This is a genomic window from Pantoea sp. JV6, assembly GCF_025910055.1.
Lineage (GTDB): Bacteria > Pseudomonadota > Gammaproteobacteria > Enterobacterales > Enterobacteriaceae > Pantoea > Pantoea agglomerans.
Genome location: NZ_JAPCIM010000012.1, coordinates 1 through 784092, shown reverse-complemented (window position 1 = coordinate 784092; position 784092 = coordinate 1). Strand labels below are relative to the sequence as shown.

Below are 784092 nucleotides of genomic sequence, written 5' to 3'. Positions count from 1 at the left end.
AAACAGGAACACACGGCCATCAGCCCGTTGCTGACAGCTGTGAAAGAATCGGTGGAGCGGTAGTTCAGTTGGTTAGAATACCTGCCTGTCACGCAGGGGGTCGCGGGTTCGAGCCCCGTCCGTTCCGCCACTTAATTGGAAAGCCCTGACTTAACGGTCAGGGCTTTTTCCATTGCAGAAAATTCAACACGGAAAAATACACCGCGCTGATTCTCTTCGATCTCCCGGATCATTTTAACGATCGCTAATTCTTTGAATCTGAAGCGATAATCGCGCAATCGATCCCACACCTTCCAAATTGTGTGCGGGCAGACCCCGATCAGGCCTGCCCCTGTAGACTTCAGGTACGCCACGGCTGGTCAGCTGTCCACTCACTCAGAAAATCGATAAAAGCGCGCACACGCTGGCTTACGCCAATATCACTGTAGTAAACAGCATGGAAGGGCATCTCGACCGGCAGACGCTGATCGGCCAACACTTCCACCAGTTTTCCCTCAGCAACTTCACGATCGATCATATAGTCCGACAGGCAGGCAATACCATTACCGGTAAGACAGAGCTGCTTAATCGTCTCTCCGCTGTTAGAGGAGATAGCCCAGCTAATATCATAGAGTTCGCCGCTTTCACGGGAGACGGGCCAGCGATTGAGTCGTGGGGAATCATCAAAGCCGAGACAGTGGTGGTTATCCAGCTCAGCCACCGTTTGCGGTGTCCCATGCTCACGGAGATAGGCGGGTGAAGCAACCATCTTGCGAAAGCTCCTGAACAGCAGCCGGGCGCGCAGCGTTGAGTCGGTGAGATTGCCGGCGCGAATGGCGATATCCACTTTCCGCTCAATCAGATTGATAAAACTCTCTGAGGAGATCAAAGAAAGAGTCACGTCAGGATAGCGCAGACGAAAGGGTTTAATCATCGGCATCAGCAAATGCAGAATGACCGGCGTCGCGGCATCAACGCGCAGTAGTCCTTTAGGCGCCTGTAAACTCTCGATCAAATCGCTTTCTGCCGTGGTCATCTCCTGCAAAAAACGTTGAACATGGCGAAAATAGCGTTCGCCCTCCTGCGTAAGCGCCAGCTGCCGTGTTGTGCGGGTCAGCAGGGCAATACCCAGCTTGCTCTCCAGCTTTTTAACTGTCCTGCTGACGGCAGAGTTAGCCATCTTCAGCTGTTCAGCAGCGCGACTGAAACTTCCACTTTCTACTACGCTGACAAACACTTTTAGTTCATCAGAAGATGCCTTCATTCTTCCTCCCTGCAGTCACATGGCCATTAAGCCAGTTTATGACTGATAATGCTGTTATAACCAGTACAGGAGCCGTTAACGATGACATCGGGGATGTCACCGCCTGATCTGCCTCGTTTTGCTTAGCGAACGTAAAAGGGCTGCTTTATTCTGGAAAAGGTGATGAATTCTGACATTCACCTGCATCCATTGAAACCCCGGTCTAAAATCCCTATAACAGACAGGTGTTAACTGTATTTTGAATCATCAGCCAGGCGGGAAAGTGCGCAAAAAAACTTATGCAATGCGATATGTAGCAGGACAACCAGTGGAACAGATCTTTCCACCTGGCGCGATGCTCCATCTCGGTCAGGCACTGCCACCCGGCGCCCCCTTGCCCGCGCACCCAAACCTCAAAGTTCTGGTGTGGAACATCTTTAAGCAGCAACGCGCAGACTGGATGTCGGTACTGGAAGGATTTGGTAAAGATGCGCACCTGGTATTACTGCAGGAAGCGCAGACCACACCAGAACTGGTGGAGTTTGCCACCAGTAATTATCTTGCTGCCGATCAGGTACCTGCCTTTGTGCTGCCTCAGCATCCCTCTGGGGTGATGACGCTCGCCTCTGCGCACCCGGTCTATTGCTGCCCGCTGCGTGAGCGTGAGCCTCTGCTGAGGCTGTCAAAATCGGCACTGGTCACGGCGTATCCGCTGCCCACGGGGGAAATGCTGATGGTCGTGAACATCCATGCGGTAAATTTCAGCCTGGGCGTCGACGTCTACAGTAAACAGCTGGGGCCAATCGGGGAGCAGATCATGCATCACCAGGGGCCGGTGATTATGGCCGGGGATTTCAATGCCTGGAGCCGTCAGCGTATCAATGCCCTCTACCGTTTTGCACAGCGAATGAAGCTGGAAGAGGTCATGTTTACTGCCGATCACCGCCGTAAAGCCTTTGGTCGCCCGCTGGATTTCGTCTTCTATCGCGATCTCAGGGTGAGTGAGGCATCCGTACTGGTGACGCGCGCGTCCGACCATAACCCCTTACTGGTGGAGTTCAGTTCAGGAAGCTAGTCCGGTGCATTAAGCGAGCCTGTAGAAGGAGGAGGGAAGTCCGGCAGATGAGTAAACGGTGGCGGATGAATAAAAGAAAAAGGCTGACAAATGTCAGCCTTTTCAACGTATCAGGTATCAGGTGTTGCGTTATTATTCACAAACAGCGTTAAGTTATCGCCGGGTTGAATATCTTTCGCACTGTCCAGCACACTGTTCCAGCGCATCACGTCTTTGATGTTAACGCCGTGATGACGGGCAATACTGTCAAGAGAATCACCCTTACGAACACGATAGGTGATGCTGTTGCCGTTATCAGCCAGTCGGGTGCCATTCGAACCAATGGTCAGAGTCTGACCCGGTCGGATATCAGCACCGCGCAGGTTGTTATCCTGCTTCAGTGTCGAGACGCTAACGCCAAGTTTTGAGGCGATACCAGAGAGCGTATCACCCCGTCGCACTTTGTACCCGCCACTCGCACTGGCTTTCGCAAGCTGAGTAGGTTGTACCGCTGCGATGTCACCGGAAGCCAGTGAGTTACGCAGTTTCGCGACGTTCGACTTCGGCACCATAATATAGTGTGGGCCGTTTGGCGCTGTTGCACCGCCTTTGTAACCGGTATTGAAGCTCTTCAGTTTCGTGAGCGACATACCCGCCATTTCGGCAGCCTGCGTCAGCTGTATCTGCTGACCCACTTCCACTCGCGCCAGAGCACGACTTTCATTAGGTGTCGGCAGTTTGATACCGTAACGCTTGTTATTTTTGAGCAGTTCACTCAGAGCTAACATTTTAGGCACATACACGGTCGTTTCGCGTGGCAGCGATAAATGCCAGAAGTCAGTCGGCTTACCGCGCGCCTTGTTCTGCTTTATCGCTTTGAGTACACGTCCTTCACCACTGTTGTACGCTGCGATGGTTAATAACCAGTCGCCGTCAAACATGGTGTTAAGACGCTGCATCATATCCAGCGCAACTTTCGTGGATGCGACCACATCGCGTCGCCCATCGTAATACTGGTTCTGTTTCAAACCATAGTTTCGACCTGTTGCAGCAACAATCTGCCAGATACCAGCGGCATTGGCGGATGAAGTTGCCCGGGGGTCAAAAGCGCTCTCCACTATGGGTAGCAGTACCAGTTCCATCGGCATTTTACGTTTCTGTATCTGCTCGACTATCCAGTACATGTACGGCTCTGCCCGTAATGTTACATCGTGGAGATAGCTCTTATTTTTTAAAAATTTACTTTTTTGTTCGCGGATTGCCGGGTTTTCCGGAATCCCCATCTTCAACTCGTCACTAATGAAACTCCAGAGATCTGCGTCTGCTGCGAGGCCAGTTCCATCTTCCTGCCATCGCGGCGACAAAAACTCGTCTCCGTACTTTCCATTTTCACCTTGACCAGCTGAAGACAGACTCTGTGCATGCTGTACCGGGATATTGGCATCGTTCCTGGACGCCTGACATCCTACCAGCAAGACTGAGGCGAGTAAGATCGCTTTAGCCTTCATGTGTGTGTCAATAGTTCGCTTAAAAGACGAGCAACTATACGTGACGACTTTTCACAACACAACCCGAAAAATCAAAAAGCGTCTTTCTTCTCGCGTAGAACGGCAAATGAACGCCATACGGGTTCATCAGTAACGTTAACGTTTAATGCCCTTTGTAAATCAACGTCTTGCGTGCGAAGAAATAAATTTATTGTCCGTTCGTGCGCCAGTTTTGTGGGCAAACTAATGCCATTTTCAGCGCGTAAGTCCTTAATTTTCTGATATTCGGCCGTTATTTGTGGGTCATGGGGCAGAATAGCCGCAGCAAACTTCAGATTGGATAAAGTATATTCATGTGCGCAGCAGACTAATGTCTCACCTGGAAGCTGGTTAAGTTTTTGAAAGGAATCATACATCTGCTCTGCCGTGCCCTCAAAAAGGCGTCCGCAGCCGCCCGAAAAGAGTGTGTCACCACAGAAAAGATAAGGTGAGCTGTAATATGAGATATGTCCTAAAGTGTGACCAGGGGTGTGGATTACCTCAAACGTCAGGCCCAGTACCGTGACCTTATCGCCTTCGCTGACTATGGTTCTGGCTCCTTTAGCCGCAGTTTCCTGGGGACCATAGACCTCAAGCTGAGGGAAATGCTCGCACAGTGTTTTCACTCCGCCCGTGTGGTCGTTATGGTGGTGAGTCAGCAGAATAGCGACCGGCTGCCAGCCGTTGGAGGCCATTTTTTCTAACACCGGTTGGGCTTCGCCGGGATCGACAATCAGGCATTTACCGTCATCATCAGTCAGCGTCCAGATGTAGTTGTCCTGCAACGCAGGAATACTGGTAAGATTCATCATCACCTCTCGCAGGTCGTAGGAAAAGGAAGAGCGTAAAGCATGAAGCCCGCTAAATCACGCCAGATTCTGAACGCACCGCTGTCATGGCGCGATATGCCGTGGGGAGATTATTTCCGCGACGCGCTAACGCAGCAGCTTCAGCCTTACCTTGGAAAGCTTTATGGCTTTCATATGCTTAAGCTTGGCAACCTCAGCGCAGAAATCAACACCGAAAACTGTGCTATTTCACATCAGGTCAATGTTGGCAGGGAAGGTGAGCTGTTACAGGTGCTGGCTGACCCGATGCAACTGCCGTTTGAGTCGAAGTCGATCGATGCCTGTTTGCTGGCCCATACGCTCGCCTGGAGCCAGGATCCTCACCGGGTGTTACGTGAAGTAGATAGGGTGTTAATTGATGATGGCTGGATGATTATCAGCGGCTTCAATCCATTCAGCCTGCTCGGCGTGAGTAAGATGGTGCCGGGCCTGAACCGCAAAGCCCCCTGGAGCGGACGGATGTTCAGCCAGGTGCGGTTAGTCGACTGGCTGGGACTGTTGAATTATGAGGTAGTCTATCGCACCCGCTTTCAGGTGCTGCCGTGGCATCGGCAGGGCGGAAAACTGATCAGCGCCCACTTACCGGCGCTGGGCTGTCTGAATATTGTGGTGGCACGTAAACGCACCTTCCCGCTGCTGCCGACCCGGGCTAAGAAGAGTATGAGCACCAGCAAGATCCGCCAGACGGTCAATGCCACACGCCAGTTCCGGCAGGCAGAGGATCAGGATTCGGTTTTATAACCGATATCCTCAAAAGCGGGATTTTCAGCCGCGCTGCGGGCCAGCACGTCGCAGCGCTCATTTTCCGGATGTCCGGCATGGCCTTTAACCCACTCCCACTGAATCTTATGGGTGCTGAGTGCTAAGTCGAGACGCTGCCAGAGATCGACATTCTTCACCGGCTTTTTGTCGGCGGTTTTCCAGCCACGCTTTTTCCAGTTATGGATCCAGCTGGTAATTCCCTGACGCACATACTGACTGTCGGTACTGAGCACCACATCGCACGGCTGGGTCAGCGCTTCCAGTGAGACAATCGCCGCCATCAGCTCCATCCGGTTATTGGTGGTAAGGTGATAGCCCGCGCTGAAGGTTTTCTCATGCTGACCGTAGCGTAAAATCGCCCCATAACCGCCGGGACCGGGATTTCCAAGACAGGATCCATCGGTGAATATTTCTACCTGTTTGCGCATCTCTGGTAGACTTCCTCTCAAAAACGCTAAGTCTGACATAAAACGGGTCTTATGAGCACTGCAAATAACCGCCAGATCGTTCTCGATACTGAAACCACCGGCATGAACATGATCGGGGTACATTATGAGGGGCACCGCATCATTGAGATTGGTGCGGTAGAGGTGATTAACCGTCGCCTGACCGGTAACAATTTCCATATGTATCTTAAGCCCGATCGGCTGGTCGATCCCGAAGCCTTTGGCGTACACGGCATTGCCGATGAGTTCCTGGCCGACAAGCCTGCCTTCAGCGAGATTGTCGATGAGTTTCTCGACTACATTCGCGGTGCTGAATTAGTGATCCATAACGCCCCGTTTGATATCGGCTTTATGGACTACGAGTTTGCAAAGCTGAACCGCGGCATTGAGAAAACCGAAACCTTCTGCAAAATCACCGACAGTCTGGCGCTGGCGCGCCGTATGTTTCCCGGCAAGCGCAACAGCCTTGATGCGCTTTGCTCGCGTTACGAAATAGACAACAGCAAACGAACCCTGCACGGCGCACTGCTCGATGCCGAGATTCTGGCTGAAGTCTTCCTGACGATGACCGGCGGACAGACTTCACTCTCCTTTTTATCGGAAAGTGAAAGCGCCCGACAGGCGCAGGGAGAGAGCATCCAGCGCATCGTGCGTCCCACCTCTGCACTGCGAGTGGTCACGGCCAGCGATGAAGAAGTGGTTGCCCATGAGTCACGTCTGGATCTGGTGATGAAAAAGGGTGGCAGCTGCCTGTGGCGCGGCTGAATTACGCATTTTTGTGGATAAAATCAACGGCAAGCTGAAAAAAACAGCAAACGATTTGTTCGCCTGGAAAAAGCGTTGACGTCGCAACAGGCTGCCATTACTATGCGCCTCGTTCCCGACGGGGAACAAAGCGCGGAGCGGTAGTTCAGTTGGTTAGAATACCTGCCTGTCACGCAGGGGGTCGCGGGTTCGAGCCCCGTCCGTTCCGCCAATCTCTTTAAAAAAGCCGATTCAGAAATGAATCGGCTTTTTGCTGTCTGCTATTCAGCGGCGGCCTGGTTCTTCTGCTGCATCACCTCGCCTTGCCAGCGGGCACCATCCTCCGCCTCACGATCTTCACGGGCAATAAAGCGATAGCAGCCTGCCGCCAGACCGGCACCAATAAACCAGCTGAAGTTCGCCACCTGATGCAGGGAAGGGATAAAGCTAATCACCAGGCAAATCGCCACCGATGGCAGCAGTGCGCCAATCGCTTTAGGGTTAAAGCCACCGCGATACCAGTAACGGCCTGCTGGCGTATCGTTAAAAAGATCGTCGACCGAGATACGTCCACGTTTAATCAGATAGAAATCGGTCAGCAGAATCCCGAACAGCGGCCCGATAAACGATCCCAGCACATCCAGCGTATAGTGAATCAGCTCAGGAGACTGGAACAGATTCCACGGCGTTAACAGCACCGACCCCACCGCAGCGATCATCCCGCCGGTACGGAAACTGATTTTCTGCGGTGAGCAGTTAGAGAAGTCAAAAGCGGGTGAGACGAAGTTCGCCACGATATTGATACCGATGGTGGCGGTAATCATGGTCAGCAATCCAATCGCGACCGCCAGATCGTTGCCGACCATGCTTACGGTTTCGATGGGATCGGTAATCATTTTGCCAAACAGCGACTGGGTGCCCGACACAATCACTACCGTCACCACCGAGAACAGCAGAAAGTTAAACGGCAGTCCCCAGCGGTTGCCGCGACGGATCTCTGACATGCTTTTGCCGTAGCGTGAGAAGTCACCGAAGTTCAGCAGCGGCCCGGAGAAGTAAGAGACCACCAGCGCCGTCGCCGTAATCATCTGCCACGTCTGCTCGCCTGCGGTAAGCGATTTGCTGGCGAGGGTAAACGAGATCCCATCGAAGCCGGTCTTGTATACAATCCAGCCCGCCAGCGCCACCATCACCACATAGACTGCCGGTCCGGCGACATCAATAAATCGTTTGATGGCGTTCATGCCATGCCAGAACACCATCGCCTGTAGTAACCACATAATGCCGAAGCAGCACCAGCCCAGCAGCGACAGACCAAGCCAGTGCGGCACGGTCATCGACGTCAGCGACGGCGCGAACTTCAGCAGCACCAGCATCAGCGCATTCGCCGCCAGATAGGTCTGGATGCCATACCAGGCGAACGCGATCAGGCCGCGTATCACCGCCGGGATATTGGCACCAAACACCCCAAACGCCTGACGGCAGATCACCGCATAGGGGACGCCCGCCATCTGGCTCGGTTTCGCCACCAGATTCGCACAGATCTGCACGATGCAGATCCCCGCTAACAGGCAGAGCAGCACCTGCCAGCTGGCTAATCCCAGCGTGAAGAAGCTGGCGGCCACCACATAGCCGCCCATGCTGTGCACATCCGACATCCAGAAAGAAAAAATGTTGTACCACGACCAGTTCTGATCGCGAGTCGGTGCCAGGTCGTCGTTACAGAGTCGTGGGCTGTAACGGGCGTTGGCTTCAGAGGCCGTACTGGCCACCGTTGATTGATTTGGCATGAAACCTGCTCCTCTACCCGAGAGTGGAATGAATAATCTGGTAAAGCGGTATTGCAGGATCCAGGCCAGATCTCTTTTCTTGTATACAATATTTATTTTTCACGTATACGATATGTGGCGTACAGCAAGCAACCGGAGCGGGTAATGACGAGTAAAACAGGACAGCGAGACGCCACCAGGCTGCAGGATAAAGATGAAGGGATTTACCAGGCATTGATGAACGCCATTGTTGAGCATCAGCTGCCGCCGGGCAGTAAATTGCCGGAAGAGGCGCTTTCCGGGGTCTTCGGTGTGAGCCGCACCGGCATCCGCAAAGTGCTGCAACGCCTCGCGGCGGTGCAAATGGTCACCCTGACGCCCAAGCGTGGTGCGCAGGTCTCAACACCCGGCGTTGAAGAGGCGCGGGATATCTTCTCAACCCGCAGTTTAATGGAGTGCGCTAATCTGCCAGCGGTCCTGGCCCATCTGCAGCCCCCGCATCTGGTGGCGCTGGAGCAGCTCATCGCGCAGGAGAACCAGGCGCACGCCGATCATGATGGGCCGGCAGCCATCCGGCTGTCAGCGGCCTTTCATATTCAGTTGCAGGCGATCTCCGGGAATCAGGTGCTCACCGGCATGGTGACCAGTCTGACGCAGCGATCATCGCTGGTGATCGCCGCCTATGGCGCACCCTGGCAGCGTGGCTGCCGCTGTGACGATCATGCGAATCTGCTTCAGTTACTGCGCGCGCGTGCGCTGCAGCCGCTGACGCAGGCGCTACAGCATCACTTCGAGCACATCGTCTCCAGCCTGCACTTTGAGCGCAGCGGGGAAACGCTGCCCGACTTTTCCCGACTGTTTGCCGCAGGCTCTGGAGCTGCCTCATGAGCCTGATTCAGGTTATTAACCCTAATACCAGCCTGGCGATGACCGAAACTATCGGTCAGGCCGCGCGTGCGGTCGCCGCACCGGGCACCGAAATTCTGGCTGTTTCACCGTCGCAGGGCGTGCCTTCCATTGAAGGGCACTTCGATGAGGCGATCGCCGCCATCGGCGTACTGGAGCAGATTAAACTGGGCAGAGCGCAGGGCGTCAGCGGCCACGTCATTGCCTGCTTTGGCGATCCGGGTTTGCTGGCGGCACGCGAACTGGCCAGCGGACCGGTGATCGGCATCGCGGAAGCGGCGATGCATACCGCCACGCTGCTGGCGACGCGTTTCTCCATTGTCACCACGCTGCCGCGCACCCTGGTGATTGCGCGTCATCTGCTGCAGCAGTATGGCTTTACCCATCACTGTGCCGCGCTGCATGCCATCGATCTGCCGGTACTGGCGCTGGAGGATGGCAGCGGCCTGGCGCAGGAAAAAGTGCGGCAGCGCTGCATTCAGGCGAAGCGGGAAGATGGCAGCGGGGCGATTGTGCTGGGCTGTGGCGGGATGGCGACGCTGGCCGGGGAGCTGACCCGGGAGCTGGGACTGCCGGTAATCGATGGCGTCAGCGCGGCGGTGAAGATGGTGGAGTCGCTGGTGGCGCTTGGTTTTGGCACCAGCAAACATGGTGATCTGGCCTGGCCTTTGCAGAAACCTCTCTCAGGTGCGTTTCAGCATCTAAACTAACGGAACTTTCCCGAATCAAAACAGGTGGAGTGATGACTGACGCTGCAGAGAAGAAAGAGTACAGCTTTAACAAAAACTATCCGCGCGATTTAATCGGTTATGGCGCTCATCCGCCGCACGCCGCCTGGCCCAACAACGCCCGTGTGGCGGTGCAGTTTGTTCTGAACTACGAAGAGGGCGCAGAAAACAGCGTGCTGCACGGCGACACCGGCTCAGAGCAGTTCCTCTCCGACATCATCGGGGCAGCGAGCTATCCCGATCGCCACATGTCGATGGAGTCGCTGTATGAATACGGCTCACGCGCCGGTTTCTGGCGTATCCACAACGAATTCCAGAAACGCGGTCTGCCGTTAACGGTTTTCGGCGTGGCGATGGCGCTGGCGCGTCATCCGGAAGTCGTCGAGGCGATTAAACAGGCTGACTACGATGTGGTCAGTCACGGCTGGCGCTGGATCCACTATCAGGGCATGGATGCAAAAACCGAACGCCAGCATATGCAGCAGGCGGTCGATGTGCTGGTTGATCTGTTTGGTAAAGCGCCGACCGGCTGGTACACCGGCCGCGACAGCCCGAATACCCGGCGGCTGGTGGTGGAGCAGGGCGGTTTTAGCTATGACAGTGACTACTACGGCGACGATCTGCCTTTCTGGACCCAGGTCACCTGTCAGGATGGAACGGTTAAACCGCACCTGATTATCCCCTATACCCTGGAGTGCAATGACATGCGCTTTGCCTCGCCGCAGGGATTTAATACCGCGGAACAGTTCTTTACCTATCTGCGCGACAGCTTCGATGTGCTGTATGAAGAGGGCGAAACCGCACCGAAGATGATGTCGATCGGTATGCATTGCCGCCTGCTGGGTCGTCCTGGCAAATTCCGCGCGCTGCAGAATTTTCTCGATCACATCCAGCAGCATGAGGATGTCTGGATCTGCACCCGTCAGCAGATCGCTGACCACTGGATCAACACGCACCCGGCACCTTAAGCCGGTTCCGGCGCTCGCCCCGCGTTGATCGGGCGAAGCGCCGGACGATGTCAGCTCATCAGGCTGACCTGCGCCGCCACGATGCACCAGCCGTGGGGCATACGTACCCAGGTCTGCTGCTGACGGCCAATTTTATCGCTGCCGGTGCGGGTAAATTCGGTGCTGCAAACCGCATAATCCTCGCCAAAGGTGGTGATCACGGTGTTTCGCAGCGTCCGGTTCAGCCCGGCTGAAGGACGCGCGGCGCGGAAGGCACGAATCTCATCAATGCCATACAGATTCTCACCCGCGCCGAGGCGCACGGTTCGCGGGTCGTGCCAGAACAACGCATCCAGTTCGGCCACGTCATTGCTGACCAGCGCCTGCTCGTAGCGGTAAAACTGCGCCGTCACCTCGGTGACGACCTGCGGTAAATTAATCTCTCTGTTCATCAGGCTCCAGCCATATTGATTTGCGGTATCGTAATGCCGCGTTGTTCCAGTGCCCAGGCGGCACGTAACACCGCCTCTTCATTAAATGGACGGGCGATAAGCTGTAATCCAATCGGCAGACCGCTTCGGGTCGCCAGCGGCACGGTACAGACCGGCAATCCCAGGAAGGAGATCGGCTGCGTCAGCATACCCATGCTCGCCTTAGCGGGCAGCGATTCCCCCTGAATCGACAGGGTCTGCTGACCGATGGTGATCGCGCTGCAGGGTGTCGCCGGCGCTATCAGCACATCAAACCGATCAAAAAGCGGCAACACCTGCTGCTGGAAATGGCGGCGGAAACGCTGCGCCTGCACGTACCAGGCACCTGGCATCATGGCACCGGCCAGCAGACGCTCGCGTGAATTAGGTTCAAACTGCTCAGGCGTCTGGCGCAGGGCGGGCAGATAGTGATTGCCGCCTTCTGCCGCGGTCATGATAAACGCCGCCGAGCGTGCCAGCTCAGCGTCCGGCATCAGCACCTCTTCCTGTGCATCAAGTGCTGCCGCGACCACCGCGACGGCAGCGCGGGCATCCTCATCGCACCAGCGGGCAAAAAAGCCACCCAGTACGCCGCAGCGCAAGCCTTCGCTGCCCTGTGACAGCCCCGGTAGCGTCGCGGCCAGCGGGCGATCGGCCTGAAACGCATCGGTGTGGTCTGCGCCCTGCAACAGATCATATACCAGCGCCAGGTCTTCAACCCGCCGCGCCAGAGGACCGATGTGATCGAGGCTGGCAACAAACGGATGGCTGCCGCTGCGTGACAACCGGCCAAAGGTCGGCTTAAGACCAAAAATACCGCACAGCGACGCGGGCACCCGAATGGAACCGTTGGTGTCGGTGCCCAGCGAAAAGTGGACCAGACCGGCGGCCACGGCAGCCGCCGAACCGCCTGACGAGCCGCCAGCCACACGGCTGAGATCGCGCGGATTGTGCGTCGCGCCGTAGTGGCTGTTTTCGGTGGTAAAACCATACGCGTAGGCATCCATGTTCAGCATGCCCGACAGCAGCGCACCAGAGCGACGCAGTTTATCGACGGCAAACGCATCTGCACGTGCCGCCGGCCGGTCGCTGAACAGGCTGGCACCGGCCAGGGTAGTGTGCCTCGCCACATCAAACAGGTTTTTTACCGCATACGGGATGCCCGCCAGCGGTGGCAGGGTTTCGCCGCGCTGCCGCTGCGCATCAATCGCACTGGCTTCTTTTAACATGCGGGGCCCGGTCACTTCCGTCCAGGCATTCAGCGCCGGATTATGCTGCTCAACCGCCTGCAGCGTGCGCTTTGCCACTTCCAGCGCACTGATTTCACCCTGCTGAATCGCCCGTTGCAGGGTCTGAATCGAAACGTCACCTAATCTCATGCCTGGTATACTCCTGCCACTTCAAGCCGGTCATCCAGCGGAAACGTCATCAGCGGCGCGGCCATCTCCGCGATACGCGACAGCTGGATCAGCAGTTCAGCGCGGCGGGCGTCATCCAGTTCCAGTTGCAGTATCTGCTCCATATGGCCGATGTAGCTGGCCCAGTCGTGTTGATTCATGATTCGCTCCTGTTAAAAACCGGCGGCGCTGCCGTTACTGCGTGGATCGCTTGCGCCCTCAAACATGCCGTTGCTGTGGCGCACAATGGCGCCCGCATGGCCCACGGATTCGCTGAAGTCCGGCAGCAGCTCCACCTCATGTCCCCACAGACGCAGCATCAATACCGTTTCGTCGTCAAAACGACCTTCCAGTTTCAGCGAGTCTGATGATTGCCCCCAGGTCCGGCCCAGCAGCCAGCGCGGCGCACTGACCGCCTGTTGTAACGGCAAGCCCTGAATCACATGGCGGGTAAAAATCGCCGCCTGAGTCTGCGGCTGTCCATCCCCACCCATCGCGCCATACACCAGCGTCCGGCCATCTTTCAGCCGTGCGGCGGCGGGATTCAGGGTATGAAACGGTTGCTTACCGGGTGCCAGGGCCAGCAGATGGTCAGGATCGAGGCTGAAAGCGGCACCGCGGTTCTGCCAGGTGATACCCGTGCCGGGCAGCACCACACCACTGCCAAATTCGTGATAAATGCTCTGAATAAAGGAGACGGCCAGGCCGCTGCTGTCCATCACGCCCATCCAGACCGTATCGCCCGGCCCGCGTCCGTTTCCCCATGCCGCCGCCTCTCCATCGGTGATCTGGCTGGCGAGTGTGGCAAGGTGATCGCTGTCCAGCAGCGCCTGCAAATCTTCCGTGACGTGACGTGGATCGGTGATGTGTTTGTCGCGCAGTGCAAACGCTTTTTTGGTGGCTTCCACGATACGGTGCACCGTCTGCGCATCGTCAGCCTCCGCCATCTCCAGCCGATCGGTGATGCCCAGGATCGCCAGCGACACCATGCCCTGCGTTGGCGGGGTGATATTCCAGATATCACCTTCGCTGTGGGAGAGATGCAGCGGCGTTGTGCGACGGGCGCGATGCTGCTGCAGATCGGCCAGCGTCACCGGCATGCCCAGCGTGGTCATCTCATCGGCCATATGGTGAGCCAGCGGGCCGCGATAAAAGCTGTCGAGCCCCTCTTCAGTAAGCTGGCTGAGGGTGTTTGCCAGGGCGGGCTGGGTAAAACGGCTGCCTGGCTGCGGCACGTTGCCGTCAGGCATAAAGGTGGCGCTGAAGCCGGGCTGATGCTGCAATTCACTGCGGAACGTCGCGGTGGCGGCGCTCTGTGAGGCAGTCACCGGAATACCGTCGGCGGCGTAGCGAATCGCATCGCGCAGCAGACGTGCCAGCGGCAGCGGCGGGGTGCCCATCTCAGCCGAGAGATTCAGTGCCTCCTGCCAGCCGCTGACCGTACCGGCCACGGTCAGCGCCGCTTTCGGCCCGCGATGCGGAATCTTAAGGTGATCGGCGTAGAAATCGTGATGAGCCAGCGAACCGGCTGCGCCGCTGGCGTCGATAGCGACAGGATCGCCGCCGGGCGGCAGAATCAGCCAGAAACCATCACCGCCCAGTCCATTCATATGCGGGTAGACCACGGCGATGGTCGCGGCAGCGGCCACCATTGCTTCAATGGCATTACCGCCATCACGCAGAACCGCGAGCGCGCTCTCACTCGCCAGATGGTGTGGCGTCACCGCCATCCCCTGCGGGGCCATATTGCTTTGAATCATTTTTTTCTCGTTATCCGGGTGACAGAACCGATAACAAAGCAAGAGCTGTTCCAGTTTTCACCCTGAGCTGACAATGCGCCGCTTAACCTGGCGCAAATTGTGCTAGCTTCTGCTGAAACAAAAGTTACAGGACGGGTTATGAAACAGCTTGATGAACGACTCAGGAGTCACTATCCCCAGCTCTCCCCGCAGGAGCAGCGTATTGCCGACTTCGTGTTTGACCACTTCGATGACCTGATCAGCTACAACAGTGCCGAGCTGGCGCGGCTCAGTGGCGTGTCGAAAGCCACGGTCAGCCGGCTGTTTAAGCGTCTGGGCTATGAAAAATACAAGGATATGCGTGATGAGTTACGCATCCTGCGCCAGAGCGGCATGCCGCTGACCGATAATCGTGATGCGGTGCAGGGCAATACGCTGCTGGCGCGACACTACAAGCAGGAGATGGCTAACCTGACGCAGTGGGTGAACAGTCTGGATGCCCGGCACTTTAATGAGGTTATCCAGCAGCTGGCGCAGGCAAAACGCGTCTTTATCATCGGCATGCGCAACGCCTATCCGGTGGCACTGCATCTGCGACAGCAGCTGGTGCAGGCGCGTTCGCAGGTACATATCCTGCCGCAGCCGGGCCAGACGCTGGCTGAGGAGCTGGTGGATATTACGCCGGAGGATATGGTGGTCGTGATGGCCTTCCGTCGTCGTCCCCGCATCATTCGCCCGCTGATGCAGCAGTTGCAGGCGGCCGGTATCCCGCTGCTGGCGCTGTGTGAGCCGCAGGCGCAGACGGTGATTGCGCTGGCGCGCTGGCAGCTCTGTACGCCGCTGGACAGCGTTTCCGCCTTCGACAGTTATGGCTCCGCCATGAGTCTGGTTAACCTGATTGCCAATGCACTGCTACATGAAATGCTGGCACAGGGACGTCAGCGCATTCATCAGATCGCCGACCTTTATCAGCAGTTTGACGAGCTGGAGCACCGCTAAAAGGCACCGTTTTGGTGCTTTGCCCCATTTCAGAACAGACCTTCCCCCGGCGTAGTCGTCCCGATTACGCCAGATTTCAGCTGAATGCTTTGCCGCTTAACCCTTTTTCTGTGGCCGTCCGGATTGGCACATTAGTTGCAGATTGCATCTCAAAGAATCTTTTGTTTCACGTTAATCTCACCGGGGTGCATAATGAAAAAAGTTTTGATGGCGGTTGCGACAGCGGCATTACTGATGGCACAAGCGGGAAGCGCGCTGGCCGATCAACTGCAGGACATCCAGAAACGCGGCGTCATTCGCATCGCCGTGCCGCAGGATTTCCCGCCGTTTGGCTCGGTTGGCACCGATCTGCAGCCGCAGGGGTATGACATCGACACGGCCAGATACCTGGCAAAGCAGATGAAACTTAAGTTGCAGCTGGTGCCGGTCAGCAGTGCCAACCGCGTGCCTTATCTGCAAACCGACAAGGTCGACCTGGTCATCTCCAGCATGGGTAAAAATGCCGAGCGGGAAAAAGTGATCGACTTCACCCGCGCCTATGCGCCGTTCTTCCTGGGCGTATTCGGGCCGAAAGGCGATGAAATCAAAGCGGCGTCTGCCCTGAGCGGCAAATCGATTGGTGTAACACGCGGTGCGGTAGAGGACATGGTGCTCAGTGACGTTGCGCCGAAAGATGCACAGGTGAAACGCTACGAAGATAACAACACTACCTTGTCTGCGTATCTCTCCGGTCAGGTGCAGTATGTGGCGACCGGCAACCTGGTGGTCGCCGCCATTGCCCGTCAGAATCCGGCTAAAGCGCCGGTGGCGCAGTTTATGCTGAAAGATTCTCCCTGCTATATCGGCCTGAAGAAAGATCAGCCGGCACTGAAAGCGAAAGTGAATGCGCTGATTGAGCAGGGCATCAAAGATGGCACCCTGAATAAACTGTCAGAAGAGTGGCTGAAAGCGCCGCTGCCCGCCAACCTCGGCGCCTGAGGAAAGATCCATGACCGGGCAACTTAACTTTCCCGCCCTGTGGCCCTACTGGCCGGAGCTGCTCTCCGGTCTTTGGGTCACCATTCAGCTGACGGTGCTGGCGACTACCGGTGGCGTGGCGCTGGGCATTGCGGGCGCGGCGCTGCGCAGTGGCAGACCCAGCTGGATGAGCCGCCTGTGGGGCATCTATGTCGAGCTGATCCGCAACACGCCGTTTGTGGTGCAACTGTTCTTTATCGTTTTCGGTCTGCCTGCGCTGGGGCTGAAACTCACTGCTGGCGAGGCGGCGCTGCTGGCGATGCTGATCAACCTCGGGGCATATAGCACCGAGATTATTCGTGCCGGAATACAGGTGACACCCAAAGGGCAGTGGGAAGCGGGACGGGTGCTGGGATTAACCCGCAGCCAGACGTTTCTGCGGGTGGTGTTGCCGCCCGCGCTGCAGCGCATTTATCCGGCGCTGGTGAGTCAGTGCATCATCGTGATGCTGGGTTCGTCGGTGGTGTCGCAGGTCTCCTACGAGGAGCTGACCTTCGCCGCCAACCTGATCCAGTCGCGCACCTTCTTAAGTTTTGAGGTCTATCTGGTGACCACGCTGATCTACCTGGCGTTGTCGATTGCAATGCGCCATCTGCTGCTGGCGATTGGCCGTAAATGGTTTGGAGTGCAGCCATCATGATGACGACCTTTACCGACTGGGACATCCTGCGCAACCTGCTGCTGGCGGCACGCTGGACCCTGTTGCTGTCGCTGGTGGCCTTTGTCGGCGGCACGCTGGTGACGCTGCCGCTGCTGTTTATGCGCCTGCTGCAACGCAAATGGTTAACGCGGCTGGTACGCGGTTACACCGCGCTGTTTCAGGGCACGCCGCTGCTAATGCAGCTGTTCCTGGCGTTTTTCGGCGTCGGCCTGTTCGGCATTGATGTTGCACCCTGGACGGCGGCCTCGCTGGCGCTGACCTTCTACACCAGCGCCTTTCTGGTCGATATCTGGTACGGCAGCATCCGCGCCCTGCCAAAAGGCCAGTGGGAAGCGTCGCGCTGTCTCGGCCTGACCTTTGGTCAGACGCTGTGGCGGGTCATTGCGCCGCAGGCGATCCGCATCGGTATTGCCCCGACGGTGGGGTTTGCTGTCCAGGTGATCAAGGGCACCGCGCTGGCGTCAATTATCGGTTTTATCGAGCTGACCAAAGCGGGCACCATTCTGAACAACGTGACCTATCAGCCGTTTAAAGTCTTTGGGCTGGTGGCGCTGGGCTACTTCCTGATGTGTTATCCGCTGTCTCGCTACAGCCAGTATCTGGAGAAAAAATTCAATGCCGCTCATCACCATTAATCAGGTGCAAAAATATTACGGCGACAACCATGTGTTGAAAGGCGTGGATCTGGATATCGACATGGGCGAGGTGATCTCAATCATCGGTCGCAGCGGATCGGGCAAAAGCACGCTGCTGCGCTGCATGAACGGGCTGGAAGGCTATCAGGAGGGCAGCATCAAGCTCGGCGGTATGACGATTACCGATCGCGACTCGCAGGCGCGTGAAATCAGCCGCTCGGTCGGGATGGTGTTTCAGAGCTTCAATCTGTTCCCGCACATGACGGCACTGGAGAACGTGATGCTGGCGCCGCGCCGGGTGCTGAAAAAAAGCGAGGCCGAGTGCCGGGCGCTGGCGGCGCAGATGCTGGAGAAAGTCGGGCTGGGCGAGCGTCTCAACTACTATCCTGCCAGCCTCTCCGGCGGTCAGCAGCAGCGCGTGGCGATCGCCCGTGCACTGGCGATGACGCCGAAAGTTTTACTCTGTGATGAGATCACCTCCGCGCTCGATCCCGAGCTGGTGGGCGAAGTGCTCAAAGTTCTGGAGCAGCTGGCGTCAGAAGGGATGACGCTGATCCTCGTCACGCATGAAATGAGCTTCGCCCGCGACGTGGGCGATCGTGTGGTCTTTATGCATCAGGGGCGCGTCTGGGAGCAGGGCGACAGTAAGACGCTGTTCGCTCAGCCGCAGTCACCGGAGCTGAAGCAGTTTATCTCTTCGGTTCGCCTCTGATTCTGAAAAAGGAAATTACGATGGATATCAATCACTACCCGCAACTTAACCCGCCACAGCGTCTGCTAATGGGGCCAGGACCGATCAATGCCGATCCACGTGTGCTGCGCGCCATGTCGAGTCAGCTGCTGGGGCAGTACGATCCCGCGATGACCCACTACATGAATGAAGTGATGGCGCTCTATCGCGGCGTGTTTCGCACAGAGAACCGCTGGACACTGCTGATTGACGGCACCTCCCGCGCCGGTATCGAATCGATTCTGCTGTCATCGATCCGGCCTGGCGACAAAGTGCTGGTACCGGTGTTTGGCCGCTTTGGTCATCTGCTGTGCGAAATTGCCCGCCGCTGTCGTGCGGAAGTGCACACCATTGAAGTGCCGTGGGGCGAAGTCTTTACTCCCGAACAGATTGAAGATGCGATCAAAAAAGTGCGGCCGCGCCTGCTGCTGACCGTGCAGGGCGACACCTCAACCACCATGCTACAGCCGCTTGAGCAACTGGGTGCGATCTGCAAACAGTATGGCGTGCTGTTCTACACCGATGCCACCGCGTCGCTGGCGGGTAATGCGCTGGAAACGGACGCCTGGGGGCTTGATGCCGTGTCCGCGGGGATGCAGAAATGCCTGGGCGGTCCATCAGGCACCTCGCCGATCACGCTGAGCGCAGAGATGGAAGCGGTGATCCGCAAACGCAAATGCGTAGAGCAGGGGATCCGCACCGAGGCGCATCAGGATGGCGAAGAGGAGATGATCTACTCCAACTATTTTGATCTCGGCATGATCATGGATTACTGGGGGCCGGAGCGGCTCAACCACCATACCGAAGCGACCAGTGCGCTGTTTGGCGCGCGCGAGTGCGCCCGGCTGATCCTGCAGGAGGGGCTGGACAACGGCATCGCCCGCCACAAGCTGCACGGTGAAGCATTGCTGAAAGGCATTCAGGGGATGGGGCTGGAGACTTTCGGCGACCTGAAACACAAAATGAACAACGTGCTGGGCGTGATGATCCCGTCTGGCGTAAACGGCGATCAGGTGCGCAAGCTGATGCTGGAAGATTTCGGCATTGAGATTGGCACCTCGTTTGGCCCGCTGCATGGCAAGGTGTGGCGCATCGGTACCATGGGCTACAACGCGCGTAAAGATTGCGTGATGCAGACTCTCTCCGCGCTGGAAACGGTGCTGACCTATGTCGGCTATCGCACGCCGCAGGGTGCCGCGGCGCAGGCCGCCTGGGATCACTACGGGAGCCACGCATGATGATGAGCGCCAGCGAAGCCCAGGCCGCTGCACAGCGCGTTATGGCGCGCTGCGATGCGCTGGCGGCGATCAGCGAAACGGCCGAGGGGCTGACCCGCGTCTACCTGTCGCCCGAACATCTGCGCGCCAATGCCTGTGTCGGTGAGTGGATGCAGGCGGCGGGGATGCAGGTGTGGCAGGATGAAGTGGGCAATATCTGTGGGCGCTACGAGGCGGCAGAAGCGGGTGCACCCGCGTTACTGCTTGGCTCGCATCTCGACACGGTGCGCAACGCCGGTCGCTACGACGGCATGCTGGGCGTGCTCAGCGCCATTGAAACCGTACAGTGGCTTAACGAACATCAGCGCCGCTTACCGCTGGCGATTGAAGTCATTGGCTTTGGTGACGAAGAGGGCACCCGTTTTGGCATTACGCTGCTCGGCAGTCGTGGCATTACCGGCAGCTGGCCGCAAAGCTGGGTGACGCATCCTGACGGCAACGGCATTACCGTGGCGCAGGCGATGGCGGATGTCGGGCTCGACAGCGACAGGATCGCATCTGCGGCGCGGCGGGTTGAGGATATCGTCGGTTATCTTGAGCTGCACATCGAGCAGGGCCCCTGCCTGGAGCAGGAGGATCTGGCGCTCGGTGTGGTCACCGCCATCAACGGTGCGCGCCGCCTCAACTGCCGTTTCACCGGTGAAGCGGGCCACGCGGGCACGGTGCCGATGACCCACCGCAAAGATGCGCTGGCTGCTGCTGCCGAGTGGATGGTGTTTATCGAGCAGACCACCCGTGAGCAGGATCCGCAACTGGTGGCTACCGTCGGTACGATTAACTGCGCGCCGGGAGCGGTCAATGTAATCCCTGGCGAGGTATCGCTGTCGCTGGACGTGCGCGGTCCGCTGGATAACCCGCTGGAGACACTGCTCTCCAGTCTGTTAACCCAGGCGGAGGCGATTGCGCTGCGGCGTGGACTCCGCTTTGAGTCGAACGAATATTATCGCATCGGTGCCACCGCCTGTGACTCCGCGCTGCAACAGGCGCTGAGTCATGCGGTGGAAACGGTGCAGGGGCGCAGCCTGTCACTGCCGAGCGGTGCGGGGCACGACGCCATCGCTATCGCTGAACGCTGGCCGGTCGGCATGCTATTTGTGCGTAACCATCGCGGTATCAGCCACCATCCGGCAGAGTCCGTGGCGGTGGCTGATGTGGCGCCCGCGCTGCAGGCTTATTTACAGGCGGTCTCGCTGATTGCTGAACGGAGCTGAACATGGAATTAGCCGCATTTAATCAGCTGTCGGCTGATGAGGCGCAGGCGGCCATCCGGCATTGTGTTGCCATTCCGCACTGGCAGCAGTCGCTGGTGGCGGCGCGGCCTTTTGACACCCTGGATGCGCTACGGGCAACCGCCGATGCGCTGGCCCGCCAGTGGCAGCAGCCTGAGCTGGAGGCAGCACTGTCGGCGCATCCCCGCATTGGCGAACGCGCGAACGGTGCGGATAAAGAAGCGGCACTTTCACGCGGAGAGCAGTCCGCCATGCAGCAGGCCGACAGCGCTTTGCAGCAGGCAATGCAGCAGGGGAATCAGGCGTATGAAACGCGTTTTGGCCGGGTGTTTCTGATTCGCGCTAAAGGGCGCAGCGGCGAGCAGATGCTGGCAGAGTTGGAGCGTCGGTTGCAGAATAGCGATCCTGCCGAGCAGCAGGAGGCGCTGGATCAGCTGCGTGAAATTACCCTGTTACGCCTGAAGGAGACGATTCAATGAGTACTGTTACCACCCATATTCTGGACACGGCGCTGGGCAAACCGGCCAGCGGTGTAGCGATTTCACTTGAGCAGAACAGCCCGGAAGGGTGGTTTCCGATTTCACAGGGTGAAACCGACAGCGACGGGCGTCTGAAAGATCTGACGCCCGAGCCGCTGACGCCGGGCCACTACCGTTTAACGGCAGAAATCGGCGACTATTTTGCCGCCGCCGGTCGGGATGCACTCTACGTTAGCGCGCAGATCGATTTTATGATTGCCGAAGCGGGCAGTCATTTTCATCTGCCGTTTCTGATTTCGCCCTGGTCCTGGTCAACCTATCGCGGCAGTTAATGGGCGGGCTGACTTCCCGCCTGCCATTCACAGCGAAAAGCGATCCGCATCCTGCCAGGCCGGGAAGCGCTCGCGATAAGCATTCAGTGCGTCCAGCGACAGCTCTGCGTCCAGCCTGGCGCGCTGGTGCGGCTCAGCCGCGCTGAGGATCTCGCCCTGCGGTGAAATAATCTGGCTGTCGCCGCTGTATTCATGCTGATTGCCGTCACTGCCGACGCGGTTACAGCCTGCTATATAAGCCTGATTCTCAATTGCCCGCGCCAGCAGCAGTGCCTGCCAGTGCAGTGCACGCGGTGCAGGCCAGTTGGCGACATAGAGCGCCAGATCGTAATCGTTGCGGTTGCGCGAGAAGACCGGGAAACGCAGGTCGTAACAGATTTGCGGCAGGATGCGCCAGCCGCGCCACTCAAACACCTGACGCTGTTCGCCAGGCAGATAGTGGTGATGCTCGTCCGCCATGCGGAACAGGTGGCGCTTGTCATACTGATGCAGCGTGCCGTCCGGCTCCACCAGCAGAAAGCGGTTTACCGCGCCGTGTTCGGTCTGAATCGCCGCGCTACCGCCGACCAGGGCATCGTTGCGACGGGCATGCTGATGCAGCCACTCCACCACCTGCGCCTGAGGCAGCGAGCTTTTCGCCGCTTCCATTGCAAAGCCGGTGGTAAACATCTCTGGCAGTAAAATCAGATCGCGCCCGGTGAGTTCATCCAGTTGCTCGTCAAAATGGCGCAGGTTGGCCTCGCCATCCATCCAGCTCAGCGTCTCCTGCAGTAACGTGATTTTTAAAGCTGACATAAGCGCTCCGCGGCGGCATCTAATGTCGCCGGCTGTTTGGCAAAACAGAGGCGGATCAGTTTATGAGGAAAGGCATCGGCGCAGAACACCGACAGAGGAATTGCGGCCACACCGACTTCCCGGGTCAGCCACTGGCAGAAACTGACATCATCCAGATCGGAGACGGCGCTGTAATCGACCAGCAAAAAGTAGGTACCTTCGCAGGGAAGCACCTTAAAGCGGCTGCTGCTTAGCGCCGTTGCCAGCCGATCGCGGCGGTCGCGATAAAACGCTGGCAGCTCAAGATAGTGCTCCGGATGCTCACGCAGCATATCGGCAATCGCCAGCTGCGCCGGCGTATTCACCGAGAAGGTCAGATACTGATGCACCTTGCGCAGTTCCGCGCTGATCGCGGCAGGGGCAATGCAGTAGCCCACTTTCCAGCCGGTCATATGGAAGGTCTTACCAAACGACGACACCGCGATAGCACGCTGGCGCAGTTCGGGATGTGCCAGCACGCTGGCGTGGCCTGCCTGATCGAAGCAGATGTGCTCATAGACTTCGTCGCTCAGCACATAGACCGGCCGCGCAGCAATCGCCTGCCACAGCGCGGCGAAATCCTGCTGCTGCCAGACGGTGGCGGAAGGATTGTGCGGCGTATTCAGGATCACCAGCCGGGTTTTATCACTCAGCAGCGCAGCAAACGCCTGCCAGTCAACCCGGAAAGCGGGCGGCTGCAGCGTAATGCGTTTCATCACGCCGCCCGACAACTCTACCGCAGGCGCATAGCTGTCGTAGCTGGGATCAAAGCAGATCACTTCATCGCCTGGCCGCACCAGCGCGGTAATCGCCGCATAGAGCGCTTCGGTTGCGCCTGCCGTCACCGTAATCTCCGTTTCGACATCAGGCCGATAGTCATAAAGCCGCGCGGTTTTCTCTGCTATCGCCTCACGTAACGGCAGCGCACCCGTCATCGGCGCATACTGGTTCGCGCCCTGGCTGACATGATACGCCAGCCGCTGCTGCAGATAGGCCGGGCCGCTAAAATCAGGAAAGCCCTGAGAGAGATTGATAGCGTTATGCTGCTGCGCCAGCGCACTCATCTGGCTGAAAATGGTGGTGCCGAGCAAAGGGAGTTTACTCTCGGGGATCAGGTTGTGCTGCGTCATGATGTCAGGCCTTAAGCGCGAAGATTGATGCGGTGTCACCCGGTGTTTGTGCCACTATAAACAGGATGATAGTATTTGGCAATCAAGACGCTTAGATGGCTAAATGCGTCATGCTCCACACCTCAGCTTCGTTAGCTTCGTTTGCTTACCCCGGTCACTGACAAGTGTCAGCTCCCGGGGATGCGCGCACTTGCTGCCTTGCTGAGATGCGGATCATCTGGCAGGACCCGAAGAGTATGGTTCAGCAGTCAGGCACCAGACCCATAAAATTCTGTTACTTCGATCCCGGCTCAATCACCTCATATCCCGGCAACTGAAACGCCCGGTATATCACGTCCGTCCTGCTGCACCGGTGCAACACGCTCAGTCAGCAAAAACCATCAATAGCAAAGCCGCGGGCCGGCTGTTGGCTGCTGGCGGAATTTATAACGGCAATATCGAGGGGTTCAGAAAGACCGCCGGACAGCTCGGCGGCGATGCTCCAGCCGGTTTCGAGCAGGTCATGGATAACAAAGGTCTGCTCATTACCGGCGCCTCTGTAGCGGCAGGTCTTGCAATGGGAAAGCTGGGAACGGTAAGCGAATTAGAAAAGCTGTCTGCGTTATCAAAAGTACCTAAGCCACCTCCATCAGAATTTGTTAATTTTGAAACCAGACAGCTACAGAAAAAGTTTAAGCACGCTGTGGATTTCAACCTGTCGGGCACTCCCAATGCCGAAGGGTTGAAGTCATATGAACAGGCACTTAAAGCGCATATAGACGATCCACTGACACAACAAATCGCCGGCAAATACCGATGGAATCAGGATGTTAACCACTACTACAATCCTGAAACTAAAATTGATGTAATGACTAAACCTGATGGTAATTTCATCTCTAAATGGAAGTTATCCGAAACTCAAATTTCCGATCTGAAAGGTGAAGGTAATGTCTACTGATCAAAGCGAAGCAGATATGTTAGCCCTAATCGATTCGTTTGTTTCAGGTGCTATGTCGGCGCCAGAGTTTGAGGAAAAATACCTGAACGCATGGCGTGAACACAGAGCTGCTGACACAGCGGATAAACAAAACAAAGATACACAACGTTATTTTGACTCGGTATTCTCAGCTGTTGATTCTTATTGCTCTAATCCTGACCTGATTGACGAAGATGACTTAGATGCTCAGGGTCTGTTTGATTACGTCGTAAATTTAAGAAAAACCTGGGAAGAGTCACTCCTGGCTTGATGACCTGGGCGAACTGAACATCATATCCCTGACCGTTATCTGAGCCACCCGAGATCACATTTCACCGCAAGGAACTTTTATGTCGCAGAGTCTTCCATTAGATCAGCTGGTCGCCGCCTGTCACTGGATTGGCGCGAAAGGCTGGGCACCGGCCACCGGCGGAAATATGTCGGTGCGCCGCGATGAACATGTCTGCCTGCTGAGTGAATCGGGCAAAGATAAAGGCACGCTGACGCGGGATGACTTTATCGAGGTCGATATTGCTACCAGCCAGTCGCTCTCTGGCCGTAAGCCGTCGGCAGAAACCGGTCTGCACACGATGATCTATCGACTTTTTCCCGAGGCGGGCGCGGTGCTGCATACCCACACCGTGAATGCGACTGTTCTGTCGCGGGTGGAGCAGGGCGCGGCGCTGCTGCTGCACGGCTATGAGATGCAAAAATCGTTAAGTGGCCAGCACACCCATCTGGATACGCTGGCCATTCCTGTGTTCGACAACAGCCAGGACATTGCGGCGCTGGCGTCAGAAATTGAAGATTACGCCGCCCGCTTTCCGCTGCGTTACGGCTTTCTGCTGCGCGGCCACGGCTTAACCTGCTGGGGCCGGGATGTCAGCGAAGCACGCCGTCATCTGGAAGGTCTGGAATTTTTATTTGAATGTGAACGTCAACGTCGCCTGCTGGAGAGAGCATGATTCGCGCCATTGTTACTGATATCGAAGGCACCACCAGCGATATCCGTTTTGTACATAACATCCTGTTTCCCTACGCCCGCCAGCATCTGGCGAGTTTTTTGCGTGAAAATGCGCATCAGCCCGAGGTCGCCGCAGCGCTGCAGTCGGTACGTGAGGAGGCCGGTCAGCCGCAGGCCGACCTGAATGCGGTGACAGAGATTCTGCTGGGGTTTATGGACCAGGATCGCAAATCAACCGGCCTGAAGGCGCTGCAGGGCATGATCTGGCGCGATGGTTATGTTAACGGCAGTTTTACCGGCCATCTCTATCCTGACGTCCTGCCAGCACTAAGCCGCTGGAAGGCACAGGGCATTGAACTGTATGTATATTCCTCCGGCTCGGTTGCGGCGCAGAAATTGTTATTTGGCTACAGCGACGAAGGTGATATTACTGACCTCTTCAGCGGCTATTTTGATACGCACGTGGGTGCCAAACGCGAAGTCGCAGCCTATCGCGCTATCGCCGCTGAAATTGGTCAGCCAGCGGAGCAGCTGCTGTTTCTCTCCGATATTCATCAGGAGCTGGATGCCGCCGCTGAGGCGGGCTGGCAGACGCTGCAACTACTGCGTGGCGATGCAGACGGCGAGAGCCGCCATCGTCAGGTGACAGATTTTTCCCAGATTAACCCGGAGTCAATTTAGGATGAGCGCACTGACTATTTTTACCGACCGCGAAGCCAGCCAGCCGGTGTGGCACAGCACCGACGCGGAAGAGATTCGTGAACGCCTGAGCACCAAAGGCGTCCGTTTTGAGCGCTGGGAAGCCGATCGCGATCTGGGTGAAAATCCGGATCCCGAAACGGTGATCAACGCCTATCAGCATGCGATCGATCGGCTGGTGGCAGAGAAGGGCTATCAGAGCTGGGATGTGATCAGCATGCGCGCCGATAATCCGCAGAAAACCGTGCTGCGCGAGAAGTTCCTCTCTGAACATACACACGGCGAAGATGAGGTGCGTTTCTTTGTTGAGGGTGCCGGACTCTTCTGTCTGCACCTGGATGGCGAGATCCTGCAGATCCTCTGCGAAAAAAACGATCTGATCTCGGTACCAGCGGGAACACCACACTGGTTTGATATGGGATCGTCACCGCACTTCACGGCTATCCGTATTTTCGATAATCAGGAAGGCTGGGTAGCGAACTTTACCGGCGATAAGATTGCGGATGCCTATCCGCGTCTGGCGTAAACCGCCCGTCGTTTTCGCAAGGCGTTTGCCGCTCACGGTAAACGCCTTGCAGACCGTTATTGTGGCTGGAAAATGCCACCCTGAACCTGGTCAGGCGTGACTACCCCGGTGTCCAGTACCCAGCCGCTGATCAGGGTGGCGGGCGTGACATCAAACGCCGGGTTATAGACCTTCGCCGCTTCCGGCGCCCACTGCACGCTGCCAAAACTGCCGGCAACGCCCGTCACTTCACTGGCGGCGCGCTGCTCAATAGGAATCGCTGCGCCGTCCGGACAGCTGCGATCCAGCGTGGTATGCGGGGCCGCCACGTAAAACGGAATCTGATGATAATGGGCCAGCACCGCCAGGCTGTAGGTGCCGATTTTATTCGCCACATCGCCGTTGGCGGCAATGCGGTCAGCGCCTACCCATACGGCATCGACCTCTTCACGGGCCATCAGGCTGGCGGCCATGGAATCGGTAATCAGGGTGTAAGGAATCGCCAGCTCACCCAGCTCCCAGGCGGTTAACCGGCCGCCCTGTAACAGCGGACGGGTTTCATCAACCCAGACATTCTTAATCAGCCCCTGCTGATGGGCGCGGGCAATCACGCCAAGGGCGGTGCCCACACCGGCGGTGGCGAGTCCGCCGGTATTACAGTGGGTCAGCAGCTGGCTGCCGGGTTTCACCCGCGTACAACCCGCGTCAGCAATGGCGTCACACAGCTGCTTATCTTCCTGCACCAGTCGCCAGGCTTCTTCTGCCAGCGCGGGGGCAAAGTCCGGCTGCGCCAGCGCCAGTTTCATCCGGTCCAGATTGTTCATCAGATTGACAGCGGTAGGGCGGGCGGCGCGCAGGGTCTCCAGTGCCTGCGCCAGTTCAGCGCGCGTCTGCCCCTGTTCTGCCAGCAACGCCAGCAGCAGCGAGGCGGAAAGGCCAATCAGCGGCGCACCGCGCACCCGCAGCGCATGAATATGTTCAATCAGCTGGGGCACGCTGTGCGCGGGCAGCCAGTTCTTTTGCTGCGGCAGTGCCTGCTGATCCAGAATCCAGAGCTGATTGTCACGAACCTGTAAGCTGGTGGTTTGAAGTGTCTGCATTGTGGGTGAAATCCATGTTGCGTTAATGATACCTATTGTGCCAACATGCTGAACGGATGTATAGACGTCTGAACGGCTTATTACACCCAGGTTATCCCCCTTCGATTGATGAGGAACAGGCAATGTCGCAATACCGTACCTTTACTGCTGCTGATGCTGTGGAATATGCCCGACAATTTGGCGGCGTGGACAATCCTGCCGCGCTGAGCAGCGCAGAAGAGATTGGTGATGGCAACCTCAACCTGGTGTTTAAAATTTATGACGATCAGGGCAACAGCCGGGTGGTGGTCAAGCAGGCGCTGCCCTATGTGCGCTGTGTGGGTGAGTCCTGGCCACTGACGCTGGATCGGGCGCGGCTGGAAGCGCAGACCCTGGTCGAACACTACAAATATTGTCCGCAGCACACGGTGAAGATCACCCATTACGATGCGGAGCTGGCGGTGATGGTAATGGAAGATCTCTCCAGTCATCGCATCTGGCGCGGCGAGCTGGTGAAGGGCGCTTACTACCCGGAAGCGGCTCAGCAGTTAGGCGACTATCTGGCACAAACCCTGTTTCATACCTCCGATTTCATCCTGCATCCGCACCAGAAAAAAGCGGAAGTGGCGCGTTTTATTAATCCGGAAATGTGTGAAATCACCGAAGATCTTTTCTTTAACGATCCCTATACCGACCATGAGCGCAATAGCTATCCCGAAGCGCTTGAACCGCTGGTCGCCAGCCTGCGTAATGACGATGCACTGCGCATTGCGGTGGGCGGTCTCAAGCATCGTTTCTTTGCCCACGCTGAAGCGCTGCTGCATGGTGATATTCACAGCGGATCGATTTTCGTTGCTGATGGCAGCCTGAAAGCGATTGATGCGGAATTTGGTTATTTTGGCCCTATCGGTTTTGATGTCGGCACCGCCATCGGCAACCTGCTGATTAACTACTGCGGCGTGCCGGGTCTGCTGCCACCGCGTGAGGCCGCCGATGCACGCGAGCAGCGTCTCAGCGATGTGCACACCCTCTGGACCACCTTTGCCTCGGGCTTTCTGGCACTGGCGGCTGAGAAAACCCGTGATGAGGCGCTGGCTTATCCAGGCTATGCGGAGGCGTTTCTGCGTAAAGTATGGGCTGATACCATTGGTTACTGCGGCACCGAACTGATTCGCCGCACGGTGGGGATGTCACACGTGGCGGATATGAAGCTGATTGCCGATCCGGCGATGCGTACCGACTGCATCCGTAATGCAATTAATCTGGGACGCACGCTGATTCTGGCGGCCGATCATGTAGAAGATGTGGATGCGCTGATTGCCCGCATCCGTCAGGCGGGATAAAAAAAGCCGACGTGATGTCGGCTTTCAGGTAAATCAAAGGCTGGCTGTAAGAGTGTGCCCGCGCCGGAAACAGGGGCAGATCGGAAAGTCGCTAAAGCCATCCCTGGCTCGCTCGGCCCGCGTTGTCCTGACGCGGGACGCTTTCCTCTTCTGACCCTGTTCCTGCGCCGGTGATGCAGGCTAACGCTAACCCTATGCTGCCTCACTCGCCCGCGACGCAGCCTGAGGGGCTTTCTCTGGCACCGGCACTGCCAGCGCATCCGCCTCAAACTCATCGACGTTAATCGAACGCAGGCGGCTGGCCTCAGCACGCTGCAACACTTCAGCCTCTTTAGCATCAATCCAGCCCTGCTCCAGCGCGCGCTTCGCCAGCGCATCCAGCCGGGTAAAGGAGAGGTGCTGCTTCGTCTGTTTGCACAGCCTGTCATGGATCACTTCTGCCGCCATCACATCCTGCAACGCCTGTTCCAGCTGACCGGCAGGGTTGTGCTCGCTGGGCGTCAGGTACATGCCACGGCCCAGACGGCTGCGTGTAGCTGACGGCTGTTGCAGCAGTTTTGCCAGCTGATGGTCCAGACGGTCAGACGGAGCAGGGCAGTGATGACCGCCTGCAAAAATAGTCATCCGCAATGCGCCCGCGACCAGACGGTTCGGGAAATTACGCAGCAGATCGTCCATCGCGACTTCCGCCTGATGTAACGCATCCTGCACGCCCCAGTGTACCAGCGGCAGATCGGCTTCGTTGCGGCCTTCATCGTCATAGCGTTTCAGCGTCGCCGAAGCGAGATAGAGCTGGCTCAGCACATCGCCCAGACGCGCCGAAATACGCTCACGACGTTTCAGGCTGCCGCCCAGCACCGCCATCGACACATCAGAGAGCAACGCCAGGTTGGCACTGATGCGGTTCAGATGCTGATAGTAACGACGGGTGCCATCGCGGGTCGGGGTGGCGCTGGTGCGTCCGGCGGTTAAGCCCAGCCACAGGCTGCGCATGGTGCTGCTGCCGACATGGCCGATGTGGCTGAACAGCGCCTGATCAAACGCGTTAACATCGTTGCTGGCTGCTGCCGCCATCTCCTGCAGTACATAAGGATGGCAGCGAATCGCACCCTGTCCGAAGATAATCATGCTGCGGGTCAGAATATTAGCGCCTTCCACCGTGATGGCGATGGGCGCACCCTGATAGGCGCGGGCCAGGAAGTTGCTGTTACCCAGCATAATGCCTTTACCGCCGGCAATATCCATGGCGTCGATAATGGCGCGCTGACCGCGATGGGTGCAGTGATATTTCACAATCGCTGACAGCACTGCCGGTTTTTCACCCTGCATAATACCGGCGGTAATCAGCGTGGCCGCCGCATCCATCACGTAGGCGTTACCGGCAATGCGCGCCAGCGGCTCTTCAATCCCTTCCATCTTACCGATTGAGACGCGGAACTGACGACGGATATGGGCATAGGCGCCTGTCGCCAGCGCCACACTTTTCAGGCTGCCGGTTGAGTTCGATGGCAGCGTAATGCCGCGACCCACAGACAGACACTCCACCAGCATCCGCCAGCCCTGACCGGCCATTTGTGGGCCGCCGATAATATAGTCAATCGGCACAAAGATATTATTGCCGCGTGTCGGCCCGTTCTGGAACGGCACGTTAAGCGGGAAGTGGCGATGACCTATCTCCACGCCGGGCGTGTTGGTCGGGATCAGCGCACAGGTAATGCCAGGATTCTCGTTATCGCTGAGCAGATGATCCGGATCGGAGAGTTTAAATGCCAGCCCCAGCACGGTGGCGATCGGCGCCAGCGTAATATAACGCTTGTTCCAGGTCAGCCGCATGCCCAGCACCTGCTGACCCTGCCACTCGCCCATGCAGACCACGCCGGTATCGGGGATGGCTCCGGCATCTGAGCCCGCTTCCGGACTGGTCAGCGCAAAGCAGGGGATCTCATCGCCGCGTGCCAGCCGGGGTAAATAGTGATTTTTCTGCTCTTCAGTGCCGTAGTGTTGCAGCAGTTCGCCCGGACCTAATGAGTTAGGCACGCCCACGGTAATCGCCAGAATCCCGGAGACGCCCGACAGTTTTTGCAGCACGCAGGCCTGCGCATAGGCGGAGAAATCGAGTCCGCCATACTCTTTTTTGATAATCATTGCGAAGAAACGATGCTCTTTCAGATAAGCCCAGAGTTCCGGCGGCATATCGGCCAGCTCATGGGTAATCTGGAAATCATTGGCCATGCGGCACGCTTCTTCAACCGGACCATTGAGAAAAGCCTGCTCATCGGCGGTCAGGCGCGGCTGCGGATAGTTGTGCAGCTTCTGCCAGTCTGGTTTGCCCTGAAACAGATCGCCTTCCCACCAGGTGGTGCCCGCATCGATCGCTTCTTTTTCGGTGCGTGACATCGGCGGCATCACCTGCTGGAAGCGCTGAAACATCGGCTTTGAAAACAGGCTGCGGCGCAGTGACGGCAGGTTGAACGGCAGCAGAATGATCGCCAGCGGCAACAGTAACCATGGCGTCCAGAGGTGAGCAAAAGCCATCGCAGCAGTCCACAGCAGCAGAATCGCGCTGCTGAGCCGCAACGACAGGCGGTGATAGAACAGGGCGCCAATCAGCGCCACTGTGGCAAGTATCGAGACAACCATCATAATGAACCGCTCCAAGTAGTAAGAGGTCTGACCTGTTATGTAGAGAGGTTTAGAGCAGTTGGAATGATTTATCAATTTGTTTACATCGCAATTACAACCTGCCTCACAAAAACCGATTTCTGTCCATTTTTGCATCACCCGCTGCAGCGATAATCGCCGCCACTGCCTGGCCAGCCATGGCATGACGCTTTGCGCTGACCGGCCATTCCGTTAAACTTGCTGCGATTAACCTCTCCTAAAAAAGGACATCCCTATGTACCAGGACATTATCCGCTCTGAGCTTAATGAAGCTGCTGATACGCTGAATAAATTCCTCAGCGACGAGGCCAATATCCATGCGATCCAGCGTGCGGCGGTGCTGCTGGCTGACAGCTTTAAGGCGGGCGGCAAGGTGCTTTCCTGCGGTAACGGCGGTTCACATTGCGATGCGATGCATTTCGCTGAAGAGCTGACTGGTCGCTACCGCGAAAATCGTCCTGGCTATCCGGCGATTGCCATCTCTGATGTCAGCCATCTCTCCTGCGTCAGTAATGACTTTGGTTATGACTATGTCTTTTCACGCTATGTGGAAGCGGTAGGGCGTCCGGGCGATGTGCTGCTGGGCCTCTCAACTTCCGGTAACTCTGCCAATATCATTAAAGCGATTGAAGCTGCCCGTGCGCAGGGGATGAAAGTGATCACCCTGACCGGTAAAGATGGCGGTAAGATGGCAGGCAGTGCCGACATTGAAATCCGGGTGCCACACTTTGGTTATGCCGATCGCATCCAGGAGATCCACATTAAAGTGATCCACATCCTGATGCTGCTGGTCGAAAAAGAGATGGTGAAGTAACTGCGCTGGCCTCCCGCCTGACGGGAGGCCGCTTACTCTAAGGCGGTGGCTATGTGCGAATTGCTCGGGATGAGCGCCAATGTTCCCACGGATATCTGTTTCAGCTTTACCGGTCTGGTTCAGCGTGGCGGTGGAACCGGGCCTCACAAAGATGGCTGGGGCATTACCTTCTACGAAGATAAAGGTTGTCGTACGTTTAAAGATCCGCTGCCGAGCTTTAACTCGCCGATTGCGCGTCTGGTGCAGGAGTATCCGATCAAATCGCATTCGGTGGTGGCGCACATCCGCCAGGCGAATCGCGGGCAGGTGTCGCTGGAAAATACCCACCCGTTTACCCGCGAATTGTGGGGCCGTAACTGGACCTATGCGCACAACGGGCAGCTCAGGGGCTATCGGCAGCTGGAGACCGGCACATTCCGGCCGGTGGGTGAAACGGACAGTGAGAAGGCGTTCTGCTGGATCCTGCATCAGTTGGCGACGCGCTATCCGCGTACACCCGGCAACTGGCCTGCGGTATTTCGTTTTATCGGGGAGCTTGCCGGCACGTTGCGGCAGAAGGGCGTGTTTAACATGCTGCTGTCAGACGGCCGTTATCTGATGGCCTTTTGCTCCACCAATCTTTACTGGATCACCCGTCGCGCACCCTTTGGCCGGGCGCAGTTACTGGATCAGGATGTGGAGGTCGATTTTCAGCAGCACACCACGCCGCATGACGTGGTGACGGTGATTGCTACGCAGCCACTGACGGCCAATGAAACCTGGCAGCGGATCGTGCCAGGTGAATGGGCGTTATTCTGCCTTGGAGAGCGCCAGGAATGAACGTGAAGCGGCTTCGGGACTGGCTAAAACCGGTGCCGGGCTGCTGTTCATCACATATTTACCGCTGGCGACATTAACCATCGGCGGCTGATGATATTTAGCAAAGTAAGCGTATCCCGGCTGCAGCTGCTGCCAGAAACTGGCATAGGTGGAGTAGCGGTGACGCTGCATATTGCTGTCGGTCATGCGGAATGGATAGATGCTGATGCTGATATCCTGCTGGCCGTTACGCAGTGCGGCATTCACATAGGTAAAAATCTCATCCATATAGGCGTTAGTCATGGCATAGCAGCCAATCGACTTACAGTCGCCATGAATCATCAGGTAATTGCCGCTGTAGCCCTGATTACGATCGTACTGATTCGGAAAGCCGATGTTGATCGCGCGATAAAACCGGCTATCCGGCTTCAGCTGATTCAGCTTCACGTTGTAAAAACCTTCCGGGCTTTTGAAATCGCCTTCACGACGTTTCGGGCCGAGGCCGCCAGAAAAGTTACAGATGCGGTAGGTGTCCAGCAGGCGGTATTCGTTACCGATTTTGCCGTAGAGTTCGAGCGTGCGTTCTTCCTTGAAGATCTGGATATAGACCGGGGTGCCGAGTAACTGCTTCTTTAATTCTTTGCTGACCGGTGCCGTTGAGACGGGTTCGGGTGTCATTGCCATGCTGAGGGCTGGCAGTAAAATCATCGCAAACAGGAGTGCGATTTTGCCCATGCTGTGTGTACCTTGAGGTGAAGAGAACATGACGCAAAATGTGCGTCTCTGTTTGCATTATCGGAACTGTCCGCTACCGCAGCGCAACATTAAACATTGTCTGTTTTTTTAGCAAGACGGCGTCAGCCAAATTCGCGATTTACTGAAAGATATTCGGCCAGAAATTTGTAAACTTTAATCGTCAGCGCGACAAATATTGCAGTTACCCCTGCCAACTGTATACTTATCCAGTGCCGGAGGGGGTATGCGTAAAATCATTCATGTCGATATGGACTGCTTCTATGCCGCGGTGGAGATGCGTGATAATCCCCAGCTGCGCGACATCCCGATCGCCATTGGTGGCAGCCGCGAACGTCGCGGCGTGATCAGCACCGCCAACTATCCGGCGCGCAAATTTGGCGTGCGCAGCGCGATGCCAACCGGCATGGCCCTCAAGTTATGCCCGCATCTGCGTCTGCTGCCAGGACGCTTTGACGCCTATAAAGAAGCCTCCGCGCAGATCCGCGACATCTTTACCCGCTATACGCCGCTGATTGAACCGCTCTCCCTCGATGAAGCTTACCTGGATGTCACCGACAGCCCCCACTGTCACGGCTCTGCCACACTGATGGCGCAGGCGATCCGTGCCACCATCTACCGTGAAACCGGGCTTACCGCCTCAGCGGGCATCGCCCCGATTAAATTTCTGGCGAAGATCGCCTCTGACCTCAATAAGCCGGACGGCCAGTTCGTGATTACCCCGCCGGAGATGTCCGGTTTTCTGCTGACTCTGCCGCTGGCGAAGATCCCTGGCGTCGGCAAGGTCTCGGCCAAAAAGCTGGAAGAGATGGGGCTGGTAACCTGTGGCGACGTGCAGAAGGCGGACTTAGCGCTGCTGTTAAAGCGCTTTGGTAAGTTTGGCCGGGTGCTGTGGGAGCGCAGCAATGGCATTGATGACCGCAGCGTGATCGTTGAGCGCGAGCGTAAATCGCTGGGGGTTGAACGGACGCTGGCGGAAGATATCAGCGACTGGGATGCCTGCCTGGAAATTATCGATTTTCTCTACGCCGAACTGGATCGCCGGCTGACGCAGATCCGGCCTGACAAGCAGGTGGCGCGTCAGGGCGTCAAACTGAAGTTCAGTGATTTTCAGCAGACGACCCAGGAGCATATCTGGCCGGTGCTGAACAAAGAGGACATGATTGCCATCGCCCGTAAAACCTGGGATGAGCGTCGTGCCGGGCGCGGCGTGCGGCTGGTAGGATTACATGTGACTATGGTGGATCCCCAGCTGGAGCGTCAGCTGCTGCTGGGTCTGTAACCGTCAGCCTCACCGACCGGCAAGGCTGACATCCGATTACTTCTTATATTTCGCCGCCAGGGTCGCAAACCACGGGGCAACGAAATCCTCATTGCTGCCCCAGCCCGGAATGATCTTGTTCAGTGACGCGACGTTCACCGCGCCAGGCTGGCTGTTAAGCTGCTGCTGAGAGATCGATGCCGCTTTAAACTGATAAGTCGCTGGCGTCTCTTCACCGGCAATTTTCTTCGCCACCAGACGCATATTCACCGCGCCAATGGTTTTAGGATCGACCGCTACCGTCTGCACCCACGGGCTGTTTTTCTCGCGCATCAGCTGCAAATCCTGGTTCGAGACATCAATGCTATAGAGCTTGATCTCGGTACGGCCATTCTCCTGCAGCGCTTTGTAAGCGCCCTGGCTGAAGGCATCCCAGGCACCCCAGATGGCGTCGATTTTGCCTTTCGGGTATTTCGCCAGAATCGCGCCAATTTTATTGGCGGTGTCGCCCTGAACGTCAGTTGAAACCGCACCAATCGACTCAAGCTGATGAATGCCCGGATTCTCTTTCAGCAGTTTTTCATACACCACCTGACGGCGTTCCATCGGCGGGAAACCGGCAACCCATAGCTTGACGATGTTCGCCTTGCCGTTGAAATCATGGATGAGCTGGCCCAGCGACAACTGCGCCAGTGAAGCGTCATCCTGCGCGGTGACGGTGACGCCCGGGATCGGGCTATCCACCGGCGTATCAAACACCGACAGCTTAATGCCTGCATCGGCAATGCGCTTCACCAGTCCGCTGGCGTAGGGCGCTTTACCGTGCGACAGCACGATGCCGTCATATTTCTGGCTGATCGCCTGATTCACGAAATCCTGGAAGCGCGCATCGTCGCCGTTGCTGAGAAAGGTGCTGACCTTGAAGCCAAGCTGGCGACCCTGCTGAATGGCACCGGCAACAAACTGGGTGGTGTTGTCATCGGAGCCGAGATTGCGGATCACCGCAATACGGATCGGGCCATCATGACTGGCGATAGCCGCAGGCACCGGCGTGACGGTATCCGCGAAGGCGGCGCTGGCGTTCAGCAGGCTCAGGGCCAGCAGCGAGAGTGTTATTTTTTGCATTGTTATCAACTCCGGTAAACGCGCCTCAGCGGCGCTGGATATAGGTGATCGCCAGTGCTAAAGCCAGCACCAGCCCTTTAATAATGTCCATGGCGTAGTAGGGAACAGAGAGCATCACCAGACCGTTCTGCAGCACGCCGAGGATCACCGCACCGACCAGCGTGCCCAGCGCATTCGGCTTGCCGGAGCCCGCCAGTGAGAAGCCAATCCACGCCGCCGCGACGGCGTCCATCAGGTAGCCGCTACCGGCATTCACCTGCGAGGAGCCGATACGCGAGGCGAGCAGAATGCCGCCCAGGCCGGCCAGCAGTGAGGCGATCACATACGCCAGCACCCGATAGCGGGTGGTGCGGATGCCGGAGAGGCGCGCCGCTTCCGGATTGCCGCCCAGCGCATACATCCGGCGACCATGTTTAGTCAGGGAGAGCGCCAGCTGCGCGGCGACGGTAACGACCAGCATAATGATGACGATGGTGGGCACCTGGCCGAGCAGGCCAAACGCCGCCGGAATGGTGCCTTCCGCCATATCACCGCTCGGCAGCACCATGTTCTCGGTGATCGATCCGCCAAAGCTGTAGGTCATCGCCACACCCTGAATCACGAACAGTGTCGCCAGCGTTGCCAGCATGTCGGGGATGCGCAGGATCACAATCAGAAAGGCGTTAAACAGCCCGACCAGGGTGCAGAGCGCCAGGGTGAGCAGAATGGCGGTGGTAGTGCCGAAGCCGTACCAGACAAACAGTGAAATCACCAGTGCATTGGCCAGCGAGGCGGTCGATCCGACCGACAGATCAAAGCCGCCAACGGTCAGCGAGATCGAGACGCCGATAGCAATCACCGTGACAATGGCAATTGAGCGCAGAATATTGATGATATTGTTGGGTTCAAGGAAGCTGTCGGAGGCGAGACCAAAGGCGGCGATCAGGATCACCACCGTGAGCAACATGCCCCATTTATAGAGAAAGTCGAACAACTGGTGACGCCACGGCGAGGCTGTCAGATTCAGGCTGGTTTCTTTGCTGCTCACGCAGGGGTTCCTCCGGTGGAATAGAGCAAAAGCGTCTCTTCGGTGACGTCGCGTGCAGCCAGTTCGGCCACAATGCGTCCATCCCAGAGCACGCAAATCCGGTCGCATAAACCGACCAGTTCAGAAAACTCTCCCGACGCGTAAATGATGCCTTTCCCCTCGCGCGCCAGGTTATCGATCAGGGTGAAGAGTTCGGTTTTGGCTTTGATATCGACGCCTTTCGTCGGCTCATCGAAAATCAGCACGTCGGCGTTGTTGCGCAGCCATTTGCCTATCGCCACTTTCTGCTGATTGCCGCCGGAGAGACGGCGCAGCGTCTGTGCCGGACCGGTGGTGCGCACCTGCAACTGCTGGATAACCTGCTCCGCCCAGCGCCACGCCTGGCGATGGCCAAACAGGCTCCAGCGCGAAAAGCTGTCGTCTGCGCTGACGCTGAGGTTCATTGCCACCGACTCATCAATAAAGATCCCCTCTTTGCGCCGCTCCTCCGGCACCAGCGCCATGCGGCGACTGACGGAGTCATGCGGCGAACGGGGCTGCCACGGCTGGCCATGCAGTTCACCGCGACTGACGCGGCTTTTGCTGGCACCAAACAGCGCCTTACAGAGTTCGGTTTTACCGGCACCGGCCAGGCCTGCAATGCCCAGAATTTCCCCTTTGTGCAATCGTAGCGAGATATCCTGCAGCAGTTGCTCATCATGAAGACCGTCAATCGCCAGCAGCAGCGGCTGAGTCTGCTGCGCACGACGGGCCGGGAAGATATCGGTGAGCTGATGCCCCAGCATCTTCTCCACGATCTGCTCACCGCTCAGTGCCGCCATCGGGCCGGTTTCGATCAACCGGCCATCACGCAGCACCGTCAGCTGGTCACAGATTGCTTTCAGTTCATGAATGCGGTGAGAGATAAACACCACGCCGATGCCGCTGGCCTGCAGGCGACGCACCACAGCAAACAGCCGCTCACTTTCATGCTGATCCAGCGGGGCGGTGGGTTCATCCAGAATCAGAAAGCGGCAGTGGTGTGACAGCGCGCGCGCCAGCAGAATTTGCTGCTTTTCAGCCAGGGTGCAGCGCTCCACCAGCCGGTTGACGTCCAGCGCCACGTCGAGCTGAGCCAGCAGCGCCCGCGCCTGACGCCGAACCTCGCCCCAGCGATAGCGGTGGCCAGGCTCTGCCAGCCGATCCAGCAGAATGTTTTCCGCTACGCTGAGCTGCGGCACCAGCGCCACGTCCACTTCCTGCTGAACCAGATGGATACCCAGCCGTTTCGCATCACGCGGCGTACGGATGGAGACCGGCTCACCATCCAGCAGGATCTCGCCGCTGTAGTGGCTGTGCGCACCGGAAAGGATCGCCATCAGTGTTGACTTGCCCGCGCCGTTAGCGCCGGTCAGTGCATGTACCGAATGGCCGTCACTGCGGAAATCCACCGACGATAGCGCGGCAAACCCGCCAAAAGCGATGGAGATGTTACGCATCTCAAGGCAGTTTAACCCTGGCATGTCATTACTCTCCTGAAGAATCACTGGCCGCATTTTTTCCTGAACCTTCAGGCGCGGCAACAGCCGAAAGCGCATAAGCTAGCACGAAATCTTATTAGCCATCCAGACATCTGGACATAATGGCGGCTACAACCAGCGAAGCGCGGGAAAGCGGCGGAATAGCGGGGGAAAGGGCGGAAAAGGCAGCGAATTATGCTGGGGGAAAGTCACAGGCATAAAAAAACCAGGCCGGAGCCTGGTTTACTTTTTTTGTGCCAGAATTACTTTTCTGGCACCACATTCAGCAGGGTGGTCAGCAGTTTCCAGTAAAGGCCAACGCTTTCGATGTGAACCTGCTCATCCGGCGAGTGCGGCCCGGTGATGGTCGGCCCAATCGATACCATATCCATCTCCGGATACGGTTTTTTGAACAGACCACACTCCAGACCGGCGTGGATCACCTGAATGTTCGGGGTCTTATCAAACAGCGCGATATAGGTCTGACGGGTCAGCGCCATAATGGCGGAGTCCGCATCAGGCTGCCAGCCTGGGTAGCCGCCTTTCGCTTTGGTCTGTGCACCGGCCAGCTGGCCCAGTGAGGTCAGCATCTGCACCACATAATCGCGGCCGGTGTCGATCAGCGAACGGATCAGGCAGTTGATCTCTGCATGATCGGCTTCCATGGTCACCACACCGATATTCAGTGAGGTTTCTACTACGCCTTTCGCCACGTCGGAGTTGCGGATCACACCGTTTGGCATGCTGTTGAGCAGGTTCAGGAAGCGATCGCGGCTGTCAGCGTTCAGCGCATCACCCTGATGCGCCAGCGGCTCAGTGACCAGTGCGATGTTCGGCTCTTTGATGCCGTGCTCATTTTTGATGGCGCTCAGGAAGTGCGCCGCCGCTGATTTCAGCGCATCCGCTTTGTGGCTCTCGACCGCCACGGTAGCGAAGGCTTCACGCGGGATCGCGTTGCGCAGCGTACCGCCGCTGAAGGCCAGCAGACGCAGATCCAGTTCAGCAGCGTGTGCCGCCAGGAAGCGCGCCAGCAGTTTGTTGGCGTTGCCGAGGCCCATATGAATATCGGCACCGGAGTGACCGCCACGCAGGCCTTTCAGCGTCAGCTTCAGGGTCTGGAATTCAGCAGGCACCGCTTCACGGGTCAGCGGCAGGGTGGTGACGAAGTCGATACCGCCCGCGCAGCCCATGTAGATCTCACCTTCTTCTTCGGAGTCGGTGTTGATCAGGATTTCTGCCTGCAGCCAGTTGGGTTGCAGACCGAATGCGCCATCCATACCGGTCTCTTCAGTCATGGTCAGCAGCACTTCCAGCGGGCCATGCGTCAGGCTGTTGTCAGCCAGTACTGCCAGCGCAGAAGCCATACCGATGCCGTTGTCCGCGCCCAGCGTGGTGCCGCGCGCTTTCACCCACTCGCCGTCAACCCAGGGCTGAATCGGATCTTTGGTGAAGTCATGAACGGTGTCATTATTTTTCTGCGGCACCATATCCAGATGCGCCTGCAGCGCAACCGGGGTACGGTTTTCCATGCCTGCGGTGGCGGGCTTACGAATCAGGATGTTGCCGACCTGATCGCGCTCACACCAGAAGCCTTGCTCTTTGGCCCAGCCGACGATGTAACTCGCCAGCGCTTCTTCGTGAAAAGAGGGATGGGGAATAGAGCAGATCTTAGCGAAAATATCCCACAGCGGCTGTGGAGAGAGTTGAGACAATTCAGACACGACAGGTCTCCTGTGTCAGTGTACCGGCGAGGCCGGACATCGCGAGTTTCCAGTGAAAAATCGCCGTCAGAGAATCTGACGAGCCAGGCCCGAGAATATCACTGTTTTCTACCGGGTGCGCTCTCAGACGCGCTAAAAAGCCGCAACCAGTGCGCGGGTGCTGGTTTTTAGTGCGTCAACTCCTTATAATCTCGCGCAACCTTTTCCCCGTTGCACATTTTTACGCCACCTCGGTTGGCTGGGATTTCTATTCTATGAGCGAAAAATACGTCGTTACCTGGGACATGCTTCAGATTCATGCCCGTAAACTGGCCCAGCGGCTGCTTCCTGTTGAACAGTGGAAAGGCATTATCGCGGTGAGCCGCGGCGGTCTGGTACCGGCTTCGCTGCTGGCACGTGAACTGGGTATCCGCTACGTCGATACCGTCTGCATCTCCAGCTATGACCACGATCATCAGCGCGAAATGAAAGTTCTGAAGCGCGCAGAAGGCGACGGCGAAGGCTTTATCGTGATCGATGACCTGGTGGATACCGGCGGCACCGCCCAGGCGATTCGCGAGATGTACCCGAAAGCGCGTTTCTGCACCATTTTCGCTAAACCGGCCGGTCGCTCACTGGTTGATGATTATATTGTCGATATTCCGCAGGATACCTGGATCGAGCAGCCGTGGGATATGGGCGTGGTCTACATCCCGCCGATTGTTAAAAGCTGATTGATATGCATCAGACAACGCCCGGTTTTCCGGGCGTTGTGCTTTCTGTGCCTCGCACCCCGAATTGCCGTACAGTACACTTAGCCATCGCCGTTTCTGTTGCAGGAGAAGTGAGTATGTCGAGCAAAAATCTCAGCGAGGAGTTGTTCAAACCGCGCTTTAAACATCCTGAAACCTCAACCCTGGTTCGCCGCCACCATCATGCTACTTCGGATGTCCACTCAGCCCTGGATGGTGACAGCCAGCGTGGCTGGTATCGTATGCTGAATAAGCTGATGTGGACATGGCGTGGCCTGACGCCGCAGGAGATCAGCGAAGTGCTGGCTCGGATTGCCATCAGCAATGTTGAACATACGGATGAGACGCTGCTCGACACTGTAATCGGTTTTCGCGGCGGCAACTGGCATTTCGAATGGTGTAAACAGGCGGGTATCTGGCAGCAGAAAGCGCTGGAGGCCACCGACGACAGCGAGGCGGGCGACTACTGGCTGCACGCGGCGCATCTCTACAGCGTTGCGGCCTATCCCTATATAAAAGGGGATGAGCTGGCCGACCAGGCGCAGACGCTGGCGAACCGCGCCTATGAAGAGGCGACTCAACGCCTGCCGGGCGAGCTGAAACCGCTGACGTTCGCCATTCAGGGTGGCAGCCCGGTTAACGGCTTTCTGCACATGCCGCCTGACGTTGAAGCGCCTTATCCCACCGTGCTGTTCTGTGGCGCGCTCGACTCATTACAGAGCGATCACTATCGCCTGTTCCATGATTACCTGGCACCGCGCGGCATCGCCATGCTGACCATTGATGTGCCGTCGGTAGGCAACTCGGTGAAATGGACGCTAAATCAGGACACCAGCTTTCTGCATCAGCAGGTGCTGCGCGATCTGAAAAACGTGCCCTGGATCGACCATATCCGCGTGGCGGCGTTTGGTTATCGCTTTGGCGCTAACGTGGCCGTACGACTGGCCTATCTGGAATCGCAGCGGCTGCGTGGGGTCGCCTGTCTTGGCCCGATTGTGCATGCGCTGCTGACGCAGACAGCGTTGCAGGATGAGATCCCGGATATGTATATGGATATGCTGGCGAGCCGGCTGGGCATGGCAACCGCTTCTGACAGTGCGCTGCGTACCGAACTCAATCGATATTCGCTGAAAACTCAGGGATTGCTGGGCCGCCGGACGCCGACACCCATGCTGTCGGGCTACTGGCAAAACGATCTTTTCAGCCCGGAAGAGGAGAGCAAGCTGATCGCTAACTCTTCGTCAGATGGCAAAGCGTTGCTGATTCCGGTGAAGCCGATGATGGCCAGTTTCGACAAGGCGCTGAATGAAATTTGCGACTGGCTGGAGAAGCGTTTAAAAAGGTAACTGGCAAAATTTACAGTATTTGCTACAACTAGTAGCGGAATTCTTCCGGGCTGCCGTTAAGCGAAACATGACATCCCCTGGCCGTCCGGAAAATCAAGGCTGTATAGCGGTCAAAATCTATGGAGATTCAGCATGACGTTACCAAGTGGTCATCCCCGCAGTCGCCTGCTTAAGCGCTTTACGGAGCTTGGGCCTTATATTCGCGATGGGAAATGTGGCGAAACCCGGTTCTTTTTCGACTGCCTGGCTGCCTGCGTTAATGTGAAACCGGCACCGGAACTGCGTGAGTTCTGGGGCTGGTGGATGGAGCTGGAAGCGCAGGCTGACCACTTTACCTATGTCTACCATATCGGTCTGTTCGATAAAGAGGGTGACTGGTCGGTGGCAACCATCAAAGGCAAAGAGAATACGGCGCGCGTGGAAGAGACCTTACGGAATTTCCATACCCGTCTGAAAGCGATGCTGAAAGAGTTCGAGCTGGATCTGATTCCGGCCAGCGATTTCGATGAGAAACCGGTGAAGCTGAGCGCCTGATTGGGTGGTTCGCTTATACAACAAGCAAAGGGCGCGTTGAAAAACGCGCCCTTTTTTATGCTCATACATTCTGTAGCTTATGCTGTCCGGCATTAGCCTGAAATCAGAACTGGTAAGTCACACCCATCGCGACCACGTCATCGTTGTTAATCGACAGCGCGTTGTCATCATCCAGCTGGTTGATTTTGTAATCAACGAAGGCGGACATATTTTTGTTGAAGTAGTAGGTCGCGCCCACATCGATATATTTCACCAGATCCGCATCGCCGATACCGTTTTCGATATCTTTGCCTTTGGTCTGTACATAGCCAATGGAAGGACGCAGGCCGAAATCAAACTGATACTGCGCCACGAGTTCGATGTTCTGCGCTTTGTTGGCTGCGCCTGCGACGGTAGCACCGGTGTTACGGTTGGTGCCGCTGATTGGTGTCATGTTGCGGGTATCGGTATAGATCGCCGCCAGGTAGACGCTGTTGGCATCATATTTCACGCCTGCACCCCAGGAATCCGCACGGTCACCGCCGCCATAGGCACGTGCCTGCTGCTGGTTGGTACGGTCAGAAGAGGTGATGGCACTCATCAGGCTCACACCGGAATCACCCAGGGCATAGCCCAGTGAGGCACCGTAGCCGTCGCCATTCTGACGGTTGATGTCGGTGCGGGTGTTGGCGCTGGTGGCGTCGTTTTTACCCTGATACTGCAACGCAAACTTCAGCCCATCGACCAGACCAAAGAAGTTGTTGTTACGGTAAGTCGCCACACCGGTAGCGCGCTGGGTCATAAAGTTATCGGAACGGGCTGTACCGTCACCGCCGAATTCCGGGAACACGTCGGTCCAGGCCTCAACGTCATACAGCACACCGTAGTTACGACCGTAATCGACCGAACCATACTGCGAGAATTTCAGACCAGCAAACCCAAGGCGGGTTTTGTTGCCATTGTTGGCGTCGCTGCCCTCGGAGTTATTGACGTTGTACTGATATTCCCACTGACCATAACCGGTCATCAGGTCGTTAATCTGTGTCTGACCCTTAAAGCCGATACGGGTATAGGACTTGTCTCCATCCTGGCTGGCATTATCGCTGATGTAGTGCTCAGCTTTAACTTTGCCGTATAAGTCCAGTTTGTTGCCATCTTTGTTATAGATTTCGGCAGCCTGCGCGGCAGATGCCAGCGTCAGCGTGGAGAGGATCATGGCCAGTGTGCTTTTCTTCATTTGCTATCAATCCCAATGTGAACGCCGTAAAAAAATGAAAGTTTTTGTAAAGCACGGACTTTTTACCCGTCGGCGATGAACTTTTTATGTCACTTTTCATGATTTCTTGTTAACCCTGAACTTTTGGTCTACGTCCTTGTCCGCGTAAATTCGTGCTTTTCCCCCGCTGGCTGTTGGCTTCCTTATCGACTCCTGTTAAAACGTCCTTTCGTAAAAATTTTTCACTACGGCAGGAAATATGAGTGGCAGTCAGACCTTAGTGGTCAAGTTGGGTACCAGCGTTCTCACCGGCGGCTCCCGCCGGCTGAATCGGGCGCACATGGTGGAACTGGTTCGTCAGTGTGCGCAGCAGCACGCGGCGGGCCACCGCATTGTGATTGTGACCTCTGGCGCGATGGCCGCCGGACGCGAACATCTGGGTTACCCCGAACTGCCACCCACCATCGCCTCAAAGCAGCTGCTGGCTGCGGTGGGGCAGAGCCGTCTGATTCAGCTGTGGGAACAGTTGTTCTCAATCTACGGTATCCATATTGGTCAGATGTTGCTGACCCGTGCCGACATGGAAGATCGCGAGCGCTTCCTGAATGCCCGCGACACGCTGCGCGCGCTGCTGGATAACCACATTGTGCCGGTGATCAATGAGAACGATGCCGTCGCCACCGCTGAAATCAAAGTGGGTGACAACGACAATCTCTCGGCGCTGGCGGCGATGCTCGGCGGTGCCGACAAGCTGCTGCTGCTGACCGACCAGCAGGGACTGTTCACCGCCGATCCGCGTAACAATCCTGAGGCTGAGCTGATCAGTGATGTCCATGTGATTGATGATGCGTTGCGTGCCCTGGCGGGCGACAGCGTATCGGGTCTTGGCACTGGTGGCATGTCGACCAAGCTTCAGGCGGCGGATGTCGCCTGCCGCGCCGGTATCGATGTGATCATCGCCTCAGGCAGTCGCAGCGGCGTAATCAGCGATGTTATTGACGGCAAGCCGGTCGGTACGCGCTTTCATGCGCAGCAATCGCCGCTGGAAAATCGTAAACGCTGGATTTTCGGTGCGCCTCCGGCAGGTGAACTCACCGTCGATGATGGTGCGCTGGCAGCAATTATTGAACGCGGCAGTTCGCTGCTACCGAAAGGGATCCGTGCTATCCAGGGGAATTTCTCGCGTGGAGAAGTGATCCGTATCCGCAGTTTGCAGGGCAGGGATATCGCGCATGGTGTTTCACGCTACAACAGCGACGCGATGCGGATGATTGCCGGTCATCACAGCCAGCAGATCAGCGAAATCCTGGGCTATGAATATGGCCCGGTGGCGGTTCACCGCGACGACATGATCGTCAGTTAAGGAGCGGACAATGCTTGAAGAGATGGGAAAAGCGGCGCGCGCCGCAGCTTACACCGTGGCCGATCTGTCGACGGCAGAGAAAAATCAGGTTCTGATGACTATTGCCGACCGTCTGGAGGCGGAAAGCGCAGACATTCTGGCGGCCAATGAGCTGGATTTAGCCGATGCGCGTCAGAACGGCATGAGCGCCGCGCTGCTGGACCGGCTGACACTCAATCCGCAACGCCTCGGCAGCATCGCCAGCGATGTGCGCCAGGTCTGCCAGCTGGCCGATCCGGTTGGACAGCTAATTGACGGCGGTCAGCTCGACAGCGGGCTGCGCATTGAGCGTCGTCGCGTGCCGCTGGGCGTGGTGGCCGTAATCTACGAGGCGCGTCCCAATGTCACGGTGGACGTCGCCACTCTGTGCCTGAAAACCGGCAACGCCGCCATTCTGCGCGGCGGTAAAGAGACCTGGCGCACCAATGCGGCCACGGTACGAGTGATCCAGAACGCGCTCAAACAGCACGGTCTGCCTGCGGCGATCGTTCAGGCGATCGAAAATCCGGATCGCGAGCTGGTGAATCAGCTACTGAAGCTGGATCGCTACGTCGATATGCTGATCCCGCGTGGCGGAGCCGGGCTGCATAAGCTGTGCCGGGAAAATTCGACTATTCCGGTGATCACCGGCGGCATCGGCGTCTGTCACATCTACATTGATGAGACGATGGAGATCGAACCGGCACTTGATCTGATCGTCAACGCCAAGAAACAGCGTCCCAGCGCCTGTAACTCACTGGAGACGCTGCTGGTGGATCAGGCGATTGCTGATCGTTTCCTACCCGCCTTCAGCGCGCGTATGGCACAGGAAGCGATCGCGTTGCATGCTGACAGCAACGTGCTGGCGCAACTGCAGCAAGGCCCGGCATCGGTCACGCAGGTGAATCCGCAGCAGTACAATGATGAGTGGCTGTCGCTGGATCTTAACGTCAAATTAGTGGCGGATATGGATGAGGCGATCGATCACATCCGTACGCACGGCACGCAGCACTCGGATGCCATCCTGACCCGTAATACCCGCAACGCCGCGCGTTTTGTCCGTCAGGTCGACTCCTCAGCGGTCTATGTCAACGCAAGCACCCGCTTCACCGATGGCGGACAGTTTGGCCTGGGTGCCGAAGTGGCGGTCAGTACCCAGAAACTGCATGCCCGTGGTCCGATGGGATTAGAGGCGCTGACGACCTATAAATGGATAGCATGGGGCGACGATACGCTCCGGCCATAACTGCCATAATTTTTAACAAAGCGGGAGTCTTTCAGAGACTCCCGTTTTTTTTAGCTCCATTTTCCGGTCCAGTGAAAGATAGAGTTTTCTGCGCATCAGCTTAATTTCCGTTCCGGTCTCGTCACTACTGGCCATTATTCTGGCTGATATTCACGCAATTTTTTACGGAACATTCCTGAAAGCCGGGGCTGTACGCGGCCTGAGGCAATATTTTTTGTCCAGCCGTGGGCTGAAGCGGATAATGATTATCAGGAATGCTTGATAAAGCGGTTAGGTAGTAAACGAGCGGTAATATAAAATGAACTGGTAGCAATAATGAAAATAACATCCAGTATCTCTTCTATGGCTGATTATTAACTAATGGTTAAAAAAGAAAGTACAAGACAAGCTTTCACCGCCAGGCTGATAGCGGCCTGTGAGAGTGCCGGCATTGCCGGACATGGACGAAACAAACAGGTTGCCAGGGCTCTGCAGCAGCAAGGCTGTAAGATTTCAACGCCGGGAGTGTGGAAGTGGTTTAACGCGCAGTCAGTGCCGGATGGCGGCAATTTACTGGCTCTCAGCCAGCTGCTGGGCGTCAGGGTTGAGTGGCTGCAATACGGTATGGAACAACCTGCTGAACCGGTGACGCTAAGTGCGCTCACCGGTCAGAAGAATGTGTTTCGGATTGATAGCCTCGACATTGGTCAGCGAAGTGCTGCAGGCCTGCCCGCGCGTGATGAGTTTGTCGAGACTATCCAGGCGATCGAATATGGTCTGGATGAGGCGCGGGTGCTGTTCAACGGGCGCCCGGCGGAAAACATCCGGTTAATCGCTATCAACAGTGACTCCATGGCTGACACCTTTGCGCCGCGCGATCAGCTGTTTGTGGATATCAGCGTGCGGATGTTCGACGGCGACGGCATCTATATTTTCACCCTCGATGAGCAGCTCTATCTCAAGCGCCTGCAGCTGCAGCATAAGAAAATCGCTGTAATATCAGATAATAAGCGTTATGAAACCTGGTATCTCAATCATGATGACGTCACCAGCCTGAAGGTACTGGCCAAAGTGATCATGAGCCAGGCGCGACATTATCAAATCCTCGGTTAAGGCCACTTCTGCCGGTTTTTTCAGGAAGGCTGAAAAAAAAATAATCGGCATAAATTCATAAATTTAACCAGCGGTAAATAAAAAATTAACCAACAGTGTTTGATAAAGCATAAGAACCTGTTAATAATTTGGATATGGATGAACGAAGCAGTTCTTTCAGGGACGAGCCGCTCTTAAACAATTGAGGCGCTGCACAAGCGCGAATCATACCACCCCAAAGTTAGTGAACTTTGGGATGGGGTGGATGCGCAAAATGCAGCGTCGTCAGATGCCGTTTATTTCCCCTCGCTTACTTTCCACCTGACTGCTAATGCAGCCGGGCGGTAAGCGTGCGACCGTGATACGCGACATTCGGGCCCGTTCGGTTCGCCGAAAGCTCGCGCCTGCCACCCCATCGCCAAAGACTCATTCACAGGAGGAGTTATGGCGATAATTCACTATGGCAAAAGCGTTTTTATAGGCAACGCACGTACTCGTCGCCACCGGCGGCGCCAACCTCTCAGCAGCCTGACACAGAGCATCGACGAGGCCCTGAACTTCCCAACTGAAACACCCACCCTGAGACGTGCAGAGCAAATCTGCCAGCGTCAGGTCGCCCCGCGCGTTGACCGCGCAATTACTGCACCCCGCGTCACCAGTCAGGAAACACCCAGTTTCGACAATTGCTGTCTTCCGCACGTTCATCTCTACGCCGTGAGCTGAAACGCGCAGAAAACGCATTTTTCCGTTCCGGCTAACTCTTCGCTTTCTCCAGTTCTCACTGGGCGCAATTTGCTGAATTACTGTTCAGTTTTGCTGCAGGGTCAGTAAGGCCTTCTGCTGCGCCGTGCTGAGTAATGATCAGCGAGCGTTATGTATTTCTTTTCACAAGGCTGAGTTGCTTTAACCCGTCATTGAGGAGTCGTTATGAGCCAGATAATCGCAGTACTGAATTTTGAAGAGGGGTATGTCGACACGCCCTATCTCGACACGCTGGGCTTTCCCACGGTGGCCGGCGGCATTCGCATTGGACCCAAGGGGGCGTCTCTGAGTAATTACGCTTTCCGCGTTCCACGGCGCGTCGGTGATGTCTGGAAGCAGTGCATTCTTGAAAACAAAATTCAGGAGATGCAGGGCAGGGAGCTGCTGCGTAATGCGCTGGCGAAGTGCAACGACGCCCGCACCGACGTGCTGCTGAGCATGGCTTATCAGCTGGGCGTCGAGGGCGTCCTGCAGTTCAAAAACATGCTCAGCGCGATCGTGGCTGAACAGTTTAATGATGCGGCTGACGCGATGATGAACAGCCTCTGGGCCCGTCAGACGCCGGGCCGCGCCAGACGTCACGCGGAGATGATGCGCAGCGGAACCTATGCGGTTTACAGGGGGTTGCTATGAGATGGCTCATGTTTCTCACCGCCGTGCTGACGGCAATCATCATTCTGCTGCTGCTGCAGCGCTTTACCACCCTCCAGTTTGTCTCTCATGCCCGTCTGCTTTTCAAAACCTGGTCTGTCTGGCTTGCGTCGCTGGGTTCCATGCTCAGCGCCTGGGCGCAGTCGTTTCCTTCGGCCGCCGTTGATGCCTGGAGCGCACTGCCCGAAGACGTTAAAGCGATTCTGCCGCACAACTACCTCGGGCTGGTGGGCGCCTTCATGGTGGCGATGGGGGTGATTGCACAATTTGTTCGTCAGAAAAACCTGCTCAATGCGAAGGAGCAGTCTGAAGGAGCGAAGCCATGACTCTGATTACCACCTTACTGGGCGGCAGCTGGCACTGGATCGCCGCGCTGGCTGCGGTCATCGCGGCGCTGGGCGCCAGTTATTTCGGCGGCAAGAAAATCGGCAAAGTGCAGCAAAAAGCGCGTTCTGACGTCGATAACGCGCAACAGGAGGCGTCCCGCGTCACCGCGGTAGCGCAACAGCAACAACATAACCGCGAGGAGGCTAACCGTGTGGCGACTGACAACCATAGCCTTGATGACGCTGCTGCTCGCGACAAGCTGCAGCAGTCGAAATACCACAAACCCTGAGCCGGTGGCGATCACCGACTCTGCCTGCGTACTTTTTTCCCCTCTTTATACCTACGGCGATGACGCGCAAAAAATGGACGTTCGTACGGTGCGCGCCATCAACACCCACAACGACATGTGGGACTCCCTTTGCGGCCATCCGGCTGCGGCTAAGTAGTGCGCTGATTTCAGCGCGATATCTCTATGATCCTGAGGAGGATTCTATGATCGAAGTTAACTCTTTTGCTGAACTGCGTACCACTGTTCCACCAAAATCAGGTGAAGTCGCGAGCCTTAAACGCTATTACGATAAGGACTCCAGCTTCCGTGGCGGCGCAGACTTTGTCGGTTTTCTCAGCACCACTCCGCTGAAAGATGATGGCGGTACGGTGGCGGTGGGTAACGGTTTCTACTGGAAGCGCACCATCAACGATCCCGCCGAAGTGAACATTCTGCACTTTGGCGCGAAAGGGGATGGCGTGACCGATGACACTGAAGCCTTTAAGCGGATGCTGGCATGGACACAATCCTACAACGCCTACGCGAAAGCGATTCCGGTGCGTTTTCCGGGGGGCCGCTTCCTGATTTCACCCATCGATATCAGCGATACGGAGTTGTCGTTTTTTGGTCTGGCAGGCGATGATATCGAGCTCGGCTCGGCACCGCGTACCACCATTGTTTCTGATAAAAGCGCGAATACCGTGTTTAAGGTTAATGCGCGTCGAATCGTCATTAAAGGCATCTGCTGGCATGGACAGGCTAACGCCGGGACTGTCGACACCGCGGCCAAAGTCACCGTCACGCCTGAACAGTGCAGTAACACGCAGCCGTTCTTTGAAAATACCATTGTCGGAGGCCAGATCGTCAATATCTTCTGCTTCAAGGCGCAAAGTACCGGGGGAACCGTCTTTAAGCTGCAGGATACGCTCGACAGTAAGTTCGATCAGATTTACAGCTCCAATACCTTTTCACGGGTGTTTGATGTCGGCTGGTCAAACACACCGAAGGGGAACTGGGACCACTCAACCGCCATTGAGCTGTGTAATGCCAACTTCCAGTCGGGCTATGGCGACGCGACGCTCTATATGCCACGCGTCACACAGGGGCTCATGCGTAACGTCTGGATTGAGCACACGACTAACCCGGGGGATCTGTCGGATGGCGGCTGGAACATCGAAACGCTCAACATTGAAGATTGCGGCACGCCGCTCAATCTCAATAATGCCCGCGTGGTGATGCGTCATATCAACCTGCAGGCGGGGGCGAAAATCACCAATGATCTGGCCGGAAGTAAGTGGTTATCGACCTTCGAATATGGCTATCGTCGGGATGAGAACTACGGCACGTTCATGACCGGTTCGCTGCGTGCCGGCTACTACAGCGGCTATAAAGTGGTGAACAACACCGATACCGACAACTGGTATCGGCTGGGGCAGCTCTATTTCCCGGCGCCTAACCAGCAATGGGTAATGGAGCTGATCGGGAAAGCGGATGCGACTACGCCCTCCGGCACCGCCGGTTCGCCGGTTAATGTGGTGGGCACCGGTAAAACCCTGATCAACCTCCAGCGACTGGAGACGGTCTGGGCCGATGCTTACCATATGGGGCAGCCTTCCGTGCTGGACATTCGTTATGGCCGGGTAGGGACCACCTATGCCGTAATCTGGGTCAAGCTGAGAGCGAACAGCGGCGAGACCATGTTCAACCTGAAGACGACCGGTCCGACCCGCTTCGATACCGGTTCCTGCTCGCTGTTCCAGGCTGATATGTCGGTGGTTACGGACATCACCAAAATCAGCAACCTGAAACCCGCTGCACGTTTTGGCATGCACAACGGGCTGGCGGGCATCGGGGCCAACGAAAAAGGGGTGGTTACGCTGGCTACTGCTGCGGGTACGCCGACCAATAAGACCGCTCCGACCGGTTTTGTGCTGATCAATATCAACGGCATTGACCGTAAGGTTCCTTACTACGATTGATGATCGGCATGTTTTGGGCGAGGCTCCGGCCTCGCCCTTTTTTGATCTGACATTATCTCCGCTTCTTTTTACGTCGCCAGAAAAGTCACCGCTGCACTGTGAAGCCAGACAGTCTCCCTGACACCGCCTTTCGCCTTCATCCTCGTCAACGGGCTGATTGCGATTAATTTGAATTACGGCTTGCGTCACTTTAAGAAGTGTGGCCTAATGAATCGTCGGTTTGATTAACAGACACTATCAAAGTAAGTAACCAAAGCAGTTCTCATCTCTAAGTTTGTCGCGAGACATCCCTTCTTTTTGAGTCTTCTCTTACGTTCTGATTAAAATCTGTTCTCAGGCCATTATGTATGCCGGAAGGCTCGATATATTAAGGATTTAAGCATGTCTAACAAAATTCGCGGTACCGTTAAATGGTTTAACGCAGAGAAAGGCTTCGGTTTCATCTCTCCTGCAGACGGCAGCAAAGATGTATTCGTACATTTCTCTGCAATCCAGGGCACCGATTTCCGTTCATTAGATGAAGGTCAGCAAGTTGAATTCACAGTAGAAAATGGCGCCAAAGGCCCAGCTGCTGCGAACGTTGTTGGTCTCTAAGGACTGAAAATTACTTTTAAATGTCCTCACTGTAGTGGCTCACAGTTTCGTACATCACATTTTGATGTTACAAGAGCCAACCCGCATGGAGCGAAATGCATTTTCTGCAAATCTGTCGTGGTTCAGGTGAACCTGGCAAGGATTGCAATTCAGAGCCAGCTTCGCGCTCTCTGATTAAGGCTAGTGAGCTTTATAGCGTTGTTGCATTTACAGTAATAAAAGGCTGCCTCTGGCAGCCTTTTTTGTTTCTGCGTTTCCTCCTTCTCAAACCTCACGCTTTATTCTTGTAACCTGCCTGTTTACTTTCACTTTCCCTGTATATTTGCAATTCCCTTGTATAACGCTTACCACTTACCACTTACCACTTACCACTTACCACTTACCACTTACCACTTACCACTTACCACTTACCACTTACCACTTACCACTTACCACTTACCACTTACCACTTACCACTTACCACTTACCACTTACCATTTACCACTAACCGCTAACCGCTTCCCGCTCTGTTGCCTGTAACCTATCCGCCCTTATCGTCACCATTCTTAAACTGGCCCGCCGAAGCAGGCCGTTGAGAGGGATTAACGCAGTACGGGTTGCAGTGAGAGCTTGCCGGTATTAAACACGCTCATCGCCTGTGCCATACGCTCTGCCTGATCCTGCAGCGCTTGTGAGGCGGCTGACGCTTCCTGTACCAGCGCGGCGTTCTGCTGCGTCACCGCTTCCATCTGGGTAATCGCCTGATTGATTTCATTAATGCCGCTGCTCTGCTCGCTGCTGGCAATGGTGATTTCGCTCATGATGTTTGCCACGCTCTGCACGCTGTTCACCACTTCGCCGATAGTTGAACCGGCGTGTGTCACCAGCTTGCTGCCTTCATCGACTTTAGCGACGGAATCTTCAATCAGTACCTTAATCTCTTTGGCCGCTGAGGCTGAGCGCTGCGCCAGATTACGCACTTCACTCGCCACGACCGCAAAGCCACGACCCTGTTCACCCGCGCGTGCCGCTTCAACCGCGGCGTTCAGGGAGAGAATATTGGTCTGGAAGGCGATGGAGTCGATAACGCTGATGATATCGACAATTTTTCGTGAGGAGAGGGCGATCGCTTCCATCTTCTCAATGACCTGCTCCATTACCACGCCACCTTCACGCGCCACGCTGGAAGTGGTTGAAACCAGGTGATTGGCTTCACGCGCGTTGTCGGCATTGTGTTTCACGGTCGACGTCATCTGCTCCATGGCAGAGGCGGTCTCTTCCAGCGAACTGGCCTGCTGTTCGGTTCGGGTCGAAAGATCAAGGTTCCCACTGGAGATCTGATTAGAGGCCACCGCAATAGTGTCGGAGCCGGTACGCACTTCGGTCACAATCGACAGCAGATTATCGTTCATTCGTTGCAGCGCCTGCATCAGGACGCCGGTTTCATCGCGTGAGGTCACCTGCATCTGTGAACTCAGATCGCCTGCGGCAACGCGTTCAGCAACGTCAACCGCTGCAACCAGCGGACGCACAATAGAACGGGTCAGGAAGTAGCCCAGCAGAATAGACGCCAGAATCGCCAGCGCGGAGAAAATCAGCGTAATGGAGATAGCCGACTGACCATTTTCCACAATACCCTGACCTTCACTGCGCAACTGTGCGTCCTGAGAGTTGGCAAAATCCACGGCATCCTGAAGGAATTTGTTCTGGGTGGCGGTCATCGATTTCAGGACATAGGTGCTGGCAGCCTCAAAATCGCCCGCTTTCACCAGGGTGATCAGCTCTGCTTTAACCTTCTCAAATGCCTGGGAAGAGGCCAGCAGACCGGCGATCTTTTTCTTGCCGACGGGCGTGACCTGAATATCTTCGATCCTTTTCATTGCGCTGTTGGTGCGTTGCGTGGCTTCATCCAGCTGACCATAACGCTTCACATTCATTTCCGGACGTGTCGTGTCGATCACCATGCCGCGCAGGTATTTGATCTGATCGTTGACGCCATCGCGCACATCAAATGCCAGTCGTACTTTCACATAACGATCGTCAACGATCGAGGCGATCGCCGTATTAATGCTGTTAATCCTGGTTATGGATGTCACGCCAATCACTATCAGTAACGTCACAATAATACCGAAGGCTGCTGCGAGCCGCATTCCCACCTTCATATTCTTGATACTGAACATGTTCTCTTCCCCGTTTTATTATTAATCAATTTGTTAGCAAAACTCAGGTTTCCTGCTGTTGTGCGCAGTGCCTTGCTGATGTCTGTGGTCACAGCCGCAGGCAAAAAGGTGATCTCGCGCATACTGTTATCGGAGCACGAAGTTGTACCTTTAATAATTTTTAAGTAATAACGCCGGGTGAATAAATAGTCAGTAAAAATCATCAGAAATGGTTAAGTAATAACCAGAGGGAATTCAGACAAAAAAAAGGGCTGTCAGCAGTGATGCTGACAGCCCGATCCAGACAAGGATGAATGGATTCAGAAAACTAAGAAGTAGAGGCCTGTCCAGAACGCGACGCTTAACGTGACGGCGCTAATCCAGGCCAGCTGGCGTAAACGGCCACGCAGCACCTTTTGACGGGAAGGCGTAGCAGGTGCAGGCGTAACGGGTAAAGTTTCAATGTGCATAGTCGGTTCCTGATCAGGTCAGCCATTCCGCTGGCTAAAAAGTAAAAGCGTGCCGGGCATTCTTAGCGGCCCGCATTCGCTTAGCGAGCAGTGTCGAGAACGTTGAAAATCACGTCTGACAGCTCATTCAACTCGAACTTCGCCACATAGCCATCGGCACCCACTTTGCGCACGTGATCTTCGTTGGCGCTGCCAGAGAGTGAGGAGTGAATGACGACTGGCAGAGCCTTGAGGATCGGGTCACGCTTGATGTTGCGGGTCAGCGTAAAACCATCCATCTCTGGCATTTCCAGATCGGTCAGCACCAGGGCGATTTTGTCGTGAATCGATTCGCCGGCAGCCTGCGCTTCCTGGCTCATCAATTTAATTTTTTCCCAGGCATCGAGACCGGTGTTAAACATCAGCGCCGGAATGCCCATACTCTTCAGACCCTGCTCCAGCAGCTGACGCGCGACTTTGGAATCTTCTGCCACAATCGCCACCGCACCTGGGCGGTAGTTGAAGGCACGCGGTCTGGCTGCTTCCGGTTCGACGCCGCGCACTGATGGGATGATGTCATACAGGATTTGCTCAACGTCCAGCACCATCGCCAGCTCGTTGCTCTGCTTGTCACTGTCCAGGCAGGCGATGCTGGTAATGTTGCGGCCGCCGATACCGGCTTCGGCGGTATGCACCTGGCTCCAGTCGAGACGCACAATGTTCTCGACTGACTCCACGGCAAACGCCTGGGTGTTACGGGCATACTCGGTAACCAGCAGCAGGTTAAGACCGGTTTCCGGCACACAACCCGCCACGGCAGGCAGGTCGATGACCGGAATGAACTGGCCACGAATACTTGCCATACCCAGCAGCGGCGAACGCATGCCTGCGGCTTTGGTGATAGTTGGCATCGGCACAATTTCACGCAGCTTGAAGACGTTAATGCCAAACAGTTCAGACTTGCCTTTCAGCTGATCGGAACCTAAGCGAAACAGCAGCAGCTCAAACTTATTCGATAACGCGAGGTTCGCTCTCTCATCGATCTCTTTCTGAAAATTATCCATGGTTGCCTCTGCATTAACGCAGCTGGTGAAATAGGGTGTGAACAGGTTATCGGCAGCAAATAGAAAAAAGTGAGAAGAGAAGGGTGAAATAAAACGGACGCCAATTAATGTGCCAGGATTAACCCTGAAGGTTCAACATGGACACCTTTCCAATAAAGGAGTGTGAAATGAAAAAAGTGATTTTGGCGTCGTTGCTGGTGATGATGAGTGCGGGTGTTTCGGCCGAAGAGGGCGGATACAAAGCGGGCGATACGCCGCCACCGCAACACAAGCAGGATGCCGGCTATAAAGGTTCAGAAGATACCGGTCAGACGCATATTGATCAGATCCGCGATTTCCGTCAGGGCGGATATGTGACGCTGGAAGGTTACATCCTGAAGAAAGAGCAGGGCGAACGGTATCAGTTCCGTGACAACACCGGTACCTTACCGATTATCGCGCCGAAGAAGACCTTTGGTGGTAAAACCTACACCGCTGAAGACAAAGTACGCGTCAGTGGCAAGGTACAGGGCAAAGGGGATAAAACCACGCTGCATGTGACCCAAATCGAAGAGCCGTAACAAACCGGGCGAGGAAATCTCCTCGCCCGTTTTATTTAGTCTTTCAGCAGAATCGCCCGGCAGGTTTTGCCTTTGATTTTGCCCTGCTTGAGTTTGACCAGCGCATTTTTGGCCTGATTCGCTTCAATCGCCACATAGGCATGGGTCGGCGTCAGGACAATTTTGCCGATCTGCTCGGCACGATAACCCGCTTCACCCGTCAGCGCGCCCAGAATATCTCCCGGACGTATCTTGGCTTTACGGCCACCATCAATGCATAAGGTCATCATAGCTGCAGGCAGCGGCTTGCTGCTGCCCTTTTTCAGCGTGCTGGCAGAGACCCACGGCAGCTTCTGCTGCAGGAAATCTTCCAGCGCATGCGCACGAGCCATCTCATCGGCAGCAACCAGGCTGACCGCGACGCCATGTTCGCCCGCACGCGCCGTACGACCAATGCGGTGCAGGTGGATTTCAGGATCCCAGGCGAGCTGATAGTTAACCACCATCGCCAGCGATTTGATGTCGAGTCCGCGTGCAGCGACATCGGTGGCGACCAGCACGCGACCACTGCCGTTAGCGAAGCGGATCAACACGCGTTCGCGATCGCGCTGCTCCAGATCGCCATGCAAAGGCAGGGCGCTGATATCACGCGCGTTAAGCGCCGCGGCGACATCATCACATTCACGTTTGGTGTTGCAGAAGACCACACAGGATGAGGGCTGACGATCGCTGAGCAGGGCTATCAGCAGACCCAGTTTTTCATTGTGGCTGGCTTCGAAAAACTGCTGATCGATTGAAGGCAGTTCGCTGACATCTTCTGTCACCACGCTCAGCGCATCACGCTGAAAGCGGGTGCTGATGGCCGTAATGCCGTCTGGCCAGGTGGCGGAAAAGAGCAGCGTCTGGCGCGAGGCGGGCGTTGCTTCAATGATCGTTTCCATATCATTCAGGAAACCCATCTCCAGCATCCGATCTGCTTCATCCAGTACCAGCGTGCTGAGCTGGTCCAGCTTGAGGTTTTCGCGGTTAATGTGGTCGAGGATACGACCCGGCGTGCCGACCACGATATGGGGCGGATGCACCAGCGAATCACGCTGTGCGCTCATCGGCTGTCCTCCACACAGAGTGAGAACTTTGATGTTGCGGGTGAAGCGCGCCAGCTGGCGCAGCACATTGCCTACCTGATCCGCCAGTTCACGGGTCGGACAGAGAATGAGTGCCTGGGTCTGAAAGCGGGCGCTGTCGATATGGTGCAGTAAACCAATACCAAAGGCAGCCGTTTTACCGCTGCCGGTTTTCGCCTGCGCGCGCACGTCGCGTCCCTGCAGAATGGCGGGCAGCGTAGCGGCCTGCACGGGCGTCATGCTGGTGTAGCCCATCTCGCGCAGGTTTTCGAGCTGGCTGTCGGGAAGCGAATTGAGGGTAGAAAAAGCGGTCACGGGCGCGGCCTCTGAGGCTGAAAGTGTAGGGCATTATTGCGGGGCAAGTCTGGCAGAAAGCACGCCTGACAGCAACGGGAACCTCGATGGTTAGCAGTATGAAACTATATCTGTCAGAGGGCTTAGGAATAGACTGAAGTTTACGGGAAAAAGGTGGTTTATTTTTATAGATTAACCCCGACTCAATGTGATTGTTCCAGGATGAGGATCTTTTGAGGCCAGCGATTATTTGATAAGTAGCCGTTTTTAAATATTTATTTCATTGTTAATCAGATAAATCCTTAACTACTACTCCAGTAATAGAATTAATCATTAAAAAATATCACCACTGGTGCCGATAAAAATCCTGAGCTAATTGCTTTATATTTAGCGCGCCATATTCCTGGTACAACGACCGGTAGAGGGTATTTGCATTGAGTAATCGCATCCAGGGACCACATGAAAATGTGCTTAAAATAGTAGGCCGCGCCGTACTGACACTGCATGTTCATGGAGAGAGCTTATCGGCTGATAAGATCGCTTCGATGATTGCGTGTTATGCGGAAGATGAGCCCTGTGATCAGGAAGATCGTCGCTTATACGCGCTGGCAATGGAACTAATGTCGAATGATAAATGGGCCAAAAGCGCGTAACCCGCACTCCGCTCAGGTAAATGCAGAGCCTCCCTTGTGGAGGCTCTGTTGTTTTTGGGGGAGTAGGTTTGCGTTGTGGGGCAGGTACTGGCTCCCGGCGCTTTAGGTAAGGTGGTCGTCTGTAACCGGGCCTGAGCCGGCTCGATCTCTCCGCATTTGCTGAGAAGGCTCAGCGCGGGCGATTACGCACCTCATCCCTGAGGTGCGCCCGTAGCCGTGCCAACGCGTTGCGTCGTTCAAAAACGCTCCCGGCGTTTTTAGTACGCACCTCATCCCTGAGGTGCGCCCGTAGCCGGGCCAACGCGTTGCGTTGTTCAAAAACGCTCCCGGCGTTTTTGTCCGCAGCCCTGCTGTTTCAGGCCGGGGCCAGCGCAAACACCGGTTTACCGCGCGAGAAGGTCGCGACGACCGGCGAAATCCGTGCCACGGCTTCGGCGGAACAGCTCGCCGCTACCAGCATCATGCTCGCTTCATCGCCCGGTACTGGCCACTGGCGGTCACCCTGGGCTGTCAGCGGCAGCCGATCGTCTGTGGCGATCGCCAGCGCCCGCGACAGCGAGAACTCATCCGATCCCCGATAGAGCTGCGCATAGAGATTCGCTTTTTCCAGCATGCTGCCGGTGCCAAACGGTGACCAGTGATCGATAACGCTGTCGGTGCCGGTCATCACCTTCACGCCCGCTGCCTGTAATTGCGGAATCGGCATGGTCAGCTTGCCGATCGGCAGCGTAGAGGCGACGCTGAACTGCTGCTCCGCCAGCCCTGCGATCATCTTATCCAGCGTACTGCCGGACAGGGTCGCCAGCGCAAAACCGTGGCTCAGCGTCACTTTGCCCTTCAGCGCCGGATTCTTTGCCACGGTGTCAATCATGTACTGAATCGCCGCCACGCCAGCAGGTGAGGTTTCATGCAGATGTATATCCACGCCGCGCTGATAGTCGAGCGCAATCTGGAACATCGCATCCAGTGACTTCTCCATGGCACCATCGACATTGGTGGGGTCCAGGCCGCCGACATACTCAACGCCGTGCTGCATCGCCTCGCGCATCAGCCCATCGACCTGCGAGTGCAGCAGGCCGTGCTGTGGAAAGGCCACAATCTCGCAGGGAAAGGCGGGGTGACGGGCTAATGCCGCCTGCAGATGCTCCAGACTTTGCAGGCCGCTGACCGGATCGATATTGCAATGGCTGCGGGCGCGGGTGGTGCCTTTGGCGTGCAGCAGGGCGATCAACCCTTCGGCGCGCGCCTGAGAGTGCGGTAGCAGTTGCGGAATCAGCACCTGTTCACGCGCAATCATGTCCATGATGGTTTTGCCCTGACGGGGACGCGGAGCCTGCCACGGGCCGCCGTAGAAGGTTTTATCAAGGTGGATATGCATATCCTGGGTGGCGGGCAGCAGCAGGGCATCCTGTGCATCCCACGACGGCAGGGTGCTGTCACCCTGACCCGCGGGTGTCAGCTGGTCAATTTTACCGTCGCGCACGCTGATGTCGTAACGCCCGGTGCGGGTCGCAACGATCTCATCATCCTCACGGATAAAGCCCTCCTCCAGCCGCACATTGCGCAGCAGATAGTGATCCTGCCGGGGCAGGGCGGCGGGCTGGTCGGGATTGCTGGAGGACAAAGGTGATGGCGTGGCGGCACTGGCCTGGCCGAGACCGGCGGCCAGCAAGCCGCCTGCGGCGGTCCAGCGGACGCTCTGCCCAAGGAAATCACGGCGGCTCGGCGAAGAGGAAATAGGCATCAGAGGCTCCTGCAAAGTGAACAAGGTCTTAATCTGACAAACGACGCTTCACCCTGCTGCGTTATTTTCCACTGACGACTATTCAATATCTCACTGCCAGCGCAGCTGGCTGAAGGTTGCCAGGGATTCCGCCAGCTCGCGCTGCAGCGGATCCTGCGGATGACGACAGAACAGCGCCAGTTCGAAGGTATCAATCACCGGCAGACCCTGTTCCGGGCCCAGTACCCGATGTTGCGGCAGGCGGCAGCTGGCGGGCAGTAATGTCAGCCCCAGACCCTGCGCACTGGCGGCGGCCAGCGCGACCAGGCTGGCGCTGCTGTAACTAATGCGCCAGCTACGGCCCAGTGCGTCGAGCGTCTGACACACCTCATCGCGATAGAGCCCCTGCTGGGGAAACAGCACCAGCGGTACCGGCGTCTGCTCAAAGCAGGGCCACTCTGCGCTGTCGAGCCACAGCAGGGGTTCAGGACGCGACGCCAGCGGACGCTCGCCATAAGGCTGCTTAATCAGCATGATGTCGAGCTCTTCACGCTGCCAGGCGCGACGCAACTCCACCTGCATGCCGCTCATCACGTCCAGCCGAAGTTGCGGATGGTCGCGACTGAAGTGCGCCAGCAGACCGGCCGTGGGCGCCGCGAAATCTTCTGGCACGCCAAGACGCAGCACGCCGTCGCGCCACTGGTCACTCAGCACATCGTGCGCTTCCCCATTCAGGGCGATAATCCGCCGGGCGTAGCCTAAAAGCTTCTCGCCCTCTTCGGTGATCTGCACCTGATGCGAGGAGCGGTTCAGCAGCTCTTTGCCGACCATCTCCTCCAGCCGTCGCACCTGCTGGCTGACGGTGGATTGCGACAGGTGCACCCGGTCGGCGGCGCGTGTAAAGCTGGCGGTTTCGCACACCGCGACAAAGCTGAGCAGCTGCTGCGGAGTAAACATCGGCTGACGATTCATATTTCCACTACCTGGCAGAGTAATATTTCATTTCCAGATAGTAGCGACTGCTGCCAGGCTGGCAACTTTTAACTGTGTGGATCTCAGATGAAGAGAGAGAACAACCTGCTGCTGGCGGCGCTGGTGCTGGCCGGGCTCAATATGCGACCGCTGATGACCTCGGTCAGTCCGTTACTCGGCGAGCTGCGGCAGAGCATCGGTCTGTCGCCGCTGGCGGCATCGCTGTTGCCTGCGGTGCCGATGATGATGATGGGTGCCATTGCGTTAGTCAGCGCCCCGCTGATGCAGCGCTTTGCGGTACGTAAACTGCTGCTGGGTGGCCTGTTGCTGTTGCTGCTGGCGCTGGTGAGTCGGCTGTTTGTGGCTGACGGAGGCTGGCTGGTGCTGAGTACTGTGCCGGGAGGGGCGGGCATTGGCATTGTGCAGATGGCGATGCCGGGATTGATCCGTCAGCGATTTGGCAGCCGCAGTGCCGGCGTGACCGGACTGTGGGCAGCGGCGCTGATGGGCGGCGGCGGGATTGGCGCGGCGATCTCGCCGTGGCTGAATGGGCAGCTTGGCTGGCAGGGCGCGCTGAGCAGCTGGGCGCTGCCGGTGGTGCTGGCCATCCTGCTCTGGCTGTTTATCACCACCCCACGTGCAGCCCGGACGGAGGCCGCCGCTCTGCCTTCGCTGTGGCGGAAAACCCGCGCCTGGACGCTGGCGTTGAGCTTCGGTCTGGTGAACGGCGGATATGCCATCTGTGTCGCCTGGCTGCCCGATTTTTATCATCAACTCGGCTGGAGCGCGCAGGCGGGCGGTTCACTGCTTGGCATGATGATCGGCTGTCAGGTCACGGGTGCGCTGCTGCTGCCCTTGCTGGCGCGGGGCCGCGATCGCCGTCCGCTGCTGCTGCTGACACTGGCGATGCAGTTCAGCGGCATGCTCGGTTTCCTGTTTGCGCCACAACTGGCACCGTGGCTCTGGGCGGGGATTGCGGGCTTCGGGCTGGGCGGGGCATTTCCGCTGGCGCTGGTGCTGGCGCTGGATCATCTGGAGCAGCCGCAGGCTGGCGCGCGGCTGGTGGCTTTTATGCAGGGCGTCGGCTTTATTATCGCGGGCAGCATGCCGTTTATCGCCGGGCAGTTGCATGCGCTCACCGGTCACTTCACCAGCGTCTGGTTATTGCAGGCGGCGGTCACGCTGCTGTTAATCGTGCTTAATCTGCGTTTCCATCCGCGCAGCTATCAGCACGCCTTTCCTGAGGTGAATCGCTGATTTTGGTCCGACCAATTCCGGCAATATTTTTCTCTGGTTCACACTCCGGGAAAATTCGCGCATCTTCTGTTGCCATAGGTTAACAATGCGTTAACTATCTGTTGCCATAAGCCCCGACAGAGCGGTTTGGTCTGACCAATCCGGGGCAGATGGCACCAGCGCTGCGGCTGCGTGCCACGTCACCTTTTCCTCTGGAGATACTGGCATGCAGATCTGGCAACAAAACTACGATCCGCTGGGTAATATCTGGCTTTCAAGCCTGATCGCACTGATCCCGATTCTCTTTTTCTTCTTTGCGCTGATTAAGCTGAAGATGAAAGGCTACCTGGCGGCCACCACCACCGTGGTGCTGGCGCTGCTGGTGGCGCTGTTTCTCTATCAGATGCCGGTTGCACAGGCGCTGGCCGCCGTGGTGTATGGCTTTCTCTATGGGTTGTGGCCGATTGCCTGGATTATTGTCGCCGCGGTGTTCGTCTACAAGATCTCAGTCAAAACCGGCCAGTTCGACATTATCCGCGCCTCTATCCTGTCGATTACTCCCGATCAGCGTCTGCAGATGCTGATTGTCGGCTTCTCGTTCGGGGCGTTTCTGGAGGGGGCTGCGGGCTTTGGTGCGCCGGTGGCGATTACCGCCGCGCTGCTGGTGGGACTCGGCTTTAATCCGCTCTACGCCGCCGGGCTCTGCCTGATTGTGAACACCGCGCCGGTGGCCTTTGGCGCGATGGGCATCCCGATTATTGTGGCGGGGCAGGTGACCGGGCTGGACAGTTTTGCCATCGGCCAGATGGCCGGACGCCAGCTGCCGCTGCTGACCCTGATTGTGCTGTTCTGGATTATGGCGATCATGGATGGCTGGCGCGGAGTGAAAGAGACCTGGCCGGCGGTGGTCGTGGCAGGGGGATCGTTTGCCATTGCCCAGTTCCTCAGCTCCAACTTCCTGGGTCCGGAGCTGCCCGATATTATCTCGTCGCTCGCCTCGCTGATTTCGCTGACGCTGTTCCTGCGGGTCTGGAAGCCGGTTCGCATCTTCCGCTTTGCCGATGCAGAGGCGAAACAGGGCGATCCGTTGCTGCCACCGCAGAAGTATCGGCTGGGGCAGGTGATCCGCGCCTGGATGCCGTTCCTGTTTCTCACCGCCACCGTCACGCTCTGGAGTATCCCGCCGTTTAAAGCGCTGTTCGCCAAAGGCGGCGCGCTCTATGAGTGGGTGCTGGCTATGCCGGTGCCGATGCTGAATGAGCTGGTGGCGCGGATGCCGCCCGTGGTCGGCACTGCAACCCCTTATCCGGCCATCTTTAAGCTGGATCTGGTGTCCGCCACCGGCACCGCCATTTTAATTGCGGCGATCATGGCGATGATTTTCCTGCGCATGAAGCCAAAGGCAGCATTGCAGACTTTTGGTGAAACGCTGAAAGAGCTGGCGCTGCCGATCTACTCTATCGGGATGGTACTGGCCTTTGCCTTTATCTCGAATTACTCCGGGCTGTCTGCGACGCTGGCACTGGCACTGGCGCTGGCGCACACCGGCCACGCTTTTACCTTCTTCTCACCGTTCCTGGGCTGGCTGGGCGTCTTCCTGACCGGATCAGACACCTCATCGAATGCGCTGTTTGCTGCTTTACAGGCCACGACCGCGCAGCAGATTGGCGTCTCCGATATTCTGCTGGTGGCGGCCAACACCACCGGTGGCGTGACCGGTAAGATGATCTCGCCGCAGTCGATCGCTATCGCCTGTGCGGCGGTCGGGCTGGTGGGTAAAGAGTCCGACCTGTTCCGGTTTACCGTTAAACACAGCCTGATTTTCACCTGTATGGTCGGTGTGATAACCACGCTTCAGGCCTACGTCTTCCCCTGGATGATCCCATGAGCAGCAATGCCGATCCGCTGGTGACGCGCCTGCGGGCCTATATCACCGAACATCAGCTCGAGCCGGGCATGCGCCTGCCCGCCGAGCGGCAGCTCTCTGCGGAGCTTGGCGTCTCGCGCTCCTCGCTGCGTGAAGCCATACAACAGTTGATCAGCAACGGCATGCTGATTAGCCGACGCGGCGGCGGCACTTGGATCCGTCAGCAGCTGGCGCCCTGGTCGGAACAGCGCATCGTCGAGCCGATTCGCCAGCTACTGCGCGACGATCCCGACTACCGCTACGACATTCTGGAAGCGCGCCATGCCATCGAGGCCAGCACCGCCTGGCACGCCGCACTGCGCGCCACCGACGCCGACAAAGAGAAGCTGCAGTACGCTTTCGACGCCACCCTGAAGCTGAAAGAGAGTGACGATCCCGATCTCGCCGCCCAGGCGGATGTGCGCTTCCATCTGGCGATTGCTGAGGCGTCGCACAACGTAGTGCTGTTGCAGACCATGCGTGGTTTTTTTGAGCTGCTGCAATCGTCGGTGATGCAGAGCCGTCAGCGCATGTATACCCAGCCCGCGATTTTCGCCCGCCTGACTGAACAGCATCAGGCGCTGCTCGATGCGATCCTCACTGGCGATGCCGACGCTGCGCGCCAGGCGGCGATGCAGCATCTGGGATTCGTGCACACCACCATGAAAAACCTGCATGAAGATGAAGCGCGTCAGGCGCGCATCACCCGCTTACCGGATAACGACACACGCAACCCAAAGGAATCTGACTGATGATTATCTCCGCTGCCAGTGACTATCGCGCGGCCGCGCAACGTATCCTGCCGCCGTTCCTGTTTCACTATCTTGATGGCGGTGCCTATGCCGAGCACACCCTGCGTCGCAACGTAGAGGATCTCTCGGATGTGGCGCTGCGCCAGCGCATTCTGAAAAATATGTCGGAACTGAGTCTTGAAACCAAACTGTTCAATGAAACCCTGTCGATGCCGGTTGCGCTGGCACCGGTCGGCCTGTGCGGCATGTATGCCCGCCGGGGTGAAGTGCAGGCGGCGCGTGCGGCAGACCTGAAAGGCATTCCGTTTACCCTGTCGACCGTCTCGGTCTGCCCGATTGAAGAGGTGGCCCCGCAGATTAAGCGTCCCATGTGGTTCCAGCTCTATGTGCTGCGTGACCGCGGCTTTATGCGCAATGCGCTGGAGCGCGCCAAAGCCGCCGGTTGCTCCACGCTGGTGTTTACCGTGGATATGCCCACGCCGGGCGCGCGCTATCGCGATGCGCACTCCGGGATGAGCGGCAATCACGCGGCGCTGCGTCGTTACTGGCAGGCGGTCACCCATCCACAGTGGGCGCTGAATGTGGGTCTGCAGGGGCGCCCTCACGATCTGGGGAATATCTCCACGTATCTGGGCAAGCCTACCGGGCTGGAAGATTACATCGGCTGGCTGGCGAATAATTTCGATCCCTCTATCTCGTGGCGCGATCTGGAGTGGATCCGCGAGTTCTGGGATGGGCCGATGGTGATCAAGGGCATTCTCGATCCGGAAGATGCGCGTGATGCGGTGCGCTTTGGCGCCGATGGCATCGTGGTCTCTAATCACGGCGGACGCCAGCTGGATGGCGTGCTCTCCTCGGCGCGTGCGCTACCGGCCATTGCCGATGCGGTAAAAGGTGACATCGCCATTCTGGCGGACAGTGGCATTCGCAACGGGCTGGATGTGGTGCGGATGATTGCGCTGGGCGCAGACAGCGTGCTGCTGGGACGGGCATTTATCTATGCGCTGGCAACCCACGGTCAGCGCGGCGTAGAAAACCTGCTGACGCTGATTGAAAAAGAGATGCGCGTTGCCATGACCCTGACCGGCGCGAAGTCGATCGGTGAAATTACCCGCGATTCGCTGGTGCAGGCGGAAGCGTTACTGGCACCGCAGAGCACACCGCCACGTCCCCGCGCGGTGAGTTGAGCCTGCGAAAATGAATGTATTGTCTATACTTAGCTTCTTTACCAACAGGAGGAACGACATGACCATTCATAAGAAAGGTTCGGCGCATTGGGAAGGCGATATCAAAGGCAAAGGCACCGTCAGCACCGAGAGCGGCGTACTAAGCCAGCAGCCTTATGGCTTTAACACCCGTTTTGAAGGCGGCAAAGGCACCAACCCGGAAGAACTGATTGGTGCAGCGCATGCAGCCTGTTTCTCCATGGCGCTGTCGCTGATGCTGGGCAATGCGGGTCATCCGCCGGAAAGCATTGATACCACGGCCGACGTGTCGCTGGACAAAAAAGGCGATGGCTTTGCCATCACCAAAGTGGCACTGACCAGCACCATCTCTCTGCCAGGCATTGATGAGTCGACCTTCGACGAGATCATCAATAAAGCCAAAGCGGGCTGCCCGGTTTCTCAGGTACTGAACGCGGAAATTACGCTGGATTACACCCTGAACAACTGATGCCGGTAACGGGTCGCCTTTTGGCGGCCCGGGCGTTATGCTATGCCTCACCGGTCCTGTTGCTGACCGGAACAGATGCGCCTTCTGGCGCATCTTCGCTTTCTGACCAGAGGAAACTGAGGTGACGAGATACCGGGCAGCCAAAAAGTACTGGAAGATGGTGCTGGTTCTGTTGTGCATCTGTGGCGCGCTGCTGCTGATTCGCTGGGCTGCCATGATCTGGGCCTGAACAGATGAAGGGGATTGGCCGCCACACGCTGGGCATATTATTAATGGTGATTATTGTGCTGGAAGCGGTTCACTATCTGCTTACTGCCTCATGGCTGCCGTGGCGATAAACGCGCTCAGACAAAGGCATCCTCGCGCCTTTTAGACCGCACATCGCTGCGCGCAATGCGATAAGCCTTGCGCGGATCGCCTACCACAAACTCAAAGGTTGGCGTGTAGTAAAATGGCAGCCAGCCGCCATAGCTGCTCTCCCACTCCCAACGGACGGGGCAGGGCCACAGAATGCCATCATACAAAAGATAGTAAACCCAGCGTCCACCAGGACGACGGGGGCGTGATGTTTTCATGGGATTCACAACGATAATGGTTAACAACAGCTTATATTTTGTACGCTAAAGCGTCAGCTTGCAACGTTACAGCCCTGCTTTATTGAACCTGGCCCTGAATTAGCGATGTACTTCGCCGCACAGCAGTACCACATTCGGTCTGACTTTATGAATGCGGTTCGCCATCGTTTCACAGTCGACCTTCGTCGGATAGATGCGCTCTGATACCGGCAGCGCCTCGCAGGCATCGTAGCCGCATGCGCTCACTAACAACACAAATCCTATCAACATAGATCCTCTCCTTTACACGGTCTGGTGGTCCGGACTGTGGTGCTTTTTATCCCTTTTTAACATCCAGTATAGACAAACGTGCCGGGGCGGCATTGTCAGTGTGAGCTATGGTCCGCCAGCCAGGGTGTGATGCGGCGGCTTTAAGGTGTGTCAGAAGGGGCGGGCCTGGCGCTAGCCTGCGAAATACCAGGCGGGCAGCAGCGCAATCAGGTTATTCAGCGTGTGCAGGAAGATGGGCAGCGCCAGACTGTTACTCCGCAGCCGGGCGTAACAGAGCAGTAGCGAAAACAGCGTCAGGGCGATAAGGGTCTGCCAGTGCACATACTGCGTATGCATCACCGCAAACAGCAGTGAGGTCAGCAGCATACAGGCAAAGCGGCTCCGTGGCGCCCACAGCAGAAAGCCCTGCAACAGAAAACCGCGGAACAGCACCTCTTCAAACACCGGCGCCAGCAGCACGGCGGTGAGCAGCAGGATCAGCAGCGAATTACGTCCCTGCTGGGCCTGCATCACCAGCCATCCTTCCGGCTGCATGAACTGCATCTGTGCGGCCATCAGAACAAATAGCGCGCCAGTAAACAGCAGAGTTTGCAGCGTGCAGAGTTCACCCAGCGGCAGGTCTGTACGGCGCTGGCAGTAAAAGCGGTAAAGCGGATAGATAACAGCAAATTCAAACAGGCAGAGCACCGGCACCAGCAGGCCGTCATTACGCAGCACGCTGTAATTAGGGAACAGCGTGATCAGCATGGTAACCAGGTAATAGACCACAAAGCTGCCGACGTAGAACAGCGTCAGTGTCACTCTGTCGGAATTGGTATTCATAGGCGACTCTGCCAGCGAAGGTTAGCGCATAGTAGCAATGCACCAGATCGCTGTCGAGTCAGCCTGTAACACAATATTTAAGCGCAAAATGTTTACCGCAGACTAAACACCCGCGCGCGCGCGCCGATAACTGAGGAAACTAATCTGGTCAGCACTGCATGTTGTATTGCAGGCCCGTCATCTCAAACTCTGACTGTGTAGTGAGCACTCTTAATGACTTCTAACCCTCCGGCGCCACCCTCGCCTCCATTCAGTCATGCCGCTGAAGACCGCACTGTCCGCTTTACGCGGCGCAGCCTGCGCACGCTTTCGCTGCTGCTGTTTGGCGTGCTGGTGCTCTCGATGCTGATGGTGCTGACGATTGCGCAGCGGCAAAACAGCGTATCGGTTGAGCATGACCAGTTGCTGATGCAGCAGGCGTGGAAAAATCGTCAGGAGGCGATGGTCACGGATATCCGGGATTATGCGTTCTGGGGCGAAGCCTGGCGCAATCTCCATGTCAGGGTCAACAAAGTCTGGGCTTATGACGAAGAGAACTTTGGTCCGGGCCTCTACGAAGAGTATCACTATGAGGGCGTATTCGTGGTCGACGGCAACGGTGACACCACGTACAGCGTCATTAATGGGCAGCTGGTGGATACGCCGCTGGAAGCCTGGCTGGGAAAAGAGGCTCCAGCGCTGATTGCGGCGGCACGTCAGCGCAACGATACGGCGATAACCCGTGATGCGCTGATTAATCATCTGCCCGCCATTGTGGTTGCCGCCCCCATCGGCAGCGGCAAACTGACGAATATGCCGCCGATAGCGGGGCCGGCGTCAGTGATGGTGTTTGTGAATCTTTTCACCCCTGCCAAATTACAGGCGCTGGGCGCCACGCTGGATGTGCGCGAACTGCGCCTGCCCGTCAGTGCAGGGGATGCCCTGCGTGAACCGCGGATGGTGCAACCGTTACCCGGCGGCGATCTGATTGTGCTGCGCTGGACGCCAAAGATGCCTGGCATGGGCCTGGTCTGGTTTCTGTTACCACTACTGATGCTCATGGCGATCATCATAGGCATAATCACCCATCGCGTCAGCCGCCATGCGCTCTCTAATGCGATTCTCTCTGACCGGCGCTTTACCCTGCTGGCGATCAGTCAGCAGGAGCTGGCCAACAGTGAAGCGCGGTTTCGCGATCTCGCTGAGGCGGCGTCAGACTGGATCTGGGAAACGGATGAAGAGGGCCGCCTGATCTACCTCTCAGCGCGCTTTCAAACCGTGACCGGCCACGATATTACACACTGGCTGGGCCGTCACATCGATCACCTGCTGACGCATCCCAGCCATTCGCTGGTCGCCTGGCTGCAGCGTCAGGAGGAGGAGGGGCAACGGATGCCACTGCGCTGTCAGTTTATGTCGGCGCACGGCAACCGCCGTATCGGCCAGCTGGTCGCGAAAACAATCTGGCATGAGGCGCGACGTATCGGGTTTCGCGGCACGGTGTCGGACATCACTCAGAGCATGGAAGCCGAGGCGCGCATTCATTTTTTGTCGCGTCATGACGTCTTAACCGGCCTGTCGAACCGCGTACAGCTGCAGGAGTTTCTGACGCTACACCTAGAGCTGCCTGATGGCGCTGCGCCGCTGACGCTGATTACCCTCGATCTCGATCAGTTCAGGCCGATTAATGAAACCTGGGGCCATGCGGCGGGCGATGAGGTGCTGAGCCAGATAGCGCAGCGTCTGAAGCGCTGTATCGGCCCGCAGGAGCTGGTGGCGCGGCTGAGTGGCGATGAGTTTGTGCTGGTATTGCGTGAAACGAACCGTGAGCGGGTCGATCAGCGTTGTGCTCAGCTGGTGCATGAGGTTCAGCAGCCCATCAGCACCGGCCAGCATGTCCACTATCTCACCGTCAGCATGGGGATTGCCTGTGTACCGCAGGATGCCAGCCATCCGGAAGCGCTGCTGCAAATGGCGGATATCGCGCTGAATGAAGCGCGTGAAGCGGGACGCAATCAATGGGTCTGGTATGCCAATGAGATGGCCAGTCAGCGTGAGGATAAGCGTGAAATGGCGCGGCGGATTGAGAAAGCGCTGAAGAACAATGAATTTCGCCTGCACTACCAGCCCCGCTATCAACTGCTGACGGGTCAGCTGGCGGGTGCCGAGGCGCTGATTCGCTGGCAGATTGCGCCTGATGAGTGGATTACCCCCGATCACTTTATTCCGCTGGCGGAAGAGAGCGGTCTCATCGCCACCATCAGCGACTGGGTGCTGATGCGGGCGTGTGAGGATGCGCTGGGATGGGGGGGCGATCGCTATGTTTCGGTTAATATTTCGCCCATGGAGTTCCGCACCAGCGATTTAGTGCAGCGGGTTGCGGATGTGCTGGCGAAAAGTGGCCTGCCCGCTACCCGGCTGGAGCTGGAGATCACGGAGAACGTGACCTTTGAACATCCGCAGCATGCGCTGGAGGTGATGCAGGGTTTACGGTCACTCGGGGTAAGGTTAACCGTTGATGATTTCGGCACCGGCTATGCGGCCCTGGGCTACCTGAAGACCTTCCCGTTTAATGGGCTGAAGATCGATCGCTCCTGGATGAAAGATTTCCCGGAGTCGCAGCAGGCACAATCGGTGGTCGCGGGGATTATTGCGCTGGCACGCGCCTTTGCCCTGACAATTACGGCTGAGGGGATTGAGACAGAAGCGCAACTGAACCAGCTAAAACAGCTCTCGTGCGAAGAGGGGCAAGGCTACTTCCTCGGTCGACCAATGCCGCTGGCTGCATTCAGTACGCTTCTGGAAAGAACCGCGCAGAACCAGGCTGAACCCGTTTAACGGACTTTAACCGCCACGGCGGTCATCAGCATTGCGCAGACGACAAAAATAATCAGTTCCATCATGACCTCCACAGGGCTAAGACTATTCTTAATATTGTAGTGGTCCGCTGTGCTTTTTTTAGGCAATGAGTGCGATTAATCTTAAAAGATGACCTGTGCTGCGACCCGTTTAATGCTGCTGTAACAACTTTACTTTTTAGGGGTTCAGGTCAGCAGGTGCGCTTTGCTACTCTTGGGGCAGGGTTTTACACGTCCAACAGGAGAATAAACGTGAAATTTTATGGAAAAGGGCTGCTGGTAGTGGGGCTGTTTGCATTAACCGCCTGTCAATCTGCCTCTAAGCCCGATACCGCCAGTGTGGCACAGGATCCCGAAGCTGACCGCTGTGGTGCCTCTCAGTTTCAGAATTATGTCGGTAAACCGTTAACCGCGCTGCAGGGTCAGCACTTCGAACAGAAGGTCCGCGCCATTCCCTATAATTCTGCCGTCACCATGGACTTCAACCTTAACCGGCTGAACTTCCTGGCTGACAAAAATGGCAATATCAGCTCAGTTTATTGTGGTTAACGGCAAAGATGTCATAGGTTTGTCATAACGGCAGGCGAGGATAGCAGCGCGTTTAAGAAACTTCCTCGTCACACAATAGATAGTGCTCGTCTTGTTTATTCCCGCCCCGGCGGGAATTTTTTTAGCGGCTTCGGGCCGTAACAGGAGCAGAGAAGATGAAACGCATAATCGGGGCACTTCTGCCCGCATTGTTACTCAGCAGCACACTGGCGCAGGCTTCCAGTGAAGAGGCCTGGCAAAAGAGCCGTCAGGTGATGGTGCAGGCCTGCATTAACGCCAGTCATCTGAGCAAAGTAAAGGTGCTGGGCGAGGCGATCGAGTATGACGACAATACGGGCTACAGCGCACTGTTGCTGGAGGGACGTTATCCCCAGCCGCAGATGAAAAATAAGCGTGGACGGGAGCTGTGCCTGTTTCAGCGCAGCAGCGGACGAGCCAGTATCAGCGAAGCGGATAAATTGCGCTGGGTGAAGTAGGTGGTGGGTTTACGCCTCCGGCTGCGTGTCGATCAACTGCGCCAGCAGGGTGCGATAACGCTGCAACTGCGTCTCGTCGCCTTCCACTTCCAGTTTATCGATCACCCGCGCAATAAGGGCTTTATTGGTGGCGGGTTCTCCCGCTTCCATTATTTCACGCAGAATCACCGCCAGCAGATCGGACTCAGGCGGTATCCGCCAGTCCGGGCTGTTAAAATAGTCGCTGATAGCACGGCTGGCGCTGTCAGGTTGTACTCTCATTACCCACCTCCGCTCAAACAAGACCCCCTCCCTTACACCTGAGCATAAGGGCGTATAACCATGAAATAAGCTGGTTCGCCTCAGCGTAGCCGGACGGTCTGCACCGTTTTTTGCGGAGGATGTCGCGCCGATTAAAAAGATTGCCACACCGCCGCGGCTGGCGGTTTTTTAAACATAGAAGCGGGGGGAAGAGTTGTCAGTAACAGAATGACATATTTTTCTATATTGACGGGCCGGATTGAGGAAGATTGCGTCAGGCCAGACCATCGCCCGCGTGCTTCGCGCTAAAAACCCGGCGGGCTGGAAAATTTGCGCCGGTGATTGCGCTGAATCAAAGAGGAATCCGGTCTTTTGCCATTTGTGCCATGTTTTGTCGGTCACGCTGAGAATAGCCGCGTTAGACTGAGCATTCCCTCTCTTTAAAATATCTGCTCATGCCACGCACTATAGAACCCTGGAAGATAAACCTGCTCTCGGTCTGGTTTGGCTGCTTTTTTACCGGCCTGGCCATCAGCCAGATCATCCCGTTTCTGCCGCTCTACCTTGAGCAGCTTGGCGTAACCGGTGGCGAATCACTGAGCCTCTGGTCGGGTCTTACCTTCAGTATCACCTTTGTGGTTTCGGCGGTCGTAGCCCCGCTGTGGGGCAGTCTTGCCGATCGCAAAGGCCGTAAGCTGATGCTGCTGCGCGCCGCTTTTGGCATGGGCGTGGTAATTCTGCTACAGGCTTTTGTCACCGAAGCCTGGCAGTTGCTGCTGCTGCGTGCCCTGATGGGGCTGACCTCCGGATATATTCCCAACGCCATGGCGCTGGTGGCCGCTCAGGTGCCGCGTGAACGCAGCGGCTGGGCGCTGAGCTGTGTCTCAACCGGTCAGATTGGCGGGGTGATTCTGGGGCCGATGCTGGGCGGGCTGCTGGCAGACTGGGTCGGTTTGCGTACGGTGTTTATTGTCACCGCAGCGCTGCTGATGGTCAGCTTTCTGGTGACGCTGTTCCTGATCAAGGAGACCGGTTACACCCCGGTGAGTAAAAAGGAGAAGCTCAGCGGACGCGAGGTTTTCCGCTCGCTGGATAATCCAAAACTGATGCTCTGCCTCTTTTTCACCACCATGGTGATCCAGATGTGCAACGGATCGGTGAACCCGATCCTGACGCTCTTTGTGCGGGAACTGGCACCCACCGCTGAGAATATCGCTTTTCTTAGCGGGGTCATTGCCGCGCTGCCTGGCGTCTCTGCACTGCTGGCCGCGCCTCGTCTGGGACGACTCGGCGATCGCATCGGCACGCAGCGTATCCTGCTGGCAACGATGGTCATCTCGCTGCTGCTGTTTATCGCCATGTCGTTTGTCACCAGCACGACACAGCTGGGGGTATTACGTTTTCTGCTGGGCTTTGCCGATGGCGCGATGATGCCCGCGGTGCAGACGCTGCTGGTGCGTCACTCGCGTGACAACATCACCGGCCGGATCTTCGGCTACAACCAGTCCTTTATGTATCTCGGCAATGTCGCGGGTCCGCTGCTGGGCGCCGCGGTGTCGGCGGTGGCCGGTTTCCGCTGGGTCTTTTTTGCCACCGCCGTGGTCGTGCTGATTAACGTGCTGTTTCTGAAGCGCTTTTACCGGCGTCCGAAGACAGCGCTGCCCGCGTCGGCTGACAAATCATCAGTTCAGCCTGCCAGCGCTGCTGAGTCAGTAAAAACTCAGGACTGACGCTGGGGCTCCAGGAGTCATCGCCGCCGACACCCATGTGGCAGGCATCCAGATGCAGCCAGCAGCCCGCTTCCGGACGCAGATGGTGGCGGTGTGATGCCTCCCGCAACTGCTCCAGGCTGAAACGGCTCAGTGAGAAAGCGAAATCGCCGCTGACCTGCCAGCTGCCGCTGTCGAGCTGACGGGTGCCGCAGCGCAGACCGTTCTCACCCGGGAAAACATAAGGCGTTGAGAGCTGATCCAGCGGCAGCTCCCAGCGGGAAAACTGCGCGGCCAGCTGGCGATCGGGATAGTTTTCATGCGGACCCAGCCCGAGCCAGCTCACCTGTTGTGGTATCTGCGTCAGCTCACAGCGTAATCCGATGCGGGCGGGCGGGGGCAATCCGCGCGACTGCTCAACGGAAAGCTGCAACTGCAATTCACCCTGCGCATTGATCAGATAACGTTTACGGCTGATAAAGGCGATCTGGCCATGGGCGAGCCAGCTGTGCAGCGTCTCAATCTGCACCGCCTGTGGCAACGTATTCGCCGTCATCGACACCAGCTGGCTGCTCATCTGGTCATAACCCGCTGCTTTCCAGCGCTCGACCCAGGCATTGGGATCAACCCGTTCCGCTTCGCTGGTGCCGATGTCATTGTCGAGCGGCGCGCGAATAAAGCAGTCCTGAAGCGGTGAAAGCAGCGTTGGCTGTTCATCCACAAACCACTGCGTCAGTTCGCCGCTGTGGCGTGAAAAATGCCAGCGTTGCTGCTGATGGGTGATGACAATCTCACGGGTATCATCGTGCAGGCCCGGTGCGTCGCCACTTTCCGGTTTTGATGGCAGCGCCAGCGACGAGGGCAGCGCCCATTGGTGCCAGGCGACACGCCAGCCAGCGGCGCTCCATTGGGTCGGTTGAATCTGATGAACCGCGACGTTCAGCCAGCATTCGCCCTGTAATGCTGGCGGTGACGGCAGCGTGATCCGCTGCTGGCCCTGTGGAGCGATATCCAGCGGCACTTCTCCTTCCGTCACCACACGACCCGCCTGTTCGATGCGCCAGCGCAGCACTTCGTTGTCACTGTGGCGGAACAGATAGTCGCTGCTGACCGTAAAGCTCAGCGGATCGCCGGGATCGACGTCAAACTGCCAGAACTGCTGGGCGCACTGCGCCTCATAAAGCGCCGGATGCGGCGTGCGATCGGCAAATACCAGCCCGTTCATACAGAACTGACGATCGTTGGGTTTATCGCCAAAATCGCCGCCGTAGGCCTGCCAGGGTTCGCCCTGATCGTCATAGCGGGTCAGGCTCTGATCAACCCAGTCCCAGACGAAGCCGCCCTGCAGACGCGGAAACTGGCGGAAGGCCTGCCAGTACTTAGCAAAACCGCCAAAGCTGTTGCCCATGGCATGCGCGTACTCACACAGGATCAGCGGACGCGTCTCACCCGGCAGACCGATCCACTTTTTCAGCGACCATTTCGGCACCGCCGGGAAGGGCTGATCTTCATCAACCCTGGCATACATCGGGCAGATGATATCGGTAGCAGCGGTATCCGCACCGCCGCCTTCATACTGAACCGGACGGGTTGGATCGCTGCTTTTTACCCAGCGGTAGAGCGCATCGTGTGTGGCACCATGTCCTGACTCATTGCCCAGCGACCAGATAATAATGCTGCAGTGATTACGATCGCGCTGCACCATGCGCGTCACGCGTTCGCTATAGGCGGCAAACCAGCGGGGATCATCGGAGAGCCGGTTCATCGGCTGCATGCCGTGGGTTTCGATATTGGCCTCATCCACCACATAAAGCCCATACTGATCGCACAACCGGTACCAGAGCGGATGATTAGGATAGTGTGAACAGCGCACCGCATTAAAATTGTGCTGCTTCATCAGCTCAATGTCGCGGCGCATCGTCGCCTCATCCACCACCTGACCGCGCTCCGGATGATGTTCATGACGGTTGGTGCCGCGGATCAGCAGCGGCTTGCCGTTCAGACAGAGCAGTCCGTTGTCGATGGTGACCTGACGGAAGCCGACATCATAGGCTTCCACCTCGATCAGCTGCTGATTCTCATCCAGCAGCGCCAGCGTGGCGCGATAGAGGTGGGGTGTTTCGGCACTCCACAGCGCAGGCTGTTCCACCGGCAGGCTGAGCAGGGCGCGTTCGGGATAGTGACCCCGCTCGTCAATAATGGCACTGCCCAGCGGCTGCTGACATTGAGCAATCTGCTGGTCACCCTGCCACAGCGTCAGGCGCAGCTGATAGCGCGAGCTGACGTCAGCTGGCAGAGCAACACGGACCCGGGCACACAATTCGGCACGGTAAAACTCCGGGCTGAGCCGGGTTTCCAGCTGAACATCGGCCAGATGCACCTGCGGTTTATGCAATAACGTGACGTCACGGAAAATACCGCTCATTCGCCACATATCCTGATCTTCCAGATAACTGCCGTCGCTCCAGCGCAGCACCATTACTGCCAGCCGGTTTTTGCCCGGCCGCAGATAAGGCGTCAGGTCGAATTCAGCGGGCAGACGACTGTCCTGAGAGTAGCCAATCCAGTGTCCGTTGCACCACAGGTGAAAGGCCGAGTTTACGCCGTCAAAAATGATGCGTGTCTGCCCATTATCCAGCCAGGTTGCGTCAGTGCTGAATGTGAGCGAGTAACATCCGGTTGGATTCTCTGTGGGTACCAGCGGAGGATTGACCGGAATCGGATACTGCACGTTGGTATAAATGGGGGCATCGAAGCCGTGCATCTGCCAGTTGGCCGGAACCTGAAGGGTCGTAGTGTCCGGCAGATCCTGCAGTAACCAGCTGGCCGGGACCGCTTCAGGCTGCGTAAAATAACGGAAACCCCACTCTCCGTTGAGGCTCTGCAGTGACGCCGAGGGGCTGTCATCCCGCGCGGCTGCTTCATCTCGCCAGCTGGCGAATGGCGGGTGCGCATCCAGCCGATGCAGCGAGGTCACGACCGGATTTTCCCAGTCGCGCCGGGAGAGGATGTCACTAAAAGCAGCCTGAGAGAGAGTCATGTTTATATCCTGTAAATGTAATGCGCTCACAATGCGCAAAATTACGCCGCCTGTAAAGTGTTCACCCTCCCGATTTGCACAAATAATTTGCACTGTAATCCAGCCGGGATGTTGAGATTGTGCTGCCTTAATGGTGGTAAATCGTTAAGTCTGGTCAGCAAAGATGAATAGTCGCCGTATGCGGAAGAATCTCACTTGTCGCCATGCAGGTGGCTCCATACACTCAGCCCGATTTCATCACCCTGAGGTAGATATGGTACGAATCTTTAAGCTGGCTGCCGTTGTGGCATTGGTTACTGCATTAAGCGGATGTATTTTCCCGCCTCCAGGCGGCGGTGGTGGCTGGGGCGGACACGGCGGCGGACCAGGCCGCGGATTTGTCGATCCTCGCTAAGCGAAAGACCGATTTCGGGCGGGCGAAGCGTTTAACCATAGCGTTGATTGCAGGGAAAACGTTTCGCTCGCAAGGTTAGCCGGAATCGTCTGAGCAGACGGTGAGGAATGCGGGCTAACTCACTGAAAAAAGTAGCGGTTACCCTCTGTTTTTTTAGCCAGCGTGGTGATAATTTCAGCTTTTCTCCACCGCTGAGATAACAGCATGAAAAACCTGATTGCTGAATTGCTGGTAAAGCTGGCTGAAAAAGAGGCGACAGCCAAAGAGCAGATGGCGCAAATCGAAGCGCTGGAGATTGTTGTTACCGCACTGGTTCGCAAGCTGGAGCCGCAACAACATCTGGCTATAACCACCAGTATTGAAACCGCAATAGACAATGTGGCCGATGCCGGAGATGAAAATGCGCAACTGCTGCGCAATTACATCGAAAAGTTACTCCGCCATCCTCGTCAGTAACGATCCCAGTGCCAGACTGGAATGGGATCTTCACATCACTTTGACCTGAAACATTTTCCGCTTTGCTTATTCGCTGCCAGAATAACAAAGGACAATCCACTGTGGAGATAACAAGATGAAAGTCGGTTTAATGGCGATGATGATGGCGGGCCTGCTGGTCAGTGGACTGGCCGGTGCGGCTGAAAAGACCCCGCAGCAGGAGAAGATGACGATGTGTAACCAGCATGCTAAATCACAGGATCTTAAAGGGGATGCGCGCAAAACCTTTATGAGTGAATGCCTGAAAAAGGACAGCAAGCTGTCGCAGATGTCACCGCAGCAGATGAAAATGAAAAGCTGTAACGGCGAAGCTGGTGATAAAAAACTGGCGGGCGATGCGCGTAAAACCTTTATGAGCCAGTGCCTGAAAAAAAGCTGATTATCCCCACGGCCACGCAGGTGGCCGCTTCTCCTTCCCGCGCAATACTGATTAAATTCCCCTTTATAACAGCACGTTAACCTTCTGATAAGCATTCATCGCCAGGCTTCCCGGTTCTTTTGCCACACTTACTGTTTGTGGGGATTTGCGCAGCACTCTGTTTTGCCGCGCAGCACAAGACAAGAACCGTTAAAGGAGCCATGTCGTGAACTATCAATTTACCGTCGACCTGAACGATCTGCCCCAGCGCCAGCCGGTTAAAAAAACGCTCGGCGAGGTGGAAGTGTTGCTGATCCGCGAAGGCGACAATGTACGTGCTTATCAGGCGAAATGCCCGCACGCAGGCGCGCCGCTGGAGCAGGGCGCGATTTGCGGCGATCGGCTGGTCTGTCCGTGGCACAAAGCCGCGTTTAATCTGGCCAGTGGAAAAATGTGTGAACCGCTGGCGTTAGCCGATCTCAAACAGTATCCGCTGCGCATTGAAGAGGGCCGGGTGCTGGTGAATCCGAAAGCGATGTCGCCCGCGGCGCCGATTGGCAGTGGTGCAGCCGCACCGGTCTATGTGGTGCTCGGTGGTGGGGCAGCGGGCAGCGCGGCGCTGTGGCGTCTGCGCCATGAAGGCTTCAAAGGCCGCGTGATTCTGGTTGAGCGGGAAGCGGATGCGCCTTACGACCGCACCGCGCTGACCAAATTTGTGCCGTCGGGCAAAATGGATATCAGCGAGGTGCCGCAGCTGCTGAAAGCGGATGTGATGGATCACGTTGAACGACTTCAGGCTACGGTGAGTCGCCTGGATGCTCAGCAGCAACGGCTGATCTTTGAGGATGGCGAGACGCTCGCCTTCGACAAACTGCTGATCGCCAGCGGCGCGACGCCAGTCCGCCCCGATTTGCCGGGCAGCGATCTTGATGGGGTCCATCTGCTGCGCAGCAAAGCGCAGACCGATGAGCTGCTTCAGGCGGTGGATGCCAGCCATAAAATCGTGATTATCGGCAACAGTTTTATCGGCACCGAACTGGCGTCGGCGCTGCGTAATCGTGACATTGACGTGATGGTAATCGCCCGACAGGCGTTGCCCTTTGCTAAACAGTTTGGCGATCAGATTGGCCGCTATTTCTATCAGCTGCATGAGCAGAACGGCGTGAAGTGGGTGCAGGGCGAGATCGAAGCCTTACAGGGGGACCAGCGGGTGAGTGGCGTGCAGCTCAAGGGCGGACGGTTGCTGGACGCGACGGTGGTGCTGTTTGCCACCGGGGTTAAACCGGCTACCGACTTTATCCACGATCTCCCGCTGGCAGAGGATGGCAGCCTGCAGGCGGATGAGCAGTTGCGGGTCGCTGACAATATCTGGGTGGCGGGAGATATCGCCACGTATCCGTCGGCACAGGGGCCGCTGCGCATTGAGCACTATCGCGTCGCGCATCAGCAGGGACAAACCGCCGCATGGAATATGCTGGACCAGGCCGTCGCGTTTGATCGTGTGCCGTTCTTCTGGACTACGCAGTATGGCACCCGTTATGAGTATCTGGGCCATGCCAAAGAATGGGATTCATTCCAGCTGCTCGGCTCGCTGGAGGATAAAAAGTTTATGGCGTTTTATGGCCAGCAGGGGAGGCTGGCGGCAATCTGCTCATGCGGCATGTATACGCTGACCGCTGAGCTGGTGGAGCGGATGCAGCAGCCGATGACGTTTGCCGACGCGGTGGCGCTCTGTCAGGAACAGATCCGTTAATATCTGTTAAGCTGGAGGCAAGGAGGGCCAGCGTGCGGGGCCGCCTTGCACATCCTTTGTTGAGCGGTTAGCTGCGGCTCAGTTTCTCTGACTTCGCCATGCACTGCAGCATCGCTTCCATCACCGCCGAGCGCATGCCTTTCTCTTCCAGCACTTTCACCGCTTCGATGGTGGTGCCGCCCGGAGAGCAGACCATATCTTTGAGTTCAGCCGGATGTTTTCCGGTGGTCAGCACCATCTGCGCCGCCCCTTTCACCGCCTGTGCAGCAAACTGATAGGCCTGAGCGCGTGGCATGCCGCCCAGTACGGCCGCATCGGCCATCGCTTCGATAAACATAAACACGTAGGCCGGCGCAGAACCGCTGACGCCGACCACGGAGTGAATCAGATATTCATCCACCACGGCCGCTTTGCCGAAGCTCTCAAAAATCGCTATCACCTCGTCGATTTCCGCCTGCTCAACCAGCACGTTGGGCGTGACCGAGGTCATGCCTTCGCTGACCAGCGAGGGAGTATTCGGCATCGCACGGACAATTTTACGATCGTAACCCAGCACCGATGAGAGCGAATCGAGCGTCACCCCAGCCGCAATCGACACCACCAGCGCCTCTTTTTTCAGGCTGCCTGTCAGCTCTTTTAAGACTTTCAGAATGACATTGGGTTTGACCGCGCCGAACAGGATGTCCACTTCACGCGCCAGCGCTTCAGCGCTCTCCGCTGCGTTGATGCCATACTGCTCTGCCATCGCCTGGTTGGTCTCTGCTTTGCGATCGTAAACGAAGATATCAGACGGGGCGATTTTGCCGCTGTTGACCAGTCCGCCGATAATGGCTTTCGCCATATTTCCCCCGCCGATAAACCCGATTTTCTTTGCCAGCATCGCCATCTCCTTAGGACATTATTCGTTTTTCTCAGTGAGCTAGCTTACTTCAGCCAGCCTGAATAACAAGTCAGCCGGGCGCAGGCTGGAAAGCACGCCGCAAATAAAATTTGCCATTTAGGGGGAACCCGGCAAGATCTTACTCTTCTCTGACTGTAAGGAATGATGATGTTTATCTGGGTCGATGCCGATGCCTGTCCGAATGTAATCAAAGAGGTGCTCTACCGCGCAGCCGACCGCACCGCAACTACCATCACTTTTGTGGCGAACCAGTTTCTGCGTGTACCGCCCTCACCGTATCTGCGCACCCTGCAGGTGCCTGCCGGATTTGATGTGGCGGACAATGAGATCGTCAGACGTTGTCAGCCAGGCGATCTGGTGATCACCGCCGATATCCCGCTGGCAGCAGAGGTCATTGAGAAGGGTGCGGCGGCGCTGAATCCGCGCGGCGAGCGTTACTCACCGGCGACGATACGTGAACGCCTGACGATGCGGGATTTTATGGATACCCTGCGGTCAAGTGGGGTGCAGACCGGCGGCCCCGCGGCGATGAGTCCGCGTGACCGCCAGCAGTTTGCAAATGAGCTTGATAGCTGGCTCACCCAGCAGAAACGCTGAAGTTAAACGAAGCTGTCGTCGTCGTAATCGTTGCCGCCAAAATCATTGAGATCGCTGTTGTCGGCATAATTACTGTCCCAGCCTGTATTCTGGTCGAGGAAGGCGTTGTCGTTACCGCCGTTAAAGGTATCGGCATTGTCATCGCCACCGTTGAAGGTGTTGAGATTGTCATTCACATCGGGCAGGGGTGGCTCATTGATGATGTTCACAATCTCTTCCGGCTGTGAATGGTGGAACATGCTGGTCAGCATATCGGCCATCACCACACCGCCCGCCACACCCACAGCTGTCTGCAGTGCGCCGCCGAGGAAACCGGTGCCGCGTGGTGCAGGCGCTTGTGCAGGCGCATATTGCGGCTGAGCCGGTTGCTGTGCCGCACTGTTCCACGGTGACGATTGCTGTTGCTGCTGCACAGGCGGCTGCTGACGCGAACCGCTGCCAAACAGCCCGGACAGAAAGCCGCCGCTGCTCTGTGCAGGTTGCTGCTGCTGTTGCTGGGCCAGCTGGCTTTCCAGCGCCGATACTTTCTCATTGAGTTTTTTCAGCGCCGCTTCCTGAATCAGGATCGCCTGTGCCATGTAGTAAGGCGCGCCCGGCTGCGCCTGCAGATGCTGGTTAATCAGTTGTTCGGCAGCGGCATCGCGTGCCACGGTCTGGCTTTCAGCCTGTTTCAGACGGCTGAACAGCCCTTCGATCAGTTGTTGTTCTTCGCGTTGCATGATGACTCTCCTGTGGCGATTGTTACCAGTATATGTGGGCGCCAGCGTGAAAAGTAAAATCGGGGCAGTAAGCAAATATTGCCGACGCATTTTAGCCGCTCTTTTGCGGAGTTTTTATCGCTCTGTTACGGCCCTGATGCACAAAACGTGCATGCATTTCCCCTTGAAAACACAAAGATTGTCGCTGTTCAGGGGACGAAAATGCGTAAATCGTGCCTGACAGGTAGAGGCCATAATAATTTCCAGTTATTATGCGTCGCATTAATAAGCTCACCATGCAGCCGCATCGCGCGGTCAGGCGGAGGAACGGCCCTGATGTCACTACCCATCTTTTTGATTGGCGCTCGCGGTTGCGGCAAAACCACGGTCGGCGAGGCGCTGTCGCAGGCGCTGGGCTACGCCTTTACGGATACCGACCACCATCTGCAACTCAGCACGCAGCGCAGTGTGACGGAGATTGTGGCAGAGGAAGGCTGGGAAGGTTTCCGCGCCCGTGAAACGGAATCGCTTAAAGCGGTGACGGCACCCAGAACCGTCATTGCCACCGGCGGCGGCATGATTCTGGCTGAAGAGAACTGCCGTTTTATGCAGGAGCAGGGCCAGGTGATCTGGCTTAGCGCGTCACCCGAGGTGCTGGCAGAGCGGCTGGAAAGCGAACCTGAAGCGGCCCAGCGTCCGACCTTAACCGGCCGTCCGATTGCTGATGAGATGAGTGATGTGCTGCGTGAACGTGCGCATCTCTATCAGGCTGCGGCCCATCATCAGGTGAATGCGATGCAATCGCCTGAGTGCGTGGTAGAGGAAATTCTGCTGTCACTCTCCCTGGCGCGCGCCAGCTAACCCTCAGATTTTTCCCGCTTTGATCCCGCTTCAGACGGCATTGTCTATACTTATCCTATGACAGGCAGCGGCCTGTCCTGTGGAATGTTATTCAGACAAGAGGGACACAGTATGCCGACCAGACCACCGTATCCACGTGAAGCGAAAGTTGTGCCAGTTGAAAAGGGCACTGAAGGTAATAAAGTAACCTCTTACGAATTGCGTGCTGATCATCCCAAACCGAATTCATTAATCAGTGAGCACGAAACGGAAGAAGAAGCGCGTGACGCCAAAGCGCGCTACGAAGACGTTGAAAAAGAGTAAAGCTTTACTGCTGGCAGGGACGCCAGCCTGTTACACCGGATAACTGCTTATTACTGACCCGCCTGACGCTGTGCCTGAACCACGCCTCTTTTTACTCCCACCTGCAGTCGATCGGGTTATTTAAGAAGCGAAATTGACGCAGATTTACTGTCGAATGCTCTCTGCGTATGCTTCTGTTCTGCACTCTCCTTGTCTCACCAGATAAAGCCCCGCTAATCATTTTTATCCCCTTATTTTCTCTGCTGCCGATCTCTGTGTGAATCAAATTGTCGCTTGACCGATTCAGCGCCACGTTTTATTTTCATCAAACCAACAGAGGAACTTAGTTCCATATAGTGGAACACGTAACATGACCACACTTGAAAATGCTGCCGCCGTACTTCGATTGTTTCAGCACAAAGGTGTGACGCAGGGGCATGTTGGTCTCTCATTCAGTGAGGTGGTTGAGGCGTTAAACCTGCCAAAAAGCACCGTTTCGCGTCTGCTGGCCACCATGGAAAGTCAGGGGCTGCTGGAGCGGAATGCGGATACGCGCGGTTATCACATTGGTCGCGTATTGCTGGCTGCCGCCGGACATTATCTTTCGGCACCGCTGGTTGACAGCGTTTCAGCGGCGATGGTCAGGCTGGCTGCGAAGACCGGCTGCATGGGTTACGTGTCGAAGCTCGACGGGCGGGAAGTATTAGTGATGCGTATGTTTCATGGGCGTCACTTTACGCAGATGGTCACGCCACCGGGCAGTCGGATGCCGGCTGCCGCGACCTCAACCGGCCGGGCGCTGTTAGCGCAGTTAAGTGATGAAGAGGTGCTGGCGCGCTTCCATGATCAATGGCAGGTCGCATCAGCGAACTCGCCGCAAAGTCCTGAGGCACTCTGTGCCAGACTGGCTGAGATCCGCCAGCAGGGCTGGTCACTGGCCCGAAATGAGTCGCTGCCAGGCATCAGCTCGCTGTCAGTTATTGTTCATAACAAACATCATGGCGAAACGGTGGCACTCTGCCTGTCGTTTCCGTCTATGGAGTCTGAACCGGGTTTCCCGTCAGAGCTCCTTGAAGCATTACGCGCAACGGCCACAGAGATGACCGAAAAATATGGCGCGTAACTTCACACCGTTTTTATCGGCGTAGTACTTTCGCCACACCAGGGAAAACAAAGGCCTTCGGGCCTTTTTCTTTCAATCTGATCGCCACGCTTTACGCAGCACTCCGGTTGCCTGTGTCCGTCTCTCATTGCCTCCTGTATCGGTTCAGCATGCGGAGGGACGACCATCTGCAGTGGCTGTTGCAATCTCTGTGCGCATCAGAGCAGTGAAACTGATAACCGGCGTAAACCGGCCAGCGGGCGGGTAGACGTTATTTCATTTCTTCTGGACAAGGACTGGCGGGGACGTATGGAACGGGTAAATCCGATTAAACACGTTGGCGTGGCACTGGTTTTAATTCTTCTCTCCATTGCGGGTGCCATTATTGGCATTCAGCTGATTACCACCATTGGCGTAACGCCTAACACCTCTATTATCGGCGCGCTGTTTGCCATGCTGCTGGCGCGTATTCCGCTGCAGGCATTCCGCCGTTATCGTTCGATTGAAATCCAGAACCTGGCGCAGACCGCTATCTCTTCAGCCACCTTTGGGGCGGCGAACAGTCTGTTGATGCCGATTGCCGTGCCCTGGGCGCTGGGTGAACCGCAACTGGTCCTGCCGCTGTTCTGTGGCGTCAGCGCCGCGATGCTGCTGGATGCCTGGCTGCTCTATCGGCTGTTTGATACCCGCGTCTTTCCGGCCAGTAATGCCTGGCCACCGGGCGTTGCAGCAGCAGAAGCGATCAAAGCGGGAGATAAAGGCGGACGCCAGGCGTGGCTGCTGGTGCTGGGCATTGTGGGTGGCGTCGTCGGTGCCATGCTGAAGATCCCGATGTCCGCCTTTGGCACCGCGTTTATCGGCAATATCTGGGCGCTGTCGATGCTCGGCATCGGTTTTCTGCTGCGTGCCTATGCGCAGCCGGTGGCCGGTATTGATATTAATGCGCTTTATATTCCGCATGGCGTGATGGTCGGTGCCGGTCTGGTGGCGCTGATTCAGGTCGTGATGGTGATTCGCAGCCGCAAAAATGATGCGCTGGTGGTGAGCCGTAATGGCAATGAGGTGCAGCGGGCGCTGGGTTTCGGCAGCGTGGGTTACATCGTGATTTCGGCGCTGCTGGCGCTGGCGGGCGGCCTGTGGAGTGAGATGGGCATCGCGATGCTGCTGCTGTTTGTTCTTTATGCCGCGTTTGCTGCTTTCGCCCATGAACTGATTGTCGGCATTGCCGCTATGCACTCCGGCTGGTTCCCGGCCTTTGCCGTGGCGCTGATTACGCTGATTATCGGCATTCTGATCGGCTTCCCACCGCTGGCGCTCTGCCTGCTGTGCGGCTTTACCGCCGCCACTGGTCCGGCGTTCGCCGATATGGGTTATGACCTGAAGGCAGGCTTTATCCTGCGCGGCAACGGTGCCGATCTGCAGCAGGAGCTCTGGGGACGTCGTATTCAGCTCATCGCAGCTATGATCGCCTTTGTTGTGTCGATTCCGCTGGTCTGGTACGCCCATACCTTTTTCTTTGCTGACAACCTGCTGCCGCCTGTAGCGCGGGTGTATGCCAAAACCATTCAGGCGGGTGCTGAGCCAGGTATCGCCGGTAATCTGCTGATGTGGGCGATTCCAGGGGCCATTATCCAGTTGATCGGCGGGCCGAAACGCCAGCTGGGCGTGCTGCTCGCCACCGGTTTATTAATTAATAACGCCATGGCGGGCTGGGCAGTGGTGGTAGGGATCGCCTTACGCATCGTAATCATCCGGATCTGGGGCGAGCGGGGCCGGTCGCCTATGGAGGTGATGGCGGCAGGCTTTATTGCCGGTGATGCCCTCTACAGCTTCTTTCATTCGCTGTTTGCCAGCAGCAGCAAGAAATAAAAGGATAAAGCATGAGTTTGCAGCAGACCCTGGCGGTTTTTGAGTTACTGGATAGCGCCCACATTGACGGACAGCAGGTGGTGGATCTCTTCGCGGCGTATCCTGATGTTGATGCCCGCTTTACCCGTGTCTCCGGTCCCAAAGGCCGCACCGATTTTGTGCGCATTGATATTCCGGGGACGCAGGGCAAATCAGGCGGCGGCAGTGCACCGACGCTGGGGATTATTGGTCGCCTTGGTGGCATCGGCGCTCGTCCTGGTCGTATCGGCATGGTGTCAGATGCGGATGGCGCGATCGCGGCCGTTGCCAGCGCGCTTAAACTGGCGCAGATGCAGAGCAAAGGCGACAGGCTCGATGGCGACGTCATCATTACCACCCATATCTGCCCGGATGCGCCAACGCGGCCGCATCTGCCGGTCGATTTCATGGACTCGCCGATTGACGATGTCACCATGAATGATAATGAAGTGGTGGCGGGTGTGGATGCGATTCTGTCAATCGACACCACCAAAGGTAACCGCATTATCAACCACAAAGGCTTTGCCCTGTCGCCGACGGTGAAAGAGGGCTACATCCTGCGGGTTTCGGAGGATCTGCTGCGCATCATGGAGATGACCAGCGGCCGTCCGGCGGTGACCTTCCCCATCACCACTCAGGATATTACGCCTTACGGCAATGGGGTTTATCACCTCAACAGCATTCTGCAACCTTCTACCGCCACGGATGTGCCGGTGGTGGGGGTGGCGATCACTGCCGAGTCGGTGGTGCCGGGCTGCGGAACCGGCGCCAGCCATGAAGTGGACATTGCGGCAGCGGCGAAGTTTGCCATTGAGGTGGCCAAGGAGTTTGGTCGTGGAACCTGTCACTTCTACGACGCGGAAGAGTATGCGCGGCTGATTTCACTCTATGGCAGCCTGGCGCATCTGCGTCACCGGAATCACTAAGATGACGAAACCACTGGTAACGCTGACTATCGGCCAGTCTCCGCGCAGCGATATTCTGCCGCTGCTGCGGCAGCATCTGCCGGATGCGCTGACCGATCACGCCGGTTTACTGGATGGACTCAGCGCGGCAGAGATTGCCGCACGCTTCGCGCCAGCAGCGGGCGACCGGGTTCTGGTGTCGCGGCTGCAGAGTGGCGAACAGGTGCGGCTGGCGGCCTCGAAAGTGGAGCAGGGATTGCAGCGCAAAATCAGTGCGCTGGAGCAGGCGGGCTATGCGACCATTCTGCTGCTCTGCACCGGTGAATTCAGCAGGCTCCGTACCCAGCGTGCGCTACTGCTGGAGCCGGATCGCCTGATTCCACCGCTCATCTGCGCCATGGTGCAGCAGCAGCGGGTCGGCATTGTCGTGCCGGTTGAGGAGCAGATTGTTGAGCAGGCAGGTAAGTGGCAGCAACTGCCCGCGCAGCCCTGCTTTGCGGTCGCCAGTCCCTATCAGGGCGATCAGGCAACCTTCGCCGATGCTGCAAACAGTCTGAAAGCGCAGGGCGCAGCGCTGGTGGTGCTCGACTGTATGGGTTATCACCAGCAGCATCGGATAGGGTTACAGCAGCGGCTGGGCGTACCGGTTCTGCTCTCTAATCAGCTGGTGGCGCGCCTGGCGGCGGAGTTGCTTCCCTGAGGAAAGAGATCACAAACGGCCATCATTTCGCGTGACAGATCAGCGGGTTCCCTTCTACACTGCCAGACACACAACATGTGCTCTGGAGAACTATTATGCTCAACGTAAGTGAGTATTTTGACGGAAAAGTTAAGTCTATCGGTTTTGACAGTGCGAGCACCGGACGTGCCAGCGTGGGCGTAATGGCTGAAGGCGAATACACATTCGGTACCGGCCAGCCGGAGGAGATGACCGTGGTCAGCGGCTCGCTTAAGGTATTACTGCCAGGTGAAACCGAGTGGAAATGGTTTGAAGCGGGTTCGGTGTTCAACGTGCCGGGTCACAGCGAATTTCATCTGCAGGTTGGCGAGCCAAGTTCCTATCTCTGCCGTTACCTGAAAGATTAAAAACATGGCCGCTTAGCGGTAATGCTGGTCAGTTAAGCGACAGGTGATAACGCAGTCTGGTGCCGGGCAGGGGCTGGCGGTCCTCGCGCCGCTGCGCGGTCCCTTCACTTCATTCCTCTGCCTGACGGACCGCCGGGGATGGCACATCCTGTGCCGCCCCGCCTTTCGCCCGCGTCCTGCGGGCTCTCCTGGCAGACTCATTCTGTTCAGCGCTGCGGATTGCCTGCTCCTGCCCGGCACCAGCCTGCTCTGAAACTTCAGTGTGTATTGTTAAAAAGTGCACGAGAGTGGAAGCCTGAGCGCCTCTGCTGCTGAAAGGGCTATCCACAGCGCTGAGGCGTGACGGTGGGCCAGAAGTCCACGCCGGGAAGCGTGGACAGTTCGGGGCCGGCCAGGGAGGGCCGATCCCCGAACGGTTCGTCGGCACGACGTCAAAGCCGAAGGAACCGCGTCAGCGGCGCGAGGACGGCCCGGCAGCAGCAGAGGTGCGCTGGCCCGCACTGCGGCCCGCTCGCCCGGAAAAAAAACTGCCACGTCTGACCGTGACAGCCTTTACAAATCTAATCTTAACTGACTGACATTAACGCTTAGCGGCCATTTTTTTGGCGAATATCGTCTGTCAGGATGATTCTGCCGGTGACTGATTAACGCTGGGCTTCGCCGCCCAACGCTTCTACCAGATTGCTGGTCAGTGCGGCCAGTTCGCTGGTCATCAGAATAAAGTCCGCATCAAAGCGCTGTGCAAAATCTTCGCGGTCAATATCGTCGTTCTGGTCGCGCAGCGTGTCGCTGAACTTCAGACGCTTCACTGAACCATCATCGGCCAGCACGAACTGAATGCGCTCCTGCCAGTCGAGCGCCAGTTTGGTCACCAGCTTGCCCGCTTCGATGTGGTTAGCGATCTCATCGCACACCAGATCCTGTTTCTTGCAGCGGATAACGCCGCCATCTTCCAGCAGCGCTTTCAGCTCCGCTTCATCCATCAGGGCGAATCCGGCAGGCAGCTCGCCTGAACGTACCCATTCTGTCAGGGTCAGTTCAATCGGGCTTTCCAGCGTCAGCGGCACCACCGGCAGTGAGCCCAGGCTTTTGCGCAGTAGCGCCAGGGTATCTTCCGCTTTTTTTGCGCTGGCACAGTCAACCATAATCAGGTTGTTGACCGTGTCGATCCACAGGTAGGTCTGGCTGAAACGGCTGAAGGCGCGCGGCAGCAGGCTGTGCAGCACTTCATCTTTCAGCGAATCTTTTTCGGTCTTTTTGAGCTTGCGGCTCTGCTCAGATTCCAGCTTGTCGATTTTCGCTTCCAGCGCCTGTTTCACCACCGGCGAAGGCAGGATTTTCTCTTCTTTGCGGGCGCAAATCACAATCTGGCCTTTGTTTTCATGGGTCAGCGCATCGCTGCGGTTGCCCATCGGCGAGACCCAGCCGGTCTTGCTCATATCCTGACTGCCACACGGTGAAAACGTGAAGGCGTCGAGCTGCTTTTCCATCTCATCTGCGGACAGCGGAATGTCACGATTCAGACGATAAACCATCATATTTTTAAACCACAACATCGGGATTCCTTACCGTGGCGCGATCGGGCGCACAAGTCTGCGAGAGTCAGCGCGCATGATAGCGAAACATCGGAGTGGTTTCATTGCCTTTCCGGCAGACGCCTTTTACTGTATCTCTCACCTGAACGAATAACGAGGACGTAATCTTGCGCATAGGCATAGATCTGGGTGGCACCAAGACAGAAGTGATCGCATTGTCGGATAAGGGAGAGGAGCTGTTCCGCCACCGGGTGAATACCCCGCGTGATGACTATCAGGCAACGGTGCAGGCGATTGTCGATCTGGTCACGCTGGCGGAGCAGAAAACCGGCGCAACCGGCACGGTCGGCCTCGGTATTCCCGGCACGCTTTCGCCCTACAGTAAGCGGGTAAAAAATGCCAACTCCACCTGGCTCAACGGTCAGCCGCTGGATAAAGATCTGGCGCAGGCGCTGAACCGGGAAGTGCGTATCGCCAACGATGCCAACTGCCTGGCGGTGTCGGAAGCGATCGACGGTACCGGTGCCGGACAGTCGCTGGTGTTTGCCGTGATCATCGGCACCGGATCGGGCGCCGGTGTGGCGATCAACGGTGAGTCGCGTATCGGGGGCAACGGCAATGCCGGTGAGTGGGGCCACAATCCGCTGCCGTGGATGGATGAGGATGAGCTGCGCTACCGTCAGGAAGTGCCCTGTTATTGCGGGCAGCAGGGCTGCATTGAGACCTTTGTTTCAGGCACCGGTTTTGGTATCGACTATCAGCGGCTGAGCGGCGTGCATCGCAAAGGTGCGGAGATCGTCTCGCTGCTGGCGCAGCAGGATCCGATCGCCGAACTGGCGATGAGCCGCTATGAGCTGCGGCTGGCAAAATCGCTGGCGCAGGTGGTAAACCTGATCGATCCCGATGTGATTGTACTGGGCGGTGGGATGAGCAATGTGGATCGTCTCTATCAGACCGTGCCGGTGCTGATGAAGAAGTGGGTATTTGGCGGGGAGTGTGAAACGCCGGTGCTGAAGGCGCAGCATGGCGACTCCAGCGGCGTACGCGGTGCGGCGTGGCTCTGGCCGCTTAACGGCTGAGTCACCTGAGCATCCGCTGACGATTCAGCGCCAGCGATACCCGGCGCTGAATCGTTAACCCACGGCACTCACCCGCGCCGCTTTTATTCGCCGACCAGCATACTGTCCTGCGGCGCCCGATCGCGCTGCGCTTTGGTGGCTAGGAAGTAAAGATAGCCTGCCAGCATGATGGCGAAAAACAGCGCGCCAATCACCGGATTAAACCACAGCATCGCCAGCAGACAAACCACCGACAGCAGCAGGGCGATGCCCGGAACAATCGGATAGCCCGGCGCGCGGAAACTGCGGACCATCTCCGGCGCGCTGCGGCGCAATTTAAACAGACTTAGCATACTCATGATGTACATCACAATCGCGCCAAATACCGCCATGGTGATCATCGCCGCCGTCAGCGTCATCCCCTGCAGATTAATCACACCATCGCTGTAAATTGCCGCGATACCCAGCACGCCGCCGAGAATAATCGCCCGATGCGGGGTCTGGAAACGCGACAGTTTGGCCAGAGAAGGCGGCAGATAGCCCGCGCGTGCCAGGGCAAAAAACTGCCGTGAATAGCCGAGGATGATGCCGTGGAAGCTGGCAATCAGGCCAAACAGTCCAATCCACACCAGCATATGCATCCAGTTAGAGTGTTCGCCGACAATCATTTTCATCGCCTGCGGCAGCGGATCGTTAATATCGGCAAGTTTGCGCCAGTCGCCCGCGCCGCCCGCCATCAGCATCACACCTATCGCCAGCACCACCAGCGTCAGAATCCCGCTGATGTAGGCGCGGGGAATGGTCCGGGTCGGATCTTTCGCCTCTTCGGCCGCCATCGCCGCGCCTTCAATGGCAAGGAAAAACCAGATGGCAAAAGGAATGGCGGCGAAAATGCCGGAGAAGGCGGGCAGTCCGAAGCTGTCACTGCCTGCCCAGCCGTGCGCGGCGAAGTTCGCCAGGCTGAAGCCGGGTGAAACCACACCCATAAACACCAGCAGTTCAATCACCGCCAGCACCGTCACAACCAGTTCAAACATCGCCGCCAGTTTTACGCCGAGAATATTCAGCGTCATAAACACCAGGTAAGCCCCGACCGCCGCAATCTTCGGGTTCAGTTCGGGATACTGCACGTTGAGATAAGCCCCAATCGCCATGGCAATCGCCGGTGGCGCAAAGACAAACTCAATCAGCGTCGCCAGACCGGCAATCAGTCCGCCGGTTTCGCCAAAGGCGCGGCGACTATAGGCAAATGGCCCGCCTGCATGGGGGATCGCGGTGGTCAGTTCGGTGAAGCTAAAAATAAAGCAGGTATAGAGTGTGGCGATCAATGCGGTGGTGACCAGAAATCCCAGCGTGCCCGCCACGGCCCAGCCGTAACTCCAGCCAAAATATTCGCCTGAAATGACCAGGCCAACCGCAATCCCCCACAGATGCAGGGTGCCCAGAGTGGGCTTGAGTCTGTTTGTCATACTGTTATCCCCGTCGTTGTTGGTCTCATGCGGCGTTACACCGCCATTACGCTACAGTAAGGGGATAATGCCGTTGCATTACTCGCCACGACTTGACGCGGGCGCAGTGACTTCTGTCCTCCACGGTCAACTCACAGGCAACAACCGGGCCAGCTGCACGCTGCGGTCAACTTTGTCTCTTCCGGAGTCAAGCAGCTCACCTTCTGGCAACGCATGCTGAGATAACGCAAGTGACAAGGAGCCGGACTGATGAGCGCTAAACAATATGACAACCTGACTGATTCCCAACTCACCCTGATGGCGCAGCAGGCGCTGGCCTGTTATCCCGCCGCGCTGCAGGGCCAGCTCAGCCTGCTGTGCCGCTCAGAGAACGCCACGTTTCTGCTGCAGGCGGCAGGCCGGCGTTATGCGCTGCGACTGCATCGCGGCGATTATCATCAAAAAGCCGACATCGTCAGCGAACTGTTGTGGCTCAATGCGCTGCGCGAAACCGGCATTATGGTGCCGGAAGCGGTGCCGGACAAAGAGGGCGAAACCGTGCTGACGCTGCGGCTGCCGGAGGGCGGTGAACGCTACGTGGTGCTGTTTCACTGGATCGACGGAGAGATGCCGACCACCGACGTCGATCCCCGCGCTTTTCAGCAGCTCGGCCAGATCACCGCGCGGCTGCATCAGCACAGTAAACAGTGGCAGCCGCCTGCGGGTTTCCAGCGCATCATCTGGGATCACCACACCATGACCAGCGCAGAGAGTCACTGGGGACGCTGGCAGGATGCGCCGAATCTGAATCCTGCCGATCACGGCGTGGTAGAGCAGGCGATAAGCCAGGTCGGCGCGGCGATGACGCAGTTCGGTAAAGGATCGGATCGCTATGGCCTGATCCACGCCGATCTGCGGCTGACCAATCTGCTGCTGCACAAGGGCGAAACGCGGGTGATCGATTTCGATGACTGCGGGCTCGGCTGGTATCTGCACGATCTGGCGGCGGCGATCAGTTTTGTTGAGCATCATCCGCGCGCGCCAGAGTGGATCGATCACTGGATCCGCGGCTATGAGCAGGTGGCGCATATCAGCGATGCGGAGATGGCCATGCTGCCCGCGCTGTTGATCCAGCGTCGTATCCAGCTCACCGCGTGGGTGGGATCACATGCCGAAACCGAAATGGCGCGCAGCCTGGGATCGGCGTGGGCCAGCCACTCGGTCCGCCTCTGCCGCCGCTATCTGGAAGGTGAGCAGCTGCCGGTCGGCGTCTGATGCACCAGCGGCGGGCGTCGCTGCGCCGCCGCAGTGCCCTGCGCGTAGCCCGCACGCCGCCCGGAATGCCCGCAGGCGGCGCGTCGGGCATCAGGGACCTGGTATGGAAATTGCTCGGATAGAAGTGACGGGTGATCCACCTGAATTCTGACTGAGGCGACCATGAATCCGACACTGATAAAGCCCGATGCGTTTGCGGCCTGCTCGGCAGCGGCGGGGGCAGGCAATCACGGCGTGCTGGCAGCCGCGGCGACTGGCTTAGGCGACTTTATTCATACCCAGGGCGGCGATGTTGATCGCATCTTCGGCATCAGCGGCATCGATCCGGAGCGCCTGGCCAGTCCGACGCTCAGCCTGGGGCTGGTTAACTACTGTCGGGTGCTGGAAGAGGCGGCGCGTCACTCCGGTTTTGATAACTTCGGTTTGCACTACGGCAGGCAGTTTAAACCGCAGTCATTAGGCCTGATCGGCTACATCGGTTTGTGCTCCGCCACGCTGGAACAGGCGCTGCATAATGTGGTCAACGCGTTTCCCTGGCATCAGCACGACACCTTAACCCGGCTTGTGGATAAGGGAGAGTGCTGGCGGCTGGACTATCAGGTGCGACATGGCGCGATCCTGTCGCGCCGTCAGGATGCGGAGCTGACGCTGGGGATGTTTATGAATCTGATCCGCCACGTGGCGGGCAGACACTGGGCACCGCGCGAAGTCCACTTTGAACATCCGCGTCCCGGCCAGTGGCACGATCACTGCAAAGTGTTTGATGCGCCGGTCTGGTTCGATCAGCCGTTTAATTCACTGGTGATCCCCAGGCGCGATCTGCTGCGCGCCATGCCGGAGAGCGATCCGATCCTGTTAATGGTGATGCAGGATGCGATCCGACGGCTTAACCGTGGGACGTCACAGCAGAGCATGATTGAACAGGCGCGTTCGCAGGTTAATTTATCGCTGATGCAGGGTGAGCCGGTGCTGGAAGAGGTGGCGGATAAGCTCGGACTGTCGAGCTGGTCACTGCAGCGGCGGCTGCGCGAAGAGGGCAGCAGCTTTACCGCGCTGGTCGATCAGGTGCGCTGCGAAATGGCGACATACTATCTGCAGCAGAAGCAGCTGCCCATCTCTGAGATGGCGCTGCTGCTGGGCTACTCGGAAGTCAGCGCGTTTTCACGCGCGTTTCGTCGCTGGTTTGGCATCAGTCCGCGCCAGTGGCGTCAGGAAGGTCTGGCCAGCTAACCGCGCGGCGCAAAGCCGAACCACGCCGGTTGTCCAGGCGCCGGCGGCGGCGGCAGATCGCGGGTCTGCGCGACCAGTTGCCAGGCGCGCAGGCAGAGCGCTTCATCACCCTGCGTCTGGGTCACCGCATAATGTCTGCTGTGTGGTTGCCACTCCATCCGTACCAGACATTGCTGACCGGCGTAACGCGCCGCATCGCTGAACTGCCGGTTCAGTACTGGCTGCATTTGATTAGTCCAGTGACAGGATTGGCTGTCAGGATCTTTCGACGGCTGACAGAGGTTTGCCACGCTATCCCGTTGCTTTGTCACAGGTTGCTGACAGGCGCTGAGCGACATTGCAATAATCACCCCCGGCAACATTCTCATCGTTATATTAATTAAATTCATTTAACTGGCCAACTTTCCTTAAAGATCTTCCGGTCTGCTGCCGACAGTCTACAGACCGGCATCATGAATGCTATGGCATTACTCCGACTGTCGACAGAACCAGAATTTACCGCTCTGGCGCCCGTTATCCCTGCGGCAGTTCCAGCTGGCTGTAACCCAGCCCATTCATCTTGCGTACTTTAATCTGAACCGGAATGCGCTCTTTCATCGCTTCCACGTGGCTGATCACCCCAATGGTTTTGCCGCTGGCGTTGAGTGCATCGAGTGCGTCCAGCGCGGTATCGAGCGTCTGCGCATCCAGCGTGCCGAACCCCTCATCCAGAAACAGCGATTCGATGCGCGTTTTGTGGCTGACCAGATCCGACAATGCCAGCGCCAGCGCCAGACTCACCAGGAAGCTCTCACCACCCGACAGCGTGCGGGTATCGCGCGCCGCATCGGCCTGCCAGGTATCGACCACATCCAGCTCCAGCAGATCCTGCGCCCGTCGCTGCAGCAGATAGCGGCCATGCAGCCGATCGAGCTGACGGTTAGCCAGGGCCACCAGGTGATCCAGCGTTAAGCCCTGGGCGAAGCGCCGGAATTTATCGCCGCTGGCGGAGCCAATCAGATCGTTGAGCAGGCTCCACTGCGCCAGCGTCACACCATCCTGTTCAATCTGTGTCATCAGGCTCTGCTGGCGCACACGAAGGCTGGCATCGCTCTGTAGCTGCTGCTGAATCTGACCCTGCTGGCTGGCGTTGTCGCGCAGTGCCAGCCGTAACTGCTCCAGCTGTTGCGCCAGCGCTTCGGTGGATTCCGGCATCGCAGCGGGTTTCGTCTGCTGATGGAGACTGAGCCGCTGACGCAGATCCGCCAGTCGCGCCTGCTGCTGCTGGCATTGCTGATCGAGCTGCTGCAACTGCTGATGCAGTTGCACTGCGGTCTGCTCATCCAGCAGCGCCGCGCGCAGGCTGGCTTCATCCGCAAATCCGGCGCTCTCGAGTGCCTGCTGCAGCGCGCTTTCCGCCTCTGCCAGTTTGCTATTGAGCGTCTGCCGCTGATTTTCCAGTCCCGAAAGCTCACCCTGCAGGCGACTGACCTCGGCCTGCGCCTGTTGCAGGGCCGTGAGCTGCTGTGCCAGTTGTTCATCAGCCTGCTGAACGCGGGCCTGTATCTGCTGACGGGCGTGGGTGACCTCGCGGTCGCCAAACAGCGCCTGACGGGCACGGCGCATCTCGCTGAGCTGCGTCTGGCGCTGGTTTTGCTGCTGCTGACGAGTGGTGAGCTGCTGCTGCTCCAGTTCTGCCTGCTGTTGCAGGGCAGTGAGCTGGGTTTCCCCCTTTAACAGCTGCGGTTGCAGGTTAGCGAGCAACCGCTCACTTTCCTGCCAGCGCTCCCAGCGCCGCTGCTGTTCTGTCAGCCATGCATCGCGATGGGCGGCGTCGGGCAGGGCAAGGTTGTGTGCACTGAACTGCTGCTCCAGACGACTCTGCAATTGCGCCATGGCCTGCTGTTCCTGCTGCTGACGCTGTTGCAGCGCATCCAACGCCTGTTGCAGGCTGGACAGCGACTGCTGCGCCAGCTGTTCTGCCTGCAAATGCTGCTGCCAGGCCTGTGACTGCTGAAGATAGTAATCTTTTGCGGCCTGACGCGCCTGTTCGGCGGCTTCCTGCGCCTGTCGCTGTTGCTCAAGCTGGCTTTCACGTTCGCTTTGCTGCTGCTCCCACGCGGTTAAGGCATCCCGATCGGCGAGCGGGAAGGTAAGTGCCAGCTCACTGCTCAGCGCCTGCCATTGTTGCTCAAGCCGATCGAGCTGTTGCTGCATCTCCGCGATCTCATCGCGCAGGGTCTGCTGTTGCACGGCTGACTGTTTCAGCTGTTCGCTTTTTGCCGTGCCCGCTTCGCGCAATGCCTCGGTTTGTTGTTGCAGTGCAGCCCGGCGCTGCTGGTTAGCACTTACTTCCAGCGTGCTGTAGGCCTCAACGGCGGGATGCGTGCAGGAGCCGCACAGCGGACAGGGCTGATCGGCGGCGAGCCGGGCGCGGTAATCGCTGAGATCGACAATCTGCTGCTCCAGCGCGCAGATTTTTTCGACATCATCCAACTGCTGTTTTTCGCGTTTCCACGTCTCGCGCAGGGCCTGGAGTTCCGCTTCACTCTGCTGATGCGCTTTTGCGAGCGCGATAAGCCGCTGCTGGCGCTGGCCCAGCTGCTGGTGCAGCGGCTGCCACTGGGTTGAAAGCAGCAGCAGTTGCTGACGCGCCGGACGGCTGTTCTGCAACTGGCTTAATGCCTGACGCAGTGCGGCAGGCGGATGCTGTTCCTGTAGCGAAGTTAGTACTTGCTCCGCCTGCGAGAGCGCCTGGCGGGCCTGTTGCTCCGCCTGCTGGCGCGGGAGCGCCTGTTCTGCCTGCTGCTGCTGTTCCGCCTGCTGGGCAGCGATCTGTCGCTGCTGCTGCTCGCGCTGTTGCGCCAGTCCGGCCAGGGTCGCTTCACGCTGCGCCAGCAGGGCAAAGTTCTCCTGCCACACCGGCAGCGAAGCGCCCCATTGGGCGAGATCGGCAAGCTGCTGGCGTAACTGATGCTGTTCGGCAATCGCCTGCTGCCATGTCTCAACCTGGCGCTTCTGCTCTGCCAGGCTGGCCTGTGTCTGATCAGCATGCTGCTGCTGTCGGGCATTTTCCTGCTGCTGCTCCGCAAGCTGCTGCTGCAGTGCGCTGATCCGCTGATCCAGCGGCAGCACCTGTTCTGTCAGCAGACTTTCCTGCTGCTGCTGTTCCTGCAGCGCCTGCTGGCGGGCACTCTGGGTCGTCGCGTAGTGCTGTTGATGCTGCTGCTGTTGGCTCTGCGCCTGCTGCTGCGCCGACGTGAGTTGCTGACAGCGGCTCACGACCTGCTGCTGTTCGGTGCGTAACGCGTCGCGCTGCTGCAGTTTTACCCGCAGCTTTTCAGCCGGTTCGCTGCGTGCAAGACGCTGACGATCGGCCTCTGCCGCCTGGGATGCAGCCTGGGCCTGCTGCAGCGCGACGTCAGCCTGCGCATCTTCCTGCTGTAACTGCTGCGCCTGCTGTTGCCACTGCTGCTGTTGCTGCGCCTGCTGATAGTGCGCGCTGAGCTGCTGTTCCGCATCGGTCAGATCGGTGAGCTGCTGTTGCAGCGCGGCGCGTGCGTCGCTATCCAGCAGCGCCATCGCTCCCGCCTGGCTGCGCAGCAGATCCAGCTGGGTTTTTGCCTCTTTGTGGCGCTCGTAGATGGCGGCGGAAATCAGACCGTAAATTTCGGTGCCGGTCAGCTCCTCAAGCAGTTCCGCGCGCTCACTGGCTTTGGCATTGAGAAAGGCGGCGAACTGGCCTTGTGACAGCATCATCGAGCGGGTAAACCTTTCGAAATCGAGCCCGGAGAGGGTTTCGATCAGCTTCAGCTTGTCACCGACTTTATCGGCAACAATAGTGTTGTCAGCGCAGCGTGCCAGCTCAACGCGCGGTGCCTGAAGTTTGCCGTCGGCAGTGCCGCGCGCGCGGTTCTGGCTCCAGAAGGCGCGCCAGGCTTCTCCTTTGATCTCAAACTCCACCTCGGCCAGACATTCGGCACAGTCGCGGGTCATCAGCGCATTCTGGCTCTGTGAAATCGCGCCCAGGCGCGGTGTCTGGTGATAGAGCGCCAGGCAGATGGCGTCCAGCAGGGTGGTTTTACCGGCGCCGGTGGCACCGGTAATGGCGAACAGGCCGTTGCTGGCGAAAGGTTCGGCGCGGAAGTCGATGAACCATTCACCGCGCAGGGCATTGAGGTTTTTGAACCGTAGCGTGAGGATCTTCATTGGGTCTCTTCCATGGCGGCCAGCGTCTGGCGGAACAGGGTGGTCATCTCGGCGATTTGCGCCGGTTGCAGCTCCTCATCCAGCGCCAGCCGGCGGGCAAAGACCTCCTCCACCTTCAGTTCACTCAGGGTTTCGTTGTCGAGCCGCGCCAGGCTCTGTTGCCGCTGTTCACGGCTGCGGCGGAGCAACAGGACTTCGACCGGCAGCGTGGCGGTCAGGGTTTCTACCTGACGCTGCAGGTCGCTGAGGTACTCCTGGGTGGTGACTTCGATGTCGAGCCAGGTCGGCTTCTCCTGCTCTGCCGTGCTGAAGGCGTTTAACTGCTCTGCAATCTGCGCCAGCGATCCTTTCAGCACCTGCATCGGCTGCGCCTGTGGCACCACCAGCGGCGTGACCGATTGCAGGCCGCTGGTGGTGAGTTCCAGCAGGAAGACGCTTTTTTCTGTGCCCAGCTCGTCAAAACTCAGCGGAATCGGCGAGCCGCTGTAGCGGATATGCTCGCTGCCCGCGACGCGCTGAGCGCGATGAATATGCCCCAGTGCGATATAGTCAGCCGCGGGAAACGCGCTGGCCGGGAAGGCGTCCAGCGTGCCGATATAGATGTCGCGCACCGAATCGCTCTGGCTGACGCCGACGGTGGTGAGATGGCCGGTGGCGATAATCGGCAGTGCATGGCCCAGCGCCTGGGCGGCGGTGAAACGCTGCTGATAGTGGTGGGCGATCGCTTCCAGCAGCGAGGTCTGCTTGTCGCGTCCCGACTGACCCGCCCGGCTGCGCAGGATATCGCGCGGCCGCAGATAGGGAATCGCACACAGCAGCGCGCCCGGCTCGCCCTGGCGGGTGTTGAGCAGCAGCACATCATCCTTCTCCTGCGGGGTGGCGATCACCCGGGTATTGAGACAGGCGAGCAGCTCACGCGACTCATTCAGCGTGGCAACGGAATCGTGGTTGCCCGCCAGCACAATCAGCTGACAGCCGCTGGGCTGCAGCGCCACCACAAAGCGGTTGAACATTTCGCGGGCGTAGCTGGGCGGTGTACCGGTATCAAACAGATCGCCTGCGATGATCAACGCATCCACCTGATGCTGTTCAATCTGGATCAACAGCCAGTCGAGAAATGCCTGATGTTCGGCTGCCCGACTTTTGTTGTAGAAGAACTGCCCCAGATGCCAGTCCGCAGTATGAATGATGCGCATGATGAGTCCCTGCCGTTGTGATTCGCCCGGCGATTATACTGGCTCTGCGGCCAAAGCAAAAAATTGTCGCTGCGCTGTCATAAATGATTACCAGTGAGGTTACAGGCAGGTTATGTTTTTCATAAAAGTGTCACAAATCTGACGCATAATGGCGCCGCGAATCTCAGTGACATCCGTCATAATCAGCAGGAGTAATAATGGCTAAGCGCATTTTGGTTGTGGAGGATGAAGCCCCCATCCGTGAAATGTTGTGTTTTGTTCTGGAGCAGAACGACTATCAGCCAATCGAGGCGGAAGATTATGACAGCGCCGTTGGCAAGCTGATTGAACCCTGGCCCGATCTGATTTTGCTGGACTGGATGTTACCCGGTGGCAGCGGTATTCAGTTTATCAAACATCTGAAACGCGAGGCGATGACACGCGATATCCCGGTGATGATGCTCACCGCGCGCGGCGAAGAGGAGGATCGGGTGCGCGGCCTGGAAGTGGGTGCCGATGATTACATTACCAAGCCCTTTTCACCTAAAGAGCTGATGGCGAGAATCAAAGCGGTGATGCGCCGTATTTCGCCGATGGCCGTGGAAGAGGTGATTGAGATGCAGGGGCTGAGTCTGGATCCCTCCTCACATCGCGTGATGTCCGAAACCACGCCGCTGGAGATGGGCCCTACCGAATATAAGCTGCTGCACTTCTTTATGACCCACCCGGAACGCGTTTACAGCCGCGAACAGTTGCTGAACCACGTCTGGGGCACCAATGTGTATGTGGAAGATCGTACTGTCGATGTTCACATCCGTCGTTTACGTAAAGCGCTGGAAGTGTCCGGCCACGATCGCATGGTACAAACCGTTCGCGGAACAGGGTATCGTTTCTCTGCCCGCTACTAAACGGAGCCTTTACCGTGCTGGAACGCCTCTCCTGGAAGAGATTACTGACAGAACTGCTGCTGGTCTGTCTGCCCGCAGTGCTGCTGGGCCTGCTGTTCGGCGGTCTGCCCTGGTGGCTGCTGCTGAGCGTGCTGACGGTGCTGTTGTGGCATTTTCACAATCTGATGCGGCTGTCGCACTGGCTGTGGCTGGACCGCACCATGACGCCACCGGCCGGGCGTGCCAGCTGGGAACCGCTGTTTTATGGTCTTTACCAGATGCAGCTCCGCAACCGGCGGCGGCGGCGTGAACTGGGCAATCTGATTAAGCGTTTCCGCAGCGGTGCCGAGTCGCTGCCGGATGCGGTGATCCTGACCACCGAAGAGGGCACCATTTTCTGGTGTAACGGCCTGGCGCAGCAGCACCTGGGTCTGCGCTGGCCGGAAGATAATGGCCAGAACATCCTCAATCTGCTCCGTTATCCGGAGTTCTCGCGCTATCTTCGCCAGCGCGATTTCGACAAGCCGCTGACGCTGGTGCTGAACAACAAACTTCACATGGAGTTCCGCGTCATGCCCTACAGCGAAGGGCAGTGGCTGCTGGTGGCGCGTGATGTCACGCAGATGCATCAGCTGGAAGGGGCGCGCCGCAACTTCTTTGCCAACGTCAGCCATGAATTGCGCACACCGCTCACGGTGCTGCAGGGCTATCTGGAGATGATGAACGACTCGGTGATGAGCGAGCCTTCGCGCAGCAAAGCGCTGCACACCATGTCGGAGCAGACGCGCCGCATGGACAGCCTGGTCAAACAGCTGCTGACGCTATCGCGCATTGAAGCCGCGCCCGCAATCGATCTGAAAGAGAAGGTCGATGTGCCGGTGATGCTGAAACTGCTGCAGCATGAGGCGGCAACGCTGAGTGGTGGCCGTCACGACATCCATTTCCATACCGATCCCCATCTGAAAGTGTTCGGCAACGATGAACAGCTGCGCAGCGCCATCTCCAATCTGGTTTACAACGCGGTAAACCACACACCGGATGGCACGCGAATTGATATCAGCTGGCTGCGCGGCAAACAGGGGGCTATCTTCCGGGTGTGCGATAACGGGCCGGGCATCGCCTCAGAACATATTCCGCGTCTTACCGAGCGTTTCTACCGGGTCGATAAAGCGCGTTCGCGTGCGACCGGCGGCAGCGGGCTGGGGCTGGCGATAGTGAAACATGCTCTGAGCCACCATAACGCCCGGCTCGATATCACCAGCGTGCCGCACAAGGAGACCTGTTTTACCTTTACGCTGCCAGCGAGGTTGATTGTCAGCAGCGTGATGCAGGAGAATGCCGTTCATTAATCGCTGCCGGATCTCCCTGATGCGCATCCTTCTTTTGTTGATCGTTACTCTGCTGCCGGGCCTGGCACTGGCCCAGCCCGGCGCGCTCTCCGGCAATCTCAGCAGCGTCGGATCCGATACGCTGGGTTATCTGATGACGCTGTGGGGCGAAGATTTCAGTCGCCAGGCGCCGGGCGTCAATGTCCAGGTTCAGGCCTCCGGCTCTTCTACTGCGCCGACCGCGCTGGCGGCGGGTGCAGCACAACTCGGTCCGATGAGCCGCCCGATGCAGGCAGATGAACGCCAGGCCTTTGAGGCGCGCTACGGCTATCCGCCGCTGGCGGTTCCGGTGGCTATGGATGCGCTGGTGGTAGTGGTGAATCAGCGCAATCCGCTACAGCAGATTGAACCGCGACAGCTCGATGCCATCTTCTCGATTACCCGTCTGTGTGGCGCACACAGCGTGCCGCTGCGCTGGGGCGATCTCGGCTTAACCGGCGCGCAGTGGAGCAAACGGCCGATTCAGCGCTATGGACGTAACTCCGCCTCCGGCACATGGGGTTTCTTCAAGCAGCAGGCGCTGTGTAAAGGTGATTTTCGCAGCGACGTGGCGGAGTTTCCCGGCTCGGCCGCAGTGGTGCAGGCGGTGGCCGGTAATTCACGCAGCATCGGCTACGCCAGTTTTGGCTTTCATCTCAGCGGCGTAAAAATGCTGGCGGTGATGAATGATCAGGGGCAGGCGATTACCCCGGATGCCGATGCCATCCGCAGTGGCCGTTATCCCTGGGCGCGCCCGCTCTATCTCTACGTGAATAAAGCGCCCGGCAAACCTTTGCCGCCGCTGGTGGCCGCGTTTCTGCAGCAGGTACTTTCGGCGCAGGGACAGCGGCGGGTCAGTGAAGCGGGCTATCTGCCGCTCTCTGACAGTCAGATGACGCAGGCGCGCGCCGCGCTGCGTTAATCTCCCACACGTGAATTTTTTTCATCATCACTGAATTTTCTTCAGTTGCAGAAGAAAGCCGCTCATGCCACTCTGTGTTCAGACATGTAGCCATCCAGATGGCTATTTATATCAGGATGCAACTATTTCCTGCCGTCATTAATGGCAGGAGAGACAGGAGTGATCATGCAAAGAGAAACCGCCCCGTTCCGTGCCGATACCGTTGGCAGCTTTCTGCGTCCCGCCGCCATTAAGCAGGCGCGCGAACAGTTTGCAGCCGGAGAGATTGATGCGGCGGCCCTGCGTCAGGTTGAAGATGATGCGATTCGCGATGTGGTGGCGAAACAGCGGGAAAATGGCCTGAAAGTGGTCACTGATGGCGAATTTCGTCGCGGCTGGTGGCACTTCGACTTCTTCTATGGCCTGAATGGCGTAGAGCGCTATGAGGCGGAGCAGGGCATTCAGTTTAATGGCGTGCAGACCAAAGCGCATGGCGTGAAAGTGGTGAGCAAACTCGGTTTCCCGACGGATCATCCGATGCTGGCGCATTTCCGCTTCCTGCAGAGTATTGCCGGTGATGCGGTGCCGAAGATGACCATTCCCAGCCCCAGCGTGCTGCACTTCCGTGGTGGCCGTAAGGTGATCGACGCGGAAGTTTATCCCGATCTGGCGGACTACTTCGACGATCTGGCGCAGACCTACAAAGCAGCTATTCAGGCGTTTTATGACGCGGGCTGCCGCTATCTGCAACTGGATGATACCGTCTGGGCTTACCTCTGTTCTGAAGATCAGAAGCGCGATATCCGGGCGCGTGGCGACGATCCTGACCAGCTGGCACAGACTTATGCTCAGGTGTTGAATAAAGCGCTGGAAGGTAAACCTGCCGATCTGACCGTGGGTCTGCATGTCTGTCGCGGCAACTTCCGTTCAACCTGGATCTCTGAAGGCGGCTATGGGCCGGTCGCAGAAATCCTGTTCGGCAGCGTCAACGTGGATGCCTTCTTCCTGGAGTATGACAACGCCCGTTCCGGCGGTTTTGAACCACTGCGTTACATTAAGCCAGGTCATCAGCAGGTGGTGCTGGGCCTCATCACCACGAAAGTGGGTGAACTGGAAGATCCGGCGCAGGTGAAAACCCGGCTGGAAGAGGCGGCGCAGTATGTCAGTCTGGATCAGATCTGCCTCAGTCCGCAGTGTGGTTTTGCCTCAACCGAAGAGGGCAACAGCCTGACCGAGGCGCAGCAGTGGCAGAAGATTCGCTTAGTGGTCGATATCGCGAATCAGGTCTGGTAGTGCTGTAACGTTGTGCAGACAGGCGCGTAAAACGCGCCTTTTGTGTATCTTCAGGCCCGTTTATGCGGGGATTTCTCGCGCTCTGTCTATTATTTAGGCACATCATCTTGTGTGCCTGCTGCAAAAATTAACGCTATCCACTGCCTTTTGAAAAAATGGCGGCATAACCTTCTGGTTTTCCGATCCCGTATTGCCTTTCACCGCTATAAACGTTTTACTTAGCGCCGTTGTCGATCCATCCCTCTGTGAACAGAATAAAAGCAGCTCAAATCACCTGTGCTTTACCCTGCGACGAGCATAATGCGCTGACATTGTCAGCCTGGTCGCGGTTTACACGCAGCGAGGGGACAACACTAACCCAACTTCCACCGCAACATCAGTGACAGGCCGTATGACACATCGTTTAACTTCGAAGGACATTCTCGCGCTGGGCTTTATGACATTCGCCCTGTTTGTTGGCGCGGGCAACATCATTTTCCCGCCCATGGTCGGTATTCAGTCTGGCGAACACGTCTGGACTGCCGCGATTGGTTTTCTGATTACCGCAGTCGGTCTGCCCGTGATGACCGTGATCGCGCTGGCCCGCGTCGGCGGCGGCGTGGATGCACTCAGCACCCCGATTGGCAAGGTCGCTGGCATCGTGCTGGCCACCGTTTGCTATCTGGCTGTCGGGCCGCTGTTTGCCACACCGCGTACGGCCACGGTCTCGTTTGAGATGGGTATTGCCCCGCTGACCGGTGATGGCGCGCTGCCGCTGTTTATCTATAGCCTGATTTACTTCACGCTGGTGATTGGCGTATCGCTCTATCCCGGCAAGCTACTCGACACGGTAGGGCACTTCCTTGCGCCATTAAAAATTATTGCGCTGACCGTGCTGGGCGTTGCTGCCCTGGTGTGGCCTGCTGGCGGCACGGTTCCGGCTACCGCTGATTATCAGCGTGCGGCCTTCTCCAGCGGTTTCGTCAATGGCTATCTGACCATGGATACGCTGGGCGCGCTGGTATTTGGTATCGTAATTGTCAACGCCGCCCGTTCGCGTGGCGTCGATAATGCCGCGCTGCTGACCCGTTATACCGTGCTGGCAGGGTTAATCGCCGGTCTGGGCCTGACGCTGGTCTACCTCTGCCTGTTTAAGCTGGGCGCGGGCAGCGGTGCGCTGGTGGATCAAAACGCTAACGGCGCAGCGATTCTGCACGCGTATGTTCAGCACACCTTTGGCAACATGGGCAGCTTCTTCCTTGCCGCGCTGATCTTCGTCGCCTGTATGGTGACCGCCGTAGGCCTGACCTGTGCCTGTGCGGAATTTTTTGCGCAATACCTGCCGTTATCGTATAAAACGCTGGTGTTTATTCTGGGTCTGTTCTCCATGGTGGTGTCGAATCTCGGCCTGAGCCACCTGATTCAGATCTCCATCCCGGTACTGACGGCGATTTATCCGCCCTGTATCGTGCTGGTGGTGCTGAGTTTCACCCTCAACTGGTGGAATAAGAGCAGCCGGATTATCGCGCCAGCCATGCTGATTAGCCTGCTGTTTGGTATTGTTGATGCGATTAAAACCACCGGGTTTAAAGATTTGCTGCCCGCTTTCAGTCAGCATCTGCCGCTGGCCGATCAGGGTCTCGCCTGGTTGCCGCCGTCGCTGGTGATGCTGCTGATTGCCGCTGTTATTGATCGGGTGAAAGGGCCGGAACAGGTGACCGTTCACTCGTAGCAGAGAGCACTGATTTTTCTTTAACCACGGGCCTGCCCGTGGTTTTTTCATTTCACAGGTACAGGTTGTTATGCAAGAAACCAACAAGCTCAAACGCGGACTGAGCACGCGCCACATCCGCTTTATGGCGCTGGGATCGGCGATTGGCACCGGGCTATTCTACGGTTCCGCTGACGCGATAAAAATGGCCGGACCGAGCGTGCTGCTCGCCTATATCATCGGCGGGGCAGTGGCTTACATCATCATGCGCGCACTGGGTGAGATGTCCGTTAACAATCCTCAGGCCAGCTCCTTCTCACGTTACGCGCAGGACTATCTTGGGCCGATGGCAGGCTACATCACCGGCTGGACGTACTGTTTTGAAATCCTGATCGTGGCGATTGCGGATGTCACCGCGTTCGGCATCTATATGGGCGTCTGGTTCCCTGAGGTGCCGCACTGGATTTGGGTGCTGAGCGTGGTGCTGATCATCGGTGCCGTCAATCTGATGAGCGTGAAGGTGTTCGGCGAAGTGGAGTTCTGGTTCTCCTTCTTCAAAGTCGCCACCATTATCGTGATGATTCTGGCAGGTTTCGGCATGATCATCTGGGGGCTCGGCAACGGCGGCCAGCCGACCGGCATCCACAATCTCTGGACTAACGGCGGCTTCTTTGCGCACGGCGTAGTCGGTATGCTGCTGTCGCTGCAGATGGTGATGTTTGCCTATGGCGGTATCGAAATCATCGGTATTACCGCCGGTGAAGCGAAAGATCCGGAGAAGTCGATTCCGCGCGCCATCAACTCGGTGCCGTGGCGCATTCTGGTGTTCTACGTCGGCACGCTGTTTGTGATTATGTCGATCTACCCGTGGAATCAGGTAGGCACCTCGGGCAGCCCGTTTGTGCTGACCTTCCAGCATCTGGGCATTGCGGCAGCCGCCTCTATCCTCAATTTCGTGGTGCTGACCGCGTCACTCTCGGCGATTAACAGCGATGTGTTTGGCGTGGGCCGCATGCTGCACGGGATGGCGCAGCAGGGACATGCGCCGAAGGTCTTTATGAAGGTCTCTTCGCGCGGGATTCCGTGGGTGACGGTGGTGGTGATGATGTTCGCCATGCTGATTGCGGTTTATCTCAACTACCTGATGCCGGAAAAAGTCTTCCTGGTGATCGCCTCGCTGGCGACCTTTGCAACGGTGTGGGTCTGGATCATGATTCTGCTGTCGCAGATCGCGTTCCGTCGCAAAATTGGTAAAGAGGCCGCCAGTAAGCTGCAGTTTGCGCTGCCAGGCGGCAGCTGGACTGCTGGTGTCGGCGTAGCCTTCCTCTGCTTTATTATCGGTCTGATTGGTTATTTCCCCGATACCCGCATTTCCCTCTATGTCGGTATGGTGTGGATAGTGGTGCTGCTGCTGGGCTATAAGCTGGTTCATAAACCCCGCTAATCTCCTGTTCTGCTCTCTCATTCGTGGGGGAGCAGAACGCGCTATTTCCCGCGCTTTTATATTCCTGCTCATCTGATTATTTATGTGACCCAATGCACAATATGGAATCCTGTTATCAGGAGCAAAACGCCTGCCTGCGAAATAAGTTTATGTCCCGGTTTATATCCATGAATGCGTATTTTAATTGGCAGTGAATGTGGCGGATAGTGATAACCGGGCAGAAAGCGATAAGGGAGATTCAGAGAAGTGAGCGTGCAGTCACACAGGCGCTGGCGGGCAGCAGTAGCGGGGCGTGTAAGAAATAAAAAACGGCGAAACCAGTCGCCGAAATACTCAAGAATTACAGGAAAATAGCTAATAAAGGGATGATTGACGGGTCTATCGTAAAACAAAACGAGTGGCGCTGATAGTCAGGCGATTTAAATAAGAAAAGGTCGGAATGGCGTTAATTAACAGCGGTTAACATTATTCAGGCCGCGTTGATGCTGCGGCCTGAATTTGATTAGCCACAGACTCAGGGCAATATAACCGAAACCGGCAGCACAGCGCTGTCATCCAGCTTTTTCCGCAACTGAATCAGCGTGGATTGATAAGGGCAGAGCACGCCGACATCGGTGATTCTGCAGTCGGGCTGATGCCACTCCTGACGTAATAACGGATGTTTATCATCAATCGGTTGTAACTGACGAATCCCATCCAGACTCTGCGCCTGGAAATAGAGCCGCAAAAAACGTTCGCCGCTGTGGGTGTCGCGCCAGCGCTCCAGCACCAGACTACTGCCCGGTGGAATGTTGCCGCGCGAATAGCCAGGCAACTGCCAGCTAAAGCCCATCAGGGTGCGCACCATCGCAATATTAGTGTCATGTGCCACCAGAATCAGCCAGCGGCCCGGCGCGCTATCGGAAGCGATCGCCTCCAGCAGGGCGTTGAGCAATATTGAGCCACGGCGCTGTGCCTGATAGAGCACGTCGTTGCTGAGATCGTAGTTTGCGGTCAGCAGCGGCAGCAGCGTGGTGATCTGCGCGGCCGAGGTGATGTGTCCCCAGGCGAGCTGGTCCAACGGCAGGTTTTCGCTGTAGCCCAGTCGCAGCGTCTCCACCATGCTTGCCATCACACTCAGCCCGTAAACGTATGTGTTGCCGTTACGGGTTTGCCGGAACGACCAGGGCGCATCAAAGAGGGGGCAGTCAGTCGCGGGCGGGCAGACGGCGGCTTTCAGCTGCTGAATGGCGGGTTGCAACTGCTGTTGCAGCCGCGCCAGATCGCCCGCTTTCTGCTGCTTAGCCGCCAGCTCCTGAGCAGGATCGCTCTGGGTGATCGTCAGCTTTTCACTCTGAAACAGGGGATCGACTTCGCCCGCTACGTGATGCACCGGCACGCCGCAGCCGGGAAAGGCCCCGTCAGTCAGCGCTGTGGCCGTGGCACGGGTGCGCTGCAGCGGACTGGCGCGCACGTAGACCTGTGCCGCATCAGGACAGCCCGCGCCCAGCAGGCCGAGCTGGCGATAGTGCTCGCCTTGCCAGCGTCCTTTATTGACCACCGCGCTGTAGCCATGACCGGTCAGCTCACCATCGGCGGTGGTCCACTGCGTCCAGGGTTGCTGGCTGGCGGCTTCAATCTCTTTACGATTGCCGGGGGTGGGCGGACGGACACCGTGACGGCTCAGTTCGACCACCTTCTCCAGCTGGTAATCCGCCGCCTGTGACGCTGGACTTAACAGCCAGAGAAAACTGAGGATCAGCGCGCAGCGGTACAGGCCGGGCAGCGTCATTTACTCCTCCAGCGCGCGATTACCGGTCAGCGCTTTGATTTTTGGATAAAGAGTCGCATTGGCCAGCAACACCGGGTTGCCGTTTTTGAGTCCTTCGTTGCGCAGATAATCATTAGTAACGCCGCCCGCTTCGCGCATCAGGACGATGCCCGGCAGACTATCCCAGGGATGCATATGCGCTTCATAGTAGCCAATCAGTCGCCCGGCGGCCGCCCAGGCGCTGGTCAGCGCGCCAGAACCGATGCGAATAAACATGCCACCCTGTTCAGTTAAGCCGCTAATCAGGCGCGAGACGCTTTCGGCTGGGGTGCGACTGGAGTTGCTGATGCCGAGCAAACCCTCGTTGAGATGCGTCGCGCCATGAACCTGGAGACGGCTCTCATTAACCCACGCACCCTGACCTGCTCGTGCGTGAAACAGCTCCTGATGATTGGGATCGCAGACCACGCCGATTACCGGTTCGCCGTCACAGACCACCGCCAGCGAGACGCACCAGTTAGGCAGGCCGTTGACGAAGCAGGCGGTGCCGTCGATGGGATCGACCACCCAGATAAAGGGTGCGCCCTGAACCTCACCGCCGCTCTCTTCGCCATAGACAGCATCGTCAGGAAAGCGCTCAGCGATTAATGTCTTAATCAATGCCTCAACGTTACGATCAGCCTCGCTGACCACGTCCTGCAAATCCCTTTTGTGTTCCACCACCAGTGTCTGACGCTGCTGATACCACGAATAAGCCCGGCTGGCCGCCGCACGGGCGATGTCGCAGGCGTAACGGTAACGCGCGTCAATTTCAGAATGCGAAGCGGATGACATCTTTTCCTCTTATGTCTTTTGGTCAAAACGAACGGAAGGCACGCCTGAACAGGCGGTCTGGCTGTGATATTTACTTAACTATTGTTAAGAAAGGCTTCATTAAGCCGCAGATAGGCAGCAATGGCAAGATGGTGCGGGGTCGGGTGAGGCGCTTTCCCGGCGGGCGAAAGCTGGCGTCCGCCAGCCCGGCAGCAGAGGATCGGGTTTTACAGGGTTCTGCTGGTCGCCAGCGCCATTAAACGCGGATAAAAAACAAAAAACAGCGCTTCCAGCTGATCATAGTGTTGCGTGAAATCGTGATAGGAGTCGCGCAGGGCTGCCAGGCGTGGACGGCGGCTGGCCATGCCGTGCAGCACCCGCTCCAGCCGCGCGGGCTGGGCATAATGCTCAAACCAGCGCTCGCGCCACATCACCGCGTTGAGTTCCTGAAACTCGATGGGGGTGTCTGCCAGTTGCGGCATGATCTCGCGCTCGGCGGCGGCAGAAAAGTGCACCAGCGTCTGGCCGGGCGTGAAGTGCTGCCAGTGCCGGGCCAGAAAATGGTCCCAGATGACGTCCAGCGTAATGGGTGCCACGCGATAGGTTTCGGCACGGAATAGCTGACGGGCGCTGCGCACTTCCGGCAGCGCATCGGTCATCACATCGAGACGACGGTGCATCAGAATGCCGTCCGCGACGGGCGCAGTCCAGTGCTGGTGCGGGTTGCCACGCACAAAATCGGCCATTAAATTGCCGAGTAAGGAGCTGTCGGCCAGCTTAGCCAGATGGAGATGAGCAAGAAAGTTCATGCCGCATTATAGGCTGAACTGCCTTTGCGCAGCCAGTTGTTCAGAATTGGTCGATTTTCCGCTAAACTGTGCCGCCTGTTTTTGCCTGAGAAAGAACTCTTTCATGCGTGTCGCCGATTTTGCTTTTGAACTGCCCGAATCCCTGATTGCTCACTATCCCCAGGCGCAGCGCAGCGGCTGTCGTCTGCTGTCGCTCGATGGCCCCAGCGGGACGCTGTCGCACGGTGTGTTCACCGACGTGCTGGATAAGCTGAATCCGGGCGATCTGCTGGTGTTCAACAACACCCGTGTGATTCCGGCGCGCGTCTTTGGCCGCAAAGCCAGTGGCGGCAAAATCGAGATGCTGGTGGAGCGGATGCTCGACGACAAGCGTGTGCTGGCCCATGTGCGCGCCTCGAAAGCGCCGAAGCCGGGAGCAGAACTGCTGCTGGGCGAAGACGAGAGCGTCAAAGCGACGATGGTGGCGCGTCACGATGCGCTGTTTGAGATTGTGTTTGATGATGAGCGCGCGGTGCTCGACATCCTCAACAGCGTCGGCCATATGCCTCTGCCACCTTATATCGACCGTCCGGATGAAGAGGCGGATCGCGAGCTCTATCAGACGGTTTACAGTGCCCGGCCGGGTGCCGTTGCGGCACCGACCGCCGGTCTGCATTTTGATGAACCGCTGCTGCAGGCGCTGAAAGAGAAGGGCATTGAGATGGCGTTTGTGACGCTGCATGTCGGTGCGGGAACCTTCCAGCCAGTGCGCGTCGACAACATCGAAGAGCATCACATGCATGCTGAATATGCCGAAGTGCCGCAGGAGGTTGTTGATGCGGTGCTGGCCTGTAAAGCACGCGGCAATAAGGTGGTCGCTGTCGGCACCACCTCTGTCCGTTCGCTGGAGAGCGCCGCCAAAGCGAGTCAGGATGCCCTGATTGCGCCGTTCTTCGACGATACCCAGATTTTTATCTATCCGGGCTATGAGTATCAGGTGATCGATGCGCTGATCACCAACTTCCATCTGCCCGAATCGACTCTGATTATGCTGGTCTCGGCGTTTGCCGGTTATCAGCACACCATGGCCGCGTACCGCGCAGCCGTGGCTGAGCAATATCGTTTCTTCAGTTATGGCGACGCGATGTTTATCAGCAAAAATCCGCAGGCGCCGCTGGAAAAAGTGGGCGACTGATTTATTAACCGATAGCCGGAATCGACTGAGAGCGACTGAAGGTTATCTGCATCGGACTGTTTCTCCGATGGAGGCTTTGTGAAATTTGAACTTGATACCACAGACGGGCGCGCACGCCGTGGCCGTCTGATTTTTGATCGCGGTGTGGTGGAAACCCCTGCGTTTATGCCTGTTGGCACCTATGGCACCGTTAAAGGCATGACGCCGGAAGAAGTGCAGGAGACCGGCGCGCAGATCATTCTGGGCAATACCTTCCACCTCTGGCTGCGTCCGGGTCAGGAGATCATGAAACTGCATGGCGATCTGCATGACTTTATGCAGTGGAAAGGGCCGATCCTGACCGACTCCGGCGGCTTCCAGGTCTTCAGCCTGGGCGACATCCGTAAAATCACCGAAGCGGGCGTGCATTTCCGTAACCCGATCAACGGCGACCCGATCTTCCTCGATCCGGAAAAATCGATGGAGATTCAGTATGACCTCGGTTCTGACATCGTGATGATTTTCGATGAATGTACGCCCTATCCGGCGGACTGGGACTACGCCAAACGCTCGATGGAGATGTCGCTGCGCTGGGCGCAACGCAGTCGTGACCGTTTTGACAGCCTGGGCAATAAAAATGCGCTATTTGGCATTATTCAGGGCTCGGTTTACGAAGATTTACGAGATGTCTCGGTGAAAGGTCTGGTAGAGATTGGCTTTGATGGGTACGCTGTGGGCGGCCTGGCGGTGGGTGAGCCTAAGCAGGACATGCACCGTATTCTTGAGCACGTCTGTCCGCAGCTTCCGCAGGATAAACCGCGTTATCTGATGGGTGTCGGCAAGCCAGAAGATCTGGTTGAGGGCGTCCGTCGCGGCGTCGATATGTTTGACTGCGTGATGCCGACCCGTAATGCCCGAAATGGTCATCTGTTTGTGACTGAGGGTGTGGTGAAAATCCGCAACGCCAGATACAAAGATGACACTGCGCCACTGGATGCGGAGTGTGATTGTTACACCTGTCGCAATTATAGTCGTGCCTACTTGTATCATCTCGACCGTTGTAACGAAATACTGGGCGCGCGTCTGAACACTATCCACAATTTGCGCTATTACCAGCGCCTGATGGCAGGTTTACGCCAGGCCATCGAAGAGGGTAAATTAGAGCGCTTTGTAAACGAGTTCTACCAACGGACGGGCAAAGAAGTTCCGCCTTTAACGTCTGATAATTCATCAATGAGGGAAATTTAATGAGCTTTTTCATTTCTGACGCCGTGGCCGCAGCAGGCGCACCGTCTCAGGGAAGTCCGTATTCTCTGGTGATCATGCTGGTGGTGTTTGGTCTGATTTTCTATTTCATGATCCTGCGTCCGCAGCAGAAACGTGCGAAAGAGCACAAGAAGCTGATGGATTCTATCTCTAAGGGTGATGAAGTGCTGACCAGCGGTGGCCTTGTAGGCCGCGTAACAAAAGTCTCTGACACGGGCTACGTAGCTATCGCGCTGAATGACACCAATGAAGTCGTCATTAAACGTGATTTCGTCGCCGCCGTGCTGCCTAAAGGCACTATCAAGGCGCTGTAATTCTTTCTTCCCTAAGGGAACTGCCGTGTTAAATCGTTATCCTTTGTGGAAGTACGTGATGCTGGTCGTCGTGATTCTCGTCGGCCTGCTCTATGCGCTTCCCAACCTGTATGGTGAGGATCCGGCCGTTCAAATCACTGGTGCGCGCGGAAGCGCCGCCAGTGAGCAGACGTTGGATCAAATTCAGTCCGCATTAAAACAAGACAATATCCAGAGCAAATCTGTTGCGCTGGAAAATGGTGCGATTACCGCGCGCTTCAATAATACGGATGTGCAGTTACGCGCCCGTGAAGCGATCATGAAAGCGTTGGGTGAAGACTACGTTGTTGCGCTGAACCTCGCGCCAGCCACGCCTCGCTGGCTGAGTATGCTGTCAGCAGAACCGATGAAACTCGGTCTCGATCTGCGTGGTGGTGTGCACTTCCTGATGGAAGTGGACATGGACACCGCACTCGGCAAACTGCAGGAGCAGAATGCTGACTCGCTGCGTAGCGACCTGCGCACCAAAAGTATCCCTTACACCACCGTCAACAAAATCGCGAACTACGGCGTGGAAATTCGTTTCCGTGACGCAGCCAGCCGCGATGCGGCGATCTCCTGGCTGACCTCGCGTCATCAGGATCTGGTGATCAACAGCAGCGGCAGCGATGCCCTGCGTGCCACCATGAGCGATGCTCGTCTCAGCGAAGCGCGTGAATATGCGGTTCAGCAGAACATTACTATTCTGCGTAACCGTGTGAACCAGCTGGGCGTGGCTGAACCGCTGGTACAGCGTCAGGGTTCCGATCGCATCGTAGTTGAGTTGCCGGGTATTCAGGATACGGCACGCGCTAAAGAGATTCTGGGTGCAACGGCGACGCTGGAATTCCGTCTGGTAAACACCAGCGTGGATCCAACCGTAGCGGCCAGTGGTCGTGTACCGGGTGACTCTGAAGTTAAAGACATGCGTGATGGCCAGCCGGTGGTGCTCTACAAGCGGGTGATCCTGACCGGTGACCATATCACCGACTCGACTTCCAGCATGGATGAGTACAATCAGCCACAGGTGAACATTTCACTGGATGGCGCAGGCGGTAACATCATGTCGAACTTCACCAAGGACAACATCGGCAAGCCGATGGCGACCCTGTTTGTGGAGTACAAAGACAGCGGTAAGAAAGATGCCAACGGCCGTTCAATTCTGGTGAAACAGGAAGAGGTGATTAACGTCGCTAATATCCAGTCTCGTCTGGGGAACAGCTTCCGTATCACCGGTATCAATAACCCGAACGAAGCGCGTCAGCTCTCGCTGCTGCTACGTGCCGGTGCGTTGATTGCGCCCATCCAGATTGTGGAAGAGCGTACTATCGGGCCGACGATGGGTCAGCAGAATATTACTCAGGGTCTGGAAGCCTGCCTGTGGGGTCTGCTTGCGTCGATCCTGTTTATGGTGGTGTTCTACAAGAAGTTTGGTCTGATTGCGACCAGCGCGCTGCTGGTTAACCTGGTGCTGATTGTCGGCATTATGTCGCTGTTGCCGGGTGCGACCCTGACCATGCCGGGTATTGCCGGTATCGTGTTAACGCTGGCGGTGGCGGTGGATGCCAACGTGCTGATTAACGAACGTATTAAAGAAGAGCTGCGTAACGGGCGCTCGGTTCAGCAGGCAATTCATGAGGGCTATAAAGGCGCCTTCTCCAGTATTGTCGATGCGAACGTGACCACCCTGATCAAAGTTATCATTCTTTATGCAGTCGGCACCGGTTCGATCAAAGGCTTTGCTATTACCACCGCAATTGGTATCGCAACCTCAATGTTCACCGCGATTGTCGGTACCCGTGCCATTGTTAACCTGGTTTACGGTGGCAAACGCATCAACAAGCTGTCTATCTGAGGAGTGCGTTGTGGCACAGGAATATAACATTGAGCAGTTGAACCACGGGCGTAAAGTCGTCGACTTTATGCGCTGGGATAAGCTGGCCTTCATCATTTCGGGACTGCTGATTCTCGCCGCGATTGCTATCGTGGGTGTGCGTGGTTTTAACTGGGGCCTCGATTTCACCGGTGGTACGGTGATTGAGATCGCGCTGGAAAAACCGGCCGATCTTGAAGTCCTGCGTGGTGATCTGGTGAAAGCGGGCTTTGACGAGCCGCTGGTGCAGAACTTTGGCAGCAGCCGTGACGTCATGGTGCGTATGGCACCGGTTACCGGCCCGGCGGGCACCGAGTTAGGCAATAAAGTGGTGTCGGTGATTAACCAGACCACCCAGCAGAATGCTACCGTTAAGCGCATTGAGTTCGTGGGTCCGAGTGTGGGCAGCGACCTGGCGCAGGCGGGTGCGATGGCGCTGTTGTCCGCGCTGATTGCGATTCTGATCTACATCGGTTTTCGCTTTGAGTGGCGTCTGGCGCTGGGTACCGTGCTGGCGCTGGCGCATGACGTGATCATCACCTGCGGCCTGCTGGCGCTGTTCCGCATTGAAATCGACCTGACGATTGTTGCCTCACTGATGTCGGTGATTGGCTACTCGCTTAACGATAAAATCGTGGTGTCGGACCGTATTCGTGAAAACTTCCGCAAGATCCGTCGCGGCAGCTCTTACGATATTACTAACGTGTCACTGACCCAGACGTTAAGCCGTACGCTGATTACCTCGCTGACCACGCTGGCGATGATCCTCATCCTCTTCGTGTTTGGTGGTGCGCTGCTAAAAGGCTTCTCACTGACCATGCTGATTGGTGTGACGATTGGTACGATTTCATCGATTTATGTCTCTTCGGCGCTGGCGCTGAAGCTGGGCATGAAGCGTGAACATATGCTGGTGCAGAAAGTCGAGAAAGAGGGCGCCGATCAGCCTTCTATCCTGCCTTAATCGCCGCAGAGAAATAAAAACGGGCAGCCATGTGGCTGCCCGTTTTTTTTTTGCACCTGTGATCAGGGTGCAGCAGGGGAGGTCTGGGCAGGTGCGTCGCCGGTGACGTTATGCACGCGGACATAACCTGATTGATCCGGCGTGAGGCCGCTGAGTTGCAGCGGTATGCTCACCGAATGCTGGGGCAACAGCGAGGCAGGGACCGCTATTGTCTGACTCAGACTGCCGTTACTCAGTGGTTTACCGGTTGCCGGATCGAGTTCGCCCCAGTTCACCGTAGCGTGCAGGGCGGGCAAAGGGCGATCGTCCATTGAGCGAACCGTCAGGGTTGCCCGCGAGCCGCTGGCTTCAGCGGTGACAGGCGAGAGCGTCAGTCGCAGCGTGCCGAGCTGGGTTTGCAGCGCCACCGGCGTGTTCGCCTGCGGGATCAGCCACGCGCCTTGCTGCGAATGGCTGTTTAGCTGCCCCTGAATCTCCAGCGCGCTGGCCTGCGTGGTCAGGTGCTGCATCTGCTGATTAAGCTGACTCACTTCCTGATGCAACTCTCTGACCTGCGGGTTGCTGGCGCTACTGCTGCAACCGCTCAGCATCACCAGAGAGAGCGCCACCGGAACCCAAACCATCCTGCTCATAAGTTATCCTTGTCCGTTATTTTGGAATACGTAAAACCTGGCCAGGATAGATCTTATCAGGATGAGAGAGCATTGGCTTATTCGCTTCGAAAATCTTGTTGTATTCGTTGGCATTTCCATAAACCTGTTTGGAAATTGCGCTCAGCGTGTCGCCTTTTTTCACGGTGTAAAGTTCTGACTCGGCCGCGCTGTCTGTCACGGTCACCTTATCTTCCACTTTGGTGATGCCTGCAACGTTACCGGCTGCGATCAGAATCTTCTCTTTCAGCTCCTGGGAAAGGCCATCGCCCGTCACGGTCACGGTATCGCCGTTGACCTTCACATCCACTTTGTCGCTGTCGGGTAACCCGAGCTTGTTGATGTGATCCTGCAGCTTTTTATTCTGGTCATCGCCGCCATTCACGGCATCCCATAATTTTTCACCGGCTTCTTTCACAAAATTAAACAGACCCATACAACCTCCAGTGTGTTAGTGGATATACGCCGTCTTTCGGCTCTATAAGCGTAGACCCTTTTGCCGTCGCTGATATTTAACATCATTTATGCTGTGCGTGGTGGCACAGGAAAGGCACGGAAGAGATTTTGTTGATTCGCAGTTCGCGTTACACTGTCTGGCCCATCTCTCTCGCGTCAGGAAACGTCATGCATTGCCCATTCTGCTCCGCTGTGGACACCAAAGTGATTGATTCTCGTCTGGTTAGTGAAGGCTCTTCGGTGCGCCGCCGCCGCCAGTGTCTGATGTGTCATGAGCGTTTTACCACCTTCGAGGTGGCGGAACTGGTGATGCCACGCGTGGTGAAAAGCAATGACGTGCGCGAACCCTTTAATGAAGACAAAATGGCCAGCGGGATGATGAAAGCGCTTGAGAAGCGTCCGGTCAGCGCCGATGCGGTTGAAAGCGCCGTAAACCATATTAAAACCCAGCTGCGTGCCACCGGTGAACGTGAGATTCCCAGTAAGCTGATTGGCAATCTGGTGATGGATGAGCTGAAGAAGCTCGATAAAGTCGCCTACATCCGCTTTGCCTCGGTTTACCGCAGCTTTGAAGACATTCGTGATTTTGGCGAAGAGATCGCCCGGTTACAGGATTAAACCATGGATGAACTTTACATGGCGCGTGCGCTGGAACTGGCGCGACGCGGCCGCTTTACGACGATGCCGAACCCCAATGTGGGCTGCGTGATTGTGCGCGATGGCGAGGTGGTCGGTGAGGGCTGGCATCAGCGCGCCGGTGAACCGCATGCTGAAGTCCACGCCCTGCGCATGGCGTGCGAGAAAGCGCGTGGCGCAACCGCCTATGTCACGCTGGAGCCCTGCAGCCATCATGGCCGTACGCCACCCTGCTGTGATGCGCTGATCGCCGCTGGCGTTACCCGTGTCGTGGCCGCCATGCAGGATCCGAATCCGCAGGTGGCGGGGCGCGGACTGCACCGTCTGCATCAGGCGGGCATCGAGGTCAGCCACGGTCTGATGATGCCCGAAGCGGAGGCGCTGAATCGCGGTTTCCTCAAACGCATGCGCACTGGCTTCCCCTGGATCCAGCTCAAGCTGGGTGCCTCTCTGGATGGCAGAACGGCAATGGCCAGCGGCGAAAGTCAGTGGATAACCTCGCCGGCGGCCCGTCGTGATGTGCAGCGCCTGCGTGCGCAGAGCGCCGCCATTCTCAGCAGCAGCGCCACGGTGCTGGCGGACGATCCTTCCCTGACGGTACGCTGGTCTGAACTCAATGCAGAGAGCCAGGCACTGCTCAATGAGCAGCAACTGCGTCAGCCGGTGCGGGTGGTTATCGACAGCCAGAATCGCGTGACGCCGCTGCATCGGCTCATTGAGCAGCCAGGCGAAACCTGGCTGATGCGTCATCAGCCCGATCAGCAGAGCTGGCCCGCTGACGTGACGCAAATCGCTGTTCCGCTGCGCGAACAGCAGCTGGACCTGGTGGCGATGATGATGCTGCTGGGACAGCGACAGATTAACAGCGTCTGGGTTGAAGCGGGCGCCACGCTGGCCGGTGCCCTGTTGCAGGCCGGACTGGTCGATGAACTGATTGTTTATCTGGCGCCTAAGCTGTTAGGTCATGAAGGACGCGGGCTGTGTAAGCTGCCGGGACTAAGCCAGCTGGCTGACGCACCTGCCTTCCGTTTCAGTGATGTCCGCCAGGTCGGTGACGATTTACGCCTGACCCTGACACCACAATAACACGGTCGGAAAAGCGAGAGCACGCCGCCCAAGAGTATGATAGAATCCGCCCCCCTGCGCGGGGCCAACCAAACCCCTGAAAGGATAAGTATGAAAGTTATCGAAGCTGCTGTTGCAACGCCTGAGGCCAATGTTGCCATCGTTATCGCGCGTTTTAACAACTTCATTAATGACAGCCTGCTGGATGGCGCAGTTGATGCCCTGAAACGTATCGGCCAGGTCAAAGATGACAATATCACCGTAGTCTGGGTGCCTGGTGCATACGAACTGCCTCTGGCAGCACGCGCGCTGGCCAACACCGGCAAATATGATGCGATTATCGCACTCGGTACGGTTATTCGTGGTGGCACTGCGCACTTCGAATATGTGGCGGGTGAAGCCAGCTCCGGTATCGCCAGCGTTGCCATGAACAGCGAGATTCCTGTCGCGTTTGGCGTGCTGACCACTGAAAGCATCGAGCAGGCCATTGAGCGTGCCGGCACCAAAGCGGGTAACAAAGGTGCTGAAGCGGCTCTGACTGCGCTCGAAATGATCAACGTATTGAAAGCCATTAAAGCCTGATTTTTGTAAGGGGAATTTTGTGAAACCTGCTGCTCGTCGTCGCGCCCGTGAGTGCGCTGTTCAGGCGCTTTACTCCTGGCAGTTGTCGAATAACGACATTGCCGATGTGGAATACCAGTTTCTGGCGGAACAGGACGTCAAAGACGTCGACATTACCTACTTCCGCGAACTGCTGTCCGGTGTGGCGACCAACAGTGCGTATCTGGATGGACTGATGAAGCCCTATCTGTCGCGTCAGCTCGAAGAGCTGGGCCAGGTAGAAAAAGCTATCCTGCGCATCTCGCTGTATGAGCTGAGCAAACGTAATGATGTGCCTTATAAAGTGGCCATCAACGAAGGGATTGAGCTGGCGAAAGTCTTCGGTGCCGAAGACAGTCATAAATTTGTTAACGGCGTGCTTGATAAAGCCGGTCCACAAATTCGACCCAATCGCAAATAAACAAAAAGGCCGGCTTGCCGGCCTTTTTTCATGAAGGGTTAAGCGGAACGCAATTATGTCTTGTGGTGAATTTGAACTCATCGCACGCTACTTCAACCGCAGAACACGCAGCCGCCGTGATGTCGAACTCGGCATCGGTGACGATTGTGCGTTACTTAGCGTGCCGGAAAAACAGACGCTGGCGATCAGCACCGATACCCTGGTCGCGGGTGTGCACTTCTTACGGGATATCCATCCTGCCGATCTGGGTTACAAAGCCCTGGCTGTGAATCTCAGCGACCTTGCTGCCATGGGCGCCGACCCTGCGTGGCTGACGCTGGCCTTAACGCTGCCGCAGGTCGATGAGAGCTGGCTCTCTGCCTTCAGCGAAAGCCTGTTTGAACTGCTGGAATATTACGACATGCAGCTGGTGGGCGGCGATACCACCCGTGGCCCGCTGAGCCTGACGCTGGCGATTCACGGTCTGGTGCCGCAGGGCCGTGCCCTGAAACGTTCAGGCGCGAAGCCGGGTGACTGGATTTACGTGACCGGTACACTGGGTGACAGCGCGGCGGGCCTGGCGCTGCTGCAGCATCACTGCCGCATCAGCGATCCGGCGGTGCATGAAGCGCTGATTAAACGTCATCTGCGTCCTATGCCGCGCATTCTGCAGGGCCAGGCGCTGCGTTCGCTGGCCTCCTCAGCGGTGGATCTTTCCGACGGCCTGATTTCCGATCTCGGCCACGTGCTGAAAGCCAGCGGCTGTGGCGCACGGCTTAATCTGGATGCGTTGCCCCTTTCGGCTGCGCTGCGCGATCATTTCGACCCTGAGCAGGTCCTGCGCTGGGCGCTGAGTGGCGGAGAAGATTACGAACTCTGCTTTACGGTGCCCGAGGTCAATCGCGGCGCGCTCGATGTAGCGCTGGGTCACCTGGGCGTGCCCTATACCTGCATCGGGCAGATGGCACCGGAGTCGGAAGGCTTAACGCTGCTGGATAATGGCAAGCCCGCCACATTCCGTCATAAAGGGTTTGATCACTTTGATGCTAAATAACGACGTGGCGAAGAGTCGCCTGCGGATGAGCAATCCCTGGCATCTGCTGGCGACCGGTTTCGGCAGCGGATTAAGCCCGGTCGTGCCTGGCACCATGGGATCGCTGGCGGCCATTCCGTTCTGGTGGCTGATGACCTATCTGCCGCAGGATCTCTATTCGCTGGTGGTGCTGGTCGGTATCTGCGTTGGCGTCTATCTCTGCCATCGCACCGCTAAAGATATGGGCGTACACGATCACGGCAGTATTGTCTGGGATGAGTTTATCGGCATGTGGATCACGCTGATGGCGATTCCGGTCAACAGCTGGCAATGGGTACTGGGTGGCTTTGTGCTGTTCCGTATTCTTGATATGTGGAAGCCATGGCCGATTCGCTGGTTTGACCGCAATGTGCATGGCGGCATGGGCATTATGGTGGATGACATTATTGCTGGCGTGATTTCCGCTGCCATGCTGTATGGCTTTGGGGTCTGGCTGGCAGGTTAACGGCCAGGGCTTTTCACACCGCGACAGAAGGTGACGCCCGGGCAGGGCGTCTCCTTCTCTGATTTTATTCGAATCCTACCGGCTGATGCGGCTGATAGACCTCTTCCAGCAGTGCAACTTCCTCGTCACTCAGCGTGACATCCACCGCCTTCACCAGATCCTCAAACTGCTCAGCACGCGACGCACCAATAATCGGTGCCGTAACGGCAGGCTTACTCAGCAGCCAGGCCAGAGCCACCTGCGCCCGCGTTACACCTTTACCTTCCGCCACCTGCGCCAGCCGCTCTGCAATCACGGCATCATTCTCTTCGGTATTGTCGTAGAGCGACGCCATCACTTTGTCAGAGGCGGAACGCGCGGTATTTTCCCCCCACGGGCGGGTCAGCTTACCGCGCGCCAGCGGACTCCACGGCAGCACGGCAATCTGCTCTTGCAGGCAGAGCGGATGCATTTCACGCTCCTCTTCGCGCTGAATCAGGTTGTACTGATCCTGCATGCTGACAAAGCGATGCCAGCCCTGTTTCGACTGCATCTGCAACGCCTGGGCAAACTGACTGGCGTGCATCGACGAGGCACCGATATAACGTGCTTTGCCAGACTGCACGACTTCATGCAGCGCTTCCAGCGTCTCTTCCAGCGGCGTCTCATAATCCCAGCGGTGAATCTGCAGCAGGTCGACATAGTCCATGCCGAGGCGCTGCAGGCTGTCATCAATGGATTGCAGAATATTCTTGCGCGACAATCCCTGTGACAGATTGGTCAGCGGGAAATAGACTTTGGTGGCGACCACGATCTCTTCACGGCGGGCAAAGTCTTTCAGCGCCCGGCCCAGGATCTCTTCGCTGCTGCCATCTGAATAGCTGTTGGCGGTATCGAAAAAGTTGATCCCCGCGTTCAGCGCCTGCTGGATCAGCGGACGGCTGCTCGCTTCCGGCAGCGTCCAGGCATGGTTGCCGCGCGTGGGCTCGCCATAAGTCATGCAGCCAAGACAGAGACGTGACACCTGCAGATCGGTGGTACCCAGTTGAATCGTTTTCATGGTGGAGGCTCCTGCGAAAGTGCAAAGGTCTTAGCATAGCAGGATGTTGCGCTCCCCGAGGGGGGAGCGCAGAGAGGGGAGGTTACTGCGCCAGCCAGCGGGCGATCTGCTGCTGAATGCCCTCCGCGTCCAGCAGATAGTCATGACGCACTTCGTCCTGCGTCCCCTGCGGGATGAACTCATCAGGCAGACCGATGTTCAGCACCGGAACAGCCAGACGTTTCGCCATAACAAACTCATTGACGCCACTGCCGGCACCGCCTTTGATGGCGCCTTCTTCCAGCGTAATCAGCGAGTCGTGCGTGGCGGCGAGCTCGGCGATCAGCGCCTCATCCAGCGGCTTCACAAAGCGCATATCGACCAGAGTCGCATTCAGCGCTTCCGCCGTGGCGGCTGCTTCCGGCAACAGGGTGCCGAAATTCAGAATCGCCAGCTTTTCACCCTGACGTTTCACCACGGCTTTACCCAGCGGCAGGCTCTGCAGCGGAGCCAGTGGCGTACCGACACCGGTGCCGCGCGGATAGCGCACCGCACTTGGACCATCCTGATAGTGATAGCCGGTGTAGAGCATCTGCCGACACTCATTTTCATCGCTGGGGGTCATGATCACCATATCCGGCACGCAGCGCAGATAGGCGAGATCAAACGCGCCCTGGTGAGTCTGACCATCCGCGCCAACAATACCACCGCGATCGATAGCAAACAGGACCGGCAGTTTCTGGATGGCGACGTCATGGATCAGCTGATCGTAGGCGCGCTGCAGGAAGGTGGAGTAGATAGCAACAATCGGTTTATAGCCGCCAATCGCCATACCGGCAGCGAAGGTCACGGCGTGCTGCTCGGCAATCGCCACATCGAAATATTGTTTCGGAAATTCGCGTGAGAAGGCCACCATGCCGGAGCCTTCGCGCATTGCTGGCGTAATCGCCATCAGTTTCGGATCGTCGGCGGCCATTTCGCACAGCCAGTTACCGAAGATTTTAGAGTAGCTCGGCAGGCCTTCCGCGCTTTTTGGCAGTTCGCCAATCGCAGGATCGAATTTAGGCACGGCGTGCCAGGCAATCGGATCTTCCTCTGCCGGGGCGTAGCCTTTACCTTTCTTCGTCATGATATGCAGGAACTGCGGCCCTTTCAGGCTGCGCATGTTGCTCAGTGTATTGACCAGCGTCAGCACATCGTGACCATCTACCGGGCCGATATAATTAAAGCCCAGCTCTTCAAACAGCGTACCCGGCACGACCATGCCTTTGAGATGCTCTTCGGTGCGCCTTACCAGCTCTTTGATCGGTGGCAGGCTGGTCAGCACACGCTTGCTGCCTTCGCGCAGTCGCGCATAGGTTTTACCCGACAGGATCTGCGCCAGACGGTTATTCAGCGCGCCGACGTTTTCGGAGATCGACATCTCGTTGTCGTTGAGGATCACCAGCATGTCCGGCTTGATATCACCGGCATGGTTCATCGCTTCAAACGCCATGCCAGCGGTGATGGCGCCATCGCCAATAATACAGGCGGTGCGACGACCCTGACCTTCACGTTCTGCCGCCGCGGCCATGCCGAGACCGGCACTGATGGAGGTTGACGAGTGTCCGACGCTTAATACGTCATATTCACTTTCGCCGCGCCATGGAAACGGGTGTACGCCATTTTTCTGACGAATCGTACCGATGCGATCGCGGCGACCGGTCAGAATTTTATGGGGATAAGCCTGATGACCCACATCCCATACCAGATGGTCGAAGGGAGTGTTATAGACATAATGCAGCGCAACCGTCAGTTCGACCACGCCCAGACCCGACGCAAAATGGCCGCTGGAGCGGCTTACACTGTCTAACAGATACTGACGCAGTTCATCACAGAGCGCAGGCAACTTCTCTTTCGGCAGGGCGCGCAGCTCCTGAACCGTGTTTGCCAGCGCCAGTGTCGGGTATTTAGCAATATCAAAACTCATCAGAGACTCATTATGGAAGTTATTTGTCGCGTTCAATTATGAAGCTCGCCAGCGCCTGCAGTGCTGTAGTGTTATAAGAGTGCGCAGCGAGCATTTCTAACGTATCAAGTGCTTCCTGATACAAATCCCGCGCTTTAGCTTGGGCATTTTCAAGGCCTAACAGTGAAGGATAGGTGCTTTTTCCCAGATGCTGATCGGCACCCTGGCGTTTTCCTGTCACCGCTGTGTCACCGATCACATCCAGAATGTCGTCCTGCACCTGAAACGCGAGACCAATGGCCTCTGCATAGCGGTCGAGCAGCGGCATGGCTTCCCGGCCAGCATCGCCCGCCGTTAAGGCGCCTAACCGTACCGCTGAACGGATCAGCGCGCCGGTTTTATGACGATGGATCTGCTCCAGCTGGTCCAGATCCACAGATTTACCTTCCGCCGCTAAATCAAGCGCCTGTCCGCCACACATGCCGGCCACGCCGCTGGCTTTCGCCAGTTCAGAGAGCATCATCAGACGATATTCAGCGCTGACACCGGGCATCGCCTGGTCGGCCAGAATTGAAAAGGCCAGCGTCTGCAGGGCGTCGCCCGCCAGAATCGCGGTATCTTCGCCATATTTAATGTGACAGGTTGGCTGCCCGCGACGCAGTGCATCATCGTCCATTGCGGGGAGATCGTCATGAATCAGAGAGTACGCATGAATGCATTCAACCGCGGCGGCGGGGGCATCCAGACTCGCCGGGTCGGCGTGGAGCATTTCGCCGGTAGCGTAGACCAGAAAAGGACGCAGGCGTTTACCGCCTAATAATGCCCCATAATGCATGGCATTCACCAGAGGAGAACTCTGAAAAGGAAGTGGCTCTATAAAACGCGTCAGCGCGGCGTTAACCTGCTGCTGATACGCGTCGAGTAATCGGGCGAAATCCATTAGCTGTTTTCCGGCGTGAAAGCAGTGAGGTCGGCATCTTTATCATCGTTCAGCAGAATACGGACCCGCTGTTCAGCCTGCTGCAGCGTCTGCTGGCCAGTCCGCGCCAGCTGCACGCCGCGCTCAAATTCGTTCAGGGCTTCTTCCAGCGGCAGTTCACCACTTTCCAGACGGCTGACAATCTGCTCCAGCTGCTGCAATGACGTTTCAAAGCTGGCTGGCTGTTCGGCTTTTTTCGGCATATTTCGTGTCGACTCACGGTTGGGACATTATCTCGCAATCGGTCATGGTAGCTGAGACCCTATGATTAGCAAAATAATCAATGCGGCGGCTGATGAAGAAGCAGTCACCTGACAAAGGTGATATACTCCCGCGCCTCGGATGCGGTTGCGCCTTGCAGCCCGCAATTTTGTGATTTTACCAGCTAAGTGCTGCCTGTTTTAGCACTTATTTGCCCAACGAAGCTGTGTCGCCGCCATGAAGTTTATCATCAAGTTATTTCCTGAAATCACCATCAAGAGTCCGTCGGTGCGTTTGCGCTTTATCAAGATTCTTGCCAGCAATATCCGCAACGTCCTGAAAACCGTTAGCGACGAAATCGCCGTTGTGCGTCACTGGGATCACATTGAAGTGCGTTCGAAAAATCCGGTGCTGCGGGACATTATTCCCGATGAGCTGACGCGCATTCCGGGGATTCATCACGTTTTAGCGGTTGAAGATCGTGAGTACACCGATATTCATCACATCTTTGAACAGACTTTAGTGCAGTATCGCGACAGCCTTGAAGGGAAGAGCTTCTGCGTACGTGTTAAACGTCGTGGTAAGCATAGCTTCAGTTCACAGGATGTGGAGCGCTATGTTGGCGGCGGTCTGAATCAGCATATTGAAAGCGCCCGCGTACAGCTTAAAAACCCGGACGTTACAGTGAATCTTGAAGTTGAAGAGAATCGTCTGACGCTGGTGACTGCGCGCTACGAAGGTCTGGGCGGTTTCCCGATCGGCACGCAGGAAGATGTGCTGTCGCTGATTTCCGGTGGCTTTGACTCCGGCGTCTCCAGCTATATGCTGCTGCGTCGCGGCAGTCGCGTACATTACTGCTTCTTTAATCTTGGCGGTGCCGCCCATGAGATTGGCGTCCGTCAGGTTGCGCACTATCTGTGGAATCGTTTTGGTCGTTCACACCGCGTGCGGTTCGTGGCGATCAATTTTGAGCCGGTAGTGGGTGAGATCCTCGAAAAAGTGGATGACGGTCAGATGGGCGTGGTGCTGAAGCGCATGATGGTGCGTGCCGCCTCGTCGATTGCTGAGCGCTACGGCGTGCAGGCGCTGGTTACCGGTGAAGCGGTGGGGCAGGTGTCGAGCCAGACGCTGACCAACCTGCGCCTGATTGATAACGCCTCTGATACGCTGATTCTGCGTCCGCTGATCTCTCATGACAAAGAGCACATCATCAGGATTGCCCGTGAGATTGGCACCGAAGATTTCGCCAGCACCATGCCGGAATATTGCGGTGTCATCTCAAAAAGCCCGACCGTGAAAGCGGTGAAAGAGAAGATCGAGGCTGAAGAGCAGAATTTCGACTTCACGATTCTGGATCGGGTCATTGAAGAGGCGACCAACGTCGATATCCGTACCATCGCTGAGCAGACAGAAGAGGAGGTGGTTGAAGTTGAGACCGTCGCCATGCTGAGTGAGAACGACGTGGTGCTGGATATCCGCTCTATTGATGAGCAGGAAGAGAAGCCTCTGGCACTGAAAGCCACGGAAGTGAAGTCGCTGCCGTTCTACAAACTCAGTACGCAATTTGGCGATCTCGATCAGAACCGGACCTGGTTGCTCTACTGCGATCGTGGTGTGATGAGCCGTCTGCAGGCACTCTATCTGCATGAGCAGGGCTTTAAAAACGTCAAAGTCTACCGCCCGTAGTGACAGTTTAGAGCCAGTCAGCGCCTGTTCAGGTCTGACTGGCTGCATTGCCTTAAACAGAGCGTTTTAACTCAGCGTGTTTACGCCTGATAGTCATAAATGCCGGGAGCCAGCACCAGCTGTGCGGCCACCTCGCGCGCCATCTCTTTTCCCACCAGCAGATCGATCAGCTTTAGCGCAAAATCCATTGCCGTGCCTGGCCCCTGGCTGGTCAGCAGATTGACGCGCGGATCCCAGACCACACGCCGCTCCATCCACTTGTCTGACGGAATGGTCTCTTTTAAGCCGGGAAAGCCAGTCATGTTACCGACCGGGAAGAGATCGTGGGGGATGAGTACCGTGCCTGCTGCTGCGCAGATAGCGGCGACGATCCTTTCATTGAGGTGAAACTGGCGTACCGTTTCGACTAACAGCGGACTGTCACGGAAGGTTTCGGCGCCTTTCAGGCCGCCGGGCAGGACGATGGCGGCGAAATCATTGTCGGCGACTTCAACCAGCGTCACGTCAGCCAGCAGACGAACACCGCGTGAGCAGACGATCTCCCGGTTGCCGTCGCTTTCGACGCTGGCGGTGACAACGTTCAGCCCGGCGCGTACCAGCAGGTCGATGGTGGTGACAGCTTCGGTTTCTTCACTGCCATGTGCCAGGCAAACCAGCACTGATGCGTTCGCGGTCATAATGGGACTCCTTGCGTTTTACAATGTCATACAGACGGGTATTCTCCGTCAGCACCAGGCCGTGCGTCCGGGCGCGGCGCAGCAGAAAACCGCTGATATAGTCGATTTCGGTGAGACGCTGGGCGCGTATGTCCTGCAGCATCGAAGAGGTGTTGGCCGCGGTGCTTTCAATCACGTCGAAGATGATGTCCTGCAGGCTTTCGCTGGCAACGTTCTGACCTTCGCGCTCCATGACCCAGCTGATCTCTTCGCACAGTTGCGCGATCTGCTCCGGATAAGCGCGCAGGGCACCGTTCTGGCACTCATACTCCACGCTTAGCGGATTGATGATGCAGTTCACTGCCAGCTTGCGCCAGCAGGCCGCCCGGATGTTGTCATGCCAGGCGACATCAGGCAGGGCATGATGCAGGATATCGGCGAGATCGCTGTAAGCGGCGCTTTTGCGGTTACCGGGGCCGATGTGGGTAATGCCACTGGCGATGTGTTTAATAACGGTGCCGTCGCGCATCGCCGCATGGGTGGTGACGCCGCGCAGCAGCGGCTGAGTCAGCCCTTTCAGCTCTTCCAGCGTCCCCATGCCGTTGTGCAGCAGAAGGACCGGGCAGTTTTCTGGCAGCACGCTTTCCAGATTTTTCACCGCGGGCGAGACCTGCGGGGCTTTGAGCGTAACCAGCAGCAGCTGGCTTTCTGCCAGAAACAGCGGATCGTTGGCGATAAACGTGCGGTTCGAAATGTTACCCTGTGGATCAATCACATTGGCTGAACAGTAGGGCTGCGGCACCCGCAACCATCCCTGCACCTCATGTCCCTGGCGGGCAAGGGTTGTCATCCAGATCTGACCCAGAGCACCGCAACCTAACACGGTAATTTTCATGCTGCCTCCCGCTGGCGGGCTATCCATCTATTATTTACTGTCACACTGTCATTATAGCGTTGTGTGCAGCCTGATTTTATTTAGCACCTTAAGACGCGTATTATGCATGTCACTTTAGCGTCAGGAGAAGAAGAGATGCCATCTTTCGATATCGTTTCAGAAGTCGATCTGCAGGAAATTCGCAATGCGGTGGAAAATGCCAACCGTGAAGTGTCTACCCGCTTCGATTTCCGCAACGTGAGCGCCGAGTTTGAGCTCAACGAAAAGAATGAAACCATCAAAATCACCAGCGAGTCCGATTTTCAGGTTAAGCAGCTGGTGGATATTTTGCGTGAGAAGTTACTGAAGCGCGGGATTGAAGGCGGTGCTTTAGAGGTGCCGGAAGAGATTGAGCACAGCGGCAAAAGCTGGGCGGTCGATGCCAAACTGAAAAAAGGCATTGAAAGCGACGTGGCGAAGAAGCTGGTGAAGCTGATCAAAGACAGCAAGCTGAAAGTGCAGACCCAGATTCAGGGTGAAGCATTGCGTGTAACCGGCAAAGCGCGTGATGATTTGCAGGGTGCGATGGCAATCGTGCGCGGCAGTAATCTGGGGCAGCCATTCCAGTTTAAAAACTTCCGCGATTAAGCGGGGGCAGGCTGAATTTCAGCATGAATGCAGTGATAAAAACCCGGCTAAGGCCGGGTTTTTTGTTGTTGAGTTTGGGTGGGCTTCTGTCGCTTTAAACAAGTCGAAATTCTGGAGAGAGTTGGGAGCTGTAGGGCGTCTGTGCGATCGCGCGCTTGCTCAGGGAGCCTGTGCCTTTCGCAAAGACGCAAAAGCGCCATCCATGGCGGCTCAGCGCGGGCGATTACGCACCTCATCCCTGAGGTGCGCCCGTAGCCGGGCCAACGCGTTGCGTTGTTCAAAAACGCTCCCGGCGTTTTTATCCGGGCGGCGCGATGCTTTGCTACAGGCACAGGCTCCCATCGCCTTGGATTTATGAGTTGTCTGTAAGAAGGCTTGTGCCGGGTTTGGCGCGGTTGAGCCTATGCTGGCCCCCTTGCTTTGAGTTTATAAGCTGTCTGAAACCAGGATTGAGTTGGATTTGAGTCTATTAACAGATTCAAATCCTGGGGGAACTTAGCAGCAACTCAAAAGCTCAGGGGCGCAGGGAACACGGTCAGAGGAGGAAAGCGTCCCGCGCCAGGGACGGCGCGGGCCGAGCGTGCCATGGATGGCGGCTTTTGCGACTTTCCGATCTGACCGTGTTCCCTGAGCCAGCTCGATCTCACAGCGAAATGGACTGATGTTGCTCACCCTATCAAGCTGGCTCTCTGGGCCTGCTTCCTAAGTCAGATCGATCTCACAGCTAACATGCCAAACCGGTTTTTTATCAGCAACTACCCAGCAGAGCTTCCAGCTCAGGGCGGCTGGTAACCTTGCTATCAATTTTGATGTAGGCGCTTTTCTCTTCGGGCACGATAAACACAGAGTTAACGCCCGGCTGCGCTTTCAGGCGCTGCTCCAGATTCGGCACGGCCAGTGCGGCATCACTCAGCACGATGCGCAGGCTGCTGACATAAGGCGGTTCCTGCATTGTCATGCTGACAAACAGCCAGGCTGCGGCCACCATCGCGCCAACCAGGAATACGGTCTGCGCATCGAAATGACCAAATACCCAGCCACCCATGCTGCCGCCAACGGCCACGCCCAGGAACTGGCTGGTGGAGTAGATCCCCATCGCCGTGCCTTTGTAGCCCGCAGGCGACTCTTTACTGATCAGCGAAGGCAGAATCGCTTCCATCAGGTTGAAAGCGAAGAAGAAGAGCTGAACACCCACCACCAGCGTCCAGAAATGTCCTTCCGCGCCCCACAATACGATCTCGGCAATGACAATCATCCCGACGCAGCCGACAAAGACACGCTTCATGCGGCGCTTCACTTCGGCATAAATGATGAAAGGTACTACGCCGGCAAAAGCGATCAGCATGGTGGAGAGATAGACTTTCCAGTGTTCGGGAGCCGGGAAGCCTGCCTGTTCAAACTGCCCCGGCAACGCGACAAAGCTCGACATCAGCAGGACGTGCAGGCAGAAAATACCGATATTAAGCTTCACCAGACGTGGGTTAGCCAGCACTTTGCGGAAGCTGCCTTTAACCATGCCTGATTCACGGTTGAGAACATGATGGGAGGCCGATGGCACCACCAGCAGAGTGATCACGATACCCAGCGACGCCAGAATCGCAATCATCCAGAACAGCGCATGCAGGCCCAGTGCGTGAGTAACAATCGGGCCGACCACCATGGCGATCGCGAAGGTAACGCCAAAACTGATGCCGATAAACGCCATCGCTTTGGTGCGATTCTGCTCACGGGTTAAATCGGATAACAGCGCCATCACGGCAGCGGCAATCGCGCCTGAGCCCTGAAGTGCACGGCCCAGAATAATGCCCCAGATGGAGTCGGTGCAGGCAGCAATAATACTGCCCAGGACAAACAGCAACAGTCCGCCAACGATCAGCGGCTTACGCCCGATGCGATCGGAGAGCAGACCAAAAGGAATCTGAAATATCGCTTGGGCAAGGCCATAAATGCCGATTGCCAGGCCAATTAAGGTTTCACTCGCGCCCTGTAATGCCATGCCATAAGTGGTCAGTACCGGCAGGACCATAAACATTCCCAGCATGCGCAGGGAAAAGACCGTACCGAGGCCCCATGTGGCGCGCAGCTCCACCGGAGTCATTTTATTATCGTTCATTCCAACCTCTGTTAATGTGCTGCATTCATTCTAGGGGGCGGGGCAGGGCGGGTAAAACAATAGTTTTTAAGCAGTGGTAACAAAAAGAAAGGGCGCGAAAATCGCGCCCTTTTCATGCTGTATCGGTGCCGGTTACCAGACGTAAGTCAGCAGGTCCTTCGAGGCCGGAGCCATCGAATCCACCGACATCATCACGCTCAGTGCGGTGATGGTCACGATAGAGAAGACAAACAGTTTACGCGCCCAGACACGGTCATCAGCGGTTTTATAACCCGATAATGCCATGCCCAGCCACCAGACGCTGACCGCAGCAGCCACCACCAGATATTTGTAGCCTGCGTAGCCTCCCAGCGTCAGCATCAGCGTGGCAATCATAAACGCCAGGATATAGAGCGTAATATGATTTTTAGCCACGGAAATGCCTTTCACCACCGGCAGAACCGGGATGTTCGCTGCCTGGTAATCTTTAAAGCGGAAGATGGCAATCGCGTACGAATGCGGCATCTGCCACAGGCTAAAGATCGCCAGCAGGATTAATGCGCCAGCATCAAACTGGTTAGAGACCGCGCAGTAGCCGATAACCGGCGGCGCAGCACCCGACAGACTGCCAATCAGCGTACCGTAAACGGAATTACGCTTCATGTAGAGACTGTAGATGCCCACGTACACCACGAAGCCCATCACCGCCAGCCACATGGCCAGCGGATTAGCACCGAAGTAGAGCAACGCAAAGCCAGCAATACCCAGCACAGTGGCATAAACCAGGCTTACTTTCGCGGAGATGAGGCCTTTTACCAGCACCCGATTCCTGGTTCTCTCCATCTTGATGTCAATGTCGCGGTCGATCACGTTGTTAAACACACAACCCGATGCAACCACCAGTGACACGCCCACCAGGGTGATGAGAAACAGGGCGTAATCCGTGTTGCCTTTGGAAGCCAACAGAAATCCGCCGATCACAGAAATTAAATTCCCGAAAATAATTCCTGGTTTTGTAACTTGCAGGTATTGCTTAAACATTACGCGTGACTCTTTAGTGAGGCATCATGTTGTAGTTGAGGTTCCACATGATCCACAGTGAGCCTACTACGACAATCAGGATGATGATGGCCGAGAAGACAATGGCTACCATGTTCCAGCCACCCTCAGATTTGCTGTCTAAGTGCAGGAAGTAGACCAGGTGAACCAGCACCTGAATCACCGCACATACCAGAACAACACCAAGGATAGTACCGTGAGATGCACTGCCATCCATTACCATCCAGAACGGGATCGCCGTCAGGATGATAGAGAGGATGAAGCCGATCATGTAGGACTTCACGCTACCGTGTGAAGCGCCATGTTCGTTAACAGAATGACTCATTACATGGCTCCCATCAGGTAAACAACGGTGAAGACGCAAATCCAGACCACGTCCAGGAAGTGCCAGAACAGGCTCAGACACATGATACGGGTGCGGTTAGTCGCGTTCAGGCCACGTTTGGAAATCTGGAACATCAGAACCAGCATCCAGATCAGACCTGAGGTCACGTGCAGACCGTGGGTACCGACCAGCGTAAAGAAGCCAGACAGGAAGCCACTGCGATCCGGACCAAAGCCTTCAGCAATCAGGTGATGGAATTCATAGATTTCCATCCCGATGAAGCCCAGACCGAACAGGAAGGTCAGCGCCAGCCAGCCGATAACGGCACCTTTTTGCTCCTTATTCATGGAGATAACAGCCATGCCGTAAGTGATCGAACTCAACAGCAGCAGGGCGGTTTCTACCAGAACAAACGGCAGCTCAAAGATATCTTTACCTGCCGGGCCACCGGCAGTGTTGTTGACCATGACAGCATAGGTCGCAAACAGGGTTGCGAAGATAATGCAGTCACTCATCAGGTAGATCCAGAAGCCAAAGACTTTATTGGCTCCTGCATCGTGATGCCCATGCTCCGCATGGGCGTCGTGGTGATGTTTAATCAGAGTTTCAGTTGACATTATTTCAGACCTGCTTTGCTGATTTCGTCAAAGTGCTGGTTCTCAATCTTCTGAACTTCGGCAACCGGAACGTAGTAATCCACGTCTTCGTCGAAGCTCTTCACGATCCAGGAAACGATCATGCCGAGGAATGAAACACCCGCCAGCCACCAGATATGCCAGATCAGCGCGAAACCCATTACCGTTGCAAATGCGCAGATGATAATTGCGGCACCGCTGTTTTTCGGCATATGAATCTCTTCATAGGATTCCGGCTGTTTGTACGCTTCGCCTTTCTCTTTCATTTCCCAGAAAGCGTCACGCTCATGCACATGCGGGATGACAGCAAAGTTATAGAACGGTGGTGGTGAAGAGGTTGCCCACTCCAGCGTACGACCGCCCCATGGGTCACCCGTCACATCACGGTTCTGATCGCGGTCACGTACCGAGACGTAGAACATGGTCAGCTGACACAGAATACCCAGCGCAATCAGACCGGCACCGCCCGCAGCTACCACCAGTAAGGTGTGGAACTGTGGATCGATATCCTGGCTCAGACGACGTGTCATACCCATGAAGCCCAGTGCGTACAGCGGCATAAAGGCAACGAAGAAGCCAATGATCCAGAACCAGAATGCGCGCTTGCCCCAGGTTTCGTTCAGGGTGAAGCCAAATGCTTTCGGGAACCAGTAGGTCACGCCCGCCATACAACCGAACACCACACCACCGATGATAACGTTATGGAAGTGTGCAATCAGGAACAGGCTGTTGTGCAGAATAAAGTCAGCACCCGGAACGGCCAGCAGTACGCCGGTCATACCCCCTACAGAGAAGGTTACCAGGAAGCCAACGGTCCACAGCATGGCAGAGTGCATCTGAATGCGGCCCTGATACATGGTGAACAGCCAGTTAAAGATTTTAACCCCTGTCGGAATCGCGATGATCATCGTCATGATACCGAAGAAGGCGTTAACGTTGGCACCCGCACCCATGGTGAAGAAGTGGTGCAACCAGACGATAAACGACAGCACGGTAATGGCGATGGTCGCCCACACCAGTGAGGTATAACCAAACAGACGTTTTTTGGAGAAGGTCGCGGTAATTTCTGCGAACACACCAAACACCGGCAGTACCAGGATATACACTTCCGGATGGCCCCAGACCCAGATCAGGTTGACGTACATCATCATGTTCCCGCCCATTTCATTGGTGAAGAAATGGAAGCCGAGATAACGATCAAGGGTCAACAGCGCCAGGGTCACGGTCAGAACCGGGAACGCAGCGATGATCAGGACGTTGGTGCACAGCGCGGTCCAGGTAAATACCGGCATTTTGAACAGGCTCATGCCCGGTGCACGCATCTTCAGGATGGTCACGAAGAAGTTAATACCGGTTAAGGTCGTACCAATACCTGAAAGCTGAAGGCTCCAGATCCAGTAATCGACCCCGACCCCGGGACTGTACTCCGCGCCGGAAAGCGGCGGATAAGCCAGCCAGCCGGTCTGTGCGAACTCGCCCACACCCAGAGACAGGTTAACCAGGATCACACCGACCGCAGTAAACCAGAAGCTCAGGTTGTTCAGGAACGGGAACGCAACGTCACGTGCACCAATCTGCAACGGAACCGCGATGTTCATCAGGCCAACCACAAACGGCATCGCCACGAAGAAGATCATAATCACGCCATGCGCGGTAAAGATCTGGTCGTAGTGGTGCGGTGGCAGAATGCCCGCTTCACCGGCCGAAGCCATAACCTGCTGGGTACGCATCATAATGGCATCAGCGAAACCACGAATCAGCATGACGAACGCCATGATGATGTACATGATACCCAGGCGTTTGTGGTCGACTGACGTCAGCCATTCAGACCACAGATATTTCCACTTACCAAAATAGGTGAGCGCAGCAACCAGCGCTGCACCACCTATCAGGATAGCGGCAACCGTAACCATGATAATCGGCTCATGGTACGGCACTGCATCAAGTGTTAATTTTCCGAACATCGTATTATTCCTCGGCTCCCGCGGAAGCGGCGTGACTCATGTCCATACCTTCATGTTTTGGCATGTCCATTTTCCCGTGGCTCATCTTGAACTTGTCGATGACTTGCATGAACAGTTTCGGATCAGCTGAAGAGAAATATTCCACCGGGTGATTTTCGCTTGGCACAGCCACTTTCTCGAAATCATCCATGGTGTTCAGCGTGTTAGGGGCTGCTTTAACTTTAGCCACCCACTGCTGGAATTCCGCATCGTCTTTGGTTGCAATGGCTTTAAACTTCATGCCAGAGAAACCACGACCACTGAAGTTCGCAGAGATACCGTCGAAAATTCCCGGCTCATTTGCAATCAGATGCAGCTTGGTCTGCATACCAGCCATCGCATAAATCTGGCTGCCGAGCGTTGGGATGAAGAAAGAGTTCATGACGGAGTTAGACGTGATTTTGAAGTTCACCGGAGTATTTGCCGGGAAGGCAATCTGGTTCACGGTCGCAATACCCTGTTCCGGGTAAATGAACAACCATTTCCAGTCCAGTGCAACCACATCGATCTCAACCGGTTTCACATCAGATTGCAGCGGTTTGCTGGGCTCCAGTGCGTGGGTTGATTTCCAGGTCAGCACGCTGAGGAAGAGAATGATCAGGATCGGAATGGTCCAGACCACGGCTTCCACTTTGTTAGAGTGTGACCAGTTAGGGCTGTACTTCGCATTCGTGTTGGACGCCCGATATTTCCAGGCAAACACCACGGCCATCAGGACTGCGGGGATGACGACGATCAACATCAGGCCAAAGGCAGTCAGTATCAGCGAACGTTGCTCCAGTGCAATCTGTCCTTTGGGATTTAACAATGCACTATCGCAGCCACTCATTAATAAAGTGCCTGCAATTAATGACAAAATCCCCAAACTTTTATTGTATTTACTGAGTCTCATTTAACGACCTCAATGACAAAGGGCTCTATTGTCGTTTAAGTGTGCGCGCATTTTACGGGAAGGTTTATGCAGTGTAAACCAGCTTAAGGATGTGTCAGATACGTGTTGACACCTTTTGCTAAGGGTGTCACAGATGTTGCGCCAGGTGACAAATAATTAACGCAGACAAGCAGTTGGCATCAATATAACAAAAACCAATGGAAGTAACCGTAAAAAAATCAGGGAAAGGAATAACCCTTACTTTTAACTCCCAAATATTTAACAAGTCTGCATCATTTGCGCGATGAAATTTAACTAAAGTAATTGCTCACCGGTTTTTAGTATTTCCGCTACGCCTCCTCAGGTCATATTGTTATTTTTAAAAAATAACACGCGATGATAAATGGCGGCGACTTATCGGGGTGTCATAAAATAAGCCGCAGCCCGTAAACCTATCGATTTCACTTAAGCATCTGATGCAGGCAACGCAGGGGGTCTCTTCAGCGCCCGATAGTCCAGCAACACTCCCGAAAGCACCGCCAGCAGGGAGAGTGTTATACCCAGTTCAAACAGGCGGGTAAGCAGCGGTGTCAGCGCCGTCACGCCCAACGCATTCAGTGCCAGAGCCACCAGCCAGAGCGCCAGCACGCCACATCCGGCTGCAAACAGACGATTAGTCCAGCGATAGCCATGAGGATAGTAGCTACGTGTCAGAAAATTGCCACTTTGCTCGACCTGATTCAATGTTTGTCGGCAAAAAGCCAGCAGCACCAGGCCTGGCAGACCCGCCATCACCGTGAAAGCATAAAAGGTCGGCCAGCCCCAGAGTTCCACCAGCCACCCCGCCGCCGGGCCAACATAGACCCGACCCACCGCTGAGAGCGCCGACAACAGTGCGAACTGGGTAGCGGAGAACGACTTATTGCACAGCGTCATTAACAGCGCCACAAAGGCCGCGGTGCCCATGCCGCCACAGAGATTTTCAACAAAGACCGCGCTGGCCATGCTCCACAACTGTTTATCGGTCACCGCCAGCAGCCAGTAACCAAAGTTCGAGACAGCCTGCAGCAGACCGAAAATCATTAGCGCCCGGAACAGGCTCAGACGCTGCATCAGTACGCCGCCATAGAGCGCGCCAATAATGGTCGCCAGCAGACCCAGCGTCTTGTTGACCAGACCGACGTCACCGGCGTTGAAGCCCACGCCGCGAATCAAAAAAGTGGTGGTCAGCGAGGCGGCAAACGCATCGCCCAGCTTGTAAAGAATAATCAGGGTAATCAGCAGCCAGGCGTTGTTGCGCTGAAAGAAATCTTTTAGTGGATCGACCACCGCCTGACGCAGTGAATGGGGTGTGGAGATACGGGTATCTGGCTCGCTCGCCACCAGCGTGGCGATAATGCCCGGCACCATCATCAGCGCCATCAGCCAGTAGGTTGCCTGCCAGCCGAGATAGCGGTCAGCCAGCCACAACGCCAGCCCGCCGGAAATCAGCATTGCCAGTCGATACCCCAGCACGGTAATCGCCGCGCCGCTGCCACGCTCTTCAGGCGGCAGGATGTCCGTTTTCCATGCGTCAAAAACGATGTCCTGTGAGGCGGAGCAGAAGGCAATCAGCACGGCCAGCGCGGCCATCAGGGTAAGATCGCGTCCCGGTTGCAGAAATCCCATCGCGATTATCCCGCCAACCAGCGCCAGCTGACTGACCAGTAACCAGCCGCGACGTCGGCCCAGAAACGGCGGCGTATAGCGGTCCATCATCGGTGACCAGAGAAACTTAAAGACATAGGCCTGGCCGACCAGCGAAAAGAAGCCGATGGTTTTCAGGTCGACATTTTCCACCGTCATCCACGCCTGCAACGTGCCCGATGTCAGGGCCAGCGGCAGTCCGGAAGCAAAACCAAGAAGCAGCAATACGGCGGCGTTTTTCTGGCTGAAGAGGCGAAGATAGTGGTTCATGCGGATCCTGCAGATAACAAAAAGCCCTGCGCAAGGCAGGGCAGAGGAGAGACTGAATTAACGGGCGTTCTGCTTGATAAAGTCGTTGACGCTGGTGTCCTGAGCCATATCCGCGATCACATCGCTCATAGTGGCGTTCACCGCGTTGGTAATCTTCTGGTTATTGGCGTTGAACGCGCCTTCTACGCTGTAAGTCTGGCGGTAGTTTTTAACCTGTTTGTTGCCGTTTTTCGCTGTTGCGATAATAGAGATGTCCGCTTTGGTGGTGATGCTGTAGCGCACATTGCCCTGAGTGACGTCGGCATAGAGGTTGTTCACCACAATCTGCAGATCGACCGCGCCATTAGGACCAATCATATAGCCGCGTGCTGTCATCTGCTTCTCCAGCACTTCCTGCAGCAGGAAGCGCAGGTCACGCGACGACGTTAAGGTCACTAACTGACCATCACGGTTTACTTTTGCCAGCGCCTGATCTTTACGCTGGTCGGCACCGTTGATGCTGACAGTCACGCCCATCAGGCCTGGGTCCTGCTGCGGTAACTGAATTTTAGGCTGGATAGTCAGGGTATTATTGCTGGTTGCACAGCCGGCTAAAATGAACGCAGCCAACAGTGGGAATAACAGTTTTTTCAACATACTTTTTCTCGTTGGTGTCAGGGGGTTGGTTTGCAAAAACTGCGGTCATCATAGCATTGCCCGGCAGTGAAAAAAGCCCTGTTGCCGGGGAAATTGTGTCTGAAACCGTTTTAAGCCTCTTCTCTGACAGGTCGGTTTGCTGTTCGTTTCAGCTGCGTTATTATGCGTGCCGGAAGCGGTCTGACATAAAATGCAATATTTAGCGTGCGCTTGCGGGTAAGCGCACTAAAAGCGACTAAGATTGAATGAGATGGGGCACTGCGCTCGCCATTGAGGAGTAATAGCCATGATCCGCGAACAAATAGAAGAAAAGCTGCGTGTGGCGTTTCAGCCAGCTCATCTGGAAGTGCACGACGAAAGTTACCGGCACAATGTTCCTGCCGGATCGGAAAGTCACTTCAAAGTGGTCATCGTGAGCGACTGCTTTGCAGGCCAGCGCTTTCTGGCGCGTCATCGCCTGATTTATGGCGAACTGGCCGCTGAGTTAGCGGGCAGCGTACATGCCTTAGCCCTGCATACTTATACCCTGAAAGAGTGGGAAGGATTGCAGGATACCGTACTGGCTTCGCCTAACTGTCGTGGTGCCGGAACACTCGCCTGATCTCCCTTCTCTGAAACGGCCTGCGGGCCGTTTTTTCTGTTATTTAGCGAAAAACGCGATCCCTGGCTCAAAAAAGCAGCAAACCTGCTGAAAAGTGGTGAGTTAGCATCCTCGACTCATTCCAGCGATGCCGCTATAATGCTGCGTCTATTTTTCCGGAATGTCTTCGGGACGCTTCTGGTAACAGGGATCAGGTTCTCTTCACGGAAGCCGTCCCGGTTGTTGGATACGGCGCATTTCACTATGTGTGGTGTCTGAAGTTGACCGAGCACGTGATTTTTTGAGGTAACAAGATGCAAGTTTCTGTAGAAACCACTCAGGGCCTGGGCCGTCGCATTACGATTACTGTCGCTGCTGACAGCATCGAAAGCGCTGTAAAAAAAGAACTGGTTGACGTTGCCAGGAAAGTTCGCATCGATGGTTTCCGTAAAGGCAAAGTGCCGATGAACATCGTGGCACAGCGTTACGGCGCTTCTGTCCGTCAGGACGTGCTGGGCGAGCTGATGACGCGCAACTTTGTTGACGCCATCATCAAAGAAAAAATTAATCCGGCTGGCGCACCGAACTACGTGCCAGGCGAATACAAAGAAGGTCAGGATTTCACCTACGCGGTTGAATTCGAAGTCTATCCGGAAGTTGAGCTGAAAGGCCTGGAAAACATCGAAGTCGAAAAACCTGTCGTTGAAGTAACTGATGCTGACGTTGATACCATGCTGGACACCCTGCGCAAGCAGCAGGCCAACTGGATCGAAAGCGACGCTGCAGCAGGTCCGGAAGATCGTGCCACTATCGATTTCAACGGTTCTGTGGATGGTGAAGAGTTCGAAGGCGGCAAAGCCTCTGATTTCGTTCTGGCCATGGGCCAGGGCCGCATGATCCCAGGCTTTGAAGAAGGCGTTGTGGGTCACAAAGCGGGCGAAACTTTCACTATCGACGTGAAATTCCCGGACGACTACCACGCAGAAAACCTGAAAGGGAAAGATGCGAAGTTCGAGATCGTGCTGAAGAAAGTTGAAACGCGCGAACTGCCAGAGCTGACTGAAGAGTTCATCAAACGTTTCGGCGTTGAAGATGGTTCAGTTGCCGGTCTGCGTACTGAAGTGCGTAAGAACATGGATCGCGAGCTGAAAGGCGCTATCCGTAATCGCATCAAAACTCAGGCAATCGACGGTCTGGTTGAAGCGAACGAAATCGACGTGCCAGCTGCGCTGGTTGACAGCGAAATCGACGTTCTGCGTCGTCAGGCTGCACAGCGTTTCGGTGGCAACGAACAGCAGGCGCTGGAACTGCCACGCGAACTGTTCGAAGAGCAGGCTAAACGCCGTGTTGTTGTCGGTCTGCTGCTGGGCGAAGTGATTCGTACCCACGAGCTGAAAGCTGACGAAGCGCGCGTAAGCACCATGATCGAAGAGATGGCTTCTGCGTATGAAGATCCGCAGGAAGTGATCGAGTTCTACAGCAAGAATAACGAGCTGATGAACAATATGCGCAACGTTGCGCTGGAAGAGCAAGCGGTTGAAGCGGTCCTGGCGAAAGCTAAAGTGACCGAGAAAGAGACCAACTTCCAGGATCTGATGAATCAGACCGCTCAGGCCTGATCACGCATTTAACCGTCTGTGCTAAGCCCGTGACTGAAAAGTCGCGGGCTTTTTTGTGTTTTGCGTCCGGATAGCCACTCTTCGCCGCTATTTGTTTAATAAACAGGCGAATTATTCACGCATCGCTTTTTCCGGGTTAGCGAACAGGGAAAAGATTGTTATGCTTGAAACATGCGTGCAGCATCCCCAGATACAGGGAGTATGCAGAAATAAGAGTGAGGCTGGCTGATTAACCGTCCTGAAGGTGTCGGAAAAAGGCGCGGCGTGGAGTTTCCCGCGCGTCTTACGTAGAATCGGTACAGAATGTTGCCAATGAAATTTATCCAGGAGACGGTAATGTCATACAGTGGCGATCGTGAATATACAGCACCGCACAATGCGCTGGTGCCAATGGTGGTTGAACAAACTTCGCGTGGTGAGCGTTCTTACGACATCTACTCCCGTCTGCTTAAAGAGCGCGTCATTTTTCTGACTGGCCAGGTCGAAGACCACATGGCTAATCTGATTGTGGCGCAGATGCTGTTTCTGGAAGCTGAAAACCCGGAAAAAGATATCTATCTCTACATTAACTCGCCAGGCGGTGTCATCACGGCCGGTATGTCGATCTACGACACCATGAAATTTATCAAACCGGATGTCAGCACTATCTGTATGGGTCAGGCCTGTTCTATGGGCGCTTTCCTGCTGACGGCGGGGACCAAAGGCAAACGTTTCTGTCTGCCAAACTCACGTGTGATGATCCACCAGCCGCTGGGCGGTTATCAGGGTCAGGCGTCAGACATCGAGATCCATGCGCGCGAAATCCTTAAAGTTAAGCAGCGTATGAATGAGCTGATGGCTGAGCACACCGGTAAAACGCTGGAAGAAATTGAGCGTGACACCGAGCGTGACCGTTTCCTCTCTGCAAATGAAGCGGTAGAGTATGGATTAGTCGATTCAATTCTGACGCATCGCCAATAAGACCCGACTTACCGTTGTCCCTGGTCTATAGTTAACAGGACAACGGTACTATTATGGGTTGAATGAATTTCGGCCGTCTCCGCACGGCCTGAGCCGTACTCGGGTATGGCCTGAGAACAAGAAGAGGTTAACTGATGACAGATAAGCGCAAAGACGGTTCAGGAAAGTTGCTGTACTGCTCTTTTTGCGGCAAAAGCCAGCATGAAGTGCGAAAGCTGATTGCCGGGCCGTCAGTGTATATCTGCGATGAGTGTGTTGACCTGTGCAACGACATCATTCGCGAAGAGATTAAGGAAGTTGCCCCGCATCGTGAACGTAGTGCGTTGCCAACCCCACATGAAATTCGCCATCACCTCGATGATTATGTCATCGGTCAGGAAAGAGCGAAGAAAGTGCTGGCGGTTGCGGTTTACAACCACTACAAGCGTCTGCGCAACGGCGATACCAGCAATGGTATCGAGCTGGGCAAAAGCAACATTCTGCTGATTGGCCCGACCGGTAGTGGTAAAACGCTGCTGGCAGAAACGCTGGCACGCCTGCTGGATGTGCCGTTTACCATGGCTGATGCCACCACGCTGACTGAAGCCGGTTACGTTGGTGAAGATGTTGAAAACATCATCCAGAAACTGCTGCAGAAATGCGACTACGACGTACAGAAAGCACAGCGCGGCATCGTTTACATCGATGAAATCGACAAAATCTCACGTAAGTCTGATAACCCGTCGATTACCCGTGACGTGTCAGGCGAAGGCGTACAGCAGGCACTGCTTAAACTGATTGAAGGCACCGTGGCTGCCGTTCCCCCGCAGGGTGGACGTAAGCATCCGCAGCAGGAATTTTTGCAGGTTGATACCTCTAAAATTCTGTTTATCTGCGGCGGCGCATTTGCCGGCCTGGACAAAGTGATCGCCCAGCGTGTTGAAACCGGATCCGGTATCGGCTTCGGCGCGACCGTGAAAGGGAAATCGCAGAAAGCCAGCGAAGGCGAACTGCTTGCGCAGTGTGAACCAGAAGATTTGATCAAATTTGGTCTGATCCCTGAGTTCATCGGTCGTCTGCCTGTTGTTGCGACCCTGAGCGAGCTGAGCGAAGAAGCGCTGATTCAGATTCTGCGTGAGCCTAAGAACGCCCTGACCAAACAGTACCAGGCGCTGTTTAACCTGGAAGGCGTTGAGCTGGAGTTCCGTGACGAGGCGTTAACCGCCATTGCTAAGAAAGCGATGTCACGTAAAACCGGTGCACGTGGTCTGCGTTCAATTGTAGAAGGCGCGTTACTGGAAACGATGTATGACCTGCCTTCCATGGACGACGTGGAAAAAGTAGTGATTGATGAATCAGTTATTGAAGGTCAGTCTGAGCCCATGTTGATCTACGGTAAGCATGAAGCCCAGGCATCTGGCGAATAATTAAACAGATCGTCCATCTTGTTGTAATAAAAAAGGGGAAAATGTTTCCCCTTTTGCTTTTCTCGCCTCTGTGACGTTGAATGTCGGACAATCATCCCCATATACTCAGATACCTGTGGGTTTAACTGCATACCTGCCTGATGCGGTTCCCATCACCTGGCGGACATTAAACAAAGAGAGAGCTCTATGAATCCTGAGCGTTCTGAACGCATTGAAATCCCCGTGTTGCCGCTGCGCGACGTGGTGGTTTATCCGCACATGGTAATTCCGTTGTTTGTTGGCCGGGAAAAATCAATTCGGTGCCTTGAAGCCGCAATGGATCATGATAAAAAAATCATGCTGGTCGCACAGAAAGAGGCTTCAACGGATGAACCTGGCATTAACGATCTCTTCTCAGTAGGGACCGTTGCATCAGTATTACAAATGCTGAAACTGCCGGATGGCACCGTCAAAGTCCTGGTCGAAGGTTTACAGCGCGCCCACATTACGACGCTGGCCGATAACGGTGACCATTTTGTGGCACAAGCTGAATATCTGGTTTCGCCAGAGATTGAAGAGCGCGAGCAGGAAGTGCTGGTGCGCACGGCGATCAATCAGTTTGAAGGCTACATCAAACTCAACAAGAAGATCCCACCCGAGGTTTTAACCTCGCTGAACAACATTGACGATGCGGCCCGCCTTGCCGACACCGTCGCAGCACATATGCCACTGAAGCTGGCAGACAAACAGTCTGTGCTGGAGATGTCCGACGTCAACGAACGTCTGGAATATCTGATGGCGATGATGGAATCTGAAATCGATCTGCTGCAGGTTGAGAAGCGCATTCGCAACCGTGTTAAGAAGCAGATGGAGAAGAGCCAGCGCGAGTACTATCTGAATGAGCAGATGAAGGCGATTCAGAAAGAGCTGGGCGAGATGGACGACGCGCCCGACGAGTACGAAGCGTTAAAACGCAAAATCGACGCGGCAAAAATGCCGGAAGAAGCGCGCGAGAAAGCGGAAGCTGAGCTGCAGAAGCTGAAGATGATGTCCCCGATGTCCGCTGAAGCAACCGTGGTTCGCGGCTATATCGACTGGATGGTGCAGGTTCCGTGGAACGCGCGCAGCAAAGTGAAGAAAGATCTGCGTAAAGCGCAGGAGACGCTGGATACCGACCATTACGGGCTGGAGCGCGTGAAGGATCGTATTCTTGAGTATCTTGCGGTTCAGAGTCGCGTCAGCAAAATCAAAGGGCCGATTCTGTGCCTGGTCGGACCGCCAGGGGTAGGTAAAACCTCTCTCGGTCAGTCGATCGCCAAAGCAACCGGACGCAAATATGTGCGTATGGCGCTGGGTGGCGTGCGTGATGAAGCTGAAATCCGCGGTCACCGTCGTACTTACATCGGCTCTATGCCGGGTAAATTAATCCAGAAAATGGCGAAAGTCGGGGTTAAAAACCCACTGTTCCTGCTGGATGAAATCGACAAAATGTCCTCTGACATGCGCGGCGATCCGGCTTCAGCGCTGCTGGAAGTGCTTGATCCTGAGCAGAACATTGCGTTCAACGACCACTATCTGGAAGTCGACTATGACCTCTCTGATGTGATGTTCGTTGCTACATCGAACTCAATGAACATCCCGGCACCGCTGCTGGACCGTATGGAAGTGATTCGTCTGTCGGGTTACACCGAAGATGAAAAACTGAACATCGCTAAGCAGCATCTGCTGACCAAGCAGATTGAGCGCAATGCCCTGAAAGCCAATGAAATTACGGTTGAAGACAGCGCGATTGTGGGCATTATCCGTTACTACACCCGTGAAGCCGGTGTGCGTAGCCTTGAGCGTGAGCTGTCGAAACTGTGCCGTAAAGCGGTTAAATCGCTGCTGATGGACAAGACGAAAAAGCACATCACTATCAATGGCGAAAACCTCAAGGATTTCCTGGGCGTTCAGCGCTTCGACTACGGTCGTGCGGACAGCGAAAACCGTGTGGGTCAGGTAACGGGTCTGGCATGGACCGAAGTGGGTGGCGATCTGCTGACCATCGAAACCGCCTGCGTACCAGGTAAAGGCAAGCTGACTTACACCGGTTCTCTGGGTGAAGTGATGCAGGAGTCGATTCAGGCTGCGCTGACCGTGGTGCGTGCCCGTGCCGAGAAGCTGGGCATCAATGGTGACTTCTACGAAAAACGTGATATTCACGTTCACGTCCCTGAAGGCGCTACGCCGAAAGATGGTCCAAGTGCCGGTATCGCCATGTGTACTGCGCTGGTCTCCTGTCTGACCGGTAACCCGGTGCGGGCGGATGTGGCGATGACCGGTGAGATCACCCTGCGTGGTCAGGTGCTGCCGATTGGCGGGCTGAAAGAGAAACTGCTGGCAGCGCACCGTGGTGGCATTAAAACCGTGCTGATCCCTGACGACAACAAGCGCGACCTGGAAGAGATTCCACAGAACGTGATTGCCGATCTGGAGATCCATCCGGTGAAACGCATTGAAGAGGTGCTGAATCTGGCACTGGAAAATGCGCCATACGGTATGCAGGTTGTAACAGCAAAATAGTGATTAACGGCAAAAACCGTTAAAAAGCGGAGCTGGCAAGGCAATTGGCGCTTGCCAGCTTTTTTTTGTGCCGTTAATTTAGGTGGCTGCCGACGCGACGTTCTCAGAGAAATTCCGTTGTTTCGGCTCCACAGGCTTGATATAACTTGCTGCGCGTTCGCACCCTGCCGGATGCAGGGTACGATGTGAAATAATAAAAGAGGGGATGAAGAGAGTGAATAAGTCACAATTGATCGACAAAATTGCTGCCGATGCTGATATTTCTAAAGCTGCAGCGGGACGTGTTTTAGATGCATTTATGGGCTCAGTTTCAGATGCGCTGAAAGACGGTGATGAAGTGGCTCTGGTAGGTTTCGGCACATTCTCTGTGCGTGACCGCGCTGCACGTACCGGCCGCAACCCGCAAACCGGTAAAGAGATCACCATCCCGGCCGGTAAAGTACCAGGCTTCCGTGCTGGTAAAGCATTGAAAGACGCTGTCAATTAATAACAACGAATAGATTCATTGACGCATTTTCTTCAGTGGATTAGAGGACGATTAACCCGTTCTCATGTAACATACGGGCACATCAATCAGATGTGCCTTTTTTGTTTTAACCGGTGAGAATCGGGCCGTAAGATGGACCTGGACCGGATTGAGACTGCCAGCTAAGCCAGCAGTTGCGTGAGTCGCCAGCCAATGGCGAATTGCGACCGAGCTTTACATTCACACTACAGCGGAGTGTTGCCATACCATGATGGACAATTTACGCGCGGCGTCGAACCATGTCGTGCTCAAGATTATTTTGGGGCTGATTATCCTCTCCTTTGTGCTGACGGGCGTTGGCAACTATCTGATTGGCGGCAATAACGACTATGCGGCCAAAGTTAACGGCCAGGAGATTAGCCGGGGACAGCTGGAGCAGGCGTTCAACAGCGAGCGCAGTCGTCAGCAGCAGATGCTGGGCGATCAGTTCTCACAGCTGGCCAGCAACGATGGCTACATGCAGCAGATTCGCCAGCAGGCGCTGTCGCAGTTAATCGATCAGGCGCTGCTTGATAGCTACATCAAAGATCTCCACCTCAGCATCAGCGACGATCAGGTGAAGCAGGCTATCTTCAATCAGCAGGCTTTTCAGACCAACGGTAAATTCGACAATGCCAAATATCTGAGTCTGATCAGCAATATGGGCTTCAGCGCCGACCAGTATGCCGAAGCGCTGCGTAAGCAGCTCTCTAATCAACAGCTGATCAATGCCGTGGCTAACACCGACTTCACGCTGAAAGGCGAAGCCAGCAAACTGGTGGACCTGGTTTCACAGCAGCGTGAGATTCGTCAGGCGACGCTGGACGTCAATGCACTGGCGGCGAAGCAGGCCGTTACTGACGACGAAATCAGTCAGTATTATCAGCAGCATAAAACCAGCTTTATGGCACCAGAGCAGTTCCGTGTCAGCTACCTCCTGATGGATGCGGCCAGCATGCAGCAGGATGCCAGCGAGGCCGATATTCAGGCCTGGTACGACCAGCATAAAGCGGACTATTCGCAGCCACAGCGTACGCGCTACAGCGTCATTCAGACCAAAACTGAAGCCGATGCCAATGCGGTCCTGGCGCAGCTGAAAGCGGGTGCCAGCTTCGCTGACGTGGCAAAAGCCAAATCCATTGACCCGATCTCGGCGCGTAAGGGCGGCGATATGGGCTGGCTGGAACCCTCTACGACGCCGGATGAGCTGAAAAATGCCGGTCTGACTGAGAAAGGCCAGATGTCAGGCGTGATCAAATCTTCAGTGGGCTTCCTGGTGGTTCGTCTTGACGATATTCAGCCAGAGCAGGTTAAGCCACTGGATGAAGTGCGCAGCGCCATTGCAGCGAAAGTGAAGCAGGAGAAGGGCGTTGATGCCTTCTACAAAGTGCAACAGAAAGTCAGCGAAGCGGCCAGCAATGACAATGAGTCACTGGCGGGTGCAGAGCAGGCTTCTGGTCTGAAAGCGAAAGAGACTGGCTGGTTCAGTCAGGATACGCTGCCAGATGAGCTTAACTTTGATGCGGTGAAGCAGGCGATCTTTAATGGCGGTCTGGTCGGGCAAAACGGCGCGCCGGGCAACAACTCCGATATCATCACTGTCGATGGCGACCGTGCCTTTGTGCTGCGTATCAGTGAGCATAAACCGGAAGCGGTAAAACCGCTTGAGCAGGTTAAGGCGCAGATCACTGACACGCTTAAGCATGATAAAGCGACGCAGCAGGCGAAAGCTCAGGCTGATAAGCTGCTGACCGATCTGAAAGCCGGTAAGCAGGATGCGCTGACTGCAGCGGGTCTGACGCTGAGCGCCAGCAAGACCGTTGATCGCAATGCGCAGGATCCGGTGGCACAGACTGCCTTTAACCTGCCTCAGCCTGCGGAAAATAAACCTTCCTGGGGTGTCAGCGAAGATATGCAGGGCAATGTGGTACTGGTGGCGGTTGATAAAGTTAAAACCGGTAGCATGCCGCAGGCGCAGATTGACGAAATGGTCAAAGGCGTCACGCAGAATAATGCGCAGCTGGCGTTTGAAGCGTTACTGCAAAACCTGCGTAAAGAGGCCAAAATTAAGTACGGCGCTGCCGCACAAATGCAGTAAGCCTCGCAGAAACTGCGCAACGACTGTAACAATCAAAGGCCGCATTCGCGGCCTTTTCCATTTCTGAAATCCCGCTTTTGAGCCTTGCGTGCAGTAGTGCCACTCTGTCGCTGCTGTTTACACACAAGGAGAAACACAGCATGGCTAAACCTAAACTCGTTGCCCTCTATCTTTCACTCGCGCTGGGCGGCGCACTCTGTCACAGCAGCGTCTCTGCGGCACCTGAACCTGTCAGCGCAGCCGTCACGCAGAACTCACACCCTGCGTCGAAGCCGGAAGCCGCCGCGCAGCCACAGCAGGATCAGGTCAGCATTAATGAAGCAACAGCCGAACAGCTCTCTGCCGTTATGAATGGGGTGGGGCTGAAAAAGGCGCAGGCAATTGTGAGCTATCGCGAACAGTACGGACCGTTTAGCGCAATTCAGCAACTCAGTGAAGTACCGGGTATCGGCAATGCGTTGATAGAGCGAAATGCGGCCCGGCTGAAATTGTGAAGCAGTACACATCTGTGATGCTTAACCCACGATAGACAGGCGACTCTGCTAAAGTGAACAGGTCCAACCAGTTAATTCACAGCAGCAGGAGAGCATGACCATGCAGACCACCATAAAAGTGCGCGGCTATCATCTGGATGTCTATCAGCACGTCAATAATGCGCGCTATCTTGAGTTTCTGGAGGAGGCGCGCTGGGAGTGGCTGGAAGAGGTGGAAGCATTCCACTGGTTGCAGGAACAGAAACTGGCTTTTGTGGTGGTAAACATCAACATCAACTACCGTCGCCCGGCCGTGCTGGGCGATGTACTGACTATCGACAGTGAGATCACGCAGTTGAATGGCAAAAGCGGCATTATTGCGCAGCGGGTTTTGCTGGCAGGGCAGGAGACCGTGGTGGCGGATGCCGCACTCACTTTTGTCTGTATTGATTTGCGGACCCAGAAGGCGGTTGCGCTGGAAGGGGAGTTGCGCGAGCGACTGATGCGTCTGATGGCATGAGCCGATAAAAAGGCGGCAACCTGGATTCTCTGCCGCCACCTCAGACACTCTTAGTTAAGACCGCTTTTTGCTTTCATTGCCGCCATTACGCCAGCACGATCGTTGAGATAACCCTGCAGGCCATTGGCCCGTAAATGACAGGCTGCACACTCACCACATCCATCACCTTTCACGCCGTTATAGCAGGTCAGCGTCTGCTCGCGTACCAGCGCAAGCTGCTGCCAGTAATCCGCCAGCGCCCAGGTTTCCGCTTTATTGAGCCACATCAGCGGCGTCTCAAAACGAACATCGCGCGCCATGCCCAGCGACACCGCATGGTTCAGCGCTTTGACAAACTCATCGCGGCAATCGGGATAGCCGGAGAAATCGGTCTCACAGACGCCAGTGATCACCGCTTCCGCTTCGACCTGATAAGCGTAAACCGAGGCCAGCGTCAGAAAGAGAATATTGCGTCCCGGCACAAACGTACTGGGTAATCCACTGGCCTCGGGATTATAAGCCGGCACCGGAATGTTATCCCGCGTCAGGCTGCTGACGGCGAGTTCGTTCAGCATGGTGACATCCAGCACTTTATGCGCGCGCGCGCCCAGTTTAATCGCCAGGTCGCGGGCCACATCGATCTCTTCCCGATGGCGTTGTCCATAGTCGAAAGTGACGCAATGAACATCATCATATTGCTCTAAGGCCTGAATCAGGCAGGTAGTGGAGTCTTGTCCACCGCTGAAAACTACAACAGCGCGTTTCATGGTGTTTTCCTGATAATTAATTTTGCGCTTATGGTAATGCCTCAGTCCGCCGCTGAACAGCTGCATGGCAGATCAATGGGCGGCGGGATCCATGCGCGGCTGAAATCGAACCAGCCCAGCGTATTCAGTTCAATCCCTTCAACGCCCGGCGGCGCGTAGATTTGATAGCGATAATTGAACAGTGGCAGCAGGATGCCGCCCGTCATCAGCTGATGATAAAGCTGATGCAGCGAGCGGACACGGGTTTCGTCGTCAGCAATTTGCTGGATAGCCAGCAGTTGCGCCTGAATCTCTTCGCCCTGCAGTGTGGGCCACAGCGGCTGCCATAGCGGGTCAGTCTGCAACCAACTGGCCAGCGTAAAGACCGGCGCATCACCAATCAGTCTGTCGCCCATCACGATATCTGCCTCATCAAGCGGGTCGATGCCGTGCCAGTTTTTTACCGGATGAAAAACTACCTTCAGGGTGCAGCCGTGCTGTTTTAACAGTGCAACCAGCGCCTGTGACATCTGGTGCAGCTCAACCGGCAACTGATAATGCAGCGTCAGGGTTGCCGGTAAGGGAACCCTGACAGCATCAATCAGCGGCACACTCCAGCCAGGTAATAGCTCTTTACTGGGAGTGATGAGTCCCTCATCCAGAGGCAACCGGCTGACAATGCCGCTTTGCTGGATCAGCTGGAAAAGCGTGCGCGCCTGATCAGGGGTAAATCCGGCTCGTGGTCGGCAGACCAGATAACAGAAGCCGAGGCTGATACTGCTGCTGACCGGTTGCAGCGTCCTGAGCTCTGTGGCATCGCCTATCGCAATCTGCACCGGATGACGACAGCTGCTGCCGAGAGCGGGATCAAACAGCTGAGGGGTAATCCAGTACTCCACCGCCTGCAGCAGAGGACGCTGCAGATGCCAGCGCGCGTGACTTTCAATCCTGACCAGCTCGGCGCTGAAGTGCCTGAGTTTCCACGGCCCGCTGCCCGTGACGGGATCGATGGGATGGGGCAGCAGGCACAACAAGTGGGCGAGCCGATGGGGCAGCCAGAAATCAGGGCGTCGCAGTACGAAACGCACCGCAAGCGGATGGGGCGCATCCACGCTGACCACATCGGCCAGCAACACACTGACGCGCGTATCCCGCAACAGCTGGCGGAATTGCGCCACCAGTTGTGCGGCCTGCAGAGGCTCGTCGTTGTGCCACATCAGCTGAGGCCGTAACCAGAATAACCAGCCAGATGACGCCTCGTCATATTGCCAGTGATGCGCCAGATCGCCGACCGGCTCATCCTGCTCAAAGCGAGTCAGACCGGAATAGATCTGGCGAGCCAGGTGCTGCTCGGCCCGACCGGTAATCTGGCGCGGCTCTGTGCTCTCCATCGGACGATAGTAGGGGATGCGCAGAACCGGCGTATCGTTCTGCCACTGTCCACCCATTAATGGCCGCAGCATATTGATCAGCCTTTCCGGCGGCAGATCCAGCAGCTGCAAGGCCTCAGCGGCGTCTCCGGCGTCGAGCTGTTGTTGCAGCAACTGCTGCCGTAATTGTTCAGGTGAGCGCAGAAACACTATTTGTCCCTGTTTGCCACGGCCAGGCTCGCCGCGCCAGCTGAGCCAGCCTGCATGCTGCCACTGTGACAGCAACGTGCGCAGATGACGCTCGCTGCAGATACAGTGGCGGGCCATCTCCGCCACGCAGGTTTGCTGTGGGGCGCCCTGACTCTGCTGCCACAGACGCTGGAACTGATTAAGACGGTTAAGCTGGCGCATGTTAAACCCGGAACAGTTTTTTAAAAGTATTCACTATTAGTTCCGCAATTAACAGGCAATAGTGGAGTTCATCTTTCAGCAGGAGGTAAATCATGGTGCGTTTAGCCGCGTTCGATATGGATGGCACATTATTGCTGCCGGATCATCAGCTGGGTCAGCAGACGCTGGATAGCCTGCAGGCGTTGCATCTGCGTGGCGTTAATCTGGCGCTAGCGACGGGCCGCCATCTGCTGGAGATGCAGATCTTACGGGAAAAAATGACACTGCCCGCGTGGCTGATTACCGGTAATGGTACCCGTGTACACGACAGGCAGGGCAATCTGATCTTTGCGCGTGATCTGCCCTCTTCGGTCGCCGAAGAGGTGATCCACCGCCGCTGGGATACGCACGCCACCATGCATGTTTTCAACGATCAGGGGTGGTTTACCGATCACCCACAGCCTGAACTGCTGGTGGCCCATCAGATCAGCGGATTTGGCTATCAGCTGTGCGATCTTAAAAGGTTGCCCGCGCATCAGGTGACAAAAATCTGCTTTATCGATCAGCATCAGCGCCTCTGTCAGCTAAAAACAGAGCTGGATGCCGCACTGGGCGAGCAGGCTAACATCTGCTTCTCTGCTGTGGATTGTCTGGAGGTGTTACCCGCCAGCTGCAATAAAGGCAGCGCGCTGGCACTGTTATGTGACCATCTGTCGCTGACCATGGCGGAGTGTATGGCGTTTGGTGACGCCATGAACGATCGCGAGATGCTGGCGCAGGCCGGACAGGGTTTCATCATGGGCAATGCGATGGCGCAGCTGAAAGCCGCGCTACCGCATCTGCCGGTATTAGGGCATTGCGAGACACAGGCGGTGTCTCACTATTTAAATCACTGGCTGGCAACACCCGACCTCGCGTATTCCCCCGAATGCTGAGGATTGCCGTGAACCGGACAGGATGTCCGGTTTTTTATTCCAGCTCGCGCTGCCATGGCGTGATATCGCCAATATGTTTTGCCACCCACTCAGGCTGATAGTAGCTATCGGGATAACGTTCGCCGCTGTCGCACAGCAGTGTCACCAGCGCTCCCTGCTGATTCGCTGCCCGTAGGCGTTTTGCCACCTGCATCATGCCCCAGAAATTGGTGCCGGTAGAGGCGCCAGGCTTGCGTCCCAGAATCTTTTCCAGTTTCAGCATGGCGGCCAGCGTTGCACCATCCGGCACTTTGATCATTTCGTCGATCACGTCAGGCATAAACGACGGCTCCACTCGCGGACGGCCAATTCCTTCGATCATGCTGCCGCGCGCGCTGGTCAGGGTAGCATCACGCTGCTGCCAGTAATCAAAAAACACCGAATGCTGCGGATCAACCACCAGCAGTTTGGTTTCCAGTCCCTGATAACGGATATAGCGGCCCAGCGTGGCTGAAGTGCCGCCCGTGCCCGCACTCATGATTATCGTATGGGGAATCGGATAAGGTTCATGCTCCATCTGACGGAAAATGCTCTCTGCAATATTGTTATTGCCGCGCCAGTCGGTGGCACGTTCAGCATAGGTAAACTGATCCATAAAATGGCCATTGAGCTCCCGCGCCAGCCGTTCAGATTCAGCATAGAGCTGGCAGGGATCTTCAACAAAATGGCACTGTCCGCCATAAAAGGTGATCTGCTCAATTTTACGCTTCGCCGTGCTCGCCGGCATCACCGCAATAAAGGGCAGACCCAGCAGCCTTGCGAAGTACGCCTCAGAAACGGCAGTGCTGCCTGACGAGGCTTCGATAATCGGCGTATCCTGTTTAATCCAGCCGTTGGAGAGGCCGTAGAGGAACAGGGATCGTGCCAGCCGGTGTTTAAGACTGCCACTGGGATGGGTACTTTCATCTTTCAGATAGAACCAGATACCGGGAAAGTCCGCCAGATCGAAACGGATCAAATGGGTCTCAGCCGATCGTTGAAAATCAGCGTTAATTTCGTTGATAGCGTGGCGAATCCAGCAGGTGTGCATCTCAGGCGTCCGGTAAAAAAGTGATGCGGCTATTTTATGGCACGTGCAGGAAAAAGAGATTGCACAATTACCGCTAAAATGGCGGTAATGGAGAAAATGATTCTCCCGGAGCCGCGAATGTTAGATAAAACTGACCTTAAATTGCTCTCACTGCTGCAGCATGACTGCACGCTGTCGCTGCAGGCGCTGGCGGATGCCGTCAACCTCACCACCACACCCTGCTGGAAGCGCCTGAAAAAGCTTGAAGATGATGGCATTATTCGCGCACGGGTGGCGTTGCTGGATGGAGATAAAATCGGACTGTCACTGACGGCGTTTATGTTTGTTAAAACGCAGCAGCACAGCCGCGACTGGTATCAGGCATTTGTCTCGGTGGTGAGCAGCATGCCGGAGGTAATGGCCTTTTACCGTATGGCAGGCGAGTATGATTACCTGCTGTGCATTCAGGTGGCCGACATGAAAAGCTATGATGCTTTCTACAAGCGAGTAGTGAATGGGGTGCCCGGCCTGATTGATGTGACATCCAGCTTCGCCATGGAAGAGATTAAATACACCACGGCTTTACCTGTCGCCCCCTGAGGGCCTGAGATTGAGAGCAGCGTTGTGCGATTATTCAGTCAATTAAGTTGGTATTTTCTGCGGGAGTGGCGGCGCTATCTGGGCGCGGTCCTCCTGCTGATTGTTATTGCTATTCTGCAGCTGCTGCCACCGCATGTGGTCGGGGTGATTGTCGATGGCGTGACGCGTGACAACATGAGCACCAGCCGCATCATGATGTGGATTGGGATCATGCTGGCAACGGCGGTGGTGGTCTATCTGCTGCGCTATGTCTGGCGCGTGCTGCTGTTTGGTGCCTCCTACCAGCTGGCGGTTGAGCTGCGCGAAGATTTCTATCGCCAGCTGAGTCGTCAGCAACCGGCATTTTATCTGCGTCACCGCACCGGCGACTTGATTGCGCGCGCCACCAACGACGTGGATCGGGTGGTGTTTGCTGCCGGGGAAGGAGTACTGACGCTGGTCGACTCGCTGGTCATGGGCTGCGTGGTGCTGCTGGTAATGAGCACGCAGATCAGCTGGCAGCTGACGCTGCTTGCGCTGGTGCCGATGCCCATTATGGCCATCGTGATCCATCGCTACGGTAATCAACTGCACCATCGCTTTAAGCTGGCACAGGCCGCCTTCTCCAGTCTCAACGATCAGACGCAGGAGAGCCTGACCAGCATCCGGATGATTAAATCCTTTGGCCTTGAACAGCATCAGTCGCAGCAATTTTCCGATATCGCCCGCGATACCGGTGAAAAAAACCTGCGCGTGGCGCGGGTCGATGCCCGTTTCGATCCCACTATCTATATCGCTATCGGCTTCTCAAACCTGCTGGCGATTGGTGGCGGCAGCTGGCTGGTCTGGCATGGAGAGATGACGCTGGGGCAGCTCACCAGCTTTGTGATGTATCTCGGCCTGATGATCTGGCCGATGCTGGCGCTGGCGTGGATGTTTAATATTGTTGAACGCGGCAGCGCCGCCTGGAGCCGTATCGGCGCGCTGCTGGCGGAAGCACCAGCGGTGGAAGATGGCGATAAGTCACTGCCATCTGAACCGGGCACGCTGCAGGTCGCGATTCGTGCCTTTAACTATCCGGCCAGCGTGGGTCCGGTCTTAAGCGATGTCAGCTTCCAGCTGAAACCCGGCGAGATGCTGGGGCTGTGCGGACCAACCGGCAGTGGCAAAAGTACGCTGCTTAGCCTGATTCAGCGCCACTTTGATATTCAGCAGGGCGACATCCGTTATCATCAGATCCCGCTGCCGCAATTGCGGCTGGACAGCTGGCGCAGCCGTCTGGCCGTGGTCAGCCAGACACCGTTCCTGTTCTCAGACAGCGTGGCGAACAATATTGCGCTGGGGAAACCGGGCGCAACCCAGCAGGAGATTGAGCATGCCGCCACGCTGGCCTGCGTTCATGACGATATCCTGCGTTTGCCGCAGGGCTATGAAACGGAAGTCGGGGAGCGCGGTGTGATGCTGTCGGGTGGGCAGAAGCAGCGTCTTTCGATTGCCCGGGCGCTGCTGCTGAATGCGGAAATCCTGATTCTGGACGACGCGCTTTCCGCGGTCGATGGCCGTACCGAACACGAAATCCTGCATAACCTGCGCATCTGGGGGCAGGGACGCACGCTGATTATCAGCGCGCACCGCTTATCGGCGCTGACGGAAGCCAGTGAAATCCTGGTCCTGCAGCAGGGCAGAGTGGCGCAGCGGGGCGACCACGACGCCCTGACCGGCAGTGCTGGCTGGTATCGGGACATGTACCGTTACCAGCAACTGGAAGCGGCGCTGGATGATGATGAAAATGAGAAAGGAGTGCCGCATGGCTAAGTCTGCACGCTTGTGGCCTACCCTGAAGCGTCTGCTGAGCTACGGTAAGCCGTGGCGCAAATCCCTGTCGCTGGCGGTAGGGATGCTGTGGATCGCTGCCGCGGCGGAAGTGACCGGACCGGTTCTGGTCAGCTATTTTATCGACAACCTGGTGGCGAAACATCAGATGCCCTGGGGAGTGGTCGCAGGACTGGTGGTCAGTTTTATCCTGCTTCAGCTGCTGGCCGCCGGGCTGCACTACTGGCAGGCGCTGTTGTTTAACCGAGCCGCTATCGGTGTGGTACAGCGGTTACGCAGTGACGTGATGAATGCCGCACTCTGTCAGCCGCTGAGTGCCTTTGATACCCAGCCGGTCGGGCAGATTATTTCACGCGTGACTAACGACACCGAAGTGATCCGCGATCTCTACGTCACGGTGGTTTCAACCGTGTTGCGCAGTGCCGCACTGGTCGGCGCCATGATGGTGGCGATGTTTAGCCTTGACTGGCGCATGGCGCTGGTGGCGATGATGATCTTTCCGCTGGTACTGGTAGTGATGTTCATCTATCAGCGTTACAGCACGCCCATTGCCCGTCGGGTTCGCAGCTATCTGGCAGACATCAATAATGGCTTTAACGAAGTCATCAGCGGTATGAGCGTGATCCAGCAGTTTCGTCAGCAGGCGCGATTTGGTGAGCGAATGGGCGAAGCGAGCCGCTCTCACTATCTGGCGCGAATGGAAACGCTGCGTCTGGATGGTTTTCTGCTGCGTCCGCTGTTGAGCCTGTTTTCAGCGATGGTGTTGTGTGGGCTGCTGATCCTGTTTAGTTTCTCGATGCCTGGCGTGTTTGAAGTGGGGGTACTCTATGCCTTTATTACCTATCTGGGGCGTCTGAATGAGCCGCTGATTGAGCTGACCACTCAGCAATCGATGCTGCAGCAGGCGGTAGTTTCAGGTGAGCGTATTTTCGAACTGATGGATGCCGCACAGCAGCAGTATGGTGCCGATCAGCAACCGCTGGCTTCAGGTCGTATCACCCTGAACAATCTGAGCTTTGCCTACCGTGAAAACCGCGATGTGCTCAGTGATATCAATCTTGAGGTTGCCCCACGCGAGTTTGTGGCGCTGGTGGGACATACCGGCAGCGGTAAAAGCACGCTGGCGAACCTGTTAATGGGTTACTACCCGGTAACGCGTGGCGAGATCCGCATTGATGATCGACCCATCAGCAACCTGAGCCATGCCGTGCTGCGGCGCGGTATTGCGATGGTGCAGCAGGATCCGGTGGTGCTGGCCGATACGCTGCTGGCGAATGTGCGGCTGGGACGTGACATCAGCGAAGAGGCCGTCTGGACGGTGCTGGAACAGGTGCAGCTGGCTCCGCTGGCGCATGCGTTGCCGGAGGGAATTCATACCCGGCTGGGTGAGCAGGGCAATAATCTGTCGGTCGGGCAGAAGCAGCTGCTGGCACTGGCCCGGGTGCTGGTTGATCTGCCGCAGATACTGATCCTCGACGAAGCGACGGCCAATATTGATTCCGGCACCGAGCAGGCCATTCAGCAGACGCTTGAGACGCTGCGCCAGCACAGCACGCTGGTGGTGATTGCTCACCGCCTCTCAACGATTATTGAAGCAGACAAGATTCTGGTGCTGCATCGTGGTCGTGTGGTTGAGCAGGGTACGCATCAGCAACTGCTGGCGATGCAGGGACGTTACTGGCAGATGTATCAGCTGCAGCAGGCAGGTGAAGATCTGGTATCGGGCGTCGCTGTAACAACTGAAGGCTGAGTTGCACCTTTTTTGCGCACCTTTATCAGATTAATCTGTATAAATGCACTCCTTTGACGCCTGAAGCACCAAAGGAGTGCAGCCCTCCGCTGCAATTTCCCCTGTACGGCCTTTCTGTTTCCCATCCTCTTTAAAGCATCCCTTGTCGCGTCTCGCCTGAACAACGTATTACCGTCATTTTCACACTCTGGCACAGGCTTTGCTTATATCCCTGCGTGTCCGTAAACGTTACCTATTTACTCGCTGGAGGGGATCCAATGAAGCTGGTTACCGTCGTAATTAAGCCATTCAAGCTGGAGGATGTACGTGAAGCTTTATCCTCTATCGGCATTCAGGGACTGACCGTCTCCGAAGTGAAAGGTTTTGGCCGTCAGAAGGGCCATGCAGAGCTTTATCGTGGCGCAGAGTACAGCGTGAACTTCCTGCCTAAGGTCAAAATTGATATCGCTATTGCCGACGATCAGTTAGACGAAGTGGTGGATGTCATCAGTAAAGCGGCTTACACCGGCAAAATTGGCGACGGTAAAATTTTCGTGGCTGAACTGCAGCGCGTCATCCGTATTCGTACCGGCGAGACCGACGAAGCCGCTCTGTAATAAAGACTCAGTACTGTGATGGGATGGAATAAAAATGAATAAAATTTTCGCTAAGTTGGGCCTCACCAGCCTGGCACTGTTACCCTCACTCGCGATGGCTGCGCCTGCCGTTGCGGACAAGGCTGATAACGCATTTATGATGATTTGCACCGCGCTGGTGCTGTTTATGTCAATTCCAGGTATCGCGCTGTTTTACGGTGGTTTGATTCGCGGTAAAAACGTGCTGTCGATGCTGACCCAGGTTGCCGTCACCTTCTCACTGGTCTGCGTATTGTGGATGGTTTACGGCTATTCACTGGCGTTCAGTGAAGGCAACGCATTCTTTGGCAGCTTTAACTGGGTGATGCTGAAAAACATTCAGCTGACCGCCGTCATGGGCAGCTTCTATCAATATATTCACGTCGCGTTCCAGGCCTCGTTTGCCTGTATCACGGTGGGCCTGATTGTCGGTGCTATCGCAGAACGCATCCGTTTCTCTGCCGTACTGATTTTTGTCGGCGTCTGGCTGACCCTGGCTTACCTGCCTATCGCGCACATGGTGTGGGCTGGCGGTTTCCTGGCACAGGATGGCGCGCTGGACTTTGCTGGCGGCACCGTGGTGCATATTAACGCCGCTGTCGCCGGTCTGGTGGGCGCTTATCTGGTGGGCAAACGTGCCGGCTTTGGTAAAGAGGCCTTCAAACCACACAACCTGCCAATGGTATTCACCGGCACCGCCATTCTGTATGTCGGCTGGTTCGGTTTCAACGCCGGTTCTGCTTCTGCAGCAAACGAAATCGCGGCGCTGGCCTTCCTGAACACCGTTGTCGCAACAGCGGGCGCCGTGTTGTCATGGACCTTTGGCGAGTGGGCGGTACGTGGTAAGCCTTCGCTGCTGGGTGCCTGTTCAGGCTTTATTGCCGGATTAGTAGCGATTACGCCTGCCTGTGGTTACGTCGGCGTCGGCGGTGCATTAATCATCGGCCTGGTCGGCGGACTGGCGGGACTGTGGGGCGTGACCACCCTGAAAAAATGGCTGCGCGTGGATGATCCCTGCGATGTGTTCGGCGTGCATGGCGTGTGCGGCATTGTCGGCTGTATCCTGACTGGCGTGTTTGCCTCCTCTTCACTGGGCGGCGTAGGCTACGCAGAGGGTGTCACCATGGGCCATCAGGTTTGGGTACAGCTCTTCAGCGTGGGCCTGACTATCGTCTGGTCGGGCGTTGTCGCCTTCATCGGCTTCAAGCTGGCTGATTTGATTGTCGGTCTGCGCGTTCCGGAAGAGCATGAGCGTGAAGGTCTGGATGTAAACAGCCACGGCGAGAATGCTTACAACCAGTAATGGATGGGCAGTGAAAAGATCAATCGGGGGCGAGTAATCGCCCCTTTTTTTATTCGCTGCGCTGACGCATGACCCCTTCCTGAACCGTTGAGGCCACCAGCACACCCTGCTGATTGTAGAACTCGCCCCGGACAAAACCCCGTGCGCCTGACGCCGAAGTACTGACTACGCTATAGAGCAGCCATTCACTGAAGTCGAACGGGCGGTGGAACCACATTGAGTGGTCGATAGTGGCGACCTGCATGTCCGGCTCTAAAAAGCCTTTGCCGTGCGGCTGGAGCGCGACCGGCAGGAAATTGAGATCGGAAGCATAGCCGAGCAGATACTGATGGATACGTAAGTCGTCGGGCAGTGGGCCGGTGGCACGGATCCAGACCTGGCGCTCCGGCTTATCCACATGGCCCCGAAGAGGATTGTGAATCTGTACCGGGCGGATCTCCAGCGGACGCTCAGCAATGAATTTTTCACGTAGCTTTTCTGGCAGCAGATGCGCCATTTTCTGCGCCATCGCCTGTTCAGTTAACAGATTCTCTGGCCCCGCCACCTGTGGCATCGGATTCTGATGTTCAAAGCCGCTTTCCGGTGACTGGAACGAGGCGGTCATATAAAAAATCGGCTGCCCATTCTGAATGGCACTGACCCGCCGGGCACTGAAACTTTTGCCATCACGCAACGTTTCAACATCATAAATAATCGCTTTCTGACTATCGCCGGGCCGCAAAAAATAGCTGTGAAAAGAGTGAATAATGCGATCTTCCGCCACGGTTTGCTTTGCGGCATACAGCGCCTGACCCACCACCTGACCGCCAAACACCTGACGAAGGCCAATATCTTCGCTCTGGCCGCGATATAAACCCTCTTCCAGTTTTTCCAGATTTAATAAATTCAGCAGATTTTGCAGTGCCTGACTCATGGCGCATTCCTCAATATAGTGACCTCCTCAGTGTGAAAGATCGGACCAGTTGACGTCAATCAGACTTTCTACATTGTCGGTGCCAGGCAAAATTTCATTTTTGTGCCAACATTAAGGACATACGGCGAGTGAAGCGCTGTAAGCAGGATTCGCTGCCGACAATCATTTTGATCAAATGGAGACGACATCAATGAAACTCAGGCATGTGTTCAGTGGAGTAGTTATGGCGGTTGCTGTTGTAGGATGCGCCGACAAGAGTAAACCCGTGCCAACGCCAACTCTGGGTTCTGCAGTTGCAGGACAGACGGCGGCGATTGCGCAGCCTAACGTAAGTGGTTCAGTCTTTATCCGCCAGCGCATTGCGCTGCCGCCGGATGCGGTATTAACCGTGACGCTCTCTGATGCGTCCGTCGCCGATGCACCATCAAAAGTGCTGTCGCAGCGCGTGGTGCGAACCGAAGGCAAACAGGCACCGTTCCAGTTCGTGCTGCCGTTTAACCCAGCCGACATCAAGCCTGATGCACGCATTCTGTTAAGCGCAGCCATCTCAATCGACGGTAAGCTGGCCTTTATCACTGAAGGCGTGAAGCCGGTGATTAACCAGGGTGGCACCAAAGCAGAGCTGCTGCTGGTACCGGTACCGTCTATGGCGATGCCAACCCAGCCGGGCGCAGCGACCACCGTTCCTTCGACCTCACCGACTCAGGTGACGCCGTCTGCTGCGGTTCCTGCTCCAACCCGTCTGTAAACTCTTTTCGGGGCGACATAGTCGCCCTTTTTTCCCTGTCTAAACTCGCCAGCGATAAGTCTCGAGATCGAGCTGTCCGTCGTCACTCACCTCTATGCCTTCCGCCTCCAGTGCATCCCGCTGCCGCAACAGACGGTCACCCTGAAGAGAAATTGTGCCGTGTCGGTTTACGACGCGATGCCAGGGAAGGGTAGTGCCCTCGGGTAAGCGGCTCAGCACGCCACCGACCTGACGCGCCGCGCGCGGAGAACCGGCCAGTAGCGCCACATCGCCATAGGTGGTGACGCGGCCAGCCGGAATAGCGGCAACAATTTGCCAGATGCGTTGCTGGAAAGTGTCTGGCTGATTCATGTACTTATTTCATCAGGAAAAAGGGTTTTAACTTTAGCACGGGGAAAAGGCGGAGAAAGCGTAAAAGCGGTGGTTGTTCAAGAAAACAACGGTTGTCCCGACTACGCTTGCAATTGCCACCTCCTTCCCAGATAATGCCCCCGCTCTCGTAAAGAGGGCTTGTCAATGGGGGCCCTGTTGGTTCTCCCGCAATGCTAGCTTGTGAACTCGGTCAGATCCGGAAGGAAGCAGCCGTAGCAGGTGACGCGTGTGCCGGGATGTAGCTGGCAGGGCCCCCACCACTTTTTCCCCTTCGATATTCTCCCCCTAAGCTGCAGACAGGCAAAACCCGCCTGGGCCGATCCTTTGCCGGCAGGCAGGATTATCCGGTACTTTATTGGGGTAAAACTGAGCCGTAAGCGATCAGATTAACGGACAAATTTCCATACTGAACCCGGGACTTTATCGTAGAGCTTGTTCATCGTCAGTTCCGCCAGGCGATGGTCAGCTGCTGAGTAAAATACCGCTAATTCATCTTCCGGTAATTCATACTTATTTTTTTCAATCACCCTTTCCAGGGTATCAAGAGAGCGGCAGCGCCGCAGTCGCATCAAATAATCGGTTTTAGTCAGGGTTTTGTTCATAAATAAACCGTTCTCATGTCTTTACTATAATGAATGGCTCGGTTGCTGGAGAAAAGCGCACTCTTCAGTGAACAGATTAAATAAGCGTTTTGCTGAACGTTGCCACCGCTGAAGATCCGGACTATTGACACCATAATTGCTGAATAGCATAAAAGTATCATCAAGATATTCATCGATTTGCGAAATCAGCGCTTCATCTTCAACGTGCTTAATTTTGTAATTCATGGTGAAAGAGGCGATATGCTCAATCAAATCGTTAAGCTGTAGATTGCTTTCAGAAGTGGGATCATTAACCCAGCCATGATGACTGTCGGTTAATGTTGCCATGCTGTCGTCAAACAGACTCTCACAAAGGTATTTAAGCTGGGCAATATCATGCCGTTTCGGTGAGTATTCGTCCATCTTTTTCCCCTCCATAGCTAGCACAGTTGCCGCAGGGCGGCGAGAGAAGATCACGCGGCCAGGAAGCGATTATTCGGGCAGTTATTAAACGGGATACCTTAAAGATAGTGTAAAACCATTAGTTCTGCTCACCTCCATTACTAAATATTACAATTCATCGCCAGGGGAGGGTTGCTCATTGTCGATCACATCAAACTCAAGTGCACTGGGCTTAATGTGAAAGTTTACCTGTTCTGACTGCGTCACGGTTTCATTTAGATCCAGGCAGGGACTAAATAAATTCCAGTCAAAATCGTAAAGTAATTTAAAACTATTCAGATCCTGGTATTCAACCGAAATGATTTTTAAACTGCCTGGAACTAACCGGGCATTTTGTGAGTACCAGCGTAAATCCCCTACCAGCAAATCGGTTATTTTGAGAATATTCCGCTGAACAATCTCTGCTATTTTTGCGCAGTCCGATTCACCCGCGGCAATATCACATTCAATGCGTGACAGCATATCTGTTCCACTTATAACCGTTAATAAACCTATCATTGGTTTTCTGCAACTGGTTTGCAAGTCAGTTGAGCACAAAACTCTCAGTTTATGAGATTTGCCAGACGCAGCCGCAGGCCTTATCGCCAGTGCGGGTCTGCCAGTGTGTGCAGCTGGTATTTATCTTTTGATACACAATCCCACATTCAACAGAGAGCAACATCAGGTATCTTTACTGTTATGTTATAACATTGTGGTGAAGTAATGCGTCAGAGTGGACTACTTATGTCACTGGGCGGGCGGCTGGGAGTAGCACTGCTATTTATCACGCTGCTTGCTGTGGCAATAAAATGGGGGATCAGCGCATGATCCTGTTTAACGCGCTTCGCGCGGGCTACCAGGGACAGGTTGTGACCCCGGTGATTACCGGCCAGCTCGAAGCCGGCTCGATGACCGCGCTGGTCGGCGCGAACGGTAGCGGCAAATCAACCCTGTTAAAAACCATTGCTGGCTTACTGCCACCGATAGCCGGGCGCTGCGAGCTGCATGTTGCACGCCGGGATATCGGCTGGTTGCCGCAGCGCACCGAACTTGAGACCCGCTTTCCCCTGACGGTATTTGAACTGGTCTCTATTGGCTGCTGGCCACGCTGCGGCTGGTTCGGCGGCATTAACCGGATACTGCGTCGGGAGATCTGGCAGGCGCTGGAAGCGGTTCAGATGAGTGATTATGCGGATGCGCAGCCCGCGACGTTATCCGGCGGACAACTGCAGCGGGTATTGTTTGCGCGGCTGATGCTGCAGCGCAGCCAGCTCTGGCTTCTGGATGAGCCTTTTAACGGCATTGACAGCCAGACGGTGACGCTACTGATGTCGATCCTTGAGCAGCAACAGCAGGCTGGAACAACCCTGCTGGTGGTGCTGCACGATCGTCCGCTGGTGGCGCGCTACTTCAGTAACGTGATGTCGATGGATGAACGTGAGGTTAACTGCACCTGCCTGCCTGCTTCCTCTCTGCGGAGTCGTGCGCCGTGACTCTCATTCAACCCTTTATTGAGTTTGGTTTTATGCGACGCGCGCTGGTGGCCTGTCTGGCGCTGGCCGTCAGCGCCACGCCGCTCGGGGTATTCCTCTCCCTGCGACGTATGAGCCTGATTGGCGATGCCTTATCACACGCGGTGCTGCCCGGTGCCGCCATTGGCTATCTGATCTCCGGATTGTCACTGGTCGCGATGGGTGTTGGCGGCCTGATCGCTGGTTTAGCCGTGGCGCTGCTCTCTGGCGCGGTCAGTCGCTACACGCCGCTGAAAGAGGATGCCAGTTTTGCCGGGTTCTATCTGGGTTCACTGGCGCTGGGCGTCACGCTGGTTTCATTACGCGGCTCAAGTGTGGATCTGCTGCACGTTCTGTTTGGCTCACTGCTGGCGGTAGACAACGCAGCGCTGTTGCTGGTGGGCGGCATCGCTGCCTTTACGCTGATTCTGCTGGCGGTGATCTATCGTCCGCTGGTCATCGATGCGTTTGACGGCGACTTCCTGCGTGCGCAGGGAAAATGGAGCGCGCCGCTGGTGCATGGTCTGTTTTTAATGCTGGTGGTGCTGAATCTGGTGGCGGGTTTTCAGGTGCTGGGCACCCTGATGTCGGTGGGTTTAATGATGTTGCCCGCCGCCAGCGCCCGCTTCTGGAGTCGCCATCTCGCCGCGATGCTGGTTATCGCCATTTTCATGGCAATGATTTCGTCGCTGGCCGGGCTGATGCTCTCCTGGCACTTCTCATTGCCGGCGGGTCCCGCTGTAGTGCTGAGCGCCGCCATGCTGTTTTTTTTCTCCATTCTTACAGGGCCGTGCGGCGGAATTTTACGCCGCCATTAATCTTAAGGGGTATCTATGAAAAAATTACCGGTTAGCCTGGCCTTCGCTGCGCTGTTTGCCACGCCTCTGGCGATGGCCAAAACGGTGGATGTCGTGGCCAGCTTTACTGTGCTGGCTGACATCGTTAAGCAGGTCGGCGGCGATCATGTAAAGGTTAAAAGCCTGGTGGGGCCGAATGGCGATCCTCATACTTTTGAACCGACACCGCAGGACAGTCAGGCGCTGGCGAAGGCCGATCTGGTGTTTGTCAGCGGACTGGGACTGGAAGGGTGGATGGATCGGCTGGTCAGCGCCTCAGGGTATCGCGGTCAGCCGGTTGTCGCCTCAACCGGTGTCACCACCCGCAGCATGGAGGAGGAGGGTAAAACCGTTACCGATCCTCACGCCTGGAACAGCATGCAGAACGGCGTTATCTACGCGACCAACGTGATGAATGCGCTGGTCAAAGCCGATCCTGAAGATGCTCCGGCCATTCGTCAGCGTGGACAGAATTACATTCAGCAACTGCAGGCGCTGGATCGCTGGGCAAAAACCGCCTTTGACGCTGTGCCAGCCGATAAGCGTAAAGTGCTGACCAGTCATGATGCGTTTGGTTACTTTGGACAGCGATATGGCGTGACTTTCCTGGCGCCGGTAGGGTTCTCTACTGAGGCGGAAGCGAGTGCCAGCAACGTAGGTAATTTAATCACCCAACTGAAGCAGCAGCACATCAACCGCTATTTCATCGAGAACCAGACCGATCCGCGTCTGGTAAAACAGATTGCCAGCGCCACCGGGGCAGAGCCGGGTGGTGAGCTCTATCCGGAAGCGTTATCCACGGCCTCTGGCCCGGCAGCCACCTATCAGGCGGCTTTTAAACACAACGTGAATGCGATGCTGAAGAGCATGCACTAAGCATAAAAAAGGCCGGGCAAGCCCGGCCAGTCATCACGACACAAACTAGCGTTTTTTCTTTCTTCCCTGTACTGCTTTAAACCGCGGGTTCGATTTACAGATAACGTAAATACGGCCTTTGCGGCGGACCACTTTACAATCCCGATGGCGATTTTTTGCTGAACGCAGCGAGCTTAATACCTGCATGATCCTCTCCTCTATTTCTTTCCAAGAAAGCGCCCGAAACGCTGGTTAAAGCGTGCGGTGCTGCCCTCTTTGGCAAAATCTTTCTGTTTGCCGGTGTAGAACACATGTGAGGCAGACGACACATCCAGGGTGACGTAAGGCAGCGTTTCGCCTTCGAACTCCACGGTGCGATCGGTTTTGATGGTTGATCCAATTTTGAACCAGACATCAGCCGATGTGTCATGGAAGACCACGTGACGATAGTGAGGATGAATATTCGCTTTCATAATGCACACCTATGTAATGTTATACTATAACAATATTATGCGATGCACAGGCCAGGATTGCAACTGTCCGTGAGACAGGAAAAGCAAGGGAACAGGAAATGAGAAGGGCAGAATCGCAGGCATAAAAAAAGGCCGCTTGCGCGGCCTCAGATGATTTACAGCTTAGTGAGTCTGGTTATGCTCAACCGGATGACTGTTCGCTGATTCTTCTTTTTTCTTGCCAAAGCGGCGGCGTACCACCACAAAGAAGACAGGAACGAAGAAGATCGCCAGTATGGTCGCGGTGACCATACCACCGATAACACCGGTACCTACGGCGTTTTGCGAACCGGAACCGGCCCCGGTACTGATCGCCAGCGGCAGTACCCCGAGAATAAACGCCAGTGACGTCATCAGGATAGGACGCAGACGCATACGGCACGCTTCCAGCGCAGCTTCAATCAGCCCTTTACCCTCTTTATCCATCAAATCTTTAGCAAATTCGACGATAAGGATGGCGTTCTTGGTGGAGAGGCCGATGGTTGTCAGTAACCCCACTACGAAGTAGACGTCATTACTCAGGCCACGCAGGGTGGTAAAGATCAGTGCACCAATGACCCCGAGCGGGACAACCAGCATAACCGAGAATGGAATCGACCAGCTCTCGTACAGTGCGGCGAGACACAGGAAGACCACAATCAGCGAGATGGCATAGAGCGCAGGGGCCTGGTTACCTGACAAGCGTTCCTGATAGGACATACCGGTCCAGTCATAGCCGATACCGGCAGGCAGTTTCGCCGCCAGCTCTTCCATCAGGTCCATTGCCGCACCCGAACTTTTGCCTGGCGCAGCCTGTCCCAGGATTTCCATCGCAGGCAGACCGTTGTAACGCTCAAGGCGTGGTGAACCATATTGCCATTTCGCTGACGAGAAGGCAGAGAAGGGCACCATGGTTCCGCTGCTGTTGCGCACGTACCATTTACCAATGTCGTCCGGCAGCATGCGGGCATCCGCTTTACCCATGACGTAAACTTTCTTCACGCGACCGCGGTCAATGAAGTCATTGACGTAGGAACCGCCCCAGGAAGCCGCCAGCGTGGTGTTGATATCACTGAGTGATACGCCCAGCGCCTGTGCTTTCTCTTGATCGATCGTCAGCTTGTACTGCGGGGTATCTTCCATCCCGTTAGGACGGACGCCAACCAGCGTATCAGGATGCTGCGCAATCATGCCGAACAGCTGATTACGCGCTTCCGTCAGCTTATCGTGGCCAAGGTTATTCTGGTCGATCAGCTCAAAGTCGAAGCCGGTCGCGTTACCCAGTTCAATAATGGCTGGCAGGTTGAAAGGAATGACCATTGCATCTTTGATCGCGCCCAGCGCCTGCATGGCACGGCCAGCAATCGCCGGTACTTTCATGTCGCTGCCGGTACGCTCATCCCACGGCTTGAGACTGACGAAGGCGATACCGGTGTTCTGTCCACGACCGGCAAAGCCGAAGCCGTTAACGGTAAACACCGATTTAACCGTGTCTTTCTCCTGGGTCAGGAAGTAATCCGTCACCTGGTCCAGCACTTTCTGCGTACGCTCCTGGGTTGCACCAGCAGGCAGCTGCGCCTGAGCCAGCAGCAGACCCTGATCCTCTTCCGGTAAGAATGAAGAGGGCAGTCGCACAAACAGAAACGCCATACCGACCACGATCACCAGATAGATCACCATATAGCGACCCGTACTGCGAACCATGTGACCCACACCATCCACATAGTGGTTGGTGCTTTTGTCGAACATGCGGTTGAACCAGCCGAAGAAACCGGTGGTTTTACCGTGCTCGCCTTTTTTAATCGGTTTCAGCATGGTGGCACAGAGTGCCGGCGTCAGAATAAAGGCGACCAGCACCGACAGCGCCATTGCCGAAACGATAGTGATGGAGAACTGACGGTAGATAACACCGGTCGAACCACCAAAGAACGCCATCGGAATAAATACGGCAGCCAGCACCAGCGCGATACCGACCAGTGCGCCCTGGATCTGCTCCATAGAACGCTTAGTCGCTTCTTTTGGCGGTAATCCCTCTTCCGCCATTACGCGCTCAACGTTCTCGACCACCACGATGGCGTCATCCACCAGCAAGCCGATGGCCAGCACCATCCCGAACATCGTCAGGGTGTTTATCGAATAGCCAAAAGCGCTGATAACGGCAAACGTACCCAGCAATACCACAGGGACCGCGATGGTAGGAATGAGCGTGGCGCGGAAGTTCTGCAGAAACAGATACATGACCAGGAACACCAGCACGATCGCTTCGATCAGCGTTTTCACCACTTCGAAAATCGAGATCTTAACGAAAGGCGTGGTGTCATACGGATAGACCACTTTCAAACCGGCCGGGAACGTCGGCTGCAATTTGGCCAGTTCTTCTTTCACCGCATTGGCGGTATCCAGCGCATTCGCACCGGTGGCCAGCTTGATACCGATACCGGACGCAGGCTTGCCGTTATAACGGGCAACGATCTCGTAGTTTTCCGCACCAAGTTCAATCCTTGCCACATCACGCAGACGAACCTGAGAACCATCTTCATTCACTTTCAGCAGGATTTTGCCGAATTCATCGGTAGAGGTGAGACGGGTTTGCGCAATGATAGAGGCGTTAAGCTGCTGTCCCGGAACCGGAGGCGTACCGCCCAACTGACCGGCAGCAACCTGGGTGTTCTGCGTATTCAGCGCGCTGATAACATCAACCGGCGTCAGGTTGTAGTTGTTCAGCTTGTGCGGATCCATCCAGATACGCATCGCGTACTGCGCACCAAATACCTGGGTATCACCCACGCCTTTGGTACGGCTGATCGGATCTTTGATGGACGATGAAATAAAGTCAGAAATATCATTCTGCGTCATATTGTCATCGTCGCTGATGAAGCCCGCTACCATCAGGAAGCTACTGGAAGATTTCTTAACCTGAATCCCCTGTTGCTGTACTTCCTGCGGTAACAGCGGCGTCGCCAGCTGCAGTTTGTTCTGCACCTGAACCTGCGCGATATCGGCATCTGTCCCTGACTCAAAGGAGATCGTCAGGGTCAGCGTACCGGATGAGTCGCTGCTTGAGGACATATACATCAGTCCATCAATGCCGTTCATATTTTGTTCGATGACCTGAGTCACCGAGTCCTGCAGCGTTTTAGCATCTGCACCAGGGTAGGTGGCCTGAATCTCAATCGCCGGCGGTGCAACATTGGGATATTGCTCAATCGGAAGTTTGAGAATCGATAGCGCACCGACCAGCATAATGATGATGGCGAGCACCCACGCAAAGATGGGCCGATCGATAAAGAACTTAGCCATGAATCAACGGCTCCTGTTATGACGATGACTTGTCAGACTGCGGCTTTGAATCGGGTGCCGCTTTCGCATCGTCTGAGACTTCTTGTGGGGTAACCTGTGCGCCCGGCTTGGCTCGCTGCAGACCCGTGCTGATCACACGTTCACCCGCTTTAACACCGTCGGTGACTAACCATTTGTCGCCAATCGCCTGAGAGGTGGTGACCTGACGAGCTTCCACTTTGTTATCTGCACCCACCACCATGACCGTTGCCTGACCCGTTGGGGTGCGGGCTACCGCCTGTTGCGGAACCAGCAACGCATTAGGATTGGTACCTTCATCCAGACGAGCGCGAACAAACATGCCCGGTAACAGCGCATGGTTCGGGTTCGGGACAATGGCGCGCAGGGTGATAGAACCCGTGGTTTCATCAACGGTAACGTCAGAGAACTCCAGCGTACCTGTCTGTGGATAGCTGTTGCCGTTCTGCATCAGCAGGGTCACGTTGGCTTTGCCATCGTTCTGCTTCAGCTGACCCGACTCCAGTTCTGAACGTAAGCGCATGAAATCTTCGCTCGACTGGGTGACGTCGACATACATCGGGTCAAGTTGCTGCACAGTGGCCAGAGCGGTGGTTTGCGCGTTTTGTACCAGCGCACCTTCCGTTACTGACGATTTGCCGATGCGGCCACTGATAGGCGAGGTGACTTTGGTATAAGCCAGGTTAATGCGGGCCGTTTCTACATTGGCTTTTGCTACCTGAACCGCAGCATCGTTTTGCGCGGCCGTGGCAACGGCGGTGTCGTAATCCTGCTGACTGATATATTTGGTGCCGAGTAAAGGCTTATAACGTTTGACGGTCAGCTGAGCGATGCGTGCATTGGCCTGCGCCTGAGTTAAATCACCTTTGGCGCTGTCATAGGCGGCCTGATAGGTAGCTGGATCGATCTGATAAAGAGACTGACCCGCTTTGACATCACTGCCTTCAACAAAGTTACGCTTCAGAATGATACCGGAAACCTGCGGGCGGACTTCGGCGACACGATATGCCGAGGTGCGGCCAGGTAATTCAGTCGAGATTTTCAGGGGTTCAGTTTTCAGTGTTACAACCCCCACTGCTGGCGGTTGCTGGGCGGCTTGTTCGGATTTATTGTTGTCACATCCTGTTAACAAAAAGCTGCCTGATAGCATCAGGACGGCCGCCAGAGGCGATAATCCTCTGATTTTATTCATAAATAAACCTCTAGTGTCCGATATCAATTGGTCAATGGATCACAAACTGAAAAACCCATTGCTGTGTCAAGTCGCAGGTCATGCTATGGTACATACATTCGCAAATGTATGTAAACTTACCTGTTTGTAAAAAAAGCCCCTTATGGCACGAAAAACCAAAGCGCAAGCACTTGAAACGCGACATCAAATTCTTGATGCCGCCATTGTTCTGTTTTCGCAGCAGGGCGTTTCAGCCACTTCTCTGGCGGATATTGCAACCGCTGCCAGCGTCACGCGAGGGGCCATCTACTGGCACTTCAAAAATAAAGCCGATGTATTACATGAAATATGGCTTCGTTGTGATGCTGGTCTGGACGATGTGGAACTTGAGTATCAGACAAAATACCCTGGCGATCCACTCTCTGTGTTGCGAGCGATGCTGGTCTATATCTTTGACGCGACAGCAAAGGATCCGCAGCGCCGCGCCTTGATGGAGATCATTTTCCACAAATGTGAATTTGTGGGCGAAATGTCGGCGCTGAAGAATATGCAGCAGAGCTTACTGCTGGAATGCTACGACAAAATTGAAGATGTCCTGCGCCAGTGTATCGAAGCCGGCCAGCTTCCTGGCAGTCTCAGCACGCGTCAGGCCGCTCTTATCCTGCGCGGTTACGTCAACGGTATGATGGAAAGCTGGCTGTTTGCGCCGGACAGTTTTGATTTAGCCGGAGACGCGCCGACGCTGGTCAATGCCTTTATCGATATGCTGCGCCTCAGTCCGACGCTGACTGCCCACCACTAAGCCGATGGGCGATCACGCTTGTTTTCGAAATCGCGCTGCACCATGGCCAGCGCTGAGAGCACGGTTTCTACCGGCAGTTGATGCTCTTCCAGTAGTTGAATCAGATCAACTGCCAGTTTGACGTCGTCAGGGGCATTTTCCAGTGACATCTCTTCTCCTAAATACGTAGTCGGGCCGCGACCAGCAGCATCACTAATGCACCGAGAATCGCCACGCCCAGTGCGCCAATATGCAGCGTTGCCAGGGTGCCCAGGTCAAAATAGGTGGCGATATAGCCGCCAATCAGTGCCCCGATCATCGACAGCGTCAGGGTAGCAACCAGGCCGCCCGGTGGTCCCGGCATCAGCAGGCGCTTCAGCAACCCCAGCAGTAAACCGCTTAACAGCCACACAAGTAAAGCCATGGTTTTTCTCCGCGCCGAATCACACCCAGTATAGGAGCGCTTTTGTCACGCTGCGCTTTATTCGCTGCCGCGCAACGACGAGGCCCATTCGACAGAGCGAATCGCCTGCCGACAGCGTGCCAGTCGCTGCTCTAACGTTTCCAGATCCTGTTTCAGCTGATGCTGTACCGCCAGCGTTTCGGCCAGCGCCAGTCTCTGCTCACGCTGATCGATCATTGCCAGCAAACGCCGCTCAAATTCACGGTACTCCTGATATTTTGCGGCGCGTGGGTTCCTGATGGGCTGTTCGCGTCGGGTACGCAGCTGTTGCGTACTCGCCTCACGTTGCAGGGCGGCAATCTGATCGACCAGGCGTTCAGCCAGCCACGCACTGCGGGCCAGATCGTGGCTGCTGTCGCACAGCCGGGCAAAATTCTGTTCCACTTCCAGCAGGTAATCAGCCAGCCGCGTACCTTTGGTGCGAAACAGCTGAGTATCAAAACGTGGCAGACGGCAAACCCCATCGGAATGGCAGGCGAGTTCCTGCCGCAGGGCGATAAGGAGCTGTTGCAGACGCTGTTGTATGGCGATCGCACTCATCGCGTCACGCTCAATTGTGCTAACGTACGCTGATGAGGAAAGAGTTGGGCGGCATTCATGCAACGCATTCTGTTATTAACCCTCGGCTGGCTGGCGATTGTGCTGGGGACGCTGGGCATTGTATTACCTTTATTACCTACCACGCCATTCATGCTGCTGGCTGCCTGGTGTTTTGCCCGTTCATCGCCGCGTTTTCATCACTGGCTGCTGTGGAAATCGCCATTTGGCCGCTATCTGCGCCACTGGCAGCAGCATCGCGCGATGCCGCCAGGGGCTAAAGTACGCGCTATCTGCCTGATCGTCGCCACCTTTAGTCTCTCACTCTTCCTGGTGCATCAGCTCTGGGTACGCATCATGCTGCTGATCATGCTGGCGGCGCTGCTGCTGTTTATGTGGCGTATTCCGGTGGTGGCAGAAGCAGCGGACGCACCGCCGCCGCCGCGATAAAGTTGCATTTAGCCGGTCATTTGCTTAGATTTGGGCGTCTTCGTGCGTGGCTTCCCTTTGTGAATTGACTTCCGCTGAGCCTGTTATCAGGTATTAGCGCTTTTGAAGCTGCGCGAAACAGAATTTTTTACCAGGCGTATCATTATGACCGACACTGCGCAGCAGCTTGAATTCATTAAAAACAGCATTAAAAGCATTCCCGATTATCCTAAGCCAGGCATCCTGTTCCGCGATGTCACCAGCCTGCTGGAAGATCCCAAAGCCTATGCCGCGTCGATTGCGCTGCTGGTTGAGCGTTACCGTAATAAAGGCATCACTAAGGTGGTGGGGACGGAAGCGCGCGGTTTCCTGTTTGGTGCACCGGTGGCGTTAGGCCTCGGCGTCGGTTTTGTTCCGGTGCGTAAGCCCGGCAAACTGCCCCGTGAAGTCTACAGCGAATCCTATGAGCTGGAGTACGGCACCGATAAGCTGGAATTGCACAAAGATGCCATCCAGCCAGGCGATCTGGTGCTGGTGGTTGACGACCTGCTGGCGACCGGCGGGACGATTGAAGCGACCGTTAAACTGATTCGTCGTGCAGGCGGTGAAGTTAAAGACGCGGCTTTCATTATTAATCTGTTCGATCTGACCGGAGAAACGCGTCTTAATGCCATGGGCGTTGAGAGCTACAGCCTGGTTAAATTCCCCGGCCACTAAGCCACTCTTTCGGCCTTGCCATCCGGCAAGGCCGTCACGCCTTCGGCGTCAAGATAACGAGTGCCAGCCAAAAGCGTAGCTGATAGACTACTGCAATCTTATACAGGGGTTGCAGAGCGTCTGCGCTCATCTTTCCATCCAACTTCGTCGAACTCCACATGAGCTATCAGGTACTTGCGCGAAAATGGCGTCCCCAGGCTTTTGCTGATGTTGTCGGTCAGGAACATGTTCTGACGGCGCTGGCGAATGGATTGTCTCTGGGACGCATCCATCATGCTTATCTCTTCTCCGGCACCCGCGGAGTAGGGAAAACCACTATTGCGCGTCTGCTGGCCAAAGGCCTTAACTGCGAAACCGGTATCACTGCCACCCCCTGTGGTCAGTGTGATAACTGCCGTGAAATTGAGCAGGGCCGCTTTGTCGATCTGATTGAGATTGACGCCGCATCGCGTACCAAAGTTGAAGATACCCGCGATCTGCTCGACAACGTGCAGTACGCCCCGGCGCGTGGCCGCTTCAAAGTCTATCTGATCGATGAAGTGCATATGCTGTCGCGTCACAGCTTCAATGCGCTGTTAAAGACGCTGGAAGAGCCCCCTTCACACGTTAAATTCCTGCTGGCGACCACCGATCCGCAGAAACTGCCGGTGACCATTCTCTCGCGCTGCCTGCAGTTCCACCTCAAAGCGCTGGATGTGGATCAAATCCGTCAGCAGCTTGAGCATGTTCTGAAGCAGGAACAGATTGAGAGTGAAACCCGGGCGCTGCAGCTGCTGGCGCGGGCTGCCGATGGCAGTATGCGCGATGCGCTGAGCCTTACCGACCAGGCCATTGCCATGGGGCAGGGCGCGGTGACCAGCAGTACGGTCAGCGTCATGCTCGGCACGCTGGATGATGAACAGCCGCTGGGGCTGCTGGAAGCGCTGGTCGACGGTGACGGTCAGCAGGTGATGAATCTGTTGAGCCAGGCCGCGTCACGGGGTGTGGAATGGGAAGCGCTGCTGGTAGAAATGCTGCGCCTGCTGCACCAGATTGCGATGGTGCAACTGCTGCCGACCTCGCTCAACGACGATGATGAGAGTAACGCCCTTCGCTTGCGTGAACTGGCGCGCGTGGTGCCGCCCGCCGATCTGCAACTCTATTATCAGACCCTGTTGATGGGCCGCAAGGATCTGCCGATTGCGCCCGATCGTCGCATGGGTGTGGAGATGACGCTGCTGCGTGCACTGGCGTTTCATCCTAAAGCTGCCGTGGCTGAACCCATTGCGCGTCCCGCATTAACTCAGCAGACGGCGCCTGTCGCCCCTGCGCAGACGTCACCGGCAGCATCCGGGCCATCGCCGTTAGCACGGCAACCGGCAGCACAGCCAGCCTCACCGTCACCTGCCGCTGCGCCGCCGTCGCACACCGCGTCGCCCGTCGCGCAGCAGACTCAACAGCAGATGCCGGAGCAGACGCAGCAGCAGGTTGCCGCTCAGCCGCAGATGGCCGCGCCCGATGCTGCACCGCAGCATTCGCCGTCGCCAGATGCCACACCTGATACCGCACTTTCCAGTTCCACCAGTCAGCTTCTGCAGGCGCGCACTCAGTTGTTGCGTCAGGGAGCGAACAAGCCAAAAAAGCGTGAGCCGGCAGCGCCAGGTGCGCGGCCGGCCAACTCCGCGCTGGAGCGGCTGGCCTCGGTCACCGAGCGCAGTCAGCAGCGTATCCGCGATCGCGAGCCTGCCGCCCCGGTAAAAGAGGAAGCGTACCGCTGGAAAGCGGTTAATCAGCCGGTGGAAGTGGCGGAGCCGGTGGCGACGCCAAAGGCCTTGCGTTCTGCGCTGGAGCATGAGAAAACCCCTGAGCTGGCGGCGCGTCTGGCCGAAGAAGCGCAGCAGCGCGATCCCTGGGCCGCAGAGATTGCGATCCTGCCGCTGCCGAAACTGGTGCAGCAGCTGGCGTTAAATGCCTGGAAAGAGACCACCGAAACTGGGGTCTGCCTGCATTTGCGTAGCAGCCAGCGTCACCTTAATTCACCGTCGGCGCAGCAGGTATTAAGCGATGCGCTGAGTCAGCATGCCGGGCAGAGAGTTGAACTCTCGGTAGTTGAAGACGATAATTCATCGGTGTTGACGCCACTTGAATGGCGTCAGGCCATTTACGAAGAGAAACTGGCGCAGGCGCGTCAGTCGATCACCTGTGATACCCACATCCAGACGCTGCAGCGCTTTTTTGATGCCGATCTGGATGAGGAGAGTATCCGACCTGTTTGAACACGCTGCTGCTATCTTAATGATAGCGTTGTAGCCTCAGCTGAGAGAGAAAACTATGTTTGGTGGTAAAGGCGGATTGGGCAACCTGATGAAACAGGCCCAGCAGATGCAGGACAAAATGGCCAAGGTTCAGGAAGAGATTGCCGCGATTGAAGTGACCGGTGAGTCTGGTGCTGGCCTGGTAAAAGTCACCATTAACGGCGCGCACAACTGCCGTCGCGTGGAAGTCGATCCCAGCCTGCTGGAAGATGACAAAGATATGCTGGAAGATCTGATTGCAGCCGCGTTCAACGATGCGGCACGTCGCATTGATGAAACCCAGAAAGAGAAGATGGCTTCTGTCTCTTCAGGCATGCAGCTGCCACCAGGCTTTAAGATGCCGTTCTGATGCAAACCAGTCCACTGCTTGAATCTTTGATGGAGTCGCTGCGCTGTCTGCCTGGCGTTGGGCCGAAGTCGGCACAGCGCATGGCGTTCCAGTTGCTGCAGCGCGATCGCAGCGGTGGCATGCGACTGGCGCAGGCGCTGACCCGGGCGATGTCGGAGATCGGACACTGCGCCGATTGCCGGACATTCACCGAGCAGGAAATTTGCACCATCTGCGCCAATCCACGGCGTCAGCAGAATGGTCAAATCTGCGTGGTGGAAAGCCCGGCGGATATTCACGCCATTGAGCAAACCGGCCAGTTTGGCGGTCGCTACTTTGTGCTGATGGGCCATCTCTCGCCGCTCGACGGCATCGGTCCGGCTGATATTGGCCTGGATCGTCTGGAGCAGCGACTGGAGAGTGAAACCCTGCAGGAAGTGATCCTCGCCACCAACCCGACGGTGGAAGGCGAGGCGACCGCGAACTACATCGCAGAACTCTGTGGTCAGTATGGCGTCGACGCCAGCCGTATCGCGCACGGCGTGCCGGTGGGCGGTGAGCTGGAGATGGTTGATGGCACCACGCTGTCCCATTCACTGGCGGGCCGCCAGAAGTTTAAATTTTAATCACTTGCCGGTGTTGTGACAGACACCGGCTTGAAAATCTCCCTGTCACCCCCACATCAACCTCAACGTTTGTTCAACCTGTTTTGTTGAGGTAGCAATGACCATGAAAGGACAAGAGACCCGTGGCTTTCAGTCGGAAGTAAAACAACTTCTGCACCTGATGATCCATTCTCTCTATTCAAACAAAGAAATTTTCCTGCGTGAGCTGATCTCCAACGCCTCGGATGCGGCAGACAAACTGCGCTTCCGTGCCCTGTCAGATTCCAGCCTGTATGAAGGTGATGGCGAGCTGCACGTTCGTCTCTCTGTTGATAAGGACAACCGTACCATTACGCTCAGCGACAACGGTATCGGTATGCGTCGCGATGAGGTCATTGAGAACCTCGGGACTATCGCCAAGTCAGGCACCAAATCCTTCCTTGAATCCCTGGGCTCCGATCAGGCGAAAGATAGCCAGTTGATCGGTCAGTTCGGTGTCGGTTTCTATTCTGCATTCATCGTGGCGGATAAAGTCACGGTGCGCACCCGTGCCGCGGGCGCGTCAGCCGAAGAAGGCGTGTTCTGGGAATCCGCAGGCGAGGGCGAATATACCCTGGCTGAGATTGAGAAAGCCGATCGCGGTACCGAGATCACCCTGCATCTGCGCGAAGGCGAGGATGAGTTCCTGGATGCATGGCGCGTGCGCAACATCATCAGCAAATATTCCGATCACATCGCGCTGCCGGTTGAGATCGAAAGCAAAGATGAAGAAGGCGAAGGGACACACTGGGAGAAGATTAACAAAGCCCAGGCGCTGTGGACCCGCAACAAATCTGAGATCAGCGACGAAGAGTACAACGAGTTCTACAAGCATATCGCCCACGATTACAGCGATCCGGTCGCCTGGAGCCACAATCGGGTGGAAGGTAAGCAGGAATATACCAGCCTGCTCTACATTCCGGCGCGTGCGCCATTTGATATGTGGAACCGCGATCAGAAACATGGCCTGAAACTCTACGTACAGCGCGTCTTTATCATGGATGACGCTGAGCAGTTTATGCCGAACTATCTGCGCTTTGTGCGTGGCCTGATTGACTCCAACGATCTGCCGCTGAACGTCTCCCGTGAGATCCTGCAGGATAGCCGCGTGACCCAGAGTCTGCGCGCCGCGCTGACGAAGCGTACCCTGCAGATGCTGGAAAAACTGGCGAAAGATGACAACGAGAAATACCAGACCTTCTGGAATGAGTTTGGTCTGGTGCTGAAAGAGGGCCCGGCGGAAGATCACGCTAACCAGGAGACGATCGCTAAGCTGCTGCGTTTCGCCACTACCCAGAGCGAAGGTTCAGCACAGACCATTTCGCTGGAAGATTACGTCAGCCGCATGGTGGAAGGTCAGGAGAAGATTTACTACATCACCGCTGACAGCTATGCCGCCGCGAAGAGCAGCCCGCATCTGGAACTGTTCCGCAAAAAAGGCATTGAGGTGCTGCTGCTCTCCGATCGCATCGACGAATGGATGATGAGCTATCTCACTGAGTTCGATGGTAAAACCTTCCAGTCAGTCAGCAAAGCGGATGAATCGCTGAGCAAGCTGGCGGATGAAGAGACCGAAGAGCAGAAAGAGGCGGAAAAAGCGCTGGAGCCTTTTGTTGAGCGGGTGAAAACTCTGCTGGGCGAACGTGTGAAAGAGGTGCGTCTGACGCATCGCCTGACCGATACTCCGGCGATTGTCACCACCGACGCAAACGAGATGACCACGCAGATGGCGAAGCTGTTTGCCGCGGCCGGACAGGAAGTGCCGGAAGTGAAGTACCTGTTCGAAATCAACCCGGATCATCCGCTGGTGAAACGTGTTGCGGATACGCAGGATGAAGCACGCTTCGGTGAGTGGATTGAGCTGCTGCTGGATCAGGCCTTGCTGGCCGAGCGCGGCACGCTGGACGATCCTAACCAGTTTATCCGCCGCATGAACCAGTTGCTGACCGCATAACGGCAACAGGCCGGTGGTTTTCACCGGCCTGAAGTTGCAGCTACGATGCTTTGCTCCAGGCGTATGCTCCCATCGCATTGACTCTGATGCCGTCTGTCTGAATCAGTCAGCGCTGATTGTGAGCGGGATTTCAGGGTTAAAAAGCAGTAAATTTGTCAGCTGTCTGAAGCCGGTGACCCTCACCGGCTTTTTTTATGGTTTTGCGGCATCCTGCAGCCAGTCGCGAAACAGGCTGATCTCTGTATCGTGCCGACGGCTCTGTTTTGTCATCATCCATGTGGCCCGCTCGACGCGTACAAAGCCAAGCGGCGCAAGCAGCGTGCCATCCTCCAGCTCTTTGCGTACCAGCAAACGCGGTGCCATCAGAACGCCAAGACCGCTTCGTGCGGCCTGAATCCCCAGTGTCAGACTCTCAAAATGCTTACCGCCGTTAAAGCGGCCGCTGACCCCTGCCTTTGCCGCCCACTCTGACCAGGCGTGCAGCCGGGTATCCGCATGCAGCAGGGGCATCGCGGCCAGATCCTCGCCGACCCGCAGCTGCGAGGCAAAGTGAGGTGCGCAGAGCGGCCCAATCTCATCCTCGCTGACCAGCGTGGCGTCTATGTCAGATTCAGGTGGCTCGCCGTGACTGAGGATCAGTACATCCACATGTTCACTGCGCAGTTGCGAGATCTGCGTCAGCGGCTGGAAGTGAACCTCAATCTCCGGATAGCGTTGATAAAAGCTGGCGATACGGGGAATCAGCCATTGCGACAAAAAGCTGGGGGCGCAGGAGACCCGAATCTGCTGAAGCAGCCCGGTACGAATGCTTTCGCAGCTGCTGCGCAACTCACTGAACGCCTGCTGACAGCTCAGCAGCAGACGTTCACCGTGTGAGGTCAGTTTCACGCGGCCATGGCTGCGGACAAAAAGTGGTTTGCCCATCCAGCTCTCCAGCTGGCGAATCTGATGGCTGATGGCGCTGTGCGTAACATGCAGATGTTCAGCCGCCACGCTAAAACTGCTGTGTAAGGCTGCCTGGTGAAAATAGTGCAGCGCTCTCAGTGGCGGCAGTCCGTTCATCCTCTTCCCCTGTGCAAAAATCTAACAGGGATTGTCAATTTATATCATTTTAAAGTCCAGCCGCATTGACCTACTCTGTAGGGCAAATTCTGGCGGGTTGACTCAGCCTTATATCTGTGATTTTTCAGGGTATTCCGCCTCGCTTAACCTGCGTTCACGCCGCACACTCCCCGAAGCGAGACAACCATGGCACACCGCTCTTTATCCTCTGAAACTTCAGCAGAGGCGCGCCATCGGTTACGCCTGGCGCTCTCACGCTTTTACCGGCTGGAGCAGTTCGATCTCTTCTTCGCGCCCTCGCTGCATGTGGCGCAGGTCCTTCTTTCTCAGCTCTTTCTGCGGCAGGAGCAGGCGCGCAATCAGCACCGTTACGCCTCGCACTTTCCGGTAACCGAACTCAACATCCTGCCAGCAGTTCCGCTGATCGCAGGCAGCATCATGCTGGTACCGCATGTCGAATTGCCCAATGGCCGCGTGCGTCCGCTGCGGGATTGCCAGAACCAGGGCGTGACGGAGGCGAGCGAGAGTTTTGCCAGCGTACTGCATCAGAAACTGATCGACGAAGCCCATCTGTTTGTCACCCGACTGGATCGCCACGCCGAGATCTGCAGCGATCTGGTGCTGGTGGCGTTGCGGACACATGACTTCAGTACGCTGGTGCGCAGCGAACTGCGGCTTTTCGAACAGGGGCTGACCCTGACCGCCACGCATGAGGCACTGCGCCGCTTCGACGATCCGCACTGGCGGCCTTACAATGCCGCCACCGTCGATGCGCTCTCCCTGTCTGACCCGCTGCCGCTGAACTCCTGCCATCAGCCCGGTTTGCCGTTTGCCAGCTTTAATGTCCCGGCCTCCGTGATCACATCGCTGTCAGATGCGGAAGATGTGGTGAAATGGCCGCAGCAGGCGCGGCTGCTGCTGAATGCTAACGTGCGCGGCAGCGGCAAAAAAAGCGTGAATATGACCCATCATCTGAGCCGACGACTGCAATTCCTGCTCGGCTCAGGCGGTAAATCTGAAAAAGCGTCCGGCAGGCCGGGCGGGTAGGGGTCAGGGCCAAAAAGCAGCTCAGGACGCCCTGCGCGATCCGCGCCCTTCCTTGTGATGAGCGGGTCATAATGGTATGTTCTTTCGCTTCTAAGATAGATCAATGCGATTCGCAAGGGGATTTACGCAATGCGTATTATTCTGCTCGGAGCTCCGGGCGCAGGTAAGGGGACTCAGGCCCAATTCATCATGGAGAAGTATGGCATTCCGCAAATCTCCACCGGCGACATGTTGCGTGCAGCAGTAAAAGCAGGCAGCGAGCTGGGCAACCAGGCGAAAGCCATCATGGATGCTGGCAAACTGGTGACCGATGAGCTGGTGATTGCGCTGGTCAAAGAGCGTATCACCCAGGAAGACTGCAAAAACGGTTTCCTGCTGGACGGTTTCCCGCGCACCATTCCTCAGGCAGATGCAATGAAAGAGGCCGGGATCACCGTTGATCACGTGCTGGAGTTCGCCGTACCGGATGAACTGATCGTTGAGCGTATCGTGGGCCGTCGCGTTCACACGCCATCAGGCCGCGTTTATCACGTCACTTTTAATCCACCGAAAGTGGAAGGCAAAGATGATGTGACCGGCGAAGAGCTGACCATGCGTAAAGACGATCAGGAAGAGACCGTGCGTAAGCGCCTGGTGGAATATCATCAGATGACCGCGCCGCTGATTGCTTACTACAGCAAAGAAGCGGAAGCGGGCAACACTGCCTATCATAAAATCGACGGCACCCGTAAGGTGACCGAAGTGAGTGCCGAGCTGGCTAAGATCCTGGGCTAAGTTCACAGGGGCCGGTATTACTGGCCCCTTTTGCAGTAATCGCTTTTACCTCCCACTAATTCCGCTACAATTTCCCCGTTTTCACGCATCCCCGTTGTTATCAAGGAACTCAAATGAGGCAAGATAAGGCCGGCGTGTTATTGGTTAATTTAGGTACGCCAGACGCGCCCACCACACCTGCAGTTAAACGCTATCTGAAACAGTTTTTAAGCGATCCGCGCGTGGTCGATGCGCCGCGCTGGCTCTGGTGGCCGGTTCTCAATGCCGTTATTCTGCCGTTTCGCTCGCCGCGCGTCTCTAAGCTCTACTCATCGGTCTGGATGGAAGGCGGTTCACCGCTGCTGGTTTACAGCATGCGTCAGCGCGATGCGCTGGCGGCACGGGTCGATATGCCCGTCGAGGTGGGCATGAGCTACGGTAATCCCAGCCTGAAAAGCGCGGTTGATAAGCTAATGGCGCAGGGCGTGACCCGCCTGATTGTGCTGCCGCTCTATCCGCAATTCTCCTGCTCCACCGTGGCGGCAGTGTGGGATGGCCTGACCGCGGTATTCAAAGATTACCGCTCGCTGCCTGATGTGCAGTTTATCCGCGACTACGCCGAACATCCGGCCTATATCGCCGCGCTGAAAGCGACGGTGGAGCGATCCTTTGAGCGGCACGGTCAGCCCGATCTGCTGGTGTTATCCTTCCACGGCATTCCGCAGCGTTTTGCTAACGAAGGCGATGACTACCCGCAGCGCTGTGCGGATACCACGGCGGCCCTGGTCAAAGCACTTGGCCTGCGTGACGATCAGTACATGATGACCTTTCAGTCGCGTTTTGGTCGTGAGCCGTGGTTGATGCCCTACACCGATAAAACCATGGAAAGCCTGCCCGCTAAAGGGATCAAACATGTTCAGGTGATGAGCCCGGGCTTCTCGTCAGACTGCCTGGAGACGCTGGAAGAGATCAGTGGTGAAAACTGCGAAATCTTCATGCATGCCGGGGGTGAGAAGTTTGAGTATATCCCTGCGCTGAACGCCGATGAGGCGCATATCGACATGATGGTGCAACTGGTCGACGCACGCCGTTAAAGCGCAGGCGGAGAGTGTGATATCATTCTCTGCCTGTTTTTCCAGACGGCACCTCCCGATGAAATTTCCCGGCAAACGCAAATCCAAACACTACTTTCCTGTCAGCGCACGCGATCCCCTGTTACAGCCCGCCCAACACGACGTTGATGCAGGCAGCTGGGTGGTGGGTATCGACCAGACGCTGGTGGATATCGAAGCCAAAGTCGATGACGCTTTTCTCGCACGTTATGGCCTGAGTGCCGGGCACTCGCTGGTTATCGATAATGCCGTCGCGGAAGCGTTGTACAACGAGCTGATGCAGGAAGCGCTGATCACCCATCAGTTTGCTGGTGGCACCATCGGTAACACGCTGCATAATTTCTCGGTGCTGGCCGATGACCGCTCCGTGCTGCTGGGCGTCATGTGCAATAACATCCAGATTGGCGGCTACGCCTATCGCTATCTCTGTAACACCTCAAGCCGGGTCGATCTTAACTATCTGCAGGGCGTGGATGGCGCCATTGGACGCTGCTTTACGCTGATTGGCGAACATGGCGAGCGAACCTTTGCTATCAGCCCCGGCCAGATGAACCAGCTGCATCCGGATAACGTACCGGAAGAGGTGATCGCCGGAGCCTCTGCGCTGGTACTGACCTCCTATCTGGTGCGCTGTGCCGAAGGTGAACCGATGCCACAGGCAACGTTGCGGGCGATTGAGTATGCCAAACGCCACAACGTGCCGGTGGTGCTGACGCTGGGCACCAAACATGTGATTGGCGACAATCCTCAGTTCTGGCGCGATTTCCTGCGCGAGCATGTCAGCATCGTGGCGATGAATGAAGAGGAAGCGCTGGCGCTGACCGGCGAAAGCGATCCGCTGCTCGCCGCCAATATGGCGCTGGACTGGGTCGATCTGGTGCTGTGTACTGCTGGCCCGATTGGGCTCTATATGGCGGGTTACACCGAAGAAGAGTTCAAACGCAAAACCAACCATCCACTGCTGCCTGGCGCAATTGCTGAATTCAACCAGTATGAGTTCAGCCGGGTGATGCGCCAGCAGGATTGCCAGCAGCCGCTGCGCATTTTCTCGCACATCGCGCCTTATATGGGCGGACCGGAAAAGATCATGAACACCAACGGCGCCGGAGATGGTGCGCTGGCGGCGTTACTGCATGACATCACCGCCAACAACTATCACAGCCTGAATGTGCCAAACTCCAGCAAACATGCGCGTCCTTACCTGACCTACTCATCGCTGGCGCAGGTATGTAAATATGCCAACCGCGTCAGCTACCAGGTGCTGAATCAGCATTCGCCGCGTCTGACCCGCGGCCTGCCGGAGCGGGAAGACAGTCTGGAAGAGTCTTACTGGGATCGGTAAAGCTGGCAGCTGCCGCGCATAAAAAAGCCCTTCTGAAGAGAAGGGCCTTAGAAGACTGACAACGTCTGGCTCGGTTAGCGATGAGATCGAGCCTGCTCAGGGAACACGGTCAGATCGGAAAGTCGGTTAAGCCATCCATGGCCGCTCGGCCCGCACGACTACGCACCTCATCCCTGAGGTGCGCCCATAGCCGGGCCAACGCTTCGCGTTGTTCAAAAACGCTCCCGGCGTTTTTAGTACGCACCTCATCCCTGAGGTGCGCCCATAGCTGGGCCAACGCTTTGCGTTGTTCAAAAACGCTCCCGGCGTTTTTAGTACGCACCTCATCCCTGAGGTGCGCCCGTAGCCGGGCCAACGCTTCGCGTTGTTCAAAAACGCTCCCGGCGTTTTTGTCCGGGCGGCGGGACGCTTTCCTCTTCTGCCCGCGTTCCCTGCGTGTTGAGTTTATTCGTTGCGGTAAAATTCACCCTGATTTTGATAGATCAGTAGCCTGCCAGGCTTTGCTTAACACGCATCAGCGCACGACATCGCAGGGCTGTAAATCTTCGCCCTGGGTCATCTCATCCTGCAGGATTTGCAGCATACTGCTGGCAATCTCACGTTCACCCATCACCACACGGGTGGCACCCCGTTCCATGATGTACTCGACTTCATCGTCATAGTGGGCGCGGGCGATAATCTCGATATTCTGATGTTTTTCACGCGCGGCTGTGACTACTTCACCCGCTTCATAGCCATTCGGAATAGTCAGTAACAGCCAGCGGGCGCAGTCGAGTCGGGCCAGTTCCATCGTGTCAGCGCGGGCAGCATTACCCAGCACCGCCTTGATGCCGCGCTCGCGCAGCGCTTCGACACGAGCGCGGGAGTTTTCAACCACCACCAGCGGAACATTGGCCTCAAGCAGCTTCTGACCAATCAGACTGCCCACCCGGCCGTAACCCACAATCACCGCGTGATTGCAGAAATCCACCGGGATCTGCTTCTCTTCTTCAATCGCCTCTTCCAGCGTCTGCTCTTCCATCGTCTCCGTTTTCGCCAGGAAACGCTCCAGCAGGGTAAACAGGATCGGATTAAGCATAATCGACAGGATGGCGGCGGCCAGCACCAGGTTGCGGCCCTCGTCAGTCAGCAGGCCCAGCGAGATACCCAGACCGGCCAGAATAAAGGCGAATTCACCAATCTGCGCCAGACTGACCGAAATGGTCAACGCCGTACGACGTGAATGGCCGAGCAGCGACACCAGCAGCCAGGCGGCGACCGATTTACCCACCACAATAATCACCAGCGCGCCCAGCACTGCCAGCGGCTGCGTCACCAGAATCGACGGGTCAAACAGCATGCCGACCGAGACAAAGAACAGCACGGCAAAGGCATCACGCAGCGGCAGTGTATCGCGCGCGGCGCGGTGGCTCAGTTCCGATTCGTTCAGCACCATACCGGCAAAGAAAGCGCCCAGCGCAAACGAAACATCAAAGAATTCAACAGCACCAAAGGCGATGCCCAGCGCCAGCGCTAATACCGCCAGAGTAAACAGCTCACGCGAGCCGGTGGCGGCGCTGCGGGCGAGGATCCAGGGGACGGCACGCCGTCCCACCACCATCATCAGCACCATAAAGGCGGCGACTTTGCCGATGGTCCACAGCAGGTCCCAGGCCAGCAGTCCGGCGCTGGCATTGCCCTGTTCCATCATGCCGGCAATCGCAGGCAGCAGCACCAGTGTCAGCACCATCACCAGATCTTCAACAATCAGCCAGCCAATCGCAATCTGCCCGCGCTGGCTATCGATCAGTTGCCGCTCTTCAAGCGCGCGCAGTAACACCACGGTACTGGCGGTAGAGAGGCAGAGACCAAACACCAGGCCGGTCATCCACGACCATCCCAGCGTCCACGATAAGCCCATTCCCAGTAACGTCGCGACCGCGATCTGTGCGATGGCACCGGGAATGGCTATCGACTTTACCGACATGAGATCTTTCATTGAGAAGTGCAGGCCGACACCAAACATCAGCAGAATCACGCCGAGTTCTGCCAGTTCAGGAGCCAGATTGGTATCGGCAACAAAGCCGGGAGTAAAGGGTCCAGCCAGCACGCCTGCCATCAGGTAGCCAACCAGGGGCGAAATACGCAGGCGGTTCGCCAGCATCCCAAGGAGAAATGCCAGAACCAGTGCTCCGACAATGGTAGTGATCAACGGTGTGGTGTGATGCATGCCTGTCTCCTTGTATACAAATGTATCCGCTTGTAACAAATGAGTTTAAAACAAAATCTATTCTTTCGCTGAGCAATTTGCGGGAATACCCTAAAAAAGCAGGAAAAAAAGTCAAATGCACAATCGAAAGGGTGTTTTTGTTCATTATCCATAATATTGGCTGATTTGACGGTTTAAAGCGGTCCGGGTAAATAAAAATTAGCATCCTTAAATGCCGTGGGTATGACACAAATAAGGGTTAAATGCGCGCACAGACAGGGTAAAGCCCGTCAGCGGCACTTTTGCAGGAGTAAACAACTGGTTAACAACAGGTCTGGCTACCCGTTCTGGCTTATCCGGAACAAACCAGTCTGACGCGGGCGCGGCCTTGCGGCTGTTGTCATGCTCAGCAAAAGCGGTCCGGAGATAAAAAGAGTGGCATACAGAGACAGGCGAATGTGCGTTGGCCTTGAGTTCGCCGGGGGAATGTGCGACACAGTGGGGCAAACCGGCAGTAAAATCGGGCCAGACGGCAAATTAAGGAGAATCACAGTGTTGTTATCTAAATGGACAGGGGCGGGCGTGGCACTACTGGTGGCCCTGATGCCGCTGTTTTCACAGGCCGCCCAGGCCGATCGCACCTATCGTTTCAGCCTGCTGCACACCAACGATGAGCATGGTCATTTCTGGTTTACTGAGCAGGGTGAATATGGTCTGGCGGCGCAGAAAACCTTAATGGATACGATGCGCTACGATGTGCAGTCCAGAGGCGGCGGCGCATTGATTCTCTCTGCCGGTGATGTGAACACGGGCGTACCGGAGTCCGATGAGCTGGACGCTGAACCCGATTTTCGCGCGATGAACCTGATTGGATATGATGCCATGGCGCTGGGCAACCATGAGTTCGACAAGCCCATCGCGGTCCTGCGCAAGCAGGAGAAGTGGGCGCGATTCCCGCTGCTCGCCGCCAACGTTTATCAGAAAAGTACCGGTCAGCGCCTGTTTAAGCCCTGGGCGGTATTCAATCGTCTCGGGCTGAAAATTGCGGTGGTCGGGCTGATCACCCCGGACACGGCGAAACTGGCTAACCCGGCGGGTCTGACAGATACCGAGTTCCGCGATCCGATTGCGGAGGCGGAGAAGGCGGTTGCCGAACTGCGCGCCACAGAGAAGCCGGACGTGATTGTCGCGCTGACCCACCTTGGTCATTATGACGACGGTAAGCATGGCAGCAATGGCATTGATGACGTCACCCTGGCGCGCAGCCTGCCTGCCGGCACCATCGATCTGATTGTTGGTGGTCATTCGCATGATGCGGTCTGCATGGAAAAAGAGAACGTCAGCGTCAAAAATTATCAGCCGGGCCAGCCCTGCAAACCCGATCAGCAGAACGGGATCTGGATTATGCAGGCGGATAAATGGGGCAAATATGTCGGACGTGGTGACTTCACCTTCCGTAATGGGCAGGTGACGCTGGAGGCTTATCAGCTGGTGCCGGTCAACCTTAAACATCAGATAAAGAACGCGGATGGCAGCGAAACCTGGCTCACCTGGCAGGAAGAGATCCCGAAAAACACCGCCATGATGAAACTGCTGATGCCATTCCAGAAACGGGCTGAGGCGAAGTTAACCGTGAATGTCGGCAGCGCCGACGGCAGCTTCAGCGGTGAAAAAGAGCAGGTTCGCTTTGAGCAGACGAATCTCGGCCAGCTGATTCTGCGCGCCCAGATGGCGCACACCAAAGCCGATTTTGCGGTGATGAGCGGCGGTGGTATTCGCACCTCGCTGAAATCGGGCAAGCTGAGCTGGCGTGACCTGTTGCAGGTCCAGCCGTTTGGCAATCAGGTGGTCTCGGTCAGCCTGACCGGGGCGGAGATCAAAAAATATCTGGATGTGGTCGCTAATATTCAGCCTGACTCAGGCGGCTACGCCCAGTTTGCCGGTATCAGCCTGACCGCAGACGGTAAACATGTCAGCGACGTCAGCATTAACGGTAAACCGCTGCAGGATGCGCAGCATTATCGCATGGCAACCAACAGCTTCAATGCGGCTGGCGGCGACGGCTATCCGCGTTTGGATAATCATGCGGGTTATCTCAACAGCGGGGCAGTCGATGCGCAGGTGTTACGTGACTGGATCAAGACGCACTCGCCGGTCAAAGCCAGCGACTATCAGCCGAAAGGGCAGATTGTGCATCTGACCGATGAGCAGATCCGGGCGCGGGATGAGGCTGCGGAAAAAGCGCGGAAGCGTAACTATCCCAAAATGATCCTGGCGTGGATCTGGCCGTGGGGGAATGAAACAGCCGCCACGCATTGAACTGACCGGGAGGCGCTTGCGCCTCCCGTTTTTTTTACGCCCGGCAGGGGTGACGTCTGATCCAGCGCTCGCGCAGTTTGTCCCACACCCAGTTGTAGGCCATGGTGTAGGGCAGGAAGAAGAGGAAAAAGGCCACTTCGACCAGGAAAGCCTGACCCAGAGAGATATCCAGCATCCAGGCGGCAATGGGCAGACCAATCAGGATAAATCCGCCTTCAAATCCCAGCGCATGTAATACACGCACGCCCGGGCCGCGTTTCTGGCCTGGCGCATAGAGGCGATCAAATCCGCTGTTGTAAATCATGTTCCATAGCATCGCGACCGTAGAGAGCATAATCGCCAGCGATCCCATCTGAAACAGCGGTTTATTCATTGCCCATGCTGCCAGCGGCGATACGGTCAGAATCGCCAGTGTTTCAAAGCAGACAGCATGAAGAATACGTTCTTTAAGTGAGCGGGTACGCATTGTGAGTTCTCCTTCAATAATGCGGCGCATTTTCACACGTCAGAATGCTAAGATAAAATGAACACCTATCGAAAAAAGCGATGGTTCAGATGCGTTACTCCCCGGAATCCCTTGAGGCTTTTATGCAGACTGTGGCGAGCGGTTCTTTCTCTGCCGCTGCGCGCGCGCTGGGTAAAAGTCAGTCCACCATCAGCGCGGCAGTAGCCAGTCTTGAAGACGATCTCGGCTTTGCGCTGTTTGAACGGGCAGGTCGGCAGCCGGTCCTCACCGAGCAGGGACGCCGCGTTATTCCTCAGGTTCAGCAGATCCTGGCGGCCAGCGAGCGGCTGGATGCGCTGGCAATACGGCTTTCGCAGGGCGTTGAACCCCGGCTCAGTTTTGCCATGTCAGACTTCTGGCAAACCGATCATCACGAGCATCTGCTCAGGCAATTTGACGCCCGTTATCCGGAGATTGAACTGGAGGTCATGATTGCCGAGGATGGTGATGTGCTGGATCTGCTGCAGGCCGGGCGGGTACATCTGGGCGTGGTGCGGGCACAGCCCAATCTGCCGGTGGATATTGCCGTGGCGCGACTGCAGGTTGAAGCGCAGATGGCGGTCTTTTTACATCGCGATCATCCGCTGGCCCAGCTTAAGACCCTGAGCGAGAGCGAGCTGGAAGGGGTTCGTCACCTGCGATTAAATACCTGGGTTGAGGCATCTGAACCCGCGCCAATGGGGCGCATCTGGTCGGCACCGACCTATCTGTTACTGCTGGAGATGGCGGAGCAGGGATTTGGCTGGACGATTCTGCCGCGCTGGCTGGTGAAACAGTTTGGTCATGGCGTTCTGAAAGAGTTGTCGATGCCGGGCTGGCCGCAGCATATCGCCATTGAGGTGGTCTGGTCACGCCGTACGCCGCCCGGTCCGGCGGGTCGCTGGATGATCGATCAGCTCTGCGCCCAGCCTCGGGTTTAGCCGTGGCGGGCGATATCCGCAAACGGAGCGTCCAGCAGTCGTGAAAGATCCCGGGGAGCCAGTTCGATATCCAGTCCACGCTTGCCGCCTGAGATAAACATGGCGTCAAACGCGCTGGCTGAGTGGTCGATCACCGTAGGCAGCCGTTTTTTCTGGCCCAGCGGACTGATGCCGCCCACCAGATAGCCCGTGACCCTCTGCGCCAGCTGTGGGTCGGCCATATCCGCTTTCTTCGCGCCCAGCGCTTTTGCCACTTTCTTGAGATCCAGTTGCGTAGATACCGGCGTAATCGCCACTGCCAGCTGTTTCGCCTCGCCATTCAGCGCCACCAGCAGCGTCTTATAGACCTGGCGCGCATCCAGATTGAGTTTACGTACCGCTTCGTCACCAAAATGGGTTTCGCTGCTGTCATGCTCATAGGGATGCAGGGTGAAGCTGACTTTTTGTTTTTCCAGCAATTTTACGGCGGGCGTCATACAGGTTCCTTACTAAGAATAATCTTATTACGCAGAGTCGTGGAAAAAGGTGGCGAAACTTTGTTCTTTGAGTGAAAATTAGCCGCGCGCCAGCAATCTGATTGCTGAGCGATAACCAAAATCATAAACAAATTCCTCTTTGACGGGCCGATAATATTATCGGCTCTCTTTTTTTCAGGGCTTCTTCAGCATCTCAGGCAGGTTATCTTCGCCGTAGAGATGCAGAGCACCGACCGCTACCACATAGTTTCCTGCTGATAATCCCTGAAGCCGGTCACACCACTGCGCATTTCGCTGACCGATCAACGTATCATTCAGCGCCTGGCTGAAGGTGGCGGGCAGGGTGATTTCCGGCTGGCGTGGCGGCGTATCGAGCCACCAGCTCACCATCATCTGCAGCAGGCGCGCATTGGTGTGCCAGTGCAGCAGCGTATCCTGCAACAACGCCATGCCGTCATCCGGCAGCGCAGTCAGCAGGGCGATCTGCGCCTCTGCGCCTTCCAGTTCAATCACCGGTTTGTTCAGACCTTTCGCGGCCTGCAACAGCTGATAATCGATGCCGTAGTCAGGTCGCAATCCCAGCCTTTGTGCCTGCTGCGCCTGTAACATCAGCGCCACCTGCCAGGCGGGCAGATTATCAAACAGGCTCAGATTGAGGCTCATCTCCTGACAGAGTGCAGTGAGCGTTTGCATCGCGTGGCTATCCAGCCGGGTGGAAAGCGCGGGACGATCGCCGTGGTGATCAAAGGGTGAACCACCCTGCGTAATATCCGCTTCCACAATCAGTGCATCCGCCTGCTGTAACTGACGCAGCAGACGGGCGGGCAACGGCTGCATGTCGCGCGTTCCCATATGGATGCTGCCGACCAGATGCAGCTGACGATCGCCAAGCCGGACATCCATCGCAGGCCAGCGGTAACTGGCGGGAAAAAGTTGGCTGATAAAGCCGCGCAGTGAGCGCCAGATGTTGCCTGTCATTCCCGGTCCTTTGCGATTCAAAACCCCATGCTAGCGACTTCAGCGCGTGAAAAACAGCGCTGAAACGGCGATCACTCGCGTGGTGGCCGGTAACGCAGCAGGCGGTTAGCATTGCTGACCACGGTAATGGAGGAGAGCGCCATCGCTGCACCCGCCACAATCGGGCTGAGCAGGGTACCGGTCAGCGGATAGAGCACACCCGCTGCCACCGGAATGCCGATGCTGTTATAGATAAATGCCCCAAACAGATTCTGCCGGATATTGCGCAGCGTCGCGGAAGAGAGCGCTAACGCGTCCGCCACGCTGTTCAGGTCGGCACGCATCAACGTAATGCCCGCGGTTTCCACCGCCACATCGCTGCCGCCACCCATGGCAATGCCCACATCGGCCTGCGCCAGTGCGGGCGCGTCATTGATGCCATCACCCACCATCGCGACGCGACGGCCCTGCTGCTGTAAGTGTTCAATTGCGGCCGCTTTGCCTTCCGGCATCACGCCCGCAATCACTTCATCAATACCGACCTCGGCAGCAATGGCGCGCGCGGTATTTTCATGATCGCCGGTCAGCATAATCAGGCGATAACCCTGCTGATGCAGTCGCTTCAGAGCTGCGCCGCTTTCCGGCCGAAGCTGATCGCGCAGCGCGATAAGCCCGGTTAGCTGGCCCTGCTCAGCCAGTAACACCGGCGTTGCACCCTGTTGCGTCAGCCGCGCAATCTCTGCTTCCGCCGCCTGGTAATCGACGCCGTTATCCTGCATCAGCGCGGCATTACCCAGCAGCAGCGTTCTGCCATCCAGACTACCGCTGACCCCTTTGCCGCGTATTGTACGAAATTGCGCTAACAGAGGCGGCTGGGTCAGTTTCGCTTCGGCGACAATCGCTTTCGCCAGTGGATGACCCGAGGCGAACTCCAGCGCAGCCGCGGTCGCTAATACTGATTCACGGGTGGCATCCCCCCAGACCTGCACGTCACTGACCTGCGGCTTGCCAGCAGTAAGTGTGCCGGTTTTATCAAACACCAGCGTGTCGATTTGGCTGGCGCGCTGCAAGGCATCGGCGTCGCGCACCAGCACCCCCAGCTCGGCGGCGCGGCCAACACCGGCAATAATCGACATCGGCGTCGCCAGGCCCAGCGCACAAGGACAGGCGATAATCAGCACGGTTGTCGCGATCACCAGCATGTAGGCAATTTGTGGCTGCGGTCCGAACAGATACCATACTGCGCCGCTGAGCAGTGCGATCAACACCACCACCGGGACAAAAACGGCGGAGATGCGATCCGCCAGACGGCCCACATCCGGTTTACTGCTCTGCGCCTGACGCACCAGCCGGATAATGCGCGACAGGGTGGTGTGATTACCCGTCGCCCGGGCGATAAATTCTACCGAGCCATCCTGCACCAGGGTGCCGGCAAAGATGGCTGCGCCCGGGGTCTTGCTTTGCGGCACCGCTTCGCCGGTCAGCATCGCTTCATCAAACCAGGCTTCACCCGTGGTGATTTCGCCATCGACCGGCACCCGATCGCCGGTGACCAGGCGCAGCGTCATGCCGGGCTGCACATCGCTGACCGGAATCAGCCTGTCGCCCTGTTGATCAACCTGCCGAGCCTGGGCTGGCGTCAGATCCAGCAATCTTTCCAGCGCTTTAGAAGATCGCTGACGCGCCCGCTGTTCCAGGGCATGCCCCAGATTGATCAGGCCCAGGATCATGACGCTGGCTTCGAAATAGAGATGGCGCGCCTGTGGCGGGAAAAAGTCGGGCCACAGCACCACGCTAAAGGAGTAAATCCAGGCGGCGCCTGTGCCGAGTGCCACCAGCGTATCCATGGTGGCGCTGCCATTGCGTAAACTGCGCCAGGCACTGCGGTAAAAATGGCTGCCGGTGACGATCATGATCAGCAGAGTCACGATGCCCAGCGTCAGCCAGACGCCGTGGTTGTGGTCGGTGAGCATCATGTTGTCGCCCACCATGCCCCAGATCATCAGCGGCAGGCCAAACGCTAAGGCGACTGCAGCCTGCCAGCTGAAACGCCGCATCGCGCTGCGGGCGCTGAGCTGCTGCTTCTCCCGTCGCTCCTGCTCGTCATCCACTACCTGCGCGCCATAACCCGCGGCATCGACGGCCGCTACCAGCTGCTGCGGATCAGCGTCGCCCAGCACCAGCGCACTGCGTTCGCCGAGATTTACGCGCGCCTGGCTGACGCCTGCGACCTGCTGCAGTGCTTTTTCCACCCGGCTCACGCAACTGGCGCAGGTCATGCCCTCAATCAGCAGCATATGGGTGGGGAGGGTTGTTTCTGCCGGACGGGAAGCAGTCTCCGTTGTCAGCGCCTCCGGCGGCGGCTCTGATGCTGTCAACGGTTCAGACTTTGGGGAAGCGTCCGCGGTTTTCAGCGTCGCGTGATAACCCGCCTGCTCCACGGTGGCGATCAGCGCGGCCGCATCTGCGTGACCGGAAACCTGCGCTTCCTGTTGGGTCACGTCGGCCTGGTCAACATCATCGCGTTGTTCCAGTGCCTCTTTGACACGTTTGACACAGTGGCCGCAGGACAAGCCGTCCAGTGCCAGAGAAATAGTGTGTGACATAATCAACTCCTTCTGTAATCCCATTTGACCGATTGGTCATTTTCGATTCATGCTTAAGCATAAACCTTCCATCAAGGGGAAGGTCAAGGGGACGAAAATGAACATCAGCGATGTGGCAAAAAAGACCGGACTGACCAGCAAGGCGATACGTTTTTACGAAGAGAAGGGGGTGGTGACGCCGCCGTTGCGCAGTGAAAATGGCTACCGCAGCTACAACGGACACCATCTTGAGGAGCTGAACCTGTTACGTCAGGCGCGACAGGTTGGCTTCACGCTGGATGAGTGTCGTGAGCTGGTGGCGCTGTTTAACAATCCGTCGCGCCACAGTGCCGATGTAAAAGCCCGTACTCTGCAGAAAGCGGAGGAGATTGCGGCGCATATTGAAGAGCTGCATGTCATGCGCGCTCGCCTGCTGGCGCTGGCAGAGGCCTGTCCCGGCGATGACGGCGCCGAATGTCCTATTATCAACAATCTGGCCGGGTGCTGCGGTCAGCGTGGCTGAATACGCAGCGTAATCCCCTCAATGCCGGTTACGACCACTGCTGTGCCCGCAGGCAGATCCTGCTCCGCCTCGACCCGCCAGCTGCTGTCCCCGATCCGCACATGGCCGGTGCGGTTATGCAGCGCGGTATCCAGCGTCAGCTGCAACCCGATCATCTGACTGCCGCGCTGGTTCAGGGCATTGGGTTTCTGACGCGCTTCACGATGGCGCATCCAGCGATACCATAAAAAGACGCAGATCAGCGTCAGCACGGCAAACAGAGAGCCCTGCGCCGTCCAGCTCACCGGCACAAACCACTCAATGAGGCCGACGATGACCGCCGCCAGCCCGCTCCAGAGCAGGTAACCGCTGGTGCCCAGCATCTCAGCCGCCAGCAGTAACCCACCCAGCGTCAGCCAGAACCAGTGCGGATGCGCGATAATATCGACCAGCATCAGCGTTTCGACTCAGTGCGTGATTCCTTCAGCAGTTCACCGATGCCTGCAATCGAACCCAGCAGACTGCTCGCCTCCAGCGGCATCATCACCACTTTGCTGTTATTAGCTTCACCGATTTTTTGCAGCGCATCGGTATATTTCTGCGCCACAAAGTAGTTAATGGCCTGAATATCACCTGATGCGATCGCTTCCGAGACCATCTTAGTGGCGTTAGCTTCCGCTTCAGCCTGACGTTCGCGCGCTTCTGCCTGCAGGAACGCCGAGGTCCGTTCACCTTCTGCTTTGAGGATTTGCGACTGCTTATCACCTTCAGCGCGCAGGATCGCCGCCTGTCGCACCCCTTCGGCTGTCAGAATATCGGCGCGTTTAGTTCGCTCCGCTTTCATCTGCGCATTCATCGCGCCAATCAGCTCCTGCGGCGGACGCACATCGCGGATCTCGATGCGGGTGATCTTGACGCCCCACGGATTGGTCGCTTCATCCACGATATGCAGCAGGCGGGTGTTGATGCTGTCGCGCTGTGACAGCATTTCGTCCAGCTCCATGCTGCCAAGCACGGTACGCATATTGGTCATGGTGAGGTTAAGAATCGCCTGCTCAAGATTGCTGACTTCATACGCGGCACGCGCCGGGTCAACGACCTGAATAAAGCAGACTGCATCGATGGTGACGTTGGCATTGTCTTTGGAGATGATCTCCTGCGAGGGAATATCCAGTACCTGTTCCATCATGTTGATCTTACGACCGACACGATCCATGAACGGCACCACCAGGCTTAATCCTGGCTGCAGGGTGCGGGTATAACGGCCAAAGCGCTCAACCGTCCATTGAAAACCTTGTGGCACGATCTTGACGGTGGCCCAGACCGCCACCAGCGCCAGAATAATCAGGGCAGGAATTACAGTTATCATACAACCTCCGCGTTGTCAGATTAACGGGCCGAGTCGCTTCGGCCCGGGGTGCTGCCGCTTAGTAGAGCAGGGAATAGAGCTGACGACGATAACGCGCGGCAAGTGCATCGCCGGTACCCAGCGCCGCCAGAATCTCCTGCAGCATTTTACGCGCCTGGCCATCAGCGGCATTGAGATCGGATTTCAGGAAGCTGAACAGCAGTTCCAGTGCTTCTTCATTACGGCCCACCTGATGCAGCTGTAACGAGAGTTTAGCAGCCAGCCCGGCGTTAGTCGGGTCAGCCTCCAGCTGGGATTGCAGCTGCTGAATCTCCGGCGTATCCGCTGCCTGTTTCAGCAGATCGATCTGCGCCATCAGGCTCTGATAGCGGGTATCCTGATCCTGCAATGGCACCACTTTCAGCACCGCTTCCGCTTCATCGCTGCGGTTCAGGGTAATCAGTACGTCAGCCAGCAGGAAACCGATCTCGCTGGACTGGTTGCTCAGCTGCCACGCATCTTTTAATAACGGCAGCGCCTCCAGCGGTTTACCTTCCTGCATCAGCGCCATCGCCTGCTGCGCTTTCAGCTCTTCTTCGCGCGGCAGGACTTTTTCCAGCAGGGCGCGGATCGCTTCTTCCGGCTGTGGACCCTGGAAACCGTCAACCGGCTGACCATCCTGGAACAGATAGACGGTCGGGATTGAACGCAGACCAAACTGCGACGCCACCCTTTGCTCTTTGTCGCAATCCAGTTTTGCGAGAATAAACTGACCCGCGTACTCCTGCGCCAGGCGCTCCAGCACGGGCGTCAGATCCTGACAGTGCTGGCTGCGCTCAGACCAGAAGTAGAACAGCACCGGCAGCTGCATCGACTGCTCAAGGGTCTGCTGCAGGTTAGATTCGTTGATGTCGATGATCGAAGCTTGTGGTGACATGGATAAGTCTCTTTGCAAAAAGTGTTCTAAGAATATGGGGCCAACTGGCCCGGCTTCAAGCGCTATTGCGCATGGCTGATTAATGGCTGCGCAAAATGCGATCCAGCATCCAGCCGGGCAGTAACCGTTTCAGCAGGCTCATTATGTGTGCGACCAGTGTCACCGGATAGCGTAAACGCGGATGTTTACTCTCGAGTGCATGACGAAGTTTAGGCAGAATGGCTTCTGGTGGCAGAGTAAAACGTGCCGCGATGCCGGGGTTACGCACCGGGTTATGCTGTTCGCCCTGCGTCACATTGTCGGTAAAACGGGTCTGAATCGGACCCGGTTCAATCAGGCTGACCCGGATGCCGCGGCTGCGCACTTCAAGCCGCAGCGCATCGCTCCAGGCTTCCAGCGCATATTTACTGGCGGCATAGGCGCCCCGGCCTGGTGTGGAGATCAGCCCCAGCACCGAGCTGGTATTAATAATGCGGCCATCGCCGCTGGCCTGCAACGCGGGTAACAGACGCAGTGTCAGCTGATGGACGCCGAAAAAGTTGCTGGAAAATTGCTGTTCCAGCTGCTGGCGGGAGAGGGTGTGCAGCGGGCCATAGAGGCCAAATCCGGCGTTGTTAAACAGCGCCGTCAGACGGTTATCGCAGAGCCCGATCACGGTATCGGCGGCCTGATCCACATTTTGCGGATCGTCGAGATCCAGCTGCAGCCCGGTAAAGCCCAGTGTTTCCATGCGGGCGACATCCTCTGCTTTACGGCAGGCGGCGATCACCCTGTAGCCCCGCGCCAGTAAATCGTGAGCGGCAACCAGGCCAATACCGCTGGAACAACCTGTAATCAGAATGGTTTTTTGCACAAATTCACGCCCTTGAATAAGATTTAATAATCAATAAGTTAAGTTATGTTCGTTAATGATTTTATGTTGTGGATTGACAGTTTGTCGCCCGCACCGGCTGACAGAACGGGCGGTAAACGGGGCTATACAGCCCCGCAAAAAATGCCCGATTTCAGATTTTACGTCTGAGCAGTGAGACCAGTGTGCTTAATTGACGGGTGGCAGTCCCATTTGTGTGATTTCAGCAGAATGGTTTTTGTTCAGATTAATTTGGCACTGGTCGATATATGACTGGTAGTCGTATGCGTCCTCGTTAAGCTCTGTAGCTACAGACAGGCAAAGTTGAGTCCGGTAATCCTTCCATTTTTTTTGCGCATCCAGAAAGCGCCGAGAGTAAACGTCTCCGGACGTTTCTTTGCTGGACTCTTTTCCATTAAAAGGGCCGACATTGTTGGCTTTGATTCTCTTAACTGTATCCGCTATTAGCGCATCCAGCGCTTTATTGCTGTTGTCTCTTTTGGCAGACAGACAGTTATATGCAGTTGGTATGTCTTCATTCTGTTTGAAGCAGGCGTCACGTTCTGGCCCTGATGTTAATTCAGCCTGCGCCATAGCAGGTGCAATAAGAGCAACCATTAGAATTAAGACTTTTTTCACTGTAGATACCTTATTCTGTTTCTGTGGTTTTCGTAGGTCATGTATGTAGGACTACTTTTAATATGGGCTATTAATGCGGGCTTACCTTCAATTGCGGCCTGAAACAGTGCTCTGGCATTGTGAACACCCTGATAGAAAATATCGGTTACGACATCTCGAATTTTGGGGTCTAACTGTTCCCATGCTGGGGCGGAAGGCATGGATTGTGCTATTCGCCGATAAAGGTTAAGGGCTTCGTTCCGTTTAACCCTGTACGCAATTTCAAAAAGTCGGATTTGTTGAGTGTGGGTTATCTCGCCGACCAACGGACCATAAACCTTAACAAACTGTTCTGCGTGCCGCCCTTTCAGGCCAGCTGCTTTAGAGCACAAAACGGCTTTATATTCTTCAATCCCAGCTTGCCTTAGTGTGGAGTAGATTTCACCAGCAGATCTACTGCCCATATCATAGCCTCGACCAAGTGTAACCCCCGAAAAACTCGTGGGCGGCCATTGAAGAATGCGTGAAAAATTGGGATAGCGGCGCTGTTTGAAGGGCTCCACGGCGGTTATATAGTCGGTGCCTTCGGCGTCAAAAGTAATTTGTCCCTGGCTGACTCGTAAGGGGCCAGAGGTATTAGAAGGCCGCCAGCCAGGTGTGGTTGCTTCACTTATTGCCCTGATAAACCATGTGTCGGTTGGCTGAACCAATCCACTCGGCGAGAGATTCAGCAACCGCTGATACCAGCGTATAGCTTCAGTGGTGGCAGTATCGCATTGTCCATTTGTTGGGAGCCTGCGACCCGTTGCGAACTGATAGCCAGCATCATTTATCATGCGTTGAATTGATTTAACTTCATTGGGATTATTGGTTCCACAAGCGCCGACAGATGAAGTCAGGCGAAATATGCGGGGGTCGTGATAGCGGTGATAGGGCATATACATTCCTTTGCAGCTAAAATTCCGTGCAGAAATATTAACCAGTTGGAGAGGGTAACGCCAACTTATATGCGACTGTTAAAATGCTAATTTAAGATGTATTTAAGTGAATTTTAAGGAACGGCAGAATTATCTTTTCGCATTGATGTTGTTTAGAGAGTAAGCCTGGACACTTAGAGATGGCAAAGCGGTCGAAAATCTCTGTCGCCACCTTGCCGTTATTTAGTGCTTTTTCATTTCTTTACCCTTTTGACGCATCCCTGCGCGCTACGGCTGCTTAACTAAGGGGGCCAGGTCTTTTGCCATTAACTGGGCGATAAAAGGCTGGGCATCAGGATTAGGATGAATGCCATCCTGCTGCATCCACTCGGGTTTCAGATAAACCTGTTCCATGAAAAAGGGCACCAGAGGAATGTTATGCTGCTGCGCTAATCCGGGATAGATGCCGCTGAACGCTTCGGTGTAGCGGCGGCCATAGTTGGCAGGCAGACGAATCTGCATCAGCAGCGGTTTCGCATTGGCGGCTTTAACATCGTCGATAACTTTACTCAGATTCTGCGCGATAGCGTCGGGCGGGAAACCGCGCAAACCATCGTTACCGCCCAATTCGATTAACACCCATTGCGGCTGATGCTGTTTTAATAGTGCGGGCAGGCGCGCCAGCCCCTGTGCAGCCGTATCACCGCTGATACTGGCGTTGATCACTTTAGGTTTTTGCTGCCACTGCTTATCAAGCAGGCTGGGCCAGGCCGCAGTGGCAGACATGCGATAGCCCGCACTCAGGCTGTCGCCCAGCACCATCAGCGTATCTGCAGCAGCAAGACGCGACACCAGCAGAAGAATCAATAACAGGAAGGGATAATGCCAGCGGAAAACATTGTTGAAGTTCATCATCTTACTAAGTCCGTCGGTCAGGGAGAGCATCAGTTAACCATCCTTACCGGAGTTGAGTTGGTTGTCAAACCAGCTGAGACCATTGCGCTGATTGGCGAGTCCGGTTCCGGCAAGTCAACCCTGCTCGGAATTCTGGCCGGGCTGGACGATGGCAGCAGTGGCGAAGTCCATCTGCTGGGGCAGCCGCTGCACCAGATGAACGAAGAGCAGCGTGCGGCCCTGCGTGCCCGGCAGGTCGGCTTTGTATTCCAGTCATTTATGCTGGTGCCGACCCTGAATGCCCAGGAGAATGTGCAGCTGCCTTCCCTGCTGCGCGGCGACAGCGACCGTCAGAGCCGTGAACAGGCGAAAGAGCTTCTGACGCTGCTCGGACTGGGTGAACGTCTGCATCATCTGCCCGCCCAGCTTTCAGGCGGCGAGCAGCAGCGGGTGGCGCTGGCCCGCGCCTTCAGTGGCCGTCCTGGTCTGCTGTTTGCCGATGAGCCTACCGGCAATCTCGATCGTAAAACCGGTGACCGCATTGCCGATCTGCTGTTTTCCCTTAACCGCGATTTCGCCACCACGCTGATTCTGGTGACGCATGACGAGCAACTGGCGGCGCGCTGCGATCGTCGCCTGCGGCTGCGCGACGGTAAATTGTGGGAGGAGCAATGATCTGGCGCTGGTTCTGGCGCGAGTGGCGTTCGCCCTCGCTGCTGATTGTCTGGCTGGCCCTGACGCTGGCGGTCGCCTGCGTGCTGGCGCTGGGGTCGATCAGCGATCGCATGGAAAAAGGGCTGAATCAGCAGAGCCGTGATTTTATGGCCGGCGACCGTACGCTGCGCAGCAGTGATGCAGCGCCAGAAGCCTGGCTGGCAAAAGCGGCTGAAAGCGGTCTGACGGTGAGCCGTCAGCTGACCTTTATGACCATGACCTTTGCCGATCAGTCACCGCAGCTTGCCTCAGTAAAAGCGGTGGATGATTGCTACCCGATGTTTGGCACGCTGCAGACGCAGCCGCCAGGGCTGAGGCCGCAGGCGGGTACCGCGCTGGCGGCACCGCGCCTGATGGCGCTGCTGAACCTGAAAGTGGGCGACACGCTGGAAGTGGGTGACACCCAGCTGCGCATCAGCGGCGAGGTGATCCAGGAGCCGGATGGCGGCTTTAACCCGTTTGAGATGGCGCCGCGTCTGCTGATCAATCTGGCGGATGCCGCCAAAACCGGTGCGATTCAGCCAGGCAGTCGCATCACCTGGCGCTATAAGTTTACCGGTAATCCCGATCAGCTGGCCAGCTATGACCGCTGGATTGAACCGCAGCTGAAGGCGGACCAGCGCTGGATCAGCGTAGAGAACTCGGAAGATGCACTAGGCCGTTCGATGCAGCGCGCGCAGCAGTTCCTGCTGCTCTCGGCCTTGCTGACGCTGATGCTGGCGATTGCGGCCGTGGCGGTCGCCATGAGCCACTATTGCCGCAGCCGCTACGATCTGGTGGCGGTGCTGAAAACCCTGGGTGCGACGCACGGCGCGTTGCAGCGGCTGATCATCGGTCAGTGGCTGGCGGTTCTGCTGCTGGCGGCGATTGCCGGTGGTCTGGTGGGGCAGGGCGTTGAAGCGATCCTGATGGCGATGCTGAAACCCGTGCTGCCTGCCAGCTTACCGGCGGCGAGCGTCTGGCCGTGGATCTGGGCGGTGGGATCGCTGTTTGTGATTTCGCTGCTGGTGGGTCTGCGTCCCTATCGTCTGCTGCTGGCGACGCAGCCGCTGCGGGTGTTGCGGCGCGATGCGGTGGCGAACCTCTGGCCGCTGAAGATCTATATTCCGGTGATGATTGCTGTCGTGGTGACGCTGTTAGCGCTGCTGGTTGGCGGCAGTAAAATGCTCTGGGCGCTGCTGGCGGGCGTGGTGGTGCTGGCCGGATTGCTGGCACTACTCGGCTGGGGAACCCTGCTGCTGCTGCGTCGGCTGGTAGTGCACAACCTGGCGTTACGACTGGCGATCAACCGGCTGCTGCGCCAGCCCGGCATGACGCTGAGCCAGCTTGCGGCCTTTTCGCTGTCGTTCATGCTGCTGGCGCTGCTGCTGGTAATGCGTGGCGATCTGCTGGATCGCTGGCAGCAGCAGTTACCGGCGGATAGCCCGAACTTCTTCCTGCTGAACATGACGGCAGATCAGGTGCCGCAGGTGCGTGATTTCCTGCAGTCGCATCAGATCACGCCCGGGACCTTTTACCCGATTGCGCGGGTGCGGCTCAGTGAACTCAACGGCAAACCGGCCGATCCGAAGCTGGATAATGCCCTGAACCGTGAGCTCAACCTGACGGAACTGGCCGATCGTCCGGATCATAATCCGCTGGTGGCAGGCAACTGGCCACCTAAAGCGGGTGAAGTGTCGATGGAAGTGGAGCTGGCCGATCGGCTGGGGCTGAAGCTCGGCGATACCCTGACGTTCGATGGCGATACGCAGACCTTCAGCGCGCGCATTACCAGTTTGCGTAAAGTGGACTGGGAAAGCCTGAAGCCAAACTTCTTCTTTATCTTCCCGCCGGGCGCGCTCGACAGCCAGCCGCAGACCTGGCTCACCAGCTTCCGCATGGAGGCGAATCCTGTTCTGCTGGCGCAGCTTAACCGTGCTTTTCCGGCGCTGAGTCTGCTGGATATCGGCAGCATTATGCGGCAGATCGGCCAGGTGCTGGCGCAGGTCAGCCAGGCGCTGGAGATCATGGTGGTGCTGGTAACCGCCTGCGGCGTGTTGCTGCTGCTGGCGCAGATTCAGGTCGGTATGCGCCAGCGGCGTCAGGAGCTGGTGGTCTATCGCACGCTGGGTGCCGGTAAACGCCTGCTGCGCACGACGCTGTGGTGTGAGTTTGCATTGCTCGGCGTGGTCTCCGGCGTGGCGGCGGCGATGGGGGCAGAAGCGGCGCTGTGGGGATTACAGACTAAGATTTTCGACTTCCCGTGGCAGCCTGACTGGACCCTATGGCTGGCGCTGCCGTTGTGTGGCGCGCTGCTGTTATCGCTGTGCGGTGGCTGGCTGGGGATCCGATTACTCAAAGGGAAAGCGTTGTTCAGGAAGTTTGATGCGGCGTAAGGGAGTACTGGAATAAGGCGGCACCAGGCCGCCTTTGACCTTGATCCCGATCGCACCCGTTACCGGCGTCTGAATCTGTCTAACCGGTGTCGACCCTGGCTCACCGGCGTATACGTCCATCACATTAACCTTCTGAGCCGCCTGATAAAGGCATTATCAGGCGGTGCGGGGATTACAGTTTTTCAACCGCCCAGGCGATGCCGCTGGCGTACGCTTCCGGTAGCTGCGGCACCAGCGAATTCAGTGCCGCTTTTAGCCGTTCTGCATCGCTGTCGGTCAGATTCAGGTGGCCCACTTTACGACCCGGACGCACCTCTTTGTCATACCAGTGCAGATGCACCAGCGGCTGCTGCAGCCAGCTGAGATTCACGTCAGTGCCAATCAGATTGACCATCGCCGACGGCGCAAATACCACCGGCTGCGGCAATGCCAGACCAAGAATGGCGCGCAGATGCAGCTCAAACTGGCTGATCGACGCACCATTCTGCGTCCAGTGCCCGCTGTTATGGACGCGCGGCGCCAGCTCATTGATCAGCAATCCCTCTGGCGTAACGAAACACTCCATCGCCATTACGCCGACGTAATTCAGTTCCTGCATGATCGCACTCAGCATCGCTTCGGCCTGCTGCTGCTGTGTCTGATCCGCCTGCGGCAGCGCAACGCTGGTGCGCAGAATGCCATCCTGATGCAGGTTATGCGTCAGCGGATAGAACACCACCTGGCCATCGTGACCGCGCGCCCCCACCAGTGAGACTTCACCGGAAAAGTTGATGCCTTGCTCAACGATGCATTCGCCGTAGCACGCCTCCGGCAGGGTGTGAGTCTCATCGGCACGCAGACGCCACTGACCCCGGCCGTCGTAACCGCCGGTGCGGCTTTTCACAATCGCTAACTCGCCCAGCGAGTCGAACACCGCTAGCCATTCGCTTTTATCCGCCAGCAACTGCCACGGCGCGGTGGCCAGTCCCAGCTGATCCAGCAGCTGTTTCTGCGTCAGACGATCCGCCAGACGCGGAAAGATATCGCGGTTAACAAAGGCCGGATGGCTGGCCAGTTCACGCGTCAGCGCCGTCTCCGGCCACCGTTCGATTTCGGCGGTGATCACGCTGTCGGCGATAGGGAGCGCGGTGGGATCGGCGTCTAAGCCCACCGGATACACCGCGATGCCCAGGGGTTCACCCGCCTGACGCAGCATACGACCTAACTGGCCGTTGCCCAGTACGCAAACCGGCTTCATGCACCCACCCGCGGATCGGGATGGTTCAGCACCTCATCGGTCTGGCTCTGACGCCAGGTGGTCAGGCGTAACGCCAGCGCACTGTCATGCAGCGCCAGAATCTGCGCCGCCAGCAGCGCGGCATTGGCTGCGCCCGCCTTGCCAATCGCCAGCGTACCGACCGGAATACCGCGCGGCATCTGCACAATCGAATAGAGGCTATCGACGCCGCTCAGTGCTGCGCTCTGCACCGGCACACCCAGCACCGGCACCAGCGTTTTTGCCGCCAGCATACCCGGCAGATGTGCCGCGCCACCTGCGCCAGCAATAATCACCTGAAGACCCTTGTCGGCTGCCGTTTCGGCGAAGCTGAACAGTTTATCCGGGGTGCGGTGCGCAGAGACCACTTCAACATCAAAAGGGACGTCCAGGCTGGAGAGGATTTCAGCGGCGAACTGCATGGTGGCCCAGTCACTTCTGGAACCCATAACAATGGCGATGCGGGCCGGGGCGTTGGATGACATGGGGTCAACTCCTGTGAATGAACAAACAGACCTGGCCGGGCGGACAGGTTTTGAAGGGCACCGAGAATAGCATGAGAAGCACGCAAGGAAAACGGTTGCGTCGGGCTTAAGGTCGTGGATTTAACCGCAGATTAAAAGTCGAAATGGATAAGCTGAATGCCACTGGCGTCGAGCTGGATCATGGAACCCCGGCTGTGCCAGGCACCCAGCACCGCGCGTTGCGCCGTTTCACCCTGCAGGCTCAGCGTATGAATCGCCGGGCGATGAGTGTGACCGTGGATTAACAGCGGCACCTGCTGGCGCAGCATAGTGGCGACGACCGCTTCCTGATTCACATCCATGATGGTCTGGGATTTATGCTGGTTGGCCTGTTTACTGTCGGCGCGCATCCGGGCGGCAATACGTTTACGTATCCATAACGGCAACGCGAGAAACAGCCGCTGGATCCAGGGATTATGCACTTTGGCCCGAAAACGCAGGTAACCCGCATCGTCGGTACAGAGCGTATCGCCGTGCATGATCAGCAACCGATGGCCGTAGAGCGTCAGCACCTGCTCTTCCGGCAGCAGCGTCATGCCGCAGGCCTGCGCGAAGCGTCGGCCAATCAGGAAGTCGCGATTGCCATGGATAAAGTAAACCGGAACCGGAAGGGCGCGCAGGGCGCGGGCAACCTGCTGATGCAGTGGATTGGGATCGTCGTCGCCAATCCAGGCTTCAAACAGATCGCCGAGAATATAGAGCGCGTCGCAGTGGGGCGCTTCGCGCTGTAAAAAATGCAGAAAACCGGCGGTAATCGCCGGTTCTTCCTGACACAGATGGAGATCTGCGATAAACAGCGTGCGCGACATTACTCGCTGACGGTCACTTTCTGGATAACGACGTCGTCTTTTGGCACATCCTGGTGCATGCCGCTGCGGCCGGTAGAGACCGCTTTGATCTTCTCGACCACATCCATACCTTCAACCACTTCAGCGAACACGCAGTAGCCCCAGCCCTGAACGCTTTCGTCACGGAAGTTCAGGAAGTCGTTGTCAGCTACGTTGATGAAAAACTGTGCGGTCGCAGAGTGCGGCGCAGAGGTACGTGCCATTGCCAGCGTACCTTTGGTGTTTTTCAGGCCATTGCTGGCTTCGTTCTGAATTTCGTCTTTAGTTTCTTTCTGCTTCATGCCCGGCTCGAAGCCGCCGCCCTGAATCATAAAGCCGTTGATTACGCGGTGGAAAATGGTGTTGTCGTAAAAACCTTCACGGCAGTAATCCAGGAAGTTCTTTACGGTTGCCGGCGCTTTATCATCGAAAGTTTTGATTACGATATCGCCATGGTTCGTCTGGAAAGTTACCATTTTTGTCGTCCTGTAAAGGTTGTCATCAGTTGCTGAGGTCGCTCTGTCGATGGGCGTCCCCCTTTTTGTCGACCGTTCTTATATCATAATTTCCAATGACGCGTCAGCAGCGCGGCGCAGTTGGCTTGCTTTGCGTCGCGCGAGCGATAAAAATACGGCACAATGTCTGGATACTTAAAAGTGCCAACCACACGCGAAAACGGAACCGTTCAATGCTTAAGATTTATAACACCCTGAGTCGACAGAAAGAGGAATTCAAACCCATTCATGCCGGTAAAATCGGGATGTATGTTTGCGGCATCACGGTGTATGACCTCTGTCACATTGGTCATGGGCGGACGTTCGTGGCGTTTGACGTGGTGGCGCGCTACCTGCGTTACCTCGGTTATCAGCTTAATTATGTACGTAACATCACCGACATTGATGACAAAATCATCAGGCGCGCCAACGAAAACGGCGAGAGCATCGAAACCCTGACTAACCGCATGATTGGCGAGATGCACAATGACTTCGCCGCGCTGGGGATTCTGCCGCCCGATGAGGAGCCGCGCGCTACCCGTCACATCGCTGAGATTATCGAGCTGGTGGAAACACTTATCGCTCGCGGTCACGCTTATGTGGCGGACAATGGCGATGTGATGTTCGATGTGCTCAGCGACACCGATTACGGCGCGCTGTCGCGTCAGGATCTGGAGCAGTTGCAGGCGGGCGCGCGTGTTGAAGTCGCCGACGTGAAACGCAATCCGATGGACTTCGTGCTGTGGAAAATGTCCAAAGCGGATGAGCCAGCCTGGTCATCGCCGTGGGGCAACGGTCGTCCCGGCTGGCACATCGAGTGCTCGGCAATGAACTGCAAACAGCTGGGCACCCATTTCGATATCCACGGCGGCGGCTCCGATCTGATGTTCCCGCACCATGAAAACGAAATCGCCCAGTCGAGCTGCGCCCATGACGGTCCTTACGTCAACTACTGGATGCACTCCGGCATGGTGATGGTTGACCGCGAGAAGATGTCCAAATCGCTCGGTAACTTCTTCACCGTGCGTGACGTGCTGCAACATTATGATGCGGAGACGGTGCGTTACTTCCTGATGTCCGGTCACTATCGCAGCCAGCTTAACTACGGCGAAGATAACCTGAATCAGGCGCGTGCGGCGCTGGAGCGTCTCTATACGGCACTGCGTCACACCGACAGCAGCGTGCCTGCCCACGGCGGCGAAGCGTTTGAAGCGCGGTTCCGCAGCGCAATGGATGATGATTTCAACACCCCGGAAGCCTATTCGGTGCTGTTCGACATGGCGCGTGAAGTGAACCGCCTGAAAAGTGAAGATGGCGCTTCAGCGCACGGGCTGGCGTCGAAGCTGCGCGAGATGGCCAACGTGCTGGGCATTCTGCAGCAGGATCCTGAGCAGTTCCTGCAAAGCGGCGCGCAGGTCAATGACGAAGAGGTTGCCGAGATTGAGCACTGGGTGAAAGCCCGTGCCGATGCGCGCGCCGCCAAAGCCTGGGCGGAAGCGGACATCGCGCGCGACAAGCTTAACGCGCTGGGTGTCATCGTCGAGGATGGGCCGCAGGGCTCCAGCTGGCGTCGAAAATAAACCGGAGAGGGCGAGCAATCGCCCTTTTTTATTATGGCGATTGAACAGATTCAGATCCGCGGCTTCCGCTCAATACGTAACCTGACGCTGTCGCTGCAGCAGCTGAATGTGGTGAGCGGTCCCAACGGCTGCGGTAAATCCAACCTCTACAAAGCGGTGCGGTTGCTGCATGAGGCGGCCAGCGGTCGTCTGGCACTGGCGCTGGCTGAAGAAGGCGGCATTCAGAAAGCGATGTGGGCGGGCGGCTTACGTCGGGGCGATCGCCGACACGATCCAAAGCGGCTGGAGCTGGCCGTGGTGATGGATGATATGGATTACCAGCTGGAGATTGGCTTTCCCGAGCCGCTGGTGACCAGCCTGTTTAATCTCGATCCGCTGGTGAAGCAGGAGCGACTCTGGCTGAGCGGTCAGCAGCGCCGTCCTTCCGCCTGTATTATGCAGCGCGAAAATCAGACTGCCTTTCTGCACAACGTTGAGGGCGAGCGCGTCGCCTATCCGGCGGTGCTGCATCCCGAAGAGTCGCTGTTTGGTCAGCTTGGCGAACCGCATCGCTATCCGGAGCTTTCGCAGCTGCGCGAACGTCTGCAGCAGTGGCGCTTCTACCATGAGTTCGCCGTCTGGCCTGGCTCACCGATACGGGCACCGCAGATTGGCGTGCGTGCGCCGGTGCTGAGCCATGATGGCAGCAATCTGGCGGCGGCCTGGGCGACCATTGTTGAGCGCGGTCATTCCGAACTCCTGTCTGAGGTGATGGAACAGGCGTTTCCCGACAGCCAGTTTGATGTCGATGTGCAGAATGGCCGTTTCCAGATGCTGATGTCGCGCCAGGGCATTCTGCGTCCGCTGGAGAGCGCCGAGTTTTCTGATGGCACGCTGCGGTTTCTCTGTCTGGTTGTCGCACTGCTCAGCCCGCGTCCGCCCGCCTTTATGGCACTGAATGAGCCGGAAAACAGCCTGCATGAAGATCTGTTGCCTGCGCTGGCGCGCTTAATCGCCGAAGCCAGCGAGTTCAGTCAGCTCTGGATCACCAGCCATTCACCCCGGCTCGCGACGTTGATAGCGCAGCATACGGCGGTGAATCATATTGTACTGGAACAGCGGGAAGGGGAGACGTGCGTGAAGGGGGATGAGCGAGTGTAACAGCGTCCCCGAAGGGACGCCCGGAAATTACTCGACCACAGTAATGCGGAAACCCGCGAATTCTACGGTCTGACCGGCTACGATTTTGCAGCGCTTGCGGGTTTCTACCGCACCGTTGACCTTCACTTCACCCTCGGCAATCACGACTTTCGCCTGTGCGCCGCTCTGAACCCAGCCTTCCAGTTTCAGCAGGTCACACAGATCGACGTGCGGGAATTTACCCAGTGAAAAACTTGTCATTTATACTACCTCTTTATCATGAAACTCTTCGCACGCCTGCAGCGTGTTTTGAATCAGTGTAGCTACTGTCATCGGACCAACACCGCCCGGCACCGGGGTAATGTAGGAGGCGCGCTCGGATGCACTATCAAAATCAACATCGCCCACCACTTTGCCGCTCTCCAGCCGGTTAATGCCCACGTCGATGACGATGGCGCCCGGTTTGATCCAGTCACCCGGAATAAACCCTGGCTTACCCACTGCAACGACCAGCAGATCGGCATGCTCAACGTGATGGCGCAGATCTTTGGTAAAGCGATGAGTGACGGTCGTGGTGCAGCCCGCCAGCAGCAGTTCCATACTCATCGGACGACCAACAATGTTGGATGCGCCAACCACCACGGCATTCAGGCCGTAGGTGTCAATGTTGTAGCGCTCCAGCAGCGTCACGATACCGCGTGGCGTGCAGGGACGCAGGGTTGGCGCACGCTGACAGAGGCGACCGACGTTATAAGGGTGGAATCCATCGACATCTTTATCAGGCGTGATGCGCTCCAGCACTTTGACATTATCAATGCCGGCTGGCAGTGGCAGCTGCACCAGGATGCCATCGATTTCGTCGTCCTGATTGAGCGCATCAATCAGCTCCAGCAGCTCAGCTTCGCGGGTTGTGGCAGGCAGATCGTAAGAGCGGGAGTGGAAACCGACCTCTTCACAGGCGCGGCGTTTGCTGGCCACGTAGATCTGCGATGCCGGGTTTTCTCCCACCAGAACCACTGCCAGACCTGGTGCGCGTTTTCCGGCGGCCAGACGCTGCTTCACTTTTTCCGCAACCTCAACGCGCACCTGCTGCGCAATCGTTTTACCGTCAATAATTTTTGCTGCCATCAGAGAGGAAATCCACTGTGTTGTGTTGAATCGGGGAAGGGGGGTATTTTGTCAGAAGCGCGGCGCGCTGTCAGTTACAGTTTCAGCCGCGTATGTGCTTTCCGGCTTTTCCGTCGCGACGAGTGCCAGCCTGCATGCGTATGATATCTGCAGGACAATCCGGGGACGATGTAATGATTTGGATAATGCTTGCTACTCTGGCGGTGGTGTTTGTCGCTGGATTTCAGCTGCTCACCGCTGGCTCACGCCACGCCGCTCAGCGGCTCAGCAAACGGCTGCAGCTGCCACCGGTACAGGTGGAATCAATGATCTCTATGATGGGGAAAGAGGCGGCGAAAGAGTTTACCGACTATCTCAGCAAGGATAATGAAACGCACCTGCATAATGGCGCAGCGGTACTGCTGATCTGGCAGGTGTTCATTGTTGACGGCAGTGAGGAGAACAGCCAGCGCTGGCATGCGATTCTCAGTCGAGCCGGTTTTCCACCGCTTATTAGCCGCCAGCAGCTGCTGCTCGCGCTGGGCTTTCTGCGCCAGCTGGAACCGGACATCCAGGAGCTGCAGGCACTTCGGGAGCAATACAATGCGCGTTTCACAACACAAGGGATTGAGCTGGAAGGAGAATTTACCGACAACAGTAAACTCGTGTCGCTCAGCGAATGGCGCAGGCGCCACTGACGTCAATTGGTCATTACCGCAGCACTTCGCTGCGGAGAAACGGCAAAAACGTTGACGTACCCGCTTCCCGACGTATAATCCGTGCCATCTCCATGCGCCCTTAGCTCAGTTGGATAGAGCACCGGCCTTCTAAGCCGTAGGTCACAGGTTCGAATCCTGTAGGGCGTACCATATTTTCTTCTGTTAACATCCTTTCTAGTCTGCTTTTTCCCTTAAAATCAGAATATAACAATTCTCTGTGGTCCAGCTTGGTCCAGGGTCACCTATTGCGTTCTTGTTTCGATTGAGGGCAGGATAGGGGGCATTGCCAGGTTCAATCAACTGGATGCCCCCAAATGAAGCTGACAGCCCGACAAATTGACTCTGCTAAGCCAAAAGAAAAGTCATACAAACTTGCCGATGGTGGTGGTATGTATCTTGAAATATTTCCAAACGGAGCCAAAAGCTGGAGACTCAAATACCGTATAGCTGGTAAAGAGAAGCGGGTGTAGTGGCATAGTAAGCTCCGGCTCGTTCTTAGCAGATCATGAACGGTAAAATATTCAATATCACTCATAACATTGGGCGGTTGCTTCTTCCTGCCAGGCTCAATACCGCAAAGCTTCGCTATAGCCCTGTTAAGAGGGGATTTTCCCATGTGCTGGGACTTGCTTACACGGCGATTAGTGAAGACATAATTCACTCTGACAATTAGTTCTTCCAAAAATCTCCATTAGGTTTTATGTGAATTATATTGACAAAAATAAATGTGTGTTAAAGTAATTATAAATGAAAATGGAGGGTTTTATGAGTAAAGATAAAATGAAAGATGAACAAATATCATTTGCTGAGGCAAAAGAGTTCTTAACAAAGTGCATGATGGTTTAGTAGATTTATTAGGACAAATAAAATTACTGAAAGCTATAGAATGTATCCTGCTGAAGATTTTTTATATTATGTTTAGAGAGTATTACGCCTCTCAGGATTTCTTAAAAATCGTGAGCATAGTTGAATGCTTTGAATTAACCGAACTTGTTGAATACAATAGTGTTGACTAATGGTTTTTTTCAGTCTTAGCATCTGATGTTGATACTAATAAGATTGCAAACATAATTCAAACAAAAATGGTTGAAGAAGAGAAAAGCAAAATAAATTCTGTTCTTCTTAAAAAAGATGATGTGGTTATTAGAAAATAATTTAGTCAAAAACACTTTGAAATAGCCTGACTTACCTGATCAGACTATTTAAATCTTGACGCGATTTGGTAAGAAATATCTTTTTTATTTTAATTTTACTCTACCATCAGAACTCTGTATATATGTTTTATCGCCTATATTTATAAATACTTTTCTATCAAGGCTCCCTCTTATAACTAATGCTATGCTGTTATATACACATTTCTTATGCTCGCCATTAGTATCATCAAAGCAGGTATAGTCATCAATTGAACCATCTCTGGTTCCTGTTGGTAACTTTTTATAACCATCGAAGTTCATGATGATAACAGTGAAGTTATCTGGGGTATTGATAATATGATATTTATTCTGAAGCGAATCTTTGTTTTCTAACCACCATTTTAGTTTTCCTTCTGTAGTCATCGGTAAATGTTCTACAAAAACTGCACCATTATCAACTCTGACTATTTTTGCTGGTCTTACAGCAATCCATATGCAATATACTGATATTAATAAAATCAGAACTGCTCCAATCCTTTTGTATTTAAACATTGTTTTCTCCTGTCAATGTTATAGTTGCTTCGAAATTTGTGAAAAATGGCTTTTGAGCTAAATGCTTAGCCCTCTGTAGAACGAACCATATTCTAAAAAAACTAATTGAGTTGAATTTAGCTTTTAAGATATCTTCTTTATCTAAGCCAAAATGGTCTTGTGCTCTGTATTTGATAGTCGCAGTATATTTATTGCCCTGGAAGGTCAGGCTTTCTATAGAAATTTCTGTGCTGTTTATGTCATGGACGGTAATGCCCATGCCATTGAAAAAATCTTTCCATCTTGTGTATTTTGGTAAACGACTTTTAGATAACACATTTGAAAAATGTTCTTTCGTCAATTGTGACTTATTAAAATCAAATTGCTCGATAGTGTTTTTAATTATGGATAATGTGCTATCGATAGAGTTGTCACTCAAAATGAGATTTCTGTAGGCATTATCCATAAACGGATGCTGAAAATCATTTCCATTACTACGTTGCATGTGATTGAAAAGATTTATGATCAAGCCCTGGTATGGTCCTCGGAAAGAAAAGGCATAGGACTGAGATCGTAGCTCATCATATAACATCGCAATGGCTTTTTCTCTACTAACTGGCTGTATAGAATTAGTAGCAGGATGCTGATAGGAGGGACCAAAAGTAGTCCAGTCGATGAAAGTTGATACTTGCCCGAGATGATAATGCTTTTTCAGTATATCAGCATCCATGTCGCCACTTTGCATGTCATCAGCATTTCTGTCATTGAATCTTTTTTTTGTAGTGAAGATGATAAGTTTTTTGTCGATTCCTTTCATTCAAAATCAATCCCTTTCAGTCAAATGATTAAGTATTATACATTTTCTGTTTGTGAGGTAAATTAAGAATTTTTTTAATATTTACTATGTTCAGAGTCATTTACGGCCACATAATCATGCAGTGATGAACCTCAGCCGTGAGAGTGGTCGTTTTCTAAGGGGGCATTTTTGGGGGCAGATCACAAATTGAAATAAAAAAATCACATATAGAACAGTAGACTGGTCAGAAGGTTTGAATCCTGTAGGGGGGCCAAATTCTCCCTTCTGAAGCTTCTTAAAGTCTACTAATTCCGCGAATATCAAGGCGTTTAGCCAGGTTAATTTATTCGGATGTCTATTAGCATCTATTGAAAGTCACACTCATCTGATGTGCAATCCCGTTCTGATCTGCTCCCCTCTAACCGGCACCATAGGCCACCGCGGGTTCAGCCCCTTGAGGTACTTGTGGATACCGTCGATGAACAGCTTCTTGAAGGTCGCTTCGTTATCGTTGGTTAGCTTTGCGATATAGCCAGACACCGATAAAGGCCAGCAGAGCAGAAAGCACCGCCTTAAGTGCAATCACTGTGAATTCGAAACTATCCATAGCGCCTTCACCATCACCGCTAATGTGGCCTTCTACCAGGGATCTGATGATGCTTTCAGGTATGAGAAACCAGGTTGCGGAGAAGATTATAATAAATATCAGTATTTTCATCGCACTACACACTTTGTGAAATCAGGAACATCAATGCGGCCGTATGCTGGTAATCCTCCTTTCATAAAGCCACGTCCCATTCTTACGGCTCCCTGATAGCTGCCCTGATATGCCTTCCGACTAACGAGTCTATTGGTTATCCCTACTGTAAAGCGCCCACTCCTCGATGCGCTCTCCGCCTGGCAGAGTACAGTAACCTGATTCACCATCCGGGCCCTTCACTATGTCCAGCTTGCCGCCCATCTTTTCACAATACACAGAGGCTGGGTTAGCCATGCCCACAGCGTGTTGTCTGTCATTATGGGGTACACAGGCTGTGAGTAATAAAATGGTCGCTGCGATTGTAATTTTTTTCATTTTTAACCTTATCTGAAGAGATTGACGAGGGTTAATCGTTATATCCACGCTGCTTCATCTCGCGCTGGTTTTTCTGTTTAATTAAACGGCTATTGTGACCCTGTGTAGCCATTGAAATCAGATCATAACCTGGGCTTAATCCCGCCAGTTAGTGTGGATTTATACATACATCGTGTTCATTAGGTGCATCACCTCTATCCCTTACCTTTGGGATCGCATCTCATCAGGTTACAGCCAGAGCTGCGTTGGCCCCATCAACCGGCTTTCAGCAGTTGCATTGCTGGCCGCTTATTCGTCAGCTGTAAGAGGCGCATTGATAGAGCACTTAAGGAGGGGCAGCCATCGCGGGATTAACGGGTTACACCACAGCAATGACAGCAGCGCAGACAATATCATCGGGCGGTACCGGTGCCGCCCATGTAAAGAGGGGGGTTAGCCTGGCTCAGGTACACTGTGCTATATTTTGCTCGTATCGCAACGGCATTCAGGATGAATCAAATGAGCGAATTTGAGCAAGAACTCTATAATAACGGCTTCTCCGCTAAAGAGATCGGTAAACTCAAAAGTATTATAAAAAAAGACGAGTCAAAAAAAGATACACTTCAGAGCCTCGTGATTGATCTAAGTAAACGCTTCTGGGGCGGAGTCATTGCTCTTATTATTTTGATGCTTATTGGACTGGATGGCGTTTTCAATGCAGATGCTTCAAATGCTATTCCATATATTGTTGTTCTGACGTTTGCATTTCTTGTGATCTATTTTGTTACGCCTCTGAACTTAGCATGGAAATCATATAAATTCACCAGAGAATGTAAGCGCTAATTTTTATCCAAAGTTAGTTATCTGATTCCTGTTTCTGGCACGCATTTATAGTTGTACGATACTTACAGGAACATAGTGTGTACATCGATAATCTGTATTTTGCGATAGCAATCTGATAATACCCATTTAATAATTCTCCAGAAATCATTCCAATCTATAGATTATCTGTCCTCTCATTATAAAAGGCGATTAAAACAGGGGAGCGCTACGTTGGCGGGGCAAAAGATCCTTTAAATATAGAAACGCGGATAATTATTGCCAGCAATACTGATCTGCCGCTCCCCAGCCAGAAGCGGCATCCCTTCAGCAGAAATTAAACCTGACCCGCAACCACACCCGACAAAGCCAGAACCTGCTTCTGTTTCCTTGCAGGCAGCTTATTCAGCTGCGCTAACGCGTTAACCAGCTGCTCATCGACCGGCTCTGGTGGTTTCACGGTCAGCACGATACGGCCCGCCGTGACTTTTACTTCTACTTCGGTGCCGGTGGTAAATCCGGCGGCAGCCAGCCACTGGCCTTTCATGATAATCGACGGAATACGCGCGTAACTGGGATACCGGCTGGCGTAACTCACTGTTAATTTACGCTGGGAAACGGAAGGGGCTTCTGAATTTAAACCAACTGCATTACACTCTGACTCAGTCATGATCTCTATTCTCGTTCAATAGTGATTGTGATTAGCGATACCGGGGTGCTCCAACACCTCTGTATCGCGCTAAATACCTGTACATATAATCAACTATTGCAGGAAAAGTCCAGCTGAAAATCGATGTAAATCAGTGACTTTAATCATTTGATAAACAGCGCGTTTTACGATAACGATCTCAAAAAAATGCAATTAACTGAAAGCAATCGCCGTTCGGAATATACGAAAGAAAACAGGCGAGATCTCGTCATAAATATCTGCCATTAGCCGCATCCATTAAGCCCGCTATTAGTAACAGGTGCTTAACCCGCAGTGTGCTTAAGCAGAAAGTCGATTAACGTTTTTACTCTTTTCGTTTTACCCGCGCTTTTAGGATAATAGAGATAAACCGGCGGATAAGTTTTCCAGTAACGCTCCATCACCGGAATAAATGCCTCTTTATCCGGCTGTAAATTATGAACCGGTTCAAACAGTCGCCCGATACCCAGCCCGTTGCGAATGCCATCAGCCATCACCTCAATATCATTACTCATCAACTGACCCGGCATCTCAACGGTCAGCTGTTCGCCATGATGATCCAGAATCAGCGGCAGAATACGATTATTGGTGATAAACCGGTAACCGATAAGCCGGTGCTGATGTAGGTCAGACGGAGACGCTGGAATACCGAACGCTGCCAGATAGGCAGAAGAGGCATACAAACCTTCGCGAAACGGCTTCATCAGCGGGCGCGCCACCACGCCACCTTCCAGAATGTCGCCAAACCGGATCCCCAGATCAAAACGTTCATCAATGATGTTCACGGTGCCATCGTATACCGAAATTTCCAGCTGAATACCGGGATATTGCTGGCAGAAAGCGGCCATCGCAGGTTTCAGCACCAGCAGATAGGCAAAGCGCGAGAGAGTGATTCTGACCAGTCCCGACGGTTCCTGATTCTGGTCACGGATGCTTTCCAGCGATTTTTCCAGCGAGGCTACCGCTGCCGAAGTTTGTTCCAGCAGCTGCTGTCCGGCATCGGTCAGCTCAATCCGGCGCGTGGTTCGCACAAATAGCGGATGACCGATGTGCGCTTCAAGTAGCTTCAGCGCCTTACTGACAGAGGGGGGAGTAATCTCCAGTTTGCGCGCAGCCGATGAAATATTTCCTTCGCGGGCAATGCTCTGGAAGATGCGTATCTGATTATAGATGGCGTTGTTCACGGGATAATCCTGACACAATCGGGCTGCTTATTATTAGCCACAGGCTAAATATCTTTGAGTCAATAGTGGCCTAATCTTCACTAAATCGCGAGCATATACTCCTTATCAGTTCCCCCCTGGCCGTGAATCTTAGGAGATTGATATGCGAATTTTGTGTCTGGATAAACCCGCGCCCAAAGCCACGCTGGAAAAGTATCACCCTCATCTGGCTGCCGAAGCTTTCCATGCCTGGAGTCTGTATAAATCCGGTGCGCTACGCGATATTTACTACCGACAGGATCGACCCGGCGTCGCGATCTTCCTTGAATGCGACTCGGTGAAACAGGCCCAAAGCCTGCTGGCTGACTTTCCGCTGGCAAAAGCCGGTCTGCTGAGTTTTGACTGCATCCCGTTAGGTGCATTCACCAACTGGGAAAGCCTGTTCGCTGCAGAGTATAAGCCTCAGCAAGAGGGCGCCACCCAATGATCAGTCGCAAACCGCTACCGTGTGTTATCACCAGTCATCCGACAGGTGTCAGGCAGGCGGCGCAGTAAAAACGCCGCGTGAAGCGCTGGCGGCAGGAAAGGCGGATGCCGTATCGGTGGGATTTGATTAAACGGTGCCGGACGGCAAAAAGTACCCAGCGCGTGATGGCATCGCCAACGCCTGGCTATCTGTTAAAAAATAGATGATTAAAAACTGAAAATGAAAAATATATTAATTATTTCCGGTCATCCTGACCTGAGCCATTCGGTCGGTAATGCTACCATTCTTAATGAAGTCGCTTCTGCGCTGCCTGATGCTGAAATCCGTCGTCTGGATGCACTTTATCCGGACAATAACATCAATGTCAGCGCCGAACAGGATGCACTGCTGAAGGCAGATATTATCGTCTGGCAATTTCCCTTCTCATGGTATTCGCTGCCAGGGCTCATGAAGTTATGGCTGGATGACGTATTTGTTCATGGGTTTGCGCACGGATCGACGGCCAGACTCGGCGGTAAAAAACTGATCCTCTCCTTCACCACTGGCGCACCGCAGGCGTTATACGCGGCAGATGGCGTCTTTGGTCATCAGCTGGAGGATTATCTGATTCAGTTTGAAACCACCGCCCGGCTCTGCAATCTGGAGATGCAGAAACCGGTTTATACCTGCGGGATAAGCTATGCCAGTCGTAATGAAACTATTATCACGCAGCAAATTGCTGCAGCAAAGCAACACGCGTCGCGACTCATTGCTCAGCTCAATGCGGAACTCACAACGGCTTAATAGCCAGATGAAACAGAAATCGCGCCGGTTAATGCACCGAATGAATCGCAAATCACCTCATCCGATAATTAAGGCAGACCGTGAACAATATTACCGCTCTGACTCTGACTCTGCTGATGGCCGGCCCGGCATCGGCAGCCGCTTTAACAGAACCCACAAATCGTGTCATTAATCTGCATGAAATGGAAATTAAGGCCGGGAAAAACGGACAGTACGATGAAGTTGCCAGAGATAATATTACCCGTTCGCTGGCAGAGCAACCAGGTACGCTGGCGATGTATTCACTGAAACATAAAGAAAATGCTCATCAGGCTTATATGATTGAAATTTATGCGAGTGAAGAGGCATACCAGCAACATCTCAGTTCAGAGCCGTACCGGTCTTTTATTACACGCGCACCTGATCTTATCGGCCAGAAAAAGAGCGCCGTGCTGGAGCCGCAGTTTCTGGGTGATAAACCCTTCGTACAGAATAAAGAAACCATTAATAACCTGGTGATTGTTGACGTGAAAACGGCCGATCAGCAGGCATTCCGCGATATTGTGCTGCCTGAAATGGCGGAATCACTGAAGGTGGAACCGGGCGTACTGGCGATGTATGCCGCGACCGATGCGAAAAACAGATATCGCTGGTTCTTCTATGAAATCTACGCGAGTGACGCCGCCTATCAGCAGCACCGCGAAACGCCCCATTTTCGCGACTATATCCGGCTGGCAGCTGAGATGACCGACCGCAAAGAGGCGATCCCCGTGGTGCCTGCTCTGCTGAAAAACCGCGGCGCTCTCAATTCTTTTGTTAACTGACCTTTACCAGGGAGCTGATCAGAGGATGAAAAAAGTGATTGCCGCCGCCGCGATCTCCATGATGCTGGCCGACCTGGCCGCTGCTGAACCCAAAAGAGGTGAAACTATGTTGAACGTCAATCCATCCAGCCTTTCGGTTGCCGACATTGAGTCCGTCTCTCCCGCACTGGCTCGTTTCGGACGTGAAGCGATAACCGATGATCTCTGGAAACGCGACGCACTTTCGATCCGTGACCGCAGTATCGTCACGCTTGCCATTCTCATCGCCCGCAACCAGCCTGCTGAGTTACAACATTACGCCGGTGTGGCGCTCGATAGTGGAGTGACGCCTGCTGAAGTCTCCGAAATAATTACTCACCTGGCGTTCTATTCCGGCTGGCCCAATGCGATGTCCGCAATTGCGGTAACCAAAAATGTGTTTCAGGCGCGAGGCATTGGTGCCGATCAACTGGCCGAAGCCTCTCCGCCACTGCTGCCACTGAATCAGGCAGCTGAACAGCAGCGTTCTGCGACGGTGGAGAAAAATGTGGGGCCGATCTCGCCCGGGCTGGTCAGATTCACCGCTGATCCGCTGTTTCTCAATCTGTGGCAGCGGCCAGCGCTACAACCTCGAGACAGAAGTCTGGTGACGGTCAGCGCGCTGATTGCTTCGGGACAAAGTGCGCAAATTAGCTACCATCTCAACCGGGCGATGGACAACGGATTGACGGCTGAAGAAGCGGGCGAGATTATCACTCAGGCCGCGTTTTATGCTGGCTGGCCAAATGCCTTTTCAGCGGTTCCGGTGGTGGGTGAAGTGCTGCGGGATCGCGCAGCAAAACAGGAATAACCCGCAGCGGGTGAGGATCTCAGGTTTTACTTCACCCGCCGTTTCTTATGCCCGCCGGATACCGACAGAGATCCGGAAAAGTGCTGTGCCATTCTGGTGGTTTTTCCCCTCCCGCCGCAATGCCATGATGACCGCTCCAAACCCTCCGCTTACGACCACCCGCCACCGGGCATAAAAACAGGGAGCACCGCGTCATGGAAAGTAAAAATCTGACAGATATTGCTGAAGACGTTTCAGGCGGTGTGAAATATAAAGCAGTAATAAATAAAAGATGGGCAGGGCAGGAGGCGGAAATTACATTGCGGAATAAATGAAATAAGCCGTGGCGGGCGCCACGGCTAATGTTTTATGCAGACTGCCACTCACTTTCAACATCCGCTTTGGCTTTAGAAAGGATGACTTTATTATCATCAACCTCTTTCACCCAGCTGAATGGAATAATGTGGTGTTTGCCGCCCGCTTCAGGATCGCTTTTCGCCAGCTTAATTTTATCGTCGCCTTCGAAGTGGTCGACAATCCCGACATGTTCGCCATTCACATCAACAACCTGCGCGTGATCTAAAATCTCTGATTTATCTACCATGGTGGCTTAATCCTTATATTTAATGAGTTCAGTTGCCCTCAGACAAAACAAGCCTGGTTGTTAAATGCTGTTTTCGCCAGGGGATTAACAAAATGAAATAGTTCAGTGAACTGGACCTGGTCGCTGTTATTTATTGCCAGCAGGAGAATAAAGGGCATATAAGCGAAACCGCAAACAGAGCCGGAGTATCTGCAGCCACGGGTCTGCTGACCTCACTGCCTGCCACATCGACACCATCAGATTTGCCGCAATCGTCTGCCGCCCGTTCACCAATCAACGCTATGATAATCAGGTCAATCGCCACGCCGCAGATCGGCCAGAATGCGGGCGGTTTAACTTATCCAAAGGAGTGCCTATGACAGCAGTCAGTTCAATTACCACTGAAGGTGGCGTCTGGATTAATCAGCCGCCGGTGCACAGTCTGGATGGCGATACGCTGAGGTTCGAAACCGCGCTGAACAGCGATTTCTGGCAGCGTACCTGGTATGGCTTCGAACGGCACAGCGGCCACGCTTTTGGCTTCTGGGTGGAAAACGACTTTACCGTTCAGGTGCAGGTGAGGGCGGATTTCAGTCAGCTCTACGATCAGGCCGGGCTGTTTATTCAGGATAACGAAACGCACTGGGTTAAGGCGGGCATTGAGTTTAACGATGACCAGCCCGCCATTGGCAGCGTGGTGACGCGCGAGTTTTCCGACTGGTCTACCGGTGTGTTTCCCGGCGATGCGAGCCAGTTCTGGCTGCGCGCCACGCTGGAAAATGCGGCCTTAAGAATTCAGTACTCTACCGACGGCGTGAGCTGGCCGTTGTTACGGCTCTGCCCGTGGCCCGGTCAGGGGCGGCGGTTTGTCGGAGTGATGGGCTGTTCACCGGAACGTGAAGGGCTGGCGATGAGTTTTACGGACTTCGCTATTACTCCACCGCTCGGCAAAGCACTGCACGATCTCTCCTGAGCCAGGCGGCGCATTGCATATCGTCGCAGAATCGGCTTAATTGTCAGGTCAGAATTTGCGGTGACGCGTCGCCCGTGCAAGACGACGCCTTTACAGGGAAAGCTATGCGTTGCGCCACCTCGTTTATCCCGCTGCTGGTCATCAGTTGCTGCGCCGGATGGGCACAGCAGGCCACTGCCGATACCGTCTGGCTGAATAATGGCGATCGGCTGACCGGCACGATTCGTTATCTCAGCGACGGCAAGCTGGGGATAGAGACACACTACGCCGGTACCGTCACGCTGGACTGGAGTGCGGTCAGTACGCTCGCCAGCGAGAATCCGGTGAATGTCGAAAACAAAAAGACTGGCGAACATTATCAGGTGCGGCTCTCCTCATCCGATCCCGGCTATGTCTGGGTGGAACGCAACGAGCAGGAGCAGCAGGTTTCGCTGCGGCGCATTGATGAGTTTATGAAAGCCAAAGTCCGCAGCGATCAGCTTGCCTGGACCGGCAACATTGATGCAGGCGTGAAGGTCAAAAAAGCCTCGACCAAAACTGACGACTACAGCTTCGCGCTCAACACGAAACTGAATCAGGGAAAATGGCGTCACGATATCGGTGCGACCTACAATCGCGAGCAGGAAAACGAGAACATCAATACCGATAACTACAGCCTGCGCTACGCCTTCGACTATCTGGTCAGGGAGCAGTTCTTCTGGCAGACCCGCGCCACCTACAAGCGCGACTGGGTGGAGAATCTGTCACGTCAGGCGCTAATCGGCACCGGTCCGGGTTATCAGTTGTGGGATACCGAACTGAGCGCGTTCTCACTCTCGGTGCTGGGTGGTGCCTTTGAGTATGGCTACAGCGATGACCGGGAAGAGCGGCACTTTGGCGGCTCGCTGCGCTGGAACTATCAGCGCTATCTGCTGGGCAAATCGGTCACGCTTTACAGCAATGGCGATGTTGGCCATTCGCTGGATGATGACGGCGTATTTATGCTGGATGCCGAAGTCGGCCTGCGCTACAGCCTGACTTCGTGGTCAACGCTGCACGTTGGCTATCACCGTAATCTGGTCAGCGGCATACCGGATACCCTGAACGAAGGCATTTTCTCCACCGGATTAGGGCTGAAGTGGTAAGCCGCTGATCGAACAGCGTCGCAGCAAATCCTTACGGTTTTTATCCGGTTACAGGCGTGGGATTGGCTAAGCTGCATGTATTGTCACAACGGGAAAGCAGAAGATGATCGTAAGCAGCAGGGTGTATCGTCCGGGATGCGCGGGCGAAGAGGTCGAAGTCGATGATATCAGTGAAGTGATCAAAGAGCCGGAGGCGTTTATCTGGCTCGGGTTGTGGCAGCCAGACGCTGAGTTTATGGCGAAGATTAAAGAGGAGTTCGGCCTTCATGAACTGGCGGTTGAGGATGCACTCAATGCCCATCAGCGACCTAAAATCGAACACTATGGCGAATCGCTGTTTATCGTGGTGAAAACGGTGTGCGCTAAGGATGACAGCTGCGAACTGGGCGAAACGCATCTTTTTGTCGGAAAAAACTTCCTGATCAGCATCCGTCACGGCGCCTCTGAAAGCTACACCCCGGTGCGGCAGCGGGCGGCTGAAAACCCGGCGCTGCTGAAGTTTGGTCCCGCTTATCCGCTCTACTGCCTGCTCGATTTTATTGTTGATCGCTATGCGGAGCTTTCTACCTCGCTGAATGAACGGGTCGGACAGATGGAGAACGATCTCTTCACCAGTGAATTTGATCGCAAGTCGGTGCAGTCGGTCTACACCGTGCGGCGTCATCTGCTGAAACTACGCAATGCGGCGCTGCCCGTGGAGGAGATCTGTAATCAGCTGATCCACCTGCATGAAGATCTGATCCCGCGTCCGCTGCGCGCCTACATCCGCGACGTGCAGGATCACGCCCGCCATGTCGTCACCGACGCGGAAGATATGCGCGAAATGCTGACCAGCGCCATGCAGGTCAATCTGGCGCTGGTGACGGTGCAGCAGAATGAAGTGGTGAAAAAGCTGGCAGGCTGGGGTGCGATCCTGGTGATCCCGACCGTAGTCTTCAGTATGTATGGCATGAACTTTGAGCATATGCCGGAGCTGAAGTCGCTGTATGGCTATCCGCTGGCGGTGGGGCTGACGCTGCTGGCCTGCGGCGGGCTGTGGGCCAAACTGCGTCGCTCCGGCTGGCTGTAAACGGCAGGATGCGGTGCCAGATTGTCCCGGTGAAAAGGTCACGACCCGCCAGATAGTGAACCGATACTGTCTGGCTATGCTTAACGCAGCGTGCAGTTTTTGTTCCTGAGCCAACAGTGTGTGAGGTCACGGTGAAAAAAGAGGATAGCAGCGGCCAGGCAGTACCGATTCAGGAAAACCTCCGCTGGATACGTCGTGAATGGCTGATTCAGCGTATAGGTGAATACGTCCTGATTGCGCTGGTGATTCTGGGGGCATGCGGACTCTTTTCCAAAGGCGTGCTGAGTAACGGCAGCGCCCGCTCGCCGGATGGGACCATTCAGGTGGAGTATGAACGGTTTGGCCGGGTTGAGAGCAATATGGATATGCGCATTCGCTACAACGCACCGGTAACCGATCGCTTTACCGTTACGATTGGCGGTGGCGCCCTGGATAACCTGCAAATCCAGACGCTGCAGCCTCAACCGCTGGAGGCGGTGACGATTGGCAGCGATCTGCGGCTGACCTTTTCGGCCCGCAACACCGGACCGGATCACGCGATCTGGCTTGGCCTGCAGCCGCGCAATGCGGGCCGCATTCACGTCACTATTCACGGTGACGGCCATGCTCCGGCCCGTTTTACCCAATGGATTTATCCCTGACAGAGGCGCTTTATGGAAACGGTATTACGTGCCGCAGCGATCTACCTGGTGCTGATGGTCGTGTTCAAAATTGCCGGCAGACGCACTCTGTTGCAGATGACCTCTTTCGATCTGATTCTGCTATTGATCATCAGTGAAGCAACTCAGCAGGCGCTGCTGGGCGACGATTTTTCTGTTACCGGCGCGGCGCTGACTATTATCACGCTGGTAGCGATTGATATTGTGCTGGGCAAACTGAAAAGTCGCTTTCCGGTGGTGGAGCAGGTGATCGATGGCGGCCCGGTGATCCTGGTCGAGAATGGTAATCTGCTGACTGACCGCATGAAGATGACCGGCATCAGTCCTGATGATGTGCTGGAAGCGGCGCGCTCCGGGCAGGGGCTGGAGCGATTTGATCAGATTAAATATGCGGTGCTGGAGGTTAACGGCCATATCTCGATTATTCCCCGAGCCGATAAACAGTCCTGAGGGGCGTTCGCCCTGGCCTGACAGGAGAGCGCCCGTGCCGGAGCCGCGCAGGTTACACACGCCTGAGATATCCTCATCCCCTTGCTGCAGCAGGCCCTGGATGCATTACAGATCCTCATTGCGTCACGCTGCGCTTGTTATGCCGCTTCCCTTGTAATCCTGTCGATTTCGTTCAGACTGAGTATTCCACTCATGCTTTATCATCAGAGCTGGCCTGACTATCAATCAGCGTTATGCTTTTACAGTCAGGATTAAATGAATGAATTTACGCGATTTACCTTCTACCCGGTTACCGGCTGGCATATTGGTCCCCTGAATACCCATCAGGCACTGGTAGTGAAATTCGGTTATATCGATCCCAATGCCCCGCGTGAAAAGGGCCCGCAGGAGACCCTGTTTCTGGGTCTGACCCTCGAAATGGCGAAAAAGTTGGTCGCCAATCTTTCCGAACACATCGACTACGCTGAAAAAAAGAGCACCCAGCACTAGTTTCTCACCGCGATCGGTTACCACGCCCACCGTCGGGCTATTTTGCTGCGCTGTCGCCCGGTGCATAAACCCGCAGTGCACTGGCGATCAGGCGAAAATGCGCGGGTGTCTGACCGATAATCTCACCATCTGCATTGATGTAATGGGGACGGCGCGTCTCAATCGTCAGCTCCGTGGCGCTGAATGCCCGCACGTTACGCCAGCGACCGTGAGTGCCGCGCCGCAGAAAGGGCAGCAGCGCAATGAGCTGCCAGCTATGCTGCAGCTCCAGACTATAGACATCCAGTAACCCATCGTCCGGTGCGGCACGCTGTTCCACTGTCATGCCGCCCCCATAAAAGCGTCCATTGCCCACCGACACCTGAACCGTTTTGATCGGCGTCCGATGGCCCTGATGCACCAGCGTAGCGCTGAAGGGACGGCTCTGCCGCAGCACCCGCAAAGCCGCCAGGGCATAACCGCCCACTCCCCAGCGTTTTTTCGATTCCGCCGTGAGGTTGCGCGCCAGTTCCACCGAAAAGCCGATGCTGGAGACGTTCAGAAACAGGTGCTGATTCACTTCACCCAGGTCTACTGCGCGCAGCTGCCCGTCAGCGATAATCTTTATCGCGGACTCCAGGCTGGCAGGAATGCCCAGCGTGCGGGCAAAATCGTTGGCGGTGCCCAGCGGTAAAATGCCTAGCGGCAGGCCGGTCTGCATCAGTCCCGGCGCGGCCGCATTAAGCGTGCCGTCGCCACCGCCGACGATCACCGCATCAACGCGATGGGCATACGCCGCGATTAATTCGCTGTAGCTGCGGGTATCATCTCCGGCCGGTTGCAGCAGGGTGAACCCGGCCTGAGCCAGCAGCGACTGTGCGCGGCTGGCCTCGGCGCGTCCTTTGCGCGAGCGCTGATTAATCAGCAGCAGGGCAGTTTTCTCCTGTTGAGACATACTTTTGCGTTATCCCGATGTCAAAATGTCTGTAACGAGACGGCAAGTACAGCACTGGCCTGACCGGTGAACAACCCTGCTTGCGCTACTTTACGTAACCTGTTGAGTGCCATAAGCGGCGATAAAGATCGTCTACACTGCTAAGGGTCAGATCCACACTGAGGAGTTGCGATGACAGAACACGAATTCAGAAAACTGTTAGCCGAACAGGGTTTTGACGAGCCTCTGTTGATTGAGCGTGCAGCCGCCGCCCAGCTTGATAATCATGTACATCCCTTTGAAGCACTGGCACTGATTCTGAGTGGTGACATCACCATCAGTACCGAACAAGGCGATACCACCTATCATCCCGGTGAGACATTTCATCTGCAGCCCAATGAACTCCATCGTGAGGCGTTCGGGTCGCAGGGCGTACGCTATCTGGCGGGACGTAAATATGAGTGACTGGCAATCAGCATGAAGGTTTCTGACGATCTTTTTACCCGGCTGTCACGCTCGCCGTTCCGTCAGCGCTTTCGTCTGGGACGCGCGGAATATGATTATGCGAGCAGCAAAGGCGAGCCGGTATTGCGCCAGCACGCCGCTGAGTTTGTGGCACAGCGGCTGGCGCCTGCGCAGCCTGAAAATGATGGCAAGCAGACGCCGATGCGCGGCCACCCGGTGTTTATCGCTCAGCACGCCACCGCAACCTGCTGTCGTGGCTGTCTGAGTAAGTGGCATAACATCGGACAGCACCAGCCGCTGAGCGCGGAGCAGCAGACCTATATAGTGACGGTGTTGCTGCAGTGGATCACTCATCAGATGCAGCAGCCTGCACCGCCTGCTCGTGTCAGCCGAAGCCAGCCGAAACCGGATAACAATCCGCAACTCGCACTTTGGTAATGGACGAAAAAGCTACAACCGGCGGCTTTTTCTGGTGAAAACTGGCCCTTTTTCATTCCTGGTTTATTCTTAAATCTTTCCTGGGAACACTATGCCAGGATTAAAACCTACACGGCAACGATTCATACAGAGGGAATTATGAAGAAATCAATTATTGCACTGTCTGCTATTTTGCTGGCCTCGCCGGTATTTGCTGCTACCACCACAGACAACACCGTTGCGGAAGCGCATAAAGGCGCCGATACCGCGAAGGAAAAACTGCATCAGACCCAGAACGAAGGCAAAGAGCTGAAGCTGAAGTCTGAGCACGCCGCTGAAGGCAAAAGCGATACCACCGGCAGTAAAATCACCGAAGGTACGCAGAAAGGCTGGCACAAAACCAAAGAAGGCACTGAGAAAGGCTGGGATAAAACCAAGCAGGGTGCTGAAGATCTGAAAAACAAAGCGACTAACTAATTCGCGGCTGTTCTCAGGTTAAAAAAAGAACCCACCGAAAGGTGGGTTTTTTTATGGTTGGGAAATTCTGGCTTTGGATTGCTGCTGGATCGAGCCTGCTCAGGGTACTGGGTCAGATCGGAAAGACGCAAAGGCCGTCGTCCATGACATGCTCGGCCCGCGCCGTCCTGGCGCGGGACGCTTTCCTCTTCTGACCCAGAACCCTGCGCGTTGTGAGCTTATTCATTGCTGTCAGAGTAAAACTGATTCAACCAAGTAAGCTGTCTGTAACCCACTGAAAAGTAGGTTTTTTATGGTTGACTCAGATTACGCTTTCTTTTCCGCTGTTTCTTTCTCCGAGGCGGCTAACGCAGAGACTTTCCTTTCCGTCTCTGCAGCCGCATCGGCGGAGGCCGCCGCCGCTTCAGCCGCAGCCTCTGCCGCGGTATCGGACTGTTTCTTACCTTCTTCGATAAACTCTTCGTCGATGGCTTCGATGTTTTCGCGGTTATCGCGTCCGGAGAGCAGGTTCCAGCAGGCGATAAACAGAGCGGCAATCACCGGACCGATTACAAAACCGTTGATGCCGTAAATCTCCATGCCGCCCAGCGTGGCGATCAGAATCAGATAGTCAGGCATTTTGGTGTCTTTGCCGACCAGCAGCGGACGCAGGATGTTATCCACCAGTCCGACGATCACTACGAAGAAGCCCACCAGGAACAGCCCTTTCCACAGTGCACCGGTGGCGAAGAAGAAGATCGCCGCAGGCACCCAGATAATGGCGGAACCGACTGCCGGAATAAGGGAGAGGAAGGCCATCAGTGCGCCCCACAGCAGGCTGCCGTCTATACCGGTAAACCAGAATGCCAGCCCGCCGAGAATACCCTGAACAATACCGACCACCACCGTGCCTTTCACCGTCGCGCGCGCCACGGCCGCAAACTTCACCATCAGGTGATGCTTCACGTAGGTTGAGAGCGGCAGCGCTTCCAGGATCAGATGCACCAGATAGGAGCCATCTTTCAGCAGGAAGAACAACAGATAAAGCATCACGCCAAAGCCGACGGTGAAGCTGAACGTCCCTTTACCGATGATAAAGGCGCTGCCTGCCACATACTGACCGCCCTTAAGGGCAAACGAGGAGAGCTTCTGCTGAATCTGTTCGGCGTTATCCAGGTTATTTTCAGCCAGATAATGTTTTGCCCAGCGCGGCAGATGCTGCAACAGATCGGCGAAGACCGCCGGGAACTGCGCCGAATTGGTCTGCAGTTTGTGATAGACCGCGTTGGTTTCGACCACCAGCGATGAGGCGATAATGGCCAGCGGCGTAAACACAATCAGACAGATACAGAGCAGGGTAATCAACGCGGCCAGGCCATTGCGTTCGCCCATTCGGACCCGCAGATACGTTTTCAGCGGATGGAAAATCACCGCCAGAATCGCCGCCCATAAAATCGGCGAGAAATAGGGCGAAAGCACCTCGAAAAAACCGAGGGTGGCGATAGCCAGAATCAAAATGAAAAACCCGATGTTCAATCCTTTAAAACGCATGGAAAAACCTCATCTCGAACAACTCTGATAAACCCGACGCGCGAATTTTCTGTGTCTGGCTTTGCTTATGCGGCTGCCTCGTCACTGATTATCGGTCAGGCTTTGCTTTTTAAACGCTGCTGATGACAGCATCATGCTGGCTAACTCTTTGAAAGGTCTGGCAGAAGTGATGAACGGGCAATGTGCGTTCGCTGCGTGACTTCCTATAGGTAACACGCTGCAACTGACAGCAGCGCGCTGAATCCTACATTAGCGTAGCGGTTTCGACCATTATTGGTAGGTCAGAGACTCATGATCCCGGGGGATGCTGCCGATAACAGTATTAACTGGATAAAAAACAGGCAATGAAAAATGAGTAAACAGAGCGTTTTAATCGTGCTGCTGACGCTGGTATTAAGCGGTTGCGCCACCAAGCAGTATCCGCAGGCATCCGCGGTCACCCCGGAAGAGACGGCGATGCTGAATTGCAGCGCGCTGGATCAGGAGCTGGTGAAAGCGCACAGCGTGCAGAGTGATATTGAGCAGACCGGCCAGTTCGATGCACTGACCGTACTGGGATTTGTCGGGGATTTCGGGCTGGGCAATGGCATTGCGAAATACAATGCCAGCCAGAAGGCGGAGCGGCGACTGACGCAGTTACAGTCGCTGAAAGCCGCGAAGTGCAGCCAGCGGCTTTCGTAGCGACTGCGCCGGGTCAGCCGAGCGTCCGTTCGCTGACATGCTGCAGCCGGACATTTTCGGCGGCGCGTTTACCGGCAAGGAAGGCGTGATCCGAGTTGTAATATTCCCACTCGCTGTAGCGGCCTGACAGATGAATGTCCTGGGTCAGCAGCCACTGGCGGATCAGCGCCACGTTAGCGCTGCGCGCATGGTCATAGACCACGTAGGCGTAGGGCATATCGACCTCTGAGGCACAGAGCAGCGGATCGTCCGCGGTGATCATGCCAACTCTGATGCAATCCTGACGGCAGCGCTCAATCAGCGCATCCCCCGCCAGCGGCAGCGGATTGGCCGTGTTATAGGTGATTTCGCAGGTTAAGCCGAAACCGCCCGGCGGGTTGCAGTGCGGACTCGCATTGCCCTGCACAAAGATGCGATGAAACAGCGTATCGCCAGGATAGTAAATCCAGTGCTTTTCGGTCAGGTCAGCGCGGCCAATCCCCAGATTAACGCAGCGCACCGAGACAAACTGCAACTGCTGCGCCGCCCGTTGCACACTCTCCGGCACCTCATCGCCCATCAGTTTAATCAGCTCCGGCAGCGGCATAGTGCTGATTAATTGCTCATAACGGTAGTGGCGACCATCCGCCAGCAGCGCGACGTGCGCCTGCGGGTAGAGGCGGGTCAGGGTGGCGTCCGTTTCCAGCGTACATTTCAGGTGCGGCAAAAAGCCGGACATCAGCGCCTGGAAGCCACCGCGCAGCGGATAGCCGAAACGGGCGTTGGGGCCAACCGGTTTCGCCAGCGGTTGCAGTGCGCCATCAATGATCTGCGCCAGATCGGGCAGCGGTACGCGTCCGCCCAGCCATGAAGTTTCCATGTCGGTCAGCGGCACCTTCCACAGTTTCTGGTTGTAGGGCAGGGCAAAGTGACGCGCGATGCCTTTGCCCCAGGTGCGCATAATGAAGTGCTGGAAATCCTCTTCGCCTTCCACCACGCCTGTGCTGCTGCCCTCATCGGGGATCGCGCCATCTGCGCAGCAGTCCCGCCGTGCCCGCGCCCGATCCAGTGGCACAGCGGCGGCGGCGGCTGTTTCGCCATAACGCGCCTCGATAGCGCCCAGCACGCACTCTTTTACCACCTCGACCGGCAAGCCGTGCAGCGCGGACTGGAAGGGATAGCGGGTATAAACGCCGTCGCTGTAGACCCAGGCTTCACGCGCCTGCCAGTGCAGGTTGTCGCCCAGCAACATCTCATACAGCTGCAAGACGTACGGGTCCTGCGAGAACATAATGTGACCGGCATAGTCGAAGGTAAAACCCTGATCGTCAATCGAGCGGCACCAGCCGCCAGGCGTGGCATTTTTCTCCAGTAACACTGCGCCTTCGCCATAGTGATAACCGGCGCTCAGCCCGGTTGGCCCGGCTCCGATAATCAGGCAGGGCACAGCTTCACTCTCCAGCATCAATGGGGTTAACGGCGTGATATTCGCCTGCGCGCTGCCCTGGCTGGCCGACCTTAGTGCGGGCTGACGCTGCGTCAGCGCCTGCTGGATCAGTCCATGAATCTGTTCAGCGGTGCGATCCCATGAGGTGGCATCGACCTTTGCCTGCATCCGTCCCGCCAGCGCCAGCCGTTCTGCGGCACCAATCGCCATTGCCTGTTCACAGGCGGCAATAAATTCAGCGGGGCTCTCTGCCACCGCCACTTCCTCTGCGTAATGCCGCGCTACGTCAATAATCGCGGTACTGACAATCGGCAGCTGCGCCGCCATATACTCCAGCACCTTGGTCGGTGAGATGAAGCGCGTCGAGGCATTGATGGCAAACGGCATCAGACAGACATCCCAGCCCGCCAGAAACTGCGGCAGCGCCTGATAGGGCTGCTGTCCGAGCCAGTGAATATTGTCGCGCTGCGGCAGGCTGGCGGGATCAATTTTTACCACCGGCCCGACCATAATGATCTGCCATTCGGGGTGGATGTCCGCCAGCGCCGCAATCAGCGGCAGGTCTATGCGCTCATCCAGCACGCCGTAATAGCCAAGACGCTGTGCCGGAATTGCATCCTGCATCGGATGTCGATTGCTGCGATCGCGCGCCTGCTCAAAATGAATAGCATCGACGCTGCTGGGAAAGCAGTAAACCTGAGCATGTTTGTCACGCTTCGCTTCATAGAGGCTGGTGCCGCCGGTAAAGACCAGATCGGCGCGGGTCATCAGCGCGGATTCGCGCTGCTGCAGCTGGCGCGGTGCATTCTGAAAAGCGGAAAGCTCATCCATGCAGTCGTAAATCACCAGTGACGGATCAAAAGGGGTCAGCAACGGCAGCGCCATCGGCGTATAGAACCAGATCAGCGGCTGTTCATCTTCCTCCAGCAGCGGCGTCAGCAGCAGCAGCAGCGAGGCGATCTGGCTGTCGTGGAAACCAGGCGCGTCGCTGTCGGTATGCGGCTGGATCACCGTGATGTTAGCGGCAGGCGAGCTCTGATGCAGACCCTGTGGCCCCGCCTGCCAGACCGGCTCTTCGACAAACAGCACGCGATAGTGCTGTGCCAGTCGTGTCAGTAGCTGCTGCGGACGCTGAAAAACAAATCCCCAGCGTAAATGGCTGAAAACAATGAGAACAGGTGGTTTCATAGTGTGCTCCTGACAGGGGTGTTTTGAGGAGTGGATGTGCTGCAAAAAGCGCTGCGCCTGACGTAATGCGTCGGCATAAGGCTGCTGTAGCTGGCGGGCATAGGGATCGGCCCCCAGCAGATCGAGATCCCACAAACCGCTGCGGGTCCAGAAAGTCGTCTCCTCCCATAAGGGACGATCGAGGATCGGATAGAGGCAGATGCCGTGCAGCTCAACGCCTGCCAGTTGCGCCTGCGCAACCTGCGCGGCGATCTCAAGGATCCAGCTTCCGCGTCCGCTGCCGACGTGGCTGGTTTCCGCCAGCAGCAGTGGCCGCTGATAACGCTGCCAGACCTGCTGCAGCATCCGATGCAGCGGCAGGCGTCGGCTGTCGCCCAGATGCCAGTAAAGCCGCCGGTTTGATCCCTGCTCCCACTGATTGTCGTGGTAGTAATTCACGCCAATCAGATCGAGATAGCGTGGGGCGCCGCCCAGTTCCGGGTTAAGCCTGCCGCTCAGCATGTCCCACGCCTGAAACTGGGTGTCACACATCTCACGTGCCAGCACATCGCTGGCCGGATCGGCGGGATCGGGCACGATATGGATCAGTGGATCACAGTGCAGCAGACGGGCTCGCGGATCGGCCAGCCAGATGGCATCACAGGCTGCCAGCGTAGCGCGCACCAGCTGCTGCTTGGCGGCATCCGCCCGATCCGCCTCAGCGATCGCCTCACAGGTGAACAGCCCTACCGAGATACCCCAGCTGACAAAGGAGATCTCATTCATCGGAGAGTAGACTGGCGCCTGCTGATACCAGGGGGCCAGGAAGCGGGCCAGTGCGCCACAGAAGGCGGCGAAACGGCTGACAAAGTCGTGGTCAAACAGGCTGACGCCAGCGGGCCAGCCGTAGTGGCAGATTGTCCAGCTCAGCTGAATGCCCTGCTGCTCTGCGGCCTGCATCCGGGCCGCGACCGTCGAGAAGTCATAGCGGCCATCGTGCTCACATAACCGCCAGCCGACGCTTTCGCGCACTGTGCGAATGGAAAAGGGGGCCAGCGCGGCATAATCTTCTGCTGCACGCGCCTGATGCTGGTTAAGATCGTTCATCGACAGCGCAAGGCCGGCAGGATTGATATGATCGGCACCTTCGTAGCCGGCCTGCCAGAAACTGGAAAAGGGCGTCATGGCATCTCCCGAAAAAAAGCAACACGCTTCCCGCTGACGAGCCGTCGTGAAACGGGTCAGGGCGTTAGGGTATGCATTGCAGACTGATCGATCTGACCACTCTGAACGGACGGGCGATCCATGCCATAAGCCACAGACACTGAGTTGCAGGCATCAGGGCCTGTCGCGGTGTGGACGAGTGAGATAGCAGGTATAGGCCAGTGACGCTATCGGCAGAAAAAGGCTGGCTTCTCTGGATGTTGAAAGGATTTGCGGAAGCCTTACTGGAAAGTATAGGCAGTAAGGTTTGGTTCGCAATTTATTGAAGTAAAAGAAAAAAGCGCAGCGGTAAAAATTATCCAGCCAGAAACAGGAAGTTTTAGCATGCGGTTTTGCGAACGGCCCGATAAGCGTAGCGTGAATAGTGTCAGCGCCATTTTCAGCTTTGTTAACCTTTTCCTCAACATGCAGAGAGGTCAGACTCGCCCACATTCGCGTTACAGCTTCGCTTGCCTTTTGGCGGGCTGGCGACAAGATTTACTTATCACTGGCCTGAATCTGCGGGTCATCAACGGGTGATGCGACGATGCGCGCCCCCTAAAACAGGATGTTTTACAGACTATGTTCTCATTCGACTGGCACCGTTTCTTACTTAACGATCAACCGGCCACCTTTTTGTTTGAGGTGGTGGTACGGGTCATGATCGCTTATCTGGTGGTGTTCACCTTTCTGAAAGTCTCAGGACGACGCGGCGTGCGCCAGCTGTCGTTGTTCGAGCTGGTGGTGATCCTGACGCTGGGTTCCGCGTCCGGTGATGTGACATTTTACGATGATGTGCCGGTGCTGCCGGTCATTATGGTGTTTGTAGTCCTGCTGGCGCTCTACCGCTTCACGACCTGGCTGACGGCGCACAGCCCGCGCTTTTCACGGCTTATTCAGGGCGACGTGATTACCCTGATTAAAGAGGGATTGTATGTGCTGGAGAGTCTGGATCGTCTGAATATTTCCGAAGATGAGTTTTATATGGAGTTACGGCAGAGTGGTGTGGAGCATCTGGGGCAGATCCGGCTGGCGCTGGTGGAGGTCGATGGTCAGCTCAGCCTCTATTTCTACGATGACGATGAGATGCGCGCCGGGTTAAGCGTACTGCCTCCTGAGCACCGGCAGGATTACAGCACTGTGCCGGTCAGCGCGCTCTATGCCTGCACCCATTGCGGCCAGACGCAGATCATTGAGGCTGAGCAGCAGGCTGTCTGCCCGCGCTGTCAGCGACAGCGCTGGTCAGCGGCACTGACCGTGCGTCGGCTGCATTAATCGCCAGCATCCGCTCCGCGTTCAGGACTTGTCGCGTTTGCATCAGCCGGGTTAACGTCGGCGAAGCAGGCGCTGAGCGGGCGCTTTTGCTGTCCCCCGGCAGCGAAATTATCCGCACTTAGCCAGGCACTCAGGGCGCGCTGAACATCTGGCCATTCACGGTCAATAATTGATAGCCAGTCGGTATCGCGATTACGCTGTTTACGCGTCATAACCTGACGAAAACGGCCCTCAAAGCGGAACCCCAGCCGTTCTGCTGCGCGTCGTGATGCGATATTGGTTGAATCACAGCGCCACGCCACTCGCCGATAGCCGAGCGAGAAAGCCTGTTGCAGCAGCAGATAAATCGCCTCGCTGCCGATGACACTGCGCTGCATCAGCGGCGACCAGGTGACGTGACCGATTTCAACAGTGCCGTGTCCCGGCTCAATGCTGGCGAAGCAGACCACGCCGCAGGGCTGCTGATTTGGCGAGCAGACCGTGAAGGACACCAGGGCCGCATCCGCCACTTTATCCGCAATCCAGTGCTGCATCTGCGGCAGAGAGGCGGGCCGCTCTGCGCTCAGCCAGGTCCAGTCGCGATCATCCGGTGCCAGCATAAATGCCTGCAATAGCGGTTCTGCATGATCGATGCTTAGCGGCAGGAGAAGGCAGTGCTGACCCGTGAGTGGCATACAGGGTGGTCTGGTGACCGGTTGCCAGTCGGGCAGAGCCTCACCGACCGGCTGATCAAACTGATTGAGGTTCAATAGCATTCTCCTGAAAGAAAACGGACGGTTAGCCGGGAAACTTATGATGCCGGGCTGACGGACTATCCTGAACCGCGGTTAAACCCGTCGCAGCTTGTTCCCGCTTACCACATAACTTTGCCTGTTACTGACAGAAAATGAAAACCCTTCGGGCAGCATAGCGGCACCGTTACCAAAGAGGTGTGCGTATGAAAGTGAGGCTGGCCAGTGCATTACTGTTTTTGCTGTTATCGTTTGGCGCGTTTTCACAACAGGTGATCAGCGAAAGTCATCCCCATTCACGCAGTGCGCGATGGCTGGAGCAGGGCAGTCAGGTTGATACGGCGGATTCGCCGGATGAACATCTGCTGGAGAGGCGGGAGTGGCGAAGCAGCCTGCAACGCAAGCCGTTCTGAGATGAGATCCCCGGCGGAAAACAGCCGGGGAGCCAGGGTTAAGCGTTTCAGACCCGTTGTGAAATTATATTGTGGCCTGTGTCGCAGCCATGCCAGGCACCAGAATCACCTTGCGGCACTCCTCTTCGCGTTTGGCGAAAATATCGTAGCCACGCGCAGCATCTTCCAGCGGCAGATGGTGGGTCACAATCTCTTCCGGCGTCAGATGGCCCTGTTCGATCAGCTTCAGCAGGTCGGGCAGATAAGCGTGTACGTGGGTCTGTCCCATCTTAAAGGTCAGCCCTTTATCAAAGGCGTCACCAAACAGGAAGCCGTGAATGAATCCGGCATAGACGCCCGGCACGCTGACGATACCGCCACGCCTTACTGCGGCAATACACTGACGCAACGCTTTACCGCTGCTGCCTTCCAGTTTGAGATTGGTGAGCACGGTTTCGGTCATGCTGCCTTTTGCCTCGAATCCTACTGCATCAATTACCGCATCCACACCGCGATTGCCGGTGCTGTGTTCGATAATCCAGCCGGCCGGGTCATCGATCTCATCGAAGTTAATCGGGATAACACCGTAGCGCTCGCGGGCAAAGTTTAAGCGGTAGTTGTTGTGGTCGATCATGTAGATCTGTTCGGCACCCTGCTGTCGGGCGCAGGCGGCACTGAGCAGGCCAACCGGTCCGGCACCGAAAATCGCCAGGCTGGAGCCGGGTTTCACCTCGGCGTTTTTCACCGCCTGCCACGCGGTGGGCAGAATGTCTGACAGGAACAGCACTTTCTCATCCGACAGTACCGACGGCACTTTAAACGGGCCGGTATTGGCTTTCGGCACCCGGACATATTCCGCCTGTCCACCAGGCACACCGCCATAGAGTTTGCTGAAACCAAACAGGGCTGCGGGCGGCGTGATGTTTTTCCGGTTCAGGATGGCACCCCGTCCGCTGTTGGTATTTTCACAGGCAGCATACTGGCTCATCAGGCAGAAAAAACAGTCGCCACAGGCGATAACAAACGGGATCACCACCCGATCGCCTTTGGCCACGGCGGTCACTGCGCTGCCTGTCTCAACCACTTCGCCCATAAACTCATGACCAAAGATATCTCCGTGCCCGGTACCGGGGATTTTGCCGCGGTAAAGGTGCAGGTCTGAACCGCAAATAGCGGTGGCGGTCACACGCAGAATAATGTCATCTGCGGCTTCCAGACCGGGATCGGGAACGTTATCGACGCTGACTTTATGGGGGCCGTGATAAGTTAATGCTTTCATCTGTTCATCTCCTGATGATTAGGGGACGGCGGCCAGACCAGAAGGCGTGGCCACGCACGGGAAAGACTCAGGAAACCTGAAATCGAAACCTGCCTGAAGTGTAGTAATCCTTTAAGGAGTAAGCAGAGCGGTGCAGCAGGCTGGTCAGTTTCAGCCGGGCTGACAGGGCGGCTGAACCTGCGTTGTGGCGACCGTTACGGCTCGGGTTTCGGGTTGCCAGAGAGCGAGGTCGGCAAACGCACGACGATAAACCGTGTCGATTTGTGCCGGAACCTGTTCGATGTAGTGCCAGGCATGCTCACGCGTTTCACCGGTGAGTTGCTGCAGATAGTGCCGCGCGTCGTCCAGCGTCGGGATCTGGCCTTCGACACCCGCCATGCGGGCAGGCAGACCGGTCCAGATCAGACCTTCTATGCCTTTGGTCTTAGCCCACTCTGCCAGTGGTCCCGCTGAGGTCGCTGTCACCGTCATCATCCCGATGCCATCGATACGGCTGTCCGGAATGGCTTCACGGAGGCGCAATGCGCGGCAGGCGCTCTCAAGTGAGGCGGTATTCAGCCAGGCCCAGTACACCGGCACCGGGCTGGCGTTAAGGCAGATCGCGGTCGACAGCTCGCCGCCGTCAGCGATGCGCACAAACTCAATCGGTAGCTCAGGACCATCATGATGCCACTGACTGGCCACCGGCAGTGCGCCAGCTTTCCAGATTAACGATCCCCATCCGAGGCAGGCAATTTTCATTCTCTTCTCCAGTGCACCTGTCGGCGTGATCGCGACAGAATCTGTTTAAGCGTAGCCCGTTGCGCTGAACCGTTACAGGGATCACCTTTTTAGGGGCGGTAAAACCGCCACAAAGATGGCATGATCGCCGCGCAGTCACTTTGCACAACCTGACGGTTTTTTCAGCAATCCATGCGAGTTTATCTGCACGGCTTGAACTTTTATCGTCAGGTAGTGTAAAAAGTGGCGCACGCAATCGATTACCTATGCACGGGCGGGTCAGCATCACGTTGACTGATCCGGTTGCAGCTGAGGCGCAGAGTGGGGCGGACATTTGCCTGCCTGACGGCTCAGGTTACTGGCGGCTTTTAAAACGGAAGATCTGATGAAAACCACGCAAACTGGCACGCTGGGCGCGCTTGAGAGTGACGTCGATACGGGATGGCGTAAAACCGACACCATGTGGATGCTGGGTTTATACGGCACGGCGATTGGGGCGGGTGTGCTGTTCCTGCCTATCAATGCTGGCGTCGGCGGGCTGATCCCGCTGATCATTATGGCGATACTGGCGTTTCCGCTGACCTTTTTTGCGCACCGCGCCCTGACCCGATTCGTTCTCTCCGGTAAAAATCCGGCCGGGGATATCACCGAGGTGGTCGAGGAGCATTTTGGTGTTGGTGCGGGCAAGCTGATTACGCTGCTCTATTTCTTCGCTATCTACCCGATTCTGCTGATGTACAGCGTAGCGATCACCAACACGGTTGAGAGCCTGATGGTGAATCAGCTCGGCCTGGTGCCGCCACCGCGTGTGCTGCTGTCGCTGCTGCTGATTGTCGGACTGATGACCATTGTGCGTTTCGGCGAGAAGATGATTGTCAAAGCGATGAGCGTGCTGGTTTATCCCTTTGTGGCGGTGCTGATGCTGATGGCCTGCTATCTGATCCCGCACTGGCACGGCGCTGTGCTTTCGACCCTGAACGTTCAGCCCGCGGGCAGCAGCCTGTGGATGACGCTGTGGCTGGCGATTCCGGTGATGGTCTTCTCCTTTAATCACTCGCCGATCATCTCTTCATTCGCGCTGGCAAAGCGGGAAGAGTATGGCGATGCCGCAGAGAAAAAGTGTTCGCGCATTCTGGCCTGCTCGCACCTGATGATGGTGGTGACGGTGATGTTCTTTGTCTTCAGCTGCGTGCTGAGCCTGTCGCCTGAAGATTTACACGCCGCCAAGGCGCAGAACATCACCATTCTTTCCTATCTGGCGAACCATTTTAAGGTGCCGATGATCGCCTGGCTGGGACCGCTGATTGCCATTGTGGCGATCACGAAATCGTTTCTCGGTCACTATCTTGGTGCGCGCGAAGGATTTAACGGCATGGTTAATAAGGCGCTGCGCAGTCGCGGCAAAACCATCGCGCCCGCCAGACTGAATCGCCTGACCGGACTCTTTATGCTGCTGACGACCTGGCTGGTGGCGACGCTGGACCCCAATATTCTCGGCATGATTGAGACGCTTGGCGGGCCGGTCATTGCGATGATTCTGTTCCTGATGCCGATGTACGCTATCCAGAAGGTACCCGCGATGCGGAAGTACAGCGGTCACATCAGCAACCTGTTTGTGGTGCTGATCGGACTGATTGCCATCTCCGCAATCTTCTATTCGCTGGTGAAGTAACACTTAGCGCAACAGGCGCATCTCAATCCCCCTGGGATGCGCCTGCCATTCTGCCCGCCCTTCGCCATTCTCTCCGTGCACCTCCACGTATTCAGCGATATCGCTCCCTGATTTAAGCCCGCTGCCGCGTTGTTAATGCCGCCTCTCAGACGCATCTGGTTAGCAATAGTTACATTTGGTACTTATCAGCATGGTAGAGTTAACGCGAATAATTATTATTCCCTAAAAGGACAGGAGAAAAATGAAAATCGGGATAGTTGCTGCCACCACACTTTTACTGTCAACCGCCTGTGCGGCTACCACCTATCCGGTCACGGTGACCGATATGGATGGTCAGAAAATCACGCTGCAAAAAGAGCCGCAGCATGTGATTTTACAGGATGGGCGTGACGTGATGGCGCTGGCATTACTGGATCGCCAGAACCCGTTTCAGCGTGTCGTTGCCTGGAACAACCTGCCGAAAAAGCAGGATACCCAGACCTGGGACCTGCTGAAGCAGCGCTGGCCGCAGGCGGCATCGATTGTTGATATGGGCTTTAACGATCAGGGGCAGGTCAATCTGGAGAGCGTGCTGGCGAAGCAGCCCGATCTGATGATTGCGCAGCTGCGCGCCAAACCGGCCCTGACGCAGTCAGGCGTGCTTGCTACCCTGAAAAATCTCCATATCCCGGTGCTGTTCCTTGATGTTGAACTTCATCCGAAAGAGAACACCCTGAAGAGCGTGAAAGTGCTGGGCACCGTTCTGAATCGCGAAGCCGAGGCGAAAGCCTACGCCGATTTTTACCAGCAGCACTGGCAGATGCTTCAGCAGAAGATTGCGCAGGTGCCGCACAAGCCAACCGTGTTTATTGAACCGATTGCAGGTAACAGCGATAACTGCTGCTTTACCCACGGTCATAACGGCTGGGGCGCGCTGGTGGAAGCGGTCGGTGGCAAGAATATCGGTTCTGCACTGCTGCCCGGCAGCTCAGGATTTGTGTCGCTGGAGAAGATTATCGCCATGAAGCCGGACGTCTATATCATGACCGGCTCTAAACGCCCGAACAGTAACGTGCTGCCGTTTGGTTACGGTGCCAGTCAGACCGACGTGACCGCCACCTTTAACCGCCTGCAGAGCCGCACCGGTCTGGAGCAGATCGAACCGGTGAAACAGAAGCGGGTGTATGGCGTTTATCACCATTTCTATAATCACCCTTACAACATTATCGGCATGGAAATTCTGGCAAAAGATCTCTATCCGGAAGTGTTCCGCGATCTGGACCCGACGGCTGATTACCACCACATCGTGACGCACTTTACCGGGTTACCGGATGCGCCAGTGATCCTCAGCACGCCATAACCGCAAAAATGTCAGGGTGCGTTTCAGCATCCTGACTTTTTATCGGCCATCATCCGTCAACCAGAGCGTGATTTTCAGACAGCGCAGGTTGCCCGGTTAACCTCTGGATTGCGTCAGCAACGTTGTCATCGCATGTCCTGTGTTAAGAAAGCGCTAAGCAAGCGTAATAGTGTGTAAGTTACCGGATTTTAAGACTTTTACAGATGTCTCCCGCCACAATTATTGCCATGATGCCGATCAACGGTGCCTGAACAGCCGTTATTTTCGGAGGCAGTATCATGAAAAAAACAACATTAACGCTTATCGCTTCACTTTTGACATGCAGCACACTCTTTTCTCAGGCCTCACGGGCAGACGATCGTGATGACGCGCACCGCAAGCCTGTGCCGCATCAGAACGGTGACCATCGTGCTGACAATCGCGGTTCTGACCAGAATCAGGAGCGTGGCAACAACCGTCATGACAGCGTCAATCATCGCCCGGATCAGGACAACAACGGTCGGGGCAGAGAGGCACGTAATGATCGCGACCATTTCGCCTGGCAGGGACACGACTTCCGTCGCGGGCATCCTGTCCCGCAGGCGTACCGCGGCGACCATTATCGCGTAGCCGACTGGCATGAGCGCGGTCTGCGTGAACCACCGCGCGGTTATCACTGGGCAAACATCGACGGCAACTATGTGTTGATTGCTGCTGCAACCGGGGTAATTACTGCGCTGGTGCTGAACAGCGCCGTGAACTGATCCCCAGGGGATGGCTGCGGCCATCCCTCTTTCTTTCCGTTTTGCTGCGCCAGCGGCTATCCTGACACTCCACGCTGAAAATTCCCTGTGTAAGGAGTCATGATGACGACGGTTAAGATGGTTGCGGTAGATATGGATGGCACCTTTCTGGACGATAACAAGCAGTACAATCGATCCCGCTTTCTCGACTGCTATCAGCAACTCACCGCCCGTGACATCAAATTTGTGGTGGCCAGCGGCAATCAGTATTACCAGCTCAAATCCTTCTTCCCGGAGATCGCCAGCGATATCGCCTTTGTGGCCGAAAACGGCGCATGGATTATCGATCGTGATGAGGAACTGTTTTGTGGTGCCTTTGAACGCCGCGATGTTGACGCGGTAATCGACACCCTGCAAAACGGCGACTATCCGGGTCTGCGTTACCTGCTGTGTGGCCGGGAGAGCGCCTGGTACTTCGACGGCATGGAAGAGAACTGGCTGAAGAAGATGCGCCATTACTGTCACCGGCTGAGGCCGATTCATCATCTGGATGAGGTGCAGCATGACCGGCTGTTTAAGTTCGCGCTGAATCTCTCTGATGACTATATCGAGCCACTGATGGCGGATATTGAACGTCTGCATCAGGGGCGGGTGGCAGCGACCTCAAGCGGTCACGGCTCGGTGGATTTGATCGTGCCGGGGAATCATAAAGCGCATGGTCTGGATCTGCTGGCACAACGCTGGGGGATCGCGCACGACCAGGTGCTGGCCTTTGGTGATGGCGGTAACGATCTGGAGATGCTCAGACAGTCTGGCTTCAGTTTTGCCATGGACAACGCGCCACAGCGGGTGAAACAGGCGGCACGCTATGCCGCGCCTTCTAACAACGAGCAGGGCGTGCTGCAGGTGATTGAGCAGATGCTGGCAGGTGAGGGGCCTTTTAGCGCCACGCAGGCTTAGCCGTCTGGCGCTGCGATTAAGCCAGGACGGTCAGCGCCGTGATTCAGCCAGCCGCCTGGCTCAGAGAGCGGGTGCAACAGGATAGCGCTGAGGAGCAGCAAAGCCGGGCGAGGCTGGCAGGCCCGGTTGTGCCTGGTCAGCGAATGCGGGCAACGCGGCTCCTGATCACGCCGTGATTTCCCAGGCCTGCGCGATCATCATCTGCATCTGTTCGCGGCTGTAATTCACCAGCGAATTTTTGCTGTTGGCTCGCGCCAGAATCCACTCCACCTCGGCGCGGCTCAGTGAAGGGCCATCCTGCCAGAATGGGGTGATCGCCTGCTGCTGCAGCCACTGTTTCAGAAACTGCGCCGGTGAGTCCGTAGTTTCGCTGAAGAGCTGCGGGTGCAGTTCCGCCATCAGCTTACGCTGCAGTGGCTGTTCGCTGTCGGACAACAGATCCAGGAACGGAAACAGCAGACGTCCGCACACTTCACCATGATGGAACGGCTTAATTGCGCCCAGTTCCCCTGCAATACCGTGGATCACCCCCAGACCCGCACTGCTGAGACTGACACCGCCCAGCCACGACGCCATCATCATCGCTTCCCGTGCCTCGTCGCCAGCAGCATCCTCACGATTAAGTGCAGGCCAGGCATGAACAAACTGACGCAGGCCGGTCAGCGCCAGCTGTCGGGTAAAGAGGTTGCCTTTGCCGGAGAGATACGCTTCGAACAGGTGGGTAAACGCATCAATACCGCAGGTTGCCAGCACCCGGTCAGGCGCACCTTTCAGCAGATCGGCATCGAGAATTGCCACCTCCGGCACAAAGACCGGGTGGCGCAGTGACGCTTTTATCTGAATGTCACGCTGGTCAGTCACTACCGCATTTTGCGTCACTTCACTGCCGGTGCCGGCAGTGGTCGGAATAGCAATCAGCGGCAATGTGATGGGCTGAACCGCGGTGTCACCCACTTTTTCCAGATAGCGGGCGGTTGGCAACGGGTGTTGTACCATCGCGCTAAATGCTTTCGCCGCATCCAGTACGCTCCCGCCGCCAATCGCGACGACCCGATCGACATGACCGCGCCAGCGCGCAACCCAGCCATCAATCTCGGCGGGTGAGGCTTCATGACTGACAATTTCATAGCCAATAATATGATCGTTGAGTCCGGCTTTTAGCCGGGCATATGCGGGGCCTTGCAGAAAAGATTGTCCACAAAACAGCAGAGTAGGCTGTGACCGGGCGGCCAGCAGCGGCACCAGTTTATCCAGGCTGCCCCGGCCAAAGAGGGTTCGTTGATTACTGTACAGCTCACTCAGGTTCTCACTCACCAGCGCATCCTTTTTACATTTCGCTAAAATCTGAGTGTAACGAAAAGCAAGGCGCCGGGACTGGCAAACTTTCTGATAACGCATTGGCAAAAAGTTGATCACCTTCGCAAAACAGAAATTCACCCCCGGCGGGGTGGTGCTTTCCTGCTGATGTTACCCTTAACATGTTATCGGTAACAGCGTTTGTCGGGATGTGTAAACATCTTACAGCGCACTGTTTTGTAGCCCTCAGGGGATCATGATAATAAACCGACACTGAATGATGTTCAGTGCACAAGGTGGAGAAAAGCTATGCCATTACTCTATGTGGCGATTGGCGTCGCGTTACTGCTGCTGCTGATGATTCGCTTTAAGCTTAATGGATTTATCGCGCTGATCCTGGTGGCGCTGGCGGTCGGTGTGATGCAGGGCATGCCGGTTAATAAAGTGATTACCTCAATCAAAGCGGGCGTGGGTGGCACACTGGGCAGCCTGGCGCTGATCATGGGCTTTGGTGCCATGCTCGGTAAATTGCTGGCCGACTGCGGCGGTGCGCAGCGTATTGCCACTACCCTGATTGAAAAATTCGGCACTAAGCATATTCAGTGGGCGCTGGTGCTGACCGGTTTTATCGTTGGATTTGCGCTGTTCTATGAAGTCGGCTTTGTACTGATGCTGCCGCTGGTGTTCAGCGTGGCGGCGTCGGCACGTGTGCCGCTGCTCTATGTCGGGGTGCCGATGGCGGCTGCCCTGTCAGTGACGCACGGCTTTCTTCCGCCGCATCCTGGCCCGACCGCAATCGCGACGCTGTTTAACGCTGACATGGGTAAAACGCTGCTGTTTGGTACGCTGCTGGGTATTCCTACGGTGATTCTGGCGGGTCCGGTCTACGCCCGCTTCCTGAAAGGCATCGACAAACCGATTCCTGAGGGTCTCTATAACCCGAAAACCTTTACCGAGGCGGAAATGCCTGGGTTTGGCGTCAGCGTCTGGACGGCACTGGTACCTGTGGTGCTGATGGCGCTGCGTGCGGTGGCGGAGATGCTGCTGCCTAAAGGCCATGTGCTGCTGCCCTATGCGGAGTTCTTTGGCGACCCGGTGATGGCGACACTGATTGCGGTGCTGATTGCGATCTTCACCTTTGGACTGAATCGCGGTCGCACGATGGAACAGGTCATGGATACCCTGACCGACTCGATCAAAATCATCGCCATGATGTTGTTGATCATCGGCGGTGGCGGTGCCTTCAAACAGGTGCTGGTGGACAGCGGTGTGGATAAATATATTGCCAGCATGATGCATTCTACTCAGCTGTCGCCAATCTTTATGGCCTGGTCGATTGCCGCGGTGCTGCGTATTGCTCTGGGTTCTGCCACGGTAGCGGCCATTACCGCCGGGGGAATTGTGGCACCGCTGATTGTTACCAGCGGCGCCAGCCCGGAACTGATGGTCATCGCCGTAGGGTCCGGCAGCGTGATCTTCTCGCACGTTAACGACCCGGGCTTCTGGCTGTTCAAAGAGTATTTCAACCTGACGATTGGCGAAACCATCCGCTCCTGGTCGGCGCTGGAAACCATTATTTCGGTCTGTGGTCTGGTGGGTTGCCTGCTGCTCTCCTGGGCGATTTAACCTCTGGCCGCTGGCAAGCCTGCCAGCGGCTCTCCGCTTTCGCGTCTCTCCCGCTGCCTCTTTGAGCTTTGAACATCCCGTCGCGCTTGCTGCCCCTGCTGCCGGTTAAACCGGGATGTGCGGGACAGACAGCATAAAAAAGGCCGCAAGGTGCGGCCTGACAGAGAAGATTCAGTCTGAATCTGCCACATTAATGAGGCGGTTCAAAACCGGCTTTCACCATCTGTTCCCGCAGCGCGTGTGCAATGTCACGGTTGCCACCGGTAACGGGGTAGATAACGTTATTCACCACATCATCAAGGTAGTGCTCGTCAAACTCCTGCAGAGAGAGCTGCGTGCCGCCTTCATCGTTGATGGCGAAAGTCCCTTTGATGTGGTTACCGCTGTTTTTTGCCTTGAGGCTGTAGCGGCCCATGCTGGTATTAATCGTGCTCATAAGATCTCCTCGCGACTCATTTTCAATCTGATCACTCTTGAGGCCTGCCTTGCCGCCTAAATTTTAGCCAGGAGTGTTCTGTAAAACGAAGAAAGAGAGCCGTTAAAAAGTGGTGTTGCGATCGTTATCTCAGAATTTAAATAAAGCTCAGGGTTGATGAACTTATGACCAGTTGAGCCGTAAGTGAAGCGGCAGGGCGCTTTTTCCTGTCTATAATGCTTACAGAAAAAGTGTTTAATTGGTGAGGGGAAAGGAAATGAAAATTATTCTGTGGATTATTGCGATCATTTTTATCGTTGGCTTACTGACCCTGACAGGGGTGTTCAAACTGATTTTCTGATATCTGTTAACGCTTCAGCAACAGCGGGCACCTAATCAGGTGCCCGCAATGTTTTCTGGCTGGCCAACAGAGCGTCTGTAATGGGATCCATCGGCGTATTGGGCAGCAGATCCTGTGAGCCCAGAGGTTTCTTACAGTATGCGCAGCAGGCACCATGAAAGTTTCGCTGGCCCTCGCGGTAATCAGTAAAAACGAATCGGGCGCTTCCACATTGACCGCAACGTATCTTCATCACCATCCTGTGTCTCACCCTCCTTTTACTCAGCATTAACGGATGCCTGTGCCTGACAGGTTAAGCGGACTTTATCTATTGCGCGGCAATATTATTTCGCACTGCGATAAGAAAAGTAGTTTCTTATGCTTTTGATTGTTTGTTGCCAAATGCGCATTCGGCCACTAAAAAGCATTTCATTGATCCAGATCAGTGTTTATTAGTTGTTGGCTAAAATATCCGCGAATAGCCTGCCATGACTGATGATAATGGCACAGCCGACTCATTTTTTTTGACGAGGGAGCGGGATCTGCGCCAGTGGATTTAAGATTTGTCGTACAATAAATAGCCACTGGCAGGACGCAGGCCTGAAAAAGCAGAAAAACGGGTTTAAGGTCATGGGACTTACCGTCCGGATGATAGAAAAAAATTGACCTTTTACCGGCGTAAACGTCATTAAGAACAGGAATATATCTTAATCAGATTTTTCTTTTTAACGTCAGTAACGTAACCGCTTAAAATTAAAAAGGGTTTCGTTTCCAGCAGGTTAGCGACCGATACCCGCTGTGCGCCTGATACGCGTTGAGCGATGTTTCGCAAGTCGAAAAGCAGGAAAGTGTGATGGATGTACAGAATGTCGATATTTATCACTTTTTCATCAAATCATGCTGGACAAATCCCTCAGCAATTGCTGTACTAGACCCCGACACAGTTTAGTGTCCATTTTTCATGTAAAGGTAATATAGATGTCTAAGATCAAAGGTAACGTTAAGTGGTTTAATGAATCTAAAGGATTCGGTTTCATTACTCCTGAAGATGGCAGCAAAGATGTATTCGTACATTTCTCTGCAATCCAGAGCAACGGCTTCAAAACTCTGGCTGAAGGTCAGCGCGTAGAGTTTGAAATCACCGACGGCGCTAAAGGCCCATCTGCTGCTAACGTTATCAGTCTGTAAGTTAACAGTCAGAATTCTAAAAACCCGCCTTATGGCGGGTTTTTTTATGGCTGTAATCTGCGCTTCATCCCCCCTGTCGTACTCTCACTCTCGGCGTGTTGCCGCACAAACTGCGCGACGGTTCACACTAAATAACCGTAACATATTTATAACAACCCGATATGCAGCTTTTTGGCTTGCGACGCTATATAACTGTGCGACAGAACCCGGTGAGTGAGGAGGCAGGATGAACATACGTCAGGCAGAGTTGAAAGACAGTTTTGCGTTGAGTGCATTACTGAGCGAGTTAGGCTACGGCGGCACTGAAAGCTTTATTGAACAGCGCCTGGCGCAGTTATGCAGCGATCCCAGTGAAGCGCTGTTGGTGGCTGAACATGGCAGTCAGGTGCTGGGGTTTCTCTCCTTACATTTTATTCCTCAGCTGGCGCTGGCCGGTGATTTCGCCCGCATCAGCTATTTCTGCATTGCAGAAGGTGAGCGCAGTAAAGGCGTCGGCCAGCAGCTGATTCAGCATGCCGAAATGCTGGCGGCTCGTCGTGGCTGCGATCGCATGGAAGTCCATTGCCATCAGTCACGTCTCAAGGCGAACCAGTTCTACGCCCGTGAAGGCTATGTTGAATCCCCCTGTTATCTCATCAAAGATCTGCAAGCGAGTTAAATTCCCGTCCGCTGGCGATGACCAGCGCCCCGGCAATCATCTCCCGCTGTTCATCCCTGAGGCTGGCGATACTGACGCGAATAAATTGGGTTGGGCCGAGCCGACAGCGCTCGCCTGGCACGACCGCAATACCGCGGGCAGCCAGCGTGATCATGGCAAACTGCTCTGAAGTCACCGGAATATAGAGGCTTAATCCGTCGCGAAGCGGCAGATCAAGCCCACGCTGTGCCAGCGCCGCGAGCAACGCTTCACGCCGTTGCCGGTAGGTCGCGCGTGCGGTGGCGATCTGCCGTTGCGTTTCCTCATCCTCCAGCAGCCACGCCACCGCATCCTGCAGAATGCGGCTGGTCCAGCTGACGCCAAAATTTCGCCATGACTGAATGCGCCTGACCATCTCCGAGGTGGCAGAGAGCACTGCCAGTCGCAGATCCGGTCCATAGGCTTTGGAAAACGAACGGATGTGCAGCGTGCGCTCAGGAAAGATTGAACCCAGGCTCCAGCTCGCCTCCGCGGAGAGATCGCCAATACCATCATCCTCAACGATCAGTGTGTTGCTCTGTTGCAGAACCTGCGCCATTGCCTGACGTCGCGCCGGGCTGATGCTGTTCCCGGTGGCCGAGTGGGTGCGGGGCTGATAGATCAACATTACCGGTGCCTGCTCCAGCAGAAGAGAAAGAACCTCTGGCAGCGGGCCTTGATCATCACACGCCAGCGGCAGAATCTCTGCGCCGACGTTATCCAGTATATCGAGCAGCCGGGTCGCGGTCGGATCTTCAATAATCACGCGGTCTCCCGGCGATACCAGGGTTTGCACCAGCAGATTCATCGCGTCAAAACCGCCATCTGTCGCCAGAAACGCCTCTGCAGCATAGGGCCAGCGCGGCACGATCGCCTGAAGCAGCGGCGCGGAAATCGCTTCACGGGTGTAGCTGTTGAGCTGCGGTGAGTGCAGGGCCGCCTGCAGCGCACGCTGCAGGTCAGGCAGCAGGGCGGGGTCGGGCGCGGCGAGGGTCAGATCGGCGCGGATGTTATCGCCGTAGTTGCCGATCTTCTCAAAGCGAATCGGGCGCGGCATCACCGTATTACTACTGACCCAGACACCACTGCGCCCCTTGCCCGCCAGCACTTTCTGCTTTCTGAGTTGCGCCCAGGCAGCAGAAACGGTTGCCGGGCTGACACCCAGCTGCTCCGCTATCTCCCGCACCGCAGGCATCTGCATACCTGTCGCGATCTGTCCGTCACGAATCAGCGCGGAGGCTGCCTGTGCAATGCCTTTCACTGAAGGCGATTTTATCTGGCTGCAAAACCAGTTGAGGTCGACGCTCTCTGTCATAAGAAAATACTTTGTTCAGTAACAAATTAATGATTGTTCAGGTAAGTATTCCGGATCTAGTATCAAATTCAAGCACTATTTTATGCCCCGTCCCGACGGTGCAGCGTAAACGGAGAGATCATGGCAAGGCTACTCATCAGACTGGCGGTACGTGACTGGGACTACTTCACCCCGCTGGCGCTGGGCGATATCAGACCAGAAGGTTTTGAACTGCAGATCGACCGCGTCGGCACACTTGTGAATGATCTGGCGACCAGCCCCGACTATGACGCGGGCGAAGTCTCCTTCAGCCGCTATGCTCAGGGCCGGGCCAGAGGAGACGAAACACTGCTTGGCCTGCCGCACTTCCTGATGCGCGGCTTCCGCCAGCGCTGCATTATCACAACCAGCAGCAGCCCCATCACCACGCCTGCGCAGCTGAAAGGTAAGAGAATCGGCGTCACCGGCTGGCAGGATTCGGGCAATACCTGGACACGCACGGTGCTGCGTGAAGCAGGCGTCGAAATCGATGATGTGTTCTGGTATGCCGGTCGTCTTACTGCCGATCATCCGATTGTCGATCGGCTGGCGGGATTTGGCCGCCCGGGCCGCATTGAACCCGCGCCTGACGAACGACCGCTGATAGAGATGCTGCAGGCGGGTGAGCTGGATGCCATCTTCACGCCATTTATGCCGGAGGGCTTTTTCCTGCCGGGTTCGGGATTACGTCAGCTGCAGACCGATTTTTATCAGGCGGAGCGGGACTACTTTAATCGTGTCGGCTATGTGCCGGGCATCCACATTCTGGCGCTTAAACCGGCACTGGCGGCGGCGCATCCGTGGCTGCCTGCGGCGTTAAGTGAGGTCATCGATCGCTCTTACCGGCTGTGGATGCAGAAAAGAGAGAAATATGCCGACACCACGCCGTGGCTGCTGGACGATTTGCGACGCACTGCGCAGGAATTGCCCGCTGACTGGAATCAGAATGGTTTTAGCGTTAACAGAAAGATGATTGCGGACTTTGGCCGTGAGCTCTATGAGCAAGGGCTGACTCACCAGGTACTGACGCCGGAAGCAATGTTTCCGGCCGCTGCGGGAGAAGAGAAATGATGAAAGTAGCACTGGGACAATTTGCGGTGAGCCGCGAATGGCAGGAGAACGCCAGTATCTGTCTGGACTTAATGCAGCGGGCGGCAGAAGGTGGCGCCGATCTGCTGGTACTGCCGGAAGGGGTGCTGGCACGTGATATAGCCGACCCCGATTTAGTGCTGAAGGCGGCGCAGCCGCTGGATGGCCCTTTTCTGAGCCAGCTGCTGGTCGCCAGCAAGCAGAATGCACTGACCACCATGATGAGCATTCACGTTCCCACCGGCGAGCAAAAAGCGCTCAACGTGCTGGTAGCGATCCGCAACGGTGAGATCATCGCCGCCTATGAAAAGCTGCATCTGTACGATGCCTTTGCGATGCAGGAGTCGCAGCGGGTCAATCCCGGCCACGTCATTCCGCCGCTGATTGAGGTCGCGGGTATGAAAGTCGGATTAATGACCTGCTATGACGTGCGCTTCCCTGAGCTGGCGCGTCGGCTGGTGCTGGATGGTGCAGAGGTGCTGGTGCTGCCTGCCGCCTGGGTTAAAGGTCCGCTGAAAGAGATGCACTGGGAACTGCTTACCCGTGCCCGCGCGCTGGAGAACACCTGCTATATGGTGGCGGTGGGGGAGTGTGGCCCGCGCAATATCGGCAACAGTCTGGTGGTCGATCCGCTGGGCGTAGCGGTGGCGAATGCGGCGGAATCGCCGGCGCTGCTGTTTGCCGATCTCGATCCTGAGCGCGTCGCCTATGCCCGCCGGGTGCTACCGGTACTGGAAAACCGGCGCTTTGCCCGTCCCGAACTCAACTGATCCGCTGAACCAGGAATCCATTATGACGAAGAGAGCAACCGCCTTAATCGTGGCGCTGGGGCTGACTGCATCCCTGGCGCAGGCTGCCGACGCTATTCCGGTGCAAAAAGTTGACCAGGCCCTGCATGACAGGCTGCCGGATGAGATCAAAAAATCGGGCAAAATGATTTCAGTGAATAACGGTTCATTTCCGCCCTATGAAATTGTGAATGGCCCGCACTCAATGGAGGGCGCGTCGGCCGAATTAACGACTGCACTGGCACAACTGCTGGGTGTGAAGATCGAGCATGCAACGGTGAGTGGTTTATCAGGCGTACTCACCGGCATCAATGCGGGTCGTTATCAGCTGGCGATTGGGCCGATTGGTGATTATCCGGACCGTCAGCAGAAAGTGGATTTCATCGATTTTGTGCAGGAGTTCGTGGTGTTCGGCGTGCAGAAGGGCAATCCGGCCAGAATCAATCAGCTGGACGACACCTGCGGCAAGCGCATTGCCGTTATGGCCGCTGGCTCTGCGGAACAGGTTATCCGTAAGCAGTCAGACCGGTGTGTGGCCGACGGGAAACCGGCCGTGACGGTGCAGGCCTTTACCGATCAGCCTTCATCAATTCTGGCGGTGCGCTCTAAACGCTCCGATGCGTTCTTCTCATCACAGGCGCCGCTGACTTACTTTGTTAATCAGGCGAAAGGGCAGCTTGAGCTAGCGGGCAAAGGGCAGAAAAACGGCTTTGGCGATATTTTCCAGGGCACGGTGGTGCCGAAAGGCTCGCCGCTGGGTCAGGTGGTGCTGGATGCCTACAAAGAGCTGTATCAGAACGGGACGTATGCGGCCATCATGAAAAAGTGGCAGCTTGAGGGCAACATGACCACCGCACCCGGACTGAATCTGGCGAAAGAGGCCAGCAAATGAGCCCGCCGCGCCATCTGCACAGCGGTGACAGAGGCGAGGCACAGCTGCGCGACGTGGCGTTCGCTCGCAACGCCCCCACTTACGGACGCTGGATCAGCTGGATTTTAGTGCTGGTGATCGGCACCAATCTGTTGTGGCTGGTGGCGACCAATCCTAACTTTGAATGGCAGGTGGTGCTCAAGTGGTTTACTGAAGGATCCGTGCTTAAAGGGTTGCAGGTCACTCTGGGGCTGACAGTGGTGTCGATGGTACTCGGCACGCTGCTCGGTCTGCTGCTGGGCGTCTGGCGGCTCTCTGAGAACCGGTTGCTGCGCGGCGTTGCCGGACTCTATATCTGGTTCTTTCGTGGCACGCCGCTGCTGGTACAGCTGATCTTCTGGTACAACCTTTCTACGCTGTTTCCGGCGCTGTCGCTGACGCTGCCGTGGACCGATATCACGCTGGCCAGCTGGAATACCAACGATCTGATTACGCCGCTGACAGCTGCTATTGCCGGGCTGGCGCTGAATGAAGCGGCCTATATGGCGGAAATTATTCGCGCCGGTCTGCTGTCGGTGGATAACGGTCAGGTAGAGACCACACAGGCCTTTGGCATGAGTCGTTCACGGGCGCTGCGGCGCATCATTATTCCGCAGGCGATGCGGTCGATTATTCCGCCCACCGGCAACCAGCTGATCAGCATGATCAAGGCGACGTCGCTGGTCAGCGTGATCGCAATGGGCGATCTGCTCTATTCGGTGCAGGCCATCTACAACCGTACCTTCGAGATCATCCCGATGCTGATGGTGGCGGTGATCTGGTATCTGCTGATCACCTCGATCCTCAATCTGGGCCAGTCCGCCATCGAGCGTTACTACGCGCGTGGTACTCGTCGGGTGGCCAGCGCCGCCCCCAGACGCGCCGCCGTCGCCGCTAACGTGCAACCCCAGCAGGAGGAGCAATGAGTCAGCGTGAACCCCTGGTCTGCGCCCGCAACGTGCAGAAAAATTACGGCGACAATCAGGTTCTGAAAGGAATCGATCTTGATGTCTGGCCCGGTGAAGTAGTGGTAATCCTCGGGCCGTCTGGTTCCGGTAAATCCACGTTTCTGCGCTGCATCAATCATCTTGAAGAGATGAACGCCGGATCGATTCGGGTCGGTGATGAGCAGATCGGGTATGTACTTAAAGGGCATGTGCTGCACCGGTTGTCGCCACGCCAGATCGCCCGTCAGCGCCAGAAAATTGGCATGGTGTTTCAGCAGTTCAATCTCTACCCCCATATGACCGTGCTGCAGAACATCACTGAAGCGCCCATCGGCGTGCATAAATTCCCGCGTCAGGAGGCGATGGCCCATGCCCGATCGCTGCTGGCGACGGTGGGGTTAAGCGATAAAGCGGACGCCTGGCCACGTCACCTCTCGGGCGGACAGCAACAGCGTGTGGCGATTGCGCGGGCGCTGGCGATCAAGCCGCAGCTGATGCTGTTTGATGAGCCGACCTCCGCGCTCGATCCGGAACTGGTGGGCGAAGTGCTGGCGACCATGCGTACCCTGGCCGACCAGGGATTAACGATGATCGTGGTGACTCATGAGATTAGCTTTGCGAGGGAAGCCGCCGATCGCGTGGTCTTTATGGATGGGGGGGTGGTGGTGGAGCAGGGCACGCCTGAAGAGGTGATCGCGAATCCACAGCATCCGCGCACCCAGGCGTTCCTTAGTCGCTTTATCTGAGATCTTACTCTGTTACAGATTCCAGTTGTCGCCGCAGGCAAACTGCGCGTAAATATCAGTCACCGTGATTCGATAAAGTTGAAAGGTTAAATATGGAAGGTATCAGTATTGCCAAGCTGCTGATTATCGGTGCGCTTATCGTACTGCTTTTTGGTACCAACAAGTTGCGCTCACTGGGTGGCGATCTGGGCTCCGCAATCAAGGGCTTTAAAAAAGCCATGAAAGATGAAGATACCAGCGCAACCCGAACTGCGGCTGAAGACGTGCCGGCAGAACGCGTCGTTCATAAAGATTAATCGGTTATTTGCTGCAAATAACTGTTACTTTTTATTTCAGGCACAGATAAAAAAACCAGACTGTTTCCAGTCTGGTTTTTTGTTTTTCGGGCTTCCTGAAGCAAAAGCGTGCTTATTTCACTTCTTCGCCTTTGGCCTGCATATCCGCGTGATAGGAAGAGCGGACAAACGGACCGCACGCGGCATGGGTAAAGCCCATCGCCATCGCTTCTTCTTTCATCTCATCGAACTCAGCCGGGCTGACGTAGCGCTGAACCGGCAGGTGGTGGCGGCTCGGCTGCAGATACTGGCCCAGCGTCAGCATGGTGACACCGTGGCGACGCAGATCGCGCATCACCTCAACGATTTCGGCATTGGTTTCGCCCAGGCCCACCATCAGACCCGATTTTGTTGGGATATGAGGATGCGCCTCTTTGAAACGTTCAAGCAGCTTCAGTGACCACTCATAGTTCGCGCCCGGACGCACCTGGCGGTAGACGCGCGGTACGTTTTCCAGATTGTGGTTAAACACATCCGGTGGCGTCGCGGTAAGAATCTCCAGCGCGCGATCCATACGGCCACGGAAGTCCGGCACCAGCGTTTCGATTTTGATCGTCGGATTTTTTTCGCGAATCGCGCTGATGCAGTCGGCAAAGTGCTGTGCGCCACCATCACGCAAATCATCGCGGTCAACCGAGGTGATCACCACGTAGCGCAGGCCCATATCGGCAATCGTCTGCGCCAGTTTAGCGGGTTCGTTAGCGTCAGGGGCATTGGGGCGGCCATGTGCCACATCGCAGAACGGACAACGACGGGTACAGATTGCGCCAAGGATCATAAAGGTGGCGGTGCCGTGGTTGAAGCATTCGGCGAGGTTAGGGCAGGATGCCTCTTCACAGACTGAGTGCAGCCCGTTTTTGCGCATCGCGGCTTTAATGCCCTGAATACGACTGGAGTCAGCTGGCAGCTTGATTTTCATCCATTCCGGCTTACGCAACATCTCCTGCCGTTCAACAGCCACGGTTTTCACCGGGATCAGCGCCATTTTGTCTGCGTCACGATATTTGACGCCGCGTTCCATCTGAATTGGTTTACTCATAAATCAGCAGGTTCCGGTCGGATTGCGATTTGAAAGCGTTCCCACTCAAACCGGGAAGGCTGCTTTCAACTTTATTTGAAAAAAGTGCAAAAATTATATCATCACATCGCCTGCGAAGCAGCCACAGTCAGCGCGGATAAGTTACATATTTGTAAATTCGCATTCTGCGTTAAGGTTTAACAGGGAGATCCCCTGAAATCCATTCAACATTTTCATAACCTGACAGCCGTGCAAACGCGCTGACCAGCGGAGAGTGTACCTGCTCCGTCGTCACCTCTGGCTGGAAATTTTTCAACTGGGTCATGCTCATGCCGGCGTAACCACAGGGATTAATACGCAGGAAGGGCGACAAATCCATAGCAACATTCAGCGCCAGACCGTGAAACGAGCAGCCTTTACGGATGCGTAATCCCAGTGAGCAGATCTTCTCTTCCCCGACGTAGACGCCAGGTGCATCAGCACGGGCGCGGGCGCTGACGCCAAACTCTGCCAGGGTGGCGATAACCGTCTCTTCCAGAATGGTCACCAGCTGGCGTACGCCGAGCTTACGGCGTTTCACATCGATCAGGACGTACATCACCTGCTGTCCCGGCCCGTGATAGGTGACCTGACCCCCACGGTCACTCTGCACCACCGGGATCTCGCCTGGCATCAGCAGATGCTCTGCTTTGCCCGCCTGACCCTGAGTGAAGACCGGAGGATGTTCAACCAGCCAGATTTCATCACGACTCTGGTCGTTGCGCTGGTCGGTATAGTGATGCATGGCGTCGGAGACAGATTGCCAGTCGCGCAGACCTGACTGGCGGACAAGAAGAGTTTCAACTGACAAAACGAAAGCCCGCTAAAGGAAAAAACGCTGAGGATAACGTCGGCAAACCGTCAGGCAGAGGCGCCTTGCCGACCCGTAAATTACAGTACCATCCGCACAATTTCGATGTTGCCCAGCTCTTCGTACAGGCGTTCTACCTGCTCGATGTGGGTGGCGGTGATAGTGATGTTGACGGAGTGATAGTTGCCTTTGCTGCTCGGCTTAACTTCAGGGCTGTAGTCGCCTGGCGCATGGCGTTGCACCACTTCAACCACTTGATCAACCAGCTCCGGTTGTGCCAGACCCATTACTTTGTAGGTAAACGGGGTAGGAAATTCGAGCAGCTCATTCAGTTTGGTTTTCATATTAACTCCGGTGCATAAAAAACAGGCTCCCGCCTGAGCGGGAGCAACATAATATCGTGTAATGGGGGCGAAGGGGTGATTTTTCAATCACCCGCCACGCTTAACCGAACCAGTGATGGAACATCAGCTTGATGTAATCAACGATACGCCCAAAGAAACCTCCTTCAGAGATCTCGTTCAGCACCACCAGCGGACGCTGTTCGATAGTCTTGCCATCCAGCTGGAAGTTGATGCTGCCGACTACCTGATTTTTCTTCAGTGGTGCATGCAGTTCCGTGTTGGTCAGCACATAGCTGGCTTTCAGATCTTTCATGCGGCCACGTGGGATGGTCAGGTAAGCATCTTTTTCCACGCCCAGCTGCACACGGTCGTTATCGCCGAACCAGACTGGCTCAGAGGCGAACTCTTTGCCCGCTTTCAGTGGCGCCACGGTTTCAAAGAAACGGAAGCCCCAGGTGAGCAGTTTCTTACTCTCAGTTTCACGGCCTTTGTAGGTATGACCGCCCATGACAGCAGAAATCAGGCGCATCTGGCCTTCAGTCGCAGACGCCACCAGGTTGTAGCCGGCAGAGTTGGTATGACCGGTTTTGATGCCGTCCACATTCAGGTTGGTATCCCACAGCAGACCGTTACGGTTCATCTGACGGATATTATTGAAGGTGAACTCTTTTTCTTTATAGACAGCATACTCTTCCGGCACGTCACGGATCAGCGCCTGACCGATCAACGCCATATCGCGCGCGGAGCTGTACTGACCTTCAGCGTCCAGACCATGGACGGTCTGGAAGTGGGTATTTTGCAGGCCAATCGCTTTGACGTAGTTGTTCATCAGATTAACGAACGCATCCTGGCTGCCAGCGACATAGTCAGCCATCGCAACACAGGCATCGTTACCGGACTGCAGTACAATCCCACGGGTCAGCTGAGAGACCGGCACGCGGTCGCCTGGCTTCAGGAACATCAGCGAGGAGCCTTTGAACACCGGGTTGCCGGTCGCCCAGGCATCCGGGCCGACGGTGACCATATCGTCCTGATGAATTTTACCCGCTTTAACGGCCTGACCAATGACATAGCTGGTCATCATCTTGGTCAGACTGGCAGGATCGCGGCGTGCATCGGCGTTTTTCTCTGCCAGCACTTTGCCTGAGTTGTAGTCGATAAGGACGTACGCTTCGGCATCAATGTCCGGCACGCCCGGAATCATGGTCTTGAGATTGACGTCATCAGCAATAGCAGCATGGCTGAGAGAGAAAGCGATCAGTGATCCCACTGTCAGGCGTTTCAGCAAACGAGATGATTTCAGCGTGTTCATGTGTAGGACTACAACATCCGTGAGTTTGAGGTTGAAAATGTCACTCATCATACCCAATGCCAGATTAACTGGCACCGGACGTGATGATTGGGTTGTTAGCAGACGTAACGTGCAGCTGTCTGATAAACGGTTCAGCGACGCGTGTTAGTAATAAATGAGGCGGCCTGGCCTTCACTGCTCAGACGCTGTTGCAGCGCAGCCGCTTCGGCGCGGGAGGCGTAACCGCCGAGCTGAACGCGATACACATTGTTGCCCGCGTCTTCTACCTTACCGGGCACACCATAACGCTGGCTCAGGCTTTTCATCATCTGCTGGGCACGCGCCGGGTCATTCAGCGCACCGACCTGCACCACATATCCATCGGCACCACCACTGCTGGCTGCAGGCGCGGCGCTGGCTGCTGCGGGAGCAGCATTGCTGACTGCCGGTGCGGAACTGGCGGGTGCGGCGGCTGGCGGTTCGTTACCTTCCAGTACGCCGGTCGCTAATGGCTGGGGTGCACCAAGAAAGCCGCTGCTCTGCACCGGCGCGCCCATATTGTCACCGCTTTGCAGCGTGCTGTTGCTGATGGCCTCAACATTTTGCGCAGGCGGCTCTGAGGGTGCTGAGCTGCCGCCGTTCATCACCGCGCCACCACTCAGGTCTGGACGGGCAGGCAGAGAGTAGCTCTGTTTTGCCACGACGGTCCCGATGGTGCCGGGGCCAGAGAGCGAACCGTCTGGGGCGACCTTGATGTAATCAACCCGCACGCGCGAATTGTTGGAGATGTTCAGGCGGTCACCGGCAGCCCGCGACAGGTCGATAATGCGTCCTGGCGTGTAAGGGCCGCGATCGTTAACGCGCACCACAATCTGACGGCCATTCGCGATATTGGTCACGCGCACATAGCTCGGCAGCGGCAGAGTAGGGTGGGCCGCGGTCAGCGCATCAGGATCGTAGGCTTCGCCGGTGGCGGTGCGGTTGCCCTGCGCCTCTTCGCCGTACCAGGTTGCCAGGCCGACTTCACTGTAGTTCGACGGATCTTTGATGACGCGATAATTTTTGCCGTTCACGCTGTAATCCTGGCTGGTGCCTGGATTGATCGGCTCATAACGTGGCTCAACGCCTGGAATCTCCACCACCGGTCCATTGTAAGCCGGTTGCGGCGGCGCCGTATTTTGGGGTTCCGGCGTGGTACAGGCCGCCAGAACGAGTGATGCCAGTGCAACGCCAAGCCATTCCTTACGCATCTGCAGCCTCTTAGACACTTTTAGATAACATTTTTCGGTGAGTGTGGATCGACATCACAATGCCAAATCCCGCCATAAGCACGATAAGCGCGGAGCCGCCATAACTGACCAGCGGCAGCGGCACGCCAACTACCGGTAAGATACCACTAACCATGCCAATGTTAACGAAAACATAAACGAATAAAATCAGCATTAAACCGCCCGCCATTACCCGGCCAAAGGTGGTCTGCGCCCGTGCTGCCACCACCAATCCCCGCATGATCAGCAGCAGATAAAGGGCCAGCAGCAGCAGCACGCCAACCAGGCCTAACTCTTCGGCCAGAACCGCAAAGATAAAGTCAGTATGACGTTCCGGCAAAAACTCCAGCTGAGACTGGGTGCCCTGCAGCCAGCCTTTACCGCGCAGGCCTCCTGAGCCAATAGCAATTTTCGACTGGATAATGTGATAACCCGCTCCCAGCGGATCTGTTTCCGGGTCGAGCAGCATCATCACGCGGTCACGCTGATAATCGTGCATCAGGAAAAACCACAAAATCGGGATAAAGGCGGCGACCAGCAACACGGCTACGCCAATCAGTTTCCAGCTCATACCCGAGAGGAACAGCACAAACAAGCCGGAGGCGGCAATCAGAATCGAGGTGCCGAGATCGGGCTGTGCCGCCACCAGCAGGGTGGGCAGGAAGATCAGAATCAGCGCAATGCCGGTATTTTTCAGCGTTGGCGGACAGACATCGCGGTTAATAAAGCGCGCCACCATCAAAGGCACCGCTATCTTGGCAATCTCAGAGGGCTGAAAACGCACAAAGCCGAGATCGAGCCAGCGTTGAGCGCCTTTACTGATCTGCCCAAAGGCATCCACCGCCACCAGCAGAATGACACAGACAATATAAAGATAGGGCGCCCAGCCTTCATAGACGCGCGGCGGTACCTGCGCCAGCACAATCATGATGACCAGCCCCATCGCAATCTGACCGAGTTTACGCTCCATCATGCCGGGGTCCTGACCACTGGCGCTCCAGATCACCACAGCGCTGTAGGTCAGCAGGCCGAGAATGATCAGCATAAACAGCGGATCGATGTGGATGCGCATCCAGATCGAACGTTTCTGCGGACTATCTTGCATCGACATGTTTATTCACCTTCATAACCGGGCGGCACAGGAGCGGCGTCCGGCAGGACTGTATTGTTATCACCCAACATAATGTGATCCAGAATCTGGCGCATGACGGTGCCGACAGCCGGACCGGCGCCACCGTTTTCCAGGATAATGGTCACGGCGACCCGAGGTTTGTCATAAGGGGCAAACGCGGTCATTAATTTATGGTCGCGTAATCGTTCAGCAATTTTATGGGCGTTATAGGTTTCGTTCTCTTTCAGGCCAAAGACCTGGGCCGTACCGGACTTGGCGGCGATTTTATAGGGCGCATCGGCGAAGCTCTTGTGTGCGGTGCCGTTGGGCCGGTTCGCCACGCCATACATGCCATCTTTGGCAATTTCCCAGTAGCCGGAATGGATATCACCAATCGGGGCTTCAGGCGGCTGGCGATAAGGTACCAGGGTGCGGCCTTCGCGGGTGGCGCGCAGCATATGCGGCACTTTGACGACGCCGTCGTTGATGAGAATCATCATCGCTTTGTTCATCTGCAACGGCGTGGCGGTCCAGTAACCCTGTCCGATCCCCACCGGAATGGTATCGCCCTGATACCACGGCTTTTTAAAGCGTCTCTGTTTCCAGTCGCGGGTCGGCATGTTACCGGCGCTCTCCTGCGGTAAATCGATGCCGGTACGGCTGCCGTAACCAAATTTATTCATCCACTCCGACAGCCGGTCGATGCCCATGTCATAGGCAACCTGATAGAAGAAGGTGTCGGCAGACTCTTCCAGCGCTTTGGTGACGTTCAGACGTCCGTGGCCCCATTTTTTCCAGTCGCGGAAGCGTTTTTCTGAACCAGGAAGTTGCCACCAGCCGGGATCAAACAGGCTGGTATTACGGTTAATCACGCCAGCACTCAGGGCAGAGACCGCCACATAAGGTTTAACCGTCGAAGCCGGTGGATAGGCAGCCTGAATCGCACGGTTATAGAGCGGGCGGTTTTCATCTTCCAGCAGGCCGCGGTAATCCTTACTGGAAATACCGTCGACAAACATGTTGGCGTCATAGCTTGGCGTTGAGACCATGGCGAGGATTTCGCCGGTGCGCGGATCGCTGACCACGACGGCCGCGCGACTGCCCGCCAGCAGGGTCTCGACATATTGCTGCAGTTTGAGATCGATAGTCAGATAGATATCACGGCCTGCCTGAGGGGACTCCTCATGCAGCTGGCGAATGACCCGGCCACGGTTGTTGACCTCAACCTCTTCAAAGCCGGTTTTGCCGTGCAGCAAATTTTCGTAATAGGCTTCAATGCCCAGCTTACCGATGTCATGCGTCGCGGCATAGTTAGGCCATATGCCCTCTTTGTCGAGGCGTGCAACGTCACGATCGTTGATTTTTGAGACGTAGCCGACCACATGCGTCAGCGTGGCACCGTAAGGGTAGTAGCGGCGCTGGTAACCTTTAACTTCCACGCCGGGGAAGCGGTACTGATTGACCGCAAAACGCGCGACCTGCACGTCATTCAGACCGGTTTTAACCGGGATAGAGGTGAACCGACGCGAGCGTTTACGCTCTTTCTGGAAGTTTTCGAGGTCGTCGTCAGTCAGCTCAAGAATCGGGCGTAAGTTTTCCAGGGTCTGTTGCAGATTATCAACTTTTTCCGGAACCAGTTCTGCCTGATAGATGGTGCGGTTCAGCGCCAGCGGCGTGCCGGTACGATCGTAAATTATGCCGCGGCTGGGGGCCACAGGCACCAGTTTGATACGGTTCTGGTTGGAGCGGGTGCTGTAATCATCAAAGCGAAGGATCTGCAGGTGGTAAAGGTTAACCACCAGTACTGAAGAGAGCAGTAAGATACCGACGAAGGCGATAAAGGCCCGACGGACAAAGAGTTTCTGTTCGGCGCTGTAATCGCGAAAGGCGTTGCTTTGTAATTTCATCCGCTACTTGTCATGTCTGATGTGGGCTGATCGGTCATTCACGATGATAAGGATGATTTGTCGTTATGCTCCAGGCCCGATACAGACTTTCGGCTACCAGCACGCGCACCAGCGGATGGGGCAACGTCAATGCTGACAGTGACCAGCTCTGCTCTGCCGCCGCTTTACAGGCGGGGGCCAGGCCTTCAGGCCCGCCAATCAGCAGGCTGACATCGCGACCATCCAGCTTCCAGCGTTCAATCTGCTGTGCCAGCTGCGGGGTTTCCCACGGATGACCAGGAATATCCAGCGTGACGATGCGATTGCCTTTGCCGACCGCCGCTAACATCGCTTCACCCTCTTTTTCAAGAATGCGTTTGATATCAGCATTTTTACCGCGTTTACCTGCGGTCACTTCGGTCAGCTCAAGCGGCATATCTTTCGGGAAGCGGCGCAGATATTCCATAAAACCGGTCTGCACCCAGTCAGGCATTTTCGTGCCGACGGCAACAAGTTGCAGTTTCACCGATTAGCCCCAGAGTTTTTCCAGCTCATACAGCTGGCGACTCTCTTCCTGCATCACATGCACGATGACATCACCCAGATCGACCACGACCCAGTCTGCCGCGCTTTTACCTTCAATGCCTAATGGCATCAGGCCTGCTAAACGCGACTCCTGCTCTACGTGTTCTGCGATCGAAGTCACATGACGCGTGGAGGTGCCGGTGCAGATGATCATGAAATCGGTGATGCTGGATTTGCCCTGAACGTCGATGGTGACAATGTCCTGGCCTTTGAGATCATCAATCTTATCAATAACGAACTCTTGGAGTGCTTTACCTTGCAAAAGGTTCCCCTTGGAATCTGGTGGTAACGAGCCGGCTGTAAGCCCGGAGAGTGCAGCCAAAAAATTAAGCGGCGCAGTATAGCATGCCCGGATCAGTCGCGATATAAGCCTTCGCGGTCGATATAATCGATAACCGCAGCGGGCAACAGATCGTCGCAGGGCTGATTCTGGTGACGACGGCGGCGAATTTCAGTGGCCGAAATGTCATAGAGAGGGGTGTCCGCCAGCCAGATATGGCCTGCGGGCTGCTGATGCAGCTGCCGGATATCCTGAGCGAGGTGTTGCTCAAGCCAGCGCTGCATGTCAGGCGAGTCGAACCGGGTCGGATAGCCGGGGCGCTGACACACCAGCAGATGGCAGAGTGACAGCAGATCCTGCCAGCGATGCCATTTTGACAAGCTCAGCAATGAATCCTGACCAATAATAAATCCCAGCGGCTGTTCTGCACCGCGTTCGGTGCGCCAGGCTTCCAGGGTGGTCACGGTCCAGGACGGCGTGTCGCGTTCCAGCTCGCGGGTATCGATCTCAAACAGCGGCAGGTCGCGGATAGCGCAGCGCAGCATAGCAACCCGCTGGGCAGCGCTGGCTTCCGGTTGCGGACGATGCGGCGGTACATTGTTGGGCAGCAGCGTCACACGCTGCAGGCCGGTCTGTTGCGCCAGCGCTTCGACCGGGCGCAGATGGCCAAAATGAATCGGATCAAAGGTGCCGCCAAACAGTGCGTGTAACTCAGACATGGGCAAAGCTCGTCGGAAAAGCACGACTGCTGAGCAGCAGCGTCAGGGTCTGTAACTGCGGCCACACCGGCTGTCCATAATCCTGCTTCAGGGTGATCTCAATCTGACTCAGCAGATGAATGGCGCGTTGCAGACGCGTGGCATCCAGTCGTTGCAGCGCGTCGGTAAACAGCGCACGGCGGTTCTGCCAGATGCGCTGCTGATCCATCAGCGTACGCAGCGGCTGCGCTGTCTGCTGGCGTTGCAGATGCAGCAGCGTCAGCAGATCACGCTGCAGCGTACGCAGCAGTATCACCACTTCGCTCTCTTCTTTCTCCAGCTGATGCAGAATATGCAGGGCGCGGCGGCTTTTTCCCGCCAGCAGGGCATCCACCCAGTGGAAAGGAGTAAAGTGCGCGGCATCACTGACCGCCTCTTCAACCCGGGGCAGGGTCAGCTTGCCGTCGGGCCACTGCAGCGAGAGTCGCTCCAGCGCCTGCGCCAGCGCCAGCAGATTGCCTTCATAGCAGTAACACAACAGTTGCACGGCCGCGTCATCTACCGATAACTTCAGCGCCTTAGCGCGATTAACGACCCAGCGTGGCAGTTGCGCCTGTTCAGGCGTCTGACAGGGCACCAATACCGCAGAGGCGGACAACGCTTTAAACCAGGCGCTGTTTTCCTGCGCTTTGGTCAGCTTCGCCATCCGGCAGATCAGCAGAATATCGGCGTGCAGCAACTGCGACAGCTTAACCAGCTGTTCTGCCATCGCGGCGTTAGGGCCATTATCGGGGAATTGCAGCGTCATGGTCTGACGCTGAGCAAACAGGCTCAGTGACTGGCAACTGACGAACAGGCTCTCCCAGTCAGTCTGTGCATCCAGCGTAAAACTAAAATGTTCTTCGAATCCCTGCGCGGTTGCGGCGACGCGAATCGCATCTGAACTTTCCTGCAGCAGCAGCGGTTCGTTACCGGCTAACAAATAACAGGCGCGCAGCCCCTCACGGAGCTGCGCGCTGAGTTGCTCAGGATAAATCCTGATCATTGCAGGCTGGTAGCAGAGGAAGTGGGCGCTTCCTGTGAACCCTGACCCGGCACCGGAATCACTGACGCCGGTAAGGTCTCTTTGCTGTTGATCTGCGCGGCGTGTACCGTCAGCAGTTTACGTACCAGCTGTTCAGCAGCACGCTGACGCATCTCCTGCGTAATCAGATCCTGCTCAGCATCTTTTGCCAGCGCAGCGTTCGGGTTATCGAAGAACGAACGATAAACCGTGGTGCTGATAGGATAGATACCTTTGCCCGGCAACAGCACCTGAGCCGTGATGGTCATCACCATCTGATACTCCGCAGAGGTGCCGCTGATAAAGACCGAAGCCGTGTTACGGCCTTGCGCTTCAGGCCCCAGGCGCAGCGTCGGAATATCGGTGCGATTCTGTTTGCTGTCTTCAACAATTTTGACATCGTTGATACGCAGCTGCTGACGCACAGTACGCGCCAGCGGCCCATAAGGATCGCCGGTTGAAACAATCAGGGTTTTCAGTTCGCTGGGCACCTGAGTGGTGCCGCGCGGATGAAAACCACAGCCAGCGGTGATCACCACCGCCAGCATGACAAACAGCCTGATAATCGGATGTCGCACAGTTCCTCCTGAACTTAACCTACGACCAGGTTAAGCAGTTTGCCCGGTACATAAATGACTTTACGGATAGTCACGCCGTCCAGATACTTCGCTACCAGATGCTCCTGCGCAGCGCGTGCCTGAACCTGTTCCTGTGTTGCATCGGCTGGCACGGTGATTTTACCGCGCACTTTACCGTTAACCTGAACCACTACCAGCAGCGAATCTTCAACCATAGCGGCTTCATCCGCAACCGGCCAGCTCGCTTCATCGATAGTGCCTTCGCCACCCAGCGTCTGCCACAGAACATAGCAGGCGTGCGGGGTAAACGGATAGAGCAGACGGACGATGGCCAGCAGCGCTTCCTGCATCAGGGCGCGATCCTGCTCGCTTTCCTGCGGGGCGCGTGCCAGTTTGTTCATCAGCTCCATGATCGCCGCAATGGCGGTGTTGAAAGTCTGACGACGGCCAATATCATCTGCCACTTTGGCGATGGTTTTGTGCAGATCGCGACGCAGCGATTTCTGCTCGTCATTCAGGCTCTCCACATCCAGTGCCACGGTCGCACCTTTCTGTGTGTGCTCGAAGACCAGCTTCCAGACACGTTTCAGGAAGCGGTTCGCCCCTTCAACGCCCGACTCCTGCCACTCCAGCGTCATATCCGCCGGTGAAGCAAACATCATAAACAGACGCACGGTATCCGCGCCGTAACGCTCAACCATCAGCTGTGGGTCGATGCCGTTGTTTTTCGACTTCGACATTTTGCTCATGCCCGCGTAGATCACTTCGCGGCCCTGCGTGTCTGTGGCTTTAACAATGCGGCCTTTCTCATCCCGCTCAACCTCAACGTCAACCGGTGAAACCCAGTTACGCTCGCCGTTGGCACCAAGGTAGTAGAAGGCGTCAGCCAGCACCATGCCCTGGCACAGCAGACGTTTGGCTGGCTCATTGGAGTTCACCAGGCCCGCGTCACGCAGCAGCTTGTGGAAGAAGCGGAAATACATCAGGTGCATGATGGCGTGTTCAATACCGCCCACATACTGATCGACTGGCAGCCAGTAGTTTGCCGCTGCCGGATCCAGCATGCCTTCCTTGTAGCTGGCGCAGGTATAACGCGCGTAGTACCAGGAAGACTCCATGAAGGTGTCAAAGGTGTCGGTTTCACGCAGGGCTGGCTGGCCGTTTACCGTGGTTTTAGCCCACTCCGGATCCGCTTTGATTGGGCTGGTAATGCCATCCATCACCACATCTTCCGGCAGGATCACCGGCAGCTGGTCTTCTGGTGCAGGCATAACGGTGCCATCTTCCAGCGTCACCATCGGGATAGGGGCACCCCAGTAGCGCTGACGGGAGACACCCCAGTCGCGCAGGCGGTAGTTCACTTTACGCACGCCCACGCCTTTTGCCGCCAGCGAATCCGCAATGGCGTTAAAACCGGTGGCGTGATCCATGCCGTTAAACTCACCTGAGTTGAACAGCGCACCTTTGTCAGTCATCGCCGCGATGCTGACATCAGGAATGGAACCATCCAGATTCAGGATGACCGGCTTAATCGGCAGATCATATTTAGTGGCAAACTCCCAGTCGCGCTGATCGTGCGCCGGAACCGCCATCACAGCGCCGGTGCCATATTCCATCAGTACGAAGTTGGCAACCCAGACCGGGATAAGCTCGCCGGTCAGCGGATGAACAACAGACAGGCCGGTCGCCATGCCTTTCTTCTCCATGGTCGCCATATCGGCTTCGGCCACTTTGGTATTGCGGCATTCAGCGATAAAGTCAGCCAGCGCCGGATTATTGACCGACGCCTGGGTCGCCAGCGGATGGCCTGCGGCAACGGCAACATAGGTTGCGCCGATAAAGGTATCCGGGCGGGTGGTGTAGACGGTGACCTTCTCTTCGCTGTCAGCCACATCGAAGGTGATTTCGACACCTTCAGAGCGGCCAATCCAGTTACGCTGCATGGTTTTGACCTGCTCAGGCCACTCTTCCAGCGTATCCAGGTCGTTCAGCAGCTCTTCCGCATAATCGGTGATTTTGATAAACCACTGCGGGATCTCTTTACGCTCAACTTTGGTGTCGCAGCGCCAGCAGCAGCCGTCGATCACCTGCTCGTTCGCCAGCACCGTCTGATCGTTCGGGCACCAGTTCACGGCAGAGGTCTTTTTATAGACCAGGCCTTTTTCATACAGTTTGGTAAAGAACCACTGTTCCCAGCGATAGTACTCTGGCTGGCAGGTTGCCAGTTCACGACTCCAGTCATAGCCAAAGCCCAGCAGTTTGAGCTGGTTTTTCATGTAGGCGATATTGTCGTAAGTCCACGGGGCCGGAGCGGTGTTGTTTTTCACCGCAGCGCCTTCCGCAGGCAGGCCGAAAGCATCCCAGCCAATCGGCTGTAGTACGTTTTTGCCGAGCATACGCTGATAACGCGCGATTACGTCGCCGATGGTGTAGTTACGAACGTGGCCCATGTGCAGGCGGCCAGAAGGATAGGGCAACATGGAGAGGCAATAGTATTTCTCTTTACCTTCCTGCTCAGTCACTTTAAACGTTTCGTTTTCATCCCAGTGCTGCTGCACACGGGATTCAATTTCTTCCGGGCGGTATTGCTCTTGCATGGCTGCCTGTGGTCCTTTATGAAAAACATTTTTCTGGCTCTAAGATCCGCATAGCATACCCATAAGGCCGCGTATCAACAACACTTCCCACTTTTGCTGGCACGATTTCTGCCGAAAGCGTCAGAGCCTTCACCCTTTTGTAATTCACTGTACAGACGACACGGCAAAAGCAACATTACGACTAAACTTAGTTCAGCGAGGGTCTGCATAAAGGAGAACAAAATGAATAAAGTGGCTCAGGAATATCGCGAGTCGTTAGCCGTATTGACCGAACGTCTTCGTCAGGGCGATCGTAACCTTGATGAGCTGATTGCCGGGCGACGAAGCCAGTTGCTGGTGCGCGATGATATGACGGAACAGGAGATTGACCAGGCGCTCAGCTCAGTGCGCCGTGATCTGGGCGAGTTTGCACGCAGCTACACCGATGTGGAAGAACCGCTGGCGGACTCACTGTTTATGCGCATCATCCGCGAGAGCGTCTGGAAAGAGCTGGCGGATATCACCGATAAAAGTCAGCTGGAGTGGCGAGAGGTCTTCCAGGATCTGCATCACCACGGGGTTTATCAGAGCGGGGAAGTGGTGGGGCTGGGCAATCTGGTCTGTGAGAAATGCCAGTTCACCCGGGCAATCTACACGCCTGAAACGCTGTCACGTTGTCCGGAATGCGGCAATGACCAGTTCCAGCGTCAGCCTTTCGAACCCTGATAGTTCGGCGTAGCTAAATGAAGCGGGCCACCCTGGGTGACCCGCCTGTTCGTCAGGTTTAGTGCAGAATTTTTGCGAGGAAATCTTTAGCGCGCTCAGACTGTGGATTATTAAAGAAGTCATCTTTGTTGGTGTCTTCGATAATTTTCCCTTCATCCATAAAGATCACGCGATTGGCAACCTTACGGGCGAAGCCCATCTCATGGGTCACCACCATCATCGTCATCCCTTCCTGTGCCAGTTCAACCATCACATCCAGCACTTCGTTGATCATTTCCGGATCCAGCGCGGAGGTGGGTTCATCAAACAGCATCGCGATAGGGTCCATGCAGAGCGCTCGCGCAATCGCCACACGCTGCTGCTGACCACCTGAGAGCTGGCCGGGAAACTTCTCAGCATGGGCGGAAAGACCCACACGCTTCAGCAGCTTCAGCCCTTTATCGCGGGCTGCCGCTTTGTCGCGTTTCAGCACTTTCACCTGCGCCAGAACCAGGTTGTTGATAATGCTCAGATGCGGAAACAGCTCGAAGTGCTGGAACACCATCCCGACCTGGCTGCGAAGCTGCGCAAGATTAGTCTTTTTGTTATTCACCTCGGTGCCGTTCACCGCAATCACGCCCTGCTGAATCGGCTCAAGGCCGTTCACCGTTTTGATCAGCGTTGATTTACCGGAGCCGGACGGGCCGCACACCACCACCACTTCACCGGTTTTGACGTCGGTTGAGCAGTCGGTCAGCACCTGAAAGTGACCATACCACTTAGAAACATTTTTCAGGCTAATCATTTAAACCGTCCTTTTTCTTTTTAGATAGCTGACCAACAGCGATGCGCTCAGGCTGATAACGAAGTAGACAAGACCTGCAAACAGAACCATTTCAACCTGGGTGCCATCACGCTCACCAATGGTGGATGCGGTACGGAAGAAGTCCGCCAGGCTTAAGACATAAACCAGCGAGGTATCCTGGAACAGCACGATACCCTGCGTCAGTAACAGCGGAACCATGGCGCGAAACGCCTGTGGCAGGATGATCAGTCGCATTGCCTGCCACTGCGTCATGCCCAGCGCCAGAGCCGCACTGCCCTGTCCACGCGAGATACTGATGATGCCGGCGCGAATAATTTCAGAGTAGTACGCCGCTTCGAACAGCGAAAAGGCGACCATGGCTGAAATCAGTCGGATATCCGTTTTGGGCGACAGGCCCAGCACCTGCTGCAGAAAACTCGGCACGACCAGATAGAACCACAGCAGCACCATGACCAGCGGCACCGAGCGGAACAGGTTGACGTAAATTTTAGCGAACCAGCTGATGGGCTTAAACGTCGACAGGCGCATCACCGCCAGCAGAGTGCCCCACAGGATGCCGAAGACCACGGCGGTAATCGTGATCTTAAAGGTGATCACTAAGCCATTAAGCAGATAGGGCAGGCTGGGTGTAATCGAACTCCAGTCAAACTCGTACATTACTTGCCTCCCGCATTGCCTGGCAGCCGGACTTTGCGCTCGACCAGACTCATCAACAACATAATCACCAGGTTAATCGCAACGTAGGCCAGCGTAATGGCGGTAAAGGATTCATAGGCGTGGGCAGAATAGTCGAGCAGTTTGCCCGCCTGCGCCGCCATATCGACCAGACCAATGGTGGAGGCGATAGCGGAGTTCTTCACCAGGTTCAGCATTTCCGAGGTCATCGGCGGCACAATCACGCGATACGCATTCGGCAGCAGCACATAGCGATAGGTCTGCGGCAGGGTTAAGCCCATCGCCAGACCGGCATTCTTCTGTCCACTCGGCAGTGACTGAATCGCTGCGCGCACCTGCTCGCAAACGCGGGCGGCGGTAAACAGGCCAAGACAGATCATCGAGGAGAGGAAGAACTGAATGTTGGGATCCAGCTCAGACTTAAACCACATGCCAAGCTTTTCGCCCACCAGCTCGGGCGCCACCAGATACCAGAAGAAGAACTGGACGATCAGTGGGATATTACGAAACAGTTCGACATAGCAGGTGCCAATGGTCGACAGCAGGCGATTAGGCACGGTGCGCAGAATGCCGAAAAATGAACCCACGCAGAAGGCGATAATCCAGGCGCAGCAGGAGACGGCAATTGTCACCTGAAAACCGGACCACAGCCAGCCGAGGTAGGTCGTGTTACCGAACGGGGCCTGTTCGAGGAATATGCCCCAGTTCCAATCGATACCCATAACGAGCTCCGGAAAAAAAGGGTAGCTAAGCTACCCTGAAGATTGATGAACGGCGTTTTATTTCCTGACTCAGGGGAACGACCCGTGTCAGTCTGTCTGTCCATGCCGCGGTTTCAGCAATCGAGGGGGCAGCCAGGCCGCCCTTGTTATACCCGTCGTCTTTCAGGCTGCATTTTTGTTGGCTACATTCACTCACCCAAATCACTTGCCGGAGTAGGCTCATCGTGAGTCATTTTTCTGCTGCCTCAATGCAATCTGAAATCCATTGGGTATTTTGTTGTTAATTCAGTGCTTTATCATTTGGTGTTTTGAACAGCGCTTTCATGTCATCAGAGAGCTCAAAGTTCATGTTCAGGTTCTTTGGTGGAATCGGCTGTTTGAACCAGGTGTCGAACCATTTTTCTGCCTGGCCAGAGGTCTGGGCTTTAGCAATGGTTTCATCCACCAGCGCTTTGAACTGCGGATCATCTTTACGCAGCATGCAGCCATAGGCTTCTTTTGACTGTGGCGTGCCCAGAATTTCCCAGTTGTCCGGCTTTTTGGCTTTGGCGCGTTCGCCTGCCAGCAGGGCATCATCCATCATAAAGGCCACGGCACGACCGGTTTCCAGCGTACGGAAGGAGTCACCGTGATCTTTTGCGCTGATGATGCGCAGATCCAGTTTCTGTTCGTCGTTGAGTTTGTGCAGCAGCACTTCAGAGGTGGTACCTGAGGTCACCACTACGGTTTTGCCTTTCAGGTCAGCGAAATCTTTGATCGGGCCATCTTTCTTCACCAGCAGACGGGTGCCGATAACAAAAATAGTGTCTGAGAAGGCGGCCTGTTTCTGGCGCTCAAGGTTATTGGTGGTCGAGCCACACTCATAATCGTAGGTGCCGTTTTGCAGCAGCGGAATACGGTTTTGTGAGGTGATCGGGATCATTTTGACCTGCAGATCAGGCTTGTTCAGCTTTGCTTTAATCGCTTCAACGATGGCGTTTGAGTAAGCCTGTGAGTAGCCGACGACTTTTTGCTGGTTGTCATAATAAGAAAAGGGAACTGATGATTCGCGATGCCCGACCACAATGACGCCATTGTCATTGATCTTCTTCAGGGTGCCGCTGAGATCTTCCGCCTGGGCCGCTCCCGCCGCTGCGCTGATCAGCAGAAGAGATAATGCCACTTTGCGTAGTTGCATGTTCCAACTCCTTCGTATGAAAAAGGCACAGGATATAACCTGCGCTGATTATGATGTTGTGTCTGTTTTCTGCTGCGTTTCTGCTCATTCTGCGGTTTAAACGGGCGCAGAAGAGTCATTAACATAGCGGATTGTTAACGCAATGAAACAAAAAAGTTTCTTTTTTGCGAGGTGATGCGCACCAAAAAAAGGCAATTTTTTCACCCTGCGCGTTAATGGTGCAGCAGCGTCAATTGTTTTGGTGCAATCCGCCCGGCATCAGCGCCTGCAATCAGCCTGTTTGCGAAAAGCAGTGAAACATTTTGCAATCATCGTGCCAGAAAGAGGTTATGGGTTAGAAAGACAGCAGAGTGTGCGTTGCAATCATCGTGCCAGAAAGAGGTTATGGGTTAGAAAGACAGCAGAGTGTGCGGCGTGGGGAGTGAAAAAAACCGGAGAGTCACCATGAAAAAGGCGAAGCACGTGCTTCGCCTTCAGTGAGCACAGGAGGGGAGGTTATCGACGACGGCGCAGGAGTGCTATCACCGCCGCCAGCAGCGTCAGTGACCACACTGGCCAGATGCCAGCCCGCGCATACGGGGTTTCTCCCTGCGTTGGCGTAACCTTGCTGGTCAGCACATCGCGGGTAAACTGCGGCAGCATGGCTTCCACATCACCACTGGCATTGACCACCGCCGTCACACCATTATTGGTGCTGCGCAACAGCGGACGTCCCAGTTCCAGCGCACGCATCCTCGCCATCTGGAAGTGCTGCCATGGGCCGATAGAGTGACCAAACCAGGCATCGTTCGAAACGGTCAACAGGAAGTTGGTGTCGGGATGGAAGTTGGCCCGCACCTGTTCACCCAGCACGATCTCATAACAGATGGCGCTGGTCAGGTTATAGCCCGCCACGCTGAGTTGCGGCTGGAGGTAGTTGCCACGACTGAATGCCGACATCGGCAGATCGAAGAACGGGGCCAGCGGACGCAGCAGATCGGCCAGCGGCACAAATTCGCCAAACGGCACCAGGTGATTCTTCTGGTAACGATTGCCGCTGAAGTAGTTGTACGGCGCTTTACCGCCCAGCACGATTACGGTGTTGTAATCGTGATATCGGTTCTGCTCCAGCCGGGAGTCCACAATGCCGGTGATCAGCGAACTGCCGCGCTCACGCAGTTCGTCATCCAGCGAACGCAGGAACGGCTGCTGATTACTCTCCAGATCGGTAATTGCCGATTCAGGCCAGATAATAATCGGCGCTTTGCCCATCAGCGGCTGACTCAGACCGTTGTAAATGCGCAGGGTAGTGAGCAGCTGCTGCGGATCCCACTTCATCGATTGCGGGATGTTTCCCTGCACCAGCGCCACCTCGACGGCCCGCTCGGGCATCGGCTGAACCCACTGGATGTAGCGCAACGGCCATGGCAATGCCAGCAGCAGCAGCGCTGCTACCAGACTTCTGACGTTGCGCTGTTGCAGGGCATAAGCCAGCAGGCCAGCCACCACCATCAGCAGGAAGGTCAGCGTCTCTACGCCCGCCAGTGGGGCCAGGCCTTTTAACGGGCCATCGATCTGGCTGTAACCAAACTGCAGCCACGGAAAGCCGGTCAGCACCCAGCCGCGCAGGAACTCGGTGATCTGCCACAATGCCGGTGCCGCCAGCGCCAGGCGCCACAGCGTCGTTCGCGGCCAGATGCGATTCAGTACGCCGGCAAACAGCGCCGGGTAGATCGCCAGATAAGCCGCCAGCAGCGCTACGATAAAGACATTGACCGGGCCAGGCATGCCGCCAAAGGTGGCGACACTGACATAAACCCAGTTGATGCCACTGCCGAACAGACCTAAACCCCAGACAAACCCAATGGCGCTGGCCTGCGGGCTGGAGCGGTTAAGAGTCAACAGCTGTAAGCCACACAGCGAGAGCAGTGCAGCGGGCCAGAAATCGTAGGGAGAAAAGGCGAGGGTGCCAAGTGCACCCGTTATTAAAGCCAGCAGCAGGCGAACCCGCTGACGCGGGTAGAGTGAGGCTAAAGCCATAGACTTATTCGTCTTCCAGTTGAGGTTGTGGCGAATTTTCCGGAATAGTCACGTGAACCTGGATGATGCGGCGGCTGTCAGCCATCGCCACCTTGAACTGGTAACCCTCAATCTCGATGCTTTCACCGCGAGCGGGCAGATGACCGAAGCCCTGCATCACCAGACCACCGATGGTGTCGACTTCATCGTCACTGAACTGGGTGCCAAACACCTCGTTGAAATCTTCAATGGCGGTCAGTGCACGCACGGTAAAGGTGTGACGGTTGAGCTGACGGATATCACGATCTTCTTCGTCGTCATACTCATCTTCAATTTCACCGACGATCAGCTCCAGGATGTCTTCAATGGTCACCAGACCGGAGACACCGCCAAACTCATCAATGACGATCGCCATGTGGTAACGCTGGGAGCGGAACTCTTTCAGCATCCGGTCGACACGCTTACTTTCAGGCACAACCACCGCAGGACGCAGCACTTTCTCAATGCTGAAAGGCTCAGATTCGCTGCTCATAAACGGCAGCAGATCTTTCGCCATCAGAATCCCTTCCACATGATCTTTATCTTCGCTGATCACCGGGAAACGAGAATGGGCGGATTCGATAATGACATCCAGACACTCTTCGAGGCTCTGATTACGTTTCAGGGTGATCATTTGCGAGCGCGGGATCATGATGTCACGCACGCGCTGCTCCGCAATATCCAGTACCCCTTCGAGCATGTCGCGGGTGTCCTGGTCAATCAGCTCTTTGTTATTCGAGTCGCGGATCAGCTCCAGTAGCTCATCACGGCTTTTTGGTTCACCGTGAAAGAGTTGGTTGATCAACAGGGAGAAAAATCCCTTTTTACTACTGGGTGCATCGCTGTTTTGAGAATGGTCGTCGCTCATGGCGGTTTTTAAAGATCTCTCTGGTGAGGAATGGGTGCTGTCAGTAACCTGTACTGACAGCAGGATTGACTGAATTCAGGATTCAGGCGTCTTCTTTCTCCGAAATGTACGGATCAGGATACCCAAGAGCAAGCATTATCTCGGTCTCCAGCCCTTCCATCTCGTCCGCTTCGTCGTCTTCAATATGGTCGTAACCCAGCAGATGCAGCGTGCCGTGTACCACCATATGTGCCCAGTGGGCTTCAGCGCTTTTACCCTGTTCAGCGGCTTCCTGCTCAACGACCTGGCGGCAGATGATCAGATCGCCCAGCAGCGGCAGCTCAATGCCCGGCGGTGCTTCAAACGGGAAAGAGAGGACGTTGGTCGGCTTGTCTTTGCCGCGATAAGTCAGATTAAGCTCATGACTCTCCGCTTCATCAACCAGACGCACCGTAACTTCGCTTTCCGGCTGAAAAGGGGTGACAGCCGCTGACAGCCAGCGATGAAACTGGCTTTCATCAGGCAGGTCAGCGGTGTTGTCACAGGCGACCTGCAGGTCGAGAATCACCTCGCTCATTTGCTCTCCTGCGTGGCGCTCTGTGCAGCCAGTGCTTCACGTTTACGCTCTTCGGCCTGCTGGTCACGACGGGTCTGATCGGCCGCTTCCCAGGCTTCATAGGCGGTGACAATGCGGGCAACTACCGGATGGCGCACCACATCTTCGCTGTGGAAGAAGTTGAAGCTGATCTCTTCAACGTCCGCCAGCACCTCAATGGCATGACGCAGGCCTGACTTGACGTGACGCGGCAGGTCAATCTGGGTAACGTCGCCGGTAATCACCGCTTTAGAGTTAAAGCCGATACGCGTCAGGAACATTTTCATCTGCTCGATGGTGGTGTTCTGGCTCTCATCAAGAATGATAAACGCATCGTTCAGGGTACGACCACGCATGTAGGCCAGCGGGGCGACTTCAATGACGTTGCGCTCCATCAGCTTTTCCACCCGCTCGAAGCCGAGCATTTCGAACAGCGCATCGTAGAGCGGACGCAGATAAGGGTCGACTTTCTGGCTCAGATCGCCTGGCAGAAAGCCCAGCTTTTCACCCGCTTCGACGGCAGGGCGGGTCAGCATGATGCGGCGAATCTCCTGACGCTCCAGCGCATCCACTGCCGCGGCTACCGCCAGATAGGTTTTACCGGTACCAGCCGGGCCGACACCAAAGGTGATATCGTGGTCGAGCACATTAGCGATGTACTGGGCCTGGTTTGGAGTGCGCGGCTTGATCACACCGCGTTTGGTCTTGATATTGACCGCTTTACCATACTCCGGCACGCTCTCAGCGGTTTGCTCCAGTACCCGGCTCTCTTTGATCGCCAGGTGAATCTGATCAGGCTCGATATCCGGGATGTCGCCACGCACAGGCGCGGTATCGACATAGAGGGTTTTCAGAATATCTGCTGCGGCATTCACGCAAAGTGGACGTCCTGACAGCTTAAAAACGTTGTCGCGACGATTGATCTCAATGCCCAGACGACGTTCAAGCTGTTTTACATTATCGTCGAAAGGCCCACACAGGCTCATCAGACGACGGTTATCAGCCGGTTCAAGGGCGATTTCACGAGTTTCGATATTCAAACGAATCCTTTGGGTCACTCAGGGCCAGTTATGGGATGTGTCTGACGCACCGTTAAACTTAACCGGATGCACCATAACGAAATTATTTATGCCGTAACGCCTGGGCGCAAGCTTATGGAGAGATATTTGGGCGACACTTTCAGAAAGCAAGTGGTGCAAAGTGAAATTGGCGGCAACGCGATGCGCGCTGCCGCACAGTAAAGCAGGCATCACGGCTGGAACAGACTCACGCCGATTTCATTTTCTTTACGGGTACGGGCGATCACGGACGCTGGGCTTTCCGCCATGCGCAGCCCCATCTCTTCTTCAGTACGCACCAGTTTGCCGCGCAGCGAGTTGGTGTAGACATCGACAATCTCAACATCCACAAAGCGGCCGATCATTTCAGGCGAGCCTTCGAAATTTACTACGCGGTTATTTTCGGTGCGGCCAGAGACTTCCATCACGTTCTTGCGGGAGATGCCTTCCACCAGAATACGCTGCACTGTGCCCACCATGCGGCGACTGATCGCCTGCGCCTGCTGGTTAATGCGGTCCTGCAGGATCCACAGACGCTGCTTTTTCTCCTCTTCGCTGACATCATCCGGCAGGTCAGCGGCGGGCGTGCCGGGACGGGCAGAGTAGATAAAGCTGAAGCTGACGTCGAAATTGATCTCGGCGATAAGCTTCATGGTCTGCTCGAAATCCTGCTGAGTTTCACCGGGGAAACCAATGATAAAGTCAGAGCTGATCTCAATATCCGGGCGCGCCGCGCGCAGCTTGCGGATAATCGACTTATACTCCAGCGCGGTATGAGCACGCTTCATCAGCGTCAGAATACGGTCTGATCCACTCTGAACCGGCAGGTGCAGGAAGCTCACCAGTTCCGGCGTATCGCGGTAGACCTCGATAATGTCATCGGTGAACTCAATCGGGTGGCTGGTGGTGAAGCGAATGCGGTCGATACCGTCGATGGCGGCGACCAGGCGCAGCAGCTCAGCGAAAGTACAGATTTCACCATCAAAGGTGGCACCACGATAGGCGTTAACGTTCTGGCCAAGCAGGTTAACTTCACGCACGCCCTGCGCCGCCAGCTGAGCGATCTCCAGCAGAATGTCATCGCTGGGACGGCTCACTTCCTCTCCACGGGTGTAAGGCACCACGCAGAAAGTACAATATTTGTTGCAGCCTTCCATGATGGAGACAAAGGCAGTCGGGCCGTCTGCGCGCGGTTCCGGCAGGCGATCAAATTTCTCGATTTCCGGGAAGCTGATGTCGACCACCGGGCTTTTGGTGCCGCGCACGGTGTTGATCATCTCCGGCAGGCGGTGCAGTGTCTGCGGACCAAAAACGATATCCACGCAGGGCGCACGCTGGCGGATATGATCCCCTTCCTGCGACGCCACGCAGCCGCCCACGCCGATAATCACATCCGGGTTGCGCTCTTTGAGTTTTCTCCAGCGTCCCAGCAGGTGGAATACTTTCTCCTGCGCTTTCTCACGAATAGAACAGGTGTTAAGCAGCAGAATATCCGCCTCTTCAGGAACCTCGGTCAGCGTATAGCCGTGCGTACTGTTCAGCAGATCAGACATCTTGGATGAATCATACTCATTCATCTGACATCCCCAGGTTTTGATATGCAGTTTTTTTGTCATCGCGCTAACCATTGATTCAGTGCAGTGAAGTGCGGGGCGCGTATTGTAATGCTTTGATGCTGTTGTGACCAGCCTCAGGGCTTTTCTGCCAGCAATCCGGTTTTCCGGTACACTTTGCTTTATTCAGACCCGTGTTGCGCAGGCTGGCGGGAATAAGAGAGGGACATAAGCAATGCAGGATAATCAGTTTGATGTAGTGATTGTTGGCGGTGGCATGGTCGGTGCGGCGCTGGCCTGTGGACTGACGCAGCAACATTTTCGCGTTGCGGTAATTGAGCGTGCCGAACCCGCGCCTTTTGATGCCGACAGCGATCCCGATCTGCGAATTTCGGCGATTGGGTCATCCTCGGTGGGGTTGCTGAAGCAGCTCAACGTCTGGCCACGGGTAGAAGCGATGCGCAGCGCGCCCTATCGCAGGCTGGAAACCTGGGAGTGGCAGACGGCGCAGGTGAGTTTTGATGCGGCCTCGCTGGGGCTGCCCGAGCTGGGCTTTATGGTCGAGAACAGCGTGCTTCAGCGGGCGTTATGGGAGGAGATGCAGTCGCTGGGCGTGACCTGCTATTGCCCGGCCACACTGGAGAACCTGCAGCCAGAAAATGGCGGCTGGCGCATCGACCTCAACGACGGCGTTGCCCTGCATACACGCCTGGTGGTTGGGGCTGATGGCGCGAACTCTCAGGTGCGACAGATGGCCGGGATCGGTATTCATGGCTGGAGCTATGCGCAATCCTGTTTACTGATCAGCGTGACCTGCGAACATCCGGCAGGCGATGCGACCTGGCAGCACTTTACGCCTCAGGGACCGCGCGCCTTCTTGCCGCTGTATGGCAACCGGGCCTCGCTGGTCTGGTATGACGCGCCTGCAAGAGTCCGGCAGCTACAGGCGATGCCGATGGCCCAGCTGGAAAAAGAGATAGCCAGCCACTTCCCGGCGCGGCTGGGACGTTTTAAAGCCCATGCGGCTGGCGGCTTCCCGCTGGTACGGCGTCACGCTTCACGGTATGTCCTGCCAGGACTGGCGCTGGTCGGTGATGCCGCGCATACCATTAATCCGCTGGCCGGGCAGGGCGTGAATCTGGGCTATCGCGATATTGATGCGTTGATTAATGTGCTGGTCAGCGCACGCGGTGCGGCGGAGGATTGGGCATCCGAGCGCGTATTGCAGCGCTATCACCGGCAACGTCGTAAAGACAATATGCTGATGCAGGGCGGCATGGATCTGTTCTATTTTGCCTTCAGCAATCAGCTGGCACCGCTGCGGTTTGCACGTAATCTCGGATTGATTGCCGCCGAACATTCCGGGGTACTGAAGCGGCAGGTATTGCGCTACGCGCTGGGGTTATAGCAGATTGCGCATGTTGGCTCGCCGCACGGCGGGCCTGCAATCAGGAAGGGGAACGACAAAAACAACAAAGCCCGCAAAAGCGGGCCAGGTTGTGCAATTTGGCTGGGGTGCAGGGATTCGAACCCCGGAATGCTGGTATCAGAAACCAGTGCCTTACCGCTTGGCGACACCCCAATAATGGTGTTTTTCAAATTGTCTTTTGTATGGCTGGGGTGCAGGGATTCGAACCCCGGAATGCTGGTATCAGAAACCAGTGCCTTACCGCTTGGCGACACCCCAATTATATGGTGGCTACGACGGGAATCGAACCTGTGACCCCAGCATTATGAGTGCTGTGCTCTAACCAGCTGAGCTACGTAGCCAAATTGTACTGCATTTCAATGATGGCTGGGATACCTGGATTCGAACCAGGGAATGCCGGTATCAAAAACCGGTGCCTTACCGCTTGGCGATATCCCATTCGTCCGTTCTCAGCCTCGAGAATCATCGAAATTGGCTGGGATACCTGGATTCGAACCAGGGAATGCCGGTATCAAAAACCGGTGCCTTACCGCTTGGCGATATCCCATCCACGCTGCCGAATAATGAAATGGTGCGGGAGGCGAGACTTGAACTCGCACACCTTGCGGCGCCAGAACCTAAATCTGGTGCGTCTACCAATTTCGCCACTCCCGCAAAAAAAGATGGTGGCTACGACGGGAATCGAACCTGTGACCCCAGCATTATGAGTGCTGTGCTCTAACCAGCTGAGCTACGTAGCCATCTTTTTTTCGCGTTACCTTCATCGGCGTTGCGGGGCGCATTATGCGGAGTTGACCAGACAGCGTCAACAATTTTTTTACCGTTTTTTGCCAGATAATCGCTGTTTGACTGGCTTATAACCAGCCTGGATGTTTATTCGGCAATTTTTCAGTGAATACAACGCTAATCGTAAAAAAAATGGGCCACAACGGGCCCATTCTGGTTGCTTTCTGCCGGCTTATTTATAGGCTGACTGATGCACACCCACGGCACGACCAGAGGGATCGTCCATGTTTTTAAACGCTTCATCCCATTCAATCGCTTTGGCTGAAGAACAGGCGACCGATGGACCGCCAGGCACACACTCTGCCGCGCTCGCCAGCGGGAACAGCTCTTCAAAGATCTCACGATAGAGATAGGCTTCTTTCGAACCCGGCGTGTTGAACGGGAAGCGGAAGTGAGCGGTAGCCAGCTGCTGATCGCTGATTTGCTTCGCAGCCACTTCTTTCAGTGAGTCGATCCAGCTGTAACCCACGCCATCCGAGAACTGCTCTTTCTGACGCCACGCCACGCTCTCCGGCAGGTAAGAGGAGAAACATTCACGCAGAATGTGCTTCTCCATTTTACCGTTGCTGCCACACATTTTATCGGCCGGGTTAATACGCATCGCCACATCCAGGAATTTTTTATCCAGGAACGGTACGCGGGCTTCAACGCCCCAGGCGGACATCGCTTTGTTGGCACGGGCGCAGTCGAACATATGCAGCGCCTGCAGTTTACGTACGTTTTCTTCGTGGAACTCTTTGGCGTTTGGCGCTTTATGGAAATAGAGATAGCCGCCGAAGACTTCATCTGCGCCTTCGCCCGACAGCACCATCTTAATGCCCATCGCTTTAATTTTACGCGACATTAAGTACATTGGCGTAGAGGCACGAATGGTGGTGACGTCATAGGTTTCAATGTGATAAATCACATCGCGAATGGCATCCAGACCTTCCTGCACGGTGAAATGAATTTCATGGTGTACGGTGCCCAGATGCTCCGCCACCGATTTCGCCGCTTTTAAGTCGGGTGAACCTTCCAGCCCTACCGCGAAGGAGTGCAGCTGTGGCCACCACGCATCACTTTTATCCTGATCTTCAACCCGCTTCGCCGCGTAACGCTTGGTCACGGCTGAAATGATGGAAGAGTCCAGACCGCCTGACAGCAGCACGCCGTAAGGCACATCTGACATCAGGTGGCTTTTCACGGACTCTTCCAGCGCATGTTTCAGGCCAGCGGCGTCGGTGGTGTTGTGCTCAACGTTTTTATATTCCATCCAGTCGCGCTGCCAGTAACGGCGGATCTCGCCATCGGTGCTGGAGAGGTAGCTTCCCGGCGGGAACTCTTTGATTGAACGGCAGGCAGGTACCAGCGCTTTCATTTCTGAAGCAACAAACAGGTTGCCATGCTCATCGTTACCCATATAGAGCGGGATGATGCCGATGTGGTCGCGACCAATCAGGTACGTTTTTTTAACGGTGTCATAGAGGATAAAGGCGAACATGCCTTCCAGCTCATCGAGGAAATCGACACCTTTCTCCTGATAGAGCGCCAGAATCACTTCACAGTCAGAACCGGTCTGAAACGCGTAGCGATCGCTGAGTTCAGCGCGCAGTGCCTGGTGGTTATAAATTTCGCCGTTAACTGCCAGTACGTGGGTGTGATCGGCGTTGTATAGCGGCTGTGCGCCATTGTTAACGTCAACAATTGAGAGACGTTCATGCGCCAGAATAGCATGGTCATCGGCGTAGACGCCTGACCAGTCCGGGCCGCGATGACGCATTAAGCGTGAACATTCCAGCGCTTTTTTGCGCAGCTCAACAGGATCGGTTTTCAGATCCAGCACACCAAAAATTGAACACATAACTGACTCCTGAGCTCACCTTACGGCGATGTTATCTTTTGCGTTTGTCCGGCAGCCTGATGCTGCGTGATACATAAGAAAATGCGCTATTTGGTGCATTCAATGCAAGAGGAATCGTGATTTACTGATAAAAAGATTGCTTGCATGGCAATAAAATTGAATAAACGATAATTTTAAAGCCTGTTCTTTGATGGATCAGCAATAAATTAGCTTTTGTGAGCAGAAATCAGACAGTAAAAGTGGGAGATATAGCGCAAAAAGGGGGGACGCATCACAGATTAGCCGGATGCGTCATAAGAGAAATGAATCAGAACAGGTCGATATCGGCCACAGAAGGGTAGATCCAGTCCGGACGGAACGGCATGGCATCGATATCACTCAGCGTCGAGACGCCGGAGAGCACCAGCACCGTCTCCAGACCCGCCTGAAAACCGGCCAGAATATCGGTTCGCAGATTGTCACCGACAATCACGGTCTCTTCCGAGTGGGCCTGCATTTTGTTCAGCGCGGCGCGCATAATGTAGGGGCTGGGCTTGCCGACCACAAACGGGCGACGGCCTGATATCTTCTCAATACCCGCACAGAGTGCGCCACAGGCAGGAATAAAACCGCGCGCATGAGTATCCGGGTTGGTGGCAATAAAGCGGGCGCCATTAGCCACGAAGAAAGCCGCTTTATGCATCATGTCCCAGTTAAACGAGCGCGTCTCTCCGACAATGACAAAATCGGGATTCACATCGGTAATGGTAAAGCCCGCTTTGTAGAGTTCATGAATCAGTGCGCCCTCACCAATCACATACGCCTTTTTGCCCTCCTGACGGCGCAGGAAGTCGGCGGTTGCCATTGCGGAGGTATAGAAAACGGAGTCGGGCACCTCGACACCGGCCGAGGCAAAGCGGTTTGCCAGATCCTGCTCGGTTTGCGAGGGATAGTTCGTCAGCACCACCAGCGGCATCTCTTTGGCCAGAATGCGCTGTAAAAACTCCTGTGCGCCGGGAACGGCCGTGTTGTCGTGCATCAGCACGCCATCGATATCACAAATTACGCTTTTAATGGTCATAGTCAGATCCGATATGGCCCGCCACAGCAGCGGGTTAGCTTAGAGCCTATCCCATTAGGCTATTTTATTTGTCATTCTGAACCTGGGCAGTGCTCACAATCCTCACGTACTACGTGTACGCTCCGGTTGTTCCGCGCTGTCCGTGTCCAGACTGCCTGCACCAATTACGCCTACTGGGATAGGCTCTTAGTCTTCCAGAAGATGTTGCAGCAGAATGCCGTTAAGCATGGCACGTTTAGCGAGCGCAAAGGCGCCAATAGCGGAACGATGATCCAGGGTGGAACGCACGACCGGCAGATTTTTACGGAAGGCCTCTAATGCCTGAGTATTAATGCAGCCCTCAATCGCGGGCAGCAGCACTTTTTCTGCTTCAGTGATCTCACCCGCCAGCACCACTTTTTGCGGATTAAACAGGTTGATCGCAATCGCAATAGCTTTGCCAAGATAACGGCCAACGTGCTCAACCACTTCGCAGGCCAGTGCATCACCCTGATTGGCCGCTTTGCAGATGTGGGATATCTGGCACGCCTCCAGCGTCAGTACGCTGGGATAGCCCTGATTCAGCAGATGCCGTACCCGATTTTCAATGGCGCCGTTGGCGGCAATAGTCTCAAGGCAGCCAAAGTTGCCGCAGTGACAGCGCTCGCCAAGCGGGTCGACCTGAATGTGTCCGATCTCGCCAACGTTGCCGTTGCTGCCGAGAAAAATATGGCCGTTGGCAATAATGCCGGCGCCCGTGCCCCGGTGTAAACGCACCAGAATTGAGTCAGCACAGTCGCGGCTTGCACCGAAATAGTGCTCAGCCAGCGCCAGGCTGCGAATATCATGACCTACAAAACTGGTAACGTTAAAACGTTTTTTCAGACTGGCGACCAGCGGCCAGCGGCTGACAGAGATGTGTGGCATATAGCGGATCACGCCGTTAATCGGATCGACCAGCCCTGGCAGGATCACTGAAATCGCGATCAGCTCGCGAATTTTACGCTGGTGCTGCTCAATGAAGCTGCTGATGGCGTTAAACAGCGCATGTTCCAGCGTCTCCTGGGTGCGTTCCGGCAGCGCATAATCTTCCTGCGCCAGCGATTTACCGCTGAGGTCAAACAGAGTCAGGGTGGCGTCGTTGCGTCCGAGGCGGACGCCGATGGTATGGAAATGGCGGGTTTCAGTGATAATGGAGATGGCGCGGCGACCACCGGTAGACGCCTGCTGGTCTACCTCTTTGATCAGGCCGCGCTCAATCAACTGACGGGTAATTTTGGTGACGCTGGCGGGCGCGAGCTGGCTAAGTTCGGCAATCTGAATGCGCGATATCGGCCCCTGTTGATCAATCAGCCGGTAAACCGCTGCGCTATTGAGTTGCTTAACAAGATCGACATTTCCTATTTGTGACTGGCCGCCAGTGGTCATTCAGTGCTTACTCGCTCAGGACGTCGTCTCCGTTGACAAACGTCTTTATGATTTTAAAGTCGCGCGTAAACACAGTCAGGTTCGCGATTTTTCCTGCTTCGATCGAGCCTGACTGCCTTTCCACGCCCATCGCCCGTGCCGGGTAGAGTGTTGCCATGCGCAACGCTTCGTCCAGTGCGATCCCTGCATGCTCAACGCTGTTTTGTACCGCTTCAATCATCGTCAGGGCAGAACCACTTAATGTGCCGTTTTCGTCGACACAGAGCCCATCGCGATAATAGATTGTTTTGCCTGCAAAAATAAACTCGCTTATGTCCGCGCCAGCCGGTGCAGTGGCATCCGTGACCAGCACCAGTTTGTCGCCTTTGATGCGTTTTGCATTGCGCACGTTAGCGTAATGTACATGTAAACCGTCCGCAATAATGCCGCAGTATACATCAGGCGAATCAAACAGCGCACCGATAAGCCCGGGTTCACGTCCGGCAAAGGTGGGCATGGCGTTGTAGAGGTGCGTCGCGAAACTCACACCAGCAGAAAAGCCCGCTTTAGCCTCTTCATAGGTCGCATTCGAGTGACCGGCTGAGACAATAATCCCGGCATCAGTCAATTGACGAATCACATCGCTACCCGCATTTTCAGGGGCAAGCGTGACTTTGGTGATGACGTCCGCGTTGTCACACAGGTATTGCACCATTGCCGCATCCGGCAGGCGAATCAGCGCCGGATCGTGGGTGCCTTTTTTCGCTTTGCTCAGCCAGGGCCCTTCCAGATGCAGACCCAGCGCCTGATTCTGATGTTTCTGCAGGTAGGCGCGCATGGTTTCAATCGCCCGCTTCATCAGGGCGTCGCTGCTGGTTATCAGCGTCGGTAAAAAGCTGGTGCAGCCAGACTTTTCATTGGCGCGCTGCATCGTTTCCAGCGTTTCAATGCTGAGCGCCTCAAGGCTGTCATTGAACTGCACGCCACCGCAGCCATTGAGCTGGAGATCGATAAAGCCTGGCGCAATATTCGCCCCCGCCATATCCCGCTGCTCAATATCCGCCGGGAGCGCTTCACGCGGACAGACGCGCGCTATACGCCCATCGGCAACCACCACCGCGTGATTATCCAGAACCTCATGGCCACTGTAGATTCGACCGTTAACTAATGCGTACATCTTTCTTCTCCCGTCCTGGCCTGCTGTCACTCAGCGTAACAGCAGGGCATGACAATGTTCTGTTACACGCCTTTCATATTTTCCGCTTCCATTTCGCGGAAATATTTCACGGTTTTCACTTTCAGTTCCATGGTGGCCGGCTCATCGCACACTACCACCGATTTCGCGTGCAGCTGCAGGCAGCTGATGGTCCACATATGATTAACGTTGCCTTCAACCGCCGCCTGTAATGCCTGCGCTTTAACATGGCCGGTAACCAGAATCATCACTTCCTCTGCATCCAGCAGCGTACCGACGCCGACCGTCAGCGCATATTTAGGCACCTGATCAACATCACCGTTAAAGAAGCGGGAGTTCGCCACGCGGGTGTCATGGGTCAGGGTTTTAATGCGGGTACGGGAAGCGAGAGAGGAAGCCGGTTCGTTAAAGGCGATATGACCGTCGTTGCCAACGCCGCCCATGAACAGGTGAATTTTACCCAGCGCGCGAATTTTCTCTTCGTACTGACGACATTCTGCGTCAATATCGGGGGCATTACCATTCAGCAGGTTGATATTTTCCGGTTGAATATCAACGTGATCGAAGAAATTGCGATACATGAAGCTGTGATAGCTCTCAGGATGCTCTTTTGGCAGGCCAACATATTCATCCATATTGAATGTCACGACGTTTTTAAAACTGACCTGGCCCGCTTTGTGCATATCAATCAGGTGTTTGTACGCTTCCAGTGGCGTACCGCCGGTTGGCAGACCCAGGACAAAAGGTTTATCCGCCGTCGGGTTAAACGCATTGATACGATTAACAATATGTCGGGCGGCCCATTTTCCCACCTGGGTTGGTGTCGCTAAAGGAATCAGTCTCATGTTTCACCTCAATTGAAAATAGAAAGGGGATGGCTAAGCCGTTGCGTGAGTCACCAATCTGAACAGATGATTCATTGTCGCCATGGCCAGCGCATAATTCAATATTTCGGATCATAAAATAAGTTTACGGTCATAGCCAGATGTTGCCGTATGAAACGATGTTTTTTAGTGATAAAAATCACATTTACCAGGCTTTTAATTTGCGAGGCGAATTAATTTATCATTACACTTCGCTGCGTGATATGAAGTGTATTAACGATCTTTGCAGCTGACATAACAACATTAAGCAGCGCAAAGCGACAAGTCAGGCTCATAGGGGGAAGGGGATATGTTAGGTTACTTACAAAAGGTGGGGCGCGCACTGATGGTGCCGGTAGCAACCCTGCCAGCAGCAGCGATATTAATGGGCGTGGGCTACTGGATCGATCCAGACAGCTGGGGCGCAGGTAATGCGCTGGCGGCATTGCTGATCAAGTCGGGTGCTGCCATCATTGAAAACATGTCAGTGCTGTTTGCGATTGGTGTCGCGTATGGCATGTCGAAAGATAAAGATGGTGCGGCAGCCCTGACCGGCTTTGTCGGATTCCTGGTAGTCACCACGCTCTGCTCACCGGCCGCGGTGGCGATGATACAGAAGATGCCGGTTGACCAGGTGCCTGTGGCGTTTGGTAAAATTAATAACCAGTTTGTCGGTATTCTGGTCGGTATCCTGTCGGCGGAGGTCTATAACCGCTTCAGCCACGTCGAGCTGCCGAAAGCACTCTCCTTCTTCAGCGGACGGCGACTGGTGCCGATTCTGGTCTCGTTCCTGATGATCCTGGTCGCCTTTATCCTCATGTATATCTGGCCGGTTATCTTTAACGGTCTGGTGGGCTTTGGTGAACATATCCAGAAGCTCGGCTCTGCCGGTGCCGGTATCTACGCCTTCTTTAACCGCCTGCTGATTCCGGTCGGTCTGCATCACGCCCTGAACTCGGTGTTCTGGTTCGATGTTGCGGGCATTAATGACATTCCTAAATTCCTTGGCGGTGCACAGTCACTGGCTGACGGATCGGCAACTGTCGGCATCACCGGTCGTTATCAGGCGGGCTTCTTCCCGATCATGATGTTTGGTCTGCCGGGTGCTGCGCTGGCTATCTACCACTGTGCGCGTCCTGAGAACCGCGTCAAAGTGGGTAGTATCATGCTGGCCGCGGCGTTTGCTGCCTTCTTTACGGGTATTACCGAACCGCTGGAGTTCTCCTTCATGTTCGTGGCACCCGTGCTTTATCTGATCCACGCCGTCCTGACCGGTATTTCTGTCTTCATCGCTGCCAGCATGCACTGGATTGCCGGATTTGGTTTCAGCGCCGGGCTGGTGGATATGGTGCTGTCGACCCGTAATCCGCTGGCGACACACTGGTACATGCTGATCCCGCAGGGTCTGGTCTTCTTCGTTATCTATTATGTGGTGTTCCGCTTTACCATCAAAAAATTCAACCTGATGACGCCGGGCCGCGAGCTGGCGGTTGATGGTGATGAAACTGATGGTTATGACGTTAACGTTGATAAAACGGATAGCGGTGAAAGTGCCACAGAGTCACTGGCGCGCCGCTACATTGGGGCGATTGGTGGTTCAGCTAACTTAACCAGCATCGATGCCTGTATCACCCGTCTGCGTCTTAACGTGAATGACTCGGCGCAGGTGAATGAGGCGGTTGCTAAGCGCCTTGGCGCGTCCGGCGTGATCCGTCTTAACAAACAGAGCGTGCAGATCATCGTAGGTACCCAGGCAGAAAGCATCGCCTCGGCCATGAAAAAAGTGCTGACCAAAGGTCCGGTCGCTGCAGCGGCTACCAGCAGTGCGCCGGCCGAGCCGGACGTTAAACCGCAGGCGGTGCTGAACAGTGAGAAGCAGGTCATCGCCACGCTGCTGGCGCCGGTCAGCGGTGAAGTCGTGGCGCTGGATGATGTGCCGGATGAAGCCTTTGCCAGCAAAGCGGTGGGCGACGGTCTGGCGATCAAGCCCAGCGACAAATGGGTAGTGGCACCGATTGCCGGTACGCTGGTGAAAATCTTTAACACCAATCATGCCTTCTGTCTGGAAACCGACAATGGCGTGGAGATTGTGGTGCACATGGGGCTGGATACCGTGGCGCTGGAAGGTAAAGGCTTTACCCGTCTGGTTGAAGAGGGGGCCAGCGTGGTCGCCGGTCAGCGAGTACTGGAGATGGACCTTGAATTCCTTAACGCCAATGCCCGCTCAATGGTGAGTCCGGTCGTGGTCAGCAACAGCGACGATTTCGCCGGTCTGACTTTACTGGCACAGGGTCAGGTAATAGCAGGGGAAACCCCGCTGTATGAAGTGAAAGGCTAATCCCCGCAACAGAACCCCACAGGCAGGAAGCGATTCCTGCCTTTTTTGTTTTAAAGGCTTAACAAACGGTTGTTTCCCTCAGACGCTTTGTGGATCATACTCCGTTACTTCGTGGTACAAATCACCCGTTATTCGTATTGAGGATTTTTGAGATGAGTGAGGCTGAAGCCCGCCCAACTAACTTTATTCGTCAGATCATTGACGAAGATTTGGCGAGCGGTAAGCACAGCAGCGTGCATACCCGTTTTCCGCCGGAGCCCAATGGCTATCTGCATATTGGTCATGCGAAATCGATCTGTCTGAATTTTGGCATCGCCCAGGACTATCAGGGGCAATGCAACCTGCGTTTCGACGATACCAATCCGGTTAAAGAGGATATGGAATTCGTTGAATCCATCAAGCGTGACGTTCAGTGGCTGGGTTTTGAGTGGAGCGGTGAGGTCTGTTACTCATCAAACTATTTCGATCAGCTCTACAACTATGCCATCGAGCTGATTTCCAAAGGACTGGCCTACGTTGATGAACTGAGTCCGGATGAGATTCGTGAATATCGCGGCACCCTGAAAGAGCCGGGTAAAAACAGCCCTTATCGCGATCGCAGCGTGGAAGAGAATCTGGCGCTGTTTGAGAAGATGCGAAACGGTGAGTTTGCCGAAGGCACCGCCTGTCTGCGCGCCAAAATCGACATGGCCTCTAATTTCATCGTGATGCGCGATCCGGTGCTTTACCGCATCAAGTTCGCGGAACACCACCAGACCGGCAATAAGTGGTGCATCTACCCGATGTATGACTTTACCCACTGCATCTCCGATGCGCTGGAAGGCATTACGCACTCGCTCTGTACGCTGGAGTTTCAGGACAACCGCCGTCTCTATGACTGGGTGCTGGACAACATCACAATTCCGGTTCATCCGCGTCAGTATGAATTCTCGCGCCTGAATCTGGAGTATGCGGTGATGTCGAAACGTAAACTCACTCAGCTGGTGACCGAGAAGCACGTAGAAGGGTGGGACGATCCGCGCATGCTGACCGTTTCAGGTCTGCGTCGTCGTGGTTACACCGCCGCTTCTATCCGTGAGTTCTGCCGTCGTATTGGCGTGACTAAGCAAGATAACATCGTGGAGATGGCTTCGCTGGAGTCCTGTATCCGTGATGATCTTAACGAGAATGCGCCCCGCGCCATGGCGGTTTTAGATCCGCTTAAAGTGGTGATCGAAAACCTGCCAGCAGGCCATAGCGAAATCGTCACCATGCCAAATCATCCGGGTAAACCGGAGATGGGCACGCGTGAAGTGCCGTTCAGCCGCGAGATCTGGATCGATCGCGCGGATTTCCGTGAAGAGGCGAACAAACAATATAAGCGTCTGGTGCTGGGCAAAGAAGTTCGCCTGCGTAACGCCTATGTGATTCGTGCTGAGCGGGTCGCCAAAGATGAAGCGGGCAACATTACCTGCATCTACTGCACCAGCGATGTTGATACGCTGAGCAAAGATCCAGCCGATGGCCGCAAAGTCAAAGGCGTGATTCACTGGGTTTCTGCGGATCACGCGCAGCCAGCTGAGTTCCGTCTGTATGATCGTCTGTTCAGTGTGCCAAATCCGGCTGCTGCAGAGGATTTCCTGGCGGTCATTAATCCTGAGTCACTGACCATCAAAAACGGCTTTGTTGAACCCAGCCTGCGCGATGTGGAACCAACAACACCGTTTCAGTTTGAACGTGAAGGTTATTTCTGCGCCGACAGCGTTTACTCGAAACCGACGCAACTGGTGTTTAACCGCACCGTCGGTCTTCGTGATACCTGGACCAAAACGGGCGAATAAATTTTTTGGGGCTGACCTCATAAAATGACAAAAGGGCGATTTATCGCCCTTTTTTATTGCCCCGATTTTTACCATCGCCGACGTTTATTCTGCACTAACCACAACCGGTTCAATACCGCCTTGTGGGAGTAATCTGAGTTTAAAAAAATTAATCAATTACAGGATGTGAATTGTCAGCTTTCAGGTAGGCTATCCGCTCTCAGAGGTTGCAAAGCGGGTTACAGAAGGAAAAAAAATGACAGTTCTCGCCCAGGAAGCCAAACACAGTGTCGTCGTTTTACATCAGCTCATTGAACGTATTTTTAATCAGCCAGCCGGATCTGATGACAGTTTCCAGCTGCTGATGTCCTATTTTCATCCTGAATTTCGCATGGTGACCCCAAAGGGCAAAGAGTACAATCTGAACGAGGTCGAGGATCTTTTTCAGCAGTTACAAGGGCAGCGGGAAGGGATGCGCATTGCCACCTGTGAACATGTCATTCTCTCTCATCATGAAAAAGAGATCGTCGTACAGTATCGCGAAATGCAGATGATGAACGGCAATAACCAGAGCCGCATTTCGCTGGCCATTCTGGATTGCAGCAGCTCCATTCCACGCTGGCGCTATCTGCAGGAGACGCTGGTCGCGTGAGGTGAGGGCAGAAAACAGACGAAAAAAAACCGGTGAATTCACCGGTTTTTTTATTTCAGGCCGCGCCAGCGTTACTGGTCGTGCAGCGTTTCGTCTTCACGGCAATCGCCCAGCGTACAGTGTCCATAGAGATAGAGGCTGTGGTTGGTCAGCTTGATGCCATGGCGGGTCGCGATTTCACGCTGACGCGTTTCAATCGATTCGTCGCTGAACTCGATAACCTTGCCGCAATCCAGGCAGATCAGGTGATCGTGGTGATGCTGCTGCGTCAGTTCGAAGACAGACTTGCCGCCTTCAAAGTTGTGACGAGTCACAATACCGGCATCATCAAACTGGTTCAGAACACGGTAAACGGTCGCCAGGCCAATCTCTTCGCCAATGTCGATCAGGCGTTTATACAAATCTTCCGCACTGACGTGATGGCACTCAGGTTCCTGAAGCACTTCCAGAATTTTCAGTCTGGGCAGCGTTACTTTCAGGCCAGCCTTCTTTAATGCGGTGTTGTTGTCAGTCATGCGGATTTTGTCCTGTTACTAATATTCACTTTTGTGGCTTATCGCCTTGAATGTCGATCTGTGCTCATTCTCATTTGCGTCTCATTATAGAACTGAAGCGATGAAATGAAAACCAGAGGGCGTGTCTGAATCATCATGGGCTATTGGGGATTCGTCACCGGGCCGGGGAAGATTCTGACAGAGGTCTGTTAGCACATCACTTAGTCTTGCCGCCTGAGAAAATAAGCGGAAGATCGATGCGGGTATTCTACAGATTAAACGGAGAAAGTTAAAAAAATGTGGCTATTATTTCTATAGGCATTTTCATTGCCTCAATGTGAGCTGGCGCTCACATTGAGTCGGGCAGGATCAGGCTTCGATGATCTCTTTCAGCTGCAGTTCATCAAAAATCTGCTTAACCCACTGCTCCACACGCTGGCTGGTCAGCTCAGGCTGGCGATCTTCGTCAATGGCCAGGCCCAGGAAGTGGGTGTCATCGGCCAGGCCTTTCGAGGCTTCGAAGTGGTAGCCTTCAGTTGGCCAGTGTCCGACAATGACGGCACCGTGCGGTTCGATAATGTCGCGAATCGTGCCCATGGCATCACAGAAATACTCTGCGTAATCTTCCTGGTCGCCACAGCCAAACAGCGCAACCAGCTTGCCGTTAAAATCGATCTCTTCCAGCGTCGGGAAAAAGTCATCCCAGTCGCACTGCGCTTCGCCGTAGTACCAGGTCGGAATACCCAGCAGCAGGATATCAAACGCTTCCAGATCTTCTTTTGTGCTTTTTGCGATGTCATGGACTTCTGCAACATCTGTACCCAGCTGTTTCTGGATCATTTTTGCAATGTTTTCGGTATTGCCAGTATCGCTGCCGAAGAAGATGCCTACGAGTGCCATGAGTAAAATAACCTCTTAAATCCTGATGATGAGATGTGTGCCGCAGCACATTTCAGCGAATAATAGCAGACGAGAGAAAACCGGTGAACGGTTAAAGCCCCGACATTTGCCTCTGCGTGCGATTTGCCCGCATTAATCCAGTTTGAGCTGTGCCAGTAGCATCTGTTCTATCAGTTCGCTACGGCTGAGATTGCGCTGTTCTGCCAGCGTATTGAGTGCATCGACGGCGTCACTGTTCATTTTCAGTTCGACACGACGAAGCCCGCGTCCTTTGTCACGTTTCAGTTGATTGCGCTTGTTAATGCGCAGCTGTTCATCACGCGAAAGCGGACTGGTTTTGGGTCGACCAGGGCGGCGCTCATCAGCAAAGAGATCGAGCGTCGTGCGGTCAGTCTGTTCTTTTGCCATGGCTTAGTAAAACTGAATGGGGGCGGGCGCCAGACACTCACCGCGCAGATTATAAATTATTGGCCATTGCCGCAGCAAAACTGACCCGCGGCAAAATTTTAGCGCGCCATCATACTTCACGCTTACGCCGGACGCCAATCCTAAACCTTTACCGCCATCTATTTGCTTTTAAAGCGCAAAAAAGCGACGGACACTGCGCAAAACGGCATCGGGTTTCTCTGCATGAACCCAGTGTCCTGCGCCACCGATCACATGCGCCTGAGCGGCCGGGAACTGCTGCAGCAACGCATCGCGATAGCTGTTATCCAGGTAGCTGGAGTCGCCGCCGCGAATAAACAGCGCCGGGTGATTCCAGGCGGGAACCGGCTGCCAGCCAGATATCGTGGTGTAGTTATCCCACAGCACCGGGACGTTGAAGCGCCACTCCCCCTCCTGGAAGGATTTCAGCAGGAACTGGATCACCCCTTCTTCCTCTATCAGCGTTCGCATGACCTTCGCCGCCTCGCTGCGGGATGAGACGCCCGCATCGGTGACGGCACGAATGCCGGCAAATATCTGGTCATGAAGGCGCGTCTGGTAATCCACCGGGGCGATATCGATCATCACCAGACGCTCAATGCGTTCCGGCACCAGCGCGCTCATGGTCATGGCGATTTTACCGCCCATCGAGTGTCCGATCACCGCGACGCGATCAATGCCATGTGCATCCAGTGTTTCGACCATATCCTGCGCCATTACAGCGTAGTTCATCTCGTCGGATCGTGGTGAAAGTCCGTGGTTGCGGACATCTACCTGCAGCAACGGACCGGCATCTTTCAGCCCGCGCGCCAGCACGCCAAGGTTATCGAGACTGCCAAACAGACCGTGAATAAGCAGGATGGGCAGAGAATCAGCAGGGGATTGTTCAGTTTGCAGACGGGCGTTCAAAATCATAGCAAAGTTCTTAAGTTTGAGACCTGAGCTTAGGTTATCATGGTTTCACCTTTTCAGGCGCGCCGGTTCCGGCGGCATTAGGACATATTCTGACTTTTGCCCGTAAACCGTTTGATTGCTAACAACCCGCCTGACTTTAACTTTATAATCCTGATGTTAGAACCCACACACCCTTTGAATTGCCTGACTATACTCAGAGCTTTTCAGGAAACAGGTGGTTCTGTCATGAGAAAGAACCGTACGGAATAAGATGAAAACGATCGAAGTTGACGAAGAGCTCTACCGTTATATTGCCAGCCACACGCAACACATTGGTGAAAGCGCATCCGACATTCTGCGTCGTATGCTGAAGTTCACGGCCGGTCAGACTGCACCCGCTTCGCCTGCACAGCCAGCCTCAAAAGATGCAGCGAAAGAGTCCCAGCCTGCGTCTGTGGGTTCGCGCCCGCAGGATCGTGTCCGCGCGGTGCGCGAGCTGCTGCTTTCCGATGAATATGCGGAGCAGAAGCGGGCGGTGAATCGCTTTATGCTTATCTTGTCAACGCTCTATCGTCTTGATACCGCAGCCTTTGCTGAAGCTACTGCATCTCTGCAGGGCCGCACCCGCGTCTATTTTGCAGGTGATGAGCATACGCTGTTGCAGAATGGCACCCATACTAAGCCGAAGCATGTGCCCGGCACGCCGTACTGGGTGATCACCAACACCAATACTGGTCGTAAATGCAGCATGATCGAACACATCATGCTCTCGATGCAGTTCCCTGCGGAACTGACCGAGAAAGTTTGCGGCACCATTTAAAACTTAAGCGTCAGGGAGCAGCGCCAATGGCCAATCACCCACGTGCCGGGCAACCCGCCCAGCAGAGCGATTTGATTAACGTTGCACAATTAACGTCACAATATTATGTCCTGCAGCCCGATGTGGCGAACCCGGAACATGCGGTGAAATTTGGCACTTCCGGCCATCGCGGCAGTGCAGGGCGTCAAAGCTTCAACGAGATGCACATTCTGGCGATCGCTCAGGCGATTGCCGAAGAGCGTAAAAAGAATGGTATCACCGGGCCTTGCTACGTCGGTAAAGACACCCATGCGCTGTCAGAACCCGCCATCCTGTCTGTTCTGGAAGTGCTGGCGGCGAACGGCGTTGATGTGATTGTGCAGCAGGATAATGGCTATACGCCGACCCCTGCGATCTCGAATGCGATTCTTGAGCACAACAAAGCGGGTGGCGCGCTGGCTGACGGCATCGTGATTACGCCGTCGCATAACCCACCAGAAGATGGCGGCATCAAGTACAACCCACCTAACGGCGGACCTGCTGATACCAACGTCACCAAAGTGGTTGAAGATCGTGCCAATCAGCTGATCAAAGATGGCCTGAAAGAGGTGAAACGTCTGCCGCTGGAGCAGGCGATGGCCAGCGGTCATGTGGTCGAAAAAGATCTGATCCAGCCTTATGTTGAAGGTCTGGCAGAGATTATCGACTTCCCGGCGATTCAGAAAGCGGGCCTGAAGCTGGGTGTGGATCCACTGGGTGGTTCCGGTATTGCTTACTGGCAGCGTATTGCTGAGCACTACAAGCTGGATCTGACGCTGGTGAATGACGCGGTCGATCAGACCTTCCGCTTTATGCATCTGGATAAAGATGGCGTGGTCCGCATGGACTGCTCGTCTGAAAGCGCAATGGCAGGCCTGCTGGCTTACCGTGACAAGTTCGATCTGGCGTTCGGCAACGATCCCGATTATGACCGTCACGGCATTGTGACCCCGGCGGGTCTGATGAATCCAAACCACTATCTGGCGGTGGCGATCAACTATCTGTTCCAGCACCGCCCACAGTGGGGTCAGGATGTTGCCGTGGGTAAAACCCTGGTCTCCAGCGCCATGATTGACCGTGTGGTCAACGACATTGGTCGCAAGCTGGTGGAAGTGCCGGTGGGTTTCAAATGGTTTGTTGATGGTCTGTATGACGGCAGCCTCGGTTTCGGTGGCGAAGAGAGCGCAGGCGCTTCATTCCTGCGTTTCGACGGTACGCCGTGGTCTACGGACAAAGATGGCATCATCATGTGTCTGCTGGCCGCTGAAATTACTGCCGTAACCGGTAAAAATCCGCAGCAGCACTATGACGAACTGGCAGCACGCTTTGGCGCACCAAGCTACAACCGTCTGCAGGCATCAGCCACCTCAGCGCAGAAAACCGCGCTGTCGAAGCTGTCACCGGAGATGGTCAGCGCTGATACGCTGGCGGGTGATCCTATCACCGCTCGTCTGACTGCCGCGCCAGGCAATGGTGCATCTATCGGCGGTCTGAAAGTGATGACGGAGAATGGCTGGTTTGCTGCCCGTCCTTCAGGCACCGAAGACGCTTACAAAATCTACTGTGAAAGCTTCCTGGGCGCTGAACACCGCGCGCAGATTGAGAAAGAAGCCGTTGAGATTGTCAGCGAAGTGCTGAAAAACGCCTGATTACCCTGTTCCCTGCGCCTCGGGGTTTATCCGTTGCGGTCAGTATTTGCTCAGATTTGAGTTTGTTTGCAGTCATGAAAGGCGCCTCTGGCGCCTTTTTTTATGGCATAAAGCGATAGCCGATCCCGGTTTCCGTCAGCAGATGAGCCGGTTGTGTCGGATTGGCTTCCAGCTTCTGGCGCAGATGTCCCATATAGATGCGCAGATAGTGGCTGTGCTCCACCGCATTGGGTCCCCAGACCTGGCTCAGCAACTGCCGCTGCGTCAGCACCTTGCCGGCATTGTTAAGCAGAATACTCAACAGACGAAATTCAATCGGGGTAAGGTGAATCTCGCTGCTGCCGCGCTGTACCCGTCGTGCGGCGAAATCGACGCTGACGTCGGCGAACGTCACCCTGGCATCCGGCTGCTGGCCACTATGACGACGCAGCGCAACCCGGACGCGCGCCAGCAGTTCGCCAATGCCAAAGGGTTTGGTCAGATAGTCATCTGCCCCCGCATCCAGTGCGGCGATCTTATCCTGCTCATCGCTGCGCGCTGACAGCACAATCACCGGTATGGCGCTCCACTGGCGCAGGTCACGAATGAAATCGGTGCCATCTCCATCCGGCAGACCCAGATCCAGGATCACTAAGTCCGGCTTGCGGGTCGCCGCTTCAATCAGTCCGCGTTGCAGTGTATCGGCATCAAACACCTTAAGGGCTTCATTTTCCAGCGCCAGCCGGACAAAGCGCCGGATCTCTTTTTCATCTTCAACGATCAAAACCGTGGTCACGCAATACCTGCCTTGAGTGGGGACCGAAGCGCTACTTTATCAACATTTTATGCTGGCGTCCGCGACCATAATCTGTCGGCCCTTTCAACGCTAACGCAACCAGGCGGTAACCTTTTTGTAACTTAATTACAGGTTGATTCTTAAACAGCAAAAATAGCGGTAAATAAGTGGTCAGATGAGTAGTAAAATTACACAACCTGGCGTAAAGTTGAACACAGATCACATTCACACTATTTCACTTACCGGGAGGAGAAACCATGTATCGGGCTTATCCACGTTATAAAATTATTGCGCGACGTACGCTGGTGGTTCTTCTCGGCGTACTGGCGTTTCCTGTTATGCTGTTTCGACAGGATCGGGCACGTTTCTACAGCTATCTGCACCGCGTCTGGTGTAAGACCAGCGCCAAGCCGGTCTGGCTGGCGCAGGCGGAAGCGGGCGGTGGCGCGTTCTGGTGATTTCCCCTGCCGCAAAACAGGCCTGGTCAACTGACCGGGCTTTTTTTTGCGTTTTTTCTGAGAATAAGCGATCCGGAATCCCGTTTTAACCCTTTATTCCTGACCATTTTACGCTACACTTAAACCTCTACAAGATTTCGGAGGTTGTACAAGTATGAGCAAAAAAATCCCCGTTGGAATCAGTGCATGCCTGCTCGGCGACCGCGTCAGATTTGATGGTGGGCATAAGCGTCTTACTTTTGCGACCGACGATCTCACCCCATTTGTCCGTTTTGAGCCCATCTGCCCTGAGATGGCGATTGGTCTGCCAACGCCGCGCCCGGCATTGCGTCTGGTGAAGCAGGGCGATGATGAGCTGCATCTCTGCTTCAGCAAAGATGGCGGAGAAGAGGTTACGACGCAGATGCGTGACTGGTCTGCTGAGCGGGTAAAATCGCTGCATCACCTCTGTGGCTATATCCTCTGCGCCAAATCACCCAGTTGTGGCATGGAACGGGTGCGGGTCTATGAGCCCGATAACAACAATAACCGCAAAGCAGGCACCGGTATTTTTACTGAATTCCTGCAGCGCGAGATGCCCTGGCTGCCGCTGGAAGAAGATGGTCGTCTGCACGATCCCGCCCTGCGTGAGAACTTTATCGGTCGTGTCTGCGCGCTGCATGAATTTAATCAGATGTGGGAAAGCGGTCTGACCCGGCAGGGACTGATCGCCTTCCACAGCCGTTACAAGCTGATGATGCTGGCGCATTCGCAGGAGAAATACCGCGAGCTGGGACCCTTTGTCGCCTCCATGAGCCAGTGGGAGTCGCTGGACGCCTTTGCCTTTGAGTACCGCAATCGCATGATGGAACTGATGTCACGTCCCGCCTCACGTCGCAATCACACCAATGTGCTGATGCATGTGCAGGGCTACTTCCGCACGCATCTGAGTTCACCGCAGCGCCAGGAACTGGCAACGCTGATTGACCGCTATCGTCAGGGCACACAACCGCTGCTGGTGCCGATTACCATTCTCAAACACTACATGGCGGAGTACCCGCACCCGTGGCTGGCCCAGCAACGCTATTTCGATCCCTATCCCGAAGCCTTGTGCTTACGCTACGGACAGTAATACAGGAGGAGTATGACCACCCATCTGGTCTGGCTGCGTAACGATTTACGCGTCAACGACAATCTGGCGCTGCACGCCGCCTGCCGCGACAGCGATGCAAAAGTGATTGCGCTCTACCTTGCCACGCCAGCACAGTGGCAGCAGCATGACATGTCACCGAAGCAGGCGGCGTTTATCCACGCCAGTCTGTTGCAGGTGCAGCGTGCGCTGGCGGAGCGGGGCATTGAACTGCACTATCAGGCGTGTCACGCCTTCAGCGACAGTATTGATGCGCTGCTGCAGTTCTGCGCTAAGCAGCAGGTCGATCAGCTCTTCTATAATTACCAGTATGAAGTTAATGAACGCCAGCGCGATGCGGAGGCTGAAAAGCGTCTCGACGACGCGGGCGTGATTTGCCAGGGCTTTGATGACAGCCTGTTGCTGCCGCCCGGCAGTGTGCAGAGCGGCGATCGCTCGATGTATAAGGTGTTTACCCCGTTCAGCAAAGCCTTTGTCCGCCGCTTGCAGCAGGGGCTGCCTGAGTGCGTGCCTGCGCCGAAAGCGCGCGAAGGCGCACCGCTGAAAGCCTCCCCGATTCCCGCCTTTGACTATCCAACCGAAGCCTTTGATCAGGATCTGTTTCCGCCAGGCGAAGCGGCGGCGCTGAAGCGGTTGCGCCATTTCGCCACGCAACCGGTTATCGACTATCCCGCTAAGCGCGACCTTCCGGCGCTGGACGCCACCAGCCGTCTGTCGGTTTATCTGGCGACCGGCGTACTGTCGCCACGTCAGTGCCTGCATCGCGTGCTGCATGAACATCCCGATGCGCTGGACAACAGCCGCGCGTTCACCTGGCTGAACGAGCTGATCTGGCGTGAATTCTACCGTCATCTGCTGGTTGCCTGGCCGGCGCTGTGCCGACACAAGCCGTTTATCGACTGGACGCGAAACGTTGAATGGCAGCGTAACGACGCACATTTCGACGCCTGGAAAGCGGGTAAAACCGGCTATCCGATTGTCGATGCCGCAATGCGTCAGATGAAGGCGCTGGGCTGGATGCACAACCGCTTACGGATGATCACCGCCAGTTTCCTGGTCAAAGATCTGCTGATCGACTGGCGTGAAGGTGAACGCTATTTCATGCAGCAGCTGATTGATGGTGACCTGGCCGCGAACAACGGCGGCTGGCAGTGGGCGGCCTCGACCGGCACGGATGCGGCGTCCTATTTCCGCATCTTTAACCCGACCACGCAGGGCGAGCGCTTCGATGAGAAGGGGGATTTTATCCGTCACTATCTGCCTGAACTGGCCGGGGTCCCTGACAGTGATATTCACCAGCCCCATGTCTGGGCTGAGAAGCATCATAAGAAACTCGATTATCCGGCACCAATCGTGGATCATAAGGTGGCACGTAAAAAGACATTAGACGCCTTTGAGCGCGCCAAGAGCGCAGCCTGAGGCCTCGAAGGAGCCTGAATGAACCATTACGAATTAGAGACGCTGATCAATCAGCAACTCGATAGCCACAGTTTCAGCGATTACGCCCCCAACGGTTTGCAGGTTGAGGGACGCAGCGAGATCAAAACGATTATCACCGGCGTCACTGCCTGTCAGGCGCTGCTGGATGAGGCGGTGGCGCGTCAGGCCGATGCGATTATTGTCCATCATGGCTATTTCTGGAAAAGTGAACCGGCCGCGATTAAAGGTATGAAGCGCCGTCGTCTGCGGACCCTGCTGGCCAACGATATCAATCTCTATGGCTGGCACCTGCCGCTCGACGCGCATCCTGAATTAGGCAACAACGCCCAGCTGGCGAAACTGCTGGATATCGAAGTGCGCGGCGAAGTGATGCCGCTGGTGTTCTGGGGTGAGCTGGCTGAGCCCCTGTCCGGCGAGCAGCTGGCCCGCCGAATTGGTGAGCGGCTGGGACGTGAACCGCTGCATTGTGGTGACAACGCGCCAGCGCTGATCCGTCGCATTGCCTGGTGCAGCGGGGGCGGGCAGGGCTTTATCGACCAGGCGGCTGCGGCGGGCGTCGATGCCTTTATCACCGGTGAAGTCTCTGAACAGACTATTCACAGCGCGCGTGAGCAGGGGCTGCATTTCTTTGCCGCAGGCCATCACGCCACCGAGCGCGGCGGCGTAAAAGCGCTGGGCGACTGGCTGGCGCAACACCACGATCTTGATGTGACCTTCATCGATATCCCCAATCCTGCCTGACACTCTCCCTTGTCCTGCGCGCCTGCGCAGGACCTAAATCTGTTGACACATCCCTGTCACTTTCGCATAACTGTTTGCTTTACGTAGATAAGCAATGGGCTGCACCGGGCATCCGGTCAGGTCGGCCAGGCGCGATCTCAACTGAGCGGGAGGTAGCTGTTGCAACGAGCACGGTGTTATTTATTGGGTGAACGCGCTGTCGTGCTGGAGCTGGAACCGCCGGTCTCACTGGAGAGCCAGCAACGAATCTGGGGACTGAATCAGCGACTGCACGACTATGCCAGCGTGCTGGAGGTGATCCCCGGCATGAACAACATCACCCTGATCCTGCGTGATCCCCAGCAGAGCGCGCTGGACGCAATAGAGCGGCTTCAGCGCTGGTGGGAAGAGAGTGAAGCGCAGTTGCCGGAGTCGCGTCAGGTGGAGATCCCGGTGATCTATGGCGGCGAGTCTGGCCCCGATCTGACGGTGGTGGCGGAACACGCCGCGCTGACGCCCCGTCAGGTGGTTGAGCTGCACAGCAGTAGCGACTATGTGGTCTTTTTTATCGGCTTTCAGCCCGGTTTTCCCTATCTGGGCGGACTGGATCCGCGCCTGCACATCCCGCGGCGTGCTGAGCCCAGGGTTGCAGTGCCCGCCGGCTCGGTGGGCATCGGCGGCAGCCAGACCGGCGTCTATCCGCTGGCTTCGCCCGGCGGCTGGCAGTTGATTGGCCAGACGCGCACCGCGCTGTTTGATCCCCTGCAGCAACCGCCCACGCTGCTCCGTCCCGGTGACAGGGTTCGCTTTGTGCCGCAACAGGAGGGCGTATGTTAAACATTCTGCGAGCCGGCCTGGCCGCCACTATTCAGGATGCGGGCCGTTACGGCTGGCGTCAGTATGGCATCAGCCCTGGCGGTGTGCTGGATCATCCCGCGATGTTCACCGCCAATGTGCTGGTGGGCAATGATCCCGACAGCGCGGTGCTGGAGATGGTGCTCGGCCAGTTCAAAGCGGAGTTTACCCGCGATGGCTGGTTTGCGCTGACCGGCGCAGGCTGCCATGCGGAGCTTGACGGCCAGCCGGTCTGGACGGGCTGGCGCACGCCGGTGAAACGGGGGCAGCTCCTGTCACTGGCGATGCCGCAGCGCGGTATGCGCAGCTATCTGGCAGTGCAGGGCGGTTTTGATATTCCTGCGATGCTCGGCTCTGCCAGCACCGATCTAAAAGCAAAATTTGGCGGCTTTCAGGGGCGAGCCTTGCAGGATGGCGATCAGCTCCCGCTGGGTAAACCGACCCGCACGTTTGACCGTAAAGTCGGGGTGCGGCAACTGCTATGGGGCAACCGCATCCGCGCACTACCTGGCCCGGAGTATCACGAGTTCAGCCGTGAAGCGCAGCAGGCGTTCTGGCGTACCGCATGGAAACTCAGCCCGCAAAGTAACCGGATGGGATACCGGCTTGAGGGACGCAAGCTTGAGCGCGAGAGCCCGCGCGAGCTGCTGTCACACGGCGTAATGCCGGGTGTGATTCAGGTGCCGCCGAACGGACAGCCTATCGTGCTGATGGCGGATGCCCAGACCACCGGCGGCTATCCGCGCATCGCCTCGGTTATCGAAGCCGATCTCTATCACCTGGCACAAATCCGGCTGGGTGAGCCGATTCACTTTATTCACTGCACCCTGCCGGAAGCGATGCTGGCACGTCAGCATCAGCAACGCGCCCTGGACCAGATGAAGTGGGGACTCCATGAAAATTGATTTAAACGCCGACCTGGGCGAGGGCTGCGCCAGCGATCAGGCGCTGCTGCAACTGGTGAGTTCCGCCAACATCGCCTGTGGTTTTCACGCAGGTGATGCGCAGACCATGCTGCAGTCGGTGCGCTGGGCACAGGCATCCGGCGTCGCGATTGGTGCGCATCCCGCTTTTCCCGATCGGGAGAACTTTGGCCGCAGCGCCATGCAGCTGCCGCCGGAAACGGTCTACGCCCAGATGATCTACCAGATTGGTGCGCTGAAAAGTCTGGCGGAAAGCGAAGGTGCGCGGCTGCTTCATGTTAAACCGCACGGCATGCTCTACAACCAGGCTGCGGCCGATCCGGTGCTGGCGGATGCCATTGCCCGCGCCATCAGGGCGGTCGACAGTCAGCTGATTGTGGTGGGACTGGCTAACAGCGAATCGATTCGCGCGGCGGCGCATTACGGCTTACGCACGCGGGAAGAGGTGTTCGCCGACCGTGGCTATCTCAGCAGCGGTGCGCTGGTGCCGCGCAGCGAGCCGGGCGCGCTGATTGAAGATGAACAGCAGGCTATCAGTCAGACGCTGACGATGGTGCAGCAGGGCAAAGTCAAAAGTATCACCGGAGAATGGGTAGCGGTAAATGCACAGACCGTCTGCTTACATGGCGACGGCGCGCACGCCCTGCAATTTGCACAGCGGTTGCGTGATGCGTTTGCCGATCAGCAGATTCGTGTCACCAGCAACTGAATAACCACACTTAGCCCGGCGTATGCCGGGTTTTTCAACTCTGAGGGAAATCCATGGATAGTGCAGTAAATCTCTGGCCATTACTGGGCATCGCCGCCATCGTCGTCGGCTTCCTGTTACGGTTCAATCCGGTGCTGGTGGTGATTGTCGCCGGGTTTGTAACCGGTCTGGCCGCGATGATGCCGCTGGCGGACATTCTGGAAAAGCTCGGAGCGGGTTTTCTCAACACCCGTAACCTGCCGCTGATTCTGCTGCTGCCGCTGGCGGTCATTGGCCTGCTGGAGCGCCACGGACTGAAAGAGCGGGCGCAGGCGTGGATTGCACAGATCAAAACGGCAACCGCCGGACGGCTGCTGATCGTCTACCTGTTTGTGCGCGAAATCACCGCCGCGCTGGGGTTAACCAGTCTCGGCGGACATCCGCAGATGGTGCGTCCGTTGCTGGCACCGATGGCGGAAGGGGCAACTGAAAGCCGCTATGGCGAGATCTCACCTGAGCTGCGCCATCGGCTGCGCGCGATGTCAGCGGCGACCGATAATGTCGGCCTCTTCTTTGGTGAGGATATCTTCGTGGCGTTTGGCGCGATTATCTTTATGCACAACTTTATGCAGGAGTCAGCCGGGATTCAGACCGAACCGCTGCACATCGCCTTATGGGGCATTCCGACTGCCGTCGCCGCGTTCCTGATCCACTCGGCACGTCTGGTGCGGCTGGATCGGCAACTGGCGCGTGAGCTGCAGCAGCTGAACCGTCAGGCGCTGAAAGCCAAAGGAGGTGAGTAATGTTCCAGCAACAATATCTGATGTGGCTGGCGGGCATTATCCTGCTGGTGGTGGCGGTGCTTTCCTGGCGTGACAGCGCGAATCCACGTCGCTTTACCACCGGACTGTTCTGGGCTTTGTATGGCCTGGTTTTTCTGGTCGGTGACTGGACGACGCAACTGATGAGCGCCTGGATGGGGTCAGATGCGGCGGGCACCCGTATGCTGCACATCGGCATCGGTGTCATTGTGGTGGTGATGGCGCTGATTGCCGGGTTTGGCGGTGTCAGGCTGGGTCGCTATCATCAGCGCAGCGATGAAGAGAAACAGGCCAGTGCGCTGCGTCTGCGCAATAAACTGTTTCTGCCTGCACTGTCGATTCCGGTCGTGACCGTGGTCGGTGTGCTGGCGTTTAACCATATTCCCGGTTTGCAGGATGCGGTGTTCGGCCCCGGTAACCACGCCACGCTGGTGACGCTGTTTTCAATGATGGTCGGCTGTGTGATTGGCTGGCTGGTGGCGTTAAAACTGACCCACGAGAAACCGGTGCAGTCGATGCAGGAGACCCGTCGCCTGCTGGATTCGATTGGCTGGGCTTTTATCCTGCCGCAGATCCTTGCCACCCTGGGGCTGCTGTTTACCAGCGCGGGCGTGGGCAGCGCCATTTCGCATCTGACAGAAACCTGGCTGGCGGTAGATAATCGCTTTGTCGCGGTCACCGTCTATGCCGTCGGGATGGCGCTGTTAACCATGATCATGGGTAATGCTTTTGCGGCGTTTCCGATTATCACCGCAGGCGTCGGCATCCCGATTCTGGTGTTGCAGCACGGCGGAAATCCGGCAGTGATGGCGGCAATTGGCATGTTCTCCGGCTACTGCGGCACGCTGATGACGCCGATGGCGGCCAACTTCAATATCGTCCCGGCGGCGCTGCTGGAACTGCCCGATCGTAACGCGGTGATCAAGGCTCAGATTCCGACCGGTGTGCTACTGTTAATCGTTAATATTTTCTTGCTCTATTTCCTGATGTTCCTGTGAGGTTGCATGAAAACTGTCCTGATGACCGCCTTTGAACCTTTTGGCGGTGAAACGATTAACCCTTCATGGGAAGCGGTGCGCGCACTGGAAGGTAAACAGATTAGCGGGGCGACGATAGTGATCCGCCAGTTGCCGGTGGTATTCAGCGAGGTACTCAGGGTGCTGAATCAGGCGCTGGAAGAGGTGAAACCGGATGCGATTCTGTCGGTGGGGCAGGCGGGCGGGCGAAGCGACATTACCGTTGAACGTATTGGTATTAATGTCGATGACGCCCGTATCCCGGACAACGCCGGTCATCAGCCGGTGGATGAGCCCGTTGTAGCAGGTGGCCCGGCAGCCTATTTTTCCCGTCTGCCCATCAAAGCGATTGTGGCGGCGGTGCGGGAAGCGGGGATCCCCGCTTCAGTGTCGCAAACGGCGGGCACCTTTACCTGTAACCGCGTAATGTACGGCCTGCTGCACTGGCTTGAGCAGCATGACAGTCCGGTGCGGGGAGGCTTTATCCATATTCCTTATCTGCCTGAACAGGCGGCGCAGCATCCAGGCGCACCGAGCATGGCGCTGGCGTCCATTATTCAGGCGCTGGAAATTGCGGTAAAGGTCACGCTGGAGACCGGCGAGGATATCAGACAGGCTGGCGGCGCTACCCATTAAGAGGATGAACGATGCCTGAAGGACCGGAAATTCGCCGCGTGGCGGATAAACTTGAAGACGCCATTGTGGGTCAGCCCTTAACGGAAGCGTGGTTCGCGTTTCCTCAGCTCAAGACCTATGAACCGGCGTTGATTGGCGAGCAGGTTAATGCGATTGAGACGCGGGGTAAAGCGCTGCTGACTCATTTCAGCAATGGCCTGACGCTCTACAGCCATAACCAGCTTTATGGTGTCTGGCGCATTGTAAAACCTGACACCGAACTGAATTCCACCCGTCAGTTGCGGGTGCGACTGGCGACGGCGGGCAAAGCGATTCTGCTCTACAGCGCCTCTGATATTGAGCTGCTCAACGCAGATACGCTGGCGGCGCATCCGTTTCTTAATCGTATCGGGCCGGATGTGCTGAACAGTGCCCTGACAGTGGAAGAGGTGAAAGAGCGACTACTGTCACCCCGTTTCAGGCGGCGGCAGTTCAGTGGTCTGTTGCTGGATCAGGCTTTTCTGGCCGGGCTGGGAAACTATCTGCGTGCCGAAATTCTGTGGCTGGCGCAGCTGCTGCCAAATCATCGGGCGCAGGATCTCAGTAACGATCAGCTGACTGCTTTCAGCGAAGCGCTGCTTTCAGTGCCGCGCCATGCCTATCGGATGCGTGGAACCATGAAGAAATATCATGAGGAAGCGGCGTTTCAGTTTGAGGTTTTTCATCGGCAGGGCAAAAAATGCCGACGCTGCGGCACGGTGATTGAGAAGGGCACGCTCTCATCACGGCCTTTTTACTGGTGTCCGGGTTGTCAGAGATAGACAGTAAAGTCAAAAGGGTAAAATGCTCTTACGGCTGACAGAGTCAAACCCGTGTGAATCTTACAGCAATAAAATAGCTTAACGCGCAGAGAACACGGTCAGAAGAGGAAAGCGTCCCGCGCCATGGACAAAAACGCCGGGAGCGTTTTTGAACAACGCAACGCGTTGGCCCGGCAACGGGCGCACCTCAGGGATGAGGTGCGTAATCGCGCGGGCCGAGCGTGTCATGGATGACGGCTTTTGCGTCTTTCCGATCTGACCGTGTTCTCTGCGCAGGCGCAGTATCACAGCTAACTGCCCCCAGCTTTATACCAACATCAAGCGGAAATCCCTATCTGCCCTGCGAACCTTACTTTTTCAGCTGTGAGCTGAATTCGCGCTCGGTATAACCGGTGTAGAGCTGACGTGGACGGGCAATCTTCATGCCTTCGTCGTGCATCTCTTTCCAGTGTGCAATCCAGCCAACGGTACGGGCCATCGCGAAGATCACCGTAAACATGGAGGATGGAATACCCATCGCTTTCAGGATAATACCGGAGTAGAAGTCCACGTTTGGATAGAGTTTACGCTCAATGAAGTACGGGTCGTTCAGCGCAATGTGTTCCAGCTCCATCGCCACTTCCAGCAGGTCATCCTTCATACCCAGCTCATTCAGGACTTCATGGCAGGTATCGCGCATCACGGTCGCGCGTGGATCGTAGTTTTTGTAAACGCGGTGACCAAAGCCCATCAGACGGAAGGAGTCATTTTTGTCTTTGGCGCGTTTAACAAATTCCGGAATGTGCTCAACGGTGCTGATCTCTTCCAGCATACGCAGGGTCGCTTCGTTGGCACCACCGTGCGCCGGTCCCCACAGGGAGGCGATCCCGGCGGCGATACAGGCAAACGGATTCGCGCCGCTTGAACCGGCGGTACGAACGGTAGAGGTTGAGGCGTTCTGCTCATGGTCAGCATGCAGGATCAGGATGCGGTCCATGGCGCGTTCCAGCACCGGATTCACTTTATACTCTTCGCACGGCGTGGCAAACATCATGTGCAGGAAGTTACCCGCATAGGAGAGATCGTTGCGCGGATAGACAAACGGCTGGCCGATAGAATATTTGTAACACATCGCTGCCATGGTCGGCATTTTAGAAAGCAAACGGAATGCTGCAATTTCGCGGTGGCGCTCAATGTTTACATCCAGCGAATCGTGGTAAAACGCAGCCAGTGCGCCAGTGACACCGCACATTACCGCCATCGGATGCGAATCGCGACGGAAGCCGTGGAACAGGCGGGTAATCTGCTCATGAATCATGGTGTGGCGGGTAACCGTGGTACGGAACTCATCAAACTGTTTCTGGTTTGGTGCTTCGCCGTTCAGCAGGATGTAGCAGACTTCCAGATAGTTAGAGTGGGTCGCCAGCTCAGAAATAGGGAAACCACGGTGCAGCAGGATACCTTCATCCCCATCGATAAAGGTGATTGCAGATTCGCAGGACGCGGTAGACGTAAAACCGGGATCGAAGGTGAACAGGCCACTTGAACCCAGAGTGCGGACATCAACGACATCCTGGCCCAGCGTACCTTTCAGCACGTCCAGTTCAATAGATGTTCCATCTTGCAGGGTTAGCGTTACTTTTTTATCTGTCATTTTCGTCTCCATAGCGCCTTATGTAGGTAAGGATCTTTAGACACCTGAAACGCGTTCATGTTGCGGTTGGCAAAACTACACAGTATCACTCTGCGGGGATAAAACGGGTGCAGGGTACAGAGTGAGCGGCGCGTTCCCAGCGGGAACCGGTGAGCCATGGACATGCTGCATATCGCGGTTGTTAAAGATCCGGTCAGGACATAACTTCTTGGTAACCAATAACCTGATGCTTTTTAATGCTCATTATCGCAATGTTACATAACTTGCGCTTAGGGGAAAGTGTATCCCCATAACTTTTGCGCATCATAGGAATTTACAGGCTTAGTTTGTAACTGAATTGTTGAACTATTGTCAAATCAGATAATTAAAATTGTATCAATTGTGAAAATCGTGAGTAGGATCACTGTTCCACCTAAAATATACCAAAGAGTTTGTAGGGGAATTGTAATCAGAATGTGATCCTCCTATACTCCAGGCAGGTCTCCGGAACACCCTGACACCAGGAGCCACCCAGCGTTTACTACCGCGTCAATTAACACTGGATGTTGCTTTTTTGGTGACGGTTAAAGTCTGCCACGCGTTGTGATTAGACTCCGCCTCAGGTCCGGAGGAAGCAAAATAAAAAAGAGCTGTGTGGGCAAAACCGTGAAAAAACAAAGACCTGTCAACTTGGATCTCTCGACGATCCGGTTTCCCGTTACTGCAATATCGTCCATTCTTCACCGCGTCTCCGGCGTAATCACATTGGTTGCCATTGGCATCCTGCTGTGGCTGCTCGGTCTCTCTCTCTCCTCTCCTGAAGGTTTCCAGCACGCTGCGTCCATCATGGATGGCTTCTTCGCGAAGTTCATTATGTGGGGCATTTTAACGGCGCTGGCCTATCACGCGGTGAGCGGGATTCGTCATATGTTGATGGATTTTGGTTATCTGGCCGAAACCCTGCAGGTTGGTAAGCGTTCCGCTCATATGACTTTTGTGATCACTGTCGTGCTGGCAATTCTGGCGGGAGTCCTCGTATGGTAAGCAATGCATCCGCATTGGGTCGCAACGGCATTCAGGACTGGCTGCTGCTGCGGGCAACTGCAATTCTCATTACGCTCTACATCGTCTATATCCTCGGTTTCGTGGTGATGACAGACACGCTGACTTATGACCTGTGGCGTGGCTTCTTCGCTTCCGCATTCACCAAAGTGTTCACGCTGCTGACGCTGTTCTCCATTCTGATCCACGGCTGGATTGGCATGTGGCAGGTGTTAACAGACTACGTTAAATCACTGCCAGCCCGCTTGTTGTTGCAGTTTGTGATTGTCGTGGCGCTGTTGTGGTATGCGATTTATGGATTTGTTGTGGTGTGGGGTGTGTAAATGAGTTTGCCAATCAGAGAGTTCGATGCCGTGGTAATCGGCGCAGGTGGCGCAGGAATGCGAGCCGCACTGCAAATCTCCCAGGGCGGCCAGAGCTGTGCCCTGTTATCTAAAGTTTTCCCGACCCGTTCCCACACCGTATCTGCGCAGGGCGGTATTACCGTTGCGCTGGGTAATACCCATGAAGATAACTGGGAATGGCACATGTACGACACCGTCAAAGGTTCCGACTACATCGGTGACCAGGACGCGATTGAATATATGTGTAAAACCGGCCCGGAAGCGATTCTGGAACTGGAACACATGGGTTTACCTTTCTCGCGTCTGGAAGATGGTCGTGTCTATCAGCGTCCGTTTGGTGGCCAGTCAAAGAATTTCGGTGGCGAGCAGGCGGCACGTACGGCGGCTGCGGCTGACCGTACCGGTCACGCGTTGCTGCACACCCTTTATCAGCAGAACCTGAAAAACAAAACCACCATCTTCTCTGAGTGGTATGCACTGGATCTGGTGAAAAACGCCGATGGCGCAGTCGTGGGTTGTACCGCTATCTGCATCGAAACCGGCGAAACCGTTTATTTCAAAGCGAAAGCGACCATTCTGGCTACCGGCGGCGCGGGCCGTATCTACCAGTCCACCACCAATGCGCATATCAACACCGGTGACGGCGTAGGTATGGCACTGCGTGCGGGCGTACCGGTGCAGGATATGGAGATGTGGCAGTTCCACCCAACCGGTATCGCCGGTGCGGGCGTGCTGGTCACCGAAGGCTGCCGTGGTGAAGGCGGCTATCTGCTGAACAAACATGGCGAACGCTTCATGGAGCGTTATGCGCCGAACGCCAAAGATCTGGCGGGCCGCGACGTGGTGGCGCGCTCAATGATGATTGAAATCCGTGAAGGTCGCGGCTGTGATGGCCCGTGGGGTCCACATCTCAAACTGAAACTGGATCATCTGGGTAAAGAGGTGCTTGAGTCACGTCTGCCTGGCATCCTTGAGCTGTCACGCACCTTTGCGCACGCCGATCCGATTAAAGAGCCGATTCCGGTCATTCCGACCTGCCACTACATGATGGGCGGTATTCCGACCAAAGTGACCGGCCAGGCACTGCGCGTCAATGAGCAGGGCGAAGATGTAGTGATTCCTGGCCTGTTCGCCGTCGGTGAAATCGCCTGTGTATCGGTGCATGGTGCCAACCGTCTGGGCGGTAACTCACTGCTCGACCTGGTGGTCTTTGGCCGTGCAGCGGGTCTGCATCTGCTGGCGAGTATTCAGGAGCAGGGCGACCTGCGTGATGCCACAGAAGATGAGATCGCCGGGGCGATGGCGCGTTTCAACCGCTGGGAAAACAACACCACGGGTGAAGATCCGGTTGAGATTCGTAAAGCGCTGCAACGCTGCATGCAGAATAACTTCTCGGTATTCCGTGAAGGCGAAGCGATGGCACAGGGTCTGGAAGAGCTGAAAGAGATTCGCCAGCGCCTGAAGTCAGCGCGTCTGGATGACCGCTCACCGGATTTCAACACCCAGCGTATTGAGTGCCTGGAGCTGGATAACCTGATGGAGACGGCCTTTGCCACGGCGGTAGCGGCTAACTATCGCACCGAAAGCCGCGGTGCGCACAGTCGCTTCGACTTCCCGGATCGTGATGATGAAAACTGGCTGTGCCACAGTCTTTATGTCCCGGAAACCGAAAGCATGACGCGCCGTGAGGTGAACATGCAGCCGAAACTGCGCGCGGCCTTCCCGCCGAAAGTGCGTACCTACTAATTTCGGAGACGATCATGAGACTCGAGTTTTCAATTTATCGCTACAATCCGGATGTCGATGACAAACCGCGCATGCAGGATTACACCCTGGAAGCGGAAGATGGTCGCGACATGATGCTGCTGGACGCGCTGATTCGCCTGAAAGAGAAAGATCCGACCCTGGCGTTTCGTCGCTCCTGTCGTGAAGGCGTCTGCGGTTCCGATGGCCTGAACATGAACGGTAAAAACGGACTGGCCTGCATTACGCCCGTCTCGGCGCTGGGCAACGGCAAACAGAAAATTGTTATCCGTCCGCTGCCAGGTTTACCGGTGGTGCGTGACCTGGTTGTAGACATGAGCCAGTTTTATGCACAGTATGAGAAAATTAAGCCTTTCCTGTTGAATAATGGGGAAAATCCGCCAGCTCGTGAACATCTGCAGTCGCCGGATGAGCGTGAACACCTGGATGGCCTGTACGAATGTATACTCTGTGCCTGCTGCTCAACCTCATGCCCATCATTCTGGTGGAATCCTGAGAAGTTCATCGGTCCTGCTGGCCTGCTGGCCGCGTACCGCTTCCTGATTGACAGCCGCGACACCGAAACCGAGGCGCGTCTCGACAATCTGAATGATGCTTTCAGCGTATTCCGCTGCCATAGCATCATGAACTGTGTGAGCGTATGTCCGAAAGGGCTGAACCCGACGCGCGCCATCGGCCATATCAAGTCGATGCTGCTGCAGCGCGGCGCATAAGCAGTTTCTGCCGGGAACCTCAGGTTCCCGGTGTTTTACGGAAGCCTCTGTAAGCGCGGTGATTACCACGTTTACAAAGGTTCCCTTACGGGCCACGCGCGCTGCGCAAAGTGCTCGTATCGCTGAACTCACTACGGCAAACCGCGAAAGCGGCAACAAATGAAACCTCAAAAAAGCATAGCAATGCTTAAGGGATCACAATGCAGAACAGCGCGATGAAGCCCTGGCTGGACTCTTCCTGGCTGGCCGGCGCGAATCAGTCTTACATAGAGCAGCTCTATGAGGATTTCCTGACCGATCCTGACTCTGTCGATGCAGTGTGGCGCTCGATGTTCCAGCAGTTACCGGGCACCGGAATGAAACCTGAGCAGTTTCACTCCACCACACGTGAGTACTTCCGTCGCCTGGCGAAAGACGCATCTCGTTACACCTCATCTGTCTCCGATCCTGAAACCAACTCCAAGCAAGTAAAAGTGCTGCAGCTGATTAACGCGTTTCGTTTCCGCGGTCATCAGCACGCCAATCTTGACCCGCTTGGTCTGTGGAAACAGGACCGGGTAGCCGATCTCGATCCCGCTTTTCACGATCTGACCGAGGCCGATTTTCAGGAAAGCTTTAACGTCGGCTCTTTTGCCATTGGCAAAGAGACCATGAAGCTGGCCGAACTGTTCGAGGCGCTGACTCAGACTTACTGCGGCTCGATCGGTGCAGAATATATGCACATCAACAACACTGATGAGAAACGCTGGATTCAGCAGCGTCTTGAGTCAGTCGCGGGCCGTGCAGCCTTCAGCAATGAAGAGAAAAAAGGTTTCCTGAAAGAGCTGACCGCGGCCGAAGGGCTGGAAAAATATCTCGGAGCGAAATTCCCGGGTGCCAAACGCTTCTCGCTGGAAGGCGGCGATGCACTGGTTCCGATGCTGCGCGAAATGATCCGTCATGCCGGTAAGAGCGGAACCCGTGAAGTCGTACTGGGTATGGCGCACCGTGGCCGTCTCAACGTGCTGATCAACGTGCTGGGTAAAAAGCCACAGGATCTGTTCGACGAGTTCGCCGGTAAGCACAAAGAGCATCTGGGCACCGGTGACGTGAAGTACCACATGGGCTTCTCGTCTGACGTGGAAACCGAAGGCGGCCTGGTTCACCTGGCGCTGGCGTTTAACCCGTCGCACCTGGAGATCGTCAGCCCGGTGGTCATGGGTTCAGTGCGTGCCCGTCTGGATCGTCTGGATGAGCCAGCCAGCAATAAAGTCTTACCGATCACCATTCATGGTGATGCGGCCGTGATTGGCCAGGGCGTGGTTCAGGAAACTCTGAACATGTCACAGGCGCGCGGTTATGAAGTGGGCGGTACCGTTCGCATCGTCATCAACAACCAGGTTGGCTTCACCACCTCCAACCCGAAAGATGCGCGTTCGACCCCTTACTGCACCGATATCGGCAAAATGGTGCTGGCACCGATTTTCCACGTCAATGCTGACGATCCGGAAGCGGTCGCGTTTGTGACCCGCCTGGCGCTCGACTATCGCAACACCTTTAAGCGTGATGTGTTTATCGATCTGGTCTGCTATCGCCGTCATGGTCACAACGAGGCGGATGAGCCAAGTGCGACCCAGCCGCTGATGTACCAGAAAATCAAAAAACACCCGACGCCGCGTAAAATCTATGCCGACCGTCTGGAAGGTGAAGCCATTGCCACGCAGGAAGATGCGACCGAAATGGTCAATCTCTACCGTGACGCGCTGGATGCGGGTGAGTGTGTGGTGCCGGAATGGCGTCCAATGAGCCTGCACTCCTTTACCTGGTCACCTTACCTGAATCATGAGTGGGATGAACCTTACCCGGCTCAGGTCGACATGAAACGTCTGAAGGAGCTGGCGCTGCGTATCAGCCAGGTGCCGGAAGAGGTGGAAGTGCAGTCGCGTGTTGCCAAGATTTACAACGACCGTCGCCTGATGGCTGAAGGCGAGAAAGCCTTTGACTGGGGCGGCGCGGAAAACCTGGCATATGCCACGCTGGTTGATGAAGGCATTCCGGTGCGTCTGTCGGGTGAAGATACCGGTCGCGGAACCTTCTTCCATCGTCACGCGGTAGTCCATAACCAGGCGAACGGCTCAACCTATACCCCTCTGCACCACGTGCACAGCGGTCAGGGTCAGTTCAAAGTGTGGGACTCCGTGCTGTCAGAAGAGGCGGTACTGGCCTTTGAATATGGTTATGCCACCGCAGAGCCGCGCATCCTGACCATCTGGGAAGCGCAGTTTGGTGACTTCGCCAACGGCGCACAGGTTGTTATCGACCAGTTCATCAGCTCCGGTGAGCAGAAATGGGGCCGGATGTGTGGCCTGGTGATGCTGCTGCCGCACGGTTATGAAGGTCAGGGGCCAGAGCACTCCTCTGCGCGCCTGGAACGTTATCTGCAACTCTGCGCTGAGCAGAACATGCAGGTCTGCGTGCCGTCTACCCCTGCGCAGGTTTACCATATGCTGCGTCGTCAGGCGCTGCGCGGTATGCGCCGTCCGCTGATTGTGATGTCGCCGAAATCACTGCTGCGTCATCCACTGGCGATCTCCACGCTGGATGAACTGGCTAACGGCAGCTTCCAGCCTGCGATTGGCGAAGTCGATGATCTGGATCCGCAGGGCGTGAAACGCGTCGTGCTGTGCTCCGGTAAAGTCTATTACGACCTGCTGGAGCAGCGTCGTAAAAATGAGCAGACCGATGTGGCTATCGTGCGCATCGAGCAGCTCTATCCGTTCCCGCATCACGCGGTACAGGAAGCATTAAAAGCGTATGCTCACGTGCAGGATTTTGTCTGGTGTCAGGAAGAGCCACTGAATCAGGGCGCCTGGTATTGCAGCCAGCATCATTTCCGTGAAGTTGTGCCGTTTGGTGCCACTTTACGTTATGCAGGCCGCCCGGCATCCGCCTCACCGGCCGTGGGTTACATGTCCGTACACCAACAACAGCAGCAAGACCTGGTTAATGACGCGCTGAACGTTAATTAATTAAAAGGAAAGATAATGAGTAGCGTAGATATTCTCGTTCCCGACCTGCCTGAATCGGTTGCCGATGCCTCTGTGGCAACCTGGCATAAAAAACCAGGCGATGCAGTCACTCGCGATGAAGTGCTGGTCGAAATCGAAACTGACAAAGTTGTACTGGAAGTGCCAGCCTCTGCGGACGGTATCCTGGAAGCCGTTCTGGAAGAAGAGGGCGCCACCGTCACTTCCCGCCAGATCCTGGGTCGTCTGAAAGAGGGCAACAGCGCCGGTAAAGAGAGCAGCGCGAAGTCTGAAAGCAAAGAGTCTACCCCGGCTCAGCGTCAGACTGCGTCACTGGAAGAAGAGAGCAACGATGCGCTCAGCCCGGCTATCCGTCGTCTGATTGCAGAGCACAATCTTGATGCCTCGCAGATCAAAGGCAGCGGTGTTGGTGGTCGTCTGACCCGTGAAGATGTTGAAAAACATCTGGCCAACAAACCGCAGGCTGCCAAAGCCGCTGCGCCAGCTGCTGATGCGGCCGCCACGCAGCAGCCAGTGGCTAACCGCAGCGAAAAACGCGTGCCGATGACCCGTCTGCGTAAGCGTGTTGCCGAGCGTCTGCTGGAAGCGAAGAACAGCACCGCGATGCTGACCACCTTCAACGAAATCAACATGAAGCCCATCATGGATCTGCGTAAGCAGTATGGTGAGGCCTTCGAGAAGCGTCACGGTGTACGTCTGGGCTTTATGTCCTTCTACATCAAAGCGGTTGTTGAAGCGTTGAAACGCTATCCGGAAGTGAATGCTTCTATCGATGGTGAAGATGTGGTTTACCACAACTACTTCGACGTCAGCATTGCGGTCTCTACGCCACGTGGTCTGGTTACACCCGTCCTGCGTGACGTGGATGCGCTGAGCATGGCGGACATCGAGAAGAAAATCAAAGAGCTGGCAGTGAAAGGCCGTGACGGCAAACTGACAGTTGAGGATCTGACCGGCGGTAACTTTACCATTACCAACGGCGGCGTCTTTGGTTCACTGATGTCCACCCCGATCATCAACCCACCGCAGAGCGCCATCCTGGGCATGCACGCCATCAAAGATCGTCCGATGGCGGTCAATGGTCAGGTTGTGGTGCTGCCGATGATGTATCTGGCGCTCTCCTACGACCACCGTCTGATCGATGGCCGTGAATCAGTTGGTTATCTGGTTGCAGTGAAAGAGATGCTGGAAGATCCGGCGCGCCTGCTGCTGGATGTCTGATTTTCACCGGGCGCGCCTTGCCGCGCGCCCAACCTCATTACTCTTTTCAGACCTGAATGGATAGAACATCATGAACTTACACGAATACCAGGCGAAACAACTGTTTGCACGGTATGGCATGCCGGCACCAACGGGTTACGCCTGTACTACACCACGTGAAGCGGAAGAAGCAGCCTCTAAAATTGGCGCAGGCCCGTGGGTAGTTAAATGTCAGGTTCATGCCGGTGGCCGCGGTAAAGCGGGCGGTGTGAAAGTGGTTAACAGCAAAGAAGAGATTCGCGCTTTTGCTGAAAACTGGCTGGGCAAACGCCTGGTCACCTATCAGACAGACGCAAACGGCCAGCCGGTAAACCAGATTCTGGTTGAAGCGGCGACCGATATCGATCAGGAGCTCTATCTGGGCGCTGTGGTCGATCGCGCAACGCGTCGCGTAATTTTCATGGCCTCAACTGAAGGCGGCGTGGAAATTGAAAAAGTGGCGGAAGAGACCCCGCACCTGATCCACAAAATGGCGCTGGATCCACTGACTGGCCCGCAGCCTTATCAGGGCCGTGAGCTGGCGTTCAAACTTGGCCTGACTGGCAAGCTGGTTGGCCAGTTCACCAAGATCTTCATGGGTCTGGCGACACTGTTCCTGGAGCGCGATCTGGCGATGGTTGAGATCAACCCGCTGGTGATCACCAAACAGGGCGACCTGATCTGCCTGGATGGCAAACTGGGTGCCGATGGCAATGCCCTGTTCCGTCAGCCAGAGCTGCGCGAAATGCGCGATCCAAGCCAGGAAGATCCGCGTGAAGCCCATGCGACACAGTGGGAACTGAACTATGTTGCGCTGGAAGGCAACATTGGTTGTATGGTTAACGGCGCAGGTCTGGCGATGGGCACCATGGACATCGTTAAACACCACGGCGGTCAACCGGCCAACTTCCTTGATGTCGGCGGCGGCGCAACCAAAGAGCGCGTGACCGAAGCCTTCAAAATCATCCTGTCTGACGATGCGGTTAAAGCCGTATTCGTTAACATCTTCGGCGGTATCGTACGCTGCGACCTGATTGCCGACGGCATCATCGGCGCAGTCGCTGAAGTGGGTGTGAACGTGCCAGTTGTGGTACGTCTGGAAGGTAACAACGCCGAGCTGGGCGCCCAGAAACTGGCGGACAGCGGTCTGAACATCATTGCAGCAACCAGCCTGACAGACGCCGCACAGCGTGTTGTTGCTGCCGCGGAGGGTAAATAATGTCCATTCTGATCGACAAAAACACCAAAGTCATTTGCCAGGGTTTCACCGGTGGCCAGGGGACTTTCCATTCTGAGCAGGCGCTGGCATACGGCACCCAACTGGTTGGCGGCGTGACGCCAGGCAAAGGTGGCACGACCCATCTCGGCCTGCCTGTGTTCAACACCGTTCGCGAAGCGGTAGAAGCAACAGGCGCGACCGCCACTGTGATCTACGTTCCGGCTCCTTTCTGTAAAGATGGCATCCTGGAAGCGATCGACGCGGGCATCAAACTGATCATCACCATCACCGAAGGCATCCCGACCCTGGATATGCTGACCGTGAAAGTGAAGCTGGATGAAGCAGGCGTGCGGATGATCGGTCCAAACTGCCCAGGCGTTATCACCCCAGGCGAATGTAAAATCGGCATTATGCCGGGTCACATTCACCAGCCGGGCCGCGTTGGTATCGTGTCACGTTCAGGCACCCTGACCTATGAAGCGGTTAAGCAGACCACGGATATCGGCTACGGCCAGTCAACCTGCGTTGGCATCGGTGGTGACCCGATCCCAGGCTCTAACTTCATCGACATCCTGAAAATGTTCCAGGATGATCCACAGACTGAAGTTATCGTGATGATCGGTGAGATCGGCGGTAGCGCAGAAGAAGAAGCTGCAGCCTTCATTAAAGAGCACGTGACCAAGCCGGTTGTAGGCTACATTGCTGGCGTCACCGCGCCGAAAGGCAAGCGTATGGGCCATGCTGGCGCCATCATTGCCGGTGGTAAAGGTACAGCAGATGAGAAATTTGCTGCGCTGGAAGCGGCAGGCGTGAAAACTGTCCGCAGCCTGGCGGATATCGGTGACGCAGTTAAAGCCGTATTACCTGCTAAATAAGTCAGCGTCATCTGAGACTGAGCCACCTTCGGGTGGCTTTTTTTATGCCTGTAAATGAGAGGCATAACGCAGGAAGCTAAAGAGAAGAGTGCGCGGTTAAATAACCGGCCCGCGGCTCATCACGTTAAGAAAAAGTGTCAAAGGTAAATTATTCCTTCGCGCTTTATTTCATTACTGACATCTCATTAACAAGAAACCTACCTGACTCTATCTGGAAACTTATTGCGTTAATCCAGATCAATTAATCGCGACTTATATCCAACTATATCTCTGGCAAAGCGCAACGCTAAGGGCGTAAATTGCGCTGCATCAATCCAGCCTTTTACACAAATTTTCAAACGTCTGCTCAACCCGGGATAACACCCGCTTTCCTCCTGTTAAAGCACGCGTTAACGAAAGCGCTGATTGACAATTTTCTGAGCTGCTTCATTCGCTACTCGCCTGTTCGGGCAGCTCACAGACCTGTTCTGCGGGTAATAAAAAACTGGAATCAATAAACAGTCGTTGCTGACTCTGATTGCGTTCGATCTGATCGCGCGCGTGACGGAGACAAAGCGAGGAGCAAGGAGTCCTTATGTTAGATATCGTCGAGCTGTCGCGGTTACAGTTTGCCTTAACGGCGATGTACCATTTTCTGTTCGTCCCTTTAACGCTGGGTATGGCGTTTTTGCTGGCGATCATGGAAACGGTATATGTCCTGAGCGGCAAACAAATCTATAAAGATATGACGAAGTTCTGGGGCAAGTTATTTGGTATTAACTTTGCGCTGGGTGTCGCCACCGGCCTGACCATGGAATTTCAGTTCGGGACTAACTGGTCATATTACTCTCACTACGTCGGCGATATCTTCGGCGCGCCGCTCGCCATCGAAGGTCTGATGGCGTTCTTCCTGGAATCCACCTTTGTTGGCCTGTTCTTTTTTGGCTGGGATCGCCTGGGCAAAGTGCAGCACCTCGCCGTCACCTGGCTGGTGGCGCTGGGCTCAAACATGTCGGCGCTGTGGATTCTGGTGGCTAACGGCTGGATGCAGAACCCGATCGCCTCTGAGTTCAACTTCGAAACCATGCGCATGGAGATGGTCAGCTTCTCAGAGCTGGTGCTGAACCCGGTCGCGCAGGTGAAATTCGTGCACACCGTGGCAGCCGGTTACACCACCGGAGCGATGTTTATTATGGGCATCAGCGCCTGGTACATGCTGAAAGGCCGTGACTTCGCCTTTGCTAAACGCTCGTTCGCTATCGCGGCCAGCTTTGGCATGGCGGCGGTACTGTCAGTCATCGTTCTGGGCGATGAGTCAGGATACGAAATGGGTGACGTGCAGAAAACCAAACTGGCCGCTATCGAAGCGGAGTGGGAAACCCAGCCGGCACCGGCGTCGTTTACCCTGTTTGGCCTGCCCGATCAGGCCACTCAGGAGAACCGATACGCAGTACAGATCCCCTGGCTGCTGGGCCTGATCGCCACCCGATCAACCGATACGCCGGTCACCGGCCTGAAAGATCTGATGGCACAGCATGAAGTGCGCATCCGCAACGGCATGAAAGCCTATGCCCTGCTGAATGAGCTGCGCGGTGGCAGCCAGGATCCGGCGGTGCGTGACGCGTTCAACAGCCACAAACAGGATCTCGGCTACGGTCTGCTGCTGAAGCGTTATACCGACAACGTGGCTGATGCGACCGAAGCGCAGATTAAACAGGCGACGCAGGACTCTATCCCGCGTGTCGCTCCGCTCTATTTCGCCTTCCGCATCATGGTGCTGTGTGGCGTACTGCTGCTGGGCATTATCGCGCTGGCGTTCTGGAGCGTACTGCGTAACCGCATCGGTAAAAATCGCTGGTTACTGAAAGCGGCGCTGTTTGGTATTCCGCTGCCGTGGATCGCTATCGAATCAGGCTGGTTTGTGGCGGAGTATGGTCGTCAGCCCTGGGCTATCGGTGAAGTGCTGCCGACTGCGGTGGCCAACTCCTCCCTGACCGTTGGCGATCTGCTGTTCTCAATGATCCTGATCTGCGGACTCTACACAATGTTCCTGGTGGCTGAGATGTACCTGATGTTCAAATTCGCCCGCCTTGGGCCGAGCAGCCTGAAAACCGGGCGTTATCATCATGAGCAGATCACGGCAATCACCCAGCCGGTACAGGGATAAGGAGAGCGACCATGTTTGATTATGAAGTTCTGCGCTTTGTCTGGTGGCTGTTGATTGGCGTGCTGCTGATTGGCTTTGCCGTCGCAGATGGTTTTGATATGGGTGTCGGGATGCTGACGCGCATTCTGGGCCGGAATGATACTGAACGTCGTATCATGATTAACAGTATCGCCCCACACTGGGACGGTAACCAGGTCTGGCTGATCACCGCAGGTGGCGCGCTGTTTGCCGCCTGGCCGATGGTTTACGCGGCAGCCTTCTCTGGCTTCTACGTGGCGATGATTCTGGTGCTCGCGTCGCTGTTCTTCCGTCCGGTTGGCTTCGATTACCGTTCGAAGATTGAAGACAATCGCTGGCGCGGTGCCTGGGACTGGGGGATTTTCATTGGCAGCTTCGTGCCGCCGCTGGTGATCGGCGTAGCGTTTGGCAACCTGTTACAGGGCGTGCCGTTCCATGCCGATGAGTATCTGCGCCTGTTCTATACCGGTAACTTCTTCCAGCTGCTGAATCCGTTTGGTCTGCTGGCAGGTGTGGTCAGTGTGGCGATGATTCTGGCGCAGGGTGCAACCTATCTGCAGATGCGCACTACCGGCGAACTGCATCTGCGTTCACGCACCGCAGCACAACTTGCCGCCCTGGTGATGATGGTCTGCTTTATCCTGGCGGGCGTCTGGGTGAAATATGGTATCGATGGTTATGTGGTGACCAGCACCATGGATCACTTCGCTGCTTCTAACCCACTGGGCAAAACCGTGGTGCGCGAAGCGGGTGCCTGGATGGTCAACTTCCAGAACCACCCTGTGCTGTGGCTGTTCCCGCTGCTGGGCGCTGTGCTGCCGCTGCTGACCATACTCTGCTCGCGGGTTGAGAAGGGCGCCTGGGCGTTCCTGTTCTCCTCACTGACGCTGGCCTGCGTCATCATGACAGCCGGCATTGCAATGTTCCCGTTCATCATGCCATCCAGCACGGTGCCGGGTATGAGCCTGACCATGTGGGACGCAACGTCCAGCCTGCTGACGCTGCAAACCATGACCGTTGCCGCCGCTATCTTTGTGCCGATCATTCTGGCCTACACCACCTGGTGCTACTGGAAGATGTTTGGTCGTATCACCAAAGAGCATATTGAAAGCAACAGTCACTCACTCTATTAATTAAGGAGACGTCGCATGTGGTATTTTGCCTGGATTCTCGGCACGTTGCTGGCCTGTGCCTTTGGTATCGTGACCGCGCTGGCGATTGAGCACATTGAAGCGCAGGATGAGCCTCACTGATGCGAACGCTAATTCGGATGCTGTATGATCTGATGGATAAGGGCCCGTTACGGGCCCTTTCACTGCTGCTGGCGCTGCTGACCGCAGGCGGCGTGATGTGGGATCCGACACGCTTTGCCAGTCAGGCAGGCCAGTTACCGGCTCTGCAGGGGCTGGTGCTGATCTGGGCGGTCTGCAGTGGGGTGATCCACGGTGTGGGCTTCCGGCCACAGCAAACCCGATGGCAGGCGCTGTTTGCCCCGTTACCCGCCATGCTGGTGCTATTTATTGCGCTTTACCGTTTTTATCTTTAAGACCCCGTCTCATCGGCGCTGTCAGTGAATTTTTGTCAGCGTCTGGTCAATTAATCTCCCTGAAATCGTTCCGTTTGTTACGGAGCGATAATTATTTTCGCCTGGCTCTGACGAGCCATTCCCAACCCCAATTCTCTTGCGTATAGTAACAACGTTTAAAACGAGGCCGGGATGTAGAGTGAGTACAACGCTGTTTCGCTGGCCGGTTCGGGTCTACTACGAAGATACTGATGCCGGTGGTGTGGTTTATCACGCCAGCTATATCGCTTTTTATGAACGAGCACGTACTGAAATGTTGCGACAGCACCATTTCAATCAGCAGACGCTGTTAGAACAGCAGATCGCTTTTGTGGTACGGCGTATATCGGTGGACTATCTGGCGGCGGCGCGTCTTGATGACCTTCTGGAGATCCAGAGCGAGGTCACATCAATGACACGGGCTACCATGACGTTCACTCAGCGTATCGTGAATACTGAAGGCAAAGTGCTCAATGAGGCAGAAGTCCTGATTGCCTGCATTAACCCACATCTAATGAAGCCGATTGCGCTTCCCAAGTCTATTGTCGCGGAGTTCAAGCAGTGACTGACATGAACATTCTTGATTTGTTCCTGAAGGCGAGCCTTCTGGTCAAACTTATCATGTTGATTTTGATCGGCTTTTCTATTGCCTCCTGGGCCATCATTATTCAGCGCACACGTATTCTGAATGCGGCGGGAAGAGAAGCGGAGGCGTTTGAAGACAAATTCTGGTCCGGCATCGAACTCTCGCGCCTCTATCAGGAGAGCCAGGAGCGCCGGGAAGAACTGGGCGGTTCGGAGCAGATTTTCTATTCCGGCTTTAAAGAGTTCGCCCGCCTGCATCGCGCCAACAGCCATGCGCCGGAAGCGGTCATTGATGGTGCGAGCCGTGCGATGCGCATCTCGATGAACCGTGAGCTGGAAGCGCTGGAAAACCACATTCCATTCCTCGGCACCGTCGGTTCTATCAGCCCTTATATCGGACTGTTCGGCACCGTCTGGGGGATCATGCACGCCTTTATCGCACTGGGTGCCGTGAAGCAGGCAACCCTGCAGATGGTTGCACCGGGTATCGCTGAAGCGTTGATTGCGACCGCTATCGGTCTGTTTGCCGCAATTCCGGCGGTGATGGCGTACAACCGTCTGAACCAGCGCGTGAACAAACTGGAGCAGGGCTACGACAACTTCATGGAAGAGTTCACTGCCATTCTGCATCGCCAGGCTTTCTCCAGCGATAGCGCTAAGTAAATAGAGGTTAATGATGGCCAGAGTACGTGGTCGCAAACGCCGCGACCTGAAGTCGGAAATCAACATCGTTCCGCTACTGGACGTCCTGTTGGTGCTGTTGCTGATCTTCATGGCAACGGCGCCCATTATTACCCAGAGCGTGGAAGTGGATCTGCCTGATGCGACCGATTCGAAAACCGTTGCCAGCGATGATAATCCGCCGGTGATTGTCGAAGTGGCGGGCGTGGGTCAGTACAGCCTGGTCGTGGATCACGATCGTATGGATCAACTTCCGCCAGAGCAGGTAATCAGCGAAGCGCAGCGTCGACTGGAAGCGAATCCTAAGACGGTCTTTTTGATCGGGGGCGCGAAAGAGGTGCCTTACGATGAAATTATTAAAGCGCTCAACCTGCTGCACCAGGCGGGTGTTAAATCTGTCGGTTTGATGACGCAGCCGATTTAAAATCGAACCGTTTTTTGGGAACCGAGTGTGTCGAAGGCAACCGAGCAAAACGAGAAGTTAAAGCGCGCGATAATCATTTCGGTGATTCTGCATATCGTGCTGATCGCGCTGCTGATTTGGAGCTCGTTTAATGAGCACATTGACGCCAGCAGTGCGGGTGGCGGAGGCAGTGATATTGATGCAGTGATGGTCGATCCCGGTGCCGTCGTGAGTCAATACAATCGTCAGCAGAACCAGCAAAGTGACAGCCAGCGGGCTGAGCAGCAGCGTAAAAAGCAGGCGCAGCAGCAGGCTGAAGAGCTGCAACAGAAACAGGCTGCTGAACAGCAGCGTCTGAAAGCGCTGGAAAAAGAGCGTTTAGCCGCGCAGGAAACCGCGAAAGAAGAGGCAAAACAGCAGGCTGAGCAGCAGAAGGCTGCCGAAGACGCTGCTAAGCAGGCGCAGGAGCAGCAAAAAACGGCGGAAGCGGCGGCTGCCAAAGCCAAAGCGGATGCAAAAGCTCAGGCAGATGCGCAGGCAAAAGCCGCGGCTGAGCAGGCGAAACAGGCCGCAGCCGAAGCAAAGAAGCAGGCTGATCAGCAGGCGAAAGCCGCCGCTGCCGCTGCTGCAAAAGAGAAAGCCGTTGCGGAAGCGAAGGCGAAATCTGAAGCAGATGCGAAAGCCGCAGCTGAAGCCAAAGTGAAAGCGGCGGCGGATGCCAAAGCCAAAGCGGCTGAAGAGGCTAAACAAAAAGCTGCTGAAGCCAAAGAAAAAGCCGCAGAGGCGGCGAAAGAGAAAGCCGCAGAAGCCGCAAAAGAGAAAGCGGAAGCGGCTAAAGAGGCCGCCAAAGAGAAGGCGGAAGCTGCCGCCAAAGCGAAAGCCGATGCCGCGGCGAAAGCCAAAGCCGATGCTGCCGCTAAGGCCAAAGCGGATGCTAAAGCGAAAGCCGCCGCCGATGCGGCCAACGACAGCGATGTCGATGATTTGCTGGGTGGACTCGCTTCCGGTAAAAATGCACCGAAAAGCGGCACCTCTGGCGGCGCAGCAGGGCAGGGAAACCAGAAGAAAGCGGGTGCATCAGGCGCGGAAATCAACTCCTACATGGGTCAGGTTGTGAGTGCGATTCAGAGCCGATTCTATGATGCGGATCTGTATCGCGGAAAAACCTGTGATTTGCGGATTAAACTTGCGCCTGATGGCTTGTTGATTGATGTTAAGTCAGAGGGTGGCGATCCCGCGCTCTGTCAGGCCGCGATTGCTGCCGCAAAACAGGCACGTATTCCGAAGCCGCCTTCGCAGGCGGTCTACGAAGTGTTTAAAAACGCCCCAATGCGTTTTAAACCGCAATAATGCAGTAACGGGCGGCAAGTTGATCTATGTTTAGCGTGCCGTACTTAAGTTGTACTCGTGGTTTCCAGGAACAGTGCCAATTATCGTGGACTGAGGTTCAGATAAGGGAGATAAAATGAAGCAAGCTCTTCGCGTTACGTTAGGCTTTTTTATCCTGCTGTGGGCAGCCATGCTGCATGCAGAAGTTCGAATTGAGATCACCCAGGGTGTCAACACTGCGCGCCCGATTGGCGTGGTGCCGTTTAAATGGGCCGGTGCTGGCGCAGCGCCGGAAGATATCGGCGGCATCGTTGCAGCTGACCTGCGCAACAGTGGCAAATTTAATCCACTGGATCGCTCGCGTCTGCCACAGCAGCCTGCCAGCGCGCAGGAAGTTCAGCCTGCCGCGTGGAGTGCACTCGGCATTGATGCCGTGGTCGTCGGTCAGGTCGCGTCTAACCCGGATGGCAGCTATCAGGTTTCGTACCAGCTGGTCGACACCGGCGGTGCACCCGGTACCGTGCTGGCTCAAAACAGTTATAAAGTGACGAAGCAGTGGCTGCGTTATGCCGCTCATACGGCCAGTGACGAAACGTTCCTGAAGCTGACCGGCATCAAGGGCGCTTTCCGTACCCGTATCGCCTATGTGGTGCAGACCAACGGCGGCCAGTTCCCGTATGAACTGCGCGTTGCTGACTACGATGGTTACAACCAGTTTGTCGTGCATCGTTCACCACAGCCTCTGATGTCGCCAGCCTGGTCTCCGGATGGCAGCAAAGTCGCTTATGTGACCTTTGAAAGCGGCAAATCTGCGCTGGTGGTTCAGACGCTGTCGAACGGTGCTATCCGTCAGATCGCCTCCTATCCACGTCACAACGGTGCCCCAGCGTTCTCGCCGGATGGCTCTAAGCTGGCGTTCGCGCTCTCTAAAACCGGCAGCCTGAACCTCTATGTGATGGATCTGGCCTCAGGTCAGACGCGTCAGATTACCGATGGTCGCTATAACAGCACCGAACCAACCTGGTTCCCGGACAGCCAGACGCTGGCTTACACCTCCGATCAGGCTGGTGCTCCACAAATCTACAAAGTCGGACTTAACGGTGGCGCGCCACAACGTATTACCTGGGAAGGCGGTCAGAACCAGGATGCGGATGTCGCAACAGATGGTAAGTCAATGGTGATGATTAGCACCAACGGTGGTGCTCAACACGTCGCCAAACAGGATCTGGAAACGGGAGCCGTTCAAACGTTAACGGACACGTTCCTGGATGAAACGCCGAGCCTGGCACCCAATGGCACAATGGTAATCTACAGCTCTACTCAGGGTATGGGTTCCGTGTTGCAGTTGGTTTCTACCGACGGCCGTTTCAAAGCGCGTCTTCCGGCAACTGATGGACAGGTAAAATTTCCTGCCTGGTCGCCGTATCTGTAATGTCTGACAGTTCAGACATCACAAACAATAAACAATAATGGGATTTTGAAATGCAACTGAACAAAGTGCTGAAGGGTTTGATGCTGGCTCTGCCGGTTCTGGCAGTAGCGGCTTGTAGCTCACACAAGAACAACAACAATGACCAGACTGGCATGGGCGCTGATGGCGGCGCTTACGGTGCAAATTCTGGCATGAACGGCAACGGCGGCAACATGTCTTCTGACGAGCAGGCTCGTCTGCAGATGCAGCAGCTGCAGCAGAACAACATCGTGTACTTCGGCCTGGACAAGTATGACGTTCAGTCTGATTACGCACAGATGCTGGATCAGCATGCAACCTTCCTGCGCAGCAACCCGTCATACAAAGTGACCATCGAAGGTCATGCGGATGAGCGCGGTACGCCGGAATACAACATCGCCCTGGGCGAACGTCGTGCTAACGCGGTTAAAATGTACCTGCAGGGTAAAGGCGTGTCGGCTGATCAGATGTCTATCGTATCTTACGGTAAAGAGAAGCCAGCCGTTCTGGGTCATGACGAAGCAGCGTATTCTAAAAACCGTCGTGCCGTTCTGGTCTACTAAGAGAATCACATGGTTAGTAACTTCAGACATCACCTGTTGAGTCTGTCGTTACTGATTGGCGTAGCGGCCCCCTGGGCCGCTAATGCCCAAGCGTCAATCAGTAGCGTTGGCTCCGGCTCGGTCGAAGACCGTGTCACCACTCTTGAAAGAATTTCTAATGCCCAGGCACAGCTGATGCAGCAATTGCAGCAGCAGATGAGCGATAACCAGCGTGATATCGACGCGCTGCGTGGGCAAATCCAGCAAAACACGTATCAGTTGAATCAGGTGGTTGAGCGGCAGAAGCAGCTTTACCAGCAGATTGACAGCCTGAGCAGCGCCAGCACCAGCGGCGGTCAGCAGGCAGCCGGCAGTAATGCCGCAGCGGATACCGGCGCAGCAGCAACCGCAGGCGCGGCAGCATCAACGGATAGCGCACCTGCGCAGACCGGTGACGCTAACAGCGATTACAATGCGGCTGTGGCGCTGATTCTGGAGAAGAAACAGTATGATCAGGCGATCAGCGCGCTCCAGGCGTGGGTAAAACGTTACCCGGATTCGACCTATCAGCCGAACGCCAATTACTGGCTCGGACAGCTGAACTATAACAAAGGCAAAAAGGACGACGCGGCTTACTATTACGCCACGGTAGTGAAAAACTATCCGAAGTCGCCAAAAGCTGCAGAAGCGTTGTTGAAAGTGGGCGTCATCATGCAGGAGAAAAAAGACACAGCGAAAGCTAAAGCGGTCTTCCAGCAGGTGATCAAACTTTATCCAGACACCGAATCTGCTAAGCAGGCGCAAAAACGTCTGACCAGTCTGTAATCTGTACGGTTCAGGCCAGATATCGTGTGATTTCTGGTCTTGCCGTATGAAAGGTAAGCAACTGAAGCATTTAGCAGAAATAAGAGTTGCGCTACCCCGCTAAATCAGTAATATATGCCGCCGTTGCCGGGACACATTGCAAAGTGTCTGGTAAGCCTGAAGATGGGTCGTTAGCTCAGTTGGTAGAGCAGTTGACTTTTAATCAATTGGTCGCAGGTTCGAATCCTGCACGACCCACCATCTTCCTCAGACGCGCTTTTACCGCGCAGTTTTAAGAAGAACACTTCAGCATTGCTTCACAACCTAAGATGGGTCGTTAGCTCAGTTGGTAGAGCAGTTGACTTTTAATCAATTGGTCGCAGGTTCGAATCCTGCACGACCCACCATCTTATCTCAGCCGCCTGGCGTGTTGAACGGTTGTAAGCCCCCAGCGGGTCGTTAGCTCAGTTGGTAGAGCAGTTGACTTTTAATCAATTGGTCGCAGGTTCGAATCCTGCACGACCCACCAATTAAGAAAAAAGCGCCCTGAGGGCGCTTTTTTTGTTTATGCGGCACTAACTCACTTTGAAGAAGCAAAACACCTCAAGGGCTTGAGGTTGTCGCTGCCCGCTGTTTGATCGAGCCTGCGCAGAGAACAGGGTCAGATCGGAAAGACGCTAAAGCCAATCCCTGACCTGCTCGGCCCGCGCGATTACGCACCTCATCCCTGAGGTGCGCCCGTAGCCGGGCCAACGCGTTGCGTTGTTCAAAAACGCTCCCGGCGTTTTTGTCCCAGGCGCGGGACGCTTTCCTCTTCTGACCCTGTTCCCTGCGCGTTGAGCTTCTGTATTGCTGGCAGATTTGCCCCCACTCTCGCCGTCACGGCTTTTTCTTTGCCTTTGCCACTGCCAGGCTCTCCCAGATATGCATCACTGCATAGCTACGCCAGGGACGCCATGACTGCGATCGCGCCTCCGCTTCTTTCGATGACATGCCGCCCAGGTTATTCCGGATGGCAATATCCTCTTTGGGAAAGGCATCCGGCCAGCGCAGGGCGCGCATCGCGATGTAGTGCGCGGTCCAGGGACCAATACCCGGCAGGCTGACCAGCTTTTTGATGACCTCGTCTGGCGCCTGAGCGGCGCTGAGACGCAAATCTCCGCTGGCGCAGGCATTTGCAAAGGCGATGATGGCGCGGGAGCGGGCGGCACTGACAATCCCCATCGGCGCGACATCGTCTACCGTCAGTCCGGCAATGCGTTCAGGATGGGCGGTGTAGCGGGTCAGATCGGCGAACGGCGTCTCACAGGGTTCGCCAAAGGCGGCGGCAAAACGGCTGCTGACCGTGGTGGCCGCTTTGACCGTCACCTGCTGGCCGATAATGGCGCGCACGCCCAGCTCAAAGGCGTCGAATGCGCCAGGCACACGCAGACCCGGATGCGAGATCAGGCTGGGTGCCAGCAGTGGGTCCTGCGCCAGACAGGCGGCGATACGCTGCGGCTGTGCGTCGAGATCGAACAGATCGCGCAGACGGCGCAGCAGCAGAGGCAGAACCGGCGTCAGCGAGGTGGAGAGCGTCACCTGCAACGCATTCTTTTGCGGCAGATGCGAAACAGAAACCCAGCCCCGGCAGCGGCCCAGCACCACGGTGCGTCGCCAGCTGCCATCTTCCACCGCCTCGACCTCTTTCATCAGATGCGTCTGCAAAAACCAGAGCATCGCCGCCCAGTCATAGGGAGGGCGATAGGCCAGCCGCAGCGTCACGCGGTCGCCGGGCTGCGCGCATTGAGTGCCCGTATCGTCCCTGCGCAGCGCGCCTGGCGTCATGCGGTAACGCGCCTGGAAGACATCATTAAAGCGCCGCAGGCTGCCAAAGCCGCTGGCATAGGCAACGTCAATAATCGGCAGTCGGGTTTCGGTCAGCAGTTGTTTAGCCAGCAGCATGCGCCGCGTCTGCTTCAGCTCCAGCGGCGAGACACCCAGCTCCTGCTGCACGATACGGCGCAGTTGACGCAGGCTGATACCGAATTCAGCGGCAATCGCCTCCAGTCCTTCACGTTCCTCCAGCATGCCTTCCTCGATACGCTGAACCAGCCGCTCTGCCACACGGTGCGGCTGATCAACCGGCGCATTACCGGGTGCCAGTTCAGGTCGACAGCGCAGGCAGGGGCGAAAGCGGGCTTTCTCCGCCGCTTCGGCGCTGCTGAAGAAAAGGCAGTTCTTCTGCATCGGCGCTTTGACCGGGCAGACCGGACGACAATAGATACCGGTTGAGGTCACGCCAACAAAGAAAACGCCGTCAAAGCGGGTATCACGAGAGGTCAGCGCCTGATAGGCAATGTCGGGATCGAGCATGGCAGTTCTCCGGTAAATAAGCGCAGCCTACACCGGTGAATCCCGGCAGACTGGCTGTTTTCGGACAGCACAACAGTTTATCGCCATGACCGAAAACAGCCAGTCAGGCTGATGAAAAGTGCGATAATAGGCGACAGAACCGTGACGGGAGAATCACCATGTACTACTTCAAACCGATAGTCACCCCGGTGGGTGAACTGAAACTGGTCGCCAGCGATAGCGGCCTGGCGGGTATTTTGTGGGAAAACGACGATCCCAAACGCACCCGGTTTTTGCCGCAAACGCGCGATGACGATCATCCCATTCTGATCGAAACTGAGCGTCAGCTCAGCGAGTACTTCACCGGTGCTCGTCGCTGCTTTGAGCTGCCGCTCGATTTTGTCGGCACTGAGTTTCAGAAAAAAGTCTGGCAGGCGCTGGTGGCGATCCCGTTTGGTGAGACGCGCAGCTACAGCCAGATTGCGCGGGAGATCGGCCATCCGCTGGCGGTGCGAGCCGTCGGGGCGGCCAATGGGCGTAATCCGCTCTCGATTGTCGCACCGTGCCACCGCGTGATTGGAGCCAACGGCAAGCTGACCGGCTTTGCGGGCGGACTGGATATCAAAGCCTTTCTGCTGGCACTGGAAGCGCCGCAAAAACCGCTGGTACTGGCAGATGAAACGCAGCCCGGCAGGGTCGGCGCTGTGATGCAGACAGAATAAATATCGCACGACACAGCCAGGCTTTTCCGCTATCGTGTTTAGCATATAAAACACGATGGTGGATTAGACGCCATAAGTCGCCGGAACAGGCGATTTTCGTTAATTAGACAAAACGAGAGCTGTGTCATGAGTGTGATGTTCGATCCAGAAAGCGCCGTTTATCCCTTTCCGCCCAAACCCGCTCGCCTGAGTGACGACGAGAAGGCGTTCTACCGTGAGAAAATTAAAGCGCTGCTGAAGGCGCGAAACGCGGTGATGGTGGCGCACTACTACACCGATCCGGAAATTCAGGCGCTGGCGGAAGAGACGGGCGGCTGCGTTTCCGACTCGCTGGAGATGGCACGCTTTGGCAGCAACCATTCGGCGACGACACTGCTGGTGGCGGGCGTGCGCTTTATGGGGGAAACCGCCAAAATCCTCAGCCCGGAGAAAACCGTACTGATGCCGACGCTGCAGGCGGAGTGCTCACTGGATCTCGGCTGCCCGATTGAAGAGTTTAACGCCTTTTGCGACGCCCATCCCGATCGCACTGTGGTGGTCTACGCCAATACCTCGGCGGCGGTAAAAGCGCGGGCCGACTGGGTGGTGACCTCAAGCATTGCGGTCGAGTTGATTGAGCACCTCGACAGTCTGGGCGAAAAAATTATCTGGGCGCCGGATCGCCATCTTGGCCGCTACGTCACCCAAAAATCGGGCGCGGACGTGCTCTGCTGGCAGGGTGCCTGCATTGTGCACGACGAGTTCAAAACCCAGGCGCTGCAGCGTATGAAAGCGCTCTATCCCGACGCGGCAGTGCTGGTGCATCCTGAGTCACCGCAGGCGATTGTCGATCTGGCCGATGCGGTCGGCTCGACCAGCCAGCTGATTCAGGCCGCCAAATCCCTGCCGCATCCGCAGATGATTGTGGCGACCGATCGCGGCATCTTCTACAAAATGCAGCAGGCGGTGCCGGATAAAGAGCTGCTTGAAGCGCCGACCGCCGGTGAAGGTGCCACCTGCCGCAGCTGTGCTCACTGTCCCTGGATGGCGATGAACGGCCTTAAAGCCATCGCAGAGGCGCTGGAGTCGGGTGGGATGGAACATGAGATTCAGGTGGATGAGGCGCTGCGTGAGGCGGCGTTACTGCCGCTTAATCGCATGCTATCCTTTGCAGCGGAACTTAAACTCAACGTGAAGGGAAACGCGTAAGCGTTTTCCGGACAGGTGCTCAGCATGGACTTCTTCAGCACACACAATATTCTGGTTCACATTCCTCTGGGTGCCGGAGGCTACGATCTCTCATGGATTGAGGCTATCGGCACGCTGGCGGGCTTACTCTGCATCTGGTTTGCCAGCCTGGAAAAAATCATCAACTATCCCTTTGGCCTGATTAACGTCACGCTGTTTGCGGTGATTTTCTTTCAGATCCAGCTCTACGCCAGCCTGCTGCTGCAGCTCTTCTTTTTTGCCGCCAATATCTACGGCTGGTACGCCTGGAGTCGGCAAACCTCCGATCATCAGGCGGCGCTGAAAATCCGCTGGCTGCCGCTGCCTAAGGCGCTGGCCTGGACGGCGGTCTGTGTGATTGCGATTGCGCTGATGACCCTCTATATCGATCCGGTGTTTGCGCTGTTAACCCGTGCGGCTGTCACGCTGATGAACGGCCTTGGCCTGTCGGTGGCGATGCCCGCGCTGCAGCCGGATGCGTTCCCGTTCTGGGACTCCTGCATGATGGTGTTGTCGATTGCGGCGATGGTGCTGATGACGCGCAAATATGTTGAGAACTGGCTGCTGTGGGTCATCATCAACGTGATTAGCGTGATGATTTTTGCCCGTCAGGGCGTCTATGCGATGTCGCTGGAGTATGTGATTCTGACGCTGATTGCGCTGAACGGCTCACGCATGTGGATCCGCAGCGCGCGGCAACAGGGTTCCCGCGCGCTGTCGGCTCAGTGAGTGTGCACTTCGCCTTTAGCGTGAGCATGCTCATGGTCGTGTGAATGGCTGTGATCATGGCCGGTGGCGGCAGCGCCGCTTAAGCCGAGTTCACACTCGGCACCGGCACAGGGCTGATACTCCATCTGCACGGTCGCATGCGCAATCTGATAGTGCTGGCGCAGATAGTCGTGGATACGATGCAGCAGCGCATCGTGATCGTAAGGCGGGATCACCTGCGCATGCAGCGTCAGCAGCGGCTTTTCGCCCACCTGCCACAGATGCACATGGTGAACATTGCGCACCTCTGCGATGTTCAGGGTGAGATCCCGTATCAGCCGGTTCACATCCAGCGAACGCGGCGCCCCTTCCAGTAACTCCTGCAGACTCTCACGCAGCAGCGCCCAGGCGCTGCGCAGCACCAGCAGTGACACCAGCAACGACAGAATCGGATCGATTGGGGTCCAGCCGGTCAGCATAATAATCACCGCCGCGACAATCGCACCCACCGAGCCAAGCAGGTCGCCCATCACATGCAGCGCCGCGGCCCGCACGTTGAGATTCTTCTCTTCGCTGCCGTGATGCAGCAGCCAGAACGACAGAATATTGGCCAGCAGGCCGCCAATAGCAATCCCCAGCATCAGGCCGCCGGTCACCGGTTGCGGGTCGGCAAAGCGGCGCACCGCCTCCCAGACGATCAGTGCGGTAATGCCCAGCAGCGCAATGGCGTTAATAAATGCGGCCAGCGTGGTCAGACGCAGCAGGCCAAAGGTGTGGCGTGCATTGGGTTTACGGCGCGAGAACTGCACCGCCAGCAGCGCCATCAGCAGCGCTGCGGCATCGGTCAGCATATGCCCGGCGTCGGCCAGCAACGCCAGTGAACCCGAGAGCCAGCCGCCAATCACTTCAGCCACCATAAAGACAACGGTCACCCCGAAGGCGGCCGCCAGACGCGTGCGATTACTATCCTGCCCGCTATGAGTGTGGGTATGTGCCATAAGATTCCAGTTTTTTCAGTAACCTGTTTGCTAATAATATCAGTAATTGCCACGTCTCAGACGTGTCCTGATGCTGTTTTGCCTGCTCCGCCAGTTGCTGGCTGAGCTGTGCGCCGTGCTCCAGTCCCACCAGTAACCAGCTTCCTTTCATCCGGTGCGCCGCTTCGGCGAACGGCATCCACTCCTCGCGCTCGCGTGCTTCGCGCATCACGGCCAGATCCTGCGTCACCGTGTTGTGCAGCGTCTGGCTCAGACGGCGGAGGAATTTCTCATTCTGCTGCGCCAGTTGCCACAGATTATCATCCAGCGCCGCCAGCGGATCTTCCTGCCACTCTGCCAGCAGCGCGCTGAGATCGGCTAACTGCACGGGTTTTATCACTACCCGCTCCCGCGCCTCCAGCGGTCGTGACAGTAGCTGGGCATCCGCGGAGCAGAGCACCCGCATCGCCTGACGCTTCCGCTGACGGTCACGCCGCCGCAGTATCCGCAAAAGCAGCGTGCCGTCAGGCCGCGGCATCATCTGGTCGATAAACAGCAGGTCATAAGGCTGCTGCGCATCGGCCTGCAGCAGCGCGCGTCCCTGCTCAAAGATGTCAGCCTGAATCGCAAAACGCGACAGCTGCTGCTGCATCACCAGCAGATTGGTCGGATGGTCATCGACAATCGCCACCCGCAGCGGTGGAAGGTCGGGAAGGGCGGTTTCATCCACGTGGTTTGCTGGTGCGCAGACCTCCAGTGGCAGCGTCACGGTGACCTGGGTGCCGTGACCGGGTTCAGAGGCGAGCCGGATGTCGCCGCCCATCCGCTGCACCATTTCCCGGCAGATAAACAGCCCCAGGCCGCTGCCCTGCACCGAAACCGATTTACCGGACGGCGCCTGATACCAGGGATCGAACAGCTTCTGCTGCTCCTCTGGCGGAATGCCGCTGCCGCTGTCGCTCACCGTCAGAATCAGCTGTTGTTGCTGTGCGGCCAGCGTCAGGCGAATCGCGCCGTGGCGGGTAAATTTCAGCGCATTGGTCATCAGGTTGTTGACCACCTGCTGCAGGCGATCGGCATCGATCATCACGGCATCAGGCAGCGGCGTCAGCGCCTCGACGATCAGATGCGGGCCGTCTTCGCGCATTAACGGATGATAAAAGTGCTGCTGCTGATTGAGCCACTGCGCCAGCGCCAGCGGACGGGGCGCCAGGGTAAAACTGTTGCTCTCGATGCGCGCATGATCCTGCAGATCATTCAGCAACGTCAGCAGCGATTGCGCACTGCTGTGCAGCAGCGTCAGGTTCTGGCTGCTGTGCTGCTGCTTCTCCAGCTCCAGCAGTCCGAGGATCGCCTGCATCGGCGTGCGCAGCTCATGGCTGACGGTCGCCAGGAACTGGCTCTTCATCGCATTGGCGTGCTCAGCCTGTTCACGCTGCTGACGCTCCCGGCGCTGTTGCCAGTAGCGGCGCGCCAGCAGCAACAGCAGCAGCGCAATGGCCGCACCTGCCACCGCCAGCACCATCATCGGCAGCGAACGCATCACCATCACGCTGCCGGGCTGTGGCGGGGTTGACCAGCTGTCGCGCATCTGGCTCTGCGTGTCAGCCGGGATCTGCTGCAGCGCGCGATCCAGCAGGGTGCGCAGCACCGGCTGGTCAGCCGTCACGCCCAGCGCGATCGGCCAGGCGATGTCGCTGGCGGCAAAGGCGAGGTGGATGCGCGCATCATCGCGGCTGGCGATACGCCAGCGGGCGGAGAGCACGTTATCGACCAGCGCATCGATCTGCACTTTTGCCAGCGCGTCATAGAGGCTATTACGATCGGCAAATTGCAGCGGCTGCAGATCCGCAGGCAGCAGACGCAGCGCCAGGTCATCCTGTAACACGCCGACCCGCTTGCCGCGCAGGTCGCGCCAGTGCGCCAGCGTATCGGGCTGCAGGCTGTAGATGCCCCACAGCGCGCGCCACACCGGCAGCGAGGTGCTCTGCATCGCATCGCCGTTCAGCGGCTGCATCAGCTGCAGCATCGCCTGCTGCTGACCGATCAGCGTGTTCGCCTGACGCGGATTGCTGACCCACACCGGTTCAAACTGCAGGCCGGTGCTCTGGGCTATCGCTTTCAGCAAATCCACGCCATAGCCTCTGGCGGTCCCGCTGGCATCGCGATAACTCCAGGGATAGTTGTCCGGTTCGGCGGTGTAAGTAATACGCGGATGATCGGCAATCCAGGCGCGTTCAGTAGGGCTGAGCATCAGGGTCTGCGTATCCTGATAGCGCGGCAGGGTACTGCTCCAGCGCGCCTGCAGCGTGTTCATCAGTTCTGCTGGCAGCTGACGCAGGCTCTGATTAATCCAGCTGATAAGCTCCGGATCGCGGGAGACCGCGCGCAGGTTGAGCTGTCCGGCCTCGATGTGTGAGGCGATCTGATAAATCTGGCCCTGTTGCAGCTGGCTCAGCAGAAAACCGGCGCTGGTCTCATCCGCTACCACATAATCATTCTGCTGATTCAGCAGGGTATAGAGCGCCTGCAGATCACTGCTGTAGCGTCGCCAGCTGTGGCGGGCCGCCAGCGCAGGCGGCAGCTGTGCCAGCGTGCTTTCGCTTATCGCCAGTTGGGCATTCTGGCTGTTAAACATCACGGCACGCTGGTTTTGCTGATTGCGGTAGACCCGAAGCGGGCTGCTGTACCAGTTATCGCTGCTCAGCGCGCCGGCTGGCAGGGGAGAAATCCACATGCCAAGCGCAAAATCGATCTGGCCGCTGTTCAGCGCCTGCATCAGATGCGGCTGATCGCTGTAGAGGTTGAGGCTGAACTGCGCGCCAGTCAGCTGGCGCAGTGCGGAAAGATAGTCAGCATTGATGCCATACAGGTCGTTGCCGATGCGCATCGCCCAGGGGGCGTGGTTCTCTTCCAGCAGGCCAACACGCAGAATTTTGCCCTGCATGGTTTCCGCGTGTGTCACCGGCAGCATCATCGGCAGATTGATGCTGCTCACCGGACGCACCTCAGCCAGAACGGAGCCGCATAGCAACAGCAGCATTAGCAGGAGAGTTCTCACTGCTGCGCCTTCCACAGGTCAGCCAGTTCCACCACCGAACGAGCGCCGGTTTTTTCCAGAATGTTCTTTTTATGGGTGCTGACCGTTTTATTACTGATGTGCAACTGGGCGGCGATTTGCAGATTGGACAGGCCGCTGGCCAGCAGCGCCAGAATCTGACGCTCTTTCTGGGTCAGCGGGAGTTCCGGCTCATCATCCATCACCGGAAACGCCGTCTGACCGCCCAGCACCGCCAGGATAGCGCTAAGCAGCTGCGCCATGCGCTGGCTCTTCACCACATAACCGGCGGCACCCAGCGCCTGGGCGCGACGCACATAGTGGCGGGTCTGCTGAGCAGAGTAGATCAATACCGGACAGTCGGGCCGATGGATCTTCAGGCGACGCAGGAACTCCAGCCCATCGCTATCCGGCAGGCCAATATCCAGCACGATGATGTCCAGTGGCTGCTGAAGCAGGGGACGGGCGGCTTTTTCACTGCTGGCAGAGAGGAGCTGAACCGGAATAGGCGACTGGCTCAGAGCGGCTTCAAGTGCCACTTCAACCAGCGGATGATCGTCAATCAGAAGCAAAACGGCCATGAAGGATTTCCTGTAAAATTCACAGGATTAGCATAGCGGAAGAGTGGGACAGAGGGGAGAAAAACCAGGAGAGCGTCAGCTCTCCTGGCTAAACAGAATTACTGGGTGGTGCCGTCGGTTTTGGTATCTACGTCACCGCCGCCCACTTTAGTCTGAACTTTTTTATTGATGTTCGGACATTTACCATCTTTACACTGGGCGTTCTGGTCCATTTCGTTAGCAGACATATTACCATGGCTGGTGGTGCTGCCAGACGTTGCAGGATTGGTATCGTTGCCAGTGTTATTAATTTTGCTGTTATCGACATTATTTGGCGGCAGATTCTCTTTCGCTCCGCCCGCTGCTGCACCTGCACTGGCTGCCTGATTCGATGTACCGTTATTGCTGCTGCTGTCTGCAGCCAGTACCGCACCGCTGCTCAGTGTCATTGCTGCTGTCAAAAAGAGTAAGGCAAACTTTTTCATCATTATGCTCCCGTTAATAAATGAAGATGCTTTAAGCCCAGAGGTGCAATTTCGGGTAAGAAAATCCCTGACGAAATATAATTCGCCGGTTGGCTTAAACAGGGTGATTTAATTTGGTAAGCGGGACGTTCCTCAGTGCTTACCATTAAAAAGTCTAGTCGCTAACCTGATTAATGCAAATATCACCCGCACATTTAACCCGCAGCGGGAATTTACACCCCAGGCGCTTCGGGCTACATTGGGCAGGTTGTGTCCGGCGGGCGCCGGGCCAGAAATAATATGGAATCAGTATGAATTACCAGAACGATGACTTACGCATCAAAGAGATTAAAGAGCTGTTACCTCCGGTTGCGCTGCTCGAAAAATTCCCGGCGACCGATCGTGCTGCACAGACCGTTTCACAGGCCCGTCAGGCGATTCATCAGATCCTGCAGGGCAAGGACGATCGCCTGCTGGTGGTGATCGGCCCCTGCTCAATTCATGACACTGAAGCGGCAAAAGAGTATGCCGACCGCCTGCTGGCGCTGCGTGATGAGCTGAAAGGCGAGCTGGAAGTGGTGATGCGGGTCTATTTTGAAAAGCCGCGCACCACTGTGGGCTGGAAAGGGCTGATCAACGATCCCTACATGGACAACAGCTACCAGCTCAATGACGGTCTGCGTCTGGCGCGTAAACTGCTGCTGGATATTAACGACAGCGGCTTACCGGCGGCGGGCGAGTTTCTGGATATGATTACCCCGCAATATGTGGCTGACCTGATGAGCTGGGGCGCGATTGGTGCGCGCACCACGGAATCTCAGGTACACCGTGAGCTGGCGTCCGGTCTCTCCTGTCCGGTCGGCTTCAAAAACGGCACCGATGGCACCATTAAGGTGGCGATCGATGCCATTAACGCGGCGGGATCGCCGCACTGTTTCCTGTCTGTGACGAAGTATGGTCACTCCGCCATTGTGGAAACCAGCGGCAATGGTGACTGCCATATCATTCTGCGCGGCGGCAAAGAGCCGAACTACAGTGCGCAGCATGTTGCAGAGGTCAAAGAGGGCCTGGCAAAAGCGGGTCTGCCACAGCAGGTGATGATCGATTTCAGCCACGCCAACAGCAGCAAGCAGTTCCAGCGTCAGATGGTTGTGGCAGACGATGTCTCACAGCAGCTGATTAATGGTGAGCAGGCGATTGTCGGTGTGATGATCGAGAGTCATCTGGTGGAAGGCAACCAGAGTCTGGAGAGCGGCGAGCCGCTGGTCTATGGCAAAAGCGTCACCGACGCCTGTATCGGCTGGGAAGATACCGACAAGGTGCTGCGTCAGCTGGCGGCAGCGGTTAAACAGCGCCGCGGCTGAGTGGGATAACTGACAAGGTCTGACCCGGTTCGCGTTGAGGATTGTGCCTCTGACCGTATTCCCTGCGCTTTGAGCCAATCAGTTGTTGCCTGGCTCATTGATCTCTTTATTCTGACAACGAACACAGTGCGCAGCGTTCGTGCGCGCAGCCCAATAAAAAAGGCCAGACTTTCGTCTGGCCTTTTTGCATTTCAGCGAGAAATTACTTCGCTTTACCCTGATTCGCAACGGCTGCGGCTTTCGCGGCAATCTCGTCCTGGTCGCCCAGGTAGTAGCGTTTCAACGGTTTGAAGTTTTCATCGAACTCATAAACCAGCGGTACGCCGGTAGGGATGTTCAGTTCGAGGATTTCATCTTCGCTCAGGTTATCCAGATATTTCACCAGCGCACGCAGTGAGTTGCCGTGTGCGGCAATGATCACTTTCTCACCGCTTTTGATGCGCGGCAGAATGGTTTCGTTCCAGTAAGGGATAACGCGGTCAATAGTCAGCGCCAGGCTTTCGGTGGTTGGCAGCTGCTCTGGGGTCAGTTTCGCGTAACGCGGATCATGGCCCGGGAAGCGCTCATCTGAACGATCCAGCTCTGGCGGAGTAACGGCAAAGCCGCGACGCCACTGCTTAACCTGCTCATCACCATATTTGGCAGCGGTTTCCGCTTTATCCAGACCCTGCAGCGCACCGTAGTGACGCTCGTTCAGACGCCAGGTTTTCTCAACCGGCAGCCAGGCCTGATCCAGCTCATCCAGCACATTCCACAGCGTGTGAATGGCACGCTTCAGTACTGAGGTGTAAGCGAAATCGAAAACAAAGCCCTCTTTTTTCAGCAGCTGACCTGCTGATTTGGCTTCGCCACGACCTTTCTCTGAAAGGTCAACATCATACCAACCGGTAAAGCGGTTTTCGTTGTTCCACTGGCTTTCGCCGTGTCGCACCAGAACCAGCTTAGTTACAGCCATAGCTTAACTCCTTAATACTGTGATGTTTCTGTGAGATTGGAAACCTGCTGCTGCCCGCCTGACACGCGAGCTGATTGCGCCATACCATAACGGAAAAGTGGGCAGCGCGTAAGCCTGTGTGTGACGCACTGCGCGTTTTTCAGCCGGAGGCTCAGCGTGGCGTGAAGCGATAACGCGTCACGGATTCCCAGCGATCTCCCGGCTGCAGCCAGCAATCAGGCTGAGGCCATTCATCATGATTAGGCGAATCCGGTAAAAATTCGCTTTCCAGCGCAATACCCTGAAATGCAGTATAGCTCGCCTGCTCACGGGCACGGGTGCCCGCCAGGTAGTTGCCGGAGTAGAACTGCAACGCCGGTGCCGAAGTGGTCACGCTGAGCTGCAGTCTGCCATCTTCCGACCAGAGTTCTGCCGCAGGCTGAGTGTCGTCGCCTGCGCTGTTGAGCAGAAACGCATGGTCATAGCCCTTCACCGCTCGCTGGTCGTCGTCTGCCAGAAACTCCTGTGCCACGACTTTGGCCTCGCGGAAATCAAAACTGGTTCCGGCAACCTCTTTCAGCGGCGCATTCGGGATGCCTTCGCTGTCGACCGGCAGATAATGGTCGGCGTGCAGTTGTAAGCGATGCTGGCGGGCGTCGCCATGATGCGCATCAAGGTTAAAGTAGGCGTGGTTAGTCAGATTGACCGGGCAGGGCTGATCGCAGCGCGCTTCATAGCTAATGCTCAGGCAGTTCTGGTCATCCAGCTGATAGCGCAGATCGGCAATCAGATTGCCGGGATAGCCCTGATCGCCATCGGGCGAATCAATGCGGTAGTGCACCTCGCTGTCAGACTGGCTGACAATCTGCCATCGGCGCTTATCAAAGCCTTCCGGTCCGCCATGCAGCTGATGTGCTCCCTGGTTCGGCACCAGTTGGCGGTTCAGTTTATTCAGTTTTGCCCCGGCGATGCGGTTAGCGTAGCGGCCGACCGTCGCGCCCAGATAGGCATCCTGATGGAGATAGTCAGAGGGCGTGGCGCAGCCGAGTAGCGCTTCACGCACCGTGCCATCCTGCATCGGCACGCGGGCGGAGAGCCAGGTTGCGCCCCAGTCCATAAAGGTTGCCAGCATGCCGTTGGCATTGCGCAGCACCGTTATGCGCCACGGCTGACCGTCGGGCGCATGGGAGTTGACGTCGTTCAGCATTGGCCGGCTCCTTCAGAGGCTTTGCAGACGTAGAAGGTCTCTTTGATGCCGGTCGCAGCTTCATACTGCTCCGCTACGGCGGCTTTGACCTGATCGACCAGATCTAGTGGCATCAGCGCGACGATACAGCCACCAAAGCCGCCGCCGGTCATACGCACGCCGCCGCGCTCACCGATCTGCGCTTTCACGATCTCAACCAGGGTATCGATCGGTGGCACGGTGATCTCGAAGTCGTCACGCATCGAGGCGTGAGATTCGGCCATCAGCTGGCCCATACGGGTCAGGTCGCCCTGCGTCAGCGCATCGGCTGCTTCCAGGGTGCGGGCGTTCTCGGTCAGGACGTGACGCACGCGTTTTGCCACCTGCGGGTCGAGCTGCGCCTGTGCCGCTTCAAACTCGGCCAGTTCAACGTCACGCAGCGCCTTCTTATTGAAGAAACGCGCGCCTGCTTCACACTGCTCACGACGCGTGTTGTATTCGCTGCCAACCAGGGTACGACGGAAGTTGGAGTTGATGATCACCACCGCGATATCTTCCGGCATCGACACCGGACGCGTGCCCAGCGTGCGGCAGTCGAGCAGCATGGCGTGATCTTTCCGGCCCAGCGCTGAGATCAGCTGGTCCATGATGCCGCAGTTACAGCCGACGAACTGGTTTTCCGCTTCCTGACCATTCACGGCAATGGCGGCGCCATCCAGCGGCAGATTATAGAGCTGCTGCACCACGGTGCCGACCGCCACTTCCAGCGACGCAGATGAGCTGAGGCCCGCGCCCTGAGGCACGTTGCCGCTGATCACCATATCGATACCGCCGAAATCGGCATGTCGCTGCTGCAGATGCTTCACCACGCCGCGCACATAGTTGGCCCACATCGGTTCCTGCAGGCTGACGATCTCTTCATCGAGAGAGAATGTGTCCTGCGCATTTTCATAATCCGCCGCGACCACCCGAATCTGGCGATCGTCACGGCGGGCACAGGCAATCACCGTCTGGTAATCGATGGCGCACGGCAGCACGAAGCCGTCGTTATAGTCGGTATGCTCGCCAATCAGGTTAACGCGGCCCGGTGCCTGAATGGTATGCGTAGCGGCGTAACCGAAGGTGTCAGAGAAAAGCTGCTGCGTGATGGTTTTTAAGCTCATTGTTGTGCCTCACGGAAGTGAACGTCGCTGACAGAACGCAGACGTTCCGCCGCCTGTTCCGCCGTTAAATCGCGTTGGGTTTCGGCCAGCATTTCATAGCCAACCATAAATTTACGCACCGTTGCTGAGCGCAGCAGCGGCGGATAGAAGTGAGCATGCAACTGCCAGTGATCGTTGGCTTCGCCGTTAAACGGCGCGCCATGCCAGCCCATGGAGTAGGGGAATGAGCACTGGAACAGGTTGTCGTAGCGGCTGGTCAGCAGCTTAAGCGCCAGCGCCAGGTCGGTACGCTGCGCCTCATTGAGGTCGGTAATTCGTTTGACGTGCGCTTTCGGCAGCAGCAGGGTTTCAAACGGCCAGGCGGCCCACCACGGCACCACCGCCAGCCAGTGATCGGTTTCCACCACGGTGCGGCTGCCATCCTGCTGTTCACGTGCCAGATAGTCGACCAGCATCGGCGAGCCATGTTTAGCGAAATAGTCGCGCTGATGATCATCTTCACGCTGCGCTTCATTCGGCAGGAAGCTGTTGGCCCAGATCTGACCATGGGGATGCGGGTTGGAGCAGCCCATCGCCGCGCCTTTGTTCTCAAACACCTGCACCCACGGATAGTGCTGACCCAGATCGGCGGTCTCTGCCTGCCAGGTACGCACCACCTCTTCCAGTGCGTTCAGCGACATCTCCGGCAGGGTTTTGCTGTGATCGGGCGAGAAGCAGATGACCCGACTGGTGCCGCGTGCGCTTTCACAACGCATCAGGATATCGTCGCTCTCAGGCGCGTCTGGCGTGTCGGTCATCAGCGCAGCAAAGTCATTGGTAAAGACGTAGGTGCCCGCATAGTCCGGGTTTTTGTCGCCGGTGATGCGGGTGTTTCCGGCACACAGGAAGCAGTCCGGATCGTGCGCCGGTAACGTATTGACCGCCGGGGTTTCCTGCGCGCCTTGCCACGGACGTTTGGCCCGATGAGGTGAAACTAAAATCCATTGATCAATCAGTGGATTGTAACGGCGATGCGGGTGATCGACCGGGTTGAATTTTTCCATGTTAGATCCTGGTAAGCGTCAAAAGCCAAAGAGGCATCAGTAAAAAGTAGCACATCAGCGCGCCCGAAAGCGTGATCAAGTCTGGATAAATGGTATCGTTTACACAAGCTGAATATTCTTATTTCGTGGCATTGTGTGCGGATATATGGCGTGAAAGGTGATGTGGAATGGTAGCGCTTACACAAGAGCGCTTTAAAACGCCGCAGCAGCGGCGTGGGTGACGCGTTACATGAGCCCTAGTGCAGGGTTTCCTGCTGATAGTGAAAGCCGCCGTCATGGGCGATAAAGCTCAGGCGATGTGTGATGCAGGCGGGCGCATCTTCCGCGTGATGCGAAACAAACAGCAGCTGAGTCCGTCCCTCGCCAATCAGCACATCGACAAAGCGCCGCACCAGCTGGCGGTTAATCGGGTCGAGCCCCTGTAGTGGCTCATCCAGAATCAGCAGCGTCGGATGCTTAACCAGCGCGCGAGCAATCAGCACCAGCCGCTGCTGTCCCCATGAGAGCGAGTGGAATGGCGCATCGGCCTGTCCGTTATCCATCCCCAGCAGTGCCAGCCACTGCTGAGCCAGCGCTTTTTGCCGGTCAGAAGCCGCCTGATAGAGACCAATAGAGTCGAAGAAGCCCGACAGGATCACCGTGCGCACATTGGTGCTGACGCGGTAATCGAGATGCAGGCTGCTGCTGACATAGCCAATATGCTGCTTGATATCCCAGATGGTTTCGCCACTGCCGCGACGGCGGCCAAACAGGGTTAAATCATTGCTGTAGCCCTGAGGATGATCGCCGGTCACCAGGCTGAGCAGGGTCGATTTTCCGGCGCCGTTCGGGCCGGTAATCTGCCAGTGCTCGCCGGCGTTGACCTGCCAGTTCAGCCCCTGAATTACTGGCTTATCGTTATACGAGACGGTGCCGTTGCGCAGGATAACGCGCGGCGCATCATCCGCCAGCGATGGCAGCTGATCCGGCGCATCCGCCTCAGGTAACGCCATTCCCATCAGCTGTTCACTGTGTGCCAGCTGCGCCACCAGCGCTTCCGTTAAAATGGCCTGGCGTGGCCCGCTGTGGGTGAGAGTGCACTCCGCCAGCACGCCAACCTGCTGAATGAAGTCGGGAATATCATCAAAGCGATTGAGCACCAGTACCAGGGTAAATGTCGGCTGCTGCAGGCTGCGCAGCGTGTCGGTCAGGCTGGCGCGCGACGCCACATCCAGTCCGTCAAACGGCTCATCCAGAATCAGCAAATCTGGCTGGTTCATCAATGCCTGACAGAGCAGGGTTTTGCGGGTTTCGCCGGTAGAGAGATATTTGAAGCGGCGTGAAAGCAGCGCTTCGATGCCGAACTGCTGGGCCAGCTGCTCGCAGCGCTCGGGCTGCTGCACCTCCGCCTGAATCACCTCTGCCACGGTCAGCCCGGTATCCTCTTCACCTTCGCTGAGCATATCGGTGTTGTTGCGCTGCCACTCCTGCGCCACCAGGGTTTGTAGCTGCTCCAGCGACAGCCGGACCGGCCGTCTGAAGTCGCTGCTGACTGAACCGGCCAGCGGCGGCAGTTCTCCAGAGAGTGCGCGCGCCAGTGAAGATTTGCCGCTGCCGTTGGCTCCGACAAACGCCCAGCTTTCGCCGCGCTGCAGTTCCACCTGATTCAGACTCAGTATCCGGGTATCGCTAAGACGAAACGTGCCTTGCGAAATGTGCAATGAAGCCATGTTCTGTTCCATTTTTTGCATCGTGTCACTGAGTTGTAACCATTGCCCGTAATGAAGTCAAATCAACGGCTAGAGCAGGGTGGCGACGATGGCGTGTTCCGCATTGAAACTGGCGATCACGGCGTCGCCGGGCTGCAGCCTGAGTTGCTGCAGCTGATCGTTGCTCAGAGTCGCGCACAGGGTTTCGCCGCTGGCGAGCTTCATCAGCACTTCACTCATCTGCTCGCCGGGTTCGATGGCACTGACCGTCGCTGCCAGCTGATTGTCATCCTGTGCGGCGTCACGACTGATGCGGATCCACGGCGCCTTGATCAGCACCAGCACCTCTTTACCGGCGGCCAGTTGCAGGCGATCGGCGCTGTGCTGGGTCAGCGCCACATTAAGCTGCGTGACGCCATCGGCCAGTTGAATCAGCAGATGCTGGACCACCTGCTGTGCATCGTTACTGACGACGGTGCCAAACAGCTGGTTACGGGCGCTGGTCTGCAGCGAGAAGCGGGCGATGGCCGCCAGCAGACTGTCGAGCGGTAACGTATCCTGCTGCAGCGCATCAAAGGCTTTCTGCTGGATCTGCTCCATCAGCTGGAACAGCTGAATCAGGCGTTCACCGTAGCGGGTCAGCGTGGCACCGCCGCCGCCTTTACCGCCGGTGGCCCGCTCCACCAGCGTTTCATCCGCCATCTGGTTCATCTCATTAATCGCATCCCAGGCACTTTTGTAGCTGATACCGGCCAGCTTCGCCCCCTGACTGATCGACCCGGTCTGCTGTACGCGTTTCAGCAGCTCAATACGTCGCGGATCGGCAAACAGTTTCTGTTGTAAACGGATATGAAGGGACAGTTCGGCTTCCATGACAGCTCCGGCAAAGGGTTAAGGCGAAGGCCGATGATAGCGGCGTTTTGTGACCAAAGTAAAAGCACGAAAAGGGCTGCGCAAAATTTTGCTGACCCGTTACAATCTCTTTTTTGTTAGCAGAGTGAGACTCTCCATGCTGGAATTACTTAAAAGCCTCGCCGTCGCCATACTGATGGTGCCTGTGGTGATGGCGCTGATGCTGGGTATGATTTATGGCCTGGGTGAAGTGTTTAACGTCATCTCTAAAATTGGTCATCGCGAAAAATCCTCAGCCCGTTCGCACAATTAATTGCTGCCACGCCCGCCATCTGCGCGGGCGTGGTTGTTTTTAACTCACCTGATTTAACCTTTTGTTCCCCCTGCCGATAATTTACTGAACCTCACTGACATTGCGCTATATTATCCGCTACACAACGAATAGCCGGAGAAAATCATGTCATTTAAACACTATCGCTGGGGCGTCGCGGCCCTGATCACCGTTTCGCTGGCCGGACAGGCTGTGGCCGCCGACAACATTACTGTGTTTGCCGCGGCTTCACTGACCAACGCGATGCAGGATATTGCCAGCCGTTACAAGCAGGAAAAGGGGGTGACGGTGGTCTCTTCGTTTGCCTCCTCTTCAACGCTGGCGCGCCAGATCGAGCAGGGTGCTCCTGCCGATCTCTTTATCTCTGCCGATCAGCAGTGGATGGATGATGCGGTGGCGAAAAAAAGTGTGATTACCAGTAGCCGCTATACCCTGCTGGGCAACGATCTGGTATTGATTGCGCCACGCAGTGCCGCCGCGAAAGCGGTGACGCTGGACCCGCAGACTGACTGGAAAACCTTGCTGCAAGGTGAGCGTCTGGCAGTCGGCGATCCGGACCACGTTCCTGCGGGCATCTACGCCAAAGAGGCGCTGCAAAAGCTGGGTGCCTGGGAAGGCGTTGCGCCTTCGTTAGCGCCAGCCAATAATGTGCGGGCAGCGCTGGCGCTGGTCGAGCGTAATGAAACGCCCTATGGCATTGTCTACGGGTCTGACGCGGTCGCCAGCGATAAAGTGCAGGTCGTCGGGCATTTTCCGGCAACCAGCCATAAACCCGTAGAATATCCGATGGTGATCGTGAACGATCACGACAACGCTGCCGTTAAAGCGTTTTATGATTATCTGAAAGGGCCTCAGGCCGCGGCTATCTTTAAACATTACGGATTCACACCGACGAAATGATACTCAGCGATCCCGAATGGCAGGCGGTACTGCTTAGCCTTAAAGTCTCTGGCATAGCCGTGATAGGCAGTCTGCCGTTTGGCATCCTGATGGCCTGGATTCTGGTGCGCTGCCGTTTTCCTGGTAAAGCGCTGCTCGACAGCCTGATCCACCTGCCGCTGGTGCTGCCGCCGGTGGTGGTGGGTTATCTGCTGCTGATTAGCCTTGGGCGGCGCGGCATCATAGGCGAAAAGCTTTATGACTGGTTCGGCTTCAGCTTTGCTTTTAGCTGGCGCGGTGCCGCACTGGCCTCTGCCGTGATCGCTTTTCCATTGATGGTGCGCGCCATCCGGCTGGCGCTGGAGGCGGTGGATTGCCGGCTGGAGCAGGCGGCGCGCACGCTGGGCGCCGGACGCTGGCGGGTCTTTTTCACCATTACGCTCCCGCTGACCTTGCCGGGCGTGATCGTCGGAACGGTGCTGGCGTTTGCCCGATCGCTGGGCGAGTTCGGCGCCACCATCACCTTTGTTTCCAATATTCCCGGCGAGACGCGCACGCTGCCGCTGGCGATGTTTACCCTGATAGAGACACCGGGCGCGGAAGGGGCGGCGGCACGGCTCTGCGTCATCGCGATCGTGCTGGCCCTGGCGTCACTGCTGGCGTCGGAATGGCTGGCACGCGCAGGCCGTAAGCGGATGGGAAACTGATGCTATCACTCAACGTTATGCAGCAGCAGGGCGATCACGTGCTGGAGGTCGACCTGCAGATCCCGGCCAAAGGGATCACCGCTATTTTCGGCGTGTCAGGCGCCGGAAAAACCTCCCTGATCAACGCGATCAGCGGACTGACCCAGCCGCAGCGGGGACGGATCCAGCTGCACAATCGTCTGCTGTTTGATGCGGAGCAGAAGATTGCGCTGCCGCCGGAAAAACGGCGTATCGGTTATGTGTTCCAGGATGCGCGGCTGTTCCCGCACTATCGGGTCCGAGGCAACCTGCAATATGGTATGGCACCTAAGATGAAAGCGCAGTTCGACAGTCTGGTCTCTCTGCTGGGTCTGGAGGCGCTGCTGCCGCGCTTTCCGCTGTCGCTGTCGGGCGGGGAAAAGCAGCGGGTCGCGATTGGCCGTGCGCTGCTGACCGCACCGGATATGCTGCTGCTGGATGAGCCGCTGGCGTCTCTGGATCTGCCACGCAAACGTGAACTGATGCCCTATCTGCAAAAGCTGGCGAAGCAGGTTGAGATTCCGATGCTCTACGTTTCGCACAGCCTGGAGGAGATCCTGCAGCTGGCTGATAACGTGCTGGTGCTGGATGCGGGCAAGGTCAAAGCTTTTGGTCCGTTGGAGCGGGTCTGGAGCAGCAGCGCGATGCGGCCCTGGCTGCCGGTGAGTGAACTGACCAGCGTGCTGCGGGTGCAGGTGCTGGAACAGCATCCCGACTATCCGATGACCGCGCTGTCGCTGGGCGATCAGCACATCTGGGTCAGCCGGGTGAATCAGCCGGTTAAAACCCCGCTGCGTATTCGCATTGCCTCGGCCGATGTCTCGCTGGCGCTGCAACCGCCGCAACACAGCTCCATCCGCAACATTTTACCGGCACAGGTGGTGGAATTGCTGGAGGTCGGGGACCAGGTTGAGGTGAAGCTGCGCATCGGCATCAGCGAACTCTGGGCGCGCATTACGCCGTGGGCGCGGGATGAGCTGGGCATCCGGCCGGATCAGTGGCTTTATGCCCAGATCAAAAGCGTCTCGGTGACGCCCTGATTACAACACGTACTGATAGAGGGTATCGGCAATACCGGTTTCAAGGTTGGTGCCGATCACCATTTTCGCCCGCGCTTTGATCGCCTCATCGGCATTGCCCATCGCCACGCCCAGTCCGGCCGTTTCCAGCATGCTGAGATCGTTATAGTTATCACCGAACGCGATCACATCGGACATACTCAGCCCCAGTGATTCAACCCACTGCGCCAGTCGTTTGCCTTTGCTGTTGCCGCCTTTGGCGATATCGACCTGATCGTGCCACGACCATTCGCAGGCCAGTCCCAGTTCCGCTTCCACTCTGGTAGCGAACTGCTGCAGTTCCGGAATGTTGTTGTGCGACAGGGCAAACTTCCAGATCGAACCGGCGTCGCGTGCCGCCTGGGCCAGGTCGGGCACCTGGCGGAACAGTGGACGCTGGTGGGCAGGCAGCGATTCGGCCCACTTCAGGGTGCGCATCACGTGGCCGGTCGGGGTCTGATAGAGCATCGCATCATCCACGTAGAGCAACCCGTGAATCTGCTGCTGATTCAGCATCTCAATTACCTGCAACGCCAGTTGCGGGTCGAGGGGATCGGACGCCAGCACCTTTTTCGCCTGGTAATCATACAAATAGGTGCCATTACAGCAGATTGCGGGTGTATCCAGCTGTAACGCCTGATAAAAAGGGTGGATAGCGCAGTGATGGCGTCCGGTCACGATAGCGACATGAACGCCCGCCTGGCGTGCCTGATTTAGCGCTTCGATTGACTGCGGCAGAATCGTTTTGGCTGGGGTCAGCAGCGTGCCGTCGAGGTCGAGGGCAATTACACGGTAGCTCATTAATCCTCTCGTTTTTCCTGGTTTGCAGGGGCTGAAGTCTACACCTCACCACGGTCCGGAGACAAAAAACAGGGCACAAATGATCCCAGCGTAGGGCAATAAAACAGGCTACAGTGATTCACAGATCATGATCAGGCAGCAAAAAAGGAGAATGCATGAAACAAGTTGTCTACACCGCCAGTCCCGAGAGCCAGCAGATCCACGTCTGGCAGATGAATGATGAGGGCGGGCTGACGTTGCTTCAGGTGACCGATGTCGCCGGCCAGGTTCAGCCGATGGTGGTGAGTCCGAACCGCGATTTTCTCTATGTCGGTGTGCGTCCCAATTTCCGCGTGCTGGCGTTTCGCATTGCCGCCGATGGTACGCTGACCGAAGCGGGTCAGGCGCCGTTGCCCGGCAGCCCGACTCACATTTCCACCGATCGCCAGGGCAGGTTCCTGTTCTGCGGCTCCTACAATGATACCTGCGTCAGCGTCAGCCCGATTGGCGATGACGGCATTCCGCAGGCCCCGCTGCAGGTGATCAGCGGACTGGATGGCTGTCACTCGGCCAACATCGATAATGACAACAAGACGCTCTACGTGCCGGCTCTGAAGCAGGACCGTATCTGTCTGTTTAAGCTGGGCGAAGATGGTCAGCTGACGCCGCGTAAACAGACGCAGGTCACGACGGTAGAAGGCGCTGGCCCGCGTCATATGCAGTTCCATCCGGGCGGCCAGTATGCTTACTGCGTGAACGAGCTCGACAGCACGGTTGAGGTGTGGGCATTAAATACGGGCGAAGGCGAAGCAGAAAGCGTTCAGACGCTGGATATGATGCCGCCTGACTTCAGCGGTACGCGCTGGGCAGCCGATATTCATCTGACGCCGGATGGCCGTTTCCTCTATGCCTGCGATCGCACCAGCAGCACGCTGGCAGTCTTCAGCGTCAGCGACCTGGGCGATGAGCTGACCCTGGAAGGGTTCCAGCCGACGGAAACGCAGCCGCGCGGATTTAACATCGATCACAGCGGACGCTATCTGGTAGCGGCGGGACAGAAATCTCATCACATCGAAGTTTATGCGATTACCGAACCGAAAGGGCTGCTAAAGCCGCTGGGACGTTATGCGGTGGGGCAGGGCCCGATGTGGGTTGTGATTCATCAGTTACAGGCGTAACCCGCTACGAAAAACGCCTCTCCTGTCAGGGAGAGGTATGAGATAGTTGACGAAGTCTGCCACAGCCCAGCTGTGAGATCGAGCAGACACAGGGAATGGCGTCAGATCGGAAAGACGCAAAAACCGCCATCCATGGCACGCTCGGCCCACGCGATTACGCACCTCATCCCTGAGGTGCGCCCGTAGCCGGGCCAACGCTTTGCGTTGTTCAAAAACGCTTCCGGCGTTTTTGTCCCTGGGCGTGGGACGCTTTCCTCTTCTGACGCCGTTCCCTGCGTTTTGAGCTAATACGTTGCTGCCAGGTCACCCAGCCTTGGGTTTGCCAGTAGTCTGTCGTGCTGAATTACTGATAATTCACGGTCAGCGAGGCGCTCGCCAGTGCGTGGAAATGCACATTAAAGCCGACCATTGCGCCACTGGCGCCTTCATCTACTTCAATCGTCTCAACATCCAGCGCATGCACGGTGAAAATGTAGCGATGGGTTTCGCCCTGTGGCGGCGCCGCGCCACCGTAGCCCGCCTGACCGAAATCGGTACGGGTCTGAATTGCGCCTGCTGGCAGTGATGCTTTGCCGGAACCGGCACCCTGCGGCAGTGACGTCGTGCTGGCCGGAATATTCGCCACCACCCAGTGCCACCAGCCGGAACCGGTCGGGGCATCAGGATCGTAGCAGGTCACCACAAAACTTTTGGTGCCTTCCGGCGCCGCTTCCCAGGCAAGGTGGGGAGAGATATTCTCGCCCTGATAACCCATGCCGTTGAAAACATGTTTTTCAGGCATCTTCTCGCCGTCATTAAAATCCTGACTAAAAACGCGCATCACATCTCCTTAATTGTCGATGAATAGCCTGTCATCATAACCAAAAGTGCCGTCAGTGCCAGCGGTCAGCCCGCTTCAGGCGGCAAAATGTTGAGAATGCTCCAGCGCGCCGCCAATCGCCTGCACCAGCCTGCTCAGCGCCTGCGGCGTGATGATGTAGGGTGGCATCAGGTAGATCAGCCGGCCAAAAGGCCGGATCCAGACGCCCTGTTCAACAAAGAACTGCTGCAGCGCCGCCATATTAACCGCCTGATGGGTTTCCACTACGCCAATCGCGCCCAGCACGCGCACATCGGCCACCTGCGGTGAACTGCGCAGCGGCAGTAGCTCAGCCCGTAACTGCTGTTCGATCGCCGCCACCTGGCGCTGCCAGTGACCTTCCGCCAGCATGGTCAGGCTCTCCGCCGCTACCGCACAGGCCAGCGGATTGCCCATAAATGTCGGGCCATGCATAAAGCAGCCCGCCGCGCTGCGGCTGATGGTGTCCGCGACCTCGCGGGTAGTCAGGGTCGCCGCCAGCGTCATCATGCCACCGGTCAGCGCTTTGCCGACGCAGAGAATATCCGGGGTAATGCCTGCATGCTCGCAGGCAAAGAGTTTGCCGGTACGGCCAAACCCGGTGGCGATCTCATCCGCAATCAACAGCACGCCATAGCGATCACAGGCTTCCCGTACCTGCTGCAGATAGCGCGGATGGTAGAAACGCATGCCGCCCGCACCCTGCACAATCGGCTCCAGAATGACGGCTGCCAGTTGCCGGTGATGCTGTTCTATCAGCCTGGCGAAATTATCGAAATCAGGCTGGTGCCATTCATCATCAAAGCCGCAGGCAGGGGCCGCCGCAAAGTGATGCTCGGGCAGATAGCCGCGCCACAGGCTGTGCATCGAGTTCTCGGGGTCGCACACCGACATCGCTGCAAAGGTATCGCCGTGATAGCCGCGTTTCAGCGTCAGGAACTGCTGACGCGTCTCGCCACGCCCCAGCCAGTACTGCAGCGCCATCTTCATCGACACTTCCACCGCCACCGAGCCTGAATCGGCCAGGAAGACGCACTCCAGCGCCTCAGGCGTCATCGCCACCAGCTGACGGCAGAGCGCCACCGCCGCCGGATGGGTAATGCCGCCAAACATCACGTGCGACATCTGTGTGACCTGCTCTGTGAGTGCCCGATTCAGGCGCGGATGGTTGTAACCGTGGATCGCCGCCCACCACGAGGACATCCCATCCACCAGCTCACGGCCATCGGCCAGTTGCAGCTGAAAACCCTGTGCGGCGACCACCGGGTAGCAGGGCAGCGGATCCTGCATAGAGGTGTAGGGATGCCAGATATGCTGGCGGTCAAAGCGGGCATCGTCTGAGGAGAAAACGGGGATAGTCATCGGAGTTGTAAACCAAAATAAAAAAATATAGTTTACAAGTATAACCCTGCTTTTCGTCGGGATGACACCCTTTTTGGAGTAAGTAATGGCTCAACGCTGGACAATTGCACAGGCGCAAGCGCTGTTTGATCAACCTTTTCTTGAACTGATGTTTAAAGCGCAGCAGGTGCATCGGCAGCACTTCGATCCGCGCCAGGTGCAGGTCAGTACCCTGCTGTCGATTAAAACCGGTGCCTGTCCGGAAGATTGTAAATACTGCCCGCAGAGCGCGCGCTACAAGACCGGCCTGGAGTCGGAGCGTCTGATGGAAGTGGAAGAGGTGCTGACCTCAGCGCGTCAGGCCAAAGCCGCTGGTTCAACCCGCTTCTGCATGGGTGCCGCGTGGAAAAACCCGCACGAGCGCGATATGCCCTATCTGGAGAAGATGGTTGAAGGCGTGAAGGCGATGGGAATGGAAACCTGCATGACGCTGGGCACGCTCAGCGAGCACCAGGCGCAGCGACTGGCGGGCGCGGGTCTCGATTTCTACAACCATAACCTCGACACCTCACCGGAATTCTACGGCTCCATCATCACCACCCGCAGCTATCAGGAACGTCTGGATACGCTGGGCAAAGTGCGCGACGCCGGCATTAAAGTCTGTTCGGGTGGCATTGTCGGCCTGGGCGAAACCGTTAACGACCGCGCCGGTCTGCTGGTGCAGTTAGCCAACCTGCCAACGCCGCCGGAGAGTGTACCGATCAATATGCTGGTGAAGGTCAAAGGCACGCCATTGGCGGATAACGATGATGTGGAACCGTTCGATTTTATCCGCACCATCGCGGTGGCGCGCATCATGATGCCGACCTCGCATGTGCGCCTCTCAGCGGGCCGTGAGCAGATGAGTGAGCAGACCCAGGCGATGTGCTTTATGGCCGGGGCGAACTCGATTTTCTACGGCTGCAAACTGCTGACCACGCCGAATCCGGAAGAGGACAAAGACCGCGTGCTGTTCCGCAAACTGGGTCTTAACCCGGAGCATACTCACACTCAGCACGGCGATCAGCAGCAGGAGCAGCAACTCAGCGAGCAGCTATTCCATGCCGACACTGAACAGTTCTACAACGCGGCGCTGTAATGGGCTGGCAGCAACGTATCCGTCAGGCGCTGACGCAGCGCCGGGCGGCCGATGGCTGGCGGCAGCGACGGGTGATCGATCAGCAATCGACCCGCACGCTGCACAGCGGCGGCCGCAGCTATCTCCACTTTTCCAGCAATGATTATCTCGGCTTAACCCAGCATCCGGCGGTGATTGCGGGCTGGCAACAGGGCGCGGCGCAGGCGGGCGCAGGTGCCGGTGCTTCAGGGCATGTCACCGGTTATCACCGTCAGCACGCCGATCTTGAGGCGCAGCTGGCCGACTGGCTCGGCTACGACCGTGCGCTGCTGTTTATCTCTGGCTTTGCGGCCAATCAGGCAGTTATTCATCTGCTGGGCGAGAAAAACGATCGCATCCTGGCCGATAAACTCAGCCACGCCTCGCTGCTCGACGCCGCCAGCCATAGTCCGGCACAGCTACGACGTTTCCATCACAACGCGCCGGAGAGCCTGGCAGCCCGGCTCGCCTCTCCCTGCGAGGGCGAAACGCTGGTGGTGACGGAAGGTATTTTCAGCATGGATGGCGACAGTGCGCCGCTGGCCGCCCTGGCGCAACAGACGCGCCAGGCAGAGGGCTGGCTGCTGGTGGATGATGCGCACGGCATCGGCGTGGTGGGTGAGCAGGGGCGCGGCAGCTGCTGGCAGCAGGGCGTTAAACCGGAACTGCTGGTGGTCACCTTTGGCAAAGCCTTTGGCGTCAGCGGTGCCGCGCTGCTGTGCGACGCGGCCATCGCCGACTATTTTCTGCAGTTCAGCCGACATCTGATCTACTCCACCGCGATGCCCGCGGCGCAGGCTAGCGCGCTGCAGGCGGCGCTGCGTGAAGTTCAGCAGGGCGATGCCCTGCGGCAGCAACTGCAGCAGAACATCGGGCATTTCCGGCGCGGTGCGGCCTCGCTGCCGTGGCAACTGATGGACTCCGGCAGCGCGATTCAGCCGCTGCTGGTGGGCGAAAATGGCGATGCGATGGCGCTCTCCCAGCGGCTGGCTGAGGCGGGCTGCTGGGTCAGCGCGATCCGGCCACCGACCGTGCCGCCGGGGACGGCCCGGCTGCGCATCACCCTGACCGCGGCTCATCATCCTGAGGATATTGACCGGTTACTGGAGGCGCTGCATGACGCTGCGGGTTGACAAGCAGGCGGTGGCACGCGCCTTTGGCCGGGCGGCCAGCCATTACGATGCCCATGCGGCGCTGCAACGCCTCAGCGGCGATGCCCTGCTGGCACAGGCGCCCGCACAGAGTGGTCTGCAACTGCTGGATGCCGGTTGCGGCACCGGCTGGTACAGCAGGCTGTGGCGCGAACGTGGCAAACAGGTAACGGCACTGGATCTCTCTCCGCAGATGCTGCAACAGGCGCGGGACAATGACGCGGCGCAGCACTATCTGGCCGGTGATATCGACGCGCTGCCGCTGGCGGATAACACGATTGATCTGGTGTGGAGCAACCTGGCGGTGCAGTGGAGCGAGGATCTGCCCGGCGCGCTGAGCCAGTTCCGGCGGGTGCTGCGGCCCGATGGCACGCTGCTGTTTTCCACTCTGGGCGACGGTTCGCTGCAGGAGGTTCATGAAGCCTGGTCCCATCTGGATGCGCTGCCTCACGCTAATCGCTTTCTCAGCGAGCCACAGATTGCGGCGGCCTGCCACGCAGAGCAGCTGCGCTGTACCTCAGAGGTAGTGACCCTGCATTTTCCCGATGCGCTCAGCGCCATGCGCTCACTGAAGGGGATTGGTGCGACCCATCTGCACCAGGGGCGTGACGGGCAGGTATTAACCCGACAACGGCTCAACCAGTTAGAGGCGCACTGGCCGCGCGATCGGCACGGCTATCGCCTGAGTTACCATTTAATCTATGGAGTAAGTGCATCATGAAACGCCTGTTTATCACTGGCACCGACACCGAGGTCGGTAAAACCGTGGCCAGCGGCGGGCTGCTGCAGGCGGCAGCCGCAGCGGGCTATCGCTGTGCGGGCTATAAGCCGGTTGCCTCTGGCTGTGAGATGACGCCAGAGGGCATCCGTAACAGCGATGCGCTGGCGCTGCAGCGTTACAGCAGCGTGCCGTTAACCTATCAGCAGGTCAATCCGCTGGCGTTTCTCGAGCCGACATCGCCGCACATCGTCAGCGCCGAAGAGGGCAGGCCGATTACCCATCAGGCGCTGTCGGCGGGTCTGGCGGCGCTGCAACCGCTGGCTGACTGGATTCTGGTAGAGGGCGCGGGCGGCTGGTACACCCCATTGTCGGAGACGCACACTTATGCGGACTGGGTGGTCAGCGAAAAGCTGCCCGTGATTCTGGTGGTGGGGATTAAGCTCGGCTGCATCAATCACGCCATGCTCACCGCTGACGCGGTGCGGGCAAGCGGCCTGCCGCTGGTGGGCTGGATCGCCAACACCGTCGAACCACCGGGTAAACGCTATCAGGAGTATCTCACCAGCCTGAAAAATAGGTTACCTGCGCCCTGTCTGGGCACCATCCCGTTTCTCACCGATGCGGCGCAGCAGGCGTCCTGTGGTCACTACCTGACGCTGCCCGAGTAACCGCCTGGCCTGGCTATTTTATTTGTCGTGCTGAATCCGGGCAGTGCTCACCATTTTCGCGCGCTGTGTACACGCTCCGGTGGTTCTGCGCGCTCCGTCTCCAGCCTGCCTGCAACACTTACGCCCGGTGGGGCAGGCGCTGAGTGTCAGGCCACCGTCAGCCATTTATCGACGGTGTGGTCATCGAGCTGTTCCATGCTGCCCTGCGCCACATTGCGGCCGCGGTGCAGCAGCAGGAAATAGTCCGCTACGCGACGGATCAGCGACAGGCGCTGCTCCAGCAGCAGGATGGTCAGCCCGTAGTCGAGGTTAAGCCGACGGATCAGATTGCCCATCTCCTCTTCCAGCCACGGCGACATCCCGTCGGTCGGCTCATCCAGAATCAGTAGTTTGGGCTGCAGCACCAGCGCGCGCGCCAGGGCCAGCTGTTGCTGCTGATCGATCGGCAGATCGCCGCTGCGCTGCTGGCGCAGAGAGTAGAGCGCCGGGAAGAGGTCGAACACCATTTCGGGAATGGCGCGATGGCGGTCGCGCTGGCTGGCACCCGCCAGCAGGGCAATCAGCAGATTATCTTCCACGCTCATCTGGGTAAAAATATGGCGGCCCTGCGGCACATAGCCAATCCCCATCTGCGCCCGCTGTTCAGCCGGTTGCAGCAGCAGATCTTCCGGCGGCGAGCCATCCTCTTTCCAGGAGATAGAGCCGCTGTTAATTGGCAATCTGCCCATGATGCAGTTCACCAGCGTGGTTTTACCCATGCCAGGACGGCCCAGAATGCCGGTGCAGGTGCCAGGCGACAGATCCAGGTCCACATCCCACAGAATATGGTTTTGACCGTAAAATTGATTTACCGAACGTAAACTCAGCATCTGACACTCTCCTTCCCGATCGTTAGCCTGATTGCTTCCGCGCTCTGTCGTCTGGCAAACAAGTCATCAGCAACGGCAGCCTCGCCATTGCAGCACAGTGCGCGTTCCGCGCGGTGACGCTACTGACTCCTGCAATTCCCAGGCCAGATCTAAAAACGGCCCTGTTTCCTGCTGCAGCGCCACGTATCAGGGATGAAAGGTGAGAAAAACTTATCAATTCCCCACGGTGACCACGCGCCTGCACTTTTGCAGTGCCCTGGAGCGCTGTTTCTGGTGCAGACGTACTGTAACGTGGCAGGAAGTCCGATTAAGAATCTTAGTATGAGGCGTGCAAATTTGCGTACGACACCCGGTGACAGATTAAAATTGCAGAATAATCCGTCAGCAGGCGACGCGAAATTTAACGCAAAAAAAATTATTTTCACGGTAGTGAGAAGGCAGGGAAAAATTATACACAGCAGATGGCGTCGGGGCTGCCATCACTTATCCACCATTCCTGTGGATAACCTTGTGCATTAGGTAATGAAAACCAGTTGGAAGCGAGGAAATACGCGGCCTGGTAACATAATGACGAGAATCTGGCCTCATAGCCTTATGTCAGTAAAATCAGTTGTTTATCAAAAAACAAGCCTGAGAATTATCTGTCAGGTAACCGTACTGTAATTTTGTGACACTCTATTGACAAATGTTAAATCAGATCCCTTCCTGGGGATAACATTGCGCAACATGCTGAGCGATAACGCTGCCAGCCTGCAGGGACAGCAGGTGCCATCCTGCTGGCGTTAACATTGCATCAATACTGTTTTTATATCCAGTATTATTTTCTGGCAAAATCACCATAGCAGAGTAAAATGAGTGCCTGCCCGCCGACTTCTCCAGCAGGAACTGCATTCATGAGCAAAGCCTTTAAATTGAACTCCGCCTTTAAACCTTCGGGCGACCAGCCTGAGGCGATACGTCGCCTGGAAGAGGGGCTGGAGGATGGACTGGCCCATCAGACCTTATTAGGCGTAACCGGCTCTGGTAAAACGTTTACCGTCGCCAACGTGATTGCCGACCTCAACCGTCCGACCATGGTGCTGGCGCCCAACAAGACGCTGGCCGCCCAGCTCTATGGCGAGATGAAAGAGTTTTTCCCGGATAACGCCGTCGAGTTTTTCGTCTCTTACTACGACTACTACCAGCCTGAAGCCTATGTGCCGAGCTCCGACACCTTTATCGAAAAGGATGCGTCGGTGAACGAACATATCGAACAGATGCGTCTGTCGGCCACCAAGGCGCTGCTGGAACGGCGCGATGTCATTGTGGTGGCATCGGTTTCGGCTATCTACGGTCTGGGCGATCCCGATCTCTATCTGAAAATGATGCTGCACCTGACCCGCGGCATGATTATCGATCAGCGCAGTATTCTGCGCCGTCTGTCAGAGCTGCAGTACACCCGCAACGACCAGGCGTTCCAGCGCGGCACCTTCCGGGTGCGCGGCGAAGTGATCGATATCTTCCCGGCGGAGTCGGACGATATTGCGCTGCGCGTCGAGCTGTTTGACGAAGAGGTTGAGCGTCTGTCGCTGTTTGACCCGCTGACCGGCCAGATCGATTCGGTCGTGCCGCGCTTTACCATCTACCCCAAGACGCACTACGTCACGCCGCGTGAGCGTATTCTGCAGGCGATGGAAGATATCAAAGTCGAGCTGGCGGACCGCCGCCGGGTGCTGCTGGAGAACAATAAGCTGCTGGAAGAGCAGCGCATTACCCAGCGTACCCAGTTTGACCTGGAGATGATGAGCGAGCTGGGCTACTGCTCCGGCATCGAGAACTACTCACGCTACCTCTCCGCACGCGGACCGGGCGAAGCGCCGCCGACGCTGTTTGACTATCTGCCCGCCGATGGCCTGCTGGTGGTGGATGAGTCGCACGTGACCATTCCGCAGATTGGCGGCATGTATAAAGGCGACCGGGCGCGTAAAGAGACGCTGGTGGAGTATGGCTTCCGCCTGCCGTCGGCGCTGGATAACCGTCCGATGAAGTTTGAAGAGTTTGAGGCGCTGGCCCCGCAGACCATCTATGTTTCGGCGACGCCGGGCAAATATGAGCTGGAAAAGTCGGGCGACGAAGTGATCGATCAGGTGGTGCGTCCTACCGGTCTGCTGGACCCGATTATCGAAGTGCGTCCGGTCGGTACCCAGGTCGACGATCTGCTGTCAGAAATCCGTCAGCGCGTGGCGATCAACGAACGTGTACTGGTGACGGTGCTGACCAAACGCATGGCGGAAGATCTCACCGAATATCTGTCTGAGCATGGTGAGAAGGTGCGTTATCTGCACTCCGATATCGACACGGTAGAGCGTATGGAGATTATCCGCGACTTACGTCTGGGCGAGTTTGATGTGCTGGTGGGCATCAACTTACTGCGTGAGGGGCTGGATATGCCGGAAGTGTCGCTGGTGGCGATTCTCGATGCGGATAAAGAGGGCTTCCTGCGCTCCGAACGCTCGCTGATTCAGACCATTGGCCGTGCGGCGCGTAACATCAACGGTAAGGCGATTCTCTACGGCGATAAAATCACGCCGTCGATGGCGCGCGCCATTGAAGAGACCGAGCGCCGCCGTGAGAAACAGCAGTTGCACAACGAAGAGAATGGCATCGTGCCGCAGGGCCTGAATAAGAAGATCACCGATATTCTGGAACTGGGCAAAAACGTGGTGAAAACCCGCGGCAAAGCGAAACCCGCCCGTCCTGGCGAAGCCCAGGCGCTGGCCGATTTCCAGCTGTTAACGCCGCAGGCTCTGCAGAAGAAAATCCACGAGCTGGAAGGGCAGATGCAGCAGCATGCGCAGAACCTGGAGTTTGAACAGGCGGCCAACGTGCGCGATCAGCTGCATGAACTGCGAACGCTGTTTATTGCGGCCTCGTAGCGCCGTTAAAGCCCTGAATGGCGTGTTCCAGCGCCACCCGTAACAGCTGGCGGTCGTGACGATATTGGATATCGGCGGCCTCCAGCGGTTCACGGACAATCAGCCGGTTTTCAATGCCACGGGTGTCCACCGCCGGGCTGACGACCAGCGCATCAATCACCCGCTTGCCGATATAACGCTCCATCATCTGCAGCTTGTCAGCCACTGAGAGACTGGCGGCGGCAGGACTCAGCTCGCGGCCCAGATTGCCGATAAACACCATCGTGGCAGGTGTGCGACGCAAGGCCTGTGCCATCTCTTCCATCAGCAGAATCGGCATCAGGCTGGTGTAAAAGCTGCCGGGTCCAATCAGGATCAGATCCGCTTCACCAATCGCCTGCAGCGCTTCCCGCGTTGGCTGGACGTTGGGATGCAGCATCAGCTCCTGCGGCGGCTGCTTCATCTCGTCAATTGCGGTTTCGCCATAAACCATGTTGCCTTCAACATCCATCGCCACCAGATCCACCGGCTGCTCTGACATCGGGATTAAAAAGGCGTCGACCTTCAGCAGGTTACGGATGATGTTGATCGCTTCCAGCGGACGAACGCTGAGATGATCCAGCGCCCGCAGCATCAGATTACCCAGGTTGTGTCCGGCCAGTTCGCCGTTACCGGCAAAACGGTACTCAAACATCGCCGAGGCGACGCTGGGTTCTGCAATCAGCTGGTTAAGGCAGTTACGCATATCGCCCCAGGCGATGCCGCCTTCTGAGCGACGAATACGGCCGGTCGATCCGCCGTTGTCGGTGGTGGTGACGATGCCGGTGAGACGCGAGCCCAGCGGGGAAAGGGCAGACATGACGCGGCCTAAACCGTGTCCGCCTCCCAGTGCCACAACGCGATCAAGATCGGCCAGTGTGCGATTCATACTTCTCCTTAATATCCGTTCGCGTGGCGAGGCTCTAATCGCTAAGCCCGCGCGGATGACTTACGTCAAAATCTGGATCGCATTTTAACGTATCCTGTCGCGAAAATGCGGTGAAAATTCGATATGTATAAGAATATATAGCGAAAACAGCAAATGGAAGAGTGACGAAAATCACGCTACCATCATGCTTACCGCGCTGATCAACGGGTCAGCGTACACTCAAGCCTGAATGCCTACGTCTGCGGATAGGGGGTTCAGGCCGTAGCCATCGAGCTGCCAGGGTGCAGGAAGAAATGACTGCATCTCCCAATCTGGAAAGGTGTTCTGGTGTCACAATTTACTGATGCATACGCGCGTAAGTTCTATTACCTGCGCCTGTCGGTCACGGATGTCTGTAATTTCCGCTGTACCTACTGTCTTCCTGACGGCTACAAGCCGCAGGGAATTCGTAACAAAAGCTTTCTCTCGCTGGATGAAATCCGCCGCGTCACGCGGGCCTTTGCCGCTGCCGGAACGGAAAAAGTGCGGCTGACCGGCGGTGAGCCGTCGCTGCGCCGTGATTTCACCGACATCATTGCGGCGGTGCGCGAAAACGCCTCCATTCGCCAGATCGCGGTAACCACCAATGGCTACCGGCTGGCACGTGACGTGAAACAGTGGCGTGACGCGGGGTTAACCGCACTCAACGTCAGCGTCGACAGCCTGGATGCCCGTCAGTTTCACGCCATTACCGGTCAGGATAAATTCCATCAGGTCATGAGCGGTATTGATGCTGCCCTCGACGCCGGTTTTCGCCAGGTCAAAGTCAACAGCGTGCTGATGCGCGATCTCAACAGCCGTAATCTGGCTACGTTCCTCGACTGGATCCGCACCCGTCCGATTCAGCTGCGCTTTATCGAACTGATGGAGACCGGCGACGGCGGCACGCTGTTCCGCGATCAGCACGTTTCCGGCATGGTCATCCGCGATCAGCTGATCGCCCAGGGCTGGCAGCGTCGGGAGAGCGGACGCAGCGACGGCCCGGCGCAGGTCTTTTACCATCCCGATTATGTCGGCGAGATTGGTCTGATCATGCCTTATGCCAAAGATTTCTGTGCCAGCTGCAACCGTCTGCGCGTTTCGGCGCACGGTAATCTGCATCTATGCCTGTTTGGTGACGGCGGTGTGCCGCTGCGCGATCTGCTGGCGTCAGACGACCAGCAGGCCGAACTGCAGGCGCGTATTGCCAGCAGTCTGGGGCAGAAAAAGCAGACGCACTTTCTGCATCAGGGCAACACCGGCATCACACAGAATCTCTCTTACATTGGCGGCTAATTTCAGGAGGCAGTATGGGTAAACCAGCCAGCGAATTTCAGGCAGTGCAGATTGCGGTGATGACCGTGTCAGATCGTCGCGATGCCAGTGACGATACCTCCGGCGACTATCTGCGCGAAGCCGCAGCCGAAGCGGGGCATGAGGTGGTCGATCACGCCATCGTGCCGGATAATCTCTATCGTATTCGCGCCACCGTATCGCGCTGGATCGCCAGTGAAGATGTTCAGGTCGTGATTATTAATGGCGGAACCGGCTTTAACCTGAAAAACAGCACGCCGGAAGCGCTGCTGCCGCTGTTCGACCGCGAGATTAGTGGATTTGGCGAACTGTTCCGGATGATCTCCTATGAAGAGATTGGCGGTTCGACATTGCAGTCGCGCGCGATTGCCGGTCTGGCTAATCAGACGCTGATCCTGGCCGTGCCGGGTTCCACCAGCGCCTGCCGCACCGCCTGGGAACGCATTATCGCTGATCAGCTTGATGCGCGCACCGCGCCCTGTAATTTTGTCTCATATCTCAAGAAACGGTAAGTATGTCTCAACTCACACACATTAACGCCGCGGGCGAAGCGCACATGGTGGATGTCTCCGCCAAGGCGGAAACCGTGCGCGAAGCGCGGGCAGAAGTGCTGGTGCTGATGCAGCCGGAAACGCTGCAGATGATTATCGAAGGCAGTCACCACAAAGGGGATGTCTTTGCCACCGCGCGCATCGCCGGCATTCAGGCGGCGAAACGCACCTGGGAACTGATTCCGCTCTGTCATCCGCTGATGCTGAGCAAAGTGGAAGTGAACCTGGAGGCGGAACCGGACCATAACCGGGTCCGCATCACCACGCTCTGTCGCCTGACCGGCAAAACCGGCGTGGAGATGGAAGCGCTGACGGCCGCATCGGTTGCCGCGCTGACTATCTACGACATGTGCAAAGCGGTACAGAAAGATATCGTTATCGATCAGCTGCGCTTAATCAGCAAGAGCGGTGGCAAAAGCGGCGATTTCCAGGCGGTCGCGCATGATTAAGGTGCTGTTTTTCGCCCAGGTCCGTGAGCTGACCGGCACCTCATCGCTTGAGGTCGGTGCTGATTATCCGGATGTGGCCGCGCTGTGCAGTGCGCTGGCAGAGCGCGATGACCGCTGGGCGCTGGCGCTCGAGTCAGGCAAGCTGCTGGCGGCGGTGAATCAGACGCTGGTGCCGATGAGTCATCCGCTGCACGCCGGTGATGAAGTGGCCTTCTTCCCGCCCGTGACCGGAGGCTAAGATGGAAACGCAGATTCGCGTCGGCCCCGCGCCCTTTGATATGGCCGAAGCGTATCGCTGGCTGGCGGCCTGTGATGAGGACGGGGCGGTCGTGACCTTTACCGGCAAAGTCCGTAACCACAATCTGGGCAACGACGTCGCGGCACTGACGCTGGAGCACTATCCCGGCATGACCGAAAAAGCGCTGCAGGAGATTGTTGATGCGGCGCGCGAACGCTGGCCGCTGCAGCGCGTCACGGTGATCCATCGCGTGGGCGAACTGTTTCCCGGCGATGAAATCGTGCTGGTGGGCGTGACCAGCGCCCATCGTGGCAGCGCCTTTTCCGCTGCAGAGTTCATCATGGATTACCTGAAAACCCGCGCGCCGTTCTGGAAGCGAGAAGCGACAGAGCAGGGCGATCGCTGGGTGGATGCCCGCGACAGCGACCATCAGGCGGCTCAGCGCTGGGACTAAGCTGCATTAACGGCTCAGTGGGCAAAGGTGTCTGCGCCCGCTGAGCCGTTAACCGTAGACACGCCGCTGCCCGCATCACCAGGCATCACGACGCTCAGCGCGGGATTAAGGCTGCTTTAGCTGCTCAGCCGCGCCAAAACCGGTCTGACCGTGGCTGTGTTCGCCGCCGCCGGCGGTGCGCTTCAGCTGAATGACCTGGCCCTGTTGCCAGGCATTGGCACCTGCCGCGGCAGGATGCGCCACGATATCCGCACGCTGGGCGCGGATTTTTTTGCTGTCGACGTCAAAACGACGATCGCGGTCCGCCAGCAGTCGCGAGTCCATCTGACCATCCTCCGTAAAGCCCATCATCAGCGCCGGAATGCCGATCGGCAGCGTTTTGTCGCGATCGGTATGCCAGGTGTGCCAGGTTTTCCCGTAGGTGTTCACAATGCGCTTCATCAGGGCGTGGTCGGCGGCTTCCGGTAAGCCTGGTGCAATCAGCGTGCCCGATTTCACCTCATACTGATGGCTGTGCCAGAGCTTCTTCTCTTCGGGCGGCAGGGTGTTAAACAGCCGTTTGCTGATAATGTACTCCACGCCCATCAGCCGTGCATCGCGCGTATTGCCGTCGTAAATCACCGCCTGCATCACATCGTCGTTCAGTACGGTGACATAGTGGTGCGCCTCCATCTGACCGTTCTTATCGCCGTTATAAAAATGGAATCCGTCGAGATAGGTGTTGATGGCGTCGATGGGCGGACGTGACTGCATCACGCTGGCGCCGGTCTCCAGCACCTTAAGCGAGGAGGAGGTGGGGGCACCCGGAGATTTTACCTGGGCAGGCGTATTATTGGCGCCGCAGCCGGTTAATAACAGGCTGAACGCCGCAACTGGCCAGAGTTTAAACATCGTAAGTTCCTTTAACGGTAAAAAAGATAACCTTAGTTCAGTTCTCGCCTGCCTGTGAAACTCTGGCAATGGTAGAGTAGAGCTTTGGTTCATTCTGAGGACAGGCATGTCATCCACCCCGATTCTGCAACGTCTGACACTGGTCGCCGCACTGGTGCTGGCAGGTTGTAGCAGCAAGAAAACCCCTGAGGCGCCGGTGCGGCAGCCTGAAGATGTCAAAGCGCAGATCCAGCGGCTGTTGCCCTCGCACGTCAGCAATAAAGCGGCATGGAGCGACGATATCTACACCACCTTCCGCACTCAGCAGATCGATCCCAGCGCCAGCAACCTCTGCGCGGTGATCGCCGTGGCGGATCAGGAGAGCAACTTCAGCGCCGAGGCCGCCGTGCCGGGTCTGCCAAAAATCGCCTGGGGCGAGATCAACCGCCGTGCGGCGCAGGTGCACGTCCCGGCATTCCTGGTGCGTACCGCGCTGCAGATCAAATCGCCCACCGGTGAAAGCTACGCCGCCCGGCTGGACAAAGTGCGCAGTGAGAAAGAGCTGAGCGCTATTTTCGATGACCTGATCGATATGGTGCCGATGGGCCAGACGCTGTTCGGCAATCTCAATCCAATCCACACCGGCGGGCCGATGCAGGTCAGCATTGCGTTTGCCGAAGCGCATGCCAAAGGCTACCCGTGGCCGATTGATGGCACCATCCGGCGTGAAGTCTTTACCCGCCACGGCGGGATCTACTTCGGGACGATGCACCTGCTCGGCTATCCGGCTGACTACAGCCAGCCGCTCTACCGCTTTGCCGACTACAATGCGGGCTGGTATGCCAGCCGCAATGCGGCCTTCCAGGCGGCGGTGTCGCGCGCCACCGGCATGAAGCTGGCGCTGGATGGCGATCTGATTCTTTATGGATCAGATGCGGCGGGCGGCACCGAACTGGCGGTGCGCACGCTGTCGAAGCAGATCGATATGAGCAACAGCGACATTCGCCGCGATCTGGAGAAAGGGGAGAAAGCGTCGTTCAGCGACAGCGAACTCTGGAAACAGGTCTTTACCCTGGCGGATAAAATGGCGGGCAGAAAGTTACCGCGTGAAATGCTGCCGGGCATCAAGCTGGAAAGCCCGAAAATTACCCGTAATCTCACCACGGCGTGGTTTGCGCAGCGTGTCGACAGCCGTTATCAGCAGTGCCTGTCGCGACGTTAAGCGGCATGTTGTGGCGCAGTTGAGCTGAGCTGTGCCACACTTAGAGCCAGTTCCGGGCGACTTTTATTGTTATTCTGGCCCTGAACTGTGCGCATCCTCATAAGGCCGTATGAGCCCGTGGCGGTTGTGTCGCGCTGTCGCTGGCCCAACGGGCTGAAACAGAAACAACGTATGCCTGCCAGACCAGGTTATTCATCCGGTTCCCTGTGTGGGGCCGGTCCTAATCCGTTTAACAAGAGGTGCATCATGGACCGATATCCACGAAATGATTCCATCGTTCAATCCGCATCTCGCGGTTTACAAGCCTATATGGCGCAGGTTTATGGCTGGATGACCTGCGGTCTGTTACTGACGGCGTTTGTCTCCTGGTACGCTGCGCGCACGCCAGCGATCATGGAGCTGGTGTTTGCTAACCGCATCACCTTCTTCGGACTGATTATCGTGCAGCTGGGGCTGGTCTTCTTCCTGTCAGGCATGGTGCATCGCCTGAGCGGCGCCGTGGCAACCGGGCTGTTTATGCTCTATTCGGCGCTGACCGGCCTGACCATGGCGAGTATTTTCCTGGTTTACACCAACTCTTCGATCGCCAGCACCTTCTTTATCACGGCGGGGATGTTTGGCGCGATGAGCTTCTACGGCTATACCACCAAACGCGATCTCAGCCGTTTTGGCAGCCTGCTGTTTATGGCGCTGATTGGCATCGTGCTGGCGTCGCTGGTGAACTTCTGGCTGAAAAGCCCGGCGCTGATGTGGGCGATTACCTACATCGGGGTGGTGGTGTTTGTGGGGTTAACGGCCTATGACACGCAGAAGCTGAAAAATATCGGTGAGCAGATCGATGCCCGCGATACGGAAAACCTGCGTCGCTACTCGATTATGGGCGCACTGACGCTGTATCTCGACTTCATCAACCTGTTCCTGATGCTGCTGCGGATTTTCGGCAACCGCCGTTAAGCCTGAGGGAGTAGCGGGGGAGGCGCACTGTCTGCGCCTCCCCTTTTTTATTACGACTTCTGCAACTTCTGCTCGTTCTTCTGACGCAGATGCTTCGCCCGACTCTCCAGCCCCAGATAGAGCACCAGCGCTAACAGCAGCGGCAGGATAAAGTAGAGCACGCGATAAGCCAGCAGCGCCGCAATGATAGTGCCATGCGAGGCGTGCTGACCGCTAAGCAGCGCCAGGAAGACCGCTTCCAGTACGCCAATGCCCGCCGGAATATGAATGATTACCCCGGCAATACTGCTGATCAGCAGCACGCCCAGCACCATCGGATAACCGACGTCTCGTCCCAGCAGCAGCCAGATAATCGCCCCCATCACCATCCAGTTGGCACAGGAAACCGCAAACTGCAGCAGCGCCATGCGCAGCGAGGGCAACTGCAGCGTCTGGCCTTTGATCGTCCAGCGACGCTGCTTTGAGAAGGCACAGGCCCAGAGGTAGATCGCCACCAGCACCAGCAGAGCGCCACCAATCAGCCGCAGGGTAGTTTCACCAATAAACCAGCCGCTGGGAATCGACACCATGCCCGCACTGAATACCACGCCCGCCAGCAGAATATAGCCCAGCCAGTTAGTGGCGATGCTCAGAGAGAAGATGCGGGTAATGGTGCCGCTATCCAGCCCTAACCGTGAATAGAGCCGGTAGCGCATCGCGACGCCACCCACCCAGGTACTCAGCGTCAGGTTGAAGGCGTAACAGATAAACGACACCAGCATCACCTGCCGCTTCGCCAGCTTATGGCCGCAGTAGGCGCGTCCAATCAGGTCGTAGCAGCCATACACCAGGTAACTCAGCACCACCAGTCCGGCGGCGGTCAGTACCACAAAGCGGTTGTAATTAACGATGACGTCATAAACATCTTCCCAGTTCACTTTGCGGGCATAGACCACCAGCAGAACCACCACCGCGATGAAAAAGAGCACGGTGAGGATTTTTTTCGCCAGTTGCCAGCGTGGATGTTTTTTTGCCATCAGGATTTTGCTCCCGGGTTATCAGTTTCAACGCGATCCTGCGTCTCCATTTCAGGCTGTACCGGCTCACCCACCTGGGCCAGCAGCGGCGTATGCGCCGGCAGCCAGCCAGCGATGGCCGGGAAATGGCGCAGGAAGTGGAATACCACCACGCTTTTACTCAGTTGCCACCAGTTGCGCGGCGGTAAGCGATCTTCCTGCACGCGCTGGCAATCGTTGGCCAGCAGCGCTTCCAGGTTATCACGCAGTGTCTGGTTAAACGGCCTGTCGTGGATGATCAGATTGGCTTCAAGGTTAAGTGACAGGCTGAGCGGATCGAGATTGCTGGAGCCGACGGTGGCCCAGTAGTCGTCTTTTACCGCGATCTTGCCGTGCAGCGGGCGACGGATATATTCGTAGACTTCAACGCCGCCATCGACCAGATAGTTGTAGAGCAGCTCCGCGCCCACTTTCACAATCGGCATATCCGGCTCGCCCTGCACAATCAGTCGTACCCGGACGCCACGCTGCGCGGCGTTGCGCATCTCACGCAGCAGCCGGTAACCTGGGAAGAAGTAGGCGTTGGCGATAATCACATCCCGCTTCGCCTCGCGCAGCATCTCCAGGTAGTGGACTTCGATGTCATCGCGATGCTCGTCGTTATCGCGATAAACATAGAGCACCTGAGCATCGCCGGGCGTGGCGTTGACCGCCGGACGATGAGAGCGCGATCCCCACCAGCGGCGGGTATTCTGTTCGCTGCCAATCGCCTGTTGCAGATAGCGGGCGATGTCACCCACCACCGGGCCTTTGACCTGTACCGCATAATCCTGTTTCGCTTCCGGGCCATAATCGGTGTTGTGCTCGGCCGAGAAGTTAATGCCGCCCACAAAGGCCACCACGTCATCCACCACCACGGTTTTGCGGTGCAGGCGGCGGAAAACGTTGGTGCGCATCCCCATCACCAGCGGACGCGGATCGTAATAGATGAAACGCACGCCAGCGCTGGTCAGGCTGTTAACAAATTTGTCGGAGAGTTCGGCAGAGCCATAACCATCGACCATCACTTCGACCCGCACGCCGCGCTGGGCTGCCGCCAGCAGTTCGCGGTGCAGGGCGTTGCCCACGTCATCCTCAAACAGAATAAAGGTTTCGATTAATACCGTACGTTCCGCCCGCTGAATGGCGCCAAAGACCCGCGGGAAAAACGCTTCGCCATTTTCCAGCAACAGCAGCCGGTTGCCTTCCTGCCAGCTAAAATTCATAGGTGAATCTCCACCGCCAGCGGCGCATGGTCGGAAAGATGGGACCAGGGCTTGCGCGGCAGCGCCCACGGATGACTGACGGTGGCGTTGCGGACATAGATGCGGTCGAGCCGCAGGATCGGGAAGCGCGCCGGGAAGGTGCGCGCCGGGCGTCCGGTTTTCATGCTGAATACCTCTTTCAGGCCTGCGCCATGTTTCAGAATGGAGTTAGCGCGTCGCTGCCAGTCGTTGAAATCGCCCGCCACCACCACCGGCGCGTCGGGCGGCAGTGAGTTAACCATTTCACATATTTTCTTCATCTGCGCGTGACGATGGGCCACTTTCAGACCCAGATGAACACAGATGACATGCAGCGTGCCGTGCGGCTCGGGCAGGGCGATCTGGCAGTGCAGCATGCCGCGGTTTTCACTGCCCGCCACCGAGATATCCCGGTTCTCATAGTCGGCGATCGGGAAGCGAGACAGCACCGCATTGCCGTGATGCCCCTCCGGATAGACCGCATTACGCCCATAGGCGAAATCGTTCCATATGGTGTCGGCCAGAAACTCATAATGAGGAGAATCGGGCCACTCCTCATGGTTAATGGAGTGGATGGCATGCGTGCCCATCACCTCCTGCAGAAAGACCACATCCGCCTCCGTTGCGCGAACGGCGTCGCGTAATTCGGGCAGGATGAAGCGGCGATTGAAAGGGGCGAAACCCTTATGTGTATTGATCGTCAGGACTTTTATTGAAAATCCTTGCTTGTTTTGTGGCATACTCGCGACGCACTCCTTTTCATCATCAATAGAATCAAAGTGTAGTCTTTGTCACAAATGGGTGGTGAAAGAGGGCGAAAATTAGGGCGTTATCCGAAAATTGTTTTACATTGAGGAAATCGTTTCCGGCTTGTGCCGGTAGCACTTGGGCGACCTGTTGGGTCTGCCAGGAGAACTGAATGAAATGGTCTAATCGTATTCAAATTATCACGGGTCAAACGTTGTTGCATATTGCTATGCATCTGCTGGTGATCGCTGCACTGATCTGGGGCTGGAAGCACAAAGCGCTGGTTGATGTCTGCAGTACGCTGGTGGCGATGTACGCACTGGTTTTTGTTGCCATGCTGGTGACACAGCGCATTGCCCGTTTACGTACTCTCGGCGATTATCTTGAAGAAGCGACCACCACTTACTACTTTGGCGCCGCCATGATGACACTGTTCCTGGTGTCGCGGATTTACCACAACAACCTGCTGCTGGCGTGTCTCGGCGTAGTGATGTTGCTGGGTCCGGCGCTGGTCTCGCTGCTGGCGAAAGAGCCACCGCGACGAATCGAAAACAAACGTAGTTAAGTTGAAGGCCACCGGAAGGTGGCCTTCCTGTTTTCAGGCGGTTAAGTTGTGTCAGGAAATGTGAGCTATCTCGCACACTTCTCTTAAAGCTGTTACACTCGCCCGCTTACGCATCGTAGTTTGCGCCCTTTTCACGCGTCAGCCCTGGCTGGCGTCACTATCCCTCTGAAAACTACACCGTGAATCACGGTCAGAGCGGACCGGAGTAAATCACTTAATGTCTTTTGACTCTCTCGGCCTGAGTGCCGATATTTTGCGCGCGGTCGCCGAACAAGGCTACAGCGAACCCACACCTATCCAGCGCCAGGCGATTCCTGTTGTGCTGGCAGGCCGCGATCTGCTGGCGAGCGCCCAGACCGGCACCGGCAAAACAGCCGGCTTTACCTTACCGATGTTACAAAAACTCTCTGCCACTGCCACGCCCATCCGCGGTCGTCGCCCGGTGCGCGCCCTGATCCTGACCCCAACCCGTGAACTCGCGGCGCAGGTTGGCGAAAACGTCAGCGACTACAGCAAATATCTCTCGCTGCGTTCCATGGTGGTGTTTGGTGGCGTCAGCATCAATCCACAGATGGTAAAACTGCGTGGCGGCGTCGATATCCTGGTGGCAACGCCTGGACGCCTGCTGGATCTGGCACAACAGAATGCGGTTGACCTGTCACAGGTCGAAATTCTGGTGCTGGATGAAGCGGACCGTATGCTGGATATGGGCTTTATCCACGACATCCGTCGCGTACTGGCACGTCTGCCGGCCAAACGTCAGAACCTGCTGTTCTCTGCCACCTTCTCTGATGAGATCAAAGGCCTGGCTGAGAAACTGCTGACCAACCCGGAAATGATTGAAGTGGCTCGCCGCAACACCGCCTCCGAGCAGGTCGCGCAGCAGGTGGCTTTCGTTGATAAGAAGCGTAAGCGTGAATTGTTGTCTCAGCTGATTGGCGAAGGCAACTGGCAGCAGGTGCTGGTCTTTACCCGTACCAAACACGGCGCGAACCACCTTGCCGAGCAGCTGGGTAAAGATGGTATCTCCGCTGCCGCGATCCACGGCAACAAGAGCCAGGGTGCACGTACCCGCGCGCTGGCCGACTTTAAGTCAGGCGGAATTCGCGTCCTGGTTGCCACCGATATCGCGGCCCGTGGCCTGGATATCGAAGAGCTGCCACACGTCGTGAACTATGAGCTGCCTAACGTCGCCGAAGATTACGTTCACCGCATTGGTCGTACCGGCCGTGCGGCGGCGACCGGTGTCGCACTGTCACTGGTCTGCGTCGATGAGCATAAGCTGCTGCGTGATATCGAACGTCTGCTGAAGCGTGAAATCCCGCGTCTGGCCGTTGAAGGTTATGAACCCGATCCGAGCATCAAAGCGGAGCCGATCATCAACGGTCGTCAGCAGCAGTCTCGCGGCGGTGCAGGTGGCGGCCGTGGTCGCAGCCAGGGCGGACAGGGTGCAGGCGCATCGCGCTCATCTTCATCCGGCGAAAAGCGTCCTCAGGCGCGTCGTCAGAGCCAGGCCGCTCCTCAGGGCGATAGGCCCGCAGCCCGTCCGCGTCGTCCGGCAGCAGCGAAGCGTACCGGAAACGTCTGAGTATGAGGGTTTTACTGGCACCAATGGAGGGCGTGCTGGATTCACTGGTGCGCCAGCTGTTATCGGAAGTAAACGACTACGATCTCTGCATCACTGAGTTTTTGCGCGTGGTCGATCAACTGCTGCCGGTAAAATCTTTCTACCGTCTCTGCCCCGAACTGCATAACGCCAGCCGCACGCCTTCCGGCACGCGGGTGCGTATGCAGCTGCTGGGGCAGCATCCCGAATGGTTAGCCGAAAACGCCGCACGTGCGGTGGAACTGGGCTCATGGGGTGTGGATCTCAACTGTGGTTGTCCTTCTAAACTGGTCAACGGCAGCGGAGGCGGCGCAACTCTTCTTAAAGATCCCGATCTGATCTATCGCGGCGCGAAAGCGATGCGTGAAGCGGTGCCTGAAGATTTGCCGGTAACGGTAAAAGTTCGGCTCGGCTGGGACTCCAGCGCCCGCAGTCTGGAGATTGCCGATGCGGTGCAACAGGCCGGTGCCAGCGAGCTGGCGGTGCATGGGCGGACCAAAGAAGAGGGCTATCGCGCAGAGGCGATCAACTGGCAGGCGATTGGCGACATTCGTCAGCGGCTGCGCATTCCGGTGATTGCCAATGGCGAAATATGGGACTGGCAAAGCGCGCAACACTGTATGGCGGTAACCGGCTGCGATGCGGTGATGATTGGCCGTGGCGCACTGAACATCCCTAACCTGAGCCGGGTAGTGAAATATAACGAGCCGCCGATGGCCTGGCCTGATGTGGTGCGGTTATTACAGAAATACAGCCGGCTGGAAAAGCAGGGCGATACCGGCCTCTATCACGTGGCGCGTATCAAACAGTGGCTCGGTTATCTGCGCAAAGCCTATGGCGAAGCCGATGGCTTATTCAGCGAAATCCGTGCGTTAAAATCGTCGGGCGACATTGCACAGGCGATTGATCGTCACGCACATGTTCATGGTTTGTGATAAAAAATCAGGCGACCCTTTAGTGACCTGACGGTATAGTGGGAAAAATTTCCTGGACCCCTTGCCTGCTATGTCTGACTCCGCTGTGTTGAGCAACAGCCAGCTCAACAAACGAATCCTCTCCGTTATTATCTTCACCTTCTTCTGCTATCTCTCTGTCGGACTGCCGCTGGCCGTGCTGCCAGGCTTCGTCAAAAATCATCTTGGCTTCAGCTCCTTTATCGCCGGACTGATTATCAGCATTCAATATTTTGCGACGCTGCTCAGCCGTCCGCAGTCGGGCCGTCTGGCCGATCGCCTTGGGCCAAAGCGGGTGGTGATGCTGGGACTGCTCTGCTGCGGCATGAGCGGGGTGCTGACTATCGTGGCCGCACTGCTGAGCGGCTGGCCATGGCTGAGTCTGGCGCTGCTGGCCATCGGGCGGCTGTTTCTCGGCGTAGGTGAAAGCTTCAGCAGCACCGGCTCTACCTTGTGGGGTATGAACATCGTCGGGCCAATGCAGACCGCGCGCGTGATCTCCTGGAACGGTGTTGCGACCTATCTGGCAATGGCCGTCGGTGCACCGCTGGGTGTGCTGCTGAACAGTGAATTTGGTATGAGTGGATTTGCCGGGCTGATTGCGCTGATGGGCGTGGCGGGCTATCTGATGGCCAGTCGCAAACCGGCGGTGACGGTCAGTGTGGGCGAGCGCATTCCGTTTCACCGCGTCTTTTCGCGCGTCTGGCTTTATGGCCTGGCGCTGGGCTTCGGCACCATAGGTTTTGGCGTTATCGCCACCTTTATCACCCTCTATTTTGCCAGCCGTGACTGGCAGGGCGCGGCCTATGCGCTGACGCTGTTCAGTCTGGGTTTTGTGCTGGTGCGTCTGGGGTTTGGTCGCTTTATTACCCGTTTCGGCGGGCTGCGCGTGTCGCTCTTCTCATTCCTGCTGGAATGTCTGGGACTGCTGATTATCTGGCAGGCGGACAGCGCCTGGCTGGTAGGGGCGGGCGCATTCCTTACCGGCAGCGGATTTTCGCTGGTCTTTCCGGCACTGGGCGTTGAGGCGGTTAAACGGGTTGAGCGCCAGGATCAGGGCTCTGCGCTGGGCACCTATTCCGCTTTTCTCGATCTGGGCCTGGGTTTAACCGGCCCGGTGGCGGGATTGCTTATCGGACACTGGGGGATGCAGTCAGTCTATCTGGCGGCGGCGTTGATGGTGCTGGGAGCGCTACTGATTACCCTGCGGCTTTACTGGCAGCAGCGGCTTATCGCCTGAATGACGATAAGCCGCAGACCGTTAAAAATGGCTGAACACCCAGTAAAGCAGGGCAGAGAGCAGAATAGATACCGGCAGCGTTAAAATCCAGGCGACGGCCAGGTTACGCAGCGTCGAGAGCTGCAAGCCGGAACGGTTCGCCGCCATGGTGCCCGCTACGCCGGATGAGAGCACGTGAGTGGTGGAAACCGGTAAACCGAAACCGTCTGCCGCGCCAATGGTCATCATCGCCACCAGTTCGGCGCTGGCGCCCTGGGCATAGCTCAGATGGGTTTTACCGATCCGTTCTCCCACGGTGACCACAATCCGGCGCCAGCCGACCATGGTGCCCAGTCCCAGCGCAATCGCCACCACCACTTTCACCCACATCGGAATAAAACGGGTGGCGCTGTCGAGTTCCGTTTTCACTGCCTTAAGGTTGCGTTCCGTCTCCTGCGGCAGTCTGACCTCGGCGCTCTGCAGATGCTTGATCGATTCTGACGCCAGATACATCTGGTTGCGGGTATTGGTCACCGCCTGGGCTGGAATGTTTTCCATTGAACCGTAACGACGAATCTCATCGCCGACTTCGCGCAGCGTCATCGCCAGCGCGGGCAGCACGTCGGGATTCATGCTGTTGCTGCCAACAAAGCCGGTCAGTACCTCACGGGCCGGTGGAGGATTGGCTGAGGCGGGTTGCAGCTGCAGCAGCTGATGGGCGGTCACTTCGTTCAGCGCCGCGACGCGCGGGATCTGATCGGGTGGCAGCGATCGATTCAGGGCGTAGGCGATCGGCATGGTGCCCACCAGGATCAGCATAATCAGCCCCATCCCTTTCTGACCATCGTTAGAGCCGTGCGCAAACGACACGCCGGTACAGGTCAGGATCAGCAGGCCGCGGATCCAGACCGGTGGCGGCTGATTGCTTTCCGGCGCCTGATAAAGCTGGCGATTGCGGATAAACAGTTTCATCACCCACAGCAGCAGCCCGGCGCAGACAAAGCCGACCACCGGCGACAGCAGTAGTGCATAGCCGACCTTCAGTGCCTGATCCCAGTCAACCCCGCTCAGACCACTGCGTCCGTGCAGCATTGCATTGGCAACGCCGACGCCGATGATCGAGCCGATCAGCGTATGGGACGACGACGACGGCAGCCCTAAATACCAGGTGCCGAGGTTCCAGATAATCGCTGAGAAGAGCAGCGCATAGACCATGGCAAACCCGCTGCCGCTGCTGGCCTGCAGGATCAACTCCACCGGCAGCAGTGAGATAATGCCAAACGCCACCACGCCGCTGGAGAGCAGCACACCCAGAAAGTTACAGAAACCGGACCAGACCACCGCGACGCCGGGCGTCAGCGAATGGGTGTAGATCACGGTCGCTACGGCATTGGCGGTATCGTGAAAGCCATTCACGAACTCAAAGCCGAGCGCAATCAGCAGTGCCAGCCCCAGCAGAAAGAACGGCAGATAGCTGGTGACCGGCATATTGGTCTCTTCAACATCGCTGACCAGGTTGAGGCCAGCGAACGCCAGTCCGGCAACCAGCAGAATAAAGAACAGCGGTTTACTGAAACGGCTATTTTTGCCGTTGAAATCGGGGCGACCTCGGGCTGATGAGGAGGAGAGACTGTTTTCGCTCATGGTGTACCTCTGGTGGCTGATGCCGGATGCTGATTTGCACCGGGTCAACGCAGTTTGATACGCGCTTTATATGACAGATTAATGATCGTCGGACGGGGCATTCTGAGCGGAGTGCGGGGAAAAACGCGGAAACGCAGGCAATAAAAAAGCCAGCGACAGGCGCTGGCTTCTGCAAGCAGGGCGGCAATTACGAGCTGGTATTGGCCGCGGCTGCAGGTGCTGCTGGTGTTACCGGAGCGGCCGGTGCGGCTGGCTCAGTGGCCGGCTGCTGTGGCTGCGCGGCATCACTGTTTGCACCCTGAGAGGTGACTGGCGTCATTGGCTCTTCCTGTGGCACAGCCTGCGGGTTTTCCGGCATCGGAACTGGCGCAGTCTGGATGTTGTTCTCCACGCCGTTCACTTTTACTGGCATACCGGTACGGCCCTGAATCGCGCCATTAACCTGATCCTGATTGACGCTGGCATCAACCAGAACTTTGCTCACCGCCTGATTCAGCGTAATCGGCACCAGCTCACGCGAGTTGAACTGCTCTTCGGTGGTCGACAGCGGGTTATGCACTTCTACATACCGTGAACCGTCTGGCTCCACGGTCGCTTTTACCGGCTGATCAACAAACTGTACGCGCGTGCCGACCGGCACGTTCTGATACAGCCATTTGATATCGTCAGCGCGCAGACGCACACAACCATGGCTCACGCGCAGGCCGATACCGAAGTTGGCGTTGGTGCCGTGAATCGCATACAGACGACCGATATAGAGCGCATACAGGCCCATCGGGTTATCCGGGCCTGGCGGGAAGACCGCTGGCAGGGTTTCACCGCGCGCCGCGTAATCTGCATGCATGCCTTTGGTTGGCGTCCAGGTCGGGCCATCTTTTTTACGTTCTACCGCTGTGGTCCAGTTAATCGGGGTATCTTTACCCAGTTCACCGATACCAATAGGCAACACCACCACGGTTTTGCTGCCTTTCGGATAGTAGTAAAGACGCATCTCCGCGCTGTTAATCACAATGCCTTCACGCGGTGCGTCCGGCAGGATCAGCTGCTGTGGGATGATCATTTTGCTGCCAGCCTTAGGCAGATAAACGTCAACGCCCGGATTGGCTTCCAGCATATTGCTGAGGCCCATCTGGTACTGCGCCGCAAAAGCTTCCAGCGGCAGTTTGCTGTCTTCAGGGACAGTAATTTCGATATTTTCGCCGATCAGACGACTGTTGGCCGGCGGTAACGGGTAAACCACAGCAAAGGCTGACTGGCTGAAGGCCGCCAGAGCCAGTGCGATTGAAGCGAAAGCGCGAATGATTTTCATATTTTACAATTCTTTATCGCCATATTTCAGGCTGTTCAGTGTGTCGAATTCATGCTGGCCAATGTGACCTGCTGCGCATTATATGTTCATTAATCTGACGTTGTGAATCGGGATTTTAACCTGCCTGCAATACTTTACGTAAATTCACCGCGGATGTTAGCGCATTTACCGAAAGCAGGGCGCTAAAAATGGGGCTTTACGGGCTTATCGCTGACTAAGGTTGCCACTGTGTTTGTTCGCCGCTGAGTTTGCGGTTCAGGAAAAAGGCGGCACTGATTAACGCCAGATGGGTTAGCGCCTGCGGCGTGTTGCCCAGCGCATGGCCGTGGCTGTCAAACTCCTCCGCGTAGAGGCCCAGTGGATTGGCGTAGCTCAGCAACTTTTCAAATTCAAAATGCGCTTCCTGAATCCGGCCCGCGCGCGCCAGACACTCGACATACCAGAAGGAGCAGGCTCCGAAGGACCCTTCTGAGCCTTTCAGGCCATCGGCGGGCGTCTCATGCGTATTGTAACGGCGCACCATACCGTCGCTGACCAGATTGGTTTTGATCGCATCCAGCGTGGCAATCCAGTCCGGGTCGGTGGCTCCCACAAAACGCACCAGCGGCATCAGCAGCATTGAGGCGTCGAGATGTTCGCCATGACGGGTCGAAGAGAAGTGACCCCGCTCACTGTTCCAGAAGTTAGCCCAGATATCCTCGCGGATCTCCCGGCGCGCCCGATCCCAGCGTTCATAAGGCATCGGCAGCGATCGCTTCATGCCCAGACGCAGCGCGCGATCCATCGCCACCCAGCACATCAGACGTGAATGCAGGAAATGTTCCGGTTCACCGCGCATCTCCCAGATACCGGCATCGGGCTGATCCCAGTTCTCACACAGCCAGTCGATCATTTTGACGACATGTTCCCAGCCGCGCTGGGAGATCGCCTCACCATATTTATTGGCCAGATAGACCGCATCCATCAGCTCGCCATAGATGTCGAGCTGGGTCTGCTGCCAGGCGTCATTGCCGATGCGCACCGGACGGGAGTCGGCATAGCCGGAGAGATTCAGCAGCTCCATCTCGTGCAGTTCGGTGCCGCTGTCCAGCCGGTACATGACCTGCAGGCGCATCTCATCGTGATGGCTGTTTTCAACGCAGCGACCAACCCAGTGGGTAAAGTGTTTGGCTTCATCGATATAGCCCAGCCGCATCAGGGCATACATGCTGAACGAGGCGTCACGGATCCAGGAGGCGCGATAGTCCCAGTTGCGTTCACCGCCCAGCTCTTCGGGCAGGCCAAAGGTCGCTGCTGCCGCAATAGAGCCGTGCTGATGTGAGGTCAGCAGTTTGAGGACCAGCGCCGAACGCTGCACCATTTCGCGCCAGCGTCCCTGATAGTTACTGTGGGCGCTCCAGCGTCGCCAGTAGTTCAGCGTCTCTTCAAAGCAGTGTTCGGTGGTCAGCGCTTCGATATGCGCATCATCCACGCTGCCAAATTCAAACTGCGCATGTTCACCGGGTTGTAACGTGAAGAGGGCGGTAGCACTTTCATCTTCCAGCGTCATCGCCACGCTGGCGGCGAGGCGCAGCGACGGCTGGCCCTCGGCATGAAAATCGATACAGCCGTTGTGCGCCTCTGCGCGGGTCTGCGCCCGGGCGTAGTCGTGGCGCGGTGAACAGCGCAGGCTAAAGGTCGCGCTGCCGCGTACCATTTTGACCCGCCGGATCAGACGCGGCAGCTTGTCCTTGTCATCACAAATCGGCATGTAGTCGGTGATTTCCGCTACGCCTTCATCATCCAGCCAGCGGGTCTGCAGGATGTTGGTATCGGGCAGGTAGAGCTGCTGACGTCGCGCATTGGGCCAGTCAGGGGCCAGGGAGAAAAGCCCGGCATCATCGCTGTCGAGCAGGGCGGCAAAGACCGACGGGCTGTCGAGTTCCGGCCAGCAGAGATAATCAATGGTGCCATCATTCGCGACCAGTGCGCAGGTGCGCAAATCTCCGATCACGCCATGGTCTTCAATCTTACGTTTTACCTTACTCATCCTCATCTCCCTGTCAGTGTCCATCCTAACTATAGCTGAGCCATCTGATGCGGCTTCGTTTGGGCACAGATGGTTAACGTATGGTTGAATGAGGCAGGGAAGGGGTGAGGGCGGGTGAAACATGGGAAATCGCCAGCAGGGTCGCCTGGCGCTGCTCAGCGTCGGCGACCCTTACCACCGGTCAGCTCACTCTCATAGCGGGTGGCGTCTGCTGGCGAATCCGTGGTTCATTTATTCCTGATCGGCACGACGATTGTGCCAGCGGCGGATCACCCAGCGCAGCGCAAAGGCGAATACCACTGCGCCGAACAGCCACAGCAGATGCTTCAGATGCTGGTCGAGTTTATGCAGCCACGGCGCGATGATGCCGCCCGCGAAATAGCCCAGTGTGACAAAGATCAGCGCCCAGATGGCTGCCCCGATGACGTTAAGAATAAAAAACTTCATCGGATTGAGGCGGCTGGCCCCGATGATGATTGGGCCAATCAGTCGAAAGCCATACATAAAGCGCACGCCAATCACAAACAGGCTGGGACGGCGTTTAATCAGGCGGTTCGCCTTGACCACTTTATCCTGATGCTTTTTAAAGCGGCGCAGGATCTGCGTGCCCCAGCGGCGACCGACCCAGTAGAGCAGTTGATCGCCGACAATACCGCCACCCATCGCGGCCAGCACCACTCCCACGTAATGCAGCAGCCCCTCATGCGCGGCGACGCCGCCCAGCAACGTAAATGTTTCCCCCTCGGCGATACAGCCAATAAAAAGTGCCAGATAACCGTACTGCGTAATTAATGCGTTGATATCCAGATGCAAAATGACCCTCCCTGTTCAGTGACTGTTTCTTCCAGTCTATACGCGATTTGGCTTCGCTTCCGCCCGTGCCTCATGGGTCCGTTTATTTATGCTGTTTTTTTGTCCGATCACCACGAAAGTTTCGCTGCCGTTTATACTTGAGAGGACGCTGCCCCCAAAGACGGATGCATCATCGGGCGGCCCACTGCATCAGAGGAGTGAATCTATGAATCATGTCTGGGGTCTGCTGGCGCATCCGAATCAGGAAATGCGTCATATCAAGCAAGAGAATGAGAGCGTATCGCACCATTACACCCACCATGTTCTGCTGATGGCGGCGATTCCGGTGATCTGCGCCTTTATCGGCACAACTCAGCTGGGCTGGAATCTGGGCGAGGGGCAATATGTGCAACTCAACCTGTTGACCGGGATTGGGCTTGGCATTCTGTTCTATCTGATTATTCTGGGTGGCGTCGCGGTAATGGGACGCGTGATTCACTGGATGGCACGTGATTATCCGCAGCGCCCCGGCGTACAGCGCTGTACGGTGTTTGCGGGCTATGTGGCCACGCCGCTGTTTCTCAGCGGGCTGGTGGCGCTCTATCCGCTGGTCTGGCTCTGCGTGCTGGCGGGCGCGCTGGCGCTGCTCTACACCGGTTATCTGCTCTATATCGGCATTCCACTGTTTCTGAATATCGACCGCGAAGAGAGTCTGCGCTTTTCCGGTTCAACGCTGGCCATCGGCGTGCTGGTATTTGAAGTGTTACTGGCATTAACCGTGGTGCTGTGGGGATATGGACCGCATCTGTTCTGACCGACCGCTGCCGCCGCTCTGGCGGCAGTTCTCTTTTTACGCCCGGAAACACTCTCACCAGGAAATTTCTTAACCTTACGGGTATGATATCGCCGCCAGCCCGCGCTCCGACCTCACTGAAGCGGGCGGCCTGTGTCGGTCTGACACAGTACATATTCATAACCGGGTTTTTTCTACGATGCCTGCAAAAATTCGTTCCACCCTGCTTTCGCTGGCGCTGCTCGTTTCAGGGCAGATTGTTTCACTGCCGGCGCAGGCGACGACGTCGCTGTCGCAACTGGCGCCGATTGCTCAGCCGCAGATCGCCTCTGGCAGTGCGATGATTGTCGATCTCACGACCAATAAAGTGCTGTTTTCCAGCCACCCTGATCGGGTCAGGCCCATTGCCTCCATCACCAAGCTGATGACTGCTATGGTGGTGCTGGATGCGCATCTGCCGATGAACGAGATGATAACCGTCGATGTCAGCCAGACGCCGGAAATGCGGGGTGTCTTCTCACGCGTTAAGCTCAATAGCCAGATCAGCCGCCGTAATATGCTGCTGCTGGCGCTGATGTCCTCGGAAAACCGCGCCGCTGCCAGCCTGGCTCATGCTTATCCGGGCGGCTATAACGCCTTTATCCGGGCGATGAACGCGAAAGCGCGGTCACTCGGCATGAAACAGACCCGCTATGTGGAGCCAACCGGCCTGTCGACGCAAAACGTCTCCAGCGCGCAGGATCTGGTTAAATTACTCAAAGCAACGCGGGAATATCCGCTGCTTGGTGCGCTCAGCACCACTAAAGAGGAGACGGCAGTGTTTGCCCATCCGAGCTATGCGCTGCCGTTCCGCAACACCAACCATCTGGTCTATAAAGATGACTGGCATATTCAGCTGACCAAAACCGGTTACACCGATGAGGCGGGCCACTGCCTGGTGATGCGCACCATGATTAATAATCGTCCGGTGGCGCTGGTGGTGCTGGATGCCTTTGGCAAATATACCCACTTCGCCGACGCTAACCGTCTGCGCAGCTGGATTGAGACCGGTAAAGCGGCGCCGGTGCCGGCCGCCGCGCTGGCCTATAAAAAGCAGAAGTCGGGCCAGGTTGCCAGTAATGGGGCCAGCAGCGCCGACGTTGAGTAGAAAATAGCCGGTGTTACGCGCTGCGGACACTGGCATTACCTGCAGGCTGAGCGGGTATCCGGCATGATGCAGGCAGAGGCGTACAGCGATTTTCACGCCTCTGTCTGCACCGAATTAGCCCGAAAAATGCCCGTTATTCCTATATTGCCATCCCTTGCAAAGCCCTACACTACGCGCGACTGGCGAGGGACGATCGCCTGATTTAAGCTGCCGGAATCTTACTCATATGTTTAAGCTACGATCCTTTTTTGCATTGTTAATGCTGGCGCTGGTGGCGTTTGCCCCGGCGCTGACGCTGGCCGCGGATGATAAGGCCACTGCTGCTCAGGAACAGGATGCTCCGCCGAAGCTGAATGCTGCGGTTGAACTGCCGAAAATGCAGAAGATCCTCGATAAAATTAAAAGTCAGGTCTCCGTTGATGCTGGCGAAAACAAGCTGACTCAGCTGAATGAAATGGCGCTTGAGCTCTCAGGCAGTGCCGACACGCTGGGCCAGGCGCTGCTCCCCGATCGCCAGCAACTGGAAGCCCAGTTGCAGGTTCTGGGGCCGGCACCTAAAGCCGACAGCGGCGTAAAAGAGACGTCGGAAGTGACGCGCAAGCGTAACGCGCTGGAGAGTCAGAAAAGCAAACTCGACGACCAGATCAAACAGGCCGAAGGCATTAAAAATGGCGCGCTGATGCTCTCCTCGCAGATTGTTAACCTGCGCCGCGATCAGCTGAAAAGCCAGCTGGCGCTGAACTCCGGCACCATTCTGGGGCCGCGCTTCTGGTCACCGCTGCTCAATAGTCAGGATCTGGATGGCGAGAAAATCGGTGAATTCCTGCAGGAGTTGCAGGACACTGCGGCACTTTCATGGGAGCCGGGCTGGCGCGTGGGCAGTGTCTTCTGGCTGCTGGCTGCGATGCTGGTAATGACGGCTGGCCGTCGTTACAGCGAAGAGTTTCTGGCCTGGATCAGCATTCACAAACTGCCGGAAGGGAAGCTGCGCCGCAGTTTCCTGGCGGCAGCGATAGCCCTGACCACCCTGGTGGCTGTCGTCCTCACCTTTAACTTTATCGCCCTGGCCTTTACCCGCCGTGATGAGGTTTCTGAAAACGTTCAGGACTTTGTGGATCAACTGGTTCGGCTCAGTGTCTTTTGTGGCCTGATTGCCGGACTGGGACGCGCTTTCCTCTCTACCCGCCGACCCAGCTGGCGTTTACCGACCATCTCCAATGAAGTGGCGATGGCGTTAAAACCGTTTCCACCGATTACCGCCGTGCTGGTCTTTATCTTCCAGACGGTCGAGGCGTTTAACTACAGCGTCGGCACCAGCCTGAATACCACCATTTTTGCCAACGGGCTGACGGCACTGCTGATTGGTACTACCGCGCTGGCGATCAGCATGCGCACCAACCGGGTTCGTCGCCGTATGACCCAGGCGGGCACACCACCGGAGGCCCGTTCTACGCTGGTCGGATTGATCCAGATGGGCCTGACGCTGACCGGCATCGCCATTCTGGTGTCGCTGCTCATCGGTTACGTCACGCTGGCGCGGTTCCTGAGTTATGAAGTGATCTGGTGCGGCCTGCTGTTTGGTTCGTTCTACTTCCTCAGTCATCTGCTTAACGATGGCTGTGAGAGCCTGTTCTCGACCAGTAACGCAACCGGTCGCCGTATTCAGAGTTCGCTTAACATCAATGAGCGTCATCTGCAGCAAACGGCTACGTTGCTGACGGCCATCGGTAAAACCTTCCTGGTGCTGGTTGTGGCGCTGGCGCTGGTCAACGGGACCTTTGCCTCTTCAACACCGATTGAGCTGCTGCAAAAAGTGATTGAGTTCTGGGGCGGTAAAGGGCTTGAATCCCTGAATATCGTCCCGGCGCATATGGTGAATGCGATTATCTGCCTGATCGTCGGCATCTATGTGCTGCGAACGGTGCGCCGCTGGCTCGACACCGATTTTCTGCCGAAAACCACCATGGATGTGGGCATGCGGGTGTCGCTGGTGACGCTGTTCAGCAACATCGGTTATGTGCTGATTATCCTGCTGACGTTGTCGATCATGGGCCTGCAGTGGAATAAGCTGGCCTGGATCGTCAGTGCCTTGTCGGTAGGTATCGGTTTTGGCTTACAGGAGATTGTGAAGAACTTTATCTCGGGGCTGATTCTGTTGACCGAGCGGCCAGTGAAGGTTGGTGATCTGGTAAGCATCAGCGGTATCGAAGGGGATATCCGCCGGATTAATGTGCGCGCCACCGAGATCCAGCTGGGCGATAAATCCACGGTGATTGTGCCGAACTCGCAGTTTATCTCGCAGAACGTGCGAAATGCCACCATGGGTAATGCGCAGGGGGTGGTCACGATTACGCTGACGTTCCCGCTCGATATCGATCCGGCGAAAGTGCGCGATATCCTGCTGGAGGTCTACAACGAAAATGAACGCATTCTGGAGACGCCAGAGCCATCCGTTTCGTTTAAAGATCTGACTCAGCAGGGAATTATACTGAGCGTCACCGGTAACGTGGCGGGTCAGCGCCAGATCGCAGGGGCGAAGAGCGACCTGCTGTTCGATATTCTGACGCGTCTGCGTAAAGAGGGCATCCTGCTCTCCACACCGCAAACCATGATTATCGAGCGCCGTCAGCAGATGGCGGGTGCGGAGCCGGTCCCCGAAGAGAAGCTGGTTTAGGTGTGAAAGGGCCGACTGCTGTCTAATGCTGATCAGTTAAGATCAGATTTGTAAAGGCTGCCACGGTCAAACGTGGCAGCTTTTTTTCTGGGCGAGCGAGCAACAGCGGCGCTCAGGCCTTCACTATCGTGCCCTTTTTAACAATACACACTGAAGTTTCAGAGCAGGCTGGGGCCGGGCAGGGGCAGGTAATCCGCAGCGCTGAACAGAATGAGTCTGCCAGGAGAGCCCGCAGGACGCGGGCGAAAGGCGGGGCGGCACAGGATGTGCCATCCCCGGCGGTCCGTCAGGCAGGCGAATGAAGTGAAGGAACCGCGCAGCGGCGCGAGGACCGCCAGCCCCTGCCCGGCACCAGACTGCGTTATCCCCTGTCGCTTAACTGACTGCCATTAGACTTCTGTCGGCCTTTTTCATATTCAAACGCTGGCTTCTCAGCCCGTTCACACTTCGCTTTCTACAGGGATTCAACGCGCTACAGGGATTCAACGCGGCTGGTGTGCTGCCCGTCGCGGCTCACCGAGCGAATTGCCACCGCACCGCTGACCTGCGGCGGTCTGGTGGCATCGTAGCGCTGCCAGTTTGTGCCCTTGTCCAGGCTGTACTCCAGCGTCACGCCCGGTAAGGCCACGTTCATCGACAGGATGCCATCAACGATTCTGGCTCCCGGCACTGGCAGGCGATAATCGATGCCCGCCTTATCCAGCTTCGCCAGTTCCCGCTGTCCCAGCAGGTTGGCAAATCGCTGCCAGTCATTCAGACGCGCCTGCTGATCGACCAGATGGGTTTTACCCCCCACATACTCCTGACCTGCCTTGTAATCCTGCTCCCAGCTGGCGCGGTGCCAGCTTCGTTCCGCTACTGCAAACAGGCGAGGATAGATCATGTGCTCCATTTGAGCGTCAGTGCGTACCGTTTCGCTCCACAGCTGGGCCGAAATGCCGTAAGCACCGCTCCAGGGCTTCTCTGATTTGGCGCTGAAAAAGTTGCCGTCGCGATCCACCGAGGTTTCAGCATTCTGCGGCAGGTTGTCCGGCGCGAAGCCAAAGATTTTGCGCTCGTCGTTGAAGCGTGTGCCCCAGTAATAACCGCGTTCCAGCGGGTTAACTTCATATGGAAAATCCAGATAGAGATAGTCGGGGCTGGAGATCACCACGTCGTAACCTTTCTGTGACCAGTCGCTGGCTGTGTCAAAACCGCCCCAGTAGAGGGTGTCCCAAAAGTTGACCGCGACGCGCGGTGTGGCAAAGGATGCTGAATCTTTGGCATGTTTTAAACCATCCTGCCAGGCCTGCATTTTGCCAATACCGTGTCGGTTAACGATGTCACTGACGGTCAGGGCAAAGTAGCTCGGCAGGTGCGCCAGATCGTCCACTTTGCCGCTCTTCACCAGCGCCTGACAAACCTGCGATTTCGCCCACGGCAGATCTTCTTTACTCCAGTCGCGCAGACCGGTGCCCGGTTTAGGGTCGCGTTTATCCGAGTAGCCAGCACCCAGCCGGATATTCTTCGCTTCGTCACCGCCAAAATGCCAGACGCCGAGCGGCTGTCCCGCTTCCCGGTGCATCGCCTGAACTTCACCGATCACTTTATCGACAAACCGCTGCGAACCCGCAATGCAGGGATTGAGATAGCTGGTGCGGTCATAGAGCTGCACCGAGGTGGTATTAGAGTCGTCGGTGGGATCGATCAGGCGATACGCACTGGCCTGTTCAGATTGTCCCTCCTTCATCAGCCGCTGATAGCGCGCTTCCATGGCGATGACGGCGGCACGGGCATGGGCGGGCATATCGATTTCCGGGATCACCTGGATGTGGCGGGCCTGGGCATACTTCACAATCTCGATATAGTCGGCACGGCTGAAATAGCCGCTGCCGTTGTTATCGCTGAACGGACCGGAACCAAGCTGCGGCAGCAGGCAGCGCTGTTCGCTCAGGTCATGGCAGCGTTTAGCCCCCACGTCAGTCAGTTCCGGTAAGCCGGGAATCTCAATCCGCCAGCCCTCATCGTCACTAAGGTGAAAGTGGAAGCGGTTCATCTTCCAGGCCGCCATCTGATCAAGCAGCCGCATGACCGCCTGTTTAGTGTGAAAGTTGCGGGCAACGTCAAGAAACGCGCCGCGATAGGCAAAGCGTGGCGCGTCATGGGCTTCCAGCGTGGCAATACGCGGCGCGCCTTCGGTGGGTATCAGCGAGAGAATCGACATCAGACCATAGAACGCACCGGAAGCATCGTAGCCCACCACGATGGCGCGGCGGGGAGTGATATCCAGATCGTATGCGCCCGGTTTAGCCTTTTTCCCGCTGAAATGATCCGGTTTGATCTGCGTCTTAATAGCAAATCCATCAGGATCTTCTTTCAGACCAAGCAGGGTCAGACGCTGCTTTACCGCCTCACCGGTTTCACGGGTCAACCCGGTCAGAGACAGACTGACGCCACGGCTGAGATCGGCATCCTGCGGACGCAGTTTCACCTCAAGCGGCGTGGGTGTGATTTGACCGCGCAGCGCGGAGGCGGGCAGGGTGGCAACATCGCTGTTTTTATCAAACCGGCTGGCGGGTTGCATCAGGATATTCCGGTCATCGGCACTGCGTCGCCAGTTATCCCCCAACGGCAACACAAACTGGCTGGGATCTTCATGATCGGTGCTGGCAATAATTTTGGGGGTGGCCTGCCCGGACGTCACATACCAGCGCGGCATCACATCCGTGGCAAACAGCTGCCAGTATTCGTTAACGATCGGAATCTGCACCGATTCGCCCGCGCCAATGCCGGTGAACTTCTCAGTCGGCTCCAGCCGGGTCAGGTCGCCGACCAGATGAGTCATTTTGAACTGTTCGTTATCGACCCGCAGCGTCTGGTGGACGTTGCTCATGTAGATTGCCCAGTGTTTATCGGTCAGGGCAGGGCCGTTATTGGTCAGGGTAATGGTGGCGCGATTGCAGGCGGCATAGTCGGCACCCAGCGCAGCGCAGTCGGTGCCATGCAGGGCGGCCTGATTATCGTTCACCTGATAAGTGACGCCAAACTGGCTGATCTGATTCACCACCTGCTGCGCTGACGAGCTGGCGTGGCCTGTGGCTGCAACGCCCAGCAGAGTGAGCGCGATAAGGCTTAACTTAAACATATTGATTCATCCTTGCTGCTGAAGAGATATCCGGGAGTCTGCAGGGCGTCAGAACAGCGTAAACGGCACGATAACCATAAATTTGATGTCCTTCTCGTCCTGAAAAATGTTGCCGTAACCGCCGCTGTAACTGGGCAGATTGCTGTGATTGTCGTAGCGGGTGTAATGCAGTTTAAACAGGGTATCTTTGGCGCGGCCCTGCTGGATTTGATAGATCAGATCAAGGTTCCAGGCGGACTCTTTCAGCCGCTGGCTCTGGTCAACGGTGGGCAGCGTGGCGGGTCTGGCATCCCAGCCCCAGACGTACGATGCGCCCACTTTCCATCCCGCCAGTTGCCACGGCGTTAAGTCGAGCATCGCCCCGGCAAAGATCGCTTTTTCGCCATTGGCGTTCCAGTCGGAACGGGCATCCCACCAGATATCCAGTCGGCCATTGGAACTGGCGTAGCCTGGCGTCATGCGCTGCAAAAAGAAGCCCTGATTGCCCTCTGCTTTGACCCAGCTGCCTTCGAGTCGCAGATCAACCGGGCCGACGGTATAGCCGACCGTGATCGCCTGTAACCAGGCCAGGCCGTCATAGACATCACGGGGATTAGCGGCACCACCCGCTACTTTGTCGTGCGCCCCGTAAAACTGATAGCTGGTGTAGAGTGCATTGCCGCCAGGCGTGGCTGACCACGAGGCTTTGGCAAAATATTGATCCATATAATCCGCCGCCTGGCCAAATGCGCCCTCAAGCACCAGGTTATTTTTGAAGTCATATTTCATGCCGAACGAATGCAGGTAGCTGACAGGCGTTATGCCATCAGCCTGACGAAAATTATATAAGTCACGATACCAGGGCGCTTTATATTTGTCGCTCCACATCAATGAGAGCGATAATGCACCGGCTTGATGGAAATCATACAGCGCACCAATTTCGACGCCGCGATAGGTTCCGGGTAAGAAACTCCAGTGTGGCGCAATAATTGTCTGGCCGGTTGGCTGAATATAACCGGCGCGCAACCAGTAATCGTTATATTTTAATTTCAGTGCGGCTTTATAAACAGAAGCACCGCCGCTGTCGCCATTCCACTTTTCATCCCAGCGGGTACGCGCCTTACTGAAGCCAATTTCATTGGGTGCGGCGGGGCCGCTGTTGGAAAGCTCAGCAGCACCGAAAATGGCGAGGTCCAGACCAATCCACTCTCCGGCATAGCCTGACTGATAGTCAAGATTACTGTTGAGCGAGGCATGATGTAAATTAGCCCGATAGTGCCCCTGATATTCACTGGCGGGATCGGTGTCTCTGCGATCTCGCTGACGCTGCCAGTAAAAAACATTACCTTTCAGCGATGAGTCCTCAATAAATCCGCTGGCGTAGGCCGCTGATGAACTTATTGCAGTTAACGCTATTAATGCGGTGGCTATTTCAATTAACGCTAACGCGTAATTAATTTTTCGCATGATCACTCCTCCCTGAATGCAATCCGGATAATTAAGCAAAATATTATTATTGTGGCGGTAATCTATTTTTCGCGACGCGAATTATCAATTAGCAGCGTGGTGATTTGTGAACTATTGCGCAGAACCCGATGAGATAAAATAAAGCAGGTGCAATATGGGAGGGGAGATTAATTTTCTGATGAAAATGTTAGCTATTGGCAGGACTGTTGCAATGGGAAGCTGGTGGTGCGAACGGGCCTCCCGGTTGTATGACAATCAGCCTGCTCAGATAAGCAGGCTAATCCATAAGGCGATTAAACCTGCTTCACCGCCCATCCCTTTTGCTTACTAGTTTTGCCAATCCCAGGATTGAAGCTGTTGGTGGGATCGAGCTGGCGATAGAACGCCGCCAGCTGCGGTTTGGCCTGATAGAGATGTCCGACGTTATGTTCAGCGGGATATTCCGCGCCCCGCGCCTGAAGAATCTCCAGCATCTGCGCTTTGAGCGCATGCACATCGACGCCTTTTCTGACGATGTAATCCTGATGAAACACATGACAGAAGAAGTGACCATAGTAGAGACGATGGCTCAGCGAGGCGCGGATCTCATCGGGCAGGGTTTCGAACCAGTCCGCATCATTACGACGCAGGGCGATATCCAGCGCCAGAATGTCCTCGACCTCATCAGAATGCACCGCGTGGTAGCGCACCGCCGCACCCGCCGCTGCGAAGCGATGCAGAAAGGCGTGCGCACCTTCTTTGCCTTCACACTCGAAGAATTCGCCACCGCCTTCGCGGAAGTAGTCGCGCAGATAGTTACGCGCTTCCGCCACGCCGTCGCCAGACATCTTTAGCATCAGATGGTGTTCATATTTGTCGCGATACTGCTTCATGCGTTTCGGCAGATGCGCCGGAAACAGTTTACTCAGGCGCTGCAACAGGCGATCGCTGAAGTGCGGTTTAACGAAGGAGAGTTTGCTCAGCCAGGCATCAACCCGCCCCTTCAGCGTGAAAAACAGCGGCATCTTGTCGGTGCCCAGCTTGTCGATCATCAGGAAGGTATCTTTGCCGTAGACTTCCGCAATGTCATAGATGTCGCGGTGCATATATTCGCCCGCCACCGGCAGATGGGTGAAATGCGCCAGCATGTGACGGCGAATATCGCTGAGAACACCGGGCTCGTTGGTGCCGATGTAAAACACCTGCTGCTGCGGTTCGCTGGCGAAGGTATCGAGTCGCACCGCGAAGACCGCCAGCTTCCCGGCACAACCGGAGGCTTCAAACAGGCGACGCGCATCGGCGTTATAGCGGGCGGGCGTATCCGCATCCACTTCACGAACCCGGTCGGCATATTCATGATCGGAGGCGTGACGGCCATCGTGCTGCACATCTTTGGGCTGCCAGCGGTCATCATCCAGCCGCCCCAGAATCTCTTCCGGTGACGTCCCAAGATCGATACCGAGATGGTTCACCAGCTTCAGTTTTCCCTGCGCATCAATCTGGGCAAACAGCGCCATTTCACTGTAGGCCGGTCCGCGTTTGATCAGCGATCCGCCTGAGTTATTACAGATGCCGCCCAGCACCGAGGCACCAATACAGGAGGAGCCAATCACCGAGTGGGGTTCACGCCCCAGCGGCTTTAGCGCTTTTTCCAGCTGGTAGAGTGTGCTGCCGGGGAACGCCAGCACCTGCTGGCCTTCGTCGATCAGCTGAAGCTTATCCAGCCGCAGGGTGCTGACAATCACCAGCGGACGATCGTAATCGTCGCCATGCGGCGTCGAGCCTTCGGTCAGGCCGGTATTCGCCGCCTGCATCAGGATAATGACATCGGCATTTACCAGCGTTTGCAGTACCCGCCAGAGCTCCAGCAGCGTACCGGGAAACGCCACCGCCAGCGCCTCGCCTTCGCCGGAGCGAAAGCCTTTGCGATAGCGCGCGGTCTGTTCAGGTTCAGTCAGCAGATGGGTAGGGCCGACCAGGCGGCGCAGGTCAGAAAGCAGGGCAGAGGTTTGTATCATGAGCAATTCCCTTGTCTTATCAGTGCGTCCTAACTGTAGCACGTCAACTCACCTCAACGCAGTGTGACAGCGGCAGCTACCTGCTATTCTCATCTTGTGGCACACTGCCGCCTGTTTATTCGATATTGCGCAGTTACTTAAGAGAACCCAACCTGATGAAATGGATTTACTCTGTTAGTCTCGCTGTCTCCCTCGCGATGCAACCGGCATTGGCTGAGACAGTGCCAGGTAACCACCCGATGACCGAACAGGCGCGGGATGCCTTCGTCAACCAACTGCTTAAAAAAATGACGCTGGACGAGAAGATCGGCCAGCTGCGTTTAATCAGCGTCGGACCTGATAATCCGAAAGAAGTGATTCGCGACATGATTCAGAAGAGTCAGGTTGGCGCGATTTTTAATACCGTAACCCGTCAGGATATCCGCGCGATGCAGGATCAGGCGATGCAGCTCAGCCGCCTGAAGATCCCGCTGTTTTTCGCCTACGACGTTATTCATGGTCAGCGCACCATTTTCCCGATTCCTTTGGCGCTGGCGTCGAGCTGGGATCTGGATGCGGTGAAAGAGGTGGGGCGCGTCTCTGCCTATGAAGCGGCCGACGATGGCCTGAACATGACCTGGGCGCCGATGGTGGATGTCAGCCGTGAACCGCGCTGGGGCCGTGGCTCTGAAGGTTTCGGTGAGGATACGTATCTCACCAGCGAAATGGGTCGCAGCATGGTGCAGTCGATGCAGGGCAAAAGTGCTGCCGATCGCTACAGCGTGATGACCAGCGTGAAGCACTTCGCGCTCTATGGCGCAGTGGAAGGCGGACGCGATTACAACACCGTGGACATGAGCCCGCAGCGCATGTTCCAGGACTATCTGCCGCCCTATAAAGCTTCACTGGATGCAGGCAGCGGCGGCGTGATGGTGGCACTGAACTCGATCAATGGCGTGCCCGCCACGGCGGACAGCTGGTTGCTGAAAGATCTGCTGCGCGATAAGTGGAAGTTCAAAGGCATTACCATCAGCGACCACGGCGCAATCAAAGAGCTGATCAAGCATGGCGTCGCCAGCGATCCGCAGGAAGCGGTACGCATCGCCCTGAAGTCGGGCGTCGATATGAGCATGAGCGACGAATATTACAGCAAGTATCTGCCCGCTCTGGTGAAGAGCGGCGACGTCACCATGGCGGAGATTGACGATGCGGCGCGCCATGTGCTCAACGTCAAATATGATATGGGCCTGTTTAACGATCCCTACAGCCATTTAGGTCCGAAAGAGAGCGATCCGCAGGACACCAATGCGGAAAGCCGTCTGCACCGGGCTGAAGCGCGCGACGTCGCGCGTAAAAGCATCGTGTTGCTGAAAAACCGCCTGGAAACGCTGCCGCTGAAAAAATCGGGCACCATTGCCCTGATTGGTCCGCTGGCAGACAGCCAGCGCGACATTATGGGCAGCTGGTCCGCCGCTGGCGTGGCGAAGCAATCCGTTTCGCTGCTGCAGGGCATGCGCAATGCCACCGAAGGCAAGGCTACGCTGCTCTATGAGAAGGGCGCCAACGTCACCGACAACAAAGGGATTCAGGACTTCCTGAACCTCTATGAGCAGGCGGTTTCCGTGGATACGCGTTCACCGCAGCAGTTGATTGATGACGCGGTCGCCAAAGCGAAACAGGCCGATGTGGTAGTTGCCGCCGTGGGCGAAGCGCAGGGTATGGCGCACGAAGCCTCCAGCCGCAGCGACCTGGTGATCCCGCCGAGCCAGCAGAAGCTGTTAGCGGCACTGAAAGCCACCGGTAAGCCGCTGGTGATTGTGCTGATGAACGGACGCCCGCTGTCAGTGGTGAATGAAGATCGGATGGCCGATGCGATGCTGGAAACCTGGTTCAGCGGCACCGAAGGCGGCAACGCCATCGCCGATGTGCTGTTCGGCGACTACAACCCGTCGGGCAAGCTGCCGGTTTCCTTCCCGCGTTCAGTGGGTCAGATTCCAATCTACTACAACCATCTGCCCACTGGCCGCCCTTACAACTTTGCTAAGCCGAACAAATACACGTCGCACTACTACGACGCGGCTAATGGCCCGCTCTATCCGTTTGGTTACGGCCTGAGCTACACCACTTTCACCGTGTCGCCGGTAAAAATGTCCTCGCCGACTATGCCGCGTAACGGCAGCATTGAAGCCAGCGTGACCGTGACCAACAGCGGTAAACGCGATGGCGCGACGGTGGTGCAGATGTACCTCAACGATCCGGTCGCTTCCATCAGCCGTCCGGTGCAGGAGCTGCGTGGCTTTAAGCGCATCATGCTAAAAGCGGGCGAGTCGCAAACCGTGACCTTTAAAATCGACGTGGATGCGCTGAAGTTCTGGAACCAGCAGATGCAGCATGTTGCAGAACCCGGCAAATTCAACGTGATGATTGGACTCGATTCCGTTCGTACCGAGGATGGGCAGTTTAACTATTTATAACCGTCAGCCTTTCCCCTGACGTCAGGGGAAGGTGATGCGGCGCGTCGTTAGCGTCCTGCTACGGCGCGCCGCGTCATATCCACTATCAGAGCCATCATGATTAATCTGCGTGACCGCATTCAGCAGCAGGTATTCCGCCTTAATGGCCTGTCGATGAATGAATTTGATCTCTCTCAACCGCCTGGCGATCCCGGCCTGTTTGGCCCGGACAGCGTGATCTGGCGCGTCCACGGTGACTTCACCTCCATGATGTGCGGCGGGATCAGCGCGCTGCTGTTGCAGATGCTGCATCCGGCGGCACTGGCGGGCGTCTGGGATCACTCCAATTTCCGTGAAGATATGATGGGCCGCCTGCGGCGCACCAGTCAGTTTATCGCCGTGACCACCTACGGTAATTCGCAGGATGCACAGACGCTGATTGACCGGGTGAAACGCATTCACCTGAAAGTCAGCGGCGTTGATAGCGAAGGCAAACCCTATGCCGCCAGCGATCCGCATCTGCTGACCTGGGTGCATGTGGCGGAGACCAGCCGTTTTCTGGCCGCCCATCTGCGCTACAAAAATCCACACCTCAGCCGCGCCGAGCAGGATCAGTACTATCAGGAGGCGGCGCAGGTTGCCGAAGCGCTGGGGGCGGAGAAGGTACCGAAAAGCGTTGTTGATGTTGCGGATTATCTGCAACAGATGCGTTCAGAGCTGCGCTTTGATCATCGCACTGCCGAAGTGACGCGATTGCTGATGAATGCCCCCGCACCCAGCTGGCAGGCAAAACCGGTGATGAAAATCATGCTGAAGTCAGGGTTCGGGCTGATGCCAGCCTGGGCGCAGGCAATGTCCGGTACGGAGATCGGCCGCTTTCAGCAGGCGATCATTGACCGGAAGATTAATGCGATTGCGGTGGGATTAAGGTGGTCGATTCAGCGCGGTGCCTGGTATCGGGCGATGGTGCGGATGGGAAGGGATGTGGGGTGAGGGGTTCACGGGTAAAAGGGTGGGGGGCTAGTGGTCATAAAGAGATTAGGCAGCACTAGTGATTGATGCTGCTAATTGGATAGACGCTTTTGTTCACCCAATAAATTTATTTGGGTTATTCAAAATAGGCTGATCGGGGCAGATATCAACGTCCGCTTTGTGCCAGGAGCGGACATTTCGTGCGTATGAAAAAAGGGGTAATGCCTATGGCAATCCCCTTTGTATTGAGAAGAATAAATCAGCTTTGACAGAATCGGAGCCGGTTTCCAAATGGGTTGAAGACTTCCAGAATATCTCCCCAGTCCTGCTTCACTATTTCCGGGCGACCATAACGGAGATGGATGGTGTGAAGCAGCAGAATGCGTCGCTGGTCGAGGAATCTGCGTCGGCCTCGCAGAGCCTGCGGGAACACGTCTCCCCGCAGCTGCAGTCAGTGTCAGTGTCAGTGTTCACGCTTGCTAAAGTCTCACATCCCACAGCCACCCGGCATGCAATTGTATCTTCACCAACCGCAGTTAAGAAGGAAGCGCCTGCTGATACAGACGGAAACTGGACCACCTTCTGATGTCTGGCTGCGTCCTGCAGGGCGCAGCCGCCCTCCTTTATTCATATCATTTCTGTCGTCTCGTAGGCCTGCACGAATATAACTATCTTTGACAGACCAGCCTGCAGGAAGGGAGCCATGTACGGTGTTTTACGCGACAATGTCCAATAAAAGTGATGGACATTATTTTTGCGAACCCGGAGTGCGCCGGAGATACTGTCTAAATGCGAGGCTAACCTTTTAGTAGGCTTGAATATCTGAAGAATAGGCGGTTTTTAATTTTTCATAAATGCTTTTTTAAATAATCTATACAGCCTTTACTATTTTAAGAATGAAATTTTATAATTAATAAAAATGTAATGTGCCTCAGCTTGTAAAATATGTGACCGTGACGTGCATCTCACTTTGTGATTATGCCTAATAAATTAGCGCCGCACAGAAACATGCATTCGAAATCATGCAAATACTTTTGCTGCTTTATACACATCAGCTAATCCCGAGACACTTCTGATTACACCTGAACTTCTTCTATTTTCCTGTTTTTTTTAATTTACTTGAGGTACCCCTACAGCGGGGTTATCCGTAATGTATTTTTTCTCATGTGTTTCTTACTTTAAGGATAGATTATGAGACCGAACAAAATCACTTTTGCTTTAGGGTTGTTACTGATCACTGCAGCTCGCCTGTCTGCCGCAACTCCATTGCACAGTGTGCCTGTCACATCAGACTCTGTGCATCCCTTTGTCTTAATCGGCGATGCCAATGGTGCCCCTGGTTCTGCCGGTGGCAACGGGGGTAATGGTGGTAATGACAACTCACCAGGAGCTCCTGGTGGGGATGGCGGTAATGGTGGTAATGGCGGTAATGCCGACAGTGGAAATGGCAGTAGCAATGGGAATGACAGCGGGGACAATAACGGAACCGGTAATGGTGACGGCAGCGATAATGGCGGCGGAGATGGCGGTGGAGATGGCGGTGCATAATAAAAGGCATGCTTAATTTTAATACGCGGTGGATTATTTCATCGCGTTTTCATTATGGAGATATAAATATGAAATCCAATCATATAGTCATCAACTCTCTTATTTTCTCAGTTCTGACAATCAGTGCCTTGAGCGCCCACGCCTCGAACAAGCATCATCATAAACATAACGACTGCTCATATCTGAATGGGAAAAATGGCGGTACGACTGAAAATGGTGACGCTAATGGAGAAAACGGTAAGAAAGGGGTATCGGGGACGTCATGCATCGACGGTGGCAACGGCGGTAATGGCGGCAACACAAGTAACGGAAACGCAAATGGCGGAAGCGGCGCGCCCGGAGCTAATGGAGCTAACGGATGAATAGCAGAATAAATAAGGTTTTCACGTTGAGCATTTTTACCGTTGTGTCTCTCAACTCAATGGCAAATGCGTGGGCAAATAAGGAAGATACTAATGTAGTGTCTGTTTCCCATCTGGTTCATCAAATAGCTGATGGCGGGAATGGTGGTGACGGTGGCAGTGGCTCTGCAGGGGGAAATGGCGGGAATGGAGGAAACGGAGGAAGCGGGCCTGAGGGTGGTAATGGCGGCAACGGTGGCAACGGTGGCAATGGCAATAGTGCTGATTCGCCTGGGGGGAATGGCGGTGATGGAGGGGATGGGGGCAATAGCGGTAACAATGGGCAAGGAGGAGAAGGAGCTGCAGGAGCGAATGGAGCTGATGGTGGAAATGGAGGTGATGGCGGCAGCAATAATTCACCAGGAGGGAACGGTGGTGATGGTGGTGATGGCGGGGATGGGGGAAACACCTGATTAAATAAAGTGATGAATTGAATGAAGGAGATTTTAAATGCGAATTTTTCCTTTACGCACGTTTTTAAGATCATTATTGGTTATAGCTGTCATAACACTTCGAATAGCAATCTTCTGTACGCCTTCTTTTCTGCTGCCGGCTTTGACTTTCACCGCCAGCTTTAGTGCCATCGCAGAGGATGGAGATGGCGGGAATGGCGGTGACGGGTCTGGCAATGGGAACGGTGGTGATGGCGGGAATGCCGGAGCCGGTTCTAATGGAGATGGAGGAGATGGGGGAAGCGGCGGCGAAGAAGGAGGTAATGGAGGAAACGGCGGCAACGGTGACGGTTCAGGCAACGGTGGAAACGGCGGCAACGCGGGACCCGGCGGATTAGGTGGTCAGGGTGGACAGGCAGGCAGCAATGGAGATCACGACGGCTCGCCGGGAATGAGCGGTGCCAGGGCTTCAAAGTAGTGTTGCTATTGAAAAGATAACGTGATGAATATCTGTCAGTCAGGTCACCGAGATTCCGGTATTAAGTGATTTCGCCCTGGCTGACTTCTTGACTCTTCAGTAGTTCCACTTCGTGCTAAAAACGGGCATTTCAAGGTCACGTGTTAAATTTGAACGCAGCTATCGTTTGTTTAAAACAGGAGCCAACAAATGAACATTGACTGGCATAGTTCTTCATTAACACGCTTTACAATCGTAGATAAAGACTACAAAAAACACACAAAACGTTCGCCGTTTTATGGTCAATGAGTGTGGTCCAGATTTCCGGTTTGATCGCGAGTTTATGGCCTGGATACGAAATGACGTACAAAAAAATCTGGGTGATGTGGTTGATGAGTGGAAGCGCAGACATCCACTTTCACTTTAGTGCAGGAACGTCCGGTCTTCGCTCATAGCGAACTACGCAATTGCAGATCTGCTTTATGCCAGTCGCGTGATTACCTGTATGCGGTTAGCGCAATAAGGCACCTGCCTCTGACAACCAGGATTTCTTACGGTCAGCTGAAAGAGGGGGGGTATGCGCGTTTCAACATAACTGCGCGCTTCAGCAACCGAAAAAATCACTGCGACCGAGCAACGCCAGCGTTATTGGCGTGCCGCAGACCTTTTGCCCACATAGCTGTGGGGGGACCAGTGCGGTTCAGCTGGCTGACTATGATTTGCTACCACGAGGCATACATTAAGACGTATGAACGAAGAACCGTTATGTGTAACTTGCTGAGTCTTGCAGCCTTAAAGTCTTGAAAGATTAGTTTGCTTCGTCCTTCAGCCGGTGACGATAATTTTTCAGGACAACGAGTGTCACGATCTGACTGTAAATAAATCCGCCAAGCCCAGCTAATATTACGGTGCCGACTATGCCGCCAAAGTACGCTCCCGCGCCAGCAAGGACTCCGCAGAGAACGAGACCACCCCAGATCTGCCAGTGCCGGAAAGCCGATTTATACGCGCTCCGCCAACGCCTTCCACGCTCCCTCATAGATAAGTCTTTCAGTTCGGGGATACTTTTGTGGGTCCAGTAGATTTTCATGGCGAAGTCCTAGTTCAGATGGCTAAGCGAAGGAAAACATAAAACGCCAGCATAGGAAAGGTTCTGTCGATATCTGCTTCCCGCTCATAGCGGACTTTAGCCTGCTGAACGTCCGCTTTGTGCCAGAAGCGGACATCTCATATTGGAGCTTTATTTCAACGTAGTAATGCATACTAATAGTCTAGAGTTAGTTAGTCACTGCTAAAAAATCTTAAATAAATCAGGTGTTAAAAACGTTAAGTTTGTAATTGCGCCAGTGAAAAACGGAGGTGATGTGTTGGCTAATCAGATAGATGAGTTGGAAAAGTCTTTAGGTGGGAAGCTAGAAAGATCAGATGCCAGAGTCATCCCCGGCATGGATGGCGCACCGACAAGGGAAACTATGTATTTTTCTGATGATGGGAAAAACAAATTCCGAAAGCAATTTAAAAATATTACATGCTTCGCTGATCCTACGAACGCAACTAGTGGGGGGGTCAATGAAGCAGGGTGCAGCATTACTCCACTGGATGGTCCGCTATTTCATGCTGTCATATATCACGGTGATATTGACGGATGGAGAAAGGATATCGAAGCTGGTGCCAAAGGCATGGGGTTGTTACTGGCTCAAATTGAAGGTGATCAATTTGTTATTACCGATGGCCGCTCTATTCCTCTGTCAGAGTGCAAAATAGAATTCTCTTAACCTTATCCTACTGATACCGGCCTGGCGCCGGTGTTTTCGCACTTGGTCTGCCCCTTTTTATCACTGACCTGCTCCCTGTTGATTAATATGTAGCTACGACAAGTCTTCATCTGTTGCAGAACAACTTTGACCGTCCGCTTCTCGCTCATAGCGGACCTTGTCCTGTTGTCGGTCGGCTTTGTGCCAGAAGCGGACGTGGCTAACATCGGAATGACTAATCTGCGGGGCTGGTCAGCACATATGACAACGTATGACGCTGTCGTGACCTCAGCTTGTAAAGTTGTATGAGTTGTTCTGCATTTCACACTTGGGATAGTCAGTGACATTACAAGCGACCTATATTGAACAGCTTACGCCCGGCGCTGAAACGGAAGGTGTTTCGATCATCGACGTCAATCCTTTTGGCTCTAAGGGGGAAAAGGATCGGCGACTGCTAATCAGAAACGACGGTGAGCCCCTTCTGATTTTACAGTTATATATACGTGCAGATGAGGATGGCTGGCTTATTTCCAGCGCCTTTTCTGATTTTCTCCTCAATGAATCCCACGTGGCTATCATTTGTGGGGACTATTTTCATGTTTTTGACATAGCCACACACGCGTTCAGAAGCCATCCACTAGGTGATTACGTCGGCCATATTTATTCAGTGCCTGACATCCATACTGACAAGCTACATGATCGGGTTTTGGTTGCAACTTACTGCCACGTTTTTCTGATGGATATTGCTGCAGGCATTCTCTGGAAATCCAGGCAGTGCGCCATTGATGGTGTAATCATAACATCAATAGAGAATGATACCGTGCTTGGCCAAGGAGAGTGGGACCCGCCAGGAGGCTGGGAATCTTTTAAGCTCGATCTTAAAACGGGTATCCTGATTTGAAAAAGGAGTTACCCTCACAGTAATTGCTAAAAGCGGATTTTGCTAGCATCGCAATATCATAATTTATGGGGACAAGTCAGGTTGACCTGCTCCCATTTGATTAATACACCTAGGTTTAACTAGCTCTTCATGGTACTGAGAACAACCGCTAAGTCTGCTTCTCGCTCATAGCGGACATTGTTTTTGACAGTCCCTGCTTCATTCGTTCGGGCGCACTACTGCTCTATAACTGCGGTCGCAATTAATTCTTTAAAGGGAAATCTGATGAAAGCAGGACTGCTTTCACTGGTTTTGCTGGCTACCACGCTGCTTACCGGTTGGGATGCTGGCGCGAAGGGTATTGATTGGTATAAAGCGCATGACGCGGAGCGCAAAGCTAAATATGAGGAATGCACGAAAGCCTTTGATCCACGCGATACCGAAGACTGCCGCAATGCGATTGATGCCACTGTCCACGGCGGCTCTTTTACAAAGAGTCCTAATAAAAGTTGGTAAATTCAGGCGAGCCGCCGCCTGGCGGTTTTTTATGCCCTTCTGCGGGCACAGGTAACGTCCCTCCAGTCAGCCACTCAAAGGCAGATGCCGGGCACAATTGACATTGTTCTCCCAAAAAGCAATAGTTAATTTTTAGAATCAAGTGGATCTACTATATTCGCACATAAGGAATGGAGTTCTCATGTCATATAGCTGCTATTTACTTCTCAATCGGCGTGAAATGACCAGCCTGAGCTGCCCTGGTATTGGTACATTTCCTGCTTTTTCTGGTCAAAAAGAAGGCCGCAATAATCCAGAAAAAACAAACGTACCTGATATAGGCCCAATAGTTCGTGGCCGTTACTTTATTGTAGAACGACCTTCAGGTGGAAGATTGGGGCCGTTTAGAGAACGCTTGTTGAAAGACATATACGGTACGGATCGTTCAACATGGTTTGGACTATTTCGTGACGATGGAAAAATCGATGACTACACGTTTGTACAAGGCATCAGGCGGGGCAATTTCCGTCTGCACCCTATTGGCCATTAGGGCTGAGTGAAGGCTGCATCACACTTCAACATCCTCTTCAGTTCAATTACATGCGCGACATGTTCCTTAAATCTGGCCCAACGCTTAACATCCCGGGCAGCCAGCTCAAAGCCTATGGAACGGTAAAGGTATACTAACGATGCGCTTTATTTTAACTATTTTTCTGTTTGTTTTTTGCGCGATTGCTATTTCAAAAGCTATTGCTGTCATAGTGCCGGTAACATTCTTTTATGCCATCGCAGGATTTTTCAATATTAATGGCGATGAGGCAACCATCGACTTTGTACTCTCAGCCAACATCCTTATTTCTGTCATTATGTCTGTTGCGCTTTTATGGGTGCTGAAAGCTTTTTTCAAAAAGCATTAAACAGGACGATATGAGTACCATGGATTAGAGAAGTCAGTCTGCTAACCATAGTGAACGCTACAATCAACACCGTATCCGGTTAACTTTATGGGGCAGTGCATCGCGCTCCTTCGCTGCATCCACCCGTTACTGTAAGAGCATTATCAGACCGTGATGGTATGAGTATGCTGCCAGATGGGCCTCTGCTCCCGCCAATTGCGCCTGCTGTACTCTTCACCACCCCTCCAACTCCCACACTTTGAGACTATTACCCTTGTCTCAGATAGCCGCAGCCAGGATCCTGCTCTATTCTCGGGGAAAATGGATTCCTCCAGGCTTTGTCGAGGCACTATGACGTACAAATCCCTGATTGCTGAAGTCCACAATCAGCAGCGCACCCTGACCGCTATTGTCGAACAGGATGAGCGCACTGCCTATTTTTACATCTGGCCAACCGACCTGTTCCGCAGCCAGTATGCGGTACGCGGCTGCTGGCTACGAAACCTGCTGCCGGCACCGGCGCAGGAAGATCGCGAGGCGATGGAGCAGGGCATAGCGCCGCTGCTCAGCGCCGAGTATTGCCGTAATCTGGAAGCGGAACCCGCGCTGGATCCAGCTGGTCTGCAGGTGCTATGGGAGCCGAGCGATGATGGCGCGGCGCTGTGGTATTACGGCCAGCTGCTGGCGGTGATCCCCGGCTGGAGTCTCTATCAGGAGAAGCAGGTGAGCTTCTCTGCAGGCTGCATCAAAAAGAACCGGCTGACGGCACCGCTGGGGTCGGCATCAACCAATGACTACTACGCCCGTGCGGAGCATCAGCGTCAGTTCTGGCGCGAATGGCACGACGGCAGCGAGTGGGATAAGGTGCAGAACGATCTGATGGCCTGCTATCAGGCGCGCTTTGGCGAGTCAGTGAAGTATTACGCTATCGATCAGGGCAGCTGGCCGCCGATGGCAATCTCCCAGCACTGGCATCAGGGCGTCTGGTATTTCCTGACCATCGGCATGAGCATTCGGCCGATGCCGCAGGTCGATTATCTGTTTGATGAGCTGGCGCCGCAGTATCGCCGCATTGAACTGGGTATGGCGGTTGACGGTGAAGTCATGACCGAAGGCAACGCGGTGCAGATGGCCAGCGCGCTGGCGGAGTTCGTGCATCTGCCGTGGGCGCGGCTGACCTGGCTGGGCGAGGGCCATACGCTGGCGTCGGAAGTGGCCCCCGTCGGCTTTGAAAGCTTCCTGCTCGCCAATGAGCTGGCAACCGATCAGGCGCAGTTCTCGCTGCCAAAACGCGACGGCGATCGCCCGACTCTGCTCTGGACTACGCCGATTACGGAAGCGGAGCGGCAGTTCGCCCAGGCGGATGAACATGGCGGTCAGAAGTTACGGGAATTGTTAACGGCGGATGGCAATAATCACATCTTCCGTCCGCGCCAGCAGGTCGTCAGTTCAGAAGAGTAGGCCAGCAGTAATGCGCCTGTTCGCCCATTCCCCGGCGCCCGCCGGGGATGTGATAGTTTCTCGATGAAATTAAATTTTTACAAAAATCAAACATTTCTCAAATATGTGATCCTGCTCATCTCAAGTTCCCGCTTGCCGCGCCGTTAAACCCGATCAGGCAATCGCGCCGCACCAGGTTCAGGGGAACGAAGATGTTTAAAACAACACAATCCCGCTTCACCGCAACAATGATCGCGTTCTTTGTTGCGCTTTTACTCGTTACAGTCTGGGTTATTAATCAGTTTGTCGCGCCACAGCTGGTCGATAGCGAAAGCCGTCTGGTTCGCTATCAGGTGGATTCACTGGCTTCCGGTATCGTTGAACAGATGAACCGCGTTCAGGCCCAGCAGCGCGCCATTACCGAAGCCGCATCCGTCATGGACAGCGCCACTATCGACACCCTGTTACCGACGCTGGTTAACCAGTATCAGGACAGCAATGTGTTTGGCGGTGGGATCTGGCCACTGCCAAACCGTCGTGACCCGGCCAAAGAGAAGGACAGCAGCTTCTTTGCCCGTAATGCCAGCAATGAACTGCAGGTGAACACCTACTGGAACTCCGACGCGGCTGACAAATACTGGGAGCAACCCTGGTACAAAGATGGCATGGCCGCTCCGAAAGGCCAGTGTGCCTGGGCAAAAGCCTATCAGGATGCCGCCAGCCCGCAGCCGCGCACCAACTGTGCTATGGCCATCTACAAAAACGGCACGGCCTGGGGTGTCGCCACCATCGACGTGACGCTGGGGTTCTTTAACCAGCTGGCGAAGCAGATGGGTGAAACCATTCAGGGCAACGTCCTGATCGTCGAAGCCGACGGTAAAGTCGTGGGCAATGGCGCACTGGTGAATGCCGCACCGAAGCTCGAAAACCTGGCTGACGTACAGATGCCGATGGCAGCACCGCTGAAAACGCTGCTTAACGGTGTTGGCAATCAGCCGCTGGAAACCACCTATGACAGCAGTGAAGGCGAGCAGACGCTGTTCGTGCAGGCCATTCCTGGCAGCCCGTGGTATCTCGCCAGTAGCCTGCCAACCAGCCTGCTGAAAGCGCAGTCTCACAACATGCTGACCCGCCTGGGTCTGGTGCAGATCCCTCTGGCGGTAATCCTGCTGCTGGTGTCGCTGGGCTTTGTCCGCGCCATGATGAAACGTCTTAACGTGCTGAACAGCAACATCGAAGCGCTGTCGACCGGTGGTGCGGATCTGACTCAGCGTCTGCCAGCCAGCAACAGCCCGGAGTTCAACGCCGTCGCGCAGAGCTTTAACCAGTTCATCAGCTATCTGCAGGGGCTGCTCCAGCAGGTGGGCGACAGCGCGCTTGCGATCACCGCCGCGTCGCGTGAAATTGCCAGCGGCAATGCTAATCTCTCCTCCCGTACCGAAGATCAGGCCAGCTCGATTGTAGAAACGGCCGCGTCGATGGAGCAACTGACCGGCACCGTGCGTCAGAACGCCGACAACGCGACTCACGCTAACCAGCTGGCGGGTGATGCCTCGCAGGTGGCCGCACGTGGCACCGAAGTGGTCCGTCAGGTGGTGACCACCATGGGCGAGATTCATCACTCATCCCGTAAAGTGGTCGATATCATCAGCGTGATCGACAGCATCGCATTCCAGACCAATATCCTGGCGCTGAACGCCGCAGTAGAAGCCGCACGGGCCGGTGAACAGGGTCGCGGTTTTGCGGTGGTGGCATCAGAAGTGCGCAACCTGGCACAGCGTTCAGCCAACTCGGCGCGTGAGATTAAAAAGTTAATCGAAGAGTCGGTGGCGAACATCGATACCGGCAGCGCGCTGGTCGAGCAGGCGGGTCAGACCATGGATGAGCTGATGAAGGGCGTGAGCAGTGTGACAACGCTGATGAGTGAAATCATGTCAGCCAGCCGCGAACAGAGCCTGGGCATCGAACAGGTTAACGTTGCGATTACCCAGCTGGATGGCACCACGCAGCAGAACGCCGTGCTGGTGGAGCAGGTTTCTGCTGCCGCGCAGGCGATGGAATCGCAGAGCACCCAGCTTGAGCGGGTGGTTCAGAGCTTCCGACTGTAATCCCTCTCCAGGCCAGCCTTGCTGGCCTGATTTTCTCTCTGCTTCATCCGCTTATCTCCGCCTGACCCGGGTAAAAAATCCTCGATGATCCGCCCAAACCGATAATTCTGTGCCAGAATAGTTGGGAATAATCTCAAGGAAACGCCATGTCTGCTATTGAAGTTATCCTCGTTGACCACCTCGATCGTCCCACCGGCAAGATGGAAAAGCTGGAAGTGCATGAAAAAGGATTACTGCACCGCGCGGTGACGGTCTACGTCTTCAATTCCCGGCAGGAGCTGTTGCTACAACGGCGTGCCAGCGATAAATATCATTGTGGTGGCTTGTGGAGTAATACCTGCTGTGGTCATCCTTATCCCCATGAATCAACCCGCGACGCCGCCGAGCGCCGCCTGCGTGAAGAGATGGGGATGGTGGTGACGCTGACGCCGGTGTTTGAGCTGAGCTACAACCTGAAACTGAGCAATGGCCTGACTGAACATGAGTATGGTCACGTCTTCTTTGCCGTCTGCGACAGCCTGCCGCAGCTGAATCCGCAGGAAGCGGATGCCTGGGATTATCGCCCGATGGCGCTGATTGAGCAGCAGATGCAGCAGCAGCCACAGCAGTTCACACCGTGGTTTTTGCATACCTTCCCGCGCATCCCGGACTATCTGGAGCAGTTTCCTTTCCCGGAAGTCACCGCATAAAAAAACCGCACTAAGGTGCGGTTTCAATGCTGGCCGGAGAAGTCGGGCCGGGGTAAACAATGCGCCAGGGTTATAAGCCCGTTTGCTCCCTGAGCCTGCGCGCTATCCACGCCCTGAGCGTTGATTATCGCTGCAGCTCGAAATCTTCCGCATCCACATCATAACCCGACGGTTCCCAGCGGATCGCCAGCAGCGCCAGCAGGCCCGTCAGTGGTGCCAGGAAGATCACCCAGAACACGCCGGTGCCCAGCGCCGCGACCAGCACCGGAAACAGAAACAGCGAAACGGTAGAGCTGCCGCGCATCAGCGTCTGGTTAAAGCCGACACCCACGCCGCGCAGCGACGTCGGGTAGCTCAGCGAAGCAAAAGTCATGGTATGGGAGCCAGGCCCGAATCCCTGTCCAAACAGGAACAGCGCCAGCATGCCGATCGCCAGCGCGGCTTCCTGACCGCCTTCCGGACGACCAATCAGCGCCAGCCCGAGCAGCGCCACGCACTGACAGGCATAACCCGCCACCGACATCTTCCACGCCCCGAGGCGCGGCACCAGTCGCACCGCCAGTATCCCGCCGACAAAGGCGAACAGCAGATTCAGCGCCAGCGACACCAGAATGGTGGTAAGCATTGACTGGGCAAAGAAGCTGGAGATGATCACCGGCAAGCCAAACGCCACTGCGTTATAAGCAAAGGATGAGGCAATGGAAGTGATGGTCGCCAGCAATGTACGTCGGCGATAAACACCCTGTAACAGCGCGCCATAGTTACGCCAGCTCGCCTTGCGCACCGGCATGGCAGGCGTCAGCGCGGCGTCGGCTGCCACCTGGGCATTAATATTCCACGCACTACGTAAAATCGCCGCGGCACCTTTCAGGTCGCCCTGATTCGCCGCCCAAACCGGGGATTCGCTCATGTAACGGCTACGGATGGCGATGATGATAATCGCCGGAACGGTACCAAAACCAAGGATCAGCCGCCAGAGCCAGTCGGTGTGGCTTTCGGGTAACACGGCATAGAGCAAGAGCACCAGCAGATAAGAGATGCTGATCGCCGCATACCAGGTTGGGCACCACATCGCCACGCTGGCCGCTTTATTCCCCTTGCCACGCAGCCTGGAAAACTCCGCCAGAAACGCCATCGCCACCGGCAGATCGATTCCGACTCCCAGACCCATCACAAAACGCGCGCCGGCCAGCACATACTCATTGGGGGCAAACGCACAGGCGATAGCCGCCACCACGAAAAAGAACATATCGGCCATAAACACCCGATAACGGCCAATTTTATCCGTGAGATAGCCGCCGATCAGTGCGCCGATAATGGCTCCGAAGGTGATTGCCGAGGCGACCATGCCGGTGCCGGTCGGGGTGAGATTAAATTCACGCGTGATGTCTTTGATGCCAAAGGCCAGCGCACCCAGGTCGTAAGCGTCAAGGAAGACGCCCCCCAGCGCAATCGCCACCACAATGCGGGCATTATTACGGGCGCTGTCGCCACTGTTCACTAATCGGGAGACGTCAGCTGCGCTGCGGATCCACTGTGTTTCGCCACCGGGCGAACTCCCTGCTGTTGCCACATGGGCGGAAGAGGTCAGGTCGGACATGATGTTGTGCGTCTTTTATTATAAAAACAGATTTCCGAGGATAGCCGTTTAGACGCCCAGACGTAAATTCATTTCGGTTATATGAGATGAATTTATAATCTCAAATCGTTATCAATTTGCGATAAAGTCAGCTACATCGCCGCTGCGCCAGGCTACGCTTTTAAGGCAGATAATTTCCGCTGCACGCCTTGCCAGCCTCCCGCAGAGCGGCAGGAGGGCAGCCTGAACGCGCAGGCGCACAACGCCTTGTGAATCATCACGCATGAACAAAACGTAAAAACAACACACTGCGATAAGGAAAAAGCCATGGTCAGAATTCGGGGTTGGATGGGCGTCAGCGCTTTGCTGCTCAGCATGGGGATAGCACAGGCGGCAGACCCGGTGCGGGTCGGCTCAAAAATTGATACCGAAGGATCGCTGCTGGGCAATGTGATTCTTCAGGTGCTGGAAAAGCACGGGGTAAAAACCGTCAATAAAATTCAGCTCGGCACCACGCAGGTGGTGCGCGGTGCCATCACGGCGGGCGAACTTGATATCTATCCGGAATATACCGGCAACGGTGCATTTTTCTTCAATGATGAGAAAGACAGCGCCTGGAAAAATGCCACCGAAGGCTACGAGAAAGTGAAGAAGCTGGATGCGGAGAAAAACCATCTGGTCTGGCTGACACCCGCTCCGGCCAATAACACCTGGACCATCGCTGTGCGAAAAGATCTGGCTGAAAAAAATCAGCTCAACTCTCTGGCGGATCTCAGCGCCTGGCTGAAAAAAGGCGGCACTTTCAAACTGGCGGCCTCAGCAGAATTTATTGAACGCAGCGATGCCTTACCCGCCTTTGAAAAAGCCTATGGCTTTGACCTCAAGCAGGACCAGCTGCTGTCGCTGGCTGGCGGCGATACCGCTGTCACCATCAGCGCAGCGGCACAGCAGACTTCCGGCGTAAACGCGGCGATGGCGTACGGCACCGACGGTCCGGTGGCGGCATTAGGTCTGCAGACGCTCAGCGATCCTAAAGGGGTTCAGCCGATTTATGCGCCGACGCCGGTGATCCGTGAATCGGTACTCAAAGCCTATCCACAGATTGCAGAGTGGCTGAAGCCGGTGTTCAGCGCGCTTGACGAGAAGACGCTGCAACAGCTCAACGCCAAAATCGCGGTCGATGGTCAGGATGCCAGCAGCGTAGCGACCGAATGGCTGCAGCAGAAAAAGCTGCTGTAACCGATGCAGATATCGCGGGAAGCGATACGCCGTCCGGTTGAGCAGCCGGTGGCACTGCTGCTGCTGACGCTGCTGACTCTGGCGCTGGTGGCATTGCCGTTTCTGAACTTCGCCCCAAACCGTCTGGTGGCGGGTGAACCGCTGATGGGCTGGCAGATTAGCCGCTTCGGGCTGTTGCTGCTGCCGCTGTTGACGCTGTGGCTGCTGCTGTGGCGGCATCCGACCCGCATCACGCTGATGCTGGCGCTGCTGGCGGCAGAACTGATGCTGGCGGCGATCATCTGGCTCAGCGGTCATCAGGCCACTTTACTCAGCCAGCAGGGCAGCCGTCTGGCGCGCACCAGCTTTGCCAGCGGATTGTGGTGCAGCGGCGCGCTGATCCTGCTGCTGATCACCGATCAGGTGCGGCAACTGACCCGCCATCGGCTGGCACAGCTGCTGCTCAATCTGCAGGTCTGGCTGTTGCCGCTGCTGCTGCTGTTCAGTGGCCAGCTCAGCGATCTCTCCCTGCTGAAAGAGTATGCCAACCGCCACGCGGTGTTTGATGCCGCGCTGAGCCGTCATCTCACCCTGCTGGCGGGCACGGTGGTGCCTGCGCTGATGATTGCGCTGCCGCTGGGCGTCACGTTGTTCCGGCGGCCTGGCTGGCAGGGCGGGGTGTTCGGTGTGCTGAATGTGATTCAGACTGTGCCCTCGGTGGCGCTGTTTGGTCTGCTGATTGCGCCGCTGGCCGGACTGGCTCAGCAGTTTCCGTGGCTCGGTGACTGGGGCATCAGCGGCATTGGGATGGCTCCGGCGCTGATCGCGCTGGTGCTTTACGCCCTGTTGCCGCTGGTGCGCAGCGTGATGGTGGGGCTGCAACAGGTGCCGCACGAGGTGCGTGAGAGTGCACGTGGCGTCGGCATGAGTGGCTGGCAGCAGTTTATTGCGGTGGATGTGCCGCTGGCGCTGCCGGTCTGGCTGGCGGGCCTGCGGGTAGTGGTGGTGCAGACGCTGGGCATGGCGGTGGTTGCGGCGCTGATTGGCGCGGGCGGCTTTGGCGCGATTATTTTCCAGGGACTGCTAAGCAGTGCGCTTGATTTGGTGTTGCTGGGGGTGATCCCGGTGATTGCGCTGGCGGTGGTCATCGATGCGCTGTTCCGCCTGCTGATCTCACTGCTGGAGAGAAAAGATGATTGAGTTTGACGGCGTTTCCCGCGCGTTTAACGGTAAAGCGGCGGTGAAAGATCTGTCGTTACAGGTGGCGAAAGGGGAATTTTGCGTGCTGCTTGGCACCTCCGGTTCGGGCAAATCGACCACCCTGAAGATGATCAACCGGCTGGTGGAGTTTGACAGTGGTGAAATCCGCTTTGCCGGAGAGTCGATTCGCCAGCTCGATGCCCGCACGCTGCGGCGGCGCATGGGCTACGCCATCCAGTCGATTGGCCTGTTTCCGCACTGGACGGTGCGGAAGAATATCGCCACGGTGCCAGTGCTGCTGGGCTGGCCCCGGGCACAGGTCAATGAACGTATCACGGCGCTGCTGGCGCTGCTGAATCTCGATGCGCAGCTGCTGGACCGCTATCCGCATCAGCTCTCGGGTGGGCAGCAGCAGCGCATCGGCGTGGCGCGGGCGCTGGCGGCGGATCCGGAAGTGTTACTGATGGATGAGCCGTTTGGTGCACTCGACCCGGTGACGCGCGGGGTGCTGCAACAGGAGATGTTGCGCATTCATCAACTGTCGGGCCGCACCATCGTGCTGGTGACGCATGACATCGACGAAGCGCTGACGCTGGCAGACCGTATTGTGCTGATGGATAACGGCGAGATTGTTCAGCAGGGCAGGCCGGTAGAGCTGCTCACCCAGCCGAAAAATGATTTTGTGCGCGACTTCTTTGGCCGCAGCGAAATGGGAGTACGGCTGTTGTCGCTGGAGCAGGTCGGTAATGCCGTGCGGCGCGGCGAGTGGCTGCCGGGCGAACCGATCGCTGCGGCACTGACGCTGCGCGATGCCCTGTCGCAGTTTATCGCCCGGCGTACCGATAAACTGCCGGTCATTGACGATCAGCAGCGGCCGCTGGGCGTGCTCCACTTTGGCGATCTGCTGCAACTGCGCGAGGATTTAACATGCGCAGGCTAAGGGATCCGCTGCTGTGGCTGGTGCTGTTCTACGGCGCGCTGCTGACCCTGATGCCTTACAGCGGGCCGCTGTTTCACCGCTGGTTTCCCGAACTGGCGCGGCCACTCTATCAGCAGGAGAGCTTCTGGCAGCTGACGCTGGCGCATCTGTTTCTGGTGATCACCGCCAGCCTGCTGGCGATTGTGATTGGCATTGGCAGTGGTGTGCTGGTGACGCGGCGGGCGGGGCGGGCGTTCCGGCCGCTGATGGAAACCATTGTGGCGGCAGGGCAGACGATTCCGCCGGTGGCGGTGCTGGCAATTGCGGTGCCGGTGATGGGATTTGGCGCCTGGCCCGCAGTCGTGGCGCTGCTGCTCTATGGATTGCTGCCGATTTTACAGGGGACGCTGGCGGGTATTGATAGCGTACCGGCCAGCAGTCGGGAGATCGCCATCGGGGTCGGCATGAGTAGCTGGCAGCGACTGTGGCAGATTGAGCTGGCGCTGGCTGCGCCGGTCATCATCGCCGGAATACGCACTTCGGTAATCATCAACATCGGCACCGCTGCCATCGCCTCGACGGTCGGCGCGAAAAGTCTGGGATCGCCGGTGATTATCGGCTTAAGCGGCTTTAATACAGCCTATGTCATTCAGGGGGCATTACTGGTGGCGCTGCTGGCGATAGTCAGCGATCGCCTGTTTGAACGCCTGCAGCGCTGGCTTAGCGTGAGTGAACGATGAGAGAGTATCCCACCAGCATCAGACCGCCGGTGCCACCTGCCGCCATAATAAAAAACAGCGTGGCGAAGAAAGCTTTTTTACAGTTCATGGGTAAAACCTGAGCTCGTTAACAGTGAGGCGGGGATAATAGCGCGCGCAAGGCAGCAGGCAAAGTGCCCGGCGTGCGTTTTTGTTATCAGGCGGGATCGTGCAACCGCACGGCATAGCCCTGTTCCTGCCAGTGTGACAGCTGTTCCTGCTGGCGGCGGGTCAGTTTTTTACCGGTAAAGACAAACATATTCATGCCGGGAAAGAGTTCAGGACGCGGTAAATCCAGCGGTTCTGCCAGCACATCAATCCGCCAGCCATGCTGCGACAGACGCCAGCCTTCCAGCCAGATTCGGGTACGATCGTCGATACCCCAGCCAATAATCAACGCATCTTTACCCGATTTTTTGCGGCTGCCGGTCAGGCAGAACGCGACATAATCGATCAGCAAACCATCCAGCAGACTGCACATGGTGCGGGCGGTGTTCTGGTCCAGACTCAGCTTCTGACGCACCGGCATAAAAACATGGTCGATCAGCGCATCAATCGGATGTTCGCGACCAATCGCGGCAATTTTATTACGAAGTTTAGCGGGTCTGACGTGACGCAGGACGCTGATCAGCTCATCCTGGAGTGTGGTCCAGCCGTCATGGGCATCTACATCGCCACCTTCCAGCAGTGCTTTAACTTTACCGACCGGCACGCCGCTTTCAATCCAGCGCATGATCTCTTCGATGCGATGAACATCTTCTTCGTCAAACTGACGATGTCCGCCTTCGGTACGTTGCGGCTTCAGTAAGCCATAACGACGCTGCCAGGCGCGCAGTGTGACTGGGTTTATGCCACAGCGCTCGGCGACGTCACCGATACTGTATAAGGTCATAAATTCCTCTTTCGATTGGTCTGAGTGCAATTACCATAACGAAGCCGACTAAGTTGTACAATACATTTCTCGATGTACAACTTGACTGATACGCCGTTTCTCCGTTATATCTCATATAAGAGAATTATTCCCAAATATGAGAAATCATCATGCCAGAGCTGAATACGGAGCAACGACTGGCGGTGAGGCTGGCAGAATTACGCCTGCAACGCGGCTGGTCGCTGGATGAACTTGCTGTCGCAACGGGCATCAGTCGTGCGTCATTATCGCGCATTGAGCGAAGCGAGACCAGCCCTACTGCTGCGCTGCTTAACCGTCTGTGTGTTGCCTACGGATTAACGATGTCGCGCCTGCTCAGTGAAGTGGAGGAGGAGTCCAGCCTGCTGATCAGAGATGACCAGCAGCCCGTGTGGCAGGATGAATCCAGCGGATTTATTCGCCGGAATGTTTCACCTCCTGCGCTTCATTTCCGATGCGAACTCGTTGAGGGCAGATTACGGCCTGGTGCACGTATAGATTATGATGCGCCACCCATTCAGGGTCTGGAGCAGCATATCTGGCTACGCGAGGGCGGCCTCACCGTCACGATGGGGGCGCAGCAGTGGGCGCTGAAGCCCGGTGATTGCTTACGTTTTCATCTGGTCGGGAAATCGGCTTTTGAGGCGCACCTGACTGACGGCGCGCGCTATTTACTGGTGGTGGCGAAACCATGATCGATTACACAATACTTCGCGCCGACGAAGCGCAACCGCAACTGGGTGAACTTACAGCGGTGCTGCAGGCCTGTGTGGCAGACGGCGCCAGCGTCGGCTTTATTGATGCTGAAGACGAAGAGGTGATGACGCGATTCTGGCAGCAGCGGATCGCCGGTCTGGCAGAGGGCGACAGCGAATTATTCGTTGCGCGGCAGCACGGTCGCATCGTGGGCACGGTCATTCTCAGTGGCAGCGCGATGCCTAATGGCCGACACCGGGCGGAGATCAGCAAACTGCTGGTGCATCCGCAGGCGCGCCGTCAGGGCATCGCGCGTGAGCTGATGCAGCGCGCTGAGCAGCAGGCCCGTGCGCAGGGCAAAACGCTGCTGGTGCTGGATACGCGCAGCGGCGATGTCGCCAGCGATCTCTATCGCTCGCTGGGCTGGCAGGTAGCGGGGTCGATCCCGTTTTATGCCGAATCCACCGCGGGCGTGCTGGATGCCACCACCTATATGTACAAAGTGCTGGGATAGCCAGCCGCTACCTCATGCGGCTGGCCTTTCTTCGTGCCGGCCCGGCCCGGGTTGACGGGCTGCCCGCACGACCCTGAAACGGGCAACTGCTGAAATTTACGACGTCGCACGAAAAATTCGGCGCGAAAGCTGACGCCAACAGGATACTGTGTAAAAATACAGGCCATATTTTCGGTGTGGTAACGCAAATCATGGCCCTGACAGCCGCAGTAAAAAGCCAGATAGCGCAATGGTATAAAGCGCTTCAGCAGCAGGTGCCTGATTTCATCCCGCGTGCGCCGCAGCGCCAGATGATCGCCGAAGTGGCGAAATGTCTGGCGGGTGACGATTCGCGCCATCTGGCGGTTGAAGCACCAACCGGCGTGGGCAAAACCCTCTCTTATCTGATCCCGGGCATCGCGGCCAGCCGCGCCCAGGAGAAGCGGCTGGTGATCAGCACCGCCAACGTGGCGCTGCAGGATCAAATCTTCACCAAAGATCTGCCGCTGCTGAAAAAAATCATTCCCGATCTCACTTTTACCGCCGCCTTTGGTCGCGGGCGCTATGTCTGTCCGCGTAATCTGGCGGCGATGGCGGCCGATGACGATGAGCAGGGCGATCTGCTGCTTTATCTGGACGATGACGCCGTCAGCAGCACTAAAGAGGAGCAGACGCAGTGTGGCCGGTTGCAGAAATCGCTGGATCGCTATCAGTGGGACGGCCTGCGCGATCACAGCGACGAGAACGTCAGCGACAGCCTGTGGCAGCGGCTCTCCACCGACAAAGCGAGCTGCCTTGGCGCACACTGTCGCTGGTATCGTGAATGCCCGTTCTTTGTGGCGCGGCGCGAGATCGAGCAGGTCGATGTAGTGGTGGCGAACCATGCGCTGGTCATGGCAGCAATGGAGAATGAGTCGGTGCTGCCACCGGCTAAAAACCTGATGCTGGTGCTGGATGAAGGGCATCACCTGCCGGAAGTGGCCCGCGATGCGCTGGAGATGAGCGCCGACATCACGCCGGGCTGGAGCAGCCTGCAGCTTGACCTCTTTATCAAGCTGGTAGAGAGCATCATGACGCAGATGCGGCCAAAATCACCGCCGCCGCTGGCTAACCCGGAGCGGCTGAAAGCGCACTGCGATGAGCTGCGTGAACTGCTGACGATTACCGCTCAGGCGCTGAATCCGCTGCTGCCACCGCATAATCAGCCGGGCGAATTCCGCTTTGTGCTGGGGGCGTTGCCCCAGGAGTTGCTGGATCTCTGCGCCCGGCTCTTTAAGCTCAGCGATGTGCTGCGCGGCCTGAGTGAAGGTTTGATTAATGCGCTGAGCGAGCAGACAGGTAAAGTGGATGTGGTGCGACTGCATCGCAATCTGCTGCAGCTCAATCGCCAGTTTGGCTGGTTCGAATCGGTCAGCAAACTGTGGCGGTTGGCGGCGATGGAAAAAGCCTCTGGCGCGCCGGTATCGAAGTGGATCACCCGCGAGCTGCGCGAAGGTCAGGCGCACCTGCTGTTTCACTGCGCCGGCATCCGCGTCAGCGACCAGCTGGAGAAGATGCTGTGGCGTAAAATTCCGCACGTGGTCGTGACCTCCGCCACGCTGCGATCGCTTAACAGTTTCAACCGCCTGCAGGAGATGTCGGGACTCAGCGAGAAGGCGGGCGACCGCTTTGTGGCGCTGGACTCCCCGTTTAACCACGTGGAGCAGGGCAAGCTGGTGATCCCGCAGATGCGCTATGAGCCGCTGATGACGCACGAAGCGGAGCATATCGCGGAGATGGCCGGTTTCTTCCGGCAGCAGATGGCGGAGAAAAAGCACAAAGGCGTGCTGGTGCTGTTTGCCAGCAACCGGGCGATGCAGCAGTTTGTCGCCTGTCTGCCCGACCTGCGCCTCTCAATGCTGGTTCAGGGCGATCAGCCTCGCAGCCGCCTGGTCGATCTGCATCGTCAGCGCGTCGCCAAAGGGGAAACCAGCATCCTGATTGGCCTGCAGTCGTTTGCCGAAGGGCTGGATCTCAAAGGCGATCTGCTGAGTCAGGTGCATATCCATAAAATCGCTTTTCCCCCGGTAGACAGTCCGGTAATTTTGACCGAAGGCGAGTGGCTGAAAAGCCTGAAACGCTATCCGTTTGAGGTGCAGAGCTTACCCAGCGCCTCTTTTACCCTGATTCAACAGGTCGGACGCCTGATTCGCAGCCATCAATGTTATGGCGAAATCGTGATTTACGACCGCCGTCTGCTGAGCAAATCCTATGGCAGCCGGCTGTTAGCGGCGCTGCCGATCTTCCCGATTGAGCAGCCGGAAACGCCAGAGCCGGCAGCGATACCGGCCACCGTGGTGCCAAAAAATACGGTGCGTAAACGACGTCCCACGCGGCGCTGAGCCGCGCACTTAACCGGAAGCGAGTGATGGAACTGAATAAAATCATTAAAGAGATTGGTCGCGGTAAAAATCATGCCCGCGATATCGACTTTGATACTGCCGTGGCGCTTTATGGCGCGATGCTGGCGGGCGAGGTGCCGGACCTGGAGCTGGGCGGCATTCTGATTGCGCTGCGTATTAAAGGCGAAGGCGAAGCGGAAATGCGCGGCTTTTATCAGGCGATGCAGGCGCAGATGATGCAACTGCAGGCGCCGGAAAACCGCCCGATGCCGATTGTGATCCCCAGCTACAACGGTGCGCGTCGGCAGGGCAATCTCACGCCGTTGCTGGCGCTGCTGCTGGTGAAACTCGGCTTCCCGGTGCTGGTGCATGGCGTCAGCGACGACGCGACGCGCATCACCAGTGAAGCGGTGTTTGCCGCGCTGGGTATTACCCCCGTCACCACCGCAGAGGCGGCGCAGGCAAAACTCGATCAGGGCGAACTCGCCTTTATCACCATCGATCATCTCTGCCCGCCAATGGCGAAACAGCTGTCGCTGCGCTGGCGAATGGGCGTGCGTAACAGCGCGCATACGCTGGCAAAACTGGCGACCCCGTTTGCCGAACGTGCGGCGCTGCGGCTGTCGAGCGTGTCGCATCCGGAGTATGTGCCGCGTGTGGCGAAATTCTTCAGTGACATCGATGCGCCTGCGATACTGCTCAATGGCACCGAAGGGGAAGTCTATGCCAATCCACAGCGCTGCCCGGCGATCAGCATGATTCAGGGCGCAGGCGCAGAAGCGGAAGTGTGGGTTGAGCGTCAGCCCGAAGTGGCCGTTGAACTGCCGGCCGATAAGACGGCAGAGGTAACCGCGCGCTGGATTGAGCAGGTGCTGAATCAGCAGCGGCCGGTGCCCGCATCACTGCGACTGCAGCTCGCCTGCTGCCTGCGCGCCAGCGGCCAGTGCGACTCTCTGGCGGCGGCAGAGCAGCAGATCCTCGCCGCCGGTTACTGACTCAGGCTGCTGGCAGCGCCTGTTCAACCAGGTTCTGCCAGAAAGTAATGCCAATTGGCAACAGCGCGTCGTTGAAGTCATAGCGGGCGTTGTGCAGCGGGGCGGAAGGCGTGTCGCCATCCGCGCCCAGCCAGAAGTAAGCACCCGGACAGGCCTCCATCATGCAGGCAAAATCTTCAGACGCCATCGACGGATTAACCTGCCACTGAACCTGTTCGGCCCCCAGCGTCGCCAGCGCCACCTCGCGTACCTGCTCAGCCGGGGCCGCATGGTTGGCGGTCACCGGATAGCCCGGTAACCACTCAATCTCACCGCTGACGCCAAACGGACGTGGCAGGGTAGCGACAAACTCATCAATCAGCCCGCGTACTTTTTCGCGCACGCTGGTCTGCAGGCAGCGCACCGTGCCGCGCAGCACAATCTGTTCCGGGATCACGTTGATCGCTTCGCCACCGTGGATCTGCGTCACGCTGACCACCGCCGAGGCGAGCGGCGAGAGGCGACGTGACGGAATCGTCTGCAGCGCCAGAATCAGCTCAGCCGCTACCACCATTGGATCGGCACCGCTTTCCGGCATCGCCGCGTGGCAGCTTTTGCCGTGCAGGGTAATCTCAAACGAATCCAGCGACGCCATCATGGCGCCAGGGTTAACCGCCAGTGACCCCAGCGGCAGGCCCGGCCAGTTGTGCATCGCATAGATCGCATCCATCGGGAAGCGCTGGAACAGTCCCTCTTCCACCATTTTGCGCGCACCGCCCAGGTTCTCTTCGGCAGGCTGAAAAATGAAATGTACCGTGCCGCTGAACTGGCGTGTGGCGGCCAGCTGTCGGGCGGCGGCCAGCAGAATGGCGCTGTGACCGTCGTGCCCGCAGGCGTGCATCACGCCAGGAGTGGCGGAGCGCCATTCAGTGTCGCCTTTTTCCGTAATCGGCAGCGCATCCATATCCGCACGCAGCCCGATAACCGGGCCGGGACCGTTTTCCAGCGTGCCGATCACGCCGGTGCCCGCCAGACCACGAAACACCTGCAATCCCGCCCGCTCTAACTCATCAGCGATAAACTGGCTGGTTTGCTGTTCCTGGTAACCTAATTCGGGGTGGCGATGAAACTCACGGCGCCAGCGCAGGGCATCTTCAAGCAGGGCAGGGGAAAGGGTCATGCAGAGTCGCGCTCCATACAGAATGAGAAGATTTCACTTTAGAGGTCGGGTGGCGCTGCGTCTATCGCCGGCAGGACGAAATCTGGCTATAGGCTAAATCAAAATGGAATAAGTAATAAGGAAGTGATGTCCGGGCAGGGCTTCAGAAGGGAAAAATGCGAAGAAAACGGGGCAAGCCGCTGCCCGCCCCGTTCAGCGTATTACTTCTGCATCGGCAGATTCAGGTCATGCTCTGCCGCGCAACTTTGTGCCAGCTCATAACCCGCGTCGGCATGACGCATCACGCCGGTGGCCGGGTCATTCCACAATACCCGACCCAGACGCGCATCCGCCTCTTTGCTGCCGTCACAGACAATCACCATACCGGCGTGCTGCGAGAAGCCCATGCCAACACCGCCGCCATGATGCAGGCTGACCCAGGTCGCACCGCCTGCGGTATTCAGCAGCGCGTTAAGTAGCGGCCAGTCTGAGATCGCATCCGAGCCATCCTTCATCGCTTCGGTTTCACGGTTAGGTGAGGCAACCGAGCCGCAGTCGAGATGGTCGCGGCCAATCACCACCGGCGCTTTCAGCTCGCCGTTGCGCACCATTTCATTGAACGCCAGACCGGCAAGATGCCGTTCGCCCAGTCCCAGCCAGCAGATACGTGCTGGTAGTCCCTGGAAGGCGATGCGCTCCTGCGCCATATCCAGCCAGCGATGCAGCGTTTTGTGATGCGGGAAGAGTTCTTTGAGTTTTGCGTCGGTCTTGTAGATATCTTCCGGATCGCCGGACAGCGCCACCCAGCGGAACGGGCCTTTTCCTTCGCAGAACAGCGGACGGATGTAGGCCGGTACAAAGCCAGGGAAATCGAAGGCGTTGCTGACACCCTCATCCAGCGCTACCTGACGGATATTGTTGCCGTAATCCACGGTCGGGATGCCCATATGACAGAAGTCGAGCATCGCCTGCACGTGGACCGCCATTGATGCACGCGCCGCTTTCTCCACTGCCTTCGGCTGTGAGACGCGTTCCTGCTGCCAGCGCGCCAGATCCCAGCCAGCCGGCAGATAGCCATTAATTGGATCGTGTGCCGAGGTCTGATCGGTCACGATATCCGGTTTTGGCCCGCCCGCCCGGGCGCGTTTCACCAGCTCCGGCAGGATCTCGGCGGCATTGCCCAGCAGCCCGACCGAAATCGCTTTTTTCGCCGCGGTCGCTTCGCTGATTAACGCCAGCGCTTCATCCAGCGTGGTGGCTTTGTAATCTACATAGCGGGTACGCAGGCGGAAATCGATGCGCGACTCCTGACACTCAATCGCCAGCACACAGGCCCCGGCCAGAACGCCCGCCAGCGGTTGTGCGCCGCCCATGCCGCCCAGTCCGGCGGTGAGGATCCAGCGTCCGCTGAGGTCGTTGTTGTAGTGCTGACGTCCCGCTTCCACGAAGGTTTCGTAGGTGCCCTGCACGATGCCCTGCGCGCCGATATAGATCCAGGAACCGGCGGTCATCTGGCCATACATCATCAGGCCCGCTTTATCCAGCTCATGGAAGTGATCCCAGGTCGCCCAGTGCGGCACCAGATTGGAGTTTGCCAGCAGTACGCGGGGTGCATCCGCATGGGTGCGGAAGATGCCGACCGGCTTGCCGCTCTGGATCAGCAGGGTTTCATCCGGCTGCAGTGCCCGCAGCGAACGCAGGATCTGCTCGAAGCACTCCCAGTTACGCGCCGCCTTACCGATGCCGCCATAAACCACCAGATCTTCCGGCCGCTCGGCAACATCGGGATCGAGGTTGTTCTGAATCATGCGGTAAGCGGCTTCAATCAGCCAGTTGGCGCAGTGCAGCGTGGTACCGTGAGGCGCGCGAATTTCACGTGCCACAGCCTGAGAAAGAGTTTCGCTCATGAAAGATTCCTTAATTCAAGAAGTTGGGCGCATGCTCGGCAGCAGCGCAGTCAATGCCTGAGGCCAGTCAGTGCGACTTGCCCACTGACGCATTGCCTCGATATTGGGAGCCAGCAGGCGATCCTCCTCAAGGAAGGCGACCTGCTCGCGAATGGTGTCGATGGCCTGCTCAATCAGCGCAGAGCTTTTCAGCGGCCGGTTGAATTCAATGCCCTGTGCGGCGGCCATCGCCTCAATGCCCACGACTGCGGCGCTGTTAAAGCACATGCTGCCGAGACGGCGGGCGGCGTAGGTCGCCATCGAGACGTGATCTTCCTGATTAGCGGAGGTCGGCAGGCTGTCGACGCTGCCCGGATGGGCCAGCGATTTGTTCTCAGAGGCCAGGGCTGCGGCGGTCACCTGGGCGATCATAAAGCCGGAGTTTACGCCGCCGTCGCGCACCAGGAAGGGCGGCAGACCCGACAAGCCGCTGTCCAGCAGCAGCGCCAGCCGCCGCTCGGAGATGGCCCCGACTTCGGCAATCGCCAGCGCCAGGATGTCCGCAGCAAAAGCCACCGGCTCGGCGTGGAAGTTGCCGCCGGAGATCACATCGCCGCTGTCGCTGAACACCAGCGGGTTGTCAGAGGCCGCGTTCGCTTCGATTTCCAGAATTCGCGCCGCGTGGCTGAAGTTGTCCAGGCAGGCACCCATCACCTGTGGCACGCAGCGGATGGAGTAGGGATCCTGAACGCGGCCGCAATGCGTATGCGACATCACTATTTCACTGCCCTCAATCAGGGTGCTGACGGCAGCGGCGACGGCAATCTGACCATGCTGGCCGCGCGCCTGATGGATACGGGCGTCGAACGGTTTTAGCGAGCCTTTAATCGCCTCCAGCGACAGCGCACCGGCCATCAGACCAGCGGCAAACAGGTTTTCACCCTCAAACAGGCCGCGCAGCGCCAGCGCAGTTGAGACCTGGGTGCCGTTAAGCAGCGCCAGTCCCTCTTTCGGGCCGAGTACAAACGGCGACAGACCTACGCTTGCCAGGCCTTCGGTTGCCGGGATCAACTCACCCCTGAGCCGGACCTGACCTTCGCCCAGCAGCATCAGGGACATGTGCGCCAGCGGCGCCAGATCGCCGGAGGCACCGACCGAGCCTTTTTCCGGGATGCAGGGCATGACACCCGCATTGAACAGCGCCAGCAGCGCCTCAACCAGTTCGATTCGCACGCCAGAGTGACCGCGTGCCAGGCTGATGATTTTGGTGGCGACCACCAGGCGGGTAACATTGTCGGGCAGCAGATCGCCCAGCCCGACACTGTGTGACAGCACCAGATTACGCTGCAGATCCGCCAGCCGACTGGCCGGGATTTGCGTCTGCGCCAGCTTGCCGAAGCCGGTATTAATGCCATATACCACGTTGCCAGAGGCGACAATCGCATCCACGGTCTGCTGCGCCGCCGCAATTGCCTGACGCGCGGGCTCATCAAGCGTCAGCGTGACGTTGCCCTGATAGATAGCGCGTAATGTGGCGAGGTCCACCTCGCCTGGCACCAGGCGCAAAACCTGAAACGAACCTGACATAGTTTACTCCTGTCTATACAAGTGTGCTGGTGTGGCTAAACTGCTCTCCTTGCCCTGATCCAGCGGAATAATACGAGTGAAACATAAGCGTTAATTCTTGTCTATGCTTGTCTATACAATCAAAGGGAGCAAGCAAGTGCCGTGCCAGGCCGATCACAAAAATCGATTGCCCGTCCGCTGCGGGTTGACTATTTAGCGCTACTCAGAGGCTGCACCATCAGGATGCGCAGGCTGCACCATTGGGGCACCGCGCAGCGTACTGGATGTATATACATTCACACGGTGAGACAGTAAACTTAGGGGACTTTCAGCATAAGGAACAGCAAATGGTTGAGCATACGGCACTGGCACAACTGGCGGCGGCAATGAGCGATGAGCCTGCCCCGATTTATCAGCGGGTGAAGCAGGCCATCGTCAGCCAGATCCGTGAAGGGTTGTGGAAAGCGAATCAGCGTGTGCCATCAGAAAGTGAACTGGTTAATGAACTGGGCGTCAGCCGCATGACCATTAACCGGGCGCTGCGTGAACTCACCAGCGAAGGCTTTCTGGTGCGGATGCAGGGCGTCGGAACCTTCGTGGCGGAGATGAAAGGCTACACCGCCATGCTGGAGGTGCATAACATCGCCGATGAGATCGCTCAGCGCGGCCATCAGCACAGCTGCAAAATTCTCGCCTTCGGCCAGGACAAAGCCGATCCTGAGCAGGCGGCGGTGCTGGGACTGACCACCGGGCAGACGCTCTATCATTCGCTGATTGTGCATTACGAAAATGATCTGCCGGTGCAGCTGGAGGACCGTCTGGTCAATCCGCTGGTCGCACCCGATTACCTGACGCAGGATTATCAGCAGATGACGCCTTACACCTATCTGATGCGCGTCGCGCCGCTGACGGCGGGCGAGCACATTGTTGAAGCGGTGTTGCCCGATGCGCGTCAGCGTAAACATCTGTCGGTGGATGAGCACGAACCCTGCCTGCTGATTCGCCGTCAGACCTGGAGCGACACTAAAATCGTGACCTATGCGCGGCTGCTCTATCCCGGCTCACGTTACAAACTACTGGGCCGCTTCAGGGGACACGGTTAAGACGGGTAAACAGCAGCCGGGCATCGGTATCGCACGGGCTGAATGCTGTTTCTTCATCGACCCACCACGCGCCCTGCTGCGCAGTCAGCCGTTCCCCGGCAGCCGTCTGCCAGGCGCCAGCCAGCACCCAGGCGACGCCATGCAGAGTGCTGACTGGCGTGGTCACCACCTCCACCGCTGCCTGCCATTCCCCGCGCCGCGTCATAATATTAAAATCTTCGCTGACGCTGCCCTGCAGCTTTGCCGTTAAGGCGAGTTCGCCGGCAAACGCCCAGGGCTGCTGAGGCGTCAGTAAGTGCTGCACGCCCGGCGCGGTCAGCAACACCGGATCGCCATGCAGCAGGGTAATCACCCGATCAATGTCAGGAAAGGCTGAGAAGGGACCATCCTGCGCCAGCGTCGCAATGCTGGCGCGCCAGCCGAAGCGCTCCGCGCCGGGCGGAAAACTGATGATTTCGCGGGTTTCGCCGCCGCCGTTGCGCCAGCGGCTGACCGCCAGCTCCGCGTACGTGAACCGGGCGATCATCGCAGCGCCTCCATCGCCTGAGCAAAGCGGGCGGCACACGCCGTCTGGTGCGGATGCACCCCATCTTCTACCACGGCTTTACCCGCCACATAAACGTCCCGAATCTGATCGCGCTGCCCGGCAAAGAGCCAGCGGTTGAGGACGGCGTGCGACCCGACGCTGCCGAGCCACGCCTCATCCCGCAGCACCAGCCAGTCGGCACGTTGTCCCACCGCCAGCGTGCCCTGCTGAATGCCACACGCCTGCGCACCGCCTGCTGCTGCCTGTTGCCACAGCAGATCGCCTACCGACGGCTGGCCGGGCAGGGTAATCCGGTTGCGGCGCTGGTCGCGCAGTCGCTGAGCATACTCCAGCCAGCGCAGCTCCTCCTGGGCGCTCAGCGAAACGTGACTGTCAGAGCCGATGCCCCAGCGTCCGCCCTGCGCGATGTACTCCACTGCCGGAAAGATGCCGTCACCGAGGTTGGCTTCGGTGGTCGGGCAGAGACCCGCCACTGCGCCACTGCGGGCAAGACGCGCCAGCTCACTCTCATCCAGATGGGTGGCGTGGATCAGGCACCAGCGCGCATCCACCTCAAAGCGGTTCAGCAGCCAGGCCACCGGACGCTCGCCGCTCCACGCCAGCGAGTCATTCACCTCTTTCTGCTGTTCAGCCACATGGATATGTACCGGCAGCGTCGGATCACTGGCCGCCAGCACGTCCTGCATCTGGCTTTCACTCACCGCCCGCAGTGAATGGAAACAGAGGCCACGGTTCAGCAGTGGCCTTTGCTGCTGCCACGTATCAAGCCGCGCCTGCTGTTGCAGATAGCGGTCGGTCTGCTGGATAAAACGCTTCTGACCCGCCGACGCTGGCTGGCTGCCGAAGCCGCTGTAGCTGTAGAGCACCGGCAGCAGCGTCTGGCCGATACCGGCGATCTCCGCCGCTTCAATCAGCTGTTGCAGCATCGCATCATCACTGTAGGGCGCACCCTGTGTGTCGTGGTGCAGGTAGTGAAACTCTGCCACCTGGGTGTAGCCGCCTTTCAGCATCTCGATGTAGAGCAGGGCGGCAATATCGCCCACCTGTTGCGGCGTCAGGCGCTGCACCATGCGGTACATCAGATCCCGCCACGTCCAGAAACTGTCCTGAGGATCGCCCGCCACTTCAGCCAGACCCGCCATAGCACGCTGGAAGGCGTGCGAGTGCAGGTTGGCGATTGCCGGGATCACCTCGCCGTTGAGCCGGATAGCCTGATCAGCGTGGCTATCCGGAGTAATGGAGTCGATAAAACCGGCCTGATTGACCGTGATACGCACCTGCTGCTGCCAGCCCTCCGCCAGCAGCGCACGCGAGGCAAAAAAAGTCGCCATGGTTGATCCTCATCGGATGTGGTTGTATATACATATACATACTTTGAGGCACAGTGTAAACGGCGGAGGCATGAGGCAGCGATGGCAGAAGAGATGCGCGTAGAGACGGTGTGGACCGGGGCTGACCTGGTCACCATGCGTGACGGAAAGTACCATCTTATCCCGCAGGGGGCGCTGGTGGTGCGGGCGGGCAGGCTGGTGTGGGTCGGGCCGCAGGCGGAGATGCCCGCGTTCGTCGCCGATCAGCATCATCATCTGCCGGGCGGCATCGTGACCCCGGGGCTGGTGGATTGTCATACCCATCTGGTGTTTGGCGGCGACCGCAGCCAGGAGTTTGAACAGCGCCTGAATGGCGTCAGCTATGCAGAGATTGCCGCGCAGGGCGGTGGCATCCTCTCAACCGTGCGCGCTACCCGCGCCGCCACTGAAGAGGAACTGGTGGCATCGGCTCGCTGGCGGCTTAACCGCTTGCTGGCTGAGGGCGTCACCACCGTGGAGATCAAGTCCGGCTATGGCCTGGATGAAGAGAGCGAACTGCGGATGCTGCGGGCGATTCGCCAGCTGGGAGAGAGCGTAGCTGCTGACGTGCGCGCCACCTGTCTGGCGGCACATGCTTTTCCGCCGGAGTTTAAGCACGACCCGGATGGCTGGGTCGATATCATCTGCGAACGGCTGCTGCCGCAGGTGCAGGCACTGGGACTGGCGGATGCGGTGGATGCGTTCTGCGAGCATCTCGCCTTTTCACCGCAGCAGGTGGCGCGGGTGTTTGATCGGGCAGTGGCGCTTGGCATGCCGGTGAAACTGCATGCGGAGCAGCTCTCGGCGTCAGGTGGCGCAGCACTGGCGGCGCGCTATGGGGCGCTCTCTGCCGACCACCTTGAATATGCCACCGAGGAGGATGCCAGAGCGATGGCACAGCATGGCACCGTGGCGGTACTGCTGCCTGGTGCATTTTATCTGCTGCGGGAGACCCAACGTCCGCCGGTGGATCTCTTCCGGCGCTATGGCGTGCCGATGGCGCTGGCCAGCGATGCCAATCCCGGCACCTCGCCTGCGCTGTCGCTGCGTCTGATGCTTAATATGGGCTGTACCCTGTTTGGCATGACGCCGGAAGAGGCGCTGGCGGGCGTCACGCTGTGGGGGGCAAAAGCGCTGGGGCTGGCTGACAGTCACGGCTCGCTGGAGGCGGGAAAAGTGGCGAACTTCGTTCACTGGCCGCTGGCCCGTCCGGCAGAACTGGTTTACTGGCTGGGTGGTGAACTGCCCTGTACCGTTATCTATCGTGGAGAACCGCAATGAACCCTTTCCATTTTACCCAGGGCAGTCTGCCGCTGCTGGTCAGCATTCCCCACGCCGGTACCGAGCTGACGCCCGACGTGGAAGCCGGATTGAGTGAGGCCGCGCGCGGCTTACCCGACACCGACTGGCATATTCCCCTGCTGTATGATTTTGTGCGTGATCTCGGAGCCAGCGTGTTAATCGGCCGCTACTCCCGCTTTGTGGTCGATCTCAATCGCCCGCCCGATAACCAGCCGCTCTACACCAGCGCCACCACCGGCCTGTTCCCGGAAACCCTGTTCGACGGCACACCGACCTTTGCGGCAGGCAAAACACCCGACGACACGGCGCGTCAGGGCTACATCGATCAGATCTGGCAGCCCTATCATCAGCAGATTCAACAGGAGCTGGCGCGGCTCAAAGCGCAGCATGGCTATGCGCTGCTGTTTGACGCCCACTCTATCGCCAGTGAAATTCCCCGCCTGTTTGACGGCCGTCTGCCCGATATCAACATCGGCACCAACGACGGCGCAAGCTGCACGCCAGCAATGAGTGCGGCGCTGGAGGCCGTGTGCGCGGCGCAGAACGACTACAGCTGGGTGATTAACGGGCGCTTTAAAGGCGGTTACATCACCCGTGCCTACGGTCAGCCGCAGCAGCAAATTGAGGCGGTCCAGCTGGAGCTGGCGCAGCTCAACTACATGGATGAAACCCCACCTTACGCCTGGCAGCAGGCGCGTGCCGCCCGGTTGCAGAACGTGCTGAAGGCACTGATCCACGCCATGCTGGCGCAGGCTAAATCGCAATAAAACTCACCAGAGCGATGCGCCACTCCGGTGCATCGCTGCCCTGATTAAGTGCAGCGGCGGGCAGGTCGCCTGCCAGCTCACAGACTCCCGCCGCTTTTTTCCACCTCTGCAGAGCTGGCATAACCTTTGCTTGGTTGTATGTACAAGTGCAGCAGCACCGCCATCTGCGTAATAAATTCTGTCTGGCTCACAAAACGATAAAGCCGGCAATGAACTGTGCTGCGTTAACTTGTATATACATGACATATCATCCTGTGAAATTTATGTTAAATCTCGTCAGGGCGATCACCAGGCCGCTACTTTCAGGAGAACCGTATGACGCACCCTCTGACTCTTCGTCGTTTATGTCTCACTACGCTGGTTTCCAGCCTGCTGCTCTGTGGCGTCAGCGCCCAGGCCAAAGAGTGGAAGTCGATCACCATTGCCACCGAAGGCAGTTATGAACCCTGGAACCTCACCCTGCCAGGCGGCAAGCTGGGCGGTTTTGAACCGGAGCTGATGGCCGATCTCTGCCAGCGTATGGCAATACAGTGCAAGCTGGTGGTGCAGAACTGGGATGGAATGATCGCCGGTCTGAATGCCGGAAAATATGACGTGATCATGGATGCAATTGTGATCACCCCCGAGCGCAAGAAAGTGATCAATTTCACCGTGCCCTACGCCTCAACGCCCGCCACCTTCATCACGGTGAAAGGGTCGTTGATGCCTGCCGACAATAAGATCATCAAACTTACCGACGATGAGAAAACCGTGGAGCCTGCCATCGCACCCCTGAAAGCGGCGCTGAAGGGCAAAACCATCGGTATCGCCTCCGGCACCGTCTACACGCCGTTTATCGACAAGTACTTCAAAGAGGTGGCGGATGTGCGGGAATACACCAGCTCAGCCGATGCGATCCTTGATTTGCAGGCGGGGCGTATTGACGCGGTGTTTGACGATGTGACCTTTGCGCAGTCGATGCTGGCGCGACCGGATAACCGTAACCTCAGCTTTAGCGGTCCGCAGCTGGGCGGCCCAATCTGGGGTGAGGGCGAGGCGATGGGCGTGCGCATGGCAGACAACGATCTGAAAGCCCGGCTGGATCAGGCGATCAAAGCCGCGCTGGCCGATGGCACAGTGAAAAAGCTGAGCGAGAAGTGGTTCAAAACTGACGTCACACCCTGAGTGAGGTAACTGATGATAAGCCTGCTGAGTTTTGGCCCGGAGGGCTGGGGACGGTTGATTCTGAGTGCCACGCTGACGACGTTGCTGCTCTCATTTGCCGCGCTGCTGGTCGGTGCGGTAGTGGGATCGGGCGTTGCCGCTGCAAAGTTATCCCCGCACCGCGCGGTGCGCTGGGCAGGGGAAGGCTACTCGGTGATCTTTCGTGGCATCCCTGAGCTGCTGGTGATCTACCTGTTCTACTTCGGCGGATCGGGATTGATCACGCAGATCGGACAACTGTTTGGCGCGGACGGGTTTATCGAAGCGCCGCCGTTTCTGATCGGGGCGCTGGCCATCGGGCTTATCTCCGGCTCTTACCAGGCGGAAGTCTATCGTGCCGCACGGCTGGCCCTGGCGAAAGGGGAGATCGAAGCCGCTGTCGCTATTGGTATGCCGCGCTGGCGCATCCGGCAACGCATCCTGCTGCCGCAGGTGGCGCGCTATGCGCTGCCCGGCCTGTCAAACGTCTGGCAGATGAGCCTGAAAGACTCGGCGCTGGTGTCAGTGACCGGCATTGTCGAGCTGATGCGGGCCAGCCAGATTGCGGCCGGCTCCACCCGTGATTACTTCTCCTTTTACCTGGTGGGCGGTGCCTGTTATCTGCTGCTGACGCTGCTGTCGAACCGCGCCTTTCTGCGGGCTGAATCCCGTCTTGGTCGCGCCTGGCAAAGCCGCACCGCTGCACAGCATTAAGGAGACTTATGATCGATTTCGCGTTCCTCACTGACACCTTCCTGAAACTCAGCGCCGCGTTGCCGGTTACGCTGGGCCTGTTTATCAGCGCCTTTCTGTGCGGTGGCGTGCTGGCGGTGGGTATTCTGGCGCTGCGCATGAGCCGCTGGCGTCTGCTGAGTGCTTTTGCCCGTGGCTACATTCTGGTGTTTCGCGGCTCGCCGCTGATGATCCAGCTGTTCCTGATCTACTACGGCCTCGGGCAGTTTGGTGTGATCCGGCACAGTCTCTTCTGGCCGTTTCTGCGTGAGCCCTTTACCTGTGCGGTGCTGGCGCTGTCGCTCTGCACCGCCGCCTACACCGCGGAGATCCTGCGCGGTGCGCTGCTGGCTGTGCCGCCCGGTCAGGTGGAGGCGGGGATGGCGTGCGGCATGTCACGCGGGCTGCTGCTGCGGCGCATTATCGCGCCGGTGATGCTGCGTTATGCGCTGCCCGCTTACTCCACCGAGGCGATTCTGCTGGTGAAGTCGACCGCGCTGGCCAGTCTGGTCACGGTCTGGGATGTCACCGGGGTGGCGCAGCAGATTATCCAGCGTACTTACCGCACCATGGAGGTGTTTCTCTGTGCGGCGGCAATCTACCTGATCCTCAACTTCATCATTGTGCAACTCTATGCCCTGCTGGAGCGGCGTCTGACGCCGGTTCATAAACCGGAAAAAAAGCCGTTACCGGCCGCTAAGCCGATTCCTGGAGGAAAATAAACATGTCTGAACTGCCACCCGTCACGCTGTCGGCCAGCGATATCCATAAATCCTTTGGCGCCATGGAGGTGCTGAAAGGCATCTCGCTGCAGGCGCACCAGGGCGATGTTATCTCAATACTCGGTGCCAGCGGCTCGGGCAAAAGTACGCTGCTGCGCTGCATTAATCTGCTTGAGACGCCTGACGCGGGCGTGGTCAGCGTGGGCGGTGAAACCATTGAGATGAAGCGCCATGCCCGGGGACACCAGCTGGCGGCTAATCCGCGTCAGATTGAGCGGCTGCGCTCCCGGCTCGGCATGGTGTTTCAGAGCTTTAACCTCTGGTCTCACCTGACGGTGCTGCAAAATGTCATTGAAGGGCCGCACTACGTCCTCAAGCGCGATAAAAAAGCCTGTATTGCCCAGGCGGAACAGCTGCTGGATCGGGTCGGTCTGCTGAATCGCAAAGATTTCTATCCCGCCCAGCTTTCAGGCGGTCAGCAGCAGCGGGTGGCGATCGCCCGGGCGCTGGCAATGGACCCGGAGGTGATGCTGTTTGATGAGCCAACTTCGGCACTCGATCCGGAACTGGTAGGCGAGGTGCTGAAGGTCATGCGCAGCCTGGCGGAAGAGGGCCGCACTATGCTGGTGGTGACCCATGAGATGGGTTTTGCCCGCAACGTCTCTAACCGGGTGGTGTTTATGCATCAGGGCACTATTGATTGTCAGGGCACGCCAGAGGCGATGTTCGGCGAGGCGGGATCGGCGCGCTTTAAGCAGTTTATCTCCAGTCATCATCAGGTGGAGCCGGTGGTATGAGCGACGTAATACGTCAGACGCTGGTCTGGGGCGATGGCCCGCTGAAATGGCAGGCGCTGGTGCAGGTCGCCCGGCACGGCGCCACCCTGACGCTGAGCGACAGTGCCTGGCAGCGAATTGCGCAGAGCCGAGAAATCGTCGGGAATATCGTGGCGGCGGGGCAGGTGGCTTACGGCATCAATACCGGGCTGGGGGCGTTGTGCAACATCACCCTGTCTGAAGATGAGCTGAGCCAGCTGTCGCGCAATACCCTGCTGAGTCATGCCTGTGGCGTCGGGCCGGTGCTGGCAAAACCCGAGGTCCGCGCCATTCTGTGCGCTGCGATTGCGAACTACAGCCACGGAAAATCAGGTGTTTCAGTGGCGCTGGTGCAACATCTCCTGGCGCTGCTAAACCTGCAGATTACGCCACAGGTACCGTCGCAGGGATCGGTGGGATATCTGACCCACATGGCGCATATCGGCCTGGCGCTGATTGGCATCGGCGAGGTGGAGTGGCAGGGTGAAATCATGCCCGCGCAGCAGGCGCTGGCCCAGGCGGGATTAGCCCCTTACCGGCCTGGTGCCAAAGAGGGGCTGAGCCTGGTCAACGGCACGCCCTGCATGACCGGCTTAGCCTGTCTGGCGCTGGACGATGCCGAACGGCTGCTGGACTGGGCAGACGTTACCGGTGCGATGAGCTTTGAGGCGCTGCGCGGTCAGCTGGTGGCGTTTGACCCTGAGGTGCTGGCGCTGAAGGCCAGCCCGGGGATTCAGCGCAGTGGCGAACGCCTGCGCCAGTTGCTGAGTGACAGCCCGCTGCTGAAAGCCAGCGTTGGCATCCGGACTCAGGATGCACTCAGTCTGCGCTCGATGCCGCAGGTGCACGGCGCCTGTCGCGATCAGTTTAGTCACGCTGTTCGTCAGGTGGAGACCGAACTCAACGCCTGTACCGACAATCCGCTGGTGCTGGGGACGCCGCAGGCCTGGCGCGTGGTGTCACAGTCCAATCCGCATGGCGAGTCGGTGGCAATGGCCTGCGACCTGCTGGCGATTGCGATGGCGGAGCTGGGCAGCATCGCCGAGCGGCGGCTTGATCGGCTGGTGAATCCGCTGGTCAGCGGCCTGCCGCCATTTCTGGTCGCCGAGCCGGGCGTCAATTCCGGCATGATGATTGCGCAGTACGTGGCGGCATCACTCTGCGCGGAGAACCGTCAGCTGGCGCAGCCTGCGGTGCTTGATAACTATGTCACTTCAGGATTACAGGAGGATCATCTGAGCCTCGGCACCGGCTCGGCGCTGAAGCTGCTGAAACTGGTCAGCAATGTTGATCACATTATCGCGATTGAGTATCTGCTGGCGGCGCAGGCGCTGGAGTTTCACGGTGAGTCACAGCTGGCAGCAGGCACGCGGCGCGCCTGGCAGCATTTGCGGCAGGTTGTTGAGCGCTGGCAGCAGGATCGCTGGCTGGCACCCGACATCGCCCGCGCGGTAGCTCAGATTAAAGCGCACCGGGCCGATGCGCTTGTGGGGTGAGGATTAGCTGCGGCGCGCGTCCGGACGGACTAAATCAAAACGTTGCGCTTCGCTGATGCCGTAATAGGCGCTGGGGCCGCCCGCGCGCAGAATCGGCTCGGCTTTAGCGGTCTGATAAATGCCCTCTTCCAGCAGCGATTCATCGATGTGAATCGCCACCGCTTCCCCCAGCACCAGCCAGCTGTCGATCAGATTGCCGCTGGCATTCTGCAGCTGAATCAGTTGCGTCAGGCGGCACTCGAAGTTGACCGGGCTCTCTGCCACCAGACTGGCGCTGACCTGTGAAGCCGCCAGCGGCGTTAAACCGGCAAAGGCGAACTCATCCTGATCGGCAGGCAGCGAGGCGGAACTTTCGTTCATCGCTTCCGCCAGCGGACGCGTCGCCAGGTTCCAGACAAACTCTTTGGTCTCAGCAATATTTCTCACGCTGTCTTTCCAGCCACTACTGGCGAAACCGATAATCGGTGGATGATAGTTGAAACAGTTAAAGAAGCTGTAAGGTGCCAGATTGTGCTGGCCGCTGCTGCTCACTGAGCTAATCCAGCCGATCGGGCGCGGCCCGATAATGGCGTTCAGCGGATCGTGCGGCAGACCGTGACCAGCACGGGGTTGATAGGAATAGCGTTTCCGGGTCATAACTTCTCCAGCAGGGAATTTTATTTATCTTAGCCCGACAGCATCGCCCGACGGAATCAGAAAGAGGTAAGCGGATGGTGCGGGTTTATTTTCCGCCGCCTACAGCGTATTGTACGCGCGCCTGAATAATTGAGAGAACGTATGAAAAAGTCAGCCAGCACGTCGCCTTTCCACGCCCGCAATCGCCATCAGGGCGAATACGATTTTGCCGCGTTAACCGCTGCCCATCCGCCGCTGAAAGCCAAAGTCCGGCCCAATGGTTATGGCGTGCAGTCCGTGGATTTCGCGGACCCGGAGGCGGTGATGCTGCTGAACCAGGCGCTGATCAAACTATTTTACGACATCGACTGGCAGCTGGCTCCCGGCTCACTCTGCCCGCCCGTGCCGGGACGCGCCGATTATCTGCACTACCTTGCCGATCTGCTGGCGCTGGATAACAACGGCGTAATCCCGACGGCGGACGTTCTGGATGTCGGCTGCGGTGCAAACTGCATCTATCCGCTGATTGGCGCGGCAGAATATGGCTGGCGCTTTACCGGCACCGAAGTCGATGAAGCCGCCATCAAAGCCGCTAACCGCATTGTTGCGGCCAATCCGCGTCTGACGCGCCAGATCCGTCTGCGTCGTCAGAAAAACAGCGATGCAGTGCTGGCTGGTGTGGTCAGTAAAACTGAATTTTTCAGTGCAGTGATGTGTAACCCGCCATTCCACGCCTCGGCAGAAGAGGCGGTATCGGGATCGCAGCGTAAGGTCCGCAATCTCGGACTGGATAAGAGTGCGCCGCTCAACTTTGGCGGCCAGCACAATGAGCTGTGGTATCCCGGTGGCGAAAAGGGCTTTATCGGCAAGATGATCGCCGAGAGCGTGGCGTTTGGTCGTCAGATCGGCTGGTTTACCTCGCTGGTGTCGCGCAAAGAGAACTTACCGGCGCTGGAAAAACAGCTGCAGGCGCTCGACGTGGCGGAGATGCGGGTGGTTAATATGGCGCAGGGTCAGAAGCAGAGTCGCTTCCTGGCGTGGAGTTTTATGCCTGCCGCCCAGCGCACTAAGCTGCTGAGTCGCCTGGGGAACTGAGGTGTTTTTCCCTGTCAGTAAACAGGGCGAATCTGACCGCAACGAATAAGCTCAACGCGCAGGGAGCGCGGTCAGAAGAGGAAAGCGTCCCGCGGCAGGGACAAAAACGCCGGGAGCGTTTTTGAACAACGCAAAGCGTTGGCCCGGCTACGGGCGCACCTCAGGGATGAGGTGCGTAATCGCGAGGGACGAGCATGTCAGGGATGACGGCTTTTGCGTCTTTCCGATCTGACCGTGTTCCCGGCGCAGGTACGGTCTTACAGCGGACCGGGCGAACGTTGTCAACAACCTTAAAGGGCCGCTTAGCGGCCCGTTTTGATCAGGAGACGTGCTGCAGGAATTCGCGCAGACGCTCGCTGGGTGGGTTGCTGATCAAGCTGTCGGGATCGCCATCTTCCGCAATCCGCCCTTTATCGATAAAGATCAGCCGTGAAGCCACCTTCTGTGCGAAGCCCACTTCGTGCGTCACAATCACCATCGTCATGCCTTCTTCCGCCAGATCCTGCATCACCTTCAGCACTTCGTGACGCAGTTCCGGGTCGAGCGCTGAGGTTGGCTCATCAAACAGCATCATTTTCGGCTTAACTGCCAGCGCACGGGCAATCGCCACGCGCTGCTGCTGGCCGCCGGAAAGCTCAGACGGGAAGTGGTGCGCGCGTTCGGCGAGGCCCACTTTGCCCAGCAGCTCACGCGCCAGCTGGCGTGCCGCCTCTTTGCTGGCACCGCGCACCCGGATAGGACCAAAGGCGACGTTATCCAGCGCACTCATCTGTGGGAACAGATGAAACTGCTGAAACACCATGCCTGCTTCCTGACGAATCAGGCGGTCGTCCACTTTCGGGTCATTGACGCGCAGGCCATCGACAATCAGTTCGCCGCTGGTGATCTCTTCCAGCTTGTTAATGCAGCGCAGCAGGGTTGATTTACCGGAACCGGATGGGCCGATAATCACCACCACTTCGCCCTGGTTAATCTTCAGGTCAATATTGTGCAGCACCTGGGTCTGGCCAAAATGCTTGGAGACATCTTTAAATTCAATCACAGGATTTTCACCCTTTTCTCAATGCGGCGCAGCACAAAGCTCAACACCAGCGTAATAACCAGATAGATAATCGCGACGGCGCTCCAGATTTCCAGCGCGCGGAAGTTACCGGCAATAATCTCCTGACCCTGACGAGTCAGTTCAGCCACACCAATAACGATAAACAGCGAAGTATCTTTGATGCTGACAATCCACTGGTTGCCCAGCGGTGGCAGCATACGGCGCAGCGCCAGCGGCATAATCACGTAGCGCAGCGTCTCGCGGCTCGACAGGCCAAGCGCCAGTCCGGCTTCGCGGAAGCCCTTGTTGATCGACAGCACGGCACCACGAGTAATCTCGGCAATGTAAGCGCCGGAGTTAATCATGATGGTTACCACCGCCGCGCTGAAGGGATCAATACGCAGGTCGGGGAACGCCATCGGCAAAGCAAAATAGATAAACATCACCTGCACCACGATAGGGGTGCCGCGAATGATTTCGATAAACACCAGTGCGATGTTATTGGTGATCCAGCCACCGTAAGCGCGGGCAAAGCCCGCTACCAGGCCGATGAAGAGGCCGCCAATCAGTCCAATAATTGAGATAATTAAGGTCAGTTTAGCGCCTTCAAGCAGCGCCGGCATGGCGGGCCAGATGACGCTCCAGTCAAACTCCATGGTGTCACTCCAGATATGTTGCGATGGAAAAAAGCAGGGAAAAGGTTTCCCTGCTGAAATCAGATAACGGGCAAATTATTATTTAGGTTCGGTGCCGAACCATTTTTTATAGAGCGTGTTGTAAGTGCCGTTCTCTTTCAGGGTTTTGAGTGCGCCGTTGACTTTTTCACGTAAATCGTCGCTGCCTTTCGGGAAGGCGATACCATACTGCTGCGCTTCAATTGAATCGCCTACCGCTTTAAAGCGGCCTTTACCGGCGGTATGGATGAAGTAAAGGATGTTTGGCGTGTCATGCAGCACGGCGTCCGCACGGTTGGTGCCCAGCTCCATATAGGCGCTATCGATATTCGGGAACTGACGCAGATCTTTGGATTTGATGTTGGCTTTCGCGTATTCCACGGAGCCGGTGCCGCTTTTCACTGCGACCACTTTACCGTTCAGATCGCTGATGCCTTTGATGTCGTTTTCATTGTTACGCACCATCACCTGCAGACCGCTTTTGTAATAGCCGTCAGAGAACTCAATCGCTTTTTTACGTTCTTCGGTAATGGTGATACCCGCCAGTGCCAGATCGACATTGCGCGTTTGCAGTGCAGGGATAATGCCGCTGAAGTCCATTGGCTTCAGGGTGTAATCGAGCTTCAGCTCTTTCGCAATGGCATCCCACAGATCCACATCGAAGCCGACATATTTATCACCCTGTTTAAATTCAAACGGAACAAAGGCGGTATCCGTGGCGACGACCAGCTTCTTGTCTGCTGCAGTGGAAGAGAGAGAGAAGGCCAGCGCCAGCGCGGCCACAGAAACTTTTAACAGTGACTTCATCATTTTTCCTTTTTTTACTACCAGGCGGCAGGGCCTGCGTTTGCGGCTTGTCATATGAAAGAATTATGCCAACTTTGCAAAATCCGCGAAATCAGAGAGTTAAATAACATAGCTGACACGATTTTGCAGTTAATTCTGCCTTTGCACCAGTTTGGTGCTCAGTTTTGGTGCAGGTGGCTGTTTTGGTGCAAGCGGTAGTGTGCCTCAGATGTTAAGGCTGTGAAGCGAAGGAGGGAAGAACTGTTAACAGGGTCATAAAAATGCGGTAACACAGACGTAAAAAAGGCGGGTTTCCCCGCCTGACAGACTGCATTGAGTCTTATTCGATGTTCGCTTCGATAAACCACAGGAATTTATCAAGGTCACGTGATGCCGCAGTGAAGATGTCAGCGGTATCTTCGTCTTTCACTTCAGTGATTGCTTTACGGGTGTCATTCGCGACAACGCTGTAACGGTCTGCCAGCGCTTTCAGATGACCCTGAACGCTGTGAATATTCAGCGGATAGCTCTTCAGCGGAGTCGTATCGTTAACGACCTGCGTGGTGCCCAGCGCCACGCCACCCAGCTGAACCACACGCTCGGCAATAGTATCCTGATGATCGGTAATCGCGGTGCGGAAGCCGTCCAGCATCTCATGCACACCGATAAAATTAGCACCGCGCATGTTCCAGTGCGCCTGCTTAGTGATCAATGACAGGTCAATAAACTCGACTACCAGACGGTTTAACACCGCGATGGTGGCTTTTTTATCGTCTTCGGCCACATCATTGCGGGTATAAATCAGGTCAGAAGATTTAGTTTTAACAAATTTAGCGGTACTCATCGTTTCAGTCCTCTCTTTGATGGTTGTCCTAATCAAGTACCGGATAAGTATAGCAGCGCTTTTCAGCTTTGCAGAAACGACTTTGTCGATGGATGAAATAGCGTGCGTCTTTAGTCAGAGCAGGGCTGGGCTAAGAAGGTTAATGCCATGTTAAAATATAAAATTAAATAAATAGATAATTAAATCATTAGGTTATTCTATTATGTAAATAACTGGTAAGTGTCTGTTTCAAAATAGACAACGCAGGAAGGAGCGAAGATTAGGAATAATTCTCATGATGAGCATGATTATTATTTAGCCCCGCCAGCAGGCGGGGCGGATAGCGTTTATTTTTGGATATCGTCTGATAATTCAACGCTGTTTAACTGACTCTTTTTCGGCCGCATGGTCAGCGTTGAACCTGCCGAGGCGATGATGATCGCCAGCAGCGCCAGCCACTGAAGCCCGGTCAGGGTTTCCCCCAGAAACAGCATGCCGGAAAAGGCAGCCATGGCGGGTTCCAGACTCATCAGCGTGCCGAAGATGCGCGCCGGTAAGCGGGTGAGGGCGATCATCTCCAGCGAATAGGGGATGGCGCTGGAGAGCAGGGCAACCAGCAACGCGATCGGCATAACGGCCCATGTCCAGATGCCACTTTCTGCGAACGTCAGCCCCAGCGGTACAAAAATCACTGAGGCAATCAGCGACCCGATAGCCACTGTCGCCGGGCCATGTTCTGCGCCTGCCCGCTGTCCCGCCAGGATATAGATCGCCCAGCAGGCGCCTGCACTCACCGCCAGCGCAGCGCCCAGCGGATCAATCGCAGTCATGCCTGTGCCAAAAGGCAGCAGGAACCACAGACCAATCACGGCCAGCAGCACCCAGACAAAATCCAGTGGCCGGCGCGATCCGAATAGCGCCAGCGCCAGTGGGCCGGTAAATTCCAGTCCCACCGCCACACCCAGCGGCACGGTACGAATCGCCAGATAAAACGTGAAATTCATTGTGCCCAGCGCCAGTCCATACATCAGGAGTGGCAGACGTTGCTCCCGGCTAAAGCGTAAACGCCAGGGTTTGAAGATAATACAGAGTATCAGGGTGCCAAAGCCCAGACGCAGCGCGGTGATGCCGGTAGCGCCAACGGCAGGAAACAGGCTTTTCGCCAGCGAAGCGCCGCCCTGAAGCGACAGCATCGCAATCAGCAGCACGGCAATCGGCATCACTATCGGGGCAAGGTTTTTAGAAGCGGGAGAGGCAGACATCCTGTGTACTTTTCCTGGTCATCAACGTAATGAGTCAGCCAGTGTAAAGGAAATAGCAGGCAAAAAATCACGGAATGGGGTTTTAAATTTCTCTCAACTGAGCGATTTTTGGCCAGAATCAGGGCCATTTAGGTAAAGAAATGTCAGGTTTTTTTAGGATTTAACTTAAAGAACGAAATGAGCACAAAATGATTATTGCAGAAAGATGACGGATTTTATAAGAAAAATGAATGACATAGGTTGTCGCATTAACTTCCTGTTACACCAAACATTCTGTTAGACAACAAAATCCGGGCAGAGTTTCTCGCTATTTTTTGTTATATTTTCAGCGTTGTCAGGAGAGAAGTATTTTCACATTTGAGGTGGTTATGAAAAAAATTGCATGTCTTTCAGCATTAGCCTGTGTACTGGCAGTATCTGCAGGTTCAGCAATGGCACAGAGCACCGTAACTGGTGGCTATGCTCAGAGCGACTATCAGGGCGTAGCTAACAAAGCTAACGGCTTCAACCTGAAATACCGCTACGAAGACGGTTCTAACCCACTGGGTTGGATCGGTTCATTCACCTACACAGAAAAAGATAACACCGATTCTGGCATTTATAACAAAGGTCAGTACTACGGTGTGACCGGTGGTCCTGCTTTCCGTCTGAACGACTGGGCAAGCATCTACGGTGTTGTGGGTATCGGCTACGGTAAATTCCAGCAGAACGATACTTCATCACGCGATAAAACTGATTCAAGCGACGTAGGTTTCTCTTACGGCGCAGGTCTGCAGTTTAACCCAGTTCAGGACTTCGCAGTTGACGTTGGTTACGAGCAGAGCCGTATCCGTAACGTTGACGTTGGCACCTGGATTGCTGGCGTAGGTTACAGCTTCTAAGTTTAGCTTAGCTGACCTGCAAAAAAGCGGCCCCTTGTGGGCCGTTTTTTATTGTGCTGATTTACTCACCCTTCTCTCGTATCTGCACGTTTCCCGACTTTTCCGGATCGCTGTAGCCGATCAGCAGCCATGCTGGTTGAAGCCGCAGGTCATATTGATTCGATGGGGAAACAGGAAAAAAAGAGAGCAGAAAGGGAGAGTGCGCCTCTCAGCCAGCGGCTGAAAGGCATAGAATCAGGATTAGCCGCGCCAGATCAGATTCTGACAGCGACGATCGTCAGACTTATGGCCCAGCAGTTTTTCCAGCAACATCAGACGCAGTGTGAACGGTGAACGCGTCAGCAGGCACAGCCAGGATTTCATCTCCGTGGTTGTTTTCTTCTCAGCCTGGAAGCATTTACTGCAATCTAAGCAACATTTCAGGGTGCTCATAGAATCACCTCCCAATCATTGTCGACGCGGTAGTCAGCAGCCTGCGGTGAGAGGCGTCATCATCACCGGAGCAACAGAGGATCAACTGGGATCGCTCTTTTGCTGCTTACATTATCGTCAAATATAGCACTGGCTATATCCTTTAGCCAAGGCTAATGACGAAAAATTTGAGCTTCTTTGCGGCTGGTTTACAATGAGCGCAGCTAAATCCGTACAGCAGTGACAGTACGGGAAAAAATAATGAGGAAGCTGAATGAGTCGTCGTGCTAAAAGCGTGGTTTCTGCGCCAAAAGGACCACTGAAAGATATTGAAGAGCATGTCGAAGGTTTTCGGCAGGTGCGTGAAGCGCATCGTCGGGAATTAATTGATGACTACGTTGAGTTAATCTCTGATTTGATTGGTGAATTTGGCGAAGCGCGTCAGGTTGATATGGCGGCCCGCCTGGGCGTTTCACAACCTACCGTAGCGAAAATGCTGAAGCGGCTTGGCAGTGCCGGGCTGGTTGAACAGGTGCCTTACCGCGGTGTCTTTCTGACCGGTGAAGGGGAGAAACTGGCAGAGGAGAGTCGCGCCCGTCATCACATTGTTGAAAGTTTTCTGCTGGCGTTAGGCATCAGTCCCGAAACTGCCCGACGTGATTCAGAAGGTATTGAGCATCACGTCAGTGATGAAACGCTGGCCGTATTTAAGAAATTCTCCGAAACCCGCTAACGCTAAGGCGTACCTTCATCATGCCTCAACTGCTTCGATCTTTTTTGCATGACTCTGTTTTGCATTTATTAATCGTCATTGGTGTAGTTCTGGCATTTCTGGCGGATTTTCGCTGGGCCGATCTGCCCGGTGCCGTAGACTGGCATACCATTATTACGCTCACCGGGTTGTTGATCCTGACCAAAGGGCTGGAAACCAGTGGCTACTTTGACGTGCTGGGGGGACGACTGATTGCGCGTTTCCGGCACGAACGTGCGCTGGCGCTGTTTATGGTGCTGGCTGCCGCGTTGCTCTCTACGTTTCTGACCAATGATGTGGCGCTGTTTATTCTGGTGCCGCTGACGCTGACGCTGCGAAAGTTCTCTCACTTACCCATCTCGCGACTAATCATCTTCGAGGCGCTGGCGGTCAACGCCGGATCCCTGCTGACGCCGGTCGGCAACCCGCAAAACATTCTGCTGTGGAGCCACGGCAAACTAAGCGTTGTCGCGTTTATTGTGCAGATGCTGCCGCTGGCCGCCTGGTTGCTGCTTAGCCTGATGGTATTAACTTGGTTCAGCTTTTCAAAGCGCTCGATTGATAAGCATGACAACCCGGAACAGCCGCAGTGGCAGAAGCCGCTGTTTATTGTCAGCGTAGTGCTATACCTGCTGTTTATCGCCGGACTGGAGCTGGAAATCACCGGTTGGGTCCTGCTGCTGATTCTTGCCACGTTCCTGGTGATGGCACGTCCGGTGCTGCTGCGCATCGACTGGAGCCTGCTGGCGGTGTTTATCGCCATGTTTATTGACGTCTTCCTGATGACGCGTCTGCCGGTGATGCAGGCTCACTTTGATGCGGTTTCTCATTTCGGTCAGGGGCAGCTCTACCTGCTGGCGATTGGTCTGTCACAGGTGATCAGCAACGTTCCGGCGACGATTCTGCTGCTGCAAAAAGTCCCGCCTGGCGATGTGCTGGCCTGGGCGGTCAATATTGGCGGATTCGGCCTGCTGCCGGGTTCGCTCGCTAACCTGATTGCCCTGCGTATGGCGAAAGATCGGGCCGTCTGGTGGCATTTCCATCTCTTTTCTCTCCCTCTGCTTGCCTGGTCGATGGCCAGCGGTTGGCTGCTGTTGCGGCTGCTTAATTAGGCCCGACGCATCCTGCTACCCGCCACAGGTGGCAGGATGTGCGCCATTTCTCAAGTTTCGTAAAGTTGCGCTGGATTTTGTCAGTTTCCGATATAAGGTTAACAGGACCTTTATGCCCGGGAATTAGGGCCTTAGCCAGTGATGGGAACTATGAGCGAGAATAACCAACGCGATCCACACCAGCAGGACGCAGAAAATGCGACGGATAAAAACCGTCAGTCAGAGGAAAATCAGGACAACGACCAGCAGCCTGAGCGTAAACGCCCCGGTAAAAAGCCGCTGATTATTCTGGCGGTAGTGGTGGTGATTATGCTGATTGTCGGCTTCTGGTTCTGGTTCACTACCCGCAATATTGAAACTACCGACGACGCCTTTACCGAAGGCGATGCCGTTACCATTGCGCCTAAAGCCTCCGGCTATGTCGTGAAGCTGCTGGTGAAAGATAACCAGCGGGTGAAGAAGGGCGATCTGCTGGTGGAGATCGATCCCAGCGACAATCGTGCCCAGCGTGAACAGGCTAATGCGCAGCTCGGTTTAGCTGTCGCACAGCTGCATCAGGCGCAGGCTCAGCTGGCGCTGTCAAAGGTACAGTATCCGGCACAGCGCGATCAGGCGCTGGCGGATCAGGCGAAAGCCGAAGCGAATCTGCTTAATGCGCAGGCGGATTATCGTCGCCAGCGCGGCGTCGATCCGCGTGCGACCAGTCAGCGTAATATCGACAGCGCGTCCGCGCAGTTACGTTCGGCGCAGGCGCAGTTACAAAGCGCGAAAGCACAGGTTGAAGTGGCGTCACAGGTTGCTCTGCAGATTCGCCAGCAGGAGACCAATGTTGAAGCGCGTCAGCAACAGGTTGAGCAGGCGAAGGCGCAGTTAAGCACGGCCGATCTTAATCTCTCCTATACCCAGGTTCGCGCGCCCTATGACGGGTTTGTCACCAAGCGTAACGTTCAGCTGGGCACACTGGTGCAGGCGGGATCGTCGCTGTTTTCGCTGGTCTCGCCTGAGATCTGGGTCACCGCTAACTTCAAAGAGTCTCAGCTGCAACACATGAATCCTGGCGACAAAGTTGAAATCAGCGTCGATGCCTGGCCGGATATGAAGCTGGAAGGGCATGTTGACAGTATTCAGATGGGCTCTGGTTCACGCTTCTCGACTTTCCCGTCAGAAAACGCCACCGGTAACTATGTGAAAATCGTTCAGCGCGTGCCGGTGAAAATCGTCATCGACAAGGGCCTTGATCCGAACCATCCTCTGCCGCTGGGTCTCTCTGTTGAACCGAAGGTAACGGTGGAATGAGTACGGCGCAGAGCTGGAAACCCGCCAGTAATCCGTGGTTAGTGGCGATCACGGTCACGCTGGCGGTGTTTATGGAGATCCTCGACACCACCATTGTTAACGTGGCGCTGCCGCATATCGCCGGTTCGCTCTCCTCCAGTTACGATGAGTCAACCTGGGTGCTGACCTCTTATCTGGTGGCGAACGGCATTGTGCTGCCTATCTCTGCGTTCTTCAGCCGACTGTTTGGCCGTAAACAGTTTTTCCTGATCTGCATCGTGATGTTTACCATCTGCTCCTTCCTGTGCGGCATCGCTACCGAACTGTGGCAAATCATTCTGTTCCGCGTGCTGCAGGGCTTTTTTGGTGGCGGATTGCAGCCGGTTCAGCAGTCTGTGCTGCTGGACTACTTTAAGGCGGAAGATCGCGGCAAGGCATTTGGGCTCTCCTCTATTGCCATTATTGTCGCGCCGGTGATTGGCCCGACATTAGGTGGCTGGATTACCGACAACTACAGCTGGCGCTGGGTGTTCTTTATCAACATTCCGGTCGGCGTACTTACCGTGCTGGCGATCTATCAGCTGCTGGAAGATCCACCGTGGGAGCGTAAATGGGCCAAAGGTAAGCTGAAGATCGACTATATCGGCATCAGCCTGATTACCTTAGGACTGGGTTGTCTGCAGGTGATGCTGGATCGCGGAGAGGATGAGGACTGGTTTGCCTCGCACTTTATCGTGCTGTTCGCCATTCTGGCGCTGATTGGCATCGTCGGCGCCATTTACTGGCTGATGTATGCCCGTAAGCCAGTGGTCGATATTCTGGTGATGAAAGACCGCAACTTCTGGGTCGCCGGGCTGTTGATGGCGGGGATGGCGATGATTCTGTATGGCAGCTCCGTAGTGCTGCCACAGCTGGCGCAGCAGGATCTGGGGTACACCGCCACCTGGTCAGGTCTGGTGCTGTCGCCTGGCGCGGTGCTGATTGTGCTGACCATACCGCTGGTGCTGAAACTGATGCCAATCGTTCAGACGCGCTACATCATTGCCTTTGGCTTTAGCTGTCTGGCCGTGGCGTTTCTCTACTCCGCCACCTTAACGCCCAACGTCGATTTCACCACGCTGGTGTTGATGCGCAGCGCACAGTCAATCGGGCTGGGTTTCCTGTTTGTCCCGCTGACGACTATCGCCTTTGTCACCATTCCGCAGCGGCTTAATGCTGACGCCTCGGCGCTGTTTACCATGTTCCGTAACGTTGCCGGATCGATTGGGATTTCACTCTCGACCGCTGCCATTACCGAGCGCGAACAGGTGCGGTCAGCGCACATGGTGCATAACATGACGCCGCTGAATGAGCCGTTCAACATTACGCTTCAGCACTGGGCGCAGGCGATACGCGACTTTACCTCGGCGGTGGGCGATCCCGTCACGCTGGCAACCGGTCAGCTCTATCAGGAGATGATTGCGCAGTCGCGTATCCTCGCTTACATCGATGTCTTCTCAGGCCTGAGTATTGTCGCCCTGATTTTGATTCCATTTTGTTGGCTGCTGTCGCCGATTAAGAGCGAAGGCAGTGCAGGAGCACACTAACATGAAGGTTTTTTACTCTCATCGCCTGAAACCCCTGAGTTTACTGCTGGCCCTCGGGCTGGCGGGCTGCGCCGTCGGACCTGACTATCAGGCGCCGAAACCTGCCGTGCCGGGTGGCTACAACACCCTGGATTCGCAGGAGGCGTCTAAGCCACAAAACGCCGCGATTAATTCACGCTGGTGGCGCAGCTTCAATGATCCGCAGCTCGACAGTCTGATTGAGCGCGCGATTGCGGGCAATCTGAGCCTGCAGCAGACGGTGCTGCGCATTGCCGGGGCACGTGAACAGCTGACGCAGGCGCAGGGCAGTCTGTTCCCCACCCTGGGCGGTTCAGCCAAAGTGACGCGTCAGCAGCTCGGACTGGAAGGCTTGCTTAAATCCAATGGCGCAACCGATCAGCTCGACAGCAACGTGGCCAGCCAGCTCAATGGATTGACCCAGCCGGTTAACCTCTATCAGGGCAGCTTCGATGCCAGCTGGGAGCTGGACCTGTGGGGCAAAGTGCGCCGTCAGGTTGAGGCAGCTAATGCCCAGCAGCAGGCAGCGATAGAACAGCGCAACGATGCGCTGGTCTCACTGGAGGCCGAAGTGGCGCGTGCCTGGCTGCAACTGCGCGGCGCGCAGAGCACGATTCAGACGCTGCAACAGCAGATTGAGGTGGCGCAGCAGACGACCGAGCTGACCCAAAGCCAGCAGCGTAATGGCCTGGCCCCGCTGACCGATGTGGAAAATGCGCGTGCCCAGCTCAGCACGCTGCAGGCGCAGCTGCCGCAGTATCAGTCGCAGGCACGGCAGGCGATGAATGGGTTAGCGGTGCTGCTCGGCAAGACACCGGGGGCGCTGGATGCTGAACTCAGTACGCCAAAAGCGTTACCCCCGCTGCCACAGTTTGTCCCGGTAGGCATTCCTTCTACGCTGGCACGTCGTCGTCCTGATATTCGTCAGGCTGAAGCGACGCTGCATGCACAAACCGCTGAGATTGGGGTTTCTGTCGCGCAGCTTTTCCCGAGCCTGTCACTGACCGGCCAGCTGGGCGTGCGCAACACCGATGTCAGCTATCTGGATAACTGGAGCAGCCATTTCTACAGTTATGGCCCGTCGTTATCGATTCCGATTTTCCAGGGCGGACAGCTGGTGTCGAGCGTGAAGTTAGCGCGGGCACAGCAGGCCAGTGCCGCGCTGGATTATCGCCAGACGGTGCTGACGGCGTTGCAGGATGTGGAGAATGCGCTGGTCAGCTATCGCGCCGATCAGCAGCGGGTCACCGCGCTGGATGAGACAACCGGTGCGCTTCAGCGCGCCTTTGATCTCGCCAGCGACAGTTATCGCCAGGGGCTCTCGACCTTCCTGGAGGTGCTGGATGCGCAGCGTCAGCTGGCTCAGGCAGAGGAGCAGGCGACACAGGCGCGGATGCAGAGTGCACTCGATTTAGTGGCGCTCTATAAAGCGCTGGGCGGCGGCTGGGAGACTTACCAGAACGTGGATATGCCGCAATATCCGGTATTTGGCCCGGCCACGCAGGCGAATTAGTCATCCGGCGGTAGCTGCCTCTGCGCAGTTACCGCTTTATCTCTCCTCCGGCAGCGTTAAACCGATGCTGCCTGTCTCTCCATGTTGTTCATCATGATCTAACCCGTTGATAAAGAGAGCTTCTCAGCATCACTGGAACGGGTGCAACCAGCAGAAAATAAAACAGTGGTAATCGCAGGGTTATTATCAGCGCCTCCGGCGAGCGATTATTTTCATGTTGCTGGCACTTTCCGGATTCAGGTTTTTGAGCTCTGTCACCTTTCGCAGTTTATTTCTTTGACGCTTTTTTAAGGCAACTTACGACTGAACGAGTGGGGGCGCGTGAGGCTATTCAGTCAGCCTGAGCCGGGCGGAACTGTTATTGCGCAGCTAAGCGATCTGCGAATAATCCGACTCTGCTATAAATCGCAGCGGCAAAAATGGTTAACAGGTGGCAAAGGGCATAATTAAAAAAGCCACCAGAGCGTTAATTCTTTTGCGCTATTTAACGGTGCCGGGGGTGGCTTTTTAAGCATAATCTGTAAGCTGGTGTGACTGGGGTCACGGGCAGGCACATTTTTAATCTGTTATCTCCGGCCCGTAAGCGTAAATAATGAGGCTGCATGGCCCGCATTTAGTTGATAGCGTTAACTGCCTTATGCCGGGATAATCTGCCTGAAATCGTTTTCAACTCCTGAGTAAAAGTGCCATTTGTTGTTAATTCAGCGTTAATAAAAGGTCAGGCACGCCCGATTTTAATAGCTCTGTTTTGCCCGAATTAATACTTAGGAATTATCTGTAGCGTAAAAATAATTTATTTTTTTATTTGAATTAGGTAGTCTTGGCGCTACAGTTTTATTAACCCCCCTTAATCAAGGACATTGTGATGAGTGACGCATTTAAGGTACTGAACAATATTCGCACATTACGTGCCCAGGCTCGTGAACTGCCACTGACCGATCTTGAAGAGATCCTGGAAAAATTAACGGTTGTTGTTACTGAGCGCCGTGAAGAAGCAGAAGCGGAAGAGACGCAGAATCGCGAAAAAGAAGAAAAGCTTTCTAAATATCGCGAAATGCTGCTGGCTGACGGTATCGATCCTAATGAATTATTAGGTGCACTGGAAAGCGGGAAAAAACGTACCAAGCGTGCGCCGCGTCCGGCTAAATATTCTTACACCGACGAAAATGGTGAGCAGAAATCCTGGACTGGCCAGGGCCGTACCCCGGCAGCGATTAAAAAAGCGCTGGATTCCGGTAAAAGCCTGGACAGTTTCCTGATCGATTGATCGACACAATCCTTGTAAGTGGGAGCCGGGGGGCCATCATGGCCTTCCGGCTTTTTTATTTCTGCCGGGATATCAATCACCCCGCAAGGAATCCACGGCTGACGCTGGCGTGCGCTGCGTCACATCTGGCATAATAGCCGCCGTTTTTTCATCCATTCTCTTCACAAAGGTCAATGCCGTGTTAGTTAGCAGCAATATCACCATGCAGTTTGGCAGCAAGCCACTGTTCGAAAATATCTCCGTTAAATTTGGCGGCGGTAATCGTTACGGTTTAATCGGTGCGAACGGCAGCGGAAAATCCACCTTCATGAAGATTTTGGGTGGCGATCTGGTGCCTTCAGGCGGCAATGTTTCTTACGATCCCAACGAGCGCATCGGTAAGTTGCGTCAGGATCAGTTCGCCTTTGAACAATTTAGCGTACTGGACACCGTTATCATGGGTCACCATGAGTTATGGGAAGTGAAGCAGGAGCGCGACCGTATTTATTCTTTGCCAGAAATGAGCGAAGAAGAGGGGTATAAAGTCGGCGATCTTGAGGCACTTTACGGTGAGATGGACGGCTATAGCGCGGAGTCTCGTGCCGGTGAGTTATTACTCGGCGTCGGCATTCCGGTTGAGCAGCATTATGGCCCGATGAGCGAAATTGCGCCGGGCTTTAAATTACGTGTGCTGCTGGCGCAGGCGCTGTTTTCTAATCCTGATATTCTGTTACTCGATGAACCGACGAACAACCTGGACATCGATACTATTCGCTGGCTGGAGCAGGTGCTGAACGAGCGTGACAGCACCATGATTATCATTTCGCATGACCGTCACTTCCTTAATATGGTCTGTACGCACATGGCTGATTTGGATTATGGCGAGCTGCGGGTTTATTCCGGTAATTATGACGAATATATGACCGCGGCGACTCAGGCGCGTGAACGTCTGTTATCCGATAACGCCAAGAAAAAAGCGCAGATTGCTGACTTACAATCGTTCGTCAGTCGTTTTAGCGCCAACGCCTCTAAATCGCGTCAGGCGACATCACGCGCTAAGCAGATGGATAAAATTAAACTGGATGAAGTGAAAGCCTCCAGCCGCCAGAACCCGTTTATCCGCTTTGAGCAGGACAAGAAGTTGTTCCGTAATGCGCTGGAAGTGGAAGGTTTGACCAAAGGATTTGATAACGGTCCGCTGTTTAAGAATTTAAATCTGCTGCTGGAAGTGGGTGAGAAGCTGGCGGTGATCGGTGCCAACGGTATCGGTAAATCAACACTGTTAAAATCGCTGGTGGGTCAGCTGACGCCAGATAACGGCAGCGTTAAATGGTCAGAGAATGCACGTATTGGTTATTACGCTCAGGATCACGCCGATGATTTTGCCAATGACCTGACGGTATTTGACTGGATGAGTCAGTGGAAACAGCCTGGCGATGATGAGCAGACCATTCGCGGTATTCTGGGTCGCCTGCTGTTTTCGCAGGATGATATTAAGAAGCCGGCCAAAGTGCTTTCCGGTGGAGAGAAGGGTCGTATGCTGTTCGGTAAGCTGATGATGGAAAAACCGAACATTCTGATTATGGATGAGCCGACCAACCACCTTGATATGGAGTCGATTGAATCGCTCAATATGGCGCTGGAGATGTATGAAGGCACGCTGGTGTTTGTTTCACACGACCGTGAATTTGTCAGCTCGCTGGCAACCCGCGTGATAGAGCTGAAAGCAGATCGCGTGGTGGACTTCACCGGTAATTACGAAGATTACCTGCGGAGTCAGGGTATCGTCTGATTGAAACGGGGTGGCGCAGGCCACCCCATTTTTTTTGGTGGTAATGAATGAGTTATATGCTTTTAGCTTGTTAGATGGTGTGGGTTGGGCAGGATGCCAGGCTCGGGGATTATCTGGCAGCAACGCATATGCTCAAGGCGCAGGGAACATGGTCAGAGGAGGAAAGCGTCCCGCGCCATGGATGGCGCGGGCCGAGCGCCCATGGATGGTTTAAGCGACTTTCCGATCTGACCTTGTTCCCTGAGCAGGTAAAAACTTCACCACGGTGCGGGCTTCATGAAGCACAGGCGTTCCTGCCGACGCTACGCGTTACCACCACACACTTCACAGTGCGCATCCTGCGCTACCTTCATGCTGCGGAACTCCGCGCTCATCGCATCGTACATCAGCAACCGGCTGGTGGCGGGCGTGCCAAATGCCGTCAGCACTTTAATCGCTTCCATCGCCTGCATCGCACCAATCACGCCAACCAGCGGAGCCATGACGCCCGCTTCCACGCAACTCAGGGTTTGTTCCCCAAACAGGCGGCTGATGCAACGATAGCAGGGTGTGCCGGGCTGCCAGTTGAATACGCTGATCTGGCCTTCCATCCGAATCGCGGCGCCGGAGACCAGTGGCACCCGCTGCTGACGACAGAGCCGGTTAAGCTGCTCACGCACCGCAACGTTGTCGGTGCAGTCAAGCACCACCTGCTGCCTGGCGATCAGCGCCAGCAGCGCTGCATCGTCCAGCTGTCCATTTACCGGATGCAGCTGACAGTGCGGATTGATGGCGGCCAGGCTTTGTGCGGCGGAGTCCACTTTGGCGCGGCCAATGTCAGTATCGTGATGCAGGATCTGCCGTTGCATGTTGGAGTGCGACACGGTATCGAAGTCGAGCAGCGTCAGGCTGCCGACACCGGCAGCCGCCAGATAGGGCGCAGCGGCGCAGCCGAGTCCGCCCAGCCCCACGACCAGCGCATGACTCGCTTTCAGCCGCTCCTGACCGTCGAAATCAAAGCCGCGCAATACAATCTGCCGGTTGTAGCGCAGCATCTCCTCATCGCTTAATTCAGGCAGCATCTACGCCTCCAGCAGGGCGTTGAACGGTTCCACCTCGACCCATTCGCCTGGTTCAACATTGCCGCGATCCCGTTCCAGCACAATAAAACAGTTTGCCTGGGCGAAGGAGCTGAAAACGTGTGAACCCTGCATCCCGGTGGTTTCCACCTCCAGTTCGCCCTGTGCGTTCTGTCGCAGGATGCCGCGCTGGAAATCGAGCCGGCCTGGTGACTTTTTAAGCCGCGAAGCGCAGCGCACTTTCTGACGTGGCGGCAATGCTGATTTTTGCTGACCGGTGAGGGTGGCAAGCAGCGGCTGAACGAGCTGATAAAAGGTCACGGCGGCGGAGACCGGATTCCCTGGCAGGCCGCAGAACCAGCTGCTGTTGAGGCGGCCAAAGGCAAATGGCTTGCCAGGCTTGATCGCCAGCTTCCAGAAGCTGATGGCACCAAGCTCTTCCAGCATCGTTTTGGTGAAGTCCGCTTCGCCCACCGAGACGCCGCCGGTAGTAATCACGACATCCGCCTGCCGATCGGCCTCGGTGAAAGCAGCACGCATTGCGGCCGGGTCATCTTTGATAATGCCAAGGTCGATGACTTCGCAACCCAGCTTATGCAGCATCAGCGATACCGCAAAGCGGTTGGTGTCGTAGATCTGGCCTTCGGCCAGCGGCTCGCCTACCGGCTGGAGTTCATCACCGGTGGAGAAGATAGCGACCCGCAGTTTTCGCAGCACGCTGACCTGCGCGATACCCAGTGAGGCGAGCAGTGGCAGCTCCGCGGCACCCAGACGCGTTCCCGCTTCCAGCACCACGGTGCCTGGCTGAATATCATCGCCGATGAGACGAATGTTCTGTCCGGGACGGACCGGCGCGGTGACCATAATCGCATCACCCTGTGTTTCGGTCTGCTCCTGCATCACTACTGCTTCACAGCCTGCAGGCACCGGCGCACCGGTCATGATGCGAATCACGCTGCCCTGCGGCCACTCACCGTTAAACGGTGCGCCGGCAAAGGCTTTACCCGCCACTGGCAGCGGCTGACCGCTGCTGGCGTCTGCCAGCCTGACGGCGTAGCCATCCATCGCAGAGTTATCAAATGGCGGGACGGCAATCGGTGAGGTCACCGCTTTGGCGGTGATACGCCCGACCGCTTCGGCCAGCGGCACGCTAAGAGAGTCGGTGACGGGCGTCAGCTGTGACAGCATTTTTTGTTGTGCCTCCTCAAGGGAGATCAAGCCTGCAGTAAAACTTTCCATGGATATTCCAGCCTGGTTATCTCAGATGCTGCCTATTATGGTGGGAATTAGCCGCTGAGTCACATCGGTGTCGGCCTGACTTGCCTGTTGTTGTGGCCAAAGTGAAATATGGCGGTAAGAAAAGGTTATAACCACAGGAACAGTTTCCGCTTTACAACACTTAGCAGGCTTTCTATAGTCAAAAATCACCAAAAATGGGTGAAAACCATTTTAAATCAGTGTTTTTCGTCCTGATGCAACCACAGGGTAGATCGTTATGGTCAATGCAGTGATCGCCATTCATGGAGGCGCCGGTGCCATTACGCGCTCAGCAATGAGCGCCGAAAAAGAGCAACTCTATCGTCAGGCGCTACACGATATTGTCACTCAGGGCCAGCAGATACTGGCTCAGGGCGGCAGCGCACTCGATGCGGTGACCGAAGCGGTGCGACTGCTGGAAGAGTGCCCGCTGTTTAACGCCGGTAAAGGTGCGGTCTTCACCCATCAGGGCACACATGAACTCGATGCCTGCATCATGGATGGCCGTACCCTGGGTGCAGGGGCGGTCGCGGGCGTAACGCGGGTACGGAATCCGGTGCTGGCGGCACGTGCCGTGCTGGAACATAGCGAGCATGTCCTGTTTATCGGCGAGGGCGCAGAGCAGTTTGCTGAGGCGCACGGGCTGGAAACGGTCACGCCTGATTACTTCTCGACTCCGGAACGCTGGGAGCAGTTGCAGCGCGCGCTGAACAGCGATGCGGCGGTGCTGGACCATGATGGTGCCGCGCACAGCGATGACCCGCTCGACCCGGACCGTAAGTTTGGTACGGTGGGGGCCGTCGCGCTGGACCTTGAGGGCAACCTCGCGGCCGCCACGTCAACGGGCGGTATGACCAACAAGCAGGCCGGGCGGGTCGGCGACTCGCCGCTGCCGGGCGCAGGCTGCTACGCCAGTAACGACAGCGTGGCGGTCTCCTGTACCGGCACCGGTGAAGTCTTTATGCGGACGCTGGCGGCCTATGATGTGGCAGCGCAGATGCGCTATGCCGGGCGCTCACTGCAGCAGGCCACGGTTAATGTTATTCATGACAGTGTGCTGGAGCTGGGCGGCAGCGGGGGGCTGATTGCCGTCGACCGCGCAGGCAACGTAGCGCTGCCGTTCAACAGCGAAGGGATGTATCGCGGTGTGGCGCGGGTTGGCGAAGTGGCAGACGTCGCTATCTATCGCGAAAGTTAAGGAGCAGAGATGAGCGACAGGCAAACGTTACCGCCGCTGGCCCCTGAGCAGGTCCTGGCGGTGCGCGATCTCAATGTGCGTTTTCAGCACGAAACCACCGTCACTGACGCGGTGCGTCATTTGTCACTCGATCTGTTTCGCGGCGAAACGCTGGCGCTGGTGGGGGAGTCAGGCTCGGGGAAATCAGTGACCTCGCTGGCGCTGATGCGGCTGATTGAGCAGGCTGGCGGGAGGGTCAGCGGCGAGGTGCTGTTGCGGCGTCGCAACGGCGACGTGCTGGATCTGATGCGCGCCTCAAAAGGTCAGATGCGGCGGGTGCGCGGTGCAGATATGGCGATGATCTTTCAGGAGCCGATGACCTCACTGAATCCGGTCTTCTCCGTGGGCGAGCAGATCGCGGAATCCATCCGTCTTCATCAGGGCCTGAGCCACGCCGGCGCGCTGGCCGAAGCGCGCCGTATGCTGGATCTGGTACGAATCCCGGATGCGCAAAATGTATTATCCCGCTTTCCGCATCAGCTGTCGGGCGGGATGCGTCAGCGCGTGATGATCGCCATGGCGCTCTGCTGCAAACCGGCCCTGCTGATTGCCGATGAGCCGACCACCGCGCTCGACGTCACCATCCAGGCGCAGATTTTGCAGCTTATCCGCGTGCTGCAAAAAGAGATGCAGATGGGGGTGATTTTTATCACTCACGATATGGGCGTGGTCGCCGAAATGGCCGATCGGGTTCAGGTGATGTATCGCGGCGAAGTAGTAGAAAATGCCCCGGTAGCCAGGCTGTTCAGCGCCCCGCAGCAGCCCTATACCCAGGCGCTGCTGGCGGCGGTGCCAAAGCTCGGTTCGATGCAGGGCCAGCCCCTGCCAGCTAAATTTCCGTTGCTGCACAGCGATGCCGTTGATGATGTGCCGCAGGATACGGTTCGCCGCCTGCAGCCACCCATTTTGCAGGTGCGCGATCTGGTCACCCGCTTTGATATTCGCGGCGGCCTGCTGAACCGCGTCAAACGCCGGGTGCATGCCGTCGAAAAAGTCAGTTTTGATCTCTATGCCGGTGAGACGCTGGCGCTGGTGGGGGAGTCTGGCTGTGGTAAATCGACCACCGGGCGATCGCTGCTGAAGCTGGTTGCCAGTCAGGGTGGCACCCTGACCTTTGACGGACAGCGGATAGACCATTTGTCGGGTGCCGCACTGGCCCATCTGCGACGCGACATTCAGTTTATCTTCCAGGATCCCTACGCCTCGCTCGATCCCCGGCTGACGGTTGGCTTCTCCATTATGGAGCCGCTGCTGGTTCACAAGGCGATGCCGCGTCGCGAGGCGGAGCAGCGCGTTGCCTGGCTGCTGGATAAAGTGGGTCTGCTGCCGGAACATGCTCAGCGCTATCCCCATGAGTTTTCCGGCGGCCAGCGTCAGCGCATCTGTATAGCCCGCGCGCTGGCGCTAAACCCCAAAGTGGTGATCGCCGATGAGTCCGTCTCGGCGCTGGATGTGTCAATTCAGGCGCAGATTATTAATCTGATGCTCGACCTGCAGCGCGAGTTTGGCATCGCCTTCCTGTTTATTTCTCACGATATGGCGGTGGTGGAGCGTATCAGCCACCGCGTGGCGGTGATGTATCTCGGTCAGATTGTCGAGATGGGGCCGCGTCAGGCGGTGTTTGAGCAGCCTCAGCACCCTTACACCCGAAAACTCATGGCAGCGGTGCCGGTAGCCGATCCGGCTCACCGGCGTCGCGAACGAGCCTTACTGGTCGATGAGATCCCCAGCCCGATTCATGCGTTAGGGGATGAACCTGAAGTGGCGCCGCTGATGGAGGTGGCTCCGGGCCATTTCGTCGCCCGCCACGTTATCAGTGCGACCTGAACAGTGACGATGTCGCCCCGGCGACCAACCCGACAGGGATTACAGGAGAACAAGATGCAGATTACGATGCGTAAAGGGTTACTGGCGGCTGGCGTGTTAAGCAGCGCAATGGCATTGCCCGCCTGGGCAGCACAGGATGCGGTGATTGCCGTCGCGTCCAACTTCACCACTCTCGATCCCTATGACGCCAACGACACGCTGTCGCAGGCGGTCGCCAAATCCTTCTATCAGGGCCTGTTTGGCTTTGATAAAGAGATGAAGCTCACTAACGTGCTGGCTGAGAGCTATCAGGCCAGCGCCGACGGCCTGACCTACACCATCAAGCTGCGTTCCGGGGTTAAATTCCAGGATGGCACTGACTTCAATGCGGAAGCGGTAAAGGTCAACCTCGATCGTGCCAGCAACCCGGATAACCATCTCAAGCGCTACAACCTGTTTAAACATATTGCCAGCACCGAAGTGGTGGATCCGACTACGGTGAAAGTGACGCTGAAAGAGCCGTTCTCCGCCTTTATCAACATCCTGGCCCATCCGGCGGCAGCGATGATTTCGCCTACCGCGCTGAAAAAATATGGCAAAGAGATCGGTTTCCATCCGGTAGGAACCGGCCCGTTTGTGTTTGAAACCTGGAACCAGACCGATTTTGTGAAGGTGAAGAAGTGGGACGGCTACTGGAAGCCGGGCTATCCGAAGCTGGACAGCATTACCTGGCGACCGGTGGTGGATAACAACACCCGCGCGGCGATGCTGCAGACCGGCGAAGCGAACTTTGCTTTCCCGGTGCCCTATGAGCAGGCAAAACTGCTGGAGAAGAACAGCAAGCTTGCTGTGGTAACGACGCCATCGATTATGCAGCGTTACATCAGCCTTAACGTCACTCAGAAGCCGTTCGATAATCCGAAGGTGCGTGAAGCGCTGGAATATGCCATCAACCGTCAGGCGCTGGCGAAAGTGGCGTTCTCCGGTTACGCCACGCCTGCTACCGGCATCGTGCCGCCCACCATCGACTTCGCTCAGACCTATCCGGCCATCAGCTACGATCCAGCCAAAGCGAAAGCCCTGCTGAAAGAGGCGGGTTACCCGAACGGGTTTGAAACCACGCTCTGGTCGTCACACAACCACAGCACCGCGCAGAAAGTGTTGCAGTTCACCCAGCAGCAGCTGGCGCAGGTTGGCGTGAAAGTTAAAGTTACGGCGATGGATGCGGGTCAGCGTGCCGCTGAAGTAGAAGGCAAGGGCCAGAAAGAGAGCGGCGTGCGCATGTTCTATACCGGCTGGTCCGCCTCAACCGGCGAAGCGGACTGGGCGCTGACGCCACTGTTTGCTACTACGGCCTGGCCACCGGCGATCTTCAATACCGCGTTTTACAGCAATCCTAAGGTCGATAAAGATCTGGCTGATGCGCTGAAAACCACCGATCGTGCCGAGAAAGCGCGTCTCTACAAAGATGCGCAGGATACCATCTGGCAGGATCACCCATGGATCCCACTGGTAGTTGAGCAGCTGGTTTCTGCCAACAGCAAAAACCTCAGCGGTTTTTATGTGATGCCCGATACCTCATTCAATTTCGATGAGGCAACTCTGAAGTAACGGAGCAGGCCAGCCCGCGAGGCTGGCCGCAGCTGCAGGATGTTGCATGTTTAACTATTTTCTCAAACGACTCTTTGGGCTGATCCCCACGCTGCTGATTGTGGCGGTGCTGGTGTTCCTGTTTGTTCACCTGCTGCCGGGCGACCCGGCGCGTCTGATCGCCGGGCCGGAAGCCGATGCCTCGGTGGTGGCGCTGGTGCGTCAGGAGCTGGGACTCGACCTGCCGCTGCCGCAGCAGTTCTGGCACTTTATGCTGAATGCGCTGCAGGGCGATTTCGGCCAGTCGATGGTCTCGAAGCGGCCGGTCGCGGAGGAGATCGCCTCACGCTTTATGCCAACTTTGTGGCTGACGCTGGTCAGCATGATCTGGGCAGTGATTTTTGGCATGGCCATCGGCATCGTTTCCGCTGTCTGGCGCAATCGCTGGCCCGATCGACTGGGGATGACCCTGGCGGTGTCGGGCATTTCGTTTCCCGCCTTTGCGCTGGGCATGCTGCTGATGCAGGTCTTCTCGGTGGAGCTGGGATGGCTGCCAACCGTCGGTGCAGAGAGCTGGAAACATTACATTCTGCCCTCCATCACCCTGGGCGCGGCGGTGGCGGCGGTGATGGCGCGCTTTACCCGCGCCTCATTCGTGGAGGTGATGCAGGAAGATTATATGCGGACCGCCCGGGCCAAAGGGGTGCGCGAGTCGCTGGTGGTGGTGAAGCATGGCCTGCGCAACGCCATGATCCCGGTGGTGACGATGATGGGGCTGCAGTTTGGTTTCCTGCTGGGCGGATCGATCGTGGTCGAGGTGGTGTTTAACTGGCCGGGCCTGGGGCGACTGCTGGTCGATTCCGTGGCGATGCGCGACTACCCGGTTATTCAGGCGGAAGTTTTGCTGTTTTCACTGGAGTTTATTCTGATCAACCTGTTTGTCGACATGCTCTATGCGGTGATTAATCCCGCTATTCGCTTTAAGGAGTCGCGATGAAAAACTGGCGACGCGAAGCGGCACTGAAAACGATGCCGCTGATTGCGGAGAATCGGGTGCGAACGCCGTGGCGTGAATTCTGGCGGCGTTTCAGAGGACAGCCGGTGGCGCTGCTGGCCGGGCTGTTTGTGCTGGTACTGATTGTGCTGGCGGTTATCGCCCCGTGGATTGCGCCGTTCGACGCAGAGAACTACTTCGATTATGACCGGCTCAACGAAGGCCCCTCGCTGATGCATCTGTTTGGCGTCGATTCGCTGGGGCGTGACATTTTCAGTCGGGTGCTGGTCGGCACGCGGATTTCCCTGATTGCGGGCTTCTTTTCGGTAGTGATCGGCGCGCTGATCGGCACATTCTTTGGTCTGTTAGCCGGCTATTACGAAGGCTGGTGGGACCGCATCACCATGCGTATCTGCGATGTGCTGTTTGCCTTTCCCGGCATTCTGCTGGCGATTGCGGTGGTGGCGATTATGGGCAGCGGCATGAGTAATGTGATTGTGGCAGTCGCTATCTTCAGTATCCCGGCTTTTGCCCGGCTGGTTCGCGGCAATACGCTGGTGCTGAAGCATCAGACCTATATTGAGTCGGCACGCAGCATCGGCGCTTCTGACTGGACTATCCTGATGCGGCATATCCTGCCCGGCACGGTATCGCCGATTGTGGTCTATTTCACCATGCGGGTCGGTACCTCAATCATTACCGCGGCCAGCCTGTCATTTCTGGGGCTGGGCGCACAACCGCCTACGCCGGAGTGGGGTGCAATGCTGAATGAGGCGCGGGCCGACATGGTTATCGCGCCTCACGTGGCAATTTTCCCCAGCCTGGCCATCTTCCTCACCGTTCTGGCATTTAATTTACTCGGAGACGGGCTGCGCGACGCACTTGATCCTAAACTAAAGAGATGAAACCTTTCGATTATGATCAGGACTTCAGCACTATCGACTTCCGCCAGCACCCCGAGCTTTATCAGGTCGGGCGTGGTGAGCAGGGCGTGCTGATGGTCGAGCCTTATAAAGGCGAAATACTGCCACACTGGCGTTTTCGTACCGTTCCCATTGCTGAAGAGTCGGCTGAGAAAATCATGGCGCTGTTTGAGGAGTATCGGCGCAAAGACGATTTTGTCGGCATGGATATGGCGCGCAAATTTATTCAGATGGGGTATACCCGTGCGCGCCGTTACAGCAACCACAAGGGCGGACGCAAATATGATGCGGATGGCAAGGAGCTGCCGCGCGGCGTCAACGAGGAAAAAGCCGCGGCGGCGGCTGTTTTCAAAGGCTACTGGGACAAACTTCGTGCAGATGAAGACTATCTGCGACGTAAAAAAGCGCATCAGCAGCAGTATGGCTAAGCGTTAATCCTGCTCTCCCGGCAGCCGCTAACCCCTGCCGGGGTTGTTTTAATGAACCCGTCCTGCTCTCTCTTATCCCTCATTCCTTGTCTGCAACGGTTCTGCTGCAGCGCCCGTGCTGCCAGATGCGCAACCGTTTCCCCATGCCCTAAAACGCCATAGCCCGCCACGCTTGCCAGATAAAGTCAGACAGCAGCAGAAGAGAAACCTTTTCTGCTGGCGAGCCGGGGGCGTAAAGTAGTGAAAAAACGCGTAAAAGCCGATCCACAGCACAGGCAAAAAAACGGGCGGTTCAAACCGTGCTTTTTCCAATAACTTCCCGTGCTATAAAAAGAAATTGGCTGCGGAGCCTCTGACTGATGAACAAGCGAAACGCTGACAGTGGCCGCTGTTTAGAGCATCCGGTAAAAGGCGGGTTGATATTCACTTGTTTTCATTAATAATAAACGGGCAAACCCCACTGAGGGGGCTATGCCCCTCAGGTAATGAAATGGATAATGTGAGAGCTAAATAATGAAAGAGATCATCAACGGATTTCTGAATTTCCAGCAGAATGTGTTTCCTGAAAGGAAGGATCTTTTCAAAAGCCTGGCATCAAATCAAAATCCGAAAGCGCTGTTCATCTCCTGTTCAGATAGCCGTCTGGTGCCTGAACTGGTGACGCAGCAGGAGCCAGGAGAGCTGTTCGTTATCCGCAATGCGGGCAACATCGTTCCCTCATTCGGCCCGGAGCCAGGCGGTGTCTCCGCCACTATCGAATATGCGGTGGTCGCGCTGGGCGTCTCCGACATCATCATCTGTGGTCACTCTAACTGTGGTGCCATGAACGCCATCGCCTCCTGCGCCTGCATGGATACCATGCCTGCGGTTGAGCACTGGCTGCGCTATGCCGATGCGGCAAAAGCGGTGGTTGAGCAGCGTGAGTATGACTCGCCAGAGAAGAAGCTGAACGAGATGGTCAAAGAGAACGTCATCGCCCAGCTGAACAACATGAAAACCCATCCTTCCGTCTCCGTCGCGCTGCGTAACGGTAAGCTGCGTCTGCACGGCTGGGTTTACGATATCGAAAGCGGCACCATTATGGCGCTGACCCAGGGTGGCAAACAGTTCATCACCCTGTCTGAGAATCCTGATACCTGCTTTGAGTAATCTTTTTCGCCCGCTGTGCTCTGCAGCGGGTTTTCCTGCTATTTATTCTGCATAACAGCGTTAAATCGCCTCTGTTATTCTGCATTTCCCCTCTGGCTTATCTATGCTTGCTTAAACCTTCCTGATACAAGCGAGTTGATGATGCGTAAAACTTCCGTTGCTGCTCTTCTGGCGGTCTCTGCCGTGCTGCTCAGTGGTTGTACTTCTCATGTTGCTGATAAGCAGCAATATTCAGGTTTTTTAAGCGATTACAGCCAGTTGCAACCGACGTCGTCAGCCAGTGGTGAACCGACTCTGCGCTGGATTTCACCCGATTATCAAAGCAGCCATTATAAAGATGTGCTTTATACATCGCTGATCTACTACCCGGCGGCGCACCCCACGCCACGCGTCACTCAGCAAACGCTGGATCAGGTGCTCAGTTACACCGAGATCCAGCTAAAAGGCGCGATAGCCACCCGCCTGCCGCTGGTGAATCAGGCTACGCCGCATACTCTGAAGGTAAGGGCCGCCATTACCGCCGTGTCAGCAGAAAATCAGGGCGTGCAGTTTTATGAAGTGGTACCGGTTGCCGCGGTCGTTGCCAGCACCATGGCGGCGTCAGGGCATCGTACTCAGAACAGCGAACTGTTTCTGGAAATAGAAGCCAGCGATGCGGTGACGGGCAAACCGATGATCCGGGTGGTTCGCAAAGCCTTTGGCAAAACGGTCAGTAACAGCAATACGCCGATCACCTTTGACGAGCTGAAGCCTGGTATCGATACGATGGTGCGTGACACGGTAAGTTTTAACGCGCCCTGACTCTGACGGGCGACAGCAGAGCGCTGTCGCCCTGATTAATCTTTTGTAAATCCTCAACATCATTGCAGAGGGGCTGACTACGCTTAAGGGCATTCTATTCCGTCAGGAGATCGTTATGGCCCGTTTCTCAACTACCTTGTTGCTAAGTGGCTCCCTGTTTTGTACCGCCCCCCTGTTTGCCGCCGACGTAAAGGTCGAGGTATTACAGGATAAGTTACAACATCCATGGTCCGTCGCCTTCCTGCCCGATAACAAAACGCTGCTGATTACCGAACGTAGCGGACAACTGCGCAGCTGGAGCCCGGAGAGCGGCCTGTCGCAGCCGATCCAGGGCGTGCCAAAGGTCTGGGCAGAACGGCAGAGTGGCCTGCTGGACGTGGTGCTGGCACCCGATTTTGCCACCAGTCGTCGCGTCTGGCTTAGCTATACCGAAGCGAACAGCAGTGGCAAAGCGGGCGCGGTGGTAGGCGTGGGCACGCTGAGCAAGGATAACCGGCAACTCAGCGATTTCCGCGAGGTGATTCGGCAGACGCCGATGCTCTCCAGCGGCAACAACATCGGTACCCGGCTGGCGTTTGATACCCAGGGCTATCTCTGGATCGCCTTCGGCGATAACTTTGCCAGCAGCGCTGCGCAGGATCTCGATAAGCTGCAGGGCAAACTGCTGCGGCTCAACGCCGATGGCAGCGTGCCGGACGATAACCCGTTTGCGAAACAGCGCGGCGCACGGCCAGAGATCTGGGCCTTTGGTTTGCGTAATCCGCAGGGGCTGGCGCTTAACCCCTGGACCGGCAAGATATGGGAAAATGAACATGGCCCGCGCGGCGGCGATGAAGTGAATATCATGGAGCGGGGCAAGAATTACGGCTGGCCGCTGGCAACCTACGGCATCGACTATAGCGGTGACAAAGTGCCGGAGTCACAAGGCACACAGGTTGCGGGTACCGAACCGCCGCTTTATCACTGGAAGGATTCTCCGGCCATCAGCGGCATGGCGTTCTACAATAGCGCCCGTTTTCCGCAGTGGAAAAACTCGCTGTTTATCGGCGCTCTGAAAGAGAAAAACCTGATTCGTCTGAGTATCAACGGCGAGAAAGTGGTGGAAGAGCAGCGTCTGCTGGACGATCAGAAGGCGCGCATTCGCGATGTGCGTCAGGGGCCGGATGGCTGGCTCTATGTGCTGACCGATGAGGCCAATGGCAAGCTGCTGAAAGTGGGATTAGCGCAGGACGCTGGTGCGTCCCGCGGCTAAGAGCCTGTCCCCGGGCTATTTTATGTGTCAGTCTGGGCCTGGGCAGTGCTCACACAGGCTGCTTTAGCAACCTGAACGCCCGTCAGGGCGGCCCTGAAGGGGCGAGCGCAGCGAGTAATCCTCACGGACTACGTGTACTACGGATTGTGCCGCGCTGTCCGTGTCCAGGCTGCTAGCAACAGTTACGCCTGATGGAATAAGCTCGGAGTCAGCGCGCCCAGTGATAAACCTGCCAGCCGCGGTTTAACGCTTCCTTGTGTAACTGTTCGTCAGGGTTGATGACATGGGCATGATCGGCCTGTTCCAGTAGCGGCAGGTCGTTCATCGAATCGCTGTAGGCCCAGGTGCGGTCAAAGGCCTCGTCCTGCTGCAGCGCTTTCCAGTCACCCAGTCGGGTGACTTTACCCTCTTTATAGGTCATGGTGCCGTAAGTGTTGCCGCTGTAGCGCTCGTCCACGATTTCAACGCCAATCGCCAGCGCGCCGCAGGCACCCAGCTTCTCTGCAATCGGCACCACCAGATGCTCGCCGCTGGCGGAGATGATCATGACCTTGTCGCCACGCGCCCGGTGCCACTCAATCCGCTCGCGGGCTGCAGGATAAACGCGTGGCATGATGTCGCGGTGAATGAAGCGGCGCACCCAGCCTTCAACGGTAAGCGTGGCCATGCCCGCCAGGGGGGAGAGTGTTTTATTCATATACTCTTCAATCGACAGCGTACCGGCATAGTACTGGCTCATTAATGCCTGTTCCTGATCAATCAGTTCACTGGGGGCGAATCCCTGTGATACCAGCCAGCGCAGCCACAGGCTGGTGCTGTCTTCACAAATGAGTGTTTCATCCAGATCAAAAAGGGCTAAGTCCATGGTCGGTCTCCTCGGCTGACTGGCGTTCAGGTTAACTGATATTTGTGACGGGCTTAACTCTTCTGCGAAAAATCGGAATTTCACGCAGTTTTCATAGCGACAGAATCGGGGAAAAGCGGCACGCGCGCGGCACTTATGCCAGGGTTACTCTACTAAACTCTAAAAAACTTTACGATTCGACGGTTTTTTTCGCTGCCGTCAAGGGTTAGCGTTTGAGTGAGAATTTTCTGCCCCTGGAATTTCGATTTAACAAGGACAATCCGGCCAAGCCCATGACAAACACTCGCTTCACATCTCGCCTGCGGCACCTTGCTGCCACTTCATTACTGATTCTTGCCCCCGTCAGCGTTTTTGCTGAGCAGGCTCCCGCCGCGCCAGGCATTGATGCTAAAGCGTGGATTCTGATCGACTACGCCAGCGGTAAGGTGTTAACCGAATCCAGTGCCGATCAGCGCCTCGACCCCGCCAGTCTGACTAAAATGATGACCAGCTATGTTGTGGGTCAGGCGATTAAAGCGGGGAAAATCAAGCCGGATGACCTGGTTACCGTCGGACAGGATGCCTGGGCTACCGGCAATCCTAAGCTGCGCGGCTCGTCGCTGATGTTCCTCAAGCCGGGCGATCGTATTCCGGTGCATGAGCTGAATAAGGGGATCGTGATCCAGTCCGGCAATGACGCCTGTATTGCGCTGGCGGATTATGTGGCGGGCAGTCAGGATTCGTTTATCGGCCTGATGAACAACTACGTGAAGGCGCTGGGACTGCAGAATACCCACTTTATGACGGTACACGGTCTGGATGCAGAAGGGCAGTACAGCACCGCGCGTGATATGGCGCTGATTGCTCAGGCGCTGATCCGCGATGTGCCCGAAGAGTACGCGCTGAATAAAGAGAAAGAGTTTACCTTCAATAATATTCGCCAGATCAACCGCAACCGCCTGTTGTGGAGCACCAATCTCAAGGTTGATGGCGTCAAAACCGGCCACACCTCAGGCGCGGGGAATAATCTGGTCGCTTCAGCAACCGAAGGGGATATGCGTCTAATCTCGGTGGTGCTGGGCACCGCCAGCGATGCGATTCGTTTCCGCGAAAGTGAAAAGCTGCTGACATGGGGCTTCCGTTTCTTTGAAACGGTTACGCCGATTAAAGCGGATGCGCCGTTTGCGCAGCAGCGGGTCTGGTTTGGTGATCGCAGCCAGGTCAATCTGGGCGTGGCGAAAGATGCTGCGCTGACCATCCCTAAAGGGCAGATGAAGAATCTGAAGGCGAGTTTCAGACTCACTACGCCGCAGCTGGAAGCCCCGCTGAAGAAGAATCAGGTGGTCGGCACCATCGATTTCCAGCTGGACGGGAAAACGATTGAGCAGCGGCCGCTGGTGGTGATGCAGGATGTGCCGGAAGGCGGGTTCTTCAGCCGGATGTTTGATTTCGTGATGATGAAATTCAATGGCTGGTTCGGGAAGTGGTTTTCATAAGTAAGCAGGGACGCAGGCTCGTACTGCGTTGAGCCCGAGCCTGCACAGGGAACAGGGTCAGATCGGAAAGACGCAAAATCCGTCATCCATGACACGCTCGGCCCGCGCCGTCCCTGGCGCGGGACGCTTTCCTCCTCTGACCCTGTTCCCTGCGCTTTAAGCTTATTCGCTGCGGTAAATCCGGGTTTGCCACAGTGCTGGGGACGCTAACGCGTCCTTTTCTTAATCCTGCGTCCAGCCTTTGCGAATCGGCACGGCAAATAGCGACCGATAGAGTGGATTGATTACCGCCAGCATCCGCTCGCCATAGAACTGCCACGCCAGATGCGAAGCCAGACAGCTCAGCAGCCCCACCAGGAACCCGCCCAGCATATCCATTGGCCAGTGAACGCCAAGGTAGACCCGCGACCAGGCAATAGCGCAACCGGCCACCATCAGAACCACACCTGACCAGAGGCGATGCCAGAAGATAAAGGCCAGTGCAAAGGTGAAGATCGTGGTGCCGTGATCGCTGGGATAGGAGTCATCGGCGGCGTGATGCAGGAACTGATAACCAAAACCGATAGCGAAAGGGCGGGGATGCGGCAACAGCTGGCCCACAGACCAGGAGATCGCCAGCGCATAGATCAGCGCCATACCGGTTTTCAGTACCAGCACCCGCTGCGAAGAAACCTGATCGCGCGGTCCCCAGAGCCACATCGCTACGATTAACAGCGGCACGATGGCGATCAGATCTTTGGCAAAAAACGTCGCCAGCTGCAGTAACCAGGCGGGTGAAGCCGGTGTGGCATTAATGGCAGTAAACAGTGAATGGTTCAACTCTTCCATTTCGGGATAAATTCCTCAGCAGACAGTCCGGTTAACGGCAGCTGGCAGCATCCCGCCAGCCCGGCCCGATAACAGCGGCAAAAAAAACGGTCAGCGACAGCACGCTCACCCAATCAGCCAGCACAAATTGCTAACTAAACAGCGGTCTATCCTGCTTTTTACCGTTTTGTTCGTCTATAGAAAGGCTCTTAATCTGCCGTTGAGTTGTGTAACGGTTTAAGTTTTATGACACATGCAGTTGCGAATCAGGGGGGAATGACGGGCAGGGACGAAAAAAAGGCATAAAAAAACCCGCCGGGAAAAAGACCAGCGGGCTCCACAATTTGGGGATTTCAAAGAAAAGCAGTGGCACTTATTATGACTATCCCTTAACAATAAAGTTCTGGACGCAGGCAAAAAAATTTTATAGGGGCAATATCGGCCAGATAATCACAATCAGCGTTCCCGCCAGCGTCAGCAACACGTTGGCGATGGCATAGGTTCCGGCATAGCCCAGCGCCGGAATATTGCTGCGTGCCGTATCACTGATGATCTCCATGGCCGGTGCGCAGGTACGTGCGCCCATGATGGCGCCAAACAGCAGGGCGCGGTTCATCCGCAACACATAAGCACCAAACAGATAGCAGATGATCACCGGAATCAGGCTGACCAGCAGGCCGCACAGCAGCATCAGCGCACCATCGCTGCTCAGGCCGTGATTAATGCCGCTACCGGCACTCAATCCCACTCCCGCCATAAACACCATCAGACCGAACTCTTTCACCATAGTGAGCGCGCCCTGCGGAATATAACCAAAGGTTGGATGGTTGGCGCGCAGGAAGCCGAGCATGATACCGGCGAACAGCAGGCCCGCGGCGTTACCAATACCAAAACTGAAATTGCTGAACTGGAAGGTGATCAGACCAATCATCAGACCCACGATAAAGAAGGCGCAGAAGGCTAAAAGATCGGTCATCTGACTGTGAATCGCGATAAAGCCAATGCGATCCGCCACGCTTTTGACCCGTCGTGCCTCGCCGCTGACCTGCAGCACATCACCTTTGTTCAGCATGATACTGTCATCGATCGGCATCTCAATCTGACTGCGTATCACCCGGTTCAGGAAGCAGCCGTGATCGGTGAGGTTTAACTTGCTGAGGCGTTTGTTTACCGCATTGTGGTTTTTCACCACGATCTCTTCAGTGACGATACGCATATCCAGCAGGTCGCGGTCAAAAACCTCTTTGCCGTTGCGGAAGCTGGGGTCGAGCCGGGCGTGAGCATCGGGATAGCCCACCAGCGAGATATCATCACCGAGCTGTAACACCGCATCGCCATCGGGACTGGCGAGAATACCGTTGCGGCGGATGCGCTCAATGTAGCAACCGGTCTGACGATAGATACCCAGTTCGCGCAGGTTTTTGCCGCCGCTCCATGCCACCAGTTCCGGACCGACGCGATAGGCGCGGATCACCGGCAGGAAAACTTTGCGCTGGCTGTCCGCATCCAGACCGCGTTCCCGGGCGATCTGCTGGGCGCAGGTGGGCAGATCCTGATGTTGCAGACGGGGCAGATAACGTGCGCCGAAAATCAGACTGACCAGGCCTATCAGATAGGTCACGGCATAACCGAGGCTCAGCTGATCCTGCATCAGTCCAAGCTGTTTCGGATCGCTGATGCTTTGCCGCAGGGTATCGCCCGCTCCGACCAGCACCGGCGTTGAGGTCATCGACCCGGCCAGCATGCCGGCGGTGAGACCGATATCCCAGCCAAAGAGTTTGCCCAGTCCCAGCGCCAGCAACAGTGCGCTGACCACCATGACGATGGCGAGCATGAAATAGTTTTTGCCGTCGCGAAAGAAAATGGAAAAAAAGTTGGGACCGGCTTCGACGCCGACACAAAAAATAAACAGCATAAAGCCCAGACTCAATGCATCGGTATTGATCGTAAAGTGCTGCTGGCCTAATAAGAGCGAAACCACTAATACGCCAATCGAATTTCCCAGCTGAACCGAGCCCAGACGCAACTTACCCAGACAGAGGCCGAGCGCTAAAACGACAAACAATAACAAAATGTCATTTCCGCTTAACAATCCTGCGACGTTAATATTCACTGTTTAACTTCTTGTTTACATGTAACCTATTGAAGAGTAGCCTGTTTTTCGCTATCGTGAGCAGGCCGTTGAGGTGCTGTTGTATCAGTACTGCAAATGGAACCTTTACCGCGGCGCTATTCTAATCACAAATATCTTTCACAGCCATTGGCTGTTTTCATTCGTTGCCACAGCGAACTGTTTCTTTTTATTTCCATCTGAACGCATCAGGGTTATCAGCAGGTTATTGTCGGGGTTACTTTTAATCAGTGGGGTGGTATGCCGCAGCGTTCTTATCTCTGGACTACCCGCCTGTGCGGCGTGGTGTTGTATAGTCTGGTGTTTGTCTTTACCTGTCATTTCTGGCAGGTCGGTCCCGGCCCGCTTCGTGGTCAGCCCGAATTACTGCTCTTTATGTTGCCCGGTATTGTGATGGCATTGGTGCAGGTGGAGAGCCCGTTAAAAAGTACCCTGCTGATGGGGCTGTGGGGAACGTTACTGGCAGCACTGCTGTTAAACAGCAGCCTGTTTATCCACAGCAATGCACTTTTTGTGGTCGCATGGAGCCTCAGCGCGCTGTTCTGGGCAGGCTGCGGGGCCTTGCTGGTACGGTTGATGCAGATAGTGATGGCCTCACTCAATTAAACAGCTTTGGGCGGTGGGTGTCAGGCAGAGCGCAAAAAGGCGAGACAGGAAAACCTGGCTCGCCTTTTTCATTCCGGCTATCAGCGCTTACGCGGCAAATCCCAGATTCTCTTTGGTCCAGGCCGCAAACTCGGTGTAGCCACCGATATGTTTTTCGTCGACGAAAATCTGTGGCACGGTGCTGACCGGTTTACCGGCGCTCGCTTCCAGGTCGGCTTTAGTAATGCCTTCTGCGTTAATATCGACATACTGGTAGCTAAAATCATCACGTTCAGCGGTTAGTTTGTCGGCCAGTTCATGGGCACGCACACAGTAGGGACAGCCCGGACGACCAAAAATAACAGCAATCATTGAGAACTCCTTGCAGCGACTATTATGTGATGTGTATCACACAATGAAAAAGAGAATGGCAACCATGATGCCCGCTCGTATCGCTTAAGGAAAGCAGGATTTGCCTGTTAGTCTGATGCCCGCACGCTATCGCTGCCCGGTCAGGAAGCCTCTGAATCAGAGGCTTTTTCGCGCCGGCAGCCCGTGTATCTCGCGCAATTTTTGGGTTGTTGACCATAATTGACGCTCAGTCAGCCGCTAAGGCAGGAGGATATCATGCAGAGTGTAGCCAGATTACCCCGGTTTGTGGTGGTGCTGGAGGCGGCTGGCGGCCTGTTAATCGTGGCCGCGCTGCTGCTGATCAACCACTGGCTTCCGCTACCAGACAAGGCGGATGTAAAAACGCTGGCCACTTTGCTGTTTATTGCTGGCGTGGTTCTGATGCTGCCTGCTGCCTGGCTGTTAATGTGGCGCACCGCGAAAGCGATAGCACCACAGCTGTTTAATCAAACTGACAAAAAAAGATAATATTGCTGGAGACTTTATGACACCGACCATTGATTTACTGTGCAGCCATCGTTCAATCCGCGCCTTTACTGACCAGCCGGTCAGCGAAGCACAGCGTGAAGCGATTATTACTGCGGCGCAATCGGCGTCCACATCCAGTTTTTTACAGTGTTCTTCCATTATCCGTATCACCGACAAAGCCCTGCGTGACAAGCTGGTGACGCTGACGGGCGGACAGACTTGGGTCGCGGATGCGCCTGAGTTCTGGATCTTCTGCGCTGACTTTAATCGCCATCTGCAGATTTGCCCTGATGCGCAGCTGGGTCGTGCCGAGCAGTTGTTGCTGGGCTGCGTCGATACCGCGCTGATGGGGCAGAATGCTATGGTCGCAGCGGAATCGCTGGATCTGGGCGGCGTCTTTATCGGCGGAATCCGTAACAGCATCGCGGAAGTGACAGAACTGCTGGGCCTGCCGAAATTTGTCCTGCCGCTGTTTGGTTTTTGCCTGGGTCATCCGGAGTCAAAGCCGGACGTCAAACCGCGTATGCCGCATGCGATGCTGGTGCATGAGAACCGCTATCAGCCGCTGGATCCGGCGGTACTGGCCGAATACGATAGCCGCACAGAACTCTATTATCAGCAGCGCGGCAGCAACCAGCGCAGCGAAACCTGGAGTGAGCTGATCCAGCGCCTGATCATTAAAGAGACGCGTCCGTTTATGCTCGATTATCTGCATCAGCAGGGCTGGGCCACGCGTTAAGCCAGTAAGGGAGAGCAGCGATGAAGATAGCTATCCTGTCACGTGATGAGACGCTCTACTCCAGTCGGCGACTGCGTGAGGAGGCCGCCGCACGCGGCCACCAGGTCCGGATCATCGATCCGCTCTCCTGCTATATGAATATTAATCCCGCCTCACCGGCGGTTCACTACTGTGGTGAACCGCTGGGCCATTTTGATGCGGTTATCCCGCGCATCGGCAATCCTATTACCTTTTATGGCACGGCCGTGCTGCGACAGTTTGAGATGTGCGGCAGCTATCCGCTGAATGAGTCCGCCGCCATTACCCGCACCCGTGACAAATTGCGCTCGCTGCAGCTGCTGGCACGGGAAGGCATCGACATGCCGGTCACCGGCTTTGCCTCCTCACCCGATGACACCGCTGATCTGATCGCCCTTGTCGGCGGTGCGCCGCTGGTGGTCAAGCTGGTGGAAGGTACCCAGGGCATTGGCGTGGTGCTGGCGGAAACGCGGCAGGCGGCAGAAAGCGTTATCGATGCCTTTCGCGGCCTGAATGCTCATATTCTGGTGCAGGAGTTTATTAAAGAAGCGCAGGGTCGTGATGTTCGCTGTCTGGTGATTGGCAATCAGGTGGTGGCAGCGATTGAGCGGGTGGCGAAAGAGGGCGACTTCCGCTCTAATCTGCATCGCGGCGGCAAAGCTTATCCCGTCGTCATTACGCAACAGGAGCGCCAGATCGCCGTGAAAGCGGCGGCTACGCTCGGGCTGGAAGTGGCGGGCGTCGATATTCTGCGCGCCCATCGCGGCCCGCTGGTGATGGAAGTTAACGCCTCGCCCGGTCTTGAAGGCATTGAAACCAGCAGTGACCTTAACATCGCCGCCCTGATGATCGAGCGGATTGAGCAGCAGGCCATCCCCGGGCTCCGTCCTAAAACCGCTGGCTGACACGCGCTTTTCAGCGGTTTTCATGGCATCGTCGCGCATTTTTCCGTAAGCTAAGTCGCCTGTTTATCACCCCACTGGGATTTTACGATGGATTCTCTTGTCGTTCCGGATATCGACCTGCTGCGTCGCTGGCTGGATCAGCAAAATATCACCTGGTTCGAATGCGATGCCTGTCAGGCACTTCATCTGCCGCACATGCAAAACTTCGATGGGGTGTTTGACGCCAAAATCGATCTGGTCGACAACGTCATTCTGTTTTCGGCGCTGGCTGAAGTGAAGCCGACGGCGCTGATTCCACTGGTTGGCGATTTGTCGCAGATCAATGCCAGTTCGCTGACGGTGAAAGCATTTATCGACATTCAGGATGATAATCTGCCGAAACTCATTGTCTGTCAGTCAATGATTACCACCGCCGGGTTAACCTTTGGTCAGTTCTCGCACTTTATGAAACAGAGTGAAGAGCAGATCTCCATGGTGATCCTGGAAGCCTTTGCCAACAATCTGTTGATCGTGGGCGAAGAAGAAGAGCACGTTCCGGTGACCAGCGTTCATTCTGTGCTGCACTAAGCCCGACATGGTCACACACTAAGCCGTCCCTGAGACGGCTTTTTTATGCCCGCCATCCGCTGCCGCGATAATTTTTTATTCTGCATTTTGCCCTTTAACGCCAGATATTAGTCGTGGTTTATGCCATCAAAGCCGAACCTCATAGCTCAAACATGCATAAAATATCGCTTTCAGGCGTTTTTTACGCTGGGGTCTGGTGAAGCCTGACCGGGGGGGCTATGCTTGCGGGGCTGTAACAGGCGCGTAACTGCGCCTCAGCTATAGGTTTTTGCTATTAAACTCCCGCTGAATAATGATTCATTGTGTCACTGACGTCTTGTACAGAACGCAATGCAGGGATCTCTGGTTTGCAGCGTTGTAATGACCCGCTCAGGAGGATGGAAAAATATGTTCAACTCACGTCAGAAATGGCTGTCAGCTGTGGTAGCTGCTGCGCTGATGGCCACATCGGCCAGCAGCATGGCGGAAGATAAAACGCTGCACGTCTACAACTGGTCCGATTATATTTCGCCAGATACCGTGCCGAACTTTGAAAAGCAGTCCGGCATCAAAGTGGTCTACGATGTGTTTGACTCTAACGAAGTCCTGGAAGGCAAACTGATGGCGGGCAGCACCGGCTATGATGTGGTGGTGCCATCCTCCAGCTTCCTGGCGCGTCAGCTGCAGTCCGGGGTATTCCAGCCGCTGGATAAGAGCAAACTGCCTAACTACAAAAACCTCGATCCGGCGCTGATGGAGAAAGTGGCGCAGCACGATCCGGGTAATAAATATGCCATTCCTTATCTGTGGGGCACAACCGGTATCGGCTACAACGTCGACAAGGTCAAGGCCGCACTGGGCGCCGATGCGCCGGTCAACAGCTGGGATCTGGTGCTGAAGCCGGAAAACCTGGAGAAGCTGAAAAGCTGCGGCGTATCCTTCCTGGATGCGCCAGAAGAGATTTTCGCCACGGTGCTCAACTACCTGGGCAAAGATCCCAATACCTCTGATGCTAAAGAGTATTCTGGCGCGGCCACTGACCTGCTGCTGAAACTGCGTCCGAATATCCGCTACTTCCATTCGTCGCAGTACATCAACGATCTGGCCAACGGTAATATCTGCGTCGCCATTGGCTGGTCGGGTGATATTCTGCAGGCGAAAAACCGTGCTGATGCGGCGAAAAATGGCGTGCATCTGGGCTACAGCGTACCGAAAGAGGGCGCACTGGCCTTCTTCGATATGATGGCGATCCCGAAAGATGCGAAAAACCTCGATGGTGCTTACGCCTGGCTGAACTACATCATGGATCCGAAAGTGATCGCCGATGTCTCCAACAAAATGAACTACGCCAACGGCAACAAAGCGTCGCTGCCGTTGATCAATGCCGACGTCCGCAACAACCCGGGTATCTTCCCGACGCCAGAAGCGATGTCGAAATTGTTTGTGCTGAAAGTCCAGGATCCTAAACTGGATCGTGTGCGTACGCGCGCATGGACTAAAGTAAAAAGTGGTAAGTAATTCGTCCTTAACGGATTGACCTGTCATGAATCAGCAACAGAGGCGCGGTGTCGGCCTCTGTTGTGCCATTTTTAGCGGCAAATTTTGTCGCCATGTTCCGCCTGGCTCCGGAGAGAACCTTTGTGAACGATGCCATTCCCCGTCCTCAAAATAAAACCGCAAAGGCGTTAACGCCACTGCTGGAAATTCGCAATCTGACCAAATCCTTTGACGGGCAACACGCCGTGGATGATGTCAGCCTGACTATTTATAAAGGTGAGATCTTTGCCCTGCTGGGCGCATCGGGCTGTGGTAAATCAACGCTGCTGCGCATGCTGGCCGGTTTTGAGCCGCCAACCAGCGGGCAGATTGTTCTGGATGGCCAGGATCTGTCCCACGTTGCTCCCTATCAGCGCCCGATCAACATGATGTTCCAGTCCTACGCGCTGTTTCCCCACATGACGGTGGAGCAGAATATCGCCTTTGGTCTGAAACAGGATCGGCTGCCGAAAGGGGAGATCACCAGCCGGGTAGCAGAGATGCTGGCGCTGGTGCATATGCAGGAGTTTGCTAAACGCAAACCGCACCAGCTCTCCGGTGGTCAGCGTCAGCGTGTGGCGCTGGCCCGCAGCCTGGCGAAACGGCCAAAACTGCTGCTGCTGGATGAGCCGATGGGGGCACTGGACAAGAAGCTGCGCGACAGGATGCAGCTGGAAGTGGTCGATATTCTGGAGCGTGTTGGCGCCACCTGTGTGATGGTGACGCACGATCAGGAAGAGGCGATGACCATGGCGGGCCGTATCGCGATTATGAATCGCGGCAAGTTCGTGCAGATTGGTGAACCGGAGGAGATCTACGAGCATCCTACCAGCCGCTACAGCGCGGAATTTATCGGTTCGGTTAACGTCTTCGAAGGCTTACTGCGTGAACGTCAGGCGGATGGCCTGGTGATTGACAGTCCCGGCCTGATGCATCCGCTGAAAGTCGACTCCGATGTCTCGGTGGTGGATAACGTTCCGGTCCATGTCGCACTGCGCCCGGAAAAAGTGATGTTGTGCGATGAGGTGCCTGCCGATGGCTGTAACTTTGCGGTGGGTGAAGTGGTCCACATCGCCTATCTCGGCGACCTCTCTATCTTCCATGTCCGTCTGCACAGCGGACAGATGATCAGCGCACAGTTGCAAAACGCGCATCGCTACCGCAAAGGGTTGCCGACCTGGGGTGATGAAGTCCGCCTCTGCTGGGAATGCGACAGCTGCGTGGTGTTGACGGTTTAAGGAGCGGCTATGAGCCAGATTTTCCAACGCGCTAAAGCGCCTGCCCGACTGGTCGGCACGCCGCTGCAACGCTGGGCCACGCGGATAAAAATGCAGCATGGCCGCAAGCTGGTGATCGCCTTGCCTTATGTCTGGCTGGTGCTGTTGTTTCTGCTGCCGTTTCTGACGGTGCTGAAGATCAGCTTCGCGGACATTGCGCGTGCGATTCCCCCCTACACCGAGCTGGTGAGCTGGGCTGATGACCAGTTCAGCATTGTGCTCAATTTCGGCAACTACCTGACGCTGACCGACGATCCGCTCTACGTCGATGCCTATCTGCAGTCGCTGAAAGTGGCGGCGATCTCCACGGTGATCTGTCTGCTGATTGGCTACCCGCTTGCCTGGGCCGTGGCGCACAGCAAGCCATCCATGCGCACCATTCTGCTGCTGCTGGTGATCCTGCCGTCGTGGACCTCATTTCTGGTGCGCGTCTACGCCTGGATGGGGCTGCTTAACAACAACGGTATCCTGAACCGGTTCCTGCTGTGGCTGGGTGTGATCGATCATCCGCTGGTGATCCTCTACACCAATACAGCGGTCTATATCGGTATCGTCTACTGCTATCTGCCGTTTATGGTGCTGCCAATCTACACCGCGCTGACCCGCATTGATTACTCGCTGGTGGAAGCCTCACTGGATCTGGGTGCGCGTCCGCTGAAGACCTTTTTCAGCGTGATTGTCCCGCTGACCAAAGGGGGCATTATCGCCGGATCGATGCTGGTGTTTATCCCGGCGGTGGGGGAGTACGTGATCCCTGAACTGCTGGGTGGCCCGGACAGCATCATGATTGGCCGCATCCTGTGGCAGGAGTTCTTTAACAACCGCGATTGGCCGGTGGCCTCTGCGCTGGCGGTCATCATTCTGCTGATCCTGATTCTGCCGATCATCTGGTTCCACAAGCATCAAAACCGTGAAATGGGAGAGAAGGCATGAATAATTTGCCAACCATTCGCTCACCCTGGCGTACCGGTATTCTGGTCTGCTGCTTCCTGTTCCTCTATGCGCCGATGCTGTTGCTGGTGGTTTACTCCTTCAACAGCTCACCGCTGGTGACGGTGTGGGAGAGCTTCTCGTTCCACTGGTACAGGGTGCTCTTCCAGGACAGCGCGATGATTGACGCCGTGCTGCTGAGTCTGAGCATTGCCGGTCTCTCCGCCACCATGGCGGTGGTGCTGGGCACGCTGGCGGCGGTGATTATCGTGCGCTTTGGTCGCTTCCGCGGCCACAACGGTTTTGCCTTTATGCTGACCGCGCCGCTGGTGATGCCCGATGTCATCACCGGACTGTCGCTGCTGCTGCTGTTTGTGGCAATGGGCAACGCCTTTGGCTGGCCGAGCGAGCGCGGCATGCTGACCATCTGGCTGGCCCACGTCACCTTCTGTACCGCCTATGTGGCCGTGGTGATTAACTCGCGTCTGCGTGAGCTGGACCGCTCCATCGAAGAGGCGGCGATGGATTTAGGCGCAACGCCGCTGAAGGTCTTTTTCGTGATTACCGTGCCCATGATTGCACCGGCTATTGTGACCGGCTGGTTGCTGGCGTTTACCCTGTCACTCGACGATCTGGTGATTGCCAGCTTTGTGACCGGGCCGGGTGCCACCACATTGCCGATGGCGATCTTCGCCACCGTGCGACGCGGCGTTAACCCGGAAATCAATGCGCTGGCTTCATTGATCCTGTTTGTGGTCGGTTTAGTGGGTTTTATCGCCTGGCGGGTGATGGCACACGAAGAAAAACAACGTTTAAGCGATATTCAGAAAGCTAAACGTGGCTGAAATCCGTAACCTTTGCCACTATATGAACGGGCCGGTCTGACCGGCCCGTTTTTCGATCAGGTGGAGTCACGGACTATGTCAGAAATCTTCAAAAGCAGTGCCACGCTTTCAATCGCGCCGGTTCCGGTGACGGTTGCGGGCATTGCTATTATTGCGACCCGCTGCCTGAGCGTCCTGATGCTGGCAAACGAGCTGGGTTACAGTGAACTCGCCAACTTTGTTCACCGCAGCGCCCAGTCCTGGGACGCGACACTCATCTTTGTCGCCAGCCAGTTGATCTTCCTGTTCGAACTGCGCTGCGCCTTTACCCTGATGCGCGGCAGTAACCGTGGACGCTGGGGCTATGTGGCGACGCAGGTGATTGTGCTCAGCTATATGCTGGTCGCCTCGCTGGGCTGGATCTACCCCGAGATTTTCAGCATTGATGGCGACAATAACGTCCAGATTATCCACCATACCCTGTCGCAGAAAATCCCCGATCTGCTGGTGCTCCTGCTGCTGTTTCTGCCAGCCAGCAGCCGCGCTTTTTTCAGGAAGCGATGATACAATCGCGCTCCGCCCGACCCGATCGTTAAGGCTTTACCATGCACTGCGCGCTTTATGACGCTAACCGTTGCCGCTCCTGTCAGTGGCTGGAAAAACCCTATCCCACTCAGCTGAACGACAAACAGTCGATGCTGGAACAGTTACTGGCTGAGCAGCCGGTCGCTGCCTGGTTGCCGCCGATCGCATCACCGCAGCAGGCATTTCGTAATAAAGCCAAAATGGTGGTGAGTGGCAGCGTAGAGCGTCCGGTGCTGGGATTAATCCATCGTGATGGTGAAGCTGTGGATCTGTGCGATTGTCCGCTCTATCCCGCCAGCTTCCAGCCGGTTTTTGCTGCACTTAAGCCCTTTATCGCCCGTGCCGGACTGACGCCCTATAACGTGGCGCGCAAACGCGGCGAACTCAAATTCCTGCTGATAACCGAAAGCCAGCAGGGCGGCGTGATGCTGCGCTTTGTCCTGCGTTCAACCGCGAAACTGGAACAGCTGCGCGCCGCATTGCCGTGGCTGCAACAGCAATTGCCGCAGCTGGCGGTGATCTCTGCCAATATTCAGCCGGTGCATATGGCAATTCTGGAGGGGGAAGAGGAGATTGCGCTGACGCCCGCGCAGTCGCTGGCAGAGAACTTCAACGGCGTGCCGCTGTGGATCCGCCCGCAAAGCTTCTTCCAGACCAACCCGCAGGTTGCCAGCGCACTCTATGCCACCGCGCGCGACTGGGTCAGGGCGCTGCCGGTCAACAGCATGTGGGATCTCTTCTGCGGCGTAGGCGGTTTTGGTTTGCACTGCGCGACAGCGGAGATGGAACTGACGGGCATTGAGATCAGCGCCGAGGCGATAAAATGCGCCCAGCGTTCCGCTGAGATGCTGGGACTGGAAAAAGTGCAGTTTGCGGCGCTGGATTCTACGGCGTTTGCGACCGGACGCGATGCGGTGCCGCAGCTGGTGCTGGTTAATCCACCGCGTCGTGGGATTGGTGAGGCGCTGTGTGACTATCTCAGCCAGATGGCTCCGGATTATCTGCTCTATTCAAGCTGCAATCCGCAGACCATGGCGCAGGATATTGCCCGACTGAGCGCCTATGAGGTGACGAAGGTGCAACTGTTCGATATGTTTCCCCACACCGCCCATTTTGAAGTGCTGACGCTGTTAACCCGCCGTCAGCACGCGTCCGGGAAAGCATCGTCAGAGGTAGCCTCAGCCGGTAATCACTCCGGGAACCACTTCTGATTAAGCTGCTGCCAGCTGCCGTTGGCTTTCAGTTCGTTCAGTGCCTGATTGAACTGATCGCGAAGCGCCGTATTGCCTTTACGCACGGCAATGCCGAGACCGGTGCCAAAGTAGTCCGCATCCGTAACATGTTCACCGACAGTGGCGAGATCCGCATTGGTCTTCAGCCACTGATTCACCACCGCGCTGTCGCCAAATACGCCATCCAGCCGGCCACTCTTCATATCCAGAATCGCATTCTGATAGCTGTCATAGGCCACCACTTTCACTTCCGGATGCTTATCCTGCAGGTACTTCTGGTGAGTGGTGCCGTTTTCCACGCCAATGCGCTTGCCCTTAAGCTCAGCAAAGCTGCTGAACTGGCCTTTACGGGCAATTACGATGGCGGAATTAGCGTAATAAGGCTGGGTAAAATCGACCTGCTTGCTGCGCTCAGTGGTGATATCCATGCCGGAAATCACCGCGTCATAGCGGCGGAACTTCAGTGACGGGATCAAGCTGTCGAAGGCATTGTTGGTAAAGGTACACTCCGCTTTCATCTGCTGGCACAGCGCTTTAGCCAGATCGATATCGAATCCCACCAGGTTATTTTCCCGATCCAGGGATTCAAACGGCGGATAAGTCGCTGAAGCGGCGAAGCGAATCTTTTCCGCTGCCTGGGCGGTAAGTGCCAGTGAAGCCAGCGCAGCGGCAACAATCCATTTTTTCATTTTATGATTCCTGTGATGTGGTCAGCCAGAGAAGGCGATACCCTGCCATAAAATGCATTTTTATGCAATTAGTGTGATTTTTCAGGCGAAAAGGGCGAGGAGCCTCGCCCGGATATCAGTTACGTCGTTCGAAGGCCAGAGCGCGCTTTTCGATCAGCCGCATCATCAGCGTCAGCAAACCGTTAACGCAGAGATAAACCAGACCCGCCGCGGCATAGACCGTGATGTCGTAGGTGCGGCCATAGAGCAACTGGCCGTGGCCCATGACTTCCATCAGGGTGATGGTGTAGGCCAGCGAGGTGCCTTTGAACACCAGCACCACTTCATTGGAGTAGGAGGAGAGGGCGCGTTTAAATGCATACGGAAGCAGAATGCGCAGGGTATCTTTGCGGCTCATGCCGAGCGCGGCACACGATTGCCACTGTCCCGAAGGAATCGCACGCACCGCACCGTAAAACAGCTGCGTGGTGTAAGCCGCGCTGTTCAGCGACAGCGCCAGCATCGCGCACAGCCAGGGCTGCGACAGTAAATGCCACAGCCAGGGGATCTGCTGGATCGAGGGAAACTGTCCCGGACCGTAATAGATCAGGAAGATCTGCACCAGCAGCGGTGTGCCGGTAAACAGTGTAATAAAGCCTTTGACCAGCGGGTTGAACACCGGCGTTTTCAGCGACAGCACCACGGTGAAGAGCAGCGCCAGCAGCAGGGCCACGACCAGCGATGCTGCCGTCAGCGTCAGGCTGGTATGCAACCCTTTCAGGAGTTCAGGCAGATAGGCCAGCATTAGCTGTTCCCCCGTTCAAAGCGGGTGGTGCGCAGTTCGATGCGGCGTAACACCGCCTGGCTGAACAGCGTGATCACTAAGTAGATAGCGGCCGCCACCAGGAACCAGGTAAACGGCTCCTGCGTGCGGGTGGCAATACTTTTGGTTTGCAGCATCAGATCGTTGACGCTAATCAGCGAGACCAGCGCGGTATCTTTCAGCAGCACCAGCCACTGATTGCCCAGACCGGGCAGGGCGTGACGCCACATCTGCGGCATAATCAGCCGGAGAAAGATGGCCGATTTTTTCATGCCCAGCGCCTGACCCGACTCCCACTGACCCATCGGCACCGCTTTCAGCGCGCCGCGCAGCGTCTGCGAGGCGTAGGCGGCATAGAGCATCGCCAGCGCTATCACACCGCACAGGAACGGACTGACGTCGAAGTTTTCAATTTCTACCTGTATCGGTAACTGAAACAGGCCGAAATTCAGGGTGAAGCCGTCAGAGAGGGTGAGCAGCAGCTGTGAGGCGCCAAAATAGATAAACAGCACCACCAGAATTTCCGGCAGGCCACGGATCAGCGTTACCAGGCCGGTGCCAATCCACGCCAGCGGTTTCAGGCGTAGTGACTCCCAGCCAGCGAAAATCATCGCCAGCACCAGGCCAGCGATGAGAGCACAAACAGCAAGGCCGACGGTCATGCCGGCGGCGCTTGCGAGGGTCATCATTTCATTCATCAGAGATTACTGCTGGAACCATTTGCTGTAGATGGTTTTGTACGTGCCGTCTGCTTTGATCTTATCCAGCGCGCCATTGAACCTGGTCTGCAGATCGGTGTTACCGGTACGTACCGCAATGCCCAGGCCGGTACCAAAGTAGGCTTTGTCCGTGACTTTCTCACCAACGGCAGCCAGCGCGGCATTCTGCTTCAGCCACTCATTGACGACTGCGGTGTCACCGAACACAGCATCAATACGGCCATTTTTCAGATCCAGCACCGCATTCTGATAGCTGTCGTAAGGAACGGTGGTGATCTCGCTGTGTTTCTCAGTCAGGTATTTCTGATGGGTGGTGCCGTTCTGGACGCCAACCCGCTTGCCTTTCAGCGCTTCCACGCTGGCGACTTTACCTTTCTGGGCAACAAACAGCGCGGAGTTGTCGTAGTAAGGCTTGGTGAACAGGACCTGTTTTTCACGATCTGGCGTGATATCCATGCCCGCCATCACCGCATCAAAACGACGGAATTTCAGGCTTGGGATCAGGCTGTCGAACGCCTGATTGGTGAAGGTGCAGGTCGCATCAATCTCTTTACACAGCGCATTGGCCAGATCGACATCAAAGCCCTGAATCTTGTTGTCCGCATCCACAAACTCAAAAGGAGGATAAGAGGCTTCGGTCGCAAAACGAATCGTCTGAGCCGCCGTAGCGCTCAGGCTAAAACCAGCAAGCAGTGCAGCAAGTACCATTTTTTTCATTTTTAGCATCCTGACTTAGTGCGAAAGATAGTGAGCAAACGCCTCGGTTTGCGGCTGTGTAAAGCGGCTGGCATCGCCCTGTTCCACAATGTGACCGTTCTCCATATAGACGACGCGGCTGGCCGTTTTACGTGCCACCTCCACTTCATGGGTCACAATCACCTGGGTAATGCGGGTCTGGGCCAGTTCGCGAATGATACTGACAATCTGTGCGGTAATTTCAGGGTCCAGCGCGGCAGTCGGCTCATCGAACAGCAGCACCTGCGGCTCCATCATCAGCGCGCGGGCAATCGCCACACGCTGCTGCTGACCACCGGAGAGATGCAGCGGAAAGCGATCGCTGTAGGGCGTCAGGCGCAGCCGGTCAAGCAGCTTGTCGGCGCGGGCGCGGGCGTCACTTTTGCTAAGGCCCAGTACCCGGCAGGGCGCTTCAATCAGATTCTGCAGCACGGTAAGGTGCGGCCAGAGGTTGTACTGCTGAAACACCATACCGACGTTCTGACGCAGTTCGCGAATCGCAGCATCGGAGGGTTTCTGGCTGAAGTCGAACTGATTACCGGCAATCTGTAACTGACCTGAACGCGGTTGCTCCAGCAGATTAAGCACCCGCAGCAGCGAACTCTTACCCGCACCGCTGGGACCCAGCAGTACCAGGGTCTCGCCTTGCGGACACTCAAGGTTAATGTCAAACAGCGCCTGATGAGCACCGTAGAAGCAGTTTATTGCGTTTAGTTGAATACTCATGCGCCAGATTTGAATAGCTATTAGTGTCGCGGATTTTAACGTCACCAGAATAGTTATGCAAATAAGGTGGGTTAAAATTTGTAAAACAGCAGGCTAACCGCAAAAGCTTAGCACAATATCATGCACTGCCTGGGGGCAGCGCGCTGCAGCGGGACGGGCGGCGGAAATAAAAAAAGCGCAGCGCCCGGGGGCGACTGCGCTTCTCTGAACGGTTAAGCCTGAGGTTATTTTTTCGATTTCTCAAGCATCTGGCTCAGGCTGCCACCCTCTGCATGCGCAGGGTTGGCCATGTAGCGCACATCATCCACCACCCAGCAACTGCCCTGATGGATCATCAGCACTTCATCCTGCCACTGCTTGCCGTCGCGGCTCAGGTCGACCCGCAGCGGGATGTTGCGTGCATCGCGGTTCGGAATGGTGGAAGCATCAGCAACGCTGGCGGCGGTCGGACCCTGTGACAGGCTGGAGAAGAGATCGCCATTGCGCCACTGTGCGCCTGCATTGCTGCCGCTGGCCGCCTGCAATGAGTGGTACAGCGCATCACTCAGGTAAGGGCGATATTTTGCCAGGGTGTTGCTGTCGGGCAGACCCTGCGTAGGCTGTTCGATACGCAGGTCGTAAAACTGCTGGGCCACCTGGTCAGGACCGCCTTCAATGCACGGTGCGGTACGTGGGCCATTATCCTTAATCACTGGCTCAACGGTGGTACAGGCGCTGAGCAGCAGGGCCGCCGGGATCATTAGCGCAAACGCGTTGTTTCTCATCTCGATTTCCTTATGGTTCTCTGGCAAGGTGCCCTTTTTAGCATAGAGTATAGCCGTGCTTTTTAGTCGAAAGAGCCTTAGCCCGGTTTTCAACAAGGAGAATGCGATGAAATTTTCAACAACCCCCACGCTGGAAGGTCACAGCATCAGCGAATATTGTGGCGTCGTCACCGGTGAAGCGATTCTGGGTGCCAACATCTTCCGTGACTTTTTCGCTGGCATCCGTGATGTGGTCGGTGGCCGCTCCGGTGCTTACGAGAAAGAGCTGCGTAAAGCGCGAGAGATCGCGTTTGAAGAGCTGGAGGAGCAGGCAAAAGCGCTGGGCGCCAACGCCGTGGTCGGTATCGATATTGACTACGAAACGGTCGGCAAAGATGGCAGCATGCTGATGGTAAGCGTCAGCGGCACGGCGGTGATCATTCGTTGAAACGGTGGCTGTGGCTGATACTGACGCTGCTGCTGGCGGGCTGCCAGTCCGGGATAGAATCCCGTGACGGCTACTGGGCCGATCTGCGGCATCCGGCGCAGGGCGCGCGACCGCGGGTGAAGGTGATAGTGATCCACTACACCGCCGAAGATTTTTCTTCGTCGCTGGCGACCCTGACCGATAGGGAAGTCAGCGCCCACTATCTGATCCCCCGCCAGCCGCCACAGCGCGCCGGGAAAGGCGTTATCTGGCAACTGGTGCCGGAGCAGCAGCTCGCCTGGCATGCCGGTCCAAGCTTCTGGCGCGGAGCCAGCCGCATCAATGACACATCGATTGGTATCGAACTGGTGAACCAGGGTTATCGCCGGACCCTGACAGGTCTTGAATGGCAGCCATTTACCGCTGCGCAGATCACCACGCTGGAGGCGCTGCTGCGCGATATTGCACAGCGCTACGGCATCGCACCGGAAAATATTGTCGGTCACAGTGATATCGCGCCGCAGCGTAAGCAGGATCCCGGCCCACTCTTTCCGTGGCATCAGCTGGCCCAGCGCGGAATGGGTGCCTGGCCCGATGCCGGACGAGTGCAGTTTCATTTAGCGGGTCAGGATCCGCACACGGTGGTACCCGTGGAGCCACTACTGGAACGTTTACAGCGCTATGGCTATCCGGTGACGGCAGAGATGAGCGCGCGTGAACAGCAGAGGGTAATCGCCGCGTTTCAGATGCATTTCCGGCCTGCGGATTATCGCGGGCAGCCCGATGCAGAAACCGCCGCGATAGCCGCCGCGCTACTGGATAAATATGGCGCGGCGCAATAGCGGATTATTGGTGTAAAAACGCCTTCCAGTGGGCGACGACCTGCGCCAGTGCCGCACGATCAGCATCCAGATGGGTGACCAGACGAGTGCGGGTTCCTGCGCTGATTAACACCCCGCGCGCCTTCATCCACTCACCTAATGGTTTGACCTGGGCTTCCGGCACCGCCACAAACAGCATGTTGGTCTGCTGATCGATGACCTGAACGCCCAGCTCATGCAACTGCTGTCCCAGCCAGGCGGCATTGTCATGATCCTCCTGCAGCCGCGCCACGTTATTTTCTAACGCATAGAGACCCGCCGCCGCCAGAATACCGGCCTGGCGCATGCCGCCGCCGGTCATTTTACGCCAGCGACGTGCGCGCTCAATCAGCGCCGTGTCGCCACACAGCAGAGAACCGACAGGCGTGCCCAGACCTTTAGAGAGACAGATGGTCAGGGTGTCGCAGTAGCGGGCAATCGCCGCCAGCGTGGTCTGCTGCGCGACTACCGCATTGAAAATGCGTGCGCCATCAATGTGCAGCGCCAGCTGGTGCTCGCGGGTAAAAGTCCACGCCTGTTCCAGATACGCCAGCGGCAAAACTTTACCGTGCTGCGTGTTCTCCAGACTCAGCAGACGGGTGCGGGCAAAGTGAATATCGTCCGGCTTGATGGCGGCCGCTACTACGTCGAGCGGCAAGGTGCCATCGTCGGCGGCCAGAATCGGCTGTGGCTGAATACTGCCCAGCACCGCCGCACCGCCTGCCTCATATTTGTAGTTATGCGCCTGCTGACCCACGATATATTCATCGCCGCGTTCGCAATGACTGAGTAGCGCCACCAGATTCGCCTGGGTGCCGGTCGGGAAAAACAGCGCCGCTGCTTTGCCGCTCAGCCGTGCGGCTTCCGCCTCCAGCGCATTAACGGTGGGGTCGTCACGGTAGACGTCATCACCGGTCTCGGCAGACATCATCGCGCTTAACATGGCGGCGCTGGGCCGGGTTACGGTATCACTGCGTAAATCGATCACCCTATGCTCCTGAACGTGGCGAAAGAAAAAAGGCGGGCATCGCGCCCGCCTGGATGGAGTCTCTGTTTTACCGCAGCCAGTTGGTTTTCGCCAGTTCTACCACCTCATCACCGCGACCATTCATGATGGCGCGCAGCATGTAGAGACTGAAGCCTTTAGCCTGCTCCATTTTGATCTCCGGCGGCATCGCCAGTTCCTCTTTGGCGGTAATGACATCCACCAGCACCGGGCCATCGTGGGCAAACGCCTGCTCCAGCGCGCCATTGAGATCAGATGCCTTTTCCACCCGGATACCCCGGATACCGCAGGCCTCGGCGATAGCGGCAAAGTCAGGATTCTCCAGCTCGGTGCCATCGGTGAGATAGCCACCCGCTTTCATCTCCATCGCCACAAAGCCCAGCACGCTGTTGTTGAAAATCACCAGTTTGACCGGCATTTTCAGTTGCGCCAGCGAGATAAAATCCCCCATGAGCATGCTGAAGCCGCCGTCGCCACACAGTGCCACCACCTGACGATTGCGATCAATCGACTGCGCGCCCAGCGCCTGTGGCATCGCGTTCGCCATTGAGCCGTGGTTAAACGAACCCAGCAGGCGACGTCTGCCGTTCATCTTCAGATAGCGCGCCGCCCAGACGGTCGGTGTCCCGACATCGCAGGTAAAGATGGCGTCATCACTGGCGTAGTGGCTGATCTGCTGTGCCAGATATTGCGGATGGATCGGCTGCTTGTCGTTGGGCTGCGCCAGCTCGTCCAGACTTTTTCGTGCCTCGACATAGTGCTTAACCGCGCTGTCGAGATGGCTGCGATCGCTTTTGTGCGTCAGCTGCGGCAGCAGCGCCTGCAGTGTGCTCTTCACATCGCCGACATAGGCCTGATCGACGTGACAATGTGACCCAAGGCTGCCCGGATTGATATCAATCTGGATGATTTTAGCCTTTTCCGGATAGAAGGCGCGATAGGGGAACTGCGTGCCCAGCAACACCAGCGTTCCGGCATTCATCATGGCGTGGAAACCGGATGAGAAACCGATCAGACCGGTCATGCCGACATCATAAGGGTTGTCATATTCGATGTGTTCTTTGCCGCGCAGCGCATGGACGATAGGGGCTTTCAGCGCTTCTGCCAGCGCCACCACCTCCTGATGCGCTCCGGCGCAGCCACTGCCGCACAGCAGCGTAATATCGCTGGCTTCGTTCAGCGTCTGCGCCAGCTGCGCCAGTTCGGCGGGCTGTGGCAGGACCTGCGGCAACTGTGGCGGATACCATTCCGCGCTGGCGCTCTCTGGCGCCAGTTTAAGCGCGACATCCCCAGGCAGCACCACCACCGAGACACCACGATTCAGAATCGCTTTACGCATCGCGATGCCCAGCACCTGCGGGAGCTGCTCAGGGTTCGAAACCAGTTCGCAGTAGTGGCTGCATTCGCGGAACAGCTCCTGCGGATGGGTTTCCTGAAAATAGCCGCTGCCGATTTCGCTGGAGGGAATATGTGCCGCAATCGCCAGAACAGGAACGCGGTTACGATGGCAATCGAATAGGCCGTTGATCAGATGTAAGTTGCCTGGCCCACAGGAGCCGGCGCAGACTGCCAGTTCACCGCTGATGTGCGCTTCCGCGCCCGCTGCGAATGCGGCGACTTCTTCATGGCGCGTCGGCATCCATTCAATGGTGCCCATGCGATTAAGACTGTCGCTCAGGCCGTTAAGGGAATCCCCGGTGACGCCCCAGATGCGTTTTACGCCCGCGCTTTCCAGCGTTTTGGCGACCAGCGCCGCGACGGTTTGTTTCATGCTCTTCTCCTTTATCGGCCCGCCCTGAAGAGTGACGTGACCAGAACCGAAAAAAGAAGCGTAGACGACACGGCAGAAAAGCAGGCGTGAAAAAATGCGCTGGCAGAGCTCAGCGCATATCAGACAGGATTCAGGCGGAGAAGAGGGCGATAAGAATCGGGGCCAGCAGGCTCATCACAAAGCCGTGCACAATGGCGGCCGGGACGATCTCATTGCCGCCCGCCCGCTGCAGCACCGGCAGGGTAAAGTCCATTGAAGTTGCGCCACACAGGCCCAGTGCGCTGGAGCGATGACGGCCAATCAGCGCCGGAATGAGCATGATTGCCACCAGTTCACGTATCAGGTCGTTGAAGAAGGCGGCGCTGCCGATGACCGGACCAAAAGCTTCGGTCATCAGAATGCCGGAGAGAGAGTACCAGCCAAAACCGCTGGCTAACGCCAGACCGGTTTTCAGCGGCACGCCCAGCAGCAACGCCGCAATCATGCCGCCGATAAGCGCGCTGACCAGCACTACGCTGGCAACCAGCAGGCCACGACGGTTCAGGATAATCTGACGCAGCGTCATGCCGCTGCCGCGCAGCTGAATGCCAACCAGAAACAGCAGGAAGATCAGCGCATATTCGCTGGCCGTCGAGGCGTGTTGCAGCAGTGGCCACTGGGTCAGGCCAAGCAGAAAACCGATGACAACCACGCCGCATAGCTTCAGAGAGTCCAGCGCCATATGCAGCCGCGAGGGCAGTTTCTCCTGCCGATGCGCATGCTGCCATGGGGCATATTTTTCCAGCCCGCGCAGCGCCAGCAGGTTGCACAGCAAAATACAGAAGGCCGCTACCAGCGCGGTGTGAAATACCGCCAGCAGATTGCTGCTCAGGTTGTCGAGAAAGGCCAGGCTGATGCCCATAAAGAACAGAATGACGTAAACCATCCAGCCCAGCAGCTGATTGACCCGGCGCAGGGTTGAAGTTTGACGGAACGGTAGCAGCCAGCCGGCGATCAGCGGCAGAAGAATAATCAGGAGTCCGGAGTACATAGCGATAAGGGCCATCCATGGTGGAAGAGGCCACACGCTAGCGAAAAAGCGTAACGGAGTAAACCCTGAGAAAGCGGCTTGACCGGCTCGCTGGCGGCAACCATGCTGTTTATAAACTGAGGATGGACGCCTATGATTCTGGAACATATCGACATTCGCGGTTTCCGCGGCATCAATAAGCTCTCACTGCCTTTAACCCAGACCAATCTGCTGATTGGTGAGAACGCCTGGGGCAAATCCAGTCTGCTGGATGCCCTGAGCCTGTTACTTTCGCCCCATGAACCGGCCTATGTTTTTACCGAGGCTGATTTCCATTTCACCCCAGGCGATGTGACCGATGCGATGCGCCGTCTGTCGGTGGTGTTCCACTTTCGCGATGACGGCAACGACCCGGATGCGTTGCTCTCGACCTTCTGGCAGCGTGATGCTCAGGGCCAGCGTCAGCTCTGTTACAGCGTTAGCGCCACCTGGCGTGACAGCGGTATCGAAACCCGCCGCCGTTTTGTTGACCTGAACTATCAGCTGTTGCCTGAGCAGAACTGCGCGGCGGCCATCGATCTTTTGCTGAAACGGTATCCGGTTCTGCGATTGCGCGATGCGCGTTTCAGTAAGCGGACGCGGAGTAGTGCGCCGCTCCCCACCGCACATCCTGAGCTACTGGCGGGTATGGAGACGCTGGCGCGCGATCTGGAGCACCATCCGCAACAGCTCAGCGATGAGGTGCTGCGGCAGGGGCTGAAGACGATGCAGCAACTGATGCAGCACTACTTCCTGGTGCAGCCGCCTGATGCGGGCAACGAGGTCAGGCTACGGGATCCACAGACGCGCGAGGGGGGACAGGGATGGCGGGCGCTGGATCACCTGAATCAGCTGATTGCCGGAACCGACTCCCGCAGCCGTCAGCTGATACTGCTGCAGATGTTTACCCTACTGATTGAGGCACGAGGAGACGTCCCGCTGGCCGCTGGTGCACGCCCGCTGCTGCTGATTGAAGATCCGGAAACCCGGCTGCATCCGATTATGCTGTCGGTAGCATGGAATCTGCTGAGGCTGCTGCCGCTGCAAAAAATCGCCACCACTAATTCGCCGGAGCTGCTGTCGCAGGTGCCGTTGGAAAACGTCTGTCGTCTGGTGCGTGGACCCTCGCGTGTAGCGGCCTGGCGCATCGGTCCAGAGGGACTGAGTGCCGAAGAGAGCCGGCGCATCGGCTTCCATATTCGGGTCAACCGGCCTGCTGCGCTGTTCGCCCGTTGCTGGCTGCTGGTGGAGGGAGAAACCGAAGTCTGGATCATGAATGAGCTGGCGCAGCAGTGCGGTTACAACTTCGCCGCTGAAGGCGTGAAGGTGATTGAGTTTGCGCAGTCGGGGTTAAAACCGCTACTGAAGTTTGCCCGGCGCATGGGTATCGCCTGGCATGTCCTGACTGACGGTGATCAGGCGGGGAATAAATATGCCAGTACGGCACGCACTCAGTTACAGCCGGGTGAACCGGAGCCGCGTTTTCTGACGCAGTTACCGGCGCTGGATATGGAAAATTTTCTCTATCAGCACGGCTTTCAGGATGTCTATCATCAGATGGCGCACCTGCCGTTAAACGTTCCGATGAGTTCCAGGCGTATTATTACTAAAGCGATTCACCAGAGCTCCAAGCCGGAACTGGCGATCGCAGTGGCTACGTCGGCGGCGGAACGCGGGCCAGAGGCCATCCCGCCATTGATGCGGCAGATGTTTGCCCGGGTGATTGGACTGGCGCAGGGCCAGGCAGATTAGGTGACATCGAACAGGAAAATGCCAGCGGCACTGGCTGGCATTTTTGGGTCTTTGTTCAGAAAGGCGATATGTGTCAGGCCACAGCCTGCACCTCGACCGGCACGATCAGGCTGGCGTGATTGCCTTTCGGGCCTTCGTGGACATCGAACTGAACCTGCTGGCCTGCCTTAAGCGTGCGGTAGCCTTCCATCTGAATGGTGGAGTAGTGCGCAAAAATATCTTCGCCACCGCCAATCGGACAGATAAAGCCAAAGCCTTTGGAATTGTTGAACCATTTAACTGTGCCCGTCTCCATGCTTTTACTTCCCTCGCAAGACATTTTATAAGTAGGTGAGGTCATCGAAGCTGTGAGTCGGATTTGATTAAAACTCAATCAGCCTGTGCAGCTAGAATGTAGAGAAAGCGCGGCTGACGTCAAGCAAACCACCGGGCCAGGTGGGGAAAAAATCATCAAAATTTGAGGCAGTTAACGCTATTGCGAATTTTGTGATGCAGGTCGCGCAGGGGAATTTCTGAATAAATTTTCAGCAGCGGCATGCGGCTTGACAGGCATGTTAAACTCTCAATATGTAGCTACTTAAAGGCTAAAAGCAAAATCTCAACGGAACACTATGGCAAACGCAAACGACTGGCTTAACTTTGAACATCTGGCCGACGATAAAGTACGTGAAGGGTTAAAGCCGCCTTCTATGTATAAAGTCATTCTGAATAATGACGATTATACACCTATGGAATTTGTTATTGACGTTGTACAAAAGTTCTTTTCTTATGATGTTGAACGTGCAACGCAGCTGATGTTGAAAGTTCACTATCACGGCAAGGCGATCTGTGGTGTATTTACTGCAGAAGTCGCCGAAACAAAAGCGGCCCAGGTGAACAACTATGCACGGGAAAATCATCATCCGTTGCTGTGTACGCTGGAAAAGGCCTGAACCCGTCTCCATATAGGAAACAGGTAAGGGCGATAATTGGGGGAGGTGCCTAATGCTCAATCAAGAACTGGAACTCAGTTTAAATATGGCTTTCGCCAGAGCGCGTGAGCACCGTCATGAGTTTATGACCGTCGAGCATCTGTTACTGGCGTTGCTCAGTAACCCGTCGGCCAGAGAGGCACTGGAAGCCTGTACGGTGGACATTGTGGCTCTGCGGCAGGAACTCGAAGCCTTCATCGAACAAACCACGCCCGTGCTGCCTGCCAGCGAAGAGGAGCGTGATACACAACCCACGCTCAGCTTCCAGCGCGTCCTGCAGCGTGCGGTTTTCCATGTCCAGTCATCCGGTCGCAGCGAAGTCTCCGGTGCGAATGTGCTGGTCGCCATTTTCAGCGAGCAGGAGTCGCAAGCGGCTTATCTGCTACGCAAACATGAAGTGAGCCGCCTTGATGTGGTGAACTTCATCTCTCACGGTACGCGTAAAGATGAGTCCGGCCAGGCGCCAGGCGCAGAAAATCCGGTTAACGAAGAGCAAGCAGGCGGGGAGGAGCGTATGGAAAACTTCACCACCAATCTTAATCAGCTTGCTCGCGTCGGTGGTATTGATCCACTGATTGGTCGCGATAAAGAGCTGGAACGTACCGTTCAGGTGCTATGTCGTCGCCGTAAAAATAACCCGCTGCTGGTGGGTGAGTCGGGTGTGGGTAAAACCGCCATTGCTGAAGGTCTCGCCTGGCGCATAGAGCAGGGCGATGTACCGGAAGTGATGAAAGACTGCACGATCTACTCGCTGGATATCGGTTCGTTATTAGCCGGCACCAAGTACCGTGGTGACTTTGAAAAACGTTTCAAAGCGCTGCTGAAGCAGCTGGAGCAGGACGAACACAGCATTCTGTTTATCGATGAGATCCATACCATCATCGGTGCGGGTGCTGCATCCGGCGGCCAGGTCGATGCTGCGAACCTGATCAAACCTCTTCTTTCCTCTGGCAAGATTCGGGTGATGGGTTCCACCACCTATCAGGAATTCAGCAACATCTTTGAAAAAGATCGTGCCCTGGCGCGTCGCTTCCAGAAGATCGATATCACGGAGCCTTCACCAGAAGAGACCGTGCAGATCCTGAATGGCCTGAAGACCAAGTACGAAGCGCATCACGATGTGCGCTATACCGCGAAAGCGGTGCGCGCAGCGGTGGAACTGGCGGTGAAATATATCAACGACCGTCATCTGCCTGACAAGGCGATTGATGTGATTGATGAAGCGGGTGCGCGTGCGCGCCTGATGCCAGCCAGTAAGCGCAAGAAAACCATCAACGTCTCTGACATTGAAACGGTGGTGGCCCGTATTGCCCGTATTCCTGAGCAAAGCGTGTCAGCAAGCGACCGCGATACGCTGAAAAATCTGGGCGATCGTCTGAAGATGCTGGTGTTTGGCCAGGACAACGCCATTGAGGCGCTGACGGAAGCGATCAAAATGAGCCGTGCAGGTCTGGGTCAGGATCGTAAGCCGGTCGGTTCCTTCCTGTTTGCCGGGCCTACCGGTGTTGGTAAAACGGAAGTCACCGTGCAGCTGGCGAAAGCGCTGGGCATTGAGCTGCTGCGCTTTGATATGTCCGAGTATATGGAGCGTCACACCGTCAGCCGTTTGATTGGTGCGCCTCCGGGTTACGTCGGTTTTGATCAGGGCGGCCTGCTGACGGATGCAGTGATTAAGCATCCTCATGCGGTGGTGTTGCTGGATGAGATTGAGAAAGCACACCCGGATGTCTTCAACCTGCTGCTGCAGGTGATGGATAACGGTATGCTGACCGACAACAACGGTCGCAAAGCGGACTTCCGCAACGTGGTGCTGGTCATGACCACTAACGCCGGTGTCCGCGAGACTGAACGTAAGTCGATTGGCCTGATTCATCAGGACAACAGCACCGATGCCATGGAAGAGATCAAAAAGATGTTTTCTCCAGAGTTTCGTAACCGTCTCGACAACATTATCTGGTTCAGTCACCTGTCACCAGAGGTGATCCATCAGGTGGTCGACAAGTTCATTGTCGAGTTGCAGGCGCAGCTGGATGCCAAAGGCGTGTCGCTGGAAGTCAGCGATGAAGCACGCGACTGGCTTGCTGAGAAAGGCTACGACAAAGCGATGGGCGCTCGTCCGATGGCGCGCACCGTGCAGGACAGCCTGAAGAAACCGTTAGCCAATGAACTGCTGTTTGGTTCGCTGGTGGATGGCGGCTCGGTGTCAGTGGCGCTGGATCGTGAGAAAGGTGAACTGACCTATCACTTCCTGAGTGCTGAAAAACGCAAAACCGAAGGCACTGTTCATTAATCACCTGCTGCAGATATGAAAAAGGCCGGATTAAAATCCGGCCTTTTTTTTCGCTGCAAATTGCAGAGCGATGAGATTACTGCAAATTAGCGACTACGGAAGACAATGCGGCCTTTGCTCAGGTCGTACGGGGTCAGCTCAACGGTCACTTTATCACCCGTCAGGATGCGGATGTAGTTTTTGCGCATTTTACCGGAGATATGAGCAGTAACCACGTGTCCGTTCTCAAGTTCTACGCGGAACATGGTGTTAGGTAACGTATCCAGTACGGTACCTTGCATTTCAATATTGTCTTCTTTGGCCATCGAATCCTCTGGGTGTACTACCTTTCAGTTGAACCGGCAAGATAATGCCCAATTCAACGATTTATGTAAAGAACCGTCGGCGATTTTGCCAACGCTTTGCCGGGGTGCACGTCAGTCGCGCGCATCCGGTAAAATTAGGGTGTTTATGTGACGTCTGCGGGGGATTAGCGGGCTAAGAATCTGTATCAACCGGTTACACGCGCACGATTGAAAACAGTTCCGAGAGTGCGTTGAGATTCCCAGCCTGGCAATTCCGGCTCGTTATTGCGAAGCGCGGACGACATACCAAACTCGACCATTATACCACTTAATACGCCTTTATGTGTGCAAAACATCTCTGTGCGACTAAAAAAGGGTTTGTGTCTGCCAGCAGCCATCGCTGACAGGCTGGCACGCAAGGCTTTGTACATATTGCAGATAGTCAGCGCGCGGGATCTCCTGCGCCCCCAAAGAGGCCGTATGAGGGTTAAGTACCTGACAATCCACCAGACGGCCCTGATGTCTGAGGAAATGCTGACAAAATACCCAAAGTGCGGTTTTTGACGCATTCTGCTGACGGCTGAACATTGATTCGCCGCAGAAGATTTGCCCCATCGCCAGCCCATACATGCCACCTGCCAGCTGATGTTCGTCCCATACTTCAATGGAGTGGGCGTGGCCCAGTTCATACAATCGCAACCAGGCGCGCTTCATTTCAAAGGTGATCCAGGTGCCTTCCTCACGACCGGTGGCACAGCCCTCGATCACCTCGGCAAATGACTCATTCATCGTCACCCGATAGGGCGAACGGCTGTGGAAACGCTTCATGCTCCGGCTGAGATGAAACTGCTCAGGCAACAGCACTGCACGGGGATCGGGCGACCACCAGAGAATCGGGTCGCCAGAAGAAAACCACGGAAAGATGCCGCGCTGATAAGCGTTAAGTAACCGGGCAGGGGAGAGATCACCCCCCATGGCCAGCAGGCCGTTTGGCTCGCGCAGCGCCATCTCCGGTGGGGGAAATTGCAAAGATTCCCGTGACAGTTGTACCAGTCTCATCGCGTTATGTTACCTATCAGCATTTCGCTAAGACTATAGCGCAATCCGCTGCCGGAAACGCCAGTACCGACCCGCTTTTGAGATTAATTCGGCATGACTTCCCTGTTCCACAATCACGCCATTATCCATCACGCAGATGCGATCCATCTGCTCCAGGCCGCTGAGCCGGTGGGTGACCATTATTACGGTCTTGCCAGCGGTCAGCCGCTGCAGCAGGGTGAGGATATGCTGCTCGGTTGTGGCATCCAGTCCTTCGGTGGGTTCATCCAGCAGCCAGAGATCGCCGTTATGCAGTAACGCACGCGCCAGCGCCAGCCGACGCAGTTCGCCGCCTGACAGCGGGCGACCGCCTTCTCCCATCCAGGCGTTTAATCCTTCCGGGCTCTCAAGCAGGCGCTGCAGGCCGACGTCATTCAGCACGCGGCGTAACTGCTCATCAGTAGCATCGGGACAGGCCAGCAGTAAGTTATCACGCAGGCTCTGACTGAAGAGATGCACCCGCTGAGTCACTACACTGATGCGCTGACGCAGCGCTGGCTCTGACCATGCGGTGATCGGCAGGTCATTCAGGCTGATGACACCGTGCTGGCTATCCCAGCCACGGGTTAACAGCGCCAGCAGAGTCGATTTGCCGCAGCCGGTCGGCCCCAGCAGTGCAATGTGTTCACCGGCTGCCACCTTAAGGGTAAAGCGGTTCAGCACCTTATCCGGGCGGTCGGGATAGCTGAAGTCGAGCTGATCGATATCGACTGCGAGACGTCCTGGCCGGGCATCTGAATCTGCCGGAAAGGTGATAGCGGGTGACTGATCGATAATGTCATTGACCCGCTGAGCGGCATTGATCACCTGTGACATGGGCAGAAAGGCCCCCGCAACTGGTGCCAGCGCCTCGAAAGCAGCCAGCGCGCAAAACACCACCAGGGCAATCAGCGAGCCGGGCAACTGCTGCTGGCTGATTGTCGCCGCACTGAGCCAGAGCAACAGTGTGACGGTTACGCCGCTGATCAGCAGCAGCAGGCTCTGTGCCGCAGCCTGCAAGCGCTGTTGCTGGCTCTGAGCCTGCTGCCAGCGCTGTTCATCTTCATCAAGTTGCTGACGCCAGTCCCGCGAGGCACCGTACAGGGTGAGTTCAGCCTGAGCCGCCAGCCACTGCATCAGCTGTAAGCGCCAGCGGGCGCGCCCACGGGCAATCGCGCCGCCTGCGGGCGATCCCAGAAGGTAAAACAGCGCTGGCATCACCACCAGGGTACTCAGCATGATGCCGCCCAGCGTCAGTGCAAGCTGAAGATCGATAAAGCTCATTCCGAGGGTAACCACGACAATCACCACCAGTGCGCCGATCAGCGGCGAGATGACGCGCAGATAGAGATGATCCAGCGTATCGACATCGGCCACGAAGCGGTTGAGCAGATCCGCCTGCCGGAACCGCGAAAGCTGGCCTGGCGAAAGGGCCATCAGGCGACTGAAGGTGTGGACACGCAAATGCTGAAGAACCCTGAATGTTGCATCGTGGCTGACCAGCCGTTCAGCATAGCGTGCGGCAGTGCGAATGATGGCGGCGCCACGTACGCCTGCCGCAGGCAGCATATAGTTGAAGGTATAGAGACCGGCTACGCCTGCCACTGACGAGGCGGCCAGAAACCAGCCTGAAAGCGTCAGCAGGCCGATGCTGGCCAGCAGGGTAACAATCGCCAGCACGATGCCCAGCACCAGGCGATAAGGGTGGCGCAGCCAGAGACGAAGAAAAGGACGCAAGGCGGACATCAGCGAATCTCCTGTTGACGATGCTTCAGCATCTCACTGAACGCACCCGGCTGTTGCGACAGCTGCTGCCAGTTACCCTGTTGCACCAGCTTACCGGCTTCCATTACCCAGAGGGTCTGCCAGTGACTTAGCGTATCAATCTGATGAGTTATCATCAGCGTGGTCTGGCGGGCTGCCGCCTGGTTAAGTGCCAGCATCACATGACGTTCACTGAGCGCATCCAGGCTGGCTGCGGGTTCATCGAGCAGCAAAAAATGCGAGGATTTATAGAGTGCGCGCGCGACCGCGACCCGCTGCGCCTGACCCACCGACAGCTGATTACCGCCATCGCCGGGCTGGGTGTCAATGCCCTGGGGCAGCCGAGGCAGGAACTCATTAATGCCGCACGACTCCAGCAGCGCCGCAAAACGCTCGTCATCCCAGGCCGCATTCATCACGATATTGTCGCGCAAGGTGGCGGCCGGTAACTGAGGATTCTGTCCTACCCAACTGAGCTGCTGATGCCAGTCACTCCGTCGTATATCGCGAAGTTCAACGCCATTCGCTTTCAGCGAACCCTGATAAGGCAGAAAACCGAGCAGGGCGTTCATCAGGGCCGTTTTACCGGCCCCGCTTTGACCGACCAGCGCAATCTGTTCGCCAGGGACGACAGTAAAAGAGAGCGGGCCGCACAACACATGACCATCAGGCGCACAGACACGCAGATCTTCGGCGGTAAGTGCGATTGAGCGATCGGCAGTGAAGGGCAACTGGCCTTCCTGCGGCGCGGTGGCAGGCGTCGCCTGCATAAAGGCTTCAAGGGCATCGGCACCGCCTACAGCCTGGGCTTTGGCGTGATAGAAAGCGCCGAGATCGCGCAGCGGCTGGAAAAACTCCGGGGCGAGGATCAGCACCAGAAAGCCGGCAAACAGCGTTACGCCCTGGCCGTAATCACCGAAATGCAATTCGCCCAGATAGGAGAAACCAAAGTAGACGGCCACCACGGCAATCGCCAGCGAGGCAAAAAACTCCAGCACGGCAGAGGAGAGAAAGGCTAAGCGCAGCACTTCCATGGTGCGCTGGCGAAAATCGGTGGTGGCGGCGGCAACCGCCTGCTGCTCCGCTGCGCCACGATGAAACAGCCGCAGCGTCTCTCTGCCGCGCAGGCGGTCGAGAAAGTTACCGCTCAGGCGGGCCAGCACCAGGAAGTTCCGGCGGTTAGCCTCGGCCGCACCCATCCCGACCAGCGCCATAAATAGCGGAATCAGTGGCGCGGTGGCAAACAGGATCAGACCCGCCGTCCAGTTGAGCGGAAAAATAGTCAGCAGAATGCAGCAGGGGATCAGAACCGCCAGGGTCATCTGCGGCAGATAGCGCGCGTAATACTCCTGCATCTCTTCGATCTGCTCCAGCAGCAGCGTCGCCCAGCTGCCGGCTGGCTTTCCCTGAATCCACGCCGGCCCCAGATCAGACAATCGGTCTAATACCTGCTGACGTAAAGCCTGACGGATAGCCTGCCCGGCACGATAACCGGTCAGTTCACGGGCATAGTTAATCAGGGCGCGAAGCACAAAGCAGAGCAGTAACAGCAGGATGCTGACAGTCAGGGATTCACGCGGCTGCTGGTCAACAATCAGAGCCTGCAGCAGCGAGGCCAGTAAACCCGCCTGAGCAATGATCAGAAGTGCACTTGCCATGCCCAGCAGGGTGTTGAGTCGCAACCAGCGACCGGCGAAATGACGTTGCTGACGAAGCCAGCGGGTAAGATGCTGCTGCCGCGATTTGTCCATGCGAGACCATGATGAATGTCGATGACGGGTGAAAATGGAAAGACATTTCCATCTCTTCAGGCGCAAGAATCTAGCATGAGAGCAATAAAAAAGGCGACGGAAAAACCGTCGCCTGGAACATTTGAGATCAGAGGGTTAACAACTTACTGATCGTTTTTAACCAGTCCGTCAAGAAAGCGCTCAGCGTCTAACGCGGCCATACAGCCGGTGCCCGCAGAGGTGATCGCCTGACGATAGATATGGTCCATCACATCGCCTGCCGCAAAGACGCCAGGGATGCTGGTCTGAGTGGCGTTGCCGTGCAGACCTGACTGAACTTTGATGTAACCGTTCTCCAGCGCCAGCTGACCCTCAAAAATGGCCGTATTCGGGCTGTGTCCGATAGCAACAAAAAGACCCGCCACCTCCAGCGCTTCTGTCTCATCACTGTTCTGGGTAGAACGCAGCGTCAGACCGGTGACACCCATCTGATCGCCCACCACTTCTTCCAGCGTGCGATGGGTGTGCAGCACGATATTGCCATTGCGCACTTTTTCCATCAGGCGGTCGATCAGGATCTTCTCTGCGCGGAAGCTGTCACGACGGTGAATAAGGTGCACTTCAGCCGCAATATTCGCCAGGTAGAGCGCCTCTTCCACAGCCGTGTTGCCACCGCCAATCACCGCGACTTTCTGGTTGCGATAGAAGAAGCCGTCACAGGTTGCACAGGCAGAGACGCCTTTGCCTTTGAAGGCCTCTTCGGAAGGCAGACCGAGGTAGCGCGCTGACGCACCGGTGGCGATGATCAGGGCATCTGCCGTGTATTCGCCGCTGTCACCCGTAAGGCGGAACGGACGGTTCTGCAAATCGACGGTGTGAATGTGATCGAAAATGATCTCAGTATTAAATTTTTCGGCATGCTCATGCATCCGCTCCATCAGCGATGGACCTGTCAGATCGTGCGGGTCGCCCGGCCAGTTCTCTACCTCGGTGGTAGTGGTCAGCTGTCCGCCTTTTTCCAGACCCGTAATCAGTACCGGGTTCAGGTTGGCGCGTGCAGCATAAACGGCTGCGGTATAACCCGCTGGGCCGGAGCCCAGAATGAGTAACTTACTGTGTTTGGCCGTACTCATGCGTTCCTCAGTTTCATTCGGCTGACATAGCCTGCGATTGTAGGGAATATCCGGCGACAATGACAAGGCTTAGGCAATTTTGTTAACGATAGCTGCAAACGGCGTAGACGATGAGCGACGGTTTTGCCTGGCCAATGCGCCAAAAGGGGGCAAAACTCGGGTTAGAGGGGTGCAATAGTGGAAAAATATTCATTTAAAAACAGATACCCAGCGGACTGTCTGGCATCTTGTCCTGAATTTGGTGATTTTACTTTGACAATCGCCTGCGCTTTTGCGAAAACATTATCAGAAGCGAATAACATTTATCGGAACAAAACAGGTTTTCATCGCCCGTTTTGCACGTAACACCGAATAAAAGCAGCCTGATATGGATAATGACGCATGCTGTGGACAGACAACATGCGTCATATCGATAGGTGTCAGAACACAGGCTCTGTTAGCTCACTTCAGAAATGCCCCGAACAATGAGCGTTTTCAGGGCGTGGCAGGTAAAGGGAAGGAATTAAGAGAGACAATAATAATGGTAGACAATAAGAAACGCCCCGGGAAAGACCTCGACAGAATTGACAGGAACATTCTGAATGAACTTCAGAAAGATGGTCGCATTTCAAACGTAGAGCTTTCCAAACGCGTAGGCTTATCGCCTACGCCATGTCTTGAACGCGTGCGTCGTCTCGAACGTCAGGGATTTATTCTTGGCTACACCGCGCAGTTGAACCCGCACTATCTGGATGCGTCGCTGCTGGTGTTCGTTGAGATTACTCTGAATCGTGGTGCACCGGATGTGTTTGAGCAATTTAACGCCGCTGTGCAAAAACTTGAGGAAACTCAAGAGTGTCACCTCGTTTCCGGCGATTTCGACTACCTGCTGAAAACGCGCGTACCTGATATGTCAGCCTACCGTAAGCTGCTGGGTGAAACCCTGTTGCGCCTGCCGGGCGTAAACGACACGCGTACGTATGTGGTGATGGAAGAGGTTAAACAGAGCAATCGACTGGTGATCAAAACTCGCTGATGCGGGGCAGGTGCAAAACCTGTGAGATTTCGGTACACTCCTGTGCATTCATACAGGATCAGCGTCGGGCTCGCCCGGCGCTGTTGCTTCTTACTTTACAGGCACCTGGAGAGTCCTCTTGAGCCAGGAATATACAGAAGATAAAGACGTTTCGTTACAATCGATGAGCAGTGGACGTCGTCTGCTGGAAGCAATGCTCATTCTGGTGGCGCTGTTTGCCATCTACCTGATGGTTTCTCTGGTCAGTTTTAACCCTTCCGACCCGAGCTGGTCGCAAACGGCCTGGCATGAACCTATCCATAATATCGGCGGCAGCGTCGGTGCCTGGCTGGCTGACACCTTACTCTTCATCTTTGGTGTGATGGCGTATGCCATTCCGCCCGTCATCCTGGGACTGTGCTGGATTGCTTTCCGTCAGCGCGACAGCCAGGACTACTTTGACTACTTTGCCGTCGGGCTGCGCTTAATTGGCGTCCTCGCGCTGGTGGTGACGACCTGTGGTATGGCGGCGCTGAACGCTGATGATATCTGGTACTTTGCTTCGGGCGGCGTGATCGGCAGCCTGGTCAGTAATGCTATTGCACCCTGGTTCAGTCCGGCTGGCGGCACGCTGATGCTGCTCTGCGTCTGGGCGGCGGGCATTACCCTTTACACTGGCTGGTCATGGCTCACCATTGCAGAAAGAATTGGTGGCGTAGTCATGGGCGTACTGACGTTTGCCAGCAACCGCTCACGTCACGATGAACCCTGGCAGGAAGAGGATGACGGGCGGGACGCGCGTGAATACGCGGATGTGCCTGAGCTTCATGCCGCCGATCAGGATGATGATGTGCTGCTTTCTGCCCCACGTGCAGCTGCTGAGCCTGCGGCGTCACAACAGGATCCGCTGCTGGCTAAAGCTGCAGCAGCCACCAGTGCGGCAGTCGCGGCCACCGCTGAAGCCGCCGAGGTGACCCTCGCCCCTGCAGCCACGGTGACGCCTGCACCTGAAACCGCACCTGCTGCTGCTGCTGCTGCGGTTACAGCTTCGGCGCCTGCCGCGTCAGCGACATCCATCCCTGCATCGCCGTCTGCACAACCTGCGCCTGCGTACGCACAGAGCGCGCCAGCTCCGCAGAGTGTGGCGAATTCCCCGACGCCGCCGCAGAGTGCTTCTGCACCCGCAGACTCACCACCGCTTTATCACTTTGAAATGCCAGACGACGCTCCGGCTACGCCGTCGTTCAGTGCTTACGACGATGATGAACCTAAAATGGGTAACTGGCGGGATACGTCAGCCATCCCTGCGGCATCGGCAGCCGCTGCATCCGCTGCAACGGCAGCCCAGGCAACAACGCGTACTGCGCCTGTTTTTGATTTAGCCCCTGAAACCAATCTCAATCCGCAGGTTAAACAAGGTATCGGCCCGGCACTGCCGCGTCCTAACCCGGTAAAACTGCCAACCCGTCGTGAGCTGGCCTCTTATGGCATTAAGCTGCCTTCCCAGCGCATGGCAGAAGAGAAAGCGAAAACGGAAGAGACCGAACCGGTTAGTGCTGGCTCCGTTTCCTCTGCTCCGGATGCTGAAGAGGCGCTGCAGCAGGCTGAACTGCGACAGGCTTTCCAGTCTGAACAGCAGCAGCGTTACGGCACCAGCTGGCAGCAGGACGAGGAAGATGAACAGGATGCACAGCAGCAGGATGCACTGGCGCGTCAGTTCGCCGAGCAGCAACAGCAGCGCTATGAGCCAGAAGTGAAAAAAGAGCCGGTATTCAATATTGATACCGCCTCAGCGTTTGATTTTTCACCGATGAAAGATCTGGTGGATGACGGTCCTTCTGAACCGCTGTTTACCATTGCTGCGACGCCAGAACCTGAAGCCCCAGCGGTTTCACACGAACCCTGGCAGCAGGTGAGTGAGGTTTCAAGACCTCAGGCTCCGGCTCATGTTCCTGCACCAGCCAGCTTTGCTCCGGCAGAGCCTGCCTATAGCGCCCCGGCAGCACCGTCTGAACCTGACTATGCTGCGCCTGCGGCAACCTCTGCGCCCGCTTATGGTGCCCCTGCGGCTCCTCAGGCTCCGGCGTACTCTGCGTCTGGCTATGGCACGCCAGCGGCAGCGCCGGTTCAGCCGGTGGAAGAGGCGAAACCTTCACTGCATGACAGCCTGATTCATCCTTTCCTGATGCGCCATGAGCAGCCGCTGGAGAAACCTTCCACGCCACTGCCTTCGCTGGATCTGCTGACCGCACCGCCTGAAGAGGAAGAGCCGGTTGATATGTTCTCGCTGGAGCAGACGGCCCGTCTGGTGGAGTCGCGCTTAGGCGATTATCGCGTCAAAGCGGAGGTGGTCGGTATCTCGCCTGGCCCGGTTATTACCCGCTTCGAACTCGACCTGGCACCGGGCGTGAAAGCAGCGCGAATCTCCAATCTGTCCCGCGATCTGGCGCGTTCGCTGTCGACGGTAGCGGTTCGTGTGGTGGAAGTAATCCCAGGCAAACCTTACGTAGGTCTGGAACTGCCAAACAAGCATCGTCAGACCGTCTATCTGCGTGAAGTGCTGGATTGCCCTAAATTCCGCGACAACCCTTCACCGCTGGCCGTCGTGCTGGGTAAAGACATTGCCGGTCAGCCGGTGGTGGCCGATCTGGCGAAAATGCCACACTTACTGGTCGCCGGTACCACCGGTTCCGGTAAGTCTGTGGGCGTGAACGCCATGATTATCAGCATGCTGTATAAGGCGACGCCGGAAGAAGTTCGCTTCATCATGATCGACCCGAAAATGCTTGAGCTGTCGGTCTATGAAGGTATTCCGCATCTGCTGACCGAAGTTGTCACAGACATGAAGGATGCTGCCAATGCGCTGCGCTGGAGCGTCGGTGAAATGGAGCGCCGCTATAAGCTGATGTCGGCGCTGGGCGTGCGTAATCTGGCGGGCTACAACGAAAAAGTGGAACAGGCCGAAGCGATGGGTCGTCCGATTCCCGATCCGTTCTGGAAGCCGGGCGACAGCATGGATATGACGCCGCCGGTTCTGGAGAAACTGCCTTACATCGTGGTGATGGTCGATGAGTTTGCTGACCTGATCATGGCAGTCGGTAAAAAGGTGGAAGAGCTGATTGCCCGCCTGGCACAGAAAGCCCGTGCTGCCGGCATCCATCTGGTACTGGCGACACAACGTCCATCTGTGGATGTCATTACCGGCCTGATCAAAGCGAACATTCCGACGCGTATCGCCTTTACCGTTTCCAGCAAAATTGACTCACGTACCATTCTCGATCAGGGCGGCGCGGAGTCACTGCTGGGTATGGGTGACATGCTCTACATGCCGCCGAACTCCTCGCTGCCGATTCGTGTTCACGGTGCGTTTGTTCGTGACCAGGAAGTGCATGCAGTGGTTCAGGACTGGAAAGCGCGTGGTCGTCCGCAATATATCGACAGCATTACGGCGGGCGAAGAGAGCGAAAATGCCGGTGGCATCGACAGTGATGAAGAGCTCGATCCGCTGTTCGATCAGGCGGTCGGTTTTGTGGTCGATAAGCGCCGTGCGTCGATTTCAGGCGTTCAGCGTCAGTTCCGCATCGGCTATAACCGCGCGGCACGTATCATTGAACAGATGGAAGCGCAGGGCATCGTTTCTGCACCAGGACACAATGGTAACCGTGAAGTGCTGTCGCCACCGCCACACGATATGTAGTGGCTAAATGTTTTGAAACACAACGCAATGAGCCAGTTCCGACTGGCTCATTGTTTTTATGCGGTTAAACCCCATATCTGAATCAGCTTTCGGTTTTTTCCTCTGTTCTGATGGCGGAACGGCGGCCAGGCTTAATGCAGTTATCGATGGGAACGTTTAAATAAGGAATTGAAGCAGATGAAATTACGCGTAATCGCTCTGGGCCTGTTGGCCACCTTTTCTTCAGCCAGCGTTCTGGCTGATGCTTCCAGTGATCTGCAACAGCGCCTGAACAAGGTCAGCAGCTTCCACGCCAGCTTCACCCAAAAAGTGACCGACAGCAGCGGCGCGAATGTGCAGGACGGCGAAGGCGAATTGTGGGTAAAACGTCCCAGCCTGTTTAACTGGCACATGACCGCGCCGGACGAAAGCATCATCATCTCCGACGGTAAATCGCTGTGGTTCTACAACCCGTTTGTTGAGCAGGCGACAGTCAGCCTGTTGCAGAATGCGACCAGCAACACGCCCTTTATGCTGATTGCCCGCAACCAGTCAAATGACTGGAAGCAGTACAATATCAAACAGCAGGGTGACAATTTTGAACTGACACCTAAGAACAGTGACGGCAACCTGAAACAGTTCACCATCCAGGTGACGTCCAGCGGGACCATCAACCGCTTCAGTGCTATCGAACAGGATGGCCAGCGCAGCGATTACCAGCTGAAAAGCCAGCAGAATGGCGCTATCAGCCCGGATAAATTCACGTTCACACCGCCAAAAGGCGTGACGGTGGACGACCAACGTCAGTGAGGTCACGGTGAGTAACCTGTCCCTGGATTTTTCCACCGAAAATTTCAAACCTCTGGCCGCGCGTATGCGGCCAGAAACATTGAAACAGTACATTGGTCAGCAACATCTGCTGGGCGCAGGCAAACCTCTGCCGCGCGCGATTGAAGCAGGGCACCTGCATTCAATGATCCTGTGGGGACCTCCCGGGACCGGCAAGACCACGCTGGCTGAGATCATTGCCCATTACGGTAACGCCGATGTGGAACGTATTTCGGCCGTCACCTCCGGCGTAAAAGAGATCCGTGAGGCGATTGAGCGGGCCCGTCAGAATAAACATGCCGGGCGGCGCACGATCCTGTTTGTGGACGAGGTCCATCGGTTCAACAAGAGCCAGCAGGATGCCTTTCTGCCCCATATCGAAGATGGCACTATTACCTTTATTGGTGCGACCACCGAAAACCCCTCTTTTGAACTTAACTCTGCGTTGTTGTCACGCGCCCGCGTTTACCTGCTGAAATCACTAACCCTGGAAGATATTGAGCAGGTGCTGGATCAGGCGATGCAGGATAAAGCGCGAGGTTATGGGGACAGTGACATCGTGCTGCCGGACAACACACGCAGGATGATCGCTGAACTGGTTAATGGTGATGCACGTCGGGCACTGAATACGCTGGAAATGATGGCTGATATGGCCGAAATCACCGCATCAGGTCAGCGGGAACTGACGCCGCAGCTGCTTAACGAAGTCTCTGGTGAGCGATCCGCGCGGTTTGATAATAAAGGCGATCGTTTTTACGATCTGATTTCTGCACTGCACAAATCGGTACGCGGTTCCGCACCGGATGCGGCGCTCTACTGGTATGCGCGCATTATCACTGCGGGCGGCGATCCGCTCTATGTGGCTCGTCGGTTGCTGGCTATTGCCTCCGAAGATGTCGGCAATGCCGATCCGCGCGGTATGCAGGTGGCAATTGCGGCCTGGGATTGCTTCACGCGCGTCGGGCCGGCAGAAGGGGAGCGCGCGATTGCCCAGGCCATTGTTTATCTGGCTTGCGCGCCTAAAAGTAATGCGGTCTACAACGCGTTTAAAGCCGCAATGCGTGATGCGCGCGACCATCCCGATTACGATGTGCCGGAACATCTGCGCAATGCCCCGACTAAGCTGATGAAAGAGATGGGCCTAGGTAAAGAGTACCGTTATGCCCATGATGAAACCAACGCCTATGCTGCTGGCGAAGTCTATTTCCCGCAGGAACTGGCCAGCGCGCGCTATTACACCCCAACCCAGCGCGGGCTTGAGGGCAAGATTGGTGAAAAGCTAAGCTGGCTGGCCGAGCAGGATCAAAATAGCCCGACAAAACGCTACCGCTGAAACAGACGTTACGGTAATGTGGGCAATGTTTTCAACGCATTCCGCTGGAATGCGTCCCTTCTTTCAACCAACTTTTTATACACAGGATAAGCATGCTCGATCCCAATCTGCTGCGTAACGAGCCAGACGCAGTCGCAGAAAAACTGGCACGCCGGGGATACAAACTGGATGTGGAAACGCTGCGTTCGCTTGAAGAGCGTCGCAAAGTGTTGCAGGTGGAAACAGAAAATCTGCAGGCAGAGCGTAACTCCCGATCCAAATCCATCGGTCAGGCCAAAGCACGTGGGGAAGACATCGAGCCGCTGCGTCAGGAAGTGAACGCGCTGGGCGAACGCCTGGATGCCGCAAAAGCAGAACTGGATGAACTGCAGAATCAAATCCGTGACTTCTCACTGGCACTGCCGAACATTCCGGCTGATGAAGTGCCGCTGGGCAAAGATGACAGCGAAAATCAGGAAGTGAGCCGCTGGGGTACCCCGCGCGAGTTCAGCTTCCCGGTTAAAGATCACGTTGAGCTGGGTGAAGCGGCTAAAGGCCTGGATTTTGCGTCTGCCGTGAAACTGACCGGTTCACGCTTTGTGGTCATGCAGGGGCAGATTGCCCGCCTGCACCGTGCACTGAGTCAGTTTATGATTGACCTGCACACCGAGCAGCATGGCTACCTTGAAACCTACGTGCCTTATCTGGTTAACCACGAAACGCTTTACGGTACCGGACAGCTGCCTAAGTTTGGCGAAGACCTGTTCCACACCCGTCCGCTGGAAGAGGAGTCAGACAGCAGCAACTATGCGTTGATTCCTACTGCGGAAGTGCCGCTGACTAACCTGGTGCGCGATGAGATCCTCGAAGAGGATAGCCTGCCGGTTAAACTGACCGCGCATACGCCGTGCTTCCGTTCTGAAGCGGGTTCTTACGGTCGTGACACGCGTGGCCTGATCCGTATGCACCAGTTCGACAAAGTTGAAATGGTGCAGATCGTCACGCCGGAGCAGTCAATGGATGCCCTGGAAGAGCTGACCGGTCACGCTGAGAAAGTGCTGCAGCTGCTGAACCTGCCATATCGTAAGGTTTTACTCTGCACCGGCGATATGGGCTTTGGATCGACTAAAACTTACGATCTGGAAGTCTGGCTACCGGCGCAGAATACCTATCGTGAAATTTCATCCTGTTCCAACATGGGTGATTTCCAGGCGCGTCGTATGCAGGCGCGTTGCCGCAACAAACAGGATAAGAAACCGCGTCTGGTTCATACCCTGAATGGCTCAGGGCTGGCCGTAGGCCGTACCCTGGTGGCGGTGCTGGAAAATTATCAGCAGGAAGATGGCCGCATCACTGTGCCTGAGGTTTTACGCCCCTATATGAATGGCGTCGAAATTATCGGCTAAGCAACAGTAACTCTCTGAACCCGGCCATGGCCGGGTTTTTTTATGTTATTGCTCCGGAAAAACTGTTCTGTCAGGCCTCAATTTAATCACAAATAAACGTTATCGATACCAGCCAGGCCGGAATGGCTAAAAACCTAGTTTTTCATAGAGATAGCATTTAGCGACCTGCCGCTTCTTACGATTGTAACCCACTGAAGATTAGTAAATTAAATTGTCGCACAGCAAAATGTGCTGCCGTTAAAATTCGCCCATTGACTTTAAAAAGGCCAGTGGCAAACTGCGCGCAATTTCCTTCATTTGCTCTGGTTTCTATCCCCTATGTCAACCTGGTCACGCCCCGTGATATTGCTGCTTTGCGGCCTGATGTTAATGACTGTCGCAATCGCCGTGCTGAATACGCTCGTTCCACTGTGGCTGACGCATGACTTACTGACAACCTGGCAGGTGGGCATCGTAAGCTCCTCCTATTACACCGGTAACCTCGCAGGAACTCTGCTGGCTGGCTGGTTAATCAGGCATTACGGCTTCAACCGCAGCTACTACCTGGCTACCTTGATGTTTGCCGTCGCAACCCTGTGCCTGGCGATGATGTCGGGTTTCTGGGCATGGAGTTCAATGCGTTTCATCGCCGGTGTCGGCTGTGCGCTGATGTGGGTGGTGGTCGAGAGCGCACTTCTGTGCAGCGGAACGGTACGTAATCGGGGACAACTGCTGGCGGCCTATATGGTTGTCTATTACATCGGCACCGTGACAGGCCAGTTGCTGGTCAGCAAACTGTCTACGGAATTACTCAGCGTGATTCCGTGGGTGACGTCGCTGGTCTTCTGCGCCGTGCTGCCGCTGGTCTTTACTCGCGTCTCCGCCAGCGGTGAAGCGACAGAAGCCGCTCCGGCCCGCATCTGGCCGATGCTGCGTCGCCGTAGCTCACGCCTGGGCATCAATGGCTGCATTATCTCTGGCATCCTTCTGGGCTCGCTTTATGGCCTGATGCCGCTTTACCTGTCACATCAGGGAATGAGTGATGCCAATGTGGGGTACTGGATGGCGTTGCTGGTCAGCGCAGGCATTGTGGGCCAGTGGCCAATTGGCCGTCTGGCCGATCGTTTTGGTCGCATGCTGGTGCTGCGAGTTCAGGTCTTTGTGGTTATCCTGGGTGCGATGGCCATGTTAACCAATGCCGCGATGGCGCCAGCGCTATTTGTTCTGGGACTGGCGGGCTTTACACTCTATCCGGTGGCGATGTCCTGGGCTTGCGAGACGGTCGCACATCATGAACTGGTAGCGATGAATCAGGCACTGCTGATGAGTTATACCGTGGGCAGTCTGGCTGGACCGGCAATGACCTCTGTTCTGATGCAGCATTATTCTGACCAGCTACTGTTCGTGATGATCGCTGCTGTGGCGCTGATTTATCTTGTGATGCTGCTGCGCAAAGCGAATCATCAGGCTACGCCAGTGGCACATGCCTGATCGCTGAACAGCAAAAAGGGAGCGTTAAGCTCCCTTTTTTTGTGGCAGATTCTTCAGTACATCACTTCGTGGCCATAGCTGGCGAGAATGTTTTTCACGCGCTCCATTGTCTCTTTGCTCGGTGGCTTCACCCCGTCCAGCTTGTACTCTTCACCCATCGCAATCCATTTATGCTTACCCAGTTCGTGATAGGGCAGCAATTCAATCTTCTCAACGTTCTCCATATCACGCGTGAATTCCCCCAGCCGATGCGCGGTGTCATCATCGTCGGAATAGCCGGGCACCACGACAAAACGAATCCATGTCCGTTTGCCTTTTTTCTGCAGGTAACGGGCGAAGTCCAGCGTACGGTGATTAGAGACACCCACCAGAATCTGATGGACGTCATCATTCATCTGTTTCAGGTCGAGCATCACTAAGTCGGTAACGTCGAGCAGTTCATCGATCACCGGATCATAGCGGCGTACGAAGCCGTTGGTGTCGAGACAGGTATGAATACCTTCGGCCTTACAGGCACGGAACCAGTCGCGCACAAATTCAGCCTGAAGAATGGCTTCACCGCCTGAGGCCGTGACGCCGCCACCAGAGGCGTTCATAAAATGGCGATAGGAGAGTACATCCGCCATCAGCGCTTCGACGCTGATCTCTTTGCCACCGTGAGTATCCCAGGTGTCGCGGTTGTGACAGTAGAGGCAGCGCATCAGGCAGCCCTGGAAAAAGGTGATAAAACGGATACCGGGACCATCGACGGTGCCGCAGGATTCAAATGAGTGGATACGACCGTTAACTGACATTGCGATGTTTTCTCCAGTAAGTCTGCCGGGACAGACGGCGCAATCTCTGTTGCGCTCAGGGCAGGAAATCGATTCTGGTGGGAACCTTGATGGAGATGACCACCAGAACAGACTTTTAATTAAAAGGCTCCGCGAGGAGCCTTTTTTATCAGGTAGAGAAGTAATTACAGTGATTTAGTGAAGGTTCGGGTAATCACATCCTGCTGCTGCTCTTTAGTCAGTGAGTTGAAGCGTACAGCGTAACCGGAAACGCGAATGGTCAGCTGCGGATATTTCTCTGGATGTTCCATCGCATCCAGCAGCATTTCACGGTTCATAACGTTAACGTTGAGGTGCTGACCGCCTTCGATGCTGGCTTCGTGATGGAAGTAACCATCCATCAGACCGGCAAGGTTGGTTTTCCGCACGTTATCATCTTTACCCAGCGCGTTTGGTACGATTGAGAAGGTATAGGAGATACCATCTTTTGCGTAGGCAAACGGCAGTTTCGCGACGGAAGTCAGCGAGGCAACTGCACCTTTCTGGTCACGACCATGCATCGGGTTAGCACCTGGTCCAAACGGCGCGCCAGCGCGACGTCCATCTGGTGTGTTACCGGTTTTCTTACCATATACCACGTTCGAGGTAATGGTCAGAACAGACTGCGTCGGCACGGCATTACGATAGGTGTTCAGCTGCTGAATTTTCTTCATGAAGCGTTCAACCAGATCGCAGGCCAGGTCATCTACCCGTGAGTCGTTGTTACCGAACTGCGGATATTCGCCTTCAATGTCGAAGTCGATGGCCAGACCATCTTCGTCACGAATCGGTTTCACTTTGGCATATTTAATGGCAGAAAGTGAATCCGCAGCGACGGAGAGACCCGCGATACCACAGGCCATGGTGCGGTAGACATCCCGATCATGTAAGGCCATCAGTGCCGCTTCGTAGCTGTATTTATCATGCATGTAGTGAATGATGTTCAGCGAAGTCACATACTGTTTTGCCAGCCAGTCCATGAAGTGATCCATACGCTCCATGACGGTGTCGAAATCCAGTACGTCGTCGCTGATTTTGTCGCCTTTCGGTCCAACCTGCATTTTCAGCTTTTCATCCACGCCGCCGTTGATTGCGTAGAGCAGCGTTTTCGCCAGGTTGGCACGTGCGCCAAAGAACTGCATTTGTTTGCCGACAATCATCGGGCTCACGCAGCAGGCGATTGCGTAGTCATCATTGTCGAAATCAGCACGCATCAGGTCATCGTTCTCATACTGCAAAGATGAGGTATCGATAGAGACTTTAGCGGCATATTTTTTGAAATTAATCGGCAGTTTTTCTGACCACAGGATGGTCATGTTCGGCTCAGGTGAAGGACCCATGGTGTAGAGGGTATTCAGGAAGCGGAACGTACTTTTTGAGACCAGGGTACGGCCATCAACGCCCATACCTGCCAGGGATTCTGTTGCCCAGATTGGGTCACCTGAGAACAGCTCATCATATTCAGGTGTACGCAGGAAGCGAACCATACGCAGTTTCATCACCAGATGGTCAATCAGTTCCTGAGCCTGCTCTTCGGTCAGTTTACCGGCTTTAAGGTCACGTTCGATGTAAACATCAAGGAAGGTCGAGACGCGGCCAAATGACATGGCAGCACCGTTTTGTGATTTAACTGCAGCCAGGTAGCCATAGTAAGTCCACTGTACTGCTTCAACCGCATTGGTAGCCGGACCGGAGATGTCATGGCCATATTTTGCTGCCATCTCTTTAATCTGGGCCAGCGCACGATGCTGATCAGAAATCTCTTCACGCAGACGAATAGTCGCTTCCAGATTAACGCCATTCTCTAAATCTTCCTGCAGTGAGGCGAACTGAGCGAATTTATCCGCCATCAGGAAATCGATGCCGTACAGCGCCACACGACGATAGTCACCGATAATACGGCCACGGCCATAAGCATCAGGAAGGCCGGTCAGGATACCTGATTTACGGCAGCGCAAAATGTCCGGGGTATAAACATCGAACACGCCCTGGTTGTGCGTTTTGCGATATTCGGTGAAGATTTTTTTCAGTGAAGGGTCGAGTTCACGGCCATACACTTTGCATGATCCTTCGACCATTTTGATGCCGCCATAAGGAATGATGGCGCGTTTTAATGGCGCTTCGGTCTGCAGACCAACAATTTTTTCCAGTGGCTTAATGATGTAACCCGCGTCGTGCGAGGTAATGGTTGAGGCGAGATCGGTGTCGAAGTCGACTGGCGCGTGGGTGCGGTTCTCAATTTTGATGCCTTCCAGCACGCTTTCCCACAGTTTGGTGGTCGCTTCGGTGGCACCCGCCAGGAATGACTCGTCACCTTCATATGGGGTGTAGTTTTTCTGAATGAAGTCGCGCACATTGACGCTATTCTGCCATTCGCCTTCAGCAAATCCTTCCCATGCTGAAGCCAGTTTTGCATTAAGTTCGGTCATAATATACCTGCCTTATATGAGGAGACTTTACGGTCGGGCACAGCCAACTTCCTGTGCCGTCAAAAATGCGTTTAATGAACCTGGTCACCTTTACGGAGATAGATAACCCAGTAGGTCAACCCAACCAGAACGCCGCCGCCGATAATGTTTCCGATGGTCACGGGAATCAGGTTGTCGATAATAAAGTTACTGAGGGTCAGCGAGTGAAACTGTGCCGCCGTGGTGCCAGCTGCCTGCCAGAATTCAGGTGTCGCGAAGTCACGAATAGCAATGGCATAGGGTATAAGAAACATGTTGGCGATACTGTGTTCGAAACCGCTTGCGACAAACATCGCAACAGGCAGAATCATCACGACCAGCTTATCGGTCAGGGTGCGGCCTGAGTAACTCATCCAGACGGCGAGACAGACCAGCAGATTGGCTAATGTACCCAGACAAACCGCCTCTATGAAGGTGTGATGCATCTTGTGGTCGGCGGTTTGCAGGACATTTAATCCCCAGGCACCATTCGCGACCATGTGCTGTCCGGCAAACCACATCAGGGCGACAAAGAAGAGTGCACCTGCAAGGTTACCGGCGTAGACGTTAATCCAGTTGCGGGCCAGCTGTCCCCAGCTGATGCGGCCACTGGCTTTGGCGACAACGATTAATACAGTAGAGGTAAAAAGGTCGGCACCACATACCACGACCAGCATTAAGCCGAGTGAAAAGCAGATACCTCCAATCAGTTTGGCTATGCCATAGGGCATCGCGCCGCTACCGGTGGTCGCTGTAATATAAAAAACGAATGCGATTGAGATAAATACGCCGGCGTTTATTGCCAGAAAGAAGGTCGTAAAAGGATGTTTGGTTGCTTTATAGATACCCGCGTCTTCGGCCACTTTCGCCATCGCGGCGGGTAATAAAAGATTAAAAGGGTTGTCAGTTTTCACACTAACTTACTCCTGAAGTTGTCTGAAAAAATACTAACAAAGGAGTATAGGTCAGTAATTGATATGGATCATGTTTGCCAGGGTGGTAACCCACTGGTCGCAAATTAATGAGAAAGTAATGAGTTAAATAACTGAATATAAACAAATAAATTTATTTTAAAAATACAAAAATATTTTAATATAAAGTGATGCGCCACTTTTTTTGTTCAGGCTGTGTTATTAATTAATGGCTTATATGTTAATTAAAATGATGTGATGTAATAGGAAGGAATTTTAAAGTAGCTAATGTTTCATAGAGAAAGTAGGGAATGATGGCACCAGATAAATCCAGTGCCATGGTTAGCCGTCTGCTTTCAGTCTGACGCGTTATGGTTTACGCGTTTTTCCAGTAGTGACGTTTGGCGTTTTGCAGTTTTTCGTAGGCGGCAAGCAGAGACTGATGGGCCGGGAAGGCCTGCAGTTCATCATCAACAGCCTGGAGGCCATTAAACGGATTCTCACCACTGATCGCGGCGGAGGCTGCTTCCATTGCGCTCTCACCATACATCCGCAGGAAAGCGTGATGATACTGCAATGGATCACGCTCATCTTCCATAGCCAGTAACAGCAGGGTCTGCAGGCAACGATAGTAGTTAGCGCGCTCTGGCGTAAAGATTGAGCTGTTAAACTCCATCGTCCATTCTGTCCAGATCAATGCCTGATCCAGATCGCCGCCCGCCAGCGCCAGCATCGCTTTTAATTCGCCAACACGCAGCGTGTACCAGCCATTGTCTTTACCGGTCGCCAGACCCAGCAGCTCACGAACGCGGGTGAAGTCATCAAAGCCTTCATCATCAAGCTGTCCAATCAGATCCAGATACTCTTCCGGATTCCAGTTGCTGTCAGGCAGGGCCAGCAGGGTTTCACGCATGCCCGCTCCCATGCTGTTGTTCGCCAGGAACAGATCTTCTGCCGGGTAGATATCAGACATGCCTGGCACGATGATGCGGCAGGCATAGACACCAAGATGTTCGTAGTCTGCAATATAGACTTCCTGATCTTCCGAGGCGAAGATTGCCATCAGCGTGGCGAATTCCTGTTCGGTGCTGCCCGCGAATGACCAGTCGACAAAAGGATAATCCGCAGTTTCTTTAAACAGATCCCAGGAGATCAGGCCGCTTGAATCGATGAAGTGTGTTTCAAGGTTGGCATGCTCAGCCACTTCTTCGTCATCAAAGGTCGGTGGGGTAAACACATCCAGATCTTTGAGGCTTCGGCCCTGCAGCAACTCGGTAACGGTACGCTCCAGCGCCACACCGAAATCAGGGTGAGCACCAAATGAGGCAAAACAGGTTCCGTTGGTTGGGTTAAACAGCACCACGCAGATAACCGGATATTTACCGCCGAGAGAGGCGTCATAAGCGAAAATCGGGAAGCCTTCCGCTTCAAGACGTGCAATGGCTTCGATCACCTCAGGATAACGCTGCATCACGTCATCAGGAATCGCAGGCAGGCTGATCGCTTCAGCAATAATGCGGTTTTTAATGTAGCGCTCAAACACTTCAGACAGCCCCTGAACACGCGCTTCATTCGCGGTATTACCTGCCGACATGCCGTTTGAGACATAGAGGTTGCCGATAATATTCATCGGGATATAGACAGTCTGCTGGTCGGACTGACGGGTAAAGGGCAGGGCGCAGATACCACGTTCAGTATTCCCGGACTGCAGATCGATCAGGCCGGAAGCCGTCAGGGCATTATCGGGATCGTAAAATGCGCGCAGGCGTGGATCCAGAATACCTTCAGGTAAGGACTCATCATCAGGTAACGCAAACCATTTTTCATTGGGATAGTGAACAAAATCGCCGTTAGCGATCTTTTTTCCCAGCCAGAAGTCAGCAAAAAAATAGTTAGTTGAGAGACGCTCGAAATACTCGCCAAGCGCGGAGGCCAGCGCCGCTTTTTTACTGGCGCCCTTGCCGTTGGTAAAACAGAGCGGGCAATCGCGGTCGCGGATATGCACTGACCAGACATGGGGGACAGGATTCAGCCAGGATGCTTCTTCAATGTTAAAGCCAAGATCCTGCAGCTTGTTCTGGAAACGCGCAATGGAGTCTTCCAGTGCGGCATCTTTGCCCGGGATAAATGTTTGCGTCATAGTGCCGCTCTCTCAGTTGTCATAGGGTGCGTAAAGCGCGCAATGATACGGATTTTGCTAACAGACCGCTATCAGGGCGGGACATTTTTACCGGCTTACTTTACCGGCTTACTTTTCATCACTTCTGCTCTCAGGCCAAACGCGAATTAATGGCGCTGGATAAAGCCTCACAAAATTCCGCGCAGATTTGCATTGGTAACATAACCTCCGGCGAGCCAGATTCAGAAAATGTGACCGCTCCCTGATTTATGATTGCAGCTATCAGAATGCAGTGATAAAACCGGATGGTTATTCATAACCGTTCGATATGACAGTGGTGAGGGGAAATGACGCAAGTTTATAATTTTAGCTCTGGCCCGGCGATGCTACCGGTTGAAGTGCTTCGTCGTGCAGAACAGGAACTGACGAACTGGCGCGGTCTGGGTACCTCTGTAATGGAGATCAGTCACCGCAGTAAAGAGTTTATTCAGGTGGCTGAAGAAGCGGAGCAGGACTTCCGTGATCTGCTAAAAATACCGTCGAATTACAAAGTTTTATTCTGTCATGGTGGGGCGCGTGCGCAGTTCGCTGCCGTACCGGGAAATCTGCTGGGTAAAGCGACCAGTGCCGACTATGTTGATGGCGGTTACTGGGCGCATAGCGCAATAAAAGAAGCGGAAAAGTATTGTTCCCCACGCACGCTGGATGTCAAAACAACGCGCGACGGTAAACGAGCCATCCTGCCAATGAGCGAATGGGAGGTGAGTGAGACGTCCGCTTACCTGCATTTCTGCCCGAATGAAACCATTGATGGCATCGCGATTGACGAACAGCCCGACTTTGGCAGTAAAACCGTTGTTGCTGATTTCTCATCCACCATTCTGTCACGCCCTATCGATGTGAGTCGTTACGGTGTGATTTATGCGGGTGCGCAGAAAAATGTGGGCCCGGCCGGATTAACGCTGGTTGTCGTTCGCGAAGATCTGCTGGGTCAGGCGCACGCCTCTGTGCCCTCAATCCTCGATTACAAAGTGCTGGCCGATAACGATTCGATGTTTAACACCCCGCCGACTTTTGCGTGGTATCTCTCAGGGCTGGTGTTTAAATGGCTGAAAGAGAAGGGCGGTGTCGCTGAAATTGATCGTATCAATCAGGCAAAATCTGACCTGCTTTATGGCGTAATCGATCACAGTGGCTTCTATCGTAATGATGTGGCAACAGAAAACCGCTCACGCATGAACATCCCTTTCCAGCTGGCCGATGCTTCACTCGATGCGCTGTTCCTGGAGGAGTCTTTTAAGGCGGGATTACACGCGCTTAAAGGCCATCGTGTAGTAGGCGGTATGCGCGCCTCTATTTATAATGCGATGCCGCTGGAAGGTGTGAAGGCCCTGACCGATTTCATGGTCGATTTTGAACGCCGTCACGGCTGATTATTAAGATATCAGCATTGATGCTGATGCCAGACCTCGTCACACGGCGAGGTCTCTGTATTTTTTGAGGATTTCGTTTCACATGCAGGACTCCCTGACTCTCCAACCGATTGCGCGCGTCAACGGCACGGTAAATCTGCCCGGCTCAAAGAGCGTTTCCAATCGTGCATTGCTGCTGGCTGCTCTGGCTAAAGGTACAACCCGTCTTACCAACCTGCTCGACAGCGACGACGTTAAGCACATGCTGAACGCGCTGACCGCGCTTGGTGTAAGCTATACGCTTTCCAGCGATCGCACCCTGTGTGAAGTGACGGGAAATGCCGGGCCACTGCACGCATCTCAACCGCTGTCACTGTTTCTGGGCAATGCCGGAACCGCAATGCGTCCGCTGGCCGCGGCACTTTGTCTGGGCCAGCACGATATCGAACTGACCGGCGAACCCCGCATGAAAGAGCGTCCAATCGGGCATCTGGTTGACGCACTTCGTCAGGGCGGAGCAACCATTGAGTACCTGGAAAACGAAAACTATCCGCCGCTGCGTTTACGCGGTGGTTTTACCGGGGGTGAAGTCAGTGTGGATGGCAGCGTTTCCAGCCAGTTCCTGACAGCGCTGCTGATGACCGCGCCGCTGGCACAGCAGGATACCTGCATCACCATCAAAGGTGATTTGGTGTCGAAACCTTACATCGATATTACCCTTAATCTGATGCAGTGCTTTGGCGTCGAGGTTGAGAATCAGAACTATCAGCGCTTCCTGATCAAGGGACAGCAACAGTATCAGTCGCCGGGTGATTACCTGGTTGAAGGCGATGCCTCTTCCGCTTCCTATTTCCTGGCCGCTGCCGCTATAAAAGGCGGAACGGTTCGCGTCACCGGGATTGGACGCCAGAGTGTGCAGGGTGACATCCGGTTTGCTGACGTGCTGGAAAAGATGGGCGCGACGATTGAGTGGGGCGATGATTACATTGCCTGTACGGCCGGCAAACTGCAGGCCATCGATATGGACATGAACCATATTCCGGATGCTGCAATGACCATCGCGACTACGGCGCTATTTGCAGAGGGCACCACCCGGTTACGCAATATTTATAACTGGCGGGTAAAAGAGACCGATCGACTGAGCGCAATGGCCACAGAGCTGCGTAAAGTCGGGGCAGAAGTCGAAGAGGGTCATGACTACATCCGCATTACGCCGCCAGCGACGCTGATTCATGCGGATATTGGCACCTACAATGACCACCGCATGGCGATGTGTTTCTCTCTGGTTGCACTTTCTGATACCCCGGTGACCATTCTCGATCCTGGCTGTACTGCAAAAACCTTCCCGGACTATTTCGTTCAACTGGCTAAAATCAGCCAGAGCGCCTGATATCTTCCCTTCCGGTGCGGTTCGCACCGGAACTCCCCTGATTTTATCTGGCTGTAACAGGCCAGAGATCCTCTGAATTGACTAAGATTACGAACCTGATCAGTGCGAAAGGGTAACCAAGCCGTGCTATGCAGCGTATAATGCTAGTCATTAATGGTGACCGAAAGGTCAGGAAGCACGCAGCAACAGGAGGGAATAATGACAGTAACTGCCCCGGTCATAACTATTGATGGGCCAAGTGGAGCGGGAAAGGGAACCCTGTGCAAAGCGATGGCGGAATCGCTGCAGTGGCATCTGCTGGACTCCGGTGCTATTTATCGCGTGCTGGCGTTGGCCGCATTGCATCATCAGGTGGAGATTGAATCTGAAGAAGCGCTGGTGCCGATTGCTGCTCACTTGGATGTGCGCTTTGTGTCACAAAATGGTGAAATGCAGGTCATACTTGAAGGTGAAGATGTCACCGGTGAAATCCGTACTCAGGAGGTCAGCAACACCGCTTCTCGTGTTGCCGCTTTTCCCCGGGTACGCGAAGCATTATTGCGCCGCCAGCGCGGTTTCCGCGAGATGCCGGGCCTGATTGCTGATGGCCGTGATATGGGCACCGTGGTTTTTCCGGATGCGCCAGTGAAAATTTTCCTTGATGCCAGCCCGGAAGAGCGTGCTCAGCGCCGTATGCTACAGTTGCAGGATAATGGCTTTAATGTTAACTTTGACCGCCTTTTAGCCGAGATAAAAGAACGCGACGACCGCGATCGTAATCGCGCAATTGCGCCTTTAGTAGCCGCTGGCGATGCATTGGTTCTGGACTCTACCGAGATGTCTATCGATCAAGTCATTGAAAAAGCGCTACAATATGCCCGCGAGAAGCTGGGTATTACGGCTTAACTGAATCTACCACCCTGTACCATGGATCCGGTGCCGGGCATGTGAAACAACCCCATCCGACATGAAGTCAGATGGACGTTAAATTGAAGAATCCTGAAGATTATCAATATGACTGAATCTTTTGCTCAACTATTTGAAGAATCCTTAAAAACAATCGAAACCCGCCCGGGTTCTATCGTTCGTGGCATCGTCGTTTCTATCGACAAAGATGTCGTTCTGGTTGATGCGGGTCTGAAATCTGAATCTGCAATTCCTGCAGAGCAGTTCAAGAACGCAGCCGGCGAACTGGAAATCCAGGTAGGCGACGAAGTTGATGTTGCTCTGGATGCAGTGGAAGACGGCTTCGGTGAAACCCTGCTGTCCCGTGAGAAAGCTAAGCGCCATGAAGCATGGATCACGCTGGAGAAAGCTTACGAAGACGCTGAAACTGTTACCGGTGTTATCAACGGCAAAGTTAAAGGCGGCTTCACAGTTGAGCTCAACGGTATCCGTGCGTTCCTGCCAGGTTCACTGGTAGATGTGCGTCCGGTGCGCGATACGCTGCACCTGGAAGGCAAAGAGCTTGAATTCAAAGTGATCAAGCTGGATCAGAAACGCAACAACGTCGTGGTTTCACGTCGTGCGGTTATCGAATCCGAAAACAGCGCAGAGCGCGATCAGCTGCTGGAAAACCTGCAGGAAGGCATGGAAGTCAAAGGTATCGTTAAGAACCTGACTGACTACGGTGCATTCGTTGATCTGGGCGGCGTTGATGGCCTGCTGCACATCACTGACATGGCATGGAAACGCGTTAAGCATCCAAGCGAAATCGTCAACGTGGGCGACGAAATCACCGTTAAGGTGCTGAAGTTCGACCGCGAGCGTACCCGTGTTTCTCTGGGTCTGAAGCAGCTGGGCGAAGATCCATGGGTTGCTATCGCTAAACGCTATCCGGAAGGCACTCGCCTGACCGGTCGTGTTACCAACCTGACTGATTACGGCTGCTTCGTGGAAATCGAAGAAGGCGTTGAAGGTCTGGTACACGTGTCTGAAATGGACTGGACCAACAAAAACATCCATCCGTCTAAAGTTGTTAACGTAGGCGACGTGGTTGAAGTTATGGTTCTGGACATTGACGAAGAGCGTCGTCGTATCTCCCTGGGTCTGAAGCAGTGTAAATCTAACCCATGGCAGCTGTTCGCTGAGACGCACAACAAAGGCGATCGTGTTGAAGGTAAAATCAAGTCAATCACTGACTTCGGTATCTTCATCGGCCTGGATGGCGGCATCGACGGTCTGGTTCACCTGTCTGACATCTCCTGGAACGCGACTGGCGAAGAAGCCGTTCGTGAGTACAAAAAAGGCGACGAAATCGCTGCCGTTGTACTGCAGGTTGATGCAGAGCGCGAGCGTATCTCTCTGGGCGTTAAACAGCTGGCAGAAGATCCGTTCAACAACTACATCACTTTGAACAAGAAAGGTGCCATCGTCACCGGTAAAGTGACTGCAGTTGATGCTAAAGGTGCTACAGTTGAATTAGCAGACGGCGTTGAGGGTTACCTGCGCGCTTCTGAAGCTTCACTGGACCGCATTGAAGATGCAACTCTGGTTCTGAACGTTGGCGACGACGTTGAAGCTAAGTTCACCGGCGTTGATCGTAAAAACCGTGTCGTAAGCCTGTCTGTCCGTGCGAAAGACCAGGCTGATGAGAAAGAAGCTATCAATACTGTTAACACCAAACAGGAAGAAGGCAATTTCTCTAGCGCTATGGCTGAAGCGTTCAAAGCGGCTAAAGGCGAGTAATCGGCCTGAAGCACCGGGTGGGCAACCACCCGGTTTCGGTAAAAGCTGTCATACATTCCCATAGGGATAAACCGGAGGTTACATGACCAAGTCAGAACTGATCGAAAGACTGGCGGGACAGCATACTCATATACCGGCGAAAGTCGTTGAGGATGCAGTAAAAGAGATGCTTGAGCACATGGCCACTACGCTGGCACAGGGCGAACGCATCGAAATCCGGGGATTCGGCAGCTTTTCTTTGCACTATCGCGCTCCGCGTACTGGACGTAACCCGAAAACGGGTGACAAAGTGGATCTGGAAGGTAAATACGTTCCCCACTTTAAGCCAGGCAAAGAGCTGCGCGATCGCGCAAATATCTACGGCTAAGCCGATACCGAACCAGATAAACGACATCTCCGGATGTCGTTTTTTTTTGCCTGCGATTCAGGCTCAGATCTGACATCCGGATTGCTGTCATCAACACTGCAACGCCGCACTCTCTTTGTGAGAGCGCTCCAGCCTGCCTGATCATCCGCTGTTACTTTTACCTCCTTTGCCCAGAATAATCGAACTGAATCAATGGATACGATTATGCTGACATGGACCGTTCTGGCGCGACTGGCGATCGTTGCAACGTTACCGCTAATGCTGATGGCCCGGCTGCCTTCCGGTGAGGTGATGTGGGGCTTCCTCCTCACAGGACTGGCTCTGCTGCATTGCCCTTACCAACCCGTCCGTCTGGCCGGTATTACTCTGCTGTTGCTGGCATGGGCCTGTAACGACGCCCGTCTGATAGTGCGGGATATCGAAAAGTTCTCGGCGCGTCCTGCCACCTACACCCTTCAGATCAGTGAACTGCGGAAAGAGCGGAAGCAAATCCGGGTTCGTCTGCTGAAAGAGGAGGGCAGGATGATTTTTCCGCCTCGCTTTGCCTGGATCTGGTTTGATGCTGATCCGGAGGTCTACTGTCCAGGACAACGCTGGACGATGCAACTACGTCTGCGACCGGTACATGCCCGCCTTAATGAGGGCGATTTTGATGCGCAGCGTTTTGCACTGGCTAATAATACGCCGCTTCAGGGACGAATCCTTAAGCAGACTGCGGTAAGCGATCGCTGTGATAGCCGCTGGCGATTTATTTTATGGCATCGTGACAGGACCCGTGCAATGCCTGCACGTGCAACGCTGGAGGCACTGGCTTTTGGCATTCGGGATGAGATGAGCCAGCAGACGCGTCAGCTACTGCGGGATACCGGTACCGCGCATCTGATGGCGATATCGGGCATGCATATCGCCCTGGCCGCCAGCACCGGCTGGATGATTGCGCGTGGGGTGCAATTTATCTTGCCAGCCCGTTATATCAGCTATCTTTTCCCCCTCATCGTGAGCTGGCTGTTTGCTGCAATCTATACCTGGCTCTCTGGTGCACAGCCTCCCGCAGAGCGTTCGCTGCTTGCCCTGACGCTATGGGCAATAACACGGTTTGCGGGAGTTCAGCTGAATAGCTGGCAGGTCTGGACGTTCTGTATTGCGTTGCTGCTGGTAACCGACCCGCTGACCGTGCTCTCAGACAGCTTCTGGCTCTCGGTACTGGCTGTCGGCATGCTGCTGGTCTGGTATCACTGGTTCCCGCTGCCCGCGTCGTTCCGTCAGCAACGGCGCTGGATTCCGGTACAATTGCTGCATTTACAGGCGGGCATGATGATTTTAATGGTGCCGTTGCAGGTGGCGATTTTCAACGGTATCAGCCTGACTGCGCTGGTGGCAAATGTTGTCGCGATTCCGGTCGTCTCGTTTATTACCATGCCACTGGTGACGCTCGCCCTGCTGCTGCCGGTGGCGCATTTATCTGGCTTCTTCTGGGGAGCGGCCGATCTCTCTTTACGAGCACTGTTTCATTGCCTGACGTTGCTGCCACCAGGCTGGTGGCCGCTGAGTGGCACAACCTGGTTTACGGTTATGGTATGGGGCGGTCTGATTCTCTGGCGTGCGCAGCTCTTCTTCTCTCTGCCACTAAGCAGCTGCGCGTTAGCGCTGGCGATGATACTGAGTCGCCAGCCAAATCCGGAGCAGGGCTGGCGCATCGATATGCTGGATATCGGGCACGGTCTGAGTCTGGTGATCAGCCAGGGCGACGAGGCGGTGATGTATGACACCGGCCCGCGCTGGCAGAACGATAATGCGGGGAGTCGGGTGATCATTCCATGGCTGGAGCGCAGGCAGTTACGGTTAAAACAGGTCATCCTGAGTCATAAACATCTGGATCATACTGGCGGGCTGGAGGCGATTACTCAACGCTGGCCAGCGGTTGAAGTCAGAAGTACGCTGGCTGATGAGGCACACTTACCCTGCGTACGGGGCACGCAGTGGCGCTGGCGGCAGCTCCACTTTCGGGTGGTCTGGCCGCTGACGGCACCCCTGCCGGGCGGAAATAATGACTCCTGTGTGGTGATCGTCGATGATGGTCAGGTCCGGCTGATGTTAACCGGTGATATTGAAGCGAAAGCGGAACGCCAGCTGGTGGCGCTGGAGAAGCAGGGGCTGAAGGTCGATATTCTGCAGGTCCCGCACCACGGTAGCCGGACGTCGTCGACCTCATTGCTGCTGCGTAAAGCCGCAGGCCACACCGCTATCGCCTCGCTGGCACGCTACAATGCATGGCGCATGCCCGCGAAAAATGTGCTGGAAAACTACCGAACGGCCGGTTTTCAGTGGCTGGATACGGGCCAGTCAGGACAAATCAGTATCAGGATAGAGCAGGGCAGAGCGCAGGTTTCTACCCTGCGGGAACAATTAATGCCCCGTTGGTATCATCAGTGGTTTGGCGTCAAACGCGAATCCAGGTAGAATGGCCGGCTATTTCCAACAGCGTGAATAAATAATGCATCAAGATAAAGATCTCTCTACGTGGCAGACGTTTCGCCGACTCTGGCCGATGATCGCGCCTAATAAAGCGGGATTAATTGCGGCCTCAGTCGCCCTGATTATTAATGCTGCGGGCGACGCCTTAATGCTCTCACTGTTGAAACCGTTACTGGATGATGGTTTTGGTAAAGCTGACAGATCGGTGATGCTATGGCTGCCGTTAGTGGTTATTGGCCTGATGCTGGTACGCGGAGTTACCAGTTATATCTCCAGCTACTGCATCTCCTGGGTCTCTGGCAACGTCGTGATGAACATCCGCCGTCGTCTGTTCAGCCATATGATGGGCATGCCGGTTTCGTTTTTCGACCAGCAGTCAACCGGCACCCTGTTGTCACGCATTACATACGATTCTGAGCAGGTCGCCTCCTCTTCTTCGGGCGCGCTGGTCACCGTAGTGCGTGAAGGGGCTTCCATTATTGGCCTGTTTATCATGATGTTCTACTACAGCTGGCAGCTGTCGCTGATCCTGATTGTACTGGCACCTATCGTCTCCTTTGCTATCCGCACCGTCTCTAAGCGCTTCCGCACCATCAGCAAAAGTATGCAGAACACTATGGGGCAGGTGACAACCAGCGCAGAACAGATGCTGAAAGGGCACAAAGAAGTGCTGATTTTTGGCGGACAGGACATTGAATCGGAGCGCTTTTCCCGCGTCAGTAACCGGATGCGTCAGCAGGGAATGAAACTCGTTTCAGCCTCCTCCATTTCCGATCCGATTATTCAGCTGATCGCGTCGCTGGCACTGGCTTTTGTGCTCTATGCCGCCAGCTTCCCCAGCGTCATGGATACCCTGACAGCCGGTACCATCACCGTGGTCTTCTCCTCGATGATTGCCCTGATGCGCCCGCTTAAGTCTCTGACCAACGTCAACGCCCAGTTCCAGCGTGGGATGGCGGCCTGTCAGACACTGTTCTCTATTCTGGATAGTGAGCAGGAAGTGGATAACGGTACGCGCGAAATCACCCGTGCTAAAGGGGATATTGAATTCCGTGATGTCACCTTTACCTACCCAGGCCGTGAAATTCCGGCACTGCGTAATATCAATCTGTCGCTGCCGGCAGGAAAAACGGTGGCGCTGGTGGGCCGTTCCGGTTCCGGTAAGTCTACGATGGCGAGCCTGCTGACCCGCTTTTATGATATCCAGCAGGGCGAAATCCTGCTGGACGGTCATGATCTGCGTGAGTACAGCCTGCGCTCATTGCGTAATCAGGTGGCGCTGGTGTCACAGAATGTGCACCTCTTCAACGACACGATTGCCAATAACATCGCGTATGCCCGCAGTGAGCAATACAGCCGTGAAGAGATCGAGCAGGCGGCCACCATGGCGCATGCCATGGACTTTATCAATAAAATGGATAAGGGCCTGGATACGATGATTGGCGAGAATGGCGTGCTGTTATCTGGCGGTCAGCGTCAGCGTATTGCCATTGCCCGTGCACTGTTACGAGATTGCCCGATCCTGATCCTCGATGAAGCCACCTCGGCGCTGGATACCGAGTCTGAACGCGCGATTCAGTCTGCACTGGATGAGTTGCAGAAGAACCGTACCTCGCTGGTAATTGCGCACCGACTCTCTACCATCGAGAAAGCGGATGAAATTGTGGTAATTGAAGATGGTCAGATTGTTGAACGCGGTACGCATCAGGTGCTGTTAGCAGAACGCGGCGCCTATGCACAGCTGCACAAGATGCAATTCGGCCAATGATTGAACGTATCTGGAGTGGTCGTTCACCGCTATGGTTACTGCTATGGCCATTCAGCCTGCTGTATGGTGCGATCACGGCCCTGATACGCTTCAGTTACAGGCGCGGCTGGCGTAAAAGCTGGCGTGCGCCTCTGCCGGTCGTGGTGGTGGGTAACCTGACTGCCGGCGGGAATGGAAAGACGCCGGTGGTCATCTGGCTGGTCGAGGCGTTACAGCAGCGCGGCCTGCGCGCTGGCGTGGTCTCCCGAGGATATGGCGGTAAGGCGGACCACTATCCCTTGCTGGTCACGGCGCAGACCCCCACCGAACAGGCCGGGGATGAGCCGGTATTGATCGCCCAGCGCACCGGGGCGCCGGTCGCGGTCGCCCCTCAACGGCGACGGGCGATTGAGGCGTTACTGAAACAGGGTTCGCTGGATGTGATCATCACGGATGATGGCCTGCAGCATTACGCCCTGCAGCGCGATCGCGAGATCGTGGTGGTTGATGGGGTCCGTCGTTTTGGTAATGGCTGGTGGTTGCCTGCCGGTCCGATGCGTGAACGTGCCGATCGTCTGCAGCAGGTCGATGCCGTGATCATTAACGGCGGCGAAGCACAGCCCGACGAGATTGCCATGCAACTTCAGCCCGGGCTGGCCACCAATCTGCTGACCGGTGAAACCTGCCCGCCGGAGCAACTGGGTGCGGTAGTCGCCATGGCCGGTATTGGTCATCCCCCGCGTTTTTTCACCACGCTGAAACAGCAGGGTATAACGCCGGTCGCAGAGATCGCCTTTGCCGATCATCATGCCTACAGCAAAGATGAACTGACCCGATTACTCCAGGCGGGTCAGCAACTGCTGATGACCGAAAAAGACGCGGTGAAATGCCGTCACTTTGCCCAGCCTGACTGGTGGTATTTGCCGGTCGATGCCCATTTAACTGGTAATGCCGTGACGCCGTTACTGGATGACATTGAACAACTCTGCCGCCATATTTCCTGATACCCGCCCCCGTTCAGGTGAAGCCTGATAAGGAAGAGGATGAACAGTACGCATTCACTTTCGTTACAGCAAGCACGCCACCTTCATCTCGCCGCGCAGGGCCTGCTGCGAACTCCGGCAAAACGTGCTGTTTATCAGGATCTGATTGACTGCATTTCCCGCATGTCGCTGCTGCAAATCGATACCATTCATGTGGTGGCCCGTAGTCCGTATCTGGTGCTGTTCAGTCGCCTGGGGAACTATCCTCAGGCATGGCTGGAACAGGCTCTGGCACAGGGCGAACTCTTTGAGTACTGGGCGCACGAAGCCTGCTTTATTCCCCGTGCCGATTACCGACTTCTTCGTCATCGCATGCTGTCGCCGGAACGTCTGGGCTGGAAATACAATGCGCAATGGGTCGCTGAGCACCAGCAGGCCATTGCCGAATTACTTCAGCAGATCAGAGACAACGGCCCGGTACGCGCCGCCGATTTTACCCATGCCGATAACCCGAAGTCAGGCTGGTGGGCATGGAAACCGCACAAACGTCATCTGGAGAATCTCTTCAGCGCCGGTGAGCTGATGGTCACCGAACGCCGTAATTTTCAGCGCGTCTACGATCTGCGCAGCCGCGTGATGCCCGACTGGCAGGATGCGATACATGGCATCAGTGAAGCGGAGGCGACCCGTCAGATGCTGATGAATAGCGCCCGCAGCTTAGGGATTTTCCGCGCGGCCTGGCTGGCGGATTACTATCGCCTGAAGCGGGCACCCGTGAACAACTTTATCGCTGACGCCCAGGCTGCGGGCGATCTGGTCGCCGTCAATACAGAGGGACTGGGTGAGATGTGGCTGCATCGTGACTACGTGCCGTTGCTGGATACGCCGCTGCAGGCGACGCACAGCGCGCTGCTGTCGCCGTTTGATCCGGTGGTCTGGGATCGCAAGCGTGCGCGTGAGCTGTTCAATTTTGACTACCGTATTGAGTGCTATACCCCAGAGGAAAAACGCAAATTTGGCTATTTTGTTTTGCCCATCCTCCATCGCGGCCAGATAAAAGGGCGGCTGGATGCCCGCATGCTGCGTCAGGCAAAACAGCTGGAGATTAAAAATATCTGGCTGGAGGAGAAGACCCGCGTTACGGCGCGATTTTTGCTGGATATCCGGCGTGCTATCGAACGCTTCGCGACGTGGCAGGGTGCTGAAAGTGTCGCTATCCTGCAGGCACCCGACGCGCTTAACGATCAGTGGCCAGCCCTGTGGACGCTGGATTAATCAATTTTGCGGCAGCCGCTGCGGGATGGCGTTTTACCCCATCCCGCACGCGCCGCGCTATGGTATGCTTGAATCCTTAAGCATTCGGTCCCTGATGGAGGACATATGGATCATCGTTTACTCGAAATCGTTGCCTGCCCGGTTTGCAATGGCAAACTCTACTTCAACAATGCTCAACAGGAGCTGATCTGCAAACCTGATGGCCTGGCCTTCCCGGTCCGGGACGGCATTCCGGTGCTGCTGGAAACCGAAGCCCGCACGCTGTCAGTTGAAGAGATTCATCCATGAGTTTCACCGCTATCATTCCTGCGCGTTATGCGTCAACCCGCTTACCCGGCAAGCCGCTGCTCGATATCCACGGTAAACCGATGGTCGTGCATGTAATGGAGCGGGCCCGTGAATCGGGTGCCAGCCGGGTCATTGTTGCCACCGATCATCCCGACGTGGCGCAGGCAGTGGAAGCGGCAGGCGGCGAAGTCTGCATGACGCGCGCCGATCACCAGTCTGGCACTGAGCGACTGGCGGAAGTGATCGAAAAATATCACTTTGCCGATGATGAAATCATCGTAAACGTGCAGGGCGACGAGCCAATGATTCCGGCCGAGATTGTGCGTCAGGTGGCGACCAATCTGGCGGGGTCGGCGGCCGGGATGGCAACGCTGGCGGTGCCAATCACCGATGTGGAAGAAGCCTTTAATCCGAATGCGGTGAAAGTCGTCATGGATGTGAATGGCTACGCACTCTATTTTTCACGGGCGACTATCCCCTGGGATCGTGAACGGTACGCCGCATCGCGCGAGCAGATCGGTGATACGCTGCTGCGCCACATTGGCATCTACGCCTACCGTGCTGGTTTTATTCGCCGCTATGTCGCCTGGGCGCCTTGTCCTCTGGAACAGATTGAGCTGCTCGAGCAACTGCGTGTTTTATGGTACGGCGAAAAAATTCATGTCGCCGTCGCGAAAACCATTCCCAGTGTGGGTGTGGATACGCCAGACGATTTGCAACGCGTTCGTGATGCCATGCAGGCCTGACAAACGGGGAGCCTGTCTCCCCGTTTCAGCGCAACGTTCTTGATCCGCCGCTAAACTTATCTCCAACACTTCCTTCAGGATATTGTGATACTCATCTGAGGAGGATGCCGCATGGAACAGCTTAAATCGGAACTCACGCTGGCGCTGGGTGAAACCATCAGCCGCCTCGAAATGATCAGTGAACATCCACCCACCCGGCTTTATGCGTTATACGATCGGGACGGGCGCCCCATGCCGGTGGTGGCGAAATATTTTCGTCATCAGGGCCGGGCGGCGATGGAAGCCAGAAAGCTGGCGCTGCTGGGCCAGGCCGGACTGATCGCCGTGCCAGCGGTCTATGGTCTGGTGATGAGCCAGCAGCCGCCGGTGCATGAAATGCTCCTGCTGGCGCGACTGAATGGCGTGACGGCGGAAGCGCCTGCGCGGGATGCTCAGCGCTGGCAACAGTTTTGCGAACAGGTGGTTGAGGGAGTGCTGGCCTGGCACCGGCTCGACAGCCATGGCCTGGTCGGTACGGTGGACAGCACGCAGCAGAACAGCTGGCCCGCCTGGTATGCACAACGGGTTGAAGTGCTATGGGCGACCCTGAGCTATCTGCGTCCTCCAGCCTTTACGCTGGAAGATCGTCAGATTCTGTTTCGCTGCCGGGCACGACTGGCGCATCTGTTTCGCGGCTTCGACGATCCCTGCGTGATGGTTCACGGCAACGTTCAGCTGCAGAGCATGCTGAAAGATAGCCGCAGTGACCAGTTAATCGCGATGACACAGCCGGGCACCATCCTCTGGGCACCCCGTGAATACGATCTTATCCATCTGGATACCTCGCCTGCAGAAACGGCGCTGCTGCACAGCTACCTGCAACGGGCGCCGGTTTCAGAGGGTTTTGTCTGGCGTCGGTGGGTTTATCAACTGTGGGACTGCATTGAGCATCTGGTACAGACCGGCACGTTTAATCGTCCGCGTTTTGACCATGCACGCGCGCAATTACTTCCCTGGCTCGGCTGAGTCCGATTCCTCGCCTTTCAGCCGTTGCAATAGTGTGCCAAGCGTTTCGTAGACCGCACGTTCGCTGTGACTCAGCCAGATCGATGAGGGTATCGCCCGTTCCCATCCATTCAGCGGTGACGTAATCGCCAGCTGATTAGCGGGAGCGGCCATCGGCTTCAACCCGATCGCGTGGAAAAAGCGTATTGCCCGCGGCATATGATTCGCGGATGTGACCAGCAGAAACGGGCGATCGCCCACCACGGTTTTGACCGCCTGCGCTTCATCCGCGGTGTCGCGGGGCTGGTCGAGAATCTGAATATGTTCGCGGGGAACGCCCAGACTTTCCGCCACCTGTGCCGCCACCCAGGCACTACTCTTTGGATTGGTGCCGCCCGCTGCGCCGGTAAAAATCAGGGTCGACTCAGGATTCCGCTGCCACTGACGAACGCCTTCTGCTACACGCGGCAGACTGTTATTCAGCAGGTTCGAGCTGGGCGCCCATGCCGGGTTAAAGGTATAGCCTCCGCCCAGCACCACAATGAAGTCCACCTTCTCTGATCCGTTCCAGGTCGGATAGCGGCTATCCAGCGGCAAAAGCAGACGATCGGCCAGCGGTTGCAGGCTCAGCAGCAGCAGTAACAGCCAGCTGACGGAGATCACGGTTTTGCCGCTTTTCTGCCAGCCAGTAAACCAAAGCAGTAAAATGCCAAGCGCCATCAGCAAAAGCAGAAACGGCAGGGGTAAAAGCAGCCCGCCGATAACTTTTTTAAGGGTAAATAACATCAAAAAAGAGTCCTGTTGTCCGAAAATAGAGCACCCGGAAGGGAAGATGGGGATGAAAGGTTCATTCTTCTGGTGCCTGTGACAAAATAGCACAAGTCTCACCGCAGCATACCGGAGCGCATGCCATGCAGGATCGTAACTTTGACGATCTCGCGGATAAATTTTCGCAAAATATTTACGGCACCACTAAAGGGAAGATACGCCAGGCCATCCTCTGGGATGAGCTGGAGAAGATACTACCCGGTCTGTCACCGCACCCGCTGTCGGTGCTGGATGCTGGCGGCGGTGTCGGCCAGGTCTCCAGCGGGCTTGCTGCGCAGGGCCATCAGGTTCTGCTGTGCGACCTGTCCAGCGAGATGCTGCGCCGGGCCGCGGAAAATGCAGCGGCACAGGGTGTGAGCCACAACATGCAATTCAGACAAATTAGCGCTCAGCAGGTGGGCGAACATTTGGATAAGCCGGTGGATCTGGTATTGTTCCACGCTGTGCTTGAGTGGGTCGCTGAACCGGAGAAGGTGCTGAAAGCGCTGTTCGATCTGCTGCGTCCGGGGGGCGTCATGTCGCTGATGTTTTACAATCTGCACGGCCTGACATTGCGCACCTTAACGCTGGGTAACTTCGGCTATCTGCGCACCAACCTGACCAAACGCAAAAAGCGAACGCTGTCGCCTGACTATCCGCGCGACCCCGAGCAGGTCTATCGCTGGCTGGAGGCGTGTGGCTTTGTGATTGAGCAGCGTGCCGGGATCCGGGTGTTCAGTGACTACATGAAGCCGCCGAAGGGCGAGCCAAAAAGCGACGACGAAATTATTGAGATGGAGCGGCGTTACTGCCGTCAGGAACCCTTTTTGAGCTTAGGGCGCTACATCCACGTGACCGCGCGTAAACCCGGGCAGAAGGACGAATTATGAGTGAATTTTCCCAGACGGTACCTGAACTGGTCTCCTGGGCGCGCAAAAATGACTTTTCCCTTGCGCTGCCAGTGGAACGTCTGGCCTTTTTGCTGGCTATCGCCACCCTCAACGGTGAGCGGATGGATGGCGAAATGAGCGAAGGCGATCTGATTGATGCTTTCCGTCACGTCAGTAAAGCTTTCGAACAAACCCATGAAACCGTGTTGGTTCGTGCCAACAACGCCATCAACGACATGGTGCGACAGCGCCTGCTCAACCGTTTTACCAGCGAAATCACGGAAGGCAATGCCATCTATCGCCTGACGCCGCTGGCGATCGGCATCACCGACTATTACATCCGCCAGCGTGAGTTCTCGACTCTGCGCCTGTCGATGCAGCTGTCGATTGTGGCCAATGAGCTTAAGCGGGCAGCCGATGCCGCGCAGGAAAATGGCGATGAGTTTCACTGGCACCGCAATGTTTTCGCGCCGCTGAAATATTCCGTGGCGGAGATCTTTGACAGCATCGATATGACCCAGCGTCTGATGGATGAACAGCAGCAGGCGGTTAAAAATGATATCGCCGAACTGCTGAATAAAGACTGGCGCGCGGCCATCTCCAGCTGTGAAATGCTGCTTTCTGAAACCTCAGGAACGCTGCGTGAACTGCAGGATACGCTGGAAGCCGCGGGCGACAAACTTCAGGAAAATCTGCTGCGCATTCAGGATGCCACGCTGGACAGTCCCGATCTGGGCTTCGTCGATAAGCTGGTGTTTGATCTGCAAAGCAAACTCGACCGTATTACCAGCTGGGGCCAGCAGGCGATTGACCTCTGGATCGGCTATGACCGCCACGTCCATAAATTTATTCGTACCGCCATCGACATGGATAAAAACCGCGTCTTTGCGCAGCGCCTGCGGGTATCGGTGCAGAATTACTTCGACGCGCCCTGGGCGCTAACCTATGCCAACGCCGACCGCCTGTATGACATGCGTGATGAGGCGCTGACGCTGCGTAACGACGAAGTGATGGGCGAACTGCCGCCGGAGATGGAGTACGAAGAGATCAACGAAATCCGCGAACAGCTGGCAGCGATGATTGAAGAAGCGCTGCAGGTCTACAAATCGCAACAAAAACCGCTCAACCTCGCGTCAGTGATGCGCGACTACCTGGCCCAGTATCCCCGAGCCCGCCATTTCGATCTGGCGCGTATTGTGGTGGATCAGGCGGTGCGCCTTGGCGTAGCGGAAGCTGATTTAGCCGGTTTGCCTGTGGAATGGCAAGCCATCAATGATTACGGAGCCAAGGTGCAGGCACATGTCATCGACAAATATTGAACAAGTGATGCCGGTTAAGCTGGCACAGGCACTGGCCAACCCGATTTTTCCCGCGCTGGACAGCCAGTTACGCGCCGGACGCCATATCGGTATCGAAGAGCTGGATAATCACGCTTTTCTGATGGACTACCAGTCGTTTCTCGAAGAGTTTTACAGCCGCTATAACGTTGAGTTAATCCGTGCGCCGGAAGGCTTTTTCTATCTGCGTCCGCGTTCAACCACGCTGATTCCGCGTTCCGTGCTCTCTGAACTGGACATGATGGTCGGGAAGATTCTCTGCTATCTCTATCTCAGCCCGGAACGACTGGCCAATGAAGGTATCTTCACCCAGCAGGAGTTGTACGACGAACTGCTCTCTCTGGCCGATGAGAACCGCCTGCTGAAGCTGGTCAACCAGCGTTCAACCGGTTCGGATCTGGATCGCACCAAACTGCAGGAGAAAGTGCGCGCCTCTCTGAGCCGCCTGCGTCGCCTTGGCATGGTGTGGTTTTTCGGCAATGACAGCAGCAAGTTCCGCATCACGGAATCGGTGTTCCGCTTTGGTGCCGACGTGCGCGGCGGTGATGACGCCCGTGAAGCGCAGCTTCGTCTGATTCGTGATGGCGAGGCCATGCTACTGGAAAACGCGACAGCACCGGTCGACACCGATGACGGTGAAGGGCAGGAAGGCGACGCGAGTGAGAACGCAGAGGAAGAACAGGCATGATTGAGCGCGGAAAGTTTCGTTCGCTTACGCTGATCAACTGGAACGGCTTTTTTGCCCGTACCTTTGATCTCGATGAATTAGTGACCACGCTGTCAGGCGGTAACGGTGCGGGTAAGTCCACCACGATGGCGGCATTTGTCACCGCGCTGATCCCCGATTTAACGCTGCTGCACTTCCGTAATACCACCGAAGCGGGCGCGACATCAGGATCCCGTGACAAGGGTCTGCACGGTAAACTGCGGGCTGGGGTCTGCTACTCCATGCTGGATGTGGTGAACTCACGCCATCAGCGTGTCGTGGTCGGTGTCCGTCTGCAACAGGTCGCCGGACGCGATAAAAAGGTCGATATCAAGCCATTCAGTATTCATGGCCTGCCCACCGACACCAACCCAACCGATATGCTGACGGAAGTGCTCAACAGCCGTCAGGCACGCGTATTACCGCTGAACGAAGTCAAAGAGCGGGTTGAGGCGCAGGAAGGGGTACAGTTCCGCGCCTATAACTCAGTCACCGATTATCACGCCATGCTGTTTGATCTTGGTGTGGTGCCGCGTCGTCTGCGCTCTGCCAGCGATCGCAGCAAGTTTTATCGTCTGATTGAAGCCTCGCTGTATGGCGGTATCTCCAGCGCCATCACCCGATCGCTGCGTGATTACCTGCTGCCTGAAAACAGTGGCGTGCGCAAAGCGTTCCAGGATATGGAAGCCGCGCTGCGCGAGAACCGCATGACGCTGGAGGCGATCCGCGTTACCCAGTCTGACCGCGATCTCTTCAAGCATCTGATCTCCGAGGCGACCAGCTACGTTTCGGCTGACTATATGCGCCACGCCAACGAGCGTCGGGGACACCTCGACAGCGCGTTACAGCTGCGCAGCGAGCTGTTCAGCAGCCGTAAGCAGCTCGCCACCGAGCAGTATCGTCATGTTGAGATGGCGCGCGAACTGGCTGAGCACAGTGGTGCAGAAAACGATCTTGAAGTCGATTATCAGGCTGCCAGCGATCACCTGAACCTGGTACAGACGGCGATGCGTCAGCAGGAGAAGATTGAGCGCTACGATGCGGATATCGAAGATCTGACGCTGCGGCTGGAAGAGCAGACCGAAGTGGTCGCCGAAGCGCGTGAAATTCAGGAAGAGAATGAAGCGCGGGCCGAAGCGGCTGAGCTGGAAGTGGATGAGCTGAAAAGCCAGCTGGCCGATTTCCAGCAGGCGCTCGACGTGCAGCAAACCCGCGCCATCCAGTATCAGCAGGCATTGCAGGCGCTGGAACGCGCCCGCACGCTCTGCCAGTTGCCCGATCTGAGCATTGACAATGCCGCCGAATGGCAGGAAAGCTTCCAGGCCAAAGAGGAAGAGGCGACAGAACGGTTGCTGCGCCTGGAGCAGAAGCTGAGCGTAGCGGAAGCAGCGCACAGTCAGTTTGAACAGGCGCTGGCGCTGGTGACCAGCATTGCCGGTGACGTGACCCGTCAGGACGCCTGGCAAACCGGCCGCGAACTGCTGCGTGATGCCAGCAACCAGCGTCATCACGCCGAACAGCTCTCGTCGCTGCGTCTGCGTCTGAATGAGCTGGAGCAGCGTCTGCGCGAGCAGCATGAGGCGGAGCGCCTGCTGGCGGAATTCTGCAAGCGTCAGGGGCAGCATTATGAAGCGGATGCGCTGGCAGGCCTGCAGCAGGAGCTTGAAGCACAGATTGAACAGCTGAACAGCAGCGTCTCCGACGCCGGTGAGCAGCGCATGATGATGCGCCAGGAGCTGGAGCAGCTGCGTGAACGCATCACCAGCCTGACCGCCCGTGCGCCACACTGGCTGGCGGCTCAGGAGATCCTGACCCAGCTTAGCGAGCAGACCGGCCAGGCGCTGAACAGCAGCCAGGACGTGACCGAATATATGCAGCAGCTGCTGGAGCGTGAGCGTGAAACCACCGTCGAGCGCGACGAAGTGGCCGCTCAAAAACGTGATATCGAGCGGCAGATTGAGCGGCTCAGCCAGCCGGGCGGTGCCGAAGATGCGCGCCTGACCCAGCTGGCAGAACGGTTTGGCGGCGTGTTGCTGTCAGAGATTTACGATGATGTAACGCTGGATGATGCGCCTTACTTCTCGGCGCTCTACGGTCCGTCGCGTCATGCGATTGTGGTGCCGGATCTCTCGCGCGTTCGTGAGTTGCTGGATGGTCTGGAAGAGTGTCCGGAAGATCTCTACCTGATCGAGGGTGATCCGCAGTCGTTCGATGACAGCGTCTTCAGCGTCGATGAACTGCAGAATGCGGTAGTGGTGAAGGTGGCAGAGCGTCAGTGGCGCTACTCCCGCTTCCCGAAAATACCGCTGTTTGGCCGCGCGGCGCGTGAGAATCAGCTGGAGCTGCTGCATCTTGAGCGCGATAAGCTGGCCGAACGCTACGCCACGCTGTCGTTCGACGTGCAGAAAACGCAGCGTCTGCATCAGTCATTCAGCCGCTTTATCGGCAGTCATCTGGCCGTCGCCTTTGACGCCGATCCGGAAGCGCAGATCCGTCAGCTCGGCGCGCGCCGGGGTGAGCTGGAGCGCGCGCTGAATCAGCATGAGAGCAACAATCAGCAGCAGCGTCAGCAGTATGAGCTGGCCAAAGAGGGCGTATCACAGTTAAACCGGCTGCTGCCACGCGTCAATCTGCTGCTGGACGACACGCTGGGCGATCGCTGTGAAGAGATCCGCGAGCAGGTCGATGCCGCACAGGAAGCGGCGCGCTTCCTGCATCAGCATGGCGCTAAGCTGGCGAAGCTGGAACCGATTATCGCCGTGCTGCAGAGCGATCCGGAACAGCATGAGCAGTTACAGGCTGATTATCAGCAGGCGCAGCAGCAGCAGCGTAATGCGCGTCAGCAGGCCTTTGCCCTGACAGAAGTGGTGCAGCGTCGCGCCCACTTCAGCTACGACGACTCGGCCAGTATGCTCAATGGCAACAACGACCTCAGCGATAAGCTACGCCAGCGTCTGGAGCAGGCTGAGGGCGAACGCAGCCGCAGTCGTGATCGCCTGCGTGAACATCAGGCGCAGCTGACGCAATACTCCCAGGTGCTGGCCTCGCTGAAAAGCGCCTATGACGCCAAGCGCGACATGCTGAAAGAGCTGCAGCAGGAGATGCAGGACATTGGCGTCCAGGCTGACAGCAGCGCGGAAGAACGTGCGCGCGTTCGCCGTGACGAGCTCTACACGGCACTGAGTCATAACCGCGCCCGCCGCAATCAGCTGGAGAAACAGCTTACCTTCTGCGAAGCGGAGATGGATAACCTGCAGAAGCGACTGCGTCAGCTGGAGCGTCAGTATCATCAGGTGCGCGAACAGGTGGTCAGCGCCAAAGCGGGCTGGTGTACCGTACTGCGTCTGGTGAAAGAGAATGGCGTTGAGCGTCGTCTGCATCGCCGTGAACTGGCCTACCTGAGCGGCGATGAGCTGCGCTCTATGTCGGATAAAGCGCTGGGTGCGCTGCGTCTGGCGGTGGCGGACAACGAACATCTGCGCGACGTGCTGCGACTCTCTGAAGATCCAAAACGTCCGGAACGTAAAATTCAGTTCTTTATTGCGGTTTATCAGCATCTGCGCGAGCGTATTCGTCAGGACATTATTCGGACTGACGATCCGGTCGAAGCGATTGAGCAGATGGAAATCGAGCTGAACCGTCTGACGGAAGAGCTGACGGCACGTGAGCAGATGCTGGCAATCAGTTCGCGCAGTGCGGCCAACATCATCCGTAAAACGATCCAGCGTGAACAGAACCGTATCCGCCAGCTCAACCAGGGCCTGCAGACCGTCAGCTTTGGTCAGGTACGCAGCGTGCGGCTCAACGTGAACGTGCGTGAAACCCACGCCATGCTGCTGGATACGCTGTCGGAAGAGCACGAGCAGCATCAGGATCTCTTTAACAGCAATCGCCTGACCTTCTCTGAGGCGCTGGCGAAGCTCTACCAGCGTCTTAATCCGCATATCGACATGGGGCAGCGTACGCCGCAGACCATCGGTGAGGAGCTGCTGGACTACCGCAACTATCTGGAGATGGAAGTGGAAGTCAATCGCGGTTCCGATGGCTGGCTGCGCGCAGAGAGCGGGGCGCTCTCAACCGGTGAAGCGATCGGTACCGGTATGTCCATTCTGGTGATGGTGGTGCAGAGCTGGGAAGAGGAGTCCCGTCGTCTGCGCGGCAAAGATATTTCGCCATGCCGACTGCTGTTCCTTGATGAAGCGGCCCGTCTGGATGCCCGCTCCATCGCCACGCTGTTTGAACTCTGTGAGCGACTGGAGATGCAGCTGGTGATTGCAGCACCGGAGAATATCAGTCCGGAAAAAGGCACGACCTACAAACTGGTGCGTAAGGTGTTTAATAACACCGAGCATGTGCATGTGGTCGGTCTGCGTGGTTTTGCTGCCGATCCTTCGCCGGTGCGGGCGGGAAGCGACGCAGATGCGCTGCCCGATTTAACCGCTGAAAATTCGCAGGCGGAAACGTAGTCAAAAACTGAACCATTCGTTAATCTGGTTACGGCATTTGTCGCATGAGGCAAATGCCGTTTTTGTTTGTATACTCACATGATGAGTCACGGCGCGGTCGCAGTGGATACAGGGAACACTGCGAAGTTGAAAAACAAGGGGGCAGGGATGTTGCTGGTAAAAAAATTAAATCATCATCGCGTTCTATCATTGTTAGCGCTGGCGCTAACCGTTGTTCCATTTACGCTACCGCAGGCCGCTGTTATCGCCGCTTTGCCCGGGACAACGCAGGCGGCTATCTCCGTTTCCGAAAGTCAGCAACGCATCCGGCAGGCGTTTTCCAGCGCCGATCAGCCGTTTTATCTGGCACCGCTGGCGACGCTCTATGCATCCCGCCATATGCAACCGCTCTGGCAGGATCCCCAGGCGATACAAAAATTTCAGCAGCAGCTGGCTGAAGTGGCGCTTTCTGGTGTTCAGCCACAGTTCACGCGCTGGATTGAGCGTCTGACTAACCCGGCGATCACCGGCTTTGCCCGGGATGTCGCGCTGTCCGATGCGATGCTGGGCTATCTGCAATTTGTTTCGAATGTGCCGACGCAGGGTGAAACCTGGCTTTACAGCAATGTTCCCTACCGGCTGACACAGCCGTCGGTGGCGGTCGTGAATCAGTGGCAGAACGCGGTCAATGCAGGATCGGGCAACACGTTTATTGCGTCACTGCAGCCGCAGCACCCGCAGTATCAGCCGATGCACGCCGCGCTGAAAACCCTGCTAGGTGATAAGCAGCCCTGGCCGCAGCTGAAAAGCAGTGAAACACTGCGTCCGGGACAGGTCAGTGACGATGTGCCGGCGCTGCGTGAAATCCTGCAGCGCAGCGGCATGTTAACGGCGCAGGTTAATGCACCTGCACCGGATGACGATGCGGTGCCGGTGGCCGCCTCACCAGTGACCCACAGCGACCAGCCGGTTGCGGTCAGCCCTTCTGCCGCGCCAGTCACCGATCTGTCCGCGCCTTCACTGCAATCGCCGGGTAACGTTCAGAGTCAGACGCTGGAAGGGAACACCGCCAATGTCTATGACGAGACGCTGGTGGCGGGTGTGAAGCGTTTCCAGCAGTGGCAGGGACTGGATGGCGACGGTGCTATCGGTGCCAGAACGCGGCAGTGGCTTAACGTCTCTCCGCAGATGCGTGCTTCGTTGCTGGCGCTGAACATTCAGCGACTGCGCCTGCTGCCGGACGATATGCACAACGGCATTATGGTGAACATCGCCAACTACTCGCTGATTTATTACAACAACGGCAACAAGATCCTCTCATCACGCGTCATCGTCGGGCGTCCCGATCGCAAAACGCCGTTGATGCGCAGCGCGCTCAATAATGTGGTGCTGAACCCGCCGTGGAATGTGCCAACCACGCTGGTGCGTAAAGATATCATTCCTAAAGTGAAGCAGGATCCGACCTATCTCTATAAGCATGGCTATACCCTGCTGTCGGGCTGGAGCGCTGACGCTGAAGTGATCGACCCCAGCATGATCGACTGGCGCATGGTCACCGCTTCATCGTTCCCCTATCGGTTGATTCAGGCACCGGGTGTGGCGAATGCGCTGGGCCGCTATAAATTTAATATGCCCAGCTCAGATGCGATCTATCTGCACGACACGCCGAACCACAACCTGTTCCAGCGCGATATCCGCGCGCTCAGCTCAGGCTGCGTCCGGGTAAATAAAGCGTCGGAACTGGCAGGCTTATTACTGCAGGACGCGGGCTGGAACGATGCCCGCATCTCCAGTACGTTAAAAGAGGGTGACACCCGCTACGTGCCCATTCGGCATCGTATTCCGGTCAATCTCTATTATCTGACGGCGTGGGTCGCTGATGATGGCAAACCACAGTTCCGCACAGATATTTACAATTATGATGACACCGCGCGTTCGGGCAGCCAGGCTTTGAGTCGGGCTGAGCAATTGCTGCTCTAGTGATTGATTTTAAATCGTTAGCGGCGGGCCGGTTATTCAGAAAAATGTTATCAAATGGCGATTCCTGCAGGGATCGCCACGCAAACAGGTTGCAGATGGGTTGACGCTCTACTGAGAGAAAGTTATGGTTCGGGCTGTGCGCTTTTTGCACATTTCTATGGCTTCACTCTCAGGTAAATCGTTACATGTCTACTATTGATTCTTTTCGTCGCAAACTACTGCTGTGCGGTAGCGCCGCCGCCGGTCTGGCATTATTACCCGCTTCTGCAAGGGCCTCGCTTTCTACCTCTCGCCCGCGTGTATTGATGCTTAATAATCTTCATACCGGTGAAACCCTTAAAACTGAGTTTTTTAATGGTAAGAGTTACGACAAGGATGAGTTGTCACGATTAAATCACTTTTTCCGTGACTATCGCGCCAATAAAGTGAAAAGCATCGATCCGCACCTGTTTGATCAAATCTTCCGGCTGCAGGCGCTGCTGGGAATGCGTAAACCGATACAGCTGGTTTCGGGCTACCGTTCACTGGCAACCAACAACATGTTACGTGAGAGCGGTCCTGGGGTGGCAAAGCACAGCTATCACACCAAAGGCCAGGCAATGGATTTCCATATCGAAGGGGTTTCTCTGGCCAATGTACGCAAAGCGGCGTTATCTCTGCGTGCGGGTGGTGTAGGATATTATCCCCGCAGTAACTTTGTACATATTGATACCGGGCCGATCAGGCACTGGTAATGACACCGGCAACGCTGCGTGAGCCGGTCATGGAGCGTTATGAATTACCACATTATTCCTGTTACCGCGTTTGCCCAGAATTGTTCAGTTATCTGGTGCGAGTCTACTCGTGAAGCCGCGCTGGTTGATCCAGGCGGCGATGCCGATCTGATCAAAGAGACGCTGGAACAACGCCAGCTTAAACCTTCCCGGATTCTGCTGACCCATGGGCACCTTGATCACGTCGGGGCTGCCGTCGAGCTGGCTGCCTTCTGGCAGATTCCGATTGTCGGACCACAAAAGCGTGATGCATTCTGGCTGGAGGCGCTGCCTACCCAGAGCCGGATGTTCGGACTTGATGAGTGCGCGCCTTTTACCCCAGATCGCTGGCTGGAAGAGGGGGAGAGCGTACAGGTAGGGCTGACCACGCTGGAAGTGCTGCATTGTCCGGGCCATTCGCCTGGCCACGTGGTGCTCTTCGATCGGCCAGGACGGTTACTGATTTCAGGTGACGTGATTTTTAATGGTGGTGTGGGACGCACAGACTTCCCGCAGGGCGATCATCAGCAGTTAATCAATGCTATCCGCACGAAACTGCTGCCGCTGGGCGATGATGTCACTTTTCTGCCCGGTCACGGCCCGATTTCTACGCTGGGGCATGAACGCATCAGTAATCCTTTCCTGCAATAAAAAATGGGCCAGCAGGCCCATTTTTCAATTCGGTCATCCTGCTTACAGCACGGCGACAATCGCTTCGCACAGCGCCGACATATTGTCTGGCGTCATGCCCGCCACATTCACCCGCCCTGAGTTCACCGCGTAGACGCCAAACTCTTCACGCAGGCGAATGACCTGCTCTTTGGTTAAGCCACTGAACGAGAACATGCCGTTCTGCTTAATAATAAAGCTGAAGTCGCGCTGTGCGCCTTTCTCCGCCAGCGTGTTTACGAAGAGCTGGCGCATGCGCTGAATGCGCTGACGCATGTCCGACAGCTCCTGCTCCCAGATGGTACGCAGGGTATCGTTGCCCAGAATTGTGGCGACGATGGCGGCGCCATGTGCCGGCGGATTGGAGTAGTTCGCGCGAATGGTGTACTTCACCTGACTGAACGCGGTATCTGCCACGCTCGCTTCGGCGGCAACCAGCGTGATGGCACCGACACGCTCGTTATACAGGCCAAAATTCTTGGAGTAAGAGCTGGCGACGATCAGTTCCTGATGCGAGGCGGCAAAAATACGCAAGCCTTCTGCATCTTCCTCCAGACCACGGGCAAAACCCTGGTAAGCGAAGTCGAACAACGGCAGCCAGCCATTGGCCTGTGACAGCTGCGCCAGCTGTTGCCACTGCTCGGCGGTCGGGTCGATACCGGTCGGGTTATGGCAGCAGCCATGGAACAGCACCACGTCGCCTGGCTGAACCTGTTTCAGTGACGCCAGCATACCATCGAAATCGAGCGTATGGTTTGCAGCGTCATAATAGTGGTATTCACAGACTTCAAGACCGGCAGCATTGAACACATTGTTGTGATTCGGCCAACTCGGATTGCTGATCCAGACCCGCTTCACCGAGGTTTGCGTGGCGAGGAAATCGGCTGCAACGCGTAGCGCGCCTGTACCACCCGGTGTCTGAGCCGTGCGAGCGCGGCCAGCGGTGATTAGCGGGCTCTGGTTGCCGAACAGCAGGGCCTGTGTGCAACGGGCAAAATCAGCCAGACCATCAATACTGAGATAGTTTTTGGTGGTTTCATTTTCCAGCAGATATTGCTCAGCTTTTTTAACACTGGTCAGCACCGGGGTCTTGCCGGTTTCGTCTTTATAGACGCCAATGCCCAGATTGATTTTTTCCGGGCGGTCGTCAGCACGAAACAGATCGGCCAGCCCAAGAATAGGATCGGCGGGTGCAGCAGAGATCGATTCAAACATGTGTCAGGTCCATTAGCGTGAACTTTAGCGAAAAGAGCTCTCAGGTTAGCGTCCGGCCAGTCAAATGCCAACCGTTTGCGAGACAAATTCATACATTTTGTAGTGTGGATTGCGTGACGGGGAAAGGTAGTGATTAAAGCGCGGTAAAGGCGCGAGGAAAAACGCACCTGTTGGGAATAGCAGCCATAAAAAAACGGGGCCGTAGCCCCGTTTTTCAACATGTTTAAGCAGGATTAGAACTGGTAAACCAGGCCTACACCAACCACGTCGTCTGTATTGATACCCAGTGGGTTGTTGTCATCCAGCTGGTTGATTTTGTAATCAACATAGGTAGACATGTTTTTGTTGAAGTAGTAAGTCGCGCCAACGTCGATGTATTTAATCAGGTCAGCATCGCCCACGCCTTCAATATCTTTGCCTTTAGACTGAACGTAGGCAATGGATGGACGCAGACCGAAGTCGAACTGATACTGTGCAACCAACTCAATGTTCTGAGCTTTGTTTGCGAACGCTGTAAAGTCACCTGAGTTGATAGGTGTAGAGTTGCGAGTCTCACCATACATCGCAGCTAAATAGACATTGTTGGCATCATATTTCAGAGCGGTTGCCCAGTTTTCAGCACGTTTACCTTCGCCAACACCAGTACCTACGTTGGTATTGGTATCGGTATTACGTACTGTACCAGCAGACTGCGCATTAGTACGGTCGCTGCTGCTATACGCTGCAGCGAAGCCTACACCGATTGGAGATACGTAAGTGGTTGAAACACCGTAGCCATCACCGTTCGCACGACGGATGTCTGCACGATCATTTTTACCCTGATACTGAGCAGCAAAGTCCCAGCCATCAACCAGGCCAAAGAAATTGGTGTTACGGTAGGTCAGCAGGCCGGTGCTACGACCATTCATGAAGTTATCTGAGTATCCTGAGTCGCCACCGAACTCTGGCAGCATATCGGTCCAGCCGATTGCATCGTAAACCACACCGTAGTTACGGCCGTAGTCAATTGAGCCAGCGTCGCCGAATTTCAGACCGGCAAAGCCCAGACGGGTTTTGTTGCCATCTTGCGCGTCAGAACTACCTTCAGAGTTGTTCGCCTGAATGTTGTATTCCCACTGACCGTAACCGGTCATCTGGTCATTGATCTGGGTTTCGCCTTTGAAGCCGAAACGAACATATGACTGGTCGCCATTGTTGCTATCGTCATCTGAAAAATAGTGCAGGCCAACAGCTTTACCGTACAGGTCCAGTTTGTTGCCGTCTTTGTTATAGATTTCTGCAGCGTTTGCTGCGCCGGCGGCTAACAGAGCAGGGATAACCACTGCAAGAATATTGCGCTTCATCATTATTCATTACCCTCATTGGAGTTATTTGTACACCTGCCACTGCCGTCAAGAAACCTTTACGGGAACCCTGAACGAAGTTTGGTGTCTTCCTGTGTCTGCACGCATCTTTCCATCCCACCCGCCGTAATTCTAGCGCTTAAATGCTACTAAACTCGTAATCTTGTTTCAGTAAGAAAATATGTATTACAAAATGTAAAAAACACGGAACTTTGTGAGAGAACTCAAAATTTACAAAAATAAAAAAAGGCCGGCAGTGCCGACCTCGTTATATATATGAATTTCTTATATTTAATGCCGAATATCAGAAACTCGCGTTGCGTGGGGTGCGCGGGAAGGGGATGACGTCCCTGACATTTTGTACGCCGGTGACATAGGCGATTAAACGTTCAAAGCCTAATCCAAAGCCAGAATGTGGCACGGTACCGTAGCGACGCAGGTCACGATACCACCAGTAATCTTCTTTATTCAGACCCATCTCTTCCAGACGCGCATCCAGGACATCCAGACGTTCTTCACGCTGTGAACCGCCAATGATCTCACCAATGCCTGGCGCCAGAACATCCATCGCCGCCACGGTTTTGCCATCGTCATTCAGGCGCATATAGAACGCTTTAATGTCTTTCGGATAGTTTTTCACCACCACCGGCGCTTTAAAGTGTTTCTCCGCCAGGTAACGCTCATGCTCAGAGGAGAGGTCAATACCCCAGGAAACCGGGTTTTCGAAGGTCTGACCGCAGTTCATCAGGATCTCAACCGCATCGGCGTAATCCACCTGCGCGAAATCGGTGGTGATGAAACGCTGCAGGCGCTCAACCGCCTCTTTATCTACCCGCTCAGCAAAGAAGGCCATGTCATCGGCACGCTCTTCCAGCACCGCGTTGAAGACATACTTCAGCATTGATTCGGCCAGTGCAGCGGCATCATCCAGTGAGGCAAAAGCGATTTCCGGCTCCAGCATCCAGAATTCCGCCAGATGGCGGCTGGTGTTGGAGTTCTCTGCGCGGAACGTCGGACCGAAGGTGTAGATCTTCGACAGGGCGCTGGCATAGGTTTCGCCATTCAGCTGACCTGAAACGGTCAGGAACGCCTCTTTACCAAAGAAATCTTCGCTGAAGTCAACTTTGCCCTGATCGTTACGCGGCAGGTTTTCCATATCCAGCGTAGAGACACGGAACATTTCGCCGGCACCTTCGGTATCGGAGGCGGTAATCAGCGGCGTCGAGACCCAGAAATAGCCATTTTCATGGAAGAAGCGATGCAGCGCCTGCGCCAGGGTGTGACGAACGCGGGCGACCGCGCCAATCAGGTTGGTACGCGGACGCAGGTGAGCGACTTCGCGCAGATACTCGATGCTGTGGCGTTTCGCCGCCATCGGGTAGCTGTCGGGATCTTCCACCCAGCCTACGACTTCCAGGCTGGTCGCCTGAATCTCAAACGCCTGGCCCTGACCCGGTGAGGCCACCACTTTACCGGTGACGATAACGGAACAGCCCGTGGTCAGACGCAGCACTTCATCCTGATAATTATTCAGAGAATTATTGACGACAGCCTGAACGGGATTAAAGCAGGAGCCGTCATAGACAGCGATGAAGGAAAGACCGGCTTTGGAATCTCTTCGGGTACGCACCCAACCACGTACGGTGACTTCACTGTCAACCGCGACGCGACCGTGCAGTACGTCCGCTACAGGCACTACGCTCATAAATATCTCTCTATATAGAAGAAGTGAGTAAAAAAGTTGCCCCATCCGGGGTTTTGCTATGTTACTTGCGAGTCTTCAGGAAACAAGCAAAATTCAGGGGGAAAGCAGATTTATTACAGCAGAGGCGGGGCGTATCAACGCCCCGATAAGAAGAGGATTAACTCGCTTTTTTCACCAGCGGCAGATCAAAAGCTTTACGCAGGGCCCTGACAAAGGCTTTATCCTGGCAGATGGTTTTTCCCGGGCTGTCTGAGAGTTTCGCCACCGGCTTGCCATTGCACTGCACCAGTTTGATAACGATGTTCAGTGGCGTCACGCCCGGAATATCGCAGGTGAGGCGGGTTCCGATGCCGAACACCACGTTCGTCCGCTGGCCAAAGTGGCGGTAAAGCGCCAGCGCTTTGTCGAGATTCAGGTTGTCAGAAAAGACCAGGTGTTTGCTTTGCGGATCGATACCCAGCTTCTGGTAGTGGGCGAGGGCTTTCTCGCCCCATTCGACCGGATCGCCGGAGTCGTGGCGCAGTCCCTGGTAGCGGCGGGCAAACACCGGACCGAAATCACGCAGAAAGGCGTCCATAGCGATGCAATCGGTCAGGGCGATGCCCAGCTTATCGTCATACTCATCCAGCCACGCCTGTAACGCCGCGCGCTGGCTGTTGGCCAGTACCGGACTGATCTGCTGGAAGGCCTGGAACCACTCATGCGCCTGTGTTCCCACCGGCGTCAGTGACAAACGGCGCGCCAGATCATAGTTACTGGTGCCAATCAGCCACGGAAATTCCTGTTTCAGCGTTGAGACGATCGACTGCTGCACATCCTGCGAATAGCGACGACGGGTGCCGAAATCCATCAGGCGGAAGCGTGACATATCAAGGTCAGCCACCTGGGCTTTAAAGTCGCCGAGTTTCTGATGTAAATGGTCAAGTGCCTGCTGAGTGGTGACCTGTGGCGTGCGATGACGATGCACAATCTCACTGATCAGCGCCAGCAGCGGCACCTCCCACATGATCACTTCGCGCCACGGCCCCTGAATACGGAGTTCCAGCTTGCCATGGTGATTGCGCACCTCAACCTGATCCGGGTTATAGCGGAACTGGCGTAACCAGCTGAGGTAATCCTGCCGGAAGAAGGGAAGGTGAGACAACCAGGTCGCTTCATCATCAGTCAGCGCCAGGTGTTGCATTGCGGTTATCGCGTCACGAATTTCGTCAGCGTAGAGACCCAGCAGTTCGTCGCCGCGGCAGCGAAACTCCGCCGCCACCGTTATGTCATGATAGCGGTGGAAAACGGCCTGCTGCATATGGAGCTTATAGGCGTCCGTATCCAGCAGCGAGGTCAGTATCGGGGAAGCATGTCCTGTCATGGCGCGTTTCAGCATCCTGTTCGGTGGCGCAGAGCCCGGTGTTGTACACAGTCATAAAGACGCAAAAGTATAATTCACTATCTGAAGCCGATCACAGCATATTTCAGACGGGCGGGTCGAGGCCAATCTGTGCCATTGTTAACAAAGTGTAGCCATTTCACCCTTTAGGTGCATTGTGCGTGGCAAGCTTGTAGTAACAAGCTTAGACTTTGCCGGTAAACTTATAACAACGCGAGACGCAATATGACGCAACAGCCCCAAATCAAGTATCGCCACGACTACCGTGCGCCTGAGTACACCATCACCGATATCGATTTAACTTTTGAACTGGATGCGTCCACCACCCGCGTAACGGCCATCAGCCAGGTTAAACGGCTGGGCGACAGCCAGGCTGAGCTGCGACTGGACGGCGAAGCGTTAACGCTGATTGCGCTGGAGGTCGACGGGCAAGCCTGGACGGCCTTCCGTGAAGAAGAGGGCGCACTGGTCATCAGCCAGCTGCCGGAAAGCTTCACCCTGAAAATTATTAACGATATTCATCCGGACCAGAACACCGCGCTGGAAGGGCTGTATAAATCGGGCGAGGCGCTCTGCACCCAATGTGAGGCTGAAGGCTTCCGTCATATTACCTGGTATCTCGATCGCCCCGACGTGCTGGCGCGCTTTACCACCACCATCTATGCCGACGGTGAGCGTTATCCATTCCTGCTCTCCAACGGTAACCGCATTGACAGCGGCCGGGATGAGCAGGGTCGCAGCTGGGTGAAGTGGCAGGATCCGTTCCCGAAACCCTGCTACCTGTTTGCGCTGGTGGCGGGCGATTTCGACGTGCTACGCGACAGCTTCACCACCCGTTCAGGACGTGATGTGGCGCTGGAGATCTTCGTCGATCGCGGTAACCTCGACCGTGCCGACTGGGCGATGACCTCGCTAAAAAACAGCATGAAGTGGGATGAAGAGCGTTTCGGTCTGGAGTATGACCTCGACATCTTTATGATCGTGGCGGTGGACTTCTTCAACATGGGCGCCATGGAGAACAAAGGCCTTAACGTCTTCAATGCCAAATATGTGCTGGCTAAAGCGGAAACGGCGACGGACAAAGATTACCTGGGCATTGAAGCGGTTATCGGTCACGAATATTTCCATAACTGGACCGGTAACCGCGTGACCTGCCGCGACTGGTTCCAGCTCAGCCTGAAAGAGGGACTGACAGTGTTCCGCGATCAGGAGTTCAGCTCTGATCTGGGCTCACGCGCGGTGAACCGCATTGATAACGTGCGTATCGTACGCGGTGCGCAGTTCGCCGAAGATGCCAGCCCGATGGCACACCCGATCCGTCCGGATCAGGTCATCGAGATGAACAACTTCTATACCCTGACGGTGTATGAAAAAGGGTCAGAAGTGATCCGTATGATGCACACCCTGCTGGGTGAAGAGAATTTCCAGAAGGGCATGAAGCTCTATTTTGATCGCCACGACGGCAGCGCCGCCACCTGTGATGATTTTGTTCAGGCGATGGAAGATGCCTCGAATGTTGACCTGTCGCAGTTCCGCCGCTGGTACAGCCAGTCCGGTACGCCAGTGCTGACGGTGCGCGACGATTACAACCCGGAGCTGGAGCAGTATACGCTGCACGTCACGCAGCACACGCCTGCGACTGCCGATCAGAAAGAGAAGCTGCCGCTGCATATCCCGCTGGATATTGAACTCTACGATGGCGAAGGCAAGGTGATCCCGCTGCAGAATAATGGTCATCCGGTACATCATGTGCTGAATGTCACCGAGGAGTTCCAGACCTTTATTTTCGATAATGTCTACTTCCAGCCAGTGCCGTCGCTGCTGCGCGAATTCTCTGCCCCGGTGAAGCTTGATTACAAATGGAGTGATGCTCAGCTCACCTTCCTGATGCGTCATGCACGCAACGACTTCTCCCGCTGGGATGCGGCTCAGAGCCTGCTGGCGACCTATATCCGTCTGAATGTTGCCCGCTATCAGCAGGGCCAGCATCTGTCACTGCCGCTGCATGTGGCCGATGCCTTCCGTGCGGTGCTGCTGGATACCGACTGCGACCCGGCACTGACCGCGCTGATTCTGACGCTGCCGTCGGAAAATGAGATTGCCGAGCTGTTTGATACTATCGATCCGCAGGCGATTGCGCTGGTGCGTGACGCGCTGCAACGCACGCTGGCACGCGAACTGGCCGATGAGTTTTTTGCGATCTACAACGCCAATCAGCAGCCTGAATACCGCGTGGAGCATGACGCGATAGGTCAGCGCAGCCTGAAAAATATCTGCCTGACCTATCTCGCCTTCAGCGATGCGCAGCTGGCGGATAAACTGGTGCAGACGCAGTATCACCAGGCGACCAACATGACCGATGCGCTGGCGGCGCTTTCTGCTGCTGTTGCGGCACAGTTACCGTGCCGTGATGCGCTGCTGGCAGCTTACGATGAGCGCTGGCATCAGGATGGTCTGGTGATGGACAAATGGTTTGTGCTGCAGGCGACCAGTCCGGCCGCTAACGTGATGCGCAATGTGCGTCAGCTTCTGAATCATCGCTCCTTCACCATGAGTAATCCGAACCGTGTTCGCTCGCTGGTGGGTGCCTTTGCCTCGGCTAACCCTGCCGCCTTCCATGCTAAAGATGGCAGCGGGTACAAGTTCCTGGTGGAGATGCTTACCGACCTTAACACCCGCAATCCGCAGGTTGCGGCGCGGATGGTGGAGCCGCTGATTCGCCTGAAACGTTATGACGAAGGCCGTCAGGCGATGATGCGCCAGGCGCTGGAGCAGCTGCTGGAGCTGGATAAACTCTCTGGCGACCTCTACGAGAAAATTACCCGGGCACTGAACGCCTGATAATTAAAAAGGGGAGTGTCTGAGACACTCCCCTTTTTTCAGCGCTGCTGCGCGTAACGAACCGGCTGCGGTCGTTCCGTACGCTGCATGACCCGATCCAGTACCTCCGCTTCCAGCTCGGCCAGCCGCGCCGATCCGCGACGGCGGGGACGGGGCAGATCCACCAGCAGATCCAGCCCGATCTGACCCTCTTCGATCAACAGCACGCGATCTGCCATCACCACCGCTTCACTGACATCATGCGTGACCAGCAGCACGGTAAAGTGATGCTGCTGCCACAGTGACTCAATCAATCCCTGCATCTCAATGCGGGTCAGGGCATCCAGCGCCCCCAGCGGTTCATCCAGCAGCAGTAAACCGGGCCGGTGGATCAGCGCTCTGGCCAGTGCGACGCGCTGTTTCTGGCCGCCGGAGAGGGCGGCTGGCCACTCATCAGCCCGATCGGCGAGGCCTACCGCCGCCAGTGCATCCAGCGCCGCGCTGCGCCATTCGCGTCCGCGCAGACCCAGCCCGACGTTATCGATCACTTTTTTCCACGGCAGCAGTCGCGCATCCTGAAACATCAGGCGGGTATCTTCACGAGCCGACTGCAGCGGCGCATTGCCTGCCAGCAGTTCACCGCTGGAGCTCTGTTCGAGACCGGCCAGCAGGCGCAGCAGCGTGCTTTTGCCACAGCCGCTGCGACCCACCACCGCCACAAACTGACCTGAGGGAATATGCAGGTCAATCTTATTCAGAATGGTGCGGCTGCCATACTGTTTACTGACGCCGTTAACGCCAACCGGGGTGCCGGTGTTCAGGCGCGCCGGTGAGAGAGTCTGGCTCATGCGTTCTCCTCCTTCAGTTGATAAGCGGGATGCCAGCGCAGCCAGACACGTTCAAGCAACAACGCGGCGACATCCGCCAGTTTGCCGAGCAGGGCGTAAAGAATAATGGCGACCACCACCACATCGGTCTGCAGGAATTCACGCGCGTTCATGGCCAGATAGCCGATACCCGCGTTGGCAGAGATGGTCTCTGCGACAATCAGCGTCAGCCACATCAGGCCCAGCGCGAAACGCACGCCGACCATAATATTGGGCAGCGCGCCGGGCAGGATCACCTGAATAAACAGGCTCCAGCCGGAAAGGCCATAGCTGCGCGCCATCTCAACGAGCCCGCGATCGATGTTGCGGATGCCGTGATAAGTATTCAGGTAGATCGGGAACAGCGTACCCAGCGCCACCAGAAAGATCTTGGCGGACTCATCAATACCGAACCAGAGGATTACCAGCGGGATCAGCGCCAGATGCGGCACATTGCGCAGCATCTGTACCGAGGTATCCAGCAGTCGTTCACCGGTTCTGGAGGTGCCGGTAATCAGCCCGAGTAGCAGGCCGATAGAGCCGCCGATACTGAAGCCGATCAACGCCCGCCAGCTACTGATCGCCAGATGCTGCCAGAGTTCACCACTGGCGGTCAGCTGCCAGAAGGTGGTCACAATTTTCTCCGGTGCGGGCAGAATACGGGTCGACAACCAGCCGGTTTGCGAGGCAATCTGCCACACCACGACCAGCAGCGTCGGCAGCAGCCAGGGCACCAGCGTATCAGCAAGGCGTTTTCGGGTTCTGGTCATCATGCTCTCCTCAGCCCCGGGCGACTTTTTTCTCAGGGGTAAAATCGTTGGCTACCGCTTCACCGTGTGCCTGAACCACGCGCGGCTGGGGCACCAGTGGAATCTGCAGATCAAGATGCGGGAACAGCAGTTCGCCGACGCGATAAGCCTCTTCCAGGTGCGGATAACCCGACAGGATAAAGGTCTCAATGCCCAGCGCTTCATACTCTTTGATGCGAGCGGCCACGGTCGGGCCATCGCCGACCAGCGCGGTCCCGGCTCCGCTGCGCACCAGGCCGACGCCTGCCCACAGGTTAGGGCTGATTTCGAGCTTGTCGCGGCGACCGCCATGCAGTGCGGCCATCCGGCGCTGCCCCACAGAATCTGCCCGCTGGAACGCCGCCTGCGCTTTCGCGATGGTGGCGTCATCCACATTGGCAATCAGTTTGTCTGCGGCCTGCCAGGCCTCTTCATTGGTTTCACGCACGATCACATGCAGACGGATGCCGAACCGGACGGTGCGTCCCTGGGCTGCCGCTTTCGCACGCACCTGATCAATCTTCTCTTTAACCTGCGCAGGGGGTTCGCCCCAGGTGAGGTAAACATCGACCTGTTCGGCCGCCAGCTCCTGGGCGGGTTCAGAAGAGCCGCCAAACCACAGCGGGGGACGAGGCTGCTGCACCGGTTTAAACATCAGACGCGCACCGCGAACCTTCACGTGCTTGCCTTCATAATCGACGGTTTCGCCTTCCAGCACCCGGCGCCAGACGCGGGTAAACTCGGCGGATTCCGCGTAACGCTCGCGGTGATCGAGAAACACGCCGTCGCCCGCCAGCTCTTCCGGATCGCCGCCGGTCACCAGATTAAACAGCGCACGTCCGTTAGAAAGACGGTCCAGCGTGGCGGCCTGACGCGCTGCCTGGGTTGGTGAAATCACCCCAGGACGCAACGCCACCAGGAATCGCAGGCGCTGCGTCACCGGAATCAGCGAGGCGGCAACCAGCCAGGCATCTTCACAGGAGCGGCCGGTCGGGATCAGTACGCCGCCAAAGCCAAGGCGGTCAGCGGCCTGCGCCACCTGTTGCAGGTAGGCGTGATCAACCGGTCGCGCCCCTTCGGCAGTACCAAGATAGTGGCCGTCGCCATGCGTCGGCAGGAACCAGAAAATGGATACGCTCATTGTTGCTCCTTATTGCGTCACGGTATGCGGATGCCAGATGCGATCCTGAATCGTCACTTTTACTGGCAAGAGATGATTGGCATAGAACAGGTCAGCGGTGCGCTGCTGGGCGGCCGCGGTTTCGGCACTGACCGGCGAAATGCGGGTTGGCGGCCGATGGCTGAGGTAGCTGGCGATAACCGGTTCGGGCAAGCCCATCGCCTGCGCCAGTAACGTGGTGCTCTGCTGACGCTGGCTGATTGTCAGCGCGTCAGCAGTGCTGAAGGTGTCGAGCACCTGCTGAATAAACGCGCCATGGGCTTCGGCGTAGCTGCGGGTCGCTAAATAAAAGGAGCCGGTCAGGTTAAGGGAGCTGCCATCAATCAGCAGGCGCGAATTCCCCTGCAGCATCACCGATGAATAGTATGGGTCCCAGATTGCCCAGGCATCAACGTCACCCTGCTGGAAGGCGGCGCGCGCATCGGCGGGGGTGAGATAGACCGGCGTGATGTCTTTAAAGGTCAGACCCGCCTGCTGTAAGGCGCGCAGCAGTAAGTTGTGAGAGCTGGAGCCTTTCTGGAAAGCCACTTTCTTGCCTTTCAGATCCGCAACCTGTTTCAGCGGGCTGCTTTTTGGCACCAGAATCACTTCCGCTTTGGGTTTTGGCGGCTCCGCGCCGACATAGAGCAGATCCGCGCCCGCGGCCTGGGCAAACAGCGGGGGAAGATCACCGGTACTGCCCAGGTCGATACTGTTGATATTCAGCGCTTCCAGCATTTGTGGGCCTGCAGGAAACTCGATCCACTTAATCCGGGTATGGGGAAAACGCTTCTCCAGTAACTGATGTGACTTCGCCAGCACCATGCTGACCGAACCTTTTTGATAGCCGATGCGAATCTCAGACGGATCGGATTCGGCGGCCTGTACCTGAAGGCCGGCCAGCAGAAGTCCGGCCACCAGCCACTTTCCTAATCTCAGCTTCATCGATCGCTTCCTTATACCGCTTGCGCAACGGGATGGTGGTGACGGGTCAGTGCCAGCCAGAAGGCGGAGACGGCCTCATCCAGGCGCTGTGACAGTGAATCCTGCAGTTCGGGCTGACGGTCGTAATGACTGATCTGATGATCCTCGGCATAAACACCATGCAGGATCTCCTGCGCCTTTAAGGCGTTGAGCACCGGCTTCAGGGCGTAGTCCAGCGCCAGCATATGACCGGCACTGCCGCCGCTGGCCAGCGGTAAAACGACTTTGTGTTCCAGTGCGCGTTCAGGCAGCAGATCGAGCAGCGTCTTCAGCGCACCCGAAAACGACGCTTTATAGATAGGTGTCGCAATAATCAGTCCATCAGCCGAAGCCAGATCGTCACGCAGGGCGAGAAGCGCAGGTGCATCAAAACGCGCATTGATTAAATCGTCAGGCTGAAAGTTGTGAATATTCCACGGAATGACTTCAATACCACGCGCCTCCAGCTTGTGCTGACACAGCGTCAGCAGTGAGGTTGAGCGGGAGGGGAATCGTGGGCTGCCTGCCAGCGTAATAACTCGCATCATCACTCCTTATAACTAAAAGTTATTGATTATCAAATGTTGAGAACTTATGCCTTCATACTGTCAGAGCAGGGGAGTGGGCTTAAATGATTTATCCGGCAAAGTAAGGGTGAAATCTGCAAATAGAAGGCGTTGCGACAGATGTCAGCATCGCCGCTTCCGATAATTCTTAAATTATGTGTCGGCAGCGGAACAATTCATTAAGGGGCATGATACGAGATCGTCAAAATGTGTCGGTTGAGCAGAAAAAATATCTTTCGTCTGATTGCTTAATCATTTTTTCTGAGAGTGGCGCGGCGCATAAAGCGCAACGGCTGACAAAATAGCGCTGCGAAGCAGCACAGAATCAGCTTATCTGCGGCAGCCTCTGCCAAAGATTAAGATTTATTGCAGAAAGCAAACTGTAATAATAATGAAGGAATGCTGAACTTATTCATCGTTTCAGATGTTCGCTTACAGATTTCTGAATCTGGTTACGTCTGCTTTGCAGGGCTAATTTAAATCGATCCTCAACGGTTTTAACATTACTGCGGGCTATAGATGCACTTTCGTTAAGAGTGATGCTCACATTAAACATTAAGATGATTTTTACGGCTGGTCTTTTTTCGCATTACAGGTTTAAGATAATCGGGCTCAATGAAAGCAATCATGATAATCGCGCCTTACTCTTTTCGACGTTTCGCCTCTGGTCAGAACCTGCATCAGGCAGGTGAATCGTATTGTCATTTTCTAACAGCAGAGAATTGCATATGTCTGACATCCTGTTATCCGTTATTATTCCAACCTACAATGTTGAGAAATATATTGTAGAGTGCGTCGATTCGTTATTACGCCAGGTTAAAGCGCCCAATGAAATAATCATTGTGAATGATGGATCTACTGATGGAACATTAGCCTTAATTGAACAGAATTATGCACACCTTTCTCAGGTGAAAGTGATCACCATTGAAAATGGCGGCCTCGGCAATGCACGGGACACCGGCATTGCACTGGCAAAGGGTCAGTTTCTCTTTTTCTGTGACCCGGATGATGTCGTGGTTGATGGCCTCGTCACTGAGCTGGCAATGGTGGCGGAGAAGCATCCTGAAACGGATCTTTTCTGTTTTAACTCCTGCGTCTATGAAGATGGCCACATTGATATCACCTCGCCAAAAGTGAAGCATGACCAGTTTGGCCAGCAGAAACCACAGGAGGTTTTTCTGCGCCTGCTGCGTAATGGCAGATATACCTCTGCCGTCTGGAATTACGCCTTAAGAAAAAGCGTCATTGAACAGCATAAGTTGCGCTTTGTACGTCGGGTTCATGAAGACCACAACTTTACGCTCTCCGTGTTTATGAAATGCCAGCACGCATGGGTCAGCCGTCAGGTCTATTATAAGCAGCGCATCCGCAGTGGTTCACTGACCAACAGTACCAAAGGCAATGAGTTTTTCTATCAGCGCTATGACGCTTTTATGCATGCTTATAATACGTTAACCAGTTCGCTCCCTAAATCAGCCTGGCGTAGTTCGCTGGAAAAATCTTATTTACTTCACTCGTTCCGTCTGATGATCTATTTGTCTCTCTATAATAAAACGCCGGTGCCGGAATATGTCTGTAATGCCATTCGCTTTATGGGTCGTAATGTAAAATCAGAAAATCTTAAAGAGTGGTTGTTGTTTAATCGCCCGGAGCTCTTTATTGCGCTGCAGCACTACAAGGTTAAAAAAGAGCTCAAGCGCGCAGCCTGATTCTGAAAAATTTTTAGCGATATTGTTTATGCCTTAGCGAAATGAGAAGGTGAGACATGCAATGTGTATAAGGTTGTTGCGACATGGCAAAAGTACTCGATAAAAGTCTGGTTATTAATATTTTCTCGCTGCTGGCTTACCGTGGCGCATCGTTTCTGTTTCCGCTGGCCACGCTGCCCTATCTTGCCCGCGTTCTGGGTGTAGAGCAGATGGGTACGCTGGCGCTGGCGATCGCCTGCGTCCTCTATTGCAGCACCATCTCCGACTGGGGATTCAATGTCTTTACCACCAAAGATATTGCTCACCATCGTGATGACAAAGAACGCGTCAGCCAGCTCTTCTGGTCAACATTCAACGCCAAGCTGATGCTGCTGGTGGTCACCAGCGGCACGCTGCTGACCGCGACCTGGTTCAATCCCTCCTGGCACCCTCTGTTCTTCATCATTCTGGCGAACTGCACCACGCTGGTCGGCTCGCTGTTTTCATTCGGCTGGCTGATGCAGGGCTTTGAGAAGCTGGGTAAGACGGCGATGATCGCCACCTTCGGTAACTTCTGTGCGATTCCGCTGACCTTTTTGCTGGTGAAATCTCCGCAGGATACCTGGCTGGCTGCCCTGATCCCTGGCGCGGTCTCCATTATCAGCGCGGCGATTACGCTGAAGTTTGTGCTGGAGATGAAAGTCATAGGCCGCTACCGCTTTGAACCGCGCGAAATCAAACAGCGCATCACCGACAGCATGGATGTGTTTATCGCCATCGCCGGTGCTAACCTTTTCAACAGCGTCAACGTGGTGATTCTCGCCACCTTTGCTTCGACTTATATGGTCGGGATCTACAACGGCGCCGATCGCCTGCGTAAAGCGGCCAACTCTGTGCCGGAGCAGATCGGCAGCGCCTTCTTCCCGCGCGTCAGCCACCTGTTCGGCCGGGATAAACGGGCCGCGATTGCGGCGACACGCAAAAGCCTGCTGCTGTCGTTTTCCCTGAGTCTGTCGATTGTAATCTTCACCTGGTTTTTTGCTGACCTGGTGGTCTCAATATTGCTGGGTAAAGACTTTATCCCGTCAGCGGATGTGCTGCGCGTCTTTGTGCTCTGCTTCCTGTTTGGCAACATTGCCTACCCGGCTGGATTACAGATTCTGATCCCACATGGTCTGGCCCGCCAGCGTATGTGGGTGATGATGGCCGCTGGTGTGGTTAACGTGCCGCTCTGCTGTTTCCTGGCGTGGAAGTTTGGCGCAATCGGTGCCGCATGGTCGATGGTCGGGGCTGAAGCGTTCGTCTGTCTCGGTATTTTTGGCATCATGCAACGTCACGGCATCCTGCGGGAATATCTGTTTCCCTCTGAGGTGAAAAATCACCCCGTAAACGATTCCGCCGCGTAAGATCAAAGCATTTTCAGATAGTTTTATGCATCCCCGCTGTTCGATTTACTTTTGCGCCAGAGCACTTTACCATTCTGGCGCACAATTTCCCGTGCACCGACTTTCACGATCGCTTCCGTCCTTCAGGAGAGTGCATGTTTTATCCTATCGTCCGACCGGCGCTGTTTAAACTTGATCCCGAACGCGCACACGAACTCACTTTTCAGCAACTGCGTTTTATGAACGGCACCCCACTGGAGATGTTTTATCGCCAGAATCTGCCGTCGCGTCCGGTCACCTGTATGGGACTGACCTTTAAGAATGCCCTGGGCCTGGCGGCGGGTCTGGATAAGAACGCAGAGTGTATTGATGCGTTTGCGGCGATGGGCTTTGGCTTTGTTGAAGTCGGTACCGTCACGCCGCGCGCCCAGGCGGGGAACGATAAGCCACGCATGTTTCGTCTGGTGGAAGCGGGCGGAATTATCAATCGGATGGGGTTTAATAATCTGGGTGTTGATCACCTGGTTGAAAACGTGAAGAAAGCGCGCTTTAACGGCGTGCTGGGGATCAATATCGGTAAAAATAAAGATACGCCGGTCGAGCAGGGAAAAGATGATTATCTCATCTGCATGGAAAAGGTTTATGCCCACGCCGGTTATATCGCCATCAATATTTCCTCACCTAACACCCCAGGTTTACGTTCGCTGCAATATGGCGAGGCGCTGGATGATCTGCTTTCTTCCATCAAACAGAAACAAAAAGAGCTGGAACAGCGTCATCTGAAATATGTTCCGCTGGCCGTAAAAATTGCGCCCGATCTCTCTGAAGAAGAGTTAATTCAGGTCGCGGACAGTTTAATTCGTCATCAGATTGATGGCGTGATTGCCAGCAATACCACGCTCGATCGTTCACTGGTGAGCGGTCTTAAGCATGCTGAGGAAGCGGGTGGGTTAAGTGGACGGCCAGTGCAGTCGCGCAGCACGGCGGTGATACAGCGCCTCTCTCAGGAACTGCAGGGACGGTTGCCGATTATTGGCGTAGGCGGGATCGATTCTCTGACGGCAGCGCGTGAAAAAATCGCCGCCGGGGCAACACTGGTTCAGATTTATTCAGGCTTTATTTATCAGGGGCCAGGCTTAATTAAAGATATCGTCACCCATCTCTAAGACAATTCTCACAATCATTGGCCGGGGGGTTTATTTATCCCCTCGGCTCGTTTATATTTTGTCCTGTTGCACGCTTTTTCAGCTTTTCCTTATGTTTCTTTTTTCGCTGAATTCTGCGTGATGTTTGGCGCAGCGGTAAATACAGGGCACACGATGAAAATTAAACCCGATGATAACTGGCGTTGGTATTTTGACAGCAGCCACGACCGAATGATGCTCGACCTGGCAGACGGTATGCTTTTCCGTTCCCGTTATTCCCGCAAGATGCTCACGCCGGATGCCTTCACTGAATCGGGTTTTTGTGTCGATGACGCCGCCCTTTATTACACCTTTGAAGAGACCTGCCGTCAGTGCAAACTCAGTGGCAGCCATCGCGCCGAACTGGTGTTAAATGCGCTGGTCGCTGCACGCTTCCTCAAGCCACTGATGCCGAAAAGCTGGCATTTCGCCTCTTATGCCCCGGCAATGCAGCCCCGTCCCGGTGAAATGGTACAGGTTACGCTGGCAGACGAGGGAACGCAGGCACGACTGCTGGTGGTTGAGAGTGGCGATAACGCGGCACTCTGCCTGCTGGCGCAGCCGGGATTGACGCTGGCCGGAAAAAACATGGTGCTTGGCGATGCCATCAAGGTGATGAACGATCGCCTGCAGCCCCTGTATCAGGATGTCGCGCCGCGCTACGCCCGCGCAGTCTGACTACCTTAGTTCTACATCGCCAGCCGGAATACAGCTGCAGCTCAACAGCGTGCCGTCCTGACGCAGGGCGCTCTGTTTCAGCGCCTTAACCTCACCCGCGACCAGACTCAGCTTGCAACTGCCGCACAGTCCCGCCCGACAGGAGTAGGGGATCCGGAAGCCCTGCATCTCCAGCTGATCCAGTAATACCTGCTGATTATCCCCGGTGAACGTCTGACCCTGAAACGTGATAGTCACGGCATCAGGCGCCTGCTGCTTTGGTTTCAGTGTTTCGACCACTTCACCGGCACCATAGCTGCGCGGTGCATGACGTTTCAGAACAATCATCTCATCACCAGCGCGCACCACCCCACTGTTGCGCGCCACTAAGTTCAGACCGAAATCAATATCCCCGCTGCCATCCAGGGCGGTGCGGAACGTCTGCAGCGTGGCCAGCGGATGACCGGCAGGATGCTTAACGCCGGTTTCGGTGCTGACAGTGGTGAGCACGCAGCGACTGCATGGCTTAGGCACCTCGAATATCACGTCGCCAATCTGAATCTCCGCCCAGCTGTCTTCATCCCATGCGGCAGCGCCGCTGACGACCAGATTCGGACGAAACTGTTCGGCGCGGACGCTGGCCGGGCAGCGCTGTTGCAGATCATGCAGCGACGCGTTGTTGATCAGCAAAAACGGAAAGCCGTCGGCAAAGCTCAGCGGAATATGATTAAACGCTTTTACCCGGCGGCTGGGTTGTGGCCCGACCCAGCGCAACTGAACCTCACGCGGGAAGAACTGGCTCAGCCATTGGTTAATCGCATGCGGCGCTATGCGCGCGGTGAAATGATTTCCCCAGACTTCGGTGGGGTGATCCTGCCCATCGAAATCGCTGAAGCGGATCAGGGAGTGACTGCCATCCGGGGCCGTCAGCAGCAGGCCATCCGGTAAAATCGCGGGCGTGAAGCGCACCATCTCCGGGTGCTGACGCGCGGTAATAAAGGTGCCATCAGGTTCGGTCACCATAAACAGACGATCAAATGCCAGTCCGCTGTCAGTGACCAGCGCGTGTGACAGCGCTAATCCCCGCATCGACTTCACAGGATGAATAAATAAGCGGGAAAGCGTGATCATGGTGTTCTCCTTGAACCCGACGCGCAGCACAAAAGAAGCTAACTTTATGACATAGGTCTCCGATTCGCTATAATGCGCGACAATTTTCTCAAGAGTTAAAAAGTGACGATATGAATTCTCTGTTTGCCAGCACGGCGCGTGGGCTCGAAGAGCTGTTAAAAAGTGAGCTGGACGCGCTGGGCGCGCAGGATTTGCAAGTAGTGCAGGGAGGCGTTCACTACGAAGCCGACGATCGCACTATGTACCAAAGCCTGATGTGGAGTCGTTTAGCATCACGCATCCTGTTGCCGCTGGGAGAGTTTGGCGTCTACAGCGATTTGGATCTCTATCTGGGTGTGCAGAGCGTGGACTGGCCGACGATGTTCGGCAGCGACAAAACCTTTGTTGTGCATTTCAGCGGCACAAACGATTCGATTCGTAACAGCCAGTTTGGTGCGCTGAAAGTTAAAGATGCCATCGTGGACAGCTTTACCCGTCAGAACCTCGAACGACCTAACGTCGATCGTGAGCAGGCAGATATCCGTGTCAACGTCTGGCTGAATGACGATCGCGCCAGCATTGCGCTGGATCTCAGCGGCAGCTCGCTGCATCAGCGTGGTTATCGCCAGCAGACCGGTCAGGCGCCGTTAAAAGAGACCCTGGCGGCGGCCATCGTGCTGCGTTCTGGCTGGGAGCCGACGACACCGCTGATCGATCCGATGTGTGGTTCCGGTACGCTGCTGATTGAAGCCGCACTGATTGCCTGCGATCGTGCGCCTGGCCTGCTGCGCAAGCACTGGGGCTTCACCGCCTGGAGCCAGTTTAACGCTGCGTTGTGGCAGGAGGTTAAAACTGAGGCGCAGAACCGTGCCCGCACTGGTACGGCTGCCACTCAGGCGCGCTTCTTTGGCTACGACAATAATGGTCGGGTGCTGGAGTGGGCGCAGGCGAATGCCCGCCGCGCTGGCGTCTTTGAACTTTTCACCTTCGGCCAGCAGGATCTGCTGAAGCTGACTAATCCGGTCGATCCGGCGGTTCACGGTACGGTGCTGAGTAATCCTCCTTACGGTGAACGTCTGGAGAGCGAACCAGCCCTGATTGCGCTGCACAGCCAGCTCGGACGTCTGATGAAGCAGCATTTTGGCGGCTGGAACCTGTCGCTGTTCAGCGCCTCGCCTGAACTGCTGAGCTGCCTGCAACTGCGTGCGGATCGCCAGTTTAAAGCGAAGAACGGTCCGCTGGATTGCGTGCAGAAAAACTATAAGCTGGCGGTTAACAGTCATGAAAGCGCCGGACAGATTGCGGAAGATTACGCTAACCGCCTGCGTAAAAACGTGAAGAAACTGGAGAAGTGGGCGCGTCAGGAAGGCATTGAATGCTACCGTATTTATGATGCCGATCTGCCAGACTACAACGTTGCTGTCGATCGCTATGGCGACTGGGTGATTATCCAGGAGTACGCGCCACCAAAAACCATCGATCCTGATAAAGCGCGTCAGCGTCTGTTCGATGTCATCAGCGCGACGCTGAGCGTGCTGCAACTGCCTGCCGACCATCTGATTATGAAAACGCGTGAACGCCAGAAAGGCAAAGCGCAGTATCAGAAGCTCAGCGAGAAGGGCGACTATTTCGAAGTTAAAGAGTTTAATGCGCGTTTCTGGGTGAATCTGACCGACTATCTCGATACCGGCCTGTTCCTCGATCACCGCATTGCCCGTAAAATGCTGGGCCAGATGAGTCAGGGCAAAGATTTCCTGAACCTGTTTGCCTATACCGGTACCGCCAGTGTGCATGCCGGTCTGGGTGGCGCGCGTTCAACCACTACGGTAGATATGTCGCGTACCTATCTGGAGTGGGCGGAGCGCAACCTGCGTCTCAACGGACTGACCGGGCGTCAGCATCGTCTGATGCAGGCGGACTGCCTGAGCTGGCTGAATGAGAGTGACGAGAACTTTGACCTGATCTTTATCGATCCGCCAACGTTCTCCAACTCAAAACGTATGGAAGAGAGCTTCGACGTTCAGCGCGATCATATGATGCTGATGCGTAACCTGAAGCGCCTGCTGCGTCGCGGCGGCACCATCATGTTCTCCAATAACAAACGCGGTTTCAAAATGGACATGGATGGCCTGAAATCACTGGGCCTGCAGGCGCAGGATATTACCCAGAAAACGCAGTCGCAGGACTTCGCGCGTAACCGTCAAATTCACAACTGCTGGCTGATCACTCACGCCGGTAAGGAATAAGCTTACATGTCATTAATCAGTATCCACGGCGCTTATCTCTCCTTCAGCGATGCGCCGCTGTTAGACAATACCGAACTGCACATCGAAGAGAACGAACGCGTCTGTCTGGTGGGCCGTAACGGTGCGGGTAAATCCACGCTGATGAAAATCATCAATGGCGAACAGCCACTGGATGATGGCCGCATTATTTATGAAACCGATCTGGTCGTGGCGCGTCTGCAACAGGATCCGCCGCGCAATATTACCGGTTCGGTGTATGACTTCGTGGCCGAGGGCGTTGAAGAGCAGGCTGAGCATCTGAAAGCCTATCACGCCATTTCCCATGTGGTGATGGAAGATCCCAGCGATAAAAACCTCAATGAGATGGCGCGTCTGCAGAGCATTCTCGACCACCAGAATCTGTGGCAGCTGGAGAGCCGCATCCATGACGTGCTGGAGCAGATTGGTCTGCAGCCCGATACCGAGCTGTCGTCGCTCTCGGGCGGCTGGCTGCGTAAAGCGGCACTGGGCCGTGCGCTGGTGAGTAACCCGCGCGTCCTGATGCTGGATGAGCCAACCAACCACCTCGATATCGAAACCATCGACTGGCTGGAAACGTTCCTGAAGAACTTCACCGGCAGCATCATCTTTATTTCCCATGACCGTTCGTTTATCCGCAACATGGCGACGCGCATTGTCGATCTGGACCGTGGCAAGCTGGTCTCCTGGCCAGGCAACTACGATCTCTATCTGGAAGGCAAAGAGGAAGCGTTGCGCGTTGAAGAGATGCAGAACGCCGAATTCGACCGCAAACTGGCGCAGGAAGAGGTGTGGATCCGTCAGGGCATCAAAGCTCGTCGTACCCGCAACGAAGGCCGTGTGCGTGCGCTGAAAGCGCTGCGTCGTGAACATTCAGAACGCCGCGAAGTGATGGGCAAAGCCAACATGCAGGTGGGCGAAGCGTCCCGTTCCGGCAAGATTGTCTTTGAGCTGGAAAATGTCGACTACGCGGTCGATGGCAAAGTGCTGGTGAAGGACTTCTCAACCCAGGTGCAGCGTGGCGACAAAATTGCGCTGATCGGACCAAATGGCTGCGGGAAAACTACCTTACTACGCCTGATGCTGCAGCAGCTGAAAGCTGACCATGGTCGTGTGCATTCCGGCACCAAGCTGGAAGTAGCCTACTTTGACCAGCATCGCGCTGAACTGGATCCGGATCGCACCGTGATGGACAACCTGGCCGAAGGCAAGCAGGAAGTACTGGTCAACGGCAAACCGCGCCACGTACTGGGCTATCTGCAGGACTTCCTGTTTCATCCAAAACGTGCCATGACGCCGGTGCGTGCCCTTTCGGGCGGTGAACGTAACCGTCTGCTGCTGGCGCGCCTGTTCCTGCGTCCCAGCAACCTGATGATTCTGGATGAACCGACTAACGACCTCGACGTCGAAACGCTGGAACTGCTGGAAGAGCTGATTGATGGTTATCAGGGCACCGTGTTACTGGTGAGCCACGATCGTCAGTTCGTCGATAATACCGTTACCGAGTGCTGGATTTTTGAAGGCAACGGTGAGATTGGTACCTTTGTTGGCGGTTATCACGATGCTCAGCAGCAGCGCGCCGCCTACCGGCAGCACAAGGCAGCAGCACCGGCGAAAGCGACGGGCAACGCCTCTAAGCCTGCAGCCGAGAAGGGTGATGCGAAGCGTAGCGTGAATAAACTCAGCTACAATCTGGCGCGTGAGCTGGAACAGCTGCCGCAAAAACTGGAGCAGCTGGAAGCGCGTATCGGAGAGCTGCAGGCGAAGATGAGTCATCCCGACTTCTTCAGCCAGGCACACGATCAGACGCAACCGGTGCTGGATAATCTGGCTCAGACTGAGCAGGAGCTGGAAACCGCTTTTGCGCGCTGGGAAGAGCTAGAGTCACTGAAAAACGGCGCGTAGGGCAGGGTTACCGGATGTGTTCAGCAGTGAAAAGTAACGCGTGGATGCTTTGTCCACAATGCGATTTAATGATTAAGCTGCCGGACATTCCCGTTGGCAGCCGTGCGTCATGCCCGCGCTGCCACACCTCCCTGACGGCCAACTGGCACGAACCGCGTAAACGGCCAACGGGCTATGCGCTGGCAGCGCTGTTTATGCTGCTGCTGGCGAATCTGTTTCCTTTTGTCTCAATGAAGGTGGCAGGGCTGACCAGCCAGATCACGCTGGCGCAGATACCTCAGGTGATGGTGACGGAAGATTACAGCAGTCTGGCGACGCTGTTCCTTCTCTTCGTGCAGGCGGTTCCGGCCTTCTGCATGATCACCATTATCCTGCTGGTCAATCGGGTCCCGTTGCCGACTGGACTCAAAACTGGTCTGGCACGTATTCTGTTTCAGCTACGTAACTGGGGCATGGCAGAAATCTTTATGGCGGGCGTGCTGGTCAGTTTCGTCAAGCTGATGGCCTATGGCGAGATCGGCCTTGAGACCAGTTTCTGGCCGTGGGTTCTGTTCTGTCTGCTGCAGTTGCGGGCCTTTCAGTGCGTTGATCGACGTGGCTTGTGGGACAGTCTGTCACCCCGGCCTGCGCTGCCCCATCCGCCCGAAGTGGGCATCAGTGGTTTAGAGCAGGGTCTGCGCTCCTGTCCCTGCTGTACGGCCATTCTGCCGGAAGCAGAGCATAAGTGTCCCCGCTGCGGCGTCACGGCCGAGGCACGGCGTAAGCACAGCCTGCAGTGGACGCTGGCGCTGTTGTTCACCTCAATACTGCTTTATATCCCGGCCAACCTGTTGCCGATCATGGTGACGGAAACCCTCGGCACTGCCTATCCCTCCAATATCATGGCGGGGGTGATTGTGCTGTGGGGTGATGGCTCCTATCCGGTGGCGCTGGTGATCTTTATCGCCAGTATCATGGTGCCTACGCTGAAAATGCTGGCGATTGGCTGGCTTTGCTGGGATGCCAGCGGACGCGGACAGCGTGACAGCCACAGGATGCACAAAATTTATGAAGTGGTCGAATTTGTTGGCCGCTGGTCAATGATCGACGTGTTTGTTATTGCCGTGCTCTCTGCGCTGGTGCGCATGGGGCAATTAATGAATGTTTATCCCGCGTGGGGGGCAGTATTGTTTGCAATGGTGGTGATTATCACCATGATTGCTGCCATGACCTTTGACCCGCGATTAACCTGGGATCGTGTACGCGAAAACAATATGAAGGAGTCGCGCCTTGACGGAAACTAATCACGGCCATGCAAAGGTGGAACAGATTAAGCGCTGGTCGCCGGTCTGGATTGTCCCCATCGTTACGCTGTTAATCGGCGGATGGATCCTCTTTTATCACTTCAGCCATCAGGGGCCGGAAGTCACCCTCATCACCGAAAACGCCGAAGGCATTGTTGCGGGTAAAACCACGATTAAAAGCCGCAGTGTGGATGTCGGTGTGGTGGAAAGCGCGGTGTTAAGCGACGATCTCCACCATGTGGAAATCAAAGCGCGCCTGAATTCAGGCATGGAAAAACTGCTGCACAGTGACAGCGTTTTCTGGGTGGTGAAACCGCAGGTGGGTCGCGAAGGGATCAGCGGTCTCGGCACTCTGTTATCCGGTGCCTATATCGAATTACAGCCGGGCACTAAAAGCCAGGCACCCGAGCAGTTTAAGCTGCTGGACGCGCCGCCGTTAGCGCCACCGGATGCCAAAGGGATTCGCATCGTGCTGGACAGCAAGAAAGCGGGTCAGCTCAATCCGGGGGATCCGGTCCTGTTCCGCGGCTATCGCGTCGGTACGGTCGAGACCAGTGTTTTCGATACCGAAAAACGCATGATGACCTATCAGCTGTTCGTGGCTGCGCCTTACGATCGCCTGATTACAACCAACGTGCGCTTCTGGAAGGACAGCGGTATCGCCGTGGATATGTCCGCTTCAGGAATGCGGGTGGAAATGGGATCGCTGACCACGCTGTTCAGCGGCGGCGTCAGTTTTGACGTGCCGGATGGCTGGGAGCTGGGTCAGCCTGCGCAGAATAAGTCTGACTATCATCTGTTTGACGATCAGCGCAGCATTCAGGACTCGCTCTACACCAACCATATTGATTACCTGATGTTCTTCACCGACTCCATCCGTGGTCTGCAGGCGGGGGCGCCGGTTGAGTTCCGCGGCATTCGCCTGGGTACCGTCTCAGAAGCGCCATTGATGAAAGCCGGTCTGGACCAGGCGCTGAACAATGATTACCGCGTGCCGGTGCTGATTCGCATTGAGCCGGATCGCTTTATCAGCCGACTGGGTGAGAACTTCGATCTGCAGCAGCATCTGCAGGATGGCAAAAAACGTGGCCTGCGTGCGACGCTGAAAACCGGTAGCCTGTTGTCGGGTGCGCTCTATGTCGATCTCGACTTCTATGACAATGCACCGCCTTACAAAGGTCCGCAGAAAGTCTCTGGCTATGAAGTTATCCCAACAGTTAGCGGTGGCCTGAGCCAGATTCAGCAGAAGCTGATGGCGGCGCTGGATAAGATTAACAGTCTGCCACTGAACGGTATGGTCAATGAAGCGACAGGCACGCTGAAAGAGAGCCAGAAAACGATGCGTGATCTGCAGCGCACCATCGACAACATCAACAAAGTCACCGCCAGTCCGGCTATGAAAACCCTGCCGGAAGACCTGCAGCAGACATTGCGCGAGCTGAACCGCAGCATGAAAGGCCTGCAGCCAGGTTCACCAGCCTACAGCAAGCTGGTGGGGGATATGCAGCGCCTGGATAAGGTTCTGCGTGAACTCCAGCCGGTGTTAAGAACGCTTAACACCAAGAGCAATGCGCTGGTATTTGAGGCAAAACCGGGACAGGATCCCCAGCCGAAGAGGGCGAAACAGTGAATAAAGGATTGATACTTTGTGCCGCGCTGGTGTTGAGTGCGTGCAGTAGCAGCGTTGACAATACCTGGTATCAGCTGCCCTCCGGGGCGGCTTCCATGCAGGTCAGCAGCAGCCAGCTGAATGAAGCGCAACCGATGTTATGGGTGCAGCAGGTGACGGTGCCGGACTATCTGGCAGGCAACGGACTGGTTTATCAGACCAGCGATGTCAAATACGTTATCGCCGCGAATAATCTCTGGGCCAGCCCGCTCGATCAGCAGTTGCAGCAGACATTGATCACTAACCTGAGCAAGGCGCTGCCAGGCCGGCTGGTCGCAGGTTCACCTTTAGGCGCGCAGCACGATACGCTGAATGTGACCGTGACAGGCTTTCAGGGACGCTATGATGGCAAAGCAGTCGTCAGTGGCGAATGGACGCTGGAACATCAGGGCCGGCTGACCAAGCAGGCGTTTAACCTGGTACTGCCGCAGACCGAAGATGGCTACGATGCGATGGTCAGAACGCTGGCGGCGGGCTGGCAACAGACAGCACAGAAGATTGCCAATAGTGTGGTTGCGTTAAATTAAGATTGATGTGAATAAATAAGCTAAGCCCCGGACCGATTGTCGTGCTTTTTCGACAAGGGTCAGGGGCTTTTTTATTAGCTTAATCAGAAAGATAGTGTTGTCGCATGCATCACAGAACGTCATTATTTTTACCGATTAAGGTCACATTTATGACACTGGCATGAAGATTGGGCATTGATCTTTGGGTGCGCAGGAGGTAGAACATAAGGGTGGTTGAACATTAATTCACCACTTTTCTTTCCACCAGATTCCACAGACCTTACATGAGGGACACGGAGTATGAAGAGACAGAAACGAGACCGCCTCGAACGCGCCCATTCACGTGGTTATCAGGCAGGCATTACTGGACGCTCAAAAGAGATGTGTCCGTATCAGTTGATTGACGCTAAGTCTCACTGGTTGGGAGGTTGGCGACAAGCCATGGAGGACAGGTCGGTAGCTGCATAACCGGATGTCACTGAAAAGGGAATATAACCTCCGCCATGCGCGGAGGTTTTTGTTTCCGGGGGAAACACTTAGAAAGCGGCGGTATCTTTAAACAGGCCGACTTTAAGATCGCTGGCGGTATAGATCAGATTACCGTCAACCAGCACTTCACCATCTGCCACACCCATAACCAGTTTGCGGTTAATAACGCGTTTGAAGTGAATGCGGTAAGTCACTTTCTTCGCATCTGGCAGGACCTGACCGGTGAATTTCACTTCACCCACGCCCAGCGCACGACCTTTACCTTCGCCGCCCAGCCAGCCCAGATAGAAACCAACCAGCTGCCACATGGCATCAAGGCCCAGACAACCCGGCATCACCGGATCGCCAATAAAGTGACAGCCGAAGAACCAGAGATCAGGATTGATATCCAGCTCCGCTTCAACAAAGCCTTTGTCATATTTGCCGCCGTCTTCGGTCATTTTGACCACGCGGTCCATCATCAGCATGTTGCCGGATGGAAGCGGCGGACCATTTTCGCCAAACAGTTCACCACGACCTGACAGAATCAGATCTTCTTTGGTATAGGATTCGCGTTTATCTACCATGTTTTCAATAAGCCTTGTTTTAGTGAATCACGAATATTAGCGAACAGTTGTACGCTGAGCAAATCGGATTAACGGTGGTTGAACCAGTTAAGCCAGCGCAGCGCCCAGGGACGTTGCGGACCGTCCGGCTGGTTGAACAGGCTAATGCGTTCCTGGATGGTATTCAGCAGGCAATCGCCCAGGCCATCCTCGGTACTCCAGATTTTACCGGTCAGCAGCGGTAGCGCTTCATCGGCACGGTCAATTGCCCAGATATGGAAATGACCCTGTTCAACCGCACTGACAACCGCCTGGCTGAGGCTGAGATGACGGACATTGCTGGCGGGAATAATCACGCCCTGCTGACCTGTCAGTTCTCGCTGATGGCAGATATCAAAGAAGCCTTCGATTTTCTCATTCAGTCCGCCCACCGGTTGTACGTTGCCGAACTGATCAACCGAGCCGGTCACCGCAATTTGCTGATTGATGGGCTGATTAGCCAGTGCGCTGATTAAGGCACAGAGTTCAGCCAGTGAAGCACTGTCACCATCCACCTCGGAGTAAGATTGCTCAAAGACCATTGAGGCCGAGAAGGGCAGTTGCTGATCGAGTTCCAGCTCGGCAATCAGGTAAGCCTGCATAATCATCATGCCTTTGGCATGAATATTACCGCCCAGCTCCGCTTTGCGCTCGATATCCATGAATTCGCCATCGCCGGGATGTACCACGCAGGTAATACGCGAGGGATCGCCCCAGGCACGGGGATGGCCAGGATATTCAACGACCGACAGGCCATTAATCTGACCAACCACTTCGCCTTCTGTTTCAATCAGAATCTGTCGCAGCAGGATCTCGTCACGCATCCGCTCATTGAGATAATTCTCGCGCCACAAACGCGCTTCCAGCGCATCACGCAGCGCTTCAGCGTTCAGTTCATCGCCCATCAGGGCCGATTCGCGCATCTGGCGTTGTAGCCAGCGGGGGCAGAGTGGCAGCGTTTCCTGATCGCCGCTGTAGCGGACGCCTTCTTTAATCAGTTCTGGCCAGAAGTCCGCTTCCGGCTGGGGCAGACCCGCCTGTTGCGCCAGTTCGATGTTCCAGCGACACCAGGCAAGCATGTCATCTTCATCCAGAATCTGAATATTCTCTTCAAATTCAGTATAGATGGCCATTTCGTGAGCTTCGGGATCCAGCTCCTGAAATTCTGCCAGCGCTTCCCGATCGCCACACAGGACCAGTTTCAGATTGAGGGGCAAGGGAGGAATAGAGACTGGCAGCGGCCGGCGCTCATCCTGAGATGTCCACTCAACATAGCCCTGCTCAACACACTTTTTCAGGCGCAACCAGAGAATCGGCTGCGTCATCAGGCTACGCAGGGAAAGCAGCAGCGTGCCGCCATTAGCACGATGGATCAGGCCCGGTTCCAGCTGGATGCGATCTTTATACTGGCGCACGCAGCCAAACAATTGCTCCATCTCAGTCCATTCAGCAAAGTGAATACCACCCTGACTGGTGAATGGGCGTTGAGGATCGGAGGGGGGCTGGAGCGTGACGTTGTCGGCCATGATATGGTAATCACCGCCGAATAGAGTGGTACTGTCGGCCATAACCCGCTCTGCGGCCTGGGCAATGAATGTCAGATAATCGCGATTCTCCTGGCTACGAACCAGCAGTAACGGGAAACCCTGCGTCTGATGGTGTAAATGCGCCAGTGCATTCAGCAACCGGGGCTGTACCGTTGCCAGAGCATCAGTTTCTTCATCAGCAATTCGGGAGAAAACGGATTGGTATTGCGCGCTATCTGGCTGTAAGGTCTGCCACGTAAGTTGAGTGCTGGTCAAAATAATCGCATTTGTCTGTTTTAAGAAAAGCGAGATTATACAGGATTCACCCTTGTTAAGCACTGCAGACTTCCTGTTGAAGATGTGATGGTGACAGCATGTTTTTCGTTGCTGCATCCGGGAAAAAAGCTGTTATTCTTAGTTCGTTACGTGATCACGATGAGATTCCGATGAAATACCAGCAACTCGAAAATCTTGAATGTGGATGGAAGTGGAAATACCTGGTGAAAAAACATCGGGAAGGTGAACTGATCACGCGTCACCTTGAGTTAAGCGCGGCGCAGGCAGCAGTGGATAAGCTGCTGGCAATGGAAAATAATCCGGTTACAGTGAATGAATGGATCGCAGAACATATTCACGCTGATCTGGATAACCGACTGAAGCAGACCATCCGTGCCCGACGAAAACGCCATTTCAACGCTGAACATCAGCATACGCGAAAAAAATCGATAGACCTGGAGTATCTGGTCTGGCAGCGACTGGCAGGTCTGGCACAGCGGCGCTGCTGCACGCTCTCTGAAACGATTGTTCAGCTGATAGAAGATGCAGAACGTAAAGAGAAATATGCCACTCAGATGTCGAGCCTGAAGCAGGATTTGCAGGCGATTCTGGGTAACTCCGGTTCAGAGAGCGAATAAACGGGCAGGGCAATCAGAGCCTTCATCTCTCAGTCCGGTTTTATTACCGGCATAAAAAAACCCCGCCTTAGCGGGGTTTTTTATTACGTATAAACTTAAGCCTGTGGCTGGGTTACAACGTCTTTGATACCTTTAACGTCGATTTCTACACGACGGTCCGGCGCCAGGCAGTCGATCAGGGCATTACGGCCTTTCACGCTGTCACAGGTGTTGCCGGTAACTGGGTTAGATTCACCCATGCCACGTGCAGAGATCTTGTTAGAAGGAATACCTTTAGATACCAGGTAATCTACGACTGACTGAGCACGTTTCTCAGACAGTTTCTGGTTGTACTGCTCTGAACCGATGCGATCGGTGAAGCCCAGTACGACAACGGAACCATCTTTAGGATCCATTGAGCTCAGCTGGCTGTACAGCTGATCCAGAGCCTGCTGGCCTTCTGGCTTCAGGGTAGATTTGTTAAAGGTGAACAGAACGTCAGACTTCAGAGTGAAACGCTTGGTTTCAACAACTGGAGCTGGTGCTGGAGCCGGAGCTGGCGCCGGAGCAGCGACGTCATCCTGACCGAAGCGGTATGAAACGCCTACGCTCAGCATGCCATTGTCTGGACGAGTACCAACGGTCTGTGCATCACCGATGTTGTTAACCCACTGGTAATCCAGACGGGTAGCCCAGTTTTTGGTCAGCGCATATTCAACACCAACAGCAGCCAGCGGAGATACGCCGGTGTCGTGGTCGCTGATGCGGCCAGTAGTTGGGTTAGTCTGCGTTGAGTCTGCACGCCATACCATGCCGCCCAGACGAGTATACACGTCCAGATCGTCATAGATTGGGTAGCTCAGTTTAGCAGCCAGCTGAACGCCCTGTGCTTTGAATGCGCCGTTAGTCACGTTGCCTTTGTTAGGCATGCGACCCAGCCAGTCATAGCCCAGCTCGAAGCCCAGGTATGGATTTGCCTGGTAACCAACGAATGCACCTGCACCCAGCTGGCTTTCATGAGTTGGACCGTCATTGTTTTCGTAACCGTTACCGTAGTAACCAGTGTCGTGATACTGAGACCAGCCCAGTTTAGCACCGGTGTACCAGGTGTCATCTTTCGGAGCGGCCTGCGCTACGGTAGCGAAGCCAGCCAGTGCCACTGCAATTGCGATAGCTGTCTTTTTCATTTTGCGCCTCGTTATCATCCAAATAGGCAATGAGCAAAAAGGTTGCTCTTGGTTTAAATCCTTCGCCGGGTCAAAACGCTCGCTTATGACTCTACCGCAAAAAACGGAGGTTATTGAGCACCCTGGCGAGCTAAAGTCTACAACGAGATTGGAAACTTACAAGTATGATGTGAGGCGCTTATGTAAAAAAACAGCGATTTATACACAATTTCTAACAATTAGGCTGGTCTTATTGCCGCGGCAAAGAGCCCTAAAAACTTGCTAAACCATTGTCAACGCTCGAACTAACAGAATCAGTGGTTTAGCTGCGACAGATAAGAAAAATAGCTTGGGAAACTTCTGATTTTTACTTAATGAAACAAATCCGACTGAATTTTTATCGCAGTTTGCGGTCTGAGAGGCGCTTCTGATGTCCCGCTTGCACGCAAAATCAATCCCAGCGCTTCACCCTCTGCCGCCGCATTTTCAAGTTGACGTCGTTCATCTTCGTCAAGATCGTAAGGAATCCATGCCAGAACGACACTGTAATTTCCTGTACGCAATGCTTTAACCATCGCTTCAACCGCATTCAGACGTTCAGAATCGGCGATATGCATACTTTTATCCAGTGGTAATCCTGATTCCTGCAGCCAGGTGCGATTCAGTTTATATGCCGGTGTTAACCACAACTGCCAGCGCGATTGCTGACTCAGCTGCTGCAATAAAGGCAACAGCAACATCTGCATCATACCGGGCTGTTCGCTGTAGCGTAACTCAGTAATTCCACCGCCCTGAGAGGCCGGAACGGAAGAGGACGCATAATGATGAGCATAGCGTGAATTATTAGGATGTTGTGTTCGCATAAGTTAATCACCAGCAGTGGACTGTATGAATATACAGTACTGTCATCCTGGATAAAGATCAACCCAAATTTCTGAAAACGCCTCGCAAAATCGCGACAAGATTAGTTGAAACGCTATTTATTCATTGAACCCGTTGACGCTTTTTTTTATCTTCTAATTACCTGATACCCAAGGTAATTTACGATATATTTCTTACATGGAGGTGGTGCAATGAAAAAGGTGAATCCGGTTGTAGAGCGCTCCAGAGCGCGCCTGGCCCCATTAGGAACAATAGAGTCGCGCACCCAGTTCGGAGGCTATGCCCTGGCTGTAGAAAGTGTGGTTTTTGCCTTAATTAATAAAGATGAACTCTATCTGCGTGCCAGTGAACCTCTGCGGGAATACCTTACAGATCGTCCGCTGCAACCCCTGATTTTTCGCAAGCGGGGCAAGCTGGTGAGTCTCAATTACTTTCGGGTCGATGAGGCGTTGTGGCGCGACCCTGACCATCTGCTGGCGCTCTCTGCTGCCTCTTTAGAAACGGCGCAGCTGGAGTTGCAGGACCGACAATCCTCACCGCGGTTAAAAGATCTGCCAAATCTCAGCGTACGTATGGAGATGATGCTGTACGAGGCGGGCGTCATGAGCGTCAATCATCTCTACCAGATGGGGGCTAAACAGTGCTGGCTGAAGCTTAAAGCGATCAACCAGCACGTTGGGTTCCAGACATTACTTGCGCTGCAGGGGGCCATCACGGGCCACCATGCCGCCGCGCTGCCGCAGGCGACACGGGCGGAGCTGAATGCGTGGTTCCAGCGCACGCTTTTATCAAACCCCAATCTCAGAAACGGCGAAGGCTAATCAGTGATTAGCGTGCGGCGCAGGCGAGCCACATCGGGCATTAATGCCACCAGCAGACCGAGTTGCTGGAGCACCAGCGGCGCACGCGTATCCGCATCTGCGGCCAGCTGGCTGATTCGCTGAGCCAGTTGATGGCGCATCGTTTCTACGTGCTCATCGCTGACAACTTCCGTCTGCAGCACATCCTCCACATAGCAAACCGTATCATCCAGCAATGTCAGCAGTTCGGGTGCGGTAATTTTATCGCGGTGAGCGCCCAGCGCAGAAATGTAACTCAGAAACGAATGGTTGGAGCAAAGCAGCTGAAAAGCCGAATCGCGCAGCTTCTGGCTGGTGCGACTTTCACTGCTCATGTTTGAGACCACTGACGCCAGTTCAGCATCCGCGTTATGCGCATCACGCCGTGCAATGCGATAGGCGAGACGGTTATCTTTGCCCTGATGATATTGCTCCATGATCGCGTCCAGATAGCGGCAATTCGCTTTCAGCGTTCGTTCTGCCACGGCAGGTAACTGACGAAAGCGCCAGTCAGGCCAGATAAACGCGACAGCCAGCCAGGCCAGCCCACAGCCCAGTAGGGTATCCACTACCCGCGGCAGGGCAACTTCAAACCCTTCACCCAGCAGGTTAAAGCAGAGCAGCACCAGCAGAGTGATAAACAGCGTGGCCTGTGCATACTGCACCTGCCTGAAAGCGAAGAACAGTACGCCCGTGATCACTATCAGGATTAACTGACCTTCAATCGAAGGCACCAGCCATAAAACGGGCAGACCAATCGCAATCCCCGCCAGCGTTCCGCCGATGCGCAAGGCCAGTCGTCGCTGCGTTGCATTGTAGTTGGGCTGGCAGACAAACAGACTGGTCAGCAAAATCCAGTATCCCCGCTCCAGCCCGGTTACCTGAATAAAACCATATCCAATACAGAGCACCACAGACATGCGAACCGCATGCCGGAACAGCGCCGATGCGGGAGAGAGATGGCGGCTGAAGCGCAGCCGGATATCACTCCAGCCACTCAATCCTTCGCGTGACAGCAGATTGTCACTGTGCTGAGGATCTTCACCGGCCAGCGTCTGTTCTGATTCGATCGAAGCAAGCTGTGCGTCGATGGCGCGCAGGTTGCGCAGCAGCCAGAAAAGAGCACGGGTATGCGTAGCGTCGGGATCATGCTGCTCCAGACGTTCTATCGCTTTCTGTAATCGTTCAAATGCACGCTCAAAACGGCTGTCATGCACCCACCTTTGACGCATCAGAATGCAATGTGCCAGCTGGCGACAGGCCTGAGCCTGCATATTCAGCAGGCGCTGAAAGCGAAACAGAATTTCGTTGTAGCGCCAGTCGCCGCGCAGCAGATGATATTGCAGATGGGAAGAGCTGGCCCGTTCATGAATATCCTGCGCCACAAAGTAGTAATGCAGACTACGGCGGGTGCCGCGCGACCCGCGATCGCCGCGCAGACGACTCTGCAGTGTGGTCTTGGTCAGATTAAGTTGCGCCACTAACTGGCTGTTGACCATCGCCGCATCGATAAACGCGGCATCATCCTGATCGCCCGCGTCGGGATCGAAAAGATTCGCTTTGGCATCAAGGTAACGCGCCAGTTGTGAAAAACTTCCGGCCAGTTGCTCCTGCACCGGCCGGACCGGAAACATCAGATGGCCCAGTAATGTCAGCAGGTTGTACCACAACGCGCCGACCAGCAGCAGCATCGGCTGCATATACCACTGGCTGAACAGTCCGATGCCGAGCATGGTATAGACCGCAATCAGCAGAGCACCAAAGGCGATAGTCGCGTAGCGCTGGCCAAGGGCGCCCAGCAGAATAAAGCCCCAGGTCGAGATTGCCAGCCCGATAATAAAGGCGAATGGATAGGGAAACAGTAACTCGACTGAAACCGAGGCGATGCAGAAGCAGAGCAGGGTAATCAGCAGATTCTTCAGGCGACCGGCCAGGCGATCATCGAGATCGGCCAGCGCAGCAGCGACCACTCCCAGGGTCAGAGGGATCGTCCACTCAATCTGATGCAGCCACCAGGGAATGGCGGCGCAGCCACTCAGTGCAAACAGGATCCGCAGCAGATAGCGCCACGTACTGTTAAACAGATATTTGCGCCAGCCTGGCACGGCATCCGACATCATATTAATAGCGGCGGGCATTGGCTTCGCGCGCGGCGCGCGCCTCTTCCACTGATACCACCCTGCGGCCAACCGGCCAGAGCGCGATAGCGGCGATCTTAAAGTTCGCAATCCCTACCGGAATACCGATGATACTGATGCACTGCACAATCCCCACGGAGATGTGCGAAAGGCAGAGCCACCAGCCAAAGAAAATCAGCCAGAAGATATTCAGAAAGGTGCCGCCGGTATTCAGAATATGACTCTTACTTTCCGGACGCAGCACATCAACATGCACCGCCTCGTTGCCAAATGGCAGCAGCGAGAGTTTGGTGATTTCCCAGCAGGAGCGGGTCAGCGGCAGGGTAAAAATCAGCACGATGCTGATTAACGTGGCAAACAGCCAGCTCAGGGTGGTGAAAAAACCGCCCAGAACAAAATTAAGAATATTTAAAACGGTGCGCATGATCTTCTTTTCCTTTTGCATTCCGCAAGATGTGACGCCAAGTTTAGCCTGTTTTAAGGCTGGAGCGCTAAGGGTCTGACAGGTAAACTCCCCCTAATCCTATTCTCTGACGTTGGTGTCGGCGTGGAACTGAAAGCAACCTCGATGGGCAAACGGCTTGCCCAGCATCCTTATAATCGTGTCCGTTTGATGGCGGCAGGCGTCGAAGTCAGCGGCGATAAGCATGAGTATCTGATCCCCTTTAACCAGTTACTGGATATCGCCTGCAAGCGCGGGCTGGTGTGGGGCGAGCTGGAGTTTTTGCTGGCCGATGAAAAAGTGGTCCGCCTGCATGGCACGGAATGGCAGGAAACGCAGCGCTTTCACCACTATCTGCTGCAGGCCTGGCAGAGCTGGAGTCTGGAGATGAGCGCAGTGTGCCGCGAGGTGCTGCAGGCGCTACGCGACGAAATCGAGGCGTTTGGCGCGCAGGATCGCTGGCTGAACCGCCACGAGTTGCAGGCGCTGAAAACCAACATCCTCAAACAGTTCGATGCATTGCCGATGCCGCTCTCCCGCTTAAAAGATTTTGCTGACTGCCGGGATAACTGGCAATTCTGTCAGCGCTGGCTGGAGCAGGGTGAAACGGCGTTGCGGCAGCGAAACCGCGACTGGACGGCCGCCATGCTCACCCGCTATCAGGATTTCTTTGCCAGCGTCGAGAGCACGCCACTCAATCAGTCGCAATGTGAGGCGGTGGTTAATGGCGAGAATTCTCTGCTGGTACTGGCAGGCGCGGGCAGCGGTAAAACCTCGGTGCTGGTGGCTCGTGCAGGCTGGTTAATGCAGCGCAAGCTGGCCAGCGCCGATCAAATCCTGTTACTGGCATTTGGCCGCCAGGCGGCTGAAGAGATGAACGTACGTATCCAGTCGCGGCTCTCCGCCGCTGACATCCAGGCGCGGACCTTCCATTCTCTGGCACTGCATATTATTCGTGAAGGCAGTAATAAGCAGCCGGTTATCAGCAAACTTGAGAGTGATGCCGATGCGCGTCGCACGCTGCTGATCCAGCAGTGGCGGCAGCAGTGCCATGAGAAGAAGGCGCAGGCAAACGGCTGGCGTCAGTGGCTGCGTGATGAACTGGAGTGGGAGTTACCCGAGGGGCCATTCTGGGAGGACGACCGGCTGGCAAACCGGCTGGCGTCACGGCTGGAGCGCTGGCTCGGTCTGATGCGCATGCATGGCGGTGCGCAGGCAGCGATGATCGCCGACGTACCCGAAGAGATCCGGGATCTCTTCAGTAAGCGCATCAAACTGATGGCACCGTTGATGAAAGCGTGGAAGAGCGCATTAAAAGAGGAGGGCGCGGTCGATTTCTCGGGTCTGATTCACCAGGCGATTGCCATTCTGGAAAAAGGACGGTTTATCAGTCCGTGGAAACACATTCTGGTGGATGAATTCCAGGATATCTCGCCTCAGCGTGCCGCGTTGCTGAGCGCATTACGCCAGCAGAATAAGCGTACTGCACTGTTTGCCGTTGGCGATGACTGGCAGGCCATCTACCGCTTTAGTGGGGCGGAGATGACGCTGACGACGGCATTCCATCACTATTTTGGTGAAGGAGACCGCTGCGTACTGGACACAACCTACCGTTTCAACGACCGCATCGGCGACATTGCCAACCGGTTTATACAACAGAATCCGCAGCAGCTGGCAAAACCGCTGAACAGCGTCACCAAAGGCAATAAAAAGTCGATTTCGCTGCTGGCGCAGGATCAGCTGGAAGCCTTGCTGAACAAACTCAGCGGTTACGCGAAGCCTGATGAGCGAATTCTGCTGCTGGCGCGTTATCACTATCTGCGGCCGGATTTACTGGATAAAGCCAGAACCCGCTGGCCAAAGCTCAATCTGGAATTTATGACGATTCATGCCAGCAAAGGTCAGCAGGCGGATTACGTCATTTTGCTGGGATTACAGCAGGGTAAAGAGGGCTTCCCGGCAGAGGCGCGCGAATCGATTATTGAACAGGGCTTATTACCGCAGCCAGAAGCGTTCCCTGATGCAGAAGAGCGCCGTCTGGCCTATGTGGCACTGACGCGCGCGCGTCAGCAGGTTTTTCTGATGTTCGATAAGGCAGCGCCGTCACCGTTTGTCGATCACTTCCGCGAGCTGGGTGTGCCGGTGCTGCGTAAAGCCTGAGTTACTTCAGACGATCGGCCAGATAGCGCTGATAGTCGGGGATCATAATCTCTACACTTTGCGCAAACAGTGGCGACTGAATGATAAAGTCAGCCGTGGAGCGGTTAGTGGCTACCGGGATATTCCATACGGTAGCCAGACGCAGCAGCGCTTTGACATCCGGATCGTGCGGCACTGCGTTGAGTGGATCCCAGAAAAAAATCAGTGCATCGATCTTTCCTTCCGAAATCAGCGCACCCACCTGCTGATCGCCGCCCATCGGGCCGCTCAGCATGGCTGTCACATTCAGGCCCGTATCGCGATTGATCAGATTCCCGGTAGTGCCGGTAGCATAGAGGATGTGCGATTCCAGCGCGGGCTGGTTTTGTTTCACCCAGTCAAGCAGGGCAGCTTTGCAGTGGTCGTGGGCGACCAGCGCGATATGTTTTGTGGTGCCGAGGGTACGAACAGTCTGTTCCATAAAGGCGTCCTGGTAAGGCCCATGCGCAAGAAGAGAGAGCATGAGTGTACCTCTGGCCTTTCGACTCTATCAACTCGTACGTAGCATTTTGACCAGCGTCAGAAGCTGCTGACGCGTGGCTTCATCGAAGCGGTGAAACCAGCGGTGCAGCGAGGGCAGTTCGGCCTGAGTAGTCCAGTCCAGATCGGCGGTAAGCCGGACGGAAGAGGGCGTTGCAGAAGGGGTATTTGCAAACCGCGGCACAGAGGCAATCTGGCGGGTGCGATTATAATTCAGCATCGCTTTTTCCATATCTGCGGATGTAGTGACCGGCAGGTGGTCGCGCACGCTGGTAATCTCCATGCCTTTTTCATCCACCAGCTGAAAGTTCAGGCTGCGGTCAAAATGATAACGCTCGCGTTTTGTCTCCAGCGCAGGCAACTGAATGGTAATGGTTTTGGCAACCGCGGTGAACGTGACGATCATCGGTACCGACTGATAAGCGATGACGTTCTCATTCTGACCTTTGCGCTGCTGCTCTACCCGAAACAGAAACTGATGCTGACCGCGGTCCAGCTCCAGGCTGTCTGCGCCTTTGAGGAGGGAGCCTGAAATTTTTCGACCATCCAGCACCAGCAAATCGATCTGAGGATCGAGCTTTAATGTGATGGCAGAACAGGACGCCGAAACGAGGAGGGTAATTAACCCCGTTACAGCCAGCGACAGCTTCATTTCAACTCCGGTAACTCAAGACACAAAGGATGGTGTGTAGCAAATTCTTACATTATGGCAGTTAATTTACATTTAAACATATTTATTCGTGCGCGGGTTCAATTAATTTCGCTGAGGACTTACCCGCTAAAGGGCACGCCAATCTACACTCAACACTGGCCTGAAAGGAGATAAACATGAACGATCAGACAATTCGTGAGGTGCTGACGCGCACCCAACGTATCGCCTTAGTCGGAGCAAGCGATCGCCCCGAACGTCCCAGTTACGGTGTGATGAAATATCTGCTCGACCAGGGATATGAGGTGATCCCGGTCAGCCCGAAACTGGCAGGGAAAACGCTGCTGGGGCAGCAGGGGTATGCCAGCCTGGCGGATGTACCGGGCAAGATTGATATGGTGGATGTCTTTCGCAATTCTGAAGCCGCGTGGGGCGTGGCGCAGGAGGCTATCGCCGTGGGGGCAAAAACATTATGGCTGCAGCTGGGTGTGATTAATGAGCAGGCGGCGGTACTGGCACAGGATGCGGGCATGACGGTGATTATGGATCGCTGCCCGAAGATTGAAATTCCGCGTCTGGGAATAACGCGTCAGAAATGATGAGTGTGGCGGCAGAGCGTGCCGCCACAGATTAATGTCGCAGATGAGGTGCCTGTAATTGCTGACGTACCGATGCTGCCAGCTCATCCATTGAAGGCTGCTCAGGGTGTTCAATGCTGGTTTCGCCGGAAAGCTGAATCTCAGCAACATAGGTATGTACCTGATCGCCTTCCTCATCTTCCATCACCACATGATACCAGGGCGCGGTGCGCATTTTCTCTTCCGCGCCAACATCTTCAATTTTAGGCTCATCTAACGAGTATTCAGGATCGACATCGACGATAACGCCCAGTACGCCGGACAAACGATGACGAACCTGCTGACCAATACCAAATTTACTGGCAATCATTGTGACCTCCGAAAAAAAGCTCTCTTACCAATATGGGGGCAGGAGCCGTTTTTTCAAGTCACATGACGCGGCAGGCGAAACCTTTCAGGTAGAGACCTTCCGGATAGCTGGCGATCACCGGATGATCTGCGGCCTGGCGGAACTGCTCAATAAACTGCACTTCACGGCCCGCATCCAGCGCGGCATCGGCGATGATCTTCTGGAACAGATCGGTGGCCATCAGACCGGAGCAGGAGAAGGTCATTAATACGCCGCCCGGATTCAGTAACTGAATGGCGAGCATATTAATGTCTTTATAGCCGCGACAGGCGCCCATCAACTGGCTTTTGTTTTCGACGAACTTTGGCGGATCCATAATGATCAGATCAAATTTCTCGCCACTGTCCCGATAACGGCGCAGCAGTTTGAAAACATCATCACGCTCAAATTGCGCGCGGGAGAGATCCAGCTCATTGAGTTCAACGTTCTGACGGGCAACGTCCAGCGCCTCCTGGGAGGTATCCACGCTGATCACTTCTTTACAGCCACCCATCAGCGCAGAAACCGCGAATCCGCCGGTGTAAGAGAAGCAGTTAAGGACACGGGCATCCTGCGCGTAACGACGCGTGGCGAGACGGCTATCACGCTGATCAAGGTAATAGCCGGTTTTGTGACCGCCCTGGATATCCACCAGCAGCTTCATGCCATGTTCGGTAATCGGCAGCAGCGGCGGTGGCAGTTCACCGGTAACGGTGCCCTGCGTCAGCGCCAGCCCCTCTTTCTTACGAACGGCGACGTCAGAACGGTCATAGATGGCGCAGCCAGGGAAACAGTGCTGCAGGGCGGTGATGATCGCTGCACGCTGATATTCTGCGCCTGCTGAGAGCAGCTGCATTACTAAAAAGTTGCCAAAGCGGTCAATGGTGACGCCCGGTAAACCATCAGATTCACCAGCGATCAGGCGATAGCTGTCCAGACCATCGCGGGCCGCCAGCCATTCGCGCCACTGCTGCGCCTGTTCAAACCGGCGGACAAAGAAGGCGATATCGATGGATTCATCGGCCTGCCAGCTCCAGACGCGGGCGCGGATCTGCGACTCGGGTGAATAAGCGGCGCGAGCCAGCCATTTACCGTTGCTGTCACAAACGTCAATGGTTTCACCCAGTTGCGCTTTACCTTCCAGACGCGCAACGGCACCTGAAAAGACCCATGGATGGCGACGGAGCAGGGACTTTTCACGTCCCTTTGCGAGAATCAATCTGACTGTCATAGTTTGCTATGCTTACCTGAAAAAATGAGGCGCCATTGTCCGGTGGATAACGGGAAATTGCAACGAACAGCAGCAGGAGAGAATAATGTCAGCAGCCTGTTTTAAAGCATGGGTTCATGGCCGCGTCCAGGGCGTCGGGTTTCGTTACAGTACTCAGGCAGAAGCCAGGACGCTGGGCGTACTGGGCTATGCGCGAAATCTGGATGACGGCAGTGTCGAGGTGCTGGCCTGGGGTGAGGCGGAGCAGGTCGATGCGCTGATCGCCTGGCTTAAAGCGGGCGGGCCACGCAGCGCGCGCGTTGAAAAGGTGCTGGTGGAGCCGCACCAGCCCGCAGAGCCGCCCCGCGATTTTACGACCGGTTAATTACAGACATTTCGCCGGTTTAGGCAGGCCGGCGATTTTCGTCGCCTGTTTAGCCGGCCCTTCAGGGAACAGGCGGAACAGATAGCGGCTATTGCCTTTCTCTTCGCCATATTTCTGCGCCATCGCCTTCACCAGCATTCGCACGGCGGGTGAGGTGTTATATTCCAGATAAAAGGCGCGCACAAAATGGACCACTTCCCAGTGTGCTTCAGTCAGGGTCAGGCCTTCCTGCTCAGCGATGTGGACAGCCAGTGCTTCACTCCAGTCGCCGGGATGCTTCAGATAGCCTTCGGCATCGACGGCGATTTCGTTACCGTTAAAATTCACGTGACATCCTCTTAGTAAATGACGGCGCAGTTTATCAAACCTGGCGGGCAGTAAAAGCAAAAACCCCGCCGAAGCGGGGTTTTACAGGCTACTGTCACTGCGGATTAGTTACTGCGGGCAAACCCCAGCAGGCTCAGCAGGCTGACAAAGATGTTATAGAGCGAAACATAGAGGCTGACCGTCGCCCGGATGTAGTTGGTTTCGCCACCGTGAATGATGTTGCTGGTTTCCCACAAAATCGCACCGGCTGAAAACAGAATGAACAGGGCGCTGATGGCCAGATGCAATGCAGGCAGCTGCAGGAAGATGTTGGCTACCACAGCAACCAGCAACACAACGAAACCTGCCATCATCATGCCGCCGAGGAAGGACATATCACGACGGGTGGTCAGCACGTAGGCCGAACAGCAGAAGAACACCAGCGCCGTGCCGCCCAGCGCCAGCGCTATCACGTCACCCATGCCTGCGGTTAAGAATGAGCTCAGGATAGGCCCCAGGCAATAACCCAGGAAGCCGGTAAAGGCAAAAGCGGCCAGGATGCCCATCGGGCTGTTAGCCAGACGGTAGGTTAAAAACATTAAGCCATAGAAGCCAACCAGCATCAGGATTAAACCCGGCGCAGGCAGGGCCAGCAGGGTGCTGGCGGTAGCCGTAACGGCCGAGAAGGCCAGGGTCAGTCCGAGAAGAAAATAGGTATTGCGCAGAACTCTGTGCGTAGACAGCAGTGAGGACTGCGATGAGGTGACAATTCTTTCCATGTTGCGCTCCTTTAAGCAGAACACCAAATATGTGCCGAGAATACGCAGGCCATTAAAGAGGGAAAAGGCGTTTTACCCTTCTTTACGCGCTAAACTGCTAATTGTTTGAGCAGAGTGGCGATTTTGACACCGAAAAATCACAATCTGGCTGTTTTTCAGGCGAATAGACAGATAGGTGCTTTACATCCCTAAACGGGGTGTTTATAGTGCGCGTCATTGCGGAGGGGTGGCCGAGCGGCTTAAGGCAGCGGTCTTGAAAACCGCCGATGGGAAACCATCCGAGAGTTCGAATCTCTCCTCCTCCGCCACTTTATCTGCCCTGGGCAATAAAGCGGCAAAAATAAATGTTTTGCCAATGCAGTACAGTTTCAAAACGGAGGGGTGGCCGAGCGGCTTAAGGCAGCGGTCTTGAAAACCGCCGATGGGAAACCATCCGAGAGTTCGAATCTCTCCTCCTCCGCCACATTTTACAGGCCAGCACGCAGTGCTGGCCTGTTTCGTTTCTGCTCTCTCTGTTACTTCTTCCTGTCCGAAAAAAGCGTGCCACTCTCTGTGACACGTGGCTGCGCATTCATCTCTCCGGTGCATCTCTGCTATAGTCCACTCACCGTTTTTGCAAACATCTGGCGCTTTTCTGAGGCGAGCTGAGTTACACTGTTGATTACATCGCTCTGAGGCGAGCTAATGGGTTGATAGCCAGAGTGTTTCTTTACTGAATGAATGGAATAGGCACAATGATCAAGAAACTGAGTCTTTGCGCATTGTCAGTGCTCGCTGCATTGCCGGTCGGAACGGTAGCATTTGCTGCTGAGGGTGATATGCAGCTGCAACAGGTGCTGATGTTAAGTCGTCACAATCTGCGTGCACCGCTGGCTGATAATGGCAGCGTGCTGGCGCAGTCGACCAAAAAGAGCTGGCCGCAGTGGGATGTTCCCGGCGGACAGCTGACCACCAAAGGTGGTGTGCTGGAAGTCTACATGGGTAACTACACCCGTCAGTGGCTGGCACAGCAGGGCCTGGTGAAGAACGGCAGCTGTCCTGACAGCAATAACGTCTTTGTTTACGCCAACAGCCTGCAGCGCACTGTGGCCACCGCCCAGTTCTTTGTTAATGGCGCCTTCCCGGGCTGTGACGTCGCTGTTTCTCATCAGGATGAAATGGGCTCCATGGATCCTATCTTCAATCCGGTTATTACAGATGGCAGTGAAGCATTCAATAAGAAAGCGCTGGCTGAGATGGCCGCTGCGAATGAAAAACTGTCGCTGAAGCCTGCCTTCCAGCGCCTGGAAAAGATTGTCGACTACAAAGCATCGCCTGCCTGCAACAATAAAAAGCAGTGCGACCTCAGCAGTGGTCAGAACACCTTCAGCGCTGAAAATGGTAAAGAACCGAATGTCAGTGGCCCGCTGAAAACGGGGAATTCCCTGATGGATGCGTTCACGCTGCAATATTACGAAGGCTTCCCGCTGGATCAGGTTGCATGGGGCCAGATCAAAACACCTGAGCAGTGGAAAGAGCTGTCAGCGATTAAAAATGGTTACCAGGACGCGCTGTTTACCAGCCCGGACATTTCCCGTGAAGTGGCGGCACCGCTGGTGGACTACATCCGCAGTCAGTTAGTGGATCAGGACAAAGCCAACGCGCCTAAAATTACGCTGATGGTAGGCCATGACTCAAACATCGCCTCGCTGCTGAGCGCGTTGCAGGTCAAGCCTTATGAACTGCCTGATACCTTCGAAAAAACGCCGATTGGCGGTCAGGTTGTTTTCGAACGCTGGCATGATGCCAAAAATGATAAAGACCTGCTCAAAGTTGAGTATGTCTATCAGAGCGCCGATCAGCTGCGCAACGCAGACGTGCTGAGCCTGAAGAACCCACCGAAGCGCGTTACGCTGCAACTGGCGGGTTGTGAGACCGATGCAAACGGCTATTGCAGCTGGGATCAGTTCTCTCAGGTGCTGAATGCTGCGCTGCAGGGCACGCCAATGCAGCCAGCGGCGGCACCACAACCGGCAGCCCAGTCTGACGACGACAGTGCGAAAGCCGCAGCGACCAATGACGCTGCTGCTGATAAGGCTGAAGCGGATAAAGCGACCGCGGCGAAAGAGAAGGCTGACGCCGATAAAGCTGCCGCTGAGAAGTCTGAAGCCGATAAAGCCGCCGCTGAAAAAGCAAAAGCGGACAAGGCAGCAGCCGATAAAGCTGCGGCTGAAAAAGCAGCAGCCGATAAAGCTGCAGCCGAGAAGGCAAAAGCGGACAAGGCAGCAGCCGATAAAGACGCCGCTGAGAAGGCAAAAGCGGACAAGGCAGCAGCGGATAAAGCCGCCGCTGAGAAAGCGAAAGCGGACAACGCGGCAGCGAAATCAGCCAGTGCCGATAAAGGTGCGGCTGACCAGGCTAAGGCCTCGAACACGCCTGCAACAGCGCACAACGACGAATCAAAGTCAGCAGCTGTGGCAACACAGTAATCGTGCTATCCGGCTGATAATAAAAAACCCCGTCGAGACGGGGTTTTTTTATGGCTGTAAGGCGATTAACCCGCCACGACCACCAGTTTCTGGTTAGCAAACTCTTTGATGCCCAGATCAGACAGCTCACGGCCATAACCTGAACGTTTCACGCCACCAAAGGGCAGCTCCGCTGAGGTGTCGCTCTGAGAGTTGATAAACACCATGCCGGTTTCAATGGCAGAGGCCAGTTTACGACCGCGTGCAATATCGCGTGTCCAGACCGAGCCGCCCAGACCATAGTGAGAGTCGTTCGCCAGCGCCACAGCCGCCTGATCGTCACCTATGACATAAACCTGCGCGACCGGACCGAAGAACTCCTGATAATAGGCGGGATTATCCGGAGTAATGCCAGTGAGAATGGTTGGCTGATAATAGCAACCTGCACCTTCAACGGCTTTGCCGCCCGTGACCAGTTTTGCGCCATTGGCGACGGCTTCGTCTACCTGTTTCACCAGGCGATCACGCGCGTCAGCGGAGGAGAGCGGGCCAAGCGTGGTCTTTTCATCCAGCGGATCGCCCAGCGTGGCAGAACTCAGCGCGGCGCTGAACTGGCTGATAAAGCGATCGGCAATCTTCTCATGCAGAATAAAACGTTTTGCGGCGGTACAGACCTGGCCGCAGTTGCTGAGGCGAGCCTGCACACCCTGACGTACCGCTTCGTCGAGATCGGCATCATCCAGCACCACAAACACGTCATTGCCACCCAGCTCCAGCGTCGATTTCTTAAGATGCTTACCGGCCTGCTCAGCCACGGCGCTGCCCGCGCGCTCGGAACCAGTCAGGGCGACACCCTGTACGCGGTCGTCAGCAATCAGATCGGCGACCTGATCGGTGGAGATGAACAGGTTAGTCCAGGCCCCTTCAGGCGCACCCGCTTCACGAACCAGCTTCTCAAAGACATCGGCACAGTGCGGCACGATATTGGCATGTTTTGCCAGCACCGGGTTACCCAGCGCCAGATTAGGTGCCAGCACGCGCATCAGCTGATAGTAAGGGAAATTCCACGGCTCGACGGCAACTAAAACGCCAATCGGGTGATACTCAACCCAGGCTTCGCCCAGATCGCTGGGATAGGACTGCGGCTGCAGAATACGTTCCGCATTCTCTGCGTAGTAGCGGGCAATCTGCGAGCAGATTTTCACTTCTCCGCGGCTCTGACCAATCAGTTTACCCATCTCTTTACTGGCGATGGTGGCCAGTTCTTCCGCGCGGCTATCAATCAGGTCAGCCAGTTTTTTCAGTACCTGCAGACGCGGCTGAATATCACCTTTGCTCCATGAAGAATGGAAAAGGCGATCGGCCACTTCGAGGGCATGGCTGACGGCGGCTTCATCGTGTGACGGCCAGCTTTTCAGCAACTGGTTGTTTGCGGGATTAATGCTTTGATAGGAAGACATAGCGTACTCCTTGGTGAGCTAAAAATTGAGGGCGGGAAAGTCCCGCCCCTGAATCAGACGTTCTTACGTTCTACGGGCTTGTCATCCCAGGTCAGGAGATCTTTATCGGTTTTTTCAAAGGCGCGAATCAGCACGTCATCACTGCCTTGCTGACGCCAAATCTCTTCTGCCAGTTTTTCATCGTAGTTAGCCACTTCGAAAATGGCCTCGGCAATTTCAGGGGAGGTATGACGCAGACTTGCCCATTCGCCAACGTGATGTGCTTTTGATTGTTCAGTAGACATACTTTTCTCCTTTGATTAAATCAGTCCTGCAGTTTGACGGTCAGTCCGGCAACATGTTCGCCCTGAAAACGGGCGATATTCAGTTCCGCTTCGGTAGGCTGACGCGAACCATCGCCGCCCGCCAGCGTCGTCGCACCATAAGGCGTGCCACCGCGAACCTGTGAAATATCGAACAACTCTTTGGTTCCGTAGCCGATTGGCACAATCACCATGCCGTGATGCGCCAGGGTGGTCCAGACAGACGTGATGGTCTGTTCCTGACCGCCGCCGGTGCCGGTTGAGGTAAAGACGCTGGCAACCTTGCCAAACAGCGCGCCTGACGCCCAGAGTCCGCCGGTGCGATCCCAGAATGTCCGCATCTGTCCGGCCATGTTGCCGAAGCGGGTCGGAGTACCGACGATAATCGCGTCATAGTGCGGCAGCACCTCAGGCGTGGCTTCTGCCGCCTGCTGATCGGTTTTGCCACCCACCTGTGCAAAGCGATCGGCCTCCATCGTTTCTGGTACCCGCAGGATATCCACTTCCGCGCCGGGAACCCGACGAGCGCCTTCTGCAACCGCGTTCGCCATTGTTTCGATATGTCCGTACATCGAATAGTAGAGCACCAGAATCTTAGCCATTGATCTCTCCAGATGGTTTTGACGTCCAGAAAAAGTATAGAAGAGCTTTCGTTTTACGCAGGCGATGCCGAAGCCGGAACGGAGGAGTCGGGCAATAAATCAGCAGCTAATCGGTTGTAAGTCGGCAGAGTGTTCGTTGTTTAGCCAAATTTCTGGTGATTACTCTGTTGCTAAATGTGACTGGCGGACGAGTGAAAGGATAATCTGGCTATTATTTAAACATGGGCTGAGCTCGCGTTTCGGGCCGTCAGCCCTCTGTTTTTAATTCTTAATTATCGCACTACGCGACAGGAGCAAATCATGACAACACATCGTGGGGGTTCTGGAAATTTTGCTGAAAACCGTGAACGTGCCGCAGAAGCGGGACGTAAAGGGGGAAAAAACAGCGGCGGTAATTTTAAAAACGATCCGCAGCGCGCCGCGCGCGCCGGGGAGAAAGGGGGACGCAGCAGCCCTAAAAAACCGGACGCATAACCCCACACTGCCGCCGGTTGAGACCGGCGGTTAACGTCGTTGCTTTTCCCCCTCGCTCTCCCCACAATATTGTCCGGACACATCATCAGGTGAATTATGTCGGACACACTCCGCGGTTTAACCCTGCGCCTGACGCGGCAGGAGCTGGTATTACTTTTCATCACCATGATCTGGGGCGGCACCTTTCTGGTGGTGCATCGTGCGATGCAGCACTCCGGCCCGTTTTTCTTTGTCGGCCTGCGTTTTGCCACCGCCGCGCTGCTGCTGGCGCTCTTTTTCCGCCGCTATCTGGCAGGCATGACCTGGCTGGAGGTGAAAGCGGGTGCGCTGATTGGCCTGTCGATCGCCGGGGGCTATGGTCTTCAGACGTGGGGAATGCAGACCATCTCCAGCAGTCAGTCCGCCTTTCTCACCGCGCTCTATGTCCCTGTCGTGCCGTTGCTGCAATGGCTGTTTCTGCGCCGTCCGCCGGGATTGATGTCGTGGCTGGGGATTGTACTGGCGTTTACCGGCCTGCTGCTGGTGGCCGGGCCGCAGGATGGTCGCATCACTCTGAATGCAGGTGAAATAGCGACGCTGATCAGTACCCTGGCGATCGCCGCCGAGATCATCTTAATCAGCCGCTATGCCGGTAAGGTCGATGTGCGCCGTGTGACCCTGATCCAGCTGGCGGTGGCGTCGCTGTGCGCCTTTGGTCTGATGATCCCCAATGGGGAAACGGTGCCTGCCATCTCAACGCCGCTGCTGCTCAGCGCGCTGGGGCTGGGTGCGGCCAGCGCCCTGATTCAGGTCACCATGAACTGGGCGCAACGCAGCGTTTCGCCGACCCGCGCTACGGTGATTTATGCCGGGGAACCAGTCTGGGCCGGCGTCGTGGGGCGTATTGCGGGTGAGCGACTGCCTGCGCTGGCGTTGCTGGGCGGCGCGCTGATCGTCTGCGGGGTGATCGTCAGTGAGCTGCGGCTGAAACGAAAAAAAGCGGTGCAGCCTGCTGCCACACCGCTGGAGTAGGTCGTTAACCCTGCTGTCGCGCCAGGGGCTTGTCCTGCTTTGCCGCACTGCGTCGGCGCAGAATCGCATTGAGGATAATCGCGCCAAAGGTGGCGGTACCGATACCCCCCAGCGTGAAAGAACCGATTTTCAGCGCGAAATCACCGGCACCGAGCACCAGTGTGGTCGCCACCATGATCAGGTTACTGTTCTGGCCTAAATCAACATGGTTCTGTACCCAGATGCGGGCACCCGCTACCGCAATCAGCCCGAACACCACAATGGATGCGCCGCCAATCACCGGGGCCGGAATAGTGTGGATCAGCGCACCAAACTTCGGCGAGAAACCGGCGAGGATGGCGATGACCGCCGCGGCGACAAACGCCAGCGTAGAGTAGACTTTGGTCACCGCCATCACCCCGATATTTTCGGCATAGGTGGTGACGCCACTGCCGCCGATCGAGCCGGAGAGCATGGTGGCCAGGCCATCGCCAACAAAAGCGCGTCCCATGTAAGGATCGAGATTGCGTCCGGTCATGCCCGCCACCGCTTTCAGATGCCCGAGGTTTTCAGCCACCAGAATGATCGCCACCGGGGCGATAAGCACCATCGCCTGCAGATCAAAGGTGGGAGCGGTGGTGTGCGGCAGGCCAAACCAGGCGGCCTGTGACAGCAGGGTAAAATCGACCGGCTTACCCAGCCCCAGACCGTTGGTCAGCAGCGCATAGATCGCCCAGGCCAGAATCAGGCCGACCAGAATCAGCAGTCGCTGAATCATCCCGTGGGTAAATACCGCTACCAGACCAATGCAGAGCACGGTCATCACCGCAACCCAGCTGTCGAATGACGAGGCGGAGACGCTGTGAACCGCAATCGGGGCCAGATTCAGCCCGATAGCCATCACCACCGCACCGGTCACGACCGGCGGCATCAGATTTTCAATCCAGCGCGTGCCGGACTTCATCACCACCAGACCAATCAGCGTGTAGAGCAGGCCGCAGGCGATCACGCCGCCCAGCGCCACGCTGAGATTGGGATTCAGCCCCTGACCGCTGAAGCCGGTTACCGCAATGACCACGCCGACAAAGGCAGCGCTCGACCCGAGATAGCTGGGCACCCGACCGCCGGTGATAAAGAAGAACAGCAGCGTGCCTATACCCGAGACCAGAATGGCCAGATTGGGATCCAGCCCCATCAGCAGGGGCATCAGCACCGTTGCGCCAAACATCGCCACCGCGTGCTGTAAACCCAGCACCAGCGTCTGCCCCAGAGGCAGGGTCTCATCCGGGGCGATAATACCGTTTTCTGTTAATGCCGACTTCTTTTGCCATTGCGGAAACCAGGATCGTGCCATCGTCTACTCCAGAGCGTTATGAATGCCGGTGGGATTCAGGGAAGCGTTAACAGGCATCCTGCCGCAACAGGGGATGGTATCCCCGGTCAAACCACGCCAGACCGTGGGTGTCATCATTGCGCACTAATCCCACGACTTCGCAGAACAGCGTGTCATGCGTACCGACGCTGACAATCTGAGTGATGCGGCAGTCAAAGGACGCGACGGCGCCGCTCAGCACCGGCGAGCCGGTCACGGCCGTTGACCACTCAGCGGCAATAAAACGATCAGCCATTGGCGTTTTGCCGCCGAACAGATTGGAGAGCGTTTCATGGCCCGCCGCCAGCGTATTGACGCAGAGCTGCATGTTTTCGCGGAACACCGGGTAAACCGAGGCAGAGCGGTTAAGGCAGACCAGCAGCGTCGGCGGCGAATCCGTGACGCTGCACACCGCCGAGGCCGTAAAGCCTGCGCGTCCGGCCGGGCCTTCAGTGGTGATGATGTTGACCGCAGCACCGAGCCGCGACATCGCATTACGAAACTCAGTTTTCTCAACGGCAGGGGTAAGGGTATCCAGGCTCATCGTGTTCTCCGCGAAAAGGTTATCCGACGACGCGCTGCAGCGGCTGCACGTCATCAGTCTGATCCAGCCACTGCAGCAGCAGGGCATTAAAGTTTTCGGGGGCGGTGACGCTCATGGCGTGGCCGCCCCAGGCCATCATCTGTTCAGTCGCATTGGGCAGGGCCGCGGCCAGCTCAGTTGAGCAGCTCCATGGCACCAGCAGATCGTCCTGGCTGGCGATCACCAGCACCGGTTGTGGAATGGCAGCAGCCCGCGCGCTGAAGTCGGCGCTCATCAGGGCGTGCAGCCGCCGCATCAGATTTTCCATCCCCTGAAAATGTGCGACGTGATGGCCATCTTCCTGATCCAGCCGTGTCTGATGCTGTGCCATCCACTCCGCAGGATAGAGAAACAGCGGCTGAGCGCGGACAAATGCCTCGACGCCGACGTTGAGCAGCAGGTCCTGACGCACCTGAAAGCAGCGACGGGTATGGGGATGCAGCGTCAGCCAGCCATTGATTACCACGATCCGTTCGATCCGATCCGGATAATCCAGTGCCAGCTGCATCCCCACCAGACCGCCCAGTGCGTGACCGATCAGGCTGAAGCGCAGGATGCCGTGCTGCGCCAGCGCGGCGGCCAGTTCTGACGCCATCATCGCCATGCTGTAGCCTTCCGGCAGGCTGTCAGCGCTGCGACCGGTGCCGCGCTGGTCATAGGTCACCACCCGATAGCGTGCCGTTAGCGCGGCCAGCTGCGGCTGCCAGAAACCCGCCACGCCGCCCAGACCGGATGAGAGCACCAGTGTCGGTGCCTCGGGATTTTGCAGACCCAGAATATCCAGCTGCATCAGACCTCCGCTTTGCCGATGTGCGCCACGCTGGCGATCTCAATCAGCGCGTCAGGCTTGACCAGACCGCACTGAATACAGAAGCGCGCCGGTTTTTCGCCGGGAAAGTATTCGGCATAAACCTGATTCACCGCGGCGTAGTTCGACCAGTCGGTGATAAAAATCGAATTAAACGTCACATCGGTCATGCTGCCACCGGCGGTCTCAATCACCTTTTTAATGGTTTCCAGCACGTGGCGGGTCTGCGCTGCGGCATCACCCACATGCACCACGTTGTTGTCAGCATCAAACGGCAGCGTACCCGAGACATAGACCACGCCATCCGCCAGCGTGCCGGGAACGAACGGGGCGATGGGGGTGGTGGTGCCTGGCGGAACAATAATACTTTTCGGCATAGCGTCGTCCTTATCGTGGATTAGCGGGCATTCAGGCTTTCGCAGAAGGTATCGACATCCGATACCCAGCCAAAAAAGGTTTCGATATTGAACAGGGCAGCCTGCTGAGCAAAGGGCGGGCCGGCCTGATAAGTGGCGTCTTCCAGCACCACGCCGAAGTACTCCAAAAAGAAGCCGTCGCGCAGCGTCGATTCAACGCAGACGTTGGTCGCGATGCCGGTAAACATCAGATGACGGATCCCGCGGCTGCGCAGCATGCTGTCGAGCGGGGTGTTATAGAAGCCGCTGTAACGCGATTTCGGCAGCACGATGTCACCGGGCTGTGGCACCAGTTCATCGACCAGCGCGTAATCCCAGCCGCCTTTCGACAGCAGCGACCCCTGCAGTTCAGGCCGTTTACGCATGGTTTTCAGGGCATTCGATTTGTGGAAATTGGGGGAACCGGCGTCGCCCGCTTCTACATAGTCACTGTCCCAGCCGTTCTGGAACCAGATGATCTGAACGCCTGCCGCACGGGCCGCCGTCACCGCCTGATGGATTTTCGCAATCACCGGCTTGGTGGCGGAAACATCGAAGCCCGCCAGATCGAGATAGCCGCCTTCAGTGGCGTAGGCGTTCTGCATATCCACGACAATCAGCGCGGTCTGGCCAGGCGGAAAGGCGATCGGCTCTGGCCGCGCCGGTAGTTCAACCTGGGGAACATCCGGCGTGTGAGCACAATAAACGGTAGCCATCATGCCACCTCCTGCTGTGCGTCGAGCAGGGCGCTGCGACAGGCCATCAGCGGCTGAATGTGCTGCCCGAAGTTCTCGATACCCTGCAGGAAGTCATCAAACGTCAGCAGCACGCCGTGGGTGCCTTCGACCTGCGCAACCTCATCCAGCATCCGCGCCACGCTGGCATACGACCCCACCAGGGTGCCCATATTGATATTGACTGCCGAGGTCGGATCCGCCATCTGGCGCACGTTGGTGTCGCTGCCCGATTTGGTGTCCTGCTGACTCTGAGTGGTGAGCCAGGAGAGCGCCTCTTCATCCGCACCGGCTTTGTAGTGTTCCCACTTCGCCCGCGCTTCTTCGTCCGTTTCAGCAGCGATGATCATAAACAGCACATAGGAGCCGACATCGCGGCCCGCTTTTTCAGCGGCCTGCTTCATGCGAATCGAGGTAGAGCTGAACGCGGCAGGCGTGTTAACACCTTTACCAAAGCAGAAGTTGTAATCGGCGTGCTGAGCAGAGAAGGCCATACCGGCATCGCTCTGTCCGGCGCAGATCACCTTCATCGGGCGCTGCGGCTGCGGACTCACCCGGCAGTCGTTCATGGTGAAGAACTCACCTTTAAAGTCCGATTTTCCGGTGCCCCACAGGTCGCGCAGCACGGTAACGTATTCGGTCAGATAAGCGTAGCGGCTGCTGAAGTACTCATCGCCAGGCCACATTCCCATCTGTTCATATTCCGGCTTCTGCCAGCCGGTCACCAGGTTGACGCCAAAGCGACCGCCTGAAATGGAATCGATGGTGGACGCCATGCGCGCCACAATCGCCGGAGGCAGCGTCAGGGTGGCGGCGGTGGCGTAGATCTCAATGCGTGATGTCACGGCGGCCAGGCCTGCCATCAGGGTGAACGATTCGAGGTTATGATCCCAGAACTCGGTTTTTCCGCCGAAGCCGCGCAGTTTGATCATCGAGAGCGCAAAATCGAAATGGTAATGCTCTGCTTTCAGCACGATCGCTTTGTTCAGTTCAAAAGTCGGCATGTACTGCGGCGCATTGGACGAAATCAGCCAGCCATTGTTACCAATCGGAATAAAGACGCCTATCTTCATGTGAAACCTCGTTGCGATGGGGGAAAGGTGTTTCACGCGCTGCACTGCATCCTGCATCGTCCGTGTGGGCCGCGCTCAGTCACAATTCTGCAAACTGTGTGCCACTTTTTTTATTGTTTTAAATAACAGTGAGTTAAAATTAACCCGAAAGAGGTAAGTGGAGTAACTGGTCCATTTCAGACCGTCTGGTCAAAATTCGCTGCACGTTTTCCATGCAGGCTGAGCAAAAAAGGTGCAGAGCGCGGATTGGGCAGCGATGAATCCCTTTGCTATGATGCGCTGACACCAGAAGGATGAGGTAAACGTGTGAATACCGATGAAAAAAAGCCAACGCGACGTTCGCGTGCGGTCGCAGCGAAGCGGGCCGCCATACTGGAAGCGGCATTGACCTTCTTCTCACAGTTTGGCATTCACGGCACCAGCCTCGATAAGGTGGCCGAGCTGGCCGATGTCTCTAAAACCAATTTGCTCTACTATTTTCCCTCTAAAGAAGTGCTCTATGTGGCAGTGCTTAAGCAGATTCTGGATGTCTGGCTGGCACCGTTGCGCGCGCTGGCGCACGATCAGGATCCATTGGTCGCGATTCGTCGCTACATCCGGCTGAAGCTGGAAGTGTCGCGCGATCATCCTCAGGCTTCCCGGCTCTTCTGTCTGGAGATGCTGCAGGGTGCTCCGCTTCTGAAAGGGGAGCTGGCAGGCGATCTTAAGCAGCTGGTAGATGACAAAGCGGCAATTATTGAACGCTGGATTGATGAAGGACGACTGGCGGGCGTACAGCCGCAGCATCTGATCTTTATGCTGTGGGCCACCACGCAGCATTACGCCGATTTTGCCACTCAGGTTGAGGCCGTTACCGGCCAGACGCTCAGCGATCCGGCGTTTTTCGATCAGGCTGTTGATAACGTGCAGCGCATGATCATCGAAGGGATTCGCGTACGCTAATTCAGGATACATCCACGGTTCAGGTACGGAGTTAATCAATGGATTCTGTTTCGCAGCTGGTGCTGGGTGCCTCAGTCAGTGTCGCAGTGATGGGACGTCGGGTGCCGGTCTGGCAGGCCGCGCTGGTGGGCGGCGTCTGCGGCACCTTACCCGATCTCGATGTCTTTCTTGATCATGGCGATGCGATACGCAACATGACCCTGCATCGCACGGAAACGCATGCGCTGCTCTGGCTCACGCTGCTCTCGCCACTGATTGCATGGCTGGTGGCAGGTCTGTTTCGTCAGCGGGTGAAGTGGGCAGCATGGTGGCCTGCCATCTGGCTAGCGCTGATTACCCATCCGCTGCTCGATTTGATGACGGTGTATGGCACCCAGCTTGGCCTGCCGATCACCGATTATCCTTATGCCATCGGCAGTATCTACATCGTCGATCCACTCTATACGCTGCCGCTGCTGGCAGGCCTGGGCGTCGCGCTCTGGCGGCGCAGTGATAAAGGGCTGCGCGGAAACCGGCTCGGGCTGATGCTGAGTACCCTTTATCTGGTCTGGAGCGTGGTGATTCAGGGCGTCGCAGGCTGGCAGATCAGAGCGTCGCTGGCGGAGCAGGGTATTCCGGACAATAAAGTGCTGGTGACGCCCACGGCCTTTAATACGCTGGTATGGCGCAGCGTGATTATGACGCCGGATCGCTATGGCGAAGTTTACTGGTCGCTGTTGTCGCCCTCACGGCCACTGCAGGTGGCGTGGTATCCGCGTCATCCTGAACTGTTCGACGCCTTTCGGGGCAGCTGGTATGCAGAACGTGTCGCCTGGTTCAGCCACGGCTTCTACGCGCTGCGTGAGCAGGACGGTCAGACGACGATTGCCGACCTGCGCATGGGCGAAGGCGATAAGTATACCTTCACCTTTGGTCTGGGCACGCCTCAGCAGCCCGATCCCCGGCCGCAGCGCTTACCTAATGAACGCCCCTCTTTATCCGCCATTTTCTCTGCGCTGGGCGATCGCCTGTAAAAAAAAGCCCGGTCATCTGACCGGGCTTTGTTCATGATATTACCGATTAGCGGCTACGACGATTACGCAGCATCCAGCCCACACCCAGCAGGGCAAACCAGAGTGGCGTAACCATCAGCGCCTGGCGCGTATCTTCCTGCAGCGTCAGCAGCACCAGCACAAATGCGAAGAATGCCATGCAGACCCAGCACATGAATTTGCCCAGCGGCATCTTAAATGCCGACTCCGCATGGCGCTGCGGATGCTTTTTACGGTAGGCCAGATAGCTGCACAGAATGATGGTCCAGACGAACATAAACAGAATGGCCGAGACGGTGGTCACCAGCGTGAAGACCTTCATTACATCCGGGATCAGGTAGATCAACGCCACACCAATCAGCAGGCACAGGCAGGAGAAAAACAGGCCGGTAGTCGGCACCGCACGGGCAGAGAGTCGGCCAAAGGCGCGGCTGGCCACACCCTGCTGCGACAGGCCATAGAGCATACGGCTGGTGGAGAAGATGCCGCTGTTGGCTGAGGAGGCGGCAGAAGTCAGCACCACAAAGTTAACGATACTCGCAGCCGCAGGCAGACCAATCAGAACGAACATCTCAACAAACGGACTGCGATCGGCCATCACCTGGGTCCAGGGCGTTACCGCCATAATCACCATCAGCGCCAGCACGTAAAACATAATGACCCGCAACGGAATCGCATTAATCGCGCGCGGTAACACTTTATGCGGATTGTGGGTTTCAGCCGCTGCCGTGCCCACCAGTTCAATGCCGACAAAGGCAAACACCGCAATCTGGAAGCCGGCAAAGAAGCCGCTGAGGCCTTTCGGGAACATGCCGCCGTGATCCCAGATGTTGCTGAGTGACGCTGTGCCGCCGCCCGGTGAGGGGTAGTGAATCGATACCAGCACAATCCCGGTTACGATCAGTGCCACAATGGCGACGATTTTAATGATCGCAAACCAGAACTCCATCTCGCCAAACAGCTTGACGGTGGCAATATTGAGCGCCAGAAAAACCACCACGCAAAGCAGGGCGCTCATCCAGATCGAGAAGCCCGGAAACCAGAGCTGGAAATAGGCGCTGATTGCCACCACGTCGGCAATGCCAGTTACCACCCAACAGAACCAGTAGGTCCAGCCGGTAAAGTAGCCGGCCCACGGGCCAAGCAGATCAGCGGCAAAATCGCTAAAGGATTTGTACTCAAGGTTGGAGAGCAGCAGCTCCCCCATGGCGCGCATCACAAAGAACAGCATAAAACCGATGATCATATAGACGAAAATGATCGAGGGGCCAGCCAGGCTGATGGTTTTACCGGAACCCATAAACAGGCCGGTACCGATAGCGCCACCAATGGCGATCAGCTGGATGTGACGATTGTGCAGATTGCGCTGGAGTTTATCGGGCGTCTCGTGGGTGCTTGCGGTTTCTTTAGATTGATCAACCATAGAATTGTCTTTCCTGTCGTGATGTTGTGTTCAGCTCTGCTGGCTGTTAGTCAAGGCGTCTGCCTGAGGGCAAGTCGGCATAAGATAGAGGAAGAGAGCCGGAATCGGGTAACGCTTTTTTACCAATTGTGATGCCTGCCGTCCCGGAAGCGGCAATAAAGCGCGATTTTGTTCAAACCTTCGTCAGCCTGGGTAATTATTCATCACGTTATGTCAGTCAGGCGGCGTGAAGGGCGATGCGCTTCTACACTTTTTGTTTGCTAATCATCATGCTGCGAGAGGGACTATGCGCACGCTTATCCTGTTTTTGCTATTGCTTGCGCTGGGATGGGTCAGCTTACCCTGGCTTAAGCAGCATCTGCCGCCGCAGTTTAATCCCTTTACGCCACTCTCTGTTACCGATCCGCCGGGCTGGATGACGCAGATTAAGATGAAAAGGCTGGCCAGCGATCCTGACGCATGTCTGGCGGTGATGCGCCGCGCTCAACAGGCGGGCTGGGTCAGCTTCAGCGAGCGTCCGGACGTCACGGGTCACTGTCCGCTCAGTCATCCGCTGCGGGTTCAGAAATTTGGCCCGGTCAGCCTCAGCAGCAGCTTTCTGGCCAGCTGTCCTATGGCCGTCGCCAGCACCATGTATGCTCTGCGCAGTCGTGAACAGACCGCCAGAGAGATGCACAGTCCACTGGTACGAATTACGCATGTCGGCAGTTACGCCTGCCGTAATATTTATCATCGTGCCCAGGGGCGGCTCAGTGAACATGCCACCGCCGATGCCTGGGATGTGACAGGCTTTCAGCTGGCTGATGGTCAGCGGCTTGAGGTCAGTCGTCACTGGCAACAGCCGGAAGAAAAAGCGGCAATGCTTCATACGCTGTGGCGTGGCGGCTGTGAGGTATTCGGCAATGCGCTGGGGCCGGACTATAACGCCGCTCACGCCTCACATTTTCATCTGGGTATGCGTGGTGCAGGCTACTGCCGATAAATCATCAGACAGGATTAATACCGTGTTTGATTAAGAAATGTTCTTATGGTGCCAGTAAAACCCATCCAGTTATCATTGCTGAACCTGAACCCTTACTGAAATAGTCTGACAACAGGTCAGGATGCGCATAAAAAAGCCGATTTCAGGGCCATCTGTAAGAATAAAACGATGCCTGCGGGATAAAACCCATGTGCAGATTCTCAGCCTCATTTGCTCAGCGCCTGCTGGCGGCATGATGAAATTATTTCACGGTTGCGCTGGCAGAAATAAGGGAAAGGTATCGCATAAATAAAGCGTGCGTGATTGAGAAAAGAACGGATTTTTCCTGCAAATTTATTTTCATATGATTTAGTTGCGTGACTATCGGGAAAGTGATTTAACTGATTAAAATAGAGTCAGTGTTGAGCATTACGCCATAAATAGTGATCTCCGCCACGTATTGCGGTCAGACAGCAGAGTAAGTAAAGGCGACTTTTACGGACGCGCTGTCCTGGATCAGGTATTCGCAGTCAGATAAGTCGATAAACCACAGCAGCATGTGAATCGACGGGCACAGAGCATGGTCGGGCAGGGAAGACCAGAAAAGGTTTATTAAACAGCACATCGTTACGCTTACAGGGCTGCCACTGAAAACCGGGACAGGTCTTTCACCGGCAAGCGCGTGGCGCGGGCAGCATGCCGGTTAGCTGTCTCAACAGACGCCACAGGGGCTGAGGGGTCGTCTGACGAAACCGGTCCTGATGCTGCAAAGAGAGAGCCGGGCTTATTTCCTGATAAAAAATATGTCAGAAATTTGTCACTGCCGCTTCGCTTATAACGGAGTAATTAACGCCTTGTTTACTCGTTATTTACCCAACAATCAGCATCGCGATTCAATATTTTCAGCAGACGTTTCGGGTCTGAGATAAAATTGCACTGGAGGTCAGGGATTGAAATCCTATCAGAAAAATCTTATTCTCCTGGGGTGATTGAAATTGCTGTGATCGGCCTCACCTTGTAAAGGCAGGAACACTTTTTCACTCCGCTCCAACGGTGAAAGGTTAAATGCGCTGTAGATCGCGACAGATTCGTCCTGAACGATAAATTAATTTTCTTCTGCAAATTTATTTTATCCGATGAATCCGAATGAATATTACCGGAAGGGCGAGTGAAATTAACGCTGAGGCAATATGAGCACTGAAAATTATTTCGCCTGGCGAGCTGAGGCGAAAGAACAATTTCAGGCATTAACGGTTTCTTCTGAATTGAAGCCGTTATTGCAACAATTTATTGAATCATTAGGCTTCGATTATTTTGCCTTTTTGATTCAGCACCCGGTGCCTTTTACCCGACCGCGTATTCATTTACATAGCACCTATCCCAAACTATGGGTTAAACGCTATGAGAAGCAGAATTATTACGCTGTCGATCCGGTGCTCAGGTTGTGTCAGCGACCGGGCAGAGGCATGGCGTGGACGGAGGAACTGTTCGCTGACGCCGGCAATTTGTGGCGTGAGGCGAGAGAATATGGGCTGCAGAGCGGATTTTCTTGCTCTGCAATGGCACCAAATCGCGTCATTGGTATATTATCTATATCGTCGCAACAGCCCATTTCTGTCCAGCTCTGCCATGCTGAGCTGGAGGTGAAACTACACCTTTTAGCGGAACTAAGTCTGGATACGCTGGAACGCTTTAGCGATGATGCAATGATGGTACTAAAAAAAGAGTTTAGTCAGCGCGAGCTGGAAATTTTGAAATGGACAGCCGAAGGAAAAACGGCGGTCGAAATTTCACTTATTTTATCCATCTCTGAACATACCGTTAACTTTCACCAAAAAAATATGCAAAAGCGTTTCAATGTTTCCAATAAAACGCAGATTGCCTGCTATGCAGCGGCAATCGGACTGATCTGAACATTAAGCAACGGCTACATTTCGCTGTTCCTTTGCACAGGTCTGTTGTCTATTCTGCGCCGGGACTTTGCCAGGCTGGCGCAAAGAAATCATTGCAAACATGGGGATGTCAGAGGCGCATGATGAAAATAGTGCAAACGCAATTAAAGGATATGCCATCCTCTTTGCTTGCCGAACTCGGCAGCTACCGATACAGCGTCTTTGCGCGCGGCGAAGGGTGGTCAATTCCGCCACGTCTGAGCACGCCAGGACAGGAATATGATCGCTACGATCGTTCAGATGTCACCTGGCTGATCGCATGGAATGCGCGGGAGGGCATCAGCGGCTGTGCGCGTCTGATGCCCTGGTTCGAACCTGAACTGAGTGAAGGCATCGTACTGCCTTTCAGCCATGAGAAAGTGTGGGAAATGTCGCGCTTCTCGGCACGGCTGGATGTGGACGCTGAACTGCCACTGAATATTCTCTGGCACGCCGTGCAGCTGGCAGAATTGAACGGTATGGAATACATCATCAGTTCGGCAACGCCGATGCTGGAGAAGATGTTTGAAGAGCATCAGGTGGTGTATGAGCCGCTGACGCCGGGACTTATTCTGTCAGAAGATAATCTGTTTGCGATCCGTATTCCGGTGGTTCAGCCAGCGCTGGCTGAAAAGTATCGGGGAACGCGGCGCTTTAGTCCGGAAGAGGTGCTGCCTACGCTGGGCGTTTCGGTTAACTGGCAGGCGCACAGTTAATTAATTTGCCCCCGCGGCTGTGGGGGCAAGCAAGCTTACTGACGGTAGGCTGTTTTGATCTGCTTAATGGTATTGCTGAATACTTCCGCCTGAGGCTTGTCGCCCAGCGTCTGTACATAGCGTTCCATGTTGATAATCACTTTGCCGGCATCAGCCTGGCCCATACCTTTCAGGATCAGGGTGATCATCATCTTCAGACCCGCGATTTCATCCGCTAATTTCCGGGCTTCCTGCGAAGTTGCAAAATCTTCATCGCTCATGCGTTTCTCCTTGGTGAATGACAATGTGTCGGCAATCTGTCCGAACAGCAGTGCGTGAGTATATCACAGGGTCAGTAAGTTGCTGGAGCAGCCGGTTCGCTTCGCTATAAACAGCTGGTTTCTCCAGTACAACTAATCAATCGCTGAAAGTAATTACAGGTGTTGCCGGGCCAGATATCACAAGGGCCTGCAGCGATAAGGCACAGCAAAGTCTGGTGTTAATACCATGAAATAGTAAGAGTTTAAGGATTATTCAGTACGCCTGTCGGTTGTAAGAAATCTCTGTTATTGCTGGCTGCACGGGGCTGGAAATCGTTATGCGAAGCGTCGACTGTTTTGCTTTGTTGATGTGCTTTTGAGGTAAAAGCGGGTATGATTATCGCCTGTATTCGTTAATTGATTCCTCTTTTTTTAGCCTCTGGAGTTTCCCCGTTGATCAGTGTGCTTCTTGTTGATGACCATGAACTTGTCCGTGCCGGAATCCGTCGCATCCTGGAGGATGTCAAAGGTCTGGCCGTGGTCGGAGAGGTCAACTGTGGCGAGGATGCCGCTAAGTGGTGCCGTGCCAATCAGGTTGATGTGATCCTCATGGATATGAACATGCCGGGCATCGGTGGACTGGAGGCGACGCGGAAAATCGTGCGTTACAATCCCGATATCAAAATCATCATGCTGACCATTCACACGGAAAATCCGCTGCCTGCGAAAGTGATGCAGGCGGGGGCTGCAGGCTACCTCAGTAAAGGGGCTGCGCCGCAGGAGGTGATCAATGCGATTCGCTCGGTCAATGCCGGACAGCGCTACATCGCTTCAGATATCGCCCAGCAGATGGCGCTGAGCCAGATTGAGCCACAAAAAGCGGAATCCCCCTTCAGCTGTTTGTCGGAAAGGGAATTGCAGATTATGCTGATGATCACCCGTGGACAAAAGGTGACGGAAATTTCCGAGCAGTTAAATCTCAGTCCTAAAACCGTTAACAGTTACCGCTACCGGATGTTCAGCAAGCTGAATATCAGTGGCGACGTAGAGTTAACGCATCTGGCCATTCGACATGGCCTCTATAATGCGGAGCCGTTAATCAGTAGTGAATGACGTTTTTGATTCCAAAGCCTTTCTGAGTACGGTAACCAGCAAGCCCGGTGTTTACCGCATGTATGACGCCTCAGGCACCGTCATCTATGTGGGCAAAGCCAAAGACCTGAAGAAGCGTCTGACCAGCTACTTCCGCACTCAGGTCGGCAGCCGCAAAACCGAAGCGCTGGTTAGTAATATCCAGCACATCGATGTCACCGTAACCCACACCGAAACCGAAGCGCTGCTGCTTGAGCATAACTACATCAAGCTCTACCAGCCGCGCTACAACGTGCTGCTGCGCGACGATAAATCTTACCCTTACATCTTTCTTAGCAGCGATACTCATCCGCGGCTGGCGATGCACCGTGGTGCAAAGCATGCCAAAGGCGAATACTTTGGCCCGTTCCCCAACGGCTATGCGGTGCGTGAAACGCTGGGACTGCTGCAAAAAGTTTTCCCTATCCGCCAGTGCGAAAACAGCGTCTACCGCAATCGCTCCCGGCCCTGTCTGCAATATCAGATTGGCCGCTGTCTGGGTCCCTGTGTCGCGGGACTGGTCAGTGAGGAGGAGTATGCACAGCAGACCGATTACGTGCGCTTGTTCCTGGCGGGTAAAGACGATCAGGTTCTTAACCAGCTGGTCAAACGGATGGAAGAGGCGAGCACGGGCCTGCGCTTTGAAGAGGCGGCACGCCTGCGCGATCAGATTCAGGCTGTGCGACGGATCACCGAAAAGCAGTTTGTCTCGAATCAGGGTGATGACCTTGATGTGATGGGTGTGGCTTATGAAGCGGGCATGGCCTGTCTCCACGTGCTGTTTATCCGTCAGGGCAAAGTGTTAGGCAGCCGCAGCTACTTCCCGAAAGTGCCCGTCGATACCGATCTGGCTGAGGTCGTTCAGACCTTTGTCGGGCAGTTCTACCTGCAGGGCAGCGAGGCACGTACGCTGCCTGGCGATATTTTGCTGGACTTCACCTTGCCAGAGCGTGAACTGCTGGCTGAGTCGCTCAGTGAGCTGGCCGGACGTCGGGTGAGTATTCAGAGCAAGCCGCGCGGGGATCGCGCCCGTTATCTCAAACTGGCGCGCACCAACGCCGCGACGGCGTTAACCACGCGTCTGTCACAGCACTCCACAATTCATCAGCGGCTGATGGCGCTGGCGGAGTTTCTTGAGCTGGACAAAATTAAACGCATGGAGTGTTTCGATATCAGTCATACCATGGGTGAGCAGACCATCGCCTCCTGCGTAGTGTTCGACCAGAATGGTCCGCTGCGTGCCGATTATCGTCGCTACAACATCAGCGGCATTACGCCGGGTGATGACTACGCCGCCATGAATCAGGTGTTACGCCGCCGTTATGGTAAAGCCATAGAAGAAGATAAGATTCCGGATGTGATTCTGATCGATGGCGGTAAAGGCCAGCTGTCTCAGGCGAAGCAGGTCTTCGCGGAACTGGATGTGCCCTGGGACAAAAGCCGGCCGATTTTACTCGGCGTAGCGAAAGGCAGCGATCGTAAAGCCGGACTGGAAACGCTGTTCTTTGAAGCGGAAGGTGAGGGCGTTTCGCTGCCACCCGATGCACCAGCGCTGCATGTGATCCAGCATATTCGTGATGACGCTCACAATCATGCCATTTCAGGCCACCGTAAAAAACGGGCCAAAGTAAAGAACACCAGCGCACTGGAAAGCATCGAAGGGGTGGGGCCGAAACGGCGTCAGCAACTGCTTAAGTACATGGGGGGCCTGCAACCGCTGATGAACGCGTCGGTGGAGGAGATCGCCAATGTACCCGGTATCTCACATGCTCTGGCAGAAAAAATATACTACTCGTTGAAACACTAGCATTGAAACGGGGGGGGCAATGTAGGAACATAGGCTAAATTCTACCTATATCCAGACAGTTACCGGCATATGCAATTAAACATTCCGACGTGTCTCACCCTGTTTCGAGTCGTGCTCATCCCGTTCTTTGTGCTGGCTTTCTATCTGCCGTTCACCTGGGCGCCGCTGGCGACTGCACTGATTTTTGTTTTTGCTGCCATCACCGACTGGTTTGATGGCTTTCTGGCGCGCCGCTGGAAGCAGACAACACGCTTTGGCGCGTTTCTCGATCCGGTAGCGGATAAAGTGATGGTGGCCATTGCGCTGGTGCTGGTGGCGGAATATTTCCACGCCTGGTGGATTACGCTGCCCGCCGCCACCATGATTGCACGCGAGATCATTATCTCTGCGCTGCGTGAATGGATGGCGGAGATTGGTAAACGCAGCAGCGTGTCGGTTTCCTGGATTGGTAAAGTGAAAACCACTGCCCAGATGTTCTCACTGTTTGCCTTGCTGTGGCGTCCTGATGCGACCGTCGTGGCGATTGGTGTGGTGGCGTTATACATTGCTGCCGTGCTGACTTTCTGGTCTATGTTCCAGTATTTAAGCGCCGCGCGCGGCGATCTGCTCGAACCGTGATCGATACGATTTAAAAAGCAGCAAACGGACGCGCTGTGAGGATAATTTTATTGACTCATTGCGTCATCTAAGTAGAATGCATCGCATCGAACGGCAGCCAGGCTGCCATAAGATAAATAAAATCAGCAGGTTCGACGAAATTGCTGAATTGCGGGAATAGCTCAGTTGGTAGAGCACGACCTTGCCAAGGTCGGGGTCGCGAGTTCGAGTCTCGTTTCCCGCTCCAGATTCGCAGGTCAGGTTAACCTGACGGCACATCAGTTTAAGGCGCGTTGGCAGAGTGGCTATGCAGCGGATTGCAAATCCGTGTACCTCGGTTCGACTCCGGGACGCGCCTCCAGTTACACCCTGCCCGGGTGGTGAAATCGGTAGACACAAGGGATTTAAAATCCCTCGGCTGTAAGGCTGTGCGGGTTCAAGTCCCGCCCCGGGCACCATATTTCTGCCGAAGAAAATCTAATAAAATAAAAGCAATATGCAGTAATGTCGTAACCGCCCAAGGGCGGTTTTTTTGTGCCTGCTATCTGGCGGATACGGCGACTGCAACCTCCGTTTAGCGGTATAAGCCGGCATCAGCCCCGGGAGCTGAATACCAGCTCATCATCAGTGTCACTCACCAGCACCATCCGTTGCGCCTCACCACTGGAAGAGACAAAGGTCACTTCATGGCCGATGCTGATATCATCAAAGGCGTCGGTTGGCTGTGACTGCTTCCGGATCTCCAGTACCATCCGCGAGGGATAGGGTTTATCATTGACCGTATCAATATGATAATTGGCGGTAAAATTCAGTTCGGGTTGATCAACCACATAAAATTGTCCTGACGGCATAGTCTTGACCTCTGCAAAATGTTGGCCATAAGTCCCGGTCGGAACAGGCTGCCTGAAACTTAAGGTTAGCTGAATAATCAATGCCTACAGGCAGCAGCACCTCTTTTTTGATTTCATACGACGGTTGCAATATACCTGCCGCTTGCGCTTGCCTGGTCAGAAAGTCGTACTACGCTTCTTGTTCACACAGCGCGGCTTTTCCAGGCACGCCATTCGGGCATGGTATAAAGGTATTACTGCAACTCTTAACGGGTTGACGATGCGGGTTCAACTCCTGCTGCCCGGTCCCTCTCCTGCATCTACGTTAACGCCAGCCTGGCCCTTTTGGGTTTCTGCCGATCCATCCCAATTACATCCGATTTCACTCATTTTTGCGGCCTGTGTCGAACTCTGTAACCTGTTGAAACGTTGTGGTTTACCGTATTGTGGTGACTATTGTTTGCCGTCGCAGAGAATTAATGCCAATGATTACACCTTTTACACCTGACTTAACTGAACCGGCGGCCCCTCCGGTTATCGGTGTTGTCGCCAGCCAGTTGCTCAATCCGTATCAACAAAAAATGCTGGACGAAGTGATGCGCCAGCTTAACGCGCGCGGTGTTATCTCGGTGCTACTGAGTGCCGAAACCGACGTCACACTAACCACACTCATCCGGCAGGCTACACCGCTCGGGCTGCGTGGTTTGCTGTTACTCCCCGGTAACCGCTTAACTGATGCCTGCCATTTGCCGGTGCTTCAGATTGACGCTGAGCCTGAGCTGCAGGGGGATGCACTGCGGGCGGGTGAAGTGACAGCGGAATTATTGCTTAAACAGGGGCATCAGCGGTTTGGCTTTATGCAGGGTCAGCCAGGCGAACTGGCGCAAAAACAGGGCTATCGCGCCTCTCTGCTGGCGGCAGGCATGGCGCTGAACGCCGAACTGACTGTGGGTAGTGATGATCGCGACTGCGCTTATCAGGCGATGATGTCTTACCTGAAAAAGACACGTGCTGCTGAGCGTATCCAGGCACTCTTCTGTGAAAGCGATCTGATGGCCTTTGGTGCAATGCAGGCGATTCGGGATTTTGGTCAGGGTATCCATCTGGCAGTGGCAGGTTTTGGTGATAGTGAGGAAGCCCGTAGCTCAACCTGGCATCTTACCAGCTGGTCACCTGACATCCGGCAGATCGCTGGCCGCGCGCTGGATCGCTGGCTGGGACAGCAGGCAGGCAACAGCAGTGCTGAAGAGCAGGGGCAATTACAGCGGCGTCACTCTCACGCAGGCAAAGTGCTGCCGGGTGAGATGTCAGCCTGCGGCTGCGCCTTCCGGCATTAACCAGCCCGCAACGCAGGCTGGCAGAATAATGTCAGGCCTGCGGTTGTCCTGCCGGGCCGCTGCCGCCGGGTGCGCCCACCGGCTGCTGCCCGCCAGGTGGTGGCGGTGGCGGGGCATCTCTGCCCGGTGGCGGCGGTGCACAGGCCGTAAGCGTGGCGAGGATAGCCAGTGTGGATAACAGATAAGCAGTACGTTTCATCGTAATTCCCCGATCAGGTAAGCGGAACGTTGAGTATAGAGAATTGCAACAAAACCGCCCGGACAGGGCTAAATCATCAACACGCATGGCAAATTGTCGACGATTATTTGAGACGCCTCGCAACTCGTGCATGCTGGCAATGCGTTTCAGGCTGGAGCGCGCTAAGGTAGCGCTTCATTTAAGAGGAGTCGTTATGAATGGCATGATGAAGTTCGTCCGCGGGTGGCTGGTGTTCTCTGTACTGTGGGGCGTATTCATGTGGTTTATGTCATGGCATCAGCAGGGCAAAGAGCCTGGTCTGGCGATTCTGACAAGTCTCTACGCCGGTTTAATCTACCAGGCGCTGATTACCATGGTTGGCCGCTACCGCGCGCGGCGGCAACAGGCTGAGTGAGTTCTGCTGCCGGAGAGGCAGCAGAACTGGGTTTTTAGCCGAAATTACCGGTCAGGCGCTGATGGAAGTCCGTGCTGCGTGGATCCAGCCCCTCAATGGTTACCTCTGCGCCATAACGCTGATAGCGATACTCAATGCCATCCAGCGCCGCGACGCTGGACGCATCCCAGATTTGCGCGTGCGTTAAATCGATAGTGACCTTTTTAGGGTCATGGGCATAATCGAAATGCTCGAACAGATCGTTGCTGCTGGCGAAAAACAGCGGGCCGCGCACCACATAGCGCACCGACTCGCCATCTTCGCTCAGCTGACGCTCCGCATGAATAACGTGCGCAATACGGCGGGCAAACAGCAGCATAGCCAGGATTACCCCAGCCAGAACGCCCAGTGCCAGATTACCTGTCCAGACAGTCACCGCTACCGTCAGCACCATAATCAGCGTCTCTGACCACGGCATACGTTTCAGGGTAGCGGGTTGCAGGCTATGCCAGTTAACGGTTTTCACGGCCACCACCATCATGATCCCGGCCAGTACCACCATCGGGATTTGCGCCATAATCCGGCTCAGTCCGGTCACCAGTAACAGCAGCACCAGACCGGCGGCCACGGTGGAAACCCGGCTGCGCGCCCGGCCCAGTTCAACATTGACGATGGTCTGACCTATCATCGCGCACCCGGCGATACCGCCATAAAAACCCGCCAGAATATTCGCCACGCCCAGGCCCCAGGATTCACGACGCTTACTGGAGGGGGTATCGGTCAGGTCATCGACCAGTTTGGCGGTCAGCAGTGACTCCATCAGCCCGACAAAGGCGATGCTCAGGGCCGTGGGCCAGATAATCTGCAGGGTCTGCAGGTTAAGTGGCACCAGCAGGCTGTTAAAACCGGGCAGACCGGGACTCATCGGCCCTTCATCGCCCACGTTCGGCATGCGATAGCCCATTAGCAGCGCGACGGCAGTCACTACCACAATGGCAACCAGCGGTGAAGGAACACTTTTTATCAGACGCGGCAACAACAGCACGATAGCCAGTGTGACGGCAAAGAAGATCCACACCAGTGATGATTGTCCCCAGACGTGCGGCACCTGAGCAAAGAAAATCAGCACCCCGAGCGCATTCACAAATCCCAGCATCACCGAACGGGGAATATAACGCATCATGCGCGCCAGACCAGCCACACCAAACAGAATCTGAATGACGCCGCCCATCACCACCGCAGGCAGAATATATTCAACGCCGTGCAGATGGACCATCGGCCCGATAACCAGCGCCACTGAACCCGCAGCCGCTGTTACCATCGCCGGGCGTCCGCCCAGTATCGACAGGGTCAGGCAAAGCACCACCGAGGCGACGAGGCTGACTTTAGGGTCTACACCGGCAATAACGGAAAAGGAGATCACTTCAGGGATCAGCGCCAGCGCGGTAATCACCCCGGCCAGGCATTCGCGGGTCAGCAGCGCAGGCGAACGCAGAACGCGCCCTACACTGATATCGCCCGCCACAACGTCGGTTGCGGCAATATCATTGGTTTGAGTCATAAAGGATTGCAGGCTCTTTAGTTATTTTGCTCCCGCGCGAGGGGCGGGAAGATCAGGATAAACAGTGAGGGGCAGATAGTACCGGGCGACTGGCGAAGATACCAGAAAAAGGCGGATGACTCCCTCCGTGGAGTCGATGCTACAGTGAAAAATCGTCCGGGGTTTTATGGACCACCAGTTCAAGCAGCTGTCGGTAGATATCCAGTAATTCCCTGTCGCTTTCCAGCTCCAGCCGATGAATAAGCTTTGAGATAATCGCTTTATTATTCACTGGCATGCCTGACTGCAAAATTTCTGCAACCAGGATACCCAGCATCTCCATCTCGCTGGCGGGTTTATTGGCGGCAGGATTAAAATAATCAGCAATTTCCTGATTGGTCCGGGGAAGAATATATTGCATGTGTAAGCCCTTCAGAACAGCCCGATTCCGGTTCGGATGTCAGGACAAAAGCGATCAAAAAAACCACCGCATGGACAGATGCGATGGTACCAGTGTCACAAATTGAACAGAAAAAATAACCTCTGAAGGTGGAAATCCACTGACACCTTCAGAGGCGACGCAAGTGCATCATTCGTTACAGAGTCGCATGACAACTCGTGGCAGTAAACTTATACAATGAAGCCCAATCTGTACAATCGGATTCTTTAACAAAGTGTGCTATTTGGCACTTATCAGCAGCTTATAAGGACTATTCCGAAACGAAAGCTGTACAAGTAACCTGTACAAACGGCCGGGCCAAGGGGCGGGAGGGGAAAAACAGGAAGCCATGGCCAGCTTCCCGCAAAAAGATTAGCTGAATAGCGCCAGTTTTGCCGTCAGCTTTCGCAGAGCTTTTTTATCGCCGACGATGGCGACGCCCAGCAGGCGCCACTGCTGACGCGGTTGCTGTCGCAGGACGGCGCTCAGCGCCTGATAATCGGTGGTGGTCTGACCCTCTTCCGGAAACAGCACCAGATCGTATTCAGCCTGTTCGCACTGTTCCCGCAAGGCACTGAGCTGCTCGTCAGTCGCGGCCAGCACCGGAATGCCGGTGGTGATCAAACCGGGAGAAGGGCGCCTGTCAGCATCCTCCAGGGTGTCGCCAACCAGCGCCGGATGTCGCTGTCCCAGGGTTAATGCCATCACGGCGGCAGCATTGGTGGCTTTGCCAGGCGGCAGAGCGGCATTGAGTATCATTACACAGCGTGGGTCTTGCATTGCGTTTCTCCTGACTAAAAAAAACGCATTGTGGCAAGTGGCTTAACCCAGGTCTGGAAGATTTGTGCAGGCGTGCTGATAACGGGAAGGGGTAAGCTGGCAGGCGCGTTTGAACCAGCGGCCCAGGTGACTCTGATCGGCGAAACCCAGCGCGGCTGCCACATCGGCGACGGGCTGGCCCTGCGCCAGCTGACGACGCGCCTGGCTCAGCCGCCACTGCACCAGCCAGGCGTGGGGCGGTAAACCCCAGTGAGTCTGGAACAGGCGCGATAACCGGAAGCGATCCACCTGCAGGTGCTGCGCCATCTGCTCCAGGCCGGGATTATCCGCATGATGGGCAATCAGCCAGTCACGTGCCTGCAGTGCCAGCCGCGCATTTTTATCCGGGGGCTGAGCGGGCAGTGACCACTGCCGGTGCGGGATGAGCTGACTAAACATCCGGTCCAGCGCCGCCTCTTTGATGATGGCGGGATGGTTGTGCCACAGCGCATCAAACGCATGCCAGACGGCATAAGCCAGTGGACGCTCGTCGCGCAGCGTGGCGGCAAAACGTAGCTCACGCAGTGAGGGTTTATCAGCCAGCATCGGAGCCAGGTGCTGCGAAATCTGCTGCGGCGAAAGATAGAGCATCCGGTAGGTAAAACCGCTGTCGTTGATGGCATCACCGTCATGCAGCTCCTCCGGCTCCAGCATAAAGACCGTGCCTGGTCGGCTCTGATGCTGTTTGCGCCGCGAATGAAACTGCTGTACACCTTGCTCGGTCACGCCAATCAGATAACTGTCGTGCCAGTGAGGATCATAGGCGTGTCCGGTAAAATGGGCGCGTAGCGCCTCAATACCGCTGACGGCGTCACGGCGCAGATCGACCCAGTTTGCTGATGCCTGTTTCATGTTATCCGGCTCCCGGTTGCGGCCTCTGGACATTCTGCCGCGATCCACTAATTTTTAACAGACCGGACGCTTTTCATTGGCGTTTCGCTTTGCGTATAATAACGTCACCACTCAATTAGAACTCTTACTATTAGGCTGCTAACATTTGTCTCAGCACACGCGTACCTTTACCCACTTATTGCATCTGACCGCACATGCCTGGCGCCTGGCGGTGGATCGTCACCTTAAAGATAGCGGCTTAAGCATGAGCAGCTGGATGGCCATCGGGCTGATTGCCAGTGAGCCGCAACGCATGACCCAGACCGAGCTGGCACAGCTGCTGGGGCTGGAAGATGCCAGCATGGTACCGCTGGTGGATCGGCTGGTGAAACAGTCACTGCTGATGCGGGTACAGCCGCCAGAAGATCGACGTAAGCGTCACCTGGTGCTGACTGATAAGGGTAACGAAGCGTTCGCCAAAGTGAAAACCGAGGCTGACGCACTCCGTACTGAAATGCTGGCCGATATTGACCCTCAGGATCTGGCCGTGACCGAGCGCGTATTGCAACAACTCCTGAGCCGCATGGGAAGTATGTAGCAGTGGCAAAGCGAAATCCCTACGCTGCACGCGAGTGGTTGCCGCACGAAAAACCGATGCTGCCGGGATCGCCCTCGACGCCGCTGCATCCGATGCCAAAACGCCTGGCGTTTGGCCTGATCGGTTTACTTATCTCGCTGACCGGTGCGCTGAGTAACGCGCTGGTCACGGCGAATCTGGTCAACCTGCAGGGTACCTTTGGTGCCTGGTCGAATGAGATTGCCTGGCTGCCTGCGGTCTACGTGATGGGCAACATCTCTATTAACCTGCTGCTGGTGAAATTCCGCCAGCAGTTTGGCCTGCGTGTCTTTACCGAGGCGTTTCTGGTGCTGTATGTACTGGTGGCGTTTTTCCATCTCTTCGCCAACGATCTCAGTTCGGCAATCATTGTGCGCACCGCTCACGGTATGGTGGCTGCGGCGCTCAGCTCTCTGGGCATCTACTATCAGGTACAGGCCTGGCCTGCGAAACATCGGCTGAAAGCGCTGGTGATTGGCCTGACGGTATCGCAACTGGCTATCCCGCTGGCCCGCTTATTCTCTTCGGAATTACTGCAGCTCAACGAGTGGCGCGGCCTCTATCTGTTTGAACTCGGCCTGGCGCTGATTGCGCTGGGCGGGGTACTGCTGGTGAAACTGCCACCGGGCGATCGCATCAAAACCTTTGAAAAGATGGATTTCGTCACCTTTATCCTGCTGGCACCCGGTATGGCGCTGCTGTGCGGCGTACTGACGCTGGGCCGTATTGAGTGGTGGTTTACCACGCCCTGGCTCGGTATCTGTACCGCGATCGCCCTGACGCTGATTGTCGCTGCGATTGTCATTGAGCATAACCGGCGCAACCCGCTGATCAATACCCGCTGGCTCAGCAGCGGCATGATGGTGCGGCTGGGCATTGTGATGATCATGATCCGTATCGTACTGGCGGAACAGAACACCGGTGCAATCGGCTTTCTGCAGCAGATTGGCTTGCAGAACGATCAGATGCGCGGTCTGGCGCTGGCGATCATGGCCGGGGTTATTGCGGGCATCGCCGCCAGTGCGCTGACTATCAAGCCCAATCATCTCAACTGGCCGATTGTCACCTCGCTGGTGGTGATGATTATCGCCTCGCTGATGGATGCGCAATCCAGTCCACTGACCCGCGCCAGCAATATGTATTTCAGTCAGTTTCTGCTGGGCTTCAGCAGCGCCTTTTTCATGGCGCCCGCGATGCTGATGGGTATTGGCAGCGTGGTGACTCAGCCGAAAAATCTGGTGAGCTTTGTGGTGCTGTTTGGCATGAGTCAGAACCTCGGCGGGCTGATCGGTTCCGCTATTCTTGGCACGTTTCAGGTCTGGCGGGAAAAATATCACTCCAGCCTGCTGGGCGATCAGCTCTCACTGCTCGATCCCAACGTCACCGAACGGCTCAGCCAGTATAATGCGCTGTTTAATTCGCTGGTGGGTGACGACGTTCTGCGCGGCGCGCAGAGCACCAGCCAGTTACAGGTAATCGCCACGCTGCAGGCCAACGTGCTCGCTTATAACGACACCTACCTGTTAACCGCTGCGCTGGCACTGGTCACCCTGATGTGGGTGATCTGGCGTTTGACCCGTCGTCGTTATCTTGACTGGCGTCAGGCGCAATTTAACCTGCGTGAGCAGCAACAGCTGGCCGCATTACAGGAATCAACGGAGAAACAATGAGTCAGCAGGATGAGCTTCAGGCGGCGGAACGCGAACGCGCGAATCGCCGCCGTATTCTTTCTATCGCCGCAGGTAGCGGCATTGTGGTGATTGGTGTACTGGTTATTCTTTACGCCTGGCAACTCTGGCCCTTCACCAGCGCAATACAAAGCACTGAGAATGCCTATGTGCGCGGTCAGGTGACCTTTATCAGCCCGCAGGTTAATGGCTATCTCACCTCAGTCGAGGTGATCGATCTGCAGCCGGTGAAAAAAGGGCAGTTGCTGATGACGATTGACGACCGTATCTATCGCCAGCGGGTGCATCAGGCGCAGGCGCAGCTGGCGATGAAGCAGGCGGCGCTGAACAATAACCTGCAGCAGCGTCGCAGCGCAGAAGCGACCATCCAGAGCAATAAAGCGGCACTGGAGAATGCCAAAGCACAGGCGCTGAAAAGCGGCTTCGATCTGAAGCGTGTCGAAAATCTCACGGCGGATGGATCCCTGTCAGTGCGTGAGCGCGACGCCGCCCGGGCCGCAGACGCCCAGGCGCAGGCACAGGTTCGTCAGGCTGCGGCGCAGATCGCCGTCGCCCAGCAGAATCTGCAAACCGTCATCGTTAACCGTGACGCGCTGAAAGGCGATGTCGACAGCGCCCGCGCCGCGCTGGAGCTGGCGGAGATCGATCTGGCGAATACCCGGATTACCGCGCCCGATGATGGCCAGCTCGGCCAGCTGGCGGTGCGCACCGGCGCCTATGTCACGGCAGGTACGCGCCTGACCTCGGTGGTGCCTAATCACAAATGGATTATCGCGAATCTGAAAGAGACCCAGCTGGCAAATATTCGTCCTGGCCTGCCGGTGACGATTCGGGTCGATGCGCTGGATGGCAAACGCTTTACGGGTCAGGTTGAATTTATCTCTCCGGCCGCAGGCTCAGAGTTCAGCGCGATTTCGCCCGACAACGCCACCGGTAACTTCGTGAAAATTGCGCAGCGCATTCCGGTTCGCATCCGCATCAATGACCAGGATATGCATCAGTTACGCCCGGGTATGTCGGTCGAAGTCAACATCGACACCGCCGCACAACCCGCTGGTGAGGGTGCGCCATGATGCGGCGCGGCTTAATGGTAAGCGCACTGGCACTCCTTCTGACCGGCTGTGCCACGCAGGTTGAAAAGGCACCGGCCTCTCTGCCGATCCCTGACGCCTGGCGCAATAGTGTCGGGCCATCTGCTGCGCCGGAGGCGGAGTGGTGGCGCGCTTTTCATGATGAAAATCTCAACCGGCTGGTGACGCAGGCGCTGCGCAATAACCCTGATATCCTCACGGCGCGATCCCGGGTTGACCAGTATCGCGCCCAGCTGCGCGCCACGCAGGGCGATAACTTTCCGACCCTGAGCGCCGGTGTGGCCGCGACCCGTGAGCGTACCCTCTCGTCAGTGACGGGCCAGCCCTATGAAACCGATATTTTTCAGGCCTTATTACAGGCGAACTACGAGGTCGATCTCTGGGGAGCACGCAGCAGCAGCATCACCGCATCGCAGGCGAGTCTAGCGGCGCAGCAGGCCGCCGCGTCTGCCGCCGAGCTGACCATCGCCAGTTCGGTGGCGTCAGGTTATCTCAACCTGTGCGCGCTGGATGAGCAGTTACGGGTCACGGAGGCAACGCTGGCGACCCGCAACAATTCGCTGAAGCTGGCACAGCGTCAGTTTGAAACCGGCTACACCTCCAGGCTGGAGTGGATGCAGGCCGCCTCGGAATATCAGTCGGCCAAAGCGCAGATGCCCCAGTTGCAGCACCAGATCACTCAGCAGGAGAATGCGCTGAGTCTTCTGGTGGGTATGAACCCGCGCAGCATCGCCCGTCGTCAGCAGTTTGACCAGATTGCACCGCAGCGGATGCCGTCACTGCTGCCATCCGAGCTGCTCAATCGCCGTCCGGATATTGTGCAGGCTCAGCGTCAGTTACTGGCCGCAGATGCCAGCCTGGCATCGTCGCGCGCTAAGCTGCTGCCTGGGCTTAACCTCACTGCGACCGGCACTCTGCAGAGTTCGGTTCTGCACCAGCTCGCGGATGATCCGTTCCGGCTGTGGAGCGTGGGCGGCAGCATCCTGGCACCGCTGCTGAACCGTGAAGCGCTGACGGCGCAGGTGGATGTCTCAATGGCGACGCGCAATCAGGCACTTTATGGCTATGAAAAAGTGGTGCGCAACGCCTTCTCGGAAGTTAACGATGCAATAGACGCCATCAGGCAGCGTGAGGCACAACTTCAGGAGCTGCAAAAGCAGGAAGCCTATGTAACGGAGGCGCTGCGCATTGCCCGCAATCGCTATCAGAACGGCTACGCCTCCTATCTGGATGAACTGGATGCGCAGAGAACCCTGTTTTCAACGCAGCTGAATCGGGTGACTGTCAAAAATAACCTGCTGCTGGCGCAGATCGATCTCTACCGCGCGCTGGGCGGTGGCTGGACACCCGCCTCCACACAGTAATCCCCAGACCGATCCAGCCGCAGCCAGAGTTTCTGCGGCAGGGATCGGCCTCTGCGCTGTCGCGGCGACTGCGTATATTCCCCGCTTTAATCCCCCAAACAACCCCCTAAAACCCATGCATACTTCTGCTTACCTGTCTTTACATTCGGTGGTATCATGCGCGGGTTTTAAGCCAGCCAGACGGAAAAGCGCACTGAAAGCTTAGCCTGCGCGAGGCGGATTAACCGTTTAACTTACTGATATAAAAATAAAAGAAGGGATTCATCATGAATAAAAAAACTATTTTCGCACTGGCCGTGGTCGCTGCGTTATTAACCGGCTGTGCGCGCACTGCGCCGATTCATAACGTGAATCAAACGCTCACTCAGCGTTACAGCGACAACCAGATGAAACTGGCGATCATCGAAGCGGGTATTGGCCGGAAATGGGTGATGACTCCCGTTTCGCCTGGCGTGATCAATGGTCGTCTGGCCCAGCGTGATTTCGTGGCGACTATTCGCATCACGTATACCAGCCAGAACTACCGCATCGATTATGTCAGCAGTGAGAACCTGAAAGCGGAGCAGGGCGAGATCCACAATAACTACAACCGCTGGATTGCCAATCTCGATCAGGATATTCAGTTACGACTCTCTGCTCTTGCCGCTCAGTAATGCGTGCGCTGTCGCAATGATGTGTCGACAGCCGATCAAAGCATAAAGATCTCCGGCAGCCGGCCGACAAATCAGATGAGCTGCTATTGCTGAACCACTGAGTAACCCTCTACCGTGAAGGCCTGATGCGGAATCGGCAGAGGGTTTCCCGGACGCACTTTTTTTGCAGAGGGCCGGGATGACGCCCCGATGAACGCCGACGCCACACATATGACAAAAAGAGTGTTGAGATGAGACTCGCTTACTCACTGGTCGACTGGCAGGCTCTGGCTCCGGGATTACACGGGGGCGAGGGCTGGCAGCACTGGGCGCAACAGGGCACCGTCATAGACCCTAAAGAGGCGATGGCAAAGCCGCAATTTTTACCGATGATGACAGCACGTCGTCTGAGCGGCGGCAGTCGTGCGGCGGTAGAGTGTGGGCTGGCGCTGCTTGCGCGTCAGCAGGTTGACGCTATCGTGTTCACCAGTCGTCACGGTGAACTGGAACGTAATCTGCGTATCCTCACTACGCTGGCCGATCAGCAGTCAATGTCACCCACGGATTTTGCCATGTCGGTTCACAATTCGGCGGTCGGCAGCCTGACCATTGCAGCCAAAGCACCACTGGTCTCCACCTCAATCGCCGCCGGAGTCGACTCGTTTCAGCAGGGATTGATCGAAGTCAGCGCGCTGCATCAGGCGGGTTATCAGCAGGTACTGCTGGTCGATTTCGACGGCATCGTGCCTGACTACTATCTGCCGTGGCTGCCGGAACAGCGTGTGAACTTTCCCTATGCGGTGGCGCTGCTGCTGCGCCCGGGCGACCAGCTGCACTGCACTGGCCGTGCTGGCAGAGAGGAGAGGGCAGAAACAGGGTTACCGCAAAGCCTGCGCTTTCTGCAGCAGTGGCTGGCGGAATCGCCCACCTTCAGCCTGCCGGGCGAACGCCTGACATGGCACTGGGAGAGGCATCATGGCTGATTGTTCACAACCGGCGCACTACACCGGCAGCCGTATGAACTATTGCTGGCGGCTGGTGATGACGGCGGTGAGTTTTACGCTGTTTGGCATAGGCGGGCTGCTGCTGTCGCTGATTGGCTTCAACCTGCTGCTGCTGGTACAGCGCGATTCGCTGCGCCGCCGCCTGCTGGCCCGACGCGCTATCGCCTTTAGCTTCCGTTGCTTTCTGCGATTCTGCCGGATGACCGGGGTCTATGACTACCGGATTGAAGGCGCAGAGCTGCTGCAACAGGATCGCGGATGCCTGATTGTCGCTAATCATCCATCACTGATCGACTACGTGATGATCGCTTCGGTACTGCCAGAGATGGATTGTCTGGTTAAAGCCGATCTGCAAAAGAACCCCTTTATGCGTGGGGTGATCCGCGCCGCGGACTATCTGATCAACAGTGAAGCGGAGACGCTGTTGCCGGACAGCCAGCAGCGACTGGCGCGCGGCGACAATATCCTGATCTTTCCGGAAGGCACCCGCACCCGCTACGGTCATCCACTGACTCTGCAGCGCGGGGCAGCCAATATTGCGGTGCGCGCCGGATGCGATCTGCGTGTGGTTCACATCACCTGTAGCCAGCGTATGCTCGATAAACAGAGCCGCTGGTATCAGATTCCGCCGGTTAAACCGCTGTTTACCGTGCGTGTACAAACGCGAATCGACAGTCAGTCGTTTTGTGAAAGCAATCCCGACGCGCAGCCGCTGGCCGCGCGTCGCCTGACCCGCCATTTACAGCAGGCGCTGGTCCCCCAGAACAGGTAAGACGAAAACCGGTATGGATTCATTAATTAACGATATCAAACAGATGATTATCGACACGCTGAACCTTGAAGATCTCAGTCCCGATGATATAGAGACCGACGCTGCACTGTTTGGCGACGGACTGGGGCTGGACTCTATTGATGCACTGGAACTTGGCCTGGCAGTGAAAAATCGCTACGGCGTGGCGCTGTCCGCTGAGAGTGAAACCCTGCGCGCCCACTTTTTCTCTGTTGCGACGCTGGCTGCGTTCGTCAACCAACAGCGCGGCTGAAAGCGGAGACAACCTTATGATGAACAAAGAACAGATCTATCAGGAAGTGGCTTCGCTGCTGACCAGCCTGTTTGAAATTGCGCCTGAGGATATCCATTCCGAGGCACGTCTGTATGAAGATCTCGAACTCGACAGCATTGATGCCGTCGATATGGTGGTTCATCTGCAAAAACGTACCGGCCGTAAAATTAAACCGGAAACCTTCCGCGCCGTGCGCACCGTGCAGGATGTGGTGGATGCCGTGGAACAACTGATGCGCGAAGACGCCTGATCCCGCCGTGCCTGCTGCTACGCTTCGCCTGCTGAATCTGCTTACGCTACTGGCCTGGCCACTGCTGGTCTGGCTGGCGCTGACCCAGCCGCGCTGGCAGGGGCTTTTCTGGCTGCTGGCACTGCTGTTTGGCCTGCGCTGGCTGCAGCTGCGTCGTCAGCAAAACGCCATGGGCGCGGTCATGGGCTGGCTGGCGCTGCTCGGTGCACTGCTCTGTGTCAGCAGCCAGCTATTACGCACTCAGCATCTGCTGCTGTGGTATCCGGTGGCGGTCAATCTGGCGATGCTGCTGGTGTTTGGCGCCTCACTCTGGAGTGCGATGCCGCTGGTGGAACGCATCGCCCGGCTGCGTGAGCCCGTGCTTCCCCCTGCGGCAGTGCGCTATACCCGCCGCGTCACCCAAATCTGGTGCCTGTTTTTTATCGGCAACGGCAGCATGGCGCTCTATACCTGTTTGCTGGGCGATCTGCGGCTCTGGACGCTGTGGAATGGCGGCATAAGTTATCTGTTAATCGCAGCGTTGATGAGTGCTGAATGGCTGGTACGTCAGCGCGTGAGGCGAAAAGCATGAGAGTGGCCGACTGGCTGACGGGAGACGATCGCGAGGTTGCCTGGCGCGGCGATCAACGTTTGATGCTCAGCGCGATGCATCGTCAGGTCGTGGCGCTCCGCCAGCGCTTGGCAGCACAACCGGGCAGCCACTGGGCGCTCTGTTTTGATGACAGTTACCGTTTTTGTGTGGCGCTGCTGGCATGCTGGTATGCCGGTAAAACGCCGGTGATGCCGGGTCACTGCCGCGCCGCGCTGCTGGATGAGAGGCAGGATCGGCTGGATGGCGTGCTGTGCGACATGCCGCTGGCGGTCAGCCTGCCGCTGCTGGCGTGGGACGACGCAGAAGCGCAGGGGCCGCTGCCGCCGCTGCCGGAGAGTGCAGAACTGGTGCTCTTCACCTCGGGATCCACCGGCGCACCGCGTCAGGTAGTGAAGTCGCTGGCGGTGATGGAGCAGGAGAGCCGCTGGCTCAGCAGCCTGTGGGGCGAACCGTTGCGGGGGTGCCGGGTCATCGCCTCGGTCAGCCATCAGCATCTCTACGGTTTATCGTTTCGACTTTTCCTGCCGATGATGCTCAGGCTGCCGTTTGCCGCCCAGCCGCTGTTTTACGGTGAACAACTGGCCCAGCTTCCGCGCGACGTTCGCTATGCCTTTATCAGCAGCCCGGCCTTTTTATCGCGGCTGGACAGCACGCTGAAAGCGCCCGCCTGTGAACTGATTGTCTCTGCCGGTGGCGCACTGCGCGACTCTGATGCGGAGCAGGTCTGGCAGCGATTTGGCTGTCAGGTCAGTGAAATCTACGGCAGCACCGAAACCGGCATTCTGGCCTGGCGTCAGTGCGTTCGGGCGGAGGTGCCGTGGCGCTGCTTCCCCCAAGTCAGGCTGGAACAGATGACCCCGGATCGCTGGCAGGTCTGGTCGCCGCTGATTACTGGTGACAGCGGGCTGCAGCTCGACGATCGACTGACTATGCAACCGGACGGCGGATTTCAGCTGGCAGGACGCCACGATCGCATCGTAAAAATCGGTGACAAGCGCATCTCATTAAGCGGGATAGAGCGCCGTCTGACCGACCTGCCGGAAATCGAGGATGCCGTAGCGCTGGTGGTCACGCGTCATGAGCGTCAGGCGATTGGCGTCGTGCTGGCGCTGAACAGCGCACTGGATGAGGCGGCTCTGCATCAGCGCAGGCAGCAGTGGAAACGCCAGCTGCAGCGCTGGCTGGAACCGCTGGCGATGCCGCGCTACTGGCGGATTGTGGCCACTATTCCGGTGACCACCCAAAGCAAACGCGCCTGGCCGCAAATAGAGGAACTTTTTCATGTTGCCGATTGAACGCAGCCGGGAGCTGCGGGCTGACAGCGTCACGCTGACCCTGCAGATAGATGCCGGACTCTTCTGGTTTCAGGGCCACTTTCCGCATCTGCCCATTCTGCCCGGTGTGGCTCAGCTCGACTGGGTAATGCACTACGGCGTATCACTGCTTGCGCCCGGTAAACAGTTTGCCGCCGTTGATAACATTAAATTTCAGCAGCCGGTATTACCCGACTCGCTATTGCAACTGCATCTGGACTGGGACGCTGAAAAATCCCGCCTGAGTTTCCGTTACAGCCTGCTGAAGAACGACGGCGAGCAGATCGCCAGCAGCGGGAAGATCGCGCTGTGTTAAGCGCCCCGTTTTCACCCTGCGTGGTGATCCCCTGCTACAACCACGGCGCGATGATGGCGTCAGTGCTGGCACGGCTGGCGCCCTTTAATCTGCCGGTAATCGTGGTGGATGATGGCAGCGATGCGGCCACTCAGCTTCAGCTGGCGACGCTGCACGCCCCGCAGCTCAGCCTGCTGCGACTCGACAGCAATCAGGGTAAAGGCGCGGCGGTGATCCACGGTCTGCGGGCTGCGGCGGCACGCGGCTTCACCCATGCGGTGCAGCTCGACGCGGACGGCCAGCATCAGGCGGAAGATCTGCCGCTGATGCTGGCGGAAGCGGAGCGTTATCCCGACGCGCTGATCTCCGGTCAGCCGCTCTATGACGACTCGATCCCCAAATCACGCCTTTACGGTCGCTACATCACCCACTTCTGGGTCTGGATTGAAACGCTGTCGCTGTCGATCCGCGACAGCATGTGCGGCTTCCGCGTCTATCCCCTGGCCGCGACGCTGGCGCTGTGCGATCGCCGGGCCATCGGTCAGCGCATGGATTTTGACACCGAGATCATGGTGCGGCTCTACTGGCAGGGAACCCGCAGTCGCTTTATCCCGACCCGCGTCACCTATCCGGCCAGCGGGCTGTCACACTTCGATGCGCTCTACGACAACCTGCGCATCTCCTGGATGCATACCCGGCTGTTTTTCGGCATGCTGCCGCGCATTCCTCGTCTGCTGGCGATGCGTAAACCGCCGACGCACTGGTCTGCGGAAACGGAGCGGCGCGGACAGTGGGGATTACGTTTTATGCTGGCGGTCTATCGCTACGGCGGGCGGCTCCCCTTTACGCTGCTACTCTGGCCGGTAGTGGCGGTCTACTGGCTGAGCGGTCAGCGTGCGCGACGCGCTTCCCGGCAGTGGCTGGCGCAGGTCACTACCGCCGCGCAGCAGCAGCAGATTGCGTTACCGCCACGGCTTAACAGCTACCGCCATTTCCTGCGGTTCGCCGGGGCAATGCTGGATAAAGTGGCCAGCTGGCGCGGCGATCTGCGCTGGGGACGTGATATCGATTTTGCGCCAGGCGCAGAAGCGGTGATCCGCACACCCACGCCGCAGGGCAAGCTGATTCTCGCTTCCCATCTTGGTGACATTGAAGCCTGTCGCGCGATGGCGCAGCAGGTCAGCGGACTGGTGATTAATGCGCTGGTGTTTACCGACAACGCCCGGCGTTTTCGGGCGGTGCTGGAAACCATCGCCCCGCAGGCGGGGGTGAATCTGATGCCGGTGAGCGATATCGGGCCGGAGACCGCTATCCTGCTGCAACAGAAGCTGGATGCGGGCGAATGGGTGGCGATTGTCGGGGATCGCACCGCGGTCAATCCGCAGCGCGGCGGCGAGCGGCGGGTGATCTGGAGCGACTTTCTGGGCCGCGCCGCGCCCTTTCCACAGGGGCCGTTTGTACTGGCGGCCGCGTTGCGCTGTCCGGTGCTGCTGATGTTCGCCCTGCAGCAACAGGGTAAACTGCGTATTCACTGTGAGCCCTTCGCCGATCCGCTGCTGCTGCCGCGTGCGCAACGTCAGCAGGCACTGCAACAGGCGGTCGATCGTTACGCAGCGCGGCTGGCCCATTACGCACTGCTGGCGCCGCTCGACTGGTTTAACTTTTTCGATTTCTGGACGCTGCCTGATCAACAGGCGCACCACAAGGAGTCTGACCATGACTGAACATCATGCTGAAGTCGTGCTGACCGTCTCATTCCACGACTGCGATCCTATGGGCGTGGTCTGGCACGGCAACTATTTCCGCTTTTTCGAAGTGGCGCGTGAAGCCCTGCTGCGCAGCATTAACTACAGCTATGGCGAGATGGCCGCCAGCGGCTACGTCTGGCCGGTGGTCGATACCCGGGTCAAATACCGCCAGCCACTGCGCTGCGAAGAGACGATCCGCGTCAGCGCCCGGATTACGGAATATGAGAACCGTCTGCGCATCGACTATGAAGTGCGAAATGCTGCCGGCCAGATCACCACCAAAGCGCATACTCTGCAGGTGGCGGTGGAGCAGGAGAGTCAGGCGTTGTGCTTTGTTTCACCCGATATTTTACTGGAACGTTTAGGAGTGAAAGGATGCTGAAAATTGTGCTTACCAGCCTGCTGCTGTGGGCCAGTGCCGCCAGCGCGGTCACGCTGGATCAGCTGCAGCAGCGTTTTGCCAGCCAGCCGGTGATTCGGGCAGACTTTATCCAGACGCGCACCATTTCCGGCATGCGTCAGCCGCTGGTCTCGCACGGGCAGATGCTGATCGCTCGCGAGCAGGGCTTATGGTGGCATCAGCAGACACCCTTTGTGATGACGCTGCTGCTGGATGATAAACGTATGGTGCAGAGCCTCAGCGGCCAGAAGCCTCAGGTGATCACCGCCGACAGTAACCCGCAGATGTTCCAGTTCAACCATCTCTTGCGGGCGCTGTTCCAGGCCGACCAGAAAGTGCTGAACGAGAACTTCAGCGTGGCCTTCAGCGATCGCGGCAACGGAGCCTGGACGCTGGAGCTGACGCCCAAAGCGGCGCCGCTCAACAAAATCTTCAACCGTATCTCGCTGGCGGGCAGCGCCTACCTGGACAGCATCAACCTGGATGATAAGCAGGGCGATAAAACGCAAATAGAGCTCAGCAACACCCGAATTGAACCGCCGCAGTTAAGCGACGAGGAGCAGGCGCGTTTTGCCGGGCCGTAACGATCGGCTGCTGGCCCTCCTGTGGCTGGCCCTCTGTCTGCTGCTGGCGGCTGCGCTCTCTTTTTTGCTGCCGCGCAGTCAGCTCAACAGCAGCGTGCTGGCGCTGCTGCCGCAGCAGAATCTGGGGGCGGCACCGCCTGCGCTGCAGCAGGGCTTTATGCAGCGGCTGGATCGCCAGCTGGTGTGGCTGGTTTCACCCGGTGAGCAGGACGATCCCCAGGTCGCCGCCTGGTGGCTGGCCCAGCTGCGCGCGCTGCCTGACCTGAAACAGGTGCAGGGTGATCTCGACGGGCAACAGCAGCAGCAGTGGGGCCGCTTTGCCTGGCAACACCGTAACGGCCTGATCGATGAGGTGACGCGCGACCGCTTGCAGAACGGCGGCGAGGCGCAGGCTGACTGGCTGCTGGCGCAGCTCTTTTCGGCCTTCTCTGGCGTCAGCAGCAAAGAGTTGCAGGGCGATCCCCTGATGCTGGTGCGGGGTTCGCAGCTGGCGCTGGCACAAAACGCCGGGCGCATGACGCTGCATGATGGCTGGCTGACAGTAAAAGATGCACAGGGTCAGCAGTGGTATTTTCTGCATGGCGAACTGGCGAACAACGCCTTCAGTATGCAGCAAAGTCATGCGCTGGTTACCCGACTTAGCGCGCAGGAGCAACAGCTTAAAAGCCGCTGGCCGCAGGCGAAACTGCTGACGCGTGGCACGGTGCTGTTCAGCGACAACGCCAGCCAGCGTGCGCAGCATGACGTTAAAACGCTGGGCAGTGTGACGCTGGGTGGCGTCGTCCTGCTGGTGCTGCTGGTCTTCCGCTCACTGCGCCCGCTGTTGCTGACGGTCACGTCTGTGGCCATCGGCGCGATGGCGGGCACGGTGATGACGCTGCTTTGCTTCGGTGAACTGCATCTGATGACGCTGGTGATGAGCCTGAGTATTGTCGGCATCTCTGCGGATTACACGCTCTATTATCTCACCGAGCGCATGGTGCACGGCGATCAGCAGACGCCGTGGCAGAGCCTGCGAAAAGTCCGCGGCACGCTGCTGCTGGCGCTGGCGACCACCGCCATCGCCTGGCTGCTGATGCTGCTGGCACCGTTCCCGGGGCTGCGGCAGCTGGCGGTGTTTGCCGCCAGCGGATTAACGGCTTCCTGTCTGACGGTGATTCTGATCTATCCGTGGCTGGTACGCGGATTACCGGTGCGTCCGGTGCCGCTGATGGTGCCTCTGGCGCGCTGGCTTGCCGCCTGGCGTCGCCAGCGCGGGCTGCGCGTCGGATTACCGATGGCGATGGCGATCTTCGCGCTGGCCGGTATCGCCCAGTTAAAGGTGGATGATGACATCGCCCATCTGCAAAGTGCGCCTGCGCATCTGCTGGAGCAGGATCGCCAGCTGGCAACCCTGACCGGACAGCGCGCCGATCAGACCTGGTTTGTGGTCTGGGGCGATGACGCGCAGCAGACGCTGCAGCGGCTGGAAAAACTGGCACCGGATCTGCAACAGGCGCAGCAGCAGGGCTGGCTGCAGCACTATCGTCTGCTGCCGCTGACGTCGCTGGCGCAGCAACAGCGGGATCTTCAGCTGTTGAAACAGGCAGCACCGAATATTACGGCCCGCCTGCAGCAGGCGGGTATCACGCTGCCGGCACCGGATCTGACCCCGATGCCGGTAACACCAGAGGCGTGGCTGGCGAGTCCGCTGAGTGAAGGCTGGCGACTGCTGTGGCTGACGCTGCCAGACGGGCGCAGCGGTGTTTTGATCCCCACCAGCGGCGTAAAAAACAGCGCTGCACTCGCGGAGCTGACCAAACAGCATCCGGGCGTCAGCTGGATTGACCGCAAATCAGGTTACGATTCGCTGTTCAGCTTCTGGCGCACCCTGCTGAGCGGGTTACTGGCGCTGGCGTTGCTGCTGATCACCCTGAGTTTTGTTATGCGACTGGGGTTAAAAGCGGGCTTACGCAGCGCGCTGCCGTCAGTGCTGTCGCTGGCGATGGCGCTGGCAACGCTGGGCTGGATCGGCGCGTCGCTGAACCTGTTTGCGCTGCTGGCACTGATTCTGGTGCTGGGCATTGGCATTAACTACACGCTCTTTTTCAGCAACCCGCAGGGTACGCCGCTGACCTCGTTGCTGGCGGTGTCGCTGGCGATGATTACCACCTTACTGACGCTGGGGATGCTGGTATTCAGCAGCACCAGCGCGATTGCCAGTTTTGGCACAGTGTTATGCAGCGGCATCTTCAGCGCTTTCCTGCTGTCGCCGCTGGCGATGCGACCCACCCGATCAAGGAGTAAACGATGATCCGCGCCGCTCTTATTCTGCTGACGGCTCTGCTGCTCAGCGCCTGTGCCGGACCTGCACCTGACAGCAGCCGTCCCACCGCCTGGCTGAAACCGGGCGTGAAGGTGACGCTGCCACCGCCGGGCATCCGTCCCGCCTTTCAGCAGCAGCAGTTGCTGACCGGACAGGTGAAAGGCCAGAGTCAGTCACTGCTGGTGCTGCTCAGCGCCGATGAACAGCAAATTGATCTGGCCGGACTCTCCTCGGTGGGTATTCGTCTGTTCAGCCTGCGCTACGATGCCAGCGGTATTCACACCCAGCAGCTGATGCCGCTGCCGCAGATGCCGCCTGCCAGTCAGGTGCTGGCGGATATTATGCTCAGTTACTGGCCACGGGAGCTGTGGCAAAAACAGCTGCCGCCAGGCTGGACGTTGCAGGATCAGGGGTTAAAGCGACGGCTGATCGATGCCGATAATAAGCTGGTTACCGAAATCGATTATCTGCAACGCGGTAATCAGCGCCAGCCCATCAGCATTCAGCAGCATGCGTTTGGCTATCAGATCCGCATTCAACATCTGGACGGCTCATGATTTACATCTCTGCCATCGGCATGCTGAATGCCCTGGGGAACAACACTCAGCAGATTGCGGCCAGCCTTACCAGGGGTGAGGCACCCGGCATGCAGCTGCGTTATGGCTGGCTGAGCGGCGACCGCGCCTGCTGGCTTGGCAGGGTTGAAGGCGATTTGCCATTGATTCCTGCTGCCCTGAGCGCGCACAACACCCGTAATAACCAGCTGCTGCTGGCCGCGCTGGCGCAAATCCGTCCGGCGCTCGACGCGGCGATTGCGCACTATGGTGCCAGCAGAGTGGCAGTTGTGCTGGGAACCAGCACCTCGGGTGTGGATGAGGGCGATCAGCAGATTGCCGGCAGTCAGTCCGGTTATCACTATCAGATGCAGGAGCTGGGCGATCCCTCCCGTTTCCTGGCTCACTATCTAAGCCTGGATGGCCCGGCCTATACCATTTCAACCGCCTGCTCCTCCAGCGCCCGCGCCATTATCAGTGGTGAGCGGCTGATCGCGGCAGGGCTGGTGGATGTGGCGCTGGTGGGCGGTGCGGACTCGCTGAGCCGGATGCCGATCAACGGATTCGACAGCCTGGAGTCGCTCTCTGAACGTCGCTGCGCTCCCTTCAGCCGCGATCGCGACGGCATCTCGATTGGCGAAGGGGCCGCACTGATGCTGCTGACGCGGGAACCGCAGCCGCTGGCGCTACTGGGAGCTGGCGAATCGTCTGACGCCTGGCACATGTCCGCTCCCCATCCGCAGGGCGAGGGCGCTGAACGGGCGATGCGTATGGCGCTGCAAAAGGCGAACCTGTTGCCAGAGCAGGTGGGTTATATCAATCTGCACGGCACCGCGACGCCGCTTAACGACCAGATGGAAGCTGCCGTGATTCAGCGTCTGTTTGGCAATGCAGTGCCGTGCAGCTCGACCAAACATCTGACCGGCCATACGCTCGGCGCGGCGGGAGTGTGTGAAGCCGCCCTCAGTGCGCTGATCCTGCAAAACGATCTGCCGCTGCCCGCGCAGGATTTCAGTGAGATGGCGCCGGATGAGACGCTGCCGGATTGCGGATTGTTATTACAGCCGCAGGCGCTGCAACGGCCTGTCATCGCTTCTAACTCCTTCGCCTTTGGCGGCAACAACACCTGTCTGATTCTGGGACGCCAACATGGTTATTAATTCTCCCGCGGCACGCTGGCTGCCGCACGCTGCGCCGATGCTGCTGCTTGATCAGCTGATCGCCGTGGATGATGAGCAGGTTCACTGTCAGGTGTCGACCTGCGCCGGTGGCGTACTGACACCGTTTCTGACGCCTCAGGGTGAACTGCCCGCCTGGTTTGGCGTCGAGATGATGGCGCAAACCGTGGGCGTCTGGTCGGGCTGGCATGCAAAGCAGGGCGGCGCCACCCTTATCCCGCTCGGCATGCTGTTGGGCGGACGCGGCTGGCGGGCAGAGCGATCCCTCTTTCCCGCCAGTGTTACGCTGGATATCAGAATGACGCTGCTGATGCGCGATGACCGCATGGGCAGCTTTGAGGGCGACATTCATTACGGCACCCAGCGGCTTGCCAGCGGTCGTCTGAATACGTATCAACCCAATGAAGCAGAATTACAGCAATTGATGTCACAAGGAAATCAGCCATGACAGATTCGGTATTAGTGACGGGCGCCAGTAAAGGGATTGGCCGCGCGATTGCGTTGCGTCTCGCCCAGGATGGCTATCAGGTTATCGTCCATTTCAACCGTGACCGCGCAGGCGCTGAGCAGTGCCTGCAGCAGATCGAAACCGCAGGCGGCAGCGGCCGTGTGCTGGGATTTGATGTGGCCGATCGGGCGGAAACCCGCGCTGCGCTGGAGGCGGATATTGAGCAACATGGCGCCTATTATGGTGTGGTGAGCAACGCCGGTATCACCCGCGATGCGGCGTTTCCTGCCCTGACGGATCAGGAGTGGGACAGCGTCATCCACACCAATCTCGACAGTTTTTACAATGTGATCCAGCCCTGCGTGATGCCGATGATCGGTCTGCGGCGCGGCGGCCGCATTATTACGCTTTCGTCGGTGTCGGGGATAATGGGTAATCGCGGTCAGGTGAACTACAGCGCGGCGAAAGCGGGCATTATTGGTGCCACTAAGGCGCTGGCGATTGAGCTGGCGAAACGCAAAATCACCGTTAACTGCATCGCGCCAGGCCTGATTGATACCGGTATGGAGGGGCTGGAACCTCAGGTGATTGAGGAAGCGATGAAGATCGTGCCGATGAAGCGCATGGGCGCGGCTGAAGAGGTCGCCGGACTGGCGAGCTATCTGATGTCCGATATTGCAGGCTACGTAACGCGTCAGGTCATTTCTATAAACGGAGGCATGCTGTGATCCAGCGGGTAGTCGTAACCGGCATGGGCGGCGTAACCGCCTTTGGTGAGTCCTGGGCTGAAGTTTCGGCACGGATCCGTGCGGGCCGCAATGCGGTGCGCTTTATGCCGGAGTGGCAGATCTACGACGGGCTGCATACGCTGCTCGGCGCACCGGTGGATGACTTTGTGCTGCCGGCGCACTACACCCGCAAGCGCATCCGCGCCATGGGCCGCGTTTCGCTGCTGGCAACGCGCGCGACCGAGCTGGCGCTGACCCAGGCGGGCCTGATTGACCATCCGGTGCTGACCAGCGGAGAAACGGGTATCGCCTACGGTTCTTCCACCGGCAGCACCGGGCCGGTCAGCGAGTTCGCCACCATGCTGACCGAAAAGCACACCAACAATATTACCGGCACCACCTATGTGCAGATGATGCCACACACCACGGCCGTCAATGCCGGGCTCTTTTTCGGCCTGCGCGGCCGGGTGATCCCGACCTCCAGCGCCTGTACCTCTGGCAGCCAGGCGATTGGCTATGCCTGGGAAGCGATTCGTCATGGGTATCAGACGGTGATGGTGGCTGGTGGCGCTGAAGAGCTCTGTCCGTCGGAAGCCGCGGTGTTTGACACCCTGTTTGCCACCAGCCAGCGTAATGACGCGCCGCACACCACGCCCGCACCCTTTGATCAGCAGCGCGATGGTCTGGTAATTGGCGAAGGGGCGGGCACGCTGATCCTTGAGTCGCTGGAACATGCCCTGGCACGCGGTGCAACGATCTACGCAGAGATCACCGGTTTTCATACCAACTGCGACGCCGCCCATATTACTCAGCCGCAGCGGGAAACCATGCAGATTTGCATTGAGCGGGCGTTGCAAAGCGCCGGTATCACGGCCGCAGACGTTGGTTATGTGAATGCGCACGGCACCGCCACAGAACGGGGTGATATGGCCGAAAGTCTGGCGACGGCGGCGGTGTTTGGCGAAACGACGCCGATCTCTTCGCTGAAGTCATATTTTGGCCATACGCTGGGTGCCTGTGGGGCGCTGGAAGCCTGGATGAGCATTGAGATGATGCGGGAAGGGTGGTTTGCGCAAACCCTGAACCTGACGCAACCGGCAGCAGATGGCGGCCAGCTGGATTACATCATGGGTGAGCCGCGTGAGATTGAAACCGACTATATCCAGAGCAACAACTTTGCCTTTGGTGGCATTAATACTTCACTGATCTTCAAACGCTGGCGCGGCGTCTGATCTCAGGCCCGTGCCGCGCTGGCACGGGCCAGTTTATTTTTCGGACGAAAGAACCGGACGATAATCAGCCTTTCATCTACACTGTCACTCACCGCATCACTCCCGGCGGCCCATGTTTTTCACAGGATAGTTATGTCTTTACCCTTGCCACCCGACGATCACGATGAGCCAATTCGCCAGTCACTTGACGATGCGCACTTTGCGATAGTGGTGCTTGCGGTGACCTCGGTAACGCTTATAATCTTTGTCCTGATGATTACGCTCTGGATGAGCTGACACGCACAGGGATTCAACGGATTGAATAAGGAGAAGGCGATGGACTCCGGAGATGACAAATTAATCGCAATTATCGGTTTGCTGGCGGCCTGCCTGATCGGGGTGACCTTCCTGTTTACCATGGTCTGGCTGACCGACGTACGTCATCCTGCCGATCCCTCTCTCGACGTTCGCTCCTGTTACCCTAAAAAGCCACCTTCTCAGCACGTCTGATTTCGTGTCGCAAACTTAATCTGCTGACTGCGCAATACCAGCGCCAGCGGCTCATGCAGATTACGGTTGCCATTGGGATCGGCTAATCCCAGCAGCGGGCCAGGGGAACGCCGGTCATCGGCCCAGGCCGGATACTCCACTACCGGATAGAGCGAAATCCCCTCCACCGCAATGCCCTGATCCAGCGCCACCGCCACATTTTCACTGATCTCCTGCAGCCAGGGGGCGCGCGATTCACCCTCAGCGCCGGTTTCGGCAATCAGCATCGGACGCTGGTAGCGCTGCCAGCACTGCGCCAGCAGAATATGCAGCGGCACACGCTCCGGATCCTCCAGCGACATCGGCTGGTCGGGGAAAAACCAGTGATTATCGGGATAGTAGTTCAGGCCGAGGATATCCAGGCAATCTTCACTGCCGCCTAGCTCCTTATCGACGCGACCGGCCAGCATGTCCCAGGCTTCGAACTGCGCCTGATGCTGCGCATCGGCATAGGGTTTGCTGTCCGGATTGTCGGGATGATGAGCGATCTGCACCAGCGGGTCAGTCAGTACAAAACGCGCCTCCGGATAGACCTCGCGAATGGCATGTATCGCCGCCAGCGAGGCGCGAACCAGCTGGCGCTTCAGCTCTTTACCACGCTGCGCCGCATGGGGATTAAACCAGGCCACATCCGCCCCGGCCCATGACCAGAATGAGATTTGATTAACCGGTGTAAAGAAGGGGCGTTCGATGCCCTGATCGCGCATCAGTTGTGCCATCGCGCGAGCGAAACGACTAAAATGGTCAACAAATTCGGCTTTCCAGATATTAAGATGATCGGGATAACCGAAATGAGCCAGCTCCCAGATGATCTCCATCTGCTGACGTCGCGCGGCGTCGACCATCGGCAGAAAGCTCTGCCAGTCATACTGGCCAGGGATCTTTTCGATCAGATGCCAGCGCGCACCGTCGCGGGCGGTGAGCAGATGCTGCTCAGCCAGGGCGGCATAATCTTTTTCCAGCAGCATATCGTGTCCGCTGCTGATCACCATATCCAGCCGTTTACCGGGCGTACGGCAGGCAGTGGAACAGGGGAAACTGCCCTGGAAAAAGCTGCGAAACAGGCTGGGATGATAGCGCTGGCGGGCATCTGTAAGGGATTGATGAGACATATTCCTCTCCTGCCGGGATAATGCCGGTCACAGATCGTCCGGTTAAGTCTAGACTAAAAACGCCCGTGACCCCTCACTAACTCAGAACAGAGGAATAGCATCAGAGGTCGGACCGGGGAATAATAAAAATAACTGCATTTTACAGGGAAATGTCATGACCGAAGCGTTTGAGCTCTCCCAGCCATTGGAACGGTCCAGCTGGCTGGAAACACAGCTGGAGCCAGAGTGTCTGCGCCATCCGGGGCTGAGCGGCGTCCATCAGCTGAGCGACGGGCTGGATGCCTTTGCTGCCCGCTATCTGCTGATGCAAAAAGCGGAGCGTTCACTCGATATCCAGTATTACATCTGGCAAAACGATCTCTCTGGCCGGTTGCTGTTCAGCGCCGTGCTGGAAGCTGCCCGACGCGGCGTGAAAGTGCGGCTGCTGCTGGATGACAACAATACGCCGGGCCTGGACGACACGCTGGCCCAGCTCAACCGCCATCCCAACATTGAGGTGCGGCTGTTTAATCCATTCTCGTTTCGCACCCTGCGCGCGCTGGGTTATCTCACCGACTTTGCCCGTCTGAACCGCCGCATGCACAACAAAAGCTTTACGGTGGATGGCGTCACGACCGTGGTCGGTGGGCGCAATATCGGCGACGAATATTTCGGCACTGGCAATGAACCGCTGTTTGCCGATCTCGACGTCATGGCAATAGGCCCGGTGGTTAAAGAAGTCGCAGAGGATTTTGAGCGCTACTGGCGCAGCAAGCCGGTCTCTCCGCTGCAGCAGGTGCTGGATGAAGAGGAGCCGGAAGAGGACAGTGTGAGTCTGCCAGCAGAGTGGCGTCACAGTGAACCGGTGCAGCGCTATCTTCAGCGGCTGGAAAATTCTTCGCTGCTACAGGAGCTGGAAGAGGGCACGCTGGCTCTGACCTGGGCAAAAGCGCGCCTGCTGAGCGATGATCCGCGTAAAGGGCTGGGCAAAGCGCGTGCCAGAAGCCTGCTGCCGCAGCGAATGCTGGAGGTGATAGGCACGCCGCAAAAGCAGTTCGACATCATCTCGGCCTATTTCGTGCCGACCCGCGCAGGGGTCGCTCAGCTGCTGTCGCTGAAGCGCAAAGGGGTAAAAATTGCCATTCTGACCAATTCGCTGGCGGCTAACGATGTGTCGATTGTCCATGCCGGCTACGCTAAGTGGCGCAAAAAACTGCTGCGTCATGGTATTGCGCTCTATGAGCTGAAACCGCAGGCGGGCGTGCCTGATGCCCCGCACGACCGGGGATTAACCGGTAACTCCGGCTCCAGCCTGCATGCCAAAACCTTCTCAGTGGATCAACAGACGCTGTTTATCGGCTCGTTTAACTTCGATCCCCGTTCAGCGGTGCTGAATACGGAAATGGGACTGGTGATTGAGAGTGCGGCGCTCGCCGGAGAGACGCATCAGCGTTTCAGCCAGTCAATGCGCGATCGGGCATGGACGCTGCGGCTGGATAAGTGGGGCAGGGTAAACTGGCTGGAGTATCCGGGTGAGCCGCAGCAGATTGTGCATAAACACGAGCCGGGCTGCTCCTGGTGGCAACGGCTGCAGGTGCGGTTAGTGTGGCGGTTGCCGATTGAGTGGCTGCTTTAAGCTGGACCTTGCCTGGGTACAGGCGCTGGCTCAGGAAGCATACGCCCTCCGCAAAGACGCAAAACCCGCCATCCCTGGCGGGCTCAGCGCGGGCGATTACGCACCTCATCCCTGAGGTGCGCCCGTTGCCGGGCCAACGCGTTGCGTTGTTCAAAAACGCTCCCGGCGTTTTTGTCCCTGGCCCGCTATGCTTTGCTACTGGCGTATGCGCCCATCGCTTTAAACTCTTAAGCTGTCTGTGAGACACATCATTTATAGCCTGACCTCACTTATGGCCCGAGGTCACTGATCGCCTGTCATTGTGCTTGTTTACGCTCAAATTTCCCCGAGAAAAGGAACCGCAGCAGCGGGATGCGCAGGTGAATCTCATACAGCAGAAACGCGATGCCAAACACCATCAGCAGGCCAACGAAGAAGCCCAGCGTGTTATTTTCAATCCGTGGCGTCACGTAAATGCCATACAGCAGCGTCAGCGGATGGTGCACCAGATAGATAAACAGTGACGCATTGACCAGATACATAATGCGCGGCGAATGTGAATTCAGCAGCTTATGACCAAAGCAGAAGCAGACGTTCAGCATGCAAATGCCCATCAGCGTCGAGATAATCGCATCCAGCTCATACAACCAGCCCTCACCGCTGCTCAGTCGCTGGTTGGCGCAATAGGCCGCAAACATCAGCAGCGCACCGACCCACATCATCAGATTGAAGCGGACAAACAGCTGCTTCAGCGGGGGATGTTTCCACGCCAGCGCTCCCAGCATAAAGAACGGTAGATAGAAGAGCGTCTGCATCACAATGATGCTAAACAAACCATCCATCAGCCACGCAGGCTGGAAAATAAACACCAGACGCCGGAACACACACCAGAGCAGCGCCCACGCAAGTACGCCCGCCGTCAGCGATCCCCAGCCAACCCGCGAATAATCAATGGTGCGATGCTGATCGCGCAGCCAGCGGAAGGTCACCATCCCCAGCGTGGTCAGCATCACCAGCACCACCAGGAACCACAGGTGTGAAATCAGCTCCCACATCAGGTTATTAAACTTCTGATAGGGCGTGAAACGGGGCCAGTCAGCCAGCTTATCCGTCCACTCTTTCAGCATAAAAAATTGCGGCAGCGTCAGCAGCGGAATGGCGGTCAGCATTGGGATACCTACCCGTTCCAGACGCACCTTCAGGAAGCGACGTGGCTGATAGCGCAGATAAAGCATGTAGGAGAAATAGCCCGAAATGACGAAAAACACCTGCATACGAAACGCATGAATAAAATCATTCAGCAGCGTCAGCCACAACGACGCTTCATGACTGTTTACTGCCCATTTCTGCGCGGAGTAGATGAGGGAAACGTGAAACGGCACCCCCAGTAACATCAGATAGGCGCGGATGGAGTCGAGGAAGTATTCACGTTCAGGTTTTACAGTACTCATAAAGTTCCAGTTCGTTAGTACGTTTAACCGGTTTCACCCTGAAACCGGATTATGCTCTGTGAAAATTCTACCTGGGATAAACCAGGTATACTATCAGTGGAATCCGTAGTGTCTAATTGTCCTAAAAGCAGGGTTAAGCCTGACGAAATGCGGGAACAATGTTGCGCATAAGCTGTCGGAAAACCGAATAATCCTTTAAGATAAACGGGTTTGATTTAAGCACACGAAAGGGGGGGATGTGCCGACTAAAGAAAAAAATAAAGCCGGACTGATGAAGGTACGCTGGATTGGTACTGCAGTTCTGCTGGCGTTGTACGCCAATAACAGTTGGGCGTTTAACATCGACGATGTTGCCAAACAAGCCAAAGCGTTGGCAGGGAAAAGCTTCGAAGCGCCTAAAAGCAATTTACCCTCTCAATTTCGTGAAATGAAATTTGCTGATTATCAGCAGATCCAGTTTAACCACGATAAAGCGTATTGGGGCAAACTGCGCACGCCGTTCAAGCTGGAGTTCTATCATCAGGGAATGTATTTCGATACCCCGGTGCAGATCAACGAAGTGACCGCCAGCGCGGTGCGCGAGATTAAATACAACCCCGATTATTTTAATTTCGGTAATGTAAAACATGACGCGGATGCGGTAAAAAACCTCGGTTTTGCCGGTTTCAAAGTGCTTTACCCACTCAACAACAAGGGTAAAAACGATGAGATCGCCAGCTTCCTGGGCGCAAGCTATTTCCGTGTCATCGGTGCCGGTCAGGTTTATGGCCTGTCGGCGCGTGGACTTGCCATCGATACGGCGCTGCCGTCCGGTGAAGAGTTCCCGCGCTTTAAAGAGTTCTGGATTCAGCGTCCTAAACCACAGGACAAACAGCTGGTGATCTACGCACTGCTCGATTCGCCGCGTGCGGCGGGTGCGTATCGCTTTGTGCTGCATCCGGGTGACGCTTCAACGGTTGATGTGCAGTCAAAAGTTTACCTGCGTGATAACGTCGGCAAACTGGGTGTTGCACCGCTGACCAGTATGTTCCTGTTTGGTCAGAACCAGCCATCGACGGTGAACAACTTCCGTCCGGCACTGCACGACTCTGACGGTCTCTCTATCCACAATGGCAACGGGGAGTGGATTTGGCGTCCGCTGAACAACCCGCGTCATCTGGCAGTGAGCACCTTCACCATCGAGAATCCGAAAGGGTTTGGTCTGCTGCAGCGTGGGCGTGACTTTAACAACTATCAGGATCTTGATGACCGCTATGATCTTCGTCCAAGCGGCTGGGTTGAGCCAATAGGCGACTGGGGTAAAGGCCGGGTTGAACTGGTTGAAATCCCGACGGCAGATGAAACCAACGACAACATCGTTGCGTTCTGGACGCCGGAGACGCTGCCAGAGCCTGGCAAAGAGATGAACTTCAAATATCGTCTGCACTTTTCGCGCGACGAAAACCAGCTGCACTCCGATGATACCGCTTGGGTCAAAAATACCCTGCGTTCAGCGGGTGACGTGAAGCAGTCTAATCTGGTGCGTCAGCCGGATGGCACCGTGGCTTTCACCATCGACTTCGTGGGTAAAGACATGAGCAAGATGGCGGAAAACAGTCAGGTGGCACCGCAGGTCAGCGTGGGTAAAAATGCTGATGTGGTTGAGCAGAGCGTACGTTATAACCCGGTCACCAAAGGCTGGCGTCTGGTGTTGCGTCTGCGTGTGAAAGATGCCAAGCAGTCCACCGAAATGCGTGCGGCCTTGGTTAGCGGCGACAAGACATTGACGGAAACCTGGAGCTATCAGTTACCTGCCAATGAATAAATCGACTTTTACACCTCAACGTTATGTGGAATCTCTGCCGCTGGATGCGGCAGGGAAGGCCCGCCTGAGCGTCTCATTGCAGAATGCCAGCGAGTTCCACTTCATCCATGATGTGCTGGGCAGGGATGTCGCAGCCAGTGACCGTCCCGACGATGCGCCGTTAAAATCGGTCTCATCGCGGGTTGAAATGGCCTGGCCCGATTCGCTGGCCGAAGGTCAGCAGTTGGGTAAAGATTACCTCGACCGCACCACGCTGAAGGCGATGCCGAAGGTCAAACGCTCACTGATGTTCCCGGAAGCCTGGCGTACCAACCCGGTCGCCCGTGCCTGGGACTCACTGCGTGGACACAAATCGGTGCCGCGTTATGCCAATGCGGAAGAGCGGCGTGCCGAGGAGAAGTGGCGTCATGTCGGTTCAATTCGCCGCTACATTCTGCTGATCCTGACCATTTTCCAGACCGTGGTCGCCACCTGGTACATGAAGAGTATTCTGCCGTATCAGGGCTGGACGCTTCTGGATCCGATGGAGATGATCAATCAGAACTGGCAGCAGTCAGTGATGCAGATCCTGCCTTATTTGTTGCAGACCGGCATCCTGTTCCTGTTCGCCATACTTTTCTGCTGGGTCTCTGCCGGTTTCTGGACGGCGTTGATGGGCTTCCTGCAGCTGCTGATTGGACGTGATAAATACAGTATCTCTTACTCAACGGTCGGAGATGAACCGCTTAACCCGGAACATCGTACCGCGCTGATTATGCCGATCTGTAATGAAGACGTTGAGCGTGTTTACGCCGGTCTGCGTGCGACCTGGGAGTCGGTGGTTCGTACCGGTAACGCTGAACACTTCGACGTCTACATCCTCAGCGACAGTTACGATGCGGATATCGCGATTGCCGAACAGAAAGCCTGGATGGAACTGGTGCGGGATGTTGGCGGGGCAGGCAAGATTTTCTATCGCCGTCGTCGTCGTCGCGTGAAGCGTAAAAGCGGAAACATCGATGACTTCTGCCGTCGCTGGGGCAGCAACTACAGCTACATGGTGGTGCTGGATGCCGATAGCGTCATGAGCGGAGAGTGTCTCACCGGTCTGGTACGCATGATGGATGCCAACCCGAATGCCGGGATCATCCAGTCGTCGCCGAAAGCATCGGGTATGGATACGCTTTATGCGCGCTGTCAGCAGTTTGCGACCCGCGTCTACGGTCCGTTATTTACCGCCGGTCTGCACTTCTGGCAGCTGGGCGAGTCTCACTACTGGGGTCACAACGCCATTATCCGCGTGAAACCCTTTATTGAGCACTGTGCCCTGGCACCGTTACCGGGAGAAGGCTCCTTTGCGGGTTCAATCATGTCGCATGACTTCGTAGAAGCTGCGCTGATGCGTCGTGCCGGTTGGGGCGTCTGGATTGCCTATGACCTGCCGGGATCCTATGAAGAACTGCCACCGAACCTGCTGGATGAGCTGAAACGTGACCGCCGCTGGTGTCACGGCAACCTGATGAACTTCCGCCTGTTCCTGGTGAAAGGGATGCACCCGGTTCACCGTGCAGTGTTCCTGACGGGTGTGATGTCCTACCTCTCGGCTCCGCTGTGGTTTATGTTCCTGGCGCTCTCCACTGCCCTGCAGGTAGTGCATACGCTGATGGAACCGACCTACTTCCTGCAACCGCGGCAGCTCTTCCCGGTCTGGCCGCAGTGGCGTCCGGAACTGGCAATAGCGCTGTTCTCAACCACCATGGTGCTGCTGTTCCTGCCGAAAATGCTGAGTGTCGTGTTGATCTGGTTTAAAGGATCGAAGGCCTACGGCGGACCTCTGCGGCTGCTGGCTTCACTGGTGCTGGAAACGCTGTTCTCGGTGCTGCTGGCACCAGTGCGTATGCTGTTCCATACGGTGTTTGTGGTCAGCGCCTTCCTCGGCTGGGAAGTGGTGTGGAACTCACCGCAGCGTGATGACGATGCAACACCGTGGAGCGAGGCGTTTAAACGTCACGGTTCGCAGATGGCATTGGGTCTGGTGTGGGCGATTGGTATGGGACTGCTGGATCTTAACTTCCTGTGGTGGCTGGCACCGATCGTGTTCTCACTGATTCTGTCGCCGTTTGTCTCGGTCATGTCGAGCCGCGCAACGCTGGGCATTAAGAGCAAGAAAGCGAAGCTGTTCCTGATCCCGGAAGAGTACTCGCCGCCGCAGGAGCTGGTGGATACCGATCGCTATGTGGTGCTGAACCGTGAGCGCGCGCTGGAAAATGGCTTTATGCATGCCTTATTCCATCCTGCTTTCAACGCGCTGGCAACGGCACTGGCCACATCGCGCCACAAGCAGAGTCAGTTACTGGACTATGCGCGTGACCGTCGGGTTGATCAGGCGCTGAGCGATGCGCCGGATAAACTGGGCCGCGAACAGCGTCTGCAGTTGATCAGCGATCCGGTGGTGCTGGCCCGTGTTCATACCCGACTGTGGGAAGATGCGGACAAGTATCATCAGTGGGTTGAGAGTTATCAAAAACTCACGCTCAACCCCAACGCGCTGGCAAACAACGCGTAATCTGAAAAAGCGGCAGCGATGCCGCTTTTTTTATCGGATTAAAACAGCGATTGGCTGATAAATTTATTGCTGGCAGTCACCGCGAGCAGCGCGTGACGATCTCAATGGCTGTTTCTTCATGGCGGATATGAGTGGTGAAAGGGTGCTTAAAGGCGGGTGTTATCGTCGTGGCTGTACTCTGCTTAAGCGGATGCGGCAGTATTATCAGCCGTACCATTCCCGGGCAGGGGCACGGTAATCAGTACTATCCCGGCGTACAGTGGGATGTTCGCGACAGCGGATGGCGGGTCCTGACGATCCTCGACCTGCCGCTGTCGCTGGTGGTTGATACCCTGTTGCTACCGGTGGATGCCAGCCACGGTCCTTACGAGTAACTGCGATCGGAATCGCTGTTATCATCTTCCCACTCTTGCGCGGCGGCTTCACCCTCTTCGGTGTCCAGCGGCGGCTCCAACTGGAACTCGCCGTCATCCCACTCGTGCAGGGTATTTTCTGCTAACCACTCCTGACGTAGTTCAACTTCGTCAAAATCTGCATCAAAAATGGCCTGTGCCGCTTCACCGCTACGGTAAGGCAGACATTCGCCTGCTTCACCTTCTTCCGCCATGAACTCAGCCTGCCACATGATATCGCCATCCTGCATCACATACTTTTGCAGACCAAACTGACTGATCGATGCATCCCCTTCCTCGAGCTCCGGGTGGTTAGCGAGGAACTCTTCACGTGCAGCATCGATGGCTTCCTCTAAGGTACTGTACATGCTCATCGCTCTTCTCCTTCACGGGTCTTTGACTATGGATTTATTTGATTTCAGTGAAGGATAGACGAAATCTGAAGGAGGGAAAGGTCAGGCCGGTGCAACTGGCGGGAAATAAGCCATTTCCCGCCAGTCAGGGTCAGATCATCTTTTGCGGAAAATGCAGAACCGGTTGAACGGACTCATGAATCACGGGGGCTGAGTAGCGGATACAACATTTTATACATGGCTTAACTTTCTTAAAATTAATTCTGGCGATGGAGAGGGCCTGACTCAAATTATATAACGTGCCGATAAATATGACCTCTTCTTTATCAGGCATACGCTTGCACCCTTTACGATGAAGAAAGTGATAATTTTCCTGATCGGTACCGATTGTAACGTAATAGTAGAGACCTTTGTTCATATTAACTGTCCCATTAGAGGTTTGCTGTGTTGTATTTTTTATAATTCTGGCCAGAGCCGTTAAAGGCCTGACTGTTACAAACGAAACTACCGATAAGCATTAATGAGTTCAAATTCCATAATGGTCTATCGGGGTGTTAAAAAAATGTAAAATGGAATATAAGCTAAATCATCAAGGCAATCGCTTGTAAAATAAGTTAATTTTTATCGATTCATAAGCGGTGAGACACCGTTAAGACCGGCTAAATAGGATTAGGCCTGGCGTGCAGAATAATCAGCGCCATAACAGATTTAATAGCACTCGCTGCAATATTAATTAATAAATAGCGAAACAGGCTGAATGCCGCCTGCCGTCCTGTTAATTGATTAGCTTTTTTAACTTTAAAAAGAGAGAAATTATATTATGAATATAGGTGTTTATTAATTACTGGACCTGCGGTTTCGCTTACAGGCTGAGTCAGCCATGAGTGATTTATTTAAGAGGGGAGTAAAACGCGCTAAATGCCTGACAGACATTTAGCGCGAACAGATTAATAACGGGAGGGTTCGCCCTCGGGGCGCGTTTTAAAGCGGCGGTGGAGCCACATATATTGTTCAGGTGCCAGCAGCACACCCTCTTCAACAACCTGATTCATTCTGGTTGCGGTTGCGACATCACTTTCCAGCGTAAATTCGCCGCTGATGTCAGGCAGTATCATCAGTTCATAGCCGCGACCCCCAGGCAGACGACGCGGCACAAAAGGGATGACAGCCGGTTTACCGGTGCGGATCAGCAGATGAGTACCCACCGTTGTTGCCGCTTTTTCTACGCCAAAGAAGGGGACAAAGACGCTGCTGCGCGGGCCATAATCGTGGTCGGGCGCATACCAGATAATGTCACCCTGTTTCAGTGCGCGGATCATTCCTTTGAGATCTTTACGATCGAGCATGCTTTTATTTGACCGCATCCGACCTTTGACCTGAAGCCAGTCGATCAGTTTGTTGTCATTCGGGCGATAGACGCCAATGCCAGGGTTATGGATACCAAACATGCGTGCACCAATCTCCAGCGTCAGAAAGTGCATGCCGATAAGCAGCACGCCGCGCTGGCTATCGCGCGCCTGCTGAATATGCTCCAGCCCCGAAGGCGTATGCCATTTATTGATGCGCCAGTCAGGCCAGAACCACGCCATACCGGTCTCAATTAATCCCATGCCGACCGATTCGAAATTGTGTTTAACCATCGCTTCGCGTTCATTTACCGGCATATCCGGAAAACTTAATTCCAGATTACGCCGGGAAATACTGACGCGGTGTTTCATAAAACGCATCCCAATGCGGCCAATATTACAGCCGAGAACATAAAGCAGGGGATAAGGAAGTAGCACCAAAAGATAAAGAGAAGCGACACCCAGCCAGGTCAGCCAATAGCGCGGGTGAAGCAGTTCTCGTGAAAACTGAGGCAACTGAGTCATGTGAAGGTTAATTTTCCTGCGTCGCGCACCGTGCGGTGCTGATATCTCGTTGATTTACACCATTGTGCCAGTTTTTGACGTGCGCTTAAATATCACTATCGGAACGTGCCATCAATGAACAAAGGTTAATAGTCCAATGTTGCTGCAAAAAACGGCAACAGGCGATCAATCTGGTCACTGGCCTTTGCATCCCGGTGAAATCAGGTATCATGTGCGCGCTAAATTTCTTCTATTGATAACAGGACGAACACCATGCCAGTGTTACATAACCTCGTTTCCAATAAAGAGCTGAAGGCGCGCATGCTGGCTGAAACCGAGCCGCGCACCACTGTCTCTTTTTATAAATATTTCCAGATTGCCGATCCCAAAGCATTCCGTGACGCGCTCTATCTTGGCCTGACAGCTCTTAAGGTCTTTGGTCGCGTCTACGTGGCCCACGAAGGCATCAATGCGCAGATCAGCGTGCCAGCCAGCCAGTATGAAAAGATGAAAGAATGGCTATATGGCTTTGATCCGGCGCTGAACAACCTGCGGATGAATATTGCGCTGGATGATGATGGTAAATCGTTCTGGGTGCTGCGTCTGAAAGTGCGCGACCGCATTGTCGCGGACGGTATCGAAGACGACAGTTTTGATGCCAGCGATGTGGGTCAGTATCTTAAAGCGGCGGACGTTAACGCCATGCTGGACGATCCTGACGCCCTGTTCGTGGATATGCGTAACCACTACGAATATGAAGTGGGTCGCTTTGATAATGCGCTGGAAGTGCCTGCTGACACCTTCCGCGATCAGCTGCCGATGGCGGTTGAGATGCTGCAGGATCAGAAAGACAAAAAGATCGTGATGTACTGCACCGGCGGGATCCGCTGTGAAAAGGCCAGCGCCTGGATGCGCCACAACGGCTTTGAGGATGTCTATCACATTGAGGGCGGTATCATCGAGTATGCCCGACGCGCCCGTGAGCAGGGATTACCGGTACGTTTCAAAGGCAAAAACTTTGTTTTTGATGAGCGGATGGGTGAGCGGATCTCTGACGATGTGTTGTCGAACTGTCATCAGTGCGGCGAACCCTGTGATACCCACGTTAATTGTGTCAATGACGGTTGTCATCTGCTGTTTATTCAGTGCAAAAGCTGCGCGGAGAAGTTTGAGAACTGCTGTAGCCCGATCTGCCAGGAAGAGGCGAAGCTCTCACCGGAAGAGCAGCGCGCGCGTCGGGCAGGACGTGAAAATGGCAACAAAATCTTTAACAAGTCGCGTGGCCTGTTAAACATGACCATTCCCTCGCCGCTGAAGAAATAAGCGTGGCCGCCTGAAGTCAGCTTCAGGCGGCTTGCTGTTTTACTGGCGTACACCCTCAACCGAAATCATCAGCTGAACCTTCTGCGAAGCTGGCCCCAGATCTTTGGTGATGTTGAAATCTTTCAGTGCAATTTCCCCTTCAGCCTCAAAGCCAGCGCGGTAGCCGCCCCACGGATCTTTACCTTCACCCAGCATTTTCGCCTCGAGCGTTACCGGTTTGGTCACGCCATTCAGCGTAAGATCGCCAGTAATCTTCAGCTCATCACCCTCTTTTTCCACCGCTGTGGATTTGAACGTGGCCTGCGGGTTTTTGCTGGTGTTCAGGAAGTCCGCACTGCGCAGGTGCTTGTCACGTTCAGCATGGTTAGTATCGATGCTGCTGGTGTTAATGGTGACGTCGACTTTATCTGCGGCAGGATTCTTCTCATCAAAGGTGAAGCGGCCATCAAAATCCTTAAAGGTGCCGTAGAGCCAGCTGTAACCCAGATGCTGGATACGGAACTGAATAAAGGCGTGCTGGCCCTCTTTATCGATTTTGTAGTCAGCGGCAGAGGCGGTGAGTGAGCCGAGCAGCAGACTGGCACCGGTCATCGCCAGCAGGGTCTTTTTAAACATATTATTTATCCTTTTCAGAGGGAGAGGTGAAACGCAAACCCGACATCCGTTTTAAGGTGATATCGCGATCAATAAAGTGATGTTTTACCGCAGCCAGACCATGCAGCAGTGACAGGACCACAACCGTCCAGGCCAGCCAGAGATGAATGTCGCCCGCAAGATCAGCCTGTTCGCCAGCACCGCTGAACAGCGCGGGCAGGGTGAACCAGCTGAATACTGAGATGGGTTTGCCATCGGCGGTGGAGATAAGATAGCCGCTGATCAGAATCGCCAGCAGCAGGGTATACAGTAACAGGTGGGCCACCACCGAACTGATGCGTACCAGCGGGGAATAACTGCTAAGCGGTTTTGGCGGCGGTGAAATAACGCGCCACAGCAGGCGAATGATCAGCGTCAGCAACAGGATCACGCCGATGCTTTTATGGATCTCAGGCGCGTCGTGATACCAGCTATCGTAATAGCCGAGGCCGACCATCCATAATCCCAGCGCAAACATGGCGTAAATCGCCAGCGCCATCGACCAGTGCAGCAGCACGGCAACCAGGCCAAACTGATGAGATGAATTACGTAATAACATAATGAGGTTTTCATGAAGTAATAATCTGAAATAAGCATCCACATTATGAAATATAAAAGCAATCATCCTTACGCTTCTATAACTTTAATTTTATATTGTGAAAAGGTTGAATAAATCAGGTGTGAAATGCGCAATATTACTGAATGAGTTATTTGTGAGGCGCTGGTCGTTAACTAAAAAGAGCCGGAATTAACCAAAAGGGCGAAATATATTCTGACTTTATGTCAGTAACAGTCAATTTTCGTCAAAGTCTGTCAGTCGGGCGGCATCAGGCTGATACCACCCTTTATCGAGTCAGAAACGTGAGAGGCGGAAGGGTGTCAGATCAAAAGAGAACGGTTTTTGCTGGGCAAATTCTGCAGCCAGTTCGCCCAATACGCTGGCGAATTTAAACCCGTGTCCACTGAGCCCGGTGATTAACAAGCGGTCTGGTTCACCCGGCAGGGTATCAATTATAAAGTCTTCATCCGGGCTAAAATCGTAGCTGCAGGCTTCGCCATGCAGACAGACACCGACGCCAGGTAAAAACTGACGGAGGAATCCAAAAGCTTCGCTGCCATCGGCCGCCACCGCGCCAAAAGGTTTACGATCCTCAGGCTGCTGCATCAGCTGACCGCCATCATGACGACCCACTTTCAGGGCGTTGTTATCCGCCGGGAAGCCATAAAACTGGCTGCCATCGCCCATTTCCACCGTAAAACCGGGAAACTTATTGTTCTCACTGTAGCGGCCATCTGCCTGATACCAGGCGAACACCTTGCGGGTGGGCGCGACCGGCAGGTCAGGAACTAATTTGCCAACCCATGTGCCCGCACTGATCAACATTTTGCGGCCCCGGTAGACGCCATCCAGGGTAGTGACCTGCTGCAGATCGCCATCGCGACCCAGCTCTGAAACCGGGCAGTTAAACAGCTGCGCGCAGCCCGCCTGCTCCGCCAGCTGGATCCAGCTGCGTACCGCCTGTTCACATTTCAGATAGCCGGACTGCGGCTCAAATACGCCCAGATAGCCCTCAGGCACATTGATTTGTGGCCAGCGCTTGCGCACGTCATCAGGCTGCATCACCTCAATATTGAGCTGCCAGCGGGTCGCGCTGTCGATGACGTTCTGAATAAACGGCGACTGATTCGGGGCGAGGTTAAGTACGCCGCTGCGATGCATGATGCGCTCACCGGCACGCTGTTCCAGCTCATCCCACAGCGTTTGCGCCCGCAGGACCAGGGGAACATAGCGTTCACCTTCACCATAGGCGTGACGAATCAGCCGGCTCTCGCCATGATGTGTGCCCTGATTATGGGGAGGATGGGCGCTGTCGATCATTAACACTGATAAACCCGCCTGGGTGGCATAGTAGCCTGCCGCCGCGCCCACGGAACCGCTGCCAACGACGATAAGATCATAAATCATGGTAACTACGCTCTAAGAGACAGATAATCAAAAGCATACCAGAAACAGAAACGAAAAAGGCACCCCTGAGGGCGCCTCTTTGATGCGGCAGAAATTAATGCTTTTTGAGGAGTCGTTCTATCTGCTCGGCTGATTCTATCTTGGCGATGCCTGCTTCGAGGATCGAGATAAATTGCCTTGCCACATCCGTTGTCAGCCAGTATGTCGGGCCAACATCCGCTTCTTCTTCTTTTTGATCCTGCGACGACAACGAGTGCAGGCGGATCATCATGGCGTCATAGCTGTCAACGGTACTGATATCCCAGCCCACCAGTGGGTGAGTCTGTATAACATCTTTTCTTCTGTCCATTATAACCTCCTTATTACTCGTTAAACGAAGTGCATGATGAGGTTCAATGCGGCTTTTTTATTCCAATAGCGAAACAATTATAACAGTAAACGAGGGTATCACTGTTTAAAAAATGCCGTGAGTCAGCTTCTCACAGAATATTTGCGTTTGAAAGGCGGGCGTAAAAAAATAAAATGCCTGACGGGCAGGCATTTTTATCAGCAGTCAAAAGACAGGCAAAAAGCGGGCTTAGCCGCGTGACCGGACTCAGAGAGCCGGCGTTTCTGGCACTACGCCGCCGCCGCGTTTTTGCAGTGTTTCTGCCAGACGGGCAAAGTGCTGCTGAAGCTGCTCATCATGGTTTTGATTTTGGGCTTCCAGCGACAGATTGTGTACCAGTAGCTGACTGGCACGATCGTCAAGACAGAAAATCAGACTGGAAAAGGCATTTTCCAGCACCGTTAAACGACGCTTCTGATCACCAATCAGTGCTAACAACTCACCAAAGGTCATCGCCTCTTCCGGTTTATCAGTAGTCATGGTGTCGCACCTCCTGTTATGCGTGACGAGCGCAAGGATAGGGCATTGATCATTAAGAGTCTAGATGCAGGACGGGGTAAGTGCGAGAGGGGAGAAAAGATAAAAAAACCGGGTGGCGACACCCGGAAAAAAAGCACAGTGGCGGTTAATCAGTATTGAACCAGTCGTCAGCGCTTTCCCACGTCTGCTGCAGGATTTCGCTGATCTGGTCGCGCGTCTCTTTTCCACCGCCCAGCACGCTGAGATTATTGGCACTGGCATAGCGTACCTTGACGTGATTGGTCGAGTCAGGGAACTGTTCATCAATGCGGCGCGATAATTCATCGCTCAACGCTTCTATCGCACCAGCAGGAAGAGGTCGGGTATTTGATACGGTAATTTCAACGCGCATAACAGCCTCCGTTTAAGATACTGTATATATTTACAGTATCAGCAGGCCGGAGGCAAGTAAAATTATGCGATGCGCCAGTTCAGTGTTTCACCCGCCAGGAACGGCACCAGTGAATGGCTGCCGAGCGCGATGGACTCTGGCACCTGCCAGGACTCACGCACCAGGGTAATCGTCCCTTCATTCAGCGGCAGGCCGTAAAAACGCGGGCCATTCTCCGAACAGAACGCTTCAAAATGTTCCAGCGCGTTCAGCTCTTCAAAAACGGTGGCGTAAGCGGGTAACGACACTGGCGCATTAAATACCCCCGCGCAGCCGCAACTGGCCTCTTTGAGATGACGCAGGTGCGGTGCTGTGTCGGTGCCGAGGAAGACGCGCGGATGACCACTCGCCACTAATTTGCGCAATGCTTCCTGATGCACGTTGCGTTTAAGAATCGGCAGGCAATAGAGGTGCGGACGAATACCGCCCACCAGCATGTGATTGCGGTTAAACATCAAATGCTGCGGGGTAATGGTCGCGCCCAGCGTCTCATCGGCGGCGGCAACATATTCTGCGGCGTCCTGAGTGGTAATGTGCTCCATCACTACTTTCAGTGCCGGAAACTGGCTGCGCAGCGGCACCATAACCGTTTCGATAAACCGGGCTTCGCGGTCAAAAATGTCGACATGCGCATCGGTGACTTCGCCGTGGATCAGCAGTGGCATACCGAGCTTCTGCATCCGCTCCAGCACGCGGGCAATGGAGGCGATATCGGTAACGCCACGGCTGGAGTTCGTCGTAGCGTGCGCCGGATAGAGCTTAGCCGCGGTAAACAGACCGGAGGTGAAACCGCGCTCAAGCTCATCAGGATCAAGCGAGTCGGTCAGATAGCAGGTCATCAGCGGCGTAAAGGCGTGTTCGGCGGGCAGCGCCGCCAGGATGCGATCGCGGTACGCTTCACCTGCTGCCACGCTGGTCACCGGTGGCACCAGGTTAGGCATCACAATGGCACGCCCATTCACCGCGCTGGTATAGGGCAGGACCGTGTTGAGCATCTCATCGTCGCGCAGATGAATATGCCAGTCGTCAGGGCGACGCAGGGTAAGTTGCTGAGGTTGTGCTGTCATCAGTGAAGCTCCGGCAGAAGGGAAACAAAAGGCGTGTTTTGGCCGGGGTCTAAGCATAAGGATTCAGGCAACCGTTTGCACCTGCTTTTTATGCTGATAAAGAAAATCCGCGCCAGGGGCGCGGATAACGGCGTTACTGCGTAAAAGGAATAACCAGTTCGCCAGGTTTCACTTCCAGTCCTTTGGCAAATTTCTTCGCCAGCGACTCGCCTTTGCTGCGGTCGGCGCTGAGCACGTAAGCCGGCTTTTGATCAAAGTAGTTTTTCAGCGACTGATTCAGATAAGGCGTCAGCGTTTTCATAATGGAGGCCATTTTTTCCGGAGCAACCTGCGCATCAACAATTTCCAGATCGCGCAGATAGATTGCACCCTGCTGCTGGTCATAGACCGGCTGAGCACGCATCTTCAGTTGCATATCGGCCTGCTGCGGACCAAACAGTGACGTCACATTGATTTTAGCATTGCCAGAGAGCGTCACTTTACCTGGCTCTTCACGGCCAATCTGACTGGTCAGATTGTTCAGGACGATGTGCGCATTAACCAGCCCGGAAACGCCAATATCTTTCTCATAGTTGTTGTGCTTCTGCAGCGCCTGGTTTACTTCCTGTTCGCTGATGGTGTATTGCGTCAGTTGATTACAGCCGCTCACCAGCAGCGCGATCAACAGGGCAGTCAGCCCGAAAAAAGCCTTTTTCATCGATCTTTATCCTGAATATCAGAGCCAATAAACAGGCCATAGCCTGCCTGAATGCGTAGCGGGTGTCATCAGGAAAGAGATGAGAAACGCCGCAGCGTCTCTCATCGGGAGGGGTTAGTGAGCTATCGAGGAGAGCAGATTCACCTGGGTCTGTTTAGCCATGTTATCGCGGTAGTCAGCGACCCGGCTCGGCCAGTCGATTCCGGCCACCAGCGTCAGAGAGCGCAGCAGCGGGAAGAGATTAAAATCATCTTCGGACAGCTCGCCATTCACCGCATTGGGCTGGGCGATTAATTTGTCCAGCTTGCGCAGATCGTCGCTGACGTTTTTGATCAGGCCGGCAGAATGACTTTTCAGCGTGTCGAAATCACCGATGCTCGCCTGCTTTTTGTTGCGGAAATAGTCACGCGCCTCCGGCGTCGCGAATTCGGCAAACGCCGCCTCTGCAATGCGCGGCAGCAGCAGTTTATTGACATAGCTGTTCATGTGACGCAGCCAGTCGCCGATCGCCGGATTCAGCGCGCCGATGATAAGCGGCTCGCCATCCTGCTGATCGACATAGTGTACGATCTCCATACTCTCAGGCATCGCGCTGCCATCCTGCTTCTGCAGAATGGGCGCCATTTTCTGTCCGATCAGTCGTTTCGGCGTCTCTTCATCGTCGTTGAGCATTACCACCAGCTCAACCGGTTTGTTTTTCAGGCCAAAAATCATTCGCGCTTTAACGCAGAAAGGGCAGTGGTCGTAGATATAGAGCTTCATCCTGATCTCCCGGGTTTTACAGGTTTAGTGTTTAACAGAGTGAATCAATTCATCCTGCTTTCGGGCTCGTAAAAAGTATGGAAGAGATTACTCCACAGGGCAAACCTGCCTGTCAGGCGCGCTGCAGGATCCGCTGCTGATGCTGCCTGCAGCAGGGGTTATCCGCGGTGCGACCCGAGCAAAATCAGCCTCTTTATCGCTAAACCGCTGTAACGTTTTACCGCAGCCCAGGCGGCGGTTATAGTGAAAGCCGGGTAATGACGGCTCATCTCTATCAGCCATTGATTTCAGGAGTCAGGATGTTTGGCTATCGTTCTGCCGCGCCCAGGGTGCGATTAACCACCGATCGGCTGGTGGTCCGTCTGGTTCACGAGCGTGATGCCTGGCGAATGGCAGATTACTACGCGGAAAACCGCCTGTTTTTAAAACCGTGGGAGCCGGTGCGCGATGACAGCCATTGCTATCCCTCGGGCTGGCAGGCGCGGCTTGGGCTGATTTCCGACATGCATAAGCAGGGTTCGGCCTTCTATTTCATTTTAATGGACAGCGATGAAACCGAAGTGAGGGGAGTGGCGAACTTCAGCAATGTGTTGCGCGGATCCTTTCATGCCTGTTACCTCGGCTATTCACTGGGTGAAAAGTGGCAGGGGCAGGGGTTCATGTTCGAAGCGTTGCAGGTGGCTATCCGCTATATGCAGCGCCAGCAGCATATTCACCGCATCATGGCTAACTACATGCCGCACAACCAGCGCAGCGGCGATCTGCTGGCGCGACTCGGTTTTGAGAAAGAGGGTTACGCGAAAGATTATCTGCTGATCGACGGACGCTGGCAGGATCACGTGCTGACAGCCTTAACCCTGCGGGAATGGACGCCTGACCGGCGTGGATAATAATGAGGATGCGAGCATGAAGATGACTTTATCGGCGCAGGCGATGCGCGTGCTGGGTTGCCTGCTGGAGAAGCAGGTCACCACGCCGGAACAGTATCCGCTGTCACTGAATGGCGTGGTGGTTGCCTGTAACCAGAAATCGAACCGCGAGCCGGTGATGGAGCTGAGCGAAAGTGAGGTACAGGATCAGCTCGATCAACTGGAAAAACGGCATCTGATTACCGCCAGCAGCGCCGCCGGGCAGCGGGTCGTGAAATATGAGCAGCGTTTCTGCAACTCCGCGTTTGGCACGCTAAAGCTTAACAGTGCAGAAGTCGCTCTGCTGACGCTGCTGTTACTGCGCGGACCCCAGACGCCAGGCGAACTGCGTACCCGCAGCGGCCGTCTGCACGAGTTCAGTGATGTCAGCGAAGTTGAGCAAACGCTGGAAGGATTGATGCAGCGCGACGACAGTGCTCAGGTGATCCGTCTGCCGCGTGAACCTGGCAAGCGCGAAAGTCGCTTTATGCATCTGCTGGGCGATGAGCCTGACCAGCCGCAGGCCGCAGACGCGTCAGAAGAGCAGGGCGATCTGGCGGCGCGCGTCGCAACGCTGGAACAGCAGGTTGCAGCGCTTCAGGCACAACTCACCCAACTGCTGCAACCGGAGAGCTGAGATGACCTTACGTATTGGCATGGTGGGATTAGGCGGTATCGCGCAGAAAGCCTGGCTGCCGGTGCTGTCGGCGGCGACGGACTGGACCCTGGCAGGGGCGTTTTCCCCGAACCAGGCCAAAGCCCGGCCGGTCTGTGACAGCTATCGCATGCCATATTTTGGTTCGCTGAATGAATTAGCCGCTGCCTGCGACGCGGTCTTTGTCCACAGCAGCACCGCCACGCACTATGAAGTGGTCAGGGCGCTGCTGCTGGCAGGAAAGGATGTCTGCGTCGATAAGCCGCTGGCTGAAACCCTGGAGCAGGCTGAGGCGCTGGTGGCGCTGGCGGAAAAACGGCAGCGTAAACTGATGGTGGCGTTTAACCGGCGGTTCGCCCCGCGCTATCAGCAGCTGCGGGCAGAGATGGCGGACGCCGCTTCCCTGCGGATTGAAAAGCACCGTAGCGACAGCGTCGGGCCACAGGATCTCCGCTTTACCCTGCTCGATGACTATCTACATGTGGTGGACACCGCCCTCTGGCTGGGCGGGAAACCCTTTCGTCAGGTTCAGGGACGCATCGACACCAACGAACAGGGGCAGATGCTCTATGCTGAGCACCATTTCGCTGTTGAGGGCTTGTCGATTACCACCAGCATGCACCGGCGCGCAGGCAGTCAGCGCGAGCGGGTCAGCGCAGTGTGTGACGGTAAATGCATCGACATTAGTGAGATGCGCGACTGGCAGGAAGAACGGCGTGACGGGCTGCTGATTACGCCACCGCCCGCCTGGCAGAGTCATCTGACCCAGCGCGGTTTCAGCGGTGCGGCTCGCCATTTCATCGACTGCGTACAAAATCAGACGAAGCCTGAAACCAGCGGTGAGCAGGCGCTGATGGCGCAGCGTGTGGTGGAAAAATTGTGGCGTGAGGCGACGCAGGAATAACGCCTTGTAACACTCCGTGCTGGTCATTTCCCTCCGTGGCAGTAGACTGTCGCCGGGCATCTTCTGGGTGCCCGCGCTAATTCTCCTTTTTTGCCGATTCTTTTCAGGATGCGCCGTCAATTATGAATTTGTTGAAATCGCTGGCAGCGGTCAGTTCTATGACCCTGTTTTCCCGCGTACTGGGCTTTGCCCGTGATGCCATCGTGGCGCGGGTGTTTGGCGCCGGAATGGCGACCGATGCGTTCTTTGTTGCGTTTAAACTTCCCAATCTGCTGCGGCGTATTTTTGCTGAAGGCGCCTTTTCTCAGGCCTTCGTGCCCATTCTGGCTGAATATAAAAGCAAGCAGGGCGAAGAGGCGACGAAACTGTTCCTGGCTTACGTCTCGGGCCTGCTGACGCTGGCGCTGGCGCTGGTCACGGTGGCGGGCATGATTGCTGCGCCCTGGGTCATCATGGTGACGGCACCCGGCTTTGCCGACAGTCCCGATAAGTTTGCGCTCACCAGCTCGCTGCTGCGGGTGACCTTTCCCTACATTATGCTGATTTCGCTGGCGTCACTGGCGGGTGCGGTGCTGAACACCTGGAACCGCTTCTCGGTACCGGCCTTTGCACCGACCCTGCTGAACGTCAGCATGATTGGCTTTGCGCTGTTTGCCGCGCCGCACTTCCACCCACCGGTAATGGCGCTGGCCTGGGCCGTCGTGGCTGGCGGCGTGCTGCAGCTCGGCTATCAGCTGCCACACCTGAAGAAGCTCGGGATGCTGGTGCTGCCACGCCTGAATCTGCGTGATGCGGGCGTCTGGCGGGTCATGCGTCAGATGGGACCTGCCATTCTGGGCGTTTCTGTCAGTCAGATCTCACTGATCATCAATACCATCTTCGCCTCGTTTCTGGTCTCAGGTTCGGTCTCCTGGATGTACTACGCGGACCGCCTGATGGAGTTCCCCTCGGGGGTGCTGGGCGTGGCGCTGGGCACCATTCTGCTGCCGTCGCTGGCCAAAAGTTTTGCCAGCGGCAACCATGATGAATATTCCCGGCTGATGGACTGGGGTCTGCGCCTCTGTTTCCTGCTGGCGCTTCCCAGCGCGGTGGCGCTGGGCATGCTCTCCGGCCCGCTGACCGTGGCGCTGTTCCAGTACGGCAAATTCACTGCCTTTGATGCTCTGATGACGCAGCGCGCCCTGATCGCCTACTCCGTCGGACTGATGGGGCTGATCGTGGTCAAGGTGCTGGCTCCGGGCTTCTATTCCCGTCAGGACATCAAAACGCCGGTTAAAATCGCGATTATCACGCTGATCATGACGCAGGTAATGAACCTGGCGTTTATTGGTCCGCTTAAACACGCCGGTCTGTCACTGTCGATTGGGCTGGCAGCCTGTCTGAATGCGTCGCTGCTCTACTGGCAGCTGCGTAAGAAGAATATCTTTATGCCGCAGCCGGGCTGGAGCAGCTTCCTGCTCCGCCTGCTGATAGCCGTAGTGGTGATGGCAGGCGCGCTGTTTGCCATGCTGCAGTGGATGCCAGCCTGGGAGCAGGGATCGATGCTGTGGCGGCTGCTGCGCCTGGCCGCAGTCTGTGGTGTGGGCGGCGGGGCTTACTTCCTGGCGCTGGGACTGCTGGGCTTCCGGTTGCGCGACTATGCGCGTCGCACCGCTGTGTAAAGCTTGCCGCAATAAATAAATTCAACGCGCAGGGAACAGGGGCCGAGCGGCCAGGGATTGGCTTTAGCGTCTTTCCGATCTGCCCCTGTTCCCTGTGCAGGCTCAATTTTAAAGCTCATCATGGTGAAGGAAAAAACGCACCAATAAAAAATCCCGCACCAGGCGGGATTTTTTTTCGCTACTTTCCGGTTCAGGCTTTGCGACTTAACGTCGCCTGGCCTTTACCCATCCCATCCGGGCCGTAAAAGGCCTGGGTCTGATGCGGCTTCAGCACGTCAAGCGCATCCTGGGTGTAGCGGATCTGGTGTTGCAGCAGCAGGCCATTATGAACATTGGCATCCTGCAGACGACGGCTATGCTGCTGGATAGTGTCCCAGCGGCGCGCCATGTCGTTCTGACCACGATAAGGTGCCGATGTCGCCTGACTCTGTTCAGCGGTGCGGCGCATCTCATCCAGATAGTTCAGCGTACTGAGCAGCGCGCTTTTATCTTCGGTAATACGCTGCAACAGATTACTGTTAATGTTTCCGGCTGCCAGCTGCTGCTGCTCTTCTTCCAGCACGGCTGAGAGCGACGCCAGCACGTCCTGCATCTTATCTAAGGTGGTCTGCAAATTACTCATGGGAACTAATTACCCTCTAAATACGCCTTGGTGTCGGCAATCAGCGCATCGGCGATTTTGCCGGTATCCATCTTCAGTTCGCCATTACGAATGGCGGTTTTCAGTTGTTCAACGCGCTCGACGTTAATATCTTTGCTGCTCGGCTGCATCAGCTGCGACTGCGCGCTGCTCAGGCTGACCTGGGCTGCTGCAGGGGTCGTGGCTGCTGCCACCGGGCTGGCGCTCTGGCGCACTTTGCTGCTGCCGGACTCACTGCTATCGCGGCTCTGTACGGTGCTGGCGGGTTTCAGAGGTTGCGTTCTGTCAATGCTCATGTTCGGGCTCCTGTACGGTCAGGGGAAGTCTGCCACCTGAATCAGAATAGCGTTATCGCTTCGTTGATTCTTCTATCGGCAGCACTACTGGCTTCTTTAACACTTTACAGCGTTATAAGAATATTCCCATCCTCGCATACCTTACCGCTGACAATCTGGCCATTTCCCATCCTGACCCGGACCGACTGCGATCGGGCGGCATTATTCAGCGCCTTGCCCTCACCGCTGGCGTCAAAGCCGTCACCGCTGGCAATCACCATCACATTCTGACCCGCTTTGACACGCCACGGCTGACGCAGCGTGGAGGGATTAATCGGCTGTCCTGGCTGGATATCGCGCAGCACCACAGCATCTGCGACCGAGTCCGCATTCAGCAGGGCGCGGGCGGGCAGAGTATCAAGGCGGCCGGTCTGCAGAGTGAAATCACTCTCCCTCACGCTACTGCCCTGGCTCAGCAGCCGGTTCGCCACCAGATAGGAACCGGTGACCTGCACCTGTACCTGAATATAACGGCGGTTCTCACCACAGTTTGCCGCCACGCTCATATTCCCCCACAACCGGCTGTTGCCGGGCAGGGTGAACTGTGGCGCCTCACAGGCTGGCCACTGTTCCTGCGGCGTGCGTACCACCACAACCATGCCATCAGCATGCTGGGCGTCACGCGCTTTAAAAAATTGATTCAGTTGTGCATTGAGATCCCCGGCGGAAACCGGCAGGGCGATCGCGACCAGCAGGCTGGTCAGCAGGGTCAGATATTGACGCATTGTGCATTTCCTCACTGATGATGGCGACGAGTGTAACCCTTAAGAAAAATCCTTAATTGTCAAAATAGCGGTCATTTGAGGCCTTATTCAGACGATGACCCCTTGCATTTTCAAATTAAGCTGCGAGCTCGAAATTCTCATACGCGGAGGAAACATGCTCGACAAACTGGATGCGGCGCTGAAATTTGGTACGGAGGCCCTCAACCTGCGTGCTCAACGTCAGGAGATCCTGGCGTCAAATATTGCCAACGCCGATACCCCTGGTTATCAGGCCCGGGATATCGACTTTGCCAGCGAGCTGAGTCGGGTGATGTCCAATGGTCGTGCGGAAGGCAGCAGCATGGCGTTAAAAGTCACGTCAGCTCGCCACATTGAAGCACAGACAAACGGCGTGCCATCGATGGATATGCTTTATCGCATTCCTGACCAGCCTTCTGCCGACGGCAACACCGTAGATATGGACCGTGAGCGTACGCAGTTCGCGGATAACAGCCTGAAATATCAAACCGACCTCACCCTCATCAGTAGCCAGATCAAAGGCATGATGAGCGTGTTACAAGGACAATAATTATGGCCTTGCTGAATATTTTTGACATTGCCGGTTCAGCGATGACCGCGCAATCACAGCGATTAAACGTCAGTGCCAGTAACCTGGCGAACGCCGACAGCGTCACCGGCCCCGATGGCAAGCCTTACGTGGCAAAGCAGGTGGTTTTCCAGACCGATGCGGCGCCAGGCTCAGCCACCGGCGGCGTGAAAGTGGCAAGAGTCGTGGATGACCCTACACCTGCGAAGCTGGTCTATGACCCGGGCAATCCGATGGCAGATGCCAAAGGCTACGTGAAGATGCCGAACGTGGATGTGGTCTCTGAAAGCGTCAACACCATGTCGGCGTCACGCAGCTACCAGGCCAACGTCGAAGTGCTCAACACCGTGAAGTCGATGATGATGAAAACCCTGACGATCGGGCAATAACGGAGAAAAATTATGGCTATCGCGGTAGGCGTTAACGAAAGACTGGACCCCACGGTCCTTAGCTCCTCTAACACCAGTGGCACCGGCAACAATGCGCAGGATCTGCAGAATCAGTTCCTGACCATGCTGGTGACGCAGTTAAAAAACCAGGATCCCACCAATCCAATGGATAACAGCCAGCTCACCACGCAGCTGGCACAGATCAATACCCTGAGCGGCATTGAAAAACTGAATACCACGCTGGGATCGATCTCCGGCCAGATCAGCACCAGCCAGTCGCTGCAGAGCTCCACGCTGATTGGGCATGGCGTAATGGTCAATGGCGGACAGGTTCTGGTAGGCAACGGCACCACAACGCCATTTGGCGTTGAGCTGGCCTCCGCCTCAACCGGCACATCGGCCACCATTAAAGATGCCAGTGGCACGGTGATCGACACCGTCGATCTGGGCGCGCTGAGCGCTGGCGTGCACACCTTCTCGTGGGACGGCAAGCTGACAGATGGCTCTGTCGCCCCGGATGGTAAATACAGCGTTGCGATTGCCGCAAGCAATGGCAACACACAACTGGTGGCACAACCGCTTAACTACGCCTACGTCAATGGGGTGAGTACTGCGAACAACACCACAAAACTGGATCTCGGCACCATGGGCTCCGCCACCCTTGACGACGTACGTCAGATTCTCTGATTAACCTGTAGACAGGAAACAAACACATGTCATTTTCCCAAGCGGTCAGCGGCCTTGGTGCTGCTTCAAGTAACCTTGATGTCATCGGTAACAACATTGCCAACTCCGCCACTGCGGGCTTTAAATCGAGCACCATCGCGTTTGCCGATATGTTTGCCGGTTCTAACGTCGGCCTCGGTACCAAAGTTGCTGCGGTAATCCAGAACTTTAACGACGGCGCCACCACCACGACCAGCCGTGGCCTGGACGTTGCGCTGAGCGGTAACGGTTTCTTCCGTATGACCGACAGCAGCGGCGGCGTCTTCTATTCACGCAATGGTCAGTTAACGCTGGATGCCAACCGTAACCTGGTCAACACCCAGGGTCTGAACGTGACCGGCTATCCGGCCAGCGGTTCACCGGCCACTATCCAGGCAGGTGCTAACCCGGTGGCGCTGCGTATTCCTACTGAGCAGATGTCAGCCCGTGCGACCACTACCGCCGGTCTGGTTGCCAACCTGAACTCAACGGACAAAACGCCATCTGTGGCCACCTTCTCGACGGCGAACGCAGACAGCTACAACAAGAAAACCACGGCAACCGTGTTCGACTCGCAGGGTAATGACCACGCGCTCGACATGTATTTCGTGAAAGACACCACCAGCAACAGCTGGACCGTGCGTACCATTGATGGCAACACCGGCAGTTCAGCGGGTGACTTCAGAATGGCGTTTGACACCAGCGGTAAGCTGACCAGCGTCTCTAAGCTGGATGCCACCGGCGCTGTCGTCAGCACGACGACCGATGGCACCGTCGGCCTGACGCTGAACGTGGGCGGAGCGAATGGCGCAGTCGCCAATCAGCCAATCAACCTGAGCATGCTGGGCAGCCTGCAGCAGAACACCGGCAGCACCACCTTTGGCAGCCCGACCCAGGATGGTTATGCACCTGGCGATCTGACCAGCTACGCGATCAATGATGACGGCACCATCACCGGCAGCTATTCAAACCAGAAAACCCAGCTGCTGGGTCAGATTGTCCTGGCGAGCTTCTCTAACCCGGAAGGTCTGCAGTCTCAGGGCGACAACGTCTGGTCTGCGTCAAGTGCATCCGGTCAGGCAGCAATCGGTCTGGCGAATACCGGCACCTTTGGTTCACTGACGGCTGGCGCACTGGAATCTTCCAACGTCGACATGAGTAAAGAGCTGGTGAACATGATCGTCGCGCAACGTAACTATCAGGCGAATGCGCAGACCATCAAAACTCAGGACCAGATTCTCAACACGCTGGTTAACTTACGTTAATTCGCTAACAGGATTGCCATATGGATCACGCGATATATACCGCGATGGGCGCGGCCAGCCAGACGCTGGATCAGCAGGCGGTTACCGCCAGCAACCTCGCCAACGCCTCTACACCGGGTTTTCGTGCGCAGCTGAATGCGCTGCGCGCCGTGCCGGTGAGTGGCTGGTCGCTGCCAACCCGTACGCTGGTCGCCGCCTCGACACCGGGCGCCGACATGAGTCAGGGCGCGATGGATTACACCGAGCGTCCGCTCGATGTGACGGTGCAGCAGGATGGCTGGCTGGCGGTGCGTACCGCTGACGGCAGCGAAGCCTATACCCGCAACGGCAATATGCAAATCAGTCCGACCGGTACGTTGACGGTTCAGGGCAATCCTGTGATGGGCGATGGCGGTCCGATTGTGATCCCGCAGGGCACTGAAATCACCATTGCAGCCGACGGCTCGATCACCGGGCTGAATGCCGGTGATTCGCCGAACGCCACGGTTCAGCTGGGCAAGCTGAAGCTGGTCAGGGCAACCGGGCAGGAGCTGCAGCGCAGTGATGACGGCATGTTCCGGCCTACTGCGTCGGCGCAGGCGACCCGCGGTGCCGCGCTGCAGGCTGATGCCACCATGCAGGTGATGCCTGGCGTGCTGGAAGGCAGCAACGTCAAACCGGTAGAAACCATGGTCGATATGATCGCCAACGCCCGACGTTTTGAGATGCAGATGAAAGTCATCACCAACGTCGACGAAAATGAACAAAAAGCCAACCAGCTCCTGAGCATGGGCTAAGGCACGAGGATAACAACATGATTCGTTCTTTATGGATCGCTAAGACCGGTCTTGATGCGCAGCAGATGAACATGGACGTCATTGCCAACAACCTGGCAAACGTCAGCACCAACGGCTTTAAGCGTTCACGTGCCGTGTTCGAAGATCTGATGTACCAGACTATGCGCCAGCCGGGCACCCAGTCATCTGAACAGACAACGCTGCCATCGGGTTTGCAGATCGGTACCGGTGTACGTCCGGTGACCACTGAACGTCTGCATACGCAGGGCAACCTGTCGCAGACCAGCAACTCAAAAGATATCGCCATTAACGGCCAGGGTTATTTTCAGATTCAGATGCCGGATGGCACCTCTGCTTATACCCGTGACGGCGCGTTTCAGGTTGATCAGAACGGCCAGCTGGTGACCAACTCCGGTTTTCCGGTACAGCCAGGCATTACCATTCCGGCTAACGCCACCAGCATCACGGTGTCGCGTGACGGTGTGGTCAGCGTAACCCAGCAGGGGCAGGCCCAGGCCGCGCAGGTCGGTCAGTTAACCCTGAGCACCTTTATGAATGACGCCGGTCTCGATAGCGTGGGTGAAAACCTCTACAAGGAAACGCAGGCATCGGGCGCTCCGACAGACAGCACGCCAGGCCAGAACGGCGCGGGCCTGCTCTATCAGGGCTATACCGAAACCTCGAACGTTAACGTGGCGGAAGAGCTGGTCACCATGATCCAGACGCAGCGCGCCTACGAAATCAACAGCAAGGCGATCAGTACCTCTGATCAGATGCTGGCGAAATTAACTCAGCTTTAATCCCGAACAGGGCCAGCCCGTGCTGGCCTGAATGACAGACATTAATAAGGTCGTGACGCCGTGGCGAAGCAACAGATTCTCAAGCCTGGACATTGGTTAGTCGCCTCGTTGCTGCTAACTCTCAACGGATGTGCCCTGGTCCCGCGTACCCCGCTGGTCGAAGGTGCAACTACAGCGCAACCAATGCCGTCCGCGCCACCGGTGGTCAACGGCTCTATATTCCAGGGCGTCGCGCCGCTTAACTACGGCTATCAGCCGCTGTTTGAGGATCGCCGTCCACGCAACATTGGCGATACCCTGACCATTACGCTGCAGGAAAACGTCAGCGCCAGCAAGAGCTCCTCAGCCAATGCCAGCCGCGATGGCAGCAACAGCTTTGGTGTGAGCGCGGTGCCGACCGGTCTGGCAGGCCTGGTGGGTGCAGGTGGTGAAAAAGCCAACCTCAGCGCCGAAGGCAAAAATGATTTCGCAGGTAAAGGCGGCGCATCCGCCAATAACACCTTTACCGGCACCATTACCGTCACCGTGGATCAGGTGTTGTCAAACGGCAACCTGCACGTGGTCGGTGAAAAACAGATCGCCATTAATCAGGGCACGGAGTTCATTCGCTTCTCGGGCGTGGTCAACCCACGCACCATCAGCGCCAGTAACGCCGTGTTATCTACCGCTGTCGCCGATGCACGTATTGAGTACGTCGGAAATGGTTACATCAATGAGGCGCAGACCATGGGTTGGTTCCAGCGTTTCTTCCTGAACATCTCGCCGATGTAAGAGGTTTCAATGAAAAAGTTAACGCTGTTACGCGCCGGGCTGGCGCTGCTGCTGGGCGTCAGCCTGCTGGCAAAAGCCGATTTGATTCGTGATTTAACCACGGTACAGGGCGTTCGTGATAACCAGCTGCTGGGCTACGGCCTGGTCGTGGGCCTGGATGGCACCGGTGACCAGACCACCCAGACGCCATTTACAACCCAGACAGTGAGCAACATGCTGTCACAGCTTGGTATCACCGTTCCCACCGGAACCAACATGCAGCTAAAGAACGTGGCGGCCGTCATGGTCACCGCTAAACTGCCCTCGTTTGCCCGTCAGGGACAGAACCTGGATGTGGTGGTCTCGTCGCTGGGTAACGCCAAAAGCCTGCGCGGCGGCACGCTGTTAATGACGCCGATGAAAGGGGTCGATAACCAGGTTTATGCGCTGGCGCAGGGTAATATCCTGGTCGGTGGCGCGGGTGCGTCAGCGGGCGGCAGCAGTGTTCAGGTTAACCAGCTGAACGGAGGCCGTATCACCGGTGGTGCAACCGTTGAGCGTGAACTGCAGAGCAACTTTGGTACGCAGAACACCATTAACCTGCAGCTTAACAGCGAAGATTTCTCAATGGCGCAGCGAATTGCTGATGCCATTAACGCCCGTGGCGGCTACGGCGCAGCGCAGCCGCTGGATGCCCGTACCGTGCAGATCCGCGTATCGCCTAATAATGGTGCGCAGGTACGTCTGCTGGCTGAGATCCAGAACATTAATGTGTCTATCCCGGTTGAAGATGCCAAAGTCATCATCAACTCCCGTACCGGTTCGGTGGTAATGAACCGTGAAGTGACGCTGAATCAGTGTGCAGTGGCGCAGGGCAACCTGTCGGTGACGGTTAACCAGCAGCAGAACGTCAGTCAGCCTGATACCCCACTGGCCGGTGGTCAGACGGTGGCGACGACGCAGACTCAGATCGATCTGCGCCAGACCGGCGGTGCGCTGCAACGCGTCAACGCCAGCGCCAACCTGAACAACGTGGTGCGTGCGCTGAATGCGCTGGGTGCGTCACCTATCGAACTGATGTCAATTCTGCAGTCGATGCAGAGTGCCGGCTGTCTGCGTGCCAAACTGGAAATTATCTGATGGCTGATATGCAATCTCTGACGAGTTCGGCTTTCGACAGCCGTTCCCTGAATGAACTGAAACGCCAGGCCAGCAACGATCCGAAAGGACAAGCGTTGCAGGTGGCGCGTCAGGTCGAAGGGATGTTTGTACAGATGATGCTGAAGAGTATGCGCGAGGCGTTGCCGCAGGACGGCATTATGGGCAACGAGCAGACCAAACTCTTTACCTCTATGTATGACCAGCAGATTGCACAGGAGATGGGGAAACGTGGCCTCGGCCTGGCGGAAACCATCGTCAAACAGATGCAGCCCGCCACCGCGCCGGATGAAAAAGCCGGTACGGTGCCGATGAAGCTGGATAACAGCTTTATTCTCAGCACCAGCGGGGCAACACCACTGCCGGCGCAGCAGCTGGAGCAGATTGTGCGTAAGGCAATGCCGCGTCTGCCGCCGGTCGCTTCACCGACGGGTCTGCCCAGTGACAGCCGCGAGTTTATCGCCCAGCTGACGCAGCCGGCGCAGGCTGCCAGCCAGCAGAGTGGCATTCCTCATCACCTGATTCTGGCGCAGGCTGCGCTGGAGTCGGGCTGGGGCCAGCGTCAGATCCTGACCCGCGACGGCAAACCGAGCTACAACGTGTTCGGGATTAAAGCCAGCGGCGACTGGAAAGGTGACACCACCGATATCATGACCACCGAATATGAGCAGGGCGAAGCGAAGAAAGTACGTGCCAGCTTCCGCGTCTATAACTCCTATTTCGAGGCGCTGACCGACTACGTCAAACTCCTGACCAAAAACCCACGCTATGCGGCGGTGACGAACGCCTCAAGCGCAGAGCAGGGTGCGCAGGCCTTACAGGCGGCCGGTTATGCCACCGATCCAAAATATGCGCAAAAGCTGGTGGGAATGATTCAGCAATTCAAAAGTATGGGCGACAAAGTCGTCAAAGCTTACAGTCAGGATATGGGCGACCTGTTCTGATCATTGCGCCTCAAGTTTCACTTTAGCAAGCCGATAACATCCCTATAGCCAGAAGCGTTTTCGCCTGCTGGCGCCCACTTTGATGTCTGCCAGCCCGGTTGACGGGGAACGTAAGGAACCGAGATGTCCAGCATAATTAACTCCGCGATGAGCGGATTGAGTGCCGCGCAGGCCGCTCTGAGCACCACGAGTAACAACATTTCCAATTACACCGTGGCGGGCTATTCACGTCAGACCACGGTACTGGCGCAGGCGAACAGTACCCTGCAGGGCAATAGCTATTATGGTAACGGCGTGAATATCACCGGTGTACAACGTGAATATGATGCGTTTATTGCTACGCAGCTGCGCAGTTCCAGCGCCAACTACAGCGCGGTAAGCACCCAGCACAGCCAGATTTCTAACATTGACGATCTGCTGTCGACTTCGACTACCAGCCTGTCGACCTCGCTGCAGGGCTTCTTTACTAACCTGCAGAACGTGGTCAGCAACGCCAACGATCCGTCGGCGCGTCAATCGATGCTCAGCAATGCGCAGGGGCTGGTCAGCCAGTTCCAGACGTCAGCGCAATACCTGAACAATATGCAGAACAGCGTCAATGCCGATGTCGATTCCAGCATCAAGCAGGTCAATACCCTCACCAGCCAGATTGCCGATCTGAACAAACAGATTGGCAAACTGAGCACGGCAAACGGTGCCGCACCTAACGACCTGCTCGATAAGCGCGATCAGCTGGTGAATACCCTGAATAACGTGGTTGGTGTGACGGTATCGCAGCAGGATGGCGGCTACACGGTTGCGATGGCCAATGGCCTGACGCTGGTGAACGGCGACAAATCTCACGATCTGGTGGCGATGCCTTCCAGCAGCGATCCAACACGCACTACCATCGGCTATGTCGATAAGCAGGCGGGCAACGTCGAGATCCCGGAGAAGCTGATCACCACCGGTTCGCTGGGCGGTCTGCTGGCGTTCCGTACTCAGGATCTGGATCTGGCACAGAACCAGCTGGGTCAGTTAGCGGCGGCGTTTACCACCAGCTTCAACGATGTTCACAAGCAGGGATTTGATAGCAAAGGCAATCAGGGCGTCGATTTCTTTAATATCGGCAGCCCGATCGTGGTGGGCAACAGTAAAAACAGCACCGCCGCGTCCGTCACCGCTGAGTGGACCGATACCAGTGCACTGAAAGCATCCAATTACACCGTGAGTTATGACGGCAATAACTGGACCGCAACCCGCGCCTCAGACAGTACGGCCGTTACCATCACGCCAGGTACTGATGCCAGTGGCAACACCACGCTGAGCTTTGACGGCCTGAAACTGACCGTCGCCGGCACGCCTGCACCTGCTGCCAAAGACAGTTTCCTGGTGAAGCCGGTCCAGAACGCCATCAACGATATGTCAGTCGCGATCACCAGTGAATCGCAGGTGGCCGCCGCGGGTGCTGTCGGCGGTGAGAGTGATAACCGTAATGCGCAAAAACTGCTGAATCTGCAGGATGTGAAACTGGTCGGCGGCAACGCCACGTTGTCTCAGGCCTACGCCACCATCGTCAGTAGTGTGGGTAACAAAACCAGTTCACTGGAAACCACCAGCACCACTCAGAAAAGCGTGGTCAGTCAGCTGACCCAGCGCCAGCAATCGGTCTCTGGGGTAAACCTCGATGAGGAGTACGCCAACCTGACCAAATATCAGCAATATTACATGGCCAATGCGCAGGTGCTGCAGACTGCCAGCACCGTGTTTAATGCATTGATCAATATTCGCTAAGGGCAGGAGATAACATGCGAATCAGTACAAATATGATTTTTGAGCAGCAGGTGCGTGGCATCACTGACTCACAGGCCTCCTGGCTGAAATCAGGCCAGGAGCTCTCCAGCGGCCGCCGTGTGAATAATCCTTCGGACGATCCGATTGCCGCGTCTCGTGCTGTCGTGTTGTCACAAACCCAGCAGCAGGGCAAGCAGTATGCGCTGGCGCGTACCTTTGCCGAGCAGGGTCTCTCACTGGAAGAGAATACGCTGAAAGGCGTCACCGATGGGATCATTGCTGCGCAAGGGCTGATCGTCAACGGTTCAACCGGTACGCTGAGCGACGATGACCGTGGTTCGATTGCTACCCAGCTGGAGGGTATCCGTGCCCAGTTGCTGAACCAGGCAAACAGCCAGGATGCCAATGGCCGCTATATTTTTGCCGGTTATAAAACTGACAGTGCGCCATTTGTGGATGCGGCAGGCACCGGCGTCGGCTACGCAGGCGGCACTGAGGCGATCACTCAGAAGGTCGATACCAGCCGTACCATGACCGTGGGCCATACCGGTGACAATATCTTTATGGCGATCTCTGGCAATGCCACCAAAGAGCCGGATGGCAGTGCCAGCGAAACGAATGTGTTTAAGATGCTGGATAGCGCCATTGCTGCACTGAAAGTGCCGCAGGATGATGCTGACGCCGCAACCAAACAGACCTTCCAGGCGGCGATGGATAAAACCAACCGTGGCCTGGGTAACTCGCTGAATAATGTCTTAACCGTGCGTTCTGAGATTGGTACCCAGCTTGGTGAGATCGATACGCTGAATGCCCAGGGTGATGACCGTAGTGTGATTTACAGCTCGCAGATGAGTGACCTGGTTAACGTGGATTTAACCGAAGCAGCTTCTAACTACACCATGCAGCAGACGGCATTACAGGCGTCCTATAAGACCTTTACCGATATGTCTAAGATGTCGCTGTTCCAGATGAATTCGTAGTCTGACCTGAAATTTTGAGCGTACTTTAACCGGATGCGCTTACTTTTTCCCACCCTCCCGCTAAAGGAGGGTGGGATTTTTTTGCCTGCGATTCAGCCGGTGGCGGGAACCATAGAAATTAAACCGGGTTGATTTACAGCGACAGTCAGCTCGCATGTCAGTCTTGCTTTCACGCTTTCACGCACACACGCACACACGCACACACGCACACACGCACACACGCACACACGCACACACGCACACACGCACACACTTTCCTGATTCCTGATAAGCGAGGAGGGGAGGTTAATTATCCTCTGTCCGCTGGCGGGCAGAATCGCAGGCATAAAAAAACCCCGGCTTGCAGGCCGGGGTTCAGTTCACAACAGCTTGTGCGTTACGGCTTGGTCGCCGGGGCAGTGGCATGATGTGTGGCGCTATGACCACCCGCAGAACCGCGACCGTCGAACTCATAAGGTGCACGCACCCAGTCACTATGCGGTGCCGGTTCTGACTGCCAGACTGGCGCAGGTGCTTTAGTCATCGGCGCAGAGGCAAAATGCTTCCAGCGCGTACCGTCATTCGGCACTGAGGCAGTTGCAGGCTCGGATGCCGTTGCAGGCACTGATGCAACAGGTTCGGCCGCAGTCACCGGTGCTGCAGGGGCGACATCGCGTGCGGCCACCGGAGCATGAGGTTCACGAACTGGCGCTGTTTCAGCTTCTGCAGCGACCGGCGCATTCAGAACTTCTTCAACTTCTGCTGCGATCGCTTCGCTGACGTCGGTAGCCGATTGCTCAGCAACCTCTGAAGGCTGTGCTTCTTCTGCAACCGCTGCAGGCTGTGCAGTCTCAACCGCATGTGCCACAACCGGCGCTTCGGTGACAGGCTCAGCAGGCACGGCTTCGGCTGCTACCGCTTCCGCTTTTGCTTCATCTGCCGCCGGAACAACGGAAGGCTGCTCGTCAACCGGCGCGTCGATAGCACGAGTATCGTCAGTATTCACAACCGGCACTGGCGTTTCTGCCTGCGGCTCGGCCTGTTGCACTGGCGCTTCCTGAGCAACAGATTCAACAGCGGCAGCAACGGGCAGCGCACTGGCGGCGTCTGCTGTCTCTTCGCGGTTGTACGCTGGCGTCTCGTGAGTCACATTCTGAACCTGCTCTTCGCTGGCCTGGCTCACCGGGTAACGGATCCAGACTTTACCGGATGCCATCTCTGGTGATGCAGCTGCAGCGGCCAGCGGCATTGCTGACTGAGTCGGATAACGCTCATCACGGTAACGACGACGACGCTGTCCGCTGACGCGCAGATGACGAGGCGAACGACGTGAACGACGCGGCATATTGGCGTTATCACGGTTGTCGTTGTCATCCTGCTCTTCACCCTGCGGTGCCTGGAACTCAGGCTGCGGCTGAGCCACGTCTGTCTGCTGAGGCTGACGCACTTCAGCCGGCTGGGCAAAGTCGCTGGCTTCGGCTGGCATAGGTGGACGGTTATCATCAACACGCACCTTCTGGTTCAGCTGACGCGGCTTGCGACGCGGCATAACCTGTACGCGCTCATCATCCTGCGGCTCGGTCACGTCCGGAACGTCGGCTACCACTACCGGCTGCTCAGCCACTTTGGCGGCTTCTTCACCGGCGCGTTTCTCTTCCTGACGACGACGCTGACGCTCAGCACGCTGTTCACGACGCTGTTGCTGCTGCTCATCACGCTGCTGGCGCGCTTCTTCGCTCAGTGCCGGACGCTCTTCACGCACTTCACCAGCCTGGGACTGACGCTTGTTACGGCGATTATCGTTACCCTCGCGCGGCTCGCGATTTTCACGTGGCTCGCGACTTTCGCGCGGTTCACGACTTTCACGAGGTTCGCGGTTTTCACGAGGCTCACGGTTTTCGCGTGGTTCACGGCCTTCACGCGACTGCGCGTTATCTCCGTTACGCGGCGTACGCTCACGACGATTATTGTTACGACGGTTGTTATTGTTGCTGCGGCGCTCGCCACGGCCATTGCCGTTTTCCTGCTCGCTTTCAGGCGCTTTCTGCGGTTCTGCAACCTCAGTGGCCACGGGTGCAGCGGCAGGGGCTTCTTCGCCTGCGAACATTTTTTTCAGGCCACCAAGCAGACGGCCAAAGAAGCCGGTGCTGACGGTAGCAGGCGCAGCCACAGCAGGTGCTGCTTTTGCGGCTGGCTGGGCTTCAGCGCGTTGCGCTTCTGGCTCAACTTCTACCGGTGCCGGAGGCGCATCAGGCATTACAAACGCGGCCAGAGCAGGCTGCTCAGGACGACGACGTTCAGCATGTTCCTCTTCCGACGGCATCGCCATTTCGGCTTCATGCAGCTTCGGCAGATGATAGCTCAGGGTCTGCGTCTCTTCGCCTTTGCGCACGCGCAGCACGGAGTAGTGTGGGGTCTGCATCTTGTCATCAGGAACGATGATAGCCCGCACGCCACCCTGGCGTGTTTCAATAGCGTTAACCGCTTCACGTTTTTCATTCAGCAGGTAAGAGGCCACCTGAACCGGAACAATGGCGTGAACTTCTTTGGTGTTGTCTTTCAGCGCTTCTTCTTCAATCAGACGCAGGATCGACAGCGCCAGTGACTCGTTATCACGGATGGTGCCGGTGCCGCTACAGCGTGGGCAGACGTGATGACTGGATTCACCTAATGACGGGCTCAGACGCTGACGGGACATCTCCAGCAGGCCGAAACGTGAAATGTGGCTGATCTGAATGCGGGCGCGGTCCTGACGGACAGCTTCACGCAGACGATTCTCAACCGCGCGCTGATGGCGTACCGGCGTCATATCGATGTAATCGATAACGATCAGGCCGCCCAGGTCACGCAGACGCAGCTGACGAGCAATCTCATCGGCCGCTTCAAGGTTGGTGTTGAACGCCGTCTCTTCGATATCACCGCCGCGTGTTGCACGTGCTGAGTTGATATCGATAGCGGTCAGCGCTTCGGTACTGTCGATCACAATCGAGCCACCGGAAGGCAGGCGGACTTCACGCTGGAAAGCGGATTCGATTTGCGATTCGATCTGATAGTGGCTGAACAGCGGGATTTCACCGGTGTAGAGCTTAATTTTGCTGCTGAAGTCCGGACGGCCCAGCGCAGCGATATGCTGACGCGCCAGTTCCAGTACTTTCGGGTTATCGATAAGGATTTCACCGATGTCCTGACGCAGATAGTCGCGGAAGGCACGCACAATCACGTTACTTTCCTGATGGATCAGGAACGGAGCAGGGCGGTTTTCAGCGGCTTTCTTGATCGCTTCCCAGTGTTTAAGACGGAAGCTTAAATCCCACTGCAGCGATTCGGCTGATTTACCGACGCCCGCAGTACGGACAATCAGGCCCATGCCTTCCGGCAGTTCCAGCGCCGACAGGGCTTCTTTCAGCTCGGTACGATCGTCACCTTCGATACGGCGAGAGATACCGCCTGCACGTGGGTTATTCGGCATCAGTACCAGATAGCTGCCCGCCAGAGAGATAAAGGTGGTCAGCGCAGCGCCTTTATTGCCGCGTTCTTCTTTATCGATCTGAACAATGACTTCCTGACCTTCACGCAGCACGTCTTTAATATTCGGACGACCATGCGCGTTGTAGCTGGAGGGGAAGTATTCGCGGGAGATTTCTTTTAACGGGAGGAAACCGTGACGCTCTGCGCCGTAATCGACAAACGCAGCTTCAAGGCTGGGTTCAATGCGAGTGATTTTACCTTTGTAAATGTTGGCTTTTTTCTGCTCGTGTCCAGGACTTTCAATATCCAGATCGTACAGACGCTGACCGTCAACCAGGGCAACGCGCAACTCCTCCTGCTGAGTTGCGTTTATTAACATTCTTTTCATCGTGACTTACTCGTTATTCTTTCATGAGTGATTACAGCTGCGGGCATAGTTACCCTGGACGAGTATCAACCGATGGCCCCGTGACTTAGTGCAATGTCGTCAACCTCACGGCTGTCGACCGCGCGAGGGGCGCAAATAACGTCGGTGGCCTGTTTTTCATAAGGGAAAACAGCACCAGATAGTGGAAATGCCTGAGAGAATAAAGAAAACCCGTGCATCCCATACTGTTGTCCAGGCCGCAACCCGCAGCCCGCTAAGTGCCTGATTTCGCATTACGTCTTACGCCATTGCTGCGTGTCTGCTCAATCCGGCAAAATGACAATTTCGCTCTTTTTCTGCCCTGAAATGGTTCAGGTAAGAAACTCAAGCATTATTCCATTGCTAACCTTCATATAGCAAGGCGACTTTAGCCAGCTTGTGAAGTTTCTTTACATTTAAATCGCTAATGTGTCGGACAAAACAGCGCTTTGCTGAAAAAGCCAGCAGAGAGGCGACCTGCCGTCACATCAACTCCAGAGTTAAGCACAGAAAAAGGGGTGGCGCTATCAGGGGACACTATTTAGAATCGCCGCCATGAAAACAGAGAATCCCGGCGTACATTTTGTCGCCATCACGGCTGAAAATGCCGGACAACGCATTGATAACTTTTTGCGCACCCAGCTCAAGGGTGTGCCCAAAAGCATGATTTATCGCATCGTTCGCAAAGGCGAGGTGCGGGTGAATAAAAAGCGCGTCAAGCCAGAATATAAGCTGGAGGAGGGCGATGAGGTGCGCATTCCGCCGGTTCGGGTAGCGGAACGCGACGAAGATGCCGTTTCCCCCAAACTGGCGAAAGTGGCTTCACTGGCCGATGCCATCCTGTTTGAGGATGAGTCGCTGCTGGTGATGAACAAGCCTTCCGGCACAGCCGTACATGGCGGTAGCGGACTCAGCTTCGGGGTAATTGAAGGGTTACGTGCCCTGCGACCGGAAGCACGCTTTCTGGAGCTGGTGCATCGCCTGGATCGTGACACCTCCGGCATTCTGCTGGTCGCTAAAAAGCGTTCGGCGCTGCGTTCCCTCCATGAGCAACTGCGCGAAAAGGGGATGCAGAAAGACTATCTGGCCCTGGTGCGCGGCAACTGGCCGTCACACCTGAAGGTGGTTCAGGCGCCGCTGCTGAAAAACATTCTGCAGAGCGGTGAGCGCGTGGTGCGCGTCAGCAGCGAAGGCAAAGCCTCAGAAACCCGCTTTAAAGTAGAAGAGCGGTTCGAGTTTGCCACGCTGGTGAAAGCGAGCCCGGTCACCGGTCGTACCCATCAGATTCGCGTCCATACGCTGCATGCCGGGCATCCCATTGCCTTCGACGATCGCTACGGAGAACGTGAGTTTGACAGTCAGCTGGCGGCAACCGGATTAAAACGCCTTTTCCTGCATGCTGCGGCGCTGACCTTTACGCATCCCGGCACTGGCGAAGTGATGCGGGTCGAAGCGCCACTGGATGATGGCCTGAAGCAATGCCTGCTTAAGCTGCGTCAGCTGAAAGCGTAATCTTTCCGGCATCAGTTCGTTAAAGGATTGATGCCGGCCTGCTGCAACATCTCATTGAGCGCGATCAACGGCAGCCCGACCAGCGTATTGGGATCGCGTCCCTCCAGCCGATCAAACAGACAAATCCCCAGACCTTCACTTTTAAAACTGCCCGCACACTGAAGCGGCTGCTCCTTTTCCACATAGCCGCTGATTTCAGCGTCAGTTAACGTGCGGAAATGAACCACAAAGGGCTCACAGCAGTGCAGCAGCGTGCCACTGGCCGGATGAAATAGCGCCAGACCGGTATAAAAGGTAATGGCTTTTCCGCTGGCGGCACGCAGTTGCGCCCGCGCATTTTCAGCCGTGTGAGGCTTACCGGCGATTGCGCCATCCAGCACGCAAACCTGGTCGGAGCCGATTATCCAGTGGCTGGGATACGTTTTTGCCAGCGCCTGCGCTTTAGCCACGGCAAGACGGGTCACCAGCGCTTCAGCGGTCTCATCGGGCTGAGGTGACTCATCAACCTCAGGCGCGGCGGTAATAAAAGGCAGGCCCAGTTTATGCAGTAATGCCTGCCGAAAGGGCGAGGTTGAAGCTAAAAGAATCGATGGCGTCATTTTTTTTCAATAGTGATAGCGAATTGGTGACAGTCATTTTAAACTGTGCGCCGCACTGGATGCGAATAGTGGTTGAAAGATGCTGTTTAACGGCCTTTTTCTTTGACTCTATGACATTACAAAGTTAATATGCGCGCCCTATGCAAAAGGTAAAATTACCCCTAACGCTGGACCCTGTCCGCACTGCTCAGAAGCGCCTTGATTATCAGGGTGTCTACACATCTGTACAGGTGGAGCGTGTGGCCGAGTCGGTCGTTAGTGTGGACAGTGATGTGGATTGTGCCATGTCGTTTGCGGTTGATAACCAACGTCTGGCAGTACTGACGGGTACTGCTGAAGTACAAGTGACGTTGCGTTGCCAGCGCTGCAACCAGACCTTTCCTCATCACGTAAAAGTGAGTTACTGCTTCAGCCCTGTCTTTTCTGAAGAGCAGGCCGAGGCATTGCCGGAAGCGTACGAGCCGGTCGATGTCAACGAGTTTGGTGAGATCGATCTGCTGGCGGTTGTCGAGGATGAAATTATTCTCGCGCTGCCGGTCGTTCCGGTGCACGATTCTGAACACTGTGAAGTGTCCGAGGCGGACATGGTCTTTGGTAAACTGCCTGCAGAGGTGGAGAAACCAAATCCATTTGCCGTATTAGCCAGTTTAAAGCGTAAGTAATAGGAGTAAGGTCCATGGCCGTACAACAGAATAAACCCACCCGTTCTAAGCGTGGTATGCGTCGTTCGCACGATGCGCTGACCACTGCTGCTCTGTCAGTAGATAAAGTTTCTGGCGAAACTCATCTGCGTCACCATATCACTGCGGACGGTTACTACCGCGGTCGCAAGGTTATCGTTAAGTAAGTTTCTTGCTTAGCAAGGCGATACCTTGACACGTTTGACCCTGGCGATTGATGCCATGGGCGGGGACTTCGGTCCCTGCGTGACAGTGCCTGCAGCATTGCAGGCACTGGCCTCTCATTCGGAACTATTCCTTCTTCTGGTCGGACATCCCGACACCCTCATGCCATTGCTTGCCAAAGCGGATTCCTCCCTGATGGGGCGTTTGCAGGTCATCCCTGCCGAATCGGTTATTGCAAGTGATGCGCGGCCCGCTCAGGCCATCCGCAACAGTCGCGGCAGCTCAATGCGTGTGGCACTGGAGATGGTTAAAGAGGGACGTGCGCAGGCCTGCATCAGCGCCGGAAATACCGGTGCGCTGATGGGGCTGTCGACACTTTTATTGAAACCGCTGGATGGCATTAAACGTCCGGCGCTGATGTCCGTTTTACCGCACCAGCAACAGGGTAAAACCGTGGTGCTGGATCTGGGCGCAAATGTGGGCTCAGACAGTGCGATGCTGGTGCAGTTTGCCGTAATGGGGTCGGTAATGGCTGAGCATGTGCTTGGTATTGCACGGCCCCGTGTCGCGTTGCTCAATATTGGTCATGAAGAGACCAAAGGGCTGGAAACGATCCGCGACGCCGCGGCAGTGCTGCGAGAATCACCGCAAATCAACTATATTGGTTACCTTGAAGGTAACGAACTGCTCACCGGTAAAACGGATGTGATGGTCTGTGACGGTTTTGTCGGAAACGTCACGCTGAAGACTATGGAAGGCGTGGTAAGAATGTTTCTTTCTCTGCTGAAGTCATCAGGGGAAGGTAAGAAACGGTCATGGTGGCTTCAGTTGCTGGGGCGCTGGATTCAGAAACGTCTGACGAAGCGCTTCGGGCATCTCCACCCTGACCAGTACAATGGCGCTTGTCTGTTAGGATTGCGCGGAACAGTGATCAAGAGTCACGGTGCGGCAAATCAACACGCCTTCGCTGTGGCCATAGAACAGGCAGAGCAGGCGGTGAGGCAGCAAATTCCCGAGCGAATTGCTGCGCGCCTTGATGCTGTATTAGCCAGGAGTGACAAAGCCTAGATGTATACCAAAATTATCGGTACGGGCAGTTATCTGCCAAGCCAGATCCGCACCAATGCCGATCTGGAAAAAATGGTGGAGACGTCGGACGAGTGGATTGTTACCCGTACCGGCATCCGCGAGCGCCGTATTGCTGCGCCTGACGAAACCGTCGCCACCATGGGATTCAGTGCGGCGCAACGCGCCCTTGAAATGGCAGGCATTGAAGCGAACGATGTTGGGCTGATTATTGTCGCCACAACCTCTTCCAGTCATGCCTTCCCCAGCTCTGCCTGCATGATCCAGCAAATGCTGGAAATCAAAGACTGCGCGGCGTTTGACCTCGCTGCCGCCTGTGCAGGTTTCACCTATGCACTGAGCGTGGCCGATCAATACATCAAAAATGGCGCAGTGAAACATGCTCTGGTGATTGGTGCTGATGTCCTGGCACGCGCACTTGATCCGGAAGATCGTGGCACGATCATCCTGTTTGGCGATGGTGCAGGCGCGGTCGTGCTGGGTCAGAGCGAAGAGCAGGGGATCATCTCTACCCATCTTCATGCTGATGGTCGCTATTCACAGCTGCTGACGCTGCCTTATCAGGATCGTGCGCATCAGGATCAGCCCGCTTATGTCACCATGTCAGGCAACGAAGTCTTCAAGGTTGCCGTCACCGAGCTGGCTCACATCGTTGATGAAACGCTGCAGGCCAATAATCTCGATCGTGAAATGCTGGACTGGCTGGTGCCGCATCAGGCGAACCTGCGCATTATCAGCGCCACCGCGAAAAAACTCGGCATGACCATGGATAAAGTGGTCGTCACACTGGATCGTCATGGCAATACCTCTGCCGCATCGGTGCCAAGCGCACTGGATGAAGCGGTCCGTGATGGCCGCATCAAACCCGGACACCTTATTCTGCTGGAAGCCTTTGGTGGTGGATTCACCTGGGGTTCTGCGCTGGTTCGCTTTTGATTGACAGGAACGAAAAATGACGCAATTTGCATTTGTTTTCCCCGGTCAGGGGTCACAGACCGTGGGCATGCTGACTGAATTAGCGGCAACGTATCCGCTGGTAGAAGAGACCTTCCGTGAAGCCTCTGACGCGCTGGGATATGATCTGTGGCAATTAGTAAGTCAGGGTCCGGCTGAAGAGCTGAACAAAACCTGGCAGACTCAGCCTGCACTGTTAGCCGCCTCCGTGGCAATCTACCGTGTCTGGCAGCAGCAGGGCGGTGAACAGCCAGCCCTGATGGCTGGTCACAGCCTGGGTGAATATTCAGCGCTGGTTTGCGCGGGTGTGCTTAACTTTGCGGATGCAGTGAAGCTGGTTGAACTGCGCGGCAAACTGATGCAGGAAGCGGTGCCTGAAGGCACTGGCGCGATGCAGGCGATTATTGGCCTGGATGACGCGGCTATCCGCAAAGCCTGTGAAGAGAGCGCGCAGGGTCAGGTTGTCTCACCGGTTAACTTTAACTCGCCGGGCCAGGTGGTTATTGCGGGTAACAAAGAAGCCGTTGAACGTGCGGGTGCCGCCTGTAAAGCAGCGGGCGCTAAGCGTGCCTTGCCACTGCCGGTCAGCGTTCCTTCTCATTGCGCACTGATGAAGCCTGCGGCCGATAAACTGGCGGTGGCGCTGGAGAGCATCACCTTTAACGCGCCTGCGGTACCGGTGATCAACAACGTCGATGTGAAAGCTGAAACCGACGCTGCGGCCATCCGCCATGCGTTGGTCCGTCAGCTCTACAGCCCGGTTCGCTGGACCGAGAGCGTGGAAGCGATGGCAGCACAGGGCGTGACGCAGCTCCTGGAGATGGGGCCAGGTAAAGTCCTGACCGGACTGACGAAACGTATTGTCGATAGCCTGACAGCGGCTGCCGTTAACGATACTGCATCCCTGACGGCTGCACTCGGTAAGGAATAAGAGGAAAATCATGAGCTTTGAAGGTAAAGTTGCGCTGGTTACCGGCGCGAGTCGCGGCATTGGTCGTGCGATTGCAGAAACACTGGCGGCACGCGGTGCTAAAGTGGTAGGAACTGCAACCAGCCAGAGTGGCGCCGACGCCATCAGTGCTTACCTTGGCGACAAGGGCAAAGGCCTGTTACTGAATGTGACTGACGCTGACTCAATCAGCACTGTTTTAGAGAATATTCGTGCTGAATTTGGCGAAGTGGATATTTTAGTCAATAATGCAGGCATTACGCGTGATAATCTTCTCATGCGCATGAAGGACGATGAGTGGGAGGATATCCTGGATACCAACCTCACATCGGTATTCCGCCTTTCCAAGGCGGTCCTGCGTGCCATGATGAAAAAGCGCGTGGGCCGTATCATCACCATTGGTTCCGTTGTTGGAACTATGGGTAATGCGGGCCAGGCAAACTATGCGGCAGCAAAAGCGGGTTTGATTGGCTTTAGCAAATCACTGGCGCGCGAAATCGCGTCACGTGGCATTACCGTCAACGTCGTGGCTCCAGGCTTTATTGAGACTGACATGACGCGGGCACTGAACGAAGATCAACGTTCCGGTATTTTGGCGGAAGTTCCTGCGGGTCGCTTAGGCGATGCTCAGGAAATCGCCAATGCTGTGGCATTTTTAGCCTCTGACGAAGCAGCCTACATCACAGGTGAAACGCTGCACGTCAATGGCGGAATGTACATGGTCTGATAAATCACGAAATGATTTGCTTTATTTGCGGTTAGAACCGCAAAATAACGCAAAATCGTGGTTCGACCAGCCGGGATTTTGTTGCATCTTTTTCACCATTTTATACACTACGAAAACCATCGCGAAAGCGAGTTTTGATAGGAAATTAAATAGTATGAGCGATATCGAACAACGCGTTAAGAAAATCATCAGTGAGCAGCTGGGTGTGAAAGAGGAAGAAGTCACCAACTCTGCATCTTTCGTAGAAGACCTGGGTGCCGATTCTCTTGATACCGTTGAGCTGGTGATGGCTCTGGAAGAAGAGTTTGATACTGAGATTCCAGACGAAGAAGCTGAGAAAATCACTACCGTTCAGGCAGCGATCGACTATATCAATAGCCATAAAGGCTAATGAATATCTTCAGGCGGTCGCTCGACCGCCTGATTTTTTTGTTTGTCCCACATAGTTCCCTATTTCCCCTCCCTGGAGGACGAACGTGTCTAAGCGTCGTGTAGTTGTGACTGGTCTTGGCATGTTGTCTCCTGTCGGCAATACCGTAGAGTCTACCTGGAGTGCTCTCCTTGCCGGTCAGAGCGGCATTACCCTGATCGACCATTTTGATACCAGTGCTTATGCAACACGTTTTGCAGGTCTGGTAAGAGATTTTAATTGTGATGACTACATCTCGCGCAAAGATCAGCGCAAGATGGATGCCTTCATCCAGTACGGCATTGTGGCCGGTATGCAGGCCATGCAGGACAGTGGTCTGGTAGTTACCGACGAAAATGCAAGCCGTATGGGCGCAGCAATTGGCTCCGGCATCGGTGGTTTAGGTCTGATTGAAGAGAATCATACTTCACTGGTTAACGGCGGCCCGCGCAAAATCAGCCCATTTTTTGTGCCTTCAACCATCGTTAACATGGTGGCGGGTCATCTCAGCATCATGTATGGCCTGAAAGGTCCAAGCATCTCTATCGCGACAGCCTGTACCTCTGGTGTGCATAACATCGGTCATGCCGCACGAATCATCGCTTATAACGATGCTGATGTGATGCTGGCGGGTGGCACAGAGAAAGCCAGTACGCCATTAGGCGTCGGTGGCTTTGGTGCAGCACGTGCTCTCTCAACCCGTAATGAAAACCCGCAAGCGGCCAGCCGCCCGTGGGATAAAGATCGTGACGGTTTTGTGCTGGGTGACGGCGCTGGCATTGTGGTACTCGAAGAGTATGAACATGCGAAGAAACGTGGTGCGAAAATCTACGCGGAAATCGTAGGTTTTGGTATGAGCAGCGATGCCTACCACATGACTTCACCACCAGAAGATGGATCAGGCGCCGCGGCGGCAATGATCAACGCATTGCGCGATGCTCAGCTTACGCCAGAGCAGATCGGCTATGTCAACGCGCACGGCACCTCCACGCCAGCGGGTGATAAAGCGGAAGCGCGGGCGGTGAAATCGGTCTTTGGGGCAGCAGCCAGCAGCGTGATGGTGAGCTCGACCAAATCAATGACCGGGCACTTACTGGGTGCGGCAGGCGCGGTTGAATCGATCTACTCGATTCTGGCGCTGCGCGACCAGGCCATTCCACCGACCATTAACCTCGACAATCCGGATGAGGGCTGCGATCTCGACTTCGTGCCCCACACCGCGCGTCAGGTTCCCGGTCTGGAGTACACCCTGTGTAACTCCTTCGGTTTCGGCGGAACCAACGGTTCGTTGATCTTCCGTAAAGTGTAATCGTTGTTGATTGCTAAAAAGGCCCGCGATGCGGGCCTTTTTTTATCCTGCAGAATGCGCTGAAATCACGAGTCACGCTCAGGAGAGAACCATGTGGATTAACGGGTTAAAACAATCGATGCTGGCCGCCAGCGACCGCGGCCTGCAGTTTGGGGATGGCTGTTTTACTACCGCCGCCGTGCGTCAGGGTAAAATCGTGCTGCTGGAAAGCCACATTCAGCGCCTCAAAGAGGGCTGTGAGCGATTATGGATTGATGGCGTCGACTGGCTTCAGCTTGAGACTGAAATGCGACAGGCCGCGCACCAACAAACCCAGGCGGTGCTGAAAGTGATTATCAGCGCCGGCAGCGGCGGACGGGGCTACAGCCGGCGCGGCTGTGGTGAACCCACGCGGGTCGTCTCGCTGGCACCCTGGCCGCAACATTACGCCGATTTACAGCAGCGTGGCGCGTCACTCCGACTCAGCCCGATCCGTCTGGCACGAAACCCACAGTTTGCCGGTATCAAGCACCTTAATCGTCTGGAGCAGGTGATGATCAGAGCTCATCTTGACCAGACAGACGCCGACGAGGCGCTGGTGCTTGACACTGAAGGTTGGGTGGTGGAATGCTGTGCGGCCAATTTATTCTGGCGTCAGGGCTCGCAAATTTTCACGCCTGATCTGTCAGCGTCGGGTGTGGATGGCATTATGCGGCGGAGTCTGATGGCGCAACTTGCGGCCGAAGGCCAGGCTTGCCAGGTAATAAAAAGCGAACCGGCGCAGCTGCTGGCCGCCGATGAAGTGGTGATATGTAACGCGCTGATGCCGGTCCTGCCGGTCCGAAAGATAGAAGCGGTAGAGTTTACTGAGCGCTCGCTGTTTAATCAGTTGCGCGCAAGCTGTGAAAAGATAATGGATGCATTATGATTCGAAGCAAAAAAATTGTCGTCAGCCTGCTGGCGATCGTGGGTCTCGCGGCTGTGCTGAGTTACTGGCAGGTTAAGCGGTTTGCGGCCACCCCGTTAACCCTGCAGCAGGAAACGATCTACACGCTGCCTGCCGGCACGGGCCGGGTCGCACTTGAAGCGCAGCTGGAAGAGCAGAAGATTATTCCGCACAGTATCTGGTTTGGCGCGCTGCTGCGTCTGGAACCTGAACTGGCGACCTTCAAAGCGGGTACCTATCGCCTTGAGCCGACCATGACGGTGCGCTCGCTGTTACAATTGCTTGCCAGCGGTAAAGAGGCACAGTTCCCGGTGCGATTCGTGGAAGGCCAGCGGCTGAAAGAGTGGCTGAGTGAGCTGCGCAAAGCGCCTTATATCCGGCATACTCTGAAAGATGATCAGTTCGCCACCCTTGCGAGCGCATTAAAAGTGGAGCCTGAGCAGCTGGAGGGCAACTTCTTCCCGGATACCTGGCTCTACACGGCTAATACCACCGATATGGCGCTGCTGCAGCGCGCTCATGAGCGGATGAAAAAAACCATCGCTGAGGTGTGGCAGGGACGGGCGGATAATCTGCCCTATAAAACCCCACAGGAGCTGGTGACCATGGCCTCAATCATTGAGAAAGAGACCGGCGTCAGCGAAGAGCGCGCGCGCGTAGCCTCGGTGTTTATCAATCGCCTGCGCACCGGTATGCGGTTACAGACCGATCCCACCGTCATCTATGGCATGGGCGACAGCTATAACGGCACGCTGACCCGCAAAGATCTTGAGACGGCCAGCGCTTACAATACCTATATCATTAACGGTCTGCCGCCGGGTCCGATCGCCATGCCGGGTAAAGCTTCATTGCAGGCAGCGGCCCATCCCGAGAAAACCAACTATCTCTACTTTGTTGCAGACGGCAAGGGCGGCCATACCTTTACGACTAATCTTGCCAGCCATAATAAGGCGGTGCAGGTTTACCGGCAGACGCTAAAGGAAGAAAATGAACAGTAAGTTTATCGTCATTGAAGGCCTGGAAGGCGCCGGCAAAACCACCGCGCGTGACGCCATCGTCGCCACGCTGCGTGCCCGTGGCATTCACGATCTGGTCTTTACCCGTGAGCCTGGCGGAACGCCGCTGGCAGAACAGCTGCGGGTGCTGTTTAAGCAGGGTATTGAGGGCGAGCAGGCCACAGATAAAGCGGAACTGCTGATGCTCTATGCGGCACGGGTTCAGCTGGTGGAAACGGTCATTAAACCGGCGCTGGCGCGCGGTGCCTGGGTGATCGGCGACCGTCATGATCTCTCTTCTCAGGCTTATCAGGGAGGCGGACGTGGACTTGACGCCGGTCTGATGCAGACGCTGCGCGATACCGTGTTAGGCGATTTCCGCCCCGATCTCACGCTCTATCTTGATGTGACACCCGACATCGGTCTGCAGCGCGCCCGTGCGCGCGGTGAGCTGGATCGCATTGAGCAGGAGTCATTGCGCTTCTTTGAACGCACCCGCGCGCGCTATCTGGCGCTGGCAGCGGAGGACCCTACCATCATCACCATCGATGCTACACAATCACTTGGTGATGTGACAGCGTCACTTCAGTCGGTGCTGGATGGCTGGCTGGCGGAGCAGGTGTGATGAACTGGTACCCGTGGCTGAATCAGCCTTATCGCCAGGTGATTGGCCAGCATCAGGAGAATCGCGCTCACCATGCGTTGTTGATCCAGGCGATGGCAGGTATGGGCGATGAGGCGCTGGTCTGGGGGATGAGCCGCTGGCTGATGTGCCAGCAGCGGGATGGCCTGAAAAGTTGCGGGCAGTGTCACGGTTGCCAGCTGATGCAGGCCAATACCCATCCTGACTGGTATCGGCTTGAGGCGGAGAAGGGCAAAAGTACCCTGGGCATCGATGCTGTGCGGCAGGTTACTGAAAAAATGTACCACTTTGGTCAGCAGGGCGGCGCGAAAGTGGTCTGGCTGCCGGATGCCGCGCAGCTTTCGGAAGCGGCGGCCAACGCCTTGCTGAAAACGCTGGAAGAGCCGCCAGCCAACAGCTGGTTCTTCCTCAGCAGCCGGGATCCCTCGCGCCTGCTGGCCACGCTGCGCAGCCGCTGCATGGCGCTGCATCTGACGCCGCCGGACGAAGGACAAAGCCTGCTCTGGCTGAAGAAGCACGCTGCGCACGACGAACAGATGCTGCTGGCGGCTCTGCGTCTGAGCGCAGGTGCACCCGGTGCGGCGCTGAGCCTGCTGGAAAACGGACCGTGGCAGGCCCGGCAGAAGCTCTGCGATGCGCTGTCCGCTGCGTTGCAGCAGGACATCCTGCAACTGCTGCCTGCGCTGAACGCCGACGACGCGGCAGCGCGTATCGGCTGGCTGCTCTCTTTGCTGCTGGATGCAATGAAGTGGCAGCAACATGCAGGTCAGTGGCTGAGTAATATCGATCGTCAGGATGTGGTGCAGTTGCTGGCCGGATACTTTTCTGCCAGCGCGCTCAACAGCAGCCTCCAGGATTGGATGCGCTGTCGCGAGCAGCTACTGCATGTGGCATCGGTGAATCGCGAATTATTGCTGACCGATCAGCTTCTGAGCTGGGCGGACAAACAGAAGCCCGCGCTTGTCGGCTAAACCTATCTGAGAGTAATTATGTTTATTGTGGATTCCCATTGCCATCTTGATGGCCTGGACTATGAAAAGAACCATCGTGACCTGGATGATGTGATCGCCAAAGCGGCGGCGCGTGATGTGAAATTTATGCTGGCAATCGCCACCACGCTGCCGGGTTTTCATACCCTTAAAAGTCTGGTCGGCGAACGGAAAAATATAGCGCTCTCCTGCGGTGTGCATCCGCTGAATCAGGAAGAGGCCTATGATGTTGAGGAGTTTCGTCGGCTCTCTGCCGATCCTCAGGTGGTGGCCCTGGGTGAAACCGGGCTGGATTATCACTATCAGCCAGAAACGAAAGATCAGCAGCAGCGTTCGTTCCGGGAACATATCCGTACCGGTATTGCGCTGAACAAACCGATCATTGTTCACACCCGTGATGCCCGCGAAGATACACTGGCGATTCTGCGTGAAGAGCAGGTTGAACGTTGCGGCGGCGTGCTGCACTGCTTCACTGAGGATCAGCCCACCGCAGCAAAACTGCTGGATATGGGCTTCTACATCTCTTTTTCCGGCATCGTCACATTCCGCAATGCCGAGCAGTTACGTGAAGCCGCACGCTATGTGCCGCTGGATCGGATGCTGGTGGAAACGGATTCGCCTTATCTGGCCCCGGTGCCTTTCCGTGGTAAAGAGAATCAGCCCGCTTATACGCGCGATGTTGCCGAATATCTGGCTGTCCTGAAAGGGGTGGATTTAGAAACGCTGGCAGCCACCACCACCCAAAACTTCTCCACGCTGTTTCATATCCCGATGAGCCAGCTGGGCGCCTGATCAGCTATTATTTCAGCCTCTGTAATTAATCTGTAACCTGCGTATATGACCCTGTTTTTTCAGACAGGGTCAGCTTTTTATCGCCGATTAGTGGTGCGGATCAGTAAGAAATTTCGTAAAGTGCGCCCTTGTGATTGTCGAAACGTGATACCCGTCAAAGTAACAAATCGGGAATTATTTTACCCTTCGTAATAAATCAAAAGGCGGTCACCGCCAGCCCGGCAAAGAATCCTCCCTCTTTGCCACGCGCACTGCGCAAATATGCACTCTTACTCAGGAGCTTCACGCTATGTTCAAAAATGCTTTTGCCAACCTTCAAAAGGTCGGTAAATCGCTGATGCTGCCGGTATCGGTTCTGCCGATTGCCGGTATTTTGTTAGGGGTCGGTTCAGCCAATTTCAGCTGGTTACCTGCAGTGGTTTCGCATGTGATGGCAGAAGCGGGTGGATCGGTGTTCGCCAACATGCCGCTGATTTTCGCTATCGGTGTGGCGCTGGGCTTTACCAATAATGACGGCGTTTCGGCGCTGGCAGCGGTTGTTGCTTATGGCATCATGGTGAAAACCATGGCGGTGGTTGCCCCGCTGGTGCTGCATCTGCCTGCGGCGGAGATCGAGGCTAAACACCTCGCCGACACCGGGGTACTGGGCGGTATTATCGCCGGTTCCATCGCCGCTTACATGTTTAATCGCTTCTACCGCATCAAGCTGCCAGAATATCTGGGCTTCTTTGCCGGTAAGCGTTTTGTGCCGATTATTTCCGGTCTGGCAGCTATCATTCTTGGCGTACTGCTCTCCTTTATCTGGCCACCGATCGGTTCCGCGATTCAGGAATTCTCGCAGTGGGCAGCCTATCAAAACCCGGTTGTCGCCTTTGGTATTTATGGCGTAATTGAACGAGCGTTGGTGCCATTTGGTCTGCATCACATCTGGAACGTTCCTTTCCAGATGCAGATCGGTGAATACACCAATGCGGCAGGTCAGGTGTTCCACGGTGATATCCCGCGCTATATGGCGGGTGACCCGACCGCAGGTAAACTCTCTGGCGGCTTCCTGTTCAAAATGTACGGTCTGCCAGCGGCAGCGATTGCTATCTGGCATTCAGCGAAGCCTGAAAATCGCGCCAAAGTGGGCGGTATCATGATCTCCGCCGCGCTGACCGCATTCCTGACCGGTATCACTGAACCGATTGAATTCTCATTCATGTTCGTGGCACCAATCCTGTATGTGATCCATGCGCTGCTGGCGGGTCTGGCATTCCCAATCTGTATCCTGCTGGGGATGCGTGATGGCACCAGCTTCTCTCACGGTCTGATCGACTTTATCGTGCTGAGCGGCAACAGCAGTAAAATCTGGCTGTTCCCGATTGTTGGTATCATCTATGGTCTGGTTTACTACACCATATTCCGTGTACTGATCGCGAAGCTGGATCTGAAAACACCTGGCCGTGAAGAGAGCAGCAGCAGCGAGCAATCTACCGCGACCGGTACAGAGATGGCGGGCAAACTGGTGGCGGCGTTTGGTGGTAAAGAGAACATCACCAACCTGGATGCCTGTATCACCCGTTTACGTGTCAGCGTCGCCGATGTGGCGAAAGTGGATCAGACTGAACTGAAAAACCTCGGCGCCCGTGGCGTGGTGGTAGCCGGTTCCGGTGTGCAGGCGATTTTCGGGACTAAGTCCGATAACCTGAAAACCGATATGGATGATTACATCCGCAGCATGTAATGATTTACAGCGATGAAAAAGCCCCGCTAAGCGGGGCTTTTTTTTGGCCGGGATTCAGAGGTAAACGCGCAGATACTCTGTCAGGCATAGCAGGGCCATCGCCTGGCCGTAGGGCATAGAGGTCAGAGGAACCGTGCGGTAGTAATCCAGATCCTTGCCCATTGCGGTACCAAAGGAGACCTGTTTTAACTCGCCATCGTCATCAATATTGGCAATCACGCCGCGCAACGCTTTTTCTGCCACCTCGCGATACTCCGCGGGCAGATAACGCTTACGAACCCCTTTCAGAATGCCATAGGCAAACCCGGCGGTGGCGGAGGCTTCCGGGTAGCTGTGCGGATCATCAAGCAGGGTGTGCCACAATCCGCTGCTGTGCTGACACTCCCTGAGTGCTTTAACCTGGGTCTCAAGCACCTGCTGCAGAAAACGGCGGGTAGCGTGATGCTCAGGCCAGTTCATCATCTCCAGGAAGTCGGGAATAACAATCGTCACCCAGCTGTTACCGCGCGCCCAGCGTGCATCAGCAAAGTTATGGCGGCCGTCAAAGTTCCAGCCGTGGAACCATAAGCCGGTTTTGCGATCCATCAGATACTGGGTGTGCAGCAGAAACTGATAACTCGCTTCTTCAATCCACTCATCGCGCTTCAGCAACTGGCCAATTTTCGCCAGCGCCATCACGCTCATCATCAGCGTATCGTCCCAGAGCTGCTGTGGGTTTTCGTTGTTATAGACAATGTGCTGCAGGCCGCCCTGTTCGGTACGCGGCATCTCATACATAACCCATTCTGCCCAGCGCTCCAGCACCGGCACCCAGGCCGGGTTACCGGTCTCTTCGTAACGGTAGGCCAGCGTCAGAAAAGGACAAACGGTATTCACATTTTTGGTCGGCGTGCCTTCCGCCAGACGCTGCGTAAACCACTCATCAATGATCGCCAGCGTCTGCTGGTCACCGGTCTGCTGATAGTAGTGCAGCATGCCATACAGACCGATGCCGTGTGTCCATTCCCAACCCGCCCAGCCTTTGGTATCAATCACCCGGCCATCGTCCAGCCGTAATAAAAATTCGCCTGTCTCATCGGTGATGTTAACCAGATTCTGTGTCAGCTTTTGAATCAGCTGTACCAGTTCGCTGCGTGGCAACAGATGTTCGGGCTGGCACAATAATTTGCTGTGTTTAACGGGAAATACAGTCATGGTTTATTCCTGTCGTTTTAAGGTCGGGTTTAAAGAAGGGTTTAAAGTGGGATGTGCGGACAATTTTTCCGGCGCTGGCTTATTACGATTAAGGAAGCCAATGTTGTTGTTGCCCCAAAGATTTTCGTAAGGCATGCCAGCCAGCATTTCTACAATTCCGCGTGCTTCCGGCGTGATGCTTTCCGGCACGATGCGGCCCGCGTCGCGCATCTTCAGCGTCTCCTGGCGCAGCACAGTGTGGGTCTGCAGATTAAGCTTAAAGCGCAGTGACACGATAAAGCCGCAGGCCAGCACGGCCACAGTGCCTATGCTGAGAATCGCCAGGATAGTGTGGCTGACGCCGGGTACCTGGGTCGCCTGTCCAGAGACAAAGCCGGAGAGCTGCAGCACGATACCGACCAGCATGACTGCGCCAGCCTGCGACGCTTTACGCGTCAGGGTCATGATGCCGGCAAAAATTCCTTCACGGCGCTGTCCGGTGATCACCTCATCCACATCGGCGATATAGGTATAGGTGTTCCACGGCACATAGTTGATGCCGCCACGTCCCAGGCCTGCCAGGGCAGAGATCACCAACAGCAGTGACATGTTGTCGTTCATTCCGGCATACCACAATCCAGCGTAGGAGAGCGCCGCAAGGCCAAACAGCACAGCCACCAGACGGTAGGCGGGCGCGGGCCCCATGCGGATGCAGAGCGGAATCATCGCCATCACGGCAATAAACTGCAGCACCGCCATGGTGCCCATCAGGCTGGAGGCGACCTGAGCGCTCTGCATCAGCACAAATACCACATACCAGGTAAAGACGGCGTTAAACACATCCTGGGCGATATAGCCGCCGAGGTACATGCCAAGGTGCTGGCGGAAGATGCGGATGCGTAAGGTTGAAGCCAGCTCGACATAGAGCCGCTTGAGATTCTGCATCAGCGTCAGCTGCTGCTTTTCCTGTTCTGCACGGCGTGACTCGGCGGAAAAGTCATCGGGGTGACGCTCCCAGGTAAAGCACCACACCAGCGTCAGCACCAGCGCGCAGATTACCGAGAACACCAGGCTGGCGTAGAAGAAGGAGAGAGGATTATCTTTGCCCAGCATACCCAGCAAAATACCGGGTAAAAAGGCGGCCAGAATGGCCGACAGCTGTGCCAGGCCGATGCGGGCACCGGAGAAGCGGGTTTTCTGTTTGAAATCGTCGGTCATTTCCGGCACCAGCGTTTCATACGGCACCAGGATCATGGTGTAGACGATATCAAACAGCAGATACGTGCAGAGATACCACCAGAAACTCATGTCGCTGAGCCACATCAGGCTATAACTGAATACAGAGGGTATGCCGAGCAGGATAAAAAATTTGCGGCGGCCAAAGCGTTTGCCCAGCCAGGTCGAACCGAAGTTATCGGTCAGAAAGCCCATTAGCGGACTGACTATCGCATCCAGCACGCGGGCAGCGGCAAAGATCAGCGTGGCCTGAATCGGGGTTAACCCACAAAAGGTGGTGTAAAAATAGAGCAACCAGGCGGCGGTCAGCGCCGTGGTGCCTGCTCCAAGAAAATCTCCGGAACCGTAGGCCAGATAGTGGCCAAGACCAATTTTACGTGAGCGCATGTCTGATGCTCCTTGATGTTTATGGCGGTTTATCCCTGGTGACGCCGGTCATCTCACCCGGACTGGTTAGCAAAGTAGAACTGACGGGGCGGCTAAACCTTCGCAATTTGGCAAGTGCTGGCGCTGAAGTGGCAGTCATACAAAGAAAAGGGTGGCGAAATTCTAATTTATAAAACAGCGTTTCATTTTCTGGTGTGGCAGGGGCGTTGTTAGCATTCTGAACAGCGTGCGGGTTACGGAGAGAGGGTGCTGCTGCAAAGGCAGGCGAACAATGCAAGAAAAGTGGTCCTGAGGTTGAAAGAAAACAAATTTCTCCCGCATACTGATTGATTAAGACTCAGGCTAAAGGAATTGCACCATGGCAGAAGAAACGATTTTTAGTAAAATTATCCGCCGCGAAATCCCCGCTGATGTGGTTTATCAGGATGAGCTGGTCACTGCCTTCCGCGACATTTCGCCCAAAGCGCCGACCCATATTTTAATCGTGCCGAATGTGCTGATCCCAACGGTCAACGAGGCGGAAGCGGCGCATGAGCATGCGCTGGGACGTATGTTTACTACCGCGGCGAAAATCGCCCGTCAGGAAGGTATTGATCAAAATGGTTATCGTCTGATTGTGAACTGCAATCAACATGGTGGTCAGGAGGTTTATCACATTCATATGCATCTGCTGGGCGGTGAACCGCTGGGACCGATGCTCTCTAACTGACCTGATAACGGAAGCGTGCTATGCGATCCTGGCTGACTGGCCTGCCGATCCTGCTCTGCCTGACGGCCTGCAGCAGTGAAAAACCGATGATCAATACGTCACAGTCGCTGGTGATGGAGTCCTCTGTGTTGTCGGCAGGGATCATTACCGATGAACCGACGCTGGATGAGAACGATGGACTGAAGCGTGCCACCAGCGTGCTCTATAATCAGCGCGAAACACCGGTTGTTGTGCACTATCGTTACTACTGGTATGACGACAAAGGGCTGGAAATCACCCCGCAGGAACCGGCGCAGACCGTTACCGTTCCGGCGCAGGGCAGCATTATCGCCACTTCGCAACTGGGTAACCTGACGGCCAGCAAGGTTCGTCTTTATCTCTATCTTTAAGGATTTTCTACGTGATACGCAGTGTTAATCGTACCGGAGCGCTCCTGATGGCGCTCATTCTGACCGGCTGTGTCGTGAAACAGCAGCAGCCTGCACCGGTTGAACCGACTCAGCCTGTGGAGCCGGTGCAGCCCGTTCCACAACCTGAACCGGTGCCGCAACCGCAGCCTGTGCCACAGCCACCGAAACTGGTCACTATCAACTGGGATGCCAGCGTTCAGCCGCTGGTGGCGCAGATGTTACAGGCTGCCAGCGCCGAGCCGGGCAGCGTGTTGCTGGTGGATCGCGTTAAAAACAGCACCAACGGTGCGCTGCAAAGCGAGAAAGCGACGGCAGCTATCCAGAATGCGCTGAATAACAACGGCAAATTCACCCTGGTTTCTGCTGACCAACTGGCGCAGGCCAAGCAGACGCTGGGATTATCGCCGGATGACAGCCTGAACTCGCGCAGTAAAGCGATTGGCCTGGCGCGTAACGTTAACGCTCAGTATGTGCTCTACAGCAACGCGCGTGGCGATGTCAAAGCGCCGACGCTGCAAATGCAACTGATGCTGGTCCAGACAGGCGAGATCATCTGGTCCGGCAACGGCATTGCACAGAATTAATCCCGCTTTCCAGCGGATGATTCAGCAGGTCACCGGCGAACCAGAAAAGACATCCTTTATCCCGCTGGCCGGTCTGACCGGGCATAGCCAGAAGATTGTCAGCCCGCGCGGAACTTTTATCGCGCGGGCGGCACCGCAACCGGTTATTCCGTTTGTGGATCGGCAGCGCGAATTCCGTCTGTTACGCAAACTGCAAGCCAGCGGAGTGGCACCGCAGCCCGTGGCGGGCCATCGTCAGGGGATTATCCTGACCTGGTGCGCAGGCGAAGCGCTGGATGAACACCGTTTCAGCCAGCAGCGTCCACAGATCGTGGCACTGCTACAGCAGCTGCATCAGCAGCCGCTGACCGGCTATCGTCTGCAGTTGTTGCCGCTGTTATGGCGCTACTGGCAGCTCACTCCACAGCGGCATCACCGCTGGTTGCGGGCGCTCAGACGTCTGACGCAGCAGGGTGAACCTCACCCGCTGCGGCTGGCTCCGCTGCACATGGATCTGCATGCCGGAAATGTCATACAAGGTCCCGAAGGTCTGCGTCTGATCGACTGGGAGTATGCCGCCGATGGCGACGTGGCGCTGGAGCTGGCGGCTGTCTGTGCCAGCGATCCGCAGCACCAGGCCGACTGGCTGGCTGAGTATGCCGCGGCGATGCAGTTGCCGCTTACCGCGCTGGTGCAGCAGGTCAGACGCTGGCAGCCCTGGCTGCAGTTGCTGATGGCCAGCTGGTATCAGCTCCGTGCCAGTCAGCGTGATGACGACACATTACAACAGCTGGCTCGACAGAGCTGGGAACAGATTTAATCGCGTTACGCAGGTGCGTTTCGCTACAGGATTCATGATATGAGATCAGATTTACCCGGCCCCCTGATGCTTGACGTCGAGGGTTATGAACTGGATGGCGAAGAGCGCGACATCCTGCAGCATCCGCTGGTGGGCGGTTTAATTTTATTTGCCCGAAATTATCATGATCCCGCACAGCTGGCTGAGCTGGTGCGGCAGATCCGCGCCGCCTCTCACACCCAGCTGGTAGTGGCGGTGGATCAGGAGGGGGGTCGCGTGCAGCGTTTCCGTGACGGCTTCACCCAACTGCCTGCCATGCAATCTTTTGCTGCGCTGCATGACCTGGATACCGCCGGTGAACTGGCACAACAGGCGGGATGGCAAATGGCGGCCGAGATGATCGCCATGGATATCGATATCAGCTTTGCGCCGGTACTCGATATTGGTCATATCAGCGCCGCGATTGGTGACCGTTCTTTCCATGCCGATCCGGCCATCGCCCTTGACGTCGCCCGCCGCTTTATTGCGGGGATGCACGAGGCGGGCATGAAGACCACGGGCAAACATTTTCCGGGTCACGGTGCGGTGAGTGCGGATTCGCATAAAGAGACCCCACGCGATCCGCGGGACGAAAAGACGCTGCGTGAGCATGACATGGCAATCTTCAGCAAGCTGATTACCGAACAGGCACTGGACGCCATCATGCCCGCACACGTCATCTACTCCGAAGTTGATCCGCTGCCCGCCAGTGGTTCGCCATACTGGCTTAAAACCGTGCTGCGTGAGCAACTGGGCTTTGACGGTATTATTTTCTCCGACGATCTGTCGATGGAGGGCGCAGCGGTGATGGGCAGCTATCCTGAGCGGGCGCAGCAGTCCCTTTCCGCGGGCTGTGACATGATTCTGGTGTGCAATCAGCGTCAGGGCGCCATCAGTGTACTGGATAACCTGATCCCGGTCGGGTCAGAGCGGGTCACACAGCTGTATCATCAGGGCAGGTTTACCCGCGATGAACTGCGGGGAACGCATCGCTGGAAAAATAATGCTCAGCAACTGAGTGCGCTTCAGGAACGCTGGCTGGCTCATAAGGCGTCGTGGTAAGCAGTGACTGCCCGGCGCTATCACTACCTTGAGGATTATCATGATCATCTATCTGCACGGTTTTGATTCCAACAGTCCGGGCAATCACGAAAAAGTGCTGCAACTGCAATTTATCGATCCTGACGTCAGGTTGATCAGTTACAGCACCCGCCATCCCAAACATGACATGCAGTTTCTGCTAAAAGAGACCGATAAGATGCTGACGCTTTCTGACGACGACCGGCCGCTGATTTGCGGTGTCGGACTGGGCGGCTTCTGGTCAGAGCGCATTGGATTTCTGTGCGGCATCCGGCAGGTGATTTTTAATCCCAACCTCTCGCCGCAGGCGAACATGGAAGGGAAGATCGACCGGCCGGAGGAGTATCAGGATATCGCAACGAAGTGCGTCAGCGATTTTCGCGAGCATAATCGTGACCGCTGTCTGGCCATTCTCTCCCGTCACGATGAGGCGCTCGACAGCCAGCACATTGCTGACCAGCTGCATCCGTTTTATGAAATTGTCTGGGATGAGACGGAAGGGCACAAATTCAAAAATATATCCCCACATCTTAAGCGGATAAAAGCTTTTAAAACATTAGGTTAAGCAGCAAAGGCACCGCAAGGTGCCTGTTTTTATTACGTAATTATCTGAGTTTTATTTTCCCGCTTTGATGTATATCAATATTCTTATGTTCTCCTCTTCCCGCCATGCTATTCTCCCAGCAGATTGCGATTTTAACTTCGCCAACCCTATGTTTCTTAAGGTTTAATTTAACCTTTGGTTAACTTTTGGTTCACAATTTGAGGGGGTCTTTGTTGACTACGTCTGTTAAGAAAATTGTTATTGTCGGAGGGGGAGCGGGCGGCCTGGAAATGGCCACGCAGCTGGGCCATAAACTGGGTCGTAAAAAGAAGGCCGAGATTATCCTGGTTGATCGTAACCACAGTCACTTGTGGAAGCCGCTGCTGCACGAAGTGGCGACCGGCTCAATGGACGAAGGCATTGATGCATTGAGCTATCTGGCTCATGCCCGCAATCACGGTTTTGAGTTCCAGCTGGGTTCACTCACCGATATCGATCGCACCCGAAAAGTGATCCGCCTGGCCGAAGTGCTGAATGCGCAGGGCGAAGTGCTGGTGCCACAACGTGAAGTGGCCTACGACCAGTTGGTAATGGCGCTGGGCAGCACCTCGAATGATTTCGGTACGCCGGGCGTTAAAGATCACTGCATCTTCCTGGATAATCCGCATCAGGCGCGTCGTTTCCATAACGAAATGCTCAACCTGTTCCTGAAATTCTCCGCCAGCGAAGGCCGGGTCGAGAAAGTTAACATCGCCATCGTGGGCGGCGGGGCAACAGGCGTTGAGCTGTCAGCTGAATTGCACAACGCGGTGAAACAGCTGCACAGCTACGGCTTCAAAGGCCTGGGACGCGAAGCGCTGAATGTGACGCTGGTGGAAGCGGGTGAACGTATCCTGCCTGCACTGCCACCGCGCATCTCTGCTGCGGCACATCAGGAGCTGACCAAGCTGGGCGTGCGCGTGCTGACGCAGACCATGGTCACCAGCGCCGAGCGTAATGGCCTGAATACCAAAGGCGGTGAGTTTATCGAAGCCGATCTGATGGTCTGGGCGGCTGGGATTAAAGCACCTGACTTCCTGAAAGAGATTGGCGGACTGGAAACCAACCGCATCAATCAGCTGGTGGTCAAAGAGACGCTGCAAACCACGCTGGACGATGACATCTACGCGATTGGCGACTGCGCCTCCTGCGCCTTGCCGGGCGGCGGTTTTGTACCACCGCGCGCCCAGTCAGCGCATCAGATGGCCTCACGCGCCATGGACAACATTCTGGCGCAGCGTGACGGTAAACCGCTAAAAGCCTATGTCTATAAAGATCATGGCTCGCTGGTATCGCTCTCCCGCTTCAGTACGGTCGGCAGCCTGATGGGCAACCTGATGCGCGGCTCAATGATGGTGGAAGGGCGCATCGCGCGCTTTGTCTATATCTCGCTTTACCGTATGCACCAGATTGCGCTGCACGGCTACTTCAAAACCGGTCTGATGATGCTGGTCGGCAGTATTAACCGGGTTATTCGTCCCCGGCTGAAGCTGCACTAAGCAACAGCAATAACGCTGGCTAATTAATGTTAAGCCTCCTCCTTTATGAGGGGGCTTTTTTATGCCCTTGAGGGGCACACATTAAGACAAATTAAACATCAGTTTCCTGTATGATGATTAATAAGAAATCCCGGACTTAATGCCGGGATTTTACTTTACAGGTCAGTCAATTATCCTTCAGTCGCCAGCCGGATGATCAGCTGTCCCGGCCCGGTGATCACCTCGATCTTCTGCCCGGTAGTAAAACCCAGTGCTTCCAGCCAGCGCCCTTTAATGGTGAGCTGTGGCAGCGGGTTCGGCTGGCCCTTATTAGGCCGGTATCCCACTTTGTAATAATGTACCTGCGTTCCGCTGGCGGCGGTTGTGGGCGTGCGGGTTTCTGACTTATGATGCGTGTCAGCCATAATTAACTCCCAATCAGTTAGTTGTGGTCAGCGGGCTGTTGGTGTTCCACCACCTTCAGCCCGCGCTAAAAAATCTCTCGTTACGCTATTCCTGTTCCGTTTTAACTGTTTAAATATACACCTCATGCGGCGTAAACTCGCTGAAAGCTTAGTAATAAATTGCGAGCTGTCTTTGAAAATCAGATAGTTTTCTGCGGTCTGGCTTTCGTTCATTTTTCTTCACAGCCAGCTTGAAAATAACGATTTTGGGAAAATACAGGTATTATTTTTCCGAATGCTTTCATTTATTCAGAGGGGTTTAAATAGAACTGTAACTTAATCTTTTAATGGGTTATGGATATACAGGTCAGTTAATAATCTGCGTTAATGGATTGTATAAGGCAGGATAATTTTCTGGATGTATGTGCCGTAATGGTTTTCAGGGGTTTGGCTTTTTTATGGCAACTCGGTCTTGATACCTCTAATTCTTTTTGGTCTAATAGTGCCATTAAGAATTGATTGATAACTAACCGCCAGGATGAATCCTGTGGTTAAATTCTTTACTTAACCTAAATTAAATGGCCGAAGTGCCATTTAATAAGGCTGGCGTTTAAGTTTCACATTCACTCAGGCCAGCTTGTTTAAAAAAAACCGGGTATGAATAGATGCTCTCCGACCGATCTGAACATCAGGCGCGGAGCGCTACATGAAATTCCTGTCCGATACAGGCGGATAGATAAAAAATTTATCCTGTCCGTCGGGTATTGGTGATTCAGGGAACGAAGTCCTGCGTTAAGCGCAGGGAAATAATGTTAAATTATGAAAAGGAATTAACTACATGACCTCTAAAATGACGATGCTGGCATTACTGTGTGGCGGTCTTCTCGTGGGCAGCAATGCGCTGGCTGATAATCACACCGTCTCGGTTGGATATGCACAAAGCAAGGTTGAAGACTTTAAAAATATCCGTGGCGTCAACGTTCAGTATCGCTATGAATGGGAGTCTCCTCTCAGTGTGATTGGCTCATTCAGCTACATGAAAGGCGATGAAAGTTATTCCGAGCAGAATGATTATTTTGACGGTATTGAGAAATATAATGAAAAAATTGAAGCGAAATATTATTCCCTGATGGCGGGTCCGGCATACCGTATTAATGACTATGTCAGTTTCTACGGCTTAATTGGGGTCGCGCGTACCAAAGTAGAAGACAAAGCCAATTACCAGTCACAGTACGCACAGTATTCGGGTTATTACAGCGAAAGCAAAACATCCTTTGCCTACGGTGCGGGTGTCGTGGTTAATCCTATCAGCAATCTCTCTGTGAGTGTTGGATATGAAGGTACTCGCGTAAAATATAACGAAGATGTTGCCATCAATGGTTTTAACATCGGCGTTGGCTATCGTTTCTAAGTTGCCTGAAGCCTGTAACCCCGGCCGTCTGGCTGGGGTTATTTATTCCTGCGCCGGGTAAGTGAGGGGCAGACGGCGAATTTGCTTTAAATGTTTTCATGTGCAAACTGATAACGTGACTGCCGGCTTTACTTCCGATTAGTTATTATTAGCTGATTGATTCTACTATTATTATCCATAATTCCCTGAAACTGTCAGTGCGGCTTTCCAGCCTCAGAACTCTCCTAAAAACTGGTCCTGATAGCAAAGTGACCAATTTCCTCCATTTATCTGATGTTGCATTTTCGGTCCATCTGTAAAACTTCATCTCAACAAACACGGCGCGTCGCGCACGCCGGTTATACCTCAGTTAACGAGGATGCTTTAGCAGCAGGATTGCGCGGTAACACTTTTCAGGAGGAACTTCCTGTGAATAAATCAATGTTAGCGGGTATCGGTATTGGTGTGGCAGCAGCTCTGGGTGTTGCAGCCGTAGCAGGCATGAACGTGTTTGATCGCGGTCCTCAATATGCTCAGGTACTGTCTGCAACGCCAATCAAAGAGAGCATTAAACAGCCTCGTCAGGAGTGCCGTAATGTCACTCTGACCCACCGTCGGGCCGTGCAGGATGAAAACCGTCTTGCCGGGTCTGTATTAGGTGCAGTGGCAGGTGGAGTGCTGGGTCACCAGTTTGGTGGCGGTCGCGGCAGAGATGTGGCGACAGTAGCAGGTGCGGTAGCGGGTGGTTATGCCGGTAATCAGGTCCAGGGCGGACTGCAGGATCGGGATACCTACACCACAACCGAACAGCGCTGCAAAACAGTTTACGATAAACAAGAGAAAAAACTGGGATATGACGTGACCTATAAAATAGGCGATCAGCAGGGTAAAATCCGTATGGAAAATGACCCCGGCACGCGTATTCCACTGGATCGCAATGGTCAGCTGGTTCTCAACGGCGATCAGGCGTAATTGGGCAAAGCTTTGCCGCTCACGCGGCCACACAGCACAACGTAATACAGCAGTAATGAAAAAGGCGCATCTCAGGATGCGCCTTTGTTTGCGGCAAACTAACCGGCGTTTTACCGGTTAGATCACCAACGCACGGGCAGGGTTTTATGCCTGCCGTTGAGCCAGTTGCGAAACGAATCCCTGCACCCACTCAAGCCGCACTTTTCTTTCCGATAGCTCACGGGTAAACCGCAGTCGCGTCGGCCCATCCAGCTTCCACTGCTGAGGCTCTTTCTGCAGCAGGCCTATCAGCCATGCCGGATCCACGTTGTTCTTCGGCGCAAAATCGAAATAACCGCCTTTGTCGCTGGCTTCGATCTTACGCAGACCGACAGCGCGGGCTTTCAGCCGGATAATCGCCACATCCAGCAGGTTACGCGCCGGATCGGGCAGCAGGCCAAAGCGGTCGATCATCTCAACCTTCAGCTCCTGCAGCTCCTCTTCAGCCTCCGCGCTGGCGATGCGTTTATAGAGTGAAAGACGGGTACTGACATCCGGGATAAAGGTCTCGGGCAGCAGGGCGGGCATCCGCAGCTCCACCTCGGTCTGGTTGCTGGTGAGATCTTCCAGTGACGGCTCGCGACCCGCTTTCAGCGCCTCGACCGCATTCTCCAGCAGCTCCATATAAAGCGTGAAGCCCAGCGTCTCCATCTGTCCGCTCTGCTCATCACCCAGCAGTTCGCCGGCACCGCGAATCTCCAGGTCATGCGTTGCCAGCGCAAAACCGGCACCCAGATCTTCCAGCGAAGCGATCGCCTCCAGCCGCTTATGCGCATCTGCGGTCATCGACTTCGGATGAGGCGTTAACAGCCAGGCATAAGCCTGATGATGCGAACGCCCGACGCGACCACGCAGCTGATGCAGCTGCGCCAGGCCAAAGTGATCGGCCCGCTCGATGATGATGGTATTGGCGGTCGGAATGTCGATACCGGTTTCGATAATGGTGGTACAGACCAGCACGTTGAAACGCTGATGGTGGAAATCGTTCATCACACGTTCCAGATCACGCTCACGCATCTGACCATGACCAATAGCGACACGCGCTTCCGGCACCAGTTCGCTGAGACGCTGCGCCGCTTTCTCGATATTTTCAACGTCATTGTAGAGATAGTAGACCTGTCCGCCACGCAGAACCTCACGCAGGATCGCTTCGCGGATCACCAGATCGTCAAATTCACGGACAAAGGTTTTCACCGCTAAACGGCGGGCAGGCGGCGTGGCGATGATCGAGAGATCGCGCATGCCGCTCATGGCCATATTCAGGGTACGAGGGATTGGCGTTGCGGTCAGCGTCAGAATGTCCACATCGGCGCGCATCGCCTTGATGCGCTCTTTGTGACGCACCCCGAAACGGTGCTCTTCATCGACAATCAGCAGACCGAGATCGTGCCATTTGAGATCGCTCATCAGCAGCTTATGGGTGCCGATTAAGATGTCGATCTTGCCATCGCTGGCCTGTTCCAGCACCTGCGTCTGCTCTTTGGCAGTACGGAAACGGGAAAGCATCTCAATGCGAACCGGCCAGTTGGCGAAGCGATCGCGGAAGTTGTCGTAATGCTGCTGTGCCAGCAGGGTGGTCGGCACCAGCACGGCCACCTGTTTATGGTTCTCAATCGCCAGAAACGCCGCGCGCATGGCCACTTCGGTTTTACCGAAACCAACGTCGCCGCACACCAGACGGTCCATCGCCAGCGGCTCGCACATATCACTCAGCACCGCGTTGATCGCCTGCGCCTGGTCCGGGGTGGTTTCAAACGGGAAGCTTTCGCAGAACAGCTGATACTGCTCGCGATTATGCTTAAAGGCAAAGCCGGTTTTGGCGGCGCGCTGAGCATAGATATCCAGCAGTTCAGCTGCCACATCACGCACTTTCTCAGCCGCTTTCTGCCGTGCGCGTGACCAGGCATCGCTGCCCAGTTTGTGCAGTGGTGCATTATCGTCAGCACCGCCCGCGTAGCGGCTAATCAGGTGCAGCGATGAAACCGGCACATAAAGCTTGGCGTCGTTGGCGTAAGAGAGCATCAGATATTCCGCCTCAATGCCGCCGGCTTCCAGCGTGGTGAGGCCAATATAACGACCCACACCGTGTTCCAGATGCACCACCGGCTGGCCGGGATGCAGCTCCGCCAGGTTACGGATCAGAATGTCCGGATTGATAGTGCGACGGGTATCCTGACGGCGACGGCTGACGCGTTCGCCCAGCAAATCGCTTTCGCAAATCAGCGCCCGGTTGCCCTGGGTATCAATAAAACCGCGCTCGCTGGCGCCGATCATCAGTCGGAAACGCTCTTCGCCGGTCTCATCGAAGCGGTGCACCGGCTGAGGACGCAGTTTAATCCGGGCCAGCAGATCCTGCAGGCTTTCACGGCGGCCTTCACTTTCCACCGAGAAGACCACGGTGCCGCTGAAGGTCTCAATAAACTGACGCAGATGATCGAGTGGCGCTTTTGCCTGCGCCTGAACGGTCAGGTCAGGCAGCGGGGTATAACCGAGGTTGGTATTCGCGGCTTTGGCGGGCAGCACCTCATTGGTCATCTGGATGCGCGGCCAGGCTTTCAGCTCTCCCATTAATGCATCCGGACGCAGCCACAGGGTGACCGGCTCCAGCAGTGGACGCATCGGATCAACGCGGCGATTTTCATAGCGTGCCTCGGCATCCTGCCAGAAGCGGCTGGCGCTGCCTTCAAGATCGCCACAGTTCACAATCAGGGTATTATCCGGCAGATAGCTGAACAGACTGGGCAACGGCTGCTCAAAAAACAGCGGCTGCCAGTATTCGATGCCCGCTGGCAACGTGCCTTTGCTGACCTGCTGATAGACATGCTCCGACTCACGGCGCACATCAAACGTTTCACGCCAGCGGCTGCGGAACAGCTCAATGGCGGCTTTGTCGCTGGGAAACTCATGCGCAGGCAGCAGGTTAATTTCGGGGACCGCTTCCAGCGTGCGCTGACTGTCGACGTCGAACAGGCGCAGGCTGTCGATCTCATCATCGAAAAAGTCGATGCGGTAGGGCTGATCGCTGCCCATCGGGAACAGATCGAGCAGGGCGCCGCGCGTGGCGTATTCACCGTGCTCCATCACCTGATCGACATGGCGATAACCGGCCTGCTCAAGCTGGTCGCGCAGCCGGTCGCGAGACAGTTTTTGTCCCTGCTTCATCACCAGCGCATGGCCGTGCAGAAAACTGTGCGGGCAGACGCGCTGCATCAGGGTGTTGACCGGCATGATCAGCATACCGCGCTGCATCACCGGCAGCTGGTAGAGGGTCGACAGGCGGGCGGAGATAATATCCTGATGCGGCGAAAAGCTGTCGTAGGGCAGCGTTTCCCAGTCGGCAAGGTGCGCCACCGGTAGATCGGTAAACTGGCGGATTTCATCCAGCAGACGCAGAGCGGTTTGGGTATCGGGTGTAATCATTAACACCGGACCAGCATGTCGTTCGGTAATGCTGGCACACTCCACCGCGTGCGCCGCGCCTATGAGCTGGCCGAGCTGACGGTGATCGCCGGATTTAACGGGCAGGGTATAACGAGTCTGTTCGGGCATGGGATCTCGGGGTTGCTCCATTTTTCCAGGACGTAATCATTCCATATTATGTCAGGGGGATCACCTCTGCGGCACAATTTTCCTGCCGCGCCGCGCTGAACCAGGGGATCGGTCAGCCATTACCGGGCGTCAGCGGTAATCGTGCGGATAAAGAGAGGATAGACGGAGTCTGGCAAGGGATCAGAAAAAACCGCCGTCGCCATGCAGCGACGGGGTTAAACGGGCATTTTATTTTATGGATTGCTGTGTGTAATGCATGCGTGGGCGGTCGATATTCGCCCAGGATAACTCCTGCTCAGGATGATAGCTGAGGTTACCGTCGTCCCACTTTACGTAGTAGCCGGCTGGTGCGTTTCCCTGCTCAAAGACGTTGATGATTTCGCCTCTGATCTCCCCGGATTTATGTTTAACGATGCTGCCTTTGGGAAATTTCAACATGGTCGCTACCTCATACTGCCCGGCAATAAATCACCCGTGATCATGGTACTGATTGTAGTCTACCCCCCTGGGCGCTGAATAATCAGCCAATAAGCGGCGGCTTTATCGGCTATTCCGCTGCTTTGGCGCGCAAAGTGACGCATCCGGATGCAACTTTGCTGCCGACTCAGAGGGTTAGAGGTTTCATAAAGCCAGCCGCTCCTTTATCATCCCACTACCTATTTTCAGGCAACGGCTTACTGGATTCCATGTATCAACCTGTCGCGCTATTTATCGGTCTGCGTTATATGCGCGGACGAGCATCGGATCGCTTCGGTCGCTTTGTCTCCTGGCTCTCAACGATTGGCATTACGCTCGGCGTGCTGGCGATGGTCACCGTGTTATCGGTGATGAACGGTTTTGAGCGTGAACTCGAAGGCAATATTCTTGGCCTGATGCCTCAGGCGCTGATCACCAGCGACAAAGGCAGTCTCAATCCACAACAGCAACCCGCCACCTCGCTGAATCTGCAGGGTGTCAGCCGTATTGCGCCGCTGACCACCGCCAATGTGGTGCTGCAAAGCCCGCACAGCGTCTCCGTTGGCGTGATGCTGGGCATTGAGCCGGCTGAAAAAGATCCGCTTACCCCTTTCCTGGTCAATACCCGGCAGAGCGTGCTGCAGGCCGGGCAGTATAATGTCATCCTTGGCGAACAGCTGGCATCCCAGCTTGGCGTAAAACGTGGCGATCAACTGCGTCTGATGGTGCCGTCGGTCAGCCAGTTCACCCCGATGGGACGCGTGCCAAGTCAGCGTCTGTTTACCGTAGCGGGCACCTATGCCGCTAACAGCGAAGTCGATGGTTATCAGATTCTGGTCAATCTTCAGGATGCGTCGCGCGTGATGCGCTATCCGGCCGGTAATATTACCGGCTGGCGACTGTGGCTGGATAAACCGCTGTCGGTCGACAGTCTGAGTCAGCAGACACTGCCTGCGGGCCTGGTCTGGAAAGACTGGCGTGAGCGCAAAGGCGATCTCTTCCAGGCGGTGCGTATGGAGAAGAACATGATGGGCCTGCTGCTGAGCCTGATCATCGCCGTGGCTGCCTTTAACATCATCACTTCGTTAGGCCTGCTGATCATGGAGAAGCAGGGCGAAGTGGCGATCCTGCAAACCCAGGGCCTGACGCGCCGGCAAATAGTGGCGGTGTTTATGGTGCAGGGTGCCAGCGCCGGTATTATCGGCACGCTGCTCGGCACGCTGCTCGGTGTCTTGCTGGCCAGCCAGCTCAACAACTTAATGCCGGTGATTGGCCTGTTCCTTGATGGTGCCGCATTGCCGGTTGATATTAATGTGTGGCAGGTGGTCACCATCGCCCTCAGCGCCATGATTGTGGCGCTGTTGTCTACGCTCTATCCTTCGTGGCGCGCTGCCGCCGTTCAACCTGCTGAGGCTTTACGTTATGAGTAACACTCCTTTGTTGCAGTGCCGCGACCTGTGCAAACGCTATCAGGAAGGCAGCGTGCAGACCGATGTGCTGCGCAATGTGGCTTTCAGCCTCCAGCCCGGTGAACTGACAGCGATTGTCGGCAGCTCCGGTTCCGGTAAAAGTACGCTGCTGCATCTGCTCGGCGGCCTGGATGCACCGACATCGGGCGACGTGGTGTTTGATGGCCAGTCACTGAATGCGATGTCCTCGTCGGCCAAAGCGGAGCTGCGTAACCGCGAGCTGGGCTTTATCTATCAGTTCCACCATCTGCTGCCGGACTTCAGCGCGCTGGAGAACGTGGCGATGCCGCTGCTGATTGGCAAAACGGCTAAAACGGAAGCACAGGATCGCGCCCGTGAGATGCTGGCCGCGGTCGGGCTGGACCATCGCGCCGCGCACCGGCCTTCAGAACTGTCAGGCGGCGAACGCCAGCGCGTGGCGATTGCCCGGGCGCTGGTTAACCGCCCACGGCTGGTGATGGCGGATGAGCCAACCGGTAACCTCGATGCACGCAACGCCGACGCCATTTTTGAATTACTGGGCGAACTGAACGTGCGTCAGGGCACCGCGTTTCTGGTGGTGACTCACGATCTGATGCTGGCAAAACGCATGACGCGTCAGATGGAGATGCGTGATGGTCAGTTAAGCGATCAGCTCACCATGGCAGGAGCGGTGTAATGGGTTCGTCGTTATCCCTGTTGCTGGGCCTGCGCTTTAGCCGTGGCCGCCGTCGTGGCGGCATGGTGTCGCTGATTTCGGTGATCTCCACCATCGGTATTGCGCTGGGCGTGGCGGTGCTGATTATCGGTCTGAGCGCCATGAATGGTTTTGAGCGTGAGCTGAACAACCGCATTCTGGCGGTGGTGCCGCACGGCGAGATCGAGGCGGTCAATCAGCCGTTCCAGCACTGGCAGTCGATGATTGCCCCGATTGAAAAGGTGCCCGGCATTGCGGCGGCGGCGCCTTATGTGAACTTCACCGGCCTGATTGAGAGCGGCGCCCGGCTGGAAGCGCTGCAGGTAAAGGGCGTTGATCCGGCACAGGAGCCGCGCCTCAGCGCCCTGCCACAGTTTGTGGCAGATAACGGCTGGTCCTCTTTTGCCGCCGGTAAGCAGCAGATCATTCTGGGCGGCGGCATTGCTAAATCGCTGAACGTGAAGCAGGGCGACTGGATCACCATCATGATCCCCAACAACGATGGTGATAACAAACTGCTTCAGCCTAAACGTATCCGGCTTCAGGTCAGCGGTATTCTGCAACTGAGCGGCATGCTCGATCACAGCCTGGCGCTGGTGCCTCTCGCCGATGCGCAGCACTATCTGGAGATGGGTGACAGCGTGTCCGGCATCGCCCTGAAGATGACCGACCCGTTCCAGGCGGTCAAACTGGTGCGGGATGCCGGTGAAGCGACCCGTTCCTACGTCTACATCAAGAGCTGGATTGGCACCTACGGCTATATGTACCGCGACATTCAGATGATCCGCGCCATCATGTATCTGGCGATGGTGCTGGTGATTGGCGTCGCCTGCTTTAACATTGTCTCAACGCTGGTGATGGCGGTGAAGGATAAGAGCAGTGACATTGCGGTGCTCCGTACCCTCGGTGCTAAAGACCGGCTGATCCGCGCCATCTTCATCTGGTACGGTTTGCTGGCAGGCCTGCTGGGCAGCGTCAGCGGCGTGATCGCGGGCGTGCTGGTGGCGCTGAATCTGACCTCACTGGTGCGCGGGCTGGAGTCGGTTACCGGTCATCATCTGCTGGCGGGTGATATCTACTTCATTGATTTCCTGCCGTCGGAACTGCACTGGATTGATGTGTTCTCAGTATTGATTACCGCGATTCTGCTGAGCCTGCTGGCGAGCTGGTATCCCGCCAGACGCGCCAGCCGCATTGACCCGGCTCGGGTATTAAGCGGTCAGTGAAAAAATGCGGCGCGAATCCTTTCGCGCCGCATCTGTTTAAGACCTTTGCTGTTGGGCGCTGCCCTCAGCAACCGTTACTATCGGGTGATGTTAACCCGGAATCTGTTTAGAGCGGCTCGCCGCAGCTGCTACGCCAGGAGATTTTATGCGTACACCACGTCGCCGCATACGACTTGCCCGCCTGAAGAAAACCCGGAGAAAAGTGCATCAGCGCTTTCGCCAGCGCATATTTGAGCGCGATCGTCAGGCCGAACTGGCCGCCCATCCTCAGCCACATGTTGTCGTGCTGACCGGCGCAGGCATCTCAGCGGAGTCCGGCATCCGGACCTTCCGCGCCGCTGACGGCCTGTGGGAAGAGCACCACGTAGAAGATGTTGCGACGCCCGAAGGATTTCAGCGCGATCCTGCACTGGTGCAGCGCTTCTACAATGCGCGCCGCCAGCAATTGCAGGAGGCAGAGATTCAGCCTAACGCGGCCCATCTGGCGCTGGCGGAGCTGGAACAGGTATTAGGCGATAACTTTTTGCTGGTCACGCAAAACATCGACAATCTGCATGAACGTGCCGGAAACAGCCGGGTGCTGCATATGCACGGTGAACTGCTAAAAGTGCGCTGTGTCACCAGCGGTCAGGTCATTGAGTGGACCGGTGATATCACGCCGGACGATCGCTGCACCTGCTGTCAGTTCCCTTCGGCGCTGCGGCCGCACGTAGTGTGGTTTGGTGAGATGCCGCTGGGCATGGAGCAGATTTATCAGGCGCTGGAACAGGCCGATTACTTTATCGCTATCGGCACCTCAGGCCATGTCTATCCGGCCGCGGGTTTTGTCCATGAAGCCAAACTGCAGGGCGCGCATACTGTTGAGCTGAACCTGGAGCCAAGCCAGGTGGGCAACGAATTTGCCGAGCGGCATTACGGCCTGGCGAGCGAAGTGGTGCCGGAGTTTGTGCATAAGCTGCTGCGCGCGCTTTATAAGTAAGCAGGGGCGGCTATGGCCGCCTCGCCGTTTCTTGCCCGTCATACTGATTTCAGCCGCCCGGTGTTTATCAACATTGCGAGGTTTGCCGCAACAATCTCGTAATCAGCCGTTTTTTTCGGGCTTATTGCTTTCCCAAAGGTTATCGACAGCGCTAACCTGTCTGCGAATGATTTTACGCAACGTTGTAACCGGCAGGTCTGTTAATAATACCGGATGGCACTTTTAAAGGATGGGATATGGAACAGTTACTTGAGCGCTTTTTAAGTTATGTGGCCGTTGAGACCCAGGCTAAGCCGCAGGCGCGCCAGGTGCCCAGCAGTGAAGGGCAGTGGACGCTGGCGCGTCAGCTGCAGGAGGAGTTGCTGGCACTGGGTTTTGTCGATGTCTCCTTAAGCGATCACTGTTGCGTCATGGGCACGCTGCCCGCCAATGTTGACTGGCCGACGCCAGTCATCGGTTTCATCTCTCACATGGATACCTCGCCAGACTTTACGGCGAAACATGTTAATCCGCAGATTATTGAAAATTATCGCGGCGGAGACATTGCGCTGGGTAACGGCAACGAAATTCTCTCGCCGGTGATGTTCCCGGTGCTGCACAAGCTGATTGGGCATACGCTGATTACCACCGATGGCAAAACCCTGCTGGGCGCGGATGATAAAGCGGGTATCGCTGAGATCATGACGGCGATGGCGCAACTGGCTGCGAGCGATACGCCGCACGGTGCGATCCGTGTTGCCTTTACGCCCGATGAAGAGATTGGTCGCGGCACTTCTCACTTTGATGTGGAAGGCTTTGCCGCTGACTGGGCCTACACCATTGATGGCAGTGATCTGGGTGAGTTCGAATATGAGAACTTCAACGCTGCTTCGGCCACCGTAAAAATCGTCGGTAACAACGTGCACCCTGGCTCCGCCAAAGGGGTGATGGTCAATGCGCTGGATCTGGCAAACCAGTTTCATGCCGCGGTCCCGGCCAGCGAAAAACCGCAATATACTGACGGCTATCAGGGCTTCTATCATCTGCATCAGATCAAAGGCAGCGTTGAACACGCCGAGATGCTCTATATCATTCGTGACTTCGAAACGGAGAGTTTTGAACAGCGTAAACAGACGCTGCTGCAGATTGCCGCAGAGATCAACAAAACCCTGCACCCGGACTGTTCGGTCACCGTCGAGATCACCAACAGCTATCGCAACATGCGTGAAAAGGTTGAGCCGTTCCCGCACATCATCGAACTGGCTTTACAGGCGATGCGTGACTGCGGCATTGAGCCGGTAGTGAAACCGATTCGCGGCGGTACGGATGGATCGGCGCTGTCGTGGAAAGGGCTGCCTTGCCCGAACATCTTCACCGGTGGCTATAACTATCACGGCAAGCATGAGTTTGCTTCGCTGAATATCATGGCGAAATCGGTGGAAGTGATTGTGCGGCTGTCAGAGCTGGCGGCGCAGAAGAAGAATTAAATCCGCAGACACAAAAAAGGCTCTCTGCCACGGCGGCAAGAGAGCCTGATTCAGTATCAGTTCAGATTATTCGTCGCCGAAGTACCAGTAACCGGCATTGACCAGATCAGCGATCTGCGCCAGTACCGACGGGTCATCCAGCGCATCGCCCAGATCGTCCAGTGTGATGCGATAGTGGCGCGCCAGGACCGCCATCACATCGGGATGTGAACACTCAACCCGCTCACCGTTGACATAGACCGCATCGCCAATCGTCAGGACACGCAGGCCACCTAACCGGCTCAGGGTATCGCCCTGTTGCAGCGCATCATAAATTTCATCAGGCTGGTAAGGCGGTTCCGGTGGCGCGACATCGAGTTCGTGACGTGACTGGGAAATGAATTCGCCAAACCACTGAGCGAACTGCTCCGGCTGATTGACCACATCCAGCATCAACTGACGTACGCCTTCGATCTCCTGCGGCAGAATCTGCGACGGGCAATCACGTGCAGGGACATCCGGATCGCTGAAGCGCAGGCTGCCCAGCTCATTAGCCAGCGCGTAATCCGCAAAGCCGCTGATTAGCTCGCGTCCGCTGGGGGCACGGAAACCCACGGAGTAGTTCAGGGCGTTTTCCAGCGAGTAACCTTCATGCGGGAACCCCGGCGGAATATAGAGAATATCACCCGGCTCCATCTCTTCATCGATGATGGCGTCGAATGGCTCAACCTGCAGCAGATCCGGATGCGGGCAGTGCTGCTTCAGCGGCACCTTTTCACCGACGCGCCAGCGACGGCGACCGGCACCCTGAATAATAAAGACATCATACTGATCAAAATGGGGACCGACGCCGCCGCCAGGGACGGCAAACGACACCATCAGGTCATCAACACGCCAGTCAGGCAGGAAACGGAAAGGGCGCATCAGTGCGGCAGAGGCTTCATGCCAGTGATTGACCGCCTGTACCAGCAGCGACCAGTTGTTTTCACCCAAATGATCATAGCTCTCGAACGGGCCGTGGCTGACCTGCCATTTGCCATCCTGATGGCTGACCAGGCGGCTATCCACCTCGTTTTCCATCGCCAGACCGGCCAGTTCATCCGGTGAAAGAGGATCGACAAAGTTTTTAAAACCACGCTTCAGCACTACCGGGCGTTTCTGCCAGTAACGCTGAATAAAATCGGGCCAGTTAATATCGAGCTGATAGTCCATAAAAGGGTTCCGCTTAGGGCTGTAAATGCCAGCAAGTATAACAGCCCTGAGGGTTTTCTACTCGCGGCGATGTTCGACTTCCTGGCGCTGAAAGACCACTTCCATGCGTGTTCCGCCGAGTGCGCTACCGGAGGCGATGACGTTGCCCTCATATTGCTCAAGGATATCACGCACCACCGCCAGACCCAGTCCCTGACCGGGACGCAGGGTGTCGGCGCGCTGACCCCGGACAAACACTAAATCGCGCTTGCTCTCGGGAATGCCCGGACCATCATCGTCAATATAGAGATGGAGTGCATTTTCGCTCTGAAAAGCGCTGATTTCGATAAATTCCAGGCAGTACTTGCAGGCGTTATCGAGCACGTTGCCCAGCACTTCCATAAAGTCATTCTGGTCGCCAACAAAGGTCAGCTCCGGTGAGATATCCAGCGAAATCGCCACGCCTTTACGCTGATAGACTTTATTCAGGGCCGAGCAGAGCTTGTCGAGCAGACCGGAAACGGAATGCAGATCGCGCTGCAGCGGATTGTGATCGGCCTGCATACTGGCGCGATGAAGATAATAACCGACCTGCTGCGAGATACGACTAATCTGCTCCAGCATCACCGGCTCAGCCTGTTCCACCGTCAGTTCCTTGCCGTTGCGCAGCGAGCGCAGGGTGCTCTGCAACACGGCCAGCGGCGTTTTCAGGCTGTGGGTCAGGTCTGAAAGCGTGGTGCGATAGCGGGTATAGCGTTGCCGCTCATTGGTCAGCAACAGATTGAGGTTACGCACCAGACTGCGCAGTTCCTGCGGCGGATTATCCGCCAGATTTTCGCGCTGACTGGTCTCCAGTTCGCGCACCTGCTGCGTCAGCGCGCCAATCGGCCGCAGACTCCAGTGCGCCGCCAGCCACAGCAACGGAATGATCAGTATCAGGTTGGCCGCCAGCACATAGCTGAACCACGACCAGACCACATCAGAATGCTGCAACTCCTGCGGGATAGAGTCGACCACCACAATGGTGAGTGCGGGCAGATTCGTGGTGGCATCGTAACGGTTAACGGCGACCGAATGGGTAAAGGTATCGTTGCTGTCATTGTCCCAGTCGTTGAGTCGTTGCTGAGCATTCAGGTTATTGCCCATCGCCACCATGCTGGTACGGTTACTGGTATCAATCTCGTAGAAGTCAGGCTTCAGCAACCATTCACGGCGGATCTTCTTGCGGATCTCCGGCACGTCGCGTTGCTGCCACAACAGCTTGCCGTGCTCATCGTAAATAAACACCAGCGTCGGGAAGTTGAGCGTCATCCGTTCCGGCTGGGCGATGGTGAGTTTGTTGTCATGCCATTGCGCCAGCGTAAAAAACAGGTTGCTCTCGCCGCGCATCACGCGATAGGTGTTTTTATCGAAACTGACCACATAGCCAATCACCGCCACCATGCCGTAGGAGAGTGAGAGGAAGAGGACGATCGCTGCGGAGGCCAGCAGAAAGCGGGCGCGCAGCGAAATAGGGCGATAACGATTAAACCAGGACATGGTCAGAGATCAAAGCGGTAGCCCTGGCCACGCACGGTGGCGATCACGTCAGTAGGATGCAACGCCAGAATTTTTTTGCGCAGACGGCCCATAAGAACGTCGATGGTGTGGCTTTCACGCAGTTCAGCGTCAGGATAGAGCTGCAGCATCAGCGAGTCTTTGCTTACCACTTTGCCCGCGTTACGGATCAGCGTCTCGACAATGGTGTATTCAAAAGCAGTGAGCTTCACCGGCTGTTCATTGACCGTCAGTTCACGGCGGGAGAGATCAACCTGAAACGGGGCCATATCGATGATTTGCGAGGCATGTCCGCTGTTACGACGCATCAGCGCCTGCAGGCGTGCCGCGACTTCTTCAATGTGAAACGGTTTGGTGACGTAGTCATCCGCACCGGCTTCCAGCGCCTCAACTTTGGCCTGCCAGCCTTCACGGGCGGTCAGCACCAGAATCGGCTGGCGCACGGCATCGCTGCGCCAGCGGCGAATCAGAGACATACCATCTTCATCCGGCAGGCCGAGATCCACCAGCGCGATATCGGGCAGATGTTCCCGAAGAAAATAGTCAGCTTCTTTGGCGTCTTCGGCGGCATCGACCTGATGGCCCATGTCACGTAACTGGACGGCGAGATGATGGCGCAGCAGGGCATTGTCTTCAACAACCAGAACACGCATAGGAATTCCTTACACTCTGTTTGAGTCAACCTGCAGAAAGTATACGCGAAATGTATTAAACAAGATGTTAACGCAGACCGGACTGGGCCGGTCTGCGGCGGGCATTATTTCAGATCGTCAACCATCTGGATAGCGCGACCAATATAGTTTGCAGGCGTCATCTGCTTCAGACGGACTTTTTCCTCTTCCGGCAGCGCCAGGCTGTCGATAAAGGCCTGCATGCCGGCGGCATCGACGCGTTTACCGCGCGTCAGCTCCTTCAGCTTTTCATAAGGCTTCTCAATGCCGTAACGGCGCATTACCGTCTGGATCGGTTCTGCCAGCACTTCCCAGTTGTGATCCAGTTCGTCCAGCAGACGATCGCGGTTCACTTCCAGTTTCGAGATGCCTTTCAGCGTCGCCTGATAGGCGATCAGCGCATAACCGACGCCCACGCCGAGGTTACGCAGCACGGTGGAGTCGGTCAGATCGCGCTGCCAGCGTGAGACCGGCAGCTTGCTGGCCAGATGCTGCATTACCGCGTTCGCCAGGCCCAGATTGCCTTCGGAGTTTTCGAAGTCGATTGGGTTCACTTTGTGCGGCATGGTCGACGAACCAATCTCGCCCGCAATGGTCTTCTGTTTGAAATGGTTCAGCGCTACATAACCCCAGATATCGCGATCGAAATCGATCAGGATGGTGTTAAAGCGGGCGATGCAGTCGAACATTTCGGCAATATAGTCGTGCGGCTCAATCTGCGTGGTGTAAGGGTTCCAGGTGATCCCCAGCGAGGTGACGAAGTTCTCGCTCAGCGCATGCCAGTCCACTTCGGGATAGGCGGCAATGTGGGCGTTGTAATTCCCTACAGCGCCGTTGATTTTGCCCAGCACCTCAATCTGTTTCAGCTGACGTAACTGACGCTCCAGACGGTAAGCGACGTTCGCCATCTCTTTACCCATCGTCGACGGTGTAGCCGGCTGGCCGTGGGTGCGGGAGAGCAGCGGAATGTCACGATATTCGCTGGCAAGATCCTTCACAGCAGTAATCAGCTGCTGCCAGTAAGGCAGGATCACGTCACGACGGGCTGTTTCCAGCATCAGGGCGTGCGACAGGTTGTTGATATCTTCAGAAGTACAGGCGAAGTGGATAAATTCAGAAACAGCATGCAGGGCAGGGACGTCGGCAACTTTCTCTTTCAGGAAATACTCAACCGCTTTGACGTCGTGGTTGGTGGTGCGCTCAATGGTTTTGATGCGCGCGGCATCTTCTTCGGAAAAACCGGCGACAATCGCATCAAGGAAAGCGTTTGCGTCGGCATCAAATGCAGGAACTTCCTTGATCTCTGCGGTCGCGGCCAGTTTTTGTAACCAGCGAACTTCAACCTCAACGCGGAATTTCAGCAAACCGAATTCGCTGAAAATCGCACGCAGCGGGCTGACTTTATCGCCGTAACGACCATCGACAGGTGAGACGGCGGTCAGAGAGGATAATTCCATCAGTGCAACTCCTGAATCATTTAGCAGTGTTTTGCCGCACCGACTTAGTAAGTCAGTGGCAGCCGGGATAAGAGGGTTTTCGCTTCACGCAGCAAACGCTGACGCGAGAACATCAGTTGCAGTCGGCCACCACCGACCTGCTGCCACAATACGGCAGCACGGATACCGGCTAACAGGGTGGCGCGCACTTTACTCTGTACCTGCGTATTCTGCAGTACCGCAGGCGAACCGGTGACCTGAATACGCGGGCCAAGCGGGCTGATCACATCCACATAGATGGCAGCCATCGCGCTGAGAATGGTGTCTGATTCCAGTTCATAATGCGCCAGCTGGCGATCCAGCTGAGTGATGCGCTGGGCCAGCGTCGCCATGGCCGTTTTACTGGCGCTGAGCTTGCGCTCCAGCACCATCATGCTCAGGGTGTAACGCGTCAGCTCTGCACCTGCACCCTGACGACTGCTGCTGTTCAGCACCGCCATCAGGGTTTCAAGTCCGAGGCGCAGGTTGGCTTCATTGTTGCCAAACACCGCCAGCGTTGAGCCAGGATTGAGGTCCAGTACGCTGCGCAGCGATACGGTCAGCGCCTCCGGCTGGCAGTGACCCTGCTGAGCCAGCTGCTGCACCAGATGGGCCGACTGACAGATGCCCGCCAGCGCCAGCGTAATTTCCTGATAATTTTTCGCCACGGTTACTCCTGTTTACGCGTCATCAATGCGGGCTGAGCCCGCTTACTCCGCCACTAACGGCAGACGCTGTTCGATAATACCGCCACCGAGGCAGACCTCACCAAGGTAAAACACCGCAGACTGACCCGGCGTCACTGCTGCAACCGGCTCGTCGAAACGCACCTCAATCCGATCGTCGCCGTGTGGGATAATCTCACAGGGAATATCGGTCTGACGATAGCGGGTTTTCACGGTGCAGCGAAGCGGGGCGGTAATCGGCTGGCGATCAACCCAGTGCAGCTGCTGCGCAATCAGGCCGACGGACATCAGACGCGGATGATCGCCGCCCTGGGCAACAATCAGGCGGTTACGCGCCACATCTTTGTCGACCACATACCAGGGATCATCTTTGCTCTCTTTCAGGCCGCCAATACCCAGGCCTTTACGCTGTCCCAGAGTATGGTACATCAGCCCCTGATGTTCACCGACGATCTGGCCTTCGGTGGTTTCTATTTCGCCAGGCTGAGCCGGGAGATAGCGCGCCAGGAAGTCGCGGAATTTGCGTTCACCGATAAAGCAGATACCGGTCGAATCTTTCTTCTTCGCGGTGATAAGGTCCAGCTGTTCGGCAATGCGGCGCACTTCCGGTTTTTCCAGCTCGCCAACCGGGAACAGACTTTGGGCGATCTGCTGGTGGCTCAGGGTATAGAGGAAGTAGCTCTGATCTTTGTTGCCATCCAGACCGCGTAGCAGCTGGCTCTGGCCAGCCACGTCCTGACGACGCACGTAGTGACCGGTGGCGATAAAATCTGCGCCGAGATCCTCAGCCGCGAACTCCAGGAACGCTTTGAATTTGATCTCTTTGTTGCAGAGGATATCGGGGTTGGGCGTGCGGCCCGCTTTGTACTCTTCGAGGAAATGCTCAAAGACGTTATCCCAGTATTCAGCGGCAAAGTTAACTTTGTGCAGCTTCATACCCAGCTTGTCGCACACCGCTTGCGCATCCGCCAGATCGTCCGCGGCGGTACAATACTCCTCGCCATCGTCCTCCTCCCAGTTCTTCATGAACAGGCCTTCAACCTGGTAACCCTGCTGTTGCAGTAACCAGGCGGAAACGGAAGAATCGACGCCGCCGGACATACCGACGATCACTTTTTTCTGGCTGTTGTCAGACATGACACGCTCGCATTACGATAAAAAAACAGGCGGCGCATTCTATCATGCAGAAGGCAGGCGCGCACCCTCGTGAAACGGCCACCGGAACGGGCTGACCAGATGTAGCGGGTAGCGCGTGCCCTGTTGCCACAGGCGTACGCTTTCCGCGACCAGCGGCGAACGCAGGTTAGAGGCAGTGAGAATCTGCGCTGGCGGCAACCACCAGCAGCAATCGATGTCGCTGTCCTGCGGCTGGGTTGGCGCTTTTTCCGCCAGATCCACGCCAAACAGAAAACGCACAAAAGGCGTACTGTCGGGCGCGATCCACTGGTTTATCGCGATGAAATAGTGCATCGGCGTGGCGATGCCGGTCTCTTCATAGAGTTCGCGCTCTGCGGCTTCCAGCAGAGTTTCATCCGCTTCAAGATGCCCGGCGGGCTGGTTCCAGGTGGGGCGACCGTTGATCGTCTCTTCCACCACCAGTAATTCACCTTCTGCCTGAACCAGACAGGCGACAGTAACATGAGGTTTAAACATCACTTCTCCGCAATTGTTAACCTGAGGTTATAAAAAACCGGTTTCAGAGCGCACTTTCGCTGAGTTCACGCCACGCGCCCGGAGCCAGATCGTCGAGCGAATAACTCCCCATCGCGTATCGAACCAATCGCAAAGTGGGAAAGCCAATGTGGGCGGTCATCCGGCGAACCTGACGATTACGGCCTTCATACAGCGTGACTTTCAGCCACTGCGTCGGGATGTTTTTACGTTCGCGTATAGGTGGCTGACGTGGCCAGAGCCACTCAGGTTCAGCCACTTTTTCTACGCCCGCGGGCAGCGTCAACCCATCTTTCAGATTAACCCCATCCCGCAAAGGCTGCAGATCCGTCTCCTGTGGCTCGCCTTCCACCTGCACATAATAGATCTTACCTGTGCGTTTGCCGGGCTGAGTCAGCGCAGCCTGCAGCGCGCCGTCGTTGGTCAGCACCATCAATCCTTCGCTGTCGCGATCGAGGCGACCTGCGGCATAAACCTCTGCGACGCTGACAAAATCCTTCAGGGTTCGGCGGCCCGCTTCATCGGTGAACTGCGGTAACACGTCGAACGGTTTGTTAAACAGAATCACGCGGCGCGGAGCCGCAGGGCGGGCAGGGGAACGCCGCGCATCACGCGTCGGGCGGCTGAATCGTTTATCCTGGTGAATTCGTTGAGAAGTTTTTCGCATGGGCTTTGCAGTCAGAAACATTCGGCGCATTATAACGTGAAATTGCGGTGATTGGCGTGGCGGAAATATTCAAGTAGTATTGACGCGCATCTTACAAATCATTAACAAACGCCCAGGAGAGGTTAATGGAAAGCAAAGTAGTTGTTCCGGCGGAAGGTCAGAAAATCACCCTGAATCAGGGCAAGCTCACAGTGCCAAACAATCCGGTCATTCCTTACATTGAGGGTGACGGTATCGGTGTTGATGTTTCCCCGGTCATGCTGAAAGTCGTCGATGCGGCGGTGAAGAAAGCCTACAACGGCGAGCGTAAGATCTCCTGGATGGAGATTTACACCGGTGAGAAGTCAGTTGAACTCTACGGCCAGGATGTCTGGCTGCCACAGGAAACTCTCGACTTAATCAAAGAATATCGCGTGGCCATTAAAGGCCCACTGACCACGCCGGTCGGCGGCGGTATTCGTTCACTGAACGTGGCCCTGCGTCAGGAGCTTGACCTCTACGTCTGCCTGCGTCCGGTACGTTACTACAAAGGCACGCCAAGCCCGGTTAAACGTCCTGAAGAGACCGACATGGTGATCTTCCGTGAAAACTCCGAAGATATCTATGCGGGTATCGAGTGGAAAGCGGGCTCTGCCGAAGCGGACAAAGTGATCAAGTTCCTGCGCGAAGAGATGGGCGTGAAGAAAATTCGCTTCCCTGAGCAGTGCGGTATCGGCGTTAAGCCGTGTTCAGAAGCGGGCACCAAACGTCTGGTGCGCGCGGCAGTGGAATACACCATCACTAACGATCGTGATTCACTGACCCTGGTTCACAAAGGCAACATCATGAAGTTCACCGAAGGCTCTTTCAAAGACTGGGGATACCAGTTAGTGAAAGAAGAGTTCGGCGGCGAACTGATCGACGGCGGCCCGTGGATGAAGTTCAAAAACCCGAACACCGGCAAAGAGATCATCGTTAAAGATGTGATTGCTGATGCGTTCCTGCAACAGATCCTGCTGCGTCCGGCTGAGTATGACGTTATCGCCTGTATGAACCTGAACGGTGACTACATCTCTGACGCTCTGGCAGCGCAGGTTGGCGGTATTGGTATCGCACCAGGCGCCAACATCGGTGACGAGTGTGCGCTGTTCGAAGCGACCCACGGTACAGCACCTAAGTATGCAGGTCAGGATAAAGTGAACCCAGGTTCAATTATTCTGTCCGCAGAAATGATGCTGCGTCACATGGAGTGGTTCGAAGCGGCTGACCTGATTGTTAAAGGTGTTGAAGGCGCTATCGCTAACAAGACCGTGACTTACGATTTCGAACGCCTGATGGATGGCGCTAAACTGCTGAAATGTTCAGAGTTTGGTGACGCGATCATCGAAAATATGTAATCCGCATTACATAACATATAGCCAACACGGATGTAAAAATCGTGTTGGCTTTTTACTTCCCGCTTTCTTTCCCCAAAACTCTTCATAAAATCACCTTCACGCAGCAACCACAATCCAGGCTTTGCCGCGATCATCGTTATAGCGATTACTCATCTAAGCGCTTATTGCTCTCGCACCGTACTGTTTAAGACATTTTCTCAGTGAGAGTGCTGCTAAATCATTTCCCGCTGCATGGCATTTTACTCTCTCTGCAAATTGAATTGTCTGATGCCACGGTAAAAGAGTGAGTGAACGCATATCTGTCATCCACCCTGTCACACCTGATTTGTTAAACGACCCTCTGTTAATCTCTTTCAGTATCAGTTAAGCGCCCGGCATTAAATGTGTCGGGCCACGTTATTTGATCCTTACAGCTGATTCATTTTTGTAACCTGTACCACAAAAAAATAGAGTTACGCATGATCCGGTTGCCGCAGACGTGTACGCTTCTGCCGATACAGAGGGAGAGCATTATGGATGATGAAGCGGTAAGTGATGCTATTGCGGCATGTCGCCTGCTATTTGGACAGGCGGTGATGGAAATCGTGGCTGAAAATAAGCCGGTGACTGGCGAAGCCATTTCTGAAAAAATTCATCAAATGTTTACCGGAATCAACCCGGAACCCGTGATGACGCTGGCTATCAGCCTGCTGACAACCCGCGCCGACTGACCGATCCCGGTCATCAAGCCAGAGACCTCAGGCCGCCATGGGCGTAATGCCAGTTAGTTAAGCGACAGGTGATAACGCAGTCTGGTGCCGGGCAGGGGCTGGCGGTCCTCGCGCCGCTGCGCGGTTCCTTCACTTCATTCGCCTGCCTGACGGACCGCCGGGGATGGCACATCCTGTGCCGCCCCGCCTTTCGCCCGCGTCCTGCGGGCCCGCACTGCGGCTCGCTCGCCCGGAAAAAAGCTGGCACGTTTGACCGTGACAGCCTTTACAAATCTAATCTTAACTGACCAGTATTACGCCATGGGCGGCCTTTTCCTTTCTATACGCTGGCCCGGCAGGGCCGACGCCGTAAAATAATAATCCGGTTAATAATTCAGGCCTGTCTCTGGCCTGTCGTGCTGGCCTCATATTTTAACAATATCGCAACTATGGAACCAATCTGACACTGCGCTGACTAATTTGCTGACTATACCGTTACGTTACCGTTTTCAGAACGTTAACCGGGCGAGTCTTACTTTCATTCAGCCAGAACGGCGTAGCCTTTGCGCAGAGGATGTCAGACATGCGGTTTTTAATTATTTGTCGGGATAATATTGGCGACACCTTACTGACCACGCCGCTGATCAGTGCGCTGGCGCAATCGGGGCAGCATCAGGTCGACGTGCTGACTAACAATTACGCTGCGCCAGTGTTGCAGCATAATCCCGATATCCGGCAGCTCTTCTATTACACCAAACTGCATCACCGTGAGGCAGGGCAGGGACGACTGGCCTGTGTATTACAGCGACTGAAGCTGATGCTGACCCTGAAAAAACAGCGTTACGATGTGGTGATTCTGGCAAAAAGCCGCTGGGATCAGCATGGCCTGAAGTGGGTTAAAACAGTGCGTCCCGCCAGAGTGATTGCCCTGGGCCATCCCCATCCGCTGATTACCGATCTGCTGCCGCCACCCAGCCAGTCGCCGTGTCATATTAGTGAAACCCTGTTTAGCCTGGGGCGGCCTTTCAATCTCAGCGCCACAGCGCCAGGCAAACTGACGCTGCTGCCGGATGCGGCAATCGCGGCCAGCCTGCGTGACAGCTGTGCGATTGATCCCGCTGTTCCGGTCTATGCATTGCAAATCAGCGCCCGCAAGCCGAGCCAGCAGTGGGAAGCCGCGCGGTTTGCCGGGCTGGCTGAAAAAATCGCGGCGCGTCATCCCTGCCAGATAATGCTGCTCTGGTCACCCGGCAGCCGTGATAATCCGCGTCATCCGGGAGATGATGAAAAAGCGCGTGAAATTATGGCTCTCTGCCCGCATCTGCCGATCAAAGCGGTGGCAACCACCAGCCTGCCGCAGTTGATTGCAGCAATGTCGTTGTGTCAGGGGCTGGTGAGCAGTGATGGCGGGGCAATGCACATTGGTGCGGCGCTGGGATTGCCGGTCGTCGCGCTGTTTGGCGACAGCGATCCGGCGTGCTGGCATCCGTGGCAGGTTAACTATCAGGTGCTGCAACCGGCGTCACGTGAGGTCAATGCGCTGAGCAGCAGCGAGGTCTATGACGCCTTCGCCCATACCATTACTCAGTAAGCCTCTTCAGGCCAGCGTCCCAGTCTGGCCGCTTCACACAGCATGGCGACCGTCAGTGGACGATAAGGCTGTGCTGTGCCCGCAGTAAACCAGTTTGCCACTGCAAAGCGCCGTCGGCGCGGCTCCGGAAAATAGCGGGCGTCATCATACTGTTCTGAACAGACGCCGAAAGTGATAAAAAAATCACTCATCAGAATGGCAAAGTCCACTTCACTCAGCGGTAACTGCTGCAGATGAAACCCCGTCCGATCCACTTTCCGGAACCAGCCCAGTGCGGTTGGCTGATTGTGGTGCTCAATCAGCGCAATGATGGATTGAGAAAGATCGTTCATTACCCCACCAGTTTCGCCACGGCCTGCCCGACCTCATCGGCCTTGATCGTTGCCATCGGATGCTGTGAGGCGGTTTTATCCGGGCGGTGAATAATGATGTGCCGATCGCTGTCCTGGCAGGGACCGGTATAACGCGGATTGGCGGTCGAGAACAGGCTGACCGTCGGCGTTTGCGCGGCCACGGCGATGTGCAGTGGACCGGTGTCCCCGGTAACCAGCACATCCAGCGTGCGAATCAGGCTAATCAGGCCGCTGAGATTCGTTTTCCCCGCCATCGGCGTCACACGCTGACGGCAGTGCAGGGGCAGGCTTTCAATAAATTCCTGCTCAAGAGGCTGCTCAGCGGCGGTGCCGGTAACGATAATTTCCGTGTCAGGCCAGCGTTCAAGCAAGGCTGTCGCCAGCTGGCTGAAGGAGGCCAGCGGCCAGCGGCGAATATCTTTTGATGCCCCTAACTGAAAACCGATACGGCGATGGTCAGCCTTTGTAGTCGGACTGTTGTTCAGTGCCGGAAGGTGCATCCGGGTCTGCTCTGTCTCTGCGCCAAGGACTTCAATCAGTTTCAGCTTACGCTTGATGGTATGGTCATCAAAATAGCCTGAATAGTGATCGAGATATTTATTTAGCAGAGGCGACTCGCGACCGTAATGATCGCGCACAATTACCTTACTGCCGGTCAGTACCGAGCTCATAATATCGTAGGGGAAATGGGCGTGTAATATTACTGACAGGTCAGGTTTCTGACGGCGAAGTTTGAAAAAAAGCGGCAGGAAATTCGCCAGTTTGTTATCCCAGATATAGATCTGATCAAACCAGTTATAACGGCTGACGAGATCCTTATTTTTCTTGCTGGAAACCAGAATAAACTTGCTGGCGGGAAAGCGATTTTTCAGGCTCCAGATAGCCGGCGTATTCATCAGAAAGTCGCCCAGTGCCGTGGTGGAGTAAATCACCACTGTTTGTGGGGCCAGGTCGTGCAAGGCCTGTGGTTTTGTTCTGCTGGAAAATCGAGAATAGAGCGTTAAAAGTCGGTCTATCAGATAAATCTTTTTTTTCTTCACGTCTGAATTCTCTTGAATTTACCAATGTTATTAACAGGGAAATATTATGGAGTGTTAGAGATTAACGCTACAGAGAAGTTCATTATGACAGGATGTTTTTTTCAGTCATTGAGTTTTTGTTTGAAATACACTCGCTTTCTGGTTTAAATAAAAATGAACTTTAATTTTTTGTTATTTGGAAGATGTTTTATGTGCACTTTTATTAATGAATGATTACGGCTTGTAATTCTATGAAAAACTAATAGCAGGTTAATTATTAGCGGAATTATTCTATGACTTCTATCTATTAAAAAACATGCGATAAAACAAACCCCGGCACGTGTGCCGGGGCAGGGTATTACGACTGTGGCTGACCCACCGGGCCTGAACCCAGCGTACCGCCCGGTGACGACTGACCGCTTGGTGCATGAGGGCGGCCATCATCTTTAATCGCGTCGCTCTTCTGCGAGCAGCCCGCCAGAGAGGTTAAGGTCGCTGCAACCAGCAGCAGGGCAGGAAATGTTTTCATAAGGTCACCTTGATGTTGTCAGAAAGAGACGAAACCAGACTAAGCATAGATACTTACCGCATTCTGGCCTGAAAAGGCTTATCTTTCAGATGTTTCTCAGCCGGCGGAAGGCGGCCTGGCAAAAAAAAACGGAAGCCAGTGGCTCCCGTTCTGTTGACGTTCAGCGCGATTACTTGCGGCCCAGCAGGAAGCCGATAAATACGCCAACGCCTGCAGCAACGGCCAGACCTGCAACAGGATTGGATTGAACCTGATCCTTGATACAGTCAGCAGCATCGCGGGCAGCATAGCTTGCCTGGTTGGTGTAACGGCGTGCTGCGCCTTTAGCCTGATGCTCAGATGAACCGGTTGCTGCACCCCATTGTTCCTGAACTGCGCCAGCGGCTTCTTTTACTTTATCTTCGATTTTTCCTGACATTTATTGCTCCTTGGTTTTGAGTGAGACCCTCAAAGCGTAGCAAAGATAGTGAATTCTGCTCCTCTAGCGGAGGAAAATGGGCTAAAAAATCATTTCTGGCTGTTAATGGCGCTGCGTTTGCGGGTAAGGGATTTACTGTCTAGCCTTTGGAAAGAGAGGCGCACTCAGGCGCTGCCACAGCCACAGCCATAGCCAAAGCTACAGCCGGAGGATAAGCAATGAAACGTGATGCACTGAATGATGACGACTATGACGAAGTCTGCCGGGTCATTGGCGATGCGGTCATTGTGCTGTCGGAGCGCGGCCATGACACCCGCCGTGGCGAAATCTACGACCTGCTTAAACGTATACGTCAGCAGCGGGCCCACAGTGAACGGGATGAGCAGCGGATGCTGGATCATGCTATCCGGCTGATTAAGCCTGAGGTTTAGCATAGTGCGGAAACGCTGCGCTACTGCAGCAGCACGCCCTGAATCAGACTGGCCTCAACAATCGTAACCTCATTAATTTTCAGCGCCTGCATATAACCTTCAACCAGTAAGAGATTGCTGACATCAGTGGCCCGGTAGTCGCCCGGGAGTTCACTGTCGCCTTTCCAGACCTGCTGCTGCGACAGCTGACTTAATGTCGTCAGGCTGTAACGATGGGGTTTGCCCGGTAACTGATTGCGGATTGAAAAACCATGGACGCCGCCGATGCCAATGACCCGACGGCTCGCCAGATCCTGTTTAATCTGCGGACTGACCTCATTAGCGGCATAAAATTGCACAAAGCGCAGCACCGACTGCCGCCAGGAGCCAATGGGATTAGGGGATTTGGCCTCCGGGCTGTTCTTCAGCACCGTCAGAATAAAGTTTTTCAGCGTCACCGAGGCCAGTTTGCCCTGATAGATATCTGCAACCAGCTGACCCGCCTGCTGTCGCCAGGCAGTCATCTGCATCGATCCCCCACCAATATCCCAGACCAGCAGCTGCTCATCACAGATCGCCGGATCGTTAAGCGCGGCTTTAGCGGAGAGGAAACCGAGTTTCGCTTCCTGCTGCTGCGAGATGATGCTGATTTGCGCACCGGTCTGGCGCTGCAACTGATCGATGACCGCCTGACCGTTGCTGGCGTTGCGGAACACCGCCGTGGCAACGCCGCTGATCCGCTGTGGATGAAAGCGCTGTGCCTGCGTTAAAAGCTGCTGCAGGGCAGCGGCACCTTCATGAGTCATCGCCGGGCCGAGCTGATTATCTGTTGAATGCGCTAAGGCCTCGTTCCAGGCCACGGCGCGCTGATCCTGATACAGCATCTTTTCGATGCGCAGCTGGCAGACATTGACACGGGCTACCGCAATTTTGGTGGCGCCGGAACCGATATCCAGACCGGCGCGAATTTGCTGGCAGCGATCGGCCTGGGCAGCAGCGGCAAAAAACAGTGAGCAGAACAGCGTGACAGCAGACAGCGCAGCAGAACGCATAGAGACTCCGGGGGCAATGAAGATCAGAGTGAACGGGCGGCGACGCAGGCCGGATAGACGCTCACCAGGAAGTGACGCAGATGATCAAAACACCATTCGGCGTCATCCGCCTGCGGGCAATAGAACTGAATAGTGATCTTTTCATAATCGCGCTGACGCTGGCGCAACGGCGACCAGCTCCAGTCGAGTACCGAACGGGCATAATTGACCAGCGTCTCCGCGGGCATCTGATGTTGCTGCTCCTGCCCGGTCAGGTAGCGATAAAAGTTCGCTTCCAGCTGCAGCGTCTCCTCAAAGCCGTGTTGCGGCAGGTCGGGACGAAAAGCCACATCGATAAAGCCACAGACCGCATCTGCCTGCTGCTGCCAGTCGCAGGCCAGGGTCATAAACAGCCCCTCCTGCAGATTGATCTCCTCGACCAGCCGCCGCAGATTCACTGAATGGTTCAGCACCGCGATCTCCTCAAGGCGACCTGTTTCCAGCGTCAGATCAAAGCCACAGGGATTCACGGAGCCATCCGCATTGCGGGTGGCAGGGAAGGGGAAGTCGATATAACCGTTGTTATCCAGACGCTTTTCCATCGGGGAGACCTGCTGCTTGACGTTTCCTGACAATAAACCATCTGGCAGCAGGATTCATCCCTTATGGACAGGTCCAGGTGATTTGGGTGTCCTGGTAAGGGTTGATCAGGCGGAACTGCTTATCTGACAGGCGCTGCGCGTAATAGCCCTCAGGCGTAACGGCGGAGGGAACATATTTAAAGCGATCCAGCGACTGCAGCGGGCCACTCTTAACGCTGACCTTATCCCGGGTCACGGTGAAGCTATTAACCAGATCAAAAATCACGCCCTGGGTATGCCCCATCGACTGACCATAAATTGTCGAGACCTCACCCGGACATTCCACCCCTTTCGGGCCAGATGAACATCCAGTCACCATCGCGATGAGGATAAAAATGCTGAGACGCATCATGATTTTCTACCTGCTTCAATCCCTGGGAGTTTCGTGGCGCAGAGTCTATCCTGCTGCGTCACTGATTACTTAATCATAGCAGTTTACGCTGCGCTTCCTGTTTGTGATTTGTTTAATCGTTAAGCAACAGGAATGTAAAAGGGTGACTTTGCTTATCAATAAACGTTATTCTTGGCTCCTTTGCGCACCACTTAGGCAAATTCAGGGATAAATGATGAACGAAGAAGAAGCAAGTCTAATGATTATTCGCCATGCGATTGACCAGTTAGAAGCCGATAAGAAGCAACAGGTGATCGCTTGTTCAGCGGATATACGTGCAGCAATGCAGGCTTACGATAGCGAGAATGCCGGGCTGGCACTGATGTTAGTGGCCGCCGAGGTAGCAGCCGAATAATCATATCCGGTCAGTGTGGCAGCCTGTTACGCTGGCCGGATTACTTTATTTTTTCTCAACTTTCAGATTACTTCGCACGCCGATTCTATCTTTCAATGGTCTTGCTGCGGGTTGCCCCGCGTCCCTTCTCTGTCCTGTGATGTGTTAAGCTAAAAAACCTCAATAAAATCAGCGGAGACACAGCATGAAGGCAGCGTTAATTGCCCTGGGCCTGCTGGCCTGTCACATCGCACCCGCCTGGAGCGAGACGGAATTTCAGCTTAACTGTCCCGGCCGGACAACCATGACCGTTTCGCGTGCCGAATATGGGTTAACCACGTTAATGTGGCCGCCGGGGCATTTCCAGATTGCTGCCGGTCAGCAGCGTACCCGTTTAGAGGCGGGTGATAAGGTGGCGATTACCCGCTTTCGCAATGGCGATCAGCTGATTGTGAACCAGCGCAGCCAGGCGACCTTTTTTGTCTACCGCGACAGCGATAAACTGCTGCCCTGCAGCCGCAGCGAAAAACGCGATGTTGATGCGTTGAGCCTGGAGCGCTACGACGATCGTCAGCACTCCGATACTTAACCCACGGAGCCACTATGCAACCCGAGATTACCGATAAGGTCACAACGCAGGATCTGGATGAAGTCAGGCTGGGTCTGACTGCATTCAACAGCAAATATATTAATATTGATGAGATCAGATCGATCGGCGTGTTTATTCGTGATGACCAGGGCAGAAAGCTGGCCGGACTGACCGGATCAACCGCCGGAAACTGGCTGCGGATTGATATGCTGTGGGTGAGTGAGGCGCTTCGCGGGCAGGGGGCGGGCAGTAAGCTGATGCAGGCGGCAGAGCAGGAGGCGCGGGATCGCGGCTGCCGCTTTGCCCAGGTGGATACCGCCAGTTTTCAGGCGCGACCGTTTTATGAAAAGCTCGGCTATACGCTGCGCTTCAGCCTGGATAACTATCCACGGCATCATCAGCGCCACTATCTGACGAAAGCCCTGTAATCAGAACAACGGTTGCTGACGCAAATCCAGCGGATGCTGTTCTGCTTCATCAATCGCGGCCAGCCAGCTCTGCAGCGTAACTTTTTTCCAGGAGAGATGCCCGCGCGTGGTACTCATCAGCACCACGTCGGGACGCAGGGAGCGGTAAAACTCCAGCGTCTGGCTCAGCTCAGCCGGATTACTGTCCGGCACCAGCACCGTGATCCAGCGGTCATGCGAACGTGTCACGGTATCGCCAACAAACAGATAGGTCAGCCCCAGCGGCGAGGTGTAGAGATAGCTGCAACTGCCCGGTGTGTGTCCTGGCGTTGGCAGCAGATGGAAATCCCCGAAGTGCGTCTCCTGCTGCGAAAAGGTGTCATCAGGCTCAGCAAAACGGCTGATGGGGCCCAGCGATCGGCTATGGCAGTAAAGTGCGCTGCTGAAGCGCTGCTGGATCAGCGCCGCACCGGGCGCGGATTCATGCCAGTGGGTGAGGTAGTGGCGGATCACGCCGCCGGTATCGGCCATGACTTCATGATCGAGCGGATTTTCTACGCGGCCAATCAACAGATTGCCGCGTGGGTGACGCAGCATAAAGCCATGCATCATCAGGTCATTAACGGCATCTTCCACCGGAAATTCCGGGGTTGAGATCCACAAATCGTCATACAACGGCTTCAATGTCGATCTCCTGAAACAAACGCTATTCCCGCAGGACGGGATGCCCGGTCGCCTGCAAACGGGCGTGGCCCTGGCTGACCGCTAATCGTGCGCTGGCACCCAAAGGCAGTGTTACGGTGTCAGCGGCATGACCAAAATCTAATCCACAAATCAGCGGCAGACCGGTGGTGTCACGCAGTCGCTGCCAGACGGTGCTGAAGTCAAACCCGTTGTCATATTCTGTCAGGGCTGTACTGGTGAAGCTGCCGGTAACGATCGCCCGCTGTCGCGCCAGAATACCGCTCTGCTGCAGCTGAATCAGCATGCGTTCAATGCGGAACGGATGCTCATTCACATCCTCAATCACCAGAATGCCGTTCTCAAACTGCGGCATCCACGGCGTGCCAATCAGTGAGCAGATCATCGCCAGATTCCCGCCCCACAGCGTACCCTGCCACTCGCCCTCATCAGGCGTTTCGCTTTGCCATGTCACCTCTACTGTAGGTGAAGTCAGTGCCTGCCAGAAGTGGTGAAGGGTAAATTCAGATAAGGTCGCGGCGCCGAAGTTACCGGCCAGCATCGGTGCGCTGAAGGTAATCAGGCCGACCTGCGCCAGCAGTGCCAGCTGAATCGCGGTGAAGTCGCTGTGGCCGCACAGCGCCAGCGGCTGATTCAGCAGACGGCGTTGCAGGCCGATGTAGTCGATGGAATCCAGTAACCGGCTGGCACCATAACCGCCTCGCACCGCCAGCACCACATCGGGCAGCGTGCTGAGACTGGCAAGCTGGTTGATATCCGCCAGGCGCTCCGCGTCCTTACCGGCGAAGCGCTGAAAACGGCGGGTGATCACCTGCTCGTTCTCTACCTGATGGCCGGCCGCACGCAGTCGTGCAATGCCCTGCAGCGCCGCAGGCTGATTGTGACAGTAACCGGAGGGGGAGATAAGACGAACTGAACGTGAAATCATCATACTTTCCTGCTGTTAGCGCCTGACTGACGGCGATGATGGCGAAAAGCGCCGCTGAAGTCACGGTACGCGCCGCATTTTCATGCATTTAGGATAAACGGTAATTTTGCTCTCAGGCTGCCTGGGTATGATAGCATTCGCCACAACAGCTACGAGATGAAAAATTGCTGAAAATCCGACACCTTATACTCTCAGCGTTACTCCTGACCGGCTGTGCCAGCGAGCCACCGCACCATGCCGTTAAGCAGCGCAACACGCCATTAACTCAGGCACCGCCGTCCAGCGTCAATGGCACCTGGGCGATGTTTACCGAAGATGCCGCCAGTCATTATGGCGTTGATGAGAAGTTGATCAGCGCCATTATCAGTGTCGAGTCGGGTGGAAATCCGGGCGTGGTGAGCCGTTCAAATGCGGTGGGGCTGATGCAGATTAAAGCTTCGACCGCCGGGCGCGAAGTCTATCGCACGCTGGGCCGTCGTGGTCAGCCATCGAATGCCGAGTTGCGCGATCCGGCCAAAAATATTGATATCGGCACCGCCTATATCCGCATTCTGCAGAACTGCGCGCTGTCGGGCATCCGCGATCCGCTGACCCTGCGCTATGCCACCATCGTCTCTTATGCCAACGGCGCAGGGGCGTTACTGCGGACTTTCTCCAGCGATCGCGATCGGGCCATTGCGATGATCAATGCGATGTCACCGGATGAGTTCTATCAGCATGTGCAGAACAAGCATCCGGCGGCGCAGGCCCCGCGCTATCTGTGGAAAGTCACCACGGCTTACCGCACTATCTGACCGGTTGTGATGAATCCTGCGGCGTGAGCAGTAGCCGCGCCGTGGGATAGTCGATGATCAGCACCTTGATGTAGCCGCCCAGCAGCGCACCGCGAATCGCCTGCGCTTTCTCTCTTCCGCCTGCCAGCCCGACCACCTGTGGACACTGTTTTACCTGTGCCAGCTCCATACCAATCACCGGATCTTCTTCTGCTTTCAGCACCGGCTGTCCGCAGGCGTCGAAATAGTGCAGACAGATATCGCCTACCGCACCGCGCGCCGCCAGCGTTTGCAGCATCCTGCCATCGTAGTAGTTGCCCGAATTACGTAACAGCGCCGACGGCTCCAGATCGCCAATGCCGACAATCGCCAGGTCGACCTGCTCAAATTTACTCAGCACCTCGGCGACCTCTGCGTTGGCAGAGAGCCGCTGGCGATCGCTGACCGAATGCTCAATCGACTGGGACGGCAGCAGCCAGGCGGGGCAGTTCAGCAGCGCCGCCAGATTTTGCGTCAGAATCGTGGCCTGCACATTGCCGTTAGCCCCGACGCCACCCAGCAGCTGGATCACCCCTTTGCAGGCGCTGTTGAGCGGATGCAGCGCATCCACCATCGCCCGGATCGTGCCGCTCCATGACGAAATACCAATCAACTCATCGTTTCGCAATCGGGTCTCCAGATAGTGAGCGGCCGCCGATCCAATCGCCTGCTTAATCTGCAGCGACGACGCCTGGTCCGGCACATCCACCACAATCGCCTGCGGCAGGTTATAGGTCTGCTCAATGGCCTTTTCCAGCTCAGGGTAGACGTTGGCTGGTGGCACCACGCTGATCTTGACCACACCTTCTTTCACGCTGCGATTAAGAATGCGTGAGACAAACGACTGCGATAAGGTCAGTGACTGCGCAATCTCTGACTGCTTCAACCCTTCGACATAGTAAAGGGTGGCAATTTTCACCATCAATCGCTGTTCATCCTGTTTTGCCATCGGTTTTTCCCTCTCTGATTCTGCCCGGTATTGTTAACCAGGATGATCAAAATCACAACGCAGGCTAATTTGTGATCGTTTTCGCTTTTTGACGATCGCGCATTGGACGGCACGTCAGCGCGGGCGCATAGTCATTATGCATATAAAATCGCGTGTGAATATATATTCAAGCGGAGAAAAATAATGACTCGTCCTCTGATCAAACTGACCCTGCTCGCATCGATGCTCGCCTTTTCAGCGACCGCGCTGGCGGCAGAGCAAGGCCTGCTGGCGATTATCACCCCGTCCCATGACAACCCGTTCTTTAAAGCCGAGGCGGAAGGGGCCTTAGCGAAAGCCAAAGAGCTGGGTTACGCCACGCTGGTGGCGTCGCACGATGATGACGTAAACAAGCAAAACCAGCTGATTGAGACCGCGATTGCGCGCAAAGCCAAAGCGATCATTCTTGATAACGCTGGTGCCGACGCCACCGTCGGGCCGGTGCAGAAAGCCAAAGATGCCGGGATCCCGACCTTCCTGATTGATCGGGAGATCAACAAAACCGGTATCGCGGTGGCGCAGATCGTCTCTAACAACTATCAGGGGGCGCAGCTGGGCGCGGAGAAATTTGCGAAATTGCTGGGCGGCAAAGGGGACTATGTTGAACTGCTGGGCAAAGAGTCTGACACCAACGCGGGCGTGCGGTCGCAGGGCTATCACGATGTGCTGGATGACTACAGCGACATGAAAATGGTGGCTCAGCAGAGCGCCAACTGGAGCCAGACCGAAGCCTTCAGCCGCATGGAAACCCTGCTGCAGAAACACCCCAACATCGTGGGCGTCATCTCCGGTAACGACACCATGGCGCTGGGCGCCGAAGCCGCGCTGAAAGCCGCCGGGAAAACATCGGTGATCGTGGTGGGCTTTGATGGCAGCGACTACACCCGCGATTCGATCCTCAACAAAGGCAATATTAAAGCGACAGTGCTGCAGCCGGGCTGGGATCAGGCGCAGATGGCGGTCACGCAGGCGGATTACTACCTGAAGAACGGCAAAGCGCAGAAACAGGAGAAGCAGCTGATGGACTGCGTGCTGATTGACGACAGCAACGCCGCTAAGCTGAAAAACTTCAACCTGGCGAAATAACCATGAAACGGATGCTGGCGGTATTGACCGGTATGGCGCTACTCAGCGCCTGCACCGTGGTGGATCTGGATGCGGACGGTAAGCCGATCCTGCCGAAGGATCCGCACGCGAAACCCAGCTATACCACCCAGACACCGCAGCAGATTGCGGAAGAGACCTGGCAGCCGCGCGTGATGACCACCGCGAACAGCCATGCGCTGAGCTGGGCCGACATGGAGGCGAAAAGTCAGACGGTCAAACCCGGCGGGCGCGAAAGCGTCTTCGTGCGAGCCGGGGGGACAGCCAGCGCCTTTGATGAGAGTAACCCGCGTGAACGCACGCTGACGCTGATGATTAACGGCAAGCCGGTGGCGGTCAGTGTCGGGCCGGTGCTGCGCAGTAACGCTATCCGGGATGCCGCCGGTTTCCGTTTCGAAGAGTTTACCAATCAGGTGCAGTACGCCCAGCTGACGCGGGCGCTGAACCGTCACGCGGTGAAGCAACTGCCACCGCTGGATGCCAGCTGGGTCAACCAGCCGGTGCAGGCGCTGCTGGCTGTAACTATCGGGCAGAACAGCGTTGAAGATGTGGTAGCGGTTGAGCTGAAGCGGGGGACGCCCTGATGGACGCTGAGATCATTCTGCGGGCCGAACAGATATCGAAGCTGTTTCCCGGCACGCTGGCGCTGGATCGCGTCGACTATCGGGTCTGGCGCGGCAAAGTTAACGTCATCATCGGTGAGAATGGGGCGGGAAAATCGACCCTGATGAAAATTCTGGCCGGGGTACAGCAGCCCACGGCCGGCTCGCTGTTCCTGAATGGCGAGCCGCTGACGCTGAGCAGCACCCGCGACGCCGCCCGGCACGGCATCGGCATGGTGCACCAGGAGCTGAATCTGTTTGAGAACCTGACGGTGGCTGAAAACCTGTTTCTGGGCAGGGAGATCCAGCGCGGTCTGGCCCCGATCAACGAGGCGGAGCAGGCACGCCGCACCGCCGCGCTGATGGCGCGCCTGGATCAGCCGATTTCACCCCATGAGCGGGTCGGTAATCTCAAAGTGGGTCAGCAGCAGCTGGTCGAGATTGCCAAAGCGCTGGCGGAAGATGCGGATATCCTGATCCTCGACGAGCCGACCTCGGCGCTGAGCAAAACCGAAGTGGAGATCCTGTTCCGGGTGATCCGCGACCTGACGCAGCAGGGCGTTACCGTGATTTACATCTCCCACCGGCTGGAAGAGCTGATGGCAATTGGCGACGTGATCACCATTCTGCGCGACGGGCGCTTTCAGGCCGAAGCGCCGGTCAGCAGCATCGATGTGCCGTGGATCGTGCGTGAGATGCTGGGCAGTGAACCGGTCACCACCTTCCTGCCGGAAGCGCGTGAGTTTGGCGCGCCGGTGCTGGAGGCGCAGCACATTACCTGCGTCAGCCCCAATGGCAATACCCTGGTGGATGACGTCAGTTTTCAGGTGCGGGCCGGGGAAATTGTCGGGATTTACGGGCTGATGGGCGCAGGCCGCACCGAGCTGTTTGAGTGTCTGCTTGGCTGTCAGCGTCACTATCTGGGCAAGCTGTGGCTCGACAGCAAACCGCTGCCGACCCGTCTGCCCACCGCCGACCGTATTCGCATGGGCATGAGTCTGGTGCCGGAAGATCGCAAACGTGCCGGGATTTTCCCGGTCTCATCGGTCGCCAGTAATCTCACCATCGCCAGCCTGTGGCGGCGTCTGTCACATCGCTTTGCCATTGCCCACCAGGCGGAGCAGCAGGCGGTGAGCCAGACGGTGGGCAACCTGGCGATCAAAATCTCCTCGCCGGACGTGGCCATTAGCGCGCTGAGTGGTGGCAACCAGCAGAAAGTGGTGATTGGCCGCGCGCTGCTGACCAATCCGCGTCTGCTGCTGCTGGATGAGCCGAGTCGCGGCATTGATGTCGGTGCAAAAGCAGAGGTGTTTCGCATGATGGTGGCGCTATCGCAGCAGGGCATTGCAGTACTGTTCTCCACCTCGGACCTGAAAGAGATTATGGCGGTAGCCGATCGCATCCTGGTGATGTCGGGCGGCAAACTTACGGCTGATCTTCCCCGCGACCAGGCGGAAGAGGCAGCGCTGGTGAAAGCAAGTGCGCAGGGGTTCTGAGCATGAAAAGCAATGACAGCGTCGCGCTGACCACACTTCCGGCTAAGGCGTTCAGTTCACGTGAAAGCATTCTGCTGCTGCTTCTGAAGCTGCGCACTTTTATTGCGCTGATTCTGATCGTCGGCTTCTTCGCCATCACCGTGCCGGACTTTCTCGCCACCGGCAGCCTGGTGATCATGGTGAAACATATCGCCATCAACGCCTTTCTGGCGCTGGGCATCACCTTTGTCATTATCACGGCGGGAATTGACCTGTCGATTGGGGCGACGCTGGGACTGTGCGGCATGATCGCCGGCTGGCTGATTACCAAAGGCATTGTGCTGCCGATGTTTGGCATCGCTATTTTTCCCAGCGTCTGGGTGATTGTGCCGGTGGTGCTGCTGATCGGCGCGCTGATTGGCGCGGGCAACGGCTGGATCATTACCCGCTACAACGTGGCCCCCTTTATCTGCACCCTCGGCACCATGTACATCCTGCGCGGCGCGGCGATGCTTACCTCCGGTGGCGAGACCTTTCCCGGTCTGCAGGGGAATCCGCTGCTGGGCAATACCGGTTTCGATCGGATTGGTGCCGGAACCTTTCTCGGGCTGCCTTACGCCATCTGGATGATGGTGGTGCTGGCGCTGGTGATCGCCTACATCGCCCGTCGCCTGCCGTTTGGCCGTCAGGTCTATGCCATCGGAGACAATGAACGTGCCGCTGAACTGTCGGGTGTGAAAACCCGGCAGGTAAAAATTCTGGTCTACACCCTGTCAGGATTCTGCGCGGCGATTGCTGGCATCGTGGTCTCATCGCAACTGGTCGCCAGCCATCCGGCTAACGGCACCGCGTTTGAGATGAATGCCATTGCCGCCGTGGTGCTGGGTGGCACGTCGCTGGCGGGCGGACGCGGCACCATCCTCGGCACGCTGATTGGTGCCTTCGTCATCGGCTTTCTGGCGGATGGCCTGATCATGATGGGTGTCAGTGAATTCTGGCAGATGGTGATCAAAGGCATCGTGATTATCATCGCGGTGATCATCGACCAGACCCAGAGCCGGATGCAGCAGAAGGCGGCCGTGGTGGCTCAGAAAGCGTTAATCGAGGAGGGGACACCGGCAAAACCCTGACGGGAAAGTGCGTTGAACCGGACAGCGGGTGCCGCTGAGTGATTCCTGGCAGTGGACGGCCTGCCCGGTTTAATGGGCAGAGTAGTGAACAAAGGGCGGTTCAGTTTATCAGCCCCCTTTTTTTCAGGCACAAAATTTTTTAACCGACGTGAATATATATTCATAACCGATTTAAAATTCAGAGGTAGTGTATGAATCCTTTCAATCTTCCGGTCGATGACCTTGAGCGCCGGGCGCGGGCAATCCGCCGCCGCATCATCCAGCTTAACGCGGGCAGCCCGGCAGGCGGTCATACCGGCGCTGACCTGTCACAGGTAGAGGTCCTCACCGCGCTCTACTTCCGCATTCTGAACTGCGCCCCGGATCGCACAGACGACGATCAGCGTGACATCTATATCCAGTCCAAAGGGCATGCGGTGGGGGGTTATTACTGCGTGCTGGCGGAAGCGAGCTACTTCCCGACCGACTGGCTGGCAACCTACCAGCATGCCGACTCGCATCTGCCCGGCCATCCGGTACGGCAGAAAACGCCGGGCGTTGAGCTGAACACCGGCGCGCTGGGTCACGGCCTGCCGGTGGCGGTGGGCATCGCTATCGCGGCGAAAAAAGATAACAGCCCGCGCCGCATCTTTGTGGTGACCGGCGATGGTGAACTGGCTGAAGGCAGCAACTGGGAGGCGGCGCTGGTGGCGGCGCATTACGGCCTCGACAACCTGATCATCATCAATGACAAAAACAAGCTGCAACTGGCGGGCGCGACCCGCGACATCATGAACACCGATCCGCTGCCGGAAAAATGGCGCGCCTTCGGGCTGGAGGTCACCGAATGCAACGGCAATGATATGGCGGCGGTGGTCGACACCATTGAAAACCTGCCGAAGAACGGCAAACCGCAGGTGATTGTGGCGCATACCGAGAAGGGATTTGGCGTCTCCTTTATCCAGAGCAAGGCGGAATGGCATCACCGGGTGCCGAAAGGCGAAGAGATCGCACTGGCACTGGAGGAACTGAAAGATGAGTAATGCACAACATTTAGCAAGCGTCATGGTCACGGCCTTTATCGACGCGGTGAATCGCGGTGTGGATCTGGTGCCGGTGGTAGCGGACTCCACGTCGACGGCCAAAATCGCCCCCTTTATCAAGGCCTTTCCCGACCGGCTGATTAACGTCGGCATCGCTGAGCAGACGCTGGTGGGCACGGCGGCCGGTCTGGCGCTGGGCGGCAAAGTCGCAGTGACCTGTAACGCCGCGCCATTTCTGGTGTCACGCGCCAATGAGCAGGTAAAAGTCGACGTCTGCTACAACAACACCAACGTCAAACTGTTCGGGCTGAATGCCGGGACCAGCTATGGCCCGTTAGCCAGCACGCATCACAGCATTGATGACATCGCGGTGATGCGCGGTTTCGGCAACATCGAGATCTATGCGCCTTCCTGCCCGCTGGAGTGCCGTCAGATCATCGATTACGCCCTTGAGCATGTCGGGCCGGTCTATATCCGTCTGGATGGCAAAGATCTGCCGCAGCTGCACGCGGAAAGCTATCAGTTCAGGCCGGGCGCGATCGACCTGTTGCGTGAAGGCAGCGACATCGCACTGGTGGCGATGGGCTCAACGGTTCACGAGGTGGTTCACGCTGCTGAGCAACTGGCTGAGCAGGGCATTTCAGCCGGTGTGATCGCGGTTCCATCGATTCGACCTTGTGATACCCAACAGCTGCGCAACCTGTTAAATCACTACCCAGCCGTGATTACCGTAGAGGAGCATAACGTTAATGGCGGTGTCGGCAGCCTGGTGGCCGAAGTGCTGGCGGAAGGCGGCTGCGGCATCCCGCTGTTGCGGCTCGGCATTGCAGATGGGGAATATGCAATTGCCGGCGATCGCGCCTCTACCCGTGCCCATCATGGCATTGATGCCAGTAGCGTGGTGAACAGTGCAGCGCGCATCTGCGCAGGAGCATAAACATGGTGGGACCCCTGATTCTGGCGATCGACGAAGGCACTACCAATGCTAAAGCGATTGCGGTTGATCGCGATGGCCGTGTGGTGGCACGCGGCAGCCAGAGCTTAACCCTGCAACATCCGCTACCGGGACTGGCTGAGCAGGACCCTGTGGCGATCTGGCAGGCGGTAAAAGAGGCCATTACCCATTGCCTGGCAGCCTGTGGTGGCGCGCCTGTCGCGGCTGTGGCGATCAGTAATCAGCGCGAGTCGGTGCTGATCTGGCAGCGGCGTGACGGCAAGCCGCTGACGCCGCTGGTGAGCTGGCAGGATCGACGATCCGAGTCACTCTGTCGCGACCTGCATCAGGCGGGCAAAGCACCTCGCATCACCGGTTTGACCGGCCTGGCCGTTGACCCGATGTTTCCGGCCGCCAAGCTGACCGGGATGCTGGCCGCCATTCCTGACGGCGCGGCGCGGGCGGCGGCGGGTGAACTCTGTATCGGCACGGTCGACAGCTGGCTCAGCTGGCAGCTCAGCGCCGGCGAGGTATTTATTACCGATCATGCTAACGCCTCCCGTACTCAACTCTACAGCCTGCATCTTAATGACTGGGACGACGAGCTGCTGACGCTGTTTCAACTGCCGCGCGCCGCGCTGCCGCGCATCACCGCTTCAGCCAGTGAACAGGGCGTGGTCGCGGTGAATGATATTCCCGGCTTAGCGCCAGGCACGCCGATTCTGGCGCGCATCGGCGACTCTCATGCCGCCTTACAGGCGCAGCGGCGCGGCGAGTCTGAAGTGGTGAAAGCTACCTACGGCACCGGGTCTTCCCTGATGATGTCCATGGCGACGCCGCTGTTGACGGAAAATGGCCTCAGCACCACCGTGGCCTGGCATGACGGCACGTTGCGTTATGCCTTTGAAGGCAACATTACCCACACCGGTTCCGGTGCCGCCTGGCTGGGCAGAATGCTCGGCGTGCAGGAGCCGCGCGAGCTCACCGCGATGGCGCAGCGCTGCGACGACAATCAGGGCATCTATTTTGTCCCGGCGCTCTCTGGCCTGGGCGCGCCCTGGTGGGATCTGCAGGCGCGCGGCATGGTGTGCGGATTGACGGATGCCGCCACACCCGCCGTGCTGGCGCGGGTGGCGCTGGAGTCGATCGTCTGGCAAATCGCCGACGTCTTTTTTGCCATGGAGCAGGCCAGCGGCCAGCAGCTTCCTGCGCTCTGTGTGGATGGCAGCGCCACCGAAAATAGCTGGCTGATGCAGTTACAGGCGGATGTGTTACAGCGGCCGTTGCAGCGGGTGCCTACCGCCGAGGTCTCCGCGCTGGGCGCGGCACTGCTGGCAGGCAAAGTGCTGGGATGGTGGCAGCAGGGCAGTGATATGCAGGCGCTGCAGGGCGGCAGCGTCATCATGCCGCGTGAAGAGCACGCGCAGCGTATGCAGGAAAACTATAAAGGCTGGATTGACGCCGTTGCACGCTGTCGTTATCAGCCACATTAATCCTTATCCGGAGCAGAGCCATGTCAACACTTCCTCAGCAGTTAACCTTCGGCGTCATTATTGGCAACCGGGGTTTTTTTCCCAGCTATCTGGTGGGCGAGGCGCGCCAGCAGGCGGTCGCGCTGTTTGAAAAGATGAACATTAATACGGTGATGCTGGATGAGAACCAGACCAACCTGGGCGGCGTCGAGACGCGTCAGGAGGCGAAAACCTGTGCCGCGCTGTTTCGTCAGCATCGCGAAGCGATTCACGGCATTGTGGTGCTGCTGCCTAACTTTGGTGATGAAAAAGCCATCGCGGAAGCGCTGCGTCTCGCCGGGCTGAACGTGCCGGTGCTGGTGCAGGCCGAAGAGGACAATCTGGATAAAATGGGACTGGCGACCCGCCGCGACAGCTTCTGCGGCAAAATTTCGCTCTGCAACAACCTGCGGCAATATGGCATCCCGTTTACGCTGACCCGCCAGCACGTCTGCGCCCTGAGCGGCGACGTGTTTATGCAGGATCTGCAGCGGTTCAGCCAGCTCTGTCGGGTGGTGAATGCTATGCGGCGGGTACGCGTCGGGGCGATTGGTGCCCGGCCCGCCGGATTCAACACCGTGCGCTACAGCGAAAAGCTGCTGGAGAAGATGGGCATCGCGGTGGAGACCCTGGATTTATCGGAGATCTTTACCCGCACCAACCGGCTGCGCGATGACGATATCCGCGTGGCAGAGAAGCGTGAAATCCTGGAGGCCAACGCTGATGCGCGCGGTATTCCGGGTGAAAAACTGGTGACTATGGCCAAACTGTTTGTGGTGATCAGCGAGTGGATCAGCGACAACGATATCGATACCACCGCCATTCAGTGCTGGACGTCGTTGCAGGAGAATCTGGGCATTAACGTCTGCTCAATCATGAGTGTGATGTCGGGCCAGCTGATGCCCAGCGCCTGCGAAGTGGATGTGATGGGGGCGCTGTCGATGTATGCGCTCGCCAGTTGCTCGCTGAACCCCGCCTCGCTGGCAGACTGGAACAACAACTTTGGTGACGAGCGGGACAAATGTGTGCTGTTTCACTGTGGTAATTTCGCCAGCGCCAGCCTGGAGTCAGCGACCATGGGCACGGCGGATATCATCGGCACCACCGTGGGCAAAGAGAACACCTGTGGCGCAGTGCATGGCCGCATGAAGCAGGGCGATCTGACCTATTTCCGCCTCTCTACCGACGACTTCAGCGGCGAAATCAAAGCCTATGTGGGAGAGGGAATGTCGGTCACCGATCCGCTGGACACGGTAGGTTGCCGTGCGGTGATCCAGGTGCCGCAGCTGGAGACACTGCTGGCGTGGATCTGCCGTAACGGCTTTGAGCATCATGTGGCGATGAACCACTCTGCCACGGCTGGTGTGTTGCAGGAAGCGTTCAGTGAGTATCTCGGCGTGAGCTGCTACCGGCATCAGTAAGCGGTAAGGTGGAACGGCTGAATGCAAGGGGTGAAGCAGCCGATGCGGTCACGATTCCGCCCGCACCGGCCTGTATGCCCGCCACGCCTGAAAAGGAAGGCGGGCTCTGACTTAGCGCGCCATTCTGCGCACCTCGTCATCGTCATTCTGCACCGCAACCAGATCCACCGGTGGCAGATTGCCGCCGCTGAACTCCACCTGACGAATCGGGAAGGCGAAGCGGATATTTCGCTCTTCCAGTGCTGCCATCAGCTGCAGGTTAATCTCCTGCTGAATATCCATGTACTTGTTGTAATCCGCATCCAGCACAAAATAGACCACTTCGAAGGTCAGTTTTGAATCCTCAAAGGCCAGGAAGTGGGCACGGTCAAAACGGGTGGTCTCAACGCCCTGGATAATCTCTTTCACCAGCGGGCTGATCTCCCGGACCTGCTCTGACGGCGTGGCGTAGCTGATACCAAACTTAAAGACGATGCGGCGCTGCTGCATGCGCTTGTAGTTATGGATCGTCTGCTGCAACAGAATGGTATTTGAGCAGACAATCTGCTCGCCACTCAGGCTGCGCAGTCGGGTGGTTTTCAGGCCGATATGCTCGATGGAACCGGCAATGTCACCAAAGACAATAAAATCGCCATGCTCAAACGGCTTATCAAAGCCTATCGCCAGTGAAGCAAACACATCGCTCAGTACGGTCTGAATCGCCAGCGCAATCGCAATACCTCCGACTCCCAGGCTGGCGACCAGTGCGGTAATGTTGATGCCCATGTTCGACAGAATGGCCAGGAACATCATGATCCAGACCACCACCCGCAGCAGAATCCCCAGGATCACCGTAGTGACCGGGTTGCGCACGTGCAGCGGGTCACGCAGCAGACTTTTCAGCCATAGCCGGATGCCACAGTCGAGCCACAGAGCGAGCTGCACAATCAGCGCCAGGAACCAGCCGTGCGCGATGGTTACACTCCACGACGCGGGCAGATCGACAAACTTCAGGGCAATCAGCAGCGAAAAGATCAGCAGCAGGGTCTGGCTGGTACTGCGCAATATCTCCACCAGAATCGCAGTGGCGCGAACATGACGATGTTCGCTGTAAAGGGCAATCCGGTTGGAGATAAAGCGAATCAGGGTACGTAATACCCAGTAAATCACCAGCGTGGACACCACCACGATGGCGCTGTTTAACCAGAGTTCCTGATTAAAAAAGAGGGAGTGAAAACGACGTGAAGAGAGCCAGTTTTCCATTGGGGAGGGTCTCCTTGCTGGGTTCCGGTTTAAAAGAAAACAAGCAAGAAGCATAGCCTGGATGCGGCCCACCTGTGTGGCGCATCCGTAAAGCGGTTACTGGAATCGGGTCGATTTATCGCGAGCCAGGCGCTCAAGGGCAAAAATAATCTGCTGAAGCTGCCGCTCCTGCGCCGGGTTCAGCGTGGCAAAACGAAAGCTCAGTCGCGGTGTGATGCGGGTTTCATTTTTGCCGGTCACCACGCTGCGCTCGCCAATGCTCAGCAGCTTTACCGGCACGTCAAAATGGCCATACTCGCCCAGCTCGACCCGGAACGGGTTAAAACTGTCACCGTCCTGCAACCCGTCCGGCAGCGCTTCATCGACCAGCACGCCGATACCGCCCAGCGACAGATCCTGCAGACGCAGGCGCGTTTTCCTGCCATCGGGCCACACGGTATGACACCAGAACTGCGGCTCCAGCGGAGCGCAGACACGGAAAAACTCACGTCGCTGGATCTGCCACAGCAGGTCTGGCAGCGGCGCGCTGAAAGCGGGTAACCCTTCAAACTCCACGATTTCCAGCGCGGCGAGGCTGAATTCCACTTTAGCGCCGTAGGTTTCCGCGGTGATACTGAGATCGTCGCTGGTCAGGGCATAATCGTTATCCAGATTATTACTGCCGAGGTCAAACAGCAGGCGATCTTCATCGGCAGCCAGCATCCGGCTGATAAACTGCCCACGCGGAAAGCGCACCAGTAATGGCGTCTGCAATCGCAGCAGATCTTTCATAACGCCAAGAACCGCCAGCGTGCCACGTTTTAGATATTGTTCCTGGTCGGCTTCTTTCACGTCCTGCTCCACAAGGGGGGTTACTTTATTGATGCGGTTTTTTTGCCTCGTCTCGGTTATCGGCGCGGCAAAAAAAAGCTTTAGCATGCTATTCATCAATAATAACTGTGAGCAGGCAGGCATTTTTTGAAAAGCTGGTTATACTTATCGCGGTAAATCGCTTGATTAATCAGGCGTTCACGATTTAATCAAAAAAGGAAGGAGCAACAGATGGGTATTATTTCCTGGGTCGTCTTTGGCTTAATCGCAGGTATTCTGGCTAAGTGGATTATGCCGGGTAAAGACGGTGGCGGTTTCATTCTGACTATCGTTCTGGGTATTATCGGTGCAGTAGTGGGTGGCTGGATCAGTACGCTGTTTGGCTTCGGCCGCGTCGATGGGTTTAACTTCGGAAGTTTTGTGGTCGCTGTTATCGGTGCCATCGTGGTGCTGTTTATCTACCGCAAAGTACGCAGTTGACCGTAAAGGTTTAAACGAAAAAGGGGACGAAGCGATTCGTCCCCTTTTTTTATCTCTCACTCTGCTATCAGAAGTCGTAACCGACTGTCGCCATTACACTGCGCTCTGCGCCCCAGTAGCAATAGCCCGTCCCGTAACAGCCCGCTACATAGGTACGATCTGTGAGGTTATTGGCATTGACCTGCACCCAGGCACCTTTCAGGCTGCTGTTCCAGACGCCGAGATCGGCCCGCACTGACGCATCAAACAGCGTCACCGACGGCACGCGCGTGGTGTTTTCATTGTCCGCCCACTGTTTGCCGATGTAACGCACGCCCGCACCCGCACTCAGACCGTAATCAAACTGATAGTGACCCCAGAGTGCAGCCATGCTGTTGGGTGTGACATATGGCGTATGTCCGTCGTTGCCATCTACCGACTCTTTAAAGCGCAGATGATTCAGCGTATAGCTCGCCACGGTGCTCAGACGCGGGGTTAACTGATTACGCGCTTCCAGCTCAATGCCCTGTGAATGCACTTTGCCCGATGGCGTATAAGTCGCCGTCAGCACGTCGCGGTTCGCCACATCTTTCTGCGTCAGGTCATAGACCGCCACGCTATAGAGATCGCGGGTGCCGACCGGCTGATATTTCACCCCAGCTTCATACTGCTCGGCGGTAGTTGGCTTCAGCAGGTTGTTGTTGGGATCGGTGAGCGCGGTCGGGGTAATCGCCTGGCTCCAGCTGACGTAAGGCGAGATACCGTTGTCGAAGGCATAGAGCAGTGCTGCGCGGCCGCTGATGTGATCATCCTGACGGCGATCGCTGCCGCTGTTATTGGCGACAATGCGGTCATAACGACCGGAGAGATCCAGATGCCAGCGATCCAGCTTCATCTCATCCTGCAGATAGAGGCCGGTCTGATAGTAGCGACGGGTTTTATCGGCCCAGGTGTAATCAGGCATGTCGCCAACCTGTTCACCAGTCCGTGCATTAAGCTGGTTGGCAGAGCCGCCAGCGGCAGTGATCTCATTTTTATAACGATGATACTCAGCACCCAGGGTGACGCGGTGCTCCAGCTCGCCGGTGCCGAACTCTGCCTGTAAGCGGTTATCGGTGGACCAGGCCGAGAGCGACGAGCGCTCGCCAGAGTAGTAGCGGTTCAGCAGATCGGGATTCACGCTGTCCCAGCCAATCTGATAGACCTGATCGAGATCGACATTCGAGTGGCTGTAGCTGCCGGTCGAGGAGAATGACCAGACGTCGTTAAAGCGATGGGCGAAATCGAAGCTGTAGATCTGCTCGCGACGCTTGAACTGATCGAGATCGCTGTTGCCCTCATAAAAGCCGTTGCTCAGCTTGTAGCCGTTGTGTTCGGTGAGGCTGCCGTCACCCGGTACCGAACCGTGATAGCCGCCCGACGGATCCTTCTGCAGATAGGCTTTCAGGATCAGATGCGTATCTTCATCCGGCTGCCACATCAGCTGCGGCATCAGCGCATATTTCTCTTCGCGGGTGTGATCGTACTGGGTATCGCTGTTGCGGGTCACGCCGGTCAGGCGAAACGCCCACTGATCGTTGATGGCATTGGTGTAGTCAAACATCGTGCCGGTGGTGGCGTTGCTGCCCGCCTGCAACTGGATGTGACCCTCTTCGCTGAACTGAGGACGCTTGGTGACCATGTTCACCAGTCCGCCCGGCACGGTCTGACCATAGAGCGCAGAAGAGGGGCCTTTGATCACGTCGATGCGCTCAAGGAAGGCGTTATCCACCTGCAGGCCGTTGAAACTGCCGCCGTCGCTCATCAGCCGCATGCCGTCGAGGAAGGTGTTATCGACATCGCCGCCATGGAAGCCACGCAGGGCAATGGTGTCGTAACGGGTCGCGGCACCGCCGAAGTTGGTGAAGACGCCGGAACTATAGCCCAGCGCCTGATTCAGGGTCAGCGCGCCCTGATCCTGCATCTGCTGGCGGGTAACCACGGAAATCGATTGCGGCGTGGTGATGAGCGGACGATCGCTTTTGGTTGCGCCCTGGCTGGTCGTCGCCAGATAGCCCTGGGTCGGCGAGGTCGAATCTTCCTGCGGTTGCGCGGTTACCACCATATCGGCAGCATAACTCAGAGCAGGCGCGGTCAGCGCCAGGGTGCATAGGGGAACATAACCTTTCAGCGACAATGACAGTTTCATCAAAATTCCTTTCTTGGCAAAGGTTCAGGCAGGTGAATAAAAGCTTTGATAGGCAATCTCATTATCATAATGAGAATTATTACCTTTTGTAAATTGGCTGCAATTTTGCCTGTTGATGAAAGAAGGTCAAGTAAAATTCGCGGAAATGAAGTGGGGATACCCCCGGCAAGGCCAGAGGTATCCAGAGTGGATTAAGGTTGTGAGGCAGACGCCTGCGGAATATCGTGGGCGCTGTTACAGGTTTTATCTTTCGGGCAGTACTTATCCAGTAGTTTCAGCGTGACGCCGTTGGTCCAGCCGAAGCCATCCTGCAGCGGATATTCACCGCCACCGCCGCCGCCGAGATTTTTGCCATCAACGACATATTTCTCCACCAGCTTATGCTCACGGTCATAGGTGTTCTGAACGTTTTGCAGGAAGCGTAATCCCACCTCTTTCGCCAGTTTTGGCTGGTTGTAATGCTCCAGACCTTCCACAGCAACCCACTGCAGCGGTGCCCAGCCATTGGGTGCATCCCACTGCTGACCGTTGTTCACGGTGGTGGTCACCAGACCACCAGGTTTCAGCAGCTGTTTTTCCACTGCGCTGGCGGTGCTTTCAGCCTGCTTATCGCTGGCGACCTGCAGATAGAGCGGGAACAGCGCGGCAGCAGTCAGCTGAGGATGGACCTGCTTTTTCTGCCAGTCATAATCGGCGTACCAGTTCTGTTTGCTGTCCCACAGATAGCGGTTGATCGCCGCCTGGCGCTTCTCCGCGCGATCGGCAAACTGCTTCGCCAGATCGCTCTGCTTGTTCATCTGATAGCCTTTCGACAGGGTCTGCTCCAGATGGAACAGCAGGCTGTTGAGGTCAACCGGGGCCAGCTGCGTGGTACGAATTGTCGACAGGTTATGCGCATCGGTAAACCAGCGCGAACTGAAATCCCAGCCCGACGCCGCACCGGAACGCAGCTCACGGTAGAGTTCGGCTTTATTCCTCTGCGGCGCTTTCTGGGCGGTGGCAATGTCATCCATCCAGGATTCTGTACGTGGCACGTCGCGCGCATCCCAGTAGCGGTTGAGCAGGCTGCCGTCCGCCAGCTTAATCACGCGCTTGCTGGCTGCGCCCGCCGCGACTTTATCGCTGTCTGCCATCCAGTAGTCATACTCTTTCTGCAGCTGCGGCAGATAACGGGTATAGGCTTTGCCGTTATCGTGCGTCGCCAGCAGATCGACCATCAGGCTGAAGAACGGCGGCTGTGACCGGCTCAGATAGTAGCTGCGGTTGCCGTTGGGAATGTGGCCATAGCGGTCGAGCAGCGAGGCGAAGTTATCCACCATATCCTGCACTTTATCCCAGTGCCCGCTCTCGGCCAGCCCCAGCATGGTGAAGTAGCTGTCCCAGTAATAGACTTCACGGAAGCGCCCGCCTGGCACCACATAGGGTTTGGGCAACGGCAGCAGCGAGTCATACTGACCGGCGCTGCTGGTGGTGCGCGTCAGCACCGGCCACAGGCCATCAATGTGGTCACGCAGGTTTTGTCCGGCTGGCGGCACATATTTGTCACCGGCCGCGGGCAGGGTAAAGTTGGCATCCACAAAGCGCTTAAGATCGAAATTGCGCTGTTTCTTCTGCATCTGCCAGTCGGCAAGAATTGAGGCGGGATCGAATTTCGGCACCGCATCCGCAAAGGTCTTTTGATCGGGATAGAACTTCGCCTGTTGCACGGCATTAAACAGCGGTCCTAAACGAACGTCAGGCGGCTGCGGCTGATTATTCAGCATGCGACTGTTGTCGTCGGCCTGGGCAGTGAAGGCGGGTACGCTCAGCAGCAACGTGAGCAGAAAGGGCGCATAACGCTGACGCCGTGGAGCGGCGTTTACCTCAATTTTTGTCATCGGTTTTTCTCCTTGTCCGAAACGCGGCCGCGCGTAACGCATTGACCACAGGACCAACTTTAGACCTTATCTGACCACTTCACCCTGAAGCGAGCCGGAAATGTGAAGCCACGGGAATTATTTTTATGGAAAAAACCGCTTTATTACGCTGGTTTTTTCTTGCTCTCACCCTACTTTTCCCTGACGCTGAAAGAAAAAAAGGAGAGCAGGATGGAGATCATCTGGTATCACCCGTCGCAGTCTGCAGCGGCCTGGATTAACGGTTTACAACAGCGGCTGCCCCAGGCGCGGGTGCGTGCCTGGCAGCCAGGCGATAATGGTCCGGCTGATTACGCGCTGGTCCGTTCGCCCCCCACAGAAATGCTGCAGGGACGCGCCACCCTGCGCGGCGTCTTTGCGCTGGGGGCAGGCGTGGACGAGATTCTGAAACAGCTGCAGCAGAACCCCGAGATGCTGCCCGACAGCGTGCCACTGTACCGGCTGGAAGATACCGGCATGGCGCGGCAGATGCAGGAGTATGCGGTTCATAGCGTACTGAGCTGGTTCCGTCGTTTTGACGATTACCGTCTCCAGCAGCAGCAACAGTGCTGGCAGCCACTGCCCGCTTACACGCGTGAAAACTTTACTATCGGCATCCTGGGGGCGGGCGTGCTGGGCCAGAGTGTGGCGGAAAGCCTTAAACCCTGGGGATTCCCGTTACGCGTCTGGAGCCGCTCGCCCAAAGAAATTGATGGCGTGACCAGCTTTGCCGGTCGCGATGCATTGCCTGCCTTTCTGCAGGAGACGCGGGTGGTGATCAACCTGCTGCCGAGCACGCAAGAAACCATTAATCTTATCGACCACCACTTTTTACAGCGGCTGCCGCACGGCGCTTTCTTCCTTAACATCGCGCGTGGCGCGCAGGTGGTGGAAGAGGATCTGCTGGCCGCGCTCAATAGCGGGCAGCTGAAAGCAGCGGCGCTGGATGTCTTTCAGGTTGAACCGCTGCCCGAAGCGCATCCGCTCTGGTCACATCCGCGCGTCACGATCACGCCCCATAATGCGGCGGTAACCTTGATCGACGAAGCTATCGACTACATCGCCCGCGCCATCACCCAGGACCAGGCAGGCGAGCCGCCGCAGGGCAGGGTGGATCGTCAGCGCGGCTATTAATGAACCGGCCCCGTCAGGGGCAATCAGCAGGAGAAGAGGATGTATCCGGTAGATCTGCATATGCACACCATCGCCAGCACGCATGCTTACAGCACGCTGCACGACTACGTGACTCAGGCGAAGCAAACCGGCATGAAACTGTTTGCCATTACCGATCACGGCCCCGACATGGCCGACGCGCCGCACTACTGGCACTTCATTAATATGCGCGTCTGGCCGCGCGTGATCGATGGCGTGGGTATTCTGCGCGGTATCGAAGCCAATATTAAAAATCAGCAGGGCGAAATCGACTGTTCCGGCCCGATGCTCGATGCGCTGGATTTGATCGTCGCCGGTTTTCACGAGCCGGTTTATGCGCCGCGCGACCGGAAACATCACACGGATGCGATGATCGCCGCGATGGCGGGCGGGCTGGTCCATATCATCAGTCATCCAGGCAACCCGAAATTCCCGGTCGATATCCCGGCTATCGCCGAGGCAGCCGCGCACTACGATGTGGCGCTGGAGCTGAACAACTCCTCCTTTACCCATTCGCGTCCGGGCAGTGAACCGAACTGCCGGGCTATCGCTGCCGCGGTGCGCGATGCCGGTGGACGGCTGGCATTTGGCTCCGATTCCCATACGGCGTTTACGCTCGGAAATTTTGAACATTGCCTGCGCATCGCCCGCGAGGTGGAATTTCCTGAGGATCGGGTGTTAAATGTCACGCCGCGTCGCCTGCTCGACTTTCTGGAGCTGCGCAGCGGCAAACATATTGCTGAACTGGCTGACTTTTAGCGCCATGCCAGGTAAGCAACACGCTCACCATGATGAAAATCCCCGCTTTTATCTGCGGGGATATAATGACTGAGGCGAGTATTTTACCGTAACGTGTTCTCTTATCAGCCCGGAAAGGGCGTGTGGCAAGACCTGAAGCTTAAAGCTGAGAGAGCACTTAATAACTGAAAAATGGTCTCAATCGTTCGGGTTAGCAATGTAAACGGGGCGGTTCGTCCGGGCGGGTAATGGCGTAAACTTTAAGTTCTACTCTGCTCTTTATTGATCGCGTTAGATCAAAGCGTAGAATTACCACGCCTGGTAACGCGCTTTACTAATTTAATAGTTAACCATGCTAATAGCAAAGCTGAAATTATTATTGCTATGAATAATGCATTCGCTGTTGAAGGGAAAATTTGAAATGGATTTACGATTTCACCGAGCTTCATGTAAGCATCTTCCGAAAGGGTTCTGAAGATGATTTCCGGGATCACTATAAGATAAAATAGAGTAAATACGGTGTATAAAGCCAGCCACTTGATCCTTTTCATAAGCCATTCTCTTTGCATACCTTTCGCTTCAGTATACAATCGTTGCATAAGGAATTCTACACAAAGGGATGAGTATGAGCATGTCTTATCTTAAGATTAAACTTCAGGCAGAGCGAACCATTGCGCTTAACTTTGAGAAGGCACTTGCTGAGTTACATCAAACAATGCTTGGTACAGGCAGGGGGATTGTGTCTGGCGCTCAACGTGCAAGCGGCTATGGTTCATGCTTTTTTGATGACTACAAGGATGTTTGTAATCAACTTAAGCAGGAAGATTTGCGATACCTGAAGCAACTCAGAATGCTGTTTACCCGGCAGGACGTGGTTTTAGAGATGGTAGAAATATACTTCAGAAAAAAACTGAGCCGTATTGGTGATACAGGCATCCAGAACATACAGAGACTGTTAGCTGAAAAAGCGTCTGATTATGCTTCTGGTAAATCCTCTAAACTTGCTATAGCACAGTTAATCGCTCTCGTTATTACACAATCCCGGGATTTCAAACAGTCACATATTAATGTAATTAATACTACAAGTTCGTATGCCGTAACCGCTTTTAAATTTTATGGTAAGTTTGAAATTGCCACAAAAGCAGCAAGAAAATTACGCTTCGATGATGCGGATTATTACTTCGACTTATATAATGCTAATTTAGAAATGTTCTATTATTTGATTGAGCCGGAAATGTCTAAAATAATCTATTTGAAAAATTCAGGTTCCACTAGCGAAGAGCATATTTTAAATCTACTAAACAAGATTTTGATAAAATGAAGGCGATCCTTCGCTGGCTATATGCCTGGGTAAGTCAATCCTTCTTTGGACTTATACCACCAGCGGCCGGTCTGGTCGGGGCCGTTTTTTTTGTAAGCGTCTTTCCTACATATGGTCTGCTGTTCGCTTTTCTATGGATCCTTTTAATTATTTATTTTTGTGGAAAATATTTTCGCTATTACTAGTGGGTAAGCCCCCGTATGAAAAGTGCTTTTTATTCTATTTTTTTTATGAAAATTTACGAGTTTGATTAGCCTGTTATTGCATATCTTCATTCCGCCTGGCTAATAGTTCATCAGAATCAGAAGTTGCTGGATGATGTATTCTGAAGTTTTCTATGCAAAATTAACCAGTTGCTTTAAGATTTTTTCTGAAGTATGAACTCACTTTCTGGCTGAGATAGCCAGGTGTAAGGGTCGATTACTCAGAGTTCCGGTCATCGCTGTTGTTAAGACCGCCGATGCCGGAGGGCGACTGGCATTTAGCTCCGATTCCCACACCGTGTTTACGCTGGGTCGCTTCGATCACTGCCTGCGCATCGCCCGCGAGGTGGATTTTCCTGAGGATCGGGTGTTAAATGTCACGCCGCGTCGCCTGCTCGACTTTCTGGAGCAGCGCAGCGGCAAACATATTGCTGAACTGGCTGACTTTTAATTTACTTGCCTCAAGGAAATCTGACTCATGAATGAGTTTTCCATTCTGTGCCGCGTGATCGGCTCACTGTTTAATCGTCAGCCGCAGGACCCGCTGCTGGTGCCGCTATTCACGCTGCTGCGTGAAGGCAAACTGCAGTCGCAGTGGCCGCTGGAGCAGGATGAGCTGCTGACCCGTCTGCAACAGAACAGCGATCCCCAGGCACTGGCCGCCGATTACAACGCGCTGTTTGTTGGCAGCGATTGCAACGTGCCGCCGTACGCCTCACAGTGGCCGGAAGGCAAAACGGAGCCAGAAGTGCGTGCGTTTTTAACCTCACGCGGAATGCCGCTGAGCGATGCGCCTGCTGATCATTTTGGTGTGCTGATGCTGGCTGCGTCATGGCTGGAAGATCAGTCAGCGGAAGATGAGAGCGCGGCGCAGATGGCGCTGTTTGAAGAGTATCTGCTGCCGTGGTGCGGTGCTTTCCTGGGTAAAGTGGAAGCGCACGCGACCACCGCTTTTTATCGTACTCTTGCCATGCTGAGCCGCGAAGCGATCCAGGCGATGTACAACGAACTGCTGGATAGCAGGGAAGAGACGCCTGACGCCTGATTCACCACGTCGCCGGGTGCGTACCCGGCGCACAGTGCTGAATCATCTTTCTCAATGGGTTCTGGGGGGATTCTCTGGATACGGCGTGCTTTTTTTCGGGCACCTGAACCCTCTCAATCGGCTTACAGGATTAACTGCCCGGGTCGGCAGCCATACAGTTTTGCGAGACGTTCACGCGTCTTTTTCTGCGGCTTACTTTCAATACGCTCCAGTTGAGAGATCGCACTTTGCGTGGTCCCCAACTGCTGAGCCACATCATGCTGGCTAAGCCCCCGCCAGATGCGCCAGGCCGCCTGAAGACTCACTTCCTGCTCAATCATTATCCCTGCAACGTCGTGCGGGATCGTCTCATCGTCGTGCTCGTCAGCCTCCACAGGAATAGTTTCCCATTCGCCATCGCTGGCCGAGAGCAGCCTTTCATATTCCGCCACCGGCAAGACCACAAACTGGGGTTTGCCTGCTTCATCATAGATGTACTGTTTTGACATAGTTTATCCGGGTAATTGTGTGTCGCAGCAGAGGTCGTGAGTGCGTAAGGCTATGCCGGTATCCAAAAAGCTTTAGTAAGTGACGGATGTTCTTCTTGCTACCTCTGTAATTTCCAGAATCACCGGTTCGCCCCCGGTTAACGTAAAAAGGACCCGGTAGTTGCCAACCCGCAGCCGGTAGTGATTATCTCTGCCCTGCATTTTTTTAATGTCCAGTGTGACGACCGGGAAACTGACTAACTCACCCACCTTCTGGTAAATGATTTTCTGATAACGTTTGTCGATCTTCATAAGGTGCTTCAATGCCCGCCTGGACCAGTCTACCCTGACCATTCTGCACCCGGTTTCAATGAACTTCGTCCCTGAGTCATGTGTAAATAATAAGATGTAAATCTAATGCCATCAACATTATTTTTCTAATTATCTAATGACTTGCTTCACCACGTCGCCGGGTGCGTACCCGGCGCACAGCCAGGCGTCGCACAGAGCTGTGGGGTGCCGGGCAGCCAGGCGGCCGCTCGCAGCCTCACTCCAAACCCCCACGGCGTTAATTCGTAACAAGGCAGGTTATCCTTAACCTGCGGCGCAATGCCGGAGCCTGTGTGCTGATCGGTGGGATGCTGCTGCAACAGCCACGCGGTGCGCGCCAGCGACAGCCGGACCTGGCTGCCGTGGCCCTCAGAGATGCGTCGCCGTAAGCCCTCCAGCACTGCCGCCGCCAGCAGATAGCCGCTGGCATGATCCAGCGCCTGCACCGGCAGCGGAACCGGTTTGTCGCTCTGCTGCCACTGCATGCCTCTTTCAGCAATGCCGCACCCCATCTGCACCAGACTGTCAAAACCCCGGCGATTGCGCCACGGACCCTGCCAGCCCCAGGCATTCAGGCCGGCATCAACCAGACCGGGTGAGAGTGACTGAAGGGTCTCCGCGTCAAACCCGAGCCGTTCCAGCGCATCTGCCCGATAGCCATGCACCAGCACGTCTGCTTCACGCAGCAGGTGGATAAACTGCTCGCGATCGGCGGGCTGAGTCAGATCCAGCACCGCTCGTCGCTTGCCGCAGCTCATCTCTTCATCCAGCGTCGGCTCCTGCCAGCCGGGCGGATCGATGCGCAGCACGCTGGCTCCCAGGCTGGCAAGAAAACGGGTAGCGACCGGCCCGGCAATAATCCGCGTCAGATCCAGTACTTTGATGCCCAGTAAAGGACGAGCTTCGGCCAGCGACCACGCCGGCGCCGCTGCCTGTTGTGTGGTCTGCCAGCTAAATAGCGGTTCGCGCTGCACGGCCTGGCCCTGCGGATGCTGCTGCCAGGCGGCGGCGCTGCGCATCTCTGCGGCACAGCCACCCGCATCAATAACGGCCTGCTCCAGTTCGCTGGCCTGCCACTGCTGCACCTGCTGCGCCAGTGCTGCGCGATCGGCGTGCGCGCCCAGCACCCGCTCCATCGCCAGCCGATGATGCGCGGCGTTGGTGTGCAGACGGATCCAGCCATCCTGACTGCGATAGTCACCGGCAAACGCATCCCACATCGCGGGTGCCGCGCGATTCAGCGGATGGAAGCTCTGCTGAAACCAGCGTGACGCCAGCCGGACGTTAACGGTGACGGGCGGAGAGAGTTCAGGGCGGGATGTGGCGATAAGCGCAGCAGCAGCCTGCGTTGCCAGACCGATACTGGTGGCCGCCAGTTCACTGACGGCAAAGGCAGAAGAGAAGGTGGCGCGATCAACGAAGGCGGGGAGAGGCCAGGCGGCGTCGCGACCTCGCAATCCCTGCTGCATCTGCTGCCAGAGAGAGGCGGCAAGCGGTGAGTCCATGTTGTGCTTCCTGAGAGAGGTGATTTCTCAAGCATAGCATGCGGGATTAACGCCGCCGCAGGCGCGGGAAGCGGGCATGCATCCGCAGGCTACGCAGGTTGATTACGGCAATAGCGGTACCAAGGATCACCAGCGACGCACCGATAATCTTGAAGCTGTTGAGGCTGTCACCCAGCACCACAATCCCCATCAGCACGGATAATACCGGCGTCAGCAGCGAGTAGGGCATGATCAGGTTGACGTTATATTTCTTCAGCAGCATATACCACAGTGTATAGGCGACAATTGACGAGGCGATAGCGCTGTAAAGAATGGCAAACCAGCCGTGCCAGCCCGCATTTTGCAGGGCGTAGAGCTGATGTGATTCCATCAACAGACTGGATGCGCCGACGACAGGAATGGCCAGAAACGCAATCCAGCCGGTCATGGTCAGCGGTTTAATCGGCGGTGACTTTTTCACAATCAGGTTGCTGACAGCCCAGCCGGTGGCGCTGCACAACAACAGACAAAGCACCCACCACGACGGAATCGTCGGGCTGCCGGAGAGCACGACAACGCCGCTCAGCGAGATCATAATGCCCATCAGCTGCACCAGCTTCAGCTTCTCTTTCAGCACCACCATCGCCAGCAGCATGGCAATGGGTGTACCGAGCTGAACCACAATCGCGCCGGTACCGGCATCGGTATAGCGCAGGCCGACAAACAGCAGCGAAAAGTGCATAAAACCGAACGTGAAAGCCAGCAGCAACAGCCAGGGTAGCTGCTGACGGTTAATCCGGCAAAACGGTACCAGTACGATGGCGACGACCACAAAGCGCATAAACGTCAGGAAAAGTGGCGGAAGCTCCAGCAGGCCCCATTTCACCGCAACGTTGTTGAAGGCCCAGATTGAAACCACCATCAGAATCAGAAAAAAATGCCGCACAGCCACGATAATATCCTTTCGATGTTTTTTGCTTAGCCCGCTAATGATGGCACGAACTGCGGCATTGCAGCCAATCGCAGGGAGAAATTTTCTGCGATTGCGGCGCAGCCTGATGAGACTTTCGGGCGCGTTGCTGGCAGACTGATTTGAAACGACTTCTTAAAGGAACTGATTCGGTATGACCTACACGTCCGCCTTACCCCTTGCGTTAATTCAGCTTGAAGTCCCACCTGCAAACGTTGTCTCAGAGATTGGTGAACAGCCGCGCTGGTTCATCGACGCGTTAAACCTGCAACCCGATGAATACCTGATTGTACGGCCCCATCTGGGCGAGGCGCTACCCGCTTTCGACCAGATTTCCGGGGCGATCCTCAGCGGTTCCTGGGCGATGGTCACCGATCACGCTGAATGGAGCGAACGCAGCGCCGTATGGATTCGCGCAGCGATGGATCACGGCTTGCCGCTGCTGGGGGTCTGCTACGGTCACCAGCTGATGGCCTATGCGCTGGGTGGCGAGGTGGCGGACAATCCCAATGGATGGGAACGCGGGCTGTTACCAATCAACTGTATGCCGGAGGCGCAGCGCGATCCGCTACTGAAGAAATTGCCACAGGACTTCAGCGTCTGGCTGTCACATCGCCAGTCGGTGATCAGCGCGCCACAACAGGCGCAGGTGCTGGCCGCCTCTGCGCGCGATGGCTGTCAGATTGTCCGTTATTCGCCGCAGGCGCTATCGGTGCAGTTTCATCCTGAATTTTCACGGCACATCATGAACGTTTGTATGCCCAAAGGCTGTACAGAAGATGGGGCAAACGAGATGGAGGGGAAAGACTGGGCACGTGAGTTGCTGGTGGCGTTCTGGCAACAAACGCGCCCTGCAATGGCGCAAGCTCAGGGTGCGTAGTGACGCGTGCAGCGATAGACCCAGGCGGGTGGCACGTTTTTCATCACCCGCTGTCGCTCCCAGGTGAAGTAGCGCGACAGGTCTGGCTGAGTCAGCGAGGTATACTGGAACTGTACAAAGACGCCGTTGGGCCCGAGCGCGTTATACACCGCACGCAGAATCGCCTCACGCAATTCAGTGGGTAATGAGAGCAGCGGCAGGCCGGAGAGGATCACGTCATATTCTCCGCTCAGGTATTCCGCTGAACAGGTGCGCACCGTCATGCGCGGATCGTTCAGCGCATTAAGCTTATCGGCCAGCGTGCTGCTGATCTCAAAGGCATCCAGCGTGGCATCGGGTGACATCTGCGCCAGTATCTGCCGCGTCAGTACACCGTCGCCCGCGCCGAGTTCGGCAATACGTAACTTTTCAGGCCATTCCACCGACGCAATCATGGTGCGGCACAGCGCCTCTGACGAGGGCGTAATGCTGCCCATCTTGCGCGGGTTGCGGATAAACTGATGCACGAAATTGGCTTTAGCGCGCATCAGGGTAAAAGCTGAAGCCAGCATGCTCATCTCCAGAATGAATTCATCCTCACGTTGACCCCTTTGTGCCGCACAAGTTTCTCTCTGACCAGCCTTTTGGGTAAAAGTCGGAATTATCTAAAGACGAAGCGTAAACACCCATTCCTTCGGGGCGGTCACAGTTTCCGGTTAACAGAACTGACAGGCTCTTGATGATGCTTCATGTTAATAATAAGTTTCATCATTGTTACATCAGTCACCTGTCAGGAGAATGATCATGCGTTATGCCGCCCCCGGAGAACAGGGTTCTCTGATTACCCTACAAAAGAATTATGGCAACTTCATTAATGGTGAATTCGTCGCGCCGGTGAACGGCAACTACTTCACCAATACCTCCCCGGTGAACGGCTCTGCGGCCGGTGAGTTTCCGCGCTCAGACGTTGCCGATGTTGATAACGCTGTGGCTGCTGCGGCAGCGGCGGCGGAAGCCTGGGGCAAGACCTCGCCGCAACAACGCTCGCTGCTGTTACTGAAAATCGCCGATCGGCTGGAACAGCATCTGGAGACGATGGCGGTCTATGAAACCTGGGATAACGGTAAACCGGTACGCGAAACCCTGGCGGCCGATATGCCGCTGGCCGTCGATCACTTCCGTTACTTTGCCGGTTGTGTCCGGGCGCAGGAGGGCAGTGCCGCCGAGATTGATGAGTTTACCGCCGCCTATCATTTCCATGAGCCGCTGGGCGTGGTAGCGCAGATCATTCCATGGAACTTTCCGCTATTAATGGCGGCGTGGAAACTGGCTCCGGCGCTGGGCGCGGGTAACTGTGTGGTGCTGAAACCGGCTGAGCAGACCCCGCTGTCGATCACCGTTTTTGTCGATCTGATTAAAGATCTGCTGCCGCCGGGCGTACTGAACGTGGTGCATGGGTTCGGCAAAGAGGCGGGTGAAGCGCTCGCCTCCCATTCCGGCATCGCCAAGGTAGCCTTCACCGGCTCTACCGCAACCGGCGGTCATATTCTGGAGCTGGCAGCAAAAAGCCTGATCCCCTCGACCGTTGAGCTGGGCGGTAAATCACCTAACATCTTCTTTGAAGACATCATGCAGGCGGAGGAGAGCTTTATAGAGAAAGCCGCCGAAGGCGTGGTGCTGGGTTTCCTGAATCAGGGCGAAGTCTGTACCTGTCCGTCGCGTGCGCTGGTACAGGAGTCGATCTACGAACCCTTTATGGCGGCCGTGATGAAGCGGGTAAAAACCATCAAACGTGGCGATCCGCTGGATACCGATACCATGGTAGGCGCGCAGGCGTCGCAGCAGCAGTTCGATAAAATTCTCTCTTATCTTGAGGTTGCCCGACAGGAGGGCGCGGAAGTGCTGGTGGGCGGTGGCGTAGAGAAGCTGGATGAGTCACTTAACAGCGGCTACTACATTCAGCCGACACTGCTGAAAGGCAACAACAGCATGCGCGTTTTCCAGGAGGAGATCTTTGGCCCGGTCATTGGCATCACCACCTTTAAAGATGAGGCGGAAGCGATCAGTATCGCCAACGACTCCATCTATGGGTTAGGTGCTGGCGTCTGGACCCGCGATATCAACCGTGCTTATCGGGTGGGCAGGGCGATTAAAGCCGGGCGCGTCTGGACCAACTGTTATCACCTCTATCCGGCGCACGCTGCCTTTGGTGGCTATAAGAAGTCGGGTATCGGGCGTGAGACTCACAAAATGATGCTGGATCACTATCAGCAGACTAAAAACCTGCTGGTCAGCTACAGTATCGAGCCGCTGGGCTTCTTCTAGTTCTGGCCCGCAACCTGCCAGGATAACCCTGCACTCTTCCCTAAGAACCACGCTACGGCGTGGTTTTTTTTGCTCAACATAGCCGGGCATGCTGAGAAGCATCAGAAGCGTGGCGATGGCTGCAATGCCGATAAAGAACAATTAATCAGTCCTTTCTTAAAGCGACGCCGGGCCGTTTTGCGCTTCGCTTATCTCGCTTCACGACCACCTCATCCTCAGCCCTTTCTGAACCGTCCCATATTGAATCAACTTGCTGATTTGTAACCATTATCTCACTTTTTTTACGCTAAAAACTGCCACGTATTACGGTCACCTCGCCGTTAACCTTCATTACGGTCTGGTGAAACAGCGCCATTTTTTACATGAGTTTTTTTAATGCTGACTACAGGGGTGTCTGGTTTCTGTGTAAGAATACTTCATAGTTGCTCATCTTGTTAAGAATAATCCTAAGCGAGTGATTAAAAGTAACACATATTTGCACTAAGTAAATTACTTAAACTTTACTTAAGTAAAATCTTATGAAAGTGGCCCGTTGAAATTTTGTCAATCTTCTGTAAACTCGCAGCTTATGTTTACAAAGGAATTGTGATTTCATACCTACGGGCAGGATATACCTGGCTCGTGCGGTAGCTATGAGCTTATACACATCTTGTAACTTACTGAATGTGATCGTGAAAACAGGAAAATCAGCCTGTGCGCTGCGCTTTTTTCTTTTGTCAGCGAATAGCGTCACAAGTGTAAATCTGAGTCAATATGTCAGTTTTTCGGCCAGGGATGGCATAAGTAAAGCTTGGGTTTTGCCTGCCTCATCCAATCTGACGGAAAAAAATAGATCATGTTTCTGATCATTTCTTGCCAGCTCAGATTTCTCGCTGCACCTGTCCCGGTCGCCAGAGTTGCTTTTTAATAGTTAACGTTAGTTGATCTTTTAAAGTGCCTCGCCATGGCACTTTAACGCTATTTGCTTAAGGTTTTTCTTTTAGGCTGGCACTAAGTGGCGCTCTATCAGCACCACATCCCCGATTTTCATTACTGACAACCGGCCTCTGGCCACTCTCCAGGATATGAATGGAACACAACATGAAAAAAATGGTGAAGCTCCGTATTGCGTTAGGCCTGATGTTTGTTTTTTCTGTCGCGGGTTGTAAAACGCCGCCAAAAATGACGGATGACACGCTGGTCACCAGCACCGTGGATGGCGTGGTGATCAGTCACCGTTATGCGGTTAAACCGCCTGCGCAGTTCAGCCCGGTCAATGAAACCTACCGTGCGCTCTATCCCGCTTCGGTGATGAGCCATCCGAGTTTTGGCGGCAAGGTGGTGGAGACGCTGAAAACCGGCGAAAGCTACACCGTGATTGGTCAGGTAGAGAACAACTGGCTGGCGCTGGGTGAACCCGCTCAGCCGTCAGCAGAACCTGAACCGGGTAAAGCCAGCAGTGCCGTTAAAGAGTCAGCGCCCTCCGCAGCGCCGCAGGCAACCGTTCAGCTGACCGGCTATGTGCCATTTCGCGCCGTGGTGAAAAGCGAGCTTTACGATCAGACGATCAAGGCTGACCAGCCGAAGCGCCGGGTGCGCAGCAGCAAGAAGAAAACCTGTGTTGCGGTAAACGGTGACAGCACCGCCTGCCAGAACAGCACTAACGGAACCTGGATTATTAACTAATCGCACTAAGCAGGGAGGGCGGGATGATGACAACAACGCTATGGCGTGGGGCGCTGATAGTGCTGCTGACGTGGCTGATGACCGCGTGCAGCAGTACTCCACAGCCCGTTGCCTGGTACAACCTGGACGTTCAGGCGCAAAACCAGGTTAACGGCGGTGCGCCGCTGAAAGTCCGGGTGGTATTACTGACCTCCGATGCGGAGTTTATGTCGGCTGACTTCTACTCCCTGCAAAACCAGTCCGCTACCGCGCTGGGTAATGCGCAACTCAATACGCAACAGTTCTTCCTGACTTCCACTCAGCCCCATAAAACGCTGCGGATTAAGAGTCTGCCCGAGGCGCGCTTCATCGGCATCATGGCGGAATATCAGGCGCTGGATGGCAAGGTCTGGCGACTGTCGCTGCCGGTTCCCGAAGGCGAATCACCCTCATTCTGGGCGTTCTGGAAGCGTGACGATGGTGAGCTGAATGCGCGCATTGTGGCGGGGATTAACGGCCTTCGCGTGGAAAAACAGTGATGTCTATGAACAGAGCCGAAAAGGTGGTCTGGACCGAGGGGATGTTTCTGCGTCCTCACCATTTCCAGCAGTCAGAAAATTATCTTCTCAGCACCCTGCGTGAGTGGGGCCAGTCGCAGCGCGCCTATACCTGGGGTTTTTACGATCTGGAGTTCGATGAAGCGCTGCTGCGCCAGGGGAAACTGGCGCTGAGCGCCGCCAGCGGTTGTCTGCCTGACGGCACGTTTTTTGCCTTCAGCCAGCCACAGCACGGTCCGGCCCCGCTTGATCTGCCTGCCTCCGTTGACCGCAGCAAAGTGGTGCTGGCCATTCCGGCACGCCGCAATGGCCGCGAAGCGGTGGCCTTTCAGGAGTCGCAGGATTCTCTGGCGCGCTACCTCGCCTGGGAAGCGGAAGTGGAAGATGACAATGCCCAGGCCGTGGGCAGCGCCACGGTGCAGTTCGGCAAGCTGCGTCTGCGGCTGATGCTGGAACAGGATCTGACCGCCGAGTGGACCGCCATGGGCGTGGCTCAGGTGATTGAAAAACGCAGCGACAACCATATCCGGCTCGACAGTGACTACATCCCGCCGATGCTGACGCTTAACAGCAGCCGTCCGCTGCAAAACATGTTCAACGATCTGCACGGGCTGATCCAGCAACGCAGCCAGCAGCTGAGTCAGCGCGCGCCGGGCACCGGTCGTTTTAACAGCGCGGATATGGTCGATTTTATGCTGCTGGCGCTGCTGAATCGTCAGCTTGGCCTGCACACTCATCTGCAACATCTGCCGCTGTTGCATCCTGAAACGCTCTACAGCCACTGGCTGCAACTGGCGGCGGAGCTCAGTACCTGGACGCCAGCCCGCGCGCCCGATGGCCTGCCGCTCTACGATCATGACGATCTGCACAGCTGTTTTAGCCGCCTGTCACTGCTGCTGCGTCAGGGGCTGTCCCAGGTGATGGAAGAGAGCGCGATTCAGCTGCCGCTGATTCAGCGCTCGCACGGTCTTAACGTCGCGACCGTGCCGGAGAGCAGTATGGTGCATGAGTTTGGCTTTGTGCTGGCGGTGAAAGCCAGCGTGCCAGCCGACACCCTCAAAACCCACTTCCCGGCGCAGATGAAAGTCGCCCCGGTCAGCAAAATTCGCGATCTGGTGCAGTTGCAGTTGCCCGGTCTGGCACTTCGGGCGATGCCCGGCGCGCCGCCGCAGATCCCATGGCATGCCGGATACAGCTATTTCGAACTGGATAAGAACAGCGAGCTATGGAAAGAGATGGAGCGCTCGGGCGCTTTTGCGCTGCATCTTGCCGGTGAGTTTCCAGGTCTGAACATGGAGTTCTGGGCCATTCGTAGTCAGTCAGAATCATAAACTGAGCACGCAGCATGATGCAGGAACAACAAAAATCACACAGCGATCTTGCGCCGGAGGCCAGCCATCAGAATGTGCTGGTCGCGGCGGCCAACCCCCTGATTAACGCCATTCCTCAGATCCGTCACTCGGTATCACATGAAGATCCGGCGCAGCTGCGTCAGCAGCTGATCGATCAGATTCGGCGCTTCGAGCTGAGCTGCCAGCAGTCAGGCCTGGGCTATGAAGTGATCATCGGCGCGCGATACTGTCTCTGTACCGCGCTGGATGAGGCGGCGGCGCTGACGCCGTGGGGCAGCCGCGGCGTCTGGACCAGCAATGGTCTGCTGGTCACCTTTCACAATGAAACCTGGGGCGGCGAAAAGTTTTTTCAGCTGCTGGCTAAGCTGTCGCAGAACCCAAGACGCCACATTCTGATGCTGGAGTTGATCTACTTCTGCCTGCTGCTGGGGTTCGAAGGACGCTACCGGGTGCTGGACAACGGTCGCTCGCAGCTGGAGACCATCAAACAGCGCCTGCTGCAGATGATCAAAAGCGTGCGTGGCAATTATGCAGCAGCGCTGTCTCCGCATCCCACCGATCAGCCGGTCCTGCGCAAATTGTGGCGGCCAATGATCCCGCTGTGGGCCTGTGCGGCGGTGGCGGGGCTGGCGGCCTGCCTGTTCTATATCGTGCTCAACTGGCGTCTCGGCGATTACACCTCGCCGGTACTGGCCCGTATCTATCAGACGGCGCTGCCGGAAGTGAAGATCGGCAACCCTGCGCCACCACCACCCGCCACGCTGAATCTGCGCGCTTTCCTGAAACCGGAAATTGATGCCGGGCTGGTAGCGGTGCGTGACGAAGCGGACCGCAGCGTGGTGACGCTGAAAGGGGACGGACTATTTGCCTCGGCGGCCACCGAGGTGCGCGGACGTTACACCGACGTAATCCAGCGCATCGCTGCCGCCATGAACAATGTCAGCGGCCAGATTCAGGTGATTGGCTACAGCGATAACGTGCCGATCCGCAGTGCCCGCTTCGCCTCCAACTTTGAGCTTTCGCTGGCGCGTGCCCGGTCAGTACAGACCCTGTTGCAACAGCAGCTGGCGCAGCCGTCACGGGTGAAAGCGGAAGGGCGCGGTGAAAGCAATCCGCTGGTGCCTAATAACAGCGCAGAAAATCGCGCACGTAATCGTCGTGTTGAAATTACCCTGCTGGTGGCACCGGATGCGACGCATGCCGAACTCAACGGCCTGGCGAGAGGGAACTGATCCATGCTGAATATTCTGTTTGCGGTGCTGACCAGCCGCCTCGCGTGGGGCTTTGTCGGCATTACCGCGCTCTCTTTTATCATCTGGGTGATTGGCCCGGTGTTCTCAATCGTCGATTCGCGCCCGCTTGAGCCGGAGCAGAACCGCATTATCAGTATCGCGCTGCTCTATCTGGTGTGGGGCTTAGGCCAGGCGATTCCGCGGCTCTATAACATCTGGCTCAATCGCAAGCTGATGTCGAGCCTCGAAACCGGCAAAAGCGATGCGCCGGAAGCCGATCGTCAGCGCCTGACCAGTGAAGAGCAGGTGCTGGCAGGGCGTTTCTCCGAAGCCACTGACATGCTGAAAAAGGCGCACTTCCAGCGCCACAGCAGCAAGGGCACGCCGTTCTGGGCACAGCGCTTTGGCCGTCAGTATCTCTATCAGCTGCCGTGGTACATGATCATCGGCGCGCCCGGAGCCGGTAAAACTACCGCGCTGGTCAACTCGGGCCTGCAGTTTCCGCTGGCAGATAAGTTCGGCAAGTCGGCGCTGCGCGGCATTGGCGGCACCCGCAACTGCGACTGGTGGTTCACCAATGACGCGGTGCTGCTCGATACCGCCGGGCGCTACAGCACCCAGGAGAGTCAGCAGGAGCGTGATGCCAGCGAATGGCATCATTTTCTCGACCTGCTGCGTAAATATCGCGGACGTCAGCCGATCAACGGCGTGATCGTCACGCTGAGCGTTTCCGATCTGCTGTCGCAGTCGCCCGAGGCGCTGCGTAATCAGGCGCTGGCACTGCGTCAGCGGCTGATGGAGTTGCACGATCGCCTTGGCATCCGTTTCCCGGTCTATGTGCTGGTCACCAAAGCGGACTTGCTCAAAGGGTTCCGCAGCTACTTTGCCTCGCTGGATAAAGCGCAGCGTGAACAAATCTGGGGATTCACCTTTCCCTGGGCGAAGGCGTCCGCCGCCGATTTCGAACTTAATAACCAGTTCCAGCAGGAGTATTCCCTGCTGCAACAGCGTCTGGATGCCGGACTGGCCGATCGGCTGCTGACGGAAAGCGACGCGCAGGCGCGGGCAGAGAGCTATCTCTTCCCGCAGGAGTTTGCGGCGCTGCGGCCGTTGCTGGCAGACGCGCTGGATACGCTGTTTGCCCGCTCCGATTTTGAAACCCAGTTCGCGCCGCGCGGTATCTACTTTGCCAGCGGCACCCAGGAGGGACTGCCGTTTGACCGGGTGATGGGCGAGCTGAACCGCGCACTGAATCTGCCGGGGCAGCAGGCTGGCGAGTCAGGAAGCTGGGATAAGGTCGATAAAGAGTCGCCCATCCCGCAGAACAAAGGGCAGAGCTTCTTCCTGAAAGGGGTACTGGAAAATGTGATTTTCCAGGAGTCCGGTCTGGCGGGCAGCAACCGCTGGTGGGAGCTGCGCAACCGCGCCGGGCTCTGGTCGGGTTATCTGGCGCTGCTGCTGGTATTGCTGGTGGCCGGGGCGCTGTGGCTCACCAGCTACAGTAAAAACAAAGCCTATCTGCAGGAGATGGCCGCTAAAGCGCCGCAGGTTGAACAACTGGGCGATCAGCTACAGCAGCAGGTCAATGGCGATCTCTTTGCGCTGGTGCCTTATCTCAACACTCTGTTGCACCTGCCGGAGAGCGCCGACTTCTCACTGGAAGCACCTCCGCTGACGCGCCGCATGGGGCTTTATCGCGGCACCGAGGTCAGCGATGCCACCCGTGCGCTCTACGACAAGGCACTGAAACAGCTGCTGTTGCCGCAGGTGGCGCAGAACATCACCCGCTGGCTGCGTAATGACAACGGCAGTGATGCTGACTACAGCTACGAAGCGCTGAAAGCGTATCAGATGCTCTACCAGCCAAAGCACTACGATGGCAAATTCCTGCAGGCGTGGCTGATGCTCAACCTGTCACGCGAACTGCCGCAGAACGTTACCCAGCAGCAGGTGAAACAGCTGGCGTGGCACCTGCAACAGTTGCTGGAGACGCAGATTCACTCGTCGCCGTATGCGAAGGATGAAGCGCTGGTAAAGCGCGAGCAGGCGCTGATTAATCAGATGCCGCTGTCACAGCGCGTCTATGGACGGCTGAAGCGCCTGCTGCAACGTGATGACAGCCTGCAGCCGGTGACGCTGGCGGCGCTGGGTGGTCCCCAGAGCGAGCTGGTGTTTTCCCGCAAAAGCGGTAAATCGGTCAATGACGGTGTGGCGGGTCTCTATACGCCGGATGGCTACTGGCAGCACGTGGATAAGCAGATTGCCCCGGTGACCCAGGCGTTGTATCAGGACGATCTCTGGGTGCTGGGCGGCGCGGCGGCGCAGCAGAAAAGTGAGCAGACGGATCTTGCGGTGCGCCAGCTCTACGTGCAGGACTATATCCGGCAGTGGGAGCAGTTTCTCAGTGACATTCAGCTCAACAGCAGCGCCGATCTCTCGCAACGCATCAACACCGCCCGTTTGCTGTCGGGCAACCATTCGCCGCTGCGCCAGCTGGTGATCAACCTCGGTGGTCTGCTGACGCTGAACCGGGCGCAGCCGGATGAGAAAACCGCGCAGGCAGCAAAGCCGTCGGATAACAGCGCCACCCGCACCCTTGAAGCGCTATTTACCTCGCCCGAGGCCAGTGCCGCGCGCGGACAGGCCGCCACCCAGGCATCACCGGAGCAGGCCGTCGCGCTGCACTTTGCGCCGGTTCTGGAGCTGGCCCAGCCGCTGCAGCAGGGCAGTAAGGTGCTGGCGGTGGATGACTTCCTGCATCAGATTGACGATCTCTATCGATACCTCACCGCCGTGCAGGATGCGGCGAACAGCGGGATGCCGCCACCGGCCAGCGATGCCATCAGTCGTCTGCAGGCCAGTGCTGGCCGTCTGCCGGGTTCATTGCAGAACATGGTTTCCAGCATGGCGGTGGGTGCCAGCAGCGACGCACAGCGCCGCGATATGGATAACGTCCGCAAACGCATCACCATGGAAGTGGGCAGTTTCTGCCGCCAGGCGATCGCGGGTCGCTATCCGCTGGTTCGCTCTGCGCGCAGTGAGGTCACACCAGACGATCTGGCGCGGATGTTTGCACCCGGCAGCGGCATGATGGACAGCTTCTTCCGCGACAACCTGGCCAGCAAAGTCGACACCACCAACGCGGCGTGGCGCTTTACGCCGGGCATTGACGGTAAAACCCTGCCGGGGGGCGAAGCCCTGCTGCGGCCCTTCCAGCAGGCGCAGTCAATCCGCGATGCCTTCTTTGCCAACGGTGCGACCACGCCCGGCTTCCGCGTCACGCTGCGCACGGTAAAAATGGATAACGACATCCTTAACCTGACGCTGGATGTGGATGGGCAGATCTTACGCTACAGCCACGGACCGCAGGCGGTGCAGATGGTCAGCTGGCCCGGCCCCGGCGGCACCAGCCAGGTGCGGATGCAGCTGGGTCTGACCAACGGCACCACCTCCACGCTGGTCACCAGCGGCCCCTGGGCGCTCAATCGCTTCTTTGACCGCGCCCGGCTGACAGCGGCAGGCGGTCTGACCCGCGAAGCGAGTTTCAGCGTGGACGGTCATCAGGTCACGCTGTCGTTCACCCCTGGCAGCATTCGTAACCCGTTCCAGCTTCCCGGCTTTAGCTGCCCCTGAAACAGGACCCGACAATGACTCATTACGCTGCACCCTGCTGGTACGGCAAAGTGCCCAGCGCGGGTGACTTTGTGAAGCGCCGCTTCCCGGACGTGCTCTATCGCCAATGGTCCAGCTGGTTTCAGGTGGGCCTGCATCACTGGCAGAGCAGTCAGGAGAGTGATAACGCCCCGTCGCGCCCGTTCCTTAACGCGCCGGTCTGGAATTTTGTGGTGCCGCCGATGCTGGGCAGTCAGCTGATTCAGATGGGCTGCCTGATTGCCGCGCGTGACAGCGTGGGCCGTAACTACCCACTCTGCGCATTGCGCCACTTCACGCCCGCCGAGTGGTCGCCAGCCCTGCTGGCGCGCTCCGGCGAGTGGTATCAGCAGGTCGGCAATACGCTGTTGCGGGTGGTGCAGGGCGGCGGGTCACCGGAGCAGCTGGATCAGGCGCTGATCAGCATTCCTCAGCCGCAGCCGCCGCAGGAGTCGGACGAGACGTCAGACATTCTCAACGTCATCGGGCATGGCGATACCCCTTCGACACTGAACTGGACACTGCCGGGCGAGAACTTCGACCCGCAGTTCTACACCAGTTTCTGGTGGACCAATCAAAGCGACGGTTTCCCGCTTTATACCCAGGTTCACAGCGGTAATTTTACCGCCCAGCTCTTTTCATTGCTGTTTGATCCGGCCGGTGGGGCAAAGCCGGGACGAAACGGACTTTATCCCCCGATGTTTGAATCCTGAGGCGACACGCATGACGATGAATACAGAGGCTCTGCTGGCTCCGGTCAGCGAGGACAATCCCGGCGGCGATAACCTGGAGTACCACGCTGATTTTCAGGCGATGGAGCAGGCCAGCGCCGGTAAAGCGGAGCAGCAGTTCGGTAATACCATCATTCCGGCAGAACCGGCCGACTGGAACAGAGTCGAGAAGCTGGCGATAGCGCTGCTGGCGCGCAGCAAAGATTTGCGGGTAATGCTGGCGCTGACCCACGCCTGGACCGAACTGAAAGGGCTGCCGGGCTATGCCCAGGGCCTGAAGCTGATTGAACAGGCGTTGTTGCTCTACTGGGAGCCGCTGTGGCCCCGGCTGGAGGAGTTCGGCGAGCAGGATCCCTTCTACCGCATTAATGCGCTGGCGTTGCTGGGTGACAAAACTGATCTGAGCGGCGCGGTGCGTCAGTGCTGGCTGCTGCGCTATCCCTCTGACGGCATCACGCTGCGCGATGCGGCCGCCCTGTGCGACGGCAGTAAAACCGAAGTCGCGGACTATCCTGGCGGCCTGCCGCGTCTGATCGACGAACTGGCGCGCGGCGACCAGCCCGGTATTGAGGCGGTGCTGCAGATTCATGAGCGGCTGCAGACCATCTGCGAAACCGTGACCGAACGACTGGGCGAAGCCGCGGTGCCGGAACTCACACAGCTGCGCAGACAGATTGCGCTGATCGCTGAACGTTGCCAGGCCACAGATATCAATGCGCTGATCCCCACAGCCGCCGTGGAACAGCCCGCAGAAACCGCGGCATCGCCTGCACCGGCCAACCCGCGCGCTGCCGCTGACTGGCGCACGGTGCAGATCAGTTCCCGCGCCGACGCGCAGCTGATGCTGGAGAAAGTGAAGCTCTACTTCACCCAGCATGAGCCGAGTCATCCGGCCCCACTGATGATCGACCGTGTACAGCGCTTAATCGAGCGCGACTTTCTGGAGATCATCCGCGAACTGGCACCCGACGGCGTACATCAGCTGGAAACCATTTTCGGACGTCGCGATTAAGCAGGCGTGACGCACACACACTCAGCGGGACCTGCGCGCCTGCTGTGACACTTTATCCGCGCATCATGTATGGAGAAAACCATGGCAACAAGCAAATCCAGTGGGCAGAAGTTCATTGCCCGCAATCGCGCGCCTCGCGTTCAGATTGAATATGACGTGGAAATTTATGGCGCGGAACGCAAAATCCAGCTCCCGTTTGTAATGGGCGTGCTGGCGGATCTGGTGGGTAAACCGCTGGAGCCACAGCCAGGCATTGATGACCGTAAATTCATGGAAATCGACATCGACAACTTCGATGAGCGCATGAAAGCACTGAAGCCGCGCGCCGCGTTCCAGGTAGACAATACCCTGAATGGCGAAGGCAAGCTGAACATCGATCTGACCTTTGACAGCATGGATGACTTTTCGCCGGACGCGGTGGCCCGCAACGTGGAGCCGCTGAGCAAGCTGCTGGAAGCGCGTACCCAGTTGGCGAACCTGCTGACCTATATGGATGGCAAAAACGGCGCGGAAGAGCTGATTGGTAAGGTGCTGCAGGATCCTACGCTGCTGCAGGCCCTGACCCATCTGCCAAAGCAGGATGAGGCCACTGAAGGTAAGGAGCCGCAGGCATGACGCAGACTTCACAACAACCGCAGTCGCAGGGCGCAGCCAGTTTCAGTCAGGATGAGTTCAGCGCGCTGCTGAATAAAGAGTTCCGGCCAAAAAGCGATCAGGCACGTGCTGCGGTCGAAAGCGCGGTGAAAACCCTGGCGCAGCAGGCGCTGGAGAACACCGTTACCGTCTCCAGCGATGCCTATCGCACCATTCAGGCGCTGATCGCGGAGATCGACGAAAAGCTATCGCAGCAGGTGAACCAGATTATTCACCATCCGGAGTTTCAGTCGCTGGAAAGCGCCTGGCGCGGCCTGAGCTATCTGGTGAACAACACTGAAACTGACGAGATGCTCAAAATCCGCTTTATGAGCATCTCCAAGCAGGAGCTGGGTCGTACTCTGAAGCGTTACAAGGGTGCCGGCTGGGATCAGAGTCCGCTGTTCAAGAAAATTTATGAACAAGAGTATGGTCAGTTCGGTGGCGAGCCGTTTGGCTGCCTGGTGGGCGACTACTACTTTGACCACAGCCCGCAGGATGTTGAGCTGCTGGGTGAGATGGCACGTATCGGCTCAGCCGCGCACTGTCCGTTTATCACCGGCACCGCGCCCGAAGTGATGCAGATGGAGTCCTGGCAGGAGCTGGCGAATCCACGCGATCTTACCAAAATCTTCCAGAACACTGAGTATGCTGCCTGGCGCAGCCTGCGTGAATCGGAAGATGCACGCTATCTGGGCCTGGTGATGCCGCGCTTCCTGGCGCGTCTGCCTTACGGTATCCGTACTAATCCGGTTGACAGCTTTGACTTCGAAGAGCAGACCGATGGTTCCGATCATGGCAACTATACGTGGAGCAATGCGGCTTACGCGATGGCCGCCAACATCAACCGCTCCTTCAAAGAGTATGGCTGGTGCACCGCAATCCGCGGCGTGGAGTCGGGTGGGGCAGTGGAAAATCTGCCGTGCCACACCTTCCCGAGCGATGACGGCGGCGTGGATATGAAGTGCCCGACCGAAATCGCCATCAGCGATCGTCGTGAAGCCGAACTGGCGAAAAATGGCTTTATGCCGCTGGTACATCGCAAAAACTCTGACTTCGCTGCCTTTATTGGTGCGCAGTCACTGCAGAAGCCGATGGAGTATCACGACGCTGATGCTACCGCCAATGCCCGTCTGGCCGCGCGTCTTCCTTACCTGTTCGCCTGCTGCCGTTTCGCGCACTACCTTAAGTGCATCGTGCGCGACAAGATCGGCTCTTTCCGGGAGCGTGATGAAATGGAACGCTGGCTGAACGACTGGGTAATGAACTATGTCGATGGCGATCCGGCTAACTCCTCGCAGGAGACCAAGTCACGCAAGCCGCTGGCGGCTGCCGAGGTGAATGTGGAAGAGCAGGAGGATAATCCTGGCTATTACTCCGCGAAATTCTTCCTGCGTCCGCACTACCAGCTGGAAGGGCTGACGGTTTCTCTACGTCTGGTCTCTAAGCTGCCGTCGCTGAAAAATGATAATGCGTAAGGGCTGAAAGGGAGTCGTGATGCCGGGGATAACCGGGCATCACGTTTCCCTTGAGTCACAGAGTTAACCGGGACAAAGGGTTTTACGCTCCCGGTTTACGGGAAAGATTGCTGCATAAAAAAGGATGTGGGACATGGATTCACCGAAAAATATCGCCGATGGCATGCTGGGCCTGTTCAATACCAAAAAGAAATCAGGCGTTGAGACGTTTATGGTGAGTGCAATAAGTGGATTTACCTCTATTCCGGGTGATCTCTATGCGCTGACCAAAGACTTTTTAGATAGCGATCATCGCTGGGATAACGAGACGGATCGTATTCGATTGCTCACCTTACTGAAAAAAGGGGCGACCAGTGACGATCTCAGGAAACTAATTAAGCTGGTGGTTGAGCAATATATTAAACGCCTTAATGAACAGCAGTTAGAAAAAATGCTGGTCAAAATGGGCGGAAGCGCTGCAGGCTCTTTTACGTTTAAATACCTTTTTGTGGATGCGATCGTCTCACGATTTTTTAGTCGGGTCATACCTAAGTTTCTTTTTAGCGCGGGGATGACAGGGATCATCACAATTGGCGCATCAGTTTCAAGATCGATCTATACCTCCAGAGATTTGATGAAAAAGAACAAGGAGGTGTACGCATTGCTGCGCGGAGCGGGCGATCTTGATTTACTCTATTTCCTGCTGGAGGACAACATTGATCCCTGGCTGGATGCAATTGCATTGCAACAGAATAACTCCCCGCTCGCCAATGAGGTCTTTACTAACTTTGTGGAAGGAATGCATGATGTTTAAAAAGGCCGCTCTCTTTTTAATGAGTTATCTGCTGACCTTTTTTTCTGCCCTGATATTAATTACCTGCTCGGGTTATTATATTCTGTTTTTTGACTGGGAAATATCAGTAATGGGTAAGGTTATTAACGCAGTCCTGATTATTATTTCAATAACTGCGTCAATATCGCTTTATGCCGTGGCGCAAAAGTTGAAGCAAATTAATTAATCAGTTTTCTGCGTGATATCTTAATTAAAATAAAAATAAAGGCCACGCAGACGGCGGTGAAGAGAATTTTACCAGCAATAATCCCGGAGGAAGAAAGAGTAAAGTTTTCATAGCGAGCAACCAGATATATCGAACCAATAATATCAGCGATGGCATAGAGAGAGAGCAGCGACAACACGACTATCAGGAAAAGTGAGATGATCTTTTTCATATTCATTCCTTCTGTGAACTTTATAAGCGCCTGCTTACTATAAACGATCTGCCAGGATGCTGTCTATGAAATGACCGCCTGGGCATGAGGTCTATGGCAGGGCATCAGATTATCTGCTGTTGTTCTCGCCATGAAAATGCATACCGATTTTTGTCCGGTTAAATAACCGGCAATACGACGTCTGGAATATGGTTTATAACGATATTTCAGAAGCAAGGCAAAGGTAAAATATGGACTGTTTTATTCAGCCCCATGCTTTTCTTTTTGCCATATCCTTGCTTTTTTGAAAGCAATAATCTTAACCAATAAAGAGTGAAAGATAATGGCTATTGATATGTTTATGAAGGTTGACGGAGTCACCGGCGAGTCTAAAGACTCTAACCACTCTGGCTGGACTGATATCACCTCTTTCTCATGGGGTGCTTCTCAGCCGGGTAATATGTCTGTTGGCGGCGGCGGCGGCGCCGGTAAGGTTAACTTCAACGACCTGCACGTCAATGCACTGATCGACAAATCCACCACGGCGTTGCTGAAGAACTGCGCAAGCGGTAAACACCTCGCTAAAGTTGAACTCTCAATCTGTAAAGCGGGTGGCTCTCAGGTTGAGTATGCACGCATTACCCTGGAAGACGTTCTGGTGACCGCTGTGAATTACAATGGCTCCGACAACGGCGATACCCTGGGAATGACCTACTCCTTCCAGGCTTCTAAAGTGAAGCAGCAGTACTGGGAGCAGAGTTCTTCCGGCGGCAAAGGCGCAGAGAGCAGCGCCGGCTGGGACATCAAAGGCAACAAAGAAGCGTAATATTTTTTAGCCGCCTCCCCTTCGGGGGAGGCTTTAAAAGGAGCTCTGCTATGGCACATTTGAGACCTCAGTTTTCGGCCGCCTGGAATCGCTTCTCTGAAGTCAATGTTGGAGTAGAGAAGGTGGGGGAAATACTGGGTGGAAAAGTAGAGGCGAATATCACCGCCGGAATTTTCGAGAATGCCTGCCCAATAAGAATGAGCTATGTTCTTAATTACACTGGTGTTCCTGTTCCCGCAAACAGCCGTTATGCGACCGTAACGGGTAAAGACAAAAAGCGTTATATGTTTCGCGTCAACGATATGATGGACTTTTTAGTCGGTGCGTTTGGTCAGCCAGACCTGACTGTGACCTCACCAAAACCCGGCTCATTTAACGGTAAGCAGGGGATCATTGTGTTTCAGGGGAGTGGCTGGAGCAATGCCCGTGGGCACGTGACACTCTGGAACGGCAATATCTGCTCTGATACCTGTCACTTCCTGGGTGGCGCAGAAAATGGTAGTTTTGTTCCTGATGTTGCCTCCTTGTGGATACTGAAATGAAAAAATTCCTGATGTTATTTGCTCTGACTTTATCTCCTGCGGCGCTGGCGATAACGCCACCGGCGCCAGACTCCTTTAAGCAACCGGAGATTTTCAGCAACTGGCTTCTGAACCGTTGTGCAGGAAAAGCTGCGACTGACAAGGTTTTCACCGATGATGCATTTAAAAGCGCGTCAGCCTGGTTAGAGGTAAGTCATCTCCCTGTTGAAGCATTCAGTGATGGAGATAAGTTAATCAATGCGTATCTGAAGATGAACCTGACTGGCTCGGTCACAGGAAACTTCAATATGATGAAATGCACGTTGCTTTCCCAAAGTCAGGATGCCGAGGCGCTCTACAATAAGTATAAGAAATAGCGTTTATTTTTAGGGGAATTAAAAGTTGATGCAGCGCTAAACATCAGCAGCGAATTTTCAAAAGAGAATATGTTTAGTTAAATGAAGCCGATAATTAAACCTGAAGTTGAGCAGTATAATGTAAATTACTCTTATACGGAACTTGCCACATGATGAAGAAAGTAAGTCATTTGATTATGATAGTGCTTTTAGTTTCACCTTCATTTGTTTTGGCGAAGTCAGTTTCACACTTTGAAGGAAAAATATTCAAAGCGGATATTGAATATGATTGTGATGAAGGTAACGTCACCTGTGATGATGTTTCGCTTAAGTCAACCAGAGTAAAAGACAATTCATCGATATTTCTTAAAGGTGAAACGATAAATTCAAATTGTCCTGACGTCTGCGACTTCCGGGGTTATCGCTTTACCAACGGACAGTATGATTATTCTTTTTATCCAAGCCAGAAGGGCAACGGCCTCTGGGATTATATCGTAACCTTTAAAAGTAAAGTTATTGCTCGGGATCTTGGGGTGATTAAATAACATCGTTTATAAAAATTACTGCATATTGAGTCTGCACTTGTTCTCAGACATAGGTGTGTTATTACATGTGAGATTTTTAATGAGAACTTATTTTTCTTTGTTGCTGTGCGTCACAGTTTTTTATGTTTCCCCCGTCTTCGCAACCAGTGATTGTTCAAGCGGAAATAATGACCAGGAAGTTCATACCTGCACCCAGAAAAACAGGAACGAAACTGAGCTTGATTTAAACAAAGAATATAAGCTGGCTAAGACCAGAGTTGAAACGCTTTTTAAAGGTGACAACAAAGAGTTAAGCCAGTATATGGATGCGTTGACTGAAGCTCAACGAGCCTGGCTGAAGTATAGAGAGAATGATTGTAAACTGGCTTCTTATGCTGCAGATAAGGGAAGTGATTTAAGTAACGCTAATATTAATATGTGTACTTCTGAACTTAACGAGCAAAGAATTAAAAAACTTAAGTTAATTCCTTATCATTGATGGTACAGACTGCTGAGAAATATATGAAGAGACTGCATAAATTGGCTTTAATCACTGTGTCTCTTTGCATCAGCGCTTCAGCGCTCGCTGAAGATACCTGTGCAAAACAGCCTTCAGACGGTGCGCTATTTCAGTGTACTGTTCAGCAGAAGAAGCTGGCGGAAGATGACCTCAACAAAGAATACCAGACGGCTAAAAAACGCATTGTACAGATGTACGGAACGCAGAAAAAACTGGCTGATGACTATGTCACCACGCTGGTGGATACCCAGCGTAACTGGCTGAAGTATCGTGATGGTCAGTGCAAGCTGGAAGCTTTTGCCGCTGAAGAAGGCAGCAATGCGAATGCGGTTGCCACCAACCTCTGTGTTATCCGCATCGACAAAGAACGTACTGCTATTCTGAAGCAACTGCCTTACTGATTATGTCGTCGTGCTTAGGGTTTACAGGCTGGGCACGACATTCTCTATGAATATCACTCTCTGCATTACGCTGTAATCCCGTTTTTTCAATACCGGTAAATAATTCTGTATAAATGATATTTCAGCAGAGTGGTTTCTGGTGATTGTAATGCAATCATCTTTGCAACTATTTTAATTTTTACCCTGTATGTTATTTAAAAATAAGCCGTTAACGCAGCTTCATCTTTTTAAATAAATATAAATTTTCTCTGTTTAAAGGATTGAATTAATCCAGTGGCACAGTATTTAAAAAACAACTCCCAAAATTAAAACCTCCCGCTCCCTATACCCCGCGCTTTTCCCCGAGAGGTGCGCGGTATAGATGCCGAACCGCTAACCGCAGGAATCCGTTATGCGCTTTACGATAATAACGACTAAACCCGGCCAACAGCCGCCGCAGACTCATTGTGATTTCTTTCCGCCTGGCGGCACCATTGGTCGTGGTGTGGATAATAATCTGGTGCTGCCGGATGACGATCGCACACTCTCCCGCCTGCAGGCGATTGTGCACATCACGGCAAATGGCGAATGTCGCCTGACCAACCGTGGCAATGTGACGCGCGTGTTACTCAACGATATTCCGCTGGAACGCGGACGTCAGGTTGAGCTGCAGGATGGAGACATACTGGGCATCGATGATTACCAATTGCTGGTCAGCGATCTCAACAGTGCGCAGCAACCGCAGAGTGAAAGAGCTGTTCCGCGTCCTGAGCCGGTGCAGCCCGTAGCACCCGTTCGCGAACCGGCAGCGGAAAAAGCCAGCACCACCGCCGCCATTCCCAGCGAAATCTGGGACAGCCTGGCGAAAGAGTTTTCGATTTCGGACGATCTCTCTAAACGCAAAGCTGCGCCAGAGATGCCTGAGGCCCATCCGCTGACTGCGCCCGCTCGTCCTGACCGAAATCCGGAAGATCCGCTGGCTCAGCTGATTAACGATGCGCCGCTGGATTATGGTCAGCAGCCAAAAAACAGCAGCCTGTTTGATGAAGGCGATGCGCTGTTCGGGCAGCAGAGTATTTTTGACGACCGGACGCCAAGCACGCTGTCTGCTCAGCAAAACACGGCGCCACCGCAGGCTGAAACGCCTGCCGCTGAACTTGATCCGCTGAGCCTGTTTGACGGCGAGAGCAGCACGGATGCGCGCAACCATGATGATCCGCTGGGTCTGATGATGGGCAACGCGGTGCCGCTGGCGCAGCCGGAGCTGACGACGCCGAAACCGGCCACGTTGCATGTGCCACCTCAACCGGTGGCAAAAAATGAGCCGATGGCCGCACGTCCATCGGAGCAGGATCCCGCCAGCCTGAACGACACCGATCACTCACCGTTGTTCAGCTTCGACGAATCACAGCATGAGACTCACAGCCAGCCTCACCCTGAGGCACAGCAGCAGACACCGCTGATTGACGAGGAACTGCCCGGCCAGTCTGACGCGGTAAATCCACAGATCGATTACGGCGGAATTACGCTGCCCACGCCGCAGGCGGTACAGCGTACGCCATCCCCGACGCCGAAAGGGCGGTTGCGCATCGATCCCGTAGCTTCCGGTCGCCACCATGCCGCCGCTGCGCACCCGACGACACCCAGCGAAAGCAGCGGTGATGCTCTCAAGGGCGAACTACTGGATGCGTTGCTGGAGGGAATGGGTCTGCGCGACCTGCAGCCGACGCCGCAATTTGACCGTGAGCAGATGCTGCAATTCGGGCAGATGCTGAGCATGTTTTCGCAGGGTACGGTGGCGCTACTCTCTTCGCGTTCGATCCTCAAGCGCGGGGTGAAGGCAGACATGACGGTAATCCTCGACGACGCCAACAACCCGTTCAAGCTACTGCCTTCAGGCAAAACCGTCTTAATGCAGATGTTTGGCAGCCGGATGCCGGGCTTTATGCCGCCGCGTCAGGCAGTGCGTGATGCGCTGATCGATCTGCAGGCGCACCAGCTGGGCATGATCGCCGGTATCCGCGCCATCATCGCCTCAATGCTGCAATCCTTTAACCCGGAGCAGCTGGAGGAGGAGGCGCGTCAGGCGGGATCGGTGTCACGTATCGGCCTGCCGGGCAGCCGTAAAGCGGCGCTCTGGGAGCATTTTGTTGAGCGCTACGGCGAGACGGCGGGCGAGATCGAAGACGATTTCCACACCCTGTTCGGCGAAGCGTTCCTGCACGCCTATGACCTGGAAGTTAATCAGTACAAAGACTCACAAACCCACACGGATGACGCATGAATATCACTATTGCCTCGACGTCGAATCAGGGCGATCGCGCCAGTAACCAGGATCAGATCGGTGATGTCATCGGTAAGCGCTCGGCCTGCTTTGTGGTCTGCGACGGTGTAGCCGGGTTTCCCGGCGGGGATATCGCGGCATCGATTGCCCGCAGCAGCCTGCTGCAGTCGTTTGATGGCGATGCGCATCTCAATGCGCAGTCGATTCGTAACTACGTCAATCAGGCGAATGACGCCATCCGCCAGCAGCAAAAAGCCAGCAGCGAACACAGCCGGATGGGCACTACGCTGGTCAGCCTGTTCATTGACCGCGACTACCATCTGGCCTGCTGGGCCCATGCAGGTGACAGCCGCCTCTATCTGTTCCGTCGCGGCTATCTCTATCTGGTCACCACCGACCACAGCCTGGTGCAGCAGATGAAAGATGCCGGGCATCGCACCGAAGGCATTAACAGCAATCTGCTCTATTTTGCGCTGGGGATGGGCGATGAGCAGCGTGACGCCAGCTACAGCGAGGTGGTCGGGATTGAAGATGGCGACGCCTTTTTACTCTGCACCGATGGTTTCTGGCACGGCGTGACGCTGGAACAGATGCAGCAGTCGCTGCACATGGTGAATACGCCGGAAGAGTGGCTGACGCTGATGCAGCAAATCATCAGGAACGATCAGCCCGATCAGGGGCAGCAGGATAATTTCAGTGCGCTGGCCGTCTGGATTGGATCACCTCAGGACACCACCTTGCTGCACTCGCTCTCTGAAGCGGCGCAGTTCTTCCCTCTGCGAGATTGAGAACGCCAACATGAAATATGGATTACTGGGTCTGGCTGCGCTGCTGCTCAGCACGCAGGCTTATGCTGAAAACTATCGCATCGTACAGTCCCCGGCACAGAAACTGGATGTCTGGATTGATGACGTAAAAAACAATCAGCTGTCGAGCTGGTGTAACAGCACCATTAACCTGCGCATCGTCACGCTGGGCGAAAAAAACGCCGCGGTGCTGAAAGATTTTCTGCCCCGCGTTGCCGGACTGATGGCGTCGCAGTGTAAACCGCTGCAACAGTTGCACTGGCAACTGACCGATGCGCAGGGGAGTGAAATTGCTACTGGCAGCGCCGCCCGTGCGCAGCAGTGGAAAACCGTGGTGACGCCGCCCGCAACGCAGCCGGTCCAGCCGACGGCTACAGCGGTCCCCGCAGATGCACTACGCAACGCCGCCCAGGCCGACACGTCGCCGTGGCTGCAATTCAGTCTGCTGGACGGCTGCCATTTCCGTACCTGGTGGCAGCACCCGGCACAGGGCAGCGCGCTGTTTGTTCCGGCAAAGCAGGGGCTGATCTGTGGTTCGGATGGCTGGCTAAGCGGACACAGCCGACTGACGCAACAGGGTAACGGCGCACCTGCGGCAGTCGGCGTGACTTTCCTGCAGGGTTTTCCGGTGATGGGGCTGAGCAATCAGTCGCCCACTGCCGAACTGCACATCACCACGGTCAACAGTGAACGCATGGTGCTGAGCAATGAAAAATCCCCGGATAGCTGGCTGATTCTGCCGTTCAGCAACCGCTTTAACGGCTGGCAGGCAACGCGTCAGGTGGTGGTGCAGATGCCCGTCAGCGAAGCCGTCGATCAGAGTGCGCTGCAGGCGCGTCTGCAGGAAGTCCGTAAAGTCTGGTCGCCGTGGATCAGCGGCGATGCCGCGCTGAGCGTGCAGCTGGTGGAAAAACTCCATCCTGAACTGAAAGATCCCGCCGCTGCGGTCTACCGCACCCTTAACTGACGCAAAAGGAGTTTGCATGGAATCCTTACAACACCGTCTGGCCAGCGCCACTCTCGGCGAGACGCTCGCTGACGTGACCCGCCAGATTCAGGCAAATCCGGCGAATGCTGACCTGCGGGCCGCCTTTGTGCAGCTGCTCTGTCTTTCCGGCAACTGGGCGCGCGCGCAGACGCAGCTGCAATCCTGGCTGGCGTTAAGCCCGCAGGCGCAACCGACAGTTAATCTGCTGCAACAGGCGATCGCCGGTGAGCTGCAGCGTGACGCGGCGCTGCGTGGCGAGGCCGGGCCGGTGCTGCCGGGCAGCGCCTGGCACTGGTGCGACACACTGCTGGCCGCCTTGCAGGCCGAGGTAGCGGGTGATGTCGTGCGCGGCAGCACGCTGCGGGCTGAAGCGCTTGAGCTCGCGGCGGCCAATCCCGGCACCGCAACGCAGCAGGATCAGCCCACCGCATTCAGCTGGCTGATGGATGGCGACAGCCGTTTCGGGCCAGTGTGTGAAGTCATCAGTCAGGGCCGTTATTACTGGATCCCGTTTGCCGCCATTCGTGAGATGCAGTTTCAGGCGCCCGCCAGCGTCACCGATCTGGTGTGGCGTCACACGCGTGTGCAGCTGGTTGATGGCAGCGAGCAGGTGTGCCAGATCCCGGCGCGCTATCCGCTGCTGGCGGCATCTGACGAACGTTTTCTGCGCGCCAGCGTCACCGAATGGCAGCCGCTGGGTGAGGATCCGGACCAGTTTATCGGCCAGGGACAAAAAATGTGGCTCAGCGACAGCGCGGAATTTTCGCTGCTGAGCCTGCAGCAGGTCGCGTTTGACAGCGTTGAGTCCGCCGATGAGCCATGATTCAGGCGCGCACAATGACGGCTATGCCCAGCTGCATGGCGGCTTTCGCGCGCGTAAAAAACGCGATGCGTTAACCGCCCGCGACAAGCTGCAATCCTCGCTGCTGGATCGCCTGACCGACAACGCGCCGGATAAACAGCAGGAAGCGGACAACAGCATGCTGATCACTCACAGTACGCTGCGCCGCCACGTACTGCGCGATCTGCAGTGGCTGTTCAACACCATCAACAATGAAGCGCAGCAGGATCTCAGCGGCTTTGACCAGGTGCAGCGCTCTGTCTGGAACTTCGGTGTGGCACCGCTGGCCGGGCAGAACGTCTCCGATATCGAATGGCAGGATATGCAGCGCAAAATGACCAACGCCATTCTGCACTTCGAGCCGCGCATCCTGCCGCAGGGTTTACAGGTGCGCTGCGTCAGCGATCTCGGCTCGCTCAGCCTGCACAACGTGCTGTCGATTGAGATCAAAGGGCGGCTCTGGTGCGTGCCTTATCCGCTGGCGTTTCTGTTCCGCACTCAGGTTGATCTGGAGAGCGGCCATTTCGAACTACAGGATGCAGGGTAATCATGGACAGCAATCTGCTCGACTATTACAACCGTGAACTGGCCTACCTGCGTGAGATGGGGGCCGAGTTCGCTGCGCGCTACCCTAAAGTGGCAGGACGTCTTGGCATGCGCGGCATTGACGTGGCGGACCCCTATGTCGAGCGGCTGATGGAAGGTTTTGCCTTCCTGACGTCGCGCGTGCAGCTGAAGATGGATGCGGAGTTTCCGCGTTTCTCGCAGCGTCTGCTGGAGATGATTGCGCCATCCTATCTCTCGCCAACGCCGTCAATGGCGATCGCTCAGCTGACGCCGGACAGCCGCAAAGGCGACATCACGCAGGGCTTTCGCGTGCCGCGCGGCACCATGATGGAGAGCCAGAACCTGAAAAAAACCGGCGTGACCTGCAGCTACACCACCGCGCACGATGTGGTACTGCATCCGCTGCGCATCAGTGAAGCCAGTCTCGGCGGCGTGCCCGGCGATCTGCCCTCTGGCGAGCTGAAACTCGGCGGTCTGGGCGCGGTCAGTGCGCTGCGTATCCGCATCAGCTGCGAAGGGATCTCCTCGCTGAGTCAGCTTAGCGTGGACGATCTGATGCTGTTTCTCAGCGGCCCGGATATCCAGGCACTGAAACTGCTGGAGCTGCTGATGCAGCACCGGGTGGGCATCGTGCTGCAGTCGGTTGAGAAGCGTCCGCAGCGTCAGGTGCTGACAGACGACGCGTTACAGCAGCAGGGCTTTGCGCCGGAGCAGGCGCTGCTGCCGGACGATCTGCGCAACTTCGACGGCTATCGTCTGTTGCAGGAGTATTTCGCCTTTCCGGCGCGCTTCCAGTTTATCAGTCTGAGCCAGTTGGCCCCGTTTCTGCGCCGCTGCGACAACGCCATGGCGTTCGACATCATCATTCTGCTCGATAAAGCGGACAGCGCGCTGGAAAGCGTGGTCGATCACAGCCATCTGGCGCTGCACTGCACGCCTGTCATCAATCTGTTTCCGAAAACCGCCGAGCGCCTGAAGGTCAGCGACAGCCAGCATGAATATCATCTGGTGGTAGATAACATCCGTCCGCTGGATTATGAGGTGCACTCGGTGCAGCGGCTGTTCGCTACGGTAGAGGGCAAGCGGGAAGAGCAGGTTTTCCGTCCGTTCTGGAGCACCTTCAGCGGTGACCAGGGCGATTACGGTGCCTATTTTTCACTGCGCCGCGAACAGCGTACGCTGTCCGAGCAGGCGCAGCGCTACGGCACGCGCACCGGTTACATCGGCTCAGAAGTCTTTCTGTCGCTGGTGGATGAGCATCACGCGCCGTGGCACGACGAGGTGCGCTATCTCTCCGCGGACGTGATGTGTACCAGCCGCGATCTGCCGCTGATGCTGCAGCAGGATCAGGGCAACTTCGTGATGCCGGACTCCATTCCGGTATCGGAGCTGAAGCTGTGCAAAGGCCCGACGCCTCCGCGTCCGGCGCTGGCCGAGGGACTTTCCGCGTGGCGGCTGATCAGCCATCTGCAGATGAACTACCTCAGCCTGATGGACAGCAGCGACGGAGAAGGTGCGGCGGCGCTGCGTCAGCTGCTGAGCCTCTACGCCAACCTGGCGGAAGCGCCGGTCGCACGTCAGATTGACGGCATCCGCCACTGCACGCTCAGCGCGGTCAACCGCCGCGTGCCGGAGCCGGGCCCGGTGGTGTTTGCGCGCGGTGTCAGCATCACGCTGGAAGTGGATGAGCAGGCGTTTTCGGGTGCCAGCCCGTGGCTGTTCGGCAGCGTGCTGGAGCGGGTCTGTGGCCGCCTTGTGGCGCTCAACAGCTTCACGGAGTTCACCCTGAACAGCCAGCAGCGTGGAGAAGTGGGCTACTGGCCGCCGCGCATGGGCCGGAAAGCGCTGATATGAGTGGCGAAAAGGTGATTTCGCTGCCCCGGCTCACCCGTCTGCCGGATGATTTCTGGCAGCGGGTGATGGCCGCGCCGTGGCGCTACGATCTGTTCCAGCTGCTGCGGCGGCTGGATGCGCAGGGCGGTCAGCGCTATCCGCTGGGCCGTGCGCCGCTGCCGAAGTTCGAATCGGTGCGTATCGGTCAGACACCGTCACTGGCGTTTGCGCCCGCCACCGTCGCCAGCGCCACGCCGCGTGACGAGCCGGGACGTCATGAGCTCTCCATCTACAGCTTCGGCCTGTTTGGCCCCAACGGCCCGTTGCCGACCCATCTGACCGAATATGTGCATGAACGTATCGTGCATCATCAGGATCACAGCCTGTCGGCGTTTGCTGACCTGTTTCACCATCGCGCTACGCTGCTTTTTTATCGTGCCTGGGCCGATGCGCAACCGACCGTGTCGCTGGATCGCCCCGACGACAGTCGCTTCCTGAACTATCTCGCCTGCCTGGCGGGCATCGGCCTACCGGCCCAGCAGCAGGCCAGCTCGCTCAGCCTCCATGCCCGACTGATGCTGGTGGGTCACCTCAGCCGCCACGGCCACGATGCCGAAGGGCTGGTGCGCATTCTGCGCCACTACTTTGGCGTGCCGGTCAGGCTGACGCAGAACCTGCCGCACTGGCTGACGCTGGACAGCCGCGATCAGGCCCGACTGGGCGCGGGACGCCATATGCCCCGGCTGGGCGCTTCTGCGTTTCTCGGCGTGGCGGTGCGCGACGTGCAGCACCGTTTTCGCCTGCACCTGGGACCGCTCAGCGCGGCGCAGTATGCCCGTTTTCTGCCGGATGCCCCCGGCGCGCGTGAAGTACGCGACTGGGTGCGTCACTACCTCGGCATTGAAATGCAGTGGGATCTCAGCCTGATCCTGGCCGCTGACGAGGTGCAGGGTGTGGCGCTGGGTGGAGGTGCCCGACTCGGCTATACCAGCTGGCTGGGGCATGCGCCGCAGTCGCAAGATCGTGAAGATTTTATGTTTGAGGTTGAGGCTGCTTCGCGCTAGCCCAGCCGCTTTTCCTGTTACACAGCCTGCGTCTTTCATTGAAGAGAGCCCCCTATGTCAGAAATCAGCCGTGCCGTGCTATTCGGCAAACTGGATACGCTGTTATTTACCTCGCTGGAAAGCGCCACCGCCTTTTGCAAACTGCGCGGCAATCCCTATGTTGAGCTGGTGCACTGGCTGCATCAGCTGATGCAGCAGCAGGATGGCGACTTACAGCAGGTCATCACACATTTTTCACTGGATGAAAAGGCCCTGACTCAGGACATCGTTGCCGCGCTGGATCGCCTGCCGCGAGGTGCCAGTGCGGTCTCAGACCTCTCCGAGCATATCGACAGTGCCGTTGAACGGGCGTGGGTTTACGCCTCGCTGAAATATGGCGCGACCCGCATTCGCGGCGGCCATCTGCTGATCGGCATGCTGAAAACCTTCAACCTGGCCAGCGTGCTGAAAGGCATCTCCGGTCAGTTCAGCCGCGTCAACGCCGATGCGCTGCTGGCGGAGTTCGACACGCTGCTCAGCAACAGCAAGGAAGCACAGCAGGTGCTGAGCGCACCGGCGGATGCTGGCGGCGCACCGCCCGCCGCCAGTGGCAGTACGCTGGCACAATATGCGCAGGACCTGACGGCGCGTGCCCGTGAAGGCCTTATCGATCCGGTAACCGGACGTGACGACGAAATCCGCCAGATGGTCGATATCCTGATGCGTCGCCGCCAGAACAACCCGTTGCTGACCGGCGAAGCGGGCGTCGGGAAAACCGCGGTGGTCGAAGGCCTCGCGCTGCGTATCGCGGCGGGCGATGTGCCTGCGCCGCTGCGCGATGTGCAGCTCTGGCTGCTGGACATCGGCATGCTGCAGGCGGGTGCCGGCATGAAAGGGGAGTTTGAAGCGCGACTGCAGGCGCTGATCAATGAGGTGCAGTCCAGCCTGACGCCGATTGTGCTGTTTGTTGATGAGATCCACACCCTGGTCGGGGCAGGCGGTCAGCAGGGCACCGGTGATGCCGCCAACCTGCTTAAACCGGCGCTGGCACGTGGACAGCTGCGCACCATCGGCGCGACCACCTGGGCCGAATACAAAAAGTACATCGAGAAAGATCCGGCGCTGACCCGTCGCTTCCAGACCGTGCAGGTGCAGGAGCCGGATGAAGCCAAAGCGATTCTGATGCTGCGCAGCACCGTCAGCGCACTGGAGAAACATCATCGGGTGCTGTTGCTGGATGATGCGGTCAGTGCGGCGGTGAAACTGTCGCATCGCTACATTCCGGCGCGCCAGCTGCCTGACAAAGCGGTGGCGCTGCTGGATACCGCCTGCGCCCGCGTGGCAGTTAGCCAGGGCGCGCAGCCCGCGGCGCTGGAAGATTGTCTTCACCGTCTGGCGGCGCTGGAGATTGAAGCGGAGATCATCGAACGTGAAATCCGGGTGGGCCTGGGCGACGCCACCCGCCAGCAGGCGATTGCAGCGCAGCGCACTGCGCTGGAAGCCGAGCGGGATGCGCTGCAACAGCGCTGGCTGCAGGAGCGCGAACTGGTCGAGACGCTGATTGCGTTGCGCGCCCGCTGTGTGACAGAAGAGGATGCGGCGCTGCGTGCACAGCGTGATGCGACGCAGCAGCAGCTTACTGCGCTGCAGGGCGACACGCCGCTGCTGTTTGCCGCCGTCGATGCAGGCGTGGTGGCTGCCGTGGTCTCCGACTGGACCGGCATTCCGCTGGGCAGAATGGTGAAGAATGAGATCGACGCGGTACTGAATCTGGCCGACACCCTGAACCAGCGGGTCATCGGCCAGCGTCACGGTCTGGATCTGATCGCAAGACGGGTACGCACCTCGCGCGCGCGTCTTGATAATCCCAACAAGCCGGTCGGCGTGTTTATGCTGTGCGGGCCTTCCGGTGTCGGCAAAACCGAAACCGCGCTGGCGCTGGCCGAGTCGCTGTACGGCGGCGAGCAGAACATCATCACCATCAACATGAGTGAGTTTCAGGAGGCGCACACCGTCTCGACGCTGAAAGGGGCACCGCCGGGCTACGTCGGCTACGGCGAGGGCGGCGTGCTGACCGAAGCCGTTCGCCGTCGTCCCTACAGCGTGGTGCTGCTGGATGAGATTGAGAAAGCCCATCCGGATGTGCATGAGCTCTTCTTCCAGGTGTTTGATAAAGGCTGGATGGAGGATGGCGAAGGCCGGCACATCGATTTCCGCAACACCATCATCATTCTGACCTCCAATGTCGGCACGCAGTTAATCAGCGCGATGTGTGCCGATCCTGAACTGATGCCCGATCCCGACGCCCTGAGCACCGCGCTGCGTAAGCCGCTGCTGGAGGTGTTCCCGCCTGCGCTGTTGGGCCGTCTGCTGGTGGTGCCGTATTACCCGCTCAGCGACGCGATGCTGGCGGAGATTGTGCGGCTGCAGCTGGCGCGCATTGTGCGTCGTCTGGCCGAGAATCACGGCATTGAAGCGCAGATCGACGAGTCGGTGGTGAGCCAGATCGTGCAGCGCTGCACCGAAGTCGAGTCGGGCGGTCGCATGGTGGATGCCATCCTCACCAACACGCTGTTGCCACAGATGAGCCAGATCCTGCTGAGCGCCCACGCCCGTGATGAACGCTATCGCCGCGTCGATGTGCGTTGTGAGCAGGGTGAATTTGTCTGCCAGTTCGCGGTTTAAAGCCTGGCTATCAGAGAGTAATCGAATATGTCGGAACATGATCAACCCCTGAATGTCCCCAACGCCCTGCCGCTGGGTTACCGCTTCAATGAGTTTGAAATCAAAGAGGTCATCGGCGGTGGCGGCTTTGGCATCGTCTATCGCGCCTGGGATCACCAGCTTGAGCGTGATATCGCCATCAAAGAGTTTATGCCCGCCTCACTGGCGGTCCGAAGCGATGATCTGAATCTGGTGCTGCGCAGCGAACGGTTCAGCAAAACCTTTCACGCCGGACTGAACAGCTTTATTCAGGAGGCGCGTCTGCTGGCACGCTTTAACCATCCGAACCTGCTGCATGTGCTGCGTTTCTGGGTGCAGAACGACACCGCCTATATGGGTACGGTGTTCTACAGCGGCACCACGCTCTCGAACTTCAGCGAACGAAATCCGCAGTCGGTGAATGAGGCCTGGATCCGTCGCATGCTGCCACCGCTGCTGGGCGCGATCAAAACCATCCATGAAGCGGGCTATCTGCACCGCGATATTTCGCTGGATAACGTCCAGATTCAGAGCAGTGGCGAGCCGATCCTGCTGGACTTTGGGTCGGCGCGTAAAACTATCGGCAATCTGTCGGATGAGAGCGAGACCATGCTGCGTCCCGGCTATGCACCGATTGAGCAGTACAGCGACAACGATGAGAGCGAGCAGGGCGCGTGGACCGATATTTACGCGCTGGGCGCGGTGCTGCATACCCTGATCACCGGTGCGCCGCCGCCGGTCAGCGTGGTGCGCAGCATCGAAGATAACTATCAGCCGCTGGTGCAGCGCCGTATGGCAGGCTACTCGACTGCGCTGCTGAGCGCCGTCGATCGTGCGCTGGCGCTGAAACCGGAAGATCGTCCGCAGAGCATTGATGATTTTGCTGCGCTGATGGCGCTGCCGGAACGCGAACCGGAACCGCTGCTCAGCGCAAAAATGAGCGGACCGGGCACCATGCTGGTGCCGATTGAAGAAGAAGAGGAGGTGATCAAACCCGCCTCGAAACTGAAAACGCTGCTGGGACACCGCTTTGCACTACCAGGCCTGGTTGCCGCTGGCGTGCTGGTCGGCCTGGGCGCCGGTCTGCTGATGTCACGCGGTAACGAACAGACACCGCCGGCTGAGATCGCGCAGAACGACGCGCCTGCCGTCACCGTCGCGCCGGTTAACCAGCCGGTTGCGGCGCCACCGACCCAGGCTGACGCCTCACCGGATACGGTTGCCAGCATTCCGGCTCAGACTTCTGAGCCCGCGCAGACCGCCGCGCGTGAACCCGATCCACAACCGGCACCACCGCCCGCTCCGGTCGCCCAGGTCTATATCCGTCTGCAGCAGGGTGAACGCGTTCAGGTGAACGGTCAGCCGCAGGCGCTGGTGCCGGCGGTGAATGGCTTCGCCACGCTGCAGCTGGCGCCGGGCAACTACACCTTCGCCATCAGCGGCCAGAGTGGCACCCGCGAACAAACGCTGAACATCAGTGAAGAAGGTGTCTGGTTGCTCGATCCACACAGTTAATAGTCAGGGATTACTTATGTTCTCACGCATTACTGCACAG

The 784092-nt window shown here is 56.1% G+C and carries 754 protein-coding genes, 19 tRNA genes, 1 other RNA gene, 6 pseudogenes, 1 riboswitch and 1 other annotated feature; of the genes and pseudogenes, 471 read left to right on the top strand and 309 right to left on the bottom strand.

Features of this window, described 5'->3' with window-relative positions; translation table 11 throughout:
- Positions 1 to 53: 53 nt before the first annotated feature.
- Positions 54 to 130: transfer RNA gene (locus OK412_RS14090), tRNA-Asp, on the top strand.
- A 1-nt stretch (position 131) separates the two neighbouring features.
- Here OK412_RS14090 and OK412_RS14085 read toward each other — a convergent pair.
- The gene (locus OK412_RS14085) at positions 132 to 353 is read right to left on the bottom strand and encodes a hypothetical protein (RefSeq protein WP_264353258.1); all 222 of its coding nucleotides are present in this window, start codon (positions 351 to 353) and stop codon (positions 132 to 134) included.
- On the bottom strand, positions 341 to 1243 hold the full coding sequence (gene yafC / locus OK412_RS14080; protein WP_022625197.1) for a DNA-binding transcriptional regulator YafC: 903 nt from the start codon (positions 1241 to 1243) through the stop codon (positions 341 to 343). The genes OK412_RS14085 and yafC overlap by 13 nt, the downstream gene beginning before the upstream one ends.
- Before the next feature lie 262 nt (positions 1244 to 1505).
- Here yafC and OK412_RS14075 point away from each other — a divergent pair, with 262 nt between their 5' ends.
- Complete coding sequence (locus OK412_RS14075) at positions 1506 to 2297, top strand: endonuclease/exonuclease/phosphatase family protein (RefSeq protein WP_010255114.1); 792 nt, start codon at positions 1506 to 1508, stop codon at positions 2295 to 2297.
- Positions 2298 to 2407: 110 nt separating this feature from the next.
- Here the strand turns inward: OK412_RS14075 and mltD are convergent, their stop codons facing one another.
- Both mltD and gloB read right to left on the bottom strand, forming a co-directional pair.
- Positions 2408 to 3784 carry a murein transglycosylase D gene (mltD, locus tag OK412_RS14070; RefSeq protein WP_022625195.1) on the bottom strand — a complete coding sequence of 459 codons (1377 nt, stop codon included), beginning with the start codon at positions 3782 to 3784 and terminating at the stop codon, positions 2408 to 2410.
- 71 nt (positions 3785 to 3855) lie between these two features.
- A complete protein-coding gene (gloB, locus tag OK412_RS14065; RefSeq protein WP_010255119.1) occupies positions 3856 to 4611 on the bottom strand; it encodes a hydroxyacylglutathione hydrolase in 756 nt (251 codons plus the stop codon).
- A 42-nt stretch (positions 4612 to 4653) separates the two neighbouring features.
- Here gloB and OK412_RS14060 point away from each other — a divergent pair, with 42 nt between their 5' ends.
- Positions 4654 to 5391 carry a class I SAM-dependent methyltransferase gene (locus OK412_RS14060; protein WP_010671138.1) on the top strand — a complete coding sequence of 246 codons (738 nt, stop codon included), beginning with the start codon at positions 4654 to 4656 and terminating at the stop codon, positions 5389 to 5391.
- Here OK412_RS14060 and rnhA read toward each other — a convergent pair.
- Positions 5373 to 5840, bottom strand: coding sequence for a ribonuclease HI (gene rnhA, locus OK412_RS14055; RefSeq protein WP_010255125.1), 468 nt, complete (start codon positions 5838 to 5840; stop codon positions 5373 to 5375). The two genes, OK412_RS14060 and rnhA, sit on opposite strands and share 19 nt — an antisense overlap.
- A gap of 51 nt (positions 5841 to 5891) precedes the next feature.
- On the opposite strand from rnhA, the gene dnaQ reads away from it, so the two are divergent.
- Both dnaQ and OK412_RS14045 read left to right on the top strand, forming a co-directional pair.
- On the top strand, positions 5892 to 6623 hold the full coding sequence (gene dnaQ, locus OK412_RS14050; protein WP_154209594.1) for a DNA polymerase III subunit epsilon: 732 nt from the start codon (positions 5892 to 5894) through the stop codon (positions 6621 to 6623).
- A gap of 134 nt (positions 6624 to 6757) precedes the next feature.
- Positions 6758 to 6834: transfer RNA gene (locus tag OK412_RS14045), tRNA-Asp, on the top strand.
- Positions 6835 to 6883: 49 nt separating this feature from the next.
- On the opposite strand, the gene OK412_RS14040 is transcribed toward OK412_RS14045, so the two are convergent.
- Positions 6884 to 8392 (bottom strand): NCS1 family nucleobase:cation symporter-1, encoded by a 1509-nt coding sequence (locus OK412_RS14040; protein WP_264353257.1) that lies wholly within the window; start codon positions 8390 to 8392, stop codon positions 6884 to 6886.
- A gap of 144 nt (positions 8393 to 8536) precedes the next feature.
- Between OK412_RS14040 and OK412_RS14035 the strand changes: the two genes are divergently transcribed.
- Genes OK412_RS14035 through puuE form a run of 3 tightly spaced genes read left to right on the top strand, consistent with a single transcriptional unit; the run spans position 8537 to position 10973 of the window.
- Positions 8537 to 9259: a GntR family transcriptional regulator gene (locus OK412_RS14035; protein WP_010255133.1), complete on the top strand. Its 723-nt coding sequence runs from the start codon at positions 8537 to 8539 to the stop codon at positions 9257 to 9259.
- Positions 9256 to 9987, top strand: a complete 732-nt coding sequence (gene hpxA, locus OK412_RS14030; protein WP_010671141.1) for an allantoin racemase — start codon at positions 9256 to 9258, stop codon at positions 9985 to 9987. The genes OK412_RS14035 and hpxA overlap by 4 nt, the downstream gene beginning before the upstream one ends.
- A gap of 32 nt (positions 9988 to 10019) precedes the next feature.
- On the top strand, positions 10020 to 10973 hold the full coding sequence (puuE, locus tag OK412_RS14025) for an allantoinase PuuE (RefSeq protein WP_010255138.1): 954 nt from the start codon (positions 10020 to 10022) through the stop codon (positions 10971 to 10973).
- A gap of 50 nt (positions 10974 to 11023) precedes the next feature.
- On the opposite strand, the gene hpxZ is transcribed toward puuE, so the two are convergent.
- The 4 genes from hpxZ to OK412_RS14005 are packed head-to-tail and all read right to left on the bottom strand — an operon-like array spanning position 11024 to position 14579.
- Positions 11024 to 11404, bottom strand: coding sequence for an oxalurate catabolism protein HpxZ (gene hpxZ, locus OK412_RS14020; RefSeq protein WP_010255141.1), 381 nt, complete (start codon positions 11402 to 11404; stop codon positions 11024 to 11026).
- On the bottom strand, positions 11404 to 12801 hold the full coding sequence (locus OK412_RS14015) for an AtzE family amidohydrolase (protein ID WP_154209596.1): 1398 nt from the start codon (positions 12799 to 12801) through the stop codon (positions 11404 to 11406). The genes hpxZ and OK412_RS14015 overlap by 1 nt, the downstream gene beginning before the upstream one ends.
- Positions 12798 to 12980, bottom strand: coding sequence for an oxalurate catabolism protein HpxX (gene hpxX, locus OK412_RS14010; protein WP_033766590.1), 183 nt, complete (start codon positions 12978 to 12980; stop codon positions 12798 to 12800). Before hpxX ends, OK412_RS14015 begins: the two co-directional genes overlap by 4 nt.
- A gap of 12 nt (positions 12981 to 12992) precedes the next feature.
- Positions 12993 to 14579, bottom strand: a complete 1587-nt coding sequence (locus OK412_RS14005; RefSeq protein ID WP_089414539.1) for a gamma-glutamyltransferase family protein — start codon at positions 14577 to 14579, stop codon at positions 12993 to 12995.
- A gap of 138 nt (positions 14580 to 14717) precedes the next feature.
- On the opposite strand from OK412_RS14005, the gene hpxU reads away from it, so the two are divergent.
- From hpxU to uraH, 9 genes are all read left to right on the top strand, one after another.
- Complete coding sequence (gene hpxU / locus OK412_RS14000) at positions 14718 to 15557, top strand: MurR/RpiR family transcriptional regulator HpxU (RefSeq protein WP_010255152.1); 840 nt, start codon at positions 14718 to 14720, stop codon at positions 15555 to 15557.
- Positions 15558 to 15749: 192 nt separating this feature from the next.
- Positions 15750 to 16535 carry a transporter substrate-binding domain-containing protein gene (locus OK412_RS13995; protein WP_010255154.1) on the top strand — a complete coding sequence of 262 codons (786 nt, stop codon included), beginning with the start codon at positions 15750 to 15752 and terminating at the stop codon, positions 16533 to 16535.
- 10 nt (positions 16536 to 16545) lie between these two features.
- The gene (locus OK412_RS13990; RefSeq protein WP_010255155.1) at positions 16546 to 17214 is read left to right on the top strand and encodes an amino acid ABC transporter permease; all 669 of its coding nucleotides are present in this window, start codon (positions 16546 to 16548) and stop codon (positions 17212 to 17214) included.
- Positions 17214 to 17870, top strand: coding sequence for an amino acid ABC transporter permease (locus tag OK412_RS13985; protein ID WP_010255156.1), 657 nt, complete (start codon positions 17214 to 17216; stop codon positions 17868 to 17870). The genes OK412_RS13990 and OK412_RS13985 overlap by 1 nt, the downstream gene beginning before the upstream one ends.
- Positions 17851 to 18582 (top strand): amino acid ABC transporter ATP-binding protein, encoded by a 732-nt coding sequence (locus OK412_RS13980; RefSeq protein ID WP_010671147.1) that lies wholly within the window; start codon positions 17851 to 17853, stop codon positions 18580 to 18582. The genes OK412_RS13985 and OK412_RS13980 overlap by 20 nt, the downstream gene beginning before the upstream one ends.
- A 20-nt stretch (positions 18583 to 18602) precedes the next feature.
- The gene (locus OK412_RS13975) at positions 18603 to 19838 is read left to right on the top strand and encodes a pyridoxal-phosphate-dependent aminotransferase family protein (RefSeq protein WP_111533464.1); all 1236 of its coding nucleotides are present in this window, start codon (positions 18603 to 18605) and stop codon (positions 19836 to 19838) included.
- Entirely contained in the window at positions 19835 to 21088 is a 1254-nt protein-coding gene (gene hpxK, locus OK412_RS13970; protein ID WP_010255158.1) for an allantoate amidohydrolase, read from the top strand. The genes OK412_RS13975 and hpxK overlap by 4 nt, the downstream gene beginning before the upstream one ends.
- 2 nt (positions 21089 to 21090) lie before the next feature.
- Positions 21091 to 21585: a 2-oxo-4-hydroxy-4-carboxy-5-ureidoimidazoline decarboxylase gene (gene uraD / locus OK412_RS13965; protein ID WP_192034236.1), complete on the top strand. Its 495-nt coding sequence runs from the start codon at positions 21091 to 21093 to the stop codon at positions 21583 to 21585.
- On the top strand, positions 21582 to 21917 hold the full coding sequence (uraH, locus tag OK412_RS13960) for a hydroxyisourate hydrolase (protein ID WP_010671151.1): 336 nt from the start codon (positions 21582 to 21584) through the stop codon (positions 21915 to 21917). The genes uraD and uraH overlap by 4 nt, the downstream gene beginning before the upstream one ends.
- A gap of 27 nt (positions 21918 to 21944) precedes the next feature.
- Here uraH and OK412_RS13955 read toward each other — a convergent pair whose 3' ends face one another.
- Together OK412_RS13955 and OK412_RS13950 are read right to left on the bottom strand one after the other, a co-directional pair.
- Positions 21945 to 22712 (bottom strand): amidohydrolase, encoded by a 768-nt coding sequence (locus OK412_RS13955; protein WP_264353256.1) that lies wholly within the window; start codon positions 22710 to 22712, stop codon positions 21945 to 21947.
- Entirely contained in the window at positions 22700 to 23860 is a 1161-nt protein-coding gene (locus OK412_RS13950) for a pyridoxal phosphate-dependent aminotransferase (protein ID WP_033785395.1), read from the bottom strand. The genes OK412_RS13955 and OK412_RS13950 overlap by 13 nt, the downstream gene beginning before the upstream one ends.
- A 271-nt stretch (positions 23861 to 24131) precedes the next feature.
- Between OK412_RS13950 and OK412_RS13945 the strand changes: the two are divergent.
- The 6 genes and pseudogenes from OK412_RS13945 to OK412_RS13920 all read left to right on the top strand — a co-directional run.
- Positions 24132 to 24476: pseudogene (locus tag OK412_RS13945) on the top strand (hypothetical protein); the annotation flags it as partial.
- Positions 24453 to 24797, top strand: a complete 345-nt coding sequence (locus OK412_RS13940) for a colicin D domain-containing protein (RefSeq protein WP_264353265.1) — start codon at positions 24453 to 24455, stop codon at positions 24795 to 24797. The pseudogene OK412_RS13945 and the gene OK412_RS13940, both read left to right, overlap by 24 nt.
- Positions 24787 to 25086, top strand: a complete 300-nt coding sequence (locus OK412_RS13935; protein ID WP_033766595.1) for a colicin immunity domain-containing protein — start codon at positions 24787 to 24789, stop codon at positions 25084 to 25086. The genes OK412_RS13940 and OK412_RS13935 overlap by 11 nt, the downstream gene beginning before the upstream one ends.
- A 79-nt stretch (positions 25087 to 25165) precedes the next feature.
- Positions 25166 to 25780, top strand: a complete 615-nt coding sequence (locus tag OK412_RS13930; protein WP_010255165.1) for a methylthioribulose 1-phosphate dehydratase — start codon at positions 25166 to 25168, stop codon at positions 25778 to 25780.
- The gene (mtnC, locus tag OK412_RS13925; protein WP_158131977.1) at positions 25777 to 26460 is read left to right on the top strand and encodes an acireductone synthase; all 684 of its coding nucleotides are present in this window, start codon (positions 25777 to 25779) and stop codon (positions 26458 to 26460) included. Before OK412_RS13930 ends, mtnC begins: the two co-directional genes overlap by 4 nt.
- A gap of 1 nt (position 26461) precedes the next feature.
- On the top strand, positions 26462 to 27004 hold the full coding sequence (locus OK412_RS13920; protein WP_010671156.1) for a 1,2-dihydroxy-3-keto-5-methylthiopentene dioxygenase: 543 nt from the start codon (positions 26462 to 26464) through the stop codon (positions 27002 to 27004).
- A 56-nt stretch (positions 27005 to 27060) separates the two neighbouring features.
- Here the strand turns inward: OK412_RS13920 and mtnA are convergent, their stop codons facing one another.
- The gene (gene mtnA / locus OK412_RS13915; protein WP_191921095.1) at positions 27061 to 28083 is read right to left on the bottom strand and encodes an S-methyl-5-thioribose-1-phosphate isomerase; all 1023 of its coding nucleotides are present in this window, start codon (positions 28081 to 28083) and stop codon (positions 27061 to 27063) included.
- Between the two features lie 122 nt (positions 28084 to 28205).
- Between mtnA and mtnK the strand changes: the two genes are divergently transcribed.
- Positions 28206 to 29405: an S-methyl-5-thioribose kinase gene (gene mtnK / locus OK412_RS13910; RefSeq protein ID WP_033756697.1), complete on the top strand. Its 1200-nt coding sequence runs from the start codon at positions 28206 to 28208 to the stop codon at positions 29403 to 29405.
- 192 nt (positions 29406 to 29597) lie between these two features.
- On the opposite strand, the gene fadE is transcribed toward mtnK, so the two are convergent.
- The gene (gene fadE / locus OK412_RS13905; RefSeq protein ID WP_010255176.1) at positions 29598 to 32048 is read right to left on the bottom strand and encodes an acyl-CoA dehydrogenase FadE; all 2451 of its coding nucleotides are present in this window, start codon (positions 32046 to 32048) and stop codon (positions 29598 to 29600) included.
- Between the two features lie 253 nt (positions 32049 to 32301).
- Here fadE and lpcA point away from each other — a divergent pair, with 253 nt between their 5' ends.
- Positions 32302 to 32880, top strand: a complete 579-nt coding sequence (lpcA, locus tag OK412_RS13900) for a D-sedoheptulose 7-phosphate isomerase (RefSeq protein ID WP_033756701.1) — start codon at positions 32302 to 32304, stop codon at positions 32878 to 32880.
- 51 nt (positions 32881 to 32931) lie between these two features.
- Positions 32932 to 33699 (top strand): class II glutamine amidotransferase, encoded by a 768-nt coding sequence (locus tag OK412_RS13895; protein WP_010255181.1) that lies wholly within the window; start codon positions 32932 to 32934, stop codon positions 33697 to 33699.
- Here the strand turns inward: OK412_RS13895 and dpaA are convergent.
- Positions 33670 to 34413, bottom strand: a complete 744-nt coding sequence (dpaA, locus tag OK412_RS13890; RefSeq protein ID WP_010255183.1) for a peptidoglycan meso-diaminopimelic acid protein amidase — start codon at positions 34411 to 34413, stop codon at positions 33670 to 33672. The genes OK412_RS13895 and dpaA overlap by 30 nt on opposite strands.
- A gap of 244 nt (positions 34414 to 34657) precedes the next feature.
- Between dpaA and dinB the strand changes: the two genes are divergently transcribed.
- Positions 34658 to 35713, top strand: a complete 1056-nt coding sequence (dinB, locus tag OK412_RS13885; RefSeq protein ID WP_031590388.1) for a DNA polymerase IV — start codon at positions 34658 to 34660, stop codon at positions 35711 to 35713.
- Between the two features lie 36 nt (positions 35714 to 35749).
- On the opposite strand, the gene OK412_RS13880 is transcribed toward dinB, so the two are convergent.
- The 4 genes from OK412_RS13880 to pepD form a co-directional block, all read right to left on the bottom strand.
- A complete protein-coding gene (locus tag OK412_RS13880) occupies positions 35750 to 36817 on the bottom strand; it encodes a sugar ABC transporter substrate-binding protein (protein WP_010255186.1) in 1068 nt (355 codons plus the stop codon).
- 25 nt (positions 36818 to 36842) lie between these two features.
- Positions 36843 to 37844 carry an ABC transporter permease gene (locus OK412_RS13875; RefSeq protein ID WP_010671160.1) on the bottom strand — a complete coding sequence of 334 codons (1002 nt, stop codon included), beginning with the start codon at positions 37842 to 37844 and terminating at the stop codon, positions 36843 to 36845.
- Positions 37841 to 39346 carry a sugar ABC transporter ATP-binding protein gene (locus OK412_RS13870; protein WP_031292786.1) on the bottom strand — a complete coding sequence of 502 codons (1506 nt, stop codon included), beginning with the start codon at positions 39344 to 39346 and terminating at the stop codon, positions 37841 to 37843. The genes OK412_RS13875 and OK412_RS13870 overlap by 4 nt, the downstream gene beginning before the upstream one ends.
- 260 nt (positions 39347 to 39606) lie before the next feature.
- The gene (pepD, locus tag OK412_RS13865; RefSeq protein WP_010671162.1) at positions 39607 to 41064 is read right to left on the bottom strand and encodes a beta-Ala-His dipeptidase; all 1458 of its coding nucleotides are present in this window, start codon (positions 41062 to 41064) and stop codon (positions 39607 to 39609) included.
- A 254-nt stretch (positions 41065 to 41318) separates the two neighbouring features.
- Between pepD and gpt the strand changes: the two genes are divergently transcribed.
- The 3 genes from gpt (at position 41319) to crl (ending at position 43675) form a co-directional block, all read left to right on the top strand.
- Positions 41319 to 41777, top strand: coding sequence for a xanthine phosphoribosyltransferase (gpt, locus tag OK412_RS13860; protein WP_009091894.1), 459 nt, complete (start codon positions 41319 to 41321; stop codon positions 41775 to 41777).
- Positions 41778 to 41893: 116 nt separating this feature from the next.
- Complete coding sequence (gene frsA / locus OK412_RS13855) at positions 41894 to 43141, top strand: esterase FrsA (RefSeq protein WP_264353255.1); 1248 nt, start codon at positions 41894 to 41896, stop codon at positions 43139 to 43141.
- A gap of 132 nt (positions 43142 to 43273) precedes the next feature.
- Positions 43274 to 43675, top strand: coding sequence for a sigma factor-binding protein Crl (gene crl, locus OK412_RS13850; protein WP_003851176.1), 402 nt, complete (start codon positions 43274 to 43276; stop codon positions 43673 to 43675).
- 103 nt (positions 43676 to 43778) lie between these two features.
- On the opposite strand, the gene ompC is transcribed toward crl, so the two are convergent.
- Complete coding sequence (ompC, locus tag OK412_RS13845; protein WP_010255197.1) at positions 43779 to 44891, bottom strand: porin OmpC; 1113 nt, start codon at positions 44889 to 44891, stop codon at positions 43779 to 43781.
- A gap of 238 nt (positions 44892 to 45129) precedes the next feature.
- Here ompC and proB point away from each other — a divergent pair, with 238 nt between their 5' ends.
- The 10 genes from proB (at position 45130) to OK412_RS13800 (ending at position 53323) form a co-directional block, all read left to right on the top strand.
- Positions 45130 to 46233 carry a glutamate 5-kinase gene (gene proB, locus OK412_RS13840; RefSeq protein ID WP_010255198.1) on the top strand — a complete coding sequence of 368 codons (1104 nt, stop codon included), beginning with the start codon at positions 45130 to 45132 and terminating at the stop codon, positions 46231 to 46233.
- Positions 46234 to 46243: 10 nt separating this feature from the next.
- Entirely contained in the window at positions 46244 to 47497 is a 1254-nt protein-coding gene (proA, locus tag OK412_RS13835; RefSeq protein WP_033766601.1) for a glutamate-5-semialdehyde dehydrogenase, read from the top strand.
- 360 nt (positions 47498 to 47857) lie between these two features.
- Positions 47858 to 48589: a S24 family peptidase gene (locus OK412_RS13830; RefSeq protein WP_010255201.1), complete on the top strand. Its 732-nt coding sequence runs from the start codon at positions 47858 to 47860 to the stop codon at positions 48587 to 48589.
- Between the two features lie 423 nt (positions 48590 to 49012).
- On the top strand, positions 49013 to 49291 hold the full coding sequence (locus OK412_RS23475) for a hypothetical protein (protein ID WP_071785064.1): 279 nt from the start codon (positions 49013 to 49015) through the stop codon (positions 49289 to 49291).
- A 204-nt stretch (positions 49292 to 49495) separates the two neighbouring features.
- A complete protein-coding gene (locus OK412_RS13825; RefSeq protein ID WP_010255203.1) occupies positions 49496 to 49963 on the top strand; it encodes a glycoside hydrolase family protein in 468 nt (155 codons plus the stop codon).
- Positions 49960 to 50307: a hypothetical protein gene (locus tag OK412_RS13820; RefSeq protein WP_010255205.1), complete on the top strand. Its 348-nt coding sequence runs from the start codon at positions 49960 to 49962 to the stop codon at positions 50305 to 50307. The genes OK412_RS13825 and OK412_RS13820 overlap by 4 nt, the downstream gene beginning before the upstream one ends.
- Positions 50304 to 50597: a hypothetical protein gene (locus OK412_RS13815; protein WP_010255207.1), complete on the top strand. Its 294-nt coding sequence runs from the start codon at positions 50304 to 50306 to the stop codon at positions 50595 to 50597. The genes OK412_RS13820 and OK412_RS13815 overlap by 4 nt, the downstream gene beginning before the upstream one ends.
- Positions 50598 to 50800: 203 nt before the next feature.
- Positions 50801 to 52555, top strand: a complete 1755-nt coding sequence (locus OK412_RS13810) for a glycosyl hydrolase family 28-related protein (protein WP_264353254.1) — start codon at positions 50801 to 50803, stop codon at positions 52553 to 52555.
- Between the two features lie 381 nt (positions 52556 to 52936).
- A complete protein-coding gene (gene cspA / locus OK412_RS13805) occupies positions 52937 to 53149 on the top strand; it encodes an RNA chaperone/antiterminator CspA (RefSeq protein ID WP_003854408.1) in 213 nt (70 codons plus the stop codon).
- Between the two features lie 3 nt (positions 53150 to 53152).
- Entirely contained in the window at positions 53153 to 53323 is a 171-nt protein-coding gene (locus OK412_RS13800; RefSeq protein ID WP_085978710.1) for a cold-shock protein, read from the top strand.
- A 407-nt stretch (positions 53324 to 53730) separates the two neighbouring features.
- Here OK412_RS13800 and OK412_RS13795 read toward each other — a convergent pair whose 3' ends face one another.
- The 3 genes from OK412_RS13795 to OK412_RS13785 form a co-directional block, all read right to left on the bottom strand.
- Positions 53731 to 55308, bottom strand: a complete 1578-nt coding sequence (locus OK412_RS13795) for a methyl-accepting chemotaxis protein (RefSeq protein ID WP_010255214.1) — start codon at positions 55306 to 55308, stop codon at positions 53731 to 53733.
- A 299-nt stretch (positions 55309 to 55607) separates the two neighbouring features.
- Entirely contained in the window at positions 55608 to 55757 is a 150-nt protein-coding gene (locus OK412_RS13790) for a hypothetical protein (RefSeq protein ID WP_022625169.1), read from the bottom strand.
- 80 nt (positions 55758 to 55837) lie between these two features.
- Positions 55838 to 56800, bottom strand: a complete 963-nt coding sequence (locus OK412_RS13785; protein ID WP_010255217.1) for a chemotaxis protein — start codon at positions 56798 to 56800, stop codon at positions 55838 to 55840.
- Between the two features lie 167 nt (positions 56801 to 56967).
- Between OK412_RS13785 and OK412_RS13780 the strand changes: the two genes are divergently transcribed.
- Positions 56968 to 57360: a YgiW/YdeI family stress tolerance OB fold protein gene (locus OK412_RS13780; protein WP_033779693.1), complete on the top strand. Its 393-nt coding sequence runs from the start codon at positions 56968 to 56970 to the stop codon at positions 57358 to 57360.
- A 35-nt stretch (positions 57361 to 57395) separates the two neighbouring features.
- On the opposite strand, the gene dbpA is transcribed toward OK412_RS13780, so the two are convergent.
- The 3 genes from dbpA to OK412_RS13765 all read right to left on the bottom strand — a co-directional run bounded on the left by dbpA (position 57396) and on the right by OK412_RS13765 (position 62105).
- On the bottom strand, positions 57396 to 58778 hold the full coding sequence (gene dbpA / locus OK412_RS13775) for an ATP-dependent RNA helicase DbpA (protein ID WP_010255222.1): 1383 nt from the start codon (positions 58776 to 58778) through the stop codon (positions 57396 to 57398).
- A gap of 987 nt (positions 58779 to 59765) precedes the next feature.
- Entirely contained in the window at positions 59766 to 61154 is a 1389-nt protein-coding gene (locus tag OK412_RS13770) for an amidohydrolase (RefSeq protein WP_089414530.1), read from the bottom strand.
- Positions 61155 to 61244: 90 nt separating this feature from the next.
- A complete protein-coding gene (locus OK412_RS13765; RefSeq protein WP_022625167.1) occupies positions 61245 to 62105 on the bottom strand; it encodes a LysR family transcriptional regulator in 861 nt (286 codons plus the stop codon).
- 87 nt (positions 62106 to 62192) lie between these two features.
- On the opposite strand from OK412_RS13765, the gene OK412_RS13760 reads away from it, so the two are divergent.
- From OK412_RS13760 to yniD, 6 genes are all read left to right on the top strand, one after another.
- The gene (locus OK412_RS13760) at positions 62193 to 63362 is read left to right on the top strand and encodes a cyanate transporter (RefSeq protein WP_033771037.1); all 1170 of its coding nucleotides are present in this window, start codon (positions 62193 to 62195) and stop codon (positions 63360 to 63362) included.
- Between the two features lie 205 nt (positions 63363 to 63567).
- The gene (lldP, locus tag OK412_RS13755) at positions 63568 to 65229 is read left to right on the top strand and encodes an L-lactate permease (protein ID WP_115764854.1); all 1662 of its coding nucleotides are present in this window, start codon (positions 63568 to 63570) and stop codon (positions 65227 to 65229) included.
- The gene (gene lldR / locus OK412_RS13750) at positions 65226 to 65999 is read left to right on the top strand and encodes a transcriptional regulator LldR (RefSeq protein ID WP_192034243.1); all 774 of its coding nucleotides are present in this window, start codon (positions 65226 to 65228) and stop codon (positions 65997 to 65999) included. The genes lldP and lldR overlap by 4 nt, the downstream gene beginning before the upstream one ends.
- Complete coding sequence (lldD, locus tag OK412_RS13745; RefSeq protein WP_129062808.1) at positions 65999 to 67186, top strand: FMN-dependent L-lactate dehydrogenase LldD; 1188 nt, start codon at positions 65999 to 66001, stop codon at positions 67184 to 67186. The genes lldR and lldD overlap by 1 nt, the downstream gene beginning before the upstream one ends.
- 58 nt (positions 67187 to 67244) lie before the next feature.
- Positions 67245 to 67673: an OsmC family protein gene (locus OK412_RS13740; protein ID WP_022625164.1), complete on the top strand. Its 429-nt coding sequence runs from the start codon at positions 67245 to 67247 to the stop codon at positions 67671 to 67673.
- Between the two features lie 121 nt (positions 67674 to 67794).
- Positions 67795 to 67902, top strand: a complete 108-nt coding sequence (gene yniD / locus OK412_RS23535) for a small membrane protein YniD (RefSeq protein WP_022625163.1) — start codon at positions 67795 to 67797, stop codon at positions 67900 to 67902.
- A gap of 115 nt (positions 67903 to 68017) precedes the next feature.
- Here the strand turns inward: yniD and OK412_RS13730 are convergent, their stop codons facing one another.
- From OK412_RS13730 to OK412_RS13720, 3 genes are all read right to left on the bottom strand, one after another.
- A complete protein-coding gene (locus OK412_RS13730) occupies positions 68018 to 68248 on the bottom strand; it encodes a hypothetical protein (RefSeq protein WP_031292783.1) in 231 nt (76 codons plus the stop codon).
- 99 nt (positions 68249 to 68347) lie between these two features.
- The gene (locus tag OK412_RS13725; RefSeq protein ID WP_003850083.1) at positions 68348 to 68518 is read right to left on the bottom strand and encodes a hypothetical protein; all 171 of its coding nucleotides are present in this window, start codon (positions 68516 to 68518) and stop codon (positions 68348 to 68350) included.
- A gap of 171 nt (positions 68519 to 68689) precedes the next feature.
- Positions 68690 to 69340, bottom strand: coding sequence for a CPBP family intramembrane glutamic endopeptidase (locus OK412_RS13720; protein WP_010255238.1), 651 nt, complete (start codon positions 69338 to 69340; stop codon positions 68690 to 68692).
- A gap of 213 nt (positions 69341 to 69553) precedes the next feature.
- On the opposite strand from OK412_RS13720, the gene OK412_RS13715 reads away from it, so the two are divergent.
- From OK412_RS13715 to OK412_RS13705, 3 genes are all read left to right on the top strand, one after another.
- Positions 69554 to 72157, top strand: coding sequence for an EAL domain-containing protein (locus tag OK412_RS13715; RefSeq protein WP_187499813.1), 2604 nt, complete (start codon positions 69554 to 69556; stop codon positions 72155 to 72157).
- Positions 72158 to 72429: 272 nt separating this feature from the next.
- Positions 72430 to 72726: an I78 family peptidase inhibitor gene (locus OK412_RS13710; RefSeq protein WP_010255242.1), complete on the top strand. Its 297-nt coding sequence runs from the start codon at positions 72430 to 72432 to the stop codon at positions 72724 to 72726.
- A 155-nt stretch (positions 72727 to 72881) separates the two neighbouring features.
- Positions 72882 to 73202, top strand: a complete 321-nt coding sequence (locus tag OK412_RS13705) for a hypothetical protein (RefSeq protein WP_010255244.1) — start codon at positions 72882 to 72884, stop codon at positions 73200 to 73202.
- A 9-nt stretch (positions 73203 to 73211) separates the two neighbouring features.
- Here OK412_RS13705 and OK412_RS13700 read toward each other — a convergent pair whose 3' ends face one another.
- Complete coding sequence (locus OK412_RS13700; protein ID WP_010255246.1) at positions 73212 to 73463, bottom strand: biofilm development regulator YmgB/AriR family protein; 252 nt, start codon at positions 73461 to 73463, stop codon at positions 73212 to 73214.
- 434 nt (positions 73464 to 73897) lie between these two features.
- Between OK412_RS13700 and OK412_RS13695 the strand changes: the two genes are divergently transcribed.
- Entirely contained in the window at positions 73898 to 75172 is a 1275-nt protein-coding gene (locus OK412_RS13695) for a multidrug efflux MFS transporter (RefSeq protein ID WP_319633955.1), read from the top strand.
- On the opposite strand, the gene OK412_RS13690 is transcribed toward OK412_RS13695, so the two are convergent.
- Complete coding sequence (locus tag OK412_RS13690) at positions 75054 to 78191, bottom strand: beta-galactosidase (protein WP_264353253.1); 3138 nt, start codon at positions 78189 to 78191, stop codon at positions 75054 to 75056. The two genes, OK412_RS13695 and OK412_RS13690, sit on opposite strands and share 119 nt — an antisense overlap.
- Positions 78192 to 78789: 598 nt before the next feature.
- Here OK412_RS13690 and iraP point away from each other — a divergent pair.
- The 3 genes from iraP to OK412_RS13675 all read left to right on the top strand — a co-directional run bounded on the left by iraP (position 78790) and on the right by OK412_RS13675 (position 81191).
- On the top strand, positions 78790 to 79041 hold the full coding sequence (gene iraP, locus OK412_RS13685; protein ID WP_010255252.1) for an anti-adapter protein IraP: 252 nt from the start codon (positions 78790 to 78792) through the stop codon (positions 79039 to 79041).
- A gap of 115 nt (positions 79042 to 79156) precedes the next feature.
- Positions 79157 to 79459, top strand: coding sequence for a PsiF family protein (locus OK412_RS13680; protein WP_010255256.1), 303 nt, complete (start codon positions 79157 to 79159; stop codon positions 79457 to 79459).
- Between the two features lie 205 nt (positions 79460 to 79664).
- Entirely contained in the window at positions 79665 to 81191 is a 1527-nt protein-coding gene (locus tag OK412_RS13675; RefSeq protein WP_264353252.1) for an FAD-dependent oxidoreductase, read from the top strand.
- Positions 81192 to 81258: 67 nt separating this feature from the next.
- On the opposite strand, the gene proC is transcribed toward OK412_RS13675, so the two are convergent.
- The gene (gene proC / locus OK412_RS13670) at positions 81259 to 82071 is read right to left on the bottom strand and encodes a pyrroline-5-carboxylate reductase (RefSeq protein ID WP_010255263.1); all 813 of its coding nucleotides are present in this window, start codon (positions 82069 to 82071) and stop codon (positions 81259 to 81261) included.
- 168 nt (positions 82072 to 82239) lie between these two features.
- Here proC and OK412_RS13665 point away from each other — a divergent pair, with 168 nt between their 5' ends.
- Positions 82240 to 82689: a YaiI/YqxD family protein gene (locus tag OK412_RS13665; protein WP_010255266.1), complete on the top strand. Its 450-nt coding sequence runs from the start codon at positions 82240 to 82242 to the stop codon at positions 82687 to 82689.
- A gap of 2 nt (positions 82690 to 82691) precedes the next feature.
- Here OK412_RS13665 and OK412_RS13660 read toward each other — a convergent pair whose 3' ends face one another.
- The gene (locus OK412_RS13660) at positions 82692 to 83408 is read right to left on the bottom strand and encodes a DUF2076 domain-containing protein (protein ID WP_033766611.1); all 717 of its coding nucleotides are present in this window, start codon (positions 83406 to 83408) and stop codon (positions 82692 to 82694) included.
- Positions 83409 to 83723: 315 nt separating this feature from the next.
- Here OK412_RS13660 and aroL point away from each other — a divergent pair, with 315 nt between their 5' ends.
- The 7 genes from aroL (at position 83724) to ppnP (ending at position 89510) form a co-directional block, all read left to right on the top strand.
- On the top strand, positions 83724 to 84248 hold the full coding sequence (gene aroL, locus OK412_RS13655) for a shikimate kinase AroL (RefSeq protein ID WP_033779680.1): 525 nt from the start codon (positions 83724 to 83726) through the stop codon (positions 84246 to 84248).
- Positions 84249 to 84359: 111 nt separating this feature from the next.
- A complete protein-coding gene (locus OK412_RS13650) occupies positions 84360 to 84551 on the top strand; it encodes a YaiA family protein (protein ID WP_010255272.1) in 192 nt (63 codons plus the stop codon).
- Between the two features lie 349 nt (positions 84552 to 84900).
- On the top strand, positions 84901 to 85653 hold the full coding sequence (locus OK412_RS13645) for an IclR family transcriptional regulator (RefSeq protein WP_010255274.1): 753 nt from the start codon (positions 84901 to 84903) through the stop codon (positions 85651 to 85653).
- Between the two features lie 288 nt (positions 85654 to 85941).
- The gene (locus OK412_RS13640) at positions 85942 to 87501 is read left to right on the top strand and encodes an OPT/YSL family transporter (protein ID WP_010671176.1); all 1560 of its coding nucleotides are present in this window, start codon (positions 85942 to 85944) and stop codon (positions 87499 to 87501) included.
- Between the two features lie 11 nt (positions 87502 to 87512).
- Complete coding sequence (locus tag OK412_RS13635) at positions 87513 to 88445, top strand: DUF1177 domain-containing protein (protein ID WP_010671177.1); 933 nt, start codon at positions 87513 to 87515, stop codon at positions 88443 to 88445.
- A 1-nt stretch (position 88446) separates the two neighbouring features.
- The gene (locus OK412_RS13630; RefSeq protein WP_010671178.1) at positions 88447 to 89124 is read left to right on the top strand and encodes an AroM family protein; all 678 of its coding nucleotides are present in this window, start codon (positions 88447 to 88449) and stop codon (positions 89122 to 89124) included.
- A 95-nt stretch (positions 89125 to 89219) separates the two neighbouring features.
- Positions 89220 to 89510, top strand: coding sequence for a pyrimidine/purine nucleoside phosphorylase (gene ppnP, locus OK412_RS13625; RefSeq protein ID WP_009091800.1), 291 nt, complete (start codon positions 89220 to 89222; stop codon positions 89508 to 89510).
- Positions 89511 to 90154: 644 nt separating this feature from the next.
- Here the strand turns inward: ppnP and rdgC are convergent.
- Entirely contained in the window at positions 90155 to 91066 is a 912-nt protein-coding gene (gene rdgC / locus OK412_RS13620; protein WP_022625153.1) for a recombination-associated protein RdgC, read from the bottom strand.
- Between the two features lie 146 nt (positions 91067 to 91212).
- On the opposite strand from rdgC, the gene mak reads away from it, so the two are divergent.
- The gene (gene mak / locus OK412_RS13615) at positions 91213 to 92124 is read left to right on the top strand and encodes a fructokinase (RefSeq protein WP_223564122.1); all 912 of its coding nucleotides are present in this window, start codon (positions 91213 to 91215) and stop codon (positions 92122 to 92124) included.
- A gap of 83 nt (positions 92125 to 92207) precedes the next feature.
- On the opposite strand, the gene eat is transcribed toward mak, so the two are convergent.
- On the bottom strand, positions 92208 to 93572 hold the full coding sequence (gene eat, locus OK412_RS13610; protein ID WP_264353251.1) for an ethanolamine permease: 1365 nt from the start codon (positions 93570 to 93572) through the stop codon (positions 92208 to 92210).
- A gap of 249 nt (positions 93573 to 93821) precedes the next feature.
- Here eat and OK412_RS13605 point away from each other — a divergent pair, with 249 nt between their 5' ends.
- The gene (locus OK412_RS13605; RefSeq protein ID WP_010671182.1) at positions 93822 to 94826 is read left to right on the top strand and encodes a phosphotransferase enzyme family protein; all 1005 of its coding nucleotides are present in this window, start codon (positions 93822 to 93824) and stop codon (positions 94824 to 94826) included.
- Positions 94827 to 94988: 162 nt separating this feature from the next.
- Positions 94989 to 96056, top strand: a complete 1068-nt coding sequence (locus tag OK412_RS13600; protein ID WP_111533478.1) for an AraC family transcriptional regulator — start codon at positions 94989 to 94991, stop codon at positions 96054 to 96056.
- On the opposite strand, the gene OK412_RS13595 is transcribed toward OK412_RS13600, so the two are convergent.
- The 3 genes from OK412_RS13595 to sbcD all read right to left on the bottom strand — a co-directional run bounded on the left by OK412_RS13595 (position 96053) and on the right by sbcD (position 101440).
- Entirely contained in the window at positions 96053 to 96283 is a 231-nt protein-coding gene (locus OK412_RS13595; protein ID WP_264353250.1) for a cell envelope integrity TolA C-terminal domain-containing protein, read from the bottom strand. The genes OK412_RS13600 and OK412_RS13595 overlap by 4 nt on opposite strands.
- 286 nt (positions 96284 to 96569) lie before the next feature.
- A complete protein-coding gene (locus OK412_RS13590; protein ID WP_264353249.1) occupies positions 96570 to 100244 on the bottom strand; it encodes an AAA family ATPase in 3675 nt (1224 codons plus the stop codon).
- Positions 100241 to 101440, bottom strand: coding sequence for an exonuclease subunit SbcD (sbcD, locus tag OK412_RS13585; protein ID WP_033779671.1), 1200 nt, complete (start codon positions 101438 to 101440; stop codon positions 100241 to 100243). The genes OK412_RS13590 and sbcD overlap by 4 nt, the downstream gene beginning before the upstream one ends.
- 197 nt (positions 101441 to 101637) lie before the next feature.
- Between sbcD and phoB the strand changes: the two genes are divergently transcribed.
- The 6 genes from phoB to proY all read left to right on the top strand — a co-directional run bounded on the left by phoB (position 101638) and on the right by proY (position 109001).
- Positions 101638 to 102327: a phosphate response regulator transcription factor PhoB gene (gene phoB, locus OK412_RS13580; protein ID WP_003852491.1), complete on the top strand. Its 690-nt coding sequence runs from the start codon at positions 101638 to 101640 to the stop codon at positions 102325 to 102327.
- Between the two features lie 14 nt (positions 102328 to 102341).
- Positions 102342 to 103655, top strand: a complete 1314-nt coding sequence (gene phoR, locus OK412_RS13575; RefSeq protein WP_010255313.1) for a phosphate regulon sensor histidine kinase PhoR — start codon at positions 102342 to 102344, stop codon at positions 103653 to 103655.
- A 19-nt stretch (positions 103656 to 103674) separates the two neighbouring features.
- Positions 103675 to 104595 (top strand): PstS family phosphate ABC transporter substrate-binding protein, encoded by a 921-nt coding sequence (locus tag OK412_RS13570; RefSeq protein WP_031293116.1) that lies wholly within the window; start codon positions 103675 to 103677, stop codon positions 104593 to 104595.
- 165 nt (positions 104596 to 104760) lie between these two features.
- The gene (locus OK412_RS13565; RefSeq protein WP_264353248.1) at positions 104761 to 105867 is read left to right on the top strand and encodes a cobalamin-independent methionine synthase II family protein; all 1107 of its coding nucleotides are present in this window, start codon (positions 104761 to 104763) and stop codon (positions 105865 to 105867) included.
- A gap of 391 nt (positions 105868 to 106258) precedes the next feature.
- Positions 106259 to 107578 (top strand): branched-chain amino acid transporter carrier protein BrnQ, encoded by a 1320-nt coding sequence (gene brnQ / locus OK412_RS13560; RefSeq protein WP_154209617.1) that lies wholly within the window; start codon positions 106259 to 106261, stop codon positions 107576 to 107578.
- Positions 107579 to 107648: 70 nt separating this feature from the next.
- Complete coding sequence (gene proY / locus OK412_RS13555) at positions 107649 to 109001, top strand: proline-specific permease ProY (RefSeq protein WP_264353247.1); 1353 nt, start codon at positions 107649 to 107651, stop codon at positions 108999 to 109001.
- Positions 109002 to 109515: 514 nt separating this feature from the next.
- Here the strand turns inward: proY and OK412_RS13550 are convergent.
- The 3 genes from OK412_RS13550 to OK412_RS13540 all read right to left on the bottom strand — a co-directional run bounded on the left by OK412_RS13550 (position 109516) and on the right by OK412_RS13540 (position 112373).
- On the bottom strand, positions 109516 to 110772 hold the full coding sequence (locus OK412_RS13550) for a histidine-type phosphatase (protein ID WP_264353246.1): 1257 nt from the start codon (positions 110770 to 110772) through the stop codon (positions 109516 to 109518).
- On the bottom strand, positions 110773 to 111585 hold the full coding sequence (locus OK412_RS13545; RefSeq protein ID WP_022626128.1) for an inositol monophosphatase family protein: 813 nt from the start codon (positions 111583 to 111585) through the stop codon (positions 110773 to 110775).
- 206 nt (positions 111586 to 111791) lie between these two features.
- A complete protein-coding gene (locus OK412_RS13540) occupies positions 111792 to 112373 on the bottom strand; it encodes an ACP phosphodiesterase (RefSeq protein ID WP_264353245.1) in 582 nt (193 codons plus the stop codon).
- Positions 112374 to 112476: 103 nt separating this feature from the next.
- Here OK412_RS13540 and queA point away from each other — a divergent pair, with 103 nt between their 5' ends.
- From queA to secF, 5 genes are all read left to right on the top strand, one after another.
- Positions 112477 to 113547, top strand: a complete 1071-nt coding sequence (gene queA / locus OK412_RS13535) for a tRNA preQ1(34) S-adenosylmethionine ribosyltransferase-isomerase QueA (protein ID WP_010255349.1) — start codon at positions 112477 to 112479, stop codon at positions 113545 to 113547.
- 78 nt (positions 113548 to 113625) lie between these two features.
- A complete protein-coding gene (tgt, locus tag OK412_RS13530; RefSeq protein WP_010255351.1) occupies positions 113626 to 114774 on the top strand; it encodes a tRNA guanosine(34) transglycosylase Tgt in 1149 nt (382 codons plus the stop codon).
- Positions 114774 to 115106 (top strand): preprotein translocase subunit YajC, encoded by a 333-nt coding sequence (gene yajC / locus OK412_RS13525; RefSeq protein WP_010255353.1) that lies wholly within the window; start codon positions 114774 to 114776, stop codon positions 115104 to 115106. The genes tgt and yajC overlap by 1 nt, the downstream gene beginning before the upstream one ends.
- Positions 115107 to 115131: 25 nt before the next feature.
- Complete coding sequence (gene secD, locus OK412_RS13520; RefSeq protein WP_071997994.1) at positions 115132 to 116979, top strand: protein translocase subunit SecD; 1848 nt, start codon at positions 115132 to 115134, stop codon at positions 116977 to 116979.
- 10 nt (positions 116980 to 116989) lie between these two features.
- Positions 116990 to 117958, top strand: coding sequence for a protein translocase subunit SecF (gene secF, locus OK412_RS13515; protein ID WP_010255357.1), 969 nt, complete (start codon positions 116990 to 116992; stop codon positions 117956 to 117958).
- Positions 117959 to 118020: 62 nt separating this feature from the next.
- Here the strand turns inward: secF and OK412_RS13510 are convergent, their stop codons facing one another.
- Entirely contained in the window at positions 118021 to 118590 is a 570-nt protein-coding gene (locus OK412_RS13510) for a DUF3251 domain-containing protein (protein ID WP_022626125.1), read from the bottom strand.
- Between the two features lie 16 nt (positions 118591 to 118606).
- Positions 118607 to 119044, bottom strand: coding sequence for a peptidoglycan-binding protein LysM (gene lysM / locus OK412_RS13505; RefSeq protein WP_010671197.1), 438 nt, complete (start codon positions 119042 to 119044; stop codon positions 118607 to 118609).
- Between the two features lie 188 nt (positions 119045 to 119232).
- Between lysM and nrdR the strand changes: the two genes are divergently transcribed.
- The 6 genes from nrdR (at position 119233) to pgpA (ending at position 123303) form a co-directional block, all read left to right on the top strand.
- Complete coding sequence (gene nrdR, locus OK412_RS13500; RefSeq protein ID WP_009091750.1) at positions 119233 to 119682, top strand: transcriptional regulator NrdR; 450 nt, start codon at positions 119233 to 119235, stop codon at positions 119680 to 119682.
- Positions 119683 to 119685: 3 nt separating this feature from the next.
- Positions 119686 to 120786 carry a bifunctional diaminohydroxyphosphoribosylaminopyrimidine deaminase/5-amino-6-(5-phosphoribosylamino)uracil reductase RibD gene (gene ribD / locus OK412_RS13495; protein ID WP_264353244.1) on the top strand — a complete coding sequence of 367 codons (1101 nt, stop codon included), beginning with the start codon at positions 119686 to 119688 and terminating at the stop codon, positions 120784 to 120786.
- Between the two features lie 90 nt (positions 120787 to 120876).
- Positions 120877 to 121347 (top strand): 6,7-dimethyl-8-ribityllumazine synthase, encoded by a 471-nt coding sequence (ribE, locus tag OK412_RS13490; RefSeq protein ID WP_010255369.1) that lies wholly within the window; start codon positions 120877 to 120879, stop codon positions 121345 to 121347.
- Between the two features lie 19 nt (positions 121348 to 121366).
- The gene (gene nusB / locus OK412_RS13485) at positions 121367 to 121786 is read left to right on the top strand and encodes a transcription antitermination factor NusB (RefSeq protein ID WP_010255372.1); all 420 of its coding nucleotides are present in this window, start codon (positions 121367 to 121369) and stop codon (positions 121784 to 121786) included.
- A gap of 55 nt (positions 121787 to 121841) precedes the next feature.
- Positions 121842 to 122819: a thiamine-phosphate kinase gene (gene thiL / locus OK412_RS13480; RefSeq protein ID WP_010255374.1), complete on the top strand. Its 978-nt coding sequence runs from the start codon at positions 121842 to 121844 to the stop codon at positions 122817 to 122819.
- A complete protein-coding gene (gene pgpA / locus OK412_RS13475) occupies positions 122809 to 123303 on the top strand; it encodes a phosphatidylglycerophosphatase A (RefSeq protein ID WP_031293112.1) in 495 nt (164 codons plus the stop codon). The genes thiL and pgpA overlap by 11 nt, the downstream gene beginning before the upstream one ends.
- A 64-nt stretch (positions 123304 to 123367) precedes the next feature.
- Here the strand turns inward: pgpA and OK412_RS13470 are convergent, their stop codons facing one another.
- The 4 genes from OK412_RS13470 to xseB form a co-directional block, all read right to left on the bottom strand.
- A complete protein-coding gene (locus tag OK412_RS13470) occupies positions 123368 to 124342 on the bottom strand; it encodes an aldo/keto reductase (RefSeq protein ID WP_264353243.1) in 975 nt (324 codons plus the stop codon).
- Positions 124343 to 124424: 82 nt separating this feature from the next.
- A complete protein-coding gene (gene dxs / locus OK412_RS13465) occupies positions 124425 to 126290 on the bottom strand; it encodes a 1-deoxy-D-xylulose-5-phosphate synthase (protein WP_010671199.1) in 1866 nt (621 codons plus the stop codon).
- 19 nt (positions 126291 to 126309) lie between these two features.
- On the bottom strand, positions 126310 to 127209 hold the full coding sequence (ispA, locus tag OK412_RS13460) for a (2E,6E)-farnesyl diphosphate synthase (RefSeq protein ID WP_264353242.1): 900 nt from the start codon (positions 127207 to 127209) through the stop codon (positions 126310 to 126312).
- Positions 127209 to 127451 (bottom strand): exodeoxyribonuclease VII small subunit, encoded by a 243-nt coding sequence (xseB, locus tag OK412_RS13455; RefSeq protein ID WP_010255382.1) that lies wholly within the window; start codon positions 127449 to 127451, stop codon positions 127209 to 127211. The genes ispA and xseB overlap by 1 nt, the downstream gene beginning before the upstream one ends.
- A gap of 235 nt (positions 127452 to 127686) precedes the next feature.
- Between xseB and thiI the strand changes: the two genes are divergently transcribed.
- Positions 127687 to 129135, top strand: coding sequence for a tRNA uracil 4-sulfurtransferase ThiI (gene thiI, locus OK412_RS13450; RefSeq protein ID WP_033756765.1), 1449 nt, complete (start codon positions 127687 to 127689; stop codon positions 129133 to 129135).
- A gap of 80 nt (positions 129136 to 129215) precedes the next feature.
- Here the strand turns inward: thiI and yajL are convergent, their stop codons facing one another.
- A complete protein-coding gene (gene yajL, locus OK412_RS13445) occupies positions 129216 to 129812 on the bottom strand; it encodes a protein deglycase YajL (RefSeq protein WP_010671202.1) in 597 nt (198 codons plus the stop codon).
- Positions 129766 to 130686: a 2-dehydropantoate 2-reductase gene (gene panE / locus OK412_RS13440; protein ID WP_033756769.1), complete on the bottom strand. Its 921-nt coding sequence runs from the start codon at positions 130684 to 130686 to the stop codon at positions 129766 to 129768. The genes yajL and panE overlap by 47 nt, the downstream gene beginning before the upstream one ends.
- A 135-nt stretch (positions 130687 to 130821) precedes the next feature.
- On the opposite strand from panE, the gene OK412_RS13435 reads away from it, so the two are divergent.
- Positions 130822 to 131313: a YajQ family cyclic di-GMP-binding protein gene (locus tag OK412_RS13435; protein ID WP_003852530.1), complete on the top strand. Its 492-nt coding sequence runs from the start codon at positions 130822 to 130824 to the stop codon at positions 131311 to 131313.
- A 748-nt stretch (positions 131314 to 132061) separates the two neighbouring features.
- Here OK412_RS13435 and OK412_RS13430 read toward each other — a convergent pair.
- The 8 genes from OK412_RS13430 to OK412_RS13395 form a co-directional block, all read right to left on the bottom strand.
- The gene (locus OK412_RS13430) at positions 132062 to 133426 is read right to left on the bottom strand and encodes an MFS transporter (RefSeq protein WP_010255391.1); all 1365 of its coding nucleotides are present in this window, start codon (positions 133424 to 133426) and stop codon (positions 132062 to 132064) included.
- Between the two features lie 132 nt (positions 133427 to 133558).
- Positions 133559 to 134446 (bottom strand): heme o synthase, encoded by an 888-nt coding sequence (cyoE, locus tag OK412_RS13425; RefSeq protein WP_010255394.1) that lies wholly within the window; start codon positions 134444 to 134446, stop codon positions 133559 to 133561.
- 13 nt (positions 134447 to 134459) lie between these two features.
- Positions 134460 to 134789 carry a cytochrome o ubiquinol oxidase subunit IV gene (locus OK412_RS13420; RefSeq protein WP_008924889.1) on the bottom strand — a complete coding sequence of 110 codons (330 nt, stop codon included), beginning with the start codon at positions 134787 to 134789 and terminating at the stop codon, positions 134460 to 134462.
- A complete protein-coding gene (locus OK412_RS13415) occupies positions 134789 to 135406 on the bottom strand; it encodes a cytochrome o ubiquinol oxidase subunit III (protein ID WP_009091720.1) in 618 nt (205 codons plus the stop codon). Before OK412_RS13415 ends, OK412_RS13420 begins: the two co-directional genes overlap by 1 nt.
- A complete protein-coding gene (gene cyoB / locus OK412_RS13410) occupies positions 135406 to 137388 on the bottom strand; it encodes a cytochrome o ubiquinol oxidase subunit I (protein WP_010255400.1) in 1983 nt (660 codons plus the stop codon). The genes OK412_RS13415 and cyoB overlap by 1 nt, the downstream gene beginning before the upstream one ends.
- Before the next feature lie 4 nt (positions 137389 to 137392).
- On the bottom strand, positions 137393 to 138319 hold the full coding sequence (gene cyoA, locus OK412_RS13405; RefSeq protein ID WP_010255402.1) for a cytochrome o ubiquinol oxidase subunit II: 927 nt from the start codon (positions 138317 to 138319) through the stop codon (positions 137393 to 137395).
- A 444-nt stretch (positions 138320 to 138763) separates the two neighbouring features.
- Entirely contained in the window at positions 138764 to 140254 is a 1491-nt protein-coding gene (ampG, locus tag OK412_RS13400; protein WP_157351645.1) for a muropeptide MFS transporter AmpG, read from the bottom strand.
- A gap of 57 nt (positions 140255 to 140311) precedes the next feature.
- The gene (locus OK412_RS13395) at positions 140312 to 140890 is read right to left on the bottom strand and encodes a lipoprotein (RefSeq protein WP_010255406.1); all 579 of its coding nucleotides are present in this window, start codon (positions 140888 to 140890) and stop codon (positions 140312 to 140314) included.
- A 286-nt stretch (positions 140891 to 141176) separates the two neighbouring features.
- On the opposite strand from OK412_RS13395, the gene bolA reads away from it, so the two are divergent.
- The 9 genes from bolA to OK412_RS13350 all read left to right on the top strand — a co-directional run bounded on the left by bolA (position 141177) and on the right by OK412_RS13350 (position 151592).
- On the top strand, positions 141177 to 141491 hold the full coding sequence (gene bolA / locus OK412_RS13390; protein ID WP_008924895.1) for a transcriptional regulator BolA: 315 nt from the start codon (positions 141177 to 141179) through the stop codon (positions 141489 to 141491).
- 293 nt (positions 141492 to 141784) lie between these two features.
- On the top strand, positions 141785 to 143089 hold the full coding sequence (gene tig / locus OK412_RS13385; RefSeq protein WP_010255408.1) for a trigger factor: 1305 nt from the start codon (positions 141785 to 141787) through the stop codon (positions 143087 to 143089).
- 336 nt (positions 143090 to 143425) lie between these two features.
- Entirely contained in the window at positions 143426 to 144049 is a 624-nt protein-coding gene (gene clpP / locus OK412_RS13380) for an ATP-dependent Clp endopeptidase proteolytic subunit ClpP (protein WP_010255410.1), read from the top strand.
- A 134-nt stretch (positions 144050 to 144183) separates the two neighbouring features.
- On the top strand, positions 144184 to 145455 hold the full coding sequence (clpX, locus tag OK412_RS13375; protein WP_010671205.1) for an ATP-dependent protease ATP-binding subunit ClpX: 1272 nt from the start codon (positions 144184 to 144186) through the stop codon (positions 145453 to 145455).
- Between the two features lie 186 nt (positions 145456 to 145641).
- The gene (gene lon, locus OK412_RS13370; protein ID WP_010255415.1) at positions 145642 to 147996 is read left to right on the top strand and encodes an endopeptidase La; all 2355 of its coding nucleotides are present in this window, start codon (positions 145642 to 145644) and stop codon (positions 147994 to 147996) included.
- A gap of 214 nt (positions 147997 to 148210) precedes the next feature.
- A complete protein-coding gene (gene hupB / locus OK412_RS13365) occupies positions 148211 to 148483 on the top strand; it encodes a nucleoid-associated protein HU-beta (RefSeq protein ID WP_009091701.1) in 273 nt (90 codons plus the stop codon).
- 247 nt (positions 148484 to 148730) lie between these two features.
- Entirely contained in the window at positions 148731 to 150599 is a 1869-nt protein-coding gene (gene ppiD, locus OK412_RS13360; protein ID WP_033779659.1) for a peptidylprolyl isomerase, read from the top strand.
- A gap of 140 nt (positions 150600 to 150739) precedes the next feature.
- Positions 150740 to 151093 carry a ComEA family DNA-binding protein gene (locus OK412_RS13355; protein WP_033771076.1) on the top strand — a complete coding sequence of 118 codons (354 nt, stop codon included), beginning with the start codon at positions 150740 to 150742 and terminating at the stop codon, positions 151091 to 151093.
- Positions 151094 to 151193: 100 nt separating this feature from the next.
- Positions 151194 to 151592, top strand: a complete 399-nt coding sequence (locus tag OK412_RS13350) for a YbgC/FadM family acyl-CoA thioesterase (RefSeq protein ID WP_010671209.1) — start codon at positions 151194 to 151196, stop codon at positions 151590 to 151592.
- A gap of 50 nt (positions 151593 to 151642) precedes the next feature.
- On the opposite strand, the gene queC is transcribed toward OK412_RS13350, so the two are convergent.
- Positions 151643 to 152338, bottom strand: coding sequence for a 7-cyano-7-deazaguanine synthase QueC (gene queC / locus OK412_RS13345; protein ID WP_031592184.1), 696 nt, complete (start codon positions 152336 to 152338; stop codon positions 151643 to 151645).
- A gap of 41 nt (positions 152339 to 152379) precedes the next feature.
- On the bottom strand, positions 152380 to 154098 hold the full coding sequence (locus OK412_RS13340; RefSeq protein WP_264353241.1) for an SgrR family transcriptional regulator: 1719 nt from the start codon (positions 154096 to 154098) through the stop codon (positions 152380 to 152382).
- A gap of 92 nt (positions 154099 to 154190) precedes the next feature.
- On the opposite strand from OK412_RS13340, the gene cof reads away from it, so the two are divergent.
- Complete coding sequence (cof, locus tag OK412_RS13335) at positions 154191 to 155012, top strand: HMP-PP phosphatase (RefSeq protein ID WP_182500318.1); 822 nt, start codon at positions 154191 to 154193, stop codon at positions 155010 to 155012.
- Between the two features lie 34 nt (positions 155013 to 155046).
- Here the strand turns inward: cof and OK412_RS13330 are convergent, their stop codons facing one another.
- A complete protein-coding gene (locus tag OK412_RS13330; protein ID WP_010255863.1) occupies positions 155047 to 156081 on the bottom strand; it encodes a PLP-dependent cysteine synthase family protein in 1035 nt (344 codons plus the stop codon).
- Between the two features lie 117 nt (positions 156082 to 156198).
- Here OK412_RS13330 and OK412_RS13325 point away from each other — a divergent pair, with 117 nt between their 5' ends.
- From OK412_RS13325 to amtB, 5 genes are all read left to right on the top strand, one after another.
- Positions 156199 to 156660 (top strand): Lrp/AsnC family transcriptional regulator, encoded by a 462-nt coding sequence (locus tag OK412_RS13325; RefSeq protein ID WP_264353240.1) that lies wholly within the window; start codon positions 156199 to 156201, stop codon positions 156658 to 156660.
- A 24-nt stretch (positions 156661 to 156684) separates the two neighbouring features.
- Positions 156685 to 158454 carry a SmdA family multidrug ABC transporter permease/ATP-binding protein gene (locus OK412_RS13320; protein WP_010255867.1) on the top strand — a complete coding sequence of 590 codons (1770 nt, stop codon included), beginning with the start codon at positions 156685 to 156687 and terminating at the stop codon, positions 158452 to 158454.
- Positions 158447 to 160222, top strand: a complete 1776-nt coding sequence (locus tag OK412_RS13315; protein ID WP_010255871.1) for a SmdB family multidrug efflux ABC transporter permease/ATP-binding protein — start codon at positions 158447 to 158449, stop codon at positions 160220 to 160222. Before OK412_RS13320 ends, OK412_RS13315 begins: the two co-directional genes overlap by 8 nt.
- Positions 160223 to 160479: 257 nt before the next feature.
- Complete coding sequence (gene glnK / locus OK412_RS13310) at positions 160480 to 160818, top strand: P-II family nitrogen regulator (protein WP_003850469.1); 339 nt, start codon at positions 160480 to 160482, stop codon at positions 160816 to 160818.
- A gap of 34 nt (positions 160819 to 160852) precedes the next feature.
- Positions 160853 to 162139, top strand: coding sequence for an ammonium transporter AmtB (gene amtB / locus OK412_RS13305; protein ID WP_010255877.1), 1287 nt, complete (start codon positions 160853 to 160855; stop codon positions 162137 to 162139).
- Positions 162140 to 162188: 49 nt separating this feature from the next.
- Here amtB and tesB read toward each other — a convergent pair whose 3' ends face one another.
- Positions 162189 to 163052, bottom strand: a complete 864-nt coding sequence (tesB, locus tag OK412_RS13300; RefSeq protein ID WP_010255880.1) for an acyl-CoA thioesterase II — start codon at positions 163050 to 163052, stop codon at positions 162189 to 162191.
- Between the two features lie 190 nt (positions 163053 to 163242).
- On the opposite strand from tesB, the gene OK412_RS13295 reads away from it, so the two are divergent.
- Positions 163243 to 163800 carry a YbaY family lipoprotein gene (locus OK412_RS13295; protein ID WP_010255881.1) on the top strand — a complete coding sequence of 186 codons (558 nt, stop codon included), beginning with the start codon at positions 163243 to 163245 and terminating at the stop codon, positions 163798 to 163800.
- Between the two features lie 39 nt (positions 163801 to 163839).
- Here OK412_RS13295 and OK412_RS13290 read toward each other — a convergent pair whose 3' ends face one another.
- Positions 163840 to 164151: an MGMT family protein gene (locus OK412_RS13290; protein WP_033756781.1), complete on the bottom strand. Its 312-nt coding sequence runs from the start codon at positions 164149 to 164151 to the stop codon at positions 163840 to 163842.
- A gap of 175 nt (positions 164152 to 164326) precedes the next feature.
- On the opposite strand from OK412_RS13290, the gene ffs reads away from it, so the two are divergent.
- Positions 164327 to 164423, top strand: an RNA gene (gene ffs / locus OK412_RS13285) — signal recognition particle sRNA small type.
- Positions 164424 to 164558: 135 nt separating this feature from the next.
- Here ffs and OK412_RS13280 read toward each other — a convergent pair.
- The 3 genes from OK412_RS13280 to OK412_RS13270 form a co-directional block, all read right to left on the bottom strand.
- On the bottom strand, positions 164559 to 164774 hold the full coding sequence (locus OK412_RS13280; RefSeq protein WP_003850458.1) for an HHA domain-containing protein: 216 nt from the start codon (positions 164772 to 164774) through the stop codon (positions 164559 to 164561).
- 24 nt (positions 164775 to 164798) lie between these two features.
- Positions 164799 to 165176 carry an Hha toxicity modulator TomB gene (gene tomB / locus OK412_RS13275; RefSeq protein WP_003850455.1) on the bottom strand — a complete coding sequence of 126 codons (378 nt, stop codon included), beginning with the start codon at positions 165174 to 165176 and terminating at the stop codon, positions 164799 to 164801.
- A 147-nt stretch (positions 165177 to 165323) separates the two neighbouring features.
- Positions 165324 to 165677 carry a hypothetical protein gene (locus OK412_RS13270; protein ID WP_264353239.1) on the bottom strand — a complete coding sequence of 118 codons (354 nt, stop codon included), beginning with the start codon at positions 165675 to 165677 and terminating at the stop codon, positions 165324 to 165326.
- Between the two features lie 341 nt (positions 165678 to 166018).
- On the opposite strand from OK412_RS13270, the gene OK412_RS13265 reads away from it, so the two are divergent.
- Genes OK412_RS13265 through OK412_RS13255 form a run of 3 tightly spaced genes read left to right on the top strand, consistent with a single transcriptional unit; the run spans position 166019 to position 168417 of the window.
- Positions 166019 to 166687 (top strand): metal ABC transporter ATP-binding protein, encoded by a 669-nt coding sequence (locus tag OK412_RS13265; RefSeq protein ID WP_264353238.1) that lies wholly within the window; start codon positions 166019 to 166021, stop codon positions 166685 to 166687.
- A complete protein-coding gene (locus OK412_RS13260) occupies positions 166684 to 167523 on the top strand; it encodes a metal ABC transporter permease (RefSeq protein WP_010671217.1) in 840 nt (279 codons plus the stop codon). Before OK412_RS13265 ends, OK412_RS13260 begins: the two co-directional genes overlap by 4 nt.
- Positions 167524 to 167538: 15 nt before the next feature.
- Entirely contained in the window at positions 167539 to 168417 is an 879-nt protein-coding gene (locus OK412_RS13255; protein WP_010671218.1) for a metal ABC transporter substrate-binding protein, read from the top strand.
- Between the two features lie 45 nt (positions 168418 to 168462).
- Here the strand turns inward: OK412_RS13255 and ykgO are convergent, their stop codons facing one another.
- The 4 genes from ykgO to OK412_RS13235 all read right to left on the bottom strand — a co-directional run bounded on the left by ykgO (position 168463) and on the right by OK412_RS13235 (position 173397).
- Entirely contained in the window at positions 168463 to 168603 is a 141-nt protein-coding gene (ykgO, locus tag OK412_RS13250; RefSeq protein ID WP_010255896.1) for a type B 50S ribosomal protein L36, read from the bottom strand.
- 11 nt (positions 168604 to 168614) lie between these two features.
- Positions 168615 to 168869 (bottom strand): type B 50S ribosomal protein L31, encoded by a 255-nt coding sequence (locus OK412_RS13245; protein WP_010671219.1) that lies wholly within the window; start codon positions 168867 to 168869, stop codon positions 168615 to 168617.
- A gap of 162 nt (positions 168870 to 169031) precedes the next feature.
- Positions 169032 to 172187, bottom strand: coding sequence for a multidrug efflux RND transporter permease subunit AcrB (locus OK412_RS13240; RefSeq protein ID WP_010255902.1), 3156 nt, complete (start codon positions 172185 to 172187; stop codon positions 169032 to 169034).
- A 16-nt stretch (positions 172188 to 172203) separates the two neighbouring features.
- Positions 172204 to 173397, bottom strand: coding sequence for an efflux RND transporter periplasmic adaptor subunit (locus tag OK412_RS13235; RefSeq protein WP_010255904.1), 1194 nt, complete (start codon positions 173395 to 173397; stop codon positions 172204 to 172206).
- Positions 173398 to 173539: 142 nt separating this feature from the next.
- Between OK412_RS13235 and acrR the strand changes: the two genes are divergently transcribed.
- Entirely contained in the window at positions 173540 to 174178 is a 639-nt protein-coding gene (acrR, locus tag OK412_RS13230; protein WP_010255906.1) for a multidrug efflux transporter transcriptional repressor AcrR, read from the top strand.
- Here acrR and rsmS read toward each other — a convergent pair.
- The 3 genes from rsmS to priC are packed head-to-tail and all read right to left on the bottom strand — an operon-like array spanning position 174175 to position 175160.
- Positions 174175 to 174327, bottom strand: a complete 153-nt coding sequence (rsmS, locus tag OK412_RS13225) for a pleiotropic regulatory protein RsmS (protein WP_010255907.1) — start codon at positions 174325 to 174327, stop codon at positions 174175 to 174177. The genes acrR and rsmS overlap by 4 nt on opposite strands.
- A gap of 8 nt (positions 174328 to 174335) precedes the next feature.
- Positions 174336 to 174581: a membrane protein gene (locus OK412_RS13220; RefSeq protein WP_033766644.1), complete on the bottom strand. Its 246-nt coding sequence runs from the start codon at positions 174579 to 174581 to the stop codon at positions 174336 to 174338.
- A 57-nt stretch (positions 174582 to 174638) separates the two neighbouring features.
- Positions 174639 to 175160: a primosomal replication protein PriC gene (gene priC, locus OK412_RS13215; protein WP_010671220.1), complete on the bottom strand. Its 522-nt coding sequence runs from the start codon at positions 175158 to 175160 to the stop codon at positions 174639 to 174641.
- 57 nt (positions 175161 to 175217) lie between these two features.
- Here priC and OK412_RS13210 point away from each other — a divergent pair, with 57 nt between their 5' ends.
- From OK412_RS13210 to htpG, 6 genes are all read left to right on the top strand, one after another.
- Entirely contained in the window at positions 175218 to 175607 is a 390-nt protein-coding gene (locus OK412_RS13210; protein ID WP_010255914.1) for a DUF454 family protein, read from the top strand.
- Positions 175608 to 175751: 144 nt separating this feature from the next.
- On the top strand, positions 175752 to 176303 hold the full coding sequence (gene apt, locus OK412_RS13205) for an adenine phosphoribosyltransferase (RefSeq protein WP_010671221.1): 552 nt from the start codon (positions 175752 to 175754) through the stop codon (positions 176301 to 176303).
- A gap of 158 nt (positions 176304 to 176461) precedes the next feature.
- Entirely contained in the window at positions 176462 to 178558 is a 2097-nt protein-coding gene (gene dnaX / locus OK412_RS13200; RefSeq protein ID WP_010671222.1) for a DNA polymerase III subunit gamma/tau, read from the top strand.
- Positions 177900 to 177961 (top strand) — a sequence feature (DnaX frameshifting element). Its footprint overlaps the gene before it by 62 nt.
- Before the next feature lie 55 nt (positions 178559 to 178613).
- Positions 178614 to 178946 (top strand): YbaB/EbfC family nucleoid-associated protein, encoded by a 333-nt coding sequence (locus OK412_RS13195; RefSeq protein WP_003850423.1) that lies wholly within the window; start codon positions 178614 to 178616, stop codon positions 178944 to 178946.
- Positions 178946 to 179551, top strand: a complete 606-nt coding sequence (recR, locus tag OK412_RS13190; protein WP_003850420.1) for a recombination mediator RecR — start codon at positions 178946 to 178948, stop codon at positions 179549 to 179551. Before OK412_RS13195 ends, recR begins: the two co-directional genes overlap by 1 nt.
- Positions 179552 to 179648: 97 nt before the next feature.
- Entirely contained in the window at positions 179649 to 181523 is a 1875-nt protein-coding gene (gene htpG, locus OK412_RS13185; RefSeq protein ID WP_029519428.1) for a molecular chaperone HtpG, read from the top strand.
- Between the two features lie 192 nt (positions 181524 to 181715).
- Here the strand turns inward: htpG and OK412_RS13180 are convergent, their stop codons facing one another.
- Positions 181716 to 182585 carry a LysR substrate-binding domain-containing protein gene (locus tag OK412_RS13180; RefSeq protein WP_115758672.1) on the bottom strand — a complete coding sequence of 290 codons (870 nt, stop codon included), beginning with the start codon at positions 182583 to 182585 and terminating at the stop codon, positions 181716 to 181718.
- Between the two features lie 186 nt (positions 182586 to 182771).
- Here OK412_RS13180 and OK412_RS13175 point away from each other — a divergent pair, with 186 nt between their 5' ends.
- From OK412_RS13175 to OK412_RS13160, 4 genes are all read left to right on the top strand, one after another.
- Entirely contained in the window at positions 182772 to 183632 is an 861-nt protein-coding gene (locus tag OK412_RS13175) for a DUF6024 family protein (RefSeq protein WP_010255933.1), read from the top strand.
- 129 nt (positions 183633 to 183761) lie between these two features.
- Entirely contained in the window at positions 183762 to 184406 is a 645-nt protein-coding gene (gene adk / locus OK412_RS13170) for an adenylate kinase (RefSeq protein ID WP_010671225.1), read from the top strand.
- A 113-nt stretch (positions 184407 to 184519) separates the two neighbouring features.
- A complete protein-coding gene (gene hemH, locus OK412_RS13165) occupies positions 184520 to 185479 on the top strand; it encodes a ferrochelatase (RefSeq protein ID WP_022626102.1) in 960 nt (319 codons plus the stop codon).
- 58 nt (positions 185480 to 185537) lie between these two features.
- The gene (locus OK412_RS13160) at positions 185538 to 186839 is read left to right on the top strand and encodes an inosine/guanosine kinase (protein ID WP_010255936.1); all 1302 of its coding nucleotides are present in this window, start codon (positions 185538 to 185540) and stop codon (positions 186837 to 186839) included.
- 514 nt (positions 186840 to 187353) lie between these two features.
- On the opposite strand, the gene ybaL is transcribed toward OK412_RS13160, so the two are convergent.
- Positions 187354 to 189048: a YbaL family putative K(+) efflux transporter gene (gene ybaL / locus OK412_RS13155; protein ID WP_010259074.1), complete on the bottom strand. Its 1695-nt coding sequence runs from the start codon at positions 189046 to 189048 to the stop codon at positions 187354 to 187356.
- A 531-nt stretch (positions 189049 to 189579) separates the two neighbouring features.
- On the opposite strand from ybaL, the gene ushA reads away from it, so the two are divergent.
- Positions 189580 to 191346, top strand: a complete 1767-nt coding sequence (gene ushA / locus OK412_RS13150) for a bifunctional UDP-sugar hydrolase/5'-nucleotidase UshA (RefSeq protein WP_307380726.1) — start codon at positions 189580 to 189582, stop codon at positions 191344 to 191346.
- 34 nt (positions 191347 to 191380) lie between these two features.
- Here the strand turns inward: ushA and OK412_RS13145 are convergent, their stop codons facing one another.
- Positions 191381 to 191812 carry a multidrug/biocide efflux PACE transporter gene (locus OK412_RS13145; RefSeq protein ID WP_022626100.1) on the bottom strand — a complete coding sequence of 144 codons (432 nt, stop codon included), beginning with the start codon at positions 191810 to 191812 and terminating at the stop codon, positions 191381 to 191383.
- Positions 191813 to 191901: 89 nt separating this feature from the next.
- On the opposite strand from OK412_RS13145, the gene OK412_RS13140 reads away from it, so the two are divergent.
- Complete coding sequence (locus OK412_RS13140; protein ID WP_010671230.1) at positions 191902 to 192771, top strand: LysR family transcriptional regulator; 870 nt, start codon at positions 191902 to 191904, stop codon at positions 192769 to 192771.
- On the opposite strand, the gene ybaK is transcribed toward OK412_RS13140, so the two are convergent.
- From ybaK to copA, 3 genes are all read right to left on the bottom strand, one after another.
- Positions 192768 to 193247: a Cys-tRNA(Pro)/Cys-tRNA(Cys) deacylase YbaK gene (gene ybaK, locus OK412_RS13135; protein ID WP_033756794.1), complete on the bottom strand. Its 480-nt coding sequence runs from the start codon at positions 193245 to 193247 to the stop codon at positions 192768 to 192770. The two genes, OK412_RS13140 and ybaK, sit on opposite strands and share 4 nt — an antisense overlap.
- Positions 193248 to 193421: 174 nt before the next feature.
- A complete protein-coding gene (locus OK412_RS13130) occupies positions 193422 to 194225 on the bottom strand; it encodes a TraB/GumN family protein (RefSeq protein WP_010259069.1) in 804 nt (267 codons plus the stop codon).
- Positions 194226 to 194296: 71 nt separating this feature from the next.
- A complete protein-coding gene (gene copA / locus OK412_RS13125; protein ID WP_264353237.1) occupies positions 194297 to 196810 on the bottom strand; it encodes a copper-exporting P-type ATPase CopA in 2514 nt (837 codons plus the stop codon).
- A 97-nt stretch (positions 196811 to 196907) separates the two neighbouring features.
- On the opposite strand from copA, the gene cueR reads away from it, so the two are divergent.
- Positions 196908 to 197312, top strand: a complete 405-nt coding sequence (cueR, locus tag OK412_RS13120; protein WP_010671233.1) for a Cu(I)-responsive transcriptional regulator — start codon at positions 196908 to 196910, stop codon at positions 197310 to 197312.
- Here cueR and OK412_RS13115 read toward each other — a convergent pair.
- The 7 genes from OK412_RS13115 to tesA all read right to left on the bottom strand — a co-directional run bounded on the left by OK412_RS13115 (position 197300) and on the right by tesA (position 202876).
- Positions 197300 to 197746 carry an NfeD family protein gene (locus OK412_RS13115; protein ID WP_010671234.1) on the bottom strand — a complete coding sequence of 149 codons (447 nt, stop codon included), beginning with the start codon at positions 197744 to 197746 and terminating at the stop codon, positions 197300 to 197302. The two genes, cueR and OK412_RS13115, sit on opposite strands and share 13 nt — an antisense overlap.
- Entirely contained in the window at positions 197746 to 198660 is a 915-nt protein-coding gene (locus OK412_RS13110; protein WP_010259065.1) for an SPFH domain-containing protein, read from the bottom strand. The genes OK412_RS13115 and OK412_RS13110 overlap by 1 nt, the downstream gene beginning before the upstream one ends.
- A gap of 58 nt (positions 198661 to 198718) precedes the next feature.
- Positions 198719 to 199576 carry a thioredoxin family protein gene (locus OK412_RS13105; RefSeq protein WP_010259064.1) on the bottom strand — a complete coding sequence of 286 codons (858 nt, stop codon included), beginning with the start codon at positions 199574 to 199576 and terminating at the stop codon, positions 198719 to 198721.
- A gap of 79 nt (positions 199577 to 199655) precedes the next feature.
- Positions 199656 to 200429 (bottom strand): SDR family oxidoreductase, encoded by a 774-nt coding sequence (locus OK412_RS13100; protein WP_264353236.1) that lies wholly within the window; start codon positions 200427 to 200429, stop codon positions 199656 to 199658.
- A 186-nt stretch (positions 200430 to 200615) separates the two neighbouring features.
- Positions 200616 to 201065 carry a lysozyme inhibitor LprI family protein gene (locus OK412_RS13095; protein ID WP_264353235.1) on the bottom strand — a complete coding sequence of 150 codons (450 nt, stop codon included), beginning with the start codon at positions 201063 to 201065 and terminating at the stop codon, positions 200616 to 200618.
- A complete protein-coding gene (locus tag OK412_RS13090; RefSeq protein ID WP_062758233.1) occupies positions 201062 to 201982 on the bottom strand; it encodes a peptidoglycan-binding protein in 921 nt (306 codons plus the stop codon). The genes OK412_RS13095 and OK412_RS13090 overlap by 4 nt, the downstream gene beginning before the upstream one ends.
- Positions 201983 to 202249: 267 nt before the next feature.
- Entirely contained in the window at positions 202250 to 202876 is a 627-nt protein-coding gene (gene tesA, locus OK412_RS13085; RefSeq protein WP_010671236.1) for a multifunctional acyl-CoA thioesterase I/protease I/lysophospholipase L1, read from the bottom strand.
- Here tesA and ybbA point away from each other — a divergent pair.
- On the top strand, positions 202844 to 203530 hold the full coding sequence (gene ybbA / locus OK412_RS13080; RefSeq protein ID WP_033756810.1) for a putative ABC transporter ATP-binding protein YbbA: 687 nt from the start codon (positions 202844 to 202846) through the stop codon (positions 203528 to 203530). The genes tesA and ybbA overlap by 33 nt on opposite strands.
- Entirely contained in the window at positions 203527 to 205944 is a 2418-nt protein-coding gene (gene ybbP, locus OK412_RS13075; protein WP_264353234.1) for a putative ABC transporter permease subunit YbbP, read from the top strand. The genes ybbA and ybbP overlap by 4 nt, the downstream gene beginning before the upstream one ends.
- A gap of 172 nt (positions 205945 to 206116) precedes the next feature.
- Here ybbP and purK read toward each other — a convergent pair whose 3' ends face one another.
- The 4 genes from purK to ppiB form a co-directional block, all read right to left on the bottom strand.
- Positions 206117 to 207181: a 5-(carboxyamino)imidazole ribonucleotide synthase gene (gene purK / locus OK412_RS13070; RefSeq protein ID WP_264353233.1), complete on the bottom strand. Its 1065-nt coding sequence runs from the start codon at positions 207179 to 207181 to the stop codon at positions 206117 to 206119.
- Positions 207178 to 207684, bottom strand: coding sequence for a 5-(carboxyamino)imidazole ribonucleotide mutase (gene purE, locus OK412_RS13065; protein WP_264353232.1), 507 nt, complete (start codon positions 207682 to 207684; stop codon positions 207178 to 207180). Before purE ends, purK begins: the two co-directional genes overlap by 4 nt.
- Before the next feature lie 131 nt (positions 207685 to 207815).
- Positions 207816 to 208532 (bottom strand): UDP-2,3-diacylglucosamine diphosphatase, encoded by a 717-nt coding sequence (gene lpxH / locus OK412_RS13060; protein ID WP_033766656.1) that lies wholly within the window; start codon positions 208530 to 208532, stop codon positions 207816 to 207818.
- Entirely contained in the window at positions 208532 to 209026 is a 495-nt protein-coding gene (gene ppiB, locus OK412_RS13055; protein WP_033756818.1) for a peptidylprolyl isomerase B, read from the bottom strand. The genes lpxH and ppiB overlap by 1 nt, the downstream gene beginning before the upstream one ends.
- 212 nt (positions 209027 to 209238) lie before the next feature.
- On the opposite strand from ppiB, the gene cysS reads away from it, so the two are divergent.
- Both cysS and OK412_RS13045 read left to right on the top strand, forming a co-directional pair.
- Positions 209239 to 210624, top strand: coding sequence for a cysteine--tRNA ligase (gene cysS, locus OK412_RS13050; RefSeq protein WP_033771090.1), 1386 nt, complete (start codon positions 209239 to 209241; stop codon positions 210622 to 210624).
- A 33-nt stretch (positions 210625 to 210657) separates the two neighbouring features.
- Entirely contained in the window at positions 210658 to 211764 is a 1107-nt protein-coding gene (locus tag OK412_RS13045) for an AAA family ATPase (protein WP_033766657.1), read from the top strand.
- A gap of 27 nt (positions 211765 to 211791) precedes the next feature.
- On the opposite strand, the gene ybcJ is transcribed toward OK412_RS13045, so the two are convergent.
- Positions 211792 to 212004 (bottom strand): ribosome-associated protein YbcJ, encoded by a 213-nt coding sequence (gene ybcJ / locus OK412_RS13040; RefSeq protein ID WP_003849455.1) that lies wholly within the window; start codon positions 212002 to 212004, stop codon positions 211792 to 211794.
- Positions 212005 to 212871: a bifunctional methylenetetrahydrofolate dehydrogenase/methenyltetrahydrofolate cyclohydrolase FolD gene (folD, locus tag OK412_RS13035; RefSeq protein ID WP_010671240.1), complete on the bottom strand. Its 867-nt coding sequence runs from the start codon at positions 212869 to 212871 to the stop codon at positions 212005 to 212007.
- A gap of 173 nt (positions 212872 to 213044) precedes the next feature.
- Between folD and OK412_RS13030 the strand changes: the two genes are divergently transcribed.
- The 3 genes and pseudogenes from OK412_RS13030 to OK412_RS13020 all read left to right on the top strand — a co-directional run.
- Entirely contained in the window at positions 213045 to 213548 is a 504-nt protein-coding gene (locus OK412_RS13030) for a DUF1198 family protein (protein WP_033766658.1), read from the top strand.
- 94 nt (positions 213549 to 213642) lie between these two features.
- A tRNA-Arg gene (locus tag OK412_RS13025) sits at positions 213643 to 213719 on the top strand.
- Between the two features lie 164 nt (positions 213720 to 213883).
- A pseudogene (locus OK412_RS13020) lies at positions 213884 to 214036 on the top strand (Arm DNA-binding domain-containing protein); the annotation flags it as partial.
- Positions 214037 to 214047: 11 nt separating this feature from the next.
- Here OK412_RS13020 and OK412_RS13015 read toward each other — a convergent pair.
- The 6 genes and pseudogenes from OK412_RS13015 to OK412_RS12995 form a co-directional block, all read right to left on the bottom strand.
- Positions 214048 to 214224: pseudogene (locus OK412_RS13015) on the bottom strand (integrase); the annotation flags it as partial.
- 583 nt (positions 214225 to 214807) lie between these two features.
- Positions 214808 to 215254 (bottom strand): DUF943 family protein, encoded by a 447-nt coding sequence (locus OK412_RS13010; RefSeq protein WP_245115410.1) that lies wholly within the window; start codon positions 215252 to 215254, stop codon positions 214808 to 214810.
- Positions 215247 to 216050: a DUF3289 family protein gene (locus OK412_RS13005; RefSeq protein ID WP_250488411.1), complete on the bottom strand. Its 804-nt coding sequence runs from the start codon at positions 216048 to 216050 to the stop codon at positions 215247 to 215249. Before OK412_RS13005 ends, OK412_RS13010 begins: the two co-directional genes overlap by 8 nt.
- Positions 216051 to 216410: 360 nt before the next feature.
- Positions 216411 to 216560, bottom strand: a pseudogene (locus tag OK412_RS23530) (LexA family protein); the annotation flags it as partial.
- A complete protein-coding gene (locus OK412_RS13000; protein WP_033779622.1) occupies positions 216535 to 216747 on the bottom strand; it encodes a hypothetical protein in 213 nt (70 codons plus the stop codon). The pseudogene OK412_RS23530 and the gene OK412_RS13000, both read right to left, overlap by 26 nt.
- Before the next feature lie 129 nt (positions 216748 to 216876).
- Positions 216877 to 217104 carry a DUF333 domain-containing protein gene (locus OK412_RS12995; RefSeq protein WP_245115406.1) on the bottom strand — a complete coding sequence of 76 codons (228 nt, stop codon included), beginning with the start codon at positions 217102 to 217104 and terminating at the stop codon, positions 216877 to 216879.
- A gap of 498 nt (positions 217105 to 217602) precedes the next feature.
- Between OK412_RS12995 and OK412_RS12990 the strand changes: the two genes are divergently transcribed.
- Positions 217603 to 217926 carry a hypothetical protein gene (locus OK412_RS12990; RefSeq protein ID WP_264353231.1) on the top strand — a complete coding sequence of 108 codons (324 nt, stop codon included), beginning with the start codon at positions 217603 to 217605 and terminating at the stop codon, positions 217924 to 217926.
- A 313-nt stretch (positions 217927 to 218239) separates the two neighbouring features.
- On the opposite strand, the gene OK412_RS12985 is transcribed toward OK412_RS12990, so the two are convergent.
- Together OK412_RS12985 and OK412_RS12980 are read right to left on the bottom strand one after the other, a co-directional pair.
- Positions 218240 to 218572 carry a SymE family type I addiction module toxin gene (locus OK412_RS12985; protein ID WP_010671248.1) on the bottom strand — a complete coding sequence of 111 codons (333 nt, stop codon included), beginning with the start codon at positions 218570 to 218572 and terminating at the stop codon, positions 218240 to 218242.
- Between the two features lie 302 nt (positions 218573 to 218874).
- Positions 218875 to 219774 carry a LysR family transcriptional regulator gene (locus OK412_RS12980; RefSeq protein ID WP_010671249.1) on the bottom strand — a complete coding sequence of 300 codons (900 nt, stop codon included), beginning with the start codon at positions 219772 to 219774 and terminating at the stop codon, positions 218875 to 218877.
- A 142-nt stretch (positions 219775 to 219916) separates the two neighbouring features.
- Here OK412_RS12980 and OK412_RS12975 point away from each other — a divergent pair, with 142 nt between their 5' ends.
- The 4 genes from OK412_RS12975 to OK412_RS12960 all read left to right on the top strand — a co-directional run bounded on the left by OK412_RS12975 (position 219917) and on the right by OK412_RS12960 (position 222655).
- Complete coding sequence (locus tag OK412_RS12975; RefSeq protein ID WP_264353230.1) at positions 219917 to 220240, top strand: superoxide dismutase; 324 nt, start codon at positions 219917 to 219919, stop codon at positions 220238 to 220240.
- 219 nt (positions 220241 to 220459) lie between these two features.
- Positions 220460 to 221023, top strand: a complete 564-nt coding sequence (locus OK412_RS12970) for an NAD(P)H-dependent oxidoreductase (protein WP_010259033.1) — start codon at positions 220460 to 220462, stop codon at positions 221021 to 221023.
- Between the two features lie 80 nt (positions 221024 to 221103).
- Complete coding sequence (locus OK412_RS12965) at positions 221104 to 221826, top strand: putative quinol monooxygenase (protein WP_264353229.1); 723 nt, start codon at positions 221104 to 221106, stop codon at positions 221824 to 221826.
- Positions 221827 to 221851: 25 nt separating this feature from the next.
- On the top strand, positions 221852 to 222655 hold the full coding sequence (locus OK412_RS12960; protein ID WP_264353228.1) for a carboxymuconolactone decarboxylase family protein: 804 nt from the start codon (positions 221852 to 221854) through the stop codon (positions 222653 to 222655).
- A gap of 346 nt (positions 222656 to 223001) precedes the next feature.
- Here the strand turns inward: OK412_RS12960 and OK412_RS12955 are convergent, their stop codons facing one another.
- Positions 223002 to 223238 carry a DUF2171 domain-containing protein gene (locus OK412_RS12955; RefSeq protein WP_003854080.1) on the bottom strand — a complete coding sequence of 79 codons (237 nt, stop codon included), beginning with the start codon at positions 223236 to 223238 and terminating at the stop codon, positions 223002 to 223004.
- Between the two features lie 355 nt (positions 223239 to 223593).
- Here OK412_RS12955 and OK412_RS12950 point away from each other — a divergent pair, with 355 nt between their 5' ends.
- The 6 genes from OK412_RS12950 (at position 223594) to OK412_RS12925 (ending at position 227981) form a co-directional block, all read left to right on the top strand.
- Positions 223594 to 224190 (top strand): DUF1349 domain-containing protein, encoded by a 597-nt coding sequence (locus OK412_RS12950; RefSeq protein ID WP_010671254.1) that lies wholly within the window; start codon positions 223594 to 223596, stop codon positions 224188 to 224190.
- A gap of 104 nt (positions 224191 to 224294) precedes the next feature.
- Positions 224295 to 225314: a DUF481 domain-containing protein gene (locus OK412_RS12945; RefSeq protein ID WP_010259026.1), complete on the top strand. Its 1020-nt coding sequence runs from the start codon at positions 224295 to 224297 to the stop codon at positions 225312 to 225314.
- A 103-nt stretch (positions 225315 to 225417) separates the two neighbouring features.
- Positions 225418 to 226383 (top strand): magnesium and cobalt transport protein CorA, encoded by a 966-nt coding sequence (locus OK412_RS12940; RefSeq protein WP_010259025.1) that lies wholly within the window; start codon positions 225418 to 225420, stop codon positions 226381 to 226383.
- A gap of 131 nt (positions 226384 to 226514) precedes the next feature.
- A complete protein-coding gene (locus OK412_RS12935; RefSeq protein ID WP_228379703.1) occupies positions 226515 to 227024 on the top strand; it encodes a hypothetical protein in 510 nt (169 codons plus the stop codon).
- Between the two features lie 12 nt (positions 227025 to 227036).
- Positions 227037 to 227492 (top strand): DUF421 domain-containing protein, encoded by a 456-nt coding sequence (locus OK412_RS12930; protein ID WP_052272104.1) that lies wholly within the window; start codon positions 227037 to 227039, stop codon positions 227490 to 227492.
- Positions 227493 to 227747: 255 nt separating this feature from the next.
- Complete coding sequence (locus OK412_RS12925) at positions 227748 to 227981, top strand: hypothetical protein (protein ID WP_010259022.1); 234 nt, start codon at positions 227748 to 227750, stop codon at positions 227979 to 227981.
- Positions 227982 to 228018: 37 nt separating this feature from the next.
- On the opposite strand, the gene OK412_RS12920 is transcribed toward OK412_RS12925, so the two are convergent.
- A complete protein-coding gene (locus OK412_RS12920) occupies positions 228019 to 228915 on the bottom strand; it encodes a lipid kinase (RefSeq protein WP_010259020.1) in 897 nt (298 codons plus the stop codon).
- A gap of 171 nt (positions 228916 to 229086) precedes the next feature.
- Here OK412_RS12920 and OK412_RS12915 point away from each other — a divergent pair, with 171 nt between their 5' ends.
- The 3 genes from OK412_RS12915 (at position 229087) to OK412_RS12905 (ending at position 230253) form a co-directional block, all read left to right on the top strand.
- Entirely contained in the window at positions 229087 to 229359 is a 273-nt protein-coding gene (locus OK412_RS12915; RefSeq protein WP_010259018.1) for a cupin domain-containing protein, read from the top strand.
- Positions 229360 to 229371: 12 nt separating this feature from the next.
- Positions 229372 to 229797, top strand: a complete 426-nt coding sequence (locus OK412_RS12910) for a DUF4186 domain-containing protein (RefSeq protein ID WP_250327307.1) — start codon at positions 229372 to 229374, stop codon at positions 229795 to 229797.
- 138 nt (positions 229798 to 229935) lie between these two features.
- A complete protein-coding gene (locus OK412_RS12905) occupies positions 229936 to 230253 on the top strand; it encodes a hypothetical protein (protein WP_010259015.1) in 318 nt (105 codons plus the stop codon).
- A 306-nt stretch (positions 230254 to 230559) separates the two neighbouring features.
- On the opposite strand, the gene OK412_RS12900 is transcribed toward OK412_RS12905, so the two are convergent.
- The gene (locus tag OK412_RS12900; protein ID WP_033756854.1) at positions 230560 to 231783 is read right to left on the bottom strand and encodes an AI-2E family transporter; all 1224 of its coding nucleotides are present in this window, start codon (positions 231781 to 231783) and stop codon (positions 230560 to 230562) included.
- 351 nt (positions 231784 to 232134) lie between these two features.
- On the opposite strand from OK412_RS12900, the gene OK412_RS12895 reads away from it, so the two are divergent.
- Positions 232135 to 232464 (top strand): hypothetical protein, encoded by a 330-nt coding sequence (locus OK412_RS12895; protein WP_010259013.1) that lies wholly within the window; start codon positions 232135 to 232137, stop codon positions 232462 to 232464.
- Positions 232465 to 232477: 13 nt separating this feature from the next.
- On the opposite strand, the gene OK412_RS12890 is transcribed toward OK412_RS12895, so the two are convergent.
- On the bottom strand, positions 232478 to 236242 hold the full coding sequence (locus OK412_RS12890) for an NAD(P)-binding protein (RefSeq protein WP_264353227.1): 3765 nt from the start codon (positions 236240 to 236242) through the stop codon (positions 232478 to 232480).
- Positions 236243 to 236842: 600 nt separating this feature from the next.
- Here OK412_RS12890 and OK412_RS12885 point away from each other — a divergent pair.
- Entirely contained in the window at positions 236843 to 237535 is a 693-nt protein-coding gene (locus tag OK412_RS12885; protein WP_010259010.1) for a DUF421 domain-containing protein, read from the top strand.
- Here OK412_RS12885 and OK412_RS12880 read toward each other — a convergent pair.
- Positions 237532 to 238284: a GNAT family N-acetyltransferase gene (locus tag OK412_RS12880; protein WP_010671262.1), complete on the bottom strand. Its 753-nt coding sequence runs from the start codon at positions 238282 to 238284 to the stop codon at positions 237532 to 237534. The genes OK412_RS12885 and OK412_RS12880 overlap by 4 nt on opposite strands.
- Before the next feature lie 188 nt (positions 238285 to 238472).
- Here OK412_RS12880 and OK412_RS12875 point away from each other — a divergent pair, with 188 nt between their 5' ends.
- Positions 238473 to 238679 carry a hypothetical protein gene (locus OK412_RS12875; protein ID WP_010259007.1) on the top strand — a complete coding sequence of 69 codons (207 nt, stop codon included), beginning with the start codon at positions 238473 to 238475 and terminating at the stop codon, positions 238677 to 238679.
- A gap of 64 nt (positions 238680 to 238743) precedes the next feature.
- Here OK412_RS12875 and OK412_RS12870 read toward each other — a convergent pair whose 3' ends face one another.
- Positions 238744 to 239937: a zinc-dependent alcohol dehydrogenase gene (locus OK412_RS12870; RefSeq protein ID WP_045140685.1), complete on the bottom strand. Its 1194-nt coding sequence runs from the start codon at positions 239935 to 239937 to the stop codon at positions 238744 to 238746.
- 150 nt (positions 239938 to 240087) lie between these two features.
- The gene (locus tag OK412_RS12865; RefSeq protein ID WP_163640627.1) at positions 240088 to 240678 is read right to left on the bottom strand and encodes a hypothetical protein; all 591 of its coding nucleotides are present in this window, start codon (positions 240676 to 240678) and stop codon (positions 240088 to 240090) included.
- 364 nt (positions 240679 to 241042) lie between these two features.
- Here OK412_RS12865 and OK412_RS12860 point away from each other — a divergent pair, with 364 nt between their 5' ends.
- From OK412_RS12860 to OK412_RS12845, 4 genes are all read left to right on the top strand, one after another.
- Positions 241043 to 242329, top strand: coding sequence for an HAAAP family serine/threonine permease (locus OK412_RS12860; RefSeq protein ID WP_010671264.1), 1287 nt, complete (start codon positions 241043 to 241045; stop codon positions 242327 to 242329).
- Positions 242330 to 242570: 241 nt separating this feature from the next.
- Complete coding sequence (locus OK412_RS12855) at positions 242571 to 243668, top strand: ABC transporter substrate-binding protein (RefSeq protein ID WP_022626064.1); 1098 nt, start codon at positions 242571 to 242573, stop codon at positions 243666 to 243668.
- 278 nt (positions 243669 to 243946) lie between these two features.
- Positions 243947 to 244411 carry an RcnB family protein gene (locus OK412_RS12850; protein WP_264353226.1) on the top strand — a complete coding sequence of 155 codons (465 nt, stop codon included), beginning with the start codon at positions 243947 to 243949 and terminating at the stop codon, positions 244409 to 244411.
- 102 nt (positions 244412 to 244513) lie between these two features.
- Entirely contained in the window at positions 244514 to 245350 is an 837-nt protein-coding gene (locus OK412_RS12845; protein ID WP_264353263.1) for a Cof-type HAD-IIB family hydrolase, read from the top strand.
- A 165-nt stretch (positions 245351 to 245515) separates the two neighbouring features.
- Here OK412_RS12845 and OK412_RS12840 read toward each other — a convergent pair whose 3' ends face one another.
- Entirely contained in the window at positions 245516 to 246664 is a 1149-nt protein-coding gene (locus OK412_RS12840; protein ID WP_223565623.1) for an iron-containing alcohol dehydrogenase, read from the bottom strand.
- Between the two features lie 291 nt (positions 246665 to 246955).
- Here OK412_RS12840 and gntT point away from each other — a divergent pair, with 291 nt between their 5' ends.
- Positions 246956 to 248272 (top strand): gluconate transporter, encoded by a 1317-nt coding sequence (gntT, locus tag OK412_RS12835; protein ID WP_010258995.1) that lies wholly within the window; start codon positions 246956 to 246958, stop codon positions 248270 to 248272.
- Positions 248273 to 248462: 190 nt separating this feature from the next.
- On the opposite strand, the gene OK412_RS12830 is transcribed toward gntT, so the two are convergent.
- Positions 248463 to 248708 (bottom strand): hypothetical protein, encoded by a 246-nt coding sequence (locus OK412_RS12830; RefSeq protein WP_010258994.1) that lies wholly within the window; start codon positions 248706 to 248708, stop codon positions 248463 to 248465.
- A 1297-nt stretch (positions 248709 to 250005) separates the two neighbouring features.
- On the opposite strand from OK412_RS12830, the gene cspE reads away from it, so the two are divergent.
- A complete protein-coding gene (gene cspE, locus OK412_RS12825) occupies positions 250006 to 250215 on the top strand; it encodes a transcription antiterminator/RNA stability regulator CspE (RefSeq protein WP_006118399.1) in 210 nt (69 codons plus the stop codon).
- Between the two features lie 226 nt (positions 250216 to 250441).
- Positions 250442 to 250873 carry a GNAT family N-acetyltransferase gene (locus OK412_RS12820; protein ID WP_010258992.1) on the top strand — a complete coding sequence of 144 codons (432 nt, stop codon included), beginning with the start codon at positions 250442 to 250444 and terminating at the stop codon, positions 250871 to 250873.
- Here the strand turns inward: OK412_RS12820 and OK412_RS12815 are convergent.
- Positions 250851 to 252206, bottom strand: coding sequence for a PLP-dependent aminotransferase family protein (locus OK412_RS12815; protein ID WP_167429900.1), 1356 nt, complete (start codon positions 252204 to 252206; stop codon positions 250851 to 250853). The two genes, OK412_RS12820 and OK412_RS12815, sit on opposite strands and share 23 nt — an antisense overlap.
- A 120-nt stretch (positions 252207 to 252326) precedes the next feature.
- On the opposite strand from OK412_RS12815, the gene OK412_RS12810 reads away from it, so the two are divergent.
- The 6 genes from OK412_RS12810 (at position 252327) to tatE (ending at position 257000) form a co-directional block, all read left to right on the top strand.
- The gene (locus OK412_RS12810) at positions 252327 to 253295 is read left to right on the top strand and encodes an ABC transporter substrate-binding protein (RefSeq protein WP_033756873.1); all 969 of its coding nucleotides are present in this window, start codon (positions 252327 to 252329) and stop codon (positions 253293 to 253295) included.
- Positions 253295 to 254083 (top strand): deaminated glutathione amidase, encoded by a 789-nt coding sequence (locus OK412_RS12805; protein ID WP_010671269.1) that lies wholly within the window; start codon positions 253295 to 253297, stop codon positions 254081 to 254083. The genes OK412_RS12810 and OK412_RS12805 overlap by 1 nt, the downstream gene beginning before the upstream one ends.
- A 22-nt stretch (positions 254084 to 254105) precedes the next feature.
- Positions 254106 to 254993, top strand: coding sequence for an ABC transporter substrate-binding protein (locus tag OK412_RS12800; RefSeq protein ID WP_061704241.1), 888 nt, complete (start codon positions 254106 to 254108; stop codon positions 254991 to 254993).
- Entirely contained in the window at positions 254990 to 255937 is a 948-nt protein-coding gene (locus OK412_RS12795) for an amino acid ABC transporter permease (RefSeq protein WP_264353225.1), read from the top strand. Before OK412_RS12800 ends, OK412_RS12795 begins: the two co-directional genes overlap by 4 nt.
- Positions 255934 to 256704: an amino acid ABC transporter ATP-binding protein gene (locus OK412_RS12790; protein ID WP_010258981.1), complete on the top strand. Its 771-nt coding sequence runs from the start codon at positions 255934 to 255936 to the stop codon at positions 256702 to 256704. Before OK412_RS12795 ends, OK412_RS12790 begins: the two co-directional genes overlap by 4 nt.
- A gap of 92 nt (positions 256705 to 256796) precedes the next feature.
- On the top strand, positions 256797 to 257000 hold the full coding sequence (gene tatE / locus OK412_RS12785; protein ID WP_010671272.1) for a twin-arginine translocase subunit TatE: 204 nt from the start codon (positions 256797 to 256799) through the stop codon (positions 256998 to 257000).
- Between the two features lie 112 nt (positions 257001 to 257112).
- Here tatE and lipA read toward each other — a convergent pair whose 3' ends face one another.
- The 13 genes from lipA to leuS form a co-directional block, all read right to left on the bottom strand.
- Positions 257113 to 258078, bottom strand: coding sequence for a lipoyl synthase (lipA, locus tag OK412_RS12780; RefSeq protein ID WP_010258979.1), 966 nt, complete (start codon positions 258076 to 258078; stop codon positions 257113 to 257115).
- 169 nt (positions 258079 to 258247) lie between these two features.
- Positions 258248 to 258907, bottom strand: a complete 660-nt coding sequence (lipB, locus tag OK412_RS12775; protein WP_029519432.1) for a lipoyl(octanoyl) transferase LipB — start codon at positions 258905 to 258907, stop codon at positions 258248 to 258250.
- Between the two features lie 80 nt (positions 258908 to 258987).
- On the bottom strand, positions 258988 to 259251 hold the full coding sequence (gene ybeD / locus OK412_RS12770) for a DUF493 family protein YbeD (protein ID WP_003854030.1): 264 nt from the start codon (positions 259249 to 259251) through the stop codon (positions 258988 to 258990).
- A gap of 100 nt (positions 259252 to 259351) precedes the next feature.
- Entirely contained in the window at positions 259352 to 260563 is a 1212-nt protein-coding gene (gene dacA / locus OK412_RS12765) for a D-alanyl-D-alanine carboxypeptidase DacA (RefSeq protein ID WP_010258977.1), read from the bottom strand.
- A 131-nt stretch (positions 260564 to 260694) separates the two neighbouring features.
- Positions 260695 to 261792, bottom strand: a complete 1098-nt coding sequence (gene rlpA, locus OK412_RS12760; protein WP_033756879.1) for an endolytic peptidoglycan transglycosylase RlpA — start codon at positions 261790 to 261792, stop codon at positions 260695 to 260697.
- Positions 261793 to 261802: 10 nt separating this feature from the next.
- Positions 261803 to 262915 (bottom strand): peptidoglycan glycosyltransferase MrdB, encoded by a 1113-nt coding sequence (mrdB, locus tag OK412_RS12755; RefSeq protein ID WP_010258973.1) that lies wholly within the window; start codon positions 262913 to 262915, stop codon positions 261803 to 261805.
- An 8-nt stretch (positions 262916 to 262923) separates the two neighbouring features.
- Positions 262924 to 264828 carry a peptidoglycan DD-transpeptidase MrdA gene (gene mrdA / locus OK412_RS12750; RefSeq protein ID WP_010258971.1) on the bottom strand — a complete coding sequence of 635 codons (1905 nt, stop codon included), beginning with the start codon at positions 264826 to 264828 and terminating at the stop codon, positions 262924 to 262926.
- Positions 264829 to 264862: 34 nt separating this feature from the next.
- The gene (rlmH, locus tag OK412_RS12745) at positions 264863 to 265333 is read right to left on the bottom strand and encodes a 23S rRNA (pseudouridine(1915)-N(3))-methyltransferase RlmH (protein ID WP_010258969.1); all 471 of its coding nucleotides are present in this window, start codon (positions 265331 to 265333) and stop codon (positions 264863 to 264865) included.
- A gap of 3 nt (positions 265334 to 265336) precedes the next feature.
- Positions 265337 to 265654, bottom strand: a complete 318-nt coding sequence (gene rsfS / locus OK412_RS12740) for a ribosome silencing factor (protein WP_010258968.1) — start codon at positions 265652 to 265654, stop codon at positions 265337 to 265339.
- A gap of 92 nt (positions 265655 to 265746) precedes the next feature.
- On the bottom strand, positions 265747 to 266391 hold the full coding sequence (gene nadD, locus OK412_RS12735; RefSeq protein ID WP_022626055.1) for a nicotinate-nucleotide adenylyltransferase: 645 nt from the start codon (positions 266389 to 266391) through the stop codon (positions 265747 to 265749).
- On the bottom strand, positions 266384 to 267415 hold the full coding sequence (gene holA / locus OK412_RS12730) for a DNA polymerase III subunit delta (RefSeq protein ID WP_033779587.1): 1032 nt from the start codon (positions 267413 to 267415) through the stop codon (positions 266384 to 266386). The genes nadD and holA overlap by 8 nt, the downstream gene beginning before the upstream one ends.
- Positions 267412 to 268011: an LPS assembly lipoprotein LptE gene (gene lptE, locus OK412_RS12725; RefSeq protein ID WP_187494326.1), complete on the bottom strand. Its 600-nt coding sequence runs from the start codon at positions 268009 to 268011 to the stop codon at positions 267412 to 267414. The genes holA and lptE overlap by 4 nt, the downstream gene beginning before the upstream one ends.
- 14 nt (positions 268012 to 268025) lie before the next feature.
- Positions 268026 to 270608 carry a leucine--tRNA ligase gene (gene leuS / locus OK412_RS12720; RefSeq protein WP_010258964.1) on the bottom strand — a complete coding sequence of 861 codons (2583 nt, stop codon included), beginning with the start codon at positions 270606 to 270608 and terminating at the stop codon, positions 268026 to 268028.
- 222 nt (positions 270609 to 270830) lie between these two features.
- Between leuS and OK412_RS12715 the strand changes: the two genes are divergently transcribed.
- Complete coding sequence (locus tag OK412_RS12715) at positions 270831 to 271313, top strand: zinc ribbon-containing protein (protein ID WP_010258963.1); 483 nt, start codon at positions 270831 to 270833, stop codon at positions 271311 to 271313.
- Between the two features lie 58 nt (positions 271314 to 271371).
- Here OK412_RS12715 and OK412_RS12710 read toward each other — a convergent pair whose 3' ends face one another.
- The 9 genes from OK412_RS12710 to miaB all read right to left on the bottom strand — a co-directional run bounded on the left by OK412_RS12710 (position 271372) and on the right by miaB (position 280845).
- Positions 271372 to 272097, bottom strand: coding sequence for an amino acid ABC transporter ATP-binding protein (locus OK412_RS12710; protein WP_010258962.1), 726 nt, complete (start codon positions 272095 to 272097; stop codon positions 271372 to 271374).
- Positions 272098 to 272775, bottom strand: coding sequence for a glutamate/aspartate ABC transporter permease GltK (gltK, locus tag OK412_RS12705; RefSeq protein ID WP_010258961.1), 678 nt, complete (start codon positions 272773 to 272775; stop codon positions 272098 to 272100).
- Positions 272775 to 273515 (bottom strand): amino acid ABC transporter permease, encoded by a 741-nt coding sequence (locus OK412_RS12700; RefSeq protein WP_010258960.1) that lies wholly within the window; start codon positions 273513 to 273515, stop codon positions 272775 to 272777. The genes gltK and OK412_RS12700 overlap by 1 nt, the downstream gene beginning before the upstream one ends.
- 280 nt (positions 273516 to 273795) lie before the next feature.
- Positions 273796 to 274692 carry an amino acid ABC transporter substrate-binding protein gene (locus OK412_RS12695; protein ID WP_010258958.1) on the bottom strand — a complete coding sequence of 299 codons (897 nt, stop codon included), beginning with the start codon at positions 274690 to 274692 and terminating at the stop codon, positions 273796 to 273798.
- Between the two features lie 495 nt (positions 274693 to 275187).
- Positions 275188 to 276711 (bottom strand): apolipoprotein N-acyltransferase, encoded by a 1524-nt coding sequence (gene lnt / locus OK412_RS12690; RefSeq protein WP_010258955.1) that lies wholly within the window; start codon positions 276709 to 276711, stop codon positions 275188 to 275190.
- 4 nt (positions 276712 to 276715) lie between these two features.
- The gene (gene corC, locus OK412_RS12685; RefSeq protein WP_008925004.1) at positions 276716 to 277597 is read right to left on the bottom strand and encodes a CNNM family magnesium/cobalt transport protein CorC; all 882 of its coding nucleotides are present in this window, start codon (positions 277595 to 277597) and stop codon (positions 276716 to 276718) included.
- An 82-nt stretch (positions 277598 to 277679) separates the two neighbouring features.
- Positions 277680 to 278153 (bottom strand): rRNA maturation RNase YbeY, encoded by a 474-nt coding sequence (gene ybeY / locus OK412_RS12680; RefSeq protein WP_022626053.1) that lies wholly within the window; start codon positions 278151 to 278153, stop codon positions 277680 to 277682.
- Positions 278150 to 279211, bottom strand: a complete 1062-nt coding sequence (locus tag OK412_RS12675) for a PhoH family protein (RefSeq protein WP_010258952.1) — start codon at positions 279209 to 279211, stop codon at positions 278150 to 278152. The genes ybeY and OK412_RS12675 overlap by 4 nt, the downstream gene beginning before the upstream one ends.
- 209 nt (positions 279212 to 279420) lie before the next feature.
- On the bottom strand, positions 279421 to 280845 hold the full coding sequence (gene miaB / locus OK412_RS12670; protein WP_010258951.1) for a tRNA (N6-isopentenyl adenosine(37)-C2)-methylthiotransferase MiaB: 1425 nt from the start codon (positions 280843 to 280845) through the stop codon (positions 279421 to 279423).
- 172 nt (positions 280846 to 281017) lie between these two features.
- On the opposite strand from miaB, the gene ubiF reads away from it, so the two are divergent.
- A complete protein-coding gene (ubiF, locus tag OK412_RS12665) occupies positions 281018 to 282190 on the top strand; it encodes a 3-demethoxyubiquinol 3-hydroxylase (RefSeq protein WP_061704234.1) in 1173 nt (390 codons plus the stop codon).
- Positions 282191 to 282289: 99 nt separating this feature from the next.
- Here ubiF and OK412_RS12660 read toward each other — a convergent pair.
- The 12 genes from OK412_RS12660 to nagB all read right to left on the bottom strand — a co-directional run bounded on the left by OK412_RS12660 (position 282290) and on the right by nagB (position 289323).
- Positions 282290 to 282364: transfer RNA gene (locus tag OK412_RS12660), tRNA-Gln, on the bottom strand.
- A gap of 30 nt (positions 282365 to 282394) precedes the next feature.
- A tRNA-Gln gene (locus tag OK412_RS12655) sits at positions 282395 to 282469 on the bottom strand.
- Between the two features lie 6 nt (positions 282470 to 282475).
- Positions 282476 to 282552: transfer RNA gene (locus OK412_RS12650), tRNA-Met, on the bottom strand.
- 22 nt (positions 282553 to 282574) lie between these two features.
- Positions 282575 to 282649: transfer RNA gene (locus OK412_RS12645), tRNA-Gln, on the bottom strand.
- Between the two features lie 34 nt (positions 282650 to 282683).
- Positions 282684 to 282758 (bottom strand) — tRNA-Gln (locus OK412_RS12640).
- Between the two features lie 22 nt (positions 282759 to 282780).
- Positions 282781 to 282865: transfer RNA gene (locus OK412_RS12635), tRNA-Leu, on the bottom strand.
- Between the two features lie 9 nt (positions 282866 to 282874).
- A tRNA-Met gene (locus tag OK412_RS12630) sits at positions 282875 to 282951 on the bottom strand.
- A gap of 218 nt (positions 282952 to 283169) precedes the next feature.
- Entirely contained in the window at positions 283170 to 284837 is a 1668-nt protein-coding gene (asnB, locus tag OK412_RS12625) for an asparagine synthase B (RefSeq protein WP_010671283.1), read from the bottom strand.
- Positions 284838 to 285144: 307 nt separating this feature from the next.
- A complete protein-coding gene (locus OK412_RS12620; RefSeq protein WP_010260664.1) occupies positions 285145 to 285897 on the bottom strand; it encodes an HAD-IIA family hydrolase in 753 nt (250 codons plus the stop codon).
- A 186-nt stretch (positions 285898 to 286083) separates the two neighbouring features.
- Positions 286084 to 287304 (bottom strand): DNA-binding transcriptional regulator NagC, encoded by a 1221-nt coding sequence (gene nagC / locus OK412_RS12615; protein WP_010260667.1) that lies wholly within the window; start codon positions 287302 to 287304, stop codon positions 286084 to 286086.
- Between the two features lie 7 nt (positions 287305 to 287311).
- Positions 287312 to 288460 (bottom strand): N-acetylglucosamine-6-phosphate deacetylase, encoded by a 1149-nt coding sequence (nagA, locus tag OK412_RS12610; RefSeq protein WP_010671285.1) that lies wholly within the window; start codon positions 288458 to 288460, stop codon positions 287312 to 287314.
- Positions 288461 to 288522: 62 nt separating this feature from the next.
- Entirely contained in the window at positions 288523 to 289323 is an 801-nt protein-coding gene (gene nagB / locus OK412_RS12605; RefSeq protein ID WP_010260676.1) for a glucosamine-6-phosphate deaminase, read from the bottom strand.
- A 328-nt stretch (positions 289324 to 289651) separates the two neighbouring features.
- Here nagB and nagE point away from each other — a divergent pair, with 328 nt between their 5' ends.
- The 3 genes from nagE (at position 289652) to OK412_RS12590 (ending at position 294130) form a co-directional block, all read left to right on the top strand.
- Complete coding sequence (gene nagE / locus OK412_RS12600) at positions 289652 to 291679, top strand: N-acetylglucosamine-specific PTS transporter subunit IIBC (protein WP_031293061.1); 2028 nt, start codon at positions 289652 to 289654, stop codon at positions 291677 to 291679.
- Positions 291680 to 291831: 152 nt separating this feature from the next.
- On the top strand, positions 291832 to 293499 hold the full coding sequence (gene glnS, locus OK412_RS12595) for a glutamine--tRNA ligase (protein ID WP_010671287.1): 1668 nt from the start codon (positions 291832 to 291834) through the stop codon (positions 293497 to 293499).
- 235 nt (positions 293500 to 293734) lie between these two features.
- Positions 293735 to 294130 (top strand): hypothetical protein, encoded by a 396-nt coding sequence (locus tag OK412_RS12590; RefSeq protein WP_010260686.1) that lies wholly within the window; start codon positions 293735 to 293737, stop codon positions 294128 to 294130.
- Between the two features lie 71 nt (positions 294131 to 294201).
- On the opposite strand, the gene fur is transcribed toward OK412_RS12590, so the two are convergent.
- From fur to ybfF, 4 genes are all read right to left on the bottom strand, one after another.
- Positions 294202 to 294645, bottom strand: coding sequence for a ferric iron uptake transcriptional regulator (gene fur, locus OK412_RS12585; protein WP_009091454.1), 444 nt, complete (start codon positions 294643 to 294645; stop codon positions 294202 to 294204).
- 348 nt (positions 294646 to 294993) lie between these two features.
- Positions 294994 to 295524 (bottom strand): flavodoxin FldA, encoded by a 531-nt coding sequence (gene fldA / locus OK412_RS12580; RefSeq protein ID WP_010671288.1) that lies wholly within the window; start codon positions 295522 to 295524, stop codon positions 294994 to 294996.
- 132 nt (positions 295525 to 295656) lie between these two features.
- Positions 295657 to 295932, bottom strand: a complete 276-nt coding sequence (gene ybfE / locus OK412_RS12575; protein ID WP_010260688.1) for a LexA regulated protein — start codon at positions 295930 to 295932, stop codon at positions 295657 to 295659.
- Between the two features lie 168 nt (positions 295933 to 296100).
- Positions 296101 to 296865 carry an esterase gene (gene ybfF, locus OK412_RS12570; RefSeq protein ID WP_264353224.1) on the bottom strand — a complete coding sequence of 255 codons (765 nt, stop codon included), beginning with the start codon at positions 296863 to 296865 and terminating at the stop codon, positions 296101 to 296103.
- Positions 296866 to 297115: 250 nt separating this feature from the next.
- Here ybfF and seqA point away from each other — a divergent pair, with 250 nt between their 5' ends.
- Both seqA and pgm read left to right on the top strand, forming a co-directional pair.
- Positions 297116 to 297664 (top strand): replication initiation negative regulator SeqA, encoded by a 549-nt coding sequence (seqA, locus tag OK412_RS12565; protein WP_010260690.1) that lies wholly within the window; start codon positions 297116 to 297118, stop codon positions 297662 to 297664.
- A gap of 26 nt (positions 297665 to 297690) precedes the next feature.
- Entirely contained in the window at positions 297691 to 299331 is a 1641-nt protein-coding gene (pgm, locus tag OK412_RS12560) for a phosphoglucomutase (alpha-D-glucose-1,6-bisphosphate-dependent) (protein ID WP_264353223.1), read from the top strand.
- A gap of 100 nt (positions 299332 to 299431) precedes the next feature.
- Here pgm and kdpE read toward each other — a convergent pair whose 3' ends face one another.
- Complete coding sequence (kdpE, locus tag OK412_RS12555; protein ID WP_010260694.1) at positions 299432 to 300106, bottom strand: two-component system response regulator KdpE; 675 nt, start codon at positions 300104 to 300106, stop codon at positions 299432 to 299434.
- 257 nt (positions 300107 to 300363) lie between these two features.
- Here kdpE and OK412_RS12550 point away from each other — a divergent pair, with 257 nt between their 5' ends.
- From OK412_RS12550 to nei, 11 genes are all read left to right on the top strand, one after another.
- Positions 300364 to 300564 carry a YbfA family protein gene (locus OK412_RS12550; protein WP_010260696.1) on the top strand — a complete coding sequence of 67 codons (201 nt, stop codon included), beginning with the start codon at positions 300364 to 300366 and terminating at the stop codon, positions 300562 to 300564.
- A gap of 154 nt (positions 300565 to 300718) precedes the next feature.
- Positions 300719 to 301675, top strand: a complete 957-nt coding sequence (locus OK412_RS12545; protein ID WP_010260698.1) for a YbgA family protein — start codon at positions 300719 to 300721, stop codon at positions 301673 to 301675.
- 12 nt (positions 301676 to 301687) lie between these two features.
- The gene (gene phrB / locus OK412_RS12540) at positions 301688 to 303112 is read left to right on the top strand and encodes a deoxyribodipyrimidine photo-lyase (RefSeq protein ID WP_264353222.1); all 1425 of its coding nucleotides are present in this window, start codon (positions 301688 to 301690) and stop codon (positions 303110 to 303112) included.
- A gap of 18 nt (positions 303113 to 303130) precedes the next feature.
- Entirely contained in the window at positions 303131 to 303874 is a 744-nt protein-coding gene (locus OK412_RS12535; RefSeq protein WP_010260703.1) for a type 2 GTP cyclohydrolase I, read from the top strand.
- Between the two features lie 159 nt (positions 303875 to 304033).
- A complete protein-coding gene (gene pxpB, locus OK412_RS12530) occupies positions 304034 to 304690 on the top strand; it encodes a 5-oxoprolinase subunit PxpB (RefSeq protein ID WP_033771143.1) in 657 nt (218 codons plus the stop codon).
- Positions 304684 to 305613 (top strand): 5-oxoprolinase subunit PxpC, encoded by a 930-nt coding sequence (gene pxpC / locus OK412_RS12525; RefSeq protein WP_052270804.1) that lies wholly within the window; start codon positions 304684 to 304686, stop codon positions 305611 to 305613. The genes pxpB and pxpC overlap by 7 nt, the downstream gene beginning before the upstream one ends.
- On the top strand, positions 305603 to 306340 hold the full coding sequence (gene pxpA / locus OK412_RS12520) for a 5-oxoprolinase subunit PxpA (RefSeq protein WP_010260713.1): 738 nt from the start codon (positions 305603 to 305605) through the stop codon (positions 306338 to 306340). The genes pxpC and pxpA overlap by 11 nt, the downstream gene beginning before the upstream one ends.
- A 53-nt stretch (positions 306341 to 306393) precedes the next feature.
- Positions 306394 to 307122 (top strand): DUF969 domain-containing protein, encoded by a 729-nt coding sequence (locus tag OK412_RS12515; protein ID WP_010671295.1) that lies wholly within the window; start codon positions 306394 to 306396, stop codon positions 307120 to 307122.
- Entirely contained in the window at positions 307122 to 308138 is a 1017-nt protein-coding gene (locus OK412_RS12510) for a DUF979 domain-containing protein (protein WP_031592206.1), read from the top strand. Before OK412_RS12515 ends, OK412_RS12510 begins: the two co-directional genes overlap by 1 nt.
- Before the next feature lie 6 nt (positions 308139 to 308144).
- Positions 308145 to 308792, top strand: a complete 648-nt coding sequence (gene pcp, locus OK412_RS12505; protein ID WP_033771146.1) for a pyroglutamyl-peptidase I — start codon at positions 308145 to 308147, stop codon at positions 308790 to 308792.
- Between the two features lie 11 nt (positions 308793 to 308803).
- Positions 308804 to 309592, top strand: a complete 789-nt coding sequence (gene nei, locus OK412_RS12500; RefSeq protein WP_010671297.1) for an endonuclease VIII — start codon at positions 308804 to 308806, stop codon at positions 309590 to 309592.
- Positions 309593 to 309941: 349 nt separating this feature from the next.
- Here nei and OK412_RS12495 read toward each other — a convergent pair whose 3' ends face one another.
- Positions 309942 to 311225: a citrate synthase gene (locus OK412_RS12495; RefSeq protein ID WP_010260725.1), complete on the bottom strand. Its 1284-nt coding sequence runs from the start codon at positions 311223 to 311225 to the stop codon at positions 309942 to 309944.
- A gap of 633 nt (positions 311226 to 311858) precedes the next feature.
- Between OK412_RS12495 and sdhC the strand changes: the two genes are divergently transcribed.
- The 22 genes from sdhC to OK412_RS12385 all read left to right on the top strand — a co-directional run bounded on the left by sdhC (position 311859) and on the right by OK412_RS12385 (position 331497).
- Positions 311859 to 312248 (top strand): succinate dehydrogenase cytochrome b556 subunit, encoded by a 390-nt coding sequence (gene sdhC / locus OK412_RS12490; RefSeq protein ID WP_029519433.1) that lies wholly within the window; start codon positions 311859 to 311861, stop codon positions 312246 to 312248.
- On the top strand, positions 312242 to 312589 hold the full coding sequence (gene sdhD, locus OK412_RS12485) for a succinate dehydrogenase membrane anchor subunit (protein WP_095707549.1): 348 nt from the start codon (positions 312242 to 312244) through the stop codon (positions 312587 to 312589). Before sdhC ends, sdhD begins: the two co-directional genes overlap by 7 nt.
- The gene (gene sdhA, locus OK412_RS12480; RefSeq protein WP_022626042.1) at positions 312590 to 314356 is read left to right on the top strand and encodes a succinate dehydrogenase flavoprotein subunit; all 1767 of its coding nucleotides are present in this window, start codon (positions 312590 to 312592) and stop codon (positions 314354 to 314356) included.
- Positions 314357 to 314370: 14 nt separating this feature from the next.
- Positions 314371 to 315087: a succinate dehydrogenase iron-sulfur subunit gene (locus OK412_RS12475; RefSeq protein ID WP_010260736.1), complete on the top strand. Its 717-nt coding sequence runs from the start codon at positions 314371 to 314373 to the stop codon at positions 315085 to 315087.
- Positions 315088 to 315287: 200 nt separating this feature from the next.
- On the top strand, positions 315288 to 318095 hold the full coding sequence (sucA, locus tag OK412_RS12470) for a 2-oxoglutarate dehydrogenase E1 component (protein ID WP_010260738.1): 2808 nt from the start codon (positions 315288 to 315290) through the stop codon (positions 318093 to 318095).
- Positions 318096 to 318110: 15 nt separating this feature from the next.
- Complete coding sequence (odhB, locus tag OK412_RS12465) at positions 318111 to 319334, top strand: 2-oxoglutarate dehydrogenase complex dihydrolipoyllysine-residue succinyltransferase (RefSeq protein ID WP_264353221.1); 1224 nt, start codon at positions 318111 to 318113, stop codon at positions 319332 to 319334.
- 70 nt (positions 319335 to 319404) lie between these two features.
- On the top strand, positions 319405 to 320571 hold the full coding sequence (sucC, locus tag OK412_RS12460) for an ADP-forming succinate--CoA ligase subunit beta (protein ID WP_003853151.1): 1167 nt from the start codon (positions 319405 to 319407) through the stop codon (positions 320569 to 320571).
- The gene (gene sucD / locus OK412_RS12455) at positions 320571 to 321446 is read left to right on the top strand and encodes a succinate--CoA ligase subunit alpha (protein WP_010260744.1); all 876 of its coding nucleotides are present in this window, start codon (positions 320571 to 320573) and stop codon (positions 321444 to 321446) included. The genes sucC and sucD overlap by 1 nt, the downstream gene beginning before the upstream one ends.
- A 574-nt stretch (positions 321447 to 322020) precedes the next feature.
- Positions 322021 to 323592, top strand: a complete 1572-nt coding sequence (gene cydA / locus OK412_RS12450; protein ID WP_010260749.1) for a cytochrome ubiquinol oxidase subunit I — start codon at positions 322021 to 322023, stop codon at positions 323590 to 323592.
- A gap of 11 nt (positions 323593 to 323603) precedes the next feature.
- Positions 323604 to 324743, top strand: a complete 1140-nt coding sequence (cydB, locus tag OK412_RS12445) for a cytochrome d ubiquinol oxidase subunit II (protein WP_022626041.1) — start codon at positions 323604 to 323606, stop codon at positions 324741 to 324743.
- 15 nt (positions 324744 to 324758) lie between these two features.
- Complete coding sequence (gene cydX / locus OK412_RS12440; protein WP_010260755.1) at positions 324759 to 324863, top strand: cytochrome bd-I oxidase subunit CydX; 105 nt, start codon at positions 324759 to 324761, stop codon at positions 324861 to 324863.
- Positions 324863 to 325156 carry a cyd operon protein YbgE gene (gene ybgE, locus OK412_RS12435; protein ID WP_010260756.1) on the top strand — a complete coding sequence of 98 codons (294 nt, stop codon included), beginning with the start codon at positions 324863 to 324865 and terminating at the stop codon, positions 325154 to 325156. Before cydX ends, ybgE begins: the two co-directional genes overlap by 1 nt.
- A 178-nt stretch (positions 325157 to 325334) precedes the next feature.
- Complete coding sequence (gene ybgC, locus OK412_RS12430) at positions 325335 to 325739, top strand: tol-pal system-associated acyl-CoA thioesterase (RefSeq protein WP_010260759.1); 405 nt, start codon at positions 325335 to 325337, stop codon at positions 325737 to 325739.
- Positions 325736 to 326422, top strand: coding sequence for a Tol-Pal system protein TolQ (gene tolQ, locus OK412_RS12425; RefSeq protein WP_010260762.1), 687 nt, complete (start codon positions 325736 to 325738; stop codon positions 326420 to 326422). Before ybgC ends, tolQ begins: the two co-directional genes overlap by 4 nt.
- Positions 326423 to 326435: 13 nt before the next feature.
- On the top strand, positions 326436 to 326864 hold the full coding sequence (gene tolR, locus OK412_RS12420) for a colicin uptake protein TolR (protein WP_010260764.1): 429 nt from the start codon (positions 326436 to 326438) through the stop codon (positions 326862 to 326864).
- Between the two features lie 27 nt (positions 326865 to 326891).
- Positions 326892 to 328193 carry a cell envelope integrity protein TolA gene (gene tolA, locus OK412_RS12415; protein ID WP_022626037.1) on the top strand — a complete coding sequence of 434 codons (1302 nt, stop codon included), beginning with the start codon at positions 326892 to 326894 and terminating at the stop codon, positions 328191 to 328193.
- 115 nt (positions 328194 to 328308) lie between these two features.
- On the top strand, positions 328309 to 329604 hold the full coding sequence (tolB, locus tag OK412_RS12410; RefSeq protein ID WP_010260769.1) for a Tol-Pal system beta propeller repeat protein TolB: 1296 nt from the start codon (positions 328309 to 328311) through the stop codon (positions 329602 to 329604).
- Positions 329605 to 329654: 50 nt separating this feature from the next.
- Positions 329655 to 330185: a peptidoglycan-associated lipoprotein Pal gene (gene pal / locus OK412_RS12405; protein ID WP_010260771.1), complete on the top strand. Its 531-nt coding sequence runs from the start codon at positions 329655 to 329657 to the stop codon at positions 330183 to 330185.
- A gap of 9 nt (positions 330186 to 330194) precedes the next feature.
- On the top strand, positions 330195 to 330989 hold the full coding sequence (gene cpoB, locus OK412_RS12400) for a cell division protein CpoB (protein WP_010260773.1): 795 nt from the start codon (positions 330195 to 330197) through the stop codon (positions 330987 to 330989).
- Positions 330990 to 331153: 164 nt separating this feature from the next.
- Positions 331154 to 331229 (top strand) — tRNA-Lys (locus tag OK412_RS12395).
- 70 nt (positions 331230 to 331299) lie between these two features.
- Positions 331300 to 331375: transfer RNA gene (locus OK412_RS12390), tRNA-Lys, on the top strand.
- 46 nt (positions 331376 to 331421) lie between these two features.
- Positions 331422 to 331497, top strand: a tRNA-Lys gene (locus OK412_RS12385).
- A gap of 350 nt (positions 331498 to 331847) precedes the next feature.
- Here the strand turns inward: OK412_RS12385 and OK412_RS12380 are convergent.
- Positions 331848 to 333323, bottom strand: a complete 1476-nt coding sequence (locus OK412_RS12380) for an AlkA N-terminal domain-containing protein (protein WP_022626036.1) — start codon at positions 333321 to 333323, stop codon at positions 331848 to 331850.
- A gap of 158 nt (positions 333324 to 333481) precedes the next feature.
- Between OK412_RS12380 and OK412_RS12375 the strand changes: the two genes are divergently transcribed.
- The 3 genes from OK412_RS12375 (at position 333482) to pnuC (ending at position 335959) form a co-directional block, all read left to right on the top strand.
- Complete coding sequence (locus OK412_RS12375) at positions 333482 to 334024, top strand: methylated-DNA--[protein]-cysteine S-methyltransferase (RefSeq protein WP_010260149.1); 543 nt, start codon at positions 333482 to 333484, stop codon at positions 334022 to 334024.
- 126 nt (positions 334025 to 334150) lie between these two features.
- Entirely contained in the window at positions 334151 to 335212 is a 1062-nt protein-coding gene (gene nadA, locus OK412_RS12370) for a quinolinate synthase NadA (protein WP_010260151.1), read from the top strand.
- 24 nt (positions 335213 to 335236) lie between these two features.
- Positions 335237 to 335959, top strand: coding sequence for a nicotinamide riboside transporter PnuC (pnuC, locus tag OK412_RS12365; RefSeq protein WP_264353220.1), 723 nt, complete (start codon positions 335237 to 335239; stop codon positions 335957 to 335959).
- Here pnuC and zitB read toward each other — a convergent pair.
- The 4 genes from zitB to OK412_RS12345 form a co-directional block, all read right to left on the bottom strand.
- A complete protein-coding gene (gene zitB, locus OK412_RS12360) occupies positions 335953 to 336936 on the bottom strand; it encodes a CDF family zinc transporter ZitB (protein WP_264353219.1) in 984 nt (327 codons plus the stop codon). The genes pnuC and zitB overlap by 7 nt on opposite strands.
- Positions 336914 to 339958 carry an ATP-binding protein gene (locus OK412_RS12355; protein WP_264353262.1) on the bottom strand — a complete coding sequence of 1015 codons (3045 nt, stop codon included), beginning with the start codon at positions 339956 to 339958 and terminating at the stop codon, positions 336914 to 336916. Before OK412_RS12355 ends, zitB begins: the two co-directional genes overlap by 23 nt.
- A 14-nt stretch (positions 339959 to 339972) precedes the next feature.
- Positions 339973 to 340554 carry a response regulator transcription factor gene (locus OK412_RS12350; RefSeq protein WP_033756983.1) on the bottom strand — a complete coding sequence of 194 codons (582 nt, stop codon included), beginning with the start codon at positions 340552 to 340554 and terminating at the stop codon, positions 339973 to 339975.
- A gap of 98 nt (positions 340555 to 340652) precedes the next feature.
- Positions 340653 to 341021 carry a YbgS-like family protein gene (locus tag OK412_RS12345; protein WP_022626030.1) on the bottom strand — a complete coding sequence of 123 codons (369 nt, stop codon included), beginning with the start codon at positions 341019 to 341021 and terminating at the stop codon, positions 340653 to 340655.
- Positions 341022 to 341308: 287 nt separating this feature from the next.
- Here OK412_RS12345 and aroG point away from each other — a divergent pair, with 287 nt between their 5' ends.
- A complete protein-coding gene (gene aroG, locus OK412_RS12340) occupies positions 341309 to 342361 on the top strand; it encodes a 3-deoxy-7-phosphoheptulonate synthase AroG (protein ID WP_010669658.1) in 1053 nt (350 codons plus the stop codon).
- Between the two features lie 202 nt (positions 342362 to 342563).
- Here aroG and gpmA read toward each other — a convergent pair whose 3' ends face one another.
- From gpmA to modE, 6 genes are all read right to left on the bottom strand, one after another.
- Positions 342564 to 343316: a 2,3-diphosphoglycerate-dependent phosphoglycerate mutase gene (gene gpmA, locus OK412_RS12335; protein ID WP_033756988.1), complete on the bottom strand. Its 753-nt coding sequence runs from the start codon at positions 343314 to 343316 to the stop codon at positions 342564 to 342566.
- Positions 343317 to 343467: 151 nt separating this feature from the next.
- Positions 343468 to 344502, bottom strand: coding sequence for a galactose-1-epimerase (gene galM, locus OK412_RS12330; RefSeq protein ID WP_033779565.1), 1035 nt, complete (start codon positions 344500 to 344502; stop codon positions 343468 to 343470).
- Positions 344496 to 345644 carry a galactokinase gene (gene galK, locus OK412_RS12325; protein ID WP_010669660.1) on the bottom strand — a complete coding sequence of 383 codons (1149 nt, stop codon included), beginning with the start codon at positions 345642 to 345644 and terminating at the stop codon, positions 344496 to 344498. Before galK ends, galM begins: the two co-directional genes overlap by 7 nt.
- Positions 345641 to 346687 (bottom strand): galactose-1-phosphate uridylyltransferase, encoded by a 1047-nt coding sequence (galT, locus tag OK412_RS12320; protein ID WP_010669661.1) that lies wholly within the window; start codon positions 346685 to 346687, stop codon positions 345641 to 345643. Before galT ends, galK begins: the two co-directional genes overlap by 4 nt.
- Positions 346688 to 346923: 236 nt before the next feature.
- Positions 346924 to 348396 (bottom strand): molybdate ABC transporter ATP-binding protein ModF, encoded by a 1473-nt coding sequence (gene modF, locus OK412_RS12315; RefSeq protein WP_264353218.1) that lies wholly within the window; start codon positions 348394 to 348396, stop codon positions 346924 to 346926.
- 69 nt (positions 348397 to 348465) lie between these two features.
- The gene (gene modE, locus OK412_RS12310; protein ID WP_157351719.1) at positions 348466 to 349248 is read right to left on the bottom strand and encodes a molybdenum-dependent transcriptional regulator; all 783 of its coding nucleotides are present in this window, start codon (positions 349246 to 349248) and stop codon (positions 348466 to 348468) included.
- A gap of 136 nt (positions 349249 to 349384) precedes the next feature.
- On the opposite strand from modE, the gene OK412_RS12305 reads away from it, so the two are divergent.
- From OK412_RS12305 to modC, 4 genes are all read left to right on the top strand, one after another.
- Positions 349385 to 349540: an AcrZ family multidrug efflux pump-associated protein gene (locus OK412_RS12305; protein ID WP_010260183.1), complete on the top strand. Its 156-nt coding sequence runs from the start codon at positions 349385 to 349387 to the stop codon at positions 349538 to 349540.
- A gap of 144 nt (positions 349541 to 349684) precedes the next feature.
- Entirely contained in the window at positions 349685 to 350458 is a 774-nt protein-coding gene (gene modA / locus OK412_RS12300; RefSeq protein WP_264353217.1) for a molybdate ABC transporter substrate-binding protein, read from the top strand.
- Complete coding sequence (gene modB / locus OK412_RS12295; RefSeq protein WP_010669664.1) at positions 350455 to 351144, top strand: molybdate ABC transporter permease subunit; 690 nt, start codon at positions 350455 to 350457, stop codon at positions 351142 to 351144. The genes modA and modB overlap by 4 nt, the downstream gene beginning before the upstream one ends.
- Positions 351144 to 352202 (top strand): molybdenum ABC transporter ATP-binding protein ModC, encoded by a 1059-nt coding sequence (gene modC / locus OK412_RS12290; protein ID WP_191919159.1) that lies wholly within the window; start codon positions 351144 to 351146, stop codon positions 352200 to 352202. Before modB ends, modC begins: the two co-directional genes overlap by 1 nt.
- On the opposite strand, the gene OK412_RS12285 is transcribed toward modC, so the two are convergent.
- A complete protein-coding gene (locus tag OK412_RS12285) occupies positions 352203 to 353021 on the bottom strand; it encodes a pyridoxal phosphatase (protein ID WP_010669666.1) in 819 nt (272 codons plus the stop codon).
- Positions 353022 to 353176: 155 nt separating this feature from the next.
- Between OK412_RS12285 and pgl the strand changes: the two genes are divergently transcribed.
- Positions 353177 to 354178, top strand: a complete 1002-nt coding sequence (gene pgl, locus OK412_RS12280) for a 6-phosphogluconolactonase (protein ID WP_264353216.1) — start codon at positions 353177 to 353179, stop codon at positions 354176 to 354178.
- A 343-nt stretch (positions 354179 to 354521) separates the two neighbouring features.
- On the opposite strand, the gene OK412_RS12275 is transcribed toward pgl, so the two are convergent.
- Together OK412_RS12275 and bioA are read right to left on the bottom strand one after the other, a co-directional pair.
- A complete protein-coding gene (locus tag OK412_RS12275; protein ID WP_013357177.1) occupies positions 354522 to 354998 on the bottom strand; it encodes a kinase inhibitor in 477 nt (158 codons plus the stop codon).
- Between the two features lie 75 nt (positions 354999 to 355073).
- Positions 355074 to 356378 carry an adenosylmethionine--8-amino-7-oxononanoate transaminase gene (gene bioA, locus OK412_RS12270; protein ID WP_033757012.1) on the bottom strand — a complete coding sequence of 435 codons (1305 nt, stop codon included), beginning with the start codon at positions 356376 to 356378 and terminating at the stop codon, positions 355074 to 355076.
- Positions 356379 to 356463: 85 nt separating this feature from the next.
- Here bioA and bioB point away from each other — a divergent pair, with 85 nt between their 5' ends.
- The 4 genes from bioB to bioD are packed head-to-tail and all read left to right on the top strand — an operon-like array spanning position 356464 to position 360053.
- On the top strand, positions 356464 to 357495 hold the full coding sequence (bioB, locus tag OK412_RS12265) for a biotin synthase BioB (RefSeq protein ID WP_010260213.1): 1032 nt from the start codon (positions 356464 to 356466) through the stop codon (positions 357493 to 357495).
- Positions 357495 to 358646 (top strand): 8-amino-7-oxononanoate synthase, encoded by a 1152-nt coding sequence (bioF, locus tag OK412_RS12260; protein ID WP_264353215.1) that lies wholly within the window; start codon positions 357495 to 357497, stop codon positions 358644 to 358646. Before bioB ends, bioF begins: the two co-directional genes overlap by 1 nt.
- Positions 358630 to 359385: a malonyl-ACP O-methyltransferase BioC gene (gene bioC, locus OK412_RS12255; protein WP_033771181.1), complete on the top strand. Its 756-nt coding sequence runs from the start codon at positions 358630 to 358632 to the stop codon at positions 359383 to 359385. Before bioF ends, bioC begins: the two co-directional genes overlap by 17 nt.
- A complete protein-coding gene (bioD, locus tag OK412_RS12250) occupies positions 359382 to 360053 on the top strand; it encodes a dethiobiotin synthase (protein ID WP_264353214.1) in 672 nt (223 codons plus the stop codon). Before bioC ends, bioD begins: the two co-directional genes overlap by 4 nt.
- 146 nt (positions 360054 to 360199) lie before the next feature.
- Here bioD and OK412_RS12245 read toward each other — a convergent pair whose 3' ends face one another.
- The gene (locus OK412_RS12245; protein WP_010260222.1) at positions 360200 to 360922 is read right to left on the bottom strand and encodes an ABC transporter ATP-binding protein; all 723 of its coding nucleotides are present in this window, start codon (positions 360920 to 360922) and stop codon (positions 360200 to 360202) included.
- Positions 360923 to 361815: 893 nt separating this feature from the next.
- Here OK412_RS12245 and uvrB point away from each other — a divergent pair.
- Positions 361816 to 363837 (top strand): excinuclease ABC subunit UvrB, encoded by a 2022-nt coding sequence (uvrB, locus tag OK412_RS12240; protein ID WP_010260230.1) that lies wholly within the window; start codon positions 361816 to 361818, stop codon positions 363835 to 363837.
- Here uvrB and OK412_RS12235 read toward each other — a convergent pair.
- Positions 363821 to 364744, bottom strand: coding sequence for a gluconeogenesis factor YvcK family protein (locus OK412_RS12235; RefSeq protein ID WP_010669674.1), 924 nt, complete (start codon positions 364742 to 364744; stop codon positions 363821 to 363823). The genes uvrB and OK412_RS12235 overlap by 17 nt on opposite strands.
- Positions 364745 to 364948: 204 nt before the next feature.
- Positions 364949 to 365082, top strand: a riboswitch (molybdenum cofactor riboswitch).
- Here OK412_RS12235 and moaA point away from each other — a divergent pair.
- The 5 genes from moaA to moaE all read left to right on the top strand — a co-directional run bounded on the left by moaA (position 365072) and on the right by moaE (position 367768).
- Positions 365072 to 366058 carry a GTP 3',8-cyclase MoaA gene (gene moaA, locus OK412_RS12230; protein WP_022626014.1) on the top strand — a complete coding sequence of 329 codons (987 nt, stop codon included), beginning with the start codon at positions 365072 to 365074 and terminating at the stop codon, positions 366056 to 366058. It overlaps the preceding riboswitch by 11 nt.
- A 14-nt stretch (positions 366059 to 366072) precedes the next feature.
- Positions 366073 to 366588, top strand: coding sequence for a molybdenum cofactor biosynthesis protein B (gene moaB / locus OK412_RS12225; protein ID WP_264353213.1), 516 nt, complete (start codon positions 366073 to 366075; stop codon positions 366586 to 366588).
- Positions 366589 to 366590: 2 nt separating this feature from the next.
- Complete coding sequence (moaC, locus tag OK412_RS12220; protein ID WP_050680592.1) at positions 366591 to 367076, top strand: cyclic pyranopterin monophosphate synthase MoaC; 486 nt, start codon at positions 366591 to 366593, stop codon at positions 367074 to 367076.
- Positions 367069 to 367314, top strand: a complete 246-nt coding sequence (moaD, locus tag OK412_RS12215; protein WP_264353212.1) for a molybdopterin synthase sulfur carrier subunit — start codon at positions 367069 to 367071, stop codon at positions 367312 to 367314. Before moaC ends, moaD begins: the two co-directional genes overlap by 8 nt.
- 1 nt (position 367315) lies before the next feature.
- Positions 367316 to 367768, top strand: a complete 453-nt coding sequence (gene moaE / locus OK412_RS12210; RefSeq protein ID WP_010260246.1) for a molybdopterin synthase catalytic subunit MoaE — start codon at positions 367316 to 367318, stop codon at positions 367766 to 367768.
- A 105-nt stretch (positions 367769 to 367873) separates the two neighbouring features.
- Here the strand turns inward: moaE and OK412_RS12205 are convergent, their stop codons facing one another.
- Positions 367874 to 368659: an OBAP family protein gene (locus tag OK412_RS12205; protein WP_264353211.1), complete on the bottom strand. Its 786-nt coding sequence runs from the start codon at positions 368657 to 368659 to the stop codon at positions 367874 to 367876.
- A gap of 106 nt (positions 368660 to 368765) precedes the next feature.
- On the opposite strand from OK412_RS12205, the gene OK412_RS12200 reads away from it, so the two are divergent.
- Complete coding sequence (locus tag OK412_RS12200; RefSeq protein ID WP_010669679.1) at positions 368766 to 369860, top strand: DUF1615 domain-containing protein; 1095 nt, start codon at positions 368766 to 368768, stop codon at positions 369858 to 369860.
- Between the two features lie 246 nt (positions 369861 to 370106).
- Positions 370107 to 370814: a Bax inhibitor-1 family protein gene (locus tag OK412_RS12195; protein WP_010260256.1), complete on the top strand. Its 708-nt coding sequence runs from the start codon at positions 370107 to 370109 to the stop codon at positions 370812 to 370814.
- A 50-nt stretch (positions 370815 to 370864) separates the two neighbouring features.
- Here OK412_RS12195 and OK412_RS12190 read toward each other — a convergent pair whose 3' ends face one another.
- Genes OK412_RS12190 through OK412_RS12180 form a run of 3 tightly spaced genes read right to left on the bottom strand, consistent with a single transcriptional unit; the run spans position 370865 to position 373832 of the window.
- A complete protein-coding gene (locus OK412_RS12190; protein ID WP_086905457.1) occupies positions 370865 to 371830 on the bottom strand; it encodes a lysylphosphatidylglycerol synthase domain-containing protein in 966 nt (321 codons plus the stop codon).
- Positions 371830 to 373074 carry a cardiolipin synthase ClsB gene (gene clsB, locus OK412_RS12185; protein WP_010260263.1) on the bottom strand — a complete coding sequence of 415 codons (1245 nt, stop codon included), beginning with the start codon at positions 373072 to 373074 and terminating at the stop codon, positions 371830 to 371832. Before clsB ends, OK412_RS12190 begins: the two co-directional genes overlap by 1 nt.
- Entirely contained in the window at positions 373071 to 373832 is a 762-nt protein-coding gene (locus tag OK412_RS12180) for an endonuclease/exonuclease/phosphatase family protein (protein ID WP_061901646.1), read from the bottom strand. The genes clsB and OK412_RS12180 overlap by 4 nt, the downstream gene beginning before the upstream one ends.
- Before the next feature lie 179 nt (positions 373833 to 374011).
- Between OK412_RS12180 and OK412_RS12175 the strand changes: the two genes are divergently transcribed.
- From OK412_RS12175 to OK412_RS12160, 4 genes are all read left to right on the top strand, one after another.
- Positions 374012 to 374404, top strand: a complete 393-nt coding sequence (locus OK412_RS12175) for a YbhQ family protein (protein ID WP_031594396.1) — start codon at positions 374012 to 374014, stop codon at positions 374402 to 374404.
- 217 nt (positions 374405 to 374621) lie between these two features.
- Positions 374622 to 375992: an ATP-dependent RNA helicase RhlE gene (rhlE, locus tag OK412_RS12170; RefSeq protein WP_010669682.1), complete on the top strand. Its 1371-nt coding sequence runs from the start codon at positions 374622 to 374624 to the stop codon at positions 375990 to 375992.
- A 2-nt stretch (positions 375993 to 375994) separates the two neighbouring features.
- Positions 375995 to 376945, top strand: a complete 951-nt coding sequence (dusC, locus tag OK412_RS12165) for a tRNA dihydrouridine(16) synthase DusC (RefSeq protein WP_010260276.1) — start codon at positions 375995 to 375997, stop codon at positions 376943 to 376945.
- A gap of 70 nt (positions 376946 to 377015) precedes the next feature.
- Positions 377016 to 378203, top strand: coding sequence for an MFS transporter (locus tag OK412_RS12160; RefSeq protein WP_010260279.1), 1188 nt, complete (start codon positions 377016 to 377018; stop codon positions 378201 to 378203).
- 21 nt (positions 378204 to 378224) lie between these two features.
- Here OK412_RS12160 and OK412_RS12155 read toward each other — a convergent pair whose 3' ends face one another.
- The 4 genes from OK412_RS12155 to OK412_RS12140 form a co-directional block, all read right to left on the bottom strand.
- Positions 378225 to 379826 (bottom strand): inorganic phosphate transporter, encoded by a 1602-nt coding sequence (locus OK412_RS12155; protein WP_039387694.1) that lies wholly within the window; start codon positions 379824 to 379826, stop codon positions 378225 to 378227.
- 187 nt (positions 379827 to 380013) lie between these two features.
- Positions 380014 to 381135, bottom strand: coding sequence for a L,D-transpeptidase family protein (locus OK412_RS12150; RefSeq protein ID WP_010260287.1), 1122 nt, complete (start codon positions 381133 to 381135; stop codon positions 380014 to 380016).
- Positions 381136 to 381349: 214 nt separating this feature from the next.
- On the bottom strand, positions 381350 to 383164 hold the full coding sequence (locus tag OK412_RS12145; RefSeq protein ID WP_010669684.1) for a glycoside hydrolase family 15 protein: 1815 nt from the start codon (positions 383162 to 383164) through the stop codon (positions 381350 to 381352).
- Between the two features lie 231 nt (positions 383165 to 383395).
- Complete coding sequence (locus OK412_RS12140; RefSeq protein WP_264353210.1) at positions 383396 to 383977, bottom strand: DedA family protein; 582 nt, start codon at positions 383975 to 383977, stop codon at positions 383396 to 383398.
- Positions 383978 to 384182: 205 nt separating this feature from the next.
- On the opposite strand from OK412_RS12140, the gene OK412_RS12135 reads away from it, so the two are divergent.
- The 3 genes from OK412_RS12135 (at position 384183) to OK412_RS12125 (ending at position 388570) form a co-directional block, all read left to right on the top strand.
- Positions 384183 to 384770 (top strand): Yip1 family protein, encoded by a 588-nt coding sequence (locus OK412_RS12135; protein ID WP_010260296.1) that lies wholly within the window; start codon positions 384183 to 384185, stop codon positions 384768 to 384770.
- A gap of 178 nt (positions 384771 to 384948) precedes the next feature.
- Complete coding sequence (gene pbpG, locus OK412_RS12130) at positions 384949 to 385896, top strand: D-alanyl-D-alanine endopeptidase (protein WP_010669685.1); 948 nt, start codon at positions 384949 to 384951, stop codon at positions 385894 to 385896.
- 226 nt (positions 385897 to 386122) lie between these two features.
- Positions 386123 to 388570 carry a DUF3772 domain-containing protein gene (locus tag OK412_RS12125; RefSeq protein ID WP_050680587.1) on the top strand — a complete coding sequence of 816 codons (2448 nt, stop codon included), beginning with the start codon at positions 386123 to 386125 and terminating at the stop codon, positions 388568 to 388570.
- 472 nt (positions 388571 to 389042) lie between these two features.
- On the opposite strand, the gene OK412_RS12120 is transcribed toward OK412_RS12125, so the two are convergent.
- The 3 genes from OK412_RS12120 to dld form a co-directional block, all read right to left on the bottom strand.
- Positions 389043 to 391694 carry a beta-N-acetylhexosaminidase gene (locus tag OK412_RS12120; RefSeq protein ID WP_264353209.1) on the bottom strand — a complete coding sequence of 884 codons (2652 nt, stop codon included), beginning with the start codon at positions 391692 to 391694 and terminating at the stop codon, positions 389043 to 389045.
- A 48-nt stretch (positions 391695 to 391742) separates the two neighbouring features.
- The gene (gene chiP / locus OK412_RS12115) at positions 391743 to 393140 is read right to left on the bottom strand and encodes a chitoporin ChiP (RefSeq protein WP_264353208.1); all 1398 of its coding nucleotides are present in this window, start codon (positions 393138 to 393140) and stop codon (positions 391743 to 391745) included.
- Between the two features lie 293 nt (positions 393141 to 393433).
- The gene (gene dld / locus OK412_RS12110; RefSeq protein WP_010260312.1) at positions 393434 to 395137 is read right to left on the bottom strand and encodes a D-lactate dehydrogenase; all 1704 of its coding nucleotides are present in this window, start codon (positions 395135 to 395137) and stop codon (positions 393434 to 393436) included.
- Positions 395138 to 395292: 155 nt separating this feature from the next.
- Between dld and bglX the strand changes: the two genes are divergently transcribed.
- A complete protein-coding gene (gene bglX, locus OK412_RS12105; protein WP_010669690.1) occupies positions 395293 to 397590 on the top strand; it encodes a beta-glucosidase BglX in 2298 nt (765 codons plus the stop codon).
- 96 nt (positions 397591 to 397686) lie between these two features.
- Positions 397687 to 398562: an oxygenase MpaB family protein gene (locus OK412_RS12100; protein WP_182500367.1), complete on the top strand. Its 876-nt coding sequence runs from the start codon at positions 397687 to 397689 to the stop codon at positions 398560 to 398562.
- 238 nt (positions 398563 to 398800) lie between these two features.
- On the opposite strand, the gene OK412_RS12095 is transcribed toward OK412_RS12100, so the two are convergent.
- The gene (locus OK412_RS12095) at positions 398801 to 398875 is read right to left on the bottom strand and encodes a glyoxalase superfamily protein (protein WP_233600717.1); all 75 of its coding nucleotides are present in this window, start codon (positions 398873 to 398875) and stop codon (positions 398801 to 398803) included.
- Positions 398876 to 399868: 993 nt separating this feature from the next.
- On the opposite strand from OK412_RS12095, the gene OK412_RS12090 reads away from it, so the two are divergent.
- From OK412_RS12090 to idi, 13 genes and pseudogenes are all read left to right on the top strand, one after another.
- Positions 399869 to 400105 (top strand): hypothetical protein, encoded by a 237-nt coding sequence (locus OK412_RS12090; protein ID WP_223565647.1) that lies wholly within the window; start codon positions 399869 to 399871, stop codon positions 400103 to 400105.
- A 52-nt stretch (positions 400106 to 400157) separates the two neighbouring features.
- Positions 400158 to 400451, top strand: coding sequence for a hypothetical protein (locus OK412_RS12085; RefSeq protein WP_181955252.1), 294 nt, complete (start codon positions 400158 to 400160; stop codon positions 400449 to 400451).
- A gap of 132 nt (positions 400452 to 400583) precedes the next feature.
- A complete protein-coding gene (locus OK412_RS12080) occupies positions 400584 to 400907 on the top strand; it encodes a hypothetical protein (protein WP_010670456.1) in 324 nt (107 codons plus the stop codon).
- Positions 400908 to 401088: 181 nt separating this feature from the next.
- Positions 401089 to 401280: a hypothetical protein gene (locus OK412_RS12075; protein WP_052270835.1), complete on the top strand. Its 192-nt coding sequence runs from the start codon at positions 401089 to 401091 to the stop codon at positions 401278 to 401280.
- Positions 401281 to 401549: 269 nt separating this feature from the next.
- Positions 401550 to 401766, top strand: a pseudogene (locus OK412_RS23460) (DUF6434 domain-containing protein).
- Between the two features lie 937 nt (positions 401767 to 402703).
- Positions 402704 to 403114 (top strand): hypothetical protein, encoded by a 411-nt coding sequence (locus OK412_RS12065; protein ID WP_228312224.1) that lies wholly within the window; start codon positions 402704 to 402706, stop codon positions 403112 to 403114.
- A 319-nt stretch (positions 403115 to 403433) separates the two neighbouring features.
- Positions 403434 to 403994 (top strand): hypothetical protein, encoded by a 561-nt coding sequence (locus OK412_RS12060; RefSeq protein ID WP_052270839.1) that lies wholly within the window; start codon positions 403434 to 403436, stop codon positions 403992 to 403994.
- Positions 403995 to 404258: 264 nt separating this feature from the next.
- On the top strand, positions 404259 to 404489 hold the full coding sequence (locus OK412_RS12055; RefSeq protein ID WP_033766753.1) for an EexN family lipoprotein: 231 nt from the start codon (positions 404259 to 404261) through the stop codon (positions 404487 to 404489).
- 181 nt (positions 404490 to 404670) lie between these two features.
- Positions 404671 to 405018 carry a DUF2778 domain-containing protein gene (locus OK412_RS12050; protein ID WP_264353207.1) on the top strand — a complete coding sequence of 116 codons (348 nt, stop codon included), beginning with the start codon at positions 404671 to 404673 and terminating at the stop codon, positions 405016 to 405018.
- Positions 405019 to 405157: 139 nt separating this feature from the next.
- Entirely contained in the window at positions 405158 to 405385 is a 228-nt protein-coding gene (locus OK412_RS12045) for a hypothetical protein (protein WP_033766755.1), read from the top strand.
- Positions 405386 to 405715: 330 nt separating this feature from the next.
- Positions 405716 to 406825 carry a suppressor of fused domain protein gene (locus OK412_RS12040; RefSeq protein ID WP_033779531.1) on the top strand — a complete coding sequence of 370 codons (1110 nt, stop codon included), beginning with the start codon at positions 405716 to 405718 and terminating at the stop codon, positions 406823 to 406825.
- Positions 406826 to 407016: 191 nt separating this feature from the next.
- Positions 407017 to 408912: a methyl-accepting chemotaxis protein gene (locus tag OK412_RS12035; protein ID WP_022625996.1), complete on the top strand. Its 1896-nt coding sequence runs from the start codon at positions 407017 to 407019 to the stop codon at positions 408910 to 408912.
- A gap of 146 nt (positions 408913 to 409058) precedes the next feature.
- Positions 409059 to 409601: an isopentenyl-diphosphate Delta-isomerase gene (gene idi / locus OK412_RS12030; RefSeq protein WP_050679469.1), complete on the top strand. Its 543-nt coding sequence runs from the start codon at positions 409059 to 409061 to the stop codon at positions 409599 to 409601.
- A 124-nt stretch (positions 409602 to 409725) separates the two neighbouring features.
- On the opposite strand, the gene OK412_RS12025 is transcribed toward idi, so the two are convergent.
- The gene (locus OK412_RS12025; protein WP_264353206.1) at positions 409726 to 411201 is read right to left on the bottom strand and encodes an MFS transporter; all 1476 of its coding nucleotides are present in this window, start codon (positions 411199 to 411201) and stop codon (positions 409726 to 409728) included.
- 306 nt (positions 411202 to 411507) lie between these two features.
- On the opposite strand from OK412_RS12025, the gene OK412_RS12020 reads away from it, so the two are divergent.
- Genes OK412_RS12020 through OK412_RS12005 form a run of 4 tightly spaced genes read left to right on the top strand, consistent with a single transcriptional unit; the run spans position 411508 to position 415257 of the window.
- Positions 411508 to 412419: an ABC transporter substrate-binding protein gene (locus OK412_RS12020; protein WP_187508178.1), complete on the top strand. Its 912-nt coding sequence runs from the start codon at positions 411508 to 411510 to the stop codon at positions 412417 to 412419.
- Positions 412420 to 412422: 3 nt separating this feature from the next.
- Positions 412423 to 413598, top strand: a complete 1176-nt coding sequence (locus tag OK412_RS12015) for an ABC transporter permease (RefSeq protein WP_264353205.1) — start codon at positions 412423 to 412425, stop codon at positions 413596 to 413598.
- On the top strand, positions 413591 to 414538 hold the full coding sequence (locus tag OK412_RS12010) for an ABC transporter ATP-binding protein (protein ID WP_010254263.1): 948 nt from the start codon (positions 413591 to 413593) through the stop codon (positions 414536 to 414538). The genes OK412_RS12015 and OK412_RS12010 overlap by 8 nt, the downstream gene beginning before the upstream one ends.
- On the top strand, positions 414526 to 415257 hold the full coding sequence (locus OK412_RS12005) for an ABC transporter permease (RefSeq protein WP_010669716.1): 732 nt from the start codon (positions 414526 to 414528) through the stop codon (positions 415255 to 415257). Before OK412_RS12010 ends, OK412_RS12005 begins: the two co-directional genes overlap by 13 nt.
- Positions 415258 to 415432: 175 nt before the next feature.
- On the opposite strand, the gene OK412_RS12000 is transcribed toward OK412_RS12005, so the two are convergent.
- Positions 415433 to 416167: a MerR family transcriptional regulator gene (locus tag OK412_RS12000; protein ID WP_010254274.1), complete on the bottom strand. Its 735-nt coding sequence runs from the start codon at positions 416165 to 416167 to the stop codon at positions 415433 to 415435.
- Positions 416168 to 416316: 149 nt separating this feature from the next.
- Between OK412_RS12000 and OK412_RS11995 the strand changes: the two genes are divergently transcribed.
- The 4 genes from OK412_RS11995 to ybiB all read left to right on the top strand — a co-directional run bounded on the left by OK412_RS11995 (position 416317) and on the right by ybiB (position 420750).
- Positions 416317 to 416880, top strand: coding sequence for an XRE family transcriptional regulator (locus tag OK412_RS11995; protein WP_264353204.1), 564 nt, complete (start codon positions 416317 to 416319; stop codon positions 416878 to 416880).
- On the top strand, positions 416877 to 417395 hold the full coding sequence (locus tag OK412_RS11990) for a GNAT family N-acetyltransferase (RefSeq protein ID WP_122458994.1): 519 nt from the start codon (positions 416877 to 416879) through the stop codon (positions 417393 to 417395). Before OK412_RS11995 ends, OK412_RS11990 begins: the two co-directional genes overlap by 4 nt.
- 191 nt (positions 417396 to 417586) lie before the next feature.
- On the top strand, positions 417587 to 419755 hold the full coding sequence (gene dinG, locus OK412_RS11985) for an ATP-dependent DNA helicase DinG (RefSeq protein ID WP_264353203.1): 2169 nt from the start codon (positions 417587 to 417589) through the stop codon (positions 419753 to 419755).
- A gap of 26 nt (positions 419756 to 419781) precedes the next feature.
- Complete coding sequence (ybiB, locus tag OK412_RS11980; protein ID WP_122458992.1) at positions 419782 to 420750, top strand: DNA-binding protein YbiB; 969 nt, start codon at positions 419782 to 419784, stop codon at positions 420748 to 420750.
- A gap of 1 nt (position 420751) precedes the next feature.
- Here ybiB and OK412_RS11975 read toward each other — a convergent pair whose 3' ends face one another.
- The 3 genes from OK412_RS11975 to hutH all read right to left on the bottom strand — a co-directional run bounded on the left by OK412_RS11975 (position 420752) and on the right by hutH (position 425361).
- Positions 420752 to 421909, bottom strand: coding sequence for a M20 aminoacylase family protein (locus tag OK412_RS11975; RefSeq protein WP_010254287.1), 1158 nt, complete (start codon positions 421907 to 421909; stop codon positions 420752 to 420754).
- 200 nt (positions 421910 to 422109) lie between these two features.
- Positions 422110 to 423795 (bottom strand): urocanate hydratase, encoded by a 1686-nt coding sequence (hutU, locus tag OK412_RS11970; RefSeq protein ID WP_010254290.1) that lies wholly within the window; start codon positions 423793 to 423795, stop codon positions 422110 to 422112.
- A 15-nt stretch (positions 423796 to 423810) separates the two neighbouring features.
- Positions 423811 to 425361, bottom strand: coding sequence for a histidine ammonia-lyase (gene hutH / locus OK412_RS11965; protein ID WP_264353202.1), 1551 nt, complete (start codon positions 425359 to 425361; stop codon positions 423811 to 423813).
- A 326-nt stretch (positions 425362 to 425687) separates the two neighbouring features.
- Here hutH and hutC point away from each other — a divergent pair, with 326 nt between their 5' ends.
- Positions 425688 to 426443 carry a histidine utilization repressor gene (hutC, locus tag OK412_RS11960; RefSeq protein ID WP_187496012.1) on the top strand — a complete coding sequence of 252 codons (756 nt, stop codon included), beginning with the start codon at positions 425688 to 425690 and terminating at the stop codon, positions 426441 to 426443.
- On the opposite strand, the gene OK412_RS11955 is transcribed toward hutC, so the two are convergent.
- Together OK412_RS11955 and OK412_RS11950 are read right to left on the bottom strand one after the other, a co-directional pair.
- Complete coding sequence (locus OK412_RS11955) at positions 426427 to 426969, bottom strand: HutD family protein (RefSeq protein ID WP_132498862.1); 543 nt, start codon at positions 426967 to 426969, stop codon at positions 426427 to 426429. The genes hutC and OK412_RS11955 overlap by 17 nt on opposite strands.
- A complete protein-coding gene (locus tag OK412_RS11950) occupies positions 426966 to 428321 on the bottom strand; it encodes a formimidoylglutamate deiminase (RefSeq protein WP_191924742.1) in 1356 nt (451 codons plus the stop codon). The genes OK412_RS11955 and OK412_RS11950 overlap by 4 nt, the downstream gene beginning before the upstream one ends.
- 81 nt (positions 428322 to 428402) lie before the next feature.
- Between OK412_RS11950 and hutI the strand changes: the two genes are divergently transcribed.
- Both hutI and hutG read left to right on the top strand, forming a co-directional pair.
- On the top strand, positions 428403 to 429620 hold the full coding sequence (gene hutI, locus OK412_RS11945; protein ID WP_031293039.1) for an imidazolonepropionase: 1218 nt from the start codon (positions 428403 to 428405) through the stop codon (positions 429618 to 429620).
- A complete protein-coding gene (gene hutG / locus OK412_RS11940) occupies positions 429617 to 430408 on the top strand; it encodes an N-formylglutamate deformylase (protein ID WP_245116773.1) in 792 nt (263 codons plus the stop codon). The genes hutI and hutG overlap by 4 nt, the downstream gene beginning before the upstream one ends.
- On the opposite strand, the gene OK412_RS11935 is transcribed toward hutG, so the two are convergent.
- Positions 430395 to 430529, bottom strand: coding sequence for a hypothetical protein (locus OK412_RS11935; protein ID WP_264353201.1), 135 nt, complete (start codon positions 430527 to 430529; stop codon positions 430395 to 430397). The genes hutG and OK412_RS11935 overlap by 14 nt on opposite strands.
- 194 nt (positions 430530 to 430723) lie before the next feature.
- On the opposite strand from OK412_RS11935, the gene OK412_RS11930 reads away from it, so the two are divergent.
- The 5 genes from OK412_RS11930 to OK412_RS11910 are packed head-to-tail and all read left to right on the top strand — an operon-like array spanning position 430724 to position 435355.
- A complete protein-coding gene (locus OK412_RS11930; RefSeq protein WP_264353200.1) occupies positions 430724 to 431572 on the top strand; it encodes a transporter substrate-binding domain-containing protein in 849 nt (282 codons plus the stop codon).
- Positions 431573 to 431584: 12 nt separating this feature from the next.
- Positions 431585 to 432304 carry an ABC transporter permease gene (locus OK412_RS11925; RefSeq protein ID WP_010254310.1) on the top strand — a complete coding sequence of 240 codons (720 nt, stop codon included), beginning with the start codon at positions 431585 to 431587 and terminating at the stop codon, positions 432302 to 432304.
- 8 nt (positions 432305 to 432312) lie between these two features.
- Positions 432313 to 433044, top strand: coding sequence for an ABC transporter permease (locus OK412_RS11920; protein WP_010254311.1), 732 nt, complete (start codon positions 432313 to 432315; stop codon positions 433042 to 433044).
- Between the two features lie 2 nt (positions 433045 to 433046).
- Positions 433047 to 433841, top strand: coding sequence for an ABC transporter ATP-binding protein (locus tag OK412_RS11915; protein ID WP_022625980.1), 795 nt, complete (start codon positions 433047 to 433049; stop codon positions 433839 to 433841).
- Positions 433838 to 435355, top strand: coding sequence for an HAL/PAL/TAL family ammonia-lyase (locus OK412_RS11910; protein WP_256844523.1), 1518 nt, complete (start codon positions 433838 to 433840; stop codon positions 435353 to 435355). The genes OK412_RS11915 and OK412_RS11910 overlap by 4 nt, the downstream gene beginning before the upstream one ends.
- Before the next feature lie 3 nt (positions 435356 to 435358).
- Here OK412_RS11910 and OK412_RS11905 read toward each other — a convergent pair whose 3' ends face one another.
- Complete coding sequence (locus OK412_RS11905) at positions 435359 to 435991, bottom strand: flavin reductase family protein (protein WP_264353199.1); 633 nt, start codon at positions 435989 to 435991, stop codon at positions 435359 to 435361.
- A gap of 141 nt (positions 435992 to 436132) precedes the next feature.
- Here OK412_RS11905 and rlmF point away from each other — a divergent pair, with 141 nt between their 5' ends.
- Positions 436133 to 437065: a 23S rRNA (adenine(1618)-N(6))-methyltransferase RlmF gene (gene rlmF, locus OK412_RS11900; protein WP_022625977.1), complete on the top strand. Its 933-nt coding sequence runs from the start codon at positions 436133 to 436135 to the stop codon at positions 437063 to 437065.
- Between the two features lie 319 nt (positions 437066 to 437384).
- Here rlmF and glnQ read toward each other — a convergent pair whose 3' ends face one another.
- From glnQ to rhtA, 5 genes are all read right to left on the bottom strand, one after another.
- Positions 437385 to 438107 (bottom strand): glutamine ABC transporter ATP-binding protein GlnQ, encoded by a 723-nt coding sequence (glnQ, locus tag OK412_RS11895; RefSeq protein ID WP_010254327.1) that lies wholly within the window; start codon positions 438105 to 438107, stop codon positions 437385 to 437387.
- Positions 438104 to 438763 (bottom strand): glutamine ABC transporter permease GlnP, encoded by a 660-nt coding sequence (gene glnP, locus OK412_RS11890; protein WP_010254329.1) that lies wholly within the window; start codon positions 438761 to 438763, stop codon positions 438104 to 438106. The genes glnQ and glnP overlap by 4 nt, the downstream gene beginning before the upstream one ends.
- 78 nt (positions 438764 to 438841) lie before the next feature.
- Positions 438842 to 439588, bottom strand: a complete 747-nt coding sequence (gene glnH, locus OK412_RS11885) for a glutamine ABC transporter substrate-binding protein GlnH (RefSeq protein ID WP_010254333.1) — start codon at positions 439586 to 439588, stop codon at positions 438842 to 438844.
- A gap of 319 nt (positions 439589 to 439907) precedes the next feature.
- On the bottom strand, positions 439908 to 440411 hold the full coding sequence (dps, locus tag OK412_RS11880) for a DNA starvation/stationary phase protection protein Dps (protein ID WP_264353198.1): 504 nt from the start codon (positions 440409 to 440411) through the stop codon (positions 439908 to 439910).
- Positions 440412 to 440737: 326 nt separating this feature from the next.
- Positions 440738 to 441652, bottom strand: coding sequence for a threonine/homoserine exporter RhtA (gene rhtA / locus OK412_RS11875; protein ID WP_010254339.1), 915 nt, complete (start codon positions 441650 to 441652; stop codon positions 440738 to 440740).
- A gap of 368 nt (positions 441653 to 442020) precedes the next feature.
- Between rhtA and ompX the strand changes: the two genes are divergently transcribed.
- Complete coding sequence (gene ompX, locus OK412_RS11870) at positions 442021 to 442533, top strand: outer membrane protein OmpX (protein WP_010254344.1); 513 nt, start codon at positions 442021 to 442023, stop codon at positions 442531 to 442533.
- Positions 442534 to 442773: 240 nt separating this feature from the next.
- Here ompX and OK412_RS11865 read toward each other — a convergent pair whose 3' ends face one another.
- Positions 442774 to 442965, bottom strand: coding sequence for a hypothetical protein (locus OK412_RS11865; RefSeq protein WP_029518943.1), 192 nt, complete (start codon positions 442963 to 442965; stop codon positions 442774 to 442776).
- A gap of 253 nt (positions 442966 to 443218) precedes the next feature.
- On the opposite strand from OK412_RS11865, the gene mntR reads away from it, so the two are divergent.
- The 7 genes from mntR to OK412_RS11830 all read left to right on the top strand — a co-directional run bounded on the left by mntR (position 443219) and on the right by OK412_RS11830 (position 452237).
- Entirely contained in the window at positions 443219 to 443677 is a 459-nt protein-coding gene (gene mntR, locus OK412_RS11860; protein ID WP_010254350.1) for a manganese-binding transcriptional regulator MntR, read from the top strand.
- Between the two features lie 20 nt (positions 443678 to 443697).
- Positions 443698 to 444807: an SLC13 family permease gene (locus tag OK412_RS11855; RefSeq protein WP_022625975.1), complete on the top strand. Its 1110-nt coding sequence runs from the start codon at positions 443698 to 443700 to the stop codon at positions 444805 to 444807.
- Between the two features lie 150 nt (positions 444808 to 444957).
- A complete protein-coding gene (locus OK412_RS11850; protein ID WP_010254357.1) occupies positions 444958 to 446103 on the top strand; it encodes an HlyD family secretion protein in 1146 nt (381 codons plus the stop codon).
- Positions 446100 to 447668 carry a DHA2 family efflux MFS transporter permease subunit gene (locus tag OK412_RS11845; RefSeq protein ID WP_010254360.1) on the top strand — a complete coding sequence of 523 codons (1569 nt, stop codon included), beginning with the start codon at positions 446100 to 446102 and terminating at the stop codon, positions 447666 to 447668. Before OK412_RS11850 ends, OK412_RS11845 begins: the two co-directional genes overlap by 4 nt.
- A 1-nt stretch (position 447669) precedes the next feature.
- Entirely contained in the window at positions 447670 to 449199 is a 1530-nt protein-coding gene (locus OK412_RS11840; protein ID WP_010254363.1) for an efflux transporter outer membrane subunit, read from the top strand.
- A gap of 865 nt (positions 449200 to 450064) precedes the next feature.
- Complete coding sequence (locus tag OK412_RS11835) at positions 450065 to 450466, top strand: H-NS family nucleoid-associated regulatory protein (protein ID WP_003850507.1); 402 nt, start codon at positions 450065 to 450067, stop codon at positions 450464 to 450466.
- Positions 450467 to 450644: 178 nt separating this feature from the next.
- A complete protein-coding gene (locus tag OK412_RS11830; protein ID WP_010254366.1) occupies positions 450645 to 452237 on the top strand; it encodes an ABC-F family ATPase in 1593 nt (530 codons plus the stop codon).
- Positions 452238 to 452539: 302 nt separating this feature from the next.
- On the opposite strand, the gene moeB is transcribed toward OK412_RS11830, so the two are convergent.
- Both moeB and moeA read right to left on the bottom strand, forming a co-directional pair.
- The gene (gene moeB / locus OK412_RS11825) at positions 452540 to 453298 is read right to left on the bottom strand and encodes a molybdopterin-synthase adenylyltransferase MoeB (protein ID WP_245116769.1); all 759 of its coding nucleotides are present in this window, start codon (positions 453296 to 453298) and stop codon (positions 452540 to 452542) included.
- On the bottom strand, positions 453299 to 454534 hold the full coding sequence (gene moeA, locus OK412_RS11820; RefSeq protein ID WP_264353197.1) for a molybdopterin molybdotransferase MoeA: 1236 nt from the start codon (positions 454532 to 454534) through the stop codon (positions 453299 to 453301). It lies immediately after the preceding gene.
- A gap of 256 nt (positions 454535 to 454790) precedes the next feature.
- On the opposite strand from moeA, the gene OK412_RS11815 reads away from it, so the two are divergent.
- From OK412_RS11815 to OK412_RS11775, 9 genes are all read left to right on the top strand, one after another.
- Positions 454791 to 455750: an isoaspartyl peptidase/L-asparaginase family protein gene (locus tag OK412_RS11815; RefSeq protein WP_264353196.1), complete on the top strand. Its 960-nt coding sequence runs from the start codon at positions 454791 to 454793 to the stop codon at positions 455748 to 455750.
- 9 nt (positions 455751 to 455759) lie between these two features.
- The gene (gene gsiA / locus OK412_RS11810) at positions 455760 to 457616 is read left to right on the top strand and encodes a glutathione ABC transporter ATP-binding protein GsiA (RefSeq protein WP_223564170.1); all 1857 of its coding nucleotides are present in this window, start codon (positions 455760 to 455762) and stop codon (positions 457614 to 457616) included.
- Between the two features lie 54 nt (positions 457617 to 457670).
- Positions 457671 to 459206 (top strand): glutathione ABC transporter substrate-binding protein GsiB, encoded by a 1536-nt coding sequence (gene gsiB, locus OK412_RS11805; RefSeq protein ID WP_010669736.1) that lies wholly within the window; start codon positions 457671 to 457673, stop codon positions 459204 to 459206.
- 46 nt (positions 459207 to 459252) lie between these two features.
- Positions 459253 to 460182 carry a glutathione ABC transporter permease GsiC gene (gene gsiC / locus OK412_RS11800; RefSeq protein ID WP_010254376.1) on the top strand — a complete coding sequence of 310 codons (930 nt, stop codon included), beginning with the start codon at positions 459253 to 459255 and terminating at the stop codon, positions 460180 to 460182.
- On the top strand, positions 460179 to 461084 hold the full coding sequence (gene gsiD / locus OK412_RS11795) for a glutathione ABC transporter permease GsiD (protein ID WP_031593173.1): 906 nt from the start codon (positions 460179 to 460181) through the stop codon (positions 461082 to 461084). The genes gsiC and gsiD overlap by 4 nt, the downstream gene beginning before the upstream one ends.
- Complete coding sequence (locus tag OK412_RS11790) at positions 461081 to 461530, top strand: DUF4385 domain-containing protein (RefSeq protein ID WP_010254385.1); 450 nt, start codon at positions 461081 to 461083, stop codon at positions 461528 to 461530. Before gsiD ends, OK412_RS11790 begins: the two co-directional genes overlap by 4 nt.
- 513 nt (positions 461531 to 462043) lie before the next feature.
- A complete protein-coding gene (locus OK412_RS11785; RefSeq protein ID WP_010254395.1) occupies positions 462044 to 462679 on the top strand; it encodes a carbonic anhydrase in 636 nt (211 codons plus the stop codon).
- Between the two features lie 141 nt (positions 462680 to 462820).
- Positions 462821 to 463480 (top strand): DUF3313 domain-containing protein, encoded by a 660-nt coding sequence (locus OK412_RS11780; RefSeq protein WP_022625967.1) that lies wholly within the window; start codon positions 462821 to 462823, stop codon positions 463478 to 463480.
- A 115-nt stretch (positions 463481 to 463595) separates the two neighbouring features.
- A complete protein-coding gene (locus OK412_RS11775; protein WP_264353195.1) occupies positions 463596 to 464732 on the top strand; it encodes a PQQ-dependent sugar dehydrogenase in 1137 nt (378 codons plus the stop codon).
- A 208-nt stretch (positions 464733 to 464940) separates the two neighbouring features.
- On the opposite strand, the gene OK412_RS11770 is transcribed toward OK412_RS11775, so the two are convergent.
- The gene (locus tag OK412_RS11770; protein ID WP_022625965.1) at positions 464941 to 465597 is read right to left on the bottom strand and encodes an HAD family hydrolase; all 657 of its coding nucleotides are present in this window, start codon (positions 465595 to 465597) and stop codon (positions 464941 to 464943) included.
- A gap of 272 nt (positions 465598 to 465869) precedes the next feature.
- On the opposite strand from OK412_RS11770, the gene OK412_RS11765 reads away from it, so the two are divergent.
- Entirely contained in the window at positions 465870 to 467072 is a 1203-nt protein-coding gene (locus tag OK412_RS11765) for a serine hydrolase (RefSeq protein WP_010669738.1), read from the top strand.
- Positions 467073 to 467294: 222 nt separating this feature from the next.
- Here the strand turns inward: OK412_RS11765 and ybjG are convergent, their stop codons facing one another.
- Entirely contained in the window at positions 467295 to 467900 is a 606-nt protein-coding gene (gene ybjG, locus OK412_RS11760; protein ID WP_010254408.1) for an undecaprenyl-diphosphate phosphatase, read from the bottom strand.
- 403 nt (positions 467901 to 468303) lie between these two features.
- Positions 468304 to 469992, bottom strand: coding sequence for an aspartate:alanine antiporter (locus OK412_RS11755; RefSeq protein WP_010254410.1), 1689 nt, complete (start codon positions 469990 to 469992; stop codon positions 468304 to 468306).
- A gap of 258 nt (positions 469993 to 470250) precedes the next feature.
- Here OK412_RS11755 and ybjM point away from each other — a divergent pair, with 258 nt between their 5' ends.
- A complete protein-coding gene (gene ybjM, locus OK412_RS11750) occupies positions 470251 to 470616 on the top strand; it encodes an inner membrane protein YbjM (protein ID WP_010254412.1) in 366 nt (121 codons plus the stop codon).
- An 87-nt stretch (positions 470617 to 470703) separates the two neighbouring features.
- Here the strand turns inward: ybjM and OK412_RS11745 are convergent, their stop codons facing one another.
- Positions 470704 to 470967, bottom strand: a complete 264-nt coding sequence (locus OK412_RS11745) for a GrxA family glutaredoxin (RefSeq protein ID WP_010254413.1) — start codon at positions 470965 to 470967, stop codon at positions 470704 to 470706.
- Between the two features lie 255 nt (positions 470968 to 471222).
- On the opposite strand from OK412_RS11745, the gene OK412_RS11740 reads away from it, so the two are divergent.
- From OK412_RS11740 to rlmC, 10 genes are all read left to right on the top strand, one after another.
- Positions 471223 to 471474 (top strand): YbjC family protein, encoded by a 252-nt coding sequence (locus OK412_RS11740; RefSeq protein WP_264353194.1) that lies wholly within the window; start codon positions 471223 to 471225, stop codon positions 471472 to 471474.
- Between the two features lie 16 nt (positions 471475 to 471490).
- A complete protein-coding gene (gene nfsA, locus OK412_RS11735) occupies positions 471491 to 472213 on the top strand; it encodes an oxygen-insensitive NADPH nitroreductase (protein WP_158149446.1) in 723 nt (240 codons plus the stop codon).
- 20 nt (positions 472214 to 472233) lie between these two features.
- Positions 472234 to 473136: a 30S ribosomal protein S6--L-glutamate ligase gene (rimK, locus tag OK412_RS11730; RefSeq protein ID WP_111533566.1), complete on the top strand. Its 903-nt coding sequence runs from the start codon at positions 472234 to 472236 to the stop codon at positions 473134 to 473136.
- A gap of 87 nt (positions 473137 to 473223) precedes the next feature.
- The gene (locus tag OK412_RS11725) at positions 473224 to 473703 is read left to right on the top strand and encodes a YbjN domain-containing protein (RefSeq protein WP_022625960.1); all 480 of its coding nucleotides are present in this window, start codon (positions 473224 to 473226) and stop codon (positions 473701 to 473703) included.
- Positions 473704 to 474090: 387 nt separating this feature from the next.
- A complete protein-coding gene (gene potF, locus OK412_RS11720; RefSeq protein ID WP_264353193.1) occupies positions 474091 to 475200 on the top strand; it encodes a spermidine/putrescine ABC transporter substrate-binding protein PotF in 1110 nt (369 codons plus the stop codon).
- Between the two features lie 122 nt (positions 475201 to 475322).
- Entirely contained in the window at positions 475323 to 476456 is a 1134-nt protein-coding gene (gene potG, locus OK412_RS11715; RefSeq protein ID WP_010254420.1) for a putrescine ABC transporter ATP-binding subunit PotG, read from the top strand.
- A 9-nt stretch (positions 476457 to 476465) separates the two neighbouring features.
- A complete protein-coding gene (gene potH, locus OK412_RS11710; protein WP_010254421.1) occupies positions 476466 to 477428 on the top strand; it encodes a putrescine ABC transporter permease PotH in 963 nt (320 codons plus the stop codon).
- On the top strand, positions 477425 to 478270 hold the full coding sequence (gene potI, locus OK412_RS11705) for a putrescine ABC transporter permease PotI (protein WP_010254422.1): 846 nt from the start codon (positions 477425 to 477427) through the stop codon (positions 478268 to 478270). The genes potH and potI overlap by 4 nt, the downstream gene beginning before the upstream one ends.
- A 75-nt stretch (positions 478271 to 478345) precedes the next feature.
- On the top strand, positions 478346 to 478813 hold the full coding sequence (locus OK412_RS11700; RefSeq protein ID WP_010254423.1) for a YbjO family protein: 468 nt from the start codon (positions 478346 to 478348) through the stop codon (positions 478811 to 478813).
- A 41-nt stretch (positions 478814 to 478854) separates the two neighbouring features.
- Positions 478855 to 480045: a 23S rRNA (uracil(747)-C(5))-methyltransferase RlmC gene (gene rlmC, locus OK412_RS11695; RefSeq protein ID WP_182504525.1), complete on the top strand. Its 1191-nt coding sequence runs from the start codon at positions 478855 to 478857 to the stop codon at positions 480043 to 480045.
- Here the strand turns inward: rlmC and OK412_RS11690 are convergent.
- From OK412_RS11690 to OK412_RS11665, 6 genes are all read right to left on the bottom strand, one after another.
- Positions 480024 to 480755, bottom strand: a complete 732-nt coding sequence (locus tag OK412_RS11690; protein ID WP_010254425.1) for an arginine ABC transporter substrate-binding protein — start codon at positions 480753 to 480755, stop codon at positions 480024 to 480026. The two genes, rlmC and OK412_RS11690, sit on opposite strands and share 22 nt — an antisense overlap.
- 115 nt (positions 480756 to 480870) lie before the next feature.
- The gene (gene artM / locus OK412_RS11685; protein ID WP_031593159.1) at positions 480871 to 481539 is read right to left on the bottom strand and encodes an arginine ABC transporter permease ArtM; all 669 of its coding nucleotides are present in this window, start codon (positions 481537 to 481539) and stop codon (positions 480871 to 480873) included.
- On the bottom strand, positions 481539 to 482255 hold the full coding sequence (artQ, locus tag OK412_RS11680; RefSeq protein ID WP_010254430.1) for an arginine ABC transporter permease ArtQ: 717 nt from the start codon (positions 482253 to 482255) through the stop codon (positions 481539 to 481541). The genes artM and artQ overlap by 1 nt, the downstream gene beginning before the upstream one ends.
- 6 nt (positions 482256 to 482261) lie before the next feature.
- On the bottom strand, positions 482262 to 482993 hold the full coding sequence (artJ, locus tag OK412_RS11675; protein ID WP_031593157.1) for an arginine ABC transporter substrate-binding protein: 732 nt from the start codon (positions 482991 to 482993) through the stop codon (positions 482262 to 482264).
- A 15-nt stretch (positions 482994 to 483008) separates the two neighbouring features.
- The gene (artP, locus tag OK412_RS11670) at positions 483009 to 483737 is read right to left on the bottom strand and encodes an arginine ABC transporter ATP-binding protein ArtP (protein ID WP_010254433.1); all 729 of its coding nucleotides are present in this window, start codon (positions 483735 to 483737) and stop codon (positions 483009 to 483011) included.
- A 224-nt stretch (positions 483738 to 483961) separates the two neighbouring features.
- Complete coding sequence (locus OK412_RS11665; protein WP_010254434.1) at positions 483962 to 484501, bottom strand: lipoprotein; 540 nt, start codon at positions 484499 to 484501, stop codon at positions 483962 to 483964.
- A gap of 106 nt (positions 484502 to 484607) precedes the next feature.
- On the opposite strand from OK412_RS11665, the gene OK412_RS11660 reads away from it, so the two are divergent.
- Complete coding sequence (locus OK412_RS11660) at positions 484608 to 484928, top strand: heavy metal-binding domain-containing protein (protein ID WP_003849304.1); 321 nt, start codon at positions 484608 to 484610, stop codon at positions 484926 to 484928.
- Positions 484925 to 485749, top strand: coding sequence for an N-acetylmuramoyl-L-alanine amidase (locus OK412_RS11655; RefSeq protein WP_052270862.1), 825 nt, complete (start codon positions 484925 to 484927; stop codon positions 485747 to 485749). Before OK412_RS11660 ends, OK412_RS11655 begins: the two co-directional genes overlap by 4 nt.
- Before the next feature lie 4 nt (positions 485750 to 485753).
- On the opposite strand, the gene ltaE is transcribed toward OK412_RS11655, so the two are convergent.
- The 3 genes from ltaE to OK412_RS11640 form a co-directional block, all read right to left on the bottom strand.
- The gene (gene ltaE / locus OK412_RS11650; protein ID WP_264353192.1) at positions 485754 to 486755 is read right to left on the bottom strand and encodes a low-specificity L-threonine aldolase; all 1002 of its coding nucleotides are present in this window, start codon (positions 486753 to 486755) and stop codon (positions 485754 to 485756) included.
- 67 nt (positions 486756 to 486822) lie between these two features.
- A complete protein-coding gene (gene poxB / locus OK412_RS11645) occupies positions 486823 to 488544 on the bottom strand; it encodes a ubiquinone-dependent pyruvate dehydrogenase (RefSeq protein ID WP_033757117.1) in 1722 nt (573 codons plus the stop codon).
- A gap of 130 nt (positions 488545 to 488674) precedes the next feature.
- Positions 488675 to 489574 (bottom strand): lysine exporter LysO family protein, encoded by a 900-nt coding sequence (locus tag OK412_RS11640; RefSeq protein WP_010254448.1) that lies wholly within the window; start codon positions 489572 to 489574, stop codon positions 488675 to 488677.
- Positions 489575 to 489706: 132 nt separating this feature from the next.
- On the opposite strand from OK412_RS11640, the gene OK412_RS11635 reads away from it, so the two are divergent.
- Entirely contained in the window at positions 489707 to 491344 is a 1638-nt protein-coding gene (locus tag OK412_RS11635; protein ID WP_264353191.1) for an ATP-dependent nuclease, read from the top strand.
- Positions 491345 to 491417: 73 nt separating this feature from the next.
- On the opposite strand, the gene cspD is transcribed toward OK412_RS11635, so the two are convergent.
- Positions 491418 to 491639 carry a cold shock-like protein CspD gene (cspD, locus tag OK412_RS11630; RefSeq protein WP_010254451.1) on the bottom strand — a complete coding sequence of 74 codons (222 nt, stop codon included), beginning with the start codon at positions 491637 to 491639 and terminating at the stop codon, positions 491418 to 491420.
- A 316-nt stretch (positions 491640 to 491955) separates the two neighbouring features.
- On the opposite strand from cspD, the gene clpS reads away from it, so the two are divergent.
- Complete coding sequence (gene clpS / locus OK412_RS11625; protein WP_010254453.1) at positions 491956 to 492276, top strand: ATP-dependent Clp protease adapter ClpS; 321 nt, start codon at positions 491956 to 491958, stop codon at positions 492274 to 492276.
- 52 nt (positions 492277 to 492328) lie between these two features.
- Positions 492329 to 494605, top strand: a complete 2277-nt coding sequence (gene clpA / locus OK412_RS11620) for an ATP-dependent Clp protease ATP-binding subunit ClpA (protein ID WP_010254457.1) — start codon at positions 492329 to 492331, stop codon at positions 494603 to 494605.
- A gap of 86 nt (positions 494606 to 494691) precedes the next feature.
- Here the strand turns inward: clpA and infA are convergent, their stop codons facing one another.
- The 5 genes from infA to trxB form a co-directional block, all read right to left on the bottom strand.
- Complete coding sequence (gene infA, locus OK412_RS11615) at positions 494692 to 494910, bottom strand: translation initiation factor IF-1 (protein ID WP_002211347.1); 219 nt, start codon at positions 494908 to 494910, stop codon at positions 494692 to 494694.
- A gap of 345 nt (positions 494911 to 495255) precedes the next feature.
- Positions 495256 to 495948, bottom strand: a complete 693-nt coding sequence (gene aat, locus OK412_RS11610; RefSeq protein WP_010254921.1) for a leucyl/phenylalanyl-tRNA--protein transferase — start codon at positions 495946 to 495948, stop codon at positions 495256 to 495258.
- Positions 495949 to 495981: 33 nt separating this feature from the next.
- Positions 495982 to 497712: a heme ABC transporter ATP-binding protein/permease CydC gene (gene cydC, locus OK412_RS11605; RefSeq protein WP_264353187.1), complete on the bottom strand. Its 1731-nt coding sequence runs from the start codon at positions 497710 to 497712 to the stop codon at positions 495982 to 495984.
- A complete protein-coding gene (gene cydD, locus OK412_RS11600; protein ID WP_033757126.1) occupies positions 497712 to 499481 on the bottom strand; it encodes a heme ABC transporter permease/ATP-binding protein CydD in 1770 nt (589 codons plus the stop codon). The genes cydC and cydD overlap by 1 nt, the downstream gene beginning before the upstream one ends.
- 143 nt (positions 499482 to 499624) lie before the next feature.
- The gene (trxB, locus tag OK412_RS11595) at positions 499625 to 500593 is read right to left on the bottom strand and encodes a thioredoxin-disulfide reductase (protein ID WP_003849329.1); all 969 of its coding nucleotides are present in this window, start codon (positions 500591 to 500593) and stop codon (positions 499625 to 499627) included.
- Between the two features lie 520 nt (positions 500594 to 501113).
- On the opposite strand from trxB, the gene lrp reads away from it, so the two are divergent.
- The 6 genes from lrp to OK412_RS11565 all read left to right on the top strand — a co-directional run bounded on the left by lrp (position 501114) and on the right by OK412_RS11565 (position 510279).
- On the top strand, positions 501114 to 501608 hold the full coding sequence (gene lrp, locus OK412_RS11590) for a leucine-responsive transcriptional regulator Lrp (RefSeq protein ID WP_006118610.1): 495 nt from the start codon (positions 501114 to 501116) through the stop codon (positions 501606 to 501608).
- Positions 501609 to 501726: 118 nt separating this feature from the next.
- Positions 501727 to 505284, top strand: coding sequence for a DNA translocase FtsK 4TM domain-containing protein (locus tag OK412_RS11585; protein ID WP_264353186.1), 3558 nt, complete (start codon positions 501727 to 501729; stop codon positions 505282 to 505284).
- 177 nt (positions 505285 to 505461) lie between these two features.
- Positions 505462 to 506073: an outer membrane lipoprotein chaperone LolA gene (gene lolA / locus OK412_RS11580; protein WP_003849334.1), complete on the top strand. Its 612-nt coding sequence runs from the start codon at positions 505462 to 505464 to the stop codon at positions 506071 to 506073.
- A gap of 7 nt (positions 506074 to 506080) precedes the next feature.
- Positions 506081 to 507424: a replication-associated recombination protein A gene (locus tag OK412_RS11575; RefSeq protein WP_033757131.1), complete on the top strand. Its 1344-nt coding sequence runs from the start codon at positions 506081 to 506083 to the stop codon at positions 507422 to 507424.
- A 92-nt stretch (positions 507425 to 507516) separates the two neighbouring features.
- Positions 507517 to 508809, top strand: a complete 1293-nt coding sequence (serS, locus tag OK412_RS11570; RefSeq protein ID WP_010254930.1) for a serine--tRNA ligase — start codon at positions 507517 to 507519, stop codon at positions 508807 to 508809.
- 318 nt (positions 508810 to 509127) lie between these two features.
- On the top strand, positions 509128 to 510279 hold the full coding sequence (locus OK412_RS11565) for an MFS transporter (protein ID WP_187499900.1): 1152 nt from the start codon (positions 509128 to 509130) through the stop codon (positions 510277 to 510279).
- A 53-nt stretch (positions 510280 to 510332) separates the two neighbouring features.
- Here the strand turns inward: OK412_RS11565 and pflA are convergent, their stop codons facing one another.
- The 4 genes from pflA to ycaO all read right to left on the bottom strand — a co-directional run bounded on the left by pflA (position 510333) and on the right by ycaO (position 516589).
- Positions 510333 to 511073, bottom strand: a complete 741-nt coding sequence (gene pflA / locus OK412_RS11560; protein ID WP_010254935.1) for a pyruvate formate lyase 1-activating protein — start codon at positions 511071 to 511073, stop codon at positions 510333 to 510335.
- A 164-nt stretch (positions 511074 to 511237) separates the two neighbouring features.
- Positions 511238 to 513520 carry a formate C-acetyltransferase gene (pflB, locus tag OK412_RS11555; RefSeq protein ID WP_033771264.1) on the bottom strand — a complete coding sequence of 761 codons (2283 nt, stop codon included), beginning with the start codon at positions 513518 to 513520 and terminating at the stop codon, positions 511238 to 511240.
- A gap of 71 nt (positions 513521 to 513591) precedes the next feature.
- Positions 513592 to 514452 carry a formate transporter FocA gene (gene focA, locus OK412_RS11550; RefSeq protein ID WP_010254939.1) on the bottom strand — a complete coding sequence of 287 codons (861 nt, stop codon included), beginning with the start codon at positions 514450 to 514452 and terminating at the stop codon, positions 513592 to 513594.
- A 373-nt stretch (positions 514453 to 514825) separates the two neighbouring features.
- Entirely contained in the window at positions 514826 to 516589 is a 1764-nt protein-coding gene (gene ycaO, locus OK412_RS11545; protein WP_010254940.1) for a 30S ribosomal protein S12 methylthiotransferase accessory factor YcaO, read from the bottom strand.
- A 326-nt stretch (positions 516590 to 516915) separates the two neighbouring features.
- Here ycaO and serC point away from each other — a divergent pair, with 326 nt between their 5' ends.
- The 12 genes from serC (at position 516916) to OK412_RS11485 (ending at position 530923) form a co-directional block, all read left to right on the top strand.
- Positions 516916 to 518001 (top strand): 3-phosphoserine/phosphohydroxythreonine transaminase, encoded by a 1086-nt coding sequence (gene serC / locus OK412_RS11540; RefSeq protein WP_010669757.1) that lies wholly within the window; start codon positions 516916 to 516918, stop codon positions 517999 to 518001.
- Positions 518002 to 518083: 82 nt separating this feature from the next.
- Positions 518084 to 519370 carry a 3-phosphoshikimate 1-carboxyvinyltransferase gene (gene aroA / locus OK412_RS11535; RefSeq protein ID WP_010254943.1) on the top strand — a complete coding sequence of 429 codons (1287 nt, stop codon included), beginning with the start codon at positions 518084 to 518086 and terminating at the stop codon, positions 519368 to 519370.
- Positions 519371 to 519568: 198 nt separating this feature from the next.
- A complete protein-coding gene (gene cmk / locus OK412_RS11530) occupies positions 519569 to 520255 on the top strand; it encodes a (d)CMP kinase (RefSeq protein WP_010254946.1) in 687 nt (228 codons plus the stop codon).
- A 108-nt stretch (positions 520256 to 520363) separates the two neighbouring features.
- Positions 520364 to 522037, top strand: coding sequence for a 30S ribosomal protein S1 (gene rpsA, locus OK412_RS11525; protein ID WP_003849352.1), 1674 nt, complete (start codon positions 520364 to 520366; stop codon positions 522035 to 522037).
- A gap of 82 nt (positions 522038 to 522119) precedes the next feature.
- Positions 522120 to 522404: an integration host factor subunit beta gene (gene ihfB / locus OK412_RS11520; RefSeq protein WP_003849360.1), complete on the top strand. Its 285-nt coding sequence runs from the start codon at positions 522120 to 522122 to the stop codon at positions 522402 to 522404.
- Positions 522405 to 522608: 204 nt separating this feature from the next.
- Positions 522609 to 524864 carry a DNA internalization-related competence protein ComEC/Rec2 gene (locus OK412_RS11515; RefSeq protein WP_264353184.1) on the top strand — a complete coding sequence of 752 codons (2256 nt, stop codon included), beginning with the start codon at positions 522609 to 522611 and terminating at the stop codon, positions 524862 to 524864.
- Positions 524865 to 524898: 34 nt separating this feature from the next.
- Entirely contained in the window at positions 524899 to 526647 is a 1749-nt protein-coding gene (msbA, locus tag OK412_RS11510) for a lipid A ABC transporter ATP-binding protein/permease MsbA (protein ID WP_010669759.1), read from the top strand.
- Positions 526644 to 527630 (top strand): tetraacyldisaccharide 4'-kinase, encoded by a 987-nt coding sequence (lpxK, locus tag OK412_RS11505; RefSeq protein WP_010254951.1) that lies wholly within the window; start codon positions 526644 to 526646, stop codon positions 527628 to 527630. Before msbA ends, lpxK begins: the two co-directional genes overlap by 4 nt.
- 39 nt (positions 527631 to 527669) lie before the next feature.
- Positions 527670 to 528884 (top strand): winged helix-turn-helix domain-containing protein, encoded by a 1215-nt coding sequence (locus OK412_RS11500; RefSeq protein ID WP_033779483.1) that lies wholly within the window; start codon positions 527670 to 527672, stop codon positions 528882 to 528884.
- Between the two features lie 105 nt (positions 528885 to 528989).
- A complete protein-coding gene (locus tag OK412_RS11495; protein WP_003849374.1) occupies positions 528990 to 529172 on the top strand; it encodes a Trm112 family protein in 183 nt (60 codons plus the stop codon).
- Complete coding sequence (gene kdsB / locus OK412_RS11490; RefSeq protein WP_122458952.1) at positions 529169 to 529918, top strand: 3-deoxy-manno-octulosonate cytidylyltransferase; 750 nt, start codon at positions 529169 to 529171, stop codon at positions 529916 to 529918. The genes OK412_RS11495 and kdsB overlap by 4 nt, the downstream gene beginning before the upstream one ends.
- 111 nt (positions 529919 to 530029) lie before the next feature.
- Positions 530030 to 530923 carry a fructosamine kinase family protein gene (locus tag OK412_RS11485; RefSeq protein ID WP_033771276.1) on the top strand — a complete coding sequence of 298 codons (894 nt, stop codon included), beginning with the start codon at positions 530030 to 530032 and terminating at the stop codon, positions 530921 to 530923.
- Here the strand turns inward: OK412_RS11485 and elyC are convergent.
- The gene (gene elyC / locus OK412_RS11480; RefSeq protein WP_264353183.1) at positions 530903 to 531688 is read right to left on the bottom strand and encodes an envelope biogenesis factor ElyC; all 786 of its coding nucleotides are present in this window, start codon (positions 531686 to 531688) and stop codon (positions 530903 to 530905) included. The genes OK412_RS11485 and elyC overlap by 21 nt on opposite strands.
- A gap of 125 nt (positions 531689 to 531813) precedes the next feature.
- Between elyC and cmoM the strand changes: the two genes are divergently transcribed.
- The 7 genes from cmoM (at position 531814) to OK412_RS11445 (ending at position 542470) form a co-directional block, all read left to right on the top strand.
- Positions 531814 to 532599, top strand: coding sequence for a tRNA uridine 5-oxyacetic acid(34) methyltransferase CmoM (gene cmoM, locus OK412_RS11475; RefSeq protein WP_010669764.1), 786 nt, complete (start codon positions 531814 to 531816; stop codon positions 532597 to 532599).
- Positions 532596 to 533918: a chromosome partition protein MukF gene (mukF, locus tag OK412_RS11470; protein WP_010254963.1), complete on the top strand. Its 1323-nt coding sequence runs from the start codon at positions 532596 to 532598 to the stop codon at positions 533916 to 533918. The genes cmoM and mukF overlap by 4 nt, the downstream gene beginning before the upstream one ends.
- Positions 533899 to 534624 (top strand): chromosome partition protein MukE, encoded by a 726-nt coding sequence (gene mukE, locus OK412_RS11465; RefSeq protein ID WP_010669765.1) that lies wholly within the window; start codon positions 533899 to 533901, stop codon positions 534622 to 534624. The genes mukF and mukE overlap by 20 nt, the downstream gene beginning before the upstream one ends.
- Positions 534621 to 539108, top strand: a complete 4488-nt coding sequence (gene mukB, locus OK412_RS11460; protein WP_264353182.1) for a chromosome partition protein MukB — start codon at positions 534621 to 534623, stop codon at positions 539106 to 539108. Before mukE ends, mukB begins: the two co-directional genes overlap by 4 nt.
- Before the next feature lie 147 nt (positions 539109 to 539255).
- Positions 539256 to 541067 carry a L,D-transpeptidase gene (gene ldtD / locus OK412_RS11455; RefSeq protein ID WP_010254970.1) on the top strand — a complete coding sequence of 604 codons (1812 nt, stop codon included), beginning with the start codon at positions 539256 to 539258 and terminating at the stop codon, positions 541065 to 541067.
- Positions 541068 to 541252: 185 nt separating this feature from the next.
- Entirely contained in the window at positions 541253 to 541801 is a 549-nt protein-coding gene (locus tag OK412_RS11450) for a YcbK family protein (RefSeq protein WP_010254972.1), read from the top strand.
- A 39-nt stretch (positions 541802 to 541840) separates the two neighbouring features.
- A complete protein-coding gene (locus tag OK412_RS11445) occupies positions 541841 to 542470 on the top strand; it encodes an MBL fold metallo-hydrolase (RefSeq protein WP_264353181.1) in 630 nt (209 codons plus the stop codon).
- A 42-nt stretch (positions 542471 to 542512) separates the two neighbouring features.
- Here OK412_RS11445 and OK412_RS11440 read toward each other — a convergent pair whose 3' ends face one another.
- The 4 genes from OK412_RS11440 to pncB form a co-directional block, all read right to left on the bottom strand.
- Positions 542513 to 543703, bottom strand: coding sequence for an amino acid aminotransferase (locus OK412_RS11440; RefSeq protein ID WP_083068540.1), 1191 nt, complete (start codon positions 543701 to 543703; stop codon positions 542513 to 542515).
- 233 nt (positions 543704 to 543936) lie between these two features.
- On the bottom strand, positions 543937 to 545049 hold the full coding sequence (gene ompF, locus OK412_RS11435) for a porin OmpF (protein ID WP_033757163.1): 1113 nt from the start codon (positions 545047 to 545049) through the stop codon (positions 543937 to 543939).
- 301 nt (positions 545050 to 545350) lie between these two features.
- Positions 545351 to 546751 (bottom strand): asparagine--tRNA ligase, encoded by a 1401-nt coding sequence (asnS, locus tag OK412_RS11430; RefSeq protein ID WP_264353180.1) that lies wholly within the window; start codon positions 546749 to 546751, stop codon positions 545351 to 545353.
- A 157-nt stretch (positions 546752 to 546908) separates the two neighbouring features.
- Positions 546909 to 548114 carry a nicotinate phosphoribosyltransferase gene (pncB, locus tag OK412_RS11425; protein WP_010669771.1) on the bottom strand — a complete coding sequence of 402 codons (1206 nt, stop codon included), beginning with the start codon at positions 548112 to 548114 and terminating at the stop codon, positions 546909 to 546911.
- Between the two features lie 243 nt (positions 548115 to 548357).
- On the opposite strand from pncB, the gene pepN reads away from it, so the two are divergent.
- Positions 548358 to 550973 carry an aminopeptidase N gene (gene pepN / locus OK412_RS11420; RefSeq protein WP_033766848.1) on the top strand — a complete coding sequence of 872 codons (2616 nt, stop codon included), beginning with the start codon at positions 548358 to 548360 and terminating at the stop codon, positions 550971 to 550973.
- Between the two features lie 38 nt (positions 550974 to 551011).
- On the opposite strand, the gene ssuB is transcribed toward pepN, so the two are convergent.
- The 5 genes from ssuB to ssuE are packed head-to-tail and all read right to left on the bottom strand — an operon-like array spanning position 551012 to position 555273.
- The gene (gene ssuB / locus OK412_RS11415; RefSeq protein ID WP_010254985.1) at positions 551012 to 551800 is read right to left on the bottom strand and encodes an aliphatic sulfonates ABC transporter ATP-binding protein; all 789 of its coding nucleotides are present in this window, start codon (positions 551798 to 551800) and stop codon (positions 551012 to 551014) included.
- Positions 551797 to 552588: an aliphatic sulfonate ABC transporter permease SsuC gene (ssuC, locus tag OK412_RS11410; protein WP_010254987.1), complete on the bottom strand. Its 792-nt coding sequence runs from the start codon at positions 552586 to 552588 to the stop codon at positions 551797 to 551799. Before ssuC ends, ssuB begins: the two co-directional genes overlap by 4 nt.
- A gap of 10 nt (positions 552589 to 552598) precedes the next feature.
- Positions 552599 to 553747 carry an FMNH2-dependent alkanesulfonate monooxygenase gene (gene ssuD / locus OK412_RS11405; RefSeq protein WP_033757171.1) on the bottom strand — a complete coding sequence of 383 codons (1149 nt, stop codon included), beginning with the start codon at positions 553745 to 553747 and terminating at the stop codon, positions 552599 to 552601.
- 9 nt (positions 553748 to 553756) lie between these two features.
- Complete coding sequence (locus OK412_RS11400; RefSeq protein WP_258992360.1) at positions 553757 to 554710, bottom strand: sulfonate ABC transporter substrate-binding protein; 954 nt, start codon at positions 554708 to 554710, stop codon at positions 553757 to 553759.
- 11 nt (positions 554711 to 554721) lie between these two features.
- Complete coding sequence (ssuE, locus tag OK412_RS11395; protein ID WP_010254991.1) at positions 554722 to 555273, bottom strand: NADPH-dependent FMN reductase; 552 nt, start codon at positions 555271 to 555273, stop codon at positions 554722 to 554724.
- Between the two features lie 749 nt (positions 555274 to 556022).
- Here ssuE and OK412_RS11390 point away from each other — a divergent pair.
- The 4 genes from OK412_RS11390 (at position 556023) to OK412_RS11375 (ending at position 560229) form a co-directional block, all read left to right on the top strand.
- The gene (locus OK412_RS11390; protein ID WP_052270875.1) at positions 556023 to 557003 is read left to right on the top strand and encodes a glycosyltransferase family 2 protein; all 981 of its coding nucleotides are present in this window, start codon (positions 556023 to 556025) and stop codon (positions 557001 to 557003) included.
- A gap of 83 nt (positions 557004 to 557086) precedes the next feature.
- On the top strand, positions 557087 to 558388 hold the full coding sequence (locus OK412_RS11385; protein ID WP_264353179.1) for a flippase: 1302 nt from the start codon (positions 557087 to 557089) through the stop codon (positions 558386 to 558388).
- 134 nt (positions 558389 to 558522) lie between these two features.
- Positions 558523 to 559533 (top strand): quinone-dependent dihydroorotate dehydrogenase, encoded by a 1011-nt coding sequence (gene pyrD, locus OK412_RS11380; protein ID WP_010255000.1) that lies wholly within the window; start codon positions 558523 to 558525, stop codon positions 559531 to 559533.
- A gap of 153 nt (positions 559534 to 559686) precedes the next feature.
- The gene (locus tag OK412_RS11375; RefSeq protein WP_010669778.1) at positions 559687 to 560229 is read left to right on the top strand and encodes a cell division protein ZapC; all 543 of its coding nucleotides are present in this window, start codon (positions 559687 to 559689) and stop codon (positions 560227 to 560229) included.
- Here OK412_RS11375 and OK412_RS11370 read toward each other — a convergent pair whose 3' ends face one another.
- Positions 560230 to 561339, bottom strand: a complete 1110-nt coding sequence (locus OK412_RS11370; RefSeq protein ID WP_264353178.1) for a YcbX family protein — start codon at positions 561337 to 561339, stop codon at positions 560230 to 560232.
- A gap of 110 nt (positions 561340 to 561449) precedes the next feature.
- Between OK412_RS11370 and rlmKL the strand changes: the two genes are divergently transcribed.
- From rlmKL to rmf, 6 genes are all read left to right on the top strand, one after another.
- On the top strand, positions 561450 to 563564 hold the full coding sequence (gene rlmKL / locus OK412_RS11365; protein WP_264353177.1) for a bifunctional 23S rRNA (guanine(2069)-N(7))-methyltransferase RlmK/23S rRNA (guanine(2445)-N(2))-methyltransferase RlmL: 2115 nt from the start codon (positions 561450 to 561452) through the stop codon (positions 563562 to 563564).
- Between the two features lie 6 nt (positions 563565 to 563570).
- Positions 563571 to 565487, top strand: coding sequence for an ABC transporter ATP-binding protein (locus OK412_RS11360; RefSeq protein WP_031592840.1), 1917 nt, complete (start codon positions 563571 to 563573; stop codon positions 565485 to 565487).
- Positions 565488 to 565501: 14 nt separating this feature from the next.
- A complete protein-coding gene (gene pqiA / locus OK412_RS11355) occupies positions 565502 to 566770 on the top strand; it encodes a membrane integrity-associated transporter subunit PqiA (RefSeq protein ID WP_010669781.1) in 1269 nt (422 codons plus the stop codon).
- Positions 566757 to 568400, top strand: a complete 1644-nt coding sequence (gene pqiB, locus OK412_RS11350) for an intermembrane transport protein PqiB (RefSeq protein ID WP_061704146.1) — start codon at positions 566757 to 566759, stop codon at positions 568398 to 568400. The genes pqiA and pqiB overlap by 14 nt, the downstream gene beginning before the upstream one ends.
- Positions 568397 to 568966 carry a membrane integrity-associated transporter subunit PqiC gene (gene pqiC, locus OK412_RS11345; RefSeq protein ID WP_022625928.1) on the top strand — a complete coding sequence of 190 codons (570 nt, stop codon included), beginning with the start codon at positions 568397 to 568399 and terminating at the stop codon, positions 568964 to 568966. The genes pqiB and pqiC overlap by 4 nt, the downstream gene beginning before the upstream one ends.
- A 279-nt stretch (positions 568967 to 569245) precedes the next feature.
- Positions 569246 to 569413 carry a ribosome modulation factor gene (gene rmf, locus OK412_RS11340; protein WP_008925875.1) on the top strand — a complete coding sequence of 56 codons (168 nt, stop codon included), beginning with the start codon at positions 569246 to 569248 and terminating at the stop codon, positions 569411 to 569413.
- Between the two features lie 68 nt (positions 569414 to 569481).
- Here the strand turns inward: rmf and fabA are convergent, their stop codons facing one another.
- Together fabA and OK412_RS11330 are read right to left on the bottom strand one after the other, a co-directional pair.
- The gene (fabA, locus tag OK412_RS11335) at positions 569482 to 570000 is read right to left on the bottom strand and encodes a bifunctional 3-hydroxydecanoyl-ACP dehydratase/trans-2-decenoyl-ACP isomerase (RefSeq protein ID WP_009091047.1); all 519 of its coding nucleotides are present in this window, start codon (positions 569998 to 570000) and stop codon (positions 569482 to 569484) included.
- Between the two features lie 68 nt (positions 570001 to 570068).
- Positions 570069 to 571937, bottom strand: a complete 1869-nt coding sequence (locus OK412_RS11330; protein WP_187492711.1) for an AAA family ATPase — start codon at positions 571935 to 571937, stop codon at positions 570069 to 570071.
- 53 nt (positions 571938 to 571990) lie between these two features.
- Between OK412_RS11330 and matP the strand changes: the two genes are divergently transcribed.
- Positions 571991 to 572458, top strand: a complete 468-nt coding sequence (matP, locus tag OK412_RS11325) for a macrodomain Ter protein MatP (RefSeq protein ID WP_264353176.1) — start codon at positions 571991 to 571993, stop codon at positions 572456 to 572458.
- Between the two features lie 95 nt (positions 572459 to 572553).
- On the opposite strand, the gene ompA is transcribed toward matP, so the two are convergent.
- Together ompA and sulA are read right to left on the bottom strand one after the other, a co-directional pair.
- On the bottom strand, positions 572554 to 573624 hold the full coding sequence (ompA, locus tag OK412_RS11320; RefSeq protein ID WP_010255028.1) for a porin OmpA: 1071 nt from the start codon (positions 573622 to 573624) through the stop codon (positions 572554 to 572556).
- A gap of 350 nt (positions 573625 to 573974) precedes the next feature.
- Entirely contained in the window at positions 573975 to 574466 is a 492-nt protein-coding gene (gene sulA, locus OK412_RS11315; protein ID WP_010255031.1) for an SOS-induced cell division inhibitor SulA, read from the bottom strand.
- A 210-nt stretch (positions 574467 to 574676) separates the two neighbouring features.
- Here sulA and OK412_RS11310 point away from each other — a divergent pair, with 210 nt between their 5' ends.
- Positions 574677 to 575306: a TfoX/Sxy family DNA transformation protein gene (locus OK412_RS11310; RefSeq protein WP_010669784.1), complete on the top strand. Its 630-nt coding sequence runs from the start codon at positions 574677 to 574679 to the stop codon at positions 575304 to 575306.
- Here the strand turns inward: OK412_RS11310 and yccS are convergent.
- Both yccS and OK412_RS11300 read right to left on the bottom strand, forming a co-directional pair.
- On the bottom strand, positions 575303 to 577462 hold the full coding sequence (gene yccS / locus OK412_RS11305) for a YccS family putative transporter (RefSeq protein ID WP_031592830.1): 2160 nt from the start codon (positions 577460 to 577462) through the stop codon (positions 575303 to 575305). The genes OK412_RS11310 and yccS overlap by 4 nt on opposite strands.
- The gene (locus tag OK412_RS11300) at positions 577446 to 577886 is read right to left on the bottom strand and encodes a YccF domain-containing protein (protein WP_010669786.1); all 441 of its coding nucleotides are present in this window, start codon (positions 577884 to 577886) and stop codon (positions 577446 to 577448) included. Before OK412_RS11300 ends, yccS begins: the two co-directional genes overlap by 17 nt.
- A 123-nt stretch (positions 577887 to 578009) precedes the next feature.
- On the opposite strand from OK412_RS11300, the gene helD reads away from it, so the two are divergent.
- Positions 578010 to 580064: a DNA helicase IV gene (helD, locus tag OK412_RS11295; RefSeq protein WP_187508142.1), complete on the top strand. Its 2055-nt coding sequence runs from the start codon at positions 578010 to 578012 to the stop codon at positions 580062 to 580064.
- Between the two features lies 1 nt (position 580065).
- Here helD and mgsA read toward each other — a convergent pair whose 3' ends face one another.
- On the bottom strand, positions 580066 to 580524 hold the full coding sequence (gene mgsA / locus OK412_RS11290) for a methylglyoxal synthase (protein WP_010246657.1): 459 nt from the start codon (positions 580522 to 580524) through the stop codon (positions 580066 to 580068).
- Between the two features lie 69 nt (positions 580525 to 580593).
- Entirely contained in the window at positions 580594 to 581235 is a 642-nt protein-coding gene (locus OK412_RS11285; protein WP_010246655.1) for a DUF2057 family protein, read from the bottom strand.
- Between the two features lie 176 nt (positions 581236 to 581411).
- Between OK412_RS11285 and OK412_RS11280 the strand changes: the two genes are divergently transcribed.
- Positions 581412 to 581831, top strand: coding sequence for a CoA-binding protein (locus OK412_RS11280; RefSeq protein ID WP_010669789.1), 420 nt, complete (start codon positions 581412 to 581414; stop codon positions 581829 to 581831).
- A gap of 31 nt (positions 581832 to 581862) precedes the next feature.
- Here OK412_RS11280 and hspQ read toward each other — a convergent pair whose 3' ends face one another.
- Positions 581863 to 582180: a heat shock protein HspQ gene (gene hspQ, locus OK412_RS11275; protein WP_010246651.1), complete on the bottom strand. Its 318-nt coding sequence runs from the start codon at positions 582178 to 582180 to the stop codon at positions 581863 to 581865.
- Between the two features lie 58 nt (positions 582181 to 582238).
- Entirely contained in the window at positions 582239 to 583429 is a 1191-nt protein-coding gene (gene rlmI / locus OK412_RS11270; RefSeq protein WP_022625919.1) for a 23S rRNA (cytosine(1962)-C(5))-methyltransferase RlmI, read from the bottom strand.
- Between the two features lie 85 nt (positions 583430 to 583514).
- On the opposite strand from rlmI, the gene yccX reads away from it, so the two are divergent.
- Positions 583515 to 583793 carry an acylphosphatase gene (gene yccX / locus OK412_RS11265; protein WP_010246647.1) on the top strand — a complete coding sequence of 93 codons (279 nt, stop codon included), beginning with the start codon at positions 583515 to 583517 and terminating at the stop codon, positions 583791 to 583793.
- Here yccX and OK412_RS11260 read toward each other — a convergent pair whose 3' ends face one another.
- On the bottom strand, positions 583794 to 584120 hold the full coding sequence (locus OK412_RS11260) for a TusE/DsrC/DsvC family sulfur relay protein (protein WP_010669791.1): 327 nt from the start codon (positions 584118 to 584120) through the stop codon (positions 583794 to 583796).
- 104 nt (positions 584121 to 584224) lie between these two features.
- Positions 584225 to 584878, bottom strand: coding sequence for an FtsH protease modulator YccA (gene yccA, locus OK412_RS11255; protein ID WP_003850014.1), 654 nt, complete (start codon positions 584876 to 584878; stop codon positions 584225 to 584227).
- Between the two features lie 220 nt (positions 584879 to 585098).
- On the opposite strand from yccA, the gene OK412_RS11250 reads away from it, so the two are divergent.
- The 3 genes from OK412_RS11250 (at position 585099) to agp (ending at position 587346) form a co-directional block, all read left to right on the top strand.
- Positions 585099 to 585186, top strand: a tRNA-Ser gene (locus OK412_RS11250).
- Positions 585187 to 585253: 67 nt separating this feature from the next.
- Positions 585254 to 585341: transfer RNA gene (locus tag OK412_RS11245), tRNA-Ser, on the top strand.
- Positions 585342 to 585612: 271 nt separating this feature from the next.
- Positions 585613 to 587346 carry a bifunctional glucose-1-phosphatase/inositol phosphatase gene (gene agp / locus OK412_RS11240; RefSeq protein WP_264353175.1) on the top strand — a complete coding sequence of 578 codons (1734 nt, stop codon included), beginning with the start codon at positions 585613 to 585615 and terminating at the stop codon, positions 587344 to 587346.
- Between the two features lie 65 nt (positions 587347 to 587411).
- On the opposite strand, the gene OK412_RS11235 is transcribed toward agp, so the two are convergent.
- The 3 genes from OK412_RS11235 to wrbA are packed head-to-tail and all read right to left on the bottom strand — an operon-like array spanning position 587412 to position 589689.
- Positions 587412 to 588785 carry an NAD-dependent succinate-semialdehyde dehydrogenase gene (locus OK412_RS11235; RefSeq protein ID WP_033771306.1) on the bottom strand — a complete coding sequence of 458 codons (1374 nt, stop codon included), beginning with the start codon at positions 588783 to 588785 and terminating at the stop codon, positions 587412 to 587414.
- A 53-nt stretch (positions 588786 to 588838) separates the two neighbouring features.
- A complete protein-coding gene (locus tag OK412_RS11230; protein ID WP_010669794.1) occupies positions 588839 to 589069 on the bottom strand; it encodes a YccJ family protein in 231 nt (76 codons plus the stop codon).
- Positions 589070 to 589089: 20 nt separating this feature from the next.
- Positions 589090 to 589689, bottom strand: coding sequence for an NAD(P)H:quinone oxidoreductase (wrbA, locus tag OK412_RS11225; RefSeq protein ID WP_022625914.1), 600 nt, complete (start codon positions 589687 to 589689; stop codon positions 589090 to 589092).
- 300 nt (positions 589690 to 589989) lie between these two features.
- Between wrbA and OK412_RS11220 the strand changes: the two genes are divergently transcribed.
- Entirely contained in the window at positions 589990 to 590163 is a 174-nt protein-coding gene (locus tag OK412_RS11220; RefSeq protein ID WP_010246636.1) for a general stress protein, read from the top strand.
- A 96-nt stretch (positions 590164 to 590259) separates the two neighbouring features.
- Entirely contained in the window at positions 590260 to 591174 is a 915-nt protein-coding gene (locus tag OK412_RS11215; protein WP_010669796.1) for a DMT family transporter, read from the top strand.
- A 4-nt stretch (positions 591175 to 591178) separates the two neighbouring features.
- Here OK412_RS11215 and rutG read toward each other — a convergent pair whose 3' ends face one another.
- Genes rutG through rutA form a run of 6 tightly spaced genes read right to left on the bottom strand, consistent with a single transcriptional unit; the run spans position 591179 to position 596118 of the window.
- Positions 591179 to 592507: a pyrimidine utilization transport protein G gene (gene rutG, locus OK412_RS11210; RefSeq protein ID WP_010669797.1), complete on the bottom strand. Its 1329-nt coding sequence runs from the start codon at positions 592505 to 592507 to the stop codon at positions 591179 to 591181.
- Positions 592508 to 592553: 46 nt separating this feature from the next.
- Positions 592554 to 593069: an NADH-dependent FMN reductase RutF gene (gene rutF / locus OK412_RS11205; protein ID WP_029518970.1), complete on the bottom strand. Its 516-nt coding sequence runs from the start codon at positions 593067 to 593069 to the stop codon at positions 592554 to 592556.
- A 19-nt stretch (positions 593070 to 593088) separates the two neighbouring features.
- Entirely contained in the window at positions 593089 to 593898 is an 810-nt protein-coding gene (gene rutD, locus OK412_RS11200) for a pyrimidine utilization protein D (RefSeq protein ID WP_264353174.1), read from the bottom strand.
- Positions 593898 to 594293: a pyrimidine utilization protein C gene (gene rutC, locus OK412_RS11195; RefSeq protein WP_031593547.1), complete on the bottom strand. Its 396-nt coding sequence runs from the start codon at positions 594291 to 594293 to the stop codon at positions 593898 to 593900. Before rutC ends, rutD begins: the two co-directional genes overlap by 1 nt.
- A gap of 20 nt (positions 594294 to 594313) precedes the next feature.
- On the bottom strand, positions 594314 to 595027 hold the full coding sequence (gene rutB, locus OK412_RS11190; protein WP_010246624.1) for a pyrimidine utilization protein B: 714 nt from the start codon (positions 595025 to 595027) through the stop codon (positions 594314 to 594316).
- Entirely contained in the window at positions 595027 to 596118 is a 1092-nt protein-coding gene (gene rutA, locus OK412_RS11185; protein WP_010669800.1) for a pyrimidine utilization protein A, read from the bottom strand. Before rutA ends, rutB begins: the two co-directional genes overlap by 1 nt.
- A 306-nt stretch (positions 596119 to 596424) precedes the next feature.
- On the opposite strand from rutA, the gene rutR reads away from it, so the two are divergent.
- On the top strand, positions 596425 to 597060 hold the full coding sequence (rutR, locus tag OK412_RS11180) for an HTH-type transcriptional regulator RutR (protein WP_003849991.1): 636 nt from the start codon (positions 596425 to 596427) through the stop codon (positions 597058 to 597060).
- 38 nt (positions 597061 to 597098) lie between these two features.
- A complete protein-coding gene (locus OK412_RS11175; RefSeq protein ID WP_061901596.1) occupies positions 597099 to 598073 on the top strand; it encodes a metal-dependent hydrolase in 975 nt (324 codons plus the stop codon).
- Between the two features lie 46 nt (positions 598074 to 598119).
- Here the strand turns inward: OK412_RS11175 and cycA are convergent, their stop codons facing one another.
- Positions 598120 to 599514 (bottom strand): D-serine/D-alanine/glycine transporter, encoded by a 1395-nt coding sequence (gene cycA / locus OK412_RS11170; RefSeq protein WP_022625909.1) that lies wholly within the window; start codon positions 599512 to 599514, stop codon positions 598120 to 598122.
- Between the two features lie 286 nt (positions 599515 to 599800).
- Between cycA and OK412_RS11165 the strand changes: the two genes are divergently transcribed.
- From OK412_RS11165 to OK412_RS11155, 3 genes are all read left to right on the top strand, one after another.
- A complete protein-coding gene (locus OK412_RS11165) occupies positions 599801 to 600496 on the top strand; it encodes an extensin family protein (protein WP_010669801.1) in 696 nt (231 codons plus the stop codon).
- A 1169-nt stretch (positions 600497 to 601665) separates the two neighbouring features.
- A complete protein-coding gene (sdiA, locus tag OK412_RS11160) occupies positions 601666 to 602388 on the top strand; it encodes a transcriptional regulator SdiA (RefSeq protein ID WP_022625907.1) in 723 nt (240 codons plus the stop codon).
- A gap of 122 nt (positions 602389 to 602510) precedes the next feature.
- Entirely contained in the window at positions 602511 to 603122 is a 612-nt protein-coding gene (locus OK412_RS11155; protein WP_029518973.1) for an acyl-homoserine-lactone synthase, read from the top strand.
- A 35-nt stretch (positions 603123 to 603157) separates the two neighbouring features.
- Here OK412_RS11155 and OK412_RS11150 read toward each other — a convergent pair whose 3' ends face one another.
- A complete protein-coding gene (locus OK412_RS11150) occupies positions 603158 to 603382 on the bottom strand; it encodes a DUF2594 family protein (protein WP_003849983.1) in 225 nt (74 codons plus the stop codon).
- A 432-nt stretch (positions 603383 to 603814) separates the two neighbouring features.
- On the opposite strand from OK412_RS11150, the gene uvrY reads away from it, so the two are divergent.
- The 6 genes from uvrY (at position 603815) to OK412_RS11120 (ending at position 607354) form a co-directional block, all read left to right on the top strand.
- Positions 603815 to 604474 carry a UvrY/SirA/GacA family response regulator transcription factor gene (uvrY, locus tag OK412_RS11145; RefSeq protein ID WP_010246608.1) on the top strand — a complete coding sequence of 220 codons (660 nt, stop codon included), beginning with the start codon at positions 603815 to 603817 and terminating at the stop codon, positions 604472 to 604474.
- Positions 604467 to 606299 (top strand): excinuclease ABC subunit UvrC, encoded by a 1833-nt coding sequence (gene uvrC, locus OK412_RS11140; RefSeq protein WP_010246606.1) that lies wholly within the window; start codon positions 604467 to 604469, stop codon positions 606297 to 606299. The genes uvrY and uvrC overlap by 8 nt, the downstream gene beginning before the upstream one ends.
- 69 nt (positions 606300 to 606368) lie before the next feature.
- Positions 606369 to 606917, top strand: a complete 549-nt coding sequence (gene pgsA, locus OK412_RS11135) for a CDP-diacylglycerol--glycerol-3-phosphate 3-phosphatidyltransferase (RefSeq protein WP_010246604.1) — start codon at positions 606369 to 606371, stop codon at positions 606915 to 606917.
- Positions 606918 to 607067: 150 nt separating this feature from the next.
- Positions 607068 to 607143, top strand: a tRNA-Gly gene (locus OK412_RS11130).
- A gap of 40 nt (positions 607144 to 607183) precedes the next feature.
- A tRNA-Cys gene (locus OK412_RS11125) sits at positions 607184 to 607257 on the top strand.
- Positions 607258 to 607267: 10 nt separating this feature from the next.
- Positions 607268 to 607354: transfer RNA gene (locus OK412_RS11120), tRNA-Leu, on the top strand.
- Positions 607355 to 607489: 135 nt separating this feature from the next.
- Here OK412_RS11120 and OK412_RS11115 read toward each other — a convergent pair.
- Complete coding sequence (locus OK412_RS11115; RefSeq protein ID WP_223565690.1) at positions 607490 to 607726, bottom strand: hypothetical protein; 237 nt, start codon at positions 607724 to 607726, stop codon at positions 607490 to 607492.
- Positions 607727 to 607960: 234 nt separating this feature from the next.
- On the opposite strand from OK412_RS11115, the gene OK412_RS11110 reads away from it, so the two are divergent.
- Positions 607961 to 608033 (top strand) — tRNA-OTHER (locus tag OK412_RS11110).
- 178 nt (positions 608034 to 608211) lie between these two features.
- Positions 608212 to 609063, top strand: coding sequence for a substrate-binding domain-containing protein (locus OK412_RS11105; protein WP_033779447.1), 852 nt, complete (start codon positions 608212 to 608214; stop codon positions 609061 to 609063).
- A 31-nt stretch (positions 609064 to 609094) separates the two neighbouring features.
- Here the strand turns inward: OK412_RS11105 and OK412_RS11100 are convergent, their stop codons facing one another.
- Positions 609095 to 609262, bottom strand: coding sequence for a hypothetical protein (locus OK412_RS11100; RefSeq protein WP_010246480.1), 168 nt, complete (start codon positions 609260 to 609262; stop codon positions 609095 to 609097).
- A gap of 193 nt (positions 609263 to 609455) precedes the next feature.
- Between OK412_RS11100 and OK412_RS11095 the strand changes: the two genes are divergently transcribed.
- Positions 609456 to 609656 carry a DUF6404 family protein gene (locus OK412_RS11095; protein ID WP_010669807.1) on the top strand — a complete coding sequence of 67 codons (201 nt, stop codon included), beginning with the start codon at positions 609456 to 609458 and terminating at the stop codon, positions 609654 to 609656.
- Between the two features lie 34 nt (positions 609657 to 609690).
- Here the strand turns inward: OK412_RS11095 and OK412_RS11090 are convergent, their stop codons facing one another.
- The 4 genes from OK412_RS11090 to OK412_RS11075 form a co-directional block, all read right to left on the bottom strand.
- Complete coding sequence (locus OK412_RS11090) at positions 609691 to 611196, bottom strand: SulP family inorganic anion transporter (RefSeq protein WP_022625901.1); 1506 nt, start codon at positions 611194 to 611196, stop codon at positions 609691 to 609693.
- 139 nt (positions 611197 to 611335) lie between these two features.
- Complete coding sequence (locus OK412_RS11085; RefSeq protein ID WP_010246474.1) at positions 611336 to 611596, bottom strand: biofilm/acid-resistance regulator YmgB/AriR; 261 nt, start codon at positions 611594 to 611596, stop codon at positions 611336 to 611338.
- A 390-nt stretch (positions 611597 to 611986) separates the two neighbouring features.
- Positions 611987 to 612394, bottom strand: coding sequence for a DUF2000 domain-containing protein (locus OK412_RS11080; RefSeq protein ID WP_010669809.1), 408 nt, complete (start codon positions 612392 to 612394; stop codon positions 611987 to 611989).
- A 42-nt stretch (positions 612395 to 612436) separates the two neighbouring features.
- Positions 612437 to 613285 carry an AraC family transcriptional regulator gene (locus tag OK412_RS11075; protein WP_060679910.1) on the bottom strand — a complete coding sequence of 283 codons (849 nt, stop codon included), beginning with the start codon at positions 613283 to 613285 and terminating at the stop codon, positions 612437 to 612439.
- Positions 613286 to 613430: 145 nt separating this feature from the next.
- Here OK412_RS11075 and OK412_RS11070 point away from each other — a divergent pair, with 145 nt between their 5' ends.
- From OK412_RS11070 to OK412_RS10960, 23 genes are all read left to right on the top strand, one after another.
- On the top strand, positions 613431 to 613862 hold the full coding sequence (locus tag OK412_RS11070) for a MarR family winged helix-turn-helix transcriptional regulator (RefSeq protein ID WP_010669811.1): 432 nt from the start codon (positions 613431 to 613433) through the stop codon (positions 613860 to 613862).
- A 2-nt stretch (positions 613863 to 613864) separates the two neighbouring features.
- Complete coding sequence (locus tag OK412_RS11065; protein WP_029518976.1) at positions 613865 to 615550, top strand: MFS transporter; 1686 nt, start codon at positions 613865 to 613867, stop codon at positions 615548 to 615550.
- Entirely contained in the window at positions 615547 to 616641 is a 1095-nt protein-coding gene (locus OK412_RS11060; protein ID WP_010669812.1) for an HlyD family secretion protein, read from the top strand. The genes OK412_RS11065 and OK412_RS11060 overlap by 4 nt, the downstream gene beginning before the upstream one ends.
- Positions 616638 to 618023 (top strand): efflux transporter outer membrane subunit, encoded by a 1386-nt coding sequence (locus OK412_RS11055; RefSeq protein ID WP_413629123.1) that lies wholly within the window; start codon positions 616638 to 616640, stop codon positions 618021 to 618023. The genes OK412_RS11060 and OK412_RS11055 overlap by 4 nt, the downstream gene beginning before the upstream one ends.
- Positions 618024 to 618289: 266 nt before the next feature.
- The gene (locus OK412_RS11050; protein WP_122458916.1) at positions 618290 to 618676 is read left to right on the top strand and encodes a hypothetical protein; all 387 of its coding nucleotides are present in this window, start codon (positions 618290 to 618292) and stop codon (positions 618674 to 618676) included.
- A gap of 230 nt (positions 618677 to 618906) precedes the next feature.
- On the top strand, positions 618907 to 619638 hold the full coding sequence (locus OK412_RS11045) for a beta-ketoacyl synthase chain length factor (RefSeq protein WP_022625896.1): 732 nt from the start codon (positions 618907 to 618909) through the stop codon (positions 619636 to 619638).
- Complete coding sequence (locus OK412_RS11040) at positions 619631 to 620431, top strand: lysophospholipid acyltransferase family protein (RefSeq protein ID WP_022625895.1); 801 nt, start codon at positions 619631 to 619633, stop codon at positions 620429 to 620431. Before OK412_RS11045 ends, OK412_RS11040 begins: the two co-directional genes overlap by 8 nt.
- 13 nt (positions 620432 to 620444) lie before the next feature.
- On the top strand, positions 620445 to 620702 hold the full coding sequence (locus OK412_RS11035; RefSeq protein ID WP_010669816.1) for a phosphopantetheine-binding protein: 258 nt from the start codon (positions 620445 to 620447) through the stop codon (positions 620700 to 620702).
- 16 nt (positions 620703 to 620718) lie between these two features.
- Positions 620719 to 620973, top strand: a complete 255-nt coding sequence (locus OK412_RS11030; protein ID WP_260057843.1) for an acyl carrier protein — start codon at positions 620719 to 620721, stop codon at positions 620971 to 620973.
- 7 nt (positions 620974 to 620980) lie between these two features.
- Entirely contained in the window at positions 620981 to 621544 is a 564-nt protein-coding gene (locus OK412_RS11025; protein WP_022625894.1) for a hypothetical protein, read from the top strand.
- Complete coding sequence (locus OK412_RS11020; protein WP_319633956.1) at positions 621541 to 622860, top strand: AMP-binding protein; 1320 nt, start codon at positions 621541 to 621543, stop codon at positions 622858 to 622860. The genes OK412_RS11025 and OK412_RS11020 overlap by 4 nt, the downstream gene beginning before the upstream one ends.
- Positions 622847 to 623194, top strand: a complete 348-nt coding sequence (locus OK412_RS11015) for a 3-hydroxyacyl-ACP dehydratase FabZ family protein (RefSeq protein WP_033786574.1) — start codon at positions 622847 to 622849, stop codon at positions 623192 to 623194. Before OK412_RS11020 ends, OK412_RS11015 begins: the two co-directional genes overlap by 14 nt.
- A complete protein-coding gene (locus OK412_RS11010) occupies positions 623188 to 624897 on the top strand; it encodes a glycosyltransferase family 2 protein (RefSeq protein ID WP_033786573.1) in 1710 nt (569 codons plus the stop codon). Before OK412_RS11015 ends, OK412_RS11010 begins: the two co-directional genes overlap by 7 nt.
- Complete coding sequence (locus OK412_RS11005; protein ID WP_010246444.1) at positions 624890 to 625303, top strand: acyl-CoA thioesterase; 414 nt, start codon at positions 624890 to 624892, stop codon at positions 625301 to 625303. Before OK412_RS11010 ends, OK412_RS11005 begins: the two co-directional genes overlap by 8 nt.
- Positions 625297 to 625905 (top strand): LolA family protein, encoded by a 609-nt coding sequence (locus OK412_RS11000; RefSeq protein ID WP_010246442.1) that lies wholly within the window; start codon positions 625297 to 625299, stop codon positions 625903 to 625905. Before OK412_RS11005 ends, OK412_RS11000 begins: the two co-directional genes overlap by 7 nt.
- Positions 625892 to 628198 carry an MMPL family transporter gene (locus OK412_RS10995; protein ID WP_264353172.1) on the top strand — a complete coding sequence of 769 codons (2307 nt, stop codon included), beginning with the start codon at positions 625892 to 625894 and terminating at the stop codon, positions 628196 to 628198. Before OK412_RS11000 ends, OK412_RS10995 begins: the two co-directional genes overlap by 14 nt.
- A complete protein-coding gene (locus OK412_RS10990) occupies positions 628195 to 628767 on the top strand; it encodes a DUF3261 domain-containing protein (protein ID WP_022625891.1) in 573 nt (190 codons plus the stop codon). Before OK412_RS10995 ends, OK412_RS10990 begins: the two co-directional genes overlap by 4 nt.
- A complete protein-coding gene (locus tag OK412_RS10985; protein ID WP_264353171.1) occupies positions 628764 to 629924 on the top strand; it encodes a beta-ketoacyl-[acyl-carrier-protein] synthase family protein in 1161 nt (386 codons plus the stop codon). Before OK412_RS10990 ends, OK412_RS10985 begins: the two co-directional genes overlap by 4 nt.
- Positions 629914 to 630390, top strand: coding sequence for a 3-hydroxy-fatty acyl-ACP dehydratase (locus OK412_RS10980; protein ID WP_264353170.1), 477 nt, complete (start codon positions 629914 to 629916; stop codon positions 630388 to 630390). Before OK412_RS10985 ends, OK412_RS10980 begins: the two co-directional genes overlap by 11 nt.
- Entirely contained in the window at positions 630387 to 631118 is a 732-nt protein-coding gene (locus OK412_RS10975; RefSeq protein WP_132498781.1) for a 3-ketoacyl-ACP reductase FabG2, read from the top strand. Before OK412_RS10980 ends, OK412_RS10975 begins: the two co-directional genes overlap by 4 nt.
- The gene (locus tag OK412_RS10970; protein WP_197742437.1) at positions 631115 to 632350 is read left to right on the top strand and encodes a beta-ketoacyl-ACP synthase; all 1236 of its coding nucleotides are present in this window, start codon (positions 631115 to 631117) and stop codon (positions 632348 to 632350) included. The genes OK412_RS10975 and OK412_RS10970 overlap by 4 nt, the downstream gene beginning before the upstream one ends.
- A gap of 132 nt (positions 632351 to 632482) precedes the next feature.
- The gene (locus OK412_RS10965) at positions 632483 to 632626 is read left to right on the top strand and encodes a hypothetical protein (protein WP_010246429.1); all 144 of its coding nucleotides are present in this window, start codon (positions 632483 to 632485) and stop codon (positions 632624 to 632626) included.
- Between the two features lie 39 nt (positions 632627 to 632665).
- Positions 632666 to 632839 (top strand): hypothetical protein, encoded by a 174-nt coding sequence (locus OK412_RS10960; RefSeq protein WP_010246427.1) that lies wholly within the window; start codon positions 632666 to 632668, stop codon positions 632837 to 632839.
- On the opposite strand, the gene OK412_RS10955 is transcribed toward OK412_RS10960, so the two are convergent.
- Positions 632827 to 633990 carry a beta-glucosidase gene (locus tag OK412_RS10955; protein ID WP_187491696.1) on the bottom strand — a complete coding sequence of 388 codons (1164 nt, stop codon included), beginning with the start codon at positions 633988 to 633990 and terminating at the stop codon, positions 632827 to 632829. The two genes, OK412_RS10960 and OK412_RS10955, sit on opposite strands and share 13 nt — an antisense overlap.
- 154 nt (positions 633991 to 634144) lie before the next feature.
- Here OK412_RS10955 and OK412_RS10950 point away from each other — a divergent pair, with 154 nt between their 5' ends.
- Positions 634145 to 635605: a phospholipase D family protein gene (locus OK412_RS10950; protein ID WP_010669827.1), complete on the top strand. Its 1461-nt coding sequence runs from the start codon at positions 634145 to 634147 to the stop codon at positions 635603 to 635605.
- Between the two features lie 296 nt (positions 635606 to 635901).
- On the opposite strand, the gene mdoC is transcribed toward OK412_RS10950, so the two are convergent.
- On the bottom strand, positions 635902 to 637035 hold the full coding sequence (gene mdoC / locus OK412_RS10945; protein WP_033779434.1) for a glucans biosynthesis protein MdoC: 1134 nt from the start codon (positions 637033 to 637035) through the stop codon (positions 635902 to 635904).
- Between the two features lie 268 nt (positions 637036 to 637303).
- On the opposite strand from mdoC, the gene OK412_RS10940 reads away from it, so the two are divergent.
- The 3 genes from OK412_RS10940 (at position 637304) to OK412_RS10930 (ending at position 641758) form a co-directional block, all read left to right on the top strand.
- Positions 637304 to 638839: a glucan biosynthesis protein G gene (locus OK412_RS10940; RefSeq protein ID WP_170933489.1), complete on the top strand. Its 1536-nt coding sequence runs from the start codon at positions 637304 to 637306 to the stop codon at positions 638837 to 638839.
- Entirely contained in the window at positions 638832 to 641384 is a 2553-nt protein-coding gene (mdoH, locus tag OK412_RS10935; RefSeq protein ID WP_033766916.1) for a glucans biosynthesis glucosyltransferase MdoH, read from the top strand. Before OK412_RS10940 ends, mdoH begins: the two co-directional genes overlap by 8 nt.
- 134 nt (positions 641385 to 641518) lie before the next feature.
- Positions 641519 to 641758 carry a YceK/YidQ family lipoprotein gene (locus tag OK412_RS10930; protein ID WP_033779799.1) on the top strand — a complete coding sequence of 80 codons (240 nt, stop codon included), beginning with the start codon at positions 641519 to 641521 and terminating at the stop codon, positions 641756 to 641758.
- Here OK412_RS10930 and OK412_RS10925 read toward each other — a convergent pair.
- The 3 genes from OK412_RS10925 to OK412_RS10915 all read right to left on the bottom strand — a co-directional run bounded on the left by OK412_RS10925 (position 641749) and on the right by OK412_RS10915 (position 644000).
- The gene (locus OK412_RS10925; protein WP_010246413.1) at positions 641749 to 642150 is read right to left on the bottom strand and encodes a MysB family protein; all 402 of its coding nucleotides are present in this window, start codon (positions 642148 to 642150) and stop codon (positions 641749 to 641751) included. The genes OK412_RS10930 and OK412_RS10925 overlap by 10 nt on opposite strands.
- Before the next feature lie 130 nt (positions 642151 to 642280).
- Positions 642281 to 642547: a hypothetical protein gene (locus tag OK412_RS10920; RefSeq protein ID WP_010669830.1), complete on the bottom strand. Its 267-nt coding sequence runs from the start codon at positions 642545 to 642547 to the stop codon at positions 642281 to 642283.
- A gap of 529 nt (positions 642548 to 643076) precedes the next feature.
- On the bottom strand, positions 643077 to 644000 hold the full coding sequence (locus OK412_RS10915) for a Kdo(2)-lipid IV(A) acyltransferase (protein WP_010246409.1): 924 nt from the start codon (positions 643998 to 644000) through the stop codon (positions 643077 to 643079).
- 252 nt (positions 644001 to 644252) lie between these two features.
- On the opposite strand from OK412_RS10915, the gene OK412_RS10910 reads away from it, so the two are divergent.
- Complete coding sequence (locus OK412_RS10910) at positions 644253 to 645302, top strand: rhodanese-related sulfurtransferase (RefSeq protein WP_010246407.1); 1050 nt, start codon at positions 644253 to 644255, stop codon at positions 645300 to 645302.
- 39 nt (positions 645303 to 645341) lie between these two features.
- On the opposite strand, the gene OK412_RS10905 is transcribed toward OK412_RS10910, so the two are convergent.
- The 9 genes from OK412_RS10905 to grxB all read right to left on the bottom strand — a co-directional run bounded on the left by OK412_RS10905 (position 645342) and on the right by grxB (position 651725).
- Positions 645342 to 645917 carry a YceI family protein gene (locus OK412_RS10905; protein WP_022625884.1) on the bottom strand — a complete coding sequence of 192 codons (576 nt, stop codon included), beginning with the start codon at positions 645915 to 645917 and terminating at the stop codon, positions 645342 to 645344.
- Position 645918: 1 nt separating this feature from the next.
- Positions 645919 to 646494 carry a cytochrome b gene (locus tag OK412_RS10900; protein WP_052270900.1) on the bottom strand — a complete coding sequence of 192 codons (576 nt, stop codon included), beginning with the start codon at positions 646492 to 646494 and terminating at the stop codon, positions 645919 to 645921.
- Positions 646495 to 646788: 294 nt separating this feature from the next.
- The gene (gene solA / locus OK412_RS10895) at positions 646789 to 647901 is read right to left on the bottom strand and encodes an N-methyl-L-tryptophan oxidase (protein WP_022625882.1); all 1113 of its coding nucleotides are present in this window, start codon (positions 647899 to 647901) and stop codon (positions 646789 to 646791) included.
- Positions 647902 to 647995: 94 nt separating this feature from the next.
- Positions 647996 to 648250 (bottom strand): biofilm formation regulator BssS, encoded by a 255-nt coding sequence (bssS, locus tag OK412_RS10890; RefSeq protein WP_010246399.1) that lies wholly within the window; start codon positions 648248 to 648250, stop codon positions 647996 to 647998.
- Positions 648251 to 648496: 246 nt separating this feature from the next.
- The gene (locus OK412_RS10885; RefSeq protein ID WP_010246397.1) at positions 648497 to 648769 is read right to left on the bottom strand and encodes a hypothetical protein; all 273 of its coding nucleotides are present in this window, start codon (positions 648767 to 648769) and stop codon (positions 648497 to 648499) included.
- A gap of 145 nt (positions 648770 to 648914) precedes the next feature.
- Positions 648915 to 649160: a DNA damage-inducible protein I gene (dinI, locus tag OK412_RS10880; protein WP_010246395.1), complete on the bottom strand. Its 246-nt coding sequence runs from the start codon at positions 649158 to 649160 to the stop codon at positions 648915 to 648917.
- Positions 649161 to 649222: 62 nt separating this feature from the next.
- A complete protein-coding gene (gene pyrC, locus OK412_RS10875) occupies positions 649223 to 650266 on the bottom strand; it encodes a dihydroorotase (protein WP_264353169.1) in 1044 nt (347 codons plus the stop codon).
- Positions 650267 to 650399: 133 nt separating this feature from the next.
- Positions 650400 to 650963: a lipoprotein gene (locus OK412_RS10870; protein ID WP_010246390.1), complete on the bottom strand. Its 564-nt coding sequence runs from the start codon at positions 650961 to 650963 to the stop codon at positions 650400 to 650402.
- 114 nt (positions 650964 to 651077) lie between these two features.
- Complete coding sequence (gene grxB / locus OK412_RS10865) at positions 651078 to 651725, bottom strand: glutaredoxin 2 (protein ID WP_033757257.1); 648 nt, start codon at positions 651723 to 651725, stop codon at positions 651078 to 651080.
- A 299-nt stretch (positions 651726 to 652024) separates the two neighbouring features.
- On the opposite strand from grxB, the gene rimJ reads away from it, so the two are divergent.
- The 4 genes from rimJ to murJ all read left to right on the top strand — a co-directional run bounded on the left by rimJ (position 652025) and on the right by murJ (position 655853).
- Positions 652025 to 652615, top strand: a complete 591-nt coding sequence (gene rimJ / locus OK412_RS10860; protein ID WP_010246386.1) for a ribosomal protein S5-alanine N-acetyltransferase — start codon at positions 652025 to 652027, stop codon at positions 652613 to 652615.
- Between the two features lie 16 nt (positions 652616 to 652631).
- Positions 652632 to 653270: a YceH family protein gene (locus tag OK412_RS10855; protein WP_033779429.1), complete on the top strand. Its 639-nt coding sequence runs from the start codon at positions 652632 to 652634 to the stop codon at positions 653268 to 653270.
- 1 nt (position 653271) lies between these two features.
- A complete protein-coding gene (locus tag OK412_RS10850) occupies positions 653272 to 654192 on the top strand; it encodes a Gfo/Idh/MocA family protein (RefSeq protein ID WP_010246381.1) in 921 nt (306 codons plus the stop codon).
- A 122-nt stretch (positions 654193 to 654314) separates the two neighbouring features.
- Positions 654315 to 655853 carry a murein biosynthesis integral membrane protein MurJ gene (gene murJ / locus OK412_RS10845; protein ID WP_089414332.1) on the top strand — a complete coding sequence of 513 codons (1539 nt, stop codon included), beginning with the start codon at positions 654315 to 654317 and terminating at the stop codon, positions 655851 to 655853.
- 190 nt (positions 655854 to 656043) lie between these two features.
- Here murJ and flgN read toward each other — a convergent pair whose 3' ends face one another.
- From flgN to flgA, 3 genes are all read right to left on the bottom strand, one after another.
- Positions 656044 to 656475: a flagellar export chaperone FlgN gene (flgN, locus tag OK412_RS10840; protein ID WP_010246377.1), complete on the bottom strand. Its 432-nt coding sequence runs from the start codon at positions 656473 to 656475 to the stop codon at positions 656044 to 656046.
- Between the two features lie 5 nt (positions 656476 to 656480).
- Positions 656481 to 656789 (bottom strand): flagellar biosynthesis anti-sigma factor FlgM, encoded by a 309-nt coding sequence (gene flgM, locus OK412_RS10835; protein ID WP_010246375.1) that lies wholly within the window; start codon positions 656787 to 656789, stop codon positions 656481 to 656483.
- A gap of 104 nt (positions 656790 to 656893) precedes the next feature.
- The gene (gene flgA, locus OK412_RS10830) at positions 656894 to 657553 is read right to left on the bottom strand and encodes a flagellar basal body P-ring formation chaperone FlgA (protein WP_264353168.1); all 660 of its coding nucleotides are present in this window, start codon (positions 657551 to 657553) and stop codon (positions 656894 to 656896) included.
- Positions 657554 to 657707: 154 nt separating this feature from the next.
- Between flgA and flgB the strand changes: the two genes are divergently transcribed.
- From flgB to flgL, 11 genes are all read left to right on the top strand, one after another.
- Entirely contained in the window at positions 657708 to 658121 is a 414-nt protein-coding gene (flgB, locus tag OK412_RS10825; protein WP_009090882.1) for a flagellar basal body rod protein FlgB, read from the top strand.
- A 2-nt stretch (positions 658122 to 658123) separates the two neighbouring features.
- Positions 658124 to 658528: a flagellar basal body rod protein FlgC gene (gene flgC / locus OK412_RS10820; protein ID WP_013357440.1), complete on the top strand. Its 405-nt coding sequence runs from the start codon at positions 658124 to 658126 to the stop codon at positions 658526 to 658528.
- A gap of 12 nt (positions 658529 to 658540) precedes the next feature.
- Positions 658541 to 659215, top strand: a complete 675-nt coding sequence (flgD, locus tag OK412_RS10815) for a flagellar hook assembly protein FlgD (RefSeq protein ID WP_010669841.1) — start codon at positions 658541 to 658543, stop codon at positions 659213 to 659215.
- Between the two features lie 26 nt (positions 659216 to 659241).
- The gene (gene flgE, locus OK412_RS10810; RefSeq protein ID WP_022625876.1) at positions 659242 to 660498 is read left to right on the top strand and encodes a flagellar hook protein FlgE; all 1257 of its coding nucleotides are present in this window, start codon (positions 659242 to 659244) and stop codon (positions 660496 to 660498) included.
- A gap of 20 nt (positions 660499 to 660518) precedes the next feature.
- The gene (locus tag OK412_RS10805) at positions 660519 to 661274 is read left to right on the top strand and encodes a flagellar basal body rod protein FlgF (protein ID WP_264353167.1); all 756 of its coding nucleotides are present in this window, start codon (positions 660519 to 660521) and stop codon (positions 661272 to 661274) included.
- Positions 661275 to 661291: 17 nt separating this feature from the next.
- Positions 661292 to 662074: a flagellar basal-body rod protein FlgG gene (gene flgG / locus OK412_RS10800; RefSeq protein WP_003849881.1), complete on the top strand. Its 783-nt coding sequence runs from the start codon at positions 661292 to 661294 to the stop codon at positions 662072 to 662074.
- Between the two features lie 60 nt (positions 662075 to 662134).
- The gene (locus OK412_RS10795; RefSeq protein WP_029518984.1) at positions 662135 to 662845 is read left to right on the top strand and encodes a flagellar basal body L-ring protein FlgH; all 711 of its coding nucleotides are present in this window, start codon (positions 662135 to 662137) and stop codon (positions 662843 to 662845) included.
- A 9-nt stretch (positions 662846 to 662854) separates the two neighbouring features.
- Positions 662855 to 663964: a flagellar basal body P-ring protein FlgI gene (locus tag OK412_RS10790; RefSeq protein ID WP_010669845.1), complete on the top strand. Its 1110-nt coding sequence runs from the start codon at positions 662855 to 662857 to the stop codon at positions 663962 to 663964.
- Positions 663964 to 664926 carry a flagellar assembly peptidoglycan hydrolase FlgJ gene (flgJ, locus tag OK412_RS10785; RefSeq protein ID WP_010246357.1) on the top strand — a complete coding sequence of 321 codons (963 nt, stop codon included), beginning with the start codon at positions 663964 to 663966 and terminating at the stop codon, positions 664924 to 664926. Before OK412_RS10790 ends, flgJ begins: the two co-directional genes overlap by 1 nt.
- A gap of 123 nt (positions 664927 to 665049) precedes the next feature.
- A complete protein-coding gene (gene flgK, locus OK412_RS10780) occupies positions 665050 to 666699 on the top strand; it encodes a flagellar hook-associated protein FlgK (protein WP_264353166.1) in 1650 nt (549 codons plus the stop codon).
- A 14-nt stretch (positions 666700 to 666713) separates the two neighbouring features.
- A complete protein-coding gene (gene flgL / locus OK412_RS10775; RefSeq protein ID WP_022625873.1) occupies positions 666714 to 667679 on the top strand; it encodes a flagellar hook-associated protein FlgL in 966 nt (321 codons plus the stop codon).
- 376 nt (positions 667680 to 668055) lie between these two features.
- Here flgL and rne read toward each other — a convergent pair whose 3' ends face one another.
- Entirely contained in the window at positions 668056 to 671514 is a 3459-nt protein-coding gene (rne, locus tag OK412_RS10770) for a ribonuclease E (RefSeq protein WP_264353165.1), read from the bottom strand.
- Positions 671515 to 672087: 573 nt separating this feature from the next.
- Here rne and rluC point away from each other — a divergent pair.
- The gene (gene rluC, locus OK412_RS10765; protein ID WP_010246350.1) at positions 672088 to 673044 is read left to right on the top strand and encodes a 23S rRNA pseudouridine(955/2504/2580) synthase RluC; all 957 of its coding nucleotides are present in this window, start codon (positions 672088 to 672090) and stop codon (positions 673042 to 673044) included.
- An 11-nt stretch (positions 673045 to 673055) separates the two neighbouring features.
- Here rluC and OK412_RS10760 read toward each other — a convergent pair whose 3' ends face one another.
- Entirely contained in the window at positions 673056 to 673643 is a 588-nt protein-coding gene (locus tag OK412_RS10760; RefSeq protein ID WP_157351859.1) for a Maf family protein, read from the bottom strand.
- 140 nt (positions 673644 to 673783) lie between these two features.
- Here OK412_RS10760 and yceD point away from each other — a divergent pair, with 140 nt between their 5' ends.
- The 14 genes from yceD (at position 673784) to ptsG (ending at position 685992) form a co-directional block, all read left to right on the top strand.
- On the top strand, positions 673784 to 674305 hold the full coding sequence (gene yceD, locus OK412_RS10755; protein WP_264353164.1) for a 23S rRNA accumulation protein YceD: 522 nt from the start codon (positions 673784 to 673786) through the stop codon (positions 674303 to 674305).
- Positions 674306 to 674319: 14 nt separating this feature from the next.
- Entirely contained in the window at positions 674320 to 674490 is a 171-nt protein-coding gene (gene rpmF / locus OK412_RS10750; protein WP_003849870.1) for a 50S ribosomal protein L32, read from the top strand.
- Between the two features lie 25 nt (positions 674491 to 674515).
- Positions 674516 to 675556 (top strand): phosphate acyltransferase PlsX, encoded by a 1041-nt coding sequence (plsX, locus tag OK412_RS10745; RefSeq protein WP_022625870.1) that lies wholly within the window; start codon positions 674516 to 674518, stop codon positions 675554 to 675556.
- A complete protein-coding gene (locus OK412_RS10740) occupies positions 675557 to 676510 on the top strand; it encodes a beta-ketoacyl-ACP synthase III (protein WP_010246341.1) in 954 nt (317 codons plus the stop codon).
- A 16-nt stretch (positions 676511 to 676526) separates the two neighbouring features.
- On the top strand, positions 676527 to 677459 hold the full coding sequence (fabD, locus tag OK412_RS10735; RefSeq protein ID WP_010669852.1) for an ACP S-malonyltransferase: 933 nt from the start codon (positions 676527 to 676529) through the stop codon (positions 677457 to 677459).
- Positions 677460 to 677469: 10 nt separating this feature from the next.
- The gene (gene fabG / locus OK412_RS10730) at positions 677470 to 678204 is read left to right on the top strand and encodes a 3-oxoacyl-ACP reductase FabG (RefSeq protein WP_010246337.1); all 735 of its coding nucleotides are present in this window, start codon (positions 677470 to 677472) and stop codon (positions 678202 to 678204) included.
- A 154-nt stretch (positions 678205 to 678358) separates the two neighbouring features.
- Positions 678359 to 678595 carry an acyl carrier protein gene (acpP, locus tag OK412_RS10725; protein ID WP_003849865.1) on the top strand — a complete coding sequence of 79 codons (237 nt, stop codon included), beginning with the start codon at positions 678359 to 678361 and terminating at the stop codon, positions 678593 to 678595.
- Positions 678596 to 678680: 85 nt separating this feature from the next.
- Entirely contained in the window at positions 678681 to 679922 is a 1242-nt protein-coding gene (gene fabF, locus OK412_RS10720; protein WP_010246329.1) for a beta-ketoacyl-ACP synthase II, read from the top strand.
- A 91-nt stretch (positions 679923 to 680013) separates the two neighbouring features.
- The gene (gene pabC, locus OK412_RS10715; RefSeq protein WP_264353163.1) at positions 680014 to 680829 is read left to right on the top strand and encodes an aminodeoxychorismate lyase; all 816 of its coding nucleotides are present in this window, start codon (positions 680014 to 680016) and stop codon (positions 680827 to 680829) included.
- Positions 680826 to 681845 carry an endolytic transglycosylase MltG gene (gene mltG, locus OK412_RS10710; protein WP_264353162.1) on the top strand — a complete coding sequence of 340 codons (1020 nt, stop codon included), beginning with the start codon at positions 680826 to 680828 and terminating at the stop codon, positions 681843 to 681845. Before pabC ends, mltG begins: the two co-directional genes overlap by 4 nt.
- Positions 681835 to 682467 carry a dTMP kinase gene (tmk, locus tag OK412_RS10705; protein ID WP_264353161.1) on the top strand — a complete coding sequence of 211 codons (633 nt, stop codon included), beginning with the start codon at positions 681835 to 681837 and terminating at the stop codon, positions 682465 to 682467. The genes mltG and tmk overlap by 11 nt, the downstream gene beginning before the upstream one ends.
- Positions 682467 to 683456 carry a DNA polymerase III subunit delta' gene (gene holB, locus OK412_RS10700; RefSeq protein ID WP_010669856.1) on the top strand — a complete coding sequence of 330 codons (990 nt, stop codon included), beginning with the start codon at positions 682467 to 682469 and terminating at the stop codon, positions 683454 to 683456. Before tmk ends, holB begins: the two co-directional genes overlap by 1 nt.
- Before the next feature lie 18 nt (positions 683457 to 683474).
- The gene (locus tag OK412_RS10695) at positions 683475 to 684266 is read left to right on the top strand and encodes a metal-dependent hydrolase (RefSeq protein ID WP_033757273.1); all 792 of its coding nucleotides are present in this window, start codon (positions 683475 to 683477) and stop codon (positions 684264 to 684266) included.
- Between the two features lie 289 nt (positions 684267 to 684555).
- Positions 684556 to 685992, top strand: coding sequence for a PTS glucose transporter subunit IIBC (gene ptsG, locus OK412_RS10690; RefSeq protein ID WP_010669858.1), 1437 nt, complete (start codon positions 684556 to 684558; stop codon positions 685990 to 685992).
- Positions 685993 to 686046: 54 nt separating this feature from the next.
- Here the strand turns inward: ptsG and OK412_RS10685 are convergent, their stop codons facing one another.
- Entirely contained in the window at positions 686047 to 687186 is a 1140-nt protein-coding gene (locus OK412_RS10685) for a glycoside hydrolase family 105 protein (protein ID WP_010669859.1), read from the bottom strand.
- Positions 687187 to 687189: 3 nt separating this feature from the next.
- On the bottom strand, positions 687190 to 688788 hold the full coding sequence (locus tag OK412_RS10680) for an MFS transporter (protein ID WP_154210897.1): 1599 nt from the start codon (positions 688786 to 688788) through the stop codon (positions 687190 to 687192).
- 358 nt (positions 688789 to 689146) lie between these two features.
- Here OK412_RS10680 and hinT point away from each other — a divergent pair, with 358 nt between their 5' ends.
- The 7 genes from hinT (at position 689147) to OK412_RS10645 (ending at position 694470) form a co-directional block, all read left to right on the top strand.
- Positions 689147 to 689497 carry a purine nucleoside phosphoramidase gene (hinT, locus tag OK412_RS10675; RefSeq protein WP_009090851.1) on the top strand — a complete coding sequence of 117 codons (351 nt, stop codon included), beginning with the start codon at positions 689147 to 689149 and terminating at the stop codon, positions 689495 to 689497.
- Positions 689498 to 689517: 20 nt separating this feature from the next.
- Positions 689518 to 689886 (top strand): YcfL family protein, encoded by a 369-nt coding sequence (locus tag OK412_RS10670; RefSeq protein ID WP_010246307.1) that lies wholly within the window; start codon positions 689518 to 689520, stop codon positions 689884 to 689886.
- Between the two features lie 11 nt (positions 689887 to 689897).
- Positions 689898 to 690491 carry a penicillin-binding protein activator LpoB gene (gene lpoB / locus OK412_RS10665; RefSeq protein WP_022625861.1) on the top strand — a complete coding sequence of 198 codons (594 nt, stop codon included), beginning with the start codon at positions 689898 to 689900 and terminating at the stop codon, positions 690489 to 690491.
- A 16-nt stretch (positions 690492 to 690507) separates the two neighbouring features.
- Positions 690508 to 691290, top strand: coding sequence for a thiamine kinase (thiK, locus tag OK412_RS10660; protein WP_264353260.1), 783 nt, complete (start codon positions 690508 to 690510; stop codon positions 691288 to 691290).
- 39 nt (positions 691291 to 691329) lie between these two features.
- Complete coding sequence (gene nagZ / locus OK412_RS10655; RefSeq protein WP_264353160.1) at positions 691330 to 692370, top strand: beta-N-acetylhexosaminidase; 1041 nt, start codon at positions 691330 to 691332, stop codon at positions 692368 to 692370.
- A 40-nt stretch (positions 692371 to 692410) separates the two neighbouring features.
- A complete protein-coding gene (gene ycfP / locus OK412_RS10650; RefSeq protein ID WP_033779408.1) occupies positions 692411 to 692953 on the top strand; it encodes an alpha/beta hydrolase YcfP in 543 nt (180 codons plus the stop codon).
- Positions 692954 to 693165: 212 nt separating this feature from the next.
- Complete coding sequence (locus tag OK412_RS10645) at positions 693166 to 694470, top strand: NAD(P)/FAD-dependent oxidoreductase (RefSeq protein ID WP_010246297.1); 1305 nt, start codon at positions 693166 to 693168, stop codon at positions 694468 to 694470.
- 170 nt (positions 694471 to 694640) lie between these two features.
- On the opposite strand, the gene OK412_RS10640 is transcribed toward OK412_RS10645, so the two are convergent.
- Entirely contained in the window at positions 694641 to 694874 is a 234-nt protein-coding gene (locus OK412_RS10640) for a SymE family type I addiction module toxin (protein WP_022625857.1), read from the bottom strand.
- Between the two features lie 817 nt (positions 694875 to 695691).
- On the opposite strand from OK412_RS10640, the gene OK412_RS10635 reads away from it, so the two are divergent.
- Together OK412_RS10635 and OK412_RS10630 are read left to right on the top strand one after the other, a co-directional pair.
- Entirely contained in the window at positions 695692 to 696264 is a 573-nt protein-coding gene (locus OK412_RS10635; protein WP_264353159.1) for an Ail/Lom family outer membrane beta-barrel protein, read from the top strand.
- Positions 696265 to 696672: 408 nt separating this feature from the next.
- Positions 696673 to 697215, top strand: a complete 543-nt coding sequence (locus tag OK412_RS10630; RefSeq protein ID WP_003849847.1) for a glycine zipper 2TM domain-containing protein — start codon at positions 696673 to 696675, stop codon at positions 697213 to 697215.
- A gap of 144 nt (positions 697216 to 697359) precedes the next feature.
- Here OK412_RS10630 and mfd read toward each other — a convergent pair whose 3' ends face one another.
- Positions 697360 to 700803 (bottom strand): transcription-repair coupling factor, encoded by a 3444-nt coding sequence (gene mfd / locus OK412_RS10625; RefSeq protein WP_061901565.1) that lies wholly within the window; start codon positions 700801 to 700803, stop codon positions 697360 to 697362.
- Between the two features lie 228 nt (positions 700804 to 701031).
- Positions 701032 to 701241, bottom strand: a complete 210-nt coding sequence (locus OK412_RS10620) for a hypothetical protein (RefSeq protein WP_003849845.1) — start codon at positions 701239 to 701241, stop codon at positions 701032 to 701034.
- Positions 701242 to 701489: 248 nt separating this feature from the next.
- On the opposite strand from OK412_RS10620, the gene lolC reads away from it, so the two are divergent.
- From lolC to pepT, 5 genes are all read left to right on the top strand, one after another.
- Complete coding sequence (gene lolC / locus OK412_RS10615) at positions 701490 to 702689, top strand: lipoprotein-releasing ABC transporter permease subunit LolC (RefSeq protein ID WP_010246284.1); 1200 nt, start codon at positions 701490 to 701492, stop codon at positions 702687 to 702689.
- Entirely contained in the window at positions 702682 to 703386 is a 705-nt protein-coding gene (gene lolD / locus OK412_RS10610; RefSeq protein WP_010246282.1) for a lipoprotein-releasing ABC transporter ATP-binding protein LolD, read from the top strand. The genes lolC and lolD overlap by 8 nt, the downstream gene beginning before the upstream one ends.
- Positions 703386 to 704630: a lipoprotein-releasing ABC transporter permease subunit LolE gene (lolE, locus tag OK412_RS10605; protein WP_022625849.1), complete on the top strand. Its 1245-nt coding sequence runs from the start codon at positions 703386 to 703388 to the stop codon at positions 704628 to 704630. Before lolD ends, lolE begins: the two co-directional genes overlap by 1 nt.
- 145 nt (positions 704631 to 704775) lie before the next feature.
- Positions 704776 to 705609: a Sir2 family NAD+-dependent deacetylase gene (gene cobB, locus OK412_RS10600; protein WP_010246278.1), complete on the top strand. Its 834-nt coding sequence runs from the start codon at positions 704776 to 704778 to the stop codon at positions 705607 to 705609.
- Between the two features lie 236 nt (positions 705610 to 705845).
- Positions 705846 to 707075 (top strand): peptidase T, encoded by a 1230-nt coding sequence (gene pepT, locus OK412_RS10595; protein WP_010246276.1) that lies wholly within the window; start codon positions 705846 to 705848, stop codon positions 707073 to 707075.
- A gap of 66 nt (positions 707076 to 707141) precedes the next feature.
- On the opposite strand, the gene OK412_RS10590 is transcribed toward pepT, so the two are convergent.
- The 8 genes from OK412_RS10590 to rluE form a co-directional block, all read right to left on the bottom strand.
- On the bottom strand, positions 707142 to 708266 hold the full coding sequence (locus tag OK412_RS10590) for a cupin domain-containing protein (protein ID WP_010246274.1): 1125 nt from the start codon (positions 708264 to 708266) through the stop codon (positions 707142 to 707144).
- Between the two features lie 57 nt (positions 708267 to 708323).
- On the bottom strand, positions 708324 to 709784 hold the full coding sequence (phoQ, locus tag OK412_RS10585; RefSeq protein ID WP_010246272.1) for a two-component system sensor histidine kinase PhoQ: 1461 nt from the start codon (positions 709782 to 709784) through the stop codon (positions 708324 to 708326).
- A 2-nt stretch (positions 709785 to 709786) separates the two neighbouring features.
- Positions 709787 to 710455 (bottom strand): two-component system response regulator PhoP, encoded by a 669-nt coding sequence (gene phoP / locus OK412_RS10580; protein WP_010246270.1) that lies wholly within the window; start codon positions 710453 to 710455, stop codon positions 709787 to 709789.
- A 104-nt stretch (positions 710456 to 710559) separates the two neighbouring features.
- Positions 710560 to 711930, bottom strand: a complete 1371-nt coding sequence (gene purB / locus OK412_RS10575; protein ID WP_010246268.1) for an adenylosuccinate lyase — start codon at positions 711928 to 711930, stop codon at positions 710560 to 710562.
- Positions 711931 to 711974: 44 nt separating this feature from the next.
- A complete protein-coding gene (gene hflD / locus OK412_RS10570; protein WP_010246266.1) occupies positions 711975 to 712616 on the bottom strand; it encodes a high frequency lysogenization protein HflD in 642 nt (213 codons plus the stop codon).
- Positions 712617 to 712658: 42 nt separating this feature from the next.
- A complete protein-coding gene (gene mnmA / locus OK412_RS10565) occupies positions 712659 to 713771 on the bottom strand; it encodes a tRNA 2-thiouridine(34) synthase MnmA (protein ID WP_010669869.1) in 1113 nt (370 codons plus the stop codon).
- A 42-nt stretch (positions 713772 to 713813) separates the two neighbouring features.
- Positions 713814 to 714287: an NUDIX domain-containing protein gene (locus OK412_RS10560; RefSeq protein ID WP_010246262.1), complete on the bottom strand. Its 474-nt coding sequence runs from the start codon at positions 714285 to 714287 to the stop codon at positions 713814 to 713816.
- Positions 714288 to 714330: 43 nt separating this feature from the next.
- Entirely contained in the window at positions 714331 to 714993 is a 663-nt protein-coding gene (gene rluE, locus OK412_RS10555; RefSeq protein ID WP_264353158.1) for a 23S rRNA pseudouridine(2457) synthase RluE, read from the bottom strand.
- A 104-nt stretch (positions 714994 to 715097) separates the two neighbouring features.
- Between rluE and icd the strand changes: the two genes are divergently transcribed.
- The 3 genes from icd (at position 715098) to OK412_RS10540 (ending at position 718628) form a co-directional block, all read left to right on the top strand.
- Positions 715098 to 716348, top strand: a complete 1251-nt coding sequence (icd, locus tag OK412_RS10550) for an NADP-dependent isocitrate dehydrogenase (protein WP_010246256.1) — start codon at positions 715098 to 715100, stop codon at positions 716346 to 716348.
- 512 nt (positions 716349 to 716860) lie between these two features.
- A complete protein-coding gene (locus OK412_RS10545) occupies positions 716861 to 717058 on the top strand; it encodes a hypothetical protein (RefSeq protein WP_010246253.1) in 198 nt (65 codons plus the stop codon).
- Positions 717059 to 717620: 562 nt separating this feature from the next.
- The gene (locus OK412_RS10540; protein WP_050680004.1) at positions 717621 to 718628 is read left to right on the top strand and encodes a glycosyltransferase family 9 protein; all 1008 of its coding nucleotides are present in this window, start codon (positions 717621 to 717623) and stop codon (positions 718626 to 718628) included.
- Here OK412_RS10540 and OK412_RS10535 read toward each other — a convergent pair.
- The 4 genes from OK412_RS10535 to OK412_RS10520 form a co-directional block, all read right to left on the bottom strand.
- Positions 718622 to 718960 (bottom strand): DUF1493 family protein, encoded by a 339-nt coding sequence (locus OK412_RS10535; RefSeq protein ID WP_033757323.1) that lies wholly within the window; start codon positions 718958 to 718960, stop codon positions 718622 to 718624. The genes OK412_RS10540 and OK412_RS10535 overlap by 7 nt on opposite strands.
- The gene (locus OK412_RS10530) at positions 718960 to 720021 is read right to left on the bottom strand and encodes a glycosyltransferase family 9 protein (RefSeq protein WP_192033580.1); all 1062 of its coding nucleotides are present in this window, start codon (positions 720019 to 720021) and stop codon (positions 718960 to 718962) included. Before OK412_RS10530 ends, OK412_RS10535 begins: the two co-directional genes overlap by 1 nt.
- A gap of 337 nt (positions 720022 to 720358) precedes the next feature.
- Entirely contained in the window at positions 720359 to 720529 is a 171-nt protein-coding gene (locus OK412_RS10525; RefSeq protein WP_164501688.1) for a hypothetical protein, read from the bottom strand.
- A gap of 169 nt (positions 720530 to 720698) precedes the next feature.
- Positions 720699 to 720947: a DUF883 family protein gene (locus OK412_RS10520; RefSeq protein WP_010246235.1), complete on the bottom strand. Its 249-nt coding sequence runs from the start codon at positions 720945 to 720947 to the stop codon at positions 720699 to 720701.
- A gap of 218 nt (positions 720948 to 721165) precedes the next feature.
- Between OK412_RS10520 and OK412_RS10515 the strand changes: the two genes are divergently transcribed.
- Positions 721166 to 721378, top strand: coding sequence for a DUF2767 family protein (locus tag OK412_RS10515; RefSeq protein WP_010246232.1), 213 nt, complete (start codon positions 721166 to 721168; stop codon positions 721376 to 721378).
- A 20-nt stretch (positions 721379 to 721398) separates the two neighbouring features.
- On the opposite strand, the gene OK412_RS10510 is transcribed toward OK412_RS10515, so the two are convergent.
- The 3 genes from OK412_RS10510 to OK412_RS10500 all read right to left on the bottom strand — a co-directional run bounded on the left by OK412_RS10510 (position 721399) and on the right by OK412_RS10500 (position 723381).
- Complete coding sequence (locus OK412_RS10510; protein WP_264353157.1) at positions 721399 to 722409, bottom strand: Ppx/GppA phosphatase family protein; 1011 nt, start codon at positions 722407 to 722409, stop codon at positions 721399 to 721401.
- A 23-nt stretch (positions 722410 to 722432) separates the two neighbouring features.
- The gene (locus OK412_RS10505) at positions 722433 to 722990 is read right to left on the bottom strand and encodes a hypothetical protein (RefSeq protein ID WP_010246226.1); all 558 of its coding nucleotides are present in this window, start codon (positions 722988 to 722990) and stop codon (positions 722433 to 722435) included.
- A gap of 61 nt (positions 722991 to 723051) precedes the next feature.
- Positions 723052 to 723381 (bottom strand): hypothetical protein, encoded by a 330-nt coding sequence (locus OK412_RS10500; RefSeq protein WP_010246223.1) that lies wholly within the window; start codon positions 723379 to 723381, stop codon positions 723052 to 723054.
- A gap of 214 nt (positions 723382 to 723595) precedes the next feature.
- On the opposite strand from OK412_RS10500, the gene OK412_RS10495 reads away from it, so the two are divergent.
- The 3 genes from OK412_RS10495 (at position 723596) to OK412_RS10485 (ending at position 724771) form a co-directional block, all read left to right on the top strand.
- Entirely contained in the window at positions 723596 to 723775 is a 180-nt protein-coding gene (locus OK412_RS10495) for a hypothetical protein (RefSeq protein ID WP_010246220.1), read from the top strand.
- A 184-nt stretch (positions 723776 to 723959) separates the two neighbouring features.
- Entirely contained in the window at positions 723960 to 724343 is a 384-nt protein-coding gene (locus OK412_RS10490) for a hypothetical protein (RefSeq protein WP_010246217.1), read from the top strand.
- A 14-nt stretch (positions 724344 to 724357) separates the two neighbouring features.
- Complete coding sequence (locus OK412_RS10485) at positions 724358 to 724771, top strand: GNAT family N-acetyltransferase (RefSeq protein WP_010669877.1); 414 nt, start codon at positions 724358 to 724360, stop codon at positions 724769 to 724771.
- On the opposite strand, the gene OK412_RS10480 is transcribed toward OK412_RS10485, so the two are convergent.
- The gene (locus tag OK412_RS10480; RefSeq protein WP_010246210.1) at positions 724772 to 725434 is read right to left on the bottom strand and encodes an MBL fold metallo-hydrolase; all 663 of its coding nucleotides are present in this window, start codon (positions 725432 to 725434) and stop codon (positions 724772 to 724774) included.
- Between the two features lie 22 nt (positions 725435 to 725456).
- Positions 725457 to 726380 carry a muramoyltetrapeptide carboxypeptidase gene (ldcA, locus tag OK412_RS10475; RefSeq protein WP_264353259.1) on the bottom strand — a complete coding sequence of 308 codons (924 nt, stop codon included), beginning with the start codon at positions 726378 to 726380 and terminating at the stop codon, positions 725457 to 725459.
- Between the two features lie 164 nt (positions 726381 to 726544).
- On the opposite strand from ldcA, the gene emtA reads away from it, so the two are divergent.
- Positions 726545 to 727174 (top strand): membrane-bound lytic murein transglycosylase EmtA, encoded by a 630-nt coding sequence (emtA, locus tag OK412_RS10470; RefSeq protein ID WP_264353156.1) that lies wholly within the window; start codon positions 726545 to 726547, stop codon positions 727172 to 727174.
- On the opposite strand, the gene OK412_RS10465 is transcribed toward emtA, so the two are convergent.
- Entirely contained in the window at positions 727167 to 728141 is a 975-nt protein-coding gene (locus OK412_RS10465) for a sugar-binding transcriptional regulator (RefSeq protein WP_010246202.1), read from the bottom strand. The genes emtA and OK412_RS10465 overlap by 8 nt on opposite strands.
- Before the next feature lie 183 nt (positions 728142 to 728324).
- On the opposite strand from OK412_RS10465, the gene OK412_RS10460 reads away from it, so the two are divergent.
- From OK412_RS10460 to OK412_RS10425, 8 genes are all read left to right on the top strand, one after another.
- Positions 728325 to 729266, top strand: coding sequence for a D-ribose ABC transporter substrate-binding protein (locus tag OK412_RS10460; protein ID WP_010246199.1), 942 nt, complete (start codon positions 728325 to 728327; stop codon positions 729264 to 729266).
- A 2-nt stretch (positions 729267 to 729268) separates the two neighbouring features.
- Complete coding sequence (locus OK412_RS10455) at positions 729269 to 729868, top strand: DUF2291 family protein (protein ID WP_033771476.1); 600 nt, start codon at positions 729269 to 729271, stop codon at positions 729866 to 729868.
- A complete protein-coding gene (locus OK412_RS10450) occupies positions 729868 to 731382 on the top strand; it encodes a sugar ABC transporter ATP-binding protein (RefSeq protein WP_264353155.1) in 1515 nt (504 codons plus the stop codon). Before OK412_RS10455 ends, OK412_RS10450 begins: the two co-directional genes overlap by 1 nt.
- Before the next feature lie 2 nt (positions 731383 to 731384).
- Complete coding sequence (locus tag OK412_RS10445) at positions 731385 to 732491, top strand: ABC transporter permease (RefSeq protein ID WP_010246189.1); 1107 nt, start codon at positions 731385 to 731387, stop codon at positions 732489 to 732491.
- 191 nt (positions 732492 to 732682) lie between these two features.
- On the top strand, positions 732683 to 733513 hold the full coding sequence (locus OK412_RS10440; protein ID WP_264353154.1) for a transketolase: 831 nt from the start codon (positions 732683 to 732685) through the stop codon (positions 733511 to 733513).
- Complete coding sequence (locus OK412_RS10435) at positions 733506 to 734450, top strand: transketolase family protein (RefSeq protein ID WP_010246183.1); 945 nt, start codon at positions 733506 to 733508, stop codon at positions 734448 to 734450. The genes OK412_RS10440 and OK412_RS10435 overlap by 8 nt, the downstream gene beginning before the upstream one ends.
- Before the next feature lie 2 nt (positions 734451 to 734452).
- Positions 734453 to 735940, top strand: coding sequence for an FGGY family carbohydrate kinase (locus OK412_RS10430; protein WP_167422803.1), 1488 nt, complete (start codon positions 734453 to 734455; stop codon positions 735938 to 735940).
- Positions 735941 to 735960: 20 nt separating this feature from the next.
- Positions 735961 to 737379 (top strand): L-fucose/L-arabinose isomerase family protein, encoded by a 1419-nt coding sequence (locus tag OK412_RS10425; protein WP_061901553.1) that lies wholly within the window; start codon positions 735961 to 735963, stop codon positions 737377 to 737379.
- A 111-nt stretch (positions 737380 to 737490) separates the two neighbouring features.
- Here OK412_RS10425 and OK412_RS10420 read toward each other — a convergent pair whose 3' ends face one another.
- Together OK412_RS10420 and OK412_RS10415 are read right to left on the bottom strand one after the other, a co-directional pair.
- Positions 737491 to 738621 carry a mechanosensitive ion channel family protein gene (locus OK412_RS10420; protein ID WP_033771482.1) on the bottom strand — a complete coding sequence of 377 codons (1131 nt, stop codon included), beginning with the start codon at positions 738619 to 738621 and terminating at the stop codon, positions 737491 to 737493.
- A gap of 96 nt (positions 738622 to 738717) precedes the next feature.
- Positions 738718 to 739452: a flagellar brake protein gene (locus OK412_RS10415; protein WP_031592913.1), complete on the bottom strand. Its 735-nt coding sequence runs from the start codon at positions 739450 to 739452 to the stop codon at positions 738718 to 738720.
- 210 nt (positions 739453 to 739662) lie between these two features.
- Between OK412_RS10415 and OK412_RS10410 the strand changes: the two genes are divergently transcribed.
- Positions 739663 to 739911 carry a GlsB/YeaQ/YmgE family stress response membrane protein gene (locus OK412_RS10410; RefSeq protein ID WP_010246168.1) on the top strand — a complete coding sequence of 83 codons (249 nt, stop codon included), beginning with the start codon at positions 739663 to 739665 and terminating at the stop codon, positions 739909 to 739911.
- A 67-nt stretch (positions 739912 to 739978) separates the two neighbouring features.
- Here the strand turns inward: OK412_RS10410 and OK412_RS10405 are convergent, their stop codons facing one another.
- Positions 739979 to 742078, bottom strand: a complete 2100-nt coding sequence (locus OK412_RS10405; RefSeq protein ID WP_010669885.1) for a TonB-dependent siderophore receptor — start codon at positions 742076 to 742078, stop codon at positions 739979 to 739981.
- A 191-nt stretch (positions 742079 to 742269) separates the two neighbouring features.
- Positions 742270 to 743955, bottom strand: a complete 1686-nt coding sequence (gene treA / locus OK412_RS10400) for an alpha,alpha-trehalase TreA (RefSeq protein WP_010669886.1) — start codon at positions 743953 to 743955, stop codon at positions 742270 to 742272.
- Positions 743956 to 744165: 210 nt separating this feature from the next.
- On the opposite strand from treA, the gene ghrA reads away from it, so the two are divergent.
- The 5 genes and pseudogenes from ghrA to OK412_RS10375 all read left to right on the top strand — a co-directional run bounded on the left by ghrA (position 744166) and on the right by OK412_RS10375 (position 748432).
- A complete protein-coding gene (gene ghrA, locus OK412_RS10395; protein WP_010246163.1) occupies positions 744166 to 745107 on the top strand; it encodes a glyoxylate/hydroxypyruvate reductase GhrA in 942 nt (313 codons plus the stop codon).
- Positions 745108 to 745146: 39 nt separating this feature from the next.
- The gene (locus tag OK412_RS10390) at positions 745147 to 745884 is read left to right on the top strand and encodes a phosphatase (RefSeq protein WP_158131788.1); all 738 of its coding nucleotides are present in this window, start codon (positions 745147 to 745149) and stop codon (positions 745882 to 745884) included.
- A gap of 604 nt (positions 745885 to 746488) precedes the next feature.
- Positions 746489 to 747184 carry a hypothetical protein gene (locus OK412_RS10385; RefSeq protein ID WP_264353153.1) on the top strand — a complete coding sequence of 232 codons (696 nt, stop codon included), beginning with the start codon at positions 746489 to 746491 and terminating at the stop codon, positions 747182 to 747184.
- A 459-nt stretch (positions 747185 to 747643) separates the two neighbouring features.
- Positions 747644 to 747838 (top strand): annotated as a pseudogene (locus OK412_RS10380) (phosphatase); the annotation flags it as partial.
- 27 nt (positions 747839 to 747865) lie between these two features.
- Positions 747866 to 748432 carry a molecular chaperone gene (locus OK412_RS10375; protein WP_033779385.1) on the top strand — a complete coding sequence of 189 codons (567 nt, stop codon included), beginning with the start codon at positions 747866 to 747868 and terminating at the stop codon, positions 748430 to 748432.
- A 122-nt stretch (positions 748433 to 748554) separates the two neighbouring features.
- On the opposite strand, the gene OK412_RS10370 is transcribed toward OK412_RS10375, so the two are convergent.
- The 4 genes from OK412_RS10370 to OK412_RS10355 all read right to left on the bottom strand — a co-directional run bounded on the left by OK412_RS10370 (position 748555) and on the right by OK412_RS10355 (position 751665).
- A complete protein-coding gene (locus OK412_RS10370; RefSeq protein ID WP_010246157.1) occupies positions 748555 to 748920 on the bottom strand; it encodes a helix-turn-helix domain-containing protein in 366 nt (121 codons plus the stop codon).
- Positions 748921 to 748992: 72 nt separating this feature from the next.
- Positions 748993 to 749253 (bottom strand): type II toxin-antitoxin system RelE family toxin, encoded by a 261-nt coding sequence (locus OK412_RS10365; protein WP_061901548.1) that lies wholly within the window; start codon positions 749251 to 749253, stop codon positions 748993 to 748995.
- A gap of 104 nt (positions 749254 to 749357) precedes the next feature.
- A complete protein-coding gene (locus tag OK412_RS10360; protein WP_264353152.1) occupies positions 749358 to 750734 on the bottom strand; it encodes a CoA transferase in 1377 nt (458 codons plus the stop codon).
- 46 nt (positions 750735 to 750780) lie between these two features.
- Positions 750781 to 751665, bottom strand: coding sequence for a DMT family transporter (locus tag OK412_RS10355; RefSeq protein ID WP_010669895.1), 885 nt, complete (start codon positions 751663 to 751665; stop codon positions 750781 to 750783).
- A gap of 172 nt (positions 751666 to 751837) precedes the next feature.
- On the opposite strand from OK412_RS10355, the gene OK412_RS10350 reads away from it, so the two are divergent.
- A complete protein-coding gene (locus OK412_RS10350; RefSeq protein ID WP_033757357.1) occupies positions 751838 to 752563 on the top strand; it encodes a glutamine amidotransferase in 726 nt (241 codons plus the stop codon).
- Here OK412_RS10350 and OK412_RS10345 read toward each other — a convergent pair.
- Positions 752551 to 753114 carry a class I SAM-dependent methyltransferase gene (locus OK412_RS10345; protein ID WP_060679984.1) on the bottom strand — a complete coding sequence of 188 codons (564 nt, stop codon included), beginning with the start codon at positions 753112 to 753114 and terminating at the stop codon, positions 752551 to 752553. The genes OK412_RS10350 and OK412_RS10345 overlap by 13 nt on opposite strands.
- A gap of 232 nt (positions 753115 to 753346) precedes the next feature.
- Here OK412_RS10345 and OK412_RS10340 point away from each other — a divergent pair, with 232 nt between their 5' ends.
- The 12 genes from OK412_RS10340 (at position 753347) to OK412_RS10285 (ending at position 768155) form a co-directional block, all read left to right on the top strand.
- On the top strand, positions 753347 to 754867 hold the full coding sequence (locus tag OK412_RS10340) for an aldehyde dehydrogenase family protein (protein WP_143790577.1): 1521 nt from the start codon (positions 753347 to 753349) through the stop codon (positions 754865 to 754867).
- Positions 754868 to 755935: 1068 nt separating this feature from the next.
- Positions 755936 to 756532: a hypothetical protein gene (locus OK412_RS10335; RefSeq protein WP_061704060.1), complete on the top strand. Its 597-nt coding sequence runs from the start codon at positions 755936 to 755938 to the stop codon at positions 756530 to 756532.
- Between the two features lie 23 nt (positions 756533 to 756555).
- A complete protein-coding gene (gene tssJ / locus OK412_RS10330) occupies positions 756556 to 757050 on the top strand; it encodes a type VI secretion system lipoprotein TssJ (protein ID WP_045140489.1) in 495 nt (164 codons plus the stop codon).
- A 5-nt stretch (positions 757051 to 757055) separates the two neighbouring features.
- Positions 757056 to 758399 (top strand): type VI secretion system baseplate subunit TssK, encoded by a 1344-nt coding sequence (gene tssK, locus OK412_RS10325; RefSeq protein ID WP_010246132.1) that lies wholly within the window; start codon positions 757056 to 757058, stop codon positions 758397 to 758399.
- Positions 758400 to 758413: 14 nt separating this feature from the next.
- Positions 758414 to 759652, top strand: a complete 1239-nt coding sequence (locus tag OK412_RS10320) for a DotU family type VI secretion system protein (protein ID WP_010246128.1) — start codon at positions 758414 to 758416, stop codon at positions 759650 to 759652.
- Positions 759653 to 759655: 3 nt separating this feature from the next.
- Positions 759656 to 763285 (top strand): type VI secretion system membrane subunit TssM, encoded by a 3630-nt coding sequence (tssM, locus tag OK412_RS10315; RefSeq protein ID WP_264353151.1) that lies wholly within the window; start codon positions 759656 to 759658, stop codon positions 763283 to 763285.
- A 14-nt stretch (positions 763286 to 763299) separates the two neighbouring features.
- Positions 763300 to 764016, top strand: coding sequence for a type VI secretion system-associated protein TagF (tagF, locus tag OK412_RS10310; RefSeq protein WP_010246121.1), 717 nt, complete (start codon positions 763300 to 763302; stop codon positions 764014 to 764016).
- A gap of 16 nt (positions 764017 to 764032) precedes the next feature.
- Positions 764033 to 765046 carry a type VI secretion system protein TssA gene (tssA, locus tag OK412_RS10305; RefSeq protein ID WP_010669900.1) on the top strand — a complete coding sequence of 338 codons (1014 nt, stop codon included), beginning with the start codon at positions 764033 to 764035 and terminating at the stop codon, positions 765044 to 765046.
- Between the two features lie 81 nt (positions 765047 to 765127).
- Positions 765128 to 765661: a type VI secretion system contractile sheath small subunit gene (gene tssB, locus OK412_RS10300; protein ID WP_010246114.1), complete on the top strand. Its 534-nt coding sequence runs from the start codon at positions 765128 to 765130 to the stop codon at positions 765659 to 765661.
- The gene (tssC, locus tag OK412_RS10295) at positions 765658 to 767157 is read left to right on the top strand and encodes a type VI secretion system contractile sheath large subunit (RefSeq protein ID WP_010246111.1); all 1500 of its coding nucleotides are present in this window, start codon (positions 765658 to 765660) and stop codon (positions 767155 to 767157) included. The genes tssB and tssC overlap by 4 nt, the downstream gene beginning before the upstream one ends.
- 133 nt (positions 767158 to 767290) lie before the next feature.
- The gene (locus OK412_RS10290; RefSeq protein ID WP_010246109.1) at positions 767291 to 767950 is read left to right on the top strand and encodes a hypothetical protein; all 660 of its coding nucleotides are present in this window, start codon (positions 767291 to 767293) and stop codon (positions 767948 to 767950) included.
- Entirely contained in the window at positions 767940 to 768155 is a 216-nt protein-coding gene (locus tag OK412_RS10285; protein WP_233600677.1) for a hypothetical protein, read from the top strand. The genes OK412_RS10290 and OK412_RS10285 overlap by 11 nt, the downstream gene beginning before the upstream one ends.
- On the opposite strand, the gene OK412_RS10280 is transcribed toward OK412_RS10285, so the two are convergent.
- Positions 768148 to 768366: a hypothetical protein gene (locus tag OK412_RS10280; protein ID WP_264353150.1), complete on the bottom strand. Its 219-nt coding sequence runs from the start codon at positions 768364 to 768366 to the stop codon at positions 768148 to 768150. The two genes, OK412_RS10285 and OK412_RS10280, sit on opposite strands and share 8 nt — an antisense overlap.
- A 322-nt stretch (positions 768367 to 768688) precedes the next feature.
- On the opposite strand from OK412_RS10280, the gene OK412_RS10275 reads away from it, so the two are divergent.
- The 15 genes from OK412_RS10275 to OK412_RS10205 all read left to right on the top strand — a co-directional run bounded on the left by OK412_RS10275 (position 768689) and on the right by OK412_RS10205 (position 784052).
- Positions 768689 to 769171, top strand: a complete 483-nt coding sequence (locus OK412_RS10275) for an Hcp family type VI secretion system effector (protein ID WP_031592956.1) — start codon at positions 768689 to 768691, stop codon at positions 769169 to 769171.
- Positions 769172 to 769221: 50 nt separating this feature from the next.
- Positions 769222 to 769713, top strand: coding sequence for a type VI secretion system amidase effector protein Tae4 (locus OK412_RS10270; protein WP_031592957.1), 492 nt, complete (start codon positions 769222 to 769224; stop codon positions 769711 to 769713).
- Positions 769710 to 770069, top strand: coding sequence for a type VI secretion system amidase immunity protein Tai4 (locus OK412_RS10265; RefSeq protein ID WP_264353149.1), 360 nt, complete (start codon positions 769710 to 769712; stop codon positions 770067 to 770069). The genes OK412_RS10270 and OK412_RS10265 overlap by 4 nt, the downstream gene beginning before the upstream one ends.
- A 149-nt stretch (positions 770070 to 770218) precedes the next feature.
- The gene (locus OK412_RS10260; RefSeq protein WP_022625815.1) at positions 770219 to 770593 is read left to right on the top strand and encodes a hypothetical protein; all 375 of its coding nucleotides are present in this window, start codon (positions 770219 to 770221) and stop codon (positions 770591 to 770593) included.
- A 79-nt stretch (positions 770594 to 770672) separates the two neighbouring features.
- Positions 770673 to 771071, top strand: a complete 399-nt coding sequence (locus OK412_RS10255; protein ID WP_060679995.1) for a lysozyme inhibitor LprI family protein — start codon at positions 770673 to 770675, stop codon at positions 771069 to 771071.
- Between the two features lie 41 nt (positions 771072 to 771112).
- Complete coding sequence (locus OK412_RS10250) at positions 771113 to 771493, top strand: lysozyme inhibitor LprI family protein (RefSeq protein WP_223564668.1); 381 nt, start codon at positions 771113 to 771115, stop codon at positions 771491 to 771493.
- A gap of 391 nt (positions 771494 to 771884) precedes the next feature.
- Positions 771885 to 773756 (top strand): type VI secretion system-associated FHA domain protein TagH, encoded by a 1872-nt coding sequence (gene tagH, locus OK412_RS10245; protein WP_250327416.1) that lies wholly within the window; start codon positions 771885 to 771887, stop codon positions 773754 to 773756.
- Positions 773753 to 774544, top strand: coding sequence for a PP2C family protein-serine/threonine phosphatase (locus OK412_RS10240; RefSeq protein WP_264353148.1), 792 nt, complete (start codon positions 773753 to 773755; stop codon positions 774542 to 774544). Before tagH ends, OK412_RS10240 begins: the two co-directional genes overlap by 4 nt.
- A gap of 10 nt (positions 774545 to 774554) precedes the next feature.
- Complete coding sequence (locus OK412_RS10235) at positions 774555 to 775529, top strand: hypothetical protein (RefSeq protein WP_264353147.1); 975 nt, start codon at positions 774555 to 774557, stop codon at positions 775527 to 775529.
- 16 nt (positions 775530 to 775545) lie between these two features.
- The gene (locus OK412_RS10230) at positions 775546 to 776373 is read left to right on the top strand and encodes a type VI secretion system accessory protein TagJ (protein WP_052270935.1); all 828 of its coding nucleotides are present in this window, start codon (positions 775546 to 775548) and stop codon (positions 776371 to 776373) included.
- Positions 776363 to 776938: a type VI secretion system baseplate subunit TssE gene (gene tssE, locus OK412_RS10225; RefSeq protein ID WP_010669907.1), complete on the top strand. Its 576-nt coding sequence runs from the start codon at positions 776363 to 776365 to the stop codon at positions 776936 to 776938. Before OK412_RS10230 ends, tssE begins: the two co-directional genes overlap by 11 nt.
- 2 nt (positions 776939 to 776940) lie before the next feature.
- The gene (tssF, locus tag OK412_RS10220) at positions 776941 to 778812 is read left to right on the top strand and encodes a type VI secretion system baseplate subunit TssF (RefSeq protein ID WP_010669908.1); all 1872 of its coding nucleotides are present in this window, start codon (positions 776941 to 776943) and stop codon (positions 778810 to 778812) included.
- Entirely contained in the window at positions 778809 to 779855 is a 1047-nt protein-coding gene (tssG, locus tag OK412_RS10215; RefSeq protein WP_193585851.1) for a type VI secretion system baseplate subunit TssG, read from the top strand. The genes tssF and tssG overlap by 4 nt, the downstream gene beginning before the upstream one ends.
- 54 nt (positions 779856 to 779909) lie before the next feature.
- Positions 779910 to 782519 carry a type VI secretion system ATPase TssH gene (gene tssH / locus OK412_RS10210; protein WP_264353146.1) on the top strand — a complete coding sequence of 870 codons (2610 nt, stop codon included), beginning with the start codon at positions 779910 to 779912 and terminating at the stop codon, positions 782517 to 782519.
- 27 nt (positions 782520 to 782546) lie between these two features.
- Positions 782547 to 784052 (top strand): serine/threonine protein kinase, encoded by a 1506-nt coding sequence (locus OK412_RS10205; protein ID WP_264353145.1) that lies wholly within the window; start codon positions 782547 to 782549, stop codon positions 784050 to 784052.
- The last annotated feature ends 40 nt before the right edge of the window (positions 784053 to 784092 follow it).

Bases quoted from the DNA above. Each gene is read 5' to 3' on its own strand.
- purK (WP_264353233.1), bottom strand. From the start codon at position 207,181: ATGAAGCCGGTTTGCGTACTGGGCAACGGCCAGTTAGGTCGTATGCTG.
- OK412_RS12815 (WP_167429900.1), bottom strand. From the start codon at position 252,206: ATGACAGAGAGCGTCGACCTCAACTGGTTTTGCAGCCAGATAAAATCG.
- OK412_RS10365 (WP_061901548.1), bottom strand. From the start codon at position 749,253: ATGGTCAGGGTAGACTGGTCCAGGCGGGCATTGAAGCACCTTATGAAG.
- miaB (WP_010258951.1), bottom strand. From the start codon at position 280,845: ATGACAAAAAAACTGCATATCAAAACCTGGGGATGTCAGATGAATGAG.
- OK412_RS11955 (WP_132498862.1), bottom strand. From the start codon at position 426,969: ATGATCGCCCGGTTCACGTACGCGGAGCTGGCGGTCAGCCGCTGGCGC.
- OK412_RS10510 (WP_264353157.1), bottom strand. From the start codon at position 722,409: ATGCGTTCTGCTGCGCTGTCTGCTGTCACGCTGTTCTGCTCACTGTTT.
- pbpG (WP_010669685.1), top strand. From the start codon at position 384,949: ATGCCTGCAAAAATTCGTTCCACCCTGCTTTCGCTGGCGCTGCTCGTT.
- ssuB (WP_010254985.1), bottom strand. From the start codon at position 551,800: ATGAGCCAGACTCTCTCACCGGCGCGCCTGAACACCGGCACCCCGGTT.
- OK412_RS12495 (WP_010260725.1), bottom strand. From the start codon at position 311,225: ATGACAGATAAAAAAGTAACGCTAACCCTGCAAGATGGAACATCTATT.
- OK412_RS13350 (WP_010671209.1), top strand. From the start codon at position 151,194: ATGCAGACCACCATAAAAGTGCGCGGCTATCATCTGGATGTCTATCAG.
- glnK (WP_003850469.1), top strand. From the start codon at position 160,480: ATGAAGCTGGTTACCGTCGTAATTAAGCCATTCAAGCTGGAGGATGTA.
- OK412_RS12535 (WP_010260703.1), top strand. From the start codon at position 303,131: ATGAACCATTACGAATTAGAGACGCTGATCAATCAGCAACTCGATAGC.
- OK412_RS11815 (WP_264353196.1), top strand. From the start codon at position 454,791: ATGGTCAATGCAGTGATCGCCATTCATGGAGGCGCCGGTGCCATTACG.
- OK412_RS11280 (WP_010669789.1), top strand. From the start codon at position 581,412: ATGAACGATCAGACAATTCGTGAGGTGCTGACGCGCACCCAACGTATC.
- mdoH (WP_033766916.1), top strand. From the start codon at position 638,832: ATGAATAAATCGACTTTTACACCTCAACGTTATGTGGAATCTCTGCCG.
- OK412_RS10350 (WP_033757357.1), top strand. From the start codon at position 751,838: ATGACCTACACGTCCGCCTTACCCCTTGCGTTAATTCAGCTTGAAGTC.
- mdoC (WP_033779434.1), bottom strand. From the start codon at position 637,035: ATGAGTACTGTAAAACCTGAACGTGAATACTTCCTCGACTCCATCCGC.
- fldA (WP_010671288.1), bottom strand. From the start codon at position 295,524: ATGGCACTCGTAGGCATCTTCTTCGGCAGCGATACTGGCAATACCGAA.
- ispA (WP_264353242.1), bottom strand. From the start codon at position 127,209: ATGGATTTCGCCCGATTACTCGACGCGTATCAGCAGCAGGTTAACGCC.
- OK412_RS10990 (WP_022625891.1), top strand. From the start codon at position 628,195: ATGATCCGCGCCGCTCTTATTCTGCTGACGGCTCTGCTGCTCAGCGCC.
- OK412_RS11790 (WP_010254385.1), top strand. From the start codon at position 461,081: ATGAAACCTTTCGATTATGATCAGGACTTCAGCACTATCGACTTCCGC.
- leuS (WP_010258964.1), bottom strand. From the start codon at position 270,608: ATGCAAGAGCAATACCGCCCGGAAGAAATTGAATCCCGTGTGCAGCAG.
- mtnK (WP_033756697.1), top strand. From the start codon at position 28,206: ATGTCGCAATACCGTACCTTTACTGCTGCTGATGCTGTGGAATATGCC.
- OK412_RS12235 (WP_010669674.1), bottom strand. From the start codon at position 364,744: ATGAATCGCACACTGGCCGATCTTGATCGCGTTGTGGCACTGGGAGGC.
- rutA (WP_010669800.1), bottom strand. From the start codon at position 596,118: ATGAAGATAGGCGTCTTTATTCCGATTGGTAACAATGGCTGGCTGATT.
- OK412_RS13045 (WP_033766657.1), top strand. From the start codon at position 210,658: ATGGCGATTGAACAGATTCAGATCCGCGGCTTCCGCTCAATACGTAAC.
- OK412_RS10390 (WP_158131788.1), top strand. From the start codon at position 745,147: ATGTATCCGGTAGATCTGCATATGCACACCATCGCCAGCACGCATGCT.
- OK412_RS13590 (WP_264353249.1), bottom strand. From the start codon at position 100,244: ATGAAGATCCTCACGCTACGGTTCAAAAACCTCAATGCCCTGCGCGGT.
- OK412_RS13295 (WP_010255881.1), top strand. From the start codon at position 163,243: ATGAAACTCAGGCATGTGTTCAGTGGAGTAGTTATGGCGGTTGCTGTT.
- acpP (WP_003849865.1), top strand. From the start codon at position 678,359: ATGAGCGATATCGAACAACGCGTTAAGAAAATCATCAGTGAGCAGCTG.
- OK412_RS11785 (WP_010254395.1), top strand. From the start codon at position 462,044: ATGAAAGAGATCATCAACGGATTTCTGAATTTCCAGCAGAATGTGTTT.
- rimK (WP_111533566.1), top strand. From the start codon at position 472,234: ATGAAGATAGCTATCCTGTCACGTGATGAGACGCTCTACTCCAGTCGG.
- mgsA (WP_010246657.1), bottom strand. From the start codon at position 580,524: ATGGAACAGACTGTTCGTACCCTCGGCACCACAAAACATATCGCGCTG.
- ybjG (WP_010254408.1), bottom strand. From the start codon at position 467,900: ATGGAAGAGTTGAACCATTCACTGTTTACTGCCATTAATGCCACACCG.
- bolA (WP_008924895.1), top strand. From the start codon at position 141,177: ATGATCCGCGAACAAATAGAAGAAAAGCTGCGTGTGGCGTTTCAGCCA.
- ybaK (WP_033756794.1), bottom strand. From the start codon at position 193,247: ATGACGCCCGCCGTAAAATTGCTGGAAAAACAAAAAGTCAGCTTCACC.
- OK412_RS11865 (WP_029518943.1), bottom strand. From the start codon at position 442,965: ATGAGCACCCTGAAATGTTGCTTAGATTGCAGTAAATGCTTCCAGGCT.
- OK412_RS11390 (WP_052270875.1), top strand. From the start codon at position 556,023: ATGTCTGACATCCTGTTATCCGTTATTATTCCAACCTACAATGTTGAG.
- flgD (WP_010669841.1), top strand. From the start codon at position 658,541: ATGGCTATCGCGGTAGGCGTTAACGAAAGACTGGACCCCACGGTCCTT.
- artJ (WP_031593157.1), bottom strand. From the start codon at position 482,993: ATGAAAAAAATGGTACTTGCTGCACTGCTTGCTGGTTTTAGCCTGAGC.
- OK412_RS11100 (WP_010246480.1), bottom strand. From the start codon at position 609,262: ATGAAACGTACTGCTTATCTGTTATCCACACTGGCTATCCTCGCCACG.
- OK412_RS12020 (WP_187508178.1), top strand. From the start codon at position 411,508: ATGGTCAGAATTCGGGGTTGGATGGGCGTCAGCGCTTTGCTGCTCAGC.
- OK412_RS11050 (WP_122458916.1), top strand. From the start codon at position 618,290: ATGAATAAAAAAACTATTTTCGCACTGGCCGTGGTCGCTGCGTTATTA.
- OK412_RS13415 (WP_009091720.1), bottom strand. From the start codon at position 135,406: ATGTCAACTGAAACTCTGATTAAACATCACCACGACGCCCATGCGGAG.
- uraH (WP_010671151.1), top strand. From the start codon at position 21,582: ATGAGTACTGTTACCACCCATATTCTGGACACGGCGCTGGGCAAACCG.
- flgB (WP_009090882.1), top strand. From the start codon at position 657,708: ATGCTCGACAAACTGGATGCGGCGCTGAAATTTGGTACGGAGGCCCTC.
- cmk (WP_010254946.1), top strand. From the start codon at position 519,569: ATGACAGTAACTGCCCCGGTCATAACTATTGATGGGCCAAGTGGAGCG.
- OK412_RS10375 (WP_033779385.1), top strand. From the start codon at position 747,866: ATGAATGAGTTTTCCATTCTGTGCCGCGTGATCGGCTCACTGTTTAAT.
- OK412_RS13650 (WP_010255272.1), top strand. From the start codon at position 84,360: ATGCCGACCAGACCACCGTATCCACGTGAAGCGAAAGTTGTGCCAGTT.
- OK412_RS13545 (WP_022626128.1), bottom strand. From the start codon at position 111,585: ATGTCATCCGCTTCGCATTCTGAAATTGACGCGCGTTACCGTTACGCC.
- bioA (WP_033757012.1), bottom strand. From the start codon at position 356,378: ATGACTATCCCCGTTTTCTCCTCAGACGATGCCCGCTTTGACCGCCAG.
- OK412_RS13810 (WP_264353254.1), top strand. From the start codon at position 50,801: ATGATCGAAGTTAACTCTTTTGCTGAACTGCGTACCACTGTTCCACCA.
- ribD (WP_264353244.1), top strand. From the start codon at position 119,686: ATGGATGAACTTTACATGGCGCGTGCGCTGGAACTGGCGCGACGCGGC.
- lolE (WP_022625849.1), top strand. From the start codon at position 703,386: ATGGGTTCGTCGTTATCCCTGTTGCTGGGCCTGCGCTTTAGCCGTGGC.
- ssuE (WP_010254991.1), bottom strand. From the start codon at position 555,273: ATGCGAGTTATTACGCTGGCAGGCAGCCCACGATTCCCCTCCCGCTCA.
- ompX (WP_010254344.1), top strand. From the start codon at position 442,021: ATGAAAAAAATTGCATGTCTTTCAGCATTAGCCTGTGTACTGGCAGTA.
- OK412_RS13000 (WP_033779622.1), bottom strand. From the start codon at position 216,747: ATGAAAATACTGATATTTATTATAATCTTCTCCGCAACCTGGTTTCTC.
- ppiD (WP_033779659.1), top strand. From the start codon at position 148,731: ATGATGGACAATTTACGCGCGGCGTCGAACCATGTCGTGCTCAAGATT.
- tssF (WP_010669908.1), top strand. From the start codon at position 776,941: ATGGACAGCAATCTGCTCGACTATTACAACCGTGAACTGGCCTACCTG.
- OK412_RS12545 (WP_010260698.1), top strand. From the start codon at position 300,719: ATGAGCAAAAAAATCCCCGTTGGAATCAGTGCATGCCTGCTCGGCGAC.
- cspD (WP_010254451.1), bottom strand. From the start codon at position 491,639: ATGGAGACGGGCACAGTTAAATGGTTCAACAATTCCAAAGGCTTTGGC.
- OK412_RS13210 (WP_010255914.1), top strand. From the start codon at position 175,218: ATGCAACGCATTCTGTTATTAACCCTCGGCTGGCTGGCGATTGTGCTG.
- OK412_RS11635 (WP_264353191.1), top strand. From the start codon at position 489,707: ATGATTCTGGAACATATCGACATTCGCGGTTTCCGCGGCATCAATAAG.
- serC (WP_010669757.1), top strand. From the start codon at position 516,916: ATGACGCAAGTTTATAATTTTAGCTCTGGCCCGGCGATGCTACCGGTT.
- OK412_RS11910 (WP_256844523.1), top strand. From the start codon at position 433,838: ATGAGCGACGTAATACGTCAGACGCTGGTCTGGGGCGATGGCCCGCTG.
- OK412_RS13720 (WP_010255238.1), bottom strand. From the start codon at position 69,340: ATGAATACCAATTCCGACAGAGTGACACTGACGCTGTTCTACGTCGGC.
- OK412_RS12590 (WP_010260686.1), top strand. From the start codon at position 293,735: ATGACAGTTCTCGCCCAGGAAGCCAAACACAGTGTCGTCGTTTTACAT.
- OK412_RS13820 (WP_010255205.1), top strand. From the start codon at position 49,960: ATGAGATGGCTCATGTTTCTCACCGCCGTGCTGACGGCAATCATCATT.
- pyrC (WP_264353169.1), bottom strand. From the start codon at position 650,266: ATGACAGCACAACCTCAGCAACTTACCCTGCGTCGCCCTGACGACTGG.
- OK412_RS10855 (WP_033779429.1), top strand. From the start codon at position 652,632: ATGAAGATGACTTTATCGGCGCAGGCGATGCGCGTGCTGGGTTGCCTG.
- OK412_RS10345 (WP_060679984.1), bottom strand. From the start codon at position 753,114: ATGCTGGCTTCAGCTTTTACCCTGATGCGCGCTAAAGCCAATTTCGTG.
- acrR (WP_010255906.1), top strand. From the start codon at position 173,540: ATGGCACGAAAAACCAAAGCGCAAGCACTTGAAACGCGACATCAAATT.
- OK412_RS10870 (WP_010246390.1), bottom strand. From the start codon at position 650,963: ATGAAAAAGGCTTTTTTCGGGCTGACTGCCCTGTTGATCGCGCTGCTG.
- OK412_RS12175 (WP_031594396.1), top strand. From the start codon at position 374,012: ATGAAATGGTCTAATCGTATTCAAATTATCACGGGTCAAACGTTGTTG.
- OK412_RS11850 (WP_010254357.1), top strand. From the start codon at position 444,958: ATGAGCGAGAATAACCAACGCGATCCACACCAGCAGGACGCAGAAAAT.
- lldD (WP_129062808.1), top strand. From the start codon at position 65,999: ATGATTATCTCCGCTGCCAGTGACTATCGCGCGGCCGCGCAACGTATC.
- ppnP (WP_009091800.1), top strand. From the start codon at position 89,220: ATGCTCAACGTAAGTGAGTATTTTGACGGAAAAGTTAAGTCTATCGGT.
- ppiB (WP_033756818.1), bottom strand. From the start codon at position 209,026: ATGGTAACTTTCCAGACGAACCATGGCGATATCGTAATCAAAACTTTC.
- OK412_RS10460 (WP_010246199.1), top strand. From the start codon at position 728,325: ATGACTCGTCCTCTGATCAAACTGACCCTGCTCGCATCGATGCTCGCC.
- OK412_RS12010 (WP_010254263.1), top strand. From the start codon at position 413,591: ATGATTGAGTTTGACGGCGTTTCCCGCGCGTTTAACGGTAAAGCGGCG.
- flgA (WP_264353168.1), bottom strand. From the start codon at position 657,553: ATGCGTCAATATCTGACCCTGCTGACCAGCCTGCTGGTCGCGATCGCC.
- OK412_RS12950 (WP_010671254.1), top strand. From the start codon at position 223,594: ATGACAGCAGTCAGTTCAATTACCACTGAAGGTGGCGTCTGGATTAAT.
- pcp (WP_033771146.1), top strand. From the start codon at position 308,145: ATGAAAACTGTCCTGATGACCGCCTTTGAACCTTTTGGCGGTGAAACG.
- OK412_RS11150 (WP_003849983.1), bottom strand. From the start codon at position 603,382: ATGAGCGATGAAGATTTTGCAACTTCGCAGGAAGCCCGGAAATTAGCG.
- cof (WP_182500318.1), top strand. From the start codon at position 154,191: ATGGTGCGTTTAGCCGCGTTCGATATGGATGGCACATTATTGCTGCCG.
- tssH (WP_264353146.1), top strand. From the start codon at position 779,910: ATGTCAGAAATCAGCCGTGCCGTGCTATTCGGCAAACTGGATACGCTG.
- OK412_RS10435 (WP_010246183.1), top strand. From the start codon at position 733,506: ATGAGTAATGCACAACATTTAGCAAGCGTCATGGTCACGGCCTTTATC.
- tesA (WP_010671236.1), bottom strand. From the start codon at position 202,876: ATGATGAACTTCAACAATGTTTTCCGCTGGCATTATCCCTTCCTGTTA.
- modF (WP_264353218.1), bottom strand. From the start codon at position 348,396: ATGGCTTCATTGCACATTTCGCAAGGCACGTTTCGTCTTAGCGATACC.
- mfd (WP_061901565.1), bottom strand. From the start codon at position 700,803: ATGCCCGAACAGACTCGTTATACCCTGCCCGTTAAATCCGGCGATCAC.
- OK412_RS10915 (WP_010246409.1), bottom strand. From the start codon at position 644,000: ATGACTCAGTTGCCTCAGTTTTCACGAGAACTGCTTCACCCGCGCTAT.
- rlmC (WP_182504525.1), top strand. From the start codon at position 478,855: ATGCACTGCGCGCTTTATGACGCTAACCGTTGCCGCTCCTGTCAGTGG.
- OK412_RS14005 (WP_089414539.1), bottom strand. From the start codon at position 14,579: ATGATTCAAAGCAATATGGCCCCGCAGGGGATGGCGGTGACGCCACAC.
- ldtD (WP_010254970.1), top strand. From the start codon at position 539,256: ATGTTGCTGGTAAAAAAATTAAATCATCATCGCGTTCTATCATTGTTA.
- cydD (WP_033757126.1), bottom strand. From the start codon at position 499,481: ATGGACAAATCGCGGCAGCAGCATCTTACCCGCTGGCTTCGTCAGCAA.
- OK412_RS11215 (WP_010669796.1), top strand. From the start codon at position 590,260: ATGTCGGACACACTCCGCGGTTTAACCCTGCGCCTGACGCGGCAGGAG.
- bioC (WP_033771181.1), top strand. From the start codon at position 358,630: ATGACGCTGCGGGTTGACAAGCAGGCGGTGGCACGCGCCTTTGGCCGG.
- OK412_RS12805 (WP_010671269.1), top strand. From the start codon at position 253,295: ATGAAAGTAGCACTGGGACAATTTGCGGTGAGCCGCGAATGGCAGGAG.
- OK412_RS12550 (WP_010260696.1), top strand. From the start codon at position 300,364: ATGTATCGGGCTTATCCACGTTATAAAATTATTGCGCGACGTACGCTG.
- moaB (WP_264353213.1), top strand. From the start codon at position 366,073: ATGGGTAAACCAGCCAGCGAATTTCAGGCAGTGCAGATTGCGGTGATG.
- rpmF (WP_003849870.1), top strand. From the start codon at position 674,320: ATGGCCGTACAACAGAATAAACCCACCCGTTCTAAGCGTGGTATGCGT.
- OK412_RS11155 (WP_029518973.1), top strand. From the start codon at position 602,511: ATGAAAATAGTGCAAACGCAATTAAAGGATATGCCATCCTCTTTGCTT.
- OK412_RS13030 (WP_033766658.1), top strand. From the start codon at position 213,045: ATGATTTGGATAATGCTTGCTACTCTGGCGGTGGTGTTTGTCGCTGGA.
- rhtA (WP_010254339.1), bottom strand. From the start codon at position 441,652: ATGTCTGCCTCTCCCGCTTCTAAAAACCTTGCCCCGATAGTGATGCCG.
- ompC (WP_010255197.1), bottom strand. From the start codon at position 44,891: ATGAAGAAAAGCACACTGGCCATGATCCTCTCCACGCTGACGCTGGCA.
- ybbA (WP_033756810.1), top strand. From the start codon at position 202,844: ATGCCAGCGGAAAACATTGTTGAAGTTCATCATCTTACTAAGTCCGTC.
- OK412_RS11905 (WP_264353199.1), bottom strand. From the start codon at position 435,991: ATGACCCGGAAACGCTATTCCTATCAACCCCGTGCTGGTCACGGTCTG.
- galT (WP_010669661.1), bottom strand. From the start codon at position 346,687: ATGGAAAAATTCAACCCGGTCGATCACCCGCATCGCCGTTACAATCCA.
- OK412_RS12025 (WP_264353206.1), bottom strand. From the start codon at position 411,201: ATGTCCGACCTGACCTCTTCCGCCCATGTGGCAACAGCAGGGAGTTCG.
- OK412_RS10805 (WP_264353167.1), top strand. From the start codon at position 660,519: ATGGATCACGCGATATATACCGCGATGGGCGCGGCCAGCCAGACGCTG.
- sbcD (WP_033779671.1), bottom strand. From the start codon at position 101,440: ATGCGCATCATTCATACTGCGGACTGGCATCTGGGGCAGTTCTTCTAC.
- OK412_RS13990 (WP_010255155.1), top strand. From the start codon at position 16,546: ATGACCGGGCAACTTAACTTTCCCGCCCTGTGGCCCTACTGGCCGGAG.
- OK412_RS10760 (WP_157351859.1), bottom strand. From the start codon at position 673,643: ATGACGCCATCGATTCTTTTAGCTTCAACCTCGCCCTTTCGGCAGGCA.
- yajL (WP_010671202.1), bottom strand. From the start codon at position 129,812: ATGACCGCGAACGCATCAGTGCTGGTTTGCCTGGCACATGGCAGTGAA.
- OK412_RS12915 (WP_010259018.1), top strand. From the start codon at position 229,087: ATGACAGAACACGAATTCAGAAAACTGTTAGCCGAACAGGGTTTTGAC.
- OK412_RS13175 (WP_010255933.1), top strand. From the start codon at position 182,772: ATGGCACACCGCTCTTTATCCTCTGAAACTTCAGCAGAGGCGCGCCAT.
- pnuC (WP_264353220.1), top strand. From the start codon at position 335,237: ATGGACTTCTTCAGCACACACAATATTCTGGTTCACATTCCTCTGGGT.
- nei (WP_010671297.1), top strand. From the start codon at position 308,804: ATGCCTGAAGGACCGGAAATTCGCCGCGTGGCGGATAAACTTGAAGAC.
- OK412_RS11000 (WP_010246442.1), top strand. From the start codon at position 625,297: ATGCTGAAAATTGTGCTTACCAGCCTGCTGCTGTGGGCCAGTGCCGCC.
- OK412_RS11080 (WP_010669809.1), bottom strand. From the start codon at position 612,394: ATGCAAGACCCACGCTGTGTAATGATACTCAATGCCGCTCTGCCGCCT.
- ptsG (WP_010669858.1), top strand. From the start codon at position 684,556: ATGTTCAAAAATGCTTTTGCCAACCTTCAAAAGGTCGGTAAATCGCTG.
- thiK (WP_264353260.1), top strand. From the start codon at position 690,508: ATGATTCAGCAGGTCACCGGCGAACCAGAAAAGACATCCTTTATCCCG.
- potH (WP_010254421.1), top strand. From the start codon at position 476,466: ATGAGCCAGATTTTCCAACGCGCTAAAGCGCCTGCCCGACTGGTCGGC.
- OK412_RS12845 (WP_264353263.1), top strand. From the start codon at position 244,514: ATGACGACGGTTAAGATGGTTGCGGTAGATATGGATGGCACCTTTCTG.
- OK412_RS12345 (WP_022626030.1), bottom strand. From the start codon at position 341,021: ATGATGAAAAAGTTTGCCTTACTCTTTTTGACAGCAGCAATGACACTG.
- OK412_RS12120 (WP_264353209.1), bottom strand. From the start codon at position 391,694: ATGTTTAAGTTAAGCCTTATCGCGCTCACTCTGCTGGGCGTTGCAGCC.
- copA (WP_264353237.1), bottom strand. From the start codon at position 196,810: ATGTCACACACTATTTCTCTGGCACTGGACGGCTTGTCCTGCGGCCAC.
- hpxX (WP_033766590.1), bottom strand. From the start codon at position 12,980: ATGAATCAACACGACTGGGCCAGCTACATCGGCCATATGGAGCAGATA.
- OK412_RS10740 (WP_010246341.1), top strand. From the start codon at position 675,557: ATGTATACCAAAATTATCGGTACGGGCAGTTATCTGCCAAGCCAGATC.
- OK412_RS13705 (WP_010255244.1), top strand. From the start codon at position 72,882: ATGAAACGCATAATCGGGGCACTTCTGCCCGCATTGTTACTCAGCAGC.
- OK412_RS13145 (WP_022626100.1), bottom strand. From the start codon at position 191,812: ATGCGTACCCGCTCACTTAAAGAACGTATTCTTCATGCTGTCTGCTTT.
- OK412_RS10620 (WP_003849845.1), bottom strand. From the start codon at position 701,241: ATGTTGAAATTTCCCAAAGGCAGCATCGTTAAACATAAATCCGGGGAG.
- OK412_RS11500 (WP_033779483.1), top strand. From the start codon at position 527,670: ATGAACAGTACGCATTCACTTTCGTTACAGCAAGCACGCCACCTTCAT.
- OK412_RS13240 (WP_010255902.1), bottom strand. From the start codon at position 172,187: ATGGCTAAGTTCTTTATCGATCGGCCCATCTTTGCGTGGGTGCTCGCC.
- gsiD (WP_031593173.1), top strand. From the start codon at position 460,179: ATGAAAAACTGGCGACGCGAAGCGGCACTGAAAACGATGCCGCTGATT.
- cysS (WP_033771090.1), top strand. From the start codon at position 209,239: ATGCTTAAGATTTATAACACCCTGAGTCGACAGAAAGAGGAATTCAAA.
- OK412_RS10670 (WP_010246307.1), top strand. From the start codon at position 689,518: ATGCGATCCTGGCTGACTGGCCTGCCGATCCTGCTCTGCCTGACGGCC.
- mukE (WP_010669765.1), top strand. From the start codon at position 533,899: ATGTCATCGACAAATATTGAACAAGTGATGCCGGTTAAGCTGGCACAG.
- OK412_RS10850 (WP_010246381.1), top strand. From the start codon at position 653,272: ATGACCTTACGTATTGGCATGGTGGGATTAGGCGGTATCGCGCAGAAA.
- OK412_RS12190 (WP_086905457.1), bottom strand. From the start codon at position 371,830: ATGGCAAAAAAACATCCACGCTGGCAACTGGCGAAAAAAATCCTCACC.
- OK412_RS10635 (WP_264353159.1), top strand. From the start codon at position 695,692: ATGACCTCTAAAATGACGATGCTGGCATTACTGTGTGGCGGTCTTCTC.
- gntT (WP_010258995.1), top strand. From the start codon at position 246,956: ATGCCATTACTCTATGTGGCGATTGGCGTCGCGTTACTGCTGCTGCTG.
- OK412_RS12895 (WP_010259013.1), top strand. From the start codon at position 232,135: ATGAGTAAACAGAGCGTTTTAATCGTGCTGCTGACGCTGGTATTAAGC.
- OK412_RS12995 (WP_245115406.1), bottom strand. From the start codon at position 217,104: ATGAAAAAAATTACAATCGCAGCGACCATTTTATTACTCACAGCCTGT.
- OK412_RS14015 (WP_154209596.1), bottom strand. From the start codon at position 12,801: ATGAGATTAGGTGACGTTTCGATTCAGACCCTGCAACGGGCGATTCAG.
- OK412_RS12790 (WP_010258981.1), top strand. From the start codon at position 255,934: ATGAGTCAGCGTGAACCCCTGGTCTGCGCCCGCAACGTGCAGAAAAAT.
- pgpA (WP_031293112.1), top strand. From the start codon at position 122,809: ATGCTAAATAACGACGTGGCGAAGAGTCGCCTGCGGATGAGCAATCCC.
- clpS (WP_010254453.1), top strand. From the start codon at position 491,956: ATGGCAAACGCAAACGACTGGCTTAACTTTGAACATCTGGCCGACGAT.
- mltG (WP_264353162.1), top strand. From the start codon at position 680,826: ATGATTCGAAGCAAAAAAATTGTCGTCAGCCTGCTGGCGATCGTGGGT.
- OK412_RS10955 (WP_187491696.1), bottom strand. From the start codon at position 633,990: ATGTCTCATCAATCCCTTACAGATGCCCGCCAGCGCTATCATCCCAGC.
- OK412_RS10495 (WP_010246220.1), top strand. From the start codon at position 723,596: ATGAACGAAGAAGAAGCAAGTCTAATGATTATTCGCCATGCGATTGAC.
- OK412_RS10515 (WP_010246232.1), top strand. From the start codon at position 721,166: ATGAAACGTGATGCACTGAATGATGACGACTATGACGAAGTCTGCCGG.
- hpxU (WP_010255152.1), top strand. From the start codon at position 14,718: ATGAAACAGCTTGATGAACGACTCAGGAGTCACTATCCCCAGCTCTCC.
- idi (WP_050679469.1), top strand. From the start codon at position 409,059: ATGTCTGCTATTGAAGTTATCCTCGTTGACCACCTCGATCGTCCCACC.
- OK412_RS13595 (WP_264353250.1), bottom strand. From the start codon at position 96,283: ATGCAGCCAGTACTGAACCGGCAGTTCAGCGATGCGGCGCGTTACGCC.
- hutG (WP_245116773.1), top strand. From the start codon at position 429,617: ATGAACCCTTTCCATTTTACCCAGGGCAGTCTGCCGCTGCTGGTCAGC.
- OK412_RS13565 (WP_264353248.1), top strand. From the start codon at position 104,761: ATGCAAAGAGAAACCGCCCCGTTCCGTGCCGATACCGTTGGCAGCTTT.
- OK412_RS12905 (WP_010259015.1), top strand. From the start codon at position 229,936: ATGAAGAAATCAATTATTGCACTGTCTGCTATTTTGCTGGCCTCGCCG.
- ldcA (WP_264353259.1), bottom strand. From the start codon at position 726,380: ATGATTTCACGTTCAGTTCGTCTTATCTCCCCCTCCGGTTACTGTCAC.
- phoB (WP_003852491.1), top strand. From the start codon at position 101,638: ATGGCTAAGCGCATTTTGGTTGTGGAGGATGAAGCCCCCATCCGTGAA.
- matP (WP_264353176.1), top strand. From the start codon at position 571,991: ATGAAATACCAGCAACTCGAAAATCTTGAATGTGGATGGAAGTGGAAA.
- htpG (WP_029519428.1), top strand. From the start codon at position 179,649: ATGACCATGAAAGGACAAGAGACCCGTGGCTTTCAGTCGGAAGTAAAA.
- pyrD (WP_010255000.1), top strand. From the start codon at position 558,523: ATGTTTTATCCTATCGTCCGACCGGCGCTGTTTAAACTTGATCCCGAA.
- OK412_RS11220 (WP_010246636.1), top strand. From the start codon at position 589,990: ATGACAACACATCGTGGGGGTTCTGGAAATTTTGCTGAAAACCGTGAA.
- phoP (WP_010246270.1), bottom strand. From the start codon at position 710,455: ATGCGTGTTCTGGTTGTTGAAGACAATGCCCTGCTGCGCCATCATCTC.
- moeB (WP_245116769.1), bottom strand. From the start codon at position 453,298: ATGCTGCCTGAATTAAGCGATGAGGAGATGCTGCGCTACAACCGGCAG.
- tssE (WP_010669907.1), top strand. From the start codon at position 776,363: ATGAGCCATGATTCAGGCGCGCACAATGACGGCTATGCCCAGCTGCAT.
- OK412_RS10425 (WP_061901553.1), top strand. From the start codon at position 735,961: ATGTCAACACTTCCTCAGCAGTTAACCTTCGGCGTCATTATTGGCAAC.
- OK412_RS11230 (WP_010669794.1), bottom strand. From the start codon at position 589,069: ATGTCTACTGAACAATCAAAAGCACATCACGTTGGCGAATGGGCAAGT.
- OK412_RS11640 (WP_010254448.1), bottom strand. From the start codon at position 489,574: ATGTACTCCGGACTCCTGATTATTCTTCTGCCGCTGATCGCCGGCTGG.
- poxB (WP_033757117.1), bottom strand. From the start codon at position 488,544: ATGAAACAAACCGTCGCGGCGCTGGTCGCCAAAACGCTGGAAAGCGCG.
- pflA (WP_010254935.1), bottom strand. From the start codon at position 511,073: ATGTCAGTTAACGGTCGTATCCACTCATTTGAATCCTGCGGCACCGTC.
- priC (WP_010671220.1), bottom strand. From the start codon at position 175,160: ATGAGTGCGATCGCCATACAACAGCGTCTGCAACAGCTCCTTATCGCC.
- OK412_RS10490 (WP_010246217.1), top strand. From the start codon at position 723,960: ATGAAGGCAGCGTTAATTGCCCTGGGCCTGCTGGCCTGTCACATCGCA.
- OK412_RS12035 (WP_022625996.1), top strand. From the start codon at position 407,017: ATGTTTAAAACAACACAATCCCGCTTCACCGCAACAATGATCGCGTTC.
- OK412_RS13715 (WP_187499813.1), top strand. From the start codon at position 69,554: ATGACTTCTAACCCTCCGGCGCCACCCTCGCCTCCATTCAGTCATGCC.
- bssS (WP_010246399.1), bottom strand. From the start codon at position 648,250: ATGGACAGAAGAAAAGATGTTATACAGACTCACCCACTGGTGGGCTGG.
- hpxA (WP_010671141.1), top strand. From the start codon at position 9,256: ATGAGCCTGATTCAGGTTATTAACCCTAATACCAGCCTGGCGATGACC.
- OK412_RS12900 (WP_033756854.1), bottom strand. From the start codon at position 231,783: ATGCGTTTTAAAGGATTGAACATCGGGTTTTTCATTTTGATTCTGGCT.
- mrdA (WP_010258971.1), bottom strand. From the start codon at position 264,828: ATGAAATTACAAAGCAACGCCTTTCGCGATTACAGCGCCGAACAGAAA.
- tssC (WP_010246111.1), top strand. From the start codon at position 765,658: ATGACGCAGACTTCACAACAACCGCAGTCGCAGGGCGCAGCCAGTTTC.
- rlmKL (WP_264353177.1), top strand. From the start codon at position 561,450: ATGAATTCTCTGTTTGCCAGCACGGCGCGTGGGCTCGAAGAGCTGTTA.
- OK412_RS11990 (WP_122458994.1), top strand. From the start codon at position 416,877: ATGATCGATTACACAATACTTCGCGCCGACGAAGCGCAACCGCAACTG.
- gsiB (WP_010669736.1), top strand. From the start codon at position 457,671: ATGCAGATTACGATGCGTAAAGGGTTACTGGCGGCTGGCGTGTTAAGC.
- fur (WP_009091454.1), bottom strand. From the start codon at position 294,645: ATGACTGACAACAACACCGCATTAAAGAAGGCTGGCCTGAAAGTAACG.
- OK412_RS10340 (WP_143790577.1), top strand. From the start codon at position 753,347: ATGCGTTATGCCGCCCCCGGAGAACAGGGTTCTCTGATTACCCTACAA.
- OK412_RS10505 (WP_010246226.1), bottom strand. From the start codon at position 722,990: ATGGAAAAGCGTCTGGATAACAACGGTTATATCGACTTCCCCTTCCCT.
- OK412_RS13780 (WP_033779693.1), top strand. From the start codon at position 56,968: ATGAAAAAAGTGATTTTGGCGTCGTTGCTGGTGATGATGAGTGCGGGT.
- mrdB (WP_010258973.1), bottom strand. From the start codon at position 262,915: ATGCAAGATAGTCCGCAGAAACGTTCGATCTGGATGCGCATCCACATC.
- OK412_RS13690 (WP_264353253.1), bottom strand. From the start codon at position 78,191: ATGACTCTCTCTCAGGCTGCTTTTAGTGACATCCTCTCCCGGCGCGAC.
- cueR (WP_010671233.1), top strand. From the start codon at position 196,908: ATGAACATCAGCGATGTGGCAAAAAAGACCGGACTGACCAGCAAGGCG.
- fadE (WP_010255176.1), bottom strand. From the start codon at position 32,048: ATGATGGTTGTCTCGATACTTGCCACAGTGGCGCTGATTGGCGCCCTG.
- OK412_RS12475 (WP_010260736.1), top strand. From the start codon at position 314,371: ATGAGACTCGAGTTTTCAATTTATCGCTACAATCCGGATGTCGATGAC.
- OK412_RS12890 (WP_264353227.1), bottom strand. From the start codon at position 236,242: ATGACGCCCTTTTCCAGTTTCTGGCAGGCCGGCTACGAAGGTGCCGAT.
- OK412_RS13130 (WP_010259069.1), bottom strand. From the start codon at position 194,225: ATGACAGGCAACATCTGGCGCTCACTGCGCGGCTTTATCAGCCAACTT.
- OK412_RS10285 (WP_233600677.1), top strand. From the start codon at position 767,940: ATGATGTTTAAAAAGGCCGCTCTCTTTTTAATGAGTTATCTGCTGACC.
- aroL (WP_033779680.1), top strand. From the start codon at position 83,724: ATGTCACTACCCATCTTTTTGATTGGCGCTCGCGGTTGCGGCAAAACC.
- uvrB (WP_010260230.1), top strand. From the start codon at position 361,816: ATGAGCAAAGCCTTTAAATTGAACTCCGCCTTTAAACCTTCGGGCGAC.
- cspA (WP_003854408.1), top strand. From the start codon at position 52,937: ATGTCTAACAAAATTCGCGGTACCGTTAAATGGTTTAACGCAGAGAAA.
- phoQ (WP_010246272.1), bottom strand. From the start codon at position 709,784: ATGTCCTGGTTTAATCGTTATCGCCCTATTTCGCTGCGCGCCCGCTTT.
- OK412_RS13430 (WP_010255391.1), bottom strand. From the start codon at position 133,426: ATGAACGATAATAAAATGACTCCGGTGGAGCTGCGCGCCACATGGGGC.
- clpA (WP_010254457.1), top strand. From the start codon at position 492,329: ATGCTCAATCAAGAACTGGAACTCAGTTTAAATATGGCTTTCGCCAGA.
- OK412_RS12795 (WP_264353225.1), top strand. From the start codon at position 254,990: ATGAGCCCGCCGCGCCATCTGCACAGCGGTGACAGAGGCGAGGCACAG.
- galM (WP_033779565.1), bottom strand. From the start codon at position 344,502: ATGCTGAACGACGTCAACTCCCATGCGCCCGACGGTCAGCCGTGGCGC.
- sucC (WP_003853151.1), top strand. From the start codon at position 319,405: ATGAACTTACACGAATACCAGGCGAAACAACTGTTTGCACGGTATGGC.
- recR (WP_003850420.1), top strand. From the start codon at position 178,946: ATGCAAACCAGTCCACTGCTTGAATCTTTGATGGAGTCGCTGCGCTGT.
- OK412_RS11845 (WP_010254360.1), top strand. From the start codon at position 446,100: ATGAGTACGGCGCAGAGCTGGAAACCCGCCAGTAATCCGTGGTTAGTG.
- OK412_RS11485 (WP_033771276.1), top strand. From the start codon at position 530,030: ATGGAACAGCTTAAATCGGAACTCACGCTGGCGCTGGGTGAAACCATC.
- aat (WP_010254921.1), bottom strand. From the start codon at position 495,948: ATGAGACTGGTACAACTGTCACGGGAATCTTTGCAATTTCCCCCACCG.
- ybiB (WP_122458992.1), top strand. From the start codon at position 419,782: ATGGAACTGAATAAAATCATTAAAGAGATTGGTCGCGGTAAAAATCAT.
- OK412_RS11780 (WP_022625967.1), top strand. From the start codon at position 462,821: ATGCGTAAAACTTCCGTTGCTGCTCTTCTGGCGGTCTCTGCCGTGCTG.
- OK412_RS13180 (WP_115758672.1), bottom strand. From the start codon at position 182,585: ATGAACGGACTGCCGCCACTGAGAGCGCTGCACTATTTTCACCAGGCA.
- lolC (WP_010246284.1), top strand. From the start codon at position 701,490: ATGTATCAACCTGTCGCGCTATTTATCGGTCTGCGTTATATGCGCGGA.
- dusC (WP_010260276.1), top strand. From the start codon at position 375,995: ATGAGGGTTTTACTGGCACCAATGGAGGGCGTGCTGGATTCACTGGTG.
- ybeY (WP_022626053.1), bottom strand. From the start codon at position 278,153: ATGAGCGAGGTGATTCTCGACCTGCAGGTCGCCTGTGACAACACCGCT.
- OK412_RS12195 (WP_010260256.1), top strand. From the start codon at position 370,107: ATGGACCGATATCCACGAAATGATTCCATCGTTCAATCCGCATCTCGC.
- mukF (WP_010254963.1), top strand. From the start codon at position 532,596: ATGAGTGAATTTTCCCAGACGGTACCTGAACTGGTCTCCTGGGCGCGC.
- trxB (WP_003849329.1), bottom strand. From the start codon at position 500,593: ATGAGTACGGCCAAACACAGTAAGTTACTCATTCTGGGCTCCGGCCCA.
- OK412_RS11740 (WP_264353194.1), top strand. From the start codon at position 471,223: ATGCAGAGTGTAGCCAGATTACCCCGGTTTGTGGTGGTGCTGGAGGCG.
- rnhA (WP_010255125.1), bottom strand. From the start codon at position 5,840: ATGCGCAAACAGGTAGAAATATTCACCGATGGATCCTGTCTTGGAAAT.
- flgK (WP_264353166.1), top strand. From the start codon at position 665,050: ATGTCCAGCATAATTAACTCCGCGATGAGCGGATTGAGTGCCGCGCAG.
- OK412_RS12970 (WP_010259033.1), top strand. From the start codon at position 220,460: ATGAAAAATATATTAATTATTTCCGGTCATCCTGACCTGAGCCATTCG.
- OK412_RS11975 (WP_010254287.1), bottom strand. From the start codon at position 421,909: ATGACCCTTTCCCCTGCCCTGCTTGAAGATGCCCTGCGCTGGCGCCGT.
- OK412_RS10270 (WP_031592957.1), top strand. From the start codon at position 769,222: ATGGCACATTTGAGACCTCAGTTTTCGGCCGCCTGGAATCGCTTCTCT.
- OK412_RS12355 (WP_264353262.1), bottom strand. From the start codon at position 339,958: ATGCTGCTGTTGCTATGCGGCTCCGTTCTGGCTGAGGTGCGTCCGGTG.
- OK412_RS11770 (WP_022625965.1), bottom strand. From the start codon at position 465,597: ATGGACTTAGCCCTTTTTGATCTGGATGAAACACTCATTTGTGAAGAC.
- flgM (WP_010246375.1), bottom strand. From the start codon at position 656,789: ATGAGCATTGACAGAACGCAACCTCTGAAACCCGCCAGCACCGTACAG.
- cyoB (WP_010255400.1), bottom strand. From the start codon at position 137,388: ATGTTCGGAAAATTAACACTTGATGCAGTGCCGTACCATGAGCCGATT.
- ybeD (WP_003854030.1), bottom strand. From the start codon at position 259,251: ATGAAAACCAAACTGAATGAGCTGCTCGAATTTCCTACCCCGTTTACC.
- hutC (WP_187496012.1), top strand. From the start codon at position 425,688: ATGGTTGAGCATACGGCACTGGCACAACTGGCGGCGGCAATGAGCGAT.
- OK412_RS10685 (WP_010669859.1), bottom strand. From the start codon at position 687,186: ATGACTGTATTTCCCGTTAAACACAGCAAATTATTGTGCCAGCCCGAA.
- OK412_RS10950 (WP_010669827.1), top strand. From the start codon at position 634,145: ATGACCGAAGCGTTTGAGCTCTCCCAGCCATTGGAACGGTCCAGCTGG.
- flgC (WP_013357440.1), top strand. From the start codon at position 658,124: ATGGCCTTGCTGAATATTTTTGACATTGCCGGTTCAGCGATGACCGCG.
- lolD (WP_010246282.1), top strand. From the start codon at position 702,682: ATGAGTAACACTCCTTTGTTGCAGTGCCGCGACCTGTGCAAACGCTAT.
- OK412_RS12830 (WP_010258994.1), bottom strand. From the start codon at position 248,708: ATGAGCACGATTAATACCAGCATGGGCCGCTACAGCCTCAAGGCAAAA.
- OK412_RS13725 (WP_003850083.1), bottom strand. From the start codon at position 68,518: ATGTTGATAGGATTTGTGTTGTTAGTGAGCGCATGCGGCTACGATGCC.
- OK412_RS10590 (WP_010246274.1), bottom strand. From the start codon at position 708,266: ATGGACTATCAGCTCGATATTAACTGGCCCGATTTTATTCAGCGTTAC.
- infA (WP_002211347.1), bottom strand. From the start codon at position 494,910: ATGGCCAAAGAAGACAATATTGAAATGCAAGGTACCGTACTGGATACG.
- tolR (WP_010260764.1), top strand. From the start codon at position 326,436: ATGGCCAGAGTACGTGGTCGCAAACGCCGCGACCTGAAGTCGGAAATC.
- OK412_RS10520 (WP_010246235.1), bottom strand. From the start codon at position 720,947: ATGTCAGGAAAAATCGAAGATAAAGTAAAAGAAGCCGCTGGCGCAGTT.
- purB (WP_010246268.1), bottom strand. From the start codon at position 711,930: ATGGAATTATCCTCTCTGACCGCCGTCTCACCTGTCGATGGTCGTTAC.
- gltK (WP_010258961.1), bottom strand. From the start codon at position 272,775: ATGTACGAGTTTGACTGGAGTTCGATTACACCCAGCCTGCCCTATCTG.
- OK412_RS13740 (WP_022625164.1), top strand. From the start codon at position 67,245: ATGACCATTCATAAGAAAGGTTCGGCGCATTGGGAAGGCGATATCAAA.
- OK412_RS13785 (WP_010255217.1), bottom strand. From the start codon at position 56,800: ATGGATAATTTTCAGAAAGAGATCGATGAGAGAGCGAACCTCGCGTTA.
- hutI (WP_031293039.1), top strand. From the start codon at position 428,403: ATGGCAGAAGAGATGCGCGTAGAGACGGTGTGGACCGGGGCTGACCTG.
- OK412_RS13640 (WP_010671176.1), top strand. From the start codon at position 85,942: ATGGAACGGGTAAATCCGATTAAACACGTTGGCGTGGCACTGGTTTTA.
- OK412_RS11330 (WP_187492711.1), bottom strand. From the start codon at position 571,937: ATGCAGCAACGAAAAACATGCTGTCACCATCACATCTTCAACAGGAAG.
- ybbP (WP_264353234.1), top strand. From the start codon at position 203,527: ATGATCTGGCGCTGGTTCTGGCGCGAGTGGCGTTCGCCCTCGCTGCTG.
- pepT (WP_010246276.1), top strand. From the start codon at position 705,846: ATGGAACAGTTACTTGAGCGCTTTTTAAGTTATGTGGCCGTTGAGACC.
- OK412_RS13665 (WP_010255266.1), top strand. From the start codon at position 82,240: ATGTTTATCTGGGTCGATGCCGATGCCTGTCCGAATGTAATCAAAGAG.
- corC (WP_008925004.1), bottom strand. From the start codon at position 277,597: ATGAGCGACGACCATTCTCAAAACAGCGATGCACCCAGTAGTAAAAAG.
- rlmF (WP_022625977.1), top strand. From the start codon at position 436,133: ATGAAAAAGTCAGCCAGCACGTCGCCTTTCCACGCCCGCAATCGCCAT.
- OK412_RS11495 (WP_003849374.1), top strand. From the start codon at position 528,990: ATGGATCATCGTTTACTCGAAATCGTTGCCTGCCCGGTTTGCAATGGC.
- OK412_RS13245 (WP_010671219.1), bottom strand. From the start codon at position 168,869: ATGAAAGCGAATATTCATCCTCACTATCGTCACGTGGTCTTCCATGAC.
- hutH (WP_264353202.1), bottom strand. From the start codon at position 425,361: ATGTCAGGTTCGTTTCAGGTTTTGCGCCTGGTGCCAGGCGAGGTGGAC.
- OK412_RS10980 (WP_264353170.1), top strand. From the start codon at position 629,914: ATGGTTATTAATTCTCCCGCGGCACGCTGGCTGCCGCACGCTGCGCCG.
- gpmA (WP_033756988.1), bottom strand. From the start codon at position 343,316: ATGGCTGTAACTAAGCTGGTTCTGGTGCGACACGGCGAAAGCCAGTGG.
- OK412_RS13105 (WP_010259064.1), bottom strand. From the start codon at position 199,576: ATGTCACCACAAGCTTCGATCATCGACATCAACGAATCTAACCTGCAG.
- cydC (WP_264353187.1), bottom strand. From the start codon at position 497,712: ATGTCCGCCTTGCGTCCTTTTCTTCGTCTCTGGCTGCGCCACCCTTAT.
- tagF (WP_010246121.1), top strand. From the start codon at position 763,300: ATGACTCATTACGCTGCACCCTGCTGGTACGGCAAAGTGCCCAGCGCG.
- ybfE (WP_010260688.1), bottom strand. From the start codon at position 295,932: ATGGCAAAAGAACAGACTGACCGCACGACGCTCGATCTCTTTGCTGAT.
- ssuD (WP_033757171.1), bottom strand. From the start codon at position 553,747: ATGAGCGTATCCATTTTCTGGTTCCTGCCGACGCATGGCGACGGCCAC.
- cydX (WP_010260755.1), top strand. From the start codon at position 324,759: ATGTGGTATTTTGCCTGGATTCTCGGCACGTTGCTGGCCTGTGCCTTT.
- OK412_RS13470 (WP_264353243.1), bottom strand. From the start codon at position 124,342: ATGAAAACGATTCAACTGGGTACCACCGATCTGCAGGTGTCACGTCTC.
- tssM (WP_264353151.1), top strand. From the start codon at position 759,656: ATGCTGAATATTCTGTTTGCGGTGCTGACCAGCCGCCTCGCGTGGGGC.
- murJ (WP_089414332.1), top strand. From the start codon at position 654,315: ATGAATTTGTTGAAATCGCTGGCAGCGGTCAGTTCTATGACCCTGTTT.
- OK412_RS10385 (WP_264353153.1), top strand. From the start codon at position 746,489: ATGAGCATGTCTTATCTTAAGATTAAACTTCAGGCAGAGCGAACCATT.
- lnt (WP_010258955.1), bottom strand. From the start codon at position 276,711: ATGGCTTTAGCCTCACTCTACCCGCGTCAGCGGGTTCGCCTGCTGCTG.
- OK412_RS13110 (WP_010259065.1), bottom strand. From the start codon at position 198,660: ATGATAACTGTAATTCCTGCCCTGATTATTCTGGCGCTGGTGGCGGTC.
- clsB (WP_010260263.1), bottom strand. From the start codon at position 373,074: ATGAATTTTAGCTGGCAGGAAGGCAACCGGCTGCTGTTGCTGGAAAAT.
- nagB (WP_010260676.1), bottom strand. From the start codon at position 289,323: ATGAGACTGATTCCTTTAGCGACACCAACCCAGGTGGGAAAATGGGCC.
- ybjM (WP_010254412.1), top strand. From the start codon at position 470,251: ATGCCGCAGCGTTCTTATCTCTGGACTACCCGCCTGTGCGGCGTGGTG.
- OK412_RS12925 (WP_010259022.1), top strand. From the start codon at position 227,748: ATGAATGAATTTACGCGATTTACCTTCTACCCGGTTACCGGCTGGCAT.
- proY (WP_264353247.1), top strand. From the start codon at position 107,649: ATGCAAGAAACCAACAAGCTCAAACGCGGACTGAGCACGCGCCACATC.
- uraD (WP_192034236.1), top strand. From the start codon at position 21,091: ATGGAATTAGCCGCATTTAATCAGCTGTCGGCTGATGAGGCGCAGGCG.
- OK412_RS11095 (WP_010669807.1), top strand. From the start codon at position 609,456: ATGAATGGCATGATGAAGTTCGTCCGCGGGTGGCTGGTGTTCTCTGTA.
- rdgC (WP_022625153.1), bottom strand. From the start codon at position 91,066: ATGTTGTGGTTTAAAAATATGATGGTTTATCGTCTGAATCGTGACATT.
- OK412_RS10265 (WP_264353149.1), top strand. From the start codon at position 769,710: ATGAAAAAATTCCTGATGTTATTTGCTCTGACTTTATCTCCTGCGGCG.
- lpxH (WP_033766656.1), bottom strand. From the start codon at position 208,532: ATGTCGCGCACGCTGTTTATCGCAGATCTCCATCTGTGTCAGGAAGAA.
- OK412_RS13160 (WP_010255936.1), top strand. From the start codon at position 185,538: ATGAAATTTCCCGGCAAACGCAAATCCAAACACTACTTTCCTGTCAGC.
- OK412_RS12960 (WP_264353228.1), top strand. From the start codon at position 221,852: ATGAAAAAAGTGATTGCCGCCGCCGCGATCTCCATGATGCTGGCCGAC.
- OK412_RS11765 (WP_010669738.1), top strand. From the start codon at position 465,870: ATGACAAACACTCGCTTCACATCTCGCCTGCGGCACCTTGCTGCCACT.
- OK412_RS12200 (WP_010669679.1), top strand. From the start codon at position 368,766: ATGTCATCCACCCCGATTCTGCAACGTCTGACACTGGTCGCCGCACTG.
- yccX (WP_010246647.1), top strand. From the start codon at position 583,515: ATGTCAGCAGCCTGTTTTAAAGCATGGGTTCATGGCCGCGTCCAGGGC.
- gsiC (WP_010254376.1), top strand. From the start codon at position 459,253: ATGTTTAACTATTTTCTCAAACGACTCTTTGGGCTGATCCCCACGCTG.
- OK412_RS12085 (WP_181955252.1), top strand. From the start codon at position 400,158: ATGAAATCCAATCATATAGTCATCAACTCTCTTATTTTCTCAGTTCTG.
- rutC (WP_031593547.1), bottom strand. From the start codon at position 594,293: ATGCCGAAAAGTATTATTGTTCCGCCAGGCACCACCACCCCCATCGCC.
- OK412_RS12710 (WP_010258962.1), bottom strand. From the start codon at position 272,097: ATGATTAGCCTGAAAAATGTTTCTAAGTGGTATGGTCACTTTCAGGTG.
- gsiA (WP_223564170.1), top strand. From the start codon at position 455,760: ATGAGCGACAGGCAAACGTTACCGCCGCTGGCCCCTGAGCAGGTCCTG.
- lldR (WP_192034243.1), top strand. From the start codon at position 65,226: ATGAGCAGCAATGCCGATCCGCTGGTGACGCGCCTGCGGGCCTATATC.
- OK412_RS12145 (WP_010669684.1), bottom strand. From the start codon at position 383,164: ATGAGTAAGGTAAAACGTAAGATTGAAGACCATGGCGTGATCGGAGAT.
- OK412_RS10695 (WP_033757273.1), top strand. From the start codon at position 683,475: ATGTTTATTGTGGATTCCCATTGCCATCTTGATGGCCTGGACTATGAA.
- flgN (WP_010246377.1), bottom strand. From the start codon at position 656,475: ATGAGTAATTTGCAGACCACCTTAGATAAGATGCAGGACGTGCTGGCG.
- OK412_RS11450 (WP_010254972.1), top strand. From the start codon at position 541,253: ATGTCTACTATTGATTCTTTTCGTCGCAAACTACTGCTGTGCGGTAGC.
- glnH (WP_010254333.1), bottom strand. From the start codon at position 439,588: ATGAAGTCACTGTTAAAAGTTTCTGTGGCCGCGCTGGCGCTGGCCTTC.
- OK412_RS10445 (WP_010246189.1), top strand. From the start codon at position 731,385: ATGAAAAGCAATGACAGCGTCGCGCTGACCACACTTCCGGCTAAGGCG.
- cobB (WP_010246278.1), top strand. From the start codon at position 704,776: ATGCGTACACCACGTCGCCGCATACGACTTGCCCGCCTGAAGAAAACC.
- tomB (WP_003850455.1), bottom strand. From the start codon at position 165,176: ATGGACGAATACTCACCGAAACGGCATGATATTGCCCAGCTTAAATAC.
- cmoM (WP_010669764.1), top strand. From the start codon at position 531,814: ATGCAGGATCGTAACTTTGACGATCTCGCGGATAAATTTTCGCAAAAT.
- OK412_RS12955 (WP_003854080.1), bottom strand. From the start codon at position 223,238: ATGGTAGATAAATCAGAGATTTTAGATCACGCGCAGGTTGTTGATGTG.
- flgL (WP_022625873.1), top strand. From the start codon at position 666,714: ATGCGAATCAGTACAAATATGATTTTTGAGCAGCAGGTGCGTGGCATC.
- gloB (WP_010255119.1), bottom strand. From the start codon at position 4,611: ATGAATCTTACCAGTATTCCTGCGTTGCAGGACAACTACATCTGGACG.
- galK (WP_010669660.1), bottom strand. From the start codon at position 345,644: ATGAGCTTAAAAACCATCACGCAGCAGCTTTTCTCTGACACCTTCGGT.
- flgJ (WP_010246357.1), top strand. From the start codon at position 663,964: ATGGCTGATATGCAATCTCTGACGAGTTCGGCTTTCGACAGCCGTTCC.
- rsmS (WP_010255907.1), bottom strand. From the start codon at position 174,327: ATGTCACTGGAAAATGCCCCTGACGACGTCAAACTGGCAGTTGATCTG.
- OK412_RS12820 (WP_010258992.1), top strand. From the start codon at position 250,442: ATGAACATACGTCAGGCAGAGTTGAAAGACAGTTTTGCGTTGAGTGCA.
- OK412_RS10985 (WP_264353171.1), top strand. From the start codon at position 628,764: ATGATTTACATCTCTGCCATCGGCATGCTGAATGCCCTGGGGAACAAC.
- proA (WP_033766601.1), top strand. From the start codon at position 46,244: ATGCTTGAAGAGATGGGAAAAGCGGCGCGCGCCGCAGCTTACACCGTG.
- nagZ (WP_264353160.1), top strand. From the start codon at position 691,330: ATGAGATCAGATTTACCCGGCCCCCTGATGCTTGACGTCGAGGGTTAT.
- OK412_RS10405 (WP_010669885.1), bottom strand. From the start codon at position 742,078: ATGAAACTGTCATTGTCGCTGAAAGGTTATGTTCCCCTATGCACCCTG.
- OK412_RS12695 (WP_010258958.1), bottom strand. From the start codon at position 274,692: ATGCAACTACGCAAAGTGGCATTATCTCTTCTGCTGATCAGCGCAGCG.
- wrbA (WP_022625914.1), bottom strand. From the start codon at position 589,689: ATGGCTAAGATTCTGGTGCTCTACTATTCGATGTACGGACATATCGAA.
- sulA (WP_010255031.1), bottom strand. From the start codon at position 574,466: ATGCGAACACAACATCCTAATAATTCACGCTATGCTCATCATTATGCG.
- yajC (WP_010255353.1), top strand. From the start codon at position 114,774: ATGAGCTTTTTCATTTCTGACGCCGTGGCCGCAGCAGGCGCACCGTCT.
- OK412_RS13880 (WP_010255186.1), bottom strand. From the start codon at position 36,817: ATGCAAAAAATAACACTCTCGCTGCTGGCCCTGAGCCTGCTGAACGCC.
- moaD (WP_264353212.1), top strand. From the start codon at position 367,069: ATGATTAAGGTGCTGTTTTTCGCCCAGGTCCGTGAGCTGACCGGCACC.
- nagE (WP_031293061.1), top strand. From the start codon at position 289,652: ATGTTAGGTTACTTACAAAAGGTGGGGCGCGCACTGATGGTGCCGGTA.
- OK412_RS13985 (WP_010255156.1), top strand. From the start codon at position 17,214: ATGACGACCTTTACCGACTGGGACATCCTGCGCAACCTGCTGCTGGCG.
- OK412_RS13395 (WP_010255406.1), bottom strand. From the start codon at position 140,890: ATGTTGAAAAAACTGTTATTCCCACTGTTGGCTGCGTTCATTTTAGCC.
- solA (WP_022625882.1), bottom strand. From the start codon at position 647,901: ATGATTTATGATCTTATCGTCGTTGGCAGCGGTTCCGTGGGCGCGGCG.
- dpaA (WP_010255183.1), bottom strand. From the start codon at position 34,413: ATGGGCAAAATCGCACTCCTGTTTGCGATGATTTTACTGCCAGCCCTC.
- OK412_RS10545 (WP_010246253.1), top strand. From the start codon at position 716,861: ATGGATGATGAAGCGGTAAGTGATGCTATTGCGGCATGTCGCCTGCTA.
- OK412_RS13680 (WP_010255256.1), top strand. From the start codon at position 79,157: ATGAAAGTCGGTTTAATGGCGATGATGATGGCGGGCCTGCTGGTCAGT.
- OK412_RS10360 (WP_264353152.1), bottom strand. From the start codon at position 750,734: ATGGACTCACCGCTTGCCGCCTCTCTCTGGCAGCAGATGCAGCAGGGA.
- modE (WP_157351719.1), bottom strand. From the start codon at position 349,248: ATGGAAGCCGAACTGTCCCTTCATATCCGTTTACAACAGAAACTGTTT.
- OK412_RS14060 (WP_010671138.1), top strand. From the start codon at position 4,654: ATGAAGCCCGCTAAATCACGCCAGATTCTGAACGCACCGCTGTCATGG.
- rutD (WP_264353174.1), bottom strand. From the start codon at position 593,898: ATGCAGCTGGATATTCTGGGTCTGCAAAATCCCGAGGCACCGACACTG.
- OK412_RS10370 (WP_010246157.1), bottom strand. From the start codon at position 748,920: ATGTCAAAACAGTACATCTATGATGAAGCAGGCAAACCCCAGTTTGTG.
- OK412_RS12380 (WP_022626036.1), bottom strand. From the start codon at position 333,323: ATGCTCGATCCCGACATTGCCTATCAGGCGCTGACCTCTCGTGATACC.
- rluC (WP_010246350.1), top strand. From the start codon at position 672,088: ATGAAAACAGAGAATCCCGGCGTACATTTTGTCGCCATCACGGCTGAA.
- queA (WP_010255349.1), top strand. From the start codon at position 112,477: ATGCGTGTCGCCGATTTTGCTTTTGAACTGCCCGAATCCCTGATTGCT.
- OK412_RS12885 (WP_010259010.1), top strand. From the start codon at position 236,843: ATGTTCTCATTCGACTGGCACCGTTTCTTACTTAACGATCAACCGGCC.
- hutU (WP_010254290.1), bottom strand. From the start codon at position 423,795: ATGAGCGAAACTCTTTCTCAGGCTGTGGCACGTGAAATTCGCGCGCCT.
- tssG (WP_193585851.1), top strand. From the start codon at position 778,809: ATGAGTGGCGAAAAGGTGATTTCGCTGCCCCGGCTCACCCGTCTGCCG.
- OK412_RS13325 (WP_264353240.1), top strand. From the start codon at position 156,199: ATGTTAGATAAAACTGACCTTAAATTGCTCTCACTGCTGCAGCATGAC.
- OK412_RS13760 (WP_033771037.1), top strand. From the start codon at position 62,193: ATGAAGAGAGAGAACAACCTGCTGCTGGCGGCGCTGGTGCTGGCCGGG.
- lrp (WP_006118610.1), top strand. From the start codon at position 501,114: ATGGTAGACAATAAGAAACGCCCCGGGAAAGACCTCGACAGAATTGAC.
- OK412_RS13235 (WP_010255904.1), bottom strand. From the start codon at position 173,397: ATGAATAAAATCAGAGGATTATCGCCTCTGGCGGCCGTCCTGATGCTA.
- proB (WP_010255198.1), top strand. From the start codon at position 45,130: ATGAGTGGCAGTCAGACCTTAGTGGTCAAGTTGGGTACCAGCGTTCTC.
- OK412_RS11040 (WP_022625895.1), top strand. From the start codon at position 619,631: ATGGCTGATTGTTCACAACCGGCGCACTACACCGGCAGCCGTATGAAC.
- modA (WP_264353217.1), top strand. From the start codon at position 349,685: ATGTCATTTAAACACTATCGCTGGGGCGTCGCGGCCCTGATCACCGTT.
- ykgO (WP_010255896.1), bottom strand. From the start codon at position 168,603: ATGCAGGTATTAAGCTCGCTGCGTTCAGCAAAAAATCGCCATCGGGAT.
- OK412_RS11045 (WP_022625896.1), top strand. From the start codon at position 618,907: ATGAGACTCGCTTACTCACTGGTCGACTGGCAGGCTCTGGCTCCGGGA.
- OK412_RS11660 (WP_003849304.1), top strand. From the start codon at position 484,608: ATGAAATTTTCAACAACCCCCACGCTGGAAGGTCACAGCATCAGCGAA.
- nfsA (WP_158149446.1), top strand. From the start codon at position 471,491: ATGACACCGACCATTGATTTACTGTGCAGCCATCGTTCAATCCGCGCC.
- pxpC (WP_052270804.1), top strand. From the start codon at position 304,684: ATGTTAAACATTCTGCGAGCCGGCCTGGCCGCCACTATTCAGGATGCG.
- OK412_RS13920 (WP_010671156.1), top strand. From the start codon at position 26,462: ATGAGCGCACTGACTATTTTTACCGACCGCGAAGCCAGCCAGCCGGTG.
- OK412_RS10920 (WP_010669830.1), bottom strand. From the start codon at position 642,547: ATGAACAAAGGTCTCTACTATTACGTTACAATCGGTACCGATCAGGAA.
- OK412_RS11235 (WP_033771306.1), bottom strand. From the start codon at position 588,785: ATGTCTTCCTATCAAAGCATTAATCCCGCAAACAACCAGTTGCTGAAA.
- OK412_RS12160 (WP_010260279.1), top strand. From the start codon at position 377,016: ATGTCTGACTCCGCTGTGTTGAGCAACAGCCAGCTCAACAAACGAATC.
- rutB (WP_010246624.1), bottom strand. From the start codon at position 595,027: ATGGCTACCGTTTATTGTGCTCACACGCCGGATGTTCCCCAGGTTGAA.
- phrB (WP_264353222.1), top strand. From the start codon at position 301,688: ATGACCACCCATCTGGTCTGGCTGCGTAACGATTTACGCGTCAACGAC.
- OK412_RS23475 (WP_071785064.1), top strand. From the start codon at position 49,013: ATGGCGATAATTCACTATGGCAAAAGCGTTTTTATAGGCAACGCACGT.
- hemH (WP_022626102.1), top strand. From the start codon at position 184,520: ATGAGGCAAGATAAGGCCGGCGTGTTATTGGTTAATTTAGGTACGCCA.
- OK412_RS13115 (WP_010671234.1), bottom strand. From the start codon at position 197,746: ATGCTGGTCGATATTATCGCGCATCCGCACTGGTTCTGGCTGACGCTG.
- flgE (WP_022625876.1), top strand. From the start codon at position 659,242: ATGTCATTTTCCCAAGCGGTCAGCGGCCTTGGTGCTGCTTCAAGTAAC.
- potF (WP_264353193.1), top strand. From the start codon at position 474,091: ATGTTCAACTCACGTCAGAAATGGCTGTCAGCTGTGGTAGCTGCTGCG.
- OK412_RS13790 (WP_022625169.1), bottom strand. From the start codon at position 55,757: ATGCACATTGAAACTTTACCCGTTACGCCTGCACCTGCTACGCCTTCC.
- tssB (WP_010246114.1), top strand. From the start codon at position 765,128: ATGGCAACAAGCAAATCCAGTGGGCAGAAGTTCATTGCCCGCAATCGC.
- lipA (WP_010258979.1), bottom strand. From the start codon at position 258,078: ATGAGTAAACCAATTCAGATGGAACGCGGCGTCAAATATCGTGACGCA.
- OK412_RS13090 (WP_062758233.1), bottom strand. From the start codon at position 201,982: ATGCCCTATCACCGCTATCACGACCCCCGCATATTTCGCCTGACTTCA.
- ompF (WP_033757163.1), bottom strand. From the start codon at position 545,049: ATGATGAAGCGCAATATTCTTGCAGTGGTTATCCCTGCTCTGTTAGCC.
- clpP (WP_010255410.1), top strand. From the start codon at position 143,426: ATGTCATACAGTGGCGATCGTGAATATACAGCACCGCACAATGCGCTG.
- OK412_RS11310 (WP_010669784.1), top strand. From the start codon at position 574,677: ATGAAAAAGGTGAATCCGGTTGTAGAGCGCTCCAGAGCGCGCCTGGCC.
- iraP (WP_010255252.1), top strand. From the start codon at position 78,790: ATGAAAAACCTGATTGCTGAATTGCTGGTAAAGCTGGCTGAAAAAGAG.
- xseB (WP_010255382.1), bottom strand. From the start codon at position 127,451: ATGCCGAAAAAAGCCGAACAGCCAGCCAGCTTTGAAACGTCATTGCAG.
- sucA (WP_010260738.1), top strand. From the start codon at position 315,288: ATGCAGAACAGCGCGATGAAGCCCTGGCTGGACTCTTCCTGGCTGGCC.
- OK412_RS10885 (WP_010246397.1), bottom strand. From the start codon at position 648,769: ATGACTACTGATAAACCGGAAGAGGCGATGACCTTTGGTGAGTTGTTA.
- cycA (WP_022625909.1), bottom strand. From the start codon at position 599,514: ATGGTTGATCAATCTAAAGAAACCGCAAGCACCCACGAGACGCCCGAT.
- agp (WP_264353175.1), top strand. From the start codon at position 585,613: ATGATCAAGAAACTGAGTCTTTGCGCATTGTCAGTGCTCGCTGCATTG.
- OK412_RS11700 (WP_010254423.1), top strand. From the start codon at position 478,346: ATGTCAGAAATCTTCAAAAGCAGTGCCACGCTTTCAATCGCGCCGGTT.
- OK412_RS12155 (WP_039387694.1), bottom strand. From the start codon at position 379,826: ATGAGCGAAAACAGTCTCTCCTCCTCATCAGCCCGAGGTCGCCCCGAT.
- fabA (WP_009091047.1), bottom strand. From the start codon at position 570,000: ATGGTAGATAAACGCGAATCCTATACCAAAGAAGATCTGATTCTGTCA.
- OK412_RS12180 (WP_061901646.1), bottom strand. From the start codon at position 373,832: ATGCCACAAAACAAGCAAGGATTTTCAATAAAAGTCCTGACGATCAAT.
- OK412_RS10640 (WP_022625857.1), bottom strand. From the start codon at position 694,874: ATGGCTGACACGCATCATAAGTCAGAAACCCGCACGCCCACAACCGCC.
- OK412_RS13265 (WP_264353238.1), top strand. From the start codon at position 166,019: ATGATCCTGTTTAACGCGCTTCGCGCGGGCTACCAGGGACAGGTTGTG.
- OK412_RS13980 (WP_010671147.1), top strand. From the start codon at position 17,851: ATGCCGCTCATCACCATTAATCAGGTGCAAAAATATTACGGCGACAAC.
- aroA (WP_010254943.1), top strand. From the start codon at position 518,084: ATGCAGGACTCCCTGACTCTCCAACCGATTGCGCGCGTCAACGGCACG.
- moaE (WP_010260246.1), top strand. From the start codon at position 367,316: ATGGAAACGCAGATTCGCGTCGGCCCCGCGCCCTTTGATATGGCCGAA.
- OK412_RS12075 (WP_052270835.1), top strand. From the start codon at position 401,089: ATGGCGGGAATGGCGGTGACGGGTCTGGCAATGGGAACGGTGGTGATG.
- tesB (WP_010255880.1), bottom strand. From the start codon at position 163,052: ATGAGTCAGGCACTGCAAAATCTGCTGAATTTATTAAATCTGGAAAAA.
- OK412_RS11915 (WP_022625980.1), top strand. From the start codon at position 433,047: ATGTCTGAACTGCCACCCGTCACGCTGTCGGCCAGCGATATCCATAAA.
- OK412_RS12040 (WP_033779531.1), top strand. From the start codon at position 405,716: ATGACGTACAAATCCCTGATTGCTGAAGTCCACAATCAGCAGCGCACC.
- OK412_RS12305 (WP_010260183.1), top strand. From the start codon at position 349,385: ATGCTGGAATTACTTAAAAGCCTCGCCGTCGCCATACTGATGGTGCCT.
- lolA (WP_003849334.1), top strand. From the start codon at position 505,462: ATGAAATTACGCGTAATCGCTCTGGGCCTGTTGGCCACCTTTTCTTCA.
- tagH (WP_250327416.1), top strand. From the start codon at position 771,885: ATGCGCTTTACGATAATAACGACTAAACCCGGCCAACAGCCGCCGCAG.
- rimJ (WP_010246386.1), top strand. From the start codon at position 652,025: ATGTTTGGCTATCGTTCTGCCGCGCCCAGGGTGCGATTAACCACCGAT.
- pal (WP_010260771.1), top strand. From the start codon at position 329,655: ATGCAACTGAACAAAGTGCTGAAGGGTTTGATGCTGGCTCTGCCGGTT.
- serS (WP_010254930.1), top strand. From the start codon at position 507,517: ATGCTCGATCCCAATCTGCTGCGTAACGAGCCAGACGCAGTCGCAGAA.
- glnS (WP_010671287.1), top strand. From the start codon at position 291,832: ATGAGTGAGGCTGAAGCCCGCCCAACTAACTTTATTCGTCAGATCATT.
- OK412_RS11930 (WP_264353200.1), top strand. From the start codon at position 430,724: ATGACGCACCCTCTGACTCTTCGTCGTTTATGTCTCACTACGCTGGTT.
- pgm (WP_264353223.1), top strand. From the start codon at position 297,691: ATGGCCAATCACCCACGTGCCGGGCAACCCGCCCAGCAGAGCGATTTG.
- moaC (WP_050680592.1), top strand. From the start codon at position 366,591: ATGTCTCAACTCACACACATTAACGCCGCGGGCGAAGCGCACATGGTG.
- OK412_RS13825 (WP_010255203.1), top strand. From the start codon at position 49,496: ATGAGCCAGATAATCGCAGTACTGAATTTTGAAGAGGGGTATGTCGAC.
- ybcJ (WP_003849455.1), bottom strand. From the start codon at position 212,004: ATGACAAGTTTTTCACTGGGTAAATTCCCGCACGTCGATCTGTGTGAC.
- OK412_RS10560 (WP_010246262.1), bottom strand. From the start codon at position 714,287: ATGTTTAAACCTCATGTTACTGTCGCCTGTCTGGTTCAGGCAGAAGGT.
- bglX (WP_010669690.1), top strand. From the start codon at position 395,293: ATGAAATGGATTTACTCTGTTAGTCTCGCTGTCTCCCTCGCGATGCAA.
- OK412_RS11030 (WP_260057843.1), top strand. From the start codon at position 620,719: ATGATGAACAAAGAACAGATCTATCAGGAAGTGGCTTCGCTGCTGACC.
- bioF (WP_264353215.1), top strand. From the start codon at position 357,495: ATGGGCTGGCAGCAACGTATCCGTCAGGCGCTGACGCAGCGCCGGGCG.
- odhB (WP_264353221.1), top strand. From the start codon at position 318,111: ATGAGTAGCGTAGATATTCTCGTTCCCGACCTGCCTGAATCGGTTGCC.
- OK412_RS10420 (WP_033771482.1), bottom strand. From the start codon at position 738,621: ATGGAAAACTGGCTCTCTTCACGTCGTTTTCACTCCCTCTTTTTTAAT.
- thiL (WP_010255374.1), top strand. From the start codon at position 121,842: ATGTCTTGTGGTGAATTTGAACTCATCGCACGCTACTTCAACCGCAGA.
- nadD (WP_022626055.1), bottom strand. From the start codon at position 266,391: ATGTCTGAGTTACACGCACTGTTTGGCGGCACCTTTGATCCGATTCAT.
- OK412_RS14040 (WP_264353257.1), bottom strand. From the start codon at position 8,392: ATGCCAAATCAATCAACGGTGGCCAGTACGGCCTCTGAAGCCAACGCC.
- pabC (WP_264353163.1), top strand. From the start codon at position 680,014: ATGTGGATTAACGGGTTAAAACAATCGATGCTGGCCGCCAGCGACCGC.
- OK412_RS13830 (WP_010255201.1), top strand. From the start codon at position 47,858: ATGGTTAAAAAAGAAAGTACAAGACAAGCTTTCACCGCCAGGCTGATA.
- OK412_RS10240 (WP_264353148.1), top strand. From the start codon at position 773,753: ATGAATATCACTATTGCCTCGACGTCGAATCAGGGCGATCGCGCCAGT.
- tssA (WP_010669900.1), top strand. From the start codon at position 764,033: ATGAATACAGAGGCTCTGCTGGCTCCGGTCAGCGAGGACAATCCCGGC.
- OK412_RS11665 (WP_010254434.1), bottom strand. From the start codon at position 484,501: ATGAGAAACAACGCGTTTGCGCTAATGATCCCGGCGGCCCTGCTGCTC.
- OK412_RS14035 (WP_010255133.1), top strand. From the start codon at position 8,537: ATGACGAGTAAAACAGGACAGCGAGACGCCACCAGGCTGCAGGATAAA.
- mtnC (WP_158131977.1), top strand. From the start codon at position 25,777: ATGATTCGCGCCATTGTTACTGATATCGAAGGCACCACCAGCGATATC.
- asnS (WP_264353180.1), bottom strand. From the start codon at position 546,751: ATGAGCGTAGTGCCTGTAGCGGACGTACTGCACGGTCGCGTCGCGGTT.
- OK412_RS13975 (WP_111533464.1), top strand. From the start codon at position 18,603: ATGGATATCAATCACTACCCGCAACTTAACCCGCCACAGCGTCTGCTA.
- sdhD (WP_095707549.1), top strand. From the start codon at position 312,242: ATGGTAAGCAATGCATCCGCATTGGGTCGCAACGGCATTCAGGACTGG.
- OK412_RS13765 (WP_022625167.1), bottom strand. From the start codon at position 62,105: ATGAATCGTCAGCCGATGTTTACTCCGCAGCAGCTGCTCAGCTTTGTC.
- OK412_RS11385 (WP_264353179.1), top strand. From the start codon at position 557,087: ATGGCAAAAGTACTCGATAAAAGTCTGGTTATTAATATTTTCTCGCTG.
- seqA (WP_010260690.1), top strand. From the start codon at position 297,116: ATGAAAACGATCGAAGTTGACGAAGAGCTCTACCGTTATATTGCCAGC.
- nagC (WP_010260667.1), bottom strand. From the start codon at position 287,304: ATGACCACTGGCGGCCAGTCACAAATAGGAAATGTCGATCTTGTTAAG.
- lysM (WP_010671197.1), bottom strand. From the start codon at position 119,044: ATGGGTCTGTTTAATTTTGTGAAAGAAGCCGGTGAAAAATTATGGGAT.
- OK412_RS12940 (WP_010259025.1), top strand. From the start codon at position 225,418: ATGATCGTAAGCAGCAGGGTGTATCGTCCGGGATGCGCGGGCGAAGAG.
- OK412_RS10965 (WP_010246429.1), top strand. From the start codon at position 632,483: ATGTCTTTACCCTTGCCACCCGACGATCACGATGAGCCAATTCGCCAG.
- icd (WP_010246256.1), top strand. From the start codon at position 715,098: ATGGAAAGCAAAGTAGTTGTTCCGGCGGAAGGTCAGAAAATCACCCTG.
- nrdR (WP_009091750.1), top strand. From the start codon at position 119,233: ATGCATTGCCCATTCTGCTCCGCTGTGGACACCAAAGTGATTGATTCT.
- rutF (WP_029518970.1), bottom strand. From the start codon at position 593,069: ATGAGCCTGGATACCCTTACCCCTGCCGTTGAGAAAACTGAGTTTCGT.
- amtB (WP_010255877.1), top strand. From the start codon at position 160,853: ATGAATAAAATTTTCGCTAAGTTGGGCCTCACCAGCCTGGCACTGTTA.
- lpcA (WP_033756701.1), top strand. From the start codon at position 32,302: ATGTACCAGGACATTATCCGCTCTGAGCTTAATGAAGCTGCTGATACG.
- hspQ (WP_010246651.1), bottom strand. From the start codon at position 582,180: ATGATTGCCAGTAAATTTGGTATTGGTCAGCAGGTTCGTCATCGTTTG.
- OK412_RS10975 (WP_132498781.1), top strand. From the start codon at position 630,387: ATGACAGATTCGGTATTAGTGACGGGCGCCAGTAAAGGGATTGGCCGC.
- OK412_RS11075 (WP_060679910.1), bottom strand. From the start codon at position 613,285: ATGAAACAGGCATCAGCAAACTGGGTCGATCTGCGCCGTGACGCCGTC.
- tig (WP_010255408.1), top strand. From the start codon at position 141,785: ATGCAAGTTTCTGTAGAAACCACTCAGGGCCTGGGCCGTCGCATTACG.
- OK412_RS11950 (WP_191924742.1), bottom strand. From the start codon at position 428,321: ATGGCGACTTTTTTTGCCTCGCGTGCGCTGCTGGCGGAGGGCTGGCAG.
- OK412_RS10790 (WP_010669845.1), top strand. From the start codon at position 662,855: ATGAAAAAGTTAACGCTGTTACGCGCCGGGCTGGCGCTGCTGCTGGGC.
- OK412_RS13195 (WP_003850423.1), top strand. From the start codon at position 178,614: ATGTTTGGTGGTAAAGGCGGATTGGGCAACCTGATGAAACAGGCCCAG.
- OK412_RS12860 (WP_010671264.1), top strand. From the start codon at position 241,043: ATGAAAACCACGCAAACTGGCACGCTGGGCGCGCTTGAGAGTGACGTC.
- hpxK (WP_010255158.1), top strand. From the start codon at position 19,835: ATGATGATGAGCGCCAGCGAAGCCCAGGCCGCTGCACAGCGCGTTATG.
- sdhA (WP_022626042.1), top strand. From the start codon at position 312,590: ATGAGTTTGCCAATCAGAGAGTTCGATGCCGTGGTAATCGGCGCAGGT.
- OK412_RS11935 (WP_264353201.1), bottom strand. From the start codon at position 430,529: ATGCCAGCTCTGCAGAGGTGGAAAAAAGCGGCGGGAGTCTGTGAGCTG.
- pgsA (WP_010246604.1), top strand. From the start codon at position 606,369: ATGCAATTAAACATTCCGACGTGTCTCACCCTGTTTCGAGTCGTGCTC.
- rne (WP_264353165.1), bottom strand. From the start codon at position 671,514: ATGAAAAGAATGTTAATAAACGCAACTCAGCAGGAGGAGTTGCGCGTT.
- OK412_RS12205 (WP_264353211.1), bottom strand. From the start codon at position 368,659: ATGTTTAAACTCTGGCCAGTTGCGGCGTTCAGCCTGTTATTAACCGGC.
- dxs (WP_010671199.1), bottom strand. From the start codon at position 126,290: ATGAGTTTTGATATTGCTAAATACCCGACACTGGCGCTGGCAAACACG.
- OK412_RS13220 (WP_033766644.1), bottom strand. From the start codon at position 174,581: ATGGCTTTACTTGTGTGGCTGTTAAGCGGTTTACTGCTGGGGTTGCTG.
- OK412_RS13995 (WP_010255154.1), top strand. From the start codon at position 15,750: ATGAAAAAAGTTTTGATGGCGGTTGCGACAGCGGCATTACTGATGGCA.
- kdsB (WP_122458952.1), top strand. From the start codon at position 529,169: ATGAGTTTCACCGCTATCATTCCTGCGCGTTATGCGTCAACCCGCTTA.
- OK412_RS10275 (WP_031592956.1), top strand. From the start codon at position 768,689: ATGGCTATTGATATGTTTATGAAGGTTGACGGAGTCACCGGCGAGTCT.
- OK412_RS11175 (WP_061901596.1), top strand. From the start codon at position 597,099: ATGGATTCTGTTTCGCAGCTGGTGCTGGGTGCCTCAGTCAGTGTCGCA.
- OK412_RS11515 (WP_264353184.1), top strand. From the start codon at position 522,609: ATGCTGACATGGACCGTTCTGGCGCGACTGGCGATCGTTGCAACGTTA.
- msbA (WP_010669759.1), top strand. From the start codon at position 524,899: ATGCATCAAGATAAAGATCTCTCTACGTGGCAGACGTTTCGCCGACTC.
- OK412_RS10535 (WP_033757323.1), bottom strand. From the start codon at position 718,960: ATGAACGATCTTTCTCAATCCATCATTGCGCTGATTGAGCACCACAAT.
- holA (WP_033779587.1), bottom strand. From the start codon at position 267,415: ATGATCAGGATTTATCCTGAGCAACTCAGCGCGCAGCTCCGTGAGGGG.
- OK412_RS11835 (WP_003850507.1), top strand. From the start codon at position 450,065: ATGAGTGACGCATTTAAGGTACTGAACAATATTCGCACATTACGTGCC.
- OK412_RS10455 (WP_033771476.1), top strand. From the start codon at position 729,269: ATGAAACGGATGCTGGCGGTATTGACCGGTATGGCGCTACTCAGCGCC.
- OK412_RS11775 (WP_264353195.1), top strand. From the start codon at position 463,596: ATGGCCCGTTTCTCAACTACCTTGTTGCTAAGTGGCTCCCTGTTTTGT.
- OK412_RS12275 (WP_013357177.1), bottom strand. From the start codon at position 354,998: ATGCGCGTTTTTAGTCAGGATTTTAATGACGGCGAGAAGATGCCTGAA.
- OK412_RS11055 (WP_413629123.1), top strand. From the start codon at position 616,638: ATGATGCGGCGCGGCTTAATGGTAAGCGCACTGGCACTCCTTCTGACC.
- OK412_RS12510 (WP_031592206.1), top strand. From the start codon at position 307,122: ATGTTCCAGCAACAATATCTGATGTGGCTGGCGGGCATTATCCTGCTG.
- dinI (WP_010246395.1), bottom strand. From the start codon at position 649,160: ATGCGCGTTGAAATTACCGTATCAAATACCCGACCTCTTCCTGCTGGT.
- tolB (WP_010260769.1), top strand. From the start codon at position 328,309: ATGAAGCAAGCTCTTCGCGTTACGTTAGGCTTTTTTATCCTGCTGTGG.
- OK412_RS12870 (WP_045140685.1), bottom strand. From the start codon at position 239,937: ATGAAAGCATTAACTTATCACGGCCCCCATAAAGTCAGCGTCGATAAC.
- OK412_RS13340 (WP_264353241.1), bottom strand. From the start codon at position 154,098: ATGCGCCAGCTTAACCGTCTTAATCAGTTCCAGCGTCTGTGGCAGCAG.
- OK412_RS10450 (WP_264353155.1), top strand. From the start codon at position 729,868: ATGGACGCTGAGATCATTCTGCGGGCCGAACAGATATCGAAGCTGTTT.
- ybaL (WP_010259074.1), bottom strand. From the start codon at position 189,048: ATGCATCACACCACACCGTTGATCACTACCATTGTCGGAGCACTGGTT.
- flgG (WP_003849881.1), top strand. From the start codon at position 661,292: ATGATTCGTTCTTTATGGATCGCTAAGACCGGTCTTGATGCGCAGCAG.
- OK412_RS13280 (WP_003850458.1), bottom strand. From the start codon at position 164,774: ATGAACAAAACCCTGACTAAAACCGATTATTTGATGCGACTGCGGCGC.
- OK412_RS12050 (WP_264353207.1), top strand. From the start codon at position 404,671: ATGTCATATAGCTGCTATTTACTTCTCAATCGGCGTGAAATGACCAGC.
- OK412_RS13315 (WP_010255871.1), top strand. From the start codon at position 158,447: ATGGCTAAGTCTGCACGCTTGTGGCCTACCCTGAAGCGTCTGCTGAGC.
- OK412_RS12080 (WP_010670456.1), top strand. From the start codon at position 400,584: ATGGCGGGAATGGTGGTGACGGTGGCAGTGGCTCTGCAGGGGGAAATG.
- rpsA (WP_003849352.1), top strand. From the start codon at position 520,364: ATGACTGAATCTTTTGCTCAACTATTTGAAGAATCCTTAAAAACAATC.
- OK412_RS13270 (WP_264353239.1), bottom strand. From the start codon at position 165,677: ATGCTGTCACGCATTGAATGTGATATTGCCGCGGGTGAATCGGACTGC.
- lon (WP_010255415.1), top strand. From the start codon at position 145,642: ATGAATCCTGAGCGTTCTGAACGCATTGAAATCCCCGTGTTGCCGCTG.
- nagA (WP_010671285.1), bottom strand. From the start codon at position 288,460: ATGTACGCATTAGTTAACGGTCGAATCTACAGTGGCCATGAGGTTCTG.
- OK412_RS13815 (WP_010255207.1), top strand. From the start codon at position 50,304: ATGACTCTGATTACCACCTTACTGGGCGGCAGCTGGCACTGGATCGCC.
- ybfF (WP_264353224.1), bottom strand. From the start codon at position 296,865: ATGATTTTGAACGCCCGTCTGCAAACTGAACAATCCCCTGCTGATTCT.
- OK412_RS13895 (WP_010255181.1), top strand. From the start codon at position 32,932: ATGTGCGAATTGCTCGGGATGAGCGCCAATGTTCCCACGGATATCTGT.
- OK412_RS11360 (WP_031592840.1), top strand. From the start codon at position 563,571: ATGTCATTAATCAGTATCCACGGCGCTTATCTCTCCTTCAGCGATGCG.
- OK412_RS12850 (WP_264353226.1), top strand. From the start codon at position 243,947: ATGAAAAAAACAACATTAACGCTTATCGCTTCACTTTTGACATGCAGC.
- artP (WP_010254433.1), bottom strand. From the start codon at position 483,737: ATGAGTATTCAACTAAACGCAATAAACTGCTTCTACGGTGCTCATCAG.
- OK412_RS13645 (WP_010255274.1), top strand. From the start codon at position 84,901: ATGACCACACTTGAAAATGCTGCCGCCGTACTTCGATTGTTTCAGCAC.
- pepN (WP_033766848.1), top strand. From the start codon at position 548,358: ATGACGCAACAGCCCCAAATCAAGTATCGCCACGACTACCGTGCGCCT.
- OK412_RS10235 (WP_264353147.1), top strand. From the start codon at position 774,555: ATGAAATATGGATTACTGGGTCTGGCTGCGCTGCTGCTCAGCACGCAG.
- panE (WP_033756769.1), bottom strand. From the start codon at position 130,686: ATGAAAATTACCGTGTTAGGTTGCGGTGCTCTGGGTCAGATCTGGATG.
- OK412_RS12090 (WP_223565647.1), top strand. From the start codon at position 399,869: ATGGTGCCCCTGGTTCTGCCGGTGGCAACGGGGGTAATGGTGGTAATG.
- pncB (WP_010669771.1), bottom strand. From the start codon at position 548,114: ATGACAGGACATGCTTCCCCGATACTGACCTCGCTGCTGGATACGGAC.
- OK412_RS10900 (WP_052270900.1), bottom strand. From the start codon at position 646,494: ATGTTATTACGTAATTCATCTCATCAGTTTGGCCTGGTTGCCGTGCTG.
- OK412_RS12875 (WP_010259007.1), top strand. From the start codon at position 238,473: ATGAAAGTGAGGCTGGCCAGTGCATTACTGTTTTTGCTGTTATCGTTT.
- OK412_RS10680 (WP_154210897.1), bottom strand. From the start codon at position 688,788: ATGCGCTCACGTAAAATTGGTCTTGGCCACTATCTGGCCTACGGTTCC.
- OK412_RS11285 (WP_010246655.1), bottom strand. From the start codon at position 581,235: ATGAAGCTGTCGCTGGCTGTAACGGGGTTAATTACCCTCCTCGTTTCG.
- mntR (WP_010254350.1), top strand. From the start codon at position 443,219: ATGAGTCGTCGTGCTAAAAGCGTGGTTTCTGCGCCAAAAGGACCACTG.
- OK412_RS11565 (WP_187499900.1), top strand. From the start codon at position 509,128: ATGTCAACCTGGTCACGCCCCGTGATATTGCTGCTTTGCGGCCTGATG.
- dinB (WP_031590388.1), top strand. From the start codon at position 34,658: ATGCGTAAAATCATTCATGTCGATATGGACTGCTTCTATGCCGCGGTG.
- dnaX (WP_010671222.1), top strand. From the start codon at position 176,462: ATGAGCTATCAGGTACTTGCGCGAAAATGGCGTCCCCAGGCTTTTGCT.
- ybgE (WP_010260756.1), top strand. From the start codon at position 324,863: ATGCGAACGCTAATTCGGATGCTGTATGATCTGATGGATAAGGGCCCG.
- OK412_RS10485 (WP_010669877.1), top strand. From the start codon at position 724,358: ATGCAACCCGAGATTACCGATAAGGTCACAACGCAGGATCTGGATGAA.
- OK412_RS11105 (WP_033779447.1), top strand. From the start codon at position 608,212: ATGATTACACCTTTTACACCTGACTTAACTGAACCGGCGGCCCCTCCG.
- OK412_RS12810 (WP_033756873.1), top strand. From the start codon at position 252,327: ATGGCAAGGCTACTCATCAGACTGGCGGTACGTGACTGGGACTACTTC.
- OK412_RS13550 (WP_264353246.1), bottom strand. From the start codon at position 110,772: ATGACGCTGCCCGGCCTGTACCGCTGCGCGCTGATCCTCAGTTTTCTC.
- OK412_RS13730 (WP_031292783.1), bottom strand. From the start codon at position 68,248: ATGAAAACATCACGCCCCCGTCGTCCTGGTGGACGCTGGGTTTACTAT.
- OK412_RS10205 (WP_264353145.1), top strand. From the start codon at position 782,547: ATGTCGGAACATGATCAACCCCTGAATGTCCCCAACGCCCTGCCGCTG.
- potI (WP_010254422.1), top strand. From the start codon at position 477,425: ATGAATAATTTGCCAACCATTCGCTCACCCTGGCGTACCGGTATTCTG.
- OK412_RS13950 (WP_033785395.1), bottom strand. From the start codon at position 23,860: ATGACGCAGCACAACCTGATCCCCGAGAGTAAACTCCCTTTGCTCGGC.
- queC (WP_031592184.1), bottom strand. From the start codon at position 152,338: ATGAAACGCGCTGTTGTAGTTTTCAGCGGTGGACAAGACTCCACTACC.
- OK412_RS12005 (WP_010669716.1), top strand. From the start codon at position 414,526: ATGCGCAGGCTAAGGGATCCGCTGCTGTGGCTGGTGCTGTTCTACGGC.
- zitB (WP_264353219.1), bottom strand. From the start codon at position 336,936: ATGGCACATACCCACACTCATAGCGGGCAGGATAGTAATCGCACGCGT.
- OK412_RS11300 (WP_010669786.1), bottom strand. From the start codon at position 577,886: ATGCGCACCGTTTTAAATATTCTTAATTTTGTTCTGGGCGGTTTTTTC.
- OK412_RS13010 (WP_245115410.1), bottom strand. From the start codon at position 215,254: ATGTTTAAATACAAAAGGATTGGAGCAGTTCTGATTTTATTAATATCA.
- bioB (WP_010260213.1), top strand. From the start codon at position 356,464: ATGGCTCAACGCTGGACAATTGCACAGGCGCAAGCGCTGTTTGATCAA.
- cpoB (WP_010260773.1), top strand. From the start codon at position 330,195: ATGGTTAGTAACTTCAGACATCACCTGTTGAGTCTGTCGTTACTGATT.
- modB (WP_010669664.1), top strand. From the start codon at position 350,455: ATGATACTCAGCGATCCCGAATGGCAGGCGGTACTGCTTAGCCTTAAA.
- OK412_RS10910 (WP_010246407.1), top strand. From the start codon at position 644,253: ATGCCAGTGTTACATAACCTCGTTTCCAATAAAGAGCTGAAGGCGCGC.
- OK412_RS10230 (WP_052270935.1), top strand. From the start codon at position 775,546: ATGGAATCCTTACAACACCGTCTGGCCAGCGCCACTCTCGGCGAGACG.
- ycaO (WP_010254940.1), bottom strand. From the start codon at position 516,589: ATGACGCAAACATTTATCCCGGGCAAAGATGCCGCACTGGAAGACTCC.
- OK412_RS10905 (WP_022625884.1), bottom strand. From the start codon at position 645,917: ATGTTTAAAAAGACCCTGCTGGCGATGACCGGTGCCAGTCTGCTGCTC.
- folD (WP_010671240.1), bottom strand. From the start codon at position 212,871: ATGGCAGCAAAAATTATTGACGGTAAAACGATTGCGCAGCAGGTGCGC.
- yafC (WP_022625197.1), bottom strand. From the start codon at position 1,243: ATGAAGGCATCTTCTGATGAACTAAAAGTGTTTGTCAGCGTAGTAGAA.
- eat (WP_264353251.1), bottom strand. From the start codon at position 93,572: ATGACAAACAGACTCAAGCCCACTCTGGGCACCCTGCATCTGTGGGGG.
- OK412_RS11855 (WP_022625975.1), top strand. From the start codon at position 443,698: ATGCCTCAACTGCTTCGATCTTTTTTGCATGACTCTGTTTTGCATTTA.
- OK412_RS13955 (WP_264353256.1), bottom strand. From the start codon at position 22,712: ATGTCAGCTTTAAAAATCACGTTACTGCAGGAGACGCTGAGCTGGATG.
- OK412_RS13140 (WP_010671230.1), top strand. From the start codon at position 191,902: ATGCGTTACTCCCCGGAATCCCTTGAGGCTTTTATGCAGACTGTGGCG.
- cspE (WP_006118399.1), top strand. From the start codon at position 250,006: ATGTCTAAGATCAAAGGTAACGTTAAGTGGTTTAATGAATCTAAAGGA.
- ssuC (WP_010254987.1), bottom strand. From the start codon at position 552,588: ATGACCAGAACCCGAAAACGCCTTGCTGATACGCTGGTGCCCTGGCTG.
- OK412_RS10290 (WP_010246109.1), top strand. From the start codon at position 767,291: ATGGATTCACCGAAAAATATCGCCGATGGCATGCTGGGCCTGTTCAAT.
- OK412_RS12000 (WP_010254274.1), bottom strand. From the start codon at position 416,167: ATGACCTTATACAGTATCGGTGACGTCGCCGAGCGCTGTGGCATAAAC.
- bioD (WP_264353214.1), top strand. From the start codon at position 359,382: ATGAAACGCCTGTTTATCACTGGCACCGACACCGAGGTCGGTAAAACC.
- holB (WP_010669856.1), top strand. From the start codon at position 682,467: ATGAACTGGTACCCGTGGCTGAATCAGCCTTATCGCCAGGTGATTGGC.
- adk (WP_010671225.1), top strand. From the start codon at position 183,762: ATGCGTATTATTCTGCTCGGAGCTCCGGGCGCAGGTAAGGGGACTCAG.
- rmf (WP_008925875.1), top strand. From the start codon at position 569,246: ATGAAGAGACAGAAACGAGACCGCCTCGAACGCGCCCATTCACGTGGT.
- mukB (WP_264353182.1), top strand. From the start codon at position 534,621: ATGATTGAGCGCGGAAAGTTTCGTTCGCTTACGCTGATCAACTGGAAC.
- rutG (WP_010669797.1), bottom strand. From the start codon at position 592,507: ATGGCACGATCCTGGTTTCCGCAATGGCAAAAGAAGTCGGCATTAACA.
- moeA (WP_264353197.1), bottom strand. From the start codon at position 454,534: ATGGAAAGTTTTACTGCAGGCTTGATCTCCCTTGAGGAGGCACAACAA.
- OK412_RS10320 (WP_010246128.1), top strand. From the start codon at position 758,414: ATGATGCAGGAACAACAAAAATCACACAGCGATCTTGCGCCGGAGGCC.
- OK412_RS10465 (WP_010246202.1), bottom strand. From the start codon at position 728,141: ATGGCAAAACAGGATGAACAGCGATTGATGGTGAAAATTGCCACCCTT.
- OK412_RS11035 (WP_010669816.1), top strand. From the start codon at position 620,445: ATGGATTCATTAATTAACGATATCAAACAGATGATTATCGACACGCTG.
- thiI (WP_033756765.1), top strand. From the start codon at position 127,687: ATGAAGTTTATCATCAAGTTATTTCCTGAAATCACCATCAAGAGTCCG.
- modC (WP_191919159.1), top strand. From the start codon at position 351,144: ATGCTATCACTCAACGTTATGCAGCAGCAGGGCGATCACGTGCTGGAG.
- OK412_RS13005 (WP_250488411.1), bottom strand. From the start codon at position 216,050: ATGAAAGGAATCGACAAAAAACTTATCATCTTCACTACAAAAAAAAGA.
- OK412_RS13870 (WP_031292786.1), bottom strand. From the start codon at position 39,346: ATGCCAGGGTTAAACTGCCTTGAGATGCGTAACATCTCCATCGCTTTT.
- lldP (WP_115764854.1), top strand. From the start codon at position 63,568: ATGCAGATCTGGCAACAAAACTACGATCCGCTGGGTAATATCTGGCTT.
- cyoA (WP_010255402.1), bottom strand. From the start codon at position 138,319: ATGAGACTCAGTAAATACAATAAAAGTTTGGGGATTTTGTCATTAATT.
- OK412_RS11925 (WP_010254310.1), top strand. From the start codon at position 431,585: ATGATAAGCCTGCTGAGTTTTGGCCCGGAGGGCTGGGGACGGTTGATT.
- cydA (WP_010260749.1), top strand. From the start codon at position 322,021: ATGTTAGATATCGTCGAGCTGTCGCGGTTACAGTTTGCCTTAACGGCG.
- OK412_RS12015 (WP_264353205.1), top strand. From the start codon at position 412,423: ATGCAGATATCGCGGGAAGCGATACGCCGTCCGGTTGAGCAGCCGGTG.
- OK412_RS11400 (WP_258992360.1), bottom strand. From the start codon at position 554,710: ATGAAGCTGAGATTAGGAAAGTGGCTGGTGGCCGGACTTCTGCTGGCC.
- rluE (WP_264353158.1), bottom strand. From the start codon at position 714,993: ATGTTTCTGACTGCAAAGCCCATGCGAAAAACTTCTCAACGAATTCAC.
- OK412_RS10410 (WP_010246168.1), top strand. From the start codon at position 739,663: ATGGGTATTATTTCCTGGGTCGTCTTTGGCTTAATCGCAGGTATTCTG.
- OK412_RS11995 (WP_264353204.1), top strand. From the start codon at position 416,317: ATGCCAGAGCTGAATACGGAGCAACGACTGGCGGTGAGGCTGGCAGAA.
- mnmA (WP_010669869.1), bottom strand. From the start codon at position 713,771: ATGTCTGACAACAGCCAGAAAAAAGTGATCGTCGGTATGTCCGGCGGC.
- sdiA (WP_022625907.1), top strand. From the start codon at position 601,666: ATGAGCACTGAAAATTATTTCGCCTGGCGAGCTGAGGCGAAAGAACAA.
- pgl (WP_264353216.1), top strand. From the start codon at position 353,177: ATGAAACAAGTTGTCTACACCGCCAGTCCCGAGAGCCAGCAGATCCAC.
- hinT (WP_009090851.1), top strand. From the start codon at position 689,147: ATGGCAGAAGAAACGATTTTTAGTAAAATTATCCGCCGCGAAATCCCC.
- dinG (WP_264353203.1), top strand. From the start codon at position 417,587: ATGGCCCTGACAGCCGCAGTAAAAAGCCAGATAGCGCAATGGTATAAA.
- OK412_RS12930 (WP_052272104.1), top strand. From the start codon at position 227,037: ATGGAAACGGTATTACGTGCCGCAGCGATCTACCTGGTGCTGATGGTC.
- OK412_RS12975 (WP_264353230.1), top strand. From the start codon at position 219,917: ATGCGAATTTTGTGTCTGGATAAACCCGCGCCCAAAGCCACGCTGGAA.
- OK412_RS12375 (WP_010260149.1), top strand. From the start codon at position 333,482: ATGTACTACTTCAAACCGATAGTCACCCCGGTGGGTGAACTGAAACTG.
- lpxK (WP_010254951.1), top strand. From the start codon at position 526,644: ATGATTGAACGTATCTGGAGTGGTCGTTCACCGCTATGGTTACTGCTA.
- cyoE (WP_010255394.1), bottom strand. From the start codon at position 134,446: ATGTTTAAGCAATACCTGCAAGTTACAAAACCAGGAATTATTTTCGGG.
- rlmI (WP_022625919.1), bottom strand. From the start codon at position 583,429: ATGACAGTCAGATTGATTCTCGCAAAGGGACGTGAAAAGTCCCTGCTC.
- OK412_RS10430 (WP_167422803.1), top strand. From the start codon at position 734,453: ATGGTGGGACCCCTGATTCTGGCGATCGACGAAGGCACTACCAATGCT.
- pflB (WP_033771264.1), bottom strand. From the start codon at position 513,520: ATGACCGAACTTAATGCAAAACTGGCTTCAGCATGGGAAGGATTTGCT.
- yccA (WP_003850014.1), bottom strand. From the start codon at position 584,878: ATGGAAAGAATTGTCACCTCATCGCAGTCCTCACTGCTGTCTACGCAC.
- OK412_RS12515 (WP_010671295.1), top strand. From the start codon at position 306,394: ATGGATAGTGCAGTAAATCTCTGGCCATTACTGGGCATCGCCGCCATC.
- OK412_RS13290 (WP_033756781.1), bottom strand. From the start codon at position 164,151: ATGAATCAGCCAGACACTTTCCAGCAACGCATCTGGCAAATTGTTGCC.
- OK412_RS13255 (WP_010671218.1), top strand. From the start codon at position 167,539: ATGAAAAAATTACCGGTTAGCCTGGCCTTCGCTGCGCTGTTTGCCACG.
- OK412_RS13695 (WP_319633955.1), top strand. From the start codon at position 73,898: ATGCCACGCACTATAGAACCCTGGAAGATAAACCTGCTCTCGGTCTGG.
- OK412_RS11690 (WP_010254425.1), bottom strand. From the start codon at position 480,755: ATGAAAAAATGGATTGTTGCCGCTGCGCTGGCTTCACTGGCACTTACC.
- asnB (WP_010671283.1), bottom strand. From the start codon at position 284,837: ATGTGTTCAATTTTTGGTGTGCTGGATCTGAAAACCGATCCTGTTGAG.
- OK412_RS13330 (WP_010255863.1), bottom strand. From the start codon at position 156,081: ATGCACACCTGCTGGATTCGCCACGCTATCAACGAAATTAACGCTGAT.
- OK412_RS10255 (WP_060679995.1), top strand. From the start codon at position 770,673: ATGAGAACTTATTTTTCTTTGTTGCTGTGCGTCACAGTTTTTTATGTT.
- OK412_RS12865 (WP_163640627.1), bottom strand. From the start codon at position 240,678: ATGAAAATTGCCTGCCTCGGATGGGGATCGTTAATCTGGAAAGCTGGC.
- sucD (WP_010260744.1), top strand. From the start codon at position 320,571: ATGTCCATTCTGATCGACAAAAACACCAAAGTCATTTGCCAGGGTTTC.
- hpxZ (WP_010255141.1), bottom strand. From the start codon at position 11,404: ATGAACAGAGAGATTAATTTACCGCAGGTCGTCACCGAGGTGACGGCG.
- OK412_RS12855 (WP_022626064.1), top strand. From the start codon at position 242,571: ATGAAAATCGGGATAGTTGCTGCCACCACACTTTTACTGTCAACCGCC.
- OK412_RS13935 (WP_033766595.1), top strand. From the start codon at position 24,787: ATGTCTACTGATCAAAGCGAAGCAGATATGTTAGCCCTAATCGATTCG.
- artM (WP_031593159.1), bottom strand. From the start codon at position 481,539: ATGCTGGCCTATCTGCCTGAACTCCTGAAAGGGTTGCATACCAGCCTG.
- ampG (WP_157351645.1), bottom strand. From the start codon at position 140,254: ATGAACCACTATCTTCGCCTCTTCAGCCAGAAAAACGCCGCCGTATTG.
- OK412_RS13420 (WP_008924889.1), bottom strand. From the start codon at position 134,789: ATGAGTCATTCTGTTAACGAACATGGCGCTTCACACGGTAGCGTGAAG.
- purE (WP_264353232.1), bottom strand. From the start codon at position 207,684: ATGTCATCCAACGCCCCGGCCCGCATCGCCATTGTTATGGGTTCCAGA.
- OK412_RS11445 (WP_264353181.1), top strand. From the start codon at position 541,841: ATGAATTACCACATTATTCCTGTTACCGCGTTTGCCCAGAATTGTTCA.
- ubiF (WP_061704234.1), top strand. From the start codon at position 281,018: ATGCAGGATAATCAGTTTGATGTAGTGATTGTTGGCGGTGGCATGGTC.
- OK412_RS11165 (WP_010669801.1), top strand. From the start codon at position 599,801: ATGCGCACGCTTATCCTGTTTTTGCTATTGCTTGCGCTGGGATGGGTC.
- OK412_RS10280 (WP_264353150.1), bottom strand. From the start codon at position 768,366: ATGAAAAAGATCATCTCACTTTTCCTGATAGTCGTGTTGTCGCTGCTC.
- OK412_RS10925 (WP_010246413.1), bottom strand. From the start codon at position 642,150: ATGAGCATGTACAGTACCTTAGAGGAAGCCATCGATGCTGCACGTGAA.
- OK412_RS11020 (WP_319633956.1), top strand. From the start codon at position 621,541: ATGAGAGTGGCCGACTGGCTGACGGGAGACGATCGCGAGGTTGCCTGG.
- ghrA (WP_010246163.1), top strand. From the start codon at position 744,166: ATGGAGATCATCTGGTATCACCCGTCGCAGTCTGCAGCGGCCTGGATT.
- rhlE (WP_010669682.1), top strand. From the start codon at position 374,622: ATGTCTTTTGACTCTCTCGGCCTGAGTGCCGATATTTTGCGCGCGGTC.
- dps (WP_264353198.1), bottom strand. From the start codon at position 440,411: ATGAGTACCGCTAAATTTGTTAAAACTAAATCTTCTGACCTGATTTAT.
- OK412_RS11745 (WP_010254413.1), bottom strand. From the start codon at position 470,967: ATGATTGCTGTTATTTTTGGTCGTCCGGGCTGTCCCTACTGTGTGCGT.
- cydB (WP_022626041.1), top strand. From the start codon at position 323,604: ATGTTTGATTATGAAGTTCTGCGCTTTGTCTGGTGGCTGTTGATTGGC.
- ihfB (WP_003849360.1), top strand. From the start codon at position 522,120: ATGACCAAGTCAGAACTGATCGAAAGACTGGCGGGACAGCATACTCAT.
- pqiA (WP_010669781.1), top strand. From the start codon at position 565,502: ATGTGTTCAGCAGTGAAAAGTAACGCGTGGATGCTTTGTCCACAATGC.
- ribE (WP_010255369.1), top strand. From the start codon at position 120,877: ATGAAAGTTATCGAAGCTGCTGTTGCAACGCCTGAGGCCAATGTTGCC.
- OK412_RS13435 (WP_003852530.1), top strand. From the start codon at position 130,822: ATGCCATCTTTCGATATCGTTTCAGAAGTCGATCTGCAGGAAATTCGC.
- OK412_RS13630 (WP_010671178.1), top strand. From the start codon at position 88,447: ATGACGAAACCACTGGTAACGCTGACTATCGGCCAGTCTCCGCGCAGC.
- OK412_RS13570 (WP_031293116.1), top strand. From the start codon at position 103,675: ATGCGCATCCTTCTTTTGTTGATCGTTACTCTGCTGCCGGGCCTGGCA.
- OK412_RS12910 (WP_250327307.1), top strand. From the start codon at position 229,372: ATGAAGGTTTCTGACGATCTTTTTACCCGGCTGTCACGCTCGCCGTTC.
- fabG (WP_010246337.1), top strand. From the start codon at position 677,470: ATGAGCTTTGAAGGTAAAGTTGCGCTGGTTACCGGCGCGAGTCGCGGC.
- gpt (WP_009091894.1), top strand. From the start codon at position 41,319: ATGAGCGAAAAATACGTCGTTACCTGGGACATGCTTCAGATTCATGCC.
- OK412_RS13635 (WP_010671177.1), top strand. From the start codon at position 87,513: ATGAGTTTGCAGCAGACCCTGGCGGTTTTTGAGTTACTGGATAGCGCC.
- OK412_RS10440 (WP_264353154.1), top strand. From the start codon at position 732,683: ATGAATCCTTTCAATCTTCCGGTCGATGACCTTGAGCGCCGGGCGCGG.
- OK412_RS12135 (WP_010260296.1), top strand. From the start codon at position 384,183: ATGAATCATGTCTGGGGTCTGCTGGCGCATCCGAATCAGGAAATGCGT.
- mltD (WP_022625195.1), bottom strand. From the start codon at position 3,784: ATGAAGGCTAAAGCGATCTTACTCGCCTCAGTCTTGCTGGTAGGATGT.
- OK412_RS10335 (WP_061704060.1), top strand. From the start codon at position 755,936: ATGGAACACAACATGAAAAAAATGGTGAAGCTCCGTATTGCGTTAGGC.
- yccS (WP_031592830.1), bottom strand. From the start codon at position 577,462: ATGCCCGCCGCTATTAATATGATGTCGGATGCCGTGCCAGGCTGGCGC.
- OK412_RS13930 (WP_010255165.1), top strand. From the start codon at position 25,166: ATGTCGCAGAGTCTTCCATTAGATCAGCTGGTCGCCGCCTGTCACTGG.
- OK412_RS11440 (WP_083068540.1), bottom strand. From the start codon at position 543,703: ATGTTTGAATCGATCTCTGCTGCACCCGCCGATCCTATTCTTGGGCTG.
- chiP (WP_264353208.1), bottom strand. From the start codon at position 393,140: ATGCGAAAAATTAATTACGCGTTAGCGTTAATTGAAATAGCCACCGCA.
- dld (WP_010260312.1), bottom strand. From the start codon at position 395,137: ATGATACAAACCTCTGCCCTGCTTTCTGACCTGCGCCGCCTGGTCGGC.
- OK412_RS12245 (WP_010260222.1), bottom strand. From the start codon at position 360,922: ATGCTGAGTTTACGTTCGGTAAATCAATTTTACGGTCAAAACCATATT.
- OK412_RS10525 (WP_164501688.1), bottom strand. From the start codon at position 720,529: ATGAAAACATTTCCTGCCCTGCTGCTGGTTGCAGCGACCTTAACCTCT.
- glnP (WP_010254329.1), bottom strand. From the start codon at position 438,763: ATGGAGTTTGACTGGAGCGTCATCTGGCCCGCCATGCCGGCGCTGCTT.
- OK412_RS12920 (WP_010259020.1), bottom strand. From the start codon at position 228,915: ATGTCTCAACAGGAGAAAACTGCCCTGCTGCTGATTAATCAGCGCTCG.
- pxpA (WP_010260713.1), top strand. From the start codon at position 305,603: ATGAAAATTGATTTAAACGCCGACCTGGGCGAGGGCTGCGCCAGCGAT.
- apt (WP_010671221.1), top strand. From the start codon at position 175,752: ATGACCGACACTGCGCAGCAGCTTGAATTCATTAAAAACAGCATTAAA.
- OK412_RS12350 (WP_033756983.1), bottom strand. From the start codon at position 340,554: ATGGCCGTTTTGCTTCTGATTGACGATCATCCGCTGGTTGAAGTGGCA.
- OK412_RS13355 (WP_033771076.1), top strand. From the start codon at position 150,740: ATGGCTAAACCTAAACTCGTTGCCCTCTATCTTTCACTCGCGCTGGGC.
- OK412_RS13540 (WP_264353245.1), bottom strand. From the start codon at position 112,373: ATGAACTTTCTTGCTCATCTCCATCTGGCTAAGCTGGCCGACAGCTCC.
- OK412_RS12055 (WP_033766753.1), top strand. From the start codon at position 404,259: ATGAAAGCAGGACTGCTTTCACTGGTTTTGCTGGCTACCACGCTGCTT.
- rlpA (WP_033756879.1), bottom strand. From the start codon at position 261,792: ATGCGTAAGGAATGGCTTGGCGTTGCACTGGCATCACTCGTTCTGGCG.
- frsA (WP_264353255.1), top strand. From the start codon at position 41,894: ATGTCGAGCAAAAATCTCAGCGAGGAGTTGTTCAAACCGCGCTTTAAA.
- OK412_RS12800 (WP_061704241.1), top strand. From the start codon at position 254,106: ATGACGAAGAGAGCAACCGCCTTAATCGTGGCGCTGGGGCTGACTGCA.
- OK412_RS12125 (WP_050680587.1), top strand. From the start codon at position 386,123: ATGTTTAAGCTACGATCCTTTTTTGCATTGTTAATGCTGGCGCTGGTG.
- fabD (WP_010669852.1), top strand. From the start codon at position 676,527: ATGACGCAATTTGCATTTGTTTTCCCCGGTCAGGGGTCACAGACCGTG.
- tatE (WP_010671272.1), top strand. From the start codon at position 256,797: ATGGAAGGTATCAGTATTGCCAAGCTGCTGATTATCGGTGCGCTTATC.
- OK412_RS13770 (WP_089414530.1), bottom strand. From the start codon at position 61,154: ATGCCTATTTCCTCTTCGCCGAGCCGCCGTGATTTCCTTGGGCAGAGC.
- dnaQ (WP_154209594.1), top strand. From the start codon at position 5,892: ATGAGCACTGCAAATAACCGCCAGATCGTTCTCGATACTGAAACCACC.
- dacA (WP_010258977.1), bottom strand. From the start codon at position 260,563: ATGAACACGCTGAAATCATCTCGTTTGCTGAAACGCCTGACAGTGGGA.
- OK412_RS10500 (WP_010246223.1), bottom strand. From the start codon at position 723,381: ATGATGCGTCTCAGCATTTTTATCCTCATCGCGATGGTGACTGGATGT.
- tssJ (WP_045140489.1), top strand. From the start codon at position 756,556: ATGATGACAACAACGCTATGGCGTGGGGCGCTGATAGTGCTGCTGACG.
- OK412_RS10260 (WP_022625815.1), top strand. From the start codon at position 770,219: ATGATGAAGAAAGTAAGTCATTTGATTATGATAGTGCTTTTAGTTTCA.
- OK412_RS10540 (WP_050680004.1), top strand. From the start codon at position 717,621: ATGCGGTTTTTAATTATTTGTCGGGATAATATTGGCGACACCTTACTG.
- OK412_RS12620 (WP_010260664.1), bottom strand. From the start codon at position 285,897: ATGACCATTAAAAGCGTAATTTGTGATATCGATGGCGTGCTGATGCAC.
- OK412_RS12715 (WP_010258963.1), top strand. From the start codon at position 270,831: ATGAATAAAGTGGCTCAGGAATATCGCGAGTCGTTAGCCGTATTGACC.
- OK412_RS12285 (WP_010669666.1), bottom strand. From the start codon at position 353,021: ATGAGCTACCGTGTAATTGCCCTCGACCTCGACGGCACGCTGCTGACC.
- artQ (WP_010254430.1), bottom strand. From the start codon at position 482,255: ATGAATGAAATGATGACCCTCGCAAGCGCCGCCGGCATGACCGTCGGC.
- yceD (WP_264353164.1), top strand. From the start codon at position 673,784: ATGCAAAAGGTAAAATTACCCCTAACGCTGGACCCTGTCCGCACTGCT.
- nadA (WP_010260151.1), top strand. From the start codon at position 334,151: ATGAGTGTGATGTTCGATCCAGAAAGCGCCGTTTATCCCTTTCCGCCC.
- OK412_RS11015 (WP_033786574.1), top strand. From the start codon at position 622,847: ATGTTGCCGATTGAACGCAGCCGGGAGCTGCGGGCTGACAGCGTCACG.
- OK412_RS12985 (WP_010671248.1), bottom strand. From the start codon at position 218,572: ATGACTGAGTCAGAGTGTAATGCAGTTGGTTTAAATTCAGAAGCCCCT.
- aroG (WP_010669658.1), top strand. From the start codon at position 341,309: ATGAATTACCAGAACGATGACTTACGCATCAAAGAGATTAAAGAGCTG.
- OK412_RS11375 (WP_010669778.1), top strand. From the start codon at position 559,687: ATGAAAATTAAACCCGATGATAACTGGCGTTGGTATTTTGACAGCAGC.
- OK412_RS11090 (WP_022625901.1), bottom strand. From the start codon at position 611,196: ATGACTCAAACCAATGATATTGCCGCAACCGACGTTGTGGCGGGCGAT.
- OK412_RS11060 (WP_010669812.1), top strand. From the start codon at position 615,547: ATGAGTCAGCAGGATGAGCTTCAGGCGGCGGAACGCGAACGCGCGAAT.
- OK412_RS13605 (WP_010671182.1), top strand. From the start codon at position 93,822: ATGAGCGCTAAACAATATGACAACCTGACTGATTCCCAACTCACCCTG.
- tmk (WP_264353161.1), top strand. From the start codon at position 681,835: ATGAACAGTAAGTTTATCGTCATTGAAGGCCTGGAAGGCGCCGGCAAA.
- OK412_RS12700 (WP_010258960.1), bottom strand. From the start codon at position 273,515: ATGGGTATCGATTGGAACTGGGGCATATTCCTCGAACAGGCCCCGTTC.
- OK412_RS12045 (WP_033766755.1), top strand. From the start codon at position 405,158: ATGCGCTTTATTTTAACTATTTTTCTGTTTGTTTTTTGCGCGATTGCT.
- OK412_RS13660 (WP_033766611.1), bottom strand. From the start codon at position 83,408: ATGCAACGCGAAGAACAACAACTGATCGAAGGGCTGTTCAGCCGTCTG.
- brnQ (WP_154209617.1), top strand. From the start codon at position 106,259: ATGACACATCGTTTAACTTCGAAGGACATTCTCGCGCTGGGCTTTATG.
- proC (WP_010255263.1), bottom strand. From the start codon at position 82,071: ATGCTGGCAAAGAAAATCGGGTTTATCGGCGGGGGAAATATGGCGAAA.
- OK412_RS11085 (WP_010246474.1), bottom strand. From the start codon at position 611,596: ATGCAATATATTCTTCCCCGGACCAATCAGGAAATTGCTGATTATTTT.
- OK412_RS12945 (WP_010259026.1), top strand. From the start codon at position 224,295: ATGCGTTGCGCCACCTCGTTTATCCCGCTGCTGGTCATCAGTTGCTGC.
- crl (WP_003851176.1), top strand. From the start codon at position 43,274: ATGACGTTACCAAGTGGTCATCCCCGCAGTCGCCTGCTTAAGCGCTTT.
- OK412_RS11370 (WP_264353178.1), bottom strand. From the start codon at position 561,339: ATGATCACGCTTTCCCGCTTATTTATTCATCCTGTGAAGTCGATGCGG.
- treA (WP_010669886.1), bottom strand. From the start codon at position 743,955: ATGACAAAAATTGAGGTAAACGCCGCTCCACGGCGTCAGCGTTATGCG.
- OK412_RS13795 (WP_010255214.1), bottom strand. From the start codon at position 55,308: ATGTTCAGTATCAAGAATATGAAGGTGGGAATGCGGCTCGCAGCAGCC.
- clpX (WP_010671205.1), top strand. From the start codon at position 144,184: ATGACAGATAAGCGCAAAGACGGTTCAGGAAAGTTGCTGTACTGCTCT.
- grxB (WP_033757257.1), bottom strand. From the start codon at position 651,725: ATGAAGCTCTATATCTACGACCACTGCCCTTTCTGCGTTAAAGCGCGA.
- OK412_RS11005 (WP_010246444.1), top strand. From the start codon at position 624,890: ATGACTGAACATCATGCTGAAGTCGTGCTGACCGTCTCATTCCACGAC.
- tssK (WP_010246132.1), top strand. From the start codon at position 757,056: ATGAACAGAGCCGAAAAGGTGGTCTGGACCGAGGGGATGTTTCTGCGT.
- puuE (WP_010255138.1), top strand. From the start codon at position 10,020: ATGACTGACGCTGCAGAGAAGAAAGAGTACAGCTTTAACAAAAACTAT.
- ycfP (WP_033779408.1), top strand. From the start codon at position 692,411: ATGATCATCTATCTGCACGGTTTTGATTCCAACAGTCCGGGCAATCAC.
- elyC (WP_264353183.1), bottom strand. From the start codon at position 531,688: ATGTTATTTACCCTTAAAAAAGTTATCGGCGGGCTGCTTTTACCCCTG.
- OK412_RS11920 (WP_010254311.1), top strand. From the start codon at position 432,313: ATGATCGATTTCGCGTTCCTCACTGACACCTTCCTGAAACTCAGCGCC.
- OK412_RS11725 (WP_022625960.1), top strand. From the start codon at position 473,224: ATGGATTCTCTTGTCGTTCCGGATATCGACCTGCTGCGTCGCTGGCTG.
- OK412_RS13600 (WP_111533478.1), top strand. From the start codon at position 94,989: ATGAATCCGACACTGATAAAGCCCGATGCGTTTGCGGCCTGCTCGGCA.
- mtnA (WP_191921095.1), bottom strand. From the start codon at position 28,083: ATGCAGACACTTCAAACCACCAGCTTACAGGTTCGTGACAATCAGCTC.
- OK412_RS12990 (WP_264353231.1), top strand. From the start codon at position 217,603: ATGAGCGAATTTGAGCAAGAACTCTATAATAACGGCTTCTCCGCTAAA.
- OK412_RS10960 (WP_010246427.1), top strand. From the start codon at position 632,666: ATGGACTCCGGAGATGACAAATTAATCGCAATTATCGGTTTGCTGGCG.
- OK412_RS11840 (WP_010254363.1), top strand. From the start codon at position 447,670: ATGAAGGTTTTTTACTCTCATCGCCTGAAACCCCTGAGTTTACTGCTG.
- OK412_RS12150 (WP_010260287.1), bottom strand. From the start codon at position 381,135: ATGAAAATCATTCGCGCTTTCGCTTCAATCGCACTGGCTCTGGCGGCC.
- ompA (WP_010255028.1), bottom strand. From the start codon at position 573,624: ATGAAAAAGACAGCTATCGCAATTGCAGTGGCACTGGCTGGCTTCGCT.
- OK412_RS13700 (WP_010255246.1), bottom strand. From the start codon at position 73,463: ATGAGAGTACAACCTGACAGCGCCAGCCGTGCTATCAGCGACTATTTT.
- OK412_RS13510 (WP_022626125.1), bottom strand. From the start codon at position 118,590: ATGAGCAGGATGGTTTGGGTTCCGGTGGCGCTCTCTCTGGTGATGCTG.
- OK412_RS12100 (WP_182500367.1), top strand. From the start codon at position 397,687: ATGATTAATCTGCGTGACCGCATTCAGCAGCAGGTATTCCGCCTTAAT.